Source organism: Vreelandella venusta (assembly GCF_044809155.1).
In the GTDB taxonomy this organism is placed as follows: Bacteria; Pseudomonadota; Gammaproteobacteria; order Pseudomonadales; family Halomonadaceae; genus Vreelandella; species Vreelandella venusta_B.
In genome coordinates this window covers 2592818-3515563 of sequence record NZ_CP085241.1, presented here as the reverse complement: position 1 = coordinate 3515563, position 922746 = coordinate 2592818, and the positions used below count along the sequence as shown (strand labels likewise).

Below are 922746 nucleotides of genomic sequence, written 5' to 3'. Positions count from 1 at the left end.
ATCTATTCATCGGGGCGCTGGTGCCTGGGCTGCTACTGGTCATTGCGTACATTGTTTATCTGTTGATAACGGCTTGGCTGAAGCCTTCTACGGCTCCCGCGGCAGATCGTGCAGCACTAAAAGCAGAGTTAGGCCATACCGGCAGTATTTTGCCGCTGCTATTAAAAGGGTTATTGCCCCCAGTACTACTCATTATTGCCGTGTTAGGTTCGATTTTAGGCGGGTTTGCGACACCCACCGAAGCATCCGCCGTAGGCGCGTTTGGTGCACTGTGCTTAGCTGCTGCCAACCGCCGTTTGAATATTGCGATGCTCAAAGAGGTGCTGCACTCAACCGCTCAGGTCACCAGCATGGTGTTTCTCATCTTAATTGGTGCGGCGCTGTTTTCGCTGGTATTTCGCGCCTATGGTGGTGAGGAGCTTGTCACCGAGCTGTTTGAATCCATGCCAGGTGGGGTCGTGGGCGCCACGTTAGTGGTGATGCTCGTCATTTTCTTGTTGGGCTTTATTCTCGACTTTATTGAAATCACCTTTGTCGTGGTGCCGATTGTCGGGCCGGTACTGCTAGCCATGGGCATCGACCCCATTTGGCTAGGCATTATGATTGCAGTTAACTTACAAACCTCGTTTTTAACCCCTCCGTTTGGCTTTGCGCTGTTCTATTTGCGCGGTGTTACGCCGCCAAGCGTGCCTACTTCGGCCATTTATAAAGGGGTCATACCGTTTATTTTGCTGCAGTTAAGTATGCTGTTGGCGCTGGCCTTTTTCCCAGGGCTTGCCACCTGGCTGCCCTCCATTATGTAGAGGCGTCTATGACAAAAATAGCCAATGTATTGACCATCGCAGGCTCCGACCCTTCTGGTGGTGCCGGTATTCAGACAGACCTCAAAACGTTTTCCGCGTTAGGAACTTACGGCACCAGTGTTATTACGGCGATCACCGTACAAAATACCTGTGGGGTGGCCGCTGTTTACCCTATTGCGCCCCAGGCTATTCGCGAGCAGTTGGAACACCTGCTGGACGATGTCCATGTGGATGCGGTCAAAATTGGCATGGTCGCTAGTCGTGAGGTGGCCGAAGTCATTGCTGACGTGCTGAGCACACGCCGCCCCCGCTGGATCGTGCTGGACCCGGTGATGGTGGCGAAAAGTGGCGATATCCTGGTGGATGATGCGGGCATTCGCGCGGTACGCGATATTCTCGTGCCGCTCGCCGACGTGATAACCCCCAATATTCCTGAGGCTGCGGTGCTGCTGGGGAGCGCGTCGCCTACCTCGCTCGATGAAATGGAAGCCATGCTGCCGGGGCTTGCCCAGTTAGGGACGCCCTATGTGGTATTAAAAGGCGGTCATTTACGTGGGGAAACCTGCCCGGATTTATTAGCCTCGCCTCAGGGTCATTCATGGCTTCCGGCCTCGCGTATTGCGACAAAAAACCTGCACGGTACCGGCTGCGCGCTCTCGTCAGCGATTGCCGCGTGCTTGGCAAAGCTACCCCAAGATGCCGATGCGGATACGCCGATAGAGGCCATCAGTGAAGCTAAGCGGTGGCTACACGCCGCGTTAGAAGCGAGCGAGCGGTTAAGCGTCGGTCAAGGCCGTGGCCCGGTGCACCATTTCCATGCCTGGTGGTGACCGAGTGACAAAGAGCCGATTGACGTGGCGCAGCTAAGCGAACGGAACCGTCAAGGATAGCGATAAGCTAGCTTGCGGTATGCGCATTCCAGCACCATGCTGAAAGGTGCCTGCTTGTCTCACGACTGCGCCGACTGCTCGGCCAAGGAGCTGTGCTATGTCTCAGACTCTGCTGTTTGCCACGGATCTCTCCCAAGATAACCGCGCCGCGTTTGCCCGTGCACTGCGCCTCGCCTACGCGCAAGGCGCCCAGCTCGATATTTTGCACGTACTCGACCCCTACCTGCCGCGTCGGGTGCTGCATGAGGTGGAGCGCGCGGTGAGTGAAGACATTAGCGCGACGCTGACGGATCTGCGCGAAGATTATGCGCTGGAAGCCCCCGCGCTAATGATTCAAACGTTGGTAGGGTCTCCACACGTGGAGATTGTCCGCGAAGCTCATGAGCGGCATGCCTCATTAATCGTTATGGGAATGCACCGTAAGCGCGGCCAGAAAGACCTACTTTCAGGTACTACCGTGATGCGAGTGCTGCGCAGTGCGCCGTGCCCGGTGGTGGTTGCCTCTTACCTACCCACACAACCCTGGCAGCATATTTTGGTGCCCATCGATTTTTCGCTGGCGGCTCGTCAAACGCTAAAAGAGGCGTTAATTCGCTTTCCTGAAGCGAAGCTGACGCTGCTCCATGCGTGGAGTTTGCCCGGCGAGCGAGAGTTAGGCTCCCAAGCGTACTATGCTCAGTGGCGCGATCATGAAGTAACGCGGTTACGTGAAGCGTTGGATAACGAGATTGAGAGCCTGATGCGCGAGCTTGAGGGCGTACCGGATATTGAGCTTGTGCTGGAGCAGGGCCAACCCTGCAACGTATTGCATGATTATATGAAACGCCACACCCCTGATCTGGTGATTATCGGCAGTCGGGGACAGCCTCACCATACCAGCCAGCTAACCGAGATGCTTCTTAGCGAGCCGCACTGCGATTTAATGCTGTGCCGAGCGTGGTAAGGGTGATACGGAACCTTTATGTATCGAGTTTGTATGTATAGCTATGATGTTAGGTCAGCGTGACACATCATAGAGCGACTCAACTCGGAGGTTTTGACTGTGCCCCTTACCATGCATAAACGCAGCCTAGTTAGCGTCATACTGGTCGCAGGTATGGCTTTATTTGCATCAGCGGCCGTTGCGGATAGCGTCACCGAACGTGGCGAGCGCTTTGACCGTACTGTTGAAGAGGACGGCCAGCGCTATACGCTGCTGGGCAGCGGTGTATTCCGCTATATGATTTGGACCGCTTACGCAGGTGCCTATTACCAGCTTGAAGGTGAAACCGAGCCGCAGCCGTTAAGCGATGTCCCCCGTCGTCTAGAACTTGCTTATTTTCACGCCATTGAGGCTGGCGACTTCGCCGAAGCGACTGAAGAGACCCTGAGAGATTCGCTGACGCTCTATGAGTTCAACCAAATCCAAGAACCTCTTGCGCGGTTGAATCAGCGCTATCGCGACGTTGTTCCCGGCGACCGCTATTTGCTGAGTTGGGACGGCGAGCAGCTGCGCCTTGGGCTCAATGGAGAAACGCTGTTTGAAGACGATAGCGCGGAGTTTGCCAGCGCTATGTTTAGTATCTGGCTGGGTGAACGTCCGCTAGGCGAGGATTTTCGTGATGCGCTGCTGGGCCAAAACTAAGTAAACCAGTACTCGTTAGGCCAACCGTGTACAGCCGCAAGAGATGGTCGAGCCTGCGGCTAACGCTTGGACGTTGCTAACGATAGAAAATAGGGCAAGGGGTACGCGTGAAAGCACTGATTCAACGGGTTAAAAAGGCGAGCGTTACAGTTGATGGCGAGGTGGTCGGTAGCATCGACCACGGGCTATTAGCCCTGGTGGGGGTGGAGAAGCACGATAGCGAAGCAGAGGCTAATAAACTGCTTCACAAACTGCTGCACTACCGCATATTCAGTGATGCTGAGGATAAGATGAACCACAACCTGCAGCAGGCGGAAGGGGGGCTGTTGCTGGTCTCCCAATTCACCCTGGTGGCCGATACTCGCAAAGGGCTACGTCCTAGTTTCTCAAGCGCTGCACCGCCTGACGATGGCGAACGGCTTTTTAACTACTTAGTCAGCCAAGCCTGTTCGGCTTGGCCCAAGGTGGCCACCGGCCAGTTCGGCGCTGACATGCAGGTAGCGCTGGTTAATGATGGGCCGGTTACCTTTCTACTGGAAAGTTAGGCGCTGAGCGTCAGCTTATGCAGTTTCGCTAGCCAGCAGTTCGGCTTCCATGGTTTCAAGCGCTTCTTCGGCGGCGAGCCAGGTTTGTTCGGCCTCGTCTAAGCGCGCTTTAATCTCGGCCTGCTGGGCAAGCGCTTGGGTTAATTCAGCTTTGCGGGCGCTGTCGGTGTAGAGCGCTGGGTCGGCAAGCACTGCTTCGACCGCTTCCAGCGCCTGTTGGGCTTTCTCCATGGTCTTTTCAGCGTGGTCGCGCTGTTTTTTCAGCGGCCGCAGCTTTTCGCGCAGCTCCGCTGCGGCTTTACGGGCAGCTTTTCGATCGCCGCTGGGCTGCTGGCTCTGACGCTCGCTCTTTTCGCTACGCGCATCGCGGCGGCCCTCTTCCAGACGCGCCTTTAGCCATACCCGGTAGTCATCCAGATCGCCGTCGAAGGGTTCCACACGATGATCGGCCACCCGCCAGAACTCATCCACCGTGGCGCGTAGCAGGTGCCGGTCGTGGGAGACTAGAATCACCGTACCCTCAAAGCTCGCTAGCGCCTCGGTGAGCGCTTCGCGCATTTCCAAATCCAGGTGGTTGGTTGGCTCATCAAGTAGCAGCAGGTTGGGTTTCTGCCAGGCGACTAGCGCCAGTGCCAAGCGCGCCTTTTCACCGCCAGAGTAAGTTGCCACTTCGCCAAAGGCATCATCGCCCTTAAAGCCAAAGCCGCCGAGGAAATTGCGAATTTCCTGGTCGCTCGCCGTAGGAGAGAGTCGCTGCACATGCACAAACGGGGTTGTGGTCACGTCCAGGCTTTCCAACTGATGCTGAGCAAAATAGCCAATCGCCAGATGCTCACCGGGAACGCGTTTACCCTCTAGCAGCGCCAGCTCGCCGGTCAGCGACTTAATCAATGTCGACTTACCCGCCCCGTTAGGGCCTAACAAGCCGATACGGCTGCCGGGCAGCAGCGTAATGTTGACCTTTTCCAACTGCGCAACATCGCCTGCTTCACTGCGATAGCCCAGGGTGGCTTGGTCCAGCACAAGCAGCGGGTGCGAGGTTTTATCGGCAGCGGGCAGCGTGAAGTGAAAAGGCGAATCCGTGTGGGCGACGGCGATATCCCCCATACGCTCCAGCATTTTTACACGGCTTTGCGCCTGCTTGGCTTTGGTGGCCTGGGCGCGGAAGCGCGCTATAAAGCGCTCGATTTCTTCGCGGCGAGCCTGCTGTTTGGCAGCTTCTGCCTGCTGTAGCGCCAGCTTTTCAGCCCGCGTGCGCTCAAAGCGGGAGTAGTTGCCGCGGTAAAGCTCAAGGGTTTGGTGATGCATGTGGACGATGTGATCGCACACGGCATCCAGAAAGTCGCGGTCGTGAGAAATCAGCAGCAGCGTGCCTGGGTAGCGGGTTAACCACTGTTCTAACCAAAGCAGGGCATCAAGGTCTAAGTGGTTGGTGGGTTCATCAAGCAGTAACAGATCGGAAGGCATAAACAGCGTGCGCGCTAGGTTCACCCGCATACGCCAGCCACCGGAAAAGTCCGACAGGGGCCGCTTAAGATCCGCTTGTACAAAACCAAGCCCCACCAGCAGCTGCGCCGCCCGAGATTCAGCCGTATAGCCATCCAGCGTTTCGATCAGCCCATGTAGCTCGGCTTCTCGGTGCGCATCGTCTGCGTTACGAGCAGCCAAAAGATCGGTTTCCGCTTGTCGCAAGGCGTAATCACCGTCTAGCACGTACTCCACAATGGGGCGATCTAGCGCTTCAACTTCCTGGGCCATGTGAGCTATCCGCTGCCCACCGCTCATCTCCACATCGCCCTGGTCAGGGCCAAGCTCGCCTAGTAGGAGTTTGAATAAGCTCGACTTACCGGCGCCGTTTGCCCCGATAATACCCGCCTTAACGCCGTTATGCAGCGTAAGATCAGCGTTATCGAGAAGTGCTTGTGTGCCGCGTTGCAGGGCGACTTGGCGCAGTGCGATCATGCATTCTCCCGAAAAAAGTGGGTAAACCAATGCTCGATTCTAACCGATTACAGCGCTTACAGCAGGCTCCACTATGGGATTTTGCGTTAGCGCTATATGCACAGCCCGGTATTGAGGAGGCGAGCCTCTTACTGCAGGACACAGCAGGCGCTGATGTCTGTGAGCTGCTGTTCCATAGCTGGCTTTATCAGTATGGCTTGCAGGCCAACCCTGCTGCGTTAGTAGCGATACGCCAAGCACGCTTAGGCTGGCAGCAGAGCATCACCGAGACGCTGCGCCAGCTGCGTCGTGATCTTAAACCACAGGCCGTCGAGAGTGAGTCTATCGCTAGCCTGCGTAAAACCATCCAGCAAGCGGAACTTCAGGCCGAGCGTGAAAACCTTCAACGCTGGCAAGTATGGGCCTGGCAGGCCACGCCGGATAATCAGCGGCTAATGAATAACGACATTAGCCCGCGAGAAGTCGCAAGATGGCTACGCGATATACTGTTTTTCTCGACATTAGACAAAAGTGGAGTAATGCCATCATCAGCGCAAAAAAGCGTATTCGCGTCTCTGCAGGTAGTGGCCCGTCAGCTTGACCGCTTGAGTTCATCACGCTAGCCTGAAATTAAGCTATTTTTGAATAATGCGGTACAGCCAAAGTAAAACAGCGGCTCAAGTGGCCGTAATAAACGCTTTTAAAGCACCGAAACCACAGCGGTAATATGGCCTTTTTCTAAATTGTTTGTCGGTTATGAACTCTGTTGGTTAAGAACTCTGTCGGTTATGAATAAGGTAACTGCGTTATTCAAAGATTAGATCCTGGCGCATTTGCATAGCGCGCTAACCACCGCAAGGGGAATTGTGCATGAAGGCAAGCAAATCTTTTTCGACTCGTTCAGTAACAACGAAGTTATTGACCACGGCGAGCGTCGGCGCATTGCTATTCGGTCTTAGCGCTGCTGCTCAGGCAGACAACTGGCGTTATGCGCACGAAGAGTATGAAGGTGACGTGCAAGACGTGTTTGCTCACGCGTTTAAAGACTATATTGAAGAGAATTCTGATCACACCGTTCAAGTCTACCGCTTTGGTGAGCTAGGTGAGTCTGACGATATTATGGAGCAGACTCAAAACGGTATTCTTCAATTCGTCAATCAGTCGCCTGGTTTTACGGGTTCCCTGATTCCAGAAGCGCAGATCTTCTTCATTCCTTACCTGCTGCCGACTGATGAAGAAACAGTTCTTACTTTCTTCGATGAGAGTAAGGCTATTAACGAGATGTTCCCGGAGCTTTACGCCGAGCAAGGCCTTGAGCTGCTGAAGATGTACCCTGAAGGTGAGATGGTCGTTACTACCGACGAGCCGATTAGCTCGCCGGAAGATATGAATAATAAAAAGATTCGTACTATGACGAATCCACTGCTTTCAGAAACGTACGATGCGTTTGGTGCAACACCCACACCGCTACCTTGGGGTGAGGTATACGGTGGTCTGCAGACCGGCATTATTGATGGGCAAGAAAACCCGATTTTCTGGATCGAGTCTGGCGGCCTATATGAAGTGTCTCCACACCTTACCTTCACAGGTCATGGTTGGTTTACCACCGCGATGATGGCTAACCAAGACTTCTATGAAGGCTTGTCTGATGAAGACAAAGAGCTGGTGCGGGATGCCTCTGATGCTGCTTACGACCACACGATTGATCACATCAAAGGCTTGGCAGATGAAGCATTAGCCAAAATTCAAGAAGCTTCTGACGAAGTAACGGTTACGCGCCTGAGCGAAGAGCAAATCCAGGCCTTCCGTGAGCGTGCTCCGCAGGTAGAAGAAGCCTTCTTAGGCATGACCGGTGAGCGTGGTGCTGAGCTGCTTGAGCAGTTTAAAGCGGATCTCGAAGCCGTAACCAACGAGTGATTAACCGTTTAGCACGCGTGCTTTAACGAAGGGTCACCACGGGGGCAGCCAACGCTGCCCCTTTTTTATTTTCTTCCATTCAATTGACACTGACAGCCACTTAACAAAAAAAGCGCATTACTTTTCGTATAAGACAGAAAAACTTACGTACATCCAGCGTTGAAGCGAAAAGAGTTGTTAACCGTTACGCTACAAAATGAGCAAGGCCGGACACGCTCCGTTCGGTGGTCAGTTAAGGAAGAACGCTAGTTTGTCTTAAATAGCTAGTTGCCACGCTGCTTAAGAGGAGATCGGCCATGACCGAAGAAGAATCCGAAAAGAATTACAGCTCTGGTTTGCCCGGCATACTGGGCGTGATCGACACTGCAATTAGCAAAATCGAGTCAGTGATACTGGCGATGGGGGTTTTGCTAATGGCGCTGAATACGGTCACCAACGTTGTTGCCCGCTTTGTGTTTGGCAACAGTATTATGTTCTCAGGTGAATTAAACCGTATTTTGATCATTATGATTACCTTTGCGGGGATCGGTTACGCCGCCCGCCATGGTCGTCATATTCGCATGTCAGCCATCTACGATGCCCTACCCGTGGGAGGGAGGAAGGTGCTGATGGTGGTTATTTCGTTATTTACCTCTCTTGTCATGTTTTTCCTGCTCTACTACTCCGTGGTGTACATCCTTGACCTGCAAAGTAAAGGCCGTGTGTTGCCGTCTCTCGGGTTACCTATTTGGATCATTTATATCTGGGTACCGATGGGGTTCTTGATTACGGGCACTCAATACCTGTTAACGGCCATTAAAAATCTCACCTCTCGGGATGTATATCTCTCTACAGGGGTGGTTGATGGTTACAAAGATACCGAAACAGAAGTGTAAAGCAGGGCTTGCACCCTAGGGGAACGCTATGACGACGATAATGGTAGTCACCATGATTGCCCTGCTGCTGCTGGGCTTTCCTATGATGATCCCGCTAATCACAGCAGCGGCGATCGGCTTTTATATGATGTTCAACGGCTTCGGCCAAATGGATACGCTAATCCAGCAGATGATGGCGGGTATCCGTCCTGCGTCACTGATTGCGGTACCGATGTTTATTCTAGCGGCCGATATTATGACGCGTGGCCAGTCTGCTAATCGTCTTATCGACATGGTGATGTCGTTTATAGGCCACATAAAAGGGGGGCTGGCGGTCAGTACAGCAACGTCTTGTACGCTGTTTGGTGCAGTTTCTGGCTCTACCCAGGCAACCGTTGTCGCGGTAGGCTCACCTCTGCGGCCTAAGATGTTGAAAGCGGGCTATTCTGATCCTTTTACGCTGGCGCTGATCATCAACGCGAGCGATATCGCCTTTTTGATTCCCCCAAGTATTGGCATGATCATCTACGGGGTTATTTCGGGCACCTCAATTGGCGAGCTGTTTATCGCGGGTATTGGGCCAGGGCTTCTCATTCTGTTTATGTTTTCCGTCTACTGCATTATTTATGCGGTGGTAAAAGATGTACCGACTGAACCCCGTGCCAGCTGGAAAGAGCGTGCTGTTGCCGTACAAAAAGCGCTATGGCCATTAGGTTTTCCCGTCATTATCGTAGGTGGTATCTACGGGGGCATTTTTAGTCCCACGGAAGCAGCAGCAGCCTGCGTGCTATATGCCGTCCTGCTTGAGTTTGTCGTGTTCCGCTCGCTCAAGATGAACGATATTTACGCGATTGCTAAATCCACCGGCTTAATTACCGCAGTAGTTTTCATCTTAGTCGCCGTGGGTAATGGGTTCTCCTGGATTATCTCGTTTGCGCAGATTCCACAAATGATCTTGGAAGCGGTAGGCGTAAACGAAGCTGGGCCTACCGGTGTACTCATTGCCATCTGCATCTCTTTCTTTGTCGCTTGTATGTTCGTTGACCCGATCGTGGTGATTCTAGTGCTGACGCCCATTTTCGCGCCTGCGATCGCGGCAACCGGCCTAGACCCTGTTCTGGTCGGTATTTTGATTACGCTACAGGTGGCGATAGGTTCAGCAACACCGCCCTTTGGCTGCGATATCTTTACCGCCATTGCGATCTTTAAGCGTCCCTACTGGGAAGTTATCAAAGGCACTCCGCCGTTTATTTTCATACTGATTTTCGCGGCAGCGCTGCTGATTATGTTTCCGCAAATTGCACTGTTCTTGCGTGATGTTGCCTTCCGCTAAACCACCACAAGGATAACGCGCATGTTTAACCGCATTTTAGTGCCGGTGGATGGCTCAAAAGGGGCAATCAAGGCACTTGAAAAAGCTATCGGACTGCATATGTTGACCGGCGCTGAGCTTTATCTACTGTGCGTATTTAAACACCACAGTCTGCTGGAAGCGTCGCTTTCCATGGTGCGGCCTAACAAACTGGATTTGCCCGATGATGCGCTTAAGGAGTACGCGACTGAAATCGCCGTACACGCTAAATCTTACGCGATTGAGCTAGGTGCCGACAGCGCTAGGGTCAGGGCCTTTGTTAAGGGCGGGCGCCCGTCGCGCACGATTGTGCGTTTTGCCCGTAAGCGAGAGTGCGATCTTATTGTGATTGGCGCTCAGGGTACCAATGGCGAGAAGAACCTCTTGCTGGGCAGCGTCTCTCAGCGCGTGGCAGGCGCGGCACACTGCCCTACATTGGTGGTGTAATACGTTAAACCTCTGCTTACTTATGTGGTCTGACCATCACCCGCCGTTTCAGGTAATGCAGCCTGGGGCGGCGGGTGTTAGTCTTTAAGGCACTCAATTTTTGGCGTACTGCGCCTCTGAATAAGGTTTGTTCATGAAAGTATTGCTCTCTTCAACGGCTTTAACAGGGTTACTACTGGTGGCACCTTTTGCCGCGGCGTCACCTGAAACGGACGAACAGCGTCTTGCTTACAGCTTAGGGGTTACCTTAGGTGAAAGCATGCAGGCCGATATCGAAGACCTTGATCTCGACGCTTTCACGGATGGTATGCGCGATGTTTTTGAGGGCAATGACTTAGCGCTTAATGAAGAAGAGATGATGGAAGCGCTGGTGGCGTTCCAGGCACAGTCGATGCAGGCTCGTGAACAGGAAGCCGCTGAAATCGCCCAGCTGAATCTGGAAGAGGGTGAAGCTTTCCTGGCTGAAAACGCCGAGCGTGATGAGGTGGAAGTAACGGATTCAGGCTTGCAGTACGAAGTGCTTGAGTCGGGTGACGGCACAACGCCGAGCGCTGAAGACACCGTTGAAGTGAATTACGAAGGCATGCTGCTCGATGGCACCGTATTCGATAGCTCTTTTGAGCGTGGCCAATCGGTGAGCTTCCAGGTCAACCAAGTTATCGAAGGCTGGCAGGAAGCGCTCCAACTGATGAGCGTTGGCGATAGCTGGATGCTGTATATCCCTGCCGAGCTTGCTTACGGTGAAGGTGGCCAAGGGCCTATTGGGCCGAATGAGATGCTGACGTTCCGCGTTGAGCTATTAGGCGTTGAGTAAATGATACGTTCCGCTGCTGCTACGTCGTGTTTTTTGGGCGCGCTGCTACTGGTAAGCAGCGCCGCTGCTTTCGCCGAAGATGATGATGAGCCAGAGAACTTACCTGCACTCAGTGCCGCTAGCGGCCACGCGAGCGTAGTTGGCGTCTCGTCTGGCGGCTACATGGCCACGCAATTGGCAGTGGCTTGGCCAGAGCGCTTTAGTGGCGTCGGCGTATTAGCGGCGGGGCCTTGGGGCTGTGCCCAGGGGGCGCTCAGTTTGGCGCTTAATCAGTGTATGAACACCCGCCGTGGAGTGCCGTCTCTGGATACACTGGATCAGCGGCGCGAGCGTTACGAGTCGCTTGAGCAGGTGGGGGAGCGCGGTGCACTTGCTCAATTGCGTGCCTATATATGGCACGGTGATGAAGATGACACAGTTTCTCCAGAACTGGGGAGCTTGTTAGCCGAACAGTGGCAGCGCTGGCTGGCGTCTTCAGAGCAGGTGCGGTTTGTACGCAGCGAGAACACGGGGCATGGCTGGCCGATCACATTGCCCAAACAGTCAAATGCTAGCCCTCAGTCGCTTGGCGGCTGTCGCCAGGGTGGAGGCAGCCACGTGCTTGCCTGTGATGAAGACGTCGCAGACGAGATGCTGTCATGGCTCTACCCTGAGCGCTCCTCTTCGCCGAGCAGCGGTGCGTTAGTCGCGTTCGATCAGTCAGAGTTCGAGGAAAAAGGGCTGGCGGACACAGGCTACGTCTTTATACCGCAAGCGTGTGAAGCGGGCGGCTGCCCCGTGACAGTCGCGCTGCATGGCTGCCAAATGAGTGTTGATGCCATCGGCGATACTTTTGTTCGTCACAGTGGCCTGAATCGTTGGGCGGAAGAGAACGAGCAGGTGGTGTTATACCCTCAGGCTGAAAGCAGTATGGCGAACCCCCAAGGCTGCTGGGACTGGTGGGGGTTTGCTGAAAGCACCTGGCAGATCAATCCACTGCATGATACCCGCGATGGCACGCAAGTTAAGGCATTAATGGCCATGCTGGACAGGCTAGAAGGTGAGGTGACGGAGGAGAGCGCGCCAGTACAAGAGGAGTGACGCGGTATCAACACTCATCCGTCCAGTTCGTTTTCCAATGCTGATAATAAGCCGTGGGGCGTGGGCGAGTAGAGCACTCGCTGCAAAATTTCACCCTCACGGTTTACCAGGAAGAGCGAAGCGCTATGGTCGATGGTGTAACTCATCGCTGAATCAGGCGCTTCAACTCGACGCCAAATAACCCCGTAGCGTGCCGCTACATCTTCCAGCTGGTCTTGGCTGCCCACCAATCCGATGAATGCATCACCAAAGAACTGCATATACTCTTTCATGCGTGGCAGTGTGTCGCGTTCGGGATCAACCGTTACCATTAGCGGCACCACGCGCTCACGCTGGGCGTCACTTAGTTGGGCTAGCGCTTGGCGCTTAACGGCTTGGTTCATTGGGCAAACGTCCGGGCAGTAGGTATAGCCAAACGAAACAATGGCAATGTCGTCTTTATTCAGTTGTGAGAGCGAGAAGTCACCTTCTTGAGTGGAGGGCATCTCAATGGCTCCGCCGACCGGTTCAGCGCTATCGCTCTCTAAGGTTGTTTGGTAGAGGCCGATCAGGCTAACCACCACCAGCGCGGCTAACAGGCCTAGGCCAAGCCATAAAGGTTTACGTTTTGTTCTAGCTGCCATGCTATTAACTCCGAATCACGTCAAAGTCGAACCAACTGCCCAGTTTGCCTTCTGGGGTATCCAGTATGACACGCGCACGCCAGGGCATAACGGCTTGCGTACAAATACCGACTTGCCCCTGACCATGAAAATGCCCCGGCGCCGCGGCGGTTAATCCAAAGCGGTGCACGCCCATATCCATGTCGCGACCAATGAAATCAACGCTAACATGGTGGGCATCAATCCCCTCTATATGGACCTCTAGCGGCAAAATTTCCAGTGCCTCAATACGCCCGTCGGTCTCCACGGTTAGCGTAATACGGCCTTTGTCGCCTAGCATGGCAGAGCAAGGGTGAGCGTGAAGATCACAGTTCGTGCTGGGTGAGAACCAGGTGACATCGCCATCGTCTCGCAGCCAATTGGCAAATACGTACCATGTGCAGGCGGCGAGAGCTAAGCCGGTCACAAGAATAAGCACTTTAAGCGCGGGAAAACCCGTAAAGTAAACAGGTTTAGACAATTTCTTCATGGCAGAATAATCGCTACGCAGGCCGTGAGGCGGGAGTTTGGCTCATGGTAACAGCAATCGTACGTTTATCGGCTGTGCTGGGATGTCGCACTTACTAAGGAACCACCATGGGGAGTATTACCGGTGCGCTAGGGCCGCTGTTTTTATTGATTCTTTTAGGGGCGGCCATTGGCTATGGGCGCTGGCCGAACAGCGTTTTTTGGCCGCAAATGGAGCGCTTAATCTACTTTATGCTGTTTCCGGCCATGTTGGTCAGCACACTGGCTACCGCAGATGTCAGCCAAGTGCCCGTAGTGCGGTTGGCGCTGGTGCTATTGGGCGCGATGGGGCTATTTGGGCTGGGGCTATGGTATTTTCGCGATTGGTTGAGGTTATCGCCCGCAGCGTTTACATCGGTGTTTCAAGGGGCGGTGCGTTTTAATACCTACGTGGGGGTGGCCGGTGCCGCTGCGCTTCATGGCAGCCTCGGCGCCACAACGGCAGCAGTGGCCGTCGCCATCATGGTGCCGGTAGTTAACGTGATGTGCGTTGCCAGTTTTGTCGCTGCAGGCACCCTGGGAAGCGCAGGTTTGGGTAAAAGCGCCATAGCGCTAGCGAAAAACCCGTTAATACTGGCCTGTTTGGCAGGTATCGCACTGAATCTGACGGGGGTAGGTCTGCCTGGTTGGAGCCAAGACACTATGGAGCTTCTAGGCGGTGCGGCATTGCCGTTAGGGCTCGTGGCGGTTGGCGTCGCACTGCGCCCATCGGCATTGCTAAGGGTTGACCGAGGGGTGGTGGCGACTAACAGCATTAAACTGCTCTTAATGCCGGCATTTGTGTTGTGCCTGGCCTGGCTGTTGGGATTGGATGCTGTCAGCCGCGATGTCGCGCTGCTATTTGCCGCGCTGCCGACGGCAACATCGGCCTATATCCTTGCCCGGCAGCTGGGCGGCGACGCCGAAATGATGGCCGCGATTATTACGGGGCAAACGCTGTTGGCCATGTTGACGTTGCCGCTGTGGCTGAGATTAGTGGTGTAGCTAAAAATAAATAAAAAGTATTCGCATTTAGGTTGACGAGTTAAATGAGAATGATTATATTGTGATGGTCAGCGTTTGATGAGACGTTGGCAGCCACGACAGCTGCTTGGTAAACATTATCACCAGTTTTCTGTCATGGTTTCTCCCTCTCATTGCTAGTCACGGTCTTTTGCCGCTCCCCTTGGAGCGGCTTTCTTTTTTTAGCGACTCGTTTTTTCTAGCTACCCTTCTCTTTGTTGATCACCGTTACGCTTATTTGTCACTGTTGGGCAGATAATGTCTTATGTCACGCTTAGCGTTAATCAGATGCTGAGCGCTAATTAAGAGTCTGGAGAAACCGTCATGCGCATTGCCGTCTTTAGCGCTAAACCCTACGATCAAACGTTTCTAACTCGCGCTAATGCTGAGAACCGACACGAACTAAGCTTTTTCGATGCGCGGCTGACCGACGACACGGCGCCGTTAGCGAAGGGGTTTGATGGAGTGTGCGCCTTTGTTAATGATCACTTGGATAGCGCTGTGCTTGAGCAGCTTCACGCTGGCGGCACGCGGCTAGTGGCGCTTCGCTCAGCGGGCTTTAACCACGTGGATTTAGCCGCCGCCGAGCGGCTTGGCATCACCGTGGCACGCGTGCCTGCTTATTCCCCCCATGCGGTGGCTGAGCACGCGGTAGCGCTGGTGATGAGCCTGAACAGGATGACGTTTCGCGCTTACAATCGGGTGCGCGAGGGCAACTTCGCGCTGGATGGCCTGTTGGGGTTTGATCTGTTTGGTAAAACCGTGGGCGTGATTGGTACGGGGCACATCGGACTGATTTTTGCCAATATCATGCATGGCTTTGGCTGCCGGGTGTTGGCCAGCGATCCGTTTCCGAACCCGAATGCCGAGTCGTTTATAGAGTATGTGCCGCTGGAATCGCTCTATGCGCAGGCGGATATCATTTCGCTGCACTGTCCGTTAACACCCGATACCGAGCACCTGATTAACGCAGATGCTATCGCCCAAATGAAACAGGGTGTGATGTTAATTAATACCGGCCGTGGCCGGGTGGTGGATACCCAGGCGGTGATCGCTGGCCTGAAGAGCGGCAAAATTGGCCGCTTAGGACTGGATGTGTACGAAGAGGAGGAGCAGCTGTTCTTCGAAGATCTATCCCACAAAGTGATAGATGATGATCAGTTCATGCGCTTAACGACCTTTCACAACGTGCTGATCACCGGGCATCAAGCATTTTTTACCGACGAGGCATTAACGAATATCGCCGAAACGACAGTGGCGAATATAGATGCTTTTGCCAGTGGCAGCGGCACGCTGCATCGCGTCGTTTACGATAAGCGAATGTAAACGACGCTTAGTGGCTTTTAATCGCGGTGGTTAAACACCGCGGCGGTAGATTAAATCCCATACGCCGTGGCCCAGTTTTTCGCCGCGCGCTTCAAACTTAGTGAGCGGGCGAAACGCTGGGCGCGGTACGTAAGGCGCGGTTTCGGCGCTGGCAGTATTGGCATAGCCGGGGGCGGCTTCCATCACTTCCGCCATCCACTCGGCGTAGGCTTCCCAGTCGGTGGCCATGTGGAGCGTGCCGCCGGGCTTGAGACGCGTGCGAATCAGCTCCACAAACGCAGGCTGCACAATGCGCCGCTTGTGGTGCTTCTTCTTCGGCCACGGGTCGGGGAAGAACAGTTGGAGAGTGGTCAGTGAGCCTTCGGGCAGGCACTGCTCTAACACTGCCAGGGCGTCTTCGCGGTAAACGCGCAGATTGGTCAGGCCGCGTTTATCCACTTCGTCCAGCAGTTTGCCAACGCCGGGGGCGTGCACTTCGATGCCGATAAAGTCGGTATCTGGGTGGCTTTCGGCCTGCTCAATCAGTGAATTGCCCATGCCAAAGCCAATTTCCACCACGCGGGGGGCTTGGCGACCAAACAGGGCGTCTAAATCCTGGCGGCCATCGGCAATGGTTAGCCCCAGGCGCGGCCACACCTCTTCCAGGCCGCGGCTTTGGGCTTGGGTCATGCGCCCGGCGCGAATCACATAGCTTTTAATGCCACGACGGTGCAGCGGCGCATCGGCACTTTCGGGGCCGGTGGAGTTGCCCTCGGGCGCGGTGTCGTTCGTATCGGTCATGGTGTCTCTGTATCAGCCGTTAATTCGGCCTGCAAAAGGCGAAGATGGGTCGGCGCTCTGGCGGCGCGGCATCCGGCCTGCTAAGAACGCATCGCGGCCAGCTTCTACGGCTAGCTTCATGGCGTTGGCCATACGCAGCGGGTCGCGGGCGTGGGCAATGGCGGTGTTGAGCAGTACGCCGTCGCAGCCCAGTTCCATAGCCATGGCGGCGTCAGAAGCGGTACCGATCCCCGCATCGACCAGCACCGGCACGCTGCTCTGTTCAACAATTAAGCGAACGTTATGCGGATTTTGGATGCCGTGGCCCGAGCCAATCAGCGAGCCTAGCGGCATGATAGCGCAGCAGCCCATGGCTTCCAGTTCCCGTGCCACAATCGGGTCGTCGCTGGTGTACACCATCACGTCGAAGCCGTCGGCCAGCAGGGTTTTCGCAGCGTTTAGCGTCTCGACCACGTTGGGGTAGAGCGTGTGGTCATCGCCGAGCACTTCCAGCTTGACCAGGTTGTGGCCGTCCAGCAGTTCGCGGGCCAAGCGGCAGGTGCGTACCGCATCTTTGGCGTTGTAGCAGCCAGCCGTATTGGGCAGCAGGGTGTACTGCTTGGGCGAAATGACATCCAGCAGGTTCGGCGCGTCGGCGTCCTGACCAAGATTCGTACGGCGCACGGCGAAGGTGACGATTTCAGCACCACTTTGGGCAATGGCTGCACCGGTTTCAGTAAAGTCTTTGTACTTGCCGGTGCCAACAAGCAGGCGAGAGCTAAAGTCGCGTCCGGCGATGGTGAACGGTGTATCGGTCAGTTGCGTCATGGCAAATCCTTGAAAAACACAAGCGTAAGGCAGCGCTAGCCGCCGCCAATGGCGTGAACAACTTCGACGTGGTCGCCATCCGCTAACGGAGTGGCGGCCAGCTGGCTTTTGGGCACAATCTGTTCATTAACTTCGACGGCGATACGGCGTCCGCTGAGGCCTAACTGTTCCACCAGGTCGGCGGCGGTTAGGCGGGGAGCAATGGCGTAGGGTTCGCCGTTGAGCGTAAGCTGTATTGACTCATTGAGGGTAGACATAAACGGTGAACGTCCCATGATTGTGAGGCAAAACGTTTGCTATTGTAGCGGTTTAGCACCGTGCAAGGTATGCAGTGGCGCGAATATCTGAACGCTTTTATAGGCCATTGTTGTTTATCAATATGACGCTAAGGAGCGAGGCGTGCAGCGAGTCGATAGGTTTTGGTTGTGTTTAGCGGCGCTCTCTGGCGCCGTGACGGTGATGCTAGGTGCCTACGCGGCCCACGGGTTAGCAGCGCGAACCAGCATGGCGATGGTGGATATTGTAGAAACCGGCGTACGTTATCAAGCCTGGCATACGCTAGCGATGTTAATGGTATTGGCGTGGCGCAGCAGCTGCCCGCTGGCTGGGCAGCGTGTGGTGCTAACGCTTTGGGCGTTAGGAGTCTTTGCTTTTTCAGGCTCGCTCTACCTGATGGCTTTGGCAGGGCTGAGCTTGGGGGTCGTGACCCCCGTAGGTGGGCTGCTACTGATGGCAGGCTGGCTGACGCTGGGAGGAGTGGCGATTTTCAGCCGTTCCTAGAGCGTTTGCAACCGACACTTCACGTCAGCAGCATGCGCAGTGGCATCCACAGTCCCATGCCCATCATCACGAGGTTTTCGGTGAGGGATACAAACCCCAATGGCACGTTACTGTTACCGCCTACGCAGGCGCATTTAAGCTCGCGTTTATCGATGTATACCGCTTTAAATACCGATACGGCCCCGACGGTACCGACGAACAGGGCCAGGGGCGCGGCGAACCAAATCAGTGCGCCCGCCAGCATCAAGAGGCCCGCTAGTGTTTCAGCGTAGGGGTAAACGTAGCTATAGGGTACGTGTCGCTGGGCAAGTAGATCGTAGTTGAGAAACATGGTGCTGAAGCTTTCAACGTCTTGTAGCTTCTGTAGCCCCAGCAGCACCATTGCCGTGGCAACGAAATACTCCGGCATACGAGCAGTGAATAGCGTGCCTTGAGCAGTCCAGCTAATCGCAAAGCCAATCAGTAGCGCAGTCGCGAAAATCGCCAATACGGGACGGTAGGTGGTGGTATCCGCGTCGGGTACGCTCATCCCTAGGTGCTCGCGTAGCTCTTCATACCCGCCGATACGTTCATCGTCCAGGTACACCTGGGGGGTGGTGTCCACGTTTTCCTGCGCTTTGAACGCGTCGATCTCCTCCCGCGAGGTTAGGAGGTTGTCATCCACCTTGAAGCCTTTGCGATGGAGCAGATCGACGGTTTTAAGGCCGAAAGGACACATGTGTTCCGGCGTTTTCATCCGATAAACGCGTGCAGTAGGCTGAGTCGTTGATGCCATGAATAACCTCTTGGTCAGTTACGAACACAATGGACTATCCATTAGCGTAGAACCCGGTGCCGCCTTAAGGTCAAGTCGGTATAAAAAAGCGCAGCCCCCAGCGATGGTCATCGAAGGGGGCTGCGCTGCTTATTTTGCCAGTTTCAACTGATCGTTTAGCGCGTATTGGATGCGATGAGCATCTGTTTTGCAGGCGTGCTTGAGGATGCGGGCAGTGTAAAGCCGCTCACTGCGCGCATGAGGGCGTCAGCGGTGCCCGATAGCTGCTCGGCCATTTGGTGCGAGCTGTCGGCCGCCTCACGGGATAGCTCTAACGCGTTGTAAATTTCATTAACGCTCTGCTCAAGCTCCTCAACGCCCTGGTGTTGCTGTTGTAACGCGTTGTCCATATTAGTTAAGCGCATGGAAACTTGCTCAAAGCTCTGGGTGAGCGACCGTGTGGTGTCGGCAATCGTCTGGGTTTGGGTGACACCCTGAGAGACCTGCGCGGTGGTTACCCCAATCGTTTGCCGAATCTTGGCGGCCGTGGTTTGAGTGTTTTTCGACAGCGTGCGGACTTCATTGGCAACAACAGCAAAGCCACGACCGTGTTCCCCTGCGCGTGCCGCCTCGACCGAGGCATTTAAGGCAAGCAGGTTGGTCTGAAACGTAATGTTGTCAATTTCGCTGAGCATTTCATGGACATGCCCCGCATGCTGATGGATGAGGCGCATCATTTCACGCATCTCTTCGACTTGCTCGCCACTCTGACGAGCGACGTTCTCAGCTTGGTTGGCCAGCTCGCGAATGTGCCGAGACTCCTCAGCTGTTTCGCGGGTAGTGGCTGCTAATTCAGCGGTGCCGGTAGAGATGCGTTCCGTTTGGCTGCTATTACGCGCTGTTTGCGTGCGCAGCTGCTCTTGGGCCGTAAAAAGGTGTTGGCCGTAATCGGTGACTTGGCTTGCTGCGGTTTGTGTCTTGCGCAAGCTTTCAGCAACCTGATCTCGCATATTGATGACGGCGGCCACCGCGGGCAACTGCTGCTCTGTATCGCTAAACACCATATCGAGCTTGCCACCACCTGCGGCAACGGCAAAGCGGCTGACATGCAGGCTTTCCTTCACCATTCTCTCCAGCACTTTGGCCAGGTAGCCCAAAATAATGACCTGGGCGACCACGGCGCCACCATGCATCAGCAAGCAGTATAGTAAGTCTATCGGGCCGTGAGTCGTTTCGCCGTGGGCCATACTGTCCATGTCGCCCATGCTGGTGTAAAGCTGCACAACGCCTTGATACTGCAGCCATGTGAACAGCACATGGTGCAGCGCAATGACCAACCCGCCAACGGCGATCACCCGCCAATCGCTGTAGAGAATTAATACCGACAGTAGGATAAAAATACTGAAATGAGCTTCAATCATACCGCCGCTTTGTTCGATGAGCGTCGCAGCCCAAACCATCATGACCGCGGCTTTAACGAACCCATTGGCAATGTGCCCAGTGAGCTTTTGCTGGAGAAGATAGGTGAGTGGAAGCGTCACCACTCCGACCACGGTAACGAGCATCAGCGTATGAGTGAAAACGCCCACGACCAAGCATAAGAGCGCTATAAAACCTAACGGCCACCACATGAGTCTATCGGTACGCGCAATATGGTGAGAAAAAGAAGCGTTGGTCATTAAGAGTGTTCCTTGCAGCCTGGTAAGGCGTAATCAATCGGTACCACGATTATCGGCTTGGATGTCAATGCCTTTAATGAAAATGCATATAGCTGGAGAGAATATAAAGAAATAACGTTTATTACGATGCCAGGAGCACCAACGTTACGTGGAGGCAGGTAATGCATAGCTGGCAGTGACATGAACGACCGGCTTGGTTTCGTCGCTGGCGGAAAAAATCTGCACTTCACCTACCGCAAGGCGGCGGCCCAGCTTGATTAGCTTGGCGTGGGCGATGATGTCGTGATCACCAGAAGCGGCCCGCAGGAAATGGCAGTTTAAGTCGCTGGTGACCGCCATGGCTTCCGGGCCAATTTGCGCCAAAATCGCCACGTAAAGCGCCACGTCGGCGAAGCCCATCATGGTGGGGCCAGAAACGCGCGGGCCAGGGCGAAGGTGCTCATTGCCAATCGTTAAGCGCATGGTGGCGCACATATCACCGACGCTTTCTATCTTGCCCATGCGCTGAGGAAATACATCATCAAGGAAGCGTTCGATTTGTTCGGCGGTCATTACGGTCATTGTTATTTTCCTGTCATGGGTTTCGTTAACGTCAACGTAAGCATGTTATTAAGCTAAACAAAAGCCCCTCAAGGTGCGAGACCATGAGGGGCTTTTAGCGACTATTGTCTAGTCAGCGCGCAGCGTTTACTTCGCTTTATGCACCTGACGCCACGCGTGGAGTAGCGGTTCGGTGTAGCCAGAAGGCTGTTCGCGGCCCTTGAAGACGAGGTCTGAAGCCGCTTTAAAGGCGGTAGAGCCTTCAAAATCGGCGCTCATGGCGGTGTAGGTGGGGTCGCCCGCGTTCTGCTCATCAACCACTTTCGCCATACGCTTGAGTGTCTCTTCCACCCGTGCTGCGTCCACAATGCCGTGGTGCAGCCAGTTGGCAATATGCTGGCTGGAGATACGCAGCGTAGCACGGTCTTCCATCAAGCCGACGTTATGGATATCCGGTACTTTCGAGCAGCCTACGCCGTGCTCTACCCAGCGAACGACATAACCCAGAATGCCCTGGCAGTTGTTGTCCAACTCCTGCTGGATCTCTTCATCCGACCAGCTGGGGTTTTCCGCTACCGGTACGGTGAGCAGGTCGTCGAGGTAGTCGGGCTCACCTTGGGCTTCTAATTCGCGCTGAACATCAGTGACGTTGACCTGATGGTAGTGCAGGGCGTGTAGTGCTGCAGCGGTAGGCGACGGCACCCATGCGGTGTTGGCACCGGCTTTCGGGTGACCAATTTTCTGCTCCAGCATGTTGTGCATCAGGTCGGGCATGGCCCACATGCCTTTGCCGATTTGGGCACGGCCGCGCAGGCCACAGGCCAAGCCGATCTGTACGTTGTTTTTCTCGTACGCAGAGATCCATGCAGCGCTCTTCATATCGCCCTTGCGAACCATCGGGCCGGCTTCCATGGCGGTGTGCATCTCGTCGCCGGTGCGATCGAGGAAGCCGGTGTTGATGAACACAACGCGAGAGGTGGCTTCAGCAATACACGCTTTCAGGTTGACCGTGGTGCGGCGCTCTTCGTCCATGATGCCCATTTTGAGGGTGTCACGGCTCATGCCCAGAATGTCTTCCACACGGGAGAACAGCTCATTGGCAAAGGCCACTTCTTTCGGGCCGTGCATTTTCGGCTTAACGATATACACCGAGCCAGTGCGGGAGTTGCGTGCCTGGTCGGCGTCTTTTTTCAGGTCGTGCAGGGCAATCAGCGAGGTGACCACGGCGTCCAGGATGCCTTCCGGTAGCTCGTTGCCATTCTCGTCCAGCACCGCTGGGGTGGTCATCAGATGGCCAACGTTACGCACAAACAGCAGCGAACGACCGGGCAGCGTGACGCTGCCGCCATCGGTGGTTTTCCACGTGCGGTCATCGTTGAGCTTACGGACAAACGTTTTGCCGCCTTTATCGATGCTCTGTTCTAGATCGCCCTTCATCAGGCCGAGCCAGTTGCGATATACACCGACTTTATCTTCAGAGTCGACGGCAGCAATGGAGTCTTCGCAGTCCATAATGGCTGTCAACGCCGCTTCTGCCACCACGTCTTTTACATGGGCTGGGTCGGTTTTACCGATCGGATGGCTGGCGTCGATCTGAATTTCCAGGTGCAAGCCGTTGTTGGCCAGCAGGATCGCTTCTGGGGCAGCAGCGTCGCCGTTAAAGCCGATCAGTTTGCCAGAATCTTTCAAACCGGTTTCGCGACCGCCTTCCAGCGTGACCACTAAGTGTTCGTCGCGAATAACGTACTTAATCGCATCCCGGTGCGAGCCGGTTGCTAGTGGCGCTGCGCGATCTAAGATACCGCGCGCGTAGGCGATCACTTTTGCGCCACGCTTGGGGTTAAAGCTGGTGCCTTTCTCAGCGCCGTCTTCTTCTGAAATCGCATCGGTGCCGTACAGCGCATCGTACAGGCTGCCCCAGCGGGCGTTCGCCGCATTGAGCGCATAACGGGCGTTGCTTACCGGTACGACCAGCTGCGGGCCGGCTTGAGAAGCGACTTCACGGTCAACATTGGCAGTGGTGGCTTTTACGCTGTTCGGTGCCTCGACGAGATAACCGATTTCTTTCAAAAAGCGGCGGTAAGCAGGCATGTCGCTAACCGGGCCGGGGTTTTCACGGTGCCAGGTATCGAGCTTCTCTTGCAGCGCATCACGCTTTTCGAGTAGTTGACGGTTTTTGGGGGTCAAATCATGAAACAAGGCATCGACACCGGCCCAAAAAGCGCTTTCGTCGACGCCAGTCCCCGGCAGCGCCTGCTCGTTGATGAAGCGGTCTAAGTCGGCTGCCACCTGTAAACGGTGACGCGTGATACGCTCACTCATGGGGTCTCTCCTGTGAAGGTGCCCGTGGGTTAAGGAAAGTTCCACGGTCAGGGTAAAGGTATATTTATGGAAAATACTTCCATATCTGAACGGACATGTAAACAGCCTACTCTTTAAAGCGGCAAAATGCTCGACCAAATGATGAGAAAGGTAGCCTAGTTGCCTGACTCTCGGCCAATGGAAGATGGCATTCATGGAGCGACGTTGATGCACAATTTCCAACATCTGGAAGGCTTATTTCGCCAAGCAGCAGGCAAGTCATCGCTCTCACGCTTACAGCCAGGCGACGCGCTTACAGAAGCGGTCAATGACTATTTTTGCCATTACGGTTTAGAAGCGCTGCTTAATGACACAAGCGAAGTCCACGCCGGATTCATTGATACGGGCCGGTTTGCGCTGTGGTGCCAGGTATGGAGCCCGCCTGTACCTACAGGCACTGCGTTTGTTATTCATGGTTATTTTGACCACTTGGGCCTTTACCGGCATTTGCTTAGCTGCCTGTTGGCGAAGGGGTGGCGGGTGGTGCTGTGGGATTTGCCGGGTCACGGGCTTTCCAGCGGCCCGCGGGCAGAAATTGAAGACTTTGACGATTATCAGCACTGCTTAATGCATTTGCAGGGCGCCCTGCAAGTTCAGGGCATGGCGCCGAAGCCGTGGCTGGGGGTTGGGCAAAGCACCGGGGCGGCAATACTGGCAACCGATGCGCTTACCCGGCGGGAAGCATCAGGCTGGTCGGGGATTGTGCTACTGGCGCCGTTAGTGCGCCCCTGGCGCTGGAGTCAGTCCAGCTGGCTGCATCTCATTGCCAGCCCTTTTTTAAAAGAGCTGCCACGTAAGTACCGCCCTAATTCGACTGATGAGCAGTTTACAGCGTTTCTACGCGACCAAGACCCACTGCAGCCTGAGCGGTTAAGCGTTGCCTGGATTACCGCCATGCGCCGCTGGATGCCGCGATTGCTGGCGCTGGAACCCAACCCGTTGCCAACGCTTATTTTGCAGGGCGAGCAGGACCTCACCGTTGACTGGGAGTGGAACCTAACGGTACTGGAGGAGAAGTTTCCCAACGCTGAAGTTCATCGTCATCCCGATGCACGTCACCACCTCGTCAATGAGGCGGAGCCTATCCGCGATGTGCTGTTTGAGGCGCTGGATCACTTTGTCGAGCGTGTCCGCTAAGCCCCTTTGAGCATGCGATCCAGCTGCCGATAGCCGATGGCTTCGATAAAGTGTGGTTGACTGGGCTTGGGTTCGCCCTGTAGATCCGCCAGAGTGAGCGCGACGCGCAGCACGCGGTGGTAAGCGCGGGCAGAGAGCTTGAGCTTTTCCAGCACGCCTGCCAGCCAGGCGCGCTCTTCGTCGTTAAGCGCGCAGGCCGCTTCTAAGGCTTTGCCACTCAGCTGGCTGTTAAGCGCGCCTCGGGCCATCTGCCGTTCGCGCGCGGCCATCACGCGCTCCCGCACCGCACTTGAAGGCTCGCCCTGGGTTTGGGCGGTGAGCTGTTCTGGCGGTAGCGCGGGCACTTCCACTTGTAGGTCGATGCGGTCAAGAAGTGGGCCTGAAAGCCGCGCTTGGTAGCGCTGAATTTGGCTGGCGCTGCACTGGCAGCGGCTCCGCGGATCGCCCAAGTGCCCGCAGGGGCAAGGGTTCATTGCGGCGACGAGCTGAAATTGTGCCGGGTAGCGGCGCTCGTGGCTGGCGCGGGCTAAGTGGATAACGCCCGTTTCTAAGGGTTGGCGAAGCACCTCTAATACGTTGCGGGAAAACTCCGGCAGCTCATCTAAAAACAGCACGCCGTGGTGCGCCAATGAAATTTCGCCGGGTTTGGGTTTAGAGCCACCGCCCACCAGTGCGGCGGCGCTGGCGCTGTGGTGGGGTTGGCGAAAGGGGCGCTGGCCCCAGTCGGCTTCCAGCGGTAACCCGCATACGGAGCGGATCGCGGCAACTTCTAATGCGTCTTCTTCTGAAAGCGGCGGCAGAATGCCCGGTAAGCGGCTGGCGAGCATGGTTTTGCCGGTGCCTGGCGGCCCTGCCAAAATCAGGTTGTGGCCGCCAGCAGCTGCCACTTCCAGCGCGCGCCGCGCTTGGTGCTGGCCACGCACATCGGCTAAATCTGCCATGGGGGCTGTGGATGTAACCGACGAAGCGAGCCGGTGGGGAGCGATTTTCTCCTGCCCCAGTAGATGAGCCACCACTTGCCAAAGCGAGTCGGCGGGCAGAACGGGTAAGTCGCCTGCCAGCGCCGCTTCATTGGCGCAGGCGCGAGGAATAATCAGCGCTTTGTTGGCGCGGCGAGTGGCGAGGGCAAACGGCAGCACGCCGGGCACGGCGCGCAGCTTGCCATCCAGCGCTAGCTCGCCCGCGCACTCCATGCCTTCCAGCGCATCGACCGGAATTTGGCCCGAGGCGGCAAGAATGCCTAGGGCAATCGGTAAATCAAAACGGCCGCCCTCTTTAGGGAGATCCGCCGGAGCAAGGTTCAGGGTGATGCGCTTGGTGTTGGGGAAATCAAAGCCCGCGTTGATCAGTGCGCTGCGCACCCGCTCGCGGCTCTCTTTCACGGCGGTTTCCGGCAGCCCCACCAGCGTTAGCCCCGGCAACCCATTGGCTAAGTGAACCTCCACATGTACCGCCGGTGCTTCCAAGCCAACGCCTGCGCGTGTGGCAACAATGGCTAATGTCATCGCGCTCCCTCGCTAAATTTGCTAACTCTAATTATCCAGTTAACTTAGCGTATTTAGGTAGCGCTGGGTAGAGTCTTACATGCGCGCAAGCCGCCACATGAAGTAAGCGCCGCCAATCAATGAAGCGATCAATCCTGCGGGGATCTCCTGTGGAAATAGCCACTGACGCCCAAGCCAGTCAGCACTTGTCATAATAAGTGCTCCTATTAACGCGGCACTTAGTAGGTGCGCGCGAGCCTGTTGAAACCCCAGCATTTTGGCAAGGTGCGGTGCGAGCAGCCCCACAAACGTGAGTGGGCCGACAATCAGCGTGGCGCTAGCGGTGAGCAATGCGACAACGGCGAGTAGCGAGAGACGGGCGCGGCGCAGGGGTAAGCCGATGGCGGTTGCCGCCTCGCCGCCAAGCGGTAAAATCGCCAGCCAGCGGCAAAAGAGTAGGGTAGAGGCGATACCCAAGGCGGCGATAACGGTGATACCGAGGGCGCCTGCCGGCGTCGCATAATACGTTGAGCCGGAAAGCCAGGCGAGCACCTGCTGGCCGCGAGGGTCACCACCGGCAAGAATATACGCGCGCACCGCATCAAACAGCGCGGTGATGGCCACGCCAGTGAGCAGCAGGCGAGACGGTGTAAACCCACTTCGGTAGTTAAAGAGAACCAAGATCCCCAGCGTCACGAGTGCGCCGAGTGTGCCGACGGCTAAGAGCATAGCGGGGCTGGGTGAGGAGACGGTGTAGATGGCGACGATCAGTGCGATGGCACTGCCACCGCTGACACCTAGAACCTCAGGGCTTGCCATGGGATTGGAGGTCACGCGCTGCAGCAGTGTACCCGCGAGAGCGAGCAACACCCCGCTACTTGCAGCGGCCAGCAGGCGAGGCCAGCGCCACTGAAGCACGTGTAAGCTGTCTGCATCGACCCAAAACCAGCCCTTCGCGCCTTGGCCTAACAGCAGGGCAACCAGCACGCTGAGTAGCGTTAGCCCTATGAGAATGCCGCTACGGCGTCCTATAGGAGAAGCGACGTGTACTGGTAACCCACGCGCTGCGCTTGGAGTGTTCAGCGGTAAACGCGCTATTAACCACAGCAATAGCGGCGCGCCTAGCGCCGCCGTGGCCGCTCCCGTGGGGATTAACGTTGGCAGCATGTTAGGAATCTGCTGTAAGGCTAAGTCTGTGCTGGCTAAGAGTAAGGCGCCTAACAGCATGGCGTATATAACGCGTTCGCCCAGGTGCCGGGCACCTGCGAGCCGGGCCAAGTTAGGAGCGGCTAAACCGATAAACCCGATAATGCCCACCACGCTCACAACGCAGGCAGTCATAAAAACCGCCACGCCGAGTCCAGCCAGGCGGAGCACTTTGAGTGAAGCACCGAGACTGCGCGCTGACGCATCATCCAGTGTGAGTAGCTGCAGCGGGCGCAGCAATAATAACGCTGCAAAGGCACCGAGCAGCAGGCGAGGCCACAGGAAGCTAAGGTCATGCCAACCATTTTGTGCCAGCGACCCAGCTCCCCATATCAAAAGTCCCTTAAGCGCTTCTTGGTGAAACAGTAGCAGCACCATGCCCAAGGCGCCCGCGTAGAGGTTCATCACCAGCCCCGCCAATACGACAACGGGGGGAGAGAGTTCACTACGCCAAGCGAGGAGAAAAACGCCGCCCATGGCCGCGGCACCGCCCGCAAGGGCTACCCATTCGCGCCCCCACTCCAACAGCCCAGGAGCGAATAGTGTGGCCATCATCAAGCCAAGGTTGGCACCGCTGGCAACCCCCAGCGTGGTGGGGGAGGCCAGCGGGTTACGCAGCACCTGCTGCATCAATACCCCGGCTAATCCCAAGCCAGCGCCTGCTAGCAGGGCCATCGCAAGCCGTGGCCAGAAGCTAAAGTGGATGACCGCAAGCGCTGGCGATAACGGCGCGTCTAATGACCAAAGCTGGCGAACCGCCTCGCTAAGTGCAACAGGCGAGAGCGCAGAAACGATAAGCAGTGCGGTCAGCGCGGCTAACATCAGCGTCAAAACGCTGGGTTGATAGCGCGTTGGCCCGCTAGACGTTAACGCATTAATCGTCATGCGCTGCCTCCAGGGCGGACACCAGCGTGCGTGCAAAGCGCTGTGCAGAAGGCAGCGCCCCAAAACTCCACACCGGCGGTAAGGTGATGACGCGTCCTTCGCGCACGCTGGGTAAGTGCTGCCATAGGCCGCTGTTGGCCAGCGCTGCCTCGACGCCAATGGGAAGAGGCTCGACCACCACCAGCTGGGCATCTGGGTAGGCGGCTAACGCCTCGATACCCACCAGGGAAAAGCCCCAGGCGTTGGTGGGCGCTTGCCAGGCATTGGCAATGCCCAGCTGCTCTAAAACAGCGTGATAGAGGCCGTTTTTGCCAAATACCCGGACGTGACGCTCATCCATAAACTGCACCATCAATAAAGGGGCGGTGGTCGGAGCGCGGGCTTTCAGACGGCCGATTAGCGCTTGTGTTGCCGCAATCAGGGCCTCTGCTTGCCGCTCGCGGTCGACCTGCTCACCCAGCTTTCGTGTTAGCACCTGCATTTCATGCCATGTATCGCTGTCTGGCTGGTAAAGCGGCAGCGGCTCAACGGGTGCGATGCGCGATAGTCGCGCGGTCAAATTGCTGAACATGGGCGAGATAAAAATGGCATCAGGCGACAAGTTGGCGAGTAACTCTAGGTTAGGCTGGGTGCGCAATCCCAAGTCGACCACTGTTTCTGGGACACGCGGTTCATCGACCCAGGCGTGGTAGGCATCAATTTGCGCTACGCCACTTAACGGTGCGTCCAGCGCGATCAACGTTTCGGCGAGCGTCCAATCCAGCGTGGCCCACCGTGGCGATGCGGCACTGCTTAAGGTGCTGACGAGCATCAGACCCCAAAATATGAAAAAAACCGGAAGGTGATGAAGCAATCGCGTGCGCATCAAGCCACCACGGCAATCGGACGTTCAGAGGTGGGGTGAGGCACGATACGCATATCGATGCCGTAGATGGCGTGTAATGTGTCGCGCTGCATTAAGCGTGCTGGGGGGCCATCGGCTAAGAGTCGACCGCTATGCAGTGCGACCAGGCGGTCGCAGTAGCGGGCGGCCATATTAATATCGTGCAGCACGATGATGACGCCTAATTCAAGCTCGTACGATAGCCGTTGAATAAGGGCTAATACCTCGACCTGATGGGCAATATCGAGCGCGGCGAGGGGCTCATCCAATAGCAAAAATTGGCTTCCCTGTGCAAGTAGCATGGCGAGCCAAATGCGCTGGCGTTCGCCACCGGAGAGCGTATCCACCAGCCGGCCAGCCAGTGCCTCTGTGTGCGTGAGTATAAGCGCCTGTTCGACGGCTTCGTGGTCTTTAGCGGTGTGACGGCCTAGTAGCCCGTGCCATGGATAGCGCCCCATCGCGACCAGTTCACGGCCGGTTAAGTGCTCGGTAGGGGGGAGGTGCTGAGGTAGATACGCCACTTGGCGGGCGAATTCACGCTGACCCCAATCGCTAAGGCGGCGCTTCGCAAAACGAATGTCGCCGTGAGAAGCGAGCTGCTGGCGCGCCAGCAGTTTTAGTAATGTGGACTTGCCTGAGCCGTTGTGGCCAATCAAGCCGCATACCTGGCCGGGTAAGAAAGTAGTGGTAGTGGCGTGTAGCAGCACTTTATTGGCAACCTGAAAGCCCGCGGCGTTCACTTCAAACATAGTGCCTCTCCCGCCCATGGACTTAGCGATAGGTAGATAAATCAGCAGAGGCGAATTCTAAACAAATAAAAATATTTATCAAACGCATTATCATTTAGGAATAATTGTCGTTGAAGCTTTACATGATAGTGATTACCATTTGCCTCTTTAAAATATCACATAACGATACCCACAGAGGCCTGCGTCTCATGCTTGATCCTTTGCTTAAAGCTTCCCTCCTATCCGCTCAGGTAACACCCCGTAAACCGCTGGTAAGTGCTATTCGGCAAACGCTGTATATGTCTGCGGCTGGCTGTTTTGCCTTCGGGGCTTCGCCACTGTTAGCCCAGGAAGACACCGCCGCGCTAGACACGGTAACCGTTCAGGCTGAAGCCCTTTCGGTGGTTACTGAGGGCACGGAAAGCTACAGAACGCCTCTCACCAGCACGGCAACCGGCCTGGATCTCACGCCGCGAGAAACACCTCAGTCGGTATCGACGGTAACGCGTGCCGAAATAGATGACTTTCAGCTAGATACCATCAATGACGCGCTCGAAAGCGTGCCCGGCGTAACAGTTGAGCGGTTGGAAACTGATCGTACCTACTACTCTGCGCGTGGCTTTGAGGTTTCTAACTTTCAGGTCGATGGTCTGCGGGTACCGATGCCCTATAACAATGTGCATGGGGATATGGACACCGCGATTTACGACCGCATTGAAGTGGTGCGCGGTGCCACTGGGTTGATGTCTGGTTCAGGCAATCCGGCGGCAACGGTTAACTTTGTACGCAAGCGCCCCACTGAATTGCCACAAGCTTCTATCTCCGGCGGGCTGGGGGCATGGGGCCACCGTCGGTTAGATGTGGATGTTGCTGGGCCGCTGGATGAGGCGGGGCGTATTCGTGGGCGGCTTGTCGCTTCGGGCATGCAGAGTGATTCATACCTGGATCGTCTCAGCCGGGAACGAGGGCTGCTCTATGGCGTGGTAGAAGCCGATGTAACGGATACGACGCAGCTAACGGTGGGTCATACCTGGCAACAAAATAACACCGACGGGAATATGTGGGGCTCACTGCCGACATACGATTCGGCGGGCAACCCAACCGACTACGCGCGCAGTACGTCCTCCGCGCCGGAATGGTCGTACTGGGACGGCGAAACCCATCGTAGCTTTGTCGAACTGACGCAGCAGCTCACCGATACGTGGTCGTTGAAAGGGACGGTGACGCATCTGGATATGCTCTCTGACACCCAGCTGTTCTATATTTATGGCGCTCCGGATGCGGCAAGTGGACAAATCGACAGTAGCCAGCTGACCTTGAGCCAGTACGAGCGCCATCTAGAGCAGTGGATAGCGGATCTGCATGCTAAAGGCAATGTGGAAGCGTTTGGACGTACGCATCAGCTCATGACGGGTATCGATTGGAGTCAGAGTCGCAATCAGCAGGAGTCGCGTTATCCTACTTCGTTAGCCGCGACATCACTGCCTTGGCTTGATGAGTGGGATGGTCGTTATCCTGAACCCACCAGTTGGGTGGCTTCTTCTACATCGGTTGGCGATGCGACCATTAAAGAGCGCAGTATTTATGGAGCTGCCCAGCTGGATCTCGCCGATCGCTGGACGGGCGTTGCCGGTACTCGGGTCAGTTGGTTTGATACCACTGGGGAGCAGTACGGGGCCTCTCAAGCAACCGAAGCGAATGGGGTGGTCACGCCTTACCTGGGGGTGATTTATGATGTGACCGATAACGCATCGCTCTACGCCAGTTATACCGAGATTTTCTCCCCGCAGACCGAAACAGACCGCAGCGGCCAGTATCTCGACCCTATCGATGGCGAGGCTCAAGAGGTCGGTATCAAGGCGGATATGTTTAATGGCGGTGCCGATGCCTCGCTCGCCGTGTTTCGTATCGAACAGGATAACGTGGCACAGCCAGACGGCACGCTGCCTGATGGTACCTCCGTGTATGTGGGCGGTAACGGCATCACCAGCGAAGGCGTTGAGGCGACACTTGCCGGTGAGCTAGCCCCGGGCTGGCAAGCGAGCATCGGCTATACCTACCTTGAGGTTGAGGATGCGGACGGTAATGCTGCCAACACCTATATTCCCCGCAACATGGTGAGGGCCTCTACCAGTTATCGCCCAGCTAATATGGATCAGCTTAAAGTGGGTGCCCGGCTGCGCTGGCAGGATGCGATTGAGCGTGAGCAGGACTTAGCCGAAGGTAAAACGCGCCAAGACGCCTATGCGCTGGTCGACTTAATGGCTAGCTATGATTTTAGCGAGCGGTTAACCGGTTCGCTGAACATTAATAACGTCACGGATGAGAAATACCACACCAGCCTCAAGTGGGATCAAAGCTTTTATGGCGCACCGCGACATGTAATGGCCAATATTACTTGGCGTTATTAAACGCGCTGTTTGCTTCCATCTTTACGTCCACGCCCGTGCACCGCGCGGGCTTTTCTATGTCGGCTTTTTAGTGGCGACGCTTGCAAGCAATCGGGCAGTTATCGCAATAGCCAAGCGCAGGAATACGATAGCGCAAGCAGCAGAGGCGCCGCTTGCGTTTACCATCGGCGCCCTCGTTAATCGGTTGATAAAGCGGGTTTAGCTGGCCATTGGGGCGCTGGCGTTTGGTTAAAATGGCATGGGCTTCAGCCAGACGCTGCGGCTTAGCGCTGGGATGCGCGGCGAACAAATCGGTGAAGTAATCAAAGTAAGTGCCGGCGTTGTTCCAAAACACCCGAGGGGATACACCGGAGACCGAGGCCAGTGTCTCAATAACAGGGGTTAGGTGCGCGTCTATCAATAAGGAGAAAACGGCAAAAGGCTCGCTGGTTTGTGGCGCACTGCCCTCGTGGGCAAAATGGAGCCGTTCGGTACGGCGGCTATCAGAGAGATGCAGTGCCACTTGGTTAAGGGCTAAGGGAAGCTGGCGATTTAGCAGAAGATGCGCGGCTAATGCCGGTGCCACCACGGCGCTGAAATGCCACCGCGACCAAAGCGAGGCGCTGGCCTTTAGGTCGTCGCTATTTAAGTCAGACGCACCAAAATGCAGCACATGCTGGCGTAATTGCGAGGCGTCCGATAGCGCTTCGCCCGGTAGTAGCGGCGTTGGGGGCCGTGGCCCGAAAGAGGGCGCAGTGAATGCGCTAAGGGCATCTTGATAGAGCCACTGCAGTGACGACATCGGCACTCCTTGAGCAACACAGGCAACGATTTGCCGTGCGCTACAGTAGCAGGAGAGGCACAGTTGTCAATGATTGTGATTATCATTTTCATCACAAGGCGGTGGTAAGCGTCTCAGCTCACTACCGCCGTGGTGAAGCGCTAGCGGTTACTCTTCGGAAGCGTTTGGCTTCTCAGCAGCACTTGGTTGTATAGGCTTGGTCGTGTCAGTGTGCTCAGGTGTTGGCGGGGCCTCGGCTTCAAGCGGCGTGGTGTTGTTTGCCACAGAGGCTTCCACTGCTGCTTCAAGGCTGGCCACTTGACGCTCCAGGGCTTCAACGCGAGAGCGCGTGCGCTGCAATACATCCATCAAAATATCAAAGTCTTCCCGTGAGACTAGCTCCAGCCTGTCAAAGGCACCACGCACGACTTGCTGCACGCCTTTTTGAATATCTTCCGGGGCTTGAGACGCGTTCTGCAAACGATCCCCAATTTGCTGGGCTAAACGGCTGATGCGATCTTGAGGCGCCATTGCTCTCTCCTTAAATGACCACGCATAAATGGTTACTGCTTACCAATAAGGATACGCAACCCACCGTCGATGCGCATGTATCGTTTGCAAATTAGCGTCTGACCACTCTTGATCAACGCCGTGCATCGAAATGAAGCGCCTTGCGTTTATTAATGTTCATTTATGGTGCAAGTGACCAAGTGGCGGCGGCTGCTAAGTCTTCCTTGCCGCAGGGTGCGCTGATTTTTTATGAAACAAACTGCTGACTTATAAGAAAAAAAATGTGGGTGGCACGGTATGCGCATTAACGGGACAAGGCGTTAATTCGGGCGGCGTGGCCGCTATCTCATCCAGCAGGGGAGAACCGGGATGAAACTCATCACCGCTATCATCAAACCATTCAAACTTGACGACGTTCGTGAAGCGCTCGCCGATAACGGCGTTCAGGGCATCACGGTGACGGAAGTAAAAGGCTTCGGTCGTCAAAAGGGGCATACCGAGCTGTATCGTGGCGCGGAGTATGTGGTCGATTTCTTACCCAAAGTGAAAGTAGAAGTTGCTGTCGATGATGCGCGCCTGGAAAGCGTTCTCGATGCGATTTGCAGCGCGGCGAACAGCGGCAAAATCGGCGACGGCAAGGTGTTTGTAACGCCATTAGACGATGTGATCCGTATTCGTACCGGAGAGCGCGGCGCTGACGCTGTGTAAGCAACGCTCTGTGGTCTGTTTTTTACGTATAACTTCTCTTAAAGCAACGGGGAACACCTCATGAATGAGTTAGCTGATTTGAGCTATGCGCTCGATACGTTTTACTTCTTGATTTGCGGCGTGCTGGTCATGTGGATGGCCGCCGGCTTCTCAATGCTTGAAGCTGGTTTGGTGCGCTCGAAAAACACCGCCGAAATTCTAACTAAAAATGTCGCGCTGTTTGCCATTGCCTGCACCATGTACCTGCTGGTGGGCTACTACATTATGTATTCCAGCAGCGCGGGTGGCTTCCTGCCCAATCTAGGCTTCTTAATTGGCGCTGAAAACAGCGTGGATGCGGTCACCGCCGGTGGCGACGATGCGCCGTACTACTCCATGCGTTCTGACTTTTTCTTCCAGGTAGTGTTTGTCGCCACCGCGATGTCGATTGTATCGGGTGCGGTTGCAGAGCGTATGAAGCTGTGGGCGTTCCTGGCCTTTGCGGTGGTGATGACCGCCTTTATCTATCCGGTGTCTGGCTACTGGACCTGGGGCGGCGGCTGGTTGTCTGAGGTCGGCTACTCTGATTACGCGGGTTCTGGCATTGTTCACTTAGCGGGTGCTGCGGCTGCCTTAGCCGGTGTACTGGTGCTTGGCCCACGTAAGGGTAAATACGGTAAAGATGGCTCTATTCACGCGATTCCAGGCGCCAATATGCCGCTGGCAACGCTGGGTACCTTCATTCTGTGGATGGGCTGGTTTGGCTTCAACGGTGGTTCGGAGCTGAAAATGTCCGACATCAGCTCAGCTAACAACGTTGCTCAGGTATTTGTTAACACGAATGCGGCGGCGGCGGGCGGTGTGCTTGCTGCGCTGATTCTCGCCAAGCTGTGGTTCCGTAAAGCGGATCTCACCATGGCGCTTAACGGTGCCCTGGCCGGTCTGGTCGCGATTACCGCTGATCCGCTGTCACCCTCTGCGCTTGGCGCTGCTGTGATTGGTGCAGTGGGCGGCTTGATTGTTGTCGTGGCTATCGTCTCGCTGGACAAGCTGAAGCTTGATGATCCGGTCGGTGCGATCTCGGTACACGGTGTGGTGGGTATCTGGGGCGTACTGGCAGTACCGCTGACCAATGGCGATGCTTCTTTCGGCGCACAGCTAATTGGTATTGTGGGTATCTTTGGCTGGGTATTCATCGCAAGCATGGTGGTATGGCTGGTGCTGAAAGCCATCATGGGGATTCGCGTTAGCGAAGAAGAAGAGTACGAAGGTGTCGATATCGCGGAGTGCGGTCTTGAAGCCTACCCCGAGTTTAGCGTTAAGAAATAAAGTATCAGCATACTCACGCTAGCCAGGCCTCCCCATGTGGGAGGCCTTTTTGCCTGAGGGCATTCTTGCCATCCATTGGCGTTGATTTTTTATTCTCTGCCGGTAGCGGTGTATGCTTAATAGCAACGGGTGATGGGCTTTAACACAGTGGCCCGCCAACCTTCGACAATAGGCCACGAAGCTAGAGGATGTCGCAATGAAATTGATCTCAGCCATTATCAAGCCGTTTAAGCTTGATGACGTACGCGAATCGCTCTCTGATATCGGCGTGCAGGGCATTACGGTAACGGAAGTAAAGGGCTTTGGCCGTCAGAAAGGGCACACAGAGCTATATCGCGGTGCAGAGTACGTAGTGGATTTTCTGCCCAAGGTGAAATTAGAAGTGGCGGTTGATGATGATATGGCCGAACAGGTCATTGACGCGATCACCCAGGTCGCTAATACCGGCAAAATCGGCGATGGTAAGATTTTTGTCATGCCGCTGGAGCAGGTGATTCGTATCCGTACCGGTGAAACCGGTAAAGACGCGGTTTAACCGCGACGGGCGCTCAGCCGCCTAATATTACCAAAACGCCCCGCTAAACAAGCTGTTTAGCGGGGCGTTTCATTTCACGTAACGGCGCCTAGCGCGGTGATGACGGGGGGTTACTTCTCGACGAATGCACGCTCAATGACGTAATCGCCCGGCTCGCCCATCCGCGGGGAGATGTTCAGGCCCAGCTCGTCAAGCAGTGCGCTGGTGTCGTCGAGCATGGCGGGGCTTCCGCAGATCATGGCGCGGTCTTGGCGCGGATCAATCGGCGGCAGGCCAGTATCTTCAAACAGCTTGCCACTGCGGATATGGTCGGTTAAGCGGCCCATGGTGTGGAACTCTTCACGGGTGACCGTGGGGTAGTACACCAGCTTCTCGGCGATCTCTTCGCCCAGATATTCGTGAGCAGGCAGCTCTTTGGTGATGAAGTCAGCGTAAGCCAGTTCAGACACTTCGCGCACGCCATGCACCAGCACTACTTTCTCAAAGCGCTCATACACTTCAGGGTCTTGGATCAGGCTCATAAATGGTGCAAGACCGGTGCCGGTGGAGAGCATGTAAAGGTTACGACCCGGCAGCAGGTCGTCGCATACCAGCGTGCCGGTGGGCTTGCGGCTGACCATGATTTGATCGCCCACTTTTAAGTGCTGAAGGCGTGAGGTGAGCGGGCCATCGGGCACTTTAATGCTGAAGAATTCCAGGTGGTCTTCGTAGTTGGGGCTGGCAATAGAGTAAGCGCGCATCAGCGGTTTGCCGTTCACTTCCAAACCGATCATCACAAACTGGCCGTTCTTAAAGCGCAGGCTGCGTTCGCGAGTGGTGCGAAAGCTAAACAGCGTATCGTTCCAGTGGTGAACGCTGAGAACTTCTTCCAGGGCAAACTTGCTCATGCTAACTCCTTCAGTGGACAAAGGGCCTAGGCCTTATCTGGCATATTCTAAAAAAGAATAAAAAATAGCTAAATATGATGCTGCTAATTCTAAATAAAGGGTGGTATATCTGTTAAGCAAATTATCTTGATAACGCTTATCTTTAAAATAGATATAGCGTTTTTCGCCGATCACTCTACAGATAGGTTCTGGTCATGCACTACACCTTGCGTCAGCTAGAAGTCTTCGTGGCCGTCGCTCAGCACGAAAGTGTTTCCCATGCGGCGCGTGCCCTTGCGATGTCCCAGTCCGCGACCAGTACGTCGCTCGCGGAGCTGGAACGCCAGTTCGACTGCCAGCTTCTTGACCGTATGGGAAAGCGGTTGAAGCTTAATGCACTAGGCTTTCAACTGCTGCCGAAAGCAGTGGCCTTGCTGGATAGGGCGGAGGAGGTAGAGGAGCTGTTGCGCGGCCAGCAGGGCGTGGGGTCGTTAGAGGTGGGCGCCACACTGACCATTGGCAACTATCTCGCCACGCTGTTGATCAGCGACTTCATGCAGCGCTACCCCGGCAGCCGCGTGCGACTGGCGGTGCGCAATACGCGCCATATCATCGAAGGCGTGCGCCAGCACTCGCTGGATTTGGGGCTGATTGAAGGGCAGTGCGATGATGAGATGATTATCAGCCAGCCCTGGGTGGAAGATGAGCTGTGCGTGTTCTGCTCGCCGCGTCACCCGTTGGCGGGTCGCGAGCATCTGGAGCTTGATCAACTGTTGCGTGAAGACTGGATTATGCGCGAGGAAGGCTCTGGCACCCGCATGACCCTTGAACACGCGGCACGGCATCGGCGTAGTCGGTTTAACACTCTACTGGAGCTGGAGCATACCGAGGGTATTAAGCGAGCGGTAGAGTCGGGCCTGGGGATTGGCTGCGTTTCCAGGCTAGCCCTGCGCGATGCGTTCCGGCGCGGCAGCTTAGTGCCGCTGCCCACGCCGGAGTTAGACTTAAAGCGTCAGTTCACGTTTATTTGGCACCGCCACAAGTACTTAACCACTGGCGTGCGCGAGTTCCTGCGGCTCTGCCGTGAGATGACCGCGGGTGCCAAACGCAGCGATGATATTCCACTGCCGCCGATTCCTTAACGAGCGCTGAGCGCTGGCGCAGGCAGGGTGGGCTGGCCCTGTGCATGGCGGCTTTCTTGTGCTTCAAGCGTGAAACCACCCACCAGAGCATCGAGCCGGTTCGCCTGATCTTTTAGCTGTTCGGCAGCGGTGGTGGACTCTTCAACGAGCGCGGCGTTTTGCTGGGTCATCTGGTCTAGATCGGTGACGGCAATGCTTACCTGGCTGATGCCATCGTTTTGCTCGCGTGCGGCCGTGCTGATATCGCCCAGCATTTGGGTAACGCGCGCCACGCTTTGCGCCAGTTCATGCATCGCCGCCTCGGCATCACGTACCATCTGGGTGCCGCTTTCTACCTTGCCTGCCGAGGCATCGATGCGTTGGCGAATATCTTTGGCGGCATCGCTACTGCGCGAGGCCAGCTTGCGCACTTCATCAGCCACCACGGCAAAACCTCGACCATGCTCTCCAGCACGGGCCGCTTCTACGGAGGCGTTCAGCGCCAGCAGGTTGGTCTGGAACGCGATGCCATCAATAACGCTGACAATGCTCTGAATTTCATCTGAGTTGGTGCGAATCTCCGTCATCGTCGCGACCACCTGCTCAAACGCACTGTCAGTGCGGGAGGCTAACGCCGAGGCCGTTTGGGAAAGCCCGCTGGCTTCCTGCGAAGCGTGGGTGGTGTGGCCAACGGTGCTGCTGATCTCTTCCATTGCGGAAGAGGTCTGTTGCAGGCTGGCGGCGGCCTGTTCGGTACGCCGAGAAAGATCGTGCCCTCCTTGGGTAATTTCATTGGCCGCATGGTTAACCGCTTCGCTGCTGCGCCGGACATCCAGCAAGATGGTTTGGATTTTCTCCGCGAAGGCGTTGAACTGCTCTGCCACGGCGGCGCTTTCGTCGCGACCATGAACAGGCAAGCGTTGGGTGAGATCACCGTGCCCTGTCGCGATCTCTTCCATGCGGTTGGCCAAGCGCTTAAGCGGGCGTGCGATACGTCCTCCAATCCACCATAGCGCGAGGATGCCAACAGCGGCGAGTAGAAGCCCCACGAGGGTCATACCCAGCGTGTTTTGCTGGCGCTGGTCACTGAGCACGTCTTGCAAGGCGTTGAGTTCGGCGAGCACGACGGATTCTGGCAGCTGCAGAACCAGCACCCACGGCTGCTCCGTATTGCCAATGGTGATCGGCTGATAGCGCTGAAACATACCGTTAGTCATGCTGCTGAAGAGACGGCCTTGTGCTGTGGCTTCGGCAATGCCCGCCAAGGCGGTGTCGCTCAGCGAATTGCTGGCGGGAAGGCCGAGCGCCTCTTCACCGTTGGTGTCCGCCACTAGGCCGCCGCGACCTGCCACCAGCGCCATACGACCGGCGCCGTTATAGAGCGTCTGGTTAGCCTCGTTTAACAGGGTTTGAATAAAGTTCAGCGCCAGGTCGACCCCGGCCACGCCACGAAATTCGCCATCCACTAAGATCGGTGCGTTAAACGAGGTCACCAGCTGGGTCTCGCCGCCGTAATCGTAAGCGGCAGGGTCGATCACACAGGGGGCTAGGGTCTCGCGGGGGCAGAGGTAGTACTCGCCTTCCCGCACGCCGCTGGCTAGACGCGTTTCGCTCTCTACGGTGTCACCTAGCGGTAAGACTTCGAGCGAGCCGTCCCCGGTGCGATACCACCAGGGCATAAAGCGGCCACTGCCGTCGTGGCCGTAGCGTTCGTCGCCTGCGTAGCGAGCGTCATCCCCAAAGGCGTTGGGCTCCCAGCCGATAAACGCATCCAACAGTGCCGGGTTGTCAGCAACGGTTTGGCGCACAAGGTTTGATAGCTGGCGGCGGCTCAGATGGAGCGCGCGAAACCCTTCTTCGTCTTCGATGCCCATCAACGCATTGGTGGAGGCGAGCTGTGACGCAAGGGTCATCGCTTTGTCGAGTTCTCGACGGATACGCTCACCTTCTGCTTCCGCAATGGCGTTTAAGCGGGCATCCAGAGCGCTCTCCATGAGTTCACTGGTGTGATCATCCACGGTTTGCTGGGTGTGAGCCGCCGCGATCAAGTTATAGACCACCATGGCGGCCACAATAGCTAACAGGCAGGGGCCTGCTAGCGCTACAACGAACGAGCGTAACGAGCGGAAATGCATAGGGAGGCGATCCAGTTTTAGCAAGAGGCTAATGAGCGCATCAAGTGCCATCTTTTCTTCTGGTTAGTAGAACAAAGAGGCATGACAAGCGCATGACATGGCCGCCACCGTGGGCGGGGACGCCGGGGCGGCCATGGGTGAGGTGCAAGCGGTTAGAACGTTTCAGGCGTACGGTGCTCGACGTGCGCCACCTGTAACGCGGGCGAGGCGGATGTCGAGAGTTTGAAGCTACTGATCGTGCCGGTCAGGTGATCAGCTTGCTCTTTTAGCTGTTCGGCAGCAGTGGTGGACTCCTCCACCATGGCGGCGTTTTCTTGTGTCATTCGATCAAGTTCAGCCACCGCGATATTCACTTGGTTAATGCCGTCGCTTTGCTCGCTAGTAGCAGCGTTGATCTCTTCTAGTACGTCGGTCACGCGGGTAATGTGCGCGACAATATCCTGCATCGTCGTTCCTGCATTCTGTACCAACGACGTGCCATTATTGACTTTGGTTTGCGAGTCTTCGATCAGCGTTTGTATGTCATTGGCGGCTTCGCTACTTCGCCCTGCCAGCTTGCGAACTTCGTCGGCCACCACGGCAAAGCCACGGCCATGTTCGCCCGCACGGGCGGCTTCCACCGAAGCGTTAAGGGCCAGCAGATTGGTTTGGAAGGCAATGCTGTTCATGAGCGTGACAATTTCACCAATCTTATTCGAGGCTTGAGAAATGTCTTCCATGGTTGTGACCACATTGGCCACCACTTGGCCGCCTTCCTTCGCAACGTTTGACGCTGCATGGGAGAGCTGATTGGCTTCTTGGGCAGATGCAGCGGTGTGCTGCACGGTGCTGGTAATCTGCTCAACCGACGCAGATGTTTGCTGCAGGCTAGAGGCTGCGTTATCGGTACGCCGAGATAAGTCCTGGCCGCCCATAGCAATTTCGTTGGCCGCATGATGAACCGCTTCACTACTCGTGCGCACATCCAATAACACGGCTTCCATTTTGCCCACAAAGCGGTTGAAAGCGCTGGCAATTTGGGACACTTCATCGTTGCCTTCTTCCGGCAGGCGTTGAGTTAAATCGCCTTCACCGGAGGCAATGTTATCCATCGCGTTACGCACACCGAGCAAGCGGCGAAGCAGCAGAGAAAGCAGCATACTAAAGACCACCGCGGTAATAGCAGCGACAATCAAGAGGGTGATTATCGATGTCGATGCAATCGCGCGTAGGCCTGCAGTGGCTTCGTGTTGATCAAGTGCCACCACGAGCTGCCAATCGGTATTGCCGCCAATTGGGTGGCCAAGGAGCAGCTTACTGTCACGGCCTTCTAACGCTAGCGGTTGTGGTGTGGTGGCCGCGGCAAGTTGTTGCAGATAATCAGGGGTTAACTCATGGCTTAAGACGCTGGCTGGCTCAAGGGTAAGTTCACTGTTGGGATGGGCGACGAGCGTACCGTCACCCGTTACCAAAAAGCCAAAGCTTGCAGGCGTGGGGGCGATGCCTTCCACAATGGCCACCATGTCGCTGATATTAACGTCTGCGCCTATCACCGCATGAAGCCGATTGTTTTGATAAAAGGGTCGGGCAAACGTCACCACAAGGTCGCCGGTTTGGGCATCGACGTAGGGAGCGGTGACGATGGTGTCTCTGCGATTTACGGCCTCTTCAAACCAGGGGCGCTCACGGGGGTCGAAGTCTGCGGGCGGCTCCCAGCCGTTGAAGAAAATTGTCTCACCGCTCTGGGCATAGCCTATATAGGTCGCCATAAAGTCGCCGGAGGTGGTGAGCTGACGTAGCGCCGCCCGAGGGTCGTCGCTCAACGCCGCCTCTTCCATGCCGGTTAGCATAGTGCCTCGTGATGCAATCCACTCATAAAGAGCACTGCTATTGCCGCGAACAACGGCGTCTAGGTTGCGCGAAATCTGTTGAGCATTGTGGTGTTTAACCGTGGTGTAACTGGCAATGCCGTTAATTATTAGCGCAAGGATTATTGCTGTCAGAGCAGCAAGTAAGATTCGTACGCGAAGGGAGGAAAACATGGTCGCTCTCTTGAGGATGGCTGGATACCATCGCTCTATCGGCGGGAGCGACCACTACTTAAATAACGCCGGACAATTAACGTAAATCGCTGACCGCATTTTGAATGTCGGCCAGCGACGCTTTACTTAAATCTTTTGAGAGCGAGTGTATGACCAGCTTTTGGGTAGGGTTATCGAGCTTCTCACGCAGTAGCCCCAAAAATTTCGGAGGAGCGACCATAATGAGCTTTTCCATGCTGTTATCGACGCGTGCGCTATACAAACGCTGTGCTACCTCTTTCGCGAACAGCTCGTTTTCATGCTGAGAGGCAGCGCCCTCTTCACCGGAGGAGCGTGACGTGGTGGACATTGACTCATGCATATCGGCACCGCGACGGTCAGTAATCAGATCACCCTCATGCAGCCGTCCTTCGGCGTGTACCAGGCTTTCCTGTTCAACGAGATTGAGCGCATCACGGGTGAAAATACGTGCTCGAGCGGCATCGGCTACCACAATATAGGTGGTCATCGTCATACGTCCTCCTTGTCGTTAGTTACCCTCTAACCATGGCAAGCGTTTGCCGTTTGGTCAAACACCTGCGGTGGTTATAACACCTTGCTGCGCAGCAGGCTGGTAATCGCTTCGCCAATCAGTACCAGCGCAGAATCACGATGGCAAAAAAGGCCGGCATTACCTGGGGCACAATGGCGTAGGCGACGACTTTCGCTTTGGAGGTACCGGTAGCTTCCATCGTTTCCACCGGGCGGCTGGAGACCAGAATAAAGCGCCTTAGCCACAGGCAAGCACGGTTGGGGGTGGTGTTCTGGGCGGCGATATAAGCGACTGGCAGCGCCAGAGCGACGGGCGCTTGCAGAAACGTGATGTTTCCATGGTTAGCCTCTTATGTGCGTTATTTTTGTGTGGTGCTATCCACTATTGAATTCGGTGCTTTCTTTTGCCCGGCGTGTGTTTCGCAAGTGGACATTTGCAGCGCTAGATGTTTATTTTTCGAAAACGATCTTCTTCAATCTAGGATTTGTTACAAAGATATGTCAAACACTTTCATCACCTCCTCCCCCTACCATTGGCGTAACCGCTATCTCTTAATGCGCCATGGCCATAGCCAAGCGAATGAGCAAGGGCTCATTATTAGCTCGCCTGAACGGGGGCTTGGCGGCTTTGGTTTGTCAGCGACAGGGGAAGAACAGCTATCGCGTGTCGTTATGCAGTGGCGCTGGCAGGCGCCGACGAAGGTAGTGCACTCGGACTTTCTGCGCACTACACAAACCGCTGAACGAGTCGCTACAGCGTTTGGCCTAACGCTTGAGAAAGAAAAACGGCTACGTGAGCGCTACTTTGGCGAGCTGGATGGTCAGGCTGACAGCCACTATCCAAGCGTATGGGCGCACGATGCGCAGAGTGCGGATCACCAGCAGTGGCAGGTAGAAGCGGTCAGCAGCGTCGCCGCGAGAATGTACGCCGTGATTGAGGCGCTAGAGCAGCAGTGTGAAGGCGAGACGGTACTGGTCGTGAGTCATGGTGACCCACTGCAAATACTGCTCACGGCGCTGGCCAATAAACCGCTGACGCAACACCGAGAGCAGCCTGCCCTGCAGCCAGCCAGTATTACGATGCTGAGTATGACTGGGCTGGGAAGCTAGTCGGTTTTTTGAGCGGGGGGAATCCAGGCAATCATGTCCACTTCTACATCGGCGCCTCCGGCAAGGCCGGTGACGCCAATACAGGTACGGGTAGGCAGCGGTTTCTCGAAGTAGCTGGCGTAAACACCGTTCACCTCGTCAAAGTGGCCCATGTTAGTAATAAACACCCGTGACTGAACCACGTACTCAAAGCTGCTGCCCACTTCTTCCAGCACAATCGCTAAGTTTTGCATGACGCGGTGGGTTTGTTCGGTAAACGTTCCCAGCAGCATTTCGTTGGTTTCCGGTACGGTAGGCATTTGCCCGGTAATAAAGACCAAGTCGCCTACGCGGCAAGCGTGCGAAAAGGGCGCAATCGGCTGTGGGGCACGGTCGATAAATAGCTTTTCCATCTTACATTGTCTCTCTTATGTTGATGCGCTGGCGCGGTTAGCTATGTATGAAATACAAAAATGGGCCTGCAGGAGGCCCATTATCTTACCCATTGCTTTACTTAGTGCCCCAAAATCTGGCTTAAGAAGAGCTGGGTACGTTCTGATTGTGGGTTATTGAAGAACGGCTCGGGCGCGTTCTCTTCAATGATTTGCCCCTGATCCATAAAAATTACCCGGTCGGCGACGGTTTTTGCAAAGCCCATTTCGTGGGTCACACACAGCATCGTCATGCCTTCTTCGGCCAGCTCGACCATAACGTCCAGCACTTCCTTGATCATTTCTGGGTCAAGGGCAGAGGTGGGTTCGTCGAACAGCATGACGTCAGGGTGCATGCATAGCGAACGGGCAATGGCGACCCGCTGCTGCTGGCCGCCGGAAAGCTGACCGGGGTACTTAAGCGCCTGCTCGGCAATGCGCACTCGCTCTAGGTACTGCATGGCCATTTCTTCTGCTTCGCGGCGCGGCTTTTTTTGCACCCACATGGGTGCGATGCAGCAGTTTTCCAGCACGGTTAAGTGAGGGAAGAGGTTGAAGTGCTGGAACACCATACCTACGCTACGGCGGATCTGCTCGATACGCTTCACGTCTTGGGTCAGCGGTACGCCGCCCACCACGATATCGCCCTGCTGATGTTCTTCTAAGTGGTTGATGCAGCGAATCAAGGTTGATTTACCCGAGCCAGACGGCCCGCAAATCACGATACGTTCGCCGCGTTTTACTTCTAGGTCGATATCCCGCAGCACGTGGAAATCGCCGTACCATTTGTTAACGCCGCGCATTTCAACCATCAGGTCAGACGTGCGGGTGTCAGAGATGTTGGAAGCTGCTTGAGTCATGTCTTTATCCTGCTAAAAATCGTTAATAAAAGCGGCGTTAGCGCTTATGGCCGGTGTGCAGCTTGCGTTCTAAATACTGGCTATAGCGCGACATGCTGAAACAGAAGATCCAGAACATGAAGGCGGCAAACACATAGCCTTCCAGCGAGAAGCCCAGCCAGCGTGAGTCGGCCAGCGCCGCTTGCACGATCCCCAATAGGTCAAATAGCCCAATGATCATGACCAGGGTGGTGTCTTTAAACAGTGAAATGAAGGTATTCACGATGCCGGGGATCATCATTTTCAGTGCCTGGGGAAGCACGATTAGCCCCATGCGTTTCCAGTAGGTCATGCCCAGCGCCGCCGCTGCCTCTTCCTGGCCTTTCGGGATGGCCTGTAAACCACCACGGATCACCTCGGCCATGTAGGCACTTTGGAACAGCGTCAAACCGATCAGCGCGCGTACCAAGCGATCGACGCTCATGTCGGAGGGCAGGAACAGCGGCAGCATCACCGAGGCCATAAACAGCACGGTAATCAGCGGCACGCCGCGCCAAAACTCGATAAACACCACGCAGAAGCTTTTCACGATGGGCATATTGGAGCGCCGCCCCAACGCCAGCAAGATCCCAATGGGCAGTGCGCCCACCATCCCAACAGTGGCTAGCAGCAGGGTTAGCATAAGGCCGCCCCAGCGGTGCGTAGGCACCTGGGTCAGACCAAAATAACCGCCGTGCAGCAGTACAAACGAAATGACCGGGAAGACTAACAGCGCAAAAACAGCCACCCAGCGTTTGAGAGGCAGCCGCGGTATCGCCAGCCAAGCAATCAGTGAAAAGAACATGGCAAACACGATATTGGCGCGCCAGGTCTCCTCGCTGGGATACAGGCCATAAATAAATTGGCTAAAGCGAGCGTTGATAAAGACCCAGCAAGCGCCTTCCCGTGAGCAGTCATCACGAGTGGTACCAATCCAATCGGCATTTAGAAATGCCCACTGCACGGTGGGGACCACCAACAAATACAGTATGTACAGCCCGATCAGCGTAAAGAGGGAGTTGATGGGGCCATTGAACAGATTGGCACGTAGCCAGGCAACTGCTCCAACCGAACGGTTGGGGGCTGGCCGTTGCTCAATCATGGTTTGATTATGAATCATGTAAACATCCTCACCGTCGGCCTAGCGTTCAACTAGCGCCACTCGGGCGTTGAACCAGTTCATAAACATGGACACCAGCAGGCTGATGGTTAGGTAAACCGCCATGGTCATCGCAATGACCTCAATGGCTTGGCCGGTCTGGTTCAGCGTGGTACCGGCAAACACTGAGACAAGATCGGGATAGCCGATGGCGGTGGCCAGCGATGAGTTCTTGATCAAGTTCAGATATTGGCTGGTCAGCGGCGGAATAATCACGCGCAGCGCTTGAGGGATAACCACTAAGCGGAGTACCAGGTTGCGCGGCAGGCTAAGCGCCTGGGCAGCTTCCGTTTGCCCGTGGGAAATTGCTTGAATACCCGAGCGGACAATTTCAGCAATAAATGAAGCGGTATAAATCGACAGTGCCAGCCAAAGGGCAAGGAACTCAGGGATGACCGTAATGCCACCACGGAAATTAAAGCCGCGCAGTTCGGGCATTTCCCAGGTCACCGGCACTCCGGTAGCAACGAGCACTAACAGCGGTAAACCAAATATGAGTGCAAACGAAATCCAGTAAGCCGGCAGGCGCTTCCCGGTGGCTTCATGGCGACGCTTATTCCAGATAACCAGCGCAATGCTGGCAATAATAGCGATGAGGAACGTGATTGGGATTAAGCCAAAACCAGACTCAAACAGTGGCTGTGGTAAATACAGGCCGCGTACATTAAGAAAAATCGCTTCACCAAAGGCCATGCTATCTCGGGCGCTTGGCAGCGTGCGCAGCACCGCGAAGTACCAGAAGAAAATTTGCAGCAGCAATGGAATATTGCGGAAGGTTTCGATATACGCTGCGGCCAGCTTAGCAAGCAGCCAGTTGGGTGATAGGCGGGCGATACCGACAATAAAACCGATGATGGTCGCAGCTAATACCCCTAAGCCACCCACCAGCAGCGTATTGAGCAAGCCAACAAAAAAGGTGCGGCCATAGGTGCTTTGAGAGGAGTAGTCGATCAGACTCTGCACGATCCCAAAGCCGGCGGTGTTGCCTAAGAAACCAAATCCGGTGGTGATACCACGTGCGGATAAGTTGTCTTGGACATTACCGACAATGTAGAGCAAAAAAGCTGCCACAGCGGCAACCAGAAGCAGCTGGAAGATAAGCGCACGTTTGGCGCGGTCTCGCCAAAACGGCGGCTTGTGGCCAGCGGGGCGAGTGTTAGGGCTTACAGACATGGAAGGCGTCTCCGCGATACGGACGGTCAATCAAATGGCCCGCCAATCCCCTAGAAATCGCTACTTGAGCAGGGTGGCGGGCCGGGGTCAAACGAGACGCTTAGCGAATCGGCGGAGCGTACTGGAACCCACCTTGGTTCCACAGGGCATTCACACCCCGTTCAATTTCGAGCGGAGAACCCATGCCGACGTTGCGCTCAAAGCTTTCGCCGTAGTTACCTACCTGGCTCAGGATGTTGTAAGCCCAATCGGCTTCTAAGTTCATGCCTTCACCGTAGTTGCCGTCTTGGCCCAGCAGGCGAGCAACATCCGGGTTATCAGAGCTGAGCATCTCTTCGGCGTTTTCGCTGGTTACGCCGTACTCTTCACCGTTAATCATGGCGAATAATGACCACTTAACGATGTTGAACCATAGGTCGTCGCCTTGGCGTACTACCGGGCCTAGCGGCTCTTTAGAGATAACGTCGGGCAGAATCATGGCGCCCGCGGGGTCGTCCAGCTGAATGCGCAGTGCCGCTAACTGGGAGGTATCGGAAGTGAGAACGTCACAGCGGCCAGCTTGGAAACCGCCCACGGTTTGTTCAGAGGTATCGAAAACGATGGGGTCAAACTCCATGCCGTTGGCACGGAAGTAATCCGCCAGGTTCAGCTCAGTCGTGGTGCCAGACTGAATACAAATAGCGGCGCCATCCAGCTCAGATGCACTGGAAATGCCTAAATCACGGGAGACCATAAAGCCTTGGCCGTCGTAGAAGTTAACGCCAGTGAAGTTCAGGCCCAGCGTTGTGTCACGGGTGGTGGTCCAGGTGGTGTTACGTGACAGAACGTCAACTTCGCCAGACTGCAGGGCCGTGAAGCGCTCTACAGCGTTCAAGGAGATGTAATTTACCGCATCCGCATCGCCGAGAACGGCTGCTGCTACGGCACGGCATACGTCAACATCAAGCCCTTGCCAGTTACCTTCATCGTCCGGGGCGGAAAAACCTGGCAGGCCGTCACTAACGCCGCACTGTACGGCACCCCGCTCAAGGGTATCTTCTAATGTATCCGCTTGGGCAGTGGCGACACCGGCCAACGTGATAGCACCTGCGGAGGCCAGCAGTACCAAGTGTTTCTTGTTCATCATGATTGTTCCCCTTCCTCGATTTAATGTCGTTATGCATGCAGATGCATGACACTAAAAGCTAGCAAGGAAGATGCCAAAAAGGATATGAGGCAAAATTCAGCGCTTTTCAACGCAAAACGGGACTATTTCCTACCAAAGTTGTGATGCATAAACGTGCATTAGCAGCTACCGCACGCACTTTTTTGGTGCGCAGCCGCTAATGCATCGGCGATATCTCTTGTAATGCGTAAACGGGGCGAGTTAACGAATCGGCGGCGCGTACTGAATACCGCCATCATTCCATAGAGCGTTTAAGCCGCGGGCTATGTTGAAATCTGACTCGGTTCCTACGTTACGGTCATAAATATCGGCATAGTTGCCCACCTGTTTGACGATTTGGTACGCCCAGTCGGCCTCAATGCCCATGGCGTCGCCAAAATCACCGTCGCGTCCTAGCAAGCGCATTATGTCGGGGTTTTCTGAGCCGAGCTGTTCGTCTACGTTCGCCTGGCTAACGCCCAGCTCTTCAGCGTTGAGCATGGCAAATAGCGACCATTTGACGATGTTGAACCACTGGTCATCGCCTTGGCGGACGGCGGGGCCAAGCGGCTCTTTGGAGATGATTTCAGGCAGCACAACCGCCATGCTGGGGTCGGCAAGCTGCATTCGCTGAGCATAGAGCTGGGAGGCATCGGAGCTTAAAACGTCGCAGCGGCCTGCCTCAAAGCCGGCAATAGACTGCTCAGGCGCATCAAATACCACGGCATCATAGGACATGCCGTTAATGCGGAAGTAGTCAGAAAGGTTGAGTTCGCTGGTCGTGCCGGATTGGGTGCATACCGCTGCGCCGTCGAGCTCTTTCGCGCTCTGTACGCCTAGGTCACTGGCGACCATAAAGGCTTGGCCATCGTAGTAGCTCACCCCGGTAAAGTGCATCCCCTGGGTGGTGTCTCGGCTCGATGTCCAGGTGGTGGTGCGGGATAGAACGTCGACTTCGCCCGACTGCAGCGCGGTAAAGCGCTCTACCGAGTCGAGCGGTACGAAATCTACTTTTGTGGCGTCACCCAGCGCTGCGGCGGCGATAGCTCGGCACACGTCGGTGTCTAAGCCTCGGTACTGATCGTCGTCATCCAGCGAAGAAAAGCCAGGCTGGGCGGCATTAACCCCACAGCGCACGCTATCGCGTTGTTGAACGGTGTCCAGCGTGCTGGCCATGGCCATCGCAGGCACTAAAACACCGGCTCCTACTCCCAACCAACGAACGGTTTTCATTTGTTATTCCTTAACGTGAAAGGGTAAAACAGCCTCAGCTCTGAACGCGTAGCACAAAAAAAGGCCGAGCAATGCCCGGCCTTGGCTACTCGCAGACGCGGCGTTATGCGAAGGCTTTACGCATAAAAGGCGGCAGCGATAGCGCACCACGGTGAGCATCATCTGTGTAGTACTGTAGCGGCATTTCATGCTCAGCGGCAGCTTGTTCACGGAAGCGTTCAACGCTGGTCGCTTTACCGGCTAGCGTGACGCTCCACCAGCCAGAAGGATAAACCGGCTGAGGGAAGGGCAGTGTGGCCACGCTGTCAAAACCCGCTTCACGCATATCGTTACGCAGCTCGCGAATAATAGAGCCGCTGTGGTAAAGCGGCGATTCACTCTGCTGAACCATCACGCCGCCGCTTTTCAGAATGCGGTGGCAACGCTTCAGAAAGTCGGTTTTGAACAGCCCTTCAGCGGGGCCGACCGGGTCGGTGGAGTCGATGATCAGCACGTCGATGCTCTCATCGGCAGCGTCGTCGACCCACTTCACGCCATCGGCAAACAGCAGCTCGGCACGCGGGTCGCCGTTGGCTTCCACCAGCGCTGGAAAGAAGCGCTCGGAGGCTTTGGTCACTTCTTCATCGATATCGATTTGGGTGACTTTTTCAACGCCTGGGTGGCGCAGCACCTCTTTCAACGTACCGCAGTCGCCGCCGCCAATGATTACCACGCGTTTGGGGTCTTGATGGGTGAAGAGCGCCGGGTGGGCAATCATCTCGTGATAGAGAAAATTGTCGCGATCGGTCAGCATCACGCAGCCATCGAGCACCATTAGGTTGCCGTAGGTCTCCGTCGCATAGACTTCCAGGTGCTGGTAAGGGCTTTGCACATCCAGCAACTTTTCGGTGACTTTCAGCGAGAAAGCGCTGCCGTGGCTATCAAATACTTCGGTAAACCACTGGTCGTCGCGTAAATCGCTCATTACTTTACTCCTGGGCGCGAGTCGTTTGTTTGGGCCGGAATGCCTTTATGGTACTGCGGGCTTAAATCGTGCAGCGCCTCCATAAACGCGGTGACGTGATCAGGATTAGTGAACTGGCTGATGCCGTGGCCCAGGTTGAATACGTGGCCAGGGCCGTGGCCGTAGCTCTCCAGCACGCGGGCTACTTCAGCGCGAATGGCTGATGGCCGTGCAAACAGCACGTTGGGGTCCAGATTGCCCTGCAGGGCCACCTTGTGGCCCACGCGTGCACGGGCGTCGGAAAGCTCGGTGGACCAGTCAATCCCTAGCGCATCGGCGCCGGCGCAGGCGATGTGTTCGAGCCACTGGCCGCCGTTCTTAGTGAACAGAATCACCGGCACGCGACGGCCATCGTGCTCACGAATCAAGCCAGAGACGATCTGCTCCATGTAGCGCAGCGAAAATTCGAGGTAGGCAGGGGTTGAGAGCGCGCCGCCCCAGGTATCAAAAATCTGCACCGCTTGGGCGCCCGCGCGAATTTGTGCGTTCAGGTAGTCGGTGACCGCTTGCGCCAGGGTGTCCAGCAGCTGGTGCATGGTGTCGGGCGTGTCGTACAGCATGGTTTTCAGGTGGCGGAAGTCTTTGCTGGAACCGCCTTCGACCATGTACGTCGCCAGCGTCCAGGGGCTACCTGAAAAACCGATTAGCGGCATGCGGCCATTCAGCTCACGGCGGATGGTCGAGACTGCACGCATTACATAATCGAGATCGCGCTCGGCGTTGGGCACCGTTAATGCCGCCACCTCGTCGGGCGTGCGTACGGTTTTTCTGAATTTAGGGCCTTCACCGGTTTCGAAATAGAGCCCCAAGCCCATCGCGTCTGGAATGGTGAGAATGTCGGAGAACAGAATGGCGGCATCAAGCGGATAACGCTCAAGGGGTTGCAGCGTTACTTCACAGGCGAGGTCATGGTTGCGGCACAGGTCCATAAAGCTGCCTGCATCAGCGCGGCTGGCGCGATACTCAGGCAGGTAACGGCCTGCTTGGCGCATCATCCACACCGGAGTGCGGTCAACGGGCTGGCGAGCCAGCGCGCGAAGAAAACGATCGTTTTGTAAAGGTGTGGTGGTCATAAACACTTGCTCTTAAGAAATTTGCCCGCATTGTAAGGGAGTCTTTGTACCTGAAGATAGGAATTGTACTTGAAGATAGGAGGCATGGCGGCGTCTGTGATGGCATTAATCGTGTCATCTTGGCGGCACGGTGAGGCCGCCGCCGCTTCCTGGTAAACTATGCGCCCACTTTGCCAACACTGGTGTGGTTAACTGGTTTGGTTAATCAGCGAGGTAACCTGTGACCATTCGCTTCATTGCTGCTTCTCGGCTGCCCACTCCGTGGGCGACATTCACCATGCATGGTTTCGAAGACGAGGCCACGGGTAAAGACCATATTGCGCTAACGCTGGGCGACGTGAGCGGCGGCGAACCGGTGCTTGGGCGCGTGCACTCCGAATGTTTAACCGGTGATGCACTGTTTTCCATGCGCTGTGACTGCGGCTACCAGCTGCAAGAGGCGCTTAAGCGGATTGCCGAAGAAGGCCGCGGCGTGCTGTTCTACCTGCGCCAGGAAGGGCGTGGTATCGGGCTGCTCAACAAGATTCGCGCTTACCATCTGCAAGACCAGGGCGCCGATACGGTAGAAGCCAACGAACAGCTGGGCTTTGGTGCCGATATGCGCCGCTACGACCTCTGCGTGCCGATGCTCAACCACCTGGGGGTCACCGCGTTAAAACTCATGACCAACAACCCACGTAAAGTGGATGCGCTGACTCGCGACGGCGTCAAGGTGGTTGAGCGCCTGCCTATTACCACCGGCCTGAACCCTCATAACGAACAGTACCTCTCTACAAAAGCAGGGAAGCTCGGACACATGATGGTTTTGGACGACTTTACCCAGGCGAGTGATGTGGATATTGAGCGTAAAGAGTGACGTGGCTAGTACAAACGTCCTATAAACATATTGCTGTACACCTCAAATAAACGATATGTTTAAGGTAAGTTAAAAAATGTTACCTAGGTAGGCTTATGCAACATTTGTCGGTGCTGCTCGTCGAAGACGATCCAGGTGATGCCGGTTTGATAAAATACACCCTAAAGTATGATCAAACGGGTAATCATCTAGCGTGGGTCGAGTCGTTTAGCGCGCTCAAACAGTTCTTTGAAGAGCAGCAAGCTAAGCCTGATGTCATCTTGCTAGACCTTAACCTACCTGACTCTACGGGTATTGCCACTGTTCACGCCTGTAAACGCTTGAGCCGCAGTACGCCGATTGTTGTGCTAACCGGCCATGACGATACGGAGTTTGCGCTGCAAGCGTTAGAGGCTGGTGCTCAAGACTATCTGGCAAAAGGCAGCCTTGACGCTGATTCGCTCAGCCGCACGATGCGCTATGCGATTAGTCGTGCCAAGCTCGAAGAGCGCCTAATTATTTCTGAAGAGCGCATGGCGGCAGCCATTGAAGGTGGCAAGCTAGGCGTGTGGGACTGGTTATTTGACCGCAACGAGTTTGTGTTTAGTGACCGCTGGTTGGCCACGGTAGGTTTTAAGTCTGATAGTCCGGATCTTCCTAGAAACGCTGATGAGTGGCTTGAGCGCATACACCCTGAGGAGCGCCCCTCCTTTGAGCTAGCCGTTGAACGCCACTTATCGGGCGAGCTGCCTAATTACCAGTGTGAATTCCGTCTCCGCCACCGTGATGGCCACTGGGTGTGGCTGTTTGAGTCCGGCCATATTATTGAGCGAGATGCTAATGGTAAGCCCATTCGTATGGTCGGCGTGCAGCAGGACATCAGCGAGCGCAAAGCCATGGAGGAGCGGCTTACGCATCTAGCCATGCGCGATGAATTAACGGGGTTGCTCAACCGCCGTAGCTTCATGAATATTGCCAATAGAGAATATGGCCGAATTAAGCGCCAACAAGACTATAGCGTTGGCATATTAATGCTGGATTTAGACAAATTTAAGCAGGTTAACGATACCTATGGGCACGCTGCGGGAGACGAGGTGCTAAAACGCTTTTCTCACGCGGTGACCGAACAGCTAAGGGAGAACGATGTGTTCGCCCGCTTGGGGGGCGAAGAGTTTGCCGTTTTGCTTCCTCACACTGAACAAGAAGGCGTAGAAAAAGCGGCTGAAAAGTTGAGAGCTGCGGTTGAGGCGCTAAGCATAGACATTGATAAAGAACGGTTGATTCAGGTGACGACGAGTATCGGCGTTACCATGATGCACCCAGGCGATGAGCGGCCCGATGGGGGGCTGGCCAGGGCAGATAGGGCACTTTATGACGCCAAGCACAGCGGTCGTAATCGCTTTTGTGTGAATATACACAAGGCTTAGCGTCTAAAGCGACAAGGATTAATGGTATGCAGTTGGCTGCGTGGATAACGAAAATAACGACGAAGCATGGCTGGCTAGCTGCCCTCACGTTAGCGCTGCTACTGCTGCCAAGTATTACCCAAGCGGCTATCACGATCGGTGTATTTGCCTACCGTGATGCAAGCGCGGTAGAGCAAGAGTTTGCGCCTGTGGCAGACGCCGTGAGAAGCGCATTCCCAGAGCGTAGGGTCGAGCTAAACACGCTAAGCCTAGAGCAGTTAGAAGCGGCGATTGAGGCGGGCAGCCTGGATTTTGTACTCACCAACCCGCTGCACTTTTTAACGATACGCCATCGATATGATGTCAGTGGCGCGCTGGCAACGCTCTCCCGTCCTTATGCAGGGCATCGGCTTAATGCATTAGGAGGTGTGATCGTTACCCGCAGCGATCGTGCTGCTACGCAGCAGCTTGAAGACCTGGAAGGCTTGGTCATCGGCATACCCGGTAAGCGTTTTTTAGGAGGTTACCTAACCCAAGCCTATGAGATTTATCAGCGTGGTTTTCGTCCAGAGAATTTTGCGGTTTATCGCGAGCTAGGTAACCACGACGCCGTTATTCAAGCGCTGTTAGATAAAAACATCGACGCGGGGTTTGTGAGAACCGGGACGCTCGAATTATGGCAGCAAGAGGGCAGGGAGGGTATTGATCAACTCAAGGTATTGAATGCCCAGCAGCATACTCACTTTCCTCTTGAGCACTCAACCCGCCTGTATCCCGAATGGTCATTTGCCGCGCTGCCCCGCGTCTCTGAAGAAGATAAACGCACGGTGAGCAGAGCATTACTTAATATGCCGCCCGATGCACCCTTAGGGTTTGTTGCCCCTATGGATTACTTACGCCTTGAAGAGACGGCTAGGGCGTTACAAGTGCCGCCTTATAACCCTGGCAGTGCTTCATTATTGCTACGTTTGCAGCGGGAGCTTGGCAATTGGCTGTGGGTATTCACCCTATTATTAAGTGGCTTAATTATCTCTTTATTGCTGCTGGGCGTTCTGCATTGGCGGGGGCGGAAGCACCTTGTCAAAATTAAGGAGCAGCGCCAGGCGCTTAATCATATTTTGTGGGGTACGGCGGCAGGCACCTGGGAGTGGAATGTTCAAACAGGCGAAACACGCTTTAACGAGCGCTGGGCAGAGATGGTGGGCTACCGCCTAGCTGAGCTTCAGCCCACGACCATCGATACGTGGATGACATTTTGCCACCCTGATGACCTCGCCCGTTCTAATGCCGCCCTTCAAGACCATTTTGAGGGGCGTTTAGATAGCTACAGCATAGAAGCGCGTATGCGTCATCGCGACGGTCACTGGATTTGGGTGCATGATCGTGGCCGCATTGTGCAGCGAGATGATGCAGGCGAACCGTTATGGATGGCGGGCACGCATACCGATATCACATCTCGAAAAGAGGCAGAGGTAGAAGCCTTTGAGGTAACAGAACAGCTCAAAAAGTTGGCAACTCTGCTGCCGGGCACCATCTACCAGTATCACCTTGCTCCCAGCGGGCATGCTTGCTTCCCCTATGCTAGCTCAGGCATTGAGGCTATTTATGGCGTCACCGCTGAAGAGGCGGCACGTGATGTAACGCGCATCTTTAATGTGATTCACCCGGATGACCGGGAAGCTGTCGCAGAGAGTATTCAACAGTCAGCAGAGACATTGACTATCTGGCATGCCAGCTACCGCGTTAACCATCCTAACGGCAAGCTGCTGTGGATAGACGGCATTGCCACGCCAGAGCGCCTTAGAGACGGCGGTACTATGTGGCACGGCTATCTACGCGACATCACTGCGGCTTACTTACTACAGAAAGAGCGCGATGCGTATCGCGAGTCTTTAGAAAAATCCAACCAAGAGCTTGAGCATTTTGCGTATGCAGCGTCGCATGATTTGCGGCAGCCGCTGCGCATGGTGACCAGCTATGGGCAGCTGCTGCAGCGTCATTTGGGCGACACCCTAGATGATGATGGCCGCACCATGCTGCACTATATGAAAGATGGTGCTTCGCGAATCGACAACATGTTGCTGTCGCTCTTGGAGTACTCTCGCGTTGGCCGCAAGGGGCAGCCGATGCAGGCGATGTCGCTCAAGGCATCCCTTGAGGAAGCGCTACACTTTCTTAAGCCGAGTATTGACGAGTCCCAGGCGCAGGTAACGGTTACTGGCGATTGGCCCGACGTCGTCGCTAGCCCAGATGAGATGACCCGGCTTTTTCAGAACCTGATAGGCAATGCACTAAAATATTGTGCCACCGACAAGCCAGTGACGATTGACATTGCCGTCACCGAACTCGCTGATCCGGCGTGCTGGAAAATTAGTGTCTGTGATAACGGTATTGGCATCGCGCCAGAGCAGATCGAGCGCTTATTCAAAGTGTTTCAACGCCTGCATACCCGTGAAAAATATGAAGGCACGGGCGTAGGGCTGGCTGTCTGTCGCAAGATTATCGATCGTTATGACGGCCGCATTTGGATAGAGTCTGAGGGCGAGGGGAAAGGCAGCTGCTGCATTTTTACGCTACCCATAATAATAAATGCTGCGCAAGGAGCCGATTAATGTGGCGCAGACAGCGGTTTCTCGGCTACCTGCTAGTGTTACAGCTGTTAGCGCCTGCGTTTGCCTGGGCGACGCCAAGCTTTGATGAGTATTTTGAACGCCACTCAGCGCCCATGTGGATGATCGACACCGCGAGCGGAGACATTGTGCGCGCTAACGCCGCTGCTTATGCGTTTTACGGCTACGATGACCTTGAACAGCGCAATATACGTCAAATTAATCTGTTAACGCCGGCACAGATAGAAGAGGAAATTGCGCGTGCGCGCGAACGCTCTGCCAACCATTTGTTCATGCGCCATCGACTTGCCGATGGCAACGTCAAAGTAGTTGGTATTAATACCCAGCGGCACAATGTCGATGGCCGTGAGGTATTAATATCCTCCATCTATGATACCAGTGAGTTCGAAAGCTCTGCTGAGCGGCACTACATTAAAAGTGTGGAGCAGCAGGTCGACCTGCAGACAGCCGCATTAATCGCCGCTGAACGTAGAACGAGATGGATAAGTTTAATCGCTATTTCTGCGCAGGCGCTGTTGATCGTATTGCTGCTTTTTATGATTGTTCGGCTACGCAAAGCAAAGAAAGATAATGAACAGTTAATTGATGCGCTTTCTCATCAGAATAGTGATTTGGAACGGCTAGGGCATGCAATGGCCCACCACTTTCAAGAGCCAAGCCGACGCTTAATTAGTTTTTCTCAGCAGTTAAAACGGGAGGTTGGTGATACCGCATCCCCAAGTACGGCAGTGGCTGTTCACTACATAAGTACTCAGTCTCAGCGTTTAAGTGAACTCGTGTCAGATGTGCAACGCTATTTAAGTCTGGGTACCGTTCCGCCCGTATTCGAGCGGCTGGATACCGAGTCCATTTTGCAAGATGTATATCAGACGGAAGCTCTATTGGCCCCTATGCGGTTAGAGAGCGAGCTAGATATTTCCACACCGCTGCCGAATGTTTATTTTGATAAGAAACAGCTAAGTCTTATTTTTAAAATATTGCTGCACAATGCTTGGCAATATCGCTGTAAAGAGAGGCCGCTGCGAGTGGTGGTGAGTGGGCTAACGGTGGGTGACCGAGTACGTTTGCGGGTAGAGGATAATGGCCAGGGTGTTGCGCCTGAATATCGTGAGCAAATCTTCGATATGTTTTCACGCCTAGTGCCTAATAGTGAAGAGTACCCAGGCACAGGGATGGGGTTAGCCCTGGTGGCTAAAGCGCTGCGAAAAACAGGCAGTCGTATCACTATCGAAGATGGCCCCCAAGGCGGTGCCTGTTTTATATTTGATTTGCCAGCGGCAGGGAGTGAAAAATGACGCGCGCGCACTTTAAAGTATTGCTAGTGGAAGATGAACCCGCCGATGTGCACCTCACTAAAATGGCCTTTAATGAAGGTAAAGTGCTGGTGGATGTGCATGATGTAGGAGATGGTGTGGAGGCGTTAGCGTTTTTAAAGCAGGAAGCCCCCTATCAGGACGCCCCAAAGCCGGATCTCATTCTACTCGATCTTAATATGCCGCGTATGGATGGCAAAACGTTCCTGAAAAAATTCAAAACCTTGGAAAAGCTGCGTCAGATACCGGTGGTTGTATTAACCACATCAGAAGCAGAGTCCGATGTGATTGACTCTTACGATCTTGGCGCTTCGGGCTTTATTGTCAAACCTGTTGATATAGACCAGTTTATTAACGCGATTCAGGCACTAGAAGAGTACTGGCTGACATTGGTACGAAGGCCGAGCTAATCGTTGAAAGATGGGCGCAGCATCAAAAATAGACCACGCGCCTTATTATGCGCACCTGTATCCTCGTTAAGACTATTTTTTGCAGAATAGGCGGCAGAACGATTGCCGCATACCTCTTACTTAATTAGCGCGATTGACATTACGATCTTCGTGCGATTATCAAAAAATGAGCAGGTTACTAAATTTTTCGCCTGTTGTGCTTACGGTGAGCGCCCCATGATGGGGTATTCTAATTATTTGTAATGAGTCGTGATTTCTAGGAGTATTAGATTAATACTTCCATTAAAATCATTGATGCTATTCGCTGAGCGTGAGTGCTACTTGTAAAAGCGGGCTAAAGTGTTAATTCTACTGATAAAAAATAAGCGTAGAGGCTACGATGAGCACGACTAAAAATGCCCATGACTCGACCATGCCGTCGGTGTTGGGTAAGCACGACAGTGCTGATGACATGATTCACCGCATCGGTTATGTAACCCGCCTGCTGCGCGACAGCATGAAAGAGCTGGGCTTGGATCAGCAGATCACCCAAGCAGCGCAGGCAATTCCCGATGCTAATGATCGCCTTAGTTACGTGGCGGCAATGACGGAACAGGCTGCCGAGCGCGCTTTAAACGCGGTGGAGCGCGCCCAGCCATTGCAAGATGACCTGGAGAGTGCAGGCGATGCGCTAAACCAGCGCTGGCAGAAAGCCGCCGCCGCCCTGGCCAAGGTGGAAGGTGATGCGACGCTGATTGAAGATACCCAGCACTATCTAAGCCAGACGCTGCCGGATGCCACCGGTGCAACGCAAAAAGAGCTGCTGGAAATCATGATGGCGCAAGACTTCCAAGATCTCACTGGCCAAGTGATCAAAAAGATGATGGAAGTCATCAAGCTTATCGAAGAGCAGCTGGTGCAGGTGCTGGTGGATAATGTCCCGAATGTCACCGATGGGGTTAAGGCAGAAGATAACCGTGACGAGCATGCCAAGCTGCGAAACGGACCGCAGGTCAGTCAAAACAAGACTGATGTAGTGGCGGGTCAAGATCAGGTCGATGACCTGCTGGATGAGCTAGGCTTTTAACCGACACCTAGCCCGGTGGCTAGGCGCGGTTAGCCGCTGTATTAATCTTCACTCTCTTCTTTTGCTGCCTGCTCTTTTTCCATGGCACGAGCCATCGCCGGGCGTGCCGAATGGCGAGCGTGGTAAGCCACTAATGGCTCGGGTAACCGGTGCTTCATGCTAGCTGCCCAGCTTAGCGTATGGGTAAGAAATAGATCCGCCAGGGTAAACGTATCGCCGACAAGGGTTTCTTGGCCATCATAGCGGCGCTCAAGTGCATGCAGCGCACGCTGGAACTCCCACGCGGCGGTGGGTAAAACAGCGGGTACGCGACGCTCCTGGGGCAGTGCAAACTTGTGCTTGGCCTGGAGCCACAGCGGCTGCTCAATTTCGGTAATGATAAAGCTCAGCCATTGATCTACCTGCGCCCGCTCGGCAGCGCTGTTTGGCAGCAGGTTGCCGTCTCCATACTGTGCTGCGAGGTATCGGCAGATAGGCGCCGACTCGAACAGCATTAGCTCACCATCTTCAATCACGGGCACCTTGCCGTCGGGGTGGCGGGCTAAGTGCTCAGCGGTTTGTCCCTCGCCTTTATCCAATGCGACATGCTGGCAGCGGTATTCCAGGCCAAGCTCTTCAAGTGTCCAGGTAACCCGCACCGAGCGAGAGTTCGGAAAGCTGTAGTTGGTTATCATGAAACGGCTCCTGTGATGTGCAGTGGAAGACTCACTTTAGGTACTGCCGTGCACCCTTGTCATTACCTACTGGCCTCGGGCGCTACGAATACGCTCGTAGGCATTGCCAATCTCACTGGTGCGCGCTTGCGCCACTTCTCGCATGCTTTCAGGCAATCCTTTACCGGCTAGCTTATCGGGGTGATTTTGGCTCATTAAGCGGCGGTAAGCCTTTTTGATCTCCGCGTCGCTGGCATCTTCACTGACCCCCAATACTTGATACGCATCTTTTAGCGCCTCTTCACTGGAACCCTGTGAGTTGGCGGCAGCGCCGTGCAGCAGGGCTTCAATCTGCTGAACTTCCGCCTCGCTGCAGCCAACGCCGCGGGCCACCCGCAAAATCATTTCGTGCTCGGCGGAGTGGAGCACACCATCAGCTGCAATGGCGGTGAGCTGCACCTGTAAAAAAACCTGACGCAAAATAGGCTGTCGCTGGGTAAGGCGGTTCACCTTGGCAAGCTCGGCATCTAGGTTGAAATTGTCGGCGCGACCGCGCTCAAACGCAGCGCGCGCTTTTGCGCGCTGATCGCCTTGTAGGTGCATCTGGTCAAATAGCTTTTCGGCAACGTCCAGCTCGCCATCGGTGACCTTGCCGTCGGCTTGGCATAGGCAGCCCATCACCGAAAAGATCGACTCCAGAAAGCCCTCTTGGATTTGCATTCGCGCGATGGTTAAGCGGCGTTTGATGCGCCGCGCCAGCCACCAGCCCAACACGCCCCCCACCAGCAAGCCCCAAGAACCGCCAATGGCGAGGCCAATCAGGCCAAATAGAATAATTAGAAATAGCATTGCATTCTCAAATATTTAAGCGTCAAAAAGTTACGGCAGCCGGGCACGGATCGCGCTCTCGATGCCTGCGGCATCTAACCCGCAGTCGCGTAACAGCTCGGCAGGGGTGCCGTGTTCAACAAAGGCGTCCGGCAGGCCTAAATTCAGCACCTCCACTTGAACGCCCTCGGCGTGCAGGAGTTCATTGATCGCACTGCCTGCACCGCCAGTCACCACGTTCTCTTCCAGGGTGACGAGCAGTTCGTGCTCATCGGCAGCATGCAGCACAGCCTCTCGGTCCAGCGGTTTAATCGAGCGCATATTGATGTACGTAGCATTCAGCGTGTCAGCCACCTCGGCGGCGGCGCTGTTCACGCTACCAAACGCCAACAGCGCAATGCGGACACCGTCACTGGTCGAGTGGCGGCGCACCTCGGCTTTGCCGATCGCGAGCGGCTCAAGATGCTCAGGGATGACCGTGCCGGGGCCGGTGCCGCGTGGGTAGCGCACCGCCGCAGGGCCAGGGTGATGATAGGCCGCGCTAAGCATGGCGCGACACTCGGCTTCATCGGCAGGCGCCAGAATCACCATGCCCGGCACACAGCGTAAAAAGGAGAGATCCATACTGCCGTGGTGGGTGGGGCCGTCTTCGCCTACCAGGCCCGCACGATCAATCGCAAAGGTGACGTCTAGCTCCTGTACGGCCACGTCGTGAATCAACTGGTCGTAGCCACGCTGTAAAAAGGTGGAGTAGATCGCGACGACGGGCTTCATGCCTTCGCAGGCCATACCTGCTGCCAAGGTGACGGCGTGCTGCTCGGCAATGGCGACGTCAAAATAGCGTTCAGGGTAGGCCTGTGAGAAGCGAATTAAATCGGAGCCTTCACGCATGGCGGGGGTAATGCCCATTAACCGCGGGTCGCTCGCGGCCATGTCACACAGCCAGTCGCCAAAGACATTGCAGTATTTTTTCGGACTGCTTTGTGACGCGGCCGGCTTCTTCACCAGGGCTGTTTTAGCGGCGTCGCTGGGTTTTTCCAACTTGGTGATGGCGTGGTAACCAATTTGATCTGCTTCAGCGGGTAAAAAGCCTTTGCCTTTAACCGTCTTGATATGCAGGAACTGCGGCCCATCTTCATTGCGCAGGTTGTGCAGCGTGCTGGTCAACGCTTCCAAGTCATGGCCGTCGATGGGGCCGACGTAGTTAAAGCCCATCTCTTCAAACAGCGTGGCTGGGCTGACCATGCCTTTCATGTGCTCTTCGGTGCGCCGGGCAAGTTCAAGGGCGCCGGGTAGGTGAGAGAGCACCTTTTTGCTCTCTTCGCGCATTTTCAGATAGGGCTTGCTGGATAGGACGCGCGCTAGGTACGTCGCAATGCCGCCGACGTTTTCAGAGATCGACATCTCGTTATCGTTAAGCACCACCAGCAGGTTGGCGTTGACGTGGCCGGCATGGGCCAGGGCTTCAAACGCCATGCCTGCTGTGAGCGCGCCGTCGCCAATAATGGCGCACACCCGGCGCGGATCGCCTTTCGCTTGGGCGGCCAGCGCCATGCCGAGCGCTGCTGAAATCGACGTGCTGGAGTGGCCAACGCCGAAGGTGTCGTATTCAGACTCTGCCCGGCGAGGAAAAGCAGCCAGGCCGCCGTGCTGGCGAATGCTGAGCATCGCGTCGCGGCGTCCCGTGAGAATTTTATGGGGGTAAGCCTGGTGGCCTACGTCCCATACCAGGCGATCTTTAGGGGTATGAAACGCGTGATGTAGCGCTACGCTAAGCTCCACCACGCCAAGGCCTGCGCCAAAATGGCCGCCAGAGACGCCCACGCTATACAGCAGGTAGGCGCGCAGCTCGTCTGCCAGCTGAGCAAGCTGCTGACTATTCATGGCGCGCAGGGCGGCAGGATGCTCAAAGGAGTCGAGCAGCGGCGTCGTCGGGCGCTCGCGGGGTATCTCGTCGAACAGCTTCATAGGCGGCATGCTTTCATGAGTATGTGGTTAAGAACATGGTTAAGAGCAACGTTAAGGTCATCGTTTAGTGGTCGCGCTCGATCATGTAGTGGGCTAGGTCGGCCAGCGGTGCGGCACGCTCACCCAGCGGGGCGAGGGCGGCAATCGCCTCATCAATCAGCGACTGTGCTTTATGCTGCGCACCCGCAAGCCCCAGCAGGCTTGGGTAAGTGGGCTTGGCGCGGGCGGCATCAGCGCCCGATATTTTGCCCAGCGTGGCGGTATCGCCCGTTACGTCCAGTACATCATCGTGAATCTGGAAGGCTAGACCAATGGCGCGGGCGTAGCGAATGAGTGCACTTAAACGGGCATCGTGTTCGTCCACGGCGACTAGCCCACCGAGGCGCACGGCGGCGACAATCAGCGCGCCGGTTTTGTGACGATGCATGTGCGCGAGCGCGTCGACATCGGGGTGACCGCCCACGGCGGCTAAATCCAGCGCTTGGCCTGCCACCATACCTTCTCGACCCGAGGCAACGGCTAGCGTAGTCACCATACTGCCAAGCCGGGGATGGGGACGGCGAGCGAGCACTTCAAAGGCGAGCGCCTGGAGCGCATCGCCCGCCAGAATAGCGGTGGCTTCATCGAACGCTTTATGTACCGTAGGCTGGCCGCGGCGTAGGTCATCGTCATCCATGGCGGGTAAATCGTCATGGATCAGCGAGTAAGCGTGAATCAGCTCAATAGCGGCCGCCGGGGCATCCAGGGCGTCATCATCTGCGCCCAGGGCCTGCCCCGCGAGATACACCAGCAGCGGCCGCAGGCGTTTTCCGCCTACCAGCAGGCCGTGGCGCATGGCGGCTTCCAGGCGCGGTTCAACCGCCCGTTGGGTGTCAAATAAGCCAGAAAGCGTGGCGTCTACTCGGGCGTTGCTGGTTTGGCGCAGGGTAGTTAGCCGTGCTGCGTTAGCGGTTACCATGGCGGCGTCTCCTCGCGGTCGTCCCCATCGGTGTGGGCCGTGTCAACTGGGGTGGCAGCAAAGGGGGCGACCGCTAAACGGCCATCGCGGTCTTCGCCTAAAGCGCGCACCGTAAGCTCCGCGCTATCAAGACGCTGCTGGGCATCACGGGTTAGCCGAACGCCTTGCTCAAAAGCCGTCAGCGCATCTTCCAATGAGAGTTCGCCAGACTCCAGGCGTTCCACAAGGCGCTCTAATTGCGTGACCGTTGCGGCAAAATCTTGCGTGGGGGGTGTGTGTTCGCTCATTGGTTAATGCCTACTGTTTTTAACGGCGCCCTGAACGGGTGAAGGGCGGCAAGTGTGGCTGCGGTCGTACGACTAAAAACAAGCGCACAGTATACACCGAGGCAAGGGGGTGGCGTCTGCCCTCAACCGGACGGGCATTTTACAACGTGTGCCCGGTTCATCTTGAAAGCGATCACTTTTCATCATCTCAGCGCTCCGGCATGCGGTGCGGCTGTGCTACTATACGGGCCTTCCGTGAACCGATACACGGCGCTTGCCGCCGACCATAGAGGTTGATTCAGCCATGGCCAAAACGTCCCTGGACAAGAGCAAGATCAAGATCCTGCTGCTCGAGGGCGTCCACCAAAGCGCGGTGGACAATTTTCACAACGCAGGCTACGAGAACATCGAGCATCTGCCTACCTCGCTAGATGAAGAGGCGCTGATCGAGAAGATCCGCGACGTTCACTTCATCGGCATTCGCTCTCGTACCCAGTTAACAGAGCGCGTGTTTGAGGCGGCCGAGAAGCTGGTGAGCGTTGGCTGTTTCTGTATCGGTACCAACCAAGTGGATCTGGACGCAGCGCTTAAGCGCGGTATCGCCGTCTTTAATGCGCCTTACTCCAACACCCGTTCGGTGGCCGAGCTGGTGCTGGCAGAGTCGATTATGCTGCTGCGCGGTATACCTGAGAAAAACGCCCGCGCCCATCAGGGTGGCTGGCTGAAATCCGCCAAAAACTCCCACGAAGCGCGGGGCAAAACCCTGGGTATCGTGGGCTACGGCAGCATTGGCGCACAGCTTTCCGTATTGGCTGAGTCGCTGGGCTTCAACGTGATTTTTTACGATGTCATCACCAAGCTGGGCATGGGTAACGCCAGCCAAGTACCCAGCCTTGAGCAGCTGCTTGAGCGTTCAGACGTGGTCAGCCTGCACGTACCCGACCTGCCCTCAACCCGCTGGATGATGGGCGAAAAAGAGATTGCGGCCATGAAAGATGGCGCGATCTTAATTAATGCGGCCCGTGGCAGCGTGGTGGAAATTGAGCCGCTGGCGGCAGCAATTAAAGCCGGCAAGCTCAACGGCGCCGCCATCGATGTTTTCCCGGTGGAGCCAAAAGGCAATGATGAAGAGTTCCAAAGCCCGCTGCGTGGTCTGGAAAACGTCATCCTGACACCGCACATTGGTGGCTCTACCCTGGAAGCCCAGGAGAACATCGGTATCGAAGTGGCGGAGAAGCTGATCACTTATTCTGATAACGGCACCACGGTGACGTCGGTCAACTTCCCTGAAGTGGCGCTGCCAGCGCACCCGGACAAGCACCGCTTGCTGCATATTCACGATAACGTGCCTGGCGTACTTTCCCAGATTAACCGCGTGCTGTCTGAAAACGGCATCAATATCTCGGGCCAGTACCTGCAAACCAACGACAAAGTTGGCTACGTGGTGATCGACGTGGATAAGGCCTACGGCCCTCAGGCGCTGGAAGCCTTGAGAGAAGTTGAGCACACGCTGAAAATCCGTGCGCTCTACTCGGCACACAATAGCTAGTTCGCCAGCAACACTTTCGTCGGCAACCACGTGTGATGTGTCACAACGGCCCCTTTCGGGGTCGTTTTGCTGTCAGGCAAGATCAAACAGCAGCACTTCACCAGCCTCCTTACCGGTCAGGGACATCGCCTCGCCTGGTTGGAACGCCGCAGCGTCGCCGGTGCTAAGCGTTTCGCCGTTAACTTCTACCTCACCCTTTACTACGTGTAGCCATGCGTAACGGGTCGGGGGTGCCGCCAGCTGCTCCCCGGCGTTAAATAAATGTGCATAGAGGTTAACGTCCTGATTAATGCTCACCGACCCCTCGCGCCCCTCCTGGGAAACCACTAAGCGCCACTGGCCCTGACGTTCATCACTGGGAAAGTGTTTCTGTTCATAGCTGGGCGCAATGCCGCGCTTGGCAGGCTGAATCCAAATCTGCAGAAAGTGCAGCCCATGCTGTTGGGAGTGGTTGAATTCGCTGTGCACCACTCCGGTACCGGCAGACATGCGCTGCACATCGCCTGGGCGCGTCACCTCGCCATTGCCCATATTGTCGCGATGCTCCATCTCTCCTTCCAACACATAAGAGAGAATTTCCATATCTCGGTGGGGGTGAGCGCCAAAACCGTTGCCCGAGGTTACGCGGTCTTCGTTGATGACCCTCAGCGCACGAAACCCCATGTGGTTGGGGTCCATATAATTGGCGAACGAGAAGGTGTGGAAAGAGCGTAGCCAGCCGTGGTCGGCGTAGCCACGCTCGTGAGAACGACGAATCTGCATAGGAGTGCTCCAAAAGTGACTAACAGTGATGCTTACTATACGTTCGGCGCTGGAGGGCGTGGGGTGAAGGTTTCTATACGGTAACATCGAATAAATCGACGATTAGAGGTTGAGGATAGGCGTCGCATTGCGGTTTTACTGAACTTTTTGCTCACTTTTCGTTAAAATATGCGTCTCTTTTCACCCGGTCCGCTCTTTGCGAGGGCGACTACCAGGAGTTTTATAATGACGGTCTCATCCTCTGTTTCTACCACGGTGCCGCCCATTGTGGTGGCAGCGCTGTATAAATTTGTCACCCTGAACGACTTTGAAGCGCTGCGCGAGCCGCTGCGCCAAACCATGGTTGATAACGGCGTAAAAGGCACGCTGCTGCTGGCTAAAGAGGGCATTAACGGCACGGTCGCCGGTACTCGCGAGGGTATCGACGCGCTGCTGGCTTGGCTGACGGCCGACCCGCGTTTAAGCGATATCGACCATAAAGAGTCGTTCTGCGACGAGCCGCCGTTCTACCGCACCAAAGTGAAGCTGAAAAAAGAGATCGTCACCTTAGGCGTGCCGGACATCGACCCCAACGACACCGTGGGCACTTACGTTGAGCCGGAAAACTGGAACGACGTGATCTCCGACCCAGAAGTGCTGGTGATCGATACCCGCAACGATTACGAAGTGGCGATTGGCAGCTTTGAGGGCGCGGTTGACCCCAAAACCACCACCTTCCGCGAATTTCCTGAGTACGTACGCGAGCACTACAACCCGGAGCAGCACAAGAAAGTTGCCATGTTCTGCACCGGCGGCATCCGCTGCGAAAAAGCCTCCAGCTTTATGTTGAAAGAGGGCTTTGAAGAGGTGTACCACCTGAAAGGTGGCGTGCTGAACTACCTGGAAAAAGTGCCAGAAGAGCAGTCGTTATGGCGCGGTGAGTGCTTTGTGTTTGATAACCGCGTGACGGTGCGTCATGACCTCAGCGAAGGCGAACACGAGCAGTGCCACGCTTGCCGGATGCCGATCTCCCAGGAAGATATGCAGTCGTCGGCTTATGAGCCGGGCATTAGCTGCCCTCACTGCATCGATTCGCTGCCCGAGAAAACCCGCGCTGCGGCTCGGGAGCGTCAGCGCCAGATCGAGCTGGCCAAGGCCCGCGGTGAACCGCATCCGCTGGGGTACAACCATCGCAAGGACGGTCGCAAGAACGAGCATCAAAACGCCGCTGAAAACGCCTAAACAGCGTGGCCTCCTGCTCAGCAGGAGGCCACTTTGGTCGTACCCCGCCACGCCCAGCCTAAGTACGCGCTAGACTAGCAGCAACCCAACGTCTAGGAGCTTCCCATGTCGACCTCTCACACGTTAGCGCAGGCGGCTGATGACCTGCTACTTCGCACAGATCACCAGGGTGTAATCACCTTAACGCTGAACCAGCCTGAGCGCTTCAACGCGCTCTCCGAAGCGATGCTTGACGCACTGCAAGCGGCGTTAGATGAAATTTCTCAGGATGAGCACGCACGCTGCGTGGTGTTAGCTGCCAATGGCAAAGCCTTTTGTGCAGGCCACGACTTGAAGCAGATGCGCGCCAACCCGGATAAAGCCTACTACCAAGGGCTGTTTGCCCGCTGCGGGGCGGTTATGCAGGCCATTGTTAATTTGCCCGTACCGGTGGTTGCCAAAGTGCAGGGTATTGCAACGGCGGCGGGCTGTCAGCTGGTGGCCAGCTGCGATTTAGCGGTGGCGACCAGCAGCGCACGGTTTGCGGTGTCGGGCATCAACGTGGGGTTGTTTTGCTCCACGCCTGCCGTTGCGCTCTCACGCAATGTTGCCCAAAAGCGGGCCATGGAAATGCTGCTGACCGGAGAGTTTATTACGGCCTCCCAAGCGGCTGATTGGGGGTTAATCAATCGCGTTGCAGAAGATGATGCGCTGGACAGCGCGGTGGATGCACTGACCGCAAGTATTTGTGCTAAAAGCGCGGTGGCGGTGCGCACCGGGAAAGCCATGTTTGCCCGTCAGCTAGCGCTGCCTCTGGCTGAAGCCTACGCCTTTGCGGGCGAAACCATGGCCTGCAATATGTTGGCAGACGATGTTAGTGAAGGCATTGATGCCTTTATTGCCAAGCGGCCACCCCAGTGGCGGCACCGGTAATACACCATCAACAGCATTGGTGGAATTTGTTTCCGTAAACGCGACAACGCCTAGTAGGCACGTTATCCTCACCTCCTTTCATGCAAAGACGCCTTCTAAGGGAGAACAAGGTGAGTGAAGTCAAGCGCAGGTCAGTCGGACGCCCGGCGGGAGCCACCAAAGCAAGCGGCGGGCACAGCCAATCGTTGGTACGAGGCCTTACGCTGCTTGAGTATCTATCCGCTAGCCCGCTCGGGCTAGCTCTTTCAGAGCTGGCGGACATGGCCGATCTTGCGCCGTCTACCACCCACCGTTTGCTCCAGGCGCTGCAGAGCCAAGGCTTTGTCACCCAGGAGAGCGACCAAGGGCTATGGCGCATTGATGTGAAAACCTTTCGCATTGGCAACAGCTTCTTGGAAGCGCGGGATGTCGTCGCTAAAAGTCGCCCCTTTTTACGCCGATTAACCGCAGAAACCGGCGAAACTGCCAATCTGGGCATTCGCGATGGCGCAACGGCGGTGTTTCTTGCCCAGCATGAATCACCGCAGATGATGCGCATGATTACGCGCTTGGGCTCCCGCGCGCCCCTGCACGCATCCGGCGTGGGGAAAGCGCTGCTTGCCTGGATGAGCGAGGAAGAGCGCAGCGAGCTGCTTAAAGGCTACGAGCTTCATCGGGTCACCGAAAATACGCTCTACCAAGCGGATAGCCTACTCACCGAAATGGCCGCCATTCGTGCCCAAGGGTTTGCCTGCGACCGTGAAGAACATGCCATTGGCCTGCACTGTGTGGCGGCCTGCATTTATGACGAGCACGCTACGCCGCTGGCCGCCATTTCGGTGTCGGGCCCCGTGGCGCGGATTCCTGAGGAGCGCCTGTTAGCGCTGGGCGCGCTGGTGCGCAAAATTGCCGATGAAATCACCCTTCAGCTCGGTGGCCACGTGCCCCGTGGTTAAGGCATAGCGCTCCATGTTTAGCCTGTTTTGGGTGGCACTTGCCAGTGCCACGCTGCTGCCCGGTGGCTCTGAGGTTTGGCTTGCCCGGTTATGGTGTTTGGGTGAGCCAGCGCTTGGCCTGTGGATAGTCGCCACCACCGGCAATACCCTTGGCAGCCTAATTAACGTAGCGATGGGCCGCTATGCGCGACAGTTTCAACATCGTCGCTGGTTCCCTGCCTCCCCCGCTAGCCTCGCGCGAGCCGAGCGCTGGTATCACCGCTTTGGTGAGTACAGCCTATTGATTTCCTGGGCGCCGATTATTGGCGATCCGTTAACGGTGCTGGCGGGCGTTTTTAAACTGCCCTGGTGGCGTGCCTTGCTGTGGATCGTGCTCGCCAAAGGCGCACGCTACGCGTTAGTGCTTGCCCTGGCGCATCAGTGGCTAGCGCCGCTGTGCAGTTAACGTGATGTCATTAAAGACCTGGCCGTTGACGTAGCGCTACTGCGCCTGCACGCGGGCTTGAGAATCCCATGTTACCCTAGGCTATCGTTATACAAGGTTTGCATCCCACCACGGTGCATTATGTTTATATGTAGCAACGTTTGTATGTAACAACGTTTTTATATGGCAACGTTGGTATGTAACGAAGTTTGTGCATAGCGAATCAACCGCAGCATGTTAAGAAACACTCACCCGAAGGGAGGTTAAGGTGACGCCACTACGTTTATTACCCTGGCTAAGCGTCTGGATGCTAGCGCTGTTTGCCCTATTCGCCACGCCGGTGTTGGCGCAGACGATGCTCACGACAGAAGAGCAAGAGGCCGCACAAACCGAAGAAGGTGCGCCTAGCTACGCCGCGCTTGCTGACCTGCTTGAGGATGAGCAGGGGCGCCAAGCGCTGATTGAGCTGCTGCGCAACCAAGCCTCAGCGCTGCCCGACGGGGTGGCTAACGAGCTGTCGCCGGAAGCGGCGGCTCAAGGCGGCGAGGTAGCCCCTGAAGAGGTGTCGCTGCCGCGTCAGCTGGCCGAGCTAACCAGCCGCGTGGTCGGCGATGTAGGCGGGCAGATAGAGCAGGCGATAGCGGTTGTGGGGGGGCTGTTTGCTGGCCAAGGCGCTGGCACGTTCAACATGGCCGTGTTTGTCAGTGCGGCGATTAACCTGGGCATCGTCATTGTCGCGACCTTCGCGATATTTATGCTGTTCCGCCGTTTGGCGAAACCGTTATTTACTAAAATAAGTGGCTGGTCTCAGTTAGGGAGCGGGTTAACACCGGTACTGCGACTGGTGCTGTGTGTAGCCATTGCGGCGGTTGTCGATGTGTTGTTAGTTGCGTTTGCCTACGTGGGCGGCAACTTGGTGGCGACGTTTGCAGTGGGTGAAACCGGCGAGCTTTCAACGCGGGCTTCGTTATTTCTTAACGCCTTTTTGGTCATTGAACTGCTGAAAGCGGGTGTGCGGATGCTGTTCTCTTCACGCTATGAAGGGCTGCGCCTGCTGCCGATTTCTGCACAAGAAGCGTCCTACTGGAACCGCTGGCTAGCGCGATTAATTGGTATGGTCGGGTATGGCCTCATGGTGGTTGTTCCCTTGGTTAACTACTACCTCGCGCCCGCTTTGGGTCAGGCGGTGGGCACGCTGATCATGCTGCTGGCCTTTATCTATGCCGTGGCGGTGGTACTGAAGAACCGTGTGCGCCTGCGCGACAACCTAAACGACATGAGCAGTCGCTCAACCCTGATGGCAAGCCGTGTATCGCTACAGCTGTTTGCGCGCACTTGGCATCTCTTTGCGCTGATCTATTTCCTGATGGTGTTTGTCTTAACCCTGACGCGTCCAGGGGATGCGCTGCCGTTTGTGTTGTTCGCGACGCTGAAAACGTTAGTGGCTGTGGTCATTGGCCTGCTCGCCTCGGCTTTCCTTACCCAGACGATCGGTCGTCGTATTCGACTCTCCGACGATCTGCGGCGCAAACTGCCGCTATTGGAAGTACGTTTAAATAGCTACGTCCCCAATGCCCTGCGCATTCTGCGTACGGTGATCGTGGTCGCTGTCATCATGGTGGTGCTGGATGCGTGGGGAGCGTTTGATTTAGCCGCCTGGTACGCGTCTGAGCGCGGTGCGAGCCTTGTAGGTAAATTGGTCGGTGTCGCGATTATTTTGGTTGTCGCCTTTGGTGTTTGGCTGGGGCTGGCGAGCCTGATCGAGCATAAGCTCAACCCGGAAACGGGCCATGGTGAACCCTCGGCGCGTGCTAAAACGCTGCTCAGCCTGTTCCGGAACGCCTTGGCCATTGGTATGGTCACGATTACCGGCATGATCGTGCTGTCCGAAATTGGCATCAATATCGGGCCACTCATTGCCGGTGCCGGTGTGCTGGGTCTGGCCATTGGTTTTGGCGCCCAGAAACTGGTGCAGGACGTGATTACCGGCATCTTTATTCAGGTAGAGAACGCCATGAATACGGGCGACGTTGTTACCGTCGGTGGCATCACCGGTACGGCTGAGCGTTTAAGTATTCGCTCGGTAGGCATTCGTGATTTATCAGGCACTTACCATATTGTGCCGTTCTCAAGCGTTGATACCGTGTCTAACTACATGCGTGAATACGGCAACCACGTGGGTGAGTACGGGATTGGCTATAACGAGAGCATTGACGAGGCGATTGAGCAGCTGAAGCTGGCGTTTGAAGACCTTCAAGCCAGCGAGGAGCATGGTAACAAGCTGCTGGCTGAGCTGACCGTTGCGGGCGTTACCGCTCTGGCAGATAGCTCCGTCAATATCCGCGTGGTGATCAAAACAACGCCGGGCGACCAGTGGAGTGTGGGGCGTGCTTATAACCGGTTGGTGAAGTTGCGTTTTGATGCAGCCGGTATTGAGATTCCATTCCCACATACCACGCTCTACTTTGGGGAAACCAAGGGCGGTAAAACGCCCCCTGCCAATGTGCGTGTATTGGACTCCACGGCGGAGCGTAAAAAGGTGGAAACCTCGCCCGTCCGTCAGCAAGACGAGCAATCCTCAAGCTCAACAAATGAGCCTGATCACCTAAAGCCAGATCATGATGATGTGGACGAGGTGTAACGCGAAGCGCTGATCGGTTAGCGCGTTAATACTGGGGCCGCCTTAGGGCGGCCCCAGTGCGTTTGAGGGTTTAATGATTAACCTGCGTAATTCTCGGAATGACGCCCTTCTAAATTGATCGACTCGCCGCCATCCACAAACAGTATTTGTCCGGCCACAAAGTCGTTGTCCAATAAGTAGTGCAGCGCTTGTACAAGGTGCGCGGGACTGCCTTGATGATCCACCGGGATGCCATCTATGCGCCACTGTATATAGTCGCTGGTGCGCTGAGAGGCGGGCAACACGACGCCCGGAGCAATACCGTTTATGCGCAGGCGTGGTGCAAACTCTAGGGCTGCCATACGCGTCATATCCGCTAGGCTCTTTTTCGACAGTAAATAGGCGGCATAAGGGTATTGGTGGTAGGCCACTTTATTGTCAATGATGTTGACAACTTGCCCGCTCTCCACGGCTTCTGCAAAGTGCCGTGTGAGCAGCAGCGGTGTAAACATATTGACCCTGAATTGCGTCTCCAGCATCGCTAGGTCGGTGCCTGCAATAGGCGCTGGTTCATACGCAGAGGCGCTATTTAACAGCAGGTTTAAGCCTGGAAAGTGCTGTTTAGCAGCAGCGACAAGGTCTTCCAGCGAATCGCTTAAGAAGTTGCACGGCACTATCTCACACGCTTGACCTTTCTGGCGTATGGCTTGCGCCACCTCTTCGGCTTCCTCGCGGGAGCTGTTGACGTGCAGGGCAATATCATAGCCTTTTTCGGCCAGAGCTTCGGCGAAGTGGCGTCCTAAGCGTGTCGCGCCGCCAGTAACCAGCGCTGCTGATGAACTCATATAAGACTCCCTCATTGGATTAACGTTTCAGCGTTTTACGCGTTCCTCATGACTCTCTGCGTGAGCGTAGCGTTTGTCAATATCTTGTACAGAGCTTGAACAAAATAGCAGGCAGACTACTCTTAGGGGTCGTTAATCGATTTGATCGCTACGCACGGGTTATGTCTCTGAGTCTCCGGTTTTGTAAGCAGTTTATAAGCAGCTTATAAGCACTAACATTGGGATACCGCTATGCCTTCGTCTTCATCGTTACATACGACACCGTTCACTACGACGCCTGATACGGCTGTTCATGAATGCTTAATTTCGTTAGGCAGCAACATTCAGCCCGAGCATCATTACACTCAAGCGCTGGCTATTTTAGAACAGGAGTGTGAGCTGGTAGCTAGCTCCCAGGCGATTCGTACCGCGCCTGTGGGCTATCAGCAGCAGCCGGACTTCCTCAATGCAGCGTTATTGGTACGCACTGTTTTTGATTACGCCGCGTTTCGTGCTTATTTGAAAGACGTTGAAGCACGCTTGGGCCGGGTACGTGGCCCGATTAAATCCGGCCCTAGAACCATGGATTTGGATATTGTGGCGTGGGACGGTGAGGTCGTTGATAACGGCTATTATCATCACGACTATGTGCGCGGCCCCGTTGATGAGGTGCTGGCCGCTACTGGGCGCACTCTTGTTCCTTCGGCGAGCGCGCTATAAAGCGTTTTTTCAATCGGCTCACTCTCACCTTTTTTGCGCCTCGGCCGATAAGAGAGTAACTGCCACAGCGTTAATCTACCGCTGATGGGGTAGCCCTTAGAGGAACGAGCGTGATCAGCCTTGCGACCAACCTAACGTCGCTACTGGTGCAAAATAATCTGCGCAGTAGTCAGCAGTCGATGCAAACCGCCATGCAGCGGTTATCGTCGGGGCTGCGCATTAATAGCGCCAAGGATGATCCCGCCGGTCAGGCGATTGCCAATCGCATGACGGCACAAATTAAAGGCATGAACCAGGCGATCCGTAACACCAATGACGGTATCTCCATGGTGCAAACCGCCGAAGGCACGCTTAACCAGATTAACGACAACCTGCAGCGCATCCGAGAGTTAAGCGTTCAGGCGGCCAACGGCACCAATGCACCCTCCGATCTGGCGTCGATCCAGGGGGAAATTGACCAGCGCTTGGAAGAGATTGAGCGCTTGGCAGGACAGAGCAATTTCAACGGCATCGGCCTGTTGGGAAGCGATAAGACGCTCAATATCCAGGTGGGCGCCAATGCAGGCAATGTGATTGGCGTGCGCTTTGAGGCGATGAGCCTACAAGCATTAGGTTTGGAAGGCTTTAGCGTACTGAACGATGGCAGTGCCACTGAAAATCCGCTCACTGCCATGGATGATGCACTTAAACGTGTTGACCGTCAGCGCAGCTACATGGGAGCGGTGCAGAACCGTTTTGAGAGTGTGATTGATGGCCTGAATAGTAACATTATCAACACGTCTGCCGCGCGATCGCGCATCCAGGATGCGGATTACGCACAGGAAGTCTCGAATTTGATCCGCGCACAAATTTTACAGCAGGCAGGTATCGCCATCTTGGCTCAGGCCAACCAGCAGCCGCAAATGATTTTGCGACTGCTGGAAGGGCTTTAAGAAGTACGATAGGCAGAGGGGAAGGGCGTTACTGGATAATGCCCTGCTCCCGCGCCATCGCATAGGCAGCTTGAGGGCCATTCCACAGCGATGGCAGTAAAATCAACGACACGGGAATCGCCGTGATCACAATAAACTGCTGCAGCGCGCCAATCTGTCCCGCGCCCATATACAGCAGCACCGCCGCCATCAGCGCCATCGCAATGCCCCAAAAGGCGCGGATGTAAGGGCTGGGGGCGTCATGACCCGCACCGACAACAGCAATGGCATAGCTCATCGAGTCGCCGGTAGTGGCGACAAAAATGGTCGTCAATAACAGAATTGCTAGTGCCATCCAGGTGCCGCCGGGAAGCGCCTGGGCCACGGTCAGCGTTGCCACATCAAACTGGAAGTTATTCAACGCCTCGGTGAGGTCGATGACGCCGTTAAGCTGGTAATAGATACCCGAGCCGCCCAGCAGCGTAAACCACACGGTTGTTGCAATTGGCGCCAGCACCGCAACCGCTAGAATCATCTGGCGAATACTGCGACCCCGTGAGATCCGCGCAACAAAAATGGCCATTAACGGTGCATAGCCTATAAACCAGGCAAAGAAGAACACCGTCCACCACTGCATCCACCACGCCGGGGCGGTTTCAGCGGTCATGGTCGCCATGGTGAAGAATTCACTCGCATAAGCACCCATGCTCGCGACGTAGGTGTTGACCAAAAACAGCGTGGGGCCAAAGATGAAAATGGCCGCACCAATGGCCAGCGCCAGCAGCACATTAAAACGGCTGAGCAGCTGGATGCCTTTGTGGACGCCGCTCATCGACGAGAGCACATAAACAGTGCCCAGTACGGCCAAAATCATTAGCTGGCCGGTGTAGCCTTCGGGCAGGCCAAATAGCTCATGAAGGCCAAAACTAACCTGCGTCGCCAGAAAGCCGATTGGGCCGACCGTACCGGCGACCACCGCAATCACGCAGCACGCATCGACGATCGAACCGAGTGGGCCGCGCATAAGGCGTTCACCTAAAACGGGGTAGAGCAGCGTACGCGGCTGAAGCGGTTGGCCTTTCACATAGTGGGCATGCGCCAGTACGACTGCCGTTAGCGAGCCAAGCACCGCCCATGCCATAAAGCCCCAGTGCATAAACGACTGCGCCAGCGCGCCAGACACCGCTTCTGCGGTACCGGGTTCGGTGTCAAACGCCGGTGGTGTGACCACAAAATGGTAGACCGGCTCGCCAGCGGCGAAAAACACGCCGCCGCCTGCCAGTAGCGTGCACAGAATGATGGATAGCCACTTAAATGTGCTCATTTCTGGTGCATCAAGGTTGCCGATTTTAGCCGTTGATGCAGGAGAAATGGCCACGCCAATGGCAATAAAAAAGGTCAGTAGCAGCAGCAGTTGAAAGTAGCTGCCCAAGACTCGTGCCGTCCAGGCAAAGCCAGTACTGATGGAGTTGGCGACAAGGTCGATATCGTAAAAGGAGAGCGCCAGAAACGCCACGATGAAGCCGATGCTGAGTGTCAGCACAAGGGGGTCGCCAAGGCTAAACGCTTGGCGACCTTCGGCATTAGGAGGTTGGTTCATGTGAACACCTGTTAAGTTAGGTCAGGAGATAGCGGTTGCATCTATGGTTAAAGCACCGCTTTTAAGAGCAAAAAAAAGCGCCATTCAATGAATGGCGCGAGGACAGGAAACTGGACATAGTTTATCGTAAATATAGACCAAGGTCTAACATGTTTTAGTTTGGGGTACGATGAGCTAATCGCGCTGAGCGTTTTTTCAGGGGGCGTTTGACTACCAGCGAAACAGCAGCGAGGCACTGGTGGTGTGATCCGTGCGTTCGCTAGCATCTTCCGGCGGTAGTGAGTTGTGCTTAATCTCATGGGAGAGCCGTAGCGACAAACGGGCGTTCAAGCGGGTTGTCAGGGCAGTGAGTGTCCGTGATGTGGTGTTTTGGTTCGTGTACTCAACGGATACTTCTTGTTTAACATCAGAGTTTGGCGACAACTCCCAGCGGTAATCAAGCGCGGAATAGGCCACGGCGAGCCGCTCGTTATTGGCGTCGCGTAGCCTGTCATGGCGGTAACCAGGCCCCGCTTCAAGGGAGAGGTAGTGGCGCTCCCCCTCAATAATTTGCCGGCCGTAACCGCCAATGGCAGAGAGCTGCTGGTCGTAACCCGCAAAGCGATCTTTTTCCCACCGGGCAAAGCCAAACAAATAGTGAGGGCCATTAAAGTCGTAGCGTTCTCGGCCCGCCACTAAATACTGCTCAGCGCTTGTGTTGCCCTCTTTACTGACGTTGCGCACTTCACCGCGCAGCGAGTGGGTCAGCTCGCCGGTAATCCATGTTAAGCGTGTTTTACCAATAAGCGTGCGGCTATCGGTATTGCCTGAAAGCTGATTAAACCCAAGCTCTGCGTCGCCACTAAACACCGGGGCGCCCTCTTTAGGCGGTGGCGGCGCATAAAACGGATAGGCGGCGGCACCCGTTGCCCAAAGGGCGCTGACGGTAAAAACCATGGGGCGTAAAAGGTGTCGCACGTGACTCCTCCTTGAGCGTGAGAACAGTAAGTGGCTGCTATATAAGCAAAGTGAGGCGAAAGCGCAACTAACGCCGCTTGGCGCTGCGTGCCATAATGACGCTGTCGCGCATCGTGAGTTCCCTTATGAGCACCCCACGCCCCCGTACGCTGGCGGAATTACAGCGCTGGCGCCGCACCCGCGCTAAGCGCCGCTGGTATAAGCGCAGTTTTCGCCTACAGGTCATGATGCTGGTGGGGCTACTGTTAGCGGGCATGTTGCTGGCCCAGGGCACCTATTTGAACCACCGCAAAGCCGAGATCATCACCCACCAAATGGGCGAGCGGGCACTGGCCGTGGCTAAAACCGTGGCCGGAATGCCGCAGATTATAAACGCCTTTGCCACGCCTGACCCGGCTTTCATTATTCAGCCGCTTGCGGAGCGCGTGCGTCAGGAGACCGGCGCGCGCTACGTGGTGGTGGGCAACGCCCAGTCGATTCGCTACTCACACCCGGTGCCTGAGCGCATTGGTCAGCCCATGGTGGGCGGTGATAACGAGCAGGCGCTGGTATATGGGCAGTCCTACGTATCGGAAGCCACCGGCACGTTGGGAACCGCCATGCGGGGTAAAACGCCCATCTGGGATGAAGAAGGCAACATCATCGGGGTGGTGTCGGTAGGCTTCATGCTAGAGCGGGTAGATATGGATGTAGCTCGCTATACCAGCTTAGGGTGGGCGCTGGTGGCGCTGATGATTTTGTTGGGGTTTGCAGGGGCATATTGGCTATCGCAGCACCTGAAAAAAGTCATCCTTGGTTTGGAACCGTATGAAATAGCCCGCTTGGCCATGGAAAAAGAGGCCATTCTACAATCCATCCACGAAGGCATTCTGGCGGTTAACCGCGATGGCCAGGTCACGTTGGTGAATCAGCAGGCGCGACGCTTTTTAGGGCTACCGGATGAACAGGCCATACTGGGGCAGCCAATTCGAGAGGTAGTGCCCAATTCGCGCTTAATCGAGGTGTTAAAGCACGGCGAGCAGGAGTTTGACCAGGAGATGTGGCTAGGCGACCATCCCGTGGTGGCCAACCGCGTGCCGATTGTGCACGAAGGTGAAATTGAAGGCGCCGTTGCGACGTTTCGCAGCCGCCGTGAAATTATTGATCTTTCCCAGGCATTGACCCAGGCAAGCCGGGATGTGGATATGCTGCGTGCCCAGGCCCACGAGTTTTCCAACAAGCTGTACACCATTTCCGGGCTTCTACAGCTTAACCGCGTTGATGAAGCGCTAGCGCTGATCCACCAGGAAACCGAGCGTGCTCAAGCGCAAATGAGCTTTTTAATGCGGCACGTGGCCGACGCAGTGCTCAGCGGCATCTTGCTGGGTAAGTTGACGCGAGCACGAGAGCTAGGCGTCGCGCTGGAAATTGATGAGCAGAGCTCACTCTCTTGCCCGCTGACGGTCACCGGGCAAGAAGTCATGATGAGCGTGGTGGGCAACTTATTAGATAACGCCTGCCATGCCGCACTGAATGGACCCAACAGGGAGTCGCCAAAAGTCCGTCTGTTCTTCACGGATTTAGGCGAACAGCTGTTGATTGAAGTAGAGGATAACGGTTCAGGTGTCCCTAGCGAGCATGCGGCATCGGTCTTTCAAGATGGGTTTTCGACCAAAACCGGTAAACATCGTGGCATTGGTTTAGCGCTGGTTGCGCGGCTGTGCCATCAGCACGGTGGCGAGATAACCTTAGAAGAGAGCGAGTTAGGCGGTGCATGCTTTATTGCTGTGTTGGATCGCTCGCTGTGCCATCCAGTAGCCACAACGCCTTAAAACATAATAACGACGCCAGGAAGAGGAAACACGATGTCTGCGACGCAATACGGCATTTTGGTCGTCGAAGACGATTTTCGCATTGCCGATATCCATAAGGCTTTTATTGAGCAGAGCGACGGCTTTTACGTGGTGGGGTTGGCGCGTAATGGTAACGAAGCCCAAGCCCTGATGGCCCAGCACGCGGATGCCGTCCAACTGATTTTATTGGATGCGTATTTGCCCGATGTGGAGGGCCTGGAGCTGCTATGGGCCATTCGCCGCGACTACGTGCATGTAGATATCGTGATGGTGACCGCCGCCCGCGAAGTAGAGACCATCAGCGAAGCGTTGCGTGGTGGCGTCTTTGATTATCTGATTAAACCGATTGAAGCAGCGCGTATGACGCAAATGCTGACGCGCTTTCGCCGCGAGCGTGAGGCATTGGCGAATCGCGCCGAGATGAGTCAAGACGAGCTGGATCAGGTGCTCGCCCGCTTACAGCCCGGTGAACCTCAGCGGCTAGCGGCGCGAACGCTGCCTAAAGGCATTGACCGCTTGACCCTGCGCCGTGTGGTCGAAGCGCTGGCCGCCGAACATGACTCCCAAACGGCGATGCAGGTAGCGCAAGCGATGGGTGCCAGCCGTTCAACGGCGCGGCGTTATTTGGAGTTTTTAGTGGCTGAACAGGCGGTTAACGCGGAAATTGGCTATGGCGATGTTGGCCGCCCTGAACGCCGCTACCGGCTGTTGGCATCTTCCTCAACCTGGCTGGAGTCACTGTAAACGCGCTGTTATCAAGTGGTCGTGAACAAAATGAACAAAACGCACAAAAAGCACAGTTTGTTATTAATGGGCATAAGCTTGTTGGAGGTGGGGGCGGTCTTCTAACGTTCATGGCGTAACCACAATTGACGCGTGTAGATTACCGCGCATAACAACATAACTGACTGTGGAGAACGCCATGAACACGCTTCCTCTTAAGCGCTTTGCCGTGCTTGCCTTACCGATGGCTGCCCTTGCCATGACAACGTCTGCCCAAGCGCAAGAGTGGACACCCAGCCGTTCAATCGAGTTTGTAGCGCCGGCCAACCCAGGCGGTGGCTGGGATACGCTGGTACGCACCATGTCCCGCGTTATTCAGCAAGAAGCGCTGGCCGACGAAAGCTTTGCCGCCATTAACGTGCCGGGCGGCGGCGGTGCGGTGGCTTGGGCCCAGGTAGCCCGTGATAGCGGCAATCCGCATAAGCTTTTCGCCACCAGCCCGCCGATGATTTTGGTACCGCTGGCCGGGGCTTCCCGCTACGACCATACCGATTTCACGCCGATTGCGCGCATCAATACCGACTATTCGATTATTTTGGTGGCGGCAGACTCCGAGTACCAAACCCTGGATGATCTTTTCACGGCGCTGAAAGAGAACCCCAGTTTAAGCGTGGGCGGTGGCAGTGCGCCGGGTTCCATGGATCACATCTCAGTTGCTGGCCTTGCTTCCGCGGCGGGGATGGACGCCTCCTCGGTTAACTACATTCCCTTCTCGGGCGGTGGCGACGCCATGACCAACCTTATGGGGGGGCATATCGAGGCTGTCATTGGCGGTGCCGGTGAAGCGGTAGGCCAGCTGGGCGAAGGTAGCCAGCTGCGCGCACTGGGCGTTTCGTCTGAAGAGCGTCTGGGTGGCGGCTTGGCGGAGGTGCCGACTTACCAAGAGCAGGGTTACGACTACACCTTCGATATTTGGCGTGGCGTCATGGGCGCGCCAGAAATGCCGGACGAGGCGGTGGAATACTACGAGACGCTCTTCGCCGAAATGCTTGAAACGGATGCATGGCGCGAAGCAAGCGACCAGCTGGGCTGGATTGATGCCTACCAGGATAGCGACGCCTTTGCGACCTTTCTGGATGAGCAACAAGAGCAGTTCAGCAGCGTGCTGACCGACCTGGGCCTGATGCGCCAGTAAGACGCGCTTGTCCCAACCCCGGTGGCAGCCGTGCCACCGGGATCATCCGTCTGATACCGCAAGGGTCTTGCTGAATAGCAACGACCTCTTCGGAGAGCTTTCTCATGACTCGATTCAATACCAACCAATGGCTAGCGCTTGTGGTGGCGTTAGTGGCGGCTGCCTATCTGGCAATGGCCTGGCAAATTCCCAACTTTCCGCTGCCCCGCCCGGTGGACTCTGATCTGTTTCCAAAAGTGTTAGGCGTCTCTTTGCTGTTGCTATCAGCGTGCTTATTTTTTGAGCGTCCTGGCCCTATTGCGGGTGCCGATCAGATTGATCACGCCGAAACCCAAGGGCCGCTGCTGCTAACGCCTTGGGCGCGGGTGATCGTCACCGCCATCGCCATTGCTGCTTATGCGTTCCTACTCGTTCCGCTGGGCTTTGTGCTGGCCTCGACGCTACTGTGTGTTGGCCTAACGGCTTACTACGGCTACCGCCGCCATGGGGTCAATCTAGCAACATCACTTGGAGTGGTGCTGGCGCTGTATTTGACCATGACACGGGTAATGGATGTTTACCTACCCACTGGCGTGCTGCCGTTTTAACTAAGCCGCGCTTGCCCACTGTTAGCGGGTTTAAAAGAGAGACACTCCCATGGATGCCTTTAACAATCTAATGTATGGCTTTGGCATCGCGCTTGAGCCTATCAATATCGCTTACGTCTTTGCCGGTGTCTTTGCTGGCACTATTATCGGCATGTTGCCCGGCCTTGGGCCAATCAGCGCGCTGGCGCTGATGATTCCAATTACCTTCGCGATGGAGCCCTCTTCAGGACTGATCTTGATGGCCGGGGTGTATTACGGCGCTATTTTCGGCGGCTCCACCTCATCTATTTTGCTGAACGCCCCCGGCGTGGCGGGAACGGTCGCGACCTCGTTTGACGGCTATCCGATGGCCAAGCAGGGGCTGGCAGGTAAGGCGCTGGCAATTGCCGCTTACTCCTCCTTTGTGGGCGGTACTATCTCCGTTGTCTTCCTGATGTTGATTGCGCCACTGCTCTCCAAAGTGGCAGTGAGCTTTGGCCCCGCTGAGTACTTCGCGTTGATGGTGTTAGGCTTAACCGCAGTGGTGTCGCTCTCTGATAAGTCGCTGGTGAAAGGCTTAATCGCCGCTGTGGTCGGCGTCATGATCTCGATCATCGGGATTGATATGCAAACCGGCACCGAGCGCTTTACCTTTGGCTCTATTCATCTGCTCGACGGTGTCGACTTTCTGGTCGTCGCGCTGGGTATCTTCGCGTTAGCCGAAGTGTTTTACATGCTGCTGCGCGGGGGCGGAGGCAAAGAAGCGCCGCGTAATGCCATTGGCTCATTGAAGTTGACTCGCAGTGAAGTGAAGCAGATTGCCGGGCCGGTTAGCCGCAGTTCAGTATTGGGCTTTTTTACTGGCGTCCTGCCGGGCGCCGGGGCGACCATTGGCTCGTTTCTGGGCTACAGCATGGAAAAACGCATTGCCAAAGACGGTGATACCTTTGGTAAAGGCAATATCAAGGGCGTTGCAGCGCCGGAAGCGGCAAATAATGCGGCGTGTACCGGTTCGTTTGTACCGCTGTTAACCTTGGGTGTGCCGGGGTCTGGCACCACCGCCGTACTGCTGGGCGCACTGCTGGTAATGGGGGTGAATCCTGGCCCGATGATGCTTGAGCAGCGCCCGGATGTGTTCTGGGGCGTGGTCGCCAGTATGTATATCGGCAATATCTTCCTGCTGGTGCTTAACCTGCCGCTGATTCCGCTGATCGCCAAGATTCTCGATCTGCCCAAACCGCTGCTGCTGTCGCTGATTTTGATCTTCTGCATGATCGGTGTTTACGGCATGAGTTTCAGCGTGTTCGACCTGCTGCTGCTATTGGGCTTTGGCCTGGTAGGTCTGGGCATGCGCCTGTTTGGTTTCCCCGCCGCGCCGCTGATTCTGGCGCTGATTTTAGGCAACATCATGGAAGAGTCCATGCGCCGCGCGCTGCAGATCTCCGGCGGTGATTGGACGACCTTTATCGACAAGCCGATTTCTCTGTCGCTACTGGTGATTGCGGTACTGTCGCTTGGTTTACCGCTGCTGAAGAAGCGCCGCAAGCGTTTAACAGTTTAATCGCTGCTCGCTTAGTAGAGGCTCAGCGCCCTAGCTCACGCTAGGGCGCTTTTTTTATGGTTTTTGGGCGAGCAGTCATTGCGAGTACTTTTTTGGTGCAGGGTGCTCTCTGGGCGCCTTCAAGCCGTGCATGAACGATGTGTTAGCGCGCTACCTTAGTGCGTAAACGGAGGTTAGTTAATTTTTAACATACTTCTAAACATCTGATATTTAATTGATAAAAGCCTTTTGTTCCAGTGTGGCGCACCCCTTGCAGGTGTTGGTCACCACTCTCGTGGGCGTGCTAAAGCGCACTAATGCCGGCAGCAGCAAGGCACAGCAGATGGTTTAGCACGCAGCCAACATACCGAGCCCCACGCATAAGGGGCGCAAGGAGGTTCACGTGACCACACTGCAGCGCAAGACACACCCTCGCACTCTTGGCCGTTTTACCACTGCCTTAATTGCCGCCGCCGTTATGGGTGGCAGCGCCCAGGCCATCGCCCAAGAAGACGATCCGATCAAGATCGGTATTCTTCACTCACTTTCCGGCACCATGGCAATCAGTGAGACCGTTCTCAAAGACACCGTTGAGATGCTGATTGAGCAGCAAAACGACGCGGGTGGCTTGTTGGGCCGTCAGCTTGAAGCGGTGGTTGTTGACCCCGCCTCTAACTGGCCGCTATTTGCCGAGCGTGCTAGAGAGCTACTGGCGCAAGAAGAGGTCGACGTGATCTTCGGCAACTGGACTTCTGTTTCCCGCAAGGCCGTACTGCCGGTGGTGGAAGAGCTTAACGGCCTCTTGTTCTACCCGGTGCAGTATGAAGGTGAGGAGTCTTCGGAAAACGTCTTTTACACCGGGGCCGCGCCTAATCAGCAGGCGATCCCGGCGGTTGAGTATTTGATTAATCAAGTGGGTATCGAACGCTTTGCGCTGGTCGGCACCGATTATGTCTATCCTCGCACCACCAACCGCATTCTAGAAGCGTTCCTCAAAGATGAGCATGGCATCGCCGATGAGGACATCATGGTCAACTACACGCCGTTCGGCCATTCAGATTGGCAGAACATCGTGTCAGAAATCCGCCGCTTTGGTGAAGAGGGTAAGCCCACGGCCGTGATCTCAACGATTAACGGCGATGCCAACGTGCCGTTTTACACCGAGCTTTCTAACCAGGGCATCGACGCTGCCGATATCCCCGTTATTGCCTTCTCAGTGGGCGAGCAGGAGCTCACCGGTATTGATACTGGCCCGCTGGTGGGTCACCTAGCGGCTTGGAACTACTTTATGAGCGTCGATACTGACGCCAACTACGACTTTATCGACGCCTGGATTGACTACACCGGTGATGATATGGCGGTTACCAACGACCCCATGGAAGCGCACTACATTGGCTTCAACATGTGGGCCGAAGCGGTGCGTAAAGCGGGCACTACCGACGTGGATGCGGTGAAAGACGCGATTATTGGCGTGACGGTTCCCAACCTTTCCGGTGGCTATGCGGCGATGATGCCCAACCATCACATCACCAAGCCGGTGCTGATTGGGGAAGTTCAAGACAATGGCCAGTTCGATATCGTCTGGCAAACGCCGTCTACCGTGGCAGGCGATGCGTGGTCTGACTACCTGCCTGGCTCGCGTGATTTGATCGCCGACTGGCGTGCCCCCATGCGCTGCGGCAACTTCAACGTGGTGAACGGCTCCTGTGGCGGTAGCACCGCAGCAGAAGAAGCCGAAGCCGCCCTCGCTGAGTAAATGATGATCCCCCGCCGCTTGGCTAAACGCTGAGTGGTGGGGGAGCACACTATCTTCCCGTTTTTAGATCACTGTTTTTAATATAACCAAAGGAAGAACCCTATGAGGCGTTTCCTTTCCTTGGGGCTGCTGTGCCTGCTGTTGTTAAGCGTCACAGTCACCGCTCAGGCACAAACAAGCGCCGCCGTTGAGGCTGATGACGCAGCGGCGCTTGAGCTACTCGAAGCGCTGGACGTGCGATCCTACCCGGCCAAAGGCGAAGCGATTATCGCTATTTTGCAAAGCGATGATGAGCGCGCGCGTGATTGGCTGCAGTCCTTGCTGGATGGACGTTTGCAGCGCACGGACGACGGCCGCTTTGTGGTGGTGCTCGACAATCAAGGCCGCGATTGGCCAGTAGCAGATGCATTGACCGGTGAACCGCTGGGAGAAATGTCTCGGCGTGACTTAGATCGTATCGGTATCAACAATGCGCTGCGTAATCAGTTACGTAGCGCTATTGCCGTGGTGGATTTGTATTCCCCCAACGTAGAGCGCCGTCGTACGTCAGCCAGCCGACTGCTGGGTGAGGTTGACGAAGCGCTGGCCGAATCGCTTAGTGAACTGATCGCTGAGGAAGAAGACGCCGAGGTATCGCGCAGGCTGACTCAAGCGCTGGCGATTTATCACGTTGAAAGCGGCGAGCTGGAAGGCGTTGAAACGCTGCGAGGCAGTTTGCATCCGCGGGTTCGCGTCGCGCTTAGCCGGGCAGCGAATAGCGATGATCCCATTATTGCCGATGCCGCTAATGAAGCGCTGATCAGCATTGAGCAGAATCTCAAAATTAATCGTGGCTTAGAAACGCTCTACTTTGGGCTTTCGCTTGGCTCGGTATTAGTACTCGCGGCCATTGGCTTAGCCATCACCTTTGGCGTGATGGGTGTGATCAATATGGCCCACGGCGAGCTCATCATGCTGGGCGCTTATACCACCTGGATGATGCAACAACTGTTGCCCGGCCAGCCGGGGCTGGCGCTAATTCTGTCGATCCCCGCAGGCTTTATGGTGGCCGCCCTTGTGGGCATTGCCATTGAGCGGGGCGTCATTCAGTTTCTGAAGGGACGCCCGCTGGAAACCCTGCTGGCGACGTTCGGTATCAGCCTGATTTTACAACAGCTAGTGCGCACGGTGATTTCACCGCAGAACCGCTCGGTTGTGACACCGGAGTGGATGAGCGGCTCGCTGGTAGTTAACGATGCGCTCTCGCTGACCCTCAACCGTATGTACGTGCTTGGCTTTGCGCTGGTGGTGTTTGCCGGGCTGATGCTGATTATGCGTCGCACGCGCCTGGGGCTTGAAGTGCGCGCCGTGACCCAGAACCGCGCCATGGCACGTTCCATGGGGATTCGCGCCACTCGCGTCGATATTATGACCTTCGCGCTAGGTTCTGGCGTGGCGGGCTTGGCTGGCGTGGCGCTGTCACAGCTCACTAACGTAGGCCCCAATCTGGGCCAGAACTACATTATTGATTCCTTTATGGTCGTCGTTTTCGGCGGCGTGGGAAATCTATGGGGCACTCTGGTGGCCGGGCTTTCCCTGGGCATTATCAACCAAGTGTTGGAACCCTGGGCAGGTGCCGTGTTGGCCAAGATCATTGTGCTGGTGTTCATCATTCTGTTTATTCAAAAACGCCCGCGTGGACTCTTCCCGCAGAAGGGCCGGGCTGCGGAGGGCTAACCTATGATGACGCACTCATCCTCAAGCCAGTTTTGGCTAACCCGCCCGTTTAGCGAACGGGCCACGCAGGTCTTTCTTGGCGTGCTGTTTGCTGCGCTGCTGCTGGTCACCGTGCTGCACTTGGCGGTACCCCAAGGCCACCCGCTACACGTGAATGCTTACACCGTGAACCTGTTCGGCAAGTATTTAAGCTACGCGCTGCTCGCCGTATCAGTGGACTTAGTGTGGGGCTATTTGGGCATTTTGAGCCTTGGCCACGGGGCGTTTTTTGCCATTGGCGGCTACGCCATGGGCATGTACCTGATGCGCCAAATTGGTGATCGCGGTACCTACGGCGACCCGGTGCTGCCGGATTTTATGGTGTTTCTCAGTTGGGACAGCCTGCCCTGGTACTGGCTCGGCTTTGATATGGCCTGGTTTGCCTTTGCCATGGTGCTGTTAGCCCCTGGGTTATTGGCATTGGTATTCGGCTTTTTAGCGTTTCGCTCGCGGGTCACTGGGGTGTATTTGTCGATTATTACCCAGGCGCTGACCTTTGCCCTGATGTTGGCATTCTTCCGCAATGAGATGGGCTTTGGTGGCAACAACGGACTGACCGATTTTCGCGAGCTGCTGGGCTACAACCTGCGTAGTGACGACACTCGTTTAGGGCTGTTTATTGCCACTGGGGTTGCGCTGGCGCTGGGCTACATTCTTTGCCGCGCGATTGTCACTAGCAAGCTTGGCCGAGTGTGTGTGGCCACGCGGGATGCCGAGGCGCGCACGCGCTTTATTGGCTACCGGGTGGAGCGTTTTCAGCTGTTTGTATTCGTGGTTTCCGCCATGCTGGCAGGCTTGGCGGGCGCGCTTTATGTCCCTCAGGTAGGGATTATCAACCCCAGTGAGTTCTCACCGATTTTCTCGATTGAAATTGTGCTGTGGGTGGCGCTGGGAGGCCGTGCCACGCTATATGGGGCGGTTATCGGGGCGATTTTAGTCAACTACGCCAAAACAATTTTTACCGGCGTGATGCCCGATGCGTGGCTGTTTGCCCTGGGCGCGCTGTTTGTCTTGGTCACCGTGTTGCTACCCAAAGGCGTGGCGGGGCTGTTGCCCCACCTAAAACGCCGCAAACAATCCGATACCGTGCCGAAGGAGGCTGCCGCATGAGCTTATTGCAATCGCTAACCACGCGGGATCGGGTGTTTGATTTTATGGCGCCTCAGGCGTCACCGGTGGATGTGCGTCATGGCCCGATTCTGTATATGGAAGATGTCTCGGTGAGCTTTGATGGCTTCAAGGCAATCAACAACTTAAACCTGACCATTGATGACGGCGAACTGCGCTGCATTATCGGCCCTAACGGGGCCGGTAAAACCACCATGATGGACATCATCACCGGCAAAACCCGGCCCACCGAAGGCAGCGTGTGGTTCGGCAGCCGCCATAACCTGCTGCAAATGAATGAGCCGGATATTGCCAGTTTGGGGATTGGTCGCAAGTTCCAAAAGCCCACTGTGTTTGAAGCGCTGAGCGTATTCGAGAACCTGGAGCTTGCCATGGCCGCCGACAAGCGGATTTTCCCCACGCTTACTGCCCGCATGACCGGTGAAATTAAAGATCGTATTAATGAAGTGCTGGAAACGATTGGCCTGGCCGAGATGCGTTACCAGCCAGCAGGGATTCTTTCCCACGGCCAAAAACAGTGGCTGGAGATCGGCATGCTGTTAATGCAGCGCCCGCGCCTGCTGTTAGTAGATGAGCCGGTGGCGGGGATGACCGAGCAGGAGATGGAGCGCACCGCTGAGCTGCTCACCGGCCTTGCGGGTAAACAGTCTGTGGTGGTGGTTGAGCATGACATGGGCTTTGTACGCTCGATTGCCCGCAAGGTAACCGTGCTGCACCAGGGCAGCGTGCTGGCCGAAGGCAGCATGGATCAGGTCTCCAACGACCCCAAAGTGGTCGAAGTGTATCTAGGGTCGGATGAAGAGGAGAGCGCCTGATGCTAGCGATTGAAAAGCTCAACCAGTTCTACGGCGAGAGCCATACACTGTGGGACTTAGACCTAGACGTGCCTGAAGGCCAGTGCACCTGCGTGATGGGCCGCAACGGGGTGGGTAAAACCACGCTGATGAAAGCCATCATGGGCGAAGTCGCGGTGAAAAGCGGCCAGCTGCGCTACCAGGGCGATGGCAGCGAGATCGAACTCACCAAAAAAGCCGTGGAAGCACGCTCGCGCATGGGCATCGGTTTTGTGCCCCAAGGGCGGCAAATCTTCCCGCTGCTCACGGTGGAGGAGAACCTGCGCACTGGCCTGGCTGCCCGGGGCGACGGGCTGAAAAAAATCCCCGAGCGCATCTACGAGCTGTTTCCGGTGCTCAAAGAGATGAAGCACCGCCGGGGCGGCGATTTATCCGGCGGGCAACAGCAGCAGCTCGCCATTGGCCGCGCGCTGGTGATCGAGCCTAAACTTCTGATTTTAGATGAGCCGGGGGAGGGCATTCAGCCCAATATCGTCGCCCAAATCGGCCAGGTGATTCGCCAACTGATCAAAGAGGATGGTTTAACGGTGCTGCTGGTGGAGCAAAAGCTGCCCTTTGCCCGCAAATACGCCGACCGCTTCGTGATTATGGATCGCGGCCGCCCAGTGGCTAAAGGCGAGATCAGTGAACTCTCTAACGAGCTGATTAAGCAGCATTTGACGGTTTGAGTTATCCACAGCTGGTTTCGCTTACGTCCGCCATGCGCTTATCCGCAGCGTGGTGTGATTCACAATGTTGCCTCACTCAAGGCAATGGCGTGCTTATTCTTAAAACTCTGCGCTGGGTACGTGTTGGCAACAGGGCTTTACGGTAACATGGCTTGCCTTAACAATCAGAGCCGGGTGGAGTATGCGTTACAAAGATAAAAATCAGCTCGCTAACGAGTGGCGAACGCTGCTGGAAAGCACGCCGGTGGCGTTGCGCCATGCGGTGGAAAGGCTGATTGAACAACACTGCGCCTGCTTTGCTGATCACTTTTACAGCGTTATGCTGGAAGACCCTCACGCCTCGCTATTTCTCTCCAACGACCAAGTGCATCAGCGCTTAAATCCCTCCATGCAGCGCTGGCTAAGCGCCATGTTTGCCGTGGAGCATGTCGACGTTGAAGCGCTGGTCGTGCATCAGGAGAAAGTGGGCCAGGTGCACGCGCGTATTGATATTCCCGTTAACTTGGTGCTTAACGGTGCACGACAGCTAAAGCAGGCAATTTATCAGCAAATTAACGCCTCTTTTGAAAGCCCACTGTCGTCAGGTGCCGCGTCGATATATGTCTCTAACCATATTGATATGGCCATGGAGATTATGAGCCATGCCTACTCCGTCGCCAGCGACCGCAACGCGCGCACGGAAGAGGCGTACAAGCTCTTCTCACTGACCCAGAGTATTGGTGATGAGCGCGAGCGACAGCGCTCAGCGCTGCTGGATTGGGAAAATACGCTGATGTTTGCCGTGGCCGCCCAGCAAGGAGTCGCCACCTTTCCTCGGCTGGCCAGCTCCGAATTTGGCCTATGGTACTTTCATAAAGCGTGCCATGCGTTTGAGGGCGCGCCGGAAATCAAGACGATTTCGCGGCATATTCATCACGTGGATGAGTGGTTAAGCGCGCTGGGCAGCGAAGATATCCAGTCACGGCTGCAGGCATTGAGCGATATTCGCAATGCGGCGCGCACAATCCTTATGCTGTTGGATGACGTGTTAGAGCGTGCCTCGGGCTTAGAGGCTGGGCGCGATAGCTTAACCCGGCTGCTTAATCGGAAGTTTCTTTCCGTGGTGCTGAATCGGGAAGTTGAAATAGCTCGCCATTCAGAAAAGCGCTTTGCACTATTAATGGTGGATATTGACCACTTCAAGTCGATCAACGATACCCATGGTCACGATGCGGGCGACAGCGTGCTGCAGCAGGTTGCTAGCATTCTTGACCGCTCCACCCGTGGAGGCGATTACGTTTTTCGCATGGGCGGTGAAGAGTTTCTCATTGTGTTAGTGGATACCGACCTCGAAGGTAGCCGGCTATTTGCCGAGCGCTTGCGGCAAGCAGTGGCCAAAGAGCCGATGCTGGCAACGGCCGATACGCTGCTCAATGTGACCGTCAGCGTTGGGGTAACACTCCACGATGGTCACCCGGACTATTTGCGCTCGCTGCAGCGCGCCGACCAAGCCCTCTACCAAGCCAAGCGCGGCGGGCGAAATCAGGTAGTGACAGGCTAATCAGCACTTTTAAGGAAAGCACTTAAGGAAAAGCACTATGTTGCGTACTGCACTGTTAACAACGCTTTTATTGACCAGCACGGCGCTGCTTGCCGACCAGCACGGCACTCAAGATGATGGGGCATCAAGCCATATGCTATCCATTGAGGCCGCTACACCCTGGACACGTGCAACGCCGCCAGGGGCTGGGGCGGGCGGTGGCTTTGTCACTCTGACCAACCGCGGCTCGACCGATGACCGCCTAGTGGGTGCCACCTCACCACTTACCGAGCGCGTTGAACTCCATACCATGGAGATGGATGGCGATGTGATGCGCATGTTGCACCTGCCGGATGGTATCGAGCTTCCTGCTGGCAGTACCGTCACCCTGGCGCCGGGCGGCTTGCACCTGATGTTTATGGAGCTGGGCGCTCCCATCGTTGAGGGAGAGCCTGTGCCTGTCACGTTTGAGTTTCAAAATGCTGAGAGTATCCACGTAGAGCTTGAGGTATTGGCACCGGGTACATCGCCAGAGGGGGCAGAGCATTCTCATCACTCCTCGCATCATTCTCACTTTCATGATGAACAGCCTGGGCATATGCACCACTAATCGTAATATCGTGGTGCAGGCGGCGTTTTTGGTGCATTTTTATGGTGCAAAAATGTCGCCAGCATCATGTCGGTTAACTCAGTCACTGCTTTTACGGTCGTATATCTAGGCCTTTCACCATTTTGGCGCACTCTTTGCATTAAATGGGGAAAGCCTATTCTAAAGGATGCGACCGCTCCCCATGCTTCTGTGCGAATCCGCAACACCGCGCGCTGGCTCCGGCCACCGGTTTGACCAAGACCGCCACTGGGCGGCATCGCTGGCGCTGCGTTTTGCTAACCGCGACGGCATCACGCGGCTTACCCAAGCGCGTCACCAAGGGCCGCTGCGGGTTCAACGCCCGTTTTACCCCGAAGGCAGTACAGAAGCCTGCCATGTCTACGTGCTGCACCCGCCGGGTGGTTTAGTTAGTGGCGATGCCCTGACGATTCGCGCCCACATCGAGCGTGGTGCCCACGCACTGCTCACCACGCCGGCGGCGAACAAGCTGTATAAAGCTGATAGCCAGGGCGTCGCCTGGAAACAAGATACCGAACTGAACGTGGACGATGGCGGCATCCTTGAATGGCTGCCCCAGGAAACCATCGCCTTTGATGGTTCTAAGGGCAGGCAGCGCACCCATATCGCGCTTCACGGCAGCGCGCGCTGCCTGGGCTGGGAAATCATGGCCCTTGGCCGTCCCGCGAGCGAGCTCCCCTACCTTTCTGGCCGCATTGAGCAGCACTTTCGCCTAACCCTGGATGGTAAGCCGCTGTGGCTAGAGCGCCAGCCGTTAGACCCGCGTCACCCGCGCTTTGCAGGGCGCTGGGGCCAGGGCGGCGCCACGGTACAAGCCACGCTATGGGCGGTAGGCCTGGAAGAAGCCGGTGCGGCGATTGATGAGCTACGCCAGGCGCTGCCGGATAATCCGCGCTGGGCGGTTACTGTGCGTCATGGCGTTCTGCTGCTGCGCTACCTTGGAAACTCCCGTAATGAAGCTTGGGCGCTGTGTGAACAGGCCTGGCAGCTGCTGCGACCGCGCTGGATTGAGCGTACAGCCCACACCCCGCGCATTTGGTTAACTTAATGTGACGCACCGCTGGAGACATGCCCCATGGAACTGACCCCACGAGACAAAGATAAGCTGCTGCTGTTTTCTGCTGCCCAGCTTGCCGAGCGCCGCAAAGCTCGCGGCCTAAAGCTTAACTATCCCGAAGCCGTGGCGCTGATCAGCTTTGAAATCATCGAAGGCGCCCGTGACGGCAGAAGCGTTGCCGATTTAATGAGCTACGGTCGTGAAATACTCAGCCGTGACGACGTAATGGAAGGCGTGGCGGAAATGGTCGATGAAGTGCAGGTAGAAGCCACTTTTCCGGACGGCACCAAGCTTGTGACCGTTCACACGCCCATCAACTAGTCGTCAGCAACCAGGAGGCTGCCATGATGTCCAGCCCAATGATTCCAGGACAGTACCAGTTAAAAGACAGTGATATTGAGCTATGCGTGGGACGCGAGCGAGTCACGGTGGAAGTGGCCAATACCGGCGACCGCCCCATTCAGATCGGCTCCCACTACCACTTCGCGGAAGCCAACCCCGCGCTGGTATTTGATCGCAGCAAAGCCCGCGGCTTTCGCTTAGACGTAGCTGCGGGCACCGCGATTCGCTTTGAGCCTGGCCAGACCCGTGAGGTCACGCTAATTCCCTTCGTCGGTAAACGCGAAATTTACGGCTTCCGTGGCGATGTGATGGGTGCGCTCGATGGAGATAAACAATGAAACCGGTTAACAAAATCAGTCGGCAAGCCTACGCCGATATGTACGGCCCCACTGTGGGCGACCGCGTGCGCCTGGGCGATACCGAGCTGTGGATCGAAGTTGAAAAAGACGCTACCCACTACGGCGACGAGGTGAAGTTCGGCGGCGGTAAGGTCATTCGCGACGGCATGGGGCAAAGCCAGCGTGTTGATGACACAGTGATGGACACGGTGATTACCAATGCGCTGATTTTAGACTGGTGGGGCATCGTGAAAGCCGATGTTGGGCTGCAAAACGGTCGTATCGCCGCCATTGGCAAGGCAGGCAACCCCGATACCCAGCCCGATGTGGATATAGTGATTGGCCCCGGCACTGAAATCATTGCCGGTGAAGGTAAAATCCTTACCGCAGGCGGCATCGACGCCCATATCCACTTTATTTGCCCCCAGCAGATTGAAGAAGCGCTGATGAGCGGCGTGACCACCATGCTGGGCGGCGGCACTGGCCCCGCAACGGGCTCTAATGCGACGACCTGCACGCCTGGGGCGTGGCACATCGGTAAAATGCTGCAATCGGTGGATGATATGCCGATGAACATCGGCTGGCTGGGCAAAGGCAACGCCAGCTTGCCGGAAGCGTTGGAAGCGCAGCTGGAAGCCGGGGCCATGGGGCTTAAACTCCACGAAGACTGGGGCACCACGCCTGCTTCCATTGATAACTGCCTCAGTGTGGCAGAAAAGTACGATGTGCAGATCGCGATCCACACCGATACGCTCAACGAATCCGGCTTTGTGGAAGACACCCTGGCGGCGTTTAAAGAGCGCGGCATTCACACCTACCACACCGAAGGTGCAGGCGGCGGACACGCGCCGGATATCCTGACCGCCTGCTCAAAAGAGTACGTGCTGCCCTCTTCTACTAATCCGACGCGGCCTTATACGGTTAACACCATCGACGAACACCTGGACATGTTGATGGTCTGCCATCACCTGGACCCTAATATTCCCGAAGACGTGGCCTTTGCCGACTCACGCATTCGCCGTGAAACCATCGCTGCCGAAGATATTCTTCACGACTTGGGCGTGATCTCGATGATTGCCTCCGACTCCCAGGCCATGGGCCGCGTGGGTGAAGTGGTCTGCCGCACCTGGCAAACCGCCCACAAAATGAAGGTGCAGCGCGGCTTACTGCCCGAAGATGAAGCCCTGGGCGCGGATAACCTGCGCGCCAAGCGTTATATCGCCAAATACACTATTAACCCTGCCATTACCCACGGCATTGCCCATGAGGTAGGTTCTATCGAAGTTGGCAAACTGGCGGATTTAGTGCTCTGGAAACCGGCGTTTTTCGGCGTAAAGCCCTCGCTAATCATTAAAGGCGGCATGATTGCGGCAGCGCCCATGGGCGACCCCAATGCGTCGATTCCCACGCCCCAGCCGGTGCACTACCGCTTTATGTTTGGGGCGTTTGGAAAGGCCGCCAGCCAAACCCGGCTACACTTTGTTAGCCAGGCCGCCATTGATGCGGGGGTGAAAGAGCGGCTGGGCCTGCATAGCACCTTGGCAGCCTGTAAAAACGTGCGTGGCGTACGTAAAAAAGATATGAAGCTCAACGACGCCTGCCCAGAGCTCACCGTTGACCCACAAACCTATGAAGTGCGCTGCGATGGCGAACTACTCACCTGCGAGCCCGCCACCGAGCTGCCGCTGGCACAGCGGTATCACTTGTTTTGAATGTAAGACATACCCCACGTGACACGAGAGCCGGGAGCAGCCCGTAGAGAGGGTCTTTTGCCAGGGATGGCAAAAGTAGCGTACAGGGACGTATTCACAGCGCCCTCTCGTAGGGCTGCTCCCGGCGAGCCCCCCAAGGCTATAACAGGACGATATCGATGTTGAAACTGATTGAACGCCTCGGCCCCGTAGACGAGGACACCGCCAGCGATACGCTGACACTGCCCTTTGAGCTACGCATTCGAGGCCGTTTGAAAGCCGAAAGTGACAGCGGCCAGCCGCTGGGGCTGTTTCTGGATCGCGGCCCAGTGCTGCGCGATGGCGAAGGTTTAAAAGCTGAAAGTGGCGAGGTAGTGCGCATACGTGCCGCCATTGAGCCGGTGGTGACTGCACGAGTGAGCACAGGCTTACCCCTGGCGAGGCTTGCTTACCACCTCGGCAATCGCCATGTGCAGCTGGCGCTGGGCGAAGACGAGAAGGGCGGCTGGGTGCGTTTCCCCCCCGACCATGTGCTAGAAGAACTGGCGGAACTGCTGGGGGCTGAGCTTGAGCATCACAACGCCACCTTCGACCCCGAACCGGGCGCTTACAACCAAATAGGTGGCGGGCACTCGCACGGCCACGCTCATTCCCACGACCACGACCACGACCACGACCACGACCACGACCACGCGCATGAGCACCACCATGCCCACTGAGCAGCCATCAGACCTCGCCCTGCTAGGGCTGATGCAGCTGGTCAGTCCGGCACTGCCCATCGGTGCCTTTGCGTTTTCCCAAGGGTTGGAAAGTGCCTTTGAGTTAGGCTGGGTAAGGGATGAGCAAAGCCTTTCTGAGTGGCTTTCTGGCGTACTGGAAGATGGCCTAACCCGCTGTGAACTGCCTCTGATCGCGCGCTTTTACACCGCCTTTGAGCAGCAGGACAGCGTTACCATCGCCCAGTGGGACGAGTGGCTAGCCGCTACCCGAGAAACCGCTGAATTAGCTGCCGAAGACAGCCGTTTAGGTGCTTCACTTAAGCGCCTGCTGGGCAGCCTGAACTTACTACCTAACGAAGACGGGTTAAGTGAGGACTTACTGCCTGCCCAGGCCGGCTACGTGACGCTCTTTAGCTATGCCGCTCACATGCGGGGCGTGCCCCTGCGTCAGGCGCTGTTAGGGTTTGGCTGGGCGTGGCTGGAAAATCAGCTGGCAGTGGCCTGCAAAGCACTTCCCCTAGGCCATACCGCTGCCCAACGGGTGATTGAACAGCTGCGCGGGGAGCTGGTGGCGGCCGTCGATCAAGCACTATTACTCGACGATGACGACCTTGGCCCCGTACTGCCCGGCGTGGCGCTGGCAAGCGCTCTACACGAAACGCAATATTCACGCTTGTTTAGAAGTTAAACGCTTATCTATCTTAAATGCTTATTAGTAGGAGAGAACAATGACGCACTGTTTACGTGTAGGCGTGGGTGGCCCGGTGGGTTCCGGTAAAACCGCACTGCTCAAGCAGCTCTGTTCGGCGCTCCGGGATTACTACGATATCGCCGTCGTGACCAACGACATCTACACCCGCGAAGACGCTGACTTTCTGCTCAAACACGATGCGCTGCCCGCGGACCGCATCCTGGGCGTGGAAACCGGTGGCTGCCCGCATACCGCCATCCGCGAAGACGCCTCGATGAATCTGGCGGCCATTGATGAGCTACACGCCCGCCACCCAAAACTAGAGCTGGTTCTGGTGGAGTCCGGTGGCGATAACCTCTCAGCAACGTTTAGCCCTGAGCTTTCCGATCTTACGCTTTACGTGATTGACGTATCAGCAGGCGATAAGATTCCGCGCAAGGGCGGGCCGGGCATTACCAAGTCAGATCTGCTGATTATCAACAAAATTGACATTGCCGAGCAGGTACACGCCTCTCTTGAAGTGATGGAGCGTGACTCGAAGAAAATGCGCGGTGAGCGCCCCTTTGTGTTTACCAACCTTTACGATGGCGTGGGGCTTGAGGAGATCATCCGCTTTATTCTCGATAAAGGCATGTTAGACGAGCGGCGCCCACAGGCTGAAAAGGCCACTGGCTGAAGCGCGTCAAACGTCGTGCTTACCTTACCTGCGTAATCGGTTGGCGACTGGGGTCGGCATACCAGGGCAGGTCAAGGCGGGTATTTCTTTCCAGCTCAGCAATGACTTGGGCGCCCAGCAGTAAAATGACGGCGCCCACTTCCAGGCTAATCAGCAGGATCACCAGCGTTGCCAGCGAGCCGTAAACCGCGTTAACAAACGACAGGTTAGCGAAGTAGTAGACCAGCAGTAGCCGTACGCCTTCCCACAGCAGTGCCGCAACGAATCCCCCAACCACCGCTCGGCGTAAAGCAATGCGCACGACGGGCAGCACTTTATAGATAGCGCTGAACAATAGGAACACCCCAACAAAACTGGCCAGATTCAGCACGGGGCCTGAAAACCCCGCGAGCGGCAGTTCTCTATCAAAAAACATCAGCACCAATGCATTGAGCGAGCTGGCCAGGGTGACCACTAGCGTCAACGCCATCAGCCCGGCGCCCAGCACCACCATGAAAGCGTAGGGCAGCATCACGGAAACCCAGGCGCTGCGTTTAACATGGGGTGTCTCCGGCGCATGAAAAATGATCGCCAGGGCGTCTTCGAGCATGCGAAACGCAAAGGAGCTAAACAGCAGCAGAATAGGGAAGCTCAAAATGCCAATGACATCACGCGAATCCAGCAGGCTACGTACGGCCTCCAACAGCACCTCGGCGTGAGCAGGCGCCATATGACGCGCCTGTACCGTCAGCACACTGAGAAGGTGTTGTTCATCAACCACTTGAGTGAGGAGCACCACGAGGAGAGCAAACAGCGGCACAATAGAGAGCAGAATGTTATAGCCCACCCCGCCCGCTAGCAGAATGCCATGGTTTTTAAAGAAGTTGCGTATTACGCGCCAGGCAAAACGGGCCAGCCGAGGGAGCAGTAACAAGAGAGTACTGGTGATGACGCGGGTTCGAACCATGGCGTGCTGTTCTCCTTGTACATGTGGCCCTACTGCCATGATACGCCGATGGCAGTAGCAAATAACAAGGAGGGTGAGGAATTACAGCACTAGAAGGCATGGCGAGGGAAGAACAGGGGGAAATAAAAACTGCCCTGAGCGGGCGGTGGCGGTCAGAGCAGTGAGAGAGTGTGGCTAGCGAATTGCTAAAACGGGCCATCCTTGGCCACCACTAAAACACAATGAACCGATAGGTTATTGATAACCTTAACCTATGTTATGAACTGCCTTATTGACGAGATAATTAATTGTTCAATAAGCAAAAAAGTACCGTTAGTGGTTAAAGTTGACACACATTAGGCCGATATTTATAAGCATAATTCTATTAAAATTCTCACTGGATCAATAACGAAATGGCTACTGCTCCCCCCACAACCGTTAGACGCGCCTCCGGGCTGCAAGCAAAAGTGCTTGCGCTGGTTTTGCTACCCTTGTTTTTAGTGACCGTCGCCCTAGTGGTCTTCGATGCGTATAGCCGCACGCAAGACACCCGTAACACCCTTGCTGAGCAGCGTGAACTGCTCATTGACGAGCGCCGCGAGGCGGTACGCGATGTAGTGCAAATGGCCACTTCCACCGTTGCGCCTATTTACGAGCAAGCCGGTGTTAACGACGAGGCAGCAAAGCAGCAGGTAGCAGACTTAGTGCGCGCGATGCGCTTTGACGACAACAACTACATTTTTATTTACGACTATGAGGGTAATAATATCGTCACGGCGCCCGCCCCAGAGCGGGAAGGCACCAATATGATTGATGTGCAAACCCCTGACGGTAAGTACCTTATTCGCGACATTATTCAGTTTGCTCAGGAGGGGGGTGGCTTTTACAGCTACTTATGGGAATACCCCGGCACTCGCGAGATTGAACCAAAGCACTCGTTTGTCGATAACCTTGAAAAGTGGGGTTGGCTAATTGGCGCGGGGGTGTACGTCACCGATGTGGATGACACCGTCGCGGGGCTTGAAGCGGCTGCCCGCACAGATTTACGTCAATCCATTATCTATGCCGCGCTATTAGGAGCCGCTCTGTTCGCGATTGTCGCGCTCCTCTCTTACGGTTTTGTGCGCCGCACGGTTGGGCCGATCAAGCGCACAACCAGCGCTATGCAGGACATTGCCCAAGGTCGGGGTGACCTCACCCAACGCTTAGCGGTAGAGAGCAACGATGAGGTGGGAAGTCTGGCGATTCAATTCAACGCGTTTGTGGCACGCATGCAGGAAACTCTGCTGGATGTGCGTCGTAGCACCATGAGCGTGTACCACTCCGCGGGAGAGATCTCCCACAGCTCTGAGGAGCTTGCTACCCGCACCGAACAGGCGGCGGCCAACTTGCAAGAAACCTCGGCGTCTATGGAAGAGATCACCTCAACGGTCAACCACAGTGCGGATAACGCCCAGCAGGCCAATAAGCTGGTGCAATCCACCTCAGAAGTAGCCCACCAGGGTGAAGAGGCGATGGGCCAAGTTGAGCGCACAATGAGCGATATTAACAACTCAGCCACGCGCATCAGCGAAATCATCACCATGATTGATGCCATTGCCTTCCAGACGAACATTCTGGCGCTTAACGCTTCGGTAGAAGCGGCGCGGGCCGGTGAGCATGGCCGTGGTTTTGCTGTGGTGGCTCAAGAAGTGCGGGTGCTTGCCAGCCGTTCCAGCGATGCCTCTAAAGAAATTCGCGGGCTGATCGACAACTCGGTGCAGCATACCCAAGCCGGTGCTGAGCTAGTACGTAATGCGGGCGCGACGATGCGCGAGATTGTTGAAAGCGTTTCTAAAGTCACCGACGTTATTGGTGAGATTAGCGCCGGTGCCAAAGAGCAAAGCAGCGGTATTGGTCAGATCAACACCGCCGTGGCGGAAATGGATACCATGACCCAGCAGAACGCTGCCATGGTGCAGGAGTCCACCACCGCCGCTGCCGATATGCGCCGCCACGCCGAACACCTGAACGAGTTGATTAACTCCTTCGTGCTAGGCGACGATGAACCCCAGCAGCGCCAAGCACTGCCTGCTAAAGGCACGGCTAGTGCCAATGCTGGCTTAAAGCGCCCAGCGCTCGCTTCCAAGCCAGCGCCCGCTCAGCATGCCGATGATAAGTGGGAAGAGTTCTAAGCGCACTGTTGCCACTTTAAGCACATGCTTAATTCGTGGTTCGTAATACAGTTCGTGGTTCGTAATACAAAAGGGGCTTGCCGATTGGCAAGCCCCTTTTTCTTAGGTGTTTTTTTACTCTTACTTTTTCGCTAATTACCCGACCAACCCAACAAAATCGGCACGTACACCACTAGCAGCAGCACGCCAATTAGCCCCAGCAGGTAGGGAATAATTGCTCGCGTGATGCGCTCTAGCGGCAGCTGGGTGACCGACGAGGCCACGTAGAGGTTAATCGCCACCGGCGGGGTAATCATGCCAATGGAGAGCCCCACTACGATAATCAGCCCAAAGTGGATCGGGTCGATGCCCAGCTGCAGCACCAGCGGCAGCAGTACTGGGGTGAGAATGATCAAGGCGCTGGCAGTTTCGATAAACACCCCGGTCAGCAGAATCACCGCCACCACCAAGAGCATAATCACGTAGGGATTAGTGGAGAGCGACAGCACCGATTGGGCGATGGCGCCGGGCACCTGCCAGCTAGAGAGCGTCCAGCTCAGCACTGCCGACATGGCAATCACCAGCATAATCACCGCCGTGGTCATCGCCGAACGAATCAAGAGTTTATATACCTGGGGCAGGGTTAAATCCCGATATACAAACAGCGATACCAACAGCGCATAGTTCACCGCCACCACCGCCGCTTCAGAAGGCGTGAAAATGCCCGAAAAGATACCGCCCAGAATAATAACCGGCGTCATCAGACCCCAGCTGGCGGCTTTAAACGTACGCCAGATAGTCAGTAGCGAGAGCGGCGTACCTTTGGGGTATTGGCGCTTATACGCTTGCGTGATTGCAATGGCCATGAGACCCAAACCCATGGCCAGCCCGGGTAAAAAGCCGTTTAAAAACAGCTTGGACACCGACTGCTGAGCAATCACCGCGTAGATAATCATCGGCACCGAAGGAGGAATCACCACGCCGATGGTGCCGCTGGCGGCGATTAAGCTGGCCGCTGACGCCGGGTCGTAGCCTTTGCGCTTTAGCTCCGGCACCAAGCTTGAGCCTACTGCGGCAGTTGTCGCCGCGCCGGAGCCAGAGATGGCCGCGAAGAACATGCCCGCCATCACCGACACCACCGAAAGCCCGCCGCGCATAAAGCCTACCAGCGAATCGGCAAAGCTCACCAGCCGCTCGCTGACCCTGCCCTGGGCCATTAAATCTCCCGCCAGAATAAACATCGGAATCGCGACCAGGGCAAAGGAGTTAATGCCTTGAAACATCTGCTGGGTAACCACCATCAGCGGCACGCTCGATTGATGCAGGGCGTACAGCGAGCTAGCCCCAATCGCAAAAGCAATGGGCACGCCCAGCAGCATAAACAGGAAGAACAGCCCAAACAGCACCAGCGTCATAGCGGTTTCTCCTCGGCGGCGGCTGTCGGTTCACCGTTGATCAGCACTTCAAGCATGTCCACCAAGGCGTACCACGCCATGATGGCGGCTGAAATCGGAATCACCGCATACACGTAGGTCATCGAGAGCCGCAATGAAGCGGATTTCTGAAAGCTCTGCACCTGCATATAGCGGTAGCCAATAATGACCAACATCACCATAAACGCCAGCACCACCGCGAGCGCGGCCAAGCGCGCTAACTTGCGTAGTGGCAGAGGAAGTGCATCCACGGCAAACGTTACTGCGATATGTCGCCCACGCTGAAAGGCCAGCGTACCGGCTAAAAACGTAATCCATACCAGCAGAAAGCGTGCGACCTCTTCGGTCCAGCCTACGGCGTTAAAAAAAACGCGCGAAACAATCTGTAGCGTGATTACGCCAATTAAAGCTGCCATGCCCGCAAACACCACGGGCTGGATGATCACATCCAGCCCGCGTTCAATGCGTCGCAGCAGCGTCAAAAGAGGCTGTGCAAACACCATCACTGATTCAGCGCCTCCTGAATGCGCGGTAGGTAGTCGCCAAACTGCTGGCCGTATTTCTCGTACACTGGCGCCACAGCGGCTTGGAAGGCTTCAATATCTGGCGACGCGTTGATTTCCATACCCGCTTCACCAAGGTCGGCCAGCTGTTCGGCTTCCATAATAGCATTCTGCTCCCTGGCATAGGCGGATGCTTGCTGGGCGGCGTCTAGCACAATGGGTTGGAGCGCTTCCTGCAGGCCGTTCCAGGCGGGTAGGCTCATGATAAACGTTGCTGGCGCATAAATATGCCGTGTCATCGTGAGGTAGTCCTGGGTTTCCGCTAGGTTAAACGCATGAATGGCGTTCACCGGGTTCTCCTGACCATCAATGGTGCCTTGCTGTAGGGCGGTCAGTGCTTCTGTCCAGGCCATGGGAACGGCGTTGGCACCCAGCTCGCGGAACGTATCCACGTAAACCTCGTTCTCGATAACGCGCAGCCTCAGGCCTTGCAGGTCCTCAGGTGCGTTAATCGCGCGTTGGCTATTGGTGATATTGCGAAAGCCGCGTTCAGCGTAGGCCAACCCTTTCAGGTTAACGTCCTGTAACTGTCCCAATATTTCCTGGCCGATCTCTCCATCTAGCACAGAGTAGGCGGCTTCGGCGCTGGGAAAGAGAAACGGCAGCTCAAAAACAGAGAACGTATCAACGAAGTTAGCCACTGGCCCGTTGGTAATCACGCCCATATCCACAGTGCCGATCTGCATGCCTTCTAACAGGGTGCGCTCATCGCCCAGGGAGGCGTTCGGGTAAATCTCAATGGTGACTGCGCCATCGGTTTGTTCACTCACAATCTGCTGAAACCGCTCGGCGGCAATATGGTACGTGTCTTCCGTATTCACTACATGGGCTAAGCGCAGCGTGGTGGGGGCTATCTCATCAGCGTGGCCAGTAAAGGGGAAGCTAAGCAAGCCTGCACAAATAATGGGCAGCGTGAATTGTTTCAGTTGGCGAGTTGTTTTAGTCACAGCGTTAACGTTGAAGCGGGCGAGGTTGTTCACATGATCTCCTAAACGTTGGCAGTTCTTATTATAAATAGAGAGGCGTGGTTTTTATCTTCTTGACGTTCATCTATATCACACTCGCACTAAGCGACAAATTACTTATTTTTATTCCATTATTCGCTTTTCTAATCCAAAAAATCTTTATAGATCTTGGGCTTGAGTGATTTGTCGGTTAGCGCTAGCCTGCAAGCGGTGTCTATTGATTACGCACTCTTGGAGAAAGTATTTGATGGTTTTTAAAAAGAACAAATGCTTCGACCAATGGTGTAGTCAGCTAAAACAGGAATAAGAAATGGATAAGTTGCTGAACGACCTTCTGGCAATCGTCGGCCCGGCGGGGGTGTTGGTGGGTGACGATGTCTCGCAGCGAAGCGTAGATTGGTTTACGGGAGCGCCGTGTCGCGCCAAAGCGATTGTAAGGCCGCGCAGCACAGAGCAGCTGAGCCGCGTGATGGCCGCGTGTTATCAAGCTGATCAGCCCGTGGTGACCCACGGTGGCATGACCGGCATTGTGCATGGCGGTGTGGCTAGCCCGGAGGAGCTTGTTGTTTCACTGGAGTTAATGAACCATATCGAAGAGATCGACGCAGTTGGCTCCACGATCGACGTTCAGGCGGGGGTAACCTTGCAGCGTGTGCAGGAAGCAGCGGAAGAGATCGGCATGCAGTTTCCCCTCGACCTGGGGGCAAGAGGTTCCTGCACCATTGGCGGCAACATCGCCACCAATGCCGGAGGCATTCGGGTAATACGCTATGGGATGATGCGCCAGCAGGTGCTCGGGTTAGAGGCGGTGCTAAGCGATGGAACCGTGGTGAGCTCGTTAAATAAAATGCTGAAAAACAATGCGGGCTACGATTTAAAACAGCTGTTTATTGGTAGCGAAGGTACGCTGGGAATCGTGACCCGCGCGGTGCTGCGTTTACAGCCGAACATGCCTAGCGAGCAAACGGCGCTGGTGGCGGTGCCCTCGTTTGATGCCTTAACCCAGCTCTTGACGCTGGCCTCGCGTGAGCTTGCTAACAGCCTCAGCGCCTTTGAGGCTCTGTGGAATAATCACTATACGTTGATGACCACCGAAAGCGGCAAGCATGCGCCCGTGTTAGCGGACGACTCGCCGTTCTACGCGATTATTGAAACCCTGGGGCTTGATGAGGCCCAAGATGCTGAGCACTTCTCCCAAGTACTGCAAAAGGGGCTGGAGGCCGGCTTGATCACCGACGCTGTGTTGGCAAGTTCCCATGCCCAGCGCAACGCGATTTGGGCCATCAGAGAAGATATTGAAGTGCTGGTGCACGCGCTTAAGCCGATGTTTTCCTATGATGTCAGCCTGCCGATTCCCAACATGGCAGCCTATGTGGATGGTTTGGAAAGCAGCCTTAAAGCGCAGTGGCCGGACGCTAGCAAGCTGGTGGTGTTTGGCCACTTAGGGGATGGCAACTTACACATCATGATCACGGTACGCGACGATAGCCCTGAGAGCCGCCACCAGGTTGAGCAGTTGGTCTACTCACCGCTCAAAGCGTTTGGCGGCTCCATTTCTGCAGAGCATGGTATTGGGCTTGAGAAGAAAGACTACCTATCGGTGTCCCGCACTCCTGCAGAAATCGCCTTAATGAAGCGCCTGAAAATCGCATTAGATCCTAAAGGACTGCTAAACCCCGGTAAGGTGGTCACGCTGGAATAAGCCGTCACGATATCTGCGATGCCAACGTTAGGGAGTCGATGCCATCAGCTCCCTAATCAGCGACCTTAACCAGCGTATGCCCGCATCGTGCTCTTTTCGCTCATCCCAGCAGAGGCACACTTTAAAGGGCGCTACATCGAGTGGCAGGGCATAAAACTTCAGCGTGTTATGACGACAAATTACCCTGGCTGCACTTTCTGTTACCACGCAGAGCAACTTAGTGGCCGTCAATATCTCCTGCAGCGGCGTGATATAGGGGGTTTTGGCAACGATTCTTCGCTCTAGCCCCAGCGTTCGCAATTTCTCATTAATTAGCAGGGGGCTGTCTTCCCGATGAGATAACGCGATTTGCGGGGCGTTTAAAAAGGCATCCAGCGTAATGGTGTGACTCTCCCCGTAGACGCTGGCATCGCCCACGCAGCCAATCACATCATCAAACAGATATTCGTGAGATGAGGTAAGCGGCAGGGTTTCCAGCTGCACCATGGCAAGGTCGATGTCATGGGTTTGTATCGCGTGTTGCGCCTCTTCTGCACTGGCAATGCGTGTCGAGAGCATGTTGAAGCATACGTCAGGGGCGTGGGTTAAGCAGTGCTGGATCAGCTTAGGCTGCAGCTGCTGGCTGACATAGTCCACCAAGCTCACGCGAAACTCGCGATGCGAGGTGGCGGGTGAAAAATCGCTGTTGTTATAAACCGCTTGATCAAAATAGAACAGCCCTTTTGCCACGGCGGCATTCATTTGCCTCGCTAAAGGCGTTGGCTGCATGCCGTCCACCGTCTTGATGAAGAGTGGGTCGTCCATCATAAAGCGGAGCTTTTTCAGCGAATGGCTAACGGCAGGCTGGCTCAGGCAGAGTGTTTCTGCGGTCAGCGTTAAGCTTCGTTTCCAATAAAGCGTGTGAAACACCAATAATAAATTGAGATTTATCTTATTCAGTCTCGTTGCCAACTTTATAGGGGAAGTTTCGTTCATTGCGTTTATCTCTTGTTGGCAAAGGGCTGTTTGCGCCTCGTGCTCACGTTACGCAAACAGCCGGCGGTTATTTTATTAACATCCCATCATGTGGTGGGTTGTGTTAGTAAAAAGACCGCTTACTTTAGCGCCTCCTGAATACGCGACAGGTAGTCACCAAACTGCTCGCCGTACTGCTCATATACCGGCGCGACGGCGGCTTGGAAGGCTTCCATATCCGGAGAATCGTTAATTTCCATGCCCGCGTCGCGCAGGGCTTGTAACTGCTCGGCTTCCATTTCTGCGTTCACCTGGCGCTCATGCTCGGCGGCTTCCTGGGCGGCTGCTAGCAGCACCTCCTGCGCGTGCTCTGGCAGTTGGCTCCAGGCGGGCATGCCCATCACAAAAATTGCCGGGGCGTAAGTATGGCGGGAAAGGGTCATGTAGTTCTGAGTCTCATCCAGTTTGAACGAGTGGATAACGTTCACTGGGTTTTCCTGTCCATCGATAGTTCCCTGCTGCATGGCGGTGAGCGCTTCGGTCCACGCCATGGGAATCGCGTTAGCGCCCAGCTCGCGGAAGGTATCGGTGTACACCGGGTTTTCCATCACGCGAATGCGCAAGCCGTCGAGGTCTTCCGGCGTATTAATCGCCCGCTCGCTGTTGGTCAGGTTGCGGAACCCGCGTTCGGCGTAGGCCAGGCCTTTCAGATTCACGTCCGCCAGCTTATCCAAAAGTTCCTGGCCAATGGGGCCATCCAGCACTCCATAGGCGGCTTCCGGGGAGGGGAACAGGAACGGCAGCTCAAACACCGCCATCTCTTCGACAAAGTTAGCCACCGGCCCGTTGGTAATCACGCCCATATCCACGGTGCCGATCTGCATGCCTTCCAGCAGGGTGCGCTCGTCTCCCAATGAGGCGTTGGGATAGATCTCGATATCGACTTTGCCATCGGTGCGCGCTTCCACCAGTTCTTCAAATTTAGTGGCCGCAATATGGAAGCCATCCTGTTCATTAACCACGTGGGCCAAGCGCAGGGTGACGGGATCCATATCGGCAAACTCGTTCGCGTTCGCGGCGCTCACCAGCGCCAGTGAAATGCCCAGTGCCAGCGTATTACGTGCAAATGTTTTCATTATAAGAGTTTCCTGGTTTCACTAAGAGGGACGTGCACTTAAAGCATGCACCAGGCAGGCGAAAACGGTCAATCGACGCAGCTGAACGCCGCTTCGTCGCTGGACACAGCGTGCCCACACGGGTAAGATGCGCACCCAAAGCGCCCGTAGCTCAGTTGGATAGAGTGTCGGCCTCCGAAGCCGAAGGTCGTAGGTTCAATTCCTACCGGGCGCGCCAAACATATCAAGGGCTTACGTTAACGCGTAAGCCCTTTTGTTTTGTGTGTGACCATCCTGTGACCAAATCGTGGCCACAGTTTTAAAACTACCTTCTTATCTGGCTTGCTTCTCGATAACCATTGGTCGCTACGGGGCACACACTTGGTCACGCTATTTTTGGGCGATACCCATTTACTTTGACAACAAATTAGTCATACCGATGTTCAAACTCGACCACACTTCCATCGGCGCGTATCAATTGACGTGCATAGACCTCGCGTGGGCCAAAGCCATCATCTACAAACCCCGTCACCTGAATGGTTTCGCCTACCTGAGCAGGCACCCAGTTAGGTCCTACATAAATATTAATACTGCCGGTGTCGTCTGACAGGTGGAACTCACCTGTGTCAGAAATACGCTCTATGGTGCCTGACAATGTCACCATACTGCCTTTTTCTGCTTCACTTATCGGTGTTATTGTAAACGCGCGTTGTATTTGGCACTCCCTAGCGTCGTATTTGGCACGTAAATAAAAGGCAGCGCATCCACGCTTTTGCAGAATGTATGGCACCGCCAAGTTATTGTAGTGCTAGGTAGTGGCTACCAGAGATATTGCTTTTAGAAAGTGATACGCGGAGCTGGATTTAGTCGAGCAATGTAATTACACGCTGGGCAGACATAATAGCCTTTTCCTTCGTCCATAATAGTGAATTTCCCCGAATCCTTGCATAGGTGGCAAATGGCGTGTGGCGGGTTACCATCGCTTATGAACTCGTCCTTTAGCTTCATAACAAAGTGGCCCTGGGCGGTTTTCTCCATTTGATATTTTTCAAAGCGCTCCTCCTTGGTGAGCTTCTGCTTCAAATCCCTATTTTCATCAAGAAGTCGATAGTGCTCTGATAGGAGATCAAGGAGATCAGATTGCGCTGTTGTTAGCTTGCCCATGATGTCACTCATCGCTGCATTGAGCTGAGCACGGTCATTCACGTCTTTAGCATTACGTGCTAAATCAAGCGCTCCCTTAACTGCTGTTACTGCTGCTCCGATCTCCATACTTTCCCCTTATTGGTTAAAACAAACCCGCTGGCTCGGCCTCTACATCCCAGCTGAAGATCAGCACCTCTTTGGCGTCTGAGCCTTTGCCGCCGCCGACGGTGTAGCGGATGTCGGTGGTTTCAATGTGGTATTCCGCGAAGATCCGGCGGATGTCTGGGTGGTCGTTGAGGCTGATGATGGCCTTGCCCTTGAGCTTGACTAGCATGCTCGCCATTTCCTCGTACTGTTCTATGCCAAAGGGTACCCCATATCCTTCTATCTGCCAGTAGGGTGGGTCCATATAAAAGAGGGTGTGTGAGCGGTCATAGCGCTCAATGCAATCCTGCCAGCTTAGGTGCTCTATAAAGGTGCTTGATAAGCGCAAGTGCGCCGCTGATAGCGTCTCCTCTAAGCGCAGTAGGTTCAAGCCTGGTTGAATCGCCCCGGATATTCTAGACACCCGTTAGGCTCTTAAAGTAACGCCCTTCATACTCAACCGGTGACAAGTTATCACTTGTGCCGTGTCGGCGCTTTGGGTTGTAGAACATTTCAATGTAATTGAACACGTCGCGTCTAGCCGCTTCGCGTGTCGAATAAATTTGTCGCTTGATTCGCTCTCGCTTGAGGAGTTGAAAGAAGCTTTCAGCAACGGCGTTGTCATGACAGTTACCTCGTCGGCTCATGCTGCCCACTAGGTGATTAGCTTTCAGAAAGCCTTGCCAGTCTCCACTGCTAAACTGGCTTCCTTGATCCGAATGTACCATCACAGTTCCTTGCGGCTTGCGTCGCCAAACTGCCGACAATAAAGCATCCAGCACTAACTCCGTGGTCATACGTGACTTCATCGACCAGCCAACCACTTGACGAGAAAACAGGTCGATAACCACCGCTAAATAAAGCCAGCCTTCGTACGTTCGGATGTACGTAATATCCGTCACCCAAGCAATATTTGGCGCTGTTACTTCAAACTGACGGTCTAAATGGTTAGGTGATACGATGGCCGGTTTTCCACCGCCATAGCAGCCAGGGCGTCGTCGATAGCCGGTCTGAGAGCGTAAACCTTCCCTCCGCATCAGGCGGGCCACTCGGTGCTTACCGCAGGCTTCGCCAGCCTCACGCAAATCCTGATAGACCTTGCGATAGCCATATACACCGCCGCTTTCAAGCCACGCATGCTTGATCAATCCCAAGAGACGCTGATCACCCCGGTCTCGATTAGACAGTGCTTTTTTGCACCATGCGTAGTAGCCGCTAGGGTGCACGGCCATCATGCGGCACAAGCGACGTACCGGATATTGCCCCGCATGCTTTTGAATAAACGCGTACCTCAGTCGGACTCCCTGGCGAAGTACGCGGTGGCCTTTTTTAATATATCTCGCTCTTCTGACACGCGTTTTAGTTCAGCCTTCAAACGACGATTTTCAGCTTGGAGATCATCATCTTCTTGCCGTTGTTCTACCGGCTTATCGTAGCGCTTGATCCAGTGGTACAAGCTGTGGCCTGACACGCCTAAACGCTCAGCGACCTCGGCAACTCGATGGCCACGCTCTACCACCTGCTTAACGGCTTCGATTTTGAATTCTTCAGTATAACGGGGACGGCTCATGGATCCTCCTAGATACCTTTAGTATAAGGCCTGGAGGTGTCTATGAAACCTGGGGCGATTCACTGCACAAACGCTGGGTTTGGCGCAGGTACTCTCTCCTTTCAAATTAGTTTGAGAGATCATAAGGTCGTCTTCAGCGTCAGCATACTCGACATGGGAAATAGGCAAGTCAGTACGCATGGCAGCCCCTTGGGTATCTGATGAGCTAGGAATGTATCGATTGGCTAAAAACTAAGTTGTTACTGATTGTATCGGCTTTGATGCGATTTTCATGAGGATAAGTTATAAATATATAATAAATATTAGCTTGCTTTAAGGTAGGATGAGGTAATAAACAAATAATATCAGTAGCTTATGGGCGGTCTAGGGTTGGCGGCAATGGTTGCTTGCGACTTCATTCTTGCCTTGCCAACTGAGCAGCAAGCCCAGGGTGGTGTTTCTGAGACTAGCTATCGGCCGAGTATGAAAAGCGTTATTTTAAGGCGCCTAGAACATCTCGGAAGGTGCAGATAGGTTCAATTTCGCTAATTTAAATTCTAAAAGGCTTAACGGTTATGAAAAAACTCATACGTGACCGGCGTATCTGGCTTATTTTACTTTTGAGTACGTTAGGTTTCTTGACTATCACAAGTATGGTCAGTAATGGCCGAGCGGAATTTCCTCATGCTATGGCTGCCTTAACCGTGTTAATTCCATTAACAGGTTTTAGTCTTTTGCTTCGTTCTCCTTGGCCGACACTGGGCGCTCTTTTCTTAATCATGGTTATTAATGTGACATTGAATTAGCCTTTGTTATTATTCGTTGAATACGACTGTCGATATCTGTGTAATTCCGTTCTTAACGACCATCTTGTAGTTTTAAAAAGCTGCGCAACGTCAGCCATCACACACACGATTCTTCAGTAATATAGTGATGGCCTTGATCTGCTTAGTGAAGTGGGGCGTTGTTGATGCTCGATAGTGCTTGGTTAACAGTGAATATTTGTGCTTCGATCCCAGTGACTCCCATGTCTTTTAAGCGAGCAACATGTTTTTCACAATATGCAACGGCATTTTCGCGAGTTTGGAACAGATAAACGCCTCCTGCTTGGTTACTTTCTTCATCTTCAGTCCAAATTTTCCAAACTAGCCCCGGCTCTTCGTTGATAGAGTGCGCAAGGGTTGCCATCATTTTTTCCATTTCATCCCCGAACGGCCCATTAAAAGGAAAATGAACCTGCAACAATGTTTGCATGTTAACTCCATGTTTCAAAAAAAGATGGTTTAGTGCGGAGAAGGCATCGACAACGCATAAGATTGTAAACAGTGGCGTCAATGAACGGTAGGAGAGAATTGACGAGCCATGATGGTATTTCCGCCATAATGGACTATTAGGCCATGTCAACGTCGGCCATCACCACCGGCGGCAAAGATCGAGGCTTTGCTAAAGGCGTGACGAGATCTGTGGCTGAAATTTCATGCCCCTTTGAAATCGCCAAGTCGGCATGCATGATTCATAACAACAAACTTGATGTGTTTTTGCACCTCCCTGGTGCTGTTTGCGCACCAGGGAGGTGCATTAATGCTTCATGAGGGTCGCGTTTCTGGAGCTGCTAATGAAAAGGAGCAGAAGCTGTTTGGTTCCTTTCCTGTGATGTGCGTGCCCTGGGGAGGAGTATTTCATCATCTAAGTCAAACATAGAGATGGCATCGCCTAGCTGGCTTGAGCGGCCTAACAGCCTGCTCCCCGTTTCAGCGGTTTGTTTCACAAGCTGGGTATTTTGCTGTGTCACATTGTCCATTTCCGAGACGGCAGTACCCACTTCTTGTACGGCGCGCGACTGCTCCAGGCCTGCCTGGGTTATTTCGCTCACTAATTGGGTAACGCGATTGATGGCTTCAATGGCGGCGCGTGTTTTATCGCTTGCTTTGCTAGTCAGGGCGACGCTTTTTTCTACTTGCCGCAAATTCTCTGTAATTAAGTGGCTGATCTGTTTGGAGGCATCAGCACTACGCGTAGCCAAGCTGCGTACTTCTTGAGCGACGACAGCAAAGCCTTTGCCTTGCTCGCCTGCACGGGCAGCCTCTACAGAGGCATTGAGCGCTAAGATATTTGTTTGAAACGCGATGCTATCAATGAGTGACACAATATTAACGACTTCTTCTGAGCGGCTGTTCAAGGTTTGCATGGATGTCGCTACTTCGCGCACTACACTGCCACCTTCGCCTGCAAGCGTTGCTGCATCGCGCGCTTGGTGGTCCACTTCGCTGGTTCTATCAGCATTGTGAGCCACCGTGGAGCCGAGCTGCTCCATGGCCGATGCAGTTTCGGTCAGCATGGCCGCCTGCTGATCAACCCTGCTTAACAACTCATCGCAATTACGCGATATTTTCTCGCTATCACCTTCTACTTCATAGGAGGCTTGCCGCACTTGGTTGACGGTTTTTGAAAGCTTAGCGTTCATTTCGTCGAGTGCCTGCATAATGCTGTTATCTGGATACTGTTGGCTTTCAGAGCGGAAGTTGCCAGCACCAATCACATCGACGCGCCGACGTACGTCACTAGGGTCAGCGCCCAGCGTGCGTTTTAACCAGCGTCCGGGCAAGGCGGCAATAACCAAGCTAATAAGAATGGCCACACCTACCAAGCCCAGCATGCTCGCCTGAAAACTGCCGGTCATTTCACGCGCTCTAGTGGTCTCTGCCACATTCATTGATTCCTGGAGATCAATGAAAACATTGATGTCGGCCAGCCACTGGCTAAACCCAGGGGCCGCATCTTCGAAGAGTACAAGGCGTGCAGCAGCCAGTTGATTGTTAGTACGAAACGCGATGACTTGCTCAACTGCGGCAAGTGTTGTCTCAGCTGTTTGCTGTATTTGAGCATAAGCATCACGCTCCTCGGATGTAATAGAGTCTGTTGCTTCAGAAAATATGCGTTCCATCGCAACTTCAGCCGCATCGTAATCGCTTGCAAGCTCCTCCATCAGCGTTAGTTGGGCTGCCACATCACTGTTTGTTGTGAGCATGACGGCGTCACGCAATGCGATCGCGCGGTCGTGAACGCTACCGCGAAAGTCAATCGCATGGCGCTGCTTCACACTGTTGATATCGTTTATCTGCGTAAGAGAGGTATCGATCTGATTAACACGCTGAATGCCGATAACACTACTGGCGATCATGAGGCTAATAATCGTAGCAAAGCCTAACCAGAGCCAATGTTGAAAGCGCATAGAAGGACGAGCAGTCAGTGGGAAAGGCATGGCAACTCCTGTGAAAGCAGGGCGAGCAATGTAGCGTCTCGCACACATTGTGTTTTAAACGCTGCAATATCAGTGCCATTTACTGCGTTAACTGCTCTTTCGGGTGGTTAATGTGCCTTCGTGGATGATCTTTTTTTATTAATTTTAACTAAGGTTGACTGTGTCAGTGTGATTTACCTAGCGTAATGTCGTTGAGGTTATTTAGCCCCTCGCACCGTTCGCACGTCCTATCGGCATCGAGGATATTGTTTAGTATGGGTTTTTCGTACTCGTCGATCAGCACTACCATGCGCTGCCATCGAGGCTGCGGGGGAGCTACTTCCTGTCCAATCTCCATAGCATAGAATCAGACTCTAAAGTGTAGCGCTACTCAAGCTAGGGGTGACGTCGCTGGGTCTCTTTCAGGCGCTGTTGGCCAGAGCTACTCATGCTAAGCTACTGGGAGTGATTCATCGCTTCCCCAGTCTGCCCAAGAACCGTCGTATAGCGATAGTTGATGGTAGCCCGCCAGTTCGGCGGCCAGTAGAATGATGCAGGCGGTGATGCCTGAGCCACAGGAAAACACCAGCTGGGGTTCATTGCTGGATTGAAGGGGCGGAGCAAGCGTTCTAAAGATTGTCTTCAGCTCGCTAACCGGTTTAAAGCAATGTCCCTCCAGCACCTCTGTAAACGGCAGGTTGTGAGAATTGGGGATATGTCCACTGCGCACCCCAGGGCGAGGTTCAGGCACCTGTGCCAGAAAGCGTGAACGTGACCGGGCATCAACAACGGTTACCCGGCTATCGTCCAGATGCTGCAAAACGTACGCTGAGTTTCTCACCTGGCTGTGATCAAGGTGGGCGACGAAGTTACCAGGCTTGGCTGCGGTTTCAGTGATGGCAGAAACAACGTCCCGCTTTTCGGCTAGCCACTGTGGCAGCCCTCCATCCAGAACAAAAACGTGTTCAAGGCCCATTGACCGGAAAATCCACCAGGCCCGAGGCGCCGAATAGATGCCTTGATTATCGTACAGTACGACGAGGCTTTTGCTCGTAATGCCCAGCCGTTGAGCTTCTTCCGTGACTTGTTTCGCTGTTGGAAAGGCGTGGGTCTGAGCAGAGTGGGTGTCACAGAGCACGCCTTCGAGATCGATCTGGTGGCTACCCGGTATCCACATCGGACGGTCATAAACGATCGGGTCTTTACCAATGACCGTCGCCATGCTCGCATCGATCAGCACTAACCGTTCGTTGTCTAGGTTGTCTTGCAGCCATTGGGTCGTCACGAGGGGGGATGACATGGAGTTCTCCGATCAGGGGCTGACAGTCTAGGTTATTCAAACGCTCAGTTTGTTTATCACTGGCTGAATCGTAACATTACTTTAATAGCCCCAAGAAAATAGCCCCAAGGAAATAGCTCAAAGGGTGTGCGGAACGCACGGGACGTTTAAATTTATGAAGATAAGGGGGTGTCGCGATAAGGTGTTATCGCAACCCGCTGACCTCATCCCAAGGATGATGTATGTGTAACGGTATGTCCTGGCGTGCCCTTTCTAGTTCAGGCTCGCTGATGTCTCCCATGCCATAGGCATAACCATGACGTTTAGCATGACCTTCAATCCATCCGTTGGTATAGCGGAATCCCGGAATACCTTTCTGCGTTCTATGAGGGTTGCCGCGTTCGCCATCAATAAAGCCATTGATCCAGGCACGGCGGTAGGTATAAATAAACATATCGATATTTTGGCTATCAAGTTGAGTAAAGTATTACCATTTTTAAGAAACAGTTAGTTGACTAGAAGCATAACCGGCTGGCTATGAGTTCAGCTGAGCCAAATTGTCTACTCATTATCCGCATGGTGTAATGACGAATGTCATCAAATCTCTTCTTGCTCTCTTTAGGCCCCTGCTAAGGGCGAACACCTGAGGTGAAAATGCCGCTCATTTGAACAAAAATCTGCCGCATTCTGCGATTCGATTCTCCAAATGAATCGTCAGTCAAGGCAGCGCAAGGCTCCAGCCTTGCTTGTCCTTATAGCTGTATAGATATATAGTTAATTCATGGCTATTATTCGCTCCGATACCCTTACCCTTCAGATCGCCAGCGCCGATCAACAGCAAGCGTTGGCGAATACGCTCGCGCTGTATCGACGGCTGGTGCGCGATCTGATGACCGTCGCCTATACCCACTGGCCAGCGTTGGGGCCCACGCAGGGCAATGAAGCGGTAAAGGTCATTGAGGCGCTGATTCACCCAACCGCCAAGCGCCCGCATGTTCGCTATACCTACTTTTCCAACCGCTACTACAAATTCCCTTCGTATCTTCGCCGTGTGGCCATTATGGATGCGGTCGGTCAGGTGCGTTCCTTCGTCACGCGGTTCGATCAGTGGCGAGGTGGCCAGCGTAAGCACCTTCACGCCAAACCACCGCGCCTAACGGCCAGCACCAAGACCTTTCCCAGCCTCTACGGCAGCCAGTGCGCCAAACTCAACGCGGATGCCAGCCATGCCTTTATCAAGGTACGTTGGCAGAACGATTGGATATGGATGGGGTTTGGGCTGAAAGGCACCTGCCGGTTTCGCGGCAAAGGCAAGGCTAAGTCGCCGCTGCTAACCACGAATGGGCGGCAGTGGCAGCTATCGTTGCCTGAACAATTCGAGCCACCGAAACCGGTAAAGGGTGCGCCTGAGCGGGTGTTAGCGGTGGATGTAGGCATTAATACGGCGGCCACCTGGGCGGTGGTTGATGCTCAAGGCACTGTCCATGCGCGAGGCTTTTTCTCACGCACGGATAAAGACCGGGAGTGTCGGCTCATGAACCGTATTCGTCAGGCGGCTAAAAAGCACACGCGCCACGGCAGCCGCTTACCCCCTGGCTTCTGCCGCCGCGACCACCAACGGCTGACCTATCTAGCCGATAACCAAGCCCACCAGATCAGTCGGCAGTTGATCAACCTAGCGCTCGATCATCATTGCCAGGCCATTGCGGTCGAAAATCTGAAGGGCTGGCGACCCAAGGCGGGAAAGAAGCGTACCCCGATGAAGGCGCGGTTTCACCGCTGGTTCCATCGCCAGCTGGTGACACGAATCAATAGCAAAGCCGTCGAGGTGGGGCTGCGTTGTGTCGCGGTCTATGCCCGTGGTACGTCCCGCCAAGCGTTTGATGGCTCAGGACGGGTAAAGCGCGACAAGGACAACTACAGCCAGTGCACGTTTAGCTCCGGCAAGCGCTATCACGCCGATCTGAACGCGGCCTATAACATCGCCGCCCGCGGCCATGTTTACTACCAGGGGCGTCGCCGCAAGGCAGCGCCCCGTGCCGGCTCGCAGAAGTCGACCGGCGCACCGAGAACCCCGGTATCGCTCTCCTCGCTCTGGCAACAGAGTGCGTGAGAGGGGTAAGAATCCGCGATTCTATTCGTTGAATGAATCGTCGGAGGGTTCAACAGCGGCGTCCTGCCGAGTGACCTCATCCCCTTGCTTAAGTGCGAGCTCATTTGGTCAATGCGCCTTCGTGGATTATTAACTGGTGAGAGTTGCCATGCACGCATCACGTATCGTTATTGTAGGCGCTGGGTTGGCGGGGCTGTATGCCGCGACGTTGTTAGAACAGCGGGGCATCACGGATTATGTGGTGCTGGAAGCGCGGGAGCGGGCGGGAGGGCGTATTGCGTCGTTAGTGCCTGATGAGGCGCGCACGATGGAGGCGTTTGATTTGGGGCCTTCGTGGTATTGGCCGGGGGTTCAGCACGCGCTAGGAGTGCTGGTGGCGTCGCTGGGGCTTACGTCGTTTGCCCAGTATGAAACGGGCGATATGGTGGTAGAGCGCTCCCAGCAGCTGCCGCCTGTGCGCATGCAGGGTTTTGTGAATCAACCGCCGTCCATGCGGCTGAGGGGCGGTATGCAGGCATTGATTGATGCGTTGCGCCAGCGCATCGATGCTGCACGACTTCACACCGGGCAGGCGGTTCAGTCGATGTCGCTCACCGCCAACGCCAGCGTAGTACTTAAGTGCGCTAGTGGGCAGCGTTACAGTGCGCAGCATGTGCTGCTGGCGGTGCCGCCCAGGTTAACCGCGCAGGCGGTGACGTTTTCGCCACCGCTACCGGAGCAGCTGAGCCATCACTGGGCAAATACCGCTACCTGGATGGCGCCTCACGGTAAATATGTCGCCCTGTATCCCACCCCGTTTTGGCGAAAGGCGCAGCTTTCGGGCGAGGCGCGCAGCTTGATCGGCCCGCTGGGTGAAATTCATGATGCGTCCCATCCGGATGGCGTCGGGGCGTTGTTTGGCTTTTTTAGTTTGCCTGCCAGCGCACGGGCGCAGATCGACGATGAGACGCTGCGCCAGCACTGCCGTGCGCAGTTGGTTAGGCTGTTTGGCCCAGAAGCGGCGAACCCAAAGCGGGATGTGATTAAAGACTGGGCGCTGGAACCGTTCACGGCCACCCACGCGGATCAACTGCCCAGCGAGCATCATGGCATGGCACCGCCCGTTCGCGCTGCCGATGGCCCTTGGCAGCCCTGCTTAACCGGGATTGGTAGCGAGTGGGGTAAGCAGTATGCCGGTTATTTAGCAGGGGCCATTGAAGCGGCCGAGCGCGGCGTGGCAGCGGTGTTAGCACGGTAAGGCGTTTGCTTGTCTTGGCGCTAATCCAATAGCGATTCGCCTGTTCGCGTTAGCAGCGCTTTTAGGCTGGGGGATTCAAACCGCCGTTGCAGGGTAATGGCATAAAACTCCTCCCATACGCCGGGCAGTGCACCGTAATCTTTTAGCGTGCCATTGTTCAGCTCGTCACGCACAACCACCGGCGGCATCACGGCAATGTGCTGAGTATCCCTGGCCAGTAGGCGCATCATGGCCATGTCGTCTACCTCGGCGGCCAGTTTAGGGGTCAAACGGTAGTGGCTACAAAGCTGATCGAAGGCGTGGCGGGTAGCGTTTTCAGCGCCCGGTAGAATAAAGGCGTGGCCGCTTAGCCCGTGCGGAAATGCCGGGGGTGGTGAGAGGCGGGGCGATGCAATCAAGCTCACCGGCTGGCGCGCTAATCGCTGCGAGCGCCAGGGGTGCTCACTATCGCCGCGCACGGGCTGGTTCGAGAGCACCACGTCCAGCTTGTGGGCAGAAAGTCGTCGCAAGAGGTCATCTAGCCCGCCGCTTTGCAGTATCAAATCCAGGTCGTCTCTGCCCAGCAGCGGCCTTACAAAGCCTTCCTGAAAATTACGCGATAGCGTGGCCACTGCCCCTACGCGCACCACCTCCCGGTGAGCGTGGCCGCCTTCAGCAAACAGCGCGCTCAGCTCCTCGCCTTGGGTGAAGATGGTTTCCGCATAGTCAAACGCCAGCCTGCCCGCTTCAGAAAGGTGGAGTTGACGCCCCTCACGGATAAAAAGCGCTTGGCCCAAGCGCTCCTCTAACTGACGAATTTGCTGCGAAAGCGACGATTGAGAGACGTGCAGCGCTTCGGCTGTGCGAGTTAGGTGGCCCGCTTTTGCCACTTGCCAAAAATAGTAAAGGTGGTGGTAGTTGAGCTTCATAGCGGCGGAACCTCAGGCAGCGTGTTGGCTATACGTTCTGTTTTAAAGAACGGTTTATAAAAAATAAACTATTTTTTATATCGTAATGAGCGCGGCATAGTCGTTTGCACACGACAAAGGGGAAGGGCTATGCCAAATTTTGTTGATATAACGGTGTTGTCTCTACTGGCGCTTTGGTTATTGGTTCCGGTATCGCTGCTGGTGATGGCGGGCGTTAGCGCGCGGGCCAGCGCGCCCGCATCGCTGCAGCGCGCTTGGAAAATAGGCCGTTGGTTAACGGCAAGCGCGTTGGTCGCAAGCTTAGCGGTGGGCGGGCTGCTGGTGCTGGATGCGTTGGGTGTACCCACCGGCCTACCGGAAGCCGCTCAGCCGCTGGGCTTATATCCAGATGGTTTGGCCGTGTGGATGGCGCTACTCATCAGCTTGTTAGGAACGGTGCTGCTGCGCTTTGCGGAAGGTTACCTAAAAGGTGACCGTGGCGAGCGCCGATTTTTACCCTGGTGCTTGGTCGTGCTGGCTAGCGTGATGCTGCTGGTCTTTACCCACCATTTGGTTGTGATGCTGATTGCCTGGGTCGGCGTGAGCGTGGCGCTTCACCATCTGCTCACGCTTTATCCTGAGCGTGTAGAAGCCCAGCGAGCAGCGTGGCAAAAATTTGTGGTAAGCCGTATTGGAGATGCCGCGCTAATCGCGGCAGTGGCGCTGCTTTATGCTCGTTTCGGCACCTTTCAATTACCCGAGCTGTTTGCCGCAGCCGCCGCTACCTCCGGCAACTGGCAGGTGGAGGCCGCCTCAGTGGCGCTGGCCATCGCTGCGCTGTGTAAGTGTGCCCAAGTGCCGATGCATGGCTGGCTGATCAAAGTCATGGAAGCCCCCACGCCGGTCTCCGCACTGCTGCACGCGGGGGTGATTAACCTAGGTGGCTTTGTGTGGCTGCGTCTGTTTCCGGTGTTTGATGGCCTAACGCTGGGGCACTACCTACTAATAGTGGTGGGTGGCTTCACTGCGCTGGTAGCGGTGATGACGATGCTGACGCAAACCTCCGTCAAGCATGCCCTGGCATGGTCTACCTGCGCACAAATGGGATTTATGCTGTTCGAGATTGGCGTAGGGGCGTACACCCTGGCGCTGGCCCACCTGCTGGCGCACTCGCTCTACAAAGCCCACTCCTTCTTAGCGTCTGGCCGAACCGTGCGGGCCTCGCGCTGTGAACGCTTGCCGCTTGCGCCACTGCGTCAACGTCTCTCCCTTGCGCTCCCTGCAGCGGCCCTTGCTGCCGCCGTGCTGGCGCTATGGCCTGCACTGGTCAGCCACAACCCGCTGCTGGGCGCACTGCTGAGCTTAGCAGTGGGCAGCACGCTGTTAGGTATGCCGGTGGGCATGGCCAAACCCAAGCGTTTAGCGCTGGTAGGAATGGCGCTGGCACTGGTGCCGCTCTATGCCTTGCTGCACAGCGTGCTGGCACCGGCACTGCCCAGCGCCTACACGCCCTTAACCCTTACGGTAGGCTTACTGGGTGCGCTGATGCTAGCAAGCCTAGTGCTGGCCGCTGGCGCCGTTACGCTATTTCCCCAGGCCGCTTGGGTAGCGCGCTGGCGCGTGCACTTTAGCCAAGGGCTTTACTTGGCACTGCCGTTTCAGCGCGCGGTGGATGCCATGGCTCCCATCCGTGCCTGGTCGCGTCGCTCATCGCTGGCCCCCGGTTTAAAAGGAGAGTGGTCATGAGTCAGCCCGCTGCACTGGAAACATCGACATCTTCACCTCTTTCATCAGAGCCGTCGCCAAAGCAGTACCGCGATGCGCTGAAACGCGCGACCGACGCCATCGCACCGGTGTGGCCGCTGGATCAGTGGATTGCGGTGAACCCCTGGTGGGGCCTGAAGCACCAGCCTATTGAGCAAGTGAGCTATGCGCTAAGCCGTCGTGCTGGGCAACCGATGACGATGCCCGCTGAGTTTTATCGTAACGCATGGGAAGCGGGACGGATTACTTCGCAAGACCTGCAGCAGGCGCTGCGCCAAGGTAGCTACGCTTATAGCGAGCAGAGCCTTCTGGGCTACTTGGCATCACCCCCAAAGCCTGTAGCGCCGCTGCGTAGCGCCTGGGACATGCTCGAAGAGCATGTGGGGTTTGATCCGCTCGCGGAGAGCTGTGCGAGCTACTTCGACCACCACCAGCAGCGCTGGGCAAGCCGTTCTGTGCCTTCGCTTTATCACTTCTGGAAAACGACGGCACAGCACGATCTGCGCTGGTCTAAAGCGCAGCGCCAGGCGCTACAAACTCTGCCAGATGACCCCGCCGCAGCGGTTGAGCAAATAGCTGCAGATTGGGCGCTCACCCCAGAAGTGTTTGAGGTGCTGGCCCATGCGTTGTTACTGCGCGTTAATGGGTGGGCCTCTTGGTGCCAAGGCATTGGCTGGCATACCGCCCACCAGCAGGCAGAAGCGGGTATTACCCAGCTTGCAGCGATGGTGCTGGCCTGGGAGTGGTTAGGAATGAACCAGCTAACTCGCCTCCAACAGAGCGAGTGGTTTGCCCAGTGGGAAACCGCCGATGCCGCCGCCGATTCTACTCAGGATGAGGCGCTATGGTGCTGGCAGCACGCCTATGAGCTGGGCTATCAGCGGGCGCTAGCCACGACGTTAGCCACGCCTAATACCGAGCATTTTTCCGCTCCCAAGGTGCAGGCCGCATTTTGTATTGATGTGCGCTCCGAGCGGTTTCGTCGTCACTTAGAGGGCGCCGCGCCCACGGTAGCCACGCTGGGCGTAGCGGGATTCTTCGCCATGCCGGTGACCGATGCGGCTACGGGGCCTGAACGTGCCCAGCCCCGCGTGCCGGGATTGTTGAAACCCACGTACCGGGTGGGCAGCGCAGAGCCTCAAAAACGGGGCGTACAGCGTTACCAAAAAGAGAGCCAGCGCCAAAGCGTTCGGCACGCAAAGTACGCACCGCTGTCGACTTTCACCTTGGTGGAGACCACCGGGATTGCCTGGGGCTGGAAGCTGATCAAGGACAGCCTGCGCAAGCAGGCGGCGGTGCCCCAGTGTGATGCGCCTGCTGGGCTTTTTCACACTTACGACGGCGAGCCAATTACGCGCCATGAAAAAATTACGCTAGCGAAAAACTTGCTAACCCTGCTGGGCAAGCCAACCGCGTCGCTGCTGGTGCTGGTGGGCCACGATTCGCAAAGCGAAAATAATCCACACCACGCAGGGCTAACCTGCGGCGCTTGTGGCGGGCAGGGCGGTGGCATGAATGCGCGGGTGGCCGCTGCGCTGCTGAACGATCTGGAGGTTCAGCAGGCCGTTCGACAGGCGGGTATCGCCTTACCCAGCCCCTTTTATGTGCTGGCAGCGACCCACTGTACGCTCACCGACCGGGTGCATGTGTACCGGGATGAGCAGATGCCCAAAACGCTGGAAGGCGCGTTGGCTGAATTTGAAAACGGCACCCAGCGAGCGGGTGAAGCCACCCGGCAAGAGCGTGCTCCTGCCCTAGGGGTGAACGACACCGACCACATCAAGCGCCTGCAAACTCTAGCGATGCGCGGAGCCGACTGGGCTCAGCCCCGGCCTGAGTGGGGGCTGGTGAATAACGCCGCGCTGATTATAGCGCCACGGGCGTGCACCCAAGGGAAAGCGCTGGAAGGGCGCGCATTCTTGCACGACTACCACCCCGATCAAGACCCGGATGGCAGCGTATTGGAAGGGCTAATGATGGCACCGATGCTGGTCGCCAGCTGGATCAACCTGCAGTATTACGCGTCTACCGTGGTGCCAGAGCTATATGGAGCGGGCAACAAGCTGCTGCATTCAGTGGTGGGTGGCCATGTAGGCGTTATTGAGGGTAATTCGCCCCAACTGCGAATTGGCCTACCGGAGCAGTCGCTGCGTGATGGCGAGAAACTCCACCACGAACCGCTGCGCTTAACGGTGGTGATCGACGCCCCCAAAGCGCGCATCGAGGCGATTATTGAACGCCAGCCGGTGATCGCAGATTTAATCAATCACCGCTGGCTGTGGCTCACCCGCATGAGAGAAGGAGGCCTAGAGCGCTACTCGCCGGAAGGCTGGCAGCCCGTCATCGCGTGCTGTTGAGGAGCCGCTGCCTGTGTATAAGTAGCGAGCAGTGGGTTCTTGATCAGAATACTTTGTAAACGCGATTGAGACCGCCGAACACTGCGTGGCGGCTGGTGGCAACTTGGGTTATGAATGGCCGAATAGAGCGAGCTGCCAACGGCCTTTCTAACCTTCTAATGTCTCACCGTTGCTTTTAAAGCAACAAACTCACCATTTTAAGCACTCGTTCCTGCCTACTAAGTCGCTTAGCGTTACCTACGCCCATAACGACACTGACAATGGCAAGGACAGGATATGTTTTCATCTCCCTTTTTCATCCCAAAGCAAATCAGCGATGCGGTCGCCATACGCCACCAGTTACACCAGAACCCGGAGCTGAAATTTGAGGAAACCAATACGGCTATGCTGGTGGCCAAGCGGCTAAAGGCGCTGGGCTATCAGGTCACAGAAGGCATTGCTACGACCGGTGTACTTGCCGAGTTAGACACCGGTCGCGAAGGCCCAGTGGTAGCGTTTCGGGCCGATATGGATGCTCTCCCCATCAAAGAAACCAACGATTTTGAGCACCGCTCCCAACGGGAAGGTTTGATGCATGCCTGCGGCCACGATGGCCATACCGCGACGCTACTGCTTGCCGCTGAAGCCATTATTGCTAAGCGCGACCAGCTCTGCGGTTATATCAAACTGCTGTTTCAGCCTGGTGAAGAAGGCGGTAACGGTGCCGATAAGATGGTGAAAGCGGGTGTGCTCCAAAACCCGCAGGTAGACGCCATTTTTGGCTACCACAATCGCCCCGGCTTTCCCGAAGGGCAGCTTTTCGTCAAACCTGGCCCTGCCATGGGCGGTAACGACACGTTCAAAATCACTATTGAAGGAGTCTCCGGCCATGCGGCTATGCCACATTTAGCAGTCGATCCTATCTATGTGGGAGCTTCGCTCGTTCAACAGCTGCAAGGGCTGGTAGGCCGCCATAAATCACCGCTGGAAGCAGGCGTGATTACTGTGGCGGCCTTTCATGCGGGCGACGCCGCCAATGTGATCCCTGGTCAAGCGGAACTGCTAGTGAATATTCGCAGCGACCGGGAAAGCTCCCGCGCCGCGTTGGTTGGCAAGCTGGAGCAAGTCGTTAACGGGGTTTGCACAGCCCACGGTGCTTGTTTCCATTTAGAGCATCAGCACCAAATTCCTCCGCTCGTCAACGACGCCGCTTGGTCAGAACGTGTGTTGGCGATTGCGACAGAGCAAGGCGTCAGCGCTGATATTCAGCAGCTAGACTACATGCCCACCATGGGCGCGGAGGATTTTTCGTTCTACCTGCAAGAAGTACCGGGGTGTTTCTTCTTTGTGGGTAACGGCGACAGCGCCTATCTGCATAACGAACGTTACGACTTTAACGATGCCGTTCTGCCCGTCGCAGGTGGCATGTTTGTGGCGCTCGCCACGTCACTGCTGAAGCGCGGTCAACAGCGCTAGCCGCCACGCTAAGTGGCATAAAAACACAACCTTTAACAATAACGCTTCTTACTAAGGAAACTGTCATGCAAGGTGTACTCGCATCCATCGAGCGGGTAGGCAACAAGCTGCCTCACCCGTTTATCCTATTCGCTATTTTGGCCGCCCTGGTGGTGGTTATTTCCGCTATTTTAGCCACGCTAGGCGTCTCGGCGATCAACCCACAAACCGAGGCCGAAGTGACCGTTCGCAGCCTGCTCTCGGCGGATGGCGTCGAGTTTATGCTGACCAGTGTGGTCAGTAACTTCGTCAACTTCCCGCCTCTTGGGCTGATTTTAGTGGTGATGTTTGGTATTGGGCTTGCTGATAAGGTGGGGCTAATGTCCACGCTGATGCAGGTTAGTGTCGCAAAAGCACCCCCCTCCATGCTGACATTTTGCGTTTTCATGGCCGGTATTTGCGGCAGCATCGCCTCCGATGCCAACTACCTCATCCTGATCCCGCTGGCGGCGATGGTGTACTACTCGGTGGGCAGGCACCCCGTGGCCGGGGCCGCTGCTGCGTACGCAGCAGCTGGCGCAGGGTTTGATGCCAGCTTGTTTATCACCGTCGGCGATGCACTGTTTGCCGGTATTACGACCGATGCCGCTCGCCTAGTGGATCCGGATGCTTATATCTCGCCGGTAGATAATTACTACTTTGTGGCCTGCTCGGTATTTGTGCTTGCCACAGTTGGTACATTAGTTGTCGATAAGTTAGTAGAGCCAAGGCTGCAGCGCACACTCCCCATGGGTAAAGATTTCAAAACCGAGGTCGTCACGCCAACGCTGACGGAAGCCGAAAAACGTGGCCTTAAGCGTGTAGGGTTGGCAACGCTGGCCTATATTGCCTTGATCCTGCTGGTGGTGATCCCCGAAGCCTCGCCACTGCGCAACGAAGATGGCGGTTTGATTCCTTCGCCGTTTCTGCGCTCGTTCGTGCCGCTGATGTTTATCTACTTCGTCACCATTGGGTTGGTGTACGGCATCACCACCGGCAAGATTACTAGCAGCCGCGATGTGCCCCAGCGTATGGCGGAATCTGCCAGCGACCTTGCGCCTACCCTGGTGCTGTTCTTCGCGATCTCACAGTTTATTGCTTACTTCCGCTGGTCGGAGCTTGGCCAGTTTATCGCTATCGAAGGCTCGAACGTTCTGCAAAGCACTGGCTTTACTGGACTTCCCCTCGTCGGGGCGTTTATCGCTATGAGTGCGGTGCTGAACGTCTTTATGACCAGCGGCTCGGCGCAGTGGGCGCTGATGGCTCCGGTGTTTGTCCCCATGCTGATGATGATCGACTTCGATCCCGCCTTCGTGCTGGCGATGTTCCGCATTGGAGATTCCAGCACTAACATCATCTCTCCCATGAGCCCCTACTTCTCGGTGGCTCTGGTCTACATGCAGCGCTACAAACCGGATATGGGGCTGGGCACACTGATTGCCACCATGCTGCCTCTGGCTATGGGCTTCTTGCTGGCTTGGTCGGCGTTTCTGATGTTCTGGCTGATGATGGGTTGGCCCATTGGCCCCGGCGTTTACATGATGGCGAACTAGCGCTACTGCATCGCCATCATTAACTTCCATAAATAGTCGGCAGCGGGCGACAGCCTTCTGCCGACGCGCCGTACCAAGTTGCCCTGGCTGGTGGCCGCCATGGGATGGCTGATCGGAATAGCCCTTAACAGGCCCGCCTCTATTTCACTGCGTGCAGCGGCTGCTGTCATAAAAGACACGCCAATGCCCGCACTCGCCATACGCCGCGAGACGGAGTGCAAATTACAGCGGTACGCCGGTGTGGCAGGCTGCCCCGCTGCGCCAAATAACGCATTCACAAACTGCTGAGAGCCCGACACATCGGGCAGAAAGATCAACTTATGCTTCAGTAGTTCAGCCACGCTCACGCACTCATGCCCTGCCAGCGCATGGAAAGGAGCGACTAGCGCACACAACGGCCCTCGTTCAAACGAGTGCACCACCAAGCGCGGATCGGAGATCGGCCCATAGGTAATGGCAATATCTACCTCGTCGTTAGCCACCATCTCATGGGGTTCACGGGGGTAGTAAATGCCAGTTTTGATTTCGATGAGTACATCTGGGTAGTGTTCAGAAACTCGCTTCATCACATGGTTAATAAAGCTATCCACAAATCCATCACCCACCGATACCACCACCTTTCCAGCCTGCAAGTTACGCAGCCGCGACAGCGTATCGCCTAGCTCAGAGCTCAGCCGCCGCTGGGCTAGAAAGCCATCCACCACCAACTGCCCCGCCTCTGTGAGCATGACATGCCGTCCCTGACGCTCCAGAAGCGCCATACCCAGCGCCTGTTCCAACGAGCGGATCTGACGGCTCACCACCGACGGATTAGTATGCAAATGCTCCGCCGCTGCGCGAATACCGCCGCAACTGCTGACTTCGAATAGGTAGAAAGCACGTTTGTCTAATAAAGTCATTGATCGATGGCCACAAGCAAAATGCACGTTAAGCGTGCTAACGAGTACGTGTTGGCTATCGTAGCGCTGCCAAACTTGGCTGGTCGAGAGCTCAGCGCTGTGGTGAGAGATAGCAACTTGATGATTAACCAGAGCAAAGCCACTAGACCTCTGGTCTGTCTGCCTCTTTATGCTCTAAGCGATAGCCGTACTTATAGACGCTTTTGAGCTGCAGCCCATAAGTGCCGTCAAACGATAACTTCTTCCGCAGGCGGCTAATATGCGTGTCGATTGTGCGCGTGGAGAGGTCTGCGCGCACCCCCCACACCATTTCAAGTATGTTTTGCCGGGAAAAGAGCTGACCAGCGTGGGATAGAAAGAGCGCGGCAAGTTCATACTCTCGTGCGGTAAGTTCGACCGGCGTGCCGTTAACGGCAATGCTGTAATGGGCAGGCGTAAGTGTGTAAACGCCAAACGCCTGGGTGTTGCTGCTGGCATCTTTGTTAAGCCCTGTACGGCGGGCCAGCGCAAAGATACGGGCGCGCAATTCAGCCGGGCGAATTGGCTTGGTGAGAAAGTCGTCGGCGCCGCTTTCAAGGGCAACCACCACGTCATTTTCACCTTGGCTTGCGGTGATAAAAAGCACCGGGCCAGGCCAGCCAAAATCCTGCCGCAAGCGCTTCACTAGTTGCATTCCGTCGGCATCGGGTAGGTACCAGTCAATGATCAGCAGGTCAAAGGTCTGCTTGCTCATTGCTTTCAAAAACTCGCTAGCCCGTTCAAAGCTAACGCACTGGGCTTGTGGCCCGTCCCAGTCGTCAAGTGCAGCGACTAAGAAGCGTCGCTGAATGGGATCGTCTTCTAATATGCCGATATGCATTGCAATACCTTTAACCGTAGGCAGCGTGAAAAGCACCGCCGGGCTGGTGAGCGTGAGCCTAGGGCTAGGGTGATAAGGCGCGATTAAGCGCTTGAACCGCTGCGATCATGGCGCTGTTGAGCTTTTCCAGCAGGGTGGCATCAATAGCGGAGGCTTCCTCTTTGATGCGCTGGTCTATCGTGTTTGCCGCCGCCTCGATCTGCTTGGCGCCTACAGAGCTAGCAGACCCCTTTAGCGTGTGAACCTGACGTGCCGTCTCGTCGGTGATAGGAGCAGACAATTGCTGGGGGAGATTCGCAAACTCAGTCACTAGCTGCTCATGAAACATCGCCAGCACCTCAAGATAAAGCTCTTGATCGCCATCGGCGTACATAAGGCCAGCGTCGATATCAAATTCTTGCAAGGATTCTAGGGGTAGCGTCACAAGGGCAGCTCTCTTCTCGACGGTGTTAGGAGGAGCCGGTCAAAAAGTATTAACCGCGATAGCGATATTGACAAAGATTCACAAATTTAACTAGCGCAGAAGAGTAAGGTTACACATAAAGATTAATCATATTTGGCCTAACGCTAGAGGTAAGTATGGCGCCTGCTGAAACGCTGCTTGTCATTGATGACGATCCTACGCTGCGCCTGTTGGTATCGTCAGGGCTAAAAAAGCGCGGCTACCACGTGGTGCAAGCAGCCGGTGTGGAACACGCGCTAGCGCTGATGGTGCAGCACAGCCCTGCGTTGGTGTTGGTCGATGTCAATATGCCGGAGCGCAATGGGTTTGAGTTTGTGCAAGCCGTGCGTAATGGCGAGACGGGCAGCCGTAACCGCGATAAGCCGCTGCTCATGCTGACCGGCTCGGACGATGTGGCGTCTATTGACCAGGCGTTCAGCTCTGGAGCCACGGACTTTATCACCAAGCCAATTAATCTTGCGCTGTTAGCTGAAAGGGTGAAATACGCCATGCGCGGTGCGGCGCGCGAGCAAGCCCTGCGCGAAACACAAATTGAGCAGGCAAGCGCATGCCGCTTAGCGCACCTGGGGTTTTGGCAGTGGGACGAGCAAAGCGATACCTTGAGCTGGTCAGAGGGAGCCGCAGAGGTGTTGCGCTGCGAGGCTCTGCCGGAGAGCGGCCAAGCGCTGCTGTCACTGGTTGGGCAGACAGACCGCTTACGTTTGGAGTCCGCCTTAGTGTCAGCCCAGCGCAGTGGCGAGGGTATTAACCTTGAAGTGACGCTGACGTTGGGCAACGAGGAGCGCATCCTACGTTTACAGAGCGCGGCCAAAACCGAGGAACACAAGCTGATCGGCGCCTTTCAAGATGTCACCGCGCTACGTGCCTTTGAGGATAAAGCGCTCTATCTGGCAGAGCACGACGAGCTGACAGACCTGCCTAAACGTCGGCTGTTTCTTAACCTGCTCAATGAGCGCTTGAGCAGTGCAAAACAGCAGGTTTGGTCGGTGAGCGTGATCGACGTTAGCCGCCTGCACCGCATTAACGATGCGATGGGGATTCAGGCTGGCGACCAGCTGTTGGTGATGTTTGCTCAGTGTCTAAAGCAGAGCGTGCCGGATGCACTGGTATGCCGTTTAGAGGCCGACACCTTTGCCGTAGCCATGCCTCACCTTGACGAGCGCGATGCGCCGGTGTTCTGTCGCGACAAATTTTTGCCACTAGCAGGCACCTACTGCCTTAAAGGCGAAGAGATATTTGTCGACTTCACCGCTGGCGTTAGCCTCTTTCCAAGCAACGGTCATAACGGCGATGAGCTGTTGCGTGCGGCACTGTTAGCCCAGCGGTTCTGTCGTCAGCAGGGGGGCAACCAAACGCTGGTGCTATACGAAAGCGCGCATGCTTTTGAGAACGTCGATGCGCTGAGCTTGGAGAATGACCTGCGAAAAGCCTTGGAGAGCAATGAGTTTTTCCTGGTTTACCAGCCCCAGCAGAGCCTTGTAAGTCGCCGCTATGTGGGAGTTGAGGCGCTGCTGCGATGGCGCCATCCGACCCGTGGGGTCATCTCGCCGGCTGATTTTATCCCGCTGTTAGAAGAGAGCGGGCTAATCATTGACGTGGGGGACTGGGTCGCCAAAGAGGCGAGCCGCCAGCTGGCCCAGTGGAAGCAGCAGGGAATCCAGGTGGTGATGGGCATCAATATTTCTGCCCGTCAGTTTGAGGTGGCAGGGCTTGCAGAGCATATCGTGCGGCATGCGGCGAGCTATGGCCACAAGCCGCAGGAGTTCGAGCTGGAAATTACTGAGAGTACTGCCATGCGCAATCCGCAGGTGACGCTGGCGATTTTGCATAAGCTCAAGGGCATGGGGTTTAGGCTGGCCATTGACGACTTTGGCACGGGGCACTCGTCCTATGAGTATTTACTGCGCTTCCCGCTGGATACCTTAAAAATTGACCGCAGCTTCATTGTTGAGATTGCCCAGTCCCGTCAGAACCGCGCGATTGTGCGCTCACTTACCGCGCTCAGCCACGGACTGGGGTTAAAAACCATTGCCGAAGGGATCGAGGATCAGCGTCAGCTTGACTACTTGGATGCGCTGGATGTGGATGAAGTACAAGGCTTTTTACTTGCAAGGCCGATGGAGCCAGCGGCATGTCAGGCATTTTTGCAGCAGCAGCTGGTCAGCGTAACGGCAAGCTGAGCCTGGGTCATCTATTCCGCCATCCACTGATGAAATCGCAACATCGACGAACAAAGGTAGCGATATGCAACAACACTTTGATGCCAGCGGTACGGTAAAGGGATTTGCCAATGCGTTGCAGACGCTGGCATCTCAAGAGGATGTTCAAGCGATTTTGGTTCTCGCCTGTGACGATAATGGCTGGACGCCCAGGGCGGTAGACCCCTGCTTAAAGGCGTCGCACGTGCCGGTGTTAGGCGGCGTTTTCCCACAGATTGCCTACAAAGGCGCGAATTATCGTCAGGGAACGCTGCTTGTCGGCTTGAACAGTGCGCCAAGCATCGGCGTGGTAGAGGGGTTAAGCGCTGAGCAAACGCAGTTTGAAGAGGCGCTGGCCGACCTGGCAGCTACATGGCCGGAAGACGCAGGGCCGCAAACCTATTTTGTCGTGGTAGATGGCTTAGCGTCGCGTATTAGTGCGTTTGTTGAAAGCCTGTTTTTTACGTTCGGACTGGAGCACAACTTTATTGGCGGCGGCGCTGGGTCGCTAAGTTTTGTACAACGGCCCTGCCTGATTACGCCTACAGGCTTAAAAGAGGATGCCGCGCTTGTCGCACGGCTACCGATGCCTAGCGTGATTGGTGTTGCCCATGGTTGGAAGCCAATCAGCGACGCCTTCACCGTCACTAGTAGCGAGCGTAATGTGGTGAAGAGCATTGACTGGGAGCCTGCTGCGGATATTTATGCCCGCATGATAAAAGCACATAGCGGTCAGCAGATCAGCGCGGACAACTTTTTCTCGATCGCCAAGTCCTACCCGCTTGGCATCGCCCGGTTAGATGCCGAGTTAATTGTGCGCGATCCGCTGATGATGAATGCCCAGGGTGAGATCACCTGTGTAGGAGAGGTGCCGGAAGGGTGCCGCGTGACGCTGCTGCATGGCAATCCGGGAACGTTGATGGGGGCCGCCGCCTGTGCCCATCGCCAGGCAACGGCGCATTTGGCACCGGGGGCGCAGGCTGATTTGCTGCTGATCGACTGTATTTCTCGCGTGCTGTTTCTAGACAACATGATTACCCATGAGCTGAAAGAGGTCAGCAAAGGGCAAAGCGTCTTTGGTGCATTTACCCTGGGGGAAATCGCCAATAGCGGCAGTGATTATCTCGCCTTCTATAACAAGACCGTGGTGCTAGGCGCGCTGGGTTAATCCATGATATACCCCGTTGCACCATCAATAATATCTTGGATGTCGCGTGAATAAGCTGGCAGAAGCCGATCTTCTTTACGAAATTTCGCTGTCGATCGGGCAAAGCCTAGAGCTGGTACCGATGCTCACACAGAGCGTGAGCACCATGGCGCGTGCGCTTAACTGCATCAGTGCCTGCGTACTTAGTTATGACACTGATCAAGGCGCCGCGCCGCAAAACGCATCAGCACTGCCGCACACCACCGGTAAGCTGCAGTGGCACAGCACGCTGTGTATTCCGCGCACGCTGAATCGCCAGCCTGCACATCTGGCGTTTATTGATGGCCTGCACCTGCCTGACACTGACGACCAACAAGCTGCCTTTATGTCGAGCTTGCCCATGCGGGTTTGTGACCTTGATGGTGCAGGAGAGCGTTATGTGCTGTCGCTGCCTCACTTTGGGTTATTGATTCTTTATCGTAAGGGCGAAGGGTTTTCGCACAGTTTGCTTATGTCGTTGACCAAGCTCATGGAGAAGCTGGCCAATGCTGCCCGAGCATGTCTTTACGAAAAGGAGCTGCGGCACCAAGTCCAACAGGCAAAAAGTGCCAACGTAGCGAAAAGCCAGTTTCTGGCCAACATGAGCCATGAGATTCGCACGCCCATGAACGGGGTGATGGGCATGCTCGACTTGGTTCTGGAGACACCGCTTGAAAAAGAGCAGCAGGAGTACCTGAGCCTTGCACGGCTGAGTGCCGAGCATCTGTTGGAAATGATTAACCTGCTGCTGGATATTTCCAAGATCGAAGCCAATAAGCTCGATTTACGCCTTGAAAGCGTTGACCTGTACGCCTACCTGGGACAAGTGATTAAAGCGCAAGCGCCCAGAGCGCTGATTAAAGGCGTTAAGCTTCGGTACCATTTGGGGTCGGGAGTGCCGCGTTACGTGATGCTAGACCCAGTGCGTTTCCAGCAGGTGCTCACCAACTTGCTGGGAAATGCGCTTAAATTCACCGATCAGGGCAGCGTTCAGCTGGATATTAGCCAAGCGTCATTTTTGACGGAGTCTCAGCAAGACGAGGCGGTATGGCTCACCTTTAGCGTCACGGATACCGGCATTGGTATACCGGAGGATAAACTGGCCAGTGTCTTTGAGGCATTTGAGCAGGTTGATAGCAACGCCAACCGCCGATTTGAAGGCACCGGCCTGGGGCTAACCATCACACGCCAACTGGTGGAGCTGATGGGAGGGCATATCGAGGCATCTAGCCAGCTCGGCCAGGGTACCTGTATGGCGTTTACGGTGCCGCTCGCTTTGGCAGCGGCACCGGAATCTATCCCGGCCCTGCGATTTGATCCGCGTCACCACCGCGTGCTGTACGTCGAAGATGAACCCGTTGATCGCTGGGTGGTCAGCGCAATGCTGCAAGCCCTCAAGGTAGACGTTGAGATATTTAGCAGCGGCCCTGAAGCGCTGTTTCGCCTGCGCCAGTTAGCCTCCCACGAGCCACCGTTCACGCTTGTGCTGATTGATGTCCACATGCCGGGGATGAATGGCTATGAGTTAGCCACGCGGCTGATCGAAGAGAAACAGGTGGCGCCTGAGCAGCTGCGGTTGGTGACGTCATCCGCTGTGACGGGGGATGCGCGGCGCTGCCAGGTGCTGGGGATTCCTGGCTATCTCACCAAGCCGCTGACGTTGAACGACCTACAAAGCGTGCTTTCTGAAACCGCCACACACGTTGCCCCGCTGTCGTCACCCAATACGGCAGAAGAGCAGCCTTCGCCCCAGCTGCCGTTCTCGGTGCTGCTGGTGGAAGATAACCCCATTAATCAAAAGCTGGCATTGAAGCTATTAGACAAGCTGCATGCCCGCTGCGAGCTGGCCAATAACGGGCAGGAAGCGTTAGACAAGTGCCAGGAAACGCGCTTTGACGTTATTTTGATGGACATTATGATGCCGGTGATGGATGGCGTAGACGCTACACACGCTATCCGCTTGTTTGAACAACAGCATGGTCAGCCGCCAACGCCGATTATTGCCCTGACAGCCAACGCCATGAAGGGCGACCAAGAGCACTATCTTGCCCAAGGCATGCAGGGGTACCTCACCAAGCCGATTAATTTAGAGCGCTTGAGAAGCGAAATTGGGCGGGTATATCGTCCGCCATCTACGCCGCCCACCACGCCCGTGCAACCCGCTGCTAAGGCCATGACGCTGGAAAGCTTTTTGGCGCTGGCGGATGACAGTGCGCTCCCTGAGCCTGGCGCAAACGAGCCGCCGCAAGCGGATGCTCAAGCGTTAGACTGGCCGGCCACGGTATCCCTGCTGGGTGGCAATGCGCAGCGCATTAAGGCATTGATGCGCTTGGTGCTCAAGGAGCTTCGTCAGGTACGCTTAGGCTGTGAGCAGGCGCTTGTTGAGCCGTCCCAAATAGATCGCCTAGAGATGCCGGTGGCGTCACTCTCTGCGTTGTTACAGAACCTGGTTGCTGTGCCCGCCCAGGGCTGTGTCGAAGCGCTATTAACGGCGCTAACGTCTGATAACCGCGCTGATAGCCCCCTGGAACCGCACGTGGCTGCGCTCTCACAGGCCTTGATTGCCTTGGAGTCTGCGCTGCAAGAAGCGCTTTAAACGCTTTAGGCGGCTCGGCGCTTTCATTCCCTCATCGGCGCGTTGCCGTTGGCACGCAATACGGCAATGTTTGCAAAGCTTTGCAATTCCCCCGCAGCCACTGGTGGCCGAATACAGTATGTTACTGACCGGTCAATTGGCTCATTTAATAACGTGCTATGCCCACCGCTGAACAAACGAACATGGCACGCCAAACGCACTGCTCACGCCATCGCCAAACGTACCGTCAGCAGAGCGGCTAAACCTTGGGGGAGTAAGAATAATGGTCTCACAACGTATGATGCATCATGCACCATGGCTAGCAGGCACGGCTTTTTTGTTGCTGGCGGCCAGCATGCCCAGTGTTGCCCTAGAAGCTCCTGATGGCCCAGCCGTGCTGACTGTTAGCGGCCAGATTAGCGTGACCAATCAAGCGGATGAGGCGGTCTTTGACCATGCCATGCTGGAAGCGTTAGGGCGTCAGACCACCGTGACGTCGACCCCTTGGCATGATGAAACCCTGCATTTTACGGGGCCGCTGGCGCGCTCTGTTTTGCAAGCGGTGGGGGCTGAAGAGGCCCAAACGGTGATTGCGGTCGCAATCAATGGCTATGAAGTTGAAATCCCAGTGGAAGATTTCTATACCTATGACGTCATCTTTGCCACCCATGCTAACGATACGCCGATGAGCGTTCGTGAGCACGGTCCCGTCTTTGTGATCTATCCGTTTGATAGCGACACAAGTCTGCACCAAGAAACAATTTACGCCCGCTCAGCCTGGCAAGTGACGCACCTGCTTGTTGACTGAGCGACGCTTTCAGCCGCAGGTCGCCGGCAACGTGATGGGTCGGCTGCTAGCGTTTGTGCAGTCGGCGATTCGTCAGCGTCTTTTGTCCGTGATGGGCATTGGTCTGCTGTTTTTAGCCTCCATGACGTTGGGCGGCATTGCCCTGCACAAACACCAGGCATCGGATAAGCGGCTTTTGGAAGACGCTGTGTGGGCGTCTTATCAGCTCGACCGTGAAACCCAGGCGGTGCGCGTTGCGCTGCTGCGCGCTACGCCAGACAACCTGGCAGAGCTACTGTTGGCCTACGACATTTTGTATAGCCGTTTGAAAGTGGTTGATCGCGGACAAGTGGCGGAACTGATCCGCAAGGTGTCAATGCGTGAATATTCGGTCGATGACATCCTACAGGCGATTAAAGCGCTGGATAGCCAAATCGCCGCGCTCACGCCCGCCTCAATAGTCGAGCAGCGTGATTTGCTTGACCATACCCTGGCCAATGTTCAAAGAGCCACCGGGGCGCTTGCCCTACAGGCCAACCATTACTTTACGGGCCAGCGACAGCGCGAAAGAGAAGCGCTACAGACACTGATACGCGCTTCACTGCTGCTGGTGTCGCTCACCATGCTGGCGGGACTGATTTTGATCTTTCAGCTGCGCCGACAGCGGCTATCGTTGGAGTCGCGCCAGCGCACGCTGGCAGAAACCAATGTCCAGCTATATACCGCTAAGCAGCAGGCTGAAAAGGCCAGTCAGGCAAAGTCTGACTTCATGGCCGTGATGAGCCACGAAATCCGCACCCCGCTGAACGGCATCGTTGGCCTAACGGATTTGCTAGAGCAAGAAGTTGTGCGAACGCCCAAGGGCCGCGAGTATCTCAATACGCTGCGCGCGACTACGGATGCGCTCTGTACTGTGATTAACGATATTCTGGATTATTCGAAAATTGCCGCCGGAACGCTAACGCTGTCACCACGGTGCTTTTCACTCGATGAATTTTTACAGACGCTGAGCACCGGCTACCGACTGCGCGCTGAAAATAGCCAAGTGGCTTTTCACTGCGAGGTACCTGCACCGCTTGGCTGTGTGGAGGCAGACCCCGACCGGCTGCGCCAGGTTTTAATGAACTTGCTGAATAACGCATTTAAATTTACTGAGGAGGGCAGCGTTGCCCTTAAGGTGTCTGGGCAAGCGGCTAACGGGCATATCACGGTGCTGTTCAGTATCACTGATAGCGGCTGCGGCATGAACCAAGAGCAGCAAAAGAAGCTGTTTAAACCGTTTTCTCAAGTCGATAGCTCGCTGGCTCGCCGTCGTGAAGGGGCTGGCCTTGGGCTGGTGATTAGCCAGCGGCTGGTGGCGTCCATGGGCGGGCGTATTTCGCTGGAGAGTTCGCCAGGGGTGGGTAGCCGATTCTCCTTTAAACTGACATTGAGGGCCGTAGAGCTGGCACCCCCCGTGGCGCCTAATATAGAGGAGGTGGAAAGGTTGCAGGGCCACCTGCTGCTGGTAGAAGACAACCCCGTTAACCAAATGCTGGCGCGTAAGCAGCTAACCCGAATGGGGCATACGGTGAAGGTGGCCGAAAACGGCCAAGAGGCGCTAACGCGAATCGAGAGCGAAGCATTCGACCTGGTATTGATGGATATGCAAATGCCCGTTATGGATGGCGTAGAAGCAACGCGGCAGCTACGGGCTAAGGGGGTGACCTTGCCAATTTTAGCCATGACGGCCAACGCCATGCTCGAAGATCGTCGGCGCTGTTTAGATGCCGGTATGCAGGATGTCATTACCAAACCCGTTAAAAGCGACGCGCTATGTCGTGCCATTCAACAGCACCTACGGGCACAAGGCGATTGATATGAGCCAGTACGCTGCCACCACGCTACTTTGCGACAGTATTCAAGGGTTGCCCAGCGCCACCATGGCGTTTTCCGCAGCCGGGCAGTGCTGGGCAGCCAATACGCCCGCCTGTGAACTGATGGCGCTTAAGCAAGCGCCAGGCTCATTTGAGGAGGCTGTACGTGCAATGCCGGTACCGCTTGCGCATCTGCTAACAGTATTGTGGCAGTGCTATCAACAAGGTGGCCGTCTGGAAACGGTGCAGGCAACGTTTAGAGGGCGGCATTTTAGCCTTCACGGTACCGCGCTGGGCGAGCCTTGCGACGCTCACCATGGGGTTATGTTTACCTTGGAGGAAAGAACGCAGGAAGTGCGGCAAGAAACGCAGCTGGAAGTCTTTCGTCAAGGTGTGGCGAACTATCGTGAAATGAAACAAGAAGATGCGCGATGGACTTTTATTCTGGATGCGTTAAAGCGCATTACCAATAGTGAATATGCACTGATTGGCGAGGTGGCAAGCGGTGCCGATGCAGTGCCCAGCCTACGTATTCATGCCATTTCAGACCTCTCTTGGAGTGAAGAGTCGCGTCAGCTGATGGAAAAGCTGCGCTCAGGGGAGATGACGCTTTCCAACCCGAAGAGTCTCTTAGGGCGCGTTTTTGCCCACGGTGAAACCGTCTTAACCAATGAACTGAACCAGCATCCCCATCGAGGTGGCTTTCCACCGGGCCACCCCACCATTTATAACTTTCTGGGGCTACCCATTTATGATGCAGACCAGCTCATTGGCATGATTGGCGTCGCCAATGCCAGCCAAGGGTATAGCACGACGCTGGCGGAGGAGTTGCGCCCCTTTCTGGTAACCTGTGGCCTGCTGATTAACCTGTACCGCGATAGCCGCCAGCGTGAAGAGATGATGCGCCACTTGGAGGCCGCTCGTGATGATGCTGAACGTGCCAACCGCGCCAAAGATGATTTCTTGGCCTCGATGAGCCATGAGCTGCGCACGCCGCTTAACAGTATTTTGGGCTATGCGCAGTTACTCTCGCGGCTAAAGGGCGACATGCCGCCCAAGGTCGCCACGTTTTCCCAGCATATTGTGCAAAGTGGCCAGCAGTTACTGGCACAAATCAGCGACCTGCTCGACTTTGCGAATTTAGGTCAGGCGCCCTCCCCAGTGCCCCAAGTGCCAGTGCAGCTGAACGACGTCATTGACGATGTCATACACCATTTTCAACCGCTGGCAGCACAGCAGGCAATTCACATCGTCTGTGACCTTGCCACCCCTGTATGGGCAAACGGGGAGCGGCTGCGTATTCAGCGTATTCTTCATCAGCTGGTGAGCAATGCCATTAAGTTTCAGCCTGACGGTGGGCAGGTAGCACTCACGATGGTTGAGGGGGGGCAAGAGATCGGTATAGCGGTCACTGACCAAGGTAAAGGCATCGACTCGGCTCACCACGAAGCTGTCTTTGTACCCTTTAATCGTTTGGATGCCGGCATGGGCGTGGTAGAAGGTACAGGCGTAGGGCTAAGCTTGGCCAACCACTTAGCAAAGAGCTTAAGCGGGCGGATCACCTTAGTGAGTGAGCTGGATAAAGGCGCGTGTTTTACGCTCTGGCTATGCCGCGCCTTACCCCCTAGCGCGCTATCCCCAGCAGCGGATATCAGTGACACACAAGGCACTGCGTTGGAGGCTGGTGATAGAGCCGTTCGCTGTTTGCTATATGTTGAAGATAACCGCATCAATCAGCGGCTTATGCAAAAAATCATCGCATCGCGTGAGCACTGGCGTATGGACCTGGCAGGCTCTGCAGAAGAGGGGCTCGAAAAGCTTGACGCTCATGCGTATGACCTTGTACTGATGGATATCAGTTTGCCCGGTATGGATGGCTATGCCGCCCTAAAACATATCAGGGCCAATCAACGCACGGCGCACCTGCCCGTTGTCGCTGTGTCAGCACATGCCAGTGACGACGATATTCAGCGTGGTTTACAGCAAGGCTTTAACGACTATATGACCAAACCTGTCGATATAGAGCGCTTGCAACACGTGCTTGAGCACCACTTAACGCAAACACCACGGGCAAATAGGTATGGGGAGACAGGTAATTGGTGAGTTCTGACGCCTATAGCGTAGCGCTTCAACCCATCTGTGATAGGCGCTTTCTCCACGTGGCAGACAAGCTACTGTACCGCGCCCGGCCAGGGGCGAATCATGCGGAGATTGACGACCCGCTGCTGGCAACCGCGCGCGCTTGCTCAACAGCGTTTTACGAGGTGGGCCTAGACGCGTTGGTGGGCAGTCGCCTGCTGTTTTTTAATGCCACCAGTGAGTGGGTGATCAACCCCGAGATTATGCCGCTACCGCCCCAGCAGCTCGTGGCGGATATCCCTGCTCAGCTTTTCCATCAGCCAGCGCAAAAGCAGGCCATGATAGCGCGGCTTGCCAGCCTGCGAGAGCAGGGGTTTCGTATCTGCTTGGAAGATACCCTGCTAGACCAGCAGGGTGAAGTGCTGATGGCAATGGCTGATTTTGTGAAGGTCGATATCCGGCAGGACGAGGCTTATACGGCCCCTTTACGCTACCAGCGTGAAGGGCTGGCGCTGATTGCCACATTTGTTGAGCAGCGCGACCAGCTTGAGCAAGCCAAACAGGCGGGGTTTGATCTTTTCCAAGGGTATGTGTTCTCACCGCCTAACCACGTGCAGGCGTTGAATGCGCGACGCTCAAGTAATCCGGCTGCCGAGATGCAGCTGCTGGCGGAGCTGGCGTGCTCAGACCCTGACCAAGCTAGGCTAGAGAGCCTGCTGGCGCAGCATCCGCACCTCTGCAAGCTGGTGCTGCGCCAGCTTAACACCGCCGCGCACGCAAGCCTGGTACGCCCCGTTCGAAGCCTGCGTGAAGCGCTGCAGCTACTCGGAACGCGGCGCCTTAAATCCATGGTGATGACGATGTCGCTGTCACGCAACGACCCGGTTCAGTGCTTGCAGCTGCGCCAAGTGATTATTCGTGCCGCGATTTGCCGCTATATAGCCCGCCGCCTTAACGATGTTGATGGTCATACGGCGTTTACGCTGGGGCTGCTATCGCTGATAGGGCATGTAGAGGGAGCGCCTATTGAGGAGTTGGTAGGCTCTATTCTGCTGGAAGAGGAAGTGAAACAGGCGCTGCTAAGCCGTGAGGGAAATTTGGGCCGCCTGCTCTCGCTGGTTGAGCGCTTTGAGGCGGGAGATGTCCACCGGCTCAACAGCACCATGATCGATGTTCTAAATGAAGACTACCTAGCAGCGGTGGCGTGGGCGGAAGCGCTGCTAAGCGACTCTTGCGGGTCGGAGACTCCTTTAGCGTAATGGGAAGCAGCGTATGACCCCATCAGATAGGCACTGTTCAAGAAGAGGGCTCACCGAGTGGGTCGCCCTCATCGACTCATCGCAGAAGATAACGCCATGAACCCTAAAGCAGCCTTGCGCGCTACGCAGGGGCTTAGTCTTGAATGCGGCTGATCGCACTGGCTAGCTGCTTCACTTGGCCTTGCGAGGCTTGCACAAGTGAAGAAATTTCAGCGGCGGACGCATGTGCATTCAGCGCTAGCTGACGCACCTCTTTGGCGACCACCGCGAAGCTACGGCCGGCATCGCCTGCGTGGGCGGCCTCAATAGTGGCATTGAGTGAGAGTAGCTGAGTTTGTGTCGCAATTTTATTGATAGCGTTAATCACGCTAGAGATCTGCTGGCTCGACGAGAGCACGTCATCCATTGCCTGAAGCGTTTGGGTGTATGCTGATTTTTGATCGGAGATATCTGCGGCAAACACCACGTAGCCCTGAACGGCGCCGCTAATGGTTTTTAACGCTGACCAGTAGCACGTGAACGCCAGCGGCCCCTCCGGCCCCGCAAAAGAAGCGGAGTGCTTAACGACATCCTGTTTCTCCATCGCCTCTAATACGTCCGGTGTTAAGGACGCTTTAAATGCCTCTGTGTAAGCGCTGTCATGCGCAAAAAGACGCTCATAGGCTCGATTAGATTCGGTGAGCTGCCACTCGCTATTCCACTCAATAATCACCATGGCCTCGCCAATCGCATTGATTTTACGTGTAAACGCGAGGGCTAGCTGTTTAGTTTCGGTGACGTTAGCCTGGATTGAGATATAGCGCTCTAAGACACCCGCCTTGTTATGAACGGGGTTAATCGAAAGGCTGATCCAGTACTTGCTGCCATCTTTTGCGTAGTTAAGGATCTCTTCGTAAAAGGGCTCGTGCTGATGGATCTTCTGGCTAATACGTTGGCGTGTTTCGGGGTCTGTTTCTTCGCCTTGCAAAAAGTCGCCCGGCTTTCTGCCGCGCACTTCGTCTAACTCCCAGCCGGTTAAGCGTGAAAACCCTTGATTCACATACTCAATGCGGCCTTCTGGGTCAGTAATAATGACCGAGTTGTTTGTTTTATTGGCCACCAGCGATAAAATTTCAAAGGTTTTACGCTGTTTCACCTCGTCAGTGACATCTTTTAAAAACGCGGTGTAGCAAATGCGGCCGTCCAGGTGAATTTTAGAGACCGATAGCTGAGCCCAGCGCGCCTCACCATCACGGCGGGTAAACTCCACTTCTCTAAACGTGCCCACAATCCGGTCTTCGCCGGTGGTGCGGTTACGGTCGATGTAGTGATCGTGGTGTGCGCGGTGAATATCGGGAACCAGTATCTTGACGTTTTCACCCAGCACCTCTGTGCGCTGATAACCCCACATGCGCTCAGCGGCAGCGTTAAAAAACTGAATGTTGTTGTTTTCATCAATCGAAACCACAGCATCGACGGCTTGCTCAAGGGTTTGGCTAATGCTCTCAAGTGCCTCTTTTTCTGCGGTGACATCTTGAACGAAGGCGTTATAAAACGTTTTACCGCGATGTTTTAACTTAGAGAGTGAAAGCCGCACCCAAATCCGTGACCCATCTTTTCGCTCTAGCTGCACCTCGCGGGAGCTGCCCACAATGCGATCTTGCCCGGTTTGACGGTGCTGGTTGACCCAACCATCGTGCTGGCTCCGCATCTCTTGCGGAATCAGCATCGCCACGTTTTGCCCTCGCACCTCCCTGGCCGCATAGCCCCATAGCGTTTCCGCCGCGGCATTGAAAAAAACAACCTGGTTTCGCTCATCAATCGTAATAGATGCCAAGATGGTTTGTTCAAGCGCCTGCTTTTCGATGGTCTTTGTCAGCATAAATGGGTCCTCGCTGATGGGGGCTAACTTCAGTATTCCACGTGGCGCTCCGTCAAAACGTGAACAAGTGTCAAGAAACTCACCCAATACAAATCGTTCAGGTTCAAAGCTGCGATACGTCGAGCTGAATGGGTAATGAGATAGGAGTTAAACTGCTTCAAGGTGGCTCTTAGGGCGAGAATCCGCCTAAGACGAGCAGGCCTAAATGAGTTGCGGACAGCGTAAAACTTCTAGAGGATACGTCCTGGGCTGGGGAGTTAAACAGCGTCATTACGTAAACGGTGGCGCATGGATGTTAACAATAATTTTTCACATGCAGGCGGCATGCAATATAAGTACACAGCAAGGGTGAACGTTACGTTATGCGCTTCGATGTGGTGGCGATATGTATCGTGAAGGAAGTACTTACGTTAGCTGCCATGTTTGCAGGTTGCGCCGTACCTGCTTACCAGGAGCGCTCTCTCGGCAAGCGTTAGAAACGTTTGATCAGCTTGTAGAGCGCCCGATGCCTTACCCAGATAATCACGTTATCACGCCTCAAGGGGCACCGTTTGATGCCTTGTATATGGTTAGGGGTGGCGCGGTAAAACAGATTCAAACAAGTGGGCTAAGTAATAAGTCGACCGTTGTAGATATTTATTGGCCCGGTGATGTTGTCGGCCTGGAATGGATCGGTGCTACCTATCAAGACGATGCCCTTATCGCAGGGAGTCGTTCGTTTGTGTGCAAAATCCCCTATGGGCTTCTTACCGTCTTCAGCCTTAAGCAGCAAAGCGTCCAGAAAAAACTGCTGCAAAAAACGTCGCACCATTTACGGCAGCGCAAACTGCGCCCCTCATTGATGCAAAACGCCACGGCGTGCTCAAAAATAAGCACCTTTTTATTAACGGTTGCTAAGCAAAAACACCAACAGCATTACGACCCCACCCATTTTACTCTACCGTTAATGCAAGCAGAACTTGCAAGCTATCTGAACCTTGCCCCTGAAACTGTCAGCAGACAGCTCAAAGCGCTACGCCAAGCAAATATAATCGACCTCCATCAACGTCACGTCACTATTAAGGATGTGGATCAACTGGCGAGATGGGCGGAGCAGTTCTGAGGCTTCACTTCCACTTAGGAAAGTAAAACCCACCATATGTTTACTCTGTTATCGCTTTTTTAAAACGTTCATTTGAATAGGCGCTAGGAGAAGCAGTAGTCCAGGAGGTGTTTACAAACACGATAGAAAGGGCGCGTAACGATTATGGTGGAATGCAGCCTTAAATTTCAATCCATTGCGCTGGTCTATAACTAATGGAGTAGAAAATTATTTTAAGGGCTGACTTTTTATTCTTATTTTTTAGTGTTATCCTCATTATCATTAACAATATATCTGATTGACAAAGCGAGTTTAAGGAAATGCAAAAATGTCGGTGCATTCATTGTCACTCCTGAAAGCTGCCGATTATCTTGGGATGTTAGCCACACGGTGGCTATATACTTGCGATGCAAGAGCCGTCCATCATGTAACGATTTCAGTATCCTACCCTGAAGAGCCAAGCTGACTGCTTTCAGCCCATCAGCTGCGCCCTGTAATGTCGTATGAGTGTTGGCGATGGATAATCACCTCGCTCACTAAACAGAGCAGCGGTTTATTAATAGTGTGAGTGATATTTGCAGCATTAAAATAGCTTTGATAAAGGCGATAACTATTCATCTGCTTTACGGGCACGGTGTGATTCACTAGTAAAAGACTGATTAAGGTAGTCTTGAAAAGCTTATGAAAAATAAAAGAATTTGGTATGAAGCCAAATGCGTGGTAATAGTGCCCACGCAATAAAAAAGCGGTAGAAGCCGCTACGAAGAACATGGATTAAAAGGGAACTGTGTAATGAAAATGCTTAAGATGACGGCTGCTATTGCTACTGTATCGTTGATGACTGGGTGTGCCACGATTGTGGGCGATAAGGAGCAAAGTATCACGATCAACAGCAGTCCGAGTAACGCAGATGTGTTGATTACGGATGAGCGCAGTGTACAAGTGCATGCGGGCAATACACCAACGACAGTACAGCTGCGTAAATCTGACGGCAGCTATTTCGGCGGTAAAACTTACACCGTTGAGATTGCCAAAGAGGGTTATGAAAGCCGTACGATGATGATTAACTCCAGCCCCAATGGCTGGTACATCGGCGGGAACTTAATTTTCGGTGGTTTAATTGGTTGGCTAATTGTCGATCCCCTGACTGGTGCAATGTACAACCTTACGCCTGATACCCTTAACGCGTCATTGGGAGAAAGTGTTGCCACCACGTCAGATGGCGACTCAGAAATTACGCTGGTTCTGATTGAAGACGTGCCCACGTACATGCTGGATGAAATGCAGTACCTCGGTAAAATATAATTGAAGCAAGCATCGCCTGTGGGCGATGCTTTTATGCCGTTAGGAGAGTTAACGTTATGCTGCACCATTTATTTGCATTTCGTGCGTTGGTAGTAGGCTTCCTTGTTTTTGCATTAGCAGGATGCGGGTCAGTCGGAGTTCAACCCGTCTCAATGGGGCAGGCTAAAGCAGCTAACTGCGCACTTGACGAGTACGTAAGTGAAGACGATATTGAGCAACCTTATGAAGTTGCCTGCATGATCTCTTCTAAGACTGGCACGACGCTTGGGCACGATAAAAGTGCTTCTGCAGCGATCAACAACGCCCGTGGAGATGCCTGTGCCTGTGGCGCTGACGGTATTGTTGTAGAGTCTACAGAAGAAGAAGGAATGACACTGTTTACCTGGGGACAAGGGAAAGCTCAGTTAAAAGCAGTGCGTTATTTAGATTAAACAAAGTGCAGCTCTTTGAGCATAGTCAACGAGCTGCAGGGTTACACGCAGAAAATCAGTATCTAACGATCAGTCGTCGACTCCTGCAGCAAGCGCGACCTAGTGTGGTAATAACAATATCATTAAAGTTTGCGCCATTGCCGTTTCAAGTAGCGGCATGTTTTCTATTTTTGCATACAAATATTTCCTGATTTAATGCGGGCACTCTTTATGGTTCTTTAGGCAAAGAGGGCCCAAGAGTCTTCAAACGCAACGCTTACCACGCCTTGCATAAGCCAAGCGATATGCTGCGTCAGATAAATTCGCTGCAAAAAACCGCTGGCATGTTCTCAAGCGGCTCCGGTCGGGCCAAAAGGAAGCCTTGAACATAGGCGCAGTGCCGCGTGGCGAGAAACGCCAGCTGATCCCTGGTTTCCACGCCCTCGGCCACCACATGCAGTTTTAGTGCCTTGGCAAGCGCTATCACCGCCTCAGTGATGGCGGCATCCTCTGTCCCCATGGGCAGGTCGCGGATGAAGGCGCGATCAAGCTTGAGCGTATTAACCGGAAAGCGTTTGAGATAGCTGAGCGACGAGTAGCCGGTGCCAAAATCGTCGATGGCTAGCTGTACGCCGAGGTCACGCAGCGCGCGCATGGTATTAATGGCTGCCTCAACATCATCCATTACCATGCCTTCGGTAATTTCCAGCTCCACTTTCTCGGGAGGGATGCCGCTCTCTTCAATCGCGATACGCACGGCATCAATCAGCCCTGGCTGGCTGAATTGACGGGCGGAAAGGTTAATCGCGATACCTGGTACCCAGCCAATATGTTCGCTCAGTGCCATGGTGTCCCGGCACGCGCGGCGTAGTACCCAGGCACCTAACGGCACAATTAGGTTCGTTTCTTCGACAAGCGGAATGAAGTCGCCAGGGGACACCATGCCTCCGTCGCGGGGCCAGCGAATCAGCGCTTCCATGCTGGTGAAGCGGTTGGTGGTGAGGTCCAGCTTGGGCTGATAGTGCAGAGTAAAAGCGCCCTCCGCCACCGCGCGACGTAAGTCGCTTTCTAGGCGCGTTCGTTCGGCACTGTTCTGGTTCATGGTGTCGGAGAAGAAGCGGAATTCGCCCCCTCCATACGCTTTAGCCGCGAGCAAAGCGGTCTCTGCCACACGTATCAGTTCATCAATGTTATGTGCGTTATCGGGATAAATGCTGATACCGATACTGGCCTGTAGCACCACCTCTTCCGCTGCCTCAGTATTACGTTGCACGATGAAAGGCTCGCTCATCGCCTCCATAATCCGCGTTGCCACGAGCGTGGCATGCTCCGGCCTTTTGAGATTGTTTAGGATAACGGCAAAGTCGTCACCCCCCACGCGAGAAACAATATCAGGATGGCGTTCTCGGAGGCTCTTCTGGCGCGCGACTAAGTCGGTTCGGCGCACCGCGATGGCTAAGCGTTCCGCTATTTCTACCAGCAGTTGGTCGCCGGCGGGAAAGCCAAACGTGTCATTCACCTGCTTAAAGCGGTTGATGTTGATAAGCATGACGCCGACACAGGATTTTTGACGTCGCGACACTTCAAACTCGTGCTGTAAGCGATGACGAAACAGCGAACGGTTCGGCAGGGCAGTGAGCGCGTCGTAATACTGCAACCGCTCAATCTCTTTTTCTGACGCTTTTTGCTCAGAGAGATCATGAAACACGGCCACATAGTTGCTGGTCTTGCCGTTGGCATCCACCAGGCGGTCGATACTCATTAACTTCGGAAAGGCGGTGCCGTCTTCGTGGCGATCCCAAATTTCGCCTTCCCAATGCAGCTCATTGTTCAAGGCTTCCCACATGTTGCGGTAGAACTCGGGGCTATGCCGCCCCGACTTGGAAATTGACGGCTTTTTGCCAATGACGTTCTTAAGCTTAAAGCCCGTCATTTGCTCATAGGCGGGATTAACATAAAGAATACGATTATCGGCATCCGTGATGGCAACGGCGTGGGTGACGCGCTCAATGACCCTATTGACCAGCTTGAGATGATCGATCGTTTGCCGGTGACTCTCGGCCTCCTTCTCTAACTGCGCGGTACGCTCACGCACCCGCTGTTCAAGCACTTCGTTGGTGCTTTTAAGCGTTTGCTCTTTGTGTTTGTGTTGGCTGAAATCTTGAAAGAAAGCGGCAAAACGAAGCTCGTTATTCTCATTGAACGTGTTCACCGAGATCAGCATGGGCACTTTTTGACCGGCGCGGTCTATGCCCTCTACTTCCCTGGTGGCACCCACCATGTAACGGGAATCGTTTTCGAAGTAGGACGCCACATGCTCTAGATGTCGGCAGCGTTCAGGGTTGGGTATCAACACGGTGATGGGGTTGCCCACCAGGGTGCCCGGCGCGTAACGGAACATCGCCTCCGCCGCTTGATTGGCCTGCAAAATGAGACCCTGCTGATCAGACACAATGATGCCGTGCACCGCCGTGGCTAGCAGCTCAGCGTTATAAGCGTTTTCAACTCCTGAACATGTGTCGTCCATGCTGTCTTCTCATCAGTTTTTGTTCGCGTTACATGCAATGTTGCCAAATGGTTATGACGCTTAGCCTGACACTAGAGAATCACGAAACGCCTCTTTTTCACAGTTTAAAACCCAGCATACGCTTTTCTAGAGTCTGCAGTTTACCGAATTTAACTTATCACTCCATTTGTTTTCGGGGATTGAACGGTGCATACCCAAGCGGCAGCGCCGCTATGGTTGCAATAGCGCATGTCTATTCGCCATATATAACAAAATGAGCTATCGTTATTCCTGTGATTAGATCAACCACAGGAGTTCAGCATGTCTAACGATACGATGCAGCCCGTTATGCCCCAGATTAACCGTCCGGCGCCCGATTTCACGGCGAAAACCACCCACGGCGAAAAATCGCTGAGCGACTATCGTGGCCAGTGGTTGGTGCTTTTTGCCCACCCCTCCGACTTTACCCCGGTATGCACCACAGAATTTTCGGCCTTTGCGAACTACGCTGATCAGTTCAAGGCGGTGAATACCGAGCTGCTGGGCTTGTCGATCGACAGCATCCACTCACACATTGCCTGGACTCGCAGCATCAAGGAAAACTTTGGGGTTGAGATTACCTTCCCCATCATTGCGGATTTGAGCATGAAGGTGGCCAACGCCTACGGCATGATTCAGCCAGGTGCGAGTGATACGGCCGCCGTCCGCGCGACCTTTGTGATTGACCCTGAAGGCGTGCTGCGGGCGATGCTGTACTACCCCATGAGCAATGGCCGCTCTGTTGAGGAAGTCCTTCGCTTGGTGAAGTCGTTGCAAACCAGCGATGAGCATGGGGTGGCAACCCCCGAGGCCTGGCTGCCGGGTCAGCCGGTGATCGTGCCGCCTCCCCACACCTCGCAAGATGCAGAGGCACGTCAATCAGAAGGGTATGAGTACACCGACTGGTACTTCTGCAAAAAGGTGATTTAACACCTGCGAATAGCGACGTGATGGCTGGCTGCGGTCAGTCATCGCGCTATTTTTTCAGTCTGTTTTTCAGCTAACGGTCAGGAGCGTTTTATATGAACACCTTCGCACACTCTGAGCATACGGCAGCGGGCACGCCTGATGTGGCCGGCTTTTTTGATCCACGTACCTTTAGTGTCCAGTACGTGGTCAGCGACCCTGCGACGAAGCAGTGCGCGATTATTGATCCGGTCTTAGATTTTGATGAGAAATCCGGGGCCACAGCCACGCATCATGCCGATGAGCTGCTTGCCTATATCGCTAAAGAAGGCCTGTCGGTCGAGTGGATTCTCGACACTCATCCCCATGCCGACCACTTTTCAGCGGCGCAGTATTTGAAAGAAAAAACCGGCGCGCCCACCGCGATTGGCGAGCACGTCACCAAAGTACAGGCGCTGTGGAAAGAGATTTACCACTGGCCCGAGATGCCCACCGATGGACGCCAGTGGGACAGGCTGTTTGCTGAAGGCGATACCTTCACCATTGGCGAGCTAAAGGCCAGCGTGATGCACTCCCCAGGCCATACGCTTGCGTCTATTACCTATGTGATTGGCGACGCGGCGTTTGTCCACGACACGCTCTTTCAGCCCGATTTCGGCACCGCGCGGGCCGACTTTCCCGGTGGCGATGCCCACGTGCTGTGGAACTCTATCCAGCAAATTCTGGCGCTACCAGATGCCACCCGCGTGTTTACCGGGCACGACTATATGCCCGACGGACGAGAGCCGCAGTGGGAAAGCACGGTCGCGGAACAGCGCGACGGCAACCCCCACTTAGCAGGCGTTAGTGAAACGGCGTACATCGCCTTACGCCGTAAGCGCGATAGCGAGCTACCCATGCCGAAGCTGATCCTGCACTCGCTACAGGTGAATGCTCGGGGTGGCCGCTTGCCGGAACCCGAGGCGAACGGCAAGCGTTATCTAAAAATCCCGCTGGATGCGCTTGAGGGCGCTGCCTGGGACTAGCGCTCTGAGAGTAACTCTTTGTTGATAATAGCGCTTTGAGATTCGCCCCCTAAATGAGGAAAAGACCATGCAATCGCAACCGTTAGAAATGGGCATTGAAATTACTTCATCACTCAGTGTCGAGGATTTAGAGGACGTTAAAGCCAAAGGCTTTAAAGCGGTTATCTGTAACTGTAAAACGGGGGAGAGTGACGCCTTTCCCAACGAAGCTGTTTACCGCCATAAAGCCGACGCGCTAGGGCTTCAGTGGGTGCATATTCCGGTAGCGCCCGGTGAGTATGGCCCTGCAGACGTCGCGGCGTTTGCCGAGGCGATGCAAGGGCTGCCGCGTCCCATCCTGGCGTTTTGTCGTTCAGGCAAGCGCGCCACGCACCTTTGGGCTTACGCCAAGCGCCATACGGAGCAGTGCGATCTGGCCGAGCTGTTTTCTGCCGCTAAAGCTGCGGGGTTTGATTTAGAAGAGCATCGGCAGGGGTTAGAAAACGTTATTAGCCAAAAATAAAGTGAGTGCGCATGATGAGCCTTGAACGCTGGATCCCTATCGTCGGCTGGGTGCGTCGCTACCAACGAGCGCAGTTCTCTCGGGATGCGTTGGCCGCCGTCATCGTGACGCTCATGCTGGTGCCGCAAGCGCTGGCTTATGCGCTGTTGGCCGGGCTACCCCCAGAAATGGGTCTATACGCCAGCATGCTGCCGCTTGTGCTGTATGCCGTTTTTGGCACCAGTGCCAGCTTAGCGGTGGGGCCGGTCGCGGTTGCGGCACTGATGACGGCCTCTGCGCTAAGCACGTTTGCCGCGCCTGGCAGCCCTGAGTACATCGGGGCTGCGCTGGTGCTGGCAGCCCTCTCAGGGCTTATTTTGATTGCCATGGGCGTGCTTCGCCTCGGCTTTTTAGTCAACTTTTTAAGCCACCCGGTCATCTCCGGCTTTATTACCGCCTCGGGCATTTTAATTGCCATTAGCCAGCTCAAACACATTGTTGGCGTTGAGGCGTCTGGCCATAACGTGATTGAGCTGCTGGGCGCGCTGCTGTCCCAGTGGCAGCAGGTGAACTTCACCACGTTGGCGATTGGCGCTGGCGTTTGGGGGTATTTATGGCTCTGCCGCCAGCGGCTGGCGGGCTGGCTGATGGCGCTGGGCGTGTCGGCCAGCGCCTCAAGTATCGTGGTGAAAGCTGCGCCTATCTCTGCCGTCGTGATCACCACGCTGCTGGCCTGGGGGTTTAACCTTGCGCAGTACGGCGTTGACGTGGTGGGTTTCGTGCCCAGCGGGCTACCGGTGATTGCTCTGCCCAGCCTTGACCAATCGCTGTGGCTGGGGCTGCTGCCCGCAGCGCTGCTGATCAGTTTGGTGGGCTTTGTGGAGTCGGTGTCCGTTGCGCAAACGCTGGCCGCCAAGCGTCGCCAGCGTATTGACCCCAATCAAGAGCTGATTGCCCTGGGCATGGCGAACCTCGGGGCGGGCATCAGCAGCGGCTCGCCGGTGTCCGGCGGCTTTTCGCGTTCAGTGGTGAACTTTGAAGCTGGCGCCGCCACACCGTTGGCAGGCGCCTTCACGGCGTTGGGGATTGTGCTCGCCACGCTGTTACTCACTGATTTACTGGCATTTCTTCCCACCGCCACGCTGGCCGCAACGATTATCGTCGCGGTGAGCACGCTGATTGATCTGCCTGCGGTCAAGCGCACCTGGCAGTACTCCCGTAGCGATGGGTTGGCGATGATCGCGACGCTGCTGCTGACACTGCTGCATAGCGTGGAAATGGGCATTGTCAGCGGCGTTGTGCTCTCGCTAGGGCTGCATCTCTACCGCACCAGCCAGCCCCACAGCGCGGTGGTAGGCCGAGTGCCGGGCACCGAGCACTTTCGTAATGTGAAGCGTCATCAGGTCGAGACCGATGAGCAGGTCGCCATGCTGCGCATTGATGAGAGTCTCTACTTCGCCAACGCCCGCTATCTGGAAGATACCGTCATGGCCCTGGCCGCCCGCTCCCCGTCGCTAAAGCACATGGTGCTGACCTGCCAAGCGGTCAATGTTATCGATGCATCAGCCTTGGAGAGCTTAGAGGCCATTAACGCGCGGCTAAAGGATGCAGGCGTCATGCTGCACTTGGCTGAAGTCAAAGGGCCGGTGATGGATCGCCTAAAAGACACCGACTTTTACCATGAGCTCACTGGCAAGATGTTTTTCACCACCTTTGAAGCGTGGCAAGCGCTGGTGCATCCTGATCAAGCGCTGACGGCAGCAGAGTGCCAGCACGCACGCTGAGCAAAGTGATTGAACACATGGAAGAGGAAACACGTTATGCAACAGCAGCAAACCAACATCGCCATTATTGGCGCGGGCAGCGCGGGGCTTAGCGCATGGCACGCCGCACGCAAGCACACGGATGACGTGGTGTTAATTGAAGAAGGGCCGTATGGCACTACGTGTGCTCGGGTGGGCTGCATGCCCTCTAAGCTACTTATCGCCGCCGCGAATGCCGCCCACAGCGCCCGCAACGCCGCCATGTTTGGTGTCGCCATTAACGAGGTGGCGGTTGACGGACATGCGGTGATGGCGCGGGTTAAGAGCGAGCGCGACCGCTTTGTTGATAACGTGCTCTCCTCGATGAAGTCGATTCCCGAGTCCCAACGCCTGCAGGGGCACGCGCGGTTTATCGATCCCCACACGCTGGCCATTGGCGACCATACCCAGCTGACAGCCAACGCCGTTATCATTGCCACCGGCTCGCGGCCCACGTGGCCGAGCCTGCTGGAGGGGGCGGGAGACCGCTTAATCATCAATGATGATGTGTTTGACTGGGAAACGCTTCCAGCCTCCGTGGCGGTAGTGGGGCCGGGCGTGATTGGGATGGAGCTAGGGCAAGCGCTGAGTCGATTAGGCGTGCGCACACGCACCTTTGGGGTTGGCGGCGCGGTTGGCCCCTTTCAGTCTGACAAACTGCGCCAGCTTGCCGATGAGACGTTTAACCGCGAGCTATATCTTGATCCAGATGCCACCATTGAGCAGGTTGAGCACCAAGGCGATGGCGTCGCCATTACCTTCTACGAGCGGGAAAGCGGGCAAAAAATCACGGAAATATTTGATTACGTGCTAGCCGCAACCGGGCGTCAGCCTAACGTCGATCAGCTGGCTATCGAGAACGCCGGTGTGGCGCTCGATAAGCGTGGCGTTCCTCGGTTTAATCGTTTCACCACGCAGTGTTTAGCCCAGGACAACACGCCTAGCCATATCTTCATCGCGGGCGATGCCAACCAGTCCGTTCCGCTACTCCATGAGGCGATCACCGAAGGTAAAATTGCCGGACGCAATGCCGCCCGCCTAGACGATGTGCAAGTGGGGCAGCGTAATGTGCCGCTCGCGGTGGTGTTTACCGAGCCGCAAATGGCCATTGTGGGGGAGAGCCGTGCCGCGCTAGAGGCGCGCTACGGCGGGTGTGACTGTATTGCCGAAGGCGGCGTGTCGTTTGACGACCAAGGCCGGGCGCGCGTAATGGGTGAAAACCATGGCTATTTAGCGCTTTACGCAGAGCACGGCAGCGGGCTCTTTTTAGGGGCTGAAATGCTGGGGCCACGCGCAGAACACATTGCCCACCTGCTGGCCTGGGCCTTAGAGCAAAAGCTAACCGTTAGCCACATGCTGACAATGCCCTTTTATCATCCCGTGGTGGAAGAAGGCGTAAGGTCGGGGCTGCGTGACTTGCAGGCCAACCTCAAGCAAGGGCCCAGCATTACCGAGCGCTGCATGGAGTGCGGCCCGGGCGACTGATAAAACGAGATTCCCGCGCTTACATACATATCGCCCTCTTTTATGCATAAAAGAGGGCGATGACGTAGCGCATAGAGTGGAGAGTAAAAAGCGACGAGCCACCTATACCTTGTCGTGATTGGCGAAACTATCGAACGCCTCAAGCGCTTGGGCGGCGTAGGTAAACGCTGGCCCGCCCCCCATGTACATACACACGCCCAGCATCTCCATCACTTCCTCGCGAGTGGCGCCCAGCTCCGCCGCCGCTTTGGCGTGAAACGCAATGCACCCGTCGCAGCGCACGCTAATTCCAATCGCCAGCGCCATCAGCTCTTTATACTTGTGTGAAAGCGCGCCTTCTTTGTTGGCGCCTTTCGCCATTTGGGTGAACCCCTTGGCAACATCGGGGATGTTTTTGCCAATATCCTGCATCAGCGCGGAGAGGTCTTGGGTCGTTTTTTGCCAATCTTTATGCATGCTTGCCTCCTAACAAAGCGTGAGGGTTACGGGTAAATCCTAAGCCGCTAATGGTCGTTTAAATTGACGTTTTTAAGGGCTGTTTTTAAGGGCTGTTTTTAAAGACTGCTTTAGTGATAGCCTTCGCCTACTTTCACCTTGCCGCGGAATACCCAGTAGGTCCAAGCGGTGTAGGCCAGCACGATAGGAATTACGAATAGGAAGCCGATTAACAGAAACAGCTGGGACTCCGGTGCGGACGAGGCATCCCAAATGGTGTAGTTAGGCGGCACAATCACCGGCCACTTGCTGGCAATCAGCCCCAGGTAGGTAAATAGGAAGATCCCCAGCGCCATGACAAAAGGCAGGCCCTCATCTTGGCGCTTCACCGAACGGTACACCATGCCTGAGCAGAGTAAGGCGAGCAGCGGGAAGACCCAAATAAGCCGGAGCTGATCCATCCAGCGGCTATACACTTCAGGGCTAACCAGCGGTGTCCAGATGCTCACAATCGCGAACACGGCCAAGACCGCGAGCAGCAGTTTAGGCGTGATCGCGTAGGCCCACTGCTGCACGTGCCCCTCTGATTTCATAATCAGCCACGTGGCGCCGAGTAGCGCATAACCGGCCATTAATCCTAACCCGGTCAGCACGGTAAACGGCGTTAACCAGTCGAGCGCGCCGCCCACATAGCGAAAGTCCTCAACGGCAAAGCCTTGGATATAGGCACCCACCACGGCGCCCTGGGCAAAGGCAGCAACGGCTGAGCCTAAGAAGAACGCACGGTTCCACCAGCGGCGGTTTTTATGCGATTTAAAGCGAAATTCAAACGAGATACCGCGAAAAATCAGCCCGGCCAGCATCAGAAAGACGCCGATATACAGCGCGGGCAAGAACACCGAATAGACCAGTGGAAAAGCGCCCAAAAGCCCGGCGCCACCCAGTACCAGCCAGGTTTCATTGCCATCCCATACGGGCGCTACCGAATTCATCATCACATCGCGTGATTCCTCGTCAGGCGCCAAGGGATACAAGATCCCCAGGCCCAAATCGAAGCCATCCATAATCACGTACATGATGACGCCAAAGCCGATAATGACGGCCCAAATCAAGGCTAAGTCGATACTCATGATGCGTTCGCTCCTGCGGTGTTGTCGCTAAAGTCGTCATCCAGCGGCGTATGCGCCGCCGAAAGCGGGCGCTTAGGACGCTCAACCTCACCGTCAATTTCGACAGGGTTATCCAGCATGCCGTTACGCACCACGCGGGTGAGGTAATACACCCCCACCACAAACACCACGCTATACACCGCGATATAGCCAATCAGCGTGAACAGCGCCATACCGCCTGTTAACGAGGGCGTAAGGCCCTGCGCGTGGGTCATCACGCCATACACCAGCCAAGGGGCGCGGCCCGCTTCTGTCACAATCCAGCCCGAGAGCACCGCAAGGAAGGGCGTGATAATCATCGCCACCAGCGTTTTAAGGAACAGCGGGCTGGTAAACACCCGCGCTTTGCGACGCATCAATAGCCCCACCAGCGCGACGCCGATCATTAAGAAGCCAAGGCCCACCATCACGCGGAACGACCAGAACACCAGCATGACAGGCGGCTGCTCCTCGGGTGCCACCTCGGAAATACCGGGGATCACGCCATCCGCACTATGTTTGAGGATGATGCTCGCCATGTTGGGAATACCCAGCTCGAAACGGTTGGTCTGGTTTTCCTGATCCGGCAGCGCAAACAGCAGCAGCGGAACGTTAGAGCGGGTTTCCCAGTTACCTTCCATAGCGGCAACTTTCGTCGGCTGGTGTTCCAGGGTATTTAAACCATGAAAATCACCAATCACCGCCTGTGCGGGTGCCAGAAAGAGAAGCAGCCATAAACACATGGAAAGCGCTTTTTTGTTGGCCTCCACGTCGCGGTTGCGTAACAAAAACCACGCGCTAACCCCCGCCACGACAAAGCCACCGGTAAGGAACGACGCCATACCCATATGCGCGAAGCGGTACCAGAACGAGGAGTTAAAAATGGCTTCAAACCAGGAGGTAATATGGAAGCGCCCATCAATCAGCTCATAGCCCGCCGGTGTCTGCATCCAGCTGTTAGCGGAAAGAATCCAAAACGACGAGATAAACGTACCGATGGCCACCATGATCGCGGCGAACAGGTGAACTCCCTGGGGCACCTTATTGCGGCCAAATAACAGCACGCCCAAGAAAGCCGCTTCCAGGAAGAACGCCGTGACAACCTCGTAGCTGAGCACCGGGCCAAGGAAATTCGAGGTGGCGTACGAAAAGTTACTCCAGTTCGTTCCAAACTGGAACGACATGACAATGCCGGACACCACGCCCATGCCGAACACCACGGCGAATACCTTGGTCCAGAACTGGGCTAGCCGGTCCCATGCGTGGTTAGCCGTTTTATAGAACAAGCCGTGCAACACCGCGATATACGACGCAAGGCCGATCGTGAACACGGGAAAGATAGCGTGGAAAGACACCACAAACGCAAACTGCAGGCGGGATAAAACCAGCGGATCGAGCTCCATCATAACCTCCAAGAGCATGACGCATAATAAGAGATAGACGGTCGATTCACGCTTGCTAGATAGACCGTATTTCTCTTATATTGCATTTTGAAATATGCTTATTACATATCTAATAATACAAGAGGCGAGGCCGTAGCGACATCCGAAAGTAGCGGTTTGGCGATGGCGTATTGTCGCATCAATAGACGCCCCGCCATGCGCGCGTCCGTTTATGCCTCCCGCTGAGGGCTGATCAAAAAGACCAAGGGTTGAAGGATGATAAGGGCGATGAAAAACGTGGCGATGGCCGCGCCAACAAGCGCTATCCAATCAAAAACGGTGGCCACATAGCCAAGCGTTGAGTGTGTGAGCCAGGGCACCCAGAGTAGCGCCGTGAGCCCTATCAATAACGCCAGCAGCGTGGCGAGGCGGCTATGGTGGCGAGTGACCTGATAGCCACGCAGATAAGCGAGCAGATGCGCGCTGATCATAATAAAAACCCCGCCTATCAGCTGCCACATAAAGGGCGCTAAGGCGTACATCACTATGGTTAGCATTCCGCCAATGGACATTGCAGTTCTCCTTAAGCTTGGCCTTCAAGCACCGCGTAGTAAGCGGGTTGCAGCATGCGGTCTTTCATGACCCATACCGACCAAGATTCTTCAGTGGGATCTATGAAGGGAAACGACGGCATAAACGCGAAGTCGTCGGCGTAACCAAACTCCACCAGCATGGCCTTGCCAATACCGGTAATCATGGGGCACGAGGTGTAGCCCGTATGCCGGGCGGGGGGCGTTTTGCCTTGCATCACGGCCAGCAGATTCTCTTCCACCACCGGCGCCTGGGCTTTCACGCTGGCGGCGGTTTTATTGATGGGCGCGCCAATCACATCGCCAATGCCAAACACCTCGGGGTAACGGGTGTGCTGTAGCGTGTGGATATCGACATCCAGCCACTCGCCCCTAAACGGCCCGTCTTGGGCGATCAGCGCGCTCTGTTTCACAAACTCGTGGGCGCTCATCGTCGGGACGACGTGGATAAAGTCGTAGTCGGCAATCACGGTGGGCTGGTTATAGCGCCTAAATTCTGCTTCGCGCAGCTGATGGTGGGAGGTAAATTCGCTTTCAGGCCCTACAAAGGTAAATTCAGCCTGTTTAGCCCGCGGGTCAATGGCGGCGAGCCGGTAGTGGTGGCGCCTATTAACGCCTTGGTCGTCAAAGCGCTGCTTCACAAATGCATCGACCCACGGCTGCGAGAACAGGCCCGCCCCCGGTGCCATGTAGTCCACTTCAAAGGCATCACGCTGCCCAGAGGCTTCCAGTCGGCTTAGCGTCGTGAAGGTCATCTTCAGCGGTGCTCCGGCGCACTTCACCGGGGTGGGGGCGGCGGTAAAAATGCCTTTGCCTTGGCCGCTGTTTAACCAGGTTTGAATGGCCTGGTTGGTTCGTGAGGCGCCCTCAATGCTGGCGTACACGCTGCCAATGCCGTGCTGGCCCACCAGCTCTGGCGTCATGCCATCAATTAAGTGGTAATTGAGCTGAATGCCAGTTGCCACTACCAAGAAGTCATACTCAAGGGCAGAGCCGCTAGCCAGCGTAATACGCTTGTTGTCGGCATCAATGCTGGCCGCGTGCTCACGCAGCCACTCAACGCCACGGGGCATAAACTGCGCGTTAGGGCGCATGGTTTTCGCTGCGTTCCACACGCCGGACGCCACCAGCGTCCAGCCCGGCTGATAGTGGTGCGTCTCGCGTGGCTCTACCAGCGTAATGGTGCCGCCCTGAAGCCGCTGGGCGAGCCGGTTTGCCATCGCCAACCCCGCTGCACCGCCGCCCAAAATCACGATGCGTGCCTGCGTTTGCAGCGTATTCGCCGACAGCCCGCTGAGCGGAAGCAGGCTAGCTGCTCCCAATCCTGCGCCGGTTTTTAATAACGCTCTGCGCGTCATGTGCTGTGTCATTACGGGTGGCGTTTGCATGGGTGCTCCTTAAGTGAAAGCTAACATATACCTTTTAGATATAATGTTATTCCATTATGTATTTTTTGCGCAAAAACGCCATAGGCATTTTGTCCTACCTGGCAGACGGGAAACGTCAGTAAAAAGGGCGCTAAAAACGGATAGTCAAACGCTAGCGAGCGCATTAAGCGCTTGGGCGATAGCGCTGTTTCAAGCGTTGCCGGCCATGCTCAGCCCACGAAAGCAGCGCAGGGATAATAAACAGCACCAGCAGCGTGGAGCCTCCTAAACCAAACGCAATGGACGTGGCCATGGGAATCAGGAACTGAGCCTGCAGCGAGGTTTCAAACAGCAGCGGTAGCAGCCCGCCAATGGTGGTCAGTGACGTGAGCAGCACCGCTCGAATCCGCTGCACAACGGCCTCATTGAGCGCCTCGTCAATGCCTAAGCCCTTTTCGCGCTGCTGGCGGTAAAAGCTCACCAGAATAATGGCGTTATTCACCACGATGCCGGACAGCCCAAACAGGCCGAAGAGCGATAAAATCGTCAGGTTGATCCCCAGCGCCCAGTGCCCCAGCAGGGCGCCTACCAGGGAAAAGGGGATAATCGCCATCACAATCAGCGGCAGAGTCCAAGAGGCAAACACCCAGGTTAAAACGCCGTACATCAAGCCCAAGCCAATTATCAGGCCGGTGCGCATATCCGCTAGGGTTTCGCGCTGGTCGGCCGCCCGGCCCTCAAAGCTGGCGGTGAGGAAGTATTCACGCTCTAAACGGGGCAGCAGCTCGGCGGAGAGGCTTTCCAGCACCTGCTCAGCGGAGGTGGTTTGGCTGTCAATCTCAGCGGTTACTTCAACGGCCAGCTGGCCTTCGGCATGGCGTAAGGTCTCGAACCCTTGGCGGTGGGATAACTCCATCACCTGCGAGAGCAGCACCTGACGGCCATCCGCGAGCGTCACCGCTAGGCTGGAAAGGGTCGATAAGCGCTCGCGCTGGTGCCTGGGCAGCTGCACGCGCACCTCAATTTCATCGGCACCGGATTGGTGTATCTGCACAATTTGGCCATCAAAAGCAGTACGCAGCTGGCTACCCAGGTCGTCTGTGGTCAGGCCGAGCGCTTGGCCGTAGGCATTCACGCGGTAGATCAGCTGCTCGCGCCCCCAGGGCATATCGTTTTCCGTGCTGAGCACGCCGGGCAGCCCGGCCATCGCCTCTCCAAGAATATCGGCGGCATGGCGCAGGCCTTCGGCGTCTTCTCCGGTTAGCCGAATATTGACATCCTTACCCGGCGGGCCAGCGGCGCGCTCGGTGATGTTTAGGCTATCCAGCCCCGCCGGGGTTTGTATCCGTTCGCGCCAGGCGCGAATAAATTCCACATTGCGCACGTCGCGGGCATCCGGTGAGGTTAGCTCAACCATCACGGAACCCACGCCATCGCCGGTGCGTGCCGGTGCGCCGCCTGCCTGGGTGCTGCCGTAATGGGCAACCGCCGTGCGCACTAGGCCGCCGCCCATGGCGTCCTCGGTTTCTTGCAAGGTGGCCTGCAGGTGGTCGACAAACTCCGCCACTTGGCCACGGTGGGTGCCTGCCACAAAGCTGGCGTTGGCATACACAATGCTGGATTCCGGCGAGGGAAAGAAGGTGAAGCCGATGCGGCCACCGGCCAGAAGCCCAGCCGTGACCAGCGTGATGGCCAGCGCGGTGGTTAGCGTAACGCCACGGTAGCGCAGCGAGCGCTGGGAAAAGCGCCGAAAGCGCCCCTCGCGGAAATGATCAAAACGCGCTTCAAACCCCTGGCGCAGCCGCTCAATACCACGGGGAGGACGCTTGGCCTTGTTAGCGGGTATAAACGCATTGCGCAGGTGAGCAGGCAGCACCACAAAGCACTCCAGCAGCGAGGCGATGAGCACGCAGATCATAATAATCGGAATATCGCCGAGGATATTGCCAATCACCCCGCCGACCATCAGCAGCGGCATAAACGCCGCCACCGTGGTGAGCGACGACGCCACCACGGGCCAGAGCATGCGCCGGGCGGCACCGGCAGAGGCCAGTTTGGGGTCTTCGCCCATGCGGTGGTGGGCGTCTGCGTCTTCGCCCACCACAATCGCATCATCAACAATCACCCCCAGGGCCATAATCAGCGCAAATAGCGACATCATGTTAATCGAGCCGCCAATACCCCAGAAAACCCCTAACGAAGCGAGAAACGCGGTAGGAATCCCAATGGCGACCCACAGCGCCACCCGGGCAGGCAGAAAGAAGTAGAGCAGAATCACCACCAGCAGCAGGCCGGTGAGGCCATTGCCCAGCAGCAACGAAATACGCTCGTCGATCAGCTGCCACGACTCATCGTAAACCGCTAACGCAACGCTGGGCGGCAGCGTAGGGCGCGTTTCGGCCAGCCAGTGCTCCAGGCGCTGTGCGGCTTGAAGCGAGTCGCCGCTTTCTGCGCGCTGCAAAATCATCTCAACGGCGGGCTGGCCCCGGTAGGTCAGCTCAACTTCCCCATCCCGCGCTTCCTGGTGAATGTGGGCGATGTCGCCCAGGCGCAGCTGCAGGCGGTCGTTGCTCAGCACCGGCATATCCTCGAACGCCAGGGCATCGCGGTGCTGTTCAAGCGAGCGCAGTTCACGGGTGCTGTCCTGCTGGCCTAACAAGCCCGCCGGTAAATCCCGCGACATGCCCTGCACCTGGGCGGCTACGTCGCCAAGGGATAACCCAAGCGCTTGAAGGCGTTCGGCAGGCACATCGATGCTGATTTGTTGGGCAGGCAGCCCGTTAAGCTGAATACGATCAATCCCCGCCATCAGCAGCGAGTCTTCAAACCGATGGGTGAGCTTGCGCAGCTCATGGGGGGCAAGATCGCCATGCACCAACAGGCGCGCAACGGGTTCGTAACGCGCTTGGCGGGAGATCTCCGGCGGTTCAGCGCTGGCAGGCAGGTTGGTAAAGCTATCCACCTGCTGGCGAATGTCATCCAGCGCCAGCACCGGGTCGCTGCCTTCCTCCAGCTCCAGAGTGATATTGGCAATGCCCTGGGCCGAAGTGGAGGTCATGCGCTTTAAGCCATCCAGGCTGCGCAGCCGCTGCTCCAGCGGGTTGGTAATGCCCTGTTCGATATCCTCGGCAGAGGCGCCACTCCACATCACCCGTACGTTAACTACATCAAGCGCGAAGGTGGGGAAAAACTGGATATTCATGCGCGCAATACCCAGCGCGCCGCCCAGCAGCATCACCAGCATCACAAGGTTAGCCGCCACCTTATGGCGAACAAAAAAGCCGATAAAATCGCCGCGCGGGGTCATGGGCTGGCCTCAGCGCCAGCCGAGGGTTGGGTGACTTCCACCGGCAGCCCGTGCACTGCGTTGGGCAGGTGGGTCGACATAATGCGGTCGCCCGCTTCCAGCGTTTCTGCACGCACTAATAGCCAGCGCTCCCCGTTGCGCTGGGCGACTTCCCCCAGCCGCTCGACGCGCTGGCGCTCCAGGCGGTTATCGTGATTGATGCGATAGAGTAAATCAGCCCCGTGCAAGGCAGAGTAGGGCACGGCAATGGCATTTTTCACCCCAGGGCGGCGCAGCTGCACGGCCACCAGCGCCCCTGGGCGCAAGCCGTGTGCCTGCCCTTGCACCGCGAAAATCGCCTCAGTGCCGGTGGGGTCGCTTTCCCCCGCCAAACGTTCCAATACAAAGCGCTGGTCGCCACCCGTGGCGGTGGCCTCAAGCGGCGCGCCCTGTTGCAGGTGCGCTTCCAGCTCCGCGTGGTAGGGCTGGGGGATGCGGGCGCGTAGCTCCAGGCCATCGTGTGGGTAAAGTGAGAGCAGCGCAGCTCCGGGGGTCACATCGTCGCCTTCCGCGACGTTCACCCGCGTGACGCTGCCCGCGAAGGGCGCATGCACGCGGCCACGCGCTAGGTTGCGCTGCGCATCGGCCACGTGCACCTGCGCCCTGGCAAGGCGGGCGTCTAAACTGGCTAACCGAGAGGGGTATTCGGCAATCGCGCTTTCACGGGCGGAGACACTTAGCTGGGCGCGGGCCACGGCATCCCGGGCTGCATCTACCTCCGTTTGCGAGGCAAGGTTACGCCCCTCCAAGGAGCGGTTGCGCTCCAACTGGCGGTTGGCGCTGGCGAGCAGGTTGCGCTCTTGGGCTAATACCTGGCGATTATTCTCATGGCGGATGCGCTCGTTTTCCCGCTGGGCCTGCAGGTCAGCAAGTTCCGCTTCGGCTTGGCGCAGCGGCGATGCCAGGTCGTCTTCATCCAGGGCGATCAGCAGCTCACCTTCAGCGACCCGCTGGCCGTCGCTCACCGCCCGCTGGGCCACCCGCGCTTGAACCGGTGCCGTAAAGGTGACCAGGGTGGGTGCCACCACTTCCCCAAACAGCGGCAGCAGCGGCACATGCTCGCCGGGGGAGACGCTCAGCGCCTCCACAGGCCAGCGCCGCTCCTGCGCCGCCACAGGGGCGGGTTCCGGGCGCGTGTAACGCAACGCCATAAAGCTGGCAATGCCCAGCAGCAGAATCACCAGCGGGAGTAAGCGCTTCAGCATAAGGATATCTTTATATGGAATAAGGCGTGTCTATCTTAACCCGCTCGCACCCCTAATCATATCGGCGGATCGCAAGGTTGCGACAATGCAGCGCACTCAAAATGAGAAACCTGCTTTCTTGGTTACTATTTTTTACATTATTTTCTTGATGATAAGCCTAAAGATTCCCCGCGCCGCGCCGTTAACTAATACAACGGCGCACACAGTGGCCGAAAAGCGGGCCTTCAAGGCCAGTGTTAACGCAAGGAGAATCACACCATGTCAGTGATCAATACCAACATTACTTCCATGATTGGCCAGAATAATCTGTCCAAATCACAAAACGCCCTGCAAACCTCCATGGAGCGTTTGAGTTCTGGCCTGCGTATCAACAGTGCGAAAGACGACGCCGCTGGTCAAGCCATTGCCAACCGTTTCTCTTCACAAATTACTGGCTTGGGCCAAGCGCAGCGTAATGCCAACGATGGTATCTCCATCGCTCAAACCGCTGAAGGTGGTTTGAACCAGGTAAACGATAACCTACAGCGTGTGCGTGAACTGACCGTTCAGGCGCAAAACGGCACCAACAGCGCTTCTGACTTGGATTCTATCCAAGACGAAATAAACCAGCGTATGGCAGAAATTGACCGTATTGCCGCAGAAACTGACTTCAACGGCACCAAAGTCCTTTCTAGCGATAACGGCCTGAGCATTCAAGTTGGCGCTGATGATGGTCAAACCATTTCAGTCAATCTGCAACAAATCACTTCCAGCACCCTCGGCCTAAATGGCTTTAACGTTAATGGTAGTGGTGAAACGCAAAACGCAACCGCGACTGTAACAAACATTCAGGGAAACCAAGGTACAGAAGCGCTGGCGAGTGGCGGTGGTGAATGGGGTGTTGTAACCAATCACGATGCGGCAACATTTGAAGATCTTCTTGGTAGTATGCAAGATGGCAATACAGTTGCAGTGAGTGGTGCTACAACGTCTGCTACTTATACCTTCGATGCTAATGCTGGTAACTTTTCGTTCGATAATACTGTTGTTGCTTCTGGTGGTACAGCTGCAGCTGACTTTGCTGACGCACAAGGCTTTACGCCTGCCAACGGCACCAAAACGGGTACTTATGAAGTTGCTGGTGGCGATACTGCAACCTTTGAAATTACTTCCACGGGCGGTATTACACTTAATGGCGAAGCCGCTTACATTTCTGCCGCTGGAGAGCTAACCAACAATAGTGGTGGTGGTGCTCAAGTTGCCACGATTGATGCACTTGTAGAAACAGCAGCCGCTGGAAGTAACTCCTTCACTATTGATGGTACCACTTACACTGGTAATGGTAGTGACTCCATCACTTTCAGTGATACCGCTAGTGCGGCTGAAGTCGAAGCAGCTCTAACACAAGCTACCACTGATTCAACAGTAACTCTAGGTGATGGTTTTGCTGAGCGGGCTGTGACTGTAGGATCTGGCGGCACTACCTCAACTGATACTTACGTTGATGGCAACGATGAATTGACGACTGTTGAAGGCTTCCGTACTGAATACAACGTCAACGATGAAACTGGCGAAGTGACAGTGGCAGGTACCTTTACGCTGGCGGATACCGATGGTACTAACACCATGGCGGGTACTAAGTACGAGCAGGAAGTGGGTGCGACTGTATACGTAAGCGGTGGGCAGCTGACAACAGATGAGACAACTGCTGGTGATGCAACCGAAAATCCGCTGTCTACCTTAGACGAAGCACTAGCCCAGGTTGACAGCTTGCGCTCTGAATTAGGTGCGGTGCAGAACCGTTTTGAGTCTGCTATTACCAACTTGCAGACTAATGAAACGAACCTCTCTGCTGCACGCTCGCGCATCGAAGATGCAGACTACGCAATGGAAGTGGCCAACATGACCCGCGCGCAGATTCTGCAGCAGGCCGGTACCTCTGTACTGGCACAGGCTAACCAGCTGCCGCAGAACGTCCTTTCTCTGCTGGGTTAATCTAAGGCTTGGCCTTGATAAAGCGAACGCTTTATTGTTGAGTAATACAATGAACCGGCTCCTTACAGGGCCGGTTTTTTTCATTTTCAGCCTAATACCTTTCGCGTAGCATCAAGCTGAAGGGCATTAGCCTGAAAACACATAGGATAGGTTTGGAATGGTTAAAAAAACACCTGTTTTAGCGGCGCAAAAACGTAAGCCCCGCCTGCTTTGGGCGACCCCCTTCTGCTTATTAGACACCTCTAGCGGTGCCAGCATGACGGTTCGGCAGATGCTCAATCAGCTAGTGAAAGCGGGTTATGAGGTTGAAATACTTGGCGCGACGGTGTTTGACCACCCTCAAGGCGCTCAGCTATTTCAATCAATGGCACCTAGATTGCTAGCCGACGGCCATATGGTTGAAGTTGAAGATGGGCCGCTTACTCACCAGCTGATTGTGAGTAAAAGTACCTATCGGGCGAACATTAGCGCAACGGTAGAAGATAACTGGCACCGCCAATATATCTATTTGCTAGATAGCTTTAAACCCGACGTTGTTTGGTTTTACGGTGGGCAGCCCCTAGAGCTGTTAATTGCCGACGAAGCCAGGGCGCGCGATATTCCTACCGCCTTTTATCTGGCCAACGGCAACTACAAATCGCCCCGCTGGTGCCGGGATATCGATCTAATACTGTGCGATAGCCAAGCAACCGCAAGCATGTACCGAGAAACGGTGGGTTTTGTAGCCACACCGCTGGGTAAGTTTATCGATTCACAGCAGTTTGTGACCAACCACCATGAGCCTAAGCGGCTGCTATTTGTAAACCCTTCTTTTGAAAAGGGTGCAAGCATTGTTATTCAGCTGGCGTTGCAGCTAGAAAAAGCCCGCCCGGATATTGAAATTGAAGTAGTAGAAGCCCGCGCCGATTGGCAACAGGTGCTGCGCACGGTTACTCGCAAAGTGGGAAAAGAGCGAAGCAGCTTGCCCAATGTGGTTGTTACGCCTAATACCAGCGATATGCGTGACCCATACAGCCGCGCGCGGGTGCTGCTAGCTCCAAGCCTGTGGTGGGAAAGTTCTGGCCGTGTATTGGCAGAAGCCATGCTCAATGGCATTCCTGTCATTATCACCAACCGTGGCGGCATGCCTGAAATGATTGATGATGCAGGCATTAAGCTTGATTTACCCGAAGCCTGCTATGAACAGCCCTATCAGCATCTGCTCAGCGAGCAAGAGCTTGCCCCGCTGGTGGAAGCCGTTACCGCCTTTTACGATAATGAAGCACACTACCAAACCTATGTAGCACGGGCAGAGCGCGTAGGGCGTGAAAAGCATCATATTAGCGTTAGCACCAAGCGTTTAACAGAAGCGCTAGCGCCGCTGGTCGCTCAAAAGGCAGGCAACAAAGATTTTCGCGTACCGCAGCGCAAGCAGCACAAGCACCACTTAGCAGGCACTGCTGCAAAGCCCACGCTTTCATCAGAGGTTTACGTATCACCGCCCCCAGCAGCGCCGCAAAAAGTAATAGTACCGGCTGCACCTAAACCAACGCTCGATTTTGATTGGCAGCTAAGCAGCAAGGTCGTAGTGTTGGATAATCGTGCCAAGCTGATTAAAACAGGTGCGGCAGATAAGCTGGCCACGACTAACGCGTTTACGGTGTTAGCCTTTGACCCCGCCAGTGAAATCGCAAACCCAAAAGCGTATGAAGGGCACGAGCATATTCAACTCTTCCAACACGCTCTGCTGGGGGATGGCCAACCAGCGGCGTTGAACGCCTGCCTAGAGGCAACGCTCACCAGCACGCTTAACCTTCTGCCTGAAAGTGCGCTGCCAGAACACCGCCGCCAAGGCGCTAAGGCGCTCACCCAACTGCCCATCAACACCATCGCACTGGATAGCATTGAAGGCCTGCCAAGCTTAGACTGGCTGATTCTGGATGATCTTAGCGATGCTCTCACCATTTTGGCTCACGGTGAAAAAGCATTAAAAGACACGCTGTTAATTCAAGCCCGCGTGGCCTTCCAGCACACCCACGAAAAACAACCCAACCTGGCAGAGCTACAGCACTGGGCCAGCCGCAACGGGTTTCGTTTTTATCGGTTTAACGATATTCAACACCACAGCCATATCCCAAGTACCATCAAGACCCAAGAACGCCCCGCCACCGAGCAAGAAAGTGCCGATGTGTTGTTCCTGCCCAGCCAAGAACGCATGGCCGCGCTGAGCGAAGAGCAAAAGCTGAAGCTGGCTTTTGTGTTGAGTACAGTGTTTGAAGCGAAGGATATGGCTTATGAGCTATTGAATGAGGTTGATCTAGCGCTAGGTGAAAAATACCTGGTTGCTCAAGGGTTAGTCGCGCCTAAATCAGAGGTACCGCCACCGGCAGGCCCAGCTATCCCGCAAAGCGAGCATGTAAAAGGTGAGCCGGTGGTGAGTGTGATATGCCCAGCTTACAACCATGGGAACTTTATCGAAGATGCGATTAAGGGCTTTATCGCGCAGAAAACTGACTTTCCCTTTGAGGTCATTATCCACGATGACGCCTCAACAGATGGCACCCAAGAAGTCATCAAACGCTATGCTGAGCAATACCCTGAGCTAATTCGGCCTATTTACCAGACAGAAAACCAGTATTCTCAAAATAAAAAGCCGTTAGATATATGCTTACCTTTAACAAAAGGAAGGTATGTGGCAATTTGTGAAGGTGATGACTACTGGACAGGCAGCAATAAGCTTCAAATACAATTTGACTATATGGAGCAGCACCCAGATTGTGTAGTGACGCACCATAATGCGTTTGTTTTTGACAATGAGACGTTGGTAAAAGAATCAAAACTCCCTGAGCATTGCATTAGAAGCTTCACGAGTGATGAGCTGCTGAAAAATGATTGTTTTGTACTGACTCTTTCTATGATGTTTAGGAAAAAATTTGATAAATTTCCAAAAGAGAAAGGTAATGTTGGTAATGGAGATAATTTTTTAATTTCGATGCTAGGACTTTATGGAGATAGTGCTTATTTAGAGGATGTCAAACCAGCTGCATACCGTTTGCATGCTGATTCCACATGGTCTAGTAAAACGCCTAAAGAAAAACAAAAGATGTTGTCTAATAGTATGAAGTGGATATCCATATACCATGAGAAACGTGGGCGAAAAGATATGGCTAAGTATTATGCAAGTAAAGCAGCTATTTGAAGTTGTTCAATACCCGCTCGTTTTAGAGCGGGTTATGTTTATTAACAGTTTGGAAGACCTAAACCTCGCGCTTTGAGTTCATCTTCAATAGCTTTCATAGTGGTGACTATCTCATTTTGAATTATTTCCCAGGGAACGATTTCATCAGGATTATTTGATATAGGGAAGTTATTCCAGTTATCTTGGTTGTTAGGTAGTACAACATTTTTAAGATGGCAGTATGTCTTTTCAAGATATTCTTGTGTTGCATTTTTGATATTCATTCTTGCTCCTTATTAGTATGTCAATGTTCATAAAAATGAACATTTTCAGTATATGGCTGATTTTTTCTTTGTCAATATCATATAATTCTTATGTTAATATTAGTTTTATTTTACTATTTGGCTTATTTTTATAAGGCTGACGCCGCCTCCTCAATAGAGTATTCCTGCAAGCGCCAGCGATTGGTATTCAAGAAACTCTCTTCCCCAGAGTATTCCGGCACTAGCTCTTTACTCACGCCACCCTGTTCAACCAGTCTGCGGGTGATTTCGTTGTAGTAGTGCTCCGGGCGCTGGCAGAAGTCTTCGTATTGAACAACCAGCTTCTTATGCTCGGGCAACGCCGCAATACCTTGTTCTACCGAGCGGTTGATGGCCGCAATCTGGCCGACTACGGATTCGAGCGGGTTCAGGTCTTTGAGGTGCGGATATTCTTTGATCTTGAACGAGTACCACGTGTTGATATCACCGTACTGGCGCTTTCGGGCTTCCAGTGCAGACTGGATGTTAAAGATCGGGTCGCGGTGAATCCAGATGAACAGTGGCTTGTCGAACTGTTCGGCCAGCTCCGGGATGTTCTGGTTCATAATCATGGCTTTCATGGCGAACGGTTTTTCGAAGATGTTCGCCAGTGCGTTCAGTTCGTCCCGGAAGCCTGTCAGGTTGGCTTTTTGCCTTAACTCGTCCGCTGGCATATAATCCAGTTCCTCGAACGGCAGGAAGCGGCGCCAGAAGTACCAGAATTCGTTTGGAGCCAGCGCGCCCGTGGTTTTTCCGTTGTCGGAACTGAAGTTAATGTCGGAATTGAAGTCCAGAATCTCGTTACGGAAGTTGTAGCGTGGATTCGTCAACAGTTGCTGGATTTTTGCGCCTACCAGAGGTGCCCCGAAGAAACGGGATAGCATGTTGGTTGGGTAGGCTGCGAGGCCGGTGTTGGCGAGCCATTGCATGAATAACGTGCTGCCAGAACGATGCGGCCCCATAAGGAAGACCTTAGAGAAACGCTCGTCTGAGTCTTTCAGATAAGTTTTATTAGCGCCCGCTAAGTTGCTATTCAGGTCTTTGAGCAACTCCTCAAGAGCTGAAACCCGTGCGTATTTTTCTGTCCGATTTTCTGGAGCGGCCATTTTGTAACCTTTTACTTGATTGCGAGCAGGCTTATTAGCCTGTCCATGTCGTCTTCGTTGTAGCGCTGATCACAAGGTAGGAACAAGCCGTTCGTAACAAGGTTCCATTCAAAAGAACCTTCCTCCACTCGGCCCAGCACCTCGGGCCAATAGGTTGGCACAAACACCCGCTCTTTTATTAAATCAGCCTTACTAGCTGCTTTCACACTCGGCAGAAACGGATAACACAAGGGCGCTACAGTTTCATCAATATTGAGGTTCAGCTGATTGTATTGCCCCAGACGCTCGTGAAGATATTGAGCGTTCTTGGTTCGTTTTTTTTTCGCCTTTTGGTAATCGACTGATTGAAGCAGGCGCTCCGTTAAACAGGACATCCCCTGAACCGGCAAGTTCGAGATTTCCTGCTCGGCCTCTATATATTGCTGATAGGCCGCTTCCGGGCTGTTAGTAAGCCGATTGAACAGATGAGCCATTCTGGTTTCCGAAGAGTCATCCCGTTGTTCTGGCTGCTTGATACGAGGGTCGTTTGAATAGAGTAAGCCGCCATCTGGTAGGCCGAAGAATTTTCTTGGGGAATAGATGGTCGCCAGAGAACCGGCAGGCTGTGTAAAATAGGCTTGCGAGCAATCGATAATCGTTTGTTTATGGTTGAATCGGCATCCACTACGCTTAACGGCTTTACCACAGAGCCCAAAGTAGTCAACGATCAATATAAATTCTTCTGCCTTGAGCTGCAGTGCGGGATCGACATCAAAACTGCTGTTGACCTTATAAAATTCAATGGTCAAGCCTACATCGTTTGCAGCCTCTAATACGGCATCGCAGGTGTAGGCAGGTAACCAAATTTTCTTTGCCCCTGAGGAGCTCAGAACAAGTTTAATAGCAGACCGAGCAGAGTTAGTTTTAATCATCCCTCGCGCAGCGTTTTCGTCAACAAGGGGCAACTCTAACCCCTGGTAGCCACCAATAGCCGAATCGTTACTAAACCCCATCATCAAATAACCAACCTGAAGGTCATGTGCAAATTCAGAAATCTAACCAAGCTCATAATGCTCTATGTGCGCTATTACTTGGCTTGGCGGGCAATTCATCAGCATATCGATAATTGACAAATTGGGAACAAACTCTTCAGCTCCCTGAAAATATTCGATCGGCAAAGAATCAACAAACTTCAAATTGATACCTTGCTCGGCAAACTCCGGCTTTGCATAAAGCTTTCGACCACCAGGTGCATTGATATAACAATCAGCACCAAACTGGTGACACAAGGCAATCAGGCGGTCGCGGGCGGTATCAGAGCGGTTGTATTGAAGTTCGCTCGTCTTCTTGAACTGCTTTTCTATACCAAGATAGGAAAAGATATCCTTAAAACTTTTTTGGCAAACGGAAGCAATTGATCGGTCCTCCAGTTCCAAAATTCCCCTTATCACCGGAAATACGTCCTCGAAATGAGGAGCCTTGGAGTAGCTTTGATCTATCGTTTTAAGAACTTTTGCCACATCCCCAGAGAACGTCAACTCTGATATCAATTTGTTTGAAGAAGCACCCGGCACTGAAATAGTAAATCGTGCCGCACCATTCGCTGACATGATACTGTTTCTGTTTATGTAGCCCTGTTTTATATACGCAACGTCGTCGTAAATAAGAAAAAGGTCGGCGGCGTAAATCAGCTGAAAGTAGCCGATATAAGGGAACAGGTATGGCTGCATAATTGCCAGTTTCATGCCTTCAGCTCCGCCGCAATCAAGTTGATGATGTTTTTCTGGTCATTCTCTGAGAGCTGATCGAAGATTGTCAGGCAAAGTATCCGGCAGGCGATATCTTTGGATACGGGTTGGTCTGCCTCAGCGCTCAAACACTCCACAGATTCCAGCGATGGGTAGAAATACCGCCTCGCCAGCACGCCGTTTTCCTTCAGCGTTGCAGCCACACGTATAGTTTGTTCTTCGCTTTCAAACACTGCCGGGAAGTAGGCGTAGTTGTAGTCCAGCTCTGCTGGCTTGGCCTGCAGTTGCAGGATCTGGTTTAGTGCTCGTTCGTAGCGGTGCCATACGGCGGCACGGGCTTTCAGGTTTTCTGCCATTTCATCCAGCACACACAAGCCCATCGCCGCCTGCAACTCATTCATCTTGGCGTTGATGCCTAGTTCTTCGATAGTCTCCGGCCCGGTAATGCCGAAGTTTATCATTTTCTTGGCGCGCTCTAGGTCTTCCTTACGTTTGAATACAATCGCGCCACCTTCGCCGGTATGGAAAAGTTTGGTGGCGTGAAAGCTAAGCGTGGCGGCATCGCCGTGTTTAAGCAGGCTTTCACCGTTGTAGTTCACACCAAAGGCATGAGAGGCATCGTAGATAACTTTCAGATTATGCTTTTGGGCGATGGCATCGATGGCTTCTACATCACATGCGTTGCCGAATACGTGTACGGGCACGATGGCGCGGGTGTTCGGGGTTATCGCTGGTTCGATGTTGGCTGGGTTAAGACACCAAGTGTTTGGGTCAATATCTGCAAATACTGGCGCTACACCTTCCCACTTTAACGAGCTGGCGGTTGCCACAAACGTAAATGGCGTGGTGATGGCCTCAGTAGGTTCATCACGGCCACTAATGCCCAATGCTCGGTAGGCAATTTGCAAGGCCAGGGTGCCGTTAGCGACAAGCAGTAAGTTTTCTACCCCAAGATATGCCTCTAAGCGCTTGGTCAGCTCTTGTACTAATTCACCATTATTGGTGAGCCAGGCGCGCTCATAAATGCCATCTATGTAGCGGTTGAGTTTTTCACGGTTAGGCAGGTAAGGCTTGGTAACAGGAATCATTGGGTGCCTTTTTATTGAGCGAAATAGTGCGGTATCGGCTGCCTATAAACCGTTGGCAAGTTGCTGCAAATAAGCACCGTAACCGCTTTTTTCTAACGGCTTGCTTAGCCTGACCAATGTTTCTTGGCTTAACCAGCCTTGGTTGAAGGCAATTTCTTCAAGGCAGGCAATTTTGTAGCCCTGGCGTTTCTCTATCGTTTCTACAAACTGGGCGGCTTCTAGCAAGCTTTCGTGGGTGCCGGTATCTAGCCACGCAAAGCCGCGACCCAAAAGTTCCACATGTAAATCGCCGCGATCCAAATAGGCTTGGTTGATGCTGGTGATTTCTAGCTCTCCTCGTAAAGAGGGTTGTACCATTTTGGCAATATTAATTACGTCATTATCGTAAAAATACAGGCCGGTAACGGCATAGTTTGAACGCGGTTTTGGAGGCTTTTCTTCGATTGATAGGGCGCGTTTATCTGCGCCAAACGCTACTACGCCAAAACGCTCAGGATCTTTGACTTGGTAGCCAAATACGGTGGCACCCTTGCCTTCTTCTGCTCTGGTAACGGCTTCTTTGAGTTTGGGCGTAAAACCTTGGCCATAGAAAATGTTATCGCCCAGCACTAGGCACACGTTATCGGTGCCGATGAAAGACTCCCCGATTAAAAATGCCTGTGCTAAACCTTCAGGCTTAGGCTGTACTGCATACTGCAAATGGATACCAAAGCGACTGCCATCACCCAATAATCGCTGAAAGCTTGCTTGATCATCAGGCGTGGTAATGATCAAGATATCTCGAATACCCGCCAGCATCAGCACTGAAAGCGGGTAATAGATCATGGGTTTGTCGTAGATGGGCAGCAGCTGCTTGGAGACACCCAGAGTAATGGGGTATAGCCTGGAGCCACTTCCGCCTGCAAGGATAATGCCTTTCATAACTGACCTTCGCGATGCGTTGTAATATCGTTATCGGCATCAACGATTGCTTCTTGAAATGGTGAGTGCTTATTCATGCCAAGGGCCCATACAACAGTTTTGCGCAAACCGCTGCTGAAGCTTTCCAGGGGCTTCCATCCAAGTTCATGCGTGATTTTGCTGTTATCGATAGCGTAGCGTTGGTCGTGCCCAGGGCGGTCTGTTACGTAGCTGATTTGCTCTGAATAGGAACCACCAGCGCTGGGTGCTATCTCATCAAGTAATCTACATATCTCATGCACAACATCAATGTTGCGGTATTCATTGTTACCGCCAATGTTGTACGTGTTTCCTATGCGCCCTTGGGTCAGTACTCGATACAAAGCGCGTGCATGGTCGTCAACATACAACCAGTCTCGTCGTTGTTGCCCATCGCCATAAACTGGCAAGGTTTCTCCCGCCAGCGCTCGGTTAATCATTAACGGGATCAGTTTCTCTTGATGCTGCCATGGCCCGTAGTTATTTGAGCAGTTCGTGATCAGTACGGGTAGGCCATAGGTGCGGTGCCAAGCGCTGACTAGATGGTCTGAACTCGCTTTGCTCGCGGAGTAAGGTGAACTTGGTGCATAAGGTGTTGTTTCAGTAAACGCTGGGTCGTTAGATGCCAAATCACCATACACCTCATCAGTCGAGATATGGTGAAAGCGAAACCGCCCCCGCTTGCTGCTCGCTAATGTTTGCCAGTAGTGGCGGCTTGCTTCTAACAGTGTGTAGGTGCCGACAATATTCGTTTCAATAAAATCAGCTGGGCCGCTAATAGAGCGGTCTACATGGCTTTCAGCGGCTAGGTGCATAACCGCTTCAGGTTGGTATTGAGCAAACAGTTCGTTGAGCGCAGTTTGGTCACAGATGTCTACCTGTGCCAAGTGGTGGCGCGCGTTAGTCAGCGCATCGCCCAGCGCACTGAGGTTGGCAGCGTAGGTCAGTTTGTCAATGTTGATCACGCGCCAATCGGTGTTTTCTATCAAGTAGCGCACAACGGCACTGCCAATGAAGCCTGCGCCGCCCGTTACAAACAATGTGGCCATGTGGTTTGGGTGCCCTGGTACTTAAGCGTTGTTATAAAAGCATAAAAGCCATTCAAGGTTGATGAGTTTGCCATAAATATTTTTAGTTAATCGCAAGAAAAGCGAGCTTGAAGGGCAGTACATCAAAACGGAAATACCAGCGGTGTGATGAGCAACACGGCAGCGGAGTAGGTGAGGCTGACAGGTAAGCCGATGTTGAGGAAATCCGTTATTTTGTATCGCCCTGGCGAATACACCATTAAATGCGTTTGGTAGCCAAACGGAATGAGAAAGCAGGCGCTGGCACCATACGCCACGGCCATCACTAAGGGGAGTGGGTCGGCACCGAATGCCTGGGCGGTGCTCCAGGCAATAGGAAAGGCCAACGCGGCGGCGGCGTTATTGGTAACGGTTTCGGTTAGTAGCAGCGTGAGTAAGTAGCAGCCAATAAAAGCGGCATAAACACCGTAGCCGCTAAACAGGCTCTGCATGCCGTGTGCCAGCAGGGCTGCAGCACCAGAGTTTTCCAGCGCTTGGGCAATCGCCAGAGCGGAACCAATAATCAGCCAAAGCTCGAAGGGGAAGCGTCGGCGTAATTCAGCCATGCTGATGACCTTCAGCAATAGCAGCATGCCAAGAAAAATGAGTAACCCGTGAAAAAGCGGCAGCCAGTTAGCGGCAGCCAGGGTAATCACGCCTGCAAAGCCGCTAAGGGTGATAAGGCTCTCTTTGCGGCTAAGTTGGGGGCGGGTAAAGCTTCCACTTAAAAGGTGAAAGTTGCGGTCTAGGTTGCGGTGCTGGAGGAAGTCTGCGCTGACGGCTAGCAGCAGGCAATCACCTACGCGCAGGGGTATTTTCCCTAGCTGGCCTTCTAGGCGTTTGTCTCCGCGGCGGATACCTACCACTCCTGCACTGAATAGACTGCGGAAATCGACCTCTTTCAGTGTTTTTCCTGGAAGGATCGACTCGTGGGAAATCACAACTTCTACTAGGTTAGTGGCCAGCAGGTGATCAGCTTGATGCCCAAACAGGTTTAGCCCAGGAAACCGCTGTAGCGCCTGTACCTTGATTACTTCGCCAGTGAATACCAGCGTATCGCTTGCTTGAAGCCGTTCATCCGGTGCTACGGGGCTAATGAGTCGCCCTTGGCGCTCTATTTCTAGCAAGTAAAGGCCATCCAGGTTACGCAGGCCGTTCTCTTCGATGCTTTTGCCAATCATCGGGGAGTGGGCTTCCACATCTGCTGCTAGAAAATAGGCAAGTTGTTCTTGGGTGTCTTCAAGGCGGTGATGAGGTAGCGCGTTGGCGCGCCAAAGCAGCACGGCTAGGGTTAATAAGGCAACCGGTATGCCAACCAAGCTAAATTGAAACATCCCCAATTCGCTACCGCTGGCATTGAGGTGAAAAGAGTTCACCACTAGGTTGGTAGAAGTGCCTACCAGCGTGGTGATGCCCCCAAGAATTGAGGCATACGAAAGCGGGATAAGCAGCCGGGAGGGGGCAATATTTTGCTGGCGCGTAATAGCGCCCAGAAAAGCAGCCACCACGGCGGTATTGTTTAAAAAAGCGGATAAAACAGCAGTACAGCCCATGAGCTGTGCGGTGGCGAGCTTGGGGTGGCCCTTTAAAAGATGGTGAGAAAGCCAGCCCAGCAAGGGCGAGCGTTCCAACGCGAGCGATACCAAAAGTAGCAGTAATAGCGTTGCGAGTGCTGGGTTAGTGTATTGCACCAGTAAAGCGCTTGTGTCGATAACCCCCGTAATAAGGTATCCCCCTGCCAATGTGACAAAGGCGATGGCGGGCTTTACCTTGCCACTGACTAACAGCGCTAATAATACGGTGATAGATAACAGGACGGCCCAGGGCGTCATGTTGGGTCCTTATGTAAATAGGGGGTAATGATGTTTTTACTGGATTTTAAGCAGATTTTTATGATGATATCTAATAATAACCTTCAATGTGGTTATATTTTACTTTATTTGTTTATCTAAAACATGACGTTATTGTTGGTTGTTCGCTACGCATTGCTCGTTTCAAGCAGGCATTGAGTGACCACATAAAACTGTTTTTACACAATTTTGGGAAAGATGATGACATCACTCACCCACTTGCAGCGGCTAGAAGCAGACAGTGTCCAGATCATGCGTGAAGTGGTTGCCGAGACGGAAAACCCGGTAATGCTCTACTCCGTGGGCAAAGATTCAGCGGTGATGCTGCATCTGGCGCGCAAGGCGTTTGCACCTTCTCCACCGCCTTTCCCTTTGTTGCATGTGGATACACGCTGGAAATTCCGCGCCATGTACGAGTTCCGCGACAAAATGGCGGAAGAAATGGGCATGGAGCTGCTGGTGCACATCAACCCAGAAGGCGTTGAAAAAGATATCAATCCGTTTACGCACGGCTCGGCGATTCATACTGATGTGATGAAAACCGAGGGCTTGAAGCAAGCGTTAGATAAATACGGTTTTGATGCAGCCTTTGGTGGGGCTCGGCGCGATGAAGAGAAATCGCGTGCCAAGGAGCGAGTATTCTCTTTTCGTACCGCGCAGTATGGCTGGGACCCAAAAAACCAGCGCCCAGAGCTTTGGAAACTCTATAACACGCGCAAGCACCCTAAAGAGTCTATTCGTGTGTTCCCGCTTTCTAATTGGACCGAGCTGGATATTTGGCAGTACATCTATTTGCAGAATATTCCCATCGTGCCGCTATATTACGCAGCCGAGCGCCCCGTGGTTGAGCATAATGGGGCGCTGATCATGGTGGATGATGAGCGCATGCCGCTAAAGCCGGGTGAGGTACCCATGATGCGTAAAGTGCGCTTTCGCACCTTGGGTTGTTACCCGTTAACCGGCGCTATCGAATCTGAGGCGGATACATTGCCCGCCATTATTCAGGAGATGTTGCTGACCAAAACCTCCGAGCGCCAGGGCCGTGTGATTGATCATGACAGCGCAGCGTCTATGGAGAAGAAAAAGCAAGAGGGGTACTTTTAATGGCGCACTCATCGGAGTTAATCGGCGCGGATATCGAGCAGTACCTGAAATCTCATGAGCATAAGGGTTTGCTGCGCTTTATCACTTGCGGCAGCGTTGATGATGGTAAAAGTACCTTGATCGGCCGTTTGCTGTTTGAATCCAAGCTACTGTTTGAAGACCAGTTGGCAGCGATTGAAGCGGATTCTAAAAAGTATGGCACCCAGGGCGGCGAGATAGATTTTGCATTGCTGGTGGATGGTTTGGCAGCCGAACGCGAACAGGGTATTACCATTGATGTGGCGTATCGTTTTTTCTCGACCGATAAGCGCAAGTTTATTGTGGCGGATACGCCAGGGCACGAGCAGTACACGCGCAATATGGTGACCGGTGCTTCCACCGCCGATGCCGCTATTTTAATGGTGGATGCCCGCCACGGCATTTTGACTCAAACGCGCCGCCATAGTTTTTTGATGTCGTTGATAGGCATGCGCCATGTCATCGTGGCTATCAACAAAATGGACCTGGTGGATTACTCAAAAGCACGTTTTGATCAGATCGTTGAAGAGTACCGAGTATTCGCCAAACAGCTAGGGCTGGAAAGTATCACCTTCATCCCGATGTCAGCGCTGAAGGGCGATAACGTTGTCGAGCACAGCGCGAAAATGCCTTGGTATCACGGCACCACATTGATGGGTTACCTGGAAACCGTTGAAGTAGACGGTGAGCGCCTGCAGCGTTCGCCGTTCAGGATGCCTGTGCAGTGGGTGAACCGTCCAAACCTCGATTTCCGAGGATTCACCGGTATGGTGGCCAGCGGTGTGGTGCGCCCTGGCGATCAAATCCGTGTTCAGCCTTCCGGCAAAACCAGCACCGTTTCGAGTATTTACACCTTCGATGGCGATTTAGACGAAGCCGTGGCAGGTCAATCGATTACGTTATTGCTAGAAGATGAAATTGATATCTCCCGTGGCGATATCATTTCGGGTATTGATCAACCTGCACATACCGCCGACCAGTTTGAGACGACGCTTGTGTGGATGCATGAAGTACCGTTGCTGCCAGGCCGCCCTTATTTACTGAAGCTGGGTACTCAAACGGTAACTGCAACAGTGACCGATATTAAGTATCAGGTAAACGTTAATACGCTGGAACACATGGCTGCCAAGCAGCTGGATTTGAACGGGATTGCTGTGTGCAATCTTAGTTTGAGCCGTGCAGTGGCATTTGATGCGTATAAAGATAACCAGGACACCGGTGGTTTTATCCTGATCGACCGTATGACCAATAATACGGTGGGTGCAGGAATGCTGCACTTTGCGCTGCGGCGCAGCCAAAACATTCATATGCAGCATGTGGATATCGACAAACAGGCGCGTGCCTTAGCGAAAGGCCAAAAACCTGCGGTGCTGTGGTTTACGGGTCTTTCGGGGGCTGGCAAATCTACCATTGCGAACCTTGTCGAGAAAAAGCTGTTTAGTAATGGCCAGCATACCTACCTGCTGGATGGCGATAACGTTCGTCATGGTTTGAACCGTGACCTGGGCTTTACCGATGCAGATCGTGTTGAAAACGTGCGGCGCGTAGCGGAAACCGCCAAGTTGATGGTGGATGCCGGGCTTATCGTGATGTCGGCGTTTATCTCGCCTTTCAGAAGCGAGCGCCAGCTAGCCCGTGACTTGCTGGAAGAGGGCGAGTTCATCGAAATTTATGTGGATGCCCCGCTGAATGTGGTGGAAGCCCGTGACCCGAAAGGTTTATACAAAAAAGCCCGCCGCGGTGAGCTGAAAAACTTTACCGGTATTGATTCCACCTATGAAGCGCCACAAGCGCCGGATGTTCACTTAAAAACCGATGAAATGAGCCCTGAAGAAGCCGCGGAAGTGGTTATTAATGCGCTGCGTGAGCGTGGGCTAATCAGCTAAACACAAGGGCCGAGATTAATGATTAATCAAGCGCTACTGGATGCAGTAGAACATATTGCCTACGAGGCGGGCGATGCCATTATGCAGGTCTATGCCCGTGATTTCAGTGTGCAAGAAAAAGACGATAAAAGTCCTTTAACGGAGGCGGATCAGGCCGCGCATAGCGTGATTATGCGCGGTTTAAAGGCGCTTCCGATTCAGCTTCCGATTCTTTCTGAAGAGGACACAGAGGGCTTTGCAGGAGTTGATTCACAAGGCCGTTATTGGCTGGTAGACCCGCTGGATGGCACCAAAGAATTTATCAAGCGCAATGACGAATTCACCGTTAATATCGCGCTGATTGAAAACGGTATTCCTGTGCTGGGTGTGGTAACGGCCCCAGCACTTGGCACTGCTTATGTCGCGGCTAAAGGCATTGGTGCGTTTAAGATCGCCCCCGAGGGCCAACGTCATGCCATTCAAGTAGCAGGCGAGCCAGAAGCAGGCGCAACGTGGCGGGTGGTCGGTAGCCGTTCACACCCAAGCCCAGATTTAGCCGCCTGGCTGGATGAGCTAGGCATATATGAGATGCTGCCCATGGGTAGCTCTTTGAAGCTTTGTTTGATTGCCGAAGGCAAAGCGGATGCCTACCCGCGCTTAGGCCCCACCTGCCTGTGGGATACCGGTGCTGCACAAGCGGTGGTGTGCTATGCCGGTGGCCGAGTAGAAACGCTGGAAGGTGAGCCGCTTTCCTATGCCACACCGAATGAGAAGCTCAACCCGCATTTTGTGGTATGGGGGTTTTAATGATGCCATTCCCAACGGCCCAAAAGTTGCCGGTGTTCCATAATTAAACATTACACAATGGCAAGACGAAGCCCCCAAAGGGGTTTAAATTCGGAAAACCGATGAGCCTGAGAACTGAGAGGGTTGGTGTCAAAAAAATCATGTTTTGCTAACGTTACCGTTTTGAAAGCCAAGAAATAGTTAATATAGTGGCTTTTAAAACCTAATACTTATGTGTTTTGTCCGGCAAGGCGGGCCTCTCACCATGAAGCGAAGTGCTGTTTTATTAAAATCATAATGAAACAGCCTAAGCGGAAGCTAAGAATCCATAAGATATAAGCTCGCTAGTTTTGCAGAGGTATTTTTTCTCCTGGGTTGACCTGAGGATTAGCCGTAATTCTGAAGCGATAACCAACTCAGGGTAACGTAGCCCAATGCGGATGCGGAAGGCGAGAGCCGGAGATTACTTAGCTTATGGTGAATTACCAGGAAGCCAAATGCCGTTGCGATGCTGGGTTAATTAGCCTTTAAATGCATGTTAAGGCTGATAAGCTGAGAATATTTACACCTGCTTGCGCCGTTAGGAGTACCGTGAAGTCTTACGCCACCAATATTTCCGCTGTTTCTGTAGTGAACGAGCTGATTCCCAAACTCGATGCTGTTGAAAACCAGGTCGAGCAGACGATCAGCGCCGTGCTTGAAACAAGCCAGCTGCCGAGGCAAATAGAGCGCTATACGAAGCTACAATCCGAGTTTCAGCTGGAACTCACCATGATCCGTATGAATTTGGAGCATTTGCTAAAACGTTATAGCCAAGAGCTAGCGGCTGTGGTGAATGATCCGCGCCAGGATGTGCTGCTTACGTTAGATGCGTATGAAGCCACCGCCATTGAAAATGCAAAACAGCTGTATCGTCGGGTGCAGGCGCTACAAACCCAAGGGGTAACATGATGCCTGATGGCCACCAGCGCGTGATTGATGAGCTTCAAGCGCTTATCGACGAAACGCAGCAAACGTTAACCCGTTTTGAAGCCACGGGCATGGATGGAGAGCTGGCAGAGGATTACGAAAAGCTGCTGACAATATTAGACAACGCCATTAAACAGCAGCATGAGCATACCAAGGCACTGCTGTTGGTGTGAGATTGCTTCGTCGTTGCACTCCTCGCAACGACAAGAGAATTAATGCTGCGTTTCAGCGCGTAGCTTTTCAACTTCTTCAACCGGTAATTCTGCGATCTCGGCAATTAGCGTTAAAGGGGGGATCAGTGCTTATCTTCGATGCGAAGCTTGGCAATTTCGTCGACCGCTAACCCTGTCGCTTCGGCAATTTGCTCATTGCTGAGCGCCCCTAATTTCAGTAAGTTGCGAGCGGTTTTTTCAATACCCAGTTTCTCGCCTTTCTCGATACCTAACTGCTCACCTTCTCGCCGAGCATCATTCAAGAACGACACTTCATCTCGCAGCGCCCGTTCACGCACAAACGCCAGGCGGCGGGTCTCTTCGTCGGCGCTGAGTTCTCGGATGCGGTTCATCGCACGTTTAACCGGTTCGTGGGCAACATTGGCCATTGTGAGTTCCTCCTGCCAGTGCTTGAAGAAGGTGATCCAGCACTGTTAAAGGCGGGATCAGTACTTATCTTCGATGCGAAGTTTGGCAATTTCGTCGACCGCTAACCCTGTCGCTTCGGCAATCTGCTCATTGCTGAGCGCCCCTAGTTTCAGTAAGTTGCGAGCGGTTTTTTCAATACCCAGCTGCTCACCTTCTCGCCGAGCATCATTCAAGAACGACACTTCATCTCGCAGCGCCCGTTCACGCACAAACGCTAGGCGGCGGGTCTCTTCGTCGGCGCTGAGTTCTCGGATGCGGTTCATCGCACGTTTAACCGGTTCATGGGCAACATTGGCCATGGTGAGTTCCTCCTGCCAGTGCTTGAAGAAGGTGATCCAGGCGCGCAGTGGGCCTTCCGGCAAACCCAGGCGATCCGCTTTGTTTAGTTCGATCAGGTTCATCTGCAAAACGTTCCCCAGCGAAATATGGGGCTGGTGTTCATCGCGCATCTCGAACCGCCAGATCGCTTGCTCGCGCTCAGCGGCGGTTTCCGTAAACAGATCGAAGTCCAGCAGGTGCAGGCCCACCGAGGCGCGCAGTTCCTGGTAGTCTTCACCGGCGCTCAGCTGGCTTCCCAATGTGCGGGTCAGGTAGAACAACCCCCGCTTGTGCCAGGCCCCGTAACGGCGCACCTGCACCTCGATATTGTAGCAGTTCCTTTCGCCATCACGGGCTAATACGTCGAGTATGATGTACTTGCCGGTAAGCTCGGTTGGCTCGATGTTGGGATTGATAATTTCAACGGACGTAATATCAGGCAGATCCGGGCGCATATCATTAATCAGATCCACCAGCAGATCCGGGGCTTCGGCAAATAGCCGCTTAAAGACATAGTCGTTGGTAGGGTCGAGTAATTCGCTCATGCATACTCCTAAATGTTTTTATTATTTTACTACAGCACGCCCGGACCAGCGCCTGCAAACTCTTCGCCCGCTGAGATGGCCGCGTCGCTGCGCTCCTCGCCATGACACATTACTTCGTCATCACGAGCATATGAGGGCGCTGTTGTTGGCATGAGATTGCTTCGTCGTTGCACTCCTCGCAACGACATATTAAGGCCACAGGGCCTGGGGAGCAGTGATGATCAATCCCCCACCGGCGATACAACGTGTTAGGTGTTTGCCTCTGGCGCAATAACATCTTTACCTCAAACGATTGAATACCAATGGGCAACTTACGACGATGAGCAGATGGCATGCTGACGAGTAGGATAGGCCGTACTGAGAGCGCACGTTAATGGTGCGTTTAAATGGCACGTAAGTGCTGATCAAAGAAGTTCAAGCCATGCTTTTAGTGAATAGGGCCAGCCAGGTATTTGGTATATGCTGTTTAGCTGATATATCTCACTATTAAGCTCGGCAAGCGTGGCATGCTAGGGCGAGTTTTATCATCAACCGAAGGGAATCGGCGGTGGATACCACAGCATTAACACTCGTCATTGCGATTGCGGCGATATGGTTCAGCCTTAACTGTGGCTTGTTGGTGATGTATTTATGGGTGAAAGGGGATGGCGCAGGCGCCCGCTCCCCAGCTTCTCGGCGTTCAGCCGTTTCCGCCAAGGGCCAGGCTAAGGTAGATGTTCCCGTGCTGGTGGATGAGAATGCCGGTGCCTGGGGAGTGTTTGTTATGTTTGATGACCCCACCATGGCCAGCAATGAGCGTTTGAGCATTGTGCTGGCGTCATCGGGTGCGGTTTATGACAGCAGTAGCCGAGCGTTCACCCTGGCGGGCGACTCCCCGCGTAATCCGCTGCTGATCTCTAACGCGTATCCCCCCGGTACGCTGCCCTCATTTAACCAGGATAACGGCGATTTTCCGATAAAAGGCGTGACGGTAAAAATGATCAAAACGTCACCCAACGCGTCGCCAAATAAACTGCAGCTGGTGCGTTTGGTGAAACTGGCGAAAGAGCTGGCGCGCATTGACGGCAAAGTGGTGGATGCTGAAAAGCAGCCCATCACGGAGGCTGGCTTTAAGTCGGTCATTGCGGGCAAAGCGAAGGTATAACGGCGCTGGCTGTAGCGTTGCTGAGTGGCTAATCGGTCTCTCTGAGAATAGGAACTTCCACTCTGCTAATGCCCCCGAGTCGCCACGCTTCAACGGAACGGCTGTCTTCTGGCGCCTGCATAGCACCCCACATTACCCGGAACGTGGTGGCGTACACCGCGCCGTCCCCCATCACAATGTTGGCGTGAATGTGGTATCGCCGCTTTTGCGCTTGCATCTGTGTATCGTCAAGGTCGGACTGTATGTCAATGTTTTCGATGCCGTGCTCGTTACATGCGCGGTGGAAAGCGGCAAACTTTTCATCGTAATAGGGGTCGGGTTCGATCTTGCGTTGATGCAGAGAAAGATGCCGCGCTTTATCGCCATCGCAGATGGCGTGAATAGCGGCTTCCACCATGCCGGTGGCTGTCTCGCTGTGGGCGACATTAGCGAACGCAGAGAAAGATAACGGCAATGAAAAAACCATAACGATGAAAGAAACGGCCACAGCAGCAGTCGGTTTTAACATGTCGCTTTCCCTTGGTGTCGCTTTTATTGTTAAACCTGGGTTCTTTTAAACATAGATTTTTTAAATGTAGACCTTTCAAACATAGGCATAATTGGCGCATCACGCCAAATGCGGATTCAACGGGTAGCTATTTGGTGAGCCCCCAAAAATGCGCGATGTGCCGGGTTGATGAAATGCCGACTTCCAGCATGTACTTGGCCGCTTCCCCGAGGCCTGCCGCGCCGCCGGCCCTGATGGGCGTGCCGTGGCCCATTCCTCCGATGATGTACTCCTCGATGACCTCTTGTCCCTCCTCGTTGCACCACACCTGCCGAGGGAAGCCGTCGATGTCCTCAACCCGGGTGGGTGGGCCGTCAACCTGATGGATCGATTGCCACTGCCGAACGATGGAGTCGGCGTTGGCGTTGTCGACGGTTGAGTCGCTGCCGCCGTGCCAGACTGAGATTGTGGGCCAGGGGCCATCAAAGGTGGAGGCTTCGCGCACAAGGGTATCGAGCTTGCTATCCGATGGGCCGCCAAAGCCTTTCATGCGCACCATCGCTTCCCACATATTGTCTGCGCTGCGGTAGGGAAGCCCGGCGATGATCGCACCGCCGGCGAACACTTCTGGGTAGGTGGCGAGCATAACGGAGGCCATGGCGCCCCCTGAGGACAACCCGGTGATGAAGACGCGCGACGGGTCGATGGCGTGATCCTTAACGACCTGCTCAATCATGTGTCGAATAGAGAGCGGCTCGCCGCTGCCACGGCGGGCGTCGCCAGGCTTAAACCAGTTGAAGCTGCTTAGCGGGTTGTTGACTTTTTGTTGCTCCGGATACAGCAGCGCTATCCCGCACTCGTCGGCGATTGCCGACCAGCCTGAACCGCGGTCGTAGCCCTCCGCTGACTGGGTGCTGCCGTGTAGCACCACCACCAGCGGCCCCTGTTGGGGGAAGTTGTTGGGGATGTAGGTATCCGCATGCAGCGCCCCAGGGTCGGCGCCAAACTCTGTTAAGTCGGTCAGGTGATTTTGACTATTTGATGGTTGCATCGGGAGCCTCCTTTGCCATGCAAAACCCTAGGATGCTCCTTAAAGCACGCACACACTGTGCGCTTGCGAACGTAGTGCACGGTGAGGAGCTTCAAACGGGCAGGCGTTATTCGCGATTGGGCAGGCTTGGCATCCAGCGGCTAGGGCCTGGCGGCTTGTGATATGCCGTGCTGCGGTCGCGCGGCAGACACAAAAAGGGCGCGGTGAGTCACCGCGCCCTTTGCTAATGTGCTGCTTAATCAAACAGCTAGACGTAAAAGTCCAAGTCCTCTTGGGCTTTCAGTAGATCCCGCATTTTGATGGGGTCGTCACCAAAGAAGAAGACTAGCCCCCAATGCGTTCCGAAGGCTGAGCGGTCGGGCACCGTCTCTTCGGTGGGCGCCACCAGCTCATGCGACTCGAAATAGGGGTGGTCGACACACTCTGGGGGCATTTCCAGCTTGCTGACAACGCGGCGGCGTGGGTAGACGCCGAAGCAACCTGCATAGCCCTTCGCATCCACCACTTCTTTGGGGAAGAAGGCGGCAACTTCCTCTTTGGTGCTTTTCGGGTCGAACACCAGCATAGAGGCTTGGTAGGCGTTGAAGCCGTAGGCTTTTTCGATCAGCTCAAACGCTTTGAAGCCCGGTGGGCGATAGGCAACTTCGCCAAAGTACATCTCACCATCGGCGGTCACGAAGTACTCGGGGTGAATCAAGCCAAACTGGATATCGAACGTTTTAATCAGCAGTTCGATCTGTTTGGTGATGGCGTTGCGCCAGCTTTCGAGTTCTGCGGTCGCGGGGACGAATACCGAATAGCCCAGCGTGACGTATTCCGAAATATTCAGGAACTGGATTTTGCCGTCGTGTATCCAGGCTTCAACGGCAAACTCCCAGCCGCTTAGATGGCTTTCCATCAACAGCGGGTACTCTTCGGCCGGAATATGGTCGATTTCCTCTAACGTGCGGATCATCCGGTGGCCAAGGCAGCCGGCTTTATCGAAGGCTTTGACGTGAATCGGGTCGTCCGGGTCGCCGTCGAGCTTAAGCAGCGTCTGGTTAACGCGTTTCATAAAGCGAACGATATCTTCTTTCTCGTGCGCTTCTTCAAAGATGCCAACGCGGATGCCGCCAAGCTGGGCGCGGCGTTTCATCAACGCCTTATCGCGGAACAGAATAGACTGCCCATACATGCGGGGGCTATCCATGAGGACAGAGTTGATGGCGCCGGACCACTCCACGGTTTCTTCAAATAGCGGGATGGCGACGTCAACGCCTTCGGCTTTCAGCCGCTCGGCGATCTCCATGGAGCGATCATTCAGGCGGATAAAGTCCCAGGAAATATAGGGTATATTGTTGGCGGTACAGAAGTCTGCGGCCCACTCAGGGGCAACGACGACGTAGCGGCGGTCAAATTTTTGCGCCGCTTTAATTGCATTCACGCTCCAGCCAAGCAGGGCAATGTAGCCTTTGTTGGGGTCTTTAGGGGTCTCGGTGCCTTTCACCGAGTCCAGATCAGGGTCGCGCCATGCCGCGATGGCTTCGGGTAAGTGTTTTTCTGATGTTATCGACATTCAATGTTCTCCTTTGCTGGTTAACCCAGGCTGACAGCACCGCATCTAGGCGCATCAGGTGAACTAAGCCGCAATTAGTCAGGTTTTGAAGAAGGGGCGGAAGGGGATCGAAAAGCCTGCGCTGGGCGGTGTTGGAAGATCCTTCTCAGTTTCAAGATTATTATTAACACATAGTTACTAACATAGACGAGTGCAATATTATTGGCAATTAAACGCAAACGCCTATTGTAAAATTGGCACGGTTGTTGCGCAGAAAATAATACATGCTTAATGGCTAATATTTTTGTGTTTTACTTATTTAAGTTAATAAAAGCGTTTTATCGATGGCGATAAACTCACTGGCCTCATGCATTAGTGTGGCAGCGGTAAACTGAGGAACGCCATACACCTCAACTTTTTTATGATATTGCGTACGAATTTTTTTGACGAGCAGGTCAAAGTCGCCGTCTCCTGACACCAGTACAATTACGTCGGCTTGATCGGCGTGCTCCATGGCATCTAGCGCAATGCCCACATCCCAATCCCCTTTGGCTGAACCATCCGAGCGTTGTATCAATGGCTTCAGCTTTACATTAAAACCAATTGTCCTGAGTATATTTTGAAACTCCCGCTGCTTTTTGTCCCCTTTGTCAATGGCATAGCAAAAAGCATTCACAACGTCTCTATTAGCGGTGGCTTGTGCCCAAAATTTATTGTAATCAAAGTTTTTTCCGTACGCTTCGCGCACGGTGTAATACACATTTTGAATATCAATAAATATGGCAACTTTCGTCATTCGTAGACCTTTTTCTAAATTATTAGCATCGTTTTATATTAGCGTTGAGCGTACCGGATAGTTGACATCCTCCGACCACTAAATCAGAGATGGTAGTGGCGGATTCCCAGGTTGTTGTCTTCCTGGTTCCTGCTTCGATGTTCGTTGCCTTCAATGCCTTGGCACTGCCGGTCTTACACAAACTCCACAGGCGTCAATTCCCGAGTGCCCCTCGGTAGTTACTTCAACGCTCGGCACCGGCTAATAGCGCGGTGCCTGCTTGTAGGATGTTGCGGGCGGCGTTGAGGTCACGGTCAATGCCTTGGGTGCCACAGCCTGGGCAATCCCAGGTGCGAACAGTGAGCGGTAGCGATTCCATGACAAATCCACAGCCATGGCAGCGTTTTGAGCTTGGGTACCAGCGGTCGATCTGGACGAACTGGCGTCCTGCCCACGCCGCTTTGTACTCAAGCTGGCGCACCAGCTCCCCCCAGCCAACATCGCTGATGGCGTTAGAGAGATGGCGATTTTTGACCATATTCTTCACCTGCAAACTCTCCGCTGCAATCACTTGGTTCTCGTTAACGATCTGGCGGGTGAGTTTATGCAGGTGGTCACGTCGCGTGTCAGCGATCTTGGCGTGACAGCGAGCGACCTTTAACCGCGCCTTGGCACGGTTGTTGGAGCCTTTTTGCTTACGGCTGAGTTGGCGCTGCGCCCGCGCCAGTTTCCTCTCATAACGTGCCGTATGGCGCGGGTTATTAACCCGTTGACCCTCGCTGGTCACGAACAGGTCTTTCAGTCCCAGGTCGATACCGACCATCTTCGGCGTGATCGGCAGCGCCTCAGTATCTACCTTGCACAGACAGCTAATGAAGTAGCGGCCTGCTGCGTCCTTTGACACGGTAACGGTGCTAGGCGCTGACGGTAGCTCGCGGCTCCAGCGAATGTTCAGCGGCTCGCGGCACTTGGCGAGCGTGATCTGACCATCACGGTACGAAAATGCCGAACTGGCAAAGGTGGCTGACTGCCGGTGCTTCTTGGATTTAAAGCTGGGATACCGCGCCCGCTTGGCAAAGAAGTTCTTGAAGGCACTTTGCTGATGGCGCAGACATTGTTGCAACGGCACCGAACTGACCTCAGCTAAAAAAACCGTATCCGGCTGCTGTTTCAACTGGGTGAGAAACGCGCTGGCGTCGGTGTAACCGATCTTTTCCTGGCGCTGATAGAACGCATCGGTGCGATAGCGCAGCACCGCGTTCCAGACAAACCGCACGCACCCAAACGTCCGCGCCAACAAGGTTGCCTGCTCGGGCGTGGGATAGAAGCGGTATTTGTAGGCACGTTCGGTTTTCATGATCTACAGATTAGGTAGATTTATGTAAGGCTGCAAGATATAGGGCGCCCTAGCGGACGCCGCGCTATTCATCTCCACCCAATGCGGTTGCTTGGATGGAGTATTCCGCGCCTTTCGATAAACATGAGGCTACCACGTTGCTGGTTCATGCTCTTCATTATTCCGCTATAAGCGCGGGCCGCCGCTGAGCCGTGGATAGGGGGGTAAGGCTCAAAACGTTAAATGCTGTACAACTAATGGTAGATTTTGTACCAGTTTTTGGTTTTTAATGCTTCAATAGGTATATCTAGACACACCCTTATCGCTTCACGATAAAAGGCGCTAACAACGATGACTTCCACCAATTCCCCCGCTGGGCTTCAGGCGTCGACAGCGCCCGCCCTTTTCCCGCGTACCGTAATGCTGGCAGGCAACGATTCTGAAACGACCCGCAGGGAGATAGAGGCTTGTTTTACCGCGACCTTTGACCGTTACGAGTCGCTGTTTACTACCCTGGTGAGTGAGGAGGCGTATGTTCGCAAGTCTATCCCGCTTAGGCACCCACTGATTTTCTATCTCGGGCATACCGCGACGTTTTTCGTCAACAAGCTGGTGCTGGCGAAGCTGTTACCGGCGCGTATCGACCCGAATATGGAGTCTATTTTCGCGGTGGGCGTTGATGAGATGAGCTGGGATGACCTGAATGATGACCACTATGAGTGGCCGTCGGTCAGTGAGGTGATGGATTATCGTGGCAAGGTTCGCGCAGCGGTGCTTAACCTGATCCGCGAGTTAACGCTGTCGCTGCCCGTCGATTGGCAAAGCCCGTTTTGGCCCATCGTCATGGGTATCGAGCATGAGCGGATTCATTTGGAAACTTCGTCGGTGCTGATTCGTCAGCAGCAGCTTGATCTTGTGACACCGCAACCTGAGTGGGCGCCTATCCGTACGACCGGCGAGCCGCCGGAAAACAGCCTGATTACGGTGCCGAAAGGAGAGGTAACGTTAGGCAAATCCTTCGATGACCCCTTCTACGGATGGGACAACGAGTACGGTCATCACCACAGCGACGTTGAAGAGTTCAAGGCGAGCCAGTTTCTGGTCAGCAACAGTGAGTTTCTTGAATTCGTCGAGGCCGGTGGCTACCTCACCGACATGTTCTGGTCGGAAGAGGGGTTGGGTTGGCGCAACTTTGCCAAGGCAACGCACCCGACGTTTTGGGTTTGGAAAAACGAGTGGTTCCTGCGCTTGATGACCGAAGAGGTCGAAATGCCTTGGGACTGGCCGGTGGAGGTCAACTTCCACGAGGCCAAAGCCTTCTGTAACTGGAAGAGCGAGCAGACCGGCCAGCCGGTGCGCATGCCGACAGAGGATGAGTGGCATCGTTTGGCGGAAGAAGCGGGCGTCACCGAGCTTGAGAGCGGCGCTCCCGCCAATGCGAATTTGCATCTGGATCACGGCGCGTCTTCGTGCCCGGTCACCCGCTTCCAGCACGGCCAGTGGTTTGATGTGGTGGGCAACGTTTGGCAGTGGGTGGAAACCCCCACCTATCCCTTCCCAGGCTTTGACGTGCATCCGCTGTACGATGACTTCACCACGCCGACGTTCGATAACCAGCATAACCTGATCAAGGGCGGTTCCTGGATCTCCTGTGGTAACGAAACGCGGCTCAGTGCCCGCTATGCGTTTCGCCGTCACTTCTTCCAGCATGCGGGCTTCCGCTATGTAGTGTCGGATGCCGAAGTCAAAATGCCCAGCGCCTATTACGAAAGCGATGCCCGTATGGCGGAGTACGCGGAATTCCATTACGGCGATGAGTGGTTTGGCGTTGCCAACTTCCCGCAGGCATTGGCTAACCGGGCGTTGGCAAGCATGGCGGGCAAGCAGAAGAAGCGCGCCCTGGATCTAGGCTGTGCCAGCGGGCGCTCCAGCTTTGAGCTGGCCCGTGAGTTTGAGCACGTTGACGGCGTGGACTTCTCGGCCAACTTTATTCGCCAGGGCGTTGAAATGGCTGAGCAGAAAGTGCTGCGCTATACCCGGGTGGAAGAGGGCGAGCTGGTCAGCTACCAAGAGCGCACCTTAGCGAGCCTGGGGCTGGAAGAGGCGGCGAACCGGGTTAACTTCCACCAGGGCGATGCCTGCAACCTCAAGCCGCAGTTCAGCCAGTATGACCTAGTGCTGGCGGCCAACCTGATCGACCGGCTCTATAAACCGGCGCAGTTTTTGCAGACCATCCATGAGCGCATCAACGCTGGCGGTATTTTGATGATCGCCTCGCCCTATACCTGGCTGGAAGAGTACACGCCGAAGGAGGAGTGGATTGGTGGGTTCAAGCGAGACGGGGAGAATGTCACCACTTTGGATGGCTTAAAGGCACTGCTGGAGCCTCACTTCCAGATGGTCAGCGAGCCTGAGAAGGTGCCCTTTGTGATCCGCGAGACCATGCATAAATATCAGCACAGCCTCTCGGAAGTCACCCTGTGGGAGCGGCGCTCATAAAGCACCTGATGGGCTTTTAGCCCACCAGACCCTCAATAGCCCGGTTAATCGACGCGTGTTTGGTTAACCGGGCGAATAAGTTTTCGTCCGCCTCGCCGTTGATCAACCCCAGCAACACCCCTAACACCGCCCCCCGATGAACGTTGTCACCGCCAACTTCCGCATTCATCTGCAAGGCTTTTAATGGCGCTTTGTGATGTTTGCTGGCCAAGTAGAGCACCGCAGGCCAGGCATCAGTGATGTAACAGGCGGTGGATAAAACGTTGCCTACCACCTCACGTTCGCTGTATTGGCTTTCCACCAATTTTGTCAGGTCACGCTTTGAGAGGCCGCGGGTGGCCTTCAGCAGGGTGTCTTCTACCGCGTTGTCATCGTCTCTAAACAACAGGCTGTCGATCAGTTCCACATAGGCGTCGCACACGTCCGCCAGAAAAGCGTCCGGGTGGGTCAGGGCTAGGTGCTGGCGGCAGAACTTGCGGGTATCCCCGAGTGACGTACCCTTCAGGCGTTCGCTAATCGCCAGCGGCGCAATGGTCACCAAGCCACCGATAGAGGGCGTGTCGTGGGTCACGGCGCCACACTGTTTGGGCGGCAACCCCTTTTCAAGATTGGCGAAAAAACCCCGGTGGTAGGATTCGGCGTAGGTATCCGGGTGGGCGGGTGTCTCTGCCGTCATGAGCGCAATATAAGCCTTCAAGAAGGCATCGCTATCATAATGTTGATCTGGCCCTGCCAGGGTGTGCATTAGGGTTAGCGCGCAGTGAGCGTTGAGCGTGTTATCACCGGGCTGCATGCCCTGGTGGTAGTGCACATTGGGTCGATTCCAGTAGGCCTGCTTGCCTTTCAGAATGACATCGCCGACAACCTCTGGCTGTTGGTTGCCTGCACGCTTGCGGCCGCCGCCGCTAGTGGAGTGCATCGACATAATCGATGAAGGGTGAAACGCAGGCGGCGCCTCAAACGTGTTGATCCCTTCAGGAAACGCGCGGTCGATGTCGTGAACGTTATAGAACCAGTGCACGGGCATCGCCAGTGCATCGCCGATAAACAGATTTTTAAGCGCGGCGGTCGCTCTTGCGGGCGCGGTGTGGGGCATGGTCGTCATCTCTACTCTTGGAAATCGTTTGCGGTGAACGTCACGTTGAGCGGGGACTCTTCCGTTGGCCAACGTCCTGTTTGCGCGGTCTCACCGTTTTGTTCTTGGACTACATAGCTTTGCTGGCCGTGGTGACGAAGCGAGGCGACAAGCTGGCGGATGGCCTCGGCATCGTTGCCGCTCAGCAAGCCGATTTGTGTTTCTGGCGCCATCCAAAAGCGGGCTTCTCCTGCGCTTGCTAATGGCTGTGACAGCGCGGGCAGCGCGTTACGCTGATACCAGTCATCCACTGCTTCGGTAGTACCCATCACTAACAGCGGTGGCTGCATCTCATCCTGGAGGTTAGCCGGCGTCGTAAGCGCTTCGGCGTCTCGCCCCAGCACCTGCCGTGCCAGGGGTAAAAGAGCGTCATCCAGCGCCAGCACCCGCGTGGTGGGGTCAAGCATCAGCTGGCGCAGAATGGCCGGCGTTGGGCCAGGGTGGCGCAGCAGGTCGGCGCCTGGGTCTACCTCAAGCAATAGGGGGCGAGAGGCTACCTGTAGTTCGAAGGCTTGCTGTGTACTACGCATCGGTTGGCGCACGCTTACTGGCCCCTCTTCGGTGGTGACCACCAGCGGGACCTCCAGCGGCCAGGGCGCATGCTGGCCGCGCTGAATAAGCGTGCCGCTGATCTGGTAGCCGTTTTCGTGGGCTTGGGTTTTTATGGACTCTACGTGCAGCGAGGGGCGGCCTGGCTGGGAGATCCACGGCATAATGAAGGCGTCTTGTGGCTCCCCTGCGGCACTGCTAAACGCATCTATCAGTGCCTGCCAATCCGCAGGGCGATGCATCCACTCATCGGCGAGGCGACGTAAGCCGAGATCGAACGCCTCATCGCCAATGCGCTGGCGCAGCATGTGGAAGAGCATCGTGCCGTGCTGGTAGCCAATAAGGCGACCTGCGGGGTCGGGGCCTCCGCGAAAATCCACCAAAGCAACCTCCTGGTTGCTGGGGAGGGCGGCTAGGTCGGCCAGCCAGCGGCGGCGCATGTCGTCATCCTCACCGCGCTGCTCAGCAAGCGCGTAATCGGCAAGGTACGTGGTCAGCGCTTCGGCCCAGTTGCCGCTTGGATAGTCGACCCTCACGCCCGCCCCCCACCAGGCGTGCATCAATTCGTGAGGCAACGAAGTGTGAGGAATAAAGGGCAAGGGGATAACGCGCTCGCCCAGCAGCGTAAAGCCAGGAAAGGCGAGGCCGATAGGCGCGGGAGACGCGGCAATGGAGAAGCTTTGATAGGGCAGCGGCCCCAGGCGGGTTTGAAAGTGCGCTAACTGCTCGGCGGCGTGCTGCAAGTATGTCTCGCCAAAGGCGGCGTCCAGCGCCTCGGGAAAGAGCGTGCGCAGCTGCACGCCATCAACCTCACGTTGGCGCAGCCGCCAGGGGCCGGTGGCAATCTCTACCTCACGGGTGTTCGGGTGGTAGAAGCGCGCCACATAAGGGTCGCTGTTGGCGTGCTGTTCCTCTACCAGCGAGCCAGTGGCAACGGCGAGCTGCCCGTCTGGCACGCTAACGGTTAGCCATAGGGGCATGGCGGAATCGCTAAAATGGGGGTACCAGCCCGCGCGGGTGGGTAGCAAACTGCCTTCGGCGGCTACCTGGTGGCGGCTGCCGCTATCGGCCTGTGGCAGCGTACCCTCCCAGCGAAGCGTAACGGGTGTGTTGCTGTCTGCTGAATCGGTATCCAGCGGTAGATGCCAACGCCCATCAGCCTCTTGAGTCACCGCCAGTTCGTCATCGCCATGCGTTGCCGAGGTGATCGTGAGGCCTTCCAGTAAGCGAAAACTGCGTTCTGTTGCGAGAGGTTGGCGTAGCTCGCCTTGCAGCGACCGCGTTGTTGGGTCGAACTGAATCAACAGGGTGCGTTCAGCAGGGCGCTCTGACGGCGATCCCCAGGCAAAATCCGTTGCCAGCAGCCATAACAAAGCGCTCAGGCTTACTCGTAACAGCAAGCTGCGGTGATGAACAGACAACATCAGGCACCCCAAGACAGACGTTGAATGAATACATTACCGCGGTCATCAAGACATATAAAGTATGTATAAGAAATGTTCGGAATGGCGGGTGCTATGCACGCATGCGAAACTGCCCATGGCAAACTCCATAGAGGCCAAATAACAGTCAATACTCAAAGGGAGCAACGCAATGAGGTCACGCCAAAAACACATAGGCTTTGCGGCAATCGCGCTGCTGATAGCAACGCTTGTGAGCGGGTGTCGCGGGCAAGAGCCCGTGGAAGTGCCGCTGACGATCCTGGCGAATAACCCTGCGGCCTTCGATGGTAAGCACATCATCACCGAGGGTGTCGTGCGGCACTTTGATGATCCCCTTCATTACTGGATTGAGGACGAAGACCTCAATCGCGTTGAGGTCTTTCCCCACGAGCAAATAGCGCCGCATTTAGGTGGCGCTGTGACGGTAGAAGGCCAGTTTCACTTCTCACTAGATGAAGGTCGGCGGCTAACCCTTACGCGGGTCGAGCAGCTGCAGCGTGCGCGGTAACGATAGGGTAAACGTAGTACCTGCTTCAGCGTGGCTCTCGACCTGTATCTCGCCCTCATGCCAATGGGCAATCGACTGGACGATTGCCAGCCCCAGCCCGCCTGATTCTGCCAAGCCGGTTCGTGATGGGTCACAGCGGTAGAAGCGTTCGAAAACTCGCGGTAGGTCATCGGGGGGAATCGCCACGCCGTGGTTATGAATGCTCAGTTCTAGCCGTTCTCCACTCTCCCGCGTACGGATGTGAATCGGTGTGTTTGAGCGGCCGTGGCGCAGTGCGTTGGCGATTAAGTTGGCGAGCGCGGTGCGAAGAAGGTCGCGGTTCGCGATCACGTTTCCCGCGGCCCGGTTGACGAGCATGCGGCCGTCATCTTCCGCCATGCCTTCAAAGTAATCACAGAGCTGTGTCACTAACAGGCCAACGTCGACGCGCTCCGTCGCAATCTCTTTGGAGGGAGCCTCGGTGCGTGCCAGAAACAGAATGCTGTCGATCATTTTTGCCAAGCGCTCGTACTCTTCGATATTGGACGCCAGCACCTGCTGATACTCTGGCACGCTTCTTTCCCGCCGCAGGGCATGCTGCGTTTGTCCCAGCAGGTTGGTTAATGGCGTTCGCAGCTCGTGGGCCATGTCGGCAGAGTAGCGGGAGAGCTGCGTAAAGCCGTCCTCTAGACGATCCAGCATCCGGTTTAGCCCATGGCTGAGATGGCTAATCTCTTGGGCTTCACCTTTGACCGCTAAGCGACGGTCTAACTGGCGGATAGTGATGCGATTAGCCTGCTCAACCAAGCGCCGTAACGGTTGAAGCCCGTGCCGACTCACGCCCCAGCCGAGTAAAAAGGCGAGCAGCGCGCCGGTTGCTAGTGCAAACCACAGCCTTAATCGGTAAGCCCCCAGCATCTGGTTGCGCTCATCAAGCAGCTTGCCGGCGATCAGCGTTAAAGGCCGACCCTCCTGTTCAAAGGTATGCCATGCCAGTCTCGCCTCTACCGGCCCAACCGTCTCCACCAAACGGACGCTGTTCGTCGTCGGTAGATTAGGCACAGGCAAATCGCTCGGGTTGACTTCGATCAGTACCTTGCCGGTGGCGTCGAGTATCCACAGCAGGCTGTCTTGGTTGCCCAGCATATTGGCATAGAGGCGGGAGCGCTGGTGGAGCATTTCTACGCTCTCGCCATTGTGGAGCAGCGCTTCTAAACGCTCCAGCCGCCCTTGCAGCATCTGGTCATCACGCCAGGCTATTTCACGGGTTAAGGAGTGATAAAGGTAGGTGCCAAGGCTGCCCAGCAGCAGTACGCTGACCAGGGCAAACAGCAGAGCAAGACGAGCGGCTAGGGAGTTGATGGAAAGCATCAGGCGCGATCCTCAAGCACGTAGCCCATGCCGCGCTCGGTGTGTATCAGCTTTTGCGAGAAGGGGTCGTCTACCTTGGCGCGTAGCCGCCGTACGGCGACTTCGACAACATTGGTGTCGCTGTCGAAATTCATCTGCCACACCCGGGAGGCAATGTAGGTGCGCGACAGCACTTCGCCTTCCCGATCCAGCAACAGTTCTAAAAGCGCAAACTCTTTGTTGGTTAGGGCGATGCGCTCGCCTTGACGTGTTACCCGCCGGCGCAGCACGTCCATTTCTAAATCTGCTATGCGAAAGTGCTCTCGCTCGCGGGGCGGGCTGCGGCGCAATAGCGTTCGCACCCGAGCCAGCAGCTCCACAAAAGAGAACGGCTTAACCAGGTAGTCATCGGCACCGAGTTCCAGTCCTTTCACGCGATCTTCCACCGCGTCTCTGGCGGTGAGAAAGAGTACCGGCACCTGGCTGCGGCGACGGATCAGCTGTAGCAGCTGCCAACCATCCAGGCCCGGCAGCATGACATCCAGAACCACCAGGTCGAACTCGCTTTCGTTAATCAGGTGCTGGGCATCAAACCCATCTCTGGCGACCTCGACACGATACCCCGATTCCCCGAGCCCTTTGCATAGGTAGTCGGCGGTCTTGTGTTCATCTTCTACTACCAGGATACGCATGCCGTCACCCCGCTAAATCGGAACAGATTAGCCGGGTTCGCCGGTCTTTCACATTACAAATCTGTAATGCTGCCGTCAGCTGATTGACGAGGTCGGCATGTCAGGATGCCCCCATCACTTCATAAGGAGGTTTCCATGACATTACGACTCGCTTCCCTGCCGATGCTCGGTACCGTTTTACTCGCCGGTAGCGCGCTTGCCGATATTGGCCCTGTTCAACAGCAGAACCTCTCGCTGGAGCTGGCGAATCGTCTAGTGAGCGCCACCCTTGAGGCGTGTCATGCCGACGGGCGAACGGCCGTCGTGGCGGCCGTCGACCGTGGGGGCAACCTGGTGGCTTTGCAGCGCGATGACAACATTGGCCCCCATAACACCGTCGCAGCGCAACGTAAGGCCTTTACCTCACTGTCGACGGGCACCCCCAGCCGTGAGCTGGCCGAGCGTGCCCGCCAAGACCCTGAGTCGGAAAATCTCAATACATTAGATGAATTACTGCTGTTAGGTGGCGGCGTTCCGTTGAGGTCTGGCGGCGAGGTTATTGGCGCACTGGGCGTGGCCGGGGCGGGTGGCTCTGCCATTGATGAAGGCTGTGCCATGACGGCGATTGAGCGCGTCTTAGTGCAATAACACAGCGGCAGTTAAGCCACCGATTGTTGACTCAACCAAACCTACATCCGCCTTTATGGCTCCATTATCACAGGTGTTTTTTATGAAAACCTTATCTGCACTGGTTACCGGTATTGTCTTCAGCAGCGTTGCGGCCATGGCACAGGCAGGCGATAACCCGCTTAGCGTTCATGTCCTTAATATTCAGAGCGGTTTGCCATCGCCTGGCGTTGAAGTGGAACTTGAGCGCCGTACCGATGCTGGCTGGGAATCCTTAGCGACAGCCACAACGGATGAGGCAGGTCGTGTTGCTGCCCTTTACCCGGCCGATGAAGATTTCCTGGCGGGTGTCTACCGCGTGACCTTCGAAACCGGCGACTGGTTTGAAGAGCGGGATATAGACACGTTCTTCCCGGATGTTCCCGTGCCTTTCCAAGTGGAAGACACCGAACAGCACTATCACATTCCGCTGTTGTTAAGCCCTTATGGCTACTCCACTTACCGTGGCAACTGATTCCGCTGCGTAGCCTTATCAGCGTCTATCACTGTTAACATTTTATAAGTTTGAGGTCATACATCATGAAAGCTTTTAATATCGCAGCCGCTATTGCGTTAGCACTTTTCTCTAGCGTCGCGCTCGCTGAAAGAGGCTCTGGTGAGGCAAATAAAATCGCCTATCCTGACTCGTCGTTACAGCAACAAGTTAGTGATGCCGAGCACTTCACACCGGATGAGCTGCAGACTCGGAATCCGTAATAAAAGAAGCGATTCTCATACGCTGAAATACAACAGGGCGAGCCAGCAATGGTTCGCCCTGTTGGTATGGGTAAAGAAAAACTTACAGCATCGTCGTGATGCTATGAATCAGGTTTTAACAGTACCACCACTTTTAACGGCGTCGCTTCAGGTGCTAATCACCCCAAGCAAAATCATTACGCCTGGAATCCAGCCGGTAAAGATGGCGCAAAGAATGGTATAGGTCGCGACAGGACGTTGAATGGGTTTGGCTAACGCCAGCAGGTAAAAGAAGCTGAGCCATAAAAGCGACCATGCAAACCAGTTAACCGTATTCCATAGTTTGAAGCTGGTTGCGAAGCTGGAGATGGAGTGTACGCCAATCACAGCAGCGGTAATGCTGACAAAAAGGCAGAACCAGCCTAGCCCTCTGCCGTCAGATTTTAGCCACTGATTGGCGCCTACCCATAGGTACGTAATTGAAAACAGTAATGTAAAAGCCCCTGCGCTAACCTCAATCGTGTTGCTGGGGTCTTTGAAGATTAAGTGCGTGGCGATAATAAAGCTGAGCAACCCCACCAGTACGTTGATGATAGAGACTTCGTGGTTGCTGATTTTTCCCAGGAGCCAAATACCATTTATAAACAAAACAGCACCCACATATAGCAATGTAAGACCCAGGATCATGCTGACTTGCTCCAGATGTTTAGTTTTAACGAAGCCACGTGATCGCTCACGTGGCTTTAGCGGTGTGCTGTTAGCACGTCGTTAATGAGGTTGGTGAGAGGGTATAGCTAGCGGCGTTGTTGAGAGCGGCGTTGTTGAGAGCAGCGCTGTTTCTTCACTCAGCTTAAACCGAGCGACGATAGAAGTGAGGCGTTCGGCCTCGTGCTGCAGATCGACGGCCGCCGTGCTGGCCTGTTCGACCATCGCCGCATTTTGCTGCGTGGTTTGCTCCATATCGTTAGCGGCGATATTCACTTCTCGAATACCCGCGCGTTGCTCTTCGGTGGCGACCGATATCTCGTCCATTAAGGTGGTGACTTGAGTGACGGACGCCATAATTTTGGCCATGGTTTCGCCCGCTTTATCCGCTTGTTGCGTGCCGGCTTCTACCATATCCACCGATGTTTCAATCAGTTTACGAATATCCGTTGAGGCGCTCGCACTGCGGGTCGCTAGCTGGCGTACTTCGCTGGCAACGACGGCAAAACCGCGACCATGCTCGCCTGCGCGAGCCGCTTCGACGGACGCATTGAGCGCGAGAATGTTGGTCTGGAAAGCAATCGAGTCAATCAGCTTGATGATGTCGGTGATTTTCTGCGAGCTTTCGCGGATGTTGTGCATGTGGCTGATGACTTCATTGACCACGCTACCGCCTTGCTCCGCGCTATGGGCGGCATCACGAGCCACTTGTCGTGCTTGGGTGGTGTTTTCGCTATTGCGCTCCATCGTCGAGGTCATCTCTTCAATGCTGGAAGCGGTTTCGGTTAACGACGCAGACTGCCGTTCAGTGCGTGCAGCAAGGTCTTGATTACTTTTGGCGATTTCCTGGGCGCTGGTAAAGACTTCGCTACTGCTTTCCCGAACGGTCGTCACGGTGCCTAGCAAGCTTTGCTGCATGTGACGCAGAGCAGCGAAGAGAACGCCGATCTCATTACGACCGCGCGTTTCTACGTCTCTTGAAAGGTCGCCTTCCGCCATGCTTTGAAAATGATCGGTGATGCGGTGCATGGGACGTATCAAATTAGCGCCCACACCCCAGTAAACCACTACGGTCACCATCAGCGCGATGATGAAGACGGTAATGATCGTTATCGTGGAAAGATCGATGACAAAGTCAAAGTTAGCTAGCCGTTCGTTGCCCTCTTCTTCTACCCGATGAAAAAAGCCGATGGCATCTTGATAAAACGCGGTATACGCCTGGTAAGCAGCATCACGCTGTTCGCGGTAAGCCGTCGCATCGCCCTGCTGTAGCGCGGTGACTTGCTGCAACAGGTGCTCTTCCAGCAGCGTATCGAAGCTTGCCGCGATGGGGGCAATGACCGCCTGATGGGACGGGTTGGCGGGCAGCGCAAGAAAACTCGAAAACACTTCCTGAGCCGTATTAAGTGAGCGTTGCAATTCAGTCGCGCGCTGCTGGCGCTCTTCAGGGCTAAGCGCAGTTTGTGGCTCAACTAGCTCTTCATAGAGCTGTGCCATACCCAGGCGTGCGCTCTGCAGCGTAGAGTTCGTGCGGTTAAGGGTAGCCTGCTGGTTAACATTGACATTCGTGAGTTGCTCAAGGCTTTGTTGGCTGTGATTAACGGCATAAAGCCCCGTGCCGCTGAGCACAAGCAGCATGAGTAAGAAGGAGAGCAGCACCAGCGTCCAACTCATCCTTAACGTCATATTGTCTAGTAAACGCATCGGTATTCCTAAGTTTAGCCGGAGGAGTGAAGCCAAAAACGCAAAATAGAACGGCCGACGAATGCAGCAGTTCTATTTCACAAGTTCTATTTCACAAGCTTTGTTTCACAAGCTTTAGTGCATAAGCGCTATTGCGGACTTATGGACGGTGGCAGTGAGTAATAAAGCGGTTGTGACCTCTCACAACCGCTTACCCATGTGGGTCGCATGACTTAATCAGCACTGCCACTGTTGGGGGCGAGCTTCTGGCTCAACTTGCTACTCTCCGCTTTCGCCGCTTCTGCATCCGCTTTGGCGATGGCCTCGCGCTCCTTAACCTCGTCTGAAAGAGACTTACTGGGCAACACGATGTTGAGCGTGAAAGCTGTAATGGCCGCGACGACAATCGGGGCGCCACCAATTAGGTCTCTGATGACGGCCGGGAATTGCTCGATGGCGGCGGGAACAGCCGAGATACCCAGGCTTAGCGCCAGAGAGAGGCCCACGATGGTCATGTTGCGCGCGGACATTTCATCTTTCACCAAGAGCTGAATGCCGGTCATGGTGATCATGCCGAAAACAGTAATCGTTGCGCCGCCCAGCACCGGGAAGGGAATCGTTGTGATAATGGCCCCGAACTTCGGGCTAAGGCCGGCCAAGATCATGAAGATGCCGGTGAGTGCCAAAACGTAACGGCTAATCACCTTGGTCATCGCCACAATACCCACGTTTTGGCTAAACGTAGAGGTGGGCAGCGCGCCAAAGAAAGCACTAATGGTGGTGGTTAGACCATTACCCAATAAGCCGCCGGTTAACTCTTTGGTTTTAAGCTCGCGGTTCATGCCAGCGACAGACGTTGCTGACAAGTCGCCGATGGTTTGGACGGAGTTAATAATGCAGATAACCACCATCGAAGCGATAGCAGCGGTGTGAAACTCCATCTCGAAAGGCATGACTTTGGGGACAGCGACCCAAGAAGCGTTGGCGACATTCTCAAAGCTAACCATGCCCAGAGAGAGCGAGAGTAGATAGCCCACCACAATACCCACGATAATGGCCGAAAGCTTCACCACGCCTTTGCCAAACTGCGCGGCGATTAATACGGTCAGCAAGGTGACGATGGCAACGCCCCAGTTGGTGAGGTCGCCAAAATTGGGGGCGTTCACGTTGCCGCTGCCTGCCATGTAGCGGATAGCAATATCGTAGAGCGATAGGCCGATAACCAATACCACGGTTCCGGCAACAACGGGCGGAAAGAGGTGACGAATGTACTGGATAAAATAACCCACCACGACCATCGTCATGCCGCCAATTAGCTGAGCACCAAGAATCCCTTCAATCCCATACTGGGCGCCTACGGCGACCAGAGTTGGCACATAAGCAAACCCGACACCGAAAATGGCCGGCAAGCGGGCACCAAATTTCCATACACCGAAAAGGTGAAAAACGGTACAGACCCCAGAAGCCAGTACGGCAATCTGAATAAGTAGCAGCCGTTCGTCTATGCTCGCACCCACGACACCCGCAACGATGATAGGAGGCGTGATAACACCGGCAATCATCGCCAGAAGATGCTGAAGCGATAGGGGAAGGGCCTTTAGGAAAGGTGGCTTTCCATTAAAATCAAACAGTGAGGTATTGCGCTCGGGCGGTTGATGCTGCTGTTCGGAAGAGGATGAGGCTTCATTCATAGCGGCTTCTCCTTTGTTTTTGTATTCAATAGCGATGAGCTACTGTGCTTATTGTTGGTAAGTACTGTACACAAAAAATTATTCATCAATAAACACTTTTTGCAAAATATATGCGTACTTTTTGCAGGCCAAATAATGTCACCACTAATTTTTAGGGTTCATTAATTTTAGTGGTGGGCCTGCCCGTGGGGCTCAGAACGACGCGTCTTACGCAGATCACCATTCACCGATTTAGCCGTTGAGAAATGGTTACGCGCCGCTGGATGAGGTGCAAAGGTGCTATAACGGCCAGATTTCGTAGAGAAAAATAAAATGTATACAAAAAATCTTTGAAATGTTGCGAGTAATTATATAAAAATGTTGTCAGTATGTTCTGGGATACTAAGCTTCTTTTATCCCTACTACGCTTTAGCCACTCTGCTTTAGCCACACTGCCGCCCACAGCGGCTTCGTTAGACAGCCTCAGGAGAAACTGATGGGACGCCTTACGACACACGTACTAGATACCGCTCAGGGACAGCCTGGAGAAGGTATCAAAATCGAGGTTTACCGTTTAGGAGGAGGGCTTCGCCAACTTCTTAAGACCGTTGAGACGAATGATGATGGCCGTTGTGATGCGCCGATACTGGAAGGCAGCGAGCTAGAAATCGGTGAGTATGAGCTGGTGTTTTATGCCGGTGACTATCTAAAGCGGCAAGGTATCGAGCTGAAAGCCCCTAGCTTTCTGGACGTTATCCCACTGCGCTTTGGGGTGAATGATGTATCGCAGCACTATCATGTACCGCTGTTGCTTTCTCCCTTTGCTTACTCGACTTATCGCGGCAGCTAAACGCAGTTCACTCTGTTAATCCCCTAACAACGCTTATAAAGCCGCCCTAAAACAATCATACGAGGCGAGGAAACCCCCATGCAGGCCTACCTAGTTGAATTTGGAAACTTTATGCTGCGCTGGCTACACGTCATCGCGGCGATCGCCTGGATAGGCGAGTCTATCTACTTTGTTATGCTGGATAACGGTCTGAGGAAGCCCAAGGCCGCCGAGGATCGCGAGAAAGGTGTGTTTGGTGAGATGTGGGCCGTACATGGTGGTGGTTTCTACCATAACCAAAAGTACGCCACGGCGCCGGCCAAGCTGCCGGATGACTTGCACTGGTCGTTCTGGAAAGCTTACACCACCTGGCTCTCCGGCTTTGCCTTGTTCATCATCTTGTACATGGCGAATCCAAGCTTCTACCTGGTCAACCCCAATAGTAACTGGGAGTGGGCAGCGAACTTAGCTGGTTGGGAAGCCAACCTACTGGCACTGGCATTTTTGCTAGGGGGCTGGGTAGTTTATAACGAGATGTGTAAGCGCATCAGCCCAAATATGGAGCGTGACGGTCTGTTGAGTGTTGGTGTGGCGATCATGATGATCGTTGTCGCCTACTTGAGCACCCAGATGTTCTCAGGGCGCGCGGCGTTCCTGCTGACCGGTGCGGTCATGGCCACGGCAATGTCGGCCAACGTGTTCTTCTGGATTATTCCTGGCCAGCGTCGCATGGTAAAAGCGATGAAGGCGGGCGAAGCGCCAAACCCGTTGGATGGTAAGCGTGGTAAGCAGCGCTCTGTTCATAACACCTACTTTACCCTGCCTGTTGTATTGCTGATGATCAGCAATCACTACTCCTTTGCTTACAGCCATGAGTACGCCTGGGTGCTGATGACACTGTTCATCTTTGCCGGTGCGTTGATCCGTCAGTACTTTGTTCTGATGCACCAGGGCAAGATACAGCCCGCTTATCCGGCGGTAGGTGTTGCACTGATTGCCGTTGCCTTTTGGGTGGCGATGCCGTCTCAGAGTGCGTCTTCTAATGCGCAGGTAGCAGATGGCTCGCCAGATATTACTGAGGTAACTGCGCTGATTAACCAGCACTGTGTGGCGTGCCATGCCGAGTCACCTACTCAGCCTGGTTTCTCAGCGCCGCCTGCTGGGGTGGTGCTCGACAGTGTGGAGCAGATCCTGCTCCAAAAGGAGAAGACTCAGCAAGTGGTGCAGAGTGGCTATATGCCGCTGGGCAACATGACCAACATGACGGACGAAGAGCGGGCGGTGATTCAAGCCTGGTCGGAGTAGCGTTTTAGCGTAACGTGTTGGTTTTATTGGTTGTAATAGTGACGCCCACAGCTCGCCCTATGGCGGGCTGTGGGCTTTTTAATGAGCCGTTTTCAGCATTGATCTTCGTGCGATGAAAGTCACCCCTTAATACGTATACAATAGAGAATAAGTGAGGCATACAAGGTGATCTATCGTGGAGCAAAAGTTGAGTTTAAGCAGCATAGAGAAGGCACGCCCTAAGCGATTAGGTAAAAACGGGGATGGCGCTGAGCGTCATGAGGTCATTTACCGGGCGATTAGTGACGCTATTATCAAGCAGCAGCTGCACCCGGGCGCTAGGCTTCGAGAGGACGCCCTAACGGAAGTGTTTAATATCAGCCGAACGGGGATACGCAAAATTTTGCAGCGTTTGGCGATGGAGCAGCTGGTGACGATTACCCCGCGGCGCGGGGCTAGCGTGACGCGGCCCACGGCTGCAGAAGCGCGCGATGTATTTGCAGCCCGCAAAATGGTGGAGTGCGGTTTGATGCCTGAGACAGCGCTGCATATTACGCCGCAAAATGTGCTGGAGCTTCGCGACATGGCCAAGCGAGAGCATAAAGCACTGAGAGCCGGTGAGCAGAGTACCGCGATCAAGCTGTCAGCCGCCTTTCATGAGCGCTTGGCGCAACTGTCGGGTAATGCCACCTTGGCCGCCTTCGTTAGCCAGCTCTGTTCGCGCTCCTCCTTAATTCTTGCGGTTTACGGAAGTACGGGGCACCTGGGCTGTGAGTCTCATGATCATGATGACCTGATTGACTATTTGGCCGCGGGCGAGGGTGAAAAAGCCAAAGCGTTTATGCTGCATCATTTAAATGAGATTGAATCATCGCTCTCTTTTATAGAGGAGGCCTCGTTTGCGCCTGATTTTCACCAGATATTTGGAATAACGTCTCAAAAATAAGCGCAACAGCACTGAGATTTAAGTGTAGTTGCAGAGGTTCAGCTAAGCACTTGCGCTAAATATGAGTACAGTTTATCTTGTTGTTGTATACAAAAATTATCGGTAATGCTTTGGTTTCTTACCGGCATGCTGTCTTCAACAAGGGACTTACATCATGTATTCGCCTGATTACCCTCGTGATCTGGTCGGCTACGGCCGAACCCCCCCTCATGCTAACTGGCCCGGCAAGGCGAAAATTGCCGTTCAATTTGTACTGAATTATGAAGAGGGTGGAGAGAATTCAGTACTGCACGGTGATGCGGGCTCCGAGCAGTTCCTTTCTGAAATACTAGGCGCTCCTGCCTTCCCAGATCGTCACCTGAGCATGGAGTCGATCTATGAGTACGGTTCGCGCAGCGGCGTGTGGCGCATCTTGCGTGAGTTTGAACGGCGCGGCCTGCCCCTGACGATTTTTGGTGTGGCCATGGCGCTGGAGCGTCACCCCGAGGTTGCCCATGCGTTCAAAGAGCTGGGCCACGAGATCGCCTGCCATGGCTACCGCTGGATTAACTACCAAGAAGTGCCAGAAGCGGTAGAGCGCGAGCATATGCAGCGCGCCATTGAAGTGTTCCAGAACCTTTACGGTGAAAAACCGCTGGGCTGGTATACCGGCCGTGATAGCCCCAATACGCGTCGTTTGGTGCTCGATCAAGGTGGCTTCCTATATGACAGCGACTATTACGGCGATGACCTGCCGTTCTGGACGCGGGAGCAGGATAGCCGAGGCGAGACCCATACACATCTGGTAGTGCCCTACACGTTGGATTCCAACGATATGCGCTTCGCCTCGCCACAAGGTTTTAATACCGCAGACCACTTCTTTACGTATCTGCGTGACGCCTTTGATGTCTTATACGCCGAAGGGGATGACGCGCCAAAAATGCTCTCTATTGGCCTGCACTGCCGCTTGATCGGCCGCCCTGGGCGTTTCCGCGCGTTGCAGCGTTTTCTTGATCACATTGAAGCGCACGATCGTGTCTGGGTGACCCGGCGCGTAGATATTGCGCGCCATTGGGCCGAGCATCACCCCGCCCGCTTTGAAGCCCGTTCTGAAGAGAGCAAGTGAGCCATGAAGGGCAAGGATGAGCAGCAGCGGCTGATTCCGGCGCTTGAGCGGGGGCTGATGATTTTAATGGAGCTAAACCGGCATCATCGCGAGATGAGTTTTGGCGAAATCGTCAAGCGCGTCGGTTTTCCCCAGTCAACGACCTACCGAACGGTACAAACGCTAGAGCACATGGGGTTTTTGCGCCATCACCCGGTCACGGGGCTGTACTCACTAGGCGTCAACGTGCTGCGTTTAGGCTTTGAGTACGTGGCCTCGCTGGATGTCGTGCAAGTGGGGCAGCCGGTAATTGAAGCGCTGTGTGAAACCACCGGCTGCTCCAGTCACATTGCTATTCGTGATGGCCGCGACGCCGTTTACGTAGCGCGGGTAGGGGCAACCAACGCAACCGTACGCCGGGTTAGCGTCGGCACGCGGCTACCGCTGCATCGCACGGGGTTAGGGCGGATGCTGCTGGCCGAGCTGTCCTATGAAGCGTTTGAGGCGCTTTACCCTTCTGGCGAGCTGTTAGATAACAAGCCAGGCACGCCAGCAAATCGCGATGCGTTGTGGGAGCTGGTTCAGGAAGACCGCCGCCGAGGCTATGTTATCGCCGACTCTTATTTTCATTTTGGTATCTCTTCGATCGTCTATCCGCTCTATAACCAAGATGGGGCGATGGAAGGGGTTGTTAGTATTATGGTGCCGGTGCACGAAATTCCTCAAGACACCCACGGCTGGCTCCAGGAGCGGGTAGCAGACGCTGCGGCGAATATTTCAAGCATGCTGGGCCACGGCTAAGCCGGTTGAGTGGTGCTTTACCCATATCCAACGATAAAAGGAAAGAGAATGACCAAGCGCAACTACTACGCTCCGCAAGGGGGGCATCCGGCACAAACGCAGCTGCTGTCGGATCGCGCCGTATTTACCGAAGCCTACGCAGTAATTCCTAAAGGTGTGATGCGTGACATCGTCACCAGCAATCTGCCGTTTTGGGAAAACACCCGGTTGTGGGTGTTGTCACGGCCACTGTCGGGGTTTGCCGAAACGTTTTCCCAATACATTATGGAAGTCTCCCCCGGTGGCGGCAGTGAGAAGCCAGAGCCCGACCCCGCAGCGGAAGGCGTGCTGTTCATCGTAGAAGGCGAGCTAACGCTGACCCTGAAAGGCGAGAAGCATATTATGCAGCCAGGCGGTTATGCCTTTTTACCCCCGGGAACCCGCTGGGAAGCGCATAACACGTCTGACGCACCGGTGCGTTTTCACTGGGTGCGCAAAGCCTACGAGCAGGTGGAAGGCATCGACGTACCAGAACCCTTCGTGACCAATGAGAACGATATCGAGCCAACGGCGATGCCAGGCACCGATGAAAAGTGGGTCACTACGCGTTTTGTCGACCCTGCCGATATCCGCCATGACATGCATGTCAATATTGTGACGTTCCAGCCGGGTGCCGTGATCCCGTTTGATGAAACACACGTGATGGAGCATGGGCTTTACGTTTTAGAAGGCAAGGCGGTTTACCACCTAAACCAGAATTGGGTAGAAGTTGAGGCGGGCGACTTCATGTGGCTGCGTGCCTTCTGCCCACAGGCGTGCTATGCCGGTGGCCCGGGGCCATTCCGCTACCTGCTTTATAAAGACGTTAATCGCCACATGAAGCTAGGCGGCGTTGGCCCGCGCTAAGGCGTTACATGGCCAAGCGGTTAATAAAAAATTTAGGAGCCAGCCATGCTGGAATTGAAAGCACAGCCTTTAACACCCGAAGCCTTTGCGCCCTTTGGTGACGTGATTGATACCCGTACGGCGGACTACTTTCCTATTAATGCCGGGCGCACGCGGCGTTATCACGACTTAGCGCGCGTAGAAACCCTGGGGGAAGACGCCCGAGCGCTGATCAATATATTTGTCAGCCAGCCGGTTGAGATACCCCTGGCGCTAGACTTTCTTGAATGCCATCCGCTCGGCAGCCAAGCCTTTATGCCGCTGTATGAAGAGCGCTTTATCGTGGTGGTGGCGCCCAAGGGCGAAACGATTAACAGCCAAGATGTCCGCGCGTTTGTGACCGATGGGCATCAAGGCGTTAACTACCACGCGGGTACCTGGCATGCGATCCAGTCGGTACTAGAGCGAGAAGGGCGTTTTCTGGTGGTAGACCGAGGTGGAGAAGGCAATAACTGCCTGGAATACCCGCTGGAATGCCGTGTGAACATTGGCTAATTGTTTATGTGAAGATATTGAATCGGTAGTTAAAGCGCCCTCCATTAGGAGGGTGCTTTGCTTTCTGCCAAGCGGTTTTTTTAAACCGTAATCTTATTCAGCCTGAATGGCGTTGACTGCCGCGCGGGCGGCAGCATTGACTGCCACCACTAACGGAACATCAAATTCGGGCTGTAACCGGAGGGCGGAAGCCGATAGAGGGCCTCCCCCCATTATGACGGCCTGCGCCGAGTCATTTTCAATGGATGCCTTAACGGCTTCGGCTAGTGCGGCATCCAACGTGTCAGGCGACTGAACCAGTTCCGTGGGATCTCCAGGCGTAACTCTGACGCCACGGTATAGATGTTCGTAGCCCAGTGAGGCGGCTTTTTGCCGGAATGATTCGATCAGACCCTCATCTGGCGTGACGGTAACGATGCCGAATGCCCGGCCATTGCGAGCGGCCTCATGAAACACCTCTTCGCCAATTCCAAATACTGGGATATTAACCTCGGCACGTAGCTCTTCAAGACCTGGATCGCTGAACGCCGACACAATAATGGCGGCAACATTCTCGTCCTTGGCGGCTTCGATGCCTATTGCCACAACACCTGGAGCAGCATTGATCATGTCCTGAGGTGTCGTAAGAAGCGCTGGGGCCGATAGGTTACTGCGTTCTTCAACCGTTGCTATACCTTCGGTTTCAAGTCGAGCGAGATCGGCCATTGAGCGCGTGGCTTGAGCGTTCGAGTTGGGGTTGATCAGAATGATGGTCTTTGTCGTATTGGCAAGGTTCGATGCCGTCATGTCTGCCTCCTGATCGGCTTGAGAGAGGGAAGGTAACAGGAAGAGACTTAACAGGCAGCCGGTGGCGAGCTGGACACGAGACGATTTTGATGGAAATGGGATCATGGTGGGAACCTCCGCGAAACTATTAGTTTATTGTTAGAGAAAGTGGGAGATGCACTGGATAACGGTTGCTCTTAACGAGCTCGAGACTCTGCCCGGCAATGGCCGGGCAGAATGGGGATTACTGACGGAAACGCTGGCAGGGTGCCCAGTGCTGCATCAGCAAGTAGTAGGTGAGGCCTGCAGGAATCAGGCTTGCGTACCAAGAAACGGCTGAGAAGGTGAGTGCGGCAACAATTCCTACCAGGGTGGCGATCAGTGCAGCGTAGTTGAAACCCTGATAGGGGCCAGTCTCGTCATATAGCTTGCTAAGGTCCAATGTGCGGCGACGAATGATGTAGTAATCCACCACCAGGATGGCGAAGATGGGCCCAAGGAACGCCGAGTAGGTCTGCACAAAGAGTTGAAGGCCGGCGGCAGAGTCAGGTTGTACGAGTTTCCAGGGGAAGGTGGCGAATGCTAGCAGCCCCACCAGTATGGTGGCGGTGCGGAACTTCATTTTGAAGACGTCCATCAACACATAGGTAGGCGGCACTACGTTGTTAAGCACATTAGTGGTGACCTGGGCAAAGGCAATAAATAACAGGGTGGCCATTAGAAGCGGCGTGTTGTCCACGGCATTGGTGAAGACCTGAATGGGATCGGCGGTACCCGTAGCTTCAGAGACCATAAAGCCGATCAACCCCATGAACATGGTGCAGGGCAGAATTGACATTGCATAAATAGTGGTCAGCAGGCCGGGACCGGTACCGTGTTTGTGTTCACGGGAATAGTCGCTGACGTTAAGCATCATGGTGCTGTAAATGCCCAAGAAGAGCATGGTGGCTCCCCAGAAGGGTAGCCCCCAAGACCCTTCCATGGTCAGCAGGTTAGCGGAGAGTTCATCACCGTAACGTTGCACTGTGACGTAAAACATATATGCCAATGAAGCGAGGATGAAGCCGCTACCGATATTCTCCAGCCACTTGATGCCCTGGAAGCCCATCACCGACAGGCCAATCTGCAGGAACTGGAAGGTGATGAAGTAGAACACTAGGTTGTCGAAGCCGAACAGCGTCGTCGACACCATGTTCAGAGCGCCAGCGCCGATCCAGCTCTGGAAGCCGTACCAGACGATAGCGGGCACTGCGCGCACTAGGCCAGGAATGCGAGTGCCCGCGAAGCCAAAGGCGCTGCGTGCCTGGACCATGAACGGGATGCCGTACTTATAACCGGCGGCACCATTAATGGCTAGGGCGATGCCGATTACGAAACAGCCGATGGCGATGGCCAAGGTCGCTTGAATCAAGTTCAACGTGCCAACCACGCTGGAACCCATGGCGAAGGTGCCGATCGACACGCAGCCGCCGAACCAAGCTAGAAAATAAGAGGGGACCCCCATAATGCGAGTCTGCTGGGGAGCAAGGGACTCATCTCCGGGCGCCTTAGTGTCGACATGGGCGCCTGCATGGCTAGAGGGAGGGAAATCAGTATCGGCCGTAGAGGGGGTTGGTTTGGAATGATTCATTGTGTGACCTCGCAAGTCATTTCTTGATGTTGTCGTTGTCGTTGTCGTTGTTATGCCTTGGAGTTAAAGCTCCAGGGGTCAGGCTTGCGGCATGATCGATAGTTTGGGTTTTCGTTGTACTGGTGTATGTCAGTAGTACGTTGCTTGGTTTAGCGCCGTGGTTTTAGCTCCGAAAGGTGTGAGAATCGCCCAGTAAAGGATTTAGGACGTGGGAAATCCAAGTCGCCGTGCTTGCTGGTACCTAGCCCCAGCCCTACCAATGCCTCGGTTAGCTTTATGGCGGCGGTGACGCCTTCTATCACGGGCAGGCCTACTTCCCGTGCAATTTCATCGGTGAGATCAGCCATACCGCCGCAGCCCAGTACAATGGCGCCGATGTCATCCTCGTCACGGGCACGACGGCACTCATCTATAAGTCGATTTAGTGCAGCATCCCCGTCATTTTCTAAATCCAGCACAGGAATCTCCGCGGCTCGCACTCGGCGGCAGTGATGACGAAAGCCGTACTGCTCTAGCAGGTGCTCGGCGATGATGCCGGTACGCCCCAAGGTAGTAACAATTGAAAACCGTGTGCTGATCAGGCTGGCCATGTGGAAGGCGGCCTCGGCGATGCCGATGACCGGTGCTCGGGTCAGTTCACGGGCTGCCAACAATCCTGGATCACCAAAACAGGCAATAACGTAGGCGTCGACGCCTTCCCGCTCTCCAGCTAGCACTTCTTCTAATACGCCCACTGCGCTAATCGCCTCGTCAAAGTGGCTCTCGATAGATACCGGTCCGTCGTCGGGCTGGGTAGCTGAGATGCGGGTTCCCGTCGCAGCGATACGGCTTGCAGCCTCGCCAATTTTTGTTGTCATTCCGATAGTCGTATTAGGGTTGATAACGCGGATATGCATGGAAGTACTCTCCTCTTTGTAGAAAACCATGGTTGGTTTTGTCGACGTTTTTCAATTGTCTTGTGAACAAAATAGATTGTTTTTGTATATATGGCAATCAATTATAAAAAGTTTCAATTAAATGAATAAGTGTTTTAAAACAAATAGTTAGGGGGTTTTTCGAATTTTTTTGATTTTTTTAACGTACTAGACAATGGTCGCTAGCCTCAAAGTGTGAGTGTTTTGTCAACATTTTTTGTATACAATATTTTAGGATAATTGCTCTGTGTGATGATGGGCATAACTAAGCTCTACAGTATTCAGAAAAGCCTACGTGACACGCGTAACGCAGCAGGATGAACAGCACTAAGTGGCTAAATTTTTGATGTATACCGTCAGTCTTCATCTATTACAGCGGTTGAGGTTATAGCGCAAAGGCTTGTGCCATGAGGCGTTGGCGATGTGTGTCGGTGAGAAGTCAGGCTGGCTTTGCAAGAAGGTTTGGGGCTGCACTGTGGCGATGTTGCTGACGTTTGTAGATGTTTTTCAGTTGCCCAGGCCAACAGAGAGGCCTGGTTTTTTTTATTTGAATAATTCATGGAAATATTTTCCATAAATTATTGACACTGATTCGCTGGGCGAATACTTTGAATACAAGAACAAATACTAAAATGAATACAAAAATAGTATTCAATTGTTGAGGAGAAATTGTAATGGCTAAAATGACCGCTGCAGAAGCCGCCATTCACGTCCTGAAAAAAGAAGGCGTTGACGTTGCCTTTGGTGTTCCGGGCGCCGCGATCAATCCCTTTTACGCTGCAATGCGTAAAGTGGGTGGCGTTGACCACGTGCTGGCTCGGCACGTAGAAGGCGCGTCGCACATGGCTGAAGGGTATACCCGCACCATCGCAGGCAATATTGGGGTATGTATCGGTACGTCTGGTCCTGCGGGCACCGACATGATTACCGGTCTCTATTCTGCCAGCGCCGACTCCATCCCGATTTTATGCATCACCGGTCAAGCACCCCGTGCCAAGATGCATAAAGAAGATTTCCAGGCCGTCGACATTCAGGCAATTGCTGGTCCCGTGACTAAATGGGCCGTGACGGTGATGGAGCCAGCCCAAGTGCCGCGGGCGTTCCAGAAAGCCTTCCAGCTCATGCGCTCAAGCCGCCCAGGCCCGGTGCTCATTGATCTGCCGATCGACGTTCAGATGAGCGAAATCGAGTTCGATCCAGACACCTACGAATCACTTCCGGCTTACAAGCCGTCAGCGTCACGTGCCCAGATTGAAAAAGCACTGACGATGCTCAACGAAGCCGAAAAACCGCTGCTGGTAGCGGGTGGCGGCGTTATCAATGCGGATGCGTCCGAGCAGTTGGTGGAGTTTGCTGAGCTGACCGGCGTGCCGGTTATTCCGACGCTGATGGGCTGGGGCACGATTCCAGACGACCACCCGCTGATGGCCGGTATGGTGGGTCTGCAGACGTCTCACCGCTATGGCAACGCCACCATGCTCGCCTCCGATTTCGTCATGGGGATCGGCAACCGCTGGGCTAACCGCCACACGGGCAACGTTGAAACGTATACAAAAGGTAGGAAGTTTGTACACGTTGATATCGAGCCAACTCAGTTAGGGCGTATCTTTGGGCCTGACTACGGCATCGTTTCTGACGCCAAGCTGGCGCTTGAGCTGTTCCTGGAAGTGGCGCGTGAAATGAAAGCCGCCGGTAAGCTTAAGAACCGCAGCGCTTGGGCCGAAGAGTGCCAGGAGCGTAAGCGTACGCTGCTGCGTAAAACCCACTTCGATAACGTGCCGGTGAAACCCCAGCGTGTTTACGAAGAAATGAACAAAGTGTTTGGCAAAAACGCGCGCTACATCAGCACCATTGGGCTTTCGCAAATTGCCGGTGCTCAGTTCCTGCACGTTTACAAGCCGCGTCACTGGATCAACTGTGGCCAAGCTGGCCCGTTAGGCTGGACAGTGCCTGCCGCGTTAGGTGTCTGCCGTGCAGATCCTACGGCTGAAGTGGTTGGTCTCTCTGGTGATTACGACTTCCAGTTCATGATCGAAGAGCTGGCGGTGGGCGCGCAGTTTAATTTGCCCTATATCCATGTGCTGGTGAATAACTCCTACCTTGGCTTGATTCGCCAAGCCCAGCGCGGTTTTGACATGGATTACTGCGTTCAGCTGTCGTTTAAGAACATCAACTACACCGATGAAGAAGCGGCACTCGCCGAATACGGTGTCGACCATGTGTCGGTTGTTGAAGGGCTAGGCTGTAAAGCACTGCGTGTGTTCAAGCCTGAGGATATTGCCCCCACGCTTGAGAAAGCCCGTGAGCTGATGCGTGAACACCGCGTGCCGGTGGTTGTAGAGATCATCCTTGAGCGTGTGACCAACATCTCAATGGGTACCGATCTTGATGGGGTTAACGAGTTTGAAGAGCTGGCCGAAAACGTTGCCGATGCGCCGAGCTCTATTGCTAGCTTGACCTAAAGGATGCCCTGGCCGCGACGTGTTCAACGCCAGGGTTTATCGCCCCTCCCGTTCGCTAGTCCTGCATAACAAGTAAGGAGACCTGCATGTCCAAGTTTGCTGCAAATCTCAGCATGTTGTTCACCGAAGTGGACTTCCTCGATCGTTTCAAAGCCGCTGCCGACGCTGGCTTCAAGGGAGTCGAATACCTTTTTCCCTATGATTACCCGGCAGCGGACATCAAACAGCGCCTGGACGCCAATGGCCTAAGCCAAGTGCTCTTCAACCTGCCCGCAGGCGACTGGGGTGCTGGTGAGCGGGGTATTGCCTGCCATCCAAACCGCGTTGAGGAGTTCCGCGCCGGTGTGGATAAGGCCATTGAATATGCTCAAGTGCTGGGCAACAAACAAGTTAACTGTTTGGTGGGTATCAAGCCTGAGGGCGTTAGTGACGACGAAGCCCACAAAACGGTGGTTGAGAACCTGCGCTTCGCCGCTGAAAAGCTTAAAGCGGCGGGCATCCTGCTGATCGCTGAGCCGATTAACACCCGCGATATTCCGGGCTTTTTCCTCAATCGCACGGAGCAGGCCCTGGCCCTGTTCGACGAAGTGGGCAGCGACAACCTGAAGCTGCAATACGACATCTACCACATGCAAATCATGGAAGGGGATCTAGCGCCCACCATCGAAAAGCATCTGGCGCGTATTGCTCACGTGCAGCTGGCGGATAACCCGGGGCGTCATGAGCCGGGTACCGGCGAAATCAATTATCCCTTCCTTTTTGCGCACCTTGAGCGCCTGGGTTACGACGGCTGGATTGGCTGCGAATACAAGCCCAAAGCGGGAACGACGCAAGGGCTGGGCTGGTTGGATAACGCACGCTAAGGCCAACCGCATCAATAGGTTTCAAGCGGGTTAACGGCAAGCGGGTGAGCACTGCCCCGTGTGTGCTGAACCCACGCTTGGTGAATTAATTGGAAGGAGAAAAATGATGAGCAAGATCGGTTTTATTGGTTTAGGCATTATGGGTCGCCCAATGGCTGGCCACCTGCTTGACGCGGGCCACTCCCTGGTGACCGTGAAGCGCGGCACGCTGGATGCAGGCCTTGCCGAAAAAGGCATGCAAGAAGTAGCCAGCCCCAAAGACGTTGCCCAAGCTGCTGACGTGATTATCACCATGGTGCCGGACACCTCTGACGTGGAAACCGTACTGTTCGGTGAAGACGGCGTCATTGAAGGTCTCAAGCCGGGTACCCTGGTCATCGACATGAGTTCCATCGCGCCGATGCAGACTCAGGCGTTTGCCAAGCGTATTACCGACGCGGGCGGTGAGTATGTAGACGCCCCGGTATCCGGTGGTGAAGGCGGTGCCATTAATGCCGCGCTTACCATCATGGTGGGCGCGACCGATGAAGGCTTTAAGCGTGCGACACCGCTGCTTGAAGTCGTCGGCAAGACAATTACCCACATCGGCGGTCACGGTGCAGGTCAAACCTGTAAAGTTGCCAACCAGATCGTGGTGGCACTGACCATTGAGGCCGTTGCTGAGGGGCTGCTGTTCGCCTCTAAAGCCGGTGCGGATGTCGTCAAAGTGCGCGAATCACTGCTGGGCGGCCTTGCCCAGTCGAAGATTCTTGATGTCCATGGCGAGCGCATGATCAAGCGCACCTTTGATCCAGGCTTCCGCATCCGTTTGCATCAAAAAGATCTTAACCTCGCTCTGGAAGGCGCTCGTAGCCTCAACCTTTCCCTGCCAGGTACTGCCAATGCACAGCAGCTATTCCAAGCGTGTGCTGCTAACGGCGGTGCTGACTGGGATCACGCGGGCATTCTGCGCGCGCTGGAGAAACTGGCAGACCATGAGGTGGGTGAGTAATTTTTAATCGGCGTTATTGAGTATTGGTGGGCCGTGGTTCATGGCCCACCGCGTTAATTGCATGTGAGACATTGGTTTTTACCCGGTGGCAGTTCCCCCGTTTTGCCATTTTTTCTGCCACCGGCTTTTTTCCCCCTTATTTTTCTTCTTTGCCCTGGCTCTTGCCTGAGGAGTCTGCCGATGAATGCCCCTTTTCGCTTAGCCCCTTTTAACAGTGAAGAAGACTCACGCCAGTGGCTGATGCGTTTAGCCGAAAAGGCGATCGCTGCGGTTCACCCCGACAGCTTGCTACCCGACCAGCTACCTGAAAAGCCGACGGGTCGCACCGTGGTTGTGGGGGCTGGTAAAGCCGCCGCCGCCATGGCGCGTGCGTTGGAGTTGGCATGGGACGCGCACTCCTCTGGCGAGTCAACTGACTTAGAAGGGTTGGTGGTTACCCGCTATCAGCACGGTGCCACCTGCCAACACATTGAAGTACTTGAAGCGTCTCACCCCATGCCCGATGCGCTGGGTGAGCAGGCCGCAAAACGTATGTTAGAAGCGGTTAAAGACCTGGGTGAAGATGACCTGGTCATTGCGTTAATTTCTGGCGGTGGTTCTGCGCTTATGTCGCTACCCGCTGAGGGGATTAGCCTGAAAGATAAACAAGCGCTGAATAAAACGCTGCTGCGCTGCGGCGCGACGATTCGTGAAATTAATACGGTGCGTCGTCATCTATCCGCGATTAAGGGCGGCCGTTTAGCGGCCTGTGCACACCCCGCCCGCGTAGTGACGTACCTGATTTCCGATGTGCCGGGCGATGAGGCATCGTTAATTGCCTCTGGTCCTACGCTGCCGGATAGCACCACGCCGCGTGATGCGCTAACGATTCTTGAACGCCATCAGATCGACGTGCCCGATAACGTGCGCGAGCATCTACTGGCTGACCACAACGCGCCGCAGCTCAATAGCCCTGAGTTTGCCCGCGACCAACATATTATCCTTGCCCGCGCCTGCGATGCGCTTGAAGCTGCTCGGCGTAGCGCGGAAGTAGGTGCCGGAGAAGACGGCATCGATGTCCGCGTATTGGGCGATGATTTAGAGGGCGAAGCGCGTGATTTAGGCACTGCCCAGGCACGAATGGCGTTCAAACTGCAGGACGAGATCACCCGTCCCCTGTTGGTGCTCTCCGGTGGCGAGACCAGCGTTACCGTCAAAGGTGATGGGCGTGGTGGGCGTAACGTCGAGTATCTACTGGGGCTTTTCGATAGCCTCAAAGGCGCAGAGGGCATTTACGCCTTGGCCATCGACACCGACGGCATTGACGGGTCGGAGGATAACGCCGGTGCGTTAATCGGCCCCGCGTGCTGGAAGCGCGCTGAGTCTTTGCAGCTGTCAGCGCGGGACTACCTGGCTCGCAACGATGCGTACAGCTTTTTCGATGCGCTTGACGACCTGATCGTGACCGGGCCAACCCGCACAAACGTCAATGATTTTCGCGCCATTCTTATTCTCCCGAGGCAGCCATGAAACCTACCGCGTATACCCCCATTCGCCGCACAAAAATTGTCGCCACATTAGGCCCCGCCAGCGACCGTCAAGGCGTACTAGAAGCGATGCTGCGGGCAGGCGTGGATGTTGTTCGGCTCAATTTCTCCCATGGGTCGGCGGAAGACCACCGTCGTCGCCTTAGCGAAGTGCGTGAAATCGCCCAGCGCTTAGGCAGAAGCGTCGCTGCGCTGGCCGATTTGCAAGGCCCTAAAATTCGTATCGCGCGCTTCAAAGAGGGCGCGGTGGTGCTGGAAGAAGGGCAGTCCTTCGTACTTGATATGCTGATGGAGAGCGACGCCGGAGATGTAAACCGCGTGGGCTGCGACTATAAAACGCTGGCGGATGATGTCAGCGTCGGTGATCGCCTGCTGTTGGATGATGGCCGTCTGGTGCTTGAAGTCAGCGCCATTCAGGGCAAGGAAGTCCACACCCGCGTGATCGTTGGCGGCAAGCTCTCCAACAATAAAGGTATTAACAAGCAGGGGGGCGGGTTATCGGCAGCTGCCCTCACCGACAAGGATAAACAGGATCTTAAAACCGCCGTCGAGATCGGCGTAGACTACTTGGCGGTCTCGTTCCCACGCAGCGCCGCAGATATGCAGGAAGCGCGTGAACTGCTGGGCGAGGCAGGCAAGGAGATTGGTCTGATCGCCAAGGTTGAGCGTGCCGAAGCGGTGGCGGACGATGCCACCTTAGACGGCATTATCAGCGCGTCCGAAGCCGTGATGGTGGCGCGGGGCGACCTGGGAGTAGAGATTGGCGATGCACAGCTGATTGGCGTGCAAAAACGCTTAATCAAGCGCGCACGCAGCCTCAACCGTGCCGTGATTACCGCCACCCAAATGATGGAGACCATGATCAGCTCGCCGCTGCCCACTCGGGCCGAGGTATTTGATGTGGCCAATGCGGTATTGGATGGCACCGACGCGGTGATGCTCTCCGCTGAAACGGCCGCGGGTGATTTCCCTGTCGAAACTATCGAAGCCATGAACCGCGTATGTCTGGGGGCCGAGCGCGAGCGCAGTGCTCAAGAGTCTGGTCACCGCATTCATCAGGGGTTCTCAAGAATCGACGAGACGGTGGCGCTCTCTGCCATGTATGCCGCCAATCATTTAGAAGGCGTGGCCGCCATTGCCTGCATGACGTCAAGCGGGTTCACGGCGCTGATTGCCTCGCGTATCCACTCTGGCTTGCCTATCGTTGGCCTGGCGCATAGCGAGATTGCCCAGCGGCGTATGGCGCTCTACCGTGGCGTTGTCTCGCTAGCGTTTGATACCAGCGAGATGAAGGCGGAAGAGCTTAACGACCGGGCGCTGGAGGTACTGGTGGCTCACGGAATCGCGGCGCCGGATGACCACGTCATTCTCACCCGTGGCGATCACATGAATGCCCATGGTGGCACGAATACCCTGAAGATTTTGGATGTAAACGCCAAGCATCAGCGCGGTTAAGCGCCGCGTTTTTAGGAAGCGAAAACAGTGTGCTGGTATAGTGGCCGAGGTAATAATGCGAACGTTGAATGAGGATCACCTGGAGATAGGCAACATGAGCCTCGGCTGGCACAAACAACCTTTGAACACTTCCAAACGGGGTGGGTATAACGATCAAACGATCGTTGAGCATATCCGTAACGCGGTACTGATGCAGCGATTGCCGCCGAATACTAAATTGCCAGAAATCACCCTAGGCGAAGTGTTCGGCGTTAGCCGCTCGGTCGTGCGCAAGGCGCTTACACGGCTGGCGGCAGAGCACGTCATTAGTCAGCGCCCGAATCAAGTCGCGCGCGTTCGCGCCCCTACCGTCGAAGAGACCCGCGAGACGTTTTCAGCACGTCGGTTAATTGAGGGCGAGATAGTCGCCCTGCTGGCGGGAAAGCTGGGCGCCGACACCTTGATGACCCTGAATGCGCAAGTGGACGATGAAAAACAGGCCTATGCCAGACAAGATGAGCCTGCACGCATCGAGCACTCGCTAACCATTCACCATTTGCTGGCTGAGCATGCCTCCAATCGCATCCTCGGAACCATGCTGACCGATCTAATCTTACGCACGTCTATTGTGATCGCTTTGTACAAGCGACCAACGCTGGCTTCGTGCTATTTGGAAGGCGACCATGCCACGCTAATGGTGCATTTGGCCAATGGTGATGCCGAAGGCGCCAGGCAGTGCGTGCATGACCACTTGCACAGTTTAGAAGCCCTGCTGGATCTCTCTCCACGAGGGGCGGAGACCGATTTAAAGACTATTTTGGGTGGCAAATTAGCGCGAGCGTAACCCCTTGCGATGTTGCCACGCGTTAGCGACCTATGATTAACGACTCTCCAGGTTTGACGTTCGGCGTATTGGCGCGTTGCGCTAATCGTTCACTGTATTCAACGACATAACAACAAGTAAGGCTCGCAATGCTCAACATTGTTAACGTATCGGCACTGGAAGTATTGGATTCTCGTGGTAACCCCACCGTCATGGCGCGGGTGAGCCTGGAAAATGGCATCGTCGGCGAGGCCTTTGCCCCTAGCGGCGCGTCCACCGGTTCGGGTGAGGCGCTGGAGTTGCGCGACGGCGATAAGGCGCGCTACCTGGGAAAGGGGGTGCTCAAAGCCGTCCAGGCGATTAACGGCCCGATTCGTGACTGCCTGCTAGGCGCCGATGCCGGCGACCAGCGCAGTCTCGATAACGCCATGGTGGCGCTGGATGGTACGGAGAATAAAGCGAAACTAGGCGCTAACGCGATCCTGGCGGTCTCACTGGCCGCGGCTAAAGCGGCCGCCCAAGGTAAGCAACTGCCGCTCTATGCGCATATCGCTGAGCTTTATGGTCAGCCCGGGCAGTTTATGATGCCTGTGCCGATGATGAATATCTTGAATGGCGGCGAACATGCCGACAACAATGTGGATATTCAGGAGTTCATGGTGCAGCCGGTGGGGGCGACGAGTTTCCGTGAAGGCCTGCGCATGGGGGCGGAAATTTTCCACACCTTGAAAAACGTGCTTTCCGCCCGTGGTTTATCTACCTCTGTCGGTGACGAGGGTGGTTTTGCGCCTAACCTCGCCTCCAACGTCGAGGCCCTGGCGGTGATCAAACAGGCCGTAGAAGACGCCGGCTATATGTTGGGGCGCGATGTGACCCTGGCGCTGGACTGCGCTTCTAGCGAATTCTACAAAGGTGGCCAGTACGTGCTAGCGGGGGAAGGGGCGACATACGATGCCGCTGGCTTCATCGACTACCTTGCCAACCTATGCGATGACTATCCTATTGTCTCTATTGAGGACGGGATGGACGAGTCTGACTGGCCCGCTTGGAAAGCCCTGACAGACAAGCTGGGTGGTCGCGTTCAGCTGGTGGGGGACGACCTGTTCGTGACGAACACGAAGCTGCTCAAGCACGGCATCGATGAGCAAATCGGCAACTCGATCTTGATCAAGTTCAACCAGATCGGCTCGCTCAGTGAAACTCTGGATGCCATCCGCATGGCGCAGGAGGCTGGTTTTACTGCCGTGATTTCACACCGCTCCGGTGAAACCGAAGACACCACCATTGCCGACCTGGCAGTGGGCACCTGTGCCGGGCAAATTAAAACCGGCTCGCTCTGCCGCTCTGACCGAGTGGCCAAATACAATCGCTTGTTAGCCATTGAGGCGGAGCTTGGCGATATCGTTAGCTACCCGGGCATCAACGCGATTAAATGCCGGTAAAACATAAACCTGTTTAAACACAAACGGCGCCTAAAGGCGCCGTTTGTGTTTGGGTGTGTTATTAACGCTTTTAAAACATCCGTTACAGCATCTGTTACAACAACTGTTACAACAACAGCCGCCGAATGTCGGTCAACACATCCGCCAGGAAGGCGGTAAAGCGTGCTGCATCGGCGCCGTTAATCGCGCGGTGATCATAGGAGAGCGACAGCGGCATCATCAAACGCGGTTGGAAGGCACTGCCATCCCACACCGGCTTCATCTGCGCTTTCGACACGCCCAAGATCGCCACTTCCGGTGCATTAACGATCGGCGTAAATGCGGTACCACCAATCGAGCCAAGGCTCGAAATGGTGAAGCAGCCACCGGTCATTTCGTCACGCTTAAGCTTCTTGGTTTGCGCTTTCTTGCCTAGCTCCGCCATCTCCTTGGCAATCTCAATCAAGGATTTCTGATCGGCGTTGCGCACGACCGGCACCATCAGGCCATCCGGCGTATCCACCGCGATACCGATGTGCACGTAGTTTTTCCATACCAGCGTATCGCCATCGCCTTTCAGGCTGACGTTGAACTGGGGGAATTTACGCAGCGCAAAGGCACAGGCTTTGACCATAAACGGCAGCGGCGTGAGTTTCGCGCCCTGGGCTTCGGCCTCGGCCTTCATGGCCTTGCGGAAAGCTTCAAGCTCGGTGATATCGGCTTCGTCGAACTGGGTCACGTGGGGTACGTTGAGCCAACTACGATGCAGGTTTGTCGCGCCTGCTTTCAGCAAGCGACCCATCGGCTTCTCTTCCACCTCACCAAACTGGCTGAAGTCGACCTCTGGGATCGGCGGAATACCTGCACCGCCCGTCGCCGCTGGAGCTGTCGCTGAAGCGTTGCCTTGGTTAGCAATCGCCTGCTTCACGTAGGCCTGCACGTCCTCTTTCAGCACGCGGTTTTTCGGGCCGCTGGGCGTGACTAAGGCAAGGTCAACGCTTAGCTCGCGGGCCAGCATGCGCACCGCGGGGCCTGCGTGCACTAGTTTGCTGTTGCGGGGTTTTTGGGCGGCTATTTGTGCTTCGGGGCTTGGCGTACCTTCGGGTGAAGCCGCTCTCTTTTCTTCCGCAGGCGCTGTCGGTGCGCTCTTTTCAGCTGTCGCTTCTTCCGACGCACTGCTGGCAGCGGACTCAGCTGCCTGGGCAGGCGCCTCGTCTTCGTCACCACCGTCGCTCGCGATCTCCATCTGGCCGATCACGTCGCCTTCTGAGACCGTGTCGCCCTCTTTGGCGGTGAAGCTGACGATCTTGCCGCTGTACGGGCTCGGCACGTCCATGGAGGCTTTGTCGGACTCTAGCGTAATCAACGTGTCTTCGGCTTCGACCGCATCGCCTTCGCCCACGGCGACTTCAATGATCTCAACGCTGTCCGAGCCGCCCAGGTCCGGCACTTTAATATCGACCGTCTGCTTGCCGCCGCTGGCTTTTTTGGCCGCCGGAGCAGGTGCCTGTTCTTGAGACCGTTCTTGAGACGCTTCTTTCGGTTTGTCTTCTTTTGCTGGCGCGTCGTCTTGCGCGTCGTCGTTACCGGCATCGCTGCCGCCTTCAACGTCCAGCTCGACGATGTCGTCGCCTTCGGAGACGGTGTCGCCTTCTTTGACCAGCACTTTGAGCACCTTGCCGCCTTTCGGGGCGGGCACGTCCATGCTGGCTTTGTCGGATTCTAGGGTGATTAGGGTGTCTTCCGCTTCAATGACGTCGCCTTCTGACACCGCAATCTCGATGATTTCGACATCGGTATCGCCACCGATGTCGGGAACTTTGATAATTTCGCTACTCAAGGTCGCGCTCCTTCCAAATCGGATCGAGCCGGCGGGCACCTGCCCGCCGGGCAGCGGTTTAGCTGGTCAGCGGGTTGGGCTTGTTGGCGTCGATGCCGTACTTCTTCAGCGCCTCGCCGACGTGCTTACGATCAATCTCGCCCCGGTCGGCCAGCGCACGCAGCGCGGCGACGGTGACGAAGTAGCGGTCGACTTCGAAGAAGTAGCGCAGCTTCTCACGGGTGTCGGAGCGCCCAAAGCCGTCCGTGCCCAGTACGGTGTACTCAGAGGGCACCCAGGCGCGGACTTGATCCGCATACAGCTTCATGTAGTCGGTGGAGGCAATCACCGGGCCGTCGCGGCCTTCCAGGCACTTCGTGACGTGGGGCTTGGTGGCCTCGGCGTCAGGGTTCAGGAAGCCTTCACGCTCCAGCAGCAGCGCTTCGCGGCGCAGCTCGTTAAAGCTGGTGACGCTCCAGATGTCGGCGCCAATGCCCCAGTCTTTCTCAAGCAGCTCGGCGGCGGCTTCGACTTCGCGCAGGATGGTGCCGGAGCCCATCAGCTGCACGCGGCCTTTGTCGCCCTTGGTTTCACGCAGCAGGTACATGCCTTTGATGATGTCGTCGGCGGGCACCGTCTCGAGGGCGGGCTGCTCGTAGTTTTCGTTCATCACCGTCAGGTAGTAGAAGCAGTTCTCTTTATCCGTGAACATGCGCTTCAGACCGTCCTGCAGGATGACCGCGACTTCGTGGGCGTAGGTCGGGTCGTAGCTGCGGCAGTTGGGGATGGTGGAGGCTTGAATCAAGCTGTGGCCATCCTGGTGCTGCAGGCCTTCGCCGTTGAGCGTGGTGCGCCCGGCGGTGCCGCCGACCATAAAGCCACGGGCTTGCAGGTCGCCGGCGGCCCAGGCCAAGTCACCAATGCGCTGGAAGCCGAACATCGAGTAGTAGATGTAGAACGGCAGCAGGGTGACGTTGTTGTTGCTATAAGAAGTGGCCGCGGCAATCCACGCGGACATGGCGCCGGCTTCACTGATCCCTTCTTCGAGAATCTGGCCTTTCTGATCCTCGCGGTAGAACATGATCTGGCCTTTATCCACCGGCTCGTACTTCTGCCCTTCGGAGGTGTAGATGCCGAGCTGGCGGAACATGCCTTCCATGCCGAAGGTGCGCGCTTCGTCGGGGATAATCGGCACGACGTGCTTACCGAGTTTCTTATCCTTCACCAGGCCGTTGAGCACGCGCACGAACGCCATGGTGGTGGAGACTTCACGGCCTTTGGAGCCGCCCATCTGGGACGCAAAGGTTTTGTCTTCGAGGCCGGGGATCTCCAGCGCCTCAAAGTCGCTGCGCCGGCTGGGCAGGTAGCCGTTTAAGCGCTCGCGCTGCAGGTGCATGTACTTAAGCTCGGGAGAGTCCTCTTCCGGCTTGTAGTAGGGCACCTCTTTGAGCTGTTCGTCGGTGAGCGGAATACCGAAGCGGTCGCGGAATTTACGCAGCGCTTCGTACTCCATGCTCTTGACCTGGTGGGACTCGTTGGCGGCTTCGCCGTCGCCGCTGCCCATGCCGTAGCCTTTGACGGTGTGCGCCAGGATGACCGTGGGCTTGCCGTTGGTTTGGTTCACGGCTTCGTGGTAGGCCGCGTAGACCTTGAACGGGTCGTGGCCACCGCGGTTGAGCTTCCAGATATCCTCGTCGGAGAGGTCTTTGACCATTGCTTCGGTTTCGGGGTACTTGCCGAAGAAGTGCTCACGGGTGTAGGAGCCGCCGTTGGCCTTGTAGTTCTGGTACTCGCCGTCGACCGCTTCGTCCATGCGCTTTTGCAGGACGCCCTTCTTGTCCTTCTCGAACAGCGGGTCCCAGTGACGCCCCCAGACGACTTTGATGACGTTCCAACCGGCGCCGCGGAACACGCCTTCGAACTCGTCCATCACGCGGGAGTTGCCGCGTACCGGGCCGTCCAGGCGCTGCAGGTTGCAGTTGATGACGAAGATCAGGTTGTCGAGGTTCTCACGGCCGGCCAGCGAGATGGCGCCCAGGGATTCCGGCTCGTCGCACTCGCCGTCGCCCATAAAGCACCAGATCTTGCGGTCGTGCATGTCTTTTAGCTCACGGTGATGCAGGTACTTCATCACGTGGGCTTGATAGATCGCCTGGATGGGGCCAAGGCCCATGGAGACGGTGGGGAACTGCCAGTAGTCCGGCATTAGCCACGGGTGCGGGTAGGACGAGAGGCCATCGCCATCGACTTCGCGGCGGAAGCGGTCCATCTGCTCTTCCGACAGGCGGCCTTCCAGGTAGGAACGGGCGTAAATGCCCGGCGCCACGTGGCCCTGGATGTAAATCAGGTCGCCTTCAAAATCGCCTTTGGGGGCGCGGAAGAAGTGGTTAAAGCCCACGTCGTACAGCGTGGCCGATGACATGAAGCTGGCAATGTGCCCGCCCAAGCCTGGGTTAGCGCGGTTGTTGCGAATCACCTGGGCAATGGCGTTGTAGCGGATCAAGGAGCGAATGCGACGCTCCATGAACAGATCGCCGGGCATCGGCGCTTCGCGGTGAACCGGAATCGTATTACGGTGCGGGGTTGTCACCGAGAAGGGTACCTTCATCCCGTCCCGGCGCAGGCGATCCGCCAGGCGGGTCATCAGGTAACGGGCGCGATCTTCGCCCTCACGATCCAGTACTGATTCCAGGGAGTCCAGCCACTCCGTGGTTTCGACCGTATCGAGATCTTCTCTTGTCTCCAGACTCATAGAGGTCTCTCCGAATGACGATAAAAGGTAAGCCTCACAGCCTGAAGGGTGAGCACCGTTCAGGCTGCGGGAAAAGCAGCCATGCTGAGCGCGTGAGCAGATAGTCGTTGTGGTAACGAATATCTAAAAAATTACGCGGCTGTCTCAGCACGCATGTGCAGGCGAAAGCGCGCTATTTGGATGATTTGTTCAATAGCGGTTTGTCGTTCGGTTGCCGCATCGTTTTCAAGACGCGTCTCGAACGCAGCGAGAATGGCGTGGCGATCAAGCCCTTTAACGGCAATCACGAAGGGGAAGCCGAACTTATCTTGGTAAGCCTGATTCATCTGCTGGAAGCGTGCAAATTCTTCGGCAGAGCACTGATCTAGCCCGGCGCCTGCCTGCTCGCGGGTCGAGTCTTGAGTTAGCTCGCCGGCCAAGGCGGCTTTTCCTGCGAGATCAGGGTGAGCGCGGATAACGGCAATTTGTTCATTAATGTCTGCGCTCTGAAGCACAGCACCCATGGTATCAGCCAATACATCGGCATCGTCGTGTTGGGTGGTAAGCCCCTGTTTCCAGGCAGTTTCTGCAACCCATGGTGAGTGTTCAAATATATCACCGTAGTGGTTCAGGAACGCTTCTAAACCGAGTGTGCTAGGACGGGCGGCATCTAAAATGTGCGGCATTGTATTCTCCATTTGTATATTTTTGTCCGAGTTATTGTATACAAGAAATATAGTGAAATGTACTCTAAGAATTGCCGTTATCGCAAAAAAACGGTTATTCACGCCAGCAGCTGCAGGCCGGCGTTAAAAAATGCGTTTAAAAACAAAATTAAACAAAAGGGGTTTTCGCATGTTGAAGAAAAACCGAGCCGTGGTTAAGAACGTGTCGGTGGCTACGCTTCTTGGCTGTCTGTCGGTCAGTGCCCATGCGGCGACGTGGAGCGATACGTTTGTGGGGTATCGCTACGGAACACAGTTTACCGAGCCGAATAATCCTGAAAATGTGGAGAAGCATATTCTCCAATTCACGCATGTCAGCGGTTATTCACTGGGGCAAAATTTTTTCAATCTGGATGTTTTGCAGTCCAGCAGCGCGGACCCCGCCAATAACAGTGATTCAGGGGCAACAGAAGCGTACTTGGCTTATCGTCATCAGTTGCATGCTGGGGGGGTATTTGATGAGCCGCTCGCCTTCGGGCCTGTGCGGGATATGGCGCTGACGTTTGGGTTTGACCTAAACACCAAAAACACCGGCTTCGCGCCGCGTAAGCGCCAGCTGTTGGTGGGGCCAACGTTTAAGTTTGACGTGCCACGCGGCTTTGTAGATTTAAGCCTGTTTTATAGCCGAGAGTGGAATCATTGCGGCCTGCCGCCCTGTGGACTACCGGAAAACCAGAACAGCCTCTCCTTTGATCCTTATTACCAAATCAATTTGGCCTGGGGATTGCCGTTCGAAGTCGCCGAGTTACCGTTAAAATTCCAAGGCTTTTATAACTATAACGGTGAGAAAGGCGATGACTACTTTGGCGTCTCGACCGAACCTGAGCAGTTAATGCGTACCTCGCTAATGCTGGACGCAGGGCAGCTCGCTTGGGGGACGGAAAACTCGCTATGGGTAGGCGTTGGCTATGAGTATTGGCGCAATAAATTTGGTAACCACGACAAACCGGGTGTGGATACTGATGCGATGACCTTTAATCTAGAGTGGCATTTCTGATCATTGAGCAAGACGCATAACGTTATGGGTATCACGTCGCTGGGGGCTTTAGGCCCCCAGCGTTACGTTTAAGTAATCAACACGCCTGCGTAATATGGTCGACAAAGCGCCTTACCTTCGCCAATTCCCCTAGATGTTCTGGGTACACCAAGTAATAGGCGCTCTCACTGAGCCGTTTATGCGGCCAAGCAAGCGTCAGCCGCTCTGCAGCAAGCTCCTCCTCTACGATAAAGTGCGGCACTAATGCGACGCCGCCACCCGCCATGGCGGTGCGTACTAGCATGGCGAAGGTTTCAAAACGCGTGCCGTGATAGCTGCGGTCAGTAACCGTTTTTTGGCTAGCGAACCACTGGTGCCACGCATCGGGGCGGCTGGAAAGGTGGAGTAGCGGCAGCTGCGCCAGCTCTTCCACCGCGTGAATGGGGTGCTTAGCCAGCAGCTCAGGTGCGGCGACCGCCACCATCTCTTCATCAAACAATTTATGGCAGGCAAGGCTAGGCCAACTACCGTGGCCGTAGAAAAACGCGATGTCGATATCTTGCTGCTCAAGATCAAAGTCGGTCACGCGGTCATGAAACGCCAAGCTAATGCCTGGGTTCGCGGATAAAAAAGCGGGCAGCTTATCGGCTAACCAACGGCTGCCAAAGCTGGGCAGCGTCGCAATCTTCAGCACCTCGCTATTACCGCTAAAGGTCATAATAGTGCGTGCCGACATCTCAACTTGGGTCAATACTTTACGAACGTCGCTTAAAAAGATGGCGCCTTCTGGTGTGAGCACTAGGCTGCGCCGTACCCGACGGAACAGCTTGTGCTGCAGCAGGGTTTCAAGATGTGCCACCTGCTTGCTTACCGCACTTTGTGTAAGGCTAAGCTCATCAGCCGCACGCGTAAAACTCATATGTCGTGCCGCCGCTTCAAAGCACTGCATTGCCGCCGTTGAGGGAAGGTTACGAGATGCCAAACAAAGCACTCCTGCTGATTAACGCACGGTTTTGTTGTGTCGCCGCACCGACGAAGAGTAGAACAGTAAAGCCCAGAGGCCGTATCGCAAAAACTGAGTATACATTCCTGTTAGGCATGCATTCGGCTATTTTTTTCGTTTGTGAACCGTTACGTGAACTTGTTTTGATACGTGTATTAAACATACGTTGAGAGCCCTATCATGAATCAAGCACTCTTTCTGTCTACCGATGCTGTTCGCGACCGTTTCTCTAAGGCGATGTCGGCCATGTATCAGGCCGAAGTGCCGCAGTACGGCACGCTGCTGGAACTCGTCGAACGCGTTAACCAAGAAACCCTGAGTCAGCAGCCCGAACTTCATCGCCGCTTGGAAGCGCAGGGTGAGTTGGCCCGCTTGAGCGTAGAGCGCCACGGGGCGATTCGCGTAGGAACCGCTGCAGAGCTTTCCATGCTGCGCCGCTTGTTTGCCGTGATGGGCATGTATCCGGTCGGTTATTACGACCTTTCTGAAGCAGGCGTGCCGGTGCACTCAACCGCCTTCCGGCCCATCGACGATGATGCCTTGGCGATGAACCCGTTCCGTATTTTTACCTCGCTACTGCGTTTAGAGCTAATTGAAAGCGAGGCGCTGCGCCAGCGTGCAGAAGAGATTCTGGCCCAGCGCGATATTTTTACCCCAGGGGCGCGCGAACTTATTGAGCGTCATGAAACTCAAGGTGGACTAACCAGCGAAGAGGCCAACCAGTTTGTAAAAGAAGCCCTGGAAACCTTCCGCTGGCACCAGGATGCCACGGTGGATCTGGAAACGTACCAAGCCCTCCACGATGAGCACCGCCTGATTGCCGATGTGGTGTGTTTTAAAGGGCCGCATATTAATCACCTGACGCCGCGCACTCTGGATATCGACGACGTACAGCGCCGCATGCCAGACATGGGCATGAACCCTAAAGCCGTCATTGAGGGGCCGCCGCGTCGTGAGTGCCCCATTTTGCTGCGCCAAACCAGCTTTAAAGCGTTAGAGGAGTCCATCTGCTTTGCCGGTGACGCGCAAGGCACCCACACCGCTCGTTTTGGTGAAATTGAGCAGCGCGGAGTGGCACTTACACCCAAAGGCCGTGCGCTTTATGACCAGCTGCTGACTGAAGGCCGCAAGCAAACCGCAGGGTTAGATAATGACGCACACCAAGCGGTGATGAAAAACGTATTCGCCAAGTTCCCTGATAACGATGAGGCTATGCGCCGTGAGGCGTTAGCGTATTTTCACTATCATCTGACCGAGAAAGGTCAGGCCGCGAGCGACGTTGACAATGCCGATATGGAGGCGTTAATCGCCCTGGGCTTAGTGGAAGCGCAGCCGATCACGTATGAAGATTTTCTGCCAGTGAGCGCAGCGGGGATTTTCCAGTCGAACTTGGGCGGTGCAGAGAGTGAAGCCTATGCCGGCAATGCTAATCGCGATGCCTTTGAAGCGGCGCTGGGCGCCCAGGTGACCGATGAGCTGGCGCTTTATGCTGAGCGCGAAAAGGCGTCTAAAGCGAAGGTGTTGGCACGTTTGAAAAGCTAATACGTCGTTTGTCATTAACGTACAGCATAAGGATGTGCTGTATGTATTGTTTTAATTTATGGGTTAATACCTAAAAATTAATATAATTATCTAGCGTATAAAAACATTTGTATATTTGTTGTTGACGCGAGTGATATAGAAGCGCAGACTGATTGCAGTTGGTTAGCAAGTCGAACGTTGTCAGCAGTATCGAAGCATTTTAGCGTTGAGCCTGGTGAAAGTTTCTTGTTCTACCCTCTGTAACTCGGGTATTTCCCCGGCATTAATTTCGCTAAATCGAGGATTTCGATCATGGCAACTGGTACCGTAAAGTGGTTTAACGACACTAAAGGCTTCGGCTTCATTTCTCCTGAAGATAACGGCGACGATCTGTTCGCACACTTCTCCGAAATTCAAGCAGACGGCTTTAAATCCCTGCAAGACGGTCAAAAGGTTTCTTTTGACGTTACCCAGGGCCAAAAAGGCCTTCAGGCTTCTAATATCAAAGTTGTGGAATAAGCGCCACAGCACGATATTAGCTTACCGATAAAATCGGTGAGCTTAAAAACCCCGCCAAGTGCGGGGTTTTTGCATTTCTGTACGGTTGTTTTAAACGTGTCAGCGTTAACTGTTTTATTTATTCCATGAAAGTTTTAAGCGTAAGCAGTGGCGGGTAATTAGTGGAGCTAATTAAGAGAGTGTTATATCAGATAACGCTTTTTCTCGCTGTCGCTTAATGGCCGCTCGTTCGCGCTAAATACCCTATCTGCATTGCCCATCTCCCATATTGCTACGACACTTATTTACGTGGGTGGTTGTGTTTGCAATACATGGTGGTGGAGTCCCTTATGAAGACCTTGTCGAGTATCAAGTTTGCTCTTTTTGGGGCAGCGCTGGTCGCGATTAGCTATGGGCTAGCGCGCTTTGCATTTGGTTTATATGTGCCGGCTATTAGCGCGGATTTGGCGCTTTCATCGTACCTGGTGGGGATCATCGGCGCCTTGCCATTTATTAGTTTCGTGCTGGCCACGCTGGTGGCGTCGTTTGCTGCAGACCGTTTCGGCGCGCGTAACCTGACGGTGCTTTCGGGGCTGATTGGGACAACGGGGTTGGGGGTGATTAGTCAGTCAACCAATGCCTGGTTGCTCGGCGTGGGAGTGTTTATCTGCGGTATTTGTACAGGCCTTATGATGCCGGGGCTGACGGCTGCGATGCAGTCGTTGGTGAGCCGAACCATGCATGGCCGAGTCAGTTCGATCATGAATGCAGGCACCAGCGTGGGCATTATGGTGGCCGTGCCGACGGTTGTCTTTTTGGCCGATGCGTGGCGCTTTACCTACACAGGCTTTGCCGTGTTAGCAGGCGTGGGGGTTGTGTCCGCATGGTACTTTATTCCCTCCGTATCCCGGGTGGTGCCTGCGAATGCGGCGCCACCGCCGCCGATCACGCGACTGCAATGGTCACGACTTATTCGGCTTTCTCTTTTTGCCTTTGCTATGGGGTTTGTCTCTTCGCCATACTGGCTTTTCGCGCCTGATCTAGCGGTTAAGCTTGGCGCCTTGCCGCCTAATCAAACAGGCTGGCTTTGGTTTGCCGTGGGGCTTGCGGGGCTTGGGGGCGCTGTGGTGAGTGATCTGGCTGATCGCAATAACCCACCGATTACGCAGGCGCTTATGCTGATGATGCTCTCTTCCAGCTTAGTATTGCTGGCCGCGAGTCCAAGCCAGTTAGCGTTGGCGATGTTTTCCGCCATGGTATTTGGCCTTGCTTATATGAGCTTGACGGGGCTGTACTTAATGACCGGCATAAGGCTATTGCCGGGGCGTCTATCCATGGGGCCGGTGTTGCCGTTCATGGCCTGCGCGCTGGGGCAAGCAGTCGGATCGCCAGTGGTGGGGCTACTGGTTGACAGTACTGGTTACGCTTATGCCTTCTCGGTATTTGCGGTTGTGGGTATCGTGATAGCGATTATATCGCCGGCTTACCCAGGCCATATTGATTACTGGGCTGACCTGGTGGAGGAATCAACGGAAGAGGAACCACTGCCAGAGGAACCGCTGGCTGCTGAAGAGACGGGCCTCCAGGCTGCTTACGATCACCAGCTGCTTGACGAAAATGGCGACCCCCTTGAAGAGCCGGATGCTAAAGAGGCCAGCGTACCCTAAAGCGCGTCTGCGTAACGTGATACGGTTGAAGCTATGCAAGGGGGAAACAGAGGTAAACGCGGCCGCTCTAGCGAGGTCACGGTTTTGTCGTCGTTTTCCGCCAGGGCTTGCCCTCACAGGTCGCGTAGTTTGCGCAGTTGGCTAGGCAGCCACGGCAGGGCAGCCGCAGTGGCGTGGGTGAAGGCGTTGGTTTTATGGGAGCTGTCATCGTTATCTGGCCTCTATGGCAGGCGAGTTTGAGGAGGTAGCAAGATCCACGATGAGCACCATTACCTACCTGGGCAGCAACACCGTACGTCACTTTAGCACTCCTTGATTGCGCAACCCAGCCGTGGCTAACGTTTGCTCTTAGACAATCGTTAGCTGCATGCCACCCTGTGGCCTGCTATGGTCAAAACCGATTCTTATCACCGAGCCTGTCTCCTTATGAGCCACACCCCCAACCGCCGTGTTTTGCTTCGGCTATTAGGGCTTTTGCGCCCTTATCGCTTGCGTCTTGCCTTGGCCGGTTTAGCGCTACTGTTTGCCTCGGGCAGCGTGCTGTTGTTAGGCAATGGGCTGCGCCTGTTGATCGACAATGGGTTTATGGCCGCAGACACACGGGCTCTGGCAAAAACGCTGGGACTAATGCTAGGCGTGGTGGCGCTGTTGGCGATGGCATCAGCGCTGCGCTACTACCAAGTAACCTGGATTGGAGAGCGCTTGGCGGCCGATCTACGCCAGCGTGTTTTTGATCATCTGCTTAGCCTGGAGCCGAGCTTCTTCGAGAGTGCCAGTGAGGGGCGAGCGGCGGGAGAAATTGCCTCGCGGCTGACCGCGGACACCAGCGTGCTGCAAAGTTTGTTTGGCTCATCCATCTCGCTGGCGTTGCGCAATCTGGTCATGCTGGTGGGGGCGGTGGTGCTCATGCTGGTAACCCAGCCGTGGCTGTCGGCGATGGTACTTGTGGGGATACCCGCCACGCTGCTGCCCATTGTTTGGTATGGCCGCCGCGTGCGGCGACTTTCGCGTACCAGCCAAGACCGCGTGGCAGAGCTTGGCCGCTATGCGGAAGAAGCGCTCAGCGGCCTCCAAACCCTTCAAGCGTTTAACCACGAAGCCGTTGATAAACACCGCTATGGCCAGCGTGTTGAGCAGGCATTTGCTAGCGCGGTGTCGCGCACGCAGCAGCGCGCATGGCTTACCGGCGTTGCCATGTTGGTGGTATTCAGCGGCGTTGGCTTAATGCTCTGGCAGGGCGGTCAAGCGGTGTTGGCGGGAACCATGAGCGCTGGTGAGCTATCGGCCTTTATTTTTTACGCGCTGCTGGCGGCGGGGGCGGTGGCTACCTTGGCAGAAGTGGCAGGCGACGTGCAGCGCGCGGCGGGGGCGGCAGAGCGGCTGCTGGAACTGCTGGATACCCAGTCGGCCATACGGTCGCCTGCTAACGCCGTAGCATTGCCGCAACCCGCCCGTGGTGAAATTACCTTAGAACGTATTCGCTTCACGTACCCAGGGCGGGAAACACCGGCCCTCAGCGGTTTTGATCTGAGCATTAAGGCGGGAGAGCGCGTGGCCGTTGTAGGGCCTTCAGGAGCGGGAAAAAGTACTCTACTGGGGCTACTGCTACGTTTTTACGACCCTGATCAGGGGCGTGTGACGCTGGATGGCCTTGATATCCGCACGCTCGACACTGCTGAATTGCGCGGCGCTATGGGATTGGTCGCTCAAGAGCCGGTACTGTTTAGCGGCTCGGTGGCTGACAACCTTCGCTACGGATGCCCTCAGGCAAGCAACGAAATACTGCGTGCCGCGGCGGTGGATGCCAGCGCCATCGACTTCATCGATGCGCTTCCTCAAGGCTTTGATACGCCCCTTGGTCCAGGCGGCGTGCAGCTTTCCGGTGGCCAGCGCCAGCGGCTCGCGATTGCCCGCGCGCTGCTTAAAAATCCGGCAGTACTGCTGCTTGATGAAGCGACCAGTGCATTGGATGCGGAGAGCGAGCGCCTTGTCCAGCAGGCGCTAGACCGGTTAATGCAGGGGCGCACTAGTATCGTGATTGCGCATCGGCTTGCCACGGTGATTAACGCGGATCGCCTGCTGGTACTCAAAGAGGGGCGGCTTGTGGCATCAGGCACCCATGCAGAGCTGATCAATACGAGCCCGCTGTATCGTCATCTGGCGGCGCTGCAGTTTAGCGGATAAGCCACCTATTTTTAGCGGTATCGGTGACCAAAACGACAACGCCAGCCGAACCGAGAGGCCCAGCTGGCGCTGACAGGCGAGCACCGATCAGGCGAAGGCGTTTAGGCACCAAGTAATGGCGGGGATAGCGACGATATCGATCAGCACGGCGCCGCACAGCGGCACGATGATGAAGGCCTTGTGCGATACCACCCGGTAGTGTTCGCACACCGCGCCCATATTGGCCACGGCGTTGGGCGTGGCACCTAAGCCGTGGCCGATAAAGCCAGCGGTAAGCACCGCCGCGTCGTAGTTGCGGCCCAGCAGGCGGAACAGCACCACCACGGCCAGGAAGACGATGGCCAGAGTTTGCACCAGCAGTATCAGCAGCAGCGAGCCGCCCATCTCCTGGAGCTGCCAGATCTTGAGGTTCATCATTGCCATGGTGAGGAAGACGCCCAGCGCCACGTCGCCCAGGGTGCCGAGGGCGTTGTCCGGCATGCTGCCCCAGTGAAAGCGATCATTAAGATTGCGCAGCAGGATAGCGACAAACATAGCGCCCACATAGCTTGGGAGGATGATCCCCAAGTGGGTCGACAGGGCTTCTTTAAACCACACGCCCAGCACCATGATTGGCACGACCACGGCCAGCACACGCAGCAGGATACGACCGTCAATGGGCGTTTGGGTGGGGCGCTCCTCGGCCTGCAGTTTCTCCAGGTCATGTACGTCTTCGGCGACAACCGGGATCTGCCGGCGGTCGATAATCCAGCGGGCGATAGGCGCGCCGATCACGCCGCCCACGATCATGCCGAAGGTAGCGGAGGCGATGGCCGCGGTGGTGGCGCCCTGTGCGCCCAGGGCTTCCGCCTCGGGGCCGAAGGCCGCTGCCGCGCCGAAGCCGCCCTCTAACGAGGTGGCTCCGGCCATTAGGCCGATCAGCGGGTCGAGGCCCAGCAGGCTTGCCATGCCGATGCCCACGCCGTTCTGCATTAGCGCCAGCAGCCAGCAGGCCACCAGGTAGATGCCCAGCGCCTTGCCGCCCTTCTTGAGCAGCGCCAGGCTGCCGCCCAGGCCTACGGTGGTGAAAAAGGCGATCATCAGCGGGCTCTGCATCGCCGTATCAAGCTCGAAGGTCACCAAGCCAAGATCGCGCAGCAGCCAGGCCAACAGGGCGAAACCGAAGCCGCCGATCACCGGGGTGGGAACGCAGAAATGCTCCAGCCAGTTGAGCCGGCGCTTAAGCCCGGCGCCAAATGCCAGCAATAGCAGTGCCAGTGCCGTGGTGGACACGGCATCCAGAGTGAAGTGCATGTTGATGCTCCATGAGTTGTTATATGCCGCTCAAGGCGGTCGGGTAGGGGTGGCCGTTGGCGGCCGTTTTCTTGTTGGTTAGCGTGCCAGGCGTTCGACCAGGCGAGCCGCCACGCGGGCCGTTCGCGCGTCGATATCCAGGCTTGGATTGAACTCGGCTACGTCCACCACCGGCAGCGCAATGCGTGCGGCTAGGTGGTCGATGACCTCCTCGACCAGGGACAGCTCGATGCCCCGGGCGGAAGGGGCGCTGACACCCGGGGCAACCCAGGCCGGTAGGGCGTCTAAGCAGATGGTAAGGTAGAGCCAGTCCACCCGTGCCAGCATCCGCTCTAGAGCCGCTTTTACCGGAGGGCTGTCCAGCGAGCGGCACTGCTCGTCGAGCACCCACTCCACTCCCAGCGACTCGGCGCGGGCGAACAGCGCTGGCGTATTGCCGCCACGACTCACCCCCAGGCAGGTGTAGTGAAAGTCGATGCCTGCCTCTTGGCACAGCTCGGCGCACTGCCGAAAGGGAGTGCCGGAGCTAGCGCGCTCGGCCTGGCGCAGGTCGAGGTGGGCATCCAGGTTGAGGATGCCTAGGCGCGGCATGGTCGCTTGGCGCTTTGCGTGGGCCAGCAGCCCCGAGAAGCTGGCGAAGGCGATCTCGTGGCCGCCGCCCAAACCGATGACCCGGTGCCCCTGGTCGAGCAACTCGGACACCTGCCCAGCGAAGGCTTGCTGGGCGGCCTCTAAGTGGTCACCCTGGCAGACCACATCGCCAGCATCATACAGCGGCGCCGTCAGGTGATAGGCTTGGTTGGCCAACTGGCGACGCAGCGCTAGAGGCCCCTCGCTGGCCCCCGTCCGGCCCTGGTTGCGAGCTACGCCGGCATCAGAGCAGAAGCCTAACAAGGCGCGCCCCGGCGCTTCGGCCTGGAAGGCTGGGCGCATCACCTGATGCCAGCGCCGTGCGTCACCCGTTTCTGCGTTATCGACCCGGCCCTGCCAGGGCGCCATCAAGGCCGCGTCACTGTCTGCTTGTTTCACTGCAAGAGTTCTCCCAATTGTTGTGCACTGAGGCGCGTCGCCTCGCTCAGGGTATCGGCTCGGTCTCGGGCCCGATCGCTCGGGGCCATCACGCTGATCACCGCTTTGAGCCGACCGCGGCCGTTGAACACGGGGGCACTGGCACCCCACACCCCTTGATCAATTTCGCCCAGGCTGACCGCCACGCCTCTTAGGCGAATGGCCTCGAGACCGAGCAAGGCATCTTCCCGCTCCGCTTCCGAGCGCAGCAACAGCGCCATCTGGCGCTCTTCCTCGCTCATCCAGGCCAGCAGCGCCCTAGCGCTGGCGCCCTTGAGCAGCGGTTGCACCTGGCCCCGGTGGTAGCAGCAGCGCAGTGGCTGGGGGCTATCGATCATCTCCACGCAGAGCGCGTGGTCGCGCACCGCCACCAGCAGTGCCGAGCTCTCCTGGGTGGTCTCGGTCAGCTCGGTTAGCACCGGGCGAGCCCAGCGCAGCAGCTCGTTGTGGCGTTCGAAGCCTTGGTGCAGACGTACCGCCTGAGGGCCCGGCGCATAGGTGCCGCCTTCGCGCTCGCTGACCAGGCCCCAGGCTAGAAGCTGGCGCAGGTGGCGATAGGCGGTCGAGACCGGTTGAGCGGTCAGCTCTGCCAGCGACTTCACCGTCATCGCTTCCCCTTGATTGGCTAGGCAGCACAGCAGCGCCAGCATGCGGTCAGATGGGCCCATTACAGTCACCTCAAATTTTGATAAACGATACGCAGTAAAGTAGGTAAATGAAAAAAACGTTATCAATTTTTGATAACGATAATCCCTATACTTTAGTCGTGGTAGGTGTGGCAGGGTATTGTGAGGGGAAATGGCAAAGGGCGGCGAGAGGCTGCGGTGACATCCGTAGCGCTGGCTTTTTGTACAACGTTTAACGCAATACTGGCAGCTTTACCGGTGATTTTTGACGGTGTACATCGCGCTGTCTGCATGCCTGAGCAGCGTATCCGCATCGTCCCCGTCGGCGGGGGTTGCACGCCACACCGATACTGCAAGAGGGCATGTTGATCCCGCCGAACTCTGCGCCCAACGGCTCGGCCATGACGGTGAGAATCTGCTCTATTTTGCTTGTCACGGCGTCCATCGACTGGATGTCCGTCAGCAACACCGTGAATTCATCACCGCCCATCCGCGCGACGGTATCCGTTTCACGTAGGCAGCTTTCGAGTCGTCGCGCCACCGTACAGAGCACCCCATCCCCTAAGGCATGCCCATGGATATCGTTTATCGCTTTGAAGTCGTTCACATCCAAGAAAAGTACCGCGAGGCTATTCTGGTGGCGCCGGGCTGTGCTCAAGCCGGAGACTAACCGATCATAAAAGAGCGATCGATTAGTTAACTTCGTTAATGGGTCGTGATGAGCGAGAAAACGTAACTCATCTTCGGCTTGCACCAGGGCTGTGACATCCCGGGCAACGCCGATACGTACTTCCTCGTCTTCATACCAGCGAGCAGACCATAAAATGTGCACCGTACTGCCATCCTTGCGGAGGTAGCGGTTGCGGAAATCAACGTGAGGCTGGCCGCTCATGACGCGCTCGATGGAGGCTTGGGTGAGCGCGAGGTCATCAGGATGCATGTAACGGGTGATTAAGGTGCCGGTCAGCTCTTCGGCACGGTAACCCAGCAGCGACTCACAGGCATCACTCACAAAGAGGATCCGATGGTCGCCATCGACCACAAAGACCGTGTCCAGCATTAGGTGAACCAGCTTGGGATAGAGTGCTTGCAGGTCAACGGGCATAGGCTGATCCGGTGAACGTGGTTCAATGACAGGCAGGACGCCAAAGAGCGATCATAACCTATGGCTCGATGCCTGATACGTTGACTAGACAAAGTAAACCCTTTAACTGGTTAAGCACTAGCCCCATCATGAACCTAATGTCACTTCAAAGCAGCAGAGATTTAAGAGAGCGCTAAGAGCTGTCCCAAGGTTTCCATACCCCGTTCGCTGCGTTGCGTCCACGGGTGGCCATAGCTTAAGCGCACGCAGTGTCGAAACTGTTGAGTGGCAGAAAAAATGGGGCCAGGCGCGACGCTTACACCATGGTCGAGCGCTAGGTTAAATAAGCGCAGCGAATCAACTTTTTCAGGAAACTCTACCCACAAAAAGTAGCCGCCAGCCGGGCGAGTGATACGCGTTTGGGTGGGGAAGTAACGGTCTGCGGCTGCCAGCATGCTGCCTTGTTGGGCTTCTAGCGCGTGGCGGAGCTTGCGTAAGTGGCGGTCATAGCCGCCGTGCTGTAAATAGTCGGCAATGGCTGCCTGCGCGGGAATAGAAGGTGAAATCGTCGTCATTAACTTTAGTCGTGAAATAGCGTCGGCGTAACGCCCTCCCGCGACCCAGCCAACGCGGTAGCCGGGCGCTAAGCACTTCGAGAACGAACTGCAGTGAATAACGAGCCCCTCATCATCAAACGCTTTTACTGGGGTAGGCGGCGTGCTGCCAAAGGTCAGCTCGGCATACACATCATCCTCTAGCATGGGGACTTGGTGCCGCTTTAATAGTTGATAAAGAGTCTGTTTTCGCTCATTGCTTAGGCTGGCGCCGAGCGGGTTTTGCAGATGGCTCATAAACCAGCAGGCCTTGATAGGTAGCGACGCCAATTGCTCTGCTAAAACATCAAGGTCGATCCCCTCGCGTGGATGTACTGGAATCTCGACTGCACGCAGTTTTAGCCGCTCCAGTACTTGCAGGCTGGCATAAAACGCCGGGGACTCCACTGCCACTAGGTCACCTGGCTGGGTTACGCATTGCAGGGCTAAATTGAGCGCTTCCATCGCGCCATTAGTAATCACCAGTTCTTCCAGTGGTAGCTGAATTCCCCCCAGCATGTAGCGCAGAGCGATTTGTCGGCACAGATCGGTATGCCCGGTGGTCATGTCGGCCACTACCTGTTGGGGCGAAAGTGCTCGTAGTCCCCGTGTCATGCTGGTGCTCAGCCGAGACAGTGGGAAAAGCTCGGGGCTTGGGAAGGCGGATCCAAAGGGCACTGTTCGATCATCCTGCAGCGAGTCGAGCACCGAGAACACTAGCTCACTGACTTTTACGTCCGCTGGGTCGGTGGGCTGCAGTGTCACGCGCGGTTCACCTAGCAAGCGCCGAGCATGTTCACGCACAAAATAGCCCGAGCGTGCTCGTGCGGTGATGAGGCCTCGGTTTTCGAGCAGGTAGTATGCCTGAAACACTGTGGATGGGCTGATCCCATGATGGCGGCTGGCCTGGCGAACAGAGGGAATTCGCTCCCCAGGACCAAGCACACCCTGGCGAATTAGCGTGGCGATCTCATCGGCAAATTGTTCGTAACGTTTCATGGGATAAACAGGCTCAAGTTCATCAATAAAAAGCATATCAGATGATGCGTTTATCGGCTGATGCGTTGCAACTGATACGCACTATTTCTCTAAAACTGAGCCTGTTTGCTAGTCGGCATAGTGGGGATAGTAGTGATCAATAATCGGCGACGCCCCTCGACCGTATGACCTCTATTCCCTCTTTTCTGGATATCGGTATGACGCAACGCATTCCATTGCAAAACCTAACCACTGAGGCAGCGGTTGAACACCACTCGCCTGCGTCTGATGCTTTCCATCACCAGCCTTCTAGGAACAATTTGCCCCATAATAAGCCACCCAAGCTTGGGCATATTTATGTGCGAGAAATAGGCGGTTTTTTTCAGCGCATCCGGCGCTGCTCAAACTGGTTGTTAATGGCGCTCTATTTTGGCTTGCCATGGTTTAACTGGGGGGATCGGCCGCTGGTGTGGTTTGATCTTTCTGCTCAAGAGTTCCATCTGTTTGCGGCGACGTTTTATCCACAAGACTTTATCTTGCTCACCTGGATCTTGGTGCTGTGCGCCTTTGGCCTGTTTTTGGTGACGGTAGCGGCGGGGCGCGTGTGGTGCGGCTATAGCTGCCCGCAAAGCGTTTGGACGTTTCTGTTTATCTGGTTTGAGCATCGTTTGGAAGGGCCGCGCCACCGTCGCATTCGTCGTGATAAAGCGCCACGTCGTTTGGATACGCTATGGCGCAAGACCGTTAAACATACGGCTTGGCTGCTGATTGCCCTGGCCACGGGGATCGCTTTCGTCGGCTACTTTACGCCGGTCAGGGAATTGGTAGTGGACTTTGTCAGCCTGAAAGCGCACCCCTGGGCGCTATTTTGGATCAGCTTCTTCACGGTTTTTACGTACCTTAACGCGGGCTGGCTGCGCCATCAGGTATGCCTGCATATGTGCCCTTATGCGCGTTTTCAGTCGGCGATGTTTGATGCCAATACGCTGATTGTGTCTTATGACGCGGCACGTGGTGAGCCGCGTCGCCAACACCACCCAAAAGGTGCGCACGCCTCCCGTGTTGGCGACTGCATCGACTGTGAGCTGTGCGTTCAGGTATGTCCGACCGGTATCGATATTCGTGACGGGCTTCAGTACGAGTGCATAGGCTGCGCCGCGTGTATTGATTCCTGTGACAGCGTCATGGCACGCATTAATAAACCGCTTGGCCTCGTGCGATATACCACGGAGCGTGCATTGGAGGGGAAAGAGACTCGTTTCTGGCGTCCTCAACTAATTGCCTATGCTGTGGCGCTGCTCTCCATGGTGGTGTTACTGGTCAGTTCTTTGACAACGCGTGTGCCCCTTGATGTCGACATTGTGCGCGACCGACAAACGCTGTTCGAAAGCACGGCAGAGGGCCGTATCATTAATTATTATAATGTGTCGCTGCGTAATCAAGACCATCAGTCACATCGCTATGCGCTATCTGTATCGGGATTGCCGGGTCTGCGCTTTCAGGGGATGGAGAGCGTTGAGGTGGGGGCGAACGAAACACGCAGCGTACGCCTAGCGCTAACAGCAGAGGCGGCTGACTTGATGCAGCCTAGCCATCCTGTCGAGCTACGTTTCATCGCTTTAGATAATCCGTCGATAATGAGTGTCAACGACACCCGCTTTTTAGGGCCATCGAAGTAGGCGTTTTTCTCTTAGCCAAGCGCTTGGCTAATCTCAAGAGATTGCGCCCTCCCACACTTCACAGCGGTCGCGCCCGTTATTTTTGGCTTTGTACAGCGCCGTGTCGGCCAAACGCAGGAGCCTTTTGGGGTTCATGGTGTGGTCGGGGTAGGTGGCAATACCGCAGGAGAGGGTAATGCGCCCAAGCGGCTGATGCTGGTAACTGAGCGTTTGATGACGCAGCGAGGCCAGCAGCTTCTCGGCCCGCGCTTCGGCGTCAGCCGTGCCGGTGCCTGGCAGCAGCGCAACGAACTCCTCACCGCCTAACCGACACACCACGTCCGTCCCTCGAAAATGCTGCTTCAGCAGCGTCGCGACCTCGATCAGCGCGGCATCGCCCGCGTCGTGACCAAAGTGATCGTTCACTTTTTTAAAGTGGTCGATATCGATCATGAGCAAAGAGAGCGGGCTTCCCTTGCGCTGCGCCAAGGCCAATTCCTGATGCAGCAGCGTATCGAAGTGGCGACGGTTATAGAGTCCGGTCAGCGCATCCTGCAGGGAGAGTCCTTTGAGCTGTTGAACCAGAGTGTCCAGCTCTGCCGTGCGTGCCGCGACCTGTGCCTCCAATGTCAGGTTTGCCGCAGCGAGCTGACGCTGCGTATGGCGGTAGTGCCACAGCGAAATAGCGACGATGGCCAGGGAGAAGCCCAGCGCGCCATAGCTCAAAGGAACGTTGCGCCGTGGAATTAGCTCGTGGGCCACCAGCATATCCAGTAGCAGGAGCGGCGCAAACAGCAAGAAACTGACGACGAACAGCCGTTGCTCAACGTTCAAGCGACGCACCCGTAACAGCGCCAGCATCAGCATGATGGGTAGTGTGATCAACAGCAGCACATCGAACACGGGAAAGGTCAGCGCCAAGCTGACCGCACCAAGCGCCACCAATCCAATCGATACCACCAAGTAAGCTAAGTGAAGCTGCCACAAACGGGCCATCCAGCGTTTTGGAGCGCCATCCAACCAATGGCTCAGCAGCAGGCCCATGGCAATAGGAAGCGTGAAGTAGCTAGCGGCTCTGAGAATGTCCCAGGTGAGTGGTGCATCTGCCAACAGTTGCCGGACGGGGGTCTCCGCCAGCAGCATCAATCCTGACGAAAAAGCAAACAGCGCAATCGCAAAGAATCCCCGGCGCTGTGGCCCAATCATGGCGAAAATAGTCGCCAAAAAGGCCAGTAAGAGGCTAAAAGCGCTCACCACTAAATCTTTCACCGACGCATGAAGCATGCCCTGAAGCGCGTCGATACGGTCCGTAATCTCTACATCACCCCAAAGCCCAATGCTGGTGTAATCCGAATAAATGCGCAGCGCAAGCTGTTTGCCTGCAAAGTTATCGGGTAGGGCCACTAAATGCCACGGCCAGCCGATAAAGCGTGGATCGGTCATATCGCCATGTTCGTAAATGAGCGTGCCATCCAGGTAGATCTGCCCGACTAGATTAATACTGGTAATGTGCAGAACGGGGTCGCGCCATTCGCCCTCTGGCAGCACCGTCTTGAACCAAACGGCCCGCTGCCCGTTGCGCCCGGGCGGGTTGGAAGGAAAGGAAATAGCGTTCCACGGCTCATTGACTGCTAATGGGGCATCTCCCCAGCGATACTCCCAGTCGGTTAGCGGCGTGGGCGCACTGGCGAAGGCATCCGGCTGGGCGAGCAGCAGTAAGCCAGCCGTTAGAACGACTAAGCAGTGGCGCAACATGGTGTAAATGATGCCCATACATAATTCCCTGACCAGCATGCTGCCAGCTCACCATAGTGTTATTACATTAAACCTTATACGCATCCAGCGCGTTGATAACACGTTGGATTTTTTTGAAACAACGTGCTCATGCCGGAGTTAATCGCTATTCAGCCGCTATGTCCGATATCAATGCTGCTATCGGACTGTCAGCATTTTGATACTAAGCGGGCATGTTATTGGCGTTTTAAGTCCAAAACGTATCGCCAATCCACCACATTTACCAGTTTAATGTTTTCTTAGTGTGACGATATCCAGAGGCCGTACGAGCCGGTACGTCATTAGCTGCCTGTGCAGGGCAGCAGCGCATGGGGAGGGAAGGAGAGGTGGCCAGGACTGCTCATTTTTCTGATAAAAAAAGGGTGGGCCGCTAGGCCCACCCATGAGTACATTCCTACCAGAAACAGGTGGCTGATTACTTTGAATTCCTTATCGGTAACTCAGAAATACGGTATGTGCTTGCGTCAGTTTGGTGTTGCGCTGATGAATCGGGGTAGACGATTTTGTTGTCTTCACCCGAGCCACGCTCGGCAAGGGCGGCACCTGAGAATAAAATTAGGGCGGCGGCTGCTACTGTATTGATTAACTTCATAACTTTTAACCTCACGTTAAATAAAGCGTCTCTAAATTTGCGATGACGATTCATCGCTGCATGGACGACAAGTAATATTGTAAGCAGGCTAACATAATTATAAAATTGATTTAAAATACCTGATATTTTCTATTTTTTAGAATGGTTTGATGGTGATGGCTTCTCTCAATGCTGCCTAAGATTGCTGTCGGCAACCGTCAAGGCGCTCTGTGATTTTTGAAGACGCTATCTGCATCACCCGCATCTAGCGATTACCGCGACTAAACGATATTGGCCTTCGGGGTGTCGCTTGTTTAGGATCAAAGATGATTCTTCATTAACTAGTGAGCCGAACCCATGAAGCCAGAAACCATTGCCCTCCATCACGGCTATGCGCCGGATTCACAAAACGCCGTTGCCGTGCCGATCCACCAGACCACGTCTTTCTCTTTTGATAACGCGCAGCATGCGGCGGATCTGTTTGATTTAAAGGTGGAAGGGAATATCTATTCGCGCATTATGAACCCTACCTGCGCGGTGCTGGAGCAGCGAGTCGCGGCACTTGAAGGTGGGTTGGCGGGTCTGGCAGTGGCTTCTGGTATGGCGGCGATTACCTATGCCATTCAAACCATTGCTGAAGCAGGCGATAACATTGTCTCCATCAGCGAGCTGTATGGTGGCACCTATAACCTGTTCGCCCACACGCTGCCGCGCCAAGGTATTCAAGTGCGCTTTGCCGATAAAGATGATGTCGATGGCCTTGAAGCTTTGATTGATGAGCGTACTAAAGCGGTGTTCTGCGAGAGCATTGGTAACCCATCCGGTGGGGTGGTGGATCTTAAAAAGCTGGCTGACGCCGCCCATCGCCATGGCGTGCCGGTGATTGTTGATAACACTACTGCCACCCCGTTTTTATGCAGGCCAATTGAGCACGGGGCGGATATCGTTGTCCATTCGGCGACGAAATACATCGGTGGCCATGGCACAACGGTAGGTGGTGTGATCGTTGATTCAGGCAAATTCCCCTGGGCGGAAAACGCCAGCCGTTTCCCGCTGCTCAACGAGCCGGATATCTCCTATCACGGCGTAAGCTATACCCGTGATGTGGGCGATGCTGCGTTCATTGCCCGCGCCCGCGTGGTGCCGCTGCGTAATATGGGGGCCGCACTCTCGGCTCAAGCGGCTTGGAATCTGCTGCAAGGGTTGGAAACGCTGTCGCTGCGTATTGAGCGTATTTGTGCCAATGCCTTCGCGGTCGCCAAGCATTTAGAGAATCACCCTCAGGTAGAGTGGGTGCATTACGCCGGGCTTGAAAGCCACCCTGATCACGCACTGGCCCAGCGCTATATGAATGGCCACGCTTCAGGGATTCTTAGCTTTGGTATTAAAGGTGGGCAAGCCGCAGGTGAGCGCTTCTACGATGCGCTCTCACTGATACTGCGACTCGTCAATATCGGTGATGCTAAAAGCTGCTCTTCGATACCCGCTTCCACTACGCACCGCCAGCTAAATGAGCAAGAGCTAAAGGCTGCTGGCGTCACGCCAGATATGGTGCGCCTCTCGATTGGTATTGAGCATATTGACGATCTGCTGGCAGACATTGACCAGGCACTCGCCGCCTCTCAGGGGTAGGGTGAAGGCCTTTTAAAGCCGCGTATTGACCGCCGCGCTTTAGCGCAAAACGCTAAGGCACGGCGGCATTGAAGAAATAAACGGTGTTAAGCGCTTTTAGAGGCGGCTAGGGTATATAGAAACTCAAGCCCTAGCGTGGCCGCGGCAAGCGATGTGATATCACCGTGGTCGTAAGCAGGGTTCACTTCCACGACGTCCATCCCTACCAAGTCCATACCAACCATGCCGCGTATCACTTTCAGCATTAAATCAGTAGACATACCGCCGCAGACCGGCGTGCCAGTGCCGGGGGCATAAGCGGGGTCTAAGCCGTCGATGTCCAAGCTCACATAGGCGGGGTGGTGGCCTACGCGTGCGCGGATGCGCTCTAACACCGCAGCGGCACCGTGATCGTTCACCCAGTCGGCATCCAGCACTTCGTAAGGGTGATTGTGACGGTCGTAGCTGGTGCGAATGCCAATCTGCAGTGAGTGTTCCGGCACGACCAGCCCCTCTTTTAAGGCGTGGTGGAAAATGGTGCCGTGGTCAAAGCGGGTACCCTGCTCATAGGTGTCGGTATGGGCATCAAAATGGATCAGTGCCAGCGGGCCATGTTCCCGAGCGTGGGCGCGTAGCAGCGGGAGGCTGATGTAGTGATCGCCGCCCAGCGTCAGCATTTTTTTACCCGCTTTTAGCCAACGCATCGCATGGGTTTCAAGGTTATCTACCAGGCTTTCCGGCTCGCCGTAGGCGTAGTCCAGATTGCCCGCATCGCACACCCGCAGACGCTCTTCCAGGGCGAAATCCCAAGGCCAGCGTTTGCCCTCCCAGATCAGGTTCGCAGTGCTTTGACGAATGGCGTTTGGCCCCATGCGGGTACCCGACCGGCCAGAACAGGCGAGATCAAAGGGCACACCGCTCACCACTACTTCGGCATCGGTCGTTTTAGGATCGGTGGCCTTCGCCACGCCCATAAACGTAGAGATAACATCACCAAACAGGCTTGGCATGATCTGTGATGGGGTCAACGAGCGTTTACTCCTAAGCTGTGCAGTAGAAAGCAGTGGGGGATCGGCGATAAAGAAGCGCGACGATAAGGAATTTTTAGCGATGAATGAAATGAATGTTTAGAATGAAATCATTCACTGTATGGATAGTGAGGCGCCATGCGTTCGCTTCGTCATTTTGATTTGAATCTGCTGCTGGTCTTTGAAGCGCTTATGCGCGAGCGACATGTAACGCGGGCGGCAGAAAAGCTGCATTTAAGCCAGCCAGCGCTTAGCCACGCCCTAAAACGGCTGCGGGATGCATTGGACGACCCGCTGTTAGTGCGTACGGGCAGTGGCCTGCAGCCAACCCCCAGGGCGCTGGCGCTGTTGCCGGTGGTACAGCAAGCCTTGGCACTGCTGCAAGCGGGCTTGGCACCGCCAGAAGCATTCACGCCTGCAACCAGCACGCGGCGCTTTACCCTCGCCACGACCGATTACTTTGAAGAGGTGATGTATCCGACATTTCTTAGCCAATTGCTGGCTTACGCGCCGGGAATCAGCTTTTCGATAGAGTTAATTACGCCTGACGTGCTTAACGATGCGTTAGAGCAGCGCCAGGTAGATATGGTGGTAGGGCTAGATAGCCAGAACGGACTGCCCACTGGCGTCATCCAAACGCCGTGGATGGAGGAAGCGTTGGTCTGCTTAGCCGCAGCGGATAATGACGGCGTGGGAGAGGCGCTCTGCATTGAGCAGTTTGCCCGTCAGCCCCACGTAGAGTTAGCCGATATCAGCGGCTTATTGCCCAGTAGTATCGAAAACTGCTTAGCGCAGAATGGGTTAAATCGTCGCATTATTTCGAAAAATCTAAATTACATTGCGGCAGCGCGAGTCGTGGCGCTCACCGACGCGATCATAACGTTGCCACGCCAAATGGCTGAGCGATTTATTACGATGCTGCCCGTGCGCATCGTCGCGCCACCTAAAGAACTGCCAGCGCTTAACATGACGCTGATTCAGCACGGGCTGTATGCCAACGATCCCGCCCTCATTTGGTTGACGTATGAGCTTACCGCGTTTGCAAAGCGCTTTGGTCGATAAGATCCGTTTTGCTGTGAATATGAAGTGCTACTCTTATCATTTGTAGACGGCAGAATTGCCGGAGTGCGATAAAGCCACTAACGTGGAATCAGCTAAATTAACTACGACACCGCCATTCGCGGGTGGAGAATACAACGGTTTTTTGAGTTAAACGCTCACCTGGGTTGATGTAGACAATAGTTTGCAGCTATGAATTCGGTCGGAAAATGCAAATGGTAGCTATCGGTAATGTGCTTTAAAACAGTCTTATGTATGTGACGCGTCTTCTCGCTTGCAGATGGTGTAAGTAGAGTTTTCCAGAGACGCGCGCCATTTGTTTCCTTGGCTTAGCCAAGGCACGTAGCAGTAAGGGGAGAGAGCTATGAGCGGTAAATGTCCTGTTATGCATGGCGGTAATACCTCAGCCGGTACGTCCAACAAAGATTGGTGGCCGGAAGGGTTGAACCTGGATATTTTGCATCAGCAAGATCGCAAATCAGACCCGATGGGCCCGGATTTCAGCTACCGCGACGAAGTGCGCAAGCTCGACTTCGAAGCGCTGAAAAAAGATGTTCACGCGCTGATGACCGACAGCCAAGAGTGGTGGCCCGCTGACTGGGGACACTATGGCGGTTTGATGATTCGCCTGGCTTGGCACGCTGCAGGTACTTATCGCATTGCTGACGGCCGTGGGGGCGGTGGCACTGGCGCCCAGCGTTTTGCACCGCTCAACTCGTGGCCTGATAACACTAGCTTAGACAAGGCACGTCGCCTGCTGTGGCCGATTAAGAAGAAGTACGGCAACAAAATCAGCTGGGCAGATTTATTTATTCTTTCTGGTACCGTGGCATACGAGTCCATGGGCTTACCCGCTTACGGCTTCTCCTTCGGCCGCGCCGATATTTGGGAACCCGAGAAAGATATTTACTGGGGTGACGAAAAAGAGTGGCTCGCGCCTTCTGACGAACGTTACGGCGACGTCAACAAGCCAGAGACCATGGAAAACCCGCTGGCGGCTGTCCAGATGGGGCTTATCTACGTGAACCCGGAAGGAGTCAACGGCCAGCCTGACCCGCTGAAAACTGCTCAGCAGGTGCGTGAAACCTTCGCCCGCATGGCGATGAACGACGAAGAGACCGCTGCCCTCACCGCTGGCGGCCACACCGTCGGTAAATGCCACGGTAATGGTGATGCAGCAGCGTTGAGCGCTGAGCCCGAAGCCTCTGAGGTAGAAACGCAGGGCTTTGGTTGGAACAATCCGCACATGAATGGCCAAGCGAACAAAGCGGTGACCTCCGGCATTGAAGGTGCTTGGACGACCAACCCGACTCAGTTCGACATGGGCTACTTCGACCTACTGTTTGGCTACGAGTGGGAGCTGAGAAAGAGTCCTGCCGGTGCCCATCAGTGGGAACCGATTGACATCAAAGAAGAAGATAAGCCGGTCGATGCTACTGATCCTTCTATCCGCCACAACCCGATCATGACTGATGCGGACATGGCGATGAAGATGGATCCGACCTATCGCGCCATCTGCGAAAAATTCATCGCGGATCCGGAATACTTCAAGCACACCTTCGCGAAAGCATGGTTCAAGCTGACGCACCGTGACCTAGGCCCGAAAGCTCGCTATATCGGCCCGGAAGTCCCGGCAGAAGACCTGATTTGGCAAGATCCGGTCCCGGCAGGCAGCACCGACTACTGCGAAGAAGTTGTGAAGCAGAAAATCGCGCAAAGCGGCCTGAGCATTAGCGACATGGTCTCCACCGCCTGGGACAGCGCCCGTACCTACCGCGGCTCTGACATGCGCGGCGGTGCTAACGGTGCCCGCATTCGTCTGGCTCCGCAGAAAGATTGGCAGGGCAACGAGCCGGAGCGCCTGGCCAAAGTACTGAGCGTTTACGAGCAGATCTCTGCGGACACCGGCGCTAGCGTGGCTGACGTGATCGTACTGGCGGGTAGCGTAGGCATTGAGCACGCCGCGAAAGCCGCGGGTTACGATGTACGCGTCCCCTTCCTGAAAGGCCGTGGTGATGCGACTGCCGAGATGACCGATGGTGACTCCTTCGCACCGCTGGAGCCGCTGGCCGATGGCTTCCGTAACTGGCAGAAGAAAGAGTACGTGGTGAAGCCGGAAGAGATGCTGTTGGATCGTGCGCAGCTGATGGGCTTAACCGGCCCGGAAATGACCGTGCTGCTGGGCGGTATGCGCGTACTGGGTACCAACTACGCTGGTACCAAACACGGCGTATTTACCGACCGTGAAGGCCAGCTGACCAACGACTTCTTTGTGAACCTGACCGATATGGGGAACACCTGGAAGCCGGTAGGCAGCAACGCCTACGAGATCCGTGACCGCAAAACCGGCGCTGTGAAGTGGACCGCCTCGCGGGTGGATCTGGTATTCGGTTCCAACTCGCTGCTGCGCTCTTACGCAGAAGTGTACGCCCAGGACGATAACGGCGAGAAGTTCGTCAAAGACTTCGTTGCTGCCTGGACGAAAGTGATGAACGCCGACCGTTTCGACGTTGCCTCGTAACATGTACTAAACGCATAGAAGCGCAAAGCCCGCATCCAACGATGCGGGCTTTTTTTATGGCAACGAGGTTGTCAGTTATTCCCAAACGCTGAGCTGCTGGCGATACGCCGACTGTGCCTGGGTCGCACTCATCGGCCGCAAACGGACTTTCGTACCGGGCAAGCACTGGGCGAGGCGGGCACAGGCCATCGGGGTGAGTGCACCCAGGCGCGGGTAGCCGCCAATGGTTTGGCGATCATTCATCAGAATGATTGGCTGGCCATCGGGAGGAATCTGCACCGCCCCTAACGGAATCCCTTCAGAGACGATGCCGCTCAGGCGGCTGTTCAGCGCTTTGCCGGTGAGTCGAATGCCCATGCGGTCCGCGCGTTGGTTCACGGTCCAGGGCTGGTTGAAGACGTCAAACAGGCTGCGCCCGGCAAAGTGCGCGGCCTGGGAGCCCAGCACCATGTACAGAACGGTTTCGACTGGGTCGGGCAGGGGAAGCTGAGTGCCTTGAGGCAACTGACGCGGCGTGGCGCTGCTGCCTTTCCAGGTGAGCTGGTCGCCGGTTTTAAGCTGTTTGCCATCTTCGTGCAGGCCGCCGATTTGCTCTCTTGCCGTGCAGGCTTGGCTGCCAAGCACGGTTGGCGCATCCAGCCCGCCAGGAAAGGCGAGGTACGCGCGCAGGCCCTTTTTCGGCTGGCGAAAGACCAGCGTTTGGCCCGCCTGAATCATAAAGCTGTCGTTGGGCGCAAGCGGTTGGCCATCCAGCGTGGCGGCAAGGTCGGCGCCGGTGAGGGCAAGGCGCACGTCGCTATTAGCCACCAGCGTCAGGTTGCCACCCATGACGATTTCCAGCGCGGCGCTCTCCAGCGGGTTGCCCAGCAGCCAGTTGGCCCAGCGGAAGGCGATCCAGTCGGCGGCACCGCCCTGAGTCACGCCTAAGTGGCCGACGCCGAAGCGGCCCGCGTCCTGGATCAGTGCCAGCGGTCCGGCTTGCTTTACGGTCAACATGGGTTGGCTCATGACCGCTCCTCCAGCGGGGTGGTATCGCCCCCGGCCGCTTCAAACTCTGATTGGGATATTGCTTTAAAGCGCACTTTATCGCCCGGGCGCAGCAGCGGCTCGCCACGTTTGGCGTGCTCGAAAAGCGGCACGGCCGTTCTGCCAAGAATGTTCCAGCCGCCCGGCGAAAGCAGCGGGTAAATGGCGGTTTGCCGGTCGGCAATGCCCACGCTTCCGGCCGCCACGCGGCGGCGGGGCGTTTTTAAACGCGGCGTGGCAATGGCTTCATCCACCAGGCCCATAAAGCCGTAGCCAGGGGCAAAGCCCAGTGCAAACACGCAGTAGTCATGGCTGCAGTGGCGCTCAATCAGCGCCTCGACGCTGAACCCTGCGCGCTGGGCAACGATGGGCAGCTCCGGGCCAACGCGCTCGTCGTACCACACGGGGATTTCGTGGAGCTGGCCCTGCTGGGCATCGGCGGGCGTTAAATTGCGCAGCGCGCTGCGCACCAGCGTCGAGGCCTGGGCAAAGGTGAGCTTTTGGCAGTCGTAGTGCACCAGCAGGGTGGTGTACGACGGGATGAGATCAATCAATGCGTGATCAAAGGCGCGCCGCAGCGCCTCATCGGCGGCGATGATCCACGCCATGTTGGTTTCATCGATGGCATCAAACAGGCGCACCGTTAGTGCGTTCATGGCTGCCGTTTCTAAGCGCAGTTTCACGCGGACTCCAGCGCCGTAAAGGCCTCACGAATGGCGCGCACGGCGGCCACGGACTCGGGGTTATCGCCATGCACGCAGAGCGTGTCGCAGGGCAGCTGCAAGGCGCTGCCATCGCGGGCGGTGAGCGCTTCACCTTTTGCGAGAGCGACCGCTTGGGCGACGATCATGGATTGATCATGATGTACGGCCCCTGGTAAGCGGCGGGAGGCTAAATGCCCGGTGGCCTCATAAGCGCGGTCAGCGAAGGTTTCAAACCACAGCGTCACGCCCATTTTTTCCGCTAATTGGCGATGCGGCTCTGGGTTGGCGGTGGCCATCACCATGAGCGGCAGGCGGGCATCGAACGCCTTTACGGCGCGCATGGCACCTTCCAGCAACTCCAGGTTGGTGGCCATGTCGTTGTACATCGCCCCGTGGGGTTTGACGTAGCTCAGCGCGGTGCCTTCCGCTTGGCAAATGCCTGCCAGCGCGCCGATTTGATAGAGCATCATGTCTTCCACTTCGGCAGGCGAGCAGGCCATGGAGCGGCGGCCAAAGCCCATTAAATCCGGGTAGCCGGGGTGTGCGCCGATCTTCACGCCGTGCTGAACAGCAAGCTTCACTGTCTTGCGCATTACGTGGGGGTCAGATGCGTGGTAGCCGCAGGCAATGTTGGCGCAATCGACATAAGGCATTACATCGGCATCCAAGCCAATCGACCAGTTGCCGAAACTTTCACCCATGTCACAGTTGAGTAGCGGGATGGCCATATTGTCTCCTAGCCTGTTTTAGATTTATTAGAACGACGTGTTTAAGAATAACGTGTTTATTAAAAACGTGCTGTTAATAAGCGGTATTGGCAAAGAGTGCTTGTTTTAATAAAGGAGTGCTAATATTTGAACGTCTTTTGAAATACCGGCAGCCAGCTTTTTTATCGAGGCCTGCTGTAAATAATTTGCTTGGTTACCCGTATAGTGTCTTAAAACCAATATATGAACCTATCTTGTTAAGTTCCAATCGTTTTTAGCGATACTTAGTATCGGCACTTCCTATCATGCTGTTATTTATTGGAAAAATAGTTGACGCTAGGCAGGAATACGATTATCAAATAAATAAAGCGACTCGATAAAAGATTATAAAAAACGCTCACGTCAGCCCTCATGAATATCCATAGCGCTAATAATAATCCGCAGACAGTGAGTAGTTTTGAGGAGTGAAACATGCAAACGTCGGCCATGGGGCAGTTCGTCACGATACCGCCAGGCGCAATAGGTAGATCTATTATGCTGGCCCCAAAATTGCATTATCTTGCAATGCGACCATTTTACCCAGTGACACATTGCGATCATAAGCAGCACGACGCGCGATGCTACCTGCGTTGTATAGGAGTCCTCGCCGATGCTACTGCAACCGTTGTTTAGGCAAACCTATGCTTGATTTCAAGGAGCTAGACGCTTTTGTATGGGCGGTAAAGCTTGGCTCTTTTCGCAAGGCAGCGGTACGTCTACACATCACGCAGCCCTCTGTTTCTGAGCGTATCTCACGCCTGGAGAGCAGCGTAGGTGAGCGGTTGCTTGAGCGTTCGGCGCGCCCGATCCAGCCGACGATGCGTGGTCGCGAATTCTTCCTGCATGCTGAGCGCATACTGCATCAGCGTGATGAGGCGCTGAAGATGTTTGACAGTGCCGAGACGTTTTCTGCCCCCCTTAGGCTTGGCACCATTGAAACCATTGCACATAGCTGGTTTCCCGCGTTTATTCAGCAACTTACTAATCGTTTTCCAGAGCTTATTATTGAACTAACCGTTGATTACTCGCCGGTTCTTAATGATCGACTTATGCGCAACGAGCTGGATATCTTGCTGGCAATGAACGGGTATTTGGCTCCAGAGCAAATTGAGTGCGTTACGCTAAATCCCTATGAGATGGGCATGTTTGTTTCACCTCGTCATGCGGCGTTGCTCAACAAACACCCCACTGCCTGGTGCCAGTCGTTGCCGTTTATTTCCTTTGGTCGGCAGGCTCGCCCCTATGAAGAGCTAGTCCGTTACCTTGCTGACGTAGGTGTCCAACAGCCTCGCATCCATAGCGTTAGCACCTTAATGACCATTGCACGGATGACAATTGAGGGATTGGGTATCGGTGCGCTTCCGGTCGCTACCGTATTAGATGAGTGGCAACGGGGAGACCTATACCGTTTAGCGCTACCCGTGCCTTTGCCACCTATGAACTATGATGTGATATGGCGCAGTGCCAATCATCTTCGTTTTTGTCGCAGTGTGGGCCGGATCGCCCAGGAGTGTGCCGTTAACTATGCTAGAGAGCGGCGCGAGGACATGGCAAATACATGTTTTACCGGGCGTTGGGTTCAACCCAGCGCAACCTCTGAAGCAATAGCTCGACTAACCTGAACTTCCATTAATATGAATAAGAGGACGTCTCATGCATAAACGTATAACAACGCCATTACTGCTCGTGACCGCATGCAGCCTTGCCGCTGCGGCGACTGCCCATGCGGCTGAATGGACCATGGCAACGCCTTATGGCGATGCCAGTTTTCATACCCAAAATAATAAACAGTTTGCAGAGGATGTGGCTGAGGCCACAAACGGTGACTTAACCATTACGGTGCACAGCGGCGGCTCTCTGGTCTCTCATGGTGAAATTAAACCGTCGGTGCGTCGGGGCACGATTGATGCTGGCGAAGTGTTCCTGTCGATTCTTTCCAATGATGACCCGATTTTTGAAGTCGATACGCTGCCGGGGGTTGCCGGGAGTTATGAAGATGCCTATGCCTTGTGGGAAGCCACGAAACCGATGATAACTGAGCTATTTGCCTATGAAGGCATGGTTCCTCTATATGCAGTGGCGTGGCCAGCGCAGGGCATTTACACCTCAGCGCCGCTAACGGACCCCGATCAGTTTGATGGCCTGCGGGTGCGCGCACCGAATATTAATACCCAGCGCTTCGTTGATAATTTAGGCGGCAGCCCCACCGAAACCGAAGAGTCTGATATCCCTACCGCGTTTAGCACCGGACGCGTGGATGCCATGATTACCTCTAGTTCTACCGGTAACTCCATGGCTGCCTGGGACTATGTGACCGACTACACCGATGCCAACTTGTGGCTGCCTAAAAACATTGTGTTTATGAGTCAGCGCAGCTTTGACCGCTTAGATGAGGCTACCCAAGATGCCTTGATGGAAGCGGCGGCACGTGCCGAAGAGCGTGGCTGGCAAATGAGTCGTGAAAACAATGAGACTAGTCTGGAAGCACTGAAAGAAAACGGTATTTCGGTTTCTCAGCCGAATGAAGCGGTCTCTGCTGCACTGCAAGCGGCAGGTGATGAGCTATTTGCTGACTGGGAATCCCGTGCTGACGACGATGCAAAACAAGCCTTAGAGAGCTATCGCGAACAGCGTGATAACTGAGTCTTTGCAGCTGAGCCTTAGTTCTGGGTCTTAGCAGCTGATTCTTAGTATCTGAGTATTAGTAACTAAGCTTAGCAACGGGACTTAATCGCTAGTTTTAATAACTAGCCTTAATAACCAATGCTGGCTTTAAGGGCGGCAGCGTTTGCCGCCCTTCCCACCCACGCGCTTAATGAGACTGCGAACATGACGTTTAAATTCGACAAACTCTACCGCCTAGGTGCTTGGGGTGCAGCCGCGTGTATGGTGGCTATTTGTGCGCTTATCGCACTGCAGGTCACGTTTCGATTAGTCGATGCGCTGCTTGTTTTGGTTGGCTTGAGCCGACTCGGCGTGAGCATCACCGGCGTGTCTGAGATGGCGTCTTATCTGTTAGTCGGCGCCACATTTCTTGGGCTTGCCTATACCTTTGTTCACCATGCGCATATTCGGGTGACGCTGCTTATCTCGCGTCTACCTTCTGTCATACGCGTCTGGTTTGAGGTGTTTGGGTTGCTTATTGCGGTAGTGATTAGCCTTTTGCTGGCCTATGGCTTAGTTGGGCTGGCAAGAGAAAGCCTTCAATATAACGATGTATCGTCAGGCTTTTTATCGATTCCCTTGTGGATACCGCAGTCGGTATTAGTTGTTGGGGTAGGGCTCTTGGCATTGGCACTTCTGGAAGCCTTGTGGATAGCGCTGCGTATCGCTATCCACGACCCTGCGAGCTTCCGTGAAGCAACCGCTATCGACGACAACGAAGCGCATTAAGACGCTACCCAGGAGACACCCTCGTGCTATTACTTAGTTTGGCTACCATCTTTACCCTCGTGGTGCTGTTAGGCAGTGGCGTCTGGATTGCCTTTGCTCTGATTGGCACTGCTTGGGTTGCTCTTCAGTTTTTTAGTCCCTTCGACCCCGGCCCTATTCTTGCCTCGGATTTTTGGGGAGCAAGCTATGGCTGGGATTTAACGGCATTGCCGATGTTTATCTGGATGGGTGAGATTCTGTTTCGCTCAGGTCTTGCCGACAATATGTTTCGTGGCTTGTCGCCCTGGTTAAATCGCCTGCCGGGACGTCTGCTCCACACTAATATTATTGGCAGCGGCATGTTTGCCGCCGTTTGTGGCTCTTCAGCGGCAACCTGTGCAACGGTGGGTAAAATGACCCTGCCGGAGCTTGAGCGTCGCGGCTACGACAGCAACATGGCGATTGGTACATTGGCTAGCGCTTCAACGCTTGGCTTGTTGATACCGCCTTCCATTGTGCTGATTGTTTATGGCGTAGTGACTGAGCAGTCCATTACCCGGCTATTTATGGCAGGTATTGGCCCAGGGCTAATGATCTTGGCCATGTTTATGACCTATCTGGTGCTGTGGGCACTGCTGAAAGGTAACCGTGACGGGCTAACCGGCGCTGATGAGTCGGGTATGAGCTTTGTTGAGAAGCTGCGCAACACCTGGTCGCTGGTGCCCATTCTGCTGCTGATTGGCGGTATTATTGTCTCGATTTATGGAGGTTTGGCATCGCCCACAGAAGCGGCAGCGGTGGGCGTTGTGCTGTCGATGGTCATCGCGCATTTTAATGGCCACTTCAATCGAGACATCTTTACCAGCTCGTTATTTGCCGCCGTGCGTACCGCATGCATGATCGCCTTTATTATTGCGGGTGCTTCATTTCTAACCTCTGCAATGGGCTTTACGCAGGTACCCATGCAGCTAGCTCGCACGATTGGCGAAATGGGGCTATCCCCCACGATGCTGTTAGTAGCCTTAACGGTGCTGCTGTTGATTATGGGCTGTTTTTTGGATGGTATCTCACTGATTTTGCTTGTCACAGCGATTATTATGCCGGTGGTAAGTGCGGCTGGGTTTGATCTGATCTGGTTTGGTATCTATCTGGTGATTGTGGTCGAGATGTCGCAAATCACCCCGCCCGTGGGGTTTAACCTGTTTGTTATCCAGGGGTTAACCGGTAAGGATATACTCACTATTACCAAAGCCACGCTGCCGTTCTTCCTGCTGATGATGCTGGCGATTGCCTTAATGCATCTCTTCCCCGAGATCGCGCTCTATCTACCCCAGGCAATGAATCGCTAGTGGTTAGTGGCGCTCACTCCCCACCATAGATCGCTATGCCGCCTCGGCCAGAGCGTTTGATGAAGTACATGCTCTTGTCGGCGGCATCGATTAGTTCGCGTTCATTACCAAAACCACCATCGCACAAGCAAGCCACACCAATAGAAACCGACACATAAACCGGCTTTTGGTCAACGATTGCCATTGGCTGTTCTTTGAGGTGTTGGGTAATGCGCTGGGAAAACAGCTTGGCCGTTTGGGCTGTTTCGTCGGGTAAGATAATGAGGAACTCTTCACCGCCGTAGCGGCCAGCTAAATCGCCCGCACGAATCAGTGATGCAAGGGTATGACCAAAACGCTCAAGCACTTGGTCGCCGGTGCGGTGACCATAGCGGTCGTTAAGTGCCTTGAAGTGATCAAGGTCGATAAACACCACTGACATGGTGCGATCGTTTTCCTGGCAAAACGCAAAGCGCTCTCGTATTTGCTCTTCCAGCCAAGCGCGATTGGCCAGCTGGGTTAACGGATCAAGGCGGCTCTGTTTCTCAAGCGCTGCATAGCGCTGGTGTAAGCTTTCTAATCGCTGGTTTTGTTCGTCAAGCCGAGCGCTGAGCGTTAGCGTGTGCTGAAAAAGAAGTTGCTGGGCTTCGATGAGTAGCGCGTGGCTATCCATCTCAGTGGTGTGGCTCAGCTGCAGCGTATCAGCCAGTATGGCGAGGTCTTCCTGCAAGTGATGCAGCAGGTTGTCTAGCGCCAGTGCCGGGGTGTTTTTCATCGCAGTGAGCTGACGCAGTAGCGTCGCAAAGGCGCTAACGGGTTCCGCTGCAAGCCAGGCATCGGCAATTGGTCCGGATAAACGTACACACAGCGTTGCCAGGTGGTCGGTCAGTAAGCCATCGTGGCTTTGGTGAATTTCATCAACGAGGGTGGCAGGCATGCCCCATTTAGTGGCCAGCCAAGCGCCTACTAGGGTGTGGTCGCAACCAAAGTGTTGCCGTTCATCGCGGGCTATTTGCTGATGAGGGGTGCCGCTATTAGCGTAGAGCTTTTCCACTTCCTGTGGGTACGCCGCTTGCAGCGCTAAGATGCCAATATCTTGTAACAGCGCTGCGGTAAATACGCTGCCCCTAGAGGCGGGGCAAAGCTGCTGGGCTAGGCGGCTTGCCACAATCGCCGAGGTGATGGCACGTTGCCAGATGCGAACTTGGGTCGCATTCCCCTGGGTGTGGCGCAGCAGGCTAAAGCTCAAAACAGTGGCTAGAGTGGCATCAAGTCCTAGGCGTTGGGTGGCTTCGAGGCTGGTCTTAACAGGTTGAGAAGAGCGCATAAAATACACGCTATTAGCCACAGAAATAAGCCGGGTGGTTAATGCCGTGTCGAACTCAACCGCCTGCCCATAATCTTGAAGAGTGGCGGCTGGTGTGCGGGCAAGCGCGACTATTTTTAACGCGACTGCCGGAAGCGTGGGCAGGTGTGAACACTGTAACAGTGCTTTGCTCACAAAAAGGGGAAGCTCTTCAGTAAGCGCCGTATAGCGTGTTATGTCCACCGCTGAAAGGCTGTTCATATCTTCTCCAGTTGCACTCATCAGCGCGGTGGTTGGCACCAAGGTGTGTTCTTTACGTTTTATCATATACCTATGGCGAACACTCGTCCTCATTTGTGAACATGGTAACGTCGTAAAATTTCCGTTTACCCTTCGTTATGGGCTGTGCTCTATTATTGAGGTCATGCCAATGGCTGAGCGGCTTTAACATATTACATATTGCTTAGCGGCTTCAAATAACAAGGCGAGTGCGACATGCACAAACGTAATGACGCGGCGGATACTTTCCGACAGTTAGCGGAGGGGTTATCGCTAAGCGGTACGCCTAATTTTTTTAAGGCACTGGTGGAGCAGCTTGCTCATCTGCTGTGCGTCGATCATGTGTTGATTGCAGCTGTCACAGGTGGGGATCTAGCAGAAACCTTGGCGGTTTGGTCCGCCGGGCAGCTACAGGAAAACTTCACCTACCCGTTGGTGGGAACGCCTTGTGAAACCGTTGTGGGTCGGGAAGCGTGTCTATATCCCTGCGATGTGCAAGCTCGCTTTCCTCAAGATGAGCTACTGGGGCAGCTGGGCGCGGAAAGCTATATGGGAGTGCCGCTATTTGCAACAGACGGGGCTGCGATCGGGCTGCTTGCTCTCTTGCATAACCAGCCGCTGCGTGTTAGCGGGGTTGAAAGCGATATTATTCGCATCGCAGCGGCCCAGGCGGGATCAGAGCTAGGGCGTCGCCAAGCAGAAAGCGCGCTTCGCAAAAGCGAAGCTGCTGCCAAAGAGAGTGAGCGACGTCTAAATACGCTGCTTAACCATCTGCCGGGCATGGCCTATCGCTGCTTAAATGATCAAGAGTGGACCATGCAATTGGTGAGTAAAGGCGCTGAAACGCTCACCGGTTATAGCCCTGATGAATTAGTAGACAGCCGCGTGATCAGCTATAGCTCATTGATACACGCAGAAGACCTGCCCCGCGTCGCACAGGAAGTTGAAAGCGCTGTGCAGCGTCGCCAGCCATATCGTCTGACGTTTCGTATCCGTCACCGGGATGGCAGTGAGCGATGGGTTTGGGAGCAGGGGCAAGCTATTTTTGCTGATTCGGGCGAAGTCCTCTGTTTTGAGGGTTTTATTACCGATGTCACGGATCAGCAAGAGTCACAACGGGTCCAGCAAGCCGTAGTGAAAGTAGCCTCCACAGTAACCACAAGGGGCGGTGATGGCTACTTTCAACAGCTGATTGCTACGCTCACAGGGCTACTTGAAGCTGATGCGGGGTTAATCGTACTTTTGGATCAGCCGGTGCTGGTACGAAGAGACGAACCCCTCCATGTGGATACTTTATTACCGGCGACAACGGCTCATACCGTTAGTATTGTGGTGAATGGACAGACCCAGAAAAACCACACATTTTTGCTGCGCGACACACCCATCGAGAGAGTGGTTCTAGAGCAAGAGAGCGTCGTACATCATGGCCAGCAGTTTGCCCTGCCGGGTGCCGCGCTGAACGCCCAGGCATGGATTGGGCGTCGCCTGGATAACGCCAAAGGCGAAGCTATTGGGGTAATGATGGTGTTTTATCAAGCGCCGTTAACCACCAACGCATTTGCCACATCGGTGCTGCAAATTCTCTCTAACGGTGCAGCGGCTGAGCTAGAGCGACGGCGCGACCATCGCTACATACATCACCTTGCTTACACCGACAGTATCACGGGGCTGCCAAACCGCGTGCAGTTTATGGAACACCTGCTGGTGATGGGGCAACAAGCTGAGGAGCAGGTCTCGTCATTAACGCTGCTACTGTTAGATTTACGCCGCTTTAAAGAAATTAATGATTTGCACGGCCATCAAATTGGCGACCAGCTGCTTGCCACGGTGGCAGGGCGTTTGCGCCATTTAGACTTGCCGAATGTACACTGCGCACGCCTTTCAGGAGATGAGTTCGCGTTGCTGTTGCCCCTTACTGAGCGCGCTAGCCTGGATGAAGTGGTTAAGCAACTTTGCGATTTAGTGAAAAGTCCCATTCGCCTTGACCATCGCGTCTTCAATTTGGACGTGAGCATTGGCTTTGCGCGCTATCCTAGTGATGTCGCCAAGGTCAGTGAGCTATTTAATGCGGCCAGTATTGCGCTGCATCACGCCAAAAAGCGCGATACCAATATCTCTCCATATACCTTAACTATGCGCCATACACTGGAGCGCCGCCAATGGATGACAGAGCGGCTACACTTGGCGATTTTAGAGCGGCGGCTGGAGCTCCACTTCCAACCTCAGGTGGATTTACGCACTCAAATGTTGACGGGTGCAGAGGCGCTATGCCGCTGGTTTGATCCTGAGTGGGGGTGGGTAAGCCCAGGCGAGTTTATTCCCCTGGCTGAGGAGCGTGGGTTAATCCGCATCCTGGGTGACTGGGTGCTGGAAGAGGCCGCCCGTCAGCTATCTCAATGGCAGGCGTGCGATACGCCACTACCGGGCAGGCTATCGATCAATATCTCCGCTCAGCAGTTTGCCGACCCCCAATTGACGACGCGAGTGGGGGAGTTAACGGCTAGCGTGGTGCCAAGCGCCATTGCCCTGGAACTGACGGAAAGCGATTTTATGCGTGACCCTGATCAGGCCGTCGTTATTACGCAAGCGATGAAGCAAGCAGGCTATGCGCTGTTTATTGATGATTTCGGTACCGGCTACTCATCGCTTGCCTACTTACGCCGGTTTGCTGCCGATGCGCTAAAAATCGACATCTCCTTCGTTCGTGACATGCTTGATAACCATCACGACCGGACGATTGTACAAACCATTATTGCCATGGCCGACGCCCTAGGAATGAAAACCTTGGCCGAAGGCGTCGAAAGCGCCGCCCAAGCCGAGCTATTAGCACAAATGGGCTGTAACCAAGCCCAAGGTTACTGGTTTGGCCGCCCACTTCCAGCCAAGGAGTTTGCTGCGACGTGGTTAACCTCTTCAACCTCTGAAACAGCAGTCAGAAACAGTAACCCCCATTTTCAGCGTTAACGTCATCGTCCTGTCATCATCGTTGGCATACCCTACGCGCCGCCGAACCCGCGAAAAAAGGAGTGCCCCATGCGCCTCGCTCTGTTTGACCTTGATGACACCCTCCTGGATGGAGACTGCAGCGACCGCTGGAATTTATGGATGATAGAACAGGGCTGGATCCGTGACGCCGAGACCTTTATGGCGCGTGCCGAGCAGATGCAGCAGGCGTATCACGCGGGTAAGTTAAAGCTTGAAGAATACCTGGCGATGACCCTGGCGCCGCTGCGGGGGCGTCGCGTCAGTGATGTGCAGAAAGAAGTAGAGCGCTTTGTCGCCACTCATCTACAGCCGCGTATTTTTGATCACGCTTGGCGCTGCCTCGACGCGCATCGTCAGTCAGGCGACACCTTGGTTCTTATTTCGGCGTCATCGCATCACTTGGTGGCACCGATTGCGACAATGTTAGGGATTGAGCATGTGCTGGCGGTAGAGCTCAGTGTCGAGCACGCGGGGAGTCGAGCAAGCTACACCGGCCAGAGTAAAGGCGTGCTCTCCTATCGAAGCGGCAAAGTAGTGCGTTTCCAGCAGTGGCTAACCGAGCAAAACATCACTCCCAGCCACACTACCTTCTACTCGGATTCCCGCAACGATATCCCGCTGCTGCAATATGTTGACTGCCCGGTAGCGGTGAATCCAGACCCTGTGCTGGCGGAGGTTGCTAGTGTCGAAGGATGGCGGCGATTAGACTGGCGGATAGCAGCGTCGAACGGCGCTTCATCGGCCAACGATCTATCTGGAAAATCGGCGCATGCCTGATGCTTACTATTTACAGTTAACAGAACAGCTTCGCTATTTAATTACTCAGCACGCAACTCAGTGGGAAGGTAAACTGCCCGCCGAACGAGCGTTGGCAGAGCGCTTTTCGACGACCCGCGTTACGTTGCGCCAAGCCTTGGCGCAACTGGAGGGAGAAGGGCTCATTCACCGCAGCAATCGGCGAGGCTGGTTTATTTCACCGGCTCGGCTGGTGTATGACCCTACCCGAGACGCAGGCTTTAACGATTATGTGCGTGCTCAGGGGCGCCAGCCGCGCACTGCGGTTCTAAAGCTTGAAACCTGCCCACACTTAGCGGCGGCCCGTGCCCTGGAGCTGCCCGATGACCAGCCGTTCCATCATATTCGCCGTCGCCGTTACGTGGATGATCGCGCTGTACTGGTGGAGTCGCTTTGGGTAGTGCCAGAGCGAGCGCCAGAGTTGCTCGACATCTACAGCGGACAATCATTGTGGGGGCTGTTAAGAGAGCGCTGGGGGCACCACTTAGCCAATCGCTCGATCCGCATGGTGTCTGAAGCACTGTCGCCACTCGATGCCGAAGAGTTACTCGTTGCCCCAGGCGCTGCAGGACTCAATATTTGCCGCGCTATTTTCGACGATCAGCAGCGGCCTATTGAGTTTGATGAGGAGCACTGGCTGCATGATTCCCTTTGCATCAGCGTTGATCTGGCTGGGCAGCAGTGAGCGTAACGGTTGCCTAATACCGTCCATCCAAGCGTACATCACAGCTTAAAAAAACGGTCAAGCAAGCGTCATCGCAGTGTCATTTAACCACGGCAAACTCCTGGTCTATACCAAAACGCTAGGAGCCTACTATGTCGACCCTTCACCGGTTGTTTCAACCCACTCAAATAGCCGCTGCTTTGCTTGCAACGGCGGCTGTTACCTTCACCTCTATGGCGAGCGCCACTGAGTTAACGGTGTACACCGCCGTTGAATCAGATGACCTGCAAAAATATGCCGAGCGCTTTAATGCTGCTCACCCCGATATCACCATTAACTGGGTGCGCGACTCGACGGGCGTGATTACTGCGCGCCTGCTGGCGGAAAAAGACAACCCCCAGGCAGATGTCATCTGGGGCTTAGCAGCCACTAGTCTGCTGGTGCTTGAAGAAGAAAACATGCTGGAGCGCTACGCCCCCACTGGCGTTGAAAATCTTGATCCAAAATTCGTTGATGCTGCTTACCGTAACGGTGAATACCCTGCGTGGGTGGGCATGGATGCCTGGGTAGCTGCCATTTGCTACAACACCATTGAGGGCGAGCGCCAGGGCGTGCCCATGCCAACCTCCTGGGAAGACCTGACCCAGCCTGAGTTTGAGGGGCATGTGATCATGCCTAACCCCAACTCCTCTGGTACCGGCTATTTGGATGTGGCCAGCTGGATGCAGCTGTGGGGCGAAGAGCAGGGCTGGGACTATATGGACCGTCTGCATAACAACATTTCCCGTTACACCCACTCAGGCTCTGCGCCATGTAGCCTGGCGGCCACCGGCGAAGCGGTTGTTGGCGTGTCGTTTGCCTTCCGGGGTGCACGATTAAAATCCCAAGGCGCACCAATTGAAGTGATTTTCCCAGAAGAGGGGCTGGGCTGGGATATGGAAGCTGCCGCCATCGTGGCCGGTACCGCTAAACAGGAAGCTGCCCAAACGCTGATGGACTGGGCCGTGTCCCGCGAGGCTAACGAGCTTTATAACGAAGGCTACGCCGTGGTGGCCTACCCCGGTGTGGCACAGCCGATTGAAAACTACCCTGCGGACATTGCCGATCGCATGATTGATGCCGACTTCCAGTGGGCTGCCGTCAATCGCGAGCGCGTACTGGCTGAGTGGCAGCGCCGCTACGACGGTAAGACAGAACAGTAAGCAGAGATCAGTTCCCCGGCCTAGGCCGGGGCTTGGAGATGTTATGCAACCTATTATGACCTCGCTGCTGGCCGCCGATTCGCCCACAGCGGTTCCCCCAGCGATGCCTCATCTGAGTATTGAATCGGTCACTAAACGCTTTGGAAGCTTTACTGCGCTGGACAACATTGCGCTACAGATTCAGGAGGGCGAGTTTGTCTGCTTTTTAGGGCCTTCTGGCTGCGGAAAAACGACCCTGTTACGCACTATTGCAGGCCTGGCTCAGCAAACAGCGGGCACGTTAATTCAGCGTGGCAAGGATATTTCCATGCTGCCCCCGCAAGCGCGGGATTTTGGCATTGTGTTCCAATCTTATGCGCTGTTTCCCAATCTAACGGTGTTCGATAACGTTGCCTACGGGCTACGCAACCGCCGCAGTGATCGGGCGACAATTGATGCCCGCGTAGCGGAGTTACTTGCACTGGTTGATCTTAGCGGTAGCGAGCATAAATATCCTGCCGCGCTTTCTGGCGGGCAGCAGCAGCGGGTTGCGCTAGCGCGAGCGCTGGCGACCGAACCGGGCCTGTTACTGCTTGATGAACCCCTCTCAGCGCTGGATGCGAGAGTGCGCGGCCATTTGCGCCATCAGATCAAAGCGCTACAGGCGCGTCTTGGCGTGACCACCATTATGGTCACCCACGATCAAGAAGAAGCACTCACCATGGCAGATCGTATCGTGGTAATGAACCATGGGGTAATCGAACAGGTGGGAACGCCCGCTGAGATCTACCATCAGCCCGCCAGCGCTTTTGTGGCGTCATTTATCGGCACCATGAATTTTTTAGAGGTGACCGCCCAGGCGAATAACCAGGCGTTGCTAGGTACTATTTCATGCCCTTGCCTGCCGCATGCCTACGCGCAAGGCCAAGCAGCGCAACTGGCCATTCGCCCTGAAGCGGTCGCGCTTAGTGCTAGCACCACCGGGCTGAGCGGTGAGGTGATGGGTATTGAGTTTTTAGGGGCGTTTCAGCGGGTGTCGCTGCAATTTAACGGTACCGAGCAACGGTTGCTGGCTGATGTTCCCAGTCGTGATAGCGCCGCACTGGGATTGCGGCTAGGGCAAAACCTGGGTATCCATTTGCCTGCCGATGCTGCCCGTTTATATCCGGCAGGGAGCAACCCGTCATGAGGGCAAGTACGTTTTCAGGCTCTGCCTCAAAGCCTTCACTGGAGGCGTGGATTCGCCTGCTCGTGCTGTTAGCGGGCGTGGCGCTGTTAGTGATTGGCCTGCTGTTTCCGCTATTGGCGATGTTGGTGAAAAGCCTGCAAGACCGCAGCGGCGACTTTATTGGGCTAGCCAACTTTGTGCAGTACTTTCAAACGCCAGCACTGGTCAACTCAATTGCCAATTCGCTGCGCGTGGCGTTCACCACCACGGTGGTCGTCGCTGGGCTGGCCTTTTTATGCGCCTACGGCATTACCCGTACCTGCATGCCGGGCAAGCGGCTCTTTCGCATGTTGGCAATTTTGCCCATTTTGGCACCTTCCCTGCTGCCCGCTATTAGTCTGGTTTATCTGTTTGGCAACCAGGGGTTTTTGCGCGACGTGCTGGCAGGCCATTCGATTTATGGACCGATTGGCATTGTGATGGGCATGAGTTTTTGGATTTTTCCCCATGCGCTAATGCTGCTCACCACGGCGCTGACTAACAGCGATGCACGCCTCTATGAAGCAGCCGAAGCGCTGGGCACACCGAAGTGGCGTACGTTTTTGACGATTACGCTGCCAGGGGTGCGTTACGGGCTGATTTCATGCCTGTTCGTTGTCTTTACGCTGGCCATTACCGACTTTGGTGTGCCGAAAATTATTGGCGGCCAATTCAGCGTGCTCGCCACCGATGTGTATCGCCAAGTGGTGGGGCAGCAGAACTTCCAAATGGGCGCGGTGGTTAGCGTTATTTTGCTAATGCCTGCGGTGCTATCGTTTGCCGTTGACCGCTGGATACAAAAGCGTCAGGTGGCTCAGCTTTCGGCGCGGGCCGTGCCATGGCAACCCACGCCTAGCCCGCTGCGAGACTGGACGTTTGCGCTGCTGTGTTATTCGGTCGCGGGGGTGATTCTGCTAGTCATTGGTACCGCGGTGTATGCTTCACTCATCCAGTTTTGGCCCTACAACCTGTCGTTCACACTGCAGCACTATACCTTTCAAGGCTTAGCGGGCAGTGGCTGGGGGGCTTGGTTTAACTCTCTCAAACTGGCCTTTAGCGTCGCGTTAGTGGGTACACTGGTGATTTTCTTCAATGCGTGGCTGATTGAAAAGAGCGAAGGCTATCGCCCGCTGCGCCAAGGCCTGCATTTTATGGCCATGCTACCCATGGCGGTGCCGGGTATGGTGCTGGGCCTCGCGTATATCTTCTTTTTTAACCAGGCAGGGAACCCTCTTAACTGGCTTTACGGCACTATGGCGATTCTGGTGCTCAACACGCTCGTGCACTTTTACACGGTATGCCATCTCACTTCGGTCACTGCGCTGAAACAGCTCGATCCTGAGTTTGAAGCCGTGGGAGCCTCGTTAAAAGTACCGTTCTGGACCACGTTTAGCCGCGTGACATTGCCGGTATCGCTGCCTGCCGTGCTAGATATTTCGGTCTACCTATTTGTCAATGCGATGACGACAGTGTCTGCGGTAGTGTTCCTCTATAACAGTGACACGCGGCTGGCTTCAGTGGCGGTGCTACACCTGGACGAGGCGGGCTATTTTGCCAGCGCCGCGGCCATGGCAGTGCTGATTTTCCTGACCTCGCTGGTGGTTAAACTGCTCCACGCTGCGCTTACCCACGTTCTCTTAAACAACGCTCAGCGTTGGCGTCAGGCGGGCTAAATAGCCCGCTACGCCAGCGGCTGACATGTGCTTATAATCTGGTATAGACCAAAATGATGAGTGATTTAAAAGTGCCTTACCTCTTAACCCCAGGGCCGCTAACTACGTCCCAGGCGACCAAAGCCGCCATGCTGCGCGACTGGGGCTCCTGGGATGATGACTTTAACCGTGTGACTGCCGACGTGCGTGCGCAACTGCTGGCCATGGCCGACGCTGCCGCTAGCGAGTTTGCCTGTGTGCCGATGCAGGGCAGCGGCACGTTCGCCGTTGAAAGTGCGCTGGCCTGCGCAACCGACCCTAGTGGCAAAGTGCTGGTGTTAATGAACGGCGCTTACGGCAAGCGGGCTGCTCAACTGCTCGATATGATGGGCCGTTGTTATGTGACGCTGGATAAAGGTGACTACTTACCGCCGCAACCCGACGAAGTGGCGGCACTGCTACAGCAAGATGCTGACATTACCGCCGTTTTTCTAGTTCACTGCGAAACCAGCTCCGGCATTTTGAACCCGCTTGAAGCCATCGCTGAGGTGGTGCGGGCTCACAGGAAAACGCTGATCGTGGACGCCATGAGCTCGTTTGGAGGCATACCGATCAGTCTGACAAAAACGCCTATTGATGTGCTGATTTCATCAGCCAATAAGTGCATCGAAGGCGTACCGGGCTTTGGTTTTGTGATCATTCGCCAGACGCTACTGGCTGCTGGTCAGGGGCGTGCCCACTCGCTGAGCCTGGATTTACACGCCCAGTGGGACTACATGGAGCGCACTGGCCAGTGGCGCTTTACCCCGCCCACGCATACGGTGGTGGCCTTTCAAGCGGCGCTTGCCCAGCACCGGGAAGAGGGCGGCGTGCCGGGGCGCTGCGCACGTTATACCCACACGCGTGATGTGCTGGTAAGAGGCATGCGGGCGTTAGGCTTCAGCACGCTTTTAGACGATGAATGGCTATCACCCATCATCACCACGTTTTTGAGCCCTACCGACCCTGCGTTTGAATTTAAGACGTTCTATGCAGCGCTGAAGGCGCGTGGCTTTTTGATCTACCCCGGCAAATTAACCGACGTCGAAAGTTTTCGCATCGGCTGCATTGGCCAATTGGATGCGGCGGTGATTGAGCAGTTACTCCGCGTTATTCAAGACGCCCTAACGGATATGGGTGTTTCTCTCTTCACTGAATCAAGGAGTGCCTGATGCACTATCAATCTCCTCAATGTCTGCAGGCGGTGATTTGTGACTGGGCGGGTACGCTGGTCGATTTTGGCTCCTTCGCCCCGACCCAGATATTTGTCGAAGCCTTTGCCGAACTGGGTGTGGCGATCAGCCTAGCAGAAGCACGTGGCCCGATGGGCATGGGCAAATGGGAGCATATTCGCACGCTGTGCGATCAGCCTGAGATAGCCGAGCGCTTTCTTCAAGCCGTGGGTCACCTGCCGACTGATGCCGATGTGACGGCGCTTTATGAGCGCTTTATGCCGCTGCAGATTGCCAAAATTGCCGATCACTCGGCGGTGATACCGGGGGCGCTGGATACGCTTACTTGGTTACGTATGCAGGGGTTAAAGGTAGGTTCGTGCTCCGGCTATCCGGCCGTGGTGATGGAAAAAGTGGTGGCGCTAGCCGCTGATAACGGCTTAACGGTAGATCATGTGGTGGCCACTGACGAGGTGCCCAATGGCCGCCCGTATCCCGCCCAGGCGCTGGCTAATGTGATTGCCTTAGGCATCAGCGATGTCGCTGCCTGTATCAAGGTGGACGATACCGCCCCCGGCCTACTTGAAGGGCGCCGTGCCGGCATGTGGACGGTCGCGCTCACCTGTTCAGGCAATGCGCTAGGACTAAGTTATAACCAGTATCATGCGCTGGGCGATAGCGAACGCCGTGCAGCCCACGAGCGAGTGGCCGCCCAGTTTGCCCCCTCAAAACCGCACTACAGCATTGCCACTATCGCCGAACTGCCCGGCGTTGTGGATGCCATTAATGCCCGTTTACAGCGAGGAGAGCGGCCTTGAGTCCAGCCGCACTGGCGTTAGTGCTGCTTTCGGTGTGTATGCATGCTGGTTGGAACGTATTGGGTAAGCGCAATGCACCATCGCTGGCTTTTTTTGCCTTGGCTTACGGGGCAGGCGGTGCATTGTTGCTGCCGCTGGTGTGGCTTGGGCCATCGTTGGCGGCGCTGCCCGAGGCATTTTGGGGCTGGCTAGCGCTCTCAGGGCTGTGCCAAATGCTCTATATGGGTGGCTTAGCCTGGGCTTATGCGCGTGGGGAAGTTAGCGTTCTCTATCCCATCGCTCGGGCGCTGCCGGTGGTGCTGGTACCGCTCGTATCCATTGGGCTGCTCGGCAACCGCGCGCTGGATGTGGGGGATGGAATTGGCATGGCCTTGGTGGTGGCAGGGGCGCTCTGCTTGCCGCTAAGCCATCCAGAGGCGCGCAGGCTATCGACCTATTTAACACCCGCTATGGGGTTTGCACTGTTGGCGGCCGCAGGTACGGTGGGCTATTCGCTGATCGATAAGCAGGCTCTGGCGTTGATGCAGGTAGCAGGCCACAGCAGTTTAACCGCAGGCGCGGTGTTTATGGTGCTACAGGCCGTGATGACGTTGACCTGGGCGGTACCGCTGCTGGCGCTGCTGCCGGCAGAGCGCCGTCGGTTGCCCGCTATCCGCCAGCAAGGGCTAGTGATGCTGGTCGTCACTGGCCTGATGATGACCTGCACGTATGGCCTGGTACTTATGGCTCTGGCGCTAACCGACGAGGTGAGTTACATCGTGGCGCTACGCCAGCTCTCCATTCCGGTGGGCGTTTTAATGGGCGTGCTGTGGCTAAAAGAACCCGCCTCTAGAGCAAAAGCGCTAGGCACGCTGATTATGCTGAGCGGGCTGTTGCTGGTGGCACTTTAAGCAGGCGCTAGCCAACTGCTTGCCAGACCAAGTTGATCCCCACCAAGAACATGGCCAGAATCACAAGGCGGTAAAACAGTGCTTCGTTGACGCGGCTTTGTAGCCATAGCCCGTTGCGCACGCCCATCCAGGCTACCGGCACCAACAGCATTGACGCCCAAACGCTGGTAACGTTGACTTCACCAAGCCACATATACGGGCCTAACTTGATAACATTCACTACCGCATAAATGACCGTGCAGGTGGCAATAAAGGTCTCTTTAGAGAGCTTGCGTGGCATCAAGTAAATATTGAGCGGTGGTGCGCCTGCATGGGCAATAAAGCTGGTAAACCCACAAACGCTGGCGGCAGGCAGCGCCCAGCGGGTGGAAATCGGCTTCTTAGCGACTGGCTTCAGCAACATATACGCCGCAAACACCACAGAGATAACGCCCAGCACCAATCGAACACCCTCTTCGCTGAGGCTGCCAAACAGCAGTGTGCCAACGGTCACGCCAATTACTAACCCCGGCACAAATCGCCACACTTCGGCGTTTGCCTGCTTTCCCCACCATGCTTTTAGCGCAAATACATCCATGACGAGCAAGAGGGGCAGTAACAAGCCTGCCGCTTGGGTAGGGCTAATCGCCAGCGCCATCAGGGGTACCGAAAGCGTGCCAAAACCGCCTGCAAAGCCGCCTTTTGAAACGCCGGTCAGGTAAACAGAAAAGACAATTAACACCCACGCGATAATGGAGTAATCGGGAAGCATGGAACATCCTTGGTAAACAGTCGTTAAAAACGCCTAACGTAAAAAACCCCGCATTCGCGGGGCTGAAAAGCATCGTGCCGATAAGTTGAGCGGGATAAATGTTAGCAGGCAAATAGATGGATGTCTCACCTGGTGCGGTTATAGGGGGTGATCACAAAATAATCACGGTCGCGAGGCCCAAGAACGACAAAAAGCCGACCACATCCGTGACGGTAGTTAAAATGACGGCGCCTGATAATGCGGGGTCTATCTGCAGCCTTTTCAACACCAAGGGAATCAGCACGCCCGATAAGTTGGCAACGCTCATGTTTAAAAAGATGGCTAACGTAATGACTAGCGTAATCAGCGGATCGCTAAACCACAGGTAGGAAATACCGCCGACAACCAGCGCCCACACTAAGCCGTTAATCATCCCTACCCAAAGCTCTTTGTTATAGAGCCACTGTTTATTGTTACCGGCGAGCTGGCCGAGCGCCAAACCGCGTATCACCACGGTTAGGGTTTGACTGCCAGCGATCCCGCCCATACTCGCCACCACCGGCATCAGGATGGCGAGCGCCACAATTTGATCCAATACTTCTTCAAACTGCCCAATCACGAAGGCGGCTAGGAAAGCGGTGAGCAGGTTAATGCCCAGCCAAACGCCACGGCTCTTTGCGCTTCGCAGAATAGGGGTGAAGACTTCCTCCTCATCGCTGACGCCCGACATGTGCTTTAACGTCATGTCCGCATCATCTTGGGTGATCTCTAATACGTCGGAGGCGTTTAGCTGACCGACTAACAGCCCGTCACTATCACAAACCGGCACAAAGGGCAGTTCTTTGGAGCGGAGTAGCGCAGCGGCATCGCCTACCTTCATTTGATCATTGAGTGTGAAGGGAGCATCCATATGCTCGTCAACGGTGCTCTCCTGCGGCTGTTTGATGAGATCAATGAGCGATAGAGTTCCCAGTAGACGCTTATCCTTGTCAGTAATCATAATCTGTTGCGATTCATCGTCTAGCAGCCGGTGAATGCGGATATAGCGCTGTACCGCTTCTAGTGATACGCCCTGCTTTACATTGACCGTTTCTGGGTCCATGTAACGACCGACGACATCCTCTTCATAAGCATGAAGAATTTCCACATGAGCACGGATCTCCTGATCCAGGCTGGCGTAGACGGTCGTTTTGATTTCGTCGTCAGCGACATCGAGAACCTCGGCCACTTCCTGAGCATCCAGGCCCTTAACGATTTGCTCTACGTCGCTGGCGGAAAGGTCTTCAATAAAGTCGGCACGAATATCTTCATCCACTTCGGCGAGCACTTCACCGAGCACATCATCAGGGATGTAGTCCCACAGGAGGTCGCGAGTTTTAGCCGGAAAAGACTCAAGCGTGCGCGCAATCGCTAAGATATCGAGCTCAGTAAACAGCTCGCTCAGGGCGATGTTGTCTTCTTCGTCTAGAAGCTTCTGCAGATAAAGCAGCTGCTCCTCGGTATTGGTGTATTTTTCCTCATCGCGCATAGAGTCCATCCTTAGGGGGAATTAATTTTGAACACAACCACTAGAAAGCGCTTGATGGCTCACGATGAATTTTATCGATAGGCAGGGTTGAAAGCCATGACGGCGTTGAAGACCGGCATGGCGTTGGACACTGTTACAGCGTTGGAGGGGTGCGTTGTTAGTGGCGTGTTTCAAATGCCACGCGTACGCCGTATGCCATACGCTGTTGGGCACCCACCGGCGGGGTGTCGTTGCCAATCATTTCGTCCACAGCGTCTGCCCAGGTGAGGATGCCGTGGGTAAAGCCAAGCGGGGCGAGCGCACGACTGACCCATTGGGTGCCGCTAAAGCGCTTGGTTTCACCCGTTTCATCGACCAGCAAGCCAACCGAATCATTGTGGTGCAGACGCACGATATACCAGCCCATATCGAGCCCCAGCAGTTCTACCTCGGGCAGTGGTGCTGAGGTTTGTAAGCGTTGTGACAGTTCTTCTAGGGTCAAACGAGGGGGGAGCGTAGACGACATGGCATTACCTCAACAGACGATAAACTTATATCTCAAAGTCTAAAGTTTGTGGTGGTATTGTACAGCTTTTTGTAGCTCTACTTGCGTCACTTTATGTTGCTAGCCTGCTGTAATGGCGGCTAATTAATGATTGAGTGCTAGCCACGTATGGTTAGCGCGGTGTGATGTCGGGTGGCTTAGCGCCGTAATATCCGCATGATAGATAGCCGCTATGCGCTGAGGGGCAAGTACCTGGGCAGGCGTACCCTGGGCAACACGCTGCCCTTGATCGAGTAGCCATACCTGGTCGGCGTAGGTGCTGGCCAGATTGAGGTCGTGAAGCACGCAGACAATTGCCATAAAGTGCCGTTCTGCCCAGGTGCGTAGTTGACGCATTAAGCGCTGCTGCTGGCCGATATCGAGCGCGCTGGTGGGTTCATCCAGCAGTAAAAGCCCACCATCTTGGGCGGTAGGGGAGCGCCGGGAAAGTAACTGGCAGGCACCCCGCGCAATCATTACCCGCTGGCGTTCGCCGCCGGATAGCGAAAGCACGCTGCGCTGGGCAAGGTGCGATAAGTCTAAATCATGCAGCAGTTCCGCGATCAGCGCATGGCTAGGGTTGCTGCCTAAACTCACCAGTTCACCGGTTTGCCAATCAAAGCCTGGCAACGTTTGCTGGGCCACCAGCGCCCGGCGGTCGGCAAGCACGCTGATTGGCCACTCGCTCAGACGCTTGCCGTCCAGGTGTAGCTCGCCCTGTTCACAGGGGCGAAACCCCGACAGCATGCTGAGCAAGGTGCTCTTGCCTGCGCCGTTGGGCCCAACAATGGCGAGCAGTTCACCTGGGCGAAGGGTGCCGTCCAACGGCGCGATAGTGGGCGAGGTGGTGAAGCCCGCTTGATGTAGGGTCAGCATGCTCGATTCCGACGCATTAGAAGGTAAAGGAAATAGGGGCCGCCCAACAGGCTGGTTAACAGCCCGACGGGGATTTCGGCGGGGGCGCCAAGGGTGCGTGCCAGAGTGTCCGCAACGACGAGCAGTAGTGCACCGCCTAGCATAGACGCGGGTAGCAGCAGGCGGTGCCCAGGCCCGAGCCAAAGCCGCAGGCAGTGGGGGACCAGCAAGCCAAGAAAACCAATCACACCGGTCAGCGCGACGCACAGCCCTACACCCAGCGAGGTAGCAACGACCACGCGGCGTTTTAAGCGCGTTGCATCCAAGCCTGCTGCATGGGCGGTAGATTCGCCTAGCTGAAGTAGGTCAAGCTCATGTGCGCTGCGTATTAACAGCCATAGGGCAAACGCAATAAGGGCAAGGGCTAAGGCCGTGGTGCGCCACAGAGCGTTGGTGAGCGTGCCCATCCCCCATAAGCTGAGCTGGCGAAGCTGCTCATCACTGGCCATAAATGCCAGCACGCCGCCTCCAGCGCCGGCTAAGGTGTTGATGGCCAAGCCCGCGAGTAGCAGCGACATCACGGCAGCACTGCCACCCCCTTGGCGCTTGGCAATGCCAAATACCACTAAACAAACACTAAGTGCCCCTAGAAAACCCGCTGCAAACTGGCCGTAAAGGCTACCGGCAGCGCTACCCTGAAAAAGCACAATCCAAAGCGCCACAAATAGCCCCGCACCGCTGGCAAGGCCTAACAGTGTGGGATCAGCCAATGGGTTACGAAATAGCCCCTGCATGGCGGCTCCGCTACCCGCCAGCATCGCGCCAACGGCCACGCCTAGCAGTAAGCGAGGTAAACGCAGCTGCCACCATACCTGCACGCTGAGCCCATCGGCGCTGCCATTGATGAGTGCCCAGGGTGATACGCCCAGCGCGCCGGAAGCTGCTCCCCAGCCAAGGGCGATTATTAATGCCAGGGTAAGGCCACCCAGCACACGTGTGGTTCGGCGAAGCGGCAGTAAGGGGCGATAACGATCATAGGAAGCGCCGGAAATCATCGGCTAGCCTGCTCGGTGCCGGGCAGTGCCTCAATGTTCTGGCGCAGGGTAAATAGCTGGTCAGGCGTGCGAGGGCCAAAACCGAGCAGCGCTTGATCATCAATGACGATTAGTCGTTTCTCACGTCCTGCGGGCGTTAACTGCATCCCCGGTAACCGCCATAGCGCGTGCTCGCCGCCCAACGCCTCCAACCCCCGTTGGGACATAATCACCAGCGTGGGGGCTTCTTTTGCCAGCGCCTCGGCTGCCACGCTTTGATACCCCCTCATTTCGCCAAACGCATTATTCAGGCCAACGGCCGTTAAGGCTGTGTGGGCGGCGGTGTCGTTGCCAGCAACTCGCGGTGTTAGGCCACTGTGGTGAAGAATAAACATCGCTCGGGTGTCAGGCAGTGGGGGAAGGGATGCTAAGCGTTCAAGGGTGGCGGTGAGTGAGGCAGCCAGCGCGTCACCCTGTGGCTGGCGCTGCGTATGCTGGGCCACCGTGCGGACTTTCTCGGCAATCGAGGACAGGTCAGCCGGTGCCTCAATCACATCAACGGTTACACCCACGGCCTCTAACTGTTCTAGCACCTCCTTTGGGCCGGCGTGCCCCGCTGCCAGCACCCGGTCTGGCGCCACTGAGAGCACGCTTTCAGCAGAGAGCTGGCGCAGGTAGCCTACCGAAGGCAGAGCGGCCATTTCTGGGGGATGAAGCACCGTATCGTCGCGGGCAACGACCTCGATATCCGCATCAAGGGCGGCAACGGTATCAGCGATATCGCCGCCCAAAATGACCCAGCGCTCGTTGGCTAGCGCAACCCCGGTAGTTAACCAGCCAATCAGTAATGTAGTAAGCGAGTGGCGTGCGAAGCGTGTTGCGTTCATGCCACGGCCTCTTGGCTGTCGATTTCATTCAGCAACTGTCGCCACTCTCGACGCTCATTGCGGCCTTCCTGGCGTTCAGCGTAAATTTGCAGCACCAAAGAACCCTCTGCATCAAAGGCCTCCACGCTGGTAACGCCGCCGTCGCGATTAGGTTTGCTAACCTGCCACACTTGCTCAATGGCGGTGTCATTCAGGTGCAGGGTGAACTGCTCGCCAAACAGGTTTAGCCAGCCGCGGGCGCGCTGGGGCGCAGGCACTATGCCAGTGCGAATTTGCACGCAGCCGGGGCTTGCCACAAACAGCATCAAGGGCAGCGCGCGCTGATTTGCGTTGGTTAACAACTGTTCCAAGGCTCCGACAGGAAGCGCACGTGTATAGCGGCCTTCCATCAGCTGGTTGGCTTCAAGGCGCTCTAGGTGATGGCGCTGCAGCAGCGTAAAGAATTGATGTACATCGCGCATCGCCGCCCACTCGCTAGCGAGCGTGGGCGCTTCCGGGAGGGCGCGCTTTAAGCGGGGAGCGCACTGGGTAAATGCGGGAGTGTCCATGGTGCCTAGGGCGGCTAGCGCTCCCCAGTGGCGAGGTAGCGGATTTTCCAGCGCAAAGCTTTTATGAATAGCGCAGCCATGTTGGTTGAAAACTTGCAGGCTCCAGCGCCACTGGGCTGTTTTGTTCCCTGCGGACATGGGGACATAGATAGGGTCGCGGATCAGGCAAGCCCAGTGCCAATGGGAAAACAGCAGCCGTAAATCTAGGCCGCCTGGGTCAAGCAGCAAGCCGGTGTGCGACCCACCATTTAGTTCTGGGTAATCACCGGTTTGCTCCAGTACGGCTAATCGGGAGCGAGTGAGTGCTTTGACACGGCCTAATAGAGAAAGATGCGCCGCAAGGTCTTTCGGCGCGAGGGGCAGGGTCCACACGTCACGGCCTAAGCGCGCGGCCTGAAGTTCGCCCTCACTGATGGATAAGCGTTCGGCAATATCAATGGCGGGCAGGCGAGGCTGCGCTGCGCGCGCAGCGTCGAAGGCTTCAAGAATAGCGATCTGCTGAGAATTAATCATATGACACCTCTAAGCTTAACGATTGCAGGGCGTTACCACTGCCAGTTGAGGGTGGCGAACAGGCTGCGCCCGTCACCCAGGCTGCCATCTGGTCGATACCACACGTTGTCGCCCAGGTTGGCGAGGCGCAGTGCAGTATCAATCGCAGGGGTGATTTGCCAGGCAAGGTGTACGTCGTGCAGGCCATAGCCGGGCAGGTGTTCATCGTCGCCCTGCTTATCAAAGGATTGGGCAAAACGACCCTGCCAGCCGATCCGCACCGTGCTGTTATAAAGCGCAACCTCACCGCCCAGCGTCATTTCCAGGGGTGTTTGGCTGCCGAGGGCCTCGCCGCTATCGCGATCTTTGCCGGATACTTCTGATAGACCGGCAAAGCTGGTGAGCATAGGGAAGGCGCTCGGCTGCCAAGTAAGACGTGCGTCATAGCCCCATAGCTGGGCCCGCTGTACGTTTACGGCCTGAGTCGTACCCGCCATGATATCGACCTGAGTATCGATGAAGTCGTCGGCACGGGTGTCGAAGTAGCTGGCACGCACTTGCCAGTCGCCTTGATGCCATACCACGCCACTTTCCCAGGTGCGGCTGGTTTCGGGGGAGAGGCTAGGATTGGGAATCCAGTAGTTGTCGGGCGTACAGAAAAATGGCCCTGCACAGAACCCGGCAAAGTGGCGCTCGTTAGCGTAAAGCTCGGAAAGGCTGGGTGCGCGGAAAGCTTCGGCGTAGCCTGAGAACAGCATCAAGGAGTCGTCAGGTCGCCAGGCAAGACGCAAGCGCGGCGACACTTGGTCGTGCACGCTGTCGGCATCGTTTTGACCGCTGGCGTCATAGCGGTCGTAGCGCGCACCCAGGCCGACGTCAAACTCTCCCGCACCGCCTTCTGCTAAATAGCGGCCTGCCGTAAGCGTGGTATCAAGATAGGCCGACTGGGTATCGATATCAGCCTTAGGGAAACCATTTGCTTCACCGTCAGGCCGCTGGCGGGCTTGCTCCAGCTCTGCACCAAACACCAGCGTTTGTGAAAGCCAGCCGTGATCGATGCGGTGATAGCCGTCGCTCTGCAGGCCGACCCGTTCAAGGGTACGGCTAGCCTGTGGCTCGTCAATATCCTGTTGGCTAAAGGTAAGCTGTGAGGTGATGTCAGTGGCACCGCTTGGCTGCCAGCGGTGGCCCAGCTGGACGTTGTTGCTTTCCACATCGCGGTCGCGAAGCGGATTGCTGGCATCGGTTGAGCGCTGCTGCGGGTTGGCGGGCTGGGTGGCGCGTTCATCATAATGTTGCCAGCTGATAAACACTCGTTGTTCGTCATTTGGCTCCCAGCCGCCTTTGAGCAGCAGGCTATTGAGGCTGGCGTCCTCTTCGGCGTCATCGCCACCAGCGCGGCGTATATCGCCGGATTCGCTGCGACCCACAGAAAATAGCCCGTCCACTGGCCCGTTAGCCGTGTCACGGCGACCAAACGCCGTCAGGCTGCCACGTAGTTCGTCGCTGGCCGTTGCTCCGCCAAGGGAAAGACGTACCCCGCTATTTTCACCGGGGGCTAACAGGTCGCTGGCCTCCACGCTGGTAAAACTGACCACACCGCCCATGGCGTTGCTGCCGTAGAGGCTAGACAGCGCGCCGCGGGCAACCTGCACTTCTTGAATCAGCGCTGGGTCGAGGAAGAAATTACCCACATGACCCGTGGAAATATCCTGGCGAACGCCGTCTAGGCGCACTAGCACACCATTTCTTCCGAAGCCACGCATACTCAGCGTTTGGCCGTTACGGCGGCCTTGGCCAGCCACATGCAAGCCAGGCTGGCGGCTCAGTACGTCTTCAACGCGGCTCGCGGTGGCAAGCGTGGCATCTTGGCGGTCGATGATGTCGATCATCAGCGGTGCGCGGGAAAGATCCGTCGGTGCGCGGGTGCCTGTTACCGTCACGGGGGCTAAGTCCGTGTTATTAGCGTAGGCGGGCAGTAGAGGAAGTAAGCTAAGGCAAAGGCCTAACGTGTGCGTGGGTTTCATGGGCCAGACAGTTCCAACAGAAAGTGATGGAGAATGTTGCTGGCTGGGTGCGATGGGCTACCTGGCTGGCTAAAGAGGTAATAGGTAAGCGATTATTTCATAAGGCTTATGCTGTTAAGATCAGCTTGCCGCTTTTCGTACGGCGCAGCACATAGCGCCGCTGCTCATGATAAATCACCAGCTGACCGTCTTGATCAAGTAGCGCCTGACTGCTCACCTCGCGGGGTGCGCTAGGCGAGCCTTGTGAAGCGGTGAATTGTTTCCGGGGCTGCATGAGAGCATGTTTCCTGCGTTAATGATAAGCGTTATCATTAATCTAGCAGGTTCGCCTACTTCTCTCAACCACTATGTATGGGTTCGTTAACAGTGCCCTCACTGTGGACAGGCAGTTGCGTGTCGACAAAAGGGTATAAAGCGGCCCCATAAAAAAAGGGGCACAAGGCCCCTTCTGCTTTAATGCCGCCGAGACGCTTGATCCATCTAAGGTAAAACGACAGACGTTGCCTGGGAGCTGTCTACCGCATCCGCCAGCATTTCGGCGGTAATGGCAGAAAGCGTCCAGCCCAGGTGGCCGTGGCCGGTGTTGTAGAACACCGTCGGTAGTTTGCCGGGGCCAACTTTGGGCAGCATGTTGGGCATCATCGGGCGCAGGCCTGCCCAGGGCACAACCCGCTGGGTGCTAACACCCGGGAAGCACTCTTCTACCCACCGGATGAGCGGCTGAATGCGGTCGTTACGAATATCGCGGTTTGCGCCGTTAAATTCAGCGGTACCGGCGATGCGGAAGCGATCGTCACCCAGGCGGCTGGTGACCAGCTTGGTTTCGTCATCCAGCAGGCTGACGGTGGGCGCTGCCTGCTGCGAGGCTTCATCATCCAACTGTACGGTGATGGAGTAGCCTTTAACCGGGTAAATGTTCACCCGGTCGCCTAGCTTCGCGGCAATCGCGCGACTGCCTATACCGGCGCATACCACAACGCTGTCAAAGCTTTGGCGGATGGTTTCGTCATCCACCGCCGCCGTCACCCAGGCACCGTTTTCATCCGCGCCGATATCCGTAATCTGATGGCCGTAATTAAGCGTTACGCCGCGCTTGGCAGCTGCTTGGGCGAGACCGTTGGTGTACTTGTGGATGTCGCCCGTAGCGTCGCTTTCAGTAAAAAAGCCGCCGTAGTAGCTGCCCGCAAGCGTAGGTTCAATGGCCCGCATTTCATCGGGGGTGACTGCCCGGCGCTCAAGCCCGCCTTTGCTGAGCAGTTGCGATACCTTGGCGGCGTGGTCGTAGCCCGCTTTATCGCGGTAAATATGCAGAATGCCTTTCTGCTTTACATCGAAGTCGATCTGCTCGTCTTTCGCCCACTGAAATAAGTGCTCTCGGGCTGCGATGGCTAAGCGAGTAGTTTCTGTGGTGTTATCGGCATAGCGGGGAATGGCGGCGATAAACTCAGCAAACCAGCTCAGCTTATGCCAGCTCGGTCGAGGATTGACCAGCAGCGGCGCGTCGTTTTTCAACATCCAACGCATACCTTTAATCACTGTTGGCCAGTGATTCCACACTTCTGCGTTCGAGGCCGATAGCTGCCCGCCGTTTGCAAAAGAGGTTTCCATCGCCGCATAGCGGTGTTTTTCAAAAACGGTGACATCAAAGCCGCGTTTGGCGAGGGCGTAGGCACTGGTAATACCGGTAATGCCACCGCCGATGACTGCAATGCGTTGCATGAGTTTCTCCACAGATTGTATGAGCGTCGGGCGATACCCCCAGCCGTGAGTTGGCTAGGCGTACCCCTTCCGTCATGGAACCTGAGAGATTCACGCCGCTGATACGGCGCTTGCTCCTTCGGTGGGCTGAGTGACGCAGTCATCAACCGCTCTTCGGAACGTACTGGTAACGATGTTTGCCGTCGCGGTCCGTTGGCCTGAGAGTTTCCGGGGTCGTTGCTCCTTCGGCGCTGGTGTCGGGCACCAGTCTCTCCCGCGATGACAGATTTAGACGTTGTAACGCGTTAAAGGGTTCATGGGAATAAGGCTAACGTCGTAGAGAGTGGGCAGCATTGCTTTGCCAGGGGGGAGATTTTGGTCGAAAATGCCCCACACCTTACAGCGATGGACGAGACGCATGCAGGCAAACGGATTTTTTAGTGAAGCAGGACAAGTCATTGGCGATATCATTCGCGCGGTCGTCGAGTTTTTACTGGCGATATTTACCAATTTCTTCGGCGCGCTTGAGGACTTTGTCGATGGGCTGAGCCAGTCTCTGGGTATCAACGCCTCATTTTTCAGTATTCTCGTGCTCCTGGTTGGACTGTGGCTGTTGTGGCGCGGTGTCCGTGCGCTGCTGCGAGGCTCCTTGCTGGGCGCCATTGTGCGTATTGTGTTGGCGCTGGTTATCCTGTCGTGGCTGATGGTGTAGCTGCCCGGCCGCCTAGCCATGCTTGGGCAATACCGCTGGCCAGCACCAGCGAGCACCCGGCCAGTTGAAGCGGTGTGAGCACTTCACCAAACATGCTCCAGCCAAAGATCACCACGGCCACCGGCTCGCAGTAGGCTAGCGTGCCGTAAAGAGCGGTAGGCAGCCGGTTAATGGCCATAACCGCGCACAATAGCGCTAAAAAGCCCGGGACCAAGCCAGCCGCCAATAGCCAAGGCCACTGCCAGGACGCGGCGGTTAGCCCGTCGGGCTGCCATAGGGCAAACGGAAGGATCGCCAGCGCTCCCACCATCAGCTGCCAAAAGGCACAGGTGCGATCATCTAAGTGACTGGGTAAGCGTCGGTTGGTGAGTATAAAACCGCTGTAGGCCAGCATGGCCGCCAGGCCAAACCCCATTCCAATCACGTCTTGGCGATCTTCTAGGTTAAGGCGAAACTCTTGCATCATGGCAAACCCAAACAGTGCCAACCCGATTAACCCCACCTGTTGGGGCGTCAGGCGTTCGGCAAACAGCGTATGCGCGATCACGGCAGCAAAAATCGGTGCGAGATACACCATTAAAATAGCGTTGGCCATTTGGGTGTAGTTCATAGCCTGCACGTAAAAGAGTATGAATGCGGCTAAGAACAGCCCACTAAGCACGACATGGCGCCCCGGCAGCGCTTTAAGCGTTGCCTGGCGTCTCGTCAGCACTAAGTAAATGAGTAAGAACGCGGCTCCTAGACCCAGGCGATAAAAGGTAATGCTTTCGGCACTCAGTCCGGTAATGCGCGAGATGACGCCAATGGTCGCCATACCCACGGCGGCGACGACGGCAAGCACTAAACTCGACGGGGCGATAAGGGGAGAGCTGGCATTAGGCATTGGCGGTTTTATCATCCGTGACGTGTGTGTGAAAACGTTTCATTAGCGCATGATGCATTGTCATTTGCTTATTTGAGACATTTTGACATCATTTGCACTCTTTTTGTGCAGAGAGAGTGCAATGAAAACCTATCTTGGCAAGATGCGAGGAGAGCCAACGGCGCGCCGCCGCGTTGGCTGGCAAGATGCCTGCTGGTCGTGGCTGGGCGCCTTTACTGGCATGGCTCTTATAGGCTGGCTTAGCACTGCTTGGCTTTCACAGCAGCTGTTAATTGTGGGCTCCTTTGGGGCAACGTCGGTGTTGATTTATGCCGCCCCTGAAAGCCCGTTCGCCCAGCCAAGCCATGTGCTGTTTGGTAGCGTGCTCTCGGCCTGTGTAGGCGTTGGCTGTTACCAGTTGCTGGGTGCCACGCCTCTCTCGATGGCTTTAGCAGTGTCGCTTTCTATATTAGTGATGCAGCTCACCCACACCGTGCACCCGCCAGGGGCTGCCGCTGCGCTGATTGCGGTCGCGGGTGGGGCGAGTGTGCATAAGCTGGGCTGGTGGTATCCGCTCATACCCATTGGTGCTGGATGCGTCGTTATGCTGATAGTGGCTATTTTGGTGAATAATTTAGCGCGCCATCGTCGTTATCCGCGCTATTGGTAACGATATAGCCGCTTTTCAATGGCGAAAACGTGCGCATCTTCTGTTTCTAGCTCGCGTAACGCTTGGGCTAAGTTCAGTAAATAGGCTCTGTTCGAGCCGCTTGGGCCGTGTGCGTGGGCAATTTGGTAGGCGATATCCTCCAGCGGCGCATCGCCTAAAAAAGCAGGGTTATCTTCAGTGGCTAAGTAAATTAACCCCTCGATTTGAGTCTTGCCCACCTGCGCTTCACCATGCTCCCCTAGAAACGTGAGCGGTACTTTTTCACGCAGGTAGCCGTTTTTCTCCCGCACATCCAGCGGTGCCAACACGTCCGGCGTAATGCGGTACGCCATGCCATGGCATACGGCCCCTTGGTCGCGAATTAGCGTTGCGACTCGGCCCGGTGCGTCCAGCGTGCCACGGTGGTCGTGGGAGCCTTGCCAAAAACGCCGCGCCCAGCCGGTAATATAGGCGGGTCTGCGTTCCAAATACTCGAAATCAGCCTTCCAGATTAGCGAGCCGTAACCAAAAAGCCAGATATCGGTATGGCCGTCGAAGAAGTTTCTTTGCTGGTTTAAAGCAGTGGTATCAAGCAACATAAGCGATCTACATTTGTGACCAAAGTGGCTGCACGCGCATGGCGTTAACGGTGGTTCATCATCCGGGTTATACAATTGATTTACCAGCCAATCACCCCTTTCCTATGGAAAAATTCCGGGTGCTCAGGCAGCAACTTGGTGAACAGTCGTTAGCATGCCGCATTGAGTGGCTGACGCCTGAGCCTGCACCCATTAATACACTTGCCCGGGTGCATACCCGCGATTATCTGAATGCTTTTTTGCAGGGCCGTTTAGAGCGTGCTGCCGAACGGCGCAGTGGGTTTACCTGGTCGGCGGCGCTAGTGGAGCGTGTGCGGCTAGAAACCGGCGGTACCCTGCTTACGTTAGAAGCTGCCTTGGCCACCGGGCTGGCCTGTAATTCAGCCGGGGGAACGCACCATGCCCACGCCGATGCCGCCAGCGGTTATTGCCTGATTAATGATCTTGCCGTGGCCGCTGCCCATGCCCTGGCGCTAGGGTGGGTAGAGCGGGTGTTGATCGTGGACTGTGATGTTCATCAAGGCGATGGTACCGCTCGGCTATTTGTGAACGTGCCCGGCGTGTTTACCTTTTCCATGCACGCCGCGCGTAATTTCCCCGCCCGCAAGGCCACAAGCGATTTGGACGTTGCGCTGCCTAATGGGATGGGCGATGACGCCTACCTCGCCGAGCTTGCGTCACGGCTGCCGGGAATCCTGGCCGCCTATCAGCCAGATGTCGTGCTGTACGACGCGGGCGTTGATGTTCACCAAGATGATCGTCTGGGCTATTTAGCGTTAAGCAACCAGGGGCTGTATGCCCGCGACCATTATGTGCTCAGCTGCTGTCGCGATGCGGATATTCCCGTGGCGGCGGTGATCGGCGGCGGCTATGACCGAGATATTCATGCACTGGCCGGGCGCCACGCCCAGTTGCACCGCGCGGCAGCGGATGTGTTGATGACGAACGCTTAAATTCAGCTGTAATAGGAAACCTAATGCGCGCTATTTTTCTGGTCGATAACGGCTCTTTAAGACCCCAGGCAACCCATAACCTGCGCCGAGTGGCGCTTGAGCTTAGCCACCTGCTAGGCGAAACCGTGCAGGCGGCTTCGCTGCTGCACTCCAATAAAATCCCCCCTGAAGAGGTCGGCGGCATCCCTGCGATTACCCTTGGGCCGGCCGCTGAACGCAGCGCTGAGCAGGGGGCGACAGAGATTATTGTGCTGCCGTTCTTCTTTGGGCCAAGCAAAGCCCTAACGGGTTATTTGCCAGAGCGCATGGCCGCGCTACAGGCGCGTTTTCCCCATGTCAGTGTTCGTGTGGCCCAGCCGCTGGTGGATGAACGGGGGAATAACGACCTGCGTTTAGCCAAGCTGTTGGCCGATAACGTGCGCGAAAAACTCCAAGCGGGCACAGCGCCACAGGTGGCACTGGTGGATCACGGCAGCCCGATCCCTGAAGTGACGGCCGTGCGCAACCGCTTGGCAGGACAGCTAAGCGTACTATTAGGTGATGAAGTGCGCTGCGTGGCGGCGGCGTCTATGGAGCGCCGTGAAGGCGATGAGTACCGCTTTAACGAGCCGCTGTTGGAGCATTTGCTGGATACCCCCGAGTTCAGCAGCGGGGACGTGGTGCTGGTGATGCTGTTTCTCTCGCCTGGTCGGCATGCGGGCGAAGGTGGCGATATCGCCGACATTTGCGCCGCCGCTGAACAGCGCCATCCAGGGTTGATTGTAACCACCACAGCGCTGGTGGGTGAGCACGCGGGCATCGTCGAGATACTGCACGCGCGACTGCAACAAGCGCTTGATGGTGAACGCTTTCTTCTCGAACTCCCGGCACTACATCACGATGCTAGGTAGGCGGAAGGTGTAACGCCGCCCAAAGGCGCGTAGAATCGCGGGCCTTTGAACGCGCAATTACACTGTTAACCAGGGCTCACATCTTGATCGCAACCGCCAATATCACCATGCAGTTTGGGGCTAAGCCCCTGTTTGAAAATGTTTCCGTCAAATTTAATAACGGCAATCGCTACGGTTTGATTGGCGCCAATGGTTGCGGTAAATCCACCTTTATGAAAATTCTTGGTGGCGAGCTGGAGCCCTCCTCCGGGCAGGTGATGCTGGATAGCAGCACTCGGCTGGGTAAACTGCGCCAGGATCAATTTGCTTATGAGAACGAGCGGGTCATCGACACCGTTATCATGGGCAACGCTGAGCTGTGGAAAGTGGCCGCCGAGCGTGAGCGTATCTATTCGCTACCCGAAATGAGCGAAGCGGACGGCATGGCGGTGGCAGATCTTGAAGTACGCTTTGCCGAGCTTGACGGTTACACCGCCGAGTCTCGCGCAGGGGAGCTACTGCTGGGCCTAGGCATTCCCATTGAGCAGCATACCGGCCCCATGAGTGAAGTCGCCCCCGGCTGGAAGCTTCGGGTACTGCTGGCCCAGGCGCTGTTTTCCGACCCGGACGTGCTGCTGCTTGACGAGCCTACCAACCACCTGGATATCAACACGATTCGCTGGCTGGAAGAGATTCTGAAAGCGCGCAGCAGCACCATGGTGATTATTTCCCACGACCGCCACTTCCTGAACAGCGTTTGCACGCATATGGCGGATCTGGATTACGGGGAAATTACCCTGTTCCCCGGCAACTACGATGACTACATGACCGCCGCCACCGCTGCCCGCGAGCGTCAGCATTCGGATAACGCCAAGAAAAAAGCCCAAATTGCCGAGCTGCAGCAGTTCGTCAGCCGCTTCTCAGCCAACGCCTCCAAAGCGAAGCAGGCCACTTCACGGGCGCGCCAGATCGATAAAATCAAGCTGGAAGATATCAAGCCCTCAAGCCGAGTTAGCCCGTTTATTCGCTTTGATCAAAACAAGAAGATCCACCGCAATGCCGTGAATGTGGATGCCATTACCAAAGGCTACGACGGTGAGAAACCGCTTTTTGAGCGTTTCTCGATGACGGTGGAAGCGGGTGAACGTATTGCGATTATCGGCCCCAACGGCATTGGCAAAACCACCCTGCTGAAAACCCTGGCGGGCGATTTGCACCCCGATGCCGGTGAGGTGAAGTGGACCGATGCGGCGGAAGTGGGCATGTTCGGCCAAGACCATACCGATGACTTTCCTGTTGATGCCACGCTGTTTGAGTGGATGAGCCAGTGGACCAAAGGCGGCGAGCAAATAGTGCGCGGCGCGTTGGGGCGGATGCTGTTCTCCAGCGATGACATTGGTAAATCGGTGAAGGTAATTTCCGGTGGCGAGCAGGGGCGGATGCTGTTTGGCAAGTTAACGCTCACCAACCCCAACGTGCTGTTAATGGATGAGCCGACCAACCATTTGGATATGGAATCCATCGAAGCACTTAACCTAGCGCTGGAAAACTACCCCGGTACGCTGATGTTCGTTAGCCACGACCGAGAGTTTGTTTCAAGCCTCGCCACCCGCATTATCGATATGCAGCCGGACGGCATTGTTGATTTCAGCGGTAGCTACGACGACTACCTGCGTAGCCAAGGCGTCGTATAAGTTAGCCAATGATTTGGGCGTAGGTCGATTCGCTGGCTGGTTTTCGGTCAGCGTCTAGCATGTCGCCGCTGAACGTCTCGTTCATCTCTTTGGCGAGCTCTACATAAACGTGCATCTGCTGATTGCGGCGTTTACGTAGCGGCGGCTTCACCAGCAGGCTAACGCCGCGAATTGGCTCATGGCTCTCTCCACGGAGTAAGTCGGGCATCTCGCCAGGCGGAAAGGCGTTGGCGACGGTGATCGGGTTAGACGCCTGCTGACCATCAATCAAAAACACTTTTTTGATAGCGTCAAAGCGGGCGTTCTTGCTCCGTAACCACTCGGTTAAGCGCTCATCGGTCGTGTCATCAGGCTGAGAAAAAATGACGAACAGTGAGTGCTGCGTTACTTTTTTGGTCTGTTTTGGCATTGGCGGTGTTTCCGGTGCCTGCGCTGGCTCGGCCGGTGATGGTTTTGGCGCCATAGGAGCTGCCGCCGCTACTTTCTCTCTTGCGCGGCGACGTCTTGGTAACACGATATATACGAAAATTGCTGTTGCCAGTATGCCTAAAATCAGCGAGGCAAATGCAAGTAAAACAGGAAGAGACGTGTCGTTCATTCGTTTGAACCCTATTGGTTGGCGCCTAGGCCTTATTGAGTCTCAAAATGGATGTGTTAAGCACTAACGCAAGCGCTACCCAGAGCCAATAAGGCACCATCAACCCAGCGGCTAGTGCGCTTACATTAACAAACAATCCTATTGTTAGCGTAATTAAACCCAGCAGTAGCACAATATCGACCAGTGCTGCATCAATTTGCTTTCGGCCAAAGAATAACCATGACCACGCCGCATTAGCCGCCAGTTGCAGGCCATACACAATAAGGCCCGCAGTACGAAGCGGCGACGCATCGGCCATGTATACCCGCCAAGCGGCGATCGCCATTAATAGATACAGAACCCCCCACGCAATAGGAAATGCGATATCCGGGGGAGTCCAGCGGGGTTTACGTAGCTCGCGGTACCAGTTATCGGGGCGAAAGCGTGCACCGGTGGTAGCTGTGATGCCGACCAGCAGCAGCGATATCAGTAATGCCAACAGCGAACTTAGCATGCTTCATCCTAATGTTAAAACGAAAGAATCAACAGCCTAGCAGCGTTTTAATGCTTTTTGTCATAAAGAGTGGGGAATAAAAAAGCACCACCGAAGTGATGCTTATCTTTATAAATCTTAGCGCTTTAAACGTCGTTTAGTCGATACGATCATAGCCGTTATTCATAAAAGGATAGTCAGTGTAGCCTTTTTCGTCACCACCATAGAAGGTTTCAGGGTTTGGCTTAGCTAGTGGTGCGTTAATCCGAAAGCGTTCAACTAAATCAGGGTTAGCGATGTAGGGGCGACCAAAAGCCACGGCATCCGTGGTGTTATCGCTAATCCTTGCTTCCGCGTGCGCTGCGTCGTAATTGCCGCAGTAAATCAGGCTGCCGTTAAAGCGTTCACGCATTTGCTTACGAAAGCCATCAGGGAAAGTGATATCGCCACCGGCCCAGTTGGGTTCGTTCAGGTGCAGGTAGGCAAGGCCACGCTGAGACAGCTGCTCTGCCATGTAGAAGGCCATGGCCTCCGGCTCGTCGTCGGTTAAGCCAAAGAGTTCAATAAACGGTGTCATACGAATGCCAACGCGGTCGGCACCGAAAATCTCAACCACTGCATCGACGACTTCTAGCGGGAAGCGGGCGCGATTTTCCAGCGAGCCACCATACTGGTCGGTACGCTTATTGGTGCCGGTGGCTAAAAACTGGTTCAGCAGGTAGGCGTTAGCCGCGTGGACTTCCACCATGTCAAAGCCTGCGCGTTTGGCACGAATGGCGGCTTGGCGGTAGTCATCGACAAGGCCGGGGATCTCATCGGTTTCCAGTGCTCGGGGCGTGCTGGTGGGGTGCTGGCCTGCGGTGCCATCTTCAAACTCGACAAAGCACTGGGCGCCTTCGCCTTTCAGCGCGCTAGGCGCGACCGGCTGCTGTCCATCAGGTTGCACCATCTCATGGGATACACGGCCTACGTGCCAAAGCTGCAGCGCGATACGGCCACCCTTGGCATGCACTGCGTTCACCACACCTTTCCAGCCGGCTTCCTGCTCATCCGTCCAAATGCCAGGGGTGTATACATAGCCGCGTGCAGTGGGTGAGATGTTGGTTGCTTCGCTGATAATCAACCCTGCGCCGGTGCGCTGGCCGTAATAGGCTTCTTGCATTGTGCCCGGCACGCTGTCGGGTGTGCGTGAGCGAGTCAGCGGCGCCATAATCACGCGGTTTGGGATCGACAAGCTGCCAAGCTGGAGAGGGGAAAGCAGCGTTTCATACGCCATTGGGCAAACTCCTTTTACATCGTCTTTTGTCTGAGCATGGTAGAAAGTTATTTAGAGTAGACCAGTTTACTACAAAATACCAAGGGCTGTCATAGGCGTAACGGAGAACACCGTTCAGCAAGGTCACGCTAGCTACCTGTTCAGTGTGCAAAATTATCTAGATAAATAGCTTGTTTGATTGATGCGTATCAATTAGGTGGATTTAGCTAATAGATGATGAGGCGTAAAATGGTAGCTCTGCACATACATACCACCCGCCATGCGCTTAAGCGCCGAGAGCTACTATGTTGAGAATGACAATTAAAAAACGCCTGACGTTAATGGTTATCGTTATGCTAGTGCTGATGTTGATCATTGGTGCGTTGGGCTTTAGCGGAATGGTCTCTTCTAACCGCGCAGTGGATACCATCTACCAAGAGAATCTGCGCGATACGCAGCGTATTGCTCAGCTCAATGAACACTCTAAAGATATGATTATGGAGCTGTCGCTTGCGGGCCAGCATGACCCGTGGCTAAGCGTTAGCGGACTGCATGACCATTCCGTGCAGATGCACATGGACAATATTGTCCAAAATATCTCGCAGATCGACACCATCTGGCATGCCTTCTCTGACACCCAGATGTCTGCCGAAGTAGAGGCATTAGCGGCGCGTTTTCGCGAAAGCTATCAGCAGCTGTTAGTGACGGTAGCTCCCACGATGCCACTCTACTCATTGGGTAACTACGATGAGGCCAATGAGATGGCGTTTACTCAGGCGTTGCCAGCATACCGCCAGATGAATGCCGTCTTACATGAGTTGATTGAGCAAGAAGAGCGCGAGGCGCAGGCAGGTTATGAGAGCGCTGTGTCACGGGCTGGCTTAATGAGGAACTTAATGCTGGGAGCATTAATGGTCGCTGTAGTGCTAGCGGGCATACTTAGCTGGCTGCTTATTCAGCGTATTCTGCAGCCGCTTGCTCAAGCCCGCCAGCATTTCCATGCCATGGCCGAAGGTGACCTGACCCAGACAGTTCGACATACCCAGCGTGATGAAATTGGCGACATGCTCAGTGAGCTAGGGGATATGCAGGGCAAGCTGCAGGGGTTGATCGGCAGTATCCAGGCGTCAGCAGGTGCCATTTCTAGCGCTTCAGGACAAATTTCTGCGGGCAATATCGACCTTTCCCAGCGTACTGAGCAGCAGGCTTCAAGCCTTCAGGAAACCGCTGCCAGTATGGAGCAGGTGGCCGCGACGGTAAAAAATAATACCCAGCACACCGGCGAAGCCAATGCGCTTGCCCATACGGCCAGCCGTTCGGCGAGCTACGGCGGCGAAAAAGTCAAAGAAGCCGTCAATAAAATGGATGAACTCAACAGTAGTTCGGAAAAAATTAGCGGTATCGTCTCGCTAATCGACGGTATTGCGTTCCAAACCAATATTCTTGCATTAAATGCGTCAGTTGAAGCCGCCCGTGCGGGGGAGCAAGGGCGCGGTTTTGCGGTGGTAGCGCAAGAAGTTAGGAGTTTGGCGCAGCGCAGTGCTGATGCAGCTAAACAGATTCAGACCCTGATTGCTGAGAACAACCAAGTGGTTGAACAGGGAAGCGATCTGGTGAAAGCCGTTGGCGATTCCATGTCACAGATCGTCATGAACATCGGTAAAGTCTCCGATCTTATGGAGGACGTTAGCCGTGCCTCCGACGAGCAGACATCCGCCATCGATCAAATGAGCATTGCGATTAACCAGATGGATGATGTCACTCAGCAAAACGCATCACTGGTTGAGCAAACCGCGACGGCATCGGCCTCGCTGGAAGAGCAGGCCAGTGACCTGGCTAGCGCGGTGGCCTTCTTCAAAGTGGCTGACGGCCAGCCGTCTCTCTCTGCTCCGCAGAGCCTGGCTTCTCCGCAAGAAAAGCACGCGCGTTTTGCCGCCACGCCTTCGTACACTCAGAATAAGCCCGTAAAAAAAGCCAAGGCAACCGTAGATGAGTGGGAAGAGTTCTAGCACGTTGCCACTAGCGCCGTTGCCATGGCCAGCGGCGCTTAACGGGCGTGTCGATTTGTCCGATGGCGCTGGTTAGCGGAAGCATGATAGCGCTGAGCTGGCGGTAACAGGTGGCGCTACTCATCACGCCGGGACACTGTTTAAGCAGCAAGTCGCACTGCTGGGAGGCGATAAAGAGCTGCTCCACAATCTCAGGCGTGAACAGTGGCTTGGCCTGCTGGCAGCAGCGGGTTAGCTCTCGGGAGAGCATTGAGAGCATACTGGTATCTAGCCAACAGGGCAGCGGGTCTTCAAGCCGACCGGCAATCGAGTGCTGAACGGCTTCAAATGATGTGCGTAAAAACAGCAGGGTTTGACGAAGCTGGCGCTGTTCACTGGTCATGTAACGTCCCTTTACCTCAACGGCTCTTTATCTATTAAGGTGTTGGCTAAAAAAGAGAGTGTTTCTCATTTGCATTTGTAGAGAAGATAGCTTTCCCTAATCTCGGTGTCAATCAGAGGCTATGAGCGAGCAGGCGTATCGCTTGCCTGATAGAGCTGCCAATCGTTGTTGGTAAGCGGCTTGGCACCCTGTTCGGTTACAACGACGGTATCGCTCAAGCCAACGCCCCACTGGCCGGGCACCCGCAGGCACAGCGGTAGATGAAACACCATGCTGGTTTCAAATGTGCGCGTTTGGCCTTTAGCGATGTACCCCGTGCCCTCTACCCAACTAGGCGGAAACTGCGCCCCCACGGCGTAGCCAAACACCCCGGAGAAAAACAGCTGGTCGCGGGTTGGAGCCAGCAGTGCATCTGCCGCCTTCGCGGCATCATCAAAGGTGTTGCCCGGCTTCATATGGCTGCACAGTGACTCGAACAGCGAGCGGCACAGGTCGCGGGTGGCGGTTAGTTGCGCGTTAGGTTTTCCTGTCACGGCGGTGCGCATCATGGGTGCGGTATAGCGCTGGTATGCTGCACCGAACTCTAAAAAGACCGGCTCGTTGGCCTGAATAACGCGGCGCTTATGGTTAACGTGAATCACCCCGATGCGCTGCCCGCTGGTCACGATAGGCTGCAGACTCATGAATTCACTGCCGTTTTTGAGCAGTGCTTCAGCACCTATGGCGGCAATGTCGTTATCGGTCATGCCGGGGTGAATGGCGGTGATAGCCGCGTCTAAACCGGCGGCGGTAATGCGAGCGCTCTCTTTGAGCATCTCAAGTTCGGCGCTACTTTTCACAATGCGAATCGTATCGAGCAGGTCACCTGCTTCACAGAATCGCTCTTTACCTACCTCATCGGTTAATGCGTTCATCACGCCGAACCGCAAACCACTGCTCCAGCCATCGATGCCAATGTGCTTGCAAGGAATTAACAGGTCGGCCAGCGGCGTGATGATTTCATCCAAATTTTCCCATCGGTAACCAATGATTTCATCAACACGGGCAGTGACCACTGCCGCTCCTGTTTCAATAGAGGCGACCTGGAGAACGAGTCTCTCCTGGGTACACACCAAGCAAGCATGCACCGACACCTCAAAGGTGTGATAGCCGGTCAGGTAGTTAATATCGGCGGGGTCGGTGAGCAGCAGCGCATCCAGCCCGCGCTGGGCCATGGCGTAGCGCACCTTGTCTAGGCGCGTTTGGTATTCAGCCGGCGCAAAGGGCAGCTCACTTTGGGAGAGCGTTTCGGCAAGGGCTTCGCGGTAGTGGTGGTAATCCATGGCGACCTCCAGCGTTAGGTAAGGTCAGTATAGGCAGCCCTCCAATGTGTGCTGTGGTCTTTCTCAACGTTAATGTATGCGCTTCATGAAGCCCTTAACTACGACAAAACGGCCATACCTGATAAAAGCGGCGGCATTGAAACTCTGCTTCGCAGCTGTTGAGTTGGGCTTGATAGCGGTTAGCTCGTGCCGACACTTGGCTGCCCGCTCTCAGTACGTGAGGTTTATTACGGTAGGTGCCCCGCTGGTAGCCGCCAGCGCCCTCATGATAAGCGTAATAGAGGTGTTCGGGGTTGCTAAGCGAAATGCCGGTTTGGGCGCGGGTGCGAGTGTTGTACCAGCCAATAAAATCGGTGGCGTGCTTCATATGGGTACGCCGTGCAAAGGTGCTGCCTGCCTGCTCCCGGTATTCGCCCCAAACCGGGTCTTGTGCTTGGGCGTAGCCTTTCGCTGAAGAGGGCCGTGGGCCAGGAATAAAGCCCAAGTAGTATTTGCGGTCGGGGCGCACATGGCTGCGAAACGAGGACTCCTGCTGGATAAACGACATCTGCGTGGCGATAGGTGTGCCCCATTTCTCTTCTGATTCTCGGGCATAGTCATACCAACTGGGTTGCTCACGGAATATTTCGCAGATATTGCTTTGATCCTGCGGCGGGTTAGGCGCAAAGGTGGCGCAGCCGGAAACAAGCAGTACGGCACACAGCGCTATCGTTAGACGAAGCGTCGTGAGGGGCACCGAATTATCAACAGGGTGACGCATGGCAAAATCCTTGTGAATACGTTCTTATGACTTCATTTTTATAAATAGATATAAAGTGTAAGGCCCAATCGTTCCTAAGCCTACCTTGTTTAGCGTAGTAGTGACTCTAAGCAGCGGCGCAGCCGCTGGGCTTCACGCGCTAACGTCTCTCCCGACAGCATGCCTACACCCACGACTAATCCCGTCCGAGGGTCCGTTTCAGCGCACACGGGGCTGAGTGGACGAACAATCAAATGCTCTTTGAGCAACGCTTGGGCAAGCGCCACATCATTAACTTCGGACACAAACTCAACGCACAAGCTGATCGCGCTAGTCGGGGGCGATACGCTCCGCACCTTGGGCAGGGAGCAAAGCTGGTCGTGCAGCACCTGCTGCCGACCTAAATAGTCGCGCTGGATGCGGCGACACCAGGCGTCTAAGTCACCATCGGAAATAAACTGTGCCAGCACGGCCTGATCCAACATGCGTCCTTCGCGAAACAGCTCGCTGCGCAGGCGGTTCATCGGGCCTGCCAAGTGGCGTGGCACCACCAAATAGCCAAGCCGCAGGCCGGGAAACATCATTTTAGAGAACGAGCCTACCAGTAAATGGCGTTCCGAGTGGGGATCAAACAGCAGGTTAGTGTGATCGTCGCCGGTGAATTCGTAATCGTCTTCAACGATATAGGTGGGCGATAACGCATCGCAAAACTGCTGCTTATGAGCGGCGCTGGTGGGCACGCTGAGCGGGTAGTGATGAGAGCCGGTCAAGTACGCGAGGGCAATGTTACCGGTCGTTTGCGGTAGAGCATGCCCGCTATCAGGAAACCAAGGCACCATCTCAATCGTTAAGCCCGCGGCGGTAAACACATTGCGTGCCCCCCAATAGCAGGGCGATTCCATGGCCACGGTGTCATCCACATCGGCCAATGCCATGGCGCATAGCTCAATGCCGTTATGGGTACCATCGGTAATGATGATCTGCTCAATATCACAATGAATGTTGCGCCAGCGTGCCAGAAACTCATGAATTGCGCGCTTAAGCGGCCCATAACCGCCGGTGGAATACGACAGCAACAACGCATTTTGCGGCACTGTGACACTGGCATAGAGCTGGCGCCACTTGCGCATTGGAAACTGGGCGATATCCGGTATGCCAGGCACAAAAGCACCGCTTTGCACCGTGCTTGCCCCTGGCCATCGCAATACTTTTTGAGCGCGTTTTGAAAGCTGAACGCTGGTTGATGTGGGCGCGACAGACGCCTCTTTCTTACAGCTCCAAGTGCCCTTGCCATGAAACGTCGTCAGTAAACCTTCTTCAATCAGCGATCCAATGGCACGAGACAGTGTGTGTCGAGCAACGCCCAACGTGACTGCCAGCTGCCGGTGTGACGGCAGGCGAGTTTGGTTCGGCCACGCCTGGGTGACCGCCTGCCTCAAGGCTTGCTCTAAACGTACCTGTTTACTCAAACGCTCTGGTTGCTGCGCATAGCGTTTTACAAGCTGCTGTAACACGTCCTGGCAATCCATTCGTATCCTCTTACCGTCACGATGCTCCCCGTTTCGCTAGTAAAACAGAAAAGTGGTCTGGTTGAACGGAAAAGTGGTGCATTCGCCTGCCGACACATTACTGCTAGCGTGCAGGTCATATTGTCAACCAGGAGAAAGTCATGAGCTTTATCGAAAAGTGGTTACACGATGCCGTACCCACCCTGGTGGGTGACGAGTGGCGCAAGGGCCAGCAGACCTATGCCGTCGATAACCCCGCTACCGGTGAGACGATTGCCCGCGTTGCCGATTTAGGTGCTGATGACGCCTGCGACGCCGTGGCCGCCGCGTATGCCGCTGGGCCAGCCTGGCGAGCAACACCAGTGAAACAGCGCTCGGCTTTGCTGCGCCGCTGGTTTGAGCTGATCAATGAGCATGCCGACGACCTTGCCCGCTTGATGACGTTAGAGCAGGGCAAGCCCCTGGCAGAAGCCAAAGGCGAAGTGACCTATGGCGCCTCATTTATTGAGTTCTTCGCCGAAGAAGCCAAGCGCATGGCCGGGGAAACCCTGCCCAGCCACGGTGCCGACAAGCGCCTGCTGGTACTGCGCGAGCCGGTAGGCGTGGTGGCCGCGATTACCCCGTGGAACTTCCCGCTGGCGATGATTACCCGCAAGTGCGCTCCGGCCCTGGCCGCAGGCTGCACCGTGGTGATCAAACCTGCTGAAGCCACGCCGCTGACCGCGTTGGCCGCTGCCTACTTGGCGCTGGAAGCGGGCCTGCCCGCAGGCACTATCAACGTGGTTACTGCCTCTAAACCCGCCGCCGTGGGCGAGGTGCTCACCACCGACCCTCGGGTGCGCAAGGTGTCGTTTACCGGTTCCACCCCGGTGGGCAAACACTTGCTCGCCCAGTGCGCCAGCACGGTCAAGAAAACCGCCATGGAGCTGGGCGGCAACGCGCCGTTTATCGTGTTTGATGACGCTGATGTCGACGCCGCTGTAGAAGGGGCGATTGCCTCAAAATTCCGCAACGCCGGGCAAACCTGTGTGTGCACCAACCGTTTCCTGGTGCAGGACGGTGTTTACGATGCCTTCGTCTCTAAGCTCACCGAGCGCGTGAACGCACTGAAGGTAGGCGACGGCCTGGCCGACGGCAGCATCATTGGCCCGCTGATTAACCAAGCGGCGGTGGAGAAGGTGCAGCGCCACGTCGACGACGCAGTGAATAAAGGTGCGCGGCTGCTGTGTGGTGGCAAGCCCCATGCCGCGGGTGAACGCTTCTTTACCCCCACGGTATTGGCGGATGTGACCACTCAAATGGCCGTGGCCGATGAAGAGACGTTTGGCCCGGTCGCGCCGGTGTTCCGCTTCCAGCGCGATGAAGAAGCCATCGCCATGGCCAACGACACCCCGTTTGGCTTGGCCGCCTACTTCTACGCCACGGATTACCGCCGCATCTGGCGCACCATGGAGCAGCTGGAGTACGGCATGGTGGGCGTGAACGAAGGGCTGATCTCCACCGAGCTTGCGCCGTTTGGCGGCGTGAAAGAGTCCGGGCTGGGCCGCGAAGGTTCCCACCACGGGTTAGATGAATTTACCGAACTGAAGTACATCTGCGTAGGCGGCCTGTAAAGAGAACGATGATGACTAACCAAGAATTGAACGACCTGAAAAACCGCTTCGTGGCCAACGGTGCCGCCACGCCGACCACCCAGTTTGCCGAGCGCGCTGAAAACGCCGAACTGTGGGACGCCGACGGCAAACGCTGGATCGACTTCGCGGGCGGCATTGGCGTGCTCAACCTGGGCCACCGCCACCCGAAAATCGTTGCCGCCGTTGAAGCGCAGCTCAAGAAAGTCATGCACACCAGCGCAGCGGTGATTTCCTACGCGCCCTACGTGCAGCTGTGCCAAAAACTCTGCGAACTCACCCCGGTACGCGGCCCCGAGCGCAAAGCGATGCTGGTGAACACCGGTGCCGAAGCGCTGGAAAACGCCGTGAAGATCGCCCGCGCCGCCACTGGCCGCACCGGCATCATCACCTTCGACGGCGCTTTCCACGGCCGCACCATGATGACCCTGGCCATGACCGGCAAGGTGCTGCCCTACAAGAACGACTTCGGCCCGATGCCGGGCGACGTGTTCCGCGCACCGTTCCCCAACCCGCTGCACGGCATCAGCGAAGAAGCCTCGCTGAACGCCATTCGCACGCTGTTCAAAACCGATATCGCCCCGCACCGCACGGCGGCCATCGTGATTGAGCCGGTACAGGGCGAAGGCGGCTTCTACATCGCCTCCCCGGATTACCTGAAAGCGCTGCGTGCCCTGTGCGACGAGCACGGCATTCTGCTGATCGCCGATGAGGTGCAGTCCGGCTTTGCCCGCACCGGCAAGCTGTTTGCCCTAGAACACAGCGGCATCGAAGCGGACATTCTCACCACCGCCAAGAGCCTCGCCAACGGCATGCCGCTTTCTGCGGTGGTCGGCACCGTCAAGGTGATGGACGCCTCCGGCCCCAACTCCCTGGGCGGCACCTACAGCGGCAACCCGCTCTCCTGCGCGGCGGCCCTGGCGGTAATCGAGGCCATCGAAGAAGAGAACATCCTGGCCCGCAGCGAGCAGATGGGCAAAATGCTGGCCGAACGCTTCGCAGTCTGGGAAGAGCGCTTCCCCGCCGTCGCCCACGGCCGCCAGCTCGGCGCCATGGCCGCGTTCGAACTGCTTAACCGCGACGGCAAGCCCGACCCGCAAATGACCGGCGCGCTCTGCGCCAAAGCCCGTGAGAAAGGTCTAATCCTGCTTTCGTGTGGTTTCTACGGCAACAGCATCCGCATTCTGGTACCGCTGACGGTGTCGTCTGCGGTGTTGGAAGAGGGACTGAGTATTATTGAGGAGTCGTTGGAGGCGTTGAGTTAGTAGCCTTCTAAGCGGCACTAAGCCCGCCCATCGTCAGGTAGCGTAAGCTGTTGGCGGTGGGCGGGTTTTTTGTGAGTTGAAATAATGAAGCTTATACTGTCATTTTCTCTAAGCGTCTTATGCTAAGCTAGAACTTTTAAGTTTGAAGAAAAACAGACACGTAATCTCCCAGCGTAGAGGTGCTGGGAAATGCAGAATAGGAGTGTTGAATTGCGCCTGAGTAATATAAGAAAAGGGGTGTTAAGCGATCAGTTTCCAGACTCGTACCCTGAAGAGTGGCCTCCTTACGAATATTATTTGAGTGAGTCAAAAATTACTCGAGAAGACTTTTTAGGATTAAAGGAGCTTGTTGAAAATAATAGTGGTGAAACCGATATTGATAGATATATTACAGAGCGTCCTCAGCTTCTTCTTTCAGTTTTAGATATGAAAAATACAGGGCATCATGCTGCATGGGTAATTCCTAAGCAGCAAATTAAGCCTCATGTTTCAAGTGAGATGCGAGGTCTCATTCCTGATTTCTTGGTGGGAGGTAAGAACTCTTTTGGCGTAACTTGGTATATTGTAGAGCTGAAAGGTGCAAATCATAAGCTTTTTTCAATGGCAGGAGGTAGTGTTAAGCTAAGTGATGTTGCAAATAAAGGCTTTTGTCAGTCGCTGATATATATGCAGTTTTGCAATTCTTCGCAACACATGTTGAGAGAAGTTCTAAAGCTAAAGGGATTTGATAAAGCAAATTCATTTCTTATTGTTGGCAGGGCTGCAGAGACAAATACTGAAAGAGAGCGAATGCTAAAATCTGCTGTTAATAATTTTAGTGAATCCTTGAGTATTCGTTCGTATGATTCCTTCCTTTCTTCATGTGAAAGAATTGTTGATTCCAATTCTAGGATGTAAAGGTCGTAAAATAATTATTCGCCTATTTCTTTGATTTATGTATCTATAGCTTGTTGTTTTTTAATTTTACTGTTCAAGGTGAGGGGTTGTTTAGTGTTATTTGATACAGAGTGTTCTTTTTTAGAGGAGGTTTTAGGGCCAATCGACTCTTCTCTTTTGGAAGTGAATCGTAATATTTCAGAAGCCAGTATATGGGATGTTGGTTGTCTTTGTGATAAGGGGGAGTATTTGATTGGCTTAGGCTTTTGTATTATGCAGCGTTACATGTTTAATGCGCTTATGGATGTTGATATTAAGCCGAGTGATGCGCGTTTGCTAGGTCCTCGCAGCTCAGTTGGTGAACCTGTTGCAGAGCTAATTCATAGCGCTGCGAATTATTGGAAGCATGAGCCTGAATGGCATATTTGGTTGGAAAAGCTAAATGATAGGTCGCAAAAGACGGTAGATAAAGTGTTGCATCACAGGGACTCAGCTCAGTATCCGTTATCTGATCTGCTGGCAGACTTAAATGGTAGTTCTGACATAACTCTTATTGGTTGTTTGCCATATTTAACTCAATGGCGAGAAGCTGTATTTAGGCACGTAGAAAAAAATATACAAAAAGGTGCTTAGAAGGGGAGGAGGGTTGTAAAATTTTGGCATGCAAGGGTGCTGGTTATAGAATTGTTTGTTAGTAATGGTCCGGCACTGTTCGCCACTTAGCGTAATGTCAAATCACAGAATTCTTATAACCAAGCAGATGCTATGTTTTGATTTTCCTCCATGCGTCTACAGCTTCTAGCAAAGCACAACCGCTACCTATCCTCCAACCCGCCCTCATCAAACAACGAAAGCTGCTGCCGATTATCGGCTTTTGCTTTTTTACCATGCCGAGCAGGTGGCCGCCGCTGACTAGCGAGCTTCTCCACAATCGCTTGGCTGGCATCCCTCGCTTCCGGCGTGTGGCGCAGTTCATACAGCAGCTTCTTCCAATAGCGCGCTTCGGCTTCGAAATCGTTGGGGATGGGGTAGTCGACACCCGGCTGAAAGCCGAAGCGTTTTTGCAGGCTTTCCGGCAAAGTCCAGGGTTTGGCGCGCCACTCTAACGGCAGTGGCGATAGTTCCGGCACCCAGCGGGCGATGAACTCACCGGTGGGGTCGTTATCTTCTGCTTGCTTGATGGGGTTGTAGACCCGCATGGCGTTGGTGCCGGTGGCGCCTGCTTGCATCTGCACTTGAGGGTAGTGAATGCCGGGCTCAAAATCGGTAAATAGCCGTGCGAGGTGCAGAGCAGGCTCATGCCAATGCAGCCCCAGGCCAAAGGTGGCGTGGGAGAGCAGCATGGCGCGCATGCGAAAGTTGATCCAGCCGGTGGCGGTTAGGCTGCGCATGCAGGCATCCACTAGCGGCACGCCGGTTTGGCCGCGCTTCCAGGCGATCAGGTGCGGGTGTTCCGGGTCGCGCTCCCGCAGGCCGCGCAGCGCCGGGTGCAACGTTTGATGCTCGATGCTGGGTTCGCTCTCCAGCTTCTGAATAAAGTGGCAGTGCCAATAGAGCCGCGAGGTAAAGGCACGCAGCGAGCGGGTCCAAGCGGTGTCGTCGGCGTGCTTTTGCCGCTGGCGGCGCAGGGATTGCACCACTTCCCGCATGGAGAGTGTGCCCCAGGCCAAGTGCGGGGAGAGTCGCGATCCAAACTCCCAGGCCAGTAACGGTTTGGAGAGCGAGCCGCGATAGCGCCGCCCGCGCTGGGTAATAAAGCTCAGCCACAGCGCGCGCCCTTCACTGCGCCCGCCGCGCTGGCGTTGGGGGCAGGGCGTGGTATCGAACCCCAAGGTGAGCGAGGGCAGGTGCGCCACATCTACGTGATGAAACGCTTCCCAACCGGTGGCGGCCACCGCTGTTGGCGGGGCGGGGTAGGTGGGGGCGGCCATCAACGCTTCCCAGTGGCTTTCCCAGCGGGATTGATGCCCCGTGCGGCTGCTCAGCCCACGAATCACACCCTGCTGGCGGGCCTCCTGCCAGGGCACCTGGTGGGCGTGGCACCACGCTTGAACGCGCTGGTCGCGCTCAAAGCTCCAGGCGTTACCGGTCTCTTGGTGGGAGTGCAGCACCAGTTCACCGTAGTGGGCTTTGAGCGCGGCTAGGCATTCCACCATATCGCCTTGCCACAGGCAGAGCGGCAGGCCCAGCGTGTTGAGCGCTTGGGCAAGGTCAACCAGTGAATCAGCGGCAAATTGCCAGTGGCGAAGGGCGCTGTCGGGCGCTTGCCACTGCTCGGGCTCGATGGCAAATAGCGGCAGCACAGGGCCCGCCGCAGCGGCGTTGGCCAGCGGTGCGTGATCGTGAATACGTAAATCGCGTTTGAACCAAACGACCTGAAGGGGTGCCTGAGCCATTAGCCGTAACGCCTGTTCGTCACTTATCTATTCGTTATGCAGTGATGACGTTACCATCAAGCGATTGTTTGCGTAACCAACTGAGTCACACCTGCCCCACAGGAGAACCACTATGTATATTGCTATGAACCGTTTTCGGATTGCCCCAGGCCGCGAAGAGGATTTTCTAGAGGTATGGCGCAACCGCGATTCCCACCTGGACGAAGTGCCGGGCTTCAAGCAGTTTCAAATGCTGCAGGGCGAAAGCCAAGAAGACCACACCGTGTTTATCTCCCACAGCGTATGGGAATCCGAAGAGGCCTTCCGCGCCTGGACGAAGTCGGAGGCTTTCCGCAAAGCCCACGCCAATGCCAAAGCGCCAGAAGGCATCTACCTTGGCCCGCCTAAGTTTGAAGGTTATGAAGTGGTGCTGTAAGGCAGTATGGCTAAACGAAGCCGGTTTTTAGCGGGGCGCTTGCCCCGCTTTGGGTGCTTTAAAACAGCACCAAACCAATAGAGAGCAGTACGCTATAGAGCAGCGTTGAAACGGCTGTTTTCTTCAGCATGTTGGTGAGAATCTTGTCATCACGCGTATGGCGTAATGTTTTAGCAGCATCCGTTAGCGGCTTGGCCACCAGCAGGCAGCTCCACCCCAGCAGAGGAACCGGCAGTGCTACTAGGTAAACCAACGTGAGCGCCAGCGCCAGCCCCAGCAACGCCCAGTGATACCTAATTGCGCCTTCGCGGCCTAGCCGTACCGCTAGGGTGATCTTGTCGCAGCGTGCATCGCTTTCGATATCGCGCACGTTGTTCACATTGAGCACGGCGGTGGCCAACAGCCCGCAGGTGGCGGCAGGCAGAAACGGTAGCCAGTTTAGCTGATGGGTATGCAGGTAGTAGGTGCCTAATACCCCGAGCAGCCCGAAAAACATAAACACCGAAACATCTCCAAACCCTCGGTAGCCATAAGGAGCACCGCCTAGCCCCACGGTGTAAGTCACTGCGGCCACTAGGGCAGCTGCGCCTAATAGTATGAAGGTGAGAAGTTGCCCCCACTGATTCCCAAACGCCGCCACCAGTAACAGCAGCCCCAATACCGCGGCAACGGTTGCCGTGACGGCCATGCCACCGCGCATTGCTGTTGGCGTCAGCATTCCCGATGAGACCGCTCTTGCCGGGCCGCTACGTTTTTCGTCGTCAGCCCCTGAGGCGGCATCGCCATAGTCGTTGGCTAAATTAGACAGTACCTGAAGCGCCATGGCGGTGAGTAAGGCAAGTACCAGCACAACAGGGTTAAACGCCTGTGCGTGCCCCGCAAGCCCACTGCCCAACAGAATAGACGCACACGCCAGCGGCAGCGTTCGGGGGCGTGCGGCTAACACCCAGGCGTGGTAGGGGTTATGTTTAGCGAGCTGATCCATGTCGTCGGTATTCCTGTGTTCTTTTCTCTGTACTTTTTTGTGGGTGACGTTGCCTGCGTAACACGCGGTTCTTTAGGCAATCGTTAGCCGTCATCAGGTAAATAGCAGCAGCCAGGGTAGGCCTATGACTAACCAGGCCACCAGGAAGATGAACCCGAAAATTGCCCCAAGACGCCAGAAGAGCGCGCTAGGCAAGTAGCCGCTGCCGTAGTAAACCGGGCTTGGTCCTGTGCCGTAGGGCGTGAGGATGCCCATAAAGCCAAGTGTGGGCAGCAGTAGCAGCACAAACAGCTGCATATCCAGGCCAGCGATGCCTGAAGCCGCTGCCAAAATAACTGGCAAAAGGGCGGTAACGTGCGCCGTAATACTCGCAAAGAAGTAGTGCAGGCCATAAAACAGCACCACTAGCGCCACCATGGCGATCATCGGGTTAAGGTGGCTTATCTGCCCGCCGACCACACTCCCAAACCAGCTCACAAAGCCTACTTGGCTGAGGCCGCCTGCTAGCGCCACTAGGGTGGCAAACCATACAAAGGTATTCCAGGCGGCATGATTATTAAGAATATCGTTCCAGGTGACAATGCCGGTTAGCAGCATGGCGCAGATCACCACCAGCCCGACCAGCGAGGCAGAAATAATGCCGCCGCCAAAAATCCACAGCAGCAGGGCCGTTACGACCATTACGACCAAGAGAATCTCGTTGCGGGTGAGCGTGCCTAGTTGCTTTAGCTCATCTCTGGCCCAGTCTGAAATCTCATGGCCTGCTTTCACCTCGGGGGCGCATAGCCAGTAGCAGAGCAGCGGCACTAATAACAGCAGCAAAATGCCGACCGGGGCAATGGCCATAAACCACTGCCCCCAATTGATTTGGATGCCGGTTGTGCTTTCGGTTAAGGCAACGGCTAACAAATTGGGGGCCATCGCCGTTAGAAATAGCGAGCTGGTGACGCAGGTCGAAGCCAGCGCTGTCCACATCAGAAAGCTACCCATACGCTTCATGCTGGGGTCGTTGGGGAGCGAATCATATAGCGGTGGCAGGTTACGAATCACCGGATAAATAGTGCCTGCACTGCGCGCCGTGTTGGAGGGCGTAAAGGGGGCAAGAATGGTATCCGAGATCATTACCGCATAGCCAAGCGTCAGCGTGCGCTTACCCATAGCGTTGACCAACCAGAGAGAAATACGCCTGCCAAGGCCGGTTTTTTCGTACCCCAAGGCAAACATAAAGGCACCGAAAATCAGCCAGACGGTGGAGTTAGTAAAGCCCGATACCGCCCAGGAAAACGCTTGGTTAGCAGGGTTAAAGCCGTCAGCGGCCAGCTGCTCTGGGGAGAACAGTACCCAGCGCGAGAGCAGCGCAATGAGGGTAACGCCTATCAGCCCAATGACCGCACCGGGCAAGGGTTCAAGAATCAAGCCCACCACACAGCCAAGAAAGATAGCGAAGAAGTACCACGCATGGGGCGCGACTCCATCAGGCGTGGGTATTAACGCAACAATAATGGCGATAATAAGCGGAGCGAATAGCTTCCACCGAGGCGTGGAGGGAATAACACTGTTCATGCTGCCTCTCTTGTCTATTCTAGATATTTTTTGATAGTAAAACCAAGCCAAAACATCGCTGTTACGTAGCTCATTAGGGATTGCTAAAAAAATTTCCTTATTAGTTAAGTTATCTAGCTCAAATGCTTCATGCTGATAGTAACTAGTTTTTCAGTATTTTTATTAAAAGCATTTAAAACAGAAATTTAGATATTATTTTTAAGTTTTCTTGAGTTTTCGAGATTAATCGTTAACTGTTTCTAGAGTAGATGTTGTGTCACTAAGGTAAAGTGATATAAATCTTATTTCTGCCTTTTTTGATATGCGTCAATAGCTCTTTAGAGTTATGTAAGGGACAACGTGTGGGTATGGTAAATTCAAGCAAAGAAGACATTACCCAAGCGTGTCACTCTTAATGTAGTTTTGCTTGGCTAACGGAAGGAAATGTTATGCAGCAGCGAGATTTCGATATCGTGATTGTGGGAGGTGGCGGCGCAGGCTTACGTGCTGCCATTGGTGCGGCTGAGCAGGCCACAGCCCAGGGCACCTCCCAGCGTATTGCGCTGCTGTCTAAAGTTTACCCAATGCGCTCGCACACCGTTGCTGCAGAAGGCGGTGCTGCGGCGGTGACCAGTGCGGAGGATTCACACCAAGCACACTTTGATGACACCGTCTCAGGTGGCGACTGGCTGGTGGAGCAGGGCGTCGCCGACTACTTTGTTCACCACGCTTACCAAGAGCTGGTGCAGATGGAGCGCTGGGGCTGCCCCTGGAGCCGCAAAGACGATGGCCAAGTGCAGGTGCGCCGCTTTGGGGGAATGAAAACCGCCCGCACCTGGTTCGCGGCCGACAAAACCGGCTTCCATATGCTCCACACCCTGTTTCAGACCTCGCTGAAATACCCTGAAATCGAGCGTTTCGATGAGTTTTTTGTGCTTGATCTGGCCGTTCACGAAGGTGCGGTGATTGGCGTGATTGCCCTGCAGATTGCTACTGGCGAACTAACGCTGCTGCGTGCCAAGGCCGTTGTTTTGGCCACTGGTGGCGCGGGGCGCTTGTTCCGCTTCAATACCAACGCGGGCATTGTCACCGGCGACGGCATGGCCATGGCCTACCGCCACGGTGTGGCGCTGCGGGATATGGAGTTTGTGCAATACCACCCCACGGGCCTGCCCGGCTCCGGTATTTTGATTACTGAAGCGTGTCGGGGCGAAGGCGGTATTCTGCTCAACAAAGAGGGCTATCGTTACTTGCAGGATTACGGCCTTGGGCCAGAAACCCCGCTGGGCAAGCCGGAAAACAAATACATGGAGCTGGGGCCTCGGGATAAGCTCTCCCAGGCGTTTTGGCAGGAGCAGCAGGCAGGCCGCACCGGCAAGTTTGGCGACAGCGACGTGGTTTATCTCGACCTGCGCCACCTGGGTGAAAAAACCATCCTGGAGCGCCTGCCGTTTATCTGCGAACTGGCGAAAGCCTATATCAATGTCGACCCGGTGAAAGAGCCGATCCCCATTCGCCCGGCGGTTCACTACACCATGGGCGGGATTGAGACCAATCCTCAGTGCGAAACCTCTATTGCGGGGCTTTACGCGGCTGGGGAGTGCGCTTCAGTCGGTTTACACGGTGCTAATCGCTTAGGCTCCAATTCACTCACCGAGCTATTAGTGTTTGGCCGTTTGGCCGGTGAGCAGGCCAGCCAGCGAGCAGCACACACCGAATGGGCCGATATGTCCCTGCTGGAAGCTCAGGGCGACCGCCAGCAAGGCAAGCTGCGGCAGCTCTGCGACGGAACCGAAAGTGCAGAGAACTGGGTAGAACTCAAACACGCCATGGTTCAGGCCATGGAGAGCGGCTGTGGTATTTACCGCACCGAAGAGGGCATGCGCCATTCGCTGGATACCATGCGCCAGCTACGGGCGCGCTTTAATAAGGTGCGCGTTAACGATACCAGCAAGATCTTCAATACCGAGCTGCTGGAATGCCTTGAGCTGGAGTGTGGCCTGGATATTGCCGAAGCCTCTTGTTTAGGCGCGCTTGAGCGCCGTGAATCCCGCGGCGCCCATCAGCGCTTGGATGAAGGCATGCAAAAACGCGACGATGTTAATTACCTCAAGCATAGCCAAGTGTTCTACCAAGGCGATGGTCATGCCGAGCTACGCTGGCAGGACGTCGATGTACGGTTTTCCGCCCCGGCTGAGCGAGCCTATGGCGATGCGGGCAAGGGGGCAAAGGCATGAATACCCAGCAGATCAGCACCAAGCAGATCAGCGTCAAACGCTACCTGCCGGACAGCTCGGCTGAACCTTATTGGCAGCAGTACGAGCTGCCGGTGGACGATAGCACCTCGCTGTTAGATGCCCTTAACCATGTTAAAGAGCAGCTTGATAGCACGCTGAGCTATCGCTGGTCTTGTCGGATGGCGATTTGTGGCTCCTGCGGGGTGATGGTGAACGGCATTCCCAAGCTCGGCTGTAAAACCTTCCTGCGCGATTATGAAGGTGAAATACGCATCGAGCCGCTATCTCACTTCCCCGTGCAGCGGGATCTAGTAGTAGACATGGCGATTTTCCTTGAGCATTTGGCCGCGGTTAAGCCCTACCTGATTGATGACAACCCGGTGAAAGCGTTTGATCCCAACGCGCCGGAAACCTATCGACAGTCCCCCGAGCAGCTCGCCCGCTACAAGCAGTTTGCCAACTGTATTAACTGCGGCCTTTGTTACTCGGCTTGCCCGCAGTTTGGGCTGAACCAAGAGTTCCTCGGCCCGGCGGCGCTAACCTTGGCCCACCGTTACAACCTGGACAGCCGCGACCACGGCAAGAAGCAGCGCATGGCCGAGCTTAACCGTCACGAAGGGGTGTGGAGCTGCACCTTTGTCGGCTTCTGCTCCCAGGTATGCCCAAAAAACGTTGACCCCGCCGCCGCGGTCAATCAGGGCAAGGTGGAAGCGGCCAAGCACACGCTCATCGCGCTGTTTAAAGGATAGGGGAGGAGAGAGGTTATGGATAAATCATCATCGCAACGCCTGCCGCCGCTGAAACGTAACTGGTGGCTCAAACACCGTTTTTTTAAGCTCTACATGCTGCGCGAAGCTACGGTACTGCCGCTGGTGTTTTTCACGCTCTGTTTACTGGCCGGTATGCTTGCCCTGCTGCAGGGGGCGGAAAGCTGGCAGGGGTGGATCGCCTTTATGAGATCCCCTGTGGTGCTAGCGCTGAACCTGCTTGCGCTGGTGGCTAGCCTGTTTCACGCCGCCACCTTTTTTGTGCTGTTTCCACGGGTAATGCCGCTACGCATCGCCGGGCGAAGGCTGCCTGATCAAGCCATTGTTGCGGCGCAGTGGGCTGGGGTAGTGGCAGTGGTGTTGCTGTTTATCTGGCTATTAGGGAGTGCATAAGATGAGCAAGCCAAGCATGGATAGACCCAGCATGAACAAACCGGATGCTCAGCACAAACAAGCCTTTGATGAGCCGCTCTGGTGGGGGCTATTTAGTGCAGGCGGTGTCTGCTTTGCGGTTATTCTGCCTGCCGTGATTATATTTATTGCCATTCTCCTACCTCTTGGGCTGCTGCCCGTTGAGGCACTGAGCTATGAACGCGCTTCATCGCTGCTGTTTAGCGTGACAGGCCTTCTGTTTGTTGGGGCAGTCGTCTGCTTGCCGCTGTTTCATGCCGCCCACCGCCTGCGCCATGGGCTATTTGATATCAGCGTGGGCAATGACGCGCTCAACAAAAAGCTGATGTACGGCAGTGCCGCGCTGCTGAGTATTGTCGCGCTAGGAGTGGTAATGGCAGGCATGTTGGGTTGAATATCTTCTCCTCCTCATCCGACTCACACAGCGAGGCCAAGTGCATAAATATATTTCTTTTTGTGAAAACGGCTGAATAATTTAGCGGTCAGGTGGTGCTAGTGGCGGCAAATAGCGCTCAAGTAACTGGGCTGCATGCAGCACCTTGAGGTCTTGATATTTACCCGCCACTAAGTGCAAACCTACCGGCAGCCCCTGGTTGTCTAGCCCGCAGGGAAGGGAAGCCGCGGGCTGTTGTGTTAGGTTGAAGGGATAGCTGAACGGCGTCCAATCCATCCAATCTCGATAGTGCTTGCCCGGTGGTACGTTGTGGCCCGCCGCAAAGGGCGCAATGGGCATCGTAGGCGTTACTAGCAAATCATAGCGTTCGTGAAAGGCGGCCATGTGGGCGGTCAATTCGCTGCGCTCACGCCGGGCGGCGAGGTAGGTGGAAAGCGATACGTCTTGCCCGCGTCGTGCAATCTCCAGAAAGCCAGGATCGAGTGCTGCCTGTTGCTGTTCGTTGAGTTTTTCGAGTGCCTGCGTGGCTCCCGCAAACCAGAGCGTATTAAACGTTTTAAGCGGATCGCTAAAGCCTGGGTCTATGCGTTCTACGGTGGCACCCAATGCTTCTAAATAAACGATGGCTTCCTCGGCTCGCTGGGCAATATCTGGCGCTACCTCTACGTAGCCAAGATTGGCGCTAAACGCGATGCGCCAGCCCTGCAGGCTAGCCGGAGGCGGCGTGAGCCAGTCTGGCCCTGTTGGGTTTCCAGCATAACCATCCCGAGCATCGGGCTGGGCCATGACGCTGAGCATGAGGGCGCTATCTCCCGCAGTGCGTGTCATGGGCCCTAGATGAGACAGCGTACTCATGGCGCTGGCAGGCCATTGAGGCACCCAGCCGAAAGTAGGTTTAATACCAAACGTGCCGGTAAAGCTGCACGGAATACGGATGGAGCCGCCCGCGTCGCTGCCTTGATGAAGCAGGCCCAGGTTAAGCGCCGCGGCAGCCCCCGCGCCGCCGGATGACCCTCCCGGCGTTAGCTCTGGATTCCATGGGTTGCGGGTAATGCCATGCAGCGGGTTATCGGTGACGCCTTTCCAACCAAATTCAGGCGAGGTGGTTTTGCCAACCACAATGGCCCCGGCATTGCGTAGGTGACGGCTAATGGGCGCATCTATCTCCCAGGGGCCATCCGGAGCCGTGGTGGTGGAACCCAGCCGTGTAGGCAGGCCTTTGGTTAGGGTTAAATCTTTGATCGTCACTGGAACCCCGTCTAGCGGGCCGCAGGGGGTGCCTGCTTGCCAGCGTCGAGCGGATTCTGCCGCTAAACGGCGTGCCTCCTTCCCGTTAATACAGGTGAAGGCATTCACCTTGGGGTTATCCCGCTCAATACGCGTTAAGCAGTCTTCCACCAGCGTTTCCGGCGAGAGCGAGCCCTCGCTGAAACGTGCCAATGCATCGGTTGCCGTTAGGGTTTCAAAGGTATCCGCCATGGTTACTCCCCACTTTTCACACCGGCCGCATTGAGCATGGCGTGCAGTAAGACGTTACAGCCTGCGTGTACGTGCTCTGGGGTGGCACTTTCAATCTCGTTATGGCTAATGCCATCTTTGCAGGGAATAAAGATCATGGCGGCGGGGGCGACACGGCCAACAAACATCGCATCGTGCCCGGCTCCGCTGATGATATCCATGTGTGACAGCTGCAGCTTTTCAGCGGCTTGTCGCACGCTATCCACGCATGCTTGATTGAAATGCTCTGGCGCAAAATCTGCGGTGGGGGTGAGCTCGTATTCCAACCCGTGACGTTGGCAAATGTCTTCAACGGCGGTCGTCACCGCTTGGCCCATGGCGATTAGGGCGTCGGGTTCCCAGTGGCGCATATCCAGGGTCATTTTGACTTGGCCGGGAATGACATTGCGCGAACCTGGGTGTAGCGTCATACAGCCTACCGTGCCGCGCCCGTGGGGTTGGTGCTCATGGGCAATCCGGTTGAGCGCTTGAGTGACTTCTGCTGCCCCCATCATGGCATCCCGACGAAGATTCATTGGGGTGGGGCCTGCATGGGCTTCAAGCCCTGTGAGAGTTAGATCGAACCACTTCTGCCCAAGCCCACCGATGACAACTCCAATGGTGGTGTCGGTATCTTCGAGAATAGGGCCTTGCTCGATGTGTGGCTCAAAATAGGCTTTGATCTCGCTGGGGGAGACCTCATCACTACCGCGATAGTGAATAGCATCTAAGGCATCGCTGACCGTGACACCATCGGCGTCGGTGCGCGCCATCATGGCGTCAAACGCCAGCTCACCGGCGAATACCCCGGAGCCCATCATACAGGGTGGGAATCGGCAGCCTTCTTCGTTGGTCCACGCGACCACTTCAATCGGCGATTGTGTGGTGATGTTGTGCTGGTTTAGGGTGCGAATCACTTCAAGCCCAGACATGACACCGAAGCAGCCATCGTATTTACCGCCGGTGGGTTGGGTATCTAAGTGGCTGCCCGCCATGACGGTTTTGGCACTGGGGTCGCTGCCTTCCCGACGGGCAAAAATATTGCCAATATTATCAATGCGAATCGTACAGCCTTCAGCACGGCACCACTGAATAAACAGATCGCGGCCTTGGCGTTCTAAGTCGGTCAATGCCTGGCGGTTCACGCCGCCCTTCGGCGTGGCACCTAGTTTTGCCATCTCCATGAGCGACGCCCAAAGGCGGTCGCTGTCAGTATGCAGGTTGGACTCTTTGATGGGGGTAACGTAGGTATTCATCTCACTCTCCTCGCAAAGTTAAACGGATGTGTTTTCCGTTAGTAAGTCGTGCAGCTTGGAACGGTGATTCTGATTATTGGGTGAGTCGTTGCTGACCAGCATCTGTACCGCCATTTCTGCTTCCAGTGCACTCATGTGATGTTCAGCATCGGCCATGTGCTCGGCCATGATCTGTCGCACACGTGGGGCATCTTCAGCGCGGTAGGCATCCACTAGCTGTCGGTGGTAATCCTGATTGGCGTGGTCGAATTGCTTTCGCTCCGGGACGTACGCTTTTTTGATCACCACCAAATCGCGCAGCATGTCGTTTAAGAACTGGCACATAAACGCGAGCAATGGATTCGGGCAGGCGCGGGCCAGCAGCTGGTGAAACTCCAGCTCTAGAAAACGTTGGTGTCGGTGATCCTCTTCATGACTCGCACAGCAGGCGCAGGCCGACATATTGGCTTCCAACTGTTGGAAGTCCTGCTCGTTGAGCTTACCCACCACGGAGGCCGCCAGTTCTACTTCCAGCAGTTTGCGTAACTGGTATACCTGCTTGCCATCCAATTGCTGGAAGTGCAGGAAGTTACGCAGCATTCGGCTGGCGGGCTCCATGCTGGGCTGATTAATGACTGCGCCTCCTTTAGGCCCGGTTTTTAACGTGATGAGCCCCTCAACCTCTAAGATCTTGAGCGCTTCGCGCACGGTGCCCTTAGCGCTACCGTAAAGCTCCATCAGCGCTTTTTCATTGGGCAGTCGGTCGCCTTCCCCCAATGACTCTGCGGCGATCCAGCGCTTAATGTCGTCGCTAATCAGCTCAGCAAGCTTGGGTCTGCGCGGCGAGGTTGAAACAGGGGCTTGAGTCATCAACCCACTCCTTATTAGTGGTTAGCGCTATTGGTGATTTCTTGCGTATAGGCGGGTAAGCGCTCTGGGTGGTACTCGGCATCATAGTCATGACGTGCTTGGGTAAAGCGTTCTACGACCGCTGTATCGCGACGGTGCAGTGCGTGGCTGAGCCCAACAAACAACGCAGCATTCAGTAATAAACCCCAGATACCCGCATGGTAGCCAAACGGTGCGCTGAGCGGGCCAAAGGTCATGAGGAGTACGCAGGCAACGCCCGCCCACAACCCCGCCAGTGCAGCGGTGGGGTGAGCTTTTTTCCAGGTGATGGCACCTATGGTGGGAATGACCAACTGTGCGGTGCCCGCCAGTGCTGCAATACCAATCGTGACCAGTACGCCAGGTACGGTAAGCGCCATGATATAAGCGGCTAATGAGAAGCCCACCAGCGATAAACGACCGATATACACAATGCGCGCTTGGCTAGCGTCACGATCAATATAGCGTTTGTAGATATCCATCGTCACCACGGTAGACACCGCGTGGATCTGCGAATTGGCGGTAGACATCGCGGCCGACGCGCCCGCTGCCATGATCAGTGATGCGAGTAGGTAAGGCGCATACTCCATCAGCATAATGGGCAGAATTTGGTCAGGATTTGCTACATTGGGCTCAAGCAGCACGCCTGAGTAGCCAGACAGCACTGAACCTACATAGGCAAAGGCCGCCAAACCCAACAAAAACGGCATCAAGTTAAATAGCTTGCCGTGTTTAACCGAGTACATACGTAGCCAAATTTGCGGACCCATAAAGGCACCAATAGCGGTAATGGCAAACAGCGAGAACCACATGGGGTAGCCCATCGTGCCGTTAGGCCCAGGCATGGTGAGATGGTCAGGAGAGGTTTGCTGTAGCTGACTAAATAGCGCTGCAGGGCCACCTACCTGAGTGGAAATGTAGTAACCGGCATACAGCATGCCGAAGAATAGCAGTGCGCCATAAATAACGTCGGTCCAGGCGATGGCGCGGATACCACCAATCCATACGTAGATAATAATAATGAAGTAAAACAGTAGTGCAGCGAGCCAGAAAGGAATCAACCCGCCTGATGCAACCTCAATTAAATAAGCGCCGCCAGTAAGCTGGATCTGCAAATAAGGTACGGTGAAAATTAGCGTGATAGCGGCAACAGTAATTCGCAGTGCCTCGCTGTTATAAAAATCTCCGATTAAATCTGAAGGTGTTAAGTAATTGAAACGTTTGCCCAAAAACCACACCCGTTTGCCTATCCAGTAATACATAAACCCAAACAGGAGATTCCAGGCTAACGCCGTCAAAAATACCGGACCGTTGGTATAAAACGTGGCATTAGAGCCAAGGAACGCAAACGCGCTCCACCAGGTTGCAGCGACGGTGAAGAAGACCGCGATGCTTCCCATGGCACGGCCTTGGACAAAAAAGTCCTCGCTGGTTTCTTGCGATTGACGTGCCGATAAAACCCCCACTATCAAGGGGATAATCATAAAAGCCGCAATAATTAATAAGCTACCGGTCATAGTTAACCCCTTTTGTTACAGCTGTTTAGTTGCGTGAACAGTTGATGGCTCGGGGCTGCCCCAGTTGGTGAAATAAGCCACCAAAAACAGCGCCGTTAATGCAAACCACCAGAACAAGTTCCACACCAGCAGAAAGGGGAGCCCCAGCACCATGGGCTCTATGCGATTGGCTAGCATAATCATGGGACTTTCCAGCATGAAAAAGCTGAAGAGCATGCCGCCATAAATAGACAGCTTTAAGGGTGTTAAGTATTTCATAGCAAGTTAGCCCTTTGTTTATATTGAAATTGTGAGCAGTATTAGTAGTGCATGCAGGTAACAATAGCGCTGTTAGGCGCATTGTCTGTGCAAGTACTACTTAGGCGTATTCCACTGGTTTGTTGTATTTATTCGTATAAATATAAGAATTAGGCGCTTTGAATCGCTACGTCAAGGTTGTTCGCTGTCATTTGCCGCTCTGTTACGTCTAAATTTCCTAACGTGAGCTCAAGAAAAGCATAATTTTATAAACGTAGTGGGTGGCGCATGCTGTTGCTATGCGTTTTAGCGATGGAGCTTGGCCACTATGTTTGATGTAAAAAAGTTTGACGTAAAAAATACAACCACTGCCCACCCGACCCCCACCGACGAGCAGGGGGCAACGTCTGCGTTGAACCAGCACTTCTGGATGCCGTTTAGCGCGAACCGTGATTTCCGTGCGAACCCGCGCATGATCGCCGGGGCGGAGGGGCGTTATTACATCGATGACCAAGGGCGTAAACTGTTCGATTCGCTCTCAGGCCTGTGGACCTGTGGGGCGGGACACAACCGTGAAGAGATTCAAAAAGCCGTAGCGGCGCAGCTCGGCACGCTGGATTTTGCCCCCGGCTTCCAGATTGCCCACCCGCTGGCGTTCAAACTGGCGGAAAAGATTGCCAGCTTAACGCCCGCCGGGCTAGATCACGTGTTTTTCACCAATTCCGGTTCAGAAGCCGCAGATACCTCTGTCAAGATGGCCAAGGCCTACTGGCGGCTAAAAGGTAAACCGGAAAAAACCCGCATGATCGGCCGCGCTAAGGGCTACCACGGGGTGAATATTGGCGGCACTAGCCTTGGCGGCATTGGCGGCAACCGTAAACACTACGGCCAGCTGATGGACGTCACCCACCTGCCCCACACCCTTCAGGCGGGCCACGCCTTCACCCGCGGCCAAGCCGACACCGGCGCCGAGCTGGCCGATGCGCTGCTGGATCAAATTGCGCTACACGATGCCTCTACCATTGCGGCGGTGATTGTGGAGCCGATGTCGGGATCGGCGGGGGTTATCGTGCCACCAAAAGGCTATCTGGATCGGCTGCGCGAGATCTGCACCGCCCACGATATTCTGCTGATTTTCGACGAGGTGATTACCGCCTTTGGCCGCAGCGGCGCAACCACCGGTGCTGAAGCCTTTGGCGTGACGCCGGATATCATGAACGTGGCCAAGCAGATCACCAACGGCGCAATCCCCATGGGCGCAGTGATCGCCTCTGGTGAGATTTTCGACACCTTTATGCACGCGGGCGGCCCCCAGCACGCCATTGAGTTCCCCCACGGCTACACCTATAGCGCCCACCCCGTGGCCTGCGCGGCGGGGCTGGCGGCGCTGGAGATGATGGAGCGTGAAAACTTCCCCGCTCAGGTGAATGCCATCGCCCCCATATTCGAGCAGAAGCTGCACGCCCTAAAAGGCCACAACCATATTGTCGATATTCGCAACTACGGTTTGGCCGGTGCCCTTCAGCTAGCGCCGCGTAACGGCGACCCTACGGTTCGCCCCCGTGATGCGCATATGGCGCTCTGGGAAGCGGGCTTCTACGTGCGCTACGGCGGCGACACGCTGCAGTTTGGCCCTCCCTTTGGCACCACCGAAGCCGAGCTTGAACGGCTGTTCGATGCGGTTGCGACCACCCTGGATTCGCTGGCATAAATCATTACGGAGCGTAAAAAATATGAGCACGGTTTCCCACCTGATTAACGGCGAGTTAGTTGAGAGTAAGCGCACGCTGGAGGTCACCAATCCCTCAACGGGGCAAGTGATTCGCCAAGTCGCTGACGCAGATGCCGCTGACGTAGAGCGAGCCATTGCGTCCGCTCAGGCTGCGTTCCCCGCCTGGCGCGATACGCCGCCCGCCAAGCGTGCCCAAGTGATGTACCGCTTTAAGCAGTTGCTGGAAGAACACGCCGACCGCTTGGTGCAGCTGGTTAGCGAAGAGCATGGCAAAACAATTGAAGATGCTATGGGCGAGCTTAAGCGCGGCATCGAGAACGTTGAGTACGCCTGCGGCGTGCCGGAGCTGTTAAAAGGTGAGTACTCCCACAACGTGGGGCCGGGCATTGATGCGTGGTCGAACTTCCAGCCGCTAGGCGTGGTGGCGGGCATTACCCCGTTTAACTTTCCCGCCATGGTGCCGCTGTGGATGTACCCCATGGCGATTGCCTGCGGTAATACTTTTATCCTCAAACCGTCGGAAAAAGACCCATCGGCGGCCATGGCGGTGGCGGAGCTGCTACAAGAAGCGGGGCTACCTAAAGGCGTAATGAATGTTATCCACGGCGGTCGCCAATCAGTGGAAACGTTGTTGGATGCCAAGGCCGTTAAAGCCATTTCGTTTGTGGGTTCCACGCCAGTAGCCGAAGCGATTTACTCGCGCGGTTCCGCTGCGGGTAAGCGCGTTCAGGCGTTGGGCGGGGCGAAGAACCATGCGGTGGTGTTGCCGGACGCCGACCTGGAGAACGCCGCCAATACGCTAATGGGCGCTGCCTACGGTAGCTGCGGCGAGCGCTGCATGGCGATCTCGGTAGCGGTCTGCGTGGGTGATGAAACCGCCGACCGTCTCGTTGAAACAATGCTGCCTAAAATTGCTGCGCTCAAGGTGGGGCCTGGCACCGATAAAGGCCTGGATATGGGGCCACTGGTCACCGCAGAGCATCGCGATAAAGTGCTCGGCTTCATCGAGGACGGTGTGAAGGCGGGCGCAACGCTGGTCGCCGACGGCCGCAGCCTGAAAGTGGCCGGTCATGAAGAGGGCTACTTTGTCGGTGGCTGCCTGTTCGATAACGTCACCGCTGAAATGCGCATTTACCAGGAAGAGATCTTCGGGCCGGTACTCTGCGTGGTGCGGGTCGGCAGCCTGGACGATGCCATGCAGCTGATTAACGACCACGAATACGGCAATGGCACCTGCCTGTTTACCCGCGATGGCGAAGCCGCCCGCCGGTTTACCGACGGTATTGAAGTCGGCATGGTGGGGGTGAACGTTCCATTGCCCGTGCCGGTGGCGTATCACAGCTTTGGCGGCTGGAAACGCTCGCTGTTTGGCGACCTTCACGCCTACGGGCCAGACTCGGTACGCTTCTATACTCGCCGAAAAGCGGTCTCCCAGCGCTGGCCTTCGGTGAGTGAAGCCACACGGGCGGAGTTCTCGTTTCCTACTAACCAGCGTTGACGCCGTGCGCTAACTGCGCCATCTTCTCTGCACCACCGCTTGCACTATTGCTGGGCGGTGGTGCATTTTTTTGTGTGTCATTTTTAGCCGTTAGGGTCGTAAAGGGATAGCAGCGTGGCGAGAACACAGGACGAAATTCGGCAAACCAACGTCAAAAAGATTCTAGAAGCGGCGGAGCAGCTGTTCGCCGAGAAGGGCTATGCCGGTGCCTCCATGGGGGAGATTGCCCAGTTAGCCGACCTGCCGAAGTCCAATGTGCACTACTACTTCTCGACCAAAAAAGCGCTTTACCAAGAAGTACTGCTGGCGCTGTTAGAAGTGTGGAAGCAAGACGCGCTCTGCTTTGAGCTGTATGACGACCCCCGAGTGGTACTTTCCACCTACATTCGCGCCAAGATGAATCACTCCCGCTACCGTGCCCACGGCTCCAAAATCTGGGCAGCGGAAGTCATGCAGGGCGCACCGATTCTTAAAGAGCGCCTGCGCGATAATCTTTATGAATGGGCCAAGCTGAAAGAGTCGAAAATCCGCGAATGGATCGATTCAGGGCAGATTACTCCCGTTGAGCCATCTTACCTGCTCTATATGATCTGGGCCTCCACCCAGCACTACGCCGACTTTGACTACCAAATTGCGTTGCTGAACGACGACAAGCCACTGAATGATCTACAGTTTGAAAAAGCCGTGCAGTCGGTGACCTCGGTGATTTTGCGAGGCATTGGGCTGACGGCTTAGTGGGCGCTAATATCCTAAGCACTTAATCGCGGCCCTGCGTGGTTGTCGCTGCACTCTTATTCTGTTGCATTGGTTTCCAAAACGTCTTTTTTCCCTCCTGGCAGGCCTGTTCACGGGTGATGCCGATATCTTTCAGCAAGTGGTCATCGAGCGTGAGCAGCTGGCGACGGCTGCGGCGGCGCTGCTGGTAGTGGCTAAACTGGTAACGAAGCTGAGTGAGACTGAAGCGTGGCATGGCGGCTCTCCGAACGGTGGGGTGCCTGTTTAGGTTACGCAGCCTGCTGGACGCAATACAGATATAGGTTTTTTTATTTTTACGATACAGATGGGGCGTGTTATACCTCTGTATGGCGAAGCGGTAGGCCTTCTGTATGGCGGATGAACCGAGCGGGGTGGGTGTGATGACGCGTTATGAAGAGGTGGCGGCAACGTTGCGGGAGCGGATAGAGCACGGGATTTATCGCGTGGGCGACCGACTACCCTCCATTCGCGCGGTCTGCCAAGAGCTGAACGTCAGTATCTCAACGGCGCAAGAAGCGTACCGCCAGCTCATGGACGCCGCGCTGATTGAGTCTCGGCCAAAGTCAGGCTACTTCGTGCTGCCTTGCCGTATACCCTCCGTTTTGCCTTCTATCTCGCGACCAGCCCAGTGCCCGCTGGATGTCTCCCAGTGGGACCAAGTCTTAGAGCTGGTGGCTACCCAACGAGACGATAAACGGCTGTTGCTGGGGCGCGGCGTGCCCAACCTTGAGGTGGCATCGTTAAAGCCGTTGTCGAAAATCCTCGCCGGGCTGCACCGTAGTAACGATCTTCACGGTTTCAATTACGACAAACTCAGCGGCAGCCCTGAACTGCGCCAACAGGTGGCGCGCTTGGCGGTGGCGTCTGGCTGCTTGCTGCATCCGGATGATGTGCTGATTACCACCGGCTGCCAGGAGGCGCTCTCCATTGCGCTGCGCACGCTCACCCAGCCTGGCGATGTGGTGGCGGTGGATTCGCCCAGCTTCTACGGCACCATGCAGATTCTGAAAGCCAACGGTTTAAAGGCGCTGGAGATTCCCACCGACCCGCAAACCGGCATCAGCCTGGAAGCGTTAGAGCTGGCGCTAGAGCAGTGGCCTATTCGCGCCATTCAGGTAACGCCCACCTATAACAACCCCTTGGGCTATACCATGCCGGAAGCGCGCAAACGAGCGCTCTATCAGCTTGCCCAACGGTTTGATGTAGCCATTATTGAAGATGATATTTATGGGGATTTGGCCTACACCCAGCCCAGGCCACTGACGATAAAATCCTTTGATACCGGTGGGCGCGTGCTGCTGTGCAGCGGTTTCTCGAAAACCCTAGGGCCGGGCCTGCGCGTGGGCTGGCTGGCCCCTGGCTGCTACCGGGAAAAGGCGCTGCATATGAAGTACGTCTCCACCGGCGCTTCCGCCACGCTGCCGCAATTGGCCGTGGCGGAGTTTGTCGCCAAGGGCCATTTTGAGCGTCATCTACGCGCTGTTTCCCGCCAGTATCAGCGCCAGCGGGATGTGATGATTAGTTGGGTACAGCGCTACTTTCCGAAAGGGTCTGGCATTAGCTATCCGCAAGGGGGCTTTTTACTCTGGGTAGAGCTACCTGCGGATGTCGACTGCGTGCGCCTTAACGAGCGCTTAGCGCAGCACGCCATCCATGTCGCGCCGGGGTCGCTGTTCTCGGCCTCGGGTAAATTTCGTCAGTGCTTGCGGTTGAACTACGCATTTACCTTAACGCCCGCGATGGAAGAAGCGGTGCGCCGGGTGGGGTTGCTTGCTAAGGAGATGGTGGAGCAAACACAATTGGCCTGTTCTACAAGTTGAACGTGCTGCCTTTTACCGGCGTCAGGCGGCCATGGTCGATAATAGGGCCAGTCGGCTGTCCTGCTGGTGCGCCGCCTTGAGGCTCAACGCTAACGGCTAAGTCTGCATTGAATAATAGGTTACGTAACGCATCGCTAGGCAGTAAACGCCGGCTACCTTCTGATGGCAGTAAGCCCAGCGAAACAGGCGTGCCATCTGCGATTAGCCATAGTTCCCCCGTTTGATTCTGGCCGACTTGCGAAGGCTGAATCGTCTGCACGATTAACTCCCCTTGATCAGTTGCGCTGATAATCCAACTGGGTGTGCGTGATTCATCCTGCACGACAAAGACGGCCTCGCCAGAAGGAAGCGTGGTGAGCTCTGCTTGCTGCCAAAGAAGGCCCAATACCAACGCTACGGCACCGAAACTGGCAGTCATGGCTTGCCAAGTACCCAAACGTTGCCACCAGGGAAGGGCAAACGTTCCCGTTGCTTGTTTGACACCTTGCCAAACCTTTTTGGGCGGTGTCTTAGGCTCAAGCTGCTCGTTCAGTATTTGTAGGTGCTCTCGCCAAGCATCGACATCATTTTGCAGATCATGGCTGACGGCCAGAAGAGCTTCAAAGCGCACTTTTTGTTCGCTATCAAGTACTCCTAACACATACTCTCCAGCCGCAAGATGACGCTCCTCAGGGCTGGCTAAATCCCACTGGTCAGGCATGCCTTTAACCTCTCAAGTCCGCGTCGAATCAAGCTTTTCACGCTCCCCAGCGGCTGGGTAAGCGTGTGGGCGAGTTCACTGTGTGTCAGCCCCTGGAAAAAGGCCATTTCCATTAGCTGTCGTTGATGGCTGCTGAGCGTATTTAAACAGGTTTGCAGTTTGCCATGCTGTTGGTCGTTAATACTGTCGTCCTCAGGGTCGTCATTACTGAGCAGCGCCTCTAATAGCGGTTCATCTGCTGTTGAGTCTTGTGGCTTTTGGCGCCGTATCCAATCAATGCCGATATTTCTGGCCAGTGTAGATAGCCAGGTCATGGGTTTAGCCTTCGTGGCGTCATACTGGTCAGCAACGTGCCAGACTCTTATAAACACATGCTGAAGGCAGTCTTGTGCAGCCCCGTCATCTCTTACTATACGCAGCAACTGGGCATATAGATGCGCACAGGAGGCACGATAGAGACGCTCAAAAGCTCGCCTATCACCTTGGGCACAGCTATTGAGTTGTTCAATAAGATACTGCTGTTGTTGTGTGGGATCGGTCATTCAGGCATCTCTGCGCGTTAAAGCGGTACGTCAGTCTTGGTGAGCGTAGCGTTGAAGGCAATAGAGAGAATGAGAACCCAAAAAAAATCACACAATAATGCATCCACTGGGCGCGACAGTGCGTATGTATGAATGAGCTTACATTGTTGAGCCATTTTAACGATAACCAGGAGATGCCCCAATGAAACTCAAACTTTTGACTGCCAGCCTTTGTGCCGCTGCTCTTTGGACAGGTACTGCGGTTGCCGCTCACGGCCCGACCATGGTCGGCGGCGCGAATATGTTGCCAGAGCGTAATATCATTGAAAATGCTGTCAATTCTGGTGACCATGCCACATTGGTAGCGGCGGTACAGGCAGCAGATCTTGTAAATGTTTTGCAGGGCGAGGGGCCGTTTACTGTCTTTGCCCCGGTTGATGCGGCTTTTGCTAAATTGCCTGATGGCACTGTAGATACGTTATTGATGCCAGAGAATCAGGAGCAGTTGCAAACTGTTCTAACCTACCACGTGGTGCCCGGCAATCTGACACGCGACGTATTGTTGGAGCAGGTCATGGAAAATGACGGTACGGTAGCCTTTAAAACCGTACAAGGTGGGCATCTAACGGTGATGCGTAACGGCAACAATCTGATGGTTATGGATGCCCAAGGCAACAGTGCCAACATTACGGTGGTGGATGTGGCGCAGTCGAATGGCGTTATTCACGTGATAGATAGCGTACTGCTGCCATAAACTCTGCTGTATAAGCCTTAGCCCGCTAGTTGGCTAAGTTGTTGTTAAAGCTGCCGCTTTGGAAACAAAGTGGCAGCTTTTGTCTACAAAATCCGCTGCAGATGCTGACGGGCAGCATGAGACGCGATTGCATAGGGACTGAATATGCCCCTAAGTAATCACCGTGCCTTTCAACGTACGATAGAAGTAATCCGCGAACTAATGGCCCAAGATTATTCAAGCCCATCACTATCTAAAGCTAGGTACGCGAAAATAAGATCAAGTCATTAATTAATAAATTTTTTAACGCCATTCTTGTGCGGTGCGCCAAACGCACATCCCCGCGAAATAAACAGAGGTCAAGCCTAAGCCCCACAGCGCCCAGGCGGCATGATCAGGACTTGAGAGAATTAACGCGGTCGTGCACACACACCACAACAGCGTGACGGCGATATTGAGCGGCATAAACAGGCGCACGCGAAACGGATGCAGAAACTTCATTTTGGTCACGGTCAGCACCGCCAGGACGAGGATCGCCGCAAACGTGACGAAGGGAGGTAAATCAAGAATATAAAAATAGGCCGCGGCAATATTCCAGGCGGCAGGAAAGCCCACGAAGTAATTATCCTGGCTTTTCATATCGACGTTACAGAAACAAAACATTGATGACAGTAGAATGATAAAGACCGATAGCAGCCCTAAATAGGGCGGCAATTCAATGAAGTAGTAAATAAACAGCGCAGGAATAAACGCCCAGGTGAGGTAATCAATCACCATATCCAGCGTCGATCCATCGAAGTGGGGCAGGATGGTCTTCACTTCATATTTGCGTGCCAAGGTGCCATCAATACCGTCGATCATCATCGCCGCCCCCAGCCAGAGCAGGCAGGCCACCGGGTTATTGTCGACCAGCGCCAGGAGCGCCATCGTGCCAAGCAGCACGCCGCTGGCGGTAAAGATATGGACACTCCAAGCTTTATATATCGAAGCGCGGGATTCGGTATGCGAAAAGAGCGATTGGACCACGGTAACCCCAGTGGGAACGCGTCGTCCCCTTGCTGTTAGATGGATTAATAAGCGTTCAAAAGACGATACACTACTATAAGAAAACCGTCAGGAAATACGCAGCGTATACGCTAAGTGCCTTTTCACTCCGTTGCCACGGTGAGTTAGTACACCCACTAGGGAGATAACGCATGACCCACGTTCGCTCTGCCACGATTCATGATCTCGATGCTTTAACCGAGCTGTTAGATGGCTATCGGCAGTTTTATCAACAGCCAAGTGATACTCCAGCAGCGCGTGATTTTTTGCGCCAGCGCTTTGGGCAGGCGGACTCCCGAATTTTGGTGAGCGAAGGCGTTGATGGCGCAATAACAGGCTTCGTTCAGCTCTACCCTGGCGTCTCCACCGTGGGTTTAAATTCACGCTGGACGCTAAACGACCTCTTTGTGCTGCCAGAGTGCCGTGAGAAAGGAACGGGCCGAGCGCTGATGGAAGCCGCCACCCAGCTTGCCCGTGAACATGGCGTCGCGCGTTTGGTATTGATGACGCAGGTCGAAAATGAGCGCGCCCAGCGCTTATATGAATCGCTGGGCTGGCAGCGCAATACGGCGTTTTACGGCTATTTACTCGATATTGAGTAAAACAGGAGAGCTAGACATCTATCTCTCCTGAATCCGTAGGATTTAGGGGGTGCTCTCCACTAACAATCCCCGCATTAACGTTTCGACCATGCTCTCGTACTCGTCTGCCAATGAAAATTGCTGCGGGTCTTGTAGCCAGTCAAAACAAATGCCGATTAAGAAGCCATGAAAGTGAAGTCGGGCACTGGCAGGGCTAAGTCCCCGGCGTAGCTGGCCATTCAGCTTCGCCTGCTCGAATAGCTGCTCGACGCGCGCTTTTGAGTGCTCTGACAGCTGAGTGATCATACTGATACGCGGGTGATCATCCTCTAGCTTTTCGCAGCGGTGTAGCACGATGGTCGCGGCGCGTTGCAAGGGCAGGTTATAGCAAATAGCGCTGAGCGCGCTGTGAGCAATGGCTTGCAAGCAGTGTGTGGGGGCGTGGCCTAAACGGCGCGCTGCCTCATCAACAATTTCATCGAGCGGCACACGAACCCGCTCTAGCAGGGCATTGAATACTGCCGCTTTATCTTCAAAATGCCAGTAAATAGCACCGCGGGTTACGCCAGCCGCTGCCGCAATGTGGGCTAGCGTGGTGCGCGACACGCCTTGAGCGAGAAACTGGGTTTCTGCGGCATCTAGAATCGCCTCGCGGGTGCGTTCAGCCTCGGCTTTTCGGCGTGACATAGCAGCTCCTAAGAAAAATGACCATATTTGACATGACTGAATGGCAAAGTCGTCAGTAGGCGATTAGTATACACGTTCACTGACATTCATGAATGTCAGTGACACCCTTATGATTGCGTAATGACAATACCGCCGAGGAGTCTGCTGTGCGTAACCCTGTGATTCGATTGCTTCCAGCGCTGCTGGCCTTGCTGCTGGCAGCAGGTAATGCTTATGCCGGCCAGAATGAACCGCCTCCTCGGCCGGTGAAACTGATGACACTAGAGGCGTCAGGTGCCTCGCTGCAGCGCCAATTCCCTGCGCGGGTTGAAGCCACCACGCGTAGCAACCTCTCGTTTCGCATGGCAGGCGAGCTGTTAGAACTTAACGTGAGCCCAGGCCAGCGGGTAACAGAAGGCACCTTAATCGCGCGTATTGATGATCGGGCGATGCGTAGTGAATTAGATAGCGCCCGTTCGCGGTTAGATTTGGCGCAGGCAACTCACGAACGCATGCGTTATACCCTCGAGCGTGGGGCAATCAGCCAGGCGCGGTTTGATGAATCAGAGGCGGAGCTGCGTGCTGCTCGGGCGACCTTTGAGCAGGCTGAAGAGCAGCTGGAAAATACCCAACTGCGCGCCCCTTATGATGGTGTCATTGCCCAGGTGCCGGTCGATAACCGGCAGATTGTTCAGGTGCAGGAGACCGTGGCGGTGATTCAGCAGCCAGGGCAGCTTGATGTGATCTTCCATCTACCCCAGCAGATTGTTCAGCAAATACCGCGCAATGACGAGGTGACACCGTTTGAAACGGCGATGGCCTTTGAGGTGCGGTTTGGCAATAGTGAAAAACCTTACTTGGCGCAGCTAGCGTCTTATACCACCCAGGCCAGCGCGCAAAGCCTTGCTTATGAGGTAACGCTTCGGCTGCCGCAACCCGACGACATCACGCTGCTGGATGGCATGAGCGCCACCGTGCGGCTTGATTTAGGCCAACTGTTACCAGCGTCCGAAAGTCTCGTTTGGCATTTGCCGCCTGATGCCATTGGCTACCTTGGTGAGAATCCAGAGCAGGCCGTGGTGTGGCGTTTTCAGGCGCCTGATCGTTTAGAGGCAGTGCCGGTCGAAGTGGGGCGTTTAACCTCTAAGGGGCTAGAAGTAAGCGGTGAGCTGGCCGCGAATGATCGCGTGGTGGCAGCGGGTGCCCATCGTGTCAGCGCGGATATGCGCGTCACGCCATGGGAAAAGAAACAGGGGCTATAAGATGGTTGACTACTTCTTACGCCACCGGGCCGCGAGCTATTTAATGACCGTGGTACTGCTTATTGGTGGATCGCTCGCATTCACCGGCATGGGGCAGCTGGAGTTCCCCGAATTTACTATTCGTAATGCGCTGGTCACGACCCAATATCCTGGTGCCACGCCAGAAGAGGTGGAGCAGGAAGTCACCTCGACGCTGGAAGAAGCCATTCAAGAAATGCCCGCCATTAAACGCATCAGCTCGGTAAGTTCTGATGGGTTTTCGCAAATCACCGTTGAGCTGCAAAGCACGGTGCAAAACGAAGAGCTACAACAGCTGTGGGATTCATTGCGCCGTAAAGTGGGGGATGCTCAGGCGGCCTTGCCGCCAGGGGCGAGCCGGTCGCGGGTTAACGATGATTTTGGCGATGTGTTCGGGCTGATGATTAACCTCACGGGCGACGGCTACGCCATGCCGGACCTAAAAGGCCATGCCGAGTTTCTAAAGCGTGAGCTTGCGCTGGTAGATGGCGTTGAAAAGGTATCGCTGGCGGGGGTAAGGGAAGAGCGCATTTTTATAGAAGTGGACCGAGAACAGCTGCGTGCGCTAAACATCCCGTTAAGTTCTCTTCAGCAACTGCTGGATACGCAAAATGCCGTAGCGGACTCGGGTCACTTGAAACAGGGCGGTCAGCGTTTCCGAATAACGCCGTCGGGTAGTTCCGCCAATATTGATGATTTGCGTGCGCTAATCGTCAGTGAAGGTAATGGCGAGCTGGTCAGGCTGAGCGATATTGCGGAGATTTCCCGTGGCTTAACCGAGCAACCCCAGCAGCTTTACCGCGATATGGGGCGGCCTGCCATCTCGCTCGGTATCTCGTTTGAAAGCGGCGTTAACGTTGTTGAGGTAGGTGCCCGCCTTGATCAACGGCTAGAGGAGTTAGACGCGCGTACCCCCTTAGGTATGGAGCTCAATGTGGTCTATGACCAGCCGAGCGTGGTGGATGAGGCGGTATCCGGCTTTCTCGTTAGCCTAATTCAGGCGGTGGCCATTGTGATTGTGGTGCTCATGCTGTTTATGGGCTGGCGCAGCGGCCTGCTGATGGGCTTTATTCTGCTGATTACGATTATTGGCACTTTTATGCTGATGCGCATCCACGGCTTGCAGCTGGAGAAAATCTCGCTGGGAGCGCTGATTATCGCGCTGGGCATGCTGGTTGATAACGCCATTGTGGTGACGGAAGGCATGCTGGTGGGCCTGAAACGTGGCCAAAGCATACGAGAGTCGGCACATCAGGTGGTTCGGCAAAACGCATGGCCATTGTTGGCCGCTACACTGATTGCGGTGGCTGCCTTTGCACCGATTGGGCTATCGCCGGATACCACCGGTGAATTTATCGGCTCGCTGTTCTATGTGTTGCTCTATTCGCTGCTGCTGAGCTGGCTGACGGCCCTGACGCTCACGCCGTTCTATTTCAAACTGCTGTTTCGCAATGTGGCTCCAAGCAGCACGGATGAAGATCCTTACAAAGGTGCGGTGTATCGCCTGTTTAGCCGTGTGATAGTGGCCGGTATCCGGCTGCGTTGGCTAACGCTTGGCCTGGTGGTGGCCATACTGGCGGGCGCCGTGTTTGGCTTTGGGTCAGTCAAGAATGCCTTTTTCCCGGCCTCGAATACGCCCATTTTCTTTGTCGATTATCGCACGCCGGAAGGCACCGATATCCTGGAAACCCAGCGGCGGGTAGCAGAGTTAGAAGAGGTGGTGATGGAGATGGAAGGCGTTCACCACCTCACCACGGTTGTCGGCGGTGGTGCCCAGCGCTTTACCTTGACCTATGCGCCGGAAGACCGCTTTGCCAGCTACTCACAGCTAATTGTCGAGACCCATGATAAAGCGACGCAGCAAGCGCGCATGGCGGATGTCGAAGCCGTGCTGGAGCGCGATCATAGCGATATCGACTATAAAATTGCCCCGCTGGAAGTGGGGCCCGCGCCAAAAGCCAAGATTGAAGCCAGGCTTTATGGCAGCGACCCTGCCGTGTTGCGCCAGCTTGGTGATCAAGTTGAGGCCCTGTTTAGCGATACGTCCAATATGGTCAGCGTGCGCACCAACTGGCGTAACCGTGTTCAGGCTGTGGTGCCTATTTTTGCCGAAGATACCGCGCGACGGCTGGGCGTTACGCGTGAGAATTTAGCGGCAACGCTGGCGCTGAGTACCAGTGGTAGCCAAGTGGGTCTCTATCGTGACGGCAGCGACCTGATTCCGATTGTTGCCAGAGCGATACCGGAGCAGCGCAACGATATCGACAACCTAGGATCGTTGAACGTATGGAGCGCTGAACAGGGGCGTTACATCACGGCGGATCAAGTGATGCGCGATGTAACGACCCAGGTCGCTGACCCGCTGATAATGCGCCGCGACCGCGAGCGTATGCTGGCGGTATATGGCGAGCCTGACCCGCTCAGCGGGGTGACGGCAGCAAGCGTATTGGCCCAAGTGCGGCCTCAGGTAGAGGCGCTGGAATTACCACCCGGTTACCGGCTGGAGTGGGGCGGTGAATTTGAGACCGCCGGTGAGGCGCAGAGCGGCCTGTTTTCGTCGCTGCCGCTTGGCTTGGTGATGATGTTTATTATTACGGTGGTGCTGTTTAACAACTTCCGTCAGCCGCTGGCGATCTGGTTTTTGGTACCGCTGACTATCGTCGGGGTCGTTGCGGCTCTTCTCGTAACGGGAATGCCTTTCTCGTTTATGGCGCTGCTGGGTACGTTGAGCTTGATCGGGATGGTGATTAAGAATGCCATCGTGCTGGTAGAAGAGATCAATGTGCAGCTGCCGCTGCACAAAGATCGCTATCACGCCGTGGTGCGCGCTGCCATTAGCCGTGTTCGGCCCGTATCCATGGCCGCCCTGACGACCATGCTAGGGCTGATTCCACTGATCAGTGATGCCTTCTTTGCCAGCATGGCGGTCGCGCTGATTGGTGGGCTTGGGGTGGCCACGCTGCTCACCCTTATCGTGCTGCCGGTGATTTACTGCGTGCTTTATCAGATCAAGATTCATGAGGATTAGGGCAGTCTTTGCCGATCATGAGTGACACTATTTGAAGGCATAATGACAGCCGCCCTCACTAAAGAGGGCGGTGCCATATCGAGCATTGGATGGGGGAGAACGGTTTACGAGGCAACGCGGAATGGGTTGCGTGGGTCGTTGTCCCAAGCGAGGAACGGTTTGCCGGTCTCTTGCGGCACCATGGTGATGCAGTTCTCTACCGGGCAGGTGATCTGGCAGAGGTTACAGCCAACGCACTCCTCTTCAATGACCTCATAGCGGCGGGCGCCGTCCTGCTCGGTAAGCTTGGCAATCGACTGGTGGGAGGTATCTTCGCAGGCGATATAGCAGCGGCCACACTCAATACACAAATCCTGATCGATGTGGGCAATGGTCTTGAAGTTAATATCCAGGTGTTTCCAATCGGTAGTTTGCGGCACGGCCTTGCGGGAAAACGCCTCGATGGAGTCATAGCCCTTTTCCGCCATCCAGCGGGAGAGGCCGTCTTTCATCTCCTCCACGATACGGAAGCCGTTGAGCATAGCGGCAGTGCACACCTGCACGCTGCCGGAGCCGAGAGCGATAAACTCCGCCGCATCCCGCCACGTAGAAATACCGCCAATGCCGGAAATTGGCAGCGTTTGAGTCGCTGGGTCGCGGGCGATTTCCGCCACCATATTCATCGCAATGGGCTTAACCGCGCTGCCGCAGTAGCCGCCGTGGGTGCTCTGGTGACCCACGGTGGGCATGGCGACCATGTTGTCCAAGTCGATGCTGGTGATCGAGTTGATGGTGTTGATCAGCGAGACTGCATCCGCGCCGCCGCGTAGCGCCGCCTGGGCGCCCACGCGAATATCAGTGATGTTGGGCGTGAGTTTTACAATCACCGGCTTGGAGTAGTGCTTTTTACACCAGTAGGTGACTTTTTCGATCAGGTCGGGGTTTTGGCCCACCGCCGCGCCCATGCCACGCTCCGGCATGCCGTGGGGGCAGCCCAGGTTCAGCTCGATGCCGTCCGCGCCGGTGGCTTCCACCAGCGGTAAGATATACGCCCAGGCTTCCTCGTTGCAGGGCACCATGATCGAGACGATCAGCGCGCGATCCGGCCAGTCCTTCTTCACCTGGGCGATCTCTTGAAGATTGATCTCCAACGAGCGGTCGGTAATCAGCTCAATGTTGTTAAAACCGATTACTTCGCGGTTCTTACCGTAGTGGGCGGAGTAGCGTGATGAGACATTTACCGCAGGCGGTTCTTCGCCAAGGGTTTTCCATACCACGCCGCCCCAGCCCGCTTCATAGGCGCGCACCACGTTATAGGCTTTATCCGTCGGCGGGGCCGAGGCCAGCCAGAATGGGTTGGGGGCTTTAATGCCCGCAAAGTTAACCGATAGATCAACGCCATTAACCACGCTGTCGCCGCTATTTTTCTTGCCGGGTGGGGTAAACGGTAAGGTGCTCATGCGGCCTCCTGCTTGGCGGTTAGCGCTTGATGAATGGCGTGGGCAGCCAGTTTGCCGTGCTGCACGGCCTGTACGGTGAGGTCTTGGCCGGGTTTTACGCAGTCGCCCCCGGCATATACGTTGGGCATTGAGGTTTGGAACATCTCGTTAACATGAATGCGCTCGCCGTCGCGGGCAAGCTCGGCGGCAGTGGCATCGCGTAGGCTGTCACCCTCGAAGCCCTGGCCGATGGCGGTGAAAATGGCATCCGCCGCGATCTCGAAGGTCTCGCCCGTGGTGGAGAGGCGGCCCTGCTGCTCTGCGGTGTTGGCAAAACGCATGCCTGCTACTCGGCCATGACCATCGAGCAGAATGTCATCGGGCTGCGCCCAGGTGACCATGCGCACGCCGTTGGCCTTAGCGATCTCCTGTTCGTGATCGGTGGCGGACATCGCGTCTACGCCACGGCGATAAACGAGGGTTACTTCGCTGGCGCCTAGGCGGGCCATTTGGGTGGCCATATCGATGGCGGTATTGCCCGCGCCAATCACGATGCAGCGCTTGGCTACGGCTAAACTGCCCAAATCATCGGCTTGGCGCAGGGTTTTGATGTAATCCACCGCAGGTATCAAGCCAGGAGCATCTTCCCCGGTGAGCCCTAACGCTCGGCTGGCACCAAGCCCCAGGCCTAAGAAGACGCTGTCATACTGCTGGTGCAGGGTGTCGAGGGTCAGGTTATCGCCCAGACACTGACCGTACTGAATGTCGATGCCACCGATTTCGAGCAAAAACTCGACTTCCTTGCGGGCGAAGTCGTCGGTCATTTTGTAGCGGGCAATGCCGTATTCGTTGAGACCGCCAGGCTTTTGCTCTGCCTCAAAAATCGTCACTTGGTGACCCAGCATGGCGAGGCGGTGTGCGCAGGAAAGCCCAGCAGGCCCAGCACCCACCACGGCAATGTGGCGGCCAGTGGTGGCGGCGCGTTTGAATGGGTGGCTCTCAAACTGCATGTTGTCGGTGGCGTGGCGCTGCAACAGGCCGATGAGCACGGGCTGGCACTCGGCATCATGGTTACGCACGCAGCTGCGTTCGCAGAGGATTTCCGTGGGGCATACCCGGGCGCAGCTGCCGCCCAGAATGTTGGCCTCCAGAATGGTTTGCGCCGCACCATTAATGTTGCTTTCGCTGATTTGGCGAATAAAGCTTGGAATATCAATTTCCGACGGGCATGCCTCGATGCAGGGCGCGTCATAGCAGTAGAGGCAGCGCTGGCTTTCAATGATGGCCTGGCGCGGCGTTAGCGGTGGATGAAGGTCGCTGAAATTATGCGCCAACGTATCTGGGTCGTAGGTGCCGACCTCTTTTGCGCTAGGCAGGTGATCAAGTGAATGGGTCACGGTCGTTTCTCCATTGCTCTGTTTTGCAGTGAGGGCGGGTTAGCGCGTTACCGCAACGGGGGCGTTTAGCTCGGCGCGTTTTGCGAGCAGCTCGAAGACGCCGGGGTAGGCGGGGCGCTCTAAGTAGCGGCCTGCACCCCGCTCGGCGTGTAGCTCGCCGTCCCGCCATGTCCACTTGCCTTGGCTGATGGTGTGGCGGGCGATGCCGCGCACCGTTTTGCCCTCAAAGATATTGAAGTCCACGTTTTGGTGGTGGGTTTTGGCAGAAATCGTCCGCGTACCGTTCGGGTCCCAGACCACAATATCCGCATCGGAACCGACCTGAATCGCGCCTTTGCGCGGGTAGAGATTGAAGATTTTGGCGGTATTGGTAGAGGTCACGGCGACAAACTCCTGGGGCGAGAGCTTGCCGGTGTTGACGCCTTCGTCCCACAGCACGGCTAAGCGATCCTCTACGCCTGCGGTGCCGTTGGGGATCTTGGTGAAGTCATCTTTCCCAGCGGCTTTCTGCTCTTCGCAGAAGCAGCAGTGGTCGGTGGCGGTGGTTTGCAGGTTGCCGGATTGCAGGCCGTGCCAGAGCGCTTCTTGATGCCCTTTAGGGCGGAAAGGCGGACTCATCACGTGGGCAGCGGCGGTGGCCCAGTCCGGGTGTTGATAAACGCTATCGTCGATCACCAGATGGCCCGCTAAACACTCGCCAAATACCGGGTGCCCCTGCTGACGGGCGTAGGCGATTTCATCCACCGCGTCTTTGGTAGAAACGTGTACCAGATAAACCGGTGCGCCCAGTGTGGACGCAATACGAATCGCCCGGCTGGCGGCTTCGCCTTCTACCTGGGGCGGGCGAGAAAGCGGGTGGGCTTCCGGCCCGGTGATGCCCTGGGCCAGCAGCTTCTGCTGCATGTGGTAGACCAGCTCGCCGTTTTCCGCGTGTACCGTAGGCACTGCGCCCAGTTCTAGGCAGCGCGAAAAGCTCTCCACCAGGATGTCATCGGTGGCCATTATCGCGCCCTTGTAGGCCATAAAGTGCTTGAAGCTGTTGACCCCGTGCTCGCGCACCAGCGTGCCCATCTCTTCTTTGACGCTCTCGTCCCACCAGGTGATGGCGACGTGGAAAGCGAAGTCGGTAGCGGCTTTTTCCGCCCAGCCCTGCCAGGTTTCAAACGCTTCCAGCAGCGATTGGCCAGGGCTGGGAATCACGAAATCGATAATCGTGGTCGTGCCGCCCGCCATGGCCGCGGCGGTGCCGGTGTAGAAGTCTTCGCTGGCGACGGCGCCCATAAACGGCATCTGCATATGGGTGTGGGGGTCAATGCCGCCGGGCATGACCAGCTGGTCGCTGGCATCGACGATCTCGCAGCCTTCAGGGATGTCTAGGTCGGTGCCAATGGCGTGGATTTTGCCGTCAACACACAGCACATCGGCGCGGTAGGCATCAGCGTGGGTGACGACGGTGCCGCCTTTGATCAATAGGCTCATGGTTTGCTCCTGCGTAACGTTGACTAAGAGGGCTTATTCGCCGTCGGTGAGGCGGGTGTAGGTCTCGGGGCGGCGGTCGCGGAAGAACTGCCAGTTGTTGCGCACCTCACGCACCATGTCCAAGTCGATCTCGTGCACCAGCAGCTCGTCTTCGGTTTCGCTGGCCTGGGCCTCGATTTTGCCGCGCGGGTTAACGATGTAGCTGGAGCCGTAGAAGTCGCCGATGTTCCACGGCGCTTCAGTACCCACGCGGTTGATCGCGGCGATAAAGCAGCCGTTGGCGGCGGCGGAGGCGGGTTGTTCAAGCTCCCACAGGTATTGGGAAAGCCCGGCCACGGTGGCAGACGGGTTGAAAATCACTTCGGCGCCGTTGAGCGCCAGCGCTCGCCATCCTTCGGGGAAGTGGCGGTCGTAGCAGATATACACGCCGATTTTGCCGTAAGCCGTATCAAACACCGGCCAGTTGGACTTGCCCGGCTTAAAGAAGAATTTTTCCCAAAAGCCCGCCACTTGAGGGATATGGGTTTTATGGTATTTACCCAGGTAGCTGCCGTCGGCATCAAATACCGCGGCGGTGTTGTAGTAAACGCCGGTCTCGGTCTCTTCATAAATGGGAACGATGATCACCATGCGGTGTTTGGTGGCCAGCTTCTGCATCATTTGGCAGGTGGGGCCTTCCGGCACCCGTTCGGCGGCGGCGTACCACTTTGCATCTTGGCTAGGGCAGAAATAGGGTTGGTTAAACACTTCTTGAAAACAGAGTACCTGCACGCCCTGTTCGGCGGCCTGTTCAACCAATGGCAAATGCGCTTCATTCATCGCGTCACGAATGGCGGCAGGTTCTAAGTCAGTGGTGGTTTTAAGGCCCATCTGAATTAAGCCAATCTTCATTTTCTGCATGTTACAGCCCTCTCTTCTCATACGCGCCAACCGCATGCGGGCGCATGTCGGTTCGTTTCCGGTCATGTGAGGAGTTGTGGATTAACTCCTCTCAAACGATGGCTGCGTGGCGTGCAGTGGTGCTCTCCTTTGCTTTTTGTAAAGCATAAGGTGGAAGCGATTATTGTTGTTTATTAAAAGTTGTCTTATTTGACAGCTTTTTGAACATAGACCGTTATGGTGTGCTATTTCAAGATTTTTTTGAAATTACTTTAACTCTTTGATTTGTTAAATATTTTATGAGTTTTATGGTGTTTTTAACTAAATTGGTGACTGCCTGCACTGTAATGGTGTTTTTAATTTATTTATATAAAACAATGCTTTGATAATTTTTTTACAAATTTTTTGAGATTTTGCAGCATCGTTTTGGTGCGATTTTTTATGAAAGAACTACGCTAATTAGTGGTTTGTAAAACCATAAGGCGAATAATAACAATCACGCTAACAGTGTCTGTATGTCTGTCAGATAAGTCAGCTTCTTGATCAATAAGTTAATAGCTTAGTGGCTGGTTTAGGCACGCTTATTGCTGCACATAAAGCGATACCGTGAATACAACGGGCAACAGCACTGCTGAGGAGAACACTATGACCGAGCGAACCTCCCAAATGGTGGATAGAGAGGGGCTAATTGAACTTGATGTCGCAAACGATGTTCGTGATAGCCCACGTTTTAATGAGGATATTGCCCCCACAAAGGCGAGTGAGCGTACCTGGAGTAAATGGAACATTGGCGCGCTATGGGTAGGGATGTCGATCTGTGTACCGACTTATACGCTGGGAGGTGTTCTCACCGCCTATTTTGGCTTAAGCGTAGGGGAGGCACTGTTTGCAATCCTTCTGGCCAATATCATCGTGCTGATTCCGCTCACCTTAAACGCCTTTCCTGGCACCAAATTTGGTATTCCCTTTCCTGTCGTCCTGCGCTCATCGTTTGGTATTTTAGGCTCTAACGTGCCGTGTCTTGTGCGGGCATTGGTTGGCTGCGGCTGGTTTGGTATCCAAACCATGTTTGGCGGCTTAGCGATTCACCTGCTGCTTTCCGCGTTGATTCCTGCCTGGGCGGCCCTGGGGGGCGTTGGAGAAGTCATCGGCTTTTTTGTCTTTGGGGCGATGAATCTTTACGTGGTGATTCGTGGCGCTGAGTCGATCAAATGGCTGGAAACCCTCGCCGCGCCGTTGCTGCTGGCCGTTGGTATTGGGCTTATGGTGTGGGCTTGGCCGCACATGTCGATGACAGAGCTTTTGGCGCAGCCGCCATCGCGCCCTGAAGGCGCCTCGGTTTATGGTTACTTCTTTGCGGGCTTAACGGCGATGGTGGGCTTCTGGGCTACGTTGTCGCTCAATATTCCCGACTTCAGCCGGTTTGCGAAAAGCCAGAAAGATCAAATTGTTGGCCAAGTGATGGGCTTGCCCCTGACGATGTTCTTCTTTGCTTCTTTAGGTGTGGTTCTCACCGCAGCTTCCGAGACGCTGGTGGGTCAAACCGTGGCTGACCCGGTGCGCTTGATCGGCTATATCGACAGCCCCTTCTGGGTGGTGTTGGCCATGCTGTTTATCATCATCGCGACCATTTCCACGAATACAGCTTCTAATATTGTGTCGCCCACCAACGATTTCCAGAACATCGCGCCTAAGTTGATCAATCAGACGCGTGGCGTGCTGATGACCGGGGCGGTGGGTGTACTGTTAATGGGCTATGACTTGCTGCAAAAAGCGGGAATCATTGCGCAAGGGGTATCCTTAGAGCAGATGTACTCCAACTGGTTACTTGGCTACTCCAGCCTGCTTGGGCCGATCGCAGGCATTATGGCAGTGGACTACTTTTTGATTAAAAAACAGCGCTTGGACGTACCCAGCCTTTATATGGATAACCATGCGTACCCTGCGGTGAATATGGCAGGGTTTATCGCATTCGGTGTGCCCGTTGTGCTAACGCTGCTGTCGCTGTTAACCGGCACCATGAACTGGTTTTATGACTACGGTTGGTTCACTGGCTCGGCGTTAGGGGCCATTGTGTACTACTTAGCGAGCCAGGCATTGGCTAGCTCACCCCAGGTGGGGCCAGAGCCGCTCGGGAGTGAAGCGGTTAAGTAGTGGTTAGGTAATGGCTCGGTAGTTGCGATGCGGGTAAGCGCTCAGCTGTAAAGATAACGCTCGGCCGCTGGTCGGGCGTTATCGCTTTTACTCAGAGGGGGTGTTCGCCAGAGTGTTTGAGAAAACTTAAAAAGGCATCGACCACCCGGTTGGGGCGGCGATCACGACGGGTGACCAACACAAAAGGGGTGCGGTAATACTGCGTGGTCGCGCGGAGCGCACGCATCTTTCCTGCGGCCACCCACTGGGCCGCAACGTGCTCTGGCAGAAAACCAATAAAACGCCCGGTGAGAATCAAAAAGGCAGCCCCTTCACGGTCAGAGGCTGATGCCTGTGGGGTGAGCATCTCATGGGCTTTTCGCGCTGCGCTGGGAAGTGGGTAGCGGGGGGTGATCGCGGGGAGTGTTGCAAGCTGCCCATCGCTGATTGACGTGTCGGCCTGGTCAAAAAGGGGGTGACCAACCGCGCAGTAAAGATAGGAGGGCTCATCGTAAAGTAGGCGCGTTTCCAAGCTGGTCGGTAGGTTTACCGCAGGGACGACACCCACCTGTAAGTGACCGTCCATCACCCCACGGATCACTGCATCAGAAGGCTCCATGTGAATATTCACCGAGACGCTGTGATGGGGGGCCGTCAGCTCGGCCAGTGCGTGGGTAACGTGCATGTCGGGCAGAGTCACTAAGTTATCGGTAATGCCGATATTTAGCTCGCCTTTGATGCTATGATGCAGCGCATTGACGTCGCTTTTAAAGGTCTCTAGCGCCGTGAGCAGCGTCAGACCTGCGTGATAAATCTCTTTGCCCTCTTCGGTTAAGCTGAATCCACCGCGCCCGCGTTGGCAGAGTGAAAAGCCTAAGCGCCCTTCTAGGTCGTTCATGTGCTGGCTAATCGCCGAGCGGCTAATGCCTAACGCGGTTTCTGCGGCGGTGAAGCCCCCGCACTCGACAACCGTTTTAAAGATGCGTACCAAACGTATTTCGTAGTCACTCATTTGACCTAGGGTGGGCATGCGATGGTTCCATCCTTAAATGTCGGGGGCTCCCAAACAAAAATAGCGCGCTAATAACGCGATTACGTTGTAAATCAATTTTATATCCAATCTAATTGTCGATAACACTGACACTTTAATGCCACAGCATACGCGACCGTCTTGGCACGAAACATGGCGTTTGTTTACGTTAAAGCATAACGATAAGGATTTAAGGGCACTATGCCGCAGAGTCGTTTGCCAACTTCACCCTCTTTGCTTTCCAAGACTTCTCCTGTATATCGTCGTCAGCGTTGGGGCAGCATCGTGCTTTATAACGCTGCTATGGTGGGGTTGCTGGTGCTTTTTATGTGGGTATTAAGTGATCAATACCGTCAAGAGGTCAACGCCTCCCGAGATCGCAGCGCGACCCGTGCGGAGCTGGTAGGGGAGTGGGTAAGCACCACGTTTGCGCTAAGCGATCAGGTGTTAATGGATGTCTCTCAATTGCTAGAGCCACCCATGATCCCTTTTTCTACCGAACACAGCCATTTTGAGTCGCTGCTTCAAAAGCGCCGCGATAGTCTGCCGATGGTCGAAGAGATAAGCATCATCGATGAGCATGGGCAGCTACTGGTCAGCTCTAGCCTGAGTCATCCTCCCGGTTTTGATACCCGTGGCATGGCGTTTTTCCAGGCATTTCAACAATCGCCGCGGCTTGAACAGCTGGTGACCCCTCTCTATTGGTCAGCCTTTTCACGTGACTATCACATTTTTCACGTGCGGCGACTGCGAGGTTTAGAGGGACACTTCAGCGGGCTAGCGGTGGTGCAAATTGCCCCCCGTGTTCTGGATAGCGCTTTGCAGCGCTTAAGCATGGGAGTAGGTGAGAGCATCGCCATTATTGATACCCAGGGGCAATTAGTGGCGCGCCGTCCTGGATTAGATGATCAGACTGCGCTGGGAACATCCATTGATCACGCGCGTATTACCCAGTTTTTAAACAGCGATATGCCTAGCGAAAGCATGCGCATCGTCTCGCCGCTGGAAGGTGATGAACGCCTATTTTGGCTACACCGTGTTGAAGAACTGCCGTTTGCCGTGGTGGTGGGTGAAGGCATGCAGCAGGTGCTGGCTGGCTGGTGGCAACGCTTCTGGATTCTCTGCGCCATTTGGGTCTTGATCGGTCTACTGGGTGGCTGGGGGTTGCGCCACTACCTCAACCGTTTAACGCTTGAAGTTCAGCTGTACCAACGCATGCAGGAGCGCGAGCTGGCGCGCGCAGAAGCGCAGCAGCGAGAAGCGCGGCTACAGGCACTGGTGTACTCCATCCAAGATATGATCTTTGTGTTTGATGGGCAGGGGTGCTTGAGCTACGTTCACGCGATTCATCAGCAGCGTTTGCTTAAGGATGCCCACGACATCATAGGCAAACACTACCGCGACGTACTGCCTGATGAAGTGGCGCAGGCTTTTTCCAGCGTCTTTTATCGTGTACGGCGCCATCGGCATGCCGAAGAGCTTGAGTATTCGCTGACGTTCGAGAAAGAAGTGAGGTACTTCTCTGCCACCGTCAGCCCGTTGAGTGACGCCAGCGGTGGTTTTGATGGCGTGCTGGCGCTGGTGCGAGATATCACCCAGGCGAAGCTGGACGATGCGCAGTTACGCATCGCCGCGACGGCCTTTCAAACGCACCTAGGGATGCTGATTACGGATACGCGGGGGCGTATTTTAAAAGTTAACCGAACCTTTACACGTATTACCGGTTATGAAGAGAGCGATGTGCTGGGGCAAAACCCGCGCATGTTTAGCTCAGGCCGTCACGATGCTGATTTTTACCGCACGCTGTGGAGCAATGTCGCCAAATCAGGCAGCTGGGAAGGAGAAGTGTGGAACCGTCGCAAAAATGGCGAAGTATTCCCTGAGTGGTTAACCATTAGCGCCGTCAAAGATAGCGACGGTGTGCTCACCCATTATGTTGCTACGTTAAGTGATATCACCGAGCGTAAAGCAGCGGAAAAGGAGATTCATCAGCTGGCGTTTTATGACCCGCTGACCGGGCTGGCGAATCGTCGTCTGTTCATGGATCGTTTGGAAGCCGCCATGAGAACCCGCTCGCAAAACTCTCATCATGGCGCACTGCTGTTTATTGATTTAGATAACTTCAAGCAGGTTAACGACACCTTGGGTCACTATGTCGGCGACCAGCTGCTACAACAGATGGCGAGTCAGCTCCAGGCGGTGCTGCGAGAGACCGACACCCTGGCCCGCTTGGGAGGCGATGAATTTGCAGTGGTGATTGATACGCTGAATGAAGATGCTGAGCAGACGGCGCTGCTGGCGGAAGCGATTGCCCAAAAGTTGCTGGTCGCGATTCGCCGCCCCGTGCTGCTGCGTGATGAAACCGTGATAGTGACCGGAAGTATTGGTATTACCGTGTTGGACGGCAGCGTGCCAAGCGTGGATGATTATCTTCAGCAGGCGGATATGGCGCTGTTCCAAGCGAAAGAGGCCGGGCGGGATACGCTGAGTTTCTTTGACCCCGCCATGCAGTCAGAGCTTGTGCAGCGTGCCCGGATTGAAGCGGACCTTCGGCATGCGCTGCCTGACCAGCAGTGGCTGCTGCACTATCAACCCCAAGTTGACCGCCTGGGCGTGGCAACGGGCGTCGAGGCGCTGCTGCGTTGGCAGCACCCTGAGCGTGGCATGGTGTCGCCAGGGCTGTTTATTTCACTGCTGGAAAGCACGCGCTTAATTAACGACGTAGGCGATTGGGTGCTGGAAGAGGCGTGCCGCCAGCTGGCTGAATGGGCGAAACAGCCGCAATACGCGCACCTGGAAATGGCGGTGAATGTGAGTCCGCTACAGTTCCGTGAGCCTGACTTTCTAGCCCGCACTCAAGCGATTCTGCTGCGCACCGGCGCGCCGCTGTCAAAGCTCAAACTTGAAGTGACTGAAAGCCTGTTTGTGGAAGCGCGCGATGATGCTCGCGCTAAAATGGAAGCGTTAAGAGCGCTCGGCGTGCGCTTTTCCCTGGATGATTTTGGCACCGGCTACTCATCGTTGGCGTACCTCGCACAACTGCCGCTAGATCAGCTGAAAATTGACCAGAGCTTTGTGCGCGAAATTCTCCAAAGCCCTGCGAATGCCGCGATTGTGGAGAGTACCATTGCGCTGGCGAAAAGCCTGGGGCTAGAGGTGATAGCCGAAGGTGTGGAGACCCCTGAGCAGCAGCGCTGGCTGGCCGAACACGGCTGCTACTGTTATCAGGGGTATCTATTTGCTAAGCCAATGGCGCTGGTAGCACTAGGCCAATGGATGAATCAGCAGGGGCGGTAGCGTAACGCTGGCGGCCAGTTCATCGGGGACAATCACTTCTAGGCGTGAGTCCTGCCGCCAGGCGCTACTCTCAACGCTGAGCGTTCCGTCGGCACGGTTGAGGCGTTTCCAGCCGTTGTCAGTATGAAACACCCCTTTTACCCGAGCCGCCGTTGGCAGTTCACCCAGCCAAGCCGCTAAGCGGTCAAGGTCAAAGCGCTCGTTCGGGTGCCAGCGCACCCCCGTGCTGGTGTAGCCAAGGGCGTTGGCGGTTTGCTGTTGGGGCTGGCCAAGGGGCGGCGGAAAATCAAAAAAAGCGCCCTCTAGGCTGGGGCTTGCTGCCAGTGCCTGATGCTCGTCAGGCATCGTGGGCTGGTCTTCTTGCCGAGCTTGGCCGCTGTCTAACAGCCGTGACACGGGCAGTACGCCCTGATCAACCGTATGTACCCACTTTCGGGGTGGCCATAGCTCGCCGATAAACTGCTGGGCCTGTTGATGCTGGGCCTGACTTGCCTGGTCGCCCATGGTGATGGCGATAGCATCGGCCATATTAAGCTGGTCTCGAAACGTGTCGTGCTCGCGCACGCGGGCTTCGTCTAAGCGTCTTGGATCAAGCGTGGCGATAATATCCTGCACCGCTACCACGTCTTGAAACGCCTCGCCGCGCAGCAGATCCAGCAGTCCGGCGGGGTGGCCAAGCCCTGAAGGCTCGATAATCACTCGGTCGGGCTTGCTGCGCGCGAGCAAGTTAACGAGCGCCGCTTGCAGTACAAACGCCAGTTGGCAGCACAGGCAGCCGCCGGGCAAGCCTTTGACGACGACATCATCGCGCTGGTCGAACATGGCTTGATCGATGCCTATTTGCCCAAACTCGTTGACCAAAATCGCCCATTTCTCATCCACAGGCTTTTGCTCAAGCAGGCTGTGGATAAGCGTGGTTTTGCCGCTGCCTAAAAAGCCGGTGACGATGTGAACGGGAACGCGTGAAGCGGTTGCCAACGGTTAGCCTCCGGTCATATTCATAAAGCGCACCACCTGAACATCGCCATCGGTAGTGAAGTGGTGGCGTTCAGGCTTTAGCGGCAGCGCATTGATAATGGCGGTTTTGAGGGCATGCATATCGCCGGGGTAGCGGCGCAACACGGCGCGCAGGTCCACCGAATGCTCGTTGCCTAAACAGAGCAGCAGACGCCCTTCTACCGTCACGCGCACTCGGTTGCAGGTGTCGCAAAAGTTGTGGCTGTGGGGAGAGATAAACCCTACCCGGCTATCGCTATCGGCCATCTTAAAATAGCGCGATGGACCCGGCGTGCTCTCCGTGGTGGGGGTGAGCGGGTAGCGGGTTTCTATCAGCGCCTGGACATCGTCGCTAGAGTAGAAGGTCTCAGCCCGGGAGTGGTCGGAAACGTCGCCTAACGGCATCTCTTCGATAAAACTAATATCGAGCCCTTCTTGGCGGGCAAAGGTAACGAGGTCGAGCACTTCATCGTCGTTGCGCCCCTTTAAGATCACCGCGTTGAGTTTGATACGCTGAAAACCAGCTTCTTTGGCGGCGTGGATGCCGTCAATCACCTTAGCTAAATCACCGGTGCGGGTGAGCTGCTTAAAGCGTTCCGGATCGAGGGAGTCCAGGCTGATGTTCAGTCTACGCAGCCCACCCGCGTAGAGCTGTTTAGCGTGTTTGCGCAGGCTGGCGCCGTTGGTGGTCATGGTGAAGTCGTTTAGCCCTGGCAGCGTGCCGATCTCATCCACGAGTTGTTCGATGCCTTTTCGTACCAGCGGCTCGCCACCGGTGAGGCGGATTTTTTCAACGCCTAACTCGGTGAACGCGCGAGCAACCATGGCAAGCTCTTCAAGGGTGAGCACTTGCGCGCGAGGCAGAAACACCATCTCTTCGCTCATGCAGTAGACACAGCGGAAGTCGCAGCGATCAGTGACCGAGATACGCACGTAGCTAACACGACGCCCAAAGTTGTCGATTAGCTGTTGGGCCATTGGTGGTTGAGTCATTGCCACTCCGTCAGTGGTTGAATGGTGACCGTATCGCCAGGTTGGGCGCCCGCCAGGTCGTCGCCCAGCTCAATCAGGCAGTTGGCCGCGACCATCGAGGTCAAAATCCCCGACCCTTGAGCACCGGTCGTGCGCACGTGAAGGACTCCGTGGGCGTCGCAGCGGTATATGCCGCGTAAAAAATCGGTGCGCTGCAAGCGGCTTTTTAGCGGTGTTTCCGCGATGGCGGTTAAGCGCAATGGCGGTGAGGGCGCCTGCCCCTGCAGGCGTTGCAGTAGCGGCACTACAAACTGGCTAAAGGTTACCATGACCGCCACTGGGTTGCCGGGCAAGCCAAGGAAAGGCGTGTGCGATGGGCCAAGCCATCCGCAAGCCATCGGCCGCCCTGGGCGCAGCGCCACCCGCCAGAACGCTAACTGGCCGAGCTGTTCTAATGCTTGCCGCGTGAAGTCAGCATGGCCGACAGATACGCCGCCGCTGGTGATCACTAAATCGCTGCACTCAGCGGCACCTGCGAGGGCGTGCACCATCGCGGCTTGGTCGTCGGGCAGAATGCCCAAGTCGACCACCTCGGCCCCTTGCTCGATGAGCAGCCCCATCAAGCTAAATCGGTTGGTGTCGTAAATGCCCGCGTGAGGCAGTGCGTCTCCGGGCGGCGTGACTTCATTTCCGGTGGAGAAAATCGCTACCTTCGGGCGCCGATAAACCGCGACATCGGCGTAGCCTAGGGAGGCAATAAGCCCCAGGCGAGCGGCATCTAACCGTGTGCCAGCGGCCAGGGCGACGGCGCCACTGGCAATATCTTCCCCCGCCTGGCGAACGTGCTGGCCGCGTAACACCCGCTCAGGCGCATCAATCGTCACGCTTTCGGCGTGCTCAACGAGCTGCTCGCGCATAATGATGGTGTCGGTGCCGCTGGGTAGCGGCGCGCCGGTGGTGATACGCACGCATTGGCCTTTAGGCACCGGGCCTGCAAACGCTTGCCCCGCAAAGGCATCGCCTGCAATGGGCCAGTGGGTCTGAAAAGGCGCTGCGTCTGGCCAAGCCAGCGCCACGCCGTCCATGGCGGCATTGGTGTTTTGCGGCACATCGATAGGCGCTTTAAGATCGGCGGCAAGACGTCTGCCGTGCGCGTGGCTAAGCGCAATGCGTTCATGCGCTACGCTGCGCTCAACCAGCGTCATCAGCGCCTCTCGTGCGGTATCCACGGGGAGCATCTGCTCGCCTAGCTCAAAGCACGACAGGCTCATAGTCTCTCCTGGGCGGCAGTGGCGAGCGCTAGCTCCAAGCGCTGTTTCTCTTCCTCGGTATTCAAGTTGGCAAACGCTTCAGGGCAGTCGGACATATCCACCTTGCACCACGCGTGGCGGGCGAACCAGCGGTCGATTTTGCGCTCACCCTGAGCAAGGGCGTCGGCCAAATCATCGGCGAGCGAGGTGCGCAAGAGAACGACAACCGGGTGCAGCCGCTCACCGTCAAAGGCGACGGCGATATCCTGCTCGCCGTTTTCTGTCATGATGCCCGCGAGCATGCGGGGCACTAGGTCATGGGGAAGCGCTGGGGAGTCGCAGGGGGCGACCAGTAGCCAGGGTGTTTTAGCTGCCCGCAGGCCGCTATAAATTCCCATTAACGGGCCTTTAAAGCCGCCCTCCGCATCTTCGATTACCCGGTTGGCGAATGGCGCGTAGCCATCCATATTACGGTTGGCGTTAATCAGTAGCTCGGCCACGCGGCCTTCAAAGCGTTTGACGGTATGCGCGACGAGCGGCAGGCCCGCAAAGGGCTCAAGACCTTTATCGCGGCCACCCATACGGCGACCTTCGCCGCCTGCCAAAATCATGCCGGTGATGTCGTGTATTGCGATCATACGCCAGCCTCCTTGGATGTGCGGGCAGCCGGTGGCTTGGCGGGAATAGCGTCAAGCGTTAAACGGCCATTAGCATTGATTGCCTGAAAATTTTTGCCCTTGGCGCGGCCAATCAGCATCACGCCGAAGCGCTCGGCCAGCTCAACGCCTTTTTGGGTAACGCCTGAGCGCGAGACCAGCACGCTGATACCCATTTGGGCGACTTTTAGCACCATTTCGGAGGTTAAACGCCCCGTTGTGTAGAAAATATCCGCACTGGCACTGTTAGATTGCTGCAACCACTGGCGGCCTGCCAGGGTGTCGACTGCGTTGTGTCGGCCAACGTCCTCCACAAAGTCGAGCACCTCTGTTTGGCGGCACAGCGCGCAACCGTGCACGGCGCCAGCGCTCCGGTAGGTCTCGTTATACGCGTTGAGATTACTCAGCAGCTGGTAAAGGGTCGATTGCGTGAGCGATGTTTCAGGCAGCGCGGTCAATGACGTTTGGGCGAGGAGGTTGCCAAATACGGTGCCCTGGCCGCATCCGGTCGTCACCGTGCGCGTGCTTAGCCGTGCCTCAAGGTCGTCTGGCAGGTGGCGTGTCACGATAGACGCCGCTTCTACGTCCCAGTCGACTTGAACCGCTGTTAAATCCTCGGCCGAACGGAGCAGTCCTTGGTTGCGTAAATAGCCTACGACCAGGGCTTCAGGGTCATCGCCCAGGGTCATGAGCGTCACTATCTCGCGCTTATTCAGGTAAACCGTCAGCGCACGTTCAGCGGCAATGGCCTGAGCGCGGGTGTCACCATAGGCATCCATTATCTCAATGGTGGTGGTTGCCGGTAACCGGGCTTGGCTTAATTGAAGGGCGGGCATCCGCAATCCTCGCTGGTACCTCAACGGGTACTTAAAACAGTGCTGAAAACAATAATAGTTGAGTAAAACACTCTGAGTTGACGATGATGGCGCTCGGGGGGCTTACTTGTCTACCCATTCTATGTTTACCCATTCACTGCCTATCCATTTACGTCTTGGACAATCGTCTTAAGCAATCAGTTAAAGGGCCTCCCAATATGACGGATAATTTACGTGCATTGAGTATTACCTTGGTCGCAGAGCCTAAGCAGGTGAAGGGGTTCACTCTGACCCAATGGCGTATTGCGAGCCTGGCGCCGGGCGATCAAGGTGAGTATGTGCTAGAGCTTCAGCTTTCAATGACAGAGCGGGCAGCCTATCGCTTTAATCTAACCTCGGCATCCCCTCGGCTGTTCGTGCGGGCAGGGTTTACCGGCCAAACGCCTAAACCTGATGCACTCACCGCAAGCCAGGATGTGGCAGCTGGCTGGATGGATGGCGAGCAGCAGGTGTTGGAAGCGCCAATGCCGATGGCCATTCAGGTCTGGCTGGAGAACTATCTTGCCCGCCATGGCGAAGCACCGCCTGAAATGCGCAAGAAAAAACGTAAAGGGGCTGGGCGCGCAAAAGAGTTGCCCACCAAGGAGCAGCCACAGTGAGTCGATTAGAGCGCTGGTCGCGCAAAAAGCGCGGCGAAATAGAGGACGAACAGCCGCTGGAAAGTGAGGCGAGTGCGCCACCGAAAGCGCCATATTCAGCCACGGCGGCAGAGGAGGGGTCGGGAGCGTCTAGCGAGCAGCCGATATCGCAATCGCCGGACGCTGAAGAGGCGCCCGCGCCGGGCAGTGTCGATCACACCTTGCCAGACCCCGATACTCTGCCTCCTGGTAGCGACTTCAGCGCGTTTATGGCCGCTGGCGTCAGTGCTGCACTGCGCCGTCGCGCGCTCAAGCGGCTATGGGCCACGGGAAACTACAACGTGCGCGATGGTTTGGATGATTACGATGCTGATTACCGCCAGCAGCTTAAGCCTATGGCGAGTGAGCTGGCGGGTAAGCTGCGTCGCTGGGCGGATAAAGCGGAGAAGAGCATTGCCTCTGATGAGAACGCTGGCGAAGAAGCACATACTCACGCGCGTCAGGTGGATAGCGAAGAGCACTCGGTTGCGTTGAATCGTCGTGAAGATGCCCCGCTTTCTGAACAGAATAGCGAGCTAGACGACCAGTCTGATAGTATTGAAGCGTTTTCAGACAAGGTGTCGAAAAGGACATAAAGTGTTTTAATTACAATTGGTTATTGGTGTTGGTTCAGTGGAGCGTTGATACTCTGAAGGCTAAGACATTGGCAAAAAAGACCATAGGCTCATACGCTCAAGGAAGATAAAGCGTTACTATAAGTATTAGAAACTTAAAAACTAAACTTACTTAATAATAAAAACGACATTCTGACCGTGAGCGTGCATGAACCAACGTATCCAACTGGCGTCGCTAGACGACCAGCGTAATGTCGCCGCCCGCGAGGCGGTGCGCCAGCGCATCTCGTGGCCGGCTAATTTAACACCGGCTAATGTAACCTACCATAGTCGCGGCCATGTGCTGTTGCTGGGGAGTGCCCATGCTGCGTACGCCGCTGCCCGCCTTTTGCAGGGCCGCGGGCTTGCTTCGCTAACGCTGCTGCTGACGGATGAGCCTGCGCAGCAGGAGGCCCTTTCAAGCGGCAGCGAGCCGCTGATTGAGCGCTGTTTCTCCACTGAGCAGTTTCAGAAGCTTCATATCTCCGGCCATCTCGGGGCCTTTCACGTTGAGCTGCGCCCGGAGGATGGTGACGTGCTCAATGTGGCCCAAGCGCTTCTCGAGCGAAGCGGTTTCGATGTCGTACTGGATATGACTGGGGCTGATCGTCTCTTCAATACGCCCGCCTGGGAACTGCCTCCGCCTGGCTACGTGTTGCTTGATTGGGCAACGCAACGCAATCCCGGTGACGTGCTGGATAGCGTGGCGGAGTTAACCGGCGAGTTTGATAAGCCGCGCTATTTTCAGGTTAATAGCGACCTCTGTGCCCACTCCTCCAGCGGAAATATCGGCTGTACGCGCTGCCTGGATGTTTGCCCCGCAGACGCCATTTCCAGCTATAAAGGCCGGATTGAGTCGCGCATTGAAATCGACCCCTTTCTTTGTCAGGGCGTAGGTAGCTGTACCAGCGCCTGCCCCACGGGCGCCATCGAGTTTCGTCTACCCGAGACCCGCCGGCAGCAGGACACTCTGTCAACGTGGCTAGCGGCGTATCGCGAAGCCGGTGGCCGGGTGCCGGTCATGCGCTTTATCACCCAAGATGCCCTCGACGCTGAGCGCCAAGCGGGCGTCGTCACGCCAGGCTTCCTGCTGGATGCGCCCCTGGAAGAGCTTGGCGCTGCAGGTCACGACCAGTGGCTCACGGCGCTGGCCAACGGGGCTGCGGAAGTGCGCATCCATTTGCACGACGAGATGCCCTCCCGCTTAAGTACGTTTCTCGCCGACCAGCTTGCTCAGGCTCATTGTTTGCTTGAAGCGCTCGGCCATGACGCTGCTCGCATTCGATTTGTTGCGCCAGACGACAGTGAGGCCCGCGATGCGCTGCCTGCCTTGATGCCACTGACCGATACGGCACTTAGCTTACCGGAGCCTGATAAGCGCCTGCGCTTGAATCGGGTGCTGGAGCATTTGGCTGCTCTTGGAACACCGAGCGGCGAGCGCCACACGATGCCCAGCGGTGCGGCCTATGGTGCTATCGAGGTGGACAGTGCGGCCTGCACGCTCTGCTATGCCTGTGTCAGTAACTGTCCGACGCCCGCGTTAAGTGCCGGTGGTGATACGCCTTCGCTTAGCTTCCGCGAAGCGGACTGCGTGCAGTGCGGCTTATGTGAAGAGGCGTGCCCTGAAGACGCTATACGCCTGCAGCCCGGCTTTTTGGCCTCTCCAGAGCGGCAAGCGCGGCATGTTTGCCATGAAGAAGCGCCATTTGAGTGCATTAGCTGCGGCAAGCCCTTTGCAACGGCCAGTACGGTGGCGGCGATTAAACAAAAGCTCGCCCATCACCCCTACTTTGCGGGGGAGGCAATGGCGCGTTTAGAAATGTGCGAAGACTGCCGAGTGAAGGACGTTTGGAAAACCATGATCCGCGATCCTAACGCGCAATTAAAGGTATAACGCAATGAGCGATGCAATGCCCACGCTGAGTGATTCAGAGGCACTTCGAGCAGATATTTATCAGCTCCTAGCCAGCTTGTTGCGCCAGGCCCCCGACATAGCGCTATTGCACTGGCTGGCCGATTTAGAGATAGAGCAGGATGGCAGCCGGTTAGCAGAGTGCTGGGCAGCACTGTCCAGCGCTGCCAAGACCGCGACCCCTGAGGCGCTACAGCGTGCCCACTTTCGCCATTTGGTAGGCGTCATTCAGGGCGAAATAGTCCCTTATGGCTCCTGGTACCTCAACGGCGAGTTAATGGAGGCGGCGTTAGTGGCGCTGCGCCGCGACTTGCGCGTACTAGGTTTTGAGCGTCGTGAGTCAATCCGCGAGCCAGAAGATCATTTGGCCGCTGTATGCGAAGTCATGGCCATGCTGGTGGCCTCGCAAAGCCAAGAGCAAGCCTATTTTTTTCAGCAACATATCAAGCCCTGGGCCGGTAGCTGTTTTGCTGACCTTGCCAAGGTAGACACCGCTTTCTATGCAGCGCTTGGGCAGTTAGGTGGCGCTTTTATGGAAAGCGAACAGGCTAGCTTGAGCGATCAAGCGGCCTATCAGCCGGTTCGTATTGTTGAGCCATAAAAAGAAAGGGCATGAAAGAGGAGAACCCCCATGCAAACGTCACATAACGCTGAGCGCCGCCGGTTTATCAAAACCGTAGGATTAGGAACCGCTGCCGCGGGCGCGGCCGCCGCTGTTGGCCATGTCACTTTGGCTCAAGCCGATACCGCGAAGCCGGTGGCGCGCGAAAAGGCGTCGGTCAATTACCGTGAGACTGACCATATTCGTGCTTACTATGCGTCGCTGCGCGACTGACGGCTCAACGCCAGGAGAATTGCCATGCGTCTAACTCGCAAAACAACATCCCCCAAAGCCTCCGGGCTGGGCATTTCCCGCCGCCAGTTTTTGCAGCGCACCGGTGCCGCCACCGGTGGCGTGGCGGCTGTCGGCTTTATGGGTGCGCCGATGATGCAGCGCGCTGAGTCGGCGGAAAAGACCCCCGTGCTGGACTCGCCGGTAGAAACCAAACGCACTATTTGCTCGCACTGTTCGGTAGGCTGCGGCGTTTACGCTGAGGTTCAAGAAGGCATCTGGACCAAGCAAGAGCCTGCCTTTGACCATCCGATTAACCGTGGCGCCCACTGTGCCAAAGGGGCATCGCTACGCCAGCACGGTCACTCCACCCGCCGTCTGAAATACCCGATGAAGCTCGTTGCCGGTGAATGGCAGCGCATGAGTTGGGACGATGCGGTCAACGAAATTGGTGACAAGCTGCTTGAGCTGCGCGATGCACACGGCCCGGATAGCGTGTACTGGCTAGGCTCAGCCAAGTTCAACAACGAGCAGGCGTATTTAATGCGCAAGCTCGCCTCCATGTGGGGCACCAATAATACCGACCACCAGGCGCGTATCTGTCACTCCACCACGGTAGCCGGTGTGGCCAATACCTGGGGCTACGGGGCGATGACCAACTCGCTCAACGATATGCACAACAGTAAAGCGATACTGTTTATTGGCTCTAACCCGAGTGAAGCGCACCCGGTGGCGATGCAGCATATCTTGATTGCTAAAGAGCGTAATAATTGCGACATCATCGTGGCCGACCCGCGCTTTACCCGTACGGCAGCGAAAGCCAATAAGTACGTACGCCTGCGTCCTGGCTCGGATGTTGCCTATATCTGGGGCTTGCTGTGGCACATCTTTGAAAACGGCTGGGAAGATAGCGAGTACATCAGCCAGCGCGTTTACGGGATGGATGAAGTCCGCGCTGAAGTAGCCCAGTTTACGCCCAGCGTCGTGGAAGACATCACCGGCGTGCCGGAAGCGGATATGTTTGATGTGGCCAAGCGTCTGTCGGACAACCGCCCAGGCTGCGTTGTGTGGTGTATGGGCGGCACCCAGCACACCACCGGTAACAACAACACCCGTGCTTACTGCATTTTAGAGCTGGCGCTGGGCAACATTGGTAAAGCTGGTGGCGGTGCCAACATTCTGCGCGGCCATGACAACGTGCAGGGCGCTACCGATCTTGGGCTGGGCTGTGACTCGCTGCCGGGCTACTACGGTTTGGCCGAGGGTGCCTGGCAACACTGGTCAACCGTATGGGACGTTGACTATGAGTGGCTGAAAGGGCGCTTTGACGATACCGAGTACGCTGACGGCAAACCCATGTACTCCAGCGGTATTACGGTTTCCCGTTGGGTAGATGGCGTGTTGGAAGAGGACGAAAACATCTCCCAGCGCACCGCGCTGAAAGCGATGTTCTACTGGGGCCACGCGGTTAACTCGCAAACCCGCGGCGTCGAAATGCAGCAGGCAATGAAGAAGCTTGAGATGATGGTCATTGTTGACCCTTATCCCACCGTAGCTGCCGTTATGCACGACCGCAGCGATGGCGTTTACCTGCTGCCTGCAGCGACCCAGTTCGAAACGACCGGTAGCGTCACCGCCACCAATCGTTCTATTCAGTGGCGCGACCAAGTGATCGAACCGCTGTTTGAGTCAAAGCCCGACCACGAAATCATGACCCTGTTTGCGCGCAAGCTCGGCTTTGGCAATGAGTTCGTCAAGAACTTTGAGATGGAAGGCGATCGCCCGGTCATTGAAGACGTACTGCGTGAAATCAACCGAGGTATGTGGACGGTGGGCTACACCGGCCAAAGCCCCGAGCGCCTCAAAGAGCATCAGAAAAACTGGCATACCTTCAGCTTTGAAAACCTGCGCGCCCAGGGCGGCCCCGCTGACGGTGACTACTATGGCTTGCCGTGGCCATGCTGGGGAACGCCGGAGTTCAAACACCCTGGCTCACCCAACCTGTATGACACCAGCGTGCCGGTCATGGAAGGCGGTATGGGCTTCCGCGCCCGTTTCGGTATTGAGCGTGACGGCGTCAACTTGCTGGCTGAAGGCTCGGCGCCAGTGGGTGGTGAGATCGATGACGGCTACCCCGAGTTTACCGACCAGCTACTTAAAGACTTAGGCTGGTGGGACGACTTAACCGACGTCGAAAAACTAGCCGCTGAAGGTAAAAACTGGAAAACCGACCTCTCTGGCGGCATTCAGCGGGTCGCGATTGGCCGTGGGTGTGCGCCGTATGGCAACGCCAAAGCACGCGCCGTGGTGTGGACCTTCCCGGATGCTGTACCGAAGCATCGCGAGCCGCTTTACACCACGCGGCGAGACCTGGTTGAGCGCTTCCCCACCTGGGACGACTTCGACTCCATCATGCGTCTGCCTACGCTGTACAAAACCATCCAGGATCGCGATAACAGCGCTGACTATCCGATCATTCTCACGTCGGGCCGATTGGTTGAGTACGAGGGCGGTGGTGAAGAGACGCGCTCCATGTCGTGGCTAGCCGAGCTTCAGCAGGAGATGTTCGTCGAGATGAACCCAGCCGATGCTAACGACATTGGCGTACGGGATGGCGATGATGTTTGGGTAGAGGGCGCGGAAGGCGGTCGGGTCAAGGTGAAAGCGCTGGTAACGCCCCGCGTTGATCGCAAAGTGGCCTTTATGCCGTTCCACTTCGGCGGCATGTTCCAGGGTGAAAGCCTGCGTGACCGTTATCCGGACGGCTCTGACCCGTACATTATTGGTGAAGCAGCGAATACCGCTACCACCTACGGCTATGACCCGGTGACGCTCATGCAAGAGACCAAGTGCACTATTTGCCGCATTGAGCGCGCTTAAGGCTTTTGTGCCTGACGCTGCTAAACAAGACCGACCGACCTGACAGTACTGCCGGTGAAGGCAATGCCTCCACCGGCAAGAGGAGAAGACCATGGCTCAAATGAAATTTATGTGTGACGCCGAGCGCTGCATCGAATGCAACGGCTGTGTCACCGCCTGTAAAAATGCCAACGATGTCGAGTGGGGCATTCAGCGTCGTCGCGTGGTCACGCTCAACGACGGTGAAGCGAGTGAAATGTCGATCTCAGTGGCGTGTATGCACTGTGACGATGCGCCGTGTATGGCGGTGTGTCCGACTGACTGCTTCTACAAAACCGATGACGGCATCGTGCTTCACGATAAGGACCTCTGTATCGGCTGTGGCTACTGCCTTTACGCTTGCCCCTTTGGTGCGCCCCAGTTCCCCAAACAGAATGCCTTTGGTGAGCGTGGCAAGATGGATAAGTGCACGTTCTGCGCTGGCGGCCCTGCCGAAAGCAAAGAAGAGGAGTATGAGAAGTACGGCTCTAACCGTATTGCCGAAGGTAAGCTGCCGCTCTGTGCCGAGATGTGCTCTACCAAGGCGCTACTGGCAGGTGATGCCCAAGACGTGGCCGACATCTTCCGTCAGCGTGTGGTGCATCGTGGCCATAAAGATGGCGCTTGGTCCAACAACCCTCAGGCCAGTGCCGATAACCTAGCCTACGATGCTGCCCGTAAAGGGTAAGGAGGCGTGTCATGAACCTGTTGACTGCACAGGCACCCGCAAGGGTGCCGCGCTCAGGTAAAGGGCTCGCCCTGGGCATTTGGCGCTTGGTGATGGTGGTGCTGGTAGTGATGCTTAGCCTTGGGTTCACCCAGGTAGCGGTGGCCCAGGCGGAACCTGACCGCGAAATGAGAACGGCTGCCCCCGGCATTACAGCGGATCAGTGGCGCCAGGTGCGTAGTGGCGAGACGGATGCAAATTACCGTGACTCCCGCTATGAGAGCGACTACAACCTGATCAACGCCAGTGGCGAAACTTGGCGCACGTTGCGTAACCGCTGGGTGTCGCCGTTTGGTCTTATCGTTGTGCTGGGCATGGCGGGCGTTATCACGCTGTTTTACCTGATTATCGGGCGCAAGCACTTAGACGAGCCGCGCACTGGCCGGAAGCTGTTCCGTTGGTCGTTGCTTATGCGCTCACTGCACTGGACGGTAGCTACCCTGTTTATCACCCTGGCGCTGACGGGGTTAAACTTGCTGTACGGCAAGTTTGTTTTCCGTTCACTGTTTGGCGATGCATTTTGGGCGTGGATGATCTCAGCGTCTAAAGTGCTGCATAACTATTTGGGGCCAATCTTTGGCATTTTGCTGATTGTCCTGTTAGTGAAGCTGCTTAAAGATAACATTCCTAAAAAGCATGATTTGCAGTGGTTCAAGCAGGGTGGCGGCTTAGTGGGTAAAGGGCACCCGGACGCGGGTTTTGCTAACGGCGGCGAAAAAGCCTGGTACTGGTTGCTGGCAACCGCAGGCATTGTGGTTATCGCGAGCGGCTTCGTGCTCGACTTTCCTAACTATGGGCAAAGCCGAGACACGATGCAGTGGGCCAATATCATCCACGCGGTGGGTGCCTTGGGACTCACCGCCGTAGCGTTGGGTCATATTTACATCGGTACCGTAGGCACTGAGGGGTCATTAGAAGGCATGACCACGGGTTACGTCGATGAAACCTGGGCGAAAGAGCACCACAACCTATGGTACGAAGACGTTAAAGACCAGGCGATTAGCGAAGAGGAAGTTGCCGCACGCAAGTCAGGTGATGGCCACGACGAAGCGGCCGCTTCTCGGCCAAGCTAAAATGCACTAAGTAAAGCCCTTCGACACCGCCTACGGGCGGTGTCTTTTGTTATGCTGCTCTAAACTCACTTTAAAGAGATATCAACATGGCAACATTTGACGAACTGGATAACGCAACGCGCACTGAGCTTGAAGCCGCCGCGTTTCGTCGCTTGCTAAAGCATTTAGACGACAACAAGGATGTGCAAAATATCGACCTGATGATCCTGGCCGACTTCTGCCGCAACTGCCTCTCCAAGTGGCTAGTCACGGCGGCAGAAGAGCAGGGTACTTCGCTTGAGATGGAAGCCGCCCGTGAGTACGTTTATGGCATGCCTTACAGTGAGTGGAAAGCGCACTACCAAGGAAAAGCAACGCCTGAGCAGCTAGCGGCACTTGAGGCGCGTAACGCTCAAAAGAAAGCGAAGGAGTAGCCGATGGAAAGCATGATAGCGTTGAACGTGGCGGTGTTGACGGTATCGGATACGCGCACGGAAGAGAACGATCGTTCGGGCCAACTCCTAATAGAGCGACTCACCGGCGCGGGTCATACTCTGGCTGAAAAGCGCATTGTGCAGGATGATGTGTACCAAATCCGCGCGGTGGTGGCCCAGTGGATCGCAGACCCAGCGGTGCAGGTAGTCATTACGACAGGAGGAACCGGCTTCACCGGGCGTGACTCCACCCCCGAAGCTATCTCGGTGCTGCTGGATAAGCGTATCGAAGGCTTTGGAGAGCGCTTTCGCCAACTGAGTGGCGACGAAGTCGGTAGCTCTACGATTCAAAGCCGCGCCTTGGGCGGCTTTGCCAACGCCACTGTCGTGTTCTGTTTGCCCGGCTCAACCGGCGCTTGCCGCACCGGGTGGGACGGTATTTTGGCTGAACAGCTGGATAGCCGCCATAAGCCCTGCAACTTTGCTAACTTGGTGATTCCAGGCCGGGGGCAGCATGGCTGATTTACAGCCGATTGAAACGGCTCTTGAAGCGCTGCTAAAAGACGTAAACCCGCTCGACGCAGAGAGTATTGCGTTGGAGGCGGCTGCAGGCCGTGTGCTGGCGGAAGCCGTTACTGCACAGCTGGATGTGCCGCCGTTTGATAATAGCGCCATGGATGGCTACGTCCTGCGCGCCGCGGATGCGGGGCAGTGGCTGCCGGTAAGTCAGCGCATCGCGGCAGGCACCCCGGCCCAGGCGTTGGCCGTGGGTAGCTGCGCGCGTATTTTTACCGGTGGGGAGATTCCTCCTGGTGCCGACTGCGTGGTGATGCAAGAGCGCGTAGAAACTGATGGTGGTCGTGCGCTGATACCTGAGGATATTCCTGTGGGCGACAACGTTCGCCGCCAGGGGCGCGACGTGAAAAGCGGCGCTGTGCTGTTAAACGCCGGTGAACGGCTGGAAGCCGCAGCGCTGGGCCACTTGGCCGGCCAGGGAATAACTCAGGTAAACGTGCGCCGTCGGCCCCGCGTGGCGTTGCTCTCCACCGGCGACGAGATTGTTGACCCTGGCACGCCGTTAAAGCCCGGCCAGCTCTATAATTCAAATCGCCCGATGCTGAAACGGCTGCTGGAAAATTTCGGTGCGGAGGTGGTGCAACGGGTTAGCGTACCGGATGACTACGCGCAAACCGTTGAGCTACTGCGCCAAGCGGCGACGGAAGCTGACGTAGTGATTAGTACCGGTGGCGTCAGCGTGGGCGAAGAGGATCATGTCAAAGCCGCTCTGGAATCGCTGGGTCAGCTGGATATGTGGAAGCTGGCAATTCGCCCCGGCAAGCCGCTGGCCCTGGGTCGTTTGCCCTGCAGAGATGGCAGCCAAGCACGCTTTGTAGGGCTGCCGGGCAATCCAGTGTCCAGTTTCGTGGGGGCATGGCTCTTCTTGCGTCCCTTGCTGGGCGCAATGCTAGGCTGCTCGGCACTGACATCACTGCCAGTAGTGACCGCGAAAGCAGGGTTTGCTACCTCCACAGGCCCACGGGAGCACTATATGCGCGTGACGCTGACATTCGCGCCCAGCGGGATAACGGCAGCTGCCTTCGATGATCAGAATTCCGGCGTGCTGTCGTCGTGCATTAACGCGGATGCCTTGGCGGTGATTCCGCCAAACAGCGAGATAGCCAAAAATGATCAGATTCGCTGCTTATGGTTGGCGAGTTAAGGAGGGAGAAGGGGGAGGCATTAGCTTGCGCCCGTCTAGTAGCAGCACGAGTTGCTGCTGTTCAAACGTGAACCCGCATAGTGCCGCTGAAAAACGTCGGGAAAGCAGTAGTTTAGGTAGTGGGTAAAGCGTATTGGCAGGCAGTTTTTGTAGAGTGATGTCGCCGCTGACGCCCAGTTGCCACGTAGTGGTTTGTTCGCGACCGGTTTGCGCGTGGGATAGGGTAAGCCAACCGCTAGGCGATGGCTGTGGAGCGCTACTTTCATAGAGAAGCGAGTGGGCATTAGTGGTGTGCAAGGCCGCTGGTTGATCGGTCATGGCGAGCACATGGCACGCCTCTATAGCCGCGCGATAAGGTCCAACGCAAAACAGCACCATCGCCACCTGGGGCTGCCGGGAGGTCTCTTGAGGCTCACGCACCTTAGCCTAGCCCCTGCTGGTAAGCGTTGAATAAAGTCTCCGGGTTTAGCAGGGCAACGGCTTGGTGCTCATTGATCGGCCACAGTGCGCTCACATAAGGGCGTAATGTGCTCGAAAGCGTATCAGGAGGCGTTTGCAGCATACGTTGGATAACGTCGCACACATCGTCGAGCTGATCTATACGCACGCCGCTACTCATGCCCGCTGCGTTGACTAATAAAATCATGCCGTTAGCCGGTTGCTCTGGTGCAGAAAGGCCAAGCAGCTGATGCAGGCTAATCACAGATTCAATGTTGCCACGCAGGTGCAAGACGCCTTCGGTGGAGACGGGTAGCCCGGGGACGTAATAGACGGGCTGGTCGCTGGGTAAAATTTCGCTGATGGCGCTGCCAGGGAGTGCAAACCGTTGGCCGCTGAGTCGAAATAGCACAAGCTGTTGAGTGGGTTCCTCAACATCGACCACTGTCTTGTCATCGCCCTGTGACGCCAGCGCTTCCTCCAAGGAGGCGTGATTGTCTGGGGTATCAGCACTCATCGGCTGGCTCCGTCGATATCACTATCTGATTACGCCCTTGGTCTTTGGCAAGATAGAGCGCTTGGTCAGCGCTTAAGCGCAGCGACTCGGTAGAGGGCTGCTCAGGGAAGCTGCTAATACCTGCGCTGAAGGTGCAACGAAATCGAATGTCACCGGCGTGGAAATCGACCAGCGCAAAGTCTTCGCGCAGACTGTTGATTAACGGGGCGGCTTTTTCTGCGTTGACACCTTTTAATAGGACAACAAACTCTTCGCCACCGTAACGGCCAATAATATCGGATAGCCGGAGACGGCTTTTTAATAGCCTTGCCAATGTGATGATGACTTGGTCGCCCGCTAAATGGCCGTGGGTGTCGTTAACCTGCTTGAAGTGATCAATATCAATCATTGCCATCGCGTGTTCGCTATTTTCCCGGTGCGCCTGGGCAAGGGTTTTATTGATCAGCTCAGTAGTGGTGCTGTGGTTATACAGGCCTGTCATGCTATCGCGGGTCATTAATGAGCGCAGCAGGCGCAGGCGTTCAGCGCGCAGCCGAACGGCAGAGACCAGTTCATCGGGCTGCACAGGTTTGGTGAGAAAGGCTTCAACACCCGCAGACATCGCGGAGATCTGTTTTTGACTGTCGGTTTCGCTAGAGAGATAGATGATCGGCAGCCCCAGGTACTCCGGCTGTTGACGAATAATCGTCGCCAGCTCTTCCCCTGAGCACACCGGCATATACACATCGACCAGCAGTAAATCAGGGCTAAAGCGCTCCATCGTGGTGAGTGCATCGGCAGGGTGATGCACTTGTTGGGCCATCATGCCGCCCTCTTCTAGCAGCAAGGCGTGGTAAGCGGCTACTTCCGGCTCGTCATCTACCACAAGCACCTTGAGCGGCTCTTCTGCCGCCGGGGCGGTGAGTTCATCGACCGCCAGCATAAGATCCAGTGGTTTTACCGGCTTGATAAAGTAACCATCGCAACCTGCGCGAGCGGCACTCAGTCGCGAATGAAAGTCGCTGTGGGCGGAGAGGACGATAGCAGGCAGGGGCTGGTCAGTTAATTTATTAAGGCTAGCCAGGGTTTCCGTGCCGGCTGTTTGGCCCTGGGGAAACTGCACATCCATGATCACCGCGTCAGGGCGACGCGTGAGCACGGCGTTAAAGAACGTTTCTGTGTCGAGAAAATGCACCACCTCATGGCCAAAACAGCGCAAGTGATGAATCAATTGATCGACCTGTTCGGGCTCATCGTCGCAAAGATAAATTAACCGCTGGCGCTTATTGCGCAATGGCTCAACTGGGTTGGTAAGCTCGAAGCTTTGCACGGCCGCCAGCGCTTTCTGTTGGCCATTGTGTGAACACAGGTGCTGCTGCTCACGCTTTAGCTGAAGCAGCAGTTGGCTAATATAGGTGTCGAGATCAGTGCGAGGGTGTGACGCGGTGAGCGCCTCCTCAGCTTGGTCTGCCAGCAGGGCAAGCCGTTCAAAGCCCAGCGATCTCCCGGTTCCTTTCAGGCTATGAAAGAAGCGGTGCAGTTCCGGGGCAAGTCGCGTTTGCTCTTCCACTGAGGTGCGGCTCTGCTGCCACAGCTTAGCGGTTTGCGCTAAGCGGTTCGGAAGCTGCTCAATAAAACGCTCACGCAGCTGATTTAGCTTTTCGTGCAGCGAGGGGGCGGGCTGAGACATCAAACTACCTACGTGATTGGTCGAAAGCGGCGATCCGTTCCATTGTATCCATTCCATCGCAGCGAACATTGTTTAGGAGCATGCTTAGCCGTCGAGCGCCTGTTTTACGGCGGTGGCTAAGGTATCTGCCAGGTCTGCATCTTTACATAAACAGGCCGTTAGGCCCGGCGTTTGCTGTAGTGCTTCATTCGGGGTATCCCCGGTGAGTAAAATAAACGGTAGATGGTTGTCTTGCTCACGCAGCATTGCGAGAAGTTCAGTTCCGTTGACCAGGGGCATGTGCATATCGCTGACAAGCAACGCGATATCGCTGTGCGTGTCTAACTGCTTGACGGCGTCCATCGCGTCATGGGCCAGTAGGGTGCTATGTCCCTGTGACTCAAGCAGTGCCGCCGTCATTTCCCCCGCAAGCGGATCGTCGTCTATGACTAGAATATGCATCCGTATCCTCTTGATGGTTATGTAAGTGGGGCAAGCCGTTAGCCCAGCAGGGCCTGTAGCGTCTCTACTAAATTATTTTGATCAAAACTGCCTTTGACGATATAGGCATCAGCACCGACCTCAATACCGCGCCGTCGATCAGTTTCTTTCTCACGAGAGGTGATGATGATAATGGGCCGATAACGATAAACCTCATTTTCGCGCAGTCGGGCAGTCAGCGCAAAGCCATCCATAACCGGCATCTCGATGTCGGTAAGCACTGCGTCAAACGGTTCCGCCAGCGCTTTGGCTAATCCCTCGCGACCGTTTTCGGCCAGGGTGACGTGATAGCCCCACGCTTCCAGCACATCTTTTTCGATTTCGCGGGTATTCAGTGAGTCGTCGACCACTAAAATGCGCTTTGTGAGTGGGGTTAGGTGCTGATCGCTAGGCTTGCGTTGGGTATTGTGCTGGCTAGCCTCCAGCAACGCGGGGATGTGAAGTAGGCTCACCAGCGCATTTCGCCCTACGGTCACCATACCTGAAACCAGCGGTAGGTGGCGCAGGTGCGCAGGCAGCGGCTTGATCACCATATCGCGTTCGTCAATCAGAGCATCAATCATTAAGGCAAGCTTCTGCTGCCGAAGGTGGACAACCAGCAGTAGCGTGTTTTCAGTGGTAGGCGTCGTTTCTGGTAGCTCAAGCAGCTGCGCCAGTGAGACAACGGGGACAAACTCGTTGCGTAAAATCAAAGTGGGCTGACCGGCGGCGTCAATGAAGGATTCCGATGAGCACTCCACCAGCTCTGACACGTAAGGTGCGGTTACCCCGACGGTGACACCGCTAACGCTGATCAGTAACACTCGCATCATCGCCAGTGACAGCGGCAGGCGCAGGGTAAAGCGTGTGCCGCGGCCATGTTCACTGGCAAGCTGCAAGTCGCCGTTCAGCTCGTCCACCACGGTGCGTTTAACGACATCCATGCCCACGCCGCGCCCTGAAAAGTCGGTAATCATGCTTTTGGTCGAGAAGCCGGGCAGGAAAATAAGCTCCAGGGTCTCCTGCTCACTCAGAGCGTTCAGCTGCTCTTCACTCACCAGCTGTTTAACGAGCGCTTTTTGACGCACCGTGTCCAGTGCAATACCGGCGCCGTCGTCATGCATCTCTACCACCACCCAGTCAGCATCTTGCCACGCTTCAATCACCAGCTGTCCACGCAGAGCTTTACCCGATGCCTGGCGCTCAGCGGGCGGCTCTAAGCCATGATCCAAGGCATTACGCAGCAGATGAATGAGCGGGTCTGACAGGCGGTCAATCATTTGGCGGTCCAGCTCGATTTCACCGCCGCGCACACGGCAATCAACCTCTTTACCCAGTGACTGAGCCAGTTCACGGGACATATGTGCGAGCGGGTCGAACACCACGCTGAGCGGCAGCATGCGCATTTGCAGTGCCCGGTCATGTAGGTCGCTCATCAGCGCGTCGTGACTTAACACGCTATCTTTCAGCTCGCGGTGAAAGGCATGAAAGGGGGGCTGCTGAGCCGCAGGAAGCGTGGTGCTTAGCGCACGCGCTTGCTCTACGAGTGTGTGTAAGTGGTGGTGTCCCGAAAGCACTTCCCCCATCAAGCGAATAACATCGTCTAGCCGGTCCAAGCGTACCCGCACGGTATCGCTGAGACGTAGCTCGCTGTCGGGGGCCACCACGGTTGAGGGTGCAGGCGCCGACGACTCCGCAAGGGGAGCGGGAGGCTGGGGGGAGGTCTCACCGCGAGCAGCTTGCTCCAGGGCGCTACACAGCGCTTCATCCGCTGCGGGCAAGTCGTCGCCTGTCGCCCCTTCAGCGAGTTGGCTGACGAAGTCAGAAAGCCCGTCAACTGCCTGGCGGAGAAGGCTCGTCACCGTCGGCGACGCGTCGAGCGTGCCATCGCGCAGTGCACTGAGCAGCTCTTCGGTACTATGCGCCAGGGCCGTAATGGGCGTCAGTTTCAGCATGCGCGACGAGCCTTTCAGCGTATGTGCCGCGCGAAATAGTTCGTTGATCTGCTCGCGATCAGCAGCGCCCTGCTCCAGTGCGCTGATGCCTTCGCGTAAACGCGGCAGGTGGTCGGCGGCCTCTTCCACAAAACGCTGAACAAAGCGGCGAATATCCAGCGCCATATCAAGTCACTCCCTGTGAGGTGTCAGTGGCTCCCAGCGTGATATTAACCGCATCTAAATAGCGTTCGGCAAGAAAACGCGCATCACCGGGGGGGAGCGGTGGGGCGATAGTGGCCAATCCGCCGCTGGAGGTGGGGGCGTTGGTTAACAAACGTACCACGGCGGCATAGCGCTGCCGACGCTGTAATGGTTCGTCGGTCAACTCGCCTTGGCGGTAAAGCTCCGCCAAATAGAAGTGCGCTGGCCAGCACTCTGGGGCAGCGTAAATGGCCTTTTTAAAATAGTCGTGGGCTCGCTGAGGCTGCTGTTGCCAACGGGCCACTAGCCCGCTTAACACCAGCGCGTCGATAGACCACGGCTGTTGCTTAAGCAGCGTTTCAAGCAGCGTAGCGGCGTCGTTAAACGCATTTTGGTTCAGCAACTGATGGGCGTTATGCAGTTGGTGGGCAATGCTGCCCGCTGCGGTGGTGTCCGACGCAGCGTTGAGCGCCGCGTGCTCAGGCGGCGTAGCGGGTGCTAAGCCAGCGCTATGGGCGCGCTCTTGCGTTTTTCCAGCGCTCTCATCGTGATTAAAAAGGGTATCAGGCGGTGTCTCCACCAAGTCTGAGGAGAGTGGCGGCGGGGGCGCAGGGCGCTGTGTATGGCGAAAGTAAAAAATGCCCTGGTCTTCGACCAGTTCAAACACACCGAGATCGTTGCCCAAGGTTTCGGTGATACCGCAAAGTAAGATGCCATTCGGCGCCAGTAACGGGCTAAGCTGCTGGTGAATACGCCGTCGCGTCTGCTGGTCGAAGTAGATCGACACATTGCGGAACAGAATGACATCAAAAGGGCCGCCAGGAGGGCTCTCGTTAGCATTGAGGAGGTTAAACGGGCAAAAGGTGACCCACTGGCGCAGCGATTCGTGAAGCTTGAAGCGACCCTGGAAGGGGCTAAAGTAACGCGCTTTGAAGTCGGGCGAGAGGGCGCGAAACGCCATACCGCTATACACCGCCTGACGTGCCCTGGCGAGGATGTGATGATCAAGGTCGCCGCCGGTGATCTTAAACAGTGTCTTGGCGCGCTCGCCAAAGCGTTCAAATAGCATCATCGCTACGCTGTAGGGCTCTTCACCGGAAGAGCAGCCAGCGCTAAAAATAGAGAGCGGCGGCTCCTGTGTGGCTAAGCGTTCAGGTAAATAGGTGCTGACTAACCACTCCAGGGCATCTGGTTCGCGACAAAAATAGGTTTCGTTGACCGTTAACTGGCTGACAAAGTGATTGAAAAGCGCCGTATCGCGGGTTAACTGTTTGAGAAGCCGAGAGGTGTCGGTTATTCCTGTCGAGGCTTGTAGGCTCGTGACTGCCCGGAATAGCCGGGCTTCGGCCAACCCTTCTAGGTGTAAACCACAGCGCTGGTGTACCAGGGCTTTAAAAGAGGCAAGCGCGCTCATGCGAGAGGCTCCGGTCGGCTATTTAAATAGCCGCGCACATACCACAAGAGCCGCTCCGTTAGGCTCTCGAGCGGTAACTCATATTGAATAACGCCCGCTCGAACGGCTTCCTGGTTCATGCCGTAAATCACCGAACTGGCTTCATCTTGCGCTAATGTAGTGCCCCCTGCCTGATAAATAGCGCGCATGCCGTTCACGCCATCGCGGCCCATGCCGGTCAAAATAATGCCAATAGCATCTTTGCCATACACCTTGGCAATGCTCTGCAGTAGAACATCACAGCTAGGGTGATACAGAGCGTTTTCAGGGCTGGACTGAAGCTGAAAGCGGTGGTGGGGAGAGATACACAAATCACGCTCTGAAGGAGATAAGTAAATGTGCCCAGGGCGGATTTGCTCGCCCTCTTTGCCCACGCTGACCGGCATGGCACACAGTGAGGCTAGCCACTGCGCCATGCCATCGATAAACCCATGACTAATATGCTGGGCGATGACAATGGGTATTGGAAACCCGGCGGGCAACGTTCGCAGCAGGCGTACTAAGGCTTGCGGGCCACCGGTTGAGCAAGCAATGGCGATAACATGTTGAAAGTCCCTCGGCACGCCCGGTGGAGCAGTAGGCAAGTTAGGTAGGGTGGCGCTGGGGGTATGTGTTGTAACGCGTCGCCTGAGACGGGTAATGACCGCGACGCCGGCAAGCAGACGAACACGTTCCAAAAAACGCTCGGCGTCGGCCCCTACCAGTGTGGGTTTAGGCATGACTTCTAGTGCGCCCACCTCCAGCGCTTGATAAGCGGTTTGTGCATCGGAGCGGTCACTCACTACCAGTATGGGCACGCCCTTGCTGTACATGATCTCTTCGATAGCGCTTAAACCATCCATCACCGGCATGTTGAGATCCATGGTGATCAGCTGCGGCGCCAGGCGTTTGGCCAGTTCAACCGCTTCACGGCCGTTCGTGGCTTCGCCTACAACCTCAATGTCCTCCGCTCGGCTAAGGATATCGCGTAGCACCTCGCGGGCTACTTGGCTGTCGTCGGCAATGACTACCCGAATCACACTCATCCGGCATCCTTATCAGCGGTCTTGATGGGTAAGGGTGAACTCCTGCACCAACGCGTTAAGCTCAGCCGACATTTGAATCATATCTTGGCTGATATCGGTAATACTGCGCACCGAGTGTGCGTTGCGTGAGCTGGCGGTATCAATGTCGCGCAGTGCCATCACCACCTGGCTACTGGCGGTTTTTTGTTGCTGGGTAGAGAGCGATATCTGCTGGGCGGCGCTGCTGGTTTGGCTCGCTGCTTTAAGCAGGGCGTCCAGATCCTGGGCCGTGCTCAGGCTGGCTTCAACGCCCTGCTCGATAGAAGCGGCACCTTTCTCAGACGCTACCACCAAGCGATTAATCGCCGTCTGGATATCGTCGGTGTGCGCTTCAATCTCCTGAGTAGAGTCCGTTACGCTGTCGGCTAAACGACGTATCTCACTGGCAACGACTGAAAAGCGCCGCCCCGATTCCCCCGCGCTGGAGGCTTCCAGTGCGGCATTGAAGGCGATCAGCTTCGTCTGAGCGGCCAGCGTGTTGATCAACTCCATGACTTTGTTGATCTGCTTGGATTTCGCTCCCAGCGTCATGATCTCAGTCAGGCTCTGCTCGCTGTCGCTGCGGATATCCTGCATTTTTGACTGTAGCAGCTGCATAGCCGCGCTGCCTTTGCGGCTGCGCTCCAGAGTTTGGTTGGCCACGTCGACCACTGACTGGGAGTGGTCAGCGATTTGTGTCGATGAAGTAGAGAGCTCTTCCATGGTGGAGGTGATTTCAGCCACCGAAGAGGCCATCTCTTCAACGGCTGCCGCCATGGTTTGGCTTGCTTCATTGTCAATATCGCTGCCGTGCACGCCGGAAAGCCCCGCCGTTTTTGCCAGCCGGTCGGCGACGTGCGTTAGCGCCACCGCGTTCTTGGCCACCGCCGCAATCGCACGGGAGAGGCGTTCAAGGAGTTCGTTTGTTTGATGGGCTAAGTCGCCAAGCTCGGCATTATCGTCGGTACTGACGCGGCGCGAGAGATCTAAACTAAGGGTGATATCTTTTAGCTGACGCTGAAAATCAATCAGGGGACGGGTCAGGCTGCCCGTCAGCGGATAGAGAATCAGCAATCCGATAAGCAAAATGAGTAGCCCTAATCCGCTAGATTCTAAAAAGCGCTCCCGAGTGGAGGTCAAGTAACTCTCTTTGTCGACTTCCACCATGAGGTAGCGCTGCAGTTCGGGCAGCCAGCGCGTACTGATCAACAGCGTTTGGCCGTCGCGCTCAATCTCTTGTACTTGGAGGTATTCATCAGGCCGCAGGCGCTGCGACGTTTGGTCTGGTAAGAGCTCGGCCGTGGTGATGTCCCCATCGCTGCGAATGAGCAGCTCTCCTTCTGCGCTGAGTAGGGATGCACGTCCGGTGTCACCCAAGCGGAAGTCGTTAATGAGGGTGGCCATTTGGGAGAGGTCCAGCCCCGCTCCCGCCACGATCAATGGCAGGCCGTTGGCGGTATTGATCGTGCTACGGTAATTCACGTACACAAAAGCATCGTCAGGTGAAAACGTATCGCTATCTAAATTCAATTCGTAGGCGTTGTCGCTTTCAATAAAATGGTAGTACCAATCATCCTCGCTGCCGGGCGGCTGAATAATGCGCTGCAGAAGCTCGCCGTTGCGCAGTTGAATATAGTAGCCCCGTCCTTGGTATTGAGCGGCGATAAACAGCAGCTCGGTGTCTATCTGCTCCATCAGGCGGGTAAGATAACGGGTAATGTCAGTTTGATCTGCTTCAGGCAATCCGTCGCGAACCCACTGTTCAATGAAGTAATTATTGGCCAGGCTTTCGGAGATGGCGAGATTTTGACTGAGGTTGAGGTTGATGTGCGCGGCTAGCCCTTCGACCTGGGCCGGTAACTCTTCGTTAATAAGATAGTTTAGTCGCGCTTGGCCGTAGGAACGCGCTTGAAGATAGAGCGCCAGGAGCATTGCCAGCGCGAGGACGACGCCAAAGGAGAGAAATAGCCGAAGCCGTAAAGGTAGAGATTTCCAGCGCGCCATCATGTTTGCCGTTGCTCCAAAGTAAACGGTGGCCCTGAAGACGCAGCGGCATTTAGCTTTAACGCTGTTAGGAAACGCTCAGGGTAAAGAGGGTGGAGGGGAGTGCCCCGCTACTTATGAACGCGATTTGTGAACGTCGTGCTTATCGCCGTCTCCATCAGTAGTACCAACGATTTCAGCCTTTTTAGTGCGTAATGTCTAGTGCTAATCAGTTGAATGGGGTACGCCTAGTTATACGATTGCGTGGGGAATAAAGCAGGAGGAGTCTTTGGTGATGCGGCCCACGTCTTCACGAATGCCCATTCCACAGGCGCGGTCTCCCACTACCCAGCTACCGATTAGGGCATGATTGTCACCAAAGCGCGGCATCGGGTGGTAAGCCTGACGAATCCAGGGGCTGTCAGTGTAAGGGCCATCTACGACCTCCCGCTGGCCAGCGGGAGTGATCAGCTCCACGTTGCTGCCTTCCCGTGAAAAGAACGGTTTACGCACCCAGCCTGCTGGCAACGGCGGGCTGTTGGCATCCTCGAAAAAAGCCGGTAGCAGATTAGGGTGGCCCTCAAAATGCTCCCAAAGCAGCGGCAGAATGCCTTTGTTGGAGAGAATTGCTTTCCAGGGCGGCTCAAACCAGTGGGTACTCAACTGCGGTATATACTCGCCAAATGCATCGTCGGCCATCTCTTCCCATGGGTAGAGTTTGAACAGGGCGTGGATGGGCTTATCATCCAGGTCAACAAAGTGCTCTGCACCAGCGCGCTGACCAATATCTTCCATGTAGATGAACGGGGCTTTCAAGCCTGCCTGTACCGCCACATCCTGCAGGTAGTGCACGGTAGCACGTTCTTCAGCGTTATCTTTGATGCAGGAAAAGTACAGGGTGCGCGCTTCAATACGGTCACCAAGGTGCGCCATGGCATTGATTAGGCGCTCCTGGATTGAGTTGTACTGATCCGCATGGCGCGGCAGGATACCTTGTTGGATCGCTTGCTCAAGCCACACCCACTGGAAAAATCCCGCTTCATACAGCGATGTGGGCGTGTCGTAATTCAGCTCTAACAGCTTTGCGGGGCCGTTGCCGGAATAGGCAAAATCCATCCGCCCATAGAGGTGCGGCTGGCCCGCTTTCCACGAGTTGTGGATGCTGTCCCACATGTGCTCCGGTAAAGCCAGACGCTGCATCAGCGCATTGGAGTGGCATACCTTGTCTACCAGCTCCATACACATTTCATGCAGCGCTTCAGTTGGGGCTTCGATGTCCCGCTCTACCTGTTCTAGGGTGAATTGATAGTAGGCGTCCTCTTTCCAGTAAGGCTCACCGTCGATGGTATGAAAATGAAAGCCCAGCTCGTGGGCGAGGGCTTTCCAGTTATTGCGTTCAGGGATATCGATGCGAAGCATGGTTACCTTTGCTGGCGACTTAGGAGCCCCAGCCGCCCCGCGCCGAGGAACGAGAGCCAAAACCGCTGCGCTGAGACGCGGCTTGGCGACTCTGAGCCACTGAGCTGCGCATCGCATCGTTACGCTGAGTGACGCGTTGGGTCGCCTGGTTAGAGGCGGTGTTCCAGTTACCTTGGTTCTGGCGATTGCGGTAAACCGGCTCCTGGTAGACCCGTTCAAAAGAGCGGCCACGATTGGTGTTAGACATCATGCTGCCGACCATATAGCCCATCATGGCGGGCATAAACCAGCTGCCTCCCGTGCTGCCCGTCGCCGCTTGGGACTGCTCCTCCGTCGGGGCGGTACACGCGCCTTCACCATTCTCTGCTTCGCACTCTTCAAGGGTACTATAGCGCGGCACCGCTTCTAATGAGGCTTGGTAGGCATCTTCGCAGGCACTGCGGGTATAGATATTCTCTGCCACGCAATCCTCAACGCTTTGAAAGCTGCGTGGCTGATCGAATTCGACTTCCGTGATCTGCTCTTCCTGGGGCGGCTGACCGCAGGCAGTAAGACCAAAGGCACTGGCACCCATCATTGCGAGCGTTACGCGCCCGCTGCGCTTACGGCGCGGTAAATGAGGCGTTAAATCGTCATGCTTAGACATATTGGCTCTCTCCTTACCACGTCATTGAGGCGGCATTAAGAAGGCCGACCGCTATGGCAACGCTGGCCATCAAAATGCCATAAGCATTGTGACCTTCGGTAATGTGCTGAGACAGGCTTTCACCCTGCTTACGCAGAAACAGCTTAACCGCGAAAAACGTCGCTAACTGCACGATAAACGCAACAATGCCCCAGAGTACAAAATCAATAAAGTTAATGGAGTGCGCCATCGCGCTGTACAGCGGAATGGTAAAACCTAAAATAGAGCCACCATAGGCCGCTGCCGCGGCAGCGTTGCCTTCGCGAATCAGGGTCCATTCGTGGTGGGGAGTCATACGGCTATAGCAGTACATAAAGGCGGTGAGCAGCACAATCGCCGTCACGAGGTAAGCAATAAACGACGGTAAGCCGTATAGGTAGTTCACCATGGTGATTGTTTCCTTTTATCGTGGGTAAAAACTGTTCTTAAAAACCGTTCTTAAAAATTGTTTCTTCAAGCTTAGATTGCATCAATGTCGACGGAGGCCACATCCACGCCGACGTTGTGCACCACCATAAAGCCCCCTTCACCATCATCCTCGGCGCTCAGTAGTAAGTACTCCATACGCTCAGTGCCTTCGATGGTGCGCTCATAAAGCATGGCATGGTGCGTCACTTGCCTAGCCGACAGGCTTTCGGTAGTGATTACCTGCTCGTCGAAAATCACCGGTGGTGACCACAGGCTGTCGCCATTACCCCACACTCGCTGATACGTGCAGGCACGTGCTTCTTCCGTTGTCGATGTCAGCGCCACTGTTTGCGCGCCCAGGCTGTCAGGCTGTTTATCGTCACCGTTGATCAAACTATCGAACTCAGTATCGGAAAGATGGACGACACGGTAAAAATCGAACAGTTTGTATTCAAGCACCTGGCCGTTCTCAATATTGGCTTGCAGCCAGGTATCATTATCCAGATAGAAGCGCACCAAATGCGCCCCTTGGCCAAGGTCTACATGCCCGACGGCAGCAATATGGTGATAGGCATCGTCATCCCACTGGAACAGTGAATCGGCGTGGGCGCGTAGGCCGATCAGCTTAATGTTGACGCGCCCATCCAGGCGCAGGCCCTCAAGGTCTTCCTGGCTGATGCCCATGGGTAGGCCCGCGGCTACCGGGCGGCCTGTGGTCGGTTCGGGAGACTTTTCCGTAGTGGCGCGAAAAAGCGCCTTGAGGGTGTTAAACATGGCCTGCCTCGCTAATGAAGTGGTTACTCTTGTGCCGCGTTTTTCTTCGCTTTAAGGCGTGCTAACACATCGTGAGCTTTGCGTTCTTGACCACCGATACCCGCCGCTTTCAGACGGGCTTCCAGCGAACTGCCGCTCTCTTCTGCGGCCATATCATCGGCGGCCTGCATTTGCGCCGAATTAAGTTGCTGGCGCTCTTTAATGCGCTCCAGTGACTCCATAGCGCTGCCCATGGCGCTGTTCTGACCTGAATGGCGAGCCGCTACGGCGGACTGGGCTTTTTGCGCCGATTCCGTCGCCTTCACCACGCTAACCTGCTGCTTAAGCTGGCGAAGCTGGTTGTCGGTGCCGCGAATCGCACTGCGCAGTTTTTCGATGCTGGCATCGTACTCACTCACAATGGCGCGTTCTGCTTCCAGATCCTCCTGGAGCGCTACCATACGCTCAGCGACTTCCACGGCAAGCGCTTCTTCGCCTTTATCCAGCGCGGCCTCGGCACTTTTTTCCAGCTCGGCGATTTTGCTTTCCAGGGTGTCCGCTTTATTGCTATTCAGCTGGCGCTGGCCCATCAGGCGGGTGAGTTCGGTTTTAGATTGGCCTAGGTGGTTTTCTGAGTCGCGGATTTCCTGGTCTAAAATGCGCAGCGCCTGAGAATCCACCACGGCTTGACCAGTTTCATTCGCTTTACCGCGCAGGGCAGTCATAATTTTGCTTAACATAGATAATCTCACGAGTAGGTTGATGCGGTAGTGACAATGCCAATAAGTGATCAGCTATCAGCGTCAGATAAAATGCGTTTGTATCAGTTCGGCGACGTCCATAGCGGCGCTGGCCGTGGCGTGTAGCTCGGCGCAAATTGACTCAAGTTTTGAGTCGCCAAACAGCTGACCGTAAGCCACGTAAAGATCGCGCCCGTCAATCTCGACAATACCCACGGAGGCCAGCGGTAGCGAAATGCCTTGGCGCAGCAGCACTTCGTTAAGTTCGGCGGCGTTGTTGACGCTGTCGACGGCGGCAATGGGTGCCATGGCGACCCACTCATTTTCGCTGCGCGATAGGGTCATCGACAGGTTGCCGTAATCGTTAAGCTCCCATATCAGCGTCTGATTAGCTTCATCAAAGCTGATCGTGCCTTTAGGCCACTCAAGGGCTGTCTCTGAAGCGTTGTTGGGGGCTTTCTGGCTGACTAAGTTATATAGCGCGGTGGCGGTGATGCCGTTGGTAAACGTAGGTGTGTCCAAAGCGACTTTCTCCATCGTTCTATAAGGGGTTTCACCTTAACACCAAGCGACGTAAATGGTTCAGTTTAGTCAATGGCTGTTAATGATGTAGACGTCTATTTAGGTGGGGGAATGGTCCTTGCCAACATGAGGCGCAGCACGGACACTCGCGCTAGGCGTTTGCTATGCCGCAGGATGCAAGCGACCAATCGCCAGTTCTATGCCAGGAAGTGCATAGGTGAGTACCCAATGTGCGAGCATGGGACAACGGCAAGACCGAGTAGAGGGGAGTGTTCAATGCTAGATAACCTAAGCCATAGTGTTCTGGCGGGTCAGCTCTTTGGCTTGGTGGCGCTGGTGATATGCGTGGTGGCTTTTGCCAGCAAAAACGACGACAGATTATTAGTGCTGCTGATCTCCGCCAATGTGGCCTTTGCGCTGCAGTTTGTCTTTTTTGAAAGCTGGACGGCGGCCGCACTCACCGTACTCGTGATTGTGCGCATTGTGCTGGCCCGACGCTATATGGGCAGCAAAGCCGTTATGCTGGGCGTGCTGTTAGCCAGTGCTATTGCCGCTGTTTTTACGTGGCAAAGCTGGGTGGATATTCTGCCCATGGCGGCCATGGTAATGGGAACCGTAGGCATGTTTTTGCTGCGCGGCATCGCCATGCGGGTATGCCTAGGGCTGGCCGCCTTCTCGTGGATGCTCAACAACCTGCTCATTGGCGCGATCGGCGGAACTATCGCGGAAGGGCTGATTGTGGTCACCAATATCGTCACCATCATTCGTTTAGTGCGGGCCAAGCGCAGATATCCTGACGTATTCGAAGATCCAGAGGGGCTTGATCCCATCACTAAGAAAAACCGCCCGACCTAGCATCGCCCAGTAATCAAGATAGCCTGCTGCATTAACGCTACTCGCCTTCCTGCTGCGCCAGAATAACTGTTAGAAAGCCCTCGCCGTAATCTGCCAACTTGCGCGCGCCGATGCCGGAGATTGCGCCCAGTGCTGCTAGGCTCTGAGGTTTCTGCTCGACCATTTCGGCCAGGGTGGCGTCGTGGAAAATCACATAGGCGGGCACGCCCTGGGCTTCGGCAAGCTCCCGGCGGTGCTGGCGCAGTGCCTCCCACAGTGGGCCGTGGCTGTGCGTGGCAGAGACTTTGCTGCCTCGCCGAGCCGCTTTAGCCTTACTGGGTTTGTTGATTGGCTTGCGAAGGGTGAGGTCCTGTTCGCCGCGCAGTACCGGCTTTGCGTTAGCGGTGAGCTTGATGCCGCCATGACCCTCCATATCCACGCTTAAAAAACCGCTGGCAATCAGCTGCCTAAAGAGCGCCTTCCATTCGCTGGCGGAGAGGTCTTTGCCTATGCCGTAGGTGCTGAGTCTGTCGTGACCAAAGCGAGTGATGCGCTCGTTGCTTTTACCTAGCAGTACATCCACCAGATAGGTCACACCAAAGCGCTGCTCGGTGCGGTAGACACACGACAGCGCCTTCTGTGCCGCTACGGTGGCCTCCCAGGTCTCGGGTGGGGTTAGGCAGTTGTCGCAGTTACCGCAGGGCGCATCCAGGTGATCGCCAAAGTAATGAAGCAGCGCCTGACGGCGGCAGCTGATGATTTCACACAGCCCCAACATGGCGTCGAGTTTCTGCTGCTCAATGCGCTTTTGATGGTCAGCAGCGCTGGAGCCCTGCTGCATCTGGCGCAGCGTGATCACATCCTGTAGCCCATAGGCCATCCAGGCATCGGCAGGTAGGCCGTCGCGCCCGGCGCGGCCGGTCTCTTGGTAGTAGGCTTCGATACTCTTGGGCAGGTTCAGATGCGCCACAAAGCGCACGTCGGGTTTGTCGATGCCCATGCCGAAGGCGATGGTGGCAACAATCACCACGCCATCTTCACGCAGAAAGCGGGCCTGATGGTGCTGGCGCTGCTCGGCGGGAAGCCCGGCGTGGTAGGGAAGTGCCGTCAGCCCTTGGCGCTCTAGCCAGGCGGCGGTCTCCTCCACTTTGCGTCGTGAAAGGCAGTAGACGATACCTGCCTCGCCATCGTGGTGCTCGCGGATAAAGCGCAGCAGCTGTTCCTTGGCGTTGCCCTGATTTTCGGCGATATGGTAGCGAATGTTGGGTCGGTCAAAGCCGCTGTTGTAAAGCGCCGCCTCCTGGAGCTGCAGGTGCTCCATAATATCGCCCCGGGTGGGCACATCGGCGGTGGCGGTCAGGGCGATGCGCGGCACCTGGGGGAAACGTTGATGAAGCTGGGAGAGCTGGCGATACTCCGGGCGAAAATCGTGGCCCCACTGTGAGACGCAGTGGGCTTCATCAATGGCGAACAGCGCTATCTGGGTTTGTTCCAGCAGCATCTGCATACGTGCCGTGGCCAGACGCTCGGGCGCAACATACAAAAGATCCAACTCGCCTGCTCGCAGGCGGTTCTCCACCTCGACTGCCGCGTGATAATCGAGGCTGGAGTTAAGGTAAGCCGCCCTGACCCCGTTCTGCTCCAGTGCCGCAACCTGGTCCTGCATCAGGGCAATCAGCGGTGAGACCACAATCGCGGTGCCTTCGCGCAGCAGTGCAGGGATCTGGTAGCACAGCGACTTGCCACCGCCGGTGGGCATCAACACTAATGCATCGCCACCGGCCATCACATGCTCAATAATCGCCTGCTGGGGGCCGCGAAAGCTGTCGTAGCCAAATACCTCCTGCAGCACCTTGAGGGCTGCAGGATGGGGATCGCCGTGCATCAATGCTCTCCTTGTCGCGTGCTTGAGGGAGAATTGTCGCACGAAACCCTAAGGAATTTTGCCTAGCGAATCCCTGCCCGTAAAAACGACTGCACGAACTGGCGCTGAAAGAGCAAAAAGGCGATGAGTAAAGGGGCGATACTCAGCAGCGTCGCGGCGCTAACGGTGGCCCAGTTAACGCCGGTTTCGGGCGCGGAAAAAACGCCTAAGCCCACCGTGAGCGGGCGGCTCTCTACTGAGTTGGTGACCACTAGCGGCCAGATAAAGTTATTCCAGTGGTGGCTAATCGAGACCAGCCCGTAAGCTAAATAGGTAGGCTTGGCGAGCGGTACATACACCTTCCACAAAATTTCTAGCCAGTTGCAGCCTTCTATGCGGGCGGCGTCTTCCAGCTCCCTTGGGATGGTTTTAAAGGTTTGGCGAAGCAAAAAAATCCCCAGGGCGCTGGCGACATAAGGCAGGCCAATACCGGTGATGGTGTTGATCAACCCCAACTCGCTGGCGATGCGGTAGTTCTCCACAATCAGCACTTCGGGGAATACAAAGAGCTGAATCAGCACCAGCATAAACAGTACGTTTTTGCCGGGAATCGGAAAGCGTGCAAAAGCAAACGCCGCCAAGGTACACACGATAAACTGGCCGATCACTACCCCGGTGACGAGAGCAAAGGTGTTTAGGTAGTAGCGTGCAAAGGGCGCCTGAGACCATGCATTGGTGAAGTTCTCCAGCGTCAGTGGGGCAAATAGAGAAAAATTCACCATAAACTCGCTAGGATGGAAGGCGGCCCAAAAGGCATACAGCAGGGGAAAGACCCAGATAATCGCCAGCAGCCATGCGGCCACGGTTTCCAGCGATGGAATAGATACGTAACGAGAGCGGAGCGAGACCGTTTTTGAAGGCGATAAGGTTGAACTCATTGGTAATGGGTCCTGCGGTCTAGGATCGTGAACTTAAGCGTGGCGACGACGGCCAGTACCAGCAAAATGACCACCGTAATGGTGGCTGCCGTGGTGCGGTCAAAGAATGAAAATGCGTTCTCATACACGTAATAAAGCAGTAAGTTGGTGGCGTTGTTGGGCCCGCCTTTAGTCAAGATAAATAGATGATCGACGACTCTTATCGCATTGATCAAAGCGTTAATGAGCACGAATAGCGTGGTGGGCATTAATAGCGGGAAGGTAACTCGCCAGAAGAAGCTCCAGCGGCTGGTGCCCTCAAGGTCGGAAGCTTCTTTAAGCTCAGGGGCGATGCCCTGTAGCGCCGCTAAGTAGAAAATCATAAAAAAGCCGGCTTCTTTCCATACCGACATCACAATCACCGAGCCTAGCGCCATATTGGGGTCTCCAAGCCAGTTCACCCCTGAAAACCCTAATGCGCCGAGCAGGTTGTTAAACAGGCCAATCTGCGGGGCGTAGAAAAACATCCAGATATTAGCAGCTGCGATCATGGGCAGAATGGTGGGCGTAAAGTACGCCATGCGCACAAAGCCGCGCCCCGGAAGCTTGCTGTTAACGAACAGCGCCATGCCCAAGGCCAACGCGATAGACGTTGGAATCGTACCCACAGCGTAAATTAAGTTGTTGCGCGCTACCTTCCAAAACGTGGGGTCATCAAACAGCACCTGATAGTTTTCGAGTCCCACAAACTCGGCAGGTGCGCCGCGAAAGCCGGGTAAAAACAGGCTGTTAATCACCGTTGTGATCGTAGGCAGATAGGCGAACGTGGTTAACAGTACTGCGGCGGGCAGTAGCAGCAGGGCGCCATATAACTGCATTCGCCGATAAGAGGTTACGTTCATAGGCGTACCGCAAGTTTGTTAAAAAGCCGGGGCAAGCCCCGGCGAGCAATGGCAATCGCACACGTTTTACAACACTAGCGAGCGTAGCGGCGTAGCGCCCCATCGGCTTCTTGCTGGGCTTGGTTGAGCGCTTCTTCTGGCGACATCTGGCCGGTTAACGCAGCTTGTACGGCGTTATCCAGTGCACGGCGGATGCGTCCGCCCTGGTAGGTGGAAAGCTCCGCAGTGCCGTGTTCAAGCTGGTCACGGGCCACCGCCGCTGGCGCGAACTCTTCCACATAGCGTTGCAGCGCGTCTGTCTCATAAGCGGCGGGGCTAACGCCCATATAGCCAGTTTCAATCGACCAGGCAGCGGCACGTTCGGGGGCGGTCATCCAGCGAATAAAGGTCATCGCCGCGCGCTGTTCTTCTTCCGTCGCATCTTCAAAAATGTAGAAGTTGCCGCCGCCGGTGGGGCTACCCCGCTGGGTGTTCATCGGCAGCATAGCGACGCCAAAATCAAAATTAGCCTCACTCCGCACGGCGGTTAAGTTGCCCGTGGTGTGCCACATCATCGCGGTGGATTCTTCGAGGAAGTTCTGGCGCAGTGTGCCCCACTCAATGGTGCCGTCGGGCATGGCATTGTGCTCAGTGGTTAGCGATACCCAGTACTCAAGCGCTTCAATGGCGGCTGGGTCGTCAAAGTAGACCTCGGTGCCGTCTTCGCTCATTAAGCGGTGGCCGTTCTGAAACGCGAAGGCCTGGAACATCCAGTAGGGATAGCCAGTCGACGGCACCATCACGCCCCACTGCTCGCCGTTGGAGGCTTCGCGAATGGTAGCGGCCATCTCGGCCATCTCTTCCCAGTCCTCGGGGGGCGTTTCGGGGTCTAGGCCAGCGGCCTCAAAGGCGTCTTTGTTCCAGAACAGTACAATGGTCGAGCGCTGGAAAGGGATGCCGTAGGTTTTACCATCTAACTGACCGTTTTCCATCAAGCCAGGGTAGAAGCCATCGAGCCATTCGCGCTCTTCGTCAGTTTCGATTAAATCATCGAAGGCGACGATGGCGTTCTGCTCAATCAATTCATAGAGATCGATAGAGAACATAACCGATAGCTGAGGGGGATCACCCGCTTCCATTGCCGACATCGCCCGCACGCGGGTGTCGTCGTAGTTACCGGCGTAGATCGCTTCGACGTTGATATCCGGGTGCTCACTTTCAAACTCAGCGACTAAGTTATCGACGACGTTGGTTAGCGCACCGCCCACCGCGACTGGGTAGTACATGGTCAGATCGACGCTATCCGCGTTTACCTGGGCGGCGCTGAACAAGCCCGCTGCCAGGGCAGTCATTGCAAAAGGGGTACGCAAGCGCATAAGAGACTCCACAATTGTCATAATGCTGTCATTGCTGGAAAGAGCCCACCGCCGGTGGACGAGGAACACCCCGAAGGGCGTTGGATAAAGCGTGTGGCGTTAAGTCATCCCGGCGCAGGCCGTCACTCCCAAACAGGTGGGCGCTTTCACGTGCCCAGCGGAGGCGGCAAGGCTGACCGGCAAGCGCGTGTTTACCGCTCATGCGAACCCTTACGGTATTGCTGCCGACGGTGACATGGGCAATCGTATCGGCCCCCAGGTACTCATCGCTGATTACCATGGCGGGTACGCCTGGGGCTGACGTGGTGCTTAGCTCAATATCTTCCGGGCGGATGCCTAAATGCCCCCCTGCGGCCTCTATGGGGGCAACCGGTGTGCTGGTTTCGCCTTCAATAACGGCGCCATTCTCATTGGCCACCAATGGCAGCAAATTCATGGCAGGGCTGCCGATAAAGCTTGCTGCAAAGGTGCTGGCGGGGCGGTTATAGAGCTCGTCGGGGGTGTCATCCTGCACGATTTTGCCGTCCTGCATCAGAATCACGCGGTCGCCCATGCTCATGGCTTCCACCTGGTCATGGGTCACGTAAATCACCGTCATGTTCAGGCGGCTTTGCAGCGCTTTGATTTCCCGACGCATATCACTACGTAGCCGGGCATCCAGGTTGGAGAGTGGCTCGTCCATCAGGCAGATTGGATGTTCAGAAATAACCGAGCGCGCTAGCGCAACCCGCTGGCGCTGGCCACCGGAAAGCTGGGCGGGTTTGCGGTCTAGGTAATCGGTTAAATCAACCAGTTCGGCGACTTTCGCCAGCCGCTGGCGCTGCTCATCTTTGGGCACTTTGCGGCTGCGCAGGCCAAACACGATATTGTCGGCCACGCTTAAATGCGGAAACAGCGCGTAGGACTGAAACACCATGCTGAGGCCACGGTCGCCGGGCGGCAGGCGTGTAACGTCGCGTTCGCCAATATGAATGTGTCCGTCACTGGCTTCTTCTAGGCCAGCGATCATACGCAGCGTGGTGGATTTTCCGCAGCCTGAAGGGCCAAGCAGAATGACGAACTGCCCAGGGGCAATATCAAACGAGATACCATCGACAGCGGTGGAGGCGCCCCAGCGTTTAGTGACGCCCTCTAAACGTATTCGCGATTGGTTTGACATAGCACACACATCACCGGCTGTTGGTTGTTATTGAGTCAGCTTGTGTTGAAGGTGTTGCCGTTTCATGACACTTACATGGATGGTTGATGACAGCAGCTGTGTCAAGCAGAAAATCACTTGGCGACTTTGATGCCATAGCGCTGAAGTCTGCGCACCACGCTGGATTGGCTGATGCCCAGCCGTTCGGCGATGGCATAAGTACTGGGGAGCGTGTTGCTCAGCTCTTCAAGTGTTTCTCGCTCCAGCCGCGCTAGGTACTGCTTGAGGGTTTCCTGGGGCTCGAGTGCTACTGCCGAGGCTACTGGCGCGGCGTTCGGCAAACTGGCTGGGAGCTGCTCGGCGTGTGGGAGCACGGCGGGCACCTCGATTTGGTCGGTGGGGCTTGAGAGCCAGGCTCTTTCTAACCAGTTTTCCAGCTCGCGGACGTTACCCGGCCATTCACTCCCCATTAGCGTCGACCAAACGCGGGTATCAAGAATTTTTCGTCGACCGTAGCGCTGGTTTAGCCGGCTTAAACACGCTTCGACCAGGTCGGGGATATCCTCCCGGCGGTCGCGCAGCGGCGGTAGGGTGACCGGAATCACATTGAGGCGATAATAAAGGTCTAGACGAAACAGCCCGGCCTCTACCTGCTTAGCCAAATCCTGGTTGGTGGCCACGACCAAGCGAAAATTGACCTTGCGTGAACGGGTGTCGCCCAGACGCGACAAACTACCGTCCTGAATCACTTTGAGCAGTTTGGTTTGCATCAGCAGCGGCAGTTCACCAATTTCATCCAGAAACAGCGTGCCGCCTTCCGCCTGCTCTAACAGGCCCGCCTTTCCCTGCCGCGCGGCACCGCTGAAGGCGCCGGGCTGATAGCCAAACATCTCAGACTCAAACAGGTTTTCGGGAATTGCCGCGCAGTTAACGTCAATAAAGGGGCCGTTACAGCGCTGGCTCCAGCGGTGTAGCTGCTTGGCGAATGCCGTTTTACCTACGCCAGACTCCCCCAGCATCAGCACATTGGCATCCGATGGGGCGACTCGCTTGAGTAGTAACGCAATTTCGCGCATCACGCTGCTGCGTACCTGCAAATTATCCAGGGCGTCATCCAGCGCCTGCTCCTCGGCATCCGGGGCTGCCTGGCTGCGTTTTAAGTGTTCGCTAAAGCGTTTTTGCAGCAGCGCGTATTCGTCCTGTAATAACTGCAGGTCGGTTAAATCCCGCGAGCGGCTGATAATACGTTCGAGCTTGCCATCGACGAACACAGGGTAGGCTTCGGCAATGACTCGGCGACCTGTGCCGGTTATCTGCATAAGCTGTGCAGGCTTGCGGGTGCGCATCACTTCCAGAGTAATAGACGGTTTAAGCACGCCGGCGGCTTGGAGCTGATGAACACTGCTGGAGAGCAGCTCTTCTCGCGAAGCGCCGTAAACCGCTTCAGCGCCTGGGCTAATATCGACTATTTGTCCATCGCCACTGACGATAAAGAAGTGGTCGTTGGCGGTCTCCACAATGGTTTGTAGTACGCGCTTGTCTATCTCACTCATTTAGTGCCACTCACGTGAAGCCAATGATGTCTGCTCTTTTTTTGATTCATTTTTGAATTATTGATGCATATATGAATTGCCTGAGTGCTTTTTCGATTCATTTTTGCATCAATTGGCTGGTAATCCTACCTGTTTAGGGCATCTACGACTTGGCATGGTCTGTGCAATGTTTAAAAGAGATAGCTAAGGCAGCGCCTTAATAAAGATGCGTCAACCACGCTAAAGCGTCACAACAAATCCAAGGAGATGTTTATGTCGGAGTTTAATCAGCCCCTAGGTGGCAACACCATGCCACGCTTCGCAGGCCCTGCCACCATGATGCGCCTGCCTACTCAAGACACTGCCGAGGGATTAGACGCGGCATTTATTGGCATCCCCATGGATATTGGCACCTCAAACCGCCCCGGCACGCGGCTTGGCCCGCGTCAGATTCGCGATGAGTCGCGTATGCTGCGCCCCTACAACATGGCGACCCGCGCCGCGCCGTTTGAAAGCTTGCAAGTAGCTGATATAGGCGACGTACCGATCAATACGTTTCACCTGCCGAAAAGCGTCGACATCATCACCGCCTTTTACGATGACGTGCTGAAACATGACTGCATTCCGCTGACTCTGGGCGGTGAACACACGCTGACGCTGCCTATCCTTCGCGCCATGGCCAAAAAGCAAGGCCCGGTGGGTCTGATTCATATTGATGCCCACGCCGATGTTAACGAGCACATGTTTGGCGAGCCGATTGCTCACGGTACACCGTTCCGTCGCGCGCAAGAAGAGGGCTTGTTAGCCCACGGTAAAGTGGTGCAAATAGGTCTGCGCGGCACTGGCTACGCCGCTGAAGATTTTGACTGGTGCCGCGATCAAGGCTTTCGCGTCGTGCCCGCCGAGGAGTGCTGGTACCGCTCGCTAGCGCCGCTGATGCAGGAGGTGCGTGAGCAGATGGGCGATATTCCGGTGTATATCAGTTTCGACATTGATGGTTTAGATCCTTCCGTTGCACCGGGCACCGGCACCGTTGAAATGGGTGGCCTGACGTCTGCTCAAGGATTGGAGATTGTGCGTGGTGCCGCTGGCCTTAATATCGTCGGCTGTGATCTGGTGGAAGTGTCACCCCCCTATGACCCTAGCGGAAACACCGCCCTAATGGGCGCCACGCTGCTGTACGAAATGCTTTGTGTACTGCCGGGCGTTAAACGTAGTGATTAATGCCAACCGAATAGCTAACGCATAAATAGCTATCAAACAAAAAAAGCGCCGACCTAACAACGCCGCCAGCCCACCTCCAATAATTACTTCCAATGGGTGACCTCTATGTCGTATAGCAATGATAAATCGGAGCAGCCGTCCCCCTCGGCACCGATACCCCGCGCGCATTTACTGAAGTTTCTGATTCCTTCACTGATTGGGGTGCTGCTGTTTCTAATCCCCTTTCAAGTGGGTGACTCCATTAATATTGGCATGGGCCTAATGGCCGATGGCCTGCAAACCCTGCTGGGCGCTGCGCTGCCTGCCCTTGCCGTGGTGATACTCTGCTTATCCGTCGTGGTAACGCTGTATGCCAAAATCGCCCAGCCTGCCTGGATAAAAAGTGGCCCCTTTCACGATATGTTTGATGTAGGGGCTATTTGGGTGGTGATGCGCGTACTAGGCGCCATTTTTGTTCTGATGACCTATTTCCAGTTTGGGCCAGAGTTCGTCACTGCTTCCTTTACCGGTGGCGTGATGCTCAACGATTTGGCGCCGGTGCTGCTGACGTTCTTCTTCTTTGCGGCGGTGCTGCTGCCGTTTTTGGTTGAGTTCGGCTTTATGGAGTTTATCGGCACCATGGTGCGTAAACCGTTTCGGGTGATTTTTAATCTACCCGGGCGGAGTGCTATCGATGCCACCGCCTCGTGGATGGGTTCGGGTACCGTAGGCGTTTTGATTACGGCTCAGCAGTACGAGCAGGGCTACTACAATGGTCGCGAGGCGTCGGTGATTGCCACCAACTTTTCCGTTGCTTCCATCGCTTTCAGTCTGTTAGTGATCAACTTCATTAACCTTAATCATCTCTTTGTACAGTTCTACTTAACGGTGGTGGTATCCGGGTTAATCGCCGCAGTTATCGTCTCGCGCATTCCACCACTGTCGCGTAAATCCGATGACTACTATGAGCCAGTCGGCTGTCAGTTAAGCGAAGAGCGTACTGAAAATGTGGGCTTGTTCCGTTACAGCCTGTTGCAAGCCACCCGCCGGGCAGGCAGTGCGCCGGGGCCACGGGAGCTAGCCCGCCTAGCGCTACTCAATGTCATTGATATCTTCCTAACGCTGCTGCCGCTGGTCTTTGCGATCGGCACCGTGGCGCTGATTTTAGCCGAATTTACGCCGCTGTTTACCTGGCTCTCTTACCCTATGGTGCCGGTGCTGGAGCTGCTGCGTATTCCTGAAGCTCAGGCGGCGGCTCCTGCTACGCTGGTAGGGTTTGCCGATATGTTCTTACCGGCGGTGTTGGCGACCAACATCGAAAGCGAGCTGACCCGTTTCGTGATTGCCTGTCTTTCCATGACGCAGTTGGTGTATATGTCGGAAATTGGCGCGCTGCTGCTCAAGTCGAAAATTCCCATCAAGTTCTGGGAGCTGGCGGTCGTTTTCCTACTGCGAACTGCCATTACGCTGCCGATCATTGCCTTTATGGCCCACACGTTTTTCTTCTAAGGGGCCTGCAATGAACACTGACGTAACGAACGCTGATGCTAAGAACAGCTATGCAACCATGACCTGTGCTGAGCTACTGATTCGCCTGCTGCGCGATACTTACGGGGTGCGCACCCTATTCGGCATTCCCGGCGTGCACACGGTGGAGCTGTATCGCGGCTTGGAAGGCAGCGATGTAAGGCATATCACCCCGCGCCATGAGCAGGGTGCCGGGTTTATGGCCGATGGCTATGCCCGCGCCAGCGGCCAGCCGGGGGTGTGTCTGATTATCACCGGGCCGGGGATGACTAATATTGCCACCGCCATGGGCCAAGCCCTGGCGGACTCCATACCCATGCTGGTGATCTCCAGCGTGAACCGCCGAGACACCTTGGGCTTAGGCCAGGGGCGGCTGCATGAATTGCCCAGCCAGCAGCAGATGATCAGCGGTGTGGCGCGGTTTAGCCACACGCTGTTGGATGCCAATACGCTACCCGACGTGCTGGCCCGCGCCTTTGCTATCTTCAATGGGGCGCGCCCAGGTCCGGTGCATGTCGAAATCCCTATCGACTTGTTTAATGCGCCAGTCAACGTACCGGCTAGCTGGCAAGCGCCTACGTTATATCGGGCAACGCCTGATCCAGATGGGCTTGCTGAAGCCGCTCGCTTGTTGCACGCAGCGAAGCAGCCTTTAGTGCTGTTGGGCGGTGGCTGTGTTTCAGCGCCAGCGGCAGCGCGGGCATTGATAGACAAACTCGATGTTCCAACGGTCACCACCATTAATGCCAAAGGAGTGCTAGGCCGCGACCACCCGTTGGACTTGGGCGCGAATGCGGCGCTGCCCGCAGTGCGTGCATTAGCGGCCAATGCTGATGTGATTATGGCCATAGGCACCGAGCTAGGGGAGACCGATTACGACGTAGTGTTTGATGATGGTTTTCACCTCAATGGTACGCTGATTCGTATTGATCTCGACCCTGAGCAGCTGGTGCGCAATCAGCGTACAACGCTTGGCTTAGTGGGCGACGCTGGGCGTAGCCTGGAACTGTTGCTAGCTCACTTCTCTGCCCCATTGAAGCGGAACGGCGTTGAGCGAACTGCCGAGGCTTTGAGCGCTTTGAATCTGGCAAACGATCCTGCCTTTAGCGACTTCGTGCCGCTTTATAAAACCTTGGCTGATTATTTGCCTGAGGCAATTTTGGTGGGCGACTCCACTGCGCCCGTGTATGCCGGTAATCATCTGGTCAGTCAGCCAGCGCCAAGGCGTTATTTTAATGCCTCAACGGGTTACGGCACCTTGGGCTATGGACTGCCGGCGGCGCTGGGCGCACAGCTGGCGCGGGCGGATCTGCCGGTAGTGGCACTCGTCGGCGATGGCGGGGTGATGTTTACGCTCTCGGAAATCGCAACCGCCGTAGAGGCGCGCCTGCCGGTAGTGATTTTGCTGTGGCACAACGCCGGTTATGAAGAAATTCGTCGCTATATGGATGCCAACGGCGTGGCTCGCTTGGGCGTGGATATTCAAGCGCCCAACTTTCTCACCCTGGCCGAAGGCTTTGGTTGCCCTGGCGTTTTGGTAGAAAGCCCAGCCGAGCTCGCCAGCGTGCTTGCCAACCGTGCAACCAACGGGCCGTTACTGGTCGAAATTGACGCCGCTGCTTGGCAAAAAAGCCTGACTTCATCAGGAGATAATAATGAAAAGTAATCACGTAGTTGGCCAGGACACACTCTCCGCTGATAACGTTGAACACAGCCTTGGGCTGCCGGGAACCTTTGCGCTGTGGCTAGGCGCCAACGTGGTAGTGACCACGATTCTCACCGGCATGTTTTTAGTCCCCGACCTGACCTTCCAACATGCGATGCTGCTGATCTTGATTGGTTCGGCGGTCGGCATCATCCCGCTGGTATTGATCGGGGTGATGGGCCAGCAAACCGGCATGACCACCATGGTGCTGGCGCGAGGTACTTTTGGCAGAAAAGGCGCTAATTTCCCCGCCTGGGTGAATCTGTTGGCGCTGATTGCCTGGAGCTGGATTCAGGCGCTGCTTGCCGGCATGAGTCTGGACTACGCCGTGGAAAGCCTGACCGGTTACTCCAATGTCGCGCTCTTCACGGTTATCTGTGAATCCCTGGTGGTACTGATTGCTCTGCGTGGCCACCTGGGAATCGAGAAAGTCGAAAAAATAGCGGCACTGCTGATGCTGGGACTCTCGGCGGTGGTGCTGTTCGCGCTCAATCGCCACTATGATCTGCCGAGCATCACCCAACTGGAGCCCGAAGGCGTGTTGGGCGGCGGCGTGGTGTTCGATATCGTGGTAGCGACGGCTTTCTCCTGGATCCCATTGGCGGCGGACTATAACCGCCACTGCCGCTCGCTAAAAGCTGCCGTTGTGGGCACCTGGGGCGGTTACGTGGTGGCAACACTGGTAGCGATGGGGCTGGGTGCCACGGTGTCAGCGCTGTCGATCAGCGTAGGCATGGAGCCCACCTACGACCCGACGACCCTGCTCAGCGGCTTCGGTTTCGGACTGCCCGCCGCCCTGGTGATTTTCTTTTCAGTGCTGACCACCAACGTGATGTGCGTCTACAGCGCGACGCTTTCGTTCATGAGCGTGCGTCCCAAAGTACCGTTCTGGAAACCGGCATTAATCATTGGTGTGGTGTCAGTGGTAGGCGCGCTGATCCCCGGCATTCTTGACCAGTTCCAGACCTTCCTGTTGATTATCGGCAGCGTCTTTATACCGGCCTTTTCCCTGATGATCGTGGATTACTATCTGCTGGGGCGTGAGCGCTATACCTCGGCACAGCTGATCCAGGCTGAACATAGCCTACCCGCCTTCAACTGGCTGGCGCTTGGCAGCTACGCGGTCGGGGCGTTACTGGCTTACTACTGGAACTGGGTCGCGCCGCTTGATTTTGGCGCATCGCTGCCGGTTTTCGTGCTCACCGGCGCGCTCTATTTCGTGGTCAGTAAGGCGACTGTTGCAAAGCGGGTAACCGTATGAGCCTGCAGCGCATCAATAAAAAGCAGTGGTACCGTACCGCTCCCAAGGCGGACGGTATTACCCTGATCGACGAGCCGTGGATCAAGCCGTTTTACCGCTGCAATATCTGGCATGTGCAGGGCAGCAAGCGGGGCATGGTCGTGGATTTTGGGCTAGGTGCTGTGCCGTTACGCCAGCACGTGGCGCAGCTTGCCGAGCGTGATCTTTTGGCAGTAGCCAGCCACACGCATTTTGACCATATTGGCGCCGCCCACGAGTTTGGCTGTTGCCATGTGCATGCCAGCGAGGCAGAGATTCTTGCCTCACCCGACAACGCGCGCACCCTGGCAGACCAGTTTCTCAGCGATGACATGTTTGAGGCGCTACCCGCAAAGCCATACTCCCACGCGGGCTACCGCATCACGGCGCCGCAATTGGTATCCCCGTTAGAGGACGGCGAGATACTGGATTTAGGCAATCGTCAGTGGGAGGTGATTCACACGCCGGGGCACTCCCCTGGGGGGATCGCCTTGTGGGAAGCAGCAACCCAAACGCTGATTTCGGGCGATCTGATTTACGATGGCCCGTTAATCGAAGACCTCTGGCACAGCGATCTTACCGACTACGCTGCCAGCATGCGCAGGCTGCGTAAGCTGCCCGTTCGCACCGTGCACGGCGGCCATTTCCCCAGCTTTAGCGGCCAGCACCTAACCCAACTTATCGATGATTGGCTTCGCCAACACGACCTTTAAAGGAGCCACGGCAATGCCCATAACCTCCCAGACCGATTACCCTTCGGTGGTTGACCACCAATTCATCAACAACCAGTGGGTGCCCTCGGCGGGCACCCGCCTGCTTGACGTGATGAACCCCTATCGCGAAGTGCGGATTGCCCAGGTAACCGCCGGGGATGCGGCGGATGTCGACGCCGCGGTAAAAGCCGCCCAGCAGGCGCAGCCCGCCTGGCAGGCGCTGGGCGGAGCGGCACGTGCAGCGTATCTCGATGGATTCGCCGATGCGCTGGAGGCCCGCCGAGACTCGATTATCACGCTTTCAGCGACCAACAACGGTAAGCCGCTCGCAGAAGCGGAGATCGATCTCGACGACGCGATTGCCTGCTATCGTTACTACGCCGGGCAGGCCAAGGCGCTGGATGCCCGCCAGGGCGAGTTGGTTAGCGTGGAAATGGAAGGCGTTGAGGCGCGCACATATCACGACCCCGTGGGCGTCGTGGGGCTGATCGCGCCGTGGAATTTTCCGCTGGTGACCAGCGCCTGGAAGCTGGCCCCCGCGTTGGCAGCCGGTTGTACCGCGGTGCTCAAACCGTCGGAAGTCACGCCACTCCCCGAGCGGGTGCTGGCAGACATAGCCTTGGAGATTGGCCTCCCCGCAGGTGTGTTCAACCTGCTGAATGGCGACGGTGAGGGCATCGGCGCGCCGCTAACCAACCATCCTGACGTGGATAAAATCTCCTTTACCGGCAGTAACCGAGTAGGTGAAACGGTCATGCAAGCTGCCGCCGCTCGCACCGCCAACGTCTCCCTGGAGTTGGGCGGAAAGTCTCCGATCCTAGTGATGGAAGACGTCGACCCGCAACAGGCCGCCGACTGGGTAATGGCGGGGATCTACTTCAATGCCGGGCAAATTTGCTCTGCGACCTCGCGGTTATTGGTGCATGAAGACGTAGCAGAAGCACTCTATACCGCCCTTGCCGAGCGGATGGATGCGCTAACGCTAGGCGACCCGCTTGCTGAAGGCACCGACTTAGGGCCTTTGACCAGCGCCAAGCAGCGTGATGCCGTGCAGCGCTATTTGGATATTGCCGAACAGGAAGGGCTGACGATCGTGCGCGATGGTAAACACCGCACGCTGCCCGCTCAAGGCTACTTCCTCGCACCCACGCTTTACCGTGACGTGCCGCTAGAGAGCCGTTTATGGCAGGAAGAAATTTTTGGCCCGGTGCTCTGCGGCCGTAGCGTGGCAAGCGAAGCCGAGGCTATCCAGCTTGCCAACGACAGTGCCTATGGCTTGGCGGCCACGGTGGTTAGCGGTGACCCCGAGCGGGCAAAGCGTATTGGTCGCCAGCTTAAGACGGGCAGCATTTGGTATAACAGTGAGCAGTTGGTGCTCCCTGAAACCGGTTGGGGCGGTTTCAAGCGCAGCGGTATTGGCCGTGAGCTTGGCCCCTGGGGACTAAGCGCTTACCTGGAAGTGAAGCATGTGGTTGGGCCGTGTTAGCGCCTGCTGGGCATCAATATTTAGGCATGAACTTCTGGCATGGCATAACGCCGGGTCGATTTCCCGGCTTTTACCACCTGCCCCGGCACGTCATGGCCGATAAGGTCAGGAAGGGTGGCGGCAACCTCAAGCAGTGCATCCAAATCGACGCCGGTATCGACGCCCATGGCCTCAAACATATGCACCAAGTCTTCGGTACATACGTTGCCTGTCGCCCCAGGGGCGAAGGGGCAGCCGCCCAGCCCACCGAGCGAGGAGTCAAAGCGGGTAATACCCGCCTGCCAAGCGGCCAGCGCATTGGCTAAGCCCATGCCGCGGGTGTTGTGGAAGTGCAGCGTGAACGGCGTTTTCGGCCAGCGCTCAAGCACAGCTTCACACAGGCGCTTCACCTGGGCGGGGTTGGCCATGCCGGTGGTGTCGCATAGCGTGACGCCCTGAATACCCAGGTCAATAAGTTGTTCAACCAGCTCCAGCACCCGCGCTTCGGGTACTTCACCTTCAAAGGGGCAGCCAAAGGTCGTTGAGAGCGAGGCGTTGATAAACACGCCGTTACCTTTATTCGTCTCTAAATTATTGCAGACCTCTAAAATCGCCGCGAACTGCTCGAAAGATTGTTCCGGCGTCATGCGCAGGTTAGCCAGCCCGTGGCTATTGCTGGCCGACATCACCAGATTGATCTCATCCACCTGGCAGGCAAGCGCTCGCTCGGTGCCCTTCACGTTGGGCACCAGCACGGTGATATCGACCCCTTCCCGGCGCTGGATGCTGGTCACCACATCGGCGGCATCGCGCAGATTGGGAATCGCTTTGGGTGAAGTGAACGACGTCGCTTCAATGCGCCTCAAACCGGTGGTGGAGAGCGCGTCGATCCAGCGGATTTTCTCTTCCGTGGGCACAAAACGCGCCTCAATCTGCAGGCCGTCCCGGGGGGCAACTTCGTTGATCTCTACCTTGGTAGGGCAGGGTGAACATTGGCTCATGACAAACTCCCTAGATAATGCCCGCTTGGCGCAGCTTGGCGCGGGTTTCGTGATCAATACCCAACTCATCCAATACGTCGTCGGTATGCTGACCAAGCGTCGGGCCACCGTCGCCGATTCGCCCAGGGGTAGCGCTAAGTTTTGGCAGCACGCCGGGTACTTTTAGCGGTTTGCCGTTGGGGCGGGTAAAGGTTTGAATCATCTCCCGCGCCAGATAGTGGGGATCAAAGGCGATATCTTCCGCCGTATACGGATAGCCCGCAGGCACGCGTGCGTCATCCAGGGCTTGCAGAATGGCATCCCGAGGGCGCTCTTCGGTCCACGCCTGAATCGCGGCATCAATCATCTCAGCTTGCTGGCTACGCCCATCGTTATGCGCCAGAGCCGGGTCGTTGCCGAGATCATCGCGGCCGATAACACTCATTAAGCGTTTGAAGATGCTGTCGCCATTGCCGGCGATCAGTACGTAATCGCCGCTCTGGCAACGATAGGCGTTGGAAGGCGTAATGCCGGGCAGGGCGCTGCCGCTCGGTTCGCGAACCTGGCCGCTGGCATCGAACTCAGGCAGCAGGCTCTCCATCATCGCAAACACCGACTCATACAGCGCGACGTCGATTTCCTGGCCCAAGCCACTGCGGTTGCGCTCCTGAAGCGCCAGTAGCGTGCCAATCACCGCGTAGAGCGCGGAAAGCGAATCACCAATACTCACCCCAACGCGGACCGAAGGTTCTCCCGGCTGGCCAGTGAGGTAACGCAGCCCGCCCATGGCTTCGCCAATCACGCCAAAACCGGGTTTGTCTCGGTAGGGGCCTGTCTGCCCGTAGCCGGAAATATGCACCATGATCAGCCGAGGGTTGAGTTTTGAGAGCGCTTCCCAACCTAGCCCCCAGTTGTCTAGCGTGCCGGGGCGGAAGTTTTCCACTACCACATCGGCCTCGGCGGCAAGCTGGCGTACCAGACCTTGGCCCTCTTCACTACGCAAATCCAGCGCCACCGAGCGCTTGTTGCGGGTCTGCACATGCCACCACAACGAGGTACCATCCTCTATCATTCGCCATTTGCGAAGAGGGTCACCGGTGCCCGGCGGCTCAATCTTAATCACATCGGCGCCGAATTCACCCAGCAGTTTGGTGGCGAAAGGCCCCGCAATCAGTTGGCCAAGCTCAAGCACTTTTAAGCCCTGTAGCGGAAGCTGGCGGGCTTCGGGAGCATTCATTAAGGCTGTCCTCTATTTATCGTTATCATCATTAATGGTCAGCATGCGTGAGACATTTAAAGGCGACAATTAGGCAATCAGTAACAAAGGGTTCGTCTGTGACGAAGGTGTGAGCTAGCATAAGTAGCTTGCCTTCAAGGAGTTCGTTTCATGCGCCGCTTCGATTTTGTCACCCTCAAACTGTTTATCTCCGTAGCGGACGAAGGCCGCCTGACCGCTGCTGCCGAGCGGGAACACCTCGCGCTCGCTGCGGTGAGCAAGCGAATAAGCGACCTGGAAGCGCTGGTGGGTACAACGCTACTCTATCGCCGCCCAAGAGGCGTGGAACTAACCCCGGCAGGCCAAGCGTTTTTGCACCATGCCCGGCGCATTATGGATAACATTGAGCGCCTGCAGGCTGAACTCAGCGAGTATGGCGAAGGTGTGCGCGGTCACGTGCGTATCCACTCCAACACCTCGGCGATCATTGCCTTTCTTCCCCAGGATCTCAGCGCTTTTTCTCGGCTTTACCCCGAAATTAAGATAGATCTTCAAGAGCGGGTCAGCAGCGAAATCATTGCCGCCGTGCGCGACGGGCTAACCGATATCGGCATTTTTGCCGGGCATGTGCCAGCGCCTGACCTCCAGCAGCTTTCTTATCGGCATGACCGGCTAGTGCTAATGACGCCTATTGATCATCCCTTGGCTGAGCGTGAAAGCATCGCCTTTAATGAAGCGCTGGCCTTCGATTTTATTGGCTTACAGCAGGACGCCTCGCTGCAATCGCTGCTGAATGAGCAGGCAAACTTAGCAGGCAAAACGCTGCGCATGCGTATTCAAGTGCGCAGCTTTGACGCTATATGCCGCATGATTCACCACGGCATGGGCGTTGGCGTACTGCCCGAGCAAACCATTTACCGTGAGCTGGGCGATTTGCAGCTTAAAAGCATCCCGCTGAGCGATCCTTGGGCACAACGCGAGCTGGTGATTGGCATGCGCCGCTACGCCTCGCTGCACGTCACTGCCCGGCACTTGGTGGATCACCTTACCCAAGGGCAAGAGCTGGTTAGTCCCGCAGTATGGTAGGTGCTGACCACTGCTGACAAAGCGGCATGACTTCTAAACGCGTGATGTTGACATGGGGCGGCAGCGAGGCCACATGCAGCGCCTGCTCGGCAATATCTTCCGGTTGCAGCGGCTGGGCGCCTTCGTAGTAACTATCTGCGATGTTGCTATCGCCTTTCATGCGCACCAGGGTAAATTCACTGGCAGTCATGCCCGGCGCTAAATCGGTCACCCGCACACCCTGCGGGCCAACATCGCAGCGCAGATTGTAGCTAAACTGCTCAACGAACGCTTTGGTGGCGCCGTAAACATGGCCGCCGGGGTAGGGCGTATGGGCAGCGATTGAGCCTAAATTAATCACTGTCGAGCCAGGCCCTGCGGCGATCAATTTAGAGAGTAAATGCCGAGTGACGGTGACTAGCCCTTTTACGTTGGTATCGATCATGCGGTACCAATCATCTAAGTCGGCGCTTTGCGCCGGGCCTTTACCTAGCGCCAGCCCGGCGTTATTGATCAGTGTATGCACATGTTGAAAGCGCTCGGGTAGCGCCGCCACGACATTGGCCACGGCCTGCGGGTCGCTTACATCCAACTGGGCGGTGTGCACCGGCACATGCTTTTCAAGCGTGGCTTGAAGGGCATCTAAGCGCTCCTTACGTCGGCCGGTTAGCACTAATGCCCAGCCTGCCTGAGCGAAACGATGGGCGCAGGCCAGGCCAATGCCCGAGGTAGCGCCGGTAATAAAAGCGACAGGTGCGGCTTCGTGCATCGTGAATGCTCCTAAGATGAACTGTTATTGGAAAGCAGCTGAATTGCCTATTGAGAGAGCCAAGTGATGCGGTTAGATATTCATCTTTGGTCGTACAGCCTGGGCAGGTGGCGTAAAACAGCGCGCTATAGCGACTTTTCTAGCCATCGTATTTTACGAAGCCAGCCTTCTTGAACGTCGATTTGAGACCCTTGGCTGGTTGTTTCAAGATCAAACAATCACCACACCCAATAACGACAACCGTAGAGAGTCATCCCATGCGGAAACAACTGCTTGCCACGCTGGCTACCTTAGGCATGCTAACGACGGCTCCGTTCGTCTTGGCTAATCCCATCGAAATTCAAGTTAACAACACCATGAGTGAGGGCGGTTCGGAAAGTGCCGCAGTAGAACGCTTTGCTGAATATTTAGAAGAGCAGGCCCCAGGCCGCTTTGACGTGCGCCCATTCCTGGCCGGATCGCTAGGCGGTGAGAACGCAATTCTGGAATTGCTCAACCTGGGTCAAACCCAGCTCTCCATCACCGGCGGTAACTGGCGGCAGCAGTATGCGCCAGAATACGATGCCATCACTGTGCCCTTCGTTTTCGCTACCTGGGATGAAGTCGACGCCTATATGGAAAGCCCTTCTGGCCAAGCGCTGATTGAGCAAGCGGAAAGCCAAGGCGGCATTAAATACTTCGGGACCCAGCACCGTGGCCCGCGCCACATGACTGCTAATAAAGCGATCCACAGCCCGGAAGATCTTGACGGGTTCCGCTTACGGCTGCCTTCGCTGCCAGTATGGCTAGAAGTGTGGGAAGAGATCGGTGCCCAGGTAGTCAACGTGCCTGCGCCAGAGATTTACCTAGCCATGCAAACGGGCCAGGTTGACGGTCATGAGAACTCGCTCTCATCGCCTTATACCCGTCGCCTGTGGGAAGTGCAGGATCACATCATCATGACCAGCCACGTGCAGTTCCCATGGAACTGGGTGGCGAGCTCACGCTGGTGGGAAGGGTTGGAAGCTGACGACCAGGCGTTGATTGAAGAGGCCATTCATGTGGCGCGTCAGCACGGTTCTGAGCGTGAACGCGAATTGGATGAGTACTATTTAGAAGCGCTGCAAGACGAAGGCATGACGATTATCGAGCCTGATATTGAAGCCTTCCGCGAAGCAGCATTACCAGCGATTGATCGTGTGATGGCTGAAATGGCCGATGGCGTTCGTGAAGATGCGCTGGGGAACCAGAGCGAGTAAGTCTCGTGTTTTGAAGGAATAACGACGGCCCATCGGGCCGTCGTTGTAGTTTAGTAAAAGAAAAAACATCAGGTAATAGCCTAGGAGTTCTGCTGTGGAAGACGCTGTAGCGCCCAGTAAGGGGCCAGATCGAATCGCTTTCTATATGCTGCGCGTCGTCACCCGCCTTTGCGATGGGGTAGGCGTGGCGTTAATGGCAGCCATCCTGCTGTTAATTGTAGCGGCCGTTATTGCCCGTGACCTGCTGGGGTTGGGCATGCCCTGGACGGAAGAAGTGGCGTCTATACTGGCCATCTACGCGATTGGCTTCGGTTCATTATCGGCCTGGGTGCGCAGCGAGCATCTGGTGGTCGATCTGTTCAGCCACAAGCTTTCCGGGCTGGGTAAAAATGTTCAGTACAGGCTCACTGCACTAATTTCTTGTGGTTTTTTTGTGCTCGCCGCCTGGGGCGCATGGATCATGTCGGACATGAGCGCCAACAATAAAACCGTCTCGTTAAGTATCAGTTTCAGCTATCTCTATTACGGCATCTTTTTCAGCTTTGTTGGCATGGCACTCATGGCCTTTTGGCAAACGTTGCGCGGCCCGGTGGTGTGGTTGGAAACATCCCATGAAGAGGAGTTCTCTCAACCATGACCGAACTACTGATTTTCGTCGGTGGCTTGTTAGTTCTGATGGCCATTGGCTTGCCCGTGGTGGTCGCCATTGGCGTGACCTCGTTTATCGCGTTATTCGCCACCGGTACCGGGGGGCTACCCGTCGAGTTACTCCCGCTGCGCATGGTGCAAACCCTCAATAACTTTACCCTGCTGGCGATTCCGCTGTTTATTTTGGCCGCCAATATTATGAATATCGGCTCAACCACCACGCGGATTTTCGACTTTGCCACTGCATTGGTGGGCTTTACCAAGGGCGGGCTTGGTCACGCTAACGTGGTGGCCAGCTCTATCTTTGCCACAATGTCGGGTACGGCCGTGGCCGATGCCGCTGGGCTTGGTAGTATCGAAATCAAGGCCATGAAAGAGCGCGGCTATGAGCTGGGTTACTCAACCGGCGTTACTGCCGCTTCCAGCGTCATTGGGCCGATTCTGCCGCCCAGCATCGCCTTAGTGGTATATGGCTGGTTGGCTAATGTGAGTATTGGCGGGCTGTTCATGGCGGGGCTGTTGCCGGGTATTTTGATGGCGCTGCTGCTGATGGGTATGACCGTGCTGCTGGCTGTTAGTGGCAAGGTGGTAATGCCCAAACCCACACCTTTTGACGCTTGTGAAGTCGCCCGCACCGGGAAACGTGCCATTTTGCCATTGATGATGCCCGCGATCATCGTCGGCGGTATTTGGGGCGGTTTTTTCACACCCACCGAGGCGGGCGCGATTGCCTCGCTTTACGCGGTGATTCTGGGCGGGCTGATCTACCGGGATTTGAACTGGCGGGATCTGTTTAACGCCTTCAGTCGTACGCTAATGTTCAGCGCGGTCATTTTGCTGATTATTGCGGTTTCCAGCTTCTATGGCTGGATATTGGTGCGCATGGGGATTCCTCAAGCGTTGGCGGGCCAAGTCGCCAGCATCGATATGCCGATGTTTGCGCTACTGCTCTGCTTTGCGCTGTTCTTCCTGCTGATCGGCTGCTTTATGTCGGTGATCGAAAGCATCCTGATTTTTACCCCGATTGTGGTACCTGCGGCACTAAGCGCCGGGTTAGACCCCGTTCACTTTGGTATCGTGATGGTGATTACGCTTTCAGTAGGGGTAATAACACCGCCGTTTGGCACGGTGCTATTTCTGATGGTGGGCATTACTCGGTTGCGCTACGGCCAAGTCGTCAGGGCGATAGTACCTTTCTTACTGCCGATTATTGCCACCATTTTGCTGTTGATCGCAATGCCAGGGTTGGCCACTTGGCTACCCAGCGTGATGGGGTATTAGGCGTTATTAGCCATGGTTTGTTCTTCGCCCCAATCAATGTCTTTATTGATTAAGGGCGAAGACAGAGGTCGAAGAAATCGCCTTTAAAACGTGTTCGCCTTAAAAGGCACGCTAGCCATCAGCATTAATGCGCTCAATAATCTCAGTAAGTGTGCTTTCAGCTTGGTCATTATCGATTTGGCAGGTGCCGGCATTTAGGTGGCCGCCGCCGCCGTAGCTTAAACACAGCTCGCCAACGTTGGTGTTGCTTGAGCGGTTGAGAATTGATTTGCCAATGGCTAGCACGGTGTTCTGCTGTTTAAGCCCCCACATAACGTGAATAGAGAGATTGCACTCGGGGTAGAGGGCATAAATCACAAAGCGGTTGGTAGCGTAAATGGTCTCTTCGTTACGCAGATCGAGTACGACTAAATTGCCATGCACGGTGGCGCAGCGCTGAATTTGCTGCTTGGCTAACGTTTCGTGTTCGCGGTAGAGCGCCGTGCGTTCGTGCACATCGTCGAGCGCCAGGATCTCTTCGATAGTGTGTTCGCGGCAGTAGTCAATCAGCTTCATCATTAGCTGGTAGTTTGAAATACGAAAATCGCGGAAACGACCTAAGCCCGTGCGCGCATCCATGATGAAGTTAAGCAGTACCCAACCTTGGGGGTTGAGTATTTCATCTTTATTGAACTGGGCAGAGTCGCCTTTGTCCACGGCCTCCATCATATCGTCCCAGCGGGCGGGGAATGCGTCATGGCCGCCGTAATACTCCCAGACCACACGGGCAGCGGATGGCGCATCGGCGTTAATGATGTGGTTGTCTGCCCGCTCCACATTACGCACGGTTTCGCTTAAATGGTGGTCGAAGGCCAAGTGGCATCCGGGCACGTAGGGTAAGTTGGTAGTGATGTCGTTGGCATTAATATCAATCTTGCCATCCTGCATATCTTTGGGATGCACGAAAGTGATGTCATCAATAAGGTTGAGGTGCTTGAGTAGTGCGCCGCATACCAAACCATCAAAATCGCTGCGGGTAACTAAACGATACGTGGGTGCTTGTTGCGTAGGCATTATTTTTCTCATGACAATGAAGGTTATTAGAAGATACCAGTAGTCACTAAGGGTTAAAACAAACCTGCTAGGCGAGTCGTCGCTTGCCTCAACGTTTTAGCCACTGTAACTCGGTCTTTTTTACTGCTTACTAGCGTTCGCCCCTTGGTTTTTAGGGAGGGCAGGCCACTGATCGCATGAATATTAGCCAAGACTCATGAGAGTATGGCTGAAGCAAGTATGCTAATTCACGTGTGTTACGGGTATAGTCCCCCTCCCTATTTGTTGGCTGCGGTTTACGCAGTGTTTTATTGGTCGTACAGAAAAAGAGAAGAGAGCGATGGAGCAGGAACAAGCGCCGCGCTGGTGGGCGGTGGTGGCGGTGATGATCGGCATTTTTTTATTGGTGACGGCGGAGCAGCTGCCCATTGGGCTGCTTTCTCAAGTGTCGTCTTCAATGGGGGTGACGCCGGGCATGGCGGGACTAATGGTCACGGTGCCTGGCGTGGTCGCTGCCTTTTCAGCCCCGCTGTTACCCGTTGCGGTAGGGCGATTAGACAGGCGCATCATGCTCACGGTGCTCATGATTGTGATGGTGATAGGCAGCTTACTCTCGGCATTTGCTGGCAGTTTTGGACTGCTACTGGCCGCCCGAGTGCTGGTCGGGCTAAGTATCGGTGGTTTTTGGGCCGTTGCTGGCGGTATCGCCCCACGCCTAGTGCCTGAAGCAAAGGTGCCTAAAGCGATGACGATGATTTTTGGCGGTGTTGCGGCGGCATCGGTGCTTGGTGTGCCGTTAAGCACGCTGTTGGGAGATTACAGTAACTGGCGTGTGGCCTTTGGGGCGTTAGGAGGCTTTAGTTTATTAACGGCGATTGCGCTGTGGTGCTGGCTGCCGCCACTACCACCGCGCGAGCCGGTGCGTCTGCGGGTGCTTGCCCAGCAGTTTAGCAATCGCGGCGTGCGCGTGGCGGTATTAACGACCGCTTTTGTGGTGGTGGGGCATTTTGCGGCCTATACGTTTATTAGCCCTATTTTGCAGGAGATTAGTGGCGTTTCTCAACGCCATGTGGGCAGCTTACTGCTGCTTTACGGGGCGGCGGGTATCCTGGGTAATATTACGGCGGGCATGTTTGCCGGGCGGCACCCTTACCGCGCCGTGCTGGCTATTCCTAGCCTGCTGCTCATTGTTGTGGCTGCTTTCCCGCTGTTAGGCGGGCAGCCGAGCAGCGGTGTGATGCTGTTGATGGTGTGGGGCGCGGTATTTGGCAGCGTCTCCGTTAGCATTCAGACATGGATTATACGCACGGCGCCCAACACCGAAGCGGCCACAGCGCTGATGGCATTTACGTTTAATATGTCGATTGGCCTGGGGGCCATGTTTGGTGGGCAGATCGTGGATGGCACTAGCCTACCCGTTGCCATGTGGATGGCCTCTGGTCTGTTCTTAGTGGGGGCATTGTTAGTGCTGCGGACGCCAAGCAGCGTGGTAGGCGTCAAAACTCGCTGATATAGCTGCAGTCTGTCGCGCAAATAGACCTCTAATATTAAAAAAGCCCTGGTCGTTTTGAACGGCCGAGGGCTTTTTCATTAGCATTAGGGTTTGTGAGTTGTGCAGTAAGGCTTAGGCGTTAAGGACGTTCAATCGCCAGTGCAACGCCTTGGCCGCCGCCGATGCATAGGGTCGCGAGGCCTTTTTTGGCATCACGCGCGATCATCTCATGTAACAGGGTGACCAGTACGCGACAGCCGGAGGCGCCAATGGGGTGGCCAAGGGCAATCGCGCCGCCGTTGACGTTCACTTTGCTAACATCCCAGCCCAGCTCTTTATTGACCGATAGTGCTTGGGCGGCAAACGCCTCATTGGCTTCTACAAGGTCAAGGTCGTCCAAGCTCCAGCCGGCTTTTTCCAGGCAGCGGCGGGTAGCCGGAGCGGGGCCAATGCCCATAATAGCCGGGTCAACGCCTGCGTTGGCGTAGGCGGCGATACGTGCCAGCGGCTCCAGGCCAAGCTCTTTGGCTTTTTCTGCCGAGCAGAGCATCACTACTGCTGCACCATCATTGAGCGACGAGGCGTTGCCGGCAGTCACGGTGCCATCTTTTTTAAACGCGGGGCGCATGCCGCCGAGTTTTTCAGCCGTGACTTCGCGGGGGTTCTCGTCGGTATCAAATACCACTGGATCGCCTTTGCGCTGTGGAATTTCTACCGGCACGATCTGGCCTTTGAACTTACCCTCTTTGATGGCGGCGGCCGCTTTCTGCTGAGAGGCCGCAGCAAATTCATCCATTGCTTCGCGGGTAATACCATACTTTTCGGCTAAGTTTTCGGCGGTAATGCCCATGTGGTAGTTATTGAAAGCGTCCCACAGGCCGTCGTGAACCATGGTGTCGATCGCCTTCCAATCACCCATGCGCTGGCCGTTACGGGAGTTGGGCAACACGTGGGGCGACGCGGACATGTTCTCCTGGCCGCCGGCCAAAATGAGTTCGGCATCGCCACAGCGGATAGCCTGGGTGGCTAGGTGAAGCGCTTTCAAGCCAGAGCCGCAGACTTTATTAATCGTCATGGCGGGAACAGATTCAGGCAGGCCTGCTTTAATCACCGCTTGTCGCGCGGGGTTTTGGCCGACACCTGCGGTAAGTACTTGGCCCAGCAATACTTCGTCAACTTGATCCGGAGAAACGCCGGTGGAGGCGAGAATATCTTTGATCACCAAGGCGCCCAAGTCGCTCGCGGGAATACCTGCGAGGGACCCACCGAAAGCGCCCACAGCGGTGCGGCGTGCCGCAACAATAACTACTTCTTGCATAAAATGACTCCTGGAGTAATTAACAGGCACCCTGAAACCAGTTGCCTGATAGGCGTACTCTGCTAGCCGTATCTCTCAGCCGTCTCTTCAGCATAGGGGAAGATTGTGCGTTGCGGCAATACGCAATTTTGGGTAAATAAAAACGGGCCGATCAACGGCCCGTTAATAAGTGCGCTTACTCAGTGATTCTGTTTAAGCTAACTGCACAGGAATGGCGTTGCTGGTATGGCTAACGTGATTGCCCTCTTGCAGATACACCAGCGCGGGCTGGTGGTTGTCCAGCTCAGCGTCGGAGTAGTGAGCATAGCTGCAGATAATAATACGATGCCCAGGGGCTGCTAAGTGCGCAGCCGCGCCGTTAATGGAAATCAGTCGGGAGCCTTCTTCACCGCGAATAGCGTAGGTCGTGAAACGTTCGCCGTTTTCTACGTTATAAATTTGAATCTGCTCGTTCTCGCGAATTCCCGCCATATCAAGAAGCTCGCCATCGATCGCGCAGGAGCCTTCGTAGTTGAGTACCGCGTGAGTAACGCGAGCCATATGCAGCTTGGCTTTGAGCATAATGGTATGCATGGTAACTCCTAAATAGTCGTCGTGCTTGGCAACTGCACACTGAGGTTGTCGATAAGCCGTGCAGGGCCAAGCTTTGCCGCGGCAAGTAGCACCGCTTGGCGTGTGGCAGCGGACACGGGGCCAAGGGCGGTATCGCGCAGCTCAAGGTAATCGGGCGTAAAGCCGGCATCATACAGGGTCGTTTTGCCCCGTTGTAGTACCTGTTCGATGGATTCACCGCGTTCCAGCGCGTCACGCAGTGAGCAGAGCGTACGATAGAGCATCGGAGCCGTCGTGCGCTCTTGCGCATTTAGGTAGCCATTGCGCGAAGAGAGCGCCAGACCGTCTTCAGCACGCACAATAGGCACGCCGATAATCTCAATGGGCATATGCAGGTCGCTCACCAGCTTACGAATCACCGCGAGCTGCTGGTAATCCTTCTCGCCAAAGCAGGCAACGTCTGGCTGCACGAGATTAAATAGCATGCTGACGACGGTAGATACGCCGTCGAAATGCCCGGGTCGCGAACCACCGCACAGGCCTTCGCCGACGTCTGGTACGTGTACTTTGGTTTGAGCCGTCAAGCCGTTTGGGTAGAGCGCGTTTACGGTAGGAGCGAATAATATATCGCAGCCTGCATCGCTTAACTGTGCGTGATCTGCCTCAAATGTGCGCGGGTAGGCATCCAAGTCTTCGCCGGGACCAAACTGCATGGGGTTCACAAACAGACTGGCCACTACGATGTCGGCATGTTGGCGAGCCTGAGCGACGAGCGCCAAGTGGCCTTCATGCAGGTTGCCCATGGTGGGCACCAGTGCAATGCGTTGGCCGTCTAAGCGGTGCTCACCTAGAGCGCTACGTAGTTCGTTGATGTCTCGTAAAGTACGCATAAGAGAAGTTTCGTCGTTCACAGGCTACAAAAGTGAAAACACCGCTTAAAAACAGTGCTCCGGTGCGGGAAAGGCGCGAGTTTTGACCGCTTCATGGTAGTTCTGAAAAGCATTCTGGATGCTATTTGCGTCGACCATAAAGTTTTTCACAAAGCGCGGAGTGCGGCCGTGGGTAACGCCAAGGACATCGTGCATTACCAGAATTTGCCCATCGGTATCGGGGCCAGCGCCAATGCCAATAACCGGTACGTCCAGGGCCTCAGTAACCGCTTTGCCTAAGCTTGCCGGGACGCACTCAAGCAGAATTACCGAGGCACCTGCTTCAACTAGCACTTTGGCATCGTTGATAATTTGCTCAGCCTGGGCGGCTTCGCGGCCCTGCACTTTATACCCGCCGATTTGATAGACCGTTTGCGGTGTTAAGCCAAGGTGCGCGCAAACCGGCACGCCGCGGCGGGTGAGCTCGCGGATGCCTTCAGCCATCCATGCCTCACCCTCGACTTTGACCAGTTCAGCACCTGCGCGCATCAAGGCTGCCGCGTCTTCTAGCAAGCGTTCGGTGGTGGCGTTACTCATAAACGGCAAATCGACCATCAGCAAGCTGTGCCCTTTGCCACGTGCCGCGCAGCGGGTGTGGTAGCAAATATCATCGATGGTAACGGGTAGCGTGCTGCTGTGCCCTTGTAAGACCATGCCTAGGGAGTCGCCTACTAGTAAGACATCAATGCCTGCTTCACTAGCCGCATGGGCAAAGGAGGCATCGTAAGCGGTCAGGCAGCTGAACGTTTCGCCGGCGCGTTTGTACGCCTGCAGTGTGCTCAGGGTGACGGTTTTCATGGCGTGCTCTCGTTTTCTACGTGGGGCCGATTTTGCCTTGCTAAGGAAGCCGGCCGTTATTAACGCTGCATCCTTGCAGACGTGAAGTGGCGTAACCGGTAATTGTTACCTGAATGGGGGGGTGGTGTCGAGATTTGTGTCAGACGGTAGCACTCGTGGTGACACTCTCAGAGGCATCGGCGTTAGATAAACGTTTTATAGCCGTGTGATCTACACGGGTAAGCCAGTGGGCCAGCGTCTGTTGGTGCAGCATAAGCGGTTGTGTGTCAGCAGCACTGGCGACCTCCGCTAATGGCACGAGTACAAAGGCGCGTTCGTGCATATATGGATGGGGGACCTTCAGGCGCGGGCGCTCAATCGTTTGCTGCCCATAGAGAAGTAGGTCTAAGTCCAGGGTGCGGGGCCCCCAATGACGCAAGCGCTGGCGACGGTGGCGCTGTTCTAGCGCTTGCAGCTGGTCGAGTAGTGCCAGGGGCGAAAGCGCTGTTTTGATGACCGCCACGGCATTAATAAAATCCGGCTGGTCTTGCGGCCCTACAGGGGGGGTGGCATATAGCGATGACCGTGCCACCTGCGTGCTGAGAGGCAAGCTGCCTAGCTCGTCAAAGGCTTGGTTTACTTGGGCAACAGGATTTTCCAGGTTGCTACCTAAGCCAATGTAAGCGAAGTGCATCATGACGCTCATGGGTCGGTTTTGCGCGGCTTGCGGCGTTTTTTGCGGCGACGGTCGCCCTGGCTTGCTGGGTCGCTGCCGACCTTTTGTAGCAAGCGGCGCTGTTCATGCTCATCACCCTGCTGAAATGCGGTCCACCAATCGCCTAGGCCACGCGGTATTTCACCCGCTTGCTCGCGCAGCAGCAGTAAATCGTAAGCGGCGCGGAAGCGTGGATGTTCGCGGGTCTGAAAAGCGCGTTTGCCCCGTCGCATGGGCAGTCGGGCCTGTAGTTCCCAAATTTCGCGCATCGGCATCCCAAAACGCTTTGGAATTGAGATGTGCTGAAGCTGACGAGAAACCACTTCTTGGGAGGCAGTTTGCAGCGCAGGAATGGCAGGCATGCCGTCGCGCTCAAGCTCCGCTTGACGATGGGCCACCGGTGCCCATAAAAATGCGGCGAGCAGGAAGGCTGGCGTAACCGGCCGGTCTTCCGCAATGCGCTTGTCGGTATTGGCCAGCGCTTGTTCAATGAGCTCTTCCGCCCAGGCCGCGTCTGCCATGGCTTCTTCCGCTTCAGGGAAGAGCATGCCAAACAGATTGTAATAGCTGAGGAGCCGGAAGGTGACTAAGCCATGCCCTGACATGAACAGCTTCAGCACTTCATCAAACAGACGAGCTGGCGGAATCTGTAGCAGCAGCGGCGCTAGGTCAAACATCGGCTCTTCAGTTGCCGGGTCGATGGTGAAGTCGAGTTTGGCGGCAAAGCGCACGGCCCTCAGCATGCGCACGGGGTCTTCCCGGTAACGCGTTGCCGGGTCGCCAATTAGCCGCAGGGTGCGTGACTTAATATCCCGCGCGCCATTGGCAAAGTCGTGAATGGTGAAGTCGGCGATATTGTAGTACAGCGCATTGACGGTGAAGTCGCGGCGTAGGGCGTCTTCTTCAATATTGCCCCATACGTTATCACGCAGCAGCAAGCCCGCATCAGACTGCTGGGCGATATGGTCGCCGTGCTCGTCCTGGGGTTTGCCACGAAACGTGGTCACTTCAATCACTTCTCGACCAAAGCGCACGTGCACAATGCGAAAGCGTCGACCGATCATGCGTGAATTGCGGAACAGGTCGCGCACTTGTTCTGGCGTGGCGTTCGTCGCAACGTCAAAATCCTTCGGCATTTTGCCGAGCAGGGCATCGCGAATGCAGCCGCCGACTAGAAATGCATCGAATCCAGCGCTGTTAAGACGATAGAGAACTTTTAACGCAGCATCGCTTATCTGCTGACGAGAAACAGGGTGCTCGGAGCGCGGAATAATGCGGGGACTTAGAGGCGCTACGGCGCTCTCTGGGGAATCGAGCAGGGATTTCAATTGCTCTCCCGGGCTATGTAAGAAACGGGTAAATCCTTTGAACATGCGGCGATATCGACTCGCAGGGTATTAAAAAATGACCGTATTATAAGCGGTAAGCTGCTGAGTGTAGCCGACCCCATAAGGCTTGCAAAGCGTCTATGAAGGGTTTGGTAGATGCTAAAGCCTCCAAACGCAGAAAGGGGAGGCTAAGTAAGCCTCCCCTATAAAGCAGACAATCAGCGTCCATGCTGCTGTTTTTCTTCATGATGGCACATCGCCCTGAATACGCACCGCAGTCGGTAGGCGTAAGAAACCGTTTGATTCCGACCGCCTCGTATTCAAAACAATAATCCAACCGCGAACTTTGTCTACCCGGCTTATTGTTGTTGGCTCCGGGGTGTACACACGACCTGCTGTTGTTCTTGTTGGGGTGCAGGTAACTCGTTGTACGTCGCGTCCATTTGGGCACTTGCTGGCTGTTGTTATTGTTGTTCGCTGCGCTTGTTCTATATACCGTTTGCTTAGCGCAAGCAAGTTGTGAGACTCAAGCCTGTTGTTTTTGTTAGTGCTGTTATCTCTATCTGGCCCTGTTGTTTTTGTTGTGGCTCAGATGTGGGCGGTGTCCTGTTATTTTTGTTAGCGACTGACCGCGTTGCCCAGTTTGTTTTTCTTACCCAGTAATATTGCACTCGCCGTGCCACTTGTTGGATATGTCATAAATTTCATGGGGTTGGAATTTTAATGGGGTGCCAGGGAACTAATAGCAGTAGAAAGTGTTACCCATTTTGCAGCGTTTTTTAACGTGGGTTGTGTGGGAAGGTAACAGTGTTGAGGTAACGATTTTTGGACGTTTCTTATTAAAATCAGTGTATTAGACATTGGTCTTAGGTGAGCGGTGGCTGCCGCTCTTAGCACTGCCTAATTGGGTCGGCGAGCGGTTTTCTTGCGCGGTATGCCTAGTCGCTGGCGACGCTCCCAAAGATTTTTACGACTGATGCCCAGTTTTTGAGCCAGCTCTGTTTCACTCATTTGATCCTGATGTTCAAGCACAAAGTGCTGAAAATAATCTTCTAGCGAGAGGTCGTCCTCTTCGGCAGGCGTTTGGCCTTCATTGGCGAGGGGCGCGGGAGGAATGGTTGGCGGGTGGGGGCGGTTAGTCACCGGCCCCAGGCCAAGATCATCCGGGTGAATCAGATGTCCTTCGGCGAGAATTACGCCCCGCTCCAGGGCGTTTTCCAGCTCACGTACGTTGCCTGGCCAAGGGTAGTCCTGCAGGTCCTGGCGCGCGGCACGTGATAGCCGTAGTCCCTGGCGTTCGTGGCGTTTACACGCTTTGTCTAACAAAATGTCGGCGATGGTTAGAACGTCCTCTTCGCGCTCTCTTAGGGGCGGCAGCTCGATCTGCATCACGTTGAGGCGGTAGTAAAGATCGAGGCGAAACTCGCCGCTTTTTGAGAGGGCGCGTAAGTCCCGGTGGGTGGCGGCGATAAGGCGTACATCCACATGGCGGGTTTCGACAGAGCCAATTTTACGAATTTCCCCTTCTTGCAGTACGCGCAGCAGGCGCGCTTGGGCATCTAGCGGCAGCTCACCAATTTCATCCAGAAACAGTGTGCCTCCATCGGCGGCTTCTACTAAACCTGTGCGGGCGGCGCTTGCGCCGGTAAAGGCGCCTTTTTCATGGCCGAACAGTTCCGATTCAATCAGCGTTTCAGGAATCGCGGCGCAGTTAACGCAGATTAGAGGGGCTTTGGCACGCTTGCTTTGCTGATGAATGGCGCGGGCGACCAGTTCTTTGCCGGTGCCAGACTCCCCTTGGATCAGCACGGTCACGTCGGCAGGGGCGGTTTTGCGGATGCGGGTGTAAACCTGCTGCATGGCGGCGCAGCTGCCAATCATGGTTTGACGCCCACCGCCGTCGTCAGTGATATCCGGCGGCGTGCTTTGCTGCATCGACTGCTTGTGCAGGATACGTTCGACGGTTTCGAGCATCTCCGTATGATCAAACGGCTTTGCAACGTAGTCCACGGCCCCCTGTTTTAAGGCCTCGACAGCGGAGCGCATGCTGGCGTAGCTGGTCATAATCAGCACCGGCGCAGGCGCTGCCGCCGTGATCAGCGAGGTTCCTGGCTCCCCCGGAAGGCGCAGGTCGCTGATGATGAGATCGAATTCGTTCAGCGGTTGAGCCATCGCTTCTTCAGCGCTGGCGGCCTCGCTCACGGCATAGCCATGGCGGTCGAGTAAGCGTTTTAGAGCGCTGCGAATAATCGCTTCATCTTCAACAATCAGTATCCGAGGCATGGGGTGAAAGATCATCCTGTTGGTAGAGCGGTAGCCAAAGGGTAATGGCAGTGCCTTGTGGCTGGCCGGGAGGTGGCGATGCCACGTCTATCTTGCCTTGATGCTCGTTAATAATTTGATACGCCAACGATAGCCCAAGCCCGGTGCCTTCGCCCGCAGGCTTGGTGGTTGTAAAGGGTTCGAACAGGCGGTCTTTAACGCTTGGCGCAATGCCATGGCCATCATCACTGACGCGCCACCAGGCATGGTTTGCTTCTATGCCAGACTCGATATGAATATGACCGTGTGGCTGGCAAGCATCCCGTGCGTTACTCAGTAAATTGACCATTACCTGGGTTAAGCGTTGGTCATCGCCACGTACCACGATATCGCCAGGGCAATCGTTTGTGTAGCTGACATCCTCTCCTGAGCGGGCTAAGTGGATCAAGTGCAAGGCGTCTTCACTAATGGTCTTAAGCACCGCGGGGGAAGCCGGGAGTGGCACGGTATGGCGGCCGCCGTGAGCAAAGCCTACCAGCGAGTTAACGATTTTAGTAACCCGCTGAGTAAGCTGTTGAATTTGATCCGCGGTTTCAAGCAGCGCGGGGTCGTCGGTATCGTAGCGCAGGTTTTGTGCCAGCGATGAAATACCGGTAATCGGGTTGCCGATTTCATGGGCCACGCCTGCCGCCAGCTGTCCAATAGAAGCGAGCCGGGCCGCGTGAACTAGCTCATCTTCGAGCCACTTCATTTCGGTGTGATCCTCTACCAATATCACGCTGCCGCCGCGGCTGTCGTGGCCGCTGAGTACCGCTTGGTGCAGGGTCAGGAAGTAATCTTTGCCATGCAAGGAGACTGCCTGCTTATAAAGCGGTGTATGGGGGGCGTTAAGTACACTGCCCAGCAGAGTAGGCCAAGGCGCCGGTAAGCTGTTGCGGCTCGACCCAATGACGCTGTCGCCACTAATGCCCGAGAGCTGAGAGAGTGCCTGGTTCCACATGAGCAGCTCGTCATCGTCACCCAGTACGCATAGCCCGACGGGCAACTTGGCAAGGGTTTGGCGGTGGTGGCGGCGCAAGCCATCCAGCTCGCGGGCCAGCCCCGTTAAGCGCGATCGGTAGGCTTCCAGTCGGCTTTCAACGAAGTGGATATCATCGGTAAGCGGCGCATCGTTGTGACGGTAAGGGAGATAGCGATCAACAATATCCCTGGCAACGGAAGGCCCCATGAGGCCTGAGAGGTTGGCTTGAATACGGTCGCGTAGGCGGCGCAGCGCGTAGGGGCGCCGCTCTTGAGGGGTGAAGTTAAGTGCCTTTAAAGCACGCTCAACTTCACGTTCAGCCGCTTCATCGCCAAGTGCTTGGGCAAGATGCACGGTAAAGTCGCCGGCTGTTGCAGCTTCCAGCGGTAGGCGCTTAGAGCGTATGACGGCATCTACCGAGCACGCTTCAGCTGCTGAACGCTCCCCCTCTGAGGTGCGGGTAAATAGCGATACCAAAATCAGCAGCATAATATTAACGGCAAGAGACGCCAGCGTGATGTTATACCAGTGTGGCGAACCGGCCGGTAGGGAGGGTATGAAGGTTTGCGTGGTCACCGTGAGATCAAAAAGTAGCGGCAGCCAAATGCCCACTAGCCAGATGGTGCTACCACCGATTAGCCCTGCCACCATGCCTTTCCGGTTAGCGCCAGGCCAGTAAAGCAGCGCGAGCATACCGGGCAAGCATTGCGCCATGCCGATAAAAGCGGCGAGCCCCAGGTTCGTCAGAGAGTGATAACGGCCAACGCTTTCAGCAAATAGCCAGCCCCCGAAAATAACGGCGACCACTAAGCCCCGCCTTAGCCAAAGTAGCCAGCCATACAGGTCGTTTTGTGCTTCGGGAGGGCGTGCAACAAGGATGACATGATTAAGCAGCATGCCGGAAAGCGCCAGCGCAATCATCATCATGGTGCCGCTGGCAGCCGCTAAGCCGCCAATGAACGCCAGTGCCCCTACCCACCAGTGCTGTGTCATGAAATAGGCGGCATACGCCGCCATCGGAACCGCCTCATTGGTGGCTTGCGCCGCCCACCAAATGAGTGGCACTGGCAGCGCCATTAGCAGTAAAAAAAGGGGGAGTGTCCAGCTCGCCTGAAGCAGCGTATGGCGGGAAAGGCTTTCGGCGAACGTGATTTGAAAGAGGTGCGGCATCATAAAGGCGGCGGCAAAAAACAGCAGTAACAACGTGCGCCATTGAGGCGCCTCAAGCTGCGGAGTGGCGGCTTGAGCTGCTGCGCCGGGGCCTTCTAACCACTGCTGCACATCCTGCGGGCCATCAAACACCCACCATAGCGCAATGGCGCCTAGCCCAAGCATGGCTAACAGCTTAATGATGGATTCAAAGGCAATCACACTAAGCAGAGTATCGTGGCGGTGCCGGTGGCTATGGCGCGCGCCGAACAGCACCGCACAGCCTGCAGTCACCGCGCAAAATAGTAGGGCAACTGCGGCGCTGTAGCGGCTGCCGGTGAGCAGGTGTATCGCATCGCTTAGCGTTTGTACCTGAATACCCAGCAGCGGCATAACGGTAAGAAGGCTAAGCAATGTGACAATGGTGCCGACCCAGCGTGAACGAAAACGAAACGCAAAGAGATCCGCCAATGAGGAGAGCTGATAGGTGCGCGTAATGCGCTGAATAGGGACGAGCAGCACAGGGGCAAGCAAAAAGGCCCCTGCGGCGCCCAGGTAGTAGGCCAGGTAGCCAAAGCCAGCTTTGGAGGCGAACTCAACGCTGCCATAAATGGCCCAGGCGCTGGCGTACACGCCAAGGGCCAGGGTATAAACAACGGGGTGGCGCGTGATACGCACAGGCACCCAGCCGCGCTCTACCGCTAAGCCGCAGCTAAACAGTAGCGCTAGGTAGCCAAGGCCTAACAACAGTACACCGAGTAACTCAACGCTCATCTAACTTCCTTTTTTGCTCTAGCCACAGCGTTAGCGCAATCAGACCGCCCCAGATAGCAAACGGTCGGTACCAAGCGGTGCCGGGGTCGCCCCAGCCGTCCATGAGCAGTGGCGAGAGCAGGTAGCCCCCAAACACAAGAAACAGCATGATGCGGTAAACGTACATATCAGTACTCCGGGGGTAATGCACGGTGGTGAGAAGGCGTTAACTGCTCAATCGACCAGTGCGCTATTGCCCAGCGTAATTGCACCTCAGGAGCCTCCTGAGCCAGCGCTATAGGCGGGGCTTGATCAAGGGCCTGAAGTGCGTGAAATAGCTGGTGACGAACACCCTCAATACTTTCTGCCAACGCAGGTGCCATGTTCTGCTTGGAGAGCTTTTGGCCGTCATCCGTCACCATTAGCGGTAGGTGGAGATAGCGCGGCGTAGGTAGGCAGAGCGCTGTTTGTAGCTGGCCTTGCCAGGGAGTGTTATCAAGTAGGTCGTAGCCTCTTACCACATCGCTAATGCTCTGCTCGGCATCGTCTACCACCACGGCAAGCTGGTAGGCCCACAGGTTATCTTTACGCTTTAAGACCACGTCGCCGAAGGTGGCAGGGTCGAGCTGCTGGCGGCCAAACAGTCGGTCTTGCCACGTAATGGGGCGTTTGGCTAAGTCGCTGCGTAATCGCCAAGCGACGGGCTTGTTAGCCTCACGCTGCCCGTCGCGGCACCAGCCGGGATAAATCGTGAAGTCTTTCCACTGCTTGCGTGAGCAGCTGCAGGGGTAAGCCAGGCCCTGTGCCATCAGGCGGTCTAACGCCTGCTGATAAGCCGCGTGGCGTGTGTGTTGCCACACGACCTGTTCGTCCCAATATAGGCCAAACCTTTCGAGCTGGCGCAAAATGGTGCTGTCCGCGCCCTTGGGGCAGCGAGGTGGGTCGATATCCTCAATGCGCACCAGCCACGTTCCCCCCGCCGCGCGGGCATCCAGATAACTGCCTAACGCTGCAACCAACGAGCCAAAGTGAAGGGGGCCTGATGGCGTGGGGGCAAAGCGTCCCCGGTAGCAATCGGTTTGTGACATGGGCGCCAATAACAGTTGCAATGAATTGAGCAACAAAAACGGGCACCCTCAAGGTGCCCGGCTTTGTTGCTGCGTCTAGTACGTTGCCGTTAACGACATTAACCGCCGAGCTGTTTTTCTTTGAGCTCTGCCAGGGTTTTACAGTCGACACACAGCGTTGCCGTGGGGCGTGCTTCAAGGCGACGAATGCCGATCTCGACACCGCACGCTTCACAGAAGCCGTAGTCATCTTCATCGATTTTCTCGATGGTTTCGTTAATTTTTTTCAGCAACTTGCGTTCGCGATCTCGCGTACGCAGTTCAAGGCTAAAGCCCTCTTCTTGCGTCGCTCGGTCAGCGGGGTCGGCATAGTTGTTTGCGTCTTCTTGCAGGTGGCGCACAGTACGATCCACCTCTTCCATGAGATCCTGTTTCCAATCCAGGAGCAGCTGCCGAAAGTGCGCAAGCTGCTTCTCGTTCATATACTCTTCACCCGGTGCCGGCTCATACGGTGTGAAGGACTTGGACGCTTCCGGTTTCTTTTCCGCTACTGGCATGGGAGTGCCCCTTACGTATGTGACTGCTGATCGACCATGAACGTGTGTCAAGATCTCACGCCAAAGGGATGCTTGTTTAGCTGAAAATGTGGCGTGTTGCAAGCATAATGGCAGCCTTTAGACTAAGGTCTTACAGCTTATTTGGCACCGCCCGTGCTTCTCTACTGGGCCTTTATAACTGCGTTTTTATGGACATAAGGTGAAGGAGCCACTATGGCCTGGAATTCCCGTGTGAGTCATGTCGCGCCCTTTCGGGTGATGCACTTATTAGAAATGGCTCAGGCCCGAGAGGCTCAAGGCCATGATGTGATTCATCTAGAAGTGGGTGAACCTGACTTTGCGACGCCTGAGCCTATTGTAGCGGCTGGGCAGCAGGCGTTGGCGGCGGGCAAAACGCGCTATACGCCCGCCGCAGGGTTAGCGCCGCTGCGCGAAGCCATTGCAGGCCACTATGCCGAACACTTCAATGCATCTGTTGACCCGTCGCGTATTCTGGTAACTCCAGGGGCCTCTGGGGCGCTGCTGCTGGCTAGCCAACTGTTGGTAGAGAGCGGTGATCGGGTGCTGATGGCGGACCCTAACTATCCCTGCAACCGCCATTTTATGGCCTTAGCGGGCGCTGAGATTGATGCCATACCGGTCGGGCGGCAAAGTGGTTGGCAATTAACGGCGCCCTTGATTGAGCAGCACTGGCAGGCGCAAACAAGCTTAGCCATGCTAGCATCCCCGTCGAACCCTACTGGGCACACGTTAAGCGCTGAGGCGCTAACGGCAGTGTTCAACACCGTTGCTGCCAGAGGCGGTGAGGTGATTGTCGATGAGATTTACCAAGGCCTCAATTATGATGATGCGCCGCTATCGGCAACATCGCTTTCCGACCAAGCCTTTGTGGTTAATAGCTTTTCAAAATACTTTGGCATGACCGGCTGGCGCCTGGGCTGGCTCGTAGCGCCGGAGCGTGCGGTAGAGCCGCTTACCCGGCTTGCTCAAAACGTTTTTTTAGCGGCGACGACGCCCTCCCAGTATGCTGCACTGGCCGCCTTTACGCCTGAGTGCCGAGACATTCTCGAAACGCGGCGGGCAACGCTAAAACAGCGCCGACAAGTGCTGCTGGATGGCTTGGCGAAGTTGGGTCTAGCCCCTGACCTTCCTCCGCAGGGGGCGTTTTACCTATGGCTAGACATCTCCCGCTACAGCCGAGACAGCCAAGCGTTTTGCGAGCGTCTGTTGGTCGAGGAGAATGTGGCGATCACTCCTGGGATTGATTTTGCCGTGATAGGCGGCGAGCACCATGTGCGCATCGCCTTCACCAATGACGTGGCGCGGTTAGAAGAGGCCGTGGCGCGCATTGCCCGATTTGTAGCCCGGTTATGATGGCGTATGAAGGCCTGGAGCCGGGTGTGCTGCTGCGCCGCTATAAGCGCTTTTTAGCAGATGTACGTTTGGATAATGGTCAAGAGGTGGTCGCCCACTGCCCCAACACCGGCTCAATGAAAGCGGTGAACGTGCCCGGCTGCCGGGTATGGCTGTCGCCCAGCGACAACCCTAAGCGCAAGCTGGCCTGGACCTGGGAGTGGATTGAGCTGCCCCAGCCAGATGGCACGCAGGCGCTGGCGTCAGTGCATACTGGGCGGGCGAACCGCATCGTAGAAGCGGCGATAAAGGCAGGTGATGTGGCGCCGCTTTCTGGCTATCAAACGCTCAAACGGGAAGTGAGCGTTGACGATGCCCGGCTCGATTTTCGTCTGGACGACCCCGTAAAAGGCGCTGCTTATGTGGAAGTGAAGCAGGTAACGCTGAAAGAAGCCGATGGGCACGGCTACTTCCCTGACTCGGTTAGCGTGCGCGGCACCAAGCATTTGCATACGTTAACGACGCTTGCTGAGCAGGGCGAGCGGGCAGTGCTGCTGTTTTGCGTCGCCCATGAAGGGATTTCCGATGTCGCACCGGCTGCCCATATCGACCCTGTGTATGCAGCAGCGTTAGCAGACGCGGTAACGGCGGGGGTAGAGGTGCTGGCTTATGGCATTACGCTGCAGTGGCGCGCTGGTAGACCGGTTACCGCCTGCTTGACGCGGCGGCTACCGGTTCGGCTGTAAAAGGCGTATGCAGCGACAACTTAGCGCTCGATATAGAAGCGCTGAATAAAATTGACCGATTCAGGCGCAGCATTACGGTCATAGCGCACGTCGAGATCAAAGCGCATAGCCTCGTCATGCTGCATGGTAAACGGCGCTAGGTGATAGGTCGCATCTCCGTCATGCACCGTGCGAAAGCTCAGCGACTCCTGGGAGCCGGTAAGGCCGCTGACGTAGCCCTGTATACTCGCGTTTACAGGGCGTGTGCTGCCGTCTTCCTTTCGCTCACGAACGCTGACATTAACCAGTCCGCGGTTAGCGCTACGCGGAATGTTGTTCGCCTGAGCCACTTCCGGTGTCAGAAAACGAGTGCTTACCGCACTGTAGTGAATTTCGTAGTCACCCACCTGCACGAATTGCTCAGCGCTGGCGCTAGTAGTGACCATGAGCGTTGCAGCTAAGCTAACGCTGAGTAGTAAGCGGCGTAACATGGCAAACTCCTCCTGTTGTATCTGGACCGCGTTAGCGGCGACGTACCCTGAAAATAGCAATTTCACCAAATAAATTGGGCCACCATTTGGATGTCCAGTGGCCTCGATGGTCGCCAACGCCCACCGCGCGATCAACAATCATGAGTCCTTTCTCGCGACAGAGATGCTCAAAATCGTTAAACGTTGAGAGGTGGATGTTGGGAGTATCGTACCAGGCGTGAGGCAGCGATTTAGAGACCGGCATATAGCCGCGCAAGCCAAGATGAACCCGGTGGCGCCAATAGGCAAAGTTAGGGAAGGTAATAATGCCCTCTTCTGCTACTCGCAGCATTTCATCAAGCATTTTATCGGGACGGCGCAGCGCTTGTAGCGCTTGGGTCATGATGACTTGATCATAGCTGTTATCGCAGAAACTACCCAGGCCATCATCAAGGTTATGCTCAATTACGTTAACGCCGCGCGCGACGCACTGTGTAATGCCATTTGGATCAATCTCTAACCCGTACCCTGAGACGTTTTTTTCTTTGGCCAAGCGTTCCAGCAGCTGCCCATCGCCACAAGCTAAATCTAAAACATGAGCTCCCTGGGGTACCCAGTCGTAAATCAGTTCTAAATCAGCGCGCATTACGGTGTCTCCTCTTCAGCGGTGTCTTGGATCGCTAGCTCATGGGCAACGCGACCCATAAACGCGCTGAACAGGGCGTGATAACGCGGCTCGGGTAGCAAAAACGCATCGTGCCCATGAGGAGACTCGATATTGGCATAGCTCACTGCCTTGCCTGCACGGGTTAAAGCGTCGACGAGCTCGCGGGAGCGAGAGGGTGGAAAGCGCCAGTCGGTGGTAAAGCTCACAATCAAAAAAGGGCACTGTGCAGGGGCTAGCGCGCTGGCTAAATCGCCTGCATGGGTAGCCGCAGGGTCAAAATAATCCAGTGCCTTGGTCATCAGTAGGTAGGTGTTGGCGTCAAAGGCGGTAGAGAAGGTATCGCCCTGATAGCGCAGATAAGACTCCACCTGGAACTCGACATCAAAGCCAAAGTTCAGGTCGTTACTGCGCAGATCGCGACCAAACTTGCTGCCCATGGCGTCTTCTGAGAGGTAGGTAATGTGCCCCACCATGCGGGCGAGTTTTAGCCCTCGTTTGGGGACGGTGTTGTGCTCGGCATACCAGCCATCAAAAAACTCAGGGTCTGAGCGTATTGCTTGGCGGGCGACTTCGTTAAAGGCGATGTTTTGTGCAGAAAGCCGTGGTGTCGCGGCGATTACCACTGCGTTGGCAACGCGCTCGGGATAGGTAATCGTCCACTGCAGCACCTGCATGCCGCCCAGGCTGCCGCCCACCGCCGCAGCCCAACGCTCAATGCCCAAGTGGTCGGCTAAACGTGCTTGGCTGGCCACCCAGTCACTGACGGTAACCATAGGGAAGTCAGGCCCCCATTGGCGGCCTGTTTCCGGGTTATGGCTCACCGGCCCCGTGCTGCCATGGCAGCCGCCTAGATTATTGAGTGACACCACGAAAAAACGGTTGGTATCGATGGATTTCCCAGGGCCAATATGAGCGTCCCACCAGCCGGGCTTACGGTCATCAGCGCTGTGGTAACCCGCTGCATGATGATGGCCTGAAAGCGCATGGCAAATTAATACGGCGTTCGTCCGCTCGGCGTTTAGCGTGCCGTAGGTCTCATAAATAAGCTCGTATTCGGGCAACACCTTGCCGCAGGCGAGCGACAGGGGAGTGTCAAACTTGGCCACATGCGGCGTGATAAGGCCAACGGAGTCCGCTGGCCAATCGCTCGATACAAGTGTGTCTGAAAGAGTGTCTGAATCAGGCATCGAATGCGCTAGTCCTGCAAAAATAAGTCCCGCTGAAAATAAGTTCTGCTGAACTTGGCGTTAAATTTAAAGCCCTAACATTTAAAGCCCTACCAGTGTTCCAGGCATGCCAGCAGCGCGAATTAACGACCCCACCACGACGCCATCTACAATGTTAATGGCGATAAATACGACGATCGGCGATAGGTCTATCATTCCCAACGGGGGGATAACTTTGCGCACAGGCGCCATAATAGGCTCAACGAGTTGCATGACCAGCAGCGCACCAGGGTGGCTAGCGTTAGGCGCTACCCAGCTCAAGATGATCATTACGATCATGGCAAAGAAGTAGATCTTCAAAATGGCATTGGCTAGAGCGGCGACGCCTGCAATCAAGACTCCGGCGATGGGTGGCATTCCCATGCCAATCACCATGAAGATACCTATAATACTGGCTACTTTAAGCACAAAACCGGCGGCCAGCGTTGCCAAATCAAATCGCCCGCCAACCGGTCCTAAAAAGCCTTGAAATAGGCCTACCACCGGCTGGGTGATTTTCACCACCGACTGGCTGAGCGGGTTGTAGTAATCCGCTCGCGATGCCTGCAGCAGAAAGCGCAGCATTAGTAAGAATAAATAAATGTTGATCAGGGTGTTCACTAGCAATAACCCGGCACTACCCACTTGGCTGCCCATGGCGGCGTCTCCGTTGCGTTAAATTTGGCTTAGCTTGCGCTGAGTTCCTTGGCCATTGCTTGGGCGCGGTCGGCGCAAGCCTGCATGGCATCGGCAATGGTGGTGCGCAGCTGCGCATCTTCCATGTGTTGTATGGCGCGTTCAGTGGTGCCGCCCGGTGACATCACATTCTGTTTAAGAGTAGCGGGATCTTTGTCGCTCTTTTGCGCCATGGTGGCGGCGCCTAGGGCGGTTTGGATCGCTAGGCGTCGTGCCGTGGCAGCAGGCAGGCCAAGTTTAACGGCGGCTTCTTCCATCGCCTCAAACATTAAAAAGAAATAGGCGGGCGCGCTACCTGATACTGCGGTGACGGCATCTAACAGGTGCTCATCTTCCACCCATTCGGCAATACCAACTGCTTCCATGAGTTGGGTGGCCAGGGTGCGCTGAGTATCGCTTACCGCTGCGTTCGCATATAGGCCGCTAGCGCCAATGCCGACAAGTGACGGAGTGTTGGGCATACAGCGCACCAGTGCGTTACCACCGCCTAGCCACTGGTCGATGGTGTCGGCATCAAGGCCAGCTGCAATAGAAATAATCAGCGGTGCTTGCTGTTGCACGCTTTCACGCATGGCGACACACACGTCGTGCATAATTTGTGGCTTAACCGCGAGAACGACCACATCAGCCTGCTCAATAGCAGCGTTATTATCAGTTTGAGTATTTACCCCCAGGCGCTGCTTTAACGCGGCCAGTTCACTCTCGTTAGGGGCTGTGGCGGTAATGTCTGATGGGGCAGCGCCGCTTTCGATGAGTCCGCCGATAATAGCGCTGGCCATATTGCCTGCGCCAATGAAGGTGATCTTGCTCGCCATATGGGTATCCTATGTTGAAAGTGGGCCGCACTCAGCGGCTGTGTCGTAAGCGTAACGGTTGCGGCTACCCGCGTGCACTAAGTGCTTCACCGGGCACCAAAAATAGCCGTTCCTAAGCGTACCAGAGTCGCGCCCTCAAAAATGGCCGCTTCCAGATCATCGCTCATGCCCATGGAAAGCGTATCCAGGGGAGCTTCAGGCAGCGCGGTTTGCAGTTCTATGAGGAGTTGACGCAGCTCAGCAAAGGGCGCCCGTTGTGCTGAAGGGCTGTCAGCGGGAGCAGGAATTGCCATTAAACCTCGCAGCTTTAGCCGAGGCAGGGCGGCAACCTCGCGAGCCAGTGCAACAACCTCTTCAGGCATAACGCCTGATTTAGACGCCTCACGACTGATATTTACCTGTAGGCAAATGTTGAGCGGCGCGAGATGCTCCGGACGCTGTTCGCTCAAGCGTTTGGCAATTTTTACGCGCTCGACGCTGTGCATCCAGGCAAAGTTTTCGGCGACTGAACGGGTTTTGTTAGACTGCAGTGGGCCGATGAAATGCCACACAATATCGCCTAGGTCGGCGAGCTCAGCCTGTTTCTCCAGCGCTTCTTGAAGGTAGTTTTCACCAAACTCCCGCTGACCAAGCTGCCAAGCCTGCCGGATCAACGTGGCCGGTTTGGTTTTGCTCACCGCCAGTAGCGTCGCGCTATCAAGCGGGCGGTTAGCGTTTTCTAGTGCCTTCTGCAGGCGCTCGCGCGCAGCGGCGAGTGTTTCGGGGAGCGCTATGTCTGTCATACTCAAGCACCTTAACGCAGCTGGGAAAGAGAGATGGATATTACCGAACTGCTGGCATTCTCGGCAAAGCAGAATGCATCCGACCTGCACCTTTCGGCGGGTCTCCCCCCCATGATACGTGTTGATGGCGATATTCGTCGGCTTAATGTGCCGGCCATGGATAACAACGAAGTCAGGCGGTTGATCTACGACATCATGAACGATCAGCAGCGCCGCGACTATGAGGAGCACTTGGAAACCGATTTCTCATTTGACGTGCCGGGGGTGGCGCGTTTTAGGGTCAATGCGTTTAACCAAGCGCGAGGCGTGGGAGCCGTTTTTCGTACTATTCCAAATGACGTGCTTTCTATGCAGGCGCTGGGCCTTGGTGAGGTGTTCGAGCGTTTGGCGATGCTGCCCCGTGGACTAGTGCTTGTGACGGGGCCAACAGGGTCAGGTAAAAGCACGACACTCGCCGCGATGATTGATTACATTAATGACCATCGCTTTGAGCACATTCTGACCATCGAAGATCCGGTGGAATTTGTGCATGCCAGTAAGCGCTGTTTAATCAATCAACGCGAAGTGCATCGCGATACGCGCAGCTTCAACAGCGCATTACGCAGTGCCTTACGTGAAGACCCGGACGTTATCTTAGTGGGCGAGCTGCGCGATTTGGAAACGATTCGCCTAGCGCTGACCGCGGCAGAAACGGGGCACCTAGTGTTTGGCACGCTGCATACAACCTCCGCTGCCAAAACCATCGATCGGATTATTGACGTGTTTCCCGGTGAGGAGAAATCCATGGTGCGCTCGATGCTGTCGGAGTCGCTTCAAGCGGTTGTGTCGCAAGCGCTATTAAAGCGCCAAGGGGGTGGGCGCGTCGCGGCTCACGAGATATTAATTGCGACCGCTGCCGTTCGAAATCTCATCCGTGAGGATAAAGTGGCGCAGATTTACTCGGCTATTCAAACCGGGGGTAATCTGGGCATGCAAACCTTAAACGCCTCGCTGGCTAAACTGGTCAAAGAGGGGGTGGTGAGCATGGAGGATGCTCAAGCACGTGCAAAAGGGACGCTTTCGTTAGGGGACGAGTAACGCATGAGTGAGCCAACAAACGGTATGACAGCCTCCCAGTGGTTGCACCAACTGCTGGCCATTATGATTGAGCAGCAGGCGTCGGACCTGCTTATTTCGGTGGGGGCGCCGCCAAGTTTGAAAACCTCCCAGGGGCTGGTGCCGTTGGGGCGGCAACCGCTTTCGCCCAGCCAAGTTCGCAGTCTGGTGATAAGCGCAATTCCTGACATGCAGCGGGAGCGGTTTCAGCTAGAGCATGAAGCAAACTTTGCGCTTAGTCTTGAGCAGAAAGGCCGTTTTCGGGTGAGTGCCTTTCAGCAGCGTAATGAACCGGCCATGGTGGTGCGTCGTATTGCTCAAGATATCCCTACGCTCAGCGCCTTGGGCGTGCCCAGCCAGCTGGCCGAACTCGCCAACGCCAAGCGTGGGTTGGTGTTGGTGGTCGGGGGTACCGGAACCGGTAAGTCCACTACCCTTGCTGCGATGATCCAAGAGCGTAATGCCTCCGTGGGTGGACACATCATCACCATCGAAGATCCCATCGAGTATTTGCACCCTCACCAGCGCGGCATTGTTAATCAGCGTGAAGTGGGGGTGGATACAGAGTCCTTCGAAGTGGCGCTGAAAAACACGCTTCGCCAAGCGCCGGATGTGATCCTGATTGGCGAAGTGCGTACCCGGGAAACCATGGAGCATGCCCTGACGTTTGCGGAAACCGGCCATCTCTGTTTGGCGACGCTGCATGCCAACAATGCGAACCAAGCGCTGGAGCGTATCCTCCACTTTTTCCCCCATGAGCGGCATGAACAAATACGCATGGACTTATCGCTCAACCTTCGTGCGGTGGTCGCGCAGCAGCTGTTGCCCACTCTGCAGGGCGGCCGCTGTGCAGCGATTGAAATTATGCTCTCCTCCCCTCGAGTGGTGGATCTAATACGAAAAGGCCGTATCGATGAGCTGAAGTCAGCTATGGCGGGCTCTCGTGATGCGGGTATGCAAACGTTTGATCAAGCGCTTTACGCGCTTTACCAAGCGGAGCAAATCAGTCAGCAGGTCGCGCTGGCGCATGCGGACTCTGCCAATGATCTTCGGCTGATGATTAAGCATGGTGATGCGGCGGCCAGCGGTACATCGCTGGCCTCGCAGGTATCCCCCCATTTGGCGTTGCGCGACGGCGACGATTATTGACGCGTGACGCCGCTAGGGGGCGTAAATGCCGCCTAATACGCGCGGGCCGCTAGCGCCGGTCACAGAAGGCAAATTGCCGGGCAGCCCGTGCAGGCGCTGGTGGGCGAGCCAGGCAAAGGCTCCTGCTTCAATCCAATCTTCCGGCCAGCCCAGCGTGGCGGGGGAGAGCAGCGTGACCTTAGGCAGGTGTGCGGCTAGCCTTTCCATCAAATAGGCATTGTGAGCACCGCCACCGCCTACCAGCAGCGTGGCGCTGGGCTGGCTTAGCGGCAGTTGGGCCACCCCTTGCGCGACACTCACCGCCGTCAGTTCGGCCAGCGTTGCCTGAACATCCCAGGGGGCTTCGTCGCCAGTGAGGTAGTCGCTCAACCACGCTAAGTGAAACAGCTCGCGCCCGGTGCTGCGCGGCGGCGGCTGATGAAAAAAGGGTTCTTGCAGCAGGCGGGCGAGCAGCGCTTGGTCGATTTGCCCGCTGGCCGCCCAAGTGCCGTTCTCATCAAATCGCCCGGTGTGATGCTTAGCAAACCAAGCATCAAGCAGCACGTTCGCCGGGCCGGTATCGAAGCCCACCACGGCGCGCTCCTGCTCTTGAGGGAGCCACGTAAGATTGGCAAAGCCGCCCAGATTCAGTACGAGCTGTTCGCCTGGGCGCTGCCCAAACAGCGCTTGGTGGAAGGCAGGCGCTAGAGGCGCTGCTTGGCCGCCAGCGGCCAAGTCCCGGCGGCGAAAGTCGGCCACCACCGTGCATCCCGTCAGCTCTGCCAGCAGGCTCGGGTTATCTAACTGTAGCGTATACGCCGGACCATCCTGGTGACCTTGTGGCGCGTGTTCAATCGTCTGGCCGTGGCTGCCAATCGCCGTAATGTGTTCTGGCGTAAGTCCTTGTTCTGTTAATAGCGCCTTGACCGCGTTGGCTTGAAGTCGGCAAAAGGCATTCTCGGCGGCGGCTAGTTCGGCAAAGTGAGCTGCTGGCGCGTGGCAAAGGTGCAGTAGCTGCGCGTGCAGTGTATCGGGCATGGCAACGGCAGCCGTGGCTAATAGCTTAGGCGGCGTGCCAAAAGTGATAGAGACCAGGGCGGCATCAATACCGTCCAGGCTAGTGCCAGACATTAAGCCAATATAATAAGTGGGTGACGAAGGGTGCGAGGTTTTCATCATGCGGGTCATCCAAAACGGGGTGAAGGCTCAACCAAGGCGGTGGAGCGTGATAACATCGCCCACTATTGATTATTTAAACGCCTTTAACGGCACATAGTACATGGAGAGAGGCAATGAGTGAGGTGGATCAGGCGTTAGCGCTGCTGTCGCGAGGTACGCATGAAATCCTGGTAGAAGACGAGCTGCGTAAAAAGCTCGCGTCAGGTCGTAAGCTGCGTATTAAAGCAGGGTTTGATCCTACGGCACCTGATTTGCACCTGGGTCACAGCGTACTGCTGACCAAAATGCGCCAATTTCAAGATCTCGGTCACACCGTAATCTTTCTGATTGGTGATTTCACCGGCCGCATTGGTGACCCGACCGGTAAAAACGTCACCCGTAAGCCGTTGACCGAAGCCGACGTCAAGGCGAACGCGGAAACCTATAAAGAGCAGGTGTTCAAAATCCTCGATCCGGAAAAAACCGAGGTGCGCTTCAATGCGGAATGGTTTGGTGAATTAACAGCCGCCAAAATGATTGAGCTGGCAGCGCAAAGCACCGTGGCTCGCATGCTGGAGCGTGATGACTTCGAGAAGCGTTATAAAGCGAATCAGCCGATTGCGATTCACGAGTTTCTTTACCCGCTAGTGCAGGGCTATGACTCCGTGGCACTAGAAGCCGATATCGAACTGGGCGGCACCGACCAGAAGTTTAACCTGCTCATGGGGCGCGAGATTCAAAAGCACTTCGGCCAGGAGCCCCAGGTGGTCATCACGATGCCCCTGCTAGAAGGTTTGGACGGCGTGCAGAAAATGTCCAAGTCGCTTGGCAATTACGTGGGCGTAGATGAAGCACCGGGCGCTATGTTCAATAAGCTGGTCTCCATGCCCGACAGTTTAATGTGGCGTTATTTCGAGCTGCTCTCGCTCAAATCGAACGAAGAGATCAATGCGCTGAAGCAGAGTGTCGAGCAGGGTGCCAACCCGCGCGATGTCAAAATGGAGCTGGCTCGCGAGCTGATCGCTCGTTACCACGGTGAAGAAGCCGCTGCGAATGCGCACAAGTCGGCGGGTAACCAACTGGCCGATGGTGAGCTACCGGAAGACCTGCCAGAAGTAGACGTCGATTTTGAAGGTAATGAACAAGCGCCGATTGCAGCCGTACTCAACCGCTCTGGCCTCACGAAGAACAGTGCCCAAGCCAAAGACATGCTGAAAAACGGTAGTGTAAAGGTGGATGGCGAAGCCGTCGCGCAAGACACTATGCTAGCTACCGGTAAAGTGTATGTGATTCAGGCGGGCAAGAAACGTTACGCCCGTGTGACGCTTGTTTGAACTTTTTGAAAATTTTTTCACATTAGCCCTTGCCAACCCGGCCGCGAATCCGTAAAGTACGCATCCGCTGCCGGGGACGCCAAGCGTTACCAGCGGTGTATGAAGGTAAAAACCTTCGGTTTGTCAGTAGGTTAGAGCGGTTGTATGGCTCGCCTCGTTCGCTGAATTCAGTCACTGAAAACAGCGGTTGACAACCACCAGGAAGTGCGTAGAATACGCCTTCCTCGCTGAGGCAACACGGTTCAGGTCACCGAGCCAGCACAGCGAAACAGCTCTTTAACAATTTGATCAGGTAATTCATGTGGGCGCTTGCCGATGAGGGTGATAAATCACCAAATATCAAGGCAAGCGGTCATGAGAACGAAAGTTTGAATGAATTCGTTTGAACCTTGAGCCAAGTTTGATGCGCTTTTGTTACCTTCGGGTGACGAGTAAGCATCACAATGATTTTAAACTGAAGAGTTTGATCATGGCTCAGATTGAACGCTGGCGGCAGGCCTAACACATGCAAGTCGAGCGGTAACAGATCTAGCTTGCTAGATGCTGACGAGCGGCGGACGGGTGAGTAATGCATAGGAATCTGCCCGGTAGTGGGGGATAACCTGGGGAAACCCAGGCTAATACCGCATACGTCCTACGGGAGAAAGGGGGCTTCGGCTCCCGCTATTGGATGAGCCTATGTCGGATTAGCTAGTTGGTGAGGTAAAGGCTCACCAAGGCAACGATCCGTAGCTGGTCTGAGAGGATGATCAGCCACATCGGGACTGAGACACGGCCCGAACTCCTACGGGAGGCAGCAGTGGGGAATATTGGACAATGGGCGCAAGCCTGATCCAGCCATGCCGCGTGTGTGAAGAAGGCCCTCGGGTTGTAAAGCACTTTCAGCGAGGAAGAACGCCTAGTGGTTAATACCCATTAGGAAAGACATCACTCGCAGAAGAAGCACCGGCTAACTCCGTGCCAGCAGCCGCGGTAATACGGAGGGTGCAAGCGTTAATCGGAATTACTGGGCGTAAAGCGCGCGTAGGTGGCTTGATAAGCCGGTTGTGAAAGCCCCGGGCTCAACCTGGGAACGGCATCCGGAACTGTCAAGCTAGAGTGCAGGAGAGGAAGGTAGAATTCCCGGTGTAGCGGTGAAATGCGTAGAGATCGGGAGGAATACCAGTGGCGAAGGCGGCCTTCTGGACTGACACTGACACTGAGGTGCGAAAGCGTGGGTAGCAAACAGGATTAGATACCCTGGTAGTCCACGCCGTAAACGATGTCGACCAGCCGTTGGGTGCCTAGCGCACTTTGTGGCGAAGTTAACGCGATAAGTCGACCGCCTGGGGAGTACGGCCGCAAGGTTAAAACTCAAATGAATTGACGGGGGCCCGCACAAGCGGTGGAGCATGTGGTTTAATTCGATGCAACGCGAAGAACCTTACCTACTCTTGACATCCTGCGAACTTGTGAGAGATCACTTGGTGCCTTCGGGAACGCAGAGACAGGTGCTGCATGGCTGTCGTCAGCTCGTGTTGTGAAATGTTGGGTTAAGTCCCGTAACGAGCGCAACCCTTGTCCTTATTTGCCAGCACGTAATGGTGGGAACTCTAAGGAGACTGCCGGTGACAAACCGGAGGAAGGTGGGGACGACGTCAAGTCATCATGGCCCTTACGAGTAGGGCTACACACGTGCTACAATGGCCGGTACAAAGGGTTGCCAACTCGCGAGAGTGAGCTAATCCCGAAAAGCCGGTCTCAGTCCGGATCGGAGTCTGCAACTCGACTCCGTGAAGTCGGAATCGCTAGTAATCGTGAATCAGAATGTCACGGTGAATACGTTCCCGGGCCTTGTACACACCGCCCGTCACACCATGGGAGTGGACTGCACCAGAAGTGGTTAGCCTAACGCAAGAGGGCGATCACCACGGTGTGGTTCATGACTGGGGTGAAGTCGTAACAAGGTAGCCGTAGGGGAACCTGCGGCTGGATCACCTCCTTAAACGATGCATCACTCTCGCGGTAAGCGCTCACAATGAATTACCTGATCAGAATGCTGTTGATACGCAGTGATAAGCGAATGCTTTTTTCACATTAAAAGAAAAAAAGGTCTTTTCTCTTTTTTTAACGTGAAAGAACGCTTATCACTGCGCATAGCAGTCGCTCTTTAACAATGTATATCATGCTGACATAAATACTTCTTCGAAGTGTTTATACGTAATTGTTTTGTGATACGTCTCAAGCGTATCCGGCAATCGTTATCATTGCGAGATACCAGACTCCTTCGGGTTATAGGGTCAAGCAATGAAGCGCACACGGTGGATGCCTAGGCAGCCAGAGGCGATGAAAGACGTGGTAGCCTGCGATAAGGCTCGGCGAGGTGGCAAACAACCTGTGACCCGGGCATTTCTGAATGGGGAAACCCACTCAGCATAAGCTGAGTATCCTGCACTGAATATATAGGTGTAGGAGGCGAACCAGGGGAACTGAAACATCTAAGTACCCTGAGGAAAAGAAATCAACCGAGATTCCCCTAGTAGCGGCGAGCGAACGGGGAGCAGCCCTTAAGCATGCAACTGATTAGACGAACGTGCTGGGAAGCACGGCCGTAGCGGGTGATAGCCCCGTAGTCGAAAATCTGCGTATGTGAAATCGAGTAGGTCGGGGCACGAGAAACCTTGACTGAAGACGGGGGGACCATCCTCCAAGGCTAAATACTCCTGGCTGACCGATAGTGAACCAGTACCGTGAGGGAAAGGCGAAAAGAACCCCGGAGAGGGGAGTGAAATAGATCCTGAAACCGTGTGCGTACAAGCAGTAGGAGCAGACTTGTTCTGTGACTGCGTACCTTTTGTATAATGGGTCAGCGACTTATATTCAGTGGCGAGGTTAACCGTTTAGGGGAGCCGTAGGGAAACCGAGTCTTAACTGGGCGACACAGTCGCTGGATATAGACCCGAAACCGAGCGATCTATCCATGAGCAGGGTGAAGGTTGAGTAACATCAACTGGAGGCCCGAACCAGGATCTGTTGAAAAAGATTTGGATGACTTGTGGATCGGAGTGAAAGGCTAATCAAGCTCGGAGATAGCTGGTTCTCCTCGAAAGCTATTTAGGTAGCGCCTCACGTATTACCGCCGGGGGTAGAGCACTGTTTCGGCTAGGGGGTCATCCCGACTTACCAACCCGAGGCAAACTCCGAATACCGGCGAGTATGAGCGTGGGAGACACACGGCGGGTGCTAACGTCCGTCGTGAAAAGGGAAACAACCCAGACCGTCAGCTAAGGTCCCCAAATCCTGGTTAAGTGGGAAACGATGTGGGAAGGCTCAGACAGCTAGGAGGTTGGCTTAGAAGCAGCCATCCTTTAAAGAAAGCGTAATAGCTCACTAGTCGAGTCGGCCTGCGCGGAAGATGTAACGGGGCTAAACCAGGTACCGAAGCTACGGGTTCATCCTATGGATGAGCGGTAGAGGAGCGTCGTGTAAGCCGATGAAGGTGAATTGAGAAGTTCGCTGGAGGTATCACGAGTGCGAATGCTGACATGAGTAACGATAAAGGGAGTGAAAAACTCCCTCGCCGGAAGACCAAGGGTTTCTGTTCGACGCTAATCGGAGCAGAGTGAGTCGGCCCCTAAGGCGAGGCCGAAAGGCGTAGTCGATGGGAAACGGGTCAATATTCCCGTACCGGACATGATTGCGATGGGGGGACGGAGAAGGCTAGGTGAGCCAGGCGTTGGTTGTCCTGGTGAAAGTGAGTAGGCCGAGGTGCTAGGAAAATCCGGCACCTTAAAGCCGAGACACGAGATGAACTGACCACGGTCAGGAAGTCACTGATGCCACGCTTCCAGGAAAAGCCTCTAAGCTTCAGATCATGTGCGACCGTACCCCAAACCGACACAGGTGGTCAGGGTGAGAATCCCAAGGCGCTTGAGAGAACTCGGGTGAAGGAACTAGGCAAAATGGTGCCGTAACTTCGGGAGAAGGCACGCCGGCGTAGGGTGATGAGACTTGCTCTCTAAGCCCGAACCGGTCGAAGATACCAGGTGGCTGCAACTGTTTAGTAAAAACACAGCACTCTGCTAACTCGTAAGAGGACGTATAGGGTGTGACGCCTGCCCGGTGCCGGAAGGTTAAATGATGGTGTTAGTCCTCGGACGAAGCTCTTGATTGAAGCCCCGGTAAACGGCGGCCGTAACTATAACGGTCCTAAGGTAGCGAAATTCCTTGTCGGGTAAGTTCCGACCTGCACGAATGGCGTAATGATGGCCACGCTGTCTCCACCCGAGACTCAGTGAAATTGAAATCGCCGTGAAGATGCGGTGTACCCGCGGCTAGACGGAAAGACCCCGTGAACCTTTACTATAGCTTCACACTGGACGCTGATGTTGCCTGTGTAGGATAGCTGGGAGGCTTTGAAACCCGGACGCCAGTTCGGGTGGAGCCAACCTTGAAATACCAGCCTGGCATCATTGGCGTTCTCACTCAGGTCCGTTATCCGGATCGAGGACAGTGTGTGGTGGGTAGTTTGACTGGGGCGGTCTCCTCCCAAAGAGTAACGGAGGAGCACGAAGGTACCCTCAGCACGGTCGGACATCGTGCAATGAGTGCAAGAGCATAAGGGTGCTTGACTGCGAGACAGACACGTCGAGCAGGTGCGAAAGCAGGTTCTAGTGATCCGGTGGTTCTGTATGGAAGGGCCATCGCTCAACGGATAAAAGGTACTCCGGGGATAACAGGCTGATACCGCCCAAGAGTTCACATCGACGGCGGTGTTTGGCACCTCGATGTCGGCTCATCACATCCTGGGGCTGAAGTCGGTCCCAAGGGTATGGCTGTTCGCCATTTAAAGTGGTACGCGAGCTGGGTTTAGAACGTCGTGAGACAGTTCGGTCCCTATCTGCCGTGGGCGTTGGATGTTTGAGAAGAGCTGCTCCTAGTACGAGAGGACCGGAGTGGACGACCCTCTGGTGTTCCGGTTGTCACGCCAGTGGCATTGCCGGGTAGCTATGGTCGGACAGGATAACCGCTGAAAGCATCTAAGCGGGAAGCCCCCTTCAAGATGAGACATCCCCGAGGACTTGATCCTCCTAAAGGGCCCAGCGAGACCAGCTGGTTGATAGGCACGGTGTGGAAGCGCTGCAAGGCGTTGAGCTAACGTGTACTAATGGCCCGTGAGGCTTGACCCTATAACACCCAAGGGGTCTGGTCGTAGTGATAACGAAAACCGGATACGCAGCAGTGAGCCAAAGCGCTTGCTGACAAGAGACGATCACAAAACACGTCAATGACGCCCAGCATGATGTACATTACCTGTTACGCCTGACGACCATAGCGAGCGTGAACCACCTGATCCCTTGCCGAACTCAGCAGTGAAACCGCTTAGCGCCGATGGTAGTGTGGGGTCTCCCCATGCGAGAGTAGGTCATCGTCAGGCACTTATTGAACAAAAAACCCAGCCCATCGGCTGGGTTTTTTGTTGTGCGCTCGATAAGGGCGCCATTACCCTAAGCCCCGTGCAGCGCCTGCTCGGGGCTTTTTGCTTTCACTAATGTATACAGCGATATGCACAAAGCTTCCTTGAAACAAGCGTTTTAAGAAATTAAATAACAAGGAGTTACTAGGCTGTGGTGGCGGTAGGCGTGGCGAGCAACTAGTATGAGTGGGTAGCTATTATTGAAGCACCATCTCAGGAGGAGAGGCGATATGAGTACCCCACTAATGAAGAAGCTTGCACTCGCATTACTAATGGCCATGATGATGGGCGGTTTGGCCGCTTGTGATAATCAAGGCCCCGCGGAAGAGGCTGGTGAAAATATCGATGAGAGCATGGAAGACGCTGGCGATAGCCTGGAAGAAATGGGCGAGAATATTGAAGAGTCCGCTGAGGACTAAGCGAGCCCGCTGCTTATCATGATGCTATTGAGCAGTTTGAAAGAGTATCGATACAAAAACAGCCGCTAAGAAGCGGCTGTTTTGCGTTTTAAGGCTTATTGAATCGTGTGTTTACGTATCTAGGTTTATGCGCCTGGGTTTTGCTCAATGCCTTGCAGATACCAGGGGGCTTGATCACGCATGCTGCGGGTCAGGTGCCACGTTTCGTTGAACTCAGTTTGCTCGCCGTTCTCGTCCAATATGCCGTGGAAGATCACGGTAGCTTCAGCGTAGCCATCATACTCGTTAATATCGCCTAGTTCGGCGAACAGCCTCACAGCCTCAGTCTGGTTATTAGCAGGCTGTTCGGCACGCTCTTGGCGCAGCAGGTTATAGAGCTCAGGGGTTACGTACTCCTGAATTTGACTGAAGTCGTTATTATCCCAAGCCCGTTGGAGCGTCATAAAGTGCTCTTTAGCACCGCCGAGAAAACGCTCTTTATCAAACCATGCAGGTGTACTCTGTAAGCCGCTAGCCAAGCTGCCAGGGGCAGCGGCGAAGTTGTGAGCAGGCTGAGTCTCTTGATGCTCACGCTGATAGCCTGCCGCAGTAACCGAGGAGGGACGACGCTGACGCATAAATGCGCGAAAAGCGAAGACAGCTAAGGCGGCTACGCCTACCATCACCAAGAGGTCCATGATGCGCAGCTCATTGAAGGCGCCACCAAAAAAGAGCGCTGCGAGTAAGCCGCCGGCGAGTAGGCCGCCCATCATGCCACCCATGCCGCCTCTACGTGCTGCTGCGCCTGCTTGGTTCTGTTGTTGTCCCTGCTGCGCTTGCTGCTGTTGAGCAGGAGCGCTCGCGGGGCGGTCTGCTGAGCGAGACATGCTTCCCGTGTTGCCGCCTCCGCCCAGGCGGCGTGCTTCTGCGTGCTCAATAGCGGCGCTGAAGCCCATAACGCTGACCAGCAGCATAGCGAAAAATTGTCGTAACATTTTGATTCTCCAGTGAGATCGGTTGTGTTGAGGATATTCGCCAAGAGGCGCTAGGTGGAAAATAAGGAGTGGCTAGTTTACCGTGTAACTTGGTAGGTAGGTTATGCTTCAACACGTTTATAAAGACAAAAACAAGGTGAAAAAGTGCGCTTACATCATCAACAAAGTCTGCTGTTAATTGTCGATTTTCAAGCGGGCCTGCTGCCTGTTATTGAGGGTGGCGAAGCCGCTATAGAAGAGGCCGCCTGGTTGGCAGGCGTTGCCGAGTCGCTGCGTGTGCCGGTATGGCTAACCGAGCAGTATCCAGAACGATTAGGAAGCACGGCGCCTGCGCTATTGAGCGCATTAGGCGAGCAGCAGGTGTGGCAAAAGCGTCATTTTTGCGTGATGGAGGAGCCTGAGTTTGCCAATGCCTTACAAGCCCAGAAGGCACGGCAAATAGTGATATGTGGAACAGAAGCGCACATCTGTGTATTACAGAGTGCGCTTGGCTTGCTGGAAGCGGGCTACGAGGTGTTTTGGCTCAGTGAGGCGACGGCCAGCCGTCGCAAAGAGGAAGCACGTTTAGCTCGCGAACGCGCCTGTGCTCACGGCGCAGTAGCGGTCACGGCTGATATGGTTGCTTATGAGTGGCTACACCGTTGCGACACAACCACTTTTAAAGAGGTGCATCAGCGCTTCTTAAAGCCTCGCTCACCGCGCGACGTGAGGTTTTTCTGACATTAACGCTTAGCGGTCAGCTTCTTTGCGTGTAAACACCAGCGTATCGCCTTCTGAAGCTGCCGCATCAAAACGATAGCCCGCGATATCGAAGCCAGTTAGCGCATCGGGGTCATTAATTTGTTGCTGAATAATCCAGGCGCTCATTAAGCCGCGCGCTTTTTTGGCGTAGAAACTAATGATCTTAAAGGTGCCGTTCTTCTCATCCTTAAAGACAGGCGTGATAACGCGCGCCTCCAGTTTCTTAGTATCTACCGCTTTGAAGTACTCGTTGGAGGCCAAGTTGATCAATACGTTGGAGCCGCTTTCGGCAATGGCCTGGTTGAGCGCTCGGGTTAAGATCGGCCGCCAGTACGCGTAAAGGTCGCTGCCAGCACTGTTAGGTAGCTTGGTGCCCATTTCCAAGCGGTAGGGTTGAATCAGGTCCAGCGGGCGCAGCAAGCCATATAGGCCAGATAAAATACGCAGGTGCTGCTGGGCAAACTGATTATCGGCGTCGCTAAAGGCGTTGGCATCAAGCCCGGTGTAAACATCGCCTTGAAAGGCTTGCACGGCAGGCTTGGCGTTATCTAATGAGAAGGGCGTTTGCCAATCTGAAAAACGTGCGGCGTTTAGGCCTGCCAACTTATCGCTGACCCCCATTAAGTCGCTAAGCTGTTGCGGGGAGTAGCCTCGCAAGATCTCAATCAGCGGCTGGCTGTGGTCGAGGAAATCCGGCTGGGTGACCTGGCGAGTAGTGGAGGGCGTTTCAAAGTCTAGCGTTTTTGCAGGGGAAATGACGCTCAGCATAGCCTGCTCCTTATCCCGTGATAGAAGAAAAAATAGATACGGTGATTATACCAAGCCTCGGCACTGGCCGAGGCTATCGCTGTCATAGGCGTCGTTAAGGGCAGGGGTTGGGCATGCGACGATGGATGTCGTCGATAGCGGTGAAGATCTCCTCATCCAGCTTCAGGCTCTCGCTGGCTAGGTTGCTTTCCAACTGATCCATGGTTGTCGCGCCAATGATATTACTGGTGAGGAAGCTGCGTGAGTTAACAAACGCCAGCGCCATTTGCGCCGGGTCAAGGCCGTGCTCTTTGGCTACATTAACGTACGCCTGGGTCGCTGCTTCAGCTTCTGGTGAGGTGTAGCGCTTAAAGCGTTCGTATAGCGTCAAGCGGCCTTTTGGCGGCTGGGCACCGTTGAGGTACTTACCGGATAGCACACCAAACCCCAGCGGTGAATAGGCCAGTAGACCCACATCTTCACGATGGGCAATCTCCGCCAAGCCCACCTCAAACGAACGGTTCAGTAGGTTATACGGGTTTTGGATAGAAGCGACGCGAGGCAAACCCAACTGATCAGAGAGCTGCAGCATGCGCATCACACCCCAAGGCGTGTCATTAGAAAGACCAATAGCCCGCACTTTTCCCGCCTCTACAAGCTCTTTTAGCGCCGAGAGCGTCTCTTCAAGCGGTGTGGCATCTTCTTGCTCTGAGTGGGTATAGCCCAGCTTGCCGAAAAAGTTGGTGTTGCGGTCAGGCCAGTGCAGCTGATATAGATCGATGTAGTCCGTTTGCAGTCGTTCAAGGCTGGTGTCGATGGCCTGATGAAGGTGATCCCGGCTCATCTTGGGGCCGCCACGAATGTGGTCTAAGCCAGGGCCGGCTGCTTTCGTTGCGATGATGACATCATCGCGTGACCCGCGAGCTTTTAACCAGCTACCAATATACGCCTCGGTTAAGCCCTGGGTGTCTGCTTTTGGCGGAACCGGGTACATTTCAGCGGTGTCGATGAAGTTGATACCGAAAGCCACGGCTCGATCAAGCTGTTCATGGGCTTCTGCTTCACTATTTTGTTCGCCAAACGTCATCGTGCCTAAGCAGAGCCGGCTGACCTCTATCCCGGTTCTGCCAAGTGGGCGAGTTTGCATTTTGATCTCCTTAGTAAGGCGAAATAGCCTCAGGATAAGCACTATCTCCGCTGTAAATATCAGCGCGTGAGAGGCATGTTAGCGAGGCTCTCCTAAAGCAGCAAATCAATGGGGTTGAGTCATTGCGAAGGCAGGCGTATGCTTGCCAGCCCATCGACCGGCCGAGCGCTGGTTACTCGTAGGGTTAGCCGTCTAAAAGTAGCATCGACTGCTAGCCAAAAATCTCAACAGACAGGCAAGGTGGTTTGCCATGCCGCAGGCATCATCATTGTTTACTCGTCTAGAATTTCGTCTTGCTGAGCAGCTATTTCATACGCGTTGGTTACTACCGCATTCTCCGCGTACACAACGTTTAACGATGCAGCTATTCAAGCGCTGTGCCGAGGCGGGGCATCCTGATGCGCTGTCTATTTATGGCCATATGCTGTTTCATCGTAGTTTGTCACCCCACGACAAGGCACGTGGAGCGCGTTATGTGTTAGAAGCTGCTCAAGCGGGCGATATTAAGTCACAGTACCAAGCCGCCCAAATTCATGAGCATGGCTGCGTGCAGTATCCCCGTCGTGAAGATTATGCGGTAACGTTGTATGCCCGTGCGGCTCAATCGGGCCACTTTCTAGCGGCTGAAAGACTTGCTCGTGCTTATCGCCTTGGCGAGCTAGGCTTGGCAATAGATAACGAGCAAGCGGCTTACTGGCAAGGTTTGGCCGATCGTCAGGCGCAGACCGAACTGGCGACGGCTTAGCCACAGTGATGAGTCAATGAGGAAGTCTGTGTCCGAGACGCTACCGACAGTGCTGGATATTGAAGCGTCCGGATTCGGTCGTGGCAGCTACCCAATTGAGGTGGGCATTGCTCGTGCTGACGGTAGCTGCTGCGCGTTTCTTATTCAGCCATTAGATGAGTGGACGCATTGGGATCCTAAAGCAGAATTGCTACATGGGATTTCCCAAGAGCGCCTGCGCCAGGAAGGCTATCCAGTACAACAAGTTGCACGCTGGCTGAATGACGAGCTGCGTGAAATTGGCAAAGCTTACAGTGATAGCTGGGGATACGATAATACGTGGCTATCGCTGCTCTTCCACCATGCCGGCTTATTGCCTCGGTTCCGCTTGGAGGCGCTGCGTATTTTGCTCAGTGAAGCGCAGCAGGCGCTGTGGAGCGATACGAAAGAGGCGGTCATTGCTGAGCGTGGCATCCATCGCCACAGAGCGGGAGAAGATGCCCGCTTGCTGCAACTAACCTACCAACGAACGCTACAGCTAACCGAGGATTCGCGTTAATCCTCGGTAGTAGTTTGTCAGCTCTTTCTGCTTACGGTATCTGTCCTTCTAGTATTTCTAGCAGCTGGCTAGGTGTCGGTGCATCTACCAGCATATCGCGCGTTGTTTGGGCCAAAAAGCCATGGCTAACAGTGCTATCAAGAAACGCTAGTAGTGGTGCATAAAAGCTTTCGGTATCGAGTAGCCCCATGGGCTTATCGTGTAGCCCTAAATAACCCCAGGTCCAGATTTCAAATAGCTCTTCAAAAGTGCCAATGCCACCGGGCAAGGTAACAAAAGCGTCAGCGTTAGCGGCCATGGTGGCCTTACGCTCATGCATATTGGGTACGCGGATCAGCTCAGTTAAACCAAAGTGCGCCTGCTCACGCTCCACAAGATGATCAGGCATTACGCCGATGACCTTGCCGCCTGCCGCCAACGCTGCATTAGCTAATTCGCCCATTAAGCCAATACGAGCGCCGCCATACACTAAGGTGTGGCCGCGCTGACCCAAGGCTGTGCCGAGCGCGTTGGCAGCTTGGCGAAACGCTGGGCTGTTGCCCTCGCGTGAACCGAGGTAAACACAAATGCGTGACATAGTCAGGGCGTCCTTATCGCAAAAGAGAGTAGTGAGTTAGCGGGTGGGTGTAGCGTTGGCGGTTTAGCTTAGGCAGCGCTGAACGTCGTAGTGTTCGTCCATCCACTGGCCAATCACATTATTACCGCACAGATGGTGGGCGTACTGCGTGTGCAGGCAGCGCACCTGCTGCCAGTTGCTGATACCGCCAATGCCACGCTCTGTGAGTACATCGGTGTAGCCCCGTTGCGCTACGTCTTCGCGCTGAGCCTCACTCATCGCGCGCCAGCGGGCCGCGACGTAGTCGCGATGACTCTGTTGGTAAGCGGCCAAGAAATCAGGCTCTTCCTGCAGGCGCTGCTCCAGCGACTTAATCACACCCACGGCTTCAATGCGTGAGATTTCAATTTTAAGAAGGTCGGAGCAGAGCCAGTAAAGCGTAGGGAAGGGCTTGCCATCCACGATAGGGGCCATGCGAAGAACCAAGGGAGTGCCCTGTGCGTCTGTGGCTGCAACGGCTTCAATACCGCGAGGTGCCCGTCCGAGCTGCTGCGTAATAATGGCCAGTTGGCGCTCGTCGGGGGCTTGGTCGGTACGAATTACCATTGCGTAGAAATCTCACTTTGGGTCGTCTTGAAGAAACTTATTGGAACGGCCAACGGCGCGGAAGAAGCAGCGGTTAAGTTGTTCAGGGGTCGCTACATACCGCCACTTTTCCTCACTATACTCAGCCGCACGGGCCATTAGCACGTCGTAGAGTCGATTGAAGGGAGCATCATAATCGTAGGGGTCGGCGCCGAACAAGCGGATATGCGGGTAATCGGCGAAGCGTTCCATGAAGAAACGCTCTAAATCAGCCTCTACGGCTTGATGCTGTGCCGTATTGTCGGGGTCTATCCAAAGGTTATAACGGATCGCCATAGCAGGCTCCCAGCGTACCGCGATGCGCGGTGGGAAATGAACGTTATGCAAGCTCTGGTGCATCATCGTGCAGGTGAGCAAGTAGCGCCTCGCGCAGCTCGCCCTCTATGGGCACAGCACACTTTGCTTGATGGTCGAACTGCACTAACACGGTGTGGCCAAGGTTAGTCAGTTTTCCGTGCTGTCGTGCTTCCTGAGTCACCGTAAACGAGCTAGTGCCCAAACGCGTCAGATAAGTACGTAATTCGATATCGTGACCGTAAAACAGTTCAGCGCGGTAGTCGACTTCCATGCGCGCCATAATTAAGCGCCACTGCTTAGGGTTGAGGTCTGGGGTGAATAGCTTAAAAAGATCGTTACGCGCCCACTCAAACCAGGCAGGCAAACGGGTATTGTTAATATGGCCGAGCGCATCAGTGTCGTAAAAAGCAGGCTCAATAGTACGCGTAAACATTGGGGATCCTTATTATTAATGGCTTAGGCTTGCCAGAATTACCCCTAGCGAGCGCTTGGTCAAGTAGCGCGGCGTTTAAACCAAGCGGTTAACTGCATCCAGCCAAGTAGCCACAGGGTCGCCGTGGCAAACCCCGCCAAGGTGCCCCAAAAAAGCCCCATAGTGCTGTAGGTGTATGAAACACATAAGGTGTAGCTAAGCAGCGAACCCAGGCCCATAGGGTAGTGCTTAATGACCGTTGCGACCGGGGCATGGCCGTTATTGAGGTGCAGGATTAGCAGAAACGGCAGCATCGTGACGGGAAACGCCGCTAGCGTGCCTGCCCACTCCGGCGGTAGCCAATGTGCCAGACGGGTGATGATAAAAATGATGACCGTTGCAAGCCCTGCGCGCGTGGCCAGTGCCGGCCAGGAAAGTGCCCGGCTAGCTGGGCTTTTAACGTCAGGTACCCTACGAAACAGCCAGCTAAATACGGCAATAGCCGCGAGGGTCACCAGCGTGCCGCTGACCCGTGTAAAGCTGAATTGGGCAAGTACACTGCTGACTGCTAACCAAGCAACAAGCCCTCCCGCTACGCCGCTTAAGATCCCCTTTAACCCTGGCGGGCGGCCCATCACAAGATAACCAGCCCCCAGCGCCATAGAGGCGGTAAAGCCCGCAAGGGTATGTACCGCGCTTTGAGTCGCAAATTCGGGGGATAGCTCTAAGCCGATAAAAAACAGTGCCAGCGCGGTTCCTAATGGATAGCCTGCGAGTAACCCGGCCATGCGCGGGCTAGCCCGCACTGCAACAGCGCCTAACCCGAGCACCATACCAATTGAAAGGCCCAGTTTAGCGAGCTGCCAGGTAAGTGGAACTTCTATCATAAGGTGTTTTCCTTCACATTATTGTACCGTTATTATCACTGTGTCGTAATGGTGTAGCACTATTTGACGCATTACTTCATGTTTTGCGCTGCCTGTACGCGAGGTTGCCACGATCGTGACGCGCTCTGATAAGTTAAAGGCCCATCTACTTTCGCCACCGCCAAAGCCTGCCGGCTGTGAGCTTTGCCTACGCGCTGCGCCGCTAACGAAGCATCACCTGATACCGCGCACCTTGCATAACAAGCCGCGCTATCAAAAGCGCCATAGCCGCGAAGAGCGTCTAACGGCGATTGTATGGCTTTGCCACCCATGCCATAAGCATATCCATCGGCTCTACAGCGAGCGGGAATTGGCAGACGATTTTGCCACGCTTGACGCTTTGAAAGAGGATGCTGAGATCAATGCCTTTGTAACCTGGCTGGCCACCAAACCCGCAGGCTTTAAACCTAAGTCGTCGGGGCGCAAGCGTCGTTGATACTAGACTAAGCGCAGCCCTTGCTGGTCACGCCAGGCGGCTTCTAAAGCCTTTTCTAAAGGCACTTTTAAGTGGGCGGGCAGTGCATCTTGAGCGGCCTGCAGCGAATCAAATGCGCGGTTGCGCAGCCAACAGTACGCCCATGCGCAGGCCTCTGCCTCGCTTTGCGGGGTGGGGCGGGCAGGCATCTGATTGAGCAAGAATACCGCGGTCCGGGGTGCCCACAGCGGCATCTCACCCTGCTCATCTTGGCTCCACTGCTCAAGGGTCGCGCCGCTAGGTGTAGCATCAGGCGTGCCGAGCTTGGCGACCCGGGCAGTTTCGGCCAGGATGAGTGCTAGCTGGTCGGCGTCCGCTTGTCCCAGCGAGCGCCACTGCCGCAGCAGCGCCGAAAGCCCCGCGCGCATCTTGGTATAAAAGTCATCTTGCGGCATGCTCGGTATCTACTCCCATCAATAAGTGAGATTCGTTATGGCGTTTGATTTTGCCACGCCCGTTGAACGGCGCCACCCTAACGGCGGTTATGCATCGCAAAAGTGGCACCGCTATGAGGCGGAGGTACTGCCGTTATGGGTAGCGGATATGGATTTTCGCTCTCCGCCGGCGGTGATTGATGCCTTAAAAGCGCGGGTTGTGCACGGTGTTTATGGCTATGGCGAAGTGCCCGCCACGCTAACAGAGACCCTGTGCCAGTGGAGCGCTCACCATTACGATTGGCCCATTGAGGCAGATTGGCAGCTATGGCTACCAGGGGTGGTGCCAGCGCTGCATTTTGCGGCCATGGCACTGACTCAGCCCGGCGAAGGCGTGCTCACCATTGCGCCTATCTACCCGCCGTTTTTGGCGGTTGCCGAGCGTACGGGGCGGCTAGCCCAGCAGGCGATGTTAGCTGAGCCAACGGTTGCTGGCGAGTCTTGGCAGCTGGATATTGATGCGCTGGAGGCGGCGATTACCCCACAAACGCGGCTGCTGCTATGGTGTCATCCGCATAACCCCACCGGGCGGGTGTGGCGTGAGAAAGAGCTTAGCCAGCTGGCGGCGTTGATAGAGCGCCACGACCTGTGGGTCGTATCTGATGAGCTGCATTGCGATCTTCTGTTGGATCGAGGCGCTCGTCACCGGCCTTTAGCCGCGATGTTTCCTGAGTTAGCCAAGCGAATCATCACGCTATGGGCGCCATCAAAAACGTTTAATCTTGCAGGGCTGACCAGCGCCTGTGCCATCATTCCAGATGCTGCGTTGCGTAAGCGCTTCGCTGCTGCCACGAAAGGTTTTTTGCCAGATGGCAACGTGCTGGGTTTAGTGGCCGCGGAGGCGGCGTATCGTGACGGCGAATCCTGGCGTCAGGCGCTTTTAGAGATCTTGCGGGAGCATCGCGCTAGCTTGGAGGCGCGCGTCGCGTTATGGCCTGGAGTAGCGTTAAGCCCGCCCGCATCCACCTATTTAGCGTGGCTCGACATGCGTCAAGCGGGGTTGGGTGGGTCGCCCGCCAAGGCGCTACTTGAGCAGGCGGGCGTGGCGCTTTCTGACGGCGCTGCGTTTGGCAGCCCTGGCTTTGTGCGGCTTAACTTTGGCACCACCGCTTCCCAGTTAGAAGCGGCGTTGGTGCGCATGGATCGGCTGTTAAAGCCTGATCCGAACTAATAGCGCTAATTAGTACAGCAAAGCAAATAGCTTGCGCCGATAGGTAACGGTAAGCGGGTGGTCGGCGCCTAGCGCGTCAAAGACTTGCAGCAGGGTTTTACGGGCCGCGTCGTCGTTATAGGCGCGGTCCTGCTTCATTAACGCGAGCAGTGCTTCCAGGCCTGCGTCGTACTGGCCGTCGGCCACTTGGCGCAGCGCTCGCTGGTACTGAGCATCGCTGTCTGTACGATCGCCGAGCGCAGCGATCTCTTCACTGGAAAGTGCCTGTTCGCTGAATTCAATGCTGGCGCGCACGCCGCGTGCGGGCGCGGCATCGCGCTCCTCGGGAGGTAAGTTATCCAGCACGCTGCGCGCATCCTCACCACGGCCTTCGGCTACCAGCGCTTTCGCTAGGCCCACCTGATAGGCGTAGTGCTCCGGGTACTGGCTGACCAGCGATTGATAAATCTCGCGTGCGGCGGGTGCATCGCCTGCCGTTAGCGCTTCTTCTGCTTGCTCTTCGGGACTCGGTGGCGCATCGCCGGGAGCGGGGAAGTAACGGTTTAGCCACTCACGCACCTCTTTTTCCGGCAGTGCGCCCTGGAAGCCATCGACTAAGCCGCCTTGGCTCACCAGTTTGACATCGGGAACCGAGCGCACGCCAAGTTGGCCGGCAATCTCTGGGTTAGCGGTGATGTCTAGCTTCGCTAGTAAAAACGCACCCGCGTAATCAACCGCGAGTTTCTCTAGCAGCGTAACAAGGGTGTTGCAGGCGCTGTCACTGGGGGAGTAGGCGCCCAGTAATACAGGGACCTGCATAGAGGCTTCGAGTACCTGCTGAATATTATTTGCGTTCAACTCAATGATGACGTCTTCAGGGGCTACGGAGGGGCGTTCAGTGCCTGCCTGAGCATTTTGGGCACTACCGGTATCAGCGGGATCTGCGGTAAGCGGATTCCCTGTACGGGGATCAATAATCGACATGGGTAGACTCTGTTTCGCATGAAAAAAGGTTACCGAGTGATATGCAGGCAGTACGTGGCGGATTCAAGGAAGCAGGCATAAATAAACCCCCAGCGCCACGCTGCTCAGTCAGCCCGTTCGTTCTGTTTTTTTGACGCACCTCATGCTTTTGTCGAGTGACAACGCGCCACAGTTGCACATAGCCCGCATTCTACTAGTATATTCAAATGAGTTATTTGAATAGAGAGTTTTGTTATGAATGATTATGCTGCTAACGGTGCCTATACCCACGCGCTGCTGCTACGGACCTCTTCTTCATTGCCGCGGGGCTTAGTGGGAGTAGCGGCTGCATGCGCCCTGCTGGCGGGAGGCGTCGGCGCTGCGGTTGCAGAGGAGGCTCCCGCCTACAGAGAGACTAACTTAGGTCTTTATGTAACTGCCAAAGAGGCCTTTGAGCTGCTGCAACACGACGAGAGCGCACTGCTTATTGATGTGCGTGACCCCATTGAAATCAAATTTACCGGGTTTGCTGAGCCTACCGATATCCACGTGCCGTGGGTGTTGGCTGATCGTTCGCAGTTTGATAGCGAAAGTCAGACATGGCCCATGACGCGTAACAGCGATTTTGCGGCACAGGTGGCAGCTGCTCTGGAGGCGCACAGTGCCGATGCTGACACGCCGATTATTGTGATGTGTCGCTCTGGTGCGACACGCAGTGCACCAGCCGCTGATGCCATCGCAGAGATGGGGTACTCAGAGGTTTATTCCGTTAGCGATGGTTTCGAGGGAGGCACACTGGCGGACGGTGACTCTAAGGGAGTACGCGCCCGTAACGGTTGGCGCAACTCTGGCCTGCCCTGGAGCTATGAGATTAACCCCGACGTTGCTTGGTACGAAACACCGTAGCTGTGCAGCGTCACTCCACACCTATTAACCTTAACGAAAGGAAATAACCATGCGTAAACTGACACTACTAGCGGGTTCACTGGCGTTAGCACTCCCGACCGTTGCGCTAGCAGATCACCACGCTGAGCAAGGCGAGCAGGCGTTGATGGTGCTCACCAGTGATGCTGTGCAGACACAAGCGATGGCAATGATTTTAGGCAACGCCATGCGTCAGCAAGGCACGGACCTGCATATTCTTTTATGCGATGCGGCGGGCGATTTAGCGGTGGAAGGCTATGCCAGTGAAGAGGCAGTGAAAACGCCGCCAAGCAATCCCGCTGGAGAAGTGAAGCCCGAAGGCATGCTGCAAATGCTGATGGGTGAAGGTGTGGGGGTGGATGTGTGTGCCATTTACCTGCCCAATACCGACTATACCGAAGAGGACTTGCTTGAGGGGGTAGGCGTGGCTGCACCAGGCGCGATTGCCGAAATGATGCGTGACCCTGCGATCCCTGTGTATAGCTTCTAAAAGCGATTGACAGTTGCTAGTAAGGGCGCTTTACGCGTGATAGACTATGCCATCCTCTCAGACAAGACCCGTGGGCGGGCAGCCTTTAGACTGCTCGCTACACTGTTTGGAAGTGCTTAAAATACTTTCAAATCAATTGGTTGTTACGGAAGTGTCGTGCTACTGCAAGTATCCAATGCATAGTCGACAAACACATAGTTAATTCGTTGCCGTCTTTAGGCAGCCCTTATTCTCCAAGGAGATACCTGTGGCGAACAGCAAGCAAGCACGCAAGCGCGCCCGCCAGGCCGAGACTCGTCGCGTCCTGAAAGCCAGCCAGCGCAGCATGGTCCGCACCTACATCAAGCGTGTGATCAAAGCGATCAACACTGGCGACCATGGCAAAGCAATGGAAGAGTTCAAAGTCATGCAGCCGGTTGTTGACCGCATCGCTGACAAAGACGTTCTTTCTAAAAAGAAAGCAGCACGTCTAAAAAGCCGCTTGAACAAGCGCATTAAGGCTCTGGCGGCGTAAGTCGGCAGGCGCCCTATAAAAAACCGGCTGCGGCCGGTTTTTTTGTGTCTATACGTCGCATTACCCGCGGCGTCTTTGGGTTTCTTGTTTTTAGTCGCTATGTTTTTTAGTGCTATGGATTGAGTGATGACCGCCAACACGCCACCACAAGCAAATATGTCGCCTCCGCGCCGCGGGCTGATGAGCTCTGGGTTAGTGGTCAGTGCCATGACCATGCTCTCGCGGGTCATGGGGCTGGTGCGCGATGTCGTGGTGGCCACGTTTCTGGGGGCGGGCAACGGGGCTGATGCGTTTTTTGTGGCATTTAAGATCCCCAACTTTTTACGGCGCTTGTTTGCCGAAGGGGCGTTTAACCAAGCGTTTGTCCCTGTCCTTTCTGAATACTCCACCCAACGCAGTAAGCAGGAGATCCGCGAGCTGCTCAATGCGGTAGCGGGTAGCTTAACGACGATGCTAGCGCTCATCACCGCCTTGGCGATGCTGGGTGCGCCTTGGCTGGTGTGGGTGTTTGCCCCTGGCTTTGGGCGCGACCCCGAAAAGCTGGCGATGACCGCCGATATGCTGCGGCTGACGTTTCCCTATTTGCTGCTGATTTCGTTAACCGCCTTCTCTGGCAGCGTGCTGAATACGTGGAACCGTTTTGCGGTGCCCGCCTTCACCCCGGTACTGCTCAACCTTTCATTGATTGGCGCAGCACTGTTTTTAATGCCGCTTGTTGAAGAGCCCGCCATGGCGCTCGCTTGGGGGGTGCTCATCGCAGGTGCTGCCCAGCTGGCGTTTCAAGTGCCGTTTTTGCTCCGGTTGGGATTGCTGCCGACGCCCTGGCCTAACTTTGCCCACGAGGGCGTTAAGCGTATTCTCAAGCTTATGGCGCCCGCGCTGTTTGGCGTGTCGGTATCGCAAATTAACCTGTTGTTGGATACCGTGCTGGCGTCGCTGTTAGTGGCGGGCAGCGTGTCTTGGCTCTACTACTCAGATAGATTGGTTGAGCTGCCACTTGGGGTGTTTGGCGTCGCGATAGGCACGATTATTCTGCCCGCGCTTTCTAAGCGCCATGCGGAGAAGTCGACCGAGCACTTCTCTGCGATGTTGGATTGGGCGATTCGTGTGGTGCTGCTGCTTGGCGTGCCTGCGGCGCTGGCGCTGGCGCTCTTAGCGGAGCCGTTTTTGATTACTCTATTCCACTATGGGGCGATGACCGATCACGATATCCAAATGGCGGCCATGAGCCTGCGCGCTTATGCCTTTGGGCTGGTGGCGTTTATGCTGATCAAGGTACTAGCACCGGGTTTCTTTGCTCGACAGGATACCAAAACCCCGGTGAAAGTCGGCATTATCGCCATGGTGGCTAACATGGTATTTAACCTGATACTGGTGTGGCCATTGGCCCATGCAGGTTTGGCTCTAGCCACTGCGCTGTCGGCGTTTTTAAATGCCGGCCTGTTGGGTTACTTGCTCTACCGCCAGAAGGTATTGATCTTTCAGCCAGGGTGGGGGCGCTACGCAGTTCAGCTGGTAGGTGGTAGCGCGCTGATGAGTATCGCGCTTTATCTCATTGCTCCTGACTGGCAGGCATGGCTGAAGTTTGAGCTGTGGCAGCGCATTCGCTGGGTGGCAGGGCTAGTGGTGTTAGGCGGCGGGCTTTACTTTACCTGGCTAACGGCGTTTGGCCTGCGGCTGCGTCACTTTAAGATGAATAGCTAACCTGCAGCACTAAGGTAAAAAAGAGAGTAATGCCATGGTGAAGGTCATCTTCTCCTGCACCTGACCAGCGCGTTCGTTATAATCAAATGCTTTTAAACGGCAAGAGGCGCCATGCACGTCATTCGAGGTCTGCACAATCTGACAACGGCTCATCGTGGCTGTGTTGCTACCATCGGTAATTTTGATGGCGTGCACCGCGGCCATCAGGCGATCCTGGAGCAGTGCCGTGAGCATTCGGCGCGCTTAAATGTGCCGTTGACCGTGGTGGTGTTTGAGCCTCAGCCGCGGGAGTTTTTTGCCGGTGACCAAGCGCCGCCGCGCTTAACTCGCCTGCGGGAAAAAGTGCGCCTGCTGCGTGACCATGGTGCCGAGCAGGTACTCTGCCTGCCGTTTAACGATGCCCTGCGGAGCCTGACGGGACGCGAGTTTATCGATCAGGTTCTGATCGACGGTTTAGGGGTGAAACACCTGGTGGTGGGCGATGATTTCCGCTTTGGCTGCGACCGCCGAGGTGACTTCAATTTGCTGGAAACCGTCGGCCAGGTGGAAGGGTTTGGCGTAGAGCACACGCGGACCTTTAAAGTCGATGACGAGCGAGTCTCCAGCACCCGTGTGCGTACCTTGTTAGCCAGCGGAAACTTTGAGGTTGCAGCCCGTTTGCTAGGCAGGCCCTACTCACTTCATGGGCGCGTGGTGCGTGACCAGCAGCTAGGGCGTACTATTGGGGTGCCCACCGCGAATTTGCCGCTGTTACCCCAGCCGTTAACGCTGCGGGGTGTGTTTGCCGTAGTGGCTGAGCTTGCGAGCGGCGAGCGTTACCCCGCGGTGGCGAACGTCGGATTTCGGCCCACGGTGGGGTCTGAACGGCCCACGCTGGAAGTTCATCTGCTGGAATTTTCAGGCGACCTTTATGGTCAGCGGCTGACGGTTTACCCCTGCGCGCGGCTGCGTGGGGAAGTGAAGTTTGACGATTTTAATGCGCTAAAAACGCAAATTGAACACGATCAAGCCAGAGCGCGCCGCTACTTTGCGGCAGCGGCGACTGGCTGTATGAATACTCTTCCGCTGGCCTCGGCCCCGCTTGGGCGTGAGACCGCTTCTTCTGATTTCACCTCGGCGGATAACGCCGCCGATGCTAACGACGGCTGACCGGACTATGGATTATAAGCACACGCTAAACTTGCCAGAAACCGACTTTCCCATGCGCGGCATGCTGCCGAAGCAGGAGCCAGGGCGCGTTTCAAAATGGCAGGATATGAACCTGTACCAGCGCTTGCGCGACACCCGCGCGGGCGCGCCGCTGTTTGTCCTGCATGATGGCCCTCCCTACGCCAATGGCAGTATCCATATCGGTCACGCCGTTAATAAAATCCTTAAAGATATTATTGTTAAATCCAAGAACTTAGCCGGTTTCGACGCACCTTACGTGCCCGGTTGGGACTGCCACGGCCTGCCCATTGAGCACAAAGTAGAAACCACCCACGGTAAGCACTTGGCTGCGGATAAAGCTCGCGAGTTGTGCCGTGAGTACGCCGGTGCGCAGATCGAAACGCAGCTAGCCGACTTTGTACGCCTGGGCATTATCGGTGACTGGGATCATCCGTACCGCTCAATGGACTACACCAACGAGGCGGGTGAAATCCGTGCGCTGGCCGATATGGTCGACGCGGGTTATGTGTTTAAAGGTTTAAAGCCGGTTAACTGGTGTTTTGACTGCGGCTCGGCCCTGGCCGAGGCGGAAGTGGAGTACGCCGATAAAAAATCTGACGCCATCGACGTGGCGTTTCCGGTTGAAGACGCCGACAGGTTGGCCGCAGCGTTTGACCTAAGCGAGTTGCCCAAGCCTGCGGCGGTGGTCATCTGGACTACCACGCCCTGGACAATCCCCGCTAACCAGGCGCTGAACGTTCACCCAGAGTTTACCTACGCGCTGGTGGATACCGGCGAACGCCTGCTGCTGCTGGCAGAAGAGCTGGTAGAGAGCTGTTTAGAGCGCTTTGGTTTACAAGGCGACGTGGTCGCAACCACCCAGGGCAAACAGCTTGACCTGATCAACTTCCGCCACCCGTTTTATGACCGCCTCTCGCCGGTGTATTTAGCGGATTACGTTGAGTCTGAGGTGGGCAGTACCGGTATCGTTCACTCAGCGCCTTCTTACGGTATGGATGACTTTATCACCTGCCGTGAGCACGACATGAGCTTTGACGACATGCTCAACCCGGTGCAGGGCAACGGCGTTTATGCCGATGATCTGCCGTTCTTCGGCGGCCAGATGATCTGGAAAGCCAACCCGCATATCGTTGAAAAGCTGCGCGAAGTGAACGCCCTGATGGCGCATACACCCATCAAGCACAGCTACATGCACTGCTGGCGCCATAAATCACCGGTGATTTATCGTGCTACCGCCCAGTGGTTTGTGGGTATGGATATCAAAGGTAAAGACGGCAAAACCTTACGCGAGCGGGCATTGGAAGGCATTGAAGCCACCGAGTTTACCCCTGCCTGGGGCCAGGCGCGCCTGCACAGCATGATTGCCAACCGCCCAGACTGGTGTATCTCTCGCCAGCGTAACTGGGGCGTGCCAATTCCGTTCTTCCTGCATAAGCAAACCGGCGAGCTGCACCCGAAGACGGTTGAGCTAATGGAAGAAGCGGCCAAGCGCGTAGAGCAAGAGGGCATTGAGGCGTGGTTTAAACTCGACCCTGCAGAGCTACTCGGTGCCGAAGCGTCGGAGTACGACAAAGTCACCGACACCTTGGATGTCTGGTTTGATTCTGGCACCACCCACCGTCACGTACTGCGCGGTTCGCACCCCCATGGCCATGAAAGCGGCCCGCGTGCTGACCTCTACCTGGAAGGCTCGGATCAGCACCGTGGCTGGTTCCACTCGTCGCTACTGACCGGCGCAGCGATTGACGGCCATGCGCCGTACCGTCAGCTGTTGACCCACGGCTTCACGGTGGATGCCCAGGGCCGCAAGATGTCCAAGTCCATCGGCAACGTGGTTGCACCGCAAAGCGTGATGGATAAGCTGGGTGCTGATATTCTGCGCTTGTGGGTGGCGTCGACGGATTACTCCGGCGAAATGGCGGTTTCTGATGAAATCTTGAAGCGCACCGCCGATGTGTATCGCCGCATCCGTAACACCGCGCGCTTCTTGCTTTCTAACCTAAACGGTTTTGATCCTAAGCGGGATCAGGTGGCGTTTGGCGATATGCTGGCGCTGGATCAGTGGGTGGTCGACCGCGCAGCGCAGCTGCAAGCGCGCATTGAAACCGCCTATGAAGAGTACCGTTTCCTGGATGTGTACCAGCAAGTACACGGCTTCTGCGCCCGGGAGCTGGGCGGTTTTTATCTGGATGTCATCAAAGACCGCCAGTACACCACCCAAACGGACTCGCTGGCCCGCCGCAGCGCGCAAACGGCGCTTTATCATGTGGTAGAAGCGCTGAGCCGCTGGGTTGCACCGATTCTTTCGTTCACCGCCGAAGAGATCTACGAGCACATTCCCGGTGAGCGTGGCGAAAGCGTACTGCTGGAAACTTACTACACTGGGCTTGGCACCTTAGCGGATGGCGCTGAGCTGGGCCGTGCCTTCTGGGAGCAGGTGCTGGAAGTGAAGCACTCGGTAAACAAGTGCCTGGAAGATGCCCGTAATGCCAAAGTGATCAAAGGCAGCCTGGCAGCGGAAGTGACGCTTTACGTCAGCGACGAGCTGAACGCTACGCTCACCAAGTTGGGCGATGAGCTGCGCTTCGTGATGCTTACCAGTGAAGTCCATCTAGCGCCGCTAGCGGATGCCGCTAACGCAGAAAGCACCGAACTTGAAGGCTTGAAGGTAGCGGTGAGCGGAAGCGAACATCAGAAATGCGAGCGCTGCTGGCACCACCGTGCTGATGTAGGCGCTCATGCTGAGCATCCAGATCTGTGTGGTCGCTGTATCAGCAACCTGCCCGAGGGCAGCGGCGAGATTCGTCATTATGCCTAAGGGTGAGTCAACTATCGATAACCCACACCAGCCGCCGCCCATGGGGCGGCCGCTGCGCTGGCTGTGGCTGGCAGTAGCGGTCGTTGTGTTGGACTTGCTGACCAAGTACATGGCGAGTCACTTTTTAAACTATGCCCAGCCGGTTGAGGTGCTGCCGTTTTTTAACCTCACGCTGCTGCATAATACCGGCGCCGCGTTTAGCTTTTTAGCGGATCACCCTGGTTGGCAGCGCTGGTTTTTTGCCATTGTGGCCATTGGTGCCAGCATTGGCTTAACCATCTGGCTTTCCCGCGTGAAAGCGGATGAAAAGCTGCTGGCCATTGCACTGCCACTGATTATTGGCGGTGCGTTGGGCAACCTGTACGATCGTTTAGTGCATGGCTACGTAGTGGACTTTTTATCGTTCCACGCTGCTGGCTGGTACTATCCCGCCTTTAATGTGGCGGATATCGGCATTACTTTGGGAGCGGTAGGGTTAATATGGGAGTCGATAATGGGTGATCGACGCCGTAAGAAAGCCGCGCTATAGCAGCGTGATTAAAAGCCATAGAGTGACGAGTGAGGAACCATGGACTACCTAATTGATGATGGTATGGAAATTACCCTGCACTTCACGCTGAAGCTGGAAGACGGCACGGTTGTCGATTCCACCAAAGAGAAAGCCCCCGCCACCTTCCAGTATGGCGATGGCAACTTGCCGCCCGGTTTTGAGCACCCTATTAAAGGCATGGCCGCTGGCCAGAGCGGGTCGTTTCAGATTACCCCGGAGCACTCTTTTGGGCAGCATAATCCGCAAAATATCCAAACGCTGAAGCGCGCTGATTTTGGTGATGAAGAGCCAGAGATTGGCATGGTGATGTCATTTGCCGATAAAGCAGGAACGGAATTGCCTGGCGTGGTCAAAACCATAGACGGCGACCGTGTGGAAGTGGACTTTAATCACCCGCTCGCAGGGCGTACGTTAACGTTTGAAGTGGACGTGCTGAGCGTAACGCCCGTCACCAAACACTGATTGTCAGAACAAGCTTTAGAAAGAGTTTTCACTTAACCGGCGATGCAGGTTGCATCAAGGCGCTTTTATGCAGTCATCAGAGTCCTCTCAGCCAATACAGATTAAGCTGGCGAACCCGCGCGGGTTTTGCGCTGGCGTGGATCGTGCGATCGACATCGTCAACCGCGCGCTCGATGTCTTTGGCCCGCCCATTTACGTGCGCCACGAGGTGGTGCATAACCGCTTTGTGGTTGAAACCTTACGTGAGCGGGGCGCCGTGTTTGTCGAAGAGCTGCATGAAGTGCCCGATGACGTGATCGTGATTTTCTCGGCTCACGGTGTTTCTCGTGCCGTACAGCAGGAGGCTGAGCAACGCGGCCTTAAAGTCTTCGATGCGACCTGTCCGTTGGTTACCAAAGTACATTTAGAAGTGCTGCGCTACGCGAAGCGCGGCCAAGAGTGCATTCTGATCGGGCATGAAGGCCATCCGGAAGTTGAAGGTACGATGGGGCGTTACGACACGTCTCACGGTGGCCAGATTTACCTTGTAGAAGATGAGCGAGACGTTGCCAACTTGGTGGTGAACGACCCTTCGTCGCTGGCGTTTGTCACGCAAACCACGCTGTCGATGGACGACACTGCAAAAGTGATTGATGCGCTGCGTACCACCTTCCCAGAGATACAAGGGCCGCGCAAAGACGACATCTGTTATGCCACTCAAAATCGGCAGGATGCGGTGCGCGAACTGGCAGCGGACAGTGACCTAGTGTTGGTGGTGGGCAGCCCCAATAGCTCCAACTCCAACCGTCTGCGTGAGCTTTCCGAACGTATGGGGACGCCTGCTTACCTAGTGGATAACGCCGAGCAAATAGAAGCAGCTTGGCTTGAAGGAGTGCATCAGATTGGCGTTACCGCCGGTGCCAGCGCCCCGGAAGTTTTGGTGAAAGGCGTAATTGAAAAGCTTCAAACGCTTGGCGCAGAAGCGCCGATTGAACTGCAAGGGCGTGAAGAGAACATTACGTTCTCGATGCCGAAGGAGCTGAGAGAACAAGTGATTGTAAGCGGGTGATGCAAACGGTATCAGTTTACGACATACTCAAAGTATGAGTTAACTGATACGGGAGCATCGCTTAGTGTCTTACGTTTTTGATTGCCGTGCAGGTCATGTCAGTAAGCGCCAGCGCGGCTTTACCCTCATCGAATTATTGATTGCGGTGGTCATTATCGGGATCATCGCAAGCATCGCCTACCCCAGTTATACCCGCTATGTCGAACGCTCCGTTCGCTCTGATGGTCAAACGGCACTCTTGCAGGCGGCTTCAGAGATGGAGCGTTGTTATTCCCGTGATTACACCTACGAGGAGTGCGATTTGGAGATGACTGTCTCTCCAAGCGGCCATTACGACATCTCAGCCGATACCGATAGCCAAAGCAACGACGGCTATTTATTAACCGCCACTACCCAGCGCTCAGACGGCTGTGAAGGCGATCTCACCTTAAGCGCAAAAGGGGAGCGCGCCCCAGAGGCGTGCTGGTAATGAAGCATCAGCAAGGGTTCTCACTAATTGAAGTGCTGATCGCGCTGGTAGTGCTTGCTTTTGGTCTGATGGGGGTGGCAGCTATGCAGATGAACGCCCTGCAAAGCGCGACCGAAGGGTATCAGCGCTCTATAGCCGTGGTAGCGGCGGTTGATGCTCAAGAGAGAATTTGGAATCTATTAGCCAGCGACTCTAATTGCGAAGCCATAGATGCATCAGCGGTGAGTGCCCTTGAAGATGATTGGATAGAGCACTGGTCAGAAGATACAAACGCCAACCCGCTACGGGGCGCTAATTGGGACAACAGCGGTGTGAGTGTGTCCGCGGGGTGCGAGTTTACAATTGTGATTGCCCTAAATAGCGTATCCGGCAACAGCGAGGAGGAGTACCTCTACAGTTTCATCCTCCCTAATACGGCAGGTGCCCCATGAAAGCAGTGAAGCAACAGCTGGGCGCTGGCTTGGTTGAGTTAATAGTGGCAATGGCGATTGGCACAGTGATTGCACTAGGGGCAGGCCAACTCTTTTTATCTACCTTTTCTACGTTTAGCGCAGTGGATGAGCTAAGCCGGAAGCAAGAAGTAGCGGTGTTTTTAACGCAGATTTTAGCGGAAGAACTGCGAAAGGAAGACAATGTTTATCGCTATGCTCTTTCTTGCTCCATAGCGGATGTCCAGTGTCTTTGCACAATTAGCGATACCGACGAAGATAATCAACCAGTCATAAATTTTTATAAAGACTTTGAAGAAGGCCACGTTATTAGCGACGCGGAGTGTAGCGAAGAGCCGTTGGTGAGATCAGTACAAGACCACCACTACGAAATTAGTGTTCCGATAATGAAGGGTGGGGGTTCGCTAATATTCCATGTTACTAATCGAGATATTGTAACAACTACTGGCACTGAGAGTGAGTGAGGTAACAATGAAAAAGCAGCAAAAAGGCGCAGCACTCTTTGTTGTCATGGCTTTGTTATCGGCGTCTATGGTGGTGGGCATGAGCGCTATGCAATCATCTCTTGTGGATGAACGGCTGGCTGGGAACTTTCGTTCTTCTGTTCAAGCGCAGATGACCGCTGAAAATACCTTGTCGTCGTTAGTGAACCCTGTCAATACCGCAAACCGCAACGACTTCTTGGCGGAGCTGGTAGCGGACCCAGAACTGCTTAAAGAGACAGAAGGAAAGCTGACGGGTGATGCGATTGCCCAACTACTTCAATCAGGTACGTTAGACCAATTTATTGAGGATCTATTGCCTGCCAATTTTGATGAGCTAGACGAGGATGAGCAGCGCCAAATAAAAGAAGAACTGTTGGCTAATCTAGAGCTGCAATTTGAGGTAGATACGGAGGCACAAACGGTTACGATCACCTCTTGGGACCGCGGGTTGCGCAATAATGCCGCACGTGATTCGGCGTTGGTTTATTCCTATAGCTTTAGTGGCGCTGTAAGCTCACCTTTTGAGGCTGCAATTGTTGGTTGCGAGGGCATTTCAGTATCAGGTGGCTCTACGATAAGTAGCTATCGCTCTAGCGATGGTGTCTGGAACGGCCAGCCAGGGAGCTTTGCAACCAGTGATAAGCCCCTTATTAGCACAACATCAGAAAATGCAAATATTGATTTAATTGGTGGTAATGAACAAGTTCATGGTGGTGCAGTTGCTTTAGGTGGTTTGATTCTAAATGGTTCTTCTCAGATTTTTGGAAATATTTTTGCCAATCAAATGATCCGCTTGAACGGTGGTGGTGTCCGAGTTCGTGGTGATGTAGAAAGTCTACTAAATGTGGTTTTCGGTAGTAGTGCAAGGGTCGATGGTGCAGTAAGAACTGAACAAGACGTTCACATTAATAATTGGTCCGCGAGCATTGGTGAGGGGATTTATGCTGGTGGGACGATCATCACGGGGCGTAACCCTCCTTCTGGTCATATTGACCAAAAAAATCGCTCCAATTTTTATCAGAATATCTCGCCAGGGCTTAGTCCACTCATGGCTTCTGATTGCGACACCTTTGATTTTTCAGGTAACTCATTGAAGGAAGAAGTTGCTCGCTATCAAAATGATCTTAAATCCATTGGTAATGTGATAGTTAATAATGGTGTTGTAGATATAACAATGACGCCGAGTCGGATATCAGTTGCTGGTAGTGATAACCACGGCCACATTGATGGGGCTGAACCGGAAGTGGCTGCTGTTTTGGGAGAAGATATTCCTATCTATTACGTTGATAGTTTGCAAATGGCTAGCACATCTAAGTTGCACATAAAAGGCGGGGATGTAGCGTTAGTAATAGGTGATGATTTTTCCATGGGAGGCGGGGGGGCTGGCTTGGTTATTGATCCAGATAGTAGTTTGACGGTGTTTGTGAAGGGGCAGGTGAAGTTGAATAGCAACGTCAAGATGCCCACCACGAATACATTGAGTACTAATGGTAAACCAACGTTTTCGATCTTCTCTAGCTATGAGAGTAATAGCGAAGGTATCGATATTAATGCGAGCAATCGAGTCGTTGCCAATATCTATGCCCCTTTTACGAAGGTAAATGTTAATTCAGGCGGCAGTCTTTTTGGCAGTGTAAAAGCGAGAGAAGTAACGGTGGTTGGTGGCGCCAAAATTGTGTATGACGAACTGTTAGCCGATGCGTTTGGTGACAGTGGTGGAGAGTCAAGCAACGAGTGGTGCAGTTTTAATGATTTATCTCCTTTGACCATTGCAAGCCCTGTTGGTCAGATAAGGCTTCCTAGCTCTCAAGCAGAGTTTAATGGCAAAGGCAGCGTTCCTGATATTACAGTGACCCAAGACGACCTTGATAAGTTCTCTGATGCTAATGCTGCCAATAATAACATTCAGGGAGGAATTCCTGATGGTTTGTTCAACCGTGGTCAAAACGCTGAAAAATTTCATACCTTCATCGAAATGCTCCGAACCCGAAATGAAACTGTCCACGTGCAAGGAAGGAGTGTCAAAAACAATACGTCTTTTGGAAGCATGGGGAATGAGCAGATTACATTTGTGAGTGGCACTATCGATGCAAACAATATATCCGGTGCTGGCGTTTTAGTTGTTAAAGGTGATTATAAAGCAGGAGGAAATCCCGATTTCAATGGGTTAATTGTCGTATTAGGCGATTATTCACAGAAAGGGGGCGGTGGCAGAGATTTAAATGGTGCTTTATTAGTAGCGCCTTATGATGAAAGTCGCTTAGAGTTCACTACTGCCGATATTGAGTTTAGGGGGGGGGGGAGTAATGACTTTAATTATGATGAGGCGGCTTTGCGCACTGCTTTTCGTTTGCTTGATTCTGAAGAGCAAGCCAGTTGGGGGAATTGTAATGTTCCACCGCCGTCTGGTGATGGTGAGCTGATTTGGTCGTTAATAGACTGGCGTTGAAGCTGTTCGCCACCCGTCTGGCGAAACGTTATGATAGGCATATTTACCTAAGAGCTAGAACATCATGAGTCAGACAGCCAAAACCCGTGTGCTGACCGGCATCACCACGACCGGCACCCCGCACCTCGGCAATTATGTTGGGGCGATTAAGCCTGCCATTGAGGCCAGCCAAGACCCCAACGTGCAGTCGTTTTACTTTCTGGCGGATTACCACGCGCTCATCAAGTGCCAAGACCCAAAGCGCGTGCAGGAGTCTCGCCTGGAGATCGCGGCAACATGGCTAGCGCTGGGGCTGGATACCGATAACGCTATTTTCTATCGGCAGTCGGATATCTTAGAAATCCCCGAGCTGATGTGGATGCTCTCGTGTGTGTGTGCCAAGGGCTTGATGAACCGTGCCCACGCCTACAAAGCCGCGGTGGCGGAGAATGAGGAAGCCGGTAATCAAGACCCGGATAAAGGCGTCACCATGGGGCTGTTTGGCTACCCCGTGCTAATGGCGGCCGATATCCTCATGTTTAACGCTAATAAAGTACCGGTCGGGCGTGACCAAATTCAGCATATTGAAATGGCGCGTGATATTGGCAACCGCTTTAATCACCTGTTTAAAGGCCAGTACTTTGTACAGCCAGACGCCGTCGTGGATGAAAAAGGCGAAGTATTAAAAGGACTGGATGGGCGCAAAATGTCCAAAAGCTACAACAATACGATTCCACTGTTCTCTGCTGAGAAAAAGCTGCAAAAGCTGGTGCGCAAAATTAAAACCAATTCGTTAGAGCCAGGTGAGCCCAAAGACCCGGATACCTGCACGCTGTTCCAGATATTCTCGGCGTTTGCCAGCGATGAAGAAACAGCCGCCATGCGTGCACAGTACGCCGAAGGGATTGGTTGGGGCGACGCTAAAAATCACGTCTTTGATTATTTGAATGACCACCTAAGCGCCCCCCGTGAACGCTACAACGCGTTAATGGAAGACCCTGGGCATATTGAAGCCGTACTCCAAAAAGGTGCCGAGCGTGCCCGTGAGGAAGCGGCCGTAACCATGGATCGTTTACGCTCAGCGGTGGGGTTAGGTCGGTTTATTTAATTATCAACATTGTTAGCCACCAGAAGGCCCTCCCATGAGGGAGGGCCTTCTGCGTATTAAAGACCGCGTCGCCTTCGGTGGGTTCAGGGCAGCATCCGCCCGCACTTTAGGTCTAAAGCACTACTCGTTAAGGCGACGCTGCAGCGCATTGAGCTCTTCGGTGTGCTCTTCAAGTTCGCGGGTGGCTTCCTCTAACTTTTCGCGGCTTTCCTGAATATCATCTTCATTACCGTCATGTAAGGCCTCATTCAATTCATCAGTGCGCTCCCGCACTTCTTCATGACTTTCGCGTATTTCTTCCTCTGCCTCTGCAAGGACGCGCTCATTGGTACAGTTTTCGCTAATGGCGTGCAGCGCGCGCTGTAACCCCTCGGCGCGGTGGTGGTTGCCGTGTGCCTGCGCATACTCAAGTTGATGGCGTAACGTTGCGGTTTTGTCTTCGCATAATATGTCGGCAGCGTGGGCGAGTTGTAACGGTAAGACACCTAATACCGCGACGAAGGTAACGCAACCTAACCACTGGGCTTTCATGGCTTATTCCTCATGTAATGTCTCTAATAGCAGCGCCCCTCATGCCTGATGGGGAAACGTTTTCATAAGTAGTGTGGAGAGGCTGTCCGCTGTCGATCTCGCCATAGGCAGGCAAACATCCACAAAAATACTGGTACGTTCATTAATAGCCCATACAGAAGGGGCACCAAGCCGATGCCGGGCTGCTGCAGGAGTGCAAAAGCGACCATCATGGCGACTCCCGCGTTTTGAACGCCAACCTCAACGGTAATGGCGCGGGTACTGGCATGGGGGAGCCGTAATCGCCTTGCTACTTGGTGGCCTAAGGTCATGCTCAATACGCAGAGCAGCAGCACCGACAGCGTTTCTACGCTGAGCAGCGGTGGGAGCCGCTGGGCGTGGCTTACAATCAGCGCGATGACCACGCCAATCATCGCCACACCAGTTAATATCTTTATTTTGGGCAGCAGCCAGTCCAGCAGCGTCTCCTTCAGCACGCATCGCAGCAGCATACCGGCAAGCACGGGCACCAGGGTTACTAACAGCAGCTTACCGACGGTTGGCCAGTAGGGCAGGCTTAACCCGGCGGTGCTTAAATCGAGTAATTCCAGGTTCCAGCCCATCATCAGCGGTAGTGTAAAGGGGGCTAACACCGCCGCAATGGCGGTTAAACTAACGGACAGCGCTAAATCTCCCTGGACGAGATAGCTGAACATGTTCGAGGTTGCCCCTCCTGGAACCAGCGAGACTAGCAGCAGCCCAGCGGCGGCGAGCGGCGAAAGCGGCAGTACGGCTACGATGCCCCAAGCTAGCAGCGGTAAGGCCAGTATCTGCAGGCTGGTGCCCAGTAGTAAACGGCCCGGGTGGCGAAAGGTGTGTATAAAATCATGGCTTGTGAGGTTCAGGCCCATGGTCATCATCACACCGGCCAATACCCAGGGAAGCAGTACGTGGGATAACCACTCCGACAACATAGTAATTCCTTAAAAACAGGATAGGCGAAAAGCTTATACCCCTTTAATACGCGCTTACCAAGGCACGCTGCGGCGCCCGGTCTGAAACGCCACTACCTTTTGATAAATATCTTTCGCTCGTTCAATAGCGTCTTGTTCCATGTCATCGGTGGTGATGGCTCGGTTGCCACTGCTGCCGTTACTTTTAAGTAGCGTCTGCACATCGGCGCGGTAGCGCTCCAGCAGGTGTTCCAGATTGGTAAGGGTGGCCTGCAGTTCCAGCGTAAATGCTCGTCGCTGCTCTAAACGGGTATGTAAATCGTTAGGGTTCTTAGCCGTATCAATCAACGCATCTAGCGTGTTATTAACCAGTTTTTGCGCCCGGTGTAGCCGGGGGATAATAATGTACACAACGTCGTACAGGTGAACGGGTGAAGCATAATTATTCATAAGATGCAGGTGCTTATAAGCATTGAGTGAAAAAGCAGATAACGTTGGCATTCTACCCGCCCACAGCCGTTACGCTAGCGAAACCAGTTAAAAACTAAACCAAAATAAAGGGGCGCGTCGCAGCGCCCCGGCTCAACATATGGCGTAAGCCTCTGTGGGCACTGCATGTTGGTTGGAGCGACGCTTGCGAGCGGTATCAGCGTTTAAGAGGGGTGTAGCACCGCGTTCATCAGCAATTTCGGCAGCTGCTGCAGTTCCGGTAGCGGCATTGGGCGCGCAAATAAGTACCCTTGCAGCAGGTCGCACTGTCTATTGGCTAAATCGCGCTGCTGTTCTGGCGTTTCAATCCCTTCGGCCACCACGACCATATCCATATGATGCGCCATTGTGATGACACCTTGGACAATGGCCGCCATCCGCCGGCTTGTTTGAGCTTCTTGTATAAACCTGCGGTCTAGTTTGACTTTATGGGTGGGCAAATCGCACAAGTAGCTAAGGCTTGAGAAGCCTGTGCCAAAGTCATCTAACGCAATACGCACACCCATTGAGGTCAGCGTCTCCATCAGCGCGATAATCGGGCCAGTGCCGTCCAATAACACGCTTTCTGTTACCTCAAGTTCAAGCTGTTCTGCGGGTAAACCTGAAGCCTGTAGCGCGTGCTTCACATCATCTAGAAAGCCATCCCGACAAAACTGTAATGAAGAAATGTTAACGGCAACGGGCAGTGTATGCTCGCTCTGGGCGCTGAACGCTGCCATATCTTGGCAGGCTTGCAGGAGTACCCAGCGGCCTAGGGGAATAATTTGCCCGGTCTGTTCTGCGAGTGGGATAAACTCACCGGGAGATATCAAGCCCAAGGTGGGATGCTGCCAGCGAATAAGGGCTTCAACGCTGCGTATGCGACCGCTCACGGCATCGACAATGGGCTGGTAGTAAAGCACGAAGTGCTCCTCAGCCAGCGCGGTATGCAGCTCGTGGCGCATGGCAACATTATACTTAACGTGTTCGGCTTTGCGGCCACGGTACCACTGCCATGTGTTTCGCCCCTGCCGTTTGGCTTGCTCTAAGGCTAAATCAGCGTGCTGTAGCAGGCTGTAAGGCTCTTGGATGGAAGGCGTATGGCAGGCAATGCCAATGCTGACGCTGATATGCACCAGCTGGCCCTCAATAGCGACGGGTTCTGCCAAGGTGGTCAAAATACGCTCAGCTAGGCTCACAATAGCGGCGGCATGGCGCTCTTTTGCCGTCAAGAGTATGGCAAACTCGTCTCCTACCAGGCGAGCCAGCCTATCAGGAGGGCTAATTATCCCTTCTAGGCGGCGGGCAACCGCTACTAGCACTTGGTTAGCCACCACATGCCCCAGCCCGTCGTTAATGGCTTTAAAGCCATCCAAATCAAGGTGCAGAACCGCTAAGGTGCCCTGGTTTTCCTGCTGGTGCTGCTCAAAGGCGCTGGCAAGCTGCTCGGTAAACGCTGAGTAGTTGGGAAGGTGAGTGAGCAAATCGTGTGTGGCCTGGTAGGCCAGTTTGGCTTCCTGTCTTTTCTCGTGCGTAATATCTTGATGAATACCGATGTAGTGCGTGCAGTTACCCTCTGGGTCAAAAACGGGGCTGACGACTAGGTGGTTCCAGAAAGGCTGGCCATTTTTACGGTAATGGAGCAACGTAATACTGATATCGCGCTGTTTGTGTATCGCGTTGCGAATGGCTTCAACTGCTTCTGGCGCGGTAGCTGGCCCTCTTAAAAAGCGGCTGTTATTGCCGATCACTTCGTTGGAGGTGTAGCCCGTAATCCGATAAAAAGCCGGGTTAGCAAAGACAATCGGCATCCCGTTTTGCTGTGCATCCAACATGATGATGCCGCTGGGGCTGGCTTGCATACCTCTTTTAAGTAGCCGTAGCTCATCGGTCTGTTGATTGCGGTCCGTAACATCTCGGCATACGCCATAAACTCCCACAATGACATCATCAATCATCACCGGAAAATTCGTGATTTCCAGCGCGTAGTGGTGCCCCTTGGCGTGCCTTCCCAGAGTTTCATAGGTGATAGCCTCGCCACCGCAGGCGGTGTTAAACGCCTGCTGCGTAAGTTCACGAAAATTAGGCGCAATGAATTGGCTAAAGTGCACGCCAATAAGTTCGGATGTCTTATAGCCCGTAATGCGTTCCAGCGCGGTGTTACAGCGTTGAAAATGGCCGTCGAGATTAAATTCGTACACGCCGTCTGGGTGGTTAACAAACAGCGAACGGTGCCACTCTGATTGCATGCGTTGCTGCTGTTTATCGCGATGACGCAGGAATACAAGAGCCGCGAGGCTGGCGCTACGGTCAAGGTGGAGCTGCTCTTGTTGGGTGGGTATCGCGGGATACCGGTAGTACGTGGCAAAGGTGCCAAGTAGCTCCCCTTGCGTAGAGAGAATAGGCAACGACCAGCAGGCGCGTAAGCCCTCGGCGAGGGCGGCTTCCCTAAAGGCTGCCCAGCGAGGCTCCAAACGAATATCCTCAGTTACCACGCGCTGTTTTTCAAAAGCGGCTCTTCCGCACGTGCCCACCGCCGGGCCAATCGTAAGCGTTTGCATAAGTGCGGTGTAGGCAGGTGAAAAATGCTGGTTGGCAACTAAACTCAAGGTGTTAGTTGCTGGATCAAAACGCATGATCGAAACCAGCGCTTGCGGGAGCATGCGCTCTGCCCACTCCGCCACCGCTGTCAATGTTTGGGTAAGCGGTGCACCCGCTGCGGCAAGATCGTGGATTTCCTGCTGTGCTTCGAGCAAGGGATATTCGTGGTACATAAAATGCCCCTGGTATTTAAAACCTAATAATTCTCATTGTTTTAGAGGTTGGCTGCAGAAACCACGGTTAACATCATGTAATTAAGCCCAAAGGATGGCAAACAAAAAATACAAGAATTTCTAATTTAGTTACTTTAGTCTAAAGCGTATTCATATTTTCTAGTGTTGATGACAAATTAACCTCTCATAAAGGAGTATTAAAGAGAACTAAGGCGAGTTAACGAGAGTTAAGCACGCGATAAACATGCTCCGACCATGCGTTTTTATAAGTGCATCCACGGCAGACTATCACGATCAGTGAATACGACCAGCGCCTAAATAAAAAACGCCCTATGCAGTCCATAGGGCGTTCTATTAGGCAGCGGGTATCTATTTAATTCAGGGCTTAAACATCGAGCAGTGCGTTAAAGGCTCTAAAGCCCTCATGAAACAAGGCTAGTGTGTGGTGATCAGCATGACCACGCTGAGAGCAGCCGAGACCCACATGGCCGGTTTAATCGCCTGGATGTTGCCGGTAAAGAGTTTTATCAGTACGAAACTGAGGAAGCCAAACGCGATACCCAGGGTGATCGAGTAAGTCAGCGGCATCAGGATGATAGCTAGAAAAGCCGGGAAGGCCTGGTCGAACTTTGTCCACTCGATCTTGCTGATCGGCGCCAGCATGAACAGCCCCACCAGCACCAGCGCAGGCGCCGTGGCGATACCCGGCACCAGCGAAAGCAGCGGCGAAAGGAATAGAAAGGGTAAAAAAAGCAGAGCGATGACCACCGCCACCAGGCCGGTCCGGCCGCCCTGGGCGACGCCCGCGCCGGACTCGATGAAGGTCTGGGCCGCGCTGGTACCCAACGGCGCCGCGATCATCGAGGCGAAGGCGTCGACGGTCATGGAGCGTTTCAGGTTGCGCGGGTTGCCATCCTTGTCCTTGAGGTCGGCCGATTCAGAGAGGGCCATGAAGCACGACAAGGCATCGAAGAAGTTGGTGAACAGCATGACGAAGATGAACGGCAGGTAAGCAACCTTCAGCGCTCCCCATATGTCCACCTGCATCACTGCGCTGAAGTCGGGCCAGGCCGCTAGGCCGCTCCACTCCACGACCACGTCACCGCCCCACAGCCGGCCCATGGGCGATGCCAGCAGGGTGGTCAGGGCGATACCCAAGATCAGCGCACCGTTGAAGCGCAGGATAACCAAGATCGCCGTCGCCATCATACCGATGAAGAAGGTGACCATGCTGGCATCCATAGAGCCCAGCGTCACCAGCGTCGCGTCGCTGCCGACGATAAAGCCCGCATTCTTGAAGCCGATAAAGGTGATAAACAGGCCAATACCGCAGGTGATCGCGTAGCGCAGCGAAGGGGGAATGGCTTCAATGATCGCTTTGCGGACGTTGAACATGGCCAGTACGGCGAATAGCACCCCAGACCAGAACACGCAGCCTAGCGCTACTTCCCAGGAGAGCCCCGCACCCTGTACCAGGGTATAGGTGAACAGGGCGTTCATGCCCATACCTGGGGCGACCAGAATCGGGTTGCGCGCATAAAGCCCCATGGCCAGGCTGCTCATGAAACTGATTAGCACCGTGGCCGAGAGCGCGGCGGAGAAGGGGATGCCCGCATCGCTGAGAATCGCTGGGTTGACCACAATGATGTACATGGACGCCAGGAAGGTAGCGATCCCGGCGAGGATTTCAGTGCGTAGCGACGAGCCGCGCCGGGTCACGCCAAAATAGTGGTCCAGCCAGTTGGCAGGCCGAGCGGCCTGCTCATCAGGCCGTGCAGTGTGCTTATCGGCAAAAGAGGAGTTGGGTTCCATCTAGTTGATCCTATTGTTGTTGGAGATCGTTGTTGGAGATCGTTATTGGAAGTCGTTGTTGCTCGCCGGAGTGATCAGACCGTCAGTCCCGCGTGTGTTGGCGCCTTCCCCCCGCCCAGGTTTCCAGTACGCTGCGGTCATCGCCCAGCATCATCAGCGCGAATAGGCGCTCGCTCAGGGTGCGGCAGCGTGCCTGTCGTCTTGCTAGCAGCGGTGTGGCATCCGGGTCGAGCACCACGAAGTCGGCCTCCATGCCGGGGGCTAAGCGGCCGATGTTGCTATCCAGCGACAAGGCGCGCGCATTGCCCAGAGTCAAGCCGTAGAATCCTTGCCAGGCGGTTAGAGGCTGCCCCCGCAATTGCCCCACTTGGTAGGCGGCCTTGAGGGTCGCCAGCCCCGAAAGGTCGGTTCCGCCCCCAACGTCGCTGGCATAGGTCACGTTGAGGCCGACATCGCGTGCGGCGTGGCGGTCGAATAGCCCGCTGCCGAGGAACAGGTTAGAGCTGGGGCAGAAGGCTAGGTTGGCGCCACGATCCGCCAGTCGGCGACGCATCCCCTGATCGAGATGGATGCCATGGGCAAAGGTGCTGCGTGGCCCTACTAGGCCCGACTGCTCGTAGACCTCAAGGTAGTCGCGGCTCTCGGGGAATAGCTCGGCCACCCAGTCCAGCTCGCCGGTGTTTTCGGACAGGTGGGTTTGCAGCCACAGGCTCGGGTCATTGCGCAACAGCCCACCCGTCGCATCGAGCTGCTCACGGGTTGAGGTGGGGGCAAAGCGTGGCGTCAGGCTGTAACCGAGTCGCGCGGTGCCGTGCCATTCGCCTATCAGCCGCTCGGCGTCGCGAATGCCGCCCTGGGTGTCGTCGCAGAGCGCCTCGGGGGCGTTGCGATTCATGTGTACCTTGCCCGCCAGCATGCGCAGGTCGCGCTTGCGGCTGGCGGTGAAGAAGGCATCCACCGAACCGGGGTGGCTGGAGCAGAACACCTGGGCCGTGGTGGTACCCACTCGCAGCATCTCATCGAGAAAAACATTAGAGAGTGCCAGGGCATGCTCGTACTGGGCAAAACGACACTCCTCAGGAAAGGTGTAGTCGTTGAGCCAGTCCAGCAGCTGGCGCCCGTAGGAGGCCATGATCTCGAGCTGGACGTAGTGCACGTGGCTGTCGATGAAGCCGGGCATCAGCAGCTTGCCACGGTGGTCGATGACGTCGATTCCCGGGGGCAGGTTTGGTTCGAGCCGCGAATAGTCATCGATGGCGCGGATGCGGCCATTCTCGATCCACAGGGCAGCGTCTTCGATATGGCGAACGCTGCCCTCGGCAGGGGTGTCGCCCTCGCCGGGGTCGGCATCGAAGCTCAGCAGTTCAGCGCGTATCACGCGCGAGTCGTTTGTCGTCATGATAAGGGCTCTTTTTTTCCGCATGTTTATAAAGGGCTACGGCGCATATTTATGCAGGGGGCTGGCTGATTAGGGCACGGAGTTCGCTTGGTTCGAGGCCGCGTTGGTCTGGCCGCTCATGGGCGCCCATCAGGGGCAGCAGCTCGGCCAGTGTCGCTAGCGCAATGGCATAGGGCGACTTATCGCCGCCGGTGCCACCACTGGCCATACCGATGGGGCAGCGCACCCTGGCCAGTGCTGCCTCGTCATGCCCGGCCTCGGTCAGCCGCGAGCGGAAGCTCGCCCACTTGCTCTTGGAACCGATCAGGCCGATTGAGGCCATGTCGTCACGCAGCAGCAGGGCATCCACCAGCTCGCGGTCCTCGGTGTGGTCGTGGGTCAGCACCAGCGCGTGGCTGTTCGCAGGCAGCGCCGCAACGGCGGCACGTAGGTCAGTTGCGTGGTGGCAGGTTAGGCGCGGCTGCACCTCAGCCCAGGCGGGGAAAACAGCGTCGCGGCTGTCGTGCCACAGCACCTGCCAGGGCAGCGGGGTGGCCAGGCGAACCAGCTCAGTGCCGACATGGCCGGCGCCGAAGAGGGCTAACGTCGCCGCACTGCCGGGGAATACCTCCAACATTACGTTGACGAAGCCGCCGCAACACTGCCCGCTGCGCCCACCCAGGGAAAAGGCTTCAAGGCTCATGCCGATTGCAGCGCTCGCCAGCCGCTCCCGAGCTGCGTCGATGACCTGAAACTCGAAGGTGCCGCCGCCCAGGGTGTCGTGGACGGCGTCCGCCGTGATCACCATGCGAGCGCCTGGCTCCCTGGGGGTGGAGCCAGCGCTGGTCACCACGGTGGCCAGCGCATGGGGCAGGCCGTCCCGCTGTAGGCGGTGCAGGGCCTCATGCCAGCTTTCGGGGCGCTGGGTGTTCATCACTCGTCACCTTGTTCCAGCGAGCAGGAACCGTATTGGGCGCGTAAGGCCTCAGCCGCCATCAGCACGCGTTCGGGCGTGGCCGGGGTATCGAGTCGTGGCGCCTCGGCGTAGTTGGCAAGGCTCGCCAGGGCATCCCGTAGCGCGGACCACACCGCCATGCCGAGCATAAAGGGCGGTTCCCCCACGGCCTTGGAGCGATAGATGCTGGCCATGGAGTTGGGGTGTCCCTCCAGCAGATTGACGTTGAACACCGGCGGTAGATCACCATAGGTGGGGATCTTGTAAGTGGCTGGGCCGTCGGAGATCAGCCGCCCGGCGTCGTTCCACTTCAGCTCTTCGCTGGTAAGCCAGCCCATACCCTGGATGAAGCCGCCCTCCACTTGGCCGATGTCGATGGCTGGGTTCAGCGAGTCTCCTACGTCTTGAAGGATATCGACCCGGTCAACCTGGTATTCGCCGCTGAGGATATCCACGCTGACTTCCGCCACGGCAGCGCCGAAGGCGTAGTAGTAGAAAGGACGTCCCTGGCCGACGTTGCGGTCGTAGTGGATCAGTGGCGTGGCGTAGAAGCCTTTCTCCGAGAGCGAGATGCGATTCAAATAGGCTGCCTGGACTAATTCGCCCCAGGGAATGCGGCGTTCGCTCTCGCCGTGTCCGGCAATCAGGTGTCCGGCTTCCAGGCGCATGTCTTCGCGGTCAAGCCCCTGATCCCGATAGAGGTGCTCATGGGCGAAATCGAACAGCCGCTGCTTGAGCTTCATGCAGGCATCGCGTGCCGCTTGGCCGTTAAGGTCGGTGCCACTGGAGGCGGCGGTGGGCGAGGTGTTGGGTACCTTGTCGGTGCGCGTGGCGGTAATGCGGACTTTCTCGGTATCCAGCCCCAGCTCACGAGCGGCCACCTGACAGATCTTGGTGTGCAGGCCCTGGCCCATCTCGGTGCCGCCATGATTGATCATCACGCTGCCGTCGGTATAAACATGCAGCAGCGCGCCGGCCTGATTGAGGTGCTTCGCGGTGAAGGAGATACCGAACTTCACCGGCGTCAGCGCTAGGCCACGCTTGATAATGGGGCTGTCGGCGTTGAATTCGGTGATCGCACGGCGCCGCTCCCAGTAGTCGCTGCTGGTCTCAAGCTGCTCGACCAAATCATGTAACAGGCCGACCTGATCCACCTGCTGACCATAGTGGGTCGTCTGGCGGTCGGCGCGGTAGAAGTTGCGCTTTCGCACCGTCAGCGGGTCCTCGCCGATGCGCCGGGCGATGTCGTCCATGGCCGCCTCGATCACCATCATGCCCTGGGGGCCGCCGAAGCCGCGGAAGGCGGTGTTCGAGGCGGTATGGGTGCGGGCACGGTGGCCGGTCACGCGGGCATTGCCCAAGGAGTAGGCGTTGTCGCTGTGGAACATGGCGCGGTCGACAATGGCGTCTGAGAGATCCGGCGAATAGCCGCAGTCGCCAATTAAGGTGATCTCGCCGCCCTGAATCACGCCCTGTTCGTCGACGCCCAGCCGGTAGCGGTTATGGAAGGGGTGGCGCTTGCCCGTGGCGCGCATATCGTCGCCACGCGGTAGGCGGACACGGGTGGTGCGGCCAGTGCGCCGGGCGATCAGCGCGGCGATGCAGGCCCAGGGTGATGCCTGGGTCTCCTTACCGCCGAAGCCGCCACCCATGCGGCGTACTTCTACGGTCACGGCGTGAAACGGGATGCCCAGCACCTCAGCCACCAGTTTCTGGGTCTCGCTGGGGTGCTGGTTGGAGGTAAAGACCACCACGCCCTCATCTTCGGTGGGCTGCACCAGGCAGGCCTGGCCTTCCAGGTAGAAGTGCTCCTGGCCGCCGACAAACTGCTCGCCCTCTAAGACAAGCGCGGCGTCCTTCAGCGCCTGCTCCCAATCACCGCGCTGCTGAACGTGGGTGGGGCGGACGAACTCTTCCCGCTCGGCGGCGGCGACCGGATCCAGGCAGGCGGGCTGCTCATCGATCTCTATGACGGCGGCCTGGACAGCCTCGCGGGCGGCGCGATGACTCTCGGCGGCCACGGCGAAGATAACCTGTCCGACGTAGCTGATCGTATCCGACACAAAGATCGGGTCGCCCGGGAAGACCGGGCCGATATCGGTATGACCGGGTACATCATCCACGGCAATCACATCCACCACGCCGGGCATGGTGCGGACTTTGTCCAGGTCGAGGCGGGTCAGGCGGCCATGGGCGACGGGGGAAAGTCCCAGGGCCACGTGCAGCGCATTGGCCGGGGCACTTAGGTCGTCGATGTAAGACGCCCGACCGGTGACATGTTTAACCGCGCTCTCATGGGCCTGGGAGTGCGGGTGAGTATGGGTATAGGGGAGCGTGTCGCGGGCCAGGGGGCCAGAACCTTTGATGCGCCCATCGAGTTCGTGACGGGCCGTCGTTGACTCGGCGCTGACGTCGGCGGTGGCGTCTTTGTTAGATGCTGGCGCAGTTTCAGGCGCGGCATCGGGCGCCTTGGAAAGCGGCGCTGTAGAGAGCTTAGTGAGCGTACGCATGGAGCATCACCTCCCGAGTGCTGTTGGTGGCGTCCTGAGCCTGGCTTTCATTATTCAGCACCAGGCGCAGGCGTTCGAGCAGGTTGGCAGCGGAAACTTGGCGATAGTGGGCGCTGCCGCGTACATCCGACATCGGCTGAAAATCCTGGGACAGCGCTTGCCGTGCCGCCTGGAAGGCAGCCGATGAGGGCGCTTTGCCCTCAAGTGCCGCTTCGGCCTGGGCCGCACGCTTGGGAATGCCGGCCATGCCGCCAAAGGCTAGGCGCACGTCGCGCAGAACTCCATCCTCCAGGCGCCAAGCGAAGGCCCCGAGCACTGCAGAAATATCGTCCTCACGCCGTTTGGAAAGCTTCCACACTTTGAGCGTTTCCCCCTCCACGGGGTGGGGGAGGAACAGGGCGCGGATCGCCTCACCCTGCTGCAGGGCGGTACGCTTGTAGTCGAGAAAGAAGTCGTCAAGCGGTAATTCGCGTTCACCTTTGGGGCCAACCAGCCGCAGACGCGAGCCCAGTGCCAGCAGTACCGGTGGGGTATCGCCGATGGGCGAGGCATTGGCCACGTTGCCGCCCAGGGTGCCCCGGTTGCGAATCTGGGAGGAGCCCAGCCGATGCAGCAGATGAGCAAAGGCGTCAAAGTGTTTTTCGAGCAGCGGCTCTATCCGGCTATACGTCACGGCCGCGCCGACCCACCAGCCGCGTCGGCCATCGTCGAGGGTGGTCTCTTCAATCACGTTCAACTCGGCGACGCGCGTGACATCAATCAGTCGCTCGAAGCGAACCAGTCGCTGGGTGCTTTCCAGCCACAGGTCGGTGGCCCCGGCAACCAGCCGCGCCTCGGGGTGGCGCTTAAGGCACTCGGTCAATTCGGCGAGGGTGGTGGGCTGGGCAAACAGGCTTTCATCTGTGGGCGTGGCTATTTTCGGCTCAGGGGCGGCGGCGTCCATCCACAGCGGGCGATGTTCGGGGTGCTCGTTCATGCTCAGCGCGGCGTCGCGGATCGGGCGGTACCCGGTACAGCGGCACAGGTTGCCCCCTAGAGCGGCCTCAAGGCGCTGCGGTGTCAGCGGTGCCAGGGCCGTGTCTTGTTCCCTACGCTGCTGCTCGTGAAGGGTGAACAGCGACATGACGATGCCCGGGGTGCAGAAGCCGCACTGGCTGCCATGGCACTCGACCATAGCGGCCTGGGCGGGATGCAGGCTGTTGCCATCGGCGAGGCCATCCACGGTCACCAAATGGCGTCCATTCAATTGATGAGCCGGGGTAATACAGGCATTGGCGCTGTGATAACGCAGCTCGCCGTCGGGTCCTGTTTCGCCAATGGCGACGGTGCAGGCGCCGCAGTCACCGGAGGCGCAACCCTCCTTGGTACCCGTGGCGCCAAGGGTTTCGCGCAGCAGTTCAAGTACGCTGGTTTCGGGGGCCGCCTCGCACTGGCGGGGCTGCCCGTTGAGCAGGAAGTCGATCATCGCCGTGTCTCTTGTTGGTCTTGTTAAGGGAAGCATTTAGAGAAAGCATTTATTGCAATGGTTTGACCGATTGGTCAGTATTTTTCCAGCATGTGCCAGGATGTCGCACTTTGCAAGTCCAAGAGTGGGTTTTGTGTGACAGATTTGAGGCTTTAAAGGCAGTGATCGACTTCGCCCTATCTATAACGGCCATCAACTACTAAAGTGCTTACCAGTGCCGTGCTTGAGAGGTTTCCTATTGTTAAAACTCTTATTCTGGGCCATCCGCTTGTTGGTGTTCTTGATGGTAGTGGTGGCCTTTCTGCCCTTAATACCCAGCGGACAGTGGTGGGTCAGGCTGTGGGATTTTCCGCGGCTGCAGCTGACGGGCGCGCTGGTTTTGCCAGTGCTGCTGCTAGGCGTACACGCGTGGCTTAAGCGCCCCAGAAAAGAGCATGCCGTTTGGGCGGTAGTTATTCTCGCGATAGCAGGGTGGCACCTGTCACACATCATGCCGTTTACCGCTGTTTGGCCGACTGAAGTACCTAGTGCTGAGGCACAGCCTGGCGAAAACCAGACGACGTTAAACGTGCTGACGGCCAATGTTGACTACAACAATGATCAGTACGCTGCGGTAGTGGAGATGGTTCGGCGCGAGAACCCCGATCTACTGCTGCTGATCGAAATTAATAGCGATTGGGCCGAAGGGCTAGCGCCGCTTGATGAGGTTTACGCCCATCGCGTAGGGGAGGTTCGCGGTGAGGGGCTTGGCATCGTGTTATGGTCACGGATTCCGCTGCTGGAGCAGAAAGTCGAATATTTAGTCTCTGAGCGTCGGCCTTCTATTTTCGCAACAATTGACGTGCCAGGTATCGGACCAGTGCGTTTCGTCGGTGCGCATCCGGTTCCGCCAGGGCTGGAGGAAAGAACGGTTAGCAATGAGGATAAACGACGGGATAGTCGTGAACGCGATGCAGAACTCATGCTCATTGCCCGGCATGTTGAAAAAGACCCGGACAACCGCTGGATCGTCGCGGGGGACTTTAATGACGTGGCGTGGTCTGGCACCACCAAGCTTTTCTCTGACTTGAGTGATCTCAAAGACCCTCGCCGTGGTCGGCGATTAGTCAATACCTACCATGCCCAATACCCATTGTGGCGATACCCGATCGATCACCTTTTCGTTTCTGACGGTTTCCATCTGATTGATATAGACCGAGTGACGGTGCAAGGCTCTGACCACTTTGGCCTATCTACCACGCTAACGGTTGCCCGGAAAGATCAAGGAAAGCCTGAGGCGTCAGCAGAGGAAGAGCAGGCAGCCCAAGAGATGGTCGACGAAGGTGCCGAAGACGCCGCCGAGCATGATTAGCTGGGGGCACGGCCGTCCTGTGGTTGTGACGCGTTACCCTCTTGAAGACGCTCGATAGAGGCATTGCCCTGTTTAGCCAACGTTGCTAGGCGCTCGATCTGCTCATCCAGGCGGGGCAGGGCTTCCTGACGATAGCTCGAAAGATCATCGATGGCGCCCATTACCTCACTAAACGCTTCTTCAAGCACCTGCATGTCGAGCATCGCGCCGGATGCTCGCTTCTGGATATCAACGCCTTGCTGGCGAAGCGCCTTGGCGGTTCCGCCAATCAGCTGGGATGTGGTGCTGTTAAGGGCTTCGACACGATCTAGCACGAGGCGCTGATTCGCCATTGCCATCGCCACCGTTACCGCGACGGTGAGGGCAGAAACGGTCACATTGATGGCTCTATCGACGCCGCGCATCAACTCCCGGTTGTTGCGAATAATCACCTCGAGTGCCAGTACTCCCTGTTGACTCACTGCTAGCTGCTGTTGAAGGTCGACAACGCGCTGTCGCAGGGGAAAGAGCAGTTCTTCCTCAAGAAAATGGCGCCGTGGGTCATCGTCATCACGTGTGGCAATGTCGTCGCAGAGTCGGCGGTCGATCATGCGGCCCAGCGCAATCTGGCGGTTCAGCTCGTTAAGAACGTGTGTTAACGCCCGCTGGTCATCGCTAAGGGTGAGGTTGTCACGATGGAGCATGTCGCGGCCGCTTTCCAGCTCCGCAATGATCGCATCCAGCGCCTGCTGCGTATTTTCAAATTTACGAAAGTAGCGCTGTAGACGGCTATCAAGACCGGGAATGACGGAAAGTATGCGATCCAGAGGGGTTGGCGCCAAACGATGACGCGCAGGATCCAGCCCTTCCATGCGCCCGCGCAGATCCGTCAGCGCTTTGGCGACCGGCCCGCCTTCATCGCCCTGGTGGGCCAATTTTTGTAGCGGTGTTTGCAGCATGGCACTGCGATGAGCGGCCTGCTGCTGCAGTTCAAGCCCCATTTCGTCGATAGCGCGGCGCTGGCGATCCGTCGATGCGTTGTCACCTTCGCCCAGGAGCTCTGCGACAAAGCGGTCGGCCATTGCCTCAAGCTCAGGGTCGATGTCGCGGGCATCAAAATTGTCCGAATCGGCCTGACGCGCACCGAGTGGGCTAGCCCCTAACTGGTCGGCTATTTCGTCTACCGGCGGCAGGGAGAGACGACGATTGTCATCAGATTGCTGAGCCATAGACAACTCCTGAGCTATTAAAAAACCGGTTAAATCAAACCTAATGAAAAAGGCACGATAGCATTAACAGTTTACTCCTTCCGCGCGTAGCGATCCGCGCTGTCTACAAAGCGGCGAAGCTCTTCCAACGCTTGCTCGGTGGTGACCGACGCCTGAGGGCGCACTGTTTCAATACGCGCCATGGAAACAGCCGTATCATCGAGTACGGTGAGGGCGGATTCGATACGCGCAGAAAGCTTATTCAGCCGGTGTTCGGTTTCCACGAGTAGATCAAGACGCCTTACCAGAGCGGCGCGCTCTTCATCGCTGAGGCGCCTGCCCTCCCGCTCCAACCTACTGCGTACGTAGCTGCCGTCCACGCTAAACACCCCGCGCGCCTGTGAGGCCATGGTGGTTAGCGTATCTACCGCGCCATAACAAACCTGAGTGACCAGGCCTTTTGAGCGTTCAAACGCCAACTCGCCCGTTGTGAACCGTTCGCCCAGCACGCCCATAACATGACGATAGCGGCTATAGAGGCGGTCTGTGAGGATAGCTAGATCGGGGCGCTGGACGTCGAGTAGGCTCTGTTTGGCTTTGCACATTGCTAACACGAGGTCGTCGGCCTGTGCAGGTGGGCTTGCTGGGTCGAGTACTAATACACCCGCTTCATAGGCGTTGCGTTCCTCTTGAGCACGACGCTGCTGTGTATCGGCCAGTCGTTGAGCCTCCTGGCGCTGCATACGGCGGCGGGCCAGCCAGCCACGCAGCGATCGTTCAACGGGCAGCGCAACAGGAATGGCGATAATGCCCGCGAGCCACCCAAACAGGCTAGGGCTGAAACCACCCCAGAGAGAGGTCAGCCACAGCAGCATGCTAATGGAGGGAACCACCAGACAGTAACGGCCGATGACCCTTAAGCGACTTGGCGCTGTCACTGGAAGCGCCAAACCAGGATTGAAAAGGCCGACCACTAGCCAGGGCAAGCAGGTCATAAACAGTCCATAGGAAAATCCTTGCAGGAATCCCAGCATAGAGATGGCTATCCTTCCGTCATGGAACGCGAATGCGGCATTAAGAGTAAATCAGAAAGCCCCCCGTGAACTAGCGGGCCAGTTATCGACAACCACAAGAGACCAATACAAACGACCTCTAAAAGGGCTTAATAGTTTCAATTGTCTGTTCGGACGCTATCGCGAATCTAAGGATAACGTTTCAGAGGCTCGCTTGGTTTGGCTGAACGGCGGCAGTAAGGGCGAGGCGCTCTAAGTAGGGGGAGGCCTGCTATCGGTTGAGAAAAGTTTGCTAAGCTAGCCAGCGGTTTTCTTTGCGGGTACGCACTAGCATGAGTTCGCTTCACTCCCCATTTCGCCCGACGCGGTGGCTACCCGGCGGGCATTTACAGACGCTGTTTAGCCCGCTGTTCCGCGCTAAGCCCAAACTACAGCGTCAACGTGAGCGCATCACGCTGGAAGATGGCGACTTTATTGATCTGGATTGGTACGGTCCGCGAGGTGAGCAGACGCGCTGCGCGATTCTGCTTCATGGCCTGACGGGAAGCTCATCGTCGCTGTATATCTTGGGCCAGCAGCAGGCGCTGGCAGCGCAAGGGTGGCAGAGTGTGGCGGTCAATTGGCGAGGCTGTTCCGGCGAGCCTAACCATCGCGCCAGGGGCTATCACTCTGGTGCTAGCGAAGACCTTGCTGATATCGTCAAGCAGCTCGCGGTTCGATACCCCGATAAGCCGCTAGCGGCGGTGGGGTACTCGTTGGGCGGCAATGTGTTGCTAAAGTACCTCGGCGAAACCGGGCGTCATAACCCGCTGCGTGGCGCCGTGGCGGTTTCGGTGCCGTTTCGTTTAGACCACTGCGCCGACCGGATTAGCCAGGGCTTTTCTAGAGTGTACCAAGCACGTTTTCTGCGCGATTTGCGCCGCTATGTGGAATCCAAGCAGAGGGCATTCCGTCAGCAGGGTCGACAAGAGGAGCTGGTGAGATTAAACGCGCTTGAAACGCTGGAGGGCATGAAAACGTTTTGGGACTTTGATGGCAGGGTCACAGCGCCGTTACATGGTTTTGAGAGCGCCGATGCGTATTATCAGCGTTGCAGTAGCGCCTTTTTTGTTGAGGCTATTCAGGTGCCAACCCTGATTGTGCACGCGGAAGATGACCCGTTTATCTACCCGCACAGCGTACCGAAGGCCGCAACGCTGCCTGACTGCGTTGCCTTGGAGCTCTTTCCCAGCGGTGGGCACGTGGGGTTTATTGAAGGCAGCCCCTGGCGGCCACGCTACTATCTTGAGCATCGGCTGCCTGCGTGGCTAAACGCCCAGGTGCCACATGCAGCGGCGATCCATCGTCCTCAGGTGATCGCATCGTAATCCACTACTTATAACGAGATGTTCAATGTCTGAGTTCTATGATCGTTTGAAAGAAGTGGCGTCGCCACGTATTGGTTTGGGGTGTATGAACCTTTCCCATGGCTATGGGCAGTATGTGCCAGAAGAGCAGGGCGTTAAGGCGCTGAACGACGCCTTTGAGATGGGGTATCGCCATTTTGATACGGCCACGCTTTACGGCGGTACCGCTAACGAACGGCTGCTGGGCAAGGCGCTGGCCTCGAAGCGCCAAGAGCTGCTGCTGGCTAGCAAGTGCGGTATGGCCATCGATCCAGAGAGCGGTAAACGAGTGATCGATGGGCGGCCTGAGACGCTGCGGCGTCAGTGCGAGGAGAGTCTAACGCGTCTGAAAACCGATCATTTGGATCTCTACTATCTCCACCGCATGGATCGCCAAGTGCCCATTGAAGAGAGCGTTGGGGCGCTTGGCCGGTTGGTGGAAGAGGGTAAGCTTCGCGCGGTGGGTTTATCGGAAATCTCCGCAGACACACTGCGCAAAGCATACGCTGAGTACCCGGTATCGGCCGTTCAGTCAGAGTACTCACTGTGGACGCGTAACCCCGAGATTGCGCTAAGCCAAGCGTGCAAAGAGCTGGGCACAGCGCTGGTGGCCTTCAGCCCGTTGGGTCGCGGGTTTCTCTCAGGTGCTATCCACGCCGATACCGCATTCGCTGAGGGCGACATGCGCGCTGGAATGCCGCGTTTTAATGGCGATAATCTAGTCCACAACCTGGCGCTGCTAACGCACTTTAATAACGTGGCGAAAGGTTTGGCAATTACCCCCGCTCAGCTGGCGCTTGCCTGGGTGAAGGCGCAAGGTAGCCATGTGATTCCCATCCCTGGGTCGCGCTCCGTTAGTCATATGCAGGAAAATCTTAAGGCCGAGCAGGTAGAGTTAAGCGACGCGGCGTTGGAGCAGCTCAATCAGATGATGCTACCTGGCGAGGTCGCAGGTGCCCGGTATAACGAGGCACAGCAGGCAGATATCGACACGGAGACATTTGGGCATCAGGACTGACGTACTGTTTTAGGGAGTGCATGCTCAAAGATAAAAACGATGTCTGGCTGATGGCGAAGTAGATTTAAGAGCGTGTCCTTTCAGTCAGACGAAAGAACAAAAAGCCGACCTTTATAGCGACCTTCTTGTTAAGCCTTTAAAACTCCCAAGGTTTGATGTTGGCGGCGCCAAGCCCCAGGCCTAATTTTGTTACTTTTCTTTCTTGAATTTTGCTTTGCAATTACCGCTCATACACATTGTACAGTAGTGCTCCCTGTCTTCGTGCTTAGTACCTTTAGCAATGACAGTGCCGCAGCGGTTGCAAAGCAGAGTGCCTATGCCTTCTTCGACTTTCACAATTGCATGTTCGTAGTTCATAAAGTGCTCCGCGCAGCCCCCATCCTGCAAGAATGAGGCGTCATAGTTTGTCGGCGAAAGCCAACCCTTCTCTCACTCACCTTTTGACGGTGCTATCTAGCATCAGTTCAAATGCTGCGGGTTCCCGACACGCGGTTTTCACCCGTCGAGCGGTCTGATGTGGTTACTATTCGACCGGGCTTTAGGGTTGCATCAGGTTTTTCAACTCATCTGCTCGCTTGGTGGTTTCGCTGAGCATGCATGAATTGGCGTTGATGCGCGCCATTGTTCCTCCTTCTGGGTCAGCATAGAAACTGCAATTGGCTTCCTTATATGTAATCCATGCGCGTTGGGCAGTAAGCAACTGGTCGCGCCGATCACTGCTCAACTGGCTACGAAGCTGCTGGTAGTTGTCATTGAGCCTCTGGTCCTGACGCTCATATTCGCTTGTGATACAGGTCACCATATCGAGAGTGCTAACCGCTTGCTGCATACATGCCTCATATGATTTTGAATAATCGTTACTGTAAGCGGCAGCGCTAGCAAGAAGGGTAGCGACGACTAGGATGCGTTTCATGGCGCTATTTCTCTCTGTTCAATTTTTGTACTGACGTTTGCCACTATGAACGTTCTACTGATACCTCAACTCTGGATGACGTCAGATGTTTACTATACGTCAGGTAAAAATGTGGAGCAGACTCTTAAGTGCAGACAGTTCACTTATTATTGCCCCTACCCATAGGAGGCGTTACACCACTAATTATAAGCTTTTGCAATGAAGGAAAGGTGTGTTTTACCCGAAGACTCTGGACGCGACAAAAAGAAAAATCAGTATGCCGAAGCCACTCATAACAAAGGCAAATAGCTTTCCGTCATCGTGCTCTTTATTAGAGATGGGTGTGCTGAGGGCCGATTTTACCGCAGCATCTAACGTGATTTTTGAAGCGTCAGCCATGGCTTTTTCGGCAACGGCTTCTTTACGTCGAATAATTGCAGGAACGCCGGAAAATATGTGGTAAGTGTAACGATGATTGGGGTTAAGTTTGCTCCATCCTGTTTTGCGCTCCATTCTGGTCTGGAGCAATCCGTTAAAACCAGCAATTTTTGCTTTAGCAGCTAAGCCTTCTCTGACTTCTACTGGGCTTTTGGCTGCATAAGAGATGCGCCTGCCTTGGGCAATAACCTCGTTATGGCGACCACACTGAGCACTATTTGACGTAATAAATTCTTCTGGTGTGTGGTAAACCCAGTAAGAGGGTGCTTTGTCGTTTATCTCAACCTGACGAGCTGCCATACCTTTGGGTGTCGGTACTGGGTCAAAGCTGACCGGCAAGCCTTTCTGTGGCGACGTACTCGGCTGTGTTAAATGATTTCGGTGAAAGAAGTAGCTGTCACCATCCTCGCCGGTAATAAAGCCATATTTCTTTTGTGCGCTATAAGCAATGATGACACCTTTCACGACAAGTCCCTTACATCATGATGTTATCCATGGATATGCGGCGTGCTTTTTGAAATGACAGGCAACAAAAAAGACAGATCAGTAAGTAACTGATCTGCCTCTCAAAATATTGGTAGCGGGGACCGGATTTGAACCGATGACCTTCGGGTTATGAGCCGGATTTTCTTGCTTTTCCTCGCGCTCTCTTATTTGTCGTTATTTGCCTAAAATGCCCGTGATACGCGAGGCTATCAGGTTTTTTAAAATCCTCGCTAGGTAATTTAAGGTCAATTTCGTACACTAAATTCTGTCACAAAATTAAATGTGAAATTTACCGCATATGTGACCGTTAGGCTGCTGCTGAGTAAAAGATTGCCGCAAATATCTTTCAGCCCAGATCAGATCTGCTCGTCGCCGCCCTACACATGCTGCAGTAATCTCCTACGTCGACATTTGTCCTTACGATATTTGTCGACAAACTTCTAAACAATGCAGTAAGTGCAAGAAGATAAAGTGGGTGGAAATAATGCTCGAAACCGGACTAGACGATAAAGACAGGAGTGCGTATGGCCGACACTAATCACAAACATCATGATACTGGCTACAAGGAGTTGTTCAGCTATCCAGAGTTCGTTCAGCAGTTGATTGAAGGCTTTGCACCCGCCGAGATTGCCCAGCTGATGGACTTCACCACGTTGAAGCAACACAGCGGCTATTACATCACCCCGATGTTTGAAGAGAAAATTGAGGACGTGGTGTGGTCGGTTAACGTCACTTGGGAAGGTGTAGCCCAGGAGGTGTATTTGTATATCTTGCTAGAGTTTCAATCCTCAGTAGATCGCACGATGCCGATCCGGCTAATGCATTACGTGGCCTGTTTCTTCAGCGAGCTGCTCAAGCAGAAGGTTATTACCCCAAGCCAAGGCTTACCGCCTGTATTTCCAGTGGTGCTTTATAACGGCTCGAAACCTTGGACGGCACCATTAGATGTTTTTGAAATGATTACCCCTGAACCGCGCGGCTTCCTTCGCGCTTATCAACCACACCTGCGCTACTACCTAGTGGACGAGGCGCGCTATACTGACGAAGAGTTAGGTTTGGTGCAAACACCGCTGAGCGGGGTGTTTAGTATCGAGAAAGCTTCCAAAGACCGCCAGGGGCTACAGCAGGCTGTGGATCGGGTAGTGGCCATCATCCAAGCTGATCCCCACAAAGATCGGATTGATAAAATTATCACCCGATGGCTCAAGCGCCATTTGCAGCGGCTTGGGGCTGAGGTCAATCTGGATCAGCTCAACAGTTTGGTGGAGGATAAAGATATGTTGGCAGAGAATCTCGAAAACTGGGCTCAGAAAGAGCGTCAAGTAGGGCGTCAAGAAACGGAGCAGCGTTTGAAGAAGGAAGCTGATCAGCGTGTTTTGGACAGCAAGCGACATGCAGCGCGCAAACTGATCGCCCGGACTGAAATGGATGATCAAGCGATTGCTGAGATTACAGACTTATCTGTTGAGGAAGTAGATACGCTACGTGCTGAGGTAAAACACTGACTTTATTCTACGCCTGTTGGGGTCACAATTATGTTGGCTGAGAACCTCAAAACTGGGCGCAAATGAATACCTGGGCAACTAGATGGTTACCGCCAATTCACTTGATGAGCTGTTCACTCATCAACACTTCTTCTCAGAGAATCACAATAGGTGTGCTGAAAATTTAGGGGCTCTTGCTGGAAAAGAGCACCGCCAAGGACGAGTTCAACGAGGAATGTTGTGACAAGGTTGCCACTATCGAAGATCAAATCCCCTTCCGGTGCCCTCGCTGAGATCGAGCGAGTCAACATTAATATTGCCAATCAATTGCCCGTGTCGTCATGGCTGGATGCTGAATTAGCCGATACCTTACTTGCCTACCATCTCGTTTCTGTGCAAAAGGTATCGAGGCATTACGAAGTGGTCAGTGGGTTTCGAGCGCTTCATGCCGTTAGTGCTGTGCTGGATCCAGAGGTCTCCATCCCGGTAAGCATCACAGATACTCACGAATCTGATCTGGTCAGAGGAGCGTTGTTTGAGCTTATTAGCCATAGCCTAATGCACTGTCCTGAGGCTGTGGATGCGAAAGAGCGCGTCTATCGACAGTTAAAAGAGCTCTCCATTACGCTGCGGAAGACGCACGGCATCAAGGTGCCTACGAGTCTGTCCACCCGCAATCTAAAGGCATTAATGGGACTAGAAGAGCGCCGCATCACGCATTCAAGGAAGCGGAAGTCAGAACTCCAGCGGATCATGGAATCCCCTTAAGGTGTTGGTTTAAGCGGACATGGAGCAATTGGCAAAATTGACTGGCGTGGAGCTTTCCTGCCTGGAAGGGGTGTTTGCACTGCTGAAAGCGCCGGATGATCTAACCCACCTTCTCCTGGTGTTGGAAAACGTGAACCGCGCTTTACAGGCAGTTCAGGGTACCCAAAAAATTCGGGAGGACCTTGATGATGCGACCGAAAAAAAGGAGGAGAAAGACCTCTTTCATTACCTGCCTGTCATTACCCAGATTATCGCCGTGCTGAAGGAGGGTGATCTCGAAAGCTGCCCAGAGACGTGGCTAGATCAGTCGGGGAAGCAGCGCGGCATTATCAATGACCACCCTGAATGGGCGATGCTGATTCTTACCTCCGATGCTGAGTGCTATGGCAATGATGCGTATTGGCAGCATATGGGTGTGGTTGTGGCGTGCTCAGCCGTTCAGCGAAAGCGGCATCAAGCGCGTATCGGTTCCGAAATTACCGCTGCTTGTCGTGATATTCGTACGATCGCCAATGGCAAGAAGCCTCTCGGGCTGTTGGTAGAGGTTGGGGTGGACACCACGCTCGAAAGCTATCACAAACAATATCTGCTGGAGGGCGACGAGATCCTCGAGCCGCTGTCGGGTATCGAGCTGCTCGTTCGAAAAGTACTCGGCCATAAGGGAAAGACGAGAGACGGTGGGGGTGGCGGTGGTCACCCGGCAAGAACGATTGAGCGGCACGTTGAGATGTCGGATTCGGATGATGAGGAGCATGAGGGGCCAGAACAGTCTGTGCAACTGTTAGAGTCGGCCGGTGATGAGCAGGCACAGGGCCGACAGCGTGCCGCGGGTCTGCATCCAAAAGAATCCCAGACACTGCGTGCCGTATCCTTCACGGAAAGTAAAGCCTCCCCCACATCAGGGTTTGATCTAAGAGACTTGATCAGGCGCCAGAGCAGCCGTATCCAGCATATCAGTCAGTCCAACCAGCGGCTTCCTTTTCGCTACGCTCGTTTAAGTCGGGTCGAACTGGCGCTTGCCGCGAAAGCAGCGTTTGAGCTATTTACAGGCCGAGGGCGATTTGACCAGCGTGATAACGAAGACGTCTATGCTGGCCTTTTGCTTCTATTGATGATCTGGCTCGGACGCCCCGTTGAGCAACTGCTAAAGATGCGGGTCTATCGCGATCGGTGTGATTTACCGAAACACCGCAAAGACGTACTCGCTTTTTTAATTGAAGAGCATGCCTTTGTGCTGCCCATTCCGTCGCCAGAGTGGCGCAACAGCCTCCAAGACGATGCCAAGAAACTGCTCTATACAGCCGGTGAGAGCACGCCTGCATTGGTGGATGAAGTGGTAGTGGTCGCCAGTCCCGTGCGGATGGGTAAGTTTATCTCGCGTCTCAGCCTGATGCGGAAGAGCCGGACAAAATATCGCGAACTGTTTCCTGAGTGGCGTCATGGTGGCATTGAAAATGCAATGCGGGCGGCAGTTTCAAAGTTCAATCGCACCCACCGTATGCGGCTGACTCCTCACCGTATCAGTCAAGCGCTATTCGATGAGATAGTCGACCACTCCAGCGATTGGGTCGACGCTTACCTGTTGACCGGCCACCGTTTTACTGTCGCTGATGTGGCTGCGCACTACTACAGCGTGCCGGCGGGTTACCTAGAGACACTTTATCATGATGCTGCTGTATCACTGCGCAACAGTATTTATCAGCATCTCAGCGTCGAAGAGAAAAACTACTACGCCTTCAGGCAGCCCGTACAAAACAGCGGCGACCACGGCAGCAAACTGAACCTTAAGCCATTATTGCTAACGCGCCTTGTCAAGCACCTGAAGAGCGAGCTACGAGCGGCAAGGCGTCTTCAGCCCAGCGAGGAGAGTTGGCGACAAACGCATAATTGTTATGTGGGTTACATCGCTTTCTGGATACTGTTCGCGACGGGTTACCGTGCTGTCAACGACTTGGTTTTTCGCTGGAGAGAGATCGATTTCTCGTCCGGTTTTCTGACCATCTCCGATAAGGACGACGAAGCGATGAGTCAAGCACGGATAGTTTGGTTACTGCCGGAGCTGCGTGAGCAACTGCGTCACTATGCGAGTCACTTGGAAGTACTGCAGGCACGGCTTTATCATCGGGTATCACTCTGTGAGCATCTCGAAGCGGTGTTAAGTGAGCCTCAGCCAGACGTGCCACTGATGTTCTTTATCAGTGACAGTTGGCAGATGGTACAACTCTCTCCAGAGAATCTGCGGCGTCACGTTCCCGTCTTTACGCTGCCGGTCAACGCCAGCCGGCATTACCTTCGCAGCGCTTTACGTGCTGAAGGAGTTTGTGGCGAACTGGTTAATGCCTTCATGGGGCACGCTCAGCAAGGGCAGGAGCCATTTGGTGCCTTCTCTACTTTGACCCCTGTCGAGATGTTTCGGGAGCTAGCGCCTGTCCTCAGTAAAATGCGCCGGGAAGCGGGGTGGACAGTGCAGCAGGGGCTAGCGGATGTCTGACCATATCGTGGAAGTGTGGAGCGGATGGAAGTTGATACAAGTTCCCGATGGGGCAGGTGGGGCTGAGGCGCGTCACCGGCAGCATCTGGTTAATAGGCGTCGTCACCAAATGGCAGTGCTGGAACTGCTACAGGAAACACATCCCGGTTTGGTTCACGGTGAGCGAAATATCAATGTGCCGCCTGACATCTCTCAGCAGTGGGAAGATGCCTTACAAACCGGTGACAACCGTTCTGTCGTTGAAATTCGCAATAAGATGAATTTTCTGTCGCTAGGGTTGTCACGTGGGCAGCAGGAGTTGGGGTGGGACGTGCGAGTTCCGTCGCCGTTGCACTTGATCAGGCCAGCAGCAAGTCCCTTCACACCGTCATCTTTCAAAAAGTTAAGTGTTTATCGCGACTGGTGCCGACATGCTGACCTTGCGATTCAACAACCAGCTTTTCAAGCGCTTCTTTTACATGGCAATGGAAAAACAGGTCACCGCCGACTTGAACCCGACATGATCAGTTGGGGGCTGTTTCTCTATTATGTTATGACGAATGATAGCTTGTTGGGCAGCCAGCATGTGAGCGCGCTACCATTGGCTACCCGCACATTAGCAATCTACGAATCTTCTGCTTGGCTGTTATTGCATGAGACGGTGCCGGACGGCATGCCAGGGGAAAAAAGAGTACTGCCACGTAGCCGCTGGCAGTTAGGAGTCCCCGCATTGGCGGTGTTGATGCGCCATATCCATCAATTCGGTCACCCTAAACATTGTGAAGGTTATCAGCAGGCGCGGGCTTATACCCAGACAGCTTGGCTGCATTTCTGTGGTGCTTTAAAGGCAGAAAAGATGTCACTTTCGGCGTTTCGTGAGGCTGCCACGACTGCTCTTCGCCTCAGTTTACCGGCTTATTTAGTGAATAGTGCAAATGGTAAACATCCAGGCACGTCGATTGCAGAAGAGCGTTGGCAGCAACTGCTTACCGGTGGATACGTAGAACATACCAAGCCAAAAGCCGAGCAAGGGGATAAATGTACAGCAGCCAGGCCTGGGCTAACGGCAAGGGGGGCCGTGCGCCATGAGCGTGACCAACCGCTGTATGAAGGGCGGGCTCTGCTGAAATCGTTACACGATATGCTCTACAAGCGTCGAAACCAAAAACGCCTCAAATTTTCTGATCTTTCTCGCGAACTGGAAAGTGCCGTCGTTGTTTCTCAACGTATGGCGCCTATTATTGAATGTCTGTGCCGCTGGCTACTGTTTCTGCATCAAAAGCAGAAGCGAAAGCAGTCGACACTCTATAAATATTTAGGCGTCAGCATGCCGCTAATCCAGACTATGGGAAACACGCCTGTTGATCAGGATAGGCTTGGGGCACTTGTTAAGTCTTATGAGCTTTTAGTTGAGCAAGCCAAAACAGAGAAAAACCGCCACTACCGTTGGTCAGTGTTGCGCTCATTCCATTCATTTCTTGTCATTGATCAGGGGTTGGCCGGCGTCTCTATGACGTTAGCCGACGGCGAGTCCGCTGCTGCGCATCACGCTGATGCCAATTGTGTGTCAGAAGTTGAGTACCGTTTAATAGCGAGCCACCTGGCCTCCCGGATGACTAACATCATGGGGCAGATTCGTTACTGGATATTTGTGCTCGGTTTTCGTGCCGGACTCAGGATCGGAGAAGCGCTGTCTATTCAGCTGGATGATGTCTTACTCCATCCTGAGATAGAGGCTACTGACGTGACGCTTCTGATTCGTAACAATACCTATGTCGGCATCAAGAGCCATGATTCACGCAGACAATTACCCTTACACCATCTGTTGACAGATACTGAGTTGGAAGGCTTTAAGGCCTTTGTCGCCAATCGGTATGCAGTGGCCAGCCATGGCCGTGTCATGTTGTTCGGTGAGGGCGGTGGTTCGGTGGCGCCCCTGCACGATGATCAGGTGCAGGCTGAGATTCACGAAGCCATGCGTCGTATCACCGGGGATTACAGTCTGCGCTTTCATCATTTGCGGCACTCGCTGGCCAATTATCTACTGCTCTCTTTTCACGGTGTAAAGATACCGTGGGCAACGCCTGTTCATCATGACGCACTTTGGGAACAGCTCTCTGGTGGCCCCACGCGGTCAGGGTTGTATTTTATCGCCCAGCTGATGGGGCATGCATCGCCCGATGTGACACTACGAAGCTACTTGCATTTCACCTGCCTACTTCTTGACCACTATTGCCACAAGCAGTCTGCGTCTGTGGAGAACTGTATTCCGAATCACGCAACTGCTCAGTTGGAGCCTTTAGTTAACGTAATCCAAATCAAGCCTGCGACACTGCGTAAATGGAAAGAGCGATACGGTGAAAAGCCGCCACTATGGTTTCAGAAAGCTTTTCCTAAGTGCTCTGTGATAGACATTAGCAAGCAACCGTTAACTCCCTATCCAGAGTTACCAAAGAATGTGTTGCTTGAGCACCAAGGCCTAAGTCAACTATCGCTAGAGCAGGTTGCTGCTGCGATGGATGCTTTGTATCAACGGGATTTTGATGATGTTGAGCATATTTTTAATTTGTGCGAAGGCGAGGCCGAGCGGCTAACGTCTTGCGCGCGGCGTGTGCTTACAGTCCCTACGCGGCGGGGGAAAAGCGCCTTTCGCCATTATCGGATGACGAAAGGCAAGCAGCCGACACCGAGCAGTCACGCCCATCCACGATTGCCGATGCCACACTCTCTTGCGGAACGTCCAGTGATCAATGCGATGTATGAAGCGATCTGGTCGCGCTGGTTAAAGCAGCATCCAGATGAATTGCGTAAGCAGCTACGCTTTTTCTATCGCTATCACCGTGCCACTGACGGCCATGTATGGATTCGTAATGCTGATGACGGCCTAGCCTTCGTAAGTTGGGTGCTAAGTCTGAGTACTCGTGTGAAAGCCTTCATTGAGATAACTCCCAGTGTTCAATCGCCGCTGTCTGGCCAGCAACAGCTCAGCGAGTGGAAGAAGCGACTACCCTCACATCAACATAAGGTGGAGTGGCAATCTAAGCCTCCAGGCAACCGTTTTTCAAAACCGCTGGGCACGGGTAACGTAACGTTCTATGTAGCCAATGAGAATAAGCGCTCTCGAAGCGGCTACCCAGTACGCTATGTGCTGGTGATGGCGTGCATCGTAATGGCCACGGTCGCCCAACATGGGGACTCTAAAGTGCGGTAGTAAGAGGCGATACTTTCACCGCTGGACCTGAGCTGCTTCGCCGTTATCTAGTCAATACGCGGACTTCAGAACATGAGAGCCGTTACTATCTCAGCAGTCTAGTGCCGGATGCCGACCAGCTGGCCAAAGCGGTTCGGCAGCACTGGGGCATCGAAAACAAATCCACAGGTGCCTGAATGTGACCTTTGCCGATGACCAGATGTGGGTACGAACGGTGTATATTGGGTGTAACATGCACATTCTCAAGCGGTTAATGCCTAACCTGATTCGCTTGGACCCAGTAAAACGCAAGGGGAGCTTCAAGACCCAGCGAATCCTCTTGACCAGCTCAGATAAATATCGCGCTCATATACTTGGTTTGGAATGAGAAGCCTCCTTTACGTGCGAGTGCCCTGCCGGCGTGGGGCGATGCAATGTTACTGATCAGGATCTGCGCCATTCTCTCAAGATCGGAGTCTCCGGTAACCCTGTGCGGTTCAGTGCTCAAAGCGCTTGGGATGAATTAAGATTAATGAGTTTATTGCGGTTATGTATTCATGTTCTCGCACACATTACAGGAGGCACTTAGATGGAAAAATCTAATGAGCCTAGTGATATAAACGAAAACAGCAACTCTCTGCAGCGGCTTAAAGGGTCGGTCGGCAAATATAAACTGCCATTTGAGCCTGTAGGTGTTGATGACTGGGAAGCTCTTGCTCCTGACATTCACTTAAGTGATGAAAATGAGTCAGAATAGGCCTGCATAGCATATGCTATGTCGGTGAGCACATTGTAGGTAGGCGAGGAGCAGAGCAATGAAAGTGACTGAAAAAGTAGAAGTCGAGGCTGTCACTGATGTGGTGTGCGATGTATGCCTAACCACAACGCGTGTAACAGATGAAAATCTTGAGTACGCCACCCTTAAGGCACATTGGGGCTATGGCTCTCAACACGATGGCGAACGCTATGAAGTTCACCTGTGTGAAAGCTGTTTCTTTAGTGCGCTGGCTTACTTCAAACAAGAACGCCGCGTGCAAAATTTGTTCGGTGAAGATAGCGACAGAGAGCGAGCCTTGAATACAGATGATCGTCTGGGGCTAGTGACGACAGCTGACTATTTCCGTGATAGTAATTCATAAAGTGCGATAAGTGGTTTCACCACCCTTTTGCGCGTTTGCTTGGCCGCAGAAACTGAGTGCAGCACCTCAGCATTTCGCTAAGGTGCAGTCACTTACCATACCTCGAACTCAGCATTCAAGAACGTGCCAGTATCCAAGTGGGCAAACCCAAGTGAACCGCCCCGGTTATTCCGGAGACCGGTTTGTTTGAGTCAGGCAGTTTCATCCGATTCTCCCCTGCGTTTAGCTTACGGAAAATCCTACTTTTGAGCACCTTGGTTTTTCGTGGGATTACCCATTGATGGCTCACGTAAACCCCGTTGGCATTGGCCGTAAAGCCACTGATTTGCTGAGGGCTCTATTCGTCCATCAATTGGCCGGTTACCCAGCGAATCAGACTGGGCGTCGCTTTGTCACTTTCCAGGCGGTACGTCGTCGCTGATCGCTTGCCGTTTGGGCCTTTTCGGGCGCATAACCACGGGCCCGCCCGTTGCGCTTTATCTCGCGGCTAATGGTGCTGCTGTGAATGCCAACGGCATTAGCGATCTGGCGCTGGCTAATGCCGGTCTCAAGATAGGCAAAAACTGGGTATCGTTGGCTTTGGGTCAGTAATCGGTATCACGTGCTCTACTTCACTTTGGTAGGTAAGGCAGAGAGGGTACCGGCACTGGTTCTCCTGCCTCTACCTTGTGATCCAAAGTGCTGCGCTTATTCTATGAATCCAGGTTTTGCGCATTCGTTGGTTTAATTTGACGTGGTTTTTAGCTTGATGGTGACTGTAGTGTTAAAACTAGTGGCAGGTTGAAATTTTTTTAATTATTTAATAAGCAAAAATAATGGAAAGAAGAATACCCCACCCTAAGGCACTAGCAGCAATAATTGTGTAAGTGACTGAGATGGTGGCCATTTCAAATTCTTGATGTAAACAGAGTTCTTTTAATCCGTGGTAAATTAAACTGCAAGAGATTGTGATTCCGCTAAGTATAACCACCGCATTTAAAAATAAATTTGGTATTAATAATGACAGCGATGAGACAAATAAAGGTAGTGGTGCTAGTGCAGCAATTAAATAGGAATCTTGATAGCTTATAGATAGCTCATCAACTCTATTGGCTACAGCATATATTATCCATCCGATAATGAAAAAACTCAAAATTTCCGCAAGGAATATAATTGTAGCGATGAAGCGAAACTCACGGTCAGTAAAGCTATATAGAAATGTTTCACTGTAATAAATTCCTGCATAATAGAACATTACTGGAGGCAAGAGGGACAGTGGTAAAACTACCAACCATGCGAGTAAGGGAATGGAAGGGTGGGAATTCTGTAATTCTTTCCAGCCTTCACTATGACCGAATGGTAGTTTGAGCAAGTTGAGTGTTCTCATTTCAGATTCCTCTGGATGTTATCATTGTCCATTGTATCCTGTTATTGCTTATATTTATTAATAAGTTTTTTAGGGTAAATATAATTATTGATTTTTATGATAGGCTATTTTGATAAGTCCGATTTTTTAAATGTAGTTGCTGTTTGGTTTTGTTAAGTGGCCAGCCAAATTATATAGAAATTCATTAGTATGCCAATTTTTATTAAAATATTCGTATATTTTATACAGGTGCTTAGGTTGTTTTTGAGAGCCTTTGAATGGAAATGTTATAGAGCGGAAGTGGTTGTCTGATGAGAGGAGCGTTGTTAAATAGCATTGAATTTTTCTGAATCCCATTTGCCTGAATTGCTTCCTTGGTAGGCCGGTATGACGTTTGATGCTTGGAATTATCACACTTAATGCAGCGCATAAAAATTTGATATGGTCAGTATGCATTACGTACCCTTCTCAGAGAAAACTGAGATGATTGTAAGACTAGCTCTGACGTATGATGTTTGGCATTTAGCTATTATGTATCTATACTTTAAAATTCTATTAATTATTAAGGTATTACACTATGAAAAAGCATGATTTGCCTTCTGGTGCTGGGGATGTGGCTGATCAGTACCCTGAAATATGGGAGACTTATGCCGCTCTGGGTAAAGCGTGTGCAGAAGCCGGGCCGCTTGATGAACGTAGTCGGCGTTTGATAAAACTCTCGCTTGCAATAGGCGCCCGTTCCGAAGGGGCTGTTCACTCCCATGTTCGTCGCGCCTTAGAAGAAGGCTTAAGTGCCAAGGAGCTTAAGCAGGTAGCTATGTTAGCGATTCCTACCACCGGATTTCCAACTGCTGTTGCAGCATTAACTTGGATTGAGGACATCACAGATCCTGACTAAGAGAGTGATAAAAGGATTTATTTTGTTATCGGAAGCACTGCTCGAAGCTAATCGAGCAGTGCAGTGATGCTAAAGATTACATAAATATTTAATGCTTGGTATTTTGTAAAGCTCGCTCCTCGATATCTCTATCGACAGAAGAAACATAATACTCATCGTCGAATGCCCCTTCAGGTTCCTTGAGCCACACTAGGCAAATCACCCAGCTAATGAACGCGCCAGCAGCGATGATGTAGAAGAACTCCGAGGGGGTGACAAACGTAAAGATAGTCAGGTACACCACAGCACCCACATTGCCGTAGGCACCTGCCATGCCTGAAATTTGCCCTGTGATGCGGCGCTTGATGGAGGGAATAATACCGAACGTAGCTCCTTCAGCTCCCTGCACGAAAATCGACGTGCCGATGGTCACCGCAATGGCCAGAATTAACGGCCAGCTTGAATTGAGCAATGCCATCATTAAAAAACCTACGCTAATGCCGAACATGTAGCACAGCATCACAAAACGCCGGTTACCCATGCGGTCAGATACCATACCGCCCATGGGCCTAGCCACAAGATTGACGAACGCAAACGATGCTGCGATCAGGCCAGCCGTGGCGGCATTGAGTCCCCAAGTCTCCTCAAAGAACATAGGCAGCATGGATACGACCGCCAGCTCCGCGCCAAAGTTTGCAAAATAAGTGCTGTTAAGCGCAGCCACACTATTGAAGGAGTACTTGTCATCTTCAGGAACTCCCTTGCGCAAAATTGGCAGGTTGACCCGCAGAATTTGTACAATTTGGTAGATCACAATCGCGACGATAACGAGGTAGGCGATGGTGGCGCCAGTGACCGATAAGTAGCCCATGTACTGGATACGCCACACCAGAATGGCGAGTACGCCAACGAGTGGAATGGTCCAGATGATCAGCTTGATCATATCGGCCCAAGAGCTCACTTCCATGGCTGCCGTTTTACGTGGTTTGCGATGGGAGCTGGCATCAGGACCATCAGTGATCGCGAACCAGTAATAGACGCCGTAAGCCGCCATCACGATGGCACTTTGAGCAATTGCCCAACGCCAGCCATCGGGCCCGCCGTACATGCTAAGAGCAATGGTCGGGAGCGACATGGCCGCTACTGCGGAACCAAAATTGCCCCAGCCAGCGTAAAAGCCCTCGGCAAAGCCGATGTCCTTGGGCTTGAACCACAGCGCGGTCATATGGATACCCACCACGAAGCTGGCACCGATCGAACTCAGCACTAAGCGGGCGACCAGTAGCTGGGTCATGCTATCCCCGAAGGCGAATGCCAGTGCCGGTATCGACATTGTCACCATTAGCACTGAAAACACGCGACGCGGACCGAAGCGGTCCAATGCCATGCCAACAATAATACGCGCAGGGATGGTCAACGCGACGTTGCAAATGGCGAATAGCTTGAGGTCGTCCGGGGTCAGCCAGTCGACGCTCTTGAGCATACTCGACGCCAGCGGCGCCATGTTGAACCATACGTAAAAGGTAATAAAAAAGGCGATCCAGGTCAGGTGCAAAGCCCGGATTTCAGGGCTGCGAAACTTGAATACAGAGGAAACTTTCATGGGCGTCTCATCCTGTGTCCCAAGGGTGGTTTAGGGCTGCTCAAGGACTGGGCAGGATCAATAAAGGACATTCGGCGCGTCGAGCCAGGAACGAGCTGACACTGCCGAACGTCATGTAGTCGAGTTCATCGACAAAATACGTCAACGACTTGGCGATGATGCCACCGTCTGGTTGATGGCTATGACGTGCAATCACCAGCAGGTCTGGCGAGAGTTTCTGAGTTGCTTGCAGCAGCATCTTGCGGGCATCTCCCTCGGCTAGCAGCAGCTCTGCTTCGAAACCCTCGCCGGTAGCGAATGTCACGCCTTCTTGAAGGTGCTGTTTAAGCTCGTCACGCTCTTGTTGAAAGAGCGTTTCGTTGTTGTCGGTAGCGTCGAGAGGGTTCTCAACGACACCGACGAGTACCAACAGGGGTTGGTTACAGCGGAACATATTGACGACTTGAGCAAGCGCCAGCTTAGCGTTTCGCGAACCGTCGTAGGCGATCATGATTTTCATGGTGTCCTCCCGCAGTGGGGTAGGGGATCAAGACCCGGCGCTTAGCGCCGGGCGTAAAGATTAGGGGTTCTGAACATAGGTCAGGGGTTTTTAACGTAGGCACCCTTGCGCAGGTAGAACCACCAGTTAATAACAAGGCAAATCGCGTAGAAGGCCGCGAAACCATACATAGCCAGTTCCGGTGTGCCGGCTTGAATTTGTTCGCCCATGACCCGAGGGGCGATGAAAGCGCCATAGGCGGCAACGGCAGAGGTCCACCCCAGTACCGGGCCTTTCTGTTGCTGGTCGAAAATCACGCCTATGCTGCGGAAGGTTGAACCATTGCCAATGCCGCTGGCGGCGAATAGCACAATGAACAGCAGAAGGAATATCCAGAAGAATTGGTTGGGGTCAGTGGCGTTATAGGCCAGCATCATCACATAGCCGGTGGCCATAGAGGCGACCACCATAACCGCAGAGATAAGTTGGGTGACGATTGAGCCGCCCACCTTGTCGGAAATCCAACCGCCCAACGGGCGTATCAGTGCACCTACAAAGGGGCCTATCCAAGCCCATGTTAAGGCGCTGGGGGCCTCTGGGTTGGCTACGCGGGTGAGTGAGCCATCGGCGGCCACTTCCATCATATTGCCGAAGATAACGTTAATAGAGAGGGGCAGTGCCGCAGAGAAGCCAATAAAAGAGCCGAAGGTCAGGATGTACAGAACCGTCATTGACCAGGTGTGCTTATTGGAAAATATCGCGAACTGCTTCTGAATATTGGGCTTAATGTCGCCTGGAATCAGGCGCAGCAACACCAGAGTTAGCACAATGGTTAGCGGCAGAGCAATCCACATATTAAGCCAACCGAGAGCCAGCATGCCGATGATCGCAGTCACTAAACCTACGCCATAGAGCCCTAATATTTTACTGAAAGCCGCCAGCGGAGAGCCGGGATTGGGGGTAATGGTGCGCAGGTTATTCATTCCAAACCAGCCGGCGAACGCTAAAGGAATCAGGAATACGAGCCAGATAAAGCCAGCATTCTGAATCCATGTGTCGGTACCTGCTTCGATGCGGCCAATTAAGGTGCCACTGGCGCTTTGCAGCTCTAGCGGAGCACCAGCAAGAGTGCCGAAAATACCAACGGTCATTACCAGCGGGATGACGATCTGCATGGTGGTAACGCCAAAATTGCCTAGCCCTGCATTCATACCCAGGGCATAGCCTTGCTGCTTACTGGGGTAGAAGGTAGAAATATTGCTCATTGAGCAAGCAAAGTTACCGCCCCCGATGCCAGAGAGTAGTGCCAAGGCTTGGAATACCCAGAACGGCGTGCCTGGGTTCATAAGTGCAAGCCCAGTACCCGCGGCAGGGATCATCAATAGGGCAGTAGTTAAGAAAATTGTGTTACGCCCGCCAGCAATACGGATCATAAACGACGCTGGAATACGCAGTGTGGCACCAGCAAGTCCGGCAAGCGCCGTTAGGGAAAAAAGTTGATTAATCGTAAATGTAAAACCGAGGTTTTGCATTTGAGTGGTGATCATTCCCCACATCATCCAGACAGCAAAGCCCATCAGCAGGCTAGGGATGGATATCCACAGGTTGCGGTTAGCGACCCGTTTGCCTGTTTGTTCCCAGAAGTGGGCGTCCTCGACATCCCACTTCTCAATGTCGGCGTTTCTTTTGCTCATGGCGGTTTCCCCTTGGCATTAAACCTTTCTGCAAACAGCTATTAACCGGCAAGATACGCCTGAGAGGAGAGTAGGGAAACCAGGGGAAAAGGCTCGAAAATCAGCGACATACCACTTGAGAGGTAGTCGCTGAGAGAGATAAGCTAATTGATTTTAAAGAGAAAAAATCAGAGGGGGTAAAATTAAAACAGTGTAAAAGTACCCAAGAAGTCTTTGGAGGTAACCACTCAGAGTCGGCTAGTGATCCAGTCCTTCTTGCACTGCCCAAACAGCGGCTTCGACACGAGAGCGTAGGTTAAGCTTTTTGAGTAGATGCTTAACGTGGACCTTGACGGTTCCTTCGGTAATATCCAATTTGCGTGCGATGAGCTTATTAGATAACCCGCCCGCCAGTTGCTGGAGAATTTCTCGTTCGCGCTGCGTCAGGCTGTGAACGTCGGGGGTAGTGGGCGCATTGCGTTGATTACGCAGCGCTTCGGCCAGCAATGCGGTTAGGCTTTCACTAATCACCATACGTCCTAGGGCTGCTTGGCGCAGTTGGCGAACCATGTCTTCTGGTTCCATATCTTTTAGTAGATAGCCGTCTGCTCCGGTGCGTAGCGCAGAGACAACATCGTCTTCGTGATCAGAAACAGTAAACATTACCACTCGGCCACTGTAGTTAGCTTCTCGTAGGCGGCGTAAAGCCTCTAACCCGTTCACGCCCGGCATGTTTAAATCCAGTAATACCAGGTCGGGTTCCATGGAAAGCGCTAGCGCAATGCCCTCTTCAGGGTTGCCTGTTTCGCCAACTAACTCAAGGTCATCTTCAAGCTCAAGCAGCTGAGCTACGCCACGGCGTAGCAGTGGATGGTCATCGATGATCAGCAGGCTGGCAGGTGAATCGTTAGCGGTTGTCAGCGTCATTATGAAGCCCCAGTACCAAAATGAGAGTCGGAGTCAGCCGCAGTGGGCTGCTGTTGGATCAAGCGAGCAGTTAATGGGGTAAAAACAAGCTCTATGCGGGTTCCCCCGGTGGGGCGGTTAGCAATGCTTAGTTTTCCATTCAGGGTAGTCGCTCGGTCACGTATAATCACCAACCCATAGTGCATCGGTGGCGAGCTATCGTCTTCCAGCCCGATACCGTCATCTTCAACACGCACAAGCAGCTGAGAATCGGCGAAGCGCACGGTAACCGCCGCCCAATGAGCTTGGGCATGCTTATGAGTATTGGCCAGCGCTTCACGAATGATTTGCAGCACGTGAATATCTTCATTGGGGTTCAGTAAATAAGGCGGTACATCGTATTTCAGTTCTACGGTCGTCCCCATTCGCTGGGTAAATTCATCAACGGTTTGACGCAAGGCAGATTGAAGGCCTGGCCCTTCAAGCTTAAGCCTGAAGGTAGTTAGTAGTTCACGCAGTTGGCGATAGGCGCTGTTTAAACCGACACGTAGTTCATCGAACACGGCTGCTTGAGCCTCTTTTGTGGCATCTTTTTGCTGCATGCGTTCGAGTCGAGCGACCTGCATCTTGAGGTACGATAGCGACTGAGCCAACGAGTCGTGTAGCTCACGGGCGATGATGGTTCGTTCGTTAATCAGCGTGACATGCTGCTCCTCTTCGATGCGTCGCTGAAGGTACACTGCTGTGGCGAGCTGGTCGGCTAAAATAGTGAGCAGCCGACGCGTACTATCGTTGAGGCGTTCGTTTGGATACCACACCTCCAGAGTGCCTAGCAGCGTGTCACCTACGCTGATAGGTAACAGCAAGCATTGTGCTTGGTCGCTGGCCATGATCTCTAGCGGACGAGGGTCAATCAGACAAGCATGGCAATGTTGATCGCGACAATACTCTGGCCGAGTGCGTGAATGGGTTTCTAAGACGGGCATTTCCCGCTGATCAAAAGGGTCGTTCAGAGATAGTCGTATCGGCCCAAGTGTCAGCAGTTCTTCTAATTCACGTAGCATCGGCGCTGCGCTGGAACACAGGTCATTACCGCCCCCATAAAGTGAACGACTGGCATCATGCATCACCCGCATCGCCTGGTTGCTGCGCTCAAGCTCCAGTTTCTTGCGCGATACCTTGTCTTCCAACGCGGCATAGCTGGAGGCCAACTCAGCAGACATCGTGTTGAAGGTGTCGCCAAGTAAGGCCAGCTCATCGCTGCCGCGAATCTGCGAGCGCGGTGTAAAGTTACGTTGTGCTGCCTCCCTGGCGAGCACCATCAGCTGACGCAATGGCAACACCAAATTGTGGCGAACGTCGTAAAGCGAAATCAACACCACAATGGCGATCAACACAAGAAAGAGCAGTTGCATCAAGCCCAGCAGCCTTACCTTCGCTTCGGTGCTGTTCTCAAGCTGCGTTACGAGGATCTCAATGTCGCTGACTAGGGTGGCGATCATGCTATGGAAAGCATCCAACGCGATACCATCACCAGTAGGAGCATCTTCAAGAGCAGGGCTAAGCGTGCGTTGCCAGTAGGTCTGAATTTTTTCTAGCTGATGACGAGCCTCATGGTGCTCATCAAGGGGGATGCTTTGTTCCAACGCGGCGCTGTACAACCGCTGATCGAAACGGGCCACTAATGTTTCGAGCTGTTCTACGCTGTTTAGCCGCTCTTCATTCGTCTCTTGTGGGCCATACTCGACGCTCTGCAATGCTCCCATAATCTGGTAGGCGTTCATGCGTAAAGACCCGGCAACGTTAATGGCAGCAGCATCGCCACGGGTACTGTTGGACATTGCCATGGTTAGGGTGATGCTAATTAGTGCCATCCCGCTAATTGCTAACAGAGACGCAATAATGCGAGCTACGAGGGAGCGTTGCAGTAATTTCATGACGGTTTCGAAAACGCACAAGTGCTAGAAAAGTGTGGCATTGACTGGCTCTCGATATGGGGGCTATTACTTTGGAGTTAGCCCGCCTACCTCCGATGCTTTTTGACCTAAACCCGGCATTTAACGACAATTCTGGCACGTCTTCTGATGTCTTCATACCCTCGCCGGGAAACACCATGCTTTCACCTACGCCACCTTCGTCGCTGAAGACATCAAAAGAGCCAGTCAATGGCTACCAGATGCTGGTAGCCATGCTATTGATGCCGCTGGCCAGCGCGTTAGCGGTAGCCAGCTGGACACTGTATACCCTGCTCGCTATTCATCCTGTCTACGTGCTGTTACCGCTGGGTAGCGGTGTCCTATTGGCCTGGCCTGCATGGCGGTTGGCTCGCCGTAACAACACGTGCCGCCTGATGCAATGGCTGCTATTGGGGCTGGCGCTGGTGCTCATTGGGTTTGGGGTGGCCAATCAACCTGGTGAGTTTCTGTTGGTAGGAGGGGGGTTAGGGTTGGGAGGTGCTGTTATTGCCACTGGCATCGCCCATGCCAACGGTTGGATGCCTGGCTGCCTGAAATGCTTATTAATAGGGCTCTTCCTGGCCATGGCGGCAGGCGTGGGGTTTTCTCTACGCATGGAACCCTTAGTGGTTCAAGCCTATGGTTGGCGGGCCGCACCTCTGAGCCTGCTCATTCCATTAATCATGATAATGCTGCTGTTACGGCTGTTTGTCGAGTCACCTGAATAATGCCATCAACTCTTTTAACTAACTAACGATAAGGCGCTTTTTATGACCATAGCGACATTTTCCGATCTACTGCAAGAAGCGCGCCAGCAAGCGAAGCCCCAGCGGCTGCTATTTGTGTTCGTTCACGCTGAGCTACCCGATTTTCCTGACGCTGAACAGCGGCGCCGTTTCGAACAGGGCGAGGGCGGTGTGCTGGTGCCTGTCGTCTGCGTGGACAAGTCGATAGATGAACTGAGCAGTATGGAGGCGTTGGTTGAGGAGTCTCGGCGTACTGGGTTTGAATGGGATTTGGTATTTGCGGCGGCCATGGACGACGCTGCCGATGATGCCGACGTTGAACGTCAGCTTCAGCGAATGACCGAGTCGTTACAAATGGGCAACATTACCTCGTTCGTTGCTTTCGATCATCAGGGCGATGCCGTTAACGTTGGCTGAGGATGTTCCGTGGAGTACTATTTTGTCATCAAGCATCTGCATGTCACGGCTGCGGTGTTGAGTATTACGCTTTTTGTCGTGCGCGCATGGTGGTCAGTGCTAGAAAGCCCTCGACTCAACGCGCGCTGGGTTAGGGTGCTGCCCCATCTCATCGATACTGCTCTGTTGGGGCTGGGGGTCACCTTACTCATGCTGCTCTCTGTATGGCCCTGGCAGCTTCCTTGGCTTGGCGCCAAACTGCTGGCATTACTGGCGTATATCGGTATTGGAACCTTTGCGATTAAACGTGGGAAAACACCCCAAACGCGTGCGGTTGCCGCCCTGGTAGCTATCGTTTTATTTGCCTATATGGTGGGGGCCGCTATTCGCCACAGCCCACTTTCCTGGTTAGCGTGACGTTATCCGCGCCTCTCCTGATGCATATCAGGGTTAAGCGCCCTCACAGTGCTTAGCATCGAACTCGGTCGTTTACATAGACCCCTGTGGTGTTCGCCATTGATTCCTTTATGTAGGAGTGCGTTTAGTGTCATTGCTACCGTTTGCTGTTCCAAGGCCATCTGCAGTGCTGCCGCTACCGATAAACCTTGAACATTTGATTCGTCTTCTTGATCCGAAGGTGCCTTTTATTATCAAGCAGCGTGTGGTCGAGTCTTTACTTAACCATACGTTTGCTGAGCCTCTTCAAGAAGGGGAGTTCGATGTTTTAGAAGGGCGGCGTATTACGCTAGCCATTGCCGATTTAGGGATAGCGCTCAGCTTGACGCTGGAAGCCCAGCGTTTGGTCGTGTGCCGTGAACTTGGCGAGGCAACTATTCGTGGGGGCTGGCGCGAATTTTTGTGTTTGGCGACGCGTCGCGAAGACCCCGATAGCCTGTTTTTTCAGCGCCGTTTAGTCATTGAAGGCGATACGGAGCTGGGACTGACGCTGAAGAACCTACTTGATGGACGTGAAGAGAGTTTCGCCCAAGGGCGCTTGGGGGAGGTGTTAATAGGGCTAGAGAGGTTTGCGCGCAGGGCGTAATGTCATCGTCTCCAGCCTCGCTGGATGTTTAATAGGTGGCCTCGGTCCTTCGCCAAGGCCACTTGTTATCAAGCCGCGTCGAGGGGACGTGAGGGGCCGAAGTGCTCAAAGTGGCGGCGGTCTGCGCTAATGCCCAGCTCAGCCAGCGCACTATTAATGGCGGTCATGAAACCCTGGGGGCCAACAAAATAGCAGCGCGCCATAGGCCCAGGCAGGTAGTCGGCTAATAAGGAGCGGTCAATACGTCCGTTATGATCGGCACGGTTTCCGCGTTCATGAATAGTGACCGCCTGAAGACGTTGGGGGTAGGCCGCTTTTAAAGCGTCAAGCTCGCCATTGAAAGCGTGGTGATCGGCGTCTAGGGCAGCGTGTAAATAGACAACCTGGCGCCCTAGCGCCAGCGCATGGCGTGCTATGGGTAGCAGGGGTGTTTGACCGACGCCTCCGCTGGCAAGCAGCAGCGGTTCGTCACCTTCTACCAGCGTTAAATCACCTGCGGGGGGAAGCAGCTCTAGGCTATCGCCTAGTTGCAGGACATCGTGGAAATGACGGCTGGCTTGCCCCTCTGCTTCGCGTTTAATCGAGATGCGATAACTCCGACCATTGGGAATATCCGATAGGCTGTAATGCCGATAGACCTGTTCACCGTTGATAGTCAGGCGCACACCGATATATTGGCCAGGCTCATGGTCAGCCACGCTGCCACCATCTTCGGGTTCCAGAATAAACGAGCGGATTAAGATGCTCTCCTGCTGGGTACTGGCGATCTTAAACCGGCGTGTGCCCCGCCAGCCGCCGGGTCGTTGCTCGAACTCACGGTAACGCTGGTCTTCAAGATCGATTAAAAGAGCAGCGAGTTCGTTATAAAGTGCTCCCCACGCATCGGCAATGGCGGGGGTAACGGCATCGCCAAGGACATCACCAATGGCTGCTAATAAGCATTCACCCACAATGGGGTACTGCTCTGGAAGAATACCCAAAGAAACATGTTTACTGACCACAACGGCCAACGTGGCGCGTGCTTGAGCAGGGTTATTGCGTAGTTTTACATAGGCCAATACCGCGTTAGCTAAGGCGCGTGGCTGGCCTCCGCTTTGCTGATGAGTCTCATTAAAGAGCGGTTTGACCTCAGGGTAGCGGGTAAACATTAACGGATAAAAATGCTGAGTAATGGCGTCCAGATGTTCTGCAACCACGGGCGCCGTCGCATTAATCAGCTTTTCCTGTTCAAGTGTTAGCACGGGTAATACCTCTTTTCTTTAAGATGCTTTATAAATGCATCTTAAGGTCTAGGAGGGATGAATGCCACCTGTGTCGCCAAAAGATGCATTTTTGATACCTGTCATGGTTTTTGAAGATTGCAAAGCGCACAATGCTATTTCCAAGTAATTCAGTCGGGATTCTGCCATGCCAACGATTACCTCATCCCAGCCAGCCTCCACGTGTAAGCAGCTCCCCTTGGTGCGACTGGCGTTTCGTCCTTTCTTCCTACTGGCCGCGCTGTTTAGCGTGCTATCTCTGCTGGTGTGGTTAGCTTTTTGGCACGGCAACATGTTGTTACGCCCCTATGGCGGGCTGATTTTTTGGCATCAACATGAAATGTTATTCGGATTTGCGGCAGCAGTGGTTGCAGGCTTTCTCTTGACCGCTGTGCGCAACTGGACCGGGTTACCGAGCTTAAATGGCGGCCCGTTGATCGCGTTAGTGGTGTTATGGCTGTTAGGTAGGCTGCTAATGGCCTTTCCGATAGTCTTTTCTGTAGCGTTACCGAGGTGGCTGATAGTGATCGTCGACCTCGCCTTTCTTCCCGTCGTTGCTATCGTTATGGCGACGCTAGTAGTGACCGCAAAACGGTGGCGTAATTTAATTTTTGTCCCCGTGCTTATGCTATTTGCGATGGCGAATCTGGCGATGCACGTGGGGGTGATCAACGGCGATCCCGAGATGATTCGCCAGGCTGCCTACTTAGCGGTGCTGTTGATCACATTGATGATAACCTTAGTTGGCGGGCGGGTCATTGCCATGTTTACTGCTAATCGTCTCAAGCGCCCCAAACCAGCGCCAATTCCACTACTTGAAGTGGCTACCCTGGGCAGTACCGGCGGTGTTGTACTCTTGCAACTGGCCATCTTGCTAGGTGTTGCCGTTCCTGTTGCATCCATGGGCGGAACAATGCTCTTCGCGGCCTTGGCGAACACGCTACGGATGGCACGCTGGGGTGGGCTGCATAGCTGGCGCGAACCGTTGCTATGGGGATTGCATGGCAGCTATGCCTTCATCCTGTTGGGGCTTGTCATGTGGGTGTTAGCACTGATGGGGCTAATACGCACTGAACTTGCGATTCATGCGCTAAGCATTGGGGGAATGGGTGTCATGATGCTAGCCATGATGGCTCGGGTGTCACTCGGCCATACCGGTCGGCCAATACGCACCTTGCCGGGCATCGGCGTAGCGCTAGGGTTAATGCTAATAGCGGCCGTTATACGCTCCCCTGTGTTGGCGCTGTTTCCCCAGATCACCCACTGGACTTATACGCTAAGCATCACCTTCTGGTGTGTGGCCTACGTTATCTTTCTGGCGCACTACACGTTGCCGTTAATGCGGGCGCGGGTCGATGGGCAGGAGGGCTAGGTTTTCAATGGCTGGTTTTGAAGGACTGGTTTTGAAGGACTAAGCGCTGAGGGTAGGAATACGCATAAGACGCGCCAGTTCAGGTTGCTGGTTGCCCAGGAGGTCAGCCAGCGTATAGCGGTCGAGGACGTCTAGAAACGCGGATAATGCCTCTTTAAGAATCGGTTGAAGACGACAGGCGGGAGTAATGATGCAGGCATTATCGCTATGAAAGCACTCGACTAACGCCATGCTATGCTCCATCTCGCGCACCAGCTCTCCCAGACCAATAGTGGCGGGGTCACGCGTTAACAGTAAACCGCCATTTTTGCCACGAATAGCCGTGACGTAGTGTTTCTGGCTAAGCTCCTGAACGATTTTCATCAAATGATTGCGCGAAATTTGAAAGGTGTCGGCAATTTCATGAATGGTGGAGCGCTCTTCTCCCTTAGCGGCAAGAAAGATCAATACGCGTATTGAATAATCAGTAAATCGAGTGAGCTGCATGGAGGTTACGTGGCTCCGAGAGTAGTCAAGCTGATAAAGAGTATGTTGTATGAATGTTCAGTAGGTTGCAATCTTGTTGGGGTGAAATGTCGGGTGGCCCTGCCATACGGCAAGGCCATTTAAACGGAAAAGCGACCTTGGCCTGATGGCGCTTTTCCGTTGCGTTAGCTAGCGACGGTGCGGGTATTGTCCATGCCTGGTCGGCCATACCAGTAGCCGTCGCAGATCTCTGCATCCACCACGCTTAATGGGTCAGGGGGAGGCAGCCTATTTTGGCGGGCTTGGTCGAAGGCCTTGACTATCTCTGCCATACCTTCCGCCCGGGGGCTAAGGCGTGCTACTGAGACGCCCATGGCGGCCATGTCCGGTAGTTCGTAACGAAGATCCTGACAGGCGCTTGAGAGGGTTTGTATGCCGTTGAGGGTGAAAACATCGCGAGACTCTTGGGAACGTAGTACTAAGCCTTCAGGATACTTTTGGCAAACAAATTTGCAGCGATCTTTGGGCGTTTGATGGCGTCGCGCGGTAAAACAGCGTGATGACCAGGCGAGTGGCAAGTGGCCGTAGGCAAACACCTCGCAGGGCTGGCTGACACCTGCCTGATGGCAGTCGGCGATCAGCTGGGCCAAGTCCTTTTTAGACATTTCTACCGGTGCTTGCCAGCGCTGCATCCCGGTGCGCTTCATAACGCCTAGCGTTGCGGGGTTATAAAGATTCAGCGCAGCCCCAGCGATAAACGGTAGCCCAGCACACGAAAGGCGTTGTAAGGCGCTTTGGTCGTTGGCTTCCACGATGAAGTCGCCGTTGTCGCAGAGCTTGCGCAAGTCGCGCAAATCGGCCTCAGATTCAATCAATGTTTGGCTGGCGAGCACCACTTGCTTGCCCGCTTGGGTAAGCTCGCGCCCAATGCCAAGCCAGTCGTCCAGTTTCATATCGCGACGCCTGGAGCAGACGGTCTCGCCTAGGGTAACGATCTCCACCGGCCAGTCGGCTACGTCGCGGTAGAAATTGGCGTAGCGCTCTCGTGTCCAGTAGAACAGTACCGGGCCCAGGGACAGTTGCAGAGTCGGGGTAGACATGGAGAGCTCCTATTTCCAGCGTCGCTCGTAGGCGCCTAAGGTAGTGGTAGCACCTTCGGAAAGCTCGGCAAGGCCAGCCATCCAGGCATGTTCTGGTTGAAAGCGTCCAGGCGCATCTTCAAGACGGTCCAGTGCCTGACGCCAAATGCCAGCTACTTTAGACACATACGCGGGACTGCGCTGGCGGCCTTCAATTTTAACTGCGCTAATACCCAGTTCACGCAATTCGGGCAACAGTTCCAGGGTGTTGAGGCTAGTGGGTTCTTCAATGGCGTGATAGGTCTCACCGCCCACCTCAAAGCGGCCTTTGCACAGGGTGGGGTAGCCTGCGCGTTCACCTTCCGCGTAGCGGTCAATAAGCACATTGTTAAGCCGCGATTCTAGACCTTGGGGCGTCTCTTCCCAGCGAACATGTGCCGCAGGTGAGCAGACGCCTCGCGTATTGGGTGAATCGCCGGTGAGGTAGGAAGAGAGGTAGCAGCGGCCTTCCGCCATAATGCATAAGCTACCAAAGGCAAACACTTCGAGTTCCACTGGCGTTTGCTTGGCTAAGTCACGTACCTGGGTGATAGATAACACTCGGGGCAATACGGCACGCGTGATGCCAAAGTGGTCATGGTAGAAACGTAGTGCTTCATGGCTGGTGGCCGACCCTTGTACCGACAGGTGACGAGCCACGTTGGGGTGGCGCTGGGCGGCGTAATCAAGTAGCCCCATATCGGCTAGAATTAAAGCATCGACGCCTAGGTCGGCCGCCTGATCCACGGCGCGGGTCCACTGTTGCCAGCCATCGGGTTGGGGGTAGGTGTTAATCGCGCAAAGTATTCGTTTGCCGCGTTGATGGGCGTAGTCGATCCCTTCGCGGGCGCGCTTGTCGGTGAAATTTAGCCCAGCAAACTGGCGCGCATTCGTCGCATTTTGAAAACCGAAGTAAACGGCATCGGCTCCTTCATCCACCGCACGCTTCAAGGCGGGCAAGTTGCCAGCAGGGCATACAAGCTCCATTGCGAAGACTCCTTAAGATGAAAACCTGAGCATAGTAGTCGCCTATTGTTTGCCTCCCTTTGACTCAGGTCATTATGAGAAGGCTTTCAAAGGGGACGGAACGCCGCAGGGCCATGCGATGGATGCAGGTTTTTTTTAAAACGTATACTGTATGAATATTAACCAGCGCTTGCTGCGCCTACCGCTAGAGACTCCGTTAATTATGCAAGACGAGCCGTTGTTCAACCGCCCCCTGGTAGAAAAGTATGACCGGCCAGGACCCCGCTACACTTCCTACCCGACGGCGCCACAGTTTCATGCGGCGTTTGCCGAGGATGACTACCGCAGCGCCGCCGAGCGCAGTAATCAGGCTGAAGAACCAAAGCCACTGTCGGTTTATGTACATATCCCGTTCTGCAAAAGCCTGTGCTACTACTGCGCCTGCAATAAAATCATTACTCATAACACCGAGCGGGCAGCGGAGTATCTTCAGTGGCTAAAGCAGGAGATTAGCGTTCAAGGAGCGCTGTTCGATAGCACGCGACGAATGACGCAGCTTCACCTAGGGGGCGGCACGCCCACTTATCTGAGTAACGCTCAGTTGGGCGAGTTGATGGCGACATTGGATGATGCCTTTCATTTTGCCGCGCCTGAAGAGCGCGAGTTTTCGCTAGAAGTAGACCCGCGCACGGTAACCCCCGAGCAGGTGTATGAACTGTTCGCACTAGGGTTCAATCGGTTGAGCTTCGGCGTGCAGGATTTTGATCACGAGGTGCAGCAAGCGGTCAACCGCGTGCAGAGCGAAGAGCAGGTGGTCTCGCTGGTTAAGGCCGCCCGTGACGCCGGCTTTGAATCGGTCAGTGTGGATTTGATCTATGGCCTACCGCTACAGACGGTAGCCAGTTTTGATACCACGCTGAGCAAGATTATTGATCTGCAACCAGACCGCATTGCCGCTTATAGCTACGCTCATTTACCGGAATTGTTCAAGGCTCAGCGATTGATCCGCTCTGAGGATATGCCGCCGCCAGAGCGCAAGCTGGAGCTGTTGGAGCTAACGATCAATCGCCTGACCGCTGCTGGTTACGTCTACATCGGTATGGACCACTTTGCTCTGCCGGATGACGAGCTGAGCGTGGCCCGTGAAAATGGCACGTTGCAGCGTAACTTTCAGGGCTATTCGACCCACGCCGACTGCGACATGATTGGGTTAGGCATCACCTCCATCGGCAAGGTGGGGGATACCTACAGTCAAAACGTGAAAGAGACGGCCCAGTACCAGCACCGACTGGACGAGGGGCGTTTACCGGTCTTCCGTGGCTATCGCCTCAGCGATGACGACATCCTACGTCGTGATGTCATCAATACCCTGATGTGTCACGGCCATCTTGAGTTCGCTGCTATCGAGGCTCGCCACGGCATTGAGTTTGGCAGTTACTTCGCCAAGGCATTGAAGGAGCTGGGAGAGATGGCCGACGATGGCTTGATTGCCTTGCGCAACGATGAAATCGAGGTGTTGCCTGCGGGCCGGTTAATGATCCGCAATCTCGCCATGGCGTTTGATGCTTACCTGACGCCGAAGGAAAATCGCTACTCGCGAACCGTATAATGACATGGGTAGCCAGTGTCTATTCCTTAACGTTTTCTGCTCTATCACCTTGGGGGTAGATAGGGTGTATATGGAGGTAATCACGCAGTAATTCTGGTGTCGATCGCGCAGACTCCTCTCTATGGAACCCGCCTGACGGGTAATGCAAATTTCCGAGGAGCCTGGAGATCGACCATGAGTCACTTCATAGATCGGCTGAATTTCTTCCGCAAGGCCCGCGAGCCCTTCGCCAACGAACACGGTGAACTGCGCAGCGAATCCCGCCAATGGGAAGATAGCTATCGTGCCCGCTGGCAGCACGACAAAGTGGTCCGCAGCACCCACGGTGTTAACTGCACCGGTTCGTGTAGCTGGAAAATTTACGTTAAAAACGGTCTGGTAACCTGGGAGACCCAGCAGACCGACTACCCCCGTACCCGCCCCGACCTGCCCAACCATGAGCCGCGTGGCTGCCCACGCGGTGCCAGCTACTCCTGGTACATGTATAGCGCCAACCGTCTTAAGTACCCATTGGTTCGTAAGCCACTACTGGCGCTATGGCGCGAAGCGCTTAAGGCGCATCCCGACCCGGTCGATGCATGGGCGTCGATTGTTGAAGACCCCGCCAAGACAAAGCAGTACAAGCGTGCTCGCGGCATGGGTGGCTTTGTGCGTGGTGACTGGGACGAGCTAAACGAGCTGGTGGCGGCTTCGAACGTTTACACCGCCAAACAGTATGGCCCTGACCGGATCATCGGCTTCTCGCCAATTCCCGCCATGTCGATGGTCAGCTATGCGGCCGGCAGCCGCTACCTGTCGTTGATCGGTGGTGTCTGCATGAGCTTCTATGACTGGTACTGCGACTTGCCTCCCGCGTCGCCCATGACCTGGGGCGAGCAGACCGATGTACCTGAATCTGCCGATTGGTATAACTCCGGCTACATCATCGCTTGGGGTTCCAACGTCCCTCAGACGCGTACCCCGGATGCACACTTCTTTACCGAAGTGCGCTACAAAGGCACCAAAACCGTCTCGATTACGCCGGACTACGCTGAGGTCTCCAAGCTCACCGACGAGTGGCTCTCTGCCAAGCAGGGCACCGACGCCGCGCTAGCCATGGCCATGGGGCATGTCATTCTCAAAGAGTTCCACCTCGACAACCCCAGTGCCTACTTCACTGACTACGTGCGCCGCTATACCGATATGCCGTTCCTGGTGGAACTAGAAGCGCGTGCGGATGGCAGTTTCGCGCCGGGCCGCCAATTGCGGGCCAGTGATTTTGATGCCGCCCTGGATCAGGAAAACAACCCTGAATGGAAAACCGTTGCCTGGGACGAAACCCGCGATCAGCTGGTAGTGCCGCGTGGCTCTATTGGTTTCCGCTGGGGTGAAACTGGTGATGAAATCGGTAAATGGAACCTGGAATCGCTGGATGCTGCGGGCACTGAGATCAAGCCGCTCCTCAGCTTAGCAGCTCACCACGATAGCGTTGCACGCGTGGCGTTCCCTTACTTCGGTGGCATTGAGCACGAGCACTTTGAGCACGTCAAAGGGTCTGGTGTTGGCGCTGCCGATGACCTGCTGTTCCACAACTTGCCCGCCAAACGTTTGAAGAAGGCGGATGGCAGCGAGATGCTGGCGGTCACCGTCTTTGACCTGATGTGTGCTAACTACGGCATCGACCGTGGCTTTGCCGGTGATGGCGAAGATGATGGCGCGACCTCGTTTGACCAGGTTCGTCCCTATACCCCCGCATGGCAGGAAAAAATCACCGGTGTTTCGGCAGAGCAGTGCACCCGTATTGCCCGTGAATTTGCTGACAACGCTAACAAAACCAACGGTCGTAGCATGATCATCGTCGGTGCCGGTATGAACCACTGGTACCACATGGACATGAACTACCGTGGCCTGATTAACATGCTGGTTATGTGTGGCTGTATTGGTCAGAGCGGTGGTGGTTGGGCCCACTACGTGGGTCAGGAAAAACTGCGCCCGCAGACTGGCTGGACGCCACTGGCCTTCGGCCTAGACTGGCAGCGCCCGCCGCGCCACATGAACTCTACCTCATTCTTCTATAACCACTCTTCCCAGTGGCGCTATGAAAAGCTTGAGATCAAAGAGATTCTTTCACCGTTAGCCAAGGCTGAGGATTACCCAGGCAGTTTGATCGACTTTAACGTGCGCGCTGAGCGTATGGGTTGGCTGCCGTCAGCACCTCAGTTGGACACTAACCCGCTACGCCTCGCCAAAAAAGCCGAAGCTGCGGGTATGTCTACCGCCGACTATGCGGTGCAGCAGCTCAAGAGCGGTGAACTACGCTTTGCAGCGGAAGACCCGGACGCGCCAGAGAACTTCCCGCGCAATATGTTCATTTGGCGCTCAAACCTACTGGGCAGCTCCGGTAAAGGCCACGAGTACATGCTCAAGTACCTGCTGGGTACTCGCCATGGCATTCAAGGCAAAGACTTGGGCGACTTCGGTGGTCAGAAGCCTGAAGAAGTCGTGTGGCGTGACGAAGCGCCAGAAGGCAAGCTCGACCTGCTGGTGACGCTGGACTTCCGCATGTCCACTACCTGCCTGTACTCGGATATCGTGTTGCCCACGGCGACCTGGTACGAGAAGGACGACCTCAATACCTCTGATATGCACCCGTTTATCCACCCGCTGACCGCCGCCACTGATCCGGCATGGGAATCGCGCAGCGACTGGGATATTTACAAGGGTATTGCTAAAGCGTTCTCTAAAGTGTGTGTCGGCCACCTGGGCGAGGAAACCGATCTGGTTACCCTACCGATGCAGCACGACTCGCCAGGAGAGTTGGCTCAGCCAGCGGTGATGGACTGGAAGAAGGGCGAATGCGCGCCGATTCCTGGTAAAACCATGCCGTCGCTGATTGAAGTTAAGCGCAACTACCCCGAGACCTACGAGCGCTTTACCTCTGTAGGGCCGCTGCTGGAAAGTATTGGCAATGGCGGCAAGGGCATTGCCTGGAACACCGACGATGAAGTCGAGCTATTAGGAAAACTTAACCATCGCAAGCTGGATGGCCCGCATAAAGGGCGGCCGCTGATCGACAGTGCGATCGATGCCGCTGAAATGATTCTGACCCTCGCGCCGGAAACCAATGGTCAGGTGGCGGTAAAAGCCTGGGACGCGCTCTCCAAAATTACCGGGCGCGATCATACCCACCTGGCAACGCCGAAGCATGACGAGAAAATCCGTTTCCGCGATATCGTTGCTCAGCCACGCAAGATCATTTCCAGCCCCACCTGGTCGGGTCTTGAGGATGAACACGTCTCCTATAACGCGGGCTATACCAACGTCCATGAGCTAATTCCATGGCGTACCGTGAGCGGCCGTCAGCAGTTCTATCAAGATCATGCTTGGATGCGTGCTTTCGGCGAAAGCCTGCTGGTCTATCGTCCGCCTATCGATACCAAGGCGGCCAAAGGCTTCACGCTGCCTGCTGATAACGGCTTTAAGAGCAAGGCGCTGAACTTTATTACGCCGCACCAGAAGTGGGGGATCCACTCCACGTATTCCGACAACTTGATGATGTTGACACTTAACCGTGGTGGCCCGGTGGTGTGGCTGTCCGAGGCAGACGCCGCTTCGATTGATATTGAGGACAACGACTGGATCGAGGTTTACAACGCCAATGGCTCTATTGCGGCGCGGGCGGTAGTTAGCCAGCGCGTCAAAGACGGCATGGTGATGATGTATCACGCTCAGGAGCGCCAGGTAAACGTGCCCGGCTCTGAGGTTACCGGCACCCGCGGCGGCATCCATAACTCGGTTACCCGGGTGTGCCCCAAGCCAACCCATATGATCGGTGGCTACGCGCAACTCTCTTACAGCTTTAATTACTACGGCACTGTCGGCTCTAACCGCGACGAGTTCGTGTTGGTACGCAAGATGAAACACGTTGACTGGCTGGATGGCGAAGGCAATGACAGCGTTCAGGAGGCCGTGAAATGAAGATTCGTTCCCAGGTAGGCATGGTCCTCAACTTAGATAAGTGTATCGGCTGCCACACGTGTTCGGTGACCTGTAAAAATGTCTGGACCAGCCGCGAAGGTATGGAGTACGCCTGGTTCAATAACGTTGAAACCAAACCCGGCATTGGCTACCCCAAAGAGTGGGAGAACCAAGCTAAATGGAAGGGCGGCTGGATGCGCCGTACCGATGGTCGGATTGAGCCACGCATCGGCGGCAAGTGGCGGGTATTGGCGAATATTTTCGCCAATCCTGATCTGCCCGATATGGACGATTACTACGAGCCGTTCACGTTCGATTACCAGCACCTGCATACCGCCAAAATCGGTGAGCATCAGCCGGTGGCACGCCCTCGTTCGCTGATTTCTGGCGAGCGTATGAAGAAGATCGAATGGGGACCCAACTGGGAGGAGATCCTCGGTACTGAGTTCGCCAAACGACGTAAAGATGCCAACTTCGACAAGGTGCAGGCGGATATTTACGGCCAGTTTGAAAACACCTTCATGATGTATCTGCCGCGCTTATGCGAGCACTGTTTAAACCCCACCTGTGTAGCTTCGTGCCCAAGCGGTGCGATCTACAAGCGGGAAGAGGATGGCATTGTTCTGATCGACCAGGACAAGTGCCGCGGCTGGCGGATGTGTATTTCTGGCTGCCCCTATAAAAAGATCTACTACAACTGGAAAACCGGTAAGTCCGAGAAGTGCATCTTCTGCTATCCGCGTATTGAGGCGGGTCAGCCGACCATCTGCTCTGAGACCTGTGTCGGCCGCATTCGTTACCTGGGCGTGCTGCTGTATGACGCTGACCGTATTGAAGAAGTCGCCAGCTCGCCGGATGAGCGTGACCTTTACCATCGTCAGTGCGACATCTTCCTTGATCCCCATGATCCGGAAGTCATTGCCCAAGCGAAAAAAGATGGCATTCAGGACAACGTCATCAAAGCGGCTCAGGCATCGCCAGTCTACAAGATGGCTATTGACTGGGGGTTGGCGCTGCCGCTGCACCCTGAATACCGCACGCTGCCGATGGTGTGGTACGTGCCGCCGCTATCGCCGATTCAGTCTGCCGCTGAAGCCGGTCACGTAGAATTTGACGGCATCCTGCCCAAGATCGAATCGCTGCGTATTCCGGTGAAGTACTTGGCCAATCTGTTGACTGCCGGTGAGGAAGAGCCTGTGGTGCTGGCACTCAAGCGCTTAATGGCGATGCGCGTTTACATGCGCGGCAAGCACGTAGATGGCACGCCAAATGCCGAGGTGCTGGATGCGGTGGGGCTCAGCGTCGCTCAGGTGGAAGAGATGTATCGCTACCTGGCGATTGCCAACTACGAAGATCGTTTCGTGATCCCCACCAGCCACCGCGAAATGGCCACCGAAGCCTTCCCCGAGCGGGGTGGTTGTGGCTTCACCTTTGGTGATGGTTGCCACGGTGAGAGCCAGCCCAATCTATTTAATGGCCGTAAGCAGACCAGCGTGTTGGTAAAACCGGTAGAGGTCTTCGACCCGCAACCAAAGCTTGAGGAGTCTCGTCATGACTGAAGCCGCTATCCAATCGTCGACCCCGGTAGAGCCGTCGTTCGAGCCGCTACAGGGTATGCGTAGCCTACGCGTACTGGCCCGCCTGCTCGATTACCCGACCCAGGAACTGCAGGATGCCTGCGGCGAGCTCATCGAAATTCTCAATGCCGAGCGCCGCCTGGGAGCGGCCCTCAAATCCTCGTTGATGGACTGGTGTCAGCGCCTTCACGATGGCGATTTGCTTGAGCTGCAGGCTGAGTACGTGGCCATGTTCGACAAAGGCCGCGCCACGTCTTTGCTGTTGTTCGAGCATGTGCATGGTGAATCCCGCGATCGTGGTCAAGCCATGGTAGATCTTATGGCCGAGTACAGTGCCGCTGGTTTCGAGCTAGATGCCCGAGAACTGCCCGACCACCTGCCGGTGTTCCTTGAATACCTTTCGATGTGCGATGAGACGGAGATTGGCCGCTGGCTGGGTGAAATACGTCACATCCTGGCGTTGCTTACCGCTCGGTTGGAAGAGCGAGGGTCTGATCACGCCCTGGTGCCGCTATCGCTATTGGCGTTAGTGGGCGCTGAAGGCGATGTAGAAGAGCACCGTCCCCAGGTTAAAAAAGAAGCACCCGACAACACTCCTGAAGCGCTAGATGCAGTATGGGAAGAGGAAGCGGTGCGCTTCTCTGCTAGCTCAGACGAGGATTGTGCACTGCAGTCTGCCGAAGGCCGTCGTCTGGCCGAGCGCAAACATACGGTTCAGAGTCAGCCGGTACGTATCATGCCTGCCACCAACGCACACCATGCCAATCGTTAAAGGAGAATCATCATGTTAGACGCGATTGCGCTTTATCTAAATCACCTAATCTACGGTTACTACCCTTATCTGGTGGGGACGGTGTTTTTGATCGGTAGCCTAATGCGCTACGACCATGGCCAGTTCACTTGGAAGACCGGTTCTAGCCAAATGCTGTCATCAAAAAACATGCGCCTGGCTAGCAACCTGTTCCATATCGGCATCATCGTCATCTTCTTCGGTCACTTGGTCGGCATGCTGACGCCGCATTGGGTCTACGAGCCTTTCCTTCATGCTGGCACCAAGCAACTGCTGGCTATTGTGATCGGTGGTATTGCCGGCGCCATGTGTGTAGTGGGAGGCGCTATGTTGCTGTATCGCCGTATCGCTAATGCGCGGGTGCGCGCCTCTTCCAGCGTGATGGATACCGCGATCCTGGGGCTGATTGTTTTCCAGGCGTCATTAGGCATGGTCACCATTTTCTTCTCGTTGGGCCATATGGACGGTGAAATGATGGTCACGCTAGCCAGTTGGGCCCAGGCAATCGTCTTCTTCGGCGGCGGCGCTGCCAGCTATATGGAAGAGGTCTCTTGGATCTACAAGCTGCATATCTTCGTGGGCCTGACCATCATCCTGCTCTTCCCCTTCACCCGTCTGGTTCACGTCTGGAGCGTGCCGTTCGGTTATATCACCCGTCGGTACCAGCTGGTTCGCCGTCGCGGCTGAAAACTGGCCTGTATTTGCCCAGGCGTAGAGGAGAAACAACATGCAGATGATTGATATTGAACAGCTACCGGGGGGCGTTACCCCACCGCCGGTGCGTGTCGGCAACGTCGCTATCAATGAAGAAACGATAGCGTTAGAAATGCAGTACCACCCCGCCGATACGGCGGGGGAGGCTCAGGTTCAGGCTGCCCGTGCCCTGGTGGTTAAAGAACTGCTGCGCCAACGTGCCATTGAGCGAGGTTTGCTGTCAGTTGAAGACCACGCAGAAGCTCAAGAAGACGCTGCGATGGCTGCCTTGCTTGAACAGGAGCTACCGGTACCTGAACCGGAAGAGGCCGATTGCCGACGCTTCTTTGATACCCATCGTGAGCGCTTTAGCGAACCATCCCAGCTGCGCGTTAGGCATATTCTGCTGGCAGCGGCGCCCGATGATTCACAAGGGCGCGACGATGCCTGCCAGCTGGGTGAGAAGCTGATTAAACAACTCACGGAGATCCCAGAACGTTTTGCTGAGTTTGCCCAACACCACTCCGCGTGCCCCTCGAAAGAAATGGATGGCGACTTGGGCTGGCTGGTGACGGGGCAGACCGTCCCAGAACTGGACCGAGCTTTACAACACTTACCCGAAGGGCTTCACGAGCGCCCCTTAGCTTCCCGTTATGGCTGGCACGTTGTCAGTATCGACGAGCGGCGTGAAGGGCGAGCATTGCCGTTTGAGCAGGTGGTTGACCGGGTACGTCATAGTCTGCGCGAGCAGGCGACCCGACGGGCGTTACGCCACTATTTGCTGGCGTTGGAAAGCGAGATTGGCGTCGAAGGCATTGTTCTGGATGACGATGCTGGCGGCAGTTTGATGCAGTAGGAAAGCGAATAGGAGAGGCTTGATGTCCCATGTACCTGTAGATGCCCTTTTCACGCCGCTTAGCATCGCGGTGCTAACGGTTTCCGATACACGCGGGTTTGACGAGGATGGTAGCGGTGACCTGCTTGCTGCCCATCTAAGCGAAAGCGGCCATAGTTTGGTGGAGCGGCGCATCGTGCCTGACGATATCTATCAGGTGCGGGCCGTGGTCTCAGAGTGGATCTCACGGGCCGATGTCCAGGCGATCCTGGTCAATGGCGGTACTGGTTTCACCCCTCGGGATACTACCCCAGAGGCACTGGCGCCACTGTTCGACAAAGCGATTGAGGGGTACGGCGAGCTATTTCGTCACCTCTCCTTGCAGACTATCGGCACGGCGACCATCCAGTCCCGAGCGGTAGCGGGGGTCGCCAATCAAACGCTGATCTTTGCTATGCCCGGCTCACCTAAAGCGTGTGCCATGGCGTGGGATAAAATTATCGCTTTGCAATTGGACTCTCGCACTCGGCCCTGCAACTTTGCCGCCATGGTATTGCCTTCGGTGGCGTCGTGTAACAGTCGTCACGCCGTGAGCACTGTCAATGAGGCGGAGCGCTTATGAACTGCCAATGTGCTGACATAGTAACGCCTGGATTACTCGATTTGTTTGCAGCACGTCGGTGGTTGATTGACGCAGCTACGCCGCTTAGTGGCGTAGAAACCGTCCCCCTTGAACAGGCGCCAGGGCGAGTGTTGGCGGAGGCGGTGGTGGCTCCACTGGATATGCCAGGGGTGGATAATAGCGCAATGGATGGTTATGCGTTGTGCCTGGCTGACTACCAAGGAGTACCACCAGGTGAAGGGTTGCCCATTCTTCAGCGAGTGCCGGCTGGGGCGGGTGTGATGTTGCTACCCCCAGGCGGCTGCGCCCGCATTTTTACCGGCGCGCCGGTTCCCATGAGGGCCGATATTGTGGTGCCCCAGGAGCGCGTCACGCTTGATCAGCGGGGTCATGTACATCTCGAAGGTAACTTGGTGGTAGGCGCTAATATTCGTCGCCAGGGCGAGGAGACTCGCGCGGGAGCCCCGCTAATGGCAGCGGGCGAGTATCTTACTGCGGCATCGATTGCGCTGCTGGCAAGCCACGGAATAAGTGCCGTGCCCGTTAAACGTCGCCTGCTGGTGGCGCTGCTCTCAACCGGCGATGAGCTGATTGCCCCCGGCGCAGAGCGGTTGCCAGGGCAGGTTTACGACAGCAACCGGGCCATGCTCAACGTATTGCTTACGCAAGCGCAGTGCGATGTATTGGATCTTGGGGTCATCGCTGACTCGCCCGAGCCGCTGCATCAGGCGTTTGACTATGCCCAAACTATGGCGGATGTAGTGGTGTGCACGGGAGGCGTGTCCGTTGGCGAGGAGGACCACGTTCGTCCGGTGATCGAGCAGCGCGGCGGGCTGCATTTTCATGGTGTCGCGATGAAGCCCGGTAAGCCCTTTGCGTTTGGTTATTTAGGCTCGGCGCCATCGTCTACCACGCCGCTTATTGCGCTGCCGGGTAACCCAGTGGCTTCGCTGGTGGGCTGGCAACTGCTGGCTCTGCCGTTTATTCACACCCTGCAAGACCGACCCGTAGCTGCACTTCAGTGTTTCCCCGTAAAAGCAGGCTTTTCTCAGCGCGGCCCCCAGGGGCGGAGTGAGTTATTAAGGGTAGCGCTGGACTGGTCACATGGGGCGCCGGTAGCACAATTAGCGGGCGGGCAAGGGTCGCATATGCTTAGCGGGGCAAGCCAAGCCGATGGCTATCTAATGATTACCCCCGCAACCGATGTGGCTGAAGGGGAAACCTACCACTACTACCCCATTAATCAGTTCGCCGCTTGAGCTTCTATGCCCACGGTGGCTGCTGACGTTGTTTGCTTTTTACAGGAGAGGGTATGTCTTCACACCACAAACCACGCACATTGGTATATGCCTGCTCCGGCTGCTCGGATGTAGCGCAGCTGGCCAATAGTGTCGCTCTGCGCCTTGATCACACGGGGGAAGCGGAAATGTCCTGCATTGCTGGCGTAGGCGGTGGTGTGCCCGGCCTGGTACGGACAGCCCGTAGCGGGCGCCCAGTCGTGGCCATTGATGGGTGTCAGATGCACTGCGCTAGCCACTGTCTTGCCAATGCAGGTGTGACGCCTACAGAGCATGTGAAACTCTACGAAAACGGCCTGCGCAAGCGGCGAGGTCAGTTTTATGATCAACAAACAATCACTGATGTCACCGCAGAGGTAAAAGCACTCATTGCCCGGCTACCTATTGATGCCAGTGCCCACGTAGAGGAGCCTGAAAAATGAGTGTGTTAGTCGATGGGTTTGGCCGCACGATACGGTATCTTCGCCTTTCGGTGACGGATCGCTGCGACTTCCGCTGTGTTTATTGCATGGCTGAGGAGATGACCTTCCTGCCCCGGGCCAAGCTGCTTACCCTGGAGGAGTTGGCCACACTCTCTCAAGCGTTCGTTGAGCTGGGGGTAGAGAAAATTCGCCTTACCGGGGGGGAGCCTTTGGTTCGTAAGGGCATACTGACGCTAGTTGAAAAGCTTGGTGAGCTGGAAGGCTTACGCGAGCTGACCATGACTACCAATGGTTCGGGCCTAGTGAAGCATGCGAAAGCCTTGCGCCTAGGCGGGCTTGATCGTGTCAACATCAGTCTCGATTCCCTCAAACCCGAGCGCTTTAAGGCATTAACCCGGACGGGAGAGCTAAACCAAGTCATCGAAGGTATCCGAGCCGCGCGCCAGGCGGGATTCACATCAACCAAGCTCAATGCCGTATTGCTGAAGGGGCGCAATGACGATGAAATTCTTGATCTCGTTAATTTCGCACATGATGAGGAAGTAGATATCAGCTTTATCGAGGAGATGTCGCTGGGCGCTATTAGTGAGCATAACCGTGGCGAAACCTACCTTTCCAGTGACACAGTACGCGAGAGGATTGAACAGCATTATCAACTTCTGCCGACCACTGAGACTACGCTAGGACCCTCTCGTTATTACCGTATGCCGGGCAGTGCATCGCGCATTGGCTTTATTTCTCCCCATAGCCATAATTTTTGCGACGCCTGTAACCGGGTAAGGGTGACGGCTGAGGGACGTCTGTTGCTCTGTTTGGGTAATGAACATTCGGTAGATTTGCGCGCCATCATGCGGCGATACCCGGGTGACACCCAGCGCCTGAAAGCGGCCATTGTGGCGGCGATGACAAAGAAACCTGAGCGTCATAACTTTACGACCGATGGTGACGTTCAAGTATTGAGATTTATGAATGCAACCGGTGGCTGACTCTACTTAATTGAATTCAGGCTTCAATACCGTGCAAGACAAAATCATCAGGCGCGCAGGACACCTCGTTGCCCATGTCAACCGCATCAGGCAACAGACCAACAACGCCCTAGCACGCCGCTTCAACAACCTCACCCAGTCTATTGGCTCAAGCCGTAGATTACTGAGCGGTGGCATAAAGACAGCCCGGCGATGGTCAATGAATCCAGGAGATAGAAGCTCGAGGGCATTACTGGCTTATGCCCGCCACTGTGGTTCATGGAAAATAGCCATAAAGAAATCTAGGTTGATCTGATCAGGGTGCTGGACAACTAGCGTGAAGAGGTTATGGCCTACTCGCAACGCATATGCCCGTCACAATACTCTATATGGAAGCCTTCTAATTCTATCTACTTCTTAAGTGATATTTATCTTTAAGTTAATACTACCTCTTAAGTGGTGTTAAGTCGTTGTCGCTGGAGTGTAATTAGCCAGCATTATAATATAAATGATTACAGTTGCTTCTACTGTGCGCTCCTTAGGAACTTAGCAATGAAAACTCTATTAAACCGACTACCTATGTATGCCAAATTTTCTTTGGTGCTCACTCTCCCCCTACTTGCCTTAGCATGGTTTGCTATCAACGGTGTGCTTGATCGACAAGCCACCGTCCGGGAATTAAAGCAGCTCCAAACCATGACAGCGCTGGCACAAAGTGCTGGAGACTTGATACATCAAATACAAATTGAGCGTGGTATGTCGTCAGGTTATTTAGCGAGTGACGGCGAGGCCTTCAGCCAACGATTAAGCCAGCAGCGGCCACAAACGGATACTGCGGCTGAGGCATTTGTTGAAAAGCGTCGAAGCCTGCCGTTTGGCGTTCTAAGTGCAGCTGCCAATGAACAGCTTGACCAACTGGAGCGGCAGTGGCAACGAACAGCCAGCTTACGCCGAGACGTAGATCAACTGTCTATCGAGGTCAATGCCGCACTGAGTCACTATACAGGCATCAACCAGCAGCTCATGGGCTTAATTGGATCGCTTACTCAGCAAACCCGCGAAGGGGAGATCAGCCGACAGCTGGCTGCTTATTTCAACCTTTTACACGCCAAGGATTTGGCCGGCATTGAACGCGCTATCCTCTCTGCAGCATTTGGTGCAGATGGTATGTCGTTTGAGATGCTCAATCGCTATTTAACACTGATAGGGGAAGAAGCGGCCTTTTTAACAGGCTTTCGCGCCTTTGCTGGCGCAGATCAACGACGCCAGCTTACGGACGCTTTGAGTGGCCAGGAAATTGAACGCTTAATTGAGCGACGAGAGCTTGCTATTCAGCAATACGATGTAGGGGGGTATAACGTAGACCCTAACGAGTGGTTTGAGTGGCAAACGGTCAAAATTAGCCGTCTTAAAAACCTCGAAGACAACGTGTCGCAACAAGTCATTACCACAACGGCTGCGTTGCAACGTGATGCACAGCGTGCCCTCTGGCGCTTCATGATTATTGCGGTCTTAGCCACACTGTTTGCTGTGGCGGCCGCCGCTATGATTGTCTTTACGCTGACGCGTCCTTTAACCGCCGCGTTAAAGAATATCTCTACACGAGGCAATGACTTAACCCAACGGCTTACCGTGCCGGGAACAGATGAACTGTCTAAGCTTTATCATGCGTTTAATGATGCGTCAAAAGATACAGAAGCATTAATTGGAGAGATTAAGCGCAACGCACAGTCAGTAGAATTGGCCAGTGGTGAAATTGCCCAAGGTAATCAGGATTTGGCACAACGTACCGAAGAGCAATCGGCGTCATTAGTACAGACAGCGTCAAGCCTTGAAGAGATAACCGCCACCGTGCGCCAAACGGCTGACAATGCACATGAAGCTCAACGCATGACGCATGATGTGGCTACGGAAGCGGAAGGTGCCGCAGCCATTGCCCAGCAAGCACAACAAGCCATGCAAAACATCCATTCATCTAGTGACCAGATTACGACGATTATTGCAGCGATTGATAATATTGCTTTCCAAACCAATTTATTAGCCCTGAATGCTTCTGTAGAGGCCGCACGTGCAGGGGAGCATGGTCGAGGATTTGCTGTTGTCGCTAGCGAAGTGCGTAAGCTTGCTAGTCGCAGTGCTGAGGAGGCCAGCCAAATACGTCAGCTGATTGAAAATAATATCGCCACTATTAATGAAGGTGAGGGGCTAGTGACATCCACCAGCAACTCCTTAACGACTATTTCGGAGCGTGTGCAAAAGGTGGCCCGCCTGATGGAAGAAATGGCATCAGCGACCCACGAGCAATCAGCCGGTGTTGAGCAGATTAATCGCGCCATGAGTCAACTAGAAGAGGTGACTCAGCAAAATGCCGCGCTGGTCGAAGAAGTGGCGGCTGCCAGTCGCTCGCTTGATGAGCAGGCCGAAGAAATGTCCGCCCGCATTAGCAAATATAAAGTCGCCGATTCACTCTCTAATACCGCTCGCGGGTCAAAACAATCAGGTAACACTTTATCCGTTGATAGGCAGCACATCAGCTAAGGTGAGCAAAGAAGGGGGAGGTAACTCCCCCTCTTGCTGGGTACGTGATCGAGCAGCCTAGAACTTGTACATTGCCCCGATGGAAAACAGATCAATGTCATTATCATTGTCAATATCATACCACTCCCACTCACCCACAATGCCGAGCTGGTCAGTGAACATGTAGTGAGCCCCGAGGCCATACATCAGGTCGGTACCATCGTCGTTAATGCCGGCAGCAGCACCGCCTCCTTTAATATCCTATATGATTACGCCAAACTTGCCGAACACGCCGAACTGCTCGTTGAGCGGCAAAATGCCTTTCGCAGCAATCGTCCAGCCGTCCGCTTCGGCGCTAACTGCCGAACCGTCTACAGACCCACTGACCTCACCAAAATCTACCCAGGCAGCCTCGAAGGCGATATTCGAATTCATCTCCCAGCCGCCGAAGATTTTCCAGCTGGTATCTGTGTCGTCGCAATTGGTGATACCGCCACAGGCATCGATGGTTGACTGCCCGATGCTCGCCCCACCATAGAAGCCACTCTCTCTGCGAGAGCATCGCCTGTCCTACCCAGCGTCAATAACAGTGCGCCAATAATTTTTGTTTTGTTCATGACCAGCTCCTAATAGCCCCACAATAATCACCCGGAGAAACGGCTATGCCTGCTGAGTAATAGCAAAGAGCGAATCGGCCAACTACTCCTTTTAAATTAGCACCACAGACGTAATGTGACTTTATAAAATATGATGCCTTTTAATATATATTTGATCAATATTAAGATAGATTTCGCTTTTTAAGCGCTTTGCCGCTATTTAGTTTCACGTTTTTATAGGGATGCACACACCACGACGAAGAAAATCCCGTGTTGATCATATCTATGAGGGTAGGTATGCGGTTCTCGTGATGATTATTGAAATGGTAATGCACTATCTTTGGACTATGAAAGAGCCGTATGTACGAAGAGTGAACGCTAGCTAGCTCAACTACATATCAGATAAATGCGTGTCTAGAGATTCATCGTTAATCAACAATAAGTAACGAGTATTAATGAGAGCACCGTTATCATTACCCCAGCTATGGGAAAGCACTAAATACATTTCTTGGCCAAAAAGCCACAGTAACCCCATGGTGCGCGTGCCACGCCTCGCTTCTCAGCTTTCATTCCAATATACGCGCGAGGCAACGATAACTCGCGCCTAAGGAGGGCCAGATGACATCCCCTGGTTCGTCTCACGAACACTATCGACACGGTATCCTTGAGAACCTTCACCAGTTCTCTCATCAGCTGGGCCAAGTCTTTCTGGTCGGACTGACCATCGGCATGATGCGCACCGTGGTGCCGACACTGGCGGAGTCCGAGTTCGGCGTCGCCGAAGGCTTCTTCATGATGCTGACATCGTTCGTGATCGCCTTCGGCTTCGTGAAGGGCTTCCTGAACTGCGTGGTTGGGCGGCTCTCTGAATGTATCGGGCGTAAAAAGGTACTGCTGGTGGGCTGGCTATCGGCCATCCCGATTTCGTTCATGGTGCTGTATCCCCCGTCATGGAGCTGGATCATCGCTGCCATCGTACTACTGGGCATCATTCAGCGGCTCTGCTGATCGACTACACAGACCGCCAAGATGGACATTACCCGAGTCGATGAGCGCGGCTTCACCATGGGCATGAACGAGTTCTCGGGCTATGTGGGGGTGGCCGTGGCGGGGATCGTCACCGGCTACCTGGTCTTGGGACTGGGGCCGCGCCTGGGGCTGTTTGTCTTCGGTGCCGCAGTGATCGCACTCGCCATCGTGCTGACCCTGACCTCGATCCGTGAGACGCATGCCTGGGCCAAGTCGGAGAGCGCCCGACACGCCAGCGGCAACCACGATGGGCCGAGGGCCAGGATCTCGCGTTTGGTCTCGGACACCCCCACCACCGGAGAGAAGTTCGCGCTGATGAGATGGCGTGACCGTCGCATGGCGTCCTTCTGCCAGGCGGGTCTGGTAGAAAAGTTCGTCGACGCCCTGGTGTGGGTCTTCTATCCGGTGTTCCTCTGCCAGCAGGGCCTCGGGCTCGGTGCCATCGGCTGGATCGTGGGGATCTACGGCTTCGTATGGGGCGGTTCCCAGTTCGTCACCGGACGGCTGTCGGATCATATCGGCCGCTTCCGGCCCATCGTCTGGGGCATGTGGCTCTGCGGGGGCGGCGTGGCTCTGACGCTACTGAGCAGCGGTGTGGGTTGGTGGTCTTTCGCTGCCGCTGTTACCGGTTTCGGGATGGCGCTCCTTTACCCCAACCTGAGCGCAGCAGTTGCGGATATTTCCCACCCCAACTGGCGCAGCTCTGCCATTGGTATCTACCGCTTCTGGCGTGACCTCGGTTACGGCATCGGCGCTCTGGGGTTCGGCCTGGTGGCCCATCTCACCGGCGCCGTTACTGCCGGCTTCTGGTTCGTGGCCATCGCCATGTTCCTCTCGGGCGCTCTGGTCATGGTTTTGGGGGAAGAGACCCATCCACGCCTGAACCCTCAAGACGACTGAAGAACGCCGTCATCAATAACTGAACAAAACAATTGGAGTAGTTGGGTGAAGCTACCTGACCCAAACAAACCGGCCTCCGGAATAACTGGGGTGGTTCAACCCTACGTAAGAGCGGAGTTATCGTCGAGGTTTACACATAGTGTTCAGGCAACAAGATTAGAAGTGGATTAGTTGCAATAACAAAAATTTAGGCCAAGTTAGGTGCATTCATAACACGCATTAAATATTTTCTGTGATATGCTTTTTAGCCTTATGCTTAGATTTATTTAATTTAAAGCGAGGGCTTCATGCAGCCTAAGACAGTGGGCGTCAGTTTGGTGATGTGCTGGGTCGTACTGGTAGCGATCGCTTTTTGGCTATTTGCCTATAAAGACCTCCGTCTGTTTGCCGATGATGAAGTGTTCGCTCGCTTTCCAGAAGAAGTGGCTAGCACTGCGATCAGCGCATCTCCCCTGCCGGAAAATGCCACAGGGCGGCTTGTCAACTTCTGGAACCCGGGCTGTCGCTGCAGTCGCTTTAGCCAAGCGCACACTGAAGAAATCATGCAGGCCTACGTAGGCCAAGGTATTGAGTTTGTCGTGGCAGTGCCTAGGCAAAGCTTAGTTGATCAAGCGTTAACCACGTTTCCCGAGGCATCAAGTGCCGTGGTGGTTGAGCAGCTAGAGGGACTAAGCACGCCGTCGGCGGCTGTCTTTGACGCTCGAAGCACGCTGGTTTACTTCGGACCATATAGCGATGGTGCATTTTGTGCCAGCGGTGACAGCACGCCCGTTGAGCTTATTCTTAATGACGTGGTGTCGCCTGGCGAAGTAGCGCCGTGGCTGAATCTGTCTGCCTTTGGCTGCTACTGTGACTGGCCGGCAGCACGCTCCTAATGACCGCACCGATAAAAACACTATCTTTCGATAGAAACGAGGAAGAAATGCAGCTGAAAATGCTTGAGCCAGACATTTTTCGCGACCAGTGGGACGATGCCAGCCAACTGATGTTAAAGATACTGGTCACCCAGGGCCTGCTCGCGTTCGCGCTGGCAGGCTGGTATGGCACATGGCTAGAAGCCGCCATCATCAGCCTACCCACGGTGCTGCTGGGCGGCTACTTGACCTATACCCAGGGAGCCGCGCTGCTCACGCGACTATATATGGGTGCTGCTTTTATGGTGATGACGGGGCTGCACATTCATCAGACTCATGGCCTCGTTGAAGCACACTTTGGCCTATTTGTACTGCTTGCCATCCTGCTCTACTACAGAGATTGGCGCGTTATCATGGTGGCCGCCGTAGTTGCAGTCGTGCACCACCTTGGGTTTCACGTGCTGCAGACCATGAATACCGGCGTTTACTTAATGCCTGAAGCCAGCCTCACTATGGTGCTCGTGCACGGCGGATACTTAGCCTTCGAGGCGGCTGTACTGGTGGTGCTGGCCAATCTGATGGCCGGCGAATATATCCGTTCGCAGGAGGCCTTAGCTCAGAGCGATCAAATGGCGATCGAATTAAAGCATCAGCGCGCGGCGCTGTTGGGCGAAGTAGAGCAAGCCATTGAGAGCATCGCGGGTCTATCCGGCCGGGTGTCGTCAGCCTCGGAAAAACTCTCTTCTTCGACGGCGCAACAGTCCACAAGCGTTGAGCAAACCACCGCTTCTCTTGAGGAGCTAAGCTCGACAGTGGCTCAAAATGCCGATAACGCACGTGAAACAGAGCACGTTGCTAATCAGGCAGTGGATGGGGCGAATCAAGGCAGCGCGGCTGTCACGCAAACGTTGCAAGCGATGCGCGATATCGCCGATAAAGTCAAAGTCATTGATAACATCGCCTTTCAAACTAATCTGCTGGCGCTTAACGCTTCTGTAGAAGCTGCCAGAGCCGGTGAGCATGGCCGCGGCTTTGCGGTGGTCGCTGCAGAGGTGCGTAAATTAGCCGAAGGTAGCCGGCTGGCCGCTCAAGAGATTGGCGATACGTCGTCCCGCTCTCTTACAACGGCTGAACAGGCCGGCGAACGCATTAGAGAGCTGGTTCCCTCAATTGAGCGCACGGCTCAGTTGGTGCGAAGTATTGCCGCCAGCAGCCAAGAGCAGTCGCAGGGCATTGAGCAAATCAATAAAGCAACGTATGAGTTACACCAGGGCGCTCAAGACATCAATCTGCTAGCAGAGCAGCTAGCCGGTACATCGTCTGAAATGGAGGAAACAGCGACAGCTCTTCAGAATCAAACTATAAATTAAGTGGCTATTATGTAGCGCAAATTGGTTCAGAATAATTGCTAAAAATTACTAGATGGCTGTTTTAGTAGGCTTTAATGTTTACAAATGTTCAGTCATGATTCAGCTTGACGATTCTTATAAGGTTTTTTTGATGAAATTCAGATTTAACTTTTCCCTTACCCAAAAACTACTTTTTGTAGCAGCTATACCACTGATAACGGGATTTATAGCGTTATTTTTATTTATCCAATATCAATTAAACCGCGATGTTCCCCCCATTGTTGAGAACAGTTCTGTTCAGCAGGTTGAATCCAGAGCAGCTGAAATTAACCAGTGGTTAGGCGGTTATCAGCTTTGGCTGTCTGGCATAGCGCAATCCCCAGAACTGCATGAGCCAGGGCCAGTAGAGAGCCATCAAGATTGGCTTGCTAATCGCTTCCCTGGTGACGCTTCAATTGAATCGTTTTATGTTGCTAACGCACAGGGGGATGTAGTGACACATGCTGGCGTTAAAACTAATATCTTTGATCGCCAATACTTCCATGATTTAGTGGTAGAAGGGCGAGCCGAAAGGTTATTAGCGGATCCTGTAATTTCTCTTGTCAGCGGAGAGCCAACGGCTGTCATGGCAGAAGTAATTATTAACCAGCAGGGTGAAAGAGTTGGTCTACTTGGTATTACGCTTTCTATGTCGCATATATCCGACTTGATGGCCAACATCGATGTGGGGCCAGGGAGTTATGGTTTATTAACTGATTCTAAAGGTCTAGTGGTAGCTCATCCTAATACTGATCTGCGGATGAATTTAAATATTAATGATGCTGAAACAGCAGGATATATAGGTGCTGATACCATGGCGCGCTCGTTGGCGAGTCAACAGTCTGTACAAGGTAGCATGCATACCCCTAACGGAGATCAGGTTCAGGTATTTTGGGAGGCAGTTGGGGATACCGGATGGCATCTTGCTATTCTTGCTCCCAATCAGCTATTTACCAATGTGGCCCAGCAGCTGGTGCGCTCATTCTTATTGCAAAGCGCTATTATTGTTGGTGTGCTTCTATTGGTTTTAGGCGTTGCGATTCGCCGGACGCTAGCACCGGTTAAGAGCACCGCGTCAGCAATGGCCGATATCGCCAGTGGTGAAGCAGATCTTACACAGCGGCTACCAGCCAATTCTAGCGATGAAGTAGGTGAACTGGCGAAACAGTTTAATGCGTTTGTCGAGCGGATGCAGAAAACGCTGTTAGAAGTGAGAAGTAGTACCGAAGCTGTTCTTTTATCTAGCAATGAAATGGCTGCGGCGAGTGGGGAGCTATCTACAAGAACCGAACAAGCAGCTGCTAATCTGCAAGAAACGTCAGCGTCGATGGAGCAGATCAACTCAACGGTATCACACACGGCAGAAGCAGCTGAGCAGGCGAACATATTAGCACTGAATACGGCCAAAACCGCCCAGGCTGGTGGAGCTAGCATGCAAGAGATGGAGGAGAAAATGCAGTCAATCTCTTCTTCTGCCGCTAATATCAGCGACATCACAGGACTTATTGACTCCATCGCATTTCAAACCAATATTCTTGCCCTTAATGCGTCTGTAGAAGCGGCGCGTGCTGGGGAGCATGGGCGCGGGTTTGCGGTAGTGGCACAAGAAGTACGTAACCTAGCAAGCCGTGCCGGCGACGCCGCTAAAAATATCCGAACGCTGATTGATGAGTCGGTGCAGCACACCCATGAAGGAGGCCTACTATTAGAACGCGTGGTGGCGAATATGCAAACGATTCACACCTCTGTGGCACAGGTCTCGGATGTCATTGGAGAGATCACCGCTGGCACAAAAGAGCAATCTTCGGGTATTTCACAGGTCAATCTTGCAGTTACCGAAATGGATACGATGACACAGCAAAACGCTGCCATGGTGAGTCAAAGCTCCTCTCTGGCCAGTAATATGCAAGAGGCCGCGCAGGCGCTCGACAGCATGCTTAACGCTTTTGTGTTGGATGCTAGAGAGCAGCGTTCGAAAAAAACCGGGCCAAGTACCGTTGGAATTGTCCCTAAAGCCCCTAAACTAAACAGCCCGTCCTCATCGGTAACAACAGCGAGCACATTGTCGAATAGATCAAACAGGCACGAGGAGTGGGAGACGTTTTGAATTTTAACTGAAATTTCTGAACTTATTGTATAGAGAAACGGAAGATAGCGTATATTCACGCTATCTTCCAAAACCTAAAGTACAAAATTTTTACACGCAAATTACAATTTATATGGTAAAAAATCGCATTGCGTTAGCGCTTAAAAAATCACATTAAGCAAGATATGATGTAAGCATCCAAACGGTTTTTTCTTGCTCACGAATATAGTCACCCGCTTGGGCTGCTGTACCTTCATCTTCGGCGTCTGAGGCTAATGAAAGTATCTCGCGCTGTAATTCAATAATAGATTGATAACCTTTTAATATACCTCGCACGCACGTTTCACCGTCTTTAACATCTTTATCTTCTTGAATATTAGAGATTTTTACATAATCGCTGTAAGCATGCAGTGGTTGATGGCCCAGTGTTAATATACGCTCAGCAACTTCATCAACTTTGGCCAACAGGTCTGTGTAGAGTTCCTCAAATTTTTCGTGAAGCTGAAAAAATTGACGACCTTTCACATTCCAATGATAGCCACGTACATTCATATAGAAAATTTGATAATTGGAAAGTAGCTCGTTGAGCTTTTCAACCAACTGGCTAACATTAGTTTCGTTTAGGCCAATAGTGTTATTGTTACTCATGTGATCGTCTCCTTTGTCATAAAATATAATATAAGCACCAATTTTTAATTAGTTTTGGTGATGTGACTAGTGTAAAAAAAGCTGTTTATTTACTCCTATTGCAAACGACTATAATCGCTTACTTCCTGTTGTGTCGTGCATTTATTGCTTATCGATAAATAAATGTGAGTTCTTTTTTGATTCATAGGCACCAGTACGTTGTGCTAAGAAATACGCTGGATAAAAATAGAGCTAGTGGCTGCCACTAGGTCAGTTTAACTTTATCTGTACCTATGTTGATAAAGAACCAACATGTTATCAACACAATTCTAACTACCTCATAAATACTCCTATTTGTAAGATTTTTGTATTAAATTCCAAAATAATCTAACGAAATAACTTTATATGATGTTCTAAGCTTAGGGCGTAGCCAAGCTTTTCGCATGAGACATTTAGACGCACCTCAGTAGCGATTAATTTTTGTGCAAAAACCCCATTTCCAGGCGTTAGGAAGTTAATAATTTGTCAATAGCAGGTTTCATGATTGGATTATGCTATTAGCCACACCCCGATTTTACCCCGGAATGCATCACAGAATTTTCGGGTTTGCGGACTACGCTGATCCGTTCAAGGCGTTGAATACTGAGCTGCTGGGCTTGTCGATTGACAGTTTAATCAAAAGGAAATAGCGCAAAAGATGTTCGGGAACCGCGGTGTGGTTTGGTTTATGGAAACCCGGGATTGTAGTGATAAGGGGTTATCGCAACCAACTGACCTCATCCCAAGGGTGATGTATGGGCAACGGTATGTCCTGGCGTGCCCTTTCTAGTTCAAGTTCGCTGATGTCTCCCATACCGTAGGCATAACCTTGACGTTTAGCATGACCTTCAATCGGTTGACTGGTTCAACAATCGCTGACTGCTGGAACCCACAGGAAACATTCCACCAGCAGAACGAGAAAGGACATATTATCGTCAATTAGAGGAGCCGGGTGAAGCAGCCTGACTCAAACCAACCGGTCTCCAGAATAACCGGGGCGGTTCACATTACCGCGTGGAGATTGCGTGGCTTGCGGGGGGCTTCCTCCAACGGTATCAGGCTTCGTGCATCGCTACATGCCAACCGCCAAGAGCGGGTCGGCGACCTATTGCGCCCATGGCGAATAGTTCCCTGGAGGCAGGTTCTTGTCTGAACATACTGAACTTTCTAGAGAATACCATTCGCCAACTTTGTTATCAGGCCAGGGTCTTGAATAACCCAGGCTCAACCTTTTTCTTTGTCAGGCAGTGAGTTGTTATATGGCAAGGTCGGCAATTTGTGAGCGCTCGTGTTTGTCTGATCAGCTGTGAGGCTGACTCGTTTTTGCAACAAGTGAGCAAAGTCTAACAAAAGACCTCGGTCTTTCTCCAAAAGCGAAATAAAGATAGCATTCAGTGCAATTTGGTCCGGGTTCGCCTCTTTGTTGCCCGGCTCGGATAAGGCGAACACTTCAGACATTCTGAAGTCAAGCGCCTCGGAAATTCGGTAAAGAAGCTCCAGACTTGGGCGTGAGACATTTCGCTCAATGCGGCTGAGATTTCCAACGTGGGAATTGGTTCTTCGCGCCAGCTCCTCGAGAGTGAGCCCCTTTTGCTTTCTCAGCTGTCGTAACGCTTGTCCTAAGCTCATAGTTGCCCTTGCCTTTTAAGCTCAATATTAACCAGAAATATGTATTTAAAAAAATGTTTAATGGGCATATAAATTCGTTGAATATATGCTTATTCTGCACTTATGATTTAGAACTGTCGCTACCTACATCGCGTTCTCTTTTAAAACACAGGGAGTAGTCTTTGAAAAAGCCTCAAAAACAAAAGCATAGAGGATCAGAGTTCGTCTTTCGACCTATATTAACTGCGAGGACTAGGCGCTTAGTGGAAGTCCAAGTGGTCAAGGCAGAGGGTCCGCGCTCTCTTGGCCGAGAAAAGTATAATACGGCTAAGGCTTCTGTGCCCAAGGATCTCGTGGAGTACGATACCCCAATCGAGTGTCTTGTGTCGGCGCTGAGTTTTGTCAGGGAGTTTATTGGTCATGGGGTGCTAAGAGATTCATCACTCAAAATTGGACTGCCCCTGACAGTGAGTCATGAGTACGATCACTCCCTATTGTCCCACATCGAACAAGCCATTTACGCTTCCGAGTTTCACCCCAGTCGGCTCGTTTTCCACGCTAAAGAACTGAGAAGTGGCGATTCTACACAATATGAGGAAATTTTTGCGGGTTTGAGGCAGTTGGGAGCGAGCCTAAGTGTTGACTCTTTCATTGCCGATGGCGAGCGTTTTGAGGTGCTTTCCAACCCCCATGTGGGCTACATCAACTGCGATACACGGTTAATGAAAAGCGCACTGCAGTACGATTTAGCTTGGAGCTTTATTCATGGTCTTCTATCGCTTGCGAGGCAAACACAGAAAGAAATAGTATTCGGTGGTGTTGACACAGAAAATGAACTTGAGTTTGTTTCGGGCATGGGTGACGTGCTTTTCCATGGAGAATATACCCACACCTTCCTGTGTCCAGGTGAAGAAGTTTTAGCTACCTGGTACAACCGTGACTATTGAGCTTGGAATATTCATGAGACAGGCTTGGAAACAAAAATAACGGATGGTATTATCTTTAAAAATCAGTGCTTTATGACAAGATTCTGGTTCAAGAAAACCACTCGCCATGGGTGAAATGTTATCTCCCTGGATTCCCTCCTATAACGGGTCCATCCGCGTTGAGCTCGACGGTCAACGCACCACCAGTGATAGCGGTGCTCTGCTGCTGCGCGACGCCCTCGAAAACAGCGGTGTATTAAGGCGCTTAAATGCAATCTAGGCGACCAGCGCAACCCACTGCGTATAAGCCGTTCGCTGGCCAGTCAGCTGCGGACGCTGGTGCTGCAGTATGCGATTGGCTGGATTGGCCTCAGCGATACCGACACACATGCGACATGGCCCGCTATGGCAACTGGCCTGCGACGATGCGCGGGATGATGCAATTGGCGCAGGACCGGCCGTCACAAGCCACGCTGCCACGGCTGCTAACGTGCCTTGGAGGCAGCGACAACATCGATGCCGTATACGAAGGTCTGTTGCGATTGGTGGTCTGGTATCTGACCTCGCTGGAGAAGGGCAGGCACCCGGGGCAACTGACACTGGATATCGATGGCCTGCCGATTGAGGTGCACTCACGAACAACGCGACACTGGAGTTCCTAAAGGAGAGTGACATCGAGCACCTGTGCCGGTCTGTCGCTATACGTGTCTGCAGCAGCTCGCAGCGCCCTATCTCAAGCACAGAGTATTCCCTTCCCAATGCCGAGAATCGTGCGGCCATACTAATTCTTCAGCGAAACTGATGATTGAGGAGCCGGATGCGTCAATCGCGCACGTCCGGATCTGAGGGATCAGGTCGAGCAATTACCCGGTCTACCCATCTGACCATCTTGGACCCTACCACTAAAAATTTGATACACGACAGGTTACTTTTGAGATTAACAAAAAAACATTGTCTTACCCTCGGTTTGCTGTATAAGAATATTTAGGTATAAAAAATGCACCGAGGGCATTTTCTATGAAGGAACGTTCTGCCTTATTGGCGTCACAGCCTATCTACAATCGATCAAACGAAGTACATGCGGTAGAGCTCCTTTTTCGGAATGATCTCAACCAATCCGCTATGGACGTAGGTGATACTCGGGCCACCAGCGAGCTGCTTTTCAACCTCTGCACCGGTATTACTGACCAAACCGAGCACTATCACAGCCCGGCCTTCATTAATGTGTCCGGGGATTTTCTGTTGTCGCAAGGTTTCTTGCCGATCGACCCGAATCTCGTGGTTATTGAACTCGTGGAGCGCATGGAGCCGACAGAAGAGCTGGTGGCTGCCGTTGCCCGTTGGCACGAGCAGGGATTTCGTTTTGCGCTGGACGACTTTGAGTTCACGCCTGCTTGGGACGAACTGCTGAAGTTTGCCTCAGTTATCAAAGTTGACGTGTGCGTTTTTTCACCGGAGCAGGTGGCCGAACATCAAAAGCGATTGTCCCATCTCGATTGTCTTTGGCTTGCCGAGCGGGTGGAAGACGAAGCGACCCGCTCGGTGTATATGAACATGGGGTTTGATCTCTTTCAGGGTTATTTTTTTGCTAAACCAGCCATCATTTTTGGCAAAAAATTAACCCCGGCAGCCCTTCATCTCGCCCGTTTGCTAAGTGCTTTATATACAAGTGAGCCAGATGTCGATGAGCTTGCTGGAATCATCTCTGCCGACCCGGGCGTTGCGGTCAGCTTATTGAAGGTCATTAACAGCCCAATCTATCGCAGCAGTTCTCGTATTACCTCGGTTAAAGAAGTGGTGTTAAGGCTGGGCATCAACAACTTGCGTCGTTGGGTTGCGTTGGTGGCGGTTGTCAACGCGGCTTCACCACAGGGCGCTCGTATTATTCTTGCCAGAGCACAAGCCTGCCAGGAGTTGTCCATACGTGCCCACTCCAAATCTGTTGATCCATCTCAAGCATTTCTGGTCGGTTTGTTGTCAGGAGTTGATGTGTTGCTTGGCGTGGATCGGCATGCCTTTCTGGAAAATCTCTGTATTTCTGAGGAGGTCCAGAATGCTCTGAATGGGTTTGTTGGTCCGTTGGGGAAAAATCTTCAGATAGTCATAGACGTAGAACGAGCTGTCCAGATGAAAGATAAGCTGCACGAGATAGATCACCAACTGTTAACACTTTATCGCCATGCTTCGGAATCGGTCCAATTGCTGCTGGATGATGCTTAGTGCAGTAAGCAATCGAGGCTGTCGGTATTTTCGTAATGCATTGTTAATAAAAGTTGTTGTCAGGGGTGTCACTGTGTTTTGCCAGCATTTCTTAAAGCACGAAATGCGCGATACGAAATTTTACAAAAAAAGCATTAAAAGTCGTCATAAAAAGCTTTAAATGCAATTCGATGGTTCTATATTGCAAATTATTGTGGCGCACTGAACCAACGAGGCGCAGCTGAAAAGGGGCATCTGGCCCTCTCTTACAAGGAGTTTTGAAATGTCGGCAATCGGTGATGTGTTGACTGGCAACGAACTAAGTTCTGCCGTTCTCGTGCGCAAGGCCGTTCTTTTGTCAGGCATGTCTGCCACAACGTTGGGCAGCTTGTTGATTGCAGCAATCCTGGCTTACCAGAGCCAGTTGTGGGTGGCGGCAGTGCTGCTTTGTTTTGCGACCGGTGCATGTGTGTGGGCGTATTCAGCGTTCAAAGCCCTGAAAGCAGGTTTCGCTTCTCAAATTCCCGCCTATGCCGGAAGGCAGAAGCAAGCTGAGAGCTACAACTCCATGTTGACTTCCTTGGAAACTGTGGTGCCGCTATGGCGCAAAACTTTGGATGGTGGCCGGGAAAACATGGAAGAGGCGGTGACTGAATTGTCGCAACGCTTTGATGCCATCGCGAACAATCTCGATGTGGCACTGAACTCATCAGATGGCAGCTCAATCAAGCAGAAAGAAGCCTCTATCAAGGATATTACCGACTCCGCGACAGAAGCATTTGAGGAGCTTTGGCATTCGCTCGATGACTCCGCGCACCGGGACTCCCAGACCTTCTCAATGATTGAGTCTCTAGAAGTGCAAATGTCTTCCCTGGTCAAGTACACCGAAGAGGTGAAGGGCATTGCCGATCAGATAAACCTGCTGGCACTGAACGCAGCGATTGAAGCCGCCAGAGCCGGTGAAGCTGGTCGTGGCTTTGCCGTGGTGGCTAGCGAGGTGCGAAAGCTGGCCAGGAAATCAGCCGACACTGGCGACAATATTCAGGGTGTGGTGTCTGTTGTGAAAACACAGGTCCACGGTGCCGTCGACCAGGCGAAAGAGAATTTCGAAGCATCTCGTGAGGCGAGAGAGCAAAACCAGAGCACCATTCGGCGCACTACCGAAGGTATTAACAAGCGAGTATCCAGTATCGCCCAGGATGCTCAGGCTCTGATGAAATTAAAGAGCGATGTGGAGTGGCAGGTGCAGGACGTCATCGTTCAGTTCCAATTCCAGGATCACCTCAGTCAGGTGCTGACTCACTTGTCTGACGCGCTGCAGGACGTGGAGATCCTAATGGCTGAGCGGGATACCGAGGACCATGAAGGGTTTATCTACTCCGTTTCTCAGTTACTGAACCAAATGAAAACCCGTGCGACGACGGCGTTCGAACGGGACATTCTTGAAGGCAGAGCCACTCAACGGCCTATCAATGCCGATGAAAGCAGTGAACTGACTTTATTTTGACATACGAGGACTCAAACATGTCGAAAACCATTCTTGTTGTAGATGACTCCGCTTCCGTTCGGCAGGTCGTGGGTATGGCATTGCGGGGGGCTGGCCATGAAGTGGTTGAGGCGGTTGACGGCAAAGATGCACTGGCCAAGCTTAGCGGCCGCAAGTTCCATCTGGTGGTGAGCGACGTGAATATGCCGAACATGGACGGTATTGCGTTTGTGAAGGCATTGAAGCAGAAAGCCGAATATCGCTTTACCCCGGTTTTGATGCTCACCACCGAATCCGAAGAGAGCAAAAAGGCAGAGGGTAAAGCCGCTGGTGCAAAAGCCTGGCTGGTTAAGCCGTTCAAGCCTGATGTGTTGCTGGCTGCGGTCACCAAACTTACCTGAGACTGGCGACATGAACACCCAATCTCCCCCCTGGAAGGCACCCTCCTCACTCACCATCTATGAGATCAGAGCGTTGGAGGAGGCATTTATAGCGTCAGGCTCCGCTAACGCTGACCGAACCTGGGATCTGAGTGACGTACAGGAAGTGGATTCTTGCGGTATCCAGTGGCTTGTCACGGTGCGTGCCCGGTTGCGTGCGCAAGAGTGCACTCTGACATTGCTCCACGCCAGTGATGATTTTGTGGAAAAGCTGAGTTTTCTCGGTTTGTCCTTCCTGTTGAGCCCAAGCGTGGAAGAAACCAGCCATGTCTGATCCTGTACTGGTGTTCCGGGAAGAAGCCGCCGAGCATCTGGAGAACCTTGAGTCTGCGCTGTTGGAGCTGGAGCAACATCCTTGGGATGAGGCCCAGATCAATGTCGCTTTCCGCGCCATGCACACCATAAAAGGTGCCGCCGGCATGGTGGGGTACGACCATCTGTCGTACTTCACCCATCACCTGGAAACCCTGTTTGATACCGTGCGCAATGGGTCACTGGTGTTGGACCAGGGGCTGATCAATCTAGTGCTGGAGTGTCGGGACCAGATTGAAGAGCTGTTGGCGCGCCCCAGTCCCGGTGCGGAATCCATGGCCATCAGTGAAACTTTGATTGGGCGGCTGACGGCGGCCATGCCAGCCAGTGCTCAGGTGGCCAAAAAGGCTCAAACGTCGGTTGCTGCTTCGGCCAGCCCGGAGACAGCGGAACAAGCCATTTATCGAATCGACTTTTCACCGAACGAATCGGCGTTTAAAGACGGTTTTGATCTGTTGCCAGTCATGCGGGAGCTTCACTCTCTCGGGCCTTGTTTCGCCTCTGGTTACTTGAATAAGCGCTTCAGTGTCGAGACCTTTGATCCCGAGAACTGCTACCTAGACCAGACCGTGATTCTGACCACTAGCCAGGGCCGTGACGCGCTGGACGATGTCTTCATCTTTGTCCAGGACGACTGGCATATCGAGATCACCAGAATCAATTACGACGAAGCCTGTCGTCTTGGCGATTTGTTGGTTCAGCAGGGCGCGGCTAGCGCTGCTGAGCTGGAACAGGCGTTAAGCGCAAAACCGCTGGCCGGTGAATTGTTGACACAATCGGGTGTGGCCGATTCGGAAGCAGTCGAGCAGGCATTGGCCACCCAGAAGCACATCCGCGAGCAGCAACGCCAGGTCCAGCCCGAGCCGGAAAAAACCATCAAGGTGCCACAGCGCAAGCTGGACCAACTGATGGATCAGGTTGGTGAACTGGTCATCCTGCAGGCGCGCCTGGATCAACTGGCGTTGGATTCCGGCGATGAACATATCGAAACCCTGGCCGAAGAGCTTGCCCGTTTGTCCACCAATTTGAGGGAAACCACTTTCGATATCCGGATGCTGCCGATTGGCTCAACCTTTGGCCGCTTTCGTCGCCTGGTTCGCGATCTCGCCAAAGATCTGGGCAAGGAAGTGGTGTTGGAGACCAGTGGCGCCGAAACAGAGCTGGATAAAGTCGTTATCGACAAACTTGCTGACCCGCTGGTGCATTTGTTGAGAAACAGCCTGGATCATGGCGTTGAAACGCCGGAAGTTCGCGAAGCAGCCGGTAAGCCCCGCAAAGGTACGATCCGTCTCGACGCCTTTCATCAGCAAGGACAGATTGTCCTGACGATCAGTGACGACGGCGCCGGCATTAACGCTGATCGTGTGTTGGCCCGCGCGGTCGAACGGGGCGTGGTATCCGCTTCCCAGACCCTGTCCGAGTCCGAGATACACCAACTGATTTTTGAACCGGGCTTCTCAACGGCTGAAAAAGTATCGGATGTTTCTGGCCGTGGCGTCGGCATGGATGTGGTCAAGACCTCCATCGAAGGCCTTCAGGGCCGGGTTCATATTGACAGCACTCAAGGCCGGGGAACGGCCATCAAAATCACCTTGCCCATGACGCTCGCCATTATCGACGGGCTGATGGTTCAGGTGTCTGACAGCTATTACGTAATGCCACTCAGTGTGGTCGAAGAGTGTATTGAAACCCTGTCCAGCCAGACAAGCCACCGTGATGGTGGGCGCCTGGTTCGGCATCGGGATCAGTTAGTACCGTGTGTCCGGCTACGGGAATGGTTCGATGTGCCGGGCAGGCAACCGTTAATAGAACAAACCGTGATCGTTCGCGTGGGCGACGATACTTTTGGAATCACCGTGGACGATGTGATCGGTCATTTCCAGACCGTGATCAAGAGCCTTGGAAAGCTTTATGAGGATGTGGAAGGGGTGATGGGAGCAACAATTATGGGCAGTGGTGGCATTGCCATGATTATTGATGTGGCGGCACTGGTTGATAAGACCAGAGGTTCCAGGGCAGACGTAGCCCAAATGGGCTAAGGACAAAAAAATGTTGAAGCGAGTTACCATTAAAGCACTGTTGTACACCGGCTTTACCCTATTGGTTGCCCTGATAGCCCTTAATAGCTATTTGAGCATCGATGCATTGAATCGAGCTAAAGAGCGACTCGACGAAGTAGTGAATACAGATGCCCAAAAAGTGCGAATAGCCGGTCAGATCCGGTCAGAACTATTGGAAGTCGATCGACTGAGGAAAACAATGCTATTGAGCGAGACCGCTCAGTCCAAGAGAGAGCTGACAGCAAACACGGTGGCTGCGCAGGAGGCTTTGGCTGAACGGCTTACAGAAATTCGCCAGTTGATCGCCAGTCCGGAAGGAGAGCAGGCGATCAACCGGTTTGAGAGTGCTGCTCAGGCAACGTTTGATGCCGGGCGTCGCATGAGAGAAGTAGCTTCGTTGACATTGGATACCGGTAGCTCGGAACTGCAGATTGCGGAGGCCAATCGAGAAGGTTATCTGATCCTGCGTGATGAAGCCGAGCCGCTGGTTGATGAAGCCATTGAGGCGCTAAGAACCGTTCTCCAGATCGCCGATGCTGATATGGCTGCGGCCATTGAACGGGCGGAAATCCGGTATCAGGAGGCCAGCACCCAGTTACTGACCATGCTGGGTATCTCTTTGCTCATCGGTATTGCCGCTTCCATCGTGATTATCCGCCGAATCAACGAAGTAGGGCGCATTGCAATACGCATTGGCGAGGGTGATCTGAATCAGCAGTTTGACTTGAAAGCCAGCGATGCGGATCTTTATGGCGTGCTTCGGAACATGAACCATAAGCTTCGTGAAATTGTTCGCGAGATCAAAGAAGCTTCGGACAATGTGTCGTCCGGCAGCATTCAGCTGAGCAGTACAGGACAGCAGATTGCCGAGGGTGCCACCGAACAGGCCGCGTCGCTGGAGGAAGTGTCCTCCTCCATGGAGCAGATGACCGCCAACATCTCCCAGACGGCTGATAACGCGCGTCAGACAGAGCAGATCGCTCGCCAGTCGGCGACCGATGCCCAGAGTACCGGTGAAGCGGTGCATGAATCCGTGGCGGCGATGAAAGATATTGCTGAAAAAATCGGCATCATCGAGGAGATCGCACGCCAGACCAACTTGCTGGCACTGAACGCTGCCATTGAAGCGGCCCGTGCGGGTGAACACGGCAAAGGCTTTACCGTGGTGGCGGCCGAGGTTCGCAAACTGGCCGAACGCAGTCAGCGCGCAGCGGGCGAAATTGTTGAGCGCTCCCGCAGCAGCTTGGAAGTCAGCGAGCGTGCCGGAGAAATGCTGGCTGCTCTGGTACCGAGTATTCAGAAGACCTCTGACCTGGTACAGGAAATCAGCGCGGCGGCTGTCGAGCAGGATAAAGGCGCGTCCGAAATCAACAAGGCGCTTCAGCAGCTGGATCAGGTGGTGCAGCAATCAGCGGCGTCTGCAGAGGAAATGGCAGCGACTTCTGAAGAGTTGTCTGCTCAGGCTGAACAGATGAACACTACCGTTAGCTTCTTCTCTGTGGATGGCAGTGCGTCCGAGTACAAAGCTTCCAAGCCGAAGACCACAGCCCGTCAAACTGCGCAGCCACCGACTCAGCTCCGCACCCACTCAAAGCTCAAGCCTGCGGCTGCCGGTATTGATATCAACTTGGACGATGACGACGACGAATTCGTTCGTTACTGAGGTGCATGATGGAAAATCGTTCAGTAACTTCCGCTGACAATGCAGTGGAGAGCGTGGATGCCATTCAGATTCTGTCCTTCATTCTGGCAAATGAGTGGTTTGGGGTGGAAATCAGCGGTATTCAGGAAGTATTGGAACACCGCAAGGTGACGCCTGTGCCGCGTACGCCGGAGTTCATGCTTGGGGTGATCAATCTGCGGGGCAAAGTGGTTCCGGTGGTGGATTTGCGGGTGCATTTCTCGATGGCCGTCACCGAACCGACCGTGGATACCTGTATCGTCATTATCAACGTGGAAATTGACGGCGAGGAAACTGCGTTGGGCATTCTGGCTGATCGGGTTCAGGAAGTGATTGAAATCCGCACCGACGATATTAGCCCACCTCCCAAAATCGGTAACCGCGTGGACAGCCAGTACATTTATGGCATGGCCCGCTGTGACGAGCACTTCATCATCCTGTTGCGAATCTCGCGTATTTTCTCCTCCGAGGAACTGCAGCAGGTATTGGATCGTGTTCCCGAACCGGATGCAAAAGCACAGGGTTCGAAGCGACTTTCGGGTGATGATGAATGAACCGCGAGGATCGTTTGCGGCCTGCCGACCATCGGCGGGTCGCTGACTTTATCGCGAACCAGGCCGGGATTCAGCTTCCCGAACACAAACGCAGCCTGATCGAAACCCGGATACGACGCCGGGTAAAGGCAACGGGTCATCAAACTTTCGCCACCTATCTGGATTTCGCTCTGTCTCCGGCCGGAGCCAAGGGCGAGCAAATCCTGTTGATTGATGTACTGACGACCAATAAAACGGACTTTTTTCGTGAGCCTGGTCATTTCGATTTTCTTCAGCACCACATTCGCAATCACTGGGCAATGCAGGGCGGCCCAGGGTTTAGCCGCCCTTTGAAAGTGTGGAGCGCCGCGTGTTCAACAGGAGAAGAACCCTACACGTTGGCCATGGTTATGAAGGAGCTTCAGGAAAACGTGGAAGGGTTTGAGTTCACCATCGACGCGACTGATATTGCGCCTTCGGTACTGGAAACGGCAAAAAAGGGCATTTATGCCTGTTCGCGTATCGCGCCGGTGGCGGAGCTGCTGCGGAAAAAATATCTGTTAAAAAGTCGTGACCCGGCAAAAGCGTTGATTCGGATGGACCGCTCCCTTCGTTCGTGTGTGCGTTTTTACCCGTTCAATCTGATTACTGGTCATTACCCGGAAAAGCCGACCTACGATGTGATCTTTTGCCGTAACGTGATGATTTATTTCAACAACGAAGACCGAGAGAACATCCTTCGACAATTGCGAGGCACCCTGCGCCCGGGCGGGCTGTTGTTTATTGGCCATTCTGAAAGCATCGGAACGCTCAGAAGTGAATTCGAGACCCTGATGCCAACCGTTTTCCGGAGGCTGGACTAATGGCGTCGAAAATTCGTGTGTTGGTTGTCGATGACTCGGCGGTGGTGCGCCAGACTCTGGTTGAGATTCTGAATGCCGACCCGGCTATTGAGGTGATCGGCACCGCCTCCGACCCCTATATGGCCGTGGACAAGCTTCGGCACATGCGCCCGGATGTGATCACGCTGGATGTGGAAATGCCCCGGATGGATGGGGTTACTTTCTTGCGCAAACTGATGAGCCAGTCGCCGTTGCCGGTGGTGATTTGCTCGTCCCTGGTGGGTGAGGGCACGGAAACCCAAATTAAAGCGCTGGAGTACGGTGCGGTCGACATTATTGCCAAGCCCACCATGGGGACACGGCAGTTTCTGGCTGAATCTCGCGCCCGCATTACCGATGCCATCAAAGCGGCTGCACAGGCCCGGGTGTCGAAGCTGCCGGCCCTGCGTGCAAAGCCCGTCCCGAAACTGACGGCGGATGCGGTGATTCCCGTTACACGCACCAGAGCCATGGCCGAAACGACAGACAAGATTATTGCTCTGGGTGCATCAACCGGTGGCACCGAGGCTATCCGAGAAGTTCTGGAGGCCATGCCGGCTGACTGTCCGGGTATTGCCATTGTTCAGCATATGCCGGAAGGCTTCACCCGCTCGTTCGCGGAGCGCCTGAACAAGCTGTGCCGGATTGTGGTGAAAGAGGCTGAGGATAGTGACACTTTGTTGAGGGGGCACGCCCTGATTGCACCCGGTAACCGACACATGCTGATCAAACGCAGTGGAGCCAGGTATTACGTGGAATTGAAAGATGGCCCATTAGTAAGCCGCCACAGGCCTTCAGTAAACGTTCTGTTCCGGTCTGCCGCTCGTTACGCCGGCCGAAATGCGATGGGGGTTATTCTGACCGGTATGGGTGATGACGGCGCAGACGGGCTGGTTGAAATGCGTGAGGCCGGTTCTGTGACATTTGGCCAGGACGAGGCAACAAGTGTGGTCTACGGTATGCCAAAGGAGGCCTGGTTACGTGGAGGTGTGGTTCATCAACTGCCTTTGCCAGATATCCCGGGAGCGCTTTTAGGCCAAATGCGAGGCAGGAAATAAAATGCAATCAGCGCATAAACCGCCTATTGTCATTCATGCTGGAGAATTGGTGTTTGGCAAGGGGCGCCGGCGGATAAAGACCCTGCTGGGTTCCTGCGTGGCCATTACGTTGTGGCATCCTCGCCACAAATATGGCGGTATGTGCCATTTTGCTCTGGCCAGAAAGCCAGCAACGGAAACCGCAAAGGGTAAGACGGATGCCCGCTATGCCGATGACTGCATGAGGCTGTTCCGGAAGCTGGCAGAAGAGCGGGGCACCCGGCTCTCCGAGTACAAAGCCAATATTTATGGGGGCGGCAACATGCTGGCCTCGGCAAGGCTTGCTCCGGATTCGGAATTTGTCGAAGTCGACCGCAGTCCGGTGGGTGATTCAAACGCGGCCCAGGCGTTTGCATTGTTAGTGGCGGAAGGCGTTTCTATCAATGAGGCGGACGTGGGCGAGCAGGGCTATCGAAAAGTGGATTTTGACCCGATGACAGGGCAAGCAAAGGTCGAATTCGTACCTATTGCGAACAACAAAATTTAATCGGGGTATAAGCCAACGAATGAACAAAATGACCGCAAGCTTGTGGCGACAAGCGGCGCTGCTGTTATTGATTTTCTGCTGCCTGGCTATTGGTTTGAAAACGCTGGTAATCGAATTTGTGCCAGCCTATACCATACCTCATAGCTGGGATTTGCTGCCTTCTGGAGGGCTGGCGTTGACGTTGGCCGGTGTGGCCATTACCACGATTGTGCTGAACATGCGGAGTAGCCAGCGCCTGGCAGCCGCCATTGCATTAATTTTCTTTGGTGCATACAGCTTGGTGTGCCATGACGGCCTCTACCTGCAGGAAAACGGGGACGGTTTGGGCGATGGACTCTGTCTCCCGGTTCTCCCGGCCATATTTGTCACCTTGATGGGTGTGTGTTGCGGTCTCGGAGTAAGCGAGCGCACCAAGTTATTGTGGCGGGTGAGTGGCACGCTGAGTGTGATTTTTGGCGGACTGGCATTGGTGTTTGACCTAACACCTGGAAATGAAACGAGCATTTTGTCTATTCCCGCTCAACAAGCATCTATCACCGGAGGTTTCTTCGCTCTGGTGCTGGGCGCTATTTTCTGGGGAATCAGTGTCCGTCCCAATGACAAGTTTGTATCAATGCCGTTGACGGCGACATGGATTGGTTTCGCTGGTGTTTTGGCGACGTTGGCTCTTATGTACACATCGACAGTGGACCGTCATCAAGAACGTGAGCAGGCTGCCCAGCGATTGCTGGAGAATTTTGCATTGACCATCCAGCAAGCCTCCACTGATCGCAGTCAGATGTTGCAACGGATGGCTGAGCGGTGGGTGTCTAACCCTGATGAGCGCGATCGTGAGTTTTATCTCCGGGATGCCAGGTTGCTCTCCGAAGACAAACAGAGCTTTTTGGGTTTTGTCGTTCTGGATACCTCTAATGAAAGTAACTGGCGCTATGCTCGCACTCCCACTGCCCTGATTTGGCTGCAGGATCAGTTGGTGCAGCCAAATGTGTTGCGTTGGTTGCGGGAATTTCGTGAATCGAGAAAGACCGTGTCCTGGTTTATTGCCAAGCCTGATGACCCCTCCAGGGTGCTGATCGTCAGTCGTTCCTCTGGCAACCGCAGTGTGACGTTAGTGAGCGCGGTTGATTTAGACACGTTTGTTCAGCGTGAGGTGCGAAAGCGCACGGGCCAGTTCTCAATCGATATTTCCTACAAGGGCGCCGCTATCCAGCCCCTTGAAGACGAAGCGTCCGATCAGATGGCGGATCTGCCCAGCTATGCCTTTACGTATGCTGTTCTTGGTGACTCTGATCTGACGCTGGAATTAAACGCTCGCTCAGACTCGTTCAATCTCAGGGAGCCGCTGCATCACTACTTGCCAGCCGGCATACTGATTTTTGGCTTGATCCTGACCCATCAGTTAATGATTGGACGCTCTTTGGGGGAAATCAGTCGTCGCCAGGCTCGGGAACTGAAAGTGAGCGAGCAGCGTTTCCGCTCTCTTTATGACCATCATCCGGACGCCGTATTCTCGTTTGACCGCAACGGTTTTTATCAATCGATGAACCCGGCTACTGAACACATTGTTGGTATTCGCGAAGAGGAGGCGGTTGGAGTCAGTTTTCGTGAACTGTTTAATTCAGAAACGGTACCCGGTGCAGACCTGCAGACGGTCTACAGGGCTTACGAGGAGGCCAATCGTGGTTATCCAAGAACCGATTTTCAAATGACCTTCCGGCCAAAAGGCAAAGTAGAAAGGATTTTCGATGTTACTTTCCTGCCGATCGTAGTGGATGGTGAGATTGATGGCGTGTTTGGGCTTGCCAAAGATGTGTCTGAGCGTATGAAGATTGAAGAAAAACAGCGAATTATGGAGAGAAGCCTGGAGGCCAGCAGTAACGCAATTGTCATTACCGATGCACGGTTGCCTGGTTATCCGGTGGTTTATGTTAACCCTGCCTTCTCTCAGATTACCGGTTATATTTGGGACGAAATTTATGGTAAGGCTCTAGGTATGCTGACTGGCGAGGGCACTGACGAGGGGGATATTCAGACGATTCGGACAGCTGTTGCGGAGGAGAAATCAGCCACGTTGACTTTGCGCAGTTATCGGAAGGATGGGGCACCTTTCTGGAACCAGCTGTTCCTGTCGCCTGTCAGTGATGACTCGGGGAGCGTTACGCACTTCATTGCGGTGATGAACGATATCTCCGAGAAAAAAGAGCAAGACCAGAAGCTTGCTTACCAGGCAACTCACGATGTGCTTACTGGCCTGGGTAACCGGTCACTGTTCAATGACCGCCTGAGCCATGATTTTGAACTGGCTAAACGCCAATCCTGCTTGATGGCGGTGTTGTTTATTGATCTGGATGAATTCAAGCCAATCAACGACACTCTGGGCCATAAGGTCGGTGACAAGCTGCTTATTAGCGTGGCTGAGCGTCTAAGCAGTGTGGTGCGCCCCAGTGATACCCTGGTCCGCTTTGGTGGTGATGAGTTCGTTTTGCTGCTGCCTGACCTTCAGTCGCAGGAAGATGCTGTTGATGTGGCAGAGCGTGTTCTGGAAGAGATAGCCCGCCCCCATCAAGTGGGTAACAATGAATTGCACATTTCAGCGAGCATAGGCATCGCCACCATCTCAGAGCAGCTTGAGCATTCCGAAAAACTCCTGCAGCAAGCAGATATGGCTATGTATAAAGCCAAGCAGCAGGGCCGTAATACTTATGAGGTGTTCTCCTGCGACCTGGACAGCAAGTTGTCGCGCCGGGTTGAGCTTCGAAATGATTTGCAGGAAGCGATAAAAAAAGATCAGTTACACCTCAACTACCAGCCGCTGGTAAATGCAGGTGGTGGTTTTATTGGTATAGAGGCGCTGGTGCGCTGGCGACATCCGCAGAAGGGCAATATCTCTCCGGCAGATTTTATCCCAATTGCCGAGGAAACAGGACAAATTACCCAGCTTGGTCATTGGGTAACGAAACGGGCCTGCCTGGATGCGCTGTCACTGGTCAACCAGGGACTATTGCCTGGACGAGTGGCAGTCAATCTGTCGCCGATGCAGTTTCACCGACCGAACTTCCTGGCTACTTTGCGGCAGATCCTCGAAGAAACCGGGTTGCCGCCGGAACATCTGGAACTTGAACTGACTGAAGGTATCTTGATGCGGGATATAGAAGGGGCCATTGATACCCTGAACGCGCTGAGTGGTATGGGCGTGAGCACCGCAATTGACGATTTTGGTACCGGCTTTTCCAGCTTTAGTTATCTCCGGGAACTCCCGGTCGATAAGATCAAAATCGACAAGAGCTTTGTTGATAACGTGATCACTAACGAGAAAGACTCGGCGGTGTGTAAAGGTGTGATTGCCATGGCTCGTGAACTTGACCTGAAGATGATTGCCGAAGGCGTGGAAACCAAAGAGCAGTATCATTATTTGGTCGACAGCGGCTGTACCGGGTTTCAAGGGTATTATTTCGCCAAGCCTATGGTTTTGGATGATTTGATCAAGTGGCTTGAGGGCTGCATAAAACGGCCAATGCACTGAATAAGTTACGGAAATCCGTGCAGCGCAAGGTCAAAGCTGAGCTGCACGAGATATGGATGGCCGAGACGCGCTTCGACCCCAAGTACCCCAACGCAATGGAGTGCTTGGTGAGGAGGCGGGAGGCGCTGCTAGCATTCTGCGACTATCCAGCAGAGCACTGGTTGCATATTCGTACGACCAACCCGATCGAATCGACCTTCGCTACGGTTCGCCTGCGGAGCAAACGCAGCCGGAACTGCGGTTCTCGAGCAACGACCTTGACGATGGTGTTTAAGCTGCTTCAGAGCGCTCAGAAGCGCTGGAAGCGGATAGCCGGGTTCAACAAACTGGCACTCGTCGTAAATAACGTGAAACTCTAGTAGGGTGAGCCATTAACCGATCAATCAGACAGCAACGCCGCTTGACCGCTGTACATCAGACTTGAGTGTGCCAGGCGATGTGGGTGATAGCCGTAGCCATAACCACGCGGTATGAGAGTGCAGTGTTTGTGCGAAATGCCTTGCACGGCGCCGTGTTTGCTCTGGATGTCGAAACACTGTCCATTTAGCCTACCTAAGAGATAGGTGATGCGGTACATCCATTATTTAGCTAATCGAAGAGCCTAGCCCTGACTCTTTTGAGTGAGGGCTAGGGGGCTAAAGCGTATCAACGCCCAGGTAACGCAAGTGCCTGGTCGTGTTCTGGCAACTTGAACACTTCAATAGCACTTAACAGTTCGCTTGCATGCTCTTGCAGCTGCGTGGCGGATTGGGCGCCCTCTTGGATATTGAGCGTATTACGCTGCGTGACGCGGTCCATATCGGTTACAGCATCGTTGACCTCACTAACCCCTTTGCTCTGTTCTACGCTAGCGTTGCTGATTTCTTGCATAAAACTTGTGACGCGCTCAATGGCGGCGACAATCTCTTCCGTGGCTTTGCTGGCCTCTTCTGCCTGTTTATCGCCATCCTTGACGCGTTCGAGGTTGCTGGTGATGCGAGAGGTGATCTCTTTGGCAGCATCGGCACTACGCTGGGCAAGCTTGCGGACCTCTTGAGCGACGACCGCAAACCCACGTCCGTGCTCACCCGCCCGCGCCGCTTCCACAGAGGCATTGAGCGCGAGGATATTGGTCTGGAAGGCGATTGAGTCAATCGTCGAAATAATACCGGCAATTTCCTGTGAGCTTTCGTTCAGGGCTTTCATGGTTTCAGTGACCTGGAATACGGATTCACCGCCACGCTTAGCCGTGGTGGAAGCACCGCTCGCTTCTTGACTTGCTTGTTGCGAGTTGTCGGCGTTCTTCTCCACCGTGCTGTGCAGCTCTTCCATGGCGGAGGCCGTCTCGGCGAGAGCGCTTGCTTGCTGCTCCATGCTAGAGGCCAAGCCATTATTGCTTTCAGCTATTTGCTGGCTATTACTCGCCACGGTTCCCGCTGAATGTTGAACTTGGGCAACAAGAGCACGTAATTGATCTACCATGCTCGCCAGTGCGGCCATAATGCTGCTGTTATCGTTCGCGGCGAGCTTTGGCTTGATAGAAAGATCTCCTTGACCGATGGCCTGTGCATAGGCACGTACTTCACGTGGTTCTGCGCCTAGTTCTTTCACCAATTGTCGAGAAATAAACGCGGCAATGCCAATGCTAAGCACAATGGCAATCAAGGTTAACGTAATCATCAGTTGGCTAAAGGTATCGGCCACGCCGCGGGCAACGGCGGTATCCTCGGCGCTTTGCGCTTCTTGAAAATCGATAAACACGTTGATGGCATCAAGCCATTCGGCAAAGGTGCTACCGCCTTCGCCGACGACGATTTCACGAGCGGAAATAAAGTCTCCATCACGGCGCTCGCTAATAATCTCTTGAGCAAAATCACGGCCACGCTGAGCAATGCGCTCAATCTCGGCGATCATTTCTCGCTCGCGCTCAGAAATGGTTTCAGGGTAGTTTTCGAACATGTCGTTCATGCTGTTTTCGGCTTGGCGATAATTGTTGGCCAGGCGGTCATGAAGTTCTACCAGATCATTAACCTTTTGAGTGTCACTGACCAAGGTAATGTCGCGCAGCGCAATCGCCCGGTCATGCACACTGCCGCGAAAGTTAATCGCGTGGCGCATCATCCGACCATTGACGTCATTGATCACATACAACCGCTGGTCAATCGTGTTGACGCGGTCAATGCCGACAACGGTGAGAGCACTAAAGATAACCAGAAGGGCTCCAAACCCGGCCATTAAACGATGGCGAACCTTGAGGCGTGCAAAACTCAACATGAAGGTGATCCTATTACGGTCTGCTCAGATGTTTGTCTTATAAGCGTATAATACCACTTATTGTACAGTATTTGTACAGCTATATTTTGATATAGACCTTATGCCTGTATAAATATGGCCCTGCGTTAACGTGCAAAAGCGCTACTAGACCCTCATCTTTTTGATGTAAGTCATATGAGGTGCATGTTTTGCTTAGTCCGATACGACGGCGTCTCGTATTGCCGGGCGGTATGAGCCGTTTCTGTTTTCCATACCAACCACTGGGAAATGAATTGCTTATGACTTGTTACGACACGTTACTTTACTGCCTGGACAAACGTCCGCTTTTCTTAGCCTGCCATCGTTTTTAGATGATATGTTTATATCCATAGCACTGTATTAAGCCGCGAGGGTGATATAGGATGCTGGCGATTAATGTCGTGTATTGGGTGCAAATTGATGAATGCTCAATAAGCAGCACGGCTTCTGGGGGCCTTTTCCAATTAGTTGCGTTTTTGTCTTTGACGCTTTTCCTCATGTACTTACGTCGAAGGTTAGGCTTAAGGGTATGCCTATCTAGCGGGTAAGCACGTACATCATGGTAAGAAACAGAAAGTATGAAGTTGCAAGAAGAGGACGTCATGGACGGAGCGGGTTCGGATAGAGAAACGACTGATAACTCGGCAGCGCTGGCGCAAGAGATTAAACGCCACCAGCAAACCATTGAGCAACTGGAGTTGGTTAATCACGTGGTTGAGCGTGTTTCTCACGCCGTAGTGATCACCGATGCGGATAACCGCATTCTGTATGTTAATCCCGCCTACGAAAAAATGAGTGGTTTTAAGCTATCGCATGTGATGGGCAAAAAGCCTTCGATTTCCAAATCCGGCCGGCATGGGCCTGAATTCTATCGCAAGATGTGGGCTGCGCTTGAAAAAAACCGTCACTGGGAAGGCGAAATTTGGGATCGCCATGAGGATGGAACGGTATTTCCCAAGTTGATGAGTATTGATCGATTGGTAGACGAAGGGGGTAATACACGCAATTTCGTGGCAATGTTTTACGACCTTTCGCAACAGAAAGCGTCAGAAGCAGAAATTGAGCGCTTGCAATATTACGATACTCTCACGCAACTGCCCAACCGTTTTACCAATAAGCTCTTCCATGGCATAACCGGTCATTGTGGTCATCGCATGATTGACGTAAACAATCCGGTCCAGGCCAGTCGAGTTCTGCGGTTGTGATCAACACGGCATTGAACGACTGTTCTACAGCCGCCTCCAAAAGCTGTCGATAAACGATATTTTCCATGGCATCGTCTTTTGTTAGAGAGCAGCGCAAGTGGTTAAAAGGTGCGGTATTGAGCACGTTCATTCTGCTAGGGCGGTGCCTCTCTCGATAGTTAGCTAGAGGCAGTGATCAGGATGAAGAAGTGTTATTGCCTAACGCTATATGGTTTGATGGACAGCATCAAAAGCGTCCTGGAGATCTTTGACGACGTGTTCATACGCTGGTCGTGCATAAAAAAAGCCTTGCTGCAGGGAGATGCCTGCATTCATCAGCCAACGTGCTTCTGCCACGGTTTCGACACCTTCAGCGATTAATATCGTATCAAGGTGACGTCCCAAGGTAATTAACGTTTTTAACAACGTTTGGCGGCGCGGATCGTGATCACAGTTCATAACCAGCGCGCGATCAATTTTCAGTTTATTAGGCGATAAGGTGGTCAGCAGATCCAAATTAGCATAACCACTGCCAAAATCGTCCAAGGCTACTTTAAAGCCCATTTCTTTGTAGGCATCCACAATGTCTTTGATGTGCTGACGGTCACGTACCTTTTCCGTTTCAGTAACTTCAAAGATCAGCTGATCTATAGGCCAACCCACCCGCTCGGAGACCTCCAAAGTCGCTTTAATGCACGCTTCGGGTTCATAAACAGCATTGGGAAGGAAGTTAATTGATAAGGGCTTATCCATCCCCAGCTGACTTGCAAGCTCAATCGCTTTAACCCGGCAGGCTTGGTCAAAACGATAAATCAGTTCATCCGTAACTTGATTCAAAATAAAAAAAGCAGACTCGTTGTTGACACCCCTGACCAACGCTTCATAGGCATAAATAGTGCGTTGAGTGACATCAACAATTGGCTGAAAAGCCATTGAAAACTCAAACGGTGTGCCACCACTGCAATGTGAGCACTGCCCTTCAAACCCGTCGCAGTTTGTCATGGTTCGTTCCTTATGTTGTTGGTGCTGTCTGGCCTTATAGGCCAGCTCAATGCTCACTAACCCAAAAACAGTCTACAAGTTACAGCGCCTGTAACGATTTTGCTAAAGAGATATTACCCTTCATTTTGATAAAAATAAGCTCTGCCAAGGTCACTGGGTTAAGCATTGCTGTAATGGATGGTACGCCTTACCGCGTTCTCTGGAGCATTAGACCGATACGAGACGCCTCCCAACGCGTGACCCATTACCTCTCCTTACAAGACGCCATTGCTGACATTAACTTAACGTCGCGCATGACGAGTTTACTCGCCAGGCTAAACTGCTGCATATAGCGGATAATACCGTAAGCTTTGGGGGTTGGGCCGCCGGTAATCCCCTCATTTATAAGCAGGGCACGCTATTAAAGTCGGCCTCCGAGGTCGCAGGTTAGATGCCTGTCATCAAGCGAGGGTTCTCGCGAATATTTGTTGAGTGTATATGTTTCAGTGGGAAGCGAGCTGGTTAAAAAGCGCTGTATGATTGCGTTCATGCAATTCTCGGAGCTACTGGCAACGTGACGATAAAAAGGCCAGGTTGCTGACGATGTTTTGGTGACGCCATTAACTATGGGTTGGTTTGTCCCTGCAGCACTGCTGATGCATTAAGTATTCTGTATATTTAGCTGCGTTATGGGTGGTCATTTCGCGCCACCCTGATAAAGTCCATTGATTAGCAACATAATGCTGAAGGCTGAAACTTCCTTAGTAAGTGCTAAATGCAGATGACATGGAGCCGTTTGTGCGAGTCAGCGACCAAATCTCAACAAATTTCAGTTTCCTAGCCGAGCATGACGCGCTTTTTGTGCAGTTGGCATCTGCTGCTGAAGGGGCTTTCTCCAGCGACCCTAACACTACCCTTATCAAACTCCGTCAGCTAGGCGAAGCGCTTGCTCAACATCTGGCCGCGCTATCCGGTATCGAATGTGACGAACAAACCAGCCAGTCGGATCTTCTTTACCGCCTGAACCGTGAATTGCGTCTGGAACCTCAGATCAAAGAGCTGTTCCATATTCTGCGTATCGAGGGCAACAAAGCCACTCATCAGTTCCGCACCCAACACAAAGAAGCGATGGACGGCCTGAAAGTGGCGCGAGCCTTGGCCATCTGGTTTCACCGTTCCTTTGGTAAAGCCGGTGCCAGTTTCAGCCCCGGCCCCTTTGTGCCGCTCGCCGACCCCAGCGCGCAGTTGCGCCAGCTTCAGAGTGACATCGAAAAACTCCGCCACGACCTACAACACGCCAACATGGCGCTGGATAGCAGCCAGCAGCTCAGCCAGCTGATCGAGCAGGAAAAAGCCGAATATGAAGCGCTGGCCGTGGCCATGGATGAAGAGTCCCGCGCTTTGGCGGAACAAGCCCGCCAGCACGAACAGGCCTTAAGCCGACAGCAACAGGCCTACGAGCAAAAGATCAAAGCGCTGCAACAACAGCTTACTCAGCAGGGTGAACAAACCGTCAACCAGCAGCGCCAGCAAGTTGCCAAAAAGACCAAGGCGGCCACCGATACGTTGGTGCTGAGCGAAGAGCTCACCCGTATCCTGATCGACCAGCAATTGCAGGAAGCCGGCTGGGAAGCAGATAGCCAGGAGCTTACCTTCCAGAAAGGCGCACGCCCTGAAAAGGGTCACTGCCGCGCCATCGCCGAATGGCCCACCCATCATAACGGAGAGAAGGGCTGGGCAGATTACGTACTGTTCGTAGGGTTAACCCCGGCTGCGGTGGTGGAAGCCAAGAAAGAGAACACTAACGTCGCCGGTAAAATCAGCCAGGCCGAACGGTACAGCCAGGGCTTTAAGGTAGAGGCACCGTTAGTCGGCGCCTGGGAGCAGATAGGCCGCACCATCGCTTGGCCCGCTGACGAGAGCGGCCACTACCACGTACCTTTTGTGTATTCCTGCAACGGTCGCCCCTATGTACCGCAGCTGGCGGAACAGTCTGGCACTTGGTTTCGGGATGTGCGCGAGCCCAGCAATCTGCGCCGGGCACTGCCGCAGTTCCACACCCCCGGCGGCCTGCTGGATTTGCTGGAACGGGACAAGGAAAGCGCCGAGAAACGGTTAAAGGAAGAACCCTTCGGCTACCTGAAACTGCGGGAATACCAACAGAACGCCATCATCGCCACCGAAAACGCCCTGGCGCGTGGCGTGCGCACCGCGCTGCTGGCCATGGCCACCGGCACCGGTAAAACCCGCACCATCATCGGGTTGATGTACCGCTTTCTGAAAGTCGAACGCTTCCACCGCATCCTATTCCTGGTGGACCGCACCGCGCTAGGCCAGCAAGCCACCGATGCCTTCAACGAAGCGCCGTTAGAACAGAACCACACCCTCAGCAAGATCTACAACGTCGCTGAACTGGGCGACATGGCGGCCGAAGCGGAAACCCGTATTCAGGTGGCCACGGTGCAGGCCATGGTGAAACGCATCTTTATGAGCGACAACCCACCACCCATCGACCAGTTCGACTGCATCATCATCGATGAAGCCCACCGGGGTTACACCCTGGACCAGGAAATGACCGAAGGCGAATTGGCCCTGCGGGACACCAGCCAGTACCTGTCCAGCTACCGCCGGGTGTTGGACTACTTCGATGCGGTGAAAATCGGCCTGACCGCTACTCCGGCCAAACACACCAGCGAGATTTTTGGCAAACCGGTTTACACCTACTCCTATCGGGAAGCCGTGGCCGATGACTGGCTGATCGACCACGAGCCGCCCATCCGCTTTGAGACCCTGCTCACCCAAAACGGCATTACCTTCGAGAAGGGCAAGCCGGTCGACGTCATCAACACCCAGACCGGCGAAGTGGACACCACCGAGCTGGAAGACGAACTCAGTTTCGAGGTGGATGCCTTCAATCGCCGCGTGATCAACGAGAACTTCAACCGGGTGATCTGCGAACAGCTGGTGCAGGAGCTGGACCCGTTCGGTGATGAGAAAACCATGATTTTCTGCGCCACCGACCTGCACGCGGATATGGTCAAACGCCTGCTGGATGATGCTTTCAAGGATTTGTACAACGGCCGTTACAACGAAGCCGCGGTGGCCAAGATCACCGGCCAGAGCGACAAGGTGAACCAGCTCATCCGTCGCTACAAGAACGAGCGCTACCCCAGCATTGCTATCACGGTAGACCTGCTGACCACCGGCATCGACGTTCCACGCATCTGCAACTTGGTATTCATGCGCCGCATACGCTCACGCATCCTGTATGAGCAGATGATTGGTCGCGCCACTCGCCGCTGTGACGAGATCGGCAAGACCGTGTTTCGCATCTACGACCCGGTGGATATCTACGCCGCCCTGCAGGATGTGAACACCATGAAGCCACTGGTGAAAGATCCCAACATCACCCTGGAGCAGCTGGTAGACGAACTCACCGATGATGAGCAGTTGGAAAAAGCCCTCGCTAGCCCCGGCGAGCAACCGGATGAAAGCCAGGCCGATGTGGTGCTCAGCCAACTCAGCCAAAAGCTCATGCGAGTGCTGCGCAAGGCCGACAATAAAGCCGAAAACCGTCCGGAACTGAAGCAGAAACTGGACGAACTGCAGCAGAGCTGGGGCGTGGAGCCTAAATCTCTGCACGCCCACCTGCGCGAGCTTGGCCCCCGGCAGGCCTCGGCATTTATCAAACAGCATAGCGGACTGCTGAACCAGCTAGCCGAGGTGAAATCCCTGGTGGGTAGTGACACCATGCCGCTGATTTCCGACCACGAAGACGAAATCCGCGAGCGATTTCAGAGCTATGGAGTGCATGATAGACCAGAAGACTACCTGGACAGCTTCAATGAGTTCATCAAACAGCAGCTCAACCAGTCTGCCGCTCTAGCGGTGGTGGTCAACAAACCCCGCGACCTCACCCGTGAGCAGCTACGGGAAGTAAAGCTGCTGCTGGACAACCACGGCTACTCCGAAGCCCGCCTGCAAAGCGCTGTGCGCAACCAGACCAACAAAGACATCGCTGCCAGCATCATCGGCTACATCCGCCGTGCGGCTCTGGGCGAGCCATTGATTCCGTTTGAACAGCGTGTGGCGGAAGCCATGAATCGCATCTACATCCAGCACAACTGGACACCGAACCAGCGCAAATGGCTAGAACGCCTCGCAAAGCAACTAGTGCACGAAGTTATCATCGACCGGGAGTTTGTGAACCACCGCTTTGCCGACGACGGTGGAGCGAAGCAGATGAACAAGGTGCTGGGGGAGCAGTTGGATACCGTGCTGGAAGAGCTGAATGAGGCGATGTGGCCCAGTGCGAGCTAATTCACGCTTGATGAGATTGGTATAAAAGCGCAATATCAACAAAAATACGTTGAATTGGCGGATATATGATAAAGAATCTAAGCTTCAGCAATTTTTACAGCTTTGCCGATGAGACGGTTATTGATTTTAGCTTGGGAAAAAAGCCCACACCTTCTGGCTATGACATCACTGTGGATAACGAGCGTTTTAACAAAGCGCTTGCCGTGGTAGGGGCGAACGGTTCAGGCAAAACGCAACTATTGAAACCGCTGGCGTTTCTGAGCTGGTTTGGCGCTAGCTCGTTTTTAGGAGGCGACCCCGAGCAGGATATTCCCTGTGGTGCTCATTTACTTCACATGGAGACCCCAAGCCGCTTTGAGCTTGAATTCAGGGTGGCAGGTGTTGACTACCGCTATCAGTTAGAACTAACCCCCAAGCAGGTATTGTTCGAGGCGCTCTTTGAGAAAACCAGTACCCAGTACAGCTACCTCTTTAAGCGCGAAAAGAGTGAGCAAGGGTACAGCTTTAAGCAGAAAGGCTTTCCATTTCCCAAGGCGCAGGCTGAAAAGCTTCGTGGTAATGCGTCACTCATTAGCGCTGCGCACAGCTACGATATTGCTGAAGCAAAGCCCTTTATCGATTTTTTTGAGCACATAAAAACCAATGTAGTGAGTACAGGACGCCAGCATTTTCAGCACGGCGATATCTTGGGCGCAGCAGAAAAGTTTCAGAAGGCACCTGATTTGCTCAAGCGAATGTCAGACGCCATGTGTGAATTTGATCTTGGGCTGGGCAGTGTGGAGATAAAGAAACTGACCGCGCGGGATAAAACCGGTCGGGAAGAGCCTGTGTTTGTCCCGTTTGGCTTGCATACCACGAACGATGGGAAGGCATTTGAGCTGCCCTTTTTTGAAGAATCCAGCGGCACTCAGTCAGCCTTTGTCCTGCTTGAGCCTATCTTGCATACCTTGCAGCATGGAGGGGTGGCTGTCATTGATGAGATTGACAACGACCTGCATCCACACTTGATCCCCCACTTGTTGGAGTGGTTTGAGTTTGAGCATACTAACCCCCATCAAGCGCAGCTGATTTTTACCTGCTATACGCCCGAGGTGCTGAATCTGTTGCAAAAGCATCAAGTGTATTTGGTTGAAAAGCGTAATCAGCTCAGTGAAGCTTGGCGCTTGGACGATATGGCGGGCCTTCGCGCGGATGATAACCTGTACGCTAAATACATGGCCGGGGCGCTCGGCGCTACGCCGGATCTGTAACCTCTATGGCACGAAAACGCCCCCAACAACGCCAGCGCCGTTTGGCTAGCAAAGCCACCTCGAACAGGCGACCAATGATGCAGTCGTCGCTGTGAAAAAAGCGCTTGTGCAGAAACCCTCCTGACGCCTGGCCTACGCCTAAAAAATAACCGGTGCTCAACAACATGCGCCGGGCCAACTTAAAATAGTGAGTACCATGAGCAATAACGACATCGTCCAGAAACTCTGGAACCTCTGCGACGTGCTGCGAGACGACGGCATCAACTACTCGGACTACGTGACCGAGCTGGTGCTGCTGCTGTTTATCAAAATGGTGCATGAGAACACCGAAGCCGGCACTCTGAAAAAGCACCCGCTGCCGGAAGGTTGCCGCTGGACCGACCTGAACGGCAAATCCGGCATCAACCTGCTGAATGACTACAAACGCATCCTGCTCAGCCTTTCCAGTGGCCGCGACGGCACGGGGCGCCTGATTCACAGCGACCCGCTGATCAGCGCCATCTACGCCGATGCCCAGACCCGCCTGCGGGAGCCGCGCCATCTGGAACAGATGATCAAAACCCTGGATCAGATCGACTGGTTCAGCGCCCAGCAGGATGGCCTGGGCGACCTGTACGAAGGCCTGCTGGAAAAGAACGCCAACGAAACCAAGTCCGGCGCGGGGCAGTACTTCACGCCCCGCGCCCTGATCAATACCATGGTGAACTGCCTGAAGCCGCAGCCCAGCGAACGCATCCAGGACCCCTCAGCGGGCACGGCGGGCTTTCTGATAGCCGCTCATGAATACATCAAAAGCCAGACCGACGACCTGTACGACCTGACCGCCGAGCAGAAAGCCTTCCAGACCACCCAGGCTTATGTGGGTATCGAACTGGTGCCCGGCACCCGCCGCCTGGCCCTGATGAACTGCCTGCTGCACGGCATGGAAGGGGACGCCGAGGGCGTGGTGCACCTGGGCAACGCCCTGGGCCAGACCGGGGCCGGGCTGGAGAAGGCCGACGTCATCCTCGCCAATCCGCCCTTCGGCACCAGCAAAGGCGGCGACGCCAGCATCACCCGGGACGACCTCACGTTTAAGACCAGCAACAAACAGCTGGCCTTCTTGCAGCACATCTACCGCAACCTCAAACCCGGTGGCCGCGCCGCCGTGGTGCTGCCGGACAACGTACTGTTCGAAGCTGGCGTGGGCACCGAGGTACGCCGCGACCTGATGAACAAGTGCAACCTGCACACCATCCTGCGCCTGCCCACGGGCATCTTCTACGCCCAGGGCGTGAAAACCAACGTGCTGTTCTTCACTAAAGGTAGCGCGGCGGACAAGTTCCAGGAAGAGAATTGCACCGAGAATGTCTGGGTCTATGACCTACGCACCAACATGCCCAGCTTCGGCAAACGCACCCCGTTTGGTGAGCAGCATTTGAAGCCCTTCGAAGCAGTCTTTGGTGATAGCGCCAACGGCCAAAGCGATCGACAAGAGGGAGAATGGAGCTTTCATTCCGACAAGATCGAACTGCCGGAAGCCACTAAAGCCACCGACGAAAACCAAGGCGTTGATGAGCGCATGATTCACAGCCGCTGGCGCCGCTTCAGCCGCCAGTGGATTGCCGAGCACAAGGGCGACTCGCTGGATATTTCCTGGTTGAAGGATAGTGACAGTGTGGATGCCGCCAATTTGCCGGAGCCGAGTGTATTGGCGGGTGAGGCGATGGGGGAATTGGTGCAGGCGCTGGGCGAGATTGATGCGTTGATGCGGGAGTTGGGGGCTGAGGAGGAGGCTGATGGGGCGAGGGTGCTTTTGGGGGAAGTGATGGGTGAGGTTAAATGATGAGCGCAGACCGCCCCCAGAGCTGGCTGCGCGTTCTGCTGAACGATGTAAGCGAGATTGTCACAGGAAAAACCCCAAGTACCAAGAATCCCGATAATTTCGGTGGCAGCATTCCGTTTATCAAACCAGCTGACTTAGATAATGGTGGATACGTCACCCGGACGGCAGACACACTGACTGACGCGGGAGCAAAGTTAGTTCCTACCATCCCCGCAAACTCAATTCCCGTTACATGTATTGGGAATTTAGGGAAGGTGGGCATTACCAACCAAATCAGTGCCACAAACCAACAGATAAACACGGTGGTACCGTCTTCTCAGGTCGATTACCGTTTTTTTTATTACCAACTGCAAACCCTGAAGCCATGGATGCAAGAGCACGCATCTGCAACGACAGTCACGATCATCAATAAGGGTAAATTTTCTAAAGCACCTGCAGTTCTCGCTCCACTCGCCGAACAAAAAGTCATCGCCGACAAACTCGACACCCTGCTGGCCCAGGTGGAAAACACCAAAGCCCGCCTCGAACGCATCCCGCAAATTCTCAAACGCTTCCGTCAGTCCGCGCTGGCTGCGGCGGTGAGTGGGCGGTTGACGGAGGAGTGGCGGGGCTCCCCTGAGTTTACGGACTGGGAATCAGACGAATTAGGCCGTTTTATCGAAAAACCACGCTACGGCTCTTCTGCAAAATCTCAAAAGTCCGGTGATATTCCAGTCTTGAGAATGGGCAACCTCCAAGCTGGGAGGCTCGATTGGGCGGATCTTGTTTACACCAGCGATCCAGAGGAAATTGATAAATATCTACTCGAACCCGGCGATGTTTTATTCAACCGCACTAATAGTCCTGAGCTGGTTGGCAAAACCTCGATTTTTAGGGGCGAGAGGGACGCCATTTATGCCGGCTATCTAATCAAGATCAAATGCTTGTCCAACCTGAACCCCGAGTTTCTGAACTATCAGTTGAATAGCCCGAAAGCAAAAGACTACTGCAAAGCAGTCAAATCCGATGGCGTCAGTCAGTCAAACATCAACGCAAAGAAACTCGCTGCATATCCGCTGAATTGTCCGCCCTTGGAAGAACAAACCGAAATCGTCCGCCGCGTAGACCAACTCTTCGCTTACGCCGACCGTGTCGAACAACAGGTCAACAACGCCCTGGCCCGCGTCAACAACCTCGCCCAGTCCATCCTGGCCAAGGCCTTCCGGGGCGAACTCACAGAGCAGTGGCGCAAGGACAACCCAGAGCTGATCAGTGGGGAAAACAGTGCGCAGGCGTTGCTAGAGAGGATCAAGGCGGAGCGGGCGGCGATGAAGCCAGCGAAGAAAACCCGTCAAAAGAGAACCACCGCATGAGCAGTAGACCCGCCTAGGGTTTGTAAGACAGACGAAGTAAGGCATAAAAAAAGCCGCCACGCGTTAGCGTCGGCGGCAGGCTAATGCTTCTACTCTCTAGCGCTATTGTGCCTGCAACATAGGTGTCTCAGGCCGCCAGAAAACGTTTTGCCCAATCCGGCTAAAGCCCCACTGGCTTTTGCTACGAAACGCACGTTGTTGGTTATCTGTCATGGCGCTTTGCCCATCTGCATCACGAATGTAGCGAGCCAGTGTCATGGCGGCTGGCTGGCCATAACGCGCCCCCGGGGAAGCGCATGTCCAGATATGGCGCAAGGTCATCGCAATATCAGGTTCATGTTGGTCTAAGTAGGCAAGGCCATAGGCACACGCTTCTAGCGTAAACGCATCGTGGCTACAGAGCTTCCACGCCGCGTTAGGCTTGCCTTTCGAGTCGTAGGTATACGTCTTACCAATATCGTGCAACAGCCCCGCTACAAAGCACGTTTCCTGCATTAAGCGTGGCATGGAAGGCTCATTTAAGCGCAGCATGGCAACAGCATTATTCGCGACGTTCAGCGAATGCTCTAGCAACCCACCTGCATAGGCGTGGTGGTAGGTCACGCTGGCGGGTGCATTCAAAAACGCCTCGATACGGTCCTTACGTTCCAATACCCGTGTTAAAAAACTGCGTAAGTGCTCCGATTGCAGAGACTGTACGGTCTTCACTAATTGATCGAGCACCGTTGGTGTGGGGGAGTACACACGTGGCAACGATTGTAGCGTCTCCAGTGAGTGGACTTCCTCACGGGTCGCCTTGCGAAACTCATCAAGTAGGAATTGGCCTGATAAGCACTTTACTCCTGATGCAGTAACAAAATCCAAATGGCCAATGCGCTCAGGTACGTGTGTCTTGGCCAAATTCAGCATTGCGATACGATCACCTTCGCAGTCGCTTAGCCGAAGCTTTAGAAAAGGCGTTTTTGCATTGTCGAACTCCACCACGCGCCCCGTAAGGCGATAAATGCCCGTAAAAGTGCGAGACAGGTGTGCTGGAGCTTGTTGATTAGGCAGTTTCATGGCGCTGCTCCTTCTCGGGCTTGGTGGACATGGCATTGCCTAATAAACGCTCGAAGGCTGAGCCGTCCATACGCGTGGCATTAGGCACATAACGCGAATAGACCTTGAACAGCATCTCGGTGGAGCTGTGGCCCAGCATTCGCGCCACCCATTCTGGATTTTCGCCAGAAGCCAAAAAGAGTGTCGCGGCAGTATGGCGTGTTTGATAAGGGCGGCGTTTGGTCAGCCCCAGTGACCGCAGTAGGGGATACCACACGCGTTTCGTCACGTTGTTGTGATCAAGCGGCTGTCCCAGTTGATTGCAGAACACGTACTGGCTCATACGCCCAGTCGCGGCGTACTGCGTTTTTAAGGCGTCATATACCTGCCCAAACATGGGGATTTCACGCTGGGAGCCATCGGTCTTGGTGTATTCCGTTTCGCCATTTATCAATGTCTCGCGCACCAAGATTTCTCGTTTAGCGAAATCGACATTTTTCCACTTCAATCCATCTATCTCACCGGTACGCATACCGGTAAAAAAGCGCACCGTGTAGTAGTTGCGATAGTCGGGGCGCACGTTATCGATGATGCGGTGGACTTCATGGAGCGAGAAGGGCTCGATGTGCGTCTTCTGTAGCTTTAACGGTTTGATGTTTTTGTAAGGCGTCTCGAAATCGAATCGCTCGGCAGCTTCATCCAGCACCATGCGAAGAATGGTCATATGGCTGTTGATGGTCTTTGGCGATACGAGCCCCGTGATGCCACGCCCTTTGCGCTTGGCTAGCTTGGCGCGAAACCCCATGATGTCGGCCTTGGTGATATCACCAATGGACTTTTTACCGAATGCGGGCTTCAGCGAGCTATCCAAGATCGAGCGCACATTGCGCACGTGGGAAGCACGCCACTGGATCTTGCTCTCCTCAAACCACTGCTCAGCAAAGTCGTTGAAGAGTGGTGTTTCTACCTGCTGCGATATGCTCTCAGTGGTTTGCATAGCCACTGTAGAGTTGAGAGTAGCCTGCGTAGGCGCTAGTTTTTTTAAGTTTTTGCTGCCAGGAAAAAATTCGGCGTAATCGAAGTCATCTAGCAGGATTTTGGCTTCTACCTTTGCAAGCAGTTGCTCTACTTTTTTTCGGTTGGCAGGTGTGTCTTTCAGCGCGGTTTGTTCACGCAGCCGCAAGCCTTGATAAAAAAAGTCCAGATAGAGCTTACCCGTCTCTTTACGTTGGCGGACTTTACCCATGACTAAAGCCTCCGTTGGCCATCGGAATGGACAGGTTTTTATGGGTCGCCTTCAGCATTTCTTTTTCAACGGCTTCCCAAAGGAACAAAATTTTGCGGCGGCCAAATGGCTTGATGTAGTGGGTGCCCTCAATAAGAACGCTATCTTTTAATTGCTGGCGGATGGTGCGGCAGTCGTACTTAATGCGCTGAGCAAGCTCTTCGGTCGTTAGGTAGGTATATGATGCTTCCATCGAAAACCTCCATGAGGGGTGGTATTCTGCGTGGCTAAAAGGCATTCCAAATATCAGAATGTCATCCTGAATGACATTTTAGACAGCAAAAAGCCATTTGCAAGCTTTTTTTGCCATTCTGGATGACAAAAAATGTTTTAAGGAGGTTTTTGATGGTTCGTTGTCATCTTGCGCGCTTGATGGGTGAGCACAAAATGAAAATCGTTGATGTGGCGCGTGAAACGGGTTTGAACCGCAATACCATCACGCTGCTTTACAAAGAAACAGCTCAGCGCATTGAGTTAGACGCGTTGGATAAGCTATGCAAATTATTCAACTGCGGGGTAGGGGATTTGCTCGAATTTGATGACGACAGGGAGAGATAAGAAGCGCAAAGAGACGAGGCAGCTTGTTGCCTGAAGGTCGTAGGAAAAAATTGCTGAGGAATAGAAAAAAGCCAATGTGTCACATATACGTCACAGATGTGTCACAGGAAGTTAGCTAACAAACAAACACAAAAAAGGCAGATCAGTAAGTAACTGATCTGCCTTTCAAAATATTGGTAGCGGGGACCGGATTTGAACCGATGACCTTCGGGTTATGAGCCCGACGAGCTACCAGACTGCTCCACCCCGCATCAACGTGTTGCGTATTCTACGCATTTTTCTCGGTAAGTCAACCCCCTGCATAAAACGCTAGAAAGGCAGGTTGAGACTTTCATCGTGCTGCAACATTAATCGAGTAGAGCTATGCTTTCATTAAGCATAACAAAAGGCTTACTGTGGGTACGTCGCACAAGAAAAATAGCGACGTACTGTAGTGATAGAAGCGCTTCCGCGCTTATTTAGAATGGCTTGCGACGCCATAATAGCGCTTAAAGTCCAAGCCATTTGTCATATCAGGGAGGTAGTCAATGGCCAATCAAGCCCCCGTCGCCTGGGTAACTGGTGGAACTGGTGGAATCGGAACGGCAATCTGCCGATCGTTGGCGGATGCTGGTTATTTGGTCGTGTCGGGGTATCGTAACCCTGATAAAGCCAAAACCTGGCTGGAAACCCAGCAAGCCGATGGTTACAACAACATTGTGTTATCCGGTGTTGACCTTTCCGACCACGATGCTTGCCTCGCGGCCGCTCGCGAGATCCATGAAAAACATGGGCCCATCAGCGTGCTGGTTAACTGCGCAGGCATTACCCGTGATGGCACGATGAAGAAGATGTCGTTTGATCAGTGGCACCAGGTCATCGATACGAATCTCAACAGCGTGTTTAATACCTGCCGCAGCGTTATTGAAATGATGCTGGAGCACGGTTACGGACGCATTATCAATATTTCGTCGATTAATGGTCGTAAAGGTCAATTTGGTCAAGTCAATTACGCGGCAGCGAAAGCGGGCATGCACGGGCTTACGATGTCGCTAGCTCAAGAAACGGCGACCAAAGGTATTACGGTGAATACCGTTTCTCCCGGCTACATTGCTACCGATATGATTATGCAGATCCCTGAGAAGGTGCGGGAGGCTATTCGCGAGACAATTCCAGTAAAGCGTTATGGCACACCTGAAGAGATAGGCCGCTTGGTCACCTTCCTGGCGGATAAGGAGTCTGGCTTTATTACTGGCGCCAACATTGATATCAATGGCGGTCAATTCATGGGTTAAGGGCGCTTCTGCGCGTGTAGTAAAACGTGTAACAGCACAGAAAACGGGAGGCAAATGCCTCCCGTTTTTGTTGCTCCTTGTTTGTTTTCGGTTTTTGCGTGCTGATGCAGCAGACGTGTTAGAGCGTTTAAGGGTGGGGGACATGAGCCAGACGGCTTAACATGCTATCAAGCTCTTCCACCTCTTTTTCCCAAAGCGGTTTCGGCATTGGGCCTAGTGCCAGCAGCGCTGCCAGCACATCGATAATTTCCTCTGCGCGGCTGCGTTCGGTATGCATCCCTTCATTTAAACGCTCTACCTGAATGGCTAAGCGGAGCGGTTCATCACGCTGTTTAACGCTACCTAACGCTAACAGCGAAAGATGGACGCGTAAGCGGGCAAGATTATCTTCCAGCGTGTCTAACTGCTCAGCAGAGAGCGGTGTTGGTGTGTCGCGCCGTGATTGATTGCGCTGCTGATGGGCGCTGATAAACACGCTGGGCACCTCAGCGTCCAGCAGAGTAGAAGCATCCACCTCTTCTGTAGAGCTGCCTGCGAGCGCCTGCTGGTCGGCAGCGAGGTGCGCGTTGATCAAGGGGAGTAAGGCCTGCCACTGTTTCACGGTAGCTGCGACCGCTAGACGGCTTAGACGCTCACGCTTGGCACGTACAATGCCGCTTAATCGCCGCTGCATGCCATCGCTGCGGCGATTGCGAGGCAATGGCTCAAGCTGGCTGGCTTGCTTTAGATAGTCATCTAAGAGGGCGGCTTCGTTAGCGTGGGCAGGCTGCCAGCTATCCATTTGGTCAATCAGCGTTTGCATGTCATCCAGCTGCTGTTGCTGGCGGGCTGCCTGCTCGTTCTTATGGGCGTCTCGCTGGGCAAACAGCTGGTCACAGGCGTGACGGAATGTTTTCCAGAGAGCCTGCTCTTCTCCTTTGGGCGCGCGCCCTAGCTGGCGCCACTGCTGCTGTAGCTGTTTAGTCTGCGCAATGCGTTGCGCTAGCGGTTGTTCGCTGTCGTTTTGCAGTGCCTGTACTTGCTCAATCAGAGCGTGCTTTTGCTGTCCAATATGCTCAGCGCGCTGGTCAATAAGGCGCTGTAAGCGGTGCCGAACACTGCCAAAACGACGCCCAATGGCTTCCGCTTGCTCTTTGGGAACGGGGCTGTAATCACGCCATTGATGACGAGCCTTGTCGCGAATCTCTCTTAGCACATCGGGGTCCGCGTCTTGCGCGGGTTGGTCAAGCAGCGTTTCCAGCTGTTCACACAATGCTTCACGATGCTGCAGATTGGTTTCACGCACTTGGTTGAGCTGTTTACGCCAAGGGTTGAGGCGCTCGTGAATACGATCCGAGGCCGCGCGGAAGCGGGCGGACTGTTCACGATTGGCTGCGGCGTCGCCGAGTGATTTCCACTCTTTGACTAGCTGGCGGTGGTGGCGGTTTAGCGCGTCTTCGGCCATGTGCTGGTCGTCTGCCAGCGCTTCAATGCTGGCGCAGAGCTGCTCACGTTTTGGGCCTGCCACAAAGCCACGCCAGTCGCGCAGTTCCGCAAGCCGCGCGGCAAGGTGCTTGAGGCGGGCTTTGTGCGGTTTGGCGTCATCGGTAGTGAGCGCTTCTAACGAAGGCTTGAGCTGTTGATATAAACGGCTGGCGCTCTTAAAGGCGCCGCGCTCAAGCAGGTGTTCAAAGTTATCAAGCTCGCTTTTAAGGGCGTTAAGCGACGGTGACGGCTGATGTTGCGCCGCGGTTTGCGTCGTTAGTGCGGCCTGTGCGCGTTTTAATAATGCCGGTGGAGCAAGGTCGCTGGGCCATGCACACTGCTCAACCCGTGCCACAATGCTGGCGTGGTCGGGTAGAGCAAGCGCGTTTTCAAGCGCGCTGGCGTTCTCTTTCCAGCGCTGCCACGCCTCCATGCACTGCTCATAGCGGGCCAGCGACTGGGTATAGCGCTTTTGCACAGCTTCGCTAGGCGGGTGTAGGTCTGACAGGGACTGCCAGCGCTGCCCCAGCAGCTGGCGCTGGGCATGCAGGCTATCAATGTCTTGTGAGGTGACTTCGTTGGCTTGGTGTAAGCCTTCTAGAGTTTCTTCTAGCCCCTCTAGCAGTTGATCACGGGTGCTTTCAGCTTCCGCTCGGCGCACAAGGCTTTGCTGGCGTGCCAGCTCTTGCGTCTCATGGTCATGCAACGTTTTACGACAGCCTAGCAGGGCTTGGTGAAAGCGTTGCTCCTGCTCGATAGTGGGGGGATGTTCCAGATGTTGCCACTCCCGCTCCAAATGCCGGAAACGCCCGCCATACAGCGGCTCCCAAGGCGCTTTGGCATGCTTTTCTAACTGCTGAAGCAGCTGCTCTCGCTGGTTTTGCTGCTCGGCAAGCCACTCGGCATTGTTGCGGGACTGCGTCAGCTTCTCCCGCGCCAGGCGCATTACCTGACGATCCCGACGCGCTTCTTTAAGCAGCCGCTTGAGGTTCTCTTCATTCTCAATGCGCTGGGCCGCCTGGTGGCGTACAGCCGCTACGCCGTTATGGCACGCTTGATGCGTGAGGTCTTGCTCGTCACTCAGCTGTTCAAGGGCGGTAAGTCGCAAATTGAGGTTGTCGCCTTTTAAGGCGATGGCGTTGAGCAGCCGCGGTTCTGTCAACGTGGCGACCAGGGCTTGGCGCTGATGCAAGTCAGCGTGCCCCTCTGCGCCGGTTAACCGTTGGCAGGCGGCATTGAACCACGCTTCATGCTGTGGGTGATGAACGTAGCCGTTCACAACGCCGTGAAGATCATCCAGGGCTAATAGCGCGGCAAGCTGTATGTCGTGATCGCTATCTTGCGCTAAAGCCTGTAGCGCGTCGCGCTGAGCGGGTTGCTGTGGGTCTAGCTGGTTGAGTGCCTTAAGACGCACCTCGGGATCTGGGTGTTGCCACCGAGGTGCGAACAGGCGTCGTAACAGTCCGTGCATGGATCATCCTGCTAAGAGGTGCGGAGTGTGAAAAAAATCAGACATCGATGAGCAGGCGGTTGCAGTCCTGGTCGCTGTCGCTTAGCTTTGCCTTAGCGCTGTGAGTTTTCCAGCGAGTCACAACGCAAAGCGCGAGATTGCGCTACCCTTATCTTACCTGAACATGACATGGAGTTCGGCCATGAGCCTCAACGCCAACAGTGCCGACATAGCCTTCACCTTCAAGGGCGGCATGCTGCCGATGACCGTCATGGAGCTAAATAGTGCTGACCCGGAACATATACGGCGTCAGCTAGCTGGTAAATTGTCGCAATCCCCCGCGTTCTTTCAGCATACACCGGTTGTGCTGAGCGTGGAAAAACTTGATGAACCACACTTAGCGCTAGAGCGTATCTGTGCCGTATGCCGGGACCATAAACTGCTGCCCGTTGCCGTGCGAGGTGGGGCAGAGCCTGTGCGGCAATCCGCATGGGCGCTGGGGCTAGGCTGGTTTGCCCCGATAGAAGAGGGCCGCACCAAACCCTTAGAAAGCGTCAGCCGGATGGAAGAGCCAGAAGCTGCCGAGGAATCGAAGGCCCAAGAGAGCGTGCCGGTAGCCACGCGGCTCTACCGCGGCACGGTTCGCTCTGGGCAGCAGGTCAGTGCGGCAGAGGGGGATCTGGTGGTGGTGGGTGCGGTTAACGCAGGCGCTGAAGTGTTGGCAGCAGGCAGCATTCATGTGTACGGAGCGCTGCGAGGCCGTGCACTGGCAGGCATTCATGGTAATACCCATGCAGGCATTTATTGTCGCGAACTGGAAGCCGAACTGCTGTCGGTGGCGGGTAATTATAAGCGGCTGGAAGATATCGACTCACAGTTGCTGGGCCGGGCGGCAGAAGTCCATTTTGTAAAAGAGCAGTTGGAAATTAAACCATTGGGTTAAGTCGTCTGCATGAGCGCGCGTTGATGTTTCATGCCTAGCGACGTTGCACGCGCTATCCGTTAAAGTGTGCCCGGTTGATGACATTGACGTGCTCGTTAAGTGCAGGACGACTGAGAACAGCGTCCGCCGTATACGACTTCAAGAAGGAAGTGACTCTTGGCCAAAATTATTGTAGTGACCTCAGGTAAAGGGGGGGTCGGTAAAACCACTAGTGCAGCTGCCATCTCGACCGGGCTTGCCCTGCGCGGCAAAAAAACGGTGGTGATTGACTTTGATGTGGGGCTGCGAAATCTCGATTTAATCATGGGCTGCGAGCGCCGGGTGGTTTACGACCTGGTGAATGTTATTCAAGGCGAAGCAGGCCTTAACCAAGCGTTGATTCGTGATAAGCGCGTCGAAAACTTATTTATTCTTCCTGCGTCACAAACTCGTGATAAAGATGCGCTCACCCAAGAGGGCGTTGAACGGATTTTGGAGCAGTTGAAAGAGGACTTCGACTTCATTTTGTGCGATTCGCCAGCCGGTATTGAGCGAGGCGCTCAGTTAGCGATGTATTTCGCCGATGAAGCAATTGTCGTAACCAATCCTGAAGTGTCGTCGGTGCGTGACTCTGACCGTATCCTGGGGCTGTTAGGCTCTAAGACTCGGCGTGCCGAACAGAGCCTCGATCCGGTAAAAGAGCATCTGCTGATTACGCGCTATAACCCGTCGCGGGTAACCTCAGGTGACATGCTGACACTGGAAGATATACGTGAAATTCTTGCCATTGATCTGTTGGGGTTAATTCCTGAATCAGAAGCTGTGCTGCGCGCCTCTAACCAAGGGGTGCCGGTGACTCACGATGCCTCAAGTGACGCGGGTCAAGCGTATACAGATACCGTATCACGCTTGCTTGGGGAAGAGACGCCGCTACGCTTCCATGAAATGCAGCGCAAAGGTCTACTTAGCCGCATGTTTGGGGGTAGTCGTCGATGAAACTGCTGGAGTTCTTGAAGCGTGAGCGCAAGAAATCCGCCTCGGTGGCCAAAGAACGTTTACAAATCATCGTGGCGCATCAGCGTAGCCAGCGTGGTCAACCTGACTATATGCCGATGCTTGAGCGCGAACTGCTGGAAGTGATCCGTCGTTATGTCCATGTGGACGATAATGCCATTCAAATCTCGCTCGATAGTGAAGATAACTGCTCGGTGCTTGAGCTGAACGTAACGCTGCCGAAAAGCTAGGCGATAGCGTGCTCGGCGAGGGCGGTGGTGCGGCGTTAGGGGCTGCGGTTGTGCTAGGCTTGAGTTTTTCATTGCCCAGCGGAGTGCTTCTTCATGGCGCCACCCAATGCCGCCCCTGTCAGCTTTCTTTGGCATGATTATGAGACATTCGGAGCCGACCCTCGTCGTGACCGGCCCGCTCAGTTTGCGGCGCTGCGCACCGATGCTGACCTGAATGAAACCAGTGAGCCAATAGAGCTTTACTGTAAGCCTGCCGACGATTACCTGCCGCATCCGGCCGCCTGCCTGATTACTGGTATTACGCCTCAAAAAGCTCAGCGCAAAGGGCTTCCCGAGGCAGAATTTGCCGCGCAGATTCAAGACTATATGAGTGAGCCGGGTACCTGTGTGGTGGGCTACAACAGCCTGCGGTTTGATGACGAGGTTTCTCGCCACCTGTTTTATCGTAACCTGCTTGACCCCTACGCACGTGAATGGCAAAACGGCAATTCCCGCTGGGACTTAATTGATGTCGTGCGCGCTTTTTATGCGCTGCGTCCAGCGGGCATTGAGTGGCCGTTACGTGACGACGGCGCCCCCAGTTTTAAGCTTGAGGATCTAACGGCGGCAAATGGTATCGCCCATGAGGGAGCCCACGATGCGGTTGCCGATGTGCGTGCAACGATTGCCTTGGCGCGGCTGTTAAAGTCGCGTAACCCCAAGCTGTTTGATTACTTACTCGGCCTTAGAGGCAAGCGCGCTGTTGCAAAGCAGCTCGATTTGCCCAGCGCCAAGCCGGTTTTACATATTTCTCGTCGCTACCCGGCTAGCCGTGGCTGCAGTGCCTTGGTAATGCCGCTGGCCGAACACCCCACTAATCCTAATGGCGTGATTGTTTACGACCTGAGCGTTGACCCCAGCGAGCTGCTTTCCATGAGTGCTGAACAGATTCGTGAGCGGGTATTTGTTAGCCAGCAGGATCTTTCTGAGGGGGAAACACGTATTCCACTGAAGGTTATCCATATCAACCGCTGCCCGGTAGTGTTCCCAGCGTCGGCGCTAAAAGATGTGGAAGGCCCGCAGAAAGGGGAATATGGCGTTATTGTTGAGCGTTTAGGGCTGGATGTGGAGGCTTGCCGCCGCCATTGGAAAACCCTTCGCGACGCAAGCGGCTTGGCGCAGAAAGTGGCCGAAGTGTTCAGTGCACCTTACGAGGATGCGCCGCACGACCCCGATTTGATGCTCTATTCGGGCAGCTTTTTTTCTGCCGCAGACCGTCAGCAGATGGAGCGGGTGAGGGCGATGGAGCCGTGGGATTTGGTCGGCCAACGCTTTGCGTTTCAAGACCCCCGCTTGGAAGAGATGCTGTTCCGCTTTCGCGCGCGCAGTTATCCAGAAACCTTGGAGGGTGAGGAGCGTGAGCAGTGGGAAGCTTTCCGCTGGATGCGTATCAATGACCCGGCCATTGCAGGCTTTACGCTGAAAGCCTTTGCGCGGGAAATTGAGCGCTATAACCAGCAGTCGCTAACAGAGCGCGAGCGCCAGATACTCGAAGAATTGGTGATGTACGTTGAGGCGATGATGCCAGCCCAGGCGTTCGACGCCTGAGCTGGAGGACGGTTAGTGCGCGTCGAACGGCTTGCGCGCTTCGCGATAAGCGCTGATGTCGCTGGGCGCGTCGCCGGGATTAAAGCGAATATCCAGCTGGCGTGATAGAAGTTCCGGCCATAGCGATTGAAGCTCCTCAACGCTTACATCCAAGGCAAGGGCTGCTAACTGTTCGCGGCGGTCAAAGCGCACCTCATCGAGCGCCGTAGCCTGCCAAAAGCGGTTAGCCATGCCTTGCAAACTGGTGTCCCGCTGACGCAGACGGTCGTGAACCGCTTGGCGATGGGCCGCCAGCTCGTCATTGCTTAACGCGTTCAGGCGTTCTTCTGCGGCGTCCATAAAGGCATTCATCCGCTCGGCTATGGTGCCGCTATCCACATCCGGTGACTGTACGATCAAACCGATGCCCGGCGCTTCCAGCAGCGGTGAATAGCCCGCGTTAACTATATAACCTAGCTGCTCTTCAGTGCGCAGCCGCTGGTAGAACGGCGTATCCAGCCACTGAACCAGTACGCTTAAGCGCGCTTGCTCTTCAATGCTGGTGTCGCGGCCTTGCAGATAGCGCAGCACCAGCGACTCCTCGCGAGTGCTGTGAGGGTGCAGTACCACCGGCTCTTTGCTCACTTCCAGCGGTTGCAGCGGCGGAATGTCGTCACGTGTCAAACGCGGGGTGAGCGCGCCACGGATCAGATGGGCCTGTTCACGCGCTTGCTCTGCGTTGAGGTTACCGACCGCCATTGCGTCGATATACAAGCTGTCCAGAAAGCGCTGCCGGAAATTTTCCAAGTGGCGCTGCTCCAGTCGATGGCTAGCTTCTAACAGCGCCGTTGCCGACCACTGGGGAGTGAGCAGTGCTTCACCGAGCGTGCGGCTAGCCTGGCCAGTGAGCGATGCTTTGGGCGCGTTGCGCCACTCCCGCTGAAGCTGATAGCGCACCCGCTCAAACTCGCTGGGCGAAATGTGGGCCGTTTTCAACTGCTCAATCGCTTGCTCAATGAGCGGCGTTTGGCCATCGCGCCAGCCGGAAAACGACAGCGTAATGCCTCTAGCATGGGGGTAAGCGCTAAACGCTTGCCCAGCAAGCCAAGCAGGATAAAGTGATTCGTTTAAGCTGTCATTCAGCCAGCTTGCCAGTAAGCGGTTAAGGACGGCCTCTTCAGCTGAGTAGCTGGCGCTGGGGTGCTGTAGGCTCACCCGCCACTCCACGCTGGGCGTGTTGAAACGGCTGTCCTGCATGTGCCAAGCAGTAAAGGTTTCGGCATCTAGCAGGACATTGGGCTGTTCATCTTGCCCTTCCAGCAGCGCTAAATCGCTGGCGATAAAGGGGTTGGGCGCCGGTAGTGCTAAGCCGCTGAGCGCTTGGCCTGTCTGCGTAGGCGACTGTTCTCTCCACTGAGTATTAAACCAGGGGGATACTGTCTCGCTTTCAACATCGGGTGCGGAGTAGAAGCGCAGCATGTTGTCGGGGGTGAGCGCCTCCAGAAACACCTGCTGGCGCTCGCTATCCATGCCGTCCATCCGGTAAGCCGCGTACTGCACATCCTCTACGGGATAACGGGAAAGGCTCATGGCTAGCCGCGTCGCTTCTTGCTGCGGAGCGCCATGTTGTTGGAAGCGAAACGCCTGCTCGCGCAGGTTTTGCTGCTCCTCATAGCGCCATTGATCCAGCCCCGCTGCTTGAATCTGTTCGATAGCGGTAAACAGAGTGGCTTCAATGTCATCGAGTCGCTCCGCTCCACGGGGGGTGAGGCTGATGGAAATTGTAAATAGCGCGTTATTGCCATCCCCTCGGCCAACGCCAGCAGAGAGCGCGTCCGCCAGGCCCGCTTCTCGCAGCACGGCCAGCAAGCTGCCATCACCCTCATCGCCAAGCAGGTGGGCAATCAGTTGGGTGGGCTTGGCACGATACTCGTCGGAGGGGTCGGGGATTGGGAAGTAGAAGCGCAGCTGGCGCCGGTCCTGAAGCGACTGACGCTCAATGTAACGGGGCAGCGTCTCGGTATCCACCAGCGGTACATCAATGGTCGGCACGCTGAGGCCGTTATCCGGAATGTCGGCAAACCGCGCTACCACTAGCGCTTCCAGTTCATCCAGGGGCTGAGGGGCGACCACCGCTAAATTCATCACATTGGCGTCGTAATGACGATGGTAGAAGTCGATGACGCGCTCACGCAGCGTTGCCTCACCTTCCGGCGGGTTGGCGAGTGTTTCTCGGCTGCCGACGGCAAAGCCAGTGGTGGCATTTTCCGGGTTTAGCAACTGGTTCAATACATCGTTTTCACGTCGCGACTCATCACGAATCCTGGCCATGTATTCTGAGTGAACAATATTGCGCTCGCTCTCTAACTTGTCTGCATTGAATAGCGGCGATAGAAAAAACGCGCTGAAGCGATCCAGCGCGCCCGGTAGCGCGGAGGGCTCTATGTCAAAAAAGTAGTTGGTGTCCTGCTGGGCGGTAAAGGCGTTGTGTGAGCCAGCGTTGTCGGAAATATATTGCTGGTAGGCATCCGATTCTGGGTAAGGCTCGGTGCCTAAAAACAGCATGTGCTCTAAGAAGTGCGCCAACCCTTGCAGGTCGTCAGGATCCTGGGCGCTGCCCACACGGACGTTCATTGAGGCGGCGGCTTTATCCGCCTCGGGGTCGCTGACTAGAAGCGCTTGCAGACCGTTTTCAAGGGTAAGCACCCGATAGTCGCGGCTATCAAACGGGCTGACCTTGGGGGTAACCACCTCGGCAATGGGAGTAGCTTCTGCAAAAACGCTTGGTGATAGACACCAAGCCACGCCAACGGCAAGGCTGGTCAGCGCTCGCCGTGCGGTCATGGGGGGCAGCATTATTTTATGGGGTCGCAACATTACAGCTCCTAGGACACAGCCCAACGCAGCATTGGCCCGGTCGGGTGAGCACAGGCCGATGACTGGTAGGCAGGGTTATTCACATGTTTTGATACCGGAAAAGCGCCTAACAGTTCCAAGGGGGCGGGTGTTAATAGCGCTTCAAGATCGGTTAATTCGGTCGTGGGGTCTAACCAGCGTGTTAACGCTTCCGGTGCAATCGTCACCGGCAAGCGGTCGGTAAGCGACGATAAACAGGCGTTGGCCGGCACGCTTATCAATGCCGTGGAGTCGGTAAACGTGGTGAGCGTGGTGTGATAGCGGCACCAAAGCGCGCCCAATAATAGGGGGGTGCGGGCCACGTGAGTGACCAAATAGGGCTGCTTGCTGCGCAGCTGCGTTTTCCAAACGTAAAAGCCGCTTACCGGTATTACGCAGCGTCTGGCGCTAAACGCGTCGTTAAACATGGCGCGGGTTTTCAGTGTTTCGGCACGAGCGCAGTGGGGGGCATGGTCAAGCACTTTCAGCCAAGGTGGGGTCAGGCCCCAAAAGAGCGGCTGTAGTCGGTACTTGCCCTGCTCAAAACGGATGGCTGAAACGGGCTGGCGAGGCGCGAGATTAGGCGACTCAATGAGTGGTTGTGGCGTTTCAAGCGAAGGTGCAAGGTGAGCAAGAGAGAGGCGTTGCACGTGTAGCCGTCCTGTCATGCCTGTCTCCTTATGCGGAATTGCCAAAAAAAGTGTGGGGAGGCGAGTAGCGATAAGAATACGGGAATTGTAGCGTTTTAGTGTCGAAAACAGTGTTCGATGTAAGGTATCCTATATCACCCCTTGCTCACGCTAAAGCGCGATGAGGCATTCTTCCTGTTTGCCGTTGACCCTAAGAGATCGCCATGGCCCGTCCTAGACAGCATGCGCCCGATGCCCTTCACGCGCAGGTCATGTACGCTTGTGATGAGTGGTTGGCTAACCAGCCAGTCCATGGCTTGTCACTGCGTGCCTTGGCCCGAGACGTGGGCTGCGCCCCGAGTACGCTGCTAAAACTGTATGGCAGCTTCAACAACTTATTGCAGCACGTCAACGTCGAGACGCTGGCACGTTTGCAGCATACCATTACTAGCCTGCCATCAGACGATCCTGAGCCGTGGCTGCGCTCGCTGGCGCTTGCCTATTGGCGCTTTGCTGAGCAGGACTGCTATCGCTGGCAGCTGCTGTTTGATTACCCACTGGCTCAAGAAGGCGAGTTGGATCAGCGTCAAAGCGACTTGATTGAAGCACTTTTTATGCAAGTTGAAACGTCATTAAAACAGTATCAGCCCGCGCTGGATGACTTAGAGGCGCGTCGTTTAGGGCGCACCTTATGGGGCAGCGTTCACGGATTGGTGCAGCTGGGTTTAAATGAGCGTTTAGGTTACTGGCAGGGGCAGCAGCTTAAAGTCGATGAATTGCTGGAACAGCTAATGAGCACCGTGCTGGCAGGCTTGCGCCATCGGGAGGCGGCGACGTGACATGGCTGGTTAAATGCGTCCGCTATATGCTGCGTAGTGCCATCTATTTAGCCATGCGCCTCTGCTATCGGCTAAGCATTCACGGACGCCACCACTTGCCCAAGCAGGGTGCCGCTCTGGTGGTTTGTAACCATGTTAGCTTTATGGACGCGCTGGTACTGGGCGGTGCTAGCCCTAGGCCGCTGCGGTTTGTGATGGATCAGCCTATTTTCGACTCTCGCTGGCTTAAGTGGTGGTTCCAACTGGTCGGCGCTATCCCTATTGAGTCAGAGCGGCATAGTCCGGGGGCGCTGCGCCGTGCGCTGGATGATGTGAGTAACGCGTTACGCCAAGGTGAGATTGTGATGGTCTTCCCGGAAGGGCGCCTTACCCCCGATGGCGAGATTCACACGTTTCGCCGGGGACTGGAAACCATACTGGCCCGGGACAGTGTGCCGGTTATTCCGGCTGGCCTGGCAGGGCTATGGGGTTCCTGGACATCACATTACGGCGGGAAAGCGCTTAAAAAGTGGCCGTCACGCTTTCGTGCGCCGGTCAGTCTGCATTTCGGCCCTCCGGTCATGGCCCAAGAGGCCGAGGATATGGTGCTACGGCGCTTTTTGGAAGCGCGTGTGCGGGCGCTGAAAGCGGCAGGCGATAATGAAATTGCTCACCGCTAGTGGAAGCCAACACAAAATAGCCGAACGCTAGCGGCGGGGCAGGCGCTGTTTTTGCCAGCAGCGTGCCGAGGTAATCAAGTTGTCGCGGATTTCCATAATTTCCATGCGAATAGTGCCAATTTGCAGGCTAGCAGGCCCCTCTGGAAACGCCTCTAAGTGCTCTAAAATCAAGCCATTTAACGTTTTTGGGCCGTCGGTGGGCAGCTGCCAGCCAAGCATTTTATTGATATCGCGGATGTTGGCTGTGCCTTCAATAACATGGCTGCCGTCATCTTGCTTATGAATTTCATCATCTTCCGAGACGTCGGTGGTGAACTCGCCCACAATCTCTTCAAGAATATCCTCTAGCGTTACCAGCCCTTCTACGTCGCCGTACTCATCCACCACGATACCAATGCGGCGTTTCTGCTTCTGAAAATTAAGCAGCTGCGTATGTAGCGGCGTTGATTCGGGGATGAAATAGGGTTCGCGAGCCTCCTGCACAATTGCCGCTTTGGTAACTTCGCTGCGTGATAAAAAGCGCGCGGCGTTGCGTAAATGGAGCATGCCAATGATGTTGTTGATATCGCCTTTATAGACCGGCAAGCGGGTGTGCTGGCTGGTGCGAATTTGGGTCAGGATATCCTCAAGCGAATCATCTAAATCGATGCCCAACACTTCGTGGCGTGGCACCAAAATATCGTTAACAGTGACGTTTTCAAGATCAAGAATCGAGAGCAGCATGGCGCGGTGGCGGTAAGGAATGAGCGTGCCCGCCTCGTGAACCACGGTGCGCAGCTCGTCTCGGGTGAGGCTGTCGCCGCCGTTCTCAACGCTTTTAACCCCCATTAGCCGCAGCAGGCCGTTAGATATAACGTTAACTAACCAAACCAATGGGTAGAGCAGCTTCAACAACGGTTCAAGCGCCACCGAGGTGGGGTAGGCAATACGTTCAGGTTTTATGGCAGCGTAGGTTTTCGGCGTGACTTCAGCGAAAATCAGAATAGTGATGGTTAGCAGTGCCGTTGAGATGGCGGGGCCTGATACATCGCCAAAAAAGTGGATGGCGATAATCGTGGCAATAGAGGCGGCTAAATTATTAACAAAATTATTGCCAATCAGGATGACGCCGATGAGTCGATCAGGGCGCGAAAGCAGACGTAGCACTCGCTTTGCGCGGCGATCACCGCTGCTAGCCTGATGGCTTAGACGGTAGCGGTTTATCGACATCATGCCTGTTTCAGAACTGGAGAAGAAGGCAGACAGCAGTATCAATATAGCTAGCAGGCCGAACAGTAACCCCAGGGGGAAGTCGTCGCTCAAGTCGAAAGTTCCTTTATGGCGTATCAGGCTCGATTTGTAGAAGCAAGGCGGTTGCGTGTCAAGCGCGTGTCTATTGTAGGCGCATCGTTACGCTATCAGGCTTAGCGATTCAGTAAAATTTCCAATACAAATTTGCTGCCAAAATAAGCCAGTATGAGCAGGCCGCAGCCACCCAATGTCCAGCGAACGGCACGCATGCCGCGCCAGCCAAACCGGTAGCGTCCTACCAGCAGCGTAGTGAAAATAATCCAAGCCCCCAACGAAAGAACCGTTTTATGCGCCAAGTGCTGGGCAAAAAAGTTGTCGAGAAAAATTAGCCCGCTGGCAATCGACAGTGTGAGCAGCAAAATGCCTGCCCAGACCAGTTCAAACAGCACCCGTTCCATGGTGGTGAGCGGTGGTAATGACTGTACGATGCCGCGAATATGGTGATGGCGCAGTGCTTGGTTTTGCAAGCCGACGAGCACCGCCTGAACCGCAGCAATTGCCAGGATTGCAAAGGCCAGCGCAGAGCTGACAGCGTGTAGAAATATACCGGGCGTTAAACCGCTTTGGCTGCCTTGGCTTGGGAGCCAAGTGGCCACAATGAGCGCGATGCCCGCTAAGGGGAAGAGCACTATCCCAGCGTTTAGCACGGGCTTAAATAGGCTGGCAACCAGCACGACGTTCACCGCAACGGCCATTAATAACGTGGCGCTGGTGGTAAGCCCCGGCAAAAGTCCTGGGGCTTCACCTACCAGCTGCACCACAACCGGGATGTGCAGTAAAAGCCCCAGTGCGCCTAATACGCGCACCATGCCTTGCCGAGGGGGAACCCGGCGAAACAGCGTCATACCCTGCCAAATGGCAGCGGCAACATAAACAACAAAAGCGATCGTGGCGAAAGGGAGCGCCTGCATGATGCTATCCGTGCGCCTTGCAGCGCGTTGCTGTGAAATCAATCAATCTTAAATTAACGCCTACTATAACGAATCACGACGGCGCCGCACAGCCATGGATAGCCAACGCTATCACCATGGAGACTCGCGGCGTGAGCGCGTATAATCGCAACCCACATTCGTCCGGTGAATCCGCCCGGCGACAGCGACGGAGGCAGAGGCCCCATGTTTCAGAATCTGAGCGAGCGTCTTTCCCAGACGTTGAAGTCGATTAAAGGCCAGGCACGGCTGACCGACGACAATATCAAAGACACCCTGCGCGAAGTGCGTAAAGCACTGCTTGAGGCGGACGTTGCGCTGCCGGTCGTAAAGGCGTTTATTGAGCGCGTGCGTGAACGCGCGGTGGGCCAAGAGGTTTCTAAGAGCCTCTCGCCTGGGCAGCAGTTTGTCAAAATTGTTCAGCAAGAGCTGGAAGCGATCATGGGCGAGGCCAACGAAGGCCTAACGCTCAAAGGGTCTCCGGCCGTGGTGCTGATGGCTGGTTTGCAGGGGGCAGGTAAAACTACCTCGGTTGCTAAACTGGCCCGTTACTTGCGCGAGCGAGAAAAGAAAAAAGTACTGGTGGTCTCTGCTGACGTATACCGTCCGGCGGCAATCGACCAGCTAGAAACGCTGGCTAAAGAAGTCCAAGTTGATTTTTTCCCGTCGCGTTCCGATGAGAAGCCGGTTGATATTGCCACAGCGGCCATTAAGCACGCCAAAATCCAGTTCCATGATGTGGTTTTGGTAGATACCGCGGGCCGCCTAGCCATCGATGAAGCCATGATGGCGGAAATCCAGGCGTTGCATAAAGCCATTTCACCGGATGAAACGCTGTTCGTCGTCGACGCTATGACCGGCCAGGATGCGGTGAATACGGCCAAAGCGTTTAATGAAGCGCTGCCGCTGACCGGGGTGATTCTTACCAAGGCCGATGGTGACGCCCGTGGCGGTGCCGCGCTCTCGGTGCGTCATGTTACTGGCAAGCCGATTAAGTTTATGGGTGTCGGTGAGAAGGTCGACGCCCTTGAGCCTTTCCACCCGGATCGCGTGGCCTCGCGGATTCTGGGTATGGGCGACATGCTGTCGCTTATTGAAGAAGCCGAGCGCACGGTAGATAAAGACAAAGCTGCTCAGCTTGCCAAGAAGGTCAAGAAAGGCGATGGCTTTGATCTGGAGGATTTCCGCGACCAGCTTCAGCAGCTCAAGAAAATGGGCGGCATGGGCGGCCTGCTAGGCAAGTTGCCCGGTATGGGGCAAATGGCGGAGATGGCCCAAGGCCCCGGTCCTGAGAAAGAGCTGGGCAAGCTTGAAGCACTCATTAATTCCATGACGCCGAAAGAGCGTCGTGCGCCCGACATCATCAACGGCTCTCGTAAGCGTCGTATTGCAGCGGGTGCGGGCCTTCAAGTGCCTGATTTAAATCGTCTGCTGAAACAGCACAAGCAAATGCAGAAAATGATGAAGAAGGCGGGCAAGAAGGGCGGTATGCAGAAAATGATGCGGGGTATGTCCGGCATGATGGGCGGTGGTGGCCCTGGCGGTCCCGGTGGCCCTGGTGGTATGGGCGGCATGGGTGGCCCCGGCGGTTTGCCTTGGCGCTAAGCCGCTGAGCGTCGTTAATGAAGGCTTGGCAAGGTTGACGGCGTGACTGCTCCCCGCCCTACGTCGCTGCACGACCATGGGCGAGGCTTCCCACGTCTCAGGCCGCTGCCGGTGCGTGACCGGGCTTACACAGGCCTCGATGGGCAGAGGCCGACAGTCCTTCGGCCTTTAACTTTAAAATACCTTGCTGGCGAATGTTGATCGCGGCGTTTATATCGCGGTCGATGCCTTGGGTGCCGCAGCCGGGACAATCCCAAGTGCGGACGCTGAGTGGCATCGACTCGACCTTGTGGCCGCAGCCCGCACAGGTCTTGGAGCTAGCAAACCACTGGTCGATTTTGACCAGATGCTTGCCTTGGGCTTCTGCCTTGTACGCCAGCTTTTGGATCAGGTTGTACCAACTGGCATCGGCAATATGTTTCGCCAGCTTGCGGTGTTTCAGCATGTTTTTCACTTTCAAGGTCTCGACCACCACCGCTTGGTTGTCGTCAATGAGCTGTCGAGACAGTTTATGCTGAAAATCAGCACGGGCATTAGCCAGGCGTTCGTGCGCCTTGGCCAGCTTGATGCGCGCTTTAACACGGCGTTTGCTGCCTTTTTGACAGCGCGAAAGGGCTTTCTGTTTGCGGTGTAAGTTCGTTCGGGCCCGTTTCAAAAAGCGAGGATTGGCCACCTTACGCCCAGTGGAGTCGATAGCTAGATGCGTTAAGCCCATATCCACCCCTAGCACCGCATCAACGGTTTTCAGCTGTGCGGGGGCCTCTACGCCGTCATCCACTAGCAGCGAGGCAAAATACTTGCCCGTCGTGGTGCGGGTTAAGGTGATGCTTTTTAGTGTGCCGGTGATGTCACGGTGAAGCCGGGCTTTAATCAGCGTGAGCTTGGGTACTTTGATCCAGCCATCACCGGCTTTGATGCTGGTGCAGTGATAACTGGACTGTTTACCGTGCTTGCGTTTGAACTTGGGGTAGCGGGCTTTTAGCTGGGGGTTAAAGAAGTTCTGGAAGGCGCGATCCAAGTTAATGCACGCCTGCTGCAAGGCAATGGAGTCAAACGAATTGAGCCAGTGATATTTGCGTGACTTTTTCGCCACTGCCAGCAGCGGCTTGAGATCTTTTTTAGCGCGCAGCTTGGTGCCATGCCGCTTGTACTGCGAGCTAATAATATGCAGTGCCTTGTTGTACGCAAACCGCACCGCGCCGAACTGGGCGTTCAAGAACGCTGCCTGTTCAGGGGTTGGGTAGACGCGTACTTTCGTGGCTTTCAGCATGGCATGGGGTCGCATAAGGCTGTATATTTATCCATTATAGGTGGCGGCGGGCAAAGATCAACTGAGCAGCGCTGTCGCGCTGCCCGCTTGTATCCCTGTCCTCAACCGAGCGAGGGTTTATGCGGCCTTTGGCTAAGAGTTTTCTGGCTGTCAGGCTTTCCAAGCCGGGCGCATTTGCGTAGAATGCGGCCTCTTCATGCGTGGGTGTTGGCACTGCTATGCGTAATCGTAGCCATGGCACCTTGCATCGAAGTGCTCAAAGTACTTAGTAATCACTGGCTTATTTATGTAAGTGATCGCAGTACCCTGAAATCAGCATGATGAGTGTTCTGATAGCGATGTGCGCTATTTCACACTCTCGTAACCTCAACCGAAGGATAGTTATCGTATGGTTACCATTCGTTTGGCACGTGGTGGCGCCAAGAAGCGTCCCTTTTATCACCTGACTGTTACCGACTCTCGCAACGCCCGTGATGGCCGTTTCATCGAGCGTATCGGCTTCTTCAACCCGGTTGCCCGTGGTCAAGAAGAGCGTCTGCGCGTCGATTTGGACCGTGTAACTCACTGGCAGAGCCAAGGCGCCCAGCTGTCTGGTCGTGTTGCTGAGCTGGTTAAAGAAGCGCGTAAGCAGGCTTAAGCTTGTTGTCGCGTGTTAAGTGCTGTTGCCGTTGGAGCTGTCGTCGATGACGCGTTTTGAAACTAGCCATACAGACGACGCACATGTGGTGCTTGGTAAGCTAACCAGCCCTCACGGGATTAAAGGTTGGCTAAAGGTGTACTCCTATACCAGCCCCATGGACAGCATTTTGCAATATCCCGAATGGTGGGTGCGCCAGGGTAATACTCTGACGAAGATGACCATTGTTCAGGGGCGTCGGCAAGGCAAAGGCTTAGTGGTTCAGCTCAAGGGCATTGATGACCGAACGGCGGCGGAAGCGCTGGCGCAAACGGATATTCTAATGCCGAAAGAAGCGCTACCTACGCTTCCCGACGACGAATATTACTGGCATGAGCTTGAAGGCCTAACGGTTTTTACTCAGTCAGGCGAACGGTTAGGGCAGGTCAGCTACCTGTTTGAAACCGGCGCCAACGATGTCATGGTGGTGCGTGGTGATAACGACGCGATCGACAAGCGCGAGCGTCTGTTACCTTTTTTGCCCGATGATGTGATTGTTGAAATCAGCCCGGAAAATGGCCGTATGGTTGTTAACTGGGACCCCGAGTTCTGAAAATAGGTTTGAAAACTGCGTTGAATAAACCGACTTCGAATGAGCTTACGGCAACTGATTCATCAGCCTTTGCATCAAACAGTGAAAAAGAGGCAGAGCGAGTGCCTGCAATGTGGATCGGCGTGGTGTCGTTGTTTCCCGAGATGTTCGATGCGATTACCCAGCAAGGCGTGGTAGGTCGAGCGGTAGAGAAGCAGCGTATTGCCCTGGAGTTTTGGAATCCACGCGATTATGCCACCGATCGCCACCGCAGCGTGGACGACCGCCCTTATGGCGGCGGCCCCGGAATGCTGATGAAGGTAGACACCCTGCGTGCTGCTATCTTCGATGCCCGCCAGCGAGCAGAGCAGGCGACCGGCCAAACGCCAACCGTGATTTATCTTTCGCCCCAGGGGCGCAGGCTGGATCAGCAGGGCGTGAAGTTGCTCGCGTCAGCAGGCCCTTTAGTGGTCGTTGCGGGCCGTTATGAAGGCATCGACGAGCGTGTGGTGGAGAGTGACATCGATGAAGAGTGGTCAATTGGCGACTATGTGTTGAGCGGTGGTGAACTGCCTGCCATGGTGCTAATTGATGCAGCGGCAAGGCTGGTGCCCGGTGTGTTGGGCCACCAGGACTCCGCTATCGAAGACTCGTTTAATGACGGCTTGTTAGACTGCCCGCACTATACCCGTCCTGATGTCATCGACGGGCGCCAAGTGCCTGAGGTGCTGCTGAGTGGTAACCATGCAGCTATCAAGCGCTGGCGTGCAAAGCAGTCGCTGGGACGTACCTGGCAGCGTCGTCCTGATTTACTGGCAGGGCGCACTCTTAACGCCGAGCAGCAGGCGCTGCTAGACGAGTTTATCGAGGAACACGCTTTGCCCTCTACGTCGGAAAGCCGCACGTAGACCAAAGCGGCGGTGCAGGACGACAGCAGCCAGCGAGCGTACCTGCGTCACCCATAACGACTCCCGCGTAGCTCGTTTCGAGCGCCGGGATCACGGTTTGCCCCTTCCACAACTGCGTGGCAAGCCATTACGTTATTTAGGAGTATCAAGATGAGCAGCAAGAACAAGGTGATCCAGGCGATCGAATCTGAGCAAATGGGCAAAGAGATTCCTGTATTTGCTCCGGGCGACACCATCGTCGTTCAGGTAAAAGTTAAGGAAGGCACCCGCGAGCGTCTGCAGGCGTTTGAAGGTGTGGTTATCGGTAAGCGTAACCGTGGCCTGAACTCCGCGTTCACCGTACGTAAAATTTCTCACGGTGTTGGCGTTGAGCGTACTTTCCAGACCTACAGCCCGCTGGTTGACTCTATTGAAGTCAAGCGTCGTGGTGACGTTCGTCAAGCTAAGCTGTACTACCTGCGCGAGCGCAGCGGCAAGTCGGCGCGTATCAAGGAAAAGCTGGCTTAATCGCCACTTTTTCACGGGCGCTTGGCGCCCGGATACAAGACCCCGTCTCCGCTCTGCGGGGCGGGGTTTTTGTTTGCTGTGCCACTCCCTAGAGACTGTTAGCCTATGAGCGTGATTGATGCTTTTCTAGATGCCCTTTGGCTTGAGCAAGGGGCGAGCGATCATACGCTAGCGGCCTATCGGCACGATTTGACTGCCTGGCAGCATCAGCTTGAGGCGGAAGGGGAAACGCTGCTCGGCCCCTCGCCGCAACGCTTTACAGAATGGCTCGAGCGCCGTCGAGAGCAGGGTTACCAGCTGCGCAGCAATGCACGGCTGCTCTCTTCGCTGCGCAGCTTCTACCGCTGGGCACGTCTTTACGGGCACATTGAGCATGACCCGCTGGCTGATATTACTCTGCCATCCGTGCGGCCGAGTCTACCCAATACCTTGGAAGAGGACGAGGTTGAGCGACTGCTGCAAGCGCCTGACATCGCGACGCCGTTGGGTGTCCGCGACCGCACCATGCTTGAACTGCTATACGCCTGTGGGCTGCGCGTCTCAGAGCTTGTAGGATTAACCGGTGACGCGGTGAATTTGCGTCAAGGGGTAGTACGCGTGCGAGGTAAAGGCGATAAGGATCGCCTAGTGCCTATGGGCGAAGAGGCCGCTGAGTGGTTGGCCCGCTACATTGAAACCACAAGGCCGCTGCTTATGCAGGACCCTACGCGCCCAGCGCTATTTCCGGGTCGGGCGGGCAAGGCCATGACGCGGCAGACGTTTTGGCACCGTATTAAAGCTCACGCGATCACTGCAGGTATTTCACGGCCGCTGTCGCCGCACACACTGCGACATGCCTTTGCGACTCACTTATTGAATCATGGGGCCAATTTGCGAGTCGTACAGCTGCTGTTAGGTCATAGTGACCTGTCCACCACGCAAATTTATACGCACGTTGCCCAGGCGCGCCTGGAGCATCTGCATGCTGAACACCATCCGCGAGGTTAATGAAAGAATGCACAAACGTATGCCGTCAGTTGCAAAATCCTGTGCGCCCTGGCTAGTGCTGGCTGGGAGTTTGCTGCCCACGTTGGCGTTCGCTGATGCCATCACCGAACGCCTGGCTGAGAATTTACAGGTTAATGGCCAGCCGATGCCGGTAGAGCAGGTGAGCGCCACGCCGATGGAAGGGCTTTATCATGTTCGTTTGGAGAGCGGTGAGTCGTTTTATTCCAATGCGGATGGCAGCCATTTTTTGGTAGGGGATCTTTACCAGAATGCGGATAATGGGCTGGTGAACTTAACCGAGCAGTCCCGCAATCAAGAGCGCGCAGAGGCGTTGGCGGCGATTCCAGAGAGTGAGCGTGTGGTCTTTCGGGGGGGCGATGAACCCAAAGCCACGGTGGTGGTGTTTACCGACCCCACCTGCCCCTATTGCGAGCGCCTGCATGAAACCATCCCCGAGCTCAACGAGCGTGGGATTGCGGTACACTACCTAGCCTTCCCACGCGCGGGCATGGGTAGCGGCGCTGCCACTACTTTGCAGCAGGTATGGTGCTCTGATAATCGCAGCGAGGCGATGAATCAGGCCAAAGAGGGACAGTCGATTGCCGCGAGCGCAAGCTGTGATAACCCAGTGGCAGACCAGTACGCTCTGGGGCAAGCACTGGGCGTGCAGGGCACGCCCGCCATCCTGTTGCCGGACGGGCAGCTGGTGCCTGGGTTTGTACCCCCCGAGCGGTTGGTAGCCATGTTAGGCTTGGAAGACGAATAACGTCATTCTAAATGACGAACGATCACGCTGAGACACTGATTTAAAAGTGGCACCTGCGGGTGCCCAACACGAAAGGGGAAGTATTTTGAAACCGGTAAGAGTAGGCATTTGTGGGTTAGGCACTGTCGGTGGCGGCACCTTTAACGTATTGACGCGCAACGCAGACGATATTAGCCGCCGCGCAGGCCGCCCGATTGTGATTGAGCAGGTTGCCCACCGCAGTATTCATCCCGACTGCGATATTACCGGCATTAACGCGACATCCGATGTCTTCGAGGTGGCCAACAACCCCAACGTCGACGTTCTGGTCGAGCTGATCGGCGGCTACGACGTTGCTCGCGAGCTGGTGCTTACCGCGATTGCTAACGGTAAGCACGTGGTTACCGCTAACAAGGCGCTGATCGCCGTTCACGGTAACGAGATTTTCCGTGCGGCCCACGAAAAGGGCGTCATCGTGGCGTTTGAAGCAGCGGTGGCTGGCGGTATTCCGGTCATTAAATCGCTGCGCGAAGGCCTCGGTGCTAACCGCATTGAGTGGGTTGCTGGCATCATCAATGGCACCGGCAACTACATTTTGACCCACATGCGTGACGAAGGCCGTGCCTTTGAAGACGTATTGGCCGAAGCGCAGGCGCTGGGTTACGCCGAATCTGATCCTACCTTCGACGTGGAAGGGATTGATGCGGCCCACAAGCTGACCATTCTTGCCTCCATTGCTTACGGCGTGCCGCTGCAGTTTGAAAAAGCCTTCACCGAAGGCATTTCGCGTATCACCGCCGAAGACGTGGAACAGGCTGATAACCTCGGTTACGTGATCAAGCACCTGGGTATTTCCAAGCGTACCGATCAAGGCCTTGAGCTGCGCGTTCACCCCACGCTGATTCCGAAAGAGCGCCTGCTGGCCAATGTACACGGCGTGAAAAACGCCATCGCCGTGATGGGCGACGCCGTCGGCCCGACGCTGTATTACGGCGCTGGTGCGGGTGCCGAGCCAACGGCGTCTGCGGTGGTCGCTGACCTGTTAGACGTGGCGCGCGATATCACCACCGACCACCACTATCGGGTGCCTTACCTGGCGTTTAGCGGCATTGACGAAGACGTCAGCCAGCTGCCGATTATGCCGATGGAAGATATCACCACGGCCTACTACCTGCGCCTGCTGGCGGTAGACCGCCCCGGCGTGCTGGCCCGTGTGGCCACCATTCTGGCCGAGCAGGGCATCTCCATTGAAGCGCTGATCCAAAAAGAAGCCACCGAAGGCGAGCTGGTGCCGATCATTCTGCTGACGCACCGCACCAAAGAGAAGCAGATGAACGAAGCCATCCGCGAGATTGAATCCATGGCGGACATTGCTGGCCCGGTCACGCGTATTCGCGTGGAAAGCCTGGACGAAGGAGAGTAACCGATGCGTTATATCAGCACGCGCGGGCAGGCGCCTGCCCTCTCTTTCGAAGAAGTGGTATTAACCGGTATGGCCAGCGACGGCGGCCTCTATGTGCCGGAAACGTTGCCTGAGTTCTCCAAAGAGGAGCTGGCCGACATGGCCGGGCTCTCCTACGCCGAGATCGCCTTTCGGGTGATGAAGCCGTTCGTGAACGGCGAGATCGACGACGAGACCTTCCGCCGTTTGGTGACCGAGGCGTACGCCACGTTCAACCACGACGCGGTGTTGCCGCTTAAGCAGTTAGATGCCAGCCACTTCCTGCTAGAGCAGTTCCACGGCCCGACGCTGGCGTTTAAAGACGTGGCGCTGCAGCTGCTGGGGCGGCTGCTGGATCACTTCCTGAAAAAACGCAACGAGCGCGCGGTGATCATGGGGGCAACCTCCGGGGATACCGGCTCGGCGGCGATTGAAGGCTGCCGCCACTGCGACAACCTCGATATCTTTATTCTGCACCCCCATAACCGGGTGTCCGAAGTGCAGCGCCGCCAGATGACCTCGGTGCTGGCAAATAACGTCTTTAACATCGCCATTGAAGGTAACTTTGACGATGCCCAGGCGATGGTGAAAGCCAGCTTTGCCAATCAAGACTTCTTGAACGGCACGCGGCTTGTGGCGGTGAACTCGATCAACTGGGCACGCATCATGGCTCAGATTGTTTACTACATCGCTTCAGGCGTTGCTCTCGGAGCGCCCCAGCGGGAAGTGAGCTTCTGCGTTCCCTCGGCTAACTTTGGTAACGTGTTTGCAGGCTACATGGCCTACAAGATGGGCCTGCCGGTGAAGCAGTTCATCATCGCCACCAATGCCAACGACATCCTGCACCGCACGCTGACGGCCAACGACTTCTCCAAGAAAGAGCTGGCGGCCACGCTGGCACCTTCGATGGATATCGTCGTGTCGTCCAACTTTGAGCGTCTGCTGTTTGATGCCTACGACCGTGATGGTGCCGCTGTGGCAGCCCTGCTAGAGCGCTTCCAGCAAGAGCCCACTGCGCTTGCCGATGCGCCGCTGGCCAAGCTGCGCGAAAAATTCGCCAGCTACAGCGTCGATGACGAAACGATTCTGGAAGTGATTCGTGAAGCGCATCACCGTACCGGCGAGATCCTTGATCCGCATACGGCTACCGGCTACCGGGCGGCCGAGCGGGCGCGGGTGGATAGCTCCACGCCGATGATCACCCTGGCCACTGCTCACCCAGCGAAATTCGCCGAGGCGGTGGTAAAAGCGGGCTTCCAGGGCGTGCCGCTGCCGACCCACATGGACGACCTGCTAGAGCGTGAAGAGCGCTACACGGTACTGCCCGCCGAGCTAAGCGCGGTACAGCAGTTCGTTGCTGACAACCGCCGCTGAGGTGATATGACCCAGGTGTCAGCACTTTCTCAGCAGAGTAGCCAGCCCCGCCTAGAGCCTCGTCCCCTGGACGAGGCTGTTTATTTGCGTGCGCAGTCTGAAGGGTTGAGCGAGCTACAGGCGCGGCTCTTGGCATCGCGGCTGCCCGGCTATACCGGAGAGCTTGCGCCGCTGGTGTCGCCAAGTCTTCGCTATCTTGTGCATCCTGAACAGCTCGCCGATGGCCGCCGTGCCGCCGAGCGCATTGCCCAGGCGGTGTCTGAAGGCGAGTCCATAGGTATTCTGACCGACTACGATGTGGACGGCATCACCTCTCATGTGGTGATTCGGCGTACGCTGGTCGAGCTATTTGGCGTGCCCGAGCACAAGCTGCACAGCTTAATTGGTCACCGCATTCACGACGGCTATGGCATCAGCCTGCCGCTGGTGGAGCGAACGCTCAGTTTAAAGCCGCTGCCCACACTGGTGATTACCGCCGACTGCGGCAGCTCCGACGAGCCGCGCATTGCGCGCCTAAAGGCTGCGGGTATTGATGTGGTGGTCAGCGACCACCACGCGCTGCCCCTGGAAGGTCCACCGCCCTCTGCGTATGCCTGTGTGAACCCGACCCGCAGCGACTGCCACTACCCGGATAAAACCATTGCAGGTTGCATGGTGGCGTGGCTGCTGATGTCGCTCGCCCGCGGCGTCTTGGTGGAGTGGGGCGCGCTGCCGGAGGCCACGCCCAAGCTCTCACCGTGGCTCTCCTACGTGGCGTTAGGCACCGTGGCGGACTGCGTCTCGCTGGGTGGAAGCCCCGCCAACCGTGCGGTGGTGAACTACGGCTTGACGCTGATCAACCGTATGGATGCCGCCTGCTGGAGGGCCATGGCAGCGCGCTTAGGGGCCGACAGCGTGCCCTTCAACGCTGAAACCTTGGCGTTTCAGATGGGCCCGAGGATCAACGCCCGTTCGCGGCTAGATGACCCCTACGCGGCGCTGCACTTTATGCTGGCAGAGAGCGATGGCGTCGCGAACCGTCAGCTTGAAGTGCTGGACCAGGATAACCAGTCCCGTAAGGCGATTGAGGCGGATATGGCCGAGGAGGCGCGGGCGCTAGCCGTTCCCGCCTTGGAGGCCAACGAGCCTGCCGTGGTGGTGCTGTTGGAAGATGGTCACCCCGGCGTGCAGGGCATCGTCGCCTCGCGGCTGGTGCAGGCCTACGGACGCCCAGCCGTGGTGCTCACGCGGGCAGCGGCACCCAATATGCTCACCGGCTCCGGCCGCTCTATTGAAGGGCTGCATCTAAGAGATGCCCTGCAGCGCACCTTTGAGCTTGCGCCAGAAGCGCTGCCGCGCTTTGGGGGGCACAGTGGCGCCGCAGGTGTAGGCGTGCCACGGGAGCAGCTAGCGGCCTTTAAAGCCGCGTTTTTGCAAGCGGTGGGCGAGCAACTTGGCGATACACCGCTCTACCCGCGTCTGTGGACCGATGGCGAGCTCTCTACCGCCCAGCTCTCGCTGACGACGCTGGTGGAAATCGAGACGTTAGGCCCCTACGGGCGGGAGTTCGACCCGCCGCTATTTGAAGGGCGCTTTATTGTGGAATCGCTGCGCCCGGTGGGCGCAGAGGGTTCCCACCTGATGATGGAGCTCTCCATGGGGGCCGTCACCAGCAAAGCGATCTGGTTTCGCGCGCTCACACCGGGGGAGCTGCCTTCGTTTAGCGTTGGGGATACGCTGCACTGCGCTTACAAGCTTAACCGCAACCGTTGGCGTGGCCGGGAGACGCTGCAGCTGATGGTGGAGCACGCTAGCCCCGTTTAGGACTCTCCGCTATCCTCGCGTTCTTGGCCGCTCAATCGGCCACCCCAACAATCCTCAAAAAGGACGCATCAATGCGGATGGAAGACCTTCCTAAGGACCCCCATAAGCCCTACGAAGACATTATGGCGATGCTTTTAGGCACATTCTTTGTGGCGCTGGGAGTAACGTTTTATACCCACGCGGTGCTGCTGACCGGCAGCACCGCAGGGCTTGCGCTGTTGCTGAACTATGTAACGGGCTGGGGGTTTGGCGTGTGGTTCTTTGCCATCAACCTGCCGTTTTACTACCTGGCGATTAAGCGGATGGGGTGGAGTTTTACGCTGCGCACCTTTTTGGCTATTGGCTTGGTGTCGCTGTTTTCCGAGCTCACCCAAGGGTGGGTTGAGTTTGCCAGCGTGCCCTCGCTCTATGCGGCGCTGATGGGCGGCGCGCTGATGGGGATTGGCATGCTGATGCTGTTTCGCCACCGCACCAGCCTCGGCGGTATCAATATCCTGGCTCTCTACCTGCAGGATAAGCATGGCCTGCGGGCAGGCTACGTGCAGCTCGGCATCGATGGCGTGATTCTGCTGATCGCTCTAACGCAGCTCCCCCTGGACCGCGTAGGCTACTCGGTATTGGGGGCGCTGACGCTCAATCTAATTATCGCCCTGAACCACAAGCCAGGGCGCTATATCGGCGTGAGTTAGCGGTCACTTCAACTCGCTGGGCTAAGCCAGAACCACCACACAATGGCGGCGATTAACGCAATGCCCGTTAGGTTAATAAGAAGGCTCATACCGTCTGCTCCTGGGTGGCTGAGGAAGACGCTGGCGCTTGCTGGCTTTTCCATAGCCGTAAGCGATTGGCGTTGCTTACCACGGTAATGGATGAAAGGGACATAGCCGCACCGGCGATCATGGGTGAGAGCAGCATGCCGGTTAGCGGATAAAGTATTCCAGCGGCAATCGGAATACACAGCACGTTGTAACCGAAAGCGCCGACCAGATTTTGCTTGATATTGGTGAGCGTGGCCCGACTAATTTCGATAGCGTCCGCGACGCCGTGTAACGAGCCGCGCATGAGCGTCATACCAGCGCTTTCGATGGCCACATCGGTACCCTGGCCAATGGCAAAGCCGACGTTAGCGCGGGCTAGCGCTGGGGCGTCGTTAATGCCGTCGCCTACCATGCCAACGACCTCTCCCGCTTTTTGTAAGCGCTCAATTTCGGCATGCTTATCTTCAGGTAGCAGCCCCGCTCGGTACTCATCAATGCCCACTTCACGGGCAATGGCCGCGGCGGTGTGAGGGTTGTCACCTGTCAGCATGACGACCTTTAACCCATCGCGCTGTAGTCGTGCAATCGCGGTTTTGGTATCGCGGCGCAGCGGGTCACTAATGCCAAAGAGGGCGGTCAGTTGGCCATCTACCGCAAGGTATACCAGCGTGCGGGCTTTATCTTCCAGCTGCCGGGCGGTTGTCTGCCCGGCGGCTAGGTCAACCCCCGCATTTTCCAACAGCCGTGCGTTACCTAACAGCAGTGCCTGGCCGTCTGCGGTTTGTGCTTTTACACCGCCACCGGTCACGCTGTCGAAGTTGCGAATGTCAGCCGGCTTGGCTTCGGCTTCTTCCCCATAGGCAATCAGTGCGGCGGCCAGTGGGTGTTCTGAGCCGCGTTCTAGCGCCATAACATAGCCTAGCGCGGTGTGGGTGTCGCCATGCAGTACCTCTGCGTCCGTCACGCTAGGCTTGCCTTCAGTCAGCGTGCCGGTTTTGTCCACCACCAGGGTGGTGAGTTTACTGGCGGTTTGCAGCGCTTCGCCATTTCTAACCAACACGCCATGTTCGGCTGCCTTGCCTACCCCAATCATGGTGGAGATGGGCGTTGCCAACCCCAGGGCGCAGGGGCAGGCGATGATCAGCACGGTCGTCGCCGTGACAAGCATGTGAATCACCCGAGGCTCGGCGCCAAAGTTAAACCAAACCAGCGCGGTGAGCACCGCGATAATCATCACTGAGGGCACAAAGATGCTGGAGATTTTATCTGCCAGTTCGCCAATGGGGGGACGCGAATTTTGCGCGCTGGCCACCTGTTCGGTGATTTGCCCTAAGCGCGTGTTGGCCCCTACTCGGGTGGCTTGGTAGACCAAGCCGCCTTTGCCGTTCACGGTGCCAGCACTGACCTCGTCACCCTCACGCTTTTTAACCGGCAGCGGCTCGCCGGTAAGCATGGACTCATCTATATGGCTTTCGCCTTCCAGCACGTCGCCGTCGACCGGTAGACGCTCTCCAGGACGCACGCGGATATGATCACCCTGGCGAACGGCATCGATATCGATCTCGTGCTCTTCACCGTCGCGAATGACTCGTGCCGTGCGGCTTTGCAGGTCCAGCAGGCGCTTCAAGGCCTCACTGGTGCGCCCGCGCGCTTTAAGCTCTAGCGCATTGCCTAACAGAATCAGGCCGATCACCATGGCCGAAGCTTCAAAATAGATGCCGTGGGCCACTTCCGGTAGCCAGGGCGCAAAGGCCACTACCACCATCGAATAGAGCCAGGCGGTGCCGGTGCCCATTGCCACCAGCGTATCCATATTGGCTTGATGATGCTTGAGGTTTTTCCATGCGTTCACGAAAAAATGACGGCCTGGAAAGACCAGAATGGCCAGGGTGAGCAGGCCGATCACCAGCCAGAAAAAGCGCCCAAACCCTACCGGGTGAGGGTGATAGAAAAACATGCTGAGCATCAGAGGAAGTGCTAAGGCCAGCGAGTAGGCGCTGCCTTTTAGGCGTTGTTGATAGAGCCGCGCTTCCTGTTCTGCCCGAGTATCTTCGGCTGCGCGCATATCGACAATCGGTTCGGCGCTATAACCTGCGGCCTCTACGGCGGCAATCAGCGTTGATTCATCAACGTGACCAAACACCTGGGCGGTATGGGTGCCAAAATTCACGCTGGCAGTATCAACGCCTTGCGTGCGCTCTAAGGCTTTTTGGACGCTTTTAACGCAGCTAGCGCAGGTCATTCCGCTAATGGCTAAGCGTACCTGCTTGCCACCCTGGCGAGCGGGGCTGCTAGCGTCTTCGATAGGCTGCTTAGCGTTGTTGTCTTCATCGCGAGTCTCGTGCTCCGCCGGTAACTCGCCGGGCGGGTAGCCTGCCTGGGTTAGCGCGTCATCAATGGCAGCGGCGCTTAGGGTTGTGGTGACGTCCAGGCGCTTATCTGCTGGAAATCCTGTTACATCGGCGCTTGCGTCCTGGGCCTGAATGGCTTCACGCATACGCTTAACACAGCCCTGGCAGTTCATTCCAGGCACTGTGCGCGTTAGCGAGTTGGATTGCGCGGCGTTTTGCTGCATGGGGCCTCCTCAGGAAAACTCTCAATTAATCGGCAGAGGCTGTGGCCGTCTGGGGTGCCGTCGGGCATCTCCTGCCAGCTTTCTAGTGCTTGCTCCATACGTTGAGCAAGGGCCTCTAGCTCTGCAATTCGGTGGCGAATTTGCGGCAGCCGGTTGGCGAGTAAGTCGCGTACCAGAGGGCAAGGTGAGTCGCCATGGTCGGCATGGGTCAGGATGTCGCGAATTTCGGCGACGCTAAACCCAAGTTTGCGTGCCCGTTGAATAAACTGAAGGCGCTCAGCATCGGCGCCTGAGTAGAGCTGGTAGCCATTGTCAGGATGTCGTGTAGGCGTTAATAGGCCTTCGCGCGTGTAGTGGCGTACCGTTTCCGCAGTAACATCCCCGCGTTTAGCTAGCTCGCCAACTTTCAGTGTGGCTGTTTGCATCACTATCCCGCCGTTTAAATTGCGATACGTTGAGTGTAAAACCTTTGGGTTACCCATAGGTCAAGCGCTGTGTGGACGCTCAGCTGAAATAACTAAAACACTGATTTAAAACAGTCGTGCGACTAATGTATAAGTAAAAAACAAAATAAAACGCTCGTTTGCCCTTGAACCCAACCCAGCATTGGGCGAAAACTAACGCGTAAGAACAACGAGGGTGGATGGCACTGTCCGCCGGATCATCGGGAAGAGAGGCCCACTATGTATAATAACTTCAAAAAGCTCACCTTGACGGCAGCCGTCGCGGCAGTCGCCTTTGCCAGCCAGGCGAACGCTGGCGGATATCAAATCAACGAACAGAGCGTCAGTGGTCAGGGGTATGGTCACGCGGGCCGTAGCTCCAACGTGAACGATGCCACGATTGTTTACGGTAACCCGGCAGGTATGTCGTTCCTTAACCGCGCTCAACTGACAGCCGGTGCTACGTACCTAAATGTAAATTCAGATATCTCTAACGTTGAAGCCAATCGCTTTATTGATGCGGGCGTAGCGCAAGGCGGTGCTCCCAACGGAAATCAAATTCCTGTAGGCAGTATCCCTGGCGGTAATGAGGGCGATATGGTGCCAGGCACTGCAATTCCTTTTGCTTTTTATGCCCATCCGATCACGGATCGGTTGGCGTTTGGTTTTGGTGTTTATGCGCCGTTTGGCTCTAAGACCGATTACGAAGATGATTTCCAGGGCCGCTATTTTGGTAACTACACCGAAGTGACGGTGGTCAGCGCACAGCCTACGATCTCTTATCGCTTTAACGATCAGTGGGCGGTAGGCGTAGGTATTACTTATAATCAAGTAGAGGGTGAGTTGCGCCGTCAGCTCCCATCAGAGGCTACGTTTAACCCAGATGCTGATATCGATTCACGCGTGGACGGTGACGATGAAGCCTGGGGCTACAATTTGGGCGTGATCTATCGGCCGGCGCCTGAAACCACTCTGGGTCTGACCTACCGTTCAAAAGTAGACTACACCTTGGACGGCAACTTTAGTGCCACAGACCCGTTAGGGAACGTCCTGCGTTCTGATACTGCAAGTTTAGATTTAACGACTCCTGAGACGGTCAACTTCTCAGTAACTCAGCAAATGAGTGACCGACTGAAACTGATGTTCGGTGCTTCTTGGGTGCGCTGGAGCCAGTTTGACCAGATTTTGGTAACCGGTAGCCAAGGTGACACCATTACTCAAGAACAGCAAAATTACTCAAATGCTTGGGCCTTTGCGTCGGGCGGTGAGTATCAGCTAACCCCGACCTTAGCGCTTCGGGCGGGTGTGACGCTGGACTTTACACCGACCAACGACAATGACCGTAGTGTGCGTATTCCCTCCGATGAACGCCGTATTTTCTCGTTGGGTGCAGGTTGGACTCCAACGCCTGATCTGACGCTCGATTTTGCTTACTCTTACCTGACTGAGCGCGGAACCTTTGTTGAGCAGGAGCGCAGTGATTTACTTGCCAGTGCCCAGACCGGTGGTGTGCCCGTTGGCGGCGCCACTTACTCGGCTGACTACAAAAACGAAGCGCACGGTTTCGGTGCCCAGCTGACCTATCGGTTTTGATCCGCGGTTCGCGCTTACTGTTCGATTTGTATGACCTACTGACCCGGCCTCGGCCGGGTTTTTACGTGGCGAACGCCGCCTAGGGTGGGTGCGGTGGGCGCTGGGTTTCGTTACAATGCTTGCCAGAATTTCGCCGCTGGGATAGCTCGGGTAGGTGTTTAGCACCAAACCATGAGCTGCCCCAGCGGCGCCTGTCTCTTTTAAGCTGCGTTTTAACGCGCGTGAGACCCCGCTATTTACTGACCAAGGCTAGAGCGATCCATGTTGGAAACCAACCCGATTCATAACCAGATCAAGGACCTGTCTGAGCGGACAGACGTTCTTAGGGGGTATCTTTGACTATGCCGAGCGTAAAGATCGGCTAGAAGAAGTGTCCCGCGAACTTGAAGACCCCAATGTTTGGAATGACCCAGACTATGCTCAGAAGCTAGGTAAAGAGCGCGCCTCCCTTGAAGCGATTGTGGCGACCATCGACGAGCTAGACCAAGGCCTCGCGGATAGCCGCGACCTGTTAGAACTCGCCGAAATGGAAGAGGATGAAGCCACCGTTGAGGAAGTGCGTAAAGAGCTGGGCGGCCTGCAAGCGGCGTTAGAGAAACTTGAATTTCGCCGCATGTTCTCGGGAGAAATGGACGAAAACAACGCCTACCTGGATATTCAGTCGGGCTCTGGCGGCACCGAAGCGCAGGATTGGGCAAATATTCTGCTACGCATGTACCTGCGCTGGGCAGAGAGCCACGGCTTCAAAGCCGAGATTATTGAAATTTCCGCTGGTGAAGTGGCTGGTATTAAATCAGCGTCGCTGCATATTCAGGGTGACTACGCCTTTGGTTGGCTGCGCACGGAAACCGGCGTTCACCGCTTGGTGCGTAAAAGCCCGTTTGATTCTGGCGGCCGCCGGCACACCTCGTTTGCTTCAGTGTTTTTGTCACCGGAAATCGACGACAGCTTTGAAGTTGAAATCAACCCTTCCGATATACGGGTAGACACCTACCGCTCTAGCGGTGCGGGTGGCCAGCACGTTAACACTACCGACTCCGCGGTACGGATTACCCACGAACCCACCGGAATTGTGGTGGCATGCCAGAATCAGCGTAGCCAGCACGCCAACCGCGACTTCGCCATGAAACAGTTAAAAGCGAAGCTGTGGGAACACGAGATGCAAAAGCGCAACACGGCTAAGCAAGAAGCGGAAGATTCTAAAGCGGATATTGGTTGGGGTAGCCAAATTCGTTCTTATGTATTGGACGATCAGCGCATTAAAGACCTGCGCACCGGCGTTCAGTCCAGCAACTGTGACAAAGTACTCGACGGCGACTTAGACCAGTTTATCGTCGCCAGCCTCAAGCAGGGTTTGTAATCTTTTTTAGCGTTTGAACATGAATAGGGTGCCCGATGGCTAACCAAGACGCGTCTTCTCTTGAAAACGAAAATCATCTGATCGCCGAGCGCCGTGCCAAGCTTGCTGCCCACCGTGAGCGCACGGCAGAGCAGGGTAAAAGCGCTTTCCCGAACGACTTTCGCCGCGACAGCTTAACGGTTGAGCTGCACAACCTGCTGGGTGATAAGGAAAAAGCCGAGCTGGAAGCGCTGGATCATCAGGCGTCGGTCGCCGGGCGCGTAATGCGCAAACGTGGCCCCTTTATCGTGATTCAGGATGTGGCGGGCCAAATCCAGCTCTACGTGGATAAAAAGGGCTTGCCGGAAGACGTGCTGGAAGACATCAAGGGCTGGGATATTGGCGATATCGTTGCCGCCCGTGGCCCGGTGCACAAGTCTGGCAAGGGTGATCTCTATGTGATGATGGTCGAGGCGCAGCTGCTGACCAAGAGCCTGCGCCCGCTGCCGGACAAGTTCCATGGCCTGACCGACCAAGAAGCGCGCTACCGCCAGCGCTACGTCGATCTGATCATGAACCCGCAGTCGCGTAAGGTGTTCGAGACCCGGGCCGCGGTGATCAGCTCCATGCGCCGCTTCTTTGAAGCCCGTGGCTTTATGGAAGTGGAAACGCCGATGCTGCAGCCGATTCCCGGCGGTGCGGCGGCGCGTCCGTTTATTACCCACCATAATGCGTTGGATATCGACATGTACCTGCGCATTGCCCCCGAGCTTTACCTTAAGCGCCTGGTGGTGGGTGGTTTCGAGAAAGTGTTCGAAATCAACCGCAACTTCCGTAACGAAGGGCTGTCCACGCGGCATAACCCCGAGTTCACCATGGTCGAGTTCTACTGGGCCTACGCGGATTACCGCGATCTGTTAGACATGACCGAAGCCATGCTGCGCACGGCGGCCCAAGAAGTGCTGGGCACCACCACGATTACTTATCAAGGGGCCAGTTACGACTTCGGCCAACCCTTCAAGCGCCTCACCTTGCGCCAAGCGATTCTTGACCATGGCGACGGCATCACCCACGCGGATCTGGATACCCTGGATGCTGCTCGCGCTGCGGCGGAAAAACTGGGCATCAAGGTCAAAGAGAGCTGGGGCCTGGGCAAGGTTCAAACCGAGATCTTCGAAGAGGTGGCCGAGCACAAGCTGGATCAGCCGACGTTCATCACCGAGTATCCAGCAGAAGTTAGCCCGCTGGCGCGTCGTAACGATGCGAACCCCTTCGTTACCGACCGCTTCGAGTTCTTTGTGGGTGGCCGCGAGATCGCCAACGGCTTCTCGGAGCTTAACGACGCTGAAGATCAGGCAGAGCGCTTCCGCGAACAGGCTGCCGAGAAAGACGCGGGTGATCTGGAAGCGATGTACTATGATGCCGACTACGTGCGCGCCTTGGAGTATGGCCTGCCGCCCACGGCGGGCGAGGGCATTGGCATCGACCGGTTGGTGATGCTGTTTACAGACAGCCCCTCCATTCGCGATGTACTGCTGTTCCCCGCGATGCGCCCCGAGGTAGATTAACGGTTCGGTTACGGACGAAAAGTTGGTAAGGGCGCGTTTTAGCGCCCATAATGGTCAACGTTTCGACGGCGAGGAGAATCCCATGAAACTGCTAAATCGCTCTGCCCTGAGCGTCAGGCCGACCCAGACCTTCGTGGACTGGATCAATGCGCTCGAACCCACCATGGGAGACGACGACCTGACCCTGGACGACGTCGAACGTGAAAGCACCGTGTATCTTATTCCTGAAATGGATACGCCGGAGGCGTTAGAGACGTTTGTTCGCGAACGTCACGTAGAAATCCTGGAGACCGAGCTGCGCGCTTGGGAAGAGGATGAGCGCCAGTGGCCAGAAAAATTAGATTGGTCGCTGTTTCAAGATTTCTTGCGTATAGAGCACAGCTACTTGGCCATCGACTTGGACGACGAAACCGCCCTAGAGATCTCTGAGGTCGAAGATGCGCTGCTGCTCGACAACGAGCAAGATTAGCGTGCTATGATTTTAGCGTAAGCGCACTGTGGAACCGGCTTCGGCCGGTTTCACTGTTTTTAAGGGGCCGTTTAGGAACTGACGACCATGCGACTGTTTGAAAGCCGCCCTGGCGACGATGGGCTGCCTGGGCCTGAACGTCTGCTTGCCGTGCTGGCGCTGGTGATGGGCACGCTAATGGCGGTGGTCGACACCACCATGATTAACCTGGCCCTACCCACTATCGCGGCGGATCTTGGGGTAACCGCCGCGCGCGCGGTGTGGATCACCAACCTGTTTCAGGTCGTGTGTGCTGCGTTTTTACTGGTATTTGCGGGTATCAGTGAGCTAGTGACCCGCCGACGGCTCTACCTATTGGGTTTGGCAACCTTTGTGCTGGCGGCACTGGGGGCGGCGCTTTCACGTAATTTAGAAACGCTGCTGGTGTTTCGCGCGCTGCAGGGCTTGGGGGCGGCAGCAACGCTCTCGATTGGGCCGTCGCTGTATCGTGCGATTTTTCCTTCACGGCTGCTAGGCAGCGCCTTAGGCCTAAGCGCGCTGGTGGTGGCCGGGGGGTATGCGGCAGGCCCCACGCTGAGCGGGGTAATTCTTTCGTTTGCGGACTGGCCCTGGCTGTTTGCGCTCAACGTGCCTTTAGGCGTGTGCTCACTATGGCTGGCCTATCGGGCGCTGCCGCGGGATACACCCCGTCAGGGCACCTTCGATACGCTGGGCGCGGTGTACTCCATGATGATGCTGGCCAGCTTTTTTATCGCCATGGATGCTGTCGGGCACGCCGCGCCGGTGTGGCAAAGCGGCGGTTGGGCACTGCTAGCGGCAGGGGCCTGTGCGCTGTTTATACGTCGCCAGCGGCAGGCCCCTTATCCTCTGTTACCGTTGAGCGTGTTTGCGGAAAAGCGCTTTACGCTAGCGGTGTCGGCATCGGGGCTGGCCTTTATCGGCCAGGGCTTAACCTTTGTGGCGCTGTCGTTTTTTTACCAAGAGCCAATGGGCTTTTCTCCGCTGGAAACCGCCTGGCTATTCACGCCATGGCCGTTAGCCATAATGGTCATAGGGCCGGTTGCTGGGCGGTTAGCCGACCGCATTAATCCTAGCGTGCTGTCGAGTGTCGGGCTTGTGCTGCTAATGATAGGGCTGATTGCGCTGGCACTGGTGGATGAGAGTACCGGCGTGGCGGGTAGCCTATGGCGCACGGCGCTGTGCGGGATTGGGTTCGGTCTTTTTCAGCCGCCTAACAATCGAGAGATGATGGGCAGTTTGCCACCAGAGCGCAGCGCAAACGTCTCGGGTGTGATGAGCACTACGCGTACCGTAGGGCAGTCGTTTGGGGTGGCGCTGGTGGGGGCCGCGCTGGCACTGGGGTTGCCTATTCAAGTCACACTTTGGCTGGGGGCGGGCACCACCCTGCTGGCACTGCTGGCTAGCCTGTCCCGCGTTGGCGTGGCCCAGCGTGCGCTGCTTGAACGGCGGGCATCGTCTGTTGGCAAGTAAGGGCGTACAATAGAGCGGTTGCTGATTGAAGGAGAGCCCCCATGGCGATGCAGACACAAATTGAGCAAAAGTTAGCGGCATTAACCCCCGATGTGCTGCACGTAGAGAACGAAAGCCATATGCATAACGTACCAGCTAACGCCGAAACACACTTCAAAGTAACGCTGGTAAGTGAGAGTTTCGACGGCATGATGCCGGTAAAGCGTCATCAGCAAATTTACTCGTTGCTGGCCGATGAGCTAACCGGCCCGGTGCACGCGCTGGCGCTGCATTTGTATACGCCCAAAGAGTGGCAAGCGCGGGGCGGAGCGCGCCCAGACTCCCCTAACTGTCGTGGCGGCGGCCAGTGACCCCAGAGGTTATTCGCAGGCAGTATCTTGATGCCATGGGCATTACGGCCTGGGCGTCTTGTTATCAGCTGCCCAATGCACGCCCTACGCAGGCCTGCGAGTGGGAAGAGGCGCCTGCACAGGTGCCTTCCCGCGAGCGGCTTCATGCGCTGTTAGATGATGCCCCGGCACCGCGCAGCCATCCCCCCGCCGCTAAGCCAGACGCAGCAGCTTCGCCGTCGGCGGTGCGTGCATTATTAGATAATGCACCGGTGGTTGAGCCGCCCCAGGAAGCCAGCGCTTCGCCTGCACCTAGTGTGCGCGTGACTGAGCCTGCTAAGCCGTTAAGCTTCAGCTTTTCTTGCCAGTGTATCGGCGGTCGCCTGCTGAGTGTGAGTGAAGGTGAGATGTCTCCGGTAGAGCAGCAACTGCTGGCGAATATGCTGCGTGCAGCGGGCGTGCTGCAGGGCGACACGCCCACGATGACCTATTTCAAATGGCCTCCGATGGCGACCTCTTTTACCCCCGAAGAGCCGCTTGAGGAAGCTCAGGAAGGCATGGCCGCGTTTGTCGCAGGGGCTGCCAGCAGGCAGGGATGGCGGTTGGAGCAAGTGCTGTGGTGGGGAGCACAAGAAGCTGATGAAGAGTCGCCGTTTGCCCGAGTTATGGCGCTCGCGAACGCGCAGAGCCAAACCCTGGCGCTACCAGTATGGCAAGGGCCTGCGTTGGCGTCGCTTAGCCAATCTGCCGAGGCTAAGCGGGCGCTTTGGCCTAGCCTGGTCGCACTGGGCGAGCAGTGGCGTAAAAGCGCACAATGATGAGCTTGTTGGGGCCTTCGCAAGCCGCCCTGCTCCATGGGCTTGAGGGCCAGGTGAACAGCGGTGCCAGTCGCCAGCAGTTGGAGGATGCGCTGGCCGATGATCAGGCCTGGGTGATGGGCTATTGGCAGGACGCCGTGTTAGTGGGTTACGCGCTGGTGGCGAAGCTGCCGTTCGATGCCGAGCTGCAGGCGATTGGCGTGAAACCTGAGTGCCAAGGGCAGGGTATTGGCCAGCGACTGCTTCATGAGGTGATCGCCGTGGCGACCCAGTGGCAAGCAGAGCGGCTGCTGCTGGAAGTGCGTGCCGGTAACCAGCGCGCCATTGCGCTGTATCAACAGGCGGGGTTTCATGAGGAGGGGCGCCGGAAAGGCTACTACCCGGCCGCAAAAGGGGCGACCGGGAGGGAAGATGCGCTGCTGATGTCTCTACTGCTGACTTAAGACGCGCTGCTGTCTTCTATGCCGTCAAACTTTCCGAGTACCCCCTGTAAGCGGCGTTCCCACTCTTCACGCTCCTGCTTTAGCTGAGCATTTTCGTCACGCAGCTCTTCGTTCTCTAGTTTCATCATCTCCAACGCCTCAACGGTGTCGGTGACTTTCTGCTCTAACTGGTTAAAAAGCTCAAGGCTCATGCCTACCTCCGGTAACAAGTGACAAGCAGTGGCCTGTCATTCATGGATATTCAAAGTGCAACTAAACCTGCCAATCAGTGGGGCGAGCGTAACGCCGCTGTTACTTGGCGGCAAGCGCTTTACGCGGGCAAGCGTTGATAGAGCCTAGCAATACTTTCACCTGCTTGAGTTTCACGGTATAGCTGCCAGTTAGCCGGTACCGCCGGGTCGAGGCTCTGTTCGGTTTCCAGGTAGATCATTGCATCGCTGGCAAGCCACCCGCCCGACTCCAGCGCGGCATAGCAAGGCGCGGCTAAGCCTTGGTGAAAAGGGGGGTCGAGAAATACTACGTCCATAGGTTGCCCCGGCGTTTTTACAAACGTCTGTGCATCGGCGGTGACGACCGTGCCCTGCGTGGTCTTCAACGTGGCGAGGTTCTCACGAATCAGCGCGGCGACGTGGATGTCCCGCTCAACAAAGGTGACCTGGGCGGCCCCCCGTGAGAGGGACTCGATGCCAAGCGCGCCCGTGCCGGCAAACAGATCCAGCACCTGCTTGCCGTACAGCGCCTGGCCTAGCCAGTTAAAGAGCGTTTCACGCACCCGATCCGGTGTGGGTCGCAGGCCAGGATGGTCGAGCACGGGGAGCTGGCGGCGGCGAAAATCACCGCCAATAATGCGCAGTTTGCCCGGTGGTTTGGCCGATCCGCGACGAGGAGTCGATGGGCGTGAGGATGAGCGGGGAGAGCGTTGTCGTTTCATAAAGCGGATTGTAGCGGGCTACTTATCCAAAGTCTTGGTCTGCGGTGGTAGGATAATCGCAATGTTCACCTATTCAGTCGGATGACACCTATGTTCGGTTTTTTCAAACGTAAGAAAAAGCACGACTCCCAGCAGGAGCCCCAGGACACCCAGGCGCAGCCGGAAGCGTCTGAAGACACGCCAGACAAGGAGGCTACGCCCGCGCCTGACGTCACGGTGTTCCCAGAGAGACCCATTGAGGCGAAAGAGGCACCGCCCGCCGAGCCGTCAGAAGATGAGTCTACCAAGCCCGTATCGGATGACCCTTCTGAAGCGTTGGCTAATGAGCAGGCGCCTGAGCCAGTAAGCAAAGAGGACGTACAGCCTACCGGCGTTGATGAGGAAGTCACTCCCGCGCCGATCATGGACACTGTGCCAGAGCCAGAGCCAGAGCCAGAGCCAGAGCCAGAGCCAGAGCCAGAGCTAACGCCCGCGCCAGCCGCGAAGCCTGCGTTGCAAGAGAAGCCGGTAACGGAAACGGGCGAAAAGAAAGGTTGGTTTGCGCGTATTAAGTCCGGCCTTGGAAAAACCCGCGCGAATCTGACCGACGGCCTTGCCGACCTTTTCCTCGGCAAAAAGCACATTGATGATGAGCTGCTGGAGGATCTGGAAACCCAGCTGCTGATGGCCGACGTGGGGATTGAAGCCACTAGCGAGATTATTGAGCGCCTGGAGGCGCGCGTGTCCCGCAAAGAACTTAACGACCCCGAGGCGCTGTATCGTGGCTTGCAGGAAGAGCTTGCCGCACTGTTGGCCCCCGTTTCCACGCCGCTCAGCTTTGAAAAAGAGAGCGATGGCCCCTTTGTCATTTTAGTGGTGGGGGTCAACGGTGTGGGTAAAACCACCACCATCGGTAAATTAACCCAGCGCTTCCAGCGTGAGGGTAAGAGCGTCATGCTGGCGGCAGGGGATACCTTCCGCGCGGCGGCGGTAGAGCAGCTTAAAGTGTGGGGCGAGCGTAACAGCGTACCGGTTATTGCCCAACATACTGGGGCGGATAGCGCCTCGGTGATTTACGACGCGGTCGCCGCTGCCAAAGCGCGCGGAATAGATGTGTTGATTGCTGATACCGCTGGGCGCCTGCACAACAAGAGCCACCTGATGGAAGAGCTGAAAAAGGTGCACCGGGTGATGCAAAAGCTAGATAAGTCGGCCCCTCATGAAGTGATGCTGGTGCTGGATGCGGGAACCGGCCAAAACGCGGTGTCTCAGGCCAGCACCTTTAACGAAGCTGTGCCTATCAGCGGCATTACGCTGACCAAGCTGGATGGTACCGCCAAAGGGGGCATTATTTTTGCCTTGGCAAAACAGCTGGAAACGCCGATTCGCTTTATTGGCGTAGGTGAGGGTCTGGACGATTTGCGTCCTTTTAATGCTGACGACTTCGTCACCGCGCTGTTTGATCGGCAAGGGGATGACAGCCGCGCATGATCGCTTTTGAGCATGTGGGGAAGCGCTACGGAGGGCGCTTTGAAGCGCTGGCGCATCTGGACTTTCGCGTGGCGAGAGGCGAGATGGTGTTTCTTACCGGCCACTCTGGAGCCGGGAAAAGCTCGCTGCTGCGGCTGATCATGCGGCTGGAGAGGCCTAGTCGTGGCCGGGTAGTGGTGGCTGGTCACGACATTGCCCAGCTGCATGCCAGCCAGGTGCCGTTCTATCGTCGCCAGATTGGCGTTGTGTTTCAAGATCATCAGCTGCTGTTTGATCGCAGCGTGTTTCACAATGTCTCGCTGCCGCTGGAAATTCAAGGTGTTGACCCCCGCGAAACGGCGCGACGAGTGCGAGCAGCGTTAGATAAAGTGGGGTTGTTACACCGTGAAAAAGCGCTGCCAGTAGAGCTTTCCGGTGGTGAACAGCAGCGGGTAGGTATTGCCCGCGCCGTGGTCAATAAGCCCGCTTTGCTGCTGGCTGACGAGCCGACAGGTAACCTGGATCCGCAGCTCTCCGCCGATATTATGGCGCTGTTTGAAGATTTTAACCGTATTGGTACCACCGTGATGATTGCGAGCCACGATCTAGCGCTGATCGCTCGCCTGCGTCATCGCATATTGCGGCTTCAGGATGGCCGCTTAGTGGCGGATGAAGGAGCCGTATGAAGCGCTCAACCACGCCTCGTCAAACCGGCGCCGCGCCTAGAGCCAAGCGTGCGGCGGCAAAGCCCGCCGCTCCAGCGCCTGAAAAAGCGCCGCGCAGCGGGGCTCGCTCTCAACAAACGCGTTTCAGCAGTCGTCTGCGGGCCTGGGGGCGCCACCACCGGGCCATGGCGTTTGATAGCCTCTACCGGCTGGTGCGCCACCCGGTGGGGAACCTGCTTACGATGCTGGCCATTGCGATTGCCTTGGTACTGCCCGCCGCCCTGTGGCTCACGCTCGATAGCGCTAAGCTGCTGGATGCGGAGTTGGATGAGAGCGCCACATTAACCGTGTACCTGGAAACCGCTGTAGATACCGCGCAGGCGACGCGTATTGAAGAAGCGGTGAACGCGGAAAGCGATGTTGTGCAAACCCGGCTAATCAGCGCAGAAGAGGGCATGGCGGATTTTCAGCAATCGCTGGGGTTAGAGGATGTCTTGGCTGGTCTTGAGGGTAATCCGCTGCCCGCCAGTATTGTTATTTACCCGCAAAGCGTCGACCCCGCTGCGATGGCGCAATTAGCCCAGCGGCTTGAAACCTTGTCCGGCGTGGATGAAGTGCGCCTAGATTTAGCCTGGGTTGAACGCTTGCGTCATTTGGCGGACCTAGGTCGTCGCGTTGCGCTAGCGCTCGGCGTGCTGTTCGGGTTAGGCGTGCTATTGGTGGTGGGTAATACGATACGCCTGGCTGTCGAGAGTCGGCGGCGAGAAATCGAAGTAGTCATGTTAATTGGCGCCACTCACGCGTTTGTTCGTCGGCCTTTTTTATACAGCGGTGCTTGGTACGGTTTGGGCGGCGGAGTGCTGGCATTAGGTTTGCTAGGGCTTGGCAACTACTGGCTAGCAATGCCTGTTGCCGCGTTAGCAGCAAGCTACGGCGCGAGCTTTGTCTTACCGCAATTGGACATGGCGGGGTCTACAATCCTGCTATCTTGCAGTACACTATTAGGCTGGTTAGGCGCATGGCTAGCCGTGACGCGACACCTTGCCAGTATTCGTCCGCGTTAATAATGGCAAAAACGGTTTTCACCAGCGATTCTATGCTTTATAGCGCGAATCGCCATTGTTATGTGGGCATAAACAGGAATTACCACCCCTGTTTTATAGATGGCGGTGTATCGCCGTAATAAGTGCGGTAGCGTTCGCCTGAACCTTACGCTTAGTCTAAGGTCTTAGTAGGTAATAAATAACGTATGGGCCATTTTTCCAGTACGTTTCCACGATTGGTTACAAGGGAGACCACCAGCACATGAGCACTAGTCTTATACCGGTGGGACAGCTTTCTCCAGGCCATGACCTGGGCGGTTATATTCAAGCGGTCAACGGTATTCCTGTTCTTAGCGTTGAGGAGGAGCGCGAACTTGCGTTTCGTCTCCACGATGAAGGGGATCTTGAAGCTGCACGCCGTCTGGTGCTTTCGCACTTGCGTTTTGTTGTGCATATTGCTCGCAGCTACTCAGGCTATGGCCTGCCGCAGGCGGATCTGATTCAGGAAGGTAACGTCGGCTTAATGAAAGCCGTTAAACGCTTTGATCCCAACCAGGGCGTTCGCTTGGTGTCTTTTGCCGTTCACTGGATTAAAGCAGAAATCCACGAGTTTGTGCTGCGCAACTGGCGTATCGTTAAGATTGCCACCACCAAAGCTCAGCGTAAGCTCTTCTTTAACCTGCGTAGCGCTAAAAAGCGTCTATCTTGGTTGAATAACGACGAAGTTAGCGCAATTGCTAAAGATTTGGACGTTAAGCCTGAAGTCGTTCGTGATATGGAAGGTCGCCTTTCTGCGTTTGATGCAGGTTACGACGCTTCACCTGGCGAAGACGATGAGAGCACGTATCAAGCGCCTGCCTTCTTTTTAGATGATGCGTCGGCAGATCCGGCATCACAGATTGAAGACAGCGACTTTGAAGAGGACTCCACCCGTCGTCTTCAGTTGGCCCTGAAAGACCTGGATGAGCGCTCACGGGATATTTTGCAGCGTCGTTGGTTGACCGACGATAAAGCAACTCTTCACGATCTTGCCGACATATATGGTGTGAGCGCTGAGCGCATTCGACAGCTCGAAAAGAACGCAATGAAAAAGCTGCGTCAGAAAATGGGTGAGGCGTTAGCCGCGTAAAGTCGATGTGGTCGTAGTCGACGTAGTCATAAAAAACCCCGAAGGTACTACCTTCGGGGTTTTTTGATGCGTGAACGCTTAGCGGCTAGGCAGGCTGTACCGTTTCCTTTAGCAGTTGGCTAGAAAGCATCGCCCACTGGTCTTCCCAATATTCAGTGGGCAAGCGTTTAAAGTCGCTGCGCACATATTGGGAGATACGCCCTTCTACGTGAGCAATAAGCAGGTTGGCGGCAGCTGAAGCGGGAATGGTCGTGCGCGTGCCTTCACGAATCTCAGCCTCCCTTAGCACCTGCTTAAGCTGGGTTTCCAGGCGTTCAAACAGCTGGTGAACCCGCTGGCGTAAGCGTGCGGTTTCGCCGGTCAATACGTCGCCACCGAGCACCCTGGCAAGCCCCGGGTTCTTCTCAGCAAACCCGAGTAGCAATGCCAACATGGTGCTACAGCGGCCTACTGCATCGGGTATATCTTCGAGAATGCGGGTAATGCGCGCGAAAATGCTCTCTTCGATGAAGTCGATCAACCCTTCAAACATACGCGCCTTGCTGGGAAAGTGGCGGTAAAGCGCCGCTTCCGAGACGCCTACTTGGCGGGCAAGGGCAGCGGTAGTAATCCGTTTTCCGCTGTCCTCTTCTAGCATGGTGGCCAAAGCGTGCAGAATCTGCTCGCGGCGGTGCGGTTTCTGATCGTCGCTCATAGCGTTAGCCCTCCGTCGCGGTTACTCTGCGTCTGTAATGAGGGTGCCTACCCCAGCGTTGGTAAAAATTTCCAGTAACACCGCGTGGGGAACACGACCATCGATGATGTGCGCACTATTAACGCCCCCTTTTACGGCCTCTAGCGCGCAGCGTATTTTGGGCAACATGCCGCCATAAATAGTGCCGTCAGCAATTAAGCCATCTACCTGGGCAGTAGTGAGGCCGGTAAGTACCTCGCCTTCGCTATTCATTAGGCCTGCGACGTTTGTTAAGAGCATTAGCTTCTCAGCGCTTAATGCTTCCGCTAGCTTGCCAGCCACCAGGTCGGCGTTAATGTTGTAGCTATGCCCTTCGGCATCAACGCCAATGGGCGCAATGACGGGAATAAAGTCGCGTGCCGCGAGCATCTCGATCAGGTCAGTAGAGATTGCTTCTACCTCGCCGACGTGACCGATATCGATAATTTCCGGTGCGGTCATCTCTGGGCTTTGGTGCTCAACCTTGAGCTGGCGCGCGCGGATTTGTGCGCCATCTTTTCCGGTTAAACCGATCGCTTTGCCGCCGCTTTGGTTAATCAGGTTGACGATGCTTTTGTTCACCAGCCCGCCCAGTACCATCTCCACCACATCCATGGTTTGAGAGTCGGTGACGCGCATGCCATTAACAAAGCGTGACTCGATATTGAGCTTTTCCAACAGGCTGCCAATTTGTGGGCCGCCGCCGTGGACAACAACCGGATTAATGCCGACCTCTTTCATCAGTACGATGTTGCGAGCGAAAGAGTTCATCAGCGTATCTTCGGTCATGGCGTTGCCGCCGTATTTAACCACCACGGTTTTGCCGGAAAACTGTTGAATATAGGGGAGGGCTTCTGACAGCACCTCCACAACGACCTGTGGGTCGCGGCTTGCTGAACTCATGACGTTGTCCCTTTGCTCTTTTAATCGCTACTGAAGTTGGCTGTTTTATTTTATGGCGCTTTTAAGATGCGCTCATTGTGGTTTGGTTTCCGGAATCTGAAGCGCTGGTGACACCGCTGCGAGAGCGTGGGCAAAGCGCGCGCGTATACGTTCAAGTGCTGCGGCATCTTTGCCTTCAAAGCGCAGCACGAGGGCCGGCGTGGTGTTGGACGCTCGGCATAACCCCCATCCGTCGGGGTAGTCGACGCGGATACCATCCAGCGTCGTTCTGATACCTTCGCCGAAGTTGCCTTCACGGGCAAGCTTCTCGACGATGGCAAATTTATCTTCGTCCGGCACCGTGATGTTGATTTCGGGTGTGCCTACATCTTGTGGGAATTGGTCAAACAGTGCGTCAGCGCCGCCAGGATAACGCGCTAGAATTTCCAGCAGACGGGCTGCAGCGTAAAGGCCGTCGTCGAATCCGTACCAGCGTTCTTTAAAAAAGATATGCCCGCTCATCTCACCGCCCAGCAGCGCTCCAGACGCTTTCATGCGCGCCTTGATCAGCGAGTGCCCAGTGCGCCACATTTCGGGTTCGCCACCTGCTTCACTGATGACTTTGGCCAGGTTGCCGGTGCATTTGATATCGAAAACCACCTTGGCGCCGGGGTTGCGCGACAGCATGTCCGTCGCAAATAGCATTAGCAAGTGATCGGGGTAGATCATGCGGCCGCTGGGTGTGACAACCCCTAAACGGTCGCCGTCGCCGTCAAAAGCGAGGCCAATATCGGCACCGGTTTGCTGCACATGGTGGATTAAATCCTGAAGGTTTTCAGGCTTGCCGGGGTCGGGGTGGTGGTTGGGGAAGTGGCCATCAATTTCAGCGAAGAGCGGCGTAGTGGTAACACCCAGCCGCTCGATAAGCGCTGGGCCTAACTCACCCGCGACGCCGTTTCCGCAGTCCACCACGGCGCTCAGCGGCCGCTCGAGCTGCACGTCACTGAGAATACGCTCCAGATAGGTGGTGCGTAGGTCATACGATCGCACGCTGCCTTCGCCCTGGGTAAAATCGCCCGCTTGTATCCGCTCATAGAGCGCGGTAATGGCATCGCCTGAGAGTGTTTCACCCGCTAAAACAATTTTAAAACCGTTGTAATCAGGCGGGTTGTGGCTGCCTGTGAGCATCACTCCTGAAGCGCTTTCTGATAGCGTGCAGGTGGCGAAGTAAAGCACCGGAGTAGGCACCATACCAATATCAATGACGTCCCGCCCAGCAGCCTGTAGGCCGCGAATCAGCGCTGCTTGAAGGCGTTGGCCGGAAATGCGCCCATCCCGTGCCACCACCACCGTTTGCTCGCCGCGGGCTGCGGCCTCAGAGCCGACGGCGCGGCCAATGAGTTCGGTGGTGGCTTCGCTTAAGGTGTCATCCACAATCCCACGAATGTCGTAGGCGCGAAATATCGAAGCGGGTACGGTCATGGTCGTTCCTTGCGAAGCGCTAGGGCAGTGAGTGAGTGAGTTAGTTAGCGTGTTTATTGACGGCCGGTGCTGCCGAACCCGCCGCTGCCCCGGGAGGAGTCAGTAAAGCGCTCAACGATCGTCAACTCAGCCTGTACCACGGGAACCAGGACGTACTGAGCAAGCCGTTCGAAGGGCGTAATCGTGAAGCTTTCCTGCCCGCGGTTCCACACCGAGATCATCAGTTCGCCCTGGTAGTCGGAGTCGATTAACCCCACCAGGTTGCCCAGCACGATACCGTGTTTGTGGCCCAAGCCAGAGCGCGGCAGAATCATCCCTGCAAGGCTTGGGTCTTCAATATAGATGGCAAGGCCGGTACGCACGAGCTGGCATTCGCCGGGCGCAAGCGTCAGCGGCTCATCCAGCAGTGCTCTTAAATCCATCCCAGCAGAGCCTGCCGTGGCGTAGGAGGGGAGGTAGTCGTGCAGGCGCTCGTCTAACACGTTGCACTGCAGGCGCGGGCTGCTCATGGTCAGGCTCCAGAGGTAATCAAAGAGAGTTGCTTAAGTGCGCGTTGAATAATCAGCCCAGCGAGCTGGGTTTTCGGCTGTGGGGGGGCGACAAGCTGCTCGTTACCCTGAGGAGTACGCCACACTATTAGTGCCGCATTATCATCGCTGCCAAAGCCCAGGCCTTGCTGGGAAACATCGTTGGCAACGATCATATCCAGCCCTTTGCGGGCCAGTTTATCTTGGGCGTAGCGCTCGACGTTCTGAGTTTCTGCCGCAAAGCCCACCACAAAAGGGCGCTGCTTTTCAGGCAGTGCCGCGACATCGGCAATGATGTCGGGATTTTTCACCAGCGTCAGCGTTAGCGTGTCGCTGCCGTCGGTTTTTTTGAGCTTGTGTTCGGCAGCGTTTGCCGCGCGGTAGTCGGCCACCGCCGCGCAGCCAATAAACAGCGCTGCCTGTGGGGCTAAACGTAGCGCTTCTTGGTGCATCTGCTGCGCCGTCTCCACCTCAATGCGCTCAACCCCTTTTGGCGTTGGTAGGCTGACAGGGCCGCTGATCAACGTGACACGCGCGCCTTGCGCTGCTGCTTCAGCGGCTAGCGCGTAACCCATTTTGCCCGAGCTATGGTTTGACAAGTAGCGCACTGGGTCCAGCGCTTCTCGGGTGGGGCCAGCGGTAATCACTACATGGGGAGCGGACGCGGTCGCGGCCACAGGCGGCGCAAAGTGGCGGGTAATCGCCTCCATAATCTCTTCAGGCTCGCTCATCCGCCCTGGCCCCACATCGCCACAGGCTTGTTCACCAGCCGCCGGGCCAATCAGCTGCCATCCATCCTGCACCAGTTGCCGAGCGTTGCGCTGGGAGGCTGGGTGACGCCACATGGCTTGGTTCATCGCGGGTGCGATCAGACGCGGCGCTTCAGACGCAAGGCATAGCGTGGACAGTAGATCGTCAGCCATGCCGTGCACCAGGCGGGCAATGAGGTCGGCGGTCGCTGGAGCGATGACGATAACATCCGCCCAGCGGGCCAGCTCGATATGCCCCATGCCAGCTTCGGCTTCGGGGTCTAATAGTGAGGTGCGTACCGGCTCCCCGGAGAGCGCCTGCAGGGTGAGCGGCGTGATAAAGGCTTGGGCGCCCTCGGTCATGACCACGCGTACCTCGCAGCCCGCTTGCTTGAGAAGGCGAATAAGTAGCGCGCTTTTATAGGCCGCAATGCCCGCGCTGACGCCTAGCAGTAGGCGCTTGCCGGCAAGCGACGATGGAGAGGATAGCGGAAGTGAAGCCATGGCGGGCAATCCAGTGTGACATTCATAGAGTGGCTTACCATACCATTTGACCGATTATTTTGGCATGCTCGAACGAGGTCTAATACGGCTAGGTATAGTGAGGCACGTGCCGGGTGTCACGCATTACACAAAAAAGCAGGGAGGCAGGAATGGGTATTAATCACTGGCCAGAAGGCGAGCGCCCAAGAGAAAAGCTATTAAATATGGGGGCTCAGTCGCTTTCCGATGCCGAGCTTTTAGCGATTTTCCTACGGGTGGGCGTGCAAGGGCGCTCGGCAGTGGATCTGGCGCGGGATCTGCTGGCCAGCTTTGGCGGGTTAAGGCAGCTTTTGGAGGCCGACCAGAACCAGTTTTGTGCGGCGCGGGGGCTGGGTAGCGCCAAGTTTGCGCAGCTGCAGGCGACGCTTGAGCTCTCCAGACGTCATTTAGCCAGCCAGCTGGCGCGGGGGAATGCGCTCACTTCGCCTGCGCTGGTGCGCCACTATCTCAGTTCACAGCTGCGCCATTTAGGGCATGAGGAGTTTGCGGTGCTTTTTTTAGATACCCAGCACCGAATTATTCGCTATGAATCCCTGTTTCGCGGTACCCTAGACAGTGCATCCGTTTACCCCCGCGAAGTTGCTAAGCGTGCGTTAGAATTGCACGCAGGTGCTGTCATCCTGGCACACAATCACCCATCGGGTGTTGCTGAGCCAAGCGATGCTGATCGACGTATCACCGAACGCTTAAAATATGCTCTTGCACTCTTTGATGTGCGGGTGCTGGATCATTTTGTGGTGGGTGACGGTGACGTGGTTTCATTTGCCGAGCGCGGCTGGCTATAAAAAGATAAGCGACACAATGACCTTATGGTTATGGCTGTTTGTCTAAGTAAACTGACCAAAAAACGCCTTTTTTGGCCTTTTTGGGCGGTTTTCCTTGCCGGTAGCTAGGCGCTCTGGTATAAAGTGCCACCTTTAAACTTGGGTTGAATAACGGATTTGGGTAAAGCTTGGCGGTTAACGGCGTCGACTCCTCCCTGCTCCGGTTTGCCCGACAGTTTTGAACAACTCGCCAAGTGGTTGGAGGCTCTCATGTCCAAAGTATGTCAGGTTACCGGCAAGCGTCCGGTAACTGGAAATAACGTTTCTCACTCCCAGCGTAAGACTCGTCGTCGTTTCTTGCCGAACCTGCACACCCATCGTTTCTGGGTTGAAGCTGAAAACCGCTTCGTCAAGCTGCGCGTTTCCTCTAAAGGTATGCGTATCATTGACAAGAAAGGTATCGAGTCGGTTCTGGTTGATATCCGCAAGCGCGGCGACGCGATCTAAGCAAGCATTTTTGGGAGAGTTAAACCATGCGCGATAAGATCAAGTTGGTGTCTAGTGCCGGTACAGGCCACTTCTACACCACTGATAAGAACAAGCGGAACACACCGGATAAGTTCGAATTCAAGAAATACGACCCGGTCGTCCGTAAGCACGTTATCTACAAGGAAGCCAAGATCAAGTAATCGCGGTTACGATGATCGGCTTTCACCGCAGGCGAGCGCCTGTCGAAAACCCGGCCTTAAGCCGGGTTTTTGCATGCCTGCTTATTAGTATCTCTGTTAGGGCGTGCCGCTATTGCGTCAGCAAGGTGTGGCAACGTCACTGCCAGAGCGTCGTCACTGTGCTGTCATCATAGGCTTTCATCATGCCTGAATTGCCTGAAGTGGAAACGACACGACGCGGCATTGCCCCCTATCTGGAAGGGCAGGAGATCAGCGAAGTGTTGGTCCGCCAGCCGCGTCTTCGTGTGCCGGTACCTGATGATCTTGTCGAGCGACTGATAGGGGCGCGGGTTGGTGTGTTAAAACGCCGGGCCAAGTACCTGCAAATCCCCTTAATAGCGCCTGAGGGGGAGGCTACGCTTTTGTGGCACCTGGGTATGTCGGGCAGCTTGCGGATTGCCCGTGTGGGTGATTTGCCAAAAAAGCATGATCATGTAGACGTGGTCACTACCTCGGGATACGTGCTGCGCTATCACGACCCACGCCGCTTTGGGTTTGTTGATTGGCAGCAGGGTGACGGCAGCCTGGATAAACGGTTGGCGCATCTTGGGCCAGAACCATTAGATGACGCGTTTAACGGCCGCTGGCTGTATAACGCGTCACGTAACAAGCGCGTCGCGGTGAAACCCTTTTTGATGGATAACCGCGTAGTGGTCGGCGCGGGTAATATCTATGCAGCCGAGGCGCTGTTTATGGCGGGTATTGACCCGCGCCGCGCGGCAGGGCGGATTTCCCTAGCCCGTTATCAAGCGCTCGCTGCTGCGGTTAAAGACGTGTTGGCGGCGGCGATTACCCAGGGCGGCACGACACTGCGTGATTTTGTCAGCGGCCAGGGCGAGCCGGGCTACTTTGCTCAGCAGCTCAATGTCTACGGGCGTCATGGGCAGCCCTGCCTGCGCTGCGGCACCGAGCTTAGGCGCATCACGCTGGGGCAGCGCGCAAGTGTGTTTTGTCCTGGCTGTCAGCGCTAACGACCGGCTTTTACTGTTGTCTGTACTTTCAGAGCCTATGTACTCTGTGAGATTGCTTTTTTGGAGATTGTTGTGACTCAACGCCTGCGCCTGAACAAAGATGCTGATCGCCGCCTAAAAGCGGGCCATCTGTGGATCTACTCTAACGAAGTAGATATCAAAGAGACGCCGCTGAAAAACTTTGCCGCAGGTGAGCCTGCACTCATTGAAGCATCGAACGGTAAAACCCTTGGGGTGGCCTACGTTAATCCGCACTCGCTTATCTGTGCGCGGGTGATGTCGCGCGACCCAGAGATGCGCCTAGACCGCTCGCTGTTTATACACCGCTTTAACCAAGCGTTGGCCCTACGCCAACGTCTGTTTGATAAGCCGTTTTACCGCCTGATTCACGGTGAAGGTGATCTGCTGCCGGGCCTAGTGGTTGACCGTTTTGGCGATGTGGTCGTGGTGCAGCTTAATACAGCGGGTATGCAGGCACTGGCGGAAGATATTGTCGATGCCCTGGAAAAAGTCATTAAGCCCAGTGCCATTGTCTTCCGTAACGATACCGGCGGCCGTCGTCAGGAAGGCCTGGAAGCTCACGTTGACGTTGTGAAAGGCATACTGCCCGATGAAGTGCTGCTAGAAGAGAACGGCGTACAGTTTGCCGTGCCGGTGCTTAACGGCCAAAAAACCGGCTGGTTCTTCGACCACCGGGTTAATCGTGCGTGGCTGAATAGCCATGTGGCAGGCAAGCGCGTGCTGGATGTATTTAGTTACGTGGGCGGTTGGGGAGTACAGGCGGCGGTTAGCGGTGCGTCGGAGGTGCTGTGCGTCGACTCCTCTGCCTCAGCGCTTGATCAAGTGGCGCGCAACGCCGAGCTAAACGGTGTGCAGGAGCAGGTCGCGGTGGGCGCAGGCGATGCGTTTGAAGCCCTAGCGGCGCTGAAAGCCGACGGCGAACAGTTCGACGTGGTGGTTCTTGACCCGCCTGCGTTTATCAAAAAGCGTAAGGACATTCCTAACGGTGAGCGTGCCTATGCACGCTTGAATCGTGAAGCGATGCGCCTGTTAGGTCGTGATGGCCTGCTGCTATCTGCTTCGTGCTCTATGCACCTCGCGCCTGAGCGTTTGGTTGATGTGGTGCGCGGTGCGGTGCGCCATCAAGACCGCCAAGGCCAGGTGATTTACCAGGGCCACCAAGGGCCTGATCACCCAGTGCATCCGGCGATTCCGGAAACATCTTATTTGAAAGCACTGGGCGTGCGCGTGTTCCGCGACTAAGTGCAGCAGGCAAATGGCGTAACCGAATAAGGCGAGGAGCAAAGGCGATGGAGTGGGCGCTGCCGAACCCTTTTGTGATCGATATTCAGGTGACCCAAGCGGCTATCGACGCTTATCAGCATGTTAATAACAGCGAGTATCTTCGCTGGGTTGAGCAAATCAGCTGGGCGCATTCTGAAGCGCTGGGTTTATCGCTTGAGCGCTATCGTGCGCTGGATCGCGCAATGGTAGTGCACCGTCATGAACTGGACTACCTGGCGCCTGCCTTTATGGGCGATGCACTCAAGCTTGCGACGTGGATTGTGGCGTGTGACGGGCGATTTAGCCTAACGCGCCGCTTTCAGTTAAAGCGCGAAGGTGATGGAAAAACGCTGCTCAACGCGCGCACGCGGTTTGCCTGTGTTGCGCTTTCGAGCGGCCGCCCTAAGCGGCTGCCAGAAGAGTACCTACACTGCTATGGCGGCGCAGTGATAGCAGAGTAGTATCGCGATTAGACGACGATTTTTTCGCTTAGCGCCGTTAGCCACTATATTTTCCTTCTATAAAACGCCTTAACCGGCGTTTTTTTTGTTTTTCAATACTGGGGTGGTGGTTAATGCCAGCAGTGCGGTAACTTTCTTATCAGCGTCTATTTATCGTTTATTGCGGACGCCCCTTATGATGATCTTCTGCTGAGAAGGAAAACGCCCATGAAAATCGCCGTACCAAAAGAGATTAAAAACCATGAGTATCGCGTCGCCCTAACGCCTACCGGAGTGCGCGAGCTAGCCGAGCATGGGCATACGGTGTGGGTTCAAGCCGCTGCAGGTGAGGGCGCTGGGTTTAGCGACAGCGACTATGAAGCCGCTGGCGCCCAGATAGAAGCGGATGTGGAGGCGCTGTGGCAGCGTGCCGAGCTGATTTTAAAGGTTAAAGAGCCCCAGGCTGAAGAGGTTGCGCGGCTAACGCCTAATCACACCCTGTTCACCTACCTGCACTTAGCCGCTGAAAAGTCACTAACCCACGGGCTAATGGAGAGCGGCGCTACCTGCATTGCCTATGAAACCATTACCGATGCTAAGGGTGGCCTGCCGCTGCTGGCGCCGATGAGCACCGTCGCGGGCCGCATGGCGGTGCAGGCGGGGGCACATAGCCTGGAAAAGGCGCAGGGCGGCTCTGGCGTGCTGCTGCCGGGAGTGCCGGGTGTGGCGCCGGGCAGTGTCACGGTGATTGGCGGTGGCGTGGTGGGTGAGAACGCAGCGCGTATGGCACTTGGCCTAGGGGCCGATGTCACAATACTCGATAAATCGATTGCTCGGCTGGAAGTGTTGGACGACCGCTACCAGGGAAAGATTAAAACCGTCTACTCCACAGCGGATGCGCTGGATTATGCAGTAAAAACCGCCGATATGATTGTGGGGGCCGTGCTAATACCGGGTGCGGCCGCCCCCAAGCTGATTACCCGGGCAATGCTGGCGGATATGAAACCGGGCAGCGTGCTAGTCGATGTTGCGATCGATCAGGGCGGGTGCTTTGAAACCAGTAAGCCCACCACCCACGCTGAACCCACGTATCTTGTGGATGGCATCGTTCACTACTGCGTGGCCAATATGCCCGGCGCGGTGGCGCGTACGTCGACCTTAGGGCTGACCAATGCCACGCTACCCTTTGTGCTTGCGTTGGCCGATAAAGGCTGGCGCCAGGCGTTGGCAGACGATGCGCACTTCCTCCCCGGCCTCAATGTCCATAACGGCAAGATAACGTACCGTGCTGTTGCAGAAGCGTTTGGGCTAGAGAGCGTAGACCCTGCCAGCGTGGTGAAGTGAACCTGCGCGTCGTGCTTATTGCTTATTAGTAGTGGGGCGGTATTTCATCTTCTGGGCGGGAATCACCCTGTGAATCACCCGCCTGGAGTGCCTGATGCTGCTCTCGTAAACGTTCACGCATGAGTATGCTTAACTGCTCTAATTTCTCTAGACGGCGCTCTTGCTGGGCAACGGCTTGATCCAGTGTGTCTAGCCAGTGCTCTTGGTACGCTAAACGACTCTCTAAAGATTCAAAACGTTGAGTTAGCTCAGCAGGCGATAAGTCGTTTGTCATGATAATATCGTTACCTTGTGTAGTATGCTCGGTACTGTTAGGAATGGGCCTAATTGTCTGAGTATTGTCCTTCGTCTGTTACCCATACAACAAGAGAGCTTTTATTATCTATGAATCCAAAAGTTGTTTTTCGCTGTTTCTTCATCAGTGTCTTACTGGCCGCCCCCACGCCGCTGCTGCTGGCGGGGATTGTTCATTTAACAAATGCGTTGCTCGCTGAACAGTTGTTAGCGGCGGGTGTTAATGGTGCTTATATTGCCGTTGCGTTGGGCTGTTTTGCCGTGCTGTTTATTGGCACGCTAGCCGCAGCTGCTCTGGCGCCACCCATGGTGGTAAAAGCAGATGTCGCCCGTGCGCAGCCTGCGCCACGTCAGCCCCAAGCGGCGCCCATGATGGAAGATGATGAAGAAGAGGATATCATCGACCCTAATGATGGCCGCGAAGAAGGGGAAGTGAAGTGGTTTAATACCAATAAAGGATACGGTTTTATTACTCGCGATAACGGTGAAGACGTGTTTGTTCACTTTCGTGCAATTCGTGGCCGTGGGCCGCGTATGCTCGCCGAAGGTCAGATTGTTCGCTATCACGTGATTAAGAACGACCGCGGTTTACAAGCCGACGATGTGAGTATTATTGAGTAGTTGTTCAAGCAGTTGTTGAAATAGCAAACCCCCGCGCATGCGGGGGTTTTGCGTTTAGCGGCCCGAATCTGGCCACTCAATGGCTTTTTCTTGACCGCCTGGCAACACTTGCCAAAAGCGGTCTGGATCATCGCCGGGATGCCAACCGCCCAGTGAGCAGCGCACTTCCGTTTGCAGCGCCTCGGCGGCGTGTTGAGCGCACTCTTGGTCGGTATGCCAGGGTGTGTGCTGGCTATCAAACCATAAGCTGGCAAAACCGTCAGCGGCCTTGTCAACTAACAGCACCGGAACTGCTTGTCCCTCATGCTGGCCACGGGTTTTCCACTTACCTTTACCCGCCGGGTTCAGGGGAGGCGCGCTCAGCGCCTCCTGTAGCCATGTGTTGATATGCTCCAGCGACACTTTCGCAAGGTACACCTCAATATCTGGAAACCGCTCCATCATACGCTTACCTCTTCCTGGATTAGCAGCGCTTGAAGCGTGGCCTCGTAAATGCGGCTTAGTTGGTCAAGGTCGCTGGCGAGCACGCGCTCGTTGGCTTTATGGATCGTGTCGTTAAGCGGGCCAAGCTCGACGACCTGGGTGCCAAGGGTGGCGATAAAACGACCATCCGAGGTGCCGCCGCTGGTAGAGAGCTGCGGGCGTTCGCCGGTGACGGCTTCTACGCCGCGAATCGCCGCATCCACCAGCTCGCCTTCAGCGGTTAAAAACGGTTCGCCGTTGAGTGTCCAGTCAATATGATACTCAAGGCCGTGCTGATCCAAAATCGCCTCGGTGCGCGCCCTCAGCTCTTCATGGGTGACTTCAGTTGAGTAGCGGAAGTTAAAGACAACTTCCACCTCGCCCGGAATCACATTGGTGGCCCCGGTGCCCGCTCGGAAATTAGAGATCTGAAAGCTCGTTGCGGGAAAGAAGTCGTTGCCTGCATCCCAGTGCTCATTTGTCAGTGCATCAAGGGCTGGCATCGCTTGATGAATCGGGTTGCGTGCCAAGTGAGGATAGGCGACGTGGCCCTGTATACCTTTGATATGCAGAACGCCACCCAGCGACCCACGACGACCGTTCTTAATGACGTCCCCCAAGCGGGACGTGGATGACGGTTCGCCGACGATGCAGTAATCCAGGCGCTCATTGCGCTCACGCAGATGCTCCACCACCGCACGGGTGCCGTCGACTGCCGGCCCTTCCTCGTCAGAGGTAATTAAGAACGCAATGCGGCCATCATGCTCAGGATGGGCGGCAACGAAACGCTCAACGGCGGTCAGCATGGCGGCCAGACTACCCTTCATATCCGCGGCACCGCGCCCACAGAGCATCCCGTTATCATCGATACAGGGGGCAAAGGGCGGGAACTCCCAGCTGGTATGTGGCCCGCTGGGCACAACGTCGGTATGCCCTGCAAAGGCCAAAACCGGGCCGTGATGGCCGCGTACCGCCCAGAAATTCTTCACATCGCCAAACGGCAGCTGCTCCACATGAAAGCCGAGCGCCGTTAAGCGCTCGATCATAATACCCTGGCAGCCTTCGTCATCTGGCGTTACCGATGCACGGCCAAGTAGTTCAAACGCCAGCTTCAGCGTAGGCGACAGTGCGTCAGGCTCAGTTATGGGCATGCAGCGCCTCATTTAGCGCAATGGCGCTTTTATTCGTCAGGCACTCGATGCGGCCATTTTGCGAATTGCGACGTAGCAGCAGGTCGTCTTGATTCGCCAGCTCGCGGGCGGCGATGGTGTTGACTTCCTGGCCCTGGTCGTCCAACAGAGTGACTTTGGAGCCTGCCGTGATGTAGAGGCCTGCTTCGACGGTGCAGCGGTCGCCTAACGGAATGCCAATACCGGCGTTGGCGCCGATCAAGCAGCCTTCGCCGACTTTGATGATGATGTTGCCACCGCCGGAAAGCGTGCCCATGGTCGAGCAGCCGCCGCCAAGGTCTGACCCTTTGCCGACCATAACGCCTGCAGAGATACGTCCTTCAATCATGCCGGGGCCTTCGGTGCCCGCATTGAAGTTGACGAAGCCTTCGTGCATGACGGTAGTGCCTTCACCCAGGTAAGCACCCAGACGTACGCGGGAGGTGTCGCCAATGCGAATGCCGGTGGGGACCACGTAATCGGTCATTTTGGGGAATTTATCCACGCAGTCGACCGATAGCGCACGGCCAGCCAAGCGTGCTTTTAGGCGGCGGGCGGGCAGCTCTTCGATATCGATGGCACCTTCGTTCGTCCAGGCGATGTTACGCAGCAGGCCGAACATGCCGGTCAGATCCAGCCCGTGGGGCTTCACTAAGCGGTGGGAAAGCAGATGAAGCTTAAGGTACACCTCGGGAGCGGTTTGCGGCGCCTGGTCACTCTCTAAAAACATGGCCACCAGCGGGCGGTGGCTGGCCGCTAATGCTTCAGCCAGCTCTGCCTGATCAGGATGGCCGGCCGCTTCCAGCGCTTTGGCTAGGCGCGTGCAGTCTTCCGGTAAGAAGCTAACGGGCGCGTTGCCCGCTGGCGCATCCAGCGCTTCTTTGGCGGCCGTGATGAGGCTCTCTGGTGGATTAAGCAGCGGAGCCGGGTAGTAAATTTCCAGCCAGTCGCCCTGAGTGTTTTGAGTGCCGATTCCAAGCGCGAAGCTCAGCATAATGCGTCTTCCTTTAAGTGTTTAAGAGCGTGAAAGAGAGTAAGAGCGTAAGAGCTGTTAAGTGCGTGAGAGTGAGGGGGCTAGCCGCTTAGTTTGTCGTAGTCGCCATCGCGGTAGCCTATCAAAATGGTGCCATCGTCCAGCTCCAGCAGCGGTCGTTTGAGCAGGGTGGGGTGCTGGAGCAGCAGCTGACGAGCCGAATTCGCGTCGTAATCTTTCTCTTCATCCGAAAGCTCGCGCCACGTTTTGCTACGTTTGTTAATCACGTCGACTAGGGGGGCGCGATGTAAAATATGCTCTAGTAGCGCAGCGGAAAGGCCGTCTTTGCGCAGATCGTGGGTTTTATAGAGCAGCGCTTTCTCATCCAGTGCTTTGCGTGCCTTGCGGCAGGTATCGCAGTTGCTAATCATGTAGAGCGTCAGCATGCAGCCTCCTAGCTGAGTTCGATCAATTGACGTAGGCGCTTGGCCGCTTCTAACGTTGGCTCAAGTTCTGCCACTAGCGCTAAGCGTAGCCGACCGGCTCCGGGGTTGTGACCGTTCTGCCCCGGGCGGCCCATCAAACTGCCGGGCAGTACGCTCACGTGCTGTTCGCTGAACAGCCGCTGGGTGAAGGCGATATCATCACCGCCGGGCACTGCAGGCCACAGGTAGAAGCTTGCTTGCGGAGTGGGGAAGTCCATCACCGGAGCAAGTACTTCCGTTACCGCACTGAATTTTTCACGGTAGGCATCGCGGTTAGCACGCACGTGGGTTTCGTCCTGCCAGGCGGCGATAGAAGCGTGCTGTAGCGGCAGCGACATGGCGCAGCCGTGATAGGTGCGGTAACGCTTGAACGGCGCTAACAGATCCGCATCCCCCGCCACAAAACCAGAGCGTAGCCCCGGCAGGTTGGAGCGCTTAGAGAGCGAGTGAAAGACCACGCAGCGGCGGTAGTCATCACGGCCAAGCTCGGCGCAGGCTTGCAAAAGCCCTGGCGGCGGCGTGTTCTCGTCCAGATAAAGCTCGGAGTAGCACTCGTCGGAGGCGATGATGAAGTCGTGCTCATCGGCCAGTGCAATCAGCTGTTTGAACTCAGCCAGCGGGGTGACAGCCCCAGTGGGATTGCCCGGCGAGCAGATAAACACGATCTGCACATCGCGCCACGTGTCTGCGCTAATCGCAGAAAAATCGGGGCGAAAGCCGTTCTCGGCGGTGCAGTCCAGGTAGAGCGGCGCGCCTCCTGCCAGTAGCGTCGCGCCTTCGTAAATCTGGTAGAACGGGTTGGGTACGGCTACGTTGGCCGGGCGAGTGCGATCCAGTGCCGCCTGTACGAAGGCGAAGATCGCTTCGCGGGTACCGTTAACCGGAAGTACCTGACGTTCGGCATCAAGCCCGGCTAAGCCAAAGCGCTGGGTGGCCCAAGTGGCAATGGTCTCGCGCAGCGCAGGCAGGCCGTTGGTGGCTGGGTAGCGAGCCATCTCTAGCTGGTGAGCCATAAGCGCATCAAGCGCGCCTTGGTAGGGGGCGTGCTGAGGCTCACCAATCGTTAAAGGGATATGCTCAAGCCCCGCTGGGGGCGTCAGCGCCGCTTTGAGGGCGGCCAGCTTCTCAAACGGATAGGGATGCAGGGCGTTTAAGTCAGGATTCATAGCGTGTCCGTTGATGGCTGGCGGGCGTAAGCTGCCGATTATAGGCAAGCCCCGGTGTAGGCTCAAACCTAACCGGGTTTGCAAACGTTATTAAACCCCTAATACCTCAATCAGGCGCTCGCGAAGCTGCTGCTGGCGTTCGGGGTCGGTAAGCGGCTCGCCTGCCTTGGTCGTGATAAAGAAAACGTCCTCTACCCGTTCACCTAGCGTGGCAATTTTAGCGGCTGAGAGCGAGATATCCTGCTCCATAAAAATGCGCCCCACCCGGGCCAGCAGGCCGGGGCGGTCGGGGGCGGTGAGCTCTAGCAGGGTGCGCTCGTTCGCCGGGTCCTGCTCAATCACTACTTCGGTCGGGACTTTGAAGTGCTTAAGCTGGCGCGGGGTGTGCCGAGTGACGATTTCTGGGTAGTCGTCTGGGTCGTCCAGCTCTTCCACCAGATGGCTGCGCATCTCCTCGATGCGTTCTGGGTCGCGAATGGGCTGACCGTGGCTATCCAGCACGATAAACGTATTCAGCGTCCAGTTATTGTGCGACGTAGCAATCCGAGCGTCGTGAATCGAGAGCCCCAGCTGCTCCATCGCGGCAGCCGTAGCCGCGAAAAGGTCATCCACCGAGCGGGTGTGAATAAACACTTTGGTGCCGCCTTCCGCCATATCCGCCGTGGGAGCGCTGATCAGCACCAGCGGAAGCGGCGAGGGCTGGTGATTGAGAATACCTTGGGTCTGCCAGACAATCTCGCTGGGCGCGTACTGCAGGAAGTAATCCTCTCCCAATGACTCCCATAGCTGGTCGATGTGCGCGCTATCGACACCGACCGTTTGCAGCAGCGAGCGCGCTTCGGTGCGGGTTTCGCGTACCCAGTCATCCCGGTCGGGCGGGTTGTTTAAGCCGCGCCTTAATGCGCGCTTGGTTTCAGCGTGGAGCTGACGTAGAAGGGAAGCACGCCAGCCATTCCATAGGGTGGGGTTGGTGGCGTTGATATCGGCAACGGTGAGAACGTAGAGGTAGTCTAAGCGGGTTTCGTCGCGCACCACGATGGCAAAATCACGGATAACATCAGGGTCACTGATGTCGCGCTTTTGCGCCGTCATAGACATCAGTAGGTGGTGCTCTACCAGCCAGCGCACCAAATTGGTATCGCGTTGGGAAACGTGGTGGCGTTTGCAAAACTGCTCTACATCCCGTGCCCCAATTTCCGAGTGGTCTCCGCCGCGGCCTTTGCCAATGTCGTGAAACAGTCCGGCAATCCATAGTAAGTCCAGCTTGGGCAGTTGGTGGATCAGCGTGGCTGCTACGGGGAAGTCGTCCTTGGCATCGGGCTTGCGAAAGCCGTGGAGAAATTTCAGCAGTCGCAGGGTGTGGGCATCCACCGTGTAGATATGAAACAGATCATGCTGCATTAGCCCCACGGCGCGGCCAAACTCCGGCAGATATTTGCCCAGAATGCCGTAGCGGTTCATGCGCCTAAGCTGGCGGGGAACGTTACCCGGGGCGCGGATGATCGCCATAAACAGCCGCTGATGACGTGGATCTTCCCGGTAGTGATCGTCAATTTGATGACGATGGTCGCGAATTAAGCGAATCGTGTCCGCACGCACGCCCTCTATCTCAGGGTGTTTCGCCATGAGTAAAAACAGCTCTAGCATGGCCGCCGGGCGCTCGCGGAACAGGCTGCGCGAGCGCACCTGAATATAGCCGCCTTTGGTTTCAAAGCGCTCGTTCAGTTTGACCGTTTCCAGCGACTCTTTACTGCGCAAAATCACTTCGTCGAAATGCTGCAGCAGCATGTCGTTGAGGCCAGCTAGGGCCGTCACGTGGCGGTAGTAGCGCTTCATAAACTGCTCTACCGCGAGCCGCTCGGGGGTGTCCTTGAAACCGAACATGTCGGCAATGGTGCGCTGGTGATCAAAGAGTAGGCGGTCTTCGGCACGCCCTGTCAGCATATGCAGGGCGTAGCGTACTTGCCATAAAAAGGCTTGGCCTTGGCTTAGTATGCGCAGCTCGGCATCGTTCATAAAACCGTTGGCGACGATGTCAGTGTACTGTTCCGTACCAAAGTGACGCTTGGCCACCCAGCCGATCATTTGGATGTCGCGCAGCCCGCCCGGCGAGCTCTTTAGATTGGGCTCCAAGTGGTATTCAGAGTTGTTGTAGCGGTAGTGGCGGGCGATTTGCTCTTGCCATTTGGCTTCGAAAAAGCGATTGGCCGGCCAGAGATGGTCAGCGTTTAGCCGCTCGCGCATCTGCTCTCGCAGCCATTCAGGGCCAGCGATCAGCCGTGATTCCAGTAAGTTGGTGATGACCGTCACATCTGCTTCGGCTTCACGCACACAGTCGTTGAGCGAGCGCACGCTGTGGCCAATCTCCAGGCCGATATCCCATAGGAACGTAATGAAGGCGGTTAGCGACTCTCGGTAAGGCGTGTCGTCGTCGCGCTCGAGTAGAAACAGTAAGTCGATATCAGAGTGAGGGTGCAGTTCGCCGCGCCCATAGCCGCCCACGGCGACCAGGGCGACGCTATCATCGGGCCAGACGTGTTGTGCCCAGGCAATGGCCAGCAGCTGATCGAGATACCACGCCCGTCCGCGCACTAGGTCACGGATATCGGCGCCGCCACGGAACTGCTCATCTAGCCGGGATTGAAGCTCGCGTAGCGCCGCTTTGAAGGGCGCCACAGGGGAGCGTGCTCCCTGCAGCTCGGTGCGAAAGGCCTCAAGATCATACAGTGCGGTGTCCGGCTCGAACCGGTAGTGGTGGAGTAGCATCAGCGATTCAAAAAGCTAAAGTCTTCATCACTGCGTGCGGTGAGCACTTCAACACCGGACTCGGTGACCAGCAGGGTGTGTTCCCACTGAGCAGACAGGCTGCGGTCTTTGGTGACGGCGGTCCAGCCATCGCGCAGCACCTTGGTTTTGTAACCGCCGACATTAATCATTGGCTCAATGGTGAAGCACATGCCGGCTTCCAGCGCGATATCCGCATCTGGCGCATAGCCATCGTAGTGCAAAAACTGCGGGTCTTCGTGGAAGTCAGCGCCAATGCCGTGGCCGCAGAAATCGCGTACGACAGAGTAGCCGTGCTCTTCAGCATGCTTTTGAATGACTCGGGCAAGTTCTGAGAGGCGAACGCCGGGTTTGATCAGCTCAATGCTTTTATAGAGACACTCTTGTGTGATGCGACACAGGCGCTCGCCCTGAATGGTCTCGCCGATCACAAACATCACGCTGGAGTCGCCGTGGTAGCCATCGGCGGTTTTGACCGTAATGTCCAGGTTCATGATGTCGCCGTTTTTAAGCTTTTTGGCATCGTCTGGAATGCCGTGACATACCACATGGTTGATCGAGGTGCAGGTTGCTTTCGGAAAACCGTGGTAATTAAGCGGCGCTGGCGTCGAGCCTAGCTCGTTGACAATGTACTCATGACACAGGCGGTCGATCTCCCCAGTGCTGATACCTGCTTTAACGTAGGGGGTGATCATTTCAATAGCGCTGGCAGCTTGGCGCCCGGCCTCACGCATTTTCTCGATTTCAGAAGGCGACTTAATAGGAACGTTCATGAATTCTCGATGTGGGGTCTAAGTAAGTGGGTGACAGTAAGTGCTGGAAAGCAAGTGATAAACGGCAAATAGTAGCGGCGAAGTAACGCCGTTTTATGGGCGGTGACTTCATCTTGGTAAGGATCTATGGTATAAAGCCGCGCGCTTTCCTGCAATCGCCATCCCACGCTTCTTGGCTGGTAGAGCGATTAATAGAAGGCAATTAGATAGCAGCAAGGATACCCCTGTGCTGCTTAACAGCAAGCCTTGAAAACACACATGCACCGGCACATGGTCCCGGGTGCCTTTAGTGACGCTTAGCGGCGCTACTGGTCGGATCCATGGGGTGCGTGGAGGCCTAACCCGAGTTTCAGGAGTTTTATCATGTCTCACGTTAATATGCGTGACCTGCTGAAAGCAGGCGCTCACTTCGGTCACCAGACCAAGTACTGGAATCCGAAGATGGGTAAATTCATCTTCGGCGCGCGCAACAAGATTCATATCATCAACCTTGAGCACACTCTGCCTGCACTGAACGAAGCGGTCGATGTGATTGAGAAGATGGCGGCATCCAACAACAAAATTTTGTTTGTTGGCACCAAGCGCAGCGCTAGCAAGATCATCAAAGAAGAAGCGAATCGCGTTGGTCAGCCGTTCGTCAACCATCGCTGGTTGGGCGGCATGCTGACCAACTTCAAAACTATCCGTCAGTCTATCAAGCGTCTGCGTGACTTAGAAACCATGCGCGAAGATGGCACTTTCGAGAAGTTGACCAAAAAAGAAGTACTGATGGCAACGCGCGAGCAAGATAAGCTTGAGCGTTCTATCGGTGGTATCAAGAACATGGGCGGCCTGCCGGACGCACTGTTCGTTATCGACGTCGACCACGAGCGCATCGCGATCAACGAAGCCAACAAGCTGGGCATCCCGGTTATTGGCGTGGTAGATACCAACTCTAACCCAGATGGCGTTGATTACGTGATCCCGGGTAACGATGACTCCATCCGCGCTATTCAGATTTACGTGAAAGCAATTGCTGACGCCTGTAACCGCGCGAAAGAAGGTCGTCCGGACGAGTTCGTCGAAGTAGCTGAAGAAGAAGCCGCTTCCGCCGATACTAACGCTGCTGCCGAGTAAGACAGGTAGTAGGTGCGGCGGGCAGTGAGGCCGCATCGCGTTAAGAGGGGGCCTTATGCCCCCTTTTTCCCGCTTTGGGTACGCTCAAGCGGGCCGAACACGCCGGTTACGTAACGCCGGCAAGCGCACTGCACAGTAGTCGCGGTGGTCATCAACCGGGCTTATACTTTGTGGCGCGTTTAACTCTCAGCTAGAACCATTTCCGAGGTGAATTCTCATGGCAGCTATCAGCGCCTCCCAGGTTAAGGAACTGCGCGAACGTACCGGTCTTGGCATGATGGAGTGTAAAAAAGCACTCACTGAAACCAACGGTGATATCGAAGTCGCAATCGAGAATCTACGTAAAAGCTCTGGTCTTAAAGCCGCGAAGAAAGCGGGCCGCACCGCAGCAGAAGGCGCGGTGGTTACCCGTGTCGCCGAAGACGGCAGCTACGGCGTGATGGTTGAAATCAACTCCGAGACCGACTTCGTTGCTCGTGACGACAACTTCATCGCGTTCACCAACAAGATCGCTGATGCATTCTTTGCGGCGAAAAACGAAGACGTTGCAGCGGTTATGGCAGGCGACCTTGAGTCTGCTCGCGAGCAGCTCGTTCAGAAAATTGGCGAGAACATCGGCGTACGTCGTGCCGTTGTCGTGAATGCCGTTGAAGGCGGTCTGGTGGGCGAATACGTTCACGGCGGCCGCATTGGCGTTCTGACCGTGCTGAAAGGCGGCACCAGCGAAGCCGCTAAAGACGTTGCTATGCACGTGGCCGCGATTAATCCGTCAGTCGCTCATCCTGAAGATATGCCCCAGGAAGAGTTGGACAAAGAGAAAGCGATCATCATGGCCCAGCCCGATATGGCCGGTAAGCCAGAGCAGATCGCTGAGAAGATGGTGGGTGGTCGTCTGAAGAAGTACCTGGCTGAAAACAGCCTGACCGAGCAGCCGTTCGTAAAAGACCCGAACCAGTCCGTGGCTGAGTTTGTGAAAGCGGCCGGTGGTGAAGTCGTTGGCTTTACCCGCTTTGAAGTGGGTGAAGGCATCGAGAAAGAAGAAGTCGACTTTGCTAAAGAAGTCATGGAACAGGCTGGCCGTCGCTAAGGTCAGAGGTTCAAGTAATAAGATGGCGTGCGCGCAAGCGCACGCCTTCGCGTATCCGGCCCTTACTAAATTGGGCTACCTCACCCACCGCTGCCTAGTTCTGCCTCAGGAGAGATGCCATGTCACATGATGCTCAAGAGTCTACCCCCGTTGCTACCGCGAAAATTGATAAGTCAAAATCAAAATACAAGCGTATTTTGCTGAAACTGTCAGGCGAAGCGCTGATGGGGGAGCACGATTTTGGTATCGACCCTAAAGTGTTGGATCGTATGGCGCTTGAGATTGGCCAGTTGGTCGGTATTGGTGTTCAGGTGGGGATTGTGATTGGGGGAGGTAACCTGTTCCGTGGTGCGGCGTTGAACGAAGCCGGCATGGATCGGGTGACGGGTGACCATATGGGAATGCTGGCAACGGTGATGAACGCCCTGGCCATGCGTGATGCGCTGGAGCGCTCTAATATCCGCTCGCGGGTTATGTCAGCGATTCCCATGAGCGGTGTGGTGGAACATTATGACCGCCGTACCGCCATCCGCTATTTAACATCGGGTGATGTGGTGCTGTTTTCTGCAGGCACCGGTAACCCTTTCTTCACCACCGACTCTGCTGCCTGTTTGCGCGGCATTGAAGTGGACGTCGACGTTGTCATCAAGGCCACCAAGGTGGACGGCGTGTACAATAAGGATCCGGTGAAGTACCCCGACGCCATTAAATACGACCAGCTCTCCTATGACGATGCACTGGAACAGAAGCTGGGCGTGATGGATTTGACCGCTATCTGCCTGGTACGTGACCATAATATGCCAGTGCGGGTATTCGATATGAACAAGCCTGGTGCCTTACTGAATTTGGTAGTAGGGGGCAAGGAAGGCACGCTGATAGACAGAGGGTAACAACGTGATCAATGATATTAAGAAAGATGCAGATTCCCGTATGAAGAAAAGTGTTGAAGCGCTGAATAGCAACTTCAACAAAATTCGTACAGGGCGTGCGCACCCCAGTATTTTGGATGCAGTAACGCTTGATTATTACGGCAGCCAAGTACCGCTAAGCCAGGTGGCTTCGGTGAACGTCGAAGACGCGCGTACGCTAACAGTCGTTCCTTGGGAGCAGAGCATGGTGCCGAAAATTGAAAAGGCCATCATGACCTCTGATCTTGGGCTGAACCCGTCAAGCGCTGGCAACGTCATCCGTGTGCCAATGCCGATGCTGACCGAAGAGACGCGTAAAGGCTATATCAAGCAGGCCCGCAGCGAAGCCGAACACGCCCGTGTCGCCGTGCGCAACGTGCGCCGTGATGCCAACGGCGATTTCAAATCTTTACTAAAAGATAAAGAGATTACCGAAGACGATCAGCGTCAAGGTGAAGATGAAATCCAGAAGCTGACTGACAAGTACATCGCTGAGATCGACAAGGCGCTTGCCGCCAAAGAGCACGATCTCATGCAGGTTTAGTGGTTGTTACTATCACTGACTGTTTTTGTTTAGTCGCGGGCAGCCAAGCGCTGCCCGTCAGGCCATGGCTTGGCTTACCTATGACTGATCTTTGGTGCGAGAACCCATGACGTCACCGCAGCTTCCTGACAAGCAGCCGGGCGGCGCAACGCCTTCTCACTCCGAGGAGGCGCTGCCGCTACATGTCGCTATCATTATGGATGGCAACAACCGCTGGGCGCGTGCACGCGGACTTTCTGGTGTGCGCGGCCATCGCGCGGGTGTTGAAGCCGTCAGAGCGGTGATCCAGCGCGCCGCCGAACGCGGTGTGAAAACCTTAAGCTTGTTCGCTTTTTCCAGTGAAAATTGGAAACGTCCTGCGAATGAGGTCAATGCGCTCATGGAGCTTTTTTTAATGGCGCTCAAGCGCGAGGTTAAAAAGCTCAACGAGCGTAATGTTCGCCTTTCTATTATCGGTGAGCAGCGCGGCTTCTCCCATGCTATCCAAAAGCATATCCAGCGCGCTGAGGCGCTGACCGCTGCCAATACGGGCATGCATCTGGTGATTGCGGCCAATTATGGCGGTCAGTGGGATATTGCCCGAGCGGCCAGACAGTTGGCGGAGCAGGTCGCCGCGGGAGAGATCGTGGCCGCTGATATCGATGAAGCGCGACTCGATGCTGCGATGAATACCCAGCAGGTACCGCCGGTGGACTTGTGTATTCGTACCAGTGGCGAGCAGCGGCTCTCCAACTTTATGCTGTGGCAGCTCGCCTACGCTGAACTGTATTTCTCTCCTCTGCTGTGGCCCGATTTTGACGCAGCGGCGTTAGATACAGCGCTGGATGATTTTTGCCAGCGCCGTCGCCGTTTTGGCATGACTGACGAACAAATAGAGGCGCAAGGTGCTTAGACAGCGGATTATCACCGCAGCCTGGTTAGCTCCCCTAACGCTGATCGGCCTGTTCGGACTGCAAGGTGGCGCGTTTGCGCTATTTACCGCGCTTATAGTGCTTTTAGGGGCGTGGGAGTGGGCCAACTTGGCCGGTGTTACCCGCCATCGTTCGCGGTTGCAGTACGTCGCGATTCTGGCGCTGCTGATGGTTATCATGTGGGTGAGCGGCACAGTGTTGGCTGTTTGGCCTTTATGGATTGCGGCCATTGGCTGGCTGCTGAACCTTTTTTGGGTCACCCGTTATCCAGAAGCTGGCCAGCAGTGGCAAACGCGCTCTCGCCGTCTGTTGATGGGTGTGTGGGTGCTGTTGCCGTGCTGGGTGGGCTTCAATGTTCTCCGTGATAGCGGTGCTGTTTGGCTGCTGTTTGTCCTGCTACTTGTATGGTGTGCGGATATCGGCGCCTACTTTGCTGGCCGCCAGTGGGGTAAGCGTAAGTTGGCACCGAGTGTAAGCCCAGGCAAATCCTGGGAGGGCGTTGTTGGTGGCATGGTCGCTACTTCGCTGCTGGCCATCGGGTTTGCCTTTTGGCAGGCGCTAGGCGTTGTCGGCGGTTTAACGCTGCTCATGATTACCGCGCTGGTGACACTTATTTCGGTGCTGGGTGACTTGCTAGAAAGTATGCTGAAGCGCCATCGCAATATTAAAGACTCCAGCCAATTATTGCCCGGTCATGGTGGCGTGTTGGATCGTATTGATAGCTTAACGGCGGCTATCCCGATCTTTGCGCTGCTCTACTTGCAGGTGCTTCAGTTACAGGTGAGTGCGTTATGAGTCAGCCGACGCTGCAGCACGTCACCGTGCTTGGCTCTACCGGCTCAATAGGCAATAGCACGCTTAATGTGATTGCCCGCCACCCTGACCGCTATCGGGTATACGCGCTAACCGCCCATACCTCAAAAGAGGCCTTGTTGGCCCAGTGCAAAGTGCACCGCCCTCATGTAGCGGTGCTTAACGATCCGCGCGACGCGCAGTGGCTGCGTGATGCGTTGGCCGAGGCCAATATCCCCACGCAGGTGCTGGCGGGGCCAGCAGCGCTTTGCGATGTTGCTCGTGAGGCGCACGTCGATACGGTGATGGCGGCTATTGTCGGTGCCGCAGGGCTGCTGCCTGCGCTGGCGGCAGCAGAGTCGGGCAAACGTGTGCTGCTCGCCAATAAAGAAGCGCTTGTCATGAGCGGGGCGCTGTTTATGGATGCTGTGGCGCGTTCTGGTGCCACGCTATTGCCGATTGATTCTGAACATAATGCTATTTATCAGTGTCTACCTGCTCAGCATAGAGGTGGCCTTGCGCGCCACGGGGTGCGCCAACTGCTGCTGACCGCTTCGGGCGGCCCATTTCGCACCTGGAGCGTGGAAGATATTGCCACAGTGACTCCAGACCAGGCCTGCGCGCACCCAAACTGGTCGATGGGGCGCAAGATTTCCGTCGATAGCGCCACGCTGATGAACAAAGGCCTTGAGCTTATAGAGGCGTGCTGGCTGTTCGATGCCTCTCCCGAGCAAATTCAGGTGGTCGTGCACCCCCAAAGCGTGATCCACTCTATGGCAGCATACGACGATGGCTCCGTGATTGCGCAACTGGGCAACCCTGATATGCGTACGCCGATTGCTTATGGGCTGGCTTGGCCGGAGCGTATTGATGCAGGCGTTGAGACATTAGACCTTTTTCAGGTCGCGAGGCTCGACTTCGAAGCGCCGGATGAAACGCGCTTCCCTTGTCTGCGCCTGGCTCGAGAGGCGATGGTAAAAGGCGGGGCAGCGCCGGCGATTCTTAATGCCGCCAATGAAGTCGCGGTAGACGCCTTTTTAGAGGGACAGCTTGGCTTTAGCGCTATTGCAGAAGTGGTGGCTGCGGTGATGGCACAGCCGTTTGACGGCAGCGCTGATTCGCTTGAGCAAATTTTAGCGGCAGATAAGTGGGCGCGTGAACAGGCAGCGTTGAAAATACAGCGATAACACCAGTATGGCGCGCAGGCATCAGCCATTCGCTGAGCAGCGTGTAAAGGAGCGAAGTGTGGGCCTGATACAAAATATTCTTGCGGTCATCGTGGTGCTTGGGTTGTTGGTAACCTTTCACGAATTTGGCCATTTCTGGGTGGCGCGACGCTGTGGCGTCAAAGTGCTGCGCTTTTCAGTTGGCTTTGGTAAACCGCTCTGGTCCACTGTGGATCAGCACGGCACAGAGTTTGCCGTGGCGGCAATACCGCTGGGCGGCTATGTAAAAATGCTCGATGAGCGTGAAGCCCCTGTTCCTGAAAAGCAGCTTAACCAAGCCTTTAACCGCAAAAATGTTTGGCAGCGAATCGCGATTGTGGCGGCTGGCCCCCTAGCTAACTTTTTACTGGCTATCGTCGCTTACTGGGCGCTGTTTGTCGCAGGCACGACAACGGTAATGCCTATCGTAGGCGACATTGAGCCAAACTCACCCGCCGCTGAAGCAGGCCTTGCCCATGGCAGCGAAATCACCGCTATCCAGGGCGATGCGATGCGCTCCTGGGAAGAGATCAACCTAAAGCTGGTGTCTATTATTGGCTTTAGCGGCGAACTGTCCGTTGAGGCGCTGCCCGAAGGGTCGAGTACGCCGCGTGCTTATCAGTTGCCGGTCACTAACTACCTCGTTCGCCAAGACCCACCACAGCCGTTGCAAAGCTTAGGCATTACCCCTTGGCGCCCCAACTTGCCCGCCGTGCTGGGGCAAGTGATGGAAGGTCAAGCGGCGGCTCAGGCAGGGCTTCAAACGGGTGATCGCATTCTTTCCGTAAACGGTGAATCGGTAAGCAACTGGATGCAGTTTGTCGCCACTATCCGCGATAGCGCAGGCCAAACTTTAGACGTTCGCTACCAGCGCGGCGACGAGCAGGGTACGCTGTCGCTTACGCCAGGTACTAACACCCTAGAGGGGGGAAGAGAGGTCGGCTATATTGGTGCCGGCGTACAGCAAGTTTCATGGCCTGCGGAGCTTCAGCGTGAAATTCGTTACGGCCCTATCGAGGCGGTTGGACAAGCGTTATCGCGCACGGGTGAAATGACGCTGCTGACGCTAGACGCTATTCGTAAAATGTTCGTGGGGCTGATCTCACCCTCTAATTTGTCTGGGCCTATCACCATTGCGCAAATTTCAGGGGACTCCGCACGTGCAGGGATGGAAGCGTTTGTTGGCTTTCTAGCGTATCTTTCCATTAGTCTGGCGGTGCTCAACTTATTGCCAATCCCGGTGCTCGATGGTGGGCATCTGCTTTATTATTTTATAGAGGTCGTGCGTGGCCGGCCGGTCTCTGAACAAACGCAAGCGGTAGGGCTACGTATCGGGCTTGCCATGGTAGGCACCCTAATGCTGATGGCCCTCTATTTTGATCTGATGCGCCTGTGGTAATGACGCGTGTAGCGCGCTGGATGCCTTGTCATCCGCCTGCACAAATGTATATGGTGCCTGTCTGGAACGACAGGCAGACCAACGCGAGCGAACTGACTGCATGAAAATCAAGACCCTTGGAATGGCGGCACTTTTGCTGGCAGGCGCCAGCGGCGCCCAAGCACAATCCTTTGATGTTTCGGACATTCGTGTGGAAGGACTACAGCGGGTTTCCGCCGCCTCGGTCTTTAATGCGTTTCCCGTGAGTGCCAATGACCGCGTTAGCGAACAGCAGCTGTCTGAGGCTGCACGCGACCTATTTGCAACGGGCCTGTTCGAGGATGTTTCCCTGGCACGGGAGGGTGACGTTCTCATTGTTCAGGTCGTTGAGCGTCCGACAATTGCACGGCTAAACATCAGTGGTAACCAGCAGATTGATGAAGAAGACCTCCGTAACGGGCTGCGCCAGTCGGGGCTGTCCGAAGGTCAAGTGCTGCAGCTTTCTACGCTAGAAGAGATTCAGCGCGAGCTGGAGGGGGTTTACCAGTCCCAAGGCCGCTACAGCGCAGGTATTAATGTTGATGTTGAGGAAATTGATGAGGGGCGAGTTCAGGTCAACATCAATATTGATGAAGGTGAAGTAGCCAAAATTCGTCAAATCAATATTGTTGGTAACGAAGACTTTGATGATGACACGCTGCGCTCTGTCTTTGAGCTCAATGATCGTCCTGGACGGATATTTGGCTGGTTTTCAAAAGATGAGTACTCAAGAGAGGCGCTCTCAGGCGATATCGAGCGTCTGCGCTCTTTCTATCTGGATCGTGGCTATGTGAACTTCGATGTCACTTCTACCCAGGTATCGATTGGTCCAGAGAAGTCTGAAATATTTATTACGCTCAATATTAATGAGGGTAACCAGTACCGCGTGGGGGATATCCGTTTTGCGGGTGACCTGCAGATTAGTGAAAACGAGGCGCGCCAACTGCTTGAAATTAGTAGTGGCGATACCTTCTCCCGTAGTCAGGTAAATGCCTCCACTGAAGCATTGCGTCAGCGTCTTGGCGCCGAAGGATTTGCCTTTGCTGAAGTTCAAGGTGTGCCCGAAAGGGCTGGCGATGGTGAAACCGTTGATCTCGTTATTGCGGTGAACTCAGGCCAACGTGCCTATGTGCGCCGTATCGAATTCTTCGGCAACACCACCACGCAGGATGAAGTGCTCCGTCGTGAGATGATTCAGCTAGAAGGGGCGCCTGCATCGACTGAGTCGATTACTCAGTCTCGGCAGCGCCTTGAGCGTCTTGGCTTCTTTAGCCAAGTGGAAGTCGATACGCAGCCTGTACCAGGCCAGCCTGATCTGCTGGATGTGACCTACAACGTTGAAGAGCAGCCCTCAGGCTCGGTTTCAGCCAGCGTTGGCTTCTCGCAAAGCGCCGGGGTGATTTACGGCGTTGGGTTGGCACAAAATAACTTTTTGGGGACGGGGAACCGTGTCAATGTTGGTGCCCAGCGTAGCGACACGTTCACCAGCGTCAATTTTGCGTTTACCGATCCCTATTGGACATTAGACGGTATTTCCCGCGGCTATAACGTGTTTTACCGTGAGACGGATTACGCCGATTCGGATATTTCGACGTTCTCGACAGATGCCTACGGTGCGGGAATTGATTTCGGCTACCCGATAAGTGAGCTTTCGCGGCTTAATTTCGGTGCCAGTATCGAAGACTTAACGGTGAAAACCTATTTCGATACGGCGTCAGAAATCCGCCGCTACGTAGAGGATCAGGGGGAGAACGCTCAAAGCCTTAAACTAACGGCAAGCTGGACACGCAATAACTTAAACCGAGGCATTATGCCCACGGCCGGTAATTACCAGCGGGTCTCCGCGGAAACCGGCGTGCCCGGAAGTGATGCAGAGTACTACAAGCTGCAAGCGCGAGGTCAGCAGCTCTTCCCAATAAATGATGACCAAACCTGGGCGCTTAAATTTAGTGGCCACCTAGGCTATGCCGACACGCTTGGCGGCAACGACCCCTATCCCTTCTATGAAAACTTCTACGCAGGTGGTTTAGGTTCAGTACGTGGTTTCACCTCCAATACGCTTGGTCAACGCACCACGCCTGCACGTGAAGGCGGTCGTGATCGCACAATGGGGGGTAACGTGCTGATGCAAGGGAGTGCCGAGGTACTTTTCCCGCTGCCGTTTATTGAAGATCAGCGCTCGCTGCAAACATCGTTTTTTGTGGATGCCGGTAATACTTTCCTGACCTCTTGCTACGATGTGTTGGAAGAGGATGCCGAACGCCAGCGCTGCAGTTCAGGCGTAGATTTTGGTGACCTGCGCTACAGCGCTGGTATTGGTCTATCCTGGCTAACGCCGGTAGGCCCGCTAACCTTTAGTGTTGCTGAGCCGCTGAACGATGAAAGTGGGGATGATACTCAGTTCTTCCAGTTCTCGCTGGGTCAAACTTTCTAATACAAGGAGTTATCACGATGCGTAAATTGGCAGCAGCTGTGTGTCTACTCGGAGCGATGGTACTACCCGCTCACGCCGCTGAGGTGGCAGTACTTGATTGGCGCGCTGCGTTGATGAATACCCAGTCAGCTCAATCCTCGCTCAGCCAGTTGGAAGGACAAATTGGCAGCCAGCAGCGTGAGGCTCAGTCACTAGGCAATGAACTTCAGCAGTTGCAGGAGCGCCTGCAGCGAGAAGGCGATACCATGTCGCAATCTCAGCGAGATTCCTTAATGGCTGAGCTTCAGCAGAAGGGCAGCCGTTTTGAACAGCTGCGCCGCGAAGTGCTTCAAGCCCAGCAGCGTTCTGAACAACAATTTTTAGAAGGCGCAGAGTCCAAGCTTGAGCGTGCCGTTGAGCAAGTGTTAGAGCGTCACAATATCGACGTGTTAGTAGAGCCACAAGGCGTACTGCACTCATCGACAGATCTGCCTAACGTGACGAATGAAGTCACACAGATTTTCGATTCGCTAAACTAATTTTATGACTGCGGGTGCGGGCTTGCCCGCGCCATTGATTCCCTGGGCTCCCATGACGCACGCTTCTCACCATCTCACCCTAGCTGATATCGCACGTCACTTGGATGTAGCATTCGAAGGAGACGCCAATCAAACCATTCGAGGCTTGGCGACACTTAAAGAAGCTGCACCCGATCAAATTGCATTTTTGGCTAACCGTGCCTACCTAAAAGATTTGGCGGCTACTCAGGCAGCCGCCGTGTTGCTGCACCCAGAGCACGGCAAAAATTGCCCGGTTGCCCGCTTAGAAATGGAAAATCCCTACTTGGGCTATGCCAAGCTGTCTCAGCTATTCGACCCACTTCCTGCCCGGGATGTGCCCGGTATCCATCCCACCGCCGTTGTTGCAGATGGCGTGACGCTAGGCGCTGATGTATCTATTCAGGCGCATGCGGTAATTGAGTCTGGGGTAGTGCTGGGCGATCGGGTGGTGATTGGTGCGGGTAGCGTGATAGGCGCAGACAGCATCATTGGAGACGGCACGCGATTGCATGCCAATGTTACCGTTTGCCATGGTGTCGTTATTGGTAAGCGCAGTATTTTGCAAAGTGGCTGCGTGATTGGCGGTGATGGGTTTGGTTTTGCCCATGATGGCGCAGGCTGGCACAAGATTGCTCAGTTGGGCGGTGTCGTACTGGGCGATGATGTTGAAGTGGGCAGCTGCTCCAGCATCGATCGCGGCGCACTCGGCGATACGGTGATTGGTAACGATGTAAAAATCGATGGGCAGGTGCAAATCGCACACAACGTGACGATTGGGGATCACAGCGCGCTGGCAGGCTGTGTGGGCATTGCCGGTTCAACCAAAGTCGGCAAGCACTGCATGCTGGGCGGTGGTGTTGGACTCTCAGGCCATCTCACCATTTGTGACGGCGTTCAGGTCACTGGCATGAGCCTAGTCACGAATTCCATCCATGAACCAGGTGTGTACTCTTCGGGAACTGGAGCAATGAGTAACGCACAGTGGCGCAAAAATGCCGTGCGTTTTAAACAGCTTGACGATATCGCTAAGCGGTTGTCACGCGTAGAAAAAAGTCAGCGCTCAGAGTAGTGGACGCTTGAGTTTCTTAGGTAGTGGCTTGAGGCTTGTTTATAGCAGGTTATAATCCACTGCCTTTTAACCAGCTTTGTGCTGGTGAGTGCCTGATTTTTTCAGGCCTTTTGTCATTTTAGAGGTCGTTACGATGGTTATGGATATTAACGAAATTCGCGAATACTTGCCTCACCGCTACCCGTTCTTGCTGGTGGACCGTGTGACGCAGTTAACCGTTGGCGAATCCATCGTTGCGTTCAAGAATGTTAGTATTAATGAGCCTTTTTTCAACGGTCACTTTCCCCATCACCCGATTATGCCCGGTGTGCTGGTGGTTGAAGCCTTGGCCCAAGTGTGCGGTATTTTAGGTTTCAAAACTGTGAATAAATTGCCCGCTGATGGCTACGTCTACTATTTGGTAGGCAGTGATAATGTACGATTTAAGCGCCCCGTGATGCCCGGTGACCAGCTGGTATTAGAAGCAAACGTGATTCGTGGGAAACGAGGGATTTGGAAATTTGCTTGTCGCGCAACGGTTGACGGTGAACTAGCGTGTGAAGCTGAAATTATTTGTGCCGAGAGGAAGGTAGCTTGATACATCCTACTGCACTGGTAGACCCGACGGCGAAGCTTGCTGATGACGTTGAAGTAGGCCCTTTTAGCGTTATTGGGGCAGACGTAACAATAGGCGCTGGCTCAATTATAGGCCCTCACGTGGTGGTCAAAGGCCCGACGGTGCTTGGAGAGCGCACGCGCATCTTTCAGTTCGCCTCGGTGGGTGAGGACTGCCAAGACAAAAAATACGCTGGCGAACCGACGCGGTTGGTGATGGGCGATGATAACGTGATCCGTGAAGGGGTTACTCTCCATCGCGGCACGGTACAGGATCGTGGTGAGACGACCATTGGTTCGCGTAACTTATTCATGGCGTACGTGCATGTTGGCCACGACTGCGTGATCGGCAGCGACTGCATATTGGCGAATCAGGTAACCCTGGCAGGCCACGTTACCCTCGGCGACTTTGCTATTCTTGGCGGTCTGTCAGCCGTGCACCAATTCTGTCACTTTGGTGAGCACGCGATGGCGGGCGGCGGTTCGATCATTACTAAAGATACTCCCGCCTATGTGATGATTAACGGCAATCCGGCTGAAGCCCGAGGACTTAATTTGGTGGGGTTGAAGCGCCGAGGCTTTAGCCGTGACGCGATCAATGCGCTAAGCACTGCTTATAAAATGGTGTATCGCCAGGGGTTAACCGTAGAGCAGGCAGTCAGCGAGATGCGTAGCCGGTTCGAGTTGCCGGAAGTCGCTCTCTTCGCTGACTCAATCGAGCGCTCTACCCGCGGCATTGTGCGCTAACCACTCATCTCCCATCGGTTTTCTCCATTATATGACCCTTGAGCGCGTATACCTTGTGGCTGGCGAGCTTTCCGGCGATATCTTAGGCGCAGGATTGATGCGCGAGCTAAGCGCTCGCCATCCCGGCGTCGAGTTTCGTGGCATCGGGGGGCCGCGCATGGAAACCCAGGGGCTTACCAGCCGCTTTCCGCTGGAAACATTATCGGTAATGGGGCTGGTCGAGGTGGTCAAACACCTGCCGGAACTTATTCGGGTGCGCCGCACGCTCCGTGCAGACGCATTGGCTTGGCAGCCGGATATCATGATTGGTATCGACGCCCCTGATTTCAATATTGGCCTAGAAAAACAGCTGCGCGATGCGGGGCTTACAACCGCTCACTACGTCAGCCCCTCGGTATGGGCGTGGCGCCAAGGACGCGTTAAGAAGATTGCTAAAGCGGTCGATGGCATGCTAACGCTGTTGCCTTTCGAGGCTGATTTTTACCATCGCCATCGTGTACCTGTTGCCTTTGTGGGCCACCCCTTGGCCGATGAATTGCCGCTTGAGAACGACCGTCACGCTACGCGCCAAGCGCTTGGGCTTCCCACCGATGTGCCTATTGTCGCGCTGCTACCCGGGTCCCGGGGCAACGAAGTTCGTTTTTTAGGCACGACGTTCTTACGCGCTGCAGAACTGTTGTGCCAGCGTCATGAGGCGCTTCACGTGGTTATCCCGGCGGCAACCCCGCAGCGCTATCAAGAGATCCGTCAGCTCCTGGCAAGCTACCCAGCTTTAGACGAACGCGTTTTGCTACTGGATGGTCAGGCCCGAGAGGCAATGGTCGCAAGCGACGCCGTGCTGCTGGCGTCGGGCACCGCCGCCCTTGAAGCTATGCTCTGTCATCGTGCCATGTTGGTCGCTTATAAAATGGCCCCGGCTACTCACTGGCTGGCAAAACGATTGGTGAAAACCCAGTGGATTTCACTGCCCAATCTGATCGCTCAAGAGAGCCTGGTGCCTGAATTGATTCAGGAGGCTGCCACATCGGAAGCGATTGCTGATCAGCTTGATCAGCTGTTGGCGGATGAGACAGCGCGGCACGCTCTGGAAGCACGGTTTGCACGCATGCACCAAAGCCTTCAGCGCAACGCCAGTCAGCGTGCCGCACAGGCAGTCACCTCGCTGGTGGCGGGTGACCCTTTAGATAACAATGAAATAGCAGGCTACGAAGGGCGTCATCATGGCCGTTAAACTTGCTGACTATCCAGCGCTGGTCATTGATTACCAGGGTGATCGTCTGGCCGGTGTGGATGAGGTCGGCCGTGGCCCGCTGATTGGTAGCGTGGTGGCGGCGGCAGTGATTCTCGACCCTTCCCAGCCTATCGAAGGTCTGATGGATTCAAAAAAGCTCACCGCTCGCAAGCGAGAAGCGCTGGACGTGCAGATCCGCGAACGAGCGCTGGCGTTCGCCGTTGCCGAGGCAAGTGCCGCTGAGGTGGACCAGCTTAATATTTACCATGCAACCCACCTGGCCATGCGCCGCGCGGTGGATGCGTTGGCTCCCCAGGCGGAGTACTTGCTGGTAGATGGTAACCGGCTGCCGGGACATGTGCTACCGGGCCAGGCGATAGTAAAGGGTGATGCCCGCCATCCGGCGATTGCCGCCGCGTCTATTTTAGCGAAAGTTGCGCGCGATGCGCAGATGGTCGAGCTGGATATGCGCTATCCTGAGTATGGCTTTGCCCGACATAAGGGCTATCCAACGAAAGAGCATCTAACGGCCCTTGCCGCTCATGGGCCGCTTGCCGAGCATCGCCGCAGTTTCGCGCCGGTACAGCGCCAGTTAGCGCTGCTGTAAGCCTCCTCTATTTATCTAGTCTTGTTATTGAGAGTCCCATGACGGTTCCGTTCGTTCATCTTCGTTTGCACAGTGAATACTCGCTGGTTGATGGCTTGGTAAAACTCAAGTCACTGGTCAGTACCACCGCTGAGCGCGGGATGCCGGCGCTGGCCTTGACCGACGAGGCCAACCTGTTTGGCTTGGTAAAGTTTTATAAAGCTGCCCAGGGAGCTGCGCTAAAGCCTATCATTGGCAGCGATTTGTGGCTGCACAACCCCCATGATGACGCTCATCCATACCGCATTACGCTCCTAGCAATGAACGGGGTGGGGTACCGCAACCTCACCGAGCTTATTTCCAAAGGGTGGAGTGACGGACAGCGCCAGGGGCGCGCCATTCTGGATAAACAGTGGGTGCTGGATCAAAACGACGGCTTGATAGCGCTGTCTGGCGGACGTGAAGGCGAGATTGGCCACCATCTATTATCTGAACATGAACGTGAAGCGCGGCTGTTGCTGGAAGAGTGGCAGCGCGCTTTTCCTGATCGTTTTTATCTAGAGCTAATTCGCACCGGGCGGCCGCTTGAGGAAGAGTGTGTTCACGCCAGTGTTCAACTGGCCATTGAGTCAAACACGCCGGTAGTCGCCACTAACGACGTACGATTTTTAGAGCGTGAGGACTTTTGGGCCCACGAAACCCGCGTAGCGATCGGGGAAGGTAAAGCGCTGGATGATCCGCGACGCGAGCGGCGCTACACCGAAGAGCAGTACCTGAAAAGCCCTGAGGAAATGGCCGCCCTGTTCGCGGATATCCCCGAAGCGCTAGAAAACAGCGTGATGATCGCTGAGCGCTGCAGCGTGGATGTGCGTTTGGGCGAAATTTTCTTACCAGAGTTCGAAATTCCCGAGGGCATGACCCAGGATGAGTTTTTCCGCAAAGTCTCTCATGACGGCCTCACCGAGCGGCTAGATTTTCTTTTTCCTGCTGAGCAGTACCCGCGTGACAGCGATGCCTATCGCGAGATCGATCAGCGCTACCGTGATCGGCTTGAGTTTGAGCTGAACGTTATTATCCAGATGGGGTTTCCTGGCTACTTCCTGATCGTGATGGACTTTATCCAGTGGGCCAAGGATAACGATGTGCCTGTAGGGCCGGGGCGTGGTTCGGGGGCGGGGTCACTGGTGGCCTACGCGCAAAAAATCACCGATCTGGACCCCATTGGTTACGACCTGCTGTTCGAGCGCTTTCTCAACCCCGAACGTGTTTCCATGCCCGACTTTGACGTCGATTTCTGTATGGAAAAGCGCGACAAAGTGATTGAGTACGTCGCCAACCGCTACGGTCGTAATGCGGTTTCTCAGATTGTCACTTTTGGCACCATGGCCGCTAAAGCGGTGGTGCGCGACGTAGCTCGCGCCCAAGGCCGCCCCTACTCGCTGGGCGACAAACTCTCGAAGCTGATTCCTTTTGAAGTCGGCATGACCCTTGCCAAAGCGATTGAGCAAGAGCCCGCGCTCAAAGAGTTTATCGAGAAGGACGAGGAGGCCGAAGAGATCTGGGAGATGGCGCTCAAGCTAGAGGGCACCACCCGGGGTACCGGCAAGCACGCAGGGGGCGTGGTGATTGCCCCCACCAAGCTGACCGACTTCTCACCGCTGCTCTGCGATGAAGATGGTTCCGGCTTAGTGGTTCAGTTTGATAAAAACGACATTGAAGAAGCCGGGCTGGTGAAGTTTGACTTTCTCGGCCTGCGTACGCTGACGATTATCGACTGGGCACTCAAGATGGTCGATAAAGTGCGGGGTGTTAACGGCCAAGAACCGCTAAACATCGACGCCATTCCGTTAGACGACGGCAAAACCTTCGAGATGCTCAAACGTGCTGAAACTACCGCCGTCTTCCAGCTGGAATCCCGCGGTATGAAAGAGCTGATCAAGCGTCTACTGCCAGATTCGTTAGACGATATGATCGCTCTGGTGGCCCTGTTCCGCCCCGGGCCGCTGCAGTCGGGCATGGTCGATGATTTTATCAACCGTAAGCACGGCCGCGCTGAAGTCTCTTATCCACACCCGGATTATCAGCACGAGCTGTTGAAACCGGTGCTAAGCCCCACCTACGGCATCATCTTGTACCAAGAGCAGGTTATGCAGATTGCTCAGGTGATGGCGGGATACTCGCTGGGGCAGGCGGACATGCTGCGCCGTGCTATGGGTAAGAAAAAACCCGAAGAGATGGCTAAGCAGCGCGCAGGCTTTATGGAAGGGTGTGCGGCTAACGGCATCGACAAGGATTTGGCGGGCAATATCTTTGACCTAGTAGAAAAGTTTGCGGGCTATGGTTTTAACAAATCCCACTCCGCTGCTTATGCTCTGGTGTCGTATCAAACCGCTTGGCTGAAGGCTCACTACCCAGGGCCGTTTATGGCCGCGGTAATGTCCACGGAAATGGATAACCTGGATAAAGTGGTGCCGTTAATTGAGGAGTGTCGCAACCTCAAGCTCACCGTTACCCCGCCGGATGTTAACGTCGGTGGCTACCGGTTCACCGTCGATACCGAGGGTCGCGTGGTGTACGGGCTGGGCGCGATACGTGGTGTCGGTGAAGGGCCGATTGGCGCCATTGTTGAAGCCCGCAATGCGGACGGCCCCTTCAAAGATCTGTTTGATTTCTGTCGTCGCCTAGACCCTAAACGGATGAACAAGCGCACCTTGGAAGCGCTGATTCGATCAGGGGCGCTAGATACGTTAGGGCCTAACAGGGCAGTGCTTGCCGCCGCCATGGAAGACGCCCTAAAAGCCGCAGCTCAAAACCATGCTAACCAGAACCTAGGCATGCTGGATATGTTCGGCGAGGCGTTCACAGAGGCCGAGGAGCCGACGGATCCTTACGCTGAGTATCGTCACGTGCGGGAGTGGACTGACCGCGAGCGGCTGTCTGGTGAAAAAGACACCCTGGGCCTCTACCTGACCGGCCACCCGATTGATGAGTATGAGCGGGAGCTAAAGCGCTTTGTCTCTACACGGATCAGCGACTTAAAACCTTCCCGCGAGCCGCAGCGGGTGGCGGGGCTGGTTGTGGCCATGCGCACGATGAAGTCCAAGCGCGGCGATACCATGGCGTTTATCACCTTGGATGACCGCACCGGTCGCATCGAAGCCTCGCTATTTGGTGAGCTGTTCGAGCAGCTGCGTGGCCAGATTGAGTCTGATCAGGTGGTGATTGTTGAAGGAGAGGTTTCAAATGATGACTTCTCTGGCGGTATGCGCCTGCGCGGTAAAGACGTAACGCCTATGGTGACGGCACGTATACGCTATGGGCAAGCTGTAGAGTTGGCCGTGGATGCCGGTCAGATCAACGGCCGGCTGGTGGAAAGCCTTCGGGAAAGCCTGACCCCCTACCGAGATGAAGCAGGCTTACCGGTGCGTTTGCAGTACCGTCACCCGGAGGCGGTGGCGTGGCTGGAGCTTGCCGACGAGTGGAAGGTGTCCCCCAGCGACGACTTGCTGCTAGCGCTGCGCGATGTTCAAGGGCAGGCAGGCGTGCAACTGCGCTATCGATAGCGCTTGTGGATAGATAGTGCCCGGTTAAATGGCGGTAGGGCGGGTACCCAACTTGCGTGCCAGGGACAGGGTGCGATAATGCTCTTTATTTTCTCATTACACATGCATGCTACTTTGATCAGGCAGAGCCGATGAATCCTAACTACCTCGATTTTGAACAGCCCATTGCGGAACTCCAGGCAAAAATTGAAGAGCTGCGTTTGGTCAGCTCCGATAGCCAGGTGAATCTTTCCGATGAGATCGCTCGGCTGGAAGAGAAAAGCCGCAAGTTAACCGAATCGATCTTCAAGGATTTAACGCCCTGGCAGGTGTCCCAGATCTCCCGTCATCCCCAGCGTCCTTACACGCTGGATTACCTTGAGCATATTTTTACCGATTTTGATGAGCTACACGGCGATCGTAACTTTGCCGATGATGCCGCCCTGGTGGGCGGTATTGCGCGCTTAAACGATGCGCCCGTCATGGTCATCGGCCATCAAAAAGGTCGTGATGTAAAAGAGAAGGTGCGTCGCAACTTCGGTATGCCGCGCCCGGAAGGCTACCGTAAAGCCTGCCGTTTAATGGAGATGGCCGAGCGCTTTAACATGCCCATTCTGACGTTTATCGATACGCCTGGCGCGTATCCGGGTATCGATGCGGAAGAGCGCGGCCAGTCAGAAGCCATTGCCTACAACCTGGCCGTGATGTCGCGGCTGAAAACACCGATTATCTCCACTGTGGTCGGTGAGGGTGGTTCTGGTGGTGCACTGGCAATCGGCGTATGTGATGAGCTGCATATGCTGCAGTACTCCACCTACTCGGTAATCTCACCAGAAGGCTGCGCGTCTATCCTTTGGAAGAGTGCAGAAAAAGCCTCCGAAGCAGCGCAGGCCATGGGCATAACCGCCGAGCGATTAAAAGAGCTGGGCTTTGTCGATGCGCTGATCAAAGAGCCACTAGGCGGTGCTCACCGCCACCCCCTCACCACCGCTGAGCGGGTTAAAGACGCTTTGTCAGCCAGCCTTGAGCGCTTACAAAGCTTTGATACCGATGCGCTTCTTGAGCGCCGCTACAAGCGCTTGATGAGCTATGGCGCCCCCGCTGCCTAAGCCACTGCTACGCTTGCTAAATGACGCCCTGGCGGAGACCCCGCCGGGGCGTACTGTTTGGGTAGCGCTTTCCGGCGGGCTGGACTCATCGCTGCTGCTCACATTAGCGGCCCACGTTTGCCAAGCCGCAGGGCGTCCGCTGCGAGCGATTCACATCAATCATGGGCTACAAGCTGCCGCTAGCGCCTTTGAAGCACGCTGCCGGTCACTGTGTGATGACCTCAGTGTTCCGCTGACCGTTGCTCATGTGGTGGTAGATAGCCAAGGCAAGGGCGTTGAAGGGGCCGCACGGCAGGCGCGTTACGGCGCCTTCCAACAGTCTATTCCCCACGGTGATACGCTCTGGTTGGCCCAGCATCAGGATGACCAAGCGGAGACGCTGCTACTAGCGGCGCTGCGGGGCAGCGGTATCCGCGGTTTAGCGGGAATGCCTTACCGGCGTCACTGGCAAGGAATCACTCTGCTGCGCCCCTGGTTATGTATTAGCCGTCACACGCTAGCAAAGACCGCTAAGGCGCTGGCGCTTGAGTGGTGTGAAGACCCCACCAACGTGGATGCGTCGTTAGACCGTAACCGTTTGCGACACCACGTGATGCCGCAGCTTCAAACGCGATGGCCAAGCGCCGCAAGCTCGCTTGCCAAAAGCGCCCAGCACGCCGGAGAAGCGGACCAGCTACTGGCAGAGTATGCGGCGAGCGAGTTGGCGAGTCTGAGCGTTGGGGGAGGCTACCTTGACGCGGTTGCGTTAAATCAGCGCAGCGCACCCCGTCAGCGATTGCTGGTGCGCACTTTCTGCCAGCAGTTAGGTTTACCCACTCCGCCGCAAAAGCGCTTGGAGAGCTTGCTGGCGCAGCTGGCGGCGTCCGCAGATGCACAGGTTAAGGTGGTCTGGGAGGGGGTTGAGGCGCGAGTATGGCGGCGCAGGCTCTATATTATGACCGCTCTCCCACCGCTGCCTGCCTGGGAAACGCTTTGGGATGGTCAGCCAGGGCTTTCCACGCCGCTAGGCAAGCTGATGGTTTCAGTGCCGACTTCTCGCCCGTTGATGCTGCGCTGGCGCCAAGGCGGTGAGGTTATTGATCTGCCGGGCCGTGGCCGTCGGGATTTAAAACGACTACTGCAGGAGAGCGAGCTGCCGCCCTGGGAGCGCCAGCGCCTAATTGTGGTGTTAGAGGGCGAGGCGTGCATTGGCGTTATTCAGCCGCCTGACCAGCTTTTGTGGCAAGCGGCCGGGAGTCGCTTTGTGGCTACTCCAGCACGGTAAACGTAAACCCGGCGCCTGCCATATACGCCTGTTCCTGCTCCATATCAGTACTGAGCAGGGTGGGTTCATCGCTTGCAGGCAGCGTTAGAGTCAGCGCTGAGCCCTCTGCGCTAACGTCTGGTAGCGGCGGCGCGCTTTCTGGACGCGAGTGGTTAATCAGTACCGCCAAGCGCAGTAAGCGTGCCAACTTTGCATAGCTTGCCTGTTGCGAGGCCGGGAGTGCTTGCCACTCCTTGAGCGGGAATTTGCGTCGGTGGGCGCGCACTAAAAATGCCAGTAAGCGCTGCTCTGGCCGCGAAAAACCGGCGAGGTCGGAGTGTTCTAATAGATAAGCACCGTGGCGATGGAACTGACTGTGGGAAATAGCCAGGCCAATTTCATGTACATGGCTTGCCCACGCAAGATAGTGTCCCTGAGGCTTCGTTAGCCCCCATGCTTGTTTTACGTTGGCAAAGAGTCGCATGGCGGTATCGGCGACGTTATCGGCTTGCCGCGTATCGACATCGTAAACCCGTTTGAGCATTTCCAGCGTTTTAGAGCGGGTGTCCTCGGCGCTGTTGCGGCCTGCCATATCGTATAACACGCCTTCACGGAGCGCGCCGTCGGCAAAACGCATCTGGGTGAGGTCGAAAGCTTCAAATACAGCGCTTAAAATAGCCACGCCTGCCGGAAAGACTTTTGAGCGGTCAGGCTTTAAGCCATCCAGCTCAATTTTCTCCAGCTGCTTATATTTAAGCAGCCGCTCGCGGAGTTTCTTCAGCCCGCTACGCGTAATAACGCCTTCCTGCGTACTGTCGCCGTAAGCGAAGATTACGCTTGCCGCCGCTTTAATAGTGCCGCTAGAGCCCACCGGGTCGTCCCAGCCCAGACGCTGGTAGGGGCGCTGTATATTGGCTAATTCCGACAGCGCCGCCAGCTCTGCACGGCGCATGCGCTTTTCGCTTAGCTCACCGTCAGGGAAAAACCGGCGGGTAAAGGTGACACAGCCCATGCGCAGGCTTTCCAGTGCCTTGGGTTCAAAGGACTCACCAATGATGAATTCGGTAGAACCGCCGCCAATATCAACAATTAGTCTGCGGCCGTTTTCCGCTAATGCGTGGGCAGCGCCTAGGTAAATCAAGCGAGCTTCTTCGCGCCCGGCAATAATTTCGATGGCGTGACCAAGCTGTGCCTCGGCGCGCTCGATAAAGATTTGGCTGTTATAGGCATCGCGCAGCGCATTGGTGCCCACAATGCGCAGGTTGGCGCTCTCAATATCTTTTAAAAAGGGCGCAAAGCGGCCTAAGCAGTCTAGCGCTCGCTGGATAGCGGCTTCGCTGAGGTAGCCTTGGTCATCTAGTCCGGCGGCTAACTGTACTTTTTCACCCAGCCGGGCGACCACCTGCAAGCGTTCGTTTTGGTAGTTCGCCACCAGCAGATGGAAGCTGTTTGAGCCTAGGTCGATGGCAGCCAAGCGCTGCGGATCACCATGGTCAATGTCTTCCTTTATTGCAGTGCTAGGGAGTGAAATGTCCTTGGGCATGAGCTATCCTTCGTGTTGGCTATGCCAAGGTTGCGGCGCCCTATGACGATTGTCAATTGCCAAAGGCTTGCGTTTATCGCAGCCCTTGACTACCATCGAGCTACTGGCTTGATCCGAGCTAGCTTGTTTGTCTATTTAACAAGTGCAGTAACTCGGTTATTCCAAGCAGTACGTACCTAGATGGCATCAGCCAGATGTCAAAGTCGTCAGATAACCCGCTGAAACAGCATTTTCTTTGCCGATCAGATTAACTAGTTTATTAGCACCCTCTCGCTAAGCAGTCATTGATGCCCTCATTTCTTTTCTGGTATCTGATTTTTGACTGCCCAGCTTTTAGTACTCGAGCGTGTGCCTAGATGGGTTCTGAACGCATCACTCGGCGGAATAACCACGCCTCCTGTCTTATTCCCGGCGCTTGGCGCCCAGCTTTCATGAGCAACTTTCTAACACACCGATGAATCTCACTGAACTCAAGCAAAAATCCGTTCCCGAGCTGCTCGATATCGCCCGCGACATGGGGATCGACAACTTAGCCCGCTCGCGCAAGCAGGACATCATTTTCGCCATCCTCAAGAAGCACGCCAAAAGTGGTGAGGATATCTATGGTGATGGTGTGCTGGAAATTCTCCAGGATGGTTTTGGCTTCCTGCGCAGCGCCGACAGCTCCTACCTCGCCGGTCCAGACGATATCTACGTCTCACCGTCACAGATTCGTCGTTTCAATCTGCGCAAAGGCGACTCCATTTCCGGCAAAATTCGCCCGCCAAAAGAAGGCGAGCGCTACTTTGCACTGCTCAAGGTTAGCCAGATCAACTTTGATCGCCCGGAAAACGCCAAGCATAAGATTCTCTTTGAGAACTTAACGCCGCTGTTCCCGGACGACCGTCTGCGCATGGAGATCGGCAACGGGTCGACAGAAGACCTGACGGCTCGGATCATTGATCTGACCGCGCCGATCGGTAAAGGCCAACGCGGTTTGCTGGTGTCGCCGCCGAAGGCGGGTAAGACGCTGATGCTGCAAAACATCGCGACATCTATCACGCGTAACAACCCTGAGTGTCATCTGATCGTGCTACTGATCGATGAGCGCCCAGAGGAAGTGACCGAGATGTCCCGCACCGTTCGCGGCGAAGTCGTTGCCTCTACGTTTGATGAGCCGCCGGCCCGCCACGTACAGGTGGCCGAAATGGTTATCGAGAAGGCGAAGCGCTTAGTTGAGCACAAAAAAGACGTGGTGATTTTGCTCGACTCCATCACTCGTCTAGCACGTGCCTACAACACCGTAGTGCCGAGTTCTGGCAAAGTACTGACCGGTGGTGTCGATGCCCATGCCTTAGAAAAGCCAAAGCGCTTCTTCGGTGCGGCGCGTAATATCGAAGAGGGCGGTAGCCTGACGATTATCGCCACCGCGCTTGTCGATACCGGTTCAAAAATGGACGAGGTTATCTTCGAGGAGTTCAAGGGCACCGGCAACATGGAAGCGCACCTTGACCGCAAGCTGGCTGAGAAACGCGTCTTCCCGGCGATCAACATTCGTCGCAGCGGTACCCGCCGCGAAGACCTGCTGGCCTCTGAAGATGAGATGCAGCGCATGTGGATTCTGCGCAAGCTGCTCAATCCGATGGAAGACACGGCGGCAACCGAATTCTTAATTGATCGTCTGAAAGATACTAAGACGAATCTGGAATTCTTTGAAGCGATGAAGCGCCGTTAGGTGCTGCATTACGGTCAGGCGCTAGCAGCTTAACGCCTGACAGCCAGGGGAAGTACCTTGAGGAGAGAGCCTTGAAGTACCACGACTTGCGCGATTTTATTGCGGCCCTAGAAGCGCAGGGTGAACTCAAGCGAATTAAAGCTGAAGTTGACCCTTACCTGGAAATCACTGAAATCTGCGACCGCACGCTGCGTGCCGGTGGCCCTGCATTACTGTTTGAAAATGTAAAGGGGCACGACATGCCGCTGTTAGGCAACCTGTTTGGTACGCCTAAACGGGTGGCGCTGGGCATGGGGCAGGATTCGGTAGAGGCGCTGCGTGAAGTAGGTAAGCTACTGGCCTTTTTAAAAGAGCCAGACCCGCCCAAAGGGCTAAAAGACGCCTGGGACAAGCTGCCGATCTTCAAGCAAGTGCTCAGCATGGGGCCAAAGAGTGTTAAGCGCGCGCCGGTACAGGACGTCGTTTATGAAGACGACGAGGTTGATCTCGGTCGCTTACCTATTCAGCACTGCTGGCCCGGCGATGCTGCCCCCCTGGTGACGTGGCCTCTGGTGATTACCAAAGGCCCGCACAAAAAGCGTCAAAACCTGGGGATTTATCGCCAGCAGAAAATTGCCAAAAATCGTCTGATTATGCGTTGGCTATCCCATCGCGGCGGCGCGCTGGATTTTCTTGAGTTTCAAAAAGCGCATCCAGGTGAGCCGTTTCCGGTCGCTGTCGCGCTAGGCGCTGACCCGGCCACGATTTTGGGTGCCGTGACCCCCGTGCCCGATTCGCTCTCTGAATATGCCTTTGCCGGGCTACTGCGCGGTTCACGCACTGAGCTTGTGAAATGCGGCCACGCGGATCTTGAAGTGCCAGCCTCTGCTGAGATTATTCTTGAAGGGTTTATTTACCCGGATGATATGGCACCCGAAGGGCCGTTTGGCGATCATACCGGCTATTACAATGAGGTCGATCACTTCCCAGTGTTCACCGTGACGCGGATGACCATGCGCCGCGACGCTATTTATCACTCTACCTATACCGGCCGCCCACCCGACGAGCCTGCCATTCTAGGCGTTGCGCTTAACGAAGTATTTGTGCCCATTCTGTGTAAGCAGTTTCCCGAAATTGTCGACTTCTACCTGCCGCCAGAAGGGTGCTCGTACCGTATGGCCGTAGTGACGATGAAAAAGCAGTACCCCGGGCACGCCAAGCGCGTGATGATGGGAGTGTGGAGCTTCTTACGTCAGTTTATGTACACCAAGTTTGTCATTGTGCTGGACGACGACGTGGATGCACGTAACTGGGAAGATGTCATGTGGGCGATCACCACCCGGATGGATCCGGCGCGGGATACGGTCATGGTGGAAAACACGCCCATCGACTATCTCGATTTTGCGTCGCCTGTCTCTGGGCTAGGCTCCAAGATGGGACTGGATGCGACCAATAAATGGCCTGGCGAAACTGACCGCGAATGGGGCACGCCGATTGTGATGGACGAAGCGGTGAAAACGCGAGTCGATGAACGTTGGGATGAATTGGGCATTGATATTCCGTTACCCGCATCTCGCCACAGCTAGTTAGGTATCGCGGGCTAAACGACTTTCCACAAAGAGGCTTTAATGAGCGCAACGACGTTAACGTGTAAAACGCTAACCTGCCAAGTCACCGCCGTTGAGGATTTAAATCCTGACGTATTTGGGGTGACCGTCGAAGGGCGCGCTGAAGCCATGCAGCATGCACCAGGGCAGTATCTAGAGCTTAAATTAGACGACGCAACCTGGGTGCCGTTTTCTATTGCCAGCGCCGACCGCCACGATGGCACCATCGAGCTGCATATTCAGCACTGGCCAGAACGCGATAATTCAGCGCGCCTGCGTGACCTACTACAAGTGGCCAATCAGTTAACGGTGCGCCTGCCCAGCGGCGAGTGCGTGCTGAATGCCGAAAGTGAGCGCCCGCTGCTGCTGATTGCTGCAGGCACCGGTTTTGCTCAAATGAAGGCAATTGTGGAAGCCTCCCTGCAAAGCCAGCCTGAGCGGCCTATCTCACTTTGGTGGGCAGCGCGTGAACATCGCGATCTTTACGCTGAAAATCTAGCGACTCAATGGGCGCAGCAACACGCCAATGTGTCCTTTCAAGCAGTGACGGAATTTCCGCTGACTGAGCCACTCGCGCAGGGCGAGCGTATTGTCCATCATCAGGGGCGCGTCGATTTAGTGTTGGAGAGCGAGCTTGCCAATACGCCCATTACGCCCAGCGACTGTGATATCTACCTGTCGGGCTCGCCGGGCATGGTATACGCCTGCGTTGATGTGCTGGAGCGTCTTGGGGTCAGCAGTGAGCGAATGTTCTCGGATGTATTTGCCTACGCCCCGCGGCCTCAATAAAATGATCAGCCACTTTACGCTATTGCTGTCTTGCTAACTTTCTACCTCAATAAATGGAGGCTTTATGGCCGATCATGACGACAACTTTAAAGATGAATCTGGTTTGCTTGCCATTGTGCTGGGCGTTGTAGTGCTAGTGAGCATGAGCGCACTACCTGCAACGATTGGCTGGGTGCAAGCATTTAGCGGCTGATAGTTGCCATTTTGCGCATATGCAGGCAGGATTAAGCACAAGCGCCTTTGGCGAACTTATGAAACGAGAACACTGTTATGTATAACGCACACTCTACACAGCGCCTTGCAGCCAAGCCGGAAACGGCCGTTGGTGCATGTGCCGCTGCGCGAGTAAGCGCGTTTGCATTTGCTTATGCAGGTTATTGGTTTAGCCACGGTGTGCCCCTGGCCGACCAGTAGCGTCGCGCCAACAGGCACACCACCTTGGTTGCCTGCCGCATGCAAAGAAGCCTCGGTTGGTAACCCAACTGAGGCTTCTTTTGTTTTAAGCCTATCAAAACGTCTACAGAACATTCATCAAGGAGCTGCACCATGTCTTACCGCGCACACGTTATCGCCTCTTCCATCGCCCTTTGCTATCTCGGCTATGGCTATGGCTGGCGATTTAGCGGCGCGCGGTCGGTGCAAGCTGCCACCTCCGACCGTGCCTGCTTGGGTGGCCCATTAGTCACAGGTAGTCATACGCGATGTCATACGCTTTCGGAGAGATAAACATGAATGCCCATGCCAGCCCTTTAAAGTCACCGCTGTCGTCCTTAACGCACCCCCCTGTGGGAACCTCTCAGCCGCTGCCGCTGCCTGCAGAGCTTCGCCGCCGCATAGGCGTTAGTGCGACACTCAGTGAGCAAATTACCCAACAGCGCCTTGCCGTTCAGCGTGTGCTCAATGGCCAAGACAATCGTCTGCTGGTCGTGGTGGGCCCGTGCTCTATTCATGACCCGGACGCTGCCCTTGAGTACGCCGACAGGCTGGCGGCGCTCAGCGATGAAATCAGTGAGCAAATTCTGCCGGTCATGCGTGTTTATGTCGAAAAACCCCGTACTACTGTGGGATGGAAAGGGCTTGCTTACGACCCAGACCTAGACGGTAGCGGCGACATGTCGCGGGGTATCGCGCTCTCCCGTGAGTTAATGCACGCCGTCGCAGCCCGCGGCTTACCGGTAGCCACCGAGCTTTTGCAGCCAATGCTGGCACCTTACCTAGATGACCTGCTGAGCTGGGTCGCTATCGGAGCACGAACGACCGAATCCCAATTACACCGTGAACTTGCCAGCGATTTAAGCGCTGCCGTGGGGTTCAAAAATGCGACGAGCGGTGATGTGCAGGTAGCGATTGATGCCATGCAGGCAGCAGCCCACACCCATCAGCGGTTTGCGATTGATAGCGAAGGCCGTCCAGTGATGCAGGAGACGGCTGGCAACCCTCACACTCACCTGGTACTGCGTGGCGGACACGGCGAGCCGAATTACCAGGCCCACCATGTGCGCTCATCGGTCAATGCCCTACAAAAAGCCGGTCAAAACCCGCGCTTGATGGTGGACTGCAGCCACGCCAATGCGCGAAAAGATCATCGCCGCCAAAGTGAAGTAATGCTAGACGTGCTTGCCCAGCGCAACGCGGGAGATGCCAACGTCGTCGCGTTGATGCTCGAAAGTTATCTACACGAAGGTAAACAGGCGCTTAAACCCAACAGTATGCGCTACGGGGTGTCGGTAACTGATGCCTGCGTGAGCTGGGAGACGACTGAGCGGCTACTCAAAACGGCCGCTGAGCGAATGCGTTAGGCCGCGTTATTTGAGCATACGTGATAACCGTCTTTGATAACCTCTTGTTTGCCCTGGCCAGCTCCGTATCATAAGAAGCTTCTATTGATAATGAGGTTGGCCATGGCTTTCACCCTTGAGCAGCACAGTCCAGATGCTTACCGTCGCAAAGCGCGCATGATTAGTATCGCGATGGCAGGTCAGCTAGTTGTGTTTGGTCTGTTGTTTTCGATGCTATTAGCCGCCACCTTTGGCGGCAGTTTCTGGATGAATGCCCTTGGCGTATTGCTCGGGTTGCTGGCGACCAGCGCGATGTTTGCCGTGCTGCGTGATCGGCCCTGGATGACAGAAATGCGCTACGTCTGGCAGCTCAAACATCACCTTTCGCATATCAGTGGCTACCTAAAGCCCCTGCGTAAAGGGGTAGAGGAGAATAATCGCGTAGCGCTGGATATCGTGACGTTCTACCACCAGGGAATGACGCAGCTAGCTGAGTTAAATGGTCGTACCACCGACGATGACGCCGAGCGGTTGGCTGAAAAGATGCAGATAAAAATCAAGCGAGAAGAGTTAGGTCTGCCAGAGCAGGTCAATCGCTTTGACCCACAGGATTTGAGTGCTTTTAAACGCCGCTAGAGCCGTATTTAATGCCGTTAGGGTTATCCAACAGGGAGCATTGAGTCATGATCCACGCAAAAAAATCGTTCGTCGCCATGGCAATGGTGACCACAACACTGGCTATCGCTGGCTGTGCCACGTCTACAACGGCGCCGAGTGAGTCTGCCAATGTGACGGTAAACAGCCGTGCGCCTTTGCTTCCTGCTGCTCTGTTCCCTGGTAGCGCCGAGAGATTTGATGCCTGGGAGTGTCAGCCGGCCAACCAGAACCTAGTGACCGCAGTGAACGATGACAATCTGCGCCTCTGGTCACTGCACGGCGCCTGGCGTTTACCTGAAGCCGTGGTTGCCAGCGGTGCCCGCTATCAGGACGGCGAAATCAGCTTCTGGAACCGAGGTGACCAAGCCCAGGTCGAAACGCCGCGTGGTCAGCTACAGTGTCAGCAAGGTCTCGTGCGCGAAGCATCAACTCGCGCCAATCATCCCGGCGTGATGTTCCTAGGGCGTGGCAATGAGCCGGGCTGGTCGATAGAGCTCGCTCACGACGAACCGGTAATGACTTGGACAACGGCTTACGGTACCGAAACGCACACCTTGCCTTACATGGTTAGCGTGATGGATAACGACGCAGGCCGTGTTGTAATTGAGAACGCCGATGCCGAGCGCTTTTTTCGCGTGCGTATTGAAGCGGGCGCCTGTTTTGATGACATGAAAGGCCAGCCCTATCCTGCGCGTGTCACGTTGACAATAGACGATGAGCAGTACAATGGCTGCGGCCAGGGCATCGCACCGTAATCAATCGCTTATCTTAAAAGCGCTAGCATTTTAGCAGTGGTAACGGAAAGGAGCTGCGCGCCATTGAGGCTCAATAAAATCGCTAGCGCATAGAGCCGTCACATTGCCTGTTGCTCTAGCCGCGAGCCTAGAAAGTGTTGTCAGCTGGATCCCGCGTGAAGTGTCTAGCTCCTCGCTGATGTCGACCGGGTGCCAAAGATCTCCGTCCCGTGTTGCCAAGGTAAAACTGAAGGGATGGAAACCCGGAAAACCGAGCCGGATATCCGTCGCGATTAAGGTTTCCTGATTATCAATCCACTGCGTGTCATAACGTAGAAAGGGGCCGGTAAACCACGCTAACCGCTGTCCTAGCGGCCCTGCGAGCGCGTTCTCCTCAAGTGCAACATTACGCTTTATGGGTTCAAGCGTTGGGGAGCGCTGACCATCAAAGACGCTGATTAAACTCTCAAAATAGCGATCGCCGTCAATCACGGTAGCGCGCCACAAGGCAATATTAAACGGTGTTGGTTGAACCAATACGGGCGCCGCTTGCAAGCCAGCGTCGGCTAATGCGGGCGCTAAACGTTGCTCAATGCTCCATTTCGCGCCGGCTGCCAGCAGTAAATAGAGGCTCGATACCGTTAATCCAACGATGCAGGCTTTGCGTACTTTTTTAACAGTAACGGCGATAATCAGCGCAATCAGTAGGGGCAAGGTGTAGAAAGGGTCAATAATAAAGACGATAGGCCACGCTGCAGGCGGCATATCGAGCGGCCAGAACAGCTGAGTGCCATAAGTGGTCAAAGAATCTAATAGCGGGTGAGTGATCAAAATAAGCGCAAAAAAGCACCACCACCTTCCTAAAGAGATATCGCGAGCAGGTGCGAAGCGGTGGCAAAGCAGTGCCAATACCATGGCTAAACCGGTCAGCACAAACAGTGAGTGACTAAAACCGCGATGTTCTGTCACATTGGCTACGGCATCGCCATAGTCGAGCACGACGTCCAGATCGGGTAAGGTGCCCAGTAGCGCACCGATAAGTACGGCTTTTCGGCCCAATCGTTTGCCAAGAACCGCACCGCCTATGGCGGCCCCAAGAGCAGCTTGTGTGATTGAATCCACGAATGTCTCCTTGGGGTGCCCCCCGAATTCTAAGCAAGTAGTGTATTATTATACAGATCTGTAAAGAGGATATTTGAATGTCACAAAATCGTCTAATTAAACGTCTGGCAGTCAGTCTTCTTGCCGCGTATTCGCTTAACACCTTGGCAGCACCTACGATTGATGTGCACAGTGATCCCAACTGTGGCTGCTGCGGCGCGTGGGTGAGCCACCTTGAAGAAGCCGGGTTTGATGTTAACCATCATCGCGATGGGGACGTTCGGGCTATCAAAATGGCTAATGGCGTTCCACCCGAGCTTGCCTCTTGTCATACGGCCATTGTGGATGGCTACGTGATTGAAGGTCATGTGCCCGCATCCGATATTCAGCGCCTGTTAGAAGAGCAGCCAGAGGTCGTTGGGCTTACGGTGCCGGGCATGCCGCATGGTTCTCCGGGGATGGAGACAGGCCGCGTGGATGATTACGCTGTGCTCAGCTGGACGCGAAATGCTAACCCGCCCGCTATCTTTAACGAATATACCCAGTAATGATGAAGGGAGAGTGACATGCAATTTTTGCACACCATGGTTCGGGTAAGCGACTTGGATGCGTCGCTGACGTTCTACTGTGATCTGCTGGGCCTGAAAGAAGTGCGCCGCAAAGAGAATGAAAAAGGCCGCTTTACGCTGGTCTTTCTCGCCGCACCGGAAGACGAAGCGCGCTCAGAGCGCCTAACGGCTCCAGAGCTAGAGCTGACCTATAACTGGGACCCTGAAGAGTACACCGGTGGGCGCAACTTTGGCCATTTGGCCTACCGCGTCGACGATATTTACGCGCTATGCAAAAAGCTTCAGGAGAATGGCGTTACCATTAACCGCCCACCGCGGGACGGGCATATGGCGTTCGTGAAGTCGCCCGACGGCATCTCGGTGGAGCTACTGCAAAAAGGTGATGCGCTCTCGCCGCAGGAGCCATGGGCATCTATGGAAAACAGCGGAAGCTGGTAACGTTAAATATAAGGAGTCACGATAAGGTGAAAGGACTAACCCGTAATGCTTTGGTGGGAATAGGCTTGGCGCTTCTGGTCAGCGCGTGCAGTAGTGCCCCGCAGCAAGAGCGTGTAGATGCCCCGCAAAGCACTGGATTATCCGGCCAAATTGTCGAGCAGCGCTGGAATTTACTGCTGGTAGGCACCGACGAGCGGCTATCTATGCAGGAAACCCCGTTCTTCCGTATTGAGCGCGACGGCAGCGTGAGCGGCTCGGATGGCTGTAACCGCTTTACTGGCAGTGTGGCGCTGGGTGACAACCAGCGTATCGAGTTTAGCCAGCTCGCCTCGACGCGTATGGCATGCCCCAATATGGAAGACGCCAAGCGGGTAACCGATATGCTCGACACCGCCTACCGCTATCTGATTGACCACGACCGGCTGGTATTTTTTGGCCCAGATAGTCGCGTGTTAGGCGGCTGGCGCGAAGCCAATTAAGCCTTTAGCCACCACCTGAGCGCTATTATTTATGGCTTAAAAGGCGGATTGAAGCGGGCGATAAAGCGCGCATCAATCCGCTTTTTCCATTCCCATACCCAACGGCCTGAAAAGCCGATTTCACCCCGGCTAGCAATCGCATGACCGTCACCGGTACCGATCAGTGCCAGGGCGCGTTTAGGTGGCTTCCAAGCGACCAGCGGTTCACCATGGCAGGCGGCGCGCAGGTTCTTTGCCAGCACTGGCCCTTGGCGTACGGCGTAAACCCCGGCTTTTGGTACGGGTGATGAGAGCAGCGGTGACGTGAAATGAGCGCAGTCGCCCGCGGCAAATAGCCGAGGTACACCGGTAACCGCTAAGGTTTGTTCGGTACAAATAAAGCGTTTGTCATCGAGAGGCAGGCGGGTCTCGGCCAGCCACGGATGTCCTGACGCGCCGGTAGCCCAGAGAACGATATCTGCTGGCAATGTCTGACCTTGCTCATCCTGTACGCCGCCCTGCACCAAGGCAGCAGCTCGCCGCTCAGGATGAACCTGGATGCCGGCTCGCTTCAGGGCGCGGCGGGTTAACTGGCGAGGTAGCCAGCCAGCGTCGCCAAGCAGGGTAGCGGAGGCGCTGAGCAGGTGCCCCTGCCAATCAATGTCTGAGCGACGCTGGCGCAGTTGGGCCAGTACGCTCATCAGGGTTTCGCAACTGGCGGCGCCACCGCCCACGCTAACAATCTGCTGGGTTGAGCCGGCAGGCAGCGCCTGAATGCGCGTTTGCAGCCCCTGCCAACGTTGATGCAGAGAGCTTAACGGACGCATGGCCAGCAGATACGGCAGCCCATCGCCGTGAGTTGCGGGGAGTTCCAGAGTAGAGCCAACGTTGATCGACGCTACATCAAAGGCGAGTGTTTGACCGTTCGCTAGGGTGATCTGTTGGGCGTTGTGGTCTAGCGCCACGGCGGGTGATTCAATCAACGTTGCCCTGGCATGCTGGCAAAGAGCGGCCACGTCAATCTGAGTGTCACGTAGCGAGCAGTCACCGGCCAGCCACGCGGGCACGCTGCCGGAGTAAGCGGCCAGACCGCTATCGCTGACCACTGTAATAGCGATCATAGGGTCCGTGCGCTGGGCAAAGGCTTCCAGCACAAAGGCGTGGGCATGGCCCGCGCCAATCAGCACTAGATTCTTTATAAAAGGCATTACTTTTCCTCGCCACGACGCCAGTGAAAGTAACGCTCTAATAGGGAAAGAATGCGCTCGGGCTTATGGGCATTTTTCCATACGCCCGCAGTGGCTTTGGCGGCTTCACCCAGCGTTGGGTAGGGGTGAATCGTACCCAGTAGCTTGTTAAGCCCCAGCCCATGTTTCATGGCGATGGTGAACTCGCCTAGCCACTCGCCGGCGTTTTCTGCCACGATGGTCGCGCCAAGGATTTTATCTTTGCCGGGCACGGTAAGCACCTTGATAAACCCTTCCGTAGCGCCTTCTGCAATGGCACGGTCGCTTTCGCTCATGGCGTAGCGGGTGACCTCAAACGCTACGCCTTTGGCGGTGGCCTCTTTTTCGTTTAGCCCGACCCGCGCTACTTCCGGCTGAACGTAGGTGACGGCAGGCATAAAGCGGTAATCCACGGCAAAACTTTTCAACTCGCCAAACAGCGCGTTGACTGCCGCGTGCCACGCCTGGTGCGCGGCAGCGTGGGTGAGTTGGTAAGGGCCGGCTAAATCGCCGCAGGCCCAAATATTGGGCAAGCGGGTTTGTAGGCGTTCATTTAATGCCAGCGTGCCGCCCTCGGTGGTGGTAATGCCCAGCGCTTCCAGCCCCAACCCTTCTACGTTGGCTTGGCGGCCAGCACTCACCAGCAGGTAATCGAACGCTAGGGTGGTGCGCTCACCCAAGTGTTCGATGACAAGCTGATGCTCACCGTCGATTTGGTTCACTTCCAGCGCTTTCGCGCCGGTCATCACCGTTACGCCCTCTTGGGTGAGTGTATGCGCCACGTGCTCGCCCACCTCGTTATCTTCCCGGCCGAGCAGCTGCGGAGCACCCTCTACCAAGGTGACTTGGCTGCCTAAGCGGGCAAAACTTTGGCTCAGCTCGCAACCAATCGCCCCGCCTCCCAGCACCACCAAGCGTTTAGGCAGCTCGGTGAGCGACCATAAATTCTCTGAAGTGAGAATCGGTGCGTGCTCAATGCCAGGCAGCGAAGGCACGCGGGGGCGTGCGCCGGTGGCCAGCACGATATGGCGGGCGGTGAGGGTTTTCTCGCCTACTTTAATTTCCCAGGGTGACGTGAGCGTGGCGTGCTCTTGATATACCGTCACGCCAAGTTTGCTATAGCGCTCGACACTGTCATGGGGTTCGATATCCGTAATCGCTTGATGAACGTGGCTCATCACCTTAGCAAAATCGACCTGCGGCTCGCTGGCAGTCACCCCGAATCTGTTCGCCGTGCGAATCTCATGGGCGGCGCGGGCGGCACGAATTAATGCTTTAGAAGGCACGCAGCCGGTATTCAGGCAGTCACCGCCCATTTTGTGCTTTTCTACCAACGCCACTTTGGCCTTAACGGCGCTACCTATGTAGCTGGTGACAAGCCCCGCCGAGCCACCGCCAATCACCACGATGTCGTAATCAAAGCGGGCCGGGCGGGTGAATCCGCGGTAAGCATTGCGTTTTTGCATCAGTAGCGCAATGCGTCGGGCTATCCAGGGAAACACCGCCAGCAGTGCAAACGAGGCCAAAAGCCCGGGAGAAATAATCCCTCCCAAGCTTTCAAGTTCGCCGAGTTGGCCGCCTGCATTCACGTAAACCGCGGTGCCGGGCAGCATGCCAAGCTGGCTCACCCAGTAGAACGTGGTGGTTTTGAGCCGCGTTAGCCCCATCACCAGGTTGATCATAAAAAACGGAAACACCGGTACCAGGCGAAGGGTAAAGAGATAAAAAGCACCGTCTTTATCAACCCCACGGTTGACCGTCTCAAACTGACGGGGAAAGCGCTTTTCAATGGGCTGGCGAAACAGAAACCGTGAAAGCAAAAACGCCAGCGTCGCGCCGAGGGTGCTGGCAAAGGAGATAATCAATAGTCCCCAACCGAGGCCAAAGAGCGCCCCACCCAGCAGGGTGAGCAGCGTCGCACCCGGCAGCGACAGTGCTGTCATGACCACATAGACCGCAAAGAAGATGCCCGCCACTTGCCAAGGGGATTGCTGAAACGCCGTTTGGAAATCGCTGCGATAGGCTTGCAGGGTTTCCAAGGTGAAAAACGTGTGGGCGCCGCTTAGGTAAAAGCCAAGTACGGCCAGTAGCAGCAGGGTGATAATCAGCAGGCGCTGACGGTTCATGGCAGGCTCCATTGGGACGAAGTGGTGTTAAAAGCAGGACATTCGTTCAGTGTCAGTGACGCGCAGCGTCAATTACTTACACGTTGGCGGCGTTCTGCAGGGTTTGTTGCCAGCGCTGCCAGTCTTCCGGGCGATCAATATCCCACATGGTGTCGGGAAAGGTGGCGTCTAAACGCAGCGCAGCAAGCCGTTGGCGAGTGACCGCTAGCACTTGCTCGGTTCCCCAGGGGATGTTCTCAAATAGGCTAGGGTGGTCGTCGTGAGTGCCAATCAACCCGTAGCCTCCATCTTCGGCAGGTAAAATCACCACAGGGGCGTTTTCAAGGGCCGCACTGCACTGCTTAAGCATGGTAACGGTAATGCTTGGGCAGTCGGTGCCCATCACCATCGCTGGGCCTGGCTTGCTGTTAAGTGCATGGCGAACGCGCATTCCCACATCACCCTGCTGTTGAGCGGCAAGGGCTATGCCGTGGTGCGCCTGAAGCTCTAAAAACAGCGGGTGCTGATGCTCCAGAGAGGTCCATAGCGTGACGTGTTGAGAGCCTAATGCTTGGCAGGCGGTAGCAACGCAGTGGCGAACCATCGTGGCATGGGCTTGCGCCGCGCCTTCTGGCCCCAGGTAAGGCATTAAACGCGTTTTCGCCTGCCCTGGTAGGGGCGCCTTGGCCAGCAGGTGTAAATGGGGCTGCATGGTTGGCTTAACGGGCATTGCGATACTCCTTGGCCAATTGAGTGGCGCTGACGCCGCGCCAGTAGCGGTAACGCAGCCGCCACATCAGGCAAATGGTTCTCCAGGCGCCGAACTGATCCCAGCGTCTGCCTGAGCTTACCACTTTGGTACGTAGGCAGGCGGGGGGAGAAAGTGTCTTCAGCCGCTTGCTTAACGCGATATCTTCCATTAGCGGCTGGTCGGGAAAGCCGCCCACTGCATCAAATGCCTCCCGGCGTAGAAACATGCCCTGGTCGCCGGTGGCGATACCGCTCAGCCGTGAGCGTAGGTTCATCAGAGTACTGACGACGGGCAGCCAGCGGCTTTTGCCTTCCAAGTGAATATCAAACCGCCCCCAGGCGTGGTGGGCCAGCGACTGATGGAGATTCGCCACCGCACGCTGCTCTTCACCGGGGGGCAGCTGGGTATCGGCATGCAGAAAAAGCAGCGCCGGAGCGCTAGCGTGCTGAGCACCTAGGTTCATCTGCCGCGCTCGTCCGGGGTCGCTGCTGAGTACCGCGTCGGCCAGTGGGGCTGCGAGGGCCACGCTGGCATCGGTGCTGCCGCCATCCACAACGATGAGTTCAACGCCTGAGGCGCGCAGCGGTTGCAGCCACGTGAGCGTTGCCTGAATACCCCCTGATTCATTGAGCATGGGAATGATGATGCTCAGTGACGCAGGTGCATGGTGTGGATTAGCCAAGGGCAATGATCGGCCCTCCCGCGGCAATGGCATCGGCTTCATCGTGAGTGACCAGCAGGGCGGGCAGTCCCGCTTCCCGCAGTTGCCCAAAGACCAGCGCGCGCATCTCTTGGCGAAGCGCAGTGTCTAGCTTGGAGAACGGTTCATCCAGCAGCACGGCGCGGGGCTGTGAAAGCAGTAGGCGTATCAGCGCTACCCGGGCTTGCTGACCGCCGGAAAGCGTGGCTGGGTCGCGCGCCTCGAAGCCCGCCAACCCCACCTGTTCGAGTGCCTTGGCAATTCGGGCTGTTTTATCGCGAACGCGGCTGGGTAACCCAAAGCGACAATTACCCGCCACGCTCAGGTGAGGAAACAGCATAGGGTCTTGAAACAGCAAGCCAATACCGCGATGTTCGGCAGGCAGTGGAAGCACATTACGTTGGCCCAGATGCACGTTGCCCTGAGCCGTAAAGGCGCTATTTAAAAAGCCTGCCACAAAGGCTAATAACGTGGATTTACCTGATCCTGATGGCCCCATCACGGTGAGTACTTCCCCGGGCGGCACCGCGGCATCGACGCGCAGCAGCTCTCGGTCTGCCAAGCGAATACACACCTTGTCTAAGACCAGCGCTTCAGTAGCGGTGTCGTTCACATTCATCAGTTTTGCTCATTGCTTGTTATTCAGGTGCTAGCCCTTGAAAACGTGCGGCGAGACACGCCTATCCAGCGCGGTGCAGCCAGGGCGACGATAAAGCCCACCAGCGGCAGGGCTGCCTGCACCAGCGCCCATACGCCAATTAAGCGTCGATTTCCGCCGGAGGCCAGCGCCACGGCTTCAGTGGTCACCGTTGAGACTCTGCCCGCACCAAGAAGTTGAGTGGGTAAATATTGACCAATACTCACCGCCATCCCAACGGCAACAGCGGTAAGCAGCGGCGCCACCATCAATGGCAAGCGTACCCGCCAAAAAGCGCGGTTACGGGAAACACCTAGCGATTGCGCAACCGTCAGCCAGCGAGGGTCTAAGCGGCGGTAGGCCTCTGCTAATGAGAGATACACATAGGGCAGTACAAACAGTAAATGGCCGGCCACCACCAGTGAAAGCTGTGGGCGAACTCCCAATTTTTCAGCGGCGACAACCAAGCCAAATAGGAAGGCAATTTGCGGGACTAGTAGCGGCAAATAGAGCAACCATAGCGCACGGGTAGGGTGAAGATGCTGGCGCTGCTCATGCTCCAATGCCGCTACCACCAGCAGGGCGGCTAAGCCGGTTGAAAGCAACGCAATAAGCGCCGTTGCGCGCAGCGGGGCCGCCAGCATGGCTGCGCTACGCTGCCAGTGGTCGAACGTAAATGATTGGGGCAGTAGTTCTGGGAAGCGCCAAAAGCCCGCCATAGAAAATAGCGCAAGCCCCACCAGCGCTGCCAATGCACAAAAACTGGCAAGCGCTAAGCCTCCGTGGCCGATTACTTTAAGGGCCGTCTCACCCCGTTGGCGGCTACCGTTGGTCAGCCATGGCTTGCTTATGAAACGCACCAGCTGCTCCAGTAGCCACCAGGTGACGAGTGCCACCAGGGTAACTCCTAGCTGCAGCACGGCCGCTGCAGAGGCCATAAAACGGCGCGTAATATCCGGGTCGTTAAACCACTCCAGAATCGATACGCTTAAGGTAGGCGGTAAGCGTGGCCCTAAAATCAGCGCCATATCCACCACGGACGTTGCATAGGCGATAACCGCATAGACCGGTAGTCGAATTAGCGGATAGAGAGAAGGCAGCACGACTTTTAGCCAAGCAATCGCAGGCGTATAACCGAGCGAGCGCGCAAGGCGCAGACGCTTTTCCGCCTGCAGCTGGGGCAGTGCTGCCAAGCTCATTAGCAGTAAAAAAGGCGCCTCTTTCAGCACCAGGCCGAAGGTTAAGGCAAGACCCCAGGGGTCGTTAACAATCAGTGCATCCGGGGGAGATTCCCAGCCGGAAAGCCAGGGGGAAATAGCGCGCGACATTAAGCCGGAGGGAGCAATCAAGAAGGCAACGCCAAACGCGACTGCCGCATGGGGAATGGCCAGCAGTGGCGATACTAAGCGCCGCAAGCTGCGATCCAACCAGGTATCCTGATTGGCCGCTAAAAACAGCACGACGATGAGTAAGGCTACCGCAGTGCTGGCTAGACCGCTGGTAAAACTCACCGCGACTGAACGCCATAATCCCGGCTGGGCGAACAGCATTTGCCATGGAGCGAGCGTTGCGCTTTCGCCGCCCAGCACTGGTAGATAGCCAAAGGCAGGCAGAAGCACCATGCCCAGCCCTGCGGCGACGGGCATCACCAGCAGGGCAATCATCAGCAGAGGGGCAAGCCTTAGCATCTATTAATTAACGCCGTAACGCGCAAGCCATGCGTCCTGAAGGGCATTCATCCAGCTGGGGTGAGGCTCGGCCAGGGTGTTGGACAGAGCATCAGCAGGCAGCGCTGAGGGGTGGTTTTCCGCTTGCTGAAACAGTGCCTTGTCGCTTTCATCTAATTGATTAACGGCCAATACGGTGCGGTCGCCCCACATGCTGAGCGACTGCTTCTGGGCTTGCGCCTCCGGGGAGAGCAGGAAGTTGGCTAGCGCCATGGCCCCCGCTTTATGGGGTGAGTTATAGGGAATCGCGACAAAGTGCACGTTGCCCAGCGTGCCGCCTTCCAGCACATAGCTGCGCACGCTTTCCGGCAGCTCATACTCCATCACTGCTACGACGGCATCGGTGGGGTAAAACGAGAAAGCGAGGCTGAGTTCGCCATCGCTCATCAGTGTACGAAGGTTAGGGCCAGACTCTGGGAAGCTGCGCCCGCTGCGCCATAAATGCGGGTGAAGCTCGTCTAAATAGGCCCACAGCGGCGCGGTGATCTCCTCAAATGCGGCGTCATCAACCGGGGCATAGAGGGCGTCCTCTTGATCGGTCAGCTCGATGAGTGCCTGCTTTAAAAACGTGCTGCCGGTGAAATCAGGAATGCGTGGATAGCTGAACTGGCCGGGATTCTCTTTGGCCCAGGCGAGCAGCGCTTCTACGCTTTGGGGAGGCGTGTCGGTTTGCGCGCTGTCGTAGTAAAAGGTGATTTGTGCCTTTCCCCAGGGGGACTCATAGCCTTCGGTAGGCAGAGTGAAGTCGGTGACGACTTCAGGGTTTTCGTCAGGATAGGTGAGGGCGAAATTCGGCAGCGATTCCGCAAAAGGCCCAAACAGTAGCGCTTGCTCGCGCATGGCGGCAAAGTTTTCGCCGTTGATCCAGATGAGATCGATACTGCCATCCTGATGGTTATTGGCTTGCTTCTCTCCGAGCACCCGTGCCACGGCGCTGCTGGTGTCGTCTAATTTAACGTGCTCTACATCAACGTTGTAGCTTTCCTGCATCTGCGCTGCCACCCAGGCAATGTAGCGGTTGGTGCGCGCATCGCCGCCCCAGGCATTCCAGTACACGGTATGGCCGTCGGCCTCGGCCAGAACGGCTTCCCATGCCTGCGGGTCGGGTTCGGCAACCGCAGGCGTGGTCAGGGTCACAAGAGCAAGCGCCACGGCGGTGGCCAGAGCAGAGCGTGGATTCATTGCATGCCTCATCAAATCAGTTAGTTATAGAGCAGTTTTTAGGCGCTGAAGTTCACTGTGGACGTATTCGATAATCGGCAGCGAGAGGTAGTGCTCGACACGGTCGCGCACGTGCTTTATGACGGCCACATCGGTTAACTCTGCCGACCAATCCTGGCCTCGATGCTCGGCATCTTTGCTTTGCAAATGCTGGGCGCGCCACTTGGCGCACCAGGTCAACGACCACAGCCAGGTGGCACGGCGGCAGGCCACCAGGGTTTCCGCGCTGGGTGATTTGCCCATACGTGACTGCCAGCGCTGATAAAAGGCGACGACGTCGTGCAGGGTGAGCACCGCTTGGCTGTTAACGTCCCAGGTGGTTGAGGTGTAAAGCGAGGTGTGGGCGAGATCAATCCCCGGCAGACCATAGCGGCACTTCTCTAAGTCCACCAGGATCGCACGGCCTTCTGCCGTTACCAGGAAGTTGCCGGGGTGGGTGTCAAAGCTGATTAGGCAGCGCTCGGCATCGGGTAGCGTGGCGGGAAGCGCAATCAATTCGTCGCGAACACGTGCAATAACATCGCTGCTTAAATTGGCTTTTTCAAGCCACTCGGCTTGGTGGCTGATCTCCTCACGCATGGCCTGCCAGGGGTCTGCCGGGGCCAGCAGTGGCGCGGGATGTGCTGGCAGCGGCAGCTGGTGCAGGCTGGCCAGGGTCTCGGCAATGCGCGGTAAATCTTCTGGCAGCTGCGCCAACCGGCCATCAATGGCATCCACCAGCAGCCCGCCACGGGGCAGGGCGTCGCTGACTGGCAACGTGCCGTGTAAACGGGGGACGTGACCACCCTGGCTGGCGCGCTCGTAGCACGCGGCTTCATAGGCCAGGTTATCGCCGGGGGCTAGGTTCATTTGGCTCTGTTTGGGAAGTCGGGCTACCCAGTCATCGCCGTCGCGAGAAATCCACACGTGGTCGTGGGCAAGCCCGGTATCCGCCATGGGCGACAGCGATTTATAGTCGAACTCTGCGTGCTGCAGGGCACTGCTTAGTGCCTGCAGACGAACCTCTACAGGTGAAGGCATAGCGTTATCCTTGTTGCACAAGCTATTGTTGCCACAACTGTGTGGCTTTTCTAACGCTAACCTTACATGGTTCGTTGTAAAAAATGATGCAGTCGCGGCAGATAGGCGCAGCCATCCGCCGATAGAGGATCCAAAACACTAGTTTTGCATAGGAATGTCATCTTTCCAGCGAAAGCCCACGCCACCGGCTTTCCAGACGCCATCGCGATTAAAAGGGTGCGGTCCGTCTAAGTTGATGTACTGCGGCAAGCCAAAATGAGGCGCCAGGTTTTGTCTGGATTTGACCGTTACACGGTCCATAATCCGCAGGCCTTGCTCTTCTGCAGACATGTGCGCCTCGGGGGCAGCTCGGTGCGCCAGCGCCCAGTTGTCGATGTACAGCAGGTCGCCGGTGTCATAGTGATAGCGTATCCCGAAGCCCTTCTCGAACGACACATTGAGTAGGTCGTTGTAGTCGTTGAAAAGCTGTTTCATCTCATCTTCATTAAGCAGCCGAAGCTGATCGGTTGAGGCGGGGGCTTGTTGCAGCTCATCATTGGCGACCCCCGCTTCTGGCAACCGCTCCAGCACCGCACCGGTCATCCCCAGGTGCAGCCATACGCTTTTGCGTCCCGAAATAGGGTGCGTGTGAACAACCGGGTGGCTCACACCTGATGCCGAGTTGACCGACACTAGCCGCTCCCAGAAGGCCTGCTTTTCCTCGGGGAGAACATCAAAGGCGGCACCCTGGTGGGCAAAGTGCGTGCCGCCGCCTTGTTCAGGCGCCCGCGCCATGTAGTAAGCGGAGTGCGAGAAGGTGGCAGCTTCAAAGCTACCGTCGTTGTGCCACTGCGGGCCCACTCCCAGGATACCGTAGCGGTTGTCGTTGGAGCAGCGGAAAATGTCTCGGTTCATGCCAGGCGTTGCCGGATGAACGCCATGGGTCGAATGGATTTCTCCGGCGCCCCACCATTTGCTGGCATTGACCAGCTCATCCGCCGAGAGGTCTGTTTGGTGCTTGAAAACAATAAATCCGCGATGCGCCATTTCCATTTCCAGGGCTTCAATGACGGGCTCGGAGAGCCGGGTGCGAACATCGGCGCCGTATATTTCAATGCCAAGCGGTTCCAGGAGCTTGACCGTCAGCCCTTCGCGCTCGAACAGCGATACGTGCTCAGGGTTCAGCGGGGGTATGGTGGGTAGCGTGCTGCTGAACTTATTGGATGATGTTGCCATATGGGAGTGATCTCCATGGGTGAATGCGGGGCATGTCACTCGATAGAGGGTAGTGACTCGCCTCAGGCCATCAGAATCCAATGGCCCACCCCCTATTGGCAGACCGCCAGCGGTTTTGTTCCTGACGGGAAAAACCTGACGGGGCGCATTACCCAAGACGGCACCTTGTAGGTGCCGTCTTGGGTCGCGCTATCAGCGGATGTTTAAAGCTTCGCGATCTTCGCCTGCTGCTCTTCCAGCAGCTTTTTGGCAGACTGGAATTCCGCCAGCTTGCCGCGCTCTTTCTCGATCACGGCGTCGGGGGCTTTGGCGATAAAGCCCTCGTTGCCCAGCTTCTTCTCGATGCCGCCGATGAGTTTATCCTGCTTCTCGATCTCTTTGGCGAGACGGGCAAGCTCCGCGTCTTTATTGATCAGATCTGCCATGGGCACCAGCACTTCCATATCGCCGACTAGCTGCGTTGCGCAGAGCGGAGCTTCGTCTGGGTTGGCCAGCCAAGTGGCGCTTTCCAACTTGGCCAGCTTAGCCAGGAAGTGACGGTTGCTTTCCAGACGCTCGGCGTCTTCGGGCTTGCCCTTGGTGAGCAGCACATCCAATGGTTTGCCGGGGGCAATATTCATCTCGGCGCGAATGTTGCGCACCGCAATAATCACGCCTTTCAGCCATTCGATATCTTGAGTGGCCTGCTCGTCGATTTTGCTCTCGTCAGCTTCCGGCCAGGCTTGGAGCATGATTGAGGCGTCTTCACCCACGTAAGTGCCCGCCAGCGGTGCCACCCGCTGCCAAATCTCTTCAGAGATATAGGGCATCATCGGGTGGGCAAGGCGCAGAATAGTTTCCAGTACGCGAACCAGGGTGCGGCGCGTTCCACGCTTAGCTTCGGCGCTGGCATTTTCGTCCCATAAAACAGGCTTGGAAAGCTCCAGGTACCAGTCGCAGTACTCGTTCCAAACAAACTCGTACAGCGCTTGGGACGCGTGGTCGAAGCGGTAGTCATCCATGGCTTTGGTGACCTGCGCTTCGGTTTTCTGCAGCTGGGAGATTATCCAGCGATCGGCTAGCGAAAGCTCCACCTCTTCGCCGCTGGTGCCGCAATCTTCGCCTTCGGCATTCATCAGCACATAGCGCGAGGCGTTCCACAGCTTGTTGCAGAAGTTGCGGTAGCCGTCCAGGCGGTTCATATCAAACTTGATATCGCGCCCGGTGGTGGCTTGGGAGAGGAACGTAAAGCGCAGCGCATCGGTGCCGTGTGGCTCGATGCCGTCTTTAAATTCCTCTTTGGTGGCTTTGGCAATCGCCTTGGCCTGCTTGGGCTGCATCATGTTGCCGGTGCGTTTTTCCAGCAGCTCATCCAGCGTGATGCCATCGATCAGGTCGATGGGGTCTAGTACGTTGCCCTTGGATTTGGACATCTTCTGGCCCTGGCCGTCGCGCACCAGGCCGTGTACGTAAACGGTTTTGAAGGGCACTTCGCCGGTGAACTTCAGCGTCATCATGATCATCCGGGCGACCCAGAAAAAGATGATGTCAAAACCCGTCACCAGCACGCTGGAGGGGTGGAAGGTTTCCAGCTCCGGGGTTTTTTCCGGCCAGCCCAGGGTACCAAAGGTCCACAGGCCCGAGCTGAACCAGGTGTCCAGCACGTCTTCGTCTTGGGTTAGCACGACGTCAGCGCCCAGGCCATGCTTCTCGCGGGCTTCTTCTTCGCTTCTGGCCACGTAAACATTGCCGTCGGCGTCGTACCAAGCGGGAATGCGGTGGCCCCACCACAGCTGGCGAGAAATACACCAGTCCTGCAGGTCGCGCATCCAGGCGAAGTACATGTTCTCGTAGTTCTTCGGCACGAACTGAATGTCGCCGTTCTCTACCGCTTCGATGGCGGGCTTGGCGAGGCTCTCCACGGCCACGAACCACTGGTCGGTGAGCAGCGGCTCGATGACATCGCCGGAGCGGTCGCCGTAGGGCAGGGTGTTGTTGACGCTCTCTACCTGTACCAGCAGGCCGAGAGCATCCATATCGGCGACGATCTGTTTGCGCGCTTCGAAACGATCCAAGCCCGCGTATTTGCCCGGCAGGCTGGCATCTTCATCGGGCTGCGGCTGACCTTTTAGGTCGAAGATTTCCGCCTGCTCAAGAATCGTCGCATCTTTGGTGAAGACGTTGATCAGCAGATGGTTCTGGCGCTTGCCGACTTCGTAGTCGTTAAAGTCGTGGGCCGGGGTGATCTTCACGCAGCCGGAGCCTTTCTCCATATCGGCATGCTCGTCCGCCACGATAGGAATACGGCGACCCACCAGGGGCAGTTCGATGAATTTGCCTACCAAGGAGGCGTAGCGCGGGTCTTCCGGGTTGACCGCCACGCCGGTATCGCCCAGCAGGGTTTCCGGGCGGGTGGTGGCGACCACTACGTAATCGTTGCCGTCGTTGGTTTTAACGCCGTCGGCCAGCGGGTAGCGGAAGTGCCAGAAGCTGCCCTGCTGCTCTTTGTTTTCCACTTCCAGGTCGGAAATGGCGGTGTGCAGGGTAGGGTCCCAGTTCACCAAGCGCTTGCCGCGGTAGATCAGCTTCTCTTCATGCAGGCGCACGAAGACTTCTTGAACCGCTTTATAGAAGCCGTCGTCCATGGTGAAGCGTTCGCGGCTCCAGTCGACGCTGGCGCCCATGCGGCGAAGCTGGCGCGTAATGTGGCCGCCGGACTCCTCCTTCCACTCCCACACTTTATCGATGAACGCCTCGCGGCCGAGGTCGTGGCGGGTTTTGCCCTCTTCGGCGGCAATCTTACGCTCTACCAGCATCTGCGTGGCGATACCGGCGTGGTCGGTGCCTACCTGCCACAGGGTGTTGTTGCCCTGCATCCGCTTCCAGCGCGTCAGGGTGTCCATGATGGTGTCCTGGAACGCGTGGCCCATGTGCAGGCTGCCGGTCACGTTGGGCGGCGGAATCATGATCGAGAAGGGCGTGCCCTGACCGGAGGGGGCGAAGCGGTTATCGGCTTCCCAGCGCTCGTACCAGCGGGTTTCGATCTGTTCGGGTTGGTAGGTCTTTTCCATGGAATCACTCACAGCAGAGACGCCCCGCGTGGCGAGGTATCGAATTCATTGGTCGAGGATGCAAAATGGCGACAAGTATAGCGCGACTCGGGGGGAGTCGTCAGGCGCGTGTGGCTTGAAGATGTAAACCGCGCATGGTGATTAAGCCAAGCACTGGCCCAGGCAGAAGCCACCAGATCACCCAGGGGCCTTGGCTTGCCCATAAGGCAGTGACGAGCGCAATAGATGGAATCGTGAGGCCAAAACCAATCGCATTCATCATGGCTAGCGCCGCGCCGAGGCGCTCAGGTGGGGCCGCGGCTGACGCCAGGGCGGAAAACTGCGCGGAGTCGGCTATCACGCTGATACCCCAAACCCCTAACAGGGCGAGCAGTAGCCACGGCGATGCGCTGCCCAGCAGGGGATAAACCAAACACAGCGCACCGGAGGTGGCGAGTGCCACACAGGCTACCCGCGCGCTGCCCACGCGGCGGCTCCACCAGCCAGCTAAGACACAGCCGGGCAGGCCCAGTGCAATAACGGCAAAGCTTACCCATGGTTGGGCGCCGCTGGCTGCGCCCAGGCGCTCAAGCTCTCTTGCCACCAAAAATGGCACCAGTGCCCAGAGGGCGTATAGCTCCCAGCAGTGGCCAAAGTAACCCAGTGCGGCAGCGCGGAAGTGCTTTTGTCTGAAAGCTGCAATACCCGCCCAAGGACGCCCGCCGTTTGCCTTGGCGGGAAGGTGGGGGCCAACGCCCAATAGAAAAATCATCAGGGCTGCCAGCAGCGCAAGAGCGGAGGCCAGTAGTAGCGGCCACTGCCAGGGCAAGTGCAGGGTAACTCCCCGCAGCAAGTGCGGCGAGGCAATGCCTAGGGTGAGCATGCCGACTAACCAGCCCAGGGCTGCACCGGCGTGGCTGGGTGTCCAGCTCACCACCAGCTTCATGCCCAGGGGATAAATGCCGGCAAGACACAGACCGACTAAAAAACGCGCCGCCGCCGCTAGGCTCACGCTTTCTGCCACGCCAATAAACGCTGCGTTAATCAGCGCGCCGAGTACAGCAGACATCGCAAACAGGTGGCTGGCGCGGACGCGGTCGGCCAAGCCAGTGGTCGCAATCAGCAGAGTGCCGGTAATAAACCCCGCCTGCACGGCGATGGTGAGCAGTCCAAGGTCGCTCGCGCTAAGGCCTACGGCTTCCTGCAGCGCTAAGCCGACGCCGTTAACGCTAAACCATAGCGAGGTGCCAAACAGCTGGGCGATGACGATCGTAACAAGCGGGTAGCGCGTGAACACGTTGACGTCTCCATGAGTACAAAGGGCGCGGCTAGGTTGTGCCCATGTTAATCAACAATTTGCTGTTACGACGAATTTTTCGAGAACAGCATTGTCGGAGCACATGACCCGTCAGGATTTCGTCGGGTAGGAAATACAAATGTGTAAGTAATTGGAGTCTTTAATGCAGTTAACAAAACTTTTTGTCCCCGCCGTGGCCGCCCTAACGTTCAGTGTGCCCGCGATGGCTCAGCAAATGGGTGGTGGTGCCCCCAGTATTGATGACCAAGTTAATCAACTCGACGAAATGGTGGATCTGGATGAGAGCCAGAAGCAAGAGCTCACCAGCCTTCTGACCCAGATGCAAAATGACATCGGTGCCAATGAGCAGGAAGCCCAGCAGCTGCAGCAGCAGCTTAGTGAGCACGTTCAGCCTGATTACGATGAAGCAGCTATTCGCGCGGACGCAGAGAGGCTTGGTGACCTGACGGCTGAGATGACCGCTGAAAGCATTATCATACAGTCTCAGATTGCAGGCGTATTCACTCAGGAACAGCAAGACCAACTGGATGAAGCTATGGCTCAGCGGCAGGAGCAGATGCAACAGATGCAGGAGCAGATGCAGCAGCAAATGGAGCAACAGGGAGGCTAAGGCGAAGACAGACTGCAGTGATTGCCCTACTCTTTTGATAACCCCGCTAAGTGCGGGGTTACGCGTTTATAGCGGAAGATCTTTTCGCTTATTTACCCCAACTTATGCGGCACGACCTCATGCCCAAGCGCTTTATAGCGCTGCCAGCAGGCGCGTTTAGCGACCAGCACGTGTTGGTGTTGATTGATGATCTCGCCAATCCGGGTGAAGTGCTCAATACCATCGGGAATATCGGGGTGCAGGTTCAGCAGCGCCGTCTCTTCAGTGGGCACCGGTAGCTGCTGCCAGCCTAGTGTGATGGGCACGCTGTCGGCCAGCTCGCTATCTTCCAGTGCATGAGGCAGGTAAGCATCATCGCGGAACTGCCACAGCGCTTCGTCGGCCTGTTCGGCCAGCGCTTTGTCTTCGCAGTGTAGGTGCAGTCGGTACCCTTTGCGGTGGATCGTCTCGGCGAGCTTGCAGGCGAACTGTAAACGCGCTTCTAGGGTGGTATCGGGCAGAATATAAAAATCGATGCGTGCCATCGGTGGCTCCAGCGGGGTCAACGCGCTTGGCAGCCTGGCCTCCACGGTGAGTGGCGGCCAGGTGTTGGGTAACGTTAGAGGGTCATACCAAGCGGGTCAGCCAGCCGTGCTTATCTTCACTGCGGCCATACTGAAGGTCGAGCAGCGTCTTGCGAATGCGTTTGGCCACTTCGTTATTACCATCGCCCTTCAGGCGAATACGCTCGTTTTCCGTGACCAGTTCGCCAACCGGAGTAATCACGGCAGCCGTACCGCAGGCGAACACCTCGGTAATTTCGCCGGAGGCGGCACCTTCACGCCACTCGTCGATACTGATCGCGCGCTCTTCGGGGGTTAGACCCGCGTCTTTGGCCAGGGTGAGGACGGAGTTGCGAGTCACGCCTTCCAGGATGGTGTCGGTGAGGCGGGGCGTCACTAAACGACCATCTTTATAAACGAAGAACAGGTTCATACCGCCCAGCTCTTCGATCCACTTGTTTTCAGCGGCGTCCAAGAAGGCGACCTGGCTGCAGCCGTTATCCGCGGCCTCTTTCTGAGCGGCCAATGACGCCGCGTAGTTGCCGCCGCACTTGGCAAAACCGGTGCCGCCTGGGGCCGCACGCTTGTAGTGGGATGAGAGCCAGATAGAGACCGGCTCGATGCCGCCTTTGAAATACGCTGCCGCAGGTGAGGCAATCACGTAATAGTCCACTTCGTGAGCCGGGCGTACACCCAGGAAAGCCTCAGAAGCGATCATGAACGGGCGCAAATAGAGGCTGCACTCGTCGGCATCGCTTGCGGGCGTGGGCACCCACACGTGGTCTTGCGCCAGCAGTGCTTTCAGCGAGCCGATGAAGTCGTCATCGGAAAGCTCCGGCAGCGCTAAGCGACGAGCACTGCGGCGGAAACGCTCGGCATTTTTCTCTGGGCGAAACGTCCAAATCGAGCCATCGGCATGGCGGTACGCTTTGATGCCTTCGAAAATTTCCTGACCGTAGTGCAGCACGGAAGCCGCGGGGTCGAGTGTGAGCGGGCCGTAAGGGCGCACTTGATGCCCGTGCCAGTCAGCGTCGACTGTCCAGCGGACGTGGGCCATATGATCAGTGAAGTGCTTACCAAAACCTGGGTTTTGCAGAATGTTGTCACGGATCTCGTCAGCCATCTGTTGATTAGACGGCAGGGTTTCAAAATGTGATTCAAACTGGGTATCTGAAGCTGTGGGCACGGCGTGTTCTCTCCGCTTTAGCCTGGCCCCGAAGGGCGAATGCGAGTGATTGTTTGACGTAGCGTGCGCGCGGATAGCACGCACACGCTAATACCCTTAGATGTAACGTTTACGTCAACGAAAGGCAACCGTTGATCGTCTCGTTGTGTTATTCGGTGTCGCTATTTTCTACTTGGGCGTCGGCTTCACGATCCAGCAGATACTGAGTTAGCAGCCCGACCGGGCGACCGGTGGCGCCTTTTTGCTTACCAGAGTGCCAAGCGGTGCCGGCGATATCGAGGTGTGCCCACGGGAAACGGTCGGCAAAGCGCGATAAAAAGCAGGCGGCGGTAATCGTGCCCGCCGGGCGGCCACCGATGTTGGCGAGATCGGCGAAGTTTGAATCCAGCTGCTCCTGATACTCATCCCATAGCGGCAGGTGCCAGGCGCGATCCCACGCTGCTTCACCTGCGTCCAGCAGGTCAAGCGCTAGGTCGTCATCGTTGGAGAGTAGGCCCGTTGCATGGTGCCCAAGGCCAACAATTACCGCGCCGGTTAGGGTGGCAATATCCACCACGCTTGCCGGGGTAAAACGCTCGGCATAGGTCAGCGCATCGCAAAGCACCAGGCGGCCTTCAGCGTCGGTGTTGAGCACTTCAACCGTTAACCCTTTGAGGGTTTTGATGATGTCGCCGGGTTTGGTGGCGGCGCCGTCGGGCATATTTTCAGCCGCAGCAACAATAAATACCACGTTCAGCTTGGGTTTGATGGCGAGCACGGCTTTTACGGTGCCAAAGACGCTCGCTGCCCCGCCCATGTCGAACTTCATTTCATCCATGCCTTCGCCGGGCTTAAGCGAAATACCGCCGGTATCAAAGGTGATACCTTTGCCCACCAGGACGTGAGGCGCTTCTTCAGGGTTCTCTGCCCCTTGGTACTTCATCACGATTAGGCGTGAGGGTTCTTGGCTGCCGCGCCCAACAGAGAGCAGTGAGTGCGCGCCAAGGGCTTCCAGTGCCTCTTCATCTAATATCTCTACCTTAAGCGCGCCTTGCGAGTCGCGCCCCAGCTGCTCGGCCTGCTCGGCTAAATAGCGCGGCGTGCACACATTGCCCGGCAGGTTGCCGAGTGTGCGCGTCAGATTGATGCCTTGGCCAATGGCGGTGCCTAGCGCCGCGCCCTGCTTGGCCAGGGGCGCAGCATCGGCGTCACTAATAATAAGATGTAAGGTTGCCAAGCTTGTGGGAAGCTGAGGCAATGATTTGAACTGGTCAAAGCGGTAAACCGCTCGCTCGGCAGCCTCAAGGGTTTTGCGTGCTTTCCAGGTTATGTCACGATCTTCGAGGGGCACATCGGTAAAGGCGATGCAGGCTTCATCGATAGGCAGTTTGACGAGCGCCGCCATTGCCGCGTCAAGGGCTTTAATAAATGCCGTTTCCTGACATTTTTCGCGCTCACCCAGGCCTACCAGCAGTAAGCGTTCAGCACCTAAGCCGGGTGCAAAAGGGATAAGTTGCACATTACCGAGGGCGGCATCAAAGTCGCCGCGCTCCAGCAACTGGCCAATCAGCCGCTCACTGGCATCGTCTAATTTGGCGGCAGCGGGCAATAAATCACTACCTTTAAATATGGGGAGAACGAGGCAAGCCGTTTCGGCTTTGGCTGGGTTCGCGGTTTGAGCGGAAAATTCCATGACGTCTCCAACAAGACAAGCATCAAGTGATTCGGGATAATGCCCCGTTATTAGGGTTTGATAGTAGTTGGATTAGTGTACCCAAGCCATGGGCGCATTGCATGGCAACCTGCATCTTTAGCCGGAGAGTGCGTTGATTTTATTTCGGTACTTAACTCGTGAAGTGTTACTGACCATGTCGGCTGTGGCCGGCATTCTGCTGTTAGTGATCATGGGCAGTCGCTTTATTCGCTACTTTTCTGATGCAGCAGAGGGCGATATTCCCGTGACTATTCTGGGCAGTTTAATGGTTTTCCATCTGCCGGGGTTTATGGAGCTGATCCTGCCGCTGTCGTTTTTCTTGGGCATCCTACTGGCCTATGGCCAGCTTTACATGAACAGCGAAATTACCGTGATGGTAGCCTGCGGCATGAGCCCCACGCGCCTTTTGCGGGTAACGCTGCTGCCTGCTTCGGTGGTCGCGGTGTTGGTTGGAGTGTGTAGCCTGTGGTTAACACCAGCGGGAGCGCTGCAAACCGAAGCCGCACTCGAAGAGCAGCGAAGCCGTTTAGATGTATCGGTGCTAGCTCCTGGACGTTTCCAAGATTTCGGCGGTGGTCGCACGGCGTACATTACCGATTTCAGCAGCGATGGCACTGAAATGCAGGAAGTGCTGGTGCATGAGCAGCCCATGGCCGGGGCGGAAAAGACCCACAGCTATATCACGCGGGCGGGGTCTGGGTACCAAGAAACGCGAGTGGATACCGGCAGCCGCTTTTTAGTGTTAGAAGAGGGCGAGCGCTATGGCGTGACGCCCGGGCGCAACGATGCGGAGCGTTTAACGTTTGAGCGCTACACGCTTCGCTTAGGGCTAAGCCGCAGCCGACAGGAGCTGGATTCACTTGAGTATGCCTCTACCTTTGAGCTATGGAGTGATTCCGACCCGCGCGCTCAGGCGCAGTTTCAGTGGCGAGCGGGGCTTCCACTGATGGTCTTTATTCTAGCGCTGCTTGCTCAACCGCTCTCCCGGGTTAACCCCCGGCAAGGACGCTTTGCTAAATTATTGCCGGCGATATTTATCTATGTTGCCTATTTGAGCCTGCTGTTAGCCGCCGTCGATGCAATTGGCAGCGGCTCCTTATCAGTCACCATGGGCGTGTGGCCAGTACACGCCCTATTCCTGGTGCTTGGCTGTCTCCTGCTTTGGCACTCACAACGTAAGGGGATGCGCTAAATGGTGTTCGATCGTTTGGATCGCTATATCGCTCGCAACGTACTCGCTGCCATTATTGTGGTGCAGGTTGTGCTGTTAGGACTAGACATCACCATTGCTTATATCGGTGATTTAAGCGATACCCAAGGGGACTATTCCGCCCTCGATGTGCTGCTCTATTTAGGGATGCGCTTACCCTGGCGTTTTTATCAGTATGCGCCGGTTGCGGTACTCATTGGCGCTTTGATTGGCCTGGGGAGTATGGCGTCAAGCAATGAGCTAACCGTGATGCGCGCTGCTGGCCGCTCCCTGGCACGCATTGTGTGGGGCGTGATGAAGCCTGTGCTGCTTGTGGTGGTGGTGGTACTGCTGGTAGCGGAATTTATCAGCCCGAGAACCGAGCAGTACGCCGAAGCCTGGCGTTTAGAGCAGCGTCAGGGAGAGGGAGCCATGCTGATCAGCCGTAGTGGGTGGCAGTTGGAAGGCGATAGCGTCTATCGCTTTGGTGCTATCCGAGCAGATAACGTTGTGCTGGATTTAACGCGCTATCGCTTCGACGAGCGCCGCCTTGTTGAAGCGACTCATGCCCAGCGCGCTCACTGGGAAGGGGGCGAGTGGCAGTTAGAGAACATTACGACTACCCGTATTTTTGATGATCGCACTGCGTCGGGGTTTCAGGCACAGGCTCGATGGGAGACAGCCTTTACCCCAACCCAGCTAGAGCGCCTTCTGCGTGATATCGAGAGCCAAGCACCCAGTGAACTTTGGGCCTACGCCAATTTCTTGGAAAGCCAAGGGCTTCAGGTTGACGAGCCGCTACTCTATTTTTGGCAAAAAATGCTGATGCCACTCACCATGGGTTCATTAGTATTGATTGCGGCTTCTTTTGTTTTTGGCCCATTAAGAACGGTAGCGGCGGGAACCAGAGTGTTTTATGGAGTGGTAACCGGGCTGATCTTTAAGTACGTACAAGACCTATTAGCACCGGCGTCAACAATTTTTGGTTTTTCACCCGTCTGGGCCGTATTGGTACCCACACTTGCTTGCGCTGTGGTGGGGATCTACTTCCTGCGCCGCAATGGCTAGTGACAGTGCAGCGGTTAATGAAGAGGAAACAGCAGTGACAAATACGCGACGCTTTACCCAGTTGGACGACGTTTGGCCTGCCGGGCTGGGTCGCCGCTTAGGCGCTATGCTCTACGACGGCTTTTTAGTGACGGCTATTTGGATAGCAGTGACGGTCGCGCATTTGGCATTTTTTCGGTTGGCACTAGGACAGCAGGCCGAAGAAATTGGTACGACTCCTTTTGATATCTGGAGCCTGCGGCTTATGTTGCTATTTTTTGTCACGCTGTTTTTCATTTACTCCTGGCGGCGAGGTGGTATGACGCTGGGCATGCAGGCGTGGCGGTTACGGGTACAAACGCTGGATGGCCATGCAATTACGTTGAAGCAGAGCCTGGTTCGCTGTGCGACAGCGTGGCTCTCCCTCGCAGCCTTCGGCATTGGCTACTGGTGGGTACTGTTTGATGGGCAGCGCAGAAGCTGGCCCGATATCGCTTCTAAAACCGAAACAGTCGTACTGCCCAAAAAATAATTTCGCGCCGGTAGACGTGAAAATAATCGTCCAAACAAGCGGTTGGCGGGCCCCATGTTTGGCTGAAGGCGAATCAATACTAAAGAGCAATGTTTTCTACTTGAAAAGATGTATGCGAATCATTTACATTTGCCTCATGACTTTTATGAGGTGTCGCCATGTACGTATGCGTGTGCAAGGGAGTTACCGACCATCAAATTCGCCAGCAGGTTAGCGACGGAGCGCGCAGCTGGAGAGAAGTACGTGAAGCTACCGGCTGCGCCACTCAGTGTGGAAAATGCGCTTGCTTCGCGAAGACGCTTACCCGTGAGGCCGTCCAAGAAGCGCGCTGCGACGCCGATATGAGTCTCGCTTACGCAGTATGACGCGAATCACTCTTGTTATGGTTTTCGTTAGCAAATATATGATTTTTTTGAGTTTTTAGTCACCTTCTATATACTCCCTGTATCGCTGGGAGTAAGCTTTTTTATGGCCTATACTCTTTAGTTAGCGTAATCAAAAGCATAGTAATTGCACACTAAGAAAGGTGACGGCATGAAAGGTGATCCCAAGGTTATTCAGCATCTCAATATCGCCCTCGGCAACGAACTGGTAGCGATCAACCAGTACTTTTTGCATGCCAAAATGTACAAAGATTGGGGCTTTAAAGAGCTTGCAAAGTGGGAATACGACGAATCCATTGAAGAGATGCAGCACGCCGACAAACTGATCGAGCGCATCCTGTTTCTTGAAGGCATTCCTAATCTTCAAGATCTAGGTAAGCTCCACATCGGCGAAAACGTCAAAGAGATGCTCGAGAGCGACCTTAAAATTGAGCATGACGGCCGCAAAGATTACATCGAAGCGATTACCTACTGTGAAAGCGTTAAGGATTACGTAACGCGTGACCTGCTGCGCGACCTGCTTGCCGATGAAGAAGGCCACATTGACCATATCGAAACGCAGCTTGGCTTGATTGATAAAGTAGGTATTCAAAACTACCTGCAAAAGCACATGCAGTTGGCCACCGACGAAGAGTAAAGTACGCGGTGTTCAATCATAAACGGGCAGCCCAATGGCTGCCCGTTTTGCTTTTCTGCGACGATTGGTAGGTGATTGCGCGCCGTTTTTATGACGCGACAACGCCGCACGCCATACGGGCACCACCGCCACCTAGATGTGGCTCATCGGCGTAGGTGTCCCCACCGGCGTGAATCATCAGGCTCCGACCTGACATATCCTCCATGCTCAGGCGGGGTGCCAAAACCGGAAGGTTGGCTTCGCCGTCTTCATTGACAGTTAAGACAGGCAGGTCACCTAAATGGCCGTCACCGTAAGGCCCTTGGTGGGTGTCAGTCTCTTCAGGATCGTAGTGACCGCCAGCCGACAGCGCGGCGGTCATGTCGCCTGCATCATTTTCTGCTGGCTCGCAGCTAGCGTTCTGGTGAACGTGGAAGCCATAAACTCCCGGCTCTAAACCTGTGATCGAGGGCGTCAGCAAGAGGCCATGCTCGGTAGGCTCAATGGCAATCGTGCCCACGGACTCCTCGATACCCTCGGCACTGACTTTATGCATCTCCACGTTCAGCGTCTCATTGGCCTGTGCCGCTGAGGTTGCAAGTAGTAGCGAGGCTGCAATAGCGGTCAGCGATATTGAAGAGCCTGTCGTTGAATAGCGCATAAAACTTCTCCTTCCTCATCCATGGAAACGCGGTTTGGCGTTGCCTATTTAAGGTAGCTGTCGCGTTGCTACTCTTCCAGCAAGCTAGTTCGATAGATGACATTAGCGTGCCAAGCCGCGACAATAGCGCCCTGTTTTGATGGTTAGCATTTACCGGGGAGCGTTATGACGCCACTCAACATCCTCTATCAGGATGAGCATTTGGTGGCGGTGCATAAGCCGTCAGGGCTTTTAGTGCATCGCTCGGCGTTGGCGCGTGGCGAAACTGAATTTTTACTTCAGCGCCTTCGGGATCAGTTGGGCAAGCGGGTATATCCCGTCCATCGGCTGGATCGTCCGACGTCAGGCGTTATCGTCTTTGCGCTCTCTTCAACGGTGGCAGGCTTGCTCAGCGAGGCGTTCAGTGAGCGTCAGGTAGAGAAGCGCTATCTGGCGGTGGTGCGCGGTAAAGCACCAGAAAGCGAGCGCCTGGACTACCCGCTGCGAGAAGAGGACGGCACGCGCCCCAAGGCGGAAATGCCCGCCATGCCGGCGATGACTGATATCCGCCGCTTGGATAGCGTCGAACTACCCGTACAGGTAGATCGCTACCCGGTGGCGCGTTACTCGTTAGTAGAAGCGCGGCCGCTGACTGGCCGCCGCCACCAAATTCGTCGCCACCTTTCCCAGCGGGGCTATCCGATTATTGGCGATGCCAAGCATGGTAAGAGTGTCCACAACCGCTTTTTTGCTGACCAGCTGGCCGCCCCACGGTTGTTGCTGGCTGCGACGTATTTAGCCTTCGATCATCCGGTGTTGGCTAAGCGTGTACAATTAAGCTGCGCCTTAGATGACACCATGACCGCTCTGTTTCATCACCTGGGCTGGGCGGGGCATCTGCCGCTGGATAGCGTGCGTACACCGCCACAAACCACACCTTCTGCGCTAAAAGCGCTATGAGCCTTCTGTTATGTCTTTGAATGAGCCAACCACTTCGCCAGCGATTGGCGTCGCTTCCAACGATTATAATTTCCGCTTTGGCGGCATTCGTCGCCTCTATGGGCAGCGCGCTTTTGATACGTTTCGACAGGCTCACGTCGTTGTCGTAGGCGTCGGTGGGGTGGGTAGCTGGACGGTTGAAGCGCTGGCGCGCTCGGGGATTGGCAAGCTCACGCTGATTGATCTGGACGACGTCTGTGTGTCCAACGTTAACCGGCAGCTCCACGCGCTGGATGGCACTATTGGCCAGCCTAAGGTTGATGTGCTAGCTGAGCGCTGCCGTTTGATTGCGCCGGAAATCGAGATTGTGGCGGACACTGCCTTCGTGACACCTACCAACCTGGCTGAACGGATTCCCGACGACGCCGACCACGTGGTGGATGCCATCGACAGCGTGATTGCCAAAGCGGCGCTGATCGCTTGGTGCAAGCGACGCAAAATACCGATTACCGTGACCGGCGCAGCAGGTGGGCAAACCGACCCCACGCGCATTCAAGTGGCGGATTTGACCCGCACCGAGCACGACCCGCTGCTCTCCAAAGTGCGCTCGCGGCTGCGTCGAGATTACGGCTTCTCCCGTAACCCCAAACGGCGCTTCTCAGTAGAGTGCGTCTACTCCGATGAGCAGTTGATCTACCCCAGCAGTGATGGTGAAGTGTGCCTGCAAAAGCCCGGCAGCGGTGATGCCACGCGTTTGGACTGCGCCTCCGGCTTCGGTGCTGCCACTTTTTTAACCGGCACCTTTGGCTTTGTCGCCGCGTCAAAGGTGCTAGAGCGCCTCGCCAAAAAAGCCAACCAGCCCGCTGCCACAAACGCCACTCAAGAGGAGAGCCAATGAGCGCCCCCGTTCCCGGTATTTATCGCCACTACAAAGGCAGCCTTTACGAAGTACTCGGCACCGCCCAGCACAGCGAAAGTGAAGAGCATGTCGTGGTCTATCGCGCCCTTTATGGCGACTACGGTCTATGGACGCGTCCGCTGGAGATGTTCACGGAAACGGTGACCATCGACGGCCATACCCAGCCGCGTTTTGCTTTAGAGAAGGCGTTTTAAGCCTCTGCTTTATTAATCAGGATCTATTATGCGCTCTACATCACCCCAGCAAACGCTGAAAGACGTATTCGGCTTCGATGACTTTCGCGGCGGCCAGCAGGCGGTGGTGTCTCGGGTGTTAGAAGGACACTCCACGGCGGCGATTTTCGCCACCGGCGCGGGAAAGTCGCTCTGCTATCAGCTGCCTGCGCTGCATCTGCCGCACTTAACCCTGGTGGTGTCGCCGCTGCTGGCGCTGATGCAGGATCAGCTGGCGTTTCTGACCCGCCACGGTGTGGCCGCGGCTAGCATTGATTCCACCCAAGACCGCGATGCCACCCGGGATGTCATGGATCGCGCCAAAAGCGGCGAGCTAAAAATATTAATGGTGTCGGTGGAGCGGCTTAAGAACGAGCGCTTTCGGCATTTTCTACGCCAGGTTCAGATATCGCTGTTAGTGGTTGATGAAGCCCACTGTCTTTCAGAGTGGGGGCATAACTTCCGCCCCGACTATTTGAAGCTGCCGGACTACCAGCGCGACTTTGCCATTCCCCAGGTGCTTCTGCTGACGGCTACGGCGACGCCCACCGTTATTGCCGATATGCGCGAGAAGTTTGCCATCGCGCCGGAGAACGTCATCACCACCGGTTTTTACCGCCCCAACCTTGAGCTGCTGGTAGCGCCTGCCATGGAGGATCGCCAGCAGCAGCTGATTAACTGGCTGACACCGCAGATGCAGCCGGGCTTTGAGGCGCCGACGATTATCTACGTGACCCTGCAACAAACTGCCGAGCGAGTCGCTAAAGCATTGGCGGCCCAAGGGATTGCCGCCCAGGCCTACCACGCGGGGCTGGATTCCCAGCGGCGTGATGAGATTCAGCGCCAGTTTATGGGCGGTGAGTCGCCCTGCATCGTGGCCACTATTGCCTTTGGCATGGGCATCGATAAAGGCGATATTCGTAACGTAGTGCACTTTGATCTGCCCAAATCCATCGAGAACTACAGCCAGGAAATTGGCCGGGCAGGGCGTGATGGCGAGCCTTCCACCTGCCTGACCATGGCCGGGCGGGATGGCCTGCGGGTGTTGGAAAATTTTGTTTACGGCGATACCCCCGAATACGCGGGCATCTACCGTTTGCTGGAAGAGATCGCTACGGCTGGCCAAGCCCCGGATCGCCAGTGGGAGGTGCTGCTCAACACGCTTTCCCGGGATACCAATATCCGCCTGCTACCGCTAAAAACGCTGCTGGTGCGGCTGGAGATGCACGGCATTATTGCGCCGCGCTATGCGTTTCTGGCTGAGTATCGACTGCGCTATCACCTTGAGCCTAGTGAACTAGTGGGTCGTTTTGAAGGCGAGCGCGCTGCCTTTGTACGTTTGCTGGTCGACAATATTCCTATCGCCCGCACCTGGGGAACGGTGGATTTTGAGCGCCTAAACCAGGCGGGGCAGGCACAGCAGATTGATGCTTCGCGGGCTCGTGTTATTACCGCGTTAGAGTATTTTCAGGATAAAGGCTGGCTGACACTGGAAGGCAAGCGGATGACCGATGTGTATGAGGTGTGCCAGCCCGATTTTGCCATCGAGACAATGGCGAGCCAGCTGTATGAGGAGTGCCTGCATCGAGAGCGCATCGAGATCGACCGGCTACAGTCGATGCTGGCGCTGTTTGAGTCTGAGAGCTGTCTGACGCGTCGACTGGCCGTGCACTTTGGGGATGCCACCTTTAATATGCCAGCCCACACCGAACAGGGGCGCTGCGGGCACTGTTCAGTGTGTTATGGTCGCCCCGTGCGGCTGCCCGATGCACCGCCGCAGCCCGTATTAAGTGACTTGGATTTTCAGCGCTACGCCACACCGCTGATTGAGCGCCACACCGAGCAGTTCGGCCAGCCGCCCAATGCCCAGCGGCTGGCGCACTTTCTGTGCGGGCTCACCATGCCGGTCTTCACCCCGCTCAAAGCCCGCAGCCTTAACGGCTTCGCGGTTTTTGAGCAGCGCGCCTACCCGGAGGTGCATGAGTGGGTGGCGCGGTATAGCGCAAATGCGGGTGACGTCAGCGGGTAGCGAGCAGGCTTCAGTTGAGGGTGTTTTACTCCCAAGCCGGAAACGGGTCGGGCAGCGTCTTCCACGCTTGCATGCCTTCTAGCAGCTCACCTTCACTCAAGAGACACGCATCTAGCGCTTCGCGCATTTTGGCTTGGTCCAGATTCTGGCCGATAAACACCAGTTCCTGGCGCATATCGCCAAACGGTTCCTGCCACTTTTCCATAATGAACTGGCGGTATTCGGGGTCCTCCGGCCAGCTGTCTTCAGGAATGGCTTTCCAGAACACGCCGGCTGGACCGTGATGAGCAATACCGCCCGCTTGGCTCCATTGGCCCGCATCGCGTGGCCGAGTGGCCAGCCAGAAAAAGCCTTTCGAGCGCAACAGGCCTTTGCCGAACCACTCTTGGTTGAGCAGGTCGTGGAATTTCTGCGGATGGAAGGGGCGGCGGGCATGGTAGGCAAAGCTGCCAATGCCATATTCTTCGGTTTCCGGTACATGCTCGCCGCGCATCTCTTTTAGCCAGCCGGGTGCCTGCTGGGCGCGCTCAAAGTTGAACTTGCCGGTATCGAGTACTTTGTCTAACGGCACGCCGCCTTGGGTGATTGGCACCAGCTCCGCGTCGGGGTTCAGCGAGCGCAGAATGGCTTTCAGCGCCTCCAGCTCTTTCTCACTGATTAAATCGGTTTTGCTGATGAGCAGCACATCGCAAAACTCAATTTGGTCGACTAGCAGATCGGCGACATTGCGCTCGTCGTCTTCCCCTAAACTTTCACCCGCTTCTTCCAGGCTTTGCGCTTCACGGTACTGCTCAAGAAAGTTGGCACCATCCACCACGGTGACTAGCGTATCTAGCCGCGCAACCTGGGCAAGGCTCTGGCCGCTTTCATCCTCAAAGGTAAACGTTTCTGCCACGGGTAGCGGCTCAGAAATGCCGGTGGACTCAATCACCAGATAATCGAACTTATCTTCTCGGGCGAGCTGGCTAACCTCTACCAGCAAGTCTTCACGCAGGGTGCAGCAGATGCAGCCGTTGCTCATCTCTACCAAGCGCTCTTCGGAGCGATTAAAAGCGACATCGCCATCCAGCGTCGACTCGCCAGGGCCGCCGCGTACCAGCGCGCCGTCGATATTCACCTCACTCATATCGTTGACGATCACCGCCACCCGGCGTCCATCTCGGTTGGCGAGAATATGATTGAGCACAGTGGTTTTACCGGCACCTAAAAAACCCGACAGTACGGTGACGGGCAGGGGGGAGAATGCGGTCATGGTAGTGAGCCTCTAAGCGGTCTTGTGTTATGTGATAATATAACAATAAAGAGGCGAGTTAAGAAGCATCTGTTTTGATGACCGCTGTTTAAGAGTACGGGCTGGGAATTAACGTTTATATTGCGTTGGGCAGTAGCCCCGTAACACATCGGGTGAACGCAACGCGGTATGTTTGGTGGCACGGCCGGTGACGCGTTTACGCCATAGCCGAAATGAAGCAGGTTTCAGCTGGTGGCGCATCACCTCAATCACATCCGGTTCGCCCAGCCCAAACAGCCCTTCGATGGCTTCAAACGGCGTGCGGTCTTCCCAGGCCATCTCGATGACGCGGGATTGCTCTTCTTCAGGTAAGCGACGAAAGCGTTTCACAGCAGCTTTAGGCATAGAGCACCTTGGGTATTGGCTGATAGGCGACGCGTATAAATAGCGAAACAGCTGGTTGTACCAATGCTTTACACGCCTAGTGTGATTGTACTAAAAGAACGAATTAAAATGCAGGTTTTATGAACACGCTAGTTAACAAACAGCTTGGTAGGGCTTATTTTGTCGCCAGCAGAGCGCGGAATAAACCCTTCATAAGCACCGGTTCGTCGCGCTGAATGGTAAAGCCAGCCTGTTGTATAAGAGGCGTGGCCTGGCGGGTGATATCGGTAGCGATAAACGAGGTGAAGGCGTTTAGCGCCCGCCTGCTTGGCCCGGCAGGTTGAGCATCTGGCTGAAATTTGTCCATTACGCACAGCTGACCGTCTGGCTTCAGGACTCGGTTAGCTTCTGCCAGCCCCTGTTCTGGGCGGGGCATGACCGCCAGGATAAGGTGCATCACCACCACGTCGAAGTGCTCATCAGGGTACTCCAGCGCAGCGGCGTCCATTACTCGGCACTCTACATCCCGTCTCGCTTTTTCTGCCCGTTCACGGGCGCGCTTCACCATGGCGGGCGTTAAATCTGTAAGGTGTGTTTCTAGCTCATGGGGCAAATAAGGCAAGTCTAATCCCGTGCCTGCGCCTACTAATAAAACGCGCATTCCCGGCTCCCAATCGACTTGGCCGAGGGCCATGCGTCGTGGCTTACAAAATGCTTTGGTGGCCACAAGATCATACAACGGGGCGTATACGGTATAGCGAAGTCGATTCCAAGCTGTTGTATTTATCATCTTACTTCTTAGCTCTCGCTTATTTTAACGGCTGACGTGCAGCAAATCAGCGGCTAAGTTAAAAGTCACCCATACCTATCAGCATAGCTACTATAAGGGTGATGCGATGCCACAGTGTTATCACACCACGTTAGGAGAGCGTACCTACCGTTTCTCCGGTTTGGCAGAATTAATGGCTAAGGCCACGCCACCACGTTCCGGTGACCGTCTGGCAGGTGTCATTGCAGAATCAGCAGAAGAGCGTGTAGTAGCACAAATGGTGCTGGCAGAACTGCCGCTGACCACGTTTTTAAATGAGGTACTGATACCTTATGAGCAGGATGAAGTTACCCGCTTAATCATCGATGAGCACGATGCTGATGCATTTGCGCCGCTGAAGCATTTGACCGTGGGAGACTTTCGTAACTGGCTCCTATCTGACCACGCCACCAGCGATGTGTTAGCCGCCGCTCGTCCTGGCATTACTCCTGAAATGGCTGCTGCTGTTAGCAAGCTGATGCGCAATCAGGATCTGATTTTGGTGGCCAAGAAGTGCCAAGTAACGACGGCGTTTCGCAATACGATTGGTTTGCCGGGACGGTTATCCACGCGTTTGCAGCCCAATCATCCGACTGATGACGCGACCGGGATTGCCGCCAGTATTCTGGATGGTCTGCTGTATGGCAGTGGCGACGCGGTGATTGGTATCAATCCTGCTACCGATAACGTTGCGCAAAGCATCAAGCTAATGCGACTGATGGATGACGTCATCCAGAAATACGAAATCCCCACCCAATCCTGCGTACTTACCCATGTCACCAACACGCTCGAAGCGATTGAGCAGGGCGCGCCAGTGGATCTTGTCTTTCAATCCATTGGCGGGACCGAAGCCACCAACCGAAGCTTTGGCTTTGATTTGAGCACGCTGGCGGAGGCTGAGGCAGCGGCGCAGTCGCTCAATCGCGGCACGGTGGGTCGCAATGTGATGTATTTCGAAACCGGCCAGGGCAGCTCGCTGTCTGCCGATGCCCACCACGGCCTTGATCAGCAAACCTGTGAAGCCCGCGCTTACGCCGTGGCGCGCAAGTTCAGCCCGCTGCTGGTAAATACGGTGGTGGGGTTTATCGGCCCTGAGTATTTGTTCGATGGCAAAGAGATCACTCGCGCGGGGTTGGAAGACCACTTCTGCGGCAAGTTGCTAGGTGTGCCTATGGGCTGCGACGTGTGCTACACCAACCACGCTAATGCCGATCAAAACGATATGGACAACCTGTTAACGCTACTGGGCGTGGCGGGCTGTAGCTTTGTGATGGGCATCCCCGGCTCTGACGACATTATGCTCAACTATCAAACCACCTCTTTTCATGACGCGCTTTATGCGCGGCGCGTACTGGGGCTGAAAGCAGCGCCCGAATTTGAGCGCTGGTTGGCGGACATGCAGATTTTCCAGGATGTCAGTACCTATCGGCTGAATGACGAACTTCCCCCCGCCTTTGCTAACAGCCTACGTCACCTGCCTAGGGAGCGGCGCCATGGTGCATAAACCCTTATCGCCTATCGTGGTGGAAAACCCTTGGGAGCGATTGAGTGCCTTTACCGATGCAAGGATTGGCCTAGGGCGCGCTGGGGTCAGTCTACCCACCAACAAACTATTAGCGTTCCAGCTGGCCCACGCTCAAGCCCAGGATGCCGTTCACTGCGCGCTTGATAGTGAAGCCTTAGAGGCAGAGCTAACTGACATGCTTAGCCTCACTGCGTCGCCTCTTCGCTTACACAGCCTTGCACAGGATCGCGCTGTTTATCTGCAGCGGCCCGATTACGGCAGGCGTCTGAGCGACACTTCGCGAGAGAAACTGCAGCAGGCTGCGCAAAGTGGCCAGCACTTTGATTTGGCGGTGGTGATTGTCGACGGGCTTTCCGCACTGGCGGTGCAGCAGAACAGCGCGCCGTTGCTTACTGCGCTGTATCGCGCCTTTGAGAGTGATCAGAACGCGTGGCAGCTCGCCCCCTTGACCCTTGTTGAGCAGGGCCGCGTGGCGATTGGCGATGAGGTGGGCGCGCTGCTTAATGCCGATGCCGTGCTGGTGATGATTGGCGAGCGCCCTGGATTAAGCTCCCCTGATAGCCTCGGGCTGTATATGACCTGGGCACCTGAAGTGGGCTTAAAAGATGACCGCCGAAACTGTATTTCAAACGTTCGCCCGGCAGGGCTGAAGCCTGAAGAGGCGGCGCGGCGACTGCTGCTGCTATTAACCGAGGCCCGCCAGCGGAAACTGTCTGGTGTTCAACTGAAAGATCGTAGCGAAGATAATGTGCTGGAAAGTGATACCGTTGCCAAAGGCCTTAAGGATAACTTCCTCGTCGCTGACTGAGGCTAATGTTGCATTCCTTCAGCGGCAGTGAAACGCTGTATATCCTACTTTTGAGGAGCCACGATGACATTAACCTTTACCGATCCTGGCGAACAGCAGCGCTGGTATGCCGTGGACGATGGCGTAATGGGCGGCAAATCCCACAGTGGGTTTCGTGTGGAAGCAGACACAGGCTGCTTTTATGGCGAGGTATCACTCGAAAACGGCGGTGGCTTTGCTTCGGTACGCCGCGAGCCTGATCACATTGAACCATCGCTGACCCAGGGCAAAGGCATAAGCCTTAGAGTGCGCGGCGATGGTCGCACCTACCAGCTGCGTTTAAAAAGTACTGCGTTAGAGGATGCTAGTGCCTACCGAGTGACGTTCACGCCTACCAAAGATCAGTGGGAAACGTGGGAGTTTCCTTGGCATAGCTTTGAAGCCGTGCGTCGTGGCACGCTACTGACCAGTGCGCCGCCACTCGACCCTCACACAATCCATCAACTGGGCTTTTTGATTGCTGACCGCACTGCTGGTTCGTTTGCGCTCTACGTATTTAGGCTAGCGGGGCTAAGCTGAAATAAGTAGGGGTTCCAGCGCTTCTAATAAAATAGTACGAGTTAATTGCGCTAGGTCTCTAGCACTGCTAGATTCAATTTGTAATTACAATTTATGTATACCTTTTGTACATTTATTGATGTACTTCATGTATCTGCAGGCTGCTTAAATAGGAGATGTGGTAATGGCAATGGAAACGGTACGTTTCGGTGGTGATGATATCGAGAATGCACTCGCCAATATGAATGATCAGAAGCTGGACGAGCTAGCGTTTGGTGCAATCCAGTTAGATGCTAACGGCAAAATTATCCAATATAACGCAGCGGAAGGCGGGATTACCGGTCGAGACCCTAAAAGCGTCATTGGTAAAAACTTTTTTACTGACGTAGCACCCTGTACGCAAAGCAAGGAATTTCAGGGTCGTTTCAAAGAAGGCGTTCGTAACGGTGACTTAAACACCATGTTTGAGTACGTGTTCGATTATCAGATGGCGCCCACAAAAGTAAAAGTGCACATGAAAAAGGCGCTTTCTGGGGACACCTACTGGATTTTCGTTAAACGCTTATAAGCTCAATTAACCGACGTGTGCTCGTTCATAGACTGACATGAGCGAGCTATTTTGTGTCTGCACCATACGATATTTATGGCGTTATTAAGGATCATCAAATGCCCCAGTGGCTAAGCGAAGCTGATTGCAAGTCGGTACTGCAATCTCTGCTAAGCGCTGAACTCGCTGCCTATCGCGGGACTTCTGCGCCAGGCTGGCAACATCCGCCCGCCATCGACTCCCTCGAAAGACTGCACCTCGCCGCCTGTGTAAATGAATACTTTCGTTTACATGAAACAGGGGTAGAAGACCGTCTTCTTATGACGCAGCACATTGATGACTGGGCAGCTATCGTGGCCCAGGCGCTCGATGATACGTCCGGCCTTACGTTTCGCACATCAGGGAGTACAGGCGCTCCCACCGCCCATTTACACCGCTGGGAAGATATAGAAGCGGAAGTGAAAGCGCTAATACGCCGCTTAGCGCCTGTGATGCCGATTAATCGTGTCATAGGGTGGTTACCGTTACATCATCTTTACGGTTTCATTTGGGGGGTGGCGCTACCCCGGGTGATGGGCGCAACACGCATAACTGTCGAGCATGCTGCTCTGCCTGCCTTAACGCCTGGCGACATGCTGGTGACTGTGCCGCCTTGCTGGGACTACCTGGCAAGCACTCGCAAGGAGTGGCCTGAAAACGTGACGGGCGTCTCGTCATCGGCTCCCCTTTCGGCCGCTACGTCTAATACTCTGGTCGAGCAAGGCTTAGCCGGCTTGCTCGATATTTATGGCAGTACAGAAACCGGTGGTGTGGCGACCCGTTGGCGTGCCTCTGATCCCTACCAGCTGCTAGCCCACTGGCAACGTCACGATACACAGCACCTTCAGCGCGTTAACAGTGACCAACCGGTTCCGCTTTTGGACGCTACGCAGTGGGCCGACGACACCCACTTTATCGTGAAAGGTCGGTTTGATGATGTTGTCATCATCGGGGGTGTTAATGTCAGCCCCCAGCATGTCGCGCGGAGTTTGTGCGCGTTAAACGGGGTTGCCGACTGTAGTGTGCGCGTCACAGGGTCTGCCTCATCGCCACGCTTAAAGGCGTTCGTGGTGCCTGCGCAAGATGAACATGAAACCGCCAGTACGATTGCCCAAGCCACTGCCCAATGGCCAGCCGCAGAGCGCCCGGTAAGTATTACTTACGGAGCAGCGCTGCCAACCAATGCGATGGGCAAACTCACTGATTGGTAATTTTTGTACAGGATGTGCTGATATGAGTTATGCCAGTCGGACGCTAGAGGAGATTGAACAGATTGCCCTTGGGCGTCAGATGCTTGTGCTGTCGCAAGAAGAAAATCGAGCGACCGCACAAGCACACGCTTTTCTGTGCGACGCTATTAACCAACGACGCCGTATCTATGGGGTGACTACGGGGTATGGGCCGCTGGCCACTACGGACGTAGATCCTAAGCAGTCAGCGCTTTTGCAGCAGAATTTGGTCTATCACCTGTGTAGCGGTGTTGGCGAGCCGCTGGCACACACCCAAGTTCGAGCCATGATGGTGGCTCGCGTCGCGAGTCTGGTTCGCGGACACTCCGGCGCCAATCCATTATTAATCGAGCGGCTGCTTGCATGGCTTGAGGCGGACGTGGTGCCTGAAGTGCCCTCGCGAGGCACGGTAGGAGCGAGCGGTGATTTAACGCCGCTGGCGCACCTGGCCCGCGCATTGAGCGGTGAAGGCAGAGTAAGCCTGTGTGGCGGCCGTTGGATCGACAGCGCTGATGCTCACCGTCAGCTAGGGTGGGAGCCTCTTGTCCTACAAGGCAAAGATGCCATTGCGCTCGTCAACGGCACATCCACCACGGCCGGGATCGCGGCGTTAAATGCCACGGGTGCGCAACGGGCAGTCAAGATCAGCACCCTGTTAGTCCTGCTTTACGCGGAGCTGCTGGGAGGGCATCGCGAGGCGTTTCATCCATTGATTGGCAAGCTGCGCCCGCACCCAGGCCAGCGGCAGCTTCATCAGTGGCTTTGGTCGCTATCAGCAACTAGCGATGCACTCATCCCCTGGCGGCCCGTGTCAGAGCAGCTGCCAGATATGCCGAGCGATATTACCCAACATCAGCCGCTACCCCAAGATGCGTATACGCTGCGCTGTGCTTCCCAGGCGTTAGGTGCCGTGTGGGACGTTGTTGAGCAGCACGCACAAACGGTGCGCATCGAACTCGAAGCGGTCACTGATAATCCGCTGCTGTTTGCTGATGACGGCCTGGTTTTGCACGGCGGGAATTTTTTTGGGCAGCACTTAGCCTTTGCCAGCGATCACCTCAACAATGCGCTCATTCAGATGGCGCTTTACAGCGAACGTCGCATCGCAAGAATTACCGACCCGTTAAAAAATAAGGGGCTTCCCGCCTTTATGCAGCCGCTTGAGACGGGTTTGCACAGCGGTTTTATGGGTGCTCAGGTGAGTGCCACGGCGCTCGTGGCTGAATTACGTAGCCACGCCATGCCCGCCTCTATTCAGTCTATTCCTACGAATGCGGATAATCAGGATATCGTGCCGCTGGGAACCATTGCCGCACGCCGCGCAAGCACGAGTTTAGAGCAGCTTTACCAAATCTTAGCGATTGAAGCCTTGGTGCTGGTGCAGGGCGCTGAATTGAAGAACACCCACGCGCTTAGCCACGCTTCCCAAGCAGTGTGCCGCTGGGTTCGAGAAACGATCCGCCCGCTTGAGCAGGATCGCCCTTTGTCAGAAGACATTACCCAACTCTCAAAGATGCTTGCCGACCCCGATCACGTTGCACCGCTTATAGCGCTGCTCGATACCGCCCCGCAGGAGAGCGCTTAACGCGCGCTCCTCCACTAAGGTCGTCTCGTATGTAGTCAGGCGTTAAGAGAGTCTTTGTACACTCTCTTTTTAAACGAGCAACCCTGACATGAAGCTCTCTCCGGCCTACCGCTTAGCCGCCACCATTCTGCATGGTTTTGATGCCTATCGTGGGCGCTTTAAACAGATCACTGCGGACGCCAGCCGTCGTTTCCGCGATGCTGCGTGGCGCGAAGCGCAGCAAGCATCCGCTGCCCGTATCAACCTCTACGAAGAGCGAGTAGGCGATACCCTAGAGCGTTTGCAGCGCACTTTTGACCATGATGTGCTGGCGCACTGTGAAACCTGGGGGGAGGCCCGCGGTCACTATGCCGAAATGATTGCCCAGCGGCTGGATTACGAGCTGGCGGAGACGTTTTTCAACTCACTGTTTTGCTCAGTGTTTCACTATCGCCACATCCGTAACGAGTGGATGTTTGTTTACAGCTCCCGTGAAGACGCTGCCCATCGCTCCGGCATTGAGCTGTGCCGAAGGCAAGCAGTAAACGGCGACTGGCAAGCAGCACTGGCCTGGGCGTTGGATGAGGCACCGTTTGACAACCCATTTGCTGACTTGGAGGGCGATATTGCCCTAGGGGCCGATCTGCTGAAAAGCCAGCTCCCAGCGGCTATTTTGGAGGCAGAAGATGCCCAGATTGAGCTGCTAAAAAACGTCTTTTATCGTAACAAAGGAGCGTACTTGGTGGGCCGTATTTTAGGCGGCGGCGAGCAGGTGCCGTTGGTACTGCCAGTGCTTCACGGCGAAGGCTTTGGCGAGCAGCAGGGCGGCGATCCGTGCCTGCATTTGGATACCGTGCTGACAGAAACGGATGAAGTCTCGATTATCTTCTCGTTTACCCGCGCCTATTTTCAGGTGGAAGTACCGGTGCCGAGCGAATTTGTCAGCTACCTAAAACAGCTAATGCCCCATAAGCCTGAAAGTGAGCTGTATGCGGCGATTGGCTTTTTTAAATACGGCAAAACGGCGTTTTTTCGAGCGCTTAATTTGCAGGTCGCTAAGCGCGAAGATCAGTTTATTATCGCGCCCGGTGTGCGCGGCATGGTGATGGCGGTGTTTGTACTGCCCAGCTTTCGCACCGTCTTTAAAATCATTAAAGATAAATTTGACCCCGCCAAGGAGGTTACCCACGCCGTGGTGCGCGAGAAGTACCGGCTGGTTAAGCGTCACGACCGGGTAGGCCGCATGGCGGACACGCAGGAGTTCTCTAACTTTACCGTCCGCAAAGACCATTTCGCGCCGGACTGCCTAGAGCATCTATTAGAGGTTGCGCCCTCTACGGTATCGCTTAAAGATGACAAGGTGATCATCAAGCACTGCTACACCGAGCGGATGATGACACCGCTCAATATCTATCTTGAGCAGTGCAGCGCCGATGAGCAGGTGATGGTGCTCAAGGATTACGGCAACGCCATCAAGCAGATGGCGGCGGCGAATATTTTTCCTGGCGATATGCTGCTGAAAAACTTCGGGGTTACCCGTCATGGGCGGGTGATTTTTTACGATTACGATGAGGTCAGCTACCTCACCGAGTGTCGTTTTCGGCACATTCCTAAATCCTACGGTAACGACTTTCAAGGGGGCGGGGCCGAGAGCTTCTCCATTGGCCCCAACGACATCTTTCCTGAGGAGTTTGGCCCCTTCATGTTTGCCAACCCCGGGCTACGCGCTGTCTTTATGCAGCAGCATCCTGAGCTGTTCGACCCGGATTATTGGCTGGAGCTGCAGCAAGCAATTATCGATGGGCGGGTGATCGACGTTTATCCTTATCGCAATAAGCAGCGTTTCGCGGGAACGATAGGGCAGCTGGTATATTAGTCTGTATTGAGGAGCAACCTATTTGAGGAGCAACATGGCGTCTCCCCCGCATTTAGTGGTTTTTACCGGCTCAGGCATTAGCGTCGAGAGTGGCATTAGCTCGTTTCGTGCCAGCGACGGGCTATGGGAAGAGTATCCCTTAGAGGAAGTGGCCACACCGCAAGGGTGGCGCCGTGACCCTGAGCGCGTCTTGGCGTTTTATAACCAACGCCGAGAGCAGATTCGAAAGGCAAAACCTAATGCGGCCCATAAAGCGCTGGCGGCGCTTGAAAAAGAGGGCTTTAAAGTAAGCGTTGTTACCCAAAATATCGACGACCTGCATGAACGGGCAGGGTCGCGGCACGTGCTGCATCTGCACGGTGAGATTCTGCAGGCGCGCTCTTCTGTTGATATGCGGCTTCGCTACCGGCTGCCCAAGGGTGGTATTGCGCTGGGTGATGTATGCGATATGGGCAGCCAACTGCGCCCCGATGTGGTGTGGTTTGGCGAGGCGGTTCCGCTCTTTGATGAGGCCTGCGAGCTGGTCAGCGAGGCCGACTTTTTTCTGGTGGTCGGTACGTCGTTGGCGGTGATGCCTGCCGCTTCGCTGCTGAGCTATATCGACTACGACACCCCTTGCGCACTCGTTGACCCCGACGCCGATTCACTCACCCCCCCAGGGGTGCTGGCGATCAACACCACCGCAGGCGAAGGCGTGCCTGCGCTCGTGAACCAGTGGCGTAAGCAGGGGAGTTTGATACTGCCTTAGGGTGTCTGATGCTCTAAAAACCATGCCTTCATCACCCCGGTAATCTGGGTGATCTCGGCGTCGGAAGCGATATAGGCGGGCATAGTGTAGAGCCATCGGCCAATGGGGCGCAGCCACACGCCTCGTTCCCGGGCGAAGCTTGCCACGCCTTTCAATACCTCGGCGCTACGGGCTTCAATCACCGCAGTGGCGCCTAGCACCCGCACGTCGGCGACCGCGGGGTGGGCGTTAAGCGCCGTGTCTTCCAGCAGCTCATGGGTGAGCGTTTGGCTAAGCGCGGCAATTTTGCCAAGGTAGTTCTCCTCTTCAAACACGCGCAGACTCTCAAGCGCCACTCGGCAGGCCAGCGGGTTGCCCATAAAGGTAGGGCCGTGCATAAAGGCGTGGTGGTGAGTGTCGCCAATAAAGGCGCTATGTACCCGGTCAGTCGCTAGCGTAGCCGCATGGCCCAAGTAGCCACCGGTTAGCCCTTTGGAGAGCACCATAATATCCGGCGTTACATCGGCGTGATTGGCCGCAAACAGTTTGCCGGTGCGGCCAAAACCGGTGGCGACTTCATCAAAAATCAGCAGCACGCCAAACTCATCGCACAGCGCCCGCGCACCGCGCAGGTAGTCTGGAGAGGTCATATTTAGCCCGCCCGCCGCCTGTAGCAGCGGCTCCATCAGCAGCGCAGCAATTTCATGGTGATGCTGTTCAAGCACGCAGCGCAAGGCGCTAAGGTCGTGTTCGACCTGTTCCGTACTGGCATTGAAGGGGGCGGTGGGCGCGGGGGCGAAATGGTGTTGGGGCAGCAGGCTGGCGAACAGGCTGTGCATGCCTTCTTCGGGATCGCACACCGCCATGCAGCCGGTGGTGTCGCCATGGTAGGCCTTCATTAAGGAAAGCATCTTACGTTTTTCAGGGTGGCCGATAAGCACCTGGTACTGCAGGGCCATTTTCATCGCTACTTCCATGCCCACCGAACCGCTGTCGGAGTAGAACACGTGATTCAGCCCCGGCGGGGTAATGCGCACCAGCTCTTGCGCGAGCTGATCGGCGGGGTCGTGAGTGAGGCCACCCAGCATGACATGGCAAAGCTCGCCAGCCTGCTCACGAATCGCGGCCACTAAACGCGGGTGGGCGTAGCCATGAATCATGCACCACCAGGAGCAAGTGGCATCCAGCAGGTGCTCGCCGCTTTCCAGCGTAAAATGGCTGCCGCTACCACCGATGACTTTAGGGGCAGGCGTTTGGGTTTTTAGATGAGCGTAAGGGTGCCAAACAGGGGAATTCATTGGGTGGCTTCCTGGTGCAGCGTGGGTGCTGCGTTAAGCAGCGGTGTTAACGACAAATAAGGATGGGCCTGCGCCGCTTCAGGGCTCGCTAAATGCGGAATAATACCCAGGCATGGCGCTGCCAGCGTGGCTTTGAGGAGGGCCACGTTAGCGTTAAAGCGTGGCGGGTCAGCGGCAAATTCAGGGTCCACCACGCTGCCGACCCAGCCCGCAAGCGTTAGGCCATCGGCAGCGATCACTTCCGCAGTGAGCCGCGCATGGTTAAGGCAGCCAAGCTTAAGACCCACCACCAGAATCACCTGCAGTTGCAGCGCGTTGGCAAGATCCGAGAAGTCTTCACGCCCGTTAAGCGGTACCCGCCAACCGCCCGCGCCCTCAATTAGCGTTAGGTCGCGCTGTGTGTGGTGCAGGGTTTGTTGCAGTACGTCCGTTACCGTTGCAACGCTCAGCACAGCGCCTGCTTCCTGGGCGGCCAGGTGCGGGGCAATGGCGGGGGCAAACGCCCAAGGGTTAACGGTTTCGTAGCTAACGGGTGGCGTGCTTTGCGCCTGAAGCGCTAGGGCATCGCTATTGCGCAGCCCCTCTGGCGTTATACAGCTGCCCGAGGCTATCGGCTTAAGCCCCAGCGTGCTGAGCTGCTGCTCTTGAGCTGCGCATAGCAGGGCGCTGGTCACCAGGGTCTTACCTGCATCGGTATCCGTACCAGTAACGAAATAGGTGGTCATGGCGTTTTTTCCAGGTGCAGGGTGAAACAGTGGTAGCTAACCGGCAGCCCTTGAGGTTCACGTAGGGTTTCAAAACGCGCCTGAGCGGCGGCCAGTTCACGACGGGTAAGCTGCGCATTGGGCCGTGTTACTTGGGCGCCTACCCCCTTAATCGACGCCATGACAGCGCTTAGGTCGGGGTAGTAAAACTGCCGCTGCTCGGCGGTGCTGCGAACCAGCGTTAAGCCGCTGCGGGCAACGGCGTCTTCAACCGTAGAAGCATCGGGCATCTGCAGCAGTGCTTCTGGCCGCTGCCAGGCGGTGGCGACTTCTTTCAATGTGCCGGGTAGCAGCGTGGTGATGTGTGACTCACCACCGGGGGAGAGCACCCGCGCAAGTTCCTGCATCACGGCGCTTACATCGCGGCACCACTGAATTGCTAAGTTGGAAACGATCAGATCAAAATGGCCGTTCTCAAACGGCAGCGCAGCGGCGTCGCCCTGTTGCCACGTGATCTCATCGCCGTAAAGCGCCTGGGCATGGGCGAGCATGCCGGGGGCAATATCTAGGCCTGTCATGTTGGCGCGAGGGTAGAGCGCTGCCAGCCGCTGGGTCCAGTAGCCGGTGCCGCAGCCGAGGTCGAGGACGCGCTTAGCGTGAGGGGGCAGCGCTAGCCACAAGGTTTCGCCTATCTGACGCTGGGCGCTGGCCAGCGCGTCGTATTGCGGGGCCGCCCGGGAAAAGGCGCGAGCGACACTTGCCTGCCAGCTCGGCAGTTGTTGGGGTGTCGGTGAGACTACCGTGCTGCTCATAGGGTCTCCTTGACGGCCTGCTGAGTAATAGTGGCGGCCTGTTCGGCGATGATCGTGGCTAACGGGGCTGGCTGAGAAAGCATCGGGCAGTGCCCGGCATGGGTGATTTGAAGCGCATGGCGATGGGCGCTGTCGCCGACTAATGGGTCGTGTTGGCCCACCAAGCGCACCACTGGGCAGGGGGCTGAGTGCAAACGCTGCGTATTATCCAGCGTGGCAAGCCAGCTAAGCCCCTGTGAGAGCGTGCCGGTGTCAGCGCTGGGGGTGTCGCCTAGTAAGTCGCGTAGCTGCCGATGGGCGTGACGGGCATTGGGCTCCCCTTGGCTCTGCCAGCGTAAAAAATGCCGCCAGGTGGCAACTGGGTCGCGATGAAATGCGCGGCAGAAGGTGGCAAGCTCTGCAGTGGACACGCCGTCATCGCTACAGAACCGCTCCCCTGCGCCAATCAGAATAAGGCCACGTGGGGCGGGTAGGTAGTCAAGCAGCGCGGTCGCCAGTAGCCCGCCCAGTGACCAGCCAACCCACACGGCGTCACTGGGCAGCTGGTCGGCCATGGCATGGGCAAGCGAGGTAAGGGAGGCAGGTTCTGGCAGCGCGGATACGTCACCGTACCCCGGCCAGTCGACGCGGCTAACCTCACTCCCATCGGGCCAATAGTCTGCAAGAGGCTGCCAAATACGCTTATCGACTCCCCAGCCGGAAAGCAGCACCAGCCGCTGTGGTGCTAAACGGGGCATGCCGCTTCCTCTCGCAGGCAGGCGCAAAGCCCTTCCAGCAAGCGATCAATATCGCTAAAAGTGTGGCGGGCGCTTAACGTAATGCGTAGCCGCGCTGCGCCCTTGGGCACCGTGGGTGGCCGAATCGCGCCCACTTGAATACCTTGCTCGGCAAGCTTTTTGGCCCACGCCATGGTGCGCGGTTCATCGCCTAACAAAATCGGTTGAATAGGGGTGAGTGATTCGGTAAGTGGTAAGCCAAGCGCAAGGGCCTGCTGGCGGAAGTGGCGAATATGGCGCTGAAGCCGCTGGCGGTGTTCGGGCTCGCGCTGCACGATCGTTAATGCCTCCAGGGTCGAGGCGGCGATGCTAGGGGGCTGTGCGGTGGTATAGATATAGCTGCGCGCAAACTGGGTAATATGCTCAATGAGTGCGGCGTCACCGGCCACAAAGGCGCCGGCAGTACCCAATGCTTTGCCCAAGGTACCCACCAACATAGGCACACGCTGACTGCCGAAACCTTCTACGCAGCCGCCGCCGTTCTCGCCCAGCACGCCTAGGCCATGCGCGTCATCGATCATTAGCCATGCGTTGTGCTGCTGGCTGATATGGGCAAGGGTGGCGATATCGGCAACGTCACCATCCATGCTAAACACGCCGTCACTGACCACCAGCTTATGAGTGGCCGTGCTGCGCGAAAGCAGCCGCTCAAGATCAGCGCTATCGCGGTGATGAAAGCGCCGCGAGCGAGCACCGCTAAGCGCTGCGCCGTCTAATAAGGAGGCATGGTTGAGGCGATCTTGAAAAATAGCGGTGTGCGGGTCTGCCAGCGCCTGCAGCACGCCAAGGTTCGCCATATAGCCGGTAGAGAACAGCAGAGCCCGCTCGCGCCCTGTCCAGCGTGCCAGGGCGTCTTCCAGTGCGTCGTGAATCGCCAAGTGGCCGCTAACCAGGTGCGACGCGCCTGCGCCTGCGCCAAAGCGGCGCGCGCCTTCCACCTGGGCAGCCTGTACCCGAGGGTCCTGGGCCAGCCCTAGGTAGTCGTTTCCCGCAAAATCGAGCCCGCTGTGAGTGTTCACTAACCGGTGCCGCCAGCGCTGCTCACGAACACGCTGTGAACGCGCGCTCGCCAACCGTTCTTGCCATGCTTCAGACACTGGCATCTACCGCTAGCTCGGCAACGCGTTCGGCGTGTACCTGCTGCTGAGTCTGTTGGGCAAGCCGAGCCGCTTGGGCGGCTTCGCTTTCGCAGGTCTCGCGCTTTTCAGGATGCAGGCCCAGCTTGGCAAACAGCGCGCGGTCGCGATCCGCCTGAGGGTTGCCGGTAGTGAGTAGCTTGTCGCCGTAGAAAATAGAGTTGGCCCCGGCCAAAAAGGCCAATGCTTGGGTCGATTCGCTCATCTGCTCTCGGCCAGCAGAGAGCCGCACGTGGCTTTGCGGCATCATAATGCGGGCGACGGCGATGGCGCGGATAAACTCAATGGGGTCGAGGTCTTCGACGTTTTCAAGCGGCGTGCCGGGCACTTTTACCAGCATGTTAATAGGCACGGATTCAGGGTGCGGGGTGAGCTTGGCGAGCTGTTGAAGCAGCGCGCTACGGTCTTGCGCATCTTCACCCATGCCGAGAATGCCGCCGGAGCACACCTTCATACCCGCTTCACGCACGGTGGCCAGTGTGTCCAGGCGGTCGCTGTAAGTACGGGTGGTGATAATTTCGCCGTAAAAATCGGGGGAGGTATCCAGGTTGTGGTTGTAGTAATCAAGCCCCGCAGCGGCAAGACGGTTGGCTTGCTCACCATCCACCATGCCCAGCGTCATGCAGGTTTCAAGCCCCAGGGCCTTGACTTGGCGAACCATTTCTTCGACCAGTAATAAGTCCTTATCGCGGGGGCTGCGCCACGCAGCCCCCATGCAGAAACGGCTGGCACCCGCCTCTTTAGCGGCTTGGGCTTGGGCCACGACCTTTTCGATCTCCAGCAACTTCTCTTTTTCTAGCTGGGTGTTGTAGTGGCCGGACTGAGGGCAGTATTTGCAATCTTCCGGGCAGGCACCGGTTTTGATGGATAAGAGGGTAGAGACCTGCACCGCGTTAGCATCAAAGTGTGCCCGATGTACCTGCTGGGCCTTAAACAGTAGGTCATTGAAAGGCAGCGCAAACAGCGCGTTAATCTCTTCCAGTGTCCAGTCGTGACGGGGAGCGTCGGTGTCGGCATTGAAGGCGGTGGCTGTCACAGGTAAACCTTTTTTCTTTTGAAAGTTGACAAGACTTTATCGGTGAGTTGCTTTTAGTGTCAACTTTAAAAGTTGTGCAGGTTTACTGAGGTGGCTGAAAGAGCAAGGCGTTCGTCATGGTGGGCAGGCTGCTATATACTCTGCGCCCTTTTAATTGTCTTCTTTAAATCGTTGGAGCGCAGATGTCTGACGCTACCTCTATTCCGCCTGAGCACACTGAACGTGATCCGGTAACGGGGCACCCGCGACCGCCTCGGCGTGAGTTTAAAGCGCGGGGTAGTTTTGTGACGCGCTGTGATGGGTGCAATCTGCCTGAACTTAACTGCCTGTGCCCTTATCAAGTAAAGGCCGAGAGCGACGCCCAGGTGTGGCTGTTAACCCACTCCATTGAGCACTTTAAGCCGACCAACACCGGCCGGTTAATTGGTGATGTGCTGACCAATACCCGCGTGTTTACCTGGTATCGCACCGCGCCGGATGAAGCGCTTGCGGCCCTGCTTGAAGACCCGCGCTACGCGCCCTTTGTTATTTTTCCTGATGATCAGCCTGATTACGCCGAGCGCGTGGTGGGTATTAACGCTGTACATGCGGCGAAGCAGCAGGCACGTATTCCAGTGTTTGTGATTTTAGATGGCACCTGGCGCCAAGCGCGGCGCATGTTTCGCAAGAGCCCCTACTTGGATGCGTTGCCCGTTCTGCCGCTGCGCACCGAGCGTGAAACGCGCTATCGGCTGCGTAAGCCCGCTTCGAAAGCGCATCTCTGCACGGCGGAAGTGGCCATTGAGCTATTGCGTCAGAGCGGTGATGAAGACGCGGCAAGCGTCTTGGATGATTACTTTGATGTGTTCAACGACAGCTACGCTGAGAGCCGCTACTATCGCAAAATTGCAGAACCAACCGCTGCCATGCAGCGGCTGTTAGCCCGCAAAGCAGAGGGCAGCGTTTAAGGCATGTGGCGTGCAACGTTTAGGCAGTGCCGCTACCAAACAGGGCACCGGCAATTCTAAACCCGGCGACCCAGGTGCCTATGGCGGAGCCAATCGTGGCTAATAGGAAGACCAGCAGGGTGCGTGAAACGCGGTTTTTCCACCAGCCCTTAAGCTCGGTAACATCGTGGCGTAGGGTAGAGAAATCGCGCACCTTGGGTTTGCGCATATAAAGCTCTACCCCAGCGGCCACAAATCCCGCGCCAATGGTGGGGTTAAGCGACGTGAGTGGTGCGGCAAAGAAAGTGGTAATCACTGTTACCGGGTGAGCTAGGGCGATAATGGTGGCACCACCCGACAGAATACCGTTGATCAAAAACCACTCAATCACTAGCTGCCAGCCAAGCTCAGTATTGCGCGAAAAGCCAATCACAAACCCGGTCAGCACCAGCGCGGTAATTAGCCAGGGGGCGGCTTTCCAGAGTTTCGAGGGCGGCGGCGTCGCGTCGAGGGACTCCCGCTCAGGGGTGGGACGTTCCGGCAGCGGCGCCTCAAGGTGCTCCACCGTGCCTTTTAAGTGGCCTGCACCAATCACCACCAGCACGTTTTTATAGCGCCCGGGCGGTGCCTCTTCGGCTAGGCGTAGCGCCATGTAGCGGTCGCGTTCGCGAATCAGCGGGGTGTACAGCGCTTCCGATTCGGCGGCGAATTCGTTGAAGGTCGCCTCCAGCATATCGCCCTCTTTGAGCTTCTCGATATCCTCTTTGGAAACGTCTTGACGCGACAAGACGCTGCCAATCAACCCAGAGAAAAGCGAGAAGCGCTGCCACCAGGGCACATTGCGGTAAATACGTTTCAGGGTAATGCCCACGTCTCGGTCAACTAGCAGCAGCGGCAGCTTACGCTCCTTGCAGGCGTCTACCGCCGCACGCATCTCCGCGCCGGGCTGGATGCCTGACTGCTCGGCAATACGCTGTTGAAAGGCGCCAAGGGCCAGGCTTGCCGCCACCATGCCCGCTTTACCTTGTTTGAATACCTGAAACAGGTCCTGCTCGCCCATGGCGTCAGGGTTATTCATGCTGTGGTGGCGGGCATCACATAGCTCAATTGCAATGGCGTCATAGGTACCGCTAGCGATGAGGTTGCGAACGTCATCAGCGCTTTCAGCAGAAACGTGGGCGGTCCCCAGCAGAGTGTAGTGGGTCTCGCCCACGGTGACGGTTTTTAAGGGCCCGCTAGTGGCGGGTGGGCAAGTCGGCGCCGCCACTGATGAACTGTCGTCTTGGGTCATGACTATTACTCAATATATAAAATAGGAAAGCGAAAATAAAAAAACAGTGAGGGTTAACGGCGCCAAAATGCAGGCGTAAACAGCACCAGGATGGTGAAGATTTCTAAGCGCCCCAGCAGCATGGCCATCACTAGAATCCATTTGGCGAGCGTTGGCATATCGCCATAGTGGCTGCTGGCATCTCCGAGTGCTGGGCCTAGGTTATTCAGCGCTGAGCCAACGGTTGACCAGGCGGTCACCTGGTCGACGCCCGTTGCCATGACGCCAACGATCATCAAGAAAAACAGCATGACGTAGGCGGAGAAAAATCCCCATACCGCTTGGGCGATGCTGTCGGGTACGCTCACTTTGCCCACCTTAACGGCAATCACCGCGTTAGGATGGATCAAGCGCATTACCTCACGCATGCCCTGTTTTAAAATCAGAATAATACGGATAACTTTCATGCCGCCGGCCGTGGAGCCTGAGCATCCTCCCACAAACGCTGCCACAAAGAGAAGGAAGGGCAGGGCGCCTGGCCATGCCGAGAAGTCTGCGACGGCAAACCCGGCGGTGGTTGCCACCGACACTACCTCAAACAGGCCGTGGCGCAGCCCCTCCATGGCGTCATACGTGTCGGTTAGCCAGAGCGTGACGACGGTGAATGTCGTCAACCCACCCAGAAACAGCATTAAAAAACGTGCTTCCGGGTCTTGAAAGTAGTGCAGCAGGCTTTTCTCACGCCAAGCAATAAAGTGTAGGCTAAAACTCACCGCTGAGATCAGCATAAAACCAATACAAATGAGCTCGATAGCGGCACTGTTAAAGTAGCCAATGCTGGCGTCGTAGGTCGAGAAACCGCCAATGGCGACGGTAGAAAAACTATGGCCTAGCGCATCGAACCAGTCCATACCCGCCAGCATATAGGCCACCATGCAAGCGATTGTTAGGGTGGCGTAAATATACCAGAGGGCTTTGGCGGTTTCGGTAATGCGCGGCGTTAGCTTGGAGTCTTTTAGCGGCCCCGGTATCTCGGTACGGTAAAGCGCCATGCCCCCCACGCCCAGTGTGGGCAGAATAGCCACCGCGAGCACCACAATCCCCATGCCGCCGAGCCATTGGAGTTGCTGGCGATAGTAGAGGATGGATTCAGGTAAAAAATCGATGCCGGTAATCACGGTGGCGCCGGTCGTGGTTAAACCGGAAAACGATTCAAATACCGCATCGGTGATGCCCAGCGCGCCTTCGCCAAACAGCATGAGGGGTAGCGAGCCGAACAGCGCCAGCACCGTCCAGAACATGGCGGCGATAATAAAGCCATCACGAATCCGCAGCTCTTTTCGGGCCTTCCGGTTGGGTAGAAAAAGCAGCAGGCCGGTAATGACCGAGATGGCCATACCGCTCATAAAGGCATGCCAAACACCGTCTCGAAACCAGAGTGACATCAGGATAGGGGGCAGCATGGTGAGGCTGAACAGCATCAGCAGCAGACCTAAAATGCGTAAAATAATCCGCAAACTCATAGCAGTGGTTGCCTCATAGCAGTGGCCCCGTGTTGATAAAGAACATTGCCTAGAAGAACGTTAAGCCCACTTGGAATAGCCGCTCCACGTCGCGGATTCGCCGCTTATCGATCACAAACAGGATGATGTGATCGCCGCTCTCTACCATGACATCATCGTGAGCAATGAGAACCTCTTTGCCACGCACGACGGCACCAATGGTGGTGCCTTCTGGGAGATCGATTTCACGGATGGTGCGGCCAACGACCTTGGAGGACTGCTTATCGCCGTGGGCAATGGCTTCAATGGCTTCTGCGGCACCCCGGCGCAGCGAGTGTACGTTAACAATATCGCCCCGGCGCACGTGGGTAAGCAGGCTGCCAATAGTGGCCTGCTGGGGGGAGATGGCAATATCAATGTCGCCGCCCTGTACCAAATCCACGTAGGCCGCATTATTGATCAGCGTGAGCACCTTTTTTGCCCCCAAGCGTTTGGCGAGCAGCGACGACATAATATTGACTTCGTCGTCGTTGGTCAGGGCACAGAAAATATCGCAATCTTCGATATTTTCCTCTTCTAAAAGCCGCTTGCTGGTGGCACTGCCGTGGAGCACGACCGTTCGGTCAAGCCGTTCAGAGAGCGTGGTACAGCGTTCGAGGTTGTGTTCGATGATCTTCACCTGGTGGCTGTGCTCCAGATGCTCCGCCAGGCGCTCACCTATATTACCGCCGCCGGCGATCACCACTCGGCGAAAATCACGCTCGACGCGGCGCAGTTCGCTCATTACGGCGCGGATATCCCGCCGTGCGGCAAGAAAGAACACTTCATCGTCGGCTTCAATGACCGTATCGCCACGGGGAATAATCGGCCGGTTGCGACGATAGATGGCCGCTACCCGGGTGTTTACGTTGGGCATGTGTTCGCCTAAGAAGGCGAGGTCTTGTCCTACCAGCGGGCCGCCGTAAAACGCTTTAACCGCCACCAGCTGTACTAAACCTCCCGCAAATTCTAAGACCTGCAGGGCGCCAGGGTGCTCGATTAGGCGGCGCACGTGGTCGGTGACCACCTGCTCAGGGCTGATCAACACATCAATGGGAATGGCTTCGTGGGCAAACAGGCCTTTGCGGGTCAGGTAAGCCGTGGCGCGCACGCGGGCTATTTTCGTAGGGGTGCGAAACAGCGTATGCGCGACTTGGCAGGCGATCATATTGATTTCGTCGGTGTTGGTCACCGCAATCAGCATGTCGGCGTCTTCACAGCCCGCTTGGCGCAGCACAATGGGATAGGAGCCTGCGCCGGTAACGGTACGAATATCCAGCTTGGTGTGTAGTTCGCGCAGCTTCGCTGCATCGGTATCAACGACGGTAATGTCATTTTCTTCGCGGGCGAGATGCTCCGCTAGGGTGCCGCCGACCTGGCCGGCGCCAAGAATGATGATTTTCATTGCTGAGCATCGGTTCCGTTGTAAGCGCCAGCGCGTTTGGTCACTGGTTTGTGTAAGTGGGTGTGCACTGCAATAAAGACGGCGGCCAGTGTAAACCAGCCGCCGTCAAAAAGCAGGTAGGGCTTATTCTAGCGTAAAGCCGATTTTGACGGTTACCTGCCAATGCGCAACGCGACCATCTTCGATATGGCCACGGGTGTCGGTAACTTCCAGCCAGCGCATGTGCTTAATTGTCTCAGACGCTTTAGCGAGGGCGTTCTGCACGGCTTCCTCAATGCCTATCTCGGAAGAGCCGGTGATTTCTACATGCTTATAGGTGTGATCACTCATGGTTTCTCCATCCTTGCATGAATTCACTGCTTACTATTAAGCAGTCCGCTTCTCTAGTCTGGCATAAAAAAAGCCATCGTGGCTGCCCTGCGCTGGAAAGAGCTGGCGGCCTTCACCGCTTTGGATGCCCCAGGCAACGTCGCTGGGCGTAGTCACCTTGGCATCCGGGGTGCGGGCAAGGAAGGCGTCAATTTGGTCGGCGTTCTCTGCAGGTAGCACAGAGCAGGTGGCGTATAGCAGCGTGCCACCGGGGCGTAGTAGCGGCCAGAGGTTATCCAACAACTGCTGCTGGAGCTTGGCAAGCTGACGAATATCCTCTTTCCGACGCAGCGTTTTAATATCCGGATGGCGGCGAATAACGCCGGTGCCGGAGCAGGGCGCGTCGAGCAAGATGGCATCAAACGATGTACCGCTCCACCAGTCCTGCTGGGTGGCATCGGCGTGCTGTAGCTCCGCCGTTAGCCCTAGACGGTTGAGCGTATCATCCACCCGGCCTAAACGCTGGTTGTCACTATCAATGGCGGTTAGCGCAATATCGAACTGCTCTAGTAAGTGGGCTGTTTTACCCCCCGGGGCGCAGCAGGCATCCAACACGTGGGCGCCCGGGCGCGGCGCAAGAGCGGGGCCAAGTAGCGCAGCAGAGAGCTGGGCCGCTTCATCTTGAACGCTCACATGGCCTTGCTCAAACCCTGGCAGCACGGAAACATCGCAGGGGGTATTAAGCGTGATGCCGTCAGGCGCATGGGGGCATAAATAACCGCTTAGCCCTTGTTCAACCAGTTGCGCTAGGTACGCTTCGCGGTCGTTGTGGTGCTGGTTAACCCTTAGCGTCATGGGCCCCGGCTCATTATTCGCCTCGGCAATGGCGCGCCACTGGTCGGGCCAGGCATCGCGTAGAACGCTTAGGAGCCAGGGGGGATGCTCTAGCGCAATATGCTCTTCGCGGTCGACATCGGCCTGAAGCGCTTCGGCTTCCCGCTGCAGGCGGCGCAGACAGCCGTTAAGCACGCGGGTAGCCCACTCTTTGCCCAGCAAGCGCGCAGCGCCCGCGGTTTCCCCCACCGCGGCGTGGGCAGGAATACGCATATACAGCAGCTGATAAATACCGATGAGCAACAGCGCGTGAACGTCGCTGTCGCGCTTCTTGAACGGCTGCTTAAGCAGTTTGTTAGCGAGGGCTTCCAAGCGGGGCAGGCGGCGGCAGGTGCCGTAGCACAGCTCTTTCAGCAGGCCACGGTCGCGGGCGACAACGCTGTGTTCATCAAGTCCGGCGAGAGAGCCTTTATCGGTAAGCACAGGGACGAGCGCACGGGCAGCGGCAGCACGCACCTCTTGGCCACTGCCGCCTTTTGCGGGGCGCTGTTGGCTCATGGGTTAACTCCTTGTTGAGGTGCGGGCAGCCCAAGCTGGGTACCAATTGTCAGGGGTGTTTGGCGGGCGTTGAGCAGGTCACGTACGGCCATGGCTTTGCCCCCCGGTAGTTGAGCGCGGCTAACGCAGAGCACTTCCTGGCCCTGTTCGCCGCAGGCAATGCGCAGATGATCCTCGCCATGTTCAAGCAGCGTGCCGGGCGGTGACGGCGGCTGTTCGCCTGACTCAACGCTGGCCATTAATAAACGTAGGCGGTCATTGCCCAGCGTGCACCAGGCCACTGGCCACGGGTTAAAGGCGCGAATTTTACGCGCTAGCTGTTCGGCGGGCTGGTGAAAGTCTAGCTCGGCTTCCGCTTTACTCAGCTTGGCCGCATAGGTCACGCCCTCTTCGGGCTGGGGAGTGGCGGTTAGGTTGCCGCTATCCAGTTCGTCTAACACGTTAACCAACGCGTTTGCGCCTTGGATGGCGAGCCGGTCATGCAGGTCACCGCCGGTGGTACGCGCTGTGATCGGCGTTCGTACTTCATAAAGCATTGCGCCGGTATCGAGCCCTGCATCCATTTGCATAATGACCACGCCAGAGGTGCTGTCGCCAGCTTCAATAGCTCGCTGGATAGGCGCCGCGCCGCGCCAGCGGGGTAATAACGAGGCATGCACGTTGATACAGCCTAACCGCGGCGTATCCAAAACGGCTTGGGGCAACAGCAGGCCGTAGGCAACCACAACCATGACGTCGGCTTCGAGGGCCGCTAATTCGGCTTGGGCATCAGCGTTCTTTAAGCTGACGGGTTGATACACCGGTATTTCATGTTCAAGGGCAAGCTGCTTGACCGGACTAGGGGTAAGCTTGCGGCCCCGGCCTGCAGGGCGGTCGGGCTGGGTGTAAACCGCCACGACGTCATGCTCGCTTTCGAGCACGGCGGCAAGGCTGGAGGCGGCGAAATCAGGCGTGCCAGCAAAAACAACGCGCAACTGAGACATGGGCGTAACTACCTAACAGAAGTGGGAACGGGGATGCGTCTAGCGAAAAATGCCGAACAGCGAATGAGTGCGCCCAATTATATCCAGTAGGCGTTCATCATTCTGCGGCTCGGCTTAGGGTACTTGGCAGTAGCGACTTAAGCGTCCTGCATCAGCTTGTGGCGCTTTTGCATCTTTCTCATTACCCGGTCGCGCTTGAGCGGCGATAAGTAGTCAACAAAAAGTACGCCTTCTAGGTGGTCATACTCATGCTGAATACAGTGTGCTAATAGACCGTCAGCCTCTAACTCATAAGGCTCGCCGTTACGGTCAAGCGCATTGAGCTTTACCTTGAGAAAACGCGGCACCTCGGCGTAATACTCTGGGATAGATAAGCACCCCTCGGAGAGTGGCTCCTTCTCTTCGCCTATCGGCTCATAGCGTGGGTTGATAAGTACCAGCGGCTGGGAGTTATCGTCGCTAACATCCATCACTACCACGCGGCGATGTACATCGATTTGCGTCGCTGCAAGGCCGATGCCCCGCGCGTCGTACATGGTCTCCAGCATATCATCGACGAGCTGGCGAACCTCATCGTCAACGGTTTCCACCGCTACCGCCTTGGTACGCAGGCGCTCGTCGGGGAATTCGAGAATAGGAAGTTTGGCCATGGCGTTACAATCACCGTTAAGCTGAGTCTTTAATGAGTAGGCCTCACTCACTGTGTCGGCGGGCCTAAGTGCATTACTATAAGTGGTTTACTGATAGCCATCATATCATGCTGTTAGTGTTCCTGGGCACGTGCGTTCCTTGCGACGGCCTTGCGTATCACTCCACCAGCGACTGCCTAGGGAGAACAGGATGGCGGCAACAAAGCCTCTTTATTATAGCGTCTTTGGCGCCCTGCTAATGTGCATCGCCTTACTGGTGAGCCATCCGGTATTAGCCTGGGAGCGGCTGCGTAGCGACGCACCAGAGCGGTATGAAGTGGTTCGCGGCGATACGCTGTGGGGTATTTCTGCGCGCTATTTACACTCACCCTGGCAGTGGCCTGAACTTTGGCAGGCTAATCCACATATTCGCAACCCGCATCTTATCTACCCAGGCGATGTATTGGTGCTAGGCAATTGCCAGGGTGCCCCCTGTTTAACGTTAGAGCGGGGACAGGGTGTGGTAAAGCTGTCACCCCAGATGCGCACCGTGCCGGAACGGGAAGCCATTGCGCCTCTCCCCCTGGACGTTGTGCAGGCGTTTTTGCGTGAACACCGGGTGCTGGAGGAGGGCGAGCCGCTGCGTGAGCTGGCCTACGTGGTAGGCGGAGAGAATCAACGCTTGATCAGCGGTGCGGGGGATACGCTGTATGTACGGGGTGAGCTTCCTGATAGGGCTCAGCTGGGGATTTATCGCCAAAGCGATCCTTATATTGCCAATGATGGAACGCCGCTGGGGATGGAGCTGATCAAGATTGGCGAGGCGCGTCAGTTAAGTAATGAAGGCGATATCGCCCGAGTAGAAGTGTTGAGTGCTTACCAAGAAGTGCGTAATAACGACATTCTAATGCCGCTTGATCAGCGTGAATGGGGGGAGACTTTCCAGCCCCGGGCGCCGTTAAACAGTCTGTCCGGTAATATTGTAGCCGTCCCTGGGGGCGTGCGTTTTATTGGGCGCTTACAGGTGGTAGCGATAGACCTGGGTACCCAAGATGGTCTTCAGCCAGGGCATGTATTACGGGTCGACCAGCAGGGCGAGCTGGTGAATGACCCCCGTACCCAAGAGCTTATCCAGCTGCCTGCAACAGAAGCGGGCCAAATTATGATCTTTAAGCCTTATAACCGTGTGAGCTACGCCTTGGTCATGCAGGCATCGAACGTACTTGCCGTGGGCGATGTGGTACGTACACCGGTTAGATAACCCGTTACTCAAGAGCCACAGCGAACCAGGAGGCTAAGTATGGATGCCAAGGAGTGGCTGGTAGTGAATGCCCTGCCCGGTATGGGCCCCCACCGTATAACGCAACTGGTGGCTCGCGGGCCGCAATGGCCACAGGGCTGGCTGGCGGTGCTACCCAGCGCGGCAGCCACGGCGCTGCGCTTATGGCTGGAACATCCAGAACGCAGCCCGCTGCAATCTGTAGTCAACGACACACAAGCCTGGCTACAGAATGGCCCTAATCGTCATCTGCTCCACCGGGATCACCCCGCGTGGCCTGCGTTGCTTAACCAGCTGCCTGACCCGCCCGTTGTGCTTTGGGCCCAAGGCGATCTAAGCGCACTCGAAGGCCCCAAACTTGCGATGGTGGGAACACGCAGGCCTACCTCAGAAGGCAGCGGTAATGCCCAAGCGTTTGCCCGCGAACTAGCACAACGCGGCTGGTGCATTGTGAGCGGCATGGCGCTGGGGGTCGATGGGGTCGCTCAGCGTGCGGCGCTGGCGACCGGTGGGCATTCAATTGCGGTATTAGGGTGTGGTGTCGATGTGATTTACCCTGCTCGCCACCGAGATTTATACGAACAGTTAAGCACCGTGCCAGGAGGGTTGCTACTCTCCGAGCATCCGCCGGGCACGGTGGCCCGTCCCGCTTTTTTCCCTCGCCGAAACCGGATTGTCACTGGCCTCAGTTTAGGCACGCTGGTAGTCGAAGCGACCGAGAAAAGTGGTTCACTGGTGAGCGCCCGTTTAGCCCTTGAGCAGGGGCGCGAGCTGTTTGCGCTGCCTGGGTCGCTGCACAATGTCCAGGCGCGGGGCTGTCTACATCTATTGCGAACCGGCGCGACACTCGTGCGCCATGTAGACGATATACTTGAAGAGCTGCAGCACTGGGCAAGCAGTTTTCTGCCCACCGAGCTTGAGCCGCTTGCCGATGATACCGACGCTATTAAGCCCAGCGGCAATGCACCGCCGAGCGACAATTTATTAAGCGCTTTAAGCACCACGCCAACCCCGATTGATGTGCTGGTTCAGAACACTGGCACGCCAGTGAGCGAGTGCCAGCAGCGGCTATTGATGCTGGAACTTGAGGGGCATGTTACCCAGCAGGCAGGCGGCTGGGTGCGCTTGGCGCGGCCATGGTAGGATGCCAATAACTGATTATTCGCGCTGGCTGAGCAGCGGCAGGTCATGATTTTTTCACGAGGAGCATCTATGGATTCGGCTGAATTAAAGGCGGCGGTGAGCGCGCTGCGCTCAGGTGGTGTGATTGCATGCCCCACCGAAGCCGTATGGGGACTTAGCTGTGACCCGGATAACGATGAAGCGCTGGCGCACTTAATGCGTATGAAAGCGCGTGACCCTGCCAAAGGGGTTATTTTAGTCGCCTCCACAATTCATCAATTTCAGCCCTGGTTAAATCAGCTGCCGCTCGCTCTTCATGCTCCTTTGGCCGCCAGCTGGCCAGGGCCCAACACCTGGCTGGTGCCAGATAATGGCCGCAGTCATGGGCTAGTGCGTGGCGCCCATCAGTGCGTGGCGCTGCGGGTAACCGATCACCCTCTGATGAAAGCCTTGTGCGACGCGTTTGGCGGACCGCTGGTCTCGACCTCGGCCAACCGCGCAGGCGACCCTCCCGCCATGAGTGCAGAAGACGTCGCCTCAATATTCGGGGATGAAGTCGCCGCCATCGTATCCGGTGCGTTAGGCGGCAACGCTCGCCCAAGCACCATTCGTGACTTAGTCACTGGTAAAGTGCTTCGTCAGTAAACGCAGCGGCCCACTCAATTTATTTACCCTGGGAGTTAATGTGGCTCACGAACACCTAGATGATGTTAAGCGCTACCTGCTAGACCTGCAGGAACGGCTGTGTACAGGCCTTGCCGCTGCCGACGGTGGCGCGCGCTTCAAAGAGGACAGCTGGGAGCGTGAAGAGGGCGGTGGCGGGCGTTCACGAGTGATTGAGCATGGCGCTGTGTTTGAAAAAGGCGGCGTGAACTACTCTCATGTATTTGGTGCAACGCTGCCGCCTTCTGCCACCGCGGCGCGGCCTGAACTGGCCGGGCGCAGCTTCCATGCGGTAGGGGTGTCGTGGGTGCTGCATCCTGAAAATCCCCATATACCGACTAGCCACGGCAACGTACGCTTCTTTATTGCCGAGAAACCTGGCGAAGCGCCTGTTTGGTGGTTTGGCGGTGGGTTTGATTTAACCCCCTACTACCCGGTGTTTGAGGACGCGGTACATTGGCATCGCGTGGCAAAAGCTGCCTGCGACCCCTTTGGTGAAGAGATTTACCCTCGCTACAAAGCGTGGTGCGATGAGTACTTCTACCTAAAGCACCGTGATGAAACCCGAGGGGTGGGTGGCCTGTTTTTTGACGATTTAAATGAAGGTAGTTTTGAGGATTGCTTTGCCTTCCAACGTGCCGTGGGTGACAGCTTCCTGGATGCCTACTTACCGATTGTTGAGCGTCGCAGGAACGATGCTTGGGGGGAGCAAGAGCGTGACTTCCAGCTGTATCGTCGTGGCCGCTATGTGGAGTTCAATCTGGTTTGGGACAGAGGCACGCTGTTTGGCCTGCAAAGCGGTGGGCGTACAGAATCCATCTTGATGTCGATGCCGCCCTTAGCACGCTGGGAGTACGCTTTTACACCCGAAGCGGGCACCCCAGAGGCAAGGCTTAATGAATACCTAGTGCCCAGGGACTGGCTGGCTGAAGCCGCCCAGCAGGGCGAGGCATAAGGAGGCTTTATGGCTGATCGTTATTGCGTCTTTGGCAACCCGATTAAACACTCCAAATCATCGCTCATTCACGGGGAGTTTGGTCGACAAACCCAGCAGGACATGACCTATACCAGTGAGCTAGCACCGGTTGATGGCTTCGCTGCTGCTTGGCAGGCGTTTGTCGCAGAAGGTGGGCGTGGCGCCAATGTAACCGTGCCTTTTAAGGGAGACGCGTTTGCGCTGTGTGACACGCGGAGTCATCGTGCTGAGCGTGCCCAAGCGGTGAATACCCTGATTGTGGGAGGTAATGGCCGTACCTATGGTGATACGACGGACGGCGTAGGGCTGGTTCGCGATCTGGCCTACCACGGCGTGCCTATTCAAGATAAGCGTGTGTTGGTGATAGGCGCGGGCGGCGCCGTGCGCAGCGTGCTGGAACCGCTGCTGGCTGAAAAGCCCCGGGAGCTGGTGGTGGTGAATCGCACTGCAGAGAAAGCCATCCAGTTGGCGCAGGACTTTTCCGATCTGGGCGATGTGAAGGGCGGAGGGCTTGACGCCATAGAGGGTCAGTTTGACGTCGTCATTAATGGAACCAGCGCGAGTCTGTCCGGTGATTTACCGCCGCTGCCTGACCAACTGTTTACGCCCTACGCCTGGGCATACGACATGATGTACGGTGCCGAGCCAACGGTCTTTTTGCAATGGGCGGGGCCGCGTGGCGCCAAGCTGCTGGACGGGCTAGGGATGCTGGTAGAGCAAGCCGCTGAGTCATTTTTCTTATGGCGTAATGTGCGCCCCGACACCGCACCGGTGCGCTCGCAGCTAAGGCAGTCGCTGAATTTTAGCGATTAAGACGTGTATCGGTTGAGGCGGCTATCGGCACCGTAGCACTGCATGATAAATAAAGGGGCCGCTGGATAAGCGGCCCCTTTTCTATTGCTAGCGTTATTGCCCAACGTTTAACGGCGCTTGGTGTAAAACCCTACCATACACATAACCAGTCCCAACACAGACACGATCATGCCGCCATTGACCAGCAGCGGCGAGCGCTCAAGCCAGGACACAAACGGCTGCGGTGTATCGCGGCAGGTGCTTTCTATGTAGTCCCAGTAGCCGCCATCAAGCTGGCAAGCGCGTACATCGCCGAGTTCCCAAAAAAAGACGCCCATCAGCACTAGAAGGGGCAGTACCAGCAGCAGTAAACCAAGTCGAATCATTCAAACCTCTGATGTGGGCCGCTTAAGGGCGTGGGCAGTTAGGCGTGCGCCCACTGTTGCGTGCCTGTTCGTAGCTTGCCAGCGCTTGATCCATATTCGCTTGAAGCCCCTGGATGCGCTGGCCTTGGCTTGGGTGGGTAGACATCCAGGCAGGCGGTGCACCACCGCCGGAAGCTGCCTGCATATTCTCCCATAGCGTGATGCTTTCCCGTGGGTCGAAGCCAGCCTGGGCCATCAACTGTAGACCAATAACGTCGGCTTCACTTTCATGGCGGCGTGAGAAGGGAAGCGCAATACCGTACTCAGCCCCCATACCTAGCACGCCCATTAACTGCTGGCCGCCGGGAGACTGCATGCCTGACGCGCTGGAAATGACCGATAAACCCAGCGACGTGGCGCTTTGGGTAGAGGCGCGCTCGTTGGCGTGGTTAGCAATCACATGGCCAATCTCATGGCCGACAACCGAGGCGAGCTGATTCTGGTTGGTGGCTATATCCAACATGCCTGTATTGACGCCCATGTAGCCGCCGGGCAGCGCAAAGGCGTTAGGCTGCTCAGACTCAAACACACGGATTTGCCAGTCGAGGCTGCGCTGCTCAGCGGGCAAAACGTCTACGATTGCGTTGGTTATACACTGAACATAGCGGTGACTTGCCTGATCAGCGGTGGGTATATCTTGTTGATACTGAGCAAAGGCCTGCTGGCCCATTTGGTTGAGCTGATCGTTTGAAAGCAGTAACAGCTGCGAGCGGCCGGTTGGAGAGGTTGCGCATGCCGCAATGGAGGCACACAGCGCAGTAATAGCCAATGGACGAAGCCAACGCATAGACGGTTTCCTTATAGACGAGCGGGGATCCTTGCCGACAAGATAACCACTGTCGGTAGTAAATCAAACCCCCTTATCATAACCCACTCCGAGGATTACTATGGATGCTGAATTGAGCCAACGCCTTACACGGCTATTAGATCATGTTGATCACTGGCTGCCCCCTGCACCCACGCCGGTAGATTGGAGGACTCACATCGCCGCTATCTGGCAACGCCATCCACTCGGGGGCTGGCTGGTGCCGGTACCGCCCCGGGATACGCTGACGCTGGATGACCTGCTCGGTATTGAGCGGCAAAAATTGGCCCTGCTTGATAACACGCGGGCCTTTCTACAAGGGCACCCCGCTAATCACGCGCTGCTGTGGGGTTCTAGGGGAAGCGGAAAATCATCCATTATACGGGCGCTGCTTAACTCCCTAGCTGAGGAGGGGCTTCGCTTGATCCAGGTAGACCGCCATGATCTTTGCAGTCTACCGCTGCTGGTGGAGCAGCTACGTCATCAGCCGCAGCGCTTTGTGGTGTATTGCGATGACCTCTCTTTTGAGGGCAATGATGATGCTTATAAAGCGCTAAAAAGCGTGGTGGATGGTGCGTTAACCGGGCCGCCGGATAATGTGTTGCTCTATGCCACGTCGAACCGCCGCCACTTGTTGCCGGAGTCGATGGACGACAATAGTGGCACCCGCTTAGTTGGTGAGGAGCTGCACCATGGCGATGCGGTGGAAGAGAAGATTTCGCTCTCTGACCGGTTTGGATTATGGCTGGGGTTCCATCCCTTCAGCCAAGCAACGTACCTTGAGGTGTGCCAGCACTGGGTTAGCCATCTTGGTCAACCGCAGGATTGGAGCGATGCGACAAAAGCTGAGGCTATTCGCTTCGCCACCCTAAGGGGAGGGCGAAGCGGCCGCACCGCATGGCAGTTCGCGGCCCACTGGGTAGGCCGCAAGCGGCTTCAAGAGAAGGGGTAGCCGAGAAAAGTGAGCGCCTCTTCCACGGCCTAAAGATTAGCGTTGGGGAATCAGCTGACCATCAGCCCCAACGTTGAGGCGAATGGTGGGTGTGAAGAGGCCAGATGGTAGCGTCATGCCCAAGCCGCGCAGATCGCCAGGGGTAATGGCGAGTTCACTACCGGCAGGCAGCGCGCCTTGTGATGCCAATTGGCTTGCAAGGTCTATCATTGGCCGCATCCGCTGTGGGTCAGTGGCAAGAATATCGAAGGCCACCGGCAGGCGCAGTTTGGCATCGTCGCCTGGGGTTAGCATCACATCCTGTTGATACTGGCCATTCACCGGGTCGACTCCCGGCATATCCAGCGTCCAGCGGAAGCCAGACATCTCAACGGCAGGCATGCCGGCGGGCAGCCCCAGGCCCATCGCCAGCGTTGCCTGAACGGGCAAGCTGCCCGCACCCAGGCTAGAGGCGATCAGGCTGGTTAAATCGCTGGTATCAAGCCCTGCCTGAACGCTGTAGGGGCCAATGCGCACCTCTTCAATGCCCAGTGAGGTAACGGCTAAGCGAAACGCAAACAAACCCGTTTGGGGCAACGCAAGGCAGCCAGTTAAAAGGCTTGCCATGGCTAACATCGCAAGTCCGCGCCAGCGGCTAACGGCAGTCATCATAAAACTCCCTCCTAGGAAGGGCTAAGATTTAGGGTGGGGCAAGGCTGAAAAGCGCGGCTATTTGAGGGCTAGCGCGCGCGTCTGTCAAGCTAATTTACGCACACCACTTACCATCAAAAACGCCTGCTGGATTGCGCCAGCAGGCGTTTGCTACATCCGCGTAGGCGGTGCGACCGTTATCCAGGCTCAGCGACGGCTTTTGCGCGCTTCTTTAGTGCGATTAAGCTCGCGTTTTTTAGCCTTCTCTTTATCGCTAGCGCCCGCCATATGGTCGAACGGGTTGTCGCCCGTCCGGAATTCAAAGCGCATTGGCGTGCCGCGTACCTTTAACACTTTGCGGAAGGTGTTGGTCAGGTAGCGACGGTACGCCTCAGGCAGCGACGCGGTTTGATTGCCGTGTACCACAATGATTGGTGGATTGCTGCCGCCCTGGTGCGCCATGCGCAGCTTAATGCGGCGGCCATTCACCATGGGAGGCGGATGCTGGCTCACGGCGTCTTGCAGCAGCGTGGTGAGGCGGTTGGTCGACCAGTGTGCATTAGCGGCGTTAAAGGCGCGCTCAATGGACGGGTACAAATCGCCCACCGCCGTACCGTGCAGCGCTGAGATAAAGTGTATTTCGGCGTAGTCGGCAAAGCCCAGGCGGCGTTTGATTTCCGCGCGGATCTTCTCTTTAGCCTCGCTCTCAAGGCCATCCCACTTATTAATGGCCAGTACTAGCGCTCGGCCGGTGGTCAGCACGTAGTCCAGCAGGTGTAAGTCCTGCTCGACAAGGCCGCTGCGGGCATCCAGCACCATCACCGCCACATGGCTCTCTTTGATCGCATCCAGCGTTTTGATGATCGAGAACTTTTCGGCGATTTCACGCACGTTCTTACGCCGCCGAATACCGGCAGTGTCGATCAGTACGTACGGCTTGCCGTTGCGTTCAAAAGGAATTTCGATGGCGTCACGGGTGGTGCCTGCTTCATCAAACACCACCACACGCTCTTCGCCGAGCAGACGGTTCACCAGCGTGGATTTGCCCACGTTCGGACGGCCAATCACGCCAATACGAATGCCTTTACTGCCGGTATCCGCAGGAATGCTGGCGTCGCGCTCGGGGTATGGCTCCAGCACCGTATCGATCAGTAGCGATACGTTGCGACCATGGGCGGCGGCGATCGGCCAGGGGTCTCCCAAACCAAGCTTCCAGAAGTCGGCCATGGCCGAATGCTCTTCCAAACCGTCGGTTTTATTGACCACTAACCAGGTTTTTTTTTGGTTAACCCGCAGATGGTTGGCAATCGCTTCGTCAGCGACGTTTAGCCCTGCCCGCGCATCAACCAAAAACAGCACGATATCGGCTTCATCGATAGCGGCTAACGACTGCTCAGCCATCGCCGCATCAATGCCTTCTTCATCACCGCTAATACCGCCTGTGTCAATCACGGTATACGACTTGCCGCCCAACATGCCATTGCCATATTTGCGGTCACGAGTGAGGCCAGGAAAATCAGCCACGAGCGCATCACGCGAACGCGTCAGGCGGTTAAACAGCGTCGATTTACCCACGTTGGGTCGACCGACTAAAGCAATGACGGGTGTCATGGAGTTACTTCCAGGGTTTCCAGGCGACCATTATTCGCCTGAACATGAATGATGTTGCCTTCGGTGACCGGGCGCACGCTAATACCTGAGCGGTGCACACGGGTACGGCCGACGATATCGCCTTCACGCGCGTCGATCAGGTGCACGTAGCCTTCAAAGTCGCCTAGTACCAGGCGTCCATCAGCAAAGGCAGGCGCCGTTAGCCAGCGGTCTTCTAAGTTGTTGTTGCGCCAAATTTCTTGGCCAGTATTAGCATCCAGGGCAACGACCTGGCTGTTATCGGTAACAACAAACAAGAAGTTGCCTACCAGGATGGGCGTGTGGCGGCTAGACAGGTTGCTCTCCCACAGCACGCCACCTTGGGTAGCTTCAAGGGCGACGACGCGGCCGTTATAGCTGGTGACAAACAAGCGGCCATCCGGGCTTAGCACCGGCTGTCCCGATAGGTCGACTAGGCGCTCAACGTCGCTGCGCCCTTGTGGCGTGGCAATTTGCATGTCCCAAAGCGGCTGCCCGTTGCGGTTATCCAGGGTGGCTAAACGGCCATTGGCCATGCCGACAAAGGTCACCGGGTCGATCACCATGGGCGTGCCGGTGCCGCGAAGCGTTAACGAAGGCTGCGAGCTGGTATACACCCAGCGCTCTTGGCCGCTTGCACGGTCTAGCGCGGTGACCTGACCATCGATGCTTTGTACCAGCAGTAGCTGCTGGTTGGCCTGCGGGGCGGCCAGCACTTCGCTAGAGACCCGAGCGCGCCAGTTGATGCTGCCATCGCGTTGGTCGAGGGCAATCACTTCACCGTTGCGGGTGCCTAGGTAGACGTTGCCTGCCACCGCATTTAGAGCGCTGGAAACAGGCGTGTCCAGCTCGGTTTGCCATTCGCGCTCACCGTTATTGGCGTTGAGTGCCATTACTAGGCCTGTGGCGTCAGCGGCAAATACCGTATTGCCTTCACGGGAGGGAGCGATGGGATAGCGTGCGCGGCCTAAGCCATCGCCGACGTTTCTACGCCACACGCTATCCAGCGATGACGTCTCGTCAAAGCTGCGTAGCTCTTTCGGCGTATAGGCAGGCTCTTCTTTATTTGCACACCCAGCTAACAAGGCTAAGGCCGTTGCACCCAGCGCCATGCGTAGCCACTGCTTGGAAAATAGCGGTCTTGCCAGACTATGGTTCATCACTGTGTCGCCTCCTCAGCGCCAAGGTCGTCAAGCTTAAACTGTACGCCATAGAGTGCTTGGTTTTGGGTTTGGGCCAGATCTAGCGCGGTTTGCCAAGCGTCACGCGCTTGCTCTGTGTCGCCCAGCGCTGCGTAGGCGTCGCCACGCACATTGGCTTGCTGAGCGGCGAGCGACTCTGTGATCGGCTCATCAAGCAGGCTTAGCGCAGCGTCTGGATTGCCATCAGCGACTTCGATCCGCGCTAAGCGCAGCCAAGCAAGGCTTTGTACGAAGGGCCGCGAGGAGCTATCAGCCAGGCTCTCTAGAGACGTTTTGGCGTCGCTTAGGTTGCCTTGCTGTACGGCAAGGCGCGCATCCAATAGCAGCGCAAGCTCGGCGTATAGCGTATTACCATACTCGTCATTAATCTCGCTGATTAACGTGCGGGCGGTAGCCAGCTCATCATCTTCTAAGGCGTTGCCCGCTGTCATATTCACTAGCTGTTGGTAGCGGGCAGAGGCGGCCTCGGCCTGGCCTTCCTGGTAGTTTTGCCAGGCATTCCAGCCAAACACCCCCGCTGCTGCAAGCACTGCGCCTGCAATAAGAGAGGTTCCATTCTCCTTCCACCAGCGCTTGATGACATCAAGCTGCTCTTCTTCGCTTCTCAGCTCCGCCACGGGCGGCCTCCTGTGCTATGGCATAGCCGCGTAAGCGGCTAGCAAGTATTCATCTGCTGTTTTAATGTCGCGTCACAGCAGTAGTGTTAATGGGTAATGAGTTCGCGCAACGTCGTTGCCAGCTCAGCGTAAGCCACTCGCTGCTGCTCGCGTTCTTCACGCAAAAACTTCAGCGTTACAGCGTTTTCAGCCAACTCGTCTTCGCCCAGCAGCACGGCAATGGGGGCAGTGCTTTTATCGGCTTTCTTCATGCGGCTTTTGAAACTGCCGCCACCGCAATGGAGCTGTAGCCGCAGAGCTGGAAGCTCACTGCGCAGATGTTCTGCCAGGGTGAGTGCGGCCACCGTGGCGCTGTCGTCCATAGGCAGAAGGTAGACATCGCAGCCGCCGAGCGCAGCGTCAGGCACCAAGTTGAGCGTTTCCAGCAGTAGCACCAGGCGCTCGATGCCCATGGCAAAGCCTACCGCCGGGGTAGGTTTGCCGCCAAGCTGCTCCACCAGGCCATCGTAGCGGCCCCCGGCACAGACGGTGCCTTGGCTGCCCAGTGCCGTAGTGGTCCACTCAAACACCGTGCGGCAGTAGTAGTCCAGGCCGCGCACGAGGCGAGGGTTGACCACGTAAGAAATGTTCGCGGCGTCCAGCATCGCTTTTAACTGTTCGAAATGATCCCGAGACGCATCGTCCAGGTGATCCATCAGCTGCGGGGCTGCATCGAGCATCTCGGCCATTGCTGGGTTTTTCGAGTCAAGAATACGCAGCGGGTTGCTGGTTAAACGGCGCTTAGAGTCTTCGTCCAGCACGTCGTGGTGTTGCTCGAAATAGGCGACCAGTTTATCGCGATAAGCGGCGCGTGCTTCTGAGGAGCCTAATGAGTTGAGCTCTAGCGTGACGTGTTCTAACAGCCCTAGCTCACGCCACAGGCGAGCTGAGAGTAAGATAACTTCCGCATCGATATCAGGGCCTTCAAAACCGTAGGTTTCGACACCCACCTGGTGGAACTGGCGGTAGCGACCCTTTTGCGGACGCTCGTGGCGGAACATCGGCCCTTGATACCAAAGCCGCTGGGTTTGGTTATAGAGCAGGCCATGCTCCATAGCGGCACGCACACAGCTGGCGGTGCCTTCAGGGCGCAGCGTCAGGCTATCCCCATTGCGGTCGTCGAACGTGTACATCTCTTTTTCGACGATATCGGTAACTTCGCCAATCGAACGGGCGAAGAGTGCGGTTTGCTCGACAATCGGCGTGCGAATTTCATCAAAGCCATAGCGATGCATTAACTGACGAACGGTGGCCTCAAAAAATTGCCAGCGAGGGCTGTCGCTGGGCAATAGGTCGTTCATACCACGAATCGCTTGAATCTTTTTGGCGGCGGACTTACTCAATGAAAACTCCTTGTATGGGAGGCAGCGTGGGGCGAGCGATCACCTGTCGCCCCCGCTGGGCAGTCTGGCTCGGCATTAAACGCTGCGAGCAATCATGTCGTCTTGCTGCTGCTGTTTCTGGCGCACTTTGTCACGAATGAGTTTCTCTAAATCGTCCACAAGGTGGTCGTTACGCAGCTTGCTGGCGGGTTTGCCGTCGATATACACCAAGTTGGCAGGGGAGCCGCCGGTCAGACCGATATCCGTCTCTTTTGCTTCGCCAGGGCCGTTCACGACACAGCCAATCACTGAAACATCCAGTGGCGTCATCACGTCTTCCAGGCGCTCTTCGAGCTGGTTCATGGTGCTGATGACATCGAAATTTTGCCGCGAGCAGCTCGGGCAGGCGATAAAATTGATGCCTTTGGAACGCAGCTTGAGGCTCTTGAGCATATCAAAGCCGACTTTGATCTCTTCAACGGGGTCCGCCGCCAGGGAAACACGAATGGTATCGCCGATACCGTCCATTAACAGCATGCCGAGGCCGATAGACGACTTTACAGTGCCAGCGCGCAGCCCACCCGCTTCGGTAATGCCTAGGTGAAGCGGCTGCTCGATACGCGTAGCCAAGTCGCGGTAGGCCGCTACGGCCATAAACACGTCTGAGGCTTTGACGCTGACTTTGAATTCCTGGAAATCTAGGCGATCCAGGTAATCGATATGGCGCATGGCAGACTCGACCAGCGCAGCAGGCGTAGGCTCGCCGTACTTTTTCTGCAGGTCTTTCTCTAGCGAACCGGCATTGACCCCAATACGGATGGGAATGCCGTTATCACGAGCGGCGCTGACAACGGCACGCACGCGATCTTCGCGACCAATATTGCCCGGGTTGATGCGCAGGCAATCCACACCCAGCTCGGCAACCCGCAGCGCGATTTTGTAATCAAAATGGATGTCGGCCACGAGCGGGACATTGGCGAGCTTCTTGATCTGGCCAAACGCTTCAGCAGCATCCATATCGGGCACGGAAACCCGCACGATATCGGCACCGGCCTTTTCCAACTGCTGAATTTGCGCCACCGTGGCGGCTACATCCAGCGTGTTGGTATTGGTCATGCTTTGGACAGCGATCGGTGCATCGCCACCCACGGCGACATTGCCAACATGAATTTGGCGTGAAAAGCGGCGTTTAATGGGAGAAGGGGCGTGCATAAGACGGGTCACTCTCCTAAGGTGAAGCGGGCAACATTGTTGGCACCGGCGCGTTGGGGAAGGTCAATGACATCGCCTTGGAAGCGTAGCTCTACGCCGGTGGCATTGCCGATCGTTAACCGAAACGGTGGCTCGCCTTCGACCGTAGCGGTGGTGCCAGGTGTTTGGAGGCCAACAAATACGCGTTGGTTGTTGGCATCAAAAATCTCGGTCCAAGACTGCTCGTTAAAGGTCAGCTCCAGAGTGCTAGGTGCATCTGCCAGCGCTTCTTCAACGGCAGGCTCCTCTTCGCTGGCCTCGCTCTCGGGTACGATGCTTTCTGCGGCTACCTGTTCTGCGGCTTGTGCAGCGTCGTCGGCGACCTCTGGTGCGGGTTCCGGTGTCGGTGCGGCAGCGGGTTCATCCAGCGGCTGTGAGGGGGGTTCTACCGCTGGCTCACTGGCTGCTGGTGCGCTAACGGGCGCTGGCTCTGGTTCCGCCGTGGTACTAAGTGCCTGTTCTTCCTCAATCGATGGTGACGAACCCATGCTCGGTGGCTCGCTGCCGCCGCGGCTTTCCCACCACATCACGGTTACGGCGATCAAGCCGACAATAACGAGTAGCGTCACCAGCTTAAATAGCCAGGCGCCAATCTTTGAGGGTGGGCGGCTTACGGTAACGGGGGTGACTTTGCGCTCAGTATCCAGACTGCCATTGCGCGCCTGATAGGCCTCGAGCACCAGGCGGTCGTCCATGCCTAAGTACTTGGCATAGGCGCGCAAGTAGCCGCGACGATAGGCGGCAACGGGTATTTCGGCGTAGCTGTCTTGCTCCAATCCCTCCACCACGGCAGGGCGTAAATTGAGGGCGCGCGCAGCATCCACTAAGGGGACGCCAAGCGCTTCGCGTTGGCGTAACAGCAGTTCACCCGGTGAGGTGGTGTCAGTGATAGCGTTATCGTGTAACTGTGTGTCGCTCATGGCTGAGCATCCTTCAATAAATAGGTGATCAAGGCATCTGTTAATTGGCGTTCAGCATACGCTGGAAATCGGCAGCCGCGGCGTGGTCGCCGCGGGCGTGGGCGATGTCAATCGCCATTTCCAGTGTTGCTGGGTTCGGCCCGGCCAGCTGCAAATAGACCTGCAGTGGCTCCCAAGCCTGCCCGTAATTGCCTTGTGAAACTTCAAGTTCGGCTAACATTAAATACCCACGCGGATTGCGTGGGTCGATACTCTGTGCACGCTGAAAACTCTGGCGAGCACTATCAAATTCTTCCCGCGCCACATAACACTGCCCTAAATTGGTAAATAACAGTGCACGGTTGGCGTACTGGGCATCTTGTGATGCGATTTCTAGCTGTTCACAAGCATCTGCAAATTGCGCCTGTTCATAGAGGAAGGCGGCGTAGTTGTTACGCGCTTGGGTAAACGAGGGCGCGGCATTAACGGCCTGTTCGAAGTAACGATTAGCAAGCTCGCTCTCTCCTTGCTGCTGATAGACCAGCGCAAGGGCCTGAAGTGCCTCAGCGTGACGAGGATTGATTTCCAACGCGCGATCGAGTGCATTCAATGCGCGGGGAAGGTTATCTCGCTCTAGATAAGCGACGCCCAGCTGAGTGTAAGCCTCGGCTGCATTTTGGTCGCCTTCAACGGGGGCGCTGTTGGGTGTAGCACAACCGTTTAGCAGCATGCTGCTAATAAGCACGCAGAGCATAGAGGCTCTGGATGGAAAGCGCCTGCAAAGACCGGTCATGTACACCCTCTTGATGGTTGCCTTTACTTCATGCCGCTGAGAACGGTTGTTCCTAGATAATTTTTTTAATGCTTTAAAACGTTAAAACAGTGTTTGTCGTAGCCAAGCCCTTGGCGATCACAAAACGGAACCATCAAAGCGCTGTGTTCAATGGAAGTCAAGGTCATCAGCGTTTAGTCGGCATCAAGTTGAACAGACTGAATGTAACGGGCGCTGCGTTTGGTGCGATCTTTGACACGCCCAACGAGCTGGCCGCACGCCGCGTCAATGTCTTCACCGCGCGTCACGCGGACGGTGGCGTTGTAGCCTAAGTCGTAGAGCCACTGTTGAAAGCGCATCACTTGATTGCGCGACGGCTTTTCGTATCCTGAATTAGGGAACGGATTAAACGGTATCAAATTGATTTTGCAGGGCAGTTCTTTCAGCAGTGCAGCAAGCTGTTCGGCATGCTCCTGCTGGTCGTTAATATCATGTATGAGCGTATACTCAATCGTGACCTGACGGTTGTCAGGGCATTTCGATAGGTAACGGTGGCAAGCATCCAGCAGCGCACGAATATTGTACTTTCGATTGATAGGCACTAATTCGTTGCGCAGTTCGTCGGTGGACGCATGCAGTGATATCGCCAGGCTGACATCGATCTCGTCGCCAAGCTTGTCGATCATCGGTACAACGCCAGAGGTGGAGAGCGTCACCCTGCGTTTGGAGAGCCCATAGCCGTTATCGTCCAGCATTAGCTTCATCGCGGGCACCACGTTGTCGAAGTTGAGCAGTGGCTCACCCATGCCCATCATAACAACGTTCGTCACCGGACGGTTGGCGGTATCGCGGCGTGGCCCAACGCTGCGCTGAGCAACCCATACCTGGCCGATAATTTCAGCGGCGGTTAGGTTGCGCTGAAAGCCTTGCTTGCCGGTGGAACAGAAGCTGCAGTCCAACGAGCAGCCTACTTGGGAAGAGACACACAGCGTGCGCCGCTTACCGTTTTCAGCGGGAATCAGCACCGTTTCAACGTAGCTGCCGTCTTCCACTTCCAGCACCCATTTGCGAGTGCCATCGCTGGAGGTGCCTTCATAGACAACCGCTGGCCCGCGAATTTCAGCCACCTTCGCCAGCTTTTCCCGCAGCGGCTTTGATAAGTTGGTCATCGCCGCGAAGTCATCGCTGCCTTCCTGGTGTATCCACTTCATCACCTGGGCGGCGCGAAACTTCTTTTCGCCAATCGACAAAAAGAACGTTTCCATCTGCTCGCGGGACATGCCGAGCAGGTTCTCGCGCTCTAACGCTGGGCTAGCGGCAGGCGCGTGTTCGGTTGAAGAGTGGGGGGCAGGCGTATGTTGAGCTACGGTGGTGGTCATGGCGTTCAGCGTTCAGAAAGAGGCGGGGGCGAAGCCCCCGCAAAAATGGCCGGCAACGGAGGTTGAAACGGCGGCGCGTAGTGCTTAGCGCGGGCAGATTTCGTCGTTACCGAAGAAGTAGCTAATTTCGCGTTCAGCGCTTTCTGCAGAATCAGAACCGTGGACAGCGTTAGCGTCGATAGTTTCCGCAAAATCAGCGCGGATAGTGCCCGGCGCGGCTTCTTTCGGATTAGTAGCGCCCATCAGCTCACGGTTTTTCGCGATAGCGCCTTCACCTTCCAGCACTTGCACAACGACCGGACCAGAGGTCATGAAACCAACCAGATCTTTGAAGAAGGGGCGCTCTTTGTGCTCGGCGTAAAAACCGCCCGCTTTCTCTTCAGAAAGATGGGTCATTTTCGCGGCAACTACTTTCAGGCCTGCTTTTTCAAAACGAGCGATGATGTCGCCAATCGCGTTTTTAGCAACAGCGTCGGGCTTGATAATGGAAAGAGTGCGTTCAGTAGCCATGCAGAGTTCTCCTTAATTGAGATAAGCAAAATTGCCGCCCCGGAAAGCCGAGGCGGCGCAGGAAATGTGGTTCGGCATACGTGTGAAAGCATCACCGAGTGCCGAGTGGCCGCGATTATAGCGTTTCCCGGTGGGGATGAATACCGGTGATGTTGCCCGGCCTGCTTAAACAGTGAAGCTTTCGCCACAGCCACACTGATCTTTGACATTGGGGTTGTTGAAGCGGAAGAAGCGGTTCAGCCCTTCACTGACATAATCCACTTCGCTGCCATCCAGCATTTCTAGGGCATCAGGCGCGACATAAACGCTGGCGCCATGCTCCTCAAAGTGAACCTCGTCGCCGTTAGTTTCATCGGCAAAGTCGAGTACGTAGCTATAGCCGGAGCAGCCGCTAGGCTTAACAGAAACGCGTAAGCCGAGCCCCTGGCCGCGTTCGTCAAGCACACGATGAATTTGTTCAGCTGCTGCGGGTGTAATGTTGAGAGTTGCCATTAGGGCGTCCTCCGTGAAGAAATCTTGAAATAGAGCGCCAATGCGTAACAGCGGGTTAGTACGCTGAGGCGCGCAGGCCGCTCACCGCATGACGAATAAGGCTTAGCGCATGGTCAATGTCTGCGTTTTGGGTAAAGCGGCCAAAACTAAACCGCAGCGATGAAAGGGCAAGTGAGCGGGGGGTGCCAATGCCCAGCAGCACATATGAGGGGTCAACGCTTGCCGAATTGCAGGCCGAGCCTGTCGACACAGCAACATCGCGCAGCGCCATCAGCAGGGATTCCCCATCGATGCCCTTAAACGCGAGATTCAAAATATTGGGCACGGCCTGCTCTAACGGCGAGTTGGCAACAATGCCATCCAGGTCTTCTAAGCCGCTTAAGAAGCGCGTACGTAGCTGCGTAATGTGCGCTTGGTCAGCTTGGTGCTCTTGCTGTATGAGCGCAAACGCTTCGCCCATGCCGGCGATCTGGTGGGTGGGCAGGGTGCCCGAGCGCATGCCGCGTTCGTGTCCGCCGCCATGGATCAACGCTTCAATACGAATATCTGGGTGGCGCTTAACGTAAAGCGCGCCGACGCCCTTGGGGCCATAAGCTTTGTGGCCAGAAAGCGACATTAGGTCGATAGCTTGTGCCACCACATCCAGGGGGATTCTACCCACAGCCTGGGCAGCGTCCGTATGAAACGCGGCGCCAAATTCGTGGGCAACCGCTGCCAGCGCTGCAATATCGTTAATGCTGCCCAGTTCGTTATTGACCGCCATCAGCGATACCAGGGCGGTGTCATCGCGCATTGCGCTGCGCAGCTGCTCGGGGGTTATGCAGCCATCGCGCCCCGGGGTTAGCCAAGTAACCTCAAACCCTTCGCTTTCGAGCGCCTTTGCCGTATCGACAATCGCTTTATGCTCGATGTGGGAAGTGACCAAGTGCATGCCGCGTTCGCGGTTAGCGCGCATGTAGCCAATCAGCGCTAAGTTGTCAGCCTCTGTTGCTCCGCTGGTCCAGACAATTTCACGTGGGTCGGCACCAATGGTATCGGCTACCTGGCGCCGCGCCTGCTCAACGACTTGTTCTGCCTGCCAGCCGAGCATATGACTGCGTGATGCCGGGTTAGCAAACAGCTGGTCAACCGTCAGGTAGCGCTGCATCACTTCCGCCACGCGCGTATCCACTGGCGTCGTAGCAGCGTAGTCTAAATAAATCGGCAGCGATGAAGGTGAGGTAGTCGTGGTCATGGCGTCCAGCGTGCGGTTGAAACCTTCAGGGAGAAGAGGCAAGTATGCCTGCCTCTACGCGATGTTGTTGCCGTAGGGCAATGCGTATAACGTCGGGGCGCTGCATCAGTTGGGCAAGCGTAATATCGTCAAAAAAACGGCGGATTTGCCCGGATAGCTCGCACCATAGCGCATGGGTTAAGCAAGTATCGCCCTGCTGGCAGTCTGATAGCCCCTGGCAGCGCGTAGCGTCGACGGTTTCATTAACGGCATCGATCACTTGCGAAATGCTGATCTGTTCTGCAGGCGTGGCCAGTAAATAGCCACCGCCTGGCCCTCGTACGCTGGTGACCAGCCCCGCACGGCGTAAACGGGCGAAGAGCTGCTCAAGATAAGAGAGAGAAATCTCTTGGCGTTGCGAGATATCGCTTAGGCTAGTAGGCCCATGCTGCACATTAAGTGCCAAATCAAGCATGGCAGTGACCGCGTAGCGGCCTTTTGTGGTCAAGCGCATGACAGGAACCTCGACGCTGAGCCATCAGCGTGCTCACGGCAAATGTACGGCCATTATGGAAATCCCGAGTGCTTTGGTCAACTATTGCGCGTAGCGCTAGTAGATGAAGCGCTGACCTCAGTGTCGTTACGCTCGCTGCGCTCACGCTTGCCAAGCCCTGGGCAGCCAGTGTCGTTCTCATCCAGGATGTCGGCAAAATCCTCGTCACGTAGCTCCGGTAGCTGGCCATCTCGGTAACTGGCATCCAGCTTGCGAAGGGTTGAGCACATGCGCTCGATACGTTCGTCCACTGCGTGCATATGATCCAGCATTGCCTGCATGGAGCGCGCAACGGGGTCGGGCATGTCCTGGCTGACACCATAAGCATCGAAGCCAAATTTCTGGCAAATGGCTTCGCGGCGAGCGGGGTCAACATCCAGCGCCTCTTCTGCATCCGGGTCGGCGCGCTTAACAATTTTGCCGGGAATACCCACCACGGTTGCACCCGGTGGTACTTCTTTTGTTACCACAGCGTTTGAGCCAATTTTAGCGCCTGCGCCCACGGTGAACGGCCCAAGAATCTTAGCGCCTGCGCCAACAATCACGCCATCTTCAAGCGTGGGGTGGCGCTTGCCTTTATTCCAGCTGGTGCCGCCTAAGGTGACGCCTTGGTAGAGCGTGACGTTATCGCCCACTAACGCGGTTTCACCAATCACAACGCCCATGCCATGGTCGATAAAAAAGCGCCGTCCAATGGTCGCGCCGGGGTGAATTTCGATGCCTGTTAACCAGCGTGAAAATGTCGAGATGGTGCGCGCCAGCCACTTTAGGTTTTTATTCCAAAGCCAGTGGCCGCAGCGGTGCAGCAACAGCGCGTGTAGGCCTGGATAGTTGGTGAGTACTTCCAGGAAGTTACGGGCCGCAGGATCGCGGTCGAATACGCTATTAATGTCTTCACGCAGGCGTTGAAACATGGATGATCCTTGGGCGTTAAGGGCGGCAGCGTCGCATAATGTAACTGAGCATAAAGGAATAACGTTAGCAGGAAGGCGGTGTTGGGGCGCGAAGCCACGACTTCAAGTTTAGGTCATTCTTGTTGTTTCTGCGGTTGTCGCTGAAGCGGTGGAGTGCCAGCGGTTTTTTCGGTGGCCGATAGCACGCCACGTAGAATATTCATCTCCATTTTTTCTGGGCGCGCGCGTAAATACAAACGGCGCAGTCTTGCCATTAGCTGGCGTGGTTGAGCGGGGTCGTGAAATTCAATGGCAATGAGCGTGCGCTCTAAATGCTCAAAGTAACGCTCAAGCTCTGCGTGGGTGGCCAGCTCGTCCTCCTGCTCGTCGGTTGGCGCAGGGGGCGTTTGGCTTAACCACGCCATACGGCACTCGTAAGCAAGCACCTGGACAGCGGCGGCTAGGTTGAGCGAGCTGAAGTCGGCGTTGGTAGGAATATGCACATGGGCATGACAGCGCTGAAGTTCGGCGTTGGTTAAGCCGCTGTCTTCGCGGCCAAACACCAGTGCTATGCGCGCATCTGCATGTTGGCACTCCTTGGGCAGGCGCTCGGCCAGCTCGCGGGGTGAAATCATCGGCCAGGGGAGCGTGCGCGAGCGGGCGCTGGCGCCCACGGCTAGCGTGCAGTCGGCAACGGCCTCCTCAAGCGTTGGATGAACCACCGCTTGATGCAATAGGTGGTCGGCGCCCGAGGCCCGGGAGATGCTGTCTTGGGTGATCACCTCGCAGCGAGGCGCTACCAAGGCGAGGTCGGCCAAACCCATGTTATGCATGGCGCGCGCAACGCCGCCAATGTTGCCGGGATGGCTGGTGCCGATAAGAACAATACGAATGCGCTCAAGCATGATAGGCCCAGTAATCAAATGCGGAAATCGTGCAGTTTAGCATGAGTCGATGGCATGCCCGAGGGGCCTCTGCTAGAATTGCGCGCCAAAGGTAGCACTGCGACTGCCCCTGTTCTTTAACATCACTGTGACAAGGCCCGATCATGAATCCGATGGTCCAATTTACGCTGCGCGCTGCGCGTGGCGCTGTTGAACACTTTTTACGCGTCCGTGAGCGAATTGAAAACGCTCATGAAGAATTTAATCTCGACCGGTTGCTTGAAGACACTGCACGTAAGGCAGAAGCAACTATCGTTCAGCAGTTGGAGCGTGGCTACCCCCACCACGGTGTTACTGGCCGTTATACGCCGTATAAAGCGGGTGAGGGCGAAGGCGCGGATACGGTCTGGAAAATTGAACCGATGCACGGCTACTCTAATTTAGCTGTCGCTGGTAAGGGCTTTGCACTCTCAGTGGTGTGTCTTGTTAAAGGCCGTCCCGAACATGCGGTGATTCTCTCTCCCTTTGGTGACGATGAGTATATCGCCAGCCGTGGGCGCGGCGCTCAGCACAACGATAAGCGTATGCGGGTCAGCAAGCCGACCGCGATTGCGGGTACCCGCATGGCAATGAGCCTGCCTGAAGCCTGGCTGCGCCCCAGCCATTTACCGGCTTACCTCACCATTGCACAACAGCTAGCTCCTCAGGTGGAAACGTTGATAGCCACCGGCAGCGGCCTGCTGGATATGTGCGAGTTGGCCGCTGGCCGCGTTGATAGCGTCTTTGTGCTGGGCCTTGAAGAGCAGGATATGCAAGTTGGCACGCTGCTGCTGAAAGAAGCCGGTGCGCTAATGGGCACTCCGGATGGCAAGCCGACCGTGAATGCTGAAGGTCAGCTGATGGCCGCAGGCCCCCGTCTCTACAAGGCGATGATCAAGCAGCTGGCGCCGCACTTCTAGAAAGCTGCGCTAGGCGTGTAATAAAACTGCGCTAGGCATGACGATATGAAAAAGGCCCTGACGGATGATTCCGGCAGGGCCTTTTCGTTGGCTGCGTGTGGGGTGCTTATTTACGTCAGGGCAGCTCTTCTTCCTCTTCGTCGATCTCTTTTTTGGTAGGAATCAAATCTTCCCGAGAGAGATTGAGCGGTATCAGCAGCGCGCCGGAAATGTAGATGGAAGAAAAGGTCCCCACCAGCACCCCGATTAATAGCGCAACGGCGAAGTTTTCGATCATATCACCACCCAGCAGCAGCAGGGCTAGCAGTACCAGCACGGTGGTGCCTGACGTTGCCAAGGTGCGTGAGAGCGTGGCGTTGATGGCTTCGTTAAAGATTTGTGGCATATCATCAATGCGCGACGTGCGGATCGTTTCGCGAATCCGGTCATACACCACAATTGTATCGTTCAGCGAATAGCCGATGACCGCCAGAATGGCCGCCAGTACTGTCAGGTCAAAGTCCAGTTGGAACAGTGCAAACACGCCGACAACGATGATGACATCGTGCAGCAGGGCGAAAAGTGCGCCAATGGCAAACTTATACTGGAAGCGAAAAGCCACATAGAGCATCACAATGCCCAAGGCGACCAGCATGCCCAAACCGCTTTGATCGCGAAGCTGGTCGCCGACCTGTGCGCCAACAAACTCCGCGCGTACAAGGTTAACGCTGTCACCTTCGCCGCGCAGCAGGTTAACCACTTCGTTGCCTACTTCGGGGTCAAAGGCTTGCTGCAAACGGATTAGCACCTCGGTGGAGGCACCAAAGGTTTGTACGGATACATCTTGGAAGCCACTGCTCTCTAGTAGCTGGCGAATAGCATCCAGTGACGGCGCTACGCCATAGCGCACTTCCACCAGCGTACCGCCGGTAAAGTCGAGCCCTAGGTTGAGCTGCTGAAACAGAATGGCGCCAATCGACACAATAAGCATCGCGGCTGAGACGACAAACGCAATGTTGCGCCGTCCCATAAAGTCGATCCGCAGGTGTGATAGGGGTTTCATTACCACCTCTTAAATTCTGAGCTGAGCACGTTTTTCAAATCCACAGCTTTTTGACGGGTTTGCTGCCATAGGTCAGGTTAACCATGGCACGGGTCACCAGCAGGGCGGTGAACATCGACGTCAAAATGCCGATGGAGAGCGTAACGGCAAAGCCTTTAACCGGGCCGGTGCCAATAGAGAAGAGAATGACGGCAACCAGCAGCGTGGTGATGTTGGCATCCACGATGGAGGTAAAGGCGCGTTCGTAACCTGCGTGTATCGCTTGTTGGATAGACATACCGTTACGCAGCTCTTCGCGTATGCGCTCAAATATCAGCACGTTGGCATCCACCGCCATCCCCAGCGTCAGCACGATACCGGCAATGCCGGGTAGCGTTAGCGTGGCCCCGAGCATCGACATAACGGCCACCAGCAGCGTCAGGTTAAGCGCCAGCGCGATATTGGCAAAGATGCCAAATACCTTGTAGCGCACGAGCATAAACAGCACGACCAGCAGTAGGCCGATTTGCACTGAGAGCAGGCCGCGCTCGATGTTTTCAGCACCCAAGCTTGGCCCAATGGTGCGCTCTTGCACGAAGTAAATGGGGGCTGCCAGCGAGCCGGAGCGCAGCAGTAGTGCCAGCTCAGCGGCTTCGGTGGGGGAGTCGAGACCGGTAATACGGAAGCTGTTGCCGAGAGCGCTCTGAATGGTCGCCAGGCTAATCAGGCCGCGCTCGGTATAGGGCTCGCGGATGATGGTTTCTTCACCGGTTTCCGGATCAACTTCAATGCGGTCTTCGCTCTTGTGCTCGATAAATAGCACCGCCATATTGCGACCAATATTGGTGCGCGTGGCGCGGTTCATCAGCGTACCGCCGGTGCCGTCCAGGTTGATATTGACCTGAGGGCGACCGTTTTCATCAAAGCTGTTGCTGGCGCTGGAAACGCTGTCACCGGTAATGATCACATCACGCATCAGTTCCGCCGAGCGTGACGGGTCGTTACGGAACTCGAAACGCTCGGTTTCCATATCCGGCGTATCGTTACGCGCTTCTAGGCGAAACTCTAGGTTGGCTGTCGCCCCTACAATCCGCTTTGCCGCTACGGTGTCCTGAACGCCGGGCAGTTCCACCACAATCTGGCTGGGGCCCTGGCGCTGTACCATCGGCTCGGCAACGCCCAGTTCGTTTACGCGATTGCGCAGCGTGGTCAAGTTCTGGTTGATCGCGTAATCCTGAATTTCACTAACCGTCATATCGCTTAGCGTCATCACTAGCCTGGAGGTGCGACCATCGCCTTCGCTGCTGTAGTCGAAGTTGGGGAAATCGCGGCTAATCAGGCGACGGGCGGCATCCCGATCGTCGGTGCTGCCGAAATCAATGGAGAGCGAGCGCTCGTCGATGTCGGTGTTGCGGTAGCGAATACGCTCGCCGCGCAGCAGTTCACGCATGGCGCTGGCATTCACCTCAAGGCGCTGTGTCAGCGCAGCGTCCATGTCCACTTCAAGCAAAAAGTGAACGCCGCCACGTAAATCCAGGCCCAGCGTCATCGGAGATGCTGAAAAGGCTTGTAGCCAGCCGGGGGTGGCATCGGCCAGGTTAAGCGCGACGGTCGCGTTGGGGCCGAGCACTTCGGCGGCGATATCACGTGCGTCTAGCTGGTCGTCGTCGTTTTGTAGGCGGATCAGCCACTGACCATTGGATTCTTCAATGGCTTTAACGGCGATATCGCGCTCATTAAGCGCTTCTTCAATGCGGGTAATTTGCCGTTCATCCAGGGCGTTGCCTTGGGCGTCGCTCACCTGAATGGCGGGATCTGCGGGGAATAGATTGGGAAGTGAGTAGATAAGGCCAACCACCAGGACGACCAGTATCAGCAGATACTTCCACAGGGGGTAACGGTTGAGCATGCAAGCCCTGCCTTCAATTACATACGGAAGTGCTGCACCCGGCTAGGCCGTGTGCAGCAACGTTCACCATCGACGCTACCATGTCACCCCTGCCGGGGTGGCTGGCACTGATTCGGCAGGGGGACTTCAGGCGTTAGATGGACTTAATAGTACCCTTGGGCAGAACGGCAGCGACGGCGTTTTTCTGCACGTTGACTTCGTTGCCTTCTGAAACTTCCAGCGTTAAAAACTCATCGCTTACTTTGGTAATACGGCCCACTAAACCACCGCCGATGACGACTTCATCGCCCTTGGTCAGGCCAGATACCAGCTGTTTGTGCTGCTTGGCACGCTTGGCTTGGGGGCGCCACAGCAGGAAGTAGAAAATCAGTACAAAACCGACCAGCATGACAATTTGCGCGATGCCACCGCCAGCAGCGGCTTCTTGGGCATGGGCTGGTGAGATGAAGAAATCCAGCATTGCAGGGAACTCCTGGGTTAGAACACTCAATGGGTGAACGGGTTAATAAACCACTCGCCGCAGCCAGTGGCTATTATTGATTAGGTGTCAGATTCTGCAAGGGGAGGCACCGGTAGGCCGCGCCGTGCATAGAAGCTTTCCACAAAGGTCGTCAATGTACCCGCTTCGATTGCCGCGCGCAAATCAGCCATCACACGCTGGTAGTAGCGTAAGTTATGGATGGTATTAAGCATCGAACCCAGCATTTCGTTGCAGCGATCCAAGTGGTGCAGATAACCGCGGGAGAAATTCTGGCAGGTGTGGCAATCGCACTCTTCATCCAAGGGGCGCGTATCAAAGCGGTGCTTGGCGTTGCGGATCTTAACGGTGCCATCTGACGTGAACAGGTGGCCGTTGCGGGCATTGCGCGTGGGCATCACGCAGTCAAACATATCCACCCCGCGGCGAACGCCCTCAACGAGGTCTTCCGGCTTGCCAACGCCCATCAGGTAGCGCGGCTTTTCATCGGGCATCCAAGTGGGGAGATAATCGAGAACCTTGATCATCTCCTCTTTGGGCTCGCCTACGGAGAGACCACCGATGGCGAGACCGTCGAAGCCGATCTCCAACAGTCCTTTGAGTGAGCGCTCACGCAGCTCAGGATGCATGCCGCCCTGAATAATGCCGAACAGTGCGGAAGGCGAATCGCCATGGGCATCGCGAGAACGCTTGGCCCAGCGCAGCGACAGCTCCATGGATTTTTCGGCTTCTTCAAAAGTGGCCGGGTAGGGCGTGCACTCGTCAAAGATCATCACTACATCAGAACCCAGCGAGCGCTGCACGGCCATGGACTCTTCCGGCCCCATAAACACTTTGCTGCCGTCCACCGGCGAGCGGAAATGCACGCCCTGCTCGGTGATCTTGCGCATTTCACCCAGCGAGAACACCTGGAAACCGCCGGAGTCGGTCAGGATCGGTTTGTCCCACTGAGCGAAGTCGTGTAGGTCGCCGTGGGCTTCGATCACATCCGTGCCGGGGCGCAGCCAAAGGTGGAACGTATTACCCAGGATGATCTCTGCGCCAATCTCTTTGACCGACTCAGGCGTCATGCCTTTTACCGTGCCGTAGGTGCCCACCGGCATAAAGGCAGGGGTTTCCACCGTGCCGCGGGGAAAGTGCAGGCGGCCTCGGCGCGCGCGACCGTCTTCGGCTAGGCGCTCAAAGCGCATAAAGCATTCGTTTCGCATCACAATAACTCGTTAATTAGCGGGTAAGCAGCATGGCGTCGCCATAACTAAAAAAGGCGTAACGCTCTTCGACCGCGGTGCGGTAAGCCTGCATCATGTGTTCGTAGCCTGCGAATGCGGACACCAGCATCAGCAGGGTGGATTCGGGCAGGTGGAAGTTGGTAATCAGGGCATCCACGCAGCGCCACTGGTAGCCGGGGTAGATAAAGATATCGGTATCGCCGCTGAAGGGGGCAATCTCGCCGTCGCTGCTCTTCATGCAGGCGCTCTCCAGGCAGCGAACGCTGGTGGTGCCCACGGCAACAACGCGTTTACCGGCGGCTTGAGTGTCGCGAATCTGCTGGCAAGTGGCTTCGCTCACCTCAATCCATTCGCTGTGCATATGGTGCTCAAGGATGTTATCCACCCGCACCGGCTGGAAGGTGCCCGCGCCAACATGCAGCGTCACAAAAGCGCTGTTAATACCTTTCTCGGCTAACGCATCCAGCAGCGGCTGGTCGAAGTGAAGCCCGGCGGTAGGTGCCGCAACGGCCCCATCGCGGCGGGCGTACACGGTTTGATAGCGCTCGCGGTCGCTCAGCTCGTCTTCGCGGGTGATATAGGGCGGTAGCGGCATATGACCGTGCTTTTCCAGCAGCGCAATCATCGGGGTATCGCCTAAAAAGCGCAGCTCGAACAGTGCATCGCGGCGGCCCTCTACCACGGCGTGGATGTCGCCCTCGAAAATCAGCTCGGTGCCCGGCTTGGGTGATTTGCTCGAACGGATGTGCGCAAGGCCACGGTGTGCATCCAGCGGGCGTTCAAGCAACATTTCCACTTTGCCGCCGCTGGCCTTGTGGCCGTGAAGGCGCGCGGGGATCACCCGAGTGTCGTTGAAAACCAGCAAGTCGCCTGGTTCGAGAAGCTCAAGTAAATCGGTAAACCGGCGATGAGCCAGCGCGCCGCTTCGACCATCCACACACAGTAATCGGCAATCGCTGCGCTGTTCGGACGGATAGCGGGCAATTAGCTCATCGGGTAGCTCGAAATGGAAGTCCGCACGCTGCATGGAAATGGCTCTTTTCAGTGGTCAAACAGGCGGCATAGGATAGCGCTTTCGTAAGATAAAGTCAGTCGATGTGATTGACCTGCAGGGTTATCTCCGTATAATGCGCATCCATTGCCGGTGTGGCGGAATTGGTAGACGCAGCGGATTCAAAATCCGCCGCCTTTACGGGTGTGCCAGTTCGAGTCTGGCCACCGGCACCAAATTTTAAGGGCTTAGCGTTCATCGCTAAGCCCTTTTTTATGCGCGATGATCTTGTTTTTCTACAGGCTAGTCGCGGTAGGAGCTAGGTTGCCAGCGCCTTGCGTTAGTTTTTAGTTGGTGTGGTGCTGGTTATTAGGCGTTTAGCCGTTTTATAGTGAAGGCTTATTTCTAGTATCCATTTAACGGTATGCCCATGGCCCAGTTTGAGCTGCATAGCCGCAATTTGGCCCCAGAACAGGTGGCGCACTCCCACGATTTTCACCAGCTAATTTTGGCGACGTGCGGCGTTACCGAGCTTGCTATGGAAGGCCAGGGGGAGCGGGTCACCGCTCGCCGTGGCTGTTTGATCCCCTCGTCGCGTCATCACGAGTATCAGGGCGATGGCAGCAATCGCACGCTGGTGCTGGATATCCCTGTGCAGCACTTAGCCACGTTGGAAAAAGGCAGCGAGATTGAGCGCTTATTCGATAAGCCGCGCTTCTTTACCGTTCCACCTGCCTTAAACCAGCTTACCCATGCGCTGGCTCATCAGCTTGACCAGTGCCCGGCGCTGCAAAACGAAATCGCCGTGCTGCTGCTGCGGGCGCTCTATATGTACCTGCAGGACGCGCCCAAACAGACGGCCGACCAGCTCGGGGCGCGCTGTATCAGCGAGCGTCTCGATCTCGAACGTTTAGATGCTTGGTTAGATCAGCATTTGGCAGATAACGTGCGCGTTGAGCAGTTGGCGGCCCTGTGTGCATTAAGCCCCGGGCATTTTCACAGCTGCTTTCGTGAGTTAACCGGGGTGACGCCGCTGGCCTATGTACAGCGCAGGCGGTTAGAGCATGCGCGTACGCTGGTGCGCCACAGTACGTTGAGCCTTGGGCATATTGCCATGCTGGTGGGTTTTCGCGACCAGGGCAGCTTCTCCCGGGCTTATCGGCGCTACTTCGAGATTTCCCCCTCATCTGATCGCTAGCAACTGCGAACTCTTTCTGCCTGACTTACGGGCAAATTTCCCATAGTTTCGGGCAAGCACACGCCGGTGCATCGTCGTAGTCTCAAGAGGACCCCCACCTTCCTTGGAGAGACCCCATGGGCGTGACCTATCAAGACAGCAATACCCGCATGAGCCAAGTCGCCATTCATAACGGCACGGTGTATCTGGCAGGCCAAGTGCCCTCAGACGCCACCGCTGATATGCGTGGCCAAACGGAGCAGGTGCTTGCTCGAATCGACCAGCTGCTGGCCCAGGCGGGTACCTCTAAAGAGCATCTGGTCTCAGCGCAAATTTGGGTCACCAGCATGGCAGAGTTCGACCACATGAACCAAGCCTGGGATGCCTGGGTAGTGCCGGGGTGTCCGCCGGTTCGCGCCGCTATTGAAGCTAAGCTGGCTAAGCCCGAGTGGAAGGTCGAAATCATGGTTACCGCCGCGCTGCCGGAGGCTTGATATGCAGGTTGTTTCGGCTGCAGAGGTGGCGACGCACCTCGCTTGGCAGGGCGTCATCGACCGTTTGCGGCATACCTTTGTCAATGGCGTAGAGTCGCCACCGCGCCACCATCACGCCATGCATCGGCCCGACGGCGAAGCCACCATGTTGCTGATGCCTGCCTGGGAAGCTGCGGGCTATATCGGCGTGAAAATGGTCAACGTCTTCCCGCAAAATGCTGAGCACGGTATTCCCGCTATCTCTGGCCTTTACCTGCTCAGCGAGGGCAAACACGGCCAGCCCCTGGCCTGCATCGATGGCAGCGAATTAACCCGCCGCCGCACCGCCGCCGCCTCCGCGTTGGCCGCCCAGGCGTTGGCCAATGAAGACGCCGAAACGCTGCTGGTGGTAGGCACTGGCAAGCTGGCACCCATGGTGATTGAAGCCCACGCCAGCGTGCGCCCCATCAAACGCGTGCTGATCTGGGGGCGAAACCCCAGCAAGGCCGCCGCGATTGCCGAGGAGTACGCAGACCGTTTTAACACTCAGGTAGTTGACGCTTTACCTGCCGCCGTGGCGGAAGCCGATATCGTCAGCTGCGTGACGCTCTCCACCCAACCGATCATCCAAGGCGAATGGCTAACGCCCGGAACCCATGTTGACTTAATCGGCGCGTTTCGGCCGCAAATGCGGGAAACCGACGCGGCGTGTTTACGCCGTGCGCAGGTGTTTGTGGATACCTACGCCGGTGCAAAAGGCGAAGCAGGCGATATTCTGCAAGCTATTGATGAAGGCGCTTTCCAGTTTGATGACATCCAGGCGGAATTGGCTGAGGTGCTCACAGGAGAAAAACCGGGGCGTTTAGATAAAGAGGCTATTACGCTGTTTAAATCGGTAGGGGCGTCCTTGGAGGATCTCGCCGCTGCGATTGAACTATGGGAGTCACTGCCCAAGCATCATTGATAAATCCCGTTGCGGGCATGGGCCGCACAAAAACAACCAAGGCCACCATGCCCGCCGCGCAGCAACGCCACTCATAAAGAAAATTAACCAATAACCAAAATGAGGTGTGTTATGAACGCGAATCGCTCTTTACTCTTTACGGCCCTTGCCGCGCTTCCGCTGGCAATCGCCAGTGCCACGGCCCAGGCCCAGTCCTATGAAATGGTCATCGCCACCCAGCTACCGGAGGATATGAGCAATAACGAAATCTATCCGGCGCTGGTGCATTTTAAAAATCTCGTCGAAGCCCGCACCGACGGCGATCTGGAAGTCACCATCTTTGGCGGCGGCCAGCTCGGTTCTGAAGTAGAAAATGGCTCGGAAGTGCAGGGCGGCCGCACGCTGCAGTCCACCATTATGTCCGCCGGGGCCATGTCGTCGTTCTATGGCGACTATCAAGCCGTTACGGCTCCTTTCCTATTTACCAGCTGGCGCCAGGCCTGGACGTTCTTCGATAGCGAGTGGTTTGCTGACTTTATGTCGGGCACCGTGGATGCCGCGAGCATGCGCTATCTGGGTACTTTCGATGACGGTGGCGGCTTTGTGGCCTTTACCAATAATGTCCGCTTGATCGAGACCCTGGAAGACCTGGAAGGGCTCAATATTCGTACCGAAGAGAACCCGGCCCACGTCGCCATCATGCGCTCGTTAGGTGCGTCTGCCACGCCGCTGCCCTGGGGCGAGCTGATTACCGCGCTGGAAACCGGCCTAGCCGATGGTCAGTTCAACGCGCCGGTGCTCAACACCACCTTCAACTTCGATGCGGTCACCGACTACACCACGCTCACCGGGCATGTGTACAACAGCGCCCCCTGGGTGGTCAGCGAATCCTGGTACCAATCGCTGCCGGAAACGCATCAGCAGGCGCTGATTAGCTCGGCGCGTGAGGCGATTCAACTCAGCCACGGTATGTCGGGCGCGTTAGCCACTGCCAGCTGGGTGGAGTCCTGCGAGCGCTTTGAAGCCTGCTATCTAATGCCCGATGCCGAACGCGAGCGCATGGCTGAGATTGCCCGCCCCGCTTGGCAGGAGTGGATCGTGAATGACTTCGGGATGGAAGAAGCCCGCGTTCAAGGCTTGCTGGATGAAGTGGAGCGCGTGGGCCAGCAGCTGGCTGAGGACGATCTACGGATTTACGGACAATAACGCTAAGCGACTGAGCAACGCTGGGGCCTTGGCCCCAGCGTGAGGAAAAGCCATGGGCGTTTTAACTCCTTTGCGCCGCTTAAGCGATCTGGTCAACCAGGTGGCTATCGTGGTGTGTGTAGGCTGTATTCTGGCGATGCTGGGCATCTCCTTTACCGCATTTTTATACAAACTGATCACGGGCAGCACGCTGAGCTGGACCTACTCGCTGGCGCGGCTGTTTTTGCCCTGGATTGGTTTTCTCTCGATGACGATTTCACTGCGCTACGGCGAGCACGTCGCCATGACGCTGCTGGTACGCAGCTTGCCTAGAATAATGGTGCAGGTGGCCGCTGGGCTTTGCCTAGCGGTGATAGGCCTGTTTGCGCTCATGCTCACCTGGTACGGCTGGGGCTACTTTAGCAGCGCCACCCAGGTGTATATGGTCTCCGATCAAATCCGTATTCCCAGCAAGGTCACGGCCATTGTGGTGCCGATAAGCGGCGTGATGATGCTGCTTCACTTGGTGCATGGGTTTGCACTGCTTGAACACTTTATTGATGAGCAGGACGTGATTGGCGAGCTTATCGACACCGCTGATGGGGAGCACCGCTCATGACGCCTGCGATTATTGCGTTTGTTGTACTGCTATTTATCGGCGCGCCGGTCGCGGTGGTGATGGCGATGTCTGGGTTAGCGGGCGGTTTTGCCCTGGGCGGTGAACGGATGCTCGGCATCATCGCCGACCGCATGTTCTCTGGCGTCTCGGGCTTTTTGCTGATCGCCGTTCCCTACTTTATCTTCACCGCTGAGCTGATGAACCAGGGCGGGCTGACCCAAAAGCTGATTGCGTTCAATAACGCGCTGTTTGGAAGGGTGCGGGGGTCGCTCTCCCATGTAAATATTTCGGTGTCGGTATTCTTTGCAGGTTTAACCGGGGCGGCGGTGACCGATACGGTGGCCATCGGCAAAATCATGATTCCTGAAATGAAGCGTCAGGGCTACGATGCCGAGTATGCGGCGGCGGTGACCGCCTGCTCCTCGATTATTGGGCCAATTATTCCCCCTAGCGTGGTGATGGTGGTTTACGCCACGCTGCTGCGGGATATTTCGGTTATTGACCTGTTTGCGGGCGGCATTATTCCTGGCTTATTAATGGCGCTGGCACTGCTAGGCGTTAGCTTCTTTCTAGCCTGGAAACGCAATTATCCTAAGCAGGCACCAACGCCGTTTAAAGCGGCCATCATCGCGTTTTTAGTGGCGCTACCTGCAATGGTGGTGCCGCTGATTATTCTTGGCGGGATTCTTTCGGGGCTTACCACGATTACCGAAGCATCGGGCTTCGCTGCGGTCTACGCTATCGTAATTGGCGTGGTGTTCTACCGTAACCTAACGTGGCGCAAAATTTGGAATGCGCTGGTCACCACGGTGCGCTTTTCCGGCGTGGTGTTTTTCCTGCTGGCCACCTCGGCGGTATTAGGCTGGTTTGTGACCCGTTCAGGCATTGCGCGGGATGCAGCCAGTATCATCACCACCTTTAGCGATGCGGCCTTTGTGCAGCTGATGCTGGTATGCCTATTGCTCCTGATTATAGGCACCGTCATGGATGTATTGCCCGCCCTCGTGGTGATGGCGCCGGTGCTGGTGCCCGCGATGATTCAGCTAGGCTTTGATCCGCTCCATTTCGCTATTCTGATGATTGTGGTACTCAATATCTCTAACGTGACGCCTCCGGTGGGAATGACGCTAATGACCGCCGCGCGAATAGCCGAGGTGCCCTACGAGCGAGCGATCGTGGCATCGCTGCCGTTTTATGTTTCGTTTTTAGTGGTGATTGTGCTGCTAGCCGCGTTCCCGGCACTCTCCACCTGGATACCGTCACTGCTGTGACTCGCTAAGGATTGCCATCCATGAAGTGTTTTTATCATCCTGATCAGGCGCTGCATGCGCCGGCCACTTTCCTGCTGCGCGGCCAGCCTGCGCCTTCACCAGAGGGGCCAGCCCGTGCCGAGCTGTTAACGCAGGGGTTAGCGAAGGCTGGCTTAGTGGTCACTGCGCCAGTTGAATCAGACTCCCCCAAACTGCGTAAGCGCCTGGAGCAGATTCATACGCCACGCTATTTGAAATTTCTGGAAACGATCTACGCCCGCTGGCAAACGCTACCCAATGCATCTGAGTTCGTCGCGCCCAATATTCACCCTTGCGGTGGCGGCCACCACTACCCCCGCCACCCGGTTGGGCAGGCGGGCTGGCACCTGCATGATATGGCCTGCCCACTGAGTGCGACCAGTTTTCAAGGCGCGCTGGCCTCGGCCGCCACCGCTCAGGCGGCAGCAGAAGCGGTGCTAGACGGAGAAGCGGTTACCTATGCGCTGTGCCGCCCGCCGGGCCACCATGCCGGGCCGGAGCGCGCCGGTGGCTTTTGCCTGCTGAACAATTCCGCGCTAGCCGCCACCGTGCTGCGCGAACGCTTTGCCAAGGTGGCGATTATTGATGTGGATCTTCACCACGGTAACGGCACTCAGGATATTTTCTACGCCAGAAGCGATGTATGGACCGGCTCGCTGCATGCCGACCCCAACGACTTCTACCCCTTTTTCTGGGGCGGTGTAGAAGAAGAGGGCAGCGATGAAGGCGTGGGGGCCAACGTCAATCTTCCCCTGCCGGTAGGCAGCGATGGCGAGGTCTATTTGGATGCATTGGCGATCCTTATCGACCACCTGCAGCACTTTGAGCCGGATGCGGTGGTGGTGGCACTCGGGCTAGATGCCCATAAAGATGACCCCCTAGCGGGCCTTAAGGTAGAAACCGAGGCGTTTATCGAGGTGGGCAAGCGCTTGGCAGCGCTCTCGCTACCCATGGTGATTGTGCAAGAGGGTGGCTACCCCACCGAGCATTTAAGCGCCAATCTCGCGGCCTTTATGCAGGGGTTTAGCGCATGAGCAGCACCGGCTTTTACTGGCACGAACGCTGCTTTTGGCACGACCAGGGGGCCATCGGCGTGTTCTCCGCACCCGGCGAGTTCTTGCAGCCCCAAGCCGCCTCAGAAAGCCCAGAAAGTAAGCGGCGGCTTAAGAATATTCTGGAAGTCAGCGGGCTGATTGACGAGCTTCACGTGGTGAAGCCGCCCGCCGCCACGCTGGAAGACCTGCTGCGCTTTCATACCCCGAGTTACCTGGATGACCTTCAGACAGGGGATAAAGCACGTGGCGGTAACGGCGGTGACTGCGCACCTTACATGCCGGGCAGTTGGGCGGCGGCAACCCACTCAGCGGGGCTAGCCATCGCTGCGGTGGAGGCCGTGGCGCTGGGCAAAGTGGATAACGCCTATGCGTTATGCCGCCCGCCGGGCCACCATGCCGAAGCCGACCAGGGCCGAGGTTTCTGTCTGTTGGGCAATATCCCCGTCGCGGTGATGCGCGCCCGCGCTTTGGGGCATGTGAACCGAGTGGCGATACTCGACTGGGACGTGCACCACGGTAACGGCCAGCAGGCAGCGTTTTATCACGACCCCGATGTCTTCACCGTTTCCATACACCAAGCGGCCAACTATCCACTGGAAACCGGGGGTTTTGACGAGAAGGGCGAAGGGGCCGGGGTAGGCGCTAACCTTAACCTGCCGCTGCCCCCAGGTTGTGGCCTGGGAGCCTACGCGTATGCCATGGAAACAGTGGTGCTGCCCGCGCTGGAAGCGTTCAAGCCCGACCTGATCGTGGTGGCCTCTGGCTATGATGCCTGCGCCAAAGACCCGCTAGGCAAGATGCTGCTAAACAGCCAAGCCTTCGCCACCATGACCGCCCAAGTAAAGGCCGTGGCAGAACGCTGCTGCAGCGGCAAGCTGGTGGTGGTGCATGAAGGCGGCTACTCCGAAGGCTATGTGCCGCTTTGCGGCCACGCGGTGATCCAAATGCTGGCAGGCAGTGCGATTGCCGTGCACGACCCGCAAAACGACGAAATTGCCGCCTGGGGCTATCAAGCGCTGCAGCCGCACCAGCAGGCGTTAATCGATAGCTGGCACCAACAGTGGGAGCAAACAACCCGATGACACCGCTTTATGATCGTGACGGCTGGATCTGGCAGGATGGCCAGTGGCACGCCTGGCGGGACGCCAAAGTGCATGTATTCACCCATACGCTGCACTACGGCATGGGCTGCTTTGAAGGTGTGCGTGCCTACGCGGGTGCGCAAGGCCCGCAGCTGTTTCGGGTGGCGGAGCATACCCGCAGGTTGGTGGAAAGCGCCCACGCGCTGGATATTCCGCTGCCATTTAGCGAAACCGAGCTGATCGATGCCCAGCGCGAAAGTCTGACCAAGAACGGCTTAAGCAGCGCTTATTTAAAGCCCACCGTTTTTCTAGGTGCGGAAGGCCTGGGGCTGCGCGCCCAAGGACTCACCACCCATGTGATGATTGCCGCCTGGGATTTAGGGCCGTACATTTCGCCTCACGCGGCTTCCCACGGCCTGCGCGCTTTAACCTCTTCCTGGGCGCGCCACCACGTCAATATCAGCCTATGCCGCGCTAAAACCAGCGGCCACTACGTGAATTCGATGCTGGCGCTCAACACAGCAGTGAAAGCCGGTTTTGATGAAACCATCATGCTCGACCCGGAAGGCTATGTGGCCGAGGCCTCGGCGGCGAACGTCTTTTTACTGCGCGATGGCGTGCTACACACTCCCGAAGTGACCTCCTGCCTGCAGGGCATTACTCGCGATAGCGTCATTCAACTGGCCCGCGATGTGCTGGGCATTGAGGTCAAAGAGCGGCGCATTACCCGCGATGAGCTCTACACTGCCGATGAAGCCTTTTTAACCGGCACTGCCGCCGAAATTCTGCCGCTAAGGGAGCTGGACGGGCGCAGAATTGGCACTCGCGCGGGGGCACCGCCGCCCAGTGAGCCGATTGCGGCGAGTAGCGTGACGGCTCAGTTGCAGCACCTTTATCGCAAAGCGGTGCGCGGCGAGCTAGAGGCTTTCCAGCACTGGTTAACCCCGGCATGAACTTGGCATAGCCTTGGAATAGCGCCGGGGCAAGCAGCGCTAGCCGTGCTGCTGAATCGCCTTCTCCAGCGCGGCTAATCTGCCGGACACCAGCGCATCTTCCACCGCCGTAATACGAATCACGTTGGCCAGTTCAGGGTGGGCGAGGCGGGCTACCAATACGCCTTCGGCCAGCAGATCCTGATGCACTGCCGCCGCTAATTCTGCACTAGATAGCCGAATGCCGATAAAGTTCGTCGCGCTGGGCAGCACGTCGGCACCCAGGCCGATAAAGTGCAGCGCCAGCTGCTCGCGGCGGGCTTTCACCGCTTCAATGTGCTGCTTTACTTCCTCTGGGTGGTCGAGCACGACTTCAGCAGCGGCCTGGGTGAACGACGACACCGCGTAGTGAATACGCACCTTCATCATCATCGCCAATACGTCAGACTCGGCAATCGCGTAGCCAATACGCATCCCGGCAAGGCCGTGGGCTTTGGAGAGCGTACGCAGGCGAATCACCCCCGGCAGCGCCTGGCCGAGGGAGTCGCTGCCCGCGTCGTCACGAAAATCCCCGTAGGCCTCGTCCAGCAGCAGCCAGCACGCCTCCGGCAGCGCCTCGCGCAGCTTGAGAATCGCGCTGTCACTGTGCAGGTGGCCGCTTGGGTTATCGGGGTTCGCCAAGTACACCAACCGCGCCTCTTGCTGATGGGCGGCGGCTGCCAGCGCTTCTAAGTCCGGGGCGAGTACGCCGGGGGCTTCATGGTAGCTGGGTTCAACCAACCGGCAGCCCTGGCCCAAGGCGAAGTAACCAAAGGTGGGGTAGGTTCCCGCCGTGCTCACCACCGCATCGCCCGCCGTGCAGGTGGTGCGCAGCGCTAGCGCAATCAGGCTATCGGCACCGGCATCTACCAGCAGGTGCTCAAGCGGAATATTCTGCTGCGCGCTCAAACGCTGGCGCACCCCCAGTGCCTCGGCATCGCCATAGCAGTAAACGTGCTGCGCCACCGCATCGCCAAAGTGCTCCCGCAGGGCGCGGTGGGGCATATCTAACCCTTCGTTTGAACCCAACCGATGGGGAAGCTCTCGGCCAAGTTTACGCTCCAACACTTTAATGCCGGGGAACGGATTTACGGGGCCGTCGCTGGTGAGGTGCTCAGGATAGCGGGGCATAACGTCTCCAAAATAAATCGCATAAACGGTAGCTTAGCACTGCAGTGGCTGCACTCGAATCAGCATACCGTATAGCGCTCATTTGCTGGGCATCGTGTGACACCATTAAAAAAGCCGCCCATAGTGGGCGGCTGGAAAATACCAATTTATATCATTGAGTTAGCGCCATGAAGGGCCGCCCATTACATCGGGTAACCAGAGCGCGATTTGTGGAAAGGCTAATACCAGCGCCAACACCACTAACTGCGCGATTATAAAGGGCACTACCCCTTTATACATATGCTTGAGGGTTACCTCCGGTGGCGTGATCGCCCGTAAGTAGAAGATTGCGGGGGCCAGTGGCGGGGTTAGGTAGCTGGTTTGTAGCACGACGAGGAAGGCAACACAGAACCAGATCTCATCAAAGCCCAGCATCCTAACAATCGGCATAGCGACCGGGATAATAATCAGCACGACGGAAATTAGATCCAGCACAAACCCTGCAATAAAGGCGATCAGTAGGATGAGGCCTAGAATCATCCAGGGGCTTAACCCGGTTCCCATCAAGAGTCCTTGCACCGTGGCCATGCCGCCAGAGGCAAAGAACACCCCGGCAAACATACTGCCACCTAATACAATCAGCAGGATCATCGCGGAAATGTTGACGGTCTTGATGGCAGAGGTCCACATAACCGACGCATTCAAGTTGCGATAAGCCGCCGCTAAAATAACCGCCCCCAAAGCACCGCACGCAGCCGCTTCTGTCGGGGTTGCCATACCTAACAGAATGGTGCCTAGCACGGTGAAGATCAGCAGCATGGTCGGCACTAACGCAATCAACGTGATACGCAGTTTTTCACCGAGGGGAACCTCAGGCTCCTGCTCTTGAATACGCGGCGCCATTTCTGGCTTTAAGTACGCTACGCCAATGATGTAGGCCATAAACATCAGCGCCATCAAAAAGCCTGGGATCAGCAAGCCGCTGAACAGCGAGCCTACTGATACTCCGGCAACAGGGCCAAGTACAACCACGGTAATAGAGGGAGGTATGGCCGTGCCCAGAGAGCCGCTGGCGCAGATGGTGCCTGACATCAGGCTTTTACTGTATTGATGCTTGAGCATCACGGGAATGGCCAGCATGCCAATAACCGCTTCTGTCGCCCCCACCACGCCGCTGGACGCGGCAAACAGAGTGCCCAAAATGATCGCCCCGATGCCCAGCCCGCCAGGCAGGCGGCGCGTCCACATATGGATCGCTTCAAACAAGCGCTCGGCGATGCCGGAACGTTCAAGCATGGCGCCCATAAAGATAAACAGAGGCACGGCCGCAAGAATTGAGTTAGACGCGGTGTCTTCAATTTTGGTCAACAGTTGGTAAGCGGCCACATCGCCAAACTGAATAATGCCAAAGCCGGTGGCCACCAGAATCATTGAAAAGGCGATTGGAAAACCCGCAATGATTAACGTCATCAGCGCGGGGAACATCAACAACGCAAGGTAGCTACTCATTCGGCCGACTCCTCTGCGGGATGTTTACCCATGAGTAAACACAGTGATTTCAGAAGCTCAGCGACCACCTGCAGTGCTAGTAGCGCAAACCCCACGAACCATACTGTGAAGATCGGCCAAACGACCGGGTTCCAAGCTGAGCGACCTGAGCGCTCATTGGTTTCAAACGCAGACAACGCATACTTGGATAGCTCCCATACCAACCACACCAATATGGGAAGAAAGAGCACGTACCCTATCGTGCGGATAGCCGCATTCGCACGCTGGCTGAGCTGTAGCGCGACAATATCCACACTGACGTGTTGGCCAATACGTAGTGCATTAGCCATACCCAGCATGAACATTGCCCCCATCACCATGTAGCTCACTTCAAAGGCCCATAAGGTAGGCCTGCCCGCGACGTAGCGGCTTAATACTTCAATGATTAAGGCGCCGATCAAGGGAAAGACGAGAAGAGCGCCCAACCCGCCAGCAAAGCGGGTCAGCGCCTCTATGGATTGAATTAGTTTCATGAGGGGAGTCTCAGCAGATCAAAGGGACATAAGCCGACCAACAAAAGAGAGGCCCGTTAAGGCCTCTCTCATTGATCTTGCAGCGGCGCTTAACGGCCCATCACACCAATAGGCAGTCGATATTCCGACCAGTTGCCCATGCTGTTTTTAAAGGAGCGCTGAGATTCGAGCACCCGAGCAAACCACTCATTTTCAGCGGCATACTCATCTTCCCACTTGGCGGTCTCTTCATAAATGGCGTCGATGAAGGACTGATCCAGCTCAATCAGCTCGTTGGGGCCATCGACCAGCGCTTGATACGCTTCAAGGTCAGCGAACGAGCTAGCAAGCCACGTATCAAACACCGACAGCTTGCCGGCCAAGCGCAGCATGCTCTGGTCTTCCTCGGATAACTCTTCCCACGTACTGGTATTTACCTGGCACTCAAGGAAACCGCCCGACTGGTGAACGCCAGGAGTGATCACGTACTGCGCCACTTCCTGGAACCCGGTTGGGCGGTTCATTTCGGGGCTGCCCCACTCGGCGGCGTCAATCACGCCACGCTCCAGCGCGCTGTAGATATCGCTACCCGCCATAACAACCGTCGACGCGCCTAGACGAGACGCAATTTCGGCCCATGCGCCAGAGGTACGCAGGCGCAGCCCTTGGAAGTCTTCAAGCGTTCTAACCGGCTTGTTAGAGTGGAGGAAAATTTCAGTGCCCAGAATGGCACAGGGGAACGCGACCACGTCAAACACCTCACGACGATACTCTTCGTAGAGGTCCGCACCGCCTCCTTCATACATCCATAGCATGAACTCTTCCGGTGTTAGGCCGCTGGAGTGGCCGGCTAACAGGGCGGTTGTCGGGTCTGTACCATAGTCATAGTTAATATAGTTATGGCTAACCTGGGCAACGCCAGATTTAACGGTGTTGGTAACACGCAGTGCGCTGCCGAGGGTGCCGCCAGGGTAAACCTCGATAGCAATTTTATCGTTAGTGAGTTCGTTAACGCGGTCAGCAAATAGCTGCGCATCGCGCTCAAGCCACGGGCCACCACTCCAGGGGGTCGCCATGCGCCAGTTGATTTCTGCAGCGGAGGCAGCGGCCGATACGCCGACACTCAGGCCAACGGCTAAGGCAATCTTATTTACGTTATGCATAATGATGGTTTCCTCTTGAATGGAGCGTTATAAGTTTGTTCGCTGGCCATTTTTTTATGGTTATCGTCATTTGAAGTTACCATCTTCGCGCATGCAGCATTTGGCCCAAACTCAGAAGTATTATGCTGAACCTCAGTAATAGGCCCGCCTAGAGCACCAAACGCGGCTGGACAATAATCACGCTTACATTGATTTTTGCTACGGTATGCGCAAGCGTAATAGTAAATTAGCGATTTCTTAACACTAGAAAAATAGCAGCAGTCCAAGGATATGGCATGGCTCACTTATTGCGAATCGTGATGATTCACGGCCACTTAAATGGCGTGGTCGAACTCAGTGTGGACGGCCACACCAATATTTGCGGCACCAACGCCTCCGGTAAAACCACGCTTCAGCGGCTGGTGCCGGTGTTTTATGGCGAGTTGCCCAACAAGGTCGTTCCCAAAACGCGCATGAAATTCGATGCGTTCTACCTGCCCCACCGCAACAGCTATTTGGTGTACGAGTACCGCCGAGAAGCGGGCAACGTGTGCCAGGCGGTGCTGACCCGCAAGCAGGAAGGCGGGGTGGAGTATCGCTTTGTGGGCGCGGCCTATCAGCCGGAAGATTATCTGGTCGAGACCGAGCAGGGCCCGCTAGCGCTGGACTACGCGCAGTGGGCCAGCGGCCTGCGGCGCAGCGGCACGCCTGTTTCGCCCAAGCTGGGCGCGACCTCTGAATTCCGCTCGGTGATCCAGAACGACTTCACCCAACTGCACGGCAACAGCCGCGATAGCCTCAAGCTGCGCCAGATTGCTGCCCAGTTCAGCTTGGTGAATCCCGAACGGCGCATTCGCCATATTGAAAAGCTGGTCTCGGCGGTGCACGCCAAAGAGGGCAAGATGGACACCCTCAAAACCATGCTGGCGGCGATTTTCGAGGAAGATGGTGTCGAACTGCCGGTGACGCGCATCCGCAGTGCCAAAGCCCGCGAATGGATTGCTCAGATGCGACAATCCATGCGTCTGGAGCCGCTGCAGGCCTCGCTTGCTAAGCTCTCTGGTATCGACCGCGAACTGGCCGAACTCGACACCACCCTGTGGCAGCTCAAACCCCAGCTGGCCGCCGACCGCGAGCAGGCCCAGCGGCAGGTCGCTGATTTGGAAGGCGAACTCAACCGCCACCAGCGGGCGTTTCAGGCTGAGGAGCAGGCCTACACCGAACGGCGCGATGCGCTCAACGACCAGCACAGCGAAGTGGCAAGCCAACTGCAGCACACCCAGCGCCGCCTCAACGACCTGCAAACTCGGTTCGAGCACTACGCCGATGCGGACATGCCCGGCCTGGAGCGGGATATCAACGCGCTGCCCCAGTGGCGGGAGCAGTACGAAGAGCTAAAGAAACATTTGCAGCTTCTTCAGAATAAGTTCAAAGAAAGCCAAGCCCGCTTGGATGGCCGGCTGCGCGAGCTATCCGAAACCCTCGCCCGCCAAACCCAAGAGAGCCAAGCACTGATCGACGCCCTGGTCGAGGAGAAAGCCGCGCGCCGCGAACAGCAGTGGCAAACCGAACAGCAGCACAACGAGCGCTACCAGCAGGCCCGCCAGCGGCTGGAGAGCGAGTATCAAGCCCAGCTAGAGCTAGGCGTTGAGCAGCTGGCCGAGCTAAAAGCCCAGCTCGCCATGCCCAGCCAAACCCGCGAGGAAGCCCAGGAAGCCGAGCTGGCCCAGGCGCGTTTGGATGATGCCCAGCAGGCGCGCAGCAGCGCAGCCGCCACCTTAGAAGCGCTGCGCCGCGAGCTGGAAGCCCACAAGCGTGAGCGCGATACCGCCGAACAGCACTTAGTGCAGTGCCGCCAGCAGCGAGAGCGCGCCGAGCAGCACTGCTACACCCTCCACCAGCAGCAAACCCCCGAGCAGGGCAGCCTGCGTTACTTCTTGCGCTACCAGTGCCCCGGTTGGGAGCAGCAGCTCGGCAAGGTGATTGCCCCCGAGCTGCTGGAGCGCCGCGACCTCGCCCCCCAGCTTGCCGATAACGCCAGCGACGACCTGTTCGGGCTGGCGCTGGACCTTTCCGCCATTGCGCTGCCCGACTACGCCCAGGACGAAGCCAGCCTGCTGGCCGCCATCGAAGAAGCGGAAAGCACCAAAGCCCGCGCCCAGAGCGCCTGCGTAGCCGCTGAAAAAGCCCTCAAGCAGCACAACGAGCGGGTACAGCAGGCGGATGACGCCCAGGACACCGCCCGCCTGGCCCTCCAGCGCGCCGAGCAGGAAGTGGAGTACGCTCTGGAAGCGCGTCGCCAGCAGCAGGCCCGCCACGCGGAAAACCAAAAAGCCCGCCGTGCCCACATTGAAGCCGCGCTAACCCGTCAGGAGCAGGCGCAAGCCGCGCTGCGCGACGAGAAGCATGACGCCCTGGCCGAGCTAGCCGAGGCCCACCAGGGTCAGCTGCTGGAACTCAAGGCTGACGCCCAAAGCCAACTCGATAGCCTGGAGGCCCAGCGTCGTACCTATAAACAGCAGCTCAGCGATGCAAACGCTGAACACCAGCGCCAGCGCGAAGAGCTGGAAGAAGCCTTCAGCCAGGAGCTGGCCGAGCAGGGCGTCGACCACGCGCAGCTCAAAGCCACCAAAACCCGCCTGGAAGCGCAGAGCGAGCGGATTCGTAAAACCGCCGCCCGCCAGGAGGAGCTGGCCGAGTACCAGCGCTTCATGCGCATTGAGTGGGGCCAGCACAAACCGCAGCTCGTAGCGGAAGAGGCCGAACTGGCACAGCGCGACCAGCAGCTCAAGCGCGATAAAGCCCACCTGAAAAACAGCTTCCACGCCGCCCGCGATGCTCACCAGCAGGCGGTCAACGGTCTCAACGCCCAGCGGAATAGCGCTCGTGCCACCCTGGAAACCCTCACGCCGCTGCTCAATCAGCTGGACAGCTTAGAGCTGGTGGCCGAAGGCGCGCCGGTGGCGGCCAGCGTAGGGGATGTGGAAGAGCGTATCGAGCGCACTCGCCAGGCGCTGGCCAGCCGCCACCAGCAGTTAGAGCAACTGCGCCGAGGCTGCCTGGACGTAGAGAGCCAATTGATCAAAGACGCCAGCAGCGGCTTTGCCGATGCGCTGCAAAGCGAGCGCGACAAGCTGCCCGGCGACAGCCCACGGCTGCTACTGCCGCTGCTGCGCGGCATGCTCAAACTGCTGGAAGACCAACAGCAGCAGCTGATTCAGGAAGGCCGCAACCTCAGCGACGACCTGGATAAGTTCTTCATCGTCTTCCGCGACCTGAACCGACGCATCAGCGCCCAGAGCCGTCGGCTTTCGGAAGAGGTCGCCGACGACCTGCGCCTGGAAGGCATTAGCAAGGCGGAAGTACGCATTCAATCCACCATCGACGAGCTGGGCTTCTGGGAGCCGCTCAAGCTGTTCGCCCAACGCTACAAAACGTGGCGGGAGTCCGGCCAAACGCTGCCCAGCGACGACTACCTCAACGCCCTGGCGGACGTGGTCGATTTGCTGCGCAGCGACCAGCAGTACAGCTTCGAAAGCCTGCTGCGTCTGGAGCTGCACCTGAACGAAGGCGGCACCGATCTGGTGATCAAAAACGACCGCCAGCTTCTGGAATCTTCCAGCCACGGCATGGCGTATCTGATTTTATGTAAGTTCCTGCTCGCCTTTACCCGCCTGCTGCGCGGCGATGCGGAAATCGCCATCCACTGGCCCATCGATGAGATCGGCACCCTGGCGTATCACAACGTCGAGAAGCTGTTCGACGCCTGCGACAGCAACCGTATTCATATCGTCGGTGCTTTCCCCAACCCGGAATCCGACGTACTGCTGCTGTTCGCCAACCGCTACCTGATCGAACGGGACGCCAGTAACCAGCAGCGCCAGCTCAAGCGCATCGAGCCGCGCCTTAGCGCGCTGGCGCAGAAGATCAAGCAGCGCCAACAGGAGGTGAGCGCATGATCGAACACGGCCCCCTACTAGAACGCCTGCTGGCCGGTGAGTTTGTCTGCGCAGTCAGCGATGAAAACGCCTACCGTCACCTCGCTAGCGAAGAGACCCGCGAAGCGATAGACGCCTACCTGCGCCCACTCAACCGGCGGCTGGCCAGCAACGAGGATGCCAGCGTCTACTTTCTGGCCTGGCGACAGCTCAATGATGCGGCGCGGGAGCAGCTCTCCCGCCAGCTCGCCGACACGCTCAACAGCCTGCTACCCATGCTGGAGTGGCTACAGCTGGTGCAAGAAGCGCTGGGCCACGACGCCCTGGCCGTCCCCGGCGATGTGCTCAAACCTGCCGAATTTAGCGCTAAGTGTGAAGATAACCAAAGCCTGCGCGAGCGCCTGGAACGGCTGGCCACGGACAGCTTCTTTGGCTCCCAGAGCGATCAGCTAGATGCCCAGGTGAAGCAGATCTTCAAGCGGCTTAAAGAACACGGCTACCTGATGCAGCCCCACAGCGAGCGTCAAGTGTTCGTGGTGACGGGCAAGATGGATTACCTTGTGGATGTGGTGCGCTTTATTCGCGACGAGGAAAACCTGCCGATTGACACCGACGAAGACGCGGGCACTCAGGAGGCCCTGCTGTGAGTAGGAGTGCGGGCAAGGGAGTGGAAAAGAGCGTGAACGAGCTGGAGAGCCGCCTGCTGAAAACCGGCGCGGAACGCCTGGCGCTGCTGGGCAAGCACGCCGAGCGCCTGATGCAGGGCTATACCCGTGACGACGTACCGCTGGAAGGCTTAAGCGACGGCGCGCTGCGCAAACTGCTGGCCGCTCGGGTGTTGTGGCGACCCGACGAGCAGAGCGGCGTGAAGCTTGCCCCCAAAGTGCGCGATCTGATTGCCGAAATGCTCGCCGACGAAACCCGCCGCCACGTCAATGCCGACGTAGCGGAAACGCTAGAGCTGATTCGCACCCAGGTCGACAGCTACCGGGAAGCGCGCAGCAAAGGTGAACACTGGCGCCAAGAGCAGCAGTTACTGCGTCTGCGCCAAGAGGTAGACGATCTCAACGGCCGCTTTGCCGACGCCATCGATAGCCTGTGGCAGCGGCTCAACAGCGATTTCGGCTTCGTTAGCCAGCTTAACGACAAAATTCGCGAGAACGAGCGCGCCCAGAAGCAGATCGTGCGGCTACTCGACGGCCTCGCGCTGATCGACTTCGACGAACTGATCGCCCTGGTCGGCAGCGACGGCAGCCTGCGCAAGCTGCTAATCAGCCAGCTCCAGAACCGCCTAAGCCACCACTACACCAGCCTACGGGAAGTGCAGCGGCGGCTGATCGAACTGATGGCCCGCTTCCGCAAGCAGCAGGCGCGAAGCCGCCTGATGACCGGCATGGCCGCCTTTATGCGCGAACACCCAGGCTTTTTACCCGGCAACTACGCCAAGCGCAGCGAGGTGCCTGCGCTGTTCAACCGCGCCGCACCGCTCAGCCCCGCCGCTGCCCCAGCGCTAGACCGCGCCCTGGACAACCGCGTACTGGCCGAGCTGCTGCATAAGCTGCCTGCCCCGCGCCACGCAGTGCAAAATGTCGCGGTGGCCAGCGCCGTTCAACCCGCCGAAGATAGTATGGCCGCTGCCCGCCAACAGGCGCTCAAGCTGGATGTCGAACGCTTCTACCTCGCGGTGCTCGACCAGCCACCGGCCGAACCCGTCAGCGCCCTGGCGTACCTGCAAGAGAGTGGCCTGGAGTGGGCCGATGAAATCTGGCTGTTCCAAGTGATTGCCGAATACCAAGGGCTGCCGCGCAGCGAACAGCGGGCCTTCCGCCTGCAGCAAGAAGAGAGCAAAGCCAGCGCCTTTAACGACCTGCGGCTCATTCACGATGTGGCCCTGGCGGTGGCGGTATGAACCTGCCCAGCCGCGCACGCAATGGCCTTAACGGCGTCGCCCGCGAGCTACTCCGCCAGCCCACGGTGGAGAAGCCCCGCCGCCAGTGGGTAGACGACGTAGTCGCCTGGTGCCACCAGCACGATATTAACCTGGCCACGCGCATCAACAGCAAAACACTACGCTTTGACGCCGCCTTGCTGGCGCAAATCAATGACGTGTTAGAAAGCGCCCGAATAGCGCCGCTAGGTCGCTCGCTCAGCGGCCTAACCAGCAGCGCCCAAGCGAAGGAGGGCGTTGAGGAGGATAAATCCACCCGCGAAAGCCCCCGTGCAAGGCGGGTACTCGTCAGCTTTCCGCCTCAACCAACAGCGGGGCTTGCCAATGAACCACGGGCTATTCGCGATGTGGATGTACTCGGCCTAAAGTTGAGCGCGTTCAGCGCTCTAATTCAGGTCGAAAACCTCGACAGCTTCTATGAGTTTTCGCCGAATATTCCTGCGCTAAGCAGTTACACAAACCCGCTGGTCGCCTACCGAGGCGACAGCCACTACGGCGGCGGCTTTGCGTTACTCGCTGAGGCGTGGCACAAAACCAGACGAACACATATCTACGCCGGTGATTTTGATGTTAAAGGCGTCACGCTAGCACTCGACAGCAACGCCACTCACTTGCTGCTGCCCTCCATCGAATGGCTCACCCAAAACGCCACGCCGCTGCATGTGCCTGCTGAGCAGTTTCCTTATCAACGTAGGCTTCGTAAACACCTCGCCGCGCTGCCATCTGCTCATCCATTGCGTGAGTATCTAACGCTGTTGTTGGAAAAGCAGAAAGGGTTAAAACAGCAGTGGTTTGGTGGGGAGATGGGGTGTGTGAGGCTCCACTAGAAATAACCTCAATGAATGAGCATATTTATTGAGGTTATGTAGACTTCTGTATAATTAATTTTATACAAAATAGAGCCGTCTGATGCCTAAAATTACTATCGAAAAAGACAAGCAAATAAATGAGATCATTGACGCTCCTTGCAGTGTTTGTAAAAGAAGCACCAAGCATAAGATCCTGGCGGATATTGAACTTGTTGGAAGAGAAGAAACTGATGACGCGCTGCTTTACGGCTGGGATAACGAGTACCAGATAATTCAGTGTCAGGGGTGTGAGACAGTTGTGTTTCGGCAGACACATACGAACTCGGAAGATATGGAGCATTGTGAGGGGCCAGATGGCTGGGAAGCTGAGTATGTAAAATTCGAAGATTACTACCCAAACCCGGAAAAGAGTCGAACTGGGTTGTCTGACGACCATTTACTTCCTGAGAAACTTCAGAGAATCTACACCGAAACTTTAAACGCCTTGAATGGAAACAACCCTGTCCTCACGGGTATTGGCCTGCGAGCAATAATAGAAACTGTGTGCAAAGATCAAGCTGCGACTGGAAAAAACCTATATGCCCAGATAAATAGCTTAGTCGAACAAAGTGTCCTAACCAAGGAGGGGGCAGAAATACTTCACAAGCTCAGGGTGCTCGGAAATGACGCAGCGCATGAAGTGAAGCCTCATTCTAACGTTCAATTGGGGCTGGCCTTTGACGTGGTTGAGCATCTTCTTCAAGGCGTATACATCCTTCCATACCATGCCAAAAGAAAGTTCAAATAGTATAACAATCGGCTGCACAGCGACCGATTTTCCGCCGTTACGCGGCTCCAAAATGGCGCGTGAGCTGGGCGTTAAGTGTCTGTGATCAGTCACGATAAATTCCAAGCCTTGGTCAGGCAGCTCTATGCCACTTTTAATGAGTTGGAGGTATGTTTCCGGGCAGGCACTTTATCCCAGATAGTCATCTGGTGTGCAGTTTGGGGGAATGCTGCGTGGCCGCCGCATGTCATCAGCGCTACAGCCACCATTCTAGAATAGTCATTCCTTCCTAAAGGTCGCCCACTGAAAATCATGAACCTACTCTTCCTCGGCACCTCCCCGGGTGTACCCACCAAACAACGCAACGTCTCCGCCATCGCTTTGCGCGAGAGCAAAGGCAAGGGCTGGTACCTAATCGGCTGTGGTGAGGGCACCCAGCATCAGGTCTTGCATACGAGGCTGTCATTCCATTCGCTTTTTTTACGCTGGCTCAGGTGTATAATCTGACCCAACTGCTCAGAGGTGCTTATGAACAAAAAGATAGAAGCGTACGGCGTTAAAGCTGTTAAACGTCCCAAAATTGTTGCCAGCAAGCAATTAGATCTCTCCGGTGAGTCTGGGCAGCAGATAGTTAAGTCTGAAACAAAGCTGGTTCTTAGAACGCATAAGCGTACTTTCAAAAAGCTAGCTGATATGTAATGAACCTTATTTTTTTTCCTTTCGAGCGTGTTCTTGAGATAAATATCTTCATCCTGGAGCATGAGCCAGGTATGAAAGGGGCTGCCGATATAAATAAGCTTCAAGGCGCGTTAGGTAGAGTAGATAATGCTATTGCATACTCTGGCTTAGATGACGTTTTTGAGATCGCGGCAAAATATGTAGCCTCCATTGCTCTTTCCCACTCTTTACCAGATGCTAACAAGCGAACTGGTTTGGCAGTCGGCCTGGAGTATTTGTCTCTTAATGATTTTGAACTTACCGCTGATAATGAGTTATTTGCTGACGCAGTCAAAGACCTGGTGATCGGTGCCATTGATGAGTCAGATTTTGCTGATTTACTCTACGCTCAATATGCTGCAGAACAAGACAATAAACCATAATAATGGCATCTATTCGCGTGCAAGTGGATGACCTGCTGCTACCGGCGTGAGCAACACATGAACCTACTCTTCCTCGGCACCTCCGCGGGTGTACCCACCAAGCAACGCAATGTCTCCGGCATTGCCCTGCGCGAGAGCAAGGGCAAAGGCTGGTACCTAATCGATTGTGGTGAGGGCACTCAGCATCAGGTATTACACACCAAGCTGTCGTTCCATTCGTTGAAAGCCATCTTGATTACCCACGTGCACGGCGACCACTGTTATGGGCTGCCGGGCATACTGGCCAGCGCGGCCATGGGTGGGCGCACGGCGCCGCTGACCATTGTGGCACCAAAGGGTATCCAAACCTGGCTTGAAGCCACCTATGCGGTCACCCAGCTCAGCTTGCCCTTTGCTCTGGAATTTATCTGCTCCGATGATCTGCCTAGCGTTGAGTTTGAGAACATGGAGGTGGCGACGTTTGCGCTTTCCCATCGTGTGGCGTGCTATGCCTATGCGTTCACCGAGCGCAACGTGGATGCAGCCCTGGACGTGGACAAACTGGATCAGCAAGGCATTCCCAGAGGGCCGTTGTGGGGGCAGTTGAAGCAGGGAAGGGATGTGGCGTTTGAAGGCAAGCAGCTGCGCAGCCAGGATTATCTGCTGTTCAAACACGCCCCCAGAAAAGTGGTGATTGCGGGAGACAACGACCAGCCCGAGCTGTTGGCAGAGGCGTGTGCCGGGGCGCAGGTGTTGGTGCATGAAGCCACCTATACCGAAGAGATGGCCGAAAAGGCGGGTGAGGTAGGGCATAGCTACGGCAAGCAGGTGGCGGCGTTTGCCGAGCGGGTCACGCTGCCCAACTTGGTGCTCACCCACTTTAGCCCCCGTTATCCGCTTATCTCTGATACCTCGCCCTCCGTTGAGGATATCCGTAAAGAGGCGCAAAGCGTTTATTCAGGCGCGCTCTACTTGGCGCGGGATTTTAGCGAATACAGCTTGGATAAGGCGGGTCACTTTTCTGAACTCGCGGGCGAGTAGCGTTCTCGTATGTGCCCTATCTATCGACCTAGCACTGCTGCTCGAAAGCAGTGACTTCAGCATCAAAACGCCGCGCGTTCACTCATAAAGTCTGCAGTGGCACTGTGGCCATCAAACCAGCTGTCCCACGCTTCGCTTCGTTTGCTTTTAAACACCGCGGCTTTTTCCAAGGTGGCCTCCTTAATCAGTACTGCCGTTACTCACTATATCCACGTACGATGTTTTCTTTCGTTTGATCGAATATTGGGATATGCCGAAGGGGTAAACAAAATGCAAAAGGTAAGAATCGACCTTGTATCCGATGTGGCCTGCCCGTGGTGCGCGATTGGCTACCGGCGCTTGGAGCAAGCGTTAGAGACACTCAATGGCGAGATCGACGTTGAGCTGGTCTGGCAGCCTTTTGAGCTGAACCGCGATATGCCGCCTGAAGGCGAGCCGATTCTGGAGCATTTGTGCCGCAAGTACGGCAAAGACGCGGCCACCATGGAGCAGTCCCAGCGCGAGATTATGGCCGCCGCCGAGGAGCTTGGGCTGAATTTCCGCGGTGCTCTTGAGCGTCGGGCGAACAATACCTTCGCTGCCCACCGCGTATTGGCGTGGGCCGGAACGCAACACCAAGCGACGGCGCTTCAGTTGGCTCTGTTTGAGGCTTACTTTGGTGAAGCGAAAAACCCCGCCGACCCAGCGGTGCTGCGCGAGAAGGCCATTGAAGTGGGGCTAGACGGTGACACCGCCGAGGCCATCGCCCGCTCCGATCAGTACGCAGATGAAGTGCGTGAAGCCGAGCAGCGCTTTATGGACGCGGGAGTAAACGCCGTACCCGCATTTATTCTTGATGGTCGCTACTTGATTTCCGGTGCTCAGCCCGCCGATGTGCTGGTGGATGCGCTGCGCCAAGTGGCCGAAGAGAATGCTAGCCACTAATGTGTTAGAGGCTGCGGCCTGCCGTCAGGAGCATTCTGTCTTAGGCTGTTATATCGGTTTGGTTCGCAACAGGAACTCATCATTATGTTGAACCTATTGTTCGTTGCCATTGGCGTGCTGCTGCTGACAAGTGGCGGTGAAGCGCTGATAAGAGGCGCTTTAGCAGCCGCGCACAGGCTGGGAATTTCGCCGTTACTCAGCGGCTTGATTATTGTTGGGTTCGGGACATCGGCACCGGAGCTTGTGGTCTCTATTGAGGCTGCGCTTAGTGAGCGGCCTGATATTGCCATCGGCAACGTCGTGGGGAGTAATATCGGCAATAGCATGCTGATTCTGGGTATATGTGCCCTGATAACGCCGCTTGCTGTGAAGCCGCTGGTATTGCAGCGTGACGGTGTCACGGTGGTGGCGGCTAGCGTTTTATTTCTTGTGCTGGTGGGTGGCAATGCATTGGAAAGGTCTGATGCGGCCATCTTCCTTTTAGCACTGGCCGCGTACCTGCTGTGGGCATACTGGACTGAGCGCTCTGGAGCAGTACCTTCCGCCGAGATGCACATAGCGGAAGGGAAAGAAGTGACCGCGTTACCCAAAACAACGCTGTGGATTGTAATGGCCGTTGTGCTGGGGTTGGGGCTTTTGATCGTAGGTTCGCAGGTACTGTTGAAGGGCGCCGTGGGAATAGCCGAGTCGCTGGGTGTCTCAGAGGCGGTGATAGGGTTGACCCTGGTTGCCGTTGGAACGTCGCTACCCGAGCTTTCGATATCGGTCATCGCGGCATTTCGCCGACATGCCGATGTGGCAATTGGGAATATCCTTGGCAGCAATATTTTCAATCTTCTCGGCATACTCGGTATTTCCGCGCTGTTGCAGCCGCTGCCTGTCCATGCGCGCATCCTGCAGTTTGATCAGTGGGTGATGCTGGGAACGTCGCTGATTTTATTGTTCTTTCTCTATACTGGCCGTCGGCTGAGTCGGTTTGAAGGCGGTTTGCTACTTCTGGGTTATGGCGCCTATATCGCGCTAAGCTTCACCGTATTTGGTACCTATGAAGGCCCTTCAAAGGAGAGTTCCTATGAAAACCATCGGCTTAATCGGCGGGATGAGTTGGGAATCCACGCAGACGTATTACCGTCTCATCAACCAAAACGTGCGCACGGCGTTGGGCGGGCTGCATTCGGCCAAGGTGGTGCTGTACAGCGTCGATTTTGCCGAGATAGAGGCGCTGCAGCATCAAGGCAACTGGCAGGCCACTGCCGAGATACTGGCAGCGGCGGGCAAAGCGGTCGAAGTGGCCGGGGCTGATTTTCTGGTGCTGTGTACCAACACCATGCATAAGGTGGCCGAGCCGCTGGAAGCGGCGGTCTCCATTCCGCTGCTGCATATCGCCGACGCCACGGCCCAGGTGCTGCAACAGCAGGGCATTACCTGCGTGGGTTTGCTAGGCACGCGATTCACCATGGAGCAGGCGTTTTATATCGAGCGCCTTCAGCGCCACGGCATCGATGTGGTCGTGCCCACCGAGCCACAGCGAGCGCGTGTGCACTCGGTGATTTATCAAGAGCTGTGCCTGGGCGTGGTGAAGGCAGATGCCAAAGCTGACTACCTAAATATCGTCAATTCGCTTGCTGAGCGCGGCGCGCAGGGCGTGATTTTAGGCTGTACCGAGATTGGCCTACTAATCCAGCAAGCCGATACGAACGTGCCGCTGTTTGATACCACCGAGATCCACGCGGAGCAGGCGGTTCAGCGGGCGTTGGGAAGTATTTAGAATGTCAGTTCGGAGCAAAACATGCGAAGAATAGCTGTGGCGGCAACAAGTCTTTGTTTTGCGGTCATGGCGATGGCGGAGGCGTCGTCGCTCGATTGTGATCATGCGATGACCACGCTCGATATTAATCAGTGTGCTGCCAAGCAGTTAGAGTCAGCTCAAACGGAGCTGAGCCAGTACGTGGAAGCGAGCGTTACACACCATGCTGACGACCCTGAGTTGGTCGCTGCTATCGAAGCTTGGGAGGCTTATGCCATCGCTCACTGTGATGCAGTGCATACTCAGTGGCGTGAGGGGTCTATCCGGGGCGTGATGGCGCTAACGTGCAAAACACAGCTGACACAGCAGCGCACCCACACCGTTTGGGCATCCTTTTTAACCTATATGGATAGCACGCCCCCGGTACTCCCCGAGCCAAGCCGCTAACGAGAGTCGCGCGTGTATGTAGGGGATTCGTGCCATCAGGTGGGTGGTAGTGAGCGCTAGCTCCAGTAGGGCTAGCGCTCATTCTTTTACTGCAAAAACTCCCGCAACGTATCGCTGGCTTGCTCGATAGAAACAACGCCATCCAGGTGGCCTCGGTTGCCTTCCAGCGTTTCCAAGGTGACCTCGGTGCCGTCGGCTTCAATTAGTTCTGCGGTGCGGCGTACGCCTTCGGGGGCGAAGACCAAATCATTCTCGCTATACAGCATCAGCGTGGGCGCTTCGATGGCGGCTAGGCCTGCTTCTAATGACTCCCTGTAGCCTGCCATAAAGGTTTGGTTGGCGCGCACAAGGTAAAGCAGGTGGTTGGCATCGGAGATCTTAGCCCGTGCGCCTGCGATGTCGTCTAAGGTTTGCTCGATGGCGTAGCGGGCGTTGATATCCTGGGCGGGGTCACGAGTGTCATCGGCCCAGTCGCGGTTGAAGGCTTCGTTGGCCCACTGCCAGTGGTTGGCATTGAGCGTGACCAGCTTCAGCGCCTCTTTTAGCCCCTCGGTGGGCGGCTCGCCGTCGTAGTAGTCGCCTTCGTTCCAGTTGGCATCCAGGCGAATTGGCGCGGCCCAGGCGCTTAGCGTGGCCAGCAGCCACGGGTCGGCTACACCGCCGCCAATCACGGGGATCAACCGTTCAACGCGCTCAGGATAGGCGCTGGCCCACTCAATGGCCTGCAGCGCTCCCATGGAAGCGCCCATCACCGCATGCAGGGATTCAATGCCTTGGCTCTCTAGTAGGGCGCGCTGCACGTCGACAAAATCCCGAATCGTCACGACCGGGAAATCCATGCCCCAGGGTTCGCCGGTATCGGGGTTAATGGTGGCAGGCCCGGTCGTCGTCACGTTAGGGTCATTGGCCCCCAGGTTGACCAACGTATCGGAAGAGATAATGTAGTACTCATCGGTATCCAGCGGTTTGCCGGGGCCGATAATGGCATCCCAGTAGCCGGTGGGTTCGCCATCGGCGTCATAGCGGCCTGCGGCATGGCTGGTGCCGGAGAAGAAGTGGGTAATCAAAATAGCGTTGTCGCGCGCCTCATTAAGCTCGCCGTAGGCTTCCCAGCCTACCGTCACGTTGGGAATCGTCTCGCCGCCCTGGGTGGTAAAACTCTCCATCTCGAACGTTTGCTTCTCGACCACGCCATCCCAAGCCCATAAGGGCGTAGCCAATAGCAGACCCAGGCCGGTTAACGAGGCAACAGTGACCCGTGCATATAGTTGCTTACGTCGCATGCGCTTTCCTTTTGAAGGGGTGTTGTGATTGTTTTGGGGCTGCTTATCGCAGCCACCCCCTCAGCATAGTCAGCGTTAGATAATTTTGAACGGATTTAGCCCATTGGCCTGCTGCATCATCATGCGTTTGGCGAGCGGTACGCGTTCGGCAAGGTGCAGGCTTAAATCGCCTAGCTGGCGCAGCGGTCTGGAGCCAGTAAACAGATGGTGAAAGCTATCGGTGGCGGCAATCATCGCTTGGTTAGCCGCACGGCGTTGGCATTCAAAGCGAAGTAGGTTGAGGTAGTCGCCGGGGTCGCGGCCTTGCATGATGATTTCAGCCAGGGTGTCGGCATCGTGCAGGCCAATATTTAATCCTTGGCCAGCCAGCGGGTGCACCACATGGGCTGCGTCGCCAATCAGTGCTAAGCGCTTGCCGATATAGCGCTGTGCGTGTTGGCGCTTAATGGGGAAGCTGGCTTTTGCGACGATACGGGTGAGGTTACCCAGGCGTCGAGGGAAGGCCATTTCGATGGCGGTCGTTAGAGCGTCGTCATCCAACTGTTCCCGCGCTTTGGTGGTCTCTTCTCGGTCGTACCACACCAGGGAGGCGCGATGGCCGGGAAGCGGAAGCATCGCGATGGGGCCGGTTGGGGTAAACACCTGCCAGCTGACATCCTGCTGGGGCAGCTCGGTTTCGACGTTAATAATCATCGCCCGCTGGTGGTAGTCGTAGCTGGTAACGTCAATGCCGGCTAGCTCGCGTAGGGTGGAGCGTGCGCCGTCGGCACCTACAATCAGCCGGGCGCTCAGCGTTTTGCCGTTATCCAGCTCCAGCATGCGTCCAGAGGTCGCTGCCATGGTGCTTAGCGGAGCGCACTGGGTGTAGCAGGTAACGCTGGGCAGTCCTGCGAGGCGCTGCCAAAGCGCGTACTGCAGCGTGCGGTTTTCAATAAAAATGCCGAAATCTTGCATACCGCTCTCTTCGGCAGAGAATACGGAGTGGCCGGTGCCATCCTGGTTGGAGACATCGATATGCCGGAACGGGCAGCAGCGCTCTTCTGGCAGCTCGGTGCCGCTGGCTTTGACAAACGCGAGCGACCGGGCGTTGAGCGATGAAATACGCAGGTCGTAATCGCCGCTCGGTGCGGTGGGGGCGCTGGCACGCTCCACAAGGCCTACCGAAATGCCTGCTTGGCCGAGCCTGGCAGCTAAGGCCGCGCCCACCATGCCGCCGCCAACAATAATAATTTCGTGATCCCACTGCATGAGAGGCTCCTTACGTCGCTACCTGTGGCACATTGCATGTGCGTATATTGTCATACAGTATCGTTGACTTGTCTCAGTATTGCCTAGGGTGATCCATTGACGCAGGCCGTGGAAATATCAAATAACGTCGTAACCGCCGGGGAAGCTCTCGCAGAGTTTATTAAACGCCATCCTAAATTATGGGTGATTACCGGCGCAGGGGTGAGCACCGATAGCGGTATTCCCGATTACCGCGACGCCGATGGCCAGTGGAAGCGCCCGCCGCCGGTGCAGCACGGCGATTTTATGAGCTCCTTCGCCGTGCGCCAGCGCTACTGGGCGCGGGCGCTGGTAGGCTTTAAAGCCATGCGCGAAGCCCAGGTGAGCGGGGCGCATCGGGCGTTGGCAGAGCTTGAGGCCATGGGCCATGTGGAGCTGCTGGTCACGCAAAACGTTGACCGTTTGCACCAGCGGGCAGGCTCAAAAAAGGTGATTGATCTTCACGGCAGGGCGGATGTGGTGGCCTGTATGGCGTGCGGCTATCAAATGATGCGCCACGCCATGCACAGCGAAATGGCGCGCATGAACCCAGCCTTTGCCGCGCTGGATGCCCGCCACGCGCCGGATGGCGATGCGGATCTGGAAACCGACTTCTCTACCTTCAAGGTGCTGGACTGCCCTCGCTGCAAGGGCATCCTCAAACCGCAGGTAGTCTACTACGGCGATGTGGTGCCTCCAGCGCGGCGGCTGGCGGCCCAGGCGGCGCTGCAGCAAGCCGACGCGGTGCTGGCAGTGGGCACATCGTTGATGGTCTATTCTGGCTACCGCTTTTGCCGCGATGCCCACGCCATGGGCCTGCCCGTGGCGTCGCTCTCGCTGGGCGTGACCCGTGCCGATGGGTTCTTAACCCACCAGTGGCGCGCGCCGCTCACCCCGGTGCTGGAACAAACGGTGGCGTGCTTAAAGAGTGCTTAACGCGCTTTAGAGACCCACGGGTTGCCATCGCTCCATAGCCGCCAGGGGGCGTCGCGGTCGGCGGGTTGGGCGTAATCGATGCCTACCCGCGGGCCGCTGGCAATCGCGCTGGGCGGCTCGCCTGATGTAATCCATAGCCCGTTCGCCTGATTGCCGGTTTGCGTCATATCGTGGCCATAAAGCGCTTTATCAATGCGCAGTGCCCGGGTGAGTTTGCCGGGGCCGTTGCTTAAATTACGCCCCGCCACGCTGCGCAGTGCCCGCATGGCGGGCTCGCCAATTACCGGCTCAACCGCTCGAATCAGCACCGCACAGGGGTTTCCCTCCGGCTGGGTCGCCACGTTCAGCAGCCAGTGCATGCCGTACACCAAATAGACGTAAGCGTGGCCGGGCGGGCCAAACATCGCCTCGGTGCGCGGTGTTCTGCGCCGGTGGGCATGGCAGGCGGAATCTTCTGAGCCACGGTAGGCCTCGGTTTCCACAATGCGCGCCGCCATGACTTCGCCGTCCAGTTGGCGCACCAGTAGGCAGCCCAATAAGTCCCGGGCGACGTCCAGCGTATCGCGGTTGTAGAAGGCTCGGGGCAGAGGCGTGAGCGCCTCTTGCTCTATCGGTAACTTAACACGGGTTAACGCGTCTCTATGCGGCATGCTATCGCCAATTACTTGAGTAAAATGCTAGGGTATTACCTAGGCTATTAAATGAAAAGCGGAGTTGCCCGTGCTGACCTTTGAACACCAGTTTGCCACGCTGCCCGAACCCTTGTGGGCCGCTTGCCAGCCCACGCCAGTGGCGCAGCCCAGCCTGATTGCTTTTAACAACGCCCTGGCCGCGCAGCTAGGCATGCAAACACGACCCGACGACGCAACGCTGGCCCAGTGGTTCAGCGGTAACCAGCTGCCGCCAGGAGCTGAGCCCAAAGCGCTGGGCTACGCCGGGCACCAGTTCGGCAACTTCGTGCCGCAGCTTGGCGATGGCCGCGCACTGCTGTTGGGCGAAGTGGTGGACCAGCAGGGCCTGCGCCGAGATGTGCAGCTAAAAGGCAGTGGCCGCACGCCGTTCTCTCGCGGTGGCGATGGCCGCTCGCCCCTTGGCCCGGTGCTGCGAGAATACCTGGTGAGTGAATTTATGGCCGCTGTGGGCGTGCCCACTACTCGCGCCCTGGCTGCCGTCGCCACCGGCGAGCGCGTCGTGCGCCAGCTACCTGAGCCAGGGGCAGTGCTGACCCGCGTGGCCAGCAGCCATATACGCGTGGGCACGTTCCAGTTTGCCGCCGTTCGCCGCGATGAAGAAGCACTCAAAGCGCTGGCCGATCATGTGATTGCCCGCCACTACCCAGAGGCGGCCAACGCTGAAGACCCGTACCTTGAGCTGTTAGACGCGGTGACCGCCCGCCAAGCGTTACTGGTAGCGCGCTGGATGAGCCTGGGCTTTATCCACGGCGTGATGAACACCGATAACTGCAGTATTGCCGGTGAAACCATCGATTACGGCCCCTGCGCGTTTATGGAGCAGTTCGACCCGCAAAAGGTGTTCAGCTCCATTGATCAAGGTAAACGCTACGCCTTTGATAACCAGCCCGCGATTGCCCAGTGGAACTTAGCCCGCTTTGCCGAAACTCTGCTGCCGCTGATGCTTGAAGAGGGCGATGCCGTGGTGGAGCAAGCTACCGATATTATTCGCGGCTTTACCCCACGCTTTAACGCCGAACAGCGCCGTCTGCACGCCAATAAGCTGGGCCTAGACCCAGAAAGCGACCGCGCCGCGCCGCTGATGGAAGCGCTGGAAAGCCAGATGCACCAGGGCCGCATGGATATGACCGCCACCTTTGATGCGCTAACGCACTATGCCAAAGTACTTGATGCCAAAGAGCTTGGTGCCAAAGCCCTGGGAGCGGATACGCCAGAGCAACCTCAAAAAGATGCGCTGCTGGCGCTGACCACGCAGCCCGATGGCCTTGCCGCTTGGCTCGCCGAGTGGGAAAGCGCCCAGCAAGCCAGCCAGCAGAGTGAACGCTTGGAGGCCATGCGCCACGCCAACCCGGTGGTGATTCCCCGCAACCACCGCATTCAAGAGGTCATCGATGCGGCGGTAGCAGGCGATTTCACGCCCTTCCACACGCTGCTCGCGGCGGTCACGCAGCCTTTTGATGAATCCGAAGAGGCGCGCTGCCTAGCAGCCCCGGCCACGGAAAGCGAGCAGGTGTTACGCACCTTTTGTGGTACGTGATTTAGACCAGCGAGTATGGGCGGAAAACCCGTAGCGGGGGTCTTTCGCCAGGGCCGGAATAACGTTCCCTACCATTCCGGCATTTCCACCATCCATGGTGGTCAGATGGCGAAAGTAGCGTCCAGGGAGGGATTCACAGCGCCCCCGCCTAGGGTTTTGCTGCTCGTCAGCGCTGCAGCACACCCTGTGATAAACTGTGCTTTTTTACAGGTAATGGCGGAGGCAAGGTCGGCCTGTGCGCAAAATTATCCACTGCGACTGTGACTGCTTCTATGCGGCGGTAGAGATGCGCGATAACCCCGCGTTAACCGATATCCCCATTGCCATTGGCGGCAGTGTGGAGCAGCGCGGGGTGGTCGCTACCTGCAACTATCCTGCGCGTAAGTTCGGCATCCACTCCGCCATGCCCATGGCCCAGGCGCTCAAACGCTGCCCCCACCTCACGGTGATTCGGGGCGATATGGCGAAGTACAAAGATGTTGCCCGCCAAGTATTTGCTATCTACCGCGATGTGACCGAACTGATCGAACCGCTCTCGCTGGATGAGGCCTTTCTGGATGTCTCGGAGGTCACGCTCCACCACGGCAGCGCCACCCGTATGGCCGAAGCCATTCGCCAGCGGGTGAAGCAGGAAGTGGGCATCACCGTCTCAGCGGGCGTAGCACCCAACAAGTTTCTTGCTAAGATCGCCAGCGACTGGCGCAAGCCTGATGGGCTGTTTGTCATCACGCCAGACGATATCGACGCCTTCGTGCAGCAGCTTCCAGTGAAAAAGATCCACGGGGTAGGGCCGCGCACCGCTGAAAAGCTGGCGGAGCTGGGCATTCAGACCGGCGCAGACCTGCGCGCCCGGCCACTCACCGAGCTGGTGGAGCGCTTTGGCCGCTTTGGCCACCGGCTGCATGAACTCAGCCACGGGCGCGATGAGCGCCCTGTTAAAACTCACCGCGAACGCAAGTCGATCAGCACCGAGCAAACCTACTCTCAAGATTTACCCACCCTGGAAGCCTGCCGTCGTCAGCTCCCCGAGCTGATTGGCGATTTAGAGCGCCGCTACGCTCGCCTAGACCCGGCACCCGCCGTGCGCGGCGTAATGGTGAAGGTCAAATTCAACGACTTCACCCAAACCACCGTCGAACACGCCGACCCCGCACCCAACTTAGAACAGTTCGAAACCTTGCTGAACGTAGGATGGGCGCGAGGCGAGCGGCCCGTGCGCCTGCTGGGGGTGGGCTACCGCTTGGCGGAAGAGACCGCCGCCCAGCAGCTGTCGCTTTTTTAAATAGCCGGTTAATCCTTGAGTGGATTGACGGTTATCCATCGGCGAGTTAAAACAGACGTATGATAGATAGCCCCTCTTCCCGTTAGCCGACCCGTGAGCCTGCCATGCCTGCCGATGCCACCCAACGCCCCCGTTTAGTGTTTGCCCATGCCAACGGCTTCCCTGGCTTAAGCTACCGCACGCTGCTAGAGCCGCTGGCAGACGCGTTTGATCTGCATCCGTTGGATCGACTGGGCCACCATCCGGACTATCCGGTAAACCATAACTGGGGCAACCTGGTGGATGAACTTCTGAGTTACCTCCCCGAGACCGATGCGCCGTTGCTAGGCGTGGGGCACTCGTTGGGCGGTACGCTGATGGCCATGGCGGCAGACAAACAGCCAGAGCGCTTTTGCGGTGTCATTATGCTTGACCCGCCGCTGATGCTAGGGCCGGATGCCTGGGCGATGAAAGCAGCCAAACGGTTTGGGTTTATGGATCGCATTACGCCGGCAGGCAAAACCAAAGGACGGCGCAGCGTATGGCCTAGCCGTGAGGCCATGGCGACCTCACTGCGCCGCCGTGGACTATTTCGTCGCTTTACCCCCGAGGCACTAAACGACTACATTGAAGCAGGTACTCGCCTGCTGGACGACGGCAGCGCTGAGCTAACCTTTGACCCGCGAATCGAGCTGGAAATTTTCCGCCACTTACCGGATCACCTATCCAACCTGCCGCAGCGTGTAGGTGTTCCCATTCAGCTGGTGGCGGGGCAGCAGTCTCATTTGATGACGTCTTCTCGGCTCAAGCGCATTGCCCGTCGCGGGCTGCCGGTGAGTATGGTGCCTGGCACGCACATGTTTCCGATGGAGCACCCGGACGAGACGCGCACGGCGATTTTAGCCGCGTGGCAGCAGTTTCAAACAGCGTAGACCGTGACCAACATCCTTTGGAAAATAGAGAGAGGGAGGCGATATGTATCTTTCCGTACAGCTAAGCTACTACCCGCTGGCAGATGATTATAAGCCGGTAGTTAAAGACGTGGTAAAACGTTTGGAAGCCACAGGGTTAGAGGTTCACCCGAATCGCATGAGTACCCAGGTATTTGGTGAATTCGATGCAGTGATGGCGGCACTTAGCGATGTGATGAAGTGGTCGTTTGAGACGCACGGTAAAGCCGTCTTTACCGCTAATTTCTTGGAGGGCGATCGACGGCCCCGTTAATCGAAAACGCCGCCCAATAGGGCGGCGTTTTTTGGCGTGCTGTGCGCTTAGATCAGCGATTCCAGGCAGGATTCAATAATATCCAGGCCTTCGTTTAGCACGTCGTCTTCGATAGTGACCGGCATCAAGAAGCGGATGGTGTTGCCGTACATACCGCAAGAGAGCAGGATCAGGCCCTCTTCACGGGCTTTTTTACACAGCGCTGCGGCCAGTTCCGGATTCGGCGTGCGGTCGGTTTTGTTGCTCACCAGCTCGAATGCCGCCATGGCACCCATGTTGCGCACGTGATCGATGCAATCAAACTTGCCCTGCCACTCGTTAAAGCGGGCCGCCAGCTTCTCGCCTAGCGCCTGGCTCTTCTCGAGAATGTTCTCCTCTTCGAAGACTTCCATTACCGCCAATGCGGCCGCACAGGCGGTGGGGCTGCCGGTGTAGGTGCCGCCCAGGGAGTTCGGGCCAGAGGCATCCATGATCTTATCGGTGCCCACGATGGCAGAGATCGGCATGCCGTCGGCCATACTCTTAGCCATGGTCATCATGTCCGGCTCTACGCCGCTATGCTCGATGGCGAACATCTTACCGGTGCGGCCAAAGCCTGACTGCACTTCGTCGATGATCATCAGCATGCCGTGCTCATCGCAAATCTCGCGAATCTTCTCAAGGAAGCTCTTCGGTGCAGGGTAAAAACCACCTTCGCCCAGTACCGGCTCAAGAATGATCGCTGCGGTGTCTTTCGGGTTGGCGTCAGTTTTCAGCGCCATTTTCAGGCCGCGAATCGCTTCATCTTCGCTCACCCCGTGGTAAGGCACTGGGTAGGGCGCACGGAAAACGGTGCCTGGCATCGGGCCGAAATCGGTTTGGTAGGGGGCTACCTTGCCGTTCATGGCCATCGTGTAGAAGGTACGGCCATGGTAGCCGCCATCAAAGCAGATGACGTTAGAGCGGCCAGTGGCGGCACGGGCAATCTTCACCGCGTTTTCCAGCGCTTCGGCACCAGAGTTGGCTAGCATCACCTTGGCGTGGCCACGCACAGGAACGATATGGCTCAGCTTTTCAGCCACTTTAACGTAGCCTTCGTAAGGCATGACCGTTTGACAGGTGTGCATCACCTTGTCTAGCTGGGCTTTCACAGCAGCCACAACTTTAGGGTGACGATGGCCAACGTTTAACACACCGATACCGCCCGCGAAGTCAATGAAGCGGTTACCGTCGGCGTCCCAGATCTCAGCGTTTTCGGCGCGGTCCGCAAAAGCGGTTGCGGGGCTTGCTGCGCCCGCCGCGACGTATTTGTGCTTTAGTTCGTTTAGCTCGGCATTGCTCATGGCTCGCTCCTATTGGGATAGGGAATGGGGACAGGTTGTCGTTTTAGCATAGTGTGAAATAAGGGTTGTCACATGGCTGACGATGCGATAACGACACGATTGCGCCCTGCCTTTTTAGCTTGATACATCGCTTTATCAGCACGATCAAGCATTCGGGTACTGGATGCTTCAACATAACACGCAATGCCCGCCGATAGCGTGACAATCAATTTATGCTCTGTACACGGTGATTCAGCGACACATTGTCGAATACGCTCCACTGCTGCATGCGCAGCGTGAGCGCTAACCTCTGGCATGATGATGAGAAACTCCTCTCCACCCAGCCGCACTTGCAGATCCGTCGAACGAAGCTGGGCATTGACAGTGGCGGTGACTTCTTGAAGCACGGCGTCGCCTGTGGCGTGGCCATAAGTATCATTAATGGCTTTGAAGTCATCCAGGTCAAACATGGCAATACTGAGCTCTCCTCCGTAGCGTTCGCAGCGCTCAAGCTCCTCCTCCAGGCGCTTGAGCCCTTGCCGCCGGTTTACAAGCCCAGTCAGCTCATCGTGATTGGCCATATATATCAAGCGTTCATTGGCTTGCGTTAAACGCTCTTCGAGCCGTTTGCGCTGGGTAATATCAATAATAAAGGTGACTTTTCTTGGTTTTTCGTCATCGCCAATAATACGCGCAGCTTCGGCAATAATGGTGCGTGTTTCGCCGTTTTTACAGCGTACTTCCCACTCTTGGCGAAGCTCATGGGTGTCATTGCCTTGAATGAATTCATCGTGTAATGCTGCCATTTGCTGGCGGTAGGCGGCGGGCACAACCAGCGTAAAGTGGTGGCCGATAAGCTCCTCTTCACGATAGCCATAAAATTGGCAGTAGGCGGGGTTGACCATTTCAAAGCGCCCGTTTGGATCGGTAATACAAATACCCAGGGGAGCTGTTTTAATCACGTTTTCGGTATTTTTCTTAGAGCGATTGAAAAGTTCAAAGAGATGGTCAGCGCTAATGGCGGTCATCCAGTGCTCCTGCAGCCTGCACCTCTGCTCTTAACTCCTGTAGGAGCGGAACAAGGTGGTTGCCCAAGGAATTTATGGCCGGTTTGGCAAAAAAGAAGCCTTGCTGACGTGTAATTCCTGCTTTTGCTAACCATAGCGCTTCTGCGCGAGTTTCCACTCCTTCGGCGATCAGTGTGGTATTCAGCTCTTTTGCGAGCAGCACAATGGCATTGAGTAGGGCTTGGCGCCGTGGTTCATGATCGCAGTTCATCACCAGTTCACGGTCGATTTTTAGCTTATCCGGCGTGAGATCCGTCAGAAGGTCTAGGTTGGCGTAGCCGTTGCCGAAGTCGTCGAGTGCGGTTTTAAACCCCATCGAGCGGTACGCATCGATGATGTTGCGTAAATGTTGCCGGTCGCGCACTTTTTCAGTTTCAGTGATTTCAAAAATTAACCTGTCGGTCGGCCAGCCAACGCGCTCTGATACCTCTAGTGTGGCTTGGATACAGGCTTCCGGCTCATAAACAGCATTGGGCAAAAAGTTGATGGAAAGATCCGTTTGCATGTTGAGCGCGCTTGCCATTTCAATTGCTTTGACTCGGCAGGCTTGGTCAAAACGGTAGAGCATTTCGTCGGTGACCTGGGAGATAACGCTCCAGGCAGACTCGCCGTTGATGCCGCGCACAAGGGCTTCATGGGTGACCACTTTTGCAAGCGAGATATCCACAATAGGTTGAAACGCCATGGTGAACTCGAAAGGCAGCTCGCCTTCGCAGCGTTTACACGCTCCATTAACCCGTGCACAGTTAGCCATAATGTCTCCTCTTTATGACGCGTAGTAATCTTGGGGTGCAAGCTCTTGCTACTGACACTGGTCGATTAGCGTGAGTTTAGTGGATTTCCTTAATACCTTTAGTCTAGTCGCTTGTGAACGTGTTGTACATGTGTTGTATAAAATTCGAATAAAATGATATGGCAACCAAAAAGGCGCCCAATGGGCGCCTTTTAAGAGAGCTTTTAAGAGAAATTTTCAATCAGGGCGGCGTTAAATAATTCCCGCTTTTCTTAGCGCTTGGCGCTGCTCGAGGGTAATGCCGACCTCCTCCAGAACACGTTCGGTATGCTCACCCAAGTAGGGGGGCGCCGTGTTAGCACTCATGGATTCGCCGTTAATACGGATTGGATTAGCCACCAGGTCTACCTGACCTGCTTGACTGTGCGGTAACGTCTGTTTAAGGCTGCGGGCCTTCACATGAGGGTCGTCGAAGACGCGGTCCAGGGTATTGATTGGGCCGCAGGGCACGCCCACCGCTTCAAAGGCTGCAAGCCACGTATCGATCGGCTGCGCGGCGAGGGCAAGCTCTAATAGCGGCACTAAGAGGTCACGGTGCTGTACGCGGCTGCCGTTGGTGGCAAAGCGTTCATCTTGCGCCAACTGCGGCTGGTCAATGACCTGGCAGAAGCGCTTGAACTGCTCGTCGTTGCCCACCGCCACAATCATATGGCCGTCGGACGTGGCAAACGCTTGGTAGGGCACGATGTTGGGATGGGCGTTGCCCAGCCGCTGAGGCACCTGACCGGATGTCAGATAGTTAAGCGCTTGGTTAGCCAGCACGCCAACCTGCACATCCATCAGGGCCAAATCAATATGACAGCCTTCGCCACTGTCGCGGCGCTGGTAGAGCGCTGCCAGCACTGCGTTGGCGGCATACAGGCCGGTGAAAATGTCGGTAAAGGCCACGCCGCTTTTGACCGGGCCACCGCCGGGTTCACTGTCCGGCTTGCCGGTCAGGCTCATAATGCCGCCCATGGCCTGAATCATAAAGTCGTAGCCCGCCCGGTGGGCGTAAGGGCTTTCCTGGCCAAAGCCGGTAATCGAGCAGTAGATAATGCCGGGGTTGAGCGCCTTTAAACTGGCGTAATCCAGGCCGTACTTCTTTAGCCCGCCAACTTTGAAGTTCTCCAGCACCACATCCGACTGAGCGGCAAGCTGTTTAATCAGCGCCTGGCCTTCGGGCTTGGCCATATCTACCGTCACCGAGCGCTTACCGCGATTGGCGCACAGGTAGTACGCGGATTCAGTGCTGCCTGAGAGCCACGGAGGCCCCCAGTGGCGCGTGTCATCGCCGCTTTGGGGGCGCTCGATTTTGATCACCTCGGCACCCATGTCGGCTAGCATCTGCCCGCACCAGGGGCCTGCCAGTACCCGAGAGATATCGAGTACTTTAATGCCTGCTAGTGGCTTCGCGGCTGTGCTCATCGGGTGCCTCGTTGCTGGTGATCGATTCGTTGGTATGCGTTAGTCGGTATGGATTAGAAGAAGGACTGAATGCCGGTTTGCGCGCGGCCCAGAATCAGGGCGTGCACGTCGTGGGTCCCTTCGTAGGTATTCACCGACTCCAGGTTCACCATGTGACGAATCACGCCATACTCGTCAGACACGCCGTTACCGCCGTGCATGTCGCGGGAAACGCGGGCGATATCCAGCGCTTTACCGCAGTTGTTGCGTTTGATCAGCGAGATCATTTCCGGTGCCCAGTTGCCGCTGTCCATCAGGCGACCCACCTGCAGGGCGGCTTGAAGGCCCAGGGTGATCTCCGTCTGCATATCGGCCAGCTTCTTCTGGATGAGCTGGTTGGCGGCGAGCGGGCGGCCAAACTGCTTGCGGTCCAGGGTATATTGGCGGGCAGCGTGCCAGCAGAATTCGGCGGTGCCCATCACGCCCCAGGCAATGCCATAGCGCGCTTTGTTTAAGCAGCCGAAGGGGCCTTTCAAGCCGCTGACGTTGGGCAGCAGGTTCTCTTCGGGAACGAAGGCGTTGTCCAGCACGATCTCGCCGGTAATAGAGGCGCGCAGCGATACTTTGCCTTCGATTTTTGGGGTAGAGAAGCCTTCGGTGCCGCGCTCAACAATAAAGCCTTTGATCTGGTTATCGTGAGCGGCGGATTTCGCCCATACCACGGCAATATCGGCAATCGGGCTGTTGGTGATCCACATCTTCGCGCCGGTCAGGCGGTAGCCGCCATCGACTTTTTCCGCACGGGTGATCATGGAGCCCGGGTCGGAGCCGTGGTCGGGTTCGGTCAGGCCAAAGCAGCCGACCATCTCGCCGCTGGCAAGCTTGGGCAGGTACTTATGCTTCTGCTCTTCAGAGCCGTAGGCTTCAATGGGGTACATCACCAGCGACGACTGCACGCTCATGGCTGAGCGGTAGCCGGAATCCACACGCTCTACTTCACGGGCAATCAGGCCGTAGGCAACGTGGTTCACGCCTGCACCGCCGTACTCCGGGGAAACCGTCGCGCCCAAGAGGCCTAGTTCACCCATCTCCGACATGATGTCGCGGTCAAAACGCTCTTCACGAAACGCGCTGAGCACGCGTGGCTGCAGGTTTTCCTGGCAGTAGTCGTGAGCCGCATCGCGGATCTGGCGCTCTTCGTCGGTAAGCTGGCTTTCCAGCAGTAGCGGGTCGTCCCAGTTAAAGCGTGTCATGGCGTGAACTCCGAATAGTGATCTTGTTGAGTCCAATGTATCGCCGTTATTTAAAAATATCTACATTTTTTTAAAACGCAGAATTTAACGGATGCCACGGGCTTGAAGTACCCGAGTGATGATCGGCACCGGCGTCATTAGGTGGTCACGCATCAGGTTGGCGGCTTGCTCAGCATTTCGCGCCAAAATCACGTCTACCAGTGCGGCATGCTCTTGGCGTTTGGTTTCAAGGGCTTGGGGCGACATGACGGTCTCTTGCAGCCATAAGTGGCGGTAGCGCTCTACCTGATCAAACAGGGTGTCGCGCATTTGCAGCAGGTGCGGCGAGTTACAGCCACTGGCGATGGCGGTGTGAAATGCTTTGTGGCGTAAATCCCAGCCGTCCAGCAACTCATCGGGGGAGCTAACCTCGGTCACCTTGGCTAAGCGGTGAGCGGTTGCCAGCACGTTGGCTTCCCAATCGTCATCGCCGCGCTCAATCGCCAAGCGTAAAATCAGCCCTTCCAGCTGGGCGCGGGCATCGTAAATATCGTTTAGCTCGGCCAGGGACATCGCGGCCACCCGATAACCGCGCTGGCTAATTGCTACTACTAAACGGTCGGCCACCAGTTGGGAAAGCGCTTCGCGTAGCGGTCCTGTGCTTACTCCGTAATACTCTTTTAAGCGGCTCATCAAAAGCTTCTCTTCAGGCGCATAGCGGCCGCGAATGATGTCGTGCTTTAGCGCGTGGTAGGCGCTAATCGCGAGGTTTTGGCGCGGCGCATCGTGCTCCATAAGAACTCCTTAGACCCATCTAGGGGTAGACCAATGTCGGGGCGTGGCGGTCAACGTTGAATAACGGCTATTATCAATAAATTTTAAAAATTTGGCACAGGTAACGACATTTATGTGGGATTTCATCATTGTGGGCGGCGGCATACTGGGGTTTTCCACCGCGATGCAGCTGCAAAAAGCCTACCCGGATAAGCGCCTGCTGGTCATCGAGAAAGAGGCGGGGGCGGCGCAGCACCAAACTGGCCATAACAGCGGGGTGATTCACGCGGGGGTGTACTACACGCCGGGCAGCCTGAAAGCGAAGTTTTGCCTGGAAGGCAACCGCGCCACGCGTGAGTTCTGTGACCAGCACGATGTGCGCTACGACATTTGCGGCAAACTGCTGGTAGCCACCAATGACCTTGAAAAGCAGCGCATGGAGGCATTGTGGGAGCGCACTGCCGCCAACGGGCTGAAGCGGGAGTGGCTGGAAGCCGATGCGCTCAAAGAGCGCGAGCCTAATATCACCGGAGTGGCGGGCATTTTCGTGCCCTCTAGCGGCATTGTGAACTACGCCGAGGTGACCCACGCTATGGCGGCGGAGTTTACGCGCCTCGGCGGTGAGATCCGCTTTAACCACTGTGTCACCGGCCTTGAAGAGCGTGCCGATGAAGTGGTGGTGACAACTCAGCAGGAAACGTTTACTGGCCGCTATTTGGTCTCTTGTTCTGGCCTGATGGCCGACCGGGTGATTCGCATGCTGGGTAAAGATCCTGGCTTTACGATTTGCCCCTTCCGTGGAGAGTACTACCTGCTGCCCGAGCGTCACAACGATATCGTCAACCATCTGATTTATCCCATTCCTGATCCCGCCATGCCGTTCTTGGGCGTTCACTTGACGCGCATGATTGACGGCACGGTGACCGTTGGCCCCAACGCGGTGCTGGCGCTGAAGCGCGAGGGCTACCGTAAGCAGGATATGTCGTTAAGCGATATGGGTCAGATGTTCACGCATCCCGGTATTTTGAAAGTGCTCGGTAAGCATTTAAAACCAGGGCTGTTGGAGATGAAAAACTCGCTCTATAAACGCGGCTATCTTGATTTAGTGCGCAAGTACTGCCCCAGCTTAACGCTTGAGGACCTCACGCCTTATCCAGCGGGTGTGCGTGCTCAGGCGGTCTCTAATGATGGCAAGTTGGTGGACGATTTTCTGTTTGTGAATACTAAGCGCACGGTGAATGTGGGCAACGCGCCATCGCCTGCGGCTACGTCGGCCATCCCCATTGGGGCGCATATTGTTGAACAGGTAAAAGCTCAGCTTGGCGAGTAATGTTGCTATTGGCATCAAACGCGCAAGCCGTGCTAACTTCTCTGCACCGCTTCTGCTTGCCGTTTACGGCAGCGAGAAGCTGGGGCTTCACACCTCCCTAATTTGTCTACCATACCTATAAGTCCAAGTAAGGACGGAGGAAACGCTCATGAAAACACTAAAATACGCAGCGGCAGCATCCATGTTGGCCGTCGCGCTGCCTGCCAGCGCGCAGCAGCTCTCTATTGCCACCGGCGGTACGGGCGGCGTGTACTACCCCATCGGCGGCGGCTTTGCCGAAATGATCAACAATCATATTGAAGGCGCTCAGGCAACGGCCGAAGTGACCGGTGCATCTGTCGAGAATATGGGGCTGATCATGCGCGGCGATGCTGACATGGCGCTGGCGCTGGCCGATACGGTCTATCAAGCCTACACCGGTACCGGTGATTTCGAAGGCCGCCAGATTGAGAACACCCGCGCGCTTGCGTCTGTGTACCCCAATGCTGTGCAGCTCGTCACCCTGGCAGAATCTGACATCGAAAGCATTGCGGATCTTGCCGGTAAGCGCGTGTCGGTCGGCGCACCGGGTAGCGGCACCGAGCTAAACGCCCGTGCACTGCTGGAAGCCAATGGCGTCAGCTACGAAGACTTTACGCCCCAGCGTTTGAACTTCAATGAAACCGCCGATGCGATCCGTGATGGCGATATCGATGCCGGTTTCTGGAGCGTTGGGCCGCCCACCAGTTCTATTTTGAACTTGGCGGCCACACGGGATATCCGCTTGATTGGCCTCTCCGATGAAGAAGTCGCTAACGCTCAGGAAGCCGAAGCGGTCTTTGCGCCTTATGAGCTGGCCGCAGGGATGTACGACGGCATGGAAGAAGCGGTGCAAACCATCGGGATTCCCAACGTGCTGGTCGTCAATGCGGATATGGATGAAGAGCTGGCCTACCAGCTAACTCAGCTGCTGTTTGAAAACACCGATGAGCTGATTGCCGTTCACCCGGCGGCCAACGACACCACCATCGAGTTCACTATGAATTCTACGCCGGTGCCGCTACACCCGGGCGCGATTCGCTACTTCGAAGAAGTAGGCGCTGAAATTCCGGATCGTCTGCGTCAGTAAGCCGCGCGCAGAGGGCTGTTCGCTATGCAGTGCCGAGCAACACGGCTAATAGCGCTCCTCTTGATATGTTTACCATTCGCCGAAGTGGAGGGTTCCTCCGCTTCGGCGTCTATGTCTGCGCGGTTAACGGTGACTACTGAACAAGGCGATGCGCTAGTGGACGTGGCTGTGTCTGCGGGCGGCCAGTGGTGCATCCAGTGGCAGCACTCGGTTGAGCACTTCACGGTGCTGGACTGTTACCGCAATGCAGGCGGCATCATGCAGCTAGAGCGTAGCCACCAGCCGGATTTTGCCGCAGGGCTTGGGCATATTTACGGGCGGGGCGAGCAGGTATCCGACGGTGAGGGCGGGTACTGGATCAATGCGATTAACGAGCCGGTTGCCAACAACCGCTACGTGCTGCGGGTGGGGTCAGAGGCCGTGAACCACCGTGTGATCTGGCCTGATGGTGAGCATCCTACTGTGAGCTTAAGCAATAGTGTGGCCGGGCAGCGTGTGACCATTCAACTGACAGCGCCTAACGCGATCCCGCGTAAATAAACAAGCAAGACAACGCTTCCGAGGACTTCATGAGCGAATCCACGCCACCGCCGGTCGTTATGCCAGGCGGTAATGCGATTCAACCCCGCATGGTGCTGTGGTGTATCACCATTGTGGCGGTGGGACTTTCCCTATTCCAACTTTACTCTGCCGGTATTCAGCCACTGGGGCTGTTTTATCAGCGTAGCATCCACTTAGCGCTGATTATGTTGCTGGCATTTCTTATGTTTCCGGCCTTTGGCCCCAAGCGCAAACGCGGCGTGCTTGGCTGGGGAATCGACTGTCTGTTCTTAGCGGGCGCACTGCTTACCGGCGGCTACTTAGTGCTTAATCTGGACGCGATTTTTAGCCGCGCTGGGTTTTGGAACGAGACAGATATTCTGGTCGCCTGTATTGCCACGGTGACCGTGTTAGAAGCCAGCCGCCGTGCGGTGGGTTTTGGCATGACGGTGATTGGCCTGCTGGCCATTATCTATGCCTTTGCTGGCCCTCGGGGTGAGTTGCCCTGGCTGGGTGAGTGGATGCCCGGGATTATGGAGCATCGGGGATATAGCCTTGACCGCGTAGCGGGCCAGCTTTACCTGGGCCAAGAAGGCATCTTCGGCCTGCCGCTGGGCGTTGCTGCCACCTATATCTTTATTTTCGTGCTGTTTGGCGCGTTTCTGGAAAGTACCGGCGCGGGTAAGTTCTTTATTGATATGGCGTATGCCGCCACTGGTCGCCAGCGAGGTGGCCCAGCCAAAGCCGCCGTATTAGCCTCGGCGGGCATGGGGTCTATTTCGGGCAGTGCCATCGCTAACGTGGTGACTACCGGTGCTTTCACTATTCCGCTGATGAAGAAGCTGGGCTACCAGCCCAAGCAGGCGGGTGGCATTGAAGCAGCCGCCTCTACCGGTGGGCAAATTATGCCGCCGCTGATGGGCGCGGGCGCCTTCTTGATTGCTGAATACACCAATACGCCTTACTTAGAGATCGTTAAAATCAGTATTCTTCCGGCGATTATGTATTTCGCGACGGTCTATCTCTTTGTGCACATCATTGCCCTGAAGCAGGGCATGCAGGGCTTGCCGAAAAGCGAGCTGCCGCAAATGCGCCAGGTCATGAAGGATGGTTGGCACTTTTTACTGCCGCTGGCGGTGCTGGTATGGCTTCTGGCGATGAATATGTCGCCCATGCGGGTGGGCTACTACGCGGTGGTGACCATGGTGGTGGTGGCGGTATTACGCTATGCCTTGTGGTACTTCTTTGTGGCCCCGCGTCAGGGCCAGCCAGTTACGTTTGAACGCACGCAGGGAGTGGTATGGGCCGGGCTTGTGAAGCTAGTCCAGGGCCTAGAGCTAGGCGCCCGTAATGCGGTGGCGGTCTCCATGGCCTGTGCGGTGGCGGGTATTATCGTTGGGGTTGTCGGCCTGACAGGGCTGGGGCTTAAGTTCTCCTCCATGATGCTGGCGTTCTCGGGCGGTAACTTGGTGCTGGCGCTAGTGATGGTGCTGCTGGCGAGCTTAATCCTCGGCATGGGCCTTCCGGTCACCGCGAGCTACATCGTTCTCATCGTTCTGGTTGGCCCGGCGTTGACCGCAGAGTTTGGCGTGCCGCTGTTGATCGCTCACTTGGTGGTGTTCTGGTACTCCCAGGACTCGAACGTGACGCCGCCCATCGCCTTGGCTGGCTTTGCTGGGGCGGCGATTGCGGGCAGTAAACCTATGGAGACGGGCTTCCAAGCGTGGAAGTTTGCCAAAGGCCTCTATTTGATTCCGCTGTTTATGGTGTTCAACCCGGAAATCATTGTCGGCGGCCCGGTGCCTGTCGTGATTTGGAATGCGATTATCGCGATTCTTGCTCTGGGTGCCTTTGCGGCCTCTCTAGAGGGCTATCTCTTTACTAAGATGTCGCTGGTACCACGCTTGGCGATTGGTGCTGCTATCTTCGGTGTGTTCTACCCGAGCTTACTCACTGAGGTGGCGGGTGTCGCCGTCATGGTGGTGGCGATAGGGGCTAATTGGCTGGCGAGTAAACGTGAATCCCAGGCAACCCCCATGGCGGGTTAAGCTGCCCTAAAAAGCACCAACATGCTGACGTAAAAAGCCCGGAAACCATGTAGTTTCCGGGCTTTTGTTTGCCCTGGAAGGGGCGGTGTGCTTAGAAGATCGACTCTGCAGTGCCAGACCCTTGTGATCCACCCACCTCTTCCAGTTCACGGCTGATACGACCGGTCTCGATGTTAGGCAGATGATCCCGATGGAACAGCTCAGAAATACCGCCGGATTGATTATCTTGCAGGCGGCGACCTGTGTCAGGATCAACTCGGGCTGAAATCACCGTGTCCGGGCGCTCGGGGATGGCCGAGGGGGTGCCTGCGAGAGCGCCACCCATAAACTCAATCCAGATAGGTAGAGCCGCGTTCGCACCATACTCGGCAAGCGTTTCGTTGCTGTCTTTACCCACCCACACGGTGGTAACAACGTCGTTGTTGAAGCCGGCGAACCAAGCGTCGCGCTGGTTATTCGTGGTTCCTGTTTTACCCACAATATCGTCACGGTTAAGGCTCAGTGCCGCGCGGCCCGTCCCCGAGGTAATAACGTCGCGCAGCATGTCGCGCAAAATGTAGACCGCCGCAGCATCTGCCACGCGTGGTGCAACCGGGTACTCTTTACCGTCGATTTCAACGGTTTCCTGGCCATCAGCGCAGCTTGGGCAAGCAACTTGTGGGGTAGCCTCGTCAATCAATTCGCTGTCATCGTTCCGGGTAATGCGTTCGATAAACCACGGAGCTACCTGGAAGCCTCCGTTTGCAATTACCGAATAGGCGTTGGTCATCTCCATGGGGGTCAAGCTGGCACTGCCCAAGGCAAGTGATAAACCTCGCGGTAGACGGCTAGAGGCAAATCCAAAACCTTCTAGGTAGTTGATTGTATGGTCCAGCCCCATGGTTTGCAGAACCCGAATCGTGACGAGGTTGCGCGAGCGGGCAAGCGCAGGGCGCAGGCGCATTGGGCCTTGAAAGTCGCGGCTTGAGTTCACTGGGCGCCATAATGCATTGCTGCCGTCGTCTAGTACGACTGGTGCGTCATTGACGACGCTCGCGGCGTTCATCTCTCCATCTTCCAGCGCTGCTAGGTAGATAAACGGCTTGAAGATAGAGCCGGACTGGCGCTGCGCTTGAACGGCACGGTTGAACTTACTGGCGTTAAAATCAAAACCGCCCTGCAAGGCTAAAATGGCCCCGGTTTGTGGGTCTTGTGCCACAAGCGAGCCTTCCGCATCGGGCCGCTGAGATAAACGTAAGGTGCCGTCCTCATTTTCAAATACACGCACCAGATCGCCGCGCACGGCAATTTGATCGGCTGAGCTAGGCTCGGCGCCACGGCTACGTGGGCTCAGATATTGGCGCGCCCAGCTCAGGCCGCTCCATGGAATGGTGCGCAGTTCGCCGCCACGTGTCAGCACCTGCATCTCACGACCACTGCTCTCTACCACAATGGCGGGGCGCAGCAGACCAAAATTGGGGGTGCGATCCAGTACCTGTAGCCAGTTGCTTACATCGCCCTCAATGCCTTCCACTTCCGTCTGGCTGCGCTGAGCTGCCTGACGCGCCGTTTGACGGATTTCTGGGGACTCTGCAAGCTCCTCTTCTAGCCCTTGGGTCGCGGTCTGTTCTTGCGCTTCTAACAAGCTTTCCGCGATGTCACGCTGCTCCGCTCCTCGCCAGCCATGACGAAGATCGTAAGCAATCAACCCATTGGCGAGCGCCTGGTGTGCAAAAGGCTGCATTTCGCTATCGATGGTGGTGTAGATGCGGTATCCACCGGTATAGGCCGTGTCGCCAAAGCGTTCAACCGCGTACTGGCGTGCCATTTCAGACACGTAAGCGGCATCAACTTCTGTTTGGGTAAAGTAGCGGCGGGCGGTCACTGGCGATTGAACCGCCTCCTGATAAGCCGCGTCGTCGATATAGCCCAACTCACGCATACGGAACAGAATCCAGTTACGGCGGATCAGCGAGCGCTCAGAGTTCGCTAAGGGGTTAAAGGCGGAAGGCGCTTTGGGCAGTCCGGCAATCATGGCGGTTTCCGCAAGCGTCAGTTCCGCTAGCGGCTTGTCATAATAGGTTTCTGAGGCAGCGGCAATGCCATAAGCGCGGTTGCCCAGAAAAATTTTGTTAACGTAGAGTTCAAATATCTCTTCTTTGCTCAGCACCTGCTCCATTTGCAGGGCAAGCAGGATTTCACGGATCTTCCGGGTAAACGTTTGGTCCAGCGTCAACATGTAGTTACGCGCGACCTGCATGGTGATGGTGGAGCCGCCTGATTGAATCGTACCTCCGCTTTGTATCAGCTCGACGGAAGCCCTTGCTAGCCCCTTAGGGTCAACCCCTGCGTGGTCGAAATAGCTGGCATCTTCAGCGGCAATTAGGGCATTGATCATGTCCTGGGGAATGTCATCGAAGTCGATCGCCATCCGGCGCTCTTCACCAAACTCACCTATCAGCTTGCCGTCATTGGTGAAGATACGCAGCGGTGTATGTAGCTCGAAATCTTGCAGCTGACGTACATCGGGTAGACCAGGAGAAAAATAAATAGCGGCACCCACCACTGCTAAAACGACAGCGCCTGTGAGCGCAACGATTAGCGAAAAAAGTGACAGGATGAGGGTTCGAAAAAACGTCATGAACAGAGTACACCCGTGGAAAGGAGAACAGACACGGCGTCTAAACGACCGTATCACGCAATTGGCAGCCATTATAGGAAGGCAGCGCAGCGGTCACCAGTGTTGATGTGCCGCAATGCCATTCGCGTGTGACTTAACTAAAAATCATGTAACCTCAGAACTCGCGAGATTGGCAGGCGGAGCCGAACCCCACATGCGCTTACTTAAACCCACAAAAGGGTTGATTGGTGTCGATATTACGTCGGCAACCGTCAAGCTGTTAGAGCTCAAGCAGTGCAACGATAATTACCAAGTAGAGAGCTACGCTGTACGCCCATTGCGCGAAGGTGCCGTGGTAGAGCGTCGTATCCGCGATATTAACGATGTGGCTAACGTGCTCAGTCGTGCGGTGGAGCATGCCAAGCCGTCTACGCGTAAAGCAGCGGTAGCCGTGCCAGCCAGTGCCGCTATTACGAAAACACTGACGTTTCCGGCATCGCTTAGCGAAGATGAAATCGAAGAGCGGATTGCAGCAGAATCTGACCGCCATATTCCGTTTCCGTTCAGTGAAGTGGCATTTGACTTCCAGTGCTTGGGACCGGCGCCATTCGATGAAGACCAGCAGCAGGTAGCGTTAGTCGCCTGTCGTCAGCAGGATGTGACCCAGCTTACTGAAACCTTAGAGCGCGCGGGGCTTGAGCCAGCCGCTGTTGATGTGGAAACCTTCGCTATGGAGCGCTCGCTGGCCGAGCTGCGCCGCCAGTTAAACGTTGAAAATGACCCAACGGCGTGCGTCGGGCTAGTGGATATTGGCGCCAATATGAACGCGTTTCACGTGGTACGCGGTGGGCAGATTGTCTATAGCCGTGACACGGTGTTTGGCGGGCGCCAGCTTACCGATGCGATTCGTGACCGCTATTCGATGAGTAATGAAGAGGCCGGGTTCGCTAAAAAGCGCGGCGGGCTACCCGACGATTATCAGACAATGGTGCTGAATCCGTTTTTGGAAACCGTGGTACAGCAAGTAGGTCGCTCGCTGCAGCTTTATTACACCGCTGCTCGCCAGCATGAGGTGCAGCACATTGTATTAGCGGGAGGTTCAAGCGTTATTCCCGGCCTTGCCGAACGTATTTCAGAAGATAGCGGTATGTCGGTGACCATTGCGAATCCGTTCCAGCGTATGCGCATCAATAAGCGCCTAAATATTGAAGCGCTCACCAACGATGCCCCTGCCATGTTAACGGCCGGGGGGTTGGCAATGAGGGTAGGCCAGTGAGTATCAATATTAACCTGTTGCCCTGGCGCGAAGAGCGGCGGGAGAAGCGAACCCGCGCCTTTTATGGTGCGGTGCTATTTATGCTGTTACTGGGGGGCGCGTTCGCCTACGCGGTTGCGTACTTTTACCAACAAGAACTTGTTGCCCAGCAGCAGCGCAACGCCCACATCACTTCTTATATAGAGCGGCTGAATCAGGAAATTGCTGATGTACAGCGCTATCAGGCCGATGCGGAGCAGTTAAATGAGCAGCTCCAGCTATTTCAAACGCTGCATCATGAGCGCATCAACACGGTGCGGCTGTTTAATGATTTAGCCGCCAGTGTGGCCCAGGGCGTGGTTTATCAACGCCTTAGTCGAAGTGGTGAGCGTATAAGCCTCTCTGCCGTGGCGGGAAGCGAGCGTCAGGTATCCGAGCAGCTGCGTCAAATTGCCAACATGCCAGGGTTGGGGGTGCCAGTGCTTTCAGAAGTGGCAAGCGGGCAAAGCGGCAGTGAGCGCGTTTTTCAGTTTGAAGTGGTTCAGTCTGCTGAGGAAGTGGCGTCAGAGGAGCAGGAGCCATGAGCTGGAGTCGTGAACGCTGGCGCTTAGAGTGGCAACGCCTTCGACAGCTGGATTGGCAAGCGTTGGACGTTAAAGAGGCGGGAGAGTGGCCCTTCCTACTTAAAGGACTCTGCGGCGTACTCGCCTTCTTGCTCATGTTTGGCGGCGTAAGCTGGTGGTTAGTGGCCGAAAAGCGTGAGCAGCTGGCCATCGAGCAGCGCCAAGAGGCGCGCTTGCTGGGTGAGTATCGCCGCAAAGCAACAGAAGCGGCTTATTTACCCGAACTCCAAAGTCAGCTGGCCATATTGGAAGAGCAGATGGTGAGAATGCGAACCATGCTGCCCACCAGTGCTGAAATACCGTCGCTGCTGGATAGTATTAGTGATGCCGCTGTAGATAACCAGCTAACGATCGAAACGATACGCTTACGGCCGACGGTAAACAACACGCATTACATTGAGCATCCGCTGGATATTCAGGTGCGTGGAGGCTATCACCAGCTAGCGCAATTTGCAGCGGACATAAGCCAAATGGCACGGATTGTTACTCAGCATGATTTCACGCTGGCGCCTGTCGACCAGCAGGGTGATGCGCTAAGGCTCTCTCTACTTGCTCGTACCTACAGCTATATAGAAGAAGCACACGAGGAGGGCACGCCATGAAGCGCTGGGTGTGGGGGTGCTGTAGCCTTATGTTGGTGGGGTGTAGTGATGCACGCATCGATCAGCTAGACGCCACGCTGGCTGATATACGCCGAGCCCCCGGGGGCCAAGCACCGAATATCATATCGCCGATGCCTGACCCACAGCCGCTTGATTACCGGTATGCTGAAGCGCGTAGCCCTTTTCTTGCGCCGGAAAGCGTGCAAAGCCAGGCGCTGTTATCACAGCAAGAAGCGAGTGAGTTTGCCCCCGACTATCAGCGTCCTGCGGAGCCGCTAGAAAGCTTTCAGCTAGAGACGTTACGGTTAGTAGGAACGCTGAGAATGGGAGGTCAGCATATCGCGCTGATTGCCACGCCAGACGGTGATGTGAACAGCGTGGGAGAAGGAAATTATTTAGGCAGTAACCACGGTCAAATTACTCGTATCAGCTCCCAGGAGATCACTATTGTGGAGCGAGTATTTAGCCAACAGCAGGGGTGGCAAGAGCGCCAAGCAGCGCTTGTCATTGATGAATAGTCTTTTTTACTTGTTACTGGATACCACGCTATGGTCGCCGCGCTTCGTCGAATTACGCTGTTATTGCTAGCCCTTACCCCGTCATTGAGTTTGGCTTCGGTGCTTACGGGCATGGACGTACACCAAGCCGACAGCGGGGAGGTGGAATTGGTGCTGCAGTTCAGCGACGGTGTGGCCGAGCTGACCGGCTACCGGCTGGATGCGCCGCCGCGCTTAGCGCTGGATTTAGCCGACACTCAAAGCGGCCTGGCGCAGCGTCGACTCAATGTGGGCAGCGGCGGCGTTGAGCGAGTCACTGCCATTGAAGGTAACGGCCGCACACGACTGGTGGTTGATTTGGTTGAGGCCCTTGATTACCGCTCCCAGGTAGAGGGTGACCAGCTGCGGATTTCCTTCGTGGCCCCTAGCCGCAGTGAACCGGCGCCTGCGCTGGAAACGCTGCAAGGCCCCAGCGTTGAAGATATTGATTTTCGTCGCGGCCCTGATGGTGCCGGAAAGCTGCTTATTACCTTTGATCGAGAAGGCGTGGTTAGCCAAGTACGTGAAGGCAGCGAAGGGCGCGTGGTTGCCGAATTGCGCGATGTTGACCTTCCCGATGCGCTTAATCAGATTTATGACGTGACCGATTTCGCCACGCCGATTACCCGCATTACGCCGCGCCCTGGCCAGCGAGATGTATTGCTTGAGCTGCAAACTGATGGCCCCTACGCGATGATTTCTTCTCAAAGCGGGCGAACGCTAACGATCGAAGTGCAGCCCGTGACGCCTGAGGCGCAGTCGGATCTTGAGCCACAAGAAAATAGCTTCACCGGCGACCGGCTAAGTCTCAACTTTCAAGATATTGAAGTGCGCGCCGTGCTGGCCACACTGGCTGAGTTTACCGGGCTTAATTTGGTGGCAAGCGATAGCGTCACTGGCCGCGTGACACTCAACTTAAACGACGTGCCCTGGGATCAAGCGCTGGCGCTGATACTTCAAAGCCAGGGATTGTCGAGCCGAGAGCAGGGCAATGTAATTGTGGTCGCGCCCGCCAGTGAATTGGCGGCGATTGAGCGTCAAGAAATTGAGGCGCGTAATCAGCGCGAAACGCTCTCGCCGCTGGTCACTGAATTTATCGAAGTTAAATATGCGCGTGCAGAAGACCTCGCTCAGCTGCTGCGCGGCGGCGATGGATTTGGCTTATTGACCGATCGTGGCCGCGTGAGTGTCGACCAGCGCACCAATACGCTATTGATTCAGGATACCGCTGAGCAAGTGCGTGAGGTTATCCGCACGCTAGATCGTCTGGATGTGGCGGTGCGCCAAGTACAAATAGAGGCGCGCATTGTGATCGCACGAGATACTGCCTCGCGTGAGCTAGGCATAAATTGGGGGCTTGATAGTACGCGTGGCTTTTTAGAAGGAGAAGATGGCACGTTTGAAAGGCGAGATATTAACCCAAATGGCATTAATCGTGCCCAGGGTGGGCTGGCTGTCGATCTCGGTTCAACGGGAGCCGCAGGCACAGGCTTCAGCTTTGGCTACCTCTCTGGCGATATATTGCTGGATCTTGAGTTGCGGGCGTTAGAAAGCGAAGGCAAAAGTCAAACAATTTCTCAGCCCCGGGTGATTACCGCTAACCAGCGCACGGCCATTATTCGCCAGGGTGAAGAGCGTGCCTTCCAAAGCGTCGACTCTCAGGGTAATCCCGATACCGAGTTTAAAGAGGCGGAACTCTCGTTAGAGGTGACGCCCCAAATTACGCCAGATAACCGCATCATTATGGATCTGGTGATTAAAAACGATAGCTTTCGCGAGAGCGAATTTGGTGGCGAGCCACCTATTGATACCAACCAGATAGAAACCCAGGTGCTGGTGGATAATGGTCAAACAGTGGTGCTAGGCGGTATTTTAACCACAGAGCAGCTAAGCCAAATTGCTAAAACGCCCTTGCTGGGTGACCTGCCGCTGGTGGGTCGTCTGTTCCGCTATACCCAAGAGAGTAATGAAAAGGTAGAGTTATTGGTCTTTATTACTCCACGACTCCTTGATGATGGTTTGATGATTCGCTGATGCAGGATTTACCCAATCTTTTTTTAATTGGCCCTATGGGGGCTGGTAAAAGCACGATAGGCCGTCTTTTGGCGGGAGAGCTATCGCGTCCTTTTTATGACAGCGACCATGCCATACAGGATCGCTGCGGAGCTGATATACCCTGGATATTCGATGTCGAAGGGGAACCCGGTTTTCGCCAGCGTGAGCTTCAAATGATAGATGAGCTTACCCAGCTGCCAGGGGTAGTGGTGGCTACCGGTGGCGGTGCGGTTCTGCGCGAAGAGAACCGCCGCGCCCTTCGCGAACGCGGTACCGTGGTGTATCTAATGACCACCGTTGACCAGCAGCTTAAGCGCACCGCCAAAGACCGTAATCGCCCCCTGCTGCAGTGCGCCAACCGTGAGCAGGTGCTGAACGATATGTTTGCCGCCCGGGACCCGCTTTATCGGGCCACGTCGGATATCACCGTGCGCACTGATCGGCGCAGCCCTCGGGCCGTAGTCAATGAAATACTGCGCCGTGTGCATCGCTTGATAGACCCGCTGGAAACCGCTGGAGTGCCAAATAAAGTGCCGAATAAAAAGGTATCGCAATGACTGAAACGCTCAATGCCCAGCGCACGTTAACAGTGTCACTTGGTGACCGTAGCTACCCCATCCACATTGGCGCAGGGCTGCTTCAACAGGCTAATGTTCTGACGCCTTATCTGGTTGGTCAGCAGGTGATGGTGGTGACTAATGAAACTATCGCGCCGCTTTATTTAGAGGCACTTTGCGCTACGCTGCCCGACCACCTCGACGTTCAAAGCGTGGTGCTTCCAGATGGCGAACAGCATAAAACCATCGAGCAGGTGGGGCGTATCTGGGATGCGCTATTAGAAGCGGGTTTTAATCGTCGCTGCACGCTCATTGCCCTCGGCGGCGGCGTGATTGGCGATATGGTGGGCTATGCCGCTGCCGCGTATCAGCGCGGCGTGGCGTTTATCCAAGTGCCCACAACGCTGCTCTCGCAGGTAGACTCCTCTGTGGGGGGGAAAACCGGCGTGAATCATCCGCTCGGTAAAAACATGATTGGCGCATTTTGGCAGCCTAAAGCGGTGCTGGTGGATACGGATACGTTAAGCACGCTGCCTAGTCGCGAGCTTTCCGCGGGGCTTGCTGAGGTGATTAAGTACGGGCTGATCCGTGATGAGGCATTTTTAAGCTGGCTCGAAGAGAACATGCAGGCACTTCGTAGCGTCGAGCCTGGTGTGATTGCGGAAGCCATCGCCAAAAGCTGCCAGATCAAGGCAGATATTGTCGCTGAAGATGAGACTGAGCAGGGAGTCCGTGCGCTGCTGAACCTTGGTCACACCTTTGGGCACGCTATTGAAGCGCATCAAGGCTACGGTAACTGGCTGCATGGTGAAGCCGTGGGGGCGGGAATGGCGATGGCAGCAACGCTGTCACACCAATTAGGTTGGGTTGATGAGGCGGCGCTGACAAGAGCGCAGGCAGTCATTCAAAGCGCCGGGCTGCCGCTGGCTGCACCAGCCAATATGTCGGCGGATGATTTTTTAGTGCGTATGCGATTAGATAAAAAAAATATCGACGATAAGCTTCGCCTAGTGCTGCTCAACGCCTTAGGCGATGCCTGTGTAAGCGATGCAGCGCCCGCTGATACCCTGTTGAATCTGCTTGAGGATTATCCTCGCCACTAAAAACGCTTCGTTATTGACACACGGCTCGCTATGAGCGCTGCCCGTATGGAGGAACCCGCCGCTGTGCGGGTTTTTTATTACCTGCGTGTTAGGTGAGAAAAATCGCTTGGCGTTTAATCCGTATGCCTTATGCGCTATCGGCATGGGGTTTTGGTTCGATTTTCGACTAAAGTATATACGCTGTTTTTTATCGTTTAAAAAACGTTTTATGGGTTTGCAAGTGGTTGAAGTGTATGTGTTTTTTATAATTGAGTAAATGTAACTGTAGGATTTGGCGGGGATTTTAGGGGTTTCAGGTGCTGTGAAAGATTGCGCGCGCTAGGGGCGAATCGCTATGCTGAACGGCCATTTCTTGCAGCAGCGGTTAGGGGAAGCTCCCTAAGTGGGCGGGTGATAAGAGAGCCATAAAAAAAGAAAAACCCAAAAATATACCATGTAAACGCTGCTAATAAAACACGCTTAATAGAGGCACGCCCATGAATAGAGGTCTCCACCAGCCCGGCGAGTTTCGCGACAACTGCGGCTTTGGCTTAATTGCCCATATGGAAGGGCAGGCCAGCCACGACTTGCTGAAAACGGCAATTGAATCACTGACGTGCATGACCCACCGTGGAGGCATTGCGGCCGACGGTAAAACCGGCGACGGCTGCGGACTGCTGCTTAAAATGCCTGTTCAGTTTATGCGCGAGGCGGCAAAAGAGGCGCTGGATGCAGAGCTGGGCGAGCAGTTTGCCGTCGGCGTAGTTTTTCTACCCGATGACGATGCGCGTGCCGCCAAGGCCAAAGAGACGCTGGCTGCTGAGCTAAGCACCCGCGGCCTGAACGTATTGGGCTGGCGTGTGGTGCCCACCGACGCCAGCGTTTGTGGGCCCATGGCGCTCGACTGCCTGCCGCGCATTGAGCAACTCTTTGTGCAGCCTGGTAGCAGCGACAGCTTTGCTGTCGACCTGTTCATGGCCCGCCGCTACGCCGAGCAGGCGCTGCGCAAAGAAGAAGAGTTTTATGTCGCGTCACTCTCGTCAGAAGTGGTGTCTTATAAAGGCTTAGTCATGCCGGAAGATTTGCCGGCGTTCTATAAAGACCTAAACGATCCGCGTCTGGAAACGGCTATTTGCGTGTTCCACCAGCGCTTCTCAACCAACACGGCGCCGCGCTGGCCGTTGGCCCAGCCGTTCCGCTTGCTGGCGCACAATGGTGAGATCAACACCATTGAGGCCAACCGTGGTTGGGCGAACTCCCGTAAAGCGAACTTCGTTAACGAGCGCCTGCCGGATATCGCCGAGCTGGATGAAATCGTTAATACCACCGGCTCTGACTCCTCCAGTATGGATAACATGCTGGAAGTGCTGCTGACCGGTGGCATGGAGCTACACCGCGCCGTGCGCATGATGGTGCCGCCTGCCTGGCAGAACGTGGAGACCATGGACGCCGAGTTGCGTGCCTTCTATGAGTACAACTCCATGCACATGGAGCCCTGGGACGGCCCGGCGGGTGTGGTGATGACAGACGGTCGCCAGGCGGTCTGTATGCTGGACCGTAACGGCCTGCGCCCGGCACGTTGGGTGATTACCAAGAATGGCTACATCACGTTGGCGTCCGAGATCGGTACCTACGGCTACAAGCCGGAAGACGTGGTAGCAAAAGGCCGCGTTGGCCCGGGTCAGATCCTGGCCGTGGACACCCAAACCGGTGAAGTCCTGCATACGCAGGATATCGATGCCCGCTTAAAGTCCGCGTATCCCTACAAGCGCTGGCTGAAGCAAGAGGCGAACTACCTGGAGTCAGCGCTAACCGAGTTGGCGCGCTTCCAGACGATGGATACCAACGCGCTGAACGTGCAGCAGAAGATGTTCCAGGTAACGTTCGAAGAGCGCGACCAAGTGCTGCGCCCGCTGGCGGAAAGCGGTCAAGAAGCGGTGGGTTCCATGGGGGACGATACGCCCATGGCCGTGCTGTCGAGCCGTCCGCGCCTGCTAACCGACTTTTTCCGTCAAAAGTTTGCCCAGGTAACCAACCCACCGATTGATCCGCTGCGCGAAGCGATCGTGATGTCGCTGGAAACCTGCTGTGGGGCGGAGTTGAACGTGTTCAAGGCCACGCCGGAGCACGCGCACCGCTTGATTTTGACCACGCCGGTGCTGTCACCCCGTAAATTTACCGCGCTGGTCAGCCAGGATGACCCTGCGTTTGCCAGCCACACGCTGACGCTTGGATATGACCCTGAGCAGACAACCCTGCAGCGGGCCGTGACGGCCCTTTGCCAAGAGGCAGAGACGCAGGTAAAAGCGGGTAAAGTGATTCTAGTGCTTACCGATGCGGAGTTGCCTAAAGGCCAACTGCCCATTCAGGCCGCATTGGCGGTCGGTGCCGTTCACTCGCATCTTGGCCGTTTAGCGCTTCGCCCCAATGCCAACATTGTGGTGGAAACCGGCTACGCTCGTGATGCCCACCAAATGGCGGTGCTGTTTGGCGTAGGCGCGACGGCGGTCTATCCGTGGCTTGCTTATCAGGTCATGGCCGATATGCACCGCACCGGCGAGCTAAGCGGTAACCCTGCTGATGCCCGCGAGAACTACCGTAAAGGCCTGCAGAAAGGGCTGTTCAAGATTCTCTCTAAAATGGGTATCTCGACGCTAGCCTCCTACCGTGGCTCCATGCTGTTTGAAGCGGTGGGTCTGTCTGATGAAATCATGGACACCTGCTTTGTGGGTATGGCGTCGCGCATTCAGGGTGCTGGCTTTGCCGAACTGCAGCTGCAGCAAGAGATACTGGCTAAAGATGCTTGGATTGCCCGTAAAGGGATTTCCCAAGGCGGCATGCTCAAATACGTGCATGGCCACGAATACCATGCTTATAACCCTGATGTGGTGAAGTCTCTCCAGGAGGCGGTGCAGGAAGGCAGCTACACTAAGTGGAAGAAGTTTGCCCAACTGGTGAACGAGCGTCCGGTGGCCACCATTCGTGACCTGTTAACGCTCAAACCCGCTGAAACGCCCATGCCGCTGGAAGAGGTTGAGTCGGTTGAGGCGCTGATTCCGCGTTTTGACAGCGCCGGTATGTCGCTGGGGGCGCTATCGCCTGAGGCCCATGAGGCGCTGGCCCAGGCCATGAACGAGGCGGGCGGACGCTCCAACTCCGGTGAGGGCGGTGAAGACCCGGCCCGCTACGGCACTATCCGCAGCTCAAAAATCAAGCAGATCGCCTCTGGCCGCTTCGGCGTTACTCCGGCGTATCTAGTGAATGCTGAAGTGCTGCAGATCAAAGTCGCCCAGGGCGCGAAGCCAGGCGAAGGCGGCCAGCTGCCGGGCGGCAAAGTCAACCAGCTGATTGCTCGGTTGCGCTACTCGGTACCCGGCGTCACGCTGATTTCACCGCCGCCGCACCACGATATCTACTCGATTGAAGATTTGGCGCAGCTAATCTTTGATCTCAAGCAGGTCAACCCAGATGCCCAGGTGTCGGTGAAGCTGGTCTCCGAACCCGGCATTGGTACCATTGCCACCGGGGTCGCCAAGGCCTACGCGGATTTGATTACCGTCTCTGGCTACGACGGCGGCACGGCGGCCAGCCCGCTTACCTCGATTAAGCATGCCGGTTCCCCTTGGGAGCTGGGTCTGCCTGAGGTGCACCAGGCGCTGCGCATCAACGGCCTGCGTGACAAGATTCGCCTGCAAACCGATGGTGGCTTAAAAACCGGCCTCGACGTTGTTAAGGCAGCGATTCTCGGCGCTGAGAGCTTTGGCTTTGGTACGGCACCGATGGTGGCGCTGGGCTGTAAGTACCTGCGTATTTGTCACCTGAATAACTGCGCGACCGGTGTGGCAACGCAAGATGACTTCCTGCGCGGCGAGCACTTCCGCGGCACCGTGGATATGGTTAAAAACTACTTTCGCTTTATTGCTGAAGAAGTGCGCGAGCTGATGGCTATGTTAGGCGTGCGCAAGCTTACTGATTTAATCGGTCGCACTGACCTGCTGGAAGTACTGGAAGGCAGCACTTCGTCCCAACGCAAGTTGGATCTTACGCCGCTGCTGGCCAACGACTTCGTGCCTGCCGATGCACCGCAGTTCTGTGAAGTAAGCCGCAACGTGCCCCACGACCCCGGTGCCAAAAACCAGGAAGTGTTGGCTGCGCTAAAAGAGGCGATTGAAAACCAGTCAGGCGGTACCTTCGACTTCACGATCACGAACTGTGACCGCAGCGTAGGGGCGTTGACCTCCGGTGCCATCGCCAAGCGTTATGGCGAAGATGGTTTGGAAGCAGCGCCAGTCACCGCACGCTTTACCGGTGTGGCAGGCCAGAGTTTTGGCGTGTGGAATGCGCGTGGCCTCAACCTCTATTTGGAAGGCGATGCCAACGACTACGTCGGTAAAGGCATGAATGGCGGCAGCATTGTGATTGTGCCGCCGAAAGTCAGCCAGTTTGAGAGCCATAAAACGGCCATCATTGGTAACACCTGCCTCTACGGGGCAACGGGCGGCACGCTGTTTGCAGCTGGCACTGCGGGCGAGCGCTTCGCGGTTCGTAACTCCGGTGCGATCGCTGTGATTGAAGGCGCCGGCGACCACTGCTGTGAATACATGACCGGCGGTTTGGTCTGCGTGCTGGGTGAAACCGGCGTTAACTTTGGGGCGGGTATGACCGGTGGCTTTGCCTACGTGCTGGATGAAGACCGTACCTTTGTCGACAAGTACAACCACGAGTTGGTTGAGATCCACCGAGTCAACACAGAAGCGATGGAAGCGTATCGCCGCCACTTGCGTGAAATGATTGAAGCCTATGTCGCGGCAACAGGCTCTGATCGTGGCGCGGCGATTCTGGAAGACTTCGGCGACTACGCGCGCCACTTCTGGCTAGTGAAGCCAAAAGCGGCAAGCCTGGGTAGTTTGCTGAATCAATCTCGGCGTCAGCCGGAATAACCTACCAGCGCCTACGCTTCGAGGAGAGAGATCATGGCCAACCGTTTAAATAACGATTTCCAGTTTGTTGATGTGGGTCGTAAAGACCCACAGAAAAAAGCCGCTCACACCCGGTCAAAAGAGTTCGCGGAGATTTACGAGCCCTTTAAACCCACCGATGCAGCCAGTCAGGCGCATCGCTGCCTGCACTGTGGTAACCCCTACTGCGAGTGGAAGTGCCCGGTACACAACTACATTCCCAACTGGCTGCAGCTGGTGGTGGAAGGCAACATCATTGAAGCGGCCGAGCTTTCCCACAAAACCAACTCGCTGCCGGAAGTGTGCGGCCGCGTGTGCCCCCAAGATCGTCTGTGTGAGGGCGACTGCACCCTGAACGACGGCTTTGGCGCGGTGACGATTGGTTCGGTGGAGAAGTACATTACCGACACCGCCTTCGCCATGGGCTGGCGCCCGGATATGTCCAAGGTAGAGTGGACCGACAAGAAAGTTGCCATCGTCGGTGCAGGCCCTGCGGGCCTGGGCTGTGCCGATATTCTGGCGCGCAACGGCGTTAAACCGGTGGTGTTCGATAAGTACCCTGAAATTGGTGGTCTGCTGACCTTTGGTATTCCAGAGTTCAAGCTGGAAAAGAACGTTATGGAGCGCCGTCGTGCGGTGTTCGAGGAGATGGGCGTTGAATTCCGCTTGAATACCGAAATCGGCACCGACGTAGAGTTCGAGACTCTCTTGCAAGAGTACGATGCGGTTTTCCTAGGCATGGGTACTTACAAATACATGCAGGGCGGCTTCCCTGGAGAAGATCTGCCCGGTGTTTATAAGGCGCTCGATTTCCTGATCGCCAACGTCAACCGTCGCTTGGGCTTCGAGAAAGACCCGAATGACTTTATCTCCATGGAAGGTAAGCGCGTGGTGGTGTTAGGGGGTGGTGATACCGCCATGGATTGTAACCGCACCTCGATTCGTCAGCGGGCCGCTAACGTGACCTGTGCTTACCGCCGTGATGAAGAGAACATGCCGGGTTCGCGCCGTGAAGTCGCTAATGCGCGTGAAGAGGGCGTCGAGTTTCTGTTCAACCGCCAGCCGGTGGCGGTCGTGGGAGAAAATAAAGTCGAGGGTGTGAAAGTGGTTCGCACGCGCCTGGGTGAGCCGGACGAGAATGGCCGTCGTCGTCCAGAAGTTGTGCCAGGGTCTGAAGAGATCATCGCCGCCGACGCGGTCGTAGTGGCATTTGGTTTTCAGGCAAGCCCGGCACCGTGGTTCGATAGCGCCAAGATCGACGTTAACGAGTGGGATCTGGTCAAAGCCCCTGAACATGGCCAATACGCTTTCCAAACCAGCAACGAGAAAATCTTTGCCGGTGGCGATATGGTGCGCGGCTCTGACTTAGTGGTCACCGCGATTTATGAGGGTCGCCAAGCGGCAGAAGGCATTTTGGACTACCTGGGCGTGTGATATTGGATAGTGAGGGGCGATGTTGCCCCTCAACTAGAGCAGTTCAAATTGAGCCGCAAGGCGTCTTCTGCTATTCTGTCGTCCCATCCTGGTGTGGCTTTCTGTTACGCCTTTTGATCACGTTTCGACAGGTTTTCCATGACACGATATATCTTCGTGACCGGCGGCGTTGTGTCCTCTCTTGGCAAGGGCATTGCGTCTGCCTCGCTGGCGGCGATTCTAGAGGCCCGCGGCCTTAAGGTCACCATGCTCAAGCTCGACCCCTACATCAACGTGGACCCGGGCACCATGAGTCCTTTCCAGCACGGCGAGGTGTTTGTCACCGAGGATGGCGCCGAGACGGATCTGGACCTTGGTCACTACGAGCGTTTTATTCGTACCAAAATGACCCAGGGTAACAACTTCACCACCGGCCGTGTGTACGAAAACGTACTGCGCAAAGAGCGCCGTGGCGACTACCTAGGAGGCACCGTCCAGGTCATTCCGCACATTACCGATGAGATCAAGCAACGCGTCTACGCCGGTGGTGAAGGCTTCGATGTGGCGCTGGTGGAGATCGGCGGTACGGTGGGCGATATCGAATCGCTGCCGTTCCTGGAATCGATTCGCCAAATCCGCAGCGAGCTAGGGGCAAGCCGCGCGATCTACATGCACTTGACCTTGGTGCCGTACATCAAGACCGCTGGCGAAACCAAAACCAAGCCGACCCAGCACAGCGTGAAAGAGCTGCGCTCTATCGGTATCCAGCCGGATATTTTGATTTGCCGCAGCGAAGTCGAGCTTGAAGAGAGCGAGCGTCGCAAAATCGCCCTGTTCACCAACGTGGAAGAGCGTGCGGTGGTGCCGTTGCAAGACGCCGACACTATTTACCGTATTCCGCTGATGCTTCACGAGCACGGCCTGGACGATATCGTTTGCGACAAGCTGCGCCTGGAAGCTGCGCCTGCGGATCTTTCTGAGTGGGTGAAGGTACTGGATGCCAAGCTAAACCCGCTGAAGTCTGTGAGCATCGCCATGGTCGGTAAGTACATGGAGCTGCTGGATGCTTACAAGTCGCTGAACGAAGCGCTGATCCATGCGGGCATTCAAGGCCGTATTAAGGTCAACATCGACTACATCGACTCCGAAGACATCGAACGCCACGGCACCGAGCGTCTGGCGGGTAAAGACGCCATTCTGGTGCCCGGCGGCTTTGGTGAGCGCGGCGTGGAAGGCAAGATTTTGACCGCGCAGTTTGCCCGCGAAAACAACATCCCGTACCTGGGGATCTGCTTAGGTATGCAGGTGGCGGTGATTGAGTTTGCCCGCAACGTGGCAGGCTGGAAAGATGCCAACTCCACCGAGTTTACTCACGATACGCAACACCCTGTTGTGGGTCTCATCACTGAGTGGATTAACGCAGAAGGCAAAATTGAGCTACGCGACGCGGCCTCTGATTTAGGTGGCACCATGCGTCTAGGCGGGCAGGTTTGTCATCTGGCATCGGGTAGTAAAGCGCGTGCGGCCTATGGCGCTGATGAAATTGTTGAACGCCACCGCCACCGTTTTGAAGTCAATAACCAGTTTATTGATGAACTGGAAAAAGCAGGCTTGGTGATTTCAGGTAAGAGCGTTGACCAATCACTGGTTGAGGTGGTAGAGCTTGCCGACCACCCTTGGTATGTCGCTTGCCAGTTCCACCCGGAGTTCACCTCGACACCCCGCGATGGTCATCCGCTGTTCTCTGGCTTTGTTAACGCCGCCGTCGAGCATAAAGCAGCACGTACCCGTGCCCATACGGCGCCTCAAGAGTAAAAGGGGGGAAGCATGGCTTCTCACGCACCAACCCCAGAGCGTCATATCAACGTTGCCGGCCTAACCGCCGGCAATTCTTTGCCGCTGATGTTATTGGGCGGCATGAATGTGTTGGAGTCGGCGGAACTAGCCGATGAAGTGGCACAGGCCTATGTTAACGTGACGCAGAAGCTCGGCATGCCTTATGTGTTTAAGGCAAGCTTTGATAAAGCAAACCGCAGCTCGATTCACTCCTACCGTGGTCCCGGGCTAGAAAAAGGCCTGCAAATCCTGGCCGATATTAAAGCCCGCTACAACGTACCTATCATTACTGACGTGCACGAGCCCTGGCAGGCCGAGCCGGCCGCCGAGGTCGCCGATATTATCCAGCTACCCGCCTTTCTTGCCCGCCAAACCGATCTTGTAGTGGCCATGGCGAAGACCGGGGCCGCGATCAATATCAAAAAGCCGCAGTTTTTGGCTCCTCATGAAATGCGTCATATCCTCACTAAGTTTCAAGAAGCAGGTAACGACCGCCTCATGTTGTGCGAGCGGGGCACCAGCTTTGGCTACAACAACCTGATCGTGGATATGCTGGGCGTTGGCGACATGAAGCAAACCGGCTACCCGGTGTTTTTCGATGTCACCCATGCGTTGCAGCGTCCTGGTGGCCGTGCGGACAGCGCCGATGGCCGACGCGCCCAGGTGGCTGAACTGGCCCGTGCGGGCGTCGCCGTGGGGCTGGCGGGTATTTTCTTGGAGGCCCACCCCGATCCTGACAACGCTAAGTGTGATGGCCCCTGCGCGCTGCCGCTGGACCAGCTAGAGCCGTTCTTGGCGCAGCTGTCGCAGTTAGACGCCCTGGTAAAAGGCTTTAAACCCTTAACCATCCGTTAATCGCGGCGGTCATCCGTGGTATACATTGGATTTCTTATCTATTAGACCGACAACCTAAGGACACTGTCATGACTAAAATTGTTGAAATCAGCGCGCTGGAAGTGCTCGACTCTCGTGGCAACCCCACTGTTCAAGCGACCGTCCGCCTTGAAAGTGGTGCGGTTGGTGACGCCTGCGCGCCAAGTGGAGCGTCCACGGGCTCTCGTGAGGCGCTTGAGCTGCGCGATGGCGACAAGACACGCTACCTCGGCAAAGGTGTTTTAAAAGCCGTTGAAGCCGTGAATGGCAAGATCCGTGATGCGTTGTTGGGAATGGATGCACGGGACCAGCGTGGCTTGGATAACGCCATGCTGGTGCTGGATGGTACCGAAAACAAAGCGACCCTGGGCGCGAACGCTATTTTGGCGGTCTCTCTGGCCGCGGCCAAAGCGGCGGCCAACGCAAAAGGCGTGCCGCTGTATGCTCACATTGCCGAGCTATACGGCCAGCCCGGCCAGTACAGCATGCCGGTACCGATGATGAACATTTTGAACGGCGGCGAGCACGCGGATAACAACGTTGATATCCAAGAGTTCATGGTACAGCCGGTGGGTGCAGCCAACTTCCGTGAAGGTCTGCGCATGGGTGCGGAGATTTTTCACGCGTTGAAGAAAGTGCTCTCTGCCAAAGGCCTCTCCACCTCGGTGGGTGATGAGGGCGGCTTTGCACCGAACCTGGCCTCCAATGCCGATGCCCTGGCCGTCATCAAGCAAGCCGTTGCGGATGCGGGCTACACTCTGGGTAGCGACGTTACGCTGGCGCTGGATTGCGCCTCCTCGGAGTTCTACAAAGATGGCCAGTACAACCTCTCCGGCGAAGGTAAAAGCTATGACGCTGAAGGCTTTGCTGACTATCTAGCAGGGCTGTGCGCCGACTACCCGATTGTTTCTATCGAAGACGGTATGGACGAGTCCGACTGGGCAGGTTGGAAAGCGCTGACCGACAAGCTGGGTGATAAAGTGCAGTTGGTGGGTGATGATCTGTTTGTGACCAACACCAAAATCCTGAAGCGCGGCATTGATGAACAGATCGGGAACTCCATTCTGATTAAGTTCAACCAGATTGGCTCGCTGTCGGAAACCCTGGACGCGATCAAAATGGCCCAGGATGCTGGCTTCACAGCAGTGATCTCTCACCGTAGCGGCGAAACAGAAGATACCACCATTGCCGATTTGGCGGTGGGCACCTGTGCCGGTCAGATCAAAACCGGCTCACTGTGCCGTTCCGACCGGGTGGCTAAGTACAACCGTCTATTGGTGATTGAAGCGGAGCTGGGTGACGTAACGTATCCGGGCTTGAAGGCGATTAAAGGTCAGTGAACGTGAAACGTGGCGCTGGCGTGTAAGAGATGTCTCAAGATTTTGTAAGAGATCTCTTACAAAAGCCGACGACATTCGCTCTGTTTGGGTAAGATAAAACGAAATTTTCCACTAATCTTAATTTAAGTGGCTGATTTTAAATAAGTTAACAAATAAAGGCGAGCCGACGAGGCTCGCCTTTCGCGATTTTGGCCTGCTTGTGATGGCCTCATTATCTGCCACAATACGTTCAGGACTAGGGGAGGCAAGGATGCTTCAGGCAGGATGCAACGGGATGCAGGTAGGTGCGCCGGGTGACACAGTGATGTGAGCCCTGGCAAGGACGTCACCTAAGGAAGTTGACACAGGGAGTGGTCAGAGGAAGTGCTTGGAGCGGGCGGCCTACGGGCCGCCTTTTTTTTGTGCGTGCGAGCGCTATAGGCGTAAAAAAACCAGCGTAAACGCTGGTTTTCATGAGAGCGACGAGGCTTAAGCAACTCTGCGAGTCTCAAGCGATAGTGGAACTCAGCGCTCTAGCTTCTCAAGCTTGCCGGTTTTACCATCCCACTCTTCTGCATCAGGCAGAGGGTCTTTCTTCTCAGCGATATTTGGCCATACGTCGGCCAGTTCCGCATTGATCTCGATAAACTGCGTTTGGTCATCGGGCAGCTCATCCTCAGAGAAGATTGCTTCAGCAGGGCATTCAGGTTCACACAGGGCGCAATCGATACACTCGTCTGGGTGAATAACCAAAAAGTTAGGACCTTCATAGAAGCAATCGACCGGGCAAACTTCCACGCAGTCAGTGTACTTGCACTGGATGCAGTTCTCGGTAACGACAAACGTCATCTTGCTATCCCTCTTGCAGGACCAGAAACGCTTCCGGTCATGGTCAATCGTGAATGGTTATAAATCAGCCGTTTTTTATAAGCTAAAAAGTATGAACGACATTCTAGAGGTGCCCTTACCCGTGGGCAAGCGCCACATGACCTTCTATTAAGACGATCACAGTAGTTCGCGCCATTGATACAGCAGTGCCAACGCCTCCCGAGGCGATAGATCATCCACTTCTGCTTTTTCAAGTGCTTCTACAACGGGGTGTGGTGCACTGGCAAAGAGATCGTTTTGCTGAGGCGTGTCTTTCTTGGCCTCTGCTGAAACAGAGCCTCGCTGCTGTTGATCAACGTCTCGCTGCTCCAAAGCGATCAGTTTTTCCCGTGCGCGGGCAATGACCGGCGTAGGCACGCCAGCAAGCTGCGCGACTTGTAGGCCGTAGCTTTGACTTGCCGGGCCTGCTTCGATGCGGTGCATGAAGACAATGCTATCGCCGTGTTCGGTAGCAGTGAGATGAATGTTGGCTACCCCATTCGCCTGTTCAGGCAGGGCGGTCATTTCAAAATAGTGGGTGGCAAACAGCGTTAACGCACGAGCCGCTGCTAAGTGCTCGGCGCTTGCCCAGGCAAGTGAGAGACCGTCAAAGGTACTGGTGCCGCGCCCAATCTCATCCATCAGCACCAAGCTGTGCTCGGTCGCGTTGTGCAGAATGTTGGCGGTTTCGGTCATTTCCACCATAAACGTGGAACGCCCGCCCGCTAAGTCGTCCGATGAGCCAATGCGAGTAAAGATGCGATCGATAGGGCCAATGTCAGCGGCATCAGCGGGCACAAAGCTACCGCTGTGGGCCAGCAGCGCGATTAGCGCTGTTTGGCGCATATAGGTCGATTTACCGCCCATGTTGGGGCCGGTGATAATCAGCATGTGCCGGTCGGGCGATAGCGTGACATCGTTGGGTACAAACGGCTTGTCGCTTACCTGTTCAACAACCGGATGTCGGCCTGCGCTAATGCTAATACCGGTCGTCTCAACTAACTGTGGACGCACCCAGTGAAGCGCCTCAGCGCGCTCGGCAAACGCGCAGAGCACATCCAGCTCGGCCAGTGCTCGAGAGGTGTTTTGCAGCGCGTGAAGCAGCGCGTTGAGCTCGCTCATCAGCTGGTCGTAGAGCCATTTTTCCCGTGTCAGCGCCCGTGACTTCGCGGAAAGCGCTTTGTCCTCGAACTCTTTAAGCTCTGGAATGATAAAGCGCTCCGCATTTTTTAGCGTCTGACGACGAATATAGTCGGCGGGAGCCTGCTGAGCCTGGGAGCGGGGTAGTTCTATAAAGTAGCCGTGTACGCGGTTATAGCCCACCTTCAAATTGGCAAGCCCCGTGCGCTCGCGTTCGCGCAACTCTAACTGCACCAGATATTCACCGGCATTTTCAGCCATGCCGCGATGCTCATCCAGCTCGGCGTCATAACCATCCGCAATGACGCCGCCATCGCGGATCACCACGGGCGGGTTTTCGACCAGCGCGCGGGTTAGTGTATCGGCCATCTCCGGATAGGGGCGAATGTGGGGCTTAAGGCTATCCAAGGCGCTGCCGCTTTCCACGTTGGCTAACAGCTGCTCAAGCTCGGGTAGGGTAACCAGCGCATCACGTAAGCGCGCTAAGTCACGCGGGCGGGCGCTATACAGCGCAACACGGCCAAGAATACGTTCTACATCGCCCACGTCGCTTAAGGTGTCGCGCAGCGCCATATAGGCAGCGTCGATGGATAGCAGGGCTACACCGGCTTGGCGACCCTCTACAGTATCTCGCTGGCGCAGCGGGCGATTAAGCCAGCGCTTTAATAGGCGAGAACCCATCGCGGTGGCACAGGTGTCTAAAACACTGGCGAGGGTGTTATCGCTGTTGCCGCCCAGGTTGATATCGATTTCTAGATTGCGTCGGCTGGCGGCGTCAATCACCACCGCATCGTCGCGGTTCTCAACGCCAATCGCCGTGACGTGGGGCAGGCGTGAGCGCTGGGTGTCTCGGGCGTAATCGACCAGCACCCCGGCGGCAATGAGCGCGCTCGTTAAGTGCGCGCAGCCAAAGCCGCGTAAGTCTTGTACTTCAAACTGGTCGCATAGGCTGCGGGTGGCGCTCTCCAGGTCAAACAGCCACTCGCCTTGGCGGCGCAGGCTACGTTTTTGCGACCAGGCATCAGGCAGCGTCAGGCTTTCCGGTACTAGCAGTTCGGCGGGGGAGAGGCGGGTTAGCTCGGCGAGCATTTCTGCCTCGCTCTCTACTTCTAGTACGTTAAAGCGCCCGCTGGAAAGCTCAAGCCACGCAAGGCCAAAGGCCTCTTTTCCTGGTGCGACGGAGACGAGGACGTTATCGCGACGTGCGTCCAGCAGCGCTTCATCGTGGAGCGTACCGGGGGTCACAATACGCACGACTTGGCGATCAACGGGTCCTTTGCTGGTGGCGGGGTCGCCGATTTGCTCACAAATGGCGACCGACTCGCCGCCTGCCACTAAGCGTGCTAAATAGCCTTCAGCGCTGTGGTAGGGCACCCCTGCCATGGGAATCGGCTTGCCCCCCGATTGGCCGCGTTGGGTCAGCGTAATATCCAGCAGCGCAGCGGCGCGTTTCGCGTCGTCGAAAAACAGCTCGTAAAAATCCCCCATGCGGTAAAACAGCAGTACCTCGGGGTGCTCGCGTTTAATCTTAAGGTATTGCGCCATCATGGGCGTATGAGTGGGGCTGGCCTGTGACATGGGTGTCCTGATTGAGCGTGGCGTAAGCCATGACGGTTTACGGCATGTTCTTTGCGCAAGATAAACGCTGTATTCTACGCTGAACTGAGGTCTTACTTGAAGGAGTCACCATGACGCCCAGCGTTTCCAGCCTGAAGAATCTTGATTTATCGTTGCTGGCTCAGCGAATGGGAAGGTTATGCCAGCAGCTTGGCGTAGAAGTAACGACTGCAGAGTCCTGCACCGGAGGCGGTATCGCAAGCGCCATCACCTCGGTAGCGGGCAGCTCGGCTTACTTTACCGCCGGGTATGTGACGTATTCGAACGCTGCGAAGAGCCGCCTATTAAAGGTGCCAGAGGCCACCCTGGAAAGCGTTGGGGCAGTCAGTGAGCCGGTAGTAAAAGCAATGGTAGCCGGTGCTTGCCGGGAAAGCGGTGCAGATGTAGCTGTCGCGGTGAGCGGTGTGGCAGGCCCTGAAGGCGGTAGCGCAGAAAAGCCGGTGGGTACCGTATGGTTGGCGTGGGGTAACGCTGAGCATCAGCAGGCCGAATGTTTTCACTTTCCCGGCGATCGCCAGGCAGTGAGAGAGCAGGCCGTACGCGAAGCGCTAGCCGGCTTAGTAGTGCGTCTCACCGAGCAGGCGCAGAGTCGTGAACATAAATAATGACTAAATATAGCGCTGAGGATTTGTTTAACCGCTAATCTTTGGCATACTACTGGCTAATTATACAGCTTGTTATGAGGAATCTCTGAATGGCTCAGGATGATAACCGCACAAAAGCACTCAATGCAGCGCTAAGCCAAATCGACCGTCAGTTTGGCAAAGGAACCGTCATGCGCTTAGGCGACGCGCCGCGCGTTGTGATGCCGTCGGTTTCAACCGGTTCGCTGGGGCTGGATATCGCACTTGGTATCGGCGGCTTGCCCTTCGGGCGCGTATGCGAAATTTTTGGCCCAGAGTCATCCGGTAAAACGACGCTGACGCTTTCAGTGATTGCTCAAGCGCAGAAGCAGGGCAAGGTGTGTGCCTTCGTCGATGCTGAGCATGCCCTTGACCCAAGCTATGCCGAAAAGCTCGGGGTCAATTTAGATGACCTGCTGGTTTCTCAACCGGATACCGGCGAGCAAGCGTTAGAAATTACCGACATGCTGGTACGCTCTGGCGGTGTTGACGTGATTGTTATCGACTCTGTTGCGGCGTTAACACCGCGAGCTGAAATCGAAGGCGAAATGGGTGACTCCCACGTGGGCCTGCAGGCACGCTTGATGTCTCAGGCGCTGCGTAAAATTACCGGCAACATCAAAAACGCCAACTGCTTAGTGATCTTCATTAACCAGATCCGCATGAAAATTGGCGTGATGTTTGGTAGCCCTGAAACCACCACCGGTGGCAACGCGCTGAAGTTCTACTCCAGCGTGCGCTTAGATATTCGCCGCACGGGGTCGGTAAAAGTCGGTGACGAAGTCACCGGTAACGAAACGCGTGTCAAAGTCGTTAAAAATAAGGTGGCTCCCCCGTTCCGCCAAGCTGAGTTCCAGATTCTTTATGGCAAGGGTATCTACCATGCCGGTGAAGTGATTGACCTCGGCGTGCAGTGCAACTTAGTCGATAAAGCTGGCGCGTGGTACAGCTATAAAGGTAAAAAAATCGGCCAGGGTAAAGCGAACTCAGCTCTGTACCTGGAAGAGCATCCAGAGATTATGCAAGAGATCGAAACCCAGATCCGTGAGCAGCTGTTAGCCAAGCCAGATCCTAAGAAGGAAGAGGCTGCGCCGGTGGCCGATGTTGCCGCAGATAGCGACGATGACGTGCTATAAACCCCTTCTTGATGCGTGTTGAAAGGATAGGGGATCGCTATGTTTGCTTCTGGCGGTAACGCCACTCCGCGAGATGTTGCGATTCAACTGCTAGCTCGGCGCGAATATTCCCGCGCCGAGCTAGCCCGCAAGTTGCGTCAAAAAGAGTTTGAATCTGACGCTATCGACAGCTGCCTGGATGCCCTGGCTGAGCAGTCGTTGCAGTCAGATGCGCGGTTTGCAGAAAGTTTTATTCGCTCGCGCATTGCGCGCGGGCAGGGCGTTATTCGCATCAAGGGGGAGCTGCGCCAGCGCGGCGTTGATCAGGAAACGCTGACCGCTGCGCTGGTGGCCGTACAAGAGCGTGAAGCGGTGGATTGGTTTGACATTGCCCGTGACACCTTGGCGCGGCGCTACTCTTCTCCAGGTGACACGCCTAAAGAGCGCGCTAAGCGTGAACGTTTTTTGGCAACACGCGGCTTTGATTTCGAACAAATTCGTTACGCGCTCTCCTGCCTTTCCGAGCCTTTTTCCACCTAATTTCGTCGTCTGTTTGGGCCGCTGCCACTAACTGCGGCTTTAGTCGTTTGACAACTGCGTTATAATGGCTCTTTTGCGACCCCAGCGGGTAGCGGCAATAGCGCCCTGGGGCATCACGCTTTCTTGTTACGGATACCCTATGAAAAGCGCAGAGATCAGGCAGGCTTTTTTATCGTTTTTTGAAGATCAAGGGCACACGATTGTGCCCACCAGCTCCTTAGTACCGGGTAATGACCCGACACTGCTCTTCACCAATGCGGGCATGGTGCCGTTTAAAGACGTGTTCTTGGGCCGGGACCCACGCCCCTATGTGCGGGCCACCTCTGCTCAGCGCTGCGTGCGCGCAGGCGGTAAGCACAACGACTTAGATAACGTCGGCTATACCGCGCGCCACCACACGTTCTTTGAGATGCTGGGTAACTTTAGCTTTGGCGATTACTTCAAGCGTGATGCCATCCGCTTTGCCTGGGTGTTTTTAACCGAAACGTTGGGACTGCCGAAAGAGAAGCTTTGGGTCACGGTGCATATCAGCGACGATGAAGCTGAGCGCATCTGGAAAGATGAAATCGGCATCGACCCCGAGCGCTTCTCCAAGCTGGATGAAGACAACTTCTGGCAGATGGGCGATACCGGCCCCTGTGGTCCCAGCTCCGAAATCTTCTTCGATCATGGCCCAGATGTATGGGGCGGCCCGCCGGGAAGTCCAGAAGAAGACGGTGACCGCTACATCGAAATCTGGAACTTGGTATTTATGCAGTTTGATCGCGATGCCCAAGGCACGCTGAATCCGCTGCCAAAGCCGTCGATTGATACCGGAATGGGCTTAGAGCGCGTGGCTGCTGTTATGCAGGGCGTGCACTCTAACTATGAAATTGATCTGTTTCAAAACCTGCTCAAGGCCGCTGCCGATGCCACCGGTCACAGCGATACCTCGACGCCGTCGCTGCGCGTGATTGCTGACCACATTCGCTCCTGTGCCTTCTTGATTGCTGACGGCGTGTTGCCCTCCAATGAAGGCCGTGGTTACGTGCTGCGCCGGATCATTCGTCGGGCGATTCGTCACGGCCACAAGCTGGGCGCCGCTGAGCCGTTCTTCCACAAGCTCGTGAGCGCGCTAGATGCTGAAATGGGCGAGGCTTACCCCGAGCTACACGAAGCCAGTGGGCAGATCGCCCGCGTACTGCTGAAAGAAGAGGAGCAGTTTGCCCGTACCCTAGACCATGGTATGGGCCTGCTGAACGCGGCGCTTGAAGAACTTCAAGGCGATGTGCTGCCCGGTGAAACCGTGTTCAAGCTCTACGATACCTACGGCTTCCCATTTGATTTAACCGCCGATGTTTGCCGCGAACGGGAAGTGTCCCTGGATGAAGCGGGTTTCCAGCGTGAGCTTGAGGCACAGCGCGAGCGGGCGCGTGCCGCCAGCCAGTTTGGCGCAGACTACACTGCCTCCATTGAGCTGGAAGGTGAAACCCAGTTCACTGGCTACGAGGTGCTGGAAGACCAAGCTACCGTTACCGCCATTGTGGATAGCGAGGGCAACGACCTGGCGGCGCTGGAAGCAGGCCAGAAGGGCACAGTGGTATTGGATCGCACGCCCTTCTACGGAGAGTCTGGCGGCCAGGTGGGCGATACCGGCTACCTGCACGTCAATGGCGGCCGCTTCCAGGTGACGGATACCCAGAAGCAGAGCGGCCACCACCTTCACCAAGGCGTGATGGTTGAGGGTACGCTTAGCGTCGGTGCCAACGTGCGCGGAGAAGTGGATGCAAGCCTGCGCGGTGCGACGATTCGCAACCATTCGGCGACCCATCTGCTGCATAAAGCACTGCGGCTGGTGCTGGGCGACCACGTTCAGCAGAAAGGTTCGTTGGTTAACGCGGAGCGCCTGCGTTTCGACTTTAGCCACTTTGAGCCGATGACCGCGGATCAGCTTGCTGAAGTAGAGCGCATCGTTAACGAGCAGATCCTTGCAAACGCACCGACTAAAATTGAGCAGATGAGCCTGGCGGACGCCAAGGAGAAAGGCGCAGCCGCGCTGTTTGAAGCGAAATACGCGGATAACGTGCGCGTGCTGACCATTGGCGCCGATGACTTCTCTATCGAACTGTGTGGCGGTACCCATGTGGCCCGCAGTGGTGACATTGGCTGCTGTCACGTGGTGAGCGAGGTTGGCATTGCCTCCGGTGTACGCCGTATTGAGGCTATTACGGGTGAAAACGCGATGGCTTACTTCCGCGAGCAGGAAGCCCGTGTGCAGCGTCTTGGCGAGCGCTTGAAAACCAAGCCCGAGCAGGTGGAAGCGCGTGTTGAATCGCTGGTAGAGCGTAATCGCAGCCTGGAAAAAGAGCTTGAGCAGTTAAAAGCCAAGCTCGCTAGCGCTGCTGGTAGCGATATGCTCAGCCAGGTGCAAGAGGTTAATGGCGTTAAACTGCTGGTGACGCAGCTTGAAGGTGTTTCAGGTAAAGATCTGCGCGGTATTTTGGATCAGTTGAAAAATAAGCTTGGTTCAGGCGTTGTCATGCTGGGTACGGCGGATGCCACGGCGGGTAAGGTCAGCTTGATTGCTGGTGTAACCCAGGATTTGACCCACCGCGTCAAAGCAGGTGAGTTGGTGAACCACGTGGCTTCCCAGGTGGGCGGCAAAGGTGGTGGTCGTCCGGATATGGCACAAGCGGGCGGCAGTCAGCCCGACGCCCTGCCGGAGGCGTTGAACAGCGTTCCGGCTTGGTTGGAAAACACGCTTAGCTAATTATTAAGGCCGGTGGCATTATCTGCTACCGGCCTTTTTATTAGTTAAGTAAATTAGCAATAACAACATTCACCCTCCATTCCCGAACCCATAGGAAAAACGGCATATGGCATTATACGTACAGAAGTTCGGCGGCACCTCGGTGGGCTCTGTCGACCGTATCAAGGCCGTGGCGGAAAAGGTCAAAGGCTTTCGTGATCAAGGCCACCAGGTAGTGGTCGTGGTCTCTGCAATGAGCGGCGAAACGAATCGCCTGACTGAGATGGCGCAGGCCCTTAATGAAGAGCCCGCACCGCGCGAAATGGATATGCTGCTGTCGACTGGCGAGCAGGTCACCATTTCGTTGTTGGCGATGGCGCTCCAGCAAATTGGGGTTTCTGCCACGTCTCATACGGGCGCTCAGGTAGGTATTCACACTGATAGTGCTTATACCAAAGCGCGCATACAGCGCATTGAAACCGACGACCTGAAAGCTGACCTAGACTCAGGCAAGGTGGTGGTGGTTGCTGGTTTCCAGGGCGTTGATGAGAACGGCAATATTACGACGCTGGGGCGCGGTGGTTCAGATACGACCGGTGTCGCACTGGCAGCGGCGTTAGGGGCCGATGAGTGCCAAATTTACACCGATGTCGACGGTGTTTACACCACTGACCCCCGCGTATGCTCCAAAGCGCAACGCCTTGAGAGTATTACAGTGGAAGAAATGCTCGAACTGGCGAGCTTAGGCTCCAAAGTGCTGCAAATTCGTGCGGTAGAGTTTGCAGGTAAGTACAACGTTCCGCTGCGGGTGCTGTCGAGCTTTGAAGACGGCCCTGGCACCCTGATTGTTGCAGACGCAGACCAAGACGAGGACTCTATGGAAGAACCGCTGATCTCCGGTATCGCTTTTACCAAAAACGAAGCCAAGCTGACCCTGTTGAACACGCCTGATGTGCCCGGCGTGGCCTCACGTATTCTAGGGCCCATTGCCGACGCGAATATCGAAGTGGATATGATCGTTCAGAACGTGGCGCCAGCAGGGGACTACACAGACTTTACCTTTACCGTTGCTAAAGGTGACTACAAAGCCACTAAAAAGCTTCTGGAAGAGACCGTCATCCCTGATTTAGGCGGTGGCGAGCTACGTGGTGATGATAATATTGCTAAGGTATCGTTAGTGGGCGTCGGTATGCGCTCTCATGCGGGGGTTGCTTCTAAAATGTTCCGCGTGTTGGCTGACGAAAACGTCAATATTCGTATGGTGTCGACCTCTGAGATTAAAATTTCGGTGGTGATTGACGAGAAACATATGGAACTGGCGGTTAACGCGTTACACAAGGCTTTCGGGCTGGATAAGACAGATATAGAATCTGAATAACAATTATGCCTTAAACCTTCTACGCTGAAGGGTAACTCGCTGCTGAGTGGTGGTGAGCTTTCTTTCAACGGGAGGTTAAGGTGTCATGGAGCCAGAGAGCCATTGGTGACGAGCGACGCCATGCAGCATAATAGGCTGGCGTCGCTTCTGGCGGACACATCCCGTTGTACTAAAACGTCTGAGAAGGAGATCAGCCATGCTCATCTTAACCCGCCGCGTTGGCGAAACGCTGATGATCGGTGATGAAGTGACCGTCACGGTGCTCGGTGTAAAAGGCAACCAAGTGCGTATTGGTGTGAATGCACCAAAAGATGTCGCGGTTCATCGCGAAGAGATCTATCAGCGCATTCAGCGTGAGCGTAGTAACGAAAGTGACGCTGAGTAAATGGCCGTGATTGCCACGCCCAACGTAGGGCGTTTGAGCGGTAAGCGTTGGTCGGTGCGAAAAATATTAGGAGAAGACTAGACAAAGGACGTCATAATCGGTAATATTCGCGCCGTGCCGTTGAGGAGAGGTGGCCGAGTGGCTGAAGGCGCTCCCCTGCTAAGGGAGTATAGGGTTTATAGCCCTATCGAGGGTTCGAATCCCTCTCTCTCCGCCAACTGCATTATGTAGCATTACAATTTGATACGCGCCCGTAGCTCAGCTGGATAGAGTACCTGACTACGAATCAGGGGGTCGGAGGTTCGAATCCTCCCGGGCGCGCCAAGTTGTAAAAGTAAGTGTTTGATGTTACAGTAATTTCATTGCTTGTTGTGTTAAGTAATGAACGTTAAGCGCCCGTAGCTCAGCTGGATAGAGTACCTGACTACGAATCAGGGGGTCGGAGGTTCGAATCCTCCCGGGCGCGCCAGAATTTAAAAACCCGCTCTCACAGAGAGCGGGTTTTCTGTTTTCTAGCCTGATCAACGTGGCTCGCACGTTGGTCTTGCGATCGTGTAAAGCGCCCCCGCATTTGCGGTAGGGCGCTTTTTTTTGCCCCGCTTAATTCGTTAGGCGATGCGCTGCGCGGCAGCGCTGTATTGGATGCGGTTAGTGGTGGCTGAACATTGCCTACGCCGGTTCACAGGTTGGGCGTGAGGTGCTGCTGGGTAGTAAGCTAGTTAACAGCGTATCAAGGTCTGTTAAACGCTTTAGGCGCTGAAAATGCTGGTCGGCCTCTGCATTGCCTTGGCGCATTTGTGCCAGCCACTGTTTTACGAGTGATACGACGACGCGATCAGGCAGCCCCTGCCGCTGTATAGCGGCATACTCTTTGAGCACGCTGACCCGCATATCCCAGGTGGTTTCGGGAAGCCTCTCTCCGGTTCGCTGCCAATGGCGAATGCGGGGGGCAAGCCAAGGGTCTGCTAGCGCGCTGCGCCCTAGCATGACATCGCGACAGCCGGAAAGCGTTCGTGCTTTCCAGTAGTCTTCGAGTGTCCATATATCCCCGTTGGCTACCACAGGAATAGATACCTGATGGCGAATTTTGCTGATCCACTCCCAGTGAGCGGGTGGGCGGTATCCCTCATCTCGTGTTCGGCCGTGCACCACTAGTCGCGCGGCACCGCCTGCTTGGGTGGCTTGAGCACAGGCCACTGCTAAGCGACGATCAGAGAAGCCAAGACGAATCTTGGCTGTCACCGGTATTCGGCCTTCCAGGGCTTCGGCAACCGCTTTTACCGCCTGGTAAACACGTTCTGGGCGACGTAGGAGTGAGGCGCCGCCGTCGTGGCGATTAACCAGCTTTGCTGGGCAGCCGAAGTTTAGATCGATACTGAGTGCACCCAAAGAAAGCGCCTGGCGGGCGTTTTCAGCCAGCGCCGCCGGGTCAGAGCCCAGTAGTTGAAGATGCACCGGTACGCCGCTGGGGGTAGCGACGGGGCGTTGACTAAGCTCGGGGCAGTGTCGGTAAAACACGCGCGGCGGAAGGCGTGCGTCAACCACCCGCACAAACTCAGTCACCGACCAGTCAAAACCTGCTTGCCGGGTGAGTAAGTCGCGGGTGAGCGCGTCGATAACGCCCTCCATGGGCGCAAGGCCTATTTTGCCGTTTTGTAGTAAATTAACAACCATGACTTCCACTATGGCGCCATTGCAATCTATCCTAGGTGTGGCAGGTTAGTGCATAGTCCTCACTGCGCCAAGTGCCTTAGTAGGCTTTTGAGGTGCCGATAAGCATTTGAAATAAGGAGAATGCGGTATGCAAGAGTCAGAGTTGCTCCAGGAGGGGTTGGCCTTGATGGGCCTTGGTATGGGGTTTGTTTTTGTTTTTCTTACGGTTTTAGTGATTAGCGTTACGCTAATGTCAAAGCTGATTGGCCGCTTTCAGCCAGTGCCAGTGGCAGCGCCTAGCCGTGGGAATGGCAAAAAAACGACGGCAGCAAACAATCAAAACGATGAGGTGTTGGCCGTGATTAGTGCTGCCGTTCACCGTTATCGTTCTTCACGCCGTCCTTAAGCAGCGTTTTTTGTAGTTAGCTTTCCTTGCTGCTAGCACTTTCTTTGTTAAATTTACTACAAATTCATAACGTACCAACTGTGAGCCACGACCATGAACGAAACAAAACGTCCTCTGGGAATCACTGATGTTGTCCTTCGCGATGCCCATCAATCGCTATTTGCTACTCGGTTGCGTCTTGATGACATGCTGCCGATTGCTGAAAAGCTCGATAAGGTGGGTTATTGGTCGCTTGAAACCTGGGGGGGCGCTACCTTTGATGCGTGCATCCGTTACCTGGGCGAAGATCCATGGGAACGCATTCGTGCGCTGAAGGAAGCTATGCCGAATACCCCCCAGGCGATGCTGCTACGCGGTCAGAACCTGCTGGGCTATCGCCACTACGCCGACGATGTCGTTGATAAGTTTGTCGAGCGCGCAAAAACTAACGGTGTTGACGTCTTTCGCGTCTTTGATGCGATGAATGATCCACGCAACCTGGAGCGTGCAATAAAAGCGGTGCGTCAAGTGGGTGGCCATGCGCAGGGAACTATTTCTTACACGGTAAGCCCGGTACATACCCTGGATAGCTGGGTAGATCTAGCCAAAACCATTGCCGCAATGGGGGCAGATTCGCTGGCTATCAAGGATATGGCGGGGCTGCTAACGCCGTATATCGCATACGAGTTAGTGACACGGCTGAAAAAAGAGCTGTCTATCCCGGTGCACTTGCACTGCCATGCCACTACCGGCCTCTCTACCTCGACGATCCTTAAGGCTGTGGAAGCGGGCGTGGACAATGTCGATACCGCTATTTCTTCCATGTCGATGACCTATGGCCATAGCCCCACTGAATCAGTAGTTGCAATGCTTAAAGATACCGGCCGCGACACTGGGCTGGATTTAGAGCTTTTGGAAGATATCGCTAGCTATTTCCGCGAAGTGCGTAAAAAGTACGCTGCTTTTGAGGGTTCGCTTAAAGGTATCGACTCGCGCATTCTCATCGCTCAAGTGCCGGGCGGTATGCTCACCAACATGGAAGGCCAGTTAAAAGAGCAGGGCGCTGGTGACAAGTTGGATGATGTGCTGAATGAAATCCCTCGCGTGCGCGAAGATCTCGGCTTTATTCCGTTGGTAACGCCGACATCGCAAATCGTGGGCACCCAAGCCGTTATGAACGTCATGATGGGGGAGCGCTACAAGTCAATTTCCAAAGAAGTTCAGGCGCTATTAAAAGGGGAGTATGGCTCCGCGCCTGCACCGTTTAATGCAGAGCTGCAAAAGCGTGTACTTGAAGGCGGCGAGCCGATTACCTGTCGTCCAGCGGATAACCTGTCGCCTGAAATGGACAGGCTGGCGGCTGAACTTAAAGAGAAGGCCAGTGCAGATAAAATTCGTTTAGCCGATGGCGAGCGGGAAATAGATGATGTGCTGACGTACGCGTTATTCCCACAAATTGGCTTGAAGTTCCTGAAAAACCGCGACAATCCAGATGCCTTTGAGCCAGCGCCCCAGGTACCTGAGGCGAGTGCGTCGAAAGCGCCTGCCAAAATTGAAAAGAGCGCCAACGTTCCTGTGACCGCAAGCGGTCCAGAAACCTATACCGTCAAGCTCAACGGCAAAGCGTTTGTGGTGGAAGTCTCCGAAGGGGGCGACATCAGCGAAGTAAAAGAGCAGACGGCGAGTGCCTCAAAAGAGCCGGCGGCCAGCGATGAAGTTGAAAGCAGTGGTGAAAGCATCGATGCACCGTTAGCGGGCAATATCTTCAAAGTCAATGTGCGACCTGGCGACCAAGTAGCGGAAGGCGATGTGGTGATTATTTTGGAAGCCATGAAAATGGAAACCGAAGTACGCGCCAGCAGTGCCGGTACCGTATCAAAAGTTAACGTCAGCGAGGGTGACAGTGTCACCGTCGGCGATTCGCTGATCGAGCTTTAAGGGCATTCGGCAATGGATAAGTTAATCACCTTATGGGAGGGCTCGGGGCTCTATAACCTCGAGCTTGGTCAGGCGGTCATGATTTTGGTAGGGCTTGGGTTGCTCTACCTCGCCATCTACAAGAAGTTTGAGCCATTGCTGCTGGTGCCGATTGGATTTGGCGGTATTCTTGCCAACATCCCTGAGGCTGGCTTGGCAATTTCTGCGTTAGATCAGGCGATCGAAGTCGCAAAGCCCGCTGTGCTGCAACAAATGGCCACTGCGCTTGGCGCAACCCTTGATCCATTAAGCGGTGTAGAAGCTTGGCGTGAGTCGCTGAAGACGATCGCATACGATACTGCAGCACCGGATCAGTTACGCGCGGCGAAAGACGTTGCCATGAACGTTGGCTACGGCGATGGCATGCTTTATAGCTTCTACAAAGTAGCGATTGCCTCTGGTATTGCCCCGCTGCTGATTTTTATGGGCGTGGGGGCAATGACCGACTTTGGCCCGTTGTTGGCTAACCCGCGTACGCTCTTTTTAGGGGCCGCTGCTCAGTTTGGTATTTTTGCCACGCTGTTTGGTGCCGTTGCGCTCTCTTCGCTAGGGGTTATGGACTTCTCCCTTAACCAAGCGGCAGCAATTGGTATTATCGGCGGTGCTGACGGCCCGACCTCTATTTACGTGTCGAGTGTCCTTGCTCCTGAGCTGCTGGGCGCAATTGCGGTTGCGGCGTATGCCTACATGGCGCTTGTGCCGCTGATTCAGCCGCCCATTATGCGCCTGTTGACCACCCAAAAAGAGCGCAAAATCACCATGACGCAGCTGCGTCCGGTATCCAAGCTGGAGAAAATTGTTTTCCCGCTGATGCTGCTAATATTGGTTGCGCTCTTTTTGCCTGATGCAGCGCCGCTGTTAGGCATGTTCTGCTTTGGTAATCTGATGCGCGAGTGCGGTGTGGTTGAGCGTTTATCGGATACTGCGCAAAATGCGTTGATCAATATCGTGACGATTATCTTAGGGCTCTCGGTAGGCTCTAAGCTGATGGCAGAAAGCTTTCTAACGTTCGAAACGTTAGGGATCTTAGGCTTGGGTATTGTTGCATTTGGGATTGGTACCGCCGCAGGTGTATTGATGGCGAAGCTGATGAACGTAGTGAGCAAAATACCTATTAACCCGTTGATTGGTGCCGCTGGGGTTTCGGCAGTGCCAATGGCGGCGCGTGTGGCCAACAAGGTAGGTTTAGAGTCTAACCCACATAACTTCCTACTAATGCATGCAATGGGGCCAAACGTAGCAGGCGTTATCGGCTCTGCCGTGGCGGCTGGGGTGATGATTAAGTATTTAGGCTAGTGTTAAGCATTAGCAATATGTCATGCCCAACAACGCAGCTTGCTTAGCAAGCTGCGTTTTTTATGTTGCTGGTTTTGGCAAGCAGTTACAGCACTTTATGGATGATGAGGGGCATTTTTAGGCGATTTTCTAACGCTTCAAGGCTAAGAGGAACATCCTGGGGCCAGCCAACGGTCATGCCCACACCGTTGCTATCGTAGTCGACGTGCTGAATAGGAAGCTGCTGCTCGTCGCACCAGGCGCGCACTATCGCCTCATGGGCAAAGCTTACGCGCAGCAGGTAATTTTCCCGCTCAATAACTTCTTGTGTTGGTAGTGTCTCTAGCCCGGCATTAACTGCTTGCGCATAGGCGCGGGCAAGCCCACCGGTGCCGAGTTTTGTGCCGCCAAAATAGCGAATCACCACACAGCCGATTTCACCCAGCCCACTGCCTAATAACGATTGATACATAGGTCTTCCGGCGGTACCGCCAGGTTCACCGTCATCTGAAAAGCCAATATGCGTTTGCTCTCCTGGCGGGCCGGCAATAAAAGCGCTGCAGTGATGGCTAGCATTGGGGTGGGCCGTTTTCGCCGCTTGCAGCAGCGCATCAAAAGCTTCTTTGTTCGGTGCATGGCACATCCAGGTGAGAAACTGGCTTTTTTCTACCTCAATAACGGTTGTGTGCCACTGTGTGGGGGGTAAATCAGGGATGCGATAACGCACTCATTACTCCTGGGAGTCGTGAGGCCGGGGTGAGCCTTAATGATGCCGCGGTGGTGAGTCATGATGCTCAATACCCATCACCATACCTAAAACTTGAATATCACAATTATGCAGGAATACCGCAGGGGTTGCTGCATCTTCAGGCAATAAATGCACACCCAGTCGACTAATCGAGAGCTGTTTTAACGCAACTTCACGCTGGTTAATTGTCGCAACAGCGGTTTCGTGTTGAGTATCATGCTGATAGCGTCGAATGATAATGACATCGCCATCGAATAAGTTGCTGTCACGCATGCGGTCACCGCGCACTTTGAGTGCGTAGGTGTTACGTCGCGTAATGTGTGAAGTGTTAGCTTCACGTACGACCGTAGAGGACAGTGGTGCTGGCTGAAATGAGGTGCTTGGTGCAGGGCGTGTTGCGAGCATCGACGTTGTCATCATGATTTCTCCAATGCAGCGCCCGTTCCGTAGGCGTTTAGTTGCGATGATGGCTGTTTTTTTATGAAGTGTTTTTTCATACAGTAGTCGCAGTATAAACCTGTTTTTGCATACAGTTCCAGTGGTGGTTTTTTTCTTATTTCCAGCGCGCTTTTTTTGCGGCACTGATGATACGTATCATGCTGCGACCCAAGGCCGCAGAGTGCGACTGGCGAGAAAGTGGCTTTCCGTGTAGAGTTCGACCCGAAATCTATGTGGCTGGAGAGACCTTTGAGCCTGTGCCTGCAAGCCCGCCAGTTGGCCTGTGAACGCGATGACCGCTGGCTATTTGAAGGACTCGATCTTGATATTCACAGTGGTGAGATCGTGCGCATTGAAGGTCCTAATGGCAGCGGTAAAACAACGCTGTTGAAAATTCTCTCGGGCCAACTGAGCGATTATCATGGCGAGCTTTACTGGAATGGCGCATTAATGCGTGAAACCCGTGAACATTTTCTCGCTAATTTGCTCTATTTAGGACACGCCCCGGGGGTTAAAGCAGGTCTGACCCCACTTGAAAACCTTACTTGGTATCAAGCGCTTAGCGGTGAGCAAGGCTCTGAAGAGCAGCGTGAAGATGCTTTGGCTAAGGTGGGGCTGAGAGGCTTTGAAGACGTACCGTCAGGGCAGCTTTCCGCGGGCCAGCAGCGCCGGGTGGCGCTGGCAAGGTTAACGCTTACCCCTAGAGCCCTCTGGGTGCTGGATGAGCCCTTTACAGCCATTGACCGTGACGGGGTGGCAGCGCTTGAGGCGCAGCTTGTTGCGCATGCAAAGGCGGGGGGGTGTGTACTGGTCACCACGCATCATGAGCTAACCGCTTCACCCGTGCTTAGAAGAGTACAGTTGGGGTAAAAGGAGATAGCGTTGCCCAGTACAGATGTCACCACCAGTGCCTCAGTAATACCAATGTACGAGCCCCAAGGAGGGCTATTAGTTGCACTAAGCGCCACGCTTAGGCGTGATTTAACGCTGATGCTTCGTAGGCGAGGGGAGGTGCTTAATCCGCTGGTGTTTTTTGCTCTGGTGATCACCCTTTTTCCTATCGGTATTTCGCCAGACCCGCAGCTATTAGCGGTTATCGCACCGGGGCTACTGTGGGTGGCGGCATTATTGGCAGCGCTGCTCTCTTTAGACAGCTTGTTTCGCAGCGATTACGAAGATGGCAGCCTAGAGCAGATGCTGTTAGCACCGCAGCCTTTGGCAGCGCTCGGATTAGCAAAAGTGGCTGTGCACTGGCTGCTGACCGGGTTGCCTCTAGCCCTAATGGCGCCAGTGCTTGGCATTATGCTGGCACTGCCCGCCGGCAGCTATCTGGTATTAGCGCTTTCATTGGCACTGGGTACGGCTAGCTTAAGCTTAATTGGTGCTATTGGCGCCGCACTAACCGTAGGCTTGGCGCGGGGAGGGGTGCTGCTCTCGTTGCTGGTACTGCCGCTCTATATTCCAATACTTATTTTTGGAGCTGGTGCGGTACAGGCTGCGATTATGGGCGATGGCGTGGCGGCACACTTGGCAATTCTGGGCGCGTTATTGGCCATGGCGTTGATGCTTTCACCCTGGGCAATTGCCGCGTCACTACGCATCAGTATCAACGGCTAAAGGACGGAAAATCCATGTGGGCCTTTATTAACAAACTAAGATCACCCAAGTGGTTTTACACGATTAGCGCAAAGCTGCAGCCCTGGTTTTGGGTAGTAGCCGCATTGCTGTTGATAACCGGCACGGTTTGGGGGCTTGCCTTTGCCCCTGCAGATTATCAGCAGGGCAATAGTTTCCGTATTATTTATGTCCATGTGCCAGCCGCTTTTTTGGCTCAGTCGATTTTCGTTTCCATGGCCATCACTGGGCTGGTGTTTATGGTGTGGAAAATCAAAATCGCGGATATGGCCGCGACCGTTATGGCGCCACTGGGCGCCGCAATGACATTTATCGCGCTTTTTTCTGGGGCGGTATGGGGAGTGCCCACCTGGGGAACGTGGTGGATGTGGGATGCACGCCTCACCTCTATGCTGATTTTACTGTTTTTATACTTGGGCGTTATTGCCCTACGGGGAGCGTTTAGCAGTCGCGATAGCGGCTCACGCGCCGCCTCTATATTGGCAATGGTGGGGGTTATCAATATTCCGATTATTAAATACTCGGTTGATTGGTGGTACACGCTTCATCAGCCAGCCACTTTTACTATCACTGGCCGAGCGGCGATGCCGATGGAAATGTGGGCACCGCTGCTGATTATGGTGCTGGGGTTTTACAGCTTTTTTATCGGCTTAACGCTAATGCGCACGCGTAGCGAGATCTTACGCCGTGAAGCCAGCAAGCGCTGGGTGCGTGATTTGATAGAGGAGTCGCACTAATGGCTTTCTCGTCGATGAATGAATTTCTCGCAATGGGTGGTCATGGGCCTTATGTATGGGCTGCCTGGGGCGTTACTGCGCTGCTGTTGTTAGTCATCTTGTGGCATGCACGACGGGAGCGTCGCCAGTTGCTTAGCGGCTTGAAGCGTCGTGCTCGCCGTGAAAGTCATGCGAACAACTACCCAACAACAGCAGCGCAGGCATCGGTTAAACCTGTTCAAGGGGACGTTCATCATGACGCCTAAACGTAAGCAAAAGCTATTTGTCATTTTAGGGTTAGTCTCATTAACGGCGATTGCCGTGGGACTGACCCTTTATGCGCTGCGTGCCAACATCAATCTGTTTTTCAGCCCGGTACAAATTGCTCAAGGCAATGCGCCAATCGAACGTCAGATCCGCGCGGGTGGGATGGTAAAAGAGGGGTCGGTTTCCCGCGATAGAGAAAGCTTAAATGTTGAGTTTACGGTGACGGACTACGTCGATGATCTTGACGTTTATTACAGTGGAATTTTGCCGGACCTGTTCCGTGAAGGGCAGGGGGTGGTCGTGGTTGGCGAGCTACAGGCCGATGGGCGTTTCCGCGCTGACCAGGTGTTGGCACGCCACGATGAAAATTATATGCCGCCAGAAGTTGCTCAAGCGCTGGAGGAAGCTGGCTATTCGCCTGCTGACTTCCAGGCGAAAGCGGCTAAAGTTGGCGAGCGGTTGGAGCAAGAAGGCGTTCCAAACGCTAGCGAATACTAACGCTCAGGCTGCCCTGCTGCGCAGCATGCTGTTTTGCCCAGTGCTATCTCGGAGCGCTCATGTTCATTAAAATGATTCCTGAAATTGGCCATTTTGCCCTGGTTATCGCTCTATTAATGGCGATAGTTCAGTTCGTCATGCCGCTGGCCGGGGCCGCTACTCGCCGCCCCCTATGGATGGCGTATGGACGCCCAATGGCCGCCGGTCAATTTCTCTTTGTCGCGATTGCTTATCTTTGTCTTACGACAAGCTACATGCTGGATGACTTCAGCGTTGCCAACGTTGCGAATAACTCGAACTCGCTACTGCCCTGGTATTACAAATTTAGCGCCGTGTGGGGAAACCATGAAGGTTCGGTACTGCTATGGAGCTTGATGCTAGCAGGTTGGGGGTATGCAGCATCGGTGTTCTCAGGTGACTTGCCACGGGACATGGTGGCACGAGTTCAAGGCATCATGGGAATGGTGTGCGTTGGCTTCCTGCTGTTTATCTTAATGACCTCCAATCCTTTTGAGCGCCTGTTACCCAACATGCCGCAGGATGGCGCCGATCTAAACCCGCTGCTTCAAGATTTTGGCCTCATTGTGCATCCCCCTATGCTCTACATGGGCTATGTAGGCTTTTCCGTTGTCTTTGCCTTCGCTATTGCAGCCCTGTTAGGTGGCCGATTAGATGCGGCTTGGACGCGGTGGGCTCGCCCCTGGACTAACTTAGCCTGGGCGTTTCTTACCGTAGGCATTGCGTTGGGCAGCTGGTGGGCGTATTACGAGCTTGGCTGGGGCGGCTGGTGGTTCTGGGATCCGGTCGAAAACGCGTCGCTGCTCCCTTGGCTTACCGGCACTGCATTAGTGCACTCTTTAGCGGTTACCGAAAAACGTGGTTCATTTAAAAGCTGGACGGTACTACTGGCGATCTCGACGTTCTCACTGTCGCTAATGGGTACCTTCTTGGTGCGCTCAGGGGTCTTAACGTCGGTACATGCGTTCGCCAACGACCCTTCTCGCGGCTTCTTTATCTTAATGCTGCTAGCGATCACCGTTACGCTCTCGCTGCTGGTATTTGCGTTACGCGCACCACGGGTTAGCCATAAAGTGGGGTTTAACTGGCTTTCACGGGACTCACTGTTGCTGGTTAACAATATTCTGTTGGTTATCATGACCGTCACCGTTCTGCTGGGAACGGTTTATCCGCTAATTCTCGACTCCCTTGGGCTGGGGAAAATTAGCGTAGGGCCTCCTTATTTTAACGCCCTGTTTGTGCCCCTCACGATCGTGATGTGTATGTTTATGGGCTTAGGTCCTGTTGCCCGCTGGAAGGGCATGGAGGCGGGCGAACTTGTCCGTAAGCTATGGATTGCCGGTGCCGCATCGCTAGTGCTTGGGGCGGCAATGCCGCTGCTGTACGGCGGGGAGTGGAACCTGTGGGTCTCACTAGGGATTGTTTCAGCCCTGTGGATTGTGCTGCCCATGGTGCGCGACCTGTTTGATAAAACTCGCCATGCGAGTTCTTTCGTCGCTGGCCTACGCAAGCTCTCGCTGTCTTATTGGGGCATGGTACTTGGGCATGTGGGTATTGCGGTGACTATCGTCGGTGTGGCGGTTGTCTCGAACTACAACATTGAGCGTAACGTGCGCATGTCGCCGGGCACCACGGTGGAAGTTGCAGGCTACCAGTTTACGATGACCGAGCTAACCAATCGTCGTGGGCCGAACTTTCTGGCCGATACGTCGATCATCCAGGTACAGCGTGGTGAAACAGGGCGTAGCTTCGTTATGCGCCCAGAAAAACGTCTTTATTTAGCGACTGGTATGCCCATGACCCAGGTAGCGTTGCGTCCTGGCTTATTCCGCGATCTCTATGTGGCGATGGGTGAAGACTTAGAAGACGGCAGCTACGCCCTGCGAATTCAGTATAAGCCGTTTGTTCGTTGGCTCTGGCTGGGCGGCTTATTGATGGCATTCGGCGGTGTGTTGGCCGTGGTCGATAAGCGCTATCGTCGGGTAGCGGCGCGTAAATCGGGGCCTGTCGAGACTGCCCAAGAAGCGTCGTCGAAGGAGGCTACGGCATGACTCGGCGCCTCTTACTGCTACTTCTACCAGTTGGTTTTATAGGAATTGCGTTATTTCTCTACCAAGGCTTAGGGATCAACCCCTCTGATCGTGACTCTGCGCTGATGGCGAGGGAGTTCCCTGCCTTTGAAGCCAGCACCCTACGCGATGCGAACCGTCGTGTGGATCAGACGCTGCTTACCGGCGAGGTAACCCTTGTAAACGTATGGGGTGAGTGGTGCCCCGCTTGTAAGCAAGAAATGCCTCAGCTATTGGCATTGGCGGATAACAATATCCGCATGGTGGGTATTAACTACCGAGATACCCGCGAAAAAGGGCTGGAGTTCTTGAGCGAGTTTGGCGATCCCTTTGAGGTCAATATTTTTGATCCTGAAGGCAGCTTGGGCTTTGACCTTGGCGTTTACGGCGCGCCAGAGACCTTTTTAGTCGATGCCGACGGTGTTATTCGCTATCACCATAAAGGCTATGTATCGCCTGAAGATGTCCGCGATCGCATCCTTCCGGAGGTAGAAAAATGGCGCTAATTCGTACGCTCTCAGTGCTCTTAATGTTGCTATTTACCTTCAGTGCGATGGCGGGGGGGATCGAAATTCGCGAGTTTGATGATCCGGTAATGGAGAAGCGTTACCGCGACTTAACCGCTTCCATGCGATGTCCTCTGTGTGAAAACCAGGCCATTGATGACTCTGATGCGCCGATATCAGGCGATATGCGCGACCGTGTTTACCTACTGCTTCAAGACGGGCGGTCGGATATTGAAATCATAGATCATATGGTACGGAGGTTTGGGGATTATATTCTTTATAATCCGCGCCTGGAAAACCGCACCTACCTGCTATGGGGGCTGCCTATTGGGCTTGTTTTTGTAGGGTTGCTGGTGGTTGTTCTGATGGTTCGCGCCCGTCGCAACGCGTCTGCCAAAGCCCTGAGCGCCGAAGAGCGCGCCCGCCTGGATGCTCTGATCAACCGCGAGAGGTCCTCATGACACCGCTCTGGATTGCAATTGCTTTACTGTTACTGCCTGCACTTTGGCTGCTGATAGCGCCTATGCGCAGCGCCCGTTCATTAAGTGACCAGCTACATCATTTTGAGGCTAACGATACCTCTGCCGAGCAAAATGTGGCGATATTTAAACGCCGCCTGGCCTCTCTAGAGGCCGCCCATGAGCGAGGTGACATTGACGAAGCTCGCTTTGAAGAAGATCGGTTAGAGCTAGAGCGCAGCCTGTTAGAAGACACCGTTATCCAAACCAAGCAACCGCTAAAAGCGGCCACTGCCGGTAAAGTTGCGGTACCGTTGGTGATGGTGAGTGTTGTCATTGCGAGCGTGTTTTGGTATCAGCAGCACGGTGCTGAGGGTGATCTCACGCTTTATGCGATTCAGCAAGAAGTAAGAAACGACCCGGACGCGTCGTTAGCCATGTATCTAGAGCGCATGGAAGCTGAGGCCGAACGTCAGCCCAACAATCCGAACGTGTGGAACTCGCTCTTTCCGCTCTACCGCGAATCAGGCCAGCCTGAAAAAGCGGCCGCTGCCTTGGAGCGGTTGATAGAAATCGATGGCCGCGTTGCACCACTGCTTGCCCAGTTAGCCCAGCTGCGCTTCTTTATGGCCGAGCGTGAGCTGGTTCCAGAGGTTCAAGCATTAGTGGATGAAACTCTGGCGCTAGACCCGCGCCAGCCAACCGTCTTGGGTATTTTGGGCATTCACGCGTTTGATAGCGGTGAGTATGAAACCGCCATTGATCATTGGCGCCGCGCCCTTGCTAATATTGAAGACTCCAATACGGCCTCTTCGCTGCGCGATGGTATTCGTGTTGCCCAGCTGCGTTTAGGCATTGAGCCAGAAACAGCGAATGTAGACGCTGCGCAGAGTCAGGGCGTACGGGTCACCGTGTCGCTGGACGATGCCCTGATGGGCAGCGTCGATGATGATGCAACGGTGTTTATCACGGCGCGTGATATGGAAGGTGAGCTGCCGCCGCTAGCAGTAGTGCGCGGTCAAGTCTCTGAACTGCCGATGACCGTGATATTAGACGACACTGCGGCTATGTCGCCAGAAGCGCAAATTTCTCAAGTCCGCGATGCGCGTCTCATGGTGCGTGTTTCGCCCTCTGGCCAAGCCACGCCTCAACCGGGGGATCTGTTTGGCGACCTGGAAAGTGTGAGCGTAGGGCCCATTAGCGAAGATGAAGCGGCCAATGTTGTCATTAACCGCGTTTTTGAATAATCGCCACGCAAGTAGCTGCTAAGAAGGGGCGCAATGCGCTTAACCTCTATTCGTCTGGTTGGGTTTAAGTCCTTTGTTGACCCTGTCACCGTGCCCTTCGATGGCAATATGACGGCCATCGTCGGGCCAAACGGCTGCGGCAAATCCAATATCATTGATGCTGTTCGCTGGGTTATGGGGGAATCTTCCGCCAAAACCCTGCGCGGTGAATCCATGGCCGATGTTATCTTCAACGGCTCAACAGGACGTAAGCCCATTGGCCAAGCGTCCATTGAGCTTAAGTTTGATAACCGCGACGGTGGCATGGGCGGCGTTTACGCCCAGTACGCAGAGATCGCCGTCAAGCGTCTGGTGACCCGGGATGGCCAGTCCAACTACTTCTTTAACGGCCAAAAGTGCCGCCGTCGAGATATTGCTGACCTGTTTATGGGCACCGGCCTCGGCCCGCGCTCCTACGCGATTATTGGACAGGGGATGATATCGCGGCTGATTGAAGCTCGGCCTGATGACCTGCGCGCCACATTAGAAGAAGCTGCGGGTATTTCCAAGTACAAAGAGCGCCGCCGGGAAACCGAAAACCGCATGCGCCGTACCCAGGAAAACCTAGAGCGCCTGGATGACATTCGTGAGGAGCTGGATAAGCAGCTTGAACGCCTTAAGCGCCAAGCCGAAGCGGCAAAGCGCTATCAAGAGCTAAAACAGCAGGAGTACCGGCTAAAAGGTGAGCTGGCCCTGTTGCGCGGTCGCACGCTGCGTATTGAGCAGTCCCACCAAGAGAGCCGCGTCCGCGAGCTAGAAATTGCGGTTGAAAAAGACGTATTTGGCGTTCGCCAGTGTGAAACTCGCCTGGAGCAAGCCCGCGAGCAGCACGATGAACTGGCCGAGGTGCTGGATCGCCATCAACAGCAGTTTTATGAAACCACTACGCGCATCGCCCGCCTAGAGCAAGACCAGGCCCACCGCCGCAGCCGCGAAGCGCAGTTGGCCAACGACATTGCCACCGCCCGCCGAGATCTCGACGAGCAGCGCCAGGTCAGCGAGGGCGACCAGGAGCGGCTCGCGGTGATCGGCGAGCGCTTTGAGGAGCTGCTGCCCGAGCATGAAGCGCTTGAGGAGCAGCTTGAAATCCTCGAGCAAACCCTGGCCGACGCGACACCAGCGTTAGAGGCCGCCGAGCAGCAGTGGACGGATGCTGAAAACCGCTGGCGCGAGGCCAGCCGCGATGCCGACCGTAGCCAAGACCAACTGCGTGATTTAGAGCAACGTATTGCTCGCCTGCAGGCAGAAGGGCAGCGCCGCCGCCAGCAGCGCGGCGAGCTGGCCGACATGACCGCGCTGCAAAACGAGCACGCCGACTACCAAGCCCGCTTGGAAGAAGCCGACCAACGTGCCGGTGCCTTCCAAGTGGAGCGTGAGCAGTGGCAGCAGCGCTACAGCGATGCCAAAAGTGCCTACCAGCAAGCGGTGGCAGGGCGCGATGAGCAGCGCGCTGCACTTAGCCAGCAGCAGGGCGAACTTGCCTCGCTGCAGGCGCTGATGGATGCCGCTCTGGCCGATCACGACCCTCAGCTAAGCGAAACGCTGGCCGCTCATGGCCTCGCCGATGCACCCCGCTTGGGTGAAGCCATTTCGGTCAGCCAAGGGTGGGAACGGGTTATTTCCTGGCTACTCGCTCCCTGGCTAAACGCCCGGCTGGTAGCCGCCCATCACCTAAACGCGCTGCCCGAAGCGCTGGCGACGGAGTGGTGCTTGATTGATCAAGCGCCGCCTTCCACAGCCACGGCGGGCCCAGGCAATCGCCTCAGCGATTTGGTGAAAGGGGCAGGCGCGCTAACGGAGTGGTTAGCCAGTATTCACTATGTGGATACCGCCGAAGCTACCGAGGCGCTGTTGCCTATGCTTGCCCCTGGTGAGAGTGTAGTCAGCCAAGACGGCGTATGGCGCGGTCGCGGCTGGCTGCACCAGCAATCGAACGGAGAAGGTGTCGATGCGCTATTGGTGACGCGTCGCCGCTTTGAGGAGCTGGCCGCAGAGCGTGAGCGGGCGGAAGAGGCGTTGGCGCTCTTGGATGAACAGTGCGAAGCCGCCAACGAAACGATTGAAACGTTAGAACTGACCCGTGAACAGCAAGCGGAGCAGGAGCGCGACCACGCGGCCACCCGCCAGCAGCTAGCGGTGCAAGAGCAGCGGCTTGCCCAGCGCCTGGAGCATCTCTCCAGCCGTGCTACGGAGCTGGACGACGAACTGGCGCAGCTGCAAGAGGATGAGGCGGAGTTAACGCTTACTTTAGAAGAGCAGCGCGCTCGTTGGCACACGGCCATGGAGCAACTGGAAACCGCCGCCGAAGCGCGCGAAACCAGCGCCGAACAGCGCCACCGCCAGCGTGAGCAGCGCGAGCAGCTCAACCAACAGCATGCCCCGCTCAAAGCGCGTCAGCAGTCACTCGCGCTTGAGCGAGAAAGGCTCACTGCAGAGCGCGATAGCCTACGCGCCCAGCAAGCTCGCAGTAGCGATAGCGAAGAGCGTTTAGCACTACGTATTGCCGAGCTAGAAGAAGCGCGGGAAATGCTGGTAGAGCCAGATGAACTCGCCGCCGAAGAACTTGAGGAGCTACTCCATCAGCGCGAACAGCAGGAGCGTCGTCTAAACGAGACTCGCCAACAAGCTCAAGCGTTAGCTGAGCAGTTGCGTAATGACGAGCTAGCCCGCCAGCAGCATGAGCGCAATTTAGAGCAAAGCCGAGAGCAGTTACAGCAGCGCCGCATGGACGTGCAAGCACTGGTGTTAAAAGCCGCTACCCAGGATGAACAGTTAGCCGAGCTTGGCCACGATGCCGAGTCACTTGCCGCACACCTGCCCAGTGATGCCAATGAAACAGCATGGCAGGAGCGTTTAGAGAGCACGTCAGATAAGATTCGTCGTTTAGGCGCCATTAATCTCGCGGCGATTGAAGAGTACGATCAACAGGCCGAACGGCGTAACTACCTGGAAGCCCAGCACGCCGAGCTAATCGAAGCACTGGAAACCCTAGAGCGGGCGATTAAGCGGATCGACCAAGAGACCCGCATACGCTTTAAAGAGACCTTCGAGCAGGTGAATACTGGTCTGCAAACCCTCTTCCCACGCGTATTTGGTGGTGGTGCCGCTTGGTTAACGCTGACCGGAGACGACCTACTGGAAACCGGCGTGGCGATTATGGCCCGCCCACCGGGGAAGAAGAACAGCACGATTCACCTGTTATCCGGTGGGGAAAAAGCGCTGACTGCGCTGTCGCTGGTCTTTGCCATCTTCCAGCTCAACCCGGCCCCGTTCTGTATGCTGGATGAGGTCGACGCTCCGCTGGATGACGCCAACGTTGGCCGCTACGCCAAGCTGGTGAAAGAGATGTCTGAAAGCGTGCAATTTATCTATATTACCCATAATAAAATCGCGATGGAGGCTGCCGAACGCCTGATGGGGGTAACGATGCAGGAGCCGGGGGTGTCGCGGCTGGTCTCCGTGGGGATTGACGAAGCGGCAGCATTAGTAGACTAGCAGGCGCCTGTGCTTACTAAATTTACGTAAGTGTTTTTGCACTGGCTTAAGCGCACAGAATTTTTTACGGAAATTCGCGAGAAACATAAACGTTCACTAGGATTACACTTAGCAATACTTGGAGTGTGGTAGTAACAGTGGTTAAGCACTAGTCACTGCGTTAAATGCGCTTGATAGCAGGACAGATGAGGTACTGCATTACCGCCAGAAAATTAGCGATGTAAGAAGTTAAAATTTATTTAAATCAGTAGGATAGCTGCTGTCATAAGCCACATCCTGATGAGTCAGCGTAAAGCGCCTATAAAGAAGAAGCTTAGGCTCGATGTTAATAAGCACTAAAATTGCACTTTTCCTGGTTGATACGGTCGGAAAATTGCCTTAAAAACTTCTAATGCGTCGTACTAACGTAGAAAATAGCAAAAAGTGGCCCTTTTCGTAGCAATCGCGCTATGCTTGGTGATAATTAGTGACTATCTAAAAGGTTTCCGTCTTCAGGCATGGCGCCTTAGCAACCGGTTAAATGACCCATGGAATGCTCGACATGGAATTAAGAGAGTGGTTAATCATTCTAGGATTGGCACTGGTTTCGCTTATCGTGGTCGACGGTGTGCGAAGACTTCAACGTCAGCGGCGTGTCCCTCAGCTAGATCAGGCAGCCAAAGACCTACCGGCTGTTAAACCGGAAGAGTTCGACGACGCCGCTAAAGAGGCAGAAATAAATTGGGAGCTGCCTAATGGTGGTGCCAGGGTTGTTAAGCCTGCGGATTACAGCGGGCTTGGAAGCAAGCCCAAATTAGAGCGCCAAGAGCACCCTGGGCCGTCTAAAGTGCTCAATGATTTTAAACGCTCTTTCTCTAAAGCGATGCCGAAACAGAAGCCCGCGGTTAAGCAAACGGTTAAGCAGGCATCCGCACCTGTTACCCCTGCTTCCTCCGGCTCTCAATACAGCGCGTCTGCAGCCCATGAGCCCCCGCATAGCGAGCAGCCAGCATGTGAGCAAGAGCGCCGGGAGCCCAGTGTGTCTATGATGGAAAACGATAGCCCCACGGCTTCCACATCTCCTCAGGCGATAGACAAGGCTGAATATACCGCCTCTGACCCCCATGTTTCCGATGAAATGCGGGCGGATGAAAAACCACCGGTTGAGCCTGTTCAACCGACCGCTCAAGATGCTGCGCCGACAGAAACTGCTGCCGCACAGCCCGCTTTAGACGCTGATGCCTTCTCTATGCCGCTCTCCGCGCAAGAGACATCTACCTCAGAATCCGAGACACCGAAGCAAGCGGTTCACCAAGAAGAGTCTGAACCCGTGTTGCGCGCCGAACCGGAAGACGCCGTATTTGCAAAACAGTCATCTGATGCACCCAAGCGCCGGCAGCTCCGTCAAGATACGGTGGGTGAGCATGACGAGCTTGATGACGATGAAATTGATGAATACCGATTAGTCGATTTTGAGGGCATCGGCCGCTCCTTCAAACGCCGCTTGATTGAGCGTCGCAAGCAAAAAGCCATTAAAAAAGCTGAAAAAGCTAAGCGGGCCGAAGCATTAGCCAAACAGAAAGCTGAGCGCAAGGCTCTGGAGGCAGAGCAGCGCCGCGAGGCGAAAGAAGCCGCTGAAGCCGAGAAAGCCCGTATTGCCCAAGAGCGTGCAGAGGCCCGAGAAGCGGCGGCTAGCGCAGCGGAAGCTCAGCGAATGGCAATGCAGCAAGAAGCGCGTGAAGCTGCCGATAACTCTCCGGTGAACCGCCATGATGAAGGGCATCGTCAAGGCCGCTCTGAGGGGTATGCTAACGACTACTCCCAGGGTTATGACAGCATCGATGAGTATGATGAATACGTAACCGATGCTTATGCTGAACAAGAGAGCGTCGTTCGTACCCATCCAGCGCTTGAAAAAGCGTTACGCCACGACGTGAATGGCGCGCATGCCAAGGAAACGTTGACCAACGCCGATGAAATGGTGGTGATTAGCGTTCTTTCTCGTGATCCTGAAGGCTTTGATGGCGGCAAACTGCTTGAGCTGATGATGGTATGTGGGCTGCGCTACAGCCGTGAAATGGGCGTTTTTCACCGCTTTGAAACGGAAAGTGCAGATAGTGAGCTGCAGTTCTCAATGGTTAACGTGCTTAAGCCAGGTACATTCCCCATTGAGGAAATGGATGAGTTCGTTACACCAGGCATTACCTTCCTGATGCCATTGCCCGGTGCTGCGGATAGTTCCGCTGCGTTTGAAGCCATGGTAGAAACCGCGATGGTGCTAGTACGCCATATGGGCGGCGAGCTGAAAGATGAAAACCGCAGTGTGATGACCGCGCAAACCATCGAATTTGCCCGCCAGCGGGTGCATGAATTTGAGCGTCGACACCGTTTGCATCGCCAATTGCAGGCGCGCTAATCGCCGCTTTGTTATACCACCCGCCTTCCACGAAGGCGGGTGTTTTTGTTATTAAACGTCCGTTTTTCTTTGTACGCCGGAACCCCTGAATGAGTCAGCCTGCCCCCCATTTGCTTGAAGAGATTAGCCAGCTTCGCGCCGAACTGGATGATGCTAATTACCGCTACTACGTGCTGGACGAGCCAACACTGACGGATGCGGATTATGACCGTAAGCTACAGCGCTTAACGCAGCTAGAGGCTGAGCATCCTGCACTGATAACGCCCGACTCGCCCACCCAGCGTGTTGGCGCTTCACCGGCAGAGGGGTTTCCCGAGGTTGCCCACGCCATACCGATGCTCTCGCTGGATAATGCCTTTAGTCGTGATGATATTGTGGCGTTTGCCGAACGCGTGGCGGAGCGCTTGGAGTGTCAGGCCGGTGAGATTGAGTTTAGCTGTGAGCCAAAACTCGATGGTGCTGCGGTGTCGCTAGTGTATGAGCAGGGCGCGTTAGCCATCGGTGCGACTCGGGGGGATGGCCGGACGGGAGAAGGCATTACCTCGAACCTGCGTACCCTGCGCTCCGTTCCGCTCAAGTTAATAGGCGAAGACATCCCAGCATTGCTTGAAGTGCGTGGTGAGGTGATCATGCGCCACGCAGGGTTTGAGGCGCTTAATGACCGTGCCAGAGATGAAGGAAGCAAGGTATTCGCCAACCCGCGTAACGCGGCTGCGGGCAGCTTACGCCAGCTTGATCCGCGCATTACCGCGACCCGCCCGCTAGAGTTTCATGCCTATCAAGCGGCACGGTTGCAGCCCGATATGGGGGACACTACCCACAGCGCGCTGATGGCGCGACTATCGACGCTTGGGTTTCGCACCAGCACCGAGCTAACCACGATGCACGGCCCAGAGACCGTTGCCGACTATTGCGAACAGTTAGGTGCAAAACGCGACCAGCTTGGCTACGACATTGATGGCGTGGTGATTAAGGTGAACGACCTGCGCCACCAGCGGGAGCTGGGTTTTGTGGCCCGCGCCCCGCGCTGGGCGGTGGCGTTTAAATTTCCGGCCCAGGAAGAGGTTACCACGCTGAACGATGTGGAATTTCAGGTGGGGCGCACCGGGGCGATTACGCCGGTGGCGCGCCTGGAGCCGGTCACGGTGGCCGGTGTTACCGTCTCCAACGCCACGCTGCATAACGCCGATGAGATTATCCGCTTAGGCGTGATGATTGGCGATACCGTCGCCATTCGCCGTGCAGGAGATGTTATTCCCCAGGTGGTGCGGGTGGATGAAGAGAAGCGCCCGGTAAATGCCCGCGCGATTAGCTTCCCCGACCACTGCCCAGTGTGCGGCTCGGAGATCGAACGCCTGGAAGGTGAGGCGGTGGCGCGCTGTTCCGGCGGGCTTTACTGCGCTGCTCAGCGCAAAGAGGCGCTAAAGCACTTTGCTAGCCGCAAGGCGCTGGATGTGGATGGGCTGGGTGAAAAACTTATCGAGCAGTTAGTGGACCTAGACTGGGTGAAAACGCCTGCCGACCTCTTTCATCTAAGCGTGGAGCAGTTAAAGAGTCTGCCGCGCATGGGTGAAAAGTCGGCGACGAATTTGGTCAATGCCCTAGAGAAGGCCAAGCAGACCACGCTAGCGCGATTTATTTACGCACTAGGCATCCGTGAGGTGGGCGAAGCCACGGCAGCCAACGTGGCCAACCACTTTGGCACGCTACAAGCGCTGCAAGACGCCGACCTAGCGGCGCTGGAAGCGGTGAACGACGTAGGCCCCATTGTCGCTAAGCATATTCATACGTTTTTTCGCCAACCCCACAACCTAGAAACGCTGCAAGCGCTGATTGAGGCGGGCATTACCTGGCAAGAGTCAGAAGTCACCCAAGGCCCCACGCCGCTAGAAGGCCAAACCTGGGTGCTGACCGGTGCCATGGAGAGCATGACCCGCGATGAAGGCAAAGCGCGGCTTCAGGCGCTGGGGGCTAAAGTCGCGGGCAGCGTATCGAAAAAGACCACCTGCCTAGTGGCGGGCGAAGCCGCGGGCAGCAAGCTCACCAAAGCCGAGCAGTTGGGCGTTGAAGTGATTGACGAAGCGACCTTTATTGACCGTTTAACCGCCTGGGAGCAAAGCGAATGAGCCGATTTATCGAAGTGCCGGCACGCATGCTGCCGCCGGAAACTCTGAATGCGCTGCTGGAAGCGTTTGTAACTCGCCAGGGCTATGACACGACCGATACGACGGGCGAAGGCATGCACGGCTGGGTAGCGGAGCTAAAAAAGCAGTTAGAGCGTCACGAGCTGATTATTGCCCATGACCTTGAGCTGGAAATGACGGAAGTGATGACCCTCGCCCAATGGCGCTCCTTTGGGCGAGACCTAGCGGATGACGAAGAGGAGGGTGACTACTGAGCCCTTACCAGCGCGCTGATAATGCGCCTCCCTGGGTGTAGGTGATCGATGAGCGGCTGCTCAAGCGGTAGCGGTTCATCACAGATGCGTGAGGCGATCACCTCCGCGCACAGCGGTGCGCTGGCCAGCCCCCGTGAGCCATGGGCGGTGGATATCCATAGCCCTGGATAGTGCTCGCCTGTGATGGGCGGGACTTTAGAAGCATCCTTGCGCAGCACCGCGTAATCCCGTTGCCATGCGGCTGAGCTGGGCACTGGCCCGGCGTAAGGCGTTTTATCAGGGCTGGCCGCTCGAACCGCTGCGCGGCCTTCTAGAGCCTCTGGCTTTAACGAAACGCCAGAGGCTTCAAGCGCGGCGACCCATTCTGGCAGTGCCTGTCTCAGCTCATCGATATTGCGCTGGTGCTCTTCCTCGACCATTTGCGTCGTAGCGTTATTGGGCACAAAGCTCGCACCAAAGGTAAGTACGCTATCCATCGGCGGCGATACATAGCCACCCGCACACACCACTTTTGTGGGCACTTCAGTGCCTTCTGGCAGCGTTAGCTCGCTGACTTGGCCACGCACTTGCTGTAACGGCAGCTCGGCGGTTTGGGAAAACTGGTTCGCCAGCGATGCGGTGGCGATTACCACCTGGTCAGCCTGCAGCGTTTCACCGCTGGCCAGCGCTACCCGCCACTGCGCCGCTGTAGAGGCTTGCTGTAGCGCGCTGACATCACCTTGCCGCAGGGTAATATTGGGGTGTTGCAGCAGCTGTTCGCAGAGCCTTTTCGGCTGAGCCCAACCCGCTTGGGGATAAAATAGCCCGTGGGCCGCAGAGACGGGCACGCCCGCCAACCTGCTCAGCGCGTCACTCTGTGCAGACACAACCGATTCCGGTAGCGGATGATTGGCCATAAAACGCTGTTGGCGGGTGGCCTCCTTATCGCTTAGCGCTAATTGGAGCACGCCGCAGGGTTGCCAAAGCGGCGGCTCCTGTGGAAAAGCGGCGGCCAGTTGGCTTAGCCAGCGCTGGCTATACAGCAGCCCGGCTAGGTAAACACGGCTTTGGTGGTTGGTTTCCACCGCCAGCTTTACGTAAAGCGCCCCCTGGCGGTTGCCAGAACCGCCTGCGCCAGGGGTATTGCGCTCAATCACGGTGACTTGCTTGCCTCGCTTCGCCAGCGCTGCCGCCACGCTGCTGCCTGCCATGCCAGCGCCAATTACTACAATATGCTCGGCTTCGTAGTGGGCAGGTGGTGTGAACCAGGGTGTCGCGTTGCGTCGCGCATCCGTGGGCGGGGCTTCAATGCCGCCCGCGAGCATCTCCCGCTTACGGCCAAACCCAGGGACTTTCTTCCAGTGAAACCCTGCCGCCTTTAGCCCGCGTTTCACAATCCCAGCACAGGTAAAGGTGGCAAAGGTAGCGCCGGGGCGAGAGCGGGCGGCCATGGCCTCAAACAGTTCGGGTTGCCACATATCCGGGTTTTTAGAGGGCGCAAAGCCGTCTAAAAACCATGCATCTACCTGGCCGTCGAGCAGCTCCAGCCGCTCGGTGGTGTCGCCAAAGTGCAGGTCGAGGATGACGCGCTCGCTTAAGTGCAGGCGGTGTACGCCGCTCACCGCCTCCGGCCATAGTGCGCACAGCACCTGTGAATAACGGCCCAGCGACGGCCAAGCGCTCAGGGCGCGGGTCAGTGCGTCACGATCAAGGGGAAATTTTTCTGTGGATAACAGATGCAGCCGCGCGTTGGCTGGCGCGTGCTGTTCAAAACAGGCCCAGGCGCAGAGCATATTCAGCCCGGTGCCAAATCCGGTTTCACCAATTACAAAGGCGCGGGTAGGCTGCCACGTGGCAAAACGCTCGGGTAGGTGATTGGCTCCTAAAAAGACGTGCTCGGTCTCTGCGCGGCCATCTTCGCGAGAAAAATAGACATCACCGAAGGCATCCGAATGCGGCGAGGCGTCGTTCCAAGAGAGCAGCGGGGCACTTAGCGCCGAAAGTGGAGGAAGGGCATTTGAGCGTTGTTCAGGACGATGGGGCACGCGGGAGTCCGTGGTGGTGAAGTCAGTAATGAAAATTGGTTAAAAAATGACCAATTTGTTAATCGTAGCGCTATCTCTGGCTTATAGAAAAGCGTCCGCCGAGTTTTCACAGAGTTTTCCACAGGCTCTGTGAAAAAGACGGCGGACCCTCCACACTCGCGCTAATCGGTCAAGGCAAAACTTTCTTGAACGGTTTAACAATGACCTTGGCATACACCCCTGCAATGATATAAGGGTCGGCATCTGCCCAGGCTTGAGCGTCCGCTAAGCTCTCAAACTCTGCAACTACCAAGCTGCCGCTAAAGCCCGCTTCACCGGGATTGTCGGTATCAATGGCCGGGTGGGGGCCGGCTAGCACCAAGCGGCCTTCATCGCGCAGTGCCTCTAGCCGGGCGAGGTGGTCTGGCCGGGCCGCTAAACGACGCTCCAAGCTGTTAGATACATCTTCACTGATAATCGCATATAGCATGGGTGTAACTCCTTGAATGCAAGAGTCGGTTGTTAAGGTGTAGCATTGACCGCCCCTACATTAGCGCGCACCATGGCGAGCGCCTGTGAACCGTTAACGGGAAACAGGATGCCTGTTTGTGTATGACTCACCTATTCTGACAAACTCGCCACACGGCGTCATGCTTATGCCCCTACTTCCTGCAATTTCTCTGCCCCGCGTGTTTGATGCTGACCAGCGTTATCCGGTGGATTTACACATGCACTCAACGGCGTCTGACGGCGCACTTCCCCCCGCGGAGTTAGTGACACTGTGCGCTGAACGCGGTCTTACTCTCATGGCACTCACCGACCACGACACCATGGACGGCATCGCCGAGGCGGCAGACGCTGCTCAGCAGGCGGGGCTTTGCCTGATACCTGGGTGTGAAGTATCTACCCAATGGCAGGGAATTAATATTCACGTGGTAGCGCTTATGCCCGGCGGATTGCAAGGCCCCATGGTAGAAGGGCTGGAGCAGCAGCGGCTGGCCCGTATAAAGCGTTCTGAGGTGATTGCGGAGCGGTTAGAGAAAGCAGGGCTTGCCAATGCGCTGGAAAAAGCGCGTGTTCAGGCGGGGAGCGATCGCCCTCTGGGCCGCCCGGATTTTGCCCGTGCTTTGGTCGCCGATGGCATGGTGCCCGACTGGGCTAGCGCGTTTAAGCGCTACTTGGGCAACGGTAAAAAAGGCGATGTGAAAGCGCTCTGGCCAGACATTAGCGAGGCCGTTGCCTGGATAGTGGCCTCGGGGGGCGTGGCGGTATTGGCCCACCCGCTACGCCACGGGTTGACCCGGCGCAAGCGCGGCCTACTTATGGATACGTTTCAAGCAGCGGGCGGGCAGGGGGTTGAATTGGTGAGTGGTCAGCAAAACCCGGACAGCACCCGTGACCTGGCACGCCAACTGGTTGAGCGTGAGTTATACGCGTCTATGGGCAGTGATTTTCACTTTCCCGGTGGCCACGCGGCCCCGGGGAGTATGAGCTTGATTCCCCGTACCGCTGCGCCACCTATCTGGGAGCACCCGCGCCTCGCCCATCTGCGCGACGCGCCCAGTGGAATGTTGGCGCGTGGGTGACAAGCCCGCGAATCAGCTAAGCTGAACGGATACAGCGAAAAAATACCTAGTGAACATAGGCCTACCCCCAGGAGCAAGCGATGAGCCAATATTTCCAGATACACCCAGAAAATCCGCAAAAGCGTTTGATCGACCAAGCCATAGAAATCATTCGTAAAGGCGGTGTGGTCGCGTATCCGACGGACTCCGGCTATGCGCTGGGCTGCCACTTGGGCGAAAAAAAGGCGATTGAGAAAATCAAATGGCTGCGCTCTCTAGACGATAAACACAACTTTACGCTGGTGTGTTCGGATTTGTCTGAGATAGGCACCTACGCCAAGGTCGATAACGCCGTGTTTCGGCTATTAAAAGCGCACACGCCTGGCCCTTACACGTTTATTCTGGATGCCACCACCGAAGTACCGCGCCTGTTATTGCATCCGAAGCGCCGCTCCATTGGTGTGCGTGTCCCTGATCATCGCATTACCCACGCACTGCTGGATGCGCTTAGGGAACCGCTGATGAGCGTTACGCTAATTCCGGTGGGTGATGACCTGCCGATGAGCGATCCTGAAGAGATTCGTGACCGCTTCGGCGCGCACCTGGATGCCATTATTGATGGCGGTGCCTGCCATCTTGATCCTACCAGTGTGATTGACCTGCGTGAGCTGCCGCCCAAAGTGATTCGGGAAGGCCGGGGCGATGTTACCCCTTTTATTAGCTAAAGCGTCGGGAAGTACCACCTAGGCTATGTATCTAGGCAAGATTGTGTATCTGGGCAAGACTATGTATCTGGGTGGTGCTCTTGTTTGCTTTTGCGTGGGTCTTCGCTCTCTTCATCCAGCCATGTGCCACAACGCAGGCAGTAGCGGGCGCGCTTTTCGTGTCGGTCGTGGCCGCAGCCGGGGCAGGCTTCTTCTGAATAGCGATCTTCGCGTATGGAGCGGATTACCTGAGCGGAAAACACGCCGGTAGGCACGGCAATAATCGAGTAACCAATGAGCATTAAGATAACGGTGATCGCTTTACCAAGCGGTGTGGCGGGCACAATGTCGCCGTAGCCCACGGTGGTCATGCTCACAATCGCCCAATAAATCGACATGGGAATGCTGGTAAAGCCTGCTTCTGGCGACTCAATGGTGTACATCAGCGCGGCGAACAGCGTGACGACCATCAGAATGCTGCTAAAAAACAGCAGGATTTGGCGAAGGCTGCGCTTAAGCGCATCCATTAATAGCCGCGCCTCGCCGACAAACTCCATCAAGCGCAAAATGCGGAAAATACGCAGCACACGAAGCAGGCGAACAATCACTAGCCCTTGAGCGCCGGGCACTAGCAGCACTAGCCAAGAGGGAATAATGGCAATCACATCCACGACGCCATAAAAGCTTTTTAAATAAATCGTAGGGCGTTCAAGGCAGTAGATTCTCACCGCTAGTTCAATCGTGAACAGCAAAGTAAACACCCACTCCACATAGAAGAAAAGCTCCCCGTAGCGCTCGGTGTAGGCGTCCACGCTGTTTAATAGAATCACCGCGACACTCAGTAAAATGGCGATAATCAGCGCAATATCAAATGCCTTGGAACCCGGCGTATCCGACTCAAAAATAATATGGAAAAGCCGTGTGCGCAGTCCCTCTGCACCGGGAGTTAAATGAAAACTCATCGAATCTTCCTGAAGTAGGCCTAATGCGTATTAGCGTAGCGCGGTTTGCCCCGCCAAGCGATGGGCCAGCGTCAACGCGGCGTGACCATAGGCCGCGCTAGGTTGCCCGCTGTGGGTAAGCGCTGTGGACAGCTGCTGAGCGGTAGGGCGAAGGCGACTCTCTAATAAAGGATGCGTGGCAACGGCGCCCAAGGCTTGCTGAGCCGCTACCAAATGCGCGTCTTGGCCACTGTCGTGATACGCGTCTAGCGCCACCGTCGCACGGTGTAGCCATTGAGTCGGCGTGCTGGCCTCAGGAAGCGGCCAATGGTTAGCGGCCAAGGCATTGCCCCGGGCGGCTTTACTGCTATCAGACGGGCGCAGCGGCACACGTTCGGCAAGCGCGAGTGCCAGCGACCATAGCGCCTCGGGTTGGCCCGTTTTTAACTCTAGTTCGATTTCGCAAATGGGGACGTAGGCACTACCGCTGGTGATCTCTCCTTTGTCTAACACCAGCTCAATGTGGCTATCCTGCCACGTCAGCTGCCAACTGTGACGGGTAAAGTCGGTATTTAGCGTAGGGGTTAGCTGATCAATAGCGCTTAAAAGCTGACCTTGAAAGGGGGGGAGTTCTCTCAAGGCAGTAGCGTCAAGCTGTTGGTGGGTAACCGCCCACTCCCACTCTTGCCGGCTGGATAAGCCACCGCCGCCATGGCCTGCAGTTTTAACCGTTTGCAGCACCTGGTTATCGACTTGACGCAGGCGCACGGCAACCTGTGCCTTGGCTAAATCACCGCTGGGCGTATCGAAGTAGGTATTAATCAAGTGATGTTTTAAGGGCGCTGTACCCGCCAAGGCGGGATGGTTAAACAGCGCATCTATCTGTGTGGAAGGCAGCGCTAGCTTAAGCTCGATTTCGTTGATAGCGGTATTGGCAGTTGAATTTTTCACGGCATTAGCCACCTTGGAAGTGAGACGAGTTGGTGCGTTTTTAAAGGCAATGTGAACTTTTTATGACGGCGGCGGGCGCACTCTTTATACTGGCGCCCGCCATTTCCAGGCTCCCCGAAAACAGGCTAAAGGCTCTATGGTTACCTCCAACCCTTTTTCCGCGATGTTTGGCCGCTCGCCATTCCAGCCGCTGCTGGCCCACATCGTCAAGGCCAGTGAATGTGCCGATCAACTGTTGCCGTTCTTCGAGGCAACCCTTAGTGGTGATTGGGAAACCGCCACCACGTTACGTGAAAACGTGACTCGGTTAGAACACGACGCGGATACGCTGAAAACCGAGCTGCGGCTGAACCTTCCCAACACCATGTTCTTACCCGTATCGCGCTCTGACCTGCTCGACTTGATCAGTGTACAGGACAAGATCGCTAATAAAGTACGCGACATTACCGGCATTATGCTGGGCCGTAAAATGCGCGTGCCCGACGAACTGGCGGATCTCATGCGTGAATACATGATCACCAGCGTGGCCTGTGTCGCTCAAGCGCGCCAAGCGCTTGAAGAGCTGAAGGATCTGCTGGAATCGGGTTTTGGTCGCAATGTGTCGGAGGTGATGCAGAACATGATCCGCGAACTGCACACCCTGGAGCATCAGGCTGACGATCAACAAGTTGCTATCCGCCGCCGTCTGTTCGAGCTGGAAAGCCAACTGCCACCGGTGGATGTGATCTTTCTTTACAAGATCATCGATTGGGTGGGCGAGCTATCTGATCGCGCCGAACGCGTGGGCAGCCGCCTACAGATTTTGACCGCTCGCTAAGGGAACCTCATGCTGATTATTGCCCAGCACGGTGACATTTTTATCATCTTAGCCTGTTTGTTTGGTTTTTTTATGGCCTGGGGCGTTGGGGCCAATGATGTGGCCAACGCCATGGGAACCTCGGTGGGGTCGAAAGCGATCACCATCAAGCAGGCCATTATTATTGCGGTTATTTTCGAATTTTTAGGCGCCTGGCTGGCCGGTGGTGAAGTTACCGCGACGATTCGGGGCGGTATGCTCGACCCGGCACTGCTAGAAGCAAACCCGCAGCTGTTGGTGTACGGCATGCTCTCCGCGCTGCTGGCCGCCGCGATTTGGCTGATGATTGCTTCTGCTCGCGGCTGGCCGGTATCGACCACCCACTCCATTGTGGGCGCTATTGTCGGCTTTGGTGCAGTGGGTTTGGGAATGGAAGCAGTCGCTTGGGGCAAAGTAGGTCAAATTGCCTCAAGCTGGGTTGTCTCGCCTTTACTGGCCGGTAGCATTGGCTTTGTGCTGTTTAAATCAGTGCATCATCTGATTTTCGAAAGCAACGACCCGTTTGCCGCTGCCAAGCGCTACGTGCCGGGCTATATCTTCCTGGTCGGCTTTATTGTCTCGATGGTCACGCTCACGAAAGGTCTGAGCCACGTTGGGTTAGACCTCTCTTTTGGCCAAAGCTTCCTGTTGTCGGTCCTGATCGGGGTCGCCATTATGGGGGTAGGCGTCATGATGCAGCGGCGTATCAAATACGAAAAAAACGCAAGCGACCACTTTGGTTACGCCAATGTTGAGCGGGTGTTTGGCGTGCTGATGATCTTTACCGCCTGTGCCATGGCGTTTGCCCACGGTTCTAACGATGTCGCTAACGCGGTCGGCCCGCTGGCAGCAGTAATCAGCGTGGTACGTAGCGATGGGGTGATCGATAGCGCTGCGTTAGTGCCCTGGTGGGTGCTGGTGTTGGGCGGTGGCGGTATTGTCGTGGGGTTGGTGACATACGGTCATAAGGTGATTGCCACCGTGGGGACTGGGATTACCGAGCTAACGCCTAGCCGCGGCTTTGCGGCCACCCTGGCGGCGGCTACCACGGTGGTGTTGGCGTCCGGTACGGGTCTGCCGATCTCTACCACGCATACGCTTGTCGGTGCCATTCTTGGGGTGGGCTTAGCACGCGGTATGGCCGCGCTGAACCTGAGGGTTATCGGTACCATTGTGATGTCGTGGCTGATTACCCTACCTGCGGGTGCCGGTTTAGCAATTCTATTCTTCTTTATGTTCAAGGGCATGTTTGGCTAATCAGCTGCCTGTGTGCAGCGCCTAACGGGCTGCTACTGCTTTCAGCGGCACCTTCTTTTCACAAGAAGGTGCCGCTGCTTTTTGTGCTCTGTTAAAGTAAACACGCTTACTTTCATTCACCTGCTGCCGGAGAGCGGCCCTTGGACACACGGTTCCCCTTTGTTGATTGGTTTCGTAACGCTTCCCCTTACATTAATGCGCACCGGGGACGAACCTTTGTCATCTTAATTGAAGGCGAAGCAATGGCGTCTGGACGAGGGGAGCAATTGATTCAGGACTTAGCGCTGCTGCATACCCTAGGCGTGCGGCTGGTGGTGGTATTCGGTATTCGCCCCCAGGTGCATGAAGCGCTGACGGCGGCGGGGGTGGAGCCTACTCGCGTGGATGGCCGCTGGGTGGCTGACCGGGCCGTAATGGCCCATGTGGAGCAGGTGGCCGCCCACCAGCGGCTATGGCTGGAAGCGCGACTTTCGCTTGGCCTGCCCAGCACGCCGCTGCACGGCGTGGAGCTTAGCGTGATTTCCGGCAATTTAGTGACCGCCAAACCACTCGGCGTGCGCGAAGGCGTTGATTTTGACCATAGCGGAGAAGTGCGCCGAGTGCGGGCCAGCGCCATTGAAGGACTGCTGGAAAAAGGCTCGCTCGTGCTGCTGCCGCCGCTGGGCTTCTCTAGCACTGGCGAAGTCTTCGATTTAGACGCCTCGGAAGTGGCTCAGCACGCTGCGGTGGCGCTCAAGGCCGATAAACTGATTTTACTGGGGGAGTCTGAAGGGCTAGAAGATGAGCAGGGCGCGCTGCTGCGTCAGCTTTCCCCGTTTGAGGCTGAGCCGCGCCTTGCGCATGCCGTGCCGGGAAGCGAGCTGGCGCGGCACCTCAACGCCGCCTGCACCGCCGCTCGGGAAGGGGTGGCACGCACGCATCTGCTCTCGTGGCGTAATCACGATGCGCTGCTCGGTGAGTTGTTCACCCGCGACGGCGTGGGCACCATGATCACTCAGCACCGCTACGAGCAGCTTCGCCCCGCCACGCTTAATGATGTCGCCGGCCTGCTGGAGCTGTTAGAGCCGCTTGAACGGCGCGGCATGCTGGTGGCCCGCTCCCGCGAGCGGCTGGAGCATGAAATTGATGACTACATGGTGATTGAGCGCGATGGCATGGTGATTGGCTGCGCGGCACTGCACGTGTTCCCGGGTACCACCGTAGGCGAAATGGCCTGCGTGGCGGTGCACGGTAACTACCGCGGCGGCGAGCGGGGCGAGCGCTTGGTTGAGGCGCTTGAGCGGCGCGCCCGCCAGCGTGGCCTGGCAGAAATGTTTGTGCTCACTACCCATACGGCGCACTGGTTTGTAGAGCGTGGCTTTCGCACGGCGAGCTTAGACGACCTGCCACCGTTAAAACGTGAAACCTATAACCATGCCCGTAAATCCAAGGTGCTGGTGAAATCACTAAACGGGTAACGTGAACCAAGACGAAGCGGGTGAAAAACTGGATAATGGCCGCCATTCGCCTATCGGCATAGGTGTTATCGCCCAGGCACACTCATTACTCCGGACGCCCGCTCATGGAAATCAAAGTTAACTATCTCGACAACCTCCGCTTAGAGGCTAAGTTCGACGACTTCACGGTGATCTCTGATCAGCCGATTCGCTACAAAGGCGACGGCTCGGCCCCCGGCCCGTTCGACTACTTCTTGGCCTCATCGGCCATGTGCGCGGCTTACTTCGTTAAGGTGTATTGCAACGCGCGCAATATCCCCACCGAGAACATTCGCCTTTCCCAAAACAACATTGTTGACCCGGAAAACCGCTACAAGCAGATTTTCAAAATCCAGGTCGAGTTGCCGGAGGATATCTCCGCGAAAGACCGCGAGGGCATTTTGCGCTCCATCGACCGCTGCACGGTGAAGAAGGTGGTGCAGACCGGCCCCGAATTTCAGATTGAAGTGGTCGAAAATATCGACGAAGACGCCCAAGCGCTGCTGATGGGCGCGCCAGAAGGCAGCACGACGTATATTCCAGGCAAAGACCTGCCGCTGGAACAGACAATTGCCAACATGAGCGCGATGCTGGCGGATCTCGGCATGAAAATCGAGATCGCCTCCTGGCGAAATATCGTGCCCCACGTTTGGTCGCTGCACATTCGCGATGCGGCCTCGCCCATGTGTTTTACCAACGGCAAAGGCGCGACCAAAGAGAGCGCGCTCTGCTCGGCACTTGGCGAGTTTATCGAACGCTTGAGCTGCAACTTCTTCTATAACGACCAGTTTTTTGGTGAAGAGATTGCGAACAGTGAGTTTGTTCACTACCCCAATGAGAAGTGGTTCAAGCCAGGGCCCAATGATGAGCTGCCCGCCGAGATTCTCGACGATCACTGTTTAGCTATCTATAACCCGGAAGGTGAGCTGTGTGGCTCGCACCTGATAGATACTAATTCAGGCCGTGAGGATCGGGGTATTGTGTCGCTACCGTTTGTGCGCCAAAGCGATGGCGAGACGGTCTACTTCCCGTCGAATCTCATTGAAAACCTGTTCCTCAGTAACGGCATGAGCGCGGGCAATACGCTGGTAGAAGCTCAGGTGCAGTGCCTGTCGGAAATTTTTGAGCGGGCGGTAAAGCGTGAGATTCTTGAGCAGGAGCTTACTCTGCCAGACGTCCCCCAAGAGGTGCTTGCTAAGTATCCAGATATCCTGGAGGGCATTAACGCCCTGGAGGCTCAAGGGTTTCCGGTGTTGGTGAAAGACGCCTCTATGGGCGGTCAGTTCCCAGTGATGTGCGTGACGCTGATGAACCCGCGCACGGGCGGTGTGTTTGCCTCTTTTGGTGCCCACCCAAGCTTTGAAGTAGCGCTGGAGCGCAGCCTGACCGAGCTGCTGCAAGGCCGCAGCTTTGAAGGCTTTAACGACCTGCCGTTGCCGACCTTTAATTCACAGACTGTCGCCGAACCCAACAACTTCGTTGAGCACTTTATTGACTCGTTTGGCGTGGTGTCCTGGCGCTTCTTTAGTGCCAAACCGGATTTTGAGTTCAGCGAGTGGGACTTCTCAGGCAGCAACGAAGAAGAAGCCGCCACGCTTTTTAGTATTTTCGAAGAGTTGGGCGCAGAAGTGTACATGGCGGTACACGAAGACCTGGGAGCACCGGTGTGCCGCATCCTGGTGCCGGGCTACTCTGAGGTCTACCCCATTGAAGACCTGATTTGGGATAACACCAATAAGGCGCTGGATTACCGCGACGATATTCTCAACCTGCACCGTCTGGATGACGATCAGCTCACCGACTTAGTCGAGCGGTTGGAAGAGAGCCAGATGGATGACCACGCCGATATCATCACGCTGATCGGTATCGAGTTTGATGAGAACACCGTGTGGGGGCAGCTGACGATTCTGGAGCTGAAGCTGCTGGTGTATCTGGCCCTGCAGCGCCATGAAGAAGCGTTGGACTGTGTGCAGATGTTCCTGCAGTACAACGATAACACCGTGGAGCGTGGCCTGTTCTATCAGGCGGTGAATGCGGTGCTGGAAATTGTGCTGGATGACGAGCTGGAACTGGACGACTACCTGCCTAACTTCCAGCGTATGTTCGGTGAGAAGACCATGGCAGCGGTGGTTGGCTCGGTGGACGGAACAGTGCGCTTCCACGGCCTAACGCCCACCAATATGCAGCTGGAGGGGCTGGATCGCCACCTGCGCCTGATCGAAAGCTACAAGAAGCTACACGCGGCGCGGGCGGCAAAAGCGAGCAGCTAATCGGTAGCGACAACCGCAGCGCTCTCTAAAGAAAAACGGTGCGTCGCTGTAAAAAGCGCGCACCGTTTAATTTTTGCTTCTCACGCGGCTGGTGACGTGAGCGTGTTAAAGGCAGGCCGTATCCCGTCTGGCTAGTGTTTTTTTACCTTCCAAATACGCCAGGTAAGTATCGAGATCGTCAGCGCGCCGAGAGGTACTAATACCGCGGCGGCCACATTGGGTTCGATATCAATGCCTAGCGCGCTTAAGCTTTCCAGCCCTAACTTCATCAAGCTGAAAATGTAGTAACTGATGACAATGATCGAAAGCCCTTCAACCGCTTTTTGTATTTTAAGCTGGCTGCTGGCGCGCGCATCTAAGCTCTGCAAAATTTTATAGTTTTGCCCTTCGATTTCTACCTGAGAGCGTGTACGAAGCAGGTCATTCAGCCGCGTAGCGCTGGTGGCGAGAGTTTCAACGCGACGATTCATGGCATCGCAGTAGCGTATGGCCGGCTCAAAGCGGCGCAATATAAACATACCCAGCTGAGGATAGTGGCCGACCCGCTCTTCGCGCAGTTCACTGATACGCGCAAACACAATGCTGGAATAAGCCTCGGTTGCGCTAAACCGCTGGCGGGTTTGGACGCCGCAGCGTTCGAGCTTTGCTGAAAGTAGCGTCAGGGCGCTTAGCAAGGGTTCCGCCGGAGACGTGTGCTGTTCGGCGTGTTGATTAGAGAGGGTCGACAGTTCGGCTTCGTAGTATTGCAGTTCGCTGCTCAATGCTTTTGCTTCAGGCAGCGCCAGCATGGCCATCATGCGGTAGGTTTCAATATCGAATAGTCGTCTTGCCATTCTTCCAAGCCGGTATTTGTCCAGGCGGTCGTTGACCAGTAAAAAGCGGTTAATATGCCGTTCATCGAGATTGAAATCGCTCCACACCGTGGCATCACCGCCTCCTACGTGTGAGCCGGCGGGCTTATCCAGGCCGTAGGCTTCAACGCTGCCGGCCCAGCGGTTGGCTGTTTCCACGCGTAATGTGCTGGCGCTGATCATTTTGTCCGCATAGTCAGTCAAGACGCTGAGTAAAAACTCGGGCGGCGTTGGCCAGGTTTGCGGGTCTTCGCTGTTGGCTTGCTTAATGGTCAGCGTAAAAAACTCGGTGTGCCGCTCCCATTTCACAGAGCACGCTTGGTAGCTGACAATCTGCTGGACTTGTTCAGGAGTTACCGTCGCGCCCGTTGCATCGGCAAGACGCGCGAGCAGCGCGTCAACGTCATCGCCCTCAATAACAAAAGCGAAGTGATGCAGGCAGGCCGGGCCTTCAAAATAGATAGGAGGTCTTGCATGGAGCTCGTTATGGAGCGCCGCGTGTTGATGATGCATAGGTGCTTATCCAATATATTGTTATAGAAACGTTATGTGTGGCTGAGTGGGCGGCTAGACGGCCTGGCCGAAAAACCAATAGCAGACGGCAATCGCCGTTAAAATACCCGCGGCATCGGCTACCAGGGCGCAGCCTAAGCCGTGACGAATACGGCGAATACCCACCGCGCCAAAGTAGACAGCAATAACGTAAAACGTGGTTTCAGTACTGCCCTGCAGGGTAGCGGCCAACAGCCCTGGGAAACTATCAACGCCGAACGTATCCATGGTCTCAATCATCATGGCGCGGGCACCGCTGCCGGAAAGCGGTTTCACAAAGGCCGTAGGTAGCGCATCGACAAAGCGGGTGTCCCAGCCAAACCCGTCTACCAGCCAGCGTACGCCGCTTAAGCCAGCATCGAGTACACCGCTGGCGCGCAGTACCCCTACGGCGACCAGCATGGCGATGAGATAGGGCAGCAGGGTAATGGTAAAACTGACGCCCTCTTTTGCGCCTTCAATAAACGCGTCGTACACCTTCACGCCTCGTAGCGCGCCTACGATTAAGAACATCATCACAATGCTGAAAAGCGTAAGATTACCTACAAGTGTTGACGCTGCCGCCAGCGCCTGTGCTGACATGCCCGCCAGCGTTGTCATTAAAAGCCCTAAGGCCAGCGCGGCGGCGAGTAAGTAGGCCAGCACAACAGGCTGCCAGAGTTTTAAGCGCTGCATTAACGCTACTGCGAGCAGCCCCGCCAAACTCGAGGCGCTGGTCGCGAGTAGAATCGGTAAGAAGACGAGCGTTGGCTCAGTGGCGCCTTGCTGTGCGCGGTACATGAAAATCGTCACTGGCAGCAGCGTGAGCGAAGAAGTGTTCAGCACTAAGAAAAGTATTTGTGCGTTGCTGGCGGTTTCTTGATTCGGGTTGAGGCTTTGCAGCGAGTGCATCGCTTTAATGCCAATCGGCGTAGCGGCGTTATCCAGCCCCAGAATGTTAGCCGCAAAATTCATACTGATAAGCCCCATGGCGGGATGACCACGGGGGACATCAGGCATAAGACGGCAGAACAGCGGGTCCAGCACGCGTCCTAATAGCCGTATTAGCCCTGCTTTTTCAGCAATGGAAAGAAACCCCAGCCACAGCGTCATGGTGCCCAGCAGTACCAAAATGATATCGACACTCACCCGCGCCATATCGAACATCGATTGCACTAAGCGTGCAAAGACCTCGCTGTCGCCTCCCACCAGCCACTGCCACAGCGCTGCGGCAAAGGCAGCAATAAAAAAGCTTAACCAAATTCCGTTGAGCATTGGGCGCGGGCATCCTGGGCATTGAAGCGATGGCGATGTAAACCGTCAGAGCGACTTATCCTAACCAATACGAGTCCACAATGACTAACCGGAAAGCGAAAGAAAGAACAGGATCAGCGGCGGTGAGAGCAGCGAAAGGATGAAGCCACTGACGACGGCCACAGGCACACAGGCCACGCCGCCATGTTGTTGGATGACGGGTAGGGTGAAATCCATGGAGGTGGCCCCGCCGTAGCCAATCGCCAGGGCAGTGTGGCGGTGAATGACGAGCGGAATCAGGACAAACGCCAACAGCTCACGGGTGAGGTCATTAAAAAATGCAACACCACCCATAAGTGGCCCCAACTGGTCGCCAATCAAAATAGCGGAAAGGGAGTACCAGCCGAACCCAGACGCCATGGCAAGGCCTTCATTCCAACTCAATGAAAGCAGCGGGGCAGCAACCAGCCCTGCTAACAGAGAGCTAGCCGCAAGGGTCAAGGCAATGGCCAATCCCAGGCGGTTGAGTAAAATTTGTTTCAGCGGCATGCCTGAATTACGTAACTGGCAGCCAATCAGCACCAGTAAAAGATACAGTACCCACTCTGCAAGCTGTTCCGCTGTGGCAAATAGGGGGGCGCCTATCCAAGAGCTAAATAGCAAGCCCAGCACAACCCCGGCGGCGACCATCGCGACTAACAGTAGCGACCCTGCCATGGCGGCTAACTTACTGGTAGGCGCCCCTTTTACCACGGGTGAGGACCCCGCCTTTAGCGCTACTCGTCGAGAGAGCCACCATAGCGCCACTAAGTTGCATGCGGTGGTAATGCTAAATAACAGCAGCGCATTGCCGCCCAGCCGTGAAAGTTGGCTGGCGAGGTTCTCAAGTCCTGCAAGGCTAACCCCCATCAGTAGCAAAATGGCATAAACCGAGCCGCTAACGGCTCGGTTTATCAGGTTTAGCAAGTAGGGTGAGCGAATGCGTACCAAGTAGCCCAGTACCAGGGGCAGTAAAACAATCAGTAATCCGGAGAGCATTTAGGGCGTATCTACCTCGGCAGGTTTAAATTGCGTCATCGTGAGCTGCGTTTGCCGCTGGCCCTCTTTCTCATAGCGTGCCGAAAGCACTAGCCCCGGCCATTCAGGGTGGAAATGAATCTGTAAATGGCGGTTCGGTTTTTCCACATCGAACAGGGTAACGCTGCGCGCTTCAAATTCACCTGCTGGAACGCTAACCGTGCCAGGCTCATGCGCATAATACTGAAAATGCTCGTCGCGTCCGCGGTGATCGACGAATTCGATATCGCAAGGAGCGTCTACGGTGCAGCTCTCGTGACCTGCTCGGCGGGAGAGGTCGAACAACGCCGCCTGACGATCAAGGGAGTTAATGTCATCTTCAGAGAGCTGATAGCTATCGCCCACGCCAAACAGCGAGTAGCTGCTGCTATAAAGTAGTGAGCGGGTTTCATCGTCATCTAACGCAAAGCGGCTGCGTTCTTGGCCGCGCGCCACAGTGACAGAAAAACGCATATCACTTAGCCAGTGAAGCCCTTCATTGTTGAGCGTATGGGTAATGGTGGCACTCGGCCAGCCGCGAATTTCAAGCTGGTACTGAGCCTCAAAGGGCTGCGGCATTGGCAGCAGTTGAGTGGTGGCATCAGGCGTGGCATCGGCGGCGCTAGCGCCGTATATAGCTAAACTACACATAGCCAGGGCGGACGCGCGGTATATCTTGCTTTTAGTTGAACGTTGAGAAACGTTACGCAAAAGCTCATCCTCCGTTGATGGTGTTGTCCTAAGAGCCTTGTACCAGCGCTTGGTTCCTGGGTGCGAGTATAGCGAGTGCGCGGTGGCGCGTCAGTATCCTGCGTCTGGATTAACCGTCGCGAGCGTTTCACCGGCTTCAAAGGCGCGAAGATACGAGATCACCTGGTCAATAGCATCGTTAAGCGGTGTGGGGCCGGCCATATGAGGCGTGATAGTAACACGCGGGTGCTTCCACAGTGGATGACTGGCAGGCAGTGGCTCTTCGCAGAAAACGTCCAGTAGCGCACCGCGAAGATGCCCTGGCTGGCCATCTTTGCCAAGTGCCTCTAGCAACGCTTGCTCGTCGATAAGTCTGCCCCGGCCTGGATTAATCACACTGGCGCCTTGAGGGAGTGCTGCCAGGCGTTTGGCATCAAGGATATGGTGAGTCTCTGCGGTGTCAGGCAGCATCGCTACGACGCACTGTACCTGACTTAACAGCTCATTTAACCCGCTTTCACCATGCAAGCAGCGCACACCGCTGATGTCTTTAGGCGAGCGGCTCCAGCCCAGAGCGGGAAAGCCTGCCTGTGAAAGACGGGTCGCTACCAGGCGACCAATCGCTCCAAGGCCAAGTACCCCCACGGGCCATTGAGATTTTTCAGGCACTGGGTGCGGTTGCCACTGGGCGTCACGCTGGTGCTGAGCGTAGCGATCCATGCTGCGGTAAAAATGCAGTACGCCATAAAGAGTGTAATCCGCGATCAGCTCGCCCATTCCCGCATCGCGTAGTTTCATAATAGGCACATCCCTGGGTAGTCCAGGCGTTTTCAGCAGGTAATCGACGCCAGCACCTAAATTAATAATGCCTTTCAACTGCGTTTGTTCCTGCAATAAGTGCGCCGGCGCTTTCCAAACCGCTAAATAATCAGCATGGATGCGTTCTTCTGCTGGCGCCTCGCTCGTCAGCACCGTTGCGTGGGGGAGCGCTTTTTTAATCGCCGCCTGCCACTGGTCTGCGTCATCAATATGCACCACTATTTTCATACCGTTTCCTCTGGCTTAGCGTCGTGTCATGTCAGCCTAGCATGTTGCGCACTAAAGGCAGCCCCACGCTGTTAGCGCGTATATCAACGTCCAGTATGCACTTTTTGTAATAAAGGCTTTGACCGGCAACCAAGGGTGAGTGCTAGTATCGGCTTAAGACGACATTGGCGGGCCTACTGTGGCGGTGGCCAGGTCGATCCTGTGGCCCAGTGCAGCGCCTTATCCAGGGGTGTGCTGGTTCTTAGTGATCTTTGATGGCGAGTTGCCCGATGACTGAGGTTTCCCTGCCTTTTACGCGCGAAGAGTACGCTACCCGCCTGTGGAAGGTGCGTGCAGAGATGGCTGGTCGTGGCATTGATGTGCTGATCGTCAGCGACCCTTCCAATATGGCGTGGCTAACCGGCTATGACGGCTGGTCCTTTTACGTTCACCAGTGCGTATTGGTGGGCCTTGAAGGCGAGCCGGTATGGTTTGGCCGCCGGATGGATGCCAACGGCGCGCTGCGCACCTGTTGGATTCATCCTGATAACATCACCTACTACCCGGACTACTACGTTCAGAACCCGGACATGCACCCCATGGAGTATCTGGCGCAGTCCATAATGCCTGACCGTGGCTGGCATACCGGCGTTGTGGGCATGGAGATGGACAACTACTACTTCTCCGCCAAAGCGTATCAAAGTCTGCTGCGTGAGCTTCCCCACGCGCGCTTTATGGATGCTAATGCCCTGGTGAACTGGTGTCGGGCGATTAAGTCGCCACAGGAAGTTGCCTATATGCGGGTGGCGGCCAAAATTGTGGAAGGCATGCATACGCGCATTTTAGAAGTGATTGAACCCGGCCTGCCTAAAAGCAAGCTGGTGTCGGAAATTTACCGTGTTGGCATCGAAGGGTTTATCGACGAGAACGGCAAAGTGTTTGGCGGTGATTACCCCGCGATTGTGCCCATGCTGCCCACGGGCAAAGACGCCGCTGCGCCACACCTGACCTGGGACGACACGCCCTTTCGCAAAGGCGAAGGCACGTTTTTCGAAATTGCCGGGGTGTTTAAGCGTTACCACGCACCGATGTCGCGCACGGTGTTTTTAGGCACGCCACCCGCAGACTTTATCCGCGCGGAATCTGCCCTTCTAGAGGGTATTGAAAATGGCTTAGCCGTCGCTAAGCCTGGCAACCGCACGGCAGATATCGCCATGGCGCTAGGCGCGGCGATGGATAAATACGGCTTTGATCGGGGCGGCGCACGCTGTGGCTACCCTATCGGTATCTCGTACCCGCCCGACTGGGGCGAGCGCACCATGAGCCTGCGTCCTTCAGATGAAACCATCCTACAGCCCGGCATGACCTTTCATTTTATGCCCGGCCTATGGGAAGACGACTGGGGACTGGAAATTACCGAAAGCATACTGATTACCGACACCGGCTGCGAAACCCTGGCCAATTTTCCCCGCCAGCTGTTTGTTAAGTAGCGGTTTGAAAAAGATAAAAAGGAAAATGTAATGACCGATCAACTAAGTCAAAAACGGCCCAGCCCGATTTCCGCCACCGTTGATTTTGATGCCGATGGGGTGCAACACGGTTTTTTGAAGCTACCCATCTCTACCGATGAGTCCGCGTGGGGAGCGGTGATGATCCCCGTCACGGTCGTAAAAAATGGTAACGGCCCGACGGCACTGCTGACCGGCGGCAACCATGGCGACGAGTACGAGGGCATTACCTCGCTGCTCAAGCTCTCCTCGACGCTGAAGGCAGAAGATGTGACCGGGCGTGTCATTATCGTGCCCTGCATGAATACGCCAGCGGTTATGGCGGGCAAGCGCACGTCGCCGATGGATAAAGGCAACTTGAACCGCAGCTTCCCCGGTGACCCCAATGGCACGGTGACCTCGCAAATTGCCGACTACTTTACCCGCGTGCTGGTACCCATGAGCGATGTGGTGCTCGACCTGCACTCCGGTGGTCGCACGCTGGATATTTTACCGTTTGGCGCGTCCCATGTGTTGGACGACAAAAAGCAGCAACAGTCAGCCCTGGAGGGCGCCAAAGCCTTTGGTGCGCCTTACGCGATGGTGATGTTTGAGCTGGACGCTGAAAAACTCTTCGATACGGCCTGTGAACGCCAGGGCAAGGTATTTGTAGCCACCGAGCTAGGCGGTGGCGGTACCTCCACGCCGCAAAGCATTGCGATTGCCGAGCGCGGTGTGCGCAATTTCTTGATTCATTACGGCTTGGTCGCGGGTGAGGTGGAAATGCCCGCAGGCGGTCAGATGTATCTCGATATGCCCGATGCCAGCTGCTACGTGCAGAGCCAGCATTCAGGCGTACTTGAGCTGCTCGTCGCACTGGGCGATGAAGTGAAAAAAGGCCAAACCATTGCCTATGTGTACGACATGACCCGCAGCGGCACCGCTCCGGTGGCTTATAAAGCAGAACGTAACGGTGTATTAATGGCCCGCCGTGCGCCCTCGCTTATCAACATGGGGGATACCCTTGCGGTGATCGCCGATGTTGTTGAACGCCTGGAGGCTTAGCCCTCGGCATGATGAAACTGGACCGTTACGATTTAAAGATCCTCGATATCCTCTCCCGGGATGGGCGAATCACCAAATCGAAGCTGGCTGAAGCCATCAACCTTTCGGTAAGCCCTTGCTGGGAGCGGGTGAAGCGGCTGGAGAAAGCGGGCGTAATTGAAGGATATACCGCCCGCATCAACGCCGATGTGTTGGTGCCGCGCAACTCCGTATGGGTGCAAATCGAGCTTAAGCAGCACAATGCTGAAAGTTTTTCCCGCTTTGAAGCGTTAGTCATGCAAACGCCAGATGCCACAGAGTGCGTAGCGGTAGGTGGCGGTGTGGACTATCTGGTGAAGTTTGAAGTGTTTTCCATCGACAGTTACCAACGTTTGATCGATAGTTGGTTGGTCTCCGATGTGGGAATAGAGCGTTATTTCACCTATATCGTCACTAAGTCGGTAAAACGAACCGAGCCAGGTATTGGATCAAACGACTTTTTGTAATATCGCCTGCGTAAATCGAATTTAACAATTTATCCAGGTGCTTGATCAACGCCATTTCAGCGTTCCGTTGGCTTAACATGAAAATGAGGCCATTCATCACCCGCTTAGCGAAAGACATTCGTAAAAGTTAATTTGCTAAGCGGAAACAGTCAGATCGCCTGACGCAGAGAGAAGCTAATGTCATATTTCACCATTGCCGGTGTTCAAATGCATGCCCTGCACCATGGCGACAATACCGAGGCTATGCGCCATCGGGTCGATGCGCTAATGAACCGTTTTCCTCAAGTTCAAATGGTGCTGTTCAGCGAATTAATGCCGATGGGAGCTTCACCGCTCCATGCTCAAACGTTGCCCAGCGATACTGAAGCATTTTTTTGCCAACTGGCCGCGCAACACCGTATCTGGTTAATTCCAGGCTCCATGTTCGAGCAAGTCGGCGAACATACTTACAATACCCTGGTAGTCATTAACCCCCTGGGCCAGGTTGTAACGCGGTATCGCAAAATGTTCCCGTTCCGACCTTACGAAGCTGGCGTAGAAGGCGGCAGTGAATTTGTGGTCTTCGATGTACCAACGATAGGTCGCTTTGGCGTTTCTATCTGTTATGACATGTGGTTTCCCGAAACGACGCGTACCTTAGCTTCAATGGGGGCTGAAGTTATTCTTCACCCTACTATGACAGATACCATTGACCGAGATATTGAGCTGTCTATTGCCCGCACCAATGCGGCGATCAACCAGTGCTACTTCTTCGATATCAATGGCGCTGGCGCGTTGGGAAATGGGCGCTCTATCGTCGTTGGTCCTTCTGGCGACGTGATCCATCAAGCGGGGATAGGGGAAGAGGTCATGCCTATCGAAATTGACCTCAACCGCGTCCGCCGCGAGCGCGAAACAGGGTTGCGCGGTTTGGGCCAGCCACTGAAAAGTTTCCGTGACCGTGAAGTCGATTTCTCGCTATACCGTAGCGAAAATAAATCCTCTCCTTTCCTTGATACCTTAGGACCACTTGCTAAACCCGTACGAACTGACCTAGACATTTTTTAGGAGTCTATTTGGCTTGCCCTATCACCACAAGAAGAACGGATTTCGCGCCAGGTTGGATGATCAATTTAGGCGAATATCGCGATATTTAGCGAAACTCCTAGGCAGCACGAGTTCCACGCAGCCTTCAGTACCTGTCATACAAGGAGCGAAAACAATGAATAAAATAACGTCCATTGCAGATGTTCGTAGGCATTTTCTAAATAATAAAGAGCCGATTTACTTTATTTCTGCGACGAACTTCAACCTTCTAGGTATTGGTGATTGGGTAGGTAGCTTCCGTCATATTAACTACATCGACTGCTTTGAAGGTAAGCAGCGAAATGTCTTCGTGCCTAAACAGAAGTTTTCTCGTGATTTCGAGAGCATTGAAGATATTAATAATTATTTGCTTGAGCACAAAGAAGTCATTGATTTCATTCAATCACGAGCCAATAGCGAAAGTGCTGGGGTGGCATCGTTTTTAATGTTCGATGAGCACACTGAAGAAATTTGTGAGCAGTTAGGTCTACGGGTTGCCTTTCCTCCCGCCGAATTGCGCAAGCGGATGGATAATAAAATTGAGACGGTGCGTATTGGTAACAAAGCCGGTGTGCCCAGCGTGCCCAACGTATTGGCCAGAGTAGGCAGCTATCAGGAGCTTTTAGAGGTCAGCGAGTCGCTCGGTAACGATTTAGTGGTACAGACTGCGTTTGGTGATTCTGGACACACCACCTTTTTTATCGCCAGTGAAGAAGACTATTACAAGCACGCTGAAGAGATCGAAGCCGAACCCGAGGTCAAGATCATGAAGCGCATTAACTGCCGCGGCTCGGCGATAGAAGCGTGTGCCACGCGTTGCGGTACGGTCGTCGGCCCGTTGATGACAGAGCTTGTAGGTTTCAAAACATTGACTCCATATAAAGGCGGTTGGTGTGGCAACGAAATGTTCGCTGGCGCCTTTAGTCAGGAAGTGCGTGATTTAGCGCGCGAATACACCTTTAAGTTTGGTGAGGCACTGCGCGAAGAAGGGTATCGCGGATATTTCGAGCTCGATTTTCTGATCGATATGGATACCAATGAAGTGTATCTAGGCGAACTTAACCCCCGCGTGACAGGGGCAAGCTCCCTGACGAACGTGGCGGCGTTTGCCCACTCCGATATTCCGCTGTTCCTGTTCCACCTGCTTGAGTTTTCGGATGTCGATTTTGACCTGGATATTAATGATATCAATGAGCGCTGGGCGCATCCTGAAAGTGTCGACAGCTGGAGCCAGCTGGTTATCAAGCATACCGATGAAAGCGTTGACCTGTTAACTCAGGCGCCTACAACCGGCGTATGGCGCATGAATGATCAGGGCGGGATTGCCTATGATCACTATAGCTATCACCCTCATGCGGCCGAGAACGAGCAGGAAGCCTTTTTTCTGCGCATTAGCGGCGCAGGAGACTTCCGGTATGAAGGGGCCGACCTGGGTATTTTGATTACCCGAGGACGGTTAATGGATGATGACTTCCAGTTGAACGAGCGTGCCAAGGCTTGGATAGACGGCATTCGTGGTCAGTACACCGGACAGGCATTGCAAGATCCAGTGGTGGAGGAAGTTGCCGTCAGCCATGCTATCGGCGGTGGCAACTTTAAAATCCTTTAATCATGGACAGCAACTTTGCTGCGGGCCGAATGCCTGGTGTGGAGCTCGACAAGGCACTGACGTTTCGCACTGTGCACGAAGAAGTAGCGGGACCAAAATGGCAGTCGTTGTTCCATTACCACTGGCCTGCCTATGAGCCTTGGTATCTGGCCGAAGGTGAGCGTGAGCGTCCCTCTTACTTAGAGTGTCATAACGCCTTACGCAAGCACATGCCCGAACTGCTGGCTACTTACCGCACGTTATGTGAAGTCGCTGGGGGAGGAGATCTTGCGTCGCGGCTACTGAGTTTGTACCGCCCGCCGCCCTATATTACCGGTTGCTCACAGGCGGTACTAACACGGCCGATGTCAACCATGTTGGCACGCAACTACGACTACCCGCCGGAGCTGTGCGAGGGCACTATTCTCTACACGCGATGGAATCAGCGCCGTGTTATTGCCATGTCTGATTGCCTGTGGGGCGTGCTAGACGGGATGAACGATTCAGGACTTGCTGTTTCTCTGGCGTTTGGTGGGCGCAAGGTGGTAGGGGATGGCTTCGGTGCTCCGATAATACTTCGCTATATCCTTGAGTTCTGCGATACCGTGCCCGAAGCAGCTGCGGTACTGGCGAGAGTGCCTACCCATATGGCCTACAACATTACGGTGGCAGACGCCTCAGGACGTTATGTCACCGCGATGATTGCTCCTGATTGCCGCGCTAGCATTCGGCGCGTAGCGGTGGCAACTAATCATCAAAAGAAAATCGAGTGGTATGCCCATGCGCTGGCTTCGGAAACCTTGATTCGCGAGCGTCAGCTCTCGATTCTGGTGGACGATGATGCCACCACTGAAGAGCGACTAATTTCTGCTTTTTCCGCTCCCCCTTTGTTTCGCCATGACTATCGGCGCGGCCTGGGCACAGTGTATACCGCGGTATATCGCACCAAGGAAAGACTTACTCAGTTTCGCTGGCCCGGTAGAGTGTTGGATTTGAACTTCGACGTGTTTCCTGAAGAGCAAATTACCGTTCGCTATGGCTCACGTGGGCTGTACGGCTGATTTAGCACTGTTGCTGAGGAAGTGTCTTTTCCAGATAAATACCTACAAAGGATGGGTGTCGTCATGCAAGAGAATAATTCAACCGAAACTTCCTACACCGCCCTGGGTTTTTATCACAAAATTTCCCAACTTCGTGCTGATACCTGGAATGAGCTTAAGCGTGATTTAGGTATTTTGACGCGTCTTAAAGAAGAGGATCGCGCCAAGAACTTGATTAAAGCTATCGACATCAAGTTGACACGCTTAGAGATTATTGAGGACTACCACGCATTTCCATCCAAAGAGGATTTTCGCCACCTTTGGACGCTATTTAATCGCGGCGAATATGCGCTGCTGGATAAAGTTGTTAAGCGTTTGGTAAGAGCCTTGATCAGTGAGTCCTATCGTCGACGACATGTGGATCTTTCTGAGACGGATGCCGGTGCTGAAGACATGGAGGCACTGGACGCCCTGAATCAACTTCGCCGCGGGCATCCGGCTTCCAACAGCTCGGCGCAACCTTACTTTGAACTGCTGATCGTAGATAATCTTTCTAACCAAGAAGAAGACGTGGTACGTGAAGCATTTCACAACATGCGTCGTCCTGAAGACCGCTTTGTTTACGATGTTGTAACGGTAAAAAGCTTTGAAGATGCGTTGATTGCCGTATTGGTGAATCCTAATATACAGGCATGTCTGATTCGCTACGAGTTTCCCTATAAGTCCAAGTATAACCTCAGTGCTTTGCGTAATTATCTGGAAGGTCTCTCAGAAAATGAGCTGGAGCACCATAGCGAAGCTGACCGCAGTATTCTGCTGAGTTCGATGATTCATGAGCTGCGCCCAGAAATTGATCAATTTCTAGTGACGAGTGGCGATGTTGAAGCCACGGCAAGCCGAGATATTAAGCACTTCAACCGTATCTTCTACCGTGAAACGGACTATATCGAGCAGCATCATACGATTCTACGTGCCATTGATAATCGTTACCGCACACCGTTTTTTGATGCCCTGCGTGAATACAGTAGAAAGCCCACTGGGGTGTTTCATGCCATGCCCATTTCCAGGGGTAAGTCGGTGACTCGATCCCACTGGGCAGGTCATATGATCGACTTCTATGGCATTAATATTTTTCTGGCAGAAACATCAGCAACATCGGGGGGGCTAGACTCGCTGTTGCAACCGTTCGGACCAATCAAGAAGGCTCAAGAGTACGCTGCCCGAGCCTTTGGAGCGCGTCGTAGTTTCTTTGTAACCAATGGCACGTCCACGGCTAATAAAATTGTGGTACAGGCGCTTATTAAGCCGCGAGATATTGTGCTGATCGACCGTGACTGTCACAAGTCGCATCATTACGGCATGGTGTTAGCCGGTGCACATGTCAGTTACCTAGACTCCTATCCACTTGATGACTATTCCATGTACGGTGCGGTGCCGCTGCATGAAATAAAGAAAACGCTGCTCGCCTACAAGCGCTCTGGCGAACTTCACAAGGTGAAGATGCTGTTGCTGACCAACTGCACCTTCGATGGCATTGTGTATAACGTGCGCCGGGTGATGGAAGAGTGCTTGGCGATTAAACCAGATCTGGTTTTTCTTTGGGATGAAGCATGGTTTGCCTTCGCTGGTTTTAACCCGACGTATCGGCCACGTACCGCCATGAATGCGGCACGGACGTTGCGGGATCGTTACCGCAGTGAGAGTTATCGGGAAGAGTATGCGGCTTGGAAAGCCGAGTTCGATAAGCTCGATCCAGAAGATGACGCTACATGGCTTGACCAGCGATTGATGCCCGACCCGGATGAAGTACGTATTCGCACTTATGCGACTCACTCAACCCACAAAACGCTGACCTCGTTACGCCAAGGCTCAATGATTCACGTGTGGGATCAAGATTTTCGTCAGAAAGTGGAGGCTTCTTTCCATGAAGCCTACATGACTCACACTTCTACTTCGCCTAATTATCAGATTGTGGCATCGCTGGATGTGGGAAGAATGCAGGCGGAAATGGAAGGTTTCGAACTGGTACATTCCCAGGTAGAGACAGCGCTTTCGCTCCGCGAACAGCTCTACACCCATCCCTTGCTGCAGAAGTATTTCCGCGTATTGAAGAATAGCGACATGGTGCCCGAAGCCTATCGAGAGTCGGGTGTCGAGTCCTATTTTGACCCCGTGACGGGCTGGAACAAAATGGAGGAAGCCTGGGCGCGAGACGAGTTTGTTGTTGATCCTTCTCGTGTCACGATTGCCATCGGTAATACTGGTGTTGATGGCGATACATTCAAAAATGAATACCTGATGAATAAGTACGGTATTCAAATTAACAAAACGTCCCGCAACACCGTACTGTTTATGACCAATATCGGCACTACACGTGGCTCTATTGCCTACCTGCTGGATGTGCTGATCAAATTGGCGAAAGAGTTCGAATATCGCTTGGAAGACAGCAGCCGTCCTGAACGCAAGATTATCGAGAATCAGGTGCATTCGCTGAATCATGATTTGCCGCCGTTGCCTGACTTCAGTCGTTTCCACGATGCCTTCCGGCCGAATCCCGATACGCCCCAGGGCGATATTCGTTGCGCTTACTTTCTAAGTTACGACGAAGAGAATACTGAATACTTACGCTTCGATAATGGTAAGTTGCAGGCGCAGATGCGTGCTGGTCGCGATGTTGTATCGGCAAGCTTTGTCATCCCTTATCCGCCAGGGTTTCCAGTATTGGTACCAGGGCAGGTCATCAGCGAAGAAATCTTATCGTTTCTTCAGGCGCTGGATGTCACTGAGATCCATGGCTACCGGCCGGAGTTAGGACTCGTGGTGTTTACTGAGGAGGCCTTGATTAACCCCGCAGAAGGTTAAATGCAGCAGATTAAATAGAGGCGCTGCCAAAAAAAAGCACTGTAAAGGTAGCTTTCACAAAAAAAGCGCCGGAATTATCCGGCGCTTTCAAAAACACTTCGTGACCACTCTCCCTTACTCTATGGACATCGAATCAGCTCGGCGTTAAGCCGAGCGATTCATCTTTTTTATTACGGTTTGTTGCCCGCTTTTGGCTGCAACCTGGGGAGGTGTCCATGACCACATTATCGACCACGCTTGCGAAACGCCTGGAAGATCCACGCCTTTTCCGGCAGTACGCCTACGTAGACGGCAAGTGGACCCATGGCGAAGGCGGCCGCGAAGAAGCGGTGTATGACCCCGCGACTAACGAAGCCATTGGGCATATCCCGCTGCTGGAAGCCAGCCAAATAACCGCAGCTGTTGACGCTGCAGAAGTGGCGTTTACGCATTGGCGTGCATTACGTGCTGATGAGCGCTGCGAACGGCTGCTGGCTTGGTACGACCTCATCCAAGCGAATCGCGAAGACTTGGCTACCATCATGACCCTGGAGCAGGGCAAGCCGCTGCCCGATGCTCGTGGTGAAGTGCAGTATGGCGCGAGCTTTGTGCGCTGGTTTGCCGAAGAGGGCAAGCGTACCTATGGCGAGACCATTCCCAGCCATATTCCCAATGCATCGCTTGGCACCATTAAAGAGCCGGTGGGAATCGCCGCGATGATTACGCCCTGGAACTTCCCATTGGCGATGATTACCCGCAAAGCCGCTGCAGCACTTGCCGCCGGCTGCCCGGTAATCGTCAAACCTGCCAATGAAACGCCGTTTTCAGCGCTGGCGCTCGCTGAGCTGGCTGAGCGTGCGGGGATTCCGGCAGGAATTTTTAACGTCGTGCTGGGTGAGCCTGCTGAAGTGTCCAAGATTTTGTGCAGCGAGCCGCGTATTCGTGCGCTGTCGTTCACCGGCTCCACCCGAGTAGGTCGCCTATTGATTGAGCAGAGTGCAAACACCGTTAAGCGCCTCTCGCTTGAACTAGGCGGCAATGCGCCGTTTATCGTTGGGCCAGATATGGATCCTAAAGAGGCGGCTTTCGCGGCTATCGACGCCAAATTCCAGACTGCCGGGCAGGATTGCCTTGCCGCTAACCGCATTCTGGTTCACGAGTCGATTCACGATGAGTTCGTTGAATATTTCAAAGAGCGCATGGCGGCCCTGACCGTGGGGAATGGCTTACAGAGCGAAATTGACCTTGGCCCGCTCATTCACCGCCAAGCGGTTGAAAAAGCAGCCGCCATTATTGATGACGCTATTTCCAAAGGCGCCACCGTCAGCGGCGGTGATCAAAGCCAGGCGCCCGGCGAGAACTTTTTTATGCCGGTCATGCTGACAGGTGTAACGCCGCAAATGAAAGTATGGCGGGAAGAGAACTTTGCGCCTGTCGCCGGTATTACCGCTTACAGCACCGATGACGAAGTGATCGAGATGGCCAACGACACCGAGTACGGCCTGGCAGCGTATATTTACACTCATGATATCCGTCGTATTTGGAAGCTGATGCGCGCGCTGGAGTACGGCATGGTCAGCGTCAACTCCGTTAAGATGACCGGCCCGCCGGTGCCCTTCGGCGGCGTCAAACAGTCCGGCCTTGGCCGTGAAGGTGGCGCGACGGGGATTGATGAGTATTTGGAAACGAAATATTACTGCCTGGGGGCGCTGGGTTCCGTATCGGGTAGCTAGTAATTGTTCAAAAAAGAACCTGCTAATTTAAAATACCCTCCCCGCGATGGGGAGGTTTATCGTACAGAGAGAACGCTATGAGCTTGCATCAGGATTTGATCGAACGCGACCGTAAAGTCACTTTTCACGCCTCAACCCACCTACGCGATTTCGCCCATGGCGATTCGCCGGGCCGCGTGATTACCGGTGGTAAAGGTATCAATATCGTGGATAAAGATGGCCGTGAATTTATCGACGGCTTTGCCGGCCTGTACTGCGTCAATATCGGCTACGGGCGGACGGAAGTAGCGGAAGCAATCTATAAGCAGGCCCTAGAACTGTCTTACTACCACACCTACGTAGGCCACTCTAACGAGCCGCAGATTGAGCTTTCAGAGCGCATTCTGAAGATCGCGGGCATGAACATGTCCAAGGTCTACTACGGCATGTCCGGCTCAGACGCCAACGAAACCCAGCTCAAAATTGTGCGCTACTACAACAACGTACTGGGCCGCCCGCAGAAGAAAAAAGTTATCTCGCGCATGCGCGGCTACCACGGTTCCGGCATTGCCTCTGGCTCATTAACCGGCCTTAAAGCGTTTCATGATCACTTTGATCTGCCAATCGACACCATTCGTCATACCGAAGCGCCGCACTACTACCTGCGCGCTGCTGAGCAGCACGGCATGACGGAGCTTGAGTTCTCAGCCCACTGCGCCGAGAAGCTGGAAGCGATGATTTTGGAAGAAGGCCCGGACACCGTTGCCGCCTTTATCGGTGAGCCAGTGCTCGGCACGGGTGGCATTGTGCCGCCGCCAGAAGGCTACTGGGAAGCGATTCAGCCGGTATTGGATAAATACGATGTGCTGTTGATTGCTGACGAAGTGGTGTGTGGCTTTGGTCGCACCGGCTCCGACTTTGGCAGCCACCACTACAACATGAAGCCTGATCTGGTCACCATCGCCAAAGGCCTGACCAGCGCGTACCAGCCGCTGTCGGGTGTAATTGTTGGCGATAAAGTGTGGAAAGTGCTGGAGCAGGGCACCGGTGAGTTTGGCCCCATCGGCCACGGCTGGACCTACTCAGGCCACGCGCTAGGCTGTGCGGCGGGCCTTGCCAACCTGGATATCATCGAGCGTGAAAACCTCGTGGGCAACGCGGCGGAAACTGGCGCTTACTTCCAGCAGCAGTTGAAAGCGACGTTTGACGGCCACCCACTGCTGGGTGACGTGCGCGGCGTTGGCCTGATGGCCGCGCTGGAATTCTCACCAGACGCCAAGCAGCGCCTGCACTTCGACCCCGCTCTGAAAGTTGGCCCACGGGTAGCGGCAGCGGCGATGGAAGAGAACCTGATTGCCCGCGCCATGCCCCAAGGCGATATCCTTGGCTTTGCGCCACCGCTCACCATTAACCGAGGTGAAGTGGACGAGATGATCGGCCGTGCCAAGCGTGCCATTGATCGTGTCACCGATGAGTTGGTGCGCTCTGGCGACCTGAAAACAGGGCAGCAGGAAGCGGCCTTGACGATTTAATAGCGCTTAACGCTCTCTACGCCGCTGCCAATATCGCAGCGGCGTTTTTGTTTTTGATGGGGGCAGCTATGCTAGATGCATGAGATTGCCTATCGCCAACGATTGTTCTGCCCACTAGACCAGGAGTGATCATGCAACCGGTACTTGCCTTTGATGTATATGGCACGCTGATTGATACCCATGGCGTTACCATTGAGCTGGAGTGGCGGCTGCGCGACGCTCAGCAGGCGGGTGAGTTCGCTAAACGCTGGCGGGAGAAGCAGCTTGAATACAGCTTTCGCCATGGGTTGATGGGTGCCTACGTACCGTTTTCGGAATGTACCCGAGAAGCGCTTGTATTTACCGACCGCGCGATGCAAACCGGTCTTTCTGATAACGATCAAGATCACTTGATGGCGGTATATGCAGAACTACCCGCTTTCCCCGATGTGGTGCCCGCCCTTGATCAACTTCGCGATGCCGGTATTCGCTGCGTGGCGTTTTCTAATGGCACCCAAGAGGCCGTCACTCAACTACTTGCTCGGGCCGGCGTGGAGAGCCACATGGACGCCGTTGTCAGCGTCGATGATGTAAAGCGTTTCAAGCCCGACCCTGCGGTTTACGCCTATTTACGCAGCCGGCTAGAGGTACGGCCAGAGCATACCTGGCTGATTTCCAGCAACCCCTTTGACGTGATTGGGGCGATTCATGGAGGTCTACGCAGTGCCTGGATAAGGCGTCAAGCTGACGCGCCATTTGATCCATGGGGTGGGGAACCCGATATGACCGTCGCTGATCTTGAAATCTTCGCCGACCGTTTACTCAAATAACCTACCCTAGCGCGAAGGAGATGGTATGCGTTGTACTTATTACGCTTTAGCCGCCGCTGCATTAACCCTTGCCCAACCTGCTTTGGCCTCCTCTTTCATGGGGATTGAGCATGTCAACAGTGAGCATTCATTTGAGCAAGTGACCAGTCAGCTAAATTCGGCACTTGAAGAAAAAGGGCTGACGCTGGTCGCCAGCATTGACCATGCTCAAAATGCCGCTAATAACGAGCTATCGCTGCCTGCCACCACGACGTTTATTTTCGGTAACCCTAATGTTGGCACCCCGATGATGCAGTGCCAAGGCAGCGTCGCGTTAGACTTGCCGCAAAAAATGGTTGTGCGCGAAACGGAGGAGGGCGTTCGCATCGAGTGGAATGCCCCGCAATATCTTGCCGAACGCCATCAGTTGGCGGCGTGCGATCTGCCACTCGATGACGTGGCCAATGTATTACGTGATGTGGCTGAAAGCGCCGCCCAGTAGTCGCGTGAACGCAGCAGCTTAAAGGCTGTCAATATGCCCAGTAGCCGCGCATAATAATGGCCGTTTAATCAGTTAGGATGTCAGCATGTCGGAAAAAATCTACTGTATCGCCAGTTTTAAGCCTAAAGCCGGTAAGGAAGAGGCGGTATTTAAAGCGTTACAGAGCCTGGAGCCGAATACACATCGCGAAGATGCTTGTATTCATTACACTGTGACTCGGCAGATTGATAACCCGTTTGCTCAAGGTACTAGCTACCCGATCGTATTTCACGAGATTTGGGCTAGCCGTGAAGAGTTTGAAGCCCATTGCCAGCGCAAAGAGATTCAAGATTTTTTCGCTAAGCACGTCGAGTCACCCGATGGCGATATTGAAGACGCCAACGTGTGTGTTTACACCGATGAGCCATGGAATTTTGACGCTCCCAAGGTGTAAAACCGGCAAGCGCTTAGAATCCCTCTGCGAAATATCAAGATAACGGAGCCAATATGACCGAAAAGAAAATGAACGTTGAAAGCTTTAACCTGGATCATACCAAGGTAAAAGCGCCTTACGTGCGTTTGGCTGATATTAAAGAAGGCCAAAATGGTGATCGTATCCATAAATACGATTTGCGTATCTGCCAGCCTAATAAAGAGCACATGGAGATGCCTGCGCTGCACTCTTTGGAGCACTTGATGGCTGAAATGTCACGCAACCATACGGATAAAGTGGTCGATATAAGCCCGATGGGCTGCCAAACCGGCTTCTATATCGCGCTGATCAACCATGATGATTACGACGACGTGATTAACATCATCGAGCAAACGCTCAATGACGTACTCACTGCGACGGAAGTACCTGCCTGCAATGAGTTGCAGTGCGGCTGGGCCGCAAGCCATAGCCTGGAAGGTGCCCAAGAGCTTGCCAGGGCTCTGCTCGCCAAGCGTAGTGAATGGACCAGCGTGTTCGCGTAAGCTAAACGAACACGAAAATTACCAGAACGCCTCCGTGCTGCAAGTAGCGGCACGGAGGCGTTTTATTGAATGAGGGCGTTTAAATTATTGGGAGACGTGTTTGTTGATAAAATAAGGCTTTATAGCTACTTTTAGTAATACAAAACCTTTAGTACCAGCGGTTCGTTACCCCACTAATATAATTAAAACGTACATGGGGATTAACTATGCACACCCTCTACAAAAGTAAAAATCCGTCCGCTAAAGTTCTACAAACATTCATCAATCACGAGTATGAGCTTTGCATCTATGCCAAAAATTTACCTTGTACACTAGCGGCTGAAGTGGTGGGGCTTAGCCTGGATAGCGGTCAATTATTGCTAAAGGTAGAGACTCACGGGGAGGAAATAGAGCATTATTTAGAAGACGAGTGCATTAATTTTGATATTGAAGCGCTTCATCCCTATGAGCTAAATGATATAAAAGGGGTGGTTAGACGTGATGCCTATAGTATGAGCCATGTACCCGCTGTGGAAAAAAAGCTCAATGCGAGTGCTTGTCAGTTATCCTGCCAGCTACCCCCCTCTGTCTTTTTAGTAGAGCATCGAGGCACTGCTAGAATTCCCTTTATTTTAGGAATGAGCGCAAGGGTAAGTGTTGAAGTTTATAGCAACGGTTTAGTGGTTAACGGCTCTCTGCGTAATATCTCAGCCGGTGGCTGCTTAGTAGATATTAGTATTGAGGACAGTCATGCGTTAACCGTTGGTCTTTTGCTGCCTGGAGTGACCATTGAGTTTCCAAACGGTACGTATTTCCATTCAAAAGCGTTACTACGCCACATGCGACCTTTTGGTCACCACGGCTATGCCGCACTTGGACTTCAATTTGAGGAGCTAGACCCACAACAAACAGAGGAAATTTTTCACTTGGTCTCCGAAGTGGAACGTGAAGCTGCCTACCGCTCAGGTATCAACGATAAAATAGTGAGCCATTCGTATCTCTTTCTACCCGGTACAAAAGAGAAAACGATTCTTCGCCGTGAGGAGCAGGGTCTGGAAAAACGCAAACGCCAATCGTCTATACAGCGGGGGATTTTGGACTTAGCGCATCAACTTCAATATGCGCTTATGTATATTAAAAGCCGTAGCCACTTGCCTGAAAAAACGCTTTATGACTGCGCTGAAACGGTACTTTATTTGGTTAGGCAGGATAGGAAGTCTGCGCTTTACGCACTTACTTTTTTGCATAATGAGCCTGACTGGGCAAGGCATGCGATACGCGTCGCCGTGCAAACCGCTGACATTATGCTGCTAAGAGATGCCCACTCAACGAGCGTTAGGGAAGTGGTTATGGGTGCGCTCATGCATACCATGGGTAAACCCTTGATGGTTAGCGAAGAGATACCTTCTTTAAAAGAGAGCATGAACACGCGTCAGAAGCAGCTGTTAAAACAACATGTCACTGTGCTGCTAGAAAAGCTGACTGCATTAGGTTGGGTGCCTAGCGAGCTATGCGAAGATGTGATGATGCACGCTAATGAGCGTTTGGATGGTACTGGGTACCCCAGAGGTTTGAAAGGTGGGCAGTTGTCCGATGTCGTTAAGCTTATATCAATTGTTAAAGCGGTTGATAAGTTGACTCATACCCGCAACGGCACCCCGCCCCGCACCCCTTTAGATGCGTACCGAGTTATCAATGAGCAGCACGGCAGTTATGATAAAACAGTGTTAGTCGAGTATATTCAGTGCTATGGCCTTTACCCTATAGGCAGCTTGGCTAAGTTTTCAGGTGGGTTCTTAGCGTGGATCATGGATGTTGATAGTAAGGGTATGCCAATAAAAGTCGAAGTAGTTAAAAACTTAACGTTTAAAGATACCAATATTGATACGATTTTAAACGTGAGCGACTTCGATCAAATTGGCAGGCTAGAAGGGGTTGTCAATCCTGATGACTATGGCATTACGTTTGCAAAAATGTGATTGTAAGCAATTGATCCACATGCCCCTGCTTAAGCAAGTTAGGGGCATGTGGCAAGGCGGTGTATTAGCGTGATGCTAGCCATCTTTTCATAAACTCATCGCCGGGCAGTGGTTTGTCGTACCAATAGCCTTGTCCCTCTTGGCAGCCCATTTCAAGCAGAGCGGCTGCCAACTCACAAGACTCGACACCTTCGGCAACCGTCACCATGCCAAGACTGTGTGCCATCGCAATAATGGTTGCCACGATAGTACGATCATGATGGTTGTTTAACATGTCGAGAATAAATGACATATCAATTTTAAGTTTGTCGGCTGAAAAGCGTTTTAAATACGCCAGCGATGAGTAGCCTGTACCAAAGTCATCAATGGCGAGTCCATAACCAGCCTCTTTAAGAGTTTGCGTTATCGCCACGGCTTCTTCTGGAGCTTCCATAAAGCCACTTTCCGTTAGCTCAAGACAAATCTGTGAGGGTGTAACGCCATGGGCCGTACATTTGCGTTGCAGGTTGTCGATAAGCCGAGGGTCTTCGAAGTGGCGAGACGCAATATTGATCGCTATTTTTCCAGGCATGGTGTGCCCTTCCAACTGCCAAGCGGCTAACTGGCGAAAAACCTCGTTAATCACCCAGTTGCCCAGTGGAATGATAAGACCGCGCTCTTCTGCTAAGGGGATAAACTCATTCGGTCCAACGGCCCCTAGCACGGGGTCGTACCAGCGACAAAGAGCCTCTGCACCGGTTAACTGGCCGGTTTTAAGGTCAATTTGTGGTTGATAATGAAGGCTTAATGACCCATTAGCGAGTGCTTCAGAGAGCCGCTTGGCCATATCCAGCCGTGAAGCAAGTGCGACCCCCATTTGGGCCTCAAAAAAGAGGTAAGGGAGTTTTTGTTGCTTGGCTTGGTACATAGCAATGTCAGCGTGTTTGAGTAGTTCACGGGCGCTGCCTGCGTCATCTGGATATAGCGCAACGCCAATGCTGACTTCTAACTCAAAGCTTTGACCATCGATGACCAGAGGATCAGCCAGAGAGTGCAGCAAGCGCTCTGCTGTATGGGTAAGCAAACCCTGAGAATTTCGTTCAAGAAGCACCACAAACTCATCGCCTCCCAAACGCGCCAGATACTCATTAGCCTTAAGCGATTGCTGGAAAGCCGTGGCCACCGCTTTTAATACTCTATCGCCGACATCGTGCCCTTGGGTGTCGTTGATCTCTTTAAAGTGGTTCAAATCGAGCAGCATTAGGCCTAACTGGTGGCCGTGTTCTACCGCATGGTTAAAGCTGTTTTCCAGGCGCCGCATAAACGCAGTACGATTTGGCAGCCCGGTGCCTGTGTCGTAGAAAGCCAGTTGACGAATATGTGCTTCATCTTTTTGACGCGCCAGCTCAGCAGTGACCCCAGAGGCAAAGATTTGCAGAACGCTGGACACTAATTCAGTGTCGTGTAGTGGTTCCCGATACATCACACCTAACAGCCCAACGGCCTTGCCCTCATTGTTGTCTAATCGCCGACCTGCATAGGCACGCACCCAGCGAAGCGCCTCGCGACCTTCTACCGGTAGGGATGGCCCTGCGCCGTCAGTGACAATACATTCACTATTAGCCAATACCTCTTCACAGGGGGAGCCTGGTAGCGTGTAGGTAAAATTCGGCTGACGTTCGCCGTCAATCACAACTGCCAGAGTATCTGCACGACTGGGGGCATCGGTATTAAGCTGTGCAATAAACGCCAAGTCTGCGCCCAATGCATCCGCCATGTGATGCGTTAGCTGATCAAGAAACTCCTCGCCTGTGCGAGCAGAAACAGCCAAGGTTATTTTCAGTACGGCACGCTGAATGCGTTGCTGCGCCGCTTTACTGCGCAGCGTATCAATGCCAAAGGCGACGTTACCCGCTAGCGCGTTAAGCAGTTGTAATTCATCATCATCAAACGGTTGAGTATCCGGTTTGTAGAGCGCTAGCAGGCCATAACATTGGTCGTGACACTCAAGCGGTAGGCATACCACGCTGCGTAAGTGGCAGGCTAGCGCCACATCTTTTAGCGCGCTGAAGGCAGGGTGGTTCGCCATGTCCGCAAGCTGAATAGGCCTGCAGCTGCCTACTTCGGTGTGCTCAATGTGGGGAGACGTTGCATAGAACTTCCCAAACGCCTCCACAATAGCCGGTAAATAACTGCGCCCTCTACCTGCAGCGGCTTGAGGCGTGATGACGTCTCTATTGCCTGGCTGAGAGTAGCCAATCCAAGCCATCGAGAAGCCGCCAATCGCAGTCGCTTGCTGGCAAATAGTGTCAAATAGCGCCTGCTCGCTACTGGCATGCGTAATGACCTGATGGCTTTGGCTTAGTAGCTGCAGCGCTTGTCTTTTGTACAGCGTGCGCTGTTGCTGCCGCCGCTTTTTTTCTAGCCGAGTAATCTCTACCGCTATATTCACAGAGGCAAGACGGAGCACTTCCACCGGGTAGTGGGAGTTTTTAATTGGGCTTGCGCTAGCCGCGGCGACAAACCCTGTGCTGCCTCTTTGAGAATTCACGGAGGAGGGCAGGGAGAAAGAGACGCTCAAATAGGCATGAGAATGTAGCGAGGCAAGAAGCTGGTTCTTCGGAAAGCGCTGTGCCGCGTTTTCAGAAAGATGAATAAAGTCTGATGTGTCTGACGCGCTAATCGGCAGATCATTTACTTCAAATGTAATGTTATGGCGTAGCTTGCCTTTCGACCACAGGGCCAATGTAGTGGCTTGTTGGCTCTCATCAATACGCGCGATAATCAGATGATCAACTGCCAGTGACGCGCCTAACGCTGCGGCCACGTGCTCAAAATAGCCCTCACCTTGGGCCTGAGAGAGCGCATTGGCGAGGTGATGAAAAATATTAGCGTCTGAAAACTGGCGGTTCATTAATTATCCTAAGAATTTTTATGTAAACGCCAATGTGCGTATTAATAATCTCATTGTTTAAATGGGTAGAGGCCGCTTCTGCTAGTTTAGATGCAGCTAACTTTTAGGCGCTGTTTATTAAGTTTTTATCAACTGCCTATGACGAGCGGAAATTGTAAAATTAACGTTAACGCTAAATGCCTAGATAAACGAAAGATGTAGAAAGTAGCGTCAGCAGGGCGAATGCGGTGACTTTTTAAACCGTTGCTATTACGGCGATGATATCACGTTAGGAAAAAAGGCTTAAAAAAATTTCACCGGTGATGCCAGGCATCTGCCTTATGGCGATTTAAAACGCTTGTTAGATTAAACGTCTTGCCAGTGGGACTGGTTGCGCCCTGCTTTTTTGGCGATGTAAAGCCCTTGATCGGCGCGCTTGATCGCGGGTTTTAGCGACGTTTCATTGATGCTAACAAGGGTAACACCTAATGAAGCGGTATAAGAAACAACGCTCTTGGTGATGTTACTTATCTCATCAGCTGTTAACTCAACGGGTGTGTGCTCCACCGCGTGGCGTAGGCGCTCCGCCACCTGCATGGCTTGCCCGGCGGTAGCGTTGGGTAGCAAAATAGCAAATTCCTCCCCTCCCATGCGGCATAGCACATCGCCGTCACGCAGCTGGGCGCGTGCCGTGGCGGCGAAGGCTTGCAATACCTTATCGCCGCCATCGTGGCCATAGGTGTCGTTTATATGCTTGAAATGGTCTAAGTCAATGGCAATCAAGCTAAGTGGCTCGCCACTACGCTGCGCGCGCGCCATCTCCATAACGGCCTGATCCTCTAAAAAACGCCGGTTGCCAAGCCCTGTTAGTGCGTCTGTCATTGCCTGCTGCTCTAAGCGGGACTCTAGCTGCTTGCGTTCGCTTAAATCGAAGACGGTGGTGCGGGTATACTGAAAACCATCTTCGGTCACATGGGCGGTGGTCAAAATAGCCACTGGCAGCGTGGTGCCATCGCGTTTTATCAGCGCACACTCTGCCGAGGCCGCCTGCTCCCTGTTAAGCATTTGCTGAAACCCCGCATCGAAGGCCTGCCGCGTTTCGGGGGTGATAAAATCCCGATACAGTCGTTTACCAATAAGTTCCTCGGCACGATAGCCTAGCCAGTTGAGCTCCGTACGGTTGATTTTGACGATATAACCTTGGCTATCTAAAGAGTGGTAGCCACAAGGCGCATTTTCGTAGAGATCCTTCACTTCGCTAGCGTAATGCCGTGCCTCACGCCTTAACCGCCGCAGGCGATGGGTGCTAAGTGCCCAAAAAAGACTAAAGGCGATGGCCAGCAGGTAAATCAGTATCGTGGCAATAAGCTGCACACGGCTTTCCAGTATCAGACCCTTCAAGGTGGGCTTGGTCATCACAATGCCTAGCCGCCAGGGCTGAGAGTCAGGGTGGCTGGTTATCATGCCTGCTTGGCTGCGGTAGTGATGCGTCCGAATATCATGACTTAAAAACCATAAAAGCTGATTATCGATGGTGATATCGCCACGGTTGCGCTGTGCCATTTTCTGCCACGCGTCAGGCCACTGTTCTGATAGAGTTTCGTTAAACGGTATTAGCCCTTGGCTACTATCGGGCAATAGACCAGTGCCCCGTGCATCGACCAACAGCACCTGGGGGATGTTGGCTGTGATAGTCGACCAGTCCAGTGTCAATAGCAGCACGCCGAGGCGGTTCCCCGTGTTATCGAACACGGGGGTCGCGATATCGATGACCGGCGTGGTTGTTAGGGTGCTGCTGGTACCGTATGTCTCGCTGTGTGCTTGGGTGCCTAAATAAGGGGGCGATACGTACAAGTCACGTTCCTGTAGTGCCATTGCTTCGTTAAAGGCGTCGCTAGCGGTGTACCTTGTGAGTGGGGCGTCAGGCAATAGCGTGGGCGTGTTGACGGAAATCAACTCCATGCCCTCTGCATCAATAAGTACTACGCGGGTATAGCGTCCAAAATGCACTAACAGTGTGTTAAATAGATCGTGGAGCTGCTCTGCGAAGCGCGAACGTTCTTGATTTTGAACAGCATCCGGGGAGGCAGAAAGAGACGCCCGTTGGTGGGCTGATAGCATTAGGCGCAGCAGCGGAACTTCGGCGGTGGCAAGAACCTGGTTAAAACTATCGTTCATATCCTGCAGCAGGGTAGCGTACTTGGCCTCCAGCAAGGCATCAGCGGCTACGCGTGTTCTTTCCAGCTGGGTGTCTAGCTGTGCGCTAAACATTGGGTAGAGCGTTGCCGTCACTAAAATAATGGGAGTAAAAACAGCGACGACTAATCGGGCCCACAGCGTTTTGAGCATCAGCGGTGAAACCTCGTACAGCGTAACAACCAGCGCACCCACGCTGCATAATGCTGCTGGGATGACGGGTGTTGAAAAGGGATTATGATAATGGTGGCGCAGTATCATCCATTATGTGTCGAACGTCATCAAGGAATTGATTCCAGAGATCCATGACTTTCAATACAGTGCACCGTTGCCTGTTGTAGCGCAGCGTGCCTGCCGGTTAAGTGATTAAAAATTAGCAAAAAAACTAATATTCTATTAATGACTATGTTAATAACAAATACGCTTGTAATAGCCATACTTATGTTGTGTAAATTCATGGTATCAAGCATTGTAAAGGCGTGATGTGTATTAGTGTTTTTAGTGCTTGGTTTACCAGCGAAAAGTAAGCCGCGCTTGCTATTAAAAGTCAGCATAACAATAAACGGAGTATTAGCGCCTTCATGCTACTTAATGTGTTGTCGGACCCCCAGGCGCTTGATGCGATTCAGGGAAAGCACGATATACCGCTTGTGTTTCTTTCCTGGCTTGTTGCGCTGGCGGCCTCTTATGCAGGCTTGGATATCATCAAGCTGGTACGCAGGGTATCCAGCCCTATTATGCGGAGCCTGTGGTTTTGTGCAGGAGCGAGCGCTATGGGGCTGGGGGTTTGGAGCATGCACTTTATTGGCATGCACGCCTATCAGCTGGACTTTCCCGTTGCCCATGCGCCGTTGCCCACGCTGCTTTCTATACTGCCGGCGATATTGGGTAGCTTGAGTGCCATGGTAGTGCTTGCACGCCAATATCCTTCACACCAAGCGTTATCGCTGGCGGGGCTTGGGCTTGGATTGGGGATTGGCGCAATGCACTACAGCGGCATGGCCGCCATGCGTATGCCTGCCGAGCTTTATTATTCGCTAAACTTTTTTCTAATCTCGCTGCTGGTGGCCGTCGGCTTGGGCATCGCGAGTATCTATGTTTACCGGTTCTGCCAGCACGAGTGGGGTATGCAGCACGCTAGGCGCTGTGCGTTTATCGCCGCGCTGTGTGTTTCTATTGCCGTGAGCGGTATGCACTATGTGGCGATGCAAGCGGCGTGGTTTGCCCCTATCGCGAGCCCTACGTTGCCCGTGCTTCCTTCTGCTATTTCTACTCCGGCTAACGCTGTATCTGCCGCTTCTCCACATGGCAGTTGGCTGATTTATTTGATTGGCGTAGGCGCGGTACTAACCGCCCTGCTTACGTTGATCGCCACGCAGGTTCAGCGTCGGCTACACACAAGCCAGCGCCATGAATATATGACGCAAACGCGCTTGTTAGAGGTAATTTCCGCCTTACAAGATAGCGTGGTGTTGCTGGATTATCGTTCCCGCATCCGCCTGTGCAATGCCGCGTTCGCGCGCTGGGTAGGGGTGTCAGGTGACCACCTGGTGGGTAAATCTGCCTCGCAGCTTGCTTATGCGCAAGATCACCATGCACTGAACATAGTGATTCGCCAAGCGCTTGCACAACGTGGCGAATGGAGCGGCATGATACAAGCGTTACGCGCCAATGGCGCTGTGTTTCCAGCGTGGTTAAGCGTCACCCGTGTGAAATACACCGACAGCGATGATAGCGATTACGTCGCGCTACTTAGCGACCGCTCAGCAGAGCAGCAAGCCCAGCAGCGTATTCACTATCTGGCCTACCATGACGTGCTGACAGAGCTTCCCAATCGACGAGCGTTACAAGCGCGGTTAAGCGAGGTTGGCAACACGCACCCAAGTGACCATCGCTATGCCTTCATGGCCCTTTTGGATATCGACCGTTTCAAACTCCTTAACGACAGCTTAGGCCAAGAGATTGGCGACGAGTTGCTGCGCCAATTAAGCAAGCGGCTTCAGTATTGGGCAGAGGCGGGTCTGTATGCAGCGCGGTTAGATGGCAATGAGTTCGCCTTATTGGGTGCGTTTTCAGCCGCAGACGATGCCAGCGCAGAGCGTGATGTCGATACGCTTATGTCGAAAGTGTTGGCCTCCCTGAGCGCAAACTATGAGCTAAAAGGGCATGCCTATCCGTGTAAGTTGAATGTAGGCGTGCTGCTATTTGACCCTTTTAAGCGAGAAGGCATAGCGCCTTTATTTAAACGCGCAGACCTTGCGCTACTAGCGGCAAAGCGCCTTCGTGACGGCAAGCCCCAGTTCTTCCAAGTAGAGCAAGAGCGCGAGCTTGAAGCGCGCTTGGTAATGGAGCGTGAGCTACGCACTGCCATTGAACAGGATGCGCTGTGCCTTCACTTACAGCCTCAGGTGGATGCACAGCGCCAGGTGATAGGGGCAGAAGCCCTGGTGCGCTGGCAACATCCGAAGCAGGGCATGGTATCGCCCGGTGCGTTTATACCGCTGGCTGAAGAGACCGGGCTTATCTTGCCGCTGGGCGGGTGGGTGCTTAAGGAGGGGTGCCGCCTATTAGGCGAGTGGCGCAAGGACGAGCGGCTACAGCATATAAAGCTATCGCTGAATGTGAGCGTGCGCCAATTTCAGCAGCCCGACTTTACCGAACAAGTGTTGTCGGCCATGCAACACTATAAGGCTCCGCCTGAACGCTTAACGCTGGAACTCACAGAGTCACTACTGCTCAGCGATGCAGAGGGTACCATTAACAAAATGCAGCAACTAAAGTGCTTAGGCGTTAGCTTTGCATTAGATGATTTTGGCACCGGTTATTCATCGCTTGCCTATTTAAAGCGCCTACCGCTGGATACGCTGAAAATTGATATTGCCTTTGTGCGCGATTTAGCGCTCGATATGCAGGCAAAGCCTATCGCCGAGACGATCATAACCTTGGCGGAGAGTTTAGGCCTTGGCGTAGTGGCTGAAGGCGTAGAAACAGAAGATCAGTGTCAGGTGCTGACCAACCTGGGGTGCGGTGTTTATCAAGGTTTTCTGTTTGGACGCCCCGCGCCGGTTGAGGATTTCACTGAAGCGTTAAAGTGCCCGTTAGTCAGCGCCCCGTTTGAGTAGCTTCATGTGTTATCACGCATGAATCACCAAAAAGGCGACCCAGTCATGAATGTTTCTAAAGAGATTCAATGCGGTGGCGAGTGCTAATGAACGATGAACAGACAGCTCAGGATCAAGAAGCAGCACGCCTAGCGGCCTTGGTGGAGTACCATATCCTGGATACCCCTCAAGACCCCTTGTTCGATGAAATTGTGGAATTAGCCGCGATCATTTGCCAAGCGCCAATTGCCGCCATTAATTTTGTCGGCCGTAACCGGCAGTGGTTTAAAGCGATTAAAGGGCTTTCTGTGTGCGAAACACCGCGAAATATTTCGATTTGTGCCCACGCTATTCTACAGCCGGGCCTTTTTGTGGTGCCGGACACAACGCAGGATGAGCGCTTTTCGAGTAACCCGCTGGTAACCGGGGAACCCTTTTTACGCTTCTACGCAGGGGCGCTGCTTAAAAGCTATGACGGACACCCGCTAGGAACGCTGTGCGTGCTTGATGAGAAGCCGCGCGAACTTAACGATCAACAGCGCTTTGCGCTAAAGGCGCTGGCTAACCAGGTAATGGCGCATATGGAACTCATGCGCTCGCATCGGGAACAGAAGCGCCTTATTGCAGAGCTAGAAAACGCACGCCGCGAAATGGCTAGCTTAGCCGCCACGGATGTACTCACCGGGCTATTAAACCGCCGCGCGTTAGAGCGAAGGCTGCGTAATACCTTGGCCTCTATTAAGCGCGGCGCTTCTCCTGCGGCGATCGTGATGATCGATATTGACAACTTTAAGCACATTAACGATACCTATGGCCATCCAGTGGGAGATAGCGCCATCAAACGCTTTGCCGAGCGCTGCCGCTCCATTATACGGCAGGCAGATATACTAGCCCGCTGGGGCGGTGAAGAGTTTATGTTGCTCATGCCCCACACAACCGTTGACGAAGCGTACCAAGCCGCTAATCGGTTGCGTGACGAGCTTGCCCGCCAGCCGTTGGTCGCCAATATTGCTGAGCCGCTCTACGTAACGGCCAGCATGGGGATTTGCAGCCTGGAAGAAGCCAACACTCTGCAAGAACGCCTACACGTTGTTGACCAACTGCTATACCAAGCCAAAGACCAGGGGCGTGACTGTATTGTGTTAGAAAACCCACTGCCAAACATCGGGCGAAGTGCTTAAACCTGATGTGGCCCACGTGCCATTTGCCTTACTAAATAGGACTGGCAGGGTTCTATAGGAAGCACACGCGCCAGTCGCCTGTTTGTCAGCTCTGAGGTCACCTCTTAATAAGCTCTTTGTTTCGTTCACCTTCGGCGCTTGGCAAGTCAGCACCATCTCACCAGGGGGATGGCCACTCCGTCGCATGAGGTTGTTGAACCGCCGATGCTACCCGCCGTCAGTGACTGTTTGGTTTACCTACCAGCCAATAAGTGACGCCGAGTGCCAGTACAATCGCCGCAATGCCGACCATTTCAGCGGCAGTAATCAGGCTAATATCGAGGATGATGACTTTACGGGCAATGACGCGGCTTTCACCGTTTTCCGGTGCCATCTAATTTCAATAGGATAGGCATGCTAAGCAGAGCGTTAGTTCCCGCCAGCGACTGTGTGTCGGGTGACTAAGCCGGGTCAATGGTCAGTAGTAGCCGTTTTTGCCCTGCTTCTAAAGAGGGGCTGCGGTGGACTAAGCCATGCTCTTCACAGCCCACCCAACCGCTGCCTTTTATCAACGCAATGTCGCCCGCCGCCATGCGCTGGATGTCTTGGCTGTCGCGCACGATCTCTGGGCGGTTGGGCGTAGGCGCGCCTAGTCCTTCACGGTTAACGGAGTATTCGGGTAGCCATTCGCTTCCGGGGCCTGCGTAAGTTGTTACTAAGCGGACAGGTAGGTTATCGCAGTGAAAGCGTGGGCACATCGCGGCGGTTAATAGGCGTAAACGAATGCCAACGGAGTCAGTATCAAAGAGGTAGGCAATCGCTTCGGCAATGGTCGCAACATCCTCAACCAGTGCCTCGCCTGCTGAGGGTTCTGGCAGGTTACGGTAGAGGTCTTCTCTTAACGCGTCAGTTGGGTTGCCTAGCCATCCATATTGCCAATCGCGGTTAGTTTGGCACTGGGCATTGGCACTGATGGCTAGTTCAGCCGGTAGCGTGCGTTGAAAAATGGCAATGTTGATAGGCGCTTCAAAAATACGCGGCAGTACGCTGATGTCACTACCCATCGCGGCATATGGATAGAGGTTGTGAGTCGTCACGGTTGCTGAAGAAGGCGTTGGCATATGAAGGCTCCTGAAAGAAAGACAAGTCGCATTGATTTGTTTGTTATGTTATAACGTTTTATCAAAAGGAGGCTACCCATTGCAACGCGAGACGCATCCATCCCCCCAGGAAATAGACGTCAAAGCGGCGGCCAACTCTCTGCAAAAAGTGCAGGAGAGGGCGCTATTGGCGCAGCCGGAAAGCGAATATATGAATGACAGCCAGTTGGCATTTTTCCGGCAGCGTTTATTAGACGAGCGTGAAGAGCTAACGGCGCATTTAAGAGAAGTAAAAGCTTCTATTGCTTCTCATGAGCGAGATAGCGACGAAGCGGATCAAGCCTCGTTTGAAGAAGAGTTACGCTTAGCGCTGCGCCAAGCTGACCGAGAAAGCAGGCTAATCACTAACATTGATGCGGCGCTAAAACGTATTGAAAGCGGCGATTATGGCTACTGTGAAGAGACTGGCGAGCCGATTGGCATTCCACGGCTGCTGTTTCGGCCTACAGCCAAGCTCTGCATAGAAGCGAAAGAGCGCCAAGAGCAAAAAGAGCACCATTTTCGCAAAGCGCGGGGGGAGTAATGCAGTTCACAACGCTAACGCCCGTTAACGTACTCACCGGTTTTTTAGGAAGCGGTAAAACCACGCTGTTGAACCGCTGGGTGCGCCAAGCCTCTATGCAAAACACGCTTGTCGTGATTAATGAGTTTGGCGATATTGGTTTAGATCATCAGCTGATTACCCAAAGTGATGAGCAAGCGGTCGTGGAAATGAGCAGCGGCTGTTTGTGCTGCACGCTGCGGGGAGATTTAAGTCGTACGTTGCAGCAAGCGGTCGATGAGCTGCTCGCAAAAGGTAAACCCGCACCTGCCAGGGTGGTAATTGAAACCACAGGGCTTGCTGACCCCGCGCCTATTTTACAGATGTTAATGACCGACCATTGGCTGGCTCACCGCTTTCAACTGGATAGCGTGGTGTGCTGCGTTGACGCTGCCAATGGGGAAGCCACACTGCAAGCGCATCGCGAGTCACAGCGACAGGTAGCAATTGCTGACCGCTTGCTTATTACCAAAATCGACCTAGTCGATGAAGGCCGTTTGGCACCGCTAGCCAACCAGTTAGCGTCGATAAACCCGGCCGCTGAACAGTGGCAGGTGCTGCATGGTCATCTATCCCCTGATCTGTTGGTGGGCGCAGGGATTTTTCGCGCAGACGCCAAACAGTATCAAGTGCAGCAATGGCTTAAAGCAGCCAGCTATCGCACCCATCAAGCAGATGCCAGTGGGGTGACGGATGGGGAGGATATATCGGACGCAGCGCTGAGTATTAACAGCACAAGCCAGCCCACGCTTACCCGCCATGGTGAGCATATCAATGCGTTCTGTTTTTGTGTTGAGCCGTTGATTACGCCAGATGCACTAGAAAACTGGTTGGATTTATTGATGTCGTTGATGGGCGAAAAAATGCTCCGTATTAAAGCCATCGTCCATCTTACTGATCGAGAGGAGCCGCTTGCGCTGCATGGTGTTCAGCACATTTTTCACCCACCCGCGCCCTTACCCATGAACTGTGTTGATGACCGTATTTCTCGGTTTGTTTTCATTACGCAAAATGTCGCGCCTGACACGGTGGCGCAACTTTATCGTTTTTTCACGCCCTCTGGCGCATCAACTGAGTTACCCACTCGCTCATCTACCCACGAGGCACTGTAATGACGGCTTTCACCTTACCCGATATCGCTCAGCAACCTGCTGATTTGGCGGGCACGCTTTCCTGGGTGGGCATGGAAGGTATTGCGTTACCCATTCAGCTGGAGGGAAGTCACGTTAATGCTAGAGTTTCCGCTGGGGTTAGTCTGGAAGCAGCCGATGCGCGTGGAATTCACATGTCACGGCTGTATATTGCATTAGACGAATTAGCGAATCAGCCGCTAACGCCCATCCTGATTCATCGCGTCCTTACTGTTTTCTTGGAAAGCCATCAAACGTTATCCGAAAGCGCGTATTTAACGTTCAGCGGAGACGTGTTACTAAAGCGTGATGCGCTGATTAGCCCTTTGTCAGGGTGGAAAAGCTATCCGTTTACGCTGCGTGGGCAGTTAACCCCGCTAGGCTTTCGGCTTGAGCTAGATGTCTCTGTTGGATACTCCTCAACATGCCCCTGTTCAGCTGCATTAGCTCGGCAGTTAATTCAACAGGCGTTTGTAGAAGATTTCGATGATATACCGCTTACCAAGCAGGCGGTATTGACGTGGTTGGGAAGCGAAGAGGGTATTCTTGCTACGCCCCATAGCCAGCGTAGTACGGCTAATTGCTCCATACGGCTTGCGGGCAATGACCATATACCGCTTGCTGCTCTGATTGAGCGTATCGAGCGCGCGCTGGGTACTGCGCTGCAAACGGCGGTAAAACGGATTGATGAACAGGCATTTGCCCTCGCCAACGGCCAAAATCTGATGTTTTGTGAAGACGCAGCCAAGCGCCTAGATGCCGCGATCCGAAAGATGCCTGATATTTCAGGGTTCCAACTCAAGGTAGTTCACGCAGAAAGTTTACACGCCCACGATGCCGTGGCCAGAAGCGAGTGGCAGTGGTGATTAATGCTTATTAACGGGCAGTAGCAACATAAAATATTAAAAAATGAATTTATGGATTGACACCACGTGGGTGTGGCCCTATATACGGTACATCACTCACCACCATGGGCTCTCATGTTCCTCCTCATCACGATTGCTACTCTTTCAATCGCGCTCTCTTTTCTGTGCTCTATCCTTGAAGCAGCGCTGCTCTCTATTACCCCAAGCTACATTGCCAAACAAAAAGAAGATAATCCCAAGCTTCATGCAGCGCTGTTCAAGTTAAAAACCAATATTGATCGCCCGCTGGCCGCGATCTTAACGCTTAACACCATTGCTCATACTGTTGGTGCGACGGCAGTGGGCGCGCAGGCCGCCATCGTGTTTGGTGAAGCGTCTATCGCGATTGTGTCAGCGGTTATGACTATGCTGATTTTAATTCTTTCTGAGATTATTCCCAAAACGATTGGCGCTACCTATTGGAGAGGCCTATCTCCCCTGTTGCCTCGGTTACTGAATCCAATGATCGTTGGGTTGCTGCCGTTTATTTGGATGTCTGAACAGATTACGCGTCGTCTGGGTAAATCAGAACACGATGTTGATTTGCGTGATGAAATAAAAGTGCTGGCGCGTGTAGGTTTGGAAGAGAAAGTGTTGGATGCGGACGAGTCTCGTACCATTATTAACATGCTGAACTTGCATGAAATTGCTGTTAATAATGCGATGACACCCCGTACTGTTTGTGAAACGGTGTTGCCGAATATGACGGTCAAAGAGTTTGACGAGCAGTATGGCAAAATGCCGTTCACGCGCTTTCCCGTGATGGATAACGGCGAGCAGGCATTTGGTTATGTGCACAAAGCCGATATGTATCACGCCGATGACGACAAAACCATGCGTGAGCTAATGCATCCGATTGGCAGCGTAGACGTGTTGAACAATGTTGAGCAAGTGTTTACATCGATGTTGAAAGACCATTTGCATATGCGAGTGGTCTACGATGAGCATGGCACTTTTGTGGGCCTTATCACCCTAGAAGATATTATTGAGACGATCCTAGGCCAAGATATTGTCGATGAAACCGACAGTGTGGCGAACTTACGCCATTATGCGAAACAGCGCTGGGTAAAGCGCATCAAGCGGGATGAGAAAGAGGTCAAGCCGCTTGATTGATCACCGCCTGTTTTATATTGCTATAGCGCGAAACGTTCTATAGTGAAGGGGTTGAAAGTCATATAAGGTATTAAGGTCACTTGACCCTAATGAGGAGGAACGATGTCATTACGTATCAATGCAGTAGTGCCTGATTTCGAAGCAGAGACCAGCCAAGGCCCCATTCGTTTTCATGACTGGATTGGCGACAGTTGGGCGATCCTCTTTTCTCATCCTAAAGACTTCACGCCGGTCTGCACGACAGAGTTTGGCGCCGTGGCAACGCTAAGTGCCGAATGGGAAAAGCGGGGCACTAAGGTTATTGGCGTTTCCGTTGATGGCGTTGAGGACCATAAGCGTTGGGCAAGCGATATCGAGAAAGTGTGCGGCAATTCTGTTGGTTTCCCGATTATTGCCGATGAGGGCCTCAACGTTTCTAAGCTGTTCGACATGCTACCGGAAGATGCGTACCTGCCCGATGGCCGCACCCCCGCTGATAGCGCAACAGTACGCTCGGTGTTCATCATTGGGCCGGATAAACAGCTAAAGCTCTCCATGACTTATCCAATGACAGTCGGCCGTAATTTTGCAGAAATTTTGCGTGCGCTGGATGCCCTGCAAGCCACGGCAAAACATGGCGTTGCAACGCCCGCTGATTGGACCGTTGGGCAAGACGTTATCATTCCGCCGAGTGTGTCGGATGAAGACGCCAAGCAGAAGTTTGGTGAGTTTGATGCGGTTCTGCCTTACCTGCGTAAAACAAAATTACGCTGATAGGAAACGGTTAACAGCAGTAAGCCAGCACGTTGGTGCTGGCTTTTTTGTGTTTAGCTAGGCGACTCTAACGCTAACTGATCGATAGAGCTTGAAACGCTGCGTGCACCCGTGAGTATCTCGTTGACGATCGTCTCAATTTCCCCAACGCTCGTTTGGCTAGACTTGCCCTGTTCGACAACCTGCTGCATGGCTTGGGTGGTGCGTTTTACGAGATCACTGTTTTCTTTAAGCAATCGGGTAATATCGTCAACGGCTTCACTCGACCCTTTCGCTAAACGGCGAACTTCGTTGGCGACCACGGCAAATCCACGGCCTTGCTCTCCTGCCCGTGCGGCTTCAACGGCGGCGTTAAGCGATAGCAGGTTAGTTTGATTGGCAATTTTGGCAATCGACTCGGTAATGCTGTTGATGCTTTGTGCCTGCTGCGTTAGTGCTGCTATTAGCTGCTGTGCTTCTGCTAACGTAACTTCCGCTCTCTTCGAATCGTCCATCACTTTTTGTAAGTGATTAAGCCCGTTTTGGGCAATCTGCTCTGTTTGAGAAGAGGTGCTCTGCGCGGCAGTAACGGCGTTTGTGGCGGAGTCAGCCGCTTCAACGGAGCGAGTGATATCGGTCGCAAATTTAACCACCTTCACTACGTTGCCTTTACTATCTTGGATGGGGTTGTAGGTGGCCTCTAGCCAAACGCTAGCCCCCCGTGAATCTAGGCGTTCAAACTTCCCTTGCACATATTCGCCCTGTGCAAGCTGCTCCCAAAAGTGGGGGTGGGTGCTATAAAACTCAGAAGGACAAAAGATATGGTGATGTGCGCCAATAATGTCTTCTTTGTTATAGCCCATAACGCGCTCGAAGTTTGCGTTGGCATTGAGAATTTCACCGCTAGGGGTGAACTCAATCACCGCCATAGAGCTATCTAACGCGTTAAGCACGGCATTTTTACGCTCGGACTCTTGATGCGTGGCCGTAATGTCACTGGCAATTTTCAAGACTGACACAACATTCCCCCGGCGATTGCTGACCGGTAGGTATGTCGCTTCTAACCAAACGTCATCGCCCTGGGCATTTAACCGCTTAAAGGTACCTTGGCGGCTCTTGCCATCGGCAAGTGATTGCCAAAGTTCTCGATAGGCGTGCGTATCGATTTCGGCGGCATCGCAGAACATGCGGTGATGTTCGCCTTTAATCTGTTCAAAGGTATAACCCATCGTGGCCAAAAAAAGCGGGCTGGCCTTTGTGATAACGCCGTCAGGTGTAAACGCAATGCAGGCGGTATGCTGCATCAAGGCGTTATCGAGAGGATGGGCAAGCGTAATACCTAGCATATTGGCGCAATCTCTTTTGGAAATTATTTTTAAAGGTAAATTAACTATAATTTATCGGTCATCTGGTGCATTGACATAGCTCAATATAAGTAAATGGTGCGTCGGAATTGAACGTGTGAAGGTTAGCAAAAGTAAGTAACTGTAACATCAATATTGTGCGCTAATTTAGCATCCATTCTGCGATCAAACGGCTGGATAGCTTATTTGGCAAGGCGGGGTGATAGGGCTTGAGTTTGAAAAGCTCGGCACAGCGGAGTTCTTGCCGGGTCACTAGCCACCGATCAACCCCTGGGCAATATAGCCAGCGCCATAAGCAAGCCCTGCGGCGGCCGTGCCCATCAATAATGTGCGTATGCCCGAGCGCCACATGGGTTGCTGGTAAAAGGCACTTTTGACCATGCCAATCGCTAGAAAAACAGCGCTGGCTAACCCCAGGCTAATAAAAAATTGGATGTTATGGGGCACTGGCAGAGTGTAAGAAAGTAGGGGAATAACACCAACCGCTAAAAAGGCTATGAAAGTCACCACTGCTGAGCGCAGCGGGCTAATACCATCCACGGTCAGGCGGTGCTCCTCGCGTAACATAGTGGTTATCCACACCTCTGGGTCGCGGCAGATGACATCGACGGCGTCTTCAAGCAGCTGGCCCTCAAACCCTTTCGCCCGGAACAGCTGACGCACCTCTTCACGCTCTCCTTCGGGGATGAGCGCAATATGCTGTCGCTCGGTGCGTTCAGCGCTTGCGACTTGGGCCAGCTGTGCACAGCCTGCTTCATAATTACTGACGGCCATACTAAAGCCGTCAGCGAGTAAATTGGCGACACCAAGTACCAGGGCGACCTGTGGAGAAAAGCCTGCGCCGAAAGCACCTGACACAACGGCAAAGGTGGTAACACAGCCATCAATGCGCCAAGCACGGCATCGGGAAGGGTAGAAGCCTTGGCGGGTTTGGCTAATCGCGCACGTATAGCGGCGGGGTGGTGGTCGTGTATAAGCTGCTCATGTTCAGGGGTGGACATGATGAGGCCTCTGGAAAACCACTAATATAAGCGCAAGCGGCAGTATAAGAGTAAGTTATAAAATAGCCGAGAGAACGCTTAATAAGGAAGGTCGCGTGGTGGTCGTTATAACTAATCACGCATTGTGAATGGTGATTAGGTTATGGACAGCGAGGTGGTGTAGAGGTGCTAGAGAAACCGAGTTGGCTAAACCATGCGGTGGCATCGCCGCCTGCATTATCGCCATCGCTCATTAAAGCAATGCCGTCGATCTGGCTGGGGCTGCTGCCGAAAAGTGCTTGATAATCAGCGCGAACATCGCGCACTTCGGCCACCCATTCGCCAACCGCGCCCTGGCCACTTTGCAGCGCCATTAACTGCGCGCGGCTGGTAAACGCATTGGGCCAGGTGGCGCCCTGAGATTGCGTTGATGCCCAGACGTAGTTAACAGACTCCACTTGCCACGGTAGTAAGCCCGTTTTGCGCGCAACGTACACTCTAGCCGGGTAGTCGTCGCCTGCTTTGGTGGTTTCATCAATGCCGGGATAGATGGAATCGACCTGCCAACACCAGTGAAGGTAGGGCGTTTCATTAAGGTCGATATCACGCTCTAGGTAGCGTGCTGATGCCTGGCCTTGTGCACGGGCCTGAAGGACGCGCTGGCCTGATTTTTCAACGATGTCGTAATGGGTTTCGCCTGAAAAGCTGCGCGTCGGCCACGTCATTAACTGGTTCGGCGTGAAGTGAATCGCTTCCGCGCTGGCGGCTGAAAGCGGTATTAGGCATAGGCAAGTGATCAACGTGGCTTGAGCCAATAGGGCGTTAGCGCGACTCATAAGGGTCACCATCGTTGTTAGGCGTGTTGGGCAATACGGGCTGGTAGCTGCCTATTTTGTGTAGCAGATCGAACTGGCGGGCACAGGTGCGGCAGGCGCCACACATGGAAAGATGAAAGCGAAGTGAAGCCCTTTCTCGAAAACTGAGCGTTCTATCCTGTTTAAGCGACATTAGCTTTGTCGCTTCTCGGCACATAATCATTTTATGTCAACCACCCTTTTTCGATACATGCGCGTAGCTTTAGCCGCGCACGGTGTAGCATTACCCAGCAGTTAGCATCGCTTAACGACAGTGCGTCGCAAATTTCTTCTGTGGTGAGTCCCATCAGTTCCCGCATCGTAAATACGCGAGCGGTATTGTCAGGTAGTACCAGTAAACAGGTGTCTAGTAACTGCCAAAAAGATGCATTTTCGAGCACTTGGTCCGGGTCTCCCCAGGACTGTGGCTTGTGTGCAGGTTGCCAGCGCCCGTTGTGTTGAAAAAGATTTTCTAAAGCATCTTCGTCGCTTTGTTCACTGTCTTGCCAAGAGCTATCTTTCCAAGAGCTATCCTGCCAAGAACAGTAACGTCGCTCGTAGCGAATACGTTCCAGAATTTTGTTTTTTAAAATCCCAAATACCCAGGTCTCAAACGCCGAGCGCCCCGCGAATGTATCGTGCTTTTCTAGCGCAACGATCAGAGTATCTTGGACCGTGTCTTCAGCGGCGGCGCTATCACGTAGCTGTAAACGCGCAAACGCGACCAGCTTTGGTCGTAAGATTGCAATGTGTTGTTCAGTGGAGGGCATATTAGCGTTCACATGCATACCTAGACGATTAAGTACCACTAGATGGCCGTTAACACTGCCATCAGACGCTGTGCGTTACATTATGACGCTGGGGTTTCCCATGCGAGTGGCTTGAGCTCTTCGTTGAGCGGTGTGCCAGCCACATGATTAGTGTAGTTAGATAGTGTTTTTAAAGCGCAGGCAATGACCAACTCAAGCACCTGTTGCTGTGTGAACCCTGCTTCTAGAAATGCCTCAAGCTCGGATTGCTCTGCCCAGCCCCGTTGGGCGTTCAAATGGCGGGCAAAACGCGTCACCGCCGCCAGCTTGGCGTCGTTAGGCGTAGTGCGCGCGCGCAAATCTTTAATCGTCGCGTCATCGGCACCGGCTTTTTTGATTCCGCCGGTATGGGCTGCTACGCAAAAAGCGCAGTCGTTATCAGCGCTGATAGCGAGCAGAGCGGCTTGTTGCTCTACCGGGCTAAGGCTGGTTTTAGCGTAAATTCCGTCGAGGGCCAAGTAGGCTTCTAGCAGCGTTGGTGCTTCCGCCATTTTGGCAAATATATTGGGCAGAAAGCCCATTTTCTTCTCTGCCGCCTGCAAGTTCGCTTTGGCTTCTTCAGGCGCGGAATCGATGGTATGTAGTTTAAAATCAGTCATTTATTCAATGTCCTTCTGAATGTTGCGTTAGGCACTTGCGTATTTCGCCATCTGGCTTGACTTGATTATGGAACGTTAAGTACAGAAATAGCAATGGTCAACGGTTGCGCTTTACCAATATTGGGCGATTTTTAAGCCATGGGTGTGTAAGGGTTGTGCATTGGCAGTCACCAATAGCTGTTACCCAACAACGACGCGTCACAATGGCAAGCCATACAATAAATAAAGCGGCTGCGGTGTGGGGCGCTCGAATAAAAACAGCGATAAGAGGTGAGTACCATGTCCAACAAACAGCAAAAACAGCGCTATGAACTATTCAGCAAACTGCGCCGTAACATGTGCTACACCGCGCCTGTGCTAGCGCTTGTTGCGGGTGGTGTAGCTCTCCAAACCAACGCCCAAGCAGTGTATGCCAGTGGCGAAGCCCCTGCAGAACTGTTACTGGCTAGCCAGCATGCTCAACCTGAAGGCGAGGCCCAAGCAGAGGCGGAAGGTGAAGCAGAGGGAGAAGCTCAGGCTGAGGGTGAAGCAGAGGGAGAAGCCCAAGCAGAAGGCGAGGCCGAGGCTGGCGCACAACCCAGCGAGCGCACGCAAGCCGTGTCGCGGCCAAACGGTTATGTGCCGGGATACGATGAAAAAGGTGATAACCCCGCCTCATTGATAGCGCGTGGCAAGGCACTATTTAACGATCCTTCCTTAAGCACAAACGGCCTTTCCTGTGCGAGCTGTCACGGTGTCGATGGTCAATCGGGCTATCAAGAAACGTTTAGCCAGCCTTATCCTCATGAAGTCGCAATGGGCACTAATATGTTTGGTATGGAAACGGTGCATGCCGATGAGATGGTGCAGCTTTGTATGGTTGCCCCTATGTCTGCGGAGCCGCTCGCTTGGGACTCAGATGAGTTGGCATCACTGGCAGCCTACGTTGTGAGCGCCCAACAAATTTTTGTAGGAGAGACTGACGGCCATTGTGATAGCTAGCAGGAGACAGCCATGAGTAACAGGCGGCTTGTTGGGCTAAAGGGGCAAACCTGCAAGCCGCTGAACGAGTAGAGCCTGCCCCGGCGGTGGTTCCTCCTGGGTCTGATAATCCATTGGGTGAACATGTGATTTTGTTAGATATTCTTGGCTTTGCAGTCGTTGGCGTCTGAGAAGCAGCTTGCTGAATTAGATAATAGCCAGCTACAGGCACTGTTTGATCAACTCAATAATCAAATGGCAGCGCTATCATCTTTTATAAAAGCACCGGATGAGCGTGAAAATGAGGTGGATGCTGGGGGTGAATATCAAATGCTTAGCTAAGGCTTTGAAAGTCGGGGTGATATAGCGCCGTCCGATTGACTGAGCGCCTTCATGCGGTTGGAGGTGCTTATGTGGCCTGTGAAGCCTTGCGTCGTGATATGCCTACGAAGCGTAAGGCTGCTGCTTCCAGAAGCGCAACGTGGATGGATGCACGCCGAAAGTGCGGGGTAGCGCAATATCCAGTTGTTCGCAAAGCAGGCCCAGTAGCGCCATGTGGTGAATGCTGTGACTGGTTAAAAACGCCAGCTCACGGCCTAGGCTAGAGGGCAGCGGCAGCGCGTTTATCGATGCAATATGCTCAGGCTCTTCGGTGGGGTAGCGAAGTATCAGCAGCGTATCGTGGGGGATTGTTGAAAGCGCCTTTAACCCTACTTGCAGCTGGTGTATTCGCGCTTGCGCCTGAGCGGGGCTGTTTTCCAGAGCCGCTTCCCGCAGGCGATTTTCATAATCTAACGATGCCATGGACTGAGAGGGTTCTGGAGAAAGCTCTGGAAAACGTTTGGGAGACAGTTCGGGAAAAAGTTCTGGCGCATCTATGAGCGTCTGATAGTGCTCCAATATATGACGCACATGCTTGCCCAGCGATTGTGTTTGCTGGCTACCTACTGCGCGTTGGTAGGTTGCCGCAGGGGTGCGTTCCAGTAATGTGGCAAGTTGTTCCAGCGCTTGCACGTTTTCATCGACCAGCAGCGCCGTTGCGTTGGGCGCGCTGGCGCGTGTTTCTGGCGGTGTCGTCGAGGGCATGATGGCTCTCCTGGTAAACTGTGCCGACATGACGTCGGCACAGAGCGTTTCGCCATTGTGAAAGGAAGTAATCGCGAGTTTTAACCGGCTTCGGCGGCGCCTTCACCCTCGGCTTCACCTTCACCTTCACCTTCACCTTCGCCCTCAGCTTCGCCTTCTGCATGGTGGGCTTCGGCCAGCATCAACGGGGCTTCTTGCATATTGGTAAATGCCTCTGTGGGTTCCTCAGCCTGGGCCTGAAAGGCAAGGCCGCTGGCTACTAGCGCAAGCGCCGGTGCGGTGTAACCCAATTGGCGGCTTAAACGGCTAAGTAAACGACGTTTGGCTTCTTGTTGAGACATGATGTTTCTCCTGATCATGGCGTGTAATAGCGCCGGATGGCGCAGCTTCTCCGCTATACAGCGGCGTGAGAAGGGGTTGTATGGGGAGCTGAACTCAGCCAAGCAGTCAGGGTTTGGTGAATGGCCTGTGTAGAGCTATCCACCTTAGCGCGCTGTGGCTGCTGGCAAAGCGGTTGCAATACCTCTAACGCTGTGTGGCTTAAATATGGTGACTGCTCTTGTACAAAGGGTAGCAATGCGCCTAGCAGGTCGAGAGGATTGGGGAACTTGGAGCCTGGTTCTGCCGAGTCGTCCAGCCACAAAATCCCTGCAAAGTGTTTGGCGTGCATGGGCGTAAAAGGGGCATCGTTCACTGGCAGGTTGAGCGGCTCGATAAGGGTCGGCGTATTGAGCGCTAAACGTGCACCACGCGTAAGCGTCAGCGCTTTTGGTTCAGCGGCTTCACGCAGAGCGTTAAGGGCCGTGATGTTGGCGCCACCATCGGGTAGCAGGCAGATAAAATGGGCGTGCTCGCTACTGAGTAGCGCAACGTCCAGGACAAGATGATCTTGGCGTAGGGCACTGTTTAAATAGAAGCGGGTGATGGCCGGTAGTATGGCATCGATGGATAACCGTGAGCTAATGACGTGGCTATCGGTGGCGAGGCAGTAACCGTTCGCGCTTTCCAGCAGGTGCAGTGGCTCGCCTAGCGGTAAGGCTTCGGTGAAGGTTAGCGCTGGGGCCAGGCCTGATTGGATGCGCTCAGCGAGGGGGCCAGCGGGTGCGGTGATCGGCCAACGGCGCCCATCAAAAGTAAGCTGGCCGTGCCAGGGGGCTGATCTGTCACGTGGCTGATGTCTTGGGGCCGCTATGTCGGGGCTATGTGCAGGTGCTAGCAGCCCGTGTTGCCACCAGGGGGTTAAGGTTGCCCACAGATCATCTTCCAACTGGGCAAGCGCTACCTGGCCGCCGCTGGCGGTGTGCAGTTGGGCAACGATATTCGCTAGTGATTCACCTTCGCTCACCAGCAGCCAGATGAGGGCTGCGCTGTCGTTAAGTTGGTAGTAACGTCCGCTGGTGTGGTGGTAAAGCGCGAGGCGCTGATCGTCGATAAGCTCGCTGACGTCGTTGGCACGAAAGGTAATCGCTTGGCGACTGTGTGTGTTGGCTAGGCGGTAATCTAATCGGCTAGGTAGCCCAATTATCGCCAAGTAGTCTTGGTGGCGCTCTGGGGTAGGCGCGGGGTAGAGCGGTATAAAGCCTCCGGCCCGTTGGTGCTCTGCCGCCAATCCTGCGGCGTCGATATCGCTATCATTATCACTAGCACTGGCAGGCTGCGTCAGGCCAACAAGGTTAATCATATCGCGCACCAGACTGCCTTTGACGTCCCTTTCTATGTCGCCTCCGTGTTCCGGTTTGGCGCATATTCCTAGCGATGGACTTAGATTGCACTCCAGTATCCAAGGCTTTAATTGATCGTCCAGCAAGCAATCCAAGCCAATTAGCTCGTAGCAGCCGCGCGGGTCGGCGCCTGCTTCCTTGGCGCGGGCACGCATCGCGTCGACCCCTGAAAGCGCCGTGAGGGTGGCTAAGTCGTGCAGCTGATTAAACAGAGCGTTGTCATCGTGGCCCTGTTCTCGCAGCCAGTGGCGATAGCGCTCAAGGTCGATAAACTCAACGGGAACTTCGGCATTTAGGTTAAGCGCGTTGATATCCGGGTTGGTTAACTGGCTAAACGGGTTGTCAACGTCGTCAGGGTCCCAGGGTTCAGAGGCCAGTTTGGCAAAACCCTGTCTATAAAGGTAAACCCGCAGCGGGTCGATGCTGGCAATCAGCATGTAAAGGCGCAATACGTATTTGTGCCCACGGATGGTATGGGGGTTGGCGATGTACTCTTGTACCAACCAATTGGGTGAAAGGGGCACCTTCGCGAGGTCGTTAAGCACTTGCACGCCTTGTCCTTTTGAGGCGTTGGTGGGCTTTAAGATCCAGCGTTTCTCAGGATTGGCCGCGACGTCTTCTAATAAGGCGGGGTAGTCGTGGGGCATTTCATAAGCCCGAGGAAAAAAGCGCAGCCGTTGAGTAAAAGGGTGGTCATTGCCAAAGTGACACCGCGTACGTGCGTGTAGCGCACTGAGGCTCGCGTGAAGCCGACTTTTAACGGTTAACGCGGCGTTGCCAGGAATGTGGTTCATTTTGACGCTGGAAGACGCCACCTTAAAAGCGGAGGCCGGAGGCATGCCAGTCACCCAAGCAGCCTGCCAATCCTGGTCATTGCCCTCTACCCAGCCTTGTGCCTCCAGCGTTTGGCGGAAAAAGTGATCTTGCTCGGCATGGCGCTTGCCGCTTAGCCAAAACCTAGGGGCTGAGGTCGGTGTGCTAGAGGCTGAGTTAGGCATCGGTCGTCTCCTTGGGCGTTGTTATCACCTTCAGTGGTGCGGATGGAAAATTACTTACAGCTTTTTGCGCTGTGTTTTAAAAAAAGCCTTCAGACGGATGCGTGGCCAATAGTGATCGCTATATGAATAAGCCTAATCTGTATTGTCAGTCACTCACTATATAGCGCATCATGACAATACTGTACCAGTCGTTCTTTGGGTTTTTAAACGCAGGCAAACAGTCATGATGGCGCGATGCCATCACTTTCTGGGAGTAACAATCATGATGCAATCATTGTTGAAGTCGCCGCTGAAATGGGCAGTTGGCGCTCTGGGCGTATTCAGCCTAGCGACCCATGCCCACGCACTTGAGCTGACGCCGTTAGTGGATGCCCAGTGGTTGAATGAGCACCTTGATAACGAGGCGTTGGTGGTGATTGATGTGCGCTCATCGATCGATAACGGTGGCGATGAAGATAGTTTTATCAAGGCGCGCATACCGGGCAGCCGCTACACCAGCTATACCGATGACGGCTGGCGTGAAACCCGCGATAGCGTCGCGGGTTTAATGCCAGAGGTGAGCGAGCTTGAACGATTGATTGGCAGCCTGGGGGTGGCGAACGAGAGTGCCGTCGTGATCGTGCCCGCCGGTACAGGGGCGACTGACTTTGGCAGCGCGGCGCGGGTTTATTGGACGCTTAAAGTGCTTGGCCATGACGAGGTAGCTATTTTAAACGGCGGTTTTACAGGCTGGCAGCAGCAAGGGTTTGACGTCGCTAGCGGCGAGCCAGCGGGTTTTGAGCCAACTGAATTTACGGCAACGACGCTGCGTGAAGAATTAATTGCTTCCACTGAAGACGTTGAGGCCGCTCGTAGCACCCAGGCACAGCTAGTGGACGCGCGGCCAGCGGACTATTTCGCGGGCGACGTCAAGTCTCCTGCCGCGCGAGTAGCGGGTACGATACCGGGCGCACGCAGCCTTCCCCACCAAACGCACCTCAATAATCAAAACGGTGCTTACTACCTGGACACGGACGGCTTGCAGTCGCGTATCAATGCCGCTGATTTAGACAGTCGCGAGCGCACCATTGCGTTCTGCAATACAGGACACTGGGCCGCTACCGACTGGTTTGTACTCAGCGAAGTGGCCGGCTTTAGCAACATTGCGATGTACGATGGCTCAATGGCCGCGTGGACAATTAGCGATTCGCGCCCGGTGCAGTTTGCCCGAGAGGGAATAAGGCAAGTGCGGGAGCTGCTGAATTAATACGCCATAGTGATAATACGTCGCGCTCACTGCGGTGGGCGCAGCATCATTGAGGTGGCACAAGGAGGATATGATACATTACCCCGCTAACTTAAATGCCGGTGTTGAGGGTGTGAACATGCGTCTTGGTCGACCACTGCAACATGAACCCGAAGTAGCGCTGTCTGCCGCGATGCATGCGTTTTGGCGTTCAGGATATCACCATACGTCCATGCGCGATTTGCTGGACGCGATGCATATTTCACGAAGCAGTCTTTATCAAGCTTATGGAAATAAAGAAGCGCTATTTTTGCGTGTGCTTGCGCGTTATCGCGAAGCGCTGCTTGAGCGACTGGCTGAATCGCTAAGGCAAGAGGAGAGTGCGTGGGCATTTATTCAAAGCATGTTGGAGCGTACGGCACAGCAGGCACAAAGCGAGCAGGCGGCGCTGGGCTGTTTAATATTTAACTCGGCCACCGAGCTTGGCAATACAGGCACGGCGGTGTCGGATGCCGCTGTAGAGAGTGTTCAGGCGATTACTCAGTTTTTTGTCAACGTCGTGGAGCAAGCGCAGCAAGAGGGAGCCATTCCCGCCGCGCGCGATGCACACAGTTTGGCCTACTTCTTAACGCTCTCTATGTCAGGGCTACGGCTGCTGTTAAAAAGTGGCGCTAGCCAGCCACAAGCTGAACAGCAGGTGGCGCACATTTTACGCGGGCTTAGCTCGTAAGCAGAAGTTCTTAAGCAGGAGTGCGTAGGCTGGACGAGTAAGAAAGCATTGGCATTAGGTAAGCGGCTATTACCGCTATCAGCGTATTGCTGATAGCGGTGCTGCGGACGTTTCGCTTACGCTTTGATGTGTTCGACCAGCGCTTGGGCGAAGGTATCGGTAGTACCGGTGCCGCCCATGTCGGGGGTAACCATATCACGGCGGGTTTCCAGCACGGCGCGAATGCCCTGGCGAATAGCCTCGCCTTTTTCGTTCATACCCAAGTGGTCAAGCATTTGGGCGGCAGCGAGCAGCAGCGCGCAGGGGTTGGCAATTTTTTGGCCTGCAATATCCGGCGCTGAGCCGTGTACGGCTTCAAAAATTGCGGCCTTTTCGCCGATGTTAGCGCCAGGTGCTAAGCCCAAACCGCCTACTAGCCCAGCGCACAGGTCAGAAAGAATATCGCCAAACAGGTTAGTGGTGACCACTACATCAAACTGATGGGGGTTCATCACCAGCTGCATACAGGCGTTATCCACGATCATTTCCTGGAATTCGATCTCTGGATACTCTTTGGCAATTTCCCGCGCCACTTCTAAAAACAGCCCCGAGCTGGTTTTAATAATGTTGGCTTTATGAACGGCGGTGACTTTTTTACGGCCATTGGTTTTGGCTAGCTCAAAGGCATAACGCACGATGCGTTCAGAGCCTTGGCGAGTGACCTTAATGACTGAAATGCCGGTGTTGCCATCATCAATCATCTCTTGGCCATCAGAGAGGTAGGCACCTTCGGTATTTTCCCGCACGGTAATCATGTCGATATCGTCGTAACGCGACTTTGTGCCGGGGAAACTAATGGCGGGGCGCACGTTGGCGTAAAGGTCAAAATGGCGGCGCAGCTGCACGTTGATTGAGGAGAAGCCTTTGCCAATGGGCGTGGTCAGCGGGCCTTTCAAAGCAATGCCGTACGTCTCAATGGCATCCAGCGACTCTTGAGGAATCAGCGTGCCGTGCTTTTCAAGAGCGGCCAAGCCAGCATCAATAAATTTGTACTCTAGGCCGCACTCTAGGGCGTCCAGCACTTGCAGGGTCGCGTCCATAATTTCGGGACCAATGCCATCACCCTTAATCACTGCAATTGACTGGCTCATATACTGCTCCTCTAACGTAAAATCATTCGCCCAAACGCTGAGCATTGCTCTATCTATAAGGTGGCTTATGGTAAGCCATGCCAAGGTGATAGGTCATCCTGTGGCCGTCGTCTAAACGTCTAGGGTGACGGGTGCGGCGAGGATGCTTTACTGGTAGAATGCCGCGCTCAGGTGATGAGAAAGCACTAAACGTAACCGGTGCTCACCCGCCTGAATAATGATGATAGTCAGTCATAATGACAGAAAGAAGGTGTAACGTTTATGACCACTGCTATGGCAGCGATGGCTCTGCCTATACTAGGGCTGATGACTCCACCCTAGGTTTTCCCTCCTTATCAGCGCTGTAACGCTTTTCGCGTTATACCGGCGCTACGATATCCCGTTGCCGTTATTTGGCGACTGGCGCTTTTGCGTCTTCGATAGATAGCTCTTCTCCCAAGTTCGATTCAAAGCGCGTTCTTCGCTGCCATTGGTGCGGCTGTGGCGTGCAATGTCTTTAAACCTTTAACCATGGACTCCCTGAATGACCCTTTTCAGTAAGCAAGAGTGGTTTTCTAACATCAAGGGCGACACGCTCTCAGGTATTGTCGTCGCGTTGGCGTTAATTCCTGAAGCGATTGCCTTTTCTATTATTGCGGGCGTTGACCCGAAAGTAGGGCTTTATGCCTCATTCTGTATCGCGGTAGTCATTGCGTTTACCGGCGGTCGCCCCGGTATGATTTCCGCAGCGACCGGGGCGATGGCGCTGCTGATGGTTACCCTGGTAAAAGAGCACGGCCTTGAGTACCTGCTGGCGGCCACGTTGCTAACAGGGGTGCTGCAAATTATTGCCGGTTACTTAAGGCTTGCGGAGCTAATGCGCTTTGTGTCCCGGTCGGTGGTCACCGGTTTTGTCAACGCGCTGGCGATCCTGATTTTTATGGCTCAGCTGCCTGAGTTAACCAACGTGACCTGGCATGTTTACGCCATGACAGTGGCGGGCTTAGGCATTATTTATCTCTTCCCCTATTTGCCGGTGATTGGTAAATCAATTCCCTCTCCATTGGTATGTATTGTTGTTCTCACCGTTGTTTACATGGTCACCGGTATGGAGATTCGCAGCGTCGGCGATATGGGCGAGCTGCCCGATACGCTGCCTATGTTCTTGTGGCCAGACGTACCGCTCAACTTAGAAACGCTGATGATTATTTTCCCAACCGCGTTAATGCTGACGGTGGTGGGTCTGCTTGAGTCGATGATGACCGCCACAATTGTGGATGACTTAACCGATACACCCAGCGATAAAAACCGCGAGTGTAAAGGTCAGGGGATTGCCAATATTGGTTCAGGCTTGCTGGGCGGTATGGCAGGTTGCGCAATGATCGGTCAGTCGGTGATCAATATTAAGTCCGGTGGCCGCACGCGCCTTTCAGCATTAATTGCCGGCGTTGTGCTACTGATGATGGTGGTGTTTCTCTCTGATTGGGTGTCGCAAATCCCCATGGCGGCGCTGGTGGCGGTGATGATCATGGTCTCGATTGGAACCTTCAGCTGGGAGTCGATCCGCGATCTCAAAAAGCACCCCATGAGCACTAACGTAGTCATGATCGCCACGGTGATTGTGACAGTGGCAACGCACAACTTGGCCATTGGCGTGTTTGTGGGTGTGCTGCTGGCGGCCATGTTCTTTGCTAATAAAGTTGGCAATATTATGTACATCGGTTCGAAAGAAGTCGAACCCGGTAAAGAGCGTGAATACCAAGTGATTGGGCAAGTGTTCTTTGCTTCGTCTGAGCGTTTTATCGCGGCGTTCGATTTTAAAGAGAGCATTGATAAGGTCACGATCAATCTTTCTCGCGCCCACTTTTGGGATATTACCGCGGTACAGGCGCTTGACCGCGTGGTGATTAAGTTCCGCCGTGAGGGTACTGAGGTAGAACTGGTGGGCTTGAGCGAAGCCAGCGCCACCGTTGTTGACCGTTATGCAGTACACAACGACCCAGAAGCTGTTGAAAAATTGATGGGCGGCCACTAACCACCGCAAGGAGAGCGAAATGAGTGAACACGTATTTGCCGCAATTGATGGCTCCCAGTTTTCAGAAGGCGTATGTGATTACGCCGCTTGGGCAAGTTTGGCACTAAGCACTCCATTAAGCTTCGTGCACGTGGTGGATAACCACTCCCAAGTGCCCGACGAGCAAAACCTATCGGGTAACCTGCGCTTTGGTGCCCGTGAGCGCCTGATGAAAGAGCTTTCCGAGCTTGACGAGCAGCGCGCTAAGATAAACCGCGAGCAGGGAAAGTTCATGCTGGAAGCTGCCAAAGCACGGGCCGTGGAAGATGGGGTGAATGCCCCTATTACCCGCCAGCTTAATGGCACGCTGATTGAAACCCTGGTAGCGCTAGAAAAAGATATGCGCCTGCTGGTCGTAGGCAAGCGTGGCGAAACGGCCCACCAAGCCAGTGGCCACCTAGGTTCTAACCTTGAGCGTGTGGTGCGTGAAATGCATCGCCCAATACTGATGGTACCCAAAATCTTCAAGCGGCCTGAAAAAGCATTGATGGCGTTCGACGGCAGTAAAACTGCCCGTAAAGGGGTGGAAATGCTGGCGCGTTCGCCATTATTTGCGGGTACAGAATGCCATGTTCTGATCGTCGGTGCTGACACTGCAGAGCACCGCAGCGAACTTGAGTGGGCGCTGACGACGCTTCGTGACGCAGGCCACCAAGCCGAAGGTGCTATTCGTGCTGGCGATGTAGACGAGATGCTGCAAGCCTACGAAAAAGAGCATGCTATTGACCTGCTGGTAATGGGCGCCTACGGCCATTCACGCATTCGCCATTTGCTGGTGGGCAGCACTACCACCACCATGCTGCGCAATAGCCGGATCCCGGTGCTGATTTTGCGTTAATCCCGACACCTGCTGACGACTAAGAGTCAGCGCTTAACCATTAGCGCGCTTTTGCAATCGTTTACCCCGCAGCCGGCCCTCAACCATTTGAGTGAGCCGGCTTTTTAGTGGCTATCATCAGGCAGCAGCTTAGGCACCCAGCGTAAATACGCTACCATGCCAAATAGCTCTACTAAGGATTGAAAGACAATTACCACTACCGCAGCCTGCCATCCGCTTGGCAGGGCAAGCGCAATAGGTAGCATCACGAAAGAGTTACGCGTTCCAAAGCTAAAGACGAGGGTGCGAGCGCTTGTGGTAGGCAGTTTAAATAGCCTGCCCAGCAGTTTGCCTAGCATTGCCGCAACCACCAAATAGCCCGCAAAAATAAACACGACCTGCACCAGCACATGGGAAAGAGACAGCACGCTATTAACCTGTGTGGCGGCAATCACTAACACCACCAATGCCAGCAGAGGCACCGGCAGGTAGCCAAGCTGATGAGTGGTGCGTTCAATGGCGCGGTAACGCCGGGCGCCAAGCTCGGTTAGCCATGCCAACATCAAGGGCAGCAAAATAAGCCCTGCAAACGCACTGAGCAGGTTCGTGGAAAACGTTAGCTGAAACCACTCGCCGCCCAAAAACAGCCAGAGGTAAACGGGTAATGCAGCCATCTGTGCCAATAGCAACAGCGGCGTTGCCGCAATAGCGCGGGCGGCATCGCCTTTGCCTAGATGCGTAAAGGTAATAAACCAATCGGTGCAAGGCACTAGTAATACCAGTAGTACCCCGGCAAGCACCGGCGGGGAAAGCGGTAACCACAGCACCAAAAGCCATAATAAAGCGGGGATGACAACAAAGTTGCCTAAGAGCAGTGCCGTCATAAAACGCACATCAGCAACGCTTTGTTTAATATGCAGCAGCGGTATTTGGGTAAAGGTAGCGTAGAGCAACACACCAAGTAGCGGCCATAGCAACGGCTCAAGGGCGGTTATCCGTACGGGAGCTAAAACACCCAGCGCAAGCCCTAAACTAATAAACCCCAGGTAGAGCCAAGATTGATGCCTTTCGAGCTGATCGCGCATTAGGCGCCCGAATGCTTAGACGGGCGAGGAAACGCTAGGCGGCTACCTAAGTAAGCAGCCAGTAGCCAAAGTGGCAGGCTCATGGCCACATAAACCAGAGCGAGTCCCGCTTGGCCTTGGTTAACGAAGTGTAGGGTTTCGACGCTAAACAGTGAAAACGTGGTGAACCCACCGCAGAAACCCGCAACCAGCAGAGGCTGTAAGCGCGCTATTCTGCCAGCCGGGTGGTTGACCACGCTGGCAGCCAGCCAGCCAATCAACCATGACCCTAATACGTTAACTAGCAGCGTACCCCAGGGGAAATAACCGCCCAATGCCGCCATAGAGGCTAGCGAAACGCTATAGCGCAGCACGCTGCCAATGCCACTCCCAATCCCTACCGCAAGATATGCTTGCCAACTCATAGCACGCCTCCGGCGAGTGAGAAGCCCAGTGCTGCCATGGCCATGCCGAGCGCGAGGGTAGCGGTTATGTTCAGGCCAGCACGCAGCCACTGGCCGCGTTGCCACAGCGCAAGGGTTTGTAAACTGAACGAGGAAACCGTGGTATAGCCGCCCAGTAAGCCAATGACGGCCAATACCCAGAGCGCAGAAGGCGACGTATCAGATTGTCCGAGCTGGCCATAAAACCAGCCGACAATGAGCGCGCCGCTGGCATTGACCGCCAACGTGCCCCAGGGGAAATGGCTACCGTAACGGCTGGTTATCCAATTGGAAACAGCGAAACGCCCCATTCCCCCCAGTGCGCCACCTATCGCTACTAATAACACGCCGGTAAAGCCGTGCCCCATATTCGCCTCGTTAACTGGCTTGCTGAGAGGGGGCAAGTGTATCACGCTGTTTGCAGCGTTTTGGGTAGTACGCTTGGCATTGGCGAGAACGTGGACCGGTGTCACTGGTCGATAAGTTCGTGTAAAAAGATTGGGAATAACAATAACGTTGATGCACCCGCTCTAGGAGAAGCTTGTATGTCTGATTGTGTTCTTGCGGCCATTGATGGCTCGCAGTTTTCAGAAGGCGTCTGTGATTATGCGGCGTGGGCCGCGAAGGCCCTGGATGCACCGCTGCGCTTTATTCACACCGTGGATAACCACGCTCGCATTGCGGAGCCTGACCTGACCGGAAACGTAGGTTTAGGCACCCGGGAGCACCTGCTTGAAACATTGTCAGAGATCGAAGAGCAGCACGCTAAAGTGTCCCGCAAGCAGGGACGCTTGATGTTAGATGCTGCTAAGGCACGGGTTGCTGCGTTAGGCATTGAGGAGCCTGCATGCTTACAGCGCAACGGTACGATGGTAGAAACACTGGTAGAGAACGAAAAAGAAGTGCGTTTGCTAGTAGTCGGCAAGCGTGGCGAAACCGCTCATCAGGCAAGCGGCCATTTAGGTTCTAATCTGGAGCGCGTGGTGCGTGAAATGCACCGCCCAATCTTGATGGTGCCTAAAACGTTTACGCAGCCACAAAACGTGATGATGGCCTTTGATGGTAGTAAAACTGCCCGCAAAGGTGTGGAGATGCTGGCAAAAAGCCCGCTGTTTGAAGGAGCCACCTGCCACGTGGTGATTGTAGGCGCTGAAACCGCCGAACATCGTTCGCAGCTTGCGTGGGCCACCGAAACCCTTGAAGTAGCGGGCCATTCGGCCAAAGGGGCTATCCGTGCTGGCGAGGTAGAAGAGACCCTCCGCGCCTACAAGCAGGAGGAGAGTATTGATTTGCTGGTGATGGGCGCCTACGGTCACTCGCGTATTCGCCACCTGCTGGTGGGCAGCACCACCACCCAAATGCTGCGTAATGCCCAGGTGCCGGTGCTGATTCTGCGCTGACGCCAAGAGGAGGCTTAGATGAATCACCCTGAGGTGGACATTCCCGCAATCCGGCATTGATCAGGAGAGCTTTGGCGAGTGCGTGACGTGCGGCGAGTGGAGTGGTGCCAAACGCCTCACGTCAAACCCAGTGGTGCTGAAGTGTACGAATGCGCGGAGTAACGCGCACGTTTGCAAACGTTATCTAGGCTTCCTGCGTGGCACTTTCACGCTGGGACTGAGTAGCCGATGGGTAAACCGAATTAATACCTGATAACAGCGCCTTTAGCGAAGCGCTTACGGTATCGCTATCCTCTGCTACAGCGCATACCCGCTGGCCGTCGATGTTGAGCTGCACAAAGGCAATGGCGTTGGCTTCGCTGCTGCCACCCAAGGAGTGCTCGCTGTAGTCAATAATCGCCACGTGGCTTCCTGAGTGTTTTTTCCATGCATCGGTGAACGATGACATAGCGCCATTGCCCGTGCCGGAAAGCCGCAGCGTTTCGGTTCCCTGCCAAAGCGTAATGTCGATGCCCTCGTGCTGCCCTTTGGAAAGCTGATAGTCAGCCAGTGCAAGCGGGGTCTCGACAGCAAAGTGATCAAACATTACCTGGCGGATAATAGCGCTGGAAAGCTCGCTATTGCGCCGTTCGCTCTCTTGCTGCACGTAGGGTGCTAGCGCGAGCATCATCCAGCGGGGCAGGTTAATGCCGTAATCCCGCTCCAGCAGAAACGCCATGCCGCCTTTGCCCGACTGGCTGTTCACCCGAATAACGGCTTGGTAGTCGCGGCCAATATCGTGAGGGTCAATGGGCAGGTAGGCCACTTGCCACGGCTCGTCGGGCTTTTGGTGTTTGAGCGATTTGCGGATCGCGTCCTGGTGGCTGCCAGAAAAGGCGGTGTAGACCATTTCGCCAACCCAAGGGTGGCGGGGATGTACGGTAATGCCGGTGCACTCATGCACGACCTGGACAATTTCATCGGGGTTCGAGAGATCAAGCTCGGGGTCGATGCCTTGGCTATAGAGATTCATCGCTAGCGTGACGATATCCATATTGCCAGTGCGTTCGCCGTTACCCAGCAGCGTGCCTTCAACCCGATCCGCACCGGCTAACAACGCAAGCTCCGCAGAAGCCACCGCACCGCCCCGGTCGTTGTGGGTGTGTACGGAAACAATCACGCTGTCGCGGCGGCTAATATGCTGGCAGAAGTACTCAATCTGATCCGCGTGATGGTGCGGCCCTGCTACTTCTACCGTGGTGGGCAGATTCAGAATGCACTTGTTGTCGGGCGTTGGCTGCCAGACATCCATCACGGCTTCGCAAATAGCGAGCGAGAAGTCGATTTCAGTGCTGGAAAAGCTCTCCGGCGAGTATTGGAAGCGCCAGTCAACATCTGGATACTGCTCGGCATAGGTTTTTACCCAGGTAGCGCCCTGCACGGCGATATCGGTAATGCCGGCGCGGTCCATCTCGAACACCCGCTCGCGCTGGATGGTAGAGGTGGAGTTGTATAGGTGAATGATGGCGCGCTTGACGCCCACCAGCGAAGCAAAGGTTTTCTCGATCAGGTGTTCACGGCACTGCACCAGCACGGCAATGGTAACGTCGTCGGGAATTTGATCCTCTTCGATCAGCCAGCGTACAAAGTCATAGTCGGGCTGACTCGCCGAGGGAAAGCCAACCATCACCTCTTTAATGCCTACCTTGATGATCTGGTGCCAAAAACGCTGCTTTTGCTCAACGGTCATCGGCTCAAGTAGCGCCTGGTTGCCGTCGCGAAGGTCTTCGCTAACCCAAATCGGCGCCTGGGTAAGGTCGCGGTCGGGCCATTGGCGATTAAATGCGGGAACACGAGGGGCGGGGCGATACTTGCGATGATCAAAAGCGGGCATGGTGAACTTCCTGTTAGTCAGCGTTGTTAAGAGCGGCCGCTTGTGGCATTGGCCGCATGTTGTGGTGCCTAGATAAAGCACCGCTTGGCGCTGCTTTTGGCAGTAAAACCAGTTTATGCGAATCTCGGCGAAAGGTTATTGCTAATATAGGGTTTTTTGGTCAATATTGAGCAATTAATGTCGTTAATAGTGTTTGTGTTGGCAGGAGTTGCTTTTTATGCCGGTGATGCCGCTGGAGCTTGACCGTTTTGATCGCCGCATTCTGAATGTGCTTCAGCAAGAGGGGCGCATCAGTAATCAGGAGCTTGCGGAGCGCATTGGCCTCTCTCCATCGCCCTGCTTGCGCCGCGTGCGCGCGTTGGAAGAGCATGGGTTAATTACCCAGTATCGTGCCGATGTGGATGCGCGTCAGTTGGGGTATCAGCTCATGGTGCTGCTGCACATCTCCATGGATAAACATACCCCCGAGCGCTTTGATAACTTCGAGCGCCATATTCGCCAAATCCCCAATGTGATCGAATGCTTGATCATTACCGGCCAGGCCGCTGATTTTCAGCTCAAGATACTAGTGCGGGATATGGATGATTATCAGCACCTTTTACTTCACGTGATTAATCGTATTGAAGGGGTGACCGGCGCCCACACAAGCTTTGTGTTGCGGCGCGTATTTGAACATCGCCCGGTGCCCACGGAACACTCGCGATGATGAGGGCGTAGGCAATCGCGTAATAGCGGTTTACACTGCCTTTTTTGGAATGCTTAGGAGATTATCCCATGACAATTCAGCGCCATGATACAAAAGCACGTATGAGCCGCGCCGTGATCCATCAGGGAGTGGCCTATTTATGTGGCCAAGTCACAGGCCCTGAAGCGCGTAATGAAGGCATTACAGCGCAAACCGAAAGCATGTTGGCCCGGGTGGATGCGCTGCTTAAAGAGATTGGTTCCAGCCGAGAGCAACTGTTAAGCGCGACGATTTATCTTAAAGATGGCAGCGATTTTGCTGCGATGAACGACGTGTGGGATGCCTGGGTGCCGGAAGGCTATGCACCGGCACGCACCTGCGTATGCGCGCCGCTACCCGCTGATGAGCTAAAAGTAGAAATTACGGTTACTGCAGCTGTTAGCGACTAACACAGCTTTTTAAGGCGGCCTGCCGATTATTTGCTTGCTTTCTCAATAGGAAAGCGAGTGTCGCGTAGGCTGTCTTTAATCTTCTTTAAGTGGGGTAGAAAGTCTTCTCCACGCCTCAGAGTAACGCCGGTTGCCAGCGCATCAATGAGGGTCAGCTGAATCATCCGTGAGGTCATCGGCATGTAGTGATCGGTGTCCTCTGGTGTGGCCACTTCCAGAGTGGCGGTGCACTCTTGTGAAAGCGGTGAGTTAGGAGCGGTAATGCCCAGCACTACGGCGCCTGCTTCGCGAGCTACCCTAGCAATATCGACCAGCTCCCGCGTACGGCCGGTGTAGGAAATAACCACCACTACATCGCCGGTATGGCAGGCGGCGGCTACCATACGTTGCATTAATACATCCACATAGGCCATGACCGGCAGGTTGAAGCGGAAAAATTTGTGCTGGGCGTCTTGCGCGACGGCACCAGAGGCGCCAAGGCCAAAAAAATGTATCTGCTTCGCCTGTGTGAGGTAGTCAACCATGCGCTCAATGGCCGCCATATCCACTTCCCGCTGAGCTTCATCTAAAGCGGCGATAGTGGCGCCAAAAATCTTATGCGTGTATTGGGTTGCGGAGTCACCAGGCTCTACTGCCCGGGTAACATAGGGCGTTCCGCCTGCTAGGCTTTGGGCAAGCTTGATTTTAAAATCTGGGAAACCTTTCGCACCAAAGTTGCGACAAAACCGGTTGACCGTAGGCTCGCTGACGCTGGCCGCTTGGGCGAGGCTGGCTATGCTCAGGCTGGTCGCGGCCGCGGGGTCTTCAAGAATCACGTTGGCGACTTTGCGTTCCGAGCGGTTCAACTCTTCCAGACGTTGGCGTATTCGGTCAATCAGATCATGTGCCATTGATGGACTCCATGTCGGTGGCCGGGTGCCGGCGAGGTGACCACGCCTTGCACCAGGTAACAAATTCGTTAGCGGCGAGTGGGCGGGCATAGTAATACCCTTGTGCCGCTTCGCAGCCAATTGAGCGCAGGTAGTCTGCCTGCACGGCGGTTTCTATGCCTTCTGCAACGACATCGCAGCCGACAGCATGGGCTAGCTGGGTGATAGTGAGCGCTAACTGGCGGTCGACAGCGTCCCCTTCCAGGTCCATGACGAAGGCGCGATCAATTTTTAACGTTTTAAACGGCAGCGTTTTTACATAGGCCAGCGATGAGTGGCCTGTGCCGAAATCGTCAATGGCGACGTCGATATTGGCCTCTGCCAGCTGCATAAGCTGCGCGCGGGCATTGTGCATGTCGCTCATTATGCCCGACTCCGTCACTTCTAGGGCGAAAAAACGCTGCGGAATGGCTTGCTCGGCGAGCCGAGCGAGCAGCTGTTCAGCAAAATCTTTCCGCGCAAGTTGGCGGGCAGCGACGTTGACGGCGATGTGAAAATCGTCGTTTAGAAGGCTTTGCTCACGCCATGCCACGATATGTCTCATGGCTTCATTGAGCACCCATTCGCCAATGGCAAGGATATCACCGCTGGCTTCGGCCAGCGGGATAAAGTCGGCAGGCGATACCTGACCCAGCTCAGGATGGTGCCAGCGGAGCAGCGCTTCGGCGCCTATGATGCGCTGTGTGGTTAACGAGAGTTTAGGCTGAAACGCGAGGGACATCTCGCCGCGCTCGGTGGCACCGCGTATTGCTTGCTGCAAGTGCAGACGGTGTCTCTGCTTGGTTTCTAACGTTTCGTTATAGCATTGAATCTGCAGGGTACCGCTTTGCGGAAGCGCAAGGGCGGCCATGTGTACAAGGCGTGCCATTTCAAAGTGTGATTCGGCACGGCTGATGCCAATACGGGCGCTAAGGGGGAGTAGTAAATCCCCCAGCGCTTGATCCTGATCGAAACAGCCCAGTAGCGTTGCCGCTAGTTTACGCAGCTCATCGAGCTCGGCACTATCGGCAATCACTAAAAGCTCGCTGCCCCCCCATAGTCCTAAGGCGCAATTCGCCGTTAACCGAGCCGACAGCTGACGAGCAATATGCCCCATGAGCTGGTCGGCAACGTCGTAGCCATGTAGCCGTATCACGTCGTCTAGGTGGTCCAGGGCAATAAACAGTAGCCCGGTGCCGTTGCCCGCCATTGCCGCTTTGCGCAGCATTTCGCTTAAAGCTCGCCGATTGGCAAGCTGAGTTATCGGGTCCGTGCGGGACTGGCGCTCAAGTTCCTGGGTGCGTTTAGTCACCATGCGCTCTAAGTTTTCGGCCTGCTGATCACGCACTTGGTAACGGTGTTCGACGCTCAAGGCATTACGAATACGCTGTAAGACTTCATCGTGCTTAAACGGCTTGGTCACAAAATCGCGTATGCCAAGATTAAGAGCCCGTTGGCGCGTCTCGTCATCGATCTGTGCCGTCAGCACGATAACCGGTGGGGCATTGTGAGCAAAATGGTTCTGTAGCTGGTGGATGACCGCATAGCCGTCTAAATACGGCATGCGAATATCCAGCAGGATTAAGTCGGGCAGCTGTTGCTGACAGTAGGCAAGTACCTGGCGAGGATCGCTGATGCCGTGTGTGTTGGCGAAACCGTGATCATCTAGCAGGTCGAGGAGAAGCTCGACGTTAATACTGTTGTCATCGACTACTAGTAAATGTTTTTGCAGGAAGTTCATGGCTCCTCCTTGAGCGTCACCGCAAGAAACCGTTTAAGCGTTGCGGTTAATTTTTCAATCTCAATGGGCTTCGTGAGGTAGTCGGCGAAACCGGCGGCTAAGCCATATTTTAGATCGCGGGCCATGGCGTTGGCGGATAGCGCCACCACGTTGATGTGCTGCAGCTGAGGATCTTGCTGCATGGCGCTGAGCGCCTGGTAGCCATTCATGCCCGGTAAATGAATATCCATGAGCACTAAATCCGGCGGGGAGTGGCGCATAATTTCCAGCCCCAGCTCTGCGCTGGTAACGGTTTGCAGCTGGATTTGTTGAAAGTCCTCGATGATATCTTCCATCAGCCGCTGGTTAGTGGGGTTGTCTTCGATATAGAGCAGCGTGTAAGTGGAAGAACTGCTGTCGATTGTTCCATTGCCGTGGGCAGCCGAAACGTGAGCAGGTTGCACTGCCTGATCGGTAATGGGCAGCGTGAACCAAAAGCAAGACCCCTTGCCTGGCTGGCTCTTAAAGCCAATGTGTCCGTCCATGCGCTCCACAAGCTGTTTGGTAATGGCTAAGCCAATGCCGGTACCTTGGATGGTGCTGTACTCGGCATCCAGCCGGTTGAACGGCTCAAACAGTTCGTGCTGGCGCTCCACTGCAATGCCGCAGCCGGTATCGGTAATGCTAATACGCAGCGCATTGCCATCCTGTTCAGCGTCAATCGTAATCGCACCATCAACACAGTTGTATTTAATGGCGTTGGAGAGCAGGTTAAGTAGAATTTGTTTGGTACGTGTGTAGTCGGCAATTACCTGCCAGGAGCAGGAAAACGGTGCTCGGGTTAAGGTAATGCCGGCGGCGTCAATGTTCGCTTCTAACGTGCTGCAGGCATCATCCAGGACGTTAACGATAAGGAGCGGTTCGAGGGAGAGCGGTGTCAAGCCTGCTTCTATTTTGGCTAGGTCGAGCACATCATTAATCAAGCTTAATAAATGTTGGCCGCTTTTCTCAATTTGGCCGACCTGGCGCTGCTGTTTATCGCTCAGCGGATCGCGGCGCCCTTTAGCTAGTAACTGTGCAAAACCAATAATGGCGTTGAGCGGGGTACGCAGCTCATGGCTCATTGAGGAGAGAAACTCACTCTTGGCTTTATTGGCTTGCTCTGCCTGATCCCGGGCGGTTGCTAAATCCCGGGTGACCTGTTCGCGCTCGGCCATTTGCCGATACAGATTAATCAGTAGGGCGCAGGTGTCGGTAAACGGCTGGAGCCACTCCAACAGCGCCTGATTTAGGGGCTGCTTGCTGTTGGCAATGGCAAACATGCCAATTAAGCGTTCGCCGCTGAAAATGGGTGCGCCTAGATAGTTGGTCAAGCGGGGATGGCCGGGGGGAAACCCGCCGCGCTTTACATGGCCATACACGTCGTCCGTTATGATGACTTCTCCGTGTGCAAACACACGGCCCAGCAGCGAGTTGGGGTTGGTCAGCGTCATATCACCGCTGCGCAGCTGCCCCATCAAATGGCGCGACTCCGGGTTCCAGGAAAGGTCGGTAATCGCATGAATTTTAAGCGCGTTGGTGGTGTCGGTGGGCAGCACTTCGCCAATCAACGCGTAGTCGCTGTCGGTAAGTTCGCGCAGCGCTTCCATTAAGAATGTCCACAGCCGCTCGCCAGACATTAGCGCTTGGTAATCCGTAATACCCTGATGGAGCACCTTTAATAGGCTTTGCTCTTTTTGTATGCGCTGCGTGGCGTCATGGACGCTGCTTAAATCGGTCAAGATACCTAGAAATTCAGCAATGTCGCCGTGCTCGTTATGGATAGCATTGACGGCTAAATGCACCGGAATGGCATGGCCCTGTTTATGCTGCGCCTCCACTTCGCGTCCCCGGCCAATCACCTTAGGTGCGCCACCGGCTAAGAAATTGCTAATAAAGCCGTCGTGCCGTGCGCTAATAGCGGCAGGGGTCAGCATGGCAACATTGTGGCCAATGACTTCGTGGTGGTCATATCCCAGCATGGTGAGCGCAAAGGGGTTAATGCTTAATACCTTGCCGACTCGGTCGATACGAATAATGCCGGTGGCGCTCTCATTAAACAGCGCTTCATAGCGTCGGGTGGTTTGCGCCAGGGAGCGGCGCATTTGATGGTGGCGCAACAGCTCTTCAACTTGGCCCGCGAGGCTTTTTAACAGGTGGCGGTCTCGCTGACTAAAAGCGCGTGGCTTTCTATCCATTAAGCACAGCGTGCCAATGGGTAAACCCTCACTAGGGCACAAAGGGTGCCCCGCATAAAAGCGTATTTGAGTGGCGTCTTCTACCAGTGGGTTATCGGCAAAGCGCGCATCATTCAGTGCGTTTTCAATCACTAACGGTGCGTTTTGAGCGACAGCATGGGCGCAAAATGAAATCTCACGGCGAGTTTCACAAGCGTCTAGCCCGCTATGGGATTTAAACCACTGGCGCTCTTTATCTACTAGGGAAACCAGTGCAATAGGCACGTCAAAAAGATCGCGGGCAAGCTGCGTAATGCGCTCAAACGCTTCATCTATGGGAGTATCAAGCACATGGAGCGCATGCAAAGCCGTCAGGCGCTGCGTTTCGTTATCAGGTAGATCGGCGGCTTGCATAGTGATTCCAAAAATATAATGAAGATACGGTTCCGCCTTAGCATTATCGGGGATTTATCCGTTAGCTTTAACAATTATCGTTAACCAAGCCTGAGTAACTTCATCAACCAGCGACGATAGGGTGGCCTAATAAGCCGGCTAGAGGGTCGTTTGGCTTGATAAAAAAGGCCACGCAGGTGACTAAAGCGTTCAAAACCATGACGCCCGTGGTAAGCCCCCATGCCGCTTTCGCCTACGCCGCCAAAAGGTAACGAAGAAACCGCGTGATGAAGCAGCGTTTCATTAAATACCAGCGCCCCAGAGCGGGTGTGGTGGCGCAACCTTAGCTGGAGTGCTTTATCGTCTGTAAATGCGTAAAGCGCCAGTGGGTGAGGGCGAGCATTCACATAGGCGATGGCATCATCGATGGTTTTAACGCCAATGACGGGCAGGCAGCGGCCAAAGATCTCCTCGCGCATCATCGCTAAGTCTTTGGTGGGGTCAATAATCAGCACGGGCGCATGGGGGCCTGCATCAATAATGCGACAGCCGTGGTCGCGGGCTTCTTCCAGCAGGTCATCAAGGCGCTGTTGATGGCGCTCGTTAATTGCAGAAGTGGCTTCTTTATCGTTGGGTCGCTGCTGGGCGATGGCTTGGCTTAGCGCTTTAATTAAAGTGTCCAGACTGCGGCTTTCTACCAAAACATAGTCGGGTGCGATGCAGGTTTGCCCGGCATTCATGCCTTTGCCAAACACAATGGCGGCGGCGGCGCGCTCGAGATCAGCGTCCGCGGCAACAATGGCGGGCGATTTACCGCCAAGTTCAAGAGTCACCGGCGTTAAGTTGGCAGCGGCTGAAAGGGCGACGCTTCTGCCTACCTGGGTGGAGCCCGTAAAGAGGAGGTGGTCGAACGGCAGGGCGCTGAACGCTTCTGCTACCTCTACACCGCCTTCAATGACGCTCAACTCCTCTTCAGTAAAGTACTGAGGTATCAACTGGGCCAGCAGTGCACTGGTATGCGGTGTATGTTCGCTGGGCTTAAGCATAACCACGTTGCCTGCGGCAAAGGCATCGATAACCGGCATGATGGCCAAGCTCCAGGGGTAGTTCCACGGCGCCATCACCCCGACGATACCCAGTGGCTGAGGCACAATGCGTGCTTTAGCGGGCAGTAGCCGCCAAGGCATGCTTGCCCGCTTAGGTCGCATCCAGTGCCAAAGCCGCAGACGGGTGTAGCTAATGGCGTGTAGGACGCTACTGATTTCTGCGAGGCGAATTTCGGCGTCGCTGCGTTTGCCAAAATCGGCCTGAATGGCGCGCACAATGTCGTGCTGGTGGCGCTTAGTCATACGGGCTAAACGCGCCAACCGTTCACGGCGAACGCTAAGGGTAGGGAAGGGGTCCTGTTCAACGGCATGCTGCTGAGCGTGGAATACACCGGTTAGATCGCGTTTCATGGCCTCTCCTTGATAAACGCACGATGAGATACGCCATAGCAAAAATAAATAAGAGATCGCGTAGTCATCGTCGTTGAGCGCTATGGGTAATGGTAGAGTGTTGGCGTAAACACTGTCGGTTGTTTTGCGTTTTGACTGCCGGCTGTTTTAGCCGACGCCCTTGAGGGACGCCATGCCAGCACGCTCGTTATCATTCGCTATTCTACCCGCCATTGAGGCTGTCGCGGCAAGTCAGTGGGACGCGCTGGTGGGTAACGAACAGCCATTTCTTCGCCACGCTTTTTTGCAAGCCCTAGAGGGCAGCGGCTCGGTGAGCAGCGCAACCGGGTGGGAGCCGTGTCATTTAAGCGTTTGGCAGGCTGACCGGCTCGTGGGGGCGCTCCCCATGTACCGCAAGCATCACTCTTACGGTGAATATGTCTTTGACTGGGGATGGGCTGAAGCGTTAGAGCGTGCCGGAGGGCACTACTACCCTAAAGCGCTAAGCGCTATCCCTTTTACGCCGGTGCCGGGGCCGCGCAGCTTGGTTGCCGGAGATGTGAATGCCGATGCAGTACGCGAGCAGTTGGCGTCGGCCTGGCAAGCCCAATGTGAAGAGTATGGGCTTTCAAGCTGGCACCTGCTGTTTGCCGAAGAGCAGGAAGTGGCTGCTTGGCAGCGTCAGTTTCCAGGGTTGATGGCTAGAGAAGGGGTGCAGTTTCAATGGCGTGACCGGGGATTTAATGACTTTGATGGTTTCCTGGCGAGCCTTACCTCTAAGCGCCGCAAAATGATCAAACGAGAACGCCGCTTGGTGGCAGAGCAAGGGTTTACCATGCGGCGCTTAGAAGGGCGCGCTATTACCCAAGACGCCATGACGCATTTTTATCGCTGCTACACCATTACCTATCACGAGCGCGGCAGGCCCCCTTATTTAAACCAAGACTTTTTTGAGCGCTTGCGCCATACCATGCCTGAAGCGCTGGTGCTGGTGCAGGCACTATTGGATGGACAGCCGGTAGCCGCAGCGCTCTGCTTTCGAAGTGAAACAGCGCTTTATGGCCGCTACTGGGGGAGCGAAGTAGTGGCTGACTGCCTGCACTTTGAAGCCTGTTACTACCAGGGCATTGAGTACTGCTTGGCGAATGGCTTAACGCTGTTTGACCCAGGAACCCAGGGCGAGCATAAGCTGGTGCGTGGTTTTGCCCCTCAGCGCGTGCGTTCGCTGCACTATATAGCGCACCCGGGGCTAGCCGCCGGCGTGGCTCAGTTTTGTCAGCAGGAAGCCGCGCATATCAAGGCTTACCGTCAGGCCGCAGCGCAGGCGCTGCCGTTTAAGTAATGGTTGGGACAACCCTGTCTTAATCTGCTATTAAGCGCTTGGTATGCTCGCTGGGCAGCCCCCCTTAATGGCATAATGCGCGGCGTTTAGGCCGTCAAAAAGGAACTCGGTGATGCATAAATGGCTCGTGGTTGCCCTACTTGCCGTGCTGGGGCTGCTCCAATACCAGCTGTGGCTAGGTAACGGCGGCTGGCAGGATCTTCAGCAGGTAGAAGAGCGCGTTGCCGTGCAAGAAGCGGCCAATGTTCCCCTGCGCGATCGCAATGCTCGGCTAGCGGCTGAAGTCACCGATCTGAAAACCGGCCTGGATGCTATTGAGGAGCGTGCGCGCAGCGACATGGGCATGGTACGCAGCGACGAGCAGTTTTTCTGGGTGCCCGGTGTGGCCATTGAAGCTGAGTTGATCGGTCTTAATGCCGGCTTAGTGGCGCAGCCATCCCTGGCGGATGAAGAGGGAGGCCAATGAATCGCTCACTCTGGCTAATTGTGCCGGCCGCGGGGCAGGGTAAGCGTATGGGCGCCGATAAGCCTAAGCAGTACCTTACCATTGCCGAAAAAACCATACTGGCACATACCCTTCATCGTCTGCACGCCGCTTTTCCTGAAGCACAGCTAGTGCTCTGCTTAAACAGCAATGACCCATGGTTTGACCCAGCGTGTGTGCCGTTCAAGCAGTGGCAGCGGGTTAGCGGTGGTGCCGAGCGTATGAACAGTGTATTGAATGCATTGCGGGTAATACCGGCCAACCCCAGCGACCTCGTCATGGTGCATGACGTAGCGCGACCCTGTATCACCAGCGCTGATTTGCATGCACTTTATCAGGCCGCTAGTGAGCATCCTGACGGCGCGCTACTGGCGATGCCGGTGGCCGACACCATGAAGCGTGCCAATGCAGCGCAGCGCAGCATGACTACCGAGCCACGTGACGGATTATGGCACGCGTTAACACCACAAAGCTTTCGCTATGAGCTGCTACGCACCGCCCTTGAGCATGCCGTTGAAACGCGCTGTGTGGTCACCGATGAAGCCTCCGCCGTCGAGGCGTTGGGTAAAACGCCACAATTAGTCAGCGGGCGGCGCGATAATCTAAAAGTTACCCATCCTGATGATCTTCACCTTGCTAACGCGATTATGGCGTCGCAAGCGGCCTGTGTGGCTGAAAGGAGCGTTTAATGCGAATTGGTCATGGATTCGATGTACACCGTTTTGGGCCTGGCGACCACCTAATGATTGGGGGCGTAAAGCTACCCTTTGAGCAGGGGTTTGTGGCCCACTCCGATGGCGATGTGTTGCTACATACGGTGAGCGACGCGCTGCTGGGGGCCTGCGCATTAGGCGATATTGGCCGCCATTTCCCCGATACCGACCCCACCTGGGAGGGTGCCGATAGCCGTGACTTACTGCGCCGCGTGGTGCATCTTGTGCGTGAGCAGGGCTTTGGTGTGGTTAACTTGGATGCCACGCTGATGGCCCAGGCCCCCAAAATGGCACCGCATATTGATGCCATGCGGAGGGTGATTGCTGAAGATCTAGGCGTGGACGTAGGGCAAGTAAATGTAAAAGCCACCACCACCGAACGGCTAGGCTTTACCGGACGCGGTGAGGGAATTGCCGCTGAAGCCGTGGTGTTAGTCGAACGGTTAGAGGCATTGAATGCTTAATTTATCGCCCTGGCAGCGCTTGCTGGATTGCCATTTGGGGGCGCCTAAGCCGGGTCATTACCGCGCCCAGCCAGAGGATTTTATTGTCGACGAGCAGCTCGACTTTACCCCTGAAGGCCATGGGGAGCACCTGTGGTTGCGGCTTGAAAAGCGGCATCAAACCACGTTAGATGTGGTTAAAAGCGTTAGTCGGCTATGCAGTGTCACGCCTAGAGACATCGGCTACTCCGGTATGAAAGACCGTATTGCGGTCACTCGGCAATGGATAAGCGTTCACTTACCCGGGCGAGAGGCGCCGGCGGAACTCTCGGCAGCGCTGGATGCCTTGGGTATTAAGGTGTTGGAGCAGGTGCGCCACCCCAGAAAGCTTAAACGCGGTGTTCATCGCACCAACCACTTTACGCTGATGTTGAGCGGTGAAGCGGTACAGGCCGATGATTTCGAGCAGCGGTGGCAAGCGCTGTGTGCCGACGGAGTGGCAAACTACTTTGGGCCCCAGCGTTTTGGCCCCGGTGGGCGTAACTTACAGCGTGCACAAGCGCTGCTTGCCAAGGGCTGGCGCAAACGTGATGACCGCCAAGGGATGATGCTTTCAACCGCGCGCAGTTTCTTGTTTAACGAGTTATTAAGTGCCCGGGTAATTGATGGCACGTGGTGCCAGCCCCTATCCGGCGATACGCTAATGCTTGACGGCACCCAAAGCGTGTTTAGTGTAGATGAGGTTGATGATAGCTTAGTCGCACGCTCGAGAGCGCTGGATATTCACCCAACCGGCGTACTGTGGGGTGTCGGCGAAAGCGCACAGCAGCAGAGAGCCGCGTATGAGTCACGGCTCTTGGCGCAACACCCCAAGCTATGTGAAGGCTTGGAAAAAAGCGGCGTTAAGCGTTCCCAGCGAGCGTTGCGGGTTAGGCTGCTGGCGCCTCAGCTGCGTAGAGAGCAAGACGCGGCAGTGCTCTCCTTCGCACTGCCACGGGGTAGCTTTGCGACGGCAGTGGTCAGCGAGTTGATTGAACATCCTGATTTTGCGTAACGCATCATCCAGGGCAAAACTGAACACGGTTTATCTTAAGGAGACGCTGATGCGGCGACTGCTGCTTTCCAATGATGATGGTGTCCATGCGCCGGGGTTACGAGCACTGCATGATGCATTAGCGGCCCATGCCAACCTGCGCGTGGTGGCCCCCGACCGCGACCGCAGCGGCGCCAGTAACTCGCTTACGCTGTCACGGCCACTCTCATTAACCGCCTTAGATAACGGCTTTTACAGTGTCGATGGCACGCCAGCGGACTGCGTCTACCTAGGTGTTAACGGCGTTTGGAATGAGAAGCCTGACCTAGTGGTGTCGGGGATTAACCACGGAAGTAATCTGGGCGACGACGTGCTCTATTCCGGCACCGTAGCGGCGGCGATGGAGGGGCGTAATTTAGGCATGACAGCCATTGCCATGTCGCTATGTGGCGAGCGCCACTTTGCCACTGCGGCCAAAGTGGCGGCCAGTTTGATTGGCGCCGCTGAGCAGTTATCGCTGCCGCCGCGTACGCTGTTAAATGTGAATGTGCCTGACGTGCCGTGGGACGAGATCAAAGGCGTTAAAGTGACGCGTTTGGGCTATCGTGGGCCAGCAGAAAAGCCTGTGCCGCTCAAAGACCCCCGAGGGCGTACTCGCTACTGGATCGCGCCGGTGGCGGCGAACGCTGATGACGGAGAAGACACCGACTTTGCAGCAATTGAAGCGGGGTATGTATCGATTACTCCTCTTCAAACCGACTTAACGCGCCACCCCGCGCGCAGCGATGTGCAGGATTGGTTGGATGCCTTTGCCTGAATTATCACTCGGCGAGCTGCGCGGGCGGGGCATGACCTCGCAGAGAACCCGCGACCGCATGGTTGAGCGTCTTGTTCAACAGGGAATCCGTGATACGCGTGTCTTGGATGTTATGGCCAGCGAGCCTAGGCACCTGTTTGTCGATGAAGCGCTCGCTCACCGCGCCTACGAAGATACCGCGCTGCCCATTGGGTTTGGTCAGACGCTCTCGCAGCCGCTGACCGTGGCACGAATGACAGAGCTAGTGCTTCGCGCGCAGCCGCGCCGCGTATTGGAAGTGGGCACTGGCTCTGGTTACCAAGCGCTTATTTTGTCGCGGTTAGTGGATTCGCTTTACTCCATCGAGCGTATTTATGCCCTGCACGAGCGTGCTGCAGAGCGGCTATGGCGGCTAGACGCTGAGGCAACGCTTGCGGTATCTGATGGTGGCGATGGCTGGCCGTCGGCAGCACCGTTTGACGTTATTTTATTAACCGCCTGCGCCCAGTCGCTTCCAGAAGTGCTGCTTGAGCAGCTGAGCCGCGACGGAATGTTAATTGCCCCGTTAGAAGAACCGGATGGCAGCCAGTGGCTTACCCAAGTGAAACGCATTGGTGGCGCCTTTGAAAAGCGGCGGCTTGAACCCGTTCGCTTTGTACCCCTTTTGCAAGGAGTGGTGGATTGAAGCGGCGATTTTTAGGTCTATTTTTTAAAGGCGCTGGAATGGGCGCTGCTGACGCGGTGCCCGGTGTTTCAGGCGGCACTATTGCTTTTGTTACCGGTATTTATGAAGAACTGATCAATACGATTAAGCAGTTTGGCCCTAGTGCGCTAGTTGTTTGGCGACGCCAAGGCGTAGCGGGCTTAAGCCAGCACTTGAACCTCACATTTTTGGTTCCGCTTCTTTCAGGGGTCGCGGTAAGCCTGTTTAGCGTGGCTCATTTAGCGCTCTGGCTCATGGAAGCCTACCCACTGCTGCTGGATGGCTTCTTTTTTGGCTTAGTAGCGGCCTCAGCACTTGTGGTTGGCAAAGCGGGGCAGGGCTGGAAAATCTGGTACTTGTTGCCGTTAGCGGTTGGCTTACTGTTAGCGCAAGCCCTACCCGCAATGATGCCGTTGGTTCTGTTGGTCGGCAATGAATCGCTGGTGGTCATGCTGGCTGGTGCCATTGCGATCAGTGCCATGCTGCTGCCCGGCGTTTCTGGTAGCTTTTTATTGCTCACGATGGGACTCTACGGCACCATCATGGGCGCTATCCGCAGTTTCGATATAGTCATCATCGTCCTGTTTGGCGCGGGCTGTATCGTGGGGCTGGCGCTTTTTTCCCGGCTGCTTTCGTGGCTGCTGAGCCGCCACCACGGCTCCACCTTGCAGCTGTTGTTAGGCTTTATTATCGGTTCATTACCTGTGCTTTGGCCTTGGAGAGAACTGGTACGCTACCAAATTGGCCCTGAAGGGCAAATGATTCCGCTCGCTCACCGCTATTTATTGCCGAGTGACTACGCAGTGCTGACCGGGGCTTCAGCACAGCTTTTAGGCGTGGTGGCGCTGATGTCCGTTGGTGCGCTCTTGGTGGTATTACTTAATCGCCGTGCAGCGGATCACGGCGTAACATGTGAAAAGAGCGCTGCTGAGCACCATTTAACAGATAACGCACGCGGCGTTGAAAAGGAGTAGGGTTTGCATGCGTAAGGTTTTCATGATGTCTGTGTTGGCGCTGGCTATTAGTGGCTGTGCAAACCAACACCAAAATACCCCTCAAGTACGTGATTTAAGCGACGCACGCCGCGCGGTCGACAGCTCGCCGCAATACACCGTGAAGGCGGGAGACACGCTTTACGGTATCGCGTGGGAGCATAATCTTGATTATCGTCAGCTGGCTGCGCTTAACAACATCCCGGCGCCTTATCAAATTCATCCAGGGCAAACCATTGCGTTGCGTGAAGGGGCAGGCGTTGCCGCTAACCAATCAGGTGCTGCCGCTAGTCGGCCAGCCTCCGGCGCTGTAGCAACGGGGCTGAGGCCGCAAGCGACCGCTGTTGCCACCAATGATCAAAATATGGACTGGTTATTGCCTGATGAAAGCGCTATTGAGCGCAATCAGCGTATAACCGCAGAGCGTTCAGCGGTAGAGGCCGCCGAGCAAGTCGCTCAGGGTGAAGCGCCTAGCCGCGCCACCGGAGAAGAGGCACCAAGCGTTGAAGCCTCCCAGCCCGCCGCGCAAAAGCAAGTGTCAGCTCAGGAACCGGTACCTGAACCTACGCCCGCTGAACCTGAGCCTACGCGTGAACCTGAACCTGAACCCGAAACTGCGGTCGAACAGCCTGCTCAAACTGCACAAACCGATCGCTCTTCGCGTACCTTCACACCCGTTGAGGATATCAACTGGCGCTGGCCAACCGATGGCGAGGTAACCGGTGAGTTTGGCCAGGGTGGTGCGATTACTGCCGGGATTGATATCGCCGGGCAAAAGGGGCAACCTGTTAGAGCGGCCGGTCCGGGGATTATTGTTTATGCAGGCAGTGGTGTGCGTGGCTATGGCAACTTGATTTTGCTGAAGCATAACGATCAATACCTTAGCGCTTACGCCCACAACGACAGCATAAACGTCAAAGAGAATGATGTGGTCGAGGCAGGTGAGGTGATCGCCACGATGGGGGATAGCGATGCCGATAGCGTTAAACTTCACTTCGAAGTACGTCGCGATGGGCAGCCTCAAGATCCGCTGAACTATTTACCGTCTCGCTAACCAGGGATTTGGTTCGTTAATGACGAATCAGTTCCGTTAACGGTCAACCCGCTGTATAAACAGGAGTGCCGTAAAAATAGCAGATGCTAGGCGATTGCGCCTACTGGTAAAACCTGAATAGTCGAATCAGGCGTCATATAACAACAACGGTGAACGCGTACAGGGAGTACAACCACTTTCACTTTACATGGCGGGAAGGCGTAACAACGGGGGATAAGACTATGAGTATGCTGGAGAAGGATCTGCAGGAGATTGACCTAAACGCGGTGGAAGAGGCGGTGGACGAACCTGATGATGATATTACCGCAGAGGAGGAAGCCTTCGAGAAAGCATTAGGCCGCGAAGACCGTCAATCGACTCAAAGCTTGGATGCAACGCAAATTTACCTCAATGAAATCGGCTTTTCGCCGCTGTTGACGCCTGAGGAAGAGGTTTATTACGGCCGTTTAGCACGCAAAGGCGATGCACTTGGCCGTTCTCGGATGATTGAGTCCAACCTACGGCTGGTGGTGAAGATTGCCAGGCGCTACCTTAACCGCGGTTTGACGCTGTTGGATCTGATTGAAGAGGGTAATCTAGGGCTTATCCGTGCGGTTGAAAAATTTGATCCCGAGCGGGGCTTTCGTTTTTCAACCTACGCGACCTGGTGGATTCGCCAAACCATAGAGCGCGCCTTAATGAACCAAACGCGCACCATTCGTTTGCCAATTCACGTCGTCAAAGAGTTAAACATCTACCTGCGTGCAGCGCGGGAGTTGACCCAAAAGCTGGATCACGAAGCCACCGCAGAAGAGATTGCGGACCATCTTGATAAACCAGTGGAAACCGTCAAGAAAATGCTGGGCCTCAATGAGCGTGTCTCCTCGGTAGACTACCCCATGGGGGGAGAGAGCGATAAGCCCTTAATTGATACGCTGGCCGATGATGATGTGCAGGGGCCAGAGGGGCGACTAGTTGACGGCGATGTGCGTGAACACGTTGACCATTGGCTTGATGAGTTAAGTGAAAAGCAGCGTGAAGTCGTCGTGCGTCGTTTCGGCCTACGAGGTCATGAAGCCGCAACGTTAGAAGAGGTAGGCGCAGAAATAGGCCTAACCCGCGAGCGAGTTCGTCAAATTCAGGTAGAGGCTCTGAAGAAACTTCGTCGCTCGCTTGAAAAGCAGGGTTTATCCCTTGCATCAATTTTCGAGAGCTGACGCCTAACACTTGATAGGATCATGCTGGCGAAGAACAGTACAACATAGCGCACCGAGTCCATCACTCGGTGCGCTATTTTTAGGCCCAGCCTGTTGATTAATACTAATTGAATAACGGTAAGTGAGAAACGTGATGCGCCCGCTAGTGGCCCATATTGATTTAGACGCTCTGCGTCATAATTACCGGCTGGCGTGCCACTGCGCACCGCAAAGTCGTTCGGTAGCGGTAATTAAAGCTGACGCCTATGGCCATGGTGCGCTTATGTGTGCCCGCGCCCTGGAAGCCGATGTGCCTGCTTTTGCTGTGGCCAGCATCGAAGAGGCGCTTAGCCTGCGTTCAGGCGGTATCACAAAGCCAATTATTCTCTTAGAGGGAATTTTTAGTGCCGATGAGCTGGCGCTGGTTGACCAGCATGGGTTTTGGGTTAGCGTGCACAGTGAGTGGCAGGTCGCCGCATTGCTGGCCTTTTCACCTCGCCAGCCTATCCCGGTGTGGCTCAAGGTCGACTCAGGAATGCATCGGTTAGGCTTCTCACCAGAAGAAGCGCCAGCGGTGTGGCAGCGCTTGGTCAACGCGCCGCAGGTAACCGCCTTGCATTTAATGAGCCACTTTGCGACGGCAGACGCCCGTGAAGGTAGCTATTTCAACCAGCAGATGGCGATCTTAAAAAAGCTGGCCGAGCTGTTGAACGCTCCTCTTTGTTTGGCCAATTCGCCTGCCACGCTTGCTTGGCCCACCGCTCACGGTGACTGGAACCGCCCAGGCATAATGCTCTACGGCAGCGATCCGTTGGAAGATGCAAATGCAATTACCCAGCAGCTACGCCCAGTTATGTCGTTGCGCTCGGAAATTATTGCTCTGCGTGAATTGGCAGTAGGTGAGCAGGTGGGCTACGGTGGCCGATGGCGTGCCGAGCGGCCGTCGACAATCGCGGTGGTGGCCGCAGGCTATGGCGACGGCTATGACCGACACGCGGTAGATGGCACTCCGGTGCTGGTCAACGGTAAGCGCTGTGCTATCGCCGGCAAGGTCTCAATGGATATGTTAACGGTTGATGTGACCGAGATTCCCGATGCCGCGATTGGTAGTGAAGTGGTGCTGTGGGGGGCATCCCGAGAGGGCGAAATACTATCGGTTGATGAAGTAGCTCAGTATTGCGATACGATCAGCTATACCCTGCTAACCGGAGTATTGCCCAGAGTCCCGCGCCGCTACCAGGGACTCTGCGTTTAAACGGTTATATGTATGTCAAAAAAGTCATACCCTCGGTCATTTGTTCACCCTCGCTACTGGCTTACCTGGTTAGCCATTGGCTCAATGTACATTGTGGCCTGGCTCCCCTGGTCATTGAAGCTAGGCATCGGGAAAGCCCTTGGCTTATTGGCGTGGCGCTTTGTTAAAAGGCGTCGGCAGATTACAGCCACGAACATTGCTCTCTGTTTTCCAGAAAAAAACGCCGAGCAGCAGCGACAGCTGGTTAAAGAAACCTTTATTGCCAACGGAATTGGCTTGGTGGAAACCGCTACGGGGTGGTGCCGACACCCGGAAAGCCTGCGCCATCGCGTCGCGTACAATGGGCAGGAGCACCTCATCCGCGCAAAGGCACAGGGTAGAGGGGTGCTGGTGATCGGCATTCACTTCTCAACGCTGGATTTAGGCGGTGCCTTACAAACGCTGTTTACGCCGGCTGATGTCGTTTATCGACCGCACAATAATCCTCTATTCGAACGGTTTATGACCCGTGCGCGTTCCCGTCTGTTTGGGCAGGCGATTGATCGCCACGATCTGCGCGGCGTCATACGACGGATTAAGGCGGGACATACTGTCTGGTATTCACCGGATCAAGATTTTGGCCGCGATGTCAGCGTCTTTGCACCGCTCTTTGGCCAGCAGGCAGCCACTATTCGCCTAACCGGCAAAATTGCCCGTATGACGGGGGCTCCTGTAGTGCCTATCATGTTTCATCGCAATCCTGATAACCGCAGCTATACGATTGAGTGCCTGCCCGCATTTGATAATTTTCCAAGTGGGGACGACGTGGCCGATGCTACCCGGGTTAATGAATTTATTGAACGTGCTATTCGCAAACATCCAGAGCAGTACTTGTGGCTTCACCGGCGGTTTAAAACGCGCCCGGAAGGAGAGATGGGTTTTTACTAAGTCATTGGTTTAGCTATGATAATAAGTGAGACTGCTTCGTCGCCGCGACATAAGAGAGCAGGCCTCGAAGCGACTTTAACTTTTTGTTATGTCATAAAAAAAGCCAGCGAAAGCTGGCTTTTAGTGTTTCGGGACGGCGCTTAGTCTAAGTTGCGAGAGTAGAAAATCTCCAGCATCTCTTTTCGCAGGCGGCTTTCGATGTCCCGCGCTTCTTCAAAGGTGATGTCGCGGCGTGAGGTGCCAAACAGGTAGTTATCCAGTTCGAAATCTTTCAGCAGCATCTTGGTGTGGAACATGTTTTCTTGATACACGTTCACATCAATCATCTGGTAAGCCTGCTTGGTGTCTTCTGCCAAGTAGTCTTGGATGGAGGTGATGTCGTGATCAATAAACAGCTTTTTACCGTCCACATCGCGGGTAAAACCGCGTACGCGATAATCCATGGTGACGATATCGGAATCAAAGCTGTGGATCAGGTAGTTCAGCGCTTTAAGCGGGCTGATATGGCCGCAGGTAGAGACGTCGATATCCAAACGGAAGGTGCTGATGCCGTTATCTGGATGTGACTCGGGGTAGCTATGTACCGTGACGTGGCTTTTATCCAGGTGAGCGACAACGGTTTCGGGCAGCGGGCCAGGGCCAGGCTCGGTTTGCTCAAGGCTCGGCTCATCCAGCTCGTGTTCAGCGATAAGGATGGTGACGCTGGCCCCGTGCGGCTCATAATCTTGACGCGAAATATTCAGCACGTGCGCGCCGATAATGTTCGTGACGTCTTTAAGAATCTGCGTCAAACGTTCGGCGTTGTAAAGCTCATCGATATAGTCGATATAAGCCGCACGCTGCTCCTCGGTTTTGGCGTAACAGATGTCGTAAATATTAAAGCTCAACGAGCTAGTCAGGTTGTTAAACCCGTGGAGTCGGAGATTATCTGACACGTCCGAACCTCCCTATGGCAGATGAAGACACCCCGACGAGCCAGCGCCGGAACCGATAAATACTTGTCACCGTGCTTGTCAGATGGCGCTTATAAGCACGTGCTACGCAGTAGGGATAAAAACAAGCGGGCGTATTATGCCCGCCCATAGCGTGGGATGCATCCAACCACGCCACTTTTTTTGATATTGGGTGGGTGTTGCGCTGAACGCCGTTCAAGCTTCGATGATCTCGAACGAGTGGGTAATTTCAACACCCCCTTTCACGAGCATAATCGACGCGCTGCAATATTTTTCAGCGGAAAGCTCAACGGCGCGCTGTACCTGCTTCTCTTTCAAACTGCGCCCGGTCACCAAAAAGTGAACGTGAATTTTGGTGAACACGGAGGGCACGTCGTCAGCGCGCTCTGCCTCAAGCTCGGCCACACAGTCGGTGACATCCGCCCGGGCTTTGTCGAGGATATTGAGAACATCAAACGCCGTGCAGCTGCCCATGCCCATCAGCAGCATTTCCATGGGGCGCGGGCCTGTGTTTCGACCGCCAAGGTTAGGCGGGCCGTCGACTACAACGCTGTGCCCACTGCCTGATTCCGCGACAAACTGGCGACCATCTGTCCATTTTACCCGTGCTTTCACGTTGCTCTCCTCATCTTGGCGACGAAAGGTAAGTCGCGCAGCATAACATTTCTATCGCGTGGCGCACTGCCTCATCGCTTCTCAACCTGCAACAAGTGGTGCTCAAGGCGTGTTAGTCGTTCTGGGGTTCCGACATCGACCCAGTGGCCTGTAAAGTGCTCGCCGCTTACTCGCCCATTTACCATCGCCTGCTTGAGCAGCGGCGCCAGGGCAAATGCACCCGCTGGCTCGCCTGCCAGCAGCATGGGGTGTAGCAGGCTAATGCCAGCGAAGGTTAGGCGTGGCGAACCGTCAGGCGTAACACGGCCATGGTTAAGGGCAAAATCGCCCGATAAGTGGTGGGCAGGGTTATCTACCAAGACCAAATGTGCGAGATCATCGTTTGCGAGAGCGACGTGGGTGGGTAGGTAATCGCACCAGACGTCGCCATTAATGAGCAAAAACGGCGCGTCGCCAAGCAGCGGCAGCGCCTTTTGGATACCTCCGCCGGTTTCTAGCGGGGTGGTTTCATGGCTCCAGTGGATGCGCAGCTGATACGCTGAGCCATCGCCCAGCGCTGCGATGATTTGTTCACTGCGGTAGCTCACGTTAATCACTACCTCGGTCACACCTGCGCGATTTAAGCGCTCCAAATGATGAACGATTAACGGTTTGCCCGCCACAGGTAGCAGCGGTTTAGGGCAGTGGTCGGTTAATGGGCGCATCCGTTTACCTAGTCCGGCGGCGAGAATCATTGCCTTCATGTGGTGCTTTCCGCAAGACGTTGGATAATCGCGGGGCGAAGCGTTGCGCTTACCCACTGGCTAACGTCGTCATGTTGCTCAAGTGCCGCTAAGCTATCTTCCAGGTGATCTAAAAAGTGGGGCAGGCGTGCTAAATACCCCTGTTTTTGGTCACGCAGCGTCAGTCTGCAGAAAATCCCCAGCACCTTTAACGAGCGCTGAGCGGCCATGGCGTGGCATTGGGCGATAAACGTTGCTTCGTTGGTTTGGCGGGATAGCCGGCCGTCTTTGCGAGCATCTTCGTAAAAACGCCGCGCAAACTGGTTAAACTGTTCGTTAGAAAAGCGGCAGTAGCGCCCTCGGAGTAGCGAGATAACGTCGTAGCTGATGGGGCCTGCGACGGCGTCTTGAAAGTCGATCATATATAGCTTTTGATCTAGCACCATAATATTCATCGCATCAAAATCGCGGTGCACGCTCACCACAGGCTGATCAAGAGCCTGCTCGATTAATGCCGTACGCAGGGTTTTCCAGCTGTCGGGCGCAGGCAAACCAAGCCACTTATCCAAGCACCACGTGGGAAAGAGGTCGAGTTCACGCCCAAGTAGTGCCGCGTCATAGGCGGGTAGTGACTGTGGATTGGCACGGTTTTGCAGCTGGGCTATTAAGTCGAGCGCTTGGTGGTGGCTTTTTTGCGTACTCTGCTCATCGGTGAAAGCATCTTGTAACGGCTGGTTGCCTAAGTCATCAAGCAGTAAAAAGCCGCTATCTAAATTGGCTGCGTGAATCGTAGGTACGGGCAGCCCTGCGGCATGCCAACGTTGGCCTATGGCCACAAAAGGCGCAGAATCCTCTTGGGCGGGGGGGGCATCCATCACTATCTGGGTGCTGCTGTCGGGTAACGTTAGCCTAAAATAGCGCCGGAAACTGGCGTCGCCACCGGCGGGTTCAAGCGTAATGTCGGCCACGTCTAGGCCATTTTGTGTCGCGGCCCACTGAGTGAGGGCGTCGATCCTGGAAGAGGACATGCAAGCTCCTTGCTGGTCGGGCATCATGCGGCCTGTATAATACCGGTTCTGGATGCCAAGGATAACGAACATGGGCAAGCGATTTTCGCGCACCGCTCCGGTCGCGCACACGCTGTTGGGCAGTTTGCTCGCGGGCGCCTCCTTTTCAGCGGTGGCCCAAAGCCAGCCGCTACCCGCTGAGGCGCTTGATTGGCAGCCCTATGGGCAGGATGAGGCGTCACAACAAGTGTGTCGTGGGCGTTATGTAATGCCCGGCTACCGTTTGCCGGCGGAGCAGAACCCTGAAACGCTCTCGGTTGAAACCCAAGAGGCAGACTACGCGGCAGACGGCGAAGCGCTGCTGCGGGGCGATGTGGTACTGCGGCGAGGCAATACGGAGCTGACGGCTGAACAAGTTTATTTACCTGCTGACCGTCAACAGGTCGAGGTTCAAGGCAATTTAGCCCTCCGCGATGGCCAAGCGCTGCTGCGGGGCGACCACGCGACGCTGATGCTTAACGAAGACCGTGCTTCGTTAAGCAATAGCCATTACGTCCTCTATGAACAGCATCTGCGCGGGCAAGCCAGCCAGCTTGAGCAAACCGGTGAAGAGCAGTATCGCTTACGTAACGCCACATTTACCGCCTGTGACCCGGGAGCTAACAGCTGGCAGTTAGTGGGCAGTGATATCAAGTTAGACCGGGCCGAGGGTTTTGGCACCGCCCGCCATGCGCGTTTAGAAGTAAAAGATGTGCCGATATTTTATTGGCCCTGGCTGCGCTTTCCCATTGATGATCGACGTCATACCGGTTTGCTTTCACCTTCCGTGGGCTTCTCTAGTGAAGGGTTAGACTATACCCAGCCGTTTTACTGGAATATCGCGCCCAACCAAGACGCGACCATCACCCCGCGCTGGATGTCGGATCATGGTTTACTGCTTAACGGTGAGTACCGCTATTTGCTTGCCAGAAGCCAGGGAATTGTCGAGGGCGGCTTTTTAAGTAACGACGGGGGAAGTAGCACGGGCAATAACCGCTTTGAGGGTGAAGATCGCTGGTATATCGATACGTATCATGCCGGGCGAGTTAATGAGCGCAGTGGTTACAACTTACGCTATGGCGCTGCCAGCGATGGCCGCTACTTTGATGACTTTGGCGGCGAATTTGGCAACAGCGAGCGAGTGAGCATGGAGCGGCTGGCCCAGGTCGACTATCGCGGCGAGCGGTGGCAGCTGGATGCCCGCGCCCAGGGCTTCCAGCGTTTAGAAGATCCACTGAGCGATAGTGACAAACCCTTTTACCGGTTGCCTAGCGTAACGGCCAATGCCGACTGGCAGTTTGGTAACGGGTTTTATAGCCAGTGGCGCTCTAACGCGACCTATTTCTGGCGGGATGTAGATGAGCGGCAAGTGCCTGAGCGTGAGGCGGTTATTGGCACACGTTTGCACCTAACGCCCGCCTTTGGCTGGCGAGCAGAGCAGCCGTGGGGGTATATCGAACCGCGTACCGAACTATGGCAAACCGCCTACGCGCTTGATTACGGTCAGCGTGCCACTGACCGCGAGACATCGCCGAGCCGCAGTATTGCGATTACCTCCATCGATAGCGGTTTGGTCTTCGATCGAGAACTTGAGCTGGGCGGGCGCGATTATCGCCAAACGCTGGAGCCGCGTCTTAACTACGCCTATGTGCCGCGCACCAGCCAAACCCAACTGCCTGACTTTGATAGCCGAGAGCGGGTCTTTTCCTGGGATCAGCTATGGTCACCGCGTCGCTTTTCGGGAACCGATCGGGTCGGGGATCTAAACCGCGTCTCTGTGGGTGTGCAGTCGCGATTGCTTGAGGACAGCTCCGGGCGTGATCGACTGTCCTTCGGGGTCGGCCAGAGCCTCTATTTTTCTGAGCGTCGCATCGATAGCGAAGGTGACCCCGACACGCTGCCAGCGAGGCCGGAAGACGACCCTAGCGTTAACCCTCAGCGCCGTTATCAGGCCACGCGAGATCGCTCGCCGTTGGTTACCCGGCTGGATTGGCAGGTTAATGATCGCTGGAGCACCGGCTACGAATGGCTGTTTGATGACCACCGTGATCAGACCGAACGCTCAAGCGTTGACTTACGCTACCGCCATCCAGAGGGGCATGTGGTGAACCTTGGCTACCGCTGGGAGATCGAAGGGTTCGATCCCGGTGTTGTGCCTGGGGATGACGGCTTTCGCAACTACAACCGCGAAGAGTGGGATCTCTCATTTGCCTGGAAAGCCAGCCCTCGGATAGATTTGATAGGCCGTTACCTCTACGATCAAACCAATGACCGCCCGCTGGAGCAGTTAGCGGGGCTGCAGTGGAACGACTGCTGCTACGGTGTGCAATTGGTGTGGCGTGAGTGGGTAGACGATAACGACACCGCCCGAGTGAATGATGATTTCAACGATCGTGGACTTTTTTTACGCTTTGTGTTCCGTGGCTTGGGTGGCGTTGGACAGGATGCGGACAGCTACTTTGAGCGGGCGATCCCTGGCTATCGCCCAACCCCCCTTTAATGATCTCCTTACTTTGCGAGCGAAAGAGACTTTATATGACGATCAGAAACACCCTGCTAACCCGTGTCGTAACAAAACGGGCAAAACAGCTCTCTGCGGGTAGCATGATGGCCCTCTGCCTGGGAGCTAGCGCAGCGCTTGTGCCGTTTACCCTGCATGCGCAGAACTTCGAGTCCACGCAGCGTCAGACGCTTGATAGCGTCGTGGCTGTGGTGAACGAAGGGGTTATTATGCGCAGCGAGCTTGATGACCGTATCCAGCAGGTTGAGCAGCAGGCAGAGGCGCAGGGGGGTAACCTACCGCCCCGTTCTCAGCTGGCGCAACAGGTGCTTGAGCGTATGGTGATGGACGAAATTCAGCTGCAGATGGCGCGCCAGGCAAATTTGAGCGTTGATGATACCGAACTCAATCGCCAGCTGCGCACGATTGCAGAATCCAACGGCATGTCACTGGATGAGTTTGCTGATGCCGTGGAAGCCGATGGCATGAGTTTGGCGGACGTGCGTGAAGATATTCGTCGTGAAATGCTCATGCGCCAAGTTCAGCAGCGGCGCATTAGCCAGCGCGTTTCCGTCAGCGAACGCGATGTTGAGCGTTTTCTGAGTCAGCAAGGCACGCAGCAAGGACAGTCTTTCATCGAAGAGACCCAAGCTCGCCATGTGCTTGTCGAGCTAACGCCAACGCGTGATGAGAATCAAGCGCGCGCAAGGGCCGAGCAAGCGCGTCAACGATTGCAGCAAGGCGACGATTTTGCAGCGGTTGCCCGAGAGTTTAGCGACGACCGAGGCAGTGCTATGAACGGTGGCGAGCTGGGGTGGGTGCGCCCAGGCCAAACAGTACCTGCCTTTGAAGAGGCCATGGGCTCACTTGATCCCAATCAACTCTCTGAGCCAGTGCGCTCACAGTTTGGCTACCACATTATTGAGGTGTTGGAGCGTCGTCGCCAGGATGTCACTGACGAGAGCCGTCGCGAGCAGGTTCGCCAAGCGATTTTCCAGCGCCGGGCAAACGAAGAGTTACAGGTTTGGCAGCGTGAAATCCGCGAGCAGGCCTTTGTGGATATTCGTCTTTAATGCTGGGACAAACAGGCTCTGGCCAACCGCGCTTACCGCTGCTAATTACCACGGGCGAGCCAGCAGGCATTGGCCCTGAGCTAACCCTAATGCTCGCGGCGCAGGGTCGGTTGCCCAACGGCACGCTTGCCGTGGGTGACCCTGAGATGCTGCGCCAACGGGCGGCTATGTTGGCGCTAGAGGTCGAGGTTGTAGAGGCTTACCCTGGCCAGGGCCTTGCTTCATCGGCGGGACGCTTAGCCGTGCTACCCGTTGGATTGCAAGAGCCTGCTACCCCGGGCGTGTTGAACCCTGCCAACGCACGCTACGTGCTAAATACCCTGCAGGCCGCCGTGGATGCTTGCCAGCAAGGCCAAGCAGCAGCGATGGTAACGGCGCCACTGCATAAAGGGGTCATTATTGAAGGAGGCTTTGAAAGCTTCACTGGCCACACTGAGTGGCTCCGCGACGCCTGCGGTGTCGATGAAGTCGTTATGTTATTGGCGACCGATGCCGCTCTGCATGCTAAGGCCGAGAGCTGGCAAGGCAGCAGCGACCTGCGGGTGGCGCTGGTTACAACGCACCTGCCGCTGCGTGATGTAGCCGATGCGATTACCTATGAGCGGATTCTTCGTATTTGCCGCCTGCTGGCGAAAGACCTTAAGGATCAGTTTGGGATCGCGGCACCGCGTATTGCGGTATGTGGTTTAAATCCCCATGCCGGGGAGGATGGTCACCTAGGCCGCGAAGAGCTGGACATTATTACGCCAGCACTGGATGCGCTGCGTGCTGACGGCATGGACATTCAAGGGCCTCTTCCCGCCGATACGCTGTTTACGCCACGGCACTTAGCAGGCGTAGATGCGGTATTGGCGATGTATCATGACCAGGGGCTTGCAGTGCTAAAATATGCAGGCTTTGGGCAGGCCGCTAATATCACCCTTGGGCTGCCGCTGGTACGCACCTCAGTTGACCATGGCACGGCGCTGGATCTCGCCGGGCGTGGCGTTGCCGACC

At 55.4% G+C, this 922746-nt stretch carries 820 protein-coding genes, 6 tRNA genes, 3 rRNA genes, 6 pseudogenes and 2 riboswitches (2 of these 837 only partly in view); of the genes and pseudogenes, 467 read left to right on the top strand and 368 right to left on the bottom strand.

The window, feature by feature from the left end; translation table 11 throughout:
* The 5 genes from LG301_RS16255 to dtd all read left to right on the top strand — a co-directional run.
* Positions 1-803: the 3' portion of a TRAP transporter large permease subunit gene (locus LG301_RS16255; RefSeq protein WP_404472180.1), read on the top strand. 613 nt of this gene lie to the left of the window's left edge; the window shows 803 of its 1416 coding nt (coding positions 614-1416); its start codon lies off the left edge, out of view; its stop codon occupies positions 801-803.
* Between the two features lie 8 nt (positions 804-811).
* Positions 812-1633 (top strand): bifunctional hydroxymethylpyrimidine kinase/phosphomethylpyrimidine kinase, encoded by an 822-nt coding sequence (thiD, locus tag LG301_RS16250; RefSeq protein ID WP_404472179.1) that lies wholly within the window; start codon positions 812-814, stop codon positions 1631-1633.
* 157 nt (positions 1634-1790) lie between these two features.
* Positions 1791-2636: a universal stress protein gene (locus LG301_RS16245; protein ID WP_404472178.1), complete on the top strand. Its 846-nt coding sequence runs from the start codon at positions 1791-1793 to the stop codon at positions 2634-2636.
* 153 nt (positions 2637-2789) lie between these two features.
* Positions 2790-3317, top strand: a complete 528-nt coding sequence (locus tag LG301_RS16240; RefSeq protein WP_404472177.1) for a chalcone isomerase family protein — start codon at positions 2790-2792, stop codon at positions 3315-3317.
* A 107-nt stretch (positions 3318-3424) separates the two neighbouring features.
* Entirely contained in the window at positions 3425-3862 is a 438-nt protein-coding gene (dtd, locus tag LG301_RS16235; protein ID WP_404472176.1) for a D-aminoacyl-tRNA deacylase, read from the top strand.
* A gap of 15 nt (positions 3863-3877) precedes the next feature.
* On the opposite strand, the gene LG301_RS16230 is transcribed toward dtd, so the two are convergent.
* On the bottom strand, positions 3878-5824 hold the full coding sequence (locus tag LG301_RS16230; protein ID WP_404472175.1) for an ATP-binding cassette domain-containing protein: 1947 nt from the start codon (positions 5822-5824) through the stop codon (positions 3878-3880).
* 29 nt (positions 5825-5853) lie between these two features.
* Here LG301_RS16230 and LG301_RS16225 point away from each other — a divergent pair, with 29 nt between their 5' ends.
* The 7 genes from LG301_RS16225 to LG301_RS16195 all read left to right on the top strand — a co-directional run bounded on the left by LG301_RS16225 (position 5854) and on the right by LG301_RS16195 (position 12266).
* Positions 5854-6426 carry a TIGR02444 family protein gene (locus LG301_RS16225; RefSeq protein WP_404472174.1) on the top strand — a complete coding sequence of 191 codons (573 nt, stop codon included), beginning with the start codon at positions 5854-5856 and terminating at the stop codon, positions 6424-6426.
* Positions 6427-6673: 247 nt separating this feature from the next.
* Positions 6674-7720 (top strand): TRAP transporter substrate-binding protein DctP, encoded by a 1047-nt coding sequence (gene dctP / locus LG301_RS16220; protein WP_404472173.1) that lies wholly within the window; start codon positions 6674-6676, stop codon positions 7718-7720.
* Between the two features lie 296 nt (positions 7721-8016).
* A complete protein-coding gene (locus LG301_RS16215) occupies positions 8017-8595 on the top strand; it encodes a TRAP transporter small permease (protein WP_404472172.1) in 579 nt (192 codons plus the stop codon).
* A 28-nt stretch (positions 8596-8623) separates the two neighbouring features.
* On the top strand, positions 8624-9907 hold the full coding sequence (locus LG301_RS16210) for a TRAP transporter large permease (protein WP_404472171.1): 1284 nt from the start codon (positions 8624-8626) through the stop codon (positions 9905-9907).
* 21 nt (positions 9908-9928) lie between these two features.
* On the top strand, positions 9929-10372 hold the full coding sequence (locus LG301_RS16205) for a universal stress protein (protein ID WP_263066764.1): 444 nt from the start codon (positions 9929-9931) through the stop codon (positions 10370-10372).
* 133 nt (positions 10373-10505) lie between these two features.
* On the top strand, positions 10506-11186 hold the full coding sequence (locus LG301_RS16200; protein ID WP_404472170.1) for an FKBP-type peptidyl-prolyl cis-trans isomerase: 681 nt from the start codon (positions 10506-10508) through the stop codon (positions 11184-11186).
* Complete coding sequence (locus LG301_RS16195) at positions 11187-12266, top strand: PHB depolymerase family esterase (RefSeq protein WP_263066767.1); 1080 nt, start codon at positions 11187-11189, stop codon at positions 12264-12266. It begins immediately after the preceding gene.
* A 14-nt stretch (positions 12267-12280) separates the two neighbouring features.
* Here the strand turns inward: LG301_RS16195 and LG301_RS16190 are convergent, their stop codons facing one another.
* Both LG301_RS16190 and LG301_RS16185 read right to left on the bottom strand, forming a co-directional pair.
* Positions 12281-12889, bottom strand: a complete 609-nt coding sequence (locus LG301_RS16190; RefSeq protein ID WP_404472169.1) for an SCO family protein — start codon at positions 12887-12889, stop codon at positions 12281-12283.
* Positions 12890-12893: 4 nt separating this feature from the next.
* Positions 12894-13397 (bottom strand): hypothetical protein, encoded by a 504-nt coding sequence (locus LG301_RS16185; RefSeq protein WP_263066771.1) that lies wholly within the window; start codon positions 13395-13397, stop codon positions 12894-12896.
* 107 nt (positions 13398-13504) lie between these two features.
* On the opposite strand from LG301_RS16185, the gene LG301_RS16180 reads away from it, so the two are divergent.
* Both LG301_RS16180 and LG301_RS16175 read left to right on the top strand, forming a co-directional pair.
* Positions 13505-14419: an AEC family transporter gene (locus LG301_RS16180; RefSeq protein WP_404472168.1), complete on the top strand. Its 915-nt coding sequence runs from the start codon at positions 13505-13507 to the stop codon at positions 14417-14419.
* Between the two features lie 342 nt (positions 14420-14761).
* Positions 14762-15763 carry a 2-hydroxyacid dehydrogenase gene (locus LG301_RS16175; protein WP_404472167.1) on the top strand — a complete coding sequence of 334 codons (1002 nt, stop codon included), beginning with the start codon at positions 14762-14764 and terminating at the stop codon, positions 15761-15763.
* Between the two features lie 30 nt (positions 15764-15793).
* Here LG301_RS16175 and trmB read toward each other — a convergent pair whose 3' ends face one another.
* The 3 genes from trmB to thiS are packed head-to-tail and all read right to left on the bottom strand — an operon-like array spanning position 15794 to position 17607.
* Positions 15794-16543, bottom strand: coding sequence for a tRNA (guanosine(46)-N7)-methyltransferase TrmB (trmB, locus tag LG301_RS16170; protein ID WP_404472166.1), 750 nt, complete (start codon positions 16541-16543; stop codon positions 15794-15796).
* A gap of 12 nt (positions 16544-16555) precedes the next feature.
* Complete coding sequence (locus tag LG301_RS16165) at positions 16556-17350, bottom strand: thiazole synthase (protein ID WP_404472165.1); 795 nt, start codon at positions 17348-17350, stop codon at positions 16556-16558.
* Positions 17351-17385: 35 nt separating this feature from the next.
* The gene (gene thiS, locus LG301_RS16160) at positions 17386-17607 is read right to left on the bottom strand and encodes a sulfur carrier protein ThiS (RefSeq protein WP_263066786.1); all 222 of its coding nucleotides are present in this window, start codon (positions 17605-17607) and stop codon (positions 17386-17388) included.
* Positions 17608-17749: 142 nt separating this feature from the next.
* Between thiS and LG301_RS16155 the strand changes: the two genes are divergently transcribed.
* Positions 17750-18130, top strand: a complete 381-nt coding sequence (locus LG301_RS16155) for a DUF423 domain-containing protein (protein WP_404472164.1) — start codon at positions 17750-17752, stop codon at positions 18128-18130.
* A gap of 19 nt (positions 18131-18149) precedes the next feature.
* Here LG301_RS16155 and LG301_RS16150 read toward each other — a convergent pair whose 3' ends face one another.
* The 4 genes from LG301_RS16150 to LG301_RS16135 form a co-directional block, all read right to left on the bottom strand.
* Entirely contained in the window at positions 18150-18905 is a 756-nt protein-coding gene (locus LG301_RS16150; protein WP_404472163.1) for a glutaredoxin, read from the bottom strand.
* 155 nt (positions 18906-19060) lie between these two features.
* Positions 19061-20563 (bottom strand): methyl-accepting chemotaxis protein, encoded by a 1503-nt coding sequence (locus tag LG301_RS16145; protein ID WP_404472162.1) that lies wholly within the window; start codon positions 20561-20563, stop codon positions 19061-19063.
* 144 nt (positions 20564-20707) lie between these two features.
* Complete coding sequence (locus LG301_RS16140; RefSeq protein ID WP_404472161.1) at positions 20708-21124, bottom strand: PaaI family thioesterase; 417 nt, start codon at positions 21122-21124, stop codon at positions 20708-20710.
* A 126-nt stretch (positions 21125-21250) separates the two neighbouring features.
* Entirely contained in the window at positions 21251-23425 is a 2175-nt protein-coding gene (locus tag LG301_RS16135) for a malate synthase G (RefSeq protein ID WP_404472160.1), read from the bottom strand.
* 207 nt (positions 23426-23632) lie between these two features.
* Here LG301_RS16135 and LG301_RS16130 point away from each other — a divergent pair, with 207 nt between their 5' ends.
* A complete protein-coding gene (locus LG301_RS16130; protein WP_404472159.1) occupies positions 23633-24601 on the top strand; it encodes an alpha/beta hydrolase in 969 nt (322 codons plus the stop codon).
* On the opposite strand, the gene LG301_RS16125 is transcribed toward LG301_RS16130, so the two are convergent.
* The 4 genes from LG301_RS16125 to LG301_RS16110 all read right to left on the bottom strand — a co-directional run bounded on the left by LG301_RS16125 (position 24598) and on the right by LG301_RS16110 (position 29808).
* The gene (locus LG301_RS16125) at positions 24598-26106 is read right to left on the bottom strand and encodes a YifB family Mg chelatase-like AAA ATPase (protein WP_404472158.1); all 1509 of its coding nucleotides are present in this window, start codon (positions 26104-26106) and stop codon (positions 24598-24600) included. The genes LG301_RS16130 and LG301_RS16125 overlap by 4 nt on opposite strands.
* Positions 26107-26181: 75 nt before the next feature.
* Positions 26182-28176 (bottom strand): Fe(3+)-hydroxamate ABC transporter permease FhuB, encoded by a 1995-nt coding sequence (fhuB, locus tag LG301_RS16120; protein ID WP_404472157.1) that lies wholly within the window; start codon positions 28174-28176, stop codon positions 26182-26184.
* Complete coding sequence (locus tag LG301_RS16115) at positions 28166-28987, bottom strand: ABC transporter substrate-binding protein (protein WP_404472156.1); 822 nt, start codon at positions 28985-28987, stop codon at positions 28166-28168. Before LG301_RS16115 ends, fhuB begins: the two co-directional genes overlap by 11 nt.
* A 53-nt stretch (positions 28988-29040) precedes the next feature.
* Complete coding sequence (locus LG301_RS16110) at positions 29041-29808, bottom strand: ATP-binding cassette domain-containing protein (protein WP_404472155.1); 768 nt, start codon at positions 29806-29808, stop codon at positions 29041-29043.
* Between the two features lie 188 nt (positions 29809-29996).
* Here LG301_RS16110 and LG301_RS16105 point away from each other — a divergent pair, with 188 nt between their 5' ends.
* Complete coding sequence (locus LG301_RS16105) at positions 29997-32198, top strand: TonB-dependent siderophore receptor (protein WP_404472154.1); 2202 nt, start codon at positions 29997-29999, stop codon at positions 32196-32198.
* 67 nt (positions 32199-32265) lie between these two features.
* On the opposite strand, the gene fhuF is transcribed toward LG301_RS16105, so the two are convergent.
* Both fhuF and LG301_RS16095 read right to left on the bottom strand, forming a co-directional pair.
* Positions 32266-32979, bottom strand: a complete 714-nt coding sequence (gene fhuF / locus LG301_RS16100; protein ID WP_404472153.1) for a siderophore-iron reductase FhuF — start codon at positions 32977-32979, stop codon at positions 32266-32268.
* A 147-nt stretch (positions 32980-33126) separates the two neighbouring features.
* The gene (locus LG301_RS16095) at positions 33127-33489 is read right to left on the bottom strand and encodes an accessory factor UbiK family protein (protein ID WP_404472152.1); all 363 of its coding nucleotides are present in this window, start codon (positions 33487-33489) and stop codon (positions 33127-33129) included.
* 348 nt (positions 33490-33837) lie between these two features.
* On the opposite strand from LG301_RS16095, the gene LG301_RS16090 reads away from it, so the two are divergent.
* From LG301_RS16090 to glnK, 3 genes are all read left to right on the top strand, one after another.
* Positions 33838-34176 (top strand): P-II family nitrogen regulator, encoded by a 339-nt coding sequence (locus LG301_RS16090; protein WP_263066804.1) that lies wholly within the window; start codon positions 33838-33840, stop codon positions 34174-34176.
* Between the two features lie 60 nt (positions 34177-34236).
* The gene (locus LG301_RS16085; protein WP_404472151.1) at positions 34237-35484 is read left to right on the top strand and encodes an ammonium transporter; all 1248 of its coding nucleotides are present in this window, start codon (positions 34237-34239) and stop codon (positions 35482-35484) included.
* A 196-nt stretch (positions 35485-35680) separates the two neighbouring features.
* Positions 35681-36019 (top strand): P-II family nitrogen regulator, encoded by a 339-nt coding sequence (gene glnK, locus LG301_RS16080; RefSeq protein WP_009098335.1) that lies wholly within the window; start codon positions 35681-35683, stop codon positions 36017-36019.
* 110 nt (positions 36020-36129) lie between these two features.
* Here glnK and LG301_RS16075 read toward each other — a convergent pair whose 3' ends face one another.
* Positions 36130-36906 carry a ferredoxin--NADP reductase gene (locus LG301_RS16075; protein WP_404472150.1) on the bottom strand — a complete coding sequence of 259 codons (777 nt, stop codon included), beginning with the start codon at positions 36904-36906 and terminating at the stop codon, positions 36130-36132.
* 194 nt (positions 36907-37100) lie between these two features.
* Between LG301_RS16075 and LG301_RS16070 the strand changes: the two genes are divergently transcribed.
* Positions 37101-38027, top strand: coding sequence for a LysR family transcriptional regulator (locus tag LG301_RS16070; protein ID WP_263066813.1), 927 nt, complete (start codon positions 37101-37103; stop codon positions 38025-38027).
* Here the strand turns inward: LG301_RS16070 and LG301_RS16065 are convergent.
* The 4 genes and pseudogenes from LG301_RS16065 to LG301_RS16050 all read right to left on the bottom strand — a co-directional run.
* A complete protein-coding gene (locus tag LG301_RS16065) occupies positions 38024-40141 on the bottom strand; it encodes a methyl-accepting chemotaxis protein (RefSeq protein WP_404475308.1) in 2118 nt (705 codons plus the stop codon). The genes LG301_RS16070 and LG301_RS16065 overlap by 4 nt on opposite strands.
* Before the next feature lie 152 nt (positions 40142-40293).
* Positions 40294-42162, bottom strand: a complete 1869-nt coding sequence (locus LG301_RS16060) for a methyl-accepting chemotaxis protein (protein WP_404472149.1) — start codon at positions 42160-42162, stop codon at positions 40294-40296.
* A gap of 76 nt (positions 42163-42238) precedes the next feature.
* Positions 42239-42670 carry a host attachment protein gene (locus LG301_RS16055; protein WP_404475306.1) on the bottom strand — a complete coding sequence of 144 codons (432 nt, stop codon included), beginning with the start codon at positions 42668-42670 and terminating at the stop codon, positions 42239-42241.
* Between the two features lie 127 nt (positions 42671-42797).
* Positions 42798-43022: pseudogene (locus LG301_RS16050) on the bottom strand (phosphonate ABC transporter, permease protein PhnE); the annotation flags it as partial.
* Positions 43023-43191: 169 nt separating this feature from the next.
* Between LG301_RS16050 and LG301_RS16045 the strand changes: the two are divergent.
* A complete protein-coding gene (locus LG301_RS16045) occupies positions 43192-43803 on the top strand; it encodes a histidine phosphatase family protein (protein ID WP_404472148.1) in 612 nt (203 codons plus the stop codon).
* On the opposite strand, the gene LG301_RS16040 is transcribed toward LG301_RS16045, so the two are convergent.
* The 8 genes from LG301_RS16040 to hemE all read right to left on the bottom strand — a co-directional run bounded on the left by LG301_RS16040 (position 43800) and on the right by hemE (position 51876).
* Entirely contained in the window at positions 43800-44195 is a 396-nt protein-coding gene (locus LG301_RS16040) for a RidA family protein (protein WP_290951323.1), read from the bottom strand. The genes LG301_RS16045 and LG301_RS16040 overlap by 4 nt on opposite strands.
* A 101-nt stretch (positions 44196-44296) precedes the next feature.
* Positions 44297-45025: an amino acid ABC transporter ATP-binding protein gene (locus tag LG301_RS16035; protein ID WP_263069750.1), complete on the bottom strand. Its 729-nt coding sequence runs from the start codon at positions 45023-45025 to the stop codon at positions 44297-44299.
* An 85-nt stretch (positions 45026-45110) separates the two neighbouring features.
* Complete coding sequence (locus tag LG301_RS16030; protein ID WP_404472147.1) at positions 45111-46211, bottom strand: amino acid ABC transporter permease; 1101 nt, start codon at positions 46209-46211, stop codon at positions 45111-45113.
* Positions 46212-46232: 21 nt separating this feature from the next.
* Positions 46233-47423: an amino acid ABC transporter permease gene (locus LG301_RS16025; RefSeq protein ID WP_404472146.1), complete on the bottom strand. Its 1191-nt coding sequence runs from the start codon at positions 47421-47423 to the stop codon at positions 46233-46235.
* 100 nt (positions 47424-47523) lie between these two features.
* Entirely contained in the window at positions 47524-48549 is a 1026-nt protein-coding gene (locus LG301_RS16020; RefSeq protein ID WP_404472145.1) for an amino acid ABC transporter substrate-binding protein, read from the bottom strand.
* Positions 48550-48789: 240 nt separating this feature from the next.
* The gene (locus LG301_RS16015; protein WP_404472144.1) at positions 48790-49800 is read right to left on the bottom strand and encodes an amino acid ABC transporter substrate-binding protein; all 1011 of its coding nucleotides are present in this window, start codon (positions 49798-49800) and stop codon (positions 48790-48792) included.
* A 103-nt stretch (positions 49801-49903) separates the two neighbouring features.
* On the bottom strand, positions 49904-50764 hold the full coding sequence (gene speE, locus LG301_RS16010) for a polyamine aminopropyltransferase (protein ID WP_404472143.1): 861 nt from the start codon (positions 50762-50764) through the stop codon (positions 49904-49906).
* On the bottom strand, positions 50764-51876 hold the full coding sequence (gene hemE, locus LG301_RS16005; RefSeq protein WP_404472142.1) for a uroporphyrinogen decarboxylase: 1113 nt from the start codon (positions 51874-51876) through the stop codon (positions 50764-50766). The genes speE and hemE overlap by 1 nt, the downstream gene beginning before the upstream one ends.
* 220 nt (positions 51877-52096) lie before the next feature.
* On the opposite strand from hemE, the gene ribA reads away from it, so the two are divergent.
* The 6 genes from ribA to cheZ all read left to right on the top strand — a co-directional run bounded on the left by ribA (position 52097) and on the right by cheZ (position 59536).
* The gene (ribA, locus tag LG301_RS16000; RefSeq protein ID WP_263066832.1) at positions 52097-52732 is read left to right on the top strand and encodes a GTP cyclohydrolase II; all 636 of its coding nucleotides are present in this window, start codon (positions 52097-52099) and stop codon (positions 52730-52732) included.
* Between the two features lie 95 nt (positions 52733-52827).
* Positions 52828-54138, top strand: a complete 1311-nt coding sequence (locus tag LG301_RS15995) for a diguanylate cyclase (protein WP_404472141.1) — start codon at positions 52828-52830, stop codon at positions 54136-54138.
* A 26-nt stretch (positions 54139-54164) separates the two neighbouring features.
* Positions 54165-56729 carry a PAS domain-containing protein gene (locus LG301_RS15990; protein WP_404472140.1) on the top strand — a complete coding sequence of 855 codons (2565 nt, stop codon included), beginning with the start codon at positions 54165-54167 and terminating at the stop codon, positions 56727-56729.
* Positions 56729-58042: an ATP-binding protein gene (locus tag LG301_RS15985; protein ID WP_404472139.1), complete on the top strand. Its 1314-nt coding sequence runs from the start codon at positions 56729-56731 to the stop codon at positions 58040-58042. The genes LG301_RS15990 and LG301_RS15985 overlap by 1 nt, the downstream gene beginning before the upstream one ends.
* Positions 58039-58470 carry a response regulator gene (locus tag LG301_RS15980; RefSeq protein WP_404472138.1) on the top strand — a complete coding sequence of 144 codons (432 nt, stop codon included), beginning with the start codon at positions 58039-58041 and terminating at the stop codon, positions 58468-58470. The genes LG301_RS15985 and LG301_RS15980 overlap by 4 nt, the downstream gene beginning before the upstream one ends.
* Positions 58471-58849: 379 nt before the next feature.
* Positions 58850-59536 carry a protein phosphatase CheZ gene (gene cheZ, locus LG301_RS15975; protein WP_404472137.1) on the top strand — a complete coding sequence of 229 codons (687 nt, stop codon included), beginning with the start codon at positions 58850-58852 and terminating at the stop codon, positions 59534-59536.
* A 41-nt stretch (positions 59537-59577) separates the two neighbouring features.
* On the opposite strand, the gene LG301_RS15970 is transcribed toward cheZ, so the two are convergent.
* The 5 genes from LG301_RS15970 to xseB all read right to left on the bottom strand — a co-directional run bounded on the left by LG301_RS15970 (position 59578) and on the right by xseB (position 64230).
* Entirely contained in the window at positions 59578-60210 is a 633-nt protein-coding gene (locus LG301_RS15970; RefSeq protein WP_404472136.1) for a glutathione S-transferase family protein, read from the bottom strand.
* A 66-nt stretch (positions 60211-60276) separates the two neighbouring features.
* Entirely contained in the window at positions 60277-61038 is a 762-nt protein-coding gene (gene djlA / locus LG301_RS15965; protein WP_404472135.1) for a co-chaperone DjlA, read from the bottom strand.
* Between the two features lie 30 nt (positions 61039-61068).
* The gene (gene dxs, locus LG301_RS15960; protein WP_404472134.1) at positions 61069-62985 is read right to left on the bottom strand and encodes a 1-deoxy-D-xylulose-5-phosphate synthase; all 1917 of its coding nucleotides are present in this window, start codon (positions 62983-62985) and stop codon (positions 61069-61071) included.
* A gap of 64 nt (positions 62986-63049) precedes the next feature.
* The gene (ispA, locus tag LG301_RS15955; RefSeq protein ID WP_404472133.1) at positions 63050-63943 is read right to left on the bottom strand and encodes a (2E,6E)-farnesyl diphosphate synthase; all 894 of its coding nucleotides are present in this window, start codon (positions 63941-63943) and stop codon (positions 63050-63052) included.
* A complete protein-coding gene (xseB, locus tag LG301_RS15950; RefSeq protein WP_404472132.1) occupies positions 63937-64230 on the bottom strand; it encodes an exodeoxyribonuclease VII small subunit in 294 nt (97 codons plus the stop codon). The genes ispA and xseB overlap by 7 nt, the downstream gene beginning before the upstream one ends.
* Positions 64231-64513: 283 nt before the next feature.
* On the opposite strand from xseB, the gene serA reads away from it, so the two are divergent.
* Positions 64514-65758 (top strand): phosphoglycerate dehydrogenase, encoded by a 1245-nt coding sequence (serA, locus tag LG301_RS15945; RefSeq protein ID WP_404472131.1) that lies wholly within the window; start codon positions 64514-64516, stop codon positions 65756-65758.
* A gap of 72 nt (positions 65759-65830) precedes the next feature.
* Here the strand turns inward: serA and LG301_RS15940 are convergent, their stop codons facing one another.
* Positions 65831-66520 carry a pirin family protein gene (locus LG301_RS15940; RefSeq protein ID WP_404472130.1) on the bottom strand — a complete coding sequence of 230 codons (690 nt, stop codon included), beginning with the start codon at positions 66518-66520 and terminating at the stop codon, positions 65831-65833.
* 225 nt (positions 66521-66745) lie between these two features.
* Between LG301_RS15940 and LG301_RS15935 the strand changes: the two genes are divergently transcribed.
* From LG301_RS15935 to ybiO, 5 genes are all read left to right on the top strand, one after another.
* Positions 66746-67741: a rhodanese-related sulfurtransferase gene (locus tag LG301_RS15935; protein WP_404472129.1), complete on the top strand. Its 996-nt coding sequence runs from the start codon at positions 66746-66748 to the stop codon at positions 67739-67741.
* Between the two features lie 105 nt (positions 67742-67846).
* A complete protein-coding gene (locus LG301_RS15930) occupies positions 67847-68653 on the top strand; it encodes an enoyl-CoA hydratase (RefSeq protein ID WP_404472128.1) in 807 nt (268 codons plus the stop codon).
* Between the two features lie 110 nt (positions 68654-68763).
* Positions 68764-69588 (top strand): IclR family transcriptional regulator C-terminal domain-containing protein, encoded by an 825-nt coding sequence (locus LG301_RS15925; protein WP_404472127.1) that lies wholly within the window; start codon positions 68764-68766, stop codon positions 69586-69588.
* 13 nt (positions 69589-69601) lie between these two features.
* The gene (locus LG301_RS15920) at positions 69602-70033 is read left to right on the top strand and encodes a YqaA family protein (RefSeq protein WP_404472126.1); all 432 of its coding nucleotides are present in this window, start codon (positions 69602-69604) and stop codon (positions 70031-70033) included.
* A 247-nt stretch (positions 70034-70280) separates the two neighbouring features.
* Positions 70281-72653 (top strand): mechanosensitive channel protein, encoded by a 2373-nt coding sequence (ybiO, locus tag LG301_RS15915; RefSeq protein WP_404472125.1) that lies wholly within the window; start codon positions 70281-70283, stop codon positions 72651-72653.
* 77 nt (positions 72654-72730) lie between these two features.
* Here the strand turns inward: ybiO and LG301_RS15910 are convergent, their stop codons facing one another.
* Complete coding sequence (locus tag LG301_RS15910) at positions 72731-73477, bottom strand: SDR family NAD(P)-dependent oxidoreductase (RefSeq protein ID WP_404472124.1); 747 nt, start codon at positions 73475-73477, stop codon at positions 72731-72733.
* 231 nt (positions 73478-73708) lie between these two features.
* Between LG301_RS15910 and folK (LG301_RS15905) the strand changes: the two genes are divergently transcribed.
* Together folK (LG301_RS15905) and LG301_RS15900 are read left to right on the top strand one after the other, a co-directional pair.
* Entirely contained in the window at positions 73709-74176 is a 468-nt protein-coding gene (folK, locus tag LG301_RS15905; RefSeq protein ID WP_404472123.1) for a 2-amino-4-hydroxy-6-hydroxymethyldihydropteridine diphosphokinase, read from the top strand.
* Positions 74177-74286: 110 nt separating this feature from the next.
* On the top strand, positions 74287-75108 hold the full coding sequence (locus LG301_RS15900; RefSeq protein ID WP_404472122.1) for a flagellin: 822 nt from the start codon (positions 74287-74289) through the stop codon (positions 75106-75108).
* Between the two features lie 28 nt (positions 75109-75136).
* On the opposite strand, the gene LG301_RS15895 is transcribed toward LG301_RS15900, so the two are convergent.
* Both LG301_RS15895 and LG301_RS15890 read right to left on the bottom strand, forming a co-directional pair.
* Positions 75137-76687 (bottom strand): BCCT family transporter, encoded by a 1551-nt coding sequence (locus tag LG301_RS15895; RefSeq protein WP_404472121.1) that lies wholly within the window; start codon positions 76685-76687, stop codon positions 75137-75139.
* A 210-nt stretch (positions 76688-76897) separates the two neighbouring features.
* Positions 76898-77623 carry a YdiY family protein gene (locus LG301_RS15890; protein ID WP_404475304.1) on the bottom strand — a complete coding sequence of 242 codons (726 nt, stop codon included), beginning with the start codon at positions 77621-77623 and terminating at the stop codon, positions 76898-76900.
* A gap of 146 nt (positions 77624-77769) precedes the next feature.
* Here LG301_RS15890 and LG301_RS15885 point away from each other — a divergent pair, with 146 nt between their 5' ends.
* The 19 genes from LG301_RS15885 to ureG all read left to right on the top strand — a co-directional run bounded on the left by LG301_RS15885 (position 77770) and on the right by ureG (position 97322).
* A complete protein-coding gene (locus tag LG301_RS15885; RefSeq protein WP_404472120.1) occupies positions 77770-79455 on the top strand; it encodes an ATP-binding protein in 1686 nt (561 codons plus the stop codon).
* A 33-nt stretch (positions 79456-79488) separates the two neighbouring features.
* Positions 79489-80220 carry a response regulator gene (locus tag LG301_RS15880; RefSeq protein WP_404472119.1) on the top strand — a complete coding sequence of 244 codons (732 nt, stop codon included), beginning with the start codon at positions 79489-79491 and terminating at the stop codon, positions 80218-80220.
* 178 nt (positions 80221-80398) lie between these two features.
* A complete protein-coding gene (locus LG301_RS15875) occupies positions 80399-81394 on the top strand; it encodes a Bug family tripartite tricarboxylate transporter substrate binding protein (protein WP_404472118.1) in 996 nt (331 codons plus the stop codon).
* Between the two features lie 104 nt (positions 81395-81498).
* Complete coding sequence (locus LG301_RS15870) at positions 81499-81981, top strand: tripartite tricarboxylate transporter TctB family protein (protein WP_404472117.1); 483 nt, start codon at positions 81499-81501, stop codon at positions 81979-81981.
* 49 nt (positions 81982-82030) lie between these two features.
* Entirely contained in the window at positions 82031-83521 is a 1491-nt protein-coding gene (locus LG301_RS15865; RefSeq protein WP_404472116.1) for a tripartite tricarboxylate transporter permease, read from the top strand.
* A 382-nt stretch (positions 83522-83903) separates the two neighbouring features.
* Complete coding sequence (gene urtA / locus LG301_RS15860) at positions 83904-85256, top strand: urea ABC transporter substrate-binding protein (RefSeq protein WP_404472115.1); 1353 nt, start codon at positions 83904-83906, stop codon at positions 85254-85256.
* Between the two features lie 102 nt (positions 85257-85358).
* Positions 85359-86972, top strand: a complete 1614-nt coding sequence (urtB, locus tag LG301_RS15855; protein WP_404472114.1) for an urea ABC transporter permease subunit UrtB — start codon at positions 85359-85361, stop codon at positions 86970-86972.
* A gap of 3 nt (positions 86973-86975) precedes the next feature.
* Positions 86976-88121 carry an urea ABC transporter permease subunit UrtC gene (gene urtC, locus LG301_RS15850; RefSeq protein ID WP_404472113.1) on the top strand — a complete coding sequence of 382 codons (1146 nt, stop codon included), beginning with the start codon at positions 86976-86978 and terminating at the stop codon, positions 88119-88121.
* Positions 88118-88954: an urea ABC transporter ATP-binding protein UrtD gene (gene urtD / locus LG301_RS15845; RefSeq protein ID WP_404472112.1), complete on the top strand. Its 837-nt coding sequence runs from the start codon at positions 88118-88120 to the stop codon at positions 88952-88954. Before urtC ends, urtD begins: the two co-directional genes overlap by 4 nt.
* Positions 88954-89661, top strand: a complete 708-nt coding sequence (gene urtE / locus LG301_RS15840) for an urea ABC transporter ATP-binding subunit UrtE (protein ID WP_404472111.1) — start codon at positions 88954-88956, stop codon at positions 89659-89661. Before urtD ends, urtE begins: the two co-directional genes overlap by 1 nt.
* A gap of 181 nt (positions 89662-89842) precedes the next feature.
* Positions 89843-91201 carry a diguanylate cyclase gene (locus tag LG301_RS15835; protein ID WP_404472110.1) on the top strand — a complete coding sequence of 453 codons (1359 nt, stop codon included), beginning with the start codon at positions 89843-89845 and terminating at the stop codon, positions 91199-91201.
* A 37-nt stretch (positions 91202-91238) separates the two neighbouring features.
* Positions 91239-91790 (top strand): copper chaperone PCu(A)C, encoded by a 552-nt coding sequence (locus tag LG301_RS15830; RefSeq protein ID WP_404472109.1) that lies wholly within the window; start codon positions 91239-91241, stop codon positions 91788-91790.
* Between the two features lie 181 nt (positions 91791-91971).
* Positions 91972-92856, top strand: a complete 885-nt coding sequence (locus tag LG301_RS15825) for an urease accessory protein UreD (RefSeq protein ID WP_404472108.1) — start codon at positions 91972-91974, stop codon at positions 92854-92856.
* A gap of 27 nt (positions 92857-92883) precedes the next feature.
* Positions 92884-93186 carry an urease subunit gamma gene (locus LG301_RS15820; RefSeq protein WP_018916906.1) on the top strand — a complete coding sequence of 101 codons (303 nt, stop codon included), beginning with the start codon at positions 92884-92886 and terminating at the stop codon, positions 93184-93186.
* 38 nt (positions 93187-93224) lie between these two features.
* Complete coding sequence (locus LG301_RS15815; protein WP_404475302.1) at positions 93225-93545, top strand: urease subunit beta; 321 nt, start codon at positions 93225-93227, stop codon at positions 93543-93545.
* Positions 93542-95257, top strand: coding sequence for an urease subunit alpha (gene ureC, locus LG301_RS15810; RefSeq protein ID WP_404472107.1), 1716 nt, complete (start codon positions 93542-93544; stop codon positions 95255-95257). The genes LG301_RS15815 and ureC overlap by 4 nt, the downstream gene beginning before the upstream one ends.
* Positions 95258-95415: 158 nt before the next feature.
* Complete coding sequence (gene ureE / locus LG301_RS15805; RefSeq protein ID WP_404472106.1) at positions 95416-95955, top strand: urease accessory protein UreE; 540 nt, start codon at positions 95416-95418, stop codon at positions 95953-95955.
* Positions 95945-96643 (top strand): urease accessory protein UreF, encoded by a 699-nt coding sequence (locus LG301_RS15800; RefSeq protein WP_404472105.1) that lies wholly within the window; start codon positions 95945-95947, stop codon positions 96641-96643. Before ureE ends, LG301_RS15800 begins: the two co-directional genes overlap by 11 nt.
* Before the next feature lie 40 nt (positions 96644-96683).
* Positions 96684-97322: an urease accessory protein UreG gene (ureG, locus tag LG301_RS15795; protein ID WP_404472104.1), complete on the top strand. Its 639-nt coding sequence runs from the start codon at positions 96684-96686 to the stop codon at positions 97320-97322.
* A gap of 19 nt (positions 97323-97341) precedes the next feature.
* On the opposite strand, the gene LG301_RS15790 is transcribed toward ureG, so the two are convergent.
* The gene (locus LG301_RS15790) at positions 97342-98268 is read right to left on the bottom strand and encodes a YihY/virulence factor BrkB family protein (RefSeq protein WP_404472103.1); all 927 of its coding nucleotides are present in this window, start codon (positions 98266-98268) and stop codon (positions 97342-97344) included.
* A gap of 392 nt (positions 98269-98660) precedes the next feature.
* Here LG301_RS15790 and LG301_RS15785 point away from each other — a divergent pair, with 392 nt between their 5' ends.
* Positions 98661-100421 carry a methyl-accepting chemotaxis protein gene (locus LG301_RS15785; RefSeq protein WP_404472102.1) on the top strand — a complete coding sequence of 587 codons (1761 nt, stop codon included), beginning with the start codon at positions 98661-98663 and terminating at the stop codon, positions 100419-100421.
* 131 nt (positions 100422-100552) lie between these two features.
* Here the strand turns inward: LG301_RS15785 and LG301_RS15780 are convergent, their stop codons facing one another.
* From LG301_RS15780 to LG301_RS15770, 3 genes are read right to left on the bottom strand one after another with little or no spacing between them, the layout of a single operon-like run.
* Positions 100553-101815, bottom strand: a complete 1263-nt coding sequence (locus tag LG301_RS15780) for a TRAP transporter large permease (RefSeq protein ID WP_404472101.1) — start codon at positions 101813-101815, stop codon at positions 100553-100555.
* Complete coding sequence (locus tag LG301_RS15775; RefSeq protein WP_404475300.1) at positions 101812-102336, bottom strand: TRAP transporter small permease; 525 nt, start codon at positions 102334-102336, stop codon at positions 101812-101814. The genes LG301_RS15780 and LG301_RS15775 overlap by 4 nt, the downstream gene beginning before the upstream one ends.
* Complete coding sequence (locus LG301_RS15770; RefSeq protein ID WP_404472100.1) at positions 102336-103376, bottom strand: TRAP transporter substrate-binding protein; 1041 nt, start codon at positions 103374-103376, stop codon at positions 102336-102338. Before LG301_RS15770 ends, LG301_RS15775 begins: the two co-directional genes overlap by 1 nt.
* Before the next feature lie 295 nt (positions 103377-103671).
* Between LG301_RS15770 and LG301_RS15765 the strand changes: the two genes are divergently transcribed.
* Positions 103672-105063 (top strand): FAD-binding oxidoreductase, encoded by a 1392-nt coding sequence (locus LG301_RS15765; RefSeq protein ID WP_404472099.1) that lies wholly within the window; start codon positions 103672-103674, stop codon positions 105061-105063.
* 27 nt (positions 105064-105090) lie between these two features.
* Here the strand turns inward: LG301_RS15765 and LG301_RS15760 are convergent, their stop codons facing one another.
* Positions 105091-106038, bottom strand: coding sequence for a LysR family transcriptional regulator (locus LG301_RS15760; protein WP_404472098.1), 948 nt, complete (start codon positions 106036-106038; stop codon positions 105091-105093).
* A gap of 119 nt (positions 106039-106157) precedes the next feature.
* The gene (locus tag LG301_RS15755) at positions 106158-107153 is read right to left on the bottom strand and encodes a TRAP transporter substrate-binding protein (protein ID WP_404472097.1); all 996 of its coding nucleotides are present in this window, start codon (positions 107151-107153) and stop codon (positions 106158-106160) included.
* 140 nt (positions 107154-107293) lie between these two features.
* On the opposite strand from LG301_RS15755, the gene LG301_RS15750 reads away from it, so the two are divergent.
* Positions 107294-107370, top strand: a tRNA-Arg gene (locus LG301_RS15750).
* A gap of 189 nt (positions 107371-107559) precedes the next feature.
* On the opposite strand, the gene LG301_RS15745 is transcribed toward LG301_RS15750, so the two are convergent.
* The 8 genes from LG301_RS15745 to LG301_RS15710 all read right to left on the bottom strand — a co-directional run bounded on the left by LG301_RS15745 (position 107560) and on the right by LG301_RS15710 (position 114945).
* Entirely contained in the window at positions 107560-107922 is a 363-nt protein-coding gene (locus tag LG301_RS15745; protein ID WP_404472096.1) for a hypothetical protein, read from the bottom strand.
* Between the two features lie 47 nt (positions 107923-107969).
* Positions 107970-108404 carry a hypothetical protein gene (locus LG301_RS15740; RefSeq protein ID WP_404472095.1) on the bottom strand — a complete coding sequence of 145 codons (435 nt, stop codon included), beginning with the start codon at positions 108402-108404 and terminating at the stop codon, positions 107970-107972.
* A gap of 16 nt (positions 108405-108420) precedes the next feature.
* Positions 108421-108846 carry a hypothetical protein gene (locus LG301_RS15735; RefSeq protein WP_404472094.1) on the bottom strand — a complete coding sequence of 142 codons (426 nt, stop codon included), beginning with the start codon at positions 108844-108846 and terminating at the stop codon, positions 108421-108423.
* A protein-coding gene (locus LG301_RS15730; RefSeq protein ID WP_404472093.1) for an IS3 family transposase occupies positions 108839-109992 on the bottom strand; the annotation gives its coding sequence in 2 pieces (ribosomal slippage) (positions 108839-109749 and positions 109749-109992; 1155 coding nt in all). Before LG301_RS15730 ends, LG301_RS15735 begins: the two co-directional genes overlap by 8 nt.
* Positions 109993-110919: 927 nt before the next feature.
* Complete coding sequence (locus LG301_RS15725; protein WP_404472092.1) at positions 110920-111225, bottom strand: monooxygenase; 306 nt, start codon at positions 111223-111225, stop codon at positions 110920-110922.
* A 358-nt stretch (positions 111226-111583) separates the two neighbouring features.
* Positions 111584-113233: a methyl-accepting chemotaxis protein gene (locus LG301_RS15720; protein ID WP_404472091.1), complete on the bottom strand. Its 1650-nt coding sequence runs from the start codon at positions 113231-113233 to the stop codon at positions 111584-111586.
* A 430-nt stretch (positions 113234-113663) separates the two neighbouring features.
* Positions 113664-114512, bottom strand: coding sequence for a sulfurtransferase (locus LG301_RS15715; RefSeq protein WP_404472090.1), 849 nt, complete (start codon positions 114510-114512; stop codon positions 113664-113666).
* Positions 114513-114696: 184 nt separating this feature from the next.
* Complete coding sequence (locus LG301_RS15710) at positions 114697-114945, bottom strand: hypothetical protein (RefSeq protein WP_404472089.1); 249 nt, start codon at positions 114943-114945, stop codon at positions 114697-114699.
* Between the two features lie 327 nt (positions 114946-115272).
* Between LG301_RS15710 and LG301_RS15705 the strand changes: the two genes are divergently transcribed.
* Complete coding sequence (locus tag LG301_RS15705; RefSeq protein ID WP_404472088.1) at positions 115273-116604, top strand: IS200/IS605 family accessory protein TnpB-related protein; 1332 nt, start codon at positions 115273-115275, stop codon at positions 116602-116604.
* A gap of 148 nt (positions 116605-116752) precedes the next feature.
* The gene (locus tag LG301_RS15700; protein ID WP_404472087.1) at positions 116753-117841 is read left to right on the top strand and encodes a flavin monoamine oxidase family protein; all 1089 of its coding nucleotides are present in this window, start codon (positions 116753-116755) and stop codon (positions 117839-117841) included.
* Positions 117842-117861: 20 nt separating this feature from the next.
* On the opposite strand, the gene LG301_RS15695 is transcribed toward LG301_RS15700, so the two are convergent.
* Positions 117862-118749, bottom strand: coding sequence for a LysR family transcriptional regulator (locus LG301_RS15695; protein WP_404472086.1), 888 nt, complete (start codon positions 118747-118749; stop codon positions 117862-117864).
* A gap of 129 nt (positions 118750-118878) precedes the next feature.
* Here LG301_RS15695 and LG301_RS15690 point away from each other — a divergent pair, with 129 nt between their 5' ends.
* The 4 genes from LG301_RS15690 (at position 118879) to LG301_RS15675 (ending at position 125875) form a co-directional block, all read left to right on the top strand.
* Positions 118879-120474, top strand: coding sequence for an NADH-quinone oxidoreductase subunit L (locus tag LG301_RS15690; protein WP_404472085.1), 1596 nt, complete (start codon positions 118879-118881; stop codon positions 120472-120474).
* A complete protein-coding gene (locus LG301_RS15685; RefSeq protein WP_404472084.1) occupies positions 120471-122849 on the top strand; it encodes a putative inorganic carbon transporter subunit DabA in 2379 nt (792 codons plus the stop codon). Before LG301_RS15690 ends, LG301_RS15685 begins: the two co-directional genes overlap by 4 nt.
* Positions 122850-123125: 276 nt before the next feature.
* Entirely contained in the window at positions 123126-124304 is a 1179-nt protein-coding gene (locus LG301_RS15680; protein ID WP_404472083.1) for a M20 family metallopeptidase, read from the top strand.
* Between the two features lie 65 nt (positions 124305-124369).
* A complete protein-coding gene (locus LG301_RS15675) occupies positions 124370-125875 on the top strand; it encodes an AbgT family transporter (RefSeq protein ID WP_404472082.1) in 1506 nt (501 codons plus the stop codon).
* 2 nt (positions 125876-125877) lie between these two features.
* Here the strand turns inward: LG301_RS15675 and LG301_RS15670 are convergent, their stop codons facing one another.
* The 3 genes from LG301_RS15670 to LG301_RS15660 all read right to left on the bottom strand — a co-directional run bounded on the left by LG301_RS15670 (position 125878) and on the right by LG301_RS15660 (position 128057).
* Positions 125878-126774 (bottom strand): LysR family transcriptional regulator, encoded by an 897-nt coding sequence (locus LG301_RS15670; protein WP_404472081.1) that lies wholly within the window; start codon positions 126772-126774, stop codon positions 125878-125880.
* A gap of 142 nt (positions 126775-126916) precedes the next feature.
* Positions 126917-127633, bottom strand: coding sequence for a response regulator transcription factor (locus LG301_RS15665; RefSeq protein WP_404472080.1), 717 nt, complete (start codon positions 127631-127633; stop codon positions 126917-126919).
* Between the two features lie 64 nt (positions 127634-127697).
* On the bottom strand, positions 127698-128057 hold the full coding sequence (locus tag LG301_RS15660) for an Hpt domain-containing protein (RefSeq protein ID WP_404472079.1): 360 nt from the start codon (positions 128055-128057) through the stop codon (positions 127698-127700).
* A gap of 155 nt (positions 128058-128212) precedes the next feature.
* Between LG301_RS15660 and LG301_RS15655 the strand changes: the two genes are divergently transcribed.
* The 7 genes from LG301_RS15655 (at position 128213) to LG301_RS15625 (ending at position 140036) form a co-directional block, all read left to right on the top strand.
* Positions 128213-130276 (top strand): EAL domain-containing protein, encoded by a 2064-nt coding sequence (locus tag LG301_RS15655; RefSeq protein ID WP_404472078.1) that lies wholly within the window; start codon positions 128213-128215, stop codon positions 130274-130276.
* 64 nt (positions 130277-130340) lie between these two features.
* Complete coding sequence (locus LG301_RS15650) at positions 130341-131462, top strand: FIST signal transduction protein (protein WP_404472077.1); 1122 nt, start codon at positions 130341-130343, stop codon at positions 131460-131462.
* Between the two features lie 46 nt (positions 131463-131508).
* Positions 131509-134076, top strand: coding sequence for a response regulator (locus LG301_RS15645; RefSeq protein ID WP_404472076.1), 2568 nt, complete (start codon positions 131509-131511; stop codon positions 134074-134076).
* A 262-nt stretch (positions 134077-134338) separates the two neighbouring features.
* Positions 134339-134863 carry a molybdopterin-dependent oxidoreductase gene (locus LG301_RS15640; protein ID WP_404472075.1) on the top strand — a complete coding sequence of 175 codons (525 nt, stop codon included), beginning with the start codon at positions 134339-134341 and terminating at the stop codon, positions 134861-134863.
* A complete protein-coding gene (locus LG301_RS15635; RefSeq protein WP_404472074.1) occupies positions 134853-136700 on the top strand; it encodes a response regulator in 1848 nt (615 codons plus the stop codon). The genes LG301_RS15640 and LG301_RS15635 overlap by 11 nt, the downstream gene beginning before the upstream one ends.
* Before the next feature lies 1 nt (position 136701).
* A complete protein-coding gene (locus LG301_RS15630; protein ID WP_404472073.1) occupies positions 136702-138801 on the top strand; it encodes a response regulator in 2100 nt (699 codons plus the stop codon).
* A 56-nt stretch (positions 138802-138857) separates the two neighbouring features.
* Complete coding sequence (locus tag LG301_RS15625) at positions 138858-140036, top strand: EAL and HDOD domain-containing protein (protein WP_404472072.1); 1179 nt, start codon at positions 138858-138860, stop codon at positions 140034-140036.
* Between the two features lie 133 nt (positions 140037-140169).
* On the opposite strand, the gene LG301_RS15620 is transcribed toward LG301_RS15625, so the two are convergent.
* Positions 140170-141897, bottom strand: a complete 1728-nt coding sequence (locus LG301_RS15620) for a PAS domain S-box protein (RefSeq protein WP_404472071.1) — start codon at positions 141895-141897, stop codon at positions 140170-140172.
* Between the two features lie 505 nt (positions 141898-142402).
* Between LG301_RS15620 and LG301_RS15615 the strand changes: the two genes are divergently transcribed.
* The 3 genes from LG301_RS15615 (at position 142403) to LG301_RS15605 (ending at position 144714) form a co-directional block, all read left to right on the top strand.
* Positions 142403-142999 carry a Crp/Fnr family transcriptional regulator gene (locus LG301_RS15615; protein WP_404472070.1) on the top strand — a complete coding sequence of 199 codons (597 nt, stop codon included), beginning with the start codon at positions 142403-142405 and terminating at the stop codon, positions 142997-142999.
* Positions 143000-143770: 771 nt separating this feature from the next.
* Complete coding sequence (locus LG301_RS15610) at positions 143771-144283, top strand: hypothetical protein (protein WP_404472069.1); 513 nt, start codon at positions 143771-143773, stop codon at positions 144281-144283.
* A 56-nt stretch (positions 144284-144339) separates the two neighbouring features.
* Entirely contained in the window at positions 144340-144714 is a 375-nt protein-coding gene (locus tag LG301_RS15605) for a hypothetical protein (RefSeq protein WP_404472068.1), read from the top strand.
* 292 nt (positions 144715-145006) lie between these two features.
* Here LG301_RS15605 and LG301_RS15600 read toward each other — a convergent pair whose 3' ends face one another.
* Positions 145007-147220 carry an EAL domain-containing protein gene (locus LG301_RS15600; protein ID WP_404472067.1) on the bottom strand — a complete coding sequence of 738 codons (2214 nt, stop codon included), beginning with the start codon at positions 147218-147220 and terminating at the stop codon, positions 145007-145009.
* Between the two features lie 300 nt (positions 147221-147520).
* On the opposite strand from LG301_RS15600, the gene LG301_RS15595 reads away from it, so the two are divergent.
* From LG301_RS15595 to LG301_RS15575, 5 genes are all read left to right on the top strand, one after another.
* Entirely contained in the window at positions 147521-148168 is a 648-nt protein-coding gene (locus LG301_RS15595; RefSeq protein WP_404472066.1) for a peroxiredoxin, read from the top strand.
* A 92-nt stretch (positions 148169-148260) separates the two neighbouring features.
* On the top strand, positions 148261-149169 hold the full coding sequence (locus LG301_RS15590; RefSeq protein ID WP_404472065.1) for an MBL fold metallo-hydrolase: 909 nt from the start codon (positions 148261-148263) through the stop codon (positions 149167-149169).
* Positions 149170-149236: 67 nt separating this feature from the next.
* On the top strand, positions 149237-149671 hold the full coding sequence (locus LG301_RS15585) for a TIGR01244 family sulfur transferase (protein WP_404472064.1): 435 nt from the start codon (positions 149237-149239) through the stop codon (positions 149669-149671).
* A 14-nt stretch (positions 149672-149685) separates the two neighbouring features.
* Positions 149686-151434: a SulP family inorganic anion transporter gene (locus tag LG301_RS15580; protein ID WP_404475299.1), complete on the top strand. Its 1749-nt coding sequence runs from the start codon at positions 149686-149688 to the stop codon at positions 151432-151434.
* A gap of 36 nt (positions 151435-151470) precedes the next feature.
* A complete protein-coding gene (locus LG301_RS15575) occupies positions 151471-152937 on the top strand; it encodes a dihydrolipoyl dehydrogenase (protein ID WP_404472063.1) in 1467 nt (488 codons plus the stop codon).
* Between the two features lie 102 nt (positions 152938-153039).
* Here LG301_RS15575 and LG301_RS15570 read toward each other — a convergent pair whose 3' ends face one another.
* The 7 genes from LG301_RS15570 to LG301_RS15540 all read right to left on the bottom strand — a co-directional run bounded on the left by LG301_RS15570 (position 153040) and on the right by LG301_RS15540 (position 162410).
* Positions 153040-153393 carry a carboxymuconolactone decarboxylase family protein gene (locus LG301_RS15570; RefSeq protein WP_404472062.1) on the bottom strand — a complete coding sequence of 118 codons (354 nt, stop codon included), beginning with the start codon at positions 153391-153393 and terminating at the stop codon, positions 153040-153042.
* A 110-nt stretch (positions 153394-153503) separates the two neighbouring features.
* Positions 153504-154502 (bottom strand): cytochrome d ubiquinol oxidase subunit II, encoded by a 999-nt coding sequence (gene cydB, locus LG301_RS15565; RefSeq protein ID WP_263066996.1) that lies wholly within the window; start codon positions 154500-154502, stop codon positions 153504-153506.
* Entirely contained in the window at positions 154499-155923 is a 1425-nt protein-coding gene (locus tag LG301_RS15560) for a cytochrome ubiquinol oxidase subunit I (protein ID WP_404475297.1), read from the bottom strand. Before LG301_RS15560 ends, cydB begins: the two co-directional genes overlap by 4 nt.
* Positions 155924-156132: 209 nt before the next feature.
* Complete coding sequence (locus LG301_RS15555; protein ID WP_404472061.1) at positions 156133-156474, bottom strand: hypothetical protein; 342 nt, start codon at positions 156472-156474, stop codon at positions 156133-156135.
* A gap of 11 nt (positions 156475-156485) precedes the next feature.
* A complete protein-coding gene (locus LG301_RS15550) occupies positions 156486-157880 on the bottom strand; it encodes an NAD(P)/FAD-dependent oxidoreductase (RefSeq protein ID WP_404472060.1) in 1395 nt (464 codons plus the stop codon).
* A 163-nt stretch (positions 157881-158043) separates the two neighbouring features.
* A complete protein-coding gene (locus LG301_RS15545) occupies positions 158044-161166 on the bottom strand; it encodes an efflux RND transporter permease subunit (protein WP_404472059.1) in 3123 nt (1040 codons plus the stop codon).
* Positions 161163-162410, bottom strand: coding sequence for an efflux RND transporter periplasmic adaptor subunit (locus LG301_RS15540; protein WP_404472058.1), 1248 nt, complete (start codon positions 162408-162410; stop codon positions 161163-161165). Before LG301_RS15540 ends, LG301_RS15545 begins: the two co-directional genes overlap by 4 nt.
* Positions 162411-162668: 258 nt before the next feature.
* Here LG301_RS15540 and LG301_RS15535 point away from each other — a divergent pair, with 258 nt between their 5' ends.
* Positions 162669-164384 carry a flagellin gene (locus LG301_RS15535; protein ID WP_404472057.1) on the top strand — a complete coding sequence of 572 codons (1716 nt, stop codon included), beginning with the start codon at positions 162669-162671 and terminating at the stop codon, positions 164382-164384.
* A gap of 157 nt (positions 164385-164541) precedes the next feature.
* Entirely contained in the window at positions 164542-167562 is a 3021-nt protein-coding gene (locus tag LG301_RS15530; protein WP_404472056.1) for a glycosyltransferase, read from the top strand.
* A 41-nt stretch (positions 167563-167603) separates the two neighbouring features.
* Here LG301_RS15530 and LG301_RS15525 read toward each other — a convergent pair whose 3' ends face one another.
* From LG301_RS15525 to LG301_RS15490, 8 genes are all read right to left on the bottom strand, one after another.
* Positions 167604-167825, bottom strand: coding sequence for a hypothetical protein (locus LG301_RS15525; RefSeq protein ID WP_404472055.1), 222 nt, complete (start codon positions 167823-167825; stop codon positions 167604-167606).
* Between the two features lie 128 nt (positions 167826-167953).
* The gene (locus LG301_RS15520) at positions 167954-168949 is read right to left on the bottom strand and encodes a sulfotransferase (protein ID WP_404472054.1); all 996 of its coding nucleotides are present in this window, start codon (positions 168947-168949) and stop codon (positions 167954-167956) included.
* 11 nt (positions 168950-168960) lie between these two features.
* Complete coding sequence (locus LG301_RS15515; RefSeq protein WP_404472053.1) at positions 168961-169947, bottom strand: hypothetical protein; 987 nt, start codon at positions 169945-169947, stop codon at positions 168961-168963.
* A gap of 36 nt (positions 169948-169983) precedes the next feature.
* Entirely contained in the window at positions 169984-170673 is a 690-nt protein-coding gene (locus LG301_RS15510; protein ID WP_404472052.1) for a WbqC family protein, read from the bottom strand.
* Positions 170670-171764, bottom strand: a complete 1095-nt coding sequence (locus LG301_RS15505) for a DegT/DnrJ/EryC1/StrS family aminotransferase (protein ID WP_404472051.1) — start codon at positions 171762-171764, stop codon at positions 170670-170672. The genes LG301_RS15510 and LG301_RS15505 overlap by 4 nt, the downstream gene beginning before the upstream one ends.
* 42 nt (positions 171765-171806) lie before the next feature.
* Entirely contained in the window at positions 171807-172685 is an 879-nt protein-coding gene (gene rfbA / locus LG301_RS15500) for a glucose-1-phosphate thymidylyltransferase RfbA (RefSeq protein WP_404472050.1), read from the bottom strand.
* Positions 172682-173752 (bottom strand): dTDP-glucose 4,6-dehydratase, encoded by a 1071-nt coding sequence (gene rfbB, locus LG301_RS15495; RefSeq protein ID WP_404472049.1) that lies wholly within the window; start codon positions 173750-173752, stop codon positions 172682-172684. The genes rfbA and rfbB overlap by 4 nt, the downstream gene beginning before the upstream one ends.
* 122 nt (positions 173753-173874) lie before the next feature.
* Positions 173875-175602 carry an SLC13 family permease gene (locus LG301_RS15490; protein ID WP_404472048.1) on the bottom strand — a complete coding sequence of 576 codons (1728 nt, stop codon included), beginning with the start codon at positions 175600-175602 and terminating at the stop codon, positions 173875-173877.
* A 219-nt stretch (positions 175603-175821) separates the two neighbouring features.
* On the opposite strand from LG301_RS15490, the gene cysD reads away from it, so the two are divergent.
* From cysD to LG301_RS15465, 5 genes are all read left to right on the top strand, one after another.
* Complete coding sequence (cysD, locus tag LG301_RS15485; protein ID WP_404472047.1) at positions 175822-176724, top strand: sulfate adenylyltransferase subunit CysD; 903 nt, start codon at positions 175822-175824, stop codon at positions 176722-176724.
* A complete protein-coding gene (cysN, locus tag LG301_RS15480) occupies positions 176724-178628 on the top strand; it encodes a sulfate adenylyltransferase subunit CysN (RefSeq protein WP_404472046.1) in 1905 nt (634 codons plus the stop codon). Before cysD ends, cysN begins: the two co-directional genes overlap by 1 nt.
* Positions 178629-178646: 18 nt before the next feature.
* Positions 178647-179414 (top strand): 3'(2'),5'-bisphosphate nucleotidase CysQ, encoded by a 768-nt coding sequence (gene cysQ, locus LG301_RS15475; RefSeq protein ID WP_404472045.1) that lies wholly within the window; start codon positions 178647-178649, stop codon positions 179412-179414.
* A 570-nt stretch (positions 179415-179984) separates the two neighbouring features.
* Complete coding sequence (locus tag LG301_RS15470) at positions 179985-180344, top strand: hypothetical protein (protein ID WP_404472044.1); 360 nt, start codon at positions 179985-179987, stop codon at positions 180342-180344.
* Positions 180341-180535 (top strand): hypothetical protein, encoded by a 195-nt coding sequence (locus LG301_RS15465; protein WP_404472043.1) that lies wholly within the window; start codon positions 180341-180343, stop codon positions 180533-180535. Before LG301_RS15470 ends, LG301_RS15465 begins: the two co-directional genes overlap by 4 nt.
* A gap of 122 nt (positions 180536-180657) precedes the next feature.
* Here LG301_RS15465 and LG301_RS15460 read toward each other — a convergent pair whose 3' ends face one another.
* Together LG301_RS15460 and LG301_RS15455 are read right to left on the bottom strand one after the other, a co-directional pair.
* Positions 180658-180963: a hypothetical protein gene (locus tag LG301_RS15460; protein WP_404472042.1), complete on the bottom strand. Its 306-nt coding sequence runs from the start codon at positions 180961-180963 to the stop codon at positions 180658-180660.
* Positions 180964-181020: 57 nt separating this feature from the next.
* A complete protein-coding gene (locus LG301_RS15455) occupies positions 181021-181866 on the bottom strand; it encodes an Rpn family recombination-promoting nuclease/putative transposase (protein ID WP_404472041.1) in 846 nt (281 codons plus the stop codon).
* Positions 181867-182413: 547 nt separating this feature from the next.
* Between LG301_RS15455 and LG301_RS15450 the strand changes: the two genes are divergently transcribed.
* Positions 182414-183010 carry a hypothetical protein gene (locus tag LG301_RS15450; protein ID WP_404472040.1) on the top strand — a complete coding sequence of 199 codons (597 nt, stop codon included), beginning with the start codon at positions 182414-182416 and terminating at the stop codon, positions 183008-183010.
* Between the two features lie 28 nt (positions 183011-183038).
* Here the strand turns inward: LG301_RS15450 and LG301_RS15445 are convergent, their stop codons facing one another.
* The 5 genes from LG301_RS15445 to LG301_RS15425 all read right to left on the bottom strand — a co-directional run bounded on the left by LG301_RS15445 (position 183039) and on the right by LG301_RS15425 (position 188214).
* Positions 183039-183518 (bottom strand): hypothetical protein, encoded by a 480-nt coding sequence (locus LG301_RS15445; protein ID WP_404472039.1) that lies wholly within the window; start codon positions 183516-183518, stop codon positions 183039-183041.
* Between the two features lie 127 nt (positions 183519-183645).
* Positions 183646-184548, bottom strand: coding sequence for an alpha/beta hydrolase family esterase (locus tag LG301_RS15440; protein WP_404472038.1), 903 nt, complete (start codon positions 184546-184548; stop codon positions 183646-183648).
* Positions 184549-184795: 247 nt separating this feature from the next.
* On the bottom strand, positions 184796-186103 hold the full coding sequence (locus LG301_RS15435) for an acetyl-CoA carboxylase biotin carboxylase subunit family protein (RefSeq protein ID WP_404472037.1): 1308 nt from the start codon (positions 186101-186103) through the stop codon (positions 184796-184798).
* A gap of 298 nt (positions 186104-186401) precedes the next feature.
* Complete coding sequence (locus LG301_RS15430; RefSeq protein ID WP_404472036.1) at positions 186402-186878, bottom strand: NYN domain-containing protein; 477 nt, start codon at positions 186876-186878, stop codon at positions 186402-186404.
* A 223-nt stretch (positions 186879-187101) separates the two neighbouring features.
* A complete protein-coding gene (locus tag LG301_RS15425; RefSeq protein ID WP_404472035.1) occupies positions 187102-188214 on the bottom strand; it encodes an RNA-guided endonuclease InsQ/TnpB family protein in 1113 nt (370 codons plus the stop codon).
* 330 nt (positions 188215-188544) lie between these two features.
* On the opposite strand from LG301_RS15425, the gene ovoA reads away from it, so the two are divergent.
* Positions 188545-190692 (top strand): 5-histidylcysteine sulfoxide synthase, encoded by a 2148-nt coding sequence (gene ovoA / locus LG301_RS15420; RefSeq protein WP_404472034.1) that lies wholly within the window; start codon positions 188545-188547, stop codon positions 190690-190692.
* A 16-nt stretch (positions 190693-190708) separates the two neighbouring features.
* Here ovoA and LG301_RS15415 read toward each other — a convergent pair whose 3' ends face one another.
* Together LG301_RS15415 and LG301_RS15410 are read right to left on the bottom strand one after the other, a co-directional pair.
* Positions 190709-191797, bottom strand: a complete 1089-nt coding sequence (locus tag LG301_RS15415) for an ADP-ribosylglycohydrolase family protein (RefSeq protein ID WP_404472033.1) — start codon at positions 191795-191797, stop codon at positions 190709-190711.
* Positions 191798-191799: 2 nt separating this feature from the next.
* Positions 191800-193800 carry a M1 family metallopeptidase gene (locus LG301_RS15410; protein ID WP_404472032.1) on the bottom strand — a complete coding sequence of 667 codons (2001 nt, stop codon included), beginning with the start codon at positions 193798-193800 and terminating at the stop codon, positions 191800-191802.
* 169 nt (positions 193801-193969) lie between these two features.
* Here LG301_RS15410 and LG301_RS15405 point away from each other — a divergent pair, with 169 nt between their 5' ends.
* Positions 193970-194326: a hypothetical protein gene (locus tag LG301_RS15405; protein ID WP_404472031.1), complete on the top strand. Its 357-nt coding sequence runs from the start codon at positions 193970-193972 to the stop codon at positions 194324-194326.
* On the opposite strand, the gene LG301_RS15400 is transcribed toward LG301_RS15405, so the two are convergent.
* Both LG301_RS15400 and LG301_RS15395 read right to left on the bottom strand, forming a co-directional pair.
* Positions 194285-195676, bottom strand: a complete 1392-nt coding sequence (locus LG301_RS15400; protein ID WP_404472030.1) for a heavy metal sensor histidine kinase — start codon at positions 195674-195676, stop codon at positions 194285-194287. The two genes, LG301_RS15405 and LG301_RS15400, sit on opposite strands and share 42 nt — an antisense overlap.
* The gene (locus LG301_RS15395; protein WP_404472029.1) at positions 195676-196347 is read right to left on the bottom strand and encodes a heavy metal response regulator transcription factor; all 672 of its coding nucleotides are present in this window, start codon (positions 196345-196347) and stop codon (positions 195676-195678) included. The genes LG301_RS15400 and LG301_RS15395 overlap by 1 nt, the downstream gene beginning before the upstream one ends.
* 135 nt (positions 196348-196482) lie before the next feature.
* On the opposite strand from LG301_RS15395, the gene LG301_RS15390 reads away from it, so the two are divergent.
* The 3 genes from LG301_RS15390 to LG301_RS15380 all read left to right on the top strand — a co-directional run bounded on the left by LG301_RS15390 (position 196483) and on the right by LG301_RS15380 (position 197709).
* Positions 196483-196974 (top strand): heme-binding protein, encoded by a 492-nt coding sequence (locus LG301_RS15390; protein WP_404472028.1) that lies wholly within the window; start codon positions 196483-196485, stop codon positions 196972-196974.
* An 82-nt stretch (positions 196975-197056) separates the two neighbouring features.
* Positions 197057-197467, top strand: a complete 411-nt coding sequence (uraH, locus tag LG301_RS15385) for a hydroxyisourate hydrolase (RefSeq protein WP_404472027.1) — start codon at positions 197057-197059, stop codon at positions 197465-197467.
* 65 nt (positions 197468-197532) lie between these two features.
* Positions 197533-197709, top strand: a complete 177-nt coding sequence (locus LG301_RS15380; protein WP_404472026.1) for a hypothetical protein — start codon at positions 197533-197535, stop codon at positions 197707-197709.
* A 147-nt stretch (positions 197710-197856) separates the two neighbouring features.
* Here the strand turns inward: LG301_RS15380 and LG301_RS15375 are convergent, their stop codons facing one another.
* From LG301_RS15375 to LG301_RS15365, 3 genes are all read right to left on the bottom strand, one after another.
* Positions 197857-198375 (bottom strand): AmiS/UreI family transporter, encoded by a 519-nt coding sequence (locus LG301_RS15375; RefSeq protein WP_404472025.1) that lies wholly within the window; start codon positions 198373-198375, stop codon positions 197857-197859.
* Between the two features lie 81 nt (positions 198376-198456).
* Complete coding sequence (locus tag LG301_RS15370) at positions 198457-200097, bottom strand: methyl-accepting chemotaxis protein (protein ID WP_404472024.1); 1641 nt, start codon at positions 200095-200097, stop codon at positions 198457-198459.
* A gap of 212 nt (positions 200098-200309) precedes the next feature.
* Positions 200310-201767, bottom strand: a complete 1458-nt coding sequence (locus tag LG301_RS15365; protein ID WP_404472023.1) for a uracil-xanthine permease family protein — start codon at positions 201765-201767, stop codon at positions 200310-200312.
* Positions 201768-202242: 475 nt separating this feature from the next.
* Here LG301_RS15365 and uraH (LG301_RS15360) point away from each other — a divergent pair, with 475 nt between their 5' ends.
* The 7 genes from uraH (LG301_RS15360) to LG301_RS15330 all read left to right on the top strand — a co-directional run bounded on the left by uraH (LG301_RS15360) (position 202243) and on the right by LG301_RS15330 (position 208109).
* Positions 202243-202596 carry a hydroxyisourate hydrolase gene (uraH, locus tag LG301_RS15360; protein WP_404472022.1) on the top strand — a complete coding sequence of 118 codons (354 nt, stop codon included), beginning with the start codon at positions 202243-202245 and terminating at the stop codon, positions 202594-202596.
* A 78-nt stretch (positions 202597-202674) separates the two neighbouring features.
* Complete coding sequence (locus tag LG301_RS15355; RefSeq protein WP_404472021.1) at positions 202675-203880, top strand: urate hydroxylase PuuD; 1206 nt, start codon at positions 202675-202677, stop codon at positions 203878-203880.
* A 175-nt stretch (positions 203881-204055) separates the two neighbouring features.
* Positions 204056-204805, top strand: coding sequence for a GntR family transcriptional regulator (locus tag LG301_RS15350; RefSeq protein WP_404472020.1), 750 nt, complete (start codon positions 204056-204058; stop codon positions 204803-204805).
* Between the two features lie 154 nt (positions 204806-204959).
* Entirely contained in the window at positions 204960-205910 is a 951-nt protein-coding gene (gene puuE, locus LG301_RS15345; RefSeq protein WP_404472019.1) for an allantoinase PuuE, read from the top strand.
* A gap of 3 nt (positions 205911-205913) precedes the next feature.
* Complete coding sequence (locus LG301_RS15340; RefSeq protein ID WP_404472018.1) at positions 205914-206690, top strand: IclR family transcriptional regulator; 777 nt, start codon at positions 205914-205916, stop codon at positions 206688-206690.
* A gap of 48 nt (positions 206691-206738) precedes the next feature.
* The gene (locus tag LG301_RS15335) at positions 206739-207575 is read left to right on the top strand and encodes a bifunctional allantoicase/(S)-ureidoglycine aminohydrolase (RefSeq protein ID WP_404472017.1); all 837 of its coding nucleotides are present in this window, start codon (positions 206739-206741) and stop codon (positions 207573-207575) included.
* Between the two features lie 45 nt (positions 207576-207620).
* Entirely contained in the window at positions 207621-208109 is a 489-nt protein-coding gene (locus LG301_RS15330; RefSeq protein WP_404472016.1) for an ureidoglycolate lyase, read from the top strand.
* 93 nt (positions 208110-208202) lie between these two features.
* Here LG301_RS15330 and LG301_RS15325 read toward each other — a convergent pair whose 3' ends face one another.
* The 3 genes from LG301_RS15325 to LG301_RS15315 form a co-directional block, all read right to left on the bottom strand.
* Positions 208203-208895 carry an aspartate/glutamate racemase family protein gene (locus LG301_RS15325; RefSeq protein ID WP_404472015.1) on the bottom strand — a complete coding sequence of 231 codons (693 nt, stop codon included), beginning with the start codon at positions 208893-208895 and terminating at the stop codon, positions 208203-208205.
* 223 nt (positions 208896-209118) lie between these two features.
* Complete coding sequence (locus tag LG301_RS15320; protein ID WP_404472014.1) at positions 209119-210504, bottom strand: NCS1 family transporter; 1386 nt, start codon at positions 210502-210504, stop codon at positions 209119-209121.
* 149 nt (positions 210505-210653) lie between these two features.
* The gene (locus LG301_RS15315) at positions 210654-211400 is read right to left on the bottom strand and encodes an aspartate/glutamate racemase family protein (RefSeq protein ID WP_404472013.1); all 747 of its coding nucleotides are present in this window, start codon (positions 211398-211400) and stop codon (positions 210654-210656) included.
* A gap of 692 nt (positions 211401-212092) precedes the next feature.
* Between LG301_RS15315 and gcl the strand changes: the two genes are divergently transcribed.
* The 7 genes from gcl to eno (LG301_RS15280) all read left to right on the top strand — a co-directional run bounded on the left by gcl (position 212093) and on the right by eno (LG301_RS15280) (position 220959).
* Positions 212093-213880 (top strand): glyoxylate carboligase, encoded by a 1788-nt coding sequence (gene gcl / locus LG301_RS15310; RefSeq protein ID WP_404472012.1) that lies wholly within the window; start codon positions 212093-212095, stop codon positions 213878-213880.
* A gap of 86 nt (positions 213881-213966) precedes the next feature.
* On the top strand, positions 213967-214743 hold the full coding sequence (gene hyi, locus LG301_RS15305; protein ID WP_404472011.1) for a hydroxypyruvate isomerase: 777 nt from the start codon (positions 213967-213969) through the stop codon (positions 214741-214743).
* 106 nt (positions 214744-214849) lie between these two features.
* On the top strand, positions 214850-215734 hold the full coding sequence (locus tag LG301_RS15300) for a 2-hydroxy-3-oxopropionate reductase (RefSeq protein WP_404475295.1): 885 nt from the start codon (positions 214850-214852) through the stop codon (positions 215732-215734).
* Positions 215735-215914: 180 nt separating this feature from the next.
* Positions 215915-217243: a glycerate kinase gene (locus tag LG301_RS15295; RefSeq protein WP_404472010.1), complete on the top strand. Its 1329-nt coding sequence runs from the start codon at positions 215915-215917 to the stop codon at positions 217241-217243.
* Positions 217240-218715, top strand: a complete 1476-nt coding sequence (pyk, locus tag LG301_RS15290; protein WP_404472009.1) for a pyruvate kinase — start codon at positions 217240-217242, stop codon at positions 218713-218715. The genes LG301_RS15295 and pyk overlap by 4 nt, the downstream gene beginning before the upstream one ends.
* A 94-nt stretch (positions 218716-218809) precedes the next feature.
* Complete coding sequence (locus tag LG301_RS15285) at positions 218810-219538, top strand: GntR family transcriptional regulator (RefSeq protein WP_404475293.1); 729 nt, start codon at positions 218810-218812, stop codon at positions 219536-219538.
* Positions 219539-219666: 128 nt separating this feature from the next.
* Positions 219667-220959 (top strand): phosphopyruvate hydratase, encoded by a 1293-nt coding sequence (gene eno, locus LG301_RS15280; protein WP_404472008.1) that lies wholly within the window; start codon positions 219667-219669, stop codon positions 220957-220959.
* 106 nt (positions 220960-221065) lie between these two features.
* Here eno (LG301_RS15280) and aceF read toward each other — a convergent pair whose 3' ends face one another.
* The 3 genes from aceF to uraD form a co-directional block, all read right to left on the bottom strand.
* Complete coding sequence (aceF, locus tag LG301_RS15275) at positions 221066-222778, bottom strand: dihydrolipoyllysine-residue acetyltransferase (protein WP_404472007.1); 1713 nt, start codon at positions 222776-222778, stop codon at positions 221066-221068.
* A 58-nt stretch (positions 222779-222836) separates the two neighbouring features.
* Positions 222837-225509 carry a pyruvate dehydrogenase (acetyl-transferring), homodimeric type gene (gene aceE / locus LG301_RS15270; protein ID WP_404472006.1) on the bottom strand — a complete coding sequence of 891 codons (2673 nt, stop codon included), beginning with the start codon at positions 225507-225509 and terminating at the stop codon, positions 222837-222839.
* A 131-nt stretch (positions 225510-225640) separates the two neighbouring features.
* Entirely contained in the window at positions 225641-226174 is a 534-nt protein-coding gene (gene uraD / locus LG301_RS15265; protein WP_404472005.1) for a 2-oxo-4-hydroxy-4-carboxy-5-ureidoimidazoline decarboxylase, read from the bottom strand.
* 169 nt (positions 226175-226343) lie between these two features.
* On the opposite strand from uraD, the gene LG301_RS15260 reads away from it, so the two are divergent.
* Positions 226344-227210, top strand: a complete 867-nt coding sequence (locus tag LG301_RS15260; protein ID WP_404472004.1) for a hypothetical protein — start codon at positions 226344-226346, stop codon at positions 227208-227210.
* 76 nt (positions 227211-227286) lie between these two features.
* Here the strand turns inward: LG301_RS15260 and LG301_RS15255 are convergent, their stop codons facing one another.
* Positions 227287-228171, bottom strand: coding sequence for a LysR substrate-binding domain-containing protein (locus LG301_RS15255; protein ID WP_404472003.1), 885 nt, complete (start codon positions 228169-228171; stop codon positions 227287-227289).
* 201 nt (positions 228172-228372) lie between these two features.
* Between LG301_RS15255 and LG301_RS15250 the strand changes: the two genes are divergently transcribed.
* From LG301_RS15250 to LG301_RS15235, 4 genes are all read left to right on the top strand, one after another.
* On the top strand, positions 228373-229734 hold the full coding sequence (locus LG301_RS15250) for a VOC family protein (RefSeq protein ID WP_404472002.1): 1362 nt from the start codon (positions 228373-228375) through the stop codon (positions 229732-229734).
* Positions 229735-230025: 291 nt separating this feature from the next.
* A complete protein-coding gene (locus LG301_RS15245; RefSeq protein WP_263067054.1) occupies positions 230026-230232 on the top strand; it encodes a cold-shock protein in 207 nt (68 codons plus the stop codon).
* Between the two features lie 329 nt (positions 230233-230561).
* Entirely contained in the window at positions 230562-231878 is a 1317-nt protein-coding gene (locus tag LG301_RS15240) for an MFS transporter (protein WP_404472001.1), read from the top strand.
* 426 nt (positions 231879-232304) lie between these two features.
* On the top strand, positions 232305-234062 hold the full coding sequence (locus LG301_RS15235; RefSeq protein ID WP_404472000.1) for an ABC transporter transmembrane domain-containing protein: 1758 nt from the start codon (positions 232305-232307) through the stop codon (positions 234060-234062).
* A gap of 87 nt (positions 234063-234149) precedes the next feature.
* Here LG301_RS15235 and gltS read toward each other — a convergent pair whose 3' ends face one another.
* From gltS to mapR, 5 genes are all read right to left on the bottom strand, one after another.
* Entirely contained in the window at positions 234150-235355 is a 1206-nt protein-coding gene (gene gltS / locus LG301_RS15230; RefSeq protein ID WP_404471999.1) for a sodium/glutamate symporter, read from the bottom strand.
* 78 nt (positions 235356-235433) lie between these two features.
* The gene (hutG, locus tag LG301_RS15225; RefSeq protein ID WP_404471998.1) at positions 235434-236384 is read right to left on the bottom strand and encodes a formimidoylglutamase; all 951 of its coding nucleotides are present in this window, start codon (positions 236382-236384) and stop codon (positions 235434-235436) included.
* Complete coding sequence (locus LG301_RS15220) at positions 236381-237157, bottom strand: IclR family transcriptional regulator (RefSeq protein WP_404471997.1); 777 nt, start codon at positions 237155-237157, stop codon at positions 236381-236383. The genes hutG and LG301_RS15220 overlap by 4 nt, the downstream gene beginning before the upstream one ends.
* Before the next feature lie 124 nt (positions 237158-237281).
* Positions 237282-238154 carry a diguanylate cyclase domain-containing protein gene (locus tag LG301_RS15215; protein ID WP_404471996.1) on the bottom strand — a complete coding sequence of 291 codons (873 nt, stop codon included), beginning with the start codon at positions 238152-238154 and terminating at the stop codon, positions 237282-237284.
* Between the two features lie 161 nt (positions 238155-238315).
* A complete protein-coding gene (gene mapR, locus LG301_RS15210; RefSeq protein WP_404471995.1) occupies positions 238316-239725 on the bottom strand; it encodes a GntR family transcriptional regulator MpaR in 1410 nt (469 codons plus the stop codon).
* 197 nt (positions 239726-239922) lie between these two features.
* Here mapR and ccoG point away from each other — a divergent pair, with 197 nt between their 5' ends.
* Complete coding sequence (gene ccoG, locus LG301_RS15205; RefSeq protein ID WP_404471994.1) at positions 239923-241383, top strand: cytochrome c oxidase accessory protein CcoG; 1461 nt, start codon at positions 239923-239925, stop codon at positions 241381-241383.
* 33 nt (positions 241384-241416) lie between these two features.
* Here the strand turns inward: ccoG and LG301_RS15200 are convergent, their stop codons facing one another.
* Together LG301_RS15200 and LG301_RS15195 are read right to left on the bottom strand one after the other, a co-directional pair.
* On the bottom strand, positions 241417-243135 hold the full coding sequence (locus LG301_RS15200) for a diguanylate cyclase (protein ID WP_404471993.1): 1719 nt from the start codon (positions 243133-243135) through the stop codon (positions 241417-241419).
* Positions 243136-243571: 436 nt separating this feature from the next.
* Entirely contained in the window at positions 243572-243748 is a 177-nt protein-coding gene (locus tag LG301_RS15195; RefSeq protein WP_404471992.1) for a hypothetical protein, read from the bottom strand.
* 336 nt (positions 243749-244084) lie between these two features.
* Here LG301_RS15195 and LG301_RS15190 point away from each other — a divergent pair, with 336 nt between their 5' ends.
* Positions 244085-245359, top strand: a complete 1275-nt coding sequence (locus LG301_RS15190; RefSeq protein ID WP_404471991.1) for an O-acetylhomoserine aminocarboxypropyltransferase/cysteine synthase family protein — start codon at positions 244085-244087, stop codon at positions 245357-245359.
* 86 nt (positions 245360-245445) lie between these two features.
* Here LG301_RS15190 and speB (LG301_RS15185) read toward each other — a convergent pair whose 3' ends face one another.
* Positions 245446-246348 (bottom strand): agmatinase, encoded by a 903-nt coding sequence (gene speB / locus LG301_RS15185; protein ID WP_404475291.1) that lies wholly within the window; start codon positions 246346-246348, stop codon positions 245446-245448.
* Between the two features lie 156 nt (positions 246349-246504).
* Here speB (LG301_RS15185) and LG301_RS15180 point away from each other — a divergent pair, with 156 nt between their 5' ends.
* A complete protein-coding gene (locus tag LG301_RS15180) occupies positions 246505-247428 on the top strand; it encodes a LysR family transcriptional regulator (protein WP_404471990.1) in 924 nt (307 codons plus the stop codon).
* Between the two features lie 361 nt (positions 247429-247789).
* Positions 247790-249946: a catalase/peroxidase HPI gene (gene katG / locus LG301_RS15175; RefSeq protein WP_404471989.1), complete on the top strand. Its 2157-nt coding sequence runs from the start codon at positions 247790-247792 to the stop codon at positions 249944-249946.
* A 75-nt stretch (positions 249947-250021) separates the two neighbouring features.
* Here the strand turns inward: katG and LG301_RS15170 are convergent, their stop codons facing one another.
* The 3 genes from LG301_RS15170 to LG301_RS15160 are packed head-to-tail and all read right to left on the bottom strand — an operon-like array spanning position 250022 to position 252404.
* Complete coding sequence (locus tag LG301_RS15170; protein ID WP_404471988.1) at positions 250022-250954, bottom strand: biotin-dependent carboxyltransferase family protein; 933 nt, start codon at positions 250952-250954, stop codon at positions 250022-250024.
* A complete protein-coding gene (locus LG301_RS15165; RefSeq protein ID WP_404471987.1) occupies positions 250951-251655 on the bottom strand; it encodes an allophanate hydrolase subunit 1 in 705 nt (234 codons plus the stop codon). The genes LG301_RS15170 and LG301_RS15165 overlap by 4 nt, the downstream gene beginning before the upstream one ends.
* Complete coding sequence (locus LG301_RS15160) at positions 251652-252404, bottom strand: 5-oxoprolinase subunit PxpA (RefSeq protein WP_404471986.1); 753 nt, start codon at positions 252402-252404, stop codon at positions 251652-251654. The genes LG301_RS15165 and LG301_RS15160 overlap by 4 nt, the downstream gene beginning before the upstream one ends.
* Before the next feature lie 659 nt (positions 252405-253063).
* Between LG301_RS15160 and LG301_RS15155 the strand changes: the two genes are divergently transcribed.
* From LG301_RS15155 to LG301_RS15140, 4 genes are all read left to right on the top strand, one after another.
* A complete protein-coding gene (locus LG301_RS15155) occupies positions 253064-254044 on the top strand; it encodes a LysR family transcriptional regulator (RefSeq protein WP_404471985.1) in 981 nt (326 codons plus the stop codon).
* Between the two features lie 31 nt (positions 254045-254075).
* Positions 254076-255065, top strand: coding sequence for a TRAP transporter substrate-binding protein (locus tag LG301_RS15150; RefSeq protein WP_404471984.1), 990 nt, complete (start codon positions 254076-254078; stop codon positions 255063-255065).
* A gap of 186 nt (positions 255066-255251) precedes the next feature.
* Entirely contained in the window at positions 255252-255815 is a 564-nt protein-coding gene (locus LG301_RS15145) for a TRAP transporter small permease (RefSeq protein ID WP_404471983.1), read from the top strand.
* A gap of 23 nt (positions 255816-255838) precedes the next feature.
* A complete protein-coding gene (locus tag LG301_RS15140; protein WP_263067072.1) occupies positions 255839-257143 on the top strand; it encodes a TRAP transporter large permease in 1305 nt (434 codons plus the stop codon).
* Between the two features lie 13 nt (positions 257144-257156).
* On the opposite strand, the gene LG301_RS15135 is transcribed toward LG301_RS15140, so the two are convergent.
* Positions 257157-258689, bottom strand: a complete 1533-nt coding sequence (locus tag LG301_RS15135) for a diguanylate cyclase (RefSeq protein WP_404471982.1) — start codon at positions 258687-258689, stop codon at positions 257157-257159.
* 234 nt (positions 258690-258923) lie between these two features.
* Here LG301_RS15135 and LG301_RS15130 point away from each other — a divergent pair, with 234 nt between their 5' ends.
* The 9 genes from LG301_RS15130 to LG301_RS15090 all read left to right on the top strand — a co-directional run bounded on the left by LG301_RS15130 (position 258924) and on the right by LG301_RS15090 (position 270110).
* The gene (locus LG301_RS15130) at positions 258924-261671 is read left to right on the top strand and encodes an EAL domain-containing protein (protein WP_404471981.1); all 2748 of its coding nucleotides are present in this window, start codon (positions 258924-258926) and stop codon (positions 261669-261671) included.
* 69 nt (positions 261672-261740) lie between these two features.
* Positions 261741-262469, top strand: a complete 729-nt coding sequence (locus LG301_RS15125) for an HAD family hydrolase (protein ID WP_404471980.1) — start codon at positions 261741-261743, stop codon at positions 262467-262469.
* Positions 262462-263172 carry a GntR family transcriptional regulator gene (locus LG301_RS15120; protein WP_263067076.1) on the top strand — a complete coding sequence of 237 codons (711 nt, stop codon included), beginning with the start codon at positions 262462-262464 and terminating at the stop codon, positions 263170-263172. Before LG301_RS15125 ends, LG301_RS15120 begins: the two co-directional genes overlap by 8 nt.
* Positions 263173-263303: 131 nt before the next feature.
* The gene (locus tag LG301_RS15115; RefSeq protein WP_404471979.1) at positions 263304-264353 is read left to right on the top strand and encodes a putative 2-aminoethylphosphonate ABC transporter substrate-binding protein; all 1050 of its coding nucleotides are present in this window, start codon (positions 263304-263306) and stop codon (positions 264351-264353) included.
* 43 nt (positions 264354-264396) lie between these two features.
* Positions 264397-265521: a putative 2-aminoethylphosphonate ABC transporter ATP-binding protein gene (locus tag LG301_RS15110; protein WP_404471978.1), complete on the top strand. Its 1125-nt coding sequence runs from the start codon at positions 264397-264399 to the stop codon at positions 265519-265521.
* Positions 265518-267212 carry a putative 2-aminoethylphosphonate ABC transporter permease subunit gene (locus LG301_RS15105; RefSeq protein WP_404471977.1) on the top strand — a complete coding sequence of 565 codons (1695 nt, stop codon included), beginning with the start codon at positions 265518-265520 and terminating at the stop codon, positions 267210-267212. Before LG301_RS15110 ends, LG301_RS15105 begins: the two co-directional genes overlap by 4 nt.
* A gap of 53 nt (positions 267213-267265) precedes the next feature.
* Positions 267266-268402, top strand: a complete 1137-nt coding sequence (locus LG301_RS15100; RefSeq protein WP_404471976.1) for a 2-aminoethylphosphonate--pyruvate transaminase — start codon at positions 267266-267268, stop codon at positions 268400-268402.
* The gene (gene phnX, locus LG301_RS15095) at positions 268402-269220 is read left to right on the top strand and encodes a phosphonoacetaldehyde hydrolase (RefSeq protein ID WP_404471975.1); all 819 of its coding nucleotides are present in this window, start codon (positions 268402-268404) and stop codon (positions 269218-269220) included. The genes LG301_RS15100 and phnX overlap by 1 nt, the downstream gene beginning before the upstream one ends.
* Positions 269217-270110: an EamA family transporter gene (locus LG301_RS15090; protein WP_404471974.1), complete on the top strand. Its 894-nt coding sequence runs from the start codon at positions 269217-269219 to the stop codon at positions 270108-270110. Before phnX ends, LG301_RS15090 begins: the two co-directional genes overlap by 4 nt.
* A gap of 7 nt (positions 270111-270117) precedes the next feature.
* Here LG301_RS15090 and LG301_RS15085 read toward each other — a convergent pair whose 3' ends face one another.
* From LG301_RS15085 to LG301_RS15040, 10 genes are all read right to left on the bottom strand, one after another.
* Positions 270118-270861, bottom strand: a complete 744-nt coding sequence (locus LG301_RS15085) for a sulfite exporter TauE/SafE family protein (protein WP_404471973.1) — start codon at positions 270859-270861, stop codon at positions 270118-270120.
* A gap of 151 nt (positions 270862-271012) precedes the next feature.
* On the bottom strand, positions 271013-272368 hold the full coding sequence (mgtE, locus tag LG301_RS15080; protein ID WP_404471972.1) for a magnesium transporter: 1356 nt from the start codon (positions 272366-272368) through the stop codon (positions 271013-271015).
* Between the two features lie 157 nt (positions 272369-272525).
* Positions 272526-272873 carry a DUF6482 family protein gene (locus tag LG301_RS15075; protein ID WP_404471971.1) on the bottom strand — a complete coding sequence of 116 codons (348 nt, stop codon included), beginning with the start codon at positions 272871-272873 and terminating at the stop codon, positions 272526-272528.
* 123 nt (positions 272874-272996) lie between these two features.
* Positions 272997-273767, bottom strand: a complete 771-nt coding sequence (locus LG301_RS15070) for an ATP-binding cassette domain-containing protein (protein WP_404471970.1) — start codon at positions 273765-273767, stop codon at positions 272997-272999.
* Entirely contained in the window at positions 273761-274801 is a 1041-nt protein-coding gene (locus tag LG301_RS15065) for a FecCD family ABC transporter permease (protein WP_404471969.1), read from the bottom strand. Before LG301_RS15065 ends, LG301_RS15070 begins: the two co-directional genes overlap by 7 nt.
* On the bottom strand, positions 274798-275667 hold the full coding sequence (locus tag LG301_RS15060) for a hemin ABC transporter substrate-binding protein (protein ID WP_404471968.1): 870 nt from the start codon (positions 275665-275667) through the stop codon (positions 274798-274800). The genes LG301_RS15065 and LG301_RS15060 overlap by 4 nt, the downstream gene beginning before the upstream one ends.
* Positions 275664-276728 carry a ChuX/HutX family heme-like substrate-binding protein gene (locus tag LG301_RS15055; RefSeq protein WP_404471967.1) on the bottom strand — a complete coding sequence of 355 codons (1065 nt, stop codon included), beginning with the start codon at positions 276726-276728 and terminating at the stop codon, positions 275664-275666. Before LG301_RS15055 ends, LG301_RS15060 begins: the two co-directional genes overlap by 4 nt.
* A 32-nt stretch (positions 276729-276760) precedes the next feature.
* Positions 276761-278734: a TonB-dependent receptor domain-containing protein gene (locus LG301_RS15050; RefSeq protein WP_404471966.1), complete on the bottom strand. Its 1974-nt coding sequence runs from the start codon at positions 278732-278734 to the stop codon at positions 276761-276763.
* A 106-nt stretch (positions 278735-278840) separates the two neighbouring features.
* The gene (hemP, locus tag LG301_RS15045) at positions 278841-279008 is read right to left on the bottom strand and encodes a hemin uptake protein HemP (protein ID WP_263067097.1); all 168 of its coding nucleotides are present in this window, start codon (positions 279006-279008) and stop codon (positions 278841-278843) included.
* 206 nt (positions 279009-279214) lie between these two features.
* Positions 279215-280453 carry a D-amino acid dehydrogenase gene (locus tag LG301_RS15040; RefSeq protein WP_404471965.1) on the bottom strand — a complete coding sequence of 413 codons (1239 nt, stop codon included), beginning with the start codon at positions 280451-280453 and terminating at the stop codon, positions 279215-279217.
* Between the two features lie 59 nt (positions 280454-280512).
* Positions 280513-280620, bottom strand: a riboswitch (glycine riboswitch).
* Positions 280621-280628: 8 nt separating this feature from the next.
* A riboswitch (glycine riboswitch) is annotated at positions 280629-280719 on the bottom strand.
* Positions 280720-280850: 131 nt separating this feature from the next.
* Between LG301_RS15040 and LG301_RS15035 the strand changes: the two genes are divergently transcribed.
* Positions 280851-281144 carry a hypothetical protein gene (locus LG301_RS15035; protein WP_404471964.1) on the top strand — a complete coding sequence of 98 codons (294 nt, stop codon included), beginning with the start codon at positions 280851-280853 and terminating at the stop codon, positions 281142-281144.
* Here LG301_RS15035 and LG301_RS15030 read toward each other — a convergent pair.
* Entirely contained in the window at positions 281119-282027 is a 909-nt protein-coding gene (locus LG301_RS15030) for a DMT family transporter (protein ID WP_404471963.1), read from the bottom strand. The two genes, LG301_RS15035 and LG301_RS15030, sit on opposite strands and share 26 nt — an antisense overlap.
* A 121-nt stretch (positions 282028-282148) precedes the next feature.
* Here LG301_RS15030 and LG301_RS15025 point away from each other — a divergent pair, with 121 nt between their 5' ends.
* Positions 282149-282676: an HPP family protein gene (locus tag LG301_RS15025; RefSeq protein WP_404471962.1), complete on the top strand. Its 528-nt coding sequence runs from the start codon at positions 282149-282151 to the stop codon at positions 282674-282676.
* Here the strand turns inward: LG301_RS15025 and LG301_RS15020 are convergent.
* Complete coding sequence (locus LG301_RS15020; RefSeq protein WP_404471961.1) at positions 282667-283254, bottom strand: gamma-glutamylcyclotransferase; 588 nt, start codon at positions 283252-283254, stop codon at positions 282667-282669. The two genes, LG301_RS15025 and LG301_RS15020, sit on opposite strands and share 10 nt — an antisense overlap.
* Before the next feature lie 38 nt (positions 283255-283292).
* Here LG301_RS15020 and LG301_RS15015 point away from each other — a divergent pair, with 38 nt between their 5' ends.
* The 3 genes from LG301_RS15015 (at position 283293) to LG301_RS15005 (ending at position 286770) form a co-directional block, all read left to right on the top strand.
* Positions 283293-284207, top strand: coding sequence for a histone deacetylase (locus tag LG301_RS15015; protein ID WP_404471960.1), 915 nt, complete (start codon positions 283293-283295; stop codon positions 284205-284207).
* A gap of 23 nt (positions 284208-284230) precedes the next feature.
* Positions 284231-285097, top strand: a complete 867-nt coding sequence (locus tag LG301_RS15010) for a sirohydrochlorin chelatase (RefSeq protein ID WP_404471959.1) — start codon at positions 284231-284233, stop codon at positions 285095-285097.
* An 83-nt stretch (positions 285098-285180) separates the two neighbouring features.
* The gene (locus LG301_RS15005; protein ID WP_404471958.1) at positions 285181-286770 is read left to right on the top strand and encodes an ABC-F family ATPase; all 1590 of its coding nucleotides are present in this window, start codon (positions 285181-285183) and stop codon (positions 286768-286770) included.
* 1 nt (position 286771) lies between these two features.
* On the opposite strand, the gene LG301_RS15000 is transcribed toward LG301_RS15005, so the two are convergent.
* From LG301_RS15000 to LG301_RS14990, 3 genes are all read right to left on the bottom strand, one after another.
* On the bottom strand, positions 286772-287368 hold the full coding sequence (locus LG301_RS15000) for a cell division protein ZipA C-terminal FtsZ-binding domain-containing protein (protein WP_404471957.1): 597 nt from the start codon (positions 287366-287368) through the stop codon (positions 286772-286774).
* A gap of 25 nt (positions 287369-287393) precedes the next feature.
* Entirely contained in the window at positions 287394-287861 is a 468-nt protein-coding gene (locus LG301_RS14995) for a TspO/MBR family protein (protein WP_404471956.1), read from the bottom strand.
* A gap of 136 nt (positions 287862-287997) precedes the next feature.
* Positions 287998-289116: an alkene reductase gene (locus tag LG301_RS14990; protein WP_404471955.1), complete on the bottom strand. Its 1119-nt coding sequence runs from the start codon at positions 289114-289116 to the stop codon at positions 287998-288000.
* 284 nt (positions 289117-289400) lie between these two features.
* On the opposite strand from LG301_RS14990, the gene LG301_RS14985 reads away from it, so the two are divergent.
* Positions 289401-291104: a methyl-accepting chemotaxis protein gene (locus LG301_RS14985; RefSeq protein WP_404471954.1), complete on the top strand. Its 1704-nt coding sequence runs from the start codon at positions 289401-289403 to the stop codon at positions 291102-291104.
* A 10-nt stretch (positions 291105-291114) separates the two neighbouring features.
* On the opposite strand, the gene LG301_RS14980 is transcribed toward LG301_RS14985, so the two are convergent.
* The 4 genes from LG301_RS14980 to LG301_RS14965 form a co-directional block, all read right to left on the bottom strand.
* A complete protein-coding gene (locus LG301_RS14980) occupies positions 291115-291486 on the bottom strand; it encodes a hypothetical protein (protein ID WP_404471953.1) in 372 nt (123 codons plus the stop codon).
* Between the two features lie 119 nt (positions 291487-291605).
* The gene (locus LG301_RS14975; RefSeq protein WP_404471952.1) at positions 291606-292808 is read right to left on the bottom strand and encodes a M24 family metallopeptidase; all 1203 of its coding nucleotides are present in this window, start codon (positions 292806-292808) and stop codon (positions 291606-291608) included.
* Between the two features lie 94 nt (positions 292809-292902).
* Positions 292903-293568 (bottom strand): lysozyme-like domain containing protein, encoded by a 666-nt coding sequence (locus LG301_RS14970; protein ID WP_404471951.1) that lies wholly within the window; start codon positions 293566-293568, stop codon positions 292903-292905.
* Between the two features lie 89 nt (positions 293569-293657).
* A complete protein-coding gene (locus tag LG301_RS14965; RefSeq protein WP_404471950.1) occupies positions 293658-295076 on the bottom strand; it encodes a PLP-dependent aminotransferase family protein in 1419 nt (472 codons plus the stop codon).
* 140 nt (positions 295077-295216) lie between these two features.
* Here LG301_RS14965 and LG301_RS14960 point away from each other — a divergent pair, with 140 nt between their 5' ends.
* From LG301_RS14960 to LG301_RS14945, 4 genes are all read left to right on the top strand, one after another.
* A complete protein-coding gene (locus LG301_RS14960) occupies positions 295217-296668 on the top strand; it encodes an NAD-dependent succinate-semialdehyde dehydrogenase (RefSeq protein WP_404471949.1) in 1452 nt (483 codons plus the stop codon).
* A gap of 11 nt (positions 296669-296679) precedes the next feature.
* The gene (gabT, locus tag LG301_RS14955; RefSeq protein WP_404475289.1) at positions 296680-297951 is read left to right on the top strand and encodes a 4-aminobutyrate--2-oxoglutarate transaminase; all 1272 of its coding nucleotides are present in this window, start codon (positions 296680-296682) and stop codon (positions 297949-297951) included.
* A gap of 210 nt (positions 297952-298161) precedes the next feature.
* On the top strand, positions 298162-298848 hold the full coding sequence (locus LG301_RS14950; RefSeq protein WP_404471948.1) for a Shedu anti-phage system protein SduA domain-containing protein: 687 nt from the start codon (positions 298162-298164) through the stop codon (positions 298846-298848).
* Between the two features lie 93 nt (positions 298849-298941).
* The gene (locus LG301_RS14945; protein WP_404471947.1) at positions 298942-299460 is read left to right on the top strand and encodes a hypothetical protein; all 519 of its coding nucleotides are present in this window, start codon (positions 298942-298944) and stop codon (positions 299458-299460) included.
* Between the two features lie 182 nt (positions 299461-299642).
* Here LG301_RS14945 and LG301_RS14940 read toward each other — a convergent pair whose 3' ends face one another.
* Positions 299643-301223: a deoxyribodipyrimidine photo-lyase/cryptochrome family protein gene (locus LG301_RS14940; protein ID WP_404471946.1), complete on the bottom strand. Its 1581-nt coding sequence runs from the start codon at positions 301221-301223 to the stop codon at positions 299643-299645.
* Positions 301224-301335: 112 nt separating this feature from the next.
* Between LG301_RS14940 and LG301_RS14935 the strand changes: the two genes are divergently transcribed.
* Positions 301336-301638 carry an antibiotic biosynthesis monooxygenase gene (locus tag LG301_RS14935; protein WP_120386264.1) on the top strand — a complete coding sequence of 101 codons (303 nt, stop codon included), beginning with the start codon at positions 301336-301338 and terminating at the stop codon, positions 301636-301638.
* Between the two features lie 58 nt (positions 301639-301696).
* On the opposite strand, the gene menA is transcribed toward LG301_RS14935, so the two are convergent.
* Both menA and LG301_RS14925 read right to left on the bottom strand, forming a co-directional pair.
* The gene (gene menA, locus LG301_RS14930) at positions 301697-302623 is read right to left on the bottom strand and encodes a 1,4-dihydroxy-2-naphthoate octaprenyltransferase (RefSeq protein ID WP_404471945.1); all 927 of its coding nucleotides are present in this window, start codon (positions 302621-302623) and stop codon (positions 301697-301699) included.
* Positions 302624-302716: 93 nt separating this feature from the next.
* Positions 302717-304186 carry an anion permease gene (locus LG301_RS14925; protein ID WP_404471944.1) on the bottom strand — a complete coding sequence of 490 codons (1470 nt, stop codon included), beginning with the start codon at positions 304184-304186 and terminating at the stop codon, positions 302717-302719.
* Positions 304187-304614: 428 nt separating this feature from the next.
* On the opposite strand from LG301_RS14925, the gene frdA reads away from it, so the two are divergent.
* The 4 genes from frdA to frdD are packed head-to-tail and all read left to right on the top strand — an operon-like array spanning position 304615 to position 307974.
* Positions 304615-306402 carry a fumarate reductase (quinol) flavoprotein subunit gene (frdA, locus tag LG301_RS14920; protein WP_404471943.1) on the top strand — a complete coding sequence of 596 codons (1788 nt, stop codon included), beginning with the start codon at positions 304615-304617 and terminating at the stop codon, positions 306400-306402.
* The gene (locus tag LG301_RS14915) at positions 306399-307151 is read left to right on the top strand and encodes a succinate dehydrogenase/fumarate reductase iron-sulfur subunit (RefSeq protein WP_404471942.1); all 753 of its coding nucleotides are present in this window, start codon (positions 306399-306401) and stop codon (positions 307149-307151) included. Before frdA ends, LG301_RS14915 begins: the two co-directional genes overlap by 4 nt.
* A 15-nt stretch (positions 307152-307166) precedes the next feature.
* Positions 307167-307562, top strand: coding sequence for a fumarate reductase subunit C (locus tag LG301_RS14910; protein ID WP_404471941.1), 396 nt, complete (start codon positions 307167-307169; stop codon positions 307560-307562).
* Between the two features lies 1 nt (position 307563).
* A complete protein-coding gene (gene frdD / locus LG301_RS14905; protein WP_404471940.1) occupies positions 307564-307974 on the top strand; it encodes a fumarate reductase subunit FrdD in 411 nt (136 codons plus the stop codon).
* A gap of 81 nt (positions 307975-308055) precedes the next feature.
* On the opposite strand, the gene LG301_RS14900 is transcribed toward frdD, so the two are convergent.
* From LG301_RS14900 to LG301_RS14880, 5 genes are read right to left on the bottom strand one after another with little or no spacing between them, the layout of a single operon-like run.
* Positions 308056-309453 (bottom strand): amidase, encoded by a 1398-nt coding sequence (locus tag LG301_RS14900; RefSeq protein WP_404471939.1) that lies wholly within the window; start codon positions 309451-309453, stop codon positions 308056-308058.
* A gap of 2 nt (positions 309454-309455) precedes the next feature.
* Positions 309456-310727 (bottom strand): Zn-dependent hydrolase, encoded by a 1272-nt coding sequence (locus tag LG301_RS14895; protein ID WP_404471938.1) that lies wholly within the window; start codon positions 310725-310727, stop codon positions 309456-309458.
* Positions 310728-310745: 18 nt separating this feature from the next.
* Positions 310746-311576, bottom strand: coding sequence for a FadR/GntR family transcriptional regulator (locus LG301_RS14890; protein WP_404471937.1), 831 nt, complete (start codon positions 311574-311576; stop codon positions 310746-310748).
* A 14-nt stretch (positions 311577-311590) separates the two neighbouring features.
* Positions 311591-313111: a sodium:solute symporter family protein gene (locus LG301_RS14885; protein WP_404471936.1), complete on the bottom strand. Its 1521-nt coding sequence runs from the start codon at positions 313109-313111 to the stop codon at positions 311591-311593.
* A gap of 15 nt (positions 313112-313126) precedes the next feature.
* A complete protein-coding gene (locus LG301_RS14880) occupies positions 313127-313369 on the bottom strand; it encodes a hypothetical protein (RefSeq protein ID WP_404471935.1) in 243 nt (80 codons plus the stop codon).
* A 307-nt stretch (positions 313370-313676) separates the two neighbouring features.
* On the opposite strand from LG301_RS14880, the gene LG301_RS14875 reads away from it, so the two are divergent.
* From LG301_RS14875 to LG301_RS14865, 3 genes are all read left to right on the top strand, one after another.
* Positions 313677-315059, top strand: coding sequence for an aspartate aminotransferase family protein (locus tag LG301_RS14875; RefSeq protein WP_404471934.1), 1383 nt, complete (start codon positions 313677-313679; stop codon positions 315057-315059).
* A 22-nt stretch (positions 315060-315081) separates the two neighbouring features.
* A complete protein-coding gene (locus tag LG301_RS14870; RefSeq protein ID WP_404471933.1) occupies positions 315082-316578 on the top strand; it encodes a CoA-acylating methylmalonate-semialdehyde dehydrogenase in 1497 nt (498 codons plus the stop codon).
* A gap of 114 nt (positions 316579-316692) precedes the next feature.
* Entirely contained in the window at positions 316693-317313 is a 621-nt protein-coding gene (locus LG301_RS14865; protein WP_404471932.1) for a TetR/AcrR family transcriptional regulator, read from the top strand.
* A gap of 22 nt (positions 317314-317335) precedes the next feature.
* Here the strand turns inward: LG301_RS14865 and LG301_RS14860 are convergent, their stop codons facing one another.
* A complete protein-coding gene (locus LG301_RS14860; protein ID WP_404471931.1) occupies positions 317336-317548 on the bottom strand; it encodes a DUF1127 domain-containing protein in 213 nt (70 codons plus the stop codon).
* Positions 317549-317714: 166 nt separating this feature from the next.
* Between LG301_RS14860 and LG301_RS14855 the strand changes: the two genes are divergently transcribed.
* The gene (locus LG301_RS14855) at positions 317715-319154 is read left to right on the top strand and encodes a PLP-dependent aminotransferase family protein (protein ID WP_404475287.1); all 1440 of its coding nucleotides are present in this window, start codon (positions 317715-317717) and stop codon (positions 319152-319154) included.
* Here LG301_RS14855 and LG301_RS14850 read toward each other — a convergent pair.
* Positions 319144-319854 carry an anti-sigma factor domain-containing protein gene (locus LG301_RS14850; RefSeq protein WP_404471930.1) on the bottom strand — a complete coding sequence of 237 codons (711 nt, stop codon included), beginning with the start codon at positions 319852-319854 and terminating at the stop codon, positions 319144-319146. The two genes, LG301_RS14855 and LG301_RS14850, sit on opposite strands and share 11 nt — an antisense overlap.
* Entirely contained in the window at positions 319833-320396 is a 564-nt protein-coding gene (locus LG301_RS14845; RefSeq protein WP_404471929.1) for an RNA polymerase sigma factor, read from the bottom strand. The genes LG301_RS14850 and LG301_RS14845 overlap by 22 nt, the downstream gene beginning before the upstream one ends.
* Positions 320397-320577: 181 nt before the next feature.
* On the opposite strand from LG301_RS14845, the gene LG301_RS14840 reads away from it, so the two are divergent.
* Positions 320578-321129 (top strand): fasciclin domain-containing protein, encoded by a 552-nt coding sequence (locus tag LG301_RS14840; protein WP_404471928.1) that lies wholly within the window; start codon positions 320578-320580, stop codon positions 321127-321129.
* Positions 321130-321411: 282 nt separating this feature from the next.
* Here LG301_RS14840 and pcsA read toward each other — a convergent pair whose 3' ends face one another.
* Positions 321412-322134: a phosphatidylcholine synthase gene (gene pcsA, locus LG301_RS14835; RefSeq protein WP_404471927.1), complete on the bottom strand. Its 723-nt coding sequence runs from the start codon at positions 322132-322134 to the stop codon at positions 321412-321414.
* Between the two features lie 170 nt (positions 322135-322304).
* Between pcsA and LG301_RS14830 the strand changes: the two genes are divergently transcribed.
* The gene (locus LG301_RS14830) at positions 322305-322754 is read left to right on the top strand and encodes a GNAT family N-acetyltransferase (protein WP_305947711.1); all 450 of its coding nucleotides are present in this window, start codon (positions 322305-322307) and stop codon (positions 322752-322754) included.
* A 42-nt stretch (positions 322755-322796) separates the two neighbouring features.
* On the opposite strand, the gene LG301_RS14825 is transcribed toward LG301_RS14830, so the two are convergent.
* Entirely contained in the window at positions 322797-323420 is a 624-nt protein-coding gene (locus tag LG301_RS14825; protein ID WP_404471926.1) for a TetR family transcriptional regulator, read from the bottom strand.
* 146 nt (positions 323421-323566) lie between these two features.
* On the opposite strand from LG301_RS14825, the gene LG301_RS14820 reads away from it, so the two are divergent.
* A complete protein-coding gene (locus tag LG301_RS14820; protein WP_404471925.1) occupies positions 323567-324661 on the top strand; it encodes an efflux RND transporter periplasmic adaptor subunit in 1095 nt (364 codons plus the stop codon).
* Between the two features lies 1 nt (position 324662).
* Positions 324663-327707, top strand: a complete 3045-nt coding sequence (locus LG301_RS14815; protein ID WP_404471924.1) for an efflux RND transporter permease subunit — start codon at positions 324663-324665, stop codon at positions 327705-327707.
* Between the two features lie 104 nt (positions 327708-327811).
* On the opposite strand, the gene preA is transcribed toward LG301_RS14815, so the two are convergent.
* The 4 genes from preA to LG301_RS14795 are packed head-to-tail and all read right to left on the bottom strand — an operon-like array spanning position 327812 to position 332901.
* Positions 327812-329146 (bottom strand): NAD-dependent dihydropyrimidine dehydrogenase subunit PreA, encoded by a 1335-nt coding sequence (gene preA / locus LG301_RS14810; RefSeq protein ID WP_404471923.1) that lies wholly within the window; start codon positions 329144-329146, stop codon positions 327812-327814.
* Positions 329143-330522 carry an NAD(P)-dependent oxidoreductase gene (locus LG301_RS14805; protein WP_404471922.1) on the bottom strand — a complete coding sequence of 460 codons (1380 nt, stop codon included), beginning with the start codon at positions 330520-330522 and terminating at the stop codon, positions 329143-329145. The genes preA and LG301_RS14805 overlap by 4 nt, the downstream gene beginning before the upstream one ends.
* Positions 330523-330561: 39 nt before the next feature.
* A complete protein-coding gene (hydA, locus tag LG301_RS14800; RefSeq protein WP_404471921.1) occupies positions 330562-332001 on the bottom strand; it encodes a dihydropyrimidinase in 1440 nt (479 codons plus the stop codon).
* A gap of 33 nt (positions 332002-332034) precedes the next feature.
* Entirely contained in the window at positions 332035-332901 is an 867-nt protein-coding gene (locus tag LG301_RS14795; protein WP_404471920.1) for a nitrilase-related carbon-nitrogen hydrolase, read from the bottom strand.
* Positions 332902-333525: 624 nt separating this feature from the next.
* Here LG301_RS14795 and LG301_RS14790 point away from each other — a divergent pair.
* Positions 333526-335034 (top strand): NCS1 family nucleobase:cation symporter-1, encoded by a 1509-nt coding sequence (locus tag LG301_RS14790; RefSeq protein ID WP_404471919.1) that lies wholly within the window; start codon positions 333526-333528, stop codon positions 335032-335034.
* A 91-nt stretch (positions 335035-335125) separates the two neighbouring features.
* Here the strand turns inward: LG301_RS14790 and LG301_RS14785 are convergent, their stop codons facing one another.
* Positions 335126-336043, bottom strand: a complete 918-nt coding sequence (locus LG301_RS14785) for a LysR family transcriptional regulator (RefSeq protein ID WP_404471918.1) — start codon at positions 336041-336043, stop codon at positions 335126-335128.
* A gap of 303 nt (positions 336044-336346) precedes the next feature.
* On the opposite strand from LG301_RS14785, the gene LG301_RS14780 reads away from it, so the two are divergent.
* Positions 336347-339340, top strand: coding sequence for an EAL domain-containing protein (locus LG301_RS14780; protein WP_404475286.1), 2994 nt, complete (start codon positions 336347-336349; stop codon positions 339338-339340).
* Here the strand turns inward: LG301_RS14780 and LG301_RS14775 are convergent.
* The 5 genes from LG301_RS14775 to LG301_RS14755 are packed head-to-tail and all read right to left on the bottom strand — an operon-like array spanning position 339308 to position 344050.
* The gene (locus LG301_RS14775) at positions 339308-340318 is read right to left on the bottom strand and encodes a CobW family GTP-binding protein (RefSeq protein ID WP_404471917.1); all 1011 of its coding nucleotides are present in this window, start codon (positions 340316-340318) and stop codon (positions 339308-339310) included. The genes LG301_RS14780 and LG301_RS14775 overlap by 33 nt on opposite strands.
* Positions 340319-340321: 3 nt before the next feature.
* The gene (gene moaA, locus LG301_RS14770) at positions 340322-341314 is read right to left on the bottom strand and encodes a GTP 3',8-cyclase MoaA (protein ID WP_404475284.1); all 993 of its coding nucleotides are present in this window, start codon (positions 341312-341314) and stop codon (positions 340322-340324) included.
* 11 nt (positions 341315-341325) lie between these two features.
* Positions 341326-342579 carry a gephyrin-like molybdotransferase Glp gene (gene glp / locus LG301_RS14765; protein ID WP_404471916.1) on the bottom strand — a complete coding sequence of 418 codons (1254 nt, stop codon included), beginning with the start codon at positions 342577-342579 and terminating at the stop codon, positions 341326-341328.
* Complete coding sequence (gene mobA, locus LG301_RS14760) at positions 342576-343196, bottom strand: molybdenum cofactor guanylyltransferase MobA (RefSeq protein WP_404471915.1); 621 nt, start codon at positions 343194-343196, stop codon at positions 342576-342578. The genes glp (LG301_RS14765) and mobA overlap by 4 nt, the downstream gene beginning before the upstream one ends.
* Positions 343193-344050 carry a formate dehydrogenase accessory sulfurtransferase FdhD gene (locus LG301_RS14755; RefSeq protein ID WP_404471914.1) on the bottom strand — a complete coding sequence of 286 codons (858 nt, stop codon included), beginning with the start codon at positions 344048-344050 and terminating at the stop codon, positions 343193-343195. The genes mobA and LG301_RS14755 overlap by 4 nt, the downstream gene beginning before the upstream one ends.
* A gap of 197 nt (positions 344051-344247) precedes the next feature.
* Between LG301_RS14755 and LG301_RS14750 the strand changes: the two genes are divergently transcribed.
* From LG301_RS14750 to glp (LG301_RS14700), 11 genes are all read left to right on the top strand, one after another.
* Complete coding sequence (locus LG301_RS14750) at positions 344248-344688, top strand: DUF3305 domain-containing protein (RefSeq protein ID WP_404471913.1); 441 nt, start codon at positions 344248-344250, stop codon at positions 344686-344688.
* Positions 344685-345302: a DUF3306 domain-containing protein gene (locus tag LG301_RS14745; RefSeq protein WP_404471912.1), complete on the top strand. Its 618-nt coding sequence runs from the start codon at positions 344685-344687 to the stop codon at positions 345300-345302. The genes LG301_RS14750 and LG301_RS14745 overlap by 4 nt, the downstream gene beginning before the upstream one ends.
* A 187-nt stretch (positions 345303-345489) precedes the next feature.
* On the top strand, positions 345490-347214 hold the full coding sequence (locus LG301_RS14740) for a 4Fe-4S dicluster domain-containing protein (RefSeq protein WP_404471911.1): 1725 nt from the start codon (positions 345490-345492) through the stop codon (positions 347212-347214).
* Between the two features lie 4 nt (positions 347215-347218).
* Positions 347219-347833, top strand: a complete 615-nt coding sequence (locus LG301_RS14735; protein ID WP_404471910.1) for a molecular chaperone — start codon at positions 347219-347221, stop codon at positions 347831-347833.
* A 30-nt stretch (positions 347834-347863) separates the two neighbouring features.
* Positions 347864-348067, top strand: coding sequence for a twin-arginine translocation signal domain-containing protein (locus tag LG301_RS14730; RefSeq protein WP_404471909.1), 204 nt, complete (start codon positions 347864-347866; stop codon positions 348065-348067).
* Between the two features lie 24 nt (positions 348068-348091).
* Entirely contained in the window at positions 348092-350944 is a 2853-nt protein-coding gene (locus LG301_RS14725) for a molybdopterin-dependent oxidoreductase (RefSeq protein WP_404471908.1), read from the top strand.
* Between the two features lie 91 nt (positions 350945-351035).
* Entirely contained in the window at positions 351036-351650 is a 615-nt protein-coding gene (gene fdh3B / locus LG301_RS14720; RefSeq protein WP_404471907.1) for a formate dehydrogenase FDH3 subunit beta, read from the top strand.
* 11 nt (positions 351651-351661) lie between these two features.
* On the top strand, positions 351662-352762 hold the full coding sequence (locus LG301_RS14715; RefSeq protein WP_404471906.1) for a formate dehydrogenase subunit gamma: 1101 nt from the start codon (positions 351662-351664) through the stop codon (positions 352760-352762).
* Between the two features lie 86 nt (positions 352763-352848).
* On the top strand, positions 352849-353175 hold the full coding sequence (locus tag LG301_RS14710) for a DUF1244 domain-containing protein (protein ID WP_404471905.1): 327 nt from the start codon (positions 352849-352851) through the stop codon (positions 353173-353175).
* Between the two features lie 3 nt (positions 353176-353178).
* A complete protein-coding gene (moaB, locus tag LG301_RS14705) occupies positions 353179-353697 on the top strand; it encodes a molybdenum cofactor biosynthesis protein B (protein WP_404471903.1) in 519 nt (172 codons plus the stop codon).
* On the top strand, positions 353690-354895 hold the full coding sequence (gene glp, locus LG301_RS14700; RefSeq protein ID WP_404471902.1) for a gephyrin-like molybdotransferase Glp: 1206 nt from the start codon (positions 353690-353692) through the stop codon (positions 354893-354895). The genes moaB (LG301_RS14705) and glp (LG301_RS14700) overlap by 8 nt, the downstream gene beginning before the upstream one ends.
* Here glp (LG301_RS14700) and LG301_RS14695 read toward each other — a convergent pair.
* The 14 genes from LG301_RS14695 to LG301_RS14630 all read right to left on the bottom strand — a co-directional run bounded on the left by LG301_RS14695 (position 354878) and on the right by LG301_RS14630 (position 369122).
* Positions 354878-355315, bottom strand: coding sequence for a hypothetical protein (locus tag LG301_RS14695; RefSeq protein ID WP_404471901.1), 438 nt, complete (start codon positions 355313-355315; stop codon positions 354878-354880). The genes glp (LG301_RS14700) and LG301_RS14695 overlap by 18 nt on opposite strands.
* Position 355316: 1 nt before the next feature.
* The gene (locus tag LG301_RS14690; protein ID WP_404471899.1) at positions 355317-355850 is read right to left on the bottom strand and encodes a chemotaxis protein CheW; all 534 of its coding nucleotides are present in this window, start codon (positions 355848-355850) and stop codon (positions 355317-355319) included.
* Positions 355840-357519, bottom strand: a complete 1680-nt coding sequence (locus LG301_RS14685) for a diguanylate cyclase (protein WP_404471898.1) — start codon at positions 357517-357519, stop codon at positions 355840-355842. Before LG301_RS14685 ends, LG301_RS14690 begins: the two co-directional genes overlap by 11 nt.
* A gap of 84 nt (positions 357520-357603) precedes the next feature.
* Positions 357604-357960: a response regulator gene (locus tag LG301_RS14680; RefSeq protein ID WP_404471897.1), complete on the bottom strand. Its 357-nt coding sequence runs from the start codon at positions 357958-357960 to the stop codon at positions 357604-357606.
* 38 nt (positions 357961-357998) lie between these two features.
* Positions 357999-360098, bottom strand: a complete 2100-nt coding sequence (locus LG301_RS14675) for a response regulator (RefSeq protein ID WP_404471896.1) — start codon at positions 360096-360098, stop codon at positions 357999-358001.
* A gap of 1 nt (position 360099) precedes the next feature.
* A complete protein-coding gene (locus LG301_RS14670) occupies positions 360100-361530 on the bottom strand; it encodes a CheR family methyltransferase (protein WP_404471895.1) in 1431 nt (476 codons plus the stop codon).
* A complete protein-coding gene (cheB, locus tag LG301_RS14665; protein WP_404471894.1) occupies positions 361527-362594 on the bottom strand; it encodes a chemotaxis-specific protein-glutamate methyltransferase CheB in 1068 nt (355 codons plus the stop codon). Before cheB ends, LG301_RS14670 begins: the two co-directional genes overlap by 4 nt.
* A 12-nt stretch (positions 362595-362606) precedes the next feature.
* Positions 362607-364619 (bottom strand): methyl-accepting chemotaxis protein, encoded by a 2013-nt coding sequence (locus tag LG301_RS14660; RefSeq protein ID WP_404471892.1) that lies wholly within the window; start codon positions 364617-364619, stop codon positions 362607-362609.
* Between the two features lie 228 nt (positions 364620-364847).
* Positions 364848-366014 carry a glutathionylspermidine synthase family protein gene (locus tag LG301_RS14655; RefSeq protein WP_404471891.1) on the bottom strand — a complete coding sequence of 389 codons (1167 nt, stop codon included), beginning with the start codon at positions 366012-366014 and terminating at the stop codon, positions 364848-364850.
* Between the two features lie 19 nt (positions 366015-366033).
* Positions 366034-366660 (bottom strand): DUF1190 domain-containing protein, encoded by a 627-nt coding sequence (locus LG301_RS14650; protein ID WP_404471890.1) that lies wholly within the window; start codon positions 366658-366660, stop codon positions 366034-366036.
* 13 nt (positions 366661-366673) lie between these two features.
* Positions 366674-367087, bottom strand: coding sequence for a DUF350 domain-containing protein (locus LG301_RS14645; RefSeq protein WP_404471889.1), 414 nt, complete (start codon positions 367085-367087; stop codon positions 366674-366676).
* Positions 367088-367158: 71 nt separating this feature from the next.
* A complete protein-coding gene (locus LG301_RS14640) occupies positions 367159-367881 on the bottom strand; it encodes a DUF2491 family protein (protein ID WP_404471888.1) in 723 nt (240 codons plus the stop codon).
* Between the two features lie 23 nt (positions 367882-367904).
* Entirely contained in the window at positions 367905-368600 is a 696-nt protein-coding gene (locus LG301_RS14635) for a PspA/IM30 family protein (protein ID WP_404471887.1), read from the bottom strand.
* 63 nt (positions 368601-368663) lie between these two features.
* Positions 368664-369122 (bottom strand): DUF2170 family protein, encoded by a 459-nt coding sequence (locus LG301_RS14630; protein WP_404471886.1) that lies wholly within the window; start codon positions 369120-369122, stop codon positions 368664-368666.
* 276 nt (positions 369123-369398) lie between these two features.
* On the opposite strand from LG301_RS14630, the gene LG301_RS14625 reads away from it, so the two are divergent.
* A complete protein-coding gene (locus tag LG301_RS14625) occupies positions 369399-369977 on the top strand; it encodes a YgjV family protein (RefSeq protein ID WP_404471885.1) in 579 nt (192 codons plus the stop codon).
* Between the two features lie 37 nt (positions 369978-370014).
* Here LG301_RS14625 and recQ read toward each other — a convergent pair whose 3' ends face one another.
* The 6 genes from recQ to LG301_RS14595 all read right to left on the bottom strand — a co-directional run bounded on the left by recQ (position 370015) and on the right by LG301_RS14595 (position 377685).
* Entirely contained in the window at positions 370015-371841 is a 1827-nt protein-coding gene (gene recQ, locus LG301_RS14620) for a DNA helicase RecQ (protein ID WP_404471884.1), read from the bottom strand.
* Positions 371842-371903: 62 nt separating this feature from the next.
* Positions 371904-372758: a carbohydrate ABC transporter permease gene (locus LG301_RS14615; RefSeq protein WP_404471883.1), complete on the bottom strand. Its 855-nt coding sequence runs from the start codon at positions 372756-372758 to the stop codon at positions 371904-371906.
* The gene (locus tag LG301_RS14610) at positions 372755-373639 is read right to left on the bottom strand and encodes a carbohydrate ABC transporter permease (protein WP_404471882.1); all 885 of its coding nucleotides are present in this window, start codon (positions 373637-373639) and stop codon (positions 372755-372757) included. Before LG301_RS14610 ends, LG301_RS14615 begins: the two co-directional genes overlap by 4 nt.
* A 74-nt stretch (positions 373640-373713) precedes the next feature.
* A complete protein-coding gene (locus LG301_RS14605) occupies positions 373714-374994 on the bottom strand; it encodes an ABC transporter substrate-binding protein (protein WP_404471881.1) in 1281 nt (426 codons plus the stop codon).
* 28 nt (positions 374995-375022) lie between these two features.
* A complete protein-coding gene (locus tag LG301_RS14600) occupies positions 375023-376153 on the bottom strand; it encodes an ABC transporter ATP-binding protein (protein ID WP_404471880.1) in 1131 nt (376 codons plus the stop codon).
* Between the two features lie 113 nt (positions 376154-376266).
* The gene (locus tag LG301_RS14595; RefSeq protein ID WP_404471879.1) at positions 376267-377685 is read right to left on the bottom strand and encodes a sigma-54 interaction domain-containing protein; all 1419 of its coding nucleotides are present in this window, start codon (positions 377683-377685) and stop codon (positions 376267-376269) included.
* 252 nt (positions 377686-377937) lie between these two features.
* Here LG301_RS14595 and speB (LG301_RS14590) point away from each other — a divergent pair, with 252 nt between their 5' ends.
* The 6 genes from speB (LG301_RS14590) (at position 377938) to LG301_RS14565 (ending at position 385577) form a co-directional block, all read left to right on the top strand.
* The gene (gene speB / locus LG301_RS14590) at positions 377938-378888 is read left to right on the top strand and encodes an agmatinase (RefSeq protein WP_404471878.1); all 951 of its coding nucleotides are present in this window, start codon (positions 377938-377940) and stop codon (positions 378886-378888) included.
* 105 nt (positions 378889-378993) lie between these two features.
* A complete protein-coding gene (locus LG301_RS14585; RefSeq protein WP_404471877.1) occupies positions 378994-380376 on the top strand; it encodes a YjiH family protein in 1383 nt (460 codons plus the stop codon).
* 10 nt (positions 380377-380386) lie between these two features.
* Positions 380387-382060 carry a 5-guanidino-2-oxopentanoate decarboxylase gene (locus LG301_RS14580; RefSeq protein WP_404471876.1) on the top strand — a complete coding sequence of 558 codons (1674 nt, stop codon included), beginning with the start codon at positions 380387-380389 and terminating at the stop codon, positions 382058-382060.
* Positions 382050-383360, top strand: a complete 1311-nt coding sequence (locus LG301_RS14575) for a purine-cytosine permease family protein (RefSeq protein WP_404471875.1) — start codon at positions 382050-382052, stop codon at positions 383358-383360. Before LG301_RS14580 ends, LG301_RS14575 begins: the two co-directional genes overlap by 11 nt.
* Complete coding sequence (locus LG301_RS14570; RefSeq protein WP_404471874.1) at positions 383357-384091, top strand: MBL fold metallo-hydrolase; 735 nt, start codon at positions 383357-383359, stop codon at positions 384089-384091. Before LG301_RS14575 ends, LG301_RS14570 begins: the two co-directional genes overlap by 4 nt.
* A 13-nt stretch (positions 384092-384104) precedes the next feature.
* The gene (locus LG301_RS14565; protein ID WP_404471873.1) at positions 384105-385577 is read left to right on the top strand and encodes an aldehyde dehydrogenase family protein; all 1473 of its coding nucleotides are present in this window, start codon (positions 384105-384107) and stop codon (positions 385575-385577) included.
* 20 nt (positions 385578-385597) lie between these two features.
* Here LG301_RS14565 and LG301_RS14560 read toward each other — a convergent pair whose 3' ends face one another.
* A complete protein-coding gene (locus tag LG301_RS14560; RefSeq protein ID WP_404471872.1) occupies positions 385598-386557 on the bottom strand; it encodes a hydroxymethylglutaryl-CoA lyase in 960 nt (319 codons plus the stop codon).
* Positions 386558-386567: 10 nt separating this feature from the next.
* On the bottom strand, positions 386568-387773 hold the full coding sequence (locus LG301_RS14555) for a CaiB/BaiF CoA transferase family protein (RefSeq protein ID WP_404471871.1): 1206 nt from the start codon (positions 387771-387773) through the stop codon (positions 386568-386570).
* A 150-nt stretch (positions 387774-387923) separates the two neighbouring features.
* Between LG301_RS14555 and LG301_RS14550 the strand changes: the two genes are divergently transcribed.
* Positions 387924-388838 carry a LysR family transcriptional regulator gene (locus tag LG301_RS14550; protein ID WP_404471870.1) on the top strand — a complete coding sequence of 305 codons (915 nt, stop codon included), beginning with the start codon at positions 387924-387926 and terminating at the stop codon, positions 388836-388838.
* Here LG301_RS14550 and LG301_RS14545 read toward each other — a convergent pair.
* The gene (locus LG301_RS14545) at positions 388819-389586 is read right to left on the bottom strand and encodes an SDR family NAD(P)-dependent oxidoreductase (RefSeq protein ID WP_404471869.1); all 768 of its coding nucleotides are present in this window, start codon (positions 389584-389586) and stop codon (positions 388819-388821) included. The genes LG301_RS14550 and LG301_RS14545 overlap by 20 nt on opposite strands.
* A 257-nt stretch (positions 389587-389843) precedes the next feature.
* Between LG301_RS14545 and LG301_RS14540 the strand changes: the two genes are divergently transcribed.
* The 3 genes from LG301_RS14540 (at position 389844) to LG301_RS14530 (ending at position 392753) form a co-directional block, all read left to right on the top strand.
* Complete coding sequence (locus LG301_RS14540) at positions 389844-390824, top strand: TRAP transporter substrate-binding protein (RefSeq protein ID WP_404471868.1); 981 nt, start codon at positions 389844-389846, stop codon at positions 390822-390824.
* A 94-nt stretch (positions 390825-390918) separates the two neighbouring features.
* A complete protein-coding gene (locus LG301_RS14535; RefSeq protein ID WP_404471867.1) occupies positions 390919-391461 on the top strand; it encodes a TRAP transporter small permease in 543 nt (180 codons plus the stop codon).
* Positions 391458-392753 carry a TRAP transporter large permease gene (locus LG301_RS14530; RefSeq protein WP_404471865.1) on the top strand — a complete coding sequence of 432 codons (1296 nt, stop codon included), beginning with the start codon at positions 391458-391460 and terminating at the stop codon, positions 392751-392753. Before LG301_RS14535 ends, LG301_RS14530 begins: the two co-directional genes overlap by 4 nt.
* A gap of 111 nt (positions 392754-392864) precedes the next feature.
* Here the strand turns inward: LG301_RS14530 and LG301_RS14525 are convergent, their stop codons facing one another.
* Positions 392865-393806, bottom strand: a complete 942-nt coding sequence (locus tag LG301_RS14525; RefSeq protein ID WP_404471864.1) for an exopolyphosphatase — start codon at positions 393804-393806, stop codon at positions 392865-392867.
* Positions 393807-394125: 319 nt separating this feature from the next.
* Between LG301_RS14525 and LG301_RS14520 the strand changes: the two genes are divergently transcribed.
* Positions 394126-395295: an MFS transporter gene (locus LG301_RS14520; RefSeq protein WP_404471863.1), complete on the top strand. Its 1170-nt coding sequence runs from the start codon at positions 394126-394128 to the stop codon at positions 395293-395295.
* Between the two features lie 121 nt (positions 395296-395416).
* Here the strand turns inward: LG301_RS14520 and LG301_RS14515 are convergent, their stop codons facing one another.
* From LG301_RS14515 to dksA (LG301_RS14465), 11 genes are all read right to left on the bottom strand, one after another.
* Positions 395417-396595 carry an acetyl-CoA C-acetyltransferase gene (locus LG301_RS14515; RefSeq protein ID WP_404471862.1) on the bottom strand — a complete coding sequence of 393 codons (1179 nt, stop codon included), beginning with the start codon at positions 396593-396595 and terminating at the stop codon, positions 395417-395419.
* A gap of 192 nt (positions 396596-396787) precedes the next feature.
* Positions 396788-397168 carry an aspartate 1-decarboxylase gene (gene panD / locus LG301_RS14510; protein ID WP_404471861.1) on the bottom strand — a complete coding sequence of 127 codons (381 nt, stop codon included), beginning with the start codon at positions 397166-397168 and terminating at the stop codon, positions 396788-396790.
* An 8-nt stretch (positions 397169-397176) separates the two neighbouring features.
* Positions 397177-398037, bottom strand: a complete 861-nt coding sequence (panC, locus tag LG301_RS14505) for a pantoate--beta-alanine ligase (RefSeq protein WP_404471860.1) — start codon at positions 398035-398037, stop codon at positions 397177-397179.
* Positions 398038-398082: 45 nt separating this feature from the next.
* Entirely contained in the window at positions 398083-398874 is a 792-nt protein-coding gene (panB, locus tag LG301_RS14500; RefSeq protein ID WP_404471859.1) for a 3-methyl-2-oxobutanoate hydroxymethyltransferase, read from the bottom strand.
* A 139-nt stretch (positions 398875-399013) separates the two neighbouring features.
* The gene (gene folK, locus LG301_RS14495; protein ID WP_404475282.1) at positions 399014-399547 is read right to left on the bottom strand and encodes a 2-amino-4-hydroxy-6-hydroxymethyldihydropteridine diphosphokinase; all 534 of its coding nucleotides are present in this window, start codon (positions 399545-399547) and stop codon (positions 399014-399016) included.
* Between the two features lie 8 nt (positions 399548-399555).
* Entirely contained in the window at positions 399556-400941 is a 1386-nt protein-coding gene (pcnB, locus tag LG301_RS14490) for a polynucleotide adenylyltransferase PcnB (protein ID WP_404471858.1), read from the bottom strand.
* Positions 400942-401796: 855 nt separating this feature from the next.
* On the bottom strand, positions 401797-403179 hold the full coding sequence (locus tag LG301_RS14485) for a sigma-54-dependent transcriptional regulator (RefSeq protein WP_404471857.1): 1383 nt from the start codon (positions 403177-403179) through the stop codon (positions 401797-401799).
* Positions 403157-406102 (bottom strand): ATP-binding protein, encoded by a 2946-nt coding sequence (locus tag LG301_RS14480; RefSeq protein WP_404471856.1) that lies wholly within the window; start codon positions 406100-406102, stop codon positions 403157-403159. The genes LG301_RS14485 and LG301_RS14480 overlap by 23 nt, the downstream gene beginning before the upstream one ends.
* Positions 406092-406268: a hypothetical protein gene (locus LG301_RS14475; protein ID WP_404471855.1), complete on the bottom strand. Its 177-nt coding sequence runs from the start codon at positions 406266-406268 to the stop codon at positions 406092-406094. The genes LG301_RS14480 and LG301_RS14475 overlap by 11 nt, the downstream gene beginning before the upstream one ends.
* Before the next feature lies 1 nt (position 406269).
* Positions 406270-407169: a tRNA glutamyl-Q(34) synthetase GluQRS gene (gene gluQRS, locus LG301_RS14470; RefSeq protein ID WP_404471854.1), complete on the bottom strand. Its 900-nt coding sequence runs from the start codon at positions 407167-407169 to the stop codon at positions 406270-406272.
* Between the two features lie 98 nt (positions 407170-407267).
* Positions 407268-407705 carry an RNA polymerase-binding protein DksA gene (dksA, locus tag LG301_RS14465; RefSeq protein ID WP_009723720.1) on the bottom strand — a complete coding sequence of 146 codons (438 nt, stop codon included), beginning with the start codon at positions 407703-407705 and terminating at the stop codon, positions 407268-407270.
* A gap of 213 nt (positions 407706-407918) precedes the next feature.
* Between dksA (LG301_RS14465) and LG301_RS14460 the strand changes: the two genes are divergently transcribed.
* Together LG301_RS14460 and sfsA are read left to right on the top strand one after the other, a co-directional pair.
* Complete coding sequence (locus LG301_RS14460; protein ID WP_404471853.1) at positions 407919-409079, top strand: aminotransferase class I/II-fold pyridoxal phosphate-dependent enzyme; 1161 nt, start codon at positions 407919-407921, stop codon at positions 409077-409079.
* On the top strand, positions 409076-409804 hold the full coding sequence (sfsA, locus tag LG301_RS14455) for a DNA/RNA nuclease SfsA (protein WP_404471852.1): 729 nt from the start codon (positions 409076-409078) through the stop codon (positions 409802-409804). The genes LG301_RS14460 and sfsA overlap by 4 nt, the downstream gene beginning before the upstream one ends.
* A 20-nt stretch (positions 409805-409824) precedes the next feature.
* Here sfsA and LG301_RS14450 read toward each other — a convergent pair whose 3' ends face one another.
* The 6 genes from LG301_RS14450 to LG301_RS14425 all read right to left on the bottom strand — a co-directional run bounded on the left by LG301_RS14450 (position 409825) and on the right by LG301_RS14425 (position 414418).
* On the bottom strand, positions 409825-410274 hold the full coding sequence (locus tag LG301_RS14450) for a DUF4426 domain-containing protein (RefSeq protein WP_404471851.1): 450 nt from the start codon (positions 410272-410274) through the stop codon (positions 409825-409827).
* A gap of 31 nt (positions 410275-410305) precedes the next feature.
* Positions 410306-410899 (bottom strand): methionine biosynthesis protein MetW, encoded by a 594-nt coding sequence (gene metW, locus LG301_RS14445; protein WP_263067274.1) that lies wholly within the window; start codon positions 410897-410899, stop codon positions 410306-410308.
* A complete protein-coding gene (locus tag LG301_RS14440; protein ID WP_404471850.1) occupies positions 410899-412107 on the bottom strand; it encodes a homoserine O-acetyltransferase in 1209 nt (402 codons plus the stop codon). Before LG301_RS14440 ends, metW begins: the two co-directional genes overlap by 1 nt.
* Before the next feature lie 81 nt (positions 412108-412188).
* On the bottom strand, positions 412189-412782 hold the full coding sequence (locus LG301_RS14435; protein ID WP_404471849.1) for a YggT family protein: 594 nt from the start codon (positions 412780-412782) through the stop codon (positions 412189-412191).
* A 29-nt stretch (positions 412783-412811) separates the two neighbouring features.
* On the bottom strand, positions 412812-413636 hold the full coding sequence (gene proC / locus LG301_RS14430) for a pyrroline-5-carboxylate reductase (protein WP_404471848.1): 825 nt from the start codon (positions 413634-413636) through the stop codon (positions 412812-412814).
* Positions 413637-413722: 86 nt separating this feature from the next.
* Positions 413723-414418 (bottom strand): YggS family pyridoxal phosphate-dependent enzyme, encoded by a 696-nt coding sequence (locus LG301_RS14425; protein WP_404471847.1) that lies wholly within the window; start codon positions 414416-414418, stop codon positions 413723-413725.
* Between the two features lie 33 nt (positions 414419-414451).
* Between LG301_RS14425 and LG301_RS14420 the strand changes: the two genes are divergently transcribed.
* Together LG301_RS14420 and LG301_RS14415 are read left to right on the top strand one after the other, a co-directional pair.
* Positions 414452-415495, top strand: coding sequence for a type IV pilus twitching motility protein PilT (locus tag LG301_RS14420; RefSeq protein WP_404471846.1), 1044 nt, complete (start codon positions 414452-414454; stop codon positions 415493-415495).
* 3 nt (positions 415496-415498) lie between these two features.
* Positions 415499-416662, top strand: a complete 1164-nt coding sequence (locus tag LG301_RS14415; RefSeq protein WP_404471845.1) for a PilT/PilU family type 4a pilus ATPase — start codon at positions 415499-415501, stop codon at positions 416660-416662.
* 12 nt (positions 416663-416674) lie between these two features.
* On the opposite strand, the gene LG301_RS14410 is transcribed toward LG301_RS14415, so the two are convergent.
* Positions 416675-417817 (bottom strand): anhydro-N-acetylmuramic acid kinase, encoded by a 1143-nt coding sequence (locus tag LG301_RS14410; protein WP_404475280.1) that lies wholly within the window; start codon positions 417815-417817, stop codon positions 416675-416677.
* A 116-nt stretch (positions 417818-417933) separates the two neighbouring features.
* Between LG301_RS14410 and tyrS the strand changes: the two genes are divergently transcribed.
* The 5 genes from tyrS (at position 417934) to LG301_RS14385 (ending at position 425007) form a co-directional block, all read left to right on the top strand.
* Positions 417934-419133 carry a tyrosine--tRNA ligase gene (tyrS, locus tag LG301_RS14405; protein ID WP_404471844.1) on the top strand — a complete coding sequence of 400 codons (1200 nt, stop codon included), beginning with the start codon at positions 417934-417936 and terminating at the stop codon, positions 419131-419133.
* Between the two features lie 451 nt (positions 419134-419584).
* Positions 419585-421117: ribosomal RNA gene (locus LG301_RS14400) — 16S ribosomal RNA — on the top strand.
* 293 nt (positions 421118-421410) lie between these two features.
* Positions 421411-424301: ribosomal RNA gene (locus LG301_RS14395) — 23S ribosomal RNA — on the top strand.
* 132 nt (positions 424302-424433) lie between these two features.
* A 5S ribosomal RNA gene (rrf, locus tag LG301_RS14390) occupies positions 424434-424549 on the top strand.
* Together the 16S, 23S and 5S rRNA genes form the textbook arrangement of a ribosomal RNA operon.
* Positions 424550-424818: 269 nt before the next feature.
* A complete protein-coding gene (locus LG301_RS14385) occupies positions 424819-425007 on the top strand; it encodes a hypothetical protein (protein WP_044630706.1) in 189 nt (62 codons plus the stop codon).
* A gap of 125 nt (positions 425008-425132) precedes the next feature.
* On the opposite strand, the gene LG301_RS14380 is transcribed toward LG301_RS14385, so the two are convergent.
* Positions 425133-425981 carry a Tim44 domain-containing protein gene (locus tag LG301_RS14380; RefSeq protein WP_404471843.1) on the bottom strand — a complete coding sequence of 283 codons (849 nt, stop codon included), beginning with the start codon at positions 425979-425981 and terminating at the stop codon, positions 425133-425135.
* A 144-nt stretch (positions 425982-426125) separates the two neighbouring features.
* Between LG301_RS14380 and LG301_RS14375 the strand changes: the two genes are divergently transcribed.
* Positions 426126-426701, top strand: coding sequence for an isochorismatase family protein (locus LG301_RS14375; RefSeq protein ID WP_404471842.1), 576 nt, complete (start codon positions 426126-426128; stop codon positions 426699-426701).
* A 9-nt stretch (positions 426702-426710) separates the two neighbouring features.
* On the opposite strand, the gene yaaA is transcribed toward LG301_RS14375, so the two are convergent.
* Positions 426711-427490, bottom strand: a complete 780-nt coding sequence (gene yaaA / locus LG301_RS14370; protein ID WP_404471841.1) for a peroxide stress protein YaaA — start codon at positions 427488-427490, stop codon at positions 426711-426713.
* Between the two features lie 94 nt (positions 427491-427584).
* Positions 427585-428616: an NADP(H)-dependent aldo-keto reductase gene (locus LG301_RS14365; protein WP_404471840.1), complete on the bottom strand. Its 1032-nt coding sequence runs from the start codon at positions 428614-428616 to the stop codon at positions 427585-427587.
* Positions 428617-428866: 250 nt separating this feature from the next.
* On the opposite strand from LG301_RS14365, the gene LG301_RS14360 reads away from it, so the two are divergent.
* The gene (locus tag LG301_RS14360) at positions 428867-429361 is read left to right on the top strand and encodes a tetratricopeptide repeat protein (RefSeq protein ID WP_404471838.1); all 495 of its coding nucleotides are present in this window, start codon (positions 428867-428869) and stop codon (positions 429359-429361) included.
* Positions 429362-429389: 28 nt separating this feature from the next.
* Entirely contained in the window at positions 429390-429899 is a 510-nt protein-coding gene (locus LG301_RS14355) for a hypothetical protein (protein ID WP_404471837.1), read from the top strand.
* A gap of 31 nt (positions 429900-429930) precedes the next feature.
* Here the strand turns inward: LG301_RS14355 and LG301_RS14350 are convergent, their stop codons facing one another.
* The 5 genes from LG301_RS14350 to LG301_RS14330 all read right to left on the bottom strand — a co-directional run bounded on the left by LG301_RS14350 (position 429931) and on the right by LG301_RS14330 (position 432696).
* The gene (locus LG301_RS14350; RefSeq protein WP_404471836.1) at positions 429931-430476 is read right to left on the bottom strand and encodes a TIGR00730 family Rossman fold protein; all 546 of its coding nucleotides are present in this window, start codon (positions 430474-430476) and stop codon (positions 429931-429933) included.
* Between the two features lie 63 nt (positions 430477-430539).
* Complete coding sequence (locus LG301_RS14345) at positions 430540-431061, bottom strand: DUF501 domain-containing protein (protein ID WP_404471835.1); 522 nt, start codon at positions 431059-431061, stop codon at positions 430540-430542.
* 12 nt (positions 431062-431073) lie between these two features.
* Positions 431074-431376 (bottom strand): hypothetical protein, encoded by a 303-nt coding sequence (locus tag LG301_RS14340; protein WP_404471834.1) that lies wholly within the window; start codon positions 431374-431376, stop codon positions 431074-431076.
* Positions 431377-431419: 43 nt separating this feature from the next.
* A complete protein-coding gene (locus tag LG301_RS14335) occupies positions 431420-431830 on the bottom strand; it encodes an acyl-CoA thioesterase (protein ID WP_404471833.1) in 411 nt (136 codons plus the stop codon).
* A 59-nt stretch (positions 431831-431889) separates the two neighbouring features.
* Positions 431890-432696: a hypothetical protein gene (locus LG301_RS14330; RefSeq protein ID WP_404471832.1), complete on the bottom strand. Its 807-nt coding sequence runs from the start codon at positions 432694-432696 to the stop codon at positions 431890-431892.
* Between the two features lie 115 nt (positions 432697-432811).
* Between LG301_RS14330 and LG301_RS14325 the strand changes: the two genes are divergently transcribed.
* Positions 432812-433171 carry a hypothetical protein gene (locus tag LG301_RS14325; RefSeq protein ID WP_404471831.1) on the top strand — a complete coding sequence of 120 codons (360 nt, stop codon included), beginning with the start codon at positions 432812-432814 and terminating at the stop codon, positions 433169-433171.
* Positions 433172-433173: 2 nt separating this feature from the next.
* On the opposite strand, the gene LG301_RS14320 is transcribed toward LG301_RS14325, so the two are convergent.
* Entirely contained in the window at positions 433174-433605 is a 432-nt protein-coding gene (locus LG301_RS14320; protein WP_404471830.1) for a hypothetical protein, read from the bottom strand.
* 37 nt (positions 433606-433642) lie between these two features.
* Between LG301_RS14320 and LG301_RS14315 the strand changes: the two genes are divergently transcribed.
* The gene (locus LG301_RS14315) at positions 433643-434815 is read left to right on the top strand and encodes a MalY/PatB family protein (RefSeq protein WP_404471829.1); all 1173 of its coding nucleotides are present in this window, start codon (positions 433643-433645) and stop codon (positions 434813-434815) included.
* A 9-nt stretch (positions 434816-434824) separates the two neighbouring features.
* Here LG301_RS14315 and LG301_RS14310 read toward each other — a convergent pair whose 3' ends face one another.
* On the bottom strand, positions 434825-435778 hold the full coding sequence (locus LG301_RS14310; RefSeq protein WP_404471828.1) for a co-chaperone YbbN: 954 nt from the start codon (positions 435776-435778) through the stop codon (positions 434825-434827).
* Between the two features lie 234 nt (positions 435779-436012).
* On the opposite strand from LG301_RS14310, the gene LG301_RS14305 reads away from it, so the two are divergent.
* From LG301_RS14305 to LG301_RS14240, 14 genes are all read left to right on the top strand, one after another.
* Positions 436013-436663 carry a rhodanese-like domain-containing protein gene (locus LG301_RS14305; RefSeq protein WP_404471827.1) on the top strand — a complete coding sequence of 217 codons (651 nt, stop codon included), beginning with the start codon at positions 436013-436015 and terminating at the stop codon, positions 436661-436663.
* 49 nt (positions 436664-436712) lie between these two features.
* Positions 436713-437171: a hypothetical protein gene (locus LG301_RS14300; protein WP_404471826.1), complete on the top strand. Its 459-nt coding sequence runs from the start codon at positions 436713-436715 to the stop codon at positions 437169-437171.
* A gap of 247 nt (positions 437172-437418) precedes the next feature.
* Complete coding sequence (gene rpsT / locus LG301_RS14295) at positions 437419-437685, top strand: 30S ribosomal protein S20 (protein ID WP_009097974.1); 267 nt, start codon at positions 437419-437421, stop codon at positions 437683-437685.
* 126 nt (positions 437686-437811) lie between these two features.
* Positions 437812-439389: a murein biosynthesis integral membrane protein MurJ gene (gene murJ, locus LG301_RS14290; protein WP_404471825.1), complete on the top strand. Its 1578-nt coding sequence runs from the start codon at positions 437812-437814 to the stop codon at positions 439387-439389.
* Between the two features lie 111 nt (positions 439390-439500).
* Positions 439501-440538: a bifunctional riboflavin kinase/FAD synthetase gene (gene ribF / locus LG301_RS14285; protein WP_404471824.1), complete on the top strand. Its 1038-nt coding sequence runs from the start codon at positions 439501-439503 to the stop codon at positions 440536-440538.
* A 7-nt stretch (positions 440539-440545) separates the two neighbouring features.
* Positions 440546-443377: an isoleucine--tRNA ligase gene (gene ileS / locus LG301_RS14280; protein WP_404471823.1), complete on the top strand. Its 2832-nt coding sequence runs from the start codon at positions 440546-440548 to the stop codon at positions 443375-443377.
* A complete protein-coding gene (gene lspA, locus LG301_RS14275; RefSeq protein ID WP_404471822.1) occupies positions 443370-443906 on the top strand; it encodes a signal peptidase II in 537 nt (178 codons plus the stop codon). Before ileS ends, lspA begins: the two co-directional genes overlap by 8 nt.
* A 39-nt stretch (positions 443907-443945) precedes the next feature.
* The gene (fkpB, locus tag LG301_RS14270; protein WP_404471821.1) at positions 443946-444389 is read left to right on the top strand and encodes an FKBP-type peptidyl-prolyl cis-trans isomerase; all 444 of its coding nucleotides are present in this window, start codon (positions 443946-443948) and stop codon (positions 444387-444389) included.
* Between the two features lie 67 nt (positions 444390-444456).
* On the top strand, positions 444457-445437 hold the full coding sequence (gene ispH, locus LG301_RS14265) for a 4-hydroxy-3-methylbut-2-enyl diphosphate reductase (RefSeq protein ID WP_404471820.1): 981 nt from the start codon (positions 444457-444459) through the stop codon (positions 445435-445437).
* A 64-nt stretch (positions 445438-445501) separates the two neighbouring features.
* Positions 445502-445906, top strand: a complete 405-nt coding sequence (locus tag LG301_RS14260) for a type IV pilin protein (RefSeq protein WP_404471819.1) — start codon at positions 445502-445504, stop codon at positions 445904-445906.
* A complete protein-coding gene (locus LG301_RS14255; protein WP_404471818.1) occupies positions 445906-446337 on the top strand; it encodes a prepilin-type N-terminal cleavage/methylation domain-containing protein in 432 nt (143 codons plus the stop codon). The genes LG301_RS14260 and LG301_RS14255 overlap by 1 nt, the downstream gene beginning before the upstream one ends.
* Positions 446334-446819: a PilW family protein gene (locus LG301_RS14250; RefSeq protein ID WP_404471817.1), complete on the top strand. Its 486-nt coding sequence runs from the start codon at positions 446334-446336 to the stop codon at positions 446817-446819. The genes LG301_RS14255 and LG301_RS14250 overlap by 4 nt, the downstream gene beginning before the upstream one ends.
* A gap of 7 nt (positions 446820-446826) precedes the next feature.
* Positions 446827-449289: a hypothetical protein gene (locus LG301_RS14245; protein ID WP_404471816.1), complete on the top strand. Its 2463-nt coding sequence runs from the start codon at positions 446827-446829 to the stop codon at positions 449287-449289.
* A 64-nt stretch (positions 449290-449353) separates the two neighbouring features.
* Positions 449354-450376, top strand: coding sequence for a tryptophan--tRNA ligase (locus LG301_RS14240; protein WP_263067327.1), 1023 nt, complete (start codon positions 449354-449356; stop codon positions 450374-450376).
* A gap of 120 nt (positions 450377-450496) precedes the next feature.
* Here the strand turns inward: LG301_RS14240 and LG301_RS14235 are convergent, their stop codons facing one another.
* The 9 genes from LG301_RS14235 to xdhA form a co-directional block, all read right to left on the bottom strand.
* Complete coding sequence (locus LG301_RS14235) at positions 450497-450907, bottom strand: DUF1090 domain-containing protein (protein ID WP_404471815.1); 411 nt, start codon at positions 450905-450907, stop codon at positions 450497-450499.
* A 62-nt stretch (positions 450908-450969) separates the two neighbouring features.
* Positions 450970-451860 (bottom strand): bile acid:sodium symporter family protein, encoded by an 891-nt coding sequence (locus tag LG301_RS14230; RefSeq protein ID WP_404471814.1) that lies wholly within the window; start codon positions 451858-451860, stop codon positions 450970-450972.
* A 54-nt stretch (positions 451861-451914) separates the two neighbouring features.
* Entirely contained in the window at positions 451915-452340 is a 426-nt protein-coding gene (locus LG301_RS14225; RefSeq protein WP_404471812.1) for a hypothetical protein, read from the bottom strand.
* Between the two features lie 152 nt (positions 452341-452492).
* Complete coding sequence (locus LG301_RS14220; protein ID WP_404471811.1) at positions 452493-455081, bottom strand: EAL domain-containing protein; 2589 nt, start codon at positions 455079-455081, stop codon at positions 452493-452495.
* Between the two features lie 435 nt (positions 455082-455516).
* Entirely contained in the window at positions 455517-456893 is a 1377-nt protein-coding gene (locus LG301_RS14215) for an NCS2 family permease (protein ID WP_404471809.1), read from the bottom strand.
* Between the two features lie 82 nt (positions 456894-456975).
* Complete coding sequence (gene guaD, locus LG301_RS14210; RefSeq protein ID WP_404471808.1) at positions 456976-458292, bottom strand: guanine deaminase; 1317 nt, start codon at positions 458290-458292, stop codon at positions 456976-456978.
* 49 nt (positions 458293-458341) lie between these two features.
* Positions 458342-459205: a xanthine dehydrogenase accessory protein XdhC gene (xdhC, locus tag LG301_RS14205; protein WP_404471806.1), complete on the bottom strand. Its 864-nt coding sequence runs from the start codon at positions 459203-459205 to the stop codon at positions 458342-458344.
* Positions 459205-461736, bottom strand: a complete 2532-nt coding sequence (gene xdhB, locus LG301_RS14200; RefSeq protein ID WP_404471805.1) for a xanthine dehydrogenase molybdopterin binding subunit — start codon at positions 461734-461736, stop codon at positions 459205-459207. The genes xdhC and xdhB overlap by 1 nt, the downstream gene beginning before the upstream one ends.
* Positions 461720-463201 carry a xanthine dehydrogenase small subunit gene (gene xdhA / locus LG301_RS14195; protein WP_404471804.1) on the bottom strand — a complete coding sequence of 494 codons (1482 nt, stop codon included), beginning with the start codon at positions 463199-463201 and terminating at the stop codon, positions 461720-461722. The genes xdhB and xdhA overlap by 17 nt, the downstream gene beginning before the upstream one ends.
* 238 nt (positions 463202-463439) lie before the next feature.
* On the opposite strand from xdhA, the gene LG301_RS14190 reads away from it, so the two are divergent.
* Positions 463440-464552, top strand: a complete 1113-nt coding sequence (locus tag LG301_RS14190) for an endonuclease/exonuclease/phosphatase family protein (RefSeq protein ID WP_404471802.1) — start codon at positions 463440-463442, stop codon at positions 464550-464552.
* Here the strand turns inward: LG301_RS14190 and LG301_RS14185 are convergent.
* Entirely contained in the window at positions 464549-465760 is a 1212-nt protein-coding gene (locus LG301_RS14185) for a toxic anion resistance protein (RefSeq protein WP_404471801.1), read from the bottom strand. The genes LG301_RS14190 and LG301_RS14185 overlap by 4 nt on opposite strands.
* Positions 465761-465831: 71 nt before the next feature.
* Positions 465832-466734, bottom strand: a complete 903-nt coding sequence (locus LG301_RS14180) for a cobyrinic acid a,c-diamide synthase (RefSeq protein WP_404471800.1) — start codon at positions 466732-466734, stop codon at positions 465832-465834.
* A 350-nt stretch (positions 466735-467084) separates the two neighbouring features.
* Here LG301_RS14180 and LG301_RS14175 point away from each other — a divergent pair, with 350 nt between their 5' ends.
* Both LG301_RS14175 and LG301_RS14170 read left to right on the top strand, forming a co-directional pair.
* Positions 467085-468119 (top strand): hydrolase, encoded by a 1035-nt coding sequence (locus LG301_RS14175; protein ID WP_404471798.1) that lies wholly within the window; start codon positions 467085-467087, stop codon positions 468117-468119.
* Between the two features lie 25 nt (positions 468120-468144).
* Positions 468145-469155: an aldo/keto reductase gene (locus tag LG301_RS14170; protein ID WP_404471797.1), complete on the top strand. Its 1011-nt coding sequence runs from the start codon at positions 468145-468147 to the stop codon at positions 469153-469155.
* A 189-nt stretch (positions 469156-469344) separates the two neighbouring features.
* Here the strand turns inward: LG301_RS14170 and LG301_RS14165 are convergent, their stop codons facing one another.
* The 3 genes from LG301_RS14165 to LG301_RS14155 form a co-directional block, all read right to left on the bottom strand.
* The gene (locus LG301_RS14165) at positions 469345-469512 is read right to left on the bottom strand and encodes a hypothetical protein (RefSeq protein WP_404471795.1); all 168 of its coding nucleotides are present in this window, start codon (positions 469510-469512) and stop codon (positions 469345-469347) included.
* 181 nt (positions 469513-469693) lie between these two features.
* A complete protein-coding gene (locus tag LG301_RS14160; protein WP_404471794.1) occupies positions 469694-469984 on the bottom strand; it encodes a lysozyme inhibitor LprI family protein in 291 nt (96 codons plus the stop codon).
* Between the two features lie 300 nt (positions 469985-470284).
* Entirely contained in the window at positions 470285-470950 is a 666-nt protein-coding gene (locus LG301_RS14155; RefSeq protein ID WP_404471793.1) for a cold-shock protein, read from the bottom strand.
* A 545-nt stretch (positions 470951-471495) separates the two neighbouring features.
* Here LG301_RS14155 and LG301_RS14150 point away from each other — a divergent pair.
* The 7 genes from LG301_RS14150 to LG301_RS14120 all read left to right on the top strand — a co-directional run bounded on the left by LG301_RS14150 (position 471496) and on the right by LG301_RS14120 (position 480443).
* On the top strand, positions 471496-472476 hold the full coding sequence (locus LG301_RS14150; RefSeq protein ID WP_404471791.1) for an Rpn family recombination-promoting nuclease/putative transposase: 981 nt from the start codon (positions 471496-471498) through the stop codon (positions 472474-472476).
* Positions 472477-472695: 219 nt separating this feature from the next.
* Positions 472696-473223 carry a hypothetical protein gene (locus tag LG301_RS14145; protein ID WP_404471790.1) on the top strand — a complete coding sequence of 176 codons (528 nt, stop codon included), beginning with the start codon at positions 472696-472698 and terminating at the stop codon, positions 473221-473223.
* A 28-nt stretch (positions 473224-473251) separates the two neighbouring features.
* Positions 473252-475714: a hypothetical protein gene (locus LG301_RS14140; protein WP_404471789.1), complete on the top strand. Its 2463-nt coding sequence runs from the start codon at positions 473252-473254 to the stop codon at positions 475712-475714.
* The gene (locus LG301_RS14135; RefSeq protein ID WP_404471788.1) at positions 475707-478904 is read left to right on the top strand and encodes a DNA breaking-rejoining enzyme, catalytic core; all 3198 of its coding nucleotides are present in this window, start codon (positions 475707-475709) and stop codon (positions 478902-478904) included. The genes LG301_RS14140 and LG301_RS14135 overlap by 8 nt, the downstream gene beginning before the upstream one ends.
* A gap of 568 nt (positions 478905-479472) precedes the next feature.
* Positions 479473-479640, top strand: a complete 168-nt coding sequence (locus LG301_RS14130; protein WP_404471786.1) for a hypothetical protein — start codon at positions 479473-479475, stop codon at positions 479638-479640.
* 58 nt (positions 479641-479698) lie between these two features.
* On the top strand, positions 479699-480022 hold the full coding sequence (locus LG301_RS14125; protein ID WP_404471785.1) for a hypothetical protein: 324 nt from the start codon (positions 479699-479701) through the stop codon (positions 480020-480022).
* A 280-nt stretch (positions 480023-480302) separates the two neighbouring features.
* Entirely contained in the window at positions 480303-480443 is a 141-nt protein-coding gene (locus LG301_RS14120; RefSeq protein ID WP_404471784.1) for a hypothetical protein, read from the top strand.
* Here LG301_RS14120 and LG301_RS14115 read toward each other — a convergent pair.
* Positions 480395-480610, bottom strand: a complete 216-nt coding sequence (locus tag LG301_RS14115; RefSeq protein WP_404475278.1) for a helix-turn-helix domain-containing protein — start codon at positions 480608-480610, stop codon at positions 480395-480397. The two genes, LG301_RS14120 and LG301_RS14115, sit on opposite strands and share 49 nt — an antisense overlap.
* A gap of 211 nt (positions 480611-480821) precedes the next feature.
* The gene (locus tag LG301_RS14110; protein WP_404471783.1) at positions 480822-481388 is read right to left on the bottom strand and encodes a YIP1 family protein; all 567 of its coding nucleotides are present in this window, start codon (positions 481386-481388) and stop codon (positions 480822-480824) included.
* A gap of 556 nt (positions 481389-481944) precedes the next feature.
* Between LG301_RS14110 and LG301_RS14105 the strand changes: the two genes are divergently transcribed.
* A complete protein-coding gene (locus tag LG301_RS14105) occupies positions 481945-482265 on the top strand; it encodes a carboxymuconolactone decarboxylase family protein (RefSeq protein WP_404471782.1) in 321 nt (106 codons plus the stop codon).
* A gap of 88 nt (positions 482266-482353) precedes the next feature.
* Here the strand turns inward: LG301_RS14105 and LG301_RS14100 are convergent, their stop codons facing one another.
* The 5 genes from LG301_RS14100 to LG301_RS14080 form a co-directional block, all read right to left on the bottom strand.
* Positions 482354-483847, bottom strand: a complete 1494-nt coding sequence (locus LG301_RS14100; RefSeq protein ID WP_404471780.1) for an MFS transporter — start codon at positions 483845-483847, stop codon at positions 482354-482356.
* Positions 483848-483887: 40 nt separating this feature from the next.
* A complete protein-coding gene (locus tag LG301_RS14095) occupies positions 483888-484346 on the bottom strand; it encodes a universal stress protein (RefSeq protein ID WP_030074581.1) in 459 nt (152 codons plus the stop codon).
* A gap of 80 nt (positions 484347-484426) precedes the next feature.
* Positions 484427-486019 (bottom strand): antiporter, encoded by a 1593-nt coding sequence (locus LG301_RS14090; RefSeq protein ID WP_404471779.1) that lies wholly within the window; start codon positions 486017-486019, stop codon positions 484427-484429.
* A 237-nt stretch (positions 486020-486256) separates the two neighbouring features.
* Positions 486257-486925, bottom strand: a complete 669-nt coding sequence (narL, locus tag LG301_RS14085) for a two-component system response regulator NarL (RefSeq protein WP_030074577.1) — start codon at positions 486923-486925, stop codon at positions 486257-486259.
* Positions 486925-488841, bottom strand: a complete 1917-nt coding sequence (locus LG301_RS14080) for a type IV pili methyl-accepting chemotaxis transducer N-terminal domain-containing protein (protein ID WP_404471778.1) — start codon at positions 488839-488841, stop codon at positions 486925-486927. Before LG301_RS14080 ends, narL begins: the two co-directional genes overlap by 1 nt.
* Before the next feature lie 176 nt (positions 488842-489017).
* Between LG301_RS14080 and LG301_RS14075 the strand changes: the two genes are divergently transcribed.
* From LG301_RS14075 to LG301_RS14060, 4 genes are all read left to right on the top strand, one after another.
* Entirely contained in the window at positions 489018-489587 is a 570-nt protein-coding gene (locus LG301_RS14075) for a hypothetical protein (RefSeq protein WP_404471776.1), read from the top strand.
* Positions 489588-489629: 42 nt separating this feature from the next.
* Positions 489630-490022, top strand: a complete 393-nt coding sequence (locus LG301_RS14070) for a ribonucleotide reductase subunit alpha (protein WP_404471775.1) — start codon at positions 489630-489632, stop codon at positions 490020-490022.
* Between the two features lie 9 nt (positions 490023-490031).
* Complete coding sequence (locus LG301_RS14065) at positions 490032-490418, top strand: SirB2 family protein (protein WP_404471774.1); 387 nt, start codon at positions 490032-490034, stop codon at positions 490416-490418.
* Positions 490419-490545: 127 nt separating this feature from the next.
* Positions 490546-491043: an SCP2 domain-containing protein gene (locus tag LG301_RS14060; RefSeq protein WP_051690206.1), complete on the top strand. Its 498-nt coding sequence runs from the start codon at positions 490546-490548 to the stop codon at positions 491041-491043.
* Between the two features lie 68 nt (positions 491044-491111).
* Here LG301_RS14060 and hmpA read toward each other — a convergent pair whose 3' ends face one another.
* A complete protein-coding gene (gene hmpA / locus LG301_RS14055; protein ID WP_404471773.1) occupies positions 491112-492284 on the bottom strand; it encodes an NO-inducible flavohemoprotein in 1173 nt (390 codons plus the stop codon).
* A 166-nt stretch (positions 492285-492450) separates the two neighbouring features.
* Here hmpA and LG301_RS14050 point away from each other — a divergent pair, with 166 nt between their 5' ends.
* Positions 492451-493674 (top strand): NnrS family protein, encoded by a 1224-nt coding sequence (locus LG301_RS14050; RefSeq protein WP_404471772.1) that lies wholly within the window; start codon positions 492451-492453, stop codon positions 493672-493674.
* A 39-nt stretch (positions 493675-493713) separates the two neighbouring features.
* Here the strand turns inward: LG301_RS14050 and LG301_RS14045 are convergent, their stop codons facing one another.
* The 3 genes from LG301_RS14045 to LG301_RS14035 all read right to left on the bottom strand — a co-directional run bounded on the left by LG301_RS14045 (position 493714) and on the right by LG301_RS14035 (position 496244).
* Positions 493714-494160 (bottom strand): Rrf2 family transcriptional regulator, encoded by a 447-nt coding sequence (locus LG301_RS14045; protein WP_404471771.1) that lies wholly within the window; start codon positions 494158-494160, stop codon positions 493714-493716.
* Between the two features lie 164 nt (positions 494161-494324).
* Positions 494325-495239, bottom strand: coding sequence for a U32 family peptidase (locus tag LG301_RS14040; RefSeq protein ID WP_404471769.1), 915 nt, complete (start codon positions 495237-495239; stop codon positions 494325-494327).
* A 9-nt stretch (positions 495240-495248) separates the two neighbouring features.
* A complete protein-coding gene (locus LG301_RS14035) occupies positions 495249-496244 on the bottom strand; it encodes a peptidase U32 family protein (RefSeq protein ID WP_030074557.1) in 996 nt (331 codons plus the stop codon).
* Between the two features lie 202 nt (positions 496245-496446).
* On the opposite strand from LG301_RS14035, the gene hemN reads away from it, so the two are divergent.
* The 11 genes from hemN to LG301_RS13980 all read left to right on the top strand — a co-directional run bounded on the left by hemN (position 496447) and on the right by LG301_RS13980 (position 511529).
* Positions 496447-497832, top strand: coding sequence for an oxygen-independent coproporphyrinogen III oxidase (hemN, locus tag LG301_RS14030; protein WP_404475276.1), 1386 nt, complete (start codon positions 496447-496449; stop codon positions 497830-497832).
* A gap of 174 nt (positions 497833-498006) precedes the next feature.
* Positions 498007-501789 (top strand): nitrate reductase subunit alpha, encoded by a 3783-nt coding sequence (locus LG301_RS14025; RefSeq protein ID WP_404471768.1) that lies wholly within the window; start codon positions 498007-498009, stop codon positions 501787-501789.
* Entirely contained in the window at positions 501786-503348 is a 1563-nt protein-coding gene (narH, locus tag LG301_RS14020) for a nitrate reductase subunit beta (protein WP_404471767.1), read from the top strand. The genes LG301_RS14025 and narH overlap by 4 nt, the downstream gene beginning before the upstream one ends.
* Positions 503341-504138 (top strand): nitrate reductase molybdenum cofactor assembly chaperone, encoded by a 798-nt coding sequence (gene narJ, locus LG301_RS14015; RefSeq protein WP_404471766.1) that lies wholly within the window; start codon positions 503341-503343, stop codon positions 504136-504138. The genes narH and narJ overlap by 8 nt, the downstream gene beginning before the upstream one ends.
* Positions 504139-504150: 12 nt before the next feature.
* Positions 504151-504843, top strand: a complete 693-nt coding sequence (gene narI / locus LG301_RS14010) for a respiratory nitrate reductase subunit gamma (protein ID WP_030074546.1) — start codon at positions 504151-504153, stop codon at positions 504841-504843.
* Positions 504844-504883: 40 nt separating this feature from the next.
* The gene (locus LG301_RS14005) at positions 504884-505705 is read left to right on the top strand and encodes a peptidylprolyl isomerase (RefSeq protein WP_404471764.1); all 822 of its coding nucleotides are present in this window, start codon (positions 504884-504886) and stop codon (positions 505703-505705) included.
* 22 nt (positions 505706-505727) lie between these two features.
* A complete protein-coding gene (moaB, locus tag LG301_RS14000) occupies positions 505728-506306 on the top strand; it encodes a molybdenum cofactor biosynthesis protein B (protein ID WP_404471763.1) in 579 nt (192 codons plus the stop codon).
* Positions 506303-507565: a gephyrin-like molybdotransferase Glp gene (gene glp / locus LG301_RS13995; protein ID WP_404471761.1), complete on the top strand. Its 1263-nt coding sequence runs from the start codon at positions 506303-506305 to the stop codon at positions 507563-507565. The genes moaB (LG301_RS14000) and glp (LG301_RS13995) overlap by 4 nt, the downstream gene beginning before the upstream one ends.
* A gap of 53 nt (positions 507566-507618) precedes the next feature.
* Positions 507619-508026 carry a putative zinc-binding protein gene (locus tag LG301_RS13990; RefSeq protein ID WP_404471760.1) on the top strand — a complete coding sequence of 136 codons (408 nt, stop codon included), beginning with the start codon at positions 507619-507621 and terminating at the stop codon, positions 508024-508026.
* The gene (moaA, locus tag LG301_RS13985; RefSeq protein WP_404471759.1) at positions 508023-509012 is read left to right on the top strand and encodes a GTP 3',8-cyclase MoaA; all 990 of its coding nucleotides are present in this window, start codon (positions 508023-508025) and stop codon (positions 509010-509012) included. Before LG301_RS13990 ends, moaA (LG301_RS13985) begins: the two co-directional genes overlap by 4 nt.
* Before the next feature lie 531 nt (positions 509013-509543).
* A complete protein-coding gene (locus LG301_RS13980; RefSeq protein WP_404471758.1) occupies positions 509544-511529 on the top strand; it encodes a methyl-accepting chemotaxis protein in 1986 nt (661 codons plus the stop codon).
* 57 nt (positions 511530-511586) lie between these two features.
* On the opposite strand, the gene LG301_RS13975 is transcribed toward LG301_RS13980, so the two are convergent.
* On the bottom strand, positions 511587-511691 hold the full coding sequence (locus LG301_RS13975) for a hypothetical protein (protein WP_404471757.1): 105 nt from the start codon (positions 511689-511691) through the stop codon (positions 511587-511589).
* A 78-nt stretch (positions 511692-511769) separates the two neighbouring features.
* Positions 511770-511997: a hypothetical protein gene (locus LG301_RS13970; protein WP_404475275.1), complete on the bottom strand. Its 228-nt coding sequence runs from the start codon at positions 511995-511997 to the stop codon at positions 511770-511772.
* A gap of 725 nt (positions 511998-512722) precedes the next feature.
* Between LG301_RS13970 and LG301_RS13965 the strand changes: the two genes are divergently transcribed.
* The 5 genes from LG301_RS13965 (at position 512723) to LG301_RS13945 (ending at position 518382) form a co-directional block, all read left to right on the top strand.
* Complete coding sequence (locus tag LG301_RS13965) at positions 512723-513112, top strand: MFS transporter (protein WP_404471756.1); 390 nt, start codon at positions 512723-512725, stop codon at positions 513110-513112.
* A 21-nt stretch (positions 513113-513133) separates the two neighbouring features.
* Complete coding sequence (locus tag LG301_RS13960) at positions 513134-514033, top strand: MFS transporter (RefSeq protein ID WP_404471755.1); 900 nt, start codon at positions 513134-513136, stop codon at positions 514031-514033.
* 287 nt (positions 514034-514320) lie between these two features.
* Positions 514321-514908, top strand: coding sequence for a DUF6436 domain-containing protein (locus LG301_RS13955; RefSeq protein WP_404471754.1), 588 nt, complete (start codon positions 514321-514323; stop codon positions 514906-514908).
* 47 nt (positions 514909-514955) lie between these two features.
* Positions 514956-516257, top strand: coding sequence for a methyl-accepting chemotaxis protein (locus LG301_RS13950; protein ID WP_404471753.1), 1302 nt, complete (start codon positions 514956-514958; stop codon positions 516255-516257).
* Between the two features lie 52 nt (positions 516258-516309).
* On the top strand, positions 516310-518382 hold the full coding sequence (locus LG301_RS13945) for a methyl-accepting chemotaxis protein (RefSeq protein ID WP_404471752.1): 2073 nt from the start codon (positions 516310-516312) through the stop codon (positions 518380-518382).
* A gap of 153 nt (positions 518383-518535) precedes the next feature.
* Here the strand turns inward: LG301_RS13945 and LG301_RS13940 are convergent, their stop codons facing one another.
* Positions 518536-519009 (bottom strand): Dps family protein, encoded by a 474-nt coding sequence (locus LG301_RS13940; RefSeq protein ID WP_404471751.1) that lies wholly within the window; start codon positions 519007-519009, stop codon positions 518536-518538.
* A 1242-nt stretch (positions 519010-520251) separates the two neighbouring features.
* Positions 520252-520656 carry a helix-turn-helix domain-containing protein gene (locus tag LG301_RS13935; protein WP_404471750.1) on the bottom strand — a complete coding sequence of 135 codons (405 nt, stop codon included), beginning with the start codon at positions 520654-520656 and terminating at the stop codon, positions 520252-520254.
* Between the two features lie 161 nt (positions 520657-520817).
* On the opposite strand from LG301_RS13935, the gene LG301_RS13930 reads away from it, so the two are divergent.
* From LG301_RS13930 to LG301_RS13865, 14 genes and pseudogenes are all read left to right on the top strand, one after another.
* On the top strand, positions 520818-521582 hold the full coding sequence (locus tag LG301_RS13930; RefSeq protein WP_404471749.1) for an EAL domain-containing protein: 765 nt from the start codon (positions 520818-520820) through the stop codon (positions 521580-521582).
* A 106-nt stretch (positions 521583-521688) separates the two neighbouring features.
* Positions 521689-522193, top strand: a pseudogene (locus LG301_RS13925) (transposase); the annotation flags it as partial.
* 385 nt (positions 522194-522578) lie between these two features.
* Positions 522579-523781 carry an EAL and HDOD domain-containing protein gene (locus LG301_RS13920; RefSeq protein WP_404471748.1) on the top strand — a complete coding sequence of 401 codons (1203 nt, stop codon included), beginning with the start codon at positions 522579-522581 and terminating at the stop codon, positions 523779-523781.
* Positions 523782-524043: 262 nt separating this feature from the next.
* Complete coding sequence (locus LG301_RS13915) at positions 524044-525267, top strand: methyl-accepting chemotaxis protein (protein WP_404471747.1); 1224 nt, start codon at positions 524044-524046, stop codon at positions 525265-525267.
* 17 nt (positions 525268-525284) lie between these two features.
* A complete protein-coding gene (locus LG301_RS13910) occupies positions 525285-525647 on the top strand; it encodes a response regulator (RefSeq protein ID WP_404471746.1) in 363 nt (120 codons plus the stop codon).
* Between the two features lie 10 nt (positions 525648-525657).
* Positions 525658-525960, top strand: a complete 303-nt coding sequence (locus LG301_RS13905) for a lipid asymmetry maintenance protein MlaB (protein ID WP_404471744.1) — start codon at positions 525658-525660, stop codon at positions 525958-525960.
* Positions 525953-528037: a chemotaxis protein CheA gene (locus tag LG301_RS13900; RefSeq protein WP_404471743.1), complete on the top strand. Its 2085-nt coding sequence runs from the start codon at positions 525953-525955 to the stop codon at positions 528035-528037. Before LG301_RS13905 ends, LG301_RS13900 begins: the two co-directional genes overlap by 8 nt.
* A gap of 10 nt (positions 528038-528047) precedes the next feature.
* Complete coding sequence (locus LG301_RS13895; RefSeq protein WP_404471742.1) at positions 528048-529721, top strand: methyl-accepting chemotaxis protein; 1674 nt, start codon at positions 528048-528050, stop codon at positions 529719-529721.
* A 5-nt stretch (positions 529722-529726) separates the two neighbouring features.
* Complete coding sequence (locus tag LG301_RS13890) at positions 529727-530293, top strand: chemotaxis protein CheW (protein ID WP_404471741.1); 567 nt, start codon at positions 529727-529729, stop codon at positions 530291-530293.
* Positions 530290-531135 carry a CheR family methyltransferase gene (locus LG301_RS13885; protein ID WP_404471740.1) on the top strand — a complete coding sequence of 282 codons (846 nt, stop codon included), beginning with the start codon at positions 530290-530292 and terminating at the stop codon, positions 531133-531135. Before LG301_RS13890 ends, LG301_RS13885 begins: the two co-directional genes overlap by 4 nt.
* The gene (locus LG301_RS13880) at positions 531135-532211 is read left to right on the top strand and encodes a chemotaxis response regulator protein-glutamate methylesterase (RefSeq protein WP_404471739.1); all 1077 of its coding nucleotides are present in this window, start codon (positions 531135-531137) and stop codon (positions 532209-532211) included. Before LG301_RS13885 ends, LG301_RS13880 begins: the two co-directional genes overlap by 1 nt.
* 1 nt (position 532212) lies before the next feature.
* Positions 532213-532737, top strand: coding sequence for a chemotaxis protein CheD (locus LG301_RS13875; protein WP_404471738.1), 525 nt, complete (start codon positions 532213-532215; stop codon positions 532735-532737).
* Positions 532738-532756: 19 nt separating this feature from the next.
* On the top strand, positions 532757-536260 hold the full coding sequence (locus LG301_RS13870) for an EAL domain-containing protein (RefSeq protein ID WP_404471737.1): 3504 nt from the start codon (positions 532757-532759) through the stop codon (positions 536258-536260).
* A pseudogene (locus tag LG301_RS13865) lies at positions 536236-536619 on the top strand (transposase); the annotation flags it as partial. The gene LG301_RS13870 and the pseudogene LG301_RS13865, both read left to right, overlap by 25 nt.
* Positions 536620-536905: 286 nt before the next feature.
* Here LG301_RS13865 and LG301_RS13860 read toward each other — a convergent pair.
* The gene (locus LG301_RS13860; protein WP_404471736.1) at positions 536906-538513 is read right to left on the bottom strand and encodes a methyl-accepting chemotaxis protein; all 1608 of its coding nucleotides are present in this window, start codon (positions 538511-538513) and stop codon (positions 536906-536908) included.
* Positions 538514-539109: 596 nt separating this feature from the next.
* Here LG301_RS13860 and LG301_RS13855 point away from each other — a divergent pair.
* A pseudogene (locus LG301_RS13855) lies at positions 539110-539577 on the top strand (PAS domain-containing protein); the annotation flags it as partial.
* Here the strand turns inward: LG301_RS13855 and LG301_RS13850 are convergent.
* Entirely contained in the window at positions 539578-539673 is a 96-nt protein-coding gene (locus LG301_RS13850; RefSeq protein ID WP_404475273.1) for a hypothetical protein, read from the bottom strand.
* Between the two features lie 267 nt (positions 539674-539940).
* Positions 539941-540717: an EAL domain-containing protein gene (locus tag LG301_RS13845; protein ID WP_404471735.1), complete on the bottom strand. Its 777-nt coding sequence runs from the start codon at positions 540715-540717 to the stop codon at positions 539941-539943.
* Between the two features lie 765 nt (positions 540718-541482).
* Between LG301_RS13845 and hsdR the strand changes: the two genes are divergently transcribed.
* The 4 genes from hsdR (at position 541483) to LG301_RS13825 (ending at position 549443) form a co-directional block, all read left to right on the top strand.
* Positions 541483-545016, top strand: a complete 3534-nt coding sequence (hsdR, locus tag LG301_RS13840) for a type I restriction-modification system endonuclease (protein WP_404471734.1) — start codon at positions 541483-541485, stop codon at positions 545014-545016.
* Between the two features lie 65 nt (positions 545017-545081).
* Positions 545082-546266: an ATP/GTP-binding protein gene (locus LG301_RS13835; protein WP_404471732.1), complete on the top strand. Its 1185-nt coding sequence runs from the start codon at positions 545082-545084 to the stop codon at positions 546264-546266.
* A gap of 196 nt (positions 546267-546462) precedes the next feature.
* Positions 546463-548091 carry an N-6 DNA methylase gene (locus tag LG301_RS13830; RefSeq protein ID WP_404471730.1) on the top strand — a complete coding sequence of 543 codons (1629 nt, stop codon included), beginning with the start codon at positions 546463-546465 and terminating at the stop codon, positions 548089-548091.
* Positions 548088-549443 carry a restriction endonuclease subunit S gene (locus tag LG301_RS13825; RefSeq protein ID WP_404471729.1) on the top strand — a complete coding sequence of 452 codons (1356 nt, stop codon included), beginning with the start codon at positions 548088-548090 and terminating at the stop codon, positions 549441-549443. Before LG301_RS13830 ends, LG301_RS13825 begins: the two co-directional genes overlap by 4 nt.
* A gap of 102 nt (positions 549444-549545) precedes the next feature.
* On the opposite strand, the gene LG301_RS13820 is transcribed toward LG301_RS13825, so the two are convergent.
* From LG301_RS13820 to LG301_RS13810, 3 genes are read right to left on the bottom strand one after another with little or no spacing between them, the layout of a single operon-like run.
* Positions 549546-550502: an HD domain-containing protein gene (locus LG301_RS13820; protein WP_404471728.1), complete on the bottom strand. Its 957-nt coding sequence runs from the start codon at positions 550500-550502 to the stop codon at positions 549546-549548.
* A complete protein-coding gene (locus tag LG301_RS13815) occupies positions 550489-551727 on the bottom strand; it encodes a tyrosine-type recombinase/integrase (protein WP_404471727.1) in 1239 nt (412 codons plus the stop codon). Before LG301_RS13815 ends, LG301_RS13820 begins: the two co-directional genes overlap by 14 nt.
* Positions 551720-551959 carry a hypothetical protein gene (locus LG301_RS13810; RefSeq protein ID WP_009098524.1) on the bottom strand — a complete coding sequence of 80 codons (240 nt, stop codon included), beginning with the start codon at positions 551957-551959 and terminating at the stop codon, positions 551720-551722. The genes LG301_RS13815 and LG301_RS13810 overlap by 8 nt, the downstream gene beginning before the upstream one ends.
* Positions 551960-552111: 152 nt before the next feature.
* On the opposite strand from LG301_RS13810, the gene LG301_RS13805 reads away from it, so the two are divergent.
* Complete coding sequence (locus LG301_RS13805) at positions 552112-552324, top strand: helix-turn-helix transcriptional regulator (protein WP_022520327.1); 213 nt, start codon at positions 552112-552114, stop codon at positions 552322-552324.
* Positions 552325-552498: 174 nt separating this feature from the next.
* Here the strand turns inward: LG301_RS13805 and LG301_RS13800 are convergent.
* Positions 552499-552575: transfer RNA gene (locus tag LG301_RS13800), tRNA-Met, on the bottom strand.
* A gap of 276 nt (positions 552576-552851) precedes the next feature.
* On the opposite strand from LG301_RS13800, the gene phbB reads away from it, so the two are divergent.
* The gene (gene phbB, locus LG301_RS13795) at positions 552852-553598 is read left to right on the top strand and encodes an acetoacetyl-CoA reductase (RefSeq protein WP_404471726.1); all 747 of its coding nucleotides are present in this window, start codon (positions 552852-552854) and stop codon (positions 553596-553598) included.
* Between the two features lie 127 nt (positions 553599-553725).
* Here the strand turns inward: phbB and LG301_RS13790 are convergent, their stop codons facing one another.
* A complete protein-coding gene (locus tag LG301_RS13790) occupies positions 553726-556533 on the bottom strand; it encodes a DUF349 domain-containing protein (RefSeq protein WP_404471725.1) in 2808 nt (935 codons plus the stop codon).
* A gap of 181 nt (positions 556534-556714) precedes the next feature.
* On the opposite strand from LG301_RS13790, the gene minC reads away from it, so the two are divergent.
* The 4 genes from minC to sbcB all read left to right on the top strand — a co-directional run bounded on the left by minC (position 556715) and on the right by sbcB (position 560265).
* Positions 556715-557455, top strand: a complete 741-nt coding sequence (gene minC / locus LG301_RS13785) for a septum site-determining protein MinC (RefSeq protein WP_404471724.1) — start codon at positions 556715-556717, stop codon at positions 557453-557455.
* Positions 557456-557611: 156 nt separating this feature from the next.
* Positions 557612-558430 (top strand): septum site-determining protein MinD, encoded by an 819-nt coding sequence (gene minD, locus LG301_RS13780; RefSeq protein ID WP_404471722.1) that lies wholly within the window; start codon positions 557612-557614, stop codon positions 558428-558430.
* Complete coding sequence (minE, locus tag LG301_RS13775; RefSeq protein ID WP_009098536.1) at positions 558427-558678, top strand: cell division topological specificity factor MinE; 252 nt, start codon at positions 558427-558429, stop codon at positions 558676-558678. Before minD ends, minE begins: the two co-directional genes overlap by 4 nt.
* 93 nt (positions 558679-558771) lie before the next feature.
* Positions 558772-560265, top strand: a complete 1494-nt coding sequence (sbcB, locus tag LG301_RS13770) for an exodeoxyribonuclease I (RefSeq protein ID WP_404471720.1) — start codon at positions 558772-558774, stop codon at positions 560263-560265.
* 12 nt (positions 560266-560277) lie between these two features.
* Here the strand turns inward: sbcB and LG301_RS13765 are convergent, their stop codons facing one another.
* Positions 560278-563121, bottom strand: a complete 2844-nt coding sequence (locus tag LG301_RS13765; protein ID WP_404471719.1) for an insulinase family protein — start codon at positions 563119-563121, stop codon at positions 560278-560280.
* 8 nt (positions 563122-563129) lie between these two features.
* Positions 563130-563807: an SOS response-associated peptidase gene (locus LG301_RS13760; RefSeq protein ID WP_404471718.1), complete on the bottom strand. Its 678-nt coding sequence runs from the start codon at positions 563805-563807 to the stop codon at positions 563130-563132.
* Positions 563808-563992: 185 nt separating this feature from the next.
* Between LG301_RS13760 and LG301_RS13755 the strand changes: the two genes are divergently transcribed.
* Both LG301_RS13755 and LG301_RS13750 read left to right on the top strand, forming a co-directional pair.
* Complete coding sequence (locus LG301_RS13755; RefSeq protein WP_404471717.1) at positions 563993-564607, top strand: TetR/AcrR family transcriptional regulator; 615 nt, start codon at positions 563993-563995, stop codon at positions 564605-564607.
* The gene (locus LG301_RS13750) at positions 564604-565266 is read left to right on the top strand and encodes a 1-acyl-sn-glycerol-3-phosphate acyltransferase (protein ID WP_404471716.1); all 663 of its coding nucleotides are present in this window, start codon (positions 564604-564606) and stop codon (positions 565264-565266) included. Before LG301_RS13755 ends, LG301_RS13750 begins: the two co-directional genes overlap by 4 nt.
* Positions 565267-565293: 27 nt before the next feature.
* On the opposite strand, the gene LG301_RS13745 is transcribed toward LG301_RS13750, so the two are convergent.
* Both LG301_RS13745 and LG301_RS13740 read right to left on the bottom strand, forming a co-directional pair.
* A complete protein-coding gene (locus LG301_RS13745) occupies positions 565294-566568 on the bottom strand; it encodes an HlyC/CorC family transporter (RefSeq protein ID WP_404471715.1) in 1275 nt (424 codons plus the stop codon).
* Positions 566569-566669: 101 nt separating this feature from the next.
* The gene (locus LG301_RS13740) at positions 566670-567467 is read right to left on the bottom strand and encodes an inner membrane protein YpjD (protein ID WP_404471714.1); all 798 of its coding nucleotides are present in this window, start codon (positions 567465-567467) and stop codon (positions 566670-566672) included.
* 204 nt (positions 567468-567671) lie between these two features.
* Here LG301_RS13740 and ffh point away from each other — a divergent pair, with 204 nt between their 5' ends.
* On the top strand, positions 567672-569090 hold the full coding sequence (gene ffh / locus LG301_RS13735; RefSeq protein WP_263067369.1) for a signal recognition particle protein: 1419 nt from the start codon (positions 567672-567674) through the stop codon (positions 569088-569090).
* Positions 569091-569187: 97 nt separating this feature from the next.
* Here ffh and LG301_RS13730 read toward each other — a convergent pair whose 3' ends face one another.
* On the bottom strand, positions 569188-570360 hold the full coding sequence (locus LG301_RS13730) for an RNA-guided endonuclease InsQ/TnpB family protein (RefSeq protein ID WP_404471713.1): 1173 nt from the start codon (positions 570358-570360) through the stop codon (positions 569188-569190).
* 388 nt (positions 570361-570748) lie between these two features.
* Here LG301_RS13730 and rpsP point away from each other — a divergent pair, with 388 nt between their 5' ends.
* The 10 genes from rpsP to LG301_RS13680 all read left to right on the top strand — a co-directional run bounded on the left by rpsP (position 570749) and on the right by LG301_RS13680 (position 580022).
* A complete protein-coding gene (gene rpsP, locus LG301_RS13725; RefSeq protein ID WP_009098555.1) occupies positions 570749-570997 on the top strand; it encodes a 30S ribosomal protein S16 in 249 nt (82 codons plus the stop codon).
* 46 nt (positions 570998-571043) lie between these two features.
* A complete protein-coding gene (rimM, locus tag LG301_RS13720; protein WP_404471712.1) occupies positions 571044-571589 on the top strand; it encodes a ribosome maturation factor RimM in 546 nt (181 codons plus the stop codon).
* 110 nt (positions 571590-571699) lie between these two features.
* Positions 571700-572476 (top strand): tRNA (guanosine(37)-N1)-methyltransferase TrmD, encoded by a 777-nt coding sequence (gene trmD, locus LG301_RS13715; protein ID WP_404475271.1) that lies wholly within the window; start codon positions 571700-571702, stop codon positions 572474-572476.
* 150 nt (positions 572477-572626) lie between these two features.
* Positions 572627-572983, top strand: a complete 357-nt coding sequence (gene rplS / locus LG301_RS13710) for a 50S ribosomal protein L19 (protein WP_404471711.1) — start codon at positions 572627-572629, stop codon at positions 572981-572983.
* A gap of 105 nt (positions 572984-573088) precedes the next feature.
* Positions 573089-573970 (top strand): site-specific tyrosine recombinase XerD, encoded by an 882-nt coding sequence (gene xerD / locus LG301_RS13705; protein ID WP_404471710.1) that lies wholly within the window; start codon positions 573089-573091, stop codon positions 573968-573970.
* Positions 573945-574736 carry a DsbC family protein gene (locus LG301_RS13700; protein WP_404471709.1) on the top strand — a complete coding sequence of 264 codons (792 nt, stop codon included), beginning with the start codon at positions 573945-573947 and terminating at the stop codon, positions 574734-574736. The genes xerD and LG301_RS13700 overlap by 26 nt, the downstream gene beginning before the upstream one ends.
* A gap of 85 nt (positions 574737-574821) precedes the next feature.
* Positions 574822-576138 carry a homoserine dehydrogenase gene (locus tag LG301_RS13695; RefSeq protein ID WP_404471708.1) on the top strand — a complete coding sequence of 439 codons (1317 nt, stop codon included), beginning with the start codon at positions 574822-574824 and terminating at the stop codon, positions 576136-576138.
* 3 nt (positions 576139-576141) lie between these two features.
* The gene (gene thrC, locus LG301_RS13690) at positions 576142-577530 is read left to right on the top strand and encodes a threonine synthase (protein ID WP_404471707.1); all 1389 of its coding nucleotides are present in this window, start codon (positions 576142-576144) and stop codon (positions 577528-577530) included.
* A gap of 6 nt (positions 577531-577536) precedes the next feature.
* Positions 577537-579333, top strand: coding sequence for a DHH family phosphoesterase (locus LG301_RS13685; RefSeq protein WP_404471706.1), 1797 nt, complete (start codon positions 577537-577539; stop codon positions 579331-579333).
* 71 nt (positions 579334-579404) lie between these two features.
* A complete protein-coding gene (locus tag LG301_RS13680; RefSeq protein ID WP_404471704.1) occupies positions 579405-580022 on the top strand; it encodes a YitT family protein in 618 nt (205 codons plus the stop codon).
* A gap of 85 nt (positions 580023-580107) precedes the next feature.
* On the opposite strand, the gene LG301_RS13675 is transcribed toward LG301_RS13680, so the two are convergent.
* Both LG301_RS13675 and LG301_RS13670 read right to left on the bottom strand, forming a co-directional pair.
* A complete protein-coding gene (locus LG301_RS13675; RefSeq protein ID WP_404471703.1) occupies positions 580108-582666 on the bottom strand; it encodes a heavy metal translocating P-type ATPase in 2559 nt (852 codons plus the stop codon).
* Entirely contained in the window at positions 582633-583076 is a 444-nt protein-coding gene (locus LG301_RS13670) for a MerR family DNA-binding protein (RefSeq protein WP_404475269.1), read from the bottom strand. The genes LG301_RS13675 and LG301_RS13670 overlap by 34 nt, the downstream gene beginning before the upstream one ends.
* Before the next feature lie 273 nt (positions 583077-583349).
* Here LG301_RS13670 and LG301_RS13665 point away from each other — a divergent pair, with 273 nt between their 5' ends.
* The 8 genes from LG301_RS13665 (at position 583350) to rimI (ending at position 591159) form a co-directional block, all read left to right on the top strand.
* Entirely contained in the window at positions 583350-584702 is a 1353-nt protein-coding gene (locus tag LG301_RS13665; protein ID WP_404471702.1) for an OmpP1/FadL family transporter, read from the top strand.
* Between the two features lie 261 nt (positions 584703-584963).
* Positions 584964-586062 (top strand): peptide chain release factor 2 gene (prfB, locus tag LG301_RS13660; RefSeq protein WP_404471701.1). Its coding sequence is split into 2 segments (ribosomal slippage): positions 584964-585038 and positions 585040-586062, totalling 1098 coding nucleotides; the frame shifts between segments, so codons are not numbered across the junction.
* A 35-nt stretch (positions 586063-586097) separates the two neighbouring features.
* The gene (gene lysS / locus LG301_RS13655) at positions 586098-587609 is read left to right on the top strand and encodes a lysine--tRNA ligase (RefSeq protein WP_404471700.1); all 1512 of its coding nucleotides are present in this window, start codon (positions 586098-586100) and stop codon (positions 587607-587609) included.
* An 82-nt stretch (positions 587610-587691) separates the two neighbouring features.
* Entirely contained in the window at positions 587692-588078 is a 387-nt protein-coding gene (locus tag LG301_RS13650; protein ID WP_078088774.1) for a hypothetical protein, read from the top strand.
* Positions 588079-588165: 87 nt separating this feature from the next.
* Positions 588166-589569 (top strand): MFS transporter, encoded by a 1404-nt coding sequence (locus LG301_RS13645; RefSeq protein ID WP_404471699.1) that lies wholly within the window; start codon positions 588166-588168, stop codon positions 589567-589569.
* A 41-nt stretch (positions 589570-589610) separates the two neighbouring features.
* Positions 589611-589919 carry a BolA family protein gene (locus LG301_RS13640; RefSeq protein WP_404471698.1) on the top strand — a complete coding sequence of 103 codons (309 nt, stop codon included), beginning with the start codon at positions 589611-589613 and terminating at the stop codon, positions 589917-589919.
* A complete protein-coding gene (locus tag LG301_RS13635; protein WP_404471697.1) occupies positions 589916-590716 on the top strand; it encodes a hypothetical protein in 801 nt (266 codons plus the stop codon). Before LG301_RS13640 ends, LG301_RS13635 begins: the two co-directional genes overlap by 4 nt.
* Complete coding sequence (gene rimI / locus LG301_RS13630; protein WP_404471696.1) at positions 590713-591159, top strand: ribosomal protein S18-alanine N-acetyltransferase; 447 nt, start codon at positions 590713-590715, stop codon at positions 591157-591159. Before LG301_RS13635 ends, rimI begins: the two co-directional genes overlap by 4 nt.
* Here rimI and LG301_RS13625 read toward each other — a convergent pair.
* Both LG301_RS13625 and rsmD read right to left on the bottom strand, forming a co-directional pair.
* The gene (locus tag LG301_RS13625; protein ID WP_404471695.1) at positions 591156-591350 is read right to left on the bottom strand and encodes a cell division protein ZapB; all 195 of its coding nucleotides are present in this window, start codon (positions 591348-591350) and stop codon (positions 591156-591158) included. The genes rimI and LG301_RS13625 overlap by 4 nt on opposite strands.
* Before the next feature lie 119 nt (positions 591351-591469).
* Positions 591470-592090 (bottom strand): 16S rRNA (guanine(966)-N(2))-methyltransferase RsmD, encoded by a 621-nt coding sequence (rsmD, locus tag LG301_RS13620; RefSeq protein WP_404471694.1) that lies wholly within the window; start codon positions 592088-592090, stop codon positions 591470-591472.
* 90 nt (positions 592091-592180) lie between these two features.
* Here rsmD and ftsY point away from each other — a divergent pair, with 90 nt between their 5' ends.
* From ftsY to rpoH, 4 genes are all read left to right on the top strand, one after another.
* On the top strand, positions 592181-593560 hold the full coding sequence (ftsY, locus tag LG301_RS13615; RefSeq protein WP_404471693.1) for a signal recognition particle-docking protein FtsY: 1380 nt from the start codon (positions 592181-592183) through the stop codon (positions 593558-593560).
* Positions 593557-594225: a cell division ATP-binding protein FtsE gene (ftsE, locus tag LG301_RS13610; protein ID WP_263067393.1), complete on the top strand. Its 669-nt coding sequence runs from the start codon at positions 593557-593559 to the stop codon at positions 594223-594225. The genes ftsY and ftsE overlap by 4 nt, the downstream gene beginning before the upstream one ends.
* Positions 594222-595268, top strand: a complete 1047-nt coding sequence (gene ftsX, locus LG301_RS13605) for a permease-like cell division protein FtsX (RefSeq protein WP_404471691.1) — start codon at positions 594222-594224, stop codon at positions 595266-595268. The genes ftsE and ftsX overlap by 4 nt, the downstream gene beginning before the upstream one ends.
* 241 nt (positions 595269-595509) lie before the next feature.
* Complete coding sequence (gene rpoH, locus LG301_RS13600; RefSeq protein WP_263067395.1) at positions 595510-596376, top strand: RNA polymerase sigma factor RpoH; 867 nt, start codon at positions 595510-595512, stop codon at positions 596374-596376.
* 85 nt (positions 596377-596461) lie between these two features.
* On the opposite strand, the gene slmA is transcribed toward rpoH, so the two are convergent.
* The 5 genes from slmA to coaBC form a co-directional block, all read right to left on the bottom strand.
* A complete protein-coding gene (gene slmA / locus LG301_RS13595) occupies positions 596462-597070 on the bottom strand; it encodes a nucleoid occlusion factor SlmA (RefSeq protein WP_404471690.1) in 609 nt (202 codons plus the stop codon).
* Between the two features lie 21 nt (positions 597071-597091).
* A complete protein-coding gene (argB, locus tag LG301_RS13590; RefSeq protein ID WP_404471689.1) occupies positions 597092-597991 on the bottom strand; it encodes an acetylglutamate kinase in 900 nt (299 codons plus the stop codon).
* A gap of 72 nt (positions 597992-598063) precedes the next feature.
* A complete protein-coding gene (locus tag LG301_RS13585) occupies positions 598064-599452 on the bottom strand; it encodes a phosphomannomutase/phosphoglucomutase (protein WP_404471687.1) in 1389 nt (462 codons plus the stop codon).
* 53 nt (positions 599453-599505) lie between these two features.
* Positions 599506-599961: a dUTP diphosphatase gene (gene dut, locus LG301_RS13580; RefSeq protein ID WP_263067399.1), complete on the bottom strand. Its 456-nt coding sequence runs from the start codon at positions 599959-599961 to the stop codon at positions 599506-599508.
* A 2-nt stretch (positions 599962-599963) separates the two neighbouring features.
* Entirely contained in the window at positions 599964-601232 is a 1269-nt protein-coding gene (coaBC, locus tag LG301_RS13575) for a bifunctional phosphopantothenoylcysteine decarboxylase/phosphopantothenate--cysteine ligase CoaBC (RefSeq protein ID WP_404471685.1), read from the bottom strand.
* A 149-nt stretch (positions 601233-601381) separates the two neighbouring features.
* Here coaBC and radC point away from each other — a divergent pair, with 149 nt between their 5' ends.
* The 7 genes from radC (at position 601382) to ald (ending at position 606802) form a co-directional block, all read left to right on the top strand.
* Positions 601382-602056, top strand: a complete 675-nt coding sequence (radC, locus tag LG301_RS13570; RefSeq protein WP_404471684.1) for a DNA repair protein RadC — start codon at positions 601382-601384, stop codon at positions 602054-602056.
* Positions 602057-602305: 249 nt separating this feature from the next.
* Positions 602306-602542, top strand: coding sequence for a 50S ribosomal protein L28 (gene rpmB / locus LG301_RS13565; protein ID WP_009098620.1), 237 nt, complete (start codon positions 602306-602308; stop codon positions 602540-602542).
* A 26-nt stretch (positions 602543-602568) separates the two neighbouring features.
* Complete coding sequence (gene rpmG, locus LG301_RS13560) at positions 602569-602724, top strand: 50S ribosomal protein L33 (RefSeq protein WP_009098622.1); 156 nt, start codon at positions 602569-602571, stop codon at positions 602722-602724.
* 182 nt (positions 602725-602906) lie between these two features.
* On the top strand, positions 602907-603734 hold the full coding sequence (gene mutM / locus LG301_RS13555) for a bifunctional DNA-formamidopyrimidine glycosylase/DNA-(apurinic or apyrimidinic site) lyase (protein WP_404471683.1): 828 nt from the start codon (positions 602907-602909) through the stop codon (positions 603732-603734).
* 72 nt (positions 603735-603806) lie between these two features.
* On the top strand, positions 603807-604997 hold the full coding sequence (locus LG301_RS13550) for a class I SAM-dependent rRNA methyltransferase (protein ID WP_404471682.1): 1191 nt from the start codon (positions 603807-603809) through the stop codon (positions 604995-604997).
* Between the two features lie 47 nt (positions 604998-605044).
* Positions 605045-605479, top strand: a complete 435-nt coding sequence (locus LG301_RS13545; protein WP_404471681.1) for an acyl-CoA thioesterase — start codon at positions 605045-605047, stop codon at positions 605477-605479.
* Positions 605480-605686: 207 nt separating this feature from the next.
* Positions 605687-606802: an alanine dehydrogenase gene (ald, locus tag LG301_RS13540; protein ID WP_404471679.1), complete on the top strand. Its 1116-nt coding sequence runs from the start codon at positions 605687-605689 to the stop codon at positions 606800-606802.
* A 25-nt stretch (positions 606803-606827) separates the two neighbouring features.
* Here the strand turns inward: ald and LG301_RS13535 are convergent, their stop codons facing one another.
* A complete protein-coding gene (locus LG301_RS13535; protein WP_404471677.1) occupies positions 606828-607076 on the bottom strand; it encodes a SlyX family protein in 249 nt (82 codons plus the stop codon).
* Positions 607077-607186: 110 nt separating this feature from the next.
* On the opposite strand from LG301_RS13535, the gene LG301_RS13530 reads away from it, so the two are divergent.
* Positions 607187-607717, top strand: a complete 531-nt coding sequence (locus LG301_RS13530; RefSeq protein WP_404471676.1) for a cold-shock protein — start codon at positions 607187-607189, stop codon at positions 607715-607717.
* 54 nt (positions 607718-607771) lie between these two features.
* Here LG301_RS13530 and LG301_RS13525 read toward each other — a convergent pair whose 3' ends face one another.
* From LG301_RS13525 to map, 7 genes are all read right to left on the bottom strand, one after another.
* The gene (locus tag LG301_RS13525) at positions 607772-608161 is read right to left on the bottom strand and encodes a hypothetical protein (RefSeq protein WP_404471675.1); all 390 of its coding nucleotides are present in this window, start codon (positions 608159-608161) and stop codon (positions 607772-607774) included.
* Entirely contained in the window at positions 608158-609330 is a 1173-nt protein-coding gene (dapE, locus tag LG301_RS13520) for a succinyl-diaminopimelate desuccinylase (RefSeq protein ID WP_404471674.1), read from the bottom strand. The genes LG301_RS13525 and dapE overlap by 4 nt, the downstream gene beginning before the upstream one ends.
* Entirely contained in the window at positions 609317-610342 is a 1026-nt protein-coding gene (dapD, locus tag LG301_RS13515) for a 2,3,4,5-tetrahydropyridine-2,6-dicarboxylate N-succinyltransferase (protein ID WP_404471673.1), read from the bottom strand. Before dapD ends, dapE begins: the two co-directional genes overlap by 14 nt.
* 80 nt (positions 610343-610422) lie before the next feature.
* Positions 610423-610767 carry a Spx/MgsR family RNA polymerase-binding regulatory protein gene (locus LG301_RS13510; RefSeq protein WP_404471672.1) on the bottom strand — a complete coding sequence of 115 codons (345 nt, stop codon included), beginning with the start codon at positions 610765-610767 and terminating at the stop codon, positions 610423-610425.
* An 8-nt stretch (positions 610768-610775) separates the two neighbouring features.
* Entirely contained in the window at positions 610776-611972 is a 1197-nt protein-coding gene (dapC, locus tag LG301_RS13505) for a succinyldiaminopimelate transaminase (protein WP_404471671.1), read from the bottom strand.
* Between the two features lie 90 nt (positions 611973-612062).
* Positions 612063-614738: a [protein-PII] uridylyltransferase gene (locus tag LG301_RS13500; protein ID WP_404471670.1), complete on the bottom strand. Its 2676-nt coding sequence runs from the start codon at positions 614736-614738 to the stop codon at positions 612063-612065.
* Positions 614738-615529 (bottom strand): type I methionyl aminopeptidase, encoded by a 792-nt coding sequence (map, locus tag LG301_RS13495; RefSeq protein ID WP_404471669.1) that lies wholly within the window; start codon positions 615527-615529, stop codon positions 614738-614740. The genes LG301_RS13500 and map overlap by 1 nt, the downstream gene beginning before the upstream one ends.
* A 363-nt stretch (positions 615530-615892) precedes the next feature.
* On the opposite strand from map, the gene rpsB reads away from it, so the two are divergent.
* The 18 genes from rpsB to tilS all read left to right on the top strand — a co-directional run bounded on the left by rpsB (position 615893) and on the right by tilS (position 636624).
* Positions 615893-616645: a 30S ribosomal protein S2 gene (gene rpsB, locus LG301_RS13490; protein WP_404471668.1), complete on the top strand. Its 753-nt coding sequence runs from the start codon at positions 615893-615895 to the stop codon at positions 616643-616645.
* Positions 616646-616862: 217 nt separating this feature from the next.
* Complete coding sequence (gene tsf, locus LG301_RS13485) at positions 616863-617732, top strand: translation elongation factor Ts (RefSeq protein ID WP_263067417.1); 870 nt, start codon at positions 616863-616865, stop codon at positions 617730-617732.
* 119 nt (positions 617733-617851) lie between these two features.
* Positions 617852-618622, top strand: coding sequence for a UMP kinase (gene pyrH / locus LG301_RS13480; RefSeq protein WP_263067418.1), 771 nt, complete (start codon positions 617852-617854; stop codon positions 618620-618622).
* 4 nt (positions 618623-618626) lie between these two features.
* Positions 618627-619184: a ribosome recycling factor gene (frr, locus tag LG301_RS13475; RefSeq protein ID WP_263067419.1), complete on the top strand. Its 558-nt coding sequence runs from the start codon at positions 618627-618629 to the stop codon at positions 619182-619184.
* Between the two features lie 106 nt (positions 619185-619290).
* Entirely contained in the window at positions 619291-620076 is a 786-nt protein-coding gene (uppS, locus tag LG301_RS13470; protein ID WP_404471666.1) for a polyprenyl diphosphate synthase, read from the top strand.
* On the top strand, positions 620069-620890 hold the full coding sequence (locus LG301_RS13465; RefSeq protein WP_404471665.1) for a phosphatidate cytidylyltransferase: 822 nt from the start codon (positions 620069-620071) through the stop codon (positions 620888-620890). Before uppS ends, LG301_RS13465 begins: the two co-directional genes overlap by 8 nt.
* A complete protein-coding gene (gene ispC, locus LG301_RS13460) occupies positions 620887-622074 on the top strand; it encodes a 1-deoxy-D-xylulose-5-phosphate reductoisomerase (RefSeq protein WP_404471664.1) in 1188 nt (395 codons plus the stop codon). The genes LG301_RS13465 and ispC overlap by 4 nt, the downstream gene beginning before the upstream one ends.
* Positions 622075-622132: 58 nt before the next feature.
* Positions 622133-623491: an RIP metalloprotease RseP gene (gene rseP, locus LG301_RS13455; protein WP_404471663.1), complete on the top strand. Its 1359-nt coding sequence runs from the start codon at positions 622133-622135 to the stop codon at positions 623489-623491.
* A 100-nt stretch (positions 623492-623591) separates the two neighbouring features.
* Positions 623592-625943 (top strand): outer membrane protein assembly factor BamA, encoded by a 2352-nt coding sequence (gene bamA / locus LG301_RS13450; RefSeq protein ID WP_404471662.1) that lies wholly within the window; start codon positions 623592-623594, stop codon positions 625941-625943.
* Positions 625944-625960: 17 nt separating this feature from the next.
* Complete coding sequence (locus tag LG301_RS13445) at positions 625961-626461, top strand: OmpH family outer membrane protein (protein ID WP_404471661.1); 501 nt, start codon at positions 625961-625963, stop codon at positions 626459-626461.
* Between the two features lie 52 nt (positions 626462-626513).
* Positions 626514-627551, top strand: a complete 1038-nt coding sequence (lpxD, locus tag LG301_RS13440) for a UDP-3-O-(3-hydroxymyristoyl)glucosamine N-acyltransferase (RefSeq protein ID WP_404471660.1) — start codon at positions 626514-626516, stop codon at positions 627549-627551.
* Positions 627552-627684: 133 nt separating this feature from the next.
* Positions 627685-628128 carry a 3-hydroxyacyl-ACP dehydratase FabZ gene (gene fabZ, locus LG301_RS13435; RefSeq protein WP_078090340.1) on the top strand — a complete coding sequence of 148 codons (444 nt, stop codon included), beginning with the start codon at positions 627685-627687 and terminating at the stop codon, positions 628126-628128.
* The gene (gene lpxA / locus LG301_RS13430; RefSeq protein ID WP_263067429.1) at positions 628125-628892 is read left to right on the top strand and encodes an acyl-ACP--UDP-N-acetylglucosamine O-acyltransferase; all 768 of its coding nucleotides are present in this window, start codon (positions 628125-628127) and stop codon (positions 628890-628892) included. Before fabZ ends, lpxA begins: the two co-directional genes overlap by 4 nt.
* Before the next feature lie 31 nt (positions 628893-628923).
* Positions 628924-630123, top strand: coding sequence for a lipid-A-disaccharide synthase (lpxB, locus tag LG301_RS13425; RefSeq protein ID WP_404471659.1), 1200 nt, complete (start codon positions 628924-628926; stop codon positions 630121-630123).
* Entirely contained in the window at positions 630113-630730 is a 618-nt protein-coding gene (gene rnhB / locus LG301_RS13420) for a ribonuclease HII (protein ID WP_404471658.1), read from the top strand. Before lpxB ends, rnhB begins: the two co-directional genes overlap by 11 nt.
* Positions 630731-630768: 38 nt before the next feature.
* Positions 630769-634272: a DNA polymerase III subunit alpha gene (dnaE, locus tag LG301_RS13415; RefSeq protein WP_404471657.1), complete on the top strand. Its 3504-nt coding sequence runs from the start codon at positions 630769-630771 to the stop codon at positions 634270-634272.
* A gap of 131 nt (positions 634273-634403) precedes the next feature.
* Positions 634404-635360: an acetyl-CoA carboxylase carboxyl transferase subunit alpha gene (accA, locus tag LG301_RS13410; protein WP_404471656.1), complete on the top strand. Its 957-nt coding sequence runs from the start codon at positions 634404-634406 to the stop codon at positions 635358-635360.
* Positions 635341-636624, top strand: coding sequence for a tRNA lysidine(34) synthetase TilS (gene tilS / locus LG301_RS13405; RefSeq protein ID WP_404471655.1), 1284 nt, complete (start codon positions 635341-635343; stop codon positions 636622-636624). The genes accA and tilS overlap by 20 nt, the downstream gene beginning before the upstream one ends.
* On the opposite strand, the gene ppx is transcribed toward tilS, so the two are convergent.
* Complete coding sequence (ppx, locus tag LG301_RS13400; protein ID WP_404471654.1) at positions 636608-638146, bottom strand: exopolyphosphatase; 1539 nt, start codon at positions 638144-638146, stop codon at positions 636608-636610. The two genes, tilS and ppx, sit on opposite strands and share 17 nt — an antisense overlap.
* Before the next feature lie 454 nt (positions 638147-638600).
* On the opposite strand from ppx, the gene rho reads away from it, so the two are divergent.
* The 8 genes from rho (at position 638601) to LG301_RS13360 (ending at position 645425) form a co-directional block, all read left to right on the top strand.
* Positions 638601-639860, top strand: a complete 1260-nt coding sequence (gene rho, locus LG301_RS13395) for a transcription termination factor Rho (protein ID WP_404471653.1) — start codon at positions 638601-638603, stop codon at positions 639858-639860.
* A 71-nt stretch (positions 639861-639931) separates the two neighbouring features.
* A complete protein-coding gene (gene ubiD, locus LG301_RS13390; protein ID WP_404471652.1) occupies positions 639932-641425 on the top strand; it encodes a 4-hydroxy-3-polyprenylbenzoate decarboxylase in 1494 nt (497 codons plus the stop codon).
* Between the two features lie 42 nt (positions 641426-641467).
* Complete coding sequence (locus LG301_RS13385) at positions 641468-642235, top strand: FAD-binding oxidoreductase (RefSeq protein ID WP_404471651.1); 768 nt, start codon at positions 641468-641470, stop codon at positions 642233-642235.
* A gap of 64 nt (positions 642236-642299) precedes the next feature.
* Complete coding sequence (locus LG301_RS13380) at positions 642300-642428, top strand: hypothetical protein (protein ID WP_263067439.1); 129 nt, start codon at positions 642300-642302, stop codon at positions 642426-642428.
* Positions 642429-642505: 77 nt separating this feature from the next.
* Positions 642506-642649: a hypothetical protein gene (locus LG301_RS13375; protein WP_404471650.1), complete on the top strand. Its 144-nt coding sequence runs from the start codon at positions 642506-642508 to the stop codon at positions 642647-642649.
* A gap of 314 nt (positions 642650-642963) precedes the next feature.
* Entirely contained in the window at positions 642964-644034 is a 1071-nt protein-coding gene (locus LG301_RS13370) for a 3-deoxy-7-phosphoheptulonate synthase (RefSeq protein ID WP_404471649.1), read from the top strand.
* Between the two features lie 102 nt (positions 644035-644136).
* On the top strand, positions 644137-644649 hold the full coding sequence (locus tag LG301_RS13365) for a DUF3087 domain-containing protein (RefSeq protein ID WP_263067442.1): 513 nt from the start codon (positions 644137-644139) through the stop codon (positions 644647-644649).
* A gap of 47 nt (positions 644650-644696) precedes the next feature.
* Complete coding sequence (locus tag LG301_RS13360) at positions 644697-645425, top strand: MliC family protein (protein ID WP_404471648.1); 729 nt, start codon at positions 644697-644699, stop codon at positions 645423-645425.
* A gap of 30 nt (positions 645426-645455) precedes the next feature.
* Here LG301_RS13360 and LG301_RS13355 read toward each other — a convergent pair whose 3' ends face one another.
* Positions 645456-646526: a metal-dependent hydrolase gene (locus LG301_RS13355; protein WP_404471646.1), complete on the bottom strand. Its 1071-nt coding sequence runs from the start codon at positions 646524-646526 to the stop codon at positions 645456-645458.
* A 77-nt stretch (positions 646527-646603) separates the two neighbouring features.
* Here LG301_RS13355 and LG301_RS13350 point away from each other — a divergent pair, with 77 nt between their 5' ends.
* Genes LG301_RS13350 through LG301_RS13340 form a run of 3 tightly spaced genes read left to right on the top strand, consistent with a single transcriptional unit; the run spans position 646604 to position 647991 of the window.
* Positions 646604-647053 (top strand): DUF411 domain-containing protein, encoded by a 450-nt coding sequence (locus LG301_RS13350; RefSeq protein ID WP_404471645.1) that lies wholly within the window; start codon positions 646604-646606, stop codon positions 647051-647053.
* Positions 647054-647071: 18 nt separating this feature from the next.
* Positions 647072-647512, top strand: a complete 441-nt coding sequence (gloA, locus tag LG301_RS13345) for a lactoylglutathione lyase (protein WP_263067446.1) — start codon at positions 647072-647074, stop codon at positions 647510-647512.
* Positions 647513-647538: 26 nt separating this feature from the next.
* Positions 647539-647991 carry an META domain-containing protein gene (locus LG301_RS13340; protein WP_404471644.1) on the top strand — a complete coding sequence of 151 codons (453 nt, stop codon included), beginning with the start codon at positions 647539-647541 and terminating at the stop codon, positions 647989-647991.
* 29 nt (positions 647992-648020) lie between these two features.
* Here LG301_RS13340 and LG301_RS13335 read toward each other — a convergent pair whose 3' ends face one another.
* The 11 genes from LG301_RS13335 to LG301_RS13285 form a co-directional block, all read right to left on the bottom strand.
* Positions 648021-649178, bottom strand: coding sequence for an FAD-dependent oxidoreductase (locus tag LG301_RS13335; RefSeq protein WP_404471643.1), 1158 nt, complete (start codon positions 649176-649178; stop codon positions 648021-648023).
* On the bottom strand, positions 649178-651322 hold the full coding sequence (locus LG301_RS13330) for an FAD-dependent oxidoreductase (RefSeq protein WP_404471642.1): 2145 nt from the start codon (positions 651320-651322) through the stop codon (positions 649178-649180). Before LG301_RS13330 ends, LG301_RS13335 begins: the two co-directional genes overlap by 1 nt.
* Positions 651323-651398: 76 nt before the next feature.
* Positions 651399-652031, bottom strand: coding sequence for a TIGR04282 family arsenosugar biosynthesis glycosyltransferase (locus tag LG301_RS13325; RefSeq protein WP_404471641.1), 633 nt, complete (start codon positions 652029-652031; stop codon positions 651399-651401).
* The gene (locus LG301_RS13320) at positions 652021-652740 is read right to left on the bottom strand and encodes a TIGR04283 family arsenosugar biosynthesis glycosyltransferase (protein WP_404471640.1); all 720 of its coding nucleotides are present in this window, start codon (positions 652738-652740) and stop codon (positions 652021-652023) included. Before LG301_RS13320 ends, LG301_RS13325 begins: the two co-directional genes overlap by 11 nt.
* The gene (locus LG301_RS13315; RefSeq protein WP_404471639.1) at positions 652727-653371 is read right to left on the bottom strand and encodes an ATP-binding cassette domain-containing protein; all 645 of its coding nucleotides are present in this window, start codon (positions 653369-653371) and stop codon (positions 652727-652729) included. The genes LG301_RS13320 and LG301_RS13315 overlap by 14 nt, the downstream gene beginning before the upstream one ends.
* A 23-nt stretch (positions 653372-653394) precedes the next feature.
* Entirely contained in the window at positions 653395-655077 is a 1683-nt protein-coding gene (locus LG301_RS13310; RefSeq protein ID WP_404471638.1) for an ABC transporter permease, read from the bottom strand.
* Between the two features lie 3 nt (positions 655078-655080).
* Positions 655081-656298 carry an ABC transporter substrate-binding protein gene (locus LG301_RS13305; RefSeq protein WP_404471637.1) on the bottom strand — a complete coding sequence of 406 codons (1218 nt, stop codon included), beginning with the start codon at positions 656296-656298 and terminating at the stop codon, positions 655081-655083.
* A gap of 24 nt (positions 656299-656322) precedes the next feature.
* Positions 656323-657357, bottom strand: a complete 1035-nt coding sequence (locus LG301_RS13300; protein WP_404471635.1) for a phosphotransferase family protein — start codon at positions 657355-657357, stop codon at positions 656323-656325.
* Positions 657358-657495: 138 nt separating this feature from the next.
* Positions 657496-658572 (bottom strand): TauD/TfdA dioxygenase family protein, encoded by a 1077-nt coding sequence (locus LG301_RS13295; RefSeq protein WP_404471634.1) that lies wholly within the window; start codon positions 658570-658572, stop codon positions 657496-657498.
* A gap of 203 nt (positions 658573-658775) precedes the next feature.
* Positions 658776-661622 carry a valine--tRNA ligase gene (locus tag LG301_RS13290; RefSeq protein ID WP_404471633.1) on the bottom strand — a complete coding sequence of 949 codons (2847 nt, stop codon included), beginning with the start codon at positions 661620-661622 and terminating at the stop codon, positions 658776-658778.
* Positions 661623-661722: 100 nt separating this feature from the next.
* Positions 661723-662898: an MFS transporter gene (locus tag LG301_RS13285; protein WP_404471632.1), complete on the bottom strand. Its 1176-nt coding sequence runs from the start codon at positions 662896-662898 to the stop codon at positions 661723-661725.
* Positions 662899-663061: 163 nt separating this feature from the next.
* Between LG301_RS13285 and LG301_RS13280 the strand changes: the two genes are divergently transcribed.
* Positions 663062-663529 (top strand): Spy/CpxP family protein refolding chaperone, encoded by a 468-nt coding sequence (locus LG301_RS13280; protein ID WP_404471631.1) that lies wholly within the window; start codon positions 663062-663064, stop codon positions 663527-663529.
* A 92-nt stretch (positions 663530-663621) separates the two neighbouring features.
* Here LG301_RS13280 and LG301_RS13275 read toward each other — a convergent pair whose 3' ends face one another.
* The 3 genes from LG301_RS13275 to LG301_RS13265 all read right to left on the bottom strand — a co-directional run bounded on the left by LG301_RS13275 (position 663622) and on the right by LG301_RS13265 (position 666929).
* Positions 663622-664053 carry a DNA polymerase III subunit chi gene (locus LG301_RS13275; protein ID WP_404471630.1) on the bottom strand — a complete coding sequence of 144 codons (432 nt, stop codon included), beginning with the start codon at positions 664051-664053 and terminating at the stop codon, positions 663622-663624.
* An 82-nt stretch (positions 664054-664135) separates the two neighbouring features.
* The gene (locus tag LG301_RS13270; RefSeq protein ID WP_404471629.1) at positions 664136-665257 is read right to left on the bottom strand and encodes a branched-chain amino acid aminotransferase; all 1122 of its coding nucleotides are present in this window, start codon (positions 665255-665257) and stop codon (positions 664136-664138) included.
* 148 nt (positions 665258-665405) lie between these two features.
* Positions 665406-666929: a leucyl aminopeptidase gene (locus LG301_RS13265; protein WP_404471628.1), complete on the bottom strand. Its 1524-nt coding sequence runs from the start codon at positions 666927-666929 to the stop codon at positions 665406-665408.
* 133 nt (positions 666930-667062) lie between these two features.
* On the opposite strand from LG301_RS13265, the gene lptF reads away from it, so the two are divergent.
* The 5 genes from lptF (at position 667063) to bfr (ending at position 670738) form a co-directional block, all read left to right on the top strand.
* Positions 667063-668142 (top strand): LPS export ABC transporter permease LptF, encoded by a 1080-nt coding sequence (lptF, locus tag LG301_RS13260; protein WP_404471627.1) that lies wholly within the window; start codon positions 667063-667065, stop codon positions 668140-668142.
* A complete protein-coding gene (gene lptG, locus LG301_RS13255; protein ID WP_404471625.1) occupies positions 668143-669207 on the top strand; it encodes an LPS export ABC transporter permease LptG in 1065 nt (354 codons plus the stop codon).
* A 34-nt stretch (positions 669208-669241) separates the two neighbouring features.
* On the top strand, positions 669242-669718 hold the full coding sequence (locus LG301_RS13250; RefSeq protein ID WP_404471624.1) for an RDD family protein: 477 nt from the start codon (positions 669242-669244) through the stop codon (positions 669716-669718).
* 158 nt (positions 669719-669876) lie between these two features.
* Positions 669877-670083, top strand: coding sequence for a (2Fe-2S)-binding protein (locus tag LG301_RS13245; protein ID WP_263067466.1), 207 nt, complete (start codon positions 669877-669879; stop codon positions 670081-670083).
* Between the two features lie 169 nt (positions 670084-670252).
* Positions 670253-670738, top strand: a complete 486-nt coding sequence (bfr, locus tag LG301_RS13240; protein WP_030074841.1) for a bacterioferritin — start codon at positions 670253-670255, stop codon at positions 670736-670738.
* 88 nt (positions 670739-670826) lie between these two features.
* Here bfr and sodC read toward each other — a convergent pair whose 3' ends face one another.
* Positions 670827-671378 carry a superoxide dismutase [Cu-Zn] SodC gene (sodC, locus tag LG301_RS13235; RefSeq protein ID WP_404471623.1) on the bottom strand — a complete coding sequence of 184 codons (552 nt, stop codon included), beginning with the start codon at positions 671376-671378 and terminating at the stop codon, positions 670827-670829.
* A gap of 165 nt (positions 671379-671543) precedes the next feature.
* Between sodC and LG301_RS13230 the strand changes: the two genes are divergently transcribed.
* Genes LG301_RS13230 through LG301_RS13215 form a run of 4 tightly spaced genes read left to right on the top strand, consistent with a single transcriptional unit; the run spans position 671544 to position 675456 of the window.
* The gene (locus LG301_RS13230) at positions 671544-672317 is read left to right on the top strand and encodes a pseudouridine synthase (protein ID WP_404471622.1); all 774 of its coding nucleotides are present in this window, start codon (positions 671544-671546) and stop codon (positions 672315-672317) included.
* Positions 672318-672327: 10 nt separating this feature from the next.
* Positions 672328-673194, top strand: a complete 867-nt coding sequence (tcdA, locus tag LG301_RS13225; RefSeq protein WP_404471621.1) for a tRNA cyclic N6-threonylcarbamoyladenosine(37) synthase TcdA — start codon at positions 672328-672330, stop codon at positions 673192-673194.
* The gene (locus LG301_RS13220; protein WP_404471620.1) at positions 673191-673409 is read left to right on the top strand and encodes a DUF1653 domain-containing protein; all 219 of its coding nucleotides are present in this window, start codon (positions 673191-673193) and stop codon (positions 673407-673409) included. The genes tcdA and LG301_RS13220 overlap by 4 nt, the downstream gene beginning before the upstream one ends.
* A gap of 28 nt (positions 673410-673437) precedes the next feature.
* Complete coding sequence (locus tag LG301_RS13215; protein WP_404471619.1) at positions 673438-675456, top strand: ATP-dependent DNA helicase RecQ; 2019 nt, start codon at positions 673438-673440, stop codon at positions 675454-675456.
* Between the two features lie 25 nt (positions 675457-675481).
* On the opposite strand, the gene zigA is transcribed toward LG301_RS13215, so the two are convergent.
* The 3 genes from zigA to LG301_RS13200 all read right to left on the bottom strand — a co-directional run bounded on the left by zigA (position 675482) and on the right by LG301_RS13200 (position 677861).
* On the bottom strand, positions 675482-676708 hold the full coding sequence (zigA, locus tag LG301_RS13210; RefSeq protein ID WP_404471618.1) for a zinc metallochaperone GTPase ZigA: 1227 nt from the start codon (positions 676706-676708) through the stop codon (positions 675482-675484).
* Positions 676709-676816: 108 nt separating this feature from the next.
* Positions 676817-677092 carry a TIGR03643 family protein gene (locus tag LG301_RS13205; protein ID WP_009100811.1) on the bottom strand — a complete coding sequence of 92 codons (276 nt, stop codon included), beginning with the start codon at positions 677090-677092 and terminating at the stop codon, positions 676817-676819.
* A 154-nt stretch (positions 677093-677246) separates the two neighbouring features.
* Positions 677247-677861, bottom strand: a complete 615-nt coding sequence (locus tag LG301_RS13200) for a class I SAM-dependent methyltransferase (protein WP_281442270.1) — start codon at positions 677859-677861, stop codon at positions 677247-677249.
* Between the two features lie 106 nt (positions 677862-677967).
* On the opposite strand from LG301_RS13200, the gene LG301_RS13195 reads away from it, so the two are divergent.
* The 8 genes from LG301_RS13195 to LG301_RS13160 all read left to right on the top strand — a co-directional run bounded on the left by LG301_RS13195 (position 677968) and on the right by LG301_RS13160 (position 686752).
* Positions 677968-679383 carry an ethanolamine ammonia-lyase subunit EutB gene (locus tag LG301_RS13195; protein WP_404471617.1) on the top strand — a complete coding sequence of 472 codons (1416 nt, stop codon included), beginning with the start codon at positions 677968-677970 and terminating at the stop codon, positions 679381-679383.
* Entirely contained in the window at positions 679373-680212 is an 840-nt protein-coding gene (eutC, locus tag LG301_RS13190) for an ethanolamine ammonia-lyase subunit EutC (protein WP_404471615.1), read from the top strand. Before LG301_RS13195 ends, eutC begins: the two co-directional genes overlap by 11 nt.
* Positions 680213-680275: 63 nt before the next feature.
* Positions 680276-680770 carry a CIA30 family protein gene (locus LG301_RS13185; RefSeq protein ID WP_404471614.1) on the top strand — a complete coding sequence of 165 codons (495 nt, stop codon included), beginning with the start codon at positions 680276-680278 and terminating at the stop codon, positions 680768-680770.
* A 163-nt stretch (positions 680771-680933) separates the two neighbouring features.
* Entirely contained in the window at positions 680934-681317 is a 384-nt protein-coding gene (gene pyp / locus LG301_RS13180) for a photoactive yellow protein (protein ID WP_404471613.1), read from the top strand.
* Positions 681318-681370: 53 nt separating this feature from the next.
* A complete protein-coding gene (locus tag LG301_RS13175) occupies positions 681371-682546 on the top strand; it encodes an AMP-binding protein (protein ID WP_404471611.1) in 1176 nt (391 codons plus the stop codon).
* A gap of 22 nt (positions 682547-682568) precedes the next feature.
* Complete coding sequence (gene hutH / locus LG301_RS13170) at positions 682569-684149, top strand: histidine ammonia-lyase (RefSeq protein ID WP_404471610.1); 1581 nt, start codon at positions 682569-682571, stop codon at positions 684147-684149.
* Positions 684150-684237: 88 nt separating this feature from the next.
* Complete coding sequence (gene aceK / locus LG301_RS13165) at positions 684238-686004, top strand: bifunctional isocitrate dehydrogenase kinase/phosphatase (RefSeq protein WP_404471609.1); 1767 nt, start codon at positions 684238-684240, stop codon at positions 686002-686004.
* 34 nt (positions 686005-686038) lie between these two features.
* A complete protein-coding gene (locus LG301_RS13160) occupies positions 686039-686752 on the top strand; it encodes an SIR2 family NAD-dependent protein deacylase (RefSeq protein WP_404471608.1) in 714 nt (237 codons plus the stop codon).
* Here LG301_RS13160 and bioA read toward each other — a convergent pair.
* The 6 genes from bioA to bioB are packed head-to-tail and all read right to left on the bottom strand — an operon-like array spanning position 686749 to position 692493.
* Complete coding sequence (bioA, locus tag LG301_RS13155) at positions 686749-688029, bottom strand: adenosylmethionine--8-amino-7-oxononanoate transaminase (RefSeq protein ID WP_404471607.1); 1281 nt, start codon at positions 688027-688029, stop codon at positions 686749-686751. The two genes, LG301_RS13160 and bioA, sit on opposite strands and share 4 nt — an antisense overlap.
* Positions 688026-688754, bottom strand: coding sequence for a dethiobiotin synthase (gene bioD, locus LG301_RS13150; RefSeq protein WP_404471605.1), 729 nt, complete (start codon positions 688752-688754; stop codon positions 688026-688028). The genes bioA and bioD overlap by 4 nt, the downstream gene beginning before the upstream one ends.
* Positions 688751-689545: a malonyl-ACP O-methyltransferase BioC gene (gene bioC / locus LG301_RS13145; protein ID WP_404471604.1), complete on the bottom strand. Its 795-nt coding sequence runs from the start codon at positions 689543-689545 to the stop codon at positions 688751-688753. Before bioC ends, bioD begins: the two co-directional genes overlap by 4 nt.
* Positions 689542-690282, bottom strand: coding sequence for an alpha/beta fold hydrolase (locus tag LG301_RS13140; RefSeq protein WP_404471603.1), 741 nt, complete (start codon positions 690280-690282; stop codon positions 689542-689544). Before LG301_RS13140 ends, bioC begins: the two co-directional genes overlap by 4 nt.
* Positions 690270-691424 carry an 8-amino-7-oxononanoate synthase gene (gene bioF, locus LG301_RS13135; protein WP_404471602.1) on the bottom strand — a complete coding sequence of 385 codons (1155 nt, stop codon included), beginning with the start codon at positions 691422-691424 and terminating at the stop codon, positions 690270-690272. The genes LG301_RS13140 and bioF overlap by 13 nt, the downstream gene beginning before the upstream one ends.
* Positions 691411-692493, bottom strand: a complete 1083-nt coding sequence (gene bioB / locus LG301_RS13130; RefSeq protein ID WP_404471601.1) for a biotin synthase BioB — start codon at positions 692491-692493, stop codon at positions 691411-691413. The genes bioF and bioB overlap by 14 nt, the downstream gene beginning before the upstream one ends.
* Before the next feature lie 182 nt (positions 692494-692675).
* Here bioB and LG301_RS13125 point away from each other — a divergent pair, with 182 nt between their 5' ends.
* Entirely contained in the window at positions 692676-693440 is a 765-nt protein-coding gene (locus tag LG301_RS13125) for a tRNA-uridine aminocarboxypropyltransferase (RefSeq protein ID WP_404471600.1), read from the top strand.
* 19 nt (positions 693441-693459) lie between these two features.
* Here LG301_RS13125 and LG301_RS13120 read toward each other — a convergent pair whose 3' ends face one another.
* The 7 genes from LG301_RS13120 to def all read right to left on the bottom strand — a co-directional run bounded on the left by LG301_RS13120 (position 693460) and on the right by def (position 700969).
* Positions 693460-694710, bottom strand: a complete 1251-nt coding sequence (locus LG301_RS13120; protein WP_404471598.1) for a TraB/GumN family protein — start codon at positions 694708-694710, stop codon at positions 693460-693462.
* 53 nt (positions 694711-694763) lie between these two features.
* Positions 694764-696212, bottom strand: a complete 1449-nt coding sequence (locus LG301_RS13115; RefSeq protein ID WP_404471597.1) for a TrkH family potassium uptake protein — start codon at positions 696210-696212, stop codon at positions 694764-694766.
* A 49-nt stretch (positions 696213-696261) separates the two neighbouring features.
* A complete protein-coding gene (gene trkA, locus LG301_RS13110) occupies positions 696262-697635 on the bottom strand; it encodes a Trk system potassium transporter TrkA (protein ID WP_404471596.1) in 1374 nt (457 codons plus the stop codon).
* Between the two features lie 123 nt (positions 697636-697758).
* On the bottom strand, positions 697759-697965 hold the full coding sequence (locus tag LG301_RS13105; RefSeq protein WP_404471595.1) for a dodecin: 207 nt from the start codon (positions 697963-697965) through the stop codon (positions 697759-697761).
* A 36-nt stretch (positions 697966-698001) separates the two neighbouring features.
* On the bottom strand, positions 698002-699336 hold the full coding sequence (gene rsmB, locus LG301_RS13100) for a 16S rRNA (cytosine(967)-C(5))-methyltransferase RsmB (RefSeq protein ID WP_404471594.1): 1335 nt from the start codon (positions 699334-699336) through the stop codon (positions 698002-698004).
* On the bottom strand, positions 699333-700319 hold the full coding sequence (gene fmt, locus LG301_RS13095) for a methionyl-tRNA formyltransferase (protein WP_404471593.1): 987 nt from the start codon (positions 700317-700319) through the stop codon (positions 699333-699335). Before fmt ends, rsmB begins: the two co-directional genes overlap by 4 nt.
* A 137-nt stretch (positions 700320-700456) precedes the next feature.
* Positions 700457-700969, bottom strand: coding sequence for a peptide deformylase (gene def / locus LG301_RS13090; RefSeq protein ID WP_404471592.1), 513 nt, complete (start codon positions 700967-700969; stop codon positions 700457-700459).
* 190 nt (positions 700970-701159) lie between these two features.
* Here def and LG301_RS13085 point away from each other — a divergent pair, with 190 nt between their 5' ends.
* The 5 genes from LG301_RS13085 (at position 701160) to aroE (ending at position 705801) form a co-directional block, all read left to right on the top strand.
* On the top strand, positions 701160-702209 hold the full coding sequence (locus tag LG301_RS13085; RefSeq protein ID WP_404471591.1) for a LysM peptidoglycan-binding domain-containing protein: 1050 nt from the start codon (positions 701160-701162) through the stop codon (positions 702207-702209).
* A 39-nt stretch (positions 702210-702248) separates the two neighbouring features.
* Positions 702249-703370, top strand: coding sequence for a DNA-processing protein DprA (gene dprA, locus LG301_RS13080; protein ID WP_404471590.1), 1122 nt, complete (start codon positions 702249-702251; stop codon positions 703368-703370).
* A gap of 69 nt (positions 703371-703439) precedes the next feature.
* Entirely contained in the window at positions 703440-703994 is a 555-nt protein-coding gene (locus LG301_RS13075) for an L-threonylcarbamoyladenylate synthase (protein ID WP_404471589.1), read from the top strand.
* A gap of 40 nt (positions 703995-704034) precedes the next feature.
* Positions 704035-704967, top strand: a complete 933-nt coding sequence (hemF, locus tag LG301_RS13070) for an oxygen-dependent coproporphyrinogen oxidase (protein ID WP_404471588.1) — start codon at positions 704035-704037, stop codon at positions 704965-704967.
* A 9-nt stretch (positions 704968-704976) separates the two neighbouring features.
* Positions 704977-705801 (top strand): shikimate dehydrogenase, encoded by an 825-nt coding sequence (gene aroE / locus LG301_RS13065; RefSeq protein ID WP_404471587.1) that lies wholly within the window; start codon positions 704977-704979, stop codon positions 705799-705801.
* Between the two features lie 107 nt (positions 705802-705908).
* On the opposite strand, the gene LG301_RS13060 is transcribed toward aroE, so the two are convergent.
* Entirely contained in the window at positions 705909-706166 is a 258-nt protein-coding gene (locus tag LG301_RS13060) for a hypothetical protein (protein ID WP_404471586.1), read from the bottom strand.
* A 22-nt stretch (positions 706167-706188) separates the two neighbouring features.
* Positions 706189-706992 (bottom strand): M48 family metallopeptidase, encoded by an 804-nt coding sequence (locus tag LG301_RS13055; protein ID WP_404471584.1) that lies wholly within the window; start codon positions 706990-706992, stop codon positions 706189-706191.
* 100 nt (positions 706993-707092) lie between these two features.
* Between LG301_RS13055 and LG301_RS13050 the strand changes: the two genes are divergently transcribed.
* Positions 707093-707962 carry an ATP-binding protein gene (locus LG301_RS13050; protein WP_404471583.1) on the top strand — a complete coding sequence of 290 codons (870 nt, stop codon included), beginning with the start codon at positions 707093-707095 and terminating at the stop codon, positions 707960-707962.
* Between the two features lie 36 nt (positions 707963-707998).
* On the opposite strand, the gene LG301_RS13045 is transcribed toward LG301_RS13050, so the two are convergent.
* The 15 genes from LG301_RS13045 to LG301_RS12975 form a co-directional block, all read right to left on the bottom strand.
* A complete protein-coding gene (locus LG301_RS13045; protein ID WP_404471582.1) occupies positions 707999-708613 on the bottom strand; it encodes a hypothetical protein in 615 nt (204 codons plus the stop codon).
* Positions 708614-708799: 186 nt separating this feature from the next.
* The gene (gene der / locus LG301_RS13040; protein ID WP_404471581.1) at positions 708800-710203 is read right to left on the bottom strand and encodes a ribosome biogenesis GTPase Der; all 1404 of its coding nucleotides are present in this window, start codon (positions 710201-710203) and stop codon (positions 708800-708802) included.
* Entirely contained in the window at positions 710200-711381 is a 1182-nt protein-coding gene (bamB, locus tag LG301_RS13035; protein ID WP_263067534.1) for an outer membrane protein assembly factor BamB, read from the bottom strand. The genes der and bamB overlap by 4 nt, the downstream gene beginning before the upstream one ends.
* Positions 711381-712040, bottom strand: a complete 660-nt coding sequence (locus LG301_RS13030) for a YfgM family protein (RefSeq protein ID WP_404471580.1) — start codon at positions 712038-712040, stop codon at positions 711381-711383. Before LG301_RS13030 ends, bamB begins: the two co-directional genes overlap by 1 nt.
* An 86-nt stretch (positions 712041-712126) precedes the next feature.
* Positions 712127-713422 carry a histidine--tRNA ligase gene (hisS, locus tag LG301_RS13025; protein WP_404471579.1) on the bottom strand — a complete coding sequence of 432 codons (1296 nt, stop codon included), beginning with the start codon at positions 713420-713422 and terminating at the stop codon, positions 712127-712129.
* A gap of 75 nt (positions 713423-713497) precedes the next feature.
* Positions 713498-714613, bottom strand: coding sequence for a flavodoxin-dependent (E)-4-hydroxy-3-methylbut-2-enyl-diphosphate synthase (gene ispG / locus LG301_RS13020; protein WP_404471578.1), 1116 nt, complete (start codon positions 714611-714613; stop codon positions 713498-713500).
* 8 nt (positions 714614-714621) lie between these two features.
* Positions 714622-715572, bottom strand: a complete 951-nt coding sequence (locus LG301_RS13015; RefSeq protein ID WP_404471577.1) for a RodZ domain-containing protein — start codon at positions 715570-715572, stop codon at positions 714622-714624.
* A 40-nt stretch (positions 715573-715612) separates the two neighbouring features.
* Positions 715613-716305 carry a type IV pilus biogenesis/stability protein PilW gene (gene pilW / locus LG301_RS13010; RefSeq protein ID WP_404471575.1) on the bottom strand — a complete coding sequence of 231 codons (693 nt, stop codon included), beginning with the start codon at positions 716303-716305 and terminating at the stop codon, positions 715613-715615.
* A gap of 212 nt (positions 716306-716517) precedes the next feature.
* Positions 716518-717702 (bottom strand): 23S rRNA (adenine(2503)-C(2))-methyltransferase RlmN, encoded by a 1185-nt coding sequence (rlmN, locus tag LG301_RS13005; protein WP_404471574.1) that lies wholly within the window; start codon positions 717700-717702, stop codon positions 716518-716520.
* Positions 717703-717786: 84 nt separating this feature from the next.
* The gene (ndk, locus tag LG301_RS13000; protein ID WP_263067545.1) at positions 717787-718212 is read right to left on the bottom strand and encodes a nucleoside-diphosphate kinase; all 426 of its coding nucleotides are present in this window, start codon (positions 718210-718212) and stop codon (positions 717787-717789) included.
* A 165-nt stretch (positions 718213-718377) separates the two neighbouring features.
* The gene (locus LG301_RS12995) at positions 718378-718704 is read right to left on the bottom strand and encodes an iron-sulfur cluster assembly accessory protein (protein WP_263067546.1); all 327 of its coding nucleotides are present in this window, start codon (positions 718702-718704) and stop codon (positions 718378-718380) included.
* 55 nt (positions 718705-718759) lie between these two features.
* Positions 718760-719938, bottom strand: a complete 1179-nt coding sequence (locus tag LG301_RS12990) for an aminotransferase class V-fold PLP-dependent enzyme (RefSeq protein ID WP_404475267.1) — start codon at positions 719936-719938, stop codon at positions 718760-718762.
* A gap of 25 nt (positions 719939-719963) precedes the next feature.
* Complete coding sequence (gene iscR / locus LG301_RS12985) at positions 719964-720431, bottom strand: Fe-S cluster assembly transcriptional regulator IscR (RefSeq protein ID WP_404471573.1); 468 nt, start codon at positions 720429-720431, stop codon at positions 719964-719966.
* A 77-nt stretch (positions 720432-720508) separates the two neighbouring features.
* A complete protein-coding gene (gene cysE / locus LG301_RS12980; RefSeq protein WP_404471572.1) occupies positions 720509-721384 on the bottom strand; it encodes a serine O-acetyltransferase in 876 nt (291 codons plus the stop codon).
* A gap of 113 nt (positions 721385-721497) precedes the next feature.
* The gene (locus LG301_RS12975; protein ID WP_404471571.1) at positions 721498-722268 is read right to left on the bottom strand and encodes an RNA methyltransferase; all 771 of its coding nucleotides are present in this window, start codon (positions 722266-722268) and stop codon (positions 721498-721500) included.
* 143 nt (positions 722269-722411) lie between these two features.
* Here LG301_RS12975 and LG301_RS12970 point away from each other — a divergent pair, with 143 nt between their 5' ends.
* Complete coding sequence (locus LG301_RS12970; protein WP_404471570.1) at positions 722412-723206, top strand: inositol monophosphatase family protein; 795 nt, start codon at positions 722412-722414, stop codon at positions 723204-723206.
* A gap of 115 nt (positions 723207-723321) precedes the next feature.
* Here the strand turns inward: LG301_RS12970 and secF are convergent, their stop codons facing one another.
* The 5 genes from secF to queA all read right to left on the bottom strand — a co-directional run bounded on the left by secF (position 723322) and on the right by queA (position 728870).
* On the bottom strand, positions 723322-724248 hold the full coding sequence (secF, locus tag LG301_RS12965; RefSeq protein ID WP_404471569.1) for a protein translocase subunit SecF: 927 nt from the start codon (positions 724246-724248) through the stop codon (positions 723322-723324).
* Between the two features lie 34 nt (positions 724249-724282).
* Positions 724283-726136: a protein translocase subunit SecD gene (gene secD, locus LG301_RS12960; protein ID WP_404471568.1), complete on the bottom strand. Its 1854-nt coding sequence runs from the start codon at positions 726134-726136 to the stop codon at positions 724283-724285.
* A gap of 133 nt (positions 726137-726269) precedes the next feature.
* Complete coding sequence (gene yajC / locus LG301_RS12955; RefSeq protein ID WP_263067556.1) at positions 726270-726596, bottom strand: preprotein translocase subunit YajC; 327 nt, start codon at positions 726594-726596, stop codon at positions 726270-726272.
* Between the two features lie 80 nt (positions 726597-726676).
* Positions 726677-727822, bottom strand: coding sequence for a tRNA guanosine(34) transglycosylase Tgt (gene tgt / locus LG301_RS12950; protein WP_404475265.1), 1146 nt, complete (start codon positions 727820-727822; stop codon positions 726677-726679).
* 16 nt (positions 727823-727838) lie between these two features.
* Complete coding sequence (gene queA, locus LG301_RS12945; RefSeq protein WP_404471567.1) at positions 727839-728870, bottom strand: tRNA preQ1(34) S-adenosylmethionine ribosyltransferase-isomerase QueA; 1032 nt, start codon at positions 728868-728870, stop codon at positions 727839-727841.
* A 113-nt stretch (positions 728871-728983) separates the two neighbouring features.
* Between queA and LG301_RS12940 the strand changes: the two genes are divergently transcribed.
* The 10 genes from LG301_RS12940 to LG301_RS12895 all read left to right on the top strand — a co-directional run bounded on the left by LG301_RS12940 (position 728984) and on the right by LG301_RS12895 (position 737610).
* A tRNA-Leu gene (locus LG301_RS12940) sits at positions 728984-729070 on the top strand.
* A 194-nt stretch (positions 729071-729264) separates the two neighbouring features.
* Positions 729265-730032, top strand: coding sequence for an AraC family transcriptional regulator (locus tag LG301_RS12935; RefSeq protein ID WP_404471566.1), 768 nt, complete (start codon positions 729265-729267; stop codon positions 730030-730032).
* 116 nt (positions 730033-730148) lie between these two features.
* On the top strand, positions 730149-730505 hold the full coding sequence (locus tag LG301_RS12930) for a RidA family protein (protein ID WP_404471565.1): 357 nt from the start codon (positions 730149-730151) through the stop codon (positions 730503-730505).
* A gap of 1 nt (position 730506) precedes the next feature.
* On the top strand, positions 730507-731448 hold the full coding sequence (locus tag LG301_RS12925; RefSeq protein ID WP_404471564.1) for an ornithine cyclodeaminase family protein: 942 nt from the start codon (positions 730507-730509) through the stop codon (positions 731446-731448).
* 111 nt (positions 731449-731559) lie between these two features.
* Positions 731560-732633 (top strand): TRAP transporter substrate-binding protein DctP, encoded by a 1074-nt coding sequence (dctP, locus tag LG301_RS12920; protein ID WP_404471563.1) that lies wholly within the window; start codon positions 731560-731562, stop codon positions 732631-732633.
* Positions 732634-732685: 52 nt separating this feature from the next.
* Positions 732686-733231: a TRAP transporter small permease gene (locus LG301_RS12915; protein WP_404471562.1), complete on the top strand. Its 546-nt coding sequence runs from the start codon at positions 732686-732688 to the stop codon at positions 733229-733231.
* Complete coding sequence (locus LG301_RS12910; RefSeq protein WP_404471561.1) at positions 733228-734502, top strand: TRAP transporter large permease; 1275 nt, start codon at positions 733228-733230, stop codon at positions 734500-734502. The genes LG301_RS12915 and LG301_RS12910 overlap by 4 nt, the downstream gene beginning before the upstream one ends.
* Before the next feature lie 20 nt (positions 734503-734522).
* Entirely contained in the window at positions 734523-735554 is a 1032-nt protein-coding gene (locus tag LG301_RS12905) for a histone deacetylase family protein (protein ID WP_404471560.1), read from the top strand.
* On the top strand, positions 735551-736657 hold the full coding sequence (locus tag LG301_RS12900; RefSeq protein WP_404471559.1) for a class II histone deacetylase: 1107 nt from the start codon (positions 735551-735553) through the stop codon (positions 736655-736657). The genes LG301_RS12905 and LG301_RS12900 overlap by 4 nt, the downstream gene beginning before the upstream one ends.
* Positions 736654-737610: a branched-chain amino acid transaminase gene (locus LG301_RS12895; RefSeq protein WP_404471558.1), complete on the top strand. Its 957-nt coding sequence runs from the start codon at positions 736654-736656 to the stop codon at positions 737608-737610. Before LG301_RS12900 ends, LG301_RS12895 begins: the two co-directional genes overlap by 4 nt.
* A 39-nt stretch (positions 737611-737649) precedes the next feature.
* Here LG301_RS12895 and LG301_RS12890 read toward each other — a convergent pair whose 3' ends face one another.
* From LG301_RS12890 to LG301_RS12875, 4 genes are all read right to left on the bottom strand, one after another.
* A complete protein-coding gene (locus tag LG301_RS12890; RefSeq protein ID WP_404471557.1) occupies positions 737650-738759 on the bottom strand; it encodes a pyridoxal phosphate-dependent aminotransferase in 1110 nt (369 codons plus the stop codon).
* 159 nt (positions 738760-738918) lie between these two features.
* A complete protein-coding gene (locus LG301_RS12885) occupies positions 738919-740247 on the bottom strand; it encodes a TRAP transporter large permease subunit (protein ID WP_404471556.1) in 1329 nt (442 codons plus the stop codon).
* Positions 740244-740759, bottom strand: coding sequence for a TRAP transporter small permease subunit (locus tag LG301_RS12880; protein ID WP_404471555.1), 516 nt, complete (start codon positions 740757-740759; stop codon positions 740244-740246). Before LG301_RS12880 ends, LG301_RS12885 begins: the two co-directional genes overlap by 4 nt.
* 89 nt (positions 740760-740848) lie before the next feature.
* Positions 740849-741901 (bottom strand): C4-dicarboxylate ABC transporter substrate-binding protein, encoded by a 1053-nt coding sequence (locus tag LG301_RS12875; RefSeq protein WP_404471554.1) that lies wholly within the window; start codon positions 741899-741901, stop codon positions 740849-740851.
* Between the two features lie 275 nt (positions 741902-742176).
* Here LG301_RS12875 and LG301_RS12870 point away from each other — a divergent pair, with 275 nt between their 5' ends.
* The 12 genes and pseudogenes from LG301_RS12870 (at position 742177) to LG301_RS12815 (ending at position 754579) form a co-directional block, all read left to right on the top strand.
* Positions 742177-745839 carry an ATP-binding protein gene (locus LG301_RS12870; protein ID WP_404471553.1) on the top strand — a complete coding sequence of 1221 codons (3663 nt, stop codon included), beginning with the start codon at positions 742177-742179 and terminating at the stop codon, positions 745837-745839.
* Positions 745836-746465: a condensin complex protein MksE gene (locus LG301_RS12865; RefSeq protein WP_404471552.1), complete on the top strand. Its 630-nt coding sequence runs from the start codon at positions 745836-745838 to the stop codon at positions 746463-746465. Before LG301_RS12870 ends, LG301_RS12865 begins: the two co-directional genes overlap by 4 nt.
* Before the next feature lie 32 nt (positions 746466-746497).
* Positions 746498-747727 carry a hypothetical protein gene (locus tag LG301_RS12860; protein WP_404475263.1) on the top strand — a complete coding sequence of 410 codons (1230 nt, stop codon included), beginning with the start codon at positions 746498-746500 and terminating at the stop codon, positions 747725-747727.
* Positions 747724-748593 carry a hypothetical protein gene (locus LG301_RS12855; protein ID WP_404471551.1) on the top strand — a complete coding sequence of 290 codons (870 nt, stop codon included), beginning with the start codon at positions 747724-747726 and terminating at the stop codon, positions 748591-748593. Before LG301_RS12860 ends, LG301_RS12855 begins: the two co-directional genes overlap by 4 nt.
* 82 nt (positions 748594-748675) lie before the next feature.
* Positions 748676-749362, top strand: a complete 687-nt coding sequence (locus LG301_RS12850; protein ID WP_404471550.1) for a DUF4145 domain-containing protein — start codon at positions 748676-748678, stop codon at positions 749360-749362.
* A gap of 291 nt (positions 749363-749653) precedes the next feature.
* A pseudogene (locus tag LG301_RS12845) lies at positions 749654-749818 on the top strand (MBL fold metallo-hydrolase); the annotation flags it as partial.
* 221 nt (positions 749819-750039) lie between these two features.
* Positions 750040-750441, top strand: coding sequence for a type II toxin-antitoxin system death-on-curing family toxin (locus LG301_RS12840; protein WP_404471549.1), 402 nt, complete (start codon positions 750040-750042; stop codon positions 750439-750441).
* Between the two features lie 57 nt (positions 750442-750498).
* Positions 750499-751461, top strand: coding sequence for a ribonuclease Z (locus LG301_RS12835; protein WP_404471547.1), 963 nt, complete (start codon positions 750499-750501; stop codon positions 751459-751461).
* Between the two features lie 270 nt (positions 751462-751731).
* On the top strand, positions 751732-752385 hold the full coding sequence (locus tag LG301_RS12830; RefSeq protein WP_404471545.1) for a DsbA family oxidoreductase: 654 nt from the start codon (positions 751732-751734) through the stop codon (positions 752383-752385).
* Between the two features lie 84 nt (positions 752386-752469).
* A pseudogene (locus tag LG301_RS12825) lies at positions 752470-753402 on the top strand (calcium/sodium antiporter); the annotation flags it as partial.
* Positions 753403-753457: 55 nt separating this feature from the next.
* The gene (locus LG301_RS12820; RefSeq protein WP_404471544.1) at positions 753458-754153 is read left to right on the top strand and encodes an aspartate/glutamate racemase family protein; all 696 of its coding nucleotides are present in this window, start codon (positions 753458-753460) and stop codon (positions 754151-754153) included.
* 21 nt (positions 754154-754174) lie between these two features.
* Positions 754175-754579, top strand: coding sequence for a lysozyme inhibitor LprI family protein (locus tag LG301_RS12815; protein ID WP_404471543.1), 405 nt, complete (start codon positions 754175-754177; stop codon positions 754577-754579).
* A gap of 86 nt (positions 754580-754665) precedes the next feature.
* Here the strand turns inward: LG301_RS12815 and LG301_RS12810 are convergent, their stop codons facing one another.
* Both LG301_RS12810 and LG301_RS12805 read right to left on the bottom strand, forming a co-directional pair.
* Positions 754666-755862: a homoserine O-acetyltransferase gene (locus LG301_RS12810; protein ID WP_404471542.1), complete on the bottom strand. Its 1197-nt coding sequence runs from the start codon at positions 755860-755862 to the stop codon at positions 754666-754668.
* A 75-nt stretch (positions 755863-755937) separates the two neighbouring features.
* Positions 755938-757110 (bottom strand): UbiH/UbiF/VisC/COQ6 family ubiquinone biosynthesis hydroxylase, encoded by a 1173-nt coding sequence (locus LG301_RS12805; RefSeq protein WP_404471541.1) that lies wholly within the window; start codon positions 757108-757110, stop codon positions 755938-755940.
* Between the two features lie 96 nt (positions 757111-757206).
* Here LG301_RS12805 and LG301_RS12800 point away from each other — a divergent pair, with 96 nt between their 5' ends.
* On the top strand, positions 757207-758064 hold the full coding sequence (locus LG301_RS12800; RefSeq protein ID WP_404471540.1) for an NAD-dependent protein deacetylase: 858 nt from the start codon (positions 757207-757209) through the stop codon (positions 758062-758064).
* Here the strand turns inward: LG301_RS12800 and LG301_RS12795 are convergent.
* Positions 758061-758714 carry a DNA-3-methyladenine glycosylase gene (locus tag LG301_RS12795; RefSeq protein WP_404471538.1) on the bottom strand — a complete coding sequence of 218 codons (654 nt, stop codon included), beginning with the start codon at positions 758712-758714 and terminating at the stop codon, positions 758061-758063. The two genes, LG301_RS12800 and LG301_RS12795, sit on opposite strands and share 4 nt — an antisense overlap.
* A 70-nt stretch (positions 758715-758784) precedes the next feature.
* On the opposite strand from LG301_RS12795, the gene LG301_RS12790 reads away from it, so the two are divergent.
* The 4 genes from LG301_RS12790 (at position 758785) to LG301_RS12775 (ending at position 762778) form a co-directional block, all read left to right on the top strand.
* On the top strand, positions 758785-760293 hold the full coding sequence (locus LG301_RS12790) for a YdiU family protein (protein ID WP_404471537.1): 1509 nt from the start codon (positions 758785-758787) through the stop codon (positions 760291-760293).
* A gap of 235 nt (positions 760294-760528) precedes the next feature.
* A complete protein-coding gene (gene dinB, locus LG301_RS12785) occupies positions 760529-761575 on the top strand; it encodes a DNA polymerase IV (protein WP_404471536.1) in 1047 nt (348 codons plus the stop codon).
* Positions 761576-761679: 104 nt separating this feature from the next.
* The gene (locus LG301_RS12780) at positions 761680-762486 is read left to right on the top strand and encodes an alpha/beta fold hydrolase (protein WP_404471535.1); all 807 of its coding nucleotides are present in this window, start codon (positions 761680-761682) and stop codon (positions 762484-762486) included.
* Positions 762487-762529: 43 nt separating this feature from the next.
* Positions 762530-762778: a YkoF family thiamine/hydroxymethylpyrimidine-binding protein gene (locus LG301_RS12775; RefSeq protein WP_290669343.1), complete on the top strand. Its 249-nt coding sequence runs from the start codon at positions 762530-762532 to the stop codon at positions 762776-762778.
* Positions 762779-762825: 47 nt separating this feature from the next.
* Here LG301_RS12775 and gabT (LG301_RS12770) read toward each other — a convergent pair whose 3' ends face one another.
* From gabT (LG301_RS12770) to csiR, 6 genes are all read right to left on the bottom strand, one after another.
* Positions 762826-764100 (bottom strand): 4-aminobutyrate--2-oxoglutarate transaminase, encoded by a 1275-nt coding sequence (gene gabT, locus LG301_RS12770; protein WP_404471534.1) that lies wholly within the window; start codon positions 764098-764100, stop codon positions 762826-762828.
* A gap of 68 nt (positions 764101-764168) precedes the next feature.
* Positions 764169-765107 (bottom strand): diguanylate cyclase, encoded by a 939-nt coding sequence (locus tag LG301_RS12765; protein WP_404471533.1) that lies wholly within the window; start codon positions 765105-765107, stop codon positions 764169-764171.
* The gene (locus tag LG301_RS12760; RefSeq protein ID WP_404471532.1) at positions 765094-765900 is read right to left on the bottom strand and encodes an EAL domain-containing protein; all 807 of its coding nucleotides are present in this window, start codon (positions 765898-765900) and stop codon (positions 765094-765096) included. Before LG301_RS12760 ends, LG301_RS12765 begins: the two co-directional genes overlap by 14 nt.
* A 231-nt stretch (positions 765901-766131) precedes the next feature.
* Entirely contained in the window at positions 766132-767346 is a 1215-nt protein-coding gene (locus LG301_RS12755; RefSeq protein ID WP_404471531.1) for a CaiB/BaiF CoA transferase family protein, read from the bottom strand.
* 53 nt (positions 767347-767399) lie between these two features.
* Positions 767400-768578 carry an acyl-CoA dehydrogenase gene (locus LG301_RS12750; protein ID WP_188637705.1) on the bottom strand — a complete coding sequence of 393 codons (1179 nt, stop codon included), beginning with the start codon at positions 768576-768578 and terminating at the stop codon, positions 767400-767402.
* Positions 768579-768662: 84 nt separating this feature from the next.
* Positions 768663-769352 carry a DNA-binding transcriptional regulator CsiR gene (gene csiR / locus LG301_RS12745; RefSeq protein WP_263067610.1) on the bottom strand — a complete coding sequence of 230 codons (690 nt, stop codon included), beginning with the start codon at positions 769350-769352 and terminating at the stop codon, positions 768663-768665.
* Positions 769353-769464: 112 nt separating this feature from the next.
* On the opposite strand from csiR, the gene lhgO reads away from it, so the two are divergent.
* The 4 genes from lhgO to LG301_RS12725 all read left to right on the top strand — a co-directional run bounded on the left by lhgO (position 769465) and on the right by LG301_RS12725 (position 774357).
* Entirely contained in the window at positions 769465-770661 is a 1197-nt protein-coding gene (gene lhgO / locus LG301_RS12740; protein ID WP_404471530.1) for an L-2-hydroxyglutarate oxidase, read from the top strand.
* A 148-nt stretch (positions 770662-770809) separates the two neighbouring features.
* Positions 770810-771769 carry a TAXI family TRAP transporter solute-binding subunit gene (locus LG301_RS12735; protein WP_404471529.1) on the top strand — a complete coding sequence of 320 codons (960 nt, stop codon included), beginning with the start codon at positions 770810-770812 and terminating at the stop codon, positions 771767-771769.
* A 24-nt stretch (positions 771770-771793) separates the two neighbouring features.
* Entirely contained in the window at positions 771794-772309 is a 516-nt protein-coding gene (locus tag LG301_RS12730) for a DUF1850 domain-containing protein (protein ID WP_404471528.1), read from the top strand.
* A 29-nt stretch (positions 772310-772338) separates the two neighbouring features.
* Positions 772339-774357: a TRAP transporter permease gene (locus LG301_RS12725; RefSeq protein ID WP_404471527.1), complete on the top strand. Its 2019-nt coding sequence runs from the start codon at positions 772339-772341 to the stop codon at positions 774355-774357.
* Positions 774358-774448: 91 nt separating this feature from the next.
* On the opposite strand, the gene LG301_RS12720 is transcribed toward LG301_RS12725, so the two are convergent.
* Positions 774449-776977, bottom strand: coding sequence for a penicillin-binding protein 1A (locus LG301_RS12720; protein ID WP_404471526.1), 2529 nt, complete (start codon positions 776975-776977; stop codon positions 774449-774451).
* A 193-nt stretch (positions 776978-777170) separates the two neighbouring features.
* Between LG301_RS12720 and pilM the strand changes: the two genes are divergently transcribed.
* The 12 genes from pilM (at position 777171) to eno (LG301_RS12660) (ending at position 794086) form a co-directional block, all read left to right on the top strand.
* Complete coding sequence (gene pilM / locus LG301_RS12715) at positions 777171-778232, top strand: type IV pilus assembly protein PilM (RefSeq protein WP_404471525.1); 1062 nt, start codon at positions 777171-777173, stop codon at positions 778230-778232.
* Positions 778229-778795 (top strand): PilN domain-containing protein, encoded by a 567-nt coding sequence (locus LG301_RS12710; RefSeq protein ID WP_404471524.1) that lies wholly within the window; start codon positions 778229-778231, stop codon positions 778793-778795. Before pilM ends, LG301_RS12710 begins: the two co-directional genes overlap by 4 nt.
* Positions 778792-779436 (top strand): type 4a pilus biogenesis protein PilO, encoded by a 645-nt coding sequence (locus LG301_RS12705; RefSeq protein WP_404471523.1) that lies wholly within the window; start codon positions 778792-778794, stop codon positions 779434-779436. Before LG301_RS12710 ends, LG301_RS12705 begins: the two co-directional genes overlap by 4 nt.
* Positions 779433-779954 (top strand): pilus assembly protein PilP, encoded by a 522-nt coding sequence (locus LG301_RS12700; protein WP_404471522.1) that lies wholly within the window; start codon positions 779433-779435, stop codon positions 779952-779954. The genes LG301_RS12705 and LG301_RS12700 overlap by 4 nt, the downstream gene beginning before the upstream one ends.
* Positions 779955-779984: 30 nt before the next feature.
* Entirely contained in the window at positions 779985-782006 is a 2022-nt protein-coding gene (gene pilQ, locus LG301_RS12695) for a type IV pilus secretin PilQ (RefSeq protein ID WP_404471521.1), read from the top strand.
* A complete protein-coding gene (aroK, locus tag LG301_RS12690; protein ID WP_404471520.1) occupies positions 782006-782584 on the top strand; it encodes a shikimate kinase AroK in 579 nt (192 codons plus the stop codon). Before pilQ ends, aroK begins: the two co-directional genes overlap by 1 nt.
* Complete coding sequence (gene aroB / locus LG301_RS12685) at positions 782581-783687, top strand: 3-dehydroquinate synthase (protein ID WP_404471519.1); 1107 nt, start codon at positions 782581-782583, stop codon at positions 783685-783687. The genes aroK and aroB overlap by 4 nt, the downstream gene beginning before the upstream one ends.
* Before the next feature lie 476 nt (positions 783688-784163).
* On the top strand, positions 784164-788606 hold the full coding sequence (gene gltB, locus LG301_RS12680; protein ID WP_404471518.1) for a glutamate synthase large subunit: 4443 nt from the start codon (positions 784164-784166) through the stop codon (positions 788604-788606).
* A 33-nt stretch (positions 788607-788639) separates the two neighbouring features.
* Positions 788640-790058, top strand: a complete 1419-nt coding sequence (locus LG301_RS12675; RefSeq protein ID WP_404471517.1) for an FAD-dependent oxidoreductase — start codon at positions 788640-788642, stop codon at positions 790056-790058.
* A 138-nt stretch (positions 790059-790196) separates the two neighbouring features.
* Complete coding sequence (locus LG301_RS12670; protein WP_404471516.1) at positions 790197-791852, top strand: CTP synthase; 1656 nt, start codon at positions 790197-790199, stop codon at positions 791850-791852.
* Positions 791853-791864: 12 nt separating this feature from the next.
* Positions 791865-792728, top strand: a complete 864-nt coding sequence (kdsA, locus tag LG301_RS12665; protein WP_404471515.1) for a 3-deoxy-8-phosphooctulonate synthase — start codon at positions 791865-791867, stop codon at positions 792726-792728.
* 68 nt (positions 792729-792796) lie between these two features.
* The gene (eno, locus tag LG301_RS12660; RefSeq protein WP_404471514.1) at positions 792797-794086 is read left to right on the top strand and encodes a phosphopyruvate hydratase; all 1290 of its coding nucleotides are present in this window, start codon (positions 792797-792799) and stop codon (positions 794084-794086) included.
* 504 nt (positions 794087-794590) lie between these two features.
* On the opposite strand, the gene fdxA is transcribed toward eno (LG301_RS12660), so the two are convergent.
* Together fdxA and mutS are read right to left on the bottom strand one after the other, a co-directional pair.
* Positions 794591-794914 carry a ferredoxin FdxA gene (gene fdxA / locus LG301_RS12655; protein WP_263067628.1) on the bottom strand — a complete coding sequence of 108 codons (324 nt, stop codon included), beginning with the start codon at positions 794912-794914 and terminating at the stop codon, positions 794591-794593.
* A 156-nt stretch (positions 794915-795070) separates the two neighbouring features.
* Complete coding sequence (gene mutS, locus LG301_RS12650) at positions 795071-797650, bottom strand: DNA mismatch repair protein MutS (RefSeq protein WP_404471513.1); 2580 nt, start codon at positions 797648-797650, stop codon at positions 795071-795073.
* 110 nt (positions 797651-797760) lie between these two features.
* On the opposite strand from mutS, the gene LG301_RS12645 reads away from it, so the two are divergent.
* From LG301_RS12645 to LG301_RS12605, 9 genes are all read left to right on the top strand, one after another.
* Positions 797761-798294, top strand: coding sequence for a CinA family protein (locus tag LG301_RS12645; RefSeq protein ID WP_404471512.1), 534 nt, complete (start codon positions 797761-797763; stop codon positions 798292-798294).
* Between the two features lie 89 nt (positions 798295-798383).
* Positions 798384-799448: a recombinase RecA gene (recA, locus tag LG301_RS12640; protein WP_404471511.1), complete on the top strand. Its 1065-nt coding sequence runs from the start codon at positions 798384-798386 to the stop codon at positions 799446-799448.
* Positions 799449-799487: 39 nt separating this feature from the next.
* Complete coding sequence (locus LG301_RS12635) at positions 799488-799967, top strand: regulatory protein RecX (RefSeq protein WP_404471510.1); 480 nt, start codon at positions 799488-799490, stop codon at positions 799965-799967.
* A 139-nt stretch (positions 799968-800106) separates the two neighbouring features.
* On the top strand, positions 800107-802716 hold the full coding sequence (gene alaS, locus LG301_RS12630) for an alanine--tRNA ligase (RefSeq protein ID WP_404471509.1): 2610 nt from the start codon (positions 800107-800109) through the stop codon (positions 802714-802716).
* Positions 802717-802822: 106 nt separating this feature from the next.
* On the top strand, positions 802823-804073 hold the full coding sequence (locus LG301_RS12625; RefSeq protein WP_404471508.1) for an aspartate kinase: 1251 nt from the start codon (positions 802823-802825) through the stop codon (positions 804071-804073).
* Positions 804074-804269: 196 nt separating this feature from the next.
* The gene (gene csrA, locus LG301_RS12620; RefSeq protein ID WP_263067636.1) at positions 804270-804458 is read left to right on the top strand and encodes a carbon storage regulator CsrA; all 189 of its coding nucleotides are present in this window, start codon (positions 804270-804272) and stop codon (positions 804456-804458) included.
* Between the two features lie 124 nt (positions 804459-804582).
* Positions 804583-804675 (top strand) — tRNA-Ser (locus tag LG301_RS12615).
* Positions 804676-804705: 30 nt separating this feature from the next.
* Positions 804706-804782 (top strand) — tRNA-Arg (locus LG301_RS12610).
* Positions 804783-804850: 68 nt separating this feature from the next.
* A tRNA-Arg gene (locus LG301_RS12605) sits at positions 804851-804927 on the top strand.
* A 200-nt stretch (positions 804928-805127) separates the two neighbouring features.
* Here LG301_RS12605 and LG301_RS12600 read toward each other — a convergent pair.
* Positions 805128-806132: a tRNA dihydrouridine synthase gene (locus tag LG301_RS12600; RefSeq protein ID WP_404471507.1), complete on the bottom strand. Its 1005-nt coding sequence runs from the start codon at positions 806130-806132 to the stop codon at positions 805128-805130.
* A 127-nt stretch (positions 806133-806259) separates the two neighbouring features.
* Here LG301_RS12600 and LG301_RS12595 point away from each other — a divergent pair, with 127 nt between their 5' ends.
* The 3 genes from LG301_RS12595 (at position 806260) to LG301_RS12585 (ending at position 809769) form a co-directional block, all read left to right on the top strand.
* Positions 806260-806517 (top strand): OadG family protein, encoded by a 258-nt coding sequence (locus tag LG301_RS12595; RefSeq protein WP_404471505.1) that lies wholly within the window; start codon positions 806260-806262, stop codon positions 806515-806517.
* A gap of 93 nt (positions 806518-806610) precedes the next feature.
* Positions 806611-808434, top strand: a complete 1824-nt coding sequence (gene oadA, locus LG301_RS12590) for a sodium-extruding oxaloacetate decarboxylase subunit alpha (protein ID WP_404471504.1) — start codon at positions 806611-806613, stop codon at positions 808432-808434.
* A gap of 12 nt (positions 808435-808446) precedes the next feature.
* Complete coding sequence (locus LG301_RS12585) at positions 808447-809769, top strand: sodium ion-translocating decarboxylase subunit beta (protein WP_404471503.1); 1323 nt, start codon at positions 808447-808449, stop codon at positions 809767-809769.
* Positions 809770-809854: 85 nt separating this feature from the next.
* On the opposite strand, the gene LG301_RS12580 is transcribed toward LG301_RS12585, so the two are convergent.
* Positions 809855-810475, bottom strand: a complete 621-nt coding sequence (locus LG301_RS12580; RefSeq protein ID WP_404471502.1) for an IMPACT family protein — start codon at positions 810473-810475, stop codon at positions 809855-809857.
* 36 nt (positions 810476-810511) lie between these two features.
* A complete protein-coding gene (locus tag LG301_RS12575) occupies positions 810512-810916 on the bottom strand; it encodes a LexA family protein (RefSeq protein WP_404471501.1) in 405 nt (134 codons plus the stop codon).
* 267 nt (positions 810917-811183) lie between these two features.
* On the opposite strand from LG301_RS12575, the gene ccmA reads away from it, so the two are divergent.
* From ccmA to LG301_RS12510, 13 genes are all read left to right on the top strand, one after another.
* Positions 811184-811804 carry a cytochrome c biogenesis heme-transporting ATPase CcmA gene (ccmA, locus tag LG301_RS12570; protein ID WP_404475261.1) on the top strand — a complete coding sequence of 207 codons (621 nt, stop codon included), beginning with the start codon at positions 811184-811186 and terminating at the stop codon, positions 811802-811804.
* 54 nt (positions 811805-811858) lie between these two features.
* On the top strand, positions 811859-812551 hold the full coding sequence (gene ccmB / locus LG301_RS12565; protein WP_404475259.1) for a heme exporter protein CcmB: 693 nt from the start codon (positions 811859-811861) through the stop codon (positions 812549-812551).
* A 14-nt stretch (positions 812552-812565) separates the two neighbouring features.
* The gene (locus tag LG301_RS12560) at positions 812566-813306 is read left to right on the top strand and encodes a heme ABC transporter permease (protein ID WP_404471500.1); all 741 of its coding nucleotides are present in this window, start codon (positions 812566-812568) and stop codon (positions 813304-813306) included.
* Positions 813306-813551, top strand: a complete 246-nt coding sequence (gene ccmD, locus LG301_RS12555) for a heme exporter protein CcmD (RefSeq protein WP_404471499.1) — start codon at positions 813306-813308, stop codon at positions 813549-813551. Before LG301_RS12560 ends, ccmD begins: the two co-directional genes overlap by 1 nt.
* Positions 813541-814050: a cytochrome c maturation protein CcmE gene (ccmE, locus tag LG301_RS12550; RefSeq protein ID WP_404471498.1), complete on the top strand. Its 510-nt coding sequence runs from the start codon at positions 813541-813543 to the stop codon at positions 814048-814050. The genes ccmD and ccmE overlap by 11 nt, the downstream gene beginning before the upstream one ends.
* A gap of 59 nt (positions 814051-814109) precedes the next feature.
* Entirely contained in the window at positions 814110-816119 is a 2010-nt protein-coding gene (locus LG301_RS12545; RefSeq protein WP_404471497.1) for a heme lyase CcmF/NrfE family subunit, read from the top strand.
* Entirely contained in the window at positions 816116-816643 is a 528-nt protein-coding gene (locus tag LG301_RS12540; protein WP_404471496.1) for a DsbE family thiol:disulfide interchange protein, read from the top strand. The genes LG301_RS12545 and LG301_RS12540 overlap by 4 nt, the downstream gene beginning before the upstream one ends.
* Positions 816634-817104, top strand: a complete 471-nt coding sequence (locus LG301_RS12535; protein ID WP_404471495.1) for a cytochrome c-type biogenesis protein — start codon at positions 816634-816636, stop codon at positions 817102-817104. The genes LG301_RS12540 and LG301_RS12535 overlap by 10 nt, the downstream gene beginning before the upstream one ends.
* Positions 817101-818348, top strand: coding sequence for a c-type cytochrome biogenesis protein CcmI (gene ccmI / locus LG301_RS12530; protein WP_404471494.1), 1248 nt, complete (start codon positions 817101-817103; stop codon positions 818346-818348). Before LG301_RS12535 ends, ccmI begins: the two co-directional genes overlap by 4 nt.
* Positions 818349-818381: 33 nt before the next feature.
* A complete protein-coding gene (gene smc, locus LG301_RS12525; protein ID WP_404471493.1) occupies positions 818382-821882 on the top strand; it encodes a chromosome segregation protein SMC in 3501 nt (1166 codons plus the stop codon).
* Positions 821883-822423: 541 nt separating this feature from the next.
* On the top strand, positions 822424-824277 hold the full coding sequence (gene zipA / locus LG301_RS12520; RefSeq protein ID WP_404475257.1) for a cell division protein ZipA: 1854 nt from the start codon (positions 822424-822426) through the stop codon (positions 824275-824277).
* Positions 824278-824366: 89 nt separating this feature from the next.
* A complete protein-coding gene (gene ligA, locus LG301_RS12515) occupies positions 824367-826403 on the top strand; it encodes an NAD-dependent DNA ligase LigA (protein WP_404471492.1) in 2037 nt (678 codons plus the stop codon).
* Positions 826400-826675 (top strand): YheU family protein, encoded by a 276-nt coding sequence (locus LG301_RS12510; RefSeq protein ID WP_263067657.1) that lies wholly within the window; start codon positions 826400-826402, stop codon positions 826673-826675. Before ligA ends, LG301_RS12510 begins: the two co-directional genes overlap by 4 nt.
* On the opposite strand, the gene mnmC is transcribed toward LG301_RS12510, so the two are convergent.
* Together mnmC and LG301_RS12500 are read right to left on the bottom strand one after the other, a co-directional pair.
* Complete coding sequence (mnmC, locus tag LG301_RS12505) at positions 826669-828699, bottom strand: bifunctional tRNA (5-methylaminomethyl-2-thiouridine)(34)-methyltransferase MnmD/FAD-dependent 5-carboxymethylaminomethyl-2-thiouridine(34) oxidoreductase MnmC (protein ID WP_404471491.1); 2031 nt, start codon at positions 828697-828699, stop codon at positions 826669-826671. The two genes, LG301_RS12510 and mnmC, sit on opposite strands and share 7 nt — an antisense overlap.
* A gap of 169 nt (positions 828700-828868) precedes the next feature.
* On the bottom strand, positions 828869-829168 hold the full coding sequence (locus LG301_RS12500) for a YciI family protein (RefSeq protein ID WP_404471490.1): 300 nt from the start codon (positions 829166-829168) through the stop codon (positions 828869-828871).
* Between the two features lie 166 nt (positions 829169-829334).
* On the opposite strand from LG301_RS12500, the gene LG301_RS12495 reads away from it, so the two are divergent.
* A complete protein-coding gene (locus tag LG301_RS12495) occupies positions 829335-830264 on the top strand; it encodes a PHP domain-containing protein (protein ID WP_404471489.1) in 930 nt (309 codons plus the stop codon).
* Positions 830265-830344: 80 nt separating this feature from the next.
* Positions 830345-830968, top strand: a complete 624-nt coding sequence (locus tag LG301_RS12490; RefSeq protein ID WP_404471488.1) for an L-threonylcarbamoyladenylate synthase — start codon at positions 830345-830347, stop codon at positions 830966-830968.
* 59 nt (positions 830969-831027) lie between these two features.
* Here the strand turns inward: LG301_RS12490 and LG301_RS12485 are convergent, their stop codons facing one another.
* The gene (locus LG301_RS12485) at positions 831028-831909 is read right to left on the bottom strand and encodes an ion transporter (RefSeq protein ID WP_404471486.1); all 882 of its coding nucleotides are present in this window, start codon (positions 831907-831909) and stop codon (positions 831028-831030) included.
* Positions 831910-831939: 30 nt separating this feature from the next.
* Positions 831940-832839 carry a CYTH domain-containing protein gene (locus LG301_RS12480; RefSeq protein ID WP_404471485.1) on the bottom strand — a complete coding sequence of 300 codons (900 nt, stop codon included), beginning with the start codon at positions 832837-832839 and terminating at the stop codon, positions 831940-831942.
* Between the two features lie 136 nt (positions 832840-832975).
* Between LG301_RS12480 and LG301_RS12475 the strand changes: the two genes are divergently transcribed.
* From LG301_RS12475 to LG301_RS12460, 4 genes are all read left to right on the top strand, one after another.
* Positions 832976-833656 (top strand): TIGR00153 family protein, encoded by a 681-nt coding sequence (locus LG301_RS12475; RefSeq protein WP_404471484.1) that lies wholly within the window; start codon positions 832976-832978, stop codon positions 833654-833656.
* Between the two features lie 9 nt (positions 833657-833665).
* The gene (locus LG301_RS12470) at positions 833666-834931 is read left to right on the top strand and encodes an inorganic phosphate transporter (RefSeq protein WP_404471483.1); all 1266 of its coding nucleotides are present in this window, start codon (positions 833666-833668) and stop codon (positions 834929-834931) included.
* 140 nt (positions 834932-835071) lie between these two features.
* Entirely contained in the window at positions 835072-836388 is a 1317-nt protein-coding gene (argA, locus tag LG301_RS12465) for an amino-acid N-acetyltransferase (protein ID WP_404471482.1), read from the top strand.
* 104 nt (positions 836389-836492) lie between these two features.
* Complete coding sequence (locus LG301_RS12460; RefSeq protein ID WP_404471481.1) at positions 836493-838676, top strand: OsmC domain/YcaO domain-containing protein; 2184 nt, start codon at positions 836493-836495, stop codon at positions 838674-838676.
* Between the two features lie 131 nt (positions 838677-838807).
* Here LG301_RS12460 and LG301_RS12455 read toward each other — a convergent pair whose 3' ends face one another.
* From LG301_RS12455 to LG301_RS12435, 5 genes are all read right to left on the bottom strand, one after another.
* Positions 838808-840040: a DUF3422 domain-containing protein gene (locus LG301_RS12455; RefSeq protein ID WP_404471480.1), complete on the bottom strand. Its 1233-nt coding sequence runs from the start codon at positions 840038-840040 to the stop codon at positions 838808-838810.
* Positions 840041-840094: 54 nt separating this feature from the next.
* A complete protein-coding gene (locus LG301_RS12450) occupies positions 840095-841333 on the bottom strand; it encodes a nucleoside recognition domain-containing protein (RefSeq protein WP_404471478.1) in 1239 nt (412 codons plus the stop codon).
* 84 nt (positions 841334-841417) lie between these two features.
* Positions 841418-842350: a lysine exporter LysO family protein gene (locus tag LG301_RS12445; RefSeq protein WP_404471477.1), complete on the bottom strand. Its 933-nt coding sequence runs from the start codon at positions 842348-842350 to the stop codon at positions 841418-841420.
* Complete coding sequence (locus LG301_RS12440; RefSeq protein ID WP_404471476.1) at positions 842351-843019, bottom strand: hypothetical protein; 669 nt, start codon at positions 843017-843019, stop codon at positions 842351-842353.
* Between the two features lie 150 nt (positions 843020-843169).
* On the bottom strand, positions 843170-844105 hold the full coding sequence (locus LG301_RS12435) for a 2-hydroxyacid dehydrogenase (RefSeq protein ID WP_404471475.1): 936 nt from the start codon (positions 844103-844105) through the stop codon (positions 843170-843172).
* Between the two features lie 269 nt (positions 844106-844374).
* Here LG301_RS12435 and doeA point away from each other — a divergent pair, with 269 nt between their 5' ends.
* The 14 genes from doeA to LG301_RS12365 all read left to right on the top strand — a co-directional run bounded on the left by doeA (position 844375) and on the right by LG301_RS12365 (position 861101).
* Positions 844375-845574 (top strand): ectoine hydrolase DoeA, encoded by a 1200-nt coding sequence (doeA, locus tag LG301_RS12430; protein WP_404471474.1) that lies wholly within the window; start codon positions 844375-844377, stop codon positions 845572-845574.
* A 30-nt stretch (positions 845575-845604) separates the two neighbouring features.
* Entirely contained in the window at positions 845605-846636 is a 1032-nt protein-coding gene (gene doeB / locus LG301_RS12425; RefSeq protein WP_404471473.1) for a N(2)-acetyl-L-2,4-diaminobutanoate deacetylase DoeB, read from the top strand.
* 8 nt (positions 846637-846644) lie between these two features.
* The gene (locus LG301_RS12420; RefSeq protein WP_404471472.1) at positions 846645-847121 is read left to right on the top strand and encodes an Lrp/AsnC family transcriptional regulator; all 477 of its coding nucleotides are present in this window, start codon (positions 846645-846647) and stop codon (positions 847119-847121) included.
* Positions 847122-847298: 177 nt separating this feature from the next.
* A complete protein-coding gene (locus LG301_RS12415; RefSeq protein ID WP_404471471.1) occupies positions 847299-848168 on the top strand; it encodes a carbon-nitrogen hydrolase family protein in 870 nt (289 codons plus the stop codon).
* 154 nt (positions 848169-848322) lie between these two features.
* Positions 848323-849795, top strand: coding sequence for a biotin carboxylase (locus LG301_RS12410; RefSeq protein ID WP_404471470.1), 1473 nt, complete (start codon positions 848323-848325; stop codon positions 849793-849795).
* Between the two features lie 29 nt (positions 849796-849824).
* Positions 849825-850835 carry a C45 family autoproteolytic acyltransferase/hydolase gene (locus LG301_RS12405; protein WP_404471469.1) on the top strand — a complete coding sequence of 337 codons (1011 nt, stop codon included), beginning with the start codon at positions 849825-849827 and terminating at the stop codon, positions 850833-850835.
* 63 nt (positions 850836-850898) lie between these two features.
* Positions 850899-853676, top strand: coding sequence for an aminotransferase class I/II-fold pyridoxal phosphate-dependent enzyme (locus tag LG301_RS12400; protein WP_404471468.1), 2778 nt, complete (start codon positions 850899-850901; stop codon positions 853674-853676).
* A gap of 215 nt (positions 853677-853891) precedes the next feature.
* Entirely contained in the window at positions 853892-855388 is a 1497-nt protein-coding gene (locus LG301_RS12395; RefSeq protein ID WP_404471467.1) for an NAD-dependent succinate-semialdehyde dehydrogenase, read from the top strand.
* Positions 855389-855465: 77 nt separating this feature from the next.
* Positions 855466-856899 (top strand): aspartate aminotransferase family protein, encoded by a 1434-nt coding sequence (locus LG301_RS12390; protein WP_404471466.1) that lies wholly within the window; start codon positions 855466-855468, stop codon positions 856897-856899.
* A gap of 131 nt (positions 856900-857030) precedes the next feature.
* A complete protein-coding gene (locus LG301_RS12385) occupies positions 857031-857708 on the top strand; it encodes a haloacid dehalogenase type II (RefSeq protein WP_404471465.1) in 678 nt (225 codons plus the stop codon).
* Between the two features lie 25 nt (positions 857709-857733).
* Positions 857734-858189, top strand: a complete 456-nt coding sequence (locus LG301_RS12380) for a DUF302 domain-containing protein (protein WP_404471463.1) — start codon at positions 857734-857736, stop codon at positions 858187-858189.
* Between the two features lie 85 nt (positions 858190-858274).
* Entirely contained in the window at positions 858275-858622 is a 348-nt protein-coding gene (locus tag LG301_RS12375) for a putative quinol monooxygenase (protein ID WP_009721375.1), read from the top strand.
* Between the two features lie 53 nt (positions 858623-858675).
* Positions 858676-859143, top strand: coding sequence for an S-ribosylhomocysteine lyase (locus LG301_RS12370; protein WP_404471462.1), 468 nt, complete (start codon positions 858676-858678; stop codon positions 859141-859143).
* 206 nt (positions 859144-859349) lie between these two features.
* Positions 859350-861101 (top strand): HD domain-containing phosphohydrolase, encoded by a 1752-nt coding sequence (locus LG301_RS12365; protein ID WP_404471460.1) that lies wholly within the window; start codon positions 859350-859352, stop codon positions 861099-861101.
* A gap of 64 nt (positions 861102-861165) precedes the next feature.
* Here the strand turns inward: LG301_RS12365 and LG301_RS12360 are convergent, their stop codons facing one another.
* The gene (locus LG301_RS12360; protein ID WP_404471458.1) at positions 861166-863994 is read right to left on the bottom strand and encodes an EAL domain-containing protein; all 2829 of its coding nucleotides are present in this window, start codon (positions 863992-863994) and stop codon (positions 861166-861168) included.
* Between the two features lie 345 nt (positions 863995-864339).
* On the bottom strand, positions 864340-866322 hold the full coding sequence (locus tag LG301_RS12355) for a GGDEF domain-containing protein (RefSeq protein ID WP_404471457.1): 1983 nt from the start codon (positions 866320-866322) through the stop codon (positions 864340-864342).
* A 428-nt stretch (positions 866323-866750) separates the two neighbouring features.
* Between LG301_RS12355 and LG301_RS12350 the strand changes: the two genes are divergently transcribed.
* Together LG301_RS12350 and LG301_RS12345 are read left to right on the top strand one after the other, a co-directional pair.
* Positions 866751-869291 carry an EAL domain-containing protein gene (locus tag LG301_RS12350; protein WP_404471456.1) on the top strand — a complete coding sequence of 847 codons (2541 nt, stop codon included), beginning with the start codon at positions 866751-866753 and terminating at the stop codon, positions 869289-869291.
* An 86-nt stretch (positions 869292-869377) separates the two neighbouring features.
* The gene (locus LG301_RS12345) at positions 869378-870451 is read left to right on the top strand and encodes a diguanylate cyclase (protein WP_404471455.1); all 1074 of its coding nucleotides are present in this window, start codon (positions 869378-869380) and stop codon (positions 870449-870451) included.
* A 217-nt stretch (positions 870452-870668) separates the two neighbouring features.
* Here LG301_RS12345 and LG301_RS12340 read toward each other — a convergent pair whose 3' ends face one another.
* Together LG301_RS12340 and LG301_RS12335 are read right to left on the bottom strand one after the other, a co-directional pair.
* The gene (locus tag LG301_RS12340; RefSeq protein WP_404471454.1) at positions 870669-870824 is read right to left on the bottom strand and encodes a phosphate-starvation-inducible PsiE family protein; all 156 of its coding nucleotides are present in this window, start codon (positions 870822-870824) and stop codon (positions 870669-870671) included.
* A gap of 67 nt (positions 870825-870891) precedes the next feature.
* Positions 870892-871551 carry a DUF1826 domain-containing protein gene (locus tag LG301_RS12335; protein WP_404471453.1) on the bottom strand — a complete coding sequence of 220 codons (660 nt, stop codon included), beginning with the start codon at positions 871549-871551 and terminating at the stop codon, positions 870892-870894.
* Between the two features lie 79 nt (positions 871552-871630).
* On the opposite strand from LG301_RS12335, the gene dksA (LG301_RS12330) reads away from it, so the two are divergent.
* The 5 genes from dksA (LG301_RS12330) to LG301_RS12310 all read left to right on the top strand — a co-directional run bounded on the left by dksA (LG301_RS12330) (position 871631) and on the right by LG301_RS12310 (position 876032).
* Positions 871631-872113: an RNA polymerase-binding protein DksA gene (gene dksA / locus LG301_RS12330; RefSeq protein ID WP_404471452.1), complete on the top strand. Its 483-nt coding sequence runs from the start codon at positions 871631-871633 to the stop codon at positions 872111-872113.
* Complete coding sequence (locus tag LG301_RS12325) at positions 872113-873243, top strand: CobW family GTP-binding protein (RefSeq protein WP_404471451.1); 1131 nt, start codon at positions 872113-872115, stop codon at positions 873241-873243. Before dksA (LG301_RS12330) ends, LG301_RS12325 begins: the two co-directional genes overlap by 1 nt.
* Entirely contained in the window at positions 873243-874127 is an 885-nt protein-coding gene (gene folE2, locus LG301_RS12320) for a GTP cyclohydrolase FolE2 (RefSeq protein ID WP_404471450.1), read from the top strand. Before LG301_RS12325 ends, folE2 begins: the two co-directional genes overlap by 1 nt.
* Before the next feature lie 114 nt (positions 874128-874241).
* Positions 874242-875279, top strand: a complete 1038-nt coding sequence (locus LG301_RS12315) for a CNNM domain-containing protein (protein ID WP_404471449.1) — start codon at positions 874242-874244, stop codon at positions 875277-875279.
* Between the two features lie 102 nt (positions 875280-875381).
* A complete protein-coding gene (locus tag LG301_RS12310; RefSeq protein ID WP_404471448.1) occupies positions 875382-876032 on the top strand; it encodes a peroxiredoxin in 651 nt (216 codons plus the stop codon).
* 53 nt (positions 876033-876085) lie between these two features.
* Here LG301_RS12310 and LG301_RS12305 read toward each other — a convergent pair whose 3' ends face one another.
* The 6 genes from LG301_RS12305 to LG301_RS12280 form a co-directional block, all read right to left on the bottom strand.
* A complete protein-coding gene (locus tag LG301_RS12305) occupies positions 876086-877357 on the bottom strand; it encodes a methyl-accepting chemotaxis protein (RefSeq protein ID WP_404471447.1) in 1272 nt (423 codons plus the stop codon).
* Positions 877358-877627: 270 nt separating this feature from the next.
* A complete protein-coding gene (locus tag LG301_RS12300; protein WP_404471446.1) occupies positions 877628-878233 on the bottom strand; it encodes a VIT1/CCC1 transporter family protein in 606 nt (201 codons plus the stop codon).
* A gap of 283 nt (positions 878234-878516) precedes the next feature.
* Positions 878517-879191 carry a DUF3047 domain-containing protein gene (locus LG301_RS12295; RefSeq protein ID WP_404471445.1) on the bottom strand — a complete coding sequence of 225 codons (675 nt, stop codon included), beginning with the start codon at positions 879189-879191 and terminating at the stop codon, positions 878517-878519.
* Positions 879178-879387, bottom strand: coding sequence for a zf-HC2 domain-containing protein (locus tag LG301_RS12290; RefSeq protein ID WP_404475255.1), 210 nt, complete (start codon positions 879385-879387; stop codon positions 879178-879180). The genes LG301_RS12295 and LG301_RS12290 overlap by 14 nt, the downstream gene beginning before the upstream one ends.
* Before the next feature lie 7 nt (positions 879388-879394).
* Positions 879395-879991: a sigma-70 family RNA polymerase sigma factor gene (locus LG301_RS12285; protein WP_404471444.1), complete on the bottom strand. Its 597-nt coding sequence runs from the start codon at positions 879989-879991 to the stop codon at positions 879395-879397.
* Between the two features lie 68 nt (positions 879992-880059).
* Positions 880060-880617 (bottom strand): carboxymuconolactone decarboxylase family protein, encoded by a 558-nt coding sequence (locus LG301_RS12280; protein ID WP_404471443.1) that lies wholly within the window; start codon positions 880615-880617, stop codon positions 880060-880062.
* A 279-nt stretch (positions 880618-880896) separates the two neighbouring features.
* Between LG301_RS12280 and LG301_RS12275 the strand changes: the two genes are divergently transcribed.
* On the top strand, positions 880897-881598 hold the full coding sequence (locus LG301_RS12275; RefSeq protein WP_404471442.1) for a c-type cytochrome: 702 nt from the start codon (positions 880897-880899) through the stop codon (positions 881596-881598).
* Between the two features lie 423 nt (positions 881599-882021).
* On the opposite strand, the gene LG301_RS12270 is transcribed toward LG301_RS12275, so the two are convergent.
* The 3 genes from LG301_RS12270 to LG301_RS12260 form a co-directional block, all read right to left on the bottom strand.
* On the bottom strand, positions 882022-882663 hold the full coding sequence (locus LG301_RS12270) for a hypothetical protein (protein ID WP_404471441.1): 642 nt from the start codon (positions 882661-882663) through the stop codon (positions 882022-882024).
* An 80-nt stretch (positions 882664-882743) separates the two neighbouring features.
* Complete coding sequence (locus tag LG301_RS12265; RefSeq protein WP_404471440.1) at positions 882744-883004, bottom strand: hypothetical protein; 261 nt, start codon at positions 883002-883004, stop codon at positions 882744-882746.
* Between the two features lie 53 nt (positions 883005-883057).
* Entirely contained in the window at positions 883058-885382 is a 2325-nt protein-coding gene (locus LG301_RS12260; protein WP_404471439.1) for a PqqD family peptide modification chaperone, read from the bottom strand.
* A 262-nt stretch (positions 885383-885644) separates the two neighbouring features.
* Between LG301_RS12260 and LG301_RS12255 the strand changes: the two genes are divergently transcribed.
* Entirely contained in the window at positions 885645-886628 is a 984-nt protein-coding gene (locus LG301_RS12255) for a sulfurtransferase (protein ID WP_404471438.1), read from the top strand.
* 70 nt (positions 886629-886698) lie between these two features.
* Positions 886699-887337 carry a TetR/AcrR family transcriptional regulator gene (locus LG301_RS12250; protein WP_404471437.1) on the top strand — a complete coding sequence of 213 codons (639 nt, stop codon included), beginning with the start codon at positions 886699-886701 and terminating at the stop codon, positions 887335-887337.
* 116 nt (positions 887338-887453) lie between these two features.
* Here LG301_RS12250 and LG301_RS12245 read toward each other — a convergent pair whose 3' ends face one another.
* Positions 887454-888467, bottom strand: a complete 1014-nt coding sequence (locus LG301_RS12245; protein WP_404471436.1) for an isocitrate dehydrogenase — start codon at positions 888465-888467, stop codon at positions 887454-887456.
* A 523-nt stretch (positions 888468-888990) separates the two neighbouring features.
* On the opposite strand from LG301_RS12245, the gene LG301_RS12240 reads away from it, so the two are divergent.
* Together LG301_RS12240 and LG301_RS12235 are read left to right on the top strand one after the other, a co-directional pair.
* A complete protein-coding gene (locus tag LG301_RS12240; RefSeq protein ID WP_404471435.1) occupies positions 888991-890481 on the top strand; it encodes a SulP family inorganic anion transporter in 1491 nt (496 codons plus the stop codon).
* Between the two features lie 19 nt (positions 890482-890500).
* Positions 890501-891358 (top strand): universal stress protein, encoded by an 858-nt coding sequence (locus LG301_RS12235; protein ID WP_404471434.1) that lies wholly within the window; start codon positions 890501-890503, stop codon positions 891356-891358.
* A 104-nt stretch (positions 891359-891462) separates the two neighbouring features.
* Here LG301_RS12235 and LG301_RS12230 read toward each other — a convergent pair whose 3' ends face one another.
* Genes LG301_RS12230 through crcB form a run of 3 tightly spaced genes read right to left on the bottom strand, consistent with a single transcriptional unit; the run spans position 891463 to position 893212 of the window.
* Positions 891463-892422, bottom strand: a complete 960-nt coding sequence (locus LG301_RS12230; protein ID WP_404471433.1) for an arsenic resistance protein — start codon at positions 892420-892422, stop codon at positions 891463-891465.
* On the bottom strand, positions 892422-892826 hold the full coding sequence (locus LG301_RS12225) for a fluoride efflux transporter FluC (RefSeq protein WP_404471432.1): 405 nt from the start codon (positions 892824-892826) through the stop codon (positions 892422-892424). The genes LG301_RS12230 and LG301_RS12225 overlap by 1 nt, the downstream gene beginning before the upstream one ends.
* On the bottom strand, positions 892823-893212 hold the full coding sequence (gene crcB, locus LG301_RS12220) for a fluoride efflux transporter CrcB (RefSeq protein WP_404471431.1): 390 nt from the start codon (positions 893210-893212) through the stop codon (positions 892823-892825). The genes LG301_RS12225 and crcB overlap by 4 nt, the downstream gene beginning before the upstream one ends.
* Positions 893213-893389: 177 nt before the next feature.
* On the opposite strand from crcB, the gene LG301_RS12215 reads away from it, so the two are divergent.
* Positions 893390-894244, top strand: coding sequence for a universal stress protein (locus tag LG301_RS12215; RefSeq protein WP_404471430.1), 855 nt, complete (start codon positions 893390-893392; stop codon positions 894242-894244).
* A gap of 184 nt (positions 894245-894428) precedes the next feature.
* Here LG301_RS12215 and LG301_RS12210 read toward each other — a convergent pair whose 3' ends face one another.
* Positions 894429-896117 (bottom strand): 2-isopropylmalate synthase, encoded by a 1689-nt coding sequence (locus LG301_RS12210; RefSeq protein ID WP_404471428.1) that lies wholly within the window; start codon positions 896115-896117, stop codon positions 894429-894431.
* Between the two features lie 217 nt (positions 896118-896334).
* Here LG301_RS12210 and LG301_RS12205 point away from each other — a divergent pair, with 217 nt between their 5' ends.
* Positions 896335-896823: an Lrp/AsnC family transcriptional regulator gene (locus LG301_RS12205; RefSeq protein ID WP_263067754.1), complete on the top strand. Its 489-nt coding sequence runs from the start codon at positions 896335-896337 to the stop codon at positions 896821-896823.
* Positions 896824-896891: 68 nt separating this feature from the next.
* Positions 896892-897251 (top strand): RidA family protein, encoded by a 360-nt coding sequence (locus LG301_RS12200; RefSeq protein WP_404471427.1) that lies wholly within the window; start codon positions 896892-896894, stop codon positions 897249-897251.
* Between the two features lie 26 nt (positions 897252-897277).
* Here the strand turns inward: LG301_RS12200 and LG301_RS12195 are convergent, their stop codons facing one another.
* The 4 genes from LG301_RS12195 to LG301_RS12180 form a co-directional block, all read right to left on the bottom strand.
* Entirely contained in the window at positions 897278-898141 is an 864-nt protein-coding gene (locus LG301_RS12195) for a MurR/RpiR family transcriptional regulator (protein WP_263067757.1), read from the bottom strand.
* Entirely contained in the window at positions 898131-899900 is a 1770-nt protein-coding gene (locus LG301_RS12190) for an EAL domain-containing protein (protein WP_404471426.1), read from the bottom strand. The genes LG301_RS12195 and LG301_RS12190 overlap by 11 nt, the downstream gene beginning before the upstream one ends.
* Positions 899897-902509 carry a GAF domain-containing protein gene (locus LG301_RS12185; RefSeq protein ID WP_404471424.1) on the bottom strand — a complete coding sequence of 871 codons (2613 nt, stop codon included), beginning with the start codon at positions 902507-902509 and terminating at the stop codon, positions 899897-899899. The genes LG301_RS12190 and LG301_RS12185 overlap by 4 nt, the downstream gene beginning before the upstream one ends.
* 80 nt (positions 902510-902589) lie before the next feature.
* Positions 902590-903945: an aldehyde dehydrogenase family protein gene (locus LG301_RS12180; protein ID WP_404471423.1), complete on the bottom strand. Its 1356-nt coding sequence runs from the start codon at positions 903943-903945 to the stop codon at positions 902590-902592.
* A gap of 172 nt (positions 903946-904117) precedes the next feature.
* Between LG301_RS12180 and LG301_RS12175 the strand changes: the two genes are divergently transcribed.
* From LG301_RS12175 to lpxL, 12 genes are all read left to right on the top strand, one after another.
* Positions 904118-905266 (top strand): GNAT family N-acetyltransferase, encoded by a 1149-nt coding sequence (locus tag LG301_RS12175; protein WP_404471422.1) that lies wholly within the window; start codon positions 904118-904120, stop codon positions 905264-905266.
* 112 nt (positions 905267-905378) lie between these two features.
* Entirely contained in the window at positions 905379-905732 is a 354-nt protein-coding gene (gene ftsB, locus LG301_RS12170) for a cell division protein FtsB (RefSeq protein WP_404471421.1), read from the top strand.
* A complete protein-coding gene (gene ispD / locus LG301_RS12165) occupies positions 905729-906439 on the top strand; it encodes a 2-C-methyl-D-erythritol 4-phosphate cytidylyltransferase (protein ID WP_404471420.1) in 711 nt (236 codons plus the stop codon). The genes ftsB and ispD overlap by 4 nt, the downstream gene beginning before the upstream one ends.
* The gene (gene ispF, locus LG301_RS12160) at positions 906439-906927 is read left to right on the top strand and encodes a 2-C-methyl-D-erythritol 2,4-cyclodiphosphate synthase (protein ID WP_263067767.1); all 489 of its coding nucleotides are present in this window, start codon (positions 906439-906441) and stop codon (positions 906925-906927) included. The genes ispD and ispF overlap by 1 nt, the downstream gene beginning before the upstream one ends.
* Entirely contained in the window at positions 906920-907960 is a 1041-nt protein-coding gene (gene truD / locus LG301_RS12155; RefSeq protein ID WP_404471419.1) for a tRNA pseudouridine(13) synthase TruD, read from the top strand. The genes ispF and truD overlap by 8 nt, the downstream gene beginning before the upstream one ends.
* Positions 907961-908009: 49 nt before the next feature.
* A complete protein-coding gene (gene surE / locus LG301_RS12150) occupies positions 908010-908756 on the top strand; it encodes a 5'/3'-nucleotidase SurE (protein WP_404471417.1) in 747 nt (248 codons plus the stop codon).
* Positions 908743-909420, top strand: a complete 678-nt coding sequence (locus tag LG301_RS12145) for a protein-L-isoaspartate(D-aspartate) O-methyltransferase (RefSeq protein ID WP_404471416.1) — start codon at positions 908743-908745, stop codon at positions 909418-909420. The genes surE and LG301_RS12145 overlap by 14 nt, the downstream gene beginning before the upstream one ends.
* On the top strand, positions 909417-910412 hold the full coding sequence (locus tag LG301_RS12140) for a DUF368 domain-containing protein (RefSeq protein ID WP_404471415.1): 996 nt from the start codon (positions 909417-909419) through the stop codon (positions 910410-910412). The genes LG301_RS12145 and LG301_RS12140 overlap by 4 nt, the downstream gene beginning before the upstream one ends.
* A 7-nt stretch (positions 910413-910419) precedes the next feature.
* Complete coding sequence (locus LG301_RS12135; protein ID WP_404471413.1) at positions 910420-911484, top strand: peptidoglycan DD-metalloendopeptidase family protein; 1065 nt, start codon at positions 910420-910422, stop codon at positions 911482-911484.
* Between the two features lie 221 nt (positions 911485-911705).
* Positions 911706-912680 carry an RNA polymerase sigma factor RpoS gene (rpoS, locus tag LG301_RS12130; protein WP_263067774.1) on the top strand — a complete coding sequence of 325 codons (975 nt, stop codon included), beginning with the start codon at positions 911706-911708 and terminating at the stop codon, positions 912678-912680.
* A gap of 133 nt (positions 912681-912813) precedes the next feature.
* Complete coding sequence (alr, locus tag LG301_RS12125) at positions 912814-913914, top strand: alanine racemase (protein ID WP_404475253.1); 1101 nt, start codon at positions 912814-912816, stop codon at positions 913912-913914.
* Between the two features lie 12 nt (positions 913915-913926).
* Positions 913927-914841, top strand: coding sequence for an LpxL/LpxP family Kdo(2)-lipid IV(A) lauroyl/palmitoleoyl acyltransferase (gene lpxL, locus LG301_RS12120; protein ID WP_404471412.1), 915 nt, complete (start codon positions 913927-913929; stop codon positions 914839-914841).
* A 140-nt stretch (positions 914842-914981) separates the two neighbouring features.
* On the opposite strand, the gene speD is transcribed toward lpxL, so the two are convergent.
* From speD to LG301_RS12100, 4 genes are all read right to left on the bottom strand, one after another.
* Positions 914982-915776, bottom strand: a complete 795-nt coding sequence (speD, locus tag LG301_RS12115) for an adenosylmethionine decarboxylase (protein ID WP_263067778.1) — start codon at positions 915774-915776, stop codon at positions 914982-914984.
* A 213-nt stretch (positions 915777-915989) separates the two neighbouring features.
* A complete protein-coding gene (locus LG301_RS12110) occupies positions 915990-916409 on the bottom strand; it encodes an OsmC family protein (protein ID WP_404471411.1) in 420 nt (139 codons plus the stop codon).
* A 71-nt stretch (positions 916410-916480) separates the two neighbouring features.
* Positions 916481-917152: an N-acetylmuramate alpha-1-phosphate uridylyltransferase MurU gene (murU, locus tag LG301_RS12105; RefSeq protein ID WP_404471410.1), complete on the bottom strand. Its 672-nt coding sequence runs from the start codon at positions 917150-917152 to the stop codon at positions 916481-916483.
* Positions 917149-918159, bottom strand: a complete 1011-nt coding sequence (locus LG301_RS12100) for an aminoglycoside phosphotransferase family protein (protein ID WP_404471409.1) — start codon at positions 918157-918159, stop codon at positions 917149-917151. The genes murU and LG301_RS12100 overlap by 4 nt, the downstream gene beginning before the upstream one ends.
* A gap of 70 nt (positions 918160-918229) precedes the next feature.
* Here LG301_RS12100 and LG301_RS12095 point away from each other — a divergent pair, with 70 nt between their 5' ends.
* The 3 genes in view from LG301_RS12095 to pdxA are tightly spaced (at most 35 nt apart) and all read left to right on the top strand, a layout consistent with a single transcriptional unit that may run on beyond the window.
* Entirely contained in the window at positions 918230-920677 is a 2448-nt protein-coding gene (locus LG301_RS12095; RefSeq protein WP_404471408.1) for an LPS-assembly protein LptD, read from the top strand.
* A gap of 35 nt (positions 920678-920712) precedes the next feature.
* Positions 920713-921750, top strand: a complete 1038-nt coding sequence (locus tag LG301_RS12090; RefSeq protein WP_404471407.1) for a peptidylprolyl isomerase — start codon at positions 920713-920715, stop codon at positions 921748-921750.
* A protein-coding gene (pdxA, locus tag LG301_RS12085) for a 4-hydroxythreonine-4-phosphate dehydrogenase PdxA (RefSeq protein WP_404471406.1) crosses the window boundary here: on the top strand, positions 921750-922746 show its 5' portion. Its footprint extends 68 nt past the window's final position; 997 of the gene's 1065 nt are visible here — the first part of the coding sequence; its start codon is at positions 921750-921752; the stop codon falls past the right edge of the window. The genes LG301_RS12090 and pdxA overlap by 1 nt, the downstream gene beginning before the upstream one ends.

What these genes read in the sequence shown, in the direction of transcription:
- thiD (WP_404472179.1), top strand. Translation starts at nt 812, where the DNA reads ATGACAAAAATAGCCAATGTATTGACCATCGCAGGCTCCGACCCTTCT.
- LG301_RS16245 (WP_404472178.1), top strand. Translation starts at nt 1,791, where the DNA reads ATGTCTCAGACTCTGCTGTTTGCCACGGATCTCTCCCAAGATAACCGC.
- LG301_RS16240 (WP_404472177.1), top strand. Translation starts at nt 2,790, where the DNA reads ATGGCTTTATTTGCATCAGCGGCCGTTGCGGATAGCGTCACCGAACGT.
- LG301_RS16230 (WP_404472175.1), bottom strand. Translation starts at nt 5,824, where the DNA reads ATGATCGCACTGCGCCAAGTCGCCCTGCAACGCGGCACACAAGCACTT.
- LG301_RS16225 (WP_404472174.1), top strand. Translation starts at nt 5,854, where the DNA reads ATGCTCGATTCTAACCGATTACAGCGCTTACAGCAGGCTCCACTATGG.
- dctP (WP_404472173.1), top strand. Translation starts at nt 6,674, where the DNA reads ATGAAGGCAAGCAAATCTTTTTCGACTCGTTCAGTAACAACGAAGTTA.
- LG301_RS16215 (WP_404472172.1), top strand. Translation starts at nt 8,017, where the DNA reads ATGACCGAAGAAGAATCCGAAAAGAATTACAGCTCTGGTTTGCCCGGC.
- LG301_RS16210 (WP_404472171.1), top strand. Translation starts at nt 8,624, where the DNA reads ATGACGACGATAATGGTAGTCACCATGATTGCCCTGCTGCTGCTGGGC.
- LG301_RS16205 (WP_263066764.1), top strand. Translation starts at nt 9,929, where the DNA reads ATGTTTAACCGCATTTTAGTGCCGGTGGATGGCTCAAAAGGGGCAATC.
- LG301_RS16200 (WP_404472170.1), top strand. Translation starts at nt 10,506, where the DNA reads ATGAAAGTATTGCTCTCTTCAACGGCTTTAACAGGGTTACTACTGGTG.
- LG301_RS16195 (WP_263066767.1), top strand. Translation starts at nt 11,187, where the DNA reads ATGATACGTTCCGCTGCTGCTACGTCGTGTTTTTTGGGCGCGCTGCTA.
- LG301_RS16190 (WP_404472169.1), bottom strand. Translation starts at nt 12,889, where the DNA reads ATGGCAGCTAGAACAAAACGTAAACCTTTATGGCTTGGCCTAGGCCTG.
- LG301_RS16185 (WP_263066771.1), bottom strand. Translation starts at nt 13,397, where the DNA reads ATGAAGAAATTGTCTAAACCTGTTTACTTTACGGGTTTTCCCGCGCTT.
- LG301_RS16180 (WP_404472168.1), top strand. Translation starts at nt 13,505, where the DNA reads ATGGGGAGTATTACCGGTGCGCTAGGGCCGCTGTTTTTATTGATTCTT.
- LG301_RS16175 (WP_404472167.1), top strand. Translation starts at nt 14,762, where the DNA reads ATGCGCATTGCCGTCTTTAGCGCTAAACCCTACGATCAAACGTTTCTA.
- trmB (WP_404472166.1), bottom strand. Translation starts at nt 16,543, where the DNA reads ATGACCGATACGAACGACACCGCGCCCGAGGGCAACTCCACCGGCCCC.
- LG301_RS16165 (WP_404472165.1), bottom strand. Translation starts at nt 17,350, where the DNA reads ATGACGCAACTGACCGATACACCGTTCACCATCGCCGGACGCGACTTT.
- thiS (WP_263066786.1), bottom strand. Translation starts at nt 17,607, where the DNA reads ATGTCTACCCTCAATGAGTCAATACAGCTTACGCTCAACGGCGAACCC.
- LG301_RS16150 (WP_404472163.1), bottom strand. Translation starts at nt 18,905, where the DNA reads ATGGCATCAACGACTCAGCCTACTGCACGCGTTTATCGGATGAAAACG.
- LG301_RS16145 (WP_404472162.1), bottom strand. Translation starts at nt 20,563, where the DNA reads ATGACCAACGCTTCTTTTTCTCACCATATTGCGCGTACCGATAGACTC.
- LG301_RS16140 (WP_404472161.1), bottom strand. Translation starts at nt 21,124, where the DNA reads ATGACCGTAATGACCGCCGAACAAATCGAACGCTTCCTTGATGATGTA.
- LG301_RS16135 (WP_404472160.1), bottom strand. Translation starts at nt 23,425, where the DNA reads ATGAGTGAGCGTATCACGCGTCACCGTTTACAGGTGGCAGCCGACTTA.
- LG301_RS16130 (WP_404472159.1), top strand. Translation starts at nt 23,633, where the DNA reads ATGCACAATTTCCAACATCTGGAAGGCTTATTTCGCCAAGCAGCAGGC.
- LG301_RS16125 (WP_404472158.1), bottom strand. Translation starts at nt 26,106, where the DNA reads ATGACATTAGCCATTGTTGCCACACGCGCAGGCGTTGGCTTGGAAGCA.
- fhuB (WP_404472157.1), bottom strand. Translation starts at nt 28,176, where the DNA reads ATGACGATTAATGCGTTAACGTCTAGCGGGCCAACGCGCTATCAACCC.
- LG301_RS16115 (WP_404472156.1), bottom strand. Translation starts at nt 28,987, where the DNA reads ATGCTCGTCAGCACCTTAAGCAGTGCCGCATCGCCACGGTGGGCCACG.
- LG301_RS16110 (WP_404472155.1), bottom strand. Translation starts at nt 29,808, where the DNA reads ATGTTTGAAGTGAACGCCGCGGGCTTTCAGGTTGCCAATAAAGTGCTG.
- LG301_RS16105 (WP_404472154.1), top strand. Translation starts at nt 29,997, where the DNA reads ATGCTTGATCCTTTGCTTAAAGCTTCCCTCCTATCCGCTCAGGTAACA.
- fhuF (WP_404472153.1), bottom strand. Translation starts at nt 32,979, where the DNA reads ATGTCGTCACTGCAGTGGCTCTATCAAGATGCCCTTAGCGCATTCACT.
- LG301_RS16095 (WP_404472152.1), bottom strand. Translation starts at nt 33,489, where the DNA reads ATGGCGCCTCAAGATCGCATCAGCCGTTTAGCCCAGCAAATTGGGGAT.
- LG301_RS16090 (WP_263066804.1), top strand. Translation starts at nt 33,838, where the DNA reads ATGAAACTCATCACCGCTATCATCAAACCATTCAAACTTGACGACGTT.
- LG301_RS16085 (WP_404472151.1), top strand. Translation starts at nt 34,237, where the DNA reads ATGAATGAGTTAGCTGATTTGAGCTATGCGCTCGATACGTTTTACTTC.
- glnK (WP_009098335.1), top strand. Translation starts at nt 35,681, where the DNA reads ATGAAATTGATCTCAGCCATTATCAAGCCGTTTAAGCTTGATGACGTA.
- LG301_RS16075 (WP_404472150.1), bottom strand. Translation starts at nt 36,906, where the DNA reads ATGAGCAAGTTTGCCCTGGAAGAAGTTCTCAGCGTTCACCACTGGAAC.
- LG301_RS16070 (WP_263066813.1), top strand. Translation starts at nt 37,101, where the DNA reads ATGCACTACACCTTGCGTCAGCTAGAAGTCTTCGTGGCCGTCGCTCAG.
- LG301_RS16065 (WP_404475308.1), bottom strand. Translation starts at nt 40,141, where the DNA reads ATGCATTTCCGCTCGTTACGCTCGTTCGTTGTAGCGCTAGCAGGCCCC.
- LG301_RS16060 (WP_404472149.1), bottom strand. Translation starts at nt 42,162, where the DNA reads ATGTTTTCCTCCCTTCGCGTACGAATCTTACTTGCTGCTCTGACAGCA.
- LG301_RS16055 (WP_404475306.1), bottom strand. Translation starts at nt 42,670, where the DNA reads ATGACCACCTATATTGTGGTAGCCGATGCCGCTCGAGCACGTATTTTC.
- LG301_RS16045 (WP_404472148.1), top strand. Translation starts at nt 43,192, where the DNA reads ATGTCAAACACTTTCATCACCTCCTCCCCCTACCATTGGCGTAACCGC.
- LG301_RS16040 (WP_290951323.1), bottom strand. Translation starts at nt 44,195, where the DNA reads ATGGAAAAGCTATTTATCGACCGTGCCCCACAGCCGATTGCGCCCTTT.
- LG301_RS16035 (WP_263069750.1), bottom strand. Translation starts at nt 45,025, where the DNA reads ATGGTTGAAATGCGCGGCGTTAACAAATGGTACGGCGATTTCCACGTG.
- LG301_RS16030 (WP_404472147.1), bottom strand. Translation starts at nt 46,211, where the DNA reads ATGATTCATAATCAAACCATGATTGAGCAACGGCCAGCCCCCAACCGT.
- LG301_RS16025 (WP_404472146.1), bottom strand. Translation starts at nt 47,423, where the DNA reads ATGTCTGTAAGCCCTAACACTCGCCCCGCTGGCCACAAGCCGCCGTTT.
- LG301_RS16020 (WP_404472145.1), bottom strand. Translation starts at nt 48,549, where the DNA reads ATGATGAACAAGAAACACTTGGTACTGCTGGCCTCCGCAGGTGCTATC.
- LG301_RS16015 (WP_404472144.1), bottom strand. Translation starts at nt 49,800, where the DNA reads ATGAAAACCGTTCGTTGGTTGGGAGTAGGAGCCGGTGTTTTAGTGCCT.
- speE (WP_404472143.1), bottom strand. Translation starts at nt 50,764, where the DNA reads ATGAGCGATTTACGCGACGACCAGTGGTTTACCGAAGTATTTGATAGC.
- hemE (WP_404472142.1), bottom strand. Translation starts at nt 51,876, where the DNA reads ATGACCACCACACCTTTACAAAACGATCGTTTTCTTCGCGCGCTGGCT.
- LG301_RS15995 (WP_404472141.1), top strand. Translation starts at nt 52,828, where the DNA reads ATGCAACATTTGTCGGTGCTGCTCGTCGAAGACGATCCAGGTGATGCC.
- LG301_RS15990 (WP_404472140.1), top strand. Translation starts at nt 54,165, where the DNA reads ATGCAGTTGGCTGCGTGGATAACGAAAATAACGACGAAGCATGGCTGG.
- LG301_RS15985 (WP_404472139.1), top strand. Translation starts at nt 56,729, where the DNA reads ATGTGGCGCAGACAGCGGTTTCTCGGCTACCTGCTAGTGTTACAGCTG.
- LG301_RS15980 (WP_404472138.1), top strand. Translation starts at nt 58,039, where the DNA reads ATGACGCGCGCGCACTTTAAAGTATTGCTAGTGGAAGATGAACCCGCC.
- cheZ (WP_404472137.1), top strand. Translation starts at nt 58,850, where the DNA reads ATGAGCACGACTAAAAATGCCCATGACTCGACCATGCCGTCGGTGTTG.
- LG301_RS15970 (WP_404472136.1), bottom strand. Translation starts at nt 60,210, where the DNA reads ATGATAACCAACTACAGCTTTCCGAACTCTCGCTCGGTGCGGGTTACC.
- djlA (WP_404472135.1), bottom strand. Translation starts at nt 61,038, where the DNA reads ATGCTATTTCTAATTATTCTATTTGGCCTGATTGGCCTCGCCATTGGC.
- dxs (WP_404472134.1), bottom strand. Translation starts at nt 62,985, where the DNA reads ATGAAGCTGTTCGACGAGATACCCCGCGAGCGCCCGACGACGCCGCTG.
- ispA (WP_404472133.1), bottom strand. Translation starts at nt 63,943, where the DNA reads ATGGTAACCGCTAACGCAGCACGGCTAACTACCCTGCGCCAAACCAGC.
- xseB (WP_404472132.1), bottom strand. Translation starts at nt 64,230, where the DNA reads ATGAGCGAACACACACCCCCCACGCAAGATTTTGCCGCAACGGTCACG.
- serA (WP_404472131.1), top strand. Translation starts at nt 64,514, where the DNA reads ATGGCCAAAACGTCCCTGGACAAGAGCAAGATCAAGATCCTGCTGCTC.
- LG301_RS15940 (WP_404472130.1), bottom strand. Translation starts at nt 66,520, where the DNA reads ATGCAGATTCGTCGTTCTCACGAGCGTGGCTACGCCGACCACGGCTGG.
- LG301_RS15935 (WP_404472129.1), top strand. Translation starts at nt 66,746, where the DNA reads ATGACGGTCTCATCCTCTGTTTCTACCACGGTGCCGCCCATTGTGGTG.
- LG301_RS15930 (WP_404472128.1), top strand. Translation starts at nt 67,847, where the DNA reads ATGTCGACCTCTCACACGTTAGCGCAGGCGGCTGATGACCTGCTACTT.
- LG301_RS15920 (WP_404472126.1), top strand. Translation starts at nt 69,602, where the DNA reads ATGTTTAGCCTGTTTTGGGTGGCACTTGCCAGTGCCACGCTGCTGCCC.
- LG301_RS15910 (WP_404472124.1), bottom strand. Translation starts at nt 73,477, where the DNA reads ATGAGTTCATCAGCAGCGCTGGTTACTGGCGGCGCGACACGCTTAGGA.
- folK (WP_404472123.1), top strand. Translation starts at nt 73,709, where the DNA reads ATGCCTTCGTCTTCATCGTTACATACGACACCGTTCACTACGACGCCT.
- LG301_RS15895 (WP_404472121.1), bottom strand. Translation starts at nt 76,687, where the DNA reads ATGAACCAACCTCCTAATGCCGAAGGTCGCCAAGCGTTTAGCCTTGGC.
- LG301_RS15890 (WP_404475304.1), bottom strand. Translation starts at nt 77,623, where the DNA reads ATGGTTTTTACCGTCAGCGCCCTTTGGGCAACGGGTGCCGCCGCCTAT.
- LG301_RS15885 (WP_404472120.1), top strand. Translation starts at nt 77,770, where the DNA reads ATGAGCACCCCACGCCCCCGTACGCTGGCGGAATTACAGCGCTGGCGC.
- LG301_RS15880 (WP_404472119.1), top strand. Translation starts at nt 79,489, where the DNA reads ATGTCTGCGACGCAATACGGCATTTTGGTCGTCGAAGACGATTTTCGC.
- LG301_RS15875 (WP_404472118.1), top strand. Translation starts at nt 80,399, where the DNA reads ATGAACACGCTTCCTCTTAAGCGCTTTGCCGTGCTTGCCTTACCGATG.
- LG301_RS15870 (WP_404472117.1), top strand. Translation starts at nt 81,499, where the DNA reads ATGACTCGATTCAATACCAACCAATGGCTAGCGCTTGTGGTGGCGTTA.
- LG301_RS15865 (WP_404472116.1), top strand. Translation starts at nt 82,031, where the DNA reads ATGGATGCCTTTAACAATCTAATGTATGGCTTTGGCATCGCGCTTGAG.
- urtB (WP_404472114.1), top strand. Translation starts at nt 85,359, where the DNA reads ATGAGGCGTTTCCTTTCCTTGGGGCTGCTGTGCCTGCTGTTGTTAAGC.
- urtC (WP_404472113.1), top strand. Translation starts at nt 86,976, where the DNA reads ATGATGACGCACTCATCCTCAAGCCAGTTTTGGCTAACCCGCCCGTTT.
- urtD (WP_404472112.1), top strand. Translation starts at nt 88,118, where the DNA reads ATGAGCTTATTGCAATCGCTAACCACGCGGGATCGGGTGTTTGATTTT.
- urtE (WP_404472111.1), top strand. Translation starts at nt 88,954, where the DNA reads ATGCTAGCGATTGAAAAGCTCAACCAGTTCTACGGCGAGAGCCATACA.
- LG301_RS15835 (WP_404472110.1), top strand. Translation starts at nt 89,843, where the DNA reads ATGCGTTACAAAGATAAAAATCAGCTCGCTAACGAGTGGCGAACGCTG.
- LG301_RS15830 (WP_404472109.1), top strand. Translation starts at nt 91,239, where the DNA reads ATGTTGCGTACTGCACTGTTAACAACGCTTTTATTGACCAGCACGGCG.
- LG301_RS15825 (WP_404472108.1), top strand. Translation starts at nt 91,972, where the DNA reads ATGCTTCTGTGCGAATCCGCAACACCGCGCGCTGGCTCCGGCCACCGG.
- LG301_RS15820 (WP_018916906.1), top strand. Translation starts at nt 92,884, where the DNA reads ATGGAACTGACCCCACGAGACAAAGATAAGCTGCTGCTGTTTTCTGCT.
- LG301_RS15815 (WP_404475302.1), top strand. Translation starts at nt 93,225, where the DNA reads ATGATTCCAGGACAGTACCAGTTAAAAGACAGTGATATTGAGCTATGC.
- ureC (WP_404472107.1), top strand. Translation starts at nt 93,542, where the DNA reads ATGAAACCGGTTAACAAAATCAGTCGGCAAGCCTACGCCGATATGTAC.
- ureE (WP_404472106.1), top strand. Translation starts at nt 95,416, where the DNA reads ATGTTGAAACTGATTGAACGCCTCGGCCCCGTAGACGAGGACACCGCC.
- LG301_RS15800 (WP_404472105.1), top strand. Translation starts at nt 95,945, where the DNA reads ATGCCCACTGAGCAGCCATCAGACCTCGCCCTGCTAGGGCTGATGCAG.
- ureG (WP_404472104.1), top strand. Translation starts at nt 96,684, where the DNA reads ATGACGCACTGTTTACGTGTAGGCGTGGGTGGCCCGGTGGGTTCCGGT.
- LG301_RS15790 (WP_404472103.1), bottom strand. Translation starts at nt 98,268, where the DNA reads ATGGTTCGAACCCGCGTCATCACCAGTACTCTCTTGTTACTGCTCCCT.
- LG301_RS15785 (WP_404472102.1), top strand. Translation starts at nt 98,661, where the DNA reads ATGGCTACTGCTCCCCCCACAACCGTTAGACGCGCCTCCGGGCTGCAA.
- LG301_RS15780 (WP_404472101.1), bottom strand. Translation starts at nt 101,815, where the DNA reads ATGACGCTGGTGCTGTTTGGGCTGTTCTTCCTGTTTATGCTGCTGGGC.
- LG301_RS15775 (WP_404475300.1), bottom strand. Translation starts at nt 102,336, where the DNA reads ATGGTGTTTGCACAGCCTCTTTTGACGCTGCTGCGACGCATTGAACGC.
- LG301_RS15765 (WP_404472099.1), top strand. Translation starts at nt 103,672, where the DNA reads ATGGATAAGTTGCTGAACGACCTTCTGGCAATCGTCGGCCCGGCGGGG.
- LG301_RS15760 (WP_404472098.1), bottom strand. Translation starts at nt 106,038, where the DNA reads ATGAACGAAACTTCCCCTATAAAGTTGGCAACGAGACTGAATAAGATA.
- LG301_RS15755 (WP_404472097.1), bottom strand. Translation starts at nt 107,153, where the DNA reads ATGAAAACATTTGCACGTAATACGCTGGCACTGGGCATTTCACTGGCG.
- LG301_RS15740 (WP_404472095.1), bottom strand. Translation starts at nt 108,404, where the DNA reads ATGGAGATCGGAGCAGCAGTAACAGCAGTTAAGGGAGCGCTTGATTTA.
- LG301_RS15725 (WP_404472092.1), bottom strand. Translation starts at nt 111,225, where the DNA reads ATGCAAACATTGTTGCAGGTTCATTTTCCTTTTAATGGGCCGTTCGGG.
- LG301_RS15720 (WP_404472091.1), bottom strand. Translation starts at nt 113,233, where the DNA reads ATGCCTTTCCCACTGACTGCTCGTCCTTCTATGCGCTTTCAACATTGG.
- LG301_RS15715 (WP_404472090.1), bottom strand. Translation starts at nt 114,512, where the DNA reads ATGTCATCCCCCCTCGTGACGACCCAATGGCTGCAAGACAACCTAGAC.
- LG301_RS15710 (WP_404472089.1), bottom strand. Translation starts at nt 114,945, where the DNA reads ATGTTTATTTATACCTACCGCCGTGCCTGGATCAATGGCTTTATTGAT.
- LG301_RS15705 (WP_404472088.1), top strand. Translation starts at nt 115,273, where the DNA reads ATGGCTATTATTCGCTCCGATACCCTTACCCTTCAGATCGCCAGCGCC.
- LG301_RS15700 (WP_404472087.1), top strand. Translation starts at nt 116,753, where the DNA reads ATGCACGCATCACGTATCGTTATTGTAGGCGCTGGGTTGGCGGGGCTG.
- LG301_RS15695 (WP_404472086.1), bottom strand. Translation starts at nt 118,749, where the DNA reads ATGAAGCTCAACTACCACCACCTTTACTATTTTTGGCAAGTGGCAAAA.
- LG301_RS15690 (WP_404472085.1), top strand. Translation starts at nt 118,879, where the DNA reads ATGCCAAATTTTGTTGATATAACGGTGTTGTCTCTACTGGCGCTTTGG.
- LG301_RS15685 (WP_404472084.1), top strand. Translation starts at nt 120,471, where the DNA reads ATGAGTCAGCCCGCTGCACTGGAAACATCGACATCTTCACCTCTTTCA.
- LG301_RS15680 (WP_404472083.1), top strand. Translation starts at nt 123,126, where the DNA reads ATGTTTTCATCTCCCTTTTTCATCCCAAAGCAAATCAGCGATGCGGTC.
- LG301_RS15675 (WP_404472082.1), top strand. Translation starts at nt 124,370, where the DNA reads ATGCAAGGTGTACTCGCATCCATCGAGCGGGTAGGCAACAAGCTGCCT.
- LG301_RS15670 (WP_404472081.1), bottom strand. Translation starts at nt 126,774, where the DNA reads ATGACTTTATTAGACAAACGTGCTTTCTACCTATTCGAAGTCAGCAGT.
- LG301_RS15665 (WP_404472080.1), bottom strand. Translation starts at nt 127,633, where the DNA reads ATGCATATCGGCATATTAGAAGACGATCCCATTCAGCGACGCTTCTTA.
- LG301_RS15655 (WP_404472078.1), top strand. Translation starts at nt 128,213, where the DNA reads ATGGCGCCTGCTGAAACGCTGCTTGTCATTGATGACGATCCTACGCTG.
- LG301_RS15650 (WP_404472077.1), top strand. Translation starts at nt 130,341, where the DNA reads ATGCAACAACACTTTGATGCCAGCGGTACGGTAAAGGGATTTGCCAAT.
- LG301_RS15640 (WP_404472075.1), top strand. Translation starts at nt 134,339, where the DNA reads ATGGTCTCACAACGTATGATGCATCATGCACCATGGCTAGCAGGCACG.
- LG301_RS15630 (WP_404472073.1), top strand. Translation starts at nt 136,702, where the DNA reads ATGAGCCAGTACGCTGCCACCACGCTACTTTGCGACAGTATTCAAGGG.
- LG301_RS15620 (WP_404472071.1), bottom strand. Translation starts at nt 141,897, where the DNA reads ATGCTGACAAAGACCATCGAAAAGCAGGCGCTTGAACAAACCATCTTG.
- LG301_RS15615 (WP_404472070.1), top strand. Translation starts at nt 142,403, where the DNA reads ATGCCTTACCCAGATAATCACGTTATCACGCCTCAAGGGGCACCGTTT.
- LG301_RS15610 (WP_404472069.1), top strand. Translation starts at nt 143,771, where the DNA reads ATGAAAATGCTTAAGATGACGGCTGCTATTGCTACTGTATCGTTGATG.
- LG301_RS15605 (WP_404472068.1), top strand. Translation starts at nt 144,340, where the DNA reads ATGCTGCACCATTTATTTGCATTTCGTGCGTTGGTAGTAGGCTTCCTT.
- LG301_RS15600 (WP_404472067.1), bottom strand. Translation starts at nt 147,220, where the DNA reads ATGGACGACACATGTTCAGGAGTTGAAAACGCTTATAACGCTGAGCTG.
- LG301_RS15595 (WP_404472066.1), top strand. Translation starts at nt 147,521, where the DNA reads ATGTCTAACGATACGATGCAGCCCGTTATGCCCCAGATTAACCGTCCG.
- LG301_RS15590 (WP_404472065.1), top strand. Translation starts at nt 148,261, where the DNA reads ATGAACACCTTCGCACACTCTGAGCATACGGCAGCGGGCACGCCTGAT.
- LG301_RS15585 (WP_404472064.1), top strand. Translation starts at nt 149,237, where the DNA reads ATGCAATCGCAACCGTTAGAAATGGGCATTGAAATTACTTCATCACTC.
- LG301_RS15580 (WP_404475299.1), top strand. Translation starts at nt 149,686, where the DNA reads ATGAGCCTTGAACGCTGGATCCCTATCGTCGGCTGGGTGCGTCGCTAC.
- LG301_RS15575 (WP_404472063.1), top strand. Translation starts at nt 151,471, where the DNA reads ATGCAACAGCAGCAAACCAACATCGCCATTATTGGCGCGGGCAGCGCG.
- LG301_RS15570 (WP_404472062.1), bottom strand. Translation starts at nt 153,393, where the DNA reads ATGCATAAAGATTGGCAAAAAACGACCCAAGACCTCTCCGCGCTGATG.
- cydB (WP_263066996.1), bottom strand. Translation starts at nt 154,502, where the DNA reads ATGAGTATCGACTTAGCCTTGATTTGGGCCGTCATTATCGGCTTTGGC.
- LG301_RS15560 (WP_404475297.1), bottom strand. Translation starts at nt 155,923, where the DNA reads ATGGAGCTCGATCCGCTGGTTTTATCCCGCCTGCAGTTTGCGTTTGTG.
- LG301_RS15555 (WP_404472061.1), bottom strand. Translation starts at nt 156,474, where the DNA reads ATGTCCATTGGCGGAATGCTAACCATAGTGATGTACGCCTTAGCGCCC.
- LG301_RS15550 (WP_404472060.1), bottom strand. Translation starts at nt 157,880, where the DNA reads ATGCAAACGCCACCCGTAATGACACAGCACATGACGCGCAGAGCGTTA.
- LG301_RS15545 (WP_404472059.1), bottom strand. Translation starts at nt 161,166, where the DNA reads ATGACCCCGCGCGGCGATTTTATCGGCTTTTTTGTTCGCCATAAGGTG.
- LG301_RS15540 (WP_404472058.1), bottom strand. Translation starts at nt 162,410, where the DNA reads ATGCTGAAGCGCTTACTCCCGCTGGTGATTCTGCTGCTGGGCATTGCC.
- LG301_RS15535 (WP_404472057.1), top strand. Translation starts at nt 162,669, where the DNA reads ATGTCAGTGATCAATACCAACATTACTTCCATGATTGGCCAGAATAAT.
- LG301_RS15530 (WP_404472056.1), top strand. Translation starts at nt 164,542, where the DNA reads ATGGTTAAAAAAACACCTGTTTTAGCGGCGCAAAAACGTAAGCCCCGC.
- LG301_RS15525 (WP_404472055.1), bottom strand. Translation starts at nt 167,825, where the DNA reads ATGAATATCAAAAATGCAACACAAGAATATCTTGAAAAGACATACTGC.
- LG301_RS15520 (WP_404472054.1), bottom strand. Translation starts at nt 168,949, where the DNA reads ATGGCCGCTCCAGAAAATCGGACAGAAAAATACGCACGGGTTTCAGCT.
- LG301_RS15510 (WP_404472052.1), bottom strand. Translation starts at nt 170,673, where the DNA reads ATGAAACTGGCAATTATGCAGCCATACCTGTTCCCTTATATCGGCTAC.
- LG301_RS15505 (WP_404472051.1), bottom strand. Translation starts at nt 171,764, where the DNA reads ATGATTCCTGTTACCAAGCCTTACCTGCCTAACCGTGAAAAACTCAAC.
- rfbA (WP_404472050.1), bottom strand. Translation starts at nt 172,685, where the DNA reads ATGAAAGGCATTATCCTTGCAGGCGGAAGTGGCTCCAGGCTATACCCC.
- rfbB (WP_404472049.1), bottom strand. Translation starts at nt 173,752, where the DNA reads ATGGCCACATTGTTTGTAACGGGCGGCGCAGGCTTCATTGGCAGTGCC.
- LG301_RS15490 (WP_404472048.1), bottom strand. Translation starts at nt 175,602, where the DNA reads ATGACGCCCTGGGCCGTCCTGTTATCTATCACCGTATTATTAGCGCTG.
- cysD (WP_404472047.1), top strand. Translation starts at nt 175,822, where the DNA reads ATGACATCACTCACCCACTTGCAGCGGCTAGAAGCAGACAGTGTCCAG.
- cysN (WP_404472046.1), top strand. Translation starts at nt 176,724, where the DNA reads ATGGCGCACTCATCGGAGTTAATCGGCGCGGATATCGAGCAGTACCTG.
- cysQ (WP_404472045.1), top strand. Translation starts at nt 178,647, where the DNA reads ATGATTAATCAAGCGCTACTGGATGCAGTAGAACATATTGCCTACGAG.
- LG301_RS15465 (WP_404472043.1), top strand. Translation starts at nt 180,341, where the DNA reads ATGATGCCTGATGGCCACCAGCGCGTGATTGATGAGCTTCAAGCGCTT.
- LG301_RS15460 (WP_404472042.1), bottom strand. Translation starts at nt 180,963, where the DNA reads ATGGCCAATGTTGCCCACGAACCGGTTAAACGTGCGATGAACCGCATC.
- LG301_RS15455 (WP_404472041.1), bottom strand. Translation starts at nt 181,866, where the DNA reads ATGAGCGAATTACTCGACCCTACCAACGACTATGTCTTTAAGCGGCTA.
- LG301_RS15445 (WP_404472039.1), bottom strand. Translation starts at nt 183,518, where the DNA reads ATGTTAAAACCGACTGCTGCTGTGGCCGTTTCTTTCATCGTTATGGTT.
- LG301_RS15440 (WP_404472038.1), bottom strand. Translation starts at nt 184,548, where the DNA reads ATGCAACCATCAAATAGTCAAAATCACCTGACCGACTTAACAGAGTTT.
- LG301_RS15435 (WP_404472037.1), bottom strand. Translation starts at nt 186,103, where the DNA reads ATGTCGATAACATCAGAAAAACACTTACCCGAAGCCATCGCGGCATGG.
- LG301_RS15430 (WP_404472036.1), bottom strand. Translation starts at nt 186,878, where the DNA reads ATGACGAAAGTTGCCATATTTATTGATATTCAAAATGTGTATTACACC.
- LG301_RS15425 (WP_404472035.1), bottom strand. Translation starts at nt 188,214, where the DNA reads ATGAAAACCGAACGTGCCTACAAATACCGCTTCTATCCCACGCCCGAG.
- ovoA (WP_404472034.1), top strand. Translation starts at nt 188,545, where the DNA reads ATGACTTCCACCAATTCCCCCGCTGGGCTTCAGGCGTCGACAGCGCCC.
- LG301_RS15415 (WP_404472033.1), bottom strand. Translation starts at nt 191,797, where the DNA reads ATGACGACCATGCCCCACACCGCGCCCGCAAGAGCGACCGCCGCGCTT.
- LG301_RS15410 (WP_404472032.1), bottom strand. Translation starts at nt 193,800, where the DNA reads ATGTTGTCTGTTCATCACCGCAGCTTGCTGTTACGAGTAAGCCTGAGC.
- LG301_RS15405 (WP_404472031.1), top strand. Translation starts at nt 193,970, where the DNA reads ATGAGGTCACGCCAAAAACACATAGGCTTTGCGGCAATCGCGCTGCTG.
- LG301_RS15400 (WP_404472030.1), bottom strand. Translation starts at nt 195,676, where the DNA reads ATGCTTTCCATCAACTCCCTAGCCGCTCGTCTTGCTCTGCTGTTTGCC.
- LG301_RS15395 (WP_404472029.1), bottom strand. Translation starts at nt 196,347, where the DNA reads ATGCGTATCCTGGTAGTAGAAGATGAACACAAGACCGCCGACTACCTA.
- LG301_RS15390 (WP_404472028.1), top strand. Translation starts at nt 196,483, where the DNA reads ATGACATTACGACTCGCTTCCCTGCCGATGCTCGGTACCGTTTTACTC.
- uraH (WP_404472027.1), top strand. Translation starts at nt 197,057, where the DNA reads ATGAAAACCTTATCTGCACTGGTTACCGGTATTGTCTTCAGCAGCGTT.
- LG301_RS15380 (WP_404472026.1), top strand. Translation starts at nt 197,533, where the DNA reads ATGAAAGCTTTTAATATCGCAGCCGCTATTGCGTTAGCACTTTTCTCT.
- LG301_RS15375 (WP_404472025.1), bottom strand. Translation starts at nt 198,375, where the DNA reads ATGATCCTGGGTCTTACATTGCTATATGTGGGTGCTGTTTTGTTTATA.
- LG301_RS15370 (WP_404472024.1), bottom strand. Translation starts at nt 200,097, where the DNA reads ATGCGTTTACTAGACAATATGACGTTAAGGATGAGTTGGACGCTGGTG.
- LG301_RS15365 (WP_404472023.1), bottom strand. Translation starts at nt 201,767, where the DNA reads ATGAATGAAGCCTCATCCTCTTCCGAACAGCAGCATCAACCGCCCGAG.
- uraH (WP_404472022.1), top strand. Translation starts at nt 202,243, where the DNA reads ATGGGACGCCTTACGACACACGTACTAGATACCGCTCAGGGACAGCCT.
- LG301_RS15355 (WP_404472021.1), top strand. Translation starts at nt 202,675, where the DNA reads ATGCAGGCCTACCTAGTTGAATTTGGAAACTTTATGCTGCGCTGGCTA.
- puuE (WP_404472019.1), top strand. Translation starts at nt 204,960, where the DNA reads ATGTATTCGCCTGATTACCCTCGTGATCTGGTCGGCTACGGCCGAACC.
- LG301_RS15340 (WP_404472018.1), top strand. Translation starts at nt 205,914, where the DNA reads ATGAAGGGCAAGGATGAGCAGCAGCGGCTGATTCCGGCGCTTGAGCGG.
- LG301_RS15335 (WP_404472017.1), top strand. Translation starts at nt 206,739, where the DNA reads ATGACCAAGCGCAACTACTACGCTCCGCAAGGGGGGCATCCGGCACAA.
- LG301_RS15330 (WP_404472016.1), top strand. Translation starts at nt 207,621, where the DNA reads ATGCTGGAATTGAAAGCACAGCCTTTAACACCCGAAGCCTTTGCGCCC.
- LG301_RS15325 (WP_404472015.1), bottom strand. Translation starts at nt 208,895, where the DNA reads ATGACGGCATCGAACCTTGCCAATACGACAAAGACCATCATTCTGATC.
- LG301_RS15320 (WP_404472014.1), bottom strand. Translation starts at nt 210,504, where the DNA reads ATGAATCATTCCAAACCAACCCCCTCTACGGCCGATACTGATTTCCCT.
- LG301_RS15315 (WP_404472013.1), bottom strand. Translation starts at nt 211,400, where the DNA reads ATGCATATCCGCGTTATCAACCCTAATACGACTATCGGAATGACAACA.
- gcl (WP_404472012.1), top strand. Translation starts at nt 212,093, where the DNA reads ATGGCTAAAATGACCGCTGCAGAAGCCGCCATTCACGTCCTGAAAAAA.
- hyi (WP_404472011.1), top strand. Translation starts at nt 213,967, where the DNA reads ATGTCCAAGTTTGCTGCAAATCTCAGCATGTTGTTCACCGAAGTGGAC.
- LG301_RS15300 (WP_404475295.1), top strand. Translation starts at nt 214,850, where the DNA reads ATGAGCAAGATCGGTTTTATTGGTTTAGGCATTATGGGTCGCCCAATG.
- LG301_RS15295 (WP_404472010.1), top strand. Translation starts at nt 215,915, where the DNA reads ATGAATGCCCCTTTTCGCTTAGCCCCTTTTAACAGTGAAGAAGACTCA.
- pyk (WP_404472009.1), top strand. Translation starts at nt 217,240, where the DNA reads ATGAAACCTACCGCGTATACCCCCATTCGCCGCACAAAAATTGTCGCC.
- LG301_RS15285 (WP_404475293.1), top strand. Translation starts at nt 218,810, where the DNA reads ATGAGCCTCGGCTGGCACAAACAACCTTTGAACACTTCCAAACGGGGT.
- eno (WP_404472008.1), top strand. Translation starts at nt 219,667, where the DNA reads ATGCTCAACATTGTTAACGTATCGGCACTGGAAGTATTGGATTCTCGT.
- aceE (WP_404472006.1), bottom strand. Translation starts at nt 225,509, where the DNA reads ATGAGTCTGGAGACAAGAGAAGATCTCGATACGGTCGAAACCACGGAG.
- uraD (WP_404472005.1), bottom strand. Translation starts at nt 226,174, where the DNA reads ATGCCGCACATTTTAGATGCCGCCCGTCCTAGCACACTCGGTTTAGAA.
- LG301_RS15260 (WP_404472004.1), top strand. Translation starts at nt 226,344, where the DNA reads ATGTTGAAGAAAAACCGAGCCGTGGTTAAGAACGTGTCGGTGGCTACG.
- LG301_RS15250 (WP_404472002.1), top strand. Translation starts at nt 228,373, where the DNA reads ATGAATCAAGCACTCTTTCTGTCTACCGATGCTGTTCGCGACCGTTTC.
- LG301_RS15245 (WP_263067054.1), top strand. Translation starts at nt 230,026, where the DNA reads ATGGCAACTGGTACCGTAAAGTGGTTTAACGACACTAAAGGCTTCGGC.
- LG301_RS15240 (WP_404472001.1), top strand. Translation starts at nt 230,562, where the DNA reads ATGAAGACCTTGTCGAGTATCAAGTTTGCTCTTTTTGGGGCAGCGCTG.
- LG301_RS15235 (WP_404472000.1), top strand. Translation starts at nt 232,305, where the DNA reads ATGAGCCACACCCCCAACCGCCGTGTTTTGCTTCGGCTATTAGGGCTT.
- gltS (WP_404471999.1), bottom strand. Translation starts at nt 235,355, where the DNA reads ATGCACTTCACTCTGGATGCCGTGTCCACCACGGCACTGGCACTGCTA.
- LG301_RS15215 (WP_404471996.1), bottom strand. Translation starts at nt 238,154, where the DNA reads ATGCCCGTTGACCTGCAAGCACTCTATCCCAAGCTGGTTCACCTAATG.
- mapR (WP_404471995.1), bottom strand. Translation starts at nt 239,725, where the DNA reads ATGAAACGTTACGAACAATTTGCCGATGAGATCGCCACGCTAATTCGC.
- ccoG (WP_404471994.1), top strand. Translation starts at nt 239,923, where the DNA reads ATGACGCAACGCATTCCATTGCAAAACCTAACCACTGAGGCAGCGGTT.
- LG301_RS15200 (WP_404471993.1), bottom strand. Translation starts at nt 243,135, where the DNA reads ATGGGCATCATTTACACCATGTTGCGCCACTGCTTAGTCGTTCTAACG.
- LG301_RS15195 (WP_404471992.1), bottom strand. Translation starts at nt 243,748, where the DNA reads ATGAAGTTAATCAATACAGTAGCAGCCGCCGCCCTAATTTTATTCTCA.
- LG301_RS15190 (WP_404471991.1), top strand. Translation starts at nt 244,085, where the DNA reads ATGAAGCCAGAAACCATTGCCCTCCATCACGGCTATGCGCCGGATTCA.
- speB (WP_404475291.1), bottom strand. Translation starts at nt 246,348, where the DNA reads ATGCCAAGCCTGTTTGGTGATGTTATCTCTACGTTTATGGGCGTGGCG.
- LG301_RS15180 (WP_404471990.1), top strand. Translation starts at nt 246,505, where the DNA reads ATGCGTTCGCTTCGTCATTTTGATTTGAATCTGCTGCTGGTCTTTGAA.
- katG (WP_404471989.1), top strand. Translation starts at nt 247,790, where the DNA reads ATGAGCGGTAAATGTCCTGTTATGCATGGCGGTAATACCTCAGCCGGT.
- LG301_RS15170 (WP_404471988.1), bottom strand. Translation starts at nt 250,954, where the DNA reads ATGAGCCAACCCATGTTGACCGTAAAGCAAGCCGGACCGCTGGCACTG.
- LG301_RS15160 (WP_404471986.1), bottom strand. Translation starts at nt 252,404, where the DNA reads ATGGCCATCCCGCTACTCAACTGTGACATGGGTGAAAGTTTCGGCAAC.
- LG301_RS15155 (WP_404471985.1), top strand. Translation starts at nt 253,064, where the DNA reads ATGCTTGATTTCAAGGAGCTAGACGCTTTTGTATGGGCGGTAAAGCTT.
- LG301_RS15150 (WP_404471984.1), top strand. Translation starts at nt 254,076, where the DNA reads ATGCATAAACGTATAACAACGCCATTACTGCTCGTGACCGCATGCAGC.
- LG301_RS15145 (WP_404471983.1), top strand. Translation starts at nt 255,252, where the DNA reads ATGACGTTTAAATTCGACAAACTCTACCGCCTAGGTGCTTGGGGTGCA.
- LG301_RS15135 (WP_404471982.1), bottom strand. Translation starts at nt 258,689, where the DNA reads ATGAACAGCCTTTCAGCGGTGGACATAACACGCTATACGGCGCTTACT.
- LG301_RS15130 (WP_404471981.1), top strand. Translation starts at nt 258,924, where the DNA reads ATGCACAAACGTAATGACGCGGCGGATACTTTCCGACAGTTAGCGGAG.
- LG301_RS15125 (WP_404471980.1), top strand. Translation starts at nt 261,741, where the DNA reads ATGCGCCTCGCTCTGTTTGACCTTGATGACACCCTCCTGGATGGAGAC.
- LG301_RS15120 (WP_263067076.1), top strand. Translation starts at nt 262,462, where the DNA reads ATGCCTGATGCTTACTATTTACAGTTAACAGAACAGCTTCGCTATTTA.
- LG301_RS15115 (WP_404471979.1), top strand. Translation starts at nt 263,304, where the DNA reads ATGTCGACCCTTCACCGGTTGTTTCAACCCACTCAAATAGCCGCTGCT.
- LG301_RS15110 (WP_404471978.1), top strand. Translation starts at nt 264,397, where the DNA reads ATGCAACCTATTATGACCTCGCTGCTGGCCGCCGATTCGCCCACAGCG.
- LG301_RS15105 (WP_404471977.1), top strand. Translation starts at nt 265,518, where the DNA reads ATGAGGGCAAGTACGTTTTCAGGCTCTGCCTCAAAGCCTTCACTGGAG.
- LG301_RS15100 (WP_404471976.1), top strand. Translation starts at nt 267,266, where the DNA reads ATGATGAGTGATTTAAAAGTGCCTTACCTCTTAACCCCAGGGCCGCTA.
- phnX (WP_404471975.1), top strand. Translation starts at nt 268,402, where the DNA reads ATGCACTATCAATCTCCTCAATGTCTGCAGGCGGTGATTTGTGACTGG.
- LG301_RS15085 (WP_404471973.1), bottom strand. Translation starts at nt 270,861, where the DNA reads ATGCTTCCCGATTACTCCATTATCGCGTGGGTGTTAATTGTCTTTTCT.
- mgtE (WP_404471972.1), bottom strand. Translation starts at nt 272,368, where the DNA reads ATGCGCGATGAGGAAAAATACACCAATACCGAGGAGCAGCTGCTTTAT.
- LG301_RS15075 (WP_404471971.1), bottom strand. Translation starts at nt 272,873, where the DNA reads ATGTCGTCTACGCTCCCCCCTCGTTTGACCCTAGAAGAACTGTCACAA.
- LG301_RS15070 (WP_404471970.1), bottom strand. Translation starts at nt 273,767, where the DNA reads ATGCTGACCCTACATCAAGCGGGCTTCACCACCTCGCCCACTATCGCG.
- LG301_RS15065 (WP_404471969.1), bottom strand. Translation starts at nt 274,801, where the DNA reads ATGATTTCCGGCGCTTCCTATGATCGTTATCGCCCCTTACTGCCGCTT.
- LG301_RS15060 (WP_404471968.1), bottom strand. Translation starts at nt 275,667, where the DNA reads ATGAACGCAACACGCTTCGCACGCCACTCGCTTACTACATTACTGATT.
- LG301_RS15055 (WP_404471967.1), bottom strand. Translation starts at nt 276,728, where the DNA reads ATGATTAATTCTCAGCAGATCGCTATTCTTGAAGCCTTCGACGCTGCG.
- LG301_RS15050 (WP_404471966.1), bottom strand. Translation starts at nt 278,734, where the DNA reads ATGAAACCCACGCACACGTTAGGCCTTTGCCTTAGCTTACTTCCTCTA.
- hemP (WP_263067097.1), bottom strand. Translation starts at nt 279,008, where the DNA reads ATGCAGCCCCGGAAACAATTCACCGCTTCACAAGGCTCGCCTAGCGCA.
- LG301_RS15040 (WP_404471965.1), bottom strand. Translation starts at nt 280,453, where the DNA reads ATGCAACGCATTGCAGTCATCGGCGGTGGCATTACCGGTATTACCAGT.
- LG301_RS15035 (WP_404471964.1), top strand. Translation starts at nt 280,851, where the DNA reads ATGCAGGCAAACGGATTTTTTAGTGAAGCAGGACAAGTCATTGGCGAT.
- LG301_RS15030 (WP_404471963.1), bottom strand. Translation starts at nt 282,027, where the DNA reads ATGCCTAATGCCAGCTCTCCCCTTATCGCCCCGTCGAGTTTAGTGCTT.
- LG301_RS15025 (WP_404471962.1), top strand. Translation starts at nt 282,149, where the DNA reads ATGAAAACCTATCTTGGCAAGATGCGAGGAGAGCCAACGGCGCGCCGC.
- LG301_RS15020 (WP_404471961.1), bottom strand. Translation starts at nt 283,254, where the DNA reads ATGTTGCTTGATACCACTGCTTTAAACCAGCAAAGAAACTTCTTCGAC.
- LG301_RS15015 (WP_404471960.1), top strand. Translation starts at nt 283,293, where the DNA reads ATGGCGTTAACGGTGGTTCATCATCCGGGTTATACAATTGATTTACCA.
- LG301_RS15010 (WP_404471959.1), top strand. Translation starts at nt 284,231, where the DNA reads ATGCGCGCTATTTTTCTGGTCGATAACGGCTCTTTAAGACCCCAGGCA.
- LG301_RS15000 (WP_404471957.1), bottom strand. Translation starts at nt 287,368, where the DNA reads ATGAACGACACGTCTCTTCCTGTTTTACTTGCATTTGCCTCGCTGATT.
- LG301_RS14995 (WP_404471956.1), bottom strand. Translation starts at nt 287,861, where the DNA reads ATGCTAAGTTCGCTGTTGGCATTACTGATATCGCTGCTGCTGGTCGGC.
- LG301_RS14990 (WP_404471955.1), bottom strand. Translation starts at nt 289,116, where the DNA reads ATGGCGTATGAAACGCTGCTTTCCCCTCTCCAGCTTGGCAGCTTGTCG.
- LG301_RS14985 (WP_404471954.1), top strand. Translation starts at nt 289,401, where the DNA reads ATGTTGAGAATGACAATTAAAAAACGCCTGACGTTAATGGTTATCGTT.
- LG301_RS14980 (WP_404471953.1), bottom strand. Translation starts at nt 291,486, where the DNA reads ATGACCAGTGAACAGCGCCAGCTTCGTCAAACCCTGCTGTTTTTACGC.
- LG301_RS14975 (WP_404471952.1), bottom strand. Translation starts at nt 292,808, where the DNA reads ATGGATTACCACCACTACCGCGAAGCCCTTGCCGAAACGCTCTCCCAA.
- LG301_RS14970 (WP_404471951.1), bottom strand. Translation starts at nt 293,568, where the DNA reads ATGCGTCACCCTGTTGATAATTCGGTGCCCCTCACGACGCTTCGTCTA.
- LG301_RS14965 (WP_404471950.1), bottom strand. Translation starts at nt 295,076, where the DNA reads ATGGATTGCCAGGACGTGTTACAGCAGCTTGTAAAACGCTATGCGCAG.
- LG301_RS14960 (WP_404471949.1), top strand. Translation starts at nt 295,217, where the DNA reads ATGAGCTTTATCGAAAAGTGGTTACACGATGCCGTACCCACCCTGGTG.
- gabT (WP_404475289.1), top strand. Translation starts at nt 296,680, where the DNA reads ATGACTAACCAAGAATTGAACGACCTGAAAAACCGCTTCGTGGCCAAC.
- LG301_RS14940 (WP_404471946.1), bottom strand. Translation starts at nt 301,223, where the DNA reads ATGGCTCAGGCACCCCTTCAGGTCGTTTGGTTCAAACGCGATTTACGT.
- LG301_RS14935 (WP_120386264.1), top strand. Translation starts at nt 301,336, where the DNA reads ATGTATATTGCTATGAACCGTTTTCGGATTGCCCCAGGCCGCGAAGAG.
- menA (WP_404471945.1), bottom strand. Translation starts at nt 302,623, where the DNA reads ATGGATCAGCTCGCTAAACATAACCCCTACCACGCCTGGGTGTTAGCC.
- LG301_RS14925 (WP_404471944.1), bottom strand. Translation starts at nt 304,186, where the DNA reads ATGAACAGTGTTATTCCCTCCACGCCTCGGTGGAAGCTATTCGCTCCG.
- frdA (WP_404471943.1), top strand. Translation starts at nt 304,615, where the DNA reads ATGCAGCAGCGAGATTTCGATATCGTGATTGTGGGAGGTGGCGGCGCA.
- LG301_RS14915 (WP_404471942.1), top strand. Translation starts at nt 306,399, where the DNA reads ATGAATACCCAGCAGATCAGCACCAAGCAGATCAGCGTCAAACGCTAC.
- LG301_RS14910 (WP_404471941.1), top strand. Translation starts at nt 307,167, where the DNA reads ATGGATAAATCATCATCGCAACGCCTGCCGCCGCTGAAACGTAACTGG.
- frdD (WP_404471940.1), top strand. Translation starts at nt 307,564, where the DNA reads ATGAGCAAGCCAAGCATGGATAGACCCAGCATGAACAAACCGGATGCT.
- LG301_RS14900 (WP_404471939.1), bottom strand. Translation starts at nt 309,453, where the DNA reads ATGGCGGATACCTTTGAAACCCTAACGGCAACCGATGCATTGGCACGT.
- LG301_RS14895 (WP_404471938.1), bottom strand. Translation starts at nt 310,727, where the DNA reads ATGAATACCTACGTTACCCCCATCAAAGAGTCCAACCTGCATACTGAC.
- LG301_RS14890 (WP_404471937.1), bottom strand. Translation starts at nt 311,576, where the DNA reads ATGACTCAAGCCCCTGTTTCAACCTCGCCGCGCAGACCCAAGCTTGCT.
- LG301_RS14885 (WP_404471936.1), bottom strand. Translation starts at nt 313,111, where the DNA reads ATGACCGGTAGCTTATTAATTATTGCGGCTTTTATGATTATCCCCTTG.
- LG301_RS14880 (WP_404471935.1), bottom strand. Translation starts at nt 313,369, where the DNA reads ATGAAATACTTAACACCCTTAAAGCTGTCTATTTATGGCGGCATGCTC.
- LG301_RS14875 (WP_404471934.1), top strand. Translation starts at nt 313,677, where the DNA reads ATGTTTGATGTAAAAAAGTTTGACGTAAAAAATACAACCACTGCCCAC.
- LG301_RS14870 (WP_404471933.1), top strand. Translation starts at nt 315,082, where the DNA reads ATGAGCACGGTTTCCCACCTGATTAACGGCGAGTTAGTTGAGAGTAAG.
- LG301_RS14860 (WP_404471931.1), bottom strand. Translation starts at nt 317,548, where the DNA reads ATGCCACGCTTCAGTCTCACTCAGCTTCGTTACCAGTTTAGCCACTAC.
- LG301_RS14855 (WP_404475287.1), top strand. Translation starts at nt 317,715, where the DNA reads ATGACGCGTTATGAAGAGGTGGCGGCAACGTTGCGGGAGCGGATAGAG.
- LG301_RS14850 (WP_404471930.1), bottom strand. Translation starts at nt 319,854, where the DNA reads ATGCCTGACCAGTGGGATTTAGCCAGCCCTGAGGAGCGTCATCTTGCG.
- LG301_RS14845 (WP_404471929.1), bottom strand. Translation starts at nt 320,396, where the DNA reads ATGACCGATCCCACACAACAACAGCAGTATCTTATTGAACAACTCAAT.
- LG301_RS14840 (WP_404471928.1), top strand. Translation starts at nt 320,578, where the DNA reads ATGAAACTCAAACTTTTGACTGCCAGCCTTTGTGCCGCTGCTCTTTGG.
- LG301_RS14830 (WP_305947711.1), top strand. Translation starts at nt 322,305, where the DNA reads ATGACCCACGTTCGCTCTGCCACGATTCATGATCTCGATGCTTTAACC.
- LG301_RS14825 (WP_404471926.1), bottom strand. Translation starts at nt 323,420, where the DNA reads ATGTCACGCCGAAAAGCCGAGGCTGAACGCACCCGCGAGGCGATTCTA.
- LG301_RS14815 (WP_404471924.1), top strand. Translation starts at nt 324,663, where the DNA reads ATGGTTGACTACTTCTTACGCCACCGGGCCGCGAGCTATTTAATGACC.
- preA (WP_404471923.1), bottom strand. Translation starts at nt 329,146, where the DNA reads ATGAGCACCTTACCGTTTACCCCACCCGGCAAGAAAAATAGCGGCGAC.
- hydA (WP_404471921.1), bottom strand. Translation starts at nt 332,001, where the DNA reads ATGAGCCTATTGATCAAAGGCGGCACCGTCGTCACCCACGCTGATGCC.
- LG301_RS14795 (WP_404471920.1), bottom strand. Translation starts at nt 332,901, where the DNA reads ATGCAGAAAATGAAGATTGGCTTAATTCAGATGGGCCTTAAAACCACC.
- LG301_RS14790 (WP_404471919.1), top strand. Translation starts at nt 333,526, where the DNA reads ATGACCGAGCGAACCTCCCAAATGGTGGATAGAGAGGGGCTAATTGAA.
- LG301_RS14785 (WP_404471918.1), bottom strand. Translation starts at nt 336,043, where the DNA reads ATGCCCACCCTAGGTCAAATGAGTGACTACGAAATACGTTTGGTACGC.
- LG301_RS14780 (WP_404475286.1), top strand. Translation starts at nt 336,347, where the DNA reads ATGGTGGGGTTGCTGGTGCTTTTTATGTGGGTATTAAGTGATCAATAC.
- moaA (WP_404475284.1), bottom strand. Translation starts at nt 341,314, where the DNA reads ATGGCCCAACAGCTAATCGACAACTTTGGGCGTCGTGTTAGCTACGTG.
- glp (WP_404471916.1), bottom strand. Translation starts at nt 342,579, where the DNA reads ATGAGCCTGTCGTGCTTTGAGCTAGGCGAGCAGATGCTCCCCGTGGAT.
- mobA (WP_404471915.1), bottom strand. Translation starts at nt 343,196, where the DNA reads ATGATCGCAATACACGACATCACCGGCATGATTTTGGCAGGCGGCGAA.
- LG301_RS14755 (WP_404471914.1), bottom strand. Translation starts at nt 344,050, where the DNA reads ATGCCCGCCCTTCAATTAAGCCAAGCCCGGTTACCGGCAACCACCACC.
- LG301_RS14750 (WP_404471913.1), top strand. Translation starts at nt 344,248, where the DNA reads ATGACGGATAATTTACGTGCATTGAGTATTACCTTGGTCGCAGAGCCT.
- LG301_RS14740 (WP_404471911.1), top strand. Translation starts at nt 345,490, where the DNA reads ATGAACCAACGTATCCAACTGGCGTCGCTAGACGACCAGCGTAATGTC.
- LG301_RS14735 (WP_404471910.1), top strand. Translation starts at nt 347,219, where the DNA reads ATGAGCGATGCAATGCCCACGCTGAGTGATTCAGAGGCACTTCGAGCA.
- LG301_RS14730 (WP_404471909.1), top strand. Translation starts at nt 347,864, where the DNA reads ATGCAAACGTCACATAACGCTGAGCGCCGCCGGTTTATCAAAACCGTA.
- LG301_RS14725 (WP_404471908.1), top strand. Translation starts at nt 348,092, where the DNA reads ATGCGTCTAACTCGCAAAACAACATCCCCCAAAGCCTCCGGGCTGGGC.
- fdh3B (WP_404471907.1), top strand. Translation starts at nt 351,036, where the DNA reads ATGGCTCAAATGAAATTTATGTGTGACGCCGAGCGCTGCATCGAATGC.
- LG301_RS14715 (WP_404471906.1), top strand. Translation starts at nt 351,662, where the DNA reads ATGAACCTGTTGACTGCACAGGCACCCGCAAGGGTGCCGCGCTCAGGT.
- LG301_RS14710 (WP_404471905.1), top strand. Translation starts at nt 352,849, where the DNA reads ATGGCAACATTTGACGAACTGGATAACGCAACGCGCACTGAGCTTGAA.
- moaB (WP_404471903.1), top strand. Translation starts at nt 353,179, where the DNA reads ATGGAAAGCATGATAGCGTTGAACGTGGCGGTGTTGACGGTATCGGAT.
- glp (WP_404471902.1), top strand. Translation starts at nt 353,690, where the DNA reads ATGGCTGATTTACAGCCGATTGAAACGGCTCTTGAAGCGCTGCTAAAA.
- LG301_RS14690 (WP_404471899.1), bottom strand. Translation starts at nt 355,850, where the DNA reads ATGAGTGCTGATACCCCAGACAATCACGCCTCCTTGGAGGAAGCGCTG.
- LG301_RS14685 (WP_404471898.1), bottom strand. Translation starts at nt 357,519, where the DNA reads ATGTCTCAGCCCGCCCCCTCGCTGCACGAAAAGCTAAATCAGCTGCGT.
- LG301_RS14680 (WP_404471897.1), bottom strand. Translation starts at nt 357,960, where the DNA reads ATGCATATTCTAGTCATAGACGACGATCCGCTTGCGGGGGAAATGACG.
- LG301_RS14675 (WP_404471896.1), bottom strand. Translation starts at nt 360,098, where the DNA reads ATGGCGCTGGATATTCGCCGCTTTGTTCAGCGTTTTGTGGAAGAGGCC.
- LG301_RS14670 (WP_404471895.1), bottom strand. Translation starts at nt 361,530, where the DNA reads ATGAGCGCGCTTGCCTCTTTTAAAGCCCTGGTACACCAGCGCTGTGGT.
- cheB (WP_404471894.1), bottom strand. Translation starts at nt 362,594, where the DNA reads ATGAGTGTGATTCGGGTAGTCATTGCCGACGACAGCCAAGTAGCCCGC.
- LG301_RS14660 (WP_404471892.1), bottom strand. Translation starts at nt 364,619, where the DNA reads ATGATGGCGCGCTGGAAATCTCTACCTTTACGGCTTCGGCTATTTCTC.
- LG301_RS14655 (WP_404471891.1), bottom strand. Translation starts at nt 366,014, where the DNA reads ATGCTTCGCATCGATATCCCTGAACGCAATAACTGGAAAGCCCTCGCC.
- LG301_RS14650 (WP_404471890.1), bottom strand. Translation starts at nt 366,660, where the DNA reads ATGTCTAAGCATGACGATTTAACGCCTCATTTACCGCGCCGTAAGCGC.
- LG301_RS14645 (WP_404471889.1), bottom strand. Translation starts at nt 367,087, where the DNA reads ATGGTGAACTACCTATACGGCTTACCGTCGTTTATTGCTTACCTCGTG.
- LG301_RS14640 (WP_404471888.1), bottom strand. Translation starts at nt 367,881, where the DNA reads ATGTTTAACACCCTCAAGGCGCTTTTTCGCGCCACTACGGAAAAGTCT.
- LG301_RS14635 (WP_404471887.1), bottom strand. Translation starts at nt 368,600, where the DNA reads ATGTTAAGCAAAATTATGACTGCCCTGCGCGGTAAAGCGAATGAAACT.
- LG301_RS14625 (WP_404471885.1), top strand. Translation starts at nt 369,399, where the DNA reads ATGCTAGATAACCTAAGCCATAGTGTTCTGGCGGGTCAGCTCTTTGGC.
- recQ (WP_404471884.1), bottom strand. Translation starts at nt 371,841, where the DNA reads ATGCACGGCGATCCCCATCCTGCAGCCCTCAAGGTGCTGCAGGAGGTA.
- LG301_RS14615 (WP_404471883.1), bottom strand. Translation starts at nt 372,758, where the DNA reads ATGAGTTCAACCTTATCGCCTTCAAAAACGGTCTCGCTCCGCTCTCGT.
- LG301_RS14610 (WP_404471882.1), bottom strand. Translation starts at nt 373,639, where the DNA reads ATGAACGTAACCTCTTATCGGCGAATGCAGTTATATGGCGCCCTGCTG.
- LG301_RS14605 (WP_404471881.1), bottom strand. Translation starts at nt 374,994, where the DNA reads ATGCGCTTGCGTACCCCTTTTGCAATGACTGCCCTGGCAGCGGGCTTG.
- LG301_RS14600 (WP_404471880.1), bottom strand. Translation starts at nt 376,153, where the DNA reads ATGTCAAACCAATCGCGAATACGTTTAGAGGGCGTCACTAAACGCTGG.
- LG301_RS14595 (WP_404471879.1), bottom strand. Translation starts at nt 377,685, where the DNA reads ATGAGTGAGATAGACAAGCGCGTACTACAAACCATTGTGGAGACCGCC.
- speB (WP_404471878.1), top strand. Translation starts at nt 377,938, where the DNA reads ATGTCGGAGTTTAATCAGCCCCTAGGTGGCAACACCATGCCACGCTTC.
- LG301_RS14585 (WP_404471877.1), top strand. Translation starts at nt 378,994, where the DNA reads ATGTCGTATAGCAATGATAAATCGGAGCAGCCGTCCCCCTCGGCACCG.
- LG301_RS14580 (WP_404471876.1), top strand. Translation starts at nt 380,387, where the DNA reads ATGAACACTGACGTAACGAACGCTGATGCTAAGAACAGCTATGCAACC.
- LG301_RS14575 (WP_404471875.1), top strand. Translation starts at nt 382,050, where the DNA reads ATGAAAAGTAATCACGTAGTTGGCCAGGACACACTCTCCGCTGATAAC.
- LG301_RS14570 (WP_404471874.1), top strand. Translation starts at nt 383,357, where the DNA reads ATGAGCCTGCAGCGCATCAATAAAAAGCAGTGGTACCGTACCGCTCCC.
- LG301_RS14565 (WP_404471873.1), top strand. Translation starts at nt 384,105, where the DNA reads ATGCCCATAACCTCCCAGACCGATTACCCTTCGGTGGTTGACCACCAA.
- LG301_RS14560 (WP_404471872.1), bottom strand. Translation starts at nt 386,557, where the DNA reads ATGAGCCAATGTTCACCCTGCCCTACCAAGGTAGAGATCAACGAAGTT.
- LG301_RS14555 (WP_404471871.1), bottom strand. Translation starts at nt 387,773, where the DNA reads ATGAATGCTCCCGAAGCCCGCCAGCTTCCGCTACAGGGCTTAAAAGTG.
- LG301_RS14550 (WP_404471870.1), top strand. Translation starts at nt 387,924, where the DNA reads ATGCGCCGCTTCGATTTTGTCACCCTCAAACTGTTTATCTCCGTAGCG.
- LG301_RS14545 (WP_404471869.1), bottom strand. Translation starts at nt 389,586, where the DNA reads ATGCACGAAGCCGCACCTGTCGCTTTTATTACCGGCGCTACCTCGGGC.
- LG301_RS14540 (WP_404471868.1), top strand. Translation starts at nt 389,844, where the DNA reads ATGCGGAAACAACTGCTTGCCACGCTGGCTACCTTAGGCATGCTAACG.
- LG301_RS14530 (WP_404471865.1), top strand. Translation starts at nt 391,458, where the DNA reads ATGACCGAACTACTGATTTTCGTCGGTGGCTTGTTAGTTCTGATGGCC.
- LG301_RS14525 (WP_404471864.1), bottom strand. Translation starts at nt 393,806, where the DNA reads ATGCCTACGCAACAAGCACCCACGTATCGTTTAGTTACCCGCAGCGAT.
- LG301_RS14520 (WP_404471863.1), top strand. Translation starts at nt 394,126, where the DNA reads ATGGAGCAGGAACAAGCGCCGCGCTGGTGGGCGGTGGTGGCGGTGATG.
- LG301_RS14515 (WP_404471862.1), bottom strand. Translation starts at nt 396,595, where the DNA reads ATGCAAGAAGTAGTTATTGTTGCGGCACGCCGCACCGCTGTGGGCGCT.
- panD (WP_404471861.1), bottom strand. Translation starts at nt 397,168, where the DNA reads ATGCATACCATTATGCTCAAAGCCAAGCTGCATATGGCTCGCGTTACT.
- panC (WP_404471860.1), bottom strand. Translation starts at nt 398,037, where the DNA reads ATGCGTACTTTACGAGACATCAACGAACTACGTAGCGCTCTAGGTGAG.
- panB (WP_404471859.1), bottom strand. Translation starts at nt 398,874, where the DNA reads ATGAAAACCGTCACCCTGAGCACACTGCAGGCGTACAAACGCGCCGGC.
- folK (WP_404475282.1), bottom strand. Translation starts at nt 399,547, where the DNA reads ATGCACTTCGCTTACATTGGCTTAGGTAGCAACCTGGAAAATCCTGTT.
- pcnB (WP_404471858.1), bottom strand. Translation starts at nt 400,941, where the DNA reads ATGTTCAAAGGATTTACCCGTTTCTTACATAGCCCGGGAGAGCAATTG.
- LG301_RS14485 (WP_404471857.1), bottom strand. Translation starts at nt 403,179, where the DNA reads ATGCCTCGGATACTGATTGTTGAAGATGAAGCGATTATTCGCAGCGCT.
- LG301_RS14480 (WP_404471856.1), bottom strand. Translation starts at nt 406,102, where the DNA reads ATGAGCGTTGAGTTACTCGGTGTACTGTTGTTAGGCCTTGGCTACCTA.
- LG301_RS14475 (WP_404471855.1), bottom strand. Translation starts at nt 406,268, where the DNA reads ATGTACGTTTACCGCATCATGCTGTTTCTTGTGTTTGGGGGCTACCTG.
- gluQRS (WP_404471854.1), bottom strand. Translation starts at nt 407,169, where the DNA reads ATGTCACAAACCGATTGCTACCGGGGACGCTTTGCCCCCACGCCATCA.
- dksA (WP_009723720.1), bottom strand. Translation starts at nt 407,705, where the DNA reads ATGCCAGTAGCGGAAAAGAAACCGGAAGCGTCCAAGTCCTTCACACCG.
- LG301_RS14460 (WP_404471853.1), top strand. Translation starts at nt 407,919, where the DNA reads ATGGCCTGGAATTCCCGTGTGAGTCATGTCGCGCCCTTTCGGGTGATG.
- sfsA (WP_404471852.1), top strand. Translation starts at nt 409,076, where the DNA reads ATGATGGCGTATGAAGGCCTGGAGCCGGGTGTGCTGCTGCGCCGCTAT.
- LG301_RS14450 (WP_404471851.1), bottom strand. Translation starts at nt 410,274, where the DNA reads ATGTTACGCCGCTTACTACTCAGCGTTAGCTTAGCTGCAACGCTCATG.
- metW (WP_263067274.1), bottom strand. Translation starts at nt 410,899, where the DNA reads ATGCGCGCTGATTTAGAACTGATTTACGACTGGGTACCCCAGGGAGCT.
- LG301_RS14440 (WP_404471850.1), bottom strand. Translation starts at nt 412,107, where the DNA reads ATGCCTGATTCAGACACTCTTTCAGACACACTTGTATCGAGCGATTGG.
- LG301_RS14435 (WP_404471849.1), bottom strand. Translation starts at nt 412,782, where the DNA reads ATGGGCAGCCAAGTGGGTAGTGCCGGGTTATTGCTAGTGAACACCCTG.
- proC (WP_404471848.1), bottom strand. Translation starts at nt 413,636, where the DNA reads ATGGCGAGCAAGATCACCTTCATTGGCGCAGGCAATATGGCCAGCGCT.
- LG301_RS14425 (WP_404471847.1), bottom strand. Translation starts at nt 414,418, where the DNA reads ATGACAGACATAGCGCTCCCCGAAACACTCGCCGCTGCGCGCGAGCGC.
- LG301_RS14420 (WP_404471846.1), top strand. Translation starts at nt 414,452, where the DNA reads ATGGATATTACCGAACTGCTGGCATTCTCGGCAAAGCAGAATGCATCC.
- LG301_RS14415 (WP_404471845.1), top strand. Translation starts at nt 415,499, where the DNA reads ATGAGTGAGCCAACAAACGGTATGACAGCCTCCCAGTGGTTGCACCAA.
- LG301_RS14410 (WP_404475280.1), bottom strand. Translation starts at nt 417,817, where the DNA reads ATGAAAACCTCGCACCCTTCGTCACCCACTTATTATATTGGCTTAATG.
- tyrS (WP_404471844.1), top strand. Translation starts at nt 417,934, where the DNA reads ATGAGTGAGGTGGATCAGGCGTTAGCGCTGCTGTCGCGAGGTACGCAT.
- LG301_RS14385 (WP_044630706.1), top strand. Translation starts at nt 424,819, where the DNA reads ATGAGTACCCCACTAATGAAGAAGCTTGCACTCGCATTACTAATGGCC.
- LG301_RS14380 (WP_404471843.1), bottom strand. Translation starts at nt 425,981, where the DNA reads ATGTTACGACAATTTTTCGCTATGCTGCTGGTCAGCGTTATGGGCTTC.
- yaaA (WP_404471841.1), bottom strand. Translation starts at nt 427,490, where the DNA reads ATGCTGAGCGTCATTTCCCCTGCAAAAACGCTAGACTTTGAAACGCCC.
- LG301_RS14365 (WP_404471840.1), bottom strand. Translation starts at nt 428,616, where the DNA reads ATGCAAACTCGCCCACTTGGCAGAACCGGGATAGAGGTCAGCCGGCTC.
- LG301_RS14360 (WP_404471838.1), top strand. Translation starts at nt 428,867, where the DNA reads ATGCCGCAGGCATCATCATTGTTTACTCGTCTAGAATTTCGTCTTGCT.
- LG301_RS14350 (WP_404471836.1), bottom strand. Translation starts at nt 430,476, where the DNA reads ATGTCACGCATTTGTGTTTACCTCGGTTCACGCGAGGGCAACAGCCCA.
- LG301_RS14345 (WP_404471835.1), bottom strand. Translation starts at nt 431,061, where the DNA reads ATGGTAATTCGTACCGACCAAGCCCCCGACGAGCGCCAACTGGCCATT.
- LG301_RS14340 (WP_404471834.1), bottom strand. Translation starts at nt 431,376, where the DNA reads ATGGCGATCCGTTATAACCTTTGGATAGACCCCGACAATACGGCACAG.
- LG301_RS14335 (WP_404471833.1), bottom strand. Translation starts at nt 431,830, where the DNA reads ATGTTTACGCGTACTATTGAGCCTGCTTTTTACGACACTGATGCGCTC.
- LG301_RS14330 (WP_404471832.1), bottom strand. Translation starts at nt 432,696, where the DNA reads ATGATAGAAGTTCCACTTACCTGGCAGCTCGCTAAACTGGGCCTTTCA.
- LG301_RS14320 (WP_404471830.1), bottom strand. Translation starts at nt 433,605, where the DNA reads ATGCCGCAAGATGACTTTTATACCAAGATGCGCGCGGGGCTTTCGGCG.
- LG301_RS14315 (WP_404471829.1), top strand. Translation starts at nt 433,643, where the DNA reads ATGGCGTTTGATTTTGCCACGCCCGTTGAACGGCGCCACCCTAACGGC.
- LG301_RS14310 (WP_404471828.1), bottom strand. Translation starts at nt 435,778, where the DNA reads ATGTCGATTATTGATCCCCGTACAGGGAATCCGCTTACCGCAGATCCC.
- LG301_RS14305 (WP_404471827.1), top strand. Translation starts at nt 436,013, where the DNA reads ATGAATGATTATGCTGCTAACGGTGCCTATACCCACGCGCTGCTGCTA.
- LG301_RS14300 (WP_404471826.1), top strand. Translation starts at nt 436,713, where the DNA reads ATGCGTAAACTGACACTACTAGCGGGTTCACTGGCGTTAGCACTCCCG.
- murJ (WP_404471825.1), top strand. Translation starts at nt 437,812, where the DNA reads ATGACCGCCAACACGCCACCACAAGCAAATATGTCGCCTCCGCGCCGC.
- ribF (WP_404471824.1), top strand. Translation starts at nt 439,501, where the DNA reads ATGCACGTCATTCGAGGTCTGCACAATCTGACAACGGCTCATCGTGGC.
- ileS (WP_404471823.1), top strand. Translation starts at nt 440,546, where the DNA reads ATGGATTATAAGCACACGCTAAACTTGCCAGAAACCGACTTTCCCATG.
- lspA (WP_404471822.1), top strand. Translation starts at nt 443,370, where the DNA reads ATGCCTAAGGGTGAGTCAACTATCGATAACCCACACCAGCCGCCGCCC.
- fkpB (WP_404471821.1), top strand. Translation starts at nt 443,946, where the DNA reads ATGGACTACCTAATTGATGATGGTATGGAAATTACCCTGCACTTCACG.
- ispH (WP_404471820.1), top strand. Translation starts at nt 444,457, where the DNA reads ATGCAGTCATCAGAGTCCTCTCAGCCAATACAGATTAAGCTGGCGAAC.
- LG301_RS14255 (WP_404471818.1), top strand. Translation starts at nt 445,906, where the DNA reads ATGAAGCATCAGCAAGGGTTCTCACTAATTGAAGTGCTGATCGCGCTG.
- LG301_RS14250 (WP_404471817.1), top strand. Translation starts at nt 446,334, where the DNA reads ATGAAAGCAGTGAAGCAACAGCTGGGCGCTGGCTTGGTTGAGTTAATA.
- LG301_RS14245 (WP_404471816.1), top strand. Translation starts at nt 446,827, where the DNA reads ATGAAAAAGCAGCAAAAAGGCGCAGCACTCTTTGTTGTCATGGCTTTG.
- LG301_RS14240 (WP_263067327.1), top strand. Translation starts at nt 449,354, where the DNA reads ATGAGTCAGACAGCCAAAACCCGTGTGCTGACCGGCATCACCACGACC.
- LG301_RS14235 (WP_404471815.1), bottom strand. Translation starts at nt 450,907, where the DNA reads ATGAAAGCCCAGTGGTTAGGTTGCGTTACCTTCGTCGCGGTATTAGGT.
- LG301_RS14230 (WP_404471814.1), bottom strand. Translation starts at nt 451,860, where the DNA reads ATGTTGTCGGAGTGGTTATCCCACGTACTGCTTCCCTGGGTATTGGCC.
- LG301_RS14225 (WP_404471812.1), bottom strand. Translation starts at nt 452,340, where the DNA reads ATGCCAACGTTATCTGCTTTTTCACTCAATGCTTATAAGCACCTGCAT.
- LG301_RS14220 (WP_404471811.1), bottom strand. Translation starts at nt 455,081, where the DNA reads ATGTACCACGAATATCCCTTGCTCGAAGCACAGCAGGAAATCCACGAT.
- LG301_RS14215 (WP_404471809.1), bottom strand. Translation starts at nt 456,893, where the DNA reads ATGGAACCCAACTCCTCTTTTGCCGATAAGCACACTGCACGGCCTGAT.
- guaD (WP_404471808.1), bottom strand. Translation starts at nt 458,292, where the DNA reads ATGACGACAAACGACTCGCGCGTGATACGCGCTGAACTGCTGAGCTTC.
- xdhC (WP_404471806.1), bottom strand. Translation starts at nt 459,205, where the DNA reads ATGAACACCCAGCGCCCCGAAAGCTGGCATGAGGCCCTGCACCGCCTA.
- xdhB (WP_404471805.1), bottom strand. Translation starts at nt 461,736, where the DNA reads ATGCGTACGCTCACTAAGCTCTCTACAGCGCCGCTTTCCAAGGCGCCC.
- xdhA (WP_404471804.1), bottom strand. Translation starts at nt 463,201, where the DNA reads ATGATCGACTTCCTGCTCAACGGGCAGCCCCGCCAGTGCGAGGCGGCC.
- LG301_RS14185 (WP_404471801.1), bottom strand. Translation starts at nt 465,760, where the DNA reads ATGGCTCAGCAATCTGATGACAATCGTCGTCTCTCCCTGCCGCCGGTA.
- LG301_RS14180 (WP_404471800.1), bottom strand. Translation starts at nt 466,734, where the DNA reads ATGACCTGCTTGCCCTGGCTAGTGGTCGGCCTTTTCAATCCTGGTTTG.
- LG301_RS14175 (WP_404471798.1), top strand. Translation starts at nt 467,085, where the DNA reads ATGAGTTCGCTTCACTCCCCATTTCGCCCGACGCGGTGGCTACCCGGC.
- LG301_RS14170 (WP_404471797.1), top strand. Translation starts at nt 468,145, where the DNA reads ATGTCTGAGTTCTATGATCGTTTGAAAGAAGTGGCGTCGCCACGTATT.
- LG301_RS14165 (WP_404471795.1), bottom strand. Translation starts at nt 469,512, where the DNA reads ATGAACTACGAACATGCAATTGTGAAAGTCGAAGAAGGCATAGGCACT.
- LG301_RS14160 (WP_404471794.1), bottom strand. Translation starts at nt 469,984, where the DNA reads ATGCAGCAAGCGGTTAGCACTCTCGATATGGTGACCTGTATCACAAGC.
- LG301_RS14150 (WP_404471791.1), top strand. Translation starts at nt 471,496, where the DNA reads ATGGCCGACACTAATCACAAACATCATGATACTGGCTACAAGGAGTTG.
- LG301_RS14135 (WP_404471788.1), top strand. Translation starts at nt 475,707, where the DNA reads ATGTCTGACCATATCGTGGAAGTGTGGAGCGGATGGAAGTTGATACAA.
- LG301_RS14130 (WP_404471786.1), top strand. Translation starts at nt 479,473, where the DNA reads ATGGAAAAATCTAATGAGCCTAGTGATATAAACGAAAACAGCAACTCT.
- LG301_RS14125 (WP_404471785.1), top strand. Translation starts at nt 479,699, where the DNA reads ATGAAAGTGACTGAAAAAGTAGAAGTCGAGGCTGTCACTGATGTGGTG.
- LG301_RS14120 (WP_404471784.1), top strand. Translation starts at nt 480,303, where the DNA reads ATGGCTCACGTAAACCCCGTTGGCATTGGCCGTAAAGCCACTGATTTG.
- LG301_RS14110 (WP_404471783.1), bottom strand. Translation starts at nt 481,388, where the DNA reads ATGAGAACACTCAACTTGCTCAAACTACCATTCGGTCATAGTGAAGGC.
- LG301_RS14105 (WP_404471782.1), top strand. Translation starts at nt 481,945, where the DNA reads ATGAAAAAGCATGATTTGCCTTCTGGTGCTGGGGATGTGGCTGATCAG.
- LG301_RS14100 (WP_404471780.1), bottom strand. Translation starts at nt 483,847, where the DNA reads ATGAAAGTTTCCTCTGTATTCAAGTTTCGCAGCCCTGAAATCCGGGCT.
- LG301_RS14095 (WP_030074581.1), bottom strand. Translation starts at nt 484,346, where the DNA reads ATGAAAATCATGATCGCCTACGACGGTTCGCGAAACGCTAAGCTGGCG.
- LG301_RS14090 (WP_404471779.1), bottom strand. Translation starts at nt 486,019, where the DNA reads ATGAGCAAAAGAAACGCCGACATTGAGAAGTGGGATGTCGAGGACGCC.
- narL (WP_030074577.1), bottom strand. Translation starts at nt 486,925, where the DNA reads ATGACGCTGACAACCGCTAACGATTCACCTGCCAGCCTGCTGATCATC.
- LG301_RS14080 (WP_404471778.1), bottom strand. Translation starts at nt 488,841, where the DNA reads ATGAAATTACTGCAACGCTCCCTCGTAGCTCGCATTATTGCGTCTCTG.
- LG301_RS14075 (WP_404471776.1), top strand. Translation starts at nt 489,018, where the DNA reads ATGCTTTCACCTACGCCACCTTCGTCGCTGAAGACATCAAAAGAGCCA.
- LG301_RS14070 (WP_404471775.1), top strand. Translation starts at nt 489,630, where the DNA reads ATGACCATAGCGACATTTTCCGATCTACTGCAAGAAGCGCGCCAGCAA.
- LG301_RS14050 (WP_404471772.1), top strand. Translation starts at nt 492,451, where the DNA reads ATGCCAACGATTACCTCATCCCAGCCAGCCTCCACGTGTAAGCAGCTC.
- LG301_RS14045 (WP_404471771.1), bottom strand. Translation starts at nt 494,160, where the DNA reads ATGCAGCTCACTCGATTTACTGATTATTCAATACGCGTATTGATCTTT.
- LG301_RS14040 (WP_404471769.1), bottom strand. Translation starts at nt 495,239, where the DNA reads ATGTCTACCCCGACTCTGCAACTGTCCCTGGGCCCGGTACTGTTCTAC.
- LG301_RS14035 (WP_030074557.1), bottom strand. Translation starts at nt 496,244, where the DNA reads ATGGAGCTTGTATGCCCTGCTGGCAACTTGCCCGCCTTGAAGCGTGCG.
- hemN (WP_404475276.1), top strand. Translation starts at nt 496,447, where the DNA reads ATGCAAGACGAGCCGTTGTTCAACCGCCCCCTGGTAGAAAAGTATGAC.
- LG301_RS14025 (WP_404471768.1), top strand. Translation starts at nt 498,007, where the DNA reads ATGAGTCACTTCATAGATCGGCTGAATTTCTTCCGCAAGGCCCGCGAG.
- narH (WP_404471767.1), top strand. Translation starts at nt 501,786, where the DNA reads ATGAAGATTCGTTCCCAGGTAGGCATGGTCCTCAACTTAGATAAGTGT.
- narJ (WP_404471766.1), top strand. Translation starts at nt 503,341, where the DNA reads ATGACTGAAGCCGCTATCCAATCGTCGACCCCGGTAGAGCCGTCGTTC.
- narI (WP_030074546.1), top strand. Translation starts at nt 504,151, where the DNA reads ATGTTAGACGCGATTGCGCTTTATCTAAATCACCTAATCTACGGTTAC.
- LG301_RS14005 (WP_404471764.1), top strand. Translation starts at nt 504,884, where the DNA reads ATGCAGATGATTGATATTGAACAGCTACCGGGGGGCGTTACCCCACCG.
- moaB (WP_404471763.1), top strand. Translation starts at nt 505,728, where the DNA reads ATGTCCCATGTACCTGTAGATGCCCTTTTCACGCCGCTTAGCATCGCG.
- glp (WP_404471761.1), top strand. Translation starts at nt 506,303, where the DNA reads ATGAACTGCCAATGTGCTGACATAGTAACGCCTGGATTACTCGATTTG.
- LG301_RS13990 (WP_404471760.1), top strand. Translation starts at nt 507,619, where the DNA reads ATGTCTTCACACCACAAACCACGCACATTGGTATATGCCTGCTCCGGC.
- moaA (WP_404471759.1), top strand. Translation starts at nt 508,023, where the DNA reads ATGAGTGTGTTAGTCGATGGGTTTGGCCGCACGATACGGTATCTTCGC.
- LG301_RS13980 (WP_404471758.1), top strand. Translation starts at nt 509,544, where the DNA reads ATGAAAACTCTATTAAACCGACTACCTATGTATGCCAAATTTTCTTTG.
- LG301_RS13975 (WP_404471757.1), bottom strand. Translation starts at nt 511,691, where the DNA reads ATGTTCACTGACCAGCTCGGCATTGTGGGTGAGTGGGAGTGGTATGAT.
- LG301_RS13965 (WP_404471756.1), top strand. Translation starts at nt 512,723, where the DNA reads ATGACATCCCCTGGTTCGTCTCACGAACACTATCGACACGGTATCCTT.
- LG301_RS13960 (WP_404471755.1), top strand. Translation starts at nt 513,134, where the DNA reads ATGGACATTACCCGAGTCGATGAGCGCGGCTTCACCATGGGCATGAAC.
- LG301_RS13955 (WP_404471754.1), top strand. Translation starts at nt 514,321, where the DNA reads ATGCAGCCTAAGACAGTGGGCGTCAGTTTGGTGATGTGCTGGGTCGTA.
- LG301_RS13950 (WP_404471753.1), top strand. Translation starts at nt 514,956, where the DNA reads ATGCAGCTGAAAATGCTTGAGCCAGACATTTTTCGCGACCAGTGGGAC.
- LG301_RS13945 (WP_404471752.1), top strand. Translation starts at nt 516,310, where the DNA reads ATGGCTGTTTTAGTAGGCTTTAATGTTTACAAATGTTCAGTCATGATT.
- LG301_RS13940 (WP_404471751.1), bottom strand. Translation starts at nt 519,009, where the DNA reads ATGAGTAACAATAACACTATTGGCCTAAACGAAACTAATGTTAGCCAG.
- LG301_RS13935 (WP_404471750.1), bottom strand. Translation starts at nt 520,656, where the DNA reads ATGAGCTTAGGACAAGCGTTACGACAGCTGAGAAAGCAAAAGGGGCTC.
- LG301_RS13920 (WP_404471748.1), top strand. Translation starts at nt 522,579, where the DNA reads ATGAAGGAACGTTCTGCCTTATTGGCGTCACAGCCTATCTACAATCGA.
- LG301_RS13915 (WP_404471747.1), top strand. Translation starts at nt 524,044, where the DNA reads ATGTCGGCAATCGGTGATGTGTTGACTGGCAACGAACTAAGTTCTGCC.
- LG301_RS13910 (WP_404471746.1), top strand. Translation starts at nt 525,285, where the DNA reads ATGTCGAAAACCATTCTTGTTGTAGATGACTCCGCTTCCGTTCGGCAG.
- LG301_RS13905 (WP_404471744.1), top strand. Translation starts at nt 525,658, where the DNA reads ATGAACACCCAATCTCCCCCCTGGAAGGCACCCTCCTCACTCACCATC.
- LG301_RS13900 (WP_404471743.1), top strand. Translation starts at nt 525,953, where the DNA reads ATGTCTGATCCTGTACTGGTGTTCCGGGAAGAAGCCGCCGAGCATCTG.
- LG301_RS13895 (WP_404471742.1), top strand. Translation starts at nt 528,048, where the DNA reads ATGTTGAAGCGAGTTACCATTAAAGCACTGTTGTACACCGGCTTTACC.
- LG301_RS13890 (WP_404471741.1), top strand. Translation starts at nt 529,727, where the DNA reads ATGATGGAAAATCGTTCAGTAACTTCCGCTGACAATGCAGTGGAGAGC.
- LG301_RS13885 (WP_404471740.1), top strand. Translation starts at nt 530,290, where the DNA reads ATGAACCGCGAGGATCGTTTGCGGCCTGCCGACCATCGGCGGGTCGCT.
- LG301_RS13880 (WP_404471739.1), top strand. Translation starts at nt 531,135, where the DNA reads ATGGCGTCGAAAATTCGTGTGTTGGTTGTCGATGACTCGGCGGTGGTG.
- LG301_RS13875 (WP_404471738.1), top strand. Translation starts at nt 532,213, where the DNA reads ATGCAATCAGCGCATAAACCGCCTATTGTCATTCATGCTGGAGAATTG.
- LG301_RS13870 (WP_404471737.1), top strand. Translation starts at nt 532,757, where the DNA reads ATGAACAAAATGACCGCAAGCTTGTGGCGACAAGCGGCGCTGCTGTTA.
- LG301_RS13860 (WP_404471736.1), bottom strand. Translation starts at nt 538,513, where the DNA reads ATGTTGAGTTTTGCACGCCTCAAGGTTCGCCATCGTTTAATGGCCGGG.
- LG301_RS13850 (WP_404475273.1), bottom strand. Translation starts at nt 539,673, where the DNA reads ATGACCGGTTATGCCATGGAAGAGCTTATTGGTAAAACGGTTGGGCAG.
- LG301_RS13845 (WP_404471735.1), bottom strand. Translation starts at nt 540,717, where the DNA reads ATGACAAACTGCGACGGGTTTGAAGGGCAGTGCTCACATTGCAGTGGT.
- hsdR (WP_404471734.1), top strand. Translation starts at nt 541,483, where the DNA reads ATGGAGCCGTTTGTGCGAGTCAGCGACCAAATCTCAACAAATTTCAGT.
- LG301_RS13835 (WP_404471732.1), top strand. Translation starts at nt 545,082, where the DNA reads ATGATAAAGAATCTAAGCTTCAGCAATTTTTACAGCTTTGCCGATGAG.
- LG301_RS13830 (WP_404471730.1), top strand. Translation starts at nt 546,463, where the DNA reads ATGAGCAATAACGACATCGTCCAGAAACTCTGGAACCTCTGCGACGTG.
- LG301_RS13825 (WP_404471729.1), top strand. Translation starts at nt 548,088, where the DNA reads ATGATGAGCGCAGACCGCCCCCAGAGCTGGCTGCGCGTTCTGCTGAAC.
- LG301_RS13820 (WP_404471728.1), bottom strand. Translation starts at nt 550,502, where the DNA reads ATGAAACTGCCTAATCAACAAGCTCCAGCACACCTGTCTCGCACTTTT.
- LG301_RS13815 (WP_404471727.1), bottom strand. Translation starts at nt 551,727, where the DNA reads ATGGGTAAAGTCCGCCAACGTAAAGAGACGGGTAAGCTCTATCTGGAC.
- LG301_RS13810 (WP_009098524.1), bottom strand. Translation starts at nt 551,959, where the DNA reads ATGGAAGCATCATATACCTACCTAACGACCGAAGAGCTTGCTCAGCGC.
- LG301_RS13805 (WP_022520327.1), top strand. Translation starts at nt 552,112, where the DNA reads ATGGTTCGTTGTCATCTTGCGCGCTTGATGGGTGAGCACAAAATGAAA.
- phbB (WP_404471726.1), top strand. Translation starts at nt 552,852, where the DNA reads ATGGCCAATCAAGCCCCCGTCGCCTGGGTAACTGGTGGAACTGGTGGA.
- LG301_RS13790 (WP_404471725.1), bottom strand. Translation starts at nt 556,533, where the DNA reads ATGCACGGACTGTTACGACGCCTGTTCGCACCTCGGTGGCAACACCCA.
- minC (WP_404471724.1), top strand. Translation starts at nt 556,715, where the DNA reads ATGAGCCTCAACGCCAACAGTGCCGACATAGCCTTCACCTTCAAGGGC.
- minE (WP_009098536.1), top strand. Translation starts at nt 558,427, where the DNA reads ATGAAACTGCTGGAGTTCTTGAAGCGTGAGCGCAAGAAATCCGCCTCG.
- sbcB (WP_404471720.1), top strand. Translation starts at nt 558,772, where the DNA reads ATGGCGCCACCCAATGCCGCCCCTGTCAGCTTTCTTTGGCATGATTAT.
- LG301_RS13765 (WP_404471719.1), bottom strand. Translation starts at nt 563,121, where the DNA reads ATGTTGCGACCCCATAAAATAATGCTGCCCCCCATGACCGCACGGCGA.
- LG301_RS13760 (WP_404471718.1), bottom strand. Translation starts at nt 563,807, where the DNA reads ATGACAGGACGGCTACACGTGCAACGCCTCTCTCTTGCTCACCTTGCA.
- LG301_RS13755 (WP_404471717.1), top strand. Translation starts at nt 563,993, where the DNA reads ATGGCCCGTCCTAGACAGCATGCGCCCGATGCCCTTCACGCGCAGGTC.
- LG301_RS13740 (WP_404471714.1), bottom strand. Translation starts at nt 567,467, where the DNA reads ATGCAGGCGCTCCCTTTCGCCACGATCGCTTTTGTTGTTTATGTTGCC.
- ffh (WP_263067369.1), top strand. Translation starts at nt 567,672, where the DNA reads ATGTTTCAGAATCTGAGCGAGCGTCTTTCCCAGACGTTGAAGTCGATT.
- LG301_RS13730 (WP_404471713.1), bottom strand. Translation starts at nt 570,360, where the DNA reads ATGCTGAAAGCCACGAAAGTACGCGTCTACCCAACCCCTGAACAGGCA.
- rpsP (WP_009098555.1), top strand. Translation starts at nt 570,749, where the DNA reads ATGGTTACCATTCGTTTGGCACGTGGTGGCGCCAAGAAGCGTCCCTTT.
- rimM (WP_404471712.1), top strand. Translation starts at nt 571,044, where the DNA reads ATGACGCGTTTTGAAACTAGCCATACAGACGACGCACATGTGGTGCTT.
- trmD (WP_404475271.1), top strand. Translation starts at nt 571,700, where the DNA reads ATGTGGATCGGCGTGGTGTCGTTGTTTCCCGAGATGTTCGATGCGATT.
- rplS (WP_404471711.1), top strand. Translation starts at nt 572,627, where the DNA reads ATGAGCAGCAAGAACAAGGTGATCCAGGCGATCGAATCTGAGCAAATG.
- xerD (WP_404471710.1), top strand. Translation starts at nt 573,089, where the DNA reads ATGAGCGTGATTGATGCTTTTCTAGATGCCCTTTGGCTTGAGCAAGGG.
- LG301_RS13700 (WP_404471709.1), top strand. Translation starts at nt 573,945, where the DNA reads ATGCTGAACACCATCCGCGAGGTTAATGAAAGAATGCACAAACGTATG.
- thrC (WP_404471707.1), top strand. Translation starts at nt 576,142, where the DNA reads ATGCGTTATATCAGCACGCGCGGGCAGGCGCCTGCCCTCTCTTTCGAA.
- LG301_RS13685 (WP_404471706.1), top strand. Translation starts at nt 577,537, where the DNA reads ATGACCCAGGTGTCAGCACTTTCTCAGCAGAGTAGCCAGCCCCGCCTA.
- LG301_RS13680 (WP_404471704.1), top strand. Translation starts at nt 579,405, where the DNA reads ATGCGGATGGAAGACCTTCCTAAGGACCCCCATAAGCCCTACGAAGAC.
- LG301_RS13675 (WP_404471703.1), bottom strand. Translation starts at nt 582,666, where the DNA reads ATGCAGCAAAACGCCGCGCAATCCAACTCGCTAACGCGCACAGTGCCT.
- LG301_RS13665 (WP_404471702.1), top strand. Translation starts at nt 583,350, where the DNA reads ATGTATAATAACTTCAAAAAGCTCACCTTGACGGCAGCCGTCGCGGCA.
- lysS (WP_404471700.1), top strand. Translation starts at nt 586,098, where the DNA reads ATGGCTAACCAAGACGCGTCTTCTCTTGAAAACGAAAATCATCTGATC.
- LG301_RS13650 (WP_078088774.1), top strand. Translation starts at nt 587,692, where the DNA reads ATGAAACTGCTAAATCGCTCTGCCCTGAGCGTCAGGCCGACCCAGACC.
- LG301_RS13645 (WP_404471699.1), top strand. Translation starts at nt 588,166, where the DNA reads ATGCGACTGTTTGAAAGCCGCCCTGGCGACGATGGGCTGCCTGGGCCT.
- LG301_RS13640 (WP_404471698.1), top strand. Translation starts at nt 589,611, where the DNA reads ATGGCGATGCAGACACAAATTGAGCAAAAGTTAGCGGCATTAACCCCC.
- rimI (WP_404471696.1), top strand. Translation starts at nt 590,713, where the DNA reads ATGATGAGCTTGTTGGGGCCTTCGCAAGCCGCCCTGCTCCATGGGCTT.
- LG301_RS13625 (WP_404471695.1), bottom strand. Translation starts at nt 591,350, where the DNA reads ATGAGCCTTGAGCTTTTTAACCAGTTAGAGCAGAAAGTCACCGACACC.
- rsmD (WP_404471694.1), bottom strand. Translation starts at nt 592,090, where the DNA reads ATGAAACGACAACGCTCTCCCCGCTCATCCTCACGCCCATCGACTCCT.
- ftsY (WP_404471693.1), top strand. Translation starts at nt 592,181, where the DNA reads ATGTTCGGTTTTTTCAAACGTAAGAAAAAGCACGACTCCCAGCAGGAG.
- ftsE (WP_263067393.1), top strand. Translation starts at nt 593,557, where the DNA reads ATGATCGCTTTTGAGCATGTGGGGAAGCGCTACGGAGGGCGCTTTGAA.
- ftsX (WP_404471691.1), top strand. Translation starts at nt 594,222, where the DNA reads ATGAAGCGCTCAACCACGCCTCGTCAAACCGGCGCCGCGCCTAGAGCC.
- rpoH (WP_263067395.1), top strand. Translation starts at nt 595,510, where the DNA reads ATGAGCACTAGTCTTATACCGGTGGGACAGCTTTCTCCAGGCCATGAC.
- slmA (WP_404471690.1), bottom strand. Translation starts at nt 597,070, where the DNA reads ATGAGCGACGATCAGAAACCGCACCGCCGCGAGCAGATTCTGCACGCT.
- argB (WP_404471689.1), bottom strand. Translation starts at nt 597,991, where the DNA reads ATGAGTTCAGCAAGCCGCGACCCACAGGTCGTTGTGGAGGTGCTGTCA.
- LG301_RS13585 (WP_404471687.1), bottom strand. Translation starts at nt 599,452, where the DNA reads ATGACCGTACCCGCTTCGATATTTCGCGCCTACGACATTCGTGGGATT.
- dut (WP_263067399.1), bottom strand. Translation starts at nt 599,961, where the DNA reads ATGAGCAGCCCGCGCCTGCAGTGCAACGTGTTAGACGAGCGCCTGCAC.
- coaBC (WP_404471685.1), bottom strand. Translation starts at nt 601,232, where the DNA reads ATGGCTTCACTTCCGCTATCCTCTCCATCGTCGCTTGCCGGCAAGCGC.
- radC (WP_404471684.1), top strand. Translation starts at nt 601,382, where the DNA reads ATGGGTATTAATCACTGGCCAGAAGGCGAGCGCCCAAGAGAAAAGCTA.
- rpmB (WP_009098620.1), top strand. Translation starts at nt 602,306, where the DNA reads ATGTCCAAAGTATGTCAGGTTACCGGCAAGCGTCCGGTAACTGGAAAT.
- rpmG (WP_009098622.1), top strand. Translation starts at nt 602,569, where the DNA reads ATGCGCGATAAGATCAAGTTGGTGTCTAGTGCCGGTACAGGCCACTTC.
- mutM (WP_404471683.1), top strand. Translation starts at nt 602,907, where the DNA reads ATGCCTGAATTGCCTGAAGTGGAAACGACACGACGCGGCATTGCCCCC.
- LG301_RS13545 (WP_404471681.1), top strand. Translation starts at nt 605,045, where the DNA reads ATGGAGTGGGCGCTGCCGAACCCTTTTGTGATCGATATTCAGGTGACC.
- ald (WP_404471679.1), top strand. Translation starts at nt 605,687, where the DNA reads ATGAAAATCGCCGTACCAAAAGAGATTAAAAACCATGAGTATCGCGTC.
- LG301_RS13535 (WP_404471677.1), bottom strand. Translation starts at nt 607,076, where the DNA reads ATGACAAACGACTTATCGCCTGCTGAGCTAACTCAACGTTTTGAATCT.
- LG301_RS13530 (WP_404471676.1), top strand. Translation starts at nt 607,187, where the DNA reads ATGAATCCAAAAGTTGTTTTTCGCTGTTTCTTCATCAGTGTCTTACTG.
- LG301_RS13525 (WP_404471675.1), bottom strand. Translation starts at nt 608,161, where the DNA reads ATGATGGAGCGGTTTCCAGATATTGAGGTGTACCTTGCGAAAGTGTCG.
- dapE (WP_404471674.1), bottom strand. Translation starts at nt 609,330, where the DNA reads ATGCCCATAACTGAGCCTGACGCACTGTCGCCTACGCTGAAGCTGGCG.
- dapD (WP_404471673.1), bottom strand. Translation starts at nt 610,342, where the DNA reads ATGCTGAGCTTCGCGCTTGGAATCGGCACTCAAAACACTCAGGGCGAC.
- LG301_RS13510 (WP_404471672.1), bottom strand. Translation starts at nt 610,767, where the DNA reads ATGCTGACGCTCTACATGATTAGCAACTGCGATACCTGCCGCAAGGCA.
- dapC (WP_404471671.1), bottom strand. Translation starts at nt 611,972, where the DNA reads ATGAATCCTGACTTAAACGCCCTGCATCCCTATCCGTTTGAGAAGCTG.
- LG301_RS13500 (WP_404471670.1), bottom strand. Translation starts at nt 614,738, where the DNA reads ATGCTACTCCACCACTACCGGTTCGAGCCGGACACCGCACTGTATGAT.
- map (WP_404471669.1), bottom strand. Translation starts at nt 615,529, where the DNA reads ATGAACGTTCCTATTAAGTCGCCTTCTGAAATCGAGAAAATGCGTGAG.
- rpsB (WP_404471668.1), top strand. Translation starts at nt 615,893, where the DNA reads ATGTCTCACGTTAATATGCGTGACCTGCTGAAAGCAGGCGCTCACTTC.
- tsf (WP_263067417.1), top strand. Translation starts at nt 616,863, where the DNA reads ATGGCAGCTATCAGCGCCTCCCAGGTTAAGGAACTGCGCGAACGTACC.
- pyrH (WP_263067418.1), top strand. Translation starts at nt 617,852, where the DNA reads ATGTCACATGATGCTCAAGAGTCTACCCCCGTTGCTACCGCGAAAATT.
- uppS (WP_404471666.1), top strand. Translation starts at nt 619,291, where the DNA reads ATGACGTCACCGCAGCTTCCTGACAAGCAGCCGGGCGGCGCAACGCCT.
- ispC (WP_404471664.1), top strand. Translation starts at nt 620,887, where the DNA reads ATGAGTCAGCCGACGCTGCAGCACGTCACCGTGCTTGGCTCTACCGGC.
- bamA (WP_404471662.1), top strand. Translation starts at nt 623,592, where the DNA reads ATGAAAATCAAGACCCTTGGAATGGCGGCACTTTTGCTGGCAGGCGCC.
- LG301_RS13445 (WP_404471661.1), top strand. Translation starts at nt 625,961, where the DNA reads ATGCGTAAATTGGCAGCAGCTGTGTGTCTACTCGGAGCGATGGTACTA.
- lpxD (WP_404471660.1), top strand. Translation starts at nt 626,514, where the DNA reads ATGACGCACGCTTCTCACCATCTCACCCTAGCTGATATCGCACGTCAC.
- fabZ (WP_078090340.1), top strand. Translation starts at nt 627,685, where the DNA reads ATGGTTATGGATATTAACGAAATTCGCGAATACTTGCCTCACCGCTAC.
- lpxB (WP_404471659.1), top strand. Translation starts at nt 628,924, where the DNA reads ATGACCCTTGAGCGCGTATACCTTGTGGCTGGCGAGCTTTCCGGCGAT.
- rnhB (WP_404471658.1), top strand. Translation starts at nt 630,113, where the DNA reads ATGGCCGTTAAACTTGCTGACTATCCAGCGCTGGTCATTGATTACCAG.
- dnaE (WP_404471657.1), top strand. Translation starts at nt 630,769, where the DNA reads ATGACGGTTCCGTTCGTTCATCTTCGTTTGCACAGTGAATACTCGCTG.
- accA (WP_404471656.1), top strand. Translation starts at nt 634,404, where the DNA reads ATGAATCCTAACTACCTCGATTTTGAACAGCCCATTGCGGAACTCCAG.
- tilS (WP_404471655.1), top strand. Translation starts at nt 635,341, where the DNA reads ATGGCGCCCCCGCTGCCTAAGCCACTGCTACGCTTGCTAAATGACGCC.
- ppx (WP_404471654.1), bottom strand. Translation starts at nt 638,146, where the DNA reads ATGCCCAAGGACATTTCACTCCCTAGCACTGCAATAAAGGAAGACATT.
- rho (WP_404471653.1), top strand. Translation starts at nt 638,601, where the DNA reads ATGAATCTCACTGAACTCAAGCAAAAATCCGTTCCCGAGCTGCTCGAT.
- LG301_RS13385 (WP_404471651.1), top strand. Translation starts at nt 641,468, where the DNA reads ATGAGCGCAACGACGTTAACGTGTAAAACGCTAACCTGCCAAGTCACC.
- LG301_RS13380 (WP_263067439.1), top strand. Translation starts at nt 642,300, where the DNA reads ATGGCCGATCATGACGACAACTTTAAAGATGAATCTGGTTTGCTTGCC.
- LG301_RS13375 (WP_404471650.1), top strand. Translation starts at nt 642,506, where the DNA reads ATGTATAACGCACACTCTACACAGCGCCTTGCAGCCAAGCCGGAAACG.
- LG301_RS13370 (WP_404471649.1), top strand. Translation starts at nt 642,964, where the DNA reads ATGAATGCCCATGCCAGCCCTTTAAAGTCACCGCTGTCGTCCTTAACG.
- LG301_RS13365 (WP_263067442.1), top strand. Translation starts at nt 644,137, where the DNA reads ATGGCTTTCACCCTTGAGCAGCACAGTCCAGATGCTTACCGTCGCAAA.
- LG301_RS13360 (WP_404471648.1), top strand. Translation starts at nt 644,697, where the DNA reads ATGATCCACGCAAAAAAATCGTTCGTCGCCATGGCAATGGTGACCACA.
- LG301_RS13350 (WP_404471645.1), top strand. Translation starts at nt 646,604, where the DNA reads ATGTCACAAAATCGTCTAATTAAACGTCTGGCAGTCAGTCTTCTTGCC.
- gloA (WP_263067446.1), top strand. Translation starts at nt 647,072, where the DNA reads ATGCAATTTTTGCACACCATGGTTCGGGTAAGCGACTTGGATGCGTCG.
- LG301_RS13335 (WP_404471643.1), bottom strand. Translation starts at nt 649,178, where the DNA reads ATGCCTTTTATAAAGAATCTAGTGCTGATTGGCGCGGGCCATGCCCAC.
- LG301_RS13330 (WP_404471642.1), bottom strand. Translation starts at nt 651,322, where the DNA reads ATGAACCGTCAGCGCCTGCTGATTATCACCCTGCTGCTACTGGCCGTA.
- LG301_RS13325 (WP_404471641.1), bottom strand. Translation starts at nt 652,031, where the DNA reads ATGCCCGTTAAGCCAACCATGCAGCCCCATTTACACCTGCTGGCCAAG.
- LG301_RS13315 (WP_404471639.1), bottom strand. Translation starts at nt 653,371, where the DNA reads ATGAATGTGAACGACACCGCTACTGAAGCGCTGGTCTTAGACAAGGTG.
- LG301_RS13310 (WP_404471638.1), bottom strand. Translation starts at nt 655,077, where the DNA reads ATGCTAAGGCTTGCCCCTCTGCTGATGATTGCCCTGCTGGTGATGCCC.
- LG301_RS13305 (WP_404471637.1), bottom strand. Translation starts at nt 656,298, where the DNA reads ATGAATCCACGCTCTGCTCTGGCCACCGCCGTGGCGCTTGCTCTTGTG.
- LG301_RS13300 (WP_404471635.1), bottom strand. Translation starts at nt 657,357, where the DNA reads ATGCCTTCACCTGTAGAGGTTCGTCTGCAGGCACTAAGCAGTGCCCTG.
- LG301_RS13295 (WP_404471634.1), bottom strand. Translation starts at nt 658,572, where the DNA reads ATGGCAACATCATCCAATAAGTTCAGCAGCACGCTACCCACCATACCC.
- LG301_RS13290 (WP_404471633.1), bottom strand. Translation starts at nt 661,622, where the DNA reads ATGGAAAAGACCTACCAACCCGAACAGATCGAAACCCGCTGGTACGAG.
- LG301_RS13280 (WP_404471631.1), top strand. Translation starts at nt 663,062, where the DNA reads ATGCAGTTAACAAAACTTTTTGTCCCCGCCGTGGCCGCCCTAACGTTC.
- LG301_RS13275 (WP_404471630.1), bottom strand. Translation starts at nt 664,053, where the DNA reads ATGGCACGCATCGATTTTTATATTCTGCCCGATACCACCCTAGAAGCG.
- LG301_RS13265 (WP_404471628.1), bottom strand. Translation starts at nt 666,929, where the DNA reads ATGGAATTTTCCGCTCAAACCGCGAACCCAGCCAAAGCCGAAACGGCT.
- lptG (WP_404471625.1), top strand. Translation starts at nt 668,143, where the DNA reads ATGGTGTTCGATCGTTTGGATCGCTATATCGCTCGCAACGTACTCGCT.
- LG301_RS13245 (WP_263067466.1), top strand. Translation starts at nt 669,877, where the DNA reads ATGTACGTATGCGTGTGCAAGGGAGTTACCGACCATCAAATTCGCCAG.
- bfr (WP_030074841.1), top strand. Translation starts at nt 670,253, where the DNA reads ATGAAAGGTGATCCCAAGGTTATTCAGCATCTCAATATCGCCCTCGGC.
- sodC (WP_404471623.1), bottom strand. Translation starts at nt 671,378, where the DNA reads ATGCGCTATTCAACGACAGGCTCTTCAATATCGCTGACCGCTATTGCA.
- LG301_RS13230 (WP_404471622.1), top strand. Translation starts at nt 671,544, where the DNA reads ATGACGCCACTCAACATCCTCTATCAGGATGAGCATTTGGTGGCGGTG.
- tcdA (WP_404471621.1), top strand. Translation starts at nt 672,328, where the DNA reads ATGTCTTTGAATGAGCCAACCACTTCGCCAGCGATTGGCGTCGCTTCC.
- LG301_RS13220 (WP_404471620.1), top strand. Translation starts at nt 673,191, where the DNA reads ATGAGCGCCCCCGTTCCCGGTATTTATCGCCACTACAAAGGCAGCCTT.
- LG301_RS13215 (WP_404471619.1), top strand. Translation starts at nt 673,438, where the DNA reads ATGCGCTCTACATCACCCCAGCAAACGCTGAAAGACGTATTCGGCTTC.
- zigA (WP_404471618.1), bottom strand. Translation starts at nt 676,708, where the DNA reads ATGACCGCATTCTCCCCCCTGCCCGTCACCGTACTGTCGGGTTTTTTA.
- LG301_RS13205 (WP_009100811.1), bottom strand. Translation starts at nt 677,092, where the DNA reads ATGCCTAAAGCTGCTGTGAAACGCTTTCGTCGCTTACCTGAAGAAGAG.
- LG301_RS13200 (WP_281442270.1), bottom strand. Translation starts at nt 677,861, where the DNA reads ATGATAAATACAACAGCTTGGAATCGACTTCGCTATACCGTATACGCC.
- LG301_RS13195 (WP_404471617.1), top strand. Translation starts at nt 677,968, where the DNA reads ATGCCACAGTGTTATCACACCACGTTAGGAGAGCGTACCTACCGTTTC.
- eutC (WP_404471615.1), top strand. Translation starts at nt 679,373, where the DNA reads ATGGTGCATAAACCCTTATCGCCTATCGTGGTGGAAAACCCTTGGGAG.
- LG301_RS13185 (WP_404471614.1), top strand. Translation starts at nt 680,276, where the DNA reads ATGACATTAACCTTTACCGATCCTGGCGAACAGCAGCGCTGGTATGCC.
- pyp (WP_404471613.1), top strand. Translation starts at nt 680,934, where the DNA reads ATGGCAATGGAAACGGTACGTTTCGGTGGTGATGATATCGAGAATGCA.
- hutH (WP_404471610.1), top strand. Translation starts at nt 682,569, where the DNA reads ATGAGTTATGCCAGTCGGACGCTAGAGGAGATTGAACAGATTGCCCTT.
- aceK (WP_404471609.1), top strand. Translation starts at nt 684,238, where the DNA reads ATGAAGCTCTCTCCGGCCTACCGCTTAGCCGCCACCATTCTGCATGGT.
- LG301_RS13160 (WP_404471608.1), top strand. Translation starts at nt 686,039, where the DNA reads ATGGCGTCTCCCCCGCATTTAGTGGTTTTTACCGGCTCAGGCATTAGC.
- bioA (WP_404471607.1), bottom strand. Translation starts at nt 688,029, where the DNA reads ATGAATTCCCCTGTTTGGCACCCTTACGCTCATCTAAAAACCCAAACG.
- bioD (WP_404471605.1), bottom strand. Translation starts at nt 688,754, where the DNA reads ATGACCACCTATTTCGTTACTGGTACGGATACCGATGCAGGTAAGACC.
- bioC (WP_404471604.1), bottom strand. Translation starts at nt 689,545, where the DNA reads ATGAGCAGCACGGTAGTCTCACCGACACCCCAACAACTGCCGAGCTGG.
- LG301_RS13140 (WP_404471603.1), bottom strand. Translation starts at nt 690,282, where the DNA reads ATGCCCCGTTTAGCACCACAGCGGCTGGTGCTGCTTTCCGGCTGGGGA.
- bioF (WP_404471602.1), bottom strand. Translation starts at nt 691,424, where the DNA reads ATGCCAGTGTCTGAAGCATGGCAAGAACGGTTGGCGAGCGCGCGTTCA.
- LG301_RS13125 (WP_404471600.1), top strand. Translation starts at nt 692,676, where the DNA reads ATGTCTGACGCTACCTCTATTCCGCCTGAGCACACTGAACGTGATCCG.
- LG301_RS13120 (WP_404471598.1), bottom strand. Translation starts at nt 694,710, where the DNA reads ATGACCCAAGACGACAGTTCATCAGTGGCGGCGCCGACTTGCCCACCC.
- LG301_RS13115 (WP_404471597.1), bottom strand. Translation starts at nt 696,212, where the DNA reads ATGAGTTTGCGGATTATTTTACGCATTTTAGGTCTGCTGCTGATGCTG.
- trkA (WP_404471596.1), bottom strand. Translation starts at nt 697,635, where the DNA reads ATGAAAATCATCATTCTTGGCGCCGGCCAGGTCGGCGGCACCCTAGCG.
- LG301_RS13105 (WP_404471595.1), bottom strand. Translation starts at nt 697,965, where the DNA reads ATGAGTGATCACACCTATAAGCATGTAGAAATCACCGGCTCTTCCGAG.
- rsmB (WP_404471594.1), bottom strand. Translation starts at nt 699,336, where the DNA reads ATGAGCCAACAGCGCCCCGCAAAAGGCGGCAGTGGCCAAGAGGTGCGT.
- fmt (WP_404471593.1), bottom strand. Translation starts at nt 700,319, where the DNA reads ATGTCTCAGTTGCGCGTTGTTTTTGCTGGCACGCCTGATTTCGCCGCC.
- def (WP_404471592.1), bottom strand. Translation starts at nt 700,969, where the DNA reads ATGGCCAAACTTCCTATTCTCGAATTCCCCGACGAGCGCCTGCGTACC.
- LG301_RS13085 (WP_404471591.1), top strand. Translation starts at nt 701,160, where the DNA reads ATGGCGGCAACAAAGCCTCTTTATTATAGCGTCTTTGGCGCCCTGCTA.
- dprA (WP_404471590.1), top strand. Translation starts at nt 702,249, where the DNA reads ATGGATGCCAAGGAGTGGCTGGTAGTGAATGCCCTGCCCGGTATGGGC.
- LG301_RS13075 (WP_404471589.1), top strand. Translation starts at nt 703,440, where the DNA reads ATGGATTCGGCTGAATTAAAGGCGGCGGTGAGCGCGCTGCGCTCAGGT.
- aroE (WP_404471587.1), top strand. Translation starts at nt 704,977, where the DNA reads ATGGCTGATCGTTATTGCGTCTTTGGCAACCCGATTAAACACTCCAAA.
- LG301_RS13060 (WP_404471586.1), bottom strand. Translation starts at nt 706,166, where the DNA reads ATGATTCGACTTGGTTTACTGCTGCTGGTACTGCCCCTTCTAGTGCTG.
- LG301_RS13055 (WP_404471584.1), bottom strand. Translation starts at nt 706,992, where the DNA reads ATGCGTTGGCTTCGTCCATTGGCTATTACTGCGCTGTGTGCCTCCATT.
- LG301_RS13050 (WP_404471583.1), top strand. Translation starts at nt 707,093, where the DNA reads ATGGATGCTGAATTGAGCCAACGCCTTACACGGCTATTAGATCATGTT.
- LG301_RS13045 (WP_404471582.1), bottom strand. Translation starts at nt 708,613, where the DNA reads ATGATGACTGCCGTTAGCCGCTGGCGCGGACTTGCGATGTTAGCCATG.
- der (WP_404471581.1), bottom strand. Translation starts at nt 710,203, where the DNA reads ATGACACCCGTCATTGCTTTAGTCGGTCGACCCAACGTGGGTAAATCG.
- bamB (WP_263067534.1), bottom strand. Translation starts at nt 711,381, where the DNA reads ATGAACCATAGTCTGGCAAGACCGCTATTTTCCAAGCAGTGGCTACGC.
- ispG (WP_404471578.1), bottom strand. Translation starts at nt 714,613, where the DNA reads ATGCACGCCCCTTCTCCCATTAAACGCCGCTTTTCACGCCAAATTCAT.
- LG301_RS13015 (WP_404471577.1), bottom strand. Translation starts at nt 715,572, where the DNA reads ATGAGCGACACACAGTTACACGATAACGCTATCACTGACACCACCTCA.
- pilW (WP_404471575.1), bottom strand. Translation starts at nt 716,305, where the DNA reads ATGCTCTGCGTGCTTATTAGCAGCATGCTGCTAAACGGTTGTGCTACA.
- rlmN (WP_404471574.1), bottom strand. Translation starts at nt 717,702, where the DNA reads ATGACCACCACCGTAGCTCAACATACGCCTGCCCCCCACTCTTCAACC.
- ndk (WP_263067545.1), bottom strand. Translation starts at nt 718,212, where the DNA reads ATGGCTACTGAACGCACTCTTTCCATTATCAAGCCCGACGCTGTTGCT.
- LG301_RS12995 (WP_263067546.1), bottom strand. Translation starts at nt 718,704, where the DNA reads ATGGCAACTCTCAACATTACACCCGCAGCAGCTGAACAAATTCATCGT.
- LG301_RS12990 (WP_404475267.1), bottom strand. Translation starts at nt 719,938, where the DNA reads ATGACCACGACTACCTCACCTTCATCGCTGCCGATTTATTTAGACTAC.
- iscR (WP_404471573.1), bottom strand. Translation starts at nt 720,431, where the DNA reads ATGCGCTTGACCACAAAAGGCCGCTACGCGGTCACTGCCATGCTTGAT.
- cysE (WP_404471572.1), bottom strand. Translation starts at nt 721,384, where the DNA reads ATGTTTCAACGCCTGCGTGAAGACATTAATAGCGTATTCGACCGCGAT.
- LG301_RS12975 (WP_404471571.1), bottom strand. Translation starts at nt 722,268, where the DNA reads ATGCTTGAGCGCATTCGTATTGTTCTTATCGGCACCAGCCATCCCGGC.
- LG301_RS12970 (WP_404471570.1), top strand. Translation starts at nt 722,412, where the DNA reads ATGAATCCGATGGTCCAATTTACGCTGCGCGCTGCGCGTGGCGCTGTT.
- secF (WP_404471569.1), bottom strand. Translation starts at nt 724,248, where the DNA reads ATGAAACCCCTATCACACCTGCGGATCGACTTTATGGGACGGCGCAAC.
- secD (WP_404471568.1), bottom strand. Translation starts at nt 726,136, where the DNA reads ATGCTCAACCGTTACCCCCTGTGGAAGTATCTGCTGATACTGGTCGTC.
- yajC (WP_263067556.1), bottom strand. Translation starts at nt 726,596, where the DNA reads ATGCTGGATTTCTTCATCTCACCAGCCCATGCCCAAGAAGCCGCTGCT.
- tgt (WP_404475265.1), bottom strand. Translation starts at nt 727,822, where the DNA reads ATGCGAAACGAATGCTTTATGCGCTTTGAGCGCCTAGCCGAAGACGGT.
- queA (WP_404471567.1), bottom strand. Translation starts at nt 728,870, where the DNA reads ATGCAGCGTGCGGACTTCCATTTCGAGCTACCCGATGAGCTAATTGCC.
- LG301_RS12935 (WP_404471566.1), top strand. Translation starts at nt 729,265, where the DNA reads ATGGCCCAGTTTGAGCTGCATAGCCGCAATTTGGCCCCAGAACAGGTG.
- LG301_RS12930 (WP_404471565.1), top strand. Translation starts at nt 730,149, where the DNA reads ATGGGCGTGACCTATCAAGACAGCAATACCCGCATGAGCCAAGTCGCC.
- LG301_RS12925 (WP_404471564.1), top strand. Translation starts at nt 730,507, where the DNA reads ATGCAGGTTGTTTCGGCTGCAGAGGTGGCGACGCACCTCGCTTGGCAG.
- dctP (WP_404471563.1), top strand. Translation starts at nt 731,560, where the DNA reads ATGAACGCGAATCGCTCTTTACTCTTTACGGCCCTTGCCGCGCTTCCG.
- LG301_RS12915 (WP_404471562.1), top strand. Translation starts at nt 732,686, where the DNA reads ATGGGCGTTTTAACTCCTTTGCGCCGCTTAAGCGATCTGGTCAACCAG.
- LG301_RS12910 (WP_404471561.1), top strand. Translation starts at nt 733,228, where the DNA reads ATGACGCCTGCGATTATTGCGTTTGTTGTACTGCTATTTATCGGCGCG.
- LG301_RS12905 (WP_404471560.1), top strand. Translation starts at nt 734,523, where the DNA reads ATGAAGTGTTTTTATCATCCTGATCAGGCGCTGCATGCGCCGGCCACT.
- LG301_RS12900 (WP_404471559.1), top strand. Translation starts at nt 735,551, where the DNA reads ATGAGCAGCACCGGCTTTTACTGGCACGAACGCTGCTTTTGGCACGAC.
- LG301_RS12895 (WP_404471558.1), top strand. Translation starts at nt 736,654, where the DNA reads ATGACACCGCTTTATGATCGTGACGGCTGGATCTGGCAGGATGGCCAG.
- LG301_RS12890 (WP_404471557.1), bottom strand. Translation starts at nt 738,759, where the DNA reads ATGCCCCGCTATCCTGAGCACCTCACCAGCGACGGCCCCGTAAATCCG.
- LG301_RS12885 (WP_404471556.1), bottom strand. Translation starts at nt 740,247, where the DNA reads ATGAGTAGCTACCTTGCGTTGTTGATGTTCCCCGCGCTGATGACGTTA.
- LG301_RS12880 (WP_404471555.1), bottom strand. Translation starts at nt 740,759, where the DNA reads ATGAAACTAATTCAATCCATAGAGGCGCTGACCCGCTTTGCTGGCGGG.
- LG301_RS12875 (WP_404471554.1), bottom strand. Translation starts at nt 741,901, where the DNA reads ATGCATAACGTAAATAAGATTGCCTTAGCCGTTGGCCTGAGTGTCGGC.
- LG301_RS12870 (WP_404471553.1), top strand. Translation starts at nt 742,177, where the DNA reads ATGGCTCACTTATTGCGAATCGTGATGATTCACGGCCACTTAAATGGC.
- LG301_RS12865 (WP_404471552.1), top strand. Translation starts at nt 745,836, where the DNA reads ATGATCGAACACGGCCCCCTACTAGAACGCCTGCTGGCCGGTGAGTTT.
- LG301_RS12855 (WP_404471551.1), top strand. Translation starts at nt 747,724, where the DNA reads ATGAACCTGCCCAGCCGCGCACGCAATGGCCTTAACGGCGTCGCCCGC.
- LG301_RS12850 (WP_404471550.1), top strand. Translation starts at nt 748,676, where the DNA reads ATGCCTAAAATTACTATCGAAAAAGACAAGCAAATAAATGAGATCATT.
- LG301_RS12840 (WP_404471549.1), top strand. Translation starts at nt 750,040, where the DNA reads ATGAACCTTATTTTTTTTCCTTTCGAGCGTGTTCTTGAGATAAATATC.
- LG301_RS12835 (WP_404471547.1), top strand. Translation starts at nt 750,499, where the DNA reads ATGAACCTACTCTTCCTCGGCACCTCCGCGGGTGTACCCACCAAGCAA.
- LG301_RS12830 (WP_404471545.1), top strand. Translation starts at nt 751,732, where the DNA reads ATGCAAAAGGTAAGAATCGACCTTGTATCCGATGTGGCCTGCCCGTGG.
- LG301_RS12820 (WP_404471544.1), top strand. Translation starts at nt 753,458, where the DNA reads ATGAAAACCATCGGCTTAATCGGCGGGATGAGTTGGGAATCCACGCAG.
- LG301_RS12815 (WP_404471543.1), top strand. Translation starts at nt 754,175, where the DNA reads ATGCGAAGAATAGCTGTGGCGGCAACAAGTCTTTGTTTTGCGGTCATG.
- LG301_RS12810 (WP_404471542.1), bottom strand. Translation starts at nt 755,862, where the DNA reads ATGCGACGTAAGCAACTATATGCACGGGTCACTGTTGCCTCGTTAACC.
- LG301_RS12805 (WP_404471541.1), bottom strand. Translation starts at nt 757,110, where the DNA reads ATGCAGTGGGATCACGAAATTATTATTGTTGGCGGCGGCATGGTGGGC.
- LG301_RS12795 (WP_404471538.1), bottom strand. Translation starts at nt 758,714, where the DNA reads ATGCCGCATAGAGACGCGTTAACCCGTGTTAAGTTACCGATAGAGCAA.
- LG301_RS12780 (WP_404471535.1), top strand. Translation starts at nt 761,680, where the DNA reads ATGCCTGCCGATGCCACCCAACGCCCCCGTTTAGTGTTTGCCCATGCC.
- LG301_RS12775 (WP_290669343.1), top strand. Translation starts at nt 762,530, where the DNA reads ATGTATCTTTCCGTACAGCTAAGCTACTACCCGCTGGCAGATGATTAT.
- gabT (WP_404471534.1), bottom strand. Translation starts at nt 764,100, where the DNA reads ATGAGCAATGCCGAGCTAAACGAACTAAAGCACAAATACGTCGCGGCG.
- LG301_RS12765 (WP_404471533.1), bottom strand. Translation starts at nt 765,107, where the DNA reads ATGACCGCCATTAGCGCTGACCATCTCTTTGAACTTTTCAATCGCTCT.
- LG301_RS12760 (WP_404471532.1), bottom strand. Translation starts at nt 765,900, where the DNA reads ATGGCTAACTGTGCACGGGTTAATGGAGCGTGTAAACGCTGCGAAGGC.
- LG301_RS12755 (WP_404471531.1), bottom strand. Translation starts at nt 767,346, where the DNA reads ATGAGCACAGCCGCGAAGCCACTAGCAGGCATTAAAGTACTCGATATC.
- LG301_RS12750 (WP_188637705.1), bottom strand. Translation starts at nt 768,578, where the DNA reads ATGACACGCTTTAACTGGGACGACCCGCTACTGCTGGAAAGCCAGCTT.
- csiR (WP_263067610.1), bottom strand. Translation starts at nt 769,352, where the DNA reads ATGGAGCACGATGCGCCGCGCCAAAACCTCGCGATTAGCGCCTACCAC.
- lhgO (WP_404471530.1), top strand. Translation starts at nt 769,465, where the DNA reads ATGTGGGATTTCATCATTGTGGGCGGCGGCATACTGGGGTTTTCCACC.
- LG301_RS12735 (WP_404471529.1), top strand. Translation starts at nt 770,810, where the DNA reads ATGAAAACACTAAAATACGCAGCGGCAGCATCCATGTTGGCCGTCGCG.
- LG301_RS12730 (WP_404471528.1), top strand. Translation starts at nt 771,794, where the DNA reads ATGCAGTGCCGAGCAACACGGCTAATAGCGCTCCTCTTGATATGTTTA.
- LG301_RS12725 (WP_404471527.1), top strand. Translation starts at nt 772,339, where the DNA reads ATGAGCGAATCCACGCCACCGCCGGTCGTTATGCCAGGCGGTAATGCG.
- LG301_RS12720 (WP_404471526.1), bottom strand. Translation starts at nt 776,977, where the DNA reads ATGACGTTTTTTCGAACCCTCATCCTGTCACTTTTTTCGCTAATCGTT.
- pilM (WP_404471525.1), top strand. Translation starts at nt 777,171, where the DNA reads ATGCGCTTACTTAAACCCACAAAAGGGTTGATTGGTGTCGATATTACG.
- LG301_RS12705 (WP_404471523.1), top strand. Translation starts at nt 778,792, where the DNA reads ATGAGCTGGAGTCGTGAACGCTGGCGCTTAGAGTGGCAACGCCTTCGA.
- LG301_RS12700 (WP_404471522.1), top strand. Translation starts at nt 779,433, where the DNA reads ATGAAGCGCTGGGTGTGGGGGTGCTGTAGCCTTATGTTGGTGGGGTGT.
- pilQ (WP_404471521.1), top strand. Translation starts at nt 779,985, where the DNA reads ATGGTCGCCGCGCTTCGTCGAATTACGCTGTTATTGCTAGCCCTTACC.
- aroK (WP_404471520.1), top strand. Translation starts at nt 782,006, where the DNA reads ATGCAGGATTTACCCAATCTTTTTTTAATTGGCCCTATGGGGGCTGGT.
- aroB (WP_404471519.1), top strand. Translation starts at nt 782,581, where the DNA reads ATGACTGAAACGCTCAATGCCCAGCGCACGTTAACAGTGTCACTTGGT.
- gltB (WP_404471518.1), top strand. Translation starts at nt 784,164, where the DNA reads ATGAATAGAGGTCTCCACCAGCCCGGCGAGTTTCGCGACAACTGCGGC.
- LG301_RS12675 (WP_404471517.1), top strand. Translation starts at nt 788,640, where the DNA reads ATGGCCAACCGTTTAAATAACGATTTCCAGTTTGTTGATGTGGGTCGT.
- LG301_RS12670 (WP_404471516.1), top strand. Translation starts at nt 790,197, where the DNA reads ATGACACGATATATCTTCGTGACCGGCGGCGTTGTGTCCTCTCTTGGC.
- kdsA (WP_404471515.1), top strand. Translation starts at nt 791,865, where the DNA reads ATGGCTTCTCACGCACCAACCCCAGAGCGTCATATCAACGTTGCCGGC.
- eno (WP_404471514.1), top strand. Translation starts at nt 792,797, where the DNA reads ATGACTAAAATTGTTGAAATCAGCGCGCTGGAAGTGCTCGACTCTCGT.
- fdxA (WP_263067628.1), bottom strand. Translation starts at nt 794,914, where the DNA reads ATGACGTTTGTCGTTACCGAGAACTGCATCCAGTGCAAGTACACTGAC.
- mutS (WP_404471513.1), bottom strand. Translation starts at nt 797,650, where the DNA reads ATGTCACAGGCCAGCCCCACTCATACGCCCATGATGGCGCAATACCTT.
- LG301_RS12645 (WP_404471512.1), top strand. Translation starts at nt 797,761, where the DNA reads ATGACGCCCAGCGTTTCCAGCCTGAAGAATCTTGATTTATCGTTGCTG.
- recA (WP_404471511.1), top strand. Translation starts at nt 798,384, where the DNA reads ATGGCTCAGGATGATAACCGCACAAAAGCACTCAATGCAGCGCTAAGC.
- LG301_RS12635 (WP_404471510.1), top strand. Translation starts at nt 799,488, where the DNA reads ATGTTTGCTTCTGGCGGTAACGCCACTCCGCGAGATGTTGCGATTCAA.
- alaS (WP_404471509.1), top strand. Translation starts at nt 800,107, where the DNA reads ATGAAAAGCGCAGAGATCAGGCAGGCTTTTTTATCGTTTTTTGAAGAT.
- LG301_RS12625 (WP_404471508.1), top strand. Translation starts at nt 802,823, where the DNA reads ATGGCATTATACGTACAGAAGTTCGGCGGCACCTCGGTGGGCTCTGTC.
- csrA (WP_263067636.1), top strand. Translation starts at nt 804,270, where the DNA reads ATGCTCATCTTAACCCGCCGCGTTGGCGAAACGCTGATGATCGGTGAT.
- LG301_RS12600 (WP_404471507.1), bottom strand. Translation starts at nt 806,132, where the DNA reads ATGGTTGTTAATTTACTACAAAACGGCAAAATAGGCCTTGCGCCCATG.
- LG301_RS12595 (WP_404471505.1), top strand. Translation starts at nt 806,260, where the DNA reads ATGCAAGAGTCAGAGTTGCTCCAGGAGGGGTTGGCCTTGATGGGCCTT.
- oadA (WP_404471504.1), top strand. Translation starts at nt 806,611, where the DNA reads ATGAACGAAACAAAACGTCCTCTGGGAATCACTGATGTTGTCCTTCGC.
- LG301_RS12585 (WP_404471503.1), top strand. Translation starts at nt 808,447, where the DNA reads ATGGATAAGTTAATCACCTTATGGGAGGGCTCGGGGCTCTATAACCTC.
- LG301_RS12575 (WP_404471501.1), bottom strand. Translation starts at nt 810,916, where the DNA reads ATGATGACAACGTCGATGCTCGCAACACGCCCTGCACCAAGCACCTCA.
- ccmB (WP_404475259.1), top strand. Translation starts at nt 811,859, where the DNA reads ATGTACGAGCCCCAAGGAGGGCTATTAGTTGCACTAAGCGCCACGCTT.
- LG301_RS12560 (WP_404471500.1), top strand. Translation starts at nt 812,566, where the DNA reads ATGTGGGCCTTTATTAACAAACTAAGATCACCCAAGTGGTTTTACACG.
- ccmD (WP_404471499.1), top strand. Translation starts at nt 813,306, where the DNA reads ATGGCTTTCTCGTCGATGAATGAATTTCTCGCAATGGGTGGTCATGGG.
- ccmE (WP_404471498.1), top strand. Translation starts at nt 813,541, where the DNA reads ATGACGCCTAAACGTAAGCAAAAGCTATTTGTCATTTTAGGGTTAGTC.
- LG301_RS12545 (WP_404471497.1), top strand. Translation starts at nt 814,110, where the DNA reads ATGTTCATTAAAATGATTCCTGAAATTGGCCATTTTGCCCTGGTTATC.
- LG301_RS12540 (WP_404471496.1), top strand. Translation starts at nt 816,116, where the DNA reads ATGACTCGGCGCCTCTTACTGCTACTTCTACCAGTTGGTTTTATAGGA.
- LG301_RS12535 (WP_404471495.1), top strand. Translation starts at nt 816,634, where the DNA reads ATGGCGCTAATTCGTACGCTCTCAGTGCTCTTAATGTTGCTATTTACC.
- ccmI (WP_404471494.1), top strand. Translation starts at nt 817,101, where the DNA reads ATGACACCGCTCTGGATTGCAATTGCTTTACTGTTACTGCCTGCACTT.
- smc (WP_404471493.1), top strand. Translation starts at nt 818,382, where the DNA reads ATGCGCTTAACCTCTATTCGTCTGGTTGGGTTTAAGTCCTTTGTTGAC.
- zipA (WP_404475257.1), top strand. Translation starts at nt 822,424, where the DNA reads ATGGAATTAAGAGAGTGGTTAATCATTCTAGGATTGGCACTGGTTTCG.
- ligA (WP_404471492.1), top strand. Translation starts at nt 824,367, where the DNA reads ATGAGTCAGCCTGCCCCCCATTTGCTTGAAGAGATTAGCCAGCTTCGC.
- LG301_RS12510 (WP_263067657.1), top strand. Translation starts at nt 826,400, where the DNA reads ATGAGCCGATTTATCGAAGTGCCGGCACGCATGCTGCCGCCGGAAACT.
- LG301_RS12500 (WP_404471490.1), bottom strand. Translation starts at nt 829,168, where the DNA reads ATGCTATATGCGATTATCAGTGAAGATGTATCTAACAGCTTGGAGCGT.
- LG301_RS12495 (WP_404471489.1), top strand. Translation starts at nt 829,335, where the DNA reads ATGCCCCTACTTCCTGCAATTTCTCTGCCCCGCGTGTTTGATGCTGAC.
- LG301_RS12490 (WP_404471488.1), top strand. Translation starts at nt 830,345, where the DNA reads ATGAGCCAATATTTCCAGATACACCCAGAAAATCCGCAAAAGCGTTTG.
- LG301_RS12485 (WP_404471486.1), bottom strand. Translation starts at nt 831,909, where the DNA reads ATGAGTTTTCATTTAACTCCCGGTGCAGAGGGACTGCGCACACGGCTT.
- LG301_RS12475 (WP_404471484.1), top strand. Translation starts at nt 832,976, where the DNA reads ATGGTTACCTCCAACCCTTTTTCCGCGATGTTTGGCCGCTCGCCATTC.
- LG301_RS12470 (WP_404471483.1), top strand. Translation starts at nt 833,666, where the DNA reads ATGCTGATTATTGCCCAGCACGGTGACATTTTTATCATCTTAGCCTGT.
- LG301_RS12460 (WP_404471481.1), top strand. Translation starts at nt 836,493, where the DNA reads ATGGAAATCAAAGTTAACTATCTCGACAACCTCCGCTTAGAGGCTAAG.
- LG301_RS12455 (WP_404471480.1), bottom strand. Translation starts at nt 840,040, where the DNA reads ATGCATCATCAACACGCGGCGCTCCATAACGAGCTCCATGCAAGACCT.
- LG301_RS12450 (WP_404471478.1), bottom strand. Translation starts at nt 841,333, where the DNA reads ATGCTCAACGGAATTTGGTTAAGCTTTTTTATTGCTGCCTTTGCCGCA.
- LG301_RS12445 (WP_404471477.1), bottom strand. Translation starts at nt 842,350, where the DNA reads ATGCTCTCCGGATTACTGATTGTTTTACTGCCCCTGGTACTGGGCTAC.
- LG301_RS12440 (WP_404471476.1), bottom strand. Translation starts at nt 843,019, where the DNA reads ATGTGTAGTTTAGCTATATACGGCGCTAGCGCCGCCGATGCCACGCCT.
- LG301_RS12435 (WP_404471475.1), bottom strand. Translation starts at nt 844,105, where the DNA reads ATGAAAATAGTGGTGCATATTGATGACGCAGACCAGTGGCAGGCGGCG.
- doeA (WP_404471474.1), top strand. Translation starts at nt 844,375, where the DNA reads ATGACTGAGGTTTCCCTGCCTTTTACGCGCGAAGAGTACGCTACCCGC.
- doeB (WP_404471473.1), top strand. Translation starts at nt 845,605, where the DNA reads ATGACCGATCAACTAAGTCAAAAACGGCCCAGCCCGATTTCCGCCACC.
- LG301_RS12420 (WP_404471472.1), top strand. Translation starts at nt 846,645, where the DNA reads ATGATGAAACTGGACCGTTACGATTTAAAGATCCTCGATATCCTCTCC.
- LG301_RS12415 (WP_404471471.1), top strand. Translation starts at nt 847,299, where the DNA reads ATGTCATATTTCACCATTGCCGGTGTTCAAATGCATGCCCTGCACCAT.
- LG301_RS12410 (WP_404471470.1), top strand. Translation starts at nt 848,323, where the DNA reads ATGAATAAAATAACGTCCATTGCAGATGTTCGTAGGCATTTTCTAAAT.
- LG301_RS12405 (WP_404471469.1), top strand. Translation starts at nt 849,825, where the DNA reads ATGCCTGGTGTGGAGCTCGACAAGGCACTGACGTTTCGCACTGTGCAC.
- LG301_RS12400 (WP_404471468.1), top strand. Translation starts at nt 850,899, where the DNA reads ATGCAAGAGAATAATTCAACCGAAACTTCCTACACCGCCCTGGGTTTT.
- LG301_RS12395 (WP_404471467.1), top strand. Translation starts at nt 853,892, where the DNA reads ATGACCACATTATCGACCACGCTTGCGAAACGCCTGGAAGATCCACGC.
- LG301_RS12390 (WP_404471466.1), top strand. Translation starts at nt 855,466, where the DNA reads ATGAGCTTGCATCAGGATTTGATCGAACGCGACCGTAAAGTCACTTTT.
- LG301_RS12385 (WP_404471465.1), top strand. Translation starts at nt 857,031, where the DNA reads ATGCAACCGGTACTTGCCTTTGATGTATATGGCACGCTGATTGATACC.
- LG301_RS12380 (WP_404471463.1), top strand. Translation starts at nt 857,734, where the DNA reads ATGCGTTGTACTTATTACGCTTTAGCCGCCGCTGCATTAACCCTTGCC.
- LG301_RS12375 (WP_009721375.1), top strand. Translation starts at nt 858,275, where the DNA reads ATGTCGGAAAAAATCTACTGTATCGCCAGTTTTAAGCCTAAAGCCGGT.
- LG301_RS12370 (WP_404471462.1), top strand. Translation starts at nt 858,676, where the DNA reads ATGACCGAAAAGAAAATGAACGTTGAAAGCTTTAACCTGGATCATACC.
- LG301_RS12365 (WP_404471460.1), top strand. Translation starts at nt 859,350, where the DNA reads ATGCACACCCTCTACAAAAGTAAAAATCCGTCCGCTAAAGTTCTACAA.
- LG301_RS12360 (WP_404471458.1), bottom strand. Translation starts at nt 863,994, where the DNA reads ATGAACCGCCAGTTTTCAGACGCTAATATTTTTCATCACCTCGCCAAT.
- LG301_RS12355 (WP_404471457.1), bottom strand. Translation starts at nt 866,322, where the DNA reads ATGCTCAAAACGCTGTGGGCCCGATTAGTCGTCGCTGTTTTTACTCCC.
- LG301_RS12350 (WP_404471456.1), top strand. Translation starts at nt 866,751, where the DNA reads ATGCTACTTAATGTGTTGTCGGACCCCCAGGCGCTTGATGCGATTCAG.
- LG301_RS12345 (WP_404471455.1), top strand. Translation starts at nt 869,378, where the DNA reads ATGAACGATGAACAGACAGCTCAGGATCAAGAAGCAGCACGCCTAGCG.
- LG301_RS12340 (WP_404471454.1), bottom strand. Translation starts at nt 870,824, where the DNA reads ATGGCACCGGAAAACGGTGAAAGCCGCGTCATTGCCCGTAAAGTCATC.
- LG301_RS12335 (WP_404471453.1), bottom strand. Translation starts at nt 871,551, where the DNA reads ATGCCAACGCCTTCTTCAGCAACCGTGACGACTCACAACCTCTATCCA.
- LG301_RS12325 (WP_404471451.1), top strand. Translation starts at nt 872,113, where the DNA reads ATGCAGTTCACAACGCTAACGCCCGTTAACGTACTCACCGGTTTTTTA.
- folE2 (WP_404471450.1), top strand. Translation starts at nt 873,243, where the DNA reads ATGACGGCTTTCACCTTACCCGATATCGCTCAGCAACCTGCTGATTTG.
- LG301_RS12315 (WP_404471449.1), top strand. Translation starts at nt 874,242, where the DNA reads ATGTTCCTCCTCATCACGATTGCTACTCTTTCAATCGCGCTCTCTTTT.
- LG301_RS12310 (WP_404471448.1), top strand. Translation starts at nt 875,382, where the DNA reads ATGTCATTACGTATCAATGCAGTAGTGCCTGATTTCGAAGCAGAGACC.
- LG301_RS12305 (WP_404471447.1), bottom strand. Translation starts at nt 877,357, where the DNA reads ATGCTAGGTATTACGCTTGCCCATCCTCTCGATAACGCCTTGATGCAG.
- LG301_RS12295 (WP_404471445.1), bottom strand. Translation starts at nt 879,191, where the DNA reads ATGAGTCGCGCTAACGCCCTATTGGCTCAAGCCACGTTGATCACTTGC.
- LG301_RS12290 (WP_404475255.1), bottom strand. Translation starts at nt 879,387, where the DNA reads ATGTGCCGAGAAGCGACAAAGCTAATGTCGCTTAAACAGGATAGAACG.
- LG301_RS12280 (WP_404471443.1), bottom strand. Translation starts at nt 880,617, where the DNA reads ATGACTGATTTTAAACTACATACCATCGATTCCGCGCCTGAAGAAGCC.
- LG301_RS12275 (WP_404471442.1), top strand. Translation starts at nt 880,897, where the DNA reads ATGTCCAACAAACAGCAAAAACAGCGCTATGAACTATTCAGCAAACTG.
- LG301_RS12270 (WP_404471441.1), bottom strand. Translation starts at nt 882,663, where the DNA reads ATGCCCTCGACGACACCGCCAGAAACACGCGCCAGCGCGCCCAACGCA.
- LG301_RS12265 (WP_404471440.1), bottom strand. Translation starts at nt 883,004, where the DNA reads ATGTCTCAACAAGAAGCCAAACGTCGTTTACTTAGCCGTTTAAGCCGC.
- LG301_RS12260 (WP_404471439.1), bottom strand. Translation starts at nt 885,382, where the DNA reads ATGCCTAACTCAGCCTCTAGCACACCGACCTCAGCCCCTAGGTTTTGG.
- LG301_RS12255 (WP_404471438.1), top strand. Translation starts at nt 885,645, where the DNA reads ATGATGCAATCATTGTTGAAGTCGCCGCTGAAATGGGCAGTTGGCGCT.
- LG301_RS12250 (WP_404471437.1), top strand. Translation starts at nt 886,699, where the DNA reads ATGATACATTACCCCGCTAACTTAAATGCCGGTGTTGAGGGTGTGAAC.
- LG301_RS12245 (WP_404471436.1), bottom strand. Translation starts at nt 888,467, where the DNA reads ATGAGCCAGTCAATTGCAGTGATTAAGGGTGATGGCATTGGTCCCGAA.
- LG301_RS12240 (WP_404471435.1), top strand. Translation starts at nt 888,991, where the DNA reads ATGACCCTTTTCAGTAAGCAAGAGTGGTTTTCTAACATCAAGGGCGAC.
- LG301_RS12235 (WP_404471434.1), top strand. Translation starts at nt 890,501, where the DNA reads ATGAGTGAACACGTATTTGCCGCAATTGATGGCTCCCAGTTTTCAGAA.
- LG301_RS12230 (WP_404471433.1), bottom strand. Translation starts at nt 892,422, where the DNA reads ATGCGCGATCAGCTCGAAAGGCATCAATCTTGGCTCTACCTGGGGTTT.
- LG301_RS12225 (WP_404471432.1), bottom strand. Translation starts at nt 892,826, where the DNA reads ATGAGTTGGCAAGCATATCTTGCGGTAGGGATTGGGAGTGGCATTGGC.
- crcB (WP_404471431.1), bottom strand. Translation starts at nt 893,212, where the DNA reads ATGGGGCACGGCTTTACCGGCGTGTTATTAGTAGCGATAGGTGGCGCA.
- LG301_RS12215 (WP_404471430.1), top strand. Translation starts at nt 893,390, where the DNA reads ATGTCTGATTGTGTTCTTGCGGCCATTGATGGCTCGCAGTTTTCAGAA.
- LG301_RS12210 (WP_404471428.1), bottom strand. Translation starts at nt 896,117, where the DNA reads ATGCCCGCTTTTGATCATCGCAAGTATCGCCCCGCCCCTCGTGTTCCC.
- LG301_RS12205 (WP_263067754.1), top strand. Translation starts at nt 896,335, where the DNA reads ATGCCGGTGATGCCGCTGGAGCTTGACCGTTTTGATCGCCGCATTCTG.
- LG301_RS12200 (WP_404471427.1), top strand. Translation starts at nt 896,892, where the DNA reads ATGACAATTCAGCGCCATGATACAAAAGCACGTATGAGCCGCGCCGTG.
- LG301_RS12195 (WP_263067757.1), bottom strand. Translation starts at nt 898,141, where the DNA reads ATGGCACATGATCTGATTGACCGAATACGCCAACGTCTGGAAGAGTTG.
- LG301_RS12190 (WP_404471426.1), bottom strand. Translation starts at nt 899,900, where the DNA reads ATGAACTTCCTGCAAAAACATTTACTAGTAGTCGATGACAACAGTATT.
- LG301_RS12185 (WP_404471424.1), bottom strand. Translation starts at nt 902,509, where the DNA reads ATGCAAGCCGCCGATCTACCTGATAACGAAACGCAGCGCCTGACGGCT.
- LG301_RS12180 (WP_404471423.1), bottom strand. Translation starts at nt 903,945, where the DNA reads ATGAAACGCGATCTAACCGGTGTATTCCACGCTCAGCAGCATGCCGTT.
- LG301_RS12175 (WP_404471422.1), top strand. Translation starts at nt 904,118, where the DNA reads ATGCCAGCACGCTCGTTATCATTCGCTATTCTACCCGCCATTGAGGCT.
- ftsB (WP_404471421.1), top strand. Translation starts at nt 905,379, where the DNA reads ATGCATAAATGGCTCGTGGTTGCCCTACTTGCCGTGCTGGGGCTGCTC.
- ispD (WP_404471420.1), top strand. Translation starts at nt 905,729, where the DNA reads ATGAATCGCTCACTCTGGCTAATTGTGCCGGCCGCGGGGCAGGGTAAG.
- ispF (WP_263067767.1), top strand. Translation starts at nt 906,439, where the DNA reads ATGCGAATTGGTCATGGATTCGATGTACACCGTTTTGGGCCTGGCGAC.
- truD (WP_404471419.1), top strand. Translation starts at nt 906,920, where the DNA reads ATGCTTAATTTATCGCCCTGGCAGCGCTTGCTGGATTGCCATTTGGGG.
- surE (WP_404471417.1), top strand. Translation starts at nt 908,010, where the DNA reads ATGCGGCGACTGCTGCTTTCCAATGATGATGGTGTCCATGCGCCGGGG.
- LG301_RS12145 (WP_404471416.1), top strand. Translation starts at nt 908,743, where the DNA reads ATGCCTTTGCCTGAATTATCACTCGGCGAGCTGCGCGGGCGGGGCATG.
- LG301_RS12135 (WP_404471413.1), top strand. Translation starts at nt 910,420, where the DNA reads ATGCGTAAGGTTTTCATGATGTCTGTGTTGGCGCTGGCTATTAGTGGC.
- rpoS (WP_263067774.1), top strand. Translation starts at nt 911,706, where the DNA reads ATGAGTATGCTGGAGAAGGATCTGCAGGAGATTGACCTAAACGCGGTG.
- alr (WP_404475253.1), top strand. Translation starts at nt 912,814, where the DNA reads ATGCGCCCGCTAGTGGCCCATATTGATTTAGACGCTCTGCGTCATAAT.
- lpxL (WP_404471412.1), top strand. Translation starts at nt 913,927, where the DNA reads ATGTCAAAAAAGTCATACCCTCGGTCATTTGTTCACCCTCGCTACTGG.
- murU (WP_404471410.1), bottom strand. Translation starts at nt 917,152, where the DNA reads ATGAAGGCAATGATTCTCGCCGCCGGACTAGGTAAACGGATGCGCCCA.
- LG301_RS12100 (WP_404471409.1), bottom strand. Translation starts at nt 918,159, where the DNA reads ATGTCCTCTTCCAGGATCGACGCCCTCACTCAGTGGGCCGCGACACAA.
- LG301_RS12095 (WP_404471408.1), top strand. Translation starts at nt 918,230, where the DNA reads ATGGGCAAGCGATTTTCGCGCACCGCTCCGGTCGCGCACACGCTGTTG.
- LG301_RS12090 (WP_404471407.1), top strand. Translation starts at nt 920,713, where the DNA reads ATGACGATCAGAAACACCCTGCTAACCCGTGTCGTAACAAAACGGGCA.